This is a genomic window from Exiguobacterium sp. Helios, assembly GCF_014524545.1.
Lineage (GTDB): Bacteria > Bacillota > Bacilli > Exiguobacteriales > Exiguobacteriaceae > Exiguobacterium_A.
Genome location: NZ_CP053557.1, coordinates 801200 through 1721203, shown reverse-complemented (window position 1 = coordinate 1721203; position 920004 = coordinate 801200). Strand labels below are relative to the sequence as shown.

Genomic DNA, 920004 nt, shown 5'->3' with positions numbered 1-920004 from the left:
CGGACATCGAGGCATTGACCAGATGCAACGCAATCGAGACCGCCTCCTCTTCGTCGAGATTGACGCCATGCCGTTCATTGATCAGCCGGACCGCTTCTTTGCCGGCCGCAAACTCCGGACCATAAAACCGTTTGACTTCCCAGACGAGCGGATTCCGGATCATGATTCCGTCTGCATATCGTGACAGTGCGTAGTGGATATGATCGGCCAGTGTCACGTACACCGTATCATGCAGCGATTTATTGAGTCTGGCTTCGGCCATCTTGACGATTTCCTTGACCGTCTCGATTTCAGCCTGCGGCATCTCGTTCAAAAAATCGATGAATCGTTCCCGGCTCTCTTTACTCTCGAGCGTAAAGACTTTTTCGATTCTCGATTCGTCAATTACATCGCCCATTCGTTTTTGAAATGCGATTCCCCGCCCCATGACCACATGTTCCTGTCCGTTCGATTCAATCGCCACGACATTGTTATTGAAGACTTTCACGATTTGCACGGAACCCCTCACCTCCACCCTTAGAGCATCGTATTGAAAAGAAAAAACCTAAATTCATATCCATCGCCGCAACACGCAACAGATATCAATTTAGGTTTTGCCTGCTTTCGCAGTAACAATCCTGATTGGTTTATTCTTTTCATTACTAGAATACGATGGAATGGATGCTGCGTCAATCCTTTTTATGAAGCGCTTTCAAAATATATTTTGAAACAGAAAAAACAAGCACTCCTTGAGACACAGAGCGCTTGCTTCAACTGTTAGGACAACTGTTTCAAGATCAGTTTCACTTGCTGGATTTGGTAGTTCTCGACGTGTAACAGTTCGAGATCGTACGCCTCTGTCTCATACCGTTCCCCGACCTGATAGTCCGTTCCTTTTGCCTGGATGAACCCGGCAATCGTATCGATTTCGTCCGCATCAGGAAACGTCAGGTTAAAGCGCTCAACTAAATCTGCGAGGAGAACTGTTCCCGACAGTTGGTATTCCGTCTTTGAAATCGTTTCGATATCAGCCTGTTCATCTTCATCAAACTCATCGCGGATCTCACCGACGATTTCTTCAAGCAAGTCCTCCATCGCAATCATGCCGGCAGTCCCGCCGTATTCGTCGATGACGAGCGCGATGTGGGAACGCGTCACCTTCATCTTCAGCAACGTTTCCTGAAGCGGTGTGATTTCCGATACAGCGGGAATGTCTTTCAGATACTTTCGTAAATCCCGCTGTTGATCGTTTGCCTGATCCGTCAGGACTTCCTTGACGTTGACGTAGCCGATGATTTTGTCTTTATCGAAATCTTCAATGACCGGATAACGCGTGTACTGATTGTCGGTCATGACCTGCAGGATTTCCGTCCACGTCATGCTGAGCGAGAGCGTCGTCACGTTCATCCGCGGCACCATGATGTCTTTCGTCACCCGCTCATCAAACGCAAACACGTTTTGCATCAAGGCGAGTTCCGTCTGATTGATTTCACCGCTCTTAAAGCTTTGCGACATGATGATTTTCAACTCTTCTTCCGAGTGGGCTTGTTCGTGTCCTGCCGGCTGAACGCCGAACAGACGTAAGAAAATCCGGGCCGAACCGTTCATGACCCAGATGAACGGGTACATGATTTTACCGAACACATATAACGCCGGCGCAAGGAGTAATGTCATCCGTTCTGCATACTGGATCGCCAGTGTCTTTGGTGCGAGCTCTCCGATGACGACGTGCAGGAATGTGACCGAAACGAAAGCAATCGTGTACGACAGGATCGTCGACAGCGCCGCAGCGACACCAAATTCATCGAACACCGGTCCGAGCAACTTTTCGACGGTCGGTTTCCCGAGTGCTCCAAGACCGAGTGCCGTAATTGTGATTCCGAGCTGACAGGCGGACAGATAGTAGTCCAAATCACTGGCGACTTTTTTTGCCAGGACCGCGCCCTTATTTCCTTCCTGAATCATTTGATCAAGCCGCGACATCCGAACCTTGACGACCGCAAACTCCGAGCCGACGAAAAACGCCGTTAAGACAATCAACAATACAAGCAACGCCAAATTCAATACCAACAATATGTCCAATCCATTCCCCTGAGACAGGGGGTCACCTCCGGTAAAATAGTTTGAATCGTAAAATGATTCCTGCATTTGAACCGTACAGTAAAACGTTATGGTTATTATAGTATCGGATGACCTTCAAATTGGCAACTGTTTTGAATCGTATTTTTCGATTAATTATCAGAATAATCGGATTACAGTTTCTAAAAGGAGTACTTTTGATACTAGGTTTCTTTTGTCCGGATAGCGGCAATATAAGAGCTATGCACATCAACATCTCAAGTTTAAACAGTTCAAATCAAAGTTTCTTGAAGTCAAGTGATGTACGTAAAATCGTAAGTGGAGAGGTAGTGGATTTTTATGGAAAAAACAAGAAAAGGTTTCTCGTCGTACTTGCGACCGGAAGCAGATGGTGCAGGTCGAAACATTTCCTGGAGCTCAATCATCGCCGGAGTCGTATCATTTTTCGCACTTTTAATTACATTCAGTTTAATCGGTTCAGCCATCGGCTTTGGTGTCACGGACGTCACGTCCGATAAACCGTTTGACGGCGTCGGCATCGGGTTAGCCATCTGGGCGATTCTCTCACTCTTGATCTCATTGTTCGTCGCCGGCTTCGTTTCCGGTGTGACATCATCGCGTGCCGGACTCGTTCACGGGTTCCTCACATGGTCGACAAGTGTCATTCTCTTGTTCGCTTTGTTGACATTCACGACAATCAACACGTTCCAAACAGTCGGTTCTGTGCTTGGTACAGTCGGTGGTGCAGCAGGTCAAGGTGTCGGCGCCATCGCCAGCACAACATCAGACGCTGTCTCAAAAGGATTCAGCTCAGTGACGGATAACGTCTCAAACGTCGATACAAAAGAACTTGAAGGAAATGTCGATGAGATTCTGAAAGATACAGACATTCCGGAATTACAACCGAACTACTTGCAAGGGCAGCTCGATGCCGTCAAAGATGACGCAACAGCAGCCGGTAAAGACGTTTTAACAAAACCGGATGACTTCGACAAAATCGTCAGCGATCTCGGTGACAAATTGACAGCACGTTCAGAAAAAATCCAAAAATCAGTCGATGAAGATAAAATCGCTGAAGCCGTTGCTCAAAACACAGACCTTTCACAAGCAGAGGCTGACAAAGCAACGAAAAATATCGTTGACGGTTTAAACCAGGCAACAAGCGAAACAAGCAAACAAATCGAAAACGCAAAACAAACACTTGATGAAACATCAGCTGATCTCAAGAAAACAGTTGAAGATGTTCGTGTTCAAACAGAACAAGCGACACAAACAGCATCTAAAGTTTCAATCTGGGGCTTCGTCGCTCTCATCTTAACGATGATCGTGACATCAATCGCCGGCATCACAGGTTCACGTGTTGCTTCACGCGGTCGTATCGCCAACAAATAATTAAATGTTTGCAGCCGAAGGTCCTAGCGACCTTCGGCTTTTTTGTTTGACAATCGTTTTAAATCTGTTAGGCTGTTAACTAACGACCGTTAGGAAGGTGACGAAATGAAAGCTTCATTATTATTACAAACGGCCCTGCGGCACTTTGCCCAGCATGGTTATGAAGGAGCGTCCTTACAGGAGATCGCGCAGGACGTCGGCATCAAGAAACCATCGATTTACGCGCATTACCGCGGAAAAGATGATTTATTTTTGACAGCGATGCGTTACGCCCTCGACACACAAAAAACGCATCTCGCCACGTACTTTATCTCGACCCGTCATCTGTCACTCGAGCAGAGTCTGAAAGGTTTTTTTGACTGGTTCCTCGAGGAGAGCACCCAAAATGATCAGCTGAAGTTCATTTTACGGATTGCTTATTTTCCGCCCGTCAAACTCGAACGGGAAGTGACGGATTTGATTAATCCGTTTTTTGATACGATGCAACGCCATTTGACGCGTTTGTTACGGGAACGCAATCGGACGGAACAGATTTTATATTCGGATGATTATGCCAGTGCCGCCCTCGCCTATTTGACGGTGACGGAAGGGACGATGACCGAGTTCGTGTTCAATGGCGTCGCCGCGTATGAACGGCGTTTCACCGCCGTTTGGCCGATTTTTTGGCGCGGACTTGTCCGCTGATGATTTAAACTACAGAAACAGAGGAATTCACCATGCAAAACAACAAATTGATCTTAGGCACCCTGTTGCTTAACCTGTTTATCGCCTTTCTAGGGATTGGTCTTGTCATTCCCGTCACGCCGACCATCATGAACGAGCTGAACATTTCCGGTTCGACCGTCGGTTACATGGTCTCGGCATTCGCCTTTGCCCAGCTTGTATTATCTCCGCTCGCCGGCCGGGCCGTCGACAAGTACGGCCGCAAGCCGATGATCATCATCGGTCTGTTCATCTTCAGCATGTCGGAACTGCTGTTTGGTCTTGGTCAATCGGTCGAAGTCTTATTTGCGTCGCGGATTTTGGGCGGTGTCAGTGCCGCCTTCATCATGCCGGCCGTCACGGCGTTCATCGCTGATATTACGACAAACGAAACCCGTCCGAAAGCCCTCGGCTATATGTCGGCGGCGATTTCGACCGGATTCATCATCGGACCGGGCATCGGCGGTTTCCTGGCCGACATCGGAACGCGGATGCCGTTTTTCTTTGCCGCCGCATTTGGACTCACGGCAATGATCTTGTCCGTCTTTACATTACGCGAACCGGAACGGCATTATGAACAGACAACGATTCCCCAGCAGAAGACCGGTTTCCGGAAAGTCTTTTCACCGCTCTACTTCATCGCTTTTATGGTGCTGCTGATTTCTTCATTCGGACTCGCGTCGTTTGAGTCACTGTTTGCCCTGTTCGTCGACCGGAAGTTTGGCTTCACGGCAAAAGATATCGCGCTCGCGATTTCACTCGGAGCAATCGTCGGTGTCATCGTCCAGGTCGGGTTATTTGAGCGACTGACGCGCTGGTTCGGTGAGATTCGTCTGATCCGCTACAGCCTGATTGGTTCGACCCTGCTCGTCCTCGTCATGACCTACGTAACGAGTTACCTTGCGATTATTCTCGTGACGATGGTCGTCTTCGTCGGCTTTGACTTGATGCGCCCTGCCGTCACGACGTATCTGTCGAAGATTGCCGGAAACGAACAAGGTTTCGTCGGCGGAATGAACTCGATGTTTACGAGTATCGGAAATATTCTCGGACCAATCATCGGTGGGATCCTGTTTGACGTCGATCTCAACTATCCGTTTTATTTCGCGACCGTCATGCTTGCCATCGGCATCGCCCTGACGTTCGTCTGGCGGGAACAACAGCCGGCTGATCTGACGGCTGAAGAAAAAACATCATGACAAAAGGCCCGCACGTGTTACGTATTCTTAAAGGAATTCGTGTCCGTTCGGGCCTTTTTTGAATTGTGATTGTCAAACAAGCAGATTAGCCAGATTTTTCAGATCGGAAACAACATACGTTGCGACAGTTTGATCCGCCGGCATGTCCGCAATCAGGCAGGAGTCAATTCCAGCTTGATGTCCCGATAGTACGTCAAGTTCTCGGTCACCAATCATGATGGTTTCAGCTGGTTCCATCTGATAGTGTTTCATCAGATACTGAATTGCGGCCGGATCCGGCTTTCGGGCAAATCCCCGCTCGGCCGTCACTACATCCCGGAAGACCCCGGTCAATCCGTTCGCCTGTAACAGTTTAAACGTCGATGCTCCGCGATGCGTCAGGATGTAGTTGTGTCCGTCATGTTTTTGAATGGAGCGGCAGAGCTGCGATATGTCGGTAAACGGTTGAGCCGATTTAAGTTCTGCCTGTGCTTTTTGTTCTTTGAACTGTGAAATCGTGTCCGCATCAAGGCCATACTTTTCATAGGCCGTTTTCGCCGAGATTTTCATCGCTTCAAAAATCGACTCAATCGCAACATTCTGTCCCTGCCTGCGTAACGTCTCCTGCAAGACAGTAGCCATGACCGGATAGGTATCAAACAGCGTCCCGTCAAAATCCCAAATTACATGCCGGTACATGGAATCGCCTCCTGCCGGACAATCCAGTCCTGTACTCGGGTCAGTTTATCCGTTTCCGGATTTTTCAAATAGTCGAAGGCTTTTAAGACAAGCGGTGACGCGTTCGACGCTTCGACGTCCGTCCGGCTGACCCAGGACGAACCGGTCGAATCCTGCCCGTCAAATGTCTTTGGTACAGACCGTTCCCCAACTGCTTCTAACACGCGGAAAAATACGCCGATATGATGCAGATGCGACGCCCGGTGCCAGTCGGACTGAAGGAAAAATTCAAACGTTCCAAGCAACTGTTTGGAACGGACCGTCAGCCCGGTTTCCTCTTGGAATTCACGGTCCAGCGCGTCCGGCAACGTCTCGAAATCTTCCAGACTCCCACCCGGCAAATCATACCGGTACGTGTACGGTCCACCCTGCTTATGAATGACGAGCAGTTTTCCTTCATTATAATAGATGCCGTATGTACCGAATGCCCGGTGAAATGTCGGTTCGTTTGTATTCATGATTCATCCTCCCTCATATACGTTGTTAACCATCGCTCGACCGATTGTAACGTCCCTTCTAAATGGCCGCCGAACGTAGGATCACTTTCCGTTCCAAGCAGCGTGACCTTGTCCTGCAACGCATCTTCCAGTCGAATCGGTCGATAGTCCGGAAAATCGGTTAACGGTTCAGCATCTGCTTTCACTGCCGTCTCCGGTTCCTTTGCCCAATCCTGATACAAAACGGCAATCGGATGACCGGCTTCCTCTCCGAATAAACGGATCAACTGTTCGATGACCTGCCGCTTTACTGCTGTTTCTCCAAGCGTTGCACGCTCCGTTGCCGTCAGGCGGAAAAATCCGAATAGGGCTCCGGGGCCGGTCGGCGGTGACGCATCATGGATTTCCTGCAGCACACCGGACCAGCTGATGGCGAAACCGGATCGACCGCTTTGCCGCCAAAATGGGGTATCGTACACGGCGACCACCTTCGCTTGCCCGGCCATCCAGGTTGGTGTTGTCCTCAGTTGATCGTGCACGGATTCTGGTAAAGCGGGACGCCATTGGATCAGTCCGCTGAGTCGCGGCGGGAGTGTCACGATAACGTGATCAAACGTTTGCCGGATTCGGCTCCCACTCTGCTCCATCGTCAGTTCAACCTGATCCGTTGCCTCAATCGCCGTCACACGGTGCGCCAGTTGAATCGTTCCGGGATGCAGCCGTTCCGCCAGCGCCTCCGTCACGCTGTGCATTCCGTTTACCAGTCTGTGCGATAAAACCGTTTGACCGTCCGGTAACCGGTGTTGTTCGACTTGCCCCGGTGACCGTTCGAGCATCATCGTCCCTTCGATCGCCTGAACAAGGACCGGCAGTTGCAGACTCTCAATCAGCGTCGTCATCAACCGTTCTGTTTCCGGCCAATACCAGGTCGGTCCGAGATCAAACGCATAGGACTGATCTTTAAGCGTCACCGTTTTCGTCAGGACCCGGCCGCCGATCCGGTCACGTGCTTCAAAAATCGTGACCTCATCTCCCCTTTCCTGCAGACGCGAAGCGGTGTACAAGCCGGTCAGACCGGCACCGACGACAGCGATTCGTGGCATGTTGATCCCTTCTTTCCAGTGATTTCCTTCTCAGTGTACCGAAAAACAATTCGACCGCCTACTCTTTAACATAAGCAAACAAAAAAAACAGAGCGTCATCCGACACTCTGTTCGTCGTTCCTTAGGATGATTGCATATGTTGCCAGTCGTCTTCATCAAAGATCGACTGGACCCATTCGGTGGAAACATATAATGATTTGGCGATGGCTTCGTCGGATTTCCCGAGTTTACGTAGCAAATGGACGATTCGAATCCTTCGCTCGAGTTCACGCTCGTCAGGTAACAATTCCGGCATCATGTCGGCGCCTCCTTTCTCTCTTTAAGCCAACCGTCATCGTTTTGTCTAAGTTACCCGTTTATCGGTTGAATATTCCGATAATTCAAGAGGTTCGATGATTTTTGATAAAGAGTCTCAAAAAAGTAACAGTATGTTTTTCGTTTAAATGTAAAACAGACTTTACAAAAAGTAAAACACACTTTACAATTCAAGTATCAATTAATGAAGGAGAAACTGTGATGAAGCTGACGAACCGGGTTAAATCGTTGCGCAGCAGCAACGGATGGACGCAGGAACAATTTGCTCAGATGATCGGTGTTACACGTCAAACCATCATTTCGCTTGAAAAAGGCAGTTACACCCCATCTCTGTTGCTTGCGATGCAGATTGCACGGGTGTTCGAGCGTCCGGTCGAATCGATTTTCTACTTGGAGGAGGAATCGGAATGAAACGTGTCATCATTCAATCGTGTTTAAACATTTGTATGTATTTTCTGGCAGCTGTTTTCATTAGTTCTATTCACGATCAACTAAATGTTTTTCAAAATGATCCGGTCAAAGGAACCGGCTTCAATCTGACACTGGACCTTTCCATTATTCTTCCTGTCATACTGATCGCAATTGGTCTTTCGGTCACCGGCTACTGGATGCGAACAGATAAGAAGAGTTCTTTTTCCAAGTGGTCGTCGTCGACTACAGAGTTTTCTGATCAAGATGAACGGGAAGAAGTGATCACAGGAAAGGCAACACGCGCCGCCTATGTGACTTTTTTAATTACTTTACCCGCTCTAATGATTTGCTTTTTATTTGATGTTCCGCTGATGTCGATTTTTCCAAACTTTTCATTTTACGCCATTGCGCTCGTCTTAACAGCAGGAACGCTTTCCTATATGGCGGCCTGGGTCTATCATTACCAACGCTAAACACTCATAAATGCTTTACGAAAAAGTACTGGGTCTGTCCTTCCGCCGGATGATCGGGCAGACGACCGTATTCCTCGAATCCGAGTTTTTCATAAAAGCCCGGTGCCTGAAAGCTGAACGTATCAAGCAAGATCTTACTGCATGATTTTTCTTCGGCAATCGATTCGATTTTTGCCATCAGCTGTTTTCCGGTACCGCCGATTCGGTTTTCCGGGTCGACCCACAAAAAGTGCACCTGCAGATGATTCCACACATAACTTGCCGTAACACCGCCGAGGAGTTGCTCGTCTTCATCCCATGCCAAAAAGCAATATGATTCCGTTTCCGTAAAGAGCGTTGCCGGAACGTGTTGTCGGTTATAAGCAATCAGTTGCTCCCGGATCCATTGCCCATCTTCCGTCGTACCGCTTGTGATTTCCATCATTCAAAACCCCCGATTGAAATGTTTTACAATACGTTCTCATCATATCATGGAGAGAAAAGAAAAAGAGGCGCCGCTTGGCACCTCTTTTTTTTACTTCTTAAATTCTTTTTCTGTACCATCGGCAAACTCGATCTCGATTTCAAGACGGGTCGCGTCATTGATGCCAAAGACTTTCTCGACTTGAGCAATCGCGTCATCATTTGACGTATCGGCATCAAGGTTCAGTTCGTCGAGCTTGGCATCCAGCGTCTTCATCGCTTCATTGCCTTGCGCCTGCTCACCGTTCATCTTGTAATCGGCTTCCGTCCCGTCGTTATCACGGTCATAACTAATGTCGACGGCGTCCATCATGTCCGAAGTATCTGCCTCGACTGACAGACTGACGAATCCGTAATCTTTGTCGGCATTGTCCGTCACTGTATCCTGATCTTGTGTACCTGACGTATCGTCGTTCATCGTGCTGTCATCCGTCATCGAATTATCATTTGTCGTTGTCGTTTCCTCGACTTTTTCAGTTTCCTGATTGTCCGAATTGCCGCATCCTGCGGCAAACAGGGCAAGACCAAGAACCGGTACCAAATATGTCTTCTTCATTAGAATGACCCCCTCTTTTTTTGACTATCCCCTGGGTCAAGACACATAAATCATTTTAATGTGCGATTTCAGAAAAAGATTCACTCGTCACTTCACAATCAAAACCGGACCTTTGACGCGTTTGGCAATCTTATGACTGACACTACCGAGCATCATCTCCTACAGACTGTTTAACCCCCGGCTGCCGATAATCGTTAAATCGACCTGCTTTTGATTGGCGTGATCCACAATTGTCGGACCCGGCTCACCGCGAAGAATCGTCACGTAATAGGAGACATCCGCTGCTTCGAGCTTTTCTTCGACCGGTGCCAGTCTTTTTCTGCGGGCCACTTCAAGCCCTGCCGTTCCTTCCGTATGCAGGACATCGTCTTTAATTTTTCCAAAATCGGCGACGAAAACGACTTCCACCTGACTGTCCGGACTGAGCTGGGCAATCTTAATTGCTTCTTCCGCCGCCCGGACGGAATGGTCCGAACCGTCGACGGCTAATAAGATATGTTGATACATAACCGTTCCCCCTTAACTCAATGTGTGGAAATTTTCGGGATCGGATCCTGATGAACCGCCAACCGATCAATCAGTTTCTTACTTTCCGGATTCAATCCAATCAGTTCGACTTTGTTTTGATTCGCCATCAAGCGGAGCATCACCTTGTCAATCGTTCCGACGGCCGAATCATCCCAAATTTGGGTGCTGCTGAAATCAATCCGGATTTGTTGGTTCGTCCCCTCATAATCAAACGAAGCGATGAAATGATCAACCGACGCGAAGAATAACGGACCTTTGACGGTATATACCGTTTTTCCGGACGTTATCTGTTGCTTGATCTTGATTTTCGAGACTTTGGCGACAAAGAACAGGGCACTTAACACGACACCTGCCATGACGCCGATTGACAGATCATGTGTGGCAACGACGATGCTGACTGTCGCGAGCATCACGAAGGCATCGGCTTTCGGAGCTTTACGGAGATACGTAAACGACGACCAGTCAAACGTGCCAATTGAGACCATGATCATGATTCCGACAAGAACCGGCATCGGAATTTGAACGACCCAGTTTCCGAGGACGATGATCAAAAACATCAGGAACAGCCCGGCGATAAGTGTCGACAGCCGCCCACGTCCTCCTGACTTGACGTTGATGACCGATTGACCGATCATCGCGCAACCCGCCATTCCGCCGAAGAAACCGGTGATGAAGTTCGCAATCCCCTGCCCGCGGGCTTCCTTGTTTTTTTCGCTTTCCGTGCCCGTCATATCGTCGACGATCGTCGCCGTCAGCAATGATTCCAGCAAACCGACAATCGCGAGTGCCAGTGAGTACGGGAAAATGATTTGAAGCGTCTCGATGTTCAACGGGACGTCCGGTAAGAAAAACGACGGTAATGACCGTTGAATCGTTCCGAGATCACCGACCGTCCGCAAATCAATATTCAAGTAGATCGCCGCAATCGTCAGCACGATGATTGCGATCAGCGGTGCCGGGATCGTTTTAAGAAAACGCGGTAACAGATAGACAATCGCCAGCGTAATGGCGACGAAGACGTACGTCATCGTGGAAATCCCGATGAAATGCGGGACTTGGGCCATAAAAATCAGAATCGCCAGTGCATTGACGAACCCGATCATGACGGCACGCGGAATGAATTTCATGACCCGTGCAATCTTGAAGACCCCAAAGAGAATTTGAATGACTCCGGTTAAGATCGTTGCAGCAAGCAGATAATCGAGTCCGTGCTCCTTGACGAGCGGAACCATCAACAGGGCCATCGCACCGGTCGCTGCTGAAATCATCCCCGGCCGGCCACCAACAAAGGCAATGATGACAGCGATACAAAACGAAGCGTATAATCCGACCATCGGATCGACTCCGGCGATGATCGAAAAGGCAATCGCCTCCGGAATTAACGCCAGGGCGACGACGATGCCTGCCAACACATCACCTCTGATATTTGAGAACCACTGTTCTCGTAGACTCATTTTCATTTATTTCTTCCACCTTTCTGTTGAGAACTGTTTCTTTCTCAACATCCTGTCCTGTTTTGAATATCCACAGTCTAGCACCATTAGTTTCAAAAAGGAACAATTTTGGTCTCATTTATTTTGCAACAATCAACTTAACCGTATGAAAAAGGAGTTCATCCGAATCGATGAACTCCTTTTCGCGTATCTTATTTAGTTGCGTCAGTCCGCCAGACATTTCTTGCAGTGTTGGTAATTTTTGTTGCCGCCGGATAAGTTACAGACATCCGTAAACCCAAGGTTCTTGAGCACGTTTTGCGCGGCGTTCCCGGTTACCCCCTTGTTGCAGTAAACGATTGTCGGCAACGTCGCATCAAGTTCTTTCGCCCGTGTCCGCAACTCGCCGAGCGGAATATGAATCGCACCGTCGACGTGATTTTTTTCGAACTGTGTTTTCGAACGGGTGTCGATGATTTGGAACGACTTGCCGCCGGCGACTTGTTCGATCAACTCATTTGGTGTCATCAAACGGGCTGTTTTTTTAATGGCATTGTCGAGTGCCATCCCGGTATAGAGCACCGGATCCTTTGTCGTCGCAAACGGTGGCGCATAGGCGAGATCGAGATGGAACAGATCCTCCGCCTTTGCCTTGAATGTAATCGCCGTCGCGAGGACATCAATCCGTTTGTCGACCCCTTGCGGACCAACGATTTGTGCCCCGAGGACACGGCCCGTTGCCCGGTCAGCAATCGCCTTGATGACCATCTCTTTTCCGCCCATGTATTCCGGACGATCCGGTTTAATATTATGGAGGACTTCAATGTCATATCCGGCTTCCCGCGCTTCTTTTTCCGTCAAACCGGTCTGCGCGACCGTCAGATCAAACGCTTTGAAGATGCCGGTTCCAAGAATCCCTCGGTGTTCCGCTGCTTCCCCGGTGATGACCATCCCGGCAATCCGGCCCATTTTGTTGGCGGTCGAACCAAGTGGGCGGTAAATCGCTTCTCCGGTAATGACGGAGAAACTTTCCGCGACGTCGCCGACGGCATAAACATCGGTCAGACTCGTCTGCATCTTCCGGTTGACGGCAATCGCACCCGTCTGCCCGATTTCAACACCAATCTGTTTCGCGAGTTCGGTATTCGGTTTCACTCCGACCGACAGGATGACGAGATCTGTTGCAATCGACTTGCCGCTCTCGAGCGCCACTTCCGTTACACGCTCCGTCCCGTTGAATGCCGTCACCGATTCACCAAGCATCAACTCGACACCTTTATCTTCTAAATGATCAGCAACCCGCTCCGCCATATCGCGGTCAAGCGGCGGCATGACTTGCGGCAGGCGTTCGACGAGCGTCACCTGAATCCCGCGGTACGTCAGTTGCTCCGCCATTTCAAGACCGATGAAGCCGCCACCGACGATCGTTGCCGTCTTTGGATCATGCTGTTCGATGTACGAGCGGATCGCATCGGCATTCCGGACATTGCGAACCGTAAAGACGTTGTCGTGATCAACACCCGGGAGCGGTGGGACGATGCTTGACGCACCGGTCGCAAGCACCAGTGTATCGTACGTATCGGTAAACTTGTCACCGGTCGCCAGATTAACGATGGTTGCCGTCTTCGTTGCGTGATCAATCGATTCGACTTCGTGCCGCGTATGGATGTCGATGTTATAGCGTTTTTTGAAAAATGCCGCATCGCGTGGTGTCAATTCGTCGATGTCGGCAATTTCCCCGCCGACGAAGTATGGAATTCCACAACCGGAATAGGAGATGTCATGATCGCGGTCATAAATCGTAATCTGTAAATCTTCACTGTTCCGACGTGCTTTTGCACCAACCGATGTCCCGGCAGCAACTGAACCAATGATCAACAATTTCATGTAAGTGTCCTCCTGAAAATTAATAAAGTAACAAACTGATGTACAATCCGAGCAACGTAATCGCAAGCGTTGGAATCGTCAGAATCGTACCGATTTTAAAGTATTGTCCCCAGCCGATCTTGACACCTTTTGAGCGCAAAACGTGCAACCAGAGTAAGGTCGCCAAACTTCCGATCGGTGTAATTTTTGGACCTAAGTCGGATCCGATGACGTTGGCATAAATCAAGGCTTCCCGGATGATTCCGGTCGTTTGACTGAGATCGATCGCCAGTGCATCAATCATCACGGTCGGCATATTGTTCATGATCGACGACAGAACAGCGGCAAGGAAGCCCATCCCGAATGTCGCACCGGCAATCGTCGTCGCAAAACTGTCGATGACATCTGCGAGAACTTGCGTCAATCCAGCATTTTGCAGACCATAGACAACGATATACATCCCAAGCGAGAAGAAGACGATCGCCCACGGTGCGCCGGCGATGACTTTTTTCGTCGGTACGCTTGGTGAACGACGTGCCATCAAGAGGAAGAACAGGGCGATGACACCGGCAACGAGACTGACCGGAATGCCGATCAAGTCACTTGTGAAATAGCCGACGACAAGCAATACGAGTACCAGCCACGATAACTTGAACATCCGCTGATCCTTGATTGCTGTATGTGGGGCGACGAGTTGCGTCACATCATAGGTCTTCGGAATACTTTTGCGGAAGTACAAATACAACACAAGCAGACTGCCGATGACGGAAAAGACGTTGACGAACACCATACGCGACGCATATTCCGTAAAGCCGATGTCAAAGAAGTCGGCCGAGACGATATTGACGAGGTTTGAGACGACGAACGGCAGACTCGCCGTGTCCGCAATGAAGCCGGAAGCAAAGACGTACGCCAAAACGACATAATCCGGTAATTTTAAGTAGCGGACAATTGCGAGAACGATCGGCGTCAAAATCAACGCTGCGCCGTCATTCGCAAACAAGGCCGCCACAATGGCACCAAGCAGTGTCAGATAGACAAACAGTTTGACACCGCCGCCTTTGGCGATCCGTGCCATATGAAGCGCCGCCCATTCGAAGAAGCCGATTTCGTCTAAAATCAACGAGATGATGATCAGAGCGATAAAGGTAAATGTCGCGTTCCAGATGATACCCCAGACAGTCGAGACATCATCCAGGTTCACAACGCCGGTCAGTAAGGCAATCAATGCCATCCCCATGGCGGAGTAGCCGATGCCGAGACCTTTTGGTTGTTTGATGATTAAGAATAACGTGATCAGGAAAATTCCGATCGCAAGTAGATGTGTGCCGGTCAATGCGTTCACTTCATTTCTCTGTTAATTTTTCTTTTTCTGTACATAACCAATCTGTTATGTTCAAAATCGCTTTATTTCTGACTTAACACTGTTTCCGTTGAACATCCGGTAAAGGAGTTGTCGTTAAGATGGTCAGCAGCAATGCATACCGGGGATGATCCGGATTGAGACGAAAATACGTCCACTGCCGTTCACGACGTTCCAAAATCAAATGCGCCTGCCGTAACAATTTTAAGTGCCGGCTCACGGCCGGTTGTGAAATGGCAAACAGTTCAACAAAATCACAGACACAATGTTCGCGGACTGCCAAACGACGCAGGATTTCAAGACGTGTTCCATCACTAAGCAATTTCAGGAACTGACTCATCTCATCGACCGGTGTCACGGTTAGAGTCATGGGAAGACCTCCTTTTTTTAGAGTAAACAATAAGAAAATCGTCAGTCGACAGTTGCAGACGGACGATTTATATATAACCACTTTATTATATAACCTTTTTGTTATGCAATCCTTTTTTTGACTGGCGCCGGACAAAACGCGGATACAGCTGATTGACTGTCAAAAAGTAGACAAAAAAGACAGTGAAGTAAAAATTGATGAATTTTTTCATTTCTTCGGTACTCAGCCAGATTGATTCATCGTACATCAACCGTCCCGATGCCGTGATGACGACAGGATGCGTCGCAAGCGTCAGACCAATCAGGACGAATAAGCAAACACCAAGATCATTGAGCCAGACTTGGGTGCTGCCTTTTGGATTATGAAACATCCAATCCCTCCTTTATTTTGGAATCGTTTCAGCCAGTTCCAGTAAAATCCCATCCGGTCCCCGCACATAACAAAGACGGTATGTTTCTCCAAACTGTTTGACCGGATGAATGGCTGTATATCCCTGCTGTTCTACAAGCCGGATCATTTCGTCAAGCGACTCGACGTTGAGGCAAAGATGACGAAGACCCCTTGAGTAGACTTCGTTAGATGACGGATGAGAATCAACCGGTGACTGATAGTGAACGAGTTCAAGCCAGGTCTCTCCATTCGGAATACCGAGTGCGACACACGTTGTTTTCGCTTCATGCAGACCCGTCACCCGGTCGAGTTGCGGTCCGGACGCCTCCCATTCACCTTTGACGACGAATCCCAGGCTGACGAAAAAACGTGTTGCCTCTACAAGGTCCAAGACGTTAATGCTGACATGATCCATCCGGTTGATGTTCATACCCGGTTTTCCTGTTTACGTTCTTGCCGGCTCGCCTGATAGACCGGTTTTAATAATGAGAAGATCCGTCCGTCATGCGACGTTCCGCCTTGAAACAGGTAGCCACGCAACACCCCTTCTTCTTCAAATCCGATTCGCGTCAACAGCTAGACTGATGCTTCATTTTCTACAAAGGTCACCGCCCCCATCCGGTACAAACCGAGTGTCTCGAACGCGTATGTCAAGACAGCTTCAATCGCTTCCGCCGCGTAGCCGCGCCGCCAGTGTGCCGGATCAAGTTCAAAGCCGATTTCCGCCTTTTTACTGTACAGACTGAGATGATTCAGTCCGATGGTGCCGATGAACGTTCCACTGTCACGGGTGACGATCCCCCAGCGGATGCCTTGCCGGCTGGCAAAGGTGTGTTTAAACGAACCGATGATGTTCAAAGCATCGTCTTGTTTCTGAAGCGAATCCATCCCGTAAAAGCGGGTGACGTCCTCGTTCGACAGAATGCAAAAGATGGCCGGCGCGTGTTCGTCTGTGACTTCAATCAGTTGCAGTCGTGCAGTTTTTAGTATTGGAAAAGGCATAGGGGATTCCTCCAGTATTTAAATTTGTAAGTTATGTACTGATACTTAACTGTTTAATATTTGTATCCTAGTCATGCTTTAAGTGCTTGAATTCATGCGTGTCGTTTTTATTGTGAAATCCACTCAATTCCACACGTCCTTCGAGATTGACCTTATACTCATACGCAGCATCCGGTTCGTTTTGAAAGGGTACGGTCGAGATGGTCCACTTTTCGCCCGGAAATTCCTTCGCGAGATATGGTTTGACGACTGTCACGTTTTTCTGAATCTGCGCCTTGATGTCTTCCTCATCCGGCTGATTCATTAAAAAACTGCCGAACATCAGACAGAGCACTCCTGCAGTCATCAAAGCCAGCATACGCTTTTTTCCCGTCTTCACTAAGCCGAACACTACAATCGGAAGCACAATCAAACCGAATATCTCGTAAAGAATCCATTCAATGAGTTCATGTGGTCCCATATCCGTAACCTCCTTTTCTCTATTGCTACTTATTATCGTTCCTTTTTCAAAATCCCTGCTTTTTCCATAAAAAAACAGGTACCTATTTTAGGTACCTGCTTGATTCATTACACGTTAAAACGGCTCGACAATCGTTTTAAATCTTCCGCCATCGTCGCCAGTGATTGTGACGCTGACGAGATTTCCTGCATCGATGCCATCTGTTCTTCCGTCGAAGCCGAGATGTTTTCCGTTCCGGCGGCCGTACTTTCCGTCACGCCTTGAATCTCGCGCATGATCGCAGAAATCTGTTCGCTTCCGGCTGCCATTTCCTGCACAGCGCCGGACACTTCCTCGACTTGCCCTGTCACTTCGCTAATCGAACGTTCGATCGCCTGGAATGAAGCACTCGCTTCACCGGCCACTTGAATTCCGTTCGTCATCTCAGTCGTCACCTTTTCCATCGAAACAACGGATTGTTCTGTTTCCTGTCGGATAACTTGGATCAAGCTCTCGATCTGCTTCGCCGCAAGAGCAGATTGCTCGGCAAGCGTCTTGACTTCCGCTGCAACGACCGCAAATCCGCGTCCCTGTTCACCGGCACGCGCCGCTTCGATCGCCGCGTTCAGTGCCAACAGATTCGTCTGTGCGGCAATTCCCGTGATCGAATCGGTAATCTGTCCGATTTCCTGCGACCGGTTTCCGAGACCGACGATGACTTGACCGAGTTCCGTGAAATCGGTGTTGATCCGCTCCATCTGTTGACCGAGTTGCCGGACGACTTGTCCGCCGTGCGTGACTTTATCCATCGCGTCACCTGTCGCATCTGTCATCTGTTGCGCGTTACCGGCGACTTGACTGACGCCGGACGTTAAGTCCTGAACAGTCCGTGATGCACCGGAGACTTGGTTCAATTGCTGGCTTGCACCACTCGCGATTTCTTCCATCGTCACGGCGACCATTTCCGTCGCTTTCGTCGTCGCTTCCGCATTCGTGCTTAGCTCATCCGATGCTGTCGCAACGTGTTTTGATGTATCCGTCATCTCAATGATGACCTGGTGAAGTTGCTCCGTCATCGTGTTGAATGATGTCGTCAATTGACCAAGTTCGTCTTTTGAGACGTAATCACCTCGGACCGTTAAATCACCTTCACCCGACTGCTTCATCCACCCTTGCAACGAACGAATCGGTTGTGTGATCAGACGTGTGATGTAAATGGCGAGACCTGCAAACAACATCAGGGCGATGACGAAAATACCAAGCATGATGTAGAACGCAGTTTGTTGTTCCTGCTGGTTCAACGCGTTGATGTCTTTCGCTTGTTTCGTCATCGTCTTCATCAGACTTTTTGCCGAGTTCGCGACGTTCTCCCGAACTTGCTCCAGGTTTTCTGAATAACTCTTATACGCGTCTTCATTTTCATTTCGTGACGCAAAGTCTTGGACCATACTCATACCATTATCATATGCCAGTACATTGTCCTTTAATGTTTCCAATTGCTTACTTGATTGTTCCGTCATCTTGGCTGTACGTTCGTATGTATCTAAAGACGACCGGATTTGCGCTTGACGTGTATCAATTTCGCCTCCCAATTCTTCAATCCGCTTCGGATCCGTCGTTAGAATCATTTCGACCAGAAATGAATCAAGCGCCCGGGTATCAATCCGGATTTGAGCGACTTCCTGGACCGGCAACAGATTTTCCTGATACATCGCTTCCGATGCCTTTGACATCTGATTCAGGAAATAAAGCCCGGCGCTTGCCAGTAAAATCATGGCGATGATTGCTGTCGCAATCAATAGTTGAATCTTTTTACGTACCGTTAAATTTTTCATGTTCTCATCCCTCCATCTCCTTTATCGGTAACTTGTTCAAATTATTCAGTGTTTTTTCATGATTGGCGTGAGCAATGTGTTGTCCTGAGCCCTTGATTACGACAGCGGGTACCGGATTCGATATAATCAGAATCATACAGAAACAAAAGGAGTGAAGTCTGTGCAGTCTGTCTCGAATGAAATCACGCAGTTCCGCGGAACACACTATGACTTCGGCCGCGAACAGGGCCGTTACGTCAAACGCAACCAACTGTTGCATAACCGCGAAGACAATTGGAAAATCCGGGTTCCCCGTTTTCAGGTCGACCCTGTCGAAACGAAAGAGATGTTTCTCCGCTATGCCCCGTATATTTGGGATGAGTTGCTCGGGTTACAGGATGAACTCGAATTATCGCTCGCCGATACACTGCTTCATTTTGGTCACTACCGGGTCGAAGGACCGAGCAGCGGCTGTTCGATCATGACGGGCGATAACTTCCTCGTCCGCAATTATGATTATCATCCGATGACGTACGACGGACGGTTCTCCGTCTTTCAACCGATGGACGGCGGTTCCGCCATCATCGGACCGGCGTCCCGCGTCACCGGACGAATGGACGGAATGAACGAACATGGTCTCGCGATGGGGTACAACTTCATCAACCGCCGTCGTCCGGGAGACGGCTTCGTCAGTTTCATGATTGGACGGATCATCCTCGAGACATGTACGTCGGTCGAAGATGCGATTTCGCTCGTCAAAGAGATGCCGCACCGGGGATCTTTCAGTTATGTCGTCCATGACCGGTCGAACCGGTCATTCGTCATCGAAGCGACAGCCCGTGATATCGAAGTCCGCGAGACGAATCTCTGTACAAATCATTTTGATCTGTTGCAACACGAAAACCGGTTTCATCTCGACGATTCAAAACGCCGGATGATGGAACTGAAGACGCATCAGCATTTGATTCAGGATGCGGAATCGGCGTTCCGGCTGTTGAACGATTCCGATAAAGGAGTTTTCTCCGACCTGTACAGTCACTGGGCAGGGACGATTCATACATCGGCCTATTTCCCGTCCGACATGAAAGTCTGGTTTGCGCTCGGCGGCGATCAGGAGCCGGTTGAGTTCAATTTTAAAGACTGGCTTGCCGGAAATGACTTTACCTCAACCCACATTCATGGTGAACTTGAAACCGATATCCAGTTCGCCAATACGCTTCAAACGTGGCGCTGAAAACAACCAAACTCCTCTGTCATCCCATTGGGACAGCAGAGGAGTTTGGTTGTCAGTTCAGCGTTTTTGTCATATGTAAATCCGTTGTGAGAAATCCCGTCGTTTCATAGAGATGAATCGCACGCGTGTTATGCGCAAAAACGTGTAATTTGATTTTTTTGATGTTCATCCTCCGGGCGACCTGTTCGAGCATCTCCATCGCTTGCCGGCCATAGCCTTTTCCTTGATGAACGTCATCGATTTTAAAGTCGAAGATAAAGGCGGTCCGTCCGTGCGTCGATTCGCTTACTTGAAACCAGATCATGCCGACGTCTGTCTGTTCGATGTCGTCCAAAATCGAAAACAGATAATGCTGTTTTGTATGAATCCCGTCCGGCAACAATTGCCCGTACTCAGCTGCCGAACGGTCAACAGCTTCCACTTCTGCCCATGTTCCGGCCTTGACCTTCTCCTCGGCATATTCTTTGATGGCTTCCGGTAGATACGCTGCGTATGCCGTTTCCGACATTTTTTCAAATTTAACCATCGTCCCTCTTCCTTTCTCTTTCCCGTCAGTTTGAACGGTAGCTTACGCGTTGATCAGACACCAAGGTATTGGACCAGTCCTGTGCAAGCATCGCATAAACCGCAACATCATGATACGCGTCGTACAATTTCTCCGCATCACGAAGGATTCCTTCCTGCTGAAAACCTAAACGTTCCGGTATCTTCCGGCTTCGTGTATTGCCGACCGCACATTCGATGACGACCCGGTTCAGTTGTAATGTCGTAAAACAATAGTCTGTGATAAAAGCGACGACAGGTGTCATCAATCCTTTGCCGCGCCCGTTCCCGGTCAAATAATACCCGATCGACGTTTGCCGTAACATCTGATTGATTTCGTGTAAGGCAATCGTCCCGACGAGCTCACCTTTGAAGTAAATGCCGCAGGCAAAGCCGTTGCCGTTCGCATAGTCCGTCAACCAGGCCGGAATGATTTCGTTCCGGTAGATGTCGGGTCCGGTCGCCCCGTCGACCCAGCGGAGCCATTGCCGCAAGTGGTCCCGGTTGGCGTCGATCAACGCATACAGCTCGTCGGCGTCCTGTCGTTCGATTAATTTTAAGCTCAATTGATCGGTAATATGATGCATGAACATCTGATTTCACTCCTTATGTACGTCTAAAGCTATACTTTAGACGTCGACGCTCAAAATACCTGCTTTAGAATATGGTGTTGACTCGATTGTGACAAATTTTTATGGATGACTTGTTTCGGTTTCGTCGTTAACGCCCGCTCGAGGAAGTTTGCTTGTAATCGTTCGCCGATGACGATGATTTGCTCCTAACCGAGCGGTCAATTTAGTTTCTCGACTTCACCTGATAGTTCCCCGTCAATTTTCCTCCATCGTCATAGCGACCGAACAATCGACGTTGCGCCGTATACGCCAAAAACTTTGCTAGACGTTTTTCATACTCCGGGCTGTCTCGCTTGCTGACCTGGATATAACTGATCCGGACACGGATGTAGAGCTCCGGCAACGTCCGGAAAAATTGATAGGTGTCCGGATCTTTTTTCAGTTCCCTGATAATGGATTGATCGATGTCGAACGGTATCGTCAAGTCAGGTGTCACCTTTAACCCCTGTTCCTGCATCTTTCCGAGTGCTGTCAGTCGGCGGACCCGTTCTTTATTCAGTTCAGTCCAGTGACTGTTTGTCCGACGTGGCGTAAATCGCTGAAGCAGTAGGTCCCCGTCCCTTTTTTTAATCCCGTCGATCCAACCAAAACAAAGAGCTTCTTCGACGGTTTCGATATAATCCAACTGATATTTTTCTGCATCCTTTTTATCAAATATAAGCCAAACTTCGGTCTCCGTTAAATGATGATTCTCCAACCAACTATGCCACTGTTCAATATGTTCGATATAAAGCCGTGTTGTGATGTCCATTGGTCGCCCCTTACTTCAATCAAATCATTTTCAGTTTCGTCTCGAACTCACTTCCCCTCCGCGAACGACCATGTCCATTGACCTTTAATCATCAATTGCATCGATGGTCCTGCGGCATCGGTCTCCGATGTTAACTACTTCTTCATGTTTACTAGTTTTCCTGTTTCCGTCGCTTTACCGATTAATTTTCAGACAGAAAAACGCTAACAGGTAAAATCGGCAGAATCAACCGTTTTTACCTGTTAGCGTAAATTCATCAAGCTTCTGTTAATAAGGATTGAGCCTGTTCGAGGACCAAGTCCCCTTTCATCAGACCATAGGCCATCTGATTGATGATCGCGACCCGAACCCCTTTTGGTTCTGCTACTTGACGGATCTTTGTTTCTAAATACCGGACTTGTGGTCCGATTAAAATCACGTCCGTCTGATCCAGATGATGCGATAATTCACTTTCGGGAATGGCTTCGATTGTCACATCAAGTCCTTGTATCACCGCCTGTTCACGCATTTTCCGAACTAAGATCGACGTCGACATGCCGGCCGAGCAAACGAGTAAAATGTTCATGATTTTTCCTCCAGTCGTGTGAGTCGTGTATACAGTTCAACCATCTCGACAGCTAGATCTCTGACGGTCATCGCCGTCATCAAATGGTCTTGGGCATGAATCAACAGAATCGATAACGGCGTTTCAAGACCTTTTGCTTCGTCCTGCAGTAAAGTCGTCTGGGCACGATGCGCCTGCAGACTTTCCTGATTGGCTTCTTCCAGTTTAGATTGGGCTAACGCAAGGTCTCCTTTTTTAGCAGCCTGAATCGATTCCATTGCTGCCGAACGGGCATTGCCTGCATGAAGAATCATCGTAAATGATAGGATTTGCAGTTCTTCTGTCATCAGCTTGCCATCTTCCCTTCTGTTTGTTTTTTCATCGCCCGGACGCCGGCTGCGACGAACGGGACATAAATCGCTGTCGCGAGCGTCAAATTGACGACTTGTAGTGCGATTCCGCGCCAACTCCCGCCTGTTACGAGATATCCGCTGATTAAAGGCGGTGTCGTCCATGGTAAAATCGCGACGGTTTTTGGCACCAGTCCGGTCGACAGCGCGACATAGGACACGATCGTTAATGTGACCGGCACCAGGATGAATGGAATCAACATGATCGGGTTCAAGACGATCGGTAAGCCGAAAATCACCGGTTCGTTGATGTTGAATAATCCAGCGGGTGTCGATAACTTGGCGACTTCGCGGTACGGATGATTTTTCTGTTCGCGGATGACAAAGAAAATGGCAAAGAGAAGAGCAAGCGTCGTACCGGAACCCCCTATGAATACGAAGGAGTCGAGGAAAGGTTTCGTCACCGTATTCGGGACATCGTAAGCAGAAGTCCCGGCTTGGAATGCTTCCAGGTTCTGCTGAATCAACGGCAGATAAATCGGTTCGATGACGGCTCCGATGATGTTTGTCCCATGTAAACCGAAGAACCAGAGAACATGATTTAAAAAGGCAATCGCGATTGCAGCCGGAAGTGTATCCCCGAACCCTTGCAACGGTTTTTGAATACTGTTGAAGATGACTTCAAACAGACTCGACTCAATGGCAAGCGTCATGAATAATTGGAAACCTCCGACGAGGATCAAAATCAATGTGGCCGGAATCAACGCCTGGAACGAGCGGACGACACCATCCGGAACCCCATCCGGCATCGAGATCGTCAACCGTGTCTTCAGTAAGATGCGAAACAGCTCGGTCGTCAAAAGAGAAAGAATGATGGCGACGAATAGTCCTTGCGCGCCGAGCCAGGCAAAACTGAGTCCCCAGTCTTTCGTGACCGGAACGAGAATGATATAGGAGGCGACGGAAATCAACCCTGCCGACAACGGATCGACATCGTAACTTTTAGCCAGGCTGTAAGCGATCGAAAAAGCCACCAGCAATCCTAAAATCGCAAACGATCCGTTCCAGATGTTTCCCCCTAACCCCTGCCAGTTTCCTTCCCCAAACAACCCGTTCATCCAACCGACGAAGTCAAGACTGCCGATGGCGGGGAAGTTATTGATCAGTATCGCGAGAGACCCGACGATGATCAGAGGCATAATGGCGACGAATCCATCCCGTATCGCGACGAGATGGCGTTGGGCCCCGATTCTTCCTGCGATTTCAATGAATTTATTCATGTCCGTTGCGCCTCCTTGGATTGAAATTGTGGTAACCATGCTGCGTGCGCAAGCAGCATCTCCTCGAGTAACGGTTGCGCCCGTTTTTCATCTTGAATCAATGGATTCATCAAAAAGGCTAAGTAAGCATCTTTGACGGATCCGCTTAACGCGGCTTGAATCGTCAATTCTTCCATCTGCTTCATCTGCAAAATCAATCCTTTGACGGATAATGGTATTGGTCCGACCGCAATCGGGAGTGGACCGTCTTTCGTAATGACGGCGTTGACTTCGATGACGGCATCAACCGGTAAGTCGGAAATCGCCCCGCGGTTTAATGTATTGACGGTCTGGATGTCTCCGCGATTGTTGTGAATCGAATCCATCAAAGAGCAGGCAGCATCACTGTAATACGCGCCACCGCGTAATTCGAGTTCAGCCGGTTTTTCGTCTAACTGTTCATCCTGATAGGCTTCGAACAATGTCCGTTCGACTTCCTGGACAATCTCAGCCCGGGTGCCGTTCGTGTTGTAGGTAGCGATATCTTTCTTAAGCGTCTCCGCGGTTTGGAAATAGTACTGGTGGTACGGATTCGGCAACATGTTGACGGCTTGCAAGAAGGAGTCGGACCAACCGAGGCTGACGATATTCGCCGGTGAAAAATCAAGCTGATTCGACATTAGACGCTGCATCACCTCTTGCGTTCGATCGCTTCCGTCGACAAAGACCCGGCGACCAAAGACAAAATGGTTTAAACCGATAAACTCGATCGAGACGCGTTCCACATCGACGTGCAAGACTTCGGCAGTCGAGTTCCGCATGTTAAACGGTATGTTGCAGACACCGATGACTTTTTGGTGGGGACCGTGCTTCAATAACGCTTCCGTCACGATACCGGCTGGATTCGTAAAGTTAATCAGCCAGGCATCGGGACAGATTTCGTGCATCTCTTTTGACAGTTCGAGCAGGACGGGAATCGTCCGGAACGCTTTGAAAATCCCGCCTGCGCCATTCGTTTCCTGACCGATAAAACCGTGTTTCAAAGGAATCTGTTCATCGAGTGCCCGTGCCTGCAACCCTCCGACGCGGATTTGTGTCGATACGAAGTCTGCTCCTTCCAGGGCATGAAGGCGATTTAATGTTGAACTGACACGAATCGGCAAACCGGACCGGTGAATCATCCGCTCTGCAAGCCGGGTAATGATGTCTAACTTGTCTGTTCCGGATTCGATATCACATAAGACGATTTCAGAAACCGGAAAGGATTCATACCGTTTGATGAACCCTTCGATTAATTCAGGTGTATAGCTTGATCCACCTCCGATGATGACAACTTTGATGCCCATGATAAAAACCTCCTCTTTTTTTGTAACCGCTTCCTCTTTTTCTTGATTGTAATGTATCATACAAAAAGAACAAATGTAAATACAAATATCAAATGTATTAATACAAATTTTCGTAACTTGTTATAACATTTGCATTTAGTTGTCTTTTATCGCTACAATAAAAGAAAAATCGTGAAGGAAGGTCCGTCATGGAAACCAACCAATCGTTACACTCCTATATCAAAGAAGAGTTGTTAGAACGTATTAAATCGGGACTCTATCAAGCCGGTCAACAATTACCGACCGAATATGAGCTCTGTGAAGATTTTGATGTCAGCCGGACGACCGTCCGGGCCGCCTTGAATCAATTGACGCTCGAAGGGTACCTGATTCGGCAACAAGGCAAAGGGACGTTCGTCGCCGATCAAAAGGTACGCCAAACCTTATCGGATACACCTGACACCTATACCGAACAGCTCGCTGTCCAAGGCAAACGGGGGCATGTCGCCGCCGTTGATTTGACGGTCGTCCCGGCAAACGCGGCAATCGTCGCCAAGTTAAATGTCAAACTCAATGATCCGATTCAACGGATCGAACGGATTCGCCGGGCCAATGACGAACCGACGCAATACGAAATCTCCTATATCCCCTGGCACATTGCGCCTGGCATCACGAAAAAACAAGCGGAACATTCCCTGTACACGACGCTCCGCGAAACCTTTTCAATTTCCGTCGCCAAAACGACTGAGTCCCTTGAAATCACGTTGGCAGACGAACGAATCAGTGAACATTTAAACTGTGAACTCGGCATGCCGTGTTTTTATATCGAAACGGTTGCTGAAAACACTGCCGGTGAGCCGATTGAATATTCGCGGTCTTATTTCAGAGGTGACAAGACAAACTTCGTCATCGAACGGCACTATGCCGCGGGTGACGTCTTATGAACATTTTCATTAATGCCGATGATTTTGGTTTGACACGCGGTGTGACAGACGGCATCGTCCGGGCACACGAACAGGGCATCGTCCATGCGACAACGCTGATGATGAACGGGCTGGCCGTCCCCTATGCCGTGCAACAAGCAAAACGTTTTCCACAGTTACAGGTTGGTATTCACCTCGTCTTGACTTACGGACGTCCATTGACGACGACGACCACGACATTAACGGACGCGTCCGGTCACTTCCGCTTTACCAACCAATATGCGGAACAGGTCCCCCCTTCTCAAGAAGACGTCTTGACGGAATGGACCGCCCAAATCGAAGCTTTTTTAGCAACCGGTTTGCCATTGCATCATATCGACAGTCATCATCATATTCACGGGTGGAATCCGTTGCAGGAAGTCGTGTTAGAGTTGGCCCGGCGTTACGGGGTGCCTGTCCGTTTTGCCCCGACGCTTGCCGCTCATACGGACTATCTGTTGACGGACACACTGTATACCGGTTTTTATGGCGAAGGAATTTATCTCGACTTGTGGCAGGAACTGCGTTCACTCGATAGCGATTCGGTCGAAATCATGGTCCACCCGGCTTATGTCGATGCCGATCTTCAAGACGTCAGTTCGTATACGACACAACGGGAGGAAGAACTCGCATTATTAACAAGACTTACGTTGCCTGACGACATGACCTTCATGAGCAGATGACAAACCCCGCTTTTGAAAATACGCCAAGGTCTTCGATCAAATCGATTGCCTTAGCGTATTTTTTGTTTAGAAATCTTTTAAAACCATTTGCCATTTGAGTCTTTGCTTGCTACACTCAATCCGACTACTTATTAAAATATTTTAAAAAGTGTAAAGGAGATTGCTTATGGCTGGAACCAATACTGATTTATTAAAACAACTCCGTCAAGCCATCCTGTTTCAACAAATCAATACGATTCCGGAACTGAGCCGGATGTTGTCGGCCAGTTTTCCGACGGTCAAAAAGCACGTGGACATCTTGATCGCACATGGAGAAATCGACGAACAGATGTCGGAATCGTCAAATGGCGGCCGCCCGGCAAAACAGTACCGGTATCGGGCCGATCATACCCATGGACTTGCCCTCTACCTTGAACTCGATGCGATCGGCTTTCGGATATTCGATGCACTCGGAACGGTTCTGTCGTTTGGCACCGAACCGGTCGGGGCAGATGAGCCGCACGTCCCGGCTTTGATCCGTCTGATTCAGCGACTGCTGGAAGAGAATACGCGGATCACCTTCTTGAGCGTCGGGGTTGCCGCATCGGTCGAAGACGGGAAAGTCTTTTTTGCACCGGACTATCCGTCCCTGCAACAGATCGATCTGAAACAGACGCTCGAATCCGAGTTCCGGTTACCGGTCGTCGTCGAAAACGACATGAATGCGGCTGTGGTCGGATTCCACGAAGCAGATCAGAACCGTCAACAATCATTGATTTATTTGTACTTAGGAAAAAACGGTCCCGGTTCCGGGATTTTGATCAACGGTCAGCTCGTGCGCGGAAGCAGTCATTTTGCCGGTGAAATCTCCGTCGTCCCGCAATACGACAAGATGACATTCGGACAAGCGATTGCCAAGCGGCAAACCGCCTTGGATGCCCGGACGATTGATGCGATCAGCCGCTTGACGGCGACGTTTGCCGCGACATTGAATCCGCGTCTGTTGATTTTTAACGGGGAGGAACTGACGGAGCACGATTTGGAACAAATCCGGTTCAAGACAACCGAATACATCCCGGAAGCACATATCCCGCTCTTGATCCGGAGTAACTGGGAAACCGATTACCTGAACGGTTTGACCCGAATCGGATTACAGCTTCTGACCGAACAACCTTTATCAGCGAACAGGAGGAATTCTTCATGAGTGGTGTCTTATTACTCAGCATTATCTATCTGGCATTCATCAGTTTAGGGTTACCGGACTCGTTGCTCGGGGTCGCCTGGCCCGTCATGCGGACGGATTTCGGGGCCGATCTCGAAGTCGCCGGCTGGTTGTTCATGACGATTGCCGGCGGAACGATCATCTCGAGTCTGTTCAGCGGCAAGATTCTCAACCGGTTCGAGACGAGTCATGTCACAGCCTTTTGTGCCGCGATCACAGCCGGCAGCCTGCTCGGATTTTATTTTGCCCCTTCGTTACTGTGGCTGTTTCTGCTTGCGGTTCCGCTCGGTCTCGGTGCCGGAGTCGTCGATGCGGCCCTGAATCATTTTGTCGCGACCCGTTACAAAGCCCATCATATGAACTGGCTCCATTGTTTTTGGGGAGTCGGTGCGACGACCGGACCGTTGATCATGGCGGCGATGATGAGCGGATCCGGCGAATGGCGCAGCGGATATTTGACCGTCGCCCTGACACAGTTTGGTCTCGCTCTCCTGCTCCTTCTCAGTCTACCGCTTTGGAAACAGGCACCGGTCGCTGTCTCGGACGTACCGGACGATTTGTCGTTAACTGATACGCCGTCGAAACGGTTAGTCGGACTACCGTTTGCGTTAGCCTCGTTTGTTCTCTATTGCGGTGCTGAAGCACTGATCGGTTTATGGGGCAGCAGTTATCTCGTCCAGGTCAAATCTTTTTCCGTCGAAACAGCGGCCACCTGGATTTCCGTCTATTACGGCAGCATCACCGTCGGCCGGTTTTTGAGTGGCTTTTTATCGCTCCGGATGACGAACCGCCAGTTGATTCGGTTGGGGCAAGGGACGGCTCTGCTCGGCAGTCTGCTGTTCTTCCTGCCGCTCGACGGTTTGATGCTGACCGGATTTATCCTGATCGGACTCGGACTCGCGCCGATTTATCCGGCCATGTTACATGAGACGCCGGTCCGGTTCGGCCAGGACGCGGCGAAACGGCTGATGGGGGTTCAGATGGCCTTCGCCTACAGCGGCAGTACGTTTTTGCCGCCGTTGTTCGGTGTTCTCGCCTCGTTCCTGACGTTACAGCTGTTCCCGGTGACAGGTTTCCTGATGATTCTGTTCCTGTTGCTCTGTTCCGAACGGCTGAACCGTGTCCTTGCGAAACGGGCATTGTCCCGCGCTTCCTAAATCACTGAAATAGGAGTCTCCTCTCATGAAAATTGAACATATCGCCATCTGGGTCAAGGATCTTGAACGGACGAAACACTTTTACGAAACGTACTTCGAGGCGCAGGCCAATGCGTTGTACCATAATCCGCTCAAAGGATTTTCGTCCTACTTTCTCCACTTTAAGTCAGGTCCACGGCTCGAATTGATGCACCGGACGGATATCGACCACGATGCCCCGCGCGACCGGTTCGGTTATGCCCACATTGCTTTTTCGCTCGGCAGCCGCTTCGCTGTCGATCAACTGACGGCACGGCTCGAGCGGGACGGCTATACCCGGCTTGACGGCCCGCGTCTGACAGGCGACGGTTACTACGAAAGTGTCTTTCTTGATCCGGAAGGACTGACGATTGAATTGACCGTCTGACGCCAATTCAAAAACACCATGCTGTTTCGTACGCTTCCGGTCAAGGAGACGTCGAACTTCATGGTGTTTTCTTTTGTATGTGTTCGGCCAATCATTCTGTAAACAGTTTGTACCTGTTTTTTCCTGATGATTTTGCTTCGTATAACGCGATATCCGCTTGGCGGAGCAGCGTTTTCAGACTGATGTCAGCGTCTTTGTAGGCGACGATTCCGATGCTGGTCGACAGTTCATATGTGTCCCACGTACTCAACCGGACAAGAATTTCATCTGCTTGATCGATCAATGCTTGCTGAGAATCAAAGTGCGTAAACCGAATGACAAATTCGTCTCCGCCCAAGCGGACGGCATAGGCTTCTTTTTGTCCTGCAATCAGTGTCTTCAATCGTCTTGCGACCTCCTGCAGAACAGCGTCCCCGGCATCGTGCCCGTACAGATCGTTGACATTTTTGAAGCCGTCCAAATCAAGGAAGAACAAAGCGCCTTCCGTCTGAGGATGTTGGTCGAATTGATGTGTCAAATACCGCCGATTGTACAGATCCGTCAACATGTCACGCCAGGCAAACCGCTCGAGTTCCAGATAATACGAAAACAGGCGGACGATCCGTTGCAGTAACTCGATACTCTTGCTCTCGAACAAACTGACTTCATCATTGATGGCGCACAATGTACCGAACTTTTCTCCGTTCGCAAGCGAAATCGGAATCCCTAAATAGGACTGAACATTCGCCCCTTCCAGTACTTCCCTCATGCCGTCGAGACTGCGGTCTTTTGTGACATCTTCGTATATAAGCGGTTGTTTCGTTTGAAAATCGATTCGTTGGCAGAGCGAGTAATTCAAATCAATGACCATTCCTTCTGTGACCGGCATCCGGGTCTGCTCTTCGGACAGTTTAATGATCAATTGCTCGGTCTCATTGATGGCTGATAAATAAAACAGCTGTTCCGGCAGAATCTCTTTTGCAAGATCCAGTAAATCATCTGCTAAATCATCAAATTTCGTGTACATTTTCAGTTCTTCAAAGTGTATGTTCATTCAGCACCTCGACACGTCATAGTTTTTAAACACTTCGTCTGAGTTTTTTTATGGACAGCATCTGCTAATCTATTTCATTTTACCATATATCGGATATTGATTTACTGTTCAACTCAAAAAAACACCGCCTTGTCGCACAGTCTCTCAACAGAGAAACGGGTACAAGGCAGTGTGTTTTGGTCGCATTCACGCGCGGTTTTTCCGCAGCAGATACAAGAAGTACGGTACACCAATGATTGCTGTGATCAATCCGGCCGGAATTTCAAGCGGCGGATGAATCCCGCGCCCAATCGCATCGGCGACGACCAACAGTCCGCCGCCGACGAGGACGGCCATCGGAATCAACAGGTGGTGCCGGTGACCGATCAAACGTCGGGCCATATGCGGGGCAACGAGTCCAAGGAACCCGATTGATCCGACCATCGCGACGGCCACACCAGCGAGAACAACAGCAAGCGCGAGAAAGACATACCGGGTTCGTTTCATCCGTAACCCGAGACCGATCGCCGCGTCTTCACTGAGTGACAGAATATCGAGTTGCCGGTGTCCAGACCAGATGGCGAGTCCGAGAATCAGAAAGACCGGCGCCAGGACATACACTTCCGTCCAGCCTTTGCCGAACAGACTGCCGGCAAGCCAAACGAGTGAATCATTCGTCTGGAGCGGAAACTTGATCAACAGATATTCCGTTCCCGACGCACAAATCGCACTGACGGCGATGCCGAGCAAAGCAAAGGAACTGTGTTGCAGCTTGCCGTGATCGGCAAGTAGCATCAGGGCAATCATCACGAGTGCCGCTCCGCCCATCGCTGCAAGCGGCGTCAAAACGAGCGGACCGTCCGGAAGTAACGCAATTGTCAAAACGGTAAACAAGGCCGCTCCGTTCGTCACGCCGATGACGTCCGGGGAGACGAGCGGATTCCGGATGATCGCCTGCAACAAAACACCGGATAGGGCAAAACAACCGCCGGCGAGTAACGCGAGAAGTGTCCGCGGCAACCGGTAGTTCAAGACGATGAAGGCACTTCCATCTCCTTGCAAGGCTGCGACGATTTCACCCGGTTTCAAGTAGACGGAACCGACGCCGAGCAACAGAAAACTGAGCACAGTGACAAGGAGCGACATGAGGACGAGACCAAGCCATGGTTGTTGACGGAGTCTGTTCATTTACGCCACCCCTTTCGTCTGACGTTTCGCTAAATACAAGAAGAACGGCGCCCCGAGTAATGCCGTCACGATCCCGACCGGTGATTCATAGGGATAAGCGATGAACCGGGCGAGGACATCGGCAGACGTCAGCAACAGTCCGCCGCATAACGCGGACACCGGCAGGACATACCGGTAATCCTCCCCGACCAGGCGCCGGACGATGTGCGGGACCATCAGACCGATGAAGCCGATGGCTCCGGCGACGGCAACCGTCACACCGGCCAGCAAGACAACAGCGACGGCTGCCAGCATCCGGATCCGGGTGATGTTTTGCCCCAGTCCGACGGCGACGTCCTGACCGAGTTGGAAAATCGCCAGCGATTTGGCCAGGCTGAAGGCTAAGATCAAGCCGATGATCGACCACGGCACAATCAACCGGACTTCAAGCCAGCCGCTGTCACTGATCGATCCGGATAACCAGTACAAGACATTCGTGATCCGGTCATTGAACAAAATCAACCCTTTCGTCAAAGACGTCAGCAACAAGTGGATCGCCATCCCAACGAGGGCCAGTTTCAGACTCGTCATACCGCGGACGGAAGCAAACGAAAAGACGAGCAACCCGCCAATCATTGCACCAAAGAAAGCGAAGTACACGAGATTGGCCGTCCCGAGCGCCGGGAACAGCAATAACGCGAGAACCACGAACAACGAGGCTCCGGCGTTGACACCAAATACCTGCGGCGAGGCGAGCGGATTCCGGGTGACGGCCTGCATCAATGCTCCGGCGACGGCTAGGTTTGCCCCGAGTATCAGTCCCAGTACTAATCGTGGTAATCGAAGTGTCGTCAGGACCAATGTTTCTTTTGACAAATCACCGGATGACCATTCCCGGATGGCTTCGAGCGGCCGGATCGTCGTCACGCCGAGAAACAGACTGAGATAGGAGCTGAGTCCAATCAGCACAATAAGTAGAACGAGCAAACGGATCAATCGTGTTTTCCGAATCATCAACGGCTTCCCCTTTCATCAACAAAAGCCAGATTGCTCTGGCTCGTGTCGTCGTTTATGATTTTTTCGGATATAGCAGTTGAATCGCTTCGTCGACGATTTGTTCCGCTGCGTCCAGTCCGCGGTAACGGGTCCACAAGTCACGATTGACTTCGTAGACTTCACCTTTTTTCACAGCCGTGATTTGATTCCAGAGCGGATTCTTTTTCCACTCGTTGAGCAGTTTCGGGTCGGCTTCCGCCATGAAGATGACGTCCGGATCCCATTTGACAATCTGCTCCAGCGTAATCGTCACGGTTGGTTCTACTGTTTTCGTGATGGCATTATCGATGCCGAGTTTTTCAAGCAGTTCCCCGTCAAACGATGTCTCTCCGTGTGCCGTCAATGAATCGGACCGGAAGACACCAACCATGATTTTGCGTTGATCGTCCGGATCGACTTTTTGTTTGGCAACTGCGAGTCGCTTGTCATGCAATTTCAGACGTTGCTCCATTTGATCGGTCTGCCCGACGGCTTCCGCGATGCTCTTGAATGATGCAAGGTTTTCCTGATAGGTCGCATTCCGGCTTTTTAAGATGATCGTCGGTGCGATTTGCTGCAATTGTTTGTAGATGCCTTTATGCCGGTTGAAATCTCCGATGATCAAGTCCGGTTTCAGCGAGCTGATGACTTCGAGATTCGGTTGCTGGCGTGTCCCGACTTCCGTAAAGGAAATCTTCTTATCGAGCAGCCCCGATACATCATCCTTGTTTTCCTGTGCGATGCCGACCGGTTCAATACCCAGTTCGTCGAGCGCGTCGACGAACGAGAACTCAAGGGCCACGATCCGTTTCGGATGGTCCGGCACGTTCGTTGTTCCTGCTTCATGCGTGACAGCGTGCGTCTTTTTCGTCGTCTCTTCTTTCGCTTGTCCGGCACACGCCGCAAGCATCAGACAACTCATTACTAAAAGCGCTAATGCGCCGGTCATTCGTTTTCGTAACATGAGGAGCCTCCTTCTTCATCCGGAATGAGAATCATTCTTAATTAATCCTGTTTCAGCATAACAAAGTTCATCACGAAACAAAAGACCAAATCTTATTTTCAGATAACATGTATCCTGTCATGAACAGGAATATGCGATAATGGAATCATCGATTAAAGGAGGAATTGTCTTGTCTACATTTATTAAAGACGTAGCCGGCCGGATCCATTATCCGCTCGGCCATACGTTAACATTTGCCGATTTACCCGCGCTGCTTGAAGCCTTTGCCTATCACCTGCCGTTTGACAATGCAGCGGTTCTTGAAAAAGAGTCGGTTCCGTTTGACCAGAACCGACTACGACAGACCTTCATCGAACGTCAGGCGGGCGGTGTCTGCTATGATCTCAACCATTTGCTGTACGAAGTGTTACGAATCAAAGGGTTTGACGTTTCACTTCTCAAGGCGACTGTCTTCGATCAGGAAAATGACGTCTGGTCCGCGACCGGTCCGACCCACGTCGCCGTCCTGCTGTCGCACCAGGAGCAGACCTATCTCGTCGATACGGGATTCGGTGTCAATCTCGCCCTACGCCCGATTCCTCTGACCGGAGAAACAATCACATCACCGAGCGGCAACTACCGGATTGCCCCGAACGGCGCCGGTTATCAGCTGGAGATGTTACGGACCGGTCAGGATGACGAGTTTGTCATCGGGTACCATTTCTACACGCAACAGACGATCGAACCGGCTGCTCTATCCGACATGGAACAGATCATCCAGGAGCATCAGGCTTCCCCCTTCAACAAACGCAGTCTGCTCGCCATCCGTAAGGCCGATGGACACCGTATTCTGACACGACAGGCGTTGACGACCTGGACCGACGGCAAGAAAACGATTCAACCGGTAACATCCGACGACCAGTACGCGGCCTTTAAACACGACTTCTTTTAAGGAGATGAGGAGACTTGTATCGCTATACACTCTGTTTGATTCGCAAGAACGATCAGTGGTTGCTGCTGAACCGGCAAAAACAACCGGCGATGGGGATGTGGAACGGGGTCGGCGGTAAAATCGAAGCTGGTGAGTCACCGGCGGAATCCGTCACCCGGGAAACGTTTGAAGAAACCGGTCTGACTCTGACCGATGTCCAGTTTTCGGGGACGATTCTTTTGCAGGCGGACGAGACGGTCGGGATTTATTTGTTCCTTGCCGAACTTCCGCCTGATCAGCTCCTCGTGACACCGCTCGCGACCCGGGAAGGCATTCTCGACTGGAAACAACTCGACTGGATCCTCGACCCGGACAATACCGGTGTCATCAGTAATCTGAAGACTTACCTGCCGCACGTCTTAAAACAGACGACACCACAGCTCCACACGTTTCACTATGACGGGCACCGGCTGCTTGAGCACCATATTTCTGAACTGGAACAAACCATCCGTTAAAAAAGACATCCGTTTGCCTGCTGCTGACCGAAATCAACAGTGCAAACGGATGTCTTTTAAGTTTCAGTTAAAACCAAGCAGTTCCAAACCGGTCACGATCAATCCGACCATTACGATTCCGGGTAACAAGTTCGCGACCCGGATTTTGGTGATGCCGGCTAGATTCAAGCCGATTGCTAAAATCATCACACCGCCGGTCGCCGTCATCTCCACGATGAATTGCTGAAGGATAGCGTCCGGAACAAATTGCGTAATCGCCACTGCGCTGAGAGCAATTGCTCCTTGATAAACGAGAACCGGAATCGCCGAAAAGATGACGCCGATCCCGAGAGTCGAGCTGAGGACAAGTGCCGTGAAGCCGTCAATCAATCCTTTTGTATAGAGGACGTCATGGTCCTGACGTAAACCGCCGTCAAGCGCCCCGAGTACGCCCATTGCTCCGATGACGAAAATCAACGTGGCTGTGACGAAACCTTCTGCGATATTCGATGGATGACCCCGTCCGATTTTTAGTTCAAGCCATTCGCCAACTCGGTTCAGCTTTTCATCAATTCGTAACCATTCACCGATTGCCCCGCCTAAGACGAGACTGCCGATGACGATCAGGAAGTTCTCACTCTTCAGCCCCATCTGAACACCAAGCACGACGACAGCGAGTCCGATTGCCTGAACAACCGTTTCCTTCGTCCGTTCGGGAATTTTATGAAACAGCAGACCGAGTAATGTACCGATGACGATTAATCCTGTATTGACAAGTGTGCCGGTTAAGACCATCCTGTGTCCTCTTTTCTAAGTAACCATATTTACATATGGTATTTGAAATAATTATATATCCGGTACTTCTTTTGACTGGGCTTGCTTTAAACTGTGAATCGTCATTCCGAGCATGACAAGCATCATCCCGAACAACGCGAGACCGGTCGGAAAGACGGCGTGTAAAAACAGCATCTCCCCGAGGACGGTGAACAGGATTTCAAACGACTGTGTCGCTTCGACCGCTGCAAGACGGACCGGTTCCGTCCGGACGAGTGTCGTCGCATAAAAGAACAATGATGTCGCGATGACGCCGGAGAATAAGGCGACCAGCCCCGACTGTCCGACTTGCCCCGCGGACGGTAAGCCGACCTGCACGTAGGCGATCGCAGATAACACGAGCCAAAACGGCAGACTGGCCACCGTCATCCCGAGAATCCGGTCAAAGACATCCAGCTCGTTGCCGTACCGTTCCATCATCTTCCGGTTGCCGAGCGGATAGGCAATCGCAGCACAAAGGACCGGAATAATCCCAAGCAACAGCGTCTTAAGCGACAGTCCTTCCGCGACTGACAGTTGCATCAGGAAGACACCGACGACGATCAACAACGAATAGCGCAGTGACGCCCAGGGAATCGATTGCTTAAAGAGTGGCGCCAGCAACGGTCCTGCTAGAATCGTCACCTGCCAGGTTCCGGCAATCAGCCAGCCCGGCGAATAATCGGCGGCGAGGCAAATCCCGCTGTAAAATATCCCAAAGCCGATCGTCCCGTACGTCAGCCAAAAGTACGGTGCTTCCCGAAGTGCCGACCAGACACGACCTAGCCGGCGCCGGTAGGCGACAATCACGACGAGCAGCGGCAACATCAGATAAAACCGTAAGGCGGCGCTGTAGATCCAGTGCCCCCCGCTCCCTTGCATCGACTGGTTCAGGATGAAGGTGACGGCAAAAAACATCGCCGCCAAAATCCCGATTATGATGGGTCGCATGGCGTGTCCTCCTCTAAAGAAGCAATCAGATGGCGCCCGAGACCATTCCAATTTTGTTCCGTTGCGCGGACGAGTGCTTCGATATTCGCGCTTTGACAGGCTTCAATGATTGTTTGGTGATCCGTGACCGAATCATGACCGTGGCGGCTGAACTGGGCATACTCGAGCCGGCGGATCAGCGGCGTCAGACGGTTCAGTGTTTCCGTCAGTTGATCGTTTTGACTCCGTTCGAGGAACAGACCATGAAAGGCATCATCCAGTCGAAGGGCCGACTCCGCGTCCTGACGTTCAATCGCTTCTTCAAATGTTTTCTCGATCTCAATCAATTGTTCGATGTCTGTTGCTTGCATCAACGGGAATGCCAGGCGTGCCGCCAACGCATGAAGCGTCGCGACAATCGGAAACGTCTGGCGGGTTTGTGTCGCATCAAGTAGCGTGACGTTCGTCCGCGAGCCGCGTTTCATCGCGACCAGTCCCTCCTCCTCCAGTTTTTTCAGCGCTTCGCGGACCGGTGTCCGGCTGACGCCAAACGCTTCCGCAAGCTCCTGGTCGTTCAGCTTTTGACCCGGTACAAGCGTCAAGGTAATGATTTGCTGTTGCAGTCGTTGATACACTTCTTCACTTAACGAGAGTCGTTTAATCGGTTGAGTTTTCATACAACTAATATATTACATATCAATTCCGGCTGTATAGTCTTTTTTCCCAAAAAAATGAAGCAACCAAAATCAGTTGCATTCTAAAGGCGTGCTCTGTTTCTTATGCCGCAAGCGGTCGTTTCAAATGACTGAGATCATGCCGCTTAAGCAGCAGCTGAATCAGAATCGCCAAGGCAACAAACACTTGCGTCACGAGATTCGGGATCGCGAGATTCACATTCAGAACATCCGCGGCGATACTTGAAAAATCCCACAAGGTGTGGAAAAAGATCAACGGCCACAGATTGTTGAGCTTCAGTGCAATCAAGGCAAAAAACAATCCGAACAAAAACGTATTGCCGAGTTGAAAAATCATCGCACTTACCGGAATGAAAGCAATCAAATTCAAGAGATGAAACGACGAGCACGACTTGATACAACACGATCAACAAAATCGGAATGTACCAGACGAGTCCCCGGATTTTTAACGGGGAGAAACCGACGGCTGCAAACGAACTGTTGCGACGGATGAACCAAACTAAAAAAACTGCGGTCAAGATTTCACCAAAAATCGCAATCCGCAACAATTCCGGATCCCCGTAGTAGATGCCGAACCCAAATGCCGAGACGGCCATGACAAGCGCCATGATCAAAAAGACGACGGCTGCCGAGATGATGATCGTCCGTTTTTCCACCTTTGTCCCCTCCTTACATGAGTGACTGGTTTTCCGCTCCTTTTACCTTTTATTTACCTCGTTCCCGTAAACATAATCCTGACTTTCCTCATTACCTTGCAATGCATGATAGCATGACGTACAATTACCTTGTATTACATGATAGTGAAACGAGGAATAGCGATGTCATCAACCCAAATGTTAAAAGGCATTCTTGACGGTTGTCTCCTCGCCTTGATTGCCGAGGAAGAAGTATATGGTTATGAACTGGCAACAAAACTCGCCGCCCACGGTTTTGCGGACGTCAGTGAAGGGACGATCTATCCGTTGTTGATGCGGATGCAAAAACGGGGTTGGATTGAAGCGACGCAACGGGTCTCACCGAGCGGACCAAAACGAAAGTATTATGCCATCACCCACACCGGACGCGAGGAACTGGTAGCGTTCACGACGCGCTGGCAGCAACTGGCGGCGAGCGTACAGCATATTTTAAAGGAGGACTCCTGAATGCAGACGTTATCTGACGAATCAAGACGGTTTCTAGAAGATTTAACACTCTACTTGCTCGCCTCCGGAAAAAACGAACAGGCGACGCAAGACATCGTTACCGAACTCGAGGATCATTTACAGGAAGCCGAGGCGGACGGTAAGTCGGTTGCGGCCATCACCGGTGACAGTCCGGCCGCCTATATTCAATCCATTGCCTCAGAGATGACGACCGATTACCGCGAATCGTTTTGGCTGCTGTTTCAAATTCTCGCAGGCGTCTTCAGTTTTCTGTTGTTTCAAGACTTGCTCGACGGACCGTTGTCCTACAGTCTGTACTTTTTAGTCGGCTTCATCATCTTGATCAGTTCTTTGCTGATCGTTTTGAGTCGATGTTTACGCTACAGCGCGACGCACACTCCTTCGAAACGTCCATTCCTGGTGTTTGGTCTGTCCACAGGCGTAATCTTCTTGTTGCTGATGGGACTGTTTTTAACCGACTCACAGGTCACGTCACCGACGATTCACTTTTCCTGGTTGACCAGTTCGATCATTGGTCTCAGCGCCTTCCTCCTCATCGGATACAGTGCGTACCGGGCGAAGACCTGGATCTTGCCACTTGGGCTCCTGGCTTATTTGTTGCCGCAATTTTTCCTGCGTTATCAGCTCGATTGGTCCGCTTTATCCGCTGTCGGTGTCGGCTATATCTGCGGTTCTATTTTGATGACCGGACTATTTTTTTACGAAAAAAAATCCAAAAAAACGAATCAGACTTGAATCGTTTACCAAACAGATCGGAGATGGAACATTGAATATTTGGGATCAAGAAGACGATTATGGCATTCTCGCGCCCTTATCAGAACAGGACATCCAACAAATCGAGCATGAACTGCAGATTACATTTCCTGAAAGTTTTCTCAGCGTATTAAGAAAGCAGAACGGGGGTTGTCTCTTGTATAACGCTGTCTCGGTAGATTTTGAAAATACGTGGTCGGAACCTGGAGAAGCCAGTTACTTACCCATTCGGTACCTCGAAGGTCTCAGCTACGACTCGTTCACCGAGTCGACTAAACTTGTTTTGCCGGAATGGGGCATCACAGGGAAACATGTCACTATCGGTGACGGTGAAGGAATCTATATTTACTACTTAAACTTTGATCAACAGGATAATAATCCGTCCGTGTGGTACCTTGACACTTCCGATGAATCCACACGCGAAGTGGCTCCAACCTTTCAAGATTTTCTGTCCCGGTGGATGATTCAAGAACCAGACTTAGAACCACTTGATTTAGAGGCGTTTTATGCCAGTTATCCTTCGATGGAAGAAATTAATCTTTCTATTCAAAGTGAGGATATCGATACCGTCTTATATGCATTCGGTAGTTGGATGACGATTGGTTTGGAACAAGAACGGTTAGTCCACGAAATGATGAAACGAATTAACACGACGACGGATCCGGACCTCCTTGACTTCTTCGCCCAAAGTTTGACGAATTTAGTGTTGAATACAGGGGCGGACGTTTACGTTTCCAATGAACAATTGGCAAGACTCCTGGAATCAAAAGGAGTTGATTCCGATTTAAATGTTTACATCAACTGGTTACGCGCTGAAGATTAACATTCATTCCGGGAGGTCTACATCATGTCTGAAACCTTTTTGTTTTTGATCATTATCGCTTCTCTGACCATTTGGATCAGCCTGTCAAAAGAAGTATCTAAATCATCTCAAGATTTTAACCGTCCCAAAATGCTGACCTTATTGACCGCCGGATCAATCTCTACGATTATTTTAATCATTGCGCTTGTACAGCCATGACAGCCGTCTGATGAGAAGAACTGTGTTCAAAACACGACAGGATAGACTGGGTCCTGGAAGCAACTTTTGTTCAAAAATTCACCGGAATCGTGATTGAAGGTCTGACGCGTCACACTCTGATTAAAAGTATCCTTGCTACAATCATCAGTCTGTCCGTAAGCCTGTTGTTCTTTAAATACAGGGTCCGTACAGGACGCTGACGGGACACCTGCTTCCTTTCCAACGATTTTCCCAAAAAAACAAGACGTCCCTCTTTCGAGAAGGACGTCTGTTACTGTTTTATGTGATGCTGCTCGACTGTGCTTCATACCGTTCCCGTGTCCAGCGGTACAGCCGGCTCGTCACGGTCCGCCCGTCAATCCGTTCCATGACGAACGGTCGGTCCAACACATGTTCAAATCCCAGTTTTTCGACGACCCGGCGTGACGGACTGTTAAAGTCAAAATGCGCACACCAGACAAGATCGACTTTCATCGTCTCAAATGCCACTGCGAGGGCGGTCCGGACGATTTCCGGCATCCGTCCCTGCCCCCAGTAGTCGGGATGAAGGACAAATCCGAACTCGACCTGCTTCAAGTCGGCCAGTTCCTTGACCGGACGCCGGTCATGAAAACCGAAGCTGCCGATGACCCGTCCCGTCGCCTTGTCGACGATTGCATAGCCGTCGTTCACCTCTTAAAAGATGTTGATGACGTCCTGACTTTCAGCGAGCGACGCATGCGGTGCCCAGCCGGCGTTTGGTCCGACACGCGGATCCTTCGCATAGGCATAAAGACTGTCGGCGTCACTTTTCTGCCAGCGCCGTAACCGGTGCCGTTCTGTTTCAATGATTTCCACTTTTCTATCCCCTTTCGCTTTTATGAAGCCTGCTGTTTTTCAGCGATTTTTTCTTTTCGGAACAAGCCAAGGTAAACCAGTCCGAGGCCGAGACAGACGATCAGTCCGATGTAGACACTCATCATGAACGGCGCAAGGACCGCTCCGAGGATGAGCGTCGACCGCGACAATAAATCGGCTCCGGCGTGAGACGTGCCGGCAAAGGCCGAGTAGGCGCCGCGTTGGTCGGCCGGCATCATATTTGCTTTTTCCGCGTTCAGTGTCGGTGAATAGAGCAGCTCCCCCATCGTCGCGATGAAAATGAACGTCAGTAACAGCGTCAATGAATTCGCACTCGTCACCGTCGCGTAACCGATGATGTAAAGGGCCAGTCCGCCGACGAGCGCCTGCTTATTTGTAAAGCGGTTGGACAAACGCTGGATGAAAAACGTCAGACAGACGACAAGAATCGTATTTTCGATATTGATCAAACTGAGCATCCGGACACCATTGACACTCAGATCGCCGATTGTCACCGTATCAAATTCGTCCGCTAATCGGACGGCGACATAACTGCCCATCGAAAACTCGGCGGCGAGAATACACATCGAACCGAAGACAACCTTGACAAACGGCCGGTCACGCCAGGCAATCTGATAACTTTTCCCGAGATCCCGGAACACATTCCGGAGAGGTTGTTTCTGCCAGACGTGTTTCGACTCGTCGAGCAGGAAATGATAGGCGACCGGCAGTAACAGCGATGTACACGTCAGCAGGCTGAACAAAAATAGCCGGTTGCTGACGTAAAGCCAACCACCAAGCGCCGTTCCGAGGGCGATCGACAGATTGATCAGCCAGTAATCGATCGCATAAACGGCCCGCCGGTTTTCCGGTGTCGTTGCGTCGATGATGATTGCACTCATCGCCGGCCGTCCGATGTTGCTCGTCACGGTAAATACGGCATAGGCAATCGTAAAGAGCAGCATTTGATTGGCGGCGAGACTGATCGTCATGACTAAAAACATTAATCCGGTCGCCGTCGTCGACAGGACGAGCAGGCGTTTCCGCGGAAAGCGATCCGCGAGGTAACCACCAATCAAGCCGATCAGGAAGCTGATAATCACTGTCCCGATTAAAAAGATCCCGGCAAATACTTTGCTGTACGCCTGAACAAATAACAGGGCCATAAACGGCATGATGGCGAACGAAATCGTCCGGTTGATAAACGATGTGACCAATCTGACTTTAATTGGCCGAGGCATTTCTTTCCATTTCATATTGTCACCTTCCATTCTCTACCTGTATGATAAACAAGACACAGTCACTAAAAAATGGACATCATCAAGAAAAGATGTCCCCTTTTAGAACGGAGGAATGAGATGGACGCTTATCTGTTCACGTTATGGAAATCCTGCCGGGAAGGATCGTACTCGATTGCCGAACTCGCCGACACGATCCATTTAAGCCCCAAACAAACGAAACGGTATTTGAACCGCTGGCAGGAAGACGGTTGGCTCGACTATACAAGCGGCCGTGGCCGCGGGCATCTGACGGTACTTGTCTGGCTGCGTCATGTCGAGCGCGAATATGCGAAGCAGATGCTCGAACGGATTGAACGCGAGTCGGTTGACGCCGTCACGGAAGAACTGAGCTGGGACTGGTCGCCGGCGCAAACGGGACGGTTCATGCGAAAGCTTGAACAAAAGTTCGGCTATACGCAGGAATCGTCCGATGCGCTGCTGATTCCGCGCCGACGTCCTTTTTTAACGACCGATCCGCTCGAAGCCGCCGATATCCACAGTGCCCACCTTGTTCAAAACGTCTTCAGTCGGCTGTTCGCAATTGACGCCGACGGTAAACTGCAAGGGGAACTGGCCCACCATTACGCCTGGAACGGCTCTACCTTATCGCTCTATTTACGAAAAGACGTCCGCTTCCATGACGGATCACTCTTAACGAGTAAGGACGTCACGAAAAGTCTCCGCAAACTAGTCGCTTATCCGGCCTATGCCAAGTCATACCGGCACGTCTTACATATTCAGTCGAACGGTCCTTATCAGGTCGATTTGACACTCGATCAACGGCGGCATTCGCTGTTACCGAAACTGGCGACGATTCATACGAGCATCGGCAAGGACAACGTCGGAACAGGACCGTTCCAGCTGACCCGAAACGATCCGAAAAAGACGGTGTTATCTGCCTTCCCGAATTATTACGGCATCCGCGCCCTGCTCGACCGGATTGAGTTCATTCAGATGCCCGATGCCTATGATCCCGTCTACCGGACATCACGGTCGGACTCCGGTGAAACGGATACGATTTCGACCCAGTCCGGTTTCGGCCTCGTCTTTTTGAATCCGCGTCCCGGCGGCCCGTTCGAGCACCCGGAAGCCCGGCACTACCTTCACCGGTTGATTGCCGCGATCCGTCCGTCGATTCAGTCGGTCAGTGAACGGAGTTTTCCGAACGACCGCGGGTTCCTCGAACAGTTCAGCTCTGTCCACCCGCTTCCGGATGGTCCTGCCGTTACGTTTACGCAACCGCTCCGGATAAAATTGACCGACTTTACGGATAAGGTGACCCGCTGGTTATGCGAGACGCTCGATGCGCACGGTATTCCTTATGAGTTTGTACCGGTCGGCTTTAAGGAGAGTATCACCAATTTCCATGCCTTTGAGACGATCGACCTCGCCGTCCATGCGGAAGTATTCGAACGGAACTTACCGGTCGCCTTCCATCAGTTTTTGACGAATGATTTTTCACCGCCTGCGAAGCTGTTTCACCGGATGCCGGACATGGAGACCTGGCTGACCCAATATGATGAAACCCCGTTCGAAGATTGGATAGTTCTGCACCAGGCGGTCGAACGGCATTTGATCGACTCGTCCTACTTTATTCCGTTGTATGATGATACGCGGATCATTCCGTTTCCGATTGAGCTGCAAAATATTACGATTGATTCGTTCGGCTATTTGGACTTCTCAAAACTGTGGATTTCCTCTTGACCTCCGACCTTCCTCGGAGGTTTTTTGTCGGTTGCTTGACGAATTGATGGCATACTTGTGACAAATATCACGTACTATTTTAAATCTAGTATTTCATCTATTGCATTAAAACAAGTCTTGACGGATACTGAAATCGAACCTGATCTGACATCCATTATCCGAAAAGGAAGTGTCTTTATGTTAACGTCATCGACAATCGCCATCATCAAATCAACCGTCCCGGTGCTCGCTGAACACGGTCACAGCATTACACGTGTCTTCTATCAACGACTGTTTGAAAATCATCCGGAAATGAAACATATCTTTAATCAATCGAATCAAAAAAATGACCGCCAGTCGCAAGCTTTAGCGACAGCGGTCTATGCGGCAGCTGCTTACATTGATCAGCTCGAAACGCTCAAACCGACGTTATTGCCGGTCCTCCATAAGCACCGCAGTCTGCAAATCAAACCTTTCATGTATGACATCGTCGGAACGGAACTGATCGGGGCAATCCAGGATGTCCTCGGAGACGCGGCGACACCGGAGATCATCGAAGCCTGGACGATTGGCTACGGGGAAATCGCCAAGCTGTTCATTTCGCTCGAAGCGGAGCTCTATCAGCAGGATGAACAAGCGACTGCCTTTGAAGGCTATCAGCCGTTCGTCATCGAACAGATCACACGTCAGTCAAGCGACATCCAATCGTTTACGTTACGTCCGGCTGACGGACGACAGCTCGCACCGTATCAAACCGGTCAATACGTTACGGTCCGCCTCCAGGCACCGGATGGTCTTTGGCAAAACCGTCAATACAGTTTAACGACGGTCGCAAACGGCACGTCATATACGATCGGTGTCAAACAGGACGGGTCCGTCTCGAACCAAATGCACGGTTTGTCCGTCGGCGACAGCGTGTTGCTCAGCGCGCCGGCCGGTTCGTTCACGTTACCGGACGCGCCTACTCCATTCGTCGGTCTCGCCGGCGGTATCGGTTTGACGCCACTGCTCGCAATGACTGAAGCAGCGCTTGCGGCAGGTCGCGACACGACGTTATACGTTGCCGTCCAGGACGACCTTGACCGGCCGTTCGCCGAACAATTGGCACGATTTGAAGAACAAGGCGCAACAATCCTCCGTTTTGCAGAACGAAATGCGTTGCCGGGCACGACACCGGGACGCTTGTCGATTGACGATGTAACGCAGATCAACCGGACAGCGGACGCATTCGTCTGCGGACCGGAAGCGATGATTCAGTTCGTCCGCCGCCACTGGAGCGGTCAGCCGGACAAGCTGCATTTTGAAGTCTTCGGACCAAGTCTCGCGCTCGAAGCACCGACTGCCGTTTCGTAACTTTCCTTTAGTCTAGTCAGAAAAAAACGACGCTGCCCGTTCTTGCGGGCAGCGTCGTTTACTTTTAGCGCGGTTCCGTTCGAACCGGTTGTATGTACAGGCTTACTTTTCGAGCTCCGGTGTAATCCGGCGCCACAAAACATTCAACATGACCGTCATTCCACCAATTGGAATCAAAAACATCAAGGCAAGCATCGTCATTCCATCCATCCTGCACATTCTCCTCTGTAAGCGTTTTTTTTAAGTATAACGCCTCCCGTTTCTCCTGCCCTCCGCCTGAAGGCCGATTTGTCATCCGACCTCATCCTGTCGCACTTCCACAGCCGGTGATTTACGCTGAAGTCGTAGGAGCAGCAGGATGAGCAGACCGCTTCCGGAAAAGAATAGAAACACGGTGTCGATTGCAAATACGGTCGTCAAATATGCCGATAATCCGAAAAACAGCGCTGAACTGAAGGTTGAAGCGGCGACCATCGCCGAACGGATCCGTCCGAGCAGGGCGTCCGGTGTCGTCTGTTGCAGTAACGTCGAGAACGGGATTCCGAACAGACTGAGTGCCATCCCGAGTAATAACATGCCGCTGAACGCAAACGGCAACGTCGTCGTCAGTCCGATCAGCAACGTGAATCCTCCCTGTAACACCATCGACAGGTAAAACATCTGCATCAGGTTAAGCCGGTCCGCCAATTTGGCATAGATGAGCGACATGCCGATTCCGCCAATGACAAGTGCCAGTTCGAGCAGCGAAAACGTATTCGCTCCGCCTCGGATGACGTCTTTTACAAACGGCGCGAGTAACGCGTTGACCGGTGTAATCATCCAGTTTGCGAGAATCCCGAACACTAAAATCCGGATCAAACGGGTGTCACGGGTGAGATACGTCAACCCTTCCCGTAAATCCACCCAATAGGTCCATTTCGGTTTGTCCGTTGTTTTCTCCCCGGACCGTAACGGGAACAACAGGCACCAGGCAAGCAGGTGCAAGACAGCCTCCATCCCTAAAATCACTGTAATTGAAAATCCGGTGATCAACAGCCCACCCGCCAGTAACCCGGCAAGCGTTCCGACCCGGTCGAGCGTACTCAAGTAAGCATTGGCGACCGGCAGCTGTTCGGACGCGACAATCCGGGTGACGACTTTAAACGCGGTATTGCCGCCGATGACTTGCAGGAACGTCTGAACGGCAAGCAAAAACAGCAACGGCACAAGCTGGGCATCCGTCTGCGTCAGGATATACCAGACGGCAACAAGCAGGAAACAACGGATCAGGACGGTCGCTTTCAGCAGGCGGACCGGTTCAATCCGGTCAATCCACGGTCCGACCAGACTCGAACTGATGAAACGAATCACAAACACGGCGCCGATCACTAACGAGACGGCTGCCGGCGACAACAGCTGGGCACACGTCCAGTAAATCGCAATATAGGAGATACTGGCGCCAACGACCGCAATCAGATCGGACACATAAAAATAACGAAACAGCCGGTTCATGCCAACTTCTCCTCTCCAGACGGATTTCCCCGTCGTTTTCTCTCTTCTCATTTTACACTTTTTTACATAATCCGGACAAAGACCTTTCCATATTTTACAGTCTTCCATGTTCCCGACATCTGTTCGTCATAATTAGTTCATCTTGTTATCGACTTCTCATCGGACTGTAACGAAGATTTCGTCGTCAGTCCTCTATACTGAAAGCAGAAGGAAGTGAAGAGCCATGAGAATGCATACACGAACAGTTACCCAGCACGAATCGACGGATCATCCATCGGAAGCACGGCTCGGCTATTACTTTTTACTGATTGTCTTGCCGCTAGGTCTGGCGCATCTCGCCCAGTCGCTCATTCCGTCAGTCGATTCCCATCAATCGTTTTTATTGTCCACGCTTACGATTTGCGCGATCAGTCTGTTTTCGATTCTCGGAAGCCGGACGGATGGTAGCCCTAAAACTACATTCTTCAGCTACGCGCTGTTTTTAGTCGTCAGCTTAACGTCGACGTTTGTCATGCCGCTGATTTGAGATGAACTACATATACGTTTCATCCGCTTCAGACAAAAAAAGCCAGTTTCCGCTATCCGGAAACTGGCTTTTTGTCGAATTTAGTTGTTTGCACCGACATACGTAAAGAGTGGTCCGCGCAGTTCAAACGAATAATCTTCCGCATTGACGATGCCGACGATTTGGTCACTGTCGAGCAGTTGGTCGAGGAATGTCGCTATTTCCGCCGCCGTATGGTATTTGGCGACGTTTTTGCTGTAATCAAATCCTTGTTCCCCGCGTGACCGGTCGGCGAATTCCGTTTCCGTCGCAGCCGGTGCCAGGACTTTCGCCCGCAGTTTCGCGCCGGCATTTTTCAGTTCCTGTGCGAGTCCTTCCGTATAGGCGCTGACATAAAACTTCGTCGCGCAATACGTGACCGCGTTAGGAACGATCCGGTAGCCGCCTCCGGACGAGACGTTGAGGACCGTCGCTCCTTCGACGTCATGATAATCATGGACATAACGGCTCGTTAAGACGGTCAGTGCTTCGATGTTCAGTCGGAGCATCTTTTCTACTTTCGGGACTGACACATCCTTGACGTTGTCGAAGTCACCGAACCCGGCATTGTTGATCCACGTCTCGATGTCGAGGTCTTGTAAGGAATCATACAGTTCATGGACATTCGCCGATTCCGTCAAATCAACGGAACGGAGAATGACGTCACTGTCCGGTGCCAGGGCTTTGACTTCGTCGCATAATTTTTCCAGTTCATCCGTCCGGCGGGCAACGAGGACCAATGACTTCCCTTTTTGTGCGAGTACTTTCGCTGTTTCGTATCCGATGCCTGAGCTGGCTCCTGTAATGACCGTGTATTTCATCTGTAATTCCCCATTTCTGTTTGGTATAGTAAAAGTCTACAAGTTAGAGTGAACTCTAAGTCAAGCAAGAAAGGTCTGACACGATGTATACGATTTCAGAAATCAGCCAACTGACCAAAACGACGGCCCATACAATCCGCTATTACGAAAAAGAAGGATTGTTGTTCCCGACCCGGACCGCAAGCGGAGTCCGACGTTATGATGAAGCCCAGCTGGCCTGGCTCCGTTTTGTCCTCCGCCTCCGGGCGACACATATGCCGATCGATCAGATCCGGGAATATGTCGAACTGTTTCTCGCCTCATCCGAAACGCACGACACGTCGCTTGAGCGGCTGCGTCTGCTCGAAGTACACCAGCAAAACGTCCGCAATCAGCTCGCGGAACTCATCCGGACGGAACAGATGATTACGGAAAAAATCGCCGTTTACCAACAACTCCATCCGACGGTTAAAGAACCACTTTAAGAAAAGGCTTGCCAAAGCCGGGTAAATCCGGTTTCGAGTGTTTCCGGATCCAGCTCCCCGTAAGCATCGCCGACACTGATTTCTGTTGAACAATACCCGTCTTTGTCGACGAGATAACCCACGAAGCCGAGTCCCGTTTCTTCCTGAACCTGTTCCAGTTTCGGGGACACATTCGCCGCCTGACCTTCAAAGTGCAGGTGGAACATGTTCGAGACCGGGACTTCCGGTGTCGTATGCACACCCGGCAACGCATTGAACCGTTCCGCCAGTTGTTTCGCATCCGCATAGTACTGCCCCATCCGGTCCTTTCGCAGTTCATAATAATAATCGGCCGAAACGATATACGGATACAAGCTGATCAAGTCCCCGCCATACCGCCGTTTCCAGATCCGGGCCGTCTTACAAAACGCTGCCGGTCCTGCAAGAATCGCCCCGGCAATTCCGCCGAGTCCTTTATAAAATGAAATGTAGACACTGTCGAACAGACCGGCGATGTCAGCTGCCGTCTTCTCGTAATACGGCATTAGTTCAAACAGACGGGCGCCGTCAAGATGCAGACGGATTCCCTGTTCCCGGCAATACCGGCTGATCGCTTCCAGTTCACTGAAGGCCGGAGCGACCCCGCCGATTTCCCGTTGCGGTAATTCGAGCAACAGACAGGCAATCTCCGGCAACGCTTTGATTTCGTCGAGTGTCATCAACCGGTCGGCTTCTCCGACAAGAATCGTTTTAATCGGATGCAGTTCCTTTAATCCGTCTTGCTCATGAATTTCGAGATGACAGAGCGGATGATAGGCGACGATCCGGTTATCCGTCTCATCCGACCAAATCCGTATGGCCACCTGTTGCGCCATCGTACCGCTCGGGAAAAAGACGGCGTCCTCCATCCCGAGTACATCGGCAAACTTTTCTTCGAACGGTTGGATGATGGATCCCGTCCCGTATTGATCACTTGCCGTCTCGTCCGCGGTTTCTTCAAATGCTGTTTTTAACACGCCGACATTCCGTTTCCCGTGCCCGCTGATTTGTCCCGTTGCTTGTTGAAAACTGGTGCGTAAGCGATTCATCTGGTAACCTCCATTTTTTTAGGAAATAATGACTAATTTTTGAAAAAACCAGAACGTTTTCCTGTCTTATTTGCTATACTCAGTTCAGACTTGTTTATCAACCGTTTTGACGGTATCAAAGAGGTGGTCTCATGCAAACTTCGTTCCGATTAAAAATCGGTTTGTTTCTTTCCGGCATTTTACTGGCCGTGTTCGCCATCCAGTCCGTTTTGCCTCGTTTTCTGACGTCGTTCGTTTCTTTTTTCGACAGTCGGACGACCAGCTCCTGTACAACACGCTGTAGTGATGCATACAATCTTTCACTTCCGTCCGATTCCCTTGTGGTCGACTTTGAACCGCTTGTCGATACCGTCGCGACGGAACCAGACCCGCTGTTATTTCGGACGGGCTTCGATTCCTCTGTCGTCGCACCACCGTATCTGTTCATCTTCATTTTCCTGATGTTTGCGTCAATCGGATTGCTAGCTTACTATATCAAGTTCATCCGACCGTCCCGCTTCCAACCGCTGCTGTTAACGCAAAGTCGCGTCGAGGTGCTTCATTATCCTCACCATGAATTACCGGCAGAAGATATTCGCCAACATATGCTGCTGTTTAACCGCCGGCTTCCGCAATCGATGCAACGGCGCGAACAGGAGACGATGACCGAGTGGTTCGCACGGATCAAGTTTCCATCGCCGGTCAATCCCCATTACTTAGAAGTCCGTTATGGCGGACACGTCTCGATTCCGGTCCACCAGTTAACCTTTTTTAAGCAAACGACCGAAGACTTTTTGCGTCATGTCGGCTCGACGATCATTTGATCCAGCAGCGCCTGATTCCAGACCAGGCACTGCTGAATCAGGTGATTTTTTTGTGTTCGTTAAAAGATTCCCTAATTCACCAGTATTCGGTCCATTTCCGGACAGAAACTGATATTTTTCAAAAAAATTGGGTATTATAGACTATATAGTTAACTAACAGCTTATAATTTTTTGAACTGTTTTTGAAAGAGAGCGAGGCGAAACGAGATGATTACAGCACAAGAAGCGTACTTCATAAAAAATGGTCTGAACGAACAGTTTGAAGACCCTCGAATCGACTGCGACTTTTCCATTTTCTCGCTCGAACCGTTTCAACTCTTGTTACATGTACATGATGACGAGGTCGATGAATTGAGTACGGAAACGAGGTATGTCCTAAGTCGAAAGATTCGGTCTCAGCTGCATCAATTAGACGCGAAAGTCGGCGGTACACCCGTCAAGACGGTGTTCGTCATTTCTGCGCCATTGATTTCCGACCGTTCCTATTGTGTGATTTTGCAATGATCTGGCAGACTATTTATTGATTGAAAAAAAAAGCTCCGACTCCATTTTCGAATGGAGTCGGAGCTTTTTTGGGAGAGCATATCAGCTGGCCTCATGGCTTGAAATTTGATTGCGTCCGCTTGACTTCGCCCGGTACAGGGCTTGGTCGGCCAGGACGATCAAGTCGCCTTCCGTCAACGTCTCGCTCGGCCGGACGACGGCAAGTCCGATACTGACACTGAGCTGGCAAAGCGGTTCGTACGCACTGTGTTCAATCTTCAACCGGAGGATTTCACTGCGGATCCGTTCGGCGACATGCGTAATCTGCTCGACATGCTCCGTCAAGATGACGGCGAATTCTTCTCCTCCGTACCGCGAGACCAGTCCAAACTCACCCGCCTGTTTTTTTAATGTAGCGGCGACTTTCTGCAGACACCAGTCGCCTTTCAAGTGACCGTACGTATCGTTGTACAGTTTGAACTCGTCGACATCAATCAAAATCAAGCCGACGTCCGTCTGCTGTTCCCGGGCGGTCGTAAAGCATGCTTCCAGATGCTCATCGAACGCGCGCCGGTTGGGAATCGAGGTTAAGGCATCATGTAACGAGCGGTGGATCAACGCCTGTTGACTCCGCTCGAGGCGGAACGTCTGCAGGAAGGCCATCAACAGCAGGACAGCGACACTGACGACGATGACGATGACCCACTTGGCAGACGCCGACGCCTGTTTGGAACGGTCCGTCGCTTCCTGGATGATTTTATCGATGTCCTGATTGATTTTTGCATTGATCGGCCGGAACTGATTGATATAGTCCATGCCGCTGTAACGTTTCAGTGTCGCCCGTTCGATTTGATTGCTTTGGATCCATTGAATCTGCTGTTCATAAAAACCGTCCGTTCGTAAAATCAGTGGAATCGCCTCATCTGCCAGCAATTGCTTGAGAATCGGATGGCGTTGATCGAGCATCTTCAATGTGACAATCGTCTCTTTCAGTTCGGCATTCGTATTTTTGAATTGCTGGAACGTCTGATCATTTTGGTCAAGCAAATAACTGCGCACTGTCAACTCCTGATCGAGCAGCAATGGGAACAGTTGCGAAGCAGCATTCGAAATCGGGATCGCTTCCATCATAATCCGATTGTTTTCTTGTTCAACTTTCAGGAAAGCATTGTAACTCCAGATACTTGTAAACATCAATGAAAACAATGCGAGTAACAGGTAAAATTGTAACGTCGATAATTTCAAGTTCAGTCTGACCTCTTTCTTTTCCGTCGGCAGCAACTGAGGAATGCTGGCGATACGGGACGCTACCTTATTATCGGTATCTTGGGATCAAACCATTAGCGCTCTACTCGAAATATTGCCCGTTGCCTGCACATTTCAAACAAATTACCAGTTCAAGTTGCACATTCATCCTGGTTTTTCCTGTCCGTCTCGCTGGACATGATTTTTCCATTCCGTTAAAACGACTTGCGCATGTTGCGCCGCCTCGGTCATATTGTTATTTTTCCACCACGCATACATCAGACCGCCTGCTCCGAGGAGCGCCGTCAGAGCGGTTTCGATTTGATTCGTCTCAAACGGCAGCGGTGTATAGCCGAGTGCAAGTAACGTCAAATTCACGAAACTGTAGAGCGGCACGATCAGTCGGATCAGGGCGATTGAACGTTCCTTCATCGTTGAAGTCCAAACAGATGACGCCACGTGACCGGACCAATGACACCGTCTGCCGTTAACCGGTGCTGCCGTTGAAACTGCTCAATGAATTGCGTTAATTTCCGATCGAATTGACCGGTCAACGGCAACCGGAGCCGTTTTTGAATCAGCCGGATCAGCGTCCGGTCCATCCGCTTTGCTCCTGCATATAGCGGTCGACCGGGATAACGCGGTCCGAGTAACGGTTTCGCTTGACCGTTGACCGCATCATACAATTGAAAATGCGGATAATCGGGAAAATTGCCCCAGTCACCGCCCCACTGCATCTGATAACGTTTCATCGCGGCGACGAGCCGTTTCAGCCGCGGATCTGGCGGTGCGAGAAACTCCGCCCGTTTGCCGCCGTCCGCATAGACAAAAAGATCAACGGCCACCCCGAAGTTATGGTTTGATCTTCCCCCTTTCGCATAAGTGACGATTTTTCCCGGACGGGTCCGCCCGTTGGCATACAAGGCATCCTGTTCCTGTTTTGTCCGGTAAGCTTGTGCAATACCGATCGGCAGTCCTTCTGCCGCCAGTTCCGTAATGACGGCGCGGGTAATCGCGACGACGTCCGGATCCATTTCTCTTGTCAGTTTTCGGTTCGCTTGTACGAGTAGCCAGTCAAGTGATGGTGTCATAAAGTCCTCCTTGATCAGATAAGTTCTGCGAGCAGTAATGCCAGTTCCCCTTGATCGGGGACAGCTTGTTCAAGCCATTGTTTTTGCTCCGCTTCTGCCTGCTGCTGTTGCCGGCGTTCCCGTTCGACCCAATCCGGCAACCGACCGCGGTCTGTCAGGCGGGACGTTCGCTTCCGGGAAGATGCACGGCGGTGTTGTTCATGACGGTCAATCTGTTCCTGCGTCAACAAATTCCGCTGTTTCAGACTGTCGATGATGACCTTAATGTAGTTGAAGTTGCGGATGTTCGCCGCCGATGCCTGTTCGATCGCATGGTGCAGGACAACCGGACTCGTTTCTTTTAACAAACGCTCAAGTTGCCTGCCAATCGACGGGGTGACACGTCCGATTTCCCTCTCAAAATGAGTGATGATTTCCTTGACTCCGGGTGATGGTGGTTCTTTTTTTAAAGACGGTTTTTTAACCCCTTTTTCTTTGGAGGCGACAGATGTCTCCCCGGAAGTCGTCTCATGACTAGGGACCTGTCCGGAAGCACCCGGGGACCCCGCCCGGATCCGGTAGCCGTTTGACGTTTGTCCGCCGTGCCGGTCAAACCGTTCGACCTTTTCAATCCATCCTTTTTCGACGAGTGTCTGGAGACAGTTTTTGACGGTCGTCTTGCCGCACGGAACGGCGTCCGCGAGCGTCTGATGCGACGGGAACGCGAGTCCGTCCCGTCCGGCATAACTTTGCAGCAGCAGATAGACCATTTTTTCATGGACGGAGGAAAAAGCGGCTCCGTCGCGTAACAATTGATGCTCGACACGTAAGTAAGGTTGCATAAATTTGTCCCCCTTTAGATTCAGGAGGAATTTCCTCCTTTCTATCAAGAAATAACAGGACGAATCACTTGGTTGTTCGGATTTTTTTAGACAACAAACAGGCACGACTTGATCGGAAGCGACTGTTCCGAAAAAATCGTGCCTGACGGTTAGAGGAATCTGAAATACAAATACGGCAGTACACCGGCGAGCAGGATGCTGAAGACGACCATACCCAGGATGACGAAGATTGCTTTTGAGATTGATAGCTGTTGTTTTCGATAAGACAACATGACAGCTTTGACAATCGTCCAGATCATTAATCCACTCAAGAGACATGAGCCTATCAGGAGAATCAGCACTTCCATATCAATCACCCTTTCCTGTTCTAAGTAATTATTTTATCTTGAATTAGACGATTTTTCCTTGACGGACCGTTTAAGCTTGCTAGACTGAACAAGAGAACGCTTACACCATATAAAAGGAGTTTTTCTAATGTCACGCCAACAGACCCTGCTCACACGTCTCGACCAGATTGGCCAACAGCTGGAACAAACAAATGACGCCTGGTTATTGCTCGGACTCGGTTCCGTCGGTCGGGAGCTGGAACGGCTTGATGCCTATTCCGACCTCGATTTTTTCGTCATTACGAAACCGGGTCAAAAACAACGGTTCCTCGACCGGCTCGACTGGCTGGAATCCGTTCATCCGCTCAGCTTTATCTTTCAAAATACCGTCGACGGGTTTAAGTTATTGTTCGCGGACGGGATCTACGGGGAGTGTGCGATTTTCGAACTCGATGAGATGCCGGACATCGCTTTTTCCCCGGGACGGATTGTCTGGCAGGATCCAACATTTCCGGGCGTCGACTTGACGGTTTCAAAACAATCACCTCCACCGATCCGGCGCGATACACTCGACTTTGCACTGAACGAAGCCTTGACGAATCTCTATGTTGGACTGTGCCGCTATGCCCGCGGCGAACGGTTGTCCGGTCTCCAGCTGGTCGAACAGCATGCTTTTTCAAACTTGTTGTCGATTCTGCATTTAATCGAGCCGGAAGTCGTCTATTATCCCGACGCCTACGGCAATGAACGCCGGGCCGAGCAACGGTTCCCCCAGGCGCAGGAACGGTTCACCGATGTCCTGCAAGGATACGCCCGCGTCCCGGAATCGGCGCTTGCACTGCTTGACTGGCTCGAACAGATTCTGCCGGTCAATTCCTCGATGGCTGCTGAAATTCGGCGGCTGGCTGCGGAGTGTCAAACGAAACACCCTAATTGAAAGCAGACTCAGAGCCGTTTTAAGGAAGTGGAGTTGTCTTACTGTCGTGCCGTACTCGATTCAGCCAACTTTCCAAAAACCCGTCAAACGGAAAGACCTGTCGTTGAATCTTGTCTTGCAGCCGGCGTAACGTCCGTTCCGCTACTTCGATGACGTCAACCGCATAGTGATATGTCAGTTGATTTTCTAAAAACTCTTCTTCGTCGACGACCGTCCACTGACCGGTTGTATCCCGGATGAGATCCAGGTCAAGATCAACGAACCGGAGACCGGACGTTGTCCGTAGACCAGCACATGCTGATTGGTTTCCTGTAACAAAGTCGTTTCCCAGTTGCAGTGAAGCGACCCGTCATATTTCACGGCTTGGACTTGAATATTTGAATGAATAGACGAATGAATTTGGTTCCTCCTCAGTCTTTTTTCAAGCGGGACGTGACGATAAAACCGTGTTCATTCGTACCGGACACTTGAAAATGCGGTGTATCCGGAATACGGATTGACCGCATTTTCGTGTATTGAACAAAATATGTTTGATTTCCTATTTTCATCTTGTACGCGTTCTCTTGTTCGACATAGCGTATGTATTCCTCCAGCACCAAATCTTCCTCGTACATCTTGCTGCTGTGCGGTAAGCCGACATAACGAATATGCCACGGTTCAAACGAAATTCCCGTTACTGCTTCCTTTCCTTTTGGATACCGGATGATAAAACCGAACTTATGGGCATTTTTCGCAAGCCATCTGCCTTCTTTGGATTGACTCATCTTCCCGCTTGTCGAACCGAGATCGACCGACAGACCCGTTTGGTGCTCGCTGTGACCAGCAGGCAACGCAAAGTCCGCACCATATTCTTCATACAGCCGCTGTTGCAGCTTCCCGCTTCGGTAGGCACTATTGATTTGAAAATGTCTGACTCCCACTTTTTCCGCACGACGTATCATCTGTCGTAAAGCTGTCCCGACATGCTGTTGTACTAATAAACCCGCTTCGATATGTGTCTCCGTTGCCGCCTTCGGGATTTTGCCAAGATTGCGCGGATCTTCCTGAATCTCCGTTTGTTTATTGATCAATACTAAATCTCCTTGATACAACGATGCATCCTTCAATGAAATTTTGTTCGTCAAAGCCGGTGTTCGTGTCAGATAAAATTGAAATAGAATAAGTACAATCAAAAGCACGCCGATTAGTTTTTTCATGTTAAACCCTCTCCTTTTCTTCATTACAGACAGCATAAAGAAAAGGGTTTAAATGAAAGTCGGGAAAATTCTTAAGAATTTCTTAAATCAGCCGGAAAAACGATTTCAAATCGAATCTGTCCTGCGCTTTGCTGTAAGTCAATCGTCCCTTCATGTCTTTCGACAATCGTCTTTGCTATGAACAGGCCAAGACCGGTTTGTTTCGTCGGTATGTTCCGGACTTGATCGACTGTATAAAACATATCAAACAGGTACGGCACATCCGCCGTTTGAATCGTCGGACCGGCATTCGTGATCTGAATCACAATTTCCGCGCCGCGGCGGAATGCACTGATGTCAATCGGATAATCTAGATTGCCGTAACGTATCGCGTTATTAAGCAAATTCTCAAACACCCGGGCCAGTTCTTTTCCGTTTCCCGTCATGTTCAAGGACGGACTAATCTGCTGATTCAGACGGGCGTTGACACGACTGATCAACGGATACATTTCATCCAGGAGTTGGAGCAGGAGATGATACAAATCGACCTCTGTCTGTTCCGTTGTCTTCAGTGATAAATCAAGTTTTGAGATATCAAACAAGGTTTCAAGGAGTTGTTCGAGATCCCGGGATTTTTTATAGGCGATTTTTATGTAGACAGCCCGTTCTTCCGGGGTTGTCGTCGGTTGATTCAGTAAATCCAAATATCCGGTCACCGATGTCAACGGCGTCCGTAAATCATGGGCCAAATTGGCAATCAGCGTTTCTTTACTGCGTTGCGCCAACGTCTCTGCCTGAATGGCCGTCCGTAAGCCTGAGCTTGCCGCATTCAAGTCGTTTGCGATTTGGCGGAACTCATCTTTCGATGCAATCTCGATACGATGTGAAAAATCACCCGCTGCCAACTGACGAATACCGCTTGAAATGTCCTCAAAATATTTGGTATATGTCCGCGTCAGCAGATAAAAGATGAGAATCGAAAATGGAATGTACAGCGCTAAAAAGACATAGATGTCACCGACTTCGCGCATCCAAAACCGGTATCGCATATACGTGTCCCCGTAAAAGACGTGATGATGGTAATAATATTGTAGCGCCTTATAGATTGCGAATGTGATGACCGCAGCCATCAACAGACTTTTGATAAACAGATAGATGATTCTGGTCCGGAAGCCATTGATGAACTTACGCATTGACTTTATACCCGACGCCCCAAACGGTCTCGATCAACCGTTTGGTCTTATTGGTGTCGGAAATCTTTTTCCTTAATGTCCGAATGTGGACCATGACCGTGTTGGCCCCGTCAAAGTAATCTTCCTTCCAAACCCGCTCAAAGATTTTTTCCGTACTGAAGACCTGATTCGGAGAACCGGCAAGCAACCAAAAAATATCAAATTCCTTTGGCGTCAAATTGACAGGCTGTTCATTAACAAGGACTTTCCTTTGGTCGGCATCGAGAATCACGTTTTGCAGTCGAATCAAATTACTCTCAAATGGTTTCGACTGTCCCGTCCATTGAAAGGCACGCCGTAACTGGGCGTTGACCCGGGCGACCAGTTCAAGCGGATTAAAAGGTTTCGTCATATAATCATCTGCTCCGATCACAAGCCCGCTGATTTTATCAAAATCCGACTGTTTGGCGCTTAAAAAGATGACCGGCGTCTGATCGATTTGCCGGATTTGTGTCAAGACTTCGTGCCCGTTCATGTTCGGCATCATAATGTCCAGGATGACGAGATCAACCGGATGTTGCCGGAAGCGTTCTAGACCTGACATACCGTCATAGGCGAGCAATGTCTGAAATCCTTCGTTTCGTAAATGAATCGAGACGAGTTCGGCAATTTCGACCTCGTCTTCGATGATGAGAATCGTTCGTATTGGCATAAGCTGTCCCCTTTTCTAAACTTGAACAGCTTAAATGATGGCATATCGGTTGATTCATTCCCCTTTTTTCAAAACATATTCTAACAGGTATTTCCATTTCCTTTTAAAATCTTCTCAATCCAAAATGACATTTTTTCCTTCCTTCGTTAACCGGGCTAAGGAATCCTTCATTTGAAGAATCGTCTCTTCCGAATGCCGCTCCCAAACGCCGAGCTCTGCGACGACGAGAAGCGGTTCCTTCGACCGGTAGGACCTTGTACGATTGCCGGAAAAGCGCTGATCCGTTAAGTTCGGATCATCTTCAAACGGTCCAAGCGGTTCGACGAGATAAATCCGTTCCCGTTCGTCACCTTTGGCAAGCTCGGCTCCCCACTTTGCAGCTTCAAGTGTTGCGGTGAAATAAATATAATTCGAGCGTTTTTCCTGATAGTTAGACAGGTAATTAATTTGTAATTCATCTCCGACTCGTAATACGGCTTTTGTCCCATGCAGAAACGGTCCCTGGTCGAGCACTTTGGTTTGTCCGGTCATTACTGTTCACATCCTTTACTACAATCTTGTTTGTAGTGTAGAACAGAACGAAACGTAAAAGTAGTCTGTTTTCGTCTACAGATTCGCGGTATAATTCCAGTAGAGAAGAATGAAAAACTCCCGACATACGTCACGTTCCGGTTGGAGCGGTGCGTTTTGTTCGGGAGTTTTTCGTTTAATAATGATAACGGCATTGAAGGATTTCCACTTGTTCACTCGTCGACCTGTAAACGAGACGATGTTCCGAGTCAATTCGCCGGCTGTAAAAGCCTTGTAAATTTCCTTTTAATGCTTCCGGTTTGCCTATGCCAGTCAAATTGCCGTTTCGTTTTACGTCTTCAATCAGTGTATTGATCCGCTTCAATTTTTTTCTGTCTTCTTGTTTCCAATACAGATAATCTTCCCATCCATGATCCGTAAAAAGTAGACGGACTTTACTCATCAATCAACGTTCTTTCTGTCAGCTTTTTTTGTTCCAGCTGTTCGATTGACTCCAGTAGACGGACTGAATTTTGAGGACTTCGCATTAAATAGATGGTCTCCATCAAACGATTATATTCTTCTTCAGAAAGTAAAACGGCATTTTCGTTATTTTTTCGTGAAATGATGACAGCTTCCTTATCATCATGCACTTGATCTAAAATCTGTTTAAAATTTTTCCGGGCATCACTGTATGTGACAATCGACATCATTAGTTCCTCCTTACGTGGTTTTCTCTATTTTTATTGTACATGATTTCGTACAACTACTCAATCTTCGTTTCTGTTTCCTTTCACAATAGAAAGCCCGGCTCCCTTCCAGATTGACAACTTTTGTCAAAATGGTATCGTAAAAGTATCACGTTCAAGGATGTGGAAAATCATATTCATCGTCGAGCTGCTCGTCAACGCCTGCATCGCGTTTACCGGGTTTTATATGATATCAAAAATCATTCATTCCACCCGATTCTCATCCTATACCGTTAAGTCGCTGATCATTGGTCTTGCGACCGGATTACTCGGGGTAATACTGATGTTCAAGGGCATCCAGGTCAATGAGTCGTTACGGATGGATTTACGTCATTTGCCGCTCGTCCTGCTCGCTTTTTACGGCAGCCGCTTCCCGCTTGTCATTGCCACCTTGATCATCGCCGGTTCCCGTTTTTTGTTTGGTGTGACCCCGCAAGCATTTATTGCCTTTATCGCCATCATTGCCATCAGTACCGGGATGATTTGGATTCATCGCCAACTCCTGAATCAGCCGTTTCGGCAGAATCTCGCCCTCAATGTCTGGGCGCTGTTGATGATTACATTCGCCGTTCTGATTAATTTGGGCTTTAACGATGCCTCGCTTCGTCTGTTACTTGCGACCTGGACGATCGGTCTTGCCGTTGGTGTCCTGTCGAGTATGCTGACGCTTGATTTCCAGACGCTGAACCGCCAAGTCGAACTGTACAAACAGTCTTCAGAACTTGATCATCTGACTGGACTGTATAACCGACGGGTCTGGGACAGCAGGACAGCAGGACTGGAACAGGAAGGTCGCATTTATAACGTGCTTGCCCTCGACATCGACCACTTTAAACATGTCAACGATACATACGGTCATGGAAACGGGGATCTCGTGTTGCAACAGTTCGCGAATATCCTAATGGAGGAAACGCGTCCCCACGATATCACGGCACGGATCGGCGGAGAGGAATTCATGCTTCTGGTCTATGACCTGACTCCGTCCAAAGTCATCAAAGTCGCGAACCGGATTCGGGAACGAATTGCGAATGAACGGTTCCAACTGGACGGATTTCCTGCCATCACGGTCACAGCTTCCATCGGAATTGCTCACGGAAAACAGATTCACATCCAGCACATGAACGGACTAGCGGACGAAGCCTTATATACGGCGAAACAGCAAGGAAGAAATCGGGCGATCCTGTTCAATCAGCTCGATCAGCCGGACGTTGCCGTATCGCACACTTCAACGGAAACAACTACTTAATGACATATCATCGGAGGTTTTACTTATGTATGAACCGAAACGGGAATTCATCACGACTTCGGAAACAATTCTTTTTGTCAGCAGCCTGTTCATGTGGTTGTATATCGTTCGCTTTTTCGGGACGATCGATTCCGCATGGTGGATTTTTCCACTACTGTGCTTCCTGCTCTTCTTGCGTTCGTTTATTGGCAGACGGGTTGATTTGAGTTTTAACTGGGTCGAGGAAGAAGAAGCACGAAAGTCCGAACAAAAATAAAACGAATCAAATAACAGCCCGGCTTCTCCGCTTGTTCAAGAGGAAGACCGGGCTGTTGTTCATTCACTTTTTTAAATAATGTTCCCGGGTCAAGGCCATCAGGATGGAATCGACACATCGTCCATCAACTTTGAGATCATCCTGTTCTACACCAATCACTTGAAACCCCAGTTTTTCATACACGTGCTGTGCCCGAGGATTAAAGTCAAAGACGCTTAACGTCAAGCGGGCAAGCGATGTCTGTTGGAACAGGTAATCGATCAGTATGCGGGTTGCTTCCGTTCCAAGACCGCGGTTTCTGCCGGTTTTTCCAATCAGAATCCGGAAGTTCATACTGTGGTCGTGTAACTTATAGTCGTTGACGACGACTTCACCGACGAGCGTATCAGATACTCTGTCGATGACCGCTAAATCCAATCGGTCCGACTGATCGTGCCTCGTTCCGTACCAGGCTTTAAGTGTCTCCCGATCAAAATCCGCTTCACTTCCTGTCAGTTTAAGGACTTCCGGATCCTTCAGACACCGTTCGATCAAAGGGAGATCATTCGCTGTAAACGGTCGGAGAAGGACCGCTTTTCCCCTTAAGACGGGTTTAACCGTTAAATTCATAATCAGATTGCTCCTTTTCGATTAAGTAGGACATGCTTTTCATTCACTATATACGAGGTTAAATCAAAAATGACACTTCCTTACAATTTTGTACGTTTCAATTACAATTCCACTCTCTTATACTAAAGCTAATCTGAATGCTTATACAAAGGAGTAATGCTGACTATGAAATTCCCCAAATGGCTCCTTTACCTCGGTGCACTTCCGACGTTCATTTTTTCCTTTTATGCCATCACGAATCCATCCTTTCGCGCTGATATCGCAGGATCGTTACCGATTGCGGCCCCTGTCCTCGCTGTCATTCTTACTGTATTTGTCGGATACTGGACCCTGTTCTTTATTTTTGTGAACGGACTCCGCCGTCATCTCGACTTGGTCGTCTTATCCGGTCTGTTGCTGATTTGTTTTCTGTTAACAAGCTTGTTTGCGACACTCGATTATTTTCTTACTTAACAGATTTACCTCGAGCCATCTTCCGGATGGCTTTTTCCATTTTCTTCTTGCTTTCTTTCTTTGCTTCTCGTAATATCAACTGTAATCATTTTCTATATATTCAAAAAACATTCAGAAGGAGTGATGGCGCATGCGTGGAACGTGGAAACACCCTGCTTTGTTGTTATCAAGCGTCGGCATCTCCAATCTCGGGGCATGGGTCTATTTCATTGCCTTGAACCTGATTGTCCTCGAACGGACGAATTCAGCGTTCGCTGTCTCGATTCTCTACATGCTTGTCCCGATTGCCGCCCTGTTATCAAGTTTTTGGTCCGGCACGGTCATCGATCGCGTCGATAAACGAAATCTGATGGTGCTGCTTGATGTGTCCCGGGCCATCTTGATTGCCGTCTTACCGTGGATCGACTCGTTATTCGTCTTGTATACACTGGTTTTCTTCATCAATATCGGCAGCTCGTTGTTTGAATCGGCTTCTCTGATCTACATGACGAAACTCGTCTCGAAAACCAACCGTCAACGGTTTAATGCCTTAAAAAATTTCATCCAATCCTGCGGCTTCATTCTTGGACCGACGATTGCCGGTCTCTTGTTCCTCGTCGGCTCCCCGACGTTCGCCATCTATCTGAATGCCGGTGTACTTGGTCTGTCGGCACTGATTCTGTTTTCCCTGCCGGATATCGAAAAACAAGCAATGATTTCCGGTGCCGAGCGGCTCAGTTTCAGCATGATCGTCGCCGACTGGAAAGAAACGTTCCGTTATGCGCGCAAACACCGCTACATCACACTCGTTTATGCCCTGTTCTGTGTGATGACGATTTTCATGTCCGGGCTCGATTCACTCGAAGCAACGTTCGCGACCCAGGTTCTTGATTTTTCCGAGAGTACATACGGCTTTCTCGTCAGTATCGCCGGGCTCGGCATCATTGCCGGTTCAACCATTAACGCGATGTGTACGAAATGGCTCAGCCTACGATTCTTGATCGGCTTCGGAGCCATCACGACACCGGTCGGCTATCTCATCTTTGCGACAGCGACCGATTTCAGTTTCGCGGCAATCGGTTTTTTCCTGCTGACGTTTGCGTTATCGTTCGCGAATACCGGATTCTTGTCGTTTTATCAAAACAATGTTCCCGTTTCGATCATGGGACGGTTCTCCGGCGTCATCAATGTCGCGGAATCCATCTTGATCATCGGACTGACGTTGTCAATCGGTCTTTTAGCCGAAACGTTTTCAATCCGGTCAACCTATATCGTCTGCTCGCTCGGCTTTTTACTGATTAGTCTCGTGTCGTTACCGATCGTCTTTAAACGGACCAAACAAGCGCTGTATGCGATGACGGTCGACGACGAAATCAAAGCATCTTGAACCGGACAGGTCAACGGGGAATGATTCCTTGTTGCCCTGTTTTTTTTTCGTCCAGGCGACAAGCGGACATGTTATAGTCAAGAAAATGGGTATCCGCTGAAGGAGGGATTTACATGACGGGAATCGACTGCCTGTTGTATCTGCATCACGAACTGGACCGGTATACCGAAACCGAATTACATTACATTTCGCAACCCGGTGTCTGGTCGCTTAGTCAAATGTATGATCATATTTTACTTGTCGCCCATGAATATATGGACGAAGTCGAAATCTGTGCTTCGCTGACGACCGATACAGCGGACGGTAAAACACCGTTCGGAGAAGAATTATTCCGTCAAAATGCCTTTCCATCCGTCAAAATCAGACTGCCGGACGAGATGAACGCCCCGCCGGACAATACGGACAGCCGGAATCGCTTAAAAGAACGTCTGCTTGAACTGATTGAACGGATGGAAGACTGGTCGAAACGGCTCGATCACATCGAACCGCAACGGAAAACAAGACACGGTGGTTTCGGTTCGTTGAATGCGCAGGAATGGTATCAACTGATCGAAATGCATACCCGGCACCATTTCCGGCAGAAAAAAGAGCTGGAACAAATTCTTCTAAGCTGACTGTTATATCACAGTATTTAAGGCCAGGAAGCCCACTGCTTCAGTGGTGGGAGTGTCAGATAAATACTATGTCTTATACTAAAACCTCCCGATGCCATGATCCGGGAGGGGTTTTTGAGGGCTTGCTATTTTTGACTGATATGAGTTCGTTTCGTTTTACAATGTCTTTGTCAGGACCAAATCGATTTGTTTATCTTCTCCCATATAGAATGCGTGTGCTCCGGTTTGTACAAAACCAAAACGTCGATAAAAGCGTAACGCCCGGTGATTTTCTTCCCACACCCCTAACCAGACTTGCTCCATCCCCTGTGCTTGAGCAATCTCGAATGTTTTCTCAAGCAACTGCTTTCCAAGACCTGTCCCCTGATATGCTGAACGGATATAAATCCGTTCGAGTTCCAACGACTTCCCTTCCGTCGGCTCAGTTTGAGCTTTTCCGATGTTCAGCTTTAAATAGCCGGCAATTTCCTCATCACTTTTAATAAAATAGAAAAACGAATCTGTACGTTCAAGCTCCCCTGTTAATTTTTCGAGATTATAGGATTGGTTGAGATAATCCTCTAGATGCTGCGGATCATTTTGGGAACCAAACGTCTCCGAAAAGGTTTCTATGCTAATCGCCTGTAACGTTCTGACATCCTTGACGTCACAGCGGACAAACTCAATCGTTTCTTTCACCCTATTCACTCCTTCAAATAATGTCGAGTTCCACCTTTTTTGACAAAGTCCCATTCCCGCTCGATATTTTCACGGACGCGCTCCGTCAACTCCAGTAACCGGGCTTGTTCTTCTTCACTCAAACCAGCTAAAGCAACCCCTTTCGAATAAGCGTGTTCCTGAAGAATCACCGGACACGTTGCCTGTCCTTTTGCAGTTGCATACAGTTTTTTGATTTTTTTGTTCACGACATCCGGTCGTTTTTCGATGAATCCGGCTTTTTCTAATTTTTGAATCGATCGGGCGGCTGTCGTCCGGTCCACGAGAATCAGTTCAGCCAGTTTTTCCTGAATGATTCCTGGATTTTCACAAATCCGGACAAGATAAATGTATTGTCCTTTTGTCAGTTCCAGCTCTTTGAATTCAACATTGCTGATGGAATCGAGTGCCCGCGCAATCATTCCAATTTCACGTAATATTTCTCCCATATCGTCTCCTTTTTTTGTCTGAAGAATTATATAACTTTATTATATTGTTTTTTGTTGCAAATGCAACATTTTTTTAATTTGTATGATTTTGTTAAAAACCCTTTTATCCAATTGACAAAAAGTGTATATTAAAATCATCTATTCGTTTAAAGGAGGATCTACCTACCCCGTGAAATTCTTTAGAACAAACCGGACCAAAGAGTTGTCATGGATTCCGGAGCAGGAATGGCAAACCGTCTGCGCCAAACGATCCATTCAAATTCAGCAGCATCCGAACGAACAACTCGTCGGTCTTGCTTACAATAATCAACAGCAGGTCGTTCAAGTGACACGTAACATTCATGCACCGCTGTTCAGTTATTACGTGACGTTACTGGAAAATCGTCACACGCATAAAACGGTTTTATCGAAACGTTCGCATATGACGATTCAACACTTGTCGACACGTCTATTCAACTCGAATGAATTTGCTGAATTCAGCTTGCTCGACATCCATGTCCGCGAGGAAGGTCTTGGCGAACGTGGTTTACTGCTCGAATCGCTAATTCATGATATTCAACATAAATATACCCATTACCGGGTCAGCGGAGACTTTACCGCCATTTCTTACGGTGGACGCGTCTCTGCCGAATGCTTTACCCGTTACGGCTTTACGATTGAACAGGATCGGTTGATTTTAAAAAATTTTCATGACCGACTGTTCGTCAGCTAATCATGGCTCAGGAGGTAACTGGTTTGGATTTAATCAACCGAAAGTGGTTCAACAATATCGTCCACATGCTTGGATTCTTTTTAATGGTCACGGCTTATCGCGACTTATGGAAACGTCCGAAGACACGCGGTCCCAAATGGCTTTGGGGCATCCTGATTTTTCTCGTTAATTATCTTGGACCGATTTTCTATTTGGTTTGGGGACGGCATGTCCCGACACCGAAAATAGCATCGCGTGTCAACTAAAAAAGCATCTTTCGTCCACCCGGTTGTCGGGTCAAACGAAGGATGCTTTTTTATCAGGCGCAAGTGGTAGGAGATCAACCGATTTTGTGTTAATTTGAATATATGAAACCGCTTGATAATCAACAGCGGCTTTCATTATTTTACCGTTTATTCGGTGACAGAAAAGAGGGATCTGATGACTTCACACCTGTCTACTCCATCCTACCGTCATTGGCAGGCCATCCAAAAACTGCATCACCGCTATATGAAGGAAGTCAACGCGGTCCTGAAAGATTGGGGCTTATCGAAATCACAGTTCGATATGCTTGATACGTTATACCGGGAACAAAGTGCGACACAAAAATCACTCGAGACGACACTTGAACTGTCGAGTGGTGCCATCTCCCAAACCTTAAAAAAACTATTCGAACTTCACCTCATCACCCGCAAACGAATCGATCGGGAAAAACGGTTGGTCTTGACACCGTCAGGCGAAACGATCGTCCAGGAATCGTCCCCTGTCGTCGAAGTCATTCATGAACAGTACTTCAAACAGTTTACGATGGATGACCATGAGTCGTTTGACCGTCTTCTCCATAAGATGCAAAGCAATCATTTTTAATCCGGAAGGAGCTCTTCCAATGATTCTTCGACATTTTACACACCGCCGCTTTTTACCGGCCATCGTCGCCCGCGGCGGGCTGTCCGTAAAGGATACAGGTGGACACTACTTACAATTCGAATGGAACCCTCCGAGTGACCGGTTGTTACAGACGATGCATGACATGCGCTCTTCCGGTGAACTGACGTGGGACGAGACGGATACCGTTGCGCTTGACTTCGATTTCGTCAAGATGCAGGCGGCAGACATTGAAGTCCTTGAGCAAGTAAAGGATGTTATATGGAACGTCGACCCTGACTCAAGCGTCGGTCCCTCCCGCTTCGTCAAAAGCTTTTTATCGCTCGGCTACTTGACGGAAGAATCACGAGAACAGTTATCCGAATACTACTGAAGAACAGGTCACTTGATCTGTTCTTTTTTGGTTCACCTTCAGCTTCGTCGACTGTACATAAACAGCGTCACCGGGAACGTCATGACTTGAATGAACAGCACACACAATAGTGCAGTTAGGACATCTTCGATGATTCCCCACTGCACGAGCATGACTACCGCAAACACATAGAGGATACTCAACGCATATGACACCTGACCACTTTTCATCTTAATCGCTTCTTGCCGCTCGTCATACGTATCAGCGGAAGGAAAGACGAATTCAATCGCCAATTGACTGATTCCGACGAGGATGAGGATGATACTGTGCGGGCTCGGTCCATCAACAAGAGTCAGATAGGTACCGTAGACAAGTAGAATGGCGAACAGTACCCGATTAATCAAAGGCATTCGTTTCATTTAACATCATCTCCTTTTTTCTTTGCTTCTGGTCTGAAAATCGTTTCGATCGGACAATCAAACAGAGCAGCGATTGAAAACGCCAGCTCGAGCGACGGATTATAACGCTCTTTTTCGATGGAGATAATCGTCTGCCTTGATACACCCAGTGCTTTAGCGAGTTCGCCTTGCGACCACTGACGGGCTTCCCGTAATACCTTCACGCTATTCTTCATTCCTGTCACCTCTCGCTTCCAATAATAGGTAAAGTGAATCCTTGTGTCAAGTTTCCTTTACAGGCAAGATAAAAGAAAAACCACTCAACCGTCTCGATTGAATGGTCAATGACACATCAGAAATCCTATTTCCGGATCGTCCGGTACCGTGGATGTGTCGCGAGCACCGCATGTCGGATCGCTTCGACATGTCCATCCGTCGCTTCCGTAAACGATTGGAGCGTCGGATAATCACCGACCAGCTGACCGTGATCCAAAATCACGAACCGGTCGCTCAGCGTCTGCGCCGCCTGGACATCATGCGTGATGAAGACGTAGGCGAGACCAAGCGTCGCTTTTAACTCCCGTAACAAGTCGAGAATCATCGCCTTGTTGACCATGTCGAGACTGCTGACGGCTTCATCCAGGATAATCAGCTTCGGATTCGTCGCAATCGCGCGGGCGATGCAGATCCGTTGCAACTGTCCGCCGCTGAACTGATGCGGATATTTCGTCAAATCCGCTTCAGTCAGTCCGACCTGTTCCAGCAAGGTGATGAGCCGTTGCTCGAGTGCATCCGGCGTCAAACGCAGGAAGTTCGTCAACGGCTCGGCAATGATTTGTCCTGCTGTGAGTTTCGGATTGACGGCAGCAAATGAATCCTGAAAGACGACCTGGATGTCCTGCCGTGAAGACAGATTCTGATAGATATCCTTTCCTTCAAACAGCACCTGTCCCTCTTTCGGCCGCTCAAGTCCGAGCAGAATCCGTCCGAGCGTACTTTTACCGGCACCGCTCCGGCCGAGTAGGCCGAGGCACGTCCCGGCTTCAAGTGTCAGCGAGACATCCTGTAAGACGGTCTGCTCCGGCTGCCGCGACAAAAAACGCTGATTGCCGTACCGGTGCGAGACGTGTTTGATCTGCAGAAGACTCATGCGTTCATTCCTCCCGCCTGAAGACCGTGCTGTTCTAGCAACCGTCGTGTATACGGATGTTGCGGCCGGTCGAACAAATCAAAGACATCCGCCTGTTCGACGATTTCCCCTTCCCGCATGACGAGAACGTGATCCGCCATTTCAGCGATGACGCTCAAGTCGTGCGATATCAACAGAATCGCCGTGTCGTATGTCGCCCGGACTTTCTCCAGATAATACAGCACCAGCTTTTGATTGTAGACGTCAAGCGCCGTCGTCGGTTCGTCGGCAATCAGGACATGCGGACGCAGGCAAACCGCAAGCGCAATCATGACCCGTTGTAACATCCCACCGCTCAGTTCGAACGGATAGGCTTTTAAAATCCGGTCCGGCTGTTCAAGATTGACTTCAAGCAGCGCTTCAATCGCCTGCTCCTTCGCTTCGCGTTTACTGCACCGGTCGTGTGTCCGGATCGTTTCCATCAATTGATGACCAATCGTGAAGACCGGTGTGAAGGCACTCATCGGATTTTGCATGATGAAGGCGATTTGACCGCCGCGGACACGACGAAGCGTCCGGTCGGACAATGTCATCAAATCGGTCGCATCGAGCAGAATCCGTCCTGATTGACGGATGACCTTTTCATCGAGCAGCCGCAACAGCGCGAGACTCGTCACGGTCTTCCCGCAACCGCTCTCACCGACCAGTCCGGTGATTTGTCCGGCCGCGAGCTGAAACGAGATATTTTGGACAAGCGGCTGACCGGCCGCGATCGTCTCAATCGTCAGATGTTCGACGGATAATACAGGTTTCATCCGGGTGCCTCCTTTCATTTTGATTATTTGTTCACACCGAACCGTTCCGATAATGATTCTCCGAGCAGGTTAAAGCTCGCAATGACGAGCATGATCATCACACCCGGATAAATCATCAGTTCCGGATTCGTCCGGATATACGATTTTCCTTCGTGAATCATCGCTCCCCATTCTGCTCCGGGGGACTGGACGCCAAGACCAAGGAACGACATCGCCGAGATGTCCATGATGGCCCAGCCCATCTCGAGGGTGCCGATGACAAGCAAAGGAGGCAGGATATTCGGCAACAGGTGCATCCGGAAGATTCTCCAGTGCGAGGAGCCGTTGACGCGTGCCGCAGCGATGAAGTTCTTTTCCTTCAGCGTCATGACAAGCCCACGGAACATCCGGGCATAGTAAACCCACTGGACAAGCATCAGGGCGATGATGACTTGTTTCAGTCCCGGTCCGAAAATTCCGACGAGACCGAGTACGAGAATCAGACTCGGGAACGCCATCACACCGTCACAAAACCGCATCAGCAGTTGGTCGACCCAGCCGCCGATGTAGCCGGCGAGCGTGCCGATCAACAAGCCGATTAACAGCGACGACGCAAAAATCAGAACGGCAAATCCGAGCGATACCCGGGCGCCGTATAACAGACGCGATAACGTACAGCGTCCGAGGTGGTCGGTCCCGAGCGGATACGTCCAGGACGCGTCCTGCAGTTTCACCGCCAGATTGACGAGATACGGATCATGCGGCGCAAGCCACGGTGCGGCCAGTGCCGCGAGAAACAGCAGACCTAAAAAAACAGAACAGCCTATCAAAATCAGCCGTTGGTTCGACAGGCGGTCCAGCAGACGTGGTCGTCCGAGCGGCACATTCATCGTCTGTTCCCTCCTTTCCGGGCAATCCGCGGATCGATTGCCAGTTGCAACAAATCAACGAGCAGACTGCTGCCGATAAATAATAAAGCAGCCAGGAACACATACCCTTGAATGATCGGCATATCCCGGTCAAAAATCGCTTCGATGAAATAACGGCCAAATCCTGGCCAGGAGAAGACGGTCTCGACGATGATCGTTCCGGTCAACAATTTCCCGAGATTCATGCCGAGTCCGGTAATCATCGGTGGAATCGCGACCCGCAAGACGTGTTTCCCGAGGATGACCGTTTCACGGATTCCGCGTGTCCGGGCAAACTGGACGTACGGTTCGCGCATTGTCTCGATGACACTTGTCCGCAACAGCCGTGTGTAAAGGGCAATCAACGGTAACGCAAGCGTGATCGCCGGCAAGATGACGTGACTCGGACTGCCGATGCCGCCGACCGGTAACAAATCGAGCTGGACGGCAAAAAAGAAAATCAGCAGATAGCCGAGCCAAAATGATGGAATCGACGCACCGATGAAGGCAATCACCCGGCTGAGATGATCAAAAAAGCCGTTTTTGCGAATCCCGGCGAGAAAGCCGAGCGGAATGCTGACGATGATCGCCAGAAACAGACTGGTCATCGCCAGTTGTAAGGTCGCCGGCAGACGGAGCAACACTTCGTCCAGGACCGGTTTTCCCGAGACATAGGACGTTCCGAAATCAAACCGGGCCAGCCGGGCGACTGTCGTCACGTATTGTGTCAAAAAGGATTGATCGAGTCCGAACTCGGCCCGTTTCTGGGCGAGCACTTCTTCTGTCGGTTGAATATGGGCGGCAGACAGATAGGCTTCTGCCGGATCAACCGGTGACAAATGAATCATTGCCGTCAGCAGTAAAATCGCGAGGAGCAGGATCGGAATGATCGACCCGACTCGTTTGAGAATATAGACTCCCATTCCGTTCACCTCCCTTATTTAATACCGATTTGTGCGAACGGACTTTCATCGCGGTTTGCCGCAAACTTGAAGTTCGTGACATCCGACTGGTAAATCGCCATCTTCTTCAAATACGAGATCGGGACGAGAGCACCTTGATCTTGCAGCGACGGCAGAATTTCGGCATACATCGCCTGACGTTTCGTTTCATCCGTCGTTTTTAGGACATCTTTCATCTCTTTCAATAACTGATCCTTGTTCGGGTAAGCGGAAATCGCTTCTTTGAAGCCGAATCCGTCAGTCCCGATGATATTAACGAACGTGTGCGGATCATATGGTGCACCGAAGTTACTGTACATGTTGATGTCAAACTTATTGTCTTTGAAACGCTGGACCTGATCCGGTAGCTCAACACCGACGATCTTCAGATCGACGCCGATATTCGCCCACTCCGATTGTAACGTCTCCGCCATCGCTTTTTGGACAAGTTCCGCTGCATCGTACATCATCTCGACCTGTAACGGTTGACCGTCTTTTTCGCGGACCTTTTTCCCGTCCGGCAGTTTCCAGCCGGCTTCGTCGAGTAGCGTTTTAGCCTTTTCGACATCAAAGTCCCGTTTTTCAACGTTCAGTTTTGATGTATACGGCAGGTTCGGCGGCAGGATGAAGTCAGCCGGTGCTTCAAGACCGGATGTGATACCTTCAACGAGTGTCTTTTTATCAAAACCGTATTGCAGGGCTTGACGGACGCGTTCGTCTGCCAGCTGTTTTTTCTTCGTGTTCATGATCAACAGACGTGTCGCAACCGGCTCCGACATCGTCGTCTTGTAAGATTTTGTTGCTTTCAGTTGATTATAGGCGTCAACACTGATCGCCCCTTCTCCGAAAATCAAATCGATGTCGCCTTTTTCAAAAGCGAGTACGCGGCTTTCGGCATCCGGAATGATGTCTACCTTGATTTTTTTCACTTTCGGCTTCGGTCCCCAGTAGTTTTTGTTGACCTTAAACGTCGCATATTGATCCGCCTTATACTCGTCGAGCACCCAGGGACCGGTTCCGACTTCTTGTTCGACACCTTTTGACGTGTCGCCGTTTTTCGGGAAGCCCGCTTCGCCGAGGAATCGGACCGGACGGACGACCGCCAGTTCCTGAATCGTCGGATAGTACGCTTCCGATAAGGTCATCCGGAACGTCTGCTTGTCGACGGCTTCCGTTTTTTCGATTTTGGAGATGAAGCCAAGCCAGCTATGTAAGGCTTTGTTTTTAAGGACTGCATCAAAGTTCTTTTTGACGATCGTCGCATCAAACGTCGAACCGTCCGAGAACTTCACATCGTCACGCAACGTGAACGTATACGTTTTGCCGTCTTTTGAAATGTCCCATGATTTCGCGAGGAACGGTTCGAGCTTTCCGCCTTCCGCGTAATGGACGAGCGGCTCATAGACCATCGACTGGGCAAACAGTTGCGACGGGTTATAGACATGCGGATTCATCTCGCCGATATCACGCGGCCAGGCCATCGTTAACGTATCTTTATTTTTCTTATTGTCAGAACCTTCGTTCGGGTTCGAACAACCGAACAACAGTGTCGTAATCGAGAGGATGGAAACAGCTTGAATAATGGATTTCTTACGGCGTGAAACGTTCATAGTAGACAGGACTCCCATTCGTATTGATAATCATTTTCAATTGTAAGAGTCCGTGCTAAGAATTGTCAATGGATAATCGGTGAAAGTGTTGATTTTGCTGTGTTTTAAGACGTTTTAATCTGATCATCCATAAAAGAAAGCACCCATCAAACTGCATGAGTGCTCAAAAATCCGATTCCTTTTATTTTGTCTTGAAGTCAAACGTCAACACTTCGACGTCACATCCCTGACCTTCGAGATTCGGACTGCAGGCATATGGTCCGACTTTCCAATCTCCTTCCGCATGCAGATGGGCTATCCGTAGCTGCTCCTTCGTCTCACCGTCGACGAAGTACAGTTCGACGTCCTGTTGATTGCAGACCAACTCAAACGTCAACGGATGATCAAAGACCGTGTTTTCGATATCCCGCGATGACCAGTCGGAATAACCGAATGATGTGACAACGGCTCCGAGATGCGATTTTCCATCCGGAATGAATTCCGCTGAAACTTTTAACCAGTTGTCATCGTTTAAATAGAGAAGAATCCCCGCCTGATCATACGTTAGACGCGGGTGCAGCTTCACTTCGATCCGGCAGGAAAAAGACGCTGCCGGAATCGGTTTAAGTAAGGCATGTCCCGTCATCCGGTTAAATTGATAGTACGTGTTGCGCCAAAAGTCGGTATCGCCCTCTGTCGTGAACTTCAATTGTTGTTGATTGTCGATTGCAGACGGTTGGTTGAGCCATTGGTAATCTTGCCACATGGTGATTCCTCCTATTTTTACAGGTTAGCGCGCTATAACTCGCTAGTCATTTCTCATACGTTCGAACTCTAGATGCTCAGACGACCCATCATTGGATGAATCCAAAAAACCGTGTCCCCAATATGCGGCTGTGTATTTGCCGTCTTTTTTCTTTACATTGAATAGATAAGATGTTTTTGGTTCGTCCTCTAAAATTATGTCATATGCGTATCCGAATTTCCAAAACTGACCTTTTATTTGATAATCTTCTTTTTCTAAACCAAATTCTTGTTTCAGCTGGCCTTCTAAATACAGTTGGTGCAACACCTTTTGATGATAGATAAACAAAAAGCAAGATATAATAGCAAGAAGAATGCTAAGTAAGATCAACCGCCCCATCCGCCACTTGCCCTTTGCTTTCCAAAAGTTCGTCATCGGCTCTTCTTTCCTCCTGTCTCTACGTATGATACGGTACGAATAAGGAAGATATTGTTAATGCAAGTTCCTACTCTTACGAAAGAAGTGATTCACTTGAAAAAACATCTTCTGAGCCTCTGTTTCCCGGTCGTCTTTTTAATCGTTCCGCTTTGGGCCGGTCAACTTTCGCCGCTCTTACAGGCACTCTTTTTCCTGATGTTATTCATCTCAATCTGTCTGTCACTACATACGGCCTGGACGTTACTCAGCCCACGTATTCCGAACTGGACGGCCCGCGTCAACAGGATTCATCCGGCGCTTGGTATCTTGCTTGGTCTCGTTCTCCTGGCAGCGTTCGGCTATCTGTTCTTCACCGTCTTTTCGCTCGTCACGTTCGGAATCATCCAAAGTGTCCTGACGATTGTCCTGATGTACATCGGCCTGGCGATTTTTGTCTTCCTCCTCAGCTGTTTCGTCGAAGGAATCACGCGTCAAGCCAAAGACTCGCTGTTTCAGCCCGTCTTGATTTTTGTCTCGGTTTCTTATGTCGTCTTGACGACGTTCGGGATTTTACAACTCATCGCTTAACCCCTTAACCCGTCTCCGAACGGGTTTATTTTTCGTGGTGCAAGATCCCCTCTGCATCCAGCCGGACGTGCAGATTTCCGTCAAGTTCGAGAATGAGCGGACTCGTAATGGCCGGTTTCGGTGAGAACAACCATGTCCGGTCTTCTCGCCCGAGCAACAGATGGGTCCCGTCTTCCGGTGCTCCGAGGAAGTTCAGGAAGTCGATGTTAATCGGTTGATGGTAGCGGTGAAAGACACCGAGCTCGGCGAATTTTGCTCCGACACCAGCGACGTCCGGCGTCGTGACGTTCATTTCACCGATGTCAAGAATGTTCTGTTCGGTTAACGTTTCAAGCGACTTGTCCGAATTGACATCATGCCGGGCAATCAGTTCGACGACGTTTTCGTCCGGATCATAAAAGTAAACGGAATGGGCATTGATATTTTCAAAATAGATTTCGTCTTCCCCATCCTCGATCAGTAACGGGACTTGGTGTTTCAACCAATCTTTCGCAAGTTGGAAGGCATCCCCCGGAACATTAAACGCAAAGTGGTATTGTTTCGGTTGCTGTGTCGTATCGAGCTCGAAGCGAAGCTGACTCGTTCCGATTTGCACCGCAAATGTCGTTTTCGTCTCTTCGACGAGTGGAAAACCGAGTGTCGTCGTGTAAAAGTCCTGCATCGGTTTTAACTCATTCGTCCAAAGTGTCGCTACTGTAATTTTCATCTTCCTTCTCCTTCGTCATTGCTTTAAATTGATTAGCTTTAGTATACAATAAATGATGTATAATACTGGTTAAAAAGTAAGTACATACCTATTTAGAAACGGAGGCAGAAAGATGAAACGTTATACACTGGAATGCGGCGGTATTTCAACACAGATTACCGAATGGGGCGAAGCGGACCGCCCGGTCATTTTTTGCCTGCATGGTCTCGGCGGAACGAGCCTCAGCTTCATTGAACTAGCGGACGCCTTACAAGATACGTACCGGATCGTCTCGATTGATGCACCCGGTCATGGAAAAACCGAACCGTTTCCGGACGAGCGCGACTATCGGTTCGCCCGGTTCTCCGATTGGCTGAACCGGCTGTTTGACCAGCTGCACATCGAGGACTTTTATTTCCTCTCGCACTCTTGGGGCAGCTTCATCGCACTTTTTTATCAGAAGGAACAGCCAGAGCGGGTCCTCGGATCCATCCTGCTTGACGGTGGATATCAGAGCAAACGGTTACGCGGGACACCATTCGAACAGGAATCTGCGTTTTACGAGACGGATTTTGAAGAATCCGTCGCGACCTGGGAAGAATTCCGGGACGTTGCCGTTTACGGACCCAAGATGCGCCGGTCACCGCTGCTTGACTTAGCCGGAAAGGATTTCGTCCGGATGCAGGACGGACGATACTACTGGCATGCCCGGGCAAAGACGGCGCGTGCGATTCTGAAGGCAATGTATCGAGACGAAATTCTCGATTTCCTCGACGACGTCCCCGGTGACAACCTGGTGTTACTCCGTGCGACGTTACCCGTCTCCGATGAGCCGTTCCGGCAAGAAGCGATTACCCTATGGCAGGGGAAAACCGGTGGAAGCGTCGTGTCTGCTCCATCGACGTCCCATATCATTCACTGGGATGATCCGGAATTCGTACTGCAGGTTATTCAGGAATACTGGACGAACTCCCTTGCCGTCAACGAACAACACACTAACATTTGAAAAGATGGACTGATTAAAAAACGACTCCCTACTCATGAGGAGGGAGTCGTTTGCTTTGTCTATTCTTCAATCAGGCGACGTTTTCGATGAAGCGCCGGACTTCTTTCCGTGACTTTAATACGATAATCGTCTTCGTTCCTGCAACTTGAGCGAGTCTCGCTTGAATGCCTGGCCGCTGTTCATCCGGATAACGCCACACCCACTTCAAAAAAGCAAAATCAATTTTTTCCGGACACCCGGCTGCCATATCCGGTCGTGACTTGTGCCGATACCGGATCGACCGTTTCAGAATACGATAGACGCAGGTCGTTCGCGACAGATCAAGAAAGATGATCGTATCCGTAGCGTTCAACCGGAGATCCATCGTCCCGCCGTAGTTCCCGTCAATGATCCAGTCATCCCGGCTGATCAAATTCGTTTGAATCTGTCGTTGTTCCTCGCGCGGCACCGCCTGCCAGTCTGCCCGCCATAATAAACTGTCGAGATGGTGAACGCGAATGCCCAGTCGTTGACCGAGTTGACGGGCTAACGTCGACTTGCCCGACCCTCCGGAACCGATCAGCATGATTTTTTTCATTCCGTTTCTTCCTGCGCTTTCACCCACTCCAGCAGGAACCGCCCGCCGGGACCAATCTGTTGCACCAACGGCCGGTCTGCTTCAATCACACGACCGATGACGTTGACCCGTTCGTCGGCCGTTAGATCCCGTTTTGTGATTTGTAATTCACCGGCATACCGTCCGTAATTCAGATTGTCGATCGTGATTGATCCAACCAGTCGGTCTGCCAGGACGACGGATTCAAGTAATCCGTTTCCAGGTCGGCCGTAAGCACGTGACTCCACCGACCGGATGACGTCCCGCGCCGGATCCATCCGGTTTGTCTGGATACTCTTTAAAAGCGGATCATCACCGGTACCGGTTGCCCGGAGAACAATGACGCCCTCCTGATACGCGGCGAACTGGTGCATCGTTCTTTCCGAAATACCGGGATCGCCAATCAGAATCCGGTCGACGGACGATTCCAACTCGAGATAGCAGGCAAATGGTGACTGTCCCCGGTGATCTTCGAGCGTCGGTAACGTGGCATGCAACGGACCGCGTAATGGCCCGTCTCCCGGGATGAACGCCTGAACCCGGATTCCTTGCCCGTGAAGCCACGTATTTTTATCGTTGAACCAGTTCCGGTCGAGTCCCGTTTCCGGACGGGGATAAAAGTTATGCCACGCTTCAACGTGCTCCAAGATAAGTCCCTCCGCTTTCATCGCGTCGAGTTCATCCGCTGTTACCGTACTGGCGTTCAAGGCGATCATCATCTGTTTTGACAAATTCGCGACCTGCTTCGGCGTCACCCCGTAATCGACACGTAATCCGGTCACGCCCCACTCGGTTAACGTTCCGGCATCATCCCATGTCTTACCGAGCGCAGCAAGTGACGTCGGGGCGATATCCGCGACAAGCTCCATCTTGAGTTCTCCGGCCAACTCACCTAAATTCCGCAATCGTTCCGTATACAATGACGGATCGTCTTCCGGAATATGTAACGACGTAAAGATCGATGTAAAACCAATCGTCCGCATCTGTCGGATGCTGTCTTTCGCCTCATCTGTCAGTGGTTCACTTAAATAAACGGCAAGTCCTTTCATCTGTTCCACTCCTTCTTGTCAGCGTAGTGTTCAAAGACCATCAATTGTTACTAAAGTTCCAATATAAGAATTTTTTAGGAGATACTTCATGAATTATGATACCATTAGTACGAGATCCATAAAGGAGAGATTGTATGAAACGAATTTTGATTCCATTCCTGTCGATTGCCTGTCTGGTATTGATCTGGAACGGCTACAGCCAGCATGCCGATTCAAAGACGGACCTGTTCCACTATAAACATTCCTATGTCGGCGACAACAGCGCCGTCGCGAATATCGTCAAAGAACTGGCACACCATCAAGAGTTGCATCAGATTGCCCTCGAAACGAAACAAACACCGTATGGAATCCATTTGACTTACATGGACATCGAGACGGAACAAGTCGAACAGGAGATCAAAGAAACGGTCCTGTTCAACGCGACCTACCTGTTTGTCCTCATCGATAACGTGGACCGGATTACATTTACCTTCCCGGATTATACCTTTACCGTGACCCGCGATAAACTGGATGGCTGGTACAACACGCAACTCAGCACAATCGAACAGGAACAAGCAGTCACAAAATTGATTCAGCGTCATTTGAAGTCTGAAGACAAGATCAACCAGTTTTTCGCCGACTGATGCAGGACTGACAACGCGTCAAAAAAAGATGGAATATCACGGTCATGTGATCTTCCATCTTTTTGTTGTGCACAGTTCTTCTGCTGACGTTAAATTCCGTCCGCCATTTCTTCCTTAAATCCAAACCAGAATGTAAACAGGAAACCGAAGACGTACGAGATGACGAGACCGCCGATATACGTCAAGTACATCCCGTTATCGATCAACGGTGTCAACGACAGACCGGATACACCGACCCCAAGCGCCGCCGTTTTCATCGTCGCTTGGAAGGCACCGCCGACTGCGGCTCCCATACAAGCCGTCAAGAACGGACGACCAAGTGGTAACGTGACCCCGTACAGCAACGGTTCACCGATACCGAGGAACCCGACCGGAATCGCTCCCTTGATAATGTTGCGCAACCGTTGATTCCGTGTCTTGACGAAAATCGCCATCGCTGCTCCGACTTGTCCGGCTCCCGCCATCGCAAGAATCGGCAAGAGTGCCGTATTTCCGACCGTGTTCAGCAGTTCCAGATGAATCGGGGTCAGTCCGTGATGAAGACCGACCATGACGAGCGGCAGGAAAAATCCGGCGAGGACGGCACCAGCAAGCGGACCACCGACTTCAAGAATCACGTTAATCGCTTTCATGATACCGTCTGATAAAACGCCGGCGACCGGCATGATGGCATACAGCGCCGTAAAGCCGACAATCAAGACGGTGAAGAGTGGGGTAAAGATAATATCAATTGAGACCGGCATGAACCGGCGGATGTGTTTTTCGAGATACGTCATCAACCAGGCGGCAAAGATGACCCCAAACAAACCACCCCGACCGACGACAAGCGGTTCCCCGTAAATGACGATATCGACAAGCAGCGGATTAAACAGAATTCCGCCGGCAATCGCCCCGAGGACCGGCGTGCCGCCAAATTCCTTCGCCGTATTCCAACCGACGAGAATCGCTAAGTAGGCGAAAACGGTACTACCAATCAATAACAGAATCTGCATCCACGTTTCTGTCGCATCGACCCCGGCATTTTTCGCAAAGTTTGCCGCGCCGTTAATGATTCCTGACGCGACCAGTCCCGGAATGAGCGGGATGAAGATATTACCTAAGCGTCGTAAAAAGCGTTTGAACGGTGATTTTTGTTTGTCCTTCACTTTTTGCCGTTCAATTGCGGCCCGTTCTTCAAACGTCAAATTCTCTTCGACCGACTCTTCACCGATCGCAAGCCCTGTCTCGCGGCTCAAGTGGTCGGCGACCCGGTTGACCGTTCCCGGTCCGACGACGATTTGCAGCGTCTCGTCATCGATGACGCCCATGACACCGTCAATTTGTTTCAGTGCCGGTATATCGGCTTTCGTCGGATCCTTCAGCGACAACCGGACACGTGTCATACAGTGGGCCAGTTGCCGGAGGTTGTCTTTTCCCCCGACATGTTCGAGGATGGCGGATGCCAACACTTCTTCTTTCTTCATGTTCGTCCCCCCTTAAAGCGCGTCGCGGACGAATCCGTGCGCACGTTGTAATCGTTCGACTGCATCAGTATACGAAACGTCCGCTAAAATCATGACGATCGCCGTCTTGACGTGGCCGTTCGCCGATGTGAAATAACGCGCGGCTGTCTCAAGCTCAACCCCTGTCGCTTCCACAATCATCCGTTTGGCCCGAATTTCGAGTTTTTCATTCGTCGATTGGACATCGACCATCAAGTTTTGGTAGACTTTCCCAACGCCGATCATCGCCGCCGTCGAAATCATGTTCAACACGAGCTTTTGTGCCGTCCCGGCTTTGAGCCGGGTCGAGCCGGTCAAGACTTCCGGACCTGTCTCGACTTCAATCTGGAGGTCGGCATGCTGGCTGATGATGGCTTCTTTATTACAGGATAAGGCAGCCGTTACCGCACCGACTTCACGTGCATAGTCGAGACCGCCGATGACGTATGGGGTCCGGCCGCTTGCCGCAATGCCGATGACTGTATCGTTTGCCTTTAACTGCAGGGCTTGTAAATCTTCGACGGCCAGCGTCTTGCTGTCCTCCGCCCCTTCGACGGCTTTGATCAGTGCCCTTTCGCCCCCGGCAATCAGTCCGACGACCATGTCCGGTGAGACCCCGAACGTCGGCACACATTCTGCCGCATCGAGCACACCCAGTCGTCCGCTCGTGCCGGCTCCGATATAAATCAGCCGTCCACCTGATTGAAACGATTGAACGACTCGATCGACGACTTGTTTGATGACCGGAATTTCCTGCCGGATGACACTCGCGACCGTCTGATCTTCCTCGTTCATGACCGTCAGGATGTCTTCGACTGACATATCGTCTAGACTCATCGTTCGTTCATTGCGGCGTTCTGTCGCCAATTTCTCTAACATAACTTTCATCCTCTCTCAACAGCTCCTTTTTTCCTGATCATAACGAAACATTAATCCAAAAATAAATTTATATATTAGAAATAAAATTTCAGAAGAAGTCAATAGGGAAAGCCCAATCGAGTCGATTGGACTCCCTCAAACGAGCCTGTTATTTATTCCAGTTGCGGAATCCGTCCCCGAACTCGCGGTACAAGCCGGTTTGGAACGTACCGTCCTTAAACTTCGGTACATCAACCGGTAATTTCCCTTGTGGTACGAATTCACCAAAAATGGCGCGGATTCCTGCCGGTAAATTCGGTCCGGCTGATTTTGTGTTTCCCGCTTCCGAATCCGGTCCGTTCGGATCACCTTTGAAGCCGTAAACGAGTAATTGGGCGTCAGCATCCGGTTGGACGGCGACGTCATACGGATTCCGCAGACTGAGCAGGACGGATTTTTTACCCGTTCGGTTTGCCTGACGGAATACTTCAGCCGGCACATAATGATCTGCGGAAAATGTTCCGAGCTTCGCACTGTTATTGACGTTCGAGCCGACAATCAGATAGTCTGCTTGACTAATTTTCTCCTGAAGCGCCGGATTTTGATCGAGATGCGGCGTCGAGGCTCCATAATTTTCCGTCAGCACGTTGACCTGCTTCAGGTTCCCGGCATTTTTCTCAAGCGACCGGATCGTCTTGACCATGCTGTCCGTCTGATCTTTTGTTGGTGACAGGACAAGGACCGTCTGCCCTTTTTTCAGTTTGAACGGCAATGTCTTCCGGTCATTTTTGACGAGCGTGACTGCCGCTTCCGTCATCTGCCGCTCAAGCGTCCTGTGCTCAGGACTGCCGACGATCGACTTCGCCTCGACCAGTTTTTCCTCAAGCGTCACATTCGAAGTTGCTTCACTCCAAATACCGCGTTTCGCTTTGAGTGTCAGAATCCGTTCGACCGAACGATCAATGTCCGCTTCCGAAAGCTCCCCGATTTCAACCGCTTCGATTACGTCGTCAAAAATCGACTCCAGTTTCGTCACATCGTTCACGGACCGGAGGATCGTCGGCATCAACGCGATATCGACACCGGCTTTAAACGTTTTGATGACGGCTTCCGACTCCGTGAAATTGTCGGCAATCGCCTGCATGTTCAACGCATCGGTGACGACAAGTCCCTGATACCCGAGCTCTTCCCGTAAGACACCGGTAATGACGTCATCCGACAATGTCGCCGGTAACGGGAATGTTCCTTGTTTAGACTCGACGACCTCATCCTCGATCTGCGGCATCCCGATGTGTCCTGTCATGACCATGTCGATTCCTTCCACCACTGCCCGCTTGAACGGAATCAGTTCGAGCTGTTTCAGTTCCGCCAGTGATTTATCGACGACCGGCAGACCGTAATGCGAATCGACCGCCGTATCGCCGTGTCCCGGGAAGTGTTTCGCCGTCGCAACGACCCCTTGTTCCTGGATACCGCGCGTCATGGCCGAACCCAGTTCCCCAACCAGGTTCGGATCACTGGAAAATGAGCGGACCCCGATGACGGGATTGCCCGGATTGTTGTTGACGTCCAGGACCGGACCAAAGTTGACGTTGATGCCGAGCGCATGCAGTTCGGAACCGATAATTCCGCCTGCAGCTTCCGCATAAGCCGGACTGCGGGTCGCCCCGAGTGCCATGTTGCCCGGTAAGTTCGTTCCCGTTCCGAGTCGCGTCACGATTCCGCCTTCCTGGTCGATTGTTACGAACAACGGAATGTCGTTGCTTGGATCCTGCTCGACGACTTCCTGCAGATCATGGACGAGTTTCGTCGTCTGTTCCGTCTCGCTGACGTTTTCCGCAAACAGGATGACACCGCCTAAATCAAACCGGTCGATGACCCGTCCGACTTCCGGTGCCAGTTGCGTATGATTGACCCCGTCCCATAACCGGAAATCCGGCATAATCATTTGACCGATTTTTTGTTCAAGTGTCATCTGTTCCAGTTGCGCGTCGACCTGTTGCGTGACGGAAGATGACGTTTCAGCCGCGACCGGTTGCACCGGCAGAGACGCGGCAAGTAACGCCGTCGTCAATCCGAGTGTCGCCGTCCAGTTGAGTTTCTGTCCCATATGCTCAGCTCCCCTTTTGTTTTGACCCCTGTCTGATTGCTGTTGCTTCCCCGTGTTCACTGTTAGTATAACAAGCCTAACAATCAGAAACAATATTTTATTTGAAAGCGTAAACATTTTGAAACAAAGTTTCTTTAATCATCTTTTCTCTTTAAGACTAAAGATAGGAATTCCGGTACAATTAATACATCGTCACATCTAAAAAGGAGACAATCATTGCATGAAAAAATTCCGCGGCAAACGCCGCTACTTCCGACAACTTCAAGCTGAGCAGCACCTGACGGCTCACCATCTAGATTTCAGTCCCGACAGCTGGTTTGATTTTTGGCACGTTCATCTTGATTTTCACGGACGCGGAAATGGTCATCTTAAAGTCCGAAAAGCGCATGTTCAGGGACTATTTCAGCTGATGAATGAGCTTGATGACGCTCTTAAGGCATGGGGACACTCTTATCAGCTGTGGATTGAACTGTCACGGTTGGACGCAGGGGCGGACGCCGTTTTTGTTCATACGAACAATCCGAACGGAAACAATTTCCCGTTCGTACTCCCGACCTTAACGAAAAATCCTGAACCACTTCCAGCCTATCTACAGGATATCGCTGACCTCGAGCAGTATCATATTCGTTCATACGAACGGTGCACTTTCGATGAATTTGATGACGAACCGGAAGAAAGCTTTGATCACATACTCGTTATTGAAAAGAAAGACATCATCCGTTCGGTGAGTCCGTAAAAAAAAAGCCCATTCATCACGGTCCTGGAAGGACATGACGGATGGGCTCTCGTTTAATCGTAAAATGAAGATGATTTCAAACATTTCTTACTTCATATAATCAAACATCTTCTTCGGACCGCCGAGTCGTAAATCGGCGATAATGTGTTGCGCATCCATGATTTTTCCGACCGGGAAGTCGGCCAGTGGTGCCACGACATGATGGAACAATTCCAGGCGGGCCGGGCCACGATAGGCTTCCTTCACCTGAATATCCGTGATTTGACTGCGCGTCAATTCAGAAATGATCAGCTCCCCTTCGTAGCCGCGGTGTTGCTTCAGCATGAATTGCGGCGTCCCGATGATGGCTTTCGCCTCTTCTTCCTTGATCGGATAGTACTTATAACCCATCGTCGCCTGGGCGACACGAAGCGAATGATAATCGAGTGTTCCAACGAGAACGTCGTTGTCTAAAAATAGCTTCGGTGAACCATATTTTTTCGGGAACGAGGCGACTTCCCGTCCGGAAGCGATCGCCGCCTGATTGTTGACATACATCGACAGGTAGAACTCCCCGATTTCTCCGTTATACCGCACCGGGATGACATGTCCGCATTCCAGATACGATCCGAGTCCCGTACTGTCCGGCATATTGATGACTTCGAACTTGATTTGGTTACCGATCAGCTCAAGCGGTTCCGGTACGACGGCTCGCAATTGTTCCAGGTCCGTTTCATAGACGATATTCAAGTATTCCCGGTTCCGGAAGAAAATATCGACCGCTGGAAAGACCGGCGCGTTAACTGGTGTCGCGACGATATTTTGGACATCCTCTTTTTTCATCTGATCATCCCCCTTATTTAACTTCGAGAAGTGTCTTGAACTGCTCGACACTCTGTTCAAAGTCGGTTACTTCCTGTTTGTCCTGTGCATTTCGGACGAGTGCCTGAATCATGGAGTTGACCGGTGTCGGAATGCCGTAAGTTTCCCCGTACATCGTGACGACACCGTTAATGTAGTCGATTTCGGTCGGCTGGTGTTTCCGTAAATCCTGCAACATGCTCGCTTCAAGATTTCGCGAGCTGTTCATCAGCTGCGGCAGTTCGATCATCTTTTGATCAATATCATCGAGCTCGCTGTACACCGTCAAATCCGCTTCCCCCATCCGCGCAAATTCGATTCCATGCGCATGACCGACATCAAGGACTTCCTTCATCGCGTGAATCGCGGCCCGCAACAGGACCGGATGGTCAAGCACGTCGCCATACGTCCCGTTACACGCAGCAGACAATCCGCTGAACGCACTGTTAATAATCAGTTTCGACCATTTCGTGCCCGGCAGGTTATCGGAAATCTCCGTTCCGCCGATCGTATCCAGGACTTCTTTTAACTGAACAATCCGGTCTGTCGTCGCCCCGTCGAGTTCACCGATTTGTAAGGCATATTTTTTAAAGAACGCGTAGTCTGTTGTCAGACGGGATTGTCCCGGTCCGACATATGTCGCCCCGAACTCCACGGACCCGGCGATAATCCGTTCGCTCGGAATATGCTGACGGATGATTTCTTCCGGCACTCCGTTTTGCAAGGAAACGAGGATGCCGTCTTCTTTTAAAATGGCTTTGACGGCCGGTAAGACTTGCGGATTGTAGAGCTGTTTCGTCAGCAGCAGCACGACATCGTACGTTTTATCAATTTCTTGCGGCAGCATCGCCGTCACGGGTTGCGTGAACTCCGGTCCGACAACGCGTGCCCCTTTCGTGTTCAGTGCCGTTACGTGTTCTAAGTTCGTATCAATCAAGTCAACGACAGGATATGTTTCACTCAAATACGCACCCATGATGGTACCGAGCGATCCTGCTCCATATATTGCGATATTCATTTCCATCACCTCTGTTATGAGCATATACCTGTTTTTACATAAACGAAAATATATAATGATATATACTACTATAAACCATTAGTTATATAGGAGGATTTAAGACATGGAACTGTTGCATTTAAAATACTTTCGAACCGTCGCGGAAGATTTGAACTTCACCCATGCTGCGAAACGTCTGTTCATCAGTCAACCGGCACTCAGCATGACGATTAAAAAACTCGAACGCGAGTTACAGACGGAACTGTTTCACCGCAATGGGCGGACGATTACTTTGACGAATCAAGGATTGATTTTACTGCGGTCCGTCGAAAAAATTGAGACTGAATTGGAACTGGTCAAAGAACGGCTGGCGAATCCGCAACAGGACGTAACGATCAGCCTCGCCAGTTCGCACGGTCGATTCATCCAGCTGCTGCTTGCGGAATTTTTAATGAATCCGTCATCCACTTTGTTTAATACGGAAATCCTGTCAAACCGCGAAATTCTGTCGCAACTTTTGTCGGACGAAGTCCATTTCTCAATCAGTTTCATGGAAATCAAACATCCGGAGATCACGAGTGAACCCGTCATTGAAGAAGACATTGTCCTGACGTATCCCGGCCACTGCACGGAACAGGACGTCCTGCGTGTGCTCTATGACAGCGAGACGACAAAATCTTTCCTGTTCCCTTCACACAATAAGGATTACAACAACTTCATTAAATTAAAGATGACGGAATTCAGTCTGTACGCCGACTCGATTCGTTACATCGATGACGTCTCGTTACAAATTGCTTTGCGCCAGCAACGGTATTTCAGTTTCGTTCCCGTCTCCGTCTGCCGTGAACTGCAGCTTCCGTACGTCTCCAAGGCTAACCTGACGATTGTCTCAAAAATCTATCTGTCACGCTTAAGCCGTGGCCTGACCGAAGAACAGCAGACTGTTTACGATGCCATCAAACAATTCTTCCTCCGCGAAGCCGCTTCCTTCGTTAAATAATGAATACACGAAAGACGACCGTCCTGATGACAGGCGGTCGTTTTGCTGTGCTATTCGATTGTTACGATTTAAGAAGACACGACTTCCTCGCCCGTCAGATCGATATGCCCTTCGCCCCAGGCACACATGGCGTCTAAGATTGGGCGCAATGACCAACCGTAATCCGACAAGGAATAGATGACTTTCGGCGGAACCTGTTCGTAGACCGTCCGGATGATGACACCGTCCTGTTCGAGTTCCCGCAGTTGCTGCGTCAACATTTTCTGTGTAATGTTCGGCATCAGCTTTTTCAATTCGCTCGTCCGGCGTTCGCCTTTGATGAGGTGACACATGATGACGACTTTCCATTTGCCTCCGATGACTTGCAGGGTTGCTTCGACCGGAATGTTATAGGCCATGCTGATTCTTCCTTTCGTTTCCCGAAGTACGGGGACAGGTACTTTTTAGTGCCTATCGCACTTGAAAGTGCGTACTTCTCAGGTAGATTTGATGGGTTTATGATAACAACTGTCAATAGAAAGTACAAGCCACCTTCGTCTGTTACTTCGATCTTCGAGGGTAAGGTACTTTTTAGTGCCTATGGTACTTGAAAGTGCGTACTTCCATGAAAAGCAACGCCGCTCTATGATGGGATCACGCAGAAGTGTTCTCCCTTCATCCAAACGATCGGGGCCCGGTCGTTCAGAGCAGCCGTTGCGTTGTCTACTATTATCTATTTCACTAATTCAGGAGGAATCATCATGAATCAATTAAACCCGCGTGCCGAACAGGAACAGGTCCCGCAAAACGGCCGCCTTGCCCTGCTCGCACTTGCCATCAGCGCCTTTGGAATCGGAACAACCGAATTTGTCCCCGTCGGCTTGCTCGCAGCGATTGCCGGTGATTTAAATATCGGTATCACTCTGGCCGGACTGATTATTTCCGGATATGCGATCGGCGTCGCCGTCGGTGCGCCGATCTTAACCGCTCTGACGAACCGGATGAACCGGAAAACGCTTCTCATGTCGTTGATGGTCGTCTTTATCGCCGGTAATCTCGTCTCTGCCGTCGCTCCGAGTTTTGAACTGTTGATCGTCGCCCGCTTCATCACGGCGTTCTCGCACGGCGTCTTCTTCTCGATCGGCGCAACGATTGCCGTCCAGCTCGTACCGGCCGATAAAAAAGCCAGTGCCATCGCTTTGATGTTTACCGGACTGACGGTTGCAACCGTGACCGGAGTTCCGCTCGGCACATTCATCGGTCAAGCATTCGGCTGGCGCGCGACATTCTTCGCCGTCGCGGCACTTGGTCTTGTCTCGATCATCGCCAGTTTCTTCCTGATTCCAAAAGACTTAAAACAATCTCCACCGGCGAAATTTTCCGACATGTTTAAACTGTTGACGAATGGACGCTTGATTCTCGGATTCCTGATTACAGCGCTCGGTTACGGCGGAACGTTCGTCGCCTTCACCTACCTGACACCGATCATGCAGGACGTCACGAAAATCAGCCCGAGCCTGATCAGTATCATCCTGCTCGTCTACGGAATTGCTGTCGCCATCGGTAACGCAGTCGGCGGAAAGCTCGCCAACGGTAATCCAATCAAAGCGTTATTCTATATGTTCATTCTGCATGCGATCATCATGATTGCCCTGTCGTTCATGATTCCATTTAAAGTCGCCGGTATCATCGGCATCATCCTGACGGGCTTACTCGCCTTCATGAATGTCCCGGGGCTTCAACTCTATATCGTCCAACTGGCGGAAAAATATGTCCCGGCAGCCGTTGATGTCGCTTCGGCGTTAAACATCTCTGCTTTTAATATCGGAATTGCCCTCGGTGCAACGATCGGCGGAATTGTTGCCGACACGATCGGGCTCGTCCACACACCGTGGGTCGGAGGCATCATGGTCATCTTAGCCGTCATCCTGACTGCCGTTTCCCGTCGTCTGGAACGTCTATAATCTTGACGACGGATCTGCGTGCACTTGACTACACCGTCCGGATACTCGGAATGGTGTTCGAGATGCAAGTCATTAGTGTCTTGTTACAAACGCCTTGTTCATTCGACCAAATGTTATCGATCCGACTGTATCCTTCACCACGTGATTTGACCGTTTGTCTCGCAAAACTCGAACAACGCGGAGTCATCGAACGGTCGTCAAGCATTTACCAGCTGACGCCAACCGGTGAAAGTTTATAACCAATCTTTCGAGTAATCGAACAACAAACCCAGCGTCCTCATGGACGCTGGGTTTTAGTTCATCGCGACAAGCGTGAACTCCCAGGGGATGTTTTCGCCCTTCCACCCCGGATGTTCGTCCAGTTGCAAGAGGGTAAAGCCGCTCCGGATGACGGTGTTCACAATTTCACTCATCGTATAGTGCCGCAACAGCACCTTCGGAAAATCCGTTTGCTCGACCGGATCAAAATGATTTTGATGGGCAATATCAGCTTCATATGTATCCTGATCAAAATAACGCGGGATGTACTTGTCTTCATGAATACAATGTTTGATCGGATGATAATCACTCAAAATCAGTTTCCCGCCCGGCTTGAGCAAGGCAAACAAAATCGCCGTGAATGCCTCCAGGTCATGAAAATAATGCAATATCCCGCCTTCAAGATACAGGACATCGAATTGGTGCTGATAGGTATGCAAATCGATGTCCTAAATATCACCGACGATATAGTCAATCTGCGTCCCGGCACAGGCGGCAAGCTCAAGGGCATAGCGCCGGTTTTCTTCCGAGATATCAAAGACGGTGACGTCTGCTCCAAGCAACGCCAGTGGAACCGCCTTCCGTCCGTTCGATCCACAGAGATTGGCAATTCGTTTTCCGACAACTTCTTCAAAATAGTTCTGATGTTTCTTGAGACTAGCCATCGGATTTAACATAATATCTTTTGCCTTGTCCGCCGGCGCCCCGTCGCGTTGATTCCAAAATTCATAGGCCCGGTATTCCCAAGCGGTTTTGTTGATGGCACTTGATTTTTCCATACAATTACCTCCTTTTACCCTTCATTTTGATTTTAAGTCGAAAAAGTGTCTGATTCCGTTTTTGTAAATAAACAGCATACTCGCCCCTTTACTTTGAGTTCTTATGAACTTATAATCAAAATATAAACCGAACACAACTTAAAAGGAGGAAGCGCTGTTGACACTATTGATTGTATTTTTAGCGATCGTCTTCATCATGCTCGCACTGGACCTTGGCGTATTTCACAGGAAAGCCCATGAGGTCTCGCTTCGCGAAGCCTGGACGTGGACGTTCGTCTGGATCGGACTCGCCGTCGCCTTTGGCGGTTGGTTATTCTATGCGCAAGGCAGCGACGCTGCAATTGAATACACGAGCGTGTATTTCATCGAGAAGGCACTCGCGATTGACAACGTCTTCGTCTTCTCACTCGTCTTTGCGTACTTTGCGATTCCGTTGAAGTACCAGCACAAAGTCCTGTTCTGGGGAATTCTCGGTGCCATTCTCTTCCGTGTCATCTTCATCGTCGCAGGGGTATCGCTTCTTGAGAACTTCGCATGGGTGTACTACATCTTCGGGGCATTCCTCGTCTACACGGGTTACATGATGTTCAAGAACATCGGTCAGGAAACGTCGCTTGAAGAAAACAAAACGATACGTTGGCTTGAGAAGCGCTTGCCGATCACACAAGACATCTCGTCCGGTAAATTTACGCAACGGATCAACGGTAAATTGTTCTTTACACCACTGTTAATCGCGTTGATCTTCATCGAGATTTCGGATATCGTCTTCGCCGTCGACTCGGTCGCAGCCAGCTTCGCGTACTCGCGTGATCCGTTCATCATCTTCTATGCGAACATCATGGCAATCCTTGGACTCCGGAGTCTCTACTTCGTCCTCGCAAACCTGATTGACCGCTTCTACTACCTGAAACACGGTCTCAGCTTCATGCTCGTCTTCATCGGAGCGAAGATGATTTTCAGCGATGTCTACAAAATGCCAATCTGGATGTCACTCGGAACAATCGTCCTTGTCATCCTGATCAGTGTCATTTATAGCTTTAAAAAGACAAAAAAACAAAAGTAACTTCAGGCAAGGAGGGAATCACATGATTCTCTCCTTGTTTTCCGTTCCATCCATGACGACAAAAAAGATGAAAGACATCTCTTCTTACCGGATGTCTTTCATCTCTTTTTTGACAGCATCAACGCAAATCAGCTGTTGACGACTTGTTCAGTTGGTTCTTCAACCATGATCGGTCGATTGATTGACAGTTGTTCGCCGTCTTTTAACCGTTTTTTGAATTCAGCTGTCGCTGTAAACAGAACATCGGTCGAAGAGTTGAGTCCTGTTTCAAACGAATCTTGTAAGACACTGATGATGAATCCGACAGCGATGACTTGCATCGCAATCTCATTCGGAATTCCGAATAGGCTGCAGGCAAGCGGAATCAACAGGAGTGATCCGCCCGCAACACCGGAAGCACCACAGGCACAGACAGCAGCCAGGACACTTAAGATGATAGCTGTCGGAAGATCGACCGGGATGTTAAGCGTATTGACCGCAGCAAGTGTCAGGACGGAAATCGTTACGGCCGCCCCCGCCATGTTGACGGTCGCACCGAGCGGAATCGAAATTGCATACGTCTCTTTATCGAGACCCAGTTTTTTACACAGCTCCATGTTAACCGGAATATTGGCAGCCGAACTCCGTGTGAAGAAGGCTGTAATTCCGCTCTCACGGATACATTTGAAAACGAGCGGATAAGGATTTTGACGAACGTTGATGAAGACGATCAGTGGATTGACGACAAGCGCAACAAACAACATCGTCCCGATCAACAGCACAAGCAGTTGACCATAGTTGAGAAGGGATCCGAGACCGTTTTTCGTAATCGACTCAATGACAATCCCCATGATTCCGAGTGGTGCGAGTTTAATGATCCACCCGACCATCTTCGCGATCGCATCCGAAAAATTTGAAATGAACGTTTTCGTTGAATCGGAAGCATTTTTCAGTGCCAACCCTAACACGATGGCCCACGTTAAGATCCCAATGTAATTGCCTTGGACTAACGCATTGACCGGATTGTCCACCATATTCAAGACAAGTGTCCGGATGACTTCAATCGCATTACCCGGCGCAGCTAATTTCTCCGTACTTTCCGTCAGCGTTATGCTGACAGGGAACAGGAAACTGAATACAACTGCAACGGCTCCCGCCAAGAATGTCCCGAGGAGATACAGGAAGACAATCGACTTCATGTTCGTCTGTTGTCCTTTTTTATGCTGGACGATCGCTGCCATGACCAGGAAAAATACTAAAACCGGCGCGACGGCCTTCAGCGCGGAAACAAACAGTGTTCCAAAGATAGTGATGGACTGGGCAGCTTCAGGAATCGATACAGCTAAAATAATACCAATAATCAAACCGACTGCAATTTGTTTCACTAAACTGATTTGGTTCCACATCTTCAAAACTTTCATACGTTCCCCTCCAGGTTCAAAACGAATAAGTTATTTAGAATTTGAAAAATAACGATTCTCTCTCCTATCCAAAAGACAGATAGTTTACTCGTTTACTTTTCTAAAAATTCTTTCAGTTTGTTGTGTTCTATTTTTACATAAATCCGGTGAAATAAAAACTAGTTTTTTGCAAGAAACCTGATTCGTTTAAGACTAGGTGTTAAAAATTTCAAGATGCAATCGATTGCATAAATAAGAAATTAGAGGCCTGTTTTTTCTTATAATTTTCACGAAATCGCTTGATAAGTAATAAAAATGGACTGACCAATTTCAAAAAACGCACCTTCCTTTTTTACGATAAATCGTCTCAATGAAAATAAATAAAAAAAGCATCCCAAAAAGATGCTTTTTGTTGTAAAGTCAGACTTTTTTTTACTTTTTCGTCATGTAGACTTCAATGATTTTTGTGTATAACGCATCCAATCGGGCATTCTCTTGTACCAGGATTGTTTCTTTTGTATTCACAAACAGTTGATTCGCTTCTTCAAATTTCCCGGCGTAAACCAGCAGTCTGATTGCACCGCGTTTGTCTCCGACGATTTCCGATGCGTCTTCCCGTGCGTAAAGTAATCGATCATATACTTGATCCATGATTTCGATTTTCTCGTCTGCACTGAAGTTATTGGCATCCAGGTAAGCTTTCAAACGATTGGCGTAGTCCTTATAGTCGAGAACCGTTAAGGCTTTTGTAATGGATCCGTACTGACCTTCAAATAACTTGATTTGCTTATTTTCGTAGTCAACGATCACTTTGTACAGCGCCTGTCCTTCTTTGGTCAACACCTTTTCCGCCTTCGTCAAACGAATGGTTTCTTTTTTCAACGCCGCAATTCGTTTGTCCGCAGCCTTTCTTTCCTTCTGAGTGTTCACTTCTTTAATCAGCTTTTTCAAGGCTTCCGCTTCTTTTCGTGCCTTCTTCCGATCCGTCATATACTGTATTGATTTTTTGTTATACGCTTCCAATTTGGTGCGGTACACAGAATCCGTGATGTAGTCCGGTACTTTGATTCCGCCCAGATTCCCCATATGGAAGAGTGTGCTGCCGTACGATGCCACAACTTTCGTTTGTTTGGCGCGATACTTTTTGTAGTCGAATTTTTTCTTGGCGACTTGGGTTGTCTTGGTCGCCGCGTCCGCTACATTGCTGTTAACTCCGACTCCCGTCAATACAAGAGCCGTTACAAGCGTACTCGCCATCGCTTTTCGAACCGTTACCTTTTTCATACGTTCACGTCCTTTTTTATGTGGATTATGCTTCAGTCATTTTTTATCCCAAGGAAATAAGTAAATATATTCCATGCCTTCAGTTTATCACGTCCGGATGCCGTTGTTGAACAGAATTCATGTGGATTACCGCTTTATTTTCTCTTCCGGTATAAGAAGAAAAATACCTAAGCAAATCAAGATTCCGAATAGGATATAATCCGTTACCGGTAATCCCCCTCCCCAGGCAAGATCCCCTTCTTTCGTAGCAATCATTGATCCCACAGCCGCAATCGTCTCCGTCATTTTATTGAGCTGGATGATCAGCATACTAAACAAAACCGTCTGGACGATAATCAAGACCCCAATCCATTTCTTCACATCGATTTCCTCCTGCTTAAGTTTGTAATAAAGCTACGATTTCCGGATAACGGTGTTTGACGGCAAAGTCGAGTGCCGTTCTTCCTTCCGCGTCTGGATGCTGTCGATCTGCACCATGCTCCAACAATAATTTGGTGATTTCGGTTAAGCCGTACTGACTCGCCAGCATCAACGGGGTATTGTTCTCATTTAACGGATTTTCGATTTCCATGTCGGCTCCTGCTGCCAGTAATGCCTGTAGCGCTTTGACATGCCCCTCCCCGGTCGCCAAATGGAGTGGTGCAAAGCCGTTCATTTCCATCCGGTTGACATCGGCTCCCGCTTCCACCAGCATACGAATTTTCTTTGTCTTTCCTTCTTGAGCCGCATAATGCAGCGGCGTATGCCCTTCTCCACTATCTGTCTGCCAATCCACATGTGTCCGGTCTTCCAGTAATCGCCGGAGAACCCGTTTATTCCCGGAACGGGCAGCGATAAAATGCAGTGCCGTAAAGCCGTCCCCGTCAAAATCAAGGGCAGCACCGCGGTCAATCAGTTGGATTGCGATTTCACCCTGCTTTTCATACAAGGCGAGATGCAACGGTGTCAGACCATCCTTATCGCGTTGGTTGATATCCGCCCCATTATTAAGCAACAGCGTGACGATTTCGTCATACCCTTCCTCGACTGCCCAGTGCAGTGCGGAAGATCCTTCTTCATCGAGCGTATTCAAATCATCTCCGCGCTCGATACAGGTCTTCACCTTTTTGATATTTCCGAAAAAAGCATAATCTTGAATGGATTTTTTAGTCATGTCGTCTCTCCTTTTTCGACTGTCGTCAAAGCGAATGATATCGTGACGTATAGAAAAAGAAGAAAACGATTTTACTCGTTTTCTTCTTTTTCTATACGTCGGATCAATAAACGTTTCCATCTGAACTAGAGCCTCTTGACTGTCCCGACAAGATACAACATACCGATATGGAGCAACATACTCGATTTTGCTCTCGGTTCTTCCAGACGCACGATGTGTTTCACTAATAATGAAATCGCCCGTCGTCTCATATCGAGCATGGACAGTTGTGTAGCATTATGGGTGACCCAGGTATATCGATTCACGCTTAACTCCATTATGTGTTAAAAGTTCGTTAGTTTTTTACGTTTAACCAGCAAGAGAACAATCAGGAGAAACGCCTCAAGAATCAGAAAGATACCAACGAAGAAATAAACGACCAGAACCTGACTGACTCCATCAATCGCGACTTCAAAAAACCAGATTAGGGAGATAATCAGTGTATAGATAAAGTTGACAAGTGTTCCTCTGAACAGACTTTCTTTTAAGGTTTTCGTGTTCCGAGCTTGACTAGTGATGACAACGATCGCTCCTATTACCCAGATGACCAACAAAAGCTCAAAGATAAAATCAGAATTCCGTTGTACGTCCATGACATCACTCCCTTTTTCGATAGACTGATTCAGTTCATGAATCGTGCATATTAATGTGCTACCTATATTTTACAGGATTGTTCCATCCACCAGTCTTCCGAAAGTTGAGTGCATGGGATTTTCAGTTTCACTCATCGAAATCCGGATACTCTGTAATTTTGCGTCTACTGACACGTTTATCTTGTCCGATTTGATCCGTTTCTTTCAAATGGTACTGCACGACAAGTAACACCAACATGACCGCGGACAAAACAGATAAACTGGCGTAGTATGGCTGTACTTCCCGCTCCAGTTCAAAAGCGGACAAGACTTGCAATACCATCAATGCACCAAACATTCCGTGAAAATACCGCCGGAAAAATTTCGGCAGACCAACCTGACCAAATGTCTCATACCAGACGTAAAGTCCTAAACCGAATGCAAAATTATTAAGCCTCTCGTAAGGAAGGACGAACAAGAGAATCCCGAGTCCAAGGAGCAGCCACGCCAAACGAATGGCCGGCTCAAAAAAGCCAGGATCAAGAGGTGGTTCTTCCGGTTCATCAATGACGTGCGCTGCCTGTTCTGCCTCTGTCAGCGGTCGAAAGCCGAGTGCTTCTTTTTCTTCGGCCAACTGACGCATCCGCTGTTTCATGCCAAAATAGAACGGGAACCGCTCTGTCGTGACCTCCCCTTCGTTCGTTTGACCATTGGCCTGCTCTTGGACGGAGACCTGATAAAGCGTCCGCCCCACCCGGTAACAGACCCAGTAATCGACGGTTTGACTGATCTCTCGTTTTAATTGAATCAGTGATTCTTGTTTATCCTTCATGCGGTGTGATCTCCTTCGTCGTAAGTTCCTTTAATTGTTGAGTCGTGTACAGCAAGAGGATGAATCCTGCGATAAGGCAGACGGTTCCGTTGGCAGAAAGATTAAATGGTTCTAAATAATCTTTTGATGAACCGGCCAATACAAAAAAGAATACGCCTCCCGACCAACGATAAAAACGGGCACGGGCTGTTTTCCCTTCAATATAGATCGGATAAAAGAAAGATAAGAACACAAGCGGAATATATCCCGGGATCGGTAACAGACCGGTCAATGTCGATAATCCGCACAGCATGAGCAAGAGAGCACTCAGGAGACGTAATTTGATGTTGCGCCGATCTGCGCGGTAGTTCATCGCCTCAGATTGAGAAAAAGGTGCTTTCAAGTACCCCTCCTCCATCTTTTGACGCATCCATTCTTTTTTCTGACGATAGGCGGCAAATGTATTTTTAAAAGGAATTCGAACAGTCGCCGTCTCCTCGTTAATTTCAATCATGTCCTCACTATTCAGGGCCGGTTCTTTCCGGGCAACACCTTCCCTGACGAATAACGTGCGTCCTTCTTGGTGATAGACGACATGATAGACTTCATCGTCAATTTGCTTCAATAATTGCACCATGCTGGTAGCTCCCTTTACATTGCTGTATATATAATTTTTTAAGACTGCATCCTACACCTTCAGTCGTGTGTGATGAATGATGCCCGCCTATTATTTCTTCTCTTTTCCTTACCAAACTTCGTTGACACCATACAGTAAAAGTACCCCTCCTGCTAAACAGAAATAACCGTATTGTCTGACGGATAATGAACTAAAGAGGATGACACCAATTGATAAGAGAAGACTGAGCAAAAACGAATCGACATGATCGACCCCGTCTCCATGCCCGGATAGCGGCGTTTTGTTCGCATGCTTACATCGGATGAAGTACGTTCCTAACATCAACAAAAAGAGTCCGGCGGCAAGACCGATGAATGGTAAGATCACGAGCGGTTCCTCCAAGATATGTATTCATTTTCATTAGATAGCAAGTTTATTTTGATAAAGATATTATATACTAAATACGATATTTTCCTTTATTAAGTTTCACTCATGAAAAAAATCCCAAATTAAATATTTAGAGATCGTATTCAAGGAACGTGATTCTCCCAGTCGGTTATCGACAAGATGCTTAGGAATACTACATACAGAAAAAGCCGACATCGCTGATTATATGTAGGCTTCGTTTGATTATCGTGAGTTTTAATGGATTGACCGTACTTCTCTTGATCGCAACAATTAATTATGAAATTTTAAAGCCTCTTACACGAAAGGCTTACGATTGAAGTCTACTAATTCATCCGTGTCGAATAATAGATTTTCGAATTGATTCGCTCGATGCTGTTCGATATATTTTTTTCGAATTTAAATATTTTCACGGGAATACGACTATAAGTACAGAAAAACAGATAATGGTGATTAAAATCATCCCAAGCGTCATAAATAGGTTAAACGTCCAATAAGGTATCGTTTGGTTCTTATAAACATCCAGTCTCTTGATCGGCAAGAAAAATATTGACCAAATGGTAATCATAAAAAAAGCAGATAAAATACGTTTATCAGAAACTAACTCATCGATTGAAAATCTTATCATAACCCACAAACTTATGTTAATCACAAATGCTGCGATGAAATATCTAATTAATATTGACTGATTCATATTATCTCCTTAGTTATATCAATCGTTAATTCTTATTTGCTCTTCTTTTCTTGTATTCAAAAATAGCTCACGGAGACCATAGTACGGATTCTGTGTCCTCACCCAATGCATTACAATAATCTGAATAACGATCAGCTTCTTCTATCGAATCAATCAACCCATAACGATTTAGTGAAAAATTAAAATGCTGATGCAAATCACGCTCTAATCCATTACATAAATAGGAATGAAACGAGCCAGAGTCAAATCCCAAAACTTCGTATCCTACTTTTTTTGCTCCCTCTATCCCAGGTGGGTGGTGCTGTGACAACATTTTTTCCACTCCATATGGTTCAGGATTTTTACTGCTGAATAATTCTACATCTTTAAGAAAATCTACTATATACTGTTCAGGTAATCCGATGCTGATGATGCGTATACCAGGTAGATGAATCAAAAAACGCTTTAAAAATTCTTCCGCAGTATGTAAATCAGAAAAGACTTGAGGAAACAAAACATCACCAGTATTCCTATGTTCTTCTATCCAATGTTCGAATAACTGAAAGTTGTTAAGCGAAAGACCAAGTTGATCCATTTAGCGTTCTCTATTCACTTCAGAATTCCCCCATAAGATACTGGTATTAGGATATTGATTACAGAGACAATCACTCACTGATAGCACGGTTTCGGGAACAACCTTTTCATCCATATAATCTTTACGGGGTGTTGGCATAACAAGAAAATATCCTGCTGATATGTAATTCAAATTTTCGTCTCCTTCTCATACGAGATTACTATGATACTCACAAAGTATTTGAACTTTTAATGAATCTTCATGCTGAAGTGTTTGAATAGAAAGGAAATCATCACATGAATAAAGAACAGGAAACGATTATCGTTAAATCATTCTTCGTCAAACGGGTGCAAGAACGTGTACTCCATGAACTGTTTTCGCCTAAAAAACGAGATCAAGCTCTTTATCGACTGGACCACTTGTATAAAAATATGCTCAAAAATGACTACTTGATTGAAATCCCCCCACCCAATTCGTGGCATGAAGATATTTATGACTTATTAAAACAACATGGTGCACCAGATACCTGTTACTGTTTGTCAGAGAATGAATGGATTAATGGAAAAGAATTATCTTTGAAAGAAGCACTTGAACATGCCGTCGGATTTGGCTTTTCCTCCATCATTTCCTGCATCCCTGGTGAACTGGCTTACTTCGAGGCAGAACAATCATTTGGGGCACCACCTCGTTATTTACTATTGAAACCTACATATAACTAAAATACGAAGGAGGATTTGCAGATGTTTTTGATTAGAAACGATTTAATCGATATTTCAGATCAAGAGGAGACGTTAATTTATCCTGATCACCTACAGATTTTTTTATATCGGGATGCTGAGGTCATTAAACACCGCTGTGCTTTACTCATCCAACTGGATGAATACGAAGATAAATTATTCAAGCCAACTGAAGTCCTTGAACTCCTTGGTATTTGTGAGGTTCTTTCTCATCGACATTGTTTCCCTCATGAACCATGGAGGTTGAAGTCAGCAGACCCTCTCATTCAAGATTTGCATTATTTTTTGCAAAAATTAAAAGGTATGTGTATACAGGCTGTTTATCAAGATCGACTGATTTTATTCCTAGGATTATCCTGAGAGTGATTTTTAAGCAATAAATTAACGGATTACAATTTAGTGAATCAGTCACCCCAAAAACAAATCAACGCGTTCTGGTATACAGACTCGATGCACATTCGCTTAAGCAATTCTAAAAATTGATGTAGCTCCATTATTAACTCATTTGATTGATGGATCATCCAAGGTTCGTTTGGATAATAATGTGCCTGATTCACTAACCATGCTTCCTTCGGCGTACAATACCGTTGAATAAGTAGTTCACAAATTCCAATCAGCTCGTTTACTTCTCTTGCTAAAAACAATTTATCAGAATAGGAATCCAAATGAATCAGTAAATCACAACAATCAGAAACGCTGGAGAAGTCTTGAATCAAAAAAATGTGGACGCGAATCGGGTAACGGAGAATATCCTTTTCTTCTTCCGGAACTTCTTTTAAGCTCGTACTGATACCAAACATATTTTCGTCTCTCCTTTCTTTAAGGTTTTCCGGCTTTGCTTTCTCTTACTCATAGTAATCGATGCCGTCACCTTCAGGCAGAAACGCTTTCACCTTGTCCTCTGTATCAAAACAGGCTTCATTCGAAAACAGATAATAGCCCATGAAATCATGCTCAATCGTAATGAAGGACATCTCTTCCGTCGTATTAACAACAGGAACAATCATTTCCCTTTTAAAGAACCATCGTCTGATCATCCTCGATTCAAAAGTCAGGAGATTCTTAAACGAAAGGAAGTAAAAATTGTTAGCAGCGGCATACCAGTACGTTTCGTCCAACAGACGTTCCAGTTCGCCTGCATCGTTCACTTGAACGCTGTAATAAGGTCTGCGCTTATGCGGTTGAAACTTCGTGTAAGACAACTTCTCCTGCTGAAAGAACGCCTCTACATCCTCATCTGTAAACCCGCCACCAAACGTCAAGAAGACTGGATAACTATTCAAGCGCATCAAAAAGTGCTTCAATACAGTGTTCGAGTCACCTTGGTAATCTCTTTTCTCATCATTCGGGATGCACCCCATCGAATAGATCGACTTGATGCGATCTGGTTCCTCAATATCTAGATAGCGGTCCTTGATCACTTTCGTATGATTGGTATGCTCCTCGAGATAGATATATAGCATAAGTCTCCCTCCACGTATCCTACTTGTGCCACATTCACTAAACGAAACTTCCCTATGAATCATGGTCTAATTATGAATACAGTTGCTACTTTTTCAGATATAGAATTCAATGGTACCGTCGTCAGGAAAGACCGATTTTACCTTTTCCTCGGTATCAAAGCAGTCTTCATTCGTAAATAGGTAATAACCCGAGAAATCATGAGCGATCGTGATGAAGGACATCTCTTCCGTTGTATGAATGACAGGAACGATGCGTTCTTTTTTGAAAAACCACTCTTTTATCATTCTCTGCTCAAACGTCAGGAGATGCGTAAAGGATAGGAAGTAAAAATCGTTCGCAGCCGCATACCAATAGGTCTCGTCTAGCAAAAGCTCAAGCTCTCTAGCATGATTCACTTGAACGCTATAATAAGGGTGCTTGTTTGGTCGAAACTTTGTATACGATAAGTTGTTCTTTTGAAAAAACGGTTCGACCTCCTCATCCGGAATACCGTCCATCGAATAGATGAAGTCGATACGCTCTGGTTGATCGATGTACAAGTATCTGTCTTTGATGACTTTTGTGTGATCTATATGTTTCTCAAAATAGACATTCAGCATGATTTTTCCTCCTCTTTCTCAATCAATCCATCTGCCTACTGTTCGATTTCATCTTCAGGAAAGAATGCTTCTATCTTTTCTAATGCATCGAACCATGCTTCGTTTGAGAAGATCAGGACATTCTCGAAATCAAATCCGATTTTCAAAAACGTCGTCGGTTCCGTCATATCGACCACTGGTACGAGTCTTTCTTTTTTGACGAACCACCGTCTTGTACTCCGCGTTTCAAATTTCAATAGCTTCGTCAAAGAAATCAAATAGTAGCCATTGTAACTAGCCAATGAAAGTGACTTCTCTAGCACTTGAAGCAAGTCTTCTGGTTGATTTACTTCAATCATCATATAAGTCTCACGTTTATTAATCGAAGTCTGCGTATAAAGTAACTTTCTTTGCTTAACCGTAGATATCACATCTTCTATTCCTGAATCAGTCAGTTCATGCAACCCAAAGGATAGATAGACGGGAAAACGATTCAAACGCGTGAATAATTGCGTTAAAACTTCCTCATCCGTGATGATTTCATCTTCATTCGAGTCCTCGTTATAATACTCGACTGAAAAAATGGTTTTCAATCGGTCCTGTCCTTTCATCACTATATGGTACTCTTTGATCGTTTTCGCGTGATCCGGTTTTTCTTCGATATAGATTTGCATGTTGCTTCTCTAACTTTCGCTGGATTGTTTGCTAAACGGTGATGGGGACTACATCTATAAATTTCACTTATGTTTGACAGTGAGACATATCTATTTCGTTTAAGAAGTAGCTACGATGAGACAATCCATCCCATCCCATTACAAACATCGTCTTTACGGGAAAGCGAATCACTTGAATCATCATCTCTGTTAATCAGCAGTTTTAGTTCCCACGAGTTTTTGTGATTAAGATATGAGTTCTTTCAGGAATCTGAATATCCTCCAGCTGTTCAAGTTCTAAAGAGACTGTCATACTTTTTTCTTTTGGATAGGACTCTTCTCCAAGCCAACATGTATATAGTTCAAAGGATTCCCCCTCGTCTAAGAACTCGTTCATGAGCGTAAATAAATAATGCAATTTTTCTTTTGACTTCACTGAAACAACGGAATCGAAAGGTTCTACGATTTCGATGCCCCAGTGACTTGAAATCTCATACACATACCATTTATGAAACTGTGAAGTTTTAACATTGTATAGACAATTTTCATCTGCAAAACACCGCCCTATATAAAATGGAAGTGTTTCATCTTCGTCATCCAAATCTAGATACTTATCAGGTATCTGCCTATCCATACAAATATACGAAGCTAAGCTCATCGCTTTTTCCTCCTTCTTCTTTTTTATCTGTGTTGACCTGGATTTGTCTCTTCATCATCTATACTTCCAAAATGCGCAATCTTTTCATTGGTACAAAAATGATCGAACATACCAAACCGTCCATTTGCATCACGTGTCACAATGAAGTTATACGGCATGCACAACATGAACTCTGTCATGAAGTTCTCGAGCGTTCGTCGAGAGGGCTCTGAGTAATTCGTTGGCAGGAATCCAGAAGTGATTTCTTTTCGGTTCAGCAAATGCAACAAACGATCTTCGAAGACCGCTTGCCAATTCATATCGGTTAATGTCATCGCATGGATCGAGTCCTCATCATTTAAAACGCCACGGCCGCAAAAGACGACCTCAACCGGGAACGTCGCATACGGTAAGACAGCATCAAAAAAGTTTTCGTACTCCGTACCCGACTCGCTTAGTTCCTCATAGAAGACACCATACATCGAGACACTATCGTTAGTAACGCGAACGATTTCCTGCCCGTGTTTCCGAATGCTGAGAATCGTCTTCGGCTCGGCTGACATCCCTATCTGTTCGATTTCGAGTCGATCTAGAAATGTCTTTAGTTGCGACGTTTCTGTCATAATGACATGCGATAAGACCGTCCAGTCCGATAAATCATAAGTATTGCGGTTCTGTTTCACCGGATGTTCCAACAACTTGACTTCAAAAGGATAGCTATGCTGAGTCACTTGAATTCGGACGAGCTCTTGCCAATCGTCATGCGGTAACAGCTCCCGGTAGACATCAACCCATTCACCACTCTGAAATTCCACTTTTGCTCCTCCTAAACCTTGGCTTACCTCATTCCTTAGTACGTTGCAAATCCAAAACCCCATTCACCAATCGCATCGTTCGACTACTCAGGTCATACCGTTAAGTTCTTCCTTGGATGATCGTTGTGATTTTTCCATCTATTTAATCCCACCGACAGGTCACGCTCTCGTCTACTTCAAGCCGTAGATGAATCAGGGTATTTGCGTTCAAACCTGAGAGAGTCAGAGAACGAGTCCCTCCACCCGTATAGGGCAATTCGAAAACGACACCTTTCATCTCTTTTAGTAAAAAGAATGACCAGTGAAGATTGTATTCACTCTCATACAAAAGATTCCACAATGCTTCAGTAAAGGTCGTTTCGTTTACCGCATACAGTTTCATGAACTCATTTTCATCCAACAGTTGAAACGCGGAAAACACCTTTTCGTTTGGAATCCGCGGTTTTTGAATGATTAAGGAGTAACCTTCCGCCAGCTTCTCAAGTAGTTTCGTTTTACTGTCCGGGATATCCTCTTCCATCACGGATGAGGGCAGGTCGTTGATCTTCAACGGGAGACCAAATTCATATTCAAACGGGTCGTCGATTTTTAGAAGCTCTGCCCGGGAATACGTTGTCTTCATGGAAATAGTCCTCCTTTCATCAGCTCGTCTTTTAAATGCTCTTTAACATCCTGTGATCAAGTTTTTGGATATGGATACTAAAACATCTCACCTTCTACTTGAATTGCTACTTCAACAAGTTTAGGTGAGATGCTTTCAATCGCTGGTATTGAATTATTCGAAGTCCTCTTCAAAATCTTCATGTTCCCCGATGACCAGCAAAATACCGGTGACCTGATCCGCATCTCGTCGTACGCGAACCTTGTAGTGGCCGTCTCCCATCAACTGGACGGCAACGCCAAACGGAAACAGAAAGATTTCCTCCTCCATCATCTCATCTGAGATGGCGACATAAAATGGATCGATCTCATCGTCGAACTCAAGCGTGTTCCGAATCTCCCAATCAATGGCCTCGCGTTTTCCGTAATCTGCTGTATTCATGACGACGAGCTGTGAGGAATCCACCACTGCATAACCTTCAAGAATGTCAAAGTCATCCGCTGCAATATCTGCGTGATCATCAATCGTCAAGTACACTAAATTAATTTCCGGCTGGTCGTCCTCGTTATACCAGACAGTCCATGTCGAATCAGGTGCAACCGGAATCGTGATGTTAAATTCCGGATCCGGTTCAAGAAAAGCTGGGTCCGAAACGATCATATCGCCTTGTTGATTATGAAAAGTACCTAGTTTTTTCATCGTATGTCACTCCTCATTATTCAATAAATTGATTTTTCTACTTAGAATTAAACATAGCTGTTTTCTTTTTACGCGTCTTCCTCATCAAACGATTCATACAATTTCTTATTCCATTCGGAGCAACGGGCTATCCAGTCAGGTTCACTCGTTTTTAGATATGTAAAAGCTTCTTCAGCCAGTTGTTCGTGTTCTTCTTCAGAAGATAGTCCTTTCATTAAAAAATACATTCCATCATGATTGGCTACAACGTCTGACCCGACTATAAATCGTTCATTACCTTTTAAAGAAAAGACTGTCACTTTATTTGGAGGAATGAGGTCTCCTTCAGAGTTAAGATAACCGATTAACGGGATGACTCCTGTCTCGATATAAAAATTTTCACTGTACTTTGTAATATAAAACATCAAGAGTTCCTGATGGGTATCTTGTTTCCGTCTGAAATGTGGATAGCTCCCTTTAAATCCTTGTTTCCTCAATTCAGGGACAATAATTTTTTTAATAGCTTGAGTCATCATCTTTCGATTTCCTACCGGCACGATTCCCATTTCCTCAGTTTTCCTTCTCTGTTAGGCTAGACGATACTTTTTGACAGAGGTATCCGACGATATGATCATGGGTCGTCCTTTCCTCCAAGTCATCGTTTTCAACCAATTCGTCAATCGCTTCCGAAACCACGTTCCACAGTTCCGTATTCTTGTATCGATCGTATGGGGTATTCATTGTTTATCCTCTCCCCGCTTTTCTTGTCGCTCCCGCCACTCCATGAACCCTTCCGTCTTCTCTTCTAAAAAGCGCAGCCAAAGTTCATACGTCCGGACGTGTTCCTGCCATTCCTCCATGAACTCGGTCTTTTGAACGGAATCATCGAGTTGATCAATCAACAAACGGGTTTCCTGCAGCGTCTCCGCATCGTCCTCCGTCTCACTTAAATACAAATCTTCATTGAGATGATGGAAGGCGTACCAAAGCCAATTCAACAGATGACGAATCATCGTCTCGATTGCCAGTTGTTCCTGCCGACCGCCGCGGTCAATCGCCGTCTGCAGATATTCAAGTCTGTTGTCTTCTTCAAAAAAGAAAATCCCAAACCACCGATACGGTCGTACGTCTTCCGGCAGATCATTCATCCACTGCTTGAGGACAGGTTTCAATAACCGCTCATTCAAGGGATGAATCAGCAGTTCATGCACATCTTCTTCTCGTTCACATGCGGTCAGCAACCAGTCCGTGAACTGCCGTTGTTGCTGAATGTCCCATACGAGTGCTTCCGCTATGAATTTGTTCATCTGCTGTAAAAACACGTTTCGCAATCCCTGTTGTTTCGCAAGATAAGCGGAACGTAATGATGCGAAATCCGAACGGTTACCCTCTTGCAACAACTGCTTTAAAAATGTTGTCGGCATACCTGACCCTCCTGTTCCTTGTCAGCTTACGCGTTAAAACGTTGTCTGCTTTTAGTCATGTAGCTCCACAGGAACACGCCCGTTATGAGTAACAGACCGGCGTCCAGATATTTTATGTCCGGTACCTGTCTGTAACTGATGTTAATCAGGAAATAACTGATAAAGCACATCGACTTGACCCAAAACGGCAGCATTTTTCCGCTCGTCGACATGATGAGGAAGGGTACTGCAAGGATGACCATCACGTACGGAGATAAAGACCAGGGTGTTATAAGCGGAATCAATCCCACTCCGAAAAGTACATATGCAAACCATGTCGCCCTCTTGTGAAACGTCAACTGTTCTTCTTGACTCGGCAGCGGATCCGGTGTGATTTCCTGTTGATACCCGTCTGCCTGCTTCTCGGCAATCAGTTCCTTCACGCGACGTCGGGCTTGAAAACGAAACGTAAACCGTTCTTCTGTTTTTTCATCAATATCTTCATCCAGCATCCATGGTTCATCGGCTCCAAAAGATGCCTGAACCGCCCGGCCATCGCGATAAATGGTCCAGGAATACATCAAGCTGCCGATTTGCTTTCTAAGTATGATCATCAGGATATTTCCTCTTCCCTTCAGGAACTCTATTTTGCGGGATAAACCGGTTGATCCAATCTGAAATCATACACCTCAGTCTAGATGTTTAAGCGGGTGTCATTAATAATGACAACGTCCCGTCGCCATTTCACACTTACCTCTCTACACGGATATTCCCAGTAGATGCGCCGCTGTTCTTTAGTTTTTTGATCTTTCATGATGCCGAGCATCGCAAATCCCGTCGTCGCCCCGCCGCTCGAACGGTAAAACCGTAACGTATACCGCTCGTCCGGAGGAAAAGTGGTGCTTACTCTATCGTTACCCTTCGAGTTCCTCCAGAATATTCTCCGGATCCAGTTCGAGTCCTTGCAGACTAGCATCCCAGTTCAGTCCGCAATACAAACCATCCTGAATCATGTTCGGCAACCAGCCGTCTCTAAAGACATCGAGATCGAGGCGAATCAAGTGATAGTTCTCCCATCCGTCTGTCTGGCAGGCACGCGCTCCTTCTTCCGTCGAGAAGAACAATAACACATCCGATTCATCTTGGTTTGACGGACAATAGGCCCAACCCGACTGTTTTAGTTTCGATAATCCGTAGACAGATCCTGTCTCGAGTACCGTCTGAATAAAGTCTTCCGACCGCATGGCACTCTCATCAATTTGTTGTTCTTGTTTCATGAATGCTCTAAGGGTCAGGGCGACCGGAAATACTTCCTCTTCCTCATGGTTCCACAAAACAATCGTTTTTGTATCCGGCAATAAGTAACCAAGCTCATCCCCGGAACCGTCCGTGGCAATTCGGAAGAAACTACTCGGATAGTCTTCCACATCTGTCGAGTTAACACGGACAATGTCTTCCCACGTCCGCTTGATATGCTTTTCGTCCTTGATCGGATGAAATTGCCACTCACCGGCTTCGAACTTGTTTTCTTTTTTATAGTACGCCCGCAACTCAGCAGGCAGCGAAAACCTGAGTTCGGCCTCGACTTCCTGCAACCGTTCTTCAGTAATGCCCGGTAATCCGATCTGATGTTCCATTTTCACTACTCCTTTATGTACAAATTCGTTTCTTCCATTTACGTCTCTATATCAATCATATGATCCACCTTATAATTTTCCGGTAATATCGTATTTAGCTGATCTACTGTCCTGAAAGAATCTCCGTTTGCGAACCACATGAAACCAAGCGCGTCATGCGAAGTAAGAATGAACGGCAACCCATCACGTGCATCGAGTACATGCGTATATTCCGCTTCTTTGAAAATCCATTTTCCAGAGATCTTTAATTGATACATGGGTCGCGTAAATGTGATGATAAACGTTTCACTCCAAGCGGCTCGAAAAAATGTCTCGGCTAACACGAAATGTAAATCATTCGCATTCAACACCTCGATACAACAATAAAAATCCGTGCGACGCTGATTGTCTTCATATCGTGGATGTTCGTGACAATTTAGTGGTCGCAGCTTTAAACGATCCAGAATATGCAGATCATCTTCTCTCAATTCATTAAAACTGGTCGTAATGTATAAGGGAAAACGATCATAACGCACTAGCACGTCACATAACACTTTTTCTGTCAGTTCACTCATGTAGCTGTCTACTGCATGGTCATAACACATGACTTCATATACGGTTTGCGTTTGACCAATCACGTTGATCTCATACTCCTGAAATGTCCGCTGGATACTTTGTTTCTGAAAAGGGATTTCGAAGATTGTCAGCTCATTCATGCCTTTTACTCCCTTTAGATTCGTCACTTCTCAATTTTACCGATTAAAGTTCTTTCCTGCAGGATAAAGTCCAATCAAGTGCCTGCCGTAATGAACTTTTGCTTGACCCATCCGGATCTGAGTTACGTCATATTGTTCCTTAAAATATTCAACGACTGCCTCGACGATATGAGACGGGTCGAGGACATGGAGGACGAATTCGATTGCTTCCGCTCCATAGTCATCTTCTAAGAAATAACCGTTCCCGGTTACTCCAAGAAATTCTTCGAGATCTTCCTCGATTTTCGTACGACTCTTCCAAACGGCATCATACTGTTCCTCGTTGCAGGTCAGCTGAACGACGACTTCCTTAAAGTCCTGTTCATGGATTAACCGGTAGCCGTCTGCAACCTTTGCCTCCACCAGCTCCCGGATATAGCCATCCATGTTGAAAAAACGGGAGAATTTCTGTTCACTTTCCGGTTCTTCCATTATCTCTCCGACGATGCCCTGTAACGTGTACAGCGTCCGGCCATCCTTAACATACATCCAGTAATGATCACGACCATCTTTCGTTCGAATGACTTGCATCCTGTCGCCCTCTCCTTCACGTTCGCTCTATTTCTTAGAAGTGAGATTTTTCTGTTTTGAATCCTGTATTCCCTCAATCAATCTTCTTGACCTGACCTTTCGTCGATCATAATAAAATTGGCAAGGATCATGATCCGTCCTGCATCTACCTGTTTCAGACTTGCCCATACAGGGGAATGATCCGTTCTCTCGGTCCGATGACATCTACACCTTCTCCATCCGGTCCGACCGCAACGACGGCGTACGAGACATCGATTGCCGGAAAATCTTCTGTGGCTAATAATGCATCCTCTCCATCAGTCATTACGGAATAGAGATAATTTTTCTGACCGTGACATCCACACGCGTATAGAAATGGAATCATTTCCCGTAACGTTTTTTCCTGATTAACGATGAGCCGTATGCTGATCTCATGTGAAGATTCTCCTCCATCAACGAGCTCTGTTCCGTTATTGCTTGACGTCTGATACGGTATGTCGAAGGATGTTAGAACCGCAATCGTTTCCTCCATAGAAAAATCAAACACATCAAAGACCATGTAAATCGGGAACGTATTCGTTTGTCCAAGTAACCACACTGCATCCTCACTGGCAACTGTTTCAGTTGATTGGTTGATTGCAAATCCCCATTCAAAATAAATATTGAGATGTTCATACTGCTGAAAACGTTCATCTTTCGGTAGATTGACTTTTAAATAATCAACCTGTTTGTAGTAATCGACTAGCATGTTGCTTTCTCCCTCTCTTCAGCAACGTATGATTGCGCGTATATTTCTTTGAAATAATCGTTTTCAGCTTCTTGACCGAAACCATCAGTTCCTGTCGAGCATGTCGTTTATTTTCTGAAGTAATCACTACGTTATTTTTACAAATTCACAATATAATTCATATGTAATTTTCATTTTCTTTCTTCACCGTCTAAACAATGTCTAAATGAATTTCCATTTACACTTCATATTATATAATCAGATAACATTATTGGGAATTTTTATTTTTAATTGTTAACTTCTGTTTTTCTATCTTCACCTCAGCTATATTTTCCAAATTACTGGTATGATAACATCATTATTAAATGAATGTGAAAGGAGTTTGTACATGAAAAAATTGTTATTTGGTTCACTCATTGTCGCTACTGCACTAGCTGGTTGTGGTTCAGACATATCAAAAGAAGTAAAAGCTTCTTCCTATGATGGAACATACTTAAACATCGGTGTGATCGGAGAACAGCCTGATCTCCATGAGAACAATGTAAAGTTCATGACACTCTCATTTGAAGAATTAGAGGACACGAACCGCGTTTCCTCAAAATTTGATGCAGTGTTCATCACAAAAGATATTCTAAAACAGGCAGATGAAGAGAAGTACATCAAGGTGTACCGGAAACTCGATGTTCCGATTTTCTTCTTAGAGACGACAAAAGGGTTCCTTCCCTTTGTTTTTGAAAACTTGACGTATGACAATGCGAGCGAGGTAAATGATGCTTATGCATCCGGTTATCTGCTAGAGAAAAAGGACAGCTATCGCTACTGGGAATACGGAATCAATAACAATCAAAAGAACGATAAAAATGTCAAAGATGTCTATTCACGAATCTTCGAGACAATTGCAGAAGTGAAAGAATAACAAAAAGAGTGTAACCGGATCTGTTTCCATCGCCTGGTTGCACTCCTTTTACCATATCCGCTCATTCAGCGTCCTCGATTTCAATCGTTTCGTGTTGATACGGATGATTTGAAAAATTTGAAATAAAGTCAAATCCATTGCCGTCATGATTTAACCATAGGAAGAAACAATTCCGCTCATCATCCGAGAAGTTCAACATGAACTTTTTAAAATAAAAGTCATTTTTTGTTTCATCGATTTTAACCGTCTTCTCGCTTGAAAACAATATACTCTCGTTATTGTATGCATCTTGATAGACTTTAGGAAAATAATGAAGAAATGCTTCTTCTGAAGTGATGGTCAATCGATGATAGATATTCCACCGGTCAAATCTTGTTCTGCTGTCAGCGTCAGGTGAAAGATTGATTTTGTCCGAACCACTCATACTATGGACGTACAAAGGATAGTGGCCCAATTCAAGTAAAAATTCTTGAATGTTCTTGCTGTAAAGATCCATCCCTTCCTGCCACGACTCTTTCAACAACTGATCCATATCAACATCTGCGTATTCTTCATCATCCTCATGACAGTGAAAACGAACTTTTCCTTTGTCCTCGGATGGAAAGATAAAAGCAGTTCCTTCACCGACCAACATACCATCCAACTCCATTATCCCAACTCCTTCATTCATCATCTGCGAAGTTGACCCGTACGCCGACGATTTGCCTCGAGACATCATACTGTACGTCCACATCGTACAGTCCGTCTCCGAAACCCGACGTTGAGACGGCACCAAATGAGACGATACCGGCTTGATCGTCGGCAGAAACAACAGTCTCGAACTCCATCGCTTGATGCTGACGATAAGCTGTCCCATCAAAAATGCCAGCCAGTGCCGAGTCCACGCCGATTGGTTGATCCTGCCGGTGCCATTTGCCGCTCCGCTTTTTGCCCCCTTCAAAAACAAGTAATTGCTTAACCCATTCGTCTTCCGTGTAAATGATAGCTGCGGTCCAGCTGCCTGATTTCACATTCGACAAAATCAGCTGTAGATCTGTTTCTTCCTCTAGTCCATAGTAAGGATCCGTCACGATTAGTTCGTTGCCCTCTACCATGAAACGGCCAAGTCGGTAGGCCTGATTCGTTTTTCGTTTCGGGACATGCCAATCGACGAACTGTTCCAAAGAAGACGACGGATATTTTGCGATTCCCGTTTTTTCGTTCCATCTAAAGACGAGCTCTTGCAGGAAACGTTTCCGGATCCGGTAACACAGCTTGTCACCCGTTAGATTTTCACCGATACAAATCAAGTCATCGGGCAAGCTAGCCGGACGCTTCTCATTGTGACGAACGATATCCTGTAAGACTTCTTGTCTCGTTGGTACAGGATACAGGCTCCATTCGCCAAACTGTGCACCATTCGTCTGTAAAAAAAGGTCTTTGTATTCATCCGGAAACAAAACACCTAAGGCACGTTCTGCTTTTTTCAGGTCAACAGCTGATGCCCCGGGCACCCTTGAATCGGGGTGTAGACGTTTAATGAGTTTACTCACGACATCTTCGCTCCTGTCCATGTTGTTTAGACGGCTTCAGGCAACCAAATAATTAGTATAAGTGCCAGCAACGTTTTCGAAAATTGTTTTTTCTCCAGAAACCATGGGAATAACACCAGTCCTAGATTAAAGTAATGCGCTCCCGCTGCTAACGGAATACTCATAATCCGAAAGTCTGCATTCGGAAAATAACCGAGGCGGGTAAAAAGTATGTTTCCAAATACACCGCCTATCATCAGCAAAATGGAGATACTCAATATTTTTTTCTTCAATATGAACAGCTCTTTTTTAACATCTATGTACGATTTCTATCATATGTCATCCTAAAATTGTCCGAACACCAATACGACCAAGGCCAGCGTCAGCGACCAGACAATGGTTTTCCTATTGTTTCCTTCAATTCGTACAGACCAGAGCGAAAAGATATTCATGACTAATAAATAAAATGATCGGTACAGCTTTTCCTCTGCAGCATTCCATCCAAGCAACGCGGTTACACTGACCAAAACCAGCAACAAGACGGTCACACTGACACTGATCGTCCGAATACGACTACCCGGTTGCAACCGATTAAACAGAAGTGCCGTGACTGTTCCGATACAGGCAATCAGACACAAATTATATAAAACAAGTTCCACTTGCATTCCTCCATCTTCCGTTCGATATCTCTTTTACGTAAATTGAGGTTAATCGGTTTCGCCTTCAAACAACCGGTCGTCATTAATTTGTGAATATAGAAAAAGCCAGCCTCCATAAATCTGGAGAACCAGCTCTTTGCATGTCATACATTCCTTTTTTGATGACTCTTCTCATTTTTACTTTGTAAAGCTCTCAAGAAACTTACTCGCTTCACTGTTAAATTTCCATGTCACACCAAATTGATCAATCAGCATTCCGAAACTGGCCGACCAAGGGGTGTTTGATAAAGGCATGATGACAGTGCCTCCTTCAGAGAGACCGTTAAAAAGAGAGGAATTCACTTCCGGTGTCGCATCGACAATACTGATCAGAAGAGAATTCCCTTTATGAATTCCTCCTGTCACCGTTTGCATTGCAGAAGGAACATCTGAAAGCATTAAGGTATTCCCCGCAAATTCAATACGTGACTCCATGATTAACTCTTGATCCTCTTTTCCAAGCGGCATATTAGGGTTCTCTCCTAAAGCATTGAATCGTACTTTCTTAACATCTGTTGCCTGTAACGCTTTTTCATAGAACGTCAATGCTTCTTCTGCTTGACCATCGAATTGTAAATAAGCTACCGTTTTCATTTTTTATCTCCTCCTTTGTTTAATCCAAGTATAATAGGCTATAGGTGACAACTAGGTGTCGTATATAGGAGGACTCCATGAAAAAAATTGAACGACTTATCTCCATCGTAATGATTCTACTGCAAAAAGAAATAATCTCCGCTTCAGAATTCAGCCGGCTATTCAATGTCTCGAAACGGACGATTCAACGAGACATGGAGGCATTGAGTTATGCAAACATCCCTATCTATGCGCAACATGGTGCTGAAGGTGGATATGCATTGATGGACGAATACAAGTTCGATAAACGGTTAGTAAATCACAATGATTTAGAAAATATCCTGATTTCGTTGGCCGGATACGATCAATTAATAACGAATCCCAACATTCAGATGACGATTCAAAAAATCAAAGCCATGTCTAAAACACATATCCCATCAAAGCTTGACCTGTCCTTCTATGATTGGTCGGGAAGAGAAGAAATCAAAGAAGACATTGCATTCATCAATCAGGCAATCGAACAGCATTGGTTGTTGAAGTTTGACTATATCGATCAGGTTGGACAAAGAACGTGTCGGATCGTAGAACCATATAAACTGCAATTCATCGAGAGGCATTGGTATCTGGTTGGTTACAGCCGGGAACGAAACGACTACCGTACGTTTAAGTTGACAAGAATGTTAGACATTCAAAAAGCAGGTTTTTTTAAACCAAGATCTGAAGAAGACCTAATAAAAAGCCATGACAAGGCAGCAAAATTAGATATGGTCACGGTGCAACTATTAATTGATGCTCGCGTACGAGATCAATTCATCGAGAGATATGGAAAAAAATCTGTTACGGAAGTGACGATCCATCACTATTTGGCGAACATTGAATTACCTGAGAGCCCGTTTTCCTATCAGTTCTTAGCCGGTTTGGGAAACATGGTTAAAATTCTAAGTCCACAACATTTCATAGACAACTACTTGGAATTTTTACGAGAAGCTATTGCATCGTACGATTAAGTATTTTTTAATCATTCATCACAACGGTCCTAACGCAGCAAACATCATAAGTATTATAGAAGAGAGAAGTCATCGTCTTCCTCTATGACTTCATCATTAATTTGCGTAACGACCATCTGGTCCGGCAAACTGGCGATCATGCCAGCAAGAGAAGCATACTGCGTATCCCGGCTGAGGATACAAAATCCTAACCCGTCATAATCAGTGGTGATGTAGGTCTTTGAAGCATTAAAATCAAATACAGCGATGGATCGTCTTCTTTTGACTCCCCATTCTAAGAACTCTCCCCATTCAAACGTTAAAGAATCTGAATGACTGATGCAGTAGAATACATTTTCAGATGCGAGCCAGTACGTTTTGTTTAATACAAGCCGCAAGTCAGCAATATTTTGGATTTTTGCCGTAATACAAGAATAATAGTTGTACCGTTTATACCCGTAAGATTTCAAGTTGCCGCCACAGTCGTCAACCGTATAGTCAATCTGATGTTGTTGAAAAAAGGTCGTAAAGTCTTCAGACAGTTCATACTCGTCGACAAAATGCACATACAACGGGAAGACCGCTTGATGTGTTAAGAATGCCATTAAAAATTCTCGACCTTCTTCGACGTGTCCTTCTCCGCTTAAACGATGCACAACAGGTAAACCTCCGTCAAACCGATGGGGATGCACTAAATCTTCTATGAACTTTGTGGTAACAGGTTCTTCTATAATCAGGACTTCTGTCATTTTATGCTCCTTACCGGAAAATAATGTTGTGCTACCTATAAAGAATAACGGAATATGTCTAAGTTTTCCATTTTTTCTAATATAAAGTCTATTGTTTGATATACTACATTATAGATTCACCTTGAAAGGATGAGCTTGATGTGGAAAGCACTATTATTCTTTTCTGTATGGATCGGCATTACCATTCCGATTCTTCTGTCTATCGTGTTCACGATCTTTAAACCGCTTGTTTTAGCAGATGATACCGGTATCAGTATGATTGTCATCGCAGCTATCGTTTCAGTATGTAATATTTATATCGCAACACGTATTTGGAATCGAATCGAAGAGAAAATGTACAAACGAAAGACTTTCATGTGAAAAACGCAGATCCTCCTGTTCACGGAAGAACAGAGCATCTGCGTTTTTTCGTTCGCACCTGAAAGCAGGCTATCTATATCAAATCTGGCAAGACAAAGAAATCCTCTTTACAATTATTGCACCGAATGAATAAGCTGTAACGGCAGCTTAATTAGGATATTTTTTTAGTTTCTCATATGTATTAACACTTAAAATTTTTCCAAAGATATTAATGATGAAGTGGTCAGCTCTTCGCTTTCTATAACGATTGCAGTCAATCCCGTATCTGTTTTGGTTTCATGCCATTCATCTTTATCCCAGAACACTGCTTCCCCACTATGAACTTTGATGTATTCATCCGTTTCACCTCTGACCCAGCCTTCTCCGCTTACAACTAAAAGAAGTTGAGGAACAACAGCTGGATGATAACCAATTAACCCATCCTCATCTAAATGCACACATCCTATATGTGCTACTTTGTCTGTCTGTGTAATACGTGACATCACAAAATCTGAGTCGAACTTTGTAATTTTCTTACCCACTTCTTTTTTAAATTGATAGATTTCCATATAATCCTCTCCTGACCAACCGCTTTGCGAAGATAAACCGCTACGTTTACAAGCTTTACAACTTTCAAGTATCATGTCGTTTCACGCACAATCAGCTCGAGTGGAATCGGCTGACAGATGGGAAGCTCTTTTCCCGCAGCCAATCGATCGAGCAGTTGGACTGCTTCTTTCCCGAGACGTTCAATCGGTTGAGCAACGGTCGTCATCCCCATCGCTTCAGCAATCGGATGATTGTCAAAACCGGTCACAGCAAGCATCTCCGGAATGTTAATCCCTCCTTGTTTCGCCTGATGAATGATGCCGGCAGCAACGTAATCATTCCCGACGATGATGGCAGTTGGTCTGTCCGTCAGTTTCAGCAAGCGTTTCATCACGTCCTGTCCATCCACAAAGGAATAGTTCTCCTCAAAATACCAGTCCGGCGAAACGGATATATCGTGTTCTTGAACGAACGCATCGAAGGTGTTGCGACGAATTAGTCCAACACCGCTCGCCGGATTTCCGAGACACAGTCCAAGAGAAGAATGTCCCCGTTCCACTAAATGAGATAACACTGCTAAGACTCCACTTTGATGATCAACAGCGACCTGCGCGAGACTTTCTTCCCGCTGTTCGCAGATTACGACCGGACCATCGCGTCGGACACGCTCGAGCACGTCAGGCGGACTGACCGACGAGCCGATGATCAGTCCGTCGATTTGTTTACGCCTCAGTTGTGTAAACGACAGCTGTTCCTGTTGCCTGTCATTAAACGTTTGATGGATCAGCATCGAAATGTTCTGTTCGGCACAGGCAATACCGATGCCCTCGATCAGTTGACTAAAAAACGGATGATTGATTTGCGGGACCATCACACCGATGACATTTGTTTTGCCACGCGATAAATGAACCGCGTTTTGGTTCGGCCGGTAATCCAGTTGCTCCATCGCCCGGAGAACCGCCGCACGCTTTTCCGCGACGACATACGGTTGATTGTTCAATACACGGGAAACCGTCGAGCGGGAAACGCCGGCGGTTTTTGCAATTTCAGTAATATTTGCCATCCTGTCCTCCTCCCAAATCGAACGGAATCGAACAAAACATTTCCAACGCCATGGCAACCCCGTCTTCATCATGATGTCCTGTCTTGTAAGTCGCCAGTCGTTTAACGATGTCTTCCGCATTCCCCATTGCAATACTTGTCCCGGCGACCCGAAACATCGGCAGGTCATTGTGATGATCGCCAATCGCTATCGTTGCTGTCAGTGAAATCCCCAACCGTTCAGCAAATTGTTGCAATGCCATGCCTTTATCTCTTCCGTTCGCCGTTACCTCGAGGTTAAATGGGCCGGAACTGGTAACGGTACAGTTTTGCGATGATAAGTCGTTTTGAATTTGTTTCAGTACGGTTGCGTTCGGACTGACGACCATATATTTCATGACTTTCGCGAAATCGACATTTAAGAAACCCGTTACTTCCCGGACACCGTATTGTTTCAATTGTGGTTGCACGGATTGAAGAAATGCGTCAGCTTGAAACGATGGATTAATCCTCTGTTCGTCATTGATTTGTTTCATCAGTCGATCCGTCGCATCAAACGTCAACAGAATTTCGTCTTCCAAGTAAATTTGAAGATAAACGTTCTTCTTCAGCAAGCAGTTCAAGATGGCTTCACTCTCATCAGAGGGGACATAAGTATTTTTCCGTATCGTTATCCCTTCGCATTCTGCCCGGATTTCTGCTCCGTTTGAACCGATAATTGGACAATCCAACCGGTGGAGCCGTAACAAATGCGCTGCATCAAACGCCGCTCGCCCTGTCGCGATCACGACGATATCTCCGTTCTCCTGACATCGCTTGACGGCTGTGACATTTCGTTCTGAAATCATATGAGTTGAGTGTAACAAGGTGCCGTCTAAATCAATGGCAAATAAGCGCATGGTGTTCCTCCTCACGGGATAATGTACTGTTCATCTTCAGTATAGATTCTGAAACGCATCCCAGAGCAACCCCCTATTACGGGTAATCGACCTCAATCCGTATTTTCCAAGAAAGTCGACATACATGGCTGAAGTTCCATTTCCTGATGATAATCATCCAGACACGCTAATAATTGCCCTGCTTCTTTCGGCAGCTTTCGTTGGAGTGCTGCAAAACCAATCCATATGATTTCGTCCGGTAAACCGTAATCCTCCGGATCGCTGATAAGATCCCAAAATGCATCCCAGTTCTCACCGTAATATGCCGGAAAGTCCAGTTTCTGTTTTAAGAGACGATGCAGTTCGCCTGCTGATTGAACCGTGGTGACGACTATTTCAATGCTCTTCATGAGCTCTCTCCTTCCGGCTACTTTCTTTACAGAGACAGAACTTGTGAACGTGTCTCGTGTCGCGTTGCCGCTTTATGATTGATACGTTGCAATGAACTCGAGCAAAATCGGATGTTCCGGCGGATTGATTTTGTCCGGTAAGTCGTCTAAACGGAAGAACCGTAAGTCCGCGACTTCTTTATCGTCCTGTACCAATGTCCCCTGATAGTCGCGGCAGATATAGGCCGAGATGACATTGTAGACCTCATCCCCGTGCGGATATTTATAGTAAAAGTCGTTGCCGGAGTAGACGTTGAATAACTCAAGCCGATTTGCCGTCAGTCCGGTTTCTTCAAACAGTTCACGGGCCGCTGCCTGCTCCAGCGTTTCACCCGGATCGAGTGCTCCGCCGGCAAGTCCCCAACAGTGATTATCGCGGCGCAGTTGTAATAACACTTCCTTTTGTTCATTCAGGACGATGACACAAGCGCCGGGTACGACGAGCGGACGTGTACCGACAAATTTTCGGAGTTCCATGATATAGTTCATTATTTTGTTCCTGCTTTCCATTTTATATCGTACATAACCTATCCAGAGACGGTGCTATAACAACCTTGAAGCTTCTGAACGAATGCCAACTTTCTCCTTCTATTTTACCATCATCTGGTTTTACAATAATCCAAATGTTAAAATGATGGAAATACATTTCGAACGTCGATATCACCATTTTTCAAGGACAGGAGTCGAAGGATATGATTGACCACGATACACAAATCAGAGTTCTCCTGTACGGCAATCCGTATCAGTTTGCCTGCGACACACTGAATGTCTCTGACATGCGGAATCATTCCTATTTGGATGTGTTTACCGTCACCGAAGCAGATGTCTTCGCTTATACCGAAAAACACGGTTTTCCAGATTCACCCTCAGGCGACCGGCTGGCGGACGGATTCTATTACTACCAGGAACAGGGTGTATGGCATACATTCTTCCGTGAACGGGGGAAAACGTTTGACGAGCAACAGTTTACAGATACGCGAACGGCAAAAACCTACATCATCTCGATGCTGTTGAAACTGACGATGACCGGACTCTATTAAATGTTTAGAAAGAAGGGATGACTTTGACGACACTTGCATTTCCTGTACTCACAACAAAAAGGCTGACCTTACGCGAAGTCACGCCGCTTGACGCTCCGAGTCTGCTGACGTATCTCGCTGACGAACAGGTCGTCACACAAATGGGACTCGATCCGTTCCAAACGGAAGCCGATGCGTTGGACGAAATCAACTGGTATCACTCCATCCGAACAGAACAGACCGGTCTCCGCTGGGGCATCACCGAACATGCAACTCCTGATATCATTGGCAGTTGCGGTTTCCTGAACCGTTCTTCCCGGCATCAGCGGGCGGAACTCGGCTTTGAACTGAGTCCTGGTCACTGGGGCAAAGGACTGGCACAAGAAGCCGTTCGGGCCGTACTTGCACATGGTTTTAATGAATGGGACTTAAACCGGATCGAAGCGCTTGTTCTGCCGGACAACACAGCCTCTCAACGGTTGCTCGAACGGCTTGGTTTCCAGCGGGAAGGACTGTTGCGTCAATACGAGAAGACACGCGGACAGTTCGATGATCTGTATATGTATTCCTTGTTGAAGACGGAATGGCAGGACGGCTCAGTCCATAATAAAAACACGTTCTTATAAGAGCGACGTGTTTTTGCGTTTATCCGCGCGGCGGGAACGGATCATTGCCGTATGAATCTTTATCGCGGATCTGACCTTCCTTATTATGAATGATCAGCTCGACCTGTTGCTTTTTCGCAATTTCCCGTCCGGCTGCGATAGCTTCTTTTTGTGTCGGAAATCGCTTCGTTGCTCTCGATGCCCCTTCCGCAATGACCTGATAGCCGCCATCCAGATGTGGTGTAACATGCTGATTCGCCATGCGTTCACTTCCTTTTTAAGTGGATCGTTTTAGTTTGTTTCTATATTCGATACCCTTAACCGGAAATCTTCATTCATCCGGAGACGCTCTTGAACCCATTAGGAAAGTACATAACAATCATCAAGGAAGGAGCACTTTATGAAACTAAAAGATTATTTCCGCACTCACTTTGACAATCCAGATATTTTGGAAGAATCTTTTGCGGAGCGTCCGCTGACACTCAGTCTCGACTTGCAAAAGGAACTTTATCAGATTCAATCGGATTCCGACGAACTGAATATGGCATATTTCGATAAGGTCTATCAAAAATCACTCACTTTGTTTGAAGATCTGTTTCATGAAAACGACCGTTTGTACCTCATTGTACGTGTCCGAAAAGAACTCCATTCTCCTCCGGCGAAAAGTACGGAGATCTTTGAGCGCTATCTCAAAAATAAAAAGAATCGATACGCGCTTGAGTTTGAAAAAAAGGATGTTCGCGATGAGGAAGAAATCATTTACCAATATGCCCGCTTATTGCCGAGCAGAAAGTCCCTTCGTTATAAAAAATTGCTTCAAGCAATCTGTAATCAGGACTTTCCTGAGTTGTATCCCCGCTTTAAATCAAGACAGACGTACTATCCCGTGATTTATTTTGTGAACCCGGACAAAGACATCATCCTGTATATTTTTGACGACCGGGGTTGTTTTATTCTACTCAATGAGGAAAACACATTTCAATATCTAAATGAAAAATATAGACTGGATCAATCAGAAGGCTTTCTAACTGAAGAACAATGACATTTCAATTCGGCTGTTTTGATTTCTCACTTTTCAGTGCATCATTATCTTGTCTCCCGCCTGCTCTTCGATGGTTCGCTGAATCATTTGTAAAGTCATTATGACGAATTGCTTTCCGTTGCGTCCATCTCATTTAAGAAATCAATCCGTTAGCCTTCGTATTTTTTTAAGACAATCGCCGCGTTATGACCGCCAAACCCAAAGGAATTGGATAATCCGAATATCATATCTGCGGTTCGGGCCACTCCTGGAACATAATCCAAATCACATACAGGATCTGCCGTTTCGAGATTGATTGTCGGCGGGATGACCCCCTCCTGTAAACTCTTCGCCAAGGCGATCGCTTCCGCTCCTCCTGCCGCTCCGAGCATATGGCCAAGCATAGACTTGTTTGCTGTAACGGGAATCGTGTAGGCATGTTCCTGAAACAGTTTTTTAATCGCCAGCGTTTCTGACTGGTCGCCCACCAAGGTACTGGTTGCATGCGCACTAATCACGTCAATTTGACCGGCTTCGATTCCAGCACTCTGCAATGCCTTTTTCATGGCCAGGTATGCGCCCTGACCTTCCGGGTGAGTGGCCACGATATGATACGCATCAGAACTCGCGCCATATCCTGCAATCTCAGCATAAATTTTTGCCTCTCTTGCTAAAGCATGTGTCAGTGATTCGACTATTAAGATGCTCGCCCCCTCGGCCATCACAAACCCGTCCCGTCCTGCATCAAACGGACGGCTGGCTTGAGTGGGGGCATCGTTTCGTGTAGATAAGGCAGTCGCGTTTCCGAAACTTGCTAAAGATAAATCCGTGATTGCGGCTTCCGTCCCTCCTGCAAACATGACATCCGCTTCTCCCATACGAATCAGCCGGAATGCTTCTCCGATTGCCGTATTTCCAATGGCACATGCCGATACAGGCGACATCGTCGGGCCCATAGTTTTCCATTTGATGCTGATATGAGCCGCAGCCGCATTTGACATGATGGACGGTACTAAACTCGGACTTACTCTTCTCGGTCCCCGCTTATCCAGGACATCCACGTTCTGAATCAGGGTCTCGATTCCGCCTATTCCTGAACCGACGTACACACCCGTCTTCTCTAGATCGATGGGAACGCCTTCTAATTCCGCATCTTCCCAGGCTTGGGTTGCTGCTGCGAGTGCAAACTGTGTGAACCGATCCAGTCGCTGTGCCTCTTTTTTCCCAATGACCTGTTCCGCATCAAAATCCCGGACGATCCCAGCAATCTTTGCTTTATGCTGCGATGTATCAAACGTATCAATCATTGAAATACCAGACTTTCCTCCAATTAAATGCTTCCAAAATGTATCGACATCATTTCCAATAGGAGAAATCACACCAACACCTGTAATAACCACTCGCTCCAAATTCCTCACTCCTCGTTATCGTATAAGGTAATCATATCCGTTTACTATCCTATTACAAGTGGCTGTTTATCCTAGTATAAATTATACTTGGATGGTGATTTCGATTGGAGGACAAGATATGAATGATAAAAACAGACTCGACGCCCTTTCGACGTTTTTAAAAACCAAAAGAGCTGAGCTTAAACCGGAATCCCTCGGCTTCCCGTCCGGCACAAGAAGACGCACCCCGGGGTTACGCCGGGAAGAAGTCGCACAATTAGCAGGCGTCAGCACGACATGGTATACCTGGCTCGAGCAAGGAAGAGACATCAAAGTCTCGAGAAGTGTACTGGATTGTGTAGCGCAGGCATTGTGTTTGAACAAGGATGAGCGGGAGTACCTGTACGATTTAACGATTGATGCGAACTCCGTCACTCCACCCTTAAAAAAAGATCCGTCCCCGATCAGTTCATCGCTCAAAAAAATTTTATCGGACCTGACTTATTGTCCGACGATTGTCACGGACCGCTATTGTCAGATTGTCGGTTGGAATACGGCAGCGGCCCACGTATTCGTAGATTTTGCAAACATCCCGGAATCTCAACGAAATTTAATCCGGCTTGTTTTTTCCCAAAAGGAATTTAAGGTGCTGGCTGTTAACTGGGAACATTTCGCAAAAGGTTTTCTGTCCATTTTCCGCACCTATTACGGTCAATATTCCGGAGACGAATGGTATACCGCCTTTATCGAGGAGATGAGTCGCACATATCCCGATTTCCTGGAACTATGGACTCAAAGCCAGGTCAGCAAAGCACCCGAAATCATGATTGAATTTCGGCATGCAAAAGCCGGAAAGATGCTGTTTGATCTGACCTCGCTACAAGTTCAGGGAGAGATTGATTTAAGATGCAGTATCTATACACCGATGGAGGGCACGACGACGGAACAAAAGTTAAAACGTTTAATCGCCAACACTTAACATACGTCTAGCTTTTGCTTTTTTCTTCTTACATTACAAAACGTGAACTCTTCCCGACGCTGTATTTAGCGTCGGGAAGAGTTCACGTCAGTTGGTTTCAAAGCATAGATCCTGTTTACATCCGTTTTCGGTTTCGCTCATAACCTATGACCCAGCCGTGTAACATCATTCCGATGATTCCCGATAATATCATGACGAGTCCGACGAGCGTTAAAATAATCTTCAAAAATGGCACCATTTCCGTATCCGATAAGAAACGCATGAAGACGATGCCCGCCACTGTCAGCATCAGTAAAGCAGGAAAATTCTTAATCATTTTGTTTCACTCCTTTAAAAGCCATCTTCACTCTGTCGGCTTTTCAGCTTCTAGTGCTGCTCGTTTTTGTGCTTCCTGTTTGAAGTCCTCATTCCACCAACCGCCAATCAGGAACGTACATCCCACAATCAATGCGATAACCGGGAAGTAAATCAAATGATATTCTTCGAGTGCCCCTCCATCAAACTTGGGTGACAGTTCGATATAAGCACTATACATTTGAACGATTAAGAATAAGAAAAAGCTGACAATCAATGACCATATTCCGTAACGGTAACTTGGATTCTTCCACATTTTTATTCCTCCTGGATTGAATTAGTTTAATTTGATTTCTTTATCGCCACCTGCGCTTTCACCTGTATCGTCACGGACGATATAGTCAATGTCAAACACACCCGCTGGAATGACACCGGCTTTGACTGTTTTCTTCAGCGTCACCGTGGTATGCGGTTGTACTTCTTTCGACAACCGTTTCGGCTCCACCTCTTCGTACGAATCATAGACGACTTTTTGAGAACCATGTTTGCGGACCTTAACGTTGAGCAGATGACCGGCCCGGGAGGCGACTTTTACCGGATAATCGCCGGTATTGGTCAGTTTGTATTCAAATACAAACCCGTCTTTGACACTTCCTGTATAACCCGTTTCGACCGACTGACTACTCGGTTTCATGTCGAGGGACATACACCCGGCTAAACTGAATAACAATGGGATAATCAGCAGTTTTTGCATTTCCATTTCTCCTTTCGATCATTCGTTACAAAAGAGTCTAAGAAATGAAGGTGCTCCTTGAATGTAATGCTTGGCTTATTCCCAGCCCGGTAACGGACGCGGTAATTGGTCCGCAAAGGCCCGGTAGCCGTCGTATCTGAATCCTTGTCGTTGTAGGTTTTCGTTTCGGACTAAAGGGTCTCCTGATTGATCTTCGTTCGTCTGTAACAAATGTTCTCTTTGGAACACTTGAATTGACGAAAAATGATATTGTTCATAAGACAAATGATCACGGAGGGATTGGATGACCTTCTCAAAACCCCGGCCTTCGTTATAACGCATCCCTAGTTTCTCCTGTTCAAACTTGCCCTCATAAATCGAAATCGTGAAATATGAATTGGTTTTCGAAATCGGGTATTCAATTTCGACGCGAACCGAATCGACAAACCGGATCGAGATTGGCGGCTTAACCTTCTCTTCCAGAGTCTCTTCGTCGATGAAATAATTATCCTTTTCAATACTGAAGTCCTTGAACTCCCAAAACACGTCTCCTTGGGCAATGATTGAATACTCAAGGAACGTTCCGAAATTTTGACCGATTGGATCGGCGTCCTCGGTCGATAATTCATGGAACACCCAATACATATATGGTGTATCCTCCGTTTTTGCAAACTCACGGTTAATCAACAGATAACCCTCATTGATTTCCCCAATCACCCAGTAATGATCGAAGTCCTCATGAATCAATTCATATTCGATTGCCTCATTCGTCGCTTCAATCACCCGCTCCAAGGAATGCAATACCAGCCCCAAACCATCATCAAGAATAAACAGATCCGCTCCGTCATGCAGTTCAAAGAACGTTTGGTATTCAATCGGTAATTTTTGATTGAATTCGGCTTCGAATGCCGCAAGCGATGCTGCCGTCACCGGTTCCGGGAGATTAAATTTCGCCTGACCGATTTCATTGTACTTCCGTTGAATGAACGTTGAACCATGACTGATTTTCTGCTGAAGCCCACCGAGTACTGCTGCGATTTGATTCATTGGATCCACCCTCTTATTTTTCTATGTATGAGCCACCTGGCCTCATCTTCCTTTAGTCTACCATTTTACCAATAATTTGGGTGAACTCAACTTCCTCTTTCTGTGGTATTCTTTTTCTAATCAAAAATGATCTTTAAACAGCATCTATGTCTATTAATCCGGAGGTGAACCATGCACAAACAGTCTTCGATGCTGCTGATTTTACTGGCAGCAATGCTTTGGGGAACAACCGGAACGTCGCAAGCCTTTGCGCCGGAAACGGCCCACCCAATTGCGATCGGCGCCGTTCGTTTGGCGGTCGGCGGCTTCTTTTTACTCAGTCTCGTCTTATTGACCGGCAAGCTGACCTTAAAAGATTGGCCGCTACCTACGATTTTCCTCGCTGCCCTCAGCATGGCCGCCTATCAGCCATTGTTCTTTTCCGCTGTCCTTATGACCGGAGTCGCCGTCGGAACCGTCGTCGCGATCGGCAGTGCGCCGATTTTTTCCGGAGTGATTGAATGGCTTGTCTTAAGAAATCGACCGGGTACCATTTGGTGGCTGTCGACATTGTTTTCGATTGCCGGTTGTTTACTGTTGGTCATGAATCAGGCATCCGTTTCAGTCGATCCGTTCGGGATCGTGCTCGCACTCGGTGCCGGAATGTCCTTTGCCGTCTACACGTTTGTCAGCCGGGACTTAGTGAAAACACACCCTCCGCTATCCGTCGTCGCGGTCGTCTTTACACTCAGCGCTCTCTTGTTATCACCACTCTTATTCCTGTTTGATCTGTCATGGGTCTTCAGTCTGCGCGGCGCCGGCATCAGTCTCCATCTTGGTGTTCTCGCAACAGGTGTTGCCTATCTGTTGTTCGCACGAGGTCTTGCGCACGTCTCGTCTTCGACAGCCGTCACACTCTCTCTTGGTGAACCGTTGACCGCTGCCTTGCTCGGCGTTTTGGTCCTCGGGGAAACGCTCAGCCTGTTATCGTGGGTCGGCATTTCGCTTTTATTTTTCGGCATCGGTCTGCTCGTCTGGTTGTCGCGTTCGACACGACAGCCGGACATCCTCGAACTCGCCAAGGAAAAACACTCTTAAGGAGGGCATCAGTCATGCATATCACATTCGAGAAACTGTTGTACCGGGAAGACTATCAGATTAAACTCGATCACATTGTCATGGACGAGGAAAACGGCAATCGGCTGGCACTCTATTTTCGCGGTCATACGGACGAAGTCATGGTGCTCATCGGCGACTATTCCTGCAATTATTTTGAACTGTTGTTTGAAGCAGATTGCGTCCTGCTCCGCTCGTCGGATTTGCATGAACTGGATGACGGGCTGGAATTCAGTACGGTTCCGCTCGCCTTGTATCAGGATTCGGCACTTCTGACTTTTGCGACGGCCTGGATGAGCTTGAAGCGGGATTCGTCGCGCGACTGGACGCACTATGCCATCCGGGCATTCGAGCAGGATTTTCATGTCCTGTCTCCGCGCCCGCCGGTCTTTACGGATCTTGGTCATAAGATGAGTGATTTTATCGTCAGACATTCTTTTAATCTGCCGAAAGAGAATTGACATAAAAAAGTCCTACCTCGCCAAAGGTAGGATGATGCGACTCGTCCCGCCCGACGGCTTGCGCCGGACGGGACGTAGTTTCATTATACATACCTCGCCAGTGTTTTTTCAATCGTCTGAATCGAGTCGACCGGGGCAAATCGTTTGACGACCTGCCCTTGACGATCAACAAGAAACTTCGTGAAATTCCACTTGATGTTTGACGACAGCAGTCCTCCCTGTTGCTGTTTCAAGTACGTATACAACTGGTGTTCCGTCGGTCCATTGACGTCAATCTTCTGAAACATCGGGAATGTCACACCGTAATTCAACTGACAAAACTGCATCGTTTCCTGCTGATCGGCAAACTCCTGATTGTTGAATTGGTCACACGGGAATCCGAGCACTTTGACGCCTTGATCCGCATACTTGTCGTGTAGCCGCTGTAAGTCTCCGAGTTGCTTGACGAGCCCGCACTTACTTGCTGTATTGACGATGACAAGAACCTTTCCGGCGTAGTCGTTAAGTGAAACCGTCTGACCGGTTGCGTCCTGTACCTCGATTTCGTAGAGCGATGTATTCATTTTCATTCCCCCTTTATCATCAGTATACATCGCTGAAAAAGCGCCATCTTTTTTGAACACACGTCAACTCGCTTACCAGATGTGTTCTTCCCGGTCACTCAGCTTGATGACAAACGGCATGATCAACAGAAAAAACAGACTGATGTATCCGAGTGACAGATAATGTTGGGTATCTTTTGAAAGATATTGCTTCTTCCCGCAGTTCGGACATGTTTTGCCGTGGTTTGCAATAGTGACAGCAAGCACATCCTTCGTCTTCCACTTATAATCACAATTCGTGCATCGTACCATCTCATCATCCCCTTTCCTCTTTTTACCTGTTTTTTTAAACAAAGGTTTCATGAATATGATAATTGGTTGAGAAAATTCAATTAGCGAAACGGGCTCATCCTCTAGCTTTAAAGCTTCTCTCCACTTCCTGAAATGCTTTGATCCAATCCCGAAAATCGTCGTCTACATGAAAATACTCGTCCGGACTATTTTGCAAATCCATTCCACAGACTGTCGTCAGACAACGAAAAACAGCCAATTCCTTCTTCGTCAACGACCTGCCTTCTTTCTCTTCCATCCACTCCAAATCCGCCATTCGTTCATATGCCCACTCGGATACTTCCTCTCGTGTCAGCTGTTTTTCCAGGACCTGTTCCAGTTTTTTTATTACTTCATCGATTTGAATAGTTGTCATGTCAGTATCTCCTAACTTAATAATCATATGAATAATTCAGGCATTAAACCCTTTAATTTTCATGGTATAATTTTACATATGAAGTTCTGAACTTCCTGCTCATCAATCAACGAGAACGTTCATCAGCCTAACGAATTCGAAATGGAGGTCATTTCTGTTGAAAAAAGCAATTGCTCCTTTACTCTGCATCCCGTTCCTGCTGTTAGCAGCCTGTACAGACGAAACAGAAAAAACAGTGACGCACTCCGAAAGTAAAGAATTTAAACTAGAAACTGTGAAAATCGGCGAGGGTGGTGAATTAAACATCGTCCCACTTTATGCGCCCTATCAAACTTATTTGAAAGCATCGCTTAAAGCAGATACTTCAGAAACGGATACAAAAAATTACGCAGAATACGTCCTTCGTTACATAGATAAGATTGGAGAGAAGGAAAACTTTGATCCGACCACCCTAGAGACTTTCTTCATGTTGAAGGCGACAGCTTACGAGCAGGATCTACTGAACCAAACGAATGAATTGATGAAACAGCATGACGAAATCAAAGATATCATTACAAAAAACTATATCGCTTCCTATGAAGCGCTGCCTAAAAAGAAAGCTACGATTTTCATCGCACCGTCCAACCCGGAATTTTGGTCAATGACGGATCCTTTGGCCGGAGTGTCAGGAGCAGCTTTTCAAGACTCGATTATCATTCAACTAAATCCAAACTTCGATAAAGAAGTTTTGGCCTATACAATCGCGCATGAATATCATCACCTGGTTTTAAATGATACCCCCGAGTTAAGCAGAATTGACACATCTCTTGATTCGGTCATCTTCGAAGGAAAAGCAGATGCCTTTGCCGATCAGATCGTCACGGACGTCTCGCCTCCTTGGAATATACCGATGAATGATACAACAAAAAAACATGTGGCGCGTCTGATTGGGAATGGTGAAGCCGATTATCAGGATGTTGCCATCGGGAACGAACAAAAAGATATCCCGATTTGGAGCAGATATTCTCTGGGACGTGATATCTTAAGCCATCATTCGAAAGCCAATCCTGATCTTTCCATCAAAAAATGGACGTATGAAGAGAATCACGCTGTTTTGGAAGGATATAAGTATCAAAAGCTCATTGAATGAAAAGATTTGTGACACAGAAGAATGCCACTTTCAAAGGAGGACAGTTTCAGATGCGGAAATTTTTATTAATCGGCTCCGTGATTATCATCATTGCTTTTTTTGTTCATTTCAAACCCTTCCGTGATGAACCACCCGATCCCCGTGTCGAGATACAGGGAAAAAGTATTCCGACGGTCCAAGGGACATTTTGCTGGAGTGGCCTGTTTAGCGGCCAATGCGTAGACAAAATCTATGTAGACGGTTTACACATGACTGAAAAAAGTAAACCGGTCACCGTCATGCCGAACGAGAAAATCCAGATTTCCTTCGATCCGGAACCTGATACAATCAAAATCCTTCGATTTAATAAGGAGACCGGTAACCCGGTTACGTTAAAAAATAATCAACTCGTAACACCGAAAAAAGCCGGCACATATGCCTATGAACTTCAAGCAGGATGGTCGGAGAATGGTGACGGTCAGTTTGCTTTCTTAATCAAAGTAGATTGAAGGAAGAACGAATAGATCTTGTGTCTATACATCTAAATACGTATTACAATGTATTGCAAAGGAGATGATAAGTATGAGTACAATTTCTGTCTGACTCGATGATCAGGATGCACAATTGATCAAAGAATATGCGAAAGCGAAAAACATCACGATTTCTACACTTGTTCGCGATGCCGTCCTCGATCGTATTGAAGATGAGATCGATTTACAACTCTATCATGATTCCATGGCAGCACACCGCAAAAAATCAAAAGCAATCTCATTTGACGATATGATGAAGGAACTTGTTTTAGAATGACAGTATACACGGTATAGTTTGAGCGCGGAGCTCAAAAGTCTCTTAACAAGATAGATCCGCGGATCATCATGTCCTGGATCAAGAAGAATATGGTCAGGACGGATGATTCGCGTTGTCATGGAAAGGGACTTGTTTCGAATCGTTCGGGTGAATGGCGGTATCGCATCGGACTATCGTTTGATCGCTTACAAAATTCGTCATCTTGATTCTCGATATCGGGCATCGTCGTGATGTTTATAAATGATTGTTGTGAAGAATAATTAAATAATTAACCTAGCAAACAGCATAGTTACTATAGAAAGAAGTCCACATCATTCCTCAGATGTGGACTTTTTTTCTTTCAAATCTACCCTAGAACAGTTCGTCTATCTTGTTCACCTTTATCTACATAGAAATTTAGATTATCAACAATATTTTATAAAAATCATTTTTCTATTAAAAATCAATCTAAAATATCCGATATTACTTTAAGACATACTTTACTTATTTTTAAAAGGAGAGGAACTATTTTGCCCAAAAATAAAAGTTATCCTTTTCTTTTAACCACTGGAATTGGTTTGTTATTTTGGTATGGTAACAACTTTTTTGAAGCATCTCAATGGAATGAATTGGTTTTACTAAATATTATTCAGTTTCTAGTTGGTCTATTAAGCACTTTTTGGATTGCAAGAGCTTACTATCGCTCTCATCCATCACTCAAGCAATTTTGGCTTTTTTTGAGCCTAGCAACTAGCATGTCCGCTACAGGTACCTTCATATGGATCATTTTACTTTATTTCGAACAGACGATGAGTTTCCCTACTACATCCTATCTTGCATGGACAGGGTCCTATCTCTTTTATTTTGCAGCACTTTTAAACAGACTAAAAAAAAGCTCGCTTGGAGTATCGAACGCCACCTACCTTTTTAATACCATGATCTATATGATTACAGCCAGCTCAATCAGTTATTACTATCTACTTTATCCGCTTTATCGGATCGAGCAACATTCGATATGGAATATAGCCTTCACATTTCTTTTTCAACTTGCCGATTTAGGCATTTTATTTTTTGTCATCACACTTTTTTATCTGATTCAATTCAATAAAAAAAACCATTCACTCCTCTTTCTTGTTACTGGATTATCCCTTCAAGTTCTAGGCGATGTTCTTTTTGCACAGATGAATATGGAGAGCGGTTATAAAACCGGCGGGATTGTGGATTTCATTTGGACAATCGCATTGCTCTTCATTGGATTCACTGCTCTTTTTTACAAAGATGAACAGAATGAGAGAGATGTTCCTCCTGCGACAGGACCTTACTTAAAAAAAGAATTTATCTTTCCTTACACGAGCATCCTTATTCTCTCTATCTTGATGATGCAGAGTTACGAATGGAATTTAAATGCATTGAGTGCCGGTTGGATCATCATTTTTCTTCTCGTCATAGTCAGACAAGCTTTTACTGTCCTTAAAAATAATACGTTGTTACTTGAATTAAAAAAGACTGCTTATATAGATGTATTGACAGGACTAGGTAATCGTTCTGCGTTTAAACAAGAAACAGCATCCTTGTTCAACAATAAAGAACGATCTCTTTCTTTCATATTGTTACAAATTGACCGGATAAAGATATTCAACGACGCCTTTGGTCATCAGGTCGGCGAACAACTCATTCAGGAAGTTTCTTCACGACTGAAAGAGTTAGATACGATGAAGGTTACGATCTATCGTTTCAGTGAAGATGAGTTTTTACTTGTTCTCAAGAATAGTTCGAAATCAGCTATTGGAAAAGTAAAGGAACATATCCTGATGTCTTTAGAAGATTCATTTAAATTAAAGGACTTTGAATTAAATATCATCGCGCACGGTGGCATCACGACATTCCCTGATCAAAGTCAAACCATTGAGGAAGTGCAGTTACAAACAGCGGAAGCTCTATCTCAAGCGAAACAACATGGAAATCATTCTTTCGTATTTTATGATTCCGAACTAAAATCAAACGTTGTGCGTAAACTCGAAATGGAATCTCATTTACGTCATGCCATCAGCCAAAATCAATTGACTGTCTACTATCAATCTAAAATTGATTTGAAGTCGGGACGGATTGTCGGAATGGAAGCTCTACTCCGTTGGTATCATCCAAAACATGGATGGATATCGCCTATAGAATTTATTCCAATCGCTGAAGAATCTGGTTTGATTAACGAAATCGGCGAATGGGTGATTCGAACTGCGGCCTATCAAAGTAAGCAACTCCAACTGATTGGATTTGATCCGTTACTCCTGTCTGTGAACGTATCGGCACTTCAATTCCAAAATCCGTACTTCTGCAAAATGATCCATCAGATCATTCAAGAAACACAGTTAGATCCTCAATGGCTTGAACTGGAGATTACAGAGAGTATCGTTCAAAACATTCAGGAAAGTGTCTCCATCTTGCAACAACTGAGGTCTTTAAACATCAAGACATCCATCGATGATTTTGGGACGGGATATTCCTCTTTGAATGTATTAGAACAATTACCCATTGATACGTTGAAAATTGATAAGTCATTCATCGACCGCTTGACTCAAAATACGTCTTCCCCCATGGTGAAAACGATTATCGATCTTGGATTAAATCTCAATTTAACCGTCGTAGCGGAAGGAATCGAAACGATTGAGCAAAAATCGCAGCTGGAATCCTATGGATGTATGATTGGCCAAGGCTATCTATTTTCTCGGCCCATCGATTTTGACTCGTTCATTCATCTACTACAAAATCATCCTATTCCTAAAGAAATGTCCTATTGAAATTGAAGTGCATGATGGAGACGATGCTTGACTGTCTCTATCATGCATTTCATGATTTGTTAATCGTATGATGAATTCAGTTATATGACAGGAATACCTAGAGTTCACTTTATAAAATCATAGACCTGTTTTATAAACCATATTTTATGAAAGAAGAACTCATTGTATACTTAGAAAATATGATTAAAAGGAGTATATGAATAGCATGTCTAAACGACCTAAGATTTTTATCCTGATCATTCTCCTATATGTTTTAGGATATTACGGCTGGATATTCACCTTCCCTGATTCAGCCTCTCTACAAATAGTAGGAGGAAGTCTCTTTTCGATCGTCGGACTCTTGATTGCGCTCTTCTATCTAAAATTAGCCGTCAGTCAAGCGAATTCCAAAGACCGTAAGTTTTGGTCCTTCATCGGACTCGGAACCTTTTTTTATTTAATCGCTGAATTGATTTGGTTTTTTTCAGAGAGTGTCTTAAACGAAGACGTGTCATTTCCAGGATCACCAGATATTTTTTACATTTTACAGGCTCTTTGCCTCCTCTATGCTTTGATCCATAAAATTTTAAAGGAAGCAGCTATCCAACAACGGATTTCTTTTTTGTTTGATGTCATGATTATTCTAGTCGTGGCCAGTACGTTCTCATGGCACTTTTTGATTGCACCTATCCTGACTACAAGTGTTGCTTCTATGGAGGCTTTAGTCGTTTCTTTGATCTATCCGATTGGAGACCTAGGCATGCTGGTCGCTGTTTCCTTTCTATTTTTCAATTTATCGACTAAAGACAAAAATCATTCAATGTATCTCATTATCGTAGCGGTGGCATTGCAAGCCATTGCCGACTCCGTCTATCTGTACTTAATCGCGCAAGACACTTATATTACAGGTAGTTGGATTGATCCTTTGTTCATTGTTGGAATGATTCTCTTAAGCTTCGCTGGTCTTCAAAGTAACTTAGACCAAAAAAATATAGATTTTCCTAAAGAAATCGAAAGACTAAACGTGTTTCAAATGCTGACGCCTTATGGCGGCGTGTTGATCCTGTTCGTCTTCATGGGATTTCACTCTACAAACTTTGATATCGTGACGATGGGTTCTGGTCTTTCGATTTTATTGGTCATCATCCGGCAAATTTTAATCATTTTCGAAAATCACAAATTAGTCCGGCGTTATTATCATCAAGCTCAGATTCTCGAAATGAGTGAGGAGCGCTATAAATCGTTATTCGAATACCATCCGGACCCTGTCTATTCCACGGATCTCAGCGGGAAATTCGATAGTGCCAATACAGCGTGTACTCATCTACTCGGCATATCCAAGGTTGATTTGATCGGCCAAAACAGTTTGCGGTACGTCAAGGACTCTCACCGAAAGCGTGTATCGCAAGAATTAAAAGAAGTCTTTAATGGCATGCCCCGTAGTTATGAGACGGTCGTCCAAAACGTGGCTGGCTCCGCACTACATGTGAACATCACGAACGTCCCGATCATCGTCCGAAACGAATTGGTCGGAATTTTTGGCATCGGTAAGGATGTAACCGAAGCGAGACGAATTGAACAAGAGATTCATTACCTCGCTTACCACGATGCACTTACGGGACTTTTCAATCGTCCTGCTTTCGAGGAGCGTCTGTCTGGACTTATTAAACACCGCCCCTCGAAAAATGACTCAAACGTTTCTTTGTTTTTTATGGATTTAAATCAGTTTAAACATGTCAACGATACACTCGGACACGATGTCGGAGATCAATTACTCAAAGGCGTTGCTACACGATTAAAAACATTCGAAGATCTTTTCGACATGATGGCGCGACAGGGAGGCGACGAGTTCACGCTTTTGTTGAGAGATGTTGCCACGTATGAACAGTTGCTTCATTTAGCAGACCGATTGTTGACGGCATTACAGGAACCCTATCAAATCGATCATCATATCATCACTTGTCCACCTAGTATCGGAATTTCTTGTCACCCGAATGATGCTTTGACTATGCTAGAAATGATGAAGCACGCGGATCTCGCGATGTATCATGCGAAACAAACCAAAACAGGAAGCTATGTTTTTTACAGTGAACTTCAACATATGCCACTATAAGCGCACCCCATTCTACTGAAACTCTTTCGTTTCCATGGACGTATCGAATATCTCGAATAGACTGTACAAAATACGGTTATTGAACTATTTCAAATCAATTTTTCTAAATTTCTAAAGCGCTCCATGTTTTATAGAGCAATAAATAGGAATATAGAGGTACGCACTATGAAGTCGCCTTTCTAATTATTATTGTAGTAGAAGAGCAACATATGATGATGTATCTGACACATGCATCTATATCCTTTTCAGTACTTTTTTGGATATCTTTCCAAAAAGGAGAATTTATGAAAAACATAAGATACTTGTTATATATTATTACTTTTTTATTATTTTTATTTATTTACAATTCTTTTTTCAATTATGATTTTTTTAAATTTATTTTCTCTCTTTCTTCAACAAAACCTATACATTTTTGTCTAGCGTTTAGTTTCATTACTTGTATTTGTTCAATCATGCTAATCATAAAAACCAGTTCATTTAATGATAAAAAAGCAACTATTGGAGTTCTAATCACTCTCATAATCAATTTAGCCTTTGTATTCATAACAGGAGCAGTTGATTTAATTGGTTCTTTATGGGCTTGAACTGTATAAACTATACTGACTGACTGAAAAATAAAAAAATCATTTATCATGATGTGCTTCCAAATTTGTAGACAGATGAAATAAAAAATCTGTTTTCCTATTAGGGAGCCTTTTTGTATGGCGATAATCATACCTTTGGTTAAAAAAATTATAAGTCCTTCCAATATACCAATCTAAGATTTATAAAGTTTAAAATATATATGATCCGTAAAGTCTTTAGAAAAATATTTATTCCTTAAGAGATCGATGAAGTAAAAAATCTAAAGAGAACGTTTTTTACTTAATCATATCAATTGAAAAAATAGTAGAACTTAAATATAAATATTTATACTATTTTTGATTAAAACAGGGAATAAATAAACATGTATGTATTGGATACCTTAAACTTATATGGAGGTGCAATGATGAACAACTTTTGGAACACGACGTCATTTGACGTCAACGGGATTCTAGGAACTCTCGGAAACATTTTAGGAGCACTTATCGTCTTCTTGATTGGATGGCTGATTGCGAAACTGATCGCAAACGGTATTCAAAAGGCATTGGAAAAATCGGGTGTCGTCAACAAATTGTCACCACAAAAAGAAGGTACACCACCACAAAAGAAAAAGTGGACGCCTGAAAAAATTATCGGGACAGTCATTTTCTGGGTCTTGATGGTTTTCGTTCTCATCCTCGTCTTTAACATCTTGAACTTGAACATCATCGCAGGACCGCTTGCGGATACGATGAGCACATTGCTCGCAGCGATCCCGAACATCCTGAAAGCAGCATTGATTCTTCTTCTTGCTTACGTCATCGCGGTCGTACTGCGCATGGTTATCGTCAAAGGCGGAACGAAATTGATGTCGAACGAAAAAGTCCGTTCGAACAAAATGCTTCAAGGTCAAACGGATCTTTCGAACTATCCGAAGATTGCAGGCGAAATCGTCTTCTATCTTGTCTTGTTATTGTTCCTACCGGGTGTACTGGGTGCGCTCAACATTGAAAGTGTTTCTGAGCCGTTCAGCCAATTACTCTCGTCGTTCCTTGCTTTCATCCCACGTCTGATTGCTGCAGCAGCGATCTTCTTCGTCGGATTCCTCGTTGCGAAAATCGTTCGCGATATCGTCACGAACTTCCTGCATGCAGTCGGTACAGACAAATTTGCTTCACGCTTCAACATCGGTACAAACGAACAAAAAGATACAAAATCACTTTCTTCCATCTTAGGTACAGTCGTCTTCATCCTGATCTTAATCCCGATCACGATTTCGGCACTTGACCAGCTCAACATCAAAGGGATTACAGGACCAGCCATCAACATGTTAAATGATGTTCTTGGTATGATTCCGAACATCATTATCGGTGTCGTCTTGATCCTTGTCGGTCTTTATGTCGGTCGTTTCGTTAAGAAATTCGTCGCAGACCTCTTGTCACGCCTCGGTTTCAATAACTTAACACGCCACTTGAAAATCGGTAACTGGGATGCAAACAATGCCTCGACATCCCCATCATCCATCGTTGGATCACTCGTTGAAATCGTCATCGTCGTCTTGTTCGTCGTTGAAGCATTCAATCTGATCGGTCTCAACTTCATGGTTGATCTCGGTCGCGCGGTTCTTGCTTTCCTTCCAAGCGTCTTGACAGCGATCATCATCTTGGCCATCGGTATCATCATCAGCAACTTGGTGAAACGCACGATGGACAGCCTGTTTGCTAACTCGGATTTAAAAGTTCTTTCAAGCGTCGCGAAATATGCCATCCTTGCTCTTGCTGTCTTCATGGCACTTGATCAACTTGGTGTTGCCGCTACAATCGTTAACTCAGCGTTCATCTTGATCCTCGGTGCTGTTGCTCTTGCTTTCGGACTCGCGTTTGGCTTAGGTGGCCGTGATAATGCATCACGTTATCTCGACCGTCTCCAGAAAAAAGCAGAGAATGCAGATATCGACACATCGAACCTGCCGTCAAACCACACCTCGTCTGCTTCGACGAAGCCAAGCTTAAAAGAAGCAGCAAAAGGTGCCGCGTCAAAAGCAGCAGATGACGTCACACCAGATCAAGCACCAAAAGCTTCTAAACCATCATCTTCTACGAACGTGAACCCGACACACGGTACACCAAAAGGGGCACTTCCTGAAAATGATTTAGCACAACAAGACGATTATCCAATCGATCCGAATGATCCTCTCGGTCCAAACATTAATCGTTCGAATACTCGTCGTGAATTGAACAATCCTCCATCAGACTACGATCAATTATAAAGTTGTAGGTGAAAATTCGAAGAATTTTTTGTAACTAAAAAGGACATTATTTATTAATGTCCTTTTACTTACGGTGAGGAGGTAAACAATTGTGAAACTTCTCAAAGGAGAACAACTTAAAAAGTATCTAGAAAAACAAGACTTTCCGCAAGATTTCGTTTTTGAAGAAGTTATCAGTACCGCTAATGTTGCAAAAATAAAAATCTATTCCAATCATCCGGTTTCATTGTATTCTACTAATCTTCAACAATTTGATATTTCACGGTCTGTCGTAGGTGAAATACACTATTATCTAAATTTATCAACACTCGAAAAACGTTTTGATATAGAATTCTCGAACGGGAGCAAACACCAAATCGTTCTTCTATCATATGAACCTATAGAAAAAATTGTTACCCTACTTCACCACTTCTTCGAAAATCACTCTCAATGAAACAAATAAAAAACGAGTATCAGTTCAAGAACTGATACTCGTTTTTAAAGGAGATTGATTATACCGATGCTCATTTAATAATGCGGTACCAAACAAGTCATCTAATCAAATGGAATAGTATTGATTTTCCCAAATGATAAGTATTTAAACATTCGATATGAAAGATATTTTTAGCCTCACGGAGAGCACGTGTACTCACTTTTATACCAAAAAATAATCAGTTCTTTTTGGTGTTTAAAAATAGGAGATTAAAACAAAGAAAATTATTAGACATGCAACAAATAGAATTGAAAATTTACTTAATTCTCCCTTGAAAATTCGTTCAAAGATATTTTCTCTTTTCGAATTTTTGTAGGTTTTTTTGTGCATTACTATACCTCCTTAGTTGTATGCAAATGTTATTCCTTTTTATTTCTTTTCCCTATTAGTCAGTTTTCAGCTCATAATTCTCGCTTACGATTTTTCATTAGAAAAACTCAAATGTTTATTTACATATTCCTATACCTTACTTAAACCTTTATTAAAAGACAGGTTCACATGTACCTTTTGTATTATCTGAAAATTTATATCGAGGATGTTTAATTCGAAAAAAAGGAAGGGAAATTTTAAATGCCTATTTATAGAGCGCTCTCATTTAAAAAAGGAGGATGAGATCATGAGTAGAGAAGGTAATTTAAAAATCTCGCAGTGGAAAAGTAGATTTTCCTAAGATACGGTTTACAACATCATTGTTAGCCACCCATACACGGTCAACTAGTTATCTACTGTTTTACTACCAACCATTCTATAAATGAGTTTTTTTCTACATTTTATATAATAATTACTTTTTATTACTTTAATAAACATGTATAATTTACACATGTACAAATATTGGAGGTACTTGATTTGCGTTTTTTTCGAAGAGGTCTACTTGTCTTTGAACATTCTTGGATCCCTCAATCCGAGTGGCAACAAACATGTGATAGCCGAAGGGTAAAATTAAATTGTCTTCCTCACGAAACGTTGATTGGACTGGCTTTTAATAAAGAAAAGCAACTGGTTCAAATCACAAAAAATTCTTTATACACGGCATCCATTTTTTATATAACTCTTCTCGAGGGCCCACTTGAACCCTCTTTTATATTAAATACACAGTCTTGCATGAGTGTTCAGCTGATAAGTACAGGAATCGAAAATTCTTCTACTTCTTCTGAGTTTGAGTTGTTAGATCTTCATGTTCGAAAAGAAGGAATCGGAGAGAGAGGACTTTTGCTCGAAGCATTGATTTGTGATTTCAAGAATCGATATGACAAATTCAGCATTCATGGAAATTTCAACCACATCTCTGATTCGGGGAAAATATCTATTGAATGTTTCACTCGTTTCGGTTTCAAGTTGAATAATAATGAGTTAATTTATACATCATCATAAAACATCTTTTATTTATGGAGTATCTACACAAATAAAAGATGTTTTTATTATGGAGCTTTCTATTTATTTCATCTATTTCTTTAATAGAAAGTATACTTTTTTGCTCCATTTTTAATTTTATAATTTATTTACTTTCTACGACTCTTTTAATAAGAATTAGTACAGTGAATAACAAAAAAATTTTTTAAAAACTCAACATAATAAATAGACATTTGTAGAAAAAAATCCCTCAGTAATTTTCATTAACTATTTTGAGAAAGTCAGTCTTAAGTGCAATGTAACTTTTATACTTTAGTTGTATAGTTTGATTTGAAGGTAAGGCTTATTCTAACAAGGAAAGGAGTAAATTAAATGGAGTTACCTCAAAAAAGTATTCTTTTTTTAAAAACATGTCTTATCATACTATTACTTCTTTTAATTGGATTAGCAGGATATGGAGTTTCTGCACTGATGAAAGGAATAACAAGTTCTTTAATATTTGAAAAACCCGGATATATAGTATTGCTAGTTGCTTATATGGCTTTAATACCTTTAATATTCTCTATTTTTCATGGCCTTCGTATATTACAATTCATATCAAAAAGCTCTAAATCAATCGATTTGATTTTTTTATCGGCTCAAATGATAAGAAAGTCGTTTTTATTTATTGCCTTTTTAGCTCTTTGTATTTTACCGATATTTTTTTATATTGGGCAAATGGACGATGCTCCAGGTTTGGTACTAGTGGGCATAATTCTTGTTGTAGTACCGTTAGCAGTAAGCGCTATATTTAGATGTTTTCAATACATTCTTAAAGATCATTTTCTTTCTTAAAGATTAAAAACTAGTATGAGGAATTAAGTATAAAACAGTGTTACTCTTTCTTATACAATCAAGAAATCATAAAAGGTATACATTTCGACGTCGAAATGTATACCTTTTATGATTTCTATTACTTATTCAGAAGGTTTACCAAAGATGGGTCGCATATCTCTATCCCATGTAAACACTTGTGCGCGCGTATGCCTATTAGGATCATACAATGGATCGCCCTCAATGTTCGTATAAGTGCGGGCATGATAGACAATGACATCTTCACCATACTCGTTCACAGTAAAACTATTGTGCCCAGGACCATATTGGCCGGCCTCTATATTTGTTTTAAATACTGGCTTAAGTACTTTTTTCCATATGGAAGGATTGAGTATATCTCCTTCTTCAGAAACACTTAACATACCTATGCAATAGTTTTCATCTGTTGCACTAGCAGAGTACGTTATAAAAATCTGACCATCGCGTTTTAATACTGCCGCACCTTCATTGACGAGAAACCCTTTTGTTTCCCATTCTAACTCGGGTTTTGTAAGCATAATTTGTGGTAATTTGATGGTCCACGGATTTTCTAACTCTGCAATATAGAGATTAGAATTTCCTTCAATAGCTGGATCTTTTTGTGCCCAGACTAAATAATGAACATCTCGATGCTCAAATACAGTCGCATCAAGCGCAAATGAATCCCATTCCGTTTCGATTTGTCCTTTTTCTACCCACTCGCCTTCAAGAGGATTCGTAGAACTACTTTCCAGTACGAACATCCGATGATCAAAGAGTCCATTCACAATCTCACGTGATTTTGCAGCTGCGAAATAGATATACCATTTCCCATCAATATAATGTAACTCTGGAGCCCAAATCAAATCACTCATCGGACCTGTTTCGTGTTTGACCCAGGCTGTTACAGGTGTTGCATCACTTAATTCTTGAAGCGATGTGGCACGACGTAATTCAATTCGGTCATATTCAGGAACGGACGCCGTGAAATAATAGTAGTTATCAGAATGTAAATACACCCACGGATCTGCTCGTTGCTCTACTATAAGATGCTGATCCTCTGTCTGATTCATCGTATTACCTCCTCGTTTGCTAAACTCTTCTCGAATACAGGTAGTTCTCCCTGCCAAGTAAACGGTCGTATATACGTATGACGATTTGGATCCCATAGTGGATCGCCATCGATTTCTTTATAGCTACGGGCATGATAAACCAAAATATCCGTCCCATCTGTAAGCGTCGTAAAACTATTGTGACCCGGTCCGTATTCGCTGATCGCTTCATTTGTTGTAAGAACAGGCTTCGGATGCTTCTTCCAACGGGTTACGTCCAGAACATTCTCCGTCTCATCAATACTAAGAAGACCCATACAGTAATTATGATCGGTCGCACTTGCTGAAAATGTTACGTATATACGGCCGTGTCGCTTCAAAACAGCCGGACCCTCGTTTACAAGAAAACCAATCTTTTCCCATGGATGCTCCGGACTAGCAATCATCGTTTGTGGTCCGATTAAAGTCCAAGGATTTTTCATTTCTGAAATGTACAGATTAGAGTTCCCTTCAATTTCAGGATCTTTCTGTGCCCAGATGTAATACAGATGTCCTTCATGTTCGAACGTTGTCGCATCGAGTGCAAACGATTCTCGCCACGTTTTGATCTGCCCTTTTTCTATCCAGTCACCTTCCAAAGGATTAGCTGCGCTATTTTCAAGAACATACATACGATGATCAAAAATAGCATCCTCACGTGCTGCTGCGAAATAGAGATACCATTTCCCTTGAATATGATGCAGTTCAGGCGCCCAAATGTTAGCACTCATGATACCTGTCGGACGTTTCGTCCATATGATTTGTTCCTCTGCTTCTGTTAACTCTTTAATGGTCTGAGCTCGACGGAGGGGAATCCCACTAAAATCAGGTAAGGAAGCTGTGAAATAATAATAGCCGTCTGTGTGACGCATTATCCATGGATCTGCGCGTTGTTCAACGATAGGGTTTATAATTGCTTCTCTCATAAAGAATTCTCCTCTGCCTCAGAATGAGTAGACTGTAGGCTCATCTGTTTTAAAAGTGTATGCCGTTCTCGCAATCGGTAAGCTTCTTGTTTACTACTTGCTAGCAGAAGGGGTGAGACACCAATTTCTTCCGGTCGAAGAGGTGCTTTTAAAGCACCAAAGATATACTCCATCTCCTGTCGAGTCGGCATATGTTGTGCCCAATCGTTCAGCTTCACTGGCGTATCAGAACGTTCCTGGATCATTGTTCTGTAGAGATCAATGAGCTCCATTGTGGCGACAGCCACCTTTGTACCATGTAAGACTGCCGGGCGATGGTGCGTAATGAAATCCATCTCCCAGTAATGAGACAGGTGATGTTCCCCACCAGAAGCGGGATGCGAATGACCAAAGATCAACATGGCAATTCCAGATAGGAGTAGCGAGTCCATGAGTTGATCCAAACCTTTCGCTTTTCCTTCGTAGATCTCTGGTAGAACCTCCATACAGGCAAACAATGCTCGTTCTGTTAATCGAGCGACAATAGGACAAAACGGTTCATTTCCATCAAAAGCGCCAAAGTGCCAATCCAATAAGGATGTATATTTTCCGAGCATATCACCTACACCTGCTGCCACTAAAGCTTGTGGTGCGTTGCGAATAATATCATTCGGTACAAATACAGCAATCGGCGAAACAAGTTGATAGGTGATCTTTTTACCTCTTACAATCAATGGTGCCCCTTTCGATGTAAAACCATCCACTGAAGGAGCAGTTGGCACCGAGAGAAATGGCACTTTTGTTTTTGCAGCACAGAATCGTGTCACATCATGAATCGTACCTGTTCCTAGTGCAATCAATGCATCTACACTCGCATCTTGCTCTAACAACACTTGAACAACTGATAATTCACCAGCTAAGACATCCCCTTGTTCGTTCAAGGAAAGTGAGACGAATGATACGTCGATGCCCGCTTCTTCTAATACTTTTTTCAATGGAGAATAACCGACAGCCTGCGTATTTGCATCTGCGATGACGAGAAGGTGCCGCCATTCTTTTTTCTGTACAAACTCGGCTAACGATTGCCAAACATTTTCTGAAGCACTAATCTGTTCTATTGTAATGGTGTGATGCGGATTTCCACATGTGCACGCGGCTACCTGTTCCTGAATCTGTTCGAGGTTCATCGACTGACTCCTTTCTCGACTCGATACACCGTTTCCCATCGATATGTCTGTCCTGCTGCTAATAGGATAGAAGGGAACTCTTCATGATGGACCGCGTCAGGAAGATGCTGCGGCTCTAAACATACACCGTAATGTTTTCTTGATTGTCCTTCACGTAACATCGTCTCCTCATTCATCTGATTTCCTGAGTACAAAACGAGTGCGGGAGTAGATGTAAACAATGTCAATGTGCGTTGGCTTTCAGGATCATAGAGCTTCGCTTTTCGTTGATCGGCGAACACAAACGGATGATCATAACCACCGACCAATTGGTTTTGAGGATGATGCGAAGCAGAACCTTCCGATAAGGTTCGGCCTAATCGGAAGTCGAATGGTGTTTGGTCTACCTCTAGTAATTTTCCTGTAGGTATCAAATCCTCACGTAGCTCAGCAAAGCGATCAGCAGATAATGTCAATTCATGTTGTAAAATATCACGTTTACCTGCACTCAGATTAAAGTACGTATGGTTCGTCAGATCACACACCGTATCAGTATCACTGGTTGCCTCATAGCTAATCCTCACACCATCAGAAAGTAACTCAAAAGAAGCCCGAATATCAAGCATTCCTTTATAGCCATTCTCACCATCAGGACTTACGTAACGAAGGGTTAGGAAATCTGCTGACACGTCTTCTACTTTCCAAAACTGACAGTGCAGACCGTCTCCACCATGTAAATGATGATTCCCTTCGTTTTGCGGTAACTGATACGTCATTTTCTCTAGATCAAATGCGCCGTTTTCGATTCGACCTGCGACGCGCCCGATGGTCGCTCCTAAGTAATAGGTATCTGCCATATACTCTTCCAACGTATCGTAAGACAGGATAAGATTTTTCCATCCTTCATCTTGTATCGAAAATTCTTGAAGCGTAGCTCCATATGTCAAGATACGCAAACGACACGTCTCATTCTCAAGCATGATTGCCGTCTGATCCACTACTTCTGTCTGTCGTTCCATATTGTTGCTCCTTTCTCACCAAACCTTCATAGGACAATGCTTCGTTGCAAGACGTGCTCGGTAAGAGATATAACATCCACACTTTAAACAGGTATCGTCCTGATGAAACGGACAGGTCGAACACTGACGAAGTCGTTCTTGATACTCGGCATCCGTAACTTGTTGCATCACTTCTGCATCAATCGTCAACAACCAATCTGTCTCTAGCGCTGTGGGAGAACAAGTCCGACAACGTCGTGTCTCTGCGACCTTCATCTCAGCTAACCGTAAGCGTAATGACGCTCATTGCGGGTACATCAAAAATAAGTTTTCCTTCTTCCGTCAGCTGCACTTCATGATCGCGTGGAGAAACCAAATCAGGTTGTTCGAACGTATTATGGGCATTGAGATGATCTGCTGTTAAAATACGTGCCGATACTTCAGAAATTATCCCGATACCACGCAAATCAATTTCTACCTTATCGCCGTTCTCGTGATCGAGCTGACAAAGACTGATATGCAACACACCTTCTGCGTCACGAGAAGCTGTTGCATTTATCGCGGGAATGGCTTCCTGTTTAGTGACATAGTCACGTGTAATGGCTGCTAGTTCGACACGTTCAGCATCTTGATGGACACGATACATTTCAAACACGTGATACGTCGGAGTAAGAATGAACTGATCACCTTCCGTCAATATCATCGCCTGAAGCACGTTGACCATTTGTGCAATGTTCGCCATGTGAACACGATCATTGTGCTTATGGAAGATATTGAAGTGAATCGCTGCTACGAGTGCATCACGGATTGAATTTTGTTGATACAAGAAGCCTGGGTTCGTTCCTGGTTCTACATCGAACCATGTTCCCCACTCATCGACGATCAGGCCGACTCGCTTCTCCGGATCATATTGGTCCATAATTTGACCGTGCTTCGTGATCAATTCATCCATATAATAAGCACGTTTTAATGTGATGAACCACTCGTCTTCTGTGAAATCTAACGCCGATCCTTTACCTAACCAGAAATCACCCGGGATCGTGTAATAGTGAAGGCTGAGTCCGTCCATCATCGTACCTGCTTCACGCATGAGAACCTCTGTCCATTTGTAGTCATCAATATTGGCGCCACCAGCAATCTTGTAGAGCTGATTGCCATCATAGTTTCGTACATAAGTCTGATAGCGGCGATACAGGTCTGCGTAATACTCAGGACGCATGTTTCCACCACAACCCCAGTTCTCGTTGCCGACGCCGAAGTATGTAAGCGACCACGGTTCCGTGCGACCATTCTCCTGACGCCAGTTCGCCATCGGTGACTCTCCGTTGAATGTCATGTATTCGACCCACTCAGACATTTCTTGAACCGTTCCACTTCCGACGTTCCCACAGATATATGGCTCGCATTCGAGTAGTTCACAGAGACGCATGAATTCATGTGTCCCAAAATGATTGTTTTCGACAACGCCACCCCAATGCGTGTTGACCATCCGTTTTCGGTTCTCGTTCGGTCCGATTCCATCTTTCCAATGGTATTCATCAGCAAAGCAACCGCCAGGCCAACGCAAGACAGGAATACTCAATTTCTTCAGCGCCGCTAACACGTCATTCCGAATGCCATCCGTGTTTGGGATGTGCGATTCCGGACCGACCCAGAGACCTTCATAGATGCAACGTCCGAGGTGTTCCGCGAAGTGCCCATAGATATGCTTGCTGATTTTGCCTCTCGGTAGATCCGCATTGACGATCAGTTGTGTTGTCGCTTCTTTTGTCTTCAGTGTTGATTTAATGAGTTGGTTATTCATAATATCTCCTCCATGAAAAGGGACCTGATCAGGTCCCGATAGATTATGGTCGATAATACAGCTCGTTCCAGCGTAATTCATTATTGAACCTGACTGTCTCCGTTTGTTCGTCGATGACAGCAATTTCGACATTGAGAAGTTCCGCAAAGTCGCGCAGTTGGTCTGTTGTGACTTCATAAGAGTAACAAGTATGATGAGCGCCTCCAGCTTGAATCCAGTTTTCAACGGCCTGAGCCATCGACGGTTGTGTTTTCCAAAGAACACGTGCAACTGGTAAGTTCGACATTTCTTCATCAGGTTGGATTCCTTCCACCGTGTTGACTAGAAGGCGGAAGCGATGTCCTAGATCAATCAGACTGGCATTAAGTGCCTTACCGTTCTGTCCTTCGAATACCATTCGCGCCGGTGCCTCCCGATCTCCGATGCCGAGCGGATGTACCTCGATTCGTGGCTTGTCTACAGCAATCGTCGGACAGATCTCGAGCATATGTGCACCGAGGACCATCTCGTTTCCAGGCTCAAAGTGGTACGTATAATCTTCCATGAAGGAGGTGCGCTCGTTGCTGGCCATGATCTTCATAAGACGCACTAAAGCCGCTGTCTTCCAGTCCCCTTCTCCCGCAAATCCGTAGCCTTGTTCCATTAAACGTTGAACAGCTAGACCGGGTAATTGCTTGATTCCATGTAAATCTTCGAAAGTTGTAGTGAAAGCTGTGTATTCTCCCGCTTCCAAGAAAGCTTTCATCCCGAGTTCGATGCGTCCTTGGTAGCGAACTGAGGCGAGGAATGCTTCTTCTTTCATTCCTTTATTCGTCAATTCATATCGTGTTTGATATTCTTCCATCAGCTCATCCAACGCTGTCTCCGTCACTGCATCCATGTATGTGACGAGATCCCCAACGCCATAACCGTCAACCGTCCAGCCAAGCCGAATCTGTGCCTCAACTTTATCGCCTTCCGTCACGGCAACATTACGCATGTTGTCACCAAAACGCGCTACCTTCAAGACTTTACTTTCCGCTAAAGCATGGGCGACACTCATCCAAGACGCCATCTTTTGGCGAGTACCTGTATCTTCCCAATGCCCGACTAGCACTTTGCGTTTCACATTCATCCGGCTTGTGATGAAGCCATGTTCTCGATCCCCGTGTGCCGACTGATTGAGGTTCATGAAATCCATATCGATGGCATCCCATGGAATGTCACGGTTGAATTGTGTACCAAAATGAAGCAATGGTTTTTGTAGAACGCGCATCCCACTGATCCACATTTTGGATGGAGAGAAGGTATGCATCCATGTAATGACACCAGCACACGTATCATCTGCATTGGCTTGGAGCATCATCTGCCGAATTTCCTCGGCATTTTTGACGACTCCTTTAAAGACAATCCGATCACGAAAGACGTCGGCTCCGTCTAACCCTGAAACCATTTCTTTTGAATGCGTTTCGACTTGGCGCAGAACATCCTTTCCATAAAGCATCTGGCTTCCTGTTATAAACCAAAATTCATGCGTATTTGCTGTCAACATCTAAAGTCCCCCTAATCTAGCTATGAGCAGGTATTATTTCTGACCGTAATATGCGTTCGCTCCATGCTTCCGCAGATAGTGTTTGTCTAATATGCTTTGTTTGATTGGTGTCAAATTCGGATTCAAGTTCAAGGCATGGATTCCCATCTTTGCTACTTCTTCAAGTACGACGGCATTATGCACTGCTTCATCCGCATCCTTTCCCCAACAGAAGGGAGCATGATTGGCGACAAGCACACCAGGTACAGCAACGGCTTCTAAGTGGAGTTCGCTCAATGTTTCAATAATGACATGTCCCGTCTCTAACTCATAAGCTGCCTCGATTTCTTCATCTGATAACTCCCGCGTACAAGGAATTTCTCCATAGAAGTAATCAGCATGCGTCGTCCCAAAAGCAGGAATCGATCGTTTTGCTTGGGCCCAGCTCGTCGCCCACGGTGAGTGCGTGTGAACAATGCCCCCAATCTCTGGAAGAGCACGATACAATGCAAGATGAGTCGGTGTATCTGAGGATGGACGCAGTTCACCTTCTACAATATTTCCTTCTAAATCAACGACGACTAAATCTTCTATCGTCAATTGCTCATAGGGCACCCCGCTCGGTTTGATGACAACCAAACCTGTATTGCGATCGATTCCACTGACGTTGCCCCACGTGAACGTAACCAAATCATGTTGAGGTAAAGCTAGATTGGCTTTTAGTACTTCTTCTTTCAATTGACGACTTACCATACGGGTTCCCCCTTCTGACGTGACGCTTCAGCTTTAATTTTTTTCAAACGCTTCATCACATCGTTCTCTCCACGACCGAAATAATCATACAGTTTCGTATACTCAGCGAATAAGGCATCGTACACCTCGACATTTTCTGGAATCGGAACATAGGTCTTGTCCTTCACGCGTCCCATTTTCGTCGCTGCTTCTGTGATCGTGGCATATCCTCCTCGCTCTGCTCCTGCTGCGACGGCACCGAACATTGCAGATCCTAACGCTGGCGTTTGAGAAGAGGCTGAAATTTTGATTTCCATATTCAATACGTCCGCGTAAATTTGCATCATCAGTGTGTTCTTCTCTGCGATTCCACCTGCTGCATAGACTTCGTGTACCGGAACGCCACTTGTCCGAAACGCTTCGACGATGGTTCGTGTTCCATAGGCAGTTGCTTCAATCAGCGCTCGATACATATCCTCCGTTTTTGTGAGCAAGGTGGCTCCAAGCAGTATTCCTGTCAGATTCGTATCGACAAGCGTAGAGCGGTTCCCATTCCACCAATCTAGAGCAATCAGACCGTTCTCTCCGACACGCTGTGCTGCCGCCTTGTCCGTCAGGAGTTGATGGATACTCATTCCTTTTAGAGCTGCTTCTTCTATATAGTTGCTTGGCACACAATTTTCAGTGAACCATTCAAAATGATCTCCGACACAGGACTGACCCGCCTCATAGCCCATTAATCCGGGTAGAACGCCATCTTCTACGATTCCACACATACCCGGTACGACTTGTTCGTCTTCACCAAGCAAGATATGACAGGTGGATGTGCCCATCACCATCAACAATTTACCCGGTTCGGTAATCCCAACGGCTGGTACGGCTACATGCGCATCTACATTCCCTACCGCAACGGCTGTTCCTGGAAGAAGTCCAATCCGAGCGGCGAAAGCTTTCGTTAGTTCACCTGCTTTTGCTCCGATAGGCGAGATGTCGTTGGAGAGTTTCTCTTCCACCACGTTCTCTAGTCGGGGATCCAGCGCTTTAAAGAATGATTTTGAAGGATAGCCTTCTTGTTTATGCCACATTGCTTTATATCCAGCCGTACAACTATTACGTACAACTTTTCCTGTTAACTGAGAGACCACCCAGTCTGTCGCTTCTAAAATTTCATGTGCTTCCGCATAAATAGTCGGTGCCTCATTTAAGATTTGCCAGACTTTCGGTATCATCCACTCTGATGAAATTTTCCCACCGTAACGTTGCAAGAAGCTTTCTCCACGTTCACTAGCAATCCGGTTCAAAGCATCTGCTTCATCTTGGGCTGCATGATGCTTCCACAACTTTACATAGCTATGTGGGTTTTGTTGATGTTCATCACGGAAACATAACGGATTCAAGTCTTTATCAATCGGTAAAATCGTACATGCCGTAAAATCAATACCAAGACCAATCACTTGATCCGCCAGGACACCTGCTTTTTTTACAACGGATGGTATGGTGACTTCTAACACTTCAAGGTAATCTCGCGGATGCTGGAGTGCCCAATCATGTTCCAAACGCGTTTTTCCATCTGGTAAAAATTTATCCATGACACCATGTGTATACGTTTTGACAGCAGTCGCTACTTCGCAACCTGTTTCTACGTCGATCAAGACCGCTCTACCTGATTGTGTCCCATAGTCAATTCCAATTGTATACTTAGACATTTCATCACCCTACTTCCAAAAAGAATACGCTTACATTTCGGAATAAAAAATAAAGTGTGTGGGCACTCCTTTTTTTCATCCGGACAATTGATAGAAATGTGTAGAAAAATAAAATAAAAACTAAAATTTGTACGTATAACTTACACTATGATTGTATCAATTATTTCCAATTAATCAACTATTTTTTCGTAAATAAGGCTATTTTTTTGTTCAAAAAGACTTTTAAGGTTGTTTCAAGACTCTTTCATGTCTATTTTATCACTATTGGTACGTACATGTTGAATTGCGTTCAATAGTTTTAGTTCATTCAGATGACTAATTTAATGATGAACACCATTTGTTTTTGTCTAATTATTCAGAGACTAGATTAGAATTCAAACCAAAGCACACAGTAAGATAGGTTGCTTTTGAATCCGCATTTGATTAGTTGACCCTTCTTACATCAGGTATTCGTTTCAATATATGCTTCTCTTATTCAGCATTGCATTCTTATTTTTCATAAGCGTTTTGCCCAAATAGTAGTTCCATCCTTACTCATACCGGTCATAATTATCGTCGACTTCCAGTTCTCCCAATCCCATGCTGCACCCATTTGCATATCATACGTTTCTTGCCCTACACGAAGTGTAAGCATATGGTTTTTCAGACGCCATGATCCCTTTTCATTTAGTAACTTTCCATTCTTTTTCAACGTCACTTTTTCCGATTTCTGTTGTCCATCATCAAAGCGGGGAAATGTAAGGATGTCCCATTCACCGACCATATGCGCGTCTTTAATTTTAATTTCAGATTCTCCCGCATAGCGTTCAGGTGAGACGACGGGCCAACCGTCTTTTGTCCAGTACACTTTTCGAACTTGCAATTGGGACCAGTAAATATCTTCATTAGGCCGCGCTTGGTGAATGATGAACGTATCTTTCCCATCCTTTAAGAATGCAGCGTGGCCTGTGCCGACGTATCCATCATCTCCTCTAAATTGATAACCACCTATAATCTTCACGCCAGTATCAAACGATTCATCTGATGTATCACGTAAATCACGCCCACGGGAGTCCACATAAGGACCCTTTATCGATTTCGAACGGCCGATTCGAACGTTATATGTATCTTCTAACCATCCATATGAAACCATCAAATAGTAATAACCTGTTTTAGCATTGTAGAGAATTTCCGGCCCTTCGATTCCCATCGTCATATCTTTTCTTTTGGCGAGCAACATACCTTCGTAGGATTCCTTCATGAGCTTACCGTCCTTCGGATCAATCTCCGTCAAGAAAATACCACCAAAGTACGAACCGTACGTCATCCACCACTTACCGTGCTCATCTTGAAGAACGTGTGGATCAATGGCGTTCACCGTCTTTCCATCTCCGTCTTTCGATGCTACGACGACTCCTTTATCTTCCCATGGTCCATCAATGTGCGCAGCGGTCGCTAATCCAATATAAGAAGTACGACTCCCGACTTTGGAGACAGAATAGTACAAGTAAAACTTCCCTGCTATTTTCGTAATGGCTGGAGCCCAGAATGTGTTTCCACCTGTCCAATCAAAGGCTTCTTCTGTTACTTGATCAAATACACGACCCGCGAATTGCCAATGAATAAGGTCTTTTGATTTTCGTATTTGAATCCCAGGTTTTGGTGGACTTCCTACCATATAATCTGTTGAAAAGACGTAATAGGTATCCGCTTCCTTTAGAATGGCACCATCATGCGTAAAGTTGGTCGTCCATTTGTTCTCTTGATGGAGTATTTCAGGTCGTACATCTGAAATCTGTTTTTCAAAAGGTGCTTTTGGTAGTGCCAAATCTTTGATAGATGCACTCGTAGACCACCAAAACAAAAAACTGCCAATCACAAGGATTAACATTGTTATTCCTATCATGATTTTTCTCATACATGTTTCCTCCTTCAATCAAAAGCACCCGCCTTTAATCAAGACGGGTGTTCTTCTCTCTATACACCTCAGCCCTTCACACCAGAAATGGCAATCGACTCGATGATCTGTTTTTGAAATATCATGAAGACGATTAACATCGGGAGTAATGCCACAACGGATGCAGCCATGATTAATGGATAATCACTTTGAATTGCATAAGATGCATTGAAATTTGCAATAACCAGTTGAAGCGTTTGTTTCTCAGGTGAATTCAGATATAGAATTGGACCTAGATAATCATTCCAAATGGCCATAAACCAAAGAATCAATTGTGCCGCTACAGCGGGCTTGATCAGTGGAAAGATGATTTTATAGAAGATTTGGAAATACGAACAACCATCGATTTTAGCTGCTTCGATAATTGAGTTCGGAATGCTGTTCAAGAATTGACGCAAGAAGAAAATCATGAAGATGTTTCCAAACAATCCAGGTACAATCAGCGGCAGTAATGTATCGACCCATCCAATATTCGAGAACATCATAAACTGTGGAATCATCAGGACCGGGTATGGAATCATGACTGAGGCGAACAAAAGTAGAAAGATTTTATTTTTCCCTCTAAAATTCAATTTAGCAAAAGCGAACGCTGCTAAGCTTGAAGTAAATGTTCCTACGATCGTGACAGACAACGCAACAATTAAACTGTTTGATATCCCTGATAAGAGTGGACCCATATTCCAAATCTCAAAATACTTATTAAACGATATGTCAGTCGGAATCCATACCGGTGGAAGCGAAAATACCTCTTCTTTCGACTTCAAGGATGTCGATACCATCCAAAGTAACGGTGCGATCATGACGACCGCTCCCATCGTTAAGAAGACAAAGACAAAGACATCCGTAATCCGATCCTTTTTCTTTACTGACATCTTCTCCACGTTTTCTTTTTTACGCGTAAGAGCTAACTGCATGGTTATTCTCCTTTCCAAGGTGCTAGTTGCTTAATCGATGTCGAATGATGATTTTTCGTTCATCCGGAATTGAAGTAGCGTGATGATGAAGATAAAGAGACCTAGCACAAGTGCCATCGCCGAAGCATATCCCAACTGGAAGTTCCCGAACGACTTTTGCCAAATATAAAAGACAGCAGAAGCAGAAGAATACTCCGGTCCACCCGTTGGCGTCATGACGTTAATTTCCGTAAAGATTTGAGCACCACCGATAATGTTTGTCACGATAATGAAGAATGTCACAGGCTTGACCATCGGGAGAGTGATGTACCAAAAACAGTGCCACGCATTCGCACCATCTAATTTCGCTGCTTCATAGTAGGATTTAGGTACACTTTGCAATGCCGCCAAATAAAGGAGCATCGTATACCCTAACCCTTTCCAGATGGCCATGACAATCAATGCTGGTTTGACCGTATTTGTATTTTGTAGCCAATTCGGACCGTCAATACCAATCAGATCTAAGAACTGATTTACTAGACCGTAATCTCCGTTATACGCCCACTGCCATAAAATCGAAACAGCAGCAATAGAGGAAATGACGGGGATGTAGTAAATGACTCGGAAGGTATTCGTGCCAAAAATTCCGCGATTCAGTGCTAAAGCGAGCATGAGAGCGAGTACGATCCCGATTGGAATACCAAGCATCATGAAGAGCGTGTTATACATCGACTTATAGAAATACTCATCTTGGAACAAATTAATGAAGTTCTCTAGACCAATGAATTTCATTTGTCCAAGTCCATTCCAATTGGTGAATGCGCCATAGAAGGAGTACATCAATGGCAATAATGCGAAAAGAAAGAATCCAATGACTGGCGCTGCAACAAACAAGTAGGCATAACGTTGCTCGGTTCGATATAACTTAGAAATCGTTTTTGTTTTCATCGTTCTTCCATCCTTTCCACGTCAAAGGGTCAGGTGGTGATAAACACCACCCTTTCTAAAACCTTTGATCAGTTCGCCTGTTTCTCTTGTGCGATGGCAGCATCCAGCAACTTCTGCATTTTTGGTTGCTCTTTCTTTACATAGTCTTCGACTGATGTTTTACCATCAAGGACAGGTTGGATGTTTTTAAAGAACTCGTCGTACCATTCTGCTGTGTACGTTTTCTCGGCTGGGAAACCACGACCGTAATCATTGATCAAGTCTAAGAACTCTTCTTTGTTCTTTGGTTGGATGGATGTGTCCTCCACCCAGTCTTTTGCAATCTCCATGCTATTTGGCAACTGGACTTGTGCATCGACTAATTCCTGTTGTCCTTCCTGATCAGCCGATAAGTACATGGCTAATTCAGCCGCTTCTTTTTGGTGTTTCGTCGTAGATCCGACACCGATACCGAGCGATCCGACCCAACCAGATGGCTTACCCGTTGATCCCGCTGGCCAAGGAAGTAGATCATACTCAAATTTCAATTGATCTTTGAACGCTGCCATATCCCACGGCCCGACTGGGAAGAACGCGAGTTGCCCCTTCATCCAACGTTGATACGTATCCAGTGTTTGCGTCTCACCGATAGAAGGCGTAATTTTATGTTTCACTTGTTGGTCGACGAAGAATTGCAAGGCTTCGATAAATTTCGGGTCGTCGATCGTCACCTTTGTTCCCTCTTCATTGATCCAATCTGCACCGTTGCTCCAAACGAACGGTTGTAGTGCCCAGTTCGCGTTAAAACCAGTACCATACTGATCCATCTTTCCGTCGCCATTCGTATCTTTCGTCAATTTTTTAGCTACTTTCACAAATTCATCCCATGTATAGGGTTTATCTTTATCCGGAAGTGGAACATTCTCTTTCTCAAACATCGTCTTGTTATAACCAAGTGCAAAAGGTCCTAAGTCCTTCGGTAGCCCGTAAATCGCACCTTTACCAAGGGCTTTTCCATCATAACGATACTTATCAACACCTTTTTGCCAGATGTCTTCTAATTTGATGTCTTTTGAACCTTCGACGTCTTTTGTAATATCTAATAGCACACCCGAGTTCACATACGCTTTGACTTGCGCTGGATTATAGAAGAAGACGTCAGGTACTTTGCGTCCCGCAATAGCAGATTTTAATTTTGTATCATATTGATCGGGGGCCGTCTGAACCATCGTTACTTTGACATCTTTATGTGCTTCTTCAAATCGCTTAACTGTCGCTTTATAGGCTTTTAATTCTTCAGGATTTCCACGGAACATGAATGTCAGTTCCACTTTTCCATCGGCGCTCTTTCCGTCTCCTGAACAACCAGCAAGTGCGATAGAAGTTGTCATGAGGGCAGTCATCGTTAACGCAAACATCTTTTTTGATTTACGATTCATCGTCAATTCCTCCATTGATTAATTTTTCGGATTCAAAAAAACTAAGATGTACGTACATATTTAATTAATAAAAAGTAATAGATGTATAACGAAGCCCACACAACATTATACTTAAATCGACTAAAAAGCTTTCATAACGGTAATGAAAGCGTTTTCTACACAACTTGAGTCTATTACATGGATTTGAACATGTCAATTTGATTTTTGTCATTTTTTCCTTTTTTGTACGTACATATATTCAACAAATCTGGTTTATTTCTTTATATTCGTAGCAAACCATACAATTATTTGCTACTATGAAGTTAATATCATGTCTTGTACGGATGAGTTGATACCGGTACAAGAAAGAAAGCAGGGACGCCTCATGGCACAACGTACAAAGTACAGTATGGTCAAAGATCATATTCTTAATTGGATAAATGATGGAACAGTAAAACCAGGCGAAAAAATTCCTCCGGAAAGTGAACTGGTCCACTCTTTCGGAGTAAGTCGACATACGATTCGACAAGCTGTCGGTGAGCTTGTCAATGAAGGCTATCTTTATCGCGAACAAGGTTCAGGAACTTATTGTTCCCATGTGTTACCGAATCCCATTCCGGAAACCATTGAACGAATAAGTAATGGAAAAAACATCGGCGTCATCACGACCTATATGTCAGATTATATTTTTCCCTCCATCATCCGTGGGATAGAATCACACTTAGCCTCTAAAGGTTATACGTTAACCTTATCGTGTACAGATAATGATGTAGAAAGAGAACGTCAATGCCTTGAAATGATGATTGATCGTCAAATCGACGGTTTGATTGTCGAACCAACGAAGAGTAGTAACTATAATCCAAATATTAAGTATTATTTGGAACTAGAACAGCAACATATACCTTACCTCATGATCAACCAGTTCTATTCACAATTGGTACCTGCTCACCTCATAATGGATGACGAAAAAGGTGGATTTTTAGCGGCGGAACATTTGATTAAACTCGGACATGAACGAATCCTAGGTCTATTCAAAACAGATGATTTACAGGGTGTCCATCGAATGAGTGGTTTCATCCGAGCATTTCGTGAATACGGTCTTCCTTTAGAACCAGAGCTGATCGTTACCTATACAACAGAAGACATGGTTCCGAGTTTCTATGACTCGATTGGATATTTTTTTGAGAATGCGGAAGAAAGACCGAGTGCTGTTGTTTGCTACAATGATCAACTTGCATTAAGCGTATTGGATCAGTTACGAAAGTTACATTTATCAGTGCCACAAGATATCTCGCTCGTCGGATATGATGACTCGATTCTTGCGGTCGCGACAGAAGTAAAGCTCACGTCAGTCCTTCATCCTAAGCAAGAATTAGGCCGCGCAGCAGCAGAATGGATTATCGCTGCAGTCGAAAAACAGGAGGCTCCACCCTCTCACATCTATGAACCTGAGCTTATCATTCGGAATTCGACAGCACCCTTCAATCGTCTCGAATCCAAATTAGGTTAATTTTATGGAAATTTCAAGGAGGCCATTATGAATTTAAAACATGAACAAAGTAAATTATTTCAGTTGCTTGAATTCGTCACTGGGCTCGTACAATTAAATTTCATTTTTCTGTTAACCCTATTACCCGTCTTTACGATATTTCCAGCTCTGTATGCTCTGACCTCAGTAGCTCGGCAGTGGTCCATTCATCAAGATTATAGTGTGTTTCGTTCATACGTTCATTTTTTTAAAGAAGCGACGCAACAGCATTTTAAATTCGGAATCGTATGGACGTGTATAGTGTTGTTCTTGATATTCGATTTCTTGATCATTCGTCAGATTGACTCGGGTCAGACTATTCTATTTACGGGTCTCATCGTCGTTAGCTTGGTCTTTTGTGCTCTTTCTCTATTTCTTTTCCCGATTTTGTCACATTTTGAAATGAAAAAAATCGATGTCTTGAAGTTAGCTTTCTTTAGCACTATTCGTTACGTGCACGTTTTATTGCTTGCTTTCCTCTTACTAGCAACATTAGCTGTCCTGGCTTATCAATCACCTCTCTACCTATTGTTTGGTTTCTCTTTTATTATGTTTTTTACAACAAAGTTGTATCTTCATCAATTAAATTGTACATTATCGAAAACATAAAAAATGTATTTTTAAATTTTAACGAAGAGAAAAGAAAAATTCCCTTTTTATTGCAATTAGGATAATCTAAATTTATGAGATAACATAAAACACCTCCGATACTAGTACTTTTAAAAGTACTAGTATCGGAGGTGTTTCAGATTGAAGACAAAGTAGTCATTCTTTTCTTTATCAAGAAAAAGCGTTTATTGTTCGCTTCGAATCGTGCATCCTCATCATTTCCTTTAATTGTTTCTCGAATTTCATCCATACTAGGATAGTCCGCAAATACATCGTCGTATAATAGCTCAACATCGTTATCTCGTTTTTCGAGATTTGGTAGTAGTTCTTCAAAAGATTCTGTTACAAAATGTGCAGTCTCGTCAGAGATTTCTAAACACCATACTTTTGAATTTTCAAGTTTTCATCAAAAATCAAAATACCAAGAATAATTCCCTTCATTTTCACCAAATATCATTTTTTCCCCAGCTCAGCCCCATTCTGAACTGAACACTGAATGGGGGCTTTTATCAAGTGTCCACCATTCAAGGTTCAGTTCATCAATCAGGAAGGAGGGGGTAATTATGTTCCACCCGAAAAATATAATCACTTCATTATTAATTCCTACCGTTATTTTTCTAATAACCCTCAAATAAGAATTAAATTTTTCACAATACATTTGTGTTTTTATTTTTATCGACCGATGTGAACAGACGTAAAGACAAACTTGTCATACCGGTGCCTCGAAAATGAATACTCGAACGGTTTTCCGTTTCCGAGGAACACCACTTGTTCGACTTCAATCACAGGATCAGTTTCTTCGTTCCCGAGGTATTCACGGTCCCACTGATTCGGTTTGTCCGCGCGAATCATCTTGTGTGAGCTGGTGATCGTATACCCAAGCTCTTCCTGAATGTACCGGTAAATTGAAGTATCCAGAATTTCTTTCGTCAATCCGGTGATCAGGGAAGATGGCATGAACGTATGTTCAATGACATATGGTTCTTCTTCTACGTAACGGACACGTCGAATTTCGTAGACCGGATCCGTCTTTTCGATCATCAGGTGACGTGCAACTTCCGCTTCCGGAAAACGGACCTCGAACTGCAAGACCTCACTCTTGACTGCCCGTTCGCCAAGCAGCTTCGTCAAGCCCTGCGATTCTTTGTTCAATACATTGATTCTTCCCTGCGAAAAGCTCGACGGCAGGATGAACGTTCCTTGTCCTCGTTGCCGGTAGATGATGCCTTCGAGTACTAAGATCTCCAAGGCGCGTTTCATCGTCATCCGGCTGACCTCGAATTCCTCGGCTAATTGAATCTCGTCCGGCATCGCCTCTTCGACATCATAACCTCCGTTAAGAATCCGTTTGCGTAACTCATCTGCGATTTTTTCATATTTTGGTTTCTTTTTTGTAGACATGATTCCACCCCATGTATAGACATATAAGAACAATATAACAAAAAAAGATAATCAGGGCTAGATATACCCTGATTATCTTTCCTCATTTTACGAATCCGTTCTCTTCAATCAAATGCTTGAACCAATGCCCACTCTTTTTGACCGTTCTCGTCTGACTGGACAGATCTACCCCGACAAAACCATAGCGGTTTTTATAGGCGTTGCTCCATGACCAGTTGTCCATGAACGTCCAGAGATGATACCCTTTGACGTTCGAACCTTCCTGTAAGGCAAGATGCACCCACTTGAGATGCTCCGCGATGAAATCAATCCGGTAATCATCCTGAATGCTTCCGTCCGCATCACGATACCGTTCTTCCCCCTCGACGCCCATGCCGTTCTCCGAAATGAAGCACTCGATGTTTCCATAGTTCTCACGCAAGTTCGTCAAGATGTCATAGACACCCTTCTCGTAGATTTCCCATCCCCGGTGACGGTTCATTTTACGTCCCGGCATCTCATAATAATCGAACAGATGCTCCGGCATGAATGGAGCCGCCGGATTCGGAAGATGCTCCTTCACTTTGATGCGTCTTGGCTGGTAATAGTTGATACCGAGCAGGTCGACCGTATACGTCGCAATCATCTGCCGGTCCGTTTCTTCCATGACCGGTAAAGCGTCCTGTTCTTCTAACAGTTTGACCAATTCCTGCGGGAAGCTGCCTAAGACGGACGGATCCAGGAAGGAGCGGTTGAACAGGATGTCCGCCAAATGAGCAGCTTGGACGTCCGCCTCATTCTGACTTCTCGGATAAGAAGGCGTCAGGTTCAGAATGATACCAATCTTGCCCGCCTGATCTGAATCCTTATACGCCTTGATCGCCAGCGCACTTGACAGGATCGAATGATACGCGACCTGAACGGCTCTTTTGAAGTCCACCACGTTCGGATAGTGGAAATCATATAAATATCCACCCTCGACCGGGACGATCGGTTCGTTATGTGTGAACCATTTCGCCACGCGATCCCCGAACAAATCAAAGCATTTCTTAGCATAGTCGACAAAATGCAGGACGACGTCCCGGCTCTCCCAGCCACCTTTCTGCTGTAACGCAAGCGGCATATCGAAATGATAGAGATTGACGAAAGGTTCAATCCCTGCCTCGATCAGCTCATCGATGACACGATTATAGAAATCCACGGCCAACGGATTGATGTCCCCTTCACCTGTCGGGAACAGCCGGGACCAGGAGATCGACATACGGAAAGAGTTGTGTCCCAGTTCCTTCATCAGGGCGATGTCTTCCTCATACTGATGATAGAAGTTCGAAGCTACCGTGGCCCCAACGCCGTCAAAGAAGCGATTCGGTTCCTGTTCGTACCAATAGTCCCAAATGTTCGGGCCTTTCCCCGCTTCATCAGCGGCACCTTCCATTTGCGTTGCGGAAGCAGCCGTTCCCCACCAAAAGTCAGTCGGGAAGGTATATTTTTTTGTCCGTCCGGTCATATTTTCAATCTGATTCATCGTATGCACATCCCATCTGTAGTTTTCACTTAACCGATTTGTTGGTCCTTCTCTTGTGCAGCCTTTTCTTCTTCTCTTTCCTTCTTCAGGTTCAGACGATCGATGAAAACGAGGAACGGGAACCATACGGCCATGATGATGGCGAAGTTGACGAGCTGTAATAACCCGCCGGCAAGGGAATTCGTCGCCATCATTCCACTGATGAACATCGGAACGGTCCACGGAACGGCGACACCGGTCGGAGGAGGAACGAGACCGGATGACATGGCGAAGTACGTCACGGTGACAGTAATCAGCGGTGCGACGATCCACGGAATCATGATGAGTGGATTCATGACGATCGGGAGTCCGAAAATCATCGGTTCATTGACGTTGAAGACACCCGGTCCAATCGACAGCTTCCCGATTTGTTTCAATTGTTTGGAGCGCATGAACAACAGGATGGCGACGACAACAGCCAATGTCGAACCTGATCCGCCGATCCCGACGGTATAGATCTCGATAAACTGTTTGCTGATGATGTTCGGAATTTCTCCGTTCGATGTGTAGGCGTTCAGGTTTTCGAGAGACAGCGTGTTCCAAATCGGGTCCATCACCGAGTTGACGATGACCTGACCATGCAGACCGAAAAACCAAAACAGCTGGACAAAGAAAATCGCGATCAAGGTCGGGACGAGTCCATTTCCTAGATTGACGAGCGGCTTTTGAACGAGATCAAAGATAAGGTCATGTAAGTTCGTGTTCAAAATAGAAGTGACTGCAATGTTGATCCCGAGGAAAATCGTGAGGGTCAACAAGGCTGGAACGAGGGCCGAAAACGATTTGGCGACCGCGGTCGGTACGCCGGCCGGCATTTTGATCGTCCAGTTCTTTTGGACGACGAAGCGGTAGATTTCTCCTGACAAGAATCCGGTGATCATGGCAAGGAACATGCCTTTCGCACCTAAACGGTCGAGTGGAATGACGTTTCCGACCGGACCTGTGACATTTTCAACTGAAACAAAAAACGGAGTAAGTAATAAGAACGAGACTAAAGCGATGACACCACCGAATACGGCTTCAACTTCGTAACTTTTAGAAAGATAATAGCCAATTCCAAACACCACAAACAATGACATGATTCCCATCGTCGCGGACGGTGCATTTCCGAGTGACGTCTTGAAGGCATCGAGTACGCCGGGAGACATGAACTTATCAAGAAACGGCAGATTGGCGACGACGACGATCAACGAACCGAACATCGTAATCGGAAAAGCAAGCATGAACGCATCACGTAACGTTTGCAGGTAACGACTGTTATTCAAAAATGCCGCCATCGGCATCAGGAAACGACTCAACAGGTCGAACCACTTACTATTCTCAGTCATCTCAAACACTCCTTATTATTTTTTAGAAAACTTATGTTCCATGAGCTCAATGAGCCCTGAGGTTAAATCAAGCATCGTCTGTGTCGACATCAAATGGTCTTCTGCATGCAACAAGAGAAGAGATAACGTCGTCGGTTCACCATTTGCTTCCTTTTGGACTTGGCTGAAGTGAACCTGGTGCGCTTCCTGCAGTTGCGAACGTGCACTGGTCAGTAATTGATCAAACTCTTCAAAAGTGCCCTCTTTGTATACTTCGATGGCTTCGCGGATTGTGCTTCGTGCATTTCCGCTGTGCAAAATCATCATGAACGCTACTTGTTCGATCGTCTGTTCATTTGTCGGCATATTGTTCACCCCATTAATTTTACGGCTTGTTCGTACGCCGCTTTTCCGTCAGCCATTCCATATGCCATCATATCGATCACTTCGACCGGCTTATCTGTCGCCTTTTGAAATTTCGATAATAAAAAGCGCATTTGAGGTCCGATCAGAATGACATCAGCACCGTCGATCTCCTTCAATGCCTGATCTTGACCCACTGCCCAAATCTTGGCTTCTTCTCCGATTCCCTTCGCATGTTCCTGCATTTTCGATACCAGGATACTCGTCGACATTCCCGAGCTGCACGCCAACATAATTTTTTTCATTTGATATTTCCTCCTTTTTTGAAATCGCTTACACATTTGATTATACGGATTTTCAAACCCATGTCTATACTTGATAATTATTTTGTTTATTTTTATTTATCAAAAGTGTAGAGTTGTCATTGAAAACAGATTGAAGGAGGAATGAAGCATGCAGAAACCGATTTTTTTTGAACCCATCGTAAAAGAGCGGATATGGGGTGGTCAGAAGCTTCAACAGTATGGGTTTTCCATTTCAGATGAGCAACGGACAGGCGAAGTCTGGACGCTCGCCAGTCATCCGAACGGTATGACGACCGTCCGCTCCGGTCCGATGGCAGGCATGACACTGGAAGAATTATGGTCAAACCACCCTGAAATATTCGGAAGGGAGACGGACTCCGACTTCCCGCTTTTGTTGAAGTGGATTGATGCCTCGACGGATTTATCCGTCCAAGTCCATCCGACCGATTCAGATGCCAGACGCTATGAAGACCAGCCGTTCGGTAAGAATGAATGTTGGTACATCATCGATTGTCCAGAGAATGCCACGCTCATCTATGGTCATTCCCTGTCCTCACCATCCGAGTTTGATACGGCAATCGACCAGGGAACCTTAGTCCAATCGCTGAAACACGTCCCGATCTCAAAAGGTGACTTCTTCTATGTCCCGGCCGGAACGGTCCATGCTTTGACGAAAGGCTGCGTCGTCCTTGAAATCCAACAAAGTTCAGATACGACATACCGGCTGTATGATTATGATCGTCTTGATCCTGTGACAGGAGTGAAACGTCCTCTTCATCTCGAGCAAGCCCGACGTGTCATCCGTTTCCCGCATTTTCACTATGTGGAATCTCCTGTTTTCTTGTCTCCCTTCCGCAAAAGACTGACGCAGACACCTGATTTCTTCGTCGAAGAATGGACCATCCGCCAGACACATACCTTGGAGTCATCCCCTTTGTTCCAGATCATTACGGTCATTGAAGGAACGATCGAATTGAATGGTATCAAATTATCGGTCGGCACAACGGTCCTCTTACCCGCCAACAGCGAGCATACCGTCTCTGGAACAGGACTTCTGATCGTCACCGGTCCCGCACTAAAAATAACTCGTCCGCTCCGGATCGGTATCGATTTAGGTGGCACTCAAACACGGGTCGCCGTCGTCGATCAAGATACCATCATCAAACAGCTGTCATTTCCGACACGTCCGGCAGCCGGTCCGGAACAAACTATCTCTCACATCAAACAAGCCATTCAACTGTTCTCGGACGAATTCCAGCTGACGACAATCGGTATCGCCGCACCTGGTCCGCTCGATACCAAGACCGGCCATCTCCTGTCTCCTCCGAATCTGCCGGGTTGGGATGACGTCGATCTCGTCACCCCTCTATCCTCGATGTTCGACATCCCGGTGTCGCTTGAGAATGATGCGAATGCCGCAGCACTCGGCGAAGCATTGTTCGGAGCGGGTCAACCGTACTCTTCTGTCTATTACGTGACGGTCAGCACAGGGATCGGAGGCGGATATGTTTATGAGAAAAAACTCATCCGCGGGGCACATGGGTATGCTGGAGAAATCGGCAATACGATCATCGATTCATCCGGTCCGGTTCATCCTGTGCTTAATGCCGGTTCGCTTGAAGGACTAGCCAGCGGCACAGCTCTTCAATCACGTGCTTTAGAAAAGCGGGCGTCGTCCATCGAACTGTTACTCGAGGACCCACAGGAACGGACTCGTTTCATCAACCACCTGGCGACAGGACTCGCCAATATCATCCACACGATTGATCCAGATGTCATCGTCATCGGCGGCGGTGTTACCGGATCAGCCGATTTGTATTGGGAAGAGTTGCTTGAAGCAGTCAGCGGACTGGTTTATCCGGCGCTCCGATCAACTATCGACATTCGTCTCGCGACGCTGGAGGGTCATGCAGGAGTCATCGGGGCGGCATATATCGATTAATTCGTCCACTACCCCACAGACTTTTTCATCTCAAAGATGTCCTCTTTATTAGAACTTTCGCTGATTGTTTTTATTTAGGAATCTAAAAAAGAGGAGCCTGCACATCAATTTCATGTGAAGGCTCCTCTTTTAGGAAATATGTAGACTGAATTTTCCTTTGTTATGGCAGTGAATGCATTTGGTAGTTCAGTTCTTCAACATCTTCTTCGAACTATAGAATGCAAAAGCAATCAGACTACCCACGATACTTCCTGACCTCAATTGATCGTATTTGAATCAGTTTTAGTCATCGATGATTTCTATCTCTTGAAAAGAATGCTCCGTAAAGTTCCCAACAAAATCAAAACCCGCGGCATCATAAAAAATCATCAGCTGTTTGATTTTATTTCATCATTCCTGTGTGTAGACGCATTTTGACGAATTCATAACTTTCGCCGTTCGTTTCCTGCTGAAACCGTTCGACCGGCTCAAAACCGCTTTTTGTGTACAGCCGGATTGCCCGTTCGTTAAACGTCGCGACGGCTAATTCGATTTGATGTGGTTGATATTTCTCGATCGCAAAGGCAAGACCGCTTTCTAAAAACGTTGTACCGTTCCCCTGCCCCGTCAAATCCGGACGCATCCCCAGTGCCACATCAAGGCTGTCCTGTCCGAGCTCAAATACAAAAAATCCGATTAGTTGTGTTCCATTCATCACCGCATAATAATGTTCCGTCCGTTGATTGGGATCGAGAAATTCCGCCAAGTCTTCTTGGTCGTTCGGCATATCGTAGAAGGCAAAGTCACCCTCGTATGTCCAGTCATAGGCAATCTGTTCCGCCTGATTTTGCGTCAGCGGTAAAAAGGTATAGGTCATCATACATTCTCCTTTTTTAAAATCACTCAGAATGCTTTATTTTTTATTTTCAAGGTAAAGTGTTTCGTCAACTTCTTCATATGTAGAAGCATCATCGTATATTACAGTTAGCTCAGTGTCTTCTAACCACTCCCAAAAGTATTCGCCTTGGGCAATAATAGCGCGTTCTAAAAAACATTCGAAATTTAAATTTAATGGAACCGCCATATCGAGACCATCTGATGGATGCACAACTGTGATATATGGTTTTTTAAAGGATTCTTCTGCATCCGTACATTGATTTTTATCAATTAAAATCCAATTCTCATCTATTTGACCTATGATCCAGTAGTTTCCTTCTGAAAGGAGACCGTCTTCTGAATGGTGTTCTTCCGACATTTCCAGCATTTCCTTAATAGAAAACAATTCTAGGATTAGATCAGATTCAGTTCTAAATAAGCCACATCCATCATGCAACGTTAAAAAATGTTTATAGTCATTCGGTAAAGAAAAATTATCTTCAGACAAGCAGGATTCAATTTCTTGAGAAGTTAAAGGTTTATTAAAACTACAAGTTGCCCATCCGTTTCTACCGTATCTTCCCATAATAAATCTCGGCTCATCTTTAAACATTTGTTTGAGCAAAGTCAAGGTTCTTTCAATCGGTTTCATCTTATATCCTCCTCAATTTTCGAACTGCTCCTACATAAAAGCATTCTCTTCATTCTATACCTTTAATTGGAAATAAAGATACCAACTTCTCGCGTTTATGATATGATCAACTCAATAAAAAATACATATATTACCTTTTTTAAAAGGAAGGAGGTTTTTGAATGAGTGGTGATGGACTAGTTTGGAGTGTTCTAATATCAAGCTTAATCGTATTAAATTTGTCGGCTGTTCTTTTATACAGGAAAGGTAAAATGCCCTTATGGGGATCCGGTTTAATAATCGGATTTCTTGGACCAATCATTGCTTTAATATCAGGTTCTATCTTTTTAAAGATAGACTACAGTGCGGACGGAGAGGGTTTTGGGGCTGCTTTTTCAGCAGCTTTTATTGGATTCGTTATCGTTGGTAACGGAATCCTTTATTTTATTGTCGGTCTTGTAATAGTGATTACGAACTTCATTAGAAAACGTCAACTAAATCAACGATGATGAATACAAAAATATGAAGTAAATTTATCTTATTAAATTAAAGAACAGATAAATCTGTATAAACTCATTGAACAAAGTGTCTCTATTTTCAGAAACAACAATTTTACAATTAACTCAATTAATTTTATGGAACAAGGAGGGACTTCGTGAAAAGACGTTTAGATAAGCAACGTTCTACACTTAGCGGGAAATTGACTTTGATCGCAATCTTTGTCGTGCTGATGATTGGTGCATTTTTAGGGGCTATAAACAATCAAAGCAAAATCGCAGATGAACCTAAGAAGGAAATCAAAGTGGCTGATGAGAAAAAAACAACTGCTGAAAAGCAGCCAGAAATCAAAAGTACAGATTTGAAAAACTCGGCGCCGGACACAATCGAGAACGACTTGAAATTGTATGATGAGAATATTGATAAGGTCGTCGTGCGAGATAAAGCATTGATTGTGACCTATAAAGATTCGGCATTTTGGAGTGACAATTCTCTTTTGGAAGAATACGCCTATGATTCAATCAACCTGATTGAGGATCTTTATTCGAACCAAAACTTTGATTTATTCGCTTTTGAACGCCCTACCGTGATGACAGACGATAACGGGAATGAGAAGTTAGATACGGTATTCAAATCTTTTTATACCCGCAATACACTGGATCAGATGAATCTTGATAACTTCACGGACATGGTTCTCGTTGATAGGAAGCGTTATTTTCAAAAAGCAGACGGGTACTGGCTACATCCTGGCATCTTCTTGAATGTCGATAAGAAGTTACGTGAAGGTATTCGCTCCCCTATCAACTTCGACAACATGGATGAATCCCGTTACAACATGCGAGATGGTGCTACGAATGATGTAGTAGAACAACCTGATTCCGTGAAAAAAGAGAAACCGATCGTTGCGGAACCAGTCACGGAAGACGCAGTGGAAGAACCGCAAACAGAAGCTGAACAATCTATTTCATATGATGCTCCCGCCATCGTCAATAGTACATTCATCATTACGCAAGGATTCGATCAACTCTCTTTCAAAATCGAAGAACTTAGCGTCATGGTTGGTACGAAGGGGGACCTCATCACCGCCCCACTATCGTCTTCGCTATTCAGCTTGAAAGAAATGATGGATCACACTGGTCAAGAAATCACAAAGTTACAACAAACAAGTACACCGTCTGATATTGGCGCCACGACAGAACAACTTGCCACTAACCAAGCTGAAATGAATCAGATTTATGAGGAACTTCAACAACAGTTTTATAGCATCGACAAACAGGATTATCCGGATGCTGCACAACTCGTGAGTGCCATCAAACAGAACTTTAGTATGATGGAGAAACTCACTCATCCTGACGTTTCGGCATACAGCAAATATTTTAAAGAAAACGCAGATGAACAAAGGAACTAACCGTATTACACTGAAGGCACCCAAGTGCCTTTTTTATAACTAAGAATAGAACATATGTACGTCAAAGGATAAGAATAAGAATATAAAAATCACCAAGCAACCAAACGGCCGATGGAAAGTACGAATCAATCCGGGATTTGACAAGACTAGGAAACGCGTTCAACTCGCCTACTCGTCTGAACATAAGAAGAAAGTCGAGTTTTTGGTGGCAGACCAACTCCGAAAACGACGAGAGGGTTTCATCCGTCAGATGATCAATAAGCGTCGTATGGAAGACCTGTTCGTCGTTTGTTTGGAAAAACACATTCGCCTGAGCAAAGTGAAAAAGACCTATCATTCGTATCAAAACATCGTCAAGGGAATACCGCTACTTTAGTTCAAGAACTCTAATCGAAGAAAGTCACACACCACCGTATACCCAGCGTGTACTCATCGAGCGGGACAAAAAAGGACTCAAGGCATCGACCATCAACTCCTACCGGGCCATCATGATCGTTCTGTTTTCTTGGATGAAACGGATGGGACTTCACGGACCATCACCTGAACCCATTCTCAAAGATGACGAAATTGAGTGAAAGCGTCAAGGAACTGACACGAATTCAACAAGAGAAATATGGCTTCTCAGTTCGCATCTTCATTGGACGACAAAAAACCGCTCAACAGAGCGGTTCGTGAATATTCGGCAGAAAAATAAAAAAAGTGGGAACTGAATGGGAACTAGCGACTTCCCTACCCTTGAAAACCGCTTAAGACTGTGGTCTTTTCCGACGTAAACCATAATACTGGTAGAACTGAACTTCGATATTTCCGTTATACAGCTTACGGCGTTTTGTCGCCGGGCGGCCGAATGCTTTTTCGAACTCGACGTACGACGTGATCATATAGACACTGTAGTACGGGAATTCACGGAACGCATTGCCGATCTTCCGGTACAGCTGATGGACTTCACGTGCGTCCTCCAGACGTTCCCCGTACGGCGGGTTCCCGATGATGACACCAAAGTCTTCCTTCGGCTTGAAGTCGGCCGCGTCGCGTTGCATGACATTGATCGCGTCGCGGACGTCTGCGAGCTCGGCGTTTTGTTTCGCGAGCTTGACCATCTCCGGATCCGTATCATTGGCATAGATTTTGAGTGGCTTGTCCCACTCGGCTTTGTCGTTTGCTTCCTTGATTGCATCGAACCAGGCTTTTTTCGGAATACAGGCCCATTCCTGCGACGCGAATTCGCGGTTGATCCCCGGTGCGATGTTACGGCCGATCATGGCTGCTTCGATCGCCAGTGTCCCGGATCCCGTAAAGACGTCGTACAGCGGCATGTCCGGCTTCCAGTTCGTCAGCATCAGCATCGCTGCCGCCATCGTTTCTTTCAGCGGTGCCGCCGAATGAAACTCGCGGTAACCGCGTTTATGGAGGGCATCGCCTGACGTATCGATCGTCAGCGTCGCGATGTCTTTTAGAAGCGCGACTTCGATCGGGAAGCTGGCACCGGTTTTCGGTAACCACTCATCGCCCATGTTGTAGGCTTCCTGCATGTGCGAGACGATTGCTTTTTCCGTGATCTTCTGACAGTCCCGGATCGAGAACAACTTCGATTTGACCGAGCGGCCGTTGACGACGTAGTTCGCTTCCCACGGCAACAGTTCGCTCCACGGGAGGTCTTTGACCTGATCAAATAATTTTTCGAATGATGTCGCCTTAAATTCCGCGACGACGAGTTTGACACGGTCCGCTGTCCGTAACCAAAGGTTGAGACGGGGAATGTCCTCAAGCTCACAATCGATGTAGACTTTTCCGTCCTCGACCGTACACTCGTATCCTAAATCGCGGACTTCCTTGGCGACGAGGGATTCGATTCCCATTGCCGCCGTCGCGATGACTAAACGTTTTGCCATGATTGTTCACGCTCCTACCTGTTTCTAAAATTTCCAAAAATCATTTCAATAAAAAAAGAGCCCAGTTGGACCTGGACTCTCGTTCAAAGTAAAAATAACAGCCTATGTGGTCCTGTAAGCCATGTTCTGTTCCCTAGTGTTGCAAACGGTTTGACCCTCACACGCGGGCGACAATCATCTATCTCCGTATTTACATACGCTCTCCTTCGCGTTCAGTTCCGCTCCGGAAATTCCCCTACCAAATTTGGGTTTCTCGCTCGTGGGGTTTACCTCGTTCCACCCTTACTGTTTCCAGTAAGGCTCCGTCACTGTGGCACTTTCAAGAAGTTTCGGCCATATCAGAAGACTTAGGCGTTCCTTCTGCCGTCAGCACGACGCTGCCTACACTTATCTTTTCGTGTAGCACGATCACTACAACCATCGCAGGTTGTGCGAGCATGGACTTTCCTCAAAGCACCGGAGTGCCCCGCAATTGTCCGAACCAACATAGTCACTGCTTAACAGTGTAGCGCACGCGAGCGTTTCTAGCAAGAGGTATTTCACGTTTAGTGGGCGGAAAAGTTGCAATTCTTCCTGATTTTACGGTATAGTACAATGGTTCAGAAAGGGGCATATACCATGAAAAAAAGACGCTCTGGTACGAACCAGCGTACCGTACGGAAGTTGACGTTCTTGATCGAGATTGATGAAATCAAGGCCCTTCATCTCCGGAACGGCATTTTTGCCTTTTACCGCAAGGGTGAACTCATCCATGCGTTCGAGCCATTTAATGTAAAACAACCTGATGCATTTTCGAAACGGAGTTACCATTTTGACCAGCATGACATCTTATTGATGAATGAACGGTTCCCACAACAGATTCCGCTGTACGATGAAGCGATGACGTTACGGTCGTGGGCGAATCAGGTCGAATACGGCTTGTATCAGCTAATCGATTCAGGACGCCTGTCGTTCATCCATGAAGACGATACCGGCTACAAAATGGAAGCAACGATTCAGTGGACCGGCGAAACGCTAGACGTTCCGACGCCCATCTATAAAAAAGGAAAAGACCCAAAGTAAATACTTTGAGTCCTTAACGAGCTGTCTCTCCTCAGGTGAGACGGCTTTTTTGTTGTTATTTGACGGTGATGACCCGCTCCGTCACACGTGTATGACGCCCGCTCGATGTCGCAAAGACGAGTTTATACGTCCCTGCTTCTTTTAAGGCATACGTATACTTATGCGTGCCGTTGCGCAAATACTCACTTGTGAACGTCTTGACGATTTTCCCGTCCTTATACAGGCGGGTCAGCGTCTTCGCGTTTGAATACTCATCAAAATAAAGCGCGAACGGCTGATTAGGCTTTAAGACGGACGGGACGGACACTTTCGAGACCGGTGACGGAATCGTTGCGAGCATCCCGGCATTCAGACGGCCTGTCCCGTAATGCAGCGACGTATCTCCCGTCTTTTTCGCCGCTGCCACATACAGCTTGCTGCGGAGCGTACTGTTCGTAATGAACGGATTCTTCGATTTCGCAAGCGCAATGACACCGCTGACGATCGGTGTCGCCATCGATGTGCCGTCGAGATAACCGTACTTGTTGCCGACCATCGTCGAATAAACGCCTTCTCCCGGTGCCATGATGTTCAGCCCTCTACCGTAGTTCGAGAAGGTCGAGGCACGTCCGAGCGTCCCGACCGAACCGACGGCAATTACGGATTTCATCGAAGCAGGGAATAACAGTTTATTGCGTCCGTCGTTCCCGGCCGCACTGACGACGACGATATTTTTCGCTTCCGCCTTTTTAATCGCGGCTTCCATGTACGGATCGTATTCGTATTGACCAAGCGACAGGTTGATTACGTCGGCGCCTTGGGAAATGGCATACAATACGCCGTCCCCGATATCGATTGAACTGGCGAAGTCGCCATCAAAGACGTCGGCGCCGATCAGTTTGACACCGGATGCGACACCGACCGTTCCTTTGCCGTCTTCCGCCGCCGCAACGATTCCCGCGACATGCGTCCCGTGATCGTCCGGTTTCCGGATGCCGGAAATCGTCGTCGTCTTATAGATGACGTTTTTAAACTCGGAATGATTGACATCAATCGCATCATCGATGACCGCAACACGAACATCGGATTTACCGCGACTGTACTTCCAGTAAGTAGGAATACGCGATTGATCGAGATATGTCTGCTGCAATTGCGCGGAATCCGTCGCCTTTTCAACGACACTGACTGGAATCAGGTCGGCATCGACATCTTCTTTGTCGACATGCGGCAACGGTTCGACGAGTGAGAACCCGTCCTGCTTCAACTCCCGGACTTCCTGCAGCCCCTGTTCCGCAAGCCACGTTTGTTTTTGTTGCTCGTTAAATGTCGGATCATACTGCACATATTGAGAATTAGCGAACGCAGAAGTAGGTAACCCTACGACGACAGCAAATGTGAGTAGTGCAAGTTTCTTTTTCATTGTGGACCCTGCCCTTCTCTTTTGACACGCCGATTCTATTGATGTGCTGATCCAAACAGACTAAAAAAATGGTACCGTCCCATCGGATTCTTCGCTGACTTCAAATGGAATGATTTTTCCGATCGTGACATAGGAGTAATAACGGACGAGAACGGCACGCCAACGCTTGGCATCAATCCCGGTCAAATCTTCACCGAGTGGTGAGCCGTCAAACGTTTCGAACTGTTGGCAGAAGAATGCTTCCTCTGCCTCGCTCCACGTCACGGCCTCCCCGATGAAACCGGTGGAAAACCGAACAAAATCAGCAATCGACGGACCGATTACTTCAGACGGCAACCGTTCGCTCATCCGACCAACCAGTTCATATCGATCCCGTTCCGCCTGCTCGGCCTCTTCGAGTGAGTGGCACAATAAGACTTCCCGGTTGATTTCAACCAAAACGACATAATCACCTTGCGGCAAATTGACGTGTATCATCCCTACACCCCTTGAATTAAATTCATGCAGTATCTAGATGTCACTTTCTATGGGTTAATTTATAATGTCCATTTTCGATCAAACATCAATTCTATCGGTTCGTTATCCTTTGACTTTAACATACGAACCCTTGTCGTATCAATTTGATCAAGTAAATCCGCTTCTGCGAGCGAACGGATGACCGGTGCGTCCGACTGCTCAATCCGTGACCGGAACGGTGTCAGTAAATCCTGCTGACCGCTCGCAAGCGCGTACCACGCGAGGCGGGCAAACGGTTCATCCTTCGCTGTCTCGAGCGCATAACTTTCAAAAATGTCTGGTAAGTAACTGGAAAATTGATCAAGTGCGTCAATTCGTTCTGCAAGATCAAGTACCGTCAACCAACTCGGCAACGATAATAACGATTCACTTGACCACCAATCGATTAAATCAATATGTTCTTTAAACAACTGTTGTGCTTCATTGCGGTCGATGAAATGGTGCATCGTCTGAATCAATTCGTTCCAGGCAATCGACCAGTATTCTTCCGACGGATTGGCGGAAATGAAGAATTGACGATAGACCGTCAACAGTTCCGAGACTTCCTGAAGCTGCTCCACTTCGAGTCGCTGATTTAACCGACTAACTGCTTTTGTGAAATAACTTGGCTCTAATGTCAACGCCATATAGAGTAATTTCGGGACATCTTTTAATTCCCCTTGATCGACCGTCTCAAATAATTCCTGAATCCATTCTGGTTGTGGGTTTGTCATACACTTTTCTCCTCTGCATAGTAAATGTATTTACTATACCCGAAAAAGAATTAATGTAATCCTTTTCCTTATAAAGCCCCGATTCGCTGCGCCGTCTCTTCACTGCATAAGACAATCAACGTCGTATTCGGAGGAATCGGTTCGTTCAGCCGCCGGTTCAAGTCGAGTCGTTTACCGTCCGACAAAATTGTCACCCCGTCTTCGAGCAGGACGTGGAATGCGTCCCGAAACGTTTGCCACTCCGGTTTCGCAGGAATCGAAAACATGCCGTCCCCGTCCTTCGTCAACAGGTTCGTCACGACTTTCGAGACGCCGGGATGATACGCGGCAAGAATCGCCATACGGGCGACCGTCTCGTCACCGAGCAGCACTTCATCGACTTTGACCTGTTCAAAGCTGTCAAGATGTTCCTCAAGCATCATCTCGACGATCGTATAGATGTTTGGATTCGCCCGTTCGATGCTCGCGGCAATCAACAATGTCCGGCCGTCGGCAAGTGCCGGTGGAATCGAATGATCGGCGAGAATGATCGCCCGGGTCGCTTTTTTGATGTTCGCCCGCTGTAATGTCGCGTCAAGCGCCGGATCACCACTGACATAATGGAACCGCGGATGACTGAATGGTTCCCGCTCAAGATCGTCAATCAGGATGACGTCCGTCGTTTCAAGCAACTCGTCGATGACGTGTTTCGAACGCCGGCTGTAGCCGAATACTAACGTATGTCCCGTCTCTTTCACTTGCAATAACCCTCTTTCCTTTTGATTGCGAATCAGTTGGACACCATCGACGAGTTTCGAAATCAAACCCCCGACGATCCCGATCCCGAAGATGAAGACGAAAATCGTCATGAAACGTCCGAAATCCGTATTCGGGAAAAAGTCCCCGTACCCGACCGTCACGACCGTCGTCATCGTCCAGTAGACAGCCCGGAAGTAAGTTCCGAACGTGTCCGGCTCCGCCAGATACATGATCAGGGCGACACCGAATACAAACAGAAACGACGCATAGGCGAGCGTTCGCATCTTTAAAAAAGACATCCGTCGTAAAAATCGTAACCAGACCATACTTTTTTTCACCCTTTCCGAACATTTGCTGTTTTCGTCCTGTCAATAAGGGCGAAGGAGGTGATACACATGACACAAGCTGAGGAAATCAAAACCAGTCTAGTCGTCGTCTTCGAACGAAACGACAAGGTGACACCAAACGGGGACGCTGTTCTCGCCCGTCGCCGCTTTAACGGTCTGCGGTCGGATCTCGAACCGCAAGTCGTCGCATCCATCGGTCAAGCCATCGGCAATATGCTTGCCGGTTCGTACACACACACGGAAATCAGCCGTGACTTCGCTTTACTTAACGCTTAATTCACTCTCACTACACTAATGAAGGAGGAATTGGATGGAACACACGATTGTTTTGACATTCGATACGTTACTTAAAAAACCGTACCGCTTACGTCTGACGGGTGCGAAACCAGACACGTCGGTCGCCGAGATCAAGGCGCTCGGACAATTGATGGTCGACCACGATCCGTTTCATGACGGGCTCGTCAAGTTGAGCCAAGCCGAGCTGCAAAACAGTTCGGAATCGCCTTACGTCATTTAAGCTGAAAAACTTCTTCCGTCATCATCACCAATAAAGGTGATGGTGACTTTTTTTTGGTATACTAGAAACATCAAGCAACTGGAAAGGAAGTCAATTTATGGCCAAACGCCCTCTTACGCCCCGCGAATGTGAACTCGTCGTCAGCAGCCTCTACGTGATGGAGCTGATTCCATTCGAAGGAATCATGGAACGACTCGAATCCATCACATTGCGCGACATCATCGGACCGGTCGCTACCGGCGAGATGTCCCGGGATCAGGCTGCCGACGCCCTCGATCAATACATCAAAGTGCGCCGCCGCCGGTTCCGAAACGTCCCTCCGGAACATCTTTGGTCGCTCGACGACCGGATGGAGCAGGAAGCGTTACGGATGATCCGCAAACGCGCGCCGTTGACGGCCGGTGAAAAACTGCAACCGAAAGCCATCCCGTTCGAGATGGGCGACACGGTCGAAATGACCGTGACGGAAGTCCAGGAACGTAACGGAAAAGTCAACGTCATCGGCAAGGTCGGCCAAGTGACGGCGAAACTGCCCGTCGCGAACCGTCAAGCCATCAAAAGTAGCAAGACGATGTCCGCCTGGATCACCGGAATTGAAAAGAAACCGGCCTTGATTCACCTGTCGACGTCCGACTACGGAAAACACCAACCGTCCGCTGACGTAAAAGAAGCCTATGTTACGGCCATCGCTTCGCTTCGCCAGTACTTCGAGACGATGACGGTCCCGTCAACGGAAGAAGTCGATCTCGCGAAATCACTCTTCCAACGGATGATCCGCCGTGATCAGAACGACTGGTTTACGGTCTACGTCGCAATGGGTCGTCCACAGCTCGATCACGTCCGGCGCTGGGTCAAAGTCATCCAGATGCTCGGTAAGTCGTTACGCGGTGACGAGGAAGCGACACGTTTGCTCGCCTCGCAGGAAGACCGGTTCTTCAAAGATGCCTTGCTCCGGGCATGTCGGGCGGCTGAAAAAAGCTTCTCGAACCCTATGTAAGGCATTCGACTACGGGGAAGTCTTTTCCTCGTTAGTTTTAAAATCATTTTTCAATGACGGTCCCCCCATCTGTTTCGGCGATGAAGGGGATCGTTTTGCTGTTCACAAAAAAAACCGACGGCGTATGCCGTCGGTCAAAAGGAATTATGCGATATCAACCGTTGATTCAAGTGCCCGGCAGGTCCGGCGCACGGTCGGAAGGAAATCCGTCCGTTTGGCGACCCCACCCTCAATCAAAAAGTGCTGGATGCCTTTTGTGCGTTGAATGGCCGTCAAGACGGTGACCAGTTCGATGAACCAGTTCGAAATCAGTTCCACGACCTGTTCATCAAATGCTGCTGCTCCATACACATCATACCCGTTCTCGCAGAGATGGTTCGGGAAACGCTCCTTGAACCGAAAAATCAGTGTAGCCGTCGTCGGAATGTAAAAGTGATCGAAGATGATCCGTTGTTCTTGATCTGTTTCTTTCTCCGTCAGTCCATCCATCATCAACTTCGGTTGACTCCCGATATTTAGAGTCCAACTTGTTTTCTTTCGTTCGCCAGTGGAAGTGATCGTTCGCATGGTTTCGTCCATCTCCTTTGATGTGTAAGCGTTTACCTCTTCATTTTACAAGCCCATCAACAGTTCCTGCAACCGTCAATTTCTTAAAAATGAACGATGACTTCATCTGACGTTTAGTCTAACAAATTTTCGTTGTGTTGACGATGTCAGTAATTAACATCCTCATTCCCATTTAGCTGTTTTTTAAATCCACTCTGCTCTTGTTTCATGTTAAAAATCGGACATGATCCATCGAAGGTGTGACCGCTCTCACCGTTGCCCGGGAACGGAGTTCATAAAAAAACTATTAGCGCCTTGCGAAATATGATACCATTCAGTGGAATCACAGAAAGAGGAGAGAACAATATGCGAAAAGTTTTTCGATTAAGCATCTTGTTCGTACTGATCGTCCTCATCGGTAGTAGCATCATCTACTGGCAAAACCGGGAACGCGTCCAAAATGAGCTGTATCGCACCTATTATGGACAGTACGGTGTCCCAGCCGAGAATATCGACATCTACGAACAAGCCGGTGACCGGTACGAGGTCGATTGGAAGTTACTTGCCGCGATTCACCGCGTCGAGACCATCTTCTCGAAATCGTCCGCGATGCAGTCTTCTGTCGGCGCAATCGGCCCTTTTCAGTTCATGCCGAAAACGTGGGTCGGTTGGGGGTATGAAGGTGGAACGTCACTTGGCGACATCGAGCATGACGGAATTGATTTGACCGATCCAGAAGCCATCAAACAATATGGTGGCCTTGGCGTCGATGCAAACGGAGACGGTAAAGCCGATCCGACAGATTTGACGGACAGCGCCCACACGGCAGCAAAGTACCTCAATCAGCATGACGTCACGAAACGGTCTGACCGAGGAACGCTTGAAACTGCCCTGTTTGAATACAATCGCAGTGAACAGTATGTCATTGACGTCCTCGACCAATACGATGCCTATCAACAAAAAATCGAATTGATTGATGCGAACGATCTCGATTTCAAACAACAGACACTTGCCCAACTCCTTCGCATCAGCTTACGTTTGACCAACTAAAAGGAGGCACCACCATGACACAACCCGATCGTTCGTCATTGACGATTGAGGAATCGTCAATCCGCGTCAAGACGACGTTTGACGAAGCAAAAACAAAACGCTATCTCCGGAGTTACATCTTTGATGATGTGACGGACGGCGCGTACGTGGCCGCCCTGATTTACACACCGCGGACGACGGATGCTTTTTTATCCGGAACGACGACGCAGCGTGCGTATAATTTGATGAAGAAACACATTGAAGATCCAATCAAACAATACGATATCATCAGCCTGATGCCGGACCTGCTTGTCAGTGAAGATTTACCGTTCGCTCAAGCCAGTTTCGACGAAATCAATTACGAGTTCATCGAACAGACGTTACGCCGGGTCAAGGAAACGAATGGTGTCGTCTTGTGCGGTTGGGGTTCACCCGGCCGCCTGATGCACCATTTGCCGGCTTATGAAAAGCTGTTTGACCAGTATGCCGACATTCTGTATTGTTCCGGTATCACATCAAAAGGTGAACCGAACCATCTCCGGTTGACCGTCGACGACAGCCCGATGATCACTTATCAGGATATGAAGTTGAAGGCGAAGAAATTAAAACGTAAATGATTTTAAAGGTGTTCTTTCCGCAGGTTGCGAAAGAACACCTTTTTGGCAGACTTTTTTTGCCCGGCTCACTCGTTGTCCACTACGGCATACCATACACGTACAGACTGATTGTCTGCACAAAAAAGAAGCGACGGACGTGTCCATCGCTTCTTTTTGATGTTTGCAAATCTCAGTGGTCTTCATTCAACTCTTATTACATTCAGTCTTAGAACAACATGATTTCAAGCAGACAGTCGACCAGATCCTTCTCAAGATCCAGGGCCTGCAACTGATGCATCATATTGACCGGATCGAGTCGTTGGGACAACAAACGGTACAGGCGGTCTTTCAGATCATAACCGATTTCCGCCTGGTCGAGGAAGGTATAGAGCCGCTCCATCCGGTTATCGTTCGTCGACATGTCGACCTGCAGCGACAGGACTTGCGTCTCACCGAGTTCACCAAGATCAACCGACAACGATTGGGTCTGATGATCATAACGGCTCGGCAGCACTTCTCCGTCCCGTGAGACGTGTCCTTCGTTGACACCACGCAGGATCAGTGTCACTTCACGTTTTTCCGGCAACAGTTCCCGTTTACCGAACGGCGTTGCAATCGTCAACGTCCGGGCCGCCCAGTCGAGTTCAAAGGCCGTCTCGACATTTTCCCCGTCGCGGTGCGCGACACCGACGTTATCATCCTCAAATAACGTGAAGCGGTTCGACGCCCCCGGGAAGACAAGCAGTTCGAGATGCTCCGGATTGTGGAGCGCGTTCGAATGTTCGAGGTGTTGACCGAGCGGAACGATGGCTCCGGCTTTCGCGAGGACGCCTTGATCCTCGAGCTTACGGAACAGACGCATCTGTTTGCCGCCCGAGTAGCGGTGACCGGTGAAGAAATCAAACCATTCCCCTTCCGGTAACCAGGCCGTTGTCGCCGCGACGTGCAGCTTCGGATTCATCGGTTCGACGATCGGCGTGACCATCAGTTCCGTCCCGAAATAGTACTGGTTCGGCACCGCGTAGGCGAGTTCTTCTTCCGGATGTTCATAATACATCGGAGAGACGAGTGGTAAGCCGTCAAAGTGATTGCGGGCGTTCATCGTATAGATGTACGGCACGAGCTGATGACGAAGTCGTAAATACTTCTTCATCACTTGTTCCGATTCGACCGAATACCGCCACGGTTCTTTCCCGTTAAAGATACTCATCGTACTGTGCAGACGCATAATCGGGCTGAATACGCCGTACTGTAGCCAGCGGGTCGACAGTTCATCGTCCTTTTCCCCGCGCTGGTGACCGCCGATATCATGACTCCACCAGCCGTAACCGATGTTTGATGCCGTCGCCGTGAAGTACGGTTGGAACTTGAGTGATGCCCAGGAAATTAACGTATCGCCTGAGAAACCGACCGGATAGCGATGACTGCCGGGTCCGGCATAGCGTGAGAAAATCAGCGGACGATTGCCGTCACGCGCGATATCGAGCGCATGGTAATGATTGAGCATCCAAAGCGGATCGAGCCCTTTCATCTTTGAGTTCGCCCCCTGTTGCCAGTCGATCCACCAGAAGTCGACACCATCCTCTTCGTGCGGATGATGGAGTTTCGTGAAGTAATGTTCAATGAAGTCGCGGTCCGAGAAGTCAAACGGAATCCGGTCTTCCGTATCCGGGTCGACACCCAACGCAACGGCCATTGCTTCATAAGACTCTTCAAAACCACGGACTCCGTCCGCCGGGTGAAGGTTGAGCGTCACCATCCGGTCGTCCGCTTTCAGCCACTGCAGGAAGCCTTTCGGATCCGGGAACAAATCACGGTTCCACGTATAGCCCGTCCAGCCGCTGCCGTATTTCTCCGGAATATCCGTCACATGCCAGTCCATGTCGATGACGCTGACTGAGAATGGAACATCCTCCGCCTTGAAGCGGGTCATCAAATCTTTGTATTCTTTTTCGTTGTACCTCCAGTACCGGCTCCACCAGTTTCCGAGCACTTGCCGCGGCAACATCGGCGTCGGACCGGTCAGACGGTAAAAGTCCTTTAGGGCTTGTTTATAATCATGGCCGTAACCGAAGTAATAGATGTCCTGCGCCCCTTCCTGACGCGGTTCGACGAAGTGGTCTTCCGTCAGGACGAATGACGCCGAGTCATCGATTGCCGCGTAGCCTTGGCGGGAGATGATTCCTTCTTCGAGCGGAATCTCACCGTCGGCATGGTCAAGCGTCCGCGCCGTCCCCTTAAGAGTCCGGAGGGGTCCGCCGAACGTGTAGCGGCTGTAATACGTACTGAAGTTTCCAAGGACGTCGATGTAGAGGGTGTTCGACGCAAAAGGTCCTTTCGTATAATGCAAATGGACGTGTTCCGTGATGATTTGCAGTTCCGTCTCGTCCTCGACAATTCGATACGAGGGGACCGGAAAATCGCGGTTCCAGACGGTTTGGGTCGGACGATCTTCAAATCGACCGTCTGCTGCGTACTCGAGTCGAATCAGACGACTGGTGAGAACGGTGAAGCGGTAAGTGTCTCCTTGAACAATCGCTTCCGGTCGTGCCAATGGTTTCATGTCTCGGGTATAGAAATGGGATTCGTCAATTGTGCGCATACGGGATCAGGACGCGAACGTCCTTGTCACTTCCTTCCAAAAATGAATGTGCAACCGATTACACTAATAGTGTATAAGAGTTGTTGTTCCCGTTTCAAGTCACAACTAATCAAAAAACGCACCAGTCCTCTGAAAATCAAGGATGGTGCGTTTGTCATCATAACAATGGCGAAATCAAACGGGAGAACGATTCAAAGATCCGGAACCGCATCGGCCGTTTGAGATAATCCGCCGAGGACAACTGAATCGAGACGTCGAAATCATCGATGAAATCGCGCTCGAGCCGGGCCGCACTCTCGGAATCATACATGAAGGCCATCAGTTCGTAGTTCAAGACGAAACTCCGGATATCCATGTTCGCCGTTCCGACGACGGCAATCTTTCCGTCGACGAGAAACAGTTTGGCATGGATGAAATGACGGTTGTACGTATAAATTTTGACTCCGTCTTTTAGCAAGGGTCCGAAATAAGACCGTGTTCCATAGTAGGACGTAAAACTGTCCCCCTTACCCGGTGTCAGAATCCGAACATCGAGTCCGGCACGGGCCGCGAGACGGAGCAGTGTCATCGTCTCGTTATCGGGAATCAAATACGGTGTTGAAATCCAAATTGACCGCTGAGCCGAAATGATGGCGGCAATCAAAGCGTTCCGGATCGCCGGATCTTTTGACGTCGGTCCACTCGTCACCACTTGGACCGCGCCGTCGGTCTCGACATCGTGTTTCGGGAAGTACTGATCGATTGCCCCTTCGCCGGCAAACGTCTCCCACGTATCACTGCCTTCTAAATGGGCGTAGAGCCAATCGTCAAGGAACGTCGCCTGCAGTTCCTTGACGGCCCGTCCTTCGAGCCGGAGGTGGGTATCGCGCCAAAAGCCGAACTTCTTACTTTTTCCGTCATACTCGTCGCCGACGTTCAGCCCCCCGGTAAAACCGATTTTTCCATCGACGACAACGATTTTCCGGTGATTGCGGAAGTTCGCCGTAAAGATGAACAACGGACTGGAAATCGGATCGTAGGCGGCAATCTTCGCCCCGGCTTCCCGGAGCGGTTTCAAAAATCCTTCGCCGAGCATGTAACTGCCAAGACCGTCAAACATGAACCGGACTTCGACTCCGTCGTTCAACCGGTCAATCAATGCTTCGCGGATCGCCTGCCCGGTCTCGTCGTTCCGGTAAATGTAATACTGGATGTGAACATGATGCTTGGCGGAGCGGATCATCCGTAGAATTTCCGGGAACGTCTCGTTGCCGTTCGTCAGGATTTGACTGGCTGTATGGACGTCGACCCCACCACCGCCAAAGTTACGGATCGTATTGGCAAGCTTCAGGTGGTTCGGCGGCAACTCACTGACCGCGAGCGACCGGACGGGACGGATTGCCTGTTTAAGCAACATCCGTTCATCGTGCGACCGCCGGTTCCGGCGACGGCGGCGCGGATTGCGCCCGAACATCATCCAGATGATGACACCGAGAATCGGTAAGAAGATCAAAACTAAAAACCAGGCAATCGTCGACTCCGCCGTCCGGTTCTCGATGAAGATAATCATGATGACGGCCAAGGGTACAACGGTCGCGGAAATCGTCAAAACATAAAACAGGTAGCCCAATTGGTATAGTCCCCAAATGATTCCGCCTGCGACTAAAAACACGAGCGCGAACTGTAAAATCCGATTGCGCACTAGACTTCCTCCTCTGTAACGTACTCTGTTCTTCTAATTCCCTTTCTTCTCTAAAAATATAGCAAAAAAAGAAACCACAGATGTGATTTCTTGAAAAGTTGACCTATTTTGAAAAATTCAGATCGTACAGCTCGCGTCCCGGAATCGGATCACTCAGGCTGGCCCAATCCGTTTCGTCCTCTTGAACAAGACAGGTGTCGAACTCTGCTTCAAGCGTTACCTGATCGAAACCAATCCCGATCAAAACGAGTTCCGTCCGGCGATCCGCGACTGACTCGAAGCGTCCGGCATATTCCATATTCGACGCATATCCCGCCTGATGGAACAGCAAGGCGATTTCCGGACGGGTCGCAAGGTAAACAAAGCCCTTCGCGCGAACGATTTCTTCCGGCCAGGCTTCAATCAACGCCATCAACCGTTCGGGATGAAACGGGACATCGCGCTTATAGACGAACGAGCTGATGCCGTATTCTTCCGTTTCCGGGACGTGTTCCTCGGCGTTCAGCTCACGGATCCAGCCGGCACTTGCTGCCGCCTGTTCGAAGTCAAACAGATCAACGTCAAGAATCTCAGCCGGATCGACTTGCCCGTGGGTCGTCTCAATCAGTTTGGCGATCGGATTGAGCGCCTTTAAGTAGCTTGTGACATCATGTTTTTCCGACTCGGTCAACCGGTCGATCTTGTTCAGCAAAATGATATCCGCGAACTCGACCTGATCGACGAGGAGATCGACGACTTCCCGGACGTCGGTCTCGTCGACCGCCTGTTGCCGCTCAATCAACGATTCACCGGATTCAAAGTCTTTCAGAAAACGATAGCCGTCGATGACCGTCACCATCGCATTGATTTTCGTCGTCTCCGTCAAATCGATCCGACTGTCTTCATCCAGGTATGTAAACGTCTGGGCGACCGGAATCGGTTCCGAAATTCCGCTCGATTCGATGACGATGCCGTCGATATCGCCTTGATCAACGAGGCGCCGGACTTCGAGTAATAAATCGTCCCGCAGCGTACAGCAGATGCAACCGTTCGATAGCGTCACGAATGATTCTTCCGTCCGTGAAAAGCCGCCTTGTTCAATCAACACGGCATCGATATTGACTTCACTCATATCGTTGACGATGATGGCAAGCTTGCGTCCTTGCCGGTTGTTCAACAGATGATTTAATACAGTTGTCTTGCCGGCACCCAGGTAGCCGGACAAGACGGTGATCGGAATCGGATTCATACACAGTCTCCTTTTTAAATCGGAATCATTACGTTTTAAATAGTAATCGTTCCGGTTTAGCCTGTCAACTGCTGTTTTACACCATTAAAAAATTCCCGCTTCCATGACAATCCTCAAGGCGTCATGGAAACGGGATCCAGGAATCAAACTTATTTAAAAAAGGCGTTGCGGATCAAGCGGACGATCGTTGTCGCAGCCTCTTCCGAAAAACCGGCAATCGTATAATGATTCGTGTCCGGAATGACGTGAAATTCCGCGTCCGGCAGACTCGCAGCAAACCGTTCATGCGCCGCATTGATTCGCTTCGTCAGTTCCGGGTTCAGCCAGTTCTCAGGCATTCCGCCGGCCCAGTCCGATGCGGATAACACGAGGACCGGAGGCGTGATATGCTCGACGACTTCCAAGACGTGCTGATTATTCGCTTCGACTGCCTGCCACTCATCGAGCGTCCCCCGCCAGTGGTTTTTCCGTGCCATATTCCGCCACATCGGAATGCGGTCGGCTTCCGGCAGACTCGTAAACATCCGCGCGCCGAGATCATCCGGAATCAGCCAGGCGAGTGGCCGGACATGACTTAAAACATACAAAAAGCGGTTCCATTCCTCCTGCGTCCGTTCGTACCAGTTCGGCAGTTCGGCATCGACTTCCGGATGCGACGGATCGAGCAGAACGATTCCGGCCGTCTCGTCCGGACGGCGGCGTCCGAGTTCAAGCGAGATGTAGGCGCCGAGTGAATGCCCGATGAAGACGAACGGTCCTTTAATCCCAAGCAACGCGAGGACCCGTTCCAGTTCGTCCGCTTGTTGCGTAAACAACCGTTTCGTTTTGCCACGGGTCGATCGACCGTAACCGAGTCGGGAGTATTCAAAGACCCGTCCCTGTTTCAACAATTCTCCGCGGAGCCAGCCCCATTGGTAATGACTCGACATCATCCCGTGATCAAGAATGAATGTCACATTGCCCGTCCCCGTCAAGCGTGTATCAAAGCGGCCGTCTGCTGTATCGACAATCCGTTCCATTATAAATCCTCTCCTATTCAAACAAATCCAGCTTGATGTCATACCCAAGCAGGTTCAAGTAATCAAATAACTGTGACCGGTGATGATACAAGTGGACAGCTGCTTCCAGCAGCCAACCGGTCGAATTATCGGTGACGCCCCAGTAGGTCGTCTCCGTCGAAAAATCGGCCGTAAGCCGATCTTGATAATACCGCCACGACTGCTCTAGCCGGTCGACAAGTTGCTCCGGCCGCACCGGAACGGCATAGAACTGTGCCATCTCGTCCGCCGTCGTCCCTGTCGCAATCCGCAGATCGGCTTCGAGCAACACAGCGAGATGAACCGCCATTTCATAGACGGACCGTTTGCCGGAAATCGGACGTTTGTCCCAATCCTCCGGCTGAATCAACCGGATCAGCTCACGTGTCGTCCGGACGCCGACACCAACGTGCCGGTCAAGTGCCTGTTGCCAATCAGTCATGCGACCGCCAGGCCAGTGCCCGTTGTTCCATCGCTTTAACGAAGCTGTCCTTTCCGGCAATGTAGGCGCTGATGTCTTCCGGATACCGGTTCGCCAGTTGCTCTTTGATTGTACTGTAAGCTTCGACTTCGTGCGGATGTTCCCGCAAGTAATCCCGAAAGACGACGTGACGGGTGATTTCCGGGTTGCCGCTTGCATAAAGATGAATGTGATGCGTCCGCGCGTCTCCGCCCTTCCGGTAATAGCGGCGCCCGGGCATCCCGAACTCCCCTTTCGCTTCATAGCCGATTTTTTCCATCGCTGCGTCAAACGCTTCAATCCCGTCGAGTGAATCGACGACCGGCAGAATATCAAGAATCGGTTTAGCCGATAATCCCGGGACCGATGTACTGCCGATATGATGAACCGCCAGCAGACGGTCTCCGAAAATGGCTCTTAATCGATCCGCTTCCTGTTCAAATGCCTCCGGCCACGATGTTTGATATGGTGTGACGATGACTTGCCGCATGCTATCCGCTCCCCTCGTTATTAGTATGCCAGTTTTTTCCGCAAAACTAAAACGACTCCTCAGATGAGAAGCCGTTTTCCTGCCTTATTTTTTCGTGATGAAGTAACGCGATTGATCGAGACGATCAGATGCTGTATAGATGTTCATCTTGTATGACCCTGTCGCAAGACCGGTCCGCATCTTCAGGACGTAGTTGCCGTGGTTGTCGGCAACGTCCTGCGCAATCAATTTGTAGCCGCTGCTTGTTTTTTCGAATAAGCGGACGATTTGACGTTTTTCGACTTTGCCCGTCAAGGTCTTTTTACCCGCCCATTTTTTGACCGGATACGTATTTTTAATCGTAAATAACGCCTTTTTCGTGATTTTATTTGAGATGTCCGTCGACTTGACTGTGTACGTGCCCGTCATCAGACCATTTTTGACCGGAATCTTGAAGCCGCTTGCCGTCGTTTTCGCTTTCGCGATTTTCGTCGACCCTTTATAGAGCGTGACATCGAGTCCTTCCGTTGCTTTTCCTGTCAAGACCGTCGAACCGTAGACGGCTGATTTCTTATCGATGGCCGGTGTCGCGACGACACCTGTCCCGACTGTCACCGTCGTTTCTTTTTTCATGAAACCGAGCTCCGAGACGACCGTCAACTTGTCACGCAGTTTGACCGGACGGACCGTCACGGCATACTTGCCGGTTTCGTCGGCTGTCGTCGTGCCAAGGACCGTCGTGCCGCGTTTGACTGTAACTTTTGCTCCAGCAACCGCTGTTCCCGTGACGAGCTTCGCTCCTGGTTTCACAGCGCTGACGCTGACGTTAAAGTCTTTCATCGGGACGTCGAGTTTAAACTTCAGGAACGTACCGGTCTCACCGGCGCGTTTGACGCCCGTGTTCGTGATGCCTTCGTAACGTTTCGTGTAGTCCGCTGCGGCTTCGGCTGAATCAAAATCAACCGTGATCGGTTTGCTTGCGACGAGTGACCAGTTGTTGTCCGCTTGATAATCAACAGGCTGTTTTGCTTTGATGAAATCCGAGATGACGTTGCGTGTTTCGTAAGCCGATTTGTAGACGATTTTCTTTCCGCCGCCGAGACCAGGGAAGCTTGCGCTGCCGGCACGGTAGTTGTTCGTTGCGACGAGGAACTCCTGATCATCCGTGATTTCCTTGCCTTGGTATTTGATGTTTTGAACACGGCTTGCGTCTTCTTTGACGACCACCCCGTTGAAATCAAACTTCGCCGGTTTCGTGATGTCGATATCGTACGTCAAACCGTCCAGAATATCGAAGTTGTAGCTGCGGAACTCTTTGTTCAGCAAATCTGTCTGCGCATCCGTCACTTCGTTGAATTGACCGGCTGACATCTCGAGCCAGTTTTTGACGTCAGCTCCTGTCACTTTGACGACTTCGAGTGTGTTCGGATAAACATACAGATCAGCGACGTTTTTCAGCGCGATCGGTCCTTTTTTGATCAACGTGTAGTCTGACGCGTTCACTTGGTTGCGTCCGCCTGTCTTGAACGGTGCACCGGCAGACAGGAGCGGTAAATCTTTATATTGGGCGAGATCGGCATTTTCTTTCAGTTGTTTCTCGACGTACCATTTTTGCGCGTTCGTGACGAACTGGACGGAATCGTCATCCTGAACGAGCGCAAAGAAGCTTTGGATATCATCATTGATTGTTCCGACTTGCTGGCGGATGTAGGCAAGTGTGCCTTCGTGTGCTTTTTCGATCAATTTGACGGCACCGGCATCAGCCGCCGTGTCTTTTGTGACGTCTGCCAGTTTTGAGCCGGCTGTATCGACGACCCATTTCTCGCCGTCCTGCTTCAATTGCAAGTCAATCACGCCGACGTTTTTCCCTTGTGTGTTGGCCATGACAACCGGTTTGCCGTTGATGAGACCGTTTGCTGCGTCGACGTTCGGTAAGTTATTGAACGCCGATGTCTTGTCCGGGAATTTTCCGTGCTGGTGACCCGTCATCAAGACATCGATGTCCGCGATTTTTGTCAACGCGTACCCGACATTTTCATCGCCGTCTTTTTGATCCGCTGTATCACCGATTCCTGTGTGCGCGAGTGCGACGACGACGTCTGCACCGGCATCTTTTAGTTTCTTCGCCGTTGCTTTAGCGACCGGTACGATATCTTCCGCTGTCACTTTTCCTGTCAGGTTTCCGGCATCCCACGCCATGATTTGTGGAGTGACGACACCAAAGACACCGACTTTGACCGTTTTCATCTGACCGTTTTGGTCTTTGACTTGACGTTCGATGATTTGATAATCTTTCCCGTCCGTATTGAATTCGGAAACGATCGGTTTTTTCGTAACGGCATCGAGCACATTCGAGTTCACGAACTTGATTTCGCCGCTTGATGCTTTCATCGCTGACTTCAGGAAATCGAGCCCGAAGTTAAACTCGTGGTTGCCGAGTGTCACGGCGTCATAACCGATGTATTCCATCAGTTCGTACATCGGGTGTTTCCCTTTGTTGCCTTTGTCGTACTGATTTTTGACGTAATCGCCAAACGGTGTCCCTTGTAACGTATCCCCGTTATCGAATACGAAGCTGTTGGCTTCGCCGACGACGTTTTGTTCCTGCTTAATGACGGTTGCCGCTTTGACAAGACCAATCGTCTCATCTTGCACATCCTTGAAGTAATCGTAGTTCATTGAGTTTGTATGTAAATCAGTGGTCTCTAAAAAACGAAGTTTGACGACGCTGTTATCGGCGGCGAGTGTCTTGACTTGAATGACGGGTGCAAGCATCGGTGCGATCAACGTGCTGGCAATGACGATTTTTGTGACTTGTTTCATCTGATTTCCCCCTAAGTATAAATGACTGCTCAACTAATTTAACACGCTTTCATTGTAGCTTATAGTGACTTTGTATAGGTCGGACATCCGTCTTATTTAACCTGCTTAACTAATTCCAAATACTGGCTTTACAAACTTCATTTCTACTTAATCTTTTCAAAGAAATCACCGTATTTTTTTGCAGTGAACAGCAGTTCACCTCTCTATTTGAAAAATAAAACAACTTACGCCATACTTCTGTTAGGAAATGGCAACTCACTTTAGTACATATCAGACATATCAAGATTCTTGGCGAAGGAGATTTCCATTATGAAAAATAATCAGCTTCATCCATCCATTCCCCAATTAGAACGGGATATCGAACGTATGGATCAACATATCCTTGATTTGACCGCGCACATAGAGACGCTGGAAAATCTTTTAATGAGGATGATCGAGCAAAAAGCATATACTCCGGATCTACTCACCTCTATTGACTATGTGATGCTCAAACGCAACGCTTCTTCCACAGCAGTTTTACAGCTTCCTTTGTTTTTAATACGGATTCAAAAAGACTATCAATTTTCAGGCATCATTCCCACCTTGGCACATTTCCATTCTGAGTTGCTAACCACTTTATCGATTGATGAAAAGGAACAAGAGAACTATCCGATTGAGATTTCAAAACAACTGATTCATGAGAAGTTGAAATCAGGAGTATTTGATGTCGGAGAAAAAATTCTGAACAATCAATAGGTCGAAACGAAAAAAGAGCACAGATTCTTTCGACTGTGCCCTTCTCATTACATAGCTATTCTTAAACCGATCATTTTTTATTTATGAAACAGTTGGTTTTCGTTTGATGACAAAGCCGATTAATCCCGCCAACAAGGCCATGCCGGCTGCATAGAGCGGTGTCAGCCCAACCGGTTGTTGCGCAAACTGCAGTAAGGCTTCATTCCGCCAAGCAACGGTAAAGTTTGCCGTCGTCGCTTGAGCGACAAGGAAACTCGTCACGCCGACTAAAACTGCAAAGACGATCGGATCAAGAATCGTCCGGAACGCACGGATACTGACGAGCAGATACAGAACAAACGGAATCAGAATCAAGACCCAGTAGGCACTTTCCGAGTCAATCGGCTCCGGTACGGATCCGGCTGATTCCGCATCGAGTGCCTGAATCGTCTGCCGGGCGATGCCGTAATCGATCGGTTCGAGATTCAACCGGGTATCCGACAAATCAGGTCGTTCGCCCCCGAGAATCGTCAACAGCTGTTCCGTCACCCGATCAGTGTCCACTTCTGCCAGGACATCCTCAATCGATTGATTTAATTTCCCGGTCGATGTCTCCCCGTTTAGCATCGTCACCGGTACGTCGACGTCTGCTCCGAGAACGTTCGCTTTATAGGAAATCTGTCCGCCGTGCAACAAGTCGTACATGCCGCCGCTTCCGGCATCGAGACTCGCGACCGTCAAGGCCGTCCGAAGCATCGAATCTCCGTTGTATTTGGTTTCATCCGTCACGACGAGATACAGCTGGAGACAACTCGCAAATACCAATACGAGCAGGCTGCCCCGGGCTGCCGCCGATAACCCTTGCGGATAGAGCGCCAGATAACTTAAACCGATTACGATCCCAAGTGCCAGCAAACCTTGTGTCAATACACCGCCTTGGAACGATAAAAAGGGAACCGAATCACTGCGCTGGACAAGAAAGAACCAACCGATCCAGACCGTCACCAAAAAACTGACGGATCGAACTGTCCACCCGAGCCGGTTTGCTTTGATCCGCATCATTAAAAAGAGAATAAAAACAAATACGATCCCAAACACCGACAACAACAGCGATCCATAAGTGGCGTCGAATGTCAGCGGGGACAAGACTTGATTCAAATCTATCCCAAAGATCGATAACACATCTCCGGCCGAACTCGCCCCGAGCGCTTGATTGATGATTGCTTCCCGGACGGCACCCGGCATCGTCACGTCCAGTCCGCCGACGAATAACAGCATCAGCGTGACCGTCACGTCGCTGCTTCCCCAGGTGACGCCTGCATCCTGCATTTGCTCGACGAGCGACTGGTAATCACCCGAGGATTCGATTTGTCCGGTCACGAGTGACATCAGACCATATAAGACGGCAAAGAAAATTAGACCAAACCCAATCCCGAACACGAGATCCATAATCGAAAAGCGCCGGTTGCGCCGCTCTTGTCGTTGCTCCATCGTCAATCCCTCCTTTTCCTTTGTTTGATTATTCCTGTTCTATGCCGTTCAGAAACGCCGGTCGCCTAATTTCAATGACTTCTGGTCATTTTTGTACGATATACTCTAATTATAACCAAAATTGTATGGAAGAGGGATTTTGATTCCATGAGGAGGAACGACGTGACGACAACAGAACCCAATCAAACGCTTTTTGAGAACATCAGCAAACAGGCAAAACTTGGTCAGCTGCTTACGGAACCGACAGCGCTGTCCGGTGGTCTCCTGCATCAGATGAATCAAATTCAGACAACGACCGGGACATATGCAGTAAAGTTGCTGAATCCATCCATTCTTTCTCGTCCGACCGCACGGCAAAACTTCATCGATTCGGAACGGATTGTCAACGCTTTAGCAGGCAAAGTGTCCGCTCTGCCTGCCTTGACGATTGATGGATCTGCCTTGCAACAAATCGGTACACACTATTACCTTGTCTTCCCGTGGGTGGACGGTTCGATCTTCCTGATTAGCCAAGTCACACCGAGCCACGCTGAACTGATCGGCGAACAGTTGGCGCAGATCCACGCTGCGGACCTGTCCTCGCTGACGATTCAACAAACCCCTGCGTCAACAAAGTCTCCGCTTCCATGGGACACATTCGCTGAAAAAATCCGTCAGCAAGGACTCACAGTGCTAGAACCTTATTGGACGGACTTAAAACGAATCAAGCGTTGGGATAGCGAAGCGTCTTCTACCCTAAAACAATGGCAAGGAACATCGGTCCTCAGTCACCGCGATTTGGATGCCAAAAACGTGTTATGGAAGTCCGGTGCACCGATTCTTATCGACTGGGAATCAGCCGGTCCGATTCATCCGATGCACGATTTTTTAGAAACGGTCCTTTATTGGTCGCTCGATGAGCAAAATCGTGTGCGACGAGACCATTTCGAGGCATTCGTCAAAGGGTATCACGCGGCAGGCGGTCGACTTGACTATCCTCTTGAGCCCGCTCTGTCCGCTGGATACGCGAGTAAACTCGGATGGCTTGCTTATAGTCTATCCAAAGCTCTTCACCTTGAACCCGTAACTGAAAAAGAGCAACAAGTTGCCGTTCAACAGGTGCTTGAGACGTTAAAAGCGCTCAAAGACTACGAAGCGCTTTGTCCAGTGATTAGAAAGTTGTGGCGTGACAGTCAAAAGAACACGATTAGTACTTTTTAGTAAGGAGCTGGATTTAAATGTCCATCGATTACACTTACCTCATGACACTGATTAAAATGAATCAATTCAGCAAGGCAAAAATCTTATTTGAGACGTATGACATCGATGAAATCAGTGATAAATTCATTGGGGACGCCTTTGATCACGAGACAGACATTTTGTATCAGTTCGTCTGTTATCTGATTGAACAAAAAGAAACAGTCAAACTGCACGAGTTAGCGTTTGGTCTATTGATCCATCCTTTTTGTCATTATGACCGCGCCTACTACCGAGCGTATGACCATGTTCAGCGAATAGTTGCCCTGACCCATCGCCAAGACGTCGCTTTCCTGGAGTATTTGTTGTTCTTAACGGAAGTGCCCGATCGAGTCACACCAACACAGGAAGCCCTTGCTGTGGCGAATGAAATCTTACGGATGGAACCAAAGAATCGAGTCGCAAAAGACTTTTTGAAGGGGATGAAATAAACACATGTATCAAGCAGGGATGGAAACATTACTTCAATTACAGGACCGCTTAATCAACAGTCAGCTCGAAGTGCAAAAGGAAGAAGGATATGTCGAGGTCGAGTCGTTCAGCTTCAACTCAGGCGCCAGCCAGGAAGAATTGGCTCGACTCCCAAAAGACACACCAAAAGAAATCGTACATTTTTTAAGTGTTCATAATGGTGCCCGTCTTTATTTCACGCTGGACGGCGGCGGGGGTTTCGAGTTGTTTTCGATTGATGCTATTTTGACTTACCTCCCGATTTGGGAATGTCCACCGGGCTTCATCCCGATTGGTAACGGACCTGACGGCGAATGGCTCGTTTGCGAATCGATCAGTGAAGGTGACAATCGGATCTGGACCGGTGAATTCCTGACGTACGAAGATCCTGACTTCGAACGACTCCCGTTCTCCTTCGATAAGTGGCTTGATTATCTGATTGTTGCGCAAGGGACGATGTATTGGGACTGGTTTCGGTAATACTGTTTAACGATTCAAATTTGTTTTTGTAATACGCGGTTTAAAGAGAAGGAATAGAAGGTTTCCCGCAAACTTTCGCAGCAACCGATAAAACTCATGTGTTTCTACGTTCGTTCCGTTCAAGAGTACTTCATATTTTGCCCATCGGTCTTCATACACCAGACCGGAATCTCGATAGCCGTTCCGCACATAGAACTTTTTCCGTGTCACCCGCTGTTGATAATTTTCAGCACTCTCATCCAGATTCTCGATATTTAATATTATACGATTTCCCGGCCGGTGTTCTTCAATCTTCTTTAAGAGTTGACTGCCGTAGCCGCTGGATCTTGCCTGACCGTCAACAGCCACATATAACACATACGTTAAATCTTGATGCGTGATCACATAGGTAAAACCAACAAAAATGTTTTGATCATACAGCGCCCAAAAATCCACAGAGCGCTTGTTGGCTTTTCTTAACAATATGTTCATCGGCATCCGTTCATGATCCGGGAATGCTTCCAGGTATAATTGATTTACCCGGTCGATATCCCGATGGTCTTTCGTCAAGTGTTCTGTTTCCAAAAACATGTTCACTACTCCTTTGGTAAAAAGAAAACTCAATCCGGTCGAAGAACAAAAGTCTTCCCCGACCACATTGAGTTTTTTAGTTGTTTTTTGAATTTCGTTTTTTGCATGACGTGCGTACTATGTCCCATTCATCGCAGAGACAAACGCCGGTAAAGAAGACTCGTCAACAGCACGATGATTCCAAGCAGTACATACATGACAGTGTATCCAATAACCGGCAACATCAAGCCGAGTACAACCGGACCGAGTCCATTTCCGATATCAAAAAAAATAAGAAACGTCGCCGTTGCACGTGCTTTTCCTTCGCGCGGGACAGCTTTCACAGCCATCGTCTGACTGATCGAAGAGAGATTGCCGAATCCGAGTCCAATCAACAGGCTAGCGAATAGAAAGACAACGGCATCAGTTGCACTACTCAGGAAAAACAGTCCGACGGCAAACAGGAGAAAGGCAGGATACATGACGACGTCGGGTCCGCGCTGATCCATCAAACGTCCCGTAACAGGACGTGAAACCAAAACCGTCAATGTGTAGACGATAAAGAAATAACTGGCAGCAGTGATTAGATTACGCTCGATGGCAAATAAACTGATATACGAGAGGATACTGGAAAAACAAAAAGTCATCACTAAAATAAGCAAGCTGATGGGTAATGCTTTTCGTTCAAACACATGCGTCCACTTCAAATACGAAGTCGGAGTATTTATTTTCTTCGATGGAACCGAAAGGAACCATCCACACATCATACTCAGGACTGCCAGCAGCAAACAGAATAGAAAGATTGTCGTAAACCCTGTCCGGGGCATCAAAAACAGTCCAACGAACGGACCGATTCCGGTGGCCAACGCTGTACTTACTGCAAAGTAGCCGATGCCCTCTCCGCTTCTTTCTTCCGGAATTGTCAAGACGACGATCGTTCCGATGATAGTTGTTGCAATCCCCATCGCAAAACCATTTAATAAACGGGTTAAGGCCAAAAAAACAAATCCAAAATCCAAAATATAGAGAGCCATCGTCAGGGCAAAGAACAGTAATCCAAAGCGTAACAAGGACTGACCGTTCACTTTCGACAAAAGCATCCCTGTCACGAGACGCCCCACCAACGCACCGATGATAAAAATACCTGCGACTACCCCCGCCTGACCAGTCGTCGTACCCAATTCATTAAGTGCATACAGTGTGATGATGGAATTTAGCAACAGATACATAAAAATCAAGAAAAAGTTGATACTTGATAACATCACGAATTCTTTTGTCCATAAAGACCGTTTCTCCATCTGCTTCAAGATGAGTGCCTCCAAAAATCACGGCAACTCCAGTTAAACTTAAAACACAAAACGCTCGCCATCTTCCGGCACGATCAGTTGAGAAGAAAAGTGATGTTCATCGGCAAACGTTCTTAAATCCGTCCGAGACAATGCCCAGTGATTCACAGCTTCCATATGCACGGATAAAATCATAGCCGCTGGAGCTGCCTGATGGACAGCTAAGACGTCTTCCGCTCCCATCACCAGGGATCCACCTTCAACAAACTGGTTATCGCCCGCGTTGACGACGATGACTTTCGGTTGATGCTGCTTGATCACTTTCTCCACTTCTTCATACCAGACCGTATCGCCAGCGATGTATACTGTCTTTTCATCCTCATGTTTAAAGACGACTCCGCATACCGAACCGGCGATTTCCAAAATGGGTCCTCTGCCATGTTCACCTTTTGTTTGAATCAATTGAATCCCTTCAAAAACGGTATCTTCTTGTAACACTTCGACGTTTTGGAAGCCGCTGTTTCTGATTTCTTGGGCATCCTGTTCATTCTGAGTGAACAACGGCATGTCTTTTGATAGTACTTCTTTCGCCACGTCGTCCCAATGATCGAGGTGCAAATGTGTGACAATGACCGCATCTGCATCAATAATAGAGTCAAGTGAAACCGGCAAGTCGTTTAACGGATTTTTTTGATCTTGTCGTGCCGAATTCGGAAATGCCGGATAGGCTCCCTTATTTGCTAAAAACGGGTCAATCAAAAACGTTTTGCCGGCATAGTCCAGTTTTAACGTTGCATTGCGGATATGTTGGATGTTCATGTGTACCACTCCTTTTCGTTGTTAGGAGCCTAGTATATAATTTGAACGTCATCCCGATACAGAGCTTACTGAAGGTATTTTTGCCGTTTTACTTTACTTATGAAGGGATTTGAAATCGTGTTGGATCAAACGGACTTACAAATCATCAACGAGCTGTCACAAAACAGCCGGATCACGATGAAAGAATTGGGTCAAAAAATTCACTTAAGTGGACCCGCAACATCGGCCCGGGTCTTGAAATTAGAAGAGCAAGGCATCATCGAAGGGTATACGATTCTTCTCAACCCCGTAAAGATGGGTTATACGATTCATGCGATGATTAGTATCTATACGAAAGATACCCATCACCAGCCGTATCTCTCGTTTCTCAAAAAACATCCATTATATGTTCTGAATAATTATAAAATCAGTGGGGACAGTTGTTATCTATTGGAGTGTCGTTTTCCATCGAACAAGGAACTGGATTCGTTTTTAACTGAATTAAATGAGCATGTGAATTATCAGTTATCGATCGTGATTAACAAATGAGTAAACTTTACTTCACGATTATGAACACACGAGAGCCTTGCCTCCGTTAACCGGAAGCAAGGCTCTTTTGAATTGCCATGATGTTTTTCTCTCTATTAGATACCTTCGTAAGCGAGTTCCATGATTTGACGGAGTTCCGTCACGAGCGGCATTTTCGGATTCGCAGTCGTACATTGATCCTCAAACGCATCGACGGCCATCTTGTCGAGTTTCGCTTCAAAGTCGGCTTTTTTGATTCCTTGGGCTTTGAACGACATCTTGATGTTGAGGCGTTGTCCGAGTTCACTGACAGCTTGGATGAATGATTCGACACCTTGTTCTGTCGTCGCTGCCGGCAGACCGAGGTAACGGGCGATTTCCGCATACCGTTCATCTGCAATAAACGATTCGTATTTCGGGAAAGCGGCCAGTTTTGTTGGTTTTGTTGCATTGTAACGGATGACGTGCGGCATCAGGATCGCATTCGTCCGACCGTGTGGTGTGTGGAACTCCCCACCGATTTTGTGTGCGATCGAGTGGTTGATGCCGAGGAAGGCATTGGCAAACGCCATTCCGGCCATCGTGGACGCATTGTGGACTTTTTCGCGTGCTTCGGCGTCTGAACCGTTATCGTAAGCGCGTGGCAAGTACTCAAAAATCATCTTGATTGCTTTTAATGCCAATCCATCCGTGTAGTCGTTCGCAAGGACAGAGACGAAAGCTTCCGTCGCGTGGGTCAGGACATCCATCCCTGTATCGGCCGTGATAGAGGCAGGCACCGTCATGACGAACTCCGGATCAACAATGGCGACGTCTGGTGTCAACGCATAGTCAGCAATCGGATACTTAACGTTTTTCTCTTTATCGGTGATGACAGTGAACGGTGTGACTTCTGATCCCGTACCGGATGTCGTCGGAATGGCGACGAACTTCGCTTTATTACCGAGTTCCGGGAATTTATAGGCCCGTTTCCGGATATCCATGAATTTTTGACGGAGGTTCGAGAACGTTTCGTTTGGCTGCTCGTAGAACAACCACATCCCTTTCGCAGCATCCATCGCCGATCCGCCACCGAGGGCGATGATCAGGTCCGGTTTAAAGTCACGCATCGCCTGGGCACCGACTTGAACGGTCGTCACGGATGGATCCGGTTCGACTTGGTCAAAGATCCGGTAGCTGACGCCTGCAGGCAAGTTACGGATGACTTTGTCGGCATAACCGAACTCAACCATCGATTGGTCGGTGACGATCAATGCTCGTGAGACATTTTGAATCGATTTCAAGTATTGAACCGAGTTTTTCTCAAAGAAAATCTTTTCCGGTACTTTGAACCACTGCATGTTCACGCGTCGTCTCGCCACCTTTTTGACATTGAGTAGATGTTTCGCCGTTACGTTTTCTGAGACCGAGTTTTTCCCGTATGATCCGCAACCGAGTGTGAGTGACGGTGTCAATTCATTGTAGAGATCGCCGATTCCGCCGTGTGCTGACGGACTGTTGACGAGAATCCGGCAGGCTTTCATCCGGAGACCAAACGCTGTCATCAACTCATCATCTGTTGTGTGAATAACCGCCGTATGACCGAGTCCGCCGATTTCAAGCATCCGTTCCGCGACATGGAAGGCGTCATTCGTTGACGCAACGCTGTACGCACCGAGAACCGGACTTAGTTTTTCGTGTGATAACGGTTCTTCAGCCCCGACTTTTTCGAGTTCCGCGACGAGCATGACGGTGTTGCCCGGAACATCGATGCCGGCTTTTGCTGCAATCCATGTCGCAGGTTTTCCGACGATATCCGCATTGACGGCACATGTATCGGTTTTGATGACGAGTGCTTCGAGACGTTTTTTCTCATCCGGTGTACAGAAGTAACAACCGAGTGCTTCCATCTCTGCCCGGACTTCCGCATAAATTTCCTGGTCGACGATGACGGCTTGCTCGGACGCACAAATCATTCCGTTATCAAATGTTTTGGAGAGAACCAAATCACTGACGGCGCGTTTGATTTTAGCTGATTTTTCGATGTAACACGGTACATTACCCGGCCCGACACCAAGTGCTGGTTTACCGGTTGAGTAAGCGGATTTGACCATGCCGGCTCCGCCTGTCGCGAGGACCATCGCGATGTCGGTATGGTTCATCAAAACTTTTGTTGCTTCAAGTGACGGTTGTTCGACCCACTGGATACAATCTTTCGGTGCACCCGCTTTGACGGCCGCATCGCGTAATGTTTTCGCTGCTTCGAGGGAACAGTTTTGTGCTGATGGATGGAAGGCGAACACAATCGGGTTACGCGTCTTGATCGCGATCAACGCTTTGAACATCGTCGTTGACGTCGGATTCGTCACCGGTGTGACGCCACAGACGACACCGACCGGTTCCGCGATGTACGTGATACCGTTTTGGACGTCTTCTTCTAAAATCCCGACCGTTTTTTCATTCCGGAGACTATTGTAGATGTATTCTGTTGCGAACATGTTTTTGATCATTTTATCTTCAAAGACACCGCGTCCTGTCTCTTCAACCGCGAGACGCGCCAGTTCGACGTGACGTTCAAGACCGGCGAGCGCCATGTCCCGCACGATCGTATCGATTTTCGTTTGATCAAATGTCAGTAATTCTTGAAGTGCTGTTTGACCTTTCGCGACGATTTGATTGATTGCTTGTTCGACAGGTGAGACATCTTGTTTGATTTTTTCTTTGACAGCCATGTTAGGTTTCCTCCCTATTTTGGAACGAATCTGAGTCTGCAATTCCCTATTAGATGTTAGGAATGCCAAGCTGATTTTCAATAGTTTGTGCTTTCCTTCACAAATCAATCATACCGCCTTTTGTTACATTTGTGCATGGCTATCCTGTGAACTATTTCACATGAATGATAGCGTTTTCAAAGAAACAACCTGTTCTGACGTAAGGATTCGCTTTTTTGTACCGCTCCTGTGATAACTGTCACAGCAATCGATGAATCTGCTTGTCTGACCAATCGTTCATCGTGTACGCTAGGAATAGTTCCATCATTCATTTGTCTTAAAGGAGGAAGTTTCAATGTCAGTCGTTAATCAAATGCTTGCGTTTAATCAACAGTTCGTTGAAGAAAAACAATACGAACCATTCATCTCGGATAAGTTCCCGGATAAGAAGGTTGTGATTCTGACCTGTATGGATGCACGTTTGACGGAGCTCCTTCCCCACGCACTTGGTCTGAAAAACGGTGATGCGAAAATCATCAAAAATGCCGGAGCCGTCCTGTCCCATCCATTCGGATCTGTCATGCGGTCGATTCTCGTCGCGCTCTATGCTCTTGGAGCAGAGGAAGTCATTGTCATCGGACATCATGACTGCGGCATGAGCACGATTGACCCGGCGAAGATGATCGCCGAGATGCAGGATCGTGGCATCAATGAACAGGTTCTGCACACGCTGGATGCTTCCGGCGTCGATTTGAAGCAATGGTTACGCGGCTTCACATCGGTCGAAGAAAATGTCAGCCACTCGGTCGGACTGATCAAAAACCATCCATTGTTGCCACCGGGCACGGAAGTCCACGGACTTGTCATCGATCCGGGAACAGGTAAACTCGACCAAGTCGATTGCTGAATCACGTTTTAATGAAGAAGAAAGGTATGGCCAACCTCAATTTGACGTCGGTCATACCTTTTTTGTGTTTTTTTCTTGACAGTCAAAAGATCGGTCTGTATGATACTTTAGTATAGTACAGTGATACCAAAAGAAAGTGTGGTTTTAGTTCATGTTTAATGCAGTCATTATTGCCGTTGCTCTATTATTTCTTTTAGCCATCTTCCGGGTCCATATCGTCCTCGCGATGGTTCTCAGTGCCGTCGCCGGCGGACTGATCGGCGGTCTCGGCATCAACAAGACGATCGCGACGTTTGCTGAAGGACTTGGCGCCGGGGCCGAAATCGCCCTCAGTTATGCCTTACTCGGTGCGTTTGCTGTCGCCTTGTCGAAAACCGGACTTCCGGATGCGTTGGCACATGCTCTGATCAACCGTTCAAAAGGATCCGCTGACGCGGCGTCAGTCAAGAAGTTAAAAGGCTTTATCGTCTTTGCAATCTTGTTGCTCGCGATCAGCTCACAAAACGTCTTGCCGATTCACATCGCCTTCATCCCGATCATCATTCCACCGCTCCTCGGTCTGTTTAATGAGATGAAGATTGACCGTCGCCTGATTGCCATCGTCATGACGTTTGGTCTCGTCACACCGTACATGTTCCTGCCGGTCGGCTTCGGGGATATCTACTTGAACCAGATCCTTTTGCCGAACATTTCGAAAAACGGAATGGACACGGCTGGTGCTTCCGTCATTCAGGCAATGGCGATTCCGGCACTCGGAATGCTCGTTGGTCTGTTGATTGGTCTTTACGTTTACCGGAAACCACGGGAATACGAAATGAGGAACATCGCACCGGACGACTATGAGATTCCCGTCATCACGAAAACAAAATTGTTCCTCAGCGGACTCGTCGTCCTCGCGACACTCGCTGTCCAGCTGACGACCGAATCGATGATTTTTGCTGCGACAACAGGTCTCGTCCTGTTTCTCCTTCTTCGTCTCGTCCGCTTCAGTGAAGCAGACGATGTCATCACCCGAGGTATGCGAATGATGTCGTTCATCGGATTCGTCATGATTTCAGCGAATGGATTTTCGAACGTCATCCGGAAAACCGGTGACATCGATCCGCTCGTTGAGAATTCAAAAGCCTTGATGGGCGATTCCCAACTCGTTGCCGCTTTCGTCATGCTATTGATCGGACTGCTCGTCACAATGGGGATCGGCTCGAGTTTCTCGACGGTTCCTGTCATCGCTGCGATTTTCGTCCCGCTTTGTGTCCAGTACGGATTCAGTCTGGAAGCGACGATTGCTATCATCGGGACGGCCGGTGCCCTTGGGGACGCCGGAAGCCCGGCATCCGATTCGACGCTCGGTCCAACAAGTGGACTGAACGCTGACGGACAGCATGATCACATGCGGGAAACCGTCATCCCGACATTCCTGCACTACAATCTGCCGCTGCTCGTTTTCGGAACGATTGCCGCGATGGTGTTATAAAAAGTATGTTTTCAGGAACCAATGCCGTAATCGGTATTGGTTCTTTTTTTTGAATCATTTTGCTTCATTAAACGGGCTGTACCTTCTACTTAAAGATGCTTAGTAAATATTTGCTTCGTCAGATTAAAGATTTTTTCTTTCATTTTCCGGCTTTCTTCTCTAATATAAAGGAATGAAGTGAAGCTGAAGGAGTGTTCGATGTGTTATCTCAAGTTGTTAATAACGTTTTATTATACCTCGCTGATCTAGGGTATTTCGGTATTGCCTTAGGATTGATGATTGAGATCATTCCGAGCGAAATCGTCTTGTCTTACGGTGGATTCATGATTTCCCAAGGAACGATCGGTTGGCCGCTTGCCGTTGTTGCTGCTGTCATCGGCGGTTTGTTTTCGCAATTATTTTTATACTGGTTTGCCCGTTACGGCGGTCGACCATTGATTTTAAAATACGGAAAGTACCTGCTGATTACGGAACACCATCTCGATCTCGCAGAACGCTGGTTCCTGAAATACGGACAAGGCGTCATTTTCGGAGCCCGCTTCATTCCAGTCGTCCGTCATGCGATTTCGATTCCAGCCGGTCTTGCAAAAATGGATCAGACGAAATTCTCATTCTACACTGTCCTCGCCATCATTCCCTGGTCGATTCTTTTCCTCTACCTCGGTGAGACGCTCGGAACGAACTGGCGCTCGATTAAAGAAGTGGCCGCACCTTATACGAACGGTGTCCTGATTGCTGCTGTCGTTATGATTCTCTTATATGTCTTCCTGAAAAAGCGTCAACGTACAACCTAATTCAAGTTTTGCAGTCTGTCCCCGCGGCAGACTGTTTTTAAAAAGGAGCGACTTATCTTGGATACTTCCAACACATTAAAAATTCACCTCGACCGCGTTACGGCGTCTCAAGTTACCGGTAAACACATTGCCACGGGATTGACGATTTCAGGACAAATCATGATGATTGAAGAAATTTATGATACAAAACGACATCGGAACGTACTGCATGTCCATCGTCTGCATGACCAATGGCGGACAACGACGATCATCGCTCAGGCCGAAACAGATTTCAGTTATGTCGACTCATTTTCTGACGGACGGATTCTCCTTGTCGCTTCACGATGCGACGATGATATCGACGGTTTGTGGCTGCCGAATGCTTTTATTTACGATTCAGCGGGACATCTCCTCGATAGTTTTTGTCTTGATGACGGGATTCAAAACGTCCATATTGATGAAAAAAACCAAATTTGGGTCAGTTACTTCGATGAGGGCGTCTTTGCCGATGCCGTGACCAATTCGGTTGGTTCCTTTGGATTAGTAGTCTTCGATGAATTTGGACAAGCCGTTTTTAAGAACAAGGATTATCCGATTGATGACTGTTATGCGCTGAACGTCTGTGCGTCGGACGATGCCTGGTTCTTTTATCATCCGGATTACCGGGTCGTCCACTTTCATCAAGGAAACAGTACAAGCTATCAAGTCCCGCGTCGGCACTTTTCAGATTTCGTCGTCCAAGGCGGGTATTTGATTTCAACGGACAATGAACATACGTATTTGCTAAAGCGGGAAGGCGATAGGTATGTCGAGATGGCACGGATTTTATTCGAGTCGGAAAAAGGCTCTCCGCTGCAAGGAACCATCAAAATGCGCCAAAACCGAATCGTCCTCTCTACGGATACCCGTCTTTATGCGGGAACGTTTACAGATTTCATTCCAAAATGACAAGTTGCCGAATCCCTTCATTTTGAAGGGGTTCGGCTTTTTTTCATTTCTTTTCATTTATATTAGGAAAAACGAAAATGTTTTCAGAAAAAGCTTTCAATTCTCTTTTTTAAGATAGTATACTCATGGTTATAGTGTTTCGGACTTGTCTGACAAGTTCAAGAGTAATCATTTTTTGGTACATGGGGGTACTTATGGAATCGAACTTAAAGCGGGAATTAACAGCACGACAAGTACAAATGATTGCCTTAGGGGGGACCATCGGCGTCGGTCTATTTCTTGGATCGTCAAGTACGATTGCCTGGACCGGTCCATCTGTCATTCTTGCCTACATGTTGGCAGGGGCCTTCATCTTTTTAATCATGCGCGCCTTAGGTGAGATGGTCTACACCCATCCACACACCGGATCGTATGCAAAGTTCGCGAATGATTACATTCATCCGGCAGCCGGCTTCATGACGGCGAGCAGCAACATTTTCAACTGGGTCATTGTCGGGATGAGTGAAGTCATTGCCGTCGGGACCTACATGCGGTTTTGGTGGCCGGATCTACCGACCTGGATTCCGGGTGTCGTCGTCATCGTCATCCTGACGCTTGCGAACCTCGCCTCGGTCAAAATGTTTGGTGAACTCGAATTTTGGTTTGCCTCCGTCAAAGTTATCACAATTATCCTGATGATCATCGCCGGTCTCGGCATCATTCTGTTTGGTTTCGGAAACGACGGGACGCCGATCGGCTTCTCAAACCTGTGGTCACACGGTGGCTTCTTCACCAACGGCGTCAGCGGCTTCTTCTTCGCCCTCTCGATTGTCTTCGCGTCTTATATCGGCGTTGAACTAATCGGTGTGACAGCCGGGGAGACGAAGGATCCGGAAACGAACATCACCCGTGCCATCAACGGCGTCATCTGGCGGATCCTGATTTTCTACGTTGGAGCAATTTTCATCATCGTCACCGTCTATCCATGGGATCAGCTGGCAGATCTCGGCAGCCCGTTTGTTGCGACGTTTGCTAAAGTCGGGATTACAGCCGCAGCAGCCGTCATCAATGTCGTCGTCATCACGGCTGCGATGTCCGGTTGTAACTCCGGCATCTTCAGCTCGAGCCGGATGATTTATACGCTCGCGGAAAAAGGACAAATGCCGTCGCTTTTCCTGAAGGTCAACAAAAACGGGATTCCCCTGTATACGGTGCTTGCCGTCTCAGCCGGAATCTTCGTCGGTGTCATTCTCGACATCGTCCTGCCGCTGTTCCTCGGGAAAGACACGAACATCTTTGTCTATGTTTACAGTGCGTCGGTCTTACCGGGAATGGTACCCTGGTTCGCCATCCTGATCAGCCACATCCAGTACCGGAAAATCGAAGCCGACCGGAGTGCCGCCCATCCGTTTAAAATGCCCGGCGCACCGTACACGAACTACATCACGATTGTGATGCTGCTGATCGTTCTCGTCGGCATGTTGTTTAACGATGAGACACGTGTCTCAATTTTGATCGGAATCGTGTTCCTGATTGTATCTGGCATCTACTACGTCGTACGCACACCTAAATCTTCTTAAAAAAAGCGCTGTCTCCGGCTGAAAAATCCGGAGACAGCGTTTTGTCATTTCTTCAAGGCTCCGCGCGCGTTGAGTGCGGCAAATACGACCATCGCAATACTCAAAACGGCAGCGACGATGACACCCTGCGTATAAACACTCCAATCAATCGTCTCGCGTAACAGGACGGCCCGCATCCCTTCCATGATATATGTCGTCGGATTGAGCGTCGCGGCAATTTTTAGCCACTCCGCCTCAATCAACTCTTTCGGGACGAACGTCGTCGATAAGAAAATCAACGGGAAAAACAGCAATGTCCCGGCTTGTGCCGCCTGGGCGTTCCGCGTCTTCAAGGCGACACCGACGGAATAGCCGGCGAACGCGAGACCGAAGCCGAGCGCGAGGACAATCGTCAGGAAAAATCCGCCAATGCCTGCCGGAATCGACAGTCCGAGCAAAAAGCCCATTCCGAAAATCAATAATGTCTGAACGAATAATTGCAACATCCCGGCGAGCATCGGTCCGAGAACGATTGCCGTCCGTGAGACCGGCGTCAACAGCAAGCGGGCAAAATAACCGCTCTCAATATCTTTGACGAGTGCCTGCCCCGCTCCCCCGGCTCCGCCGACGGCACCGGACACGATTGAGACGGGCAGGATGAAGTTCAAGTAGTCGACGCCGCCGAACTGGGGCAGACTCGAGATGCCGGACAAACCGCTCGTATAAACAAGCAGGAAAAAGACACTGATGATTAAGTTCGGGATGAACGAAAACGGATTCCGTAAGGTCACGAGCAGACTGCGTTTCGTTAAAATCAAGGTTTCCCGCCACATATCAGCTCTCCTCCTTATAGGCCTGACCCGTTAATTGAATGAAGACATCATCGAGCGACGGCTGTTTAACGACAAGCGAACGGGCTGTCACGTGCTGTTCATCGAGATAGCGGACGACCTGCTTCAGCGTCTCTGTCCCGTTGGACGGCAAAATGATCAGACCCTTCTCGATCCGACCATCAAACGCCTGCCGGAAAGCCTCGCTCGACTGTTCCCCTTCAAGGACGACCTCGATCCGTTCTGTTCCGTTCAGCGCTTTCAGCTCTGCCGCTGTCCCCTCGGCAATCAGCTTCCCGTCATTGATGATGGCGATCCGGTCTGCCAGCTGATCGGCTTCTTCCAAGTACTGTGTCGTCAAAAAAATCGTCGTTCCGTATTCTTCATTCAGACGCCGAACTTCCGTCCAGATTTGCTGACGGCTTGCCGGATCCAGTCCGGTCGTCGGTTCATCCAAAAACAGTACGGTCGGCTGATGGACAAGTGTCAATGCGAGATCCAGCCGGCGTTTCATCCCGCCGGAATACGTGCCGGCGCGGCGTTTCCCGTCTGCCGATAATCCGACGAGTTCAAGCAATTCAACGGCCCGCCCGACGGCTTTGTCGTGTGAAAAACCAAACAGTTTTCCTTGCAGCACGAGTAACTCCTCACCTGTCAAATCATTGTCGATTCCAGTTTCCTGCAGGGCAACACCAATCTGCAGCCGGACGTCTTTTTGGTTTCGCTGAATGTCGTACTGGTTGATCGTTGCACTGCCGGACGAGACGGCAATCAATGTCGTCAGCATTTGAACCGTCGTCGATTTACCGGCACCGTTCGGACCGAGAAAGGCAAAAATCTCTCCCTTGTCGACATGAAAGGAAATCTGATCCACGACTTTTTTCCCGTTATATTCCTTCGTCAACCGGTCTACTTCAATCATGTTCATCCGCCCTTCCATTGGTCAGACAATCGTTCAGTCACTTCCTTATTTTTATCATTACCCGTTTTTTTATCGGTTGCACAAAAAAGGACAAATCCCAAATTGGATTTGTCCCTCGGTTTCTTCAGTTAGATGACATCATGCACGACAGAAGCGACAGACCACTTTTCTTTTAAGGCTCGAATCTGTTCCTGTCCTTCATAGGAATTCATCCATAGATTCATGACATCCAGGACTTCGGTCTGTCGATCCTGAATCAGATAACTTTTTTCGGCCGGAATCCACTTTTCAGTGATTTTCGGAGCCCCTAGCCGCGTATCCAGCGACGCATAATAAATCGCTTCAACCGTATCCGTGATCATGACATCGACTTCGCCGGTCGCGACAGCTACCGGGATAGCCAAATTATCGGCATACATGACGATATGGGCTTGATCAAAAGTCTGCCGGACGAATTGTTCGTTCGTTCCTCCTGGGTTTAAGCCGATTGTCACGTCCGGTCGATTGATTGCCTCGATTGACGTCAACAGGTCGAGATCCGTTGTCCGGACGAGCGGTGTCTTTTGAAACGACAGGTAACTTTTCGTGAAGTCACCGACGATTTCGCGTTCGATGTTTTTCGTGACACCACCGACGACCATATGAAATTTTCCGGCACGCAGATCACGGGTCAGTGTTCCCCATGTCGTTGGAACAAACTCGACTTCAAGACCGGCTCCTTCCGCAAACGAACGGATGACATCGATGTCAAACCCTTCATATTGGTTGGTCTGACGGTTCAGGTACGTAAACGGTTTATAATCTCCGGTCGTTCCGACGACAATCTTCTTCTTGGTGAATACATTTTGTTTACTAACGCTGAATGAACCCATCGCATTCTTTAATCGTGTCGCTACCATGAGACCGGAAAGCAACAGACTTCCTCCAAGTGCCAATCCTCGTTTATTCACTCTGCCCGCTTCCTCTCTCTGTCTGACACTCTGTTTTGTATAATACTCAAAACAGTACCATATTGTTCTAACGGTTCCAACAATTTTTTGATTATTTCGTCAAAAAGAGGCAATGTTCTTTCATCAAGTCCTCTTGATTGCAGGATACACTTACTTTCTTCCATACTGACAGAGAACGAATCAACGAATGGGAGGAATGGAAGATGAGTAACGTATTCATTATTGGAGCAAACGGAAAAGTCGGTCGTCAGGTGGCGAAACAATTAAGCGGATCGAGTCACGACGTCCGCGTCGGATTACGTTCAAAAGAACAGTATGCCGATTTTGAAGCCCTCGGGGCAACACCGGTTTTTCTCGATTTGGAGCAGGATGTCGCGTCGATTCAAGATGCGATCCAAGGCAGTGACATCGTCATCTTCACAGCAGGATCCGGCGGTCACACCGGTGCCGACAAAACCATTTTGATTGATCTCGACGGAGCGGCAAAATCGGTTGCGGCAGCAGAAGGGATTCAGGCAGGCCAGTTCATCATGGTCAGTGCGTTAAATGCCGATTCGCCGGAAACGTGGTCCGACAGCATGAAACCGTATTATGTCGCGAAACATTATGCGGATCGTCTGTTGCGTGAAAGTTCTCTTGCCTATACGATTCTGCGCCCGGGCGGCCTGACGGACGAGGCGGGAATGGGAGCGGTGACGACGGATCCGGCATCAACGGACGAAACGACGATTGCCCGCGAGGATGTCGCACGTGTCGTCGTCGCATCAATCGGACAACAGTCGGCATTCCACCAAACGATTCCGTTATTGACGGGTCAAACCGCGATTGCTGAACTGTTTGCTTAACTAAAAAACGAGCTGATCCATTGGATCAAGCTCGTTTTTTTGATTCAGGAAGCCTGTTTGACTTCGACGATATGTGCCTGTTCCCGGCGAACTGCTGTCAAAATCAATGTGACCACAAGCGTCACGAGCAGAATAACCGCCAATCGTAAGAGATAGGTCGAGATATCACCGTCAAAATACAGCAACCGGGTCAAACCGCCGACGGCATTCGGAACCGGCAGATAATGACCAATCGTTTGGTAAAACGGAGCCAGCATCGAAGACGGAACGATATTGCCCGCCGTCATCAGTTGGAACGGAATCAATGCGACATTCACAAGCGGGGCAATCGGACCAAAAATTGTGAAGTTCATCTGCGTGACACTGATACACGTTGCTGTCAGCAACAGTTGGAACGCCCATACTTTCAAGAATGATGTCTCGATATCGGCAAAGGCAAACGCAAGCGATACCATGACGAGCGGAACAACCAGCAGGACGATCCCGTGTAACAGTTGTTTGCTCCAAAAGAGTGACCATTTCGGAAAACGTTTTTGGAGAATTTGTGTCACGAGATTAAATTGAATTCCCATCGTCATGACGGCAATATAAATCACGAATCCAAGCAACAACGGCAACATCGACATTGAGAAATCGGATACCTCGTGTTCGATGATGATGTCCGATTGGATAGCCGGTTGACCGTTGATTCCTTTGGCGATTTCAGCTGTCGCCTGTTTCAGAATACCGTTCGCGAACTCGGCATTTGCCTGGTTGACATGAAACGTCATTTGTTTTGCATCGGTCAAGTCTGCCGCAAGCACCATCTCGACGTTTCCGGCATCGAGTTGTTTCATTCCTTCCGCTTCGGACGAAACGGCTTTGACGGTAAACGGACTATCGGCTTTGAGGTTTTGATATAGTCCTTCCGTCGTTGCATCTTTGACGACGGCGACGCGTAACTGATCCAACCGGTCCGTCGCGCCGTGGTAACCGGTCATCCAGACGACAAGGAACAAGACCGGAACAATCAAGGCAAACATTAACCCGACTTTCGTTTGTGTGATGGACCATACTTCTTTAAAACTCTTCATGTAATGTACTCTCCTTTTTATATGCATTACTTATAATAGCATGTGCAACTATTAGTTTAAAAAGAGAAACCACTTACGTCACATTTTTGTAAATGGTCTCGAGTGTTTTGATGAATTGTTTAATCTCTTTTTTCGACAGACCAGAAAACGCCTGCTGCTGGAGTTCATCGAGCGTCGGTTCGAGCAGCTGAATCGTCTGTATGCCTTCTTTCGTCGTCAACAAAATGAAAGCCCTCCGGTCTCTCGGATCCGCTGAACGAATGACAAGACCTTTCTTCACGAGCTTATCTAGGATTTTTCCCACTGTCGTCTGATCCCGCTCGGTCGTCAACGCCAACTGTTTTTGTGAGATGCCTTCCTGCTTATGCAGCTCACTCAACACTGAAAATTGTTCCGGTGTCAGGCCATGTTGTTCCATCCGTTTCGTGGCAGCCCGTTTAAAGGAAAGATAGCTGCGTGACAATTGCATACCAAGTGACCAATCCGCTTCTTTCATTAAGACTCCCCACTTTCGGCATAATAGTTGCACTACTTATTAATTGAACTTATTTACTATATGCCGGAATCGGTGGATTGTCAAACAGATGTCTGATTTTCTCTCTTTTTATCGTTATAGACAGCATTGCGGTCTTTCAATCGGGTCATTGCAGCCATCACTTTATCGAAGTCCGACAAATCATTCGGGTGATTCGGTGTCGTTAAGATGTGCGCGACTCGGCGATACATGATTTTTTCCTCGTATCCCATTAACACGTAGATCGCCCGATGAAAGTTTTCATTTTCCTCCCAGTCGACATCCCCGTAGACAACCCGGTAATAGGCGCCTTCACTATGTTGCGGAGCAGGAATATCAATGTAATCAATCGGCTTTTTATGAATGGCCATGTTTCCACTTCCTTCTGATTGTTTAATTTAAGACGTAAACGATTTAACCGATTCGATATGGGCATCCTTGATTTCTTGTTCAACCTGCGATTGTTGCTTGAGCTGCTTATAGACAGCATCAACTTGCGCTGGTGTTAAACGGTTGACGGTCGCCAGTTTCTTAATTGTCCGGTGTAACTCATTCCGTTTGATGACGTGGACATGACTCGAATCCACCTTGATTTTTTTTAGTTCACAGCGCTCGCTGAAGACGATGACCGAATGGAACACTTCTTCTCCGATCGTGCCTGCTAAAAACTGCTCCATACTTTTGAGGTGTTGCTCATTTTGTTTAATCGGATTATAGAACTTTTGTTTGTACCGGTTTTTAAACATCTGAGTCCACTGCCGGTCCGCTTCTTTTCCAAAAATCCAGCCGCTGTAATTTTTCGACTCGAGCACGTAAATGCCACTCTCATGGATAAACGTCACGTCGATTTCCGTCAATCCTTTTCCGCGCGCTTTCGGGACATACGTATTCATGACAAATTTCCCGTAGCCGCCGACTTTTTCAAGTTGCCGGGTCGTTAAATATTCTCCCCAAATCCCTTTGTCACGGACGGCCTTCAGAAACCGCTCTTGCGTAACCTGCTTATATGTACTCTTTTCAAACGACCGCCGGCGGAAATAAAATAAACTGCCGAGCGTAACCCCGAACCCGACCAATAGGACACTACCCATCAGAAGCAACGTCGGAATCAGCGTTTCTAACAAATCTTCCACACTTTTCATTCCTTTCTTTTTTAAATCCTTAATTTTCCACTATTTCAGAATAAACGGTATTCTTTTCAATTTCCACTAATTGTTACATCATTCTTGTTATGGTACGGTGAGGGAAAGGAGGGATTTTATGCTGGACTCATTTTTTTCGATTTGGTTGCCCTTTATTCTATTGATTCTGTTTTGGCAATTCGTCTCGCAACAACTTGTAAAACAAAGGGTCATGCAGCAACAGCTCCTGCGCGAACTGACCCGGATTCAGGAACATCTCGGCATGACGGATGCCGCAAGCAGTCATACCTTACTCAATGAACAAATCCAACGTCTTATTAATGAGCATCAAACGGTCGAAGCCATCAAGCTTGTCCGGGAAACGCTTGGTTATCCGTTACTTGAAGCGAAACAATATGTCGATGCGTTCAAAGATACCTCGTCCGAGAATCGTTAAATGAACAACAGGCAAGTCCTCCGTTATTTCGGAAGGCTTGCCTGTTGTCATGTTCAACGGACTTGTTCCAGCAATCCTACATGATTACTGTACATTTCAGTTTTTCGAACGTGATCCTTATATATAAAATGGCTTGCACCATTTTCAGTCAGCGTTAGTCTGATTCAAATTTCTGAATCAATTGATCGATCTGGCGAACAAACGGCAGGATATCTTTCTCATCCGTCATAATTCGGTGTAGTACTTCTTTTCCTTCAATATACAAATAAGCATAATGACGATTTGAGTTTGTCTCTTTCGTCAAGCAAGCGGTTAAAAGATGATTCGAATGATGTAGTGTATGTGCAGCTAAATGAATCAATTCCTTCGTTAACACTTCCCTTGCTTCATCCGTCGCCTCTTCCTCGAACAAACGGACAAGGGGTTCTAACAATTGAGCTTTGGTTGTAGAACGCAACTGTGCGTATCGAATCTCAACCGTTATGTTTTCAGGCTGTTCTTTTTTCTCTACAAGAAATAAGGGAGGTCTGATTATGGTCTTGATAAAGGATGTGAATGTGTCAATGGTGATCTCAGACATTCTGGAAACTCCTTTCTGACAGAATTCAAGTTATGATTATTCCGGATGAGGACATGCAACGAAAGAAACCACTTTAGTTCCCTATTTTCATCCGAAATTAAGTATAACATTTACCAGTTTTATTAGGGAATTTTATCTTCTGTTCATGACAAAAAAACACGCTACAGAATTTTACCAATCTGCCACGTGTTTTAAACTCTTTTTTTTACACACCGTCAATCCGTTTGAATCAAATCTTGCAGTGAGTATGCCTTGAGTGCTTCCGAAAATTGAAAAAATGCATCATCAAACGCTTCTTTCATATTTCCCAGATTTTCATCTTCATGGACGGCTGGAATACTTTCAAGATAAGAGACCTTTTCAAAAAGCTGTACGATTTCACCCAACGTGATGTCCAACGGATCTTTCGCCAACTTAAAACCTCCGTTACGTCCCTGATAGGATGTGATGAGTCCGAATCGGCTTAGTGCATGAACAATTTTCATTAAATGATTTTTCGAAATATCATAATAATCGGCTACTTCTTGAATTTGAACGAGTCGAGTCGGGTGAAGAGTCGTATACAATAGTACTCGAATCGCATAATCCGTCGATCGAGTCATTTTCATTATTTCCACCTACTTTGTTCTCTATATCACTTATAGTACAAAAAAAACGACATAAGATATAGTTTTAAGTGTTATGAAATGTATCTATTTTTTTGCTGAAATACGTTTCCTTTAAACATGTACAGGAAATACTTAATATATAAAGAACGATTATAGGAAGGAGTTCACTCATATGAAATTTTTTAGTGGTTCGGACTTTTTAGTATTTATCAAAAGACAATTCTCTGAAGAACGCTACCGGGTCGATCCGACGTATTTAACTGCTAATTCAGCTAAAATTTCCGTTTTCCGTCGCGAATTTTCTGAAGAGCGGATCATGGATATCGAATATCTGCTGTTTTTACCGACACTCGAAAAACGAATTTTCATTCACGGCATTCGGCATCCATCCAATTATCAATTTTTTCTAGAGAGTTTTGAGCCTCTTGATGAATTAATTGGATCCATTCATCACTTAATAGAATAAAGTCCAGACTGATCGTCTGTATACTACCATCAAAAATTTAATAGAAGTTCCATTGATGAAACGGGTCAAAACCTCTCCCATAACATGTATAATCATAGTATGTTATTCACACAGCGATTATCAGGGACACGAACTACGTATCTCCGTTGTCCGCTGTAGAAAGAGGTCATGATGAAATGGATATTCAGTAAAATTACCCGGACCTTTTCAGGACTGCTACTATTAAATTTTATGATTTTAGTGTGCGTGACGATGGGTGCCTATTCCTATTCCATTCAGCAACTAGAAGAGAATAATGTCATGCTGTTGCGTTTGACCAATCAAAAAACTGCTGCACGTGAGATTTGGAATGATTTGCAGGAGACGAATATTGAGATTCAGGAAGCCTTATTAAATGAAACACCGGCTTCTCTCGGACTGTCGAATGACTTAAAGCGGACAAAGCAGGATCTTGAACATTTGGCGCATACTTACCCGTCCCCAGAAACAGATTCTTACTCAAAAACGGCAATGATTTTAATACAGTACTACGAAAAAATATTGATTCCATTGACGGAAAATCGACAGTCCGCCAACCGATATACCGATTTTACCGCCATGCGACGGATGTTAAAGGATGCGTCCTTCGTCATCCCGTTGCAATCGACTATGAGCGGGACAGAACGTTCTTCACTCGATACCATGTATTTTTTTTCGACGACCCGACAAGCAGCGGATCAATATATCAACTCTATTCATACACTGGAAAAAAGAGCACAGCAGACACTTGCCGATCAGATGCGAACGACCCTTTGGAAAACGTTGACAGTTCTTGTTGCTGTCTTTTTCCTTTTAAACAGCTGGACGTTCCGATTCATGCAACGGTTGACAAATGATCTCGTTCGTCTGGTCAAGCAAACAAAAAATCCATATGCTTATTCTTCGATGCCTCTGATCAAACGACAGGATGAAATCGGCGTCCTCGCCAAAGCCATGCAGAACATGATGACGATGCTTGCGTTTCAACAATCCGAAACAGATCGTGCCAATCAGCAATTATCAAGCCGGAACCGTGAACTTTCTGACAGCCTGTCGGAAAAAAACAAAACGGAAATCAAGCTACAACTTCAGACGGATCTTGCCCGTCACTTATTGGAATACGAGACGTTTCACTGCACGCAAGATTTGCTACGGGATGTGGCCCGATCGTTCGGCTTACCGGAGTTGAAGCTGACTCTGGTTTCGAGGCAAGAAGAAGTCATTTACCGGCAAAATCCTTTGTCTGAAGGCAGCATCCCCCGGCTGGCGCAGCCTGTCAGAGAGGATCAATACCTTGTTGAACGGATTATTCCATTGCTGAATTCGCGTGAAGCTGAACCGTTTGCCTTGTTGACATTCACTGACCCGACGGCAGAAGTATATGAAAAGCTTTCGGCAGTCAGCGATATTCTGTCACTCGGGATTTTGCGAATCGAGCATATGCGGGCACTGAAAGAAGATAAACAGCACGTCCAACGGATTTTGGACAGCCTTCGAGAAGCCGTCATGTACGTCAATTTTCCCGATTCACGATTGATTCACAATGGGACGTTGGTCACTATGTTCCCCGAATTACGAGACCTGCCGGATACTTTGCATGATTTTGAATCCATCATGGCCATCCTTCGCCGGGTCTTTACTGAAAAAGAGGCCCTTACCGACTATATGAAACAATTAAAAATTCATTTAGCGAACGGCCATGCCATGGACGCCCAAGATTTCGAAGTCAGCAGGAATCGTCACGTCCGTCTGTATACGGAATTTCTGCCGGACAGCAAAGGTATCATCTTTGTCTTAAGTGAACGGACGGCTGAAGTCGAAGCGGTACAAAAGGAGCATGCCTTCATTTCAATGATTTCACATGAACTCCGGACGCCCCTAGCCTCGATTGAAGGATTCAGTGAGCTGATGATTCACCGCAACGTCTCCGGTGAAAAACAATTGAAATATTTAAAAACTGTCCGCAGTGAAGCCCAACGCTTAGGTAAGCTTGTCACCGCTTTCTTGGACTATCAACGCTTGAGTCACCAAAAGGAAGTCTATTCGTTTGAATCCTTTGACATAGCAGCTTTGGTACAGGAAGTAGCCGACTGGATGAATGTCTCCAACACCTCCCATCAGGTCCTGTTTGATTCGGCTCATACGACCTGTACGATTGAAGCGGACCGTGGAAAAATACGTCAACTGCTGACGAACCTTTTGGGTAATGCAATCAAATACTCGCCGTCGAGTCCGAAGATCGAGGTCCTGCTCGACTGCAGTGAGGAAGAGGTTGTCCTGACAATCAGCGATAACGGACTCGGCATTCCGAAACAAGACCTACCGTATTTGTTCGAGTCCTTTTACCGTGTGGAGCGCAACGACCATAAGCGGATTCAAGGAACCGGACTCGGGCTGATGATTTGTAAGGAAATCGTCGAAGCTCATTCCGGACAAATTTCTGTTTCATCCGAACTGGATGTCGGAACGGATTTCCTAGTCCGGCTGCCGATGGTGCAACGGACCAAAGACGGAAAACCATAAATTGATTTAAAGACAGAGGAAGTGAATACGTATGGATTATGAGTTAGATCGTATCATTTATTACTTGAACCGAGATTTTCGCAATCATCTCGGATCATTCTCAGGCACGATTTTGAAAGATACCTCGCCGGCCATTATCTTAATTGAGGATCATGTCCGGCGGCATTTAGCGTATGCCTTATATCAATATCCGGAATTCGTCTCTGAAATCGAAGAGACGATTTTCCGGTGTCTCATCGATGTCCGGGGGGAAAAAGAATCGGAAGATCCAACGGAAATCTTTATTGCTAAAGCCCAGTTATATTCTCCCTATCATTACCTCATCACATTTTTGTAAGGAGTGGACTGCAGTATGAAAATAACCGGAACCGCCTTGTTAATCGTTGATATCATCAATAAAATGGATTTTGAAGGCGCAGAAAATCTGCTTGCTGAGACACGCCCCATATTGAAGTCTTTGATCGACCTTAAACATATATGTAAAGAACATGATATACCGGTCATTTATGTAAATGACAATTTTGGTTTATGGCAAGAAAACGTTGATCAGATTGTCGAAGAGTGCCGCGGCGGGCTCGGCGATGTCTTCGTTCAAGCGTTGCATCCGCAAGAAGATGATTATTTCATCATCAAGCCGAAACATTCCGGTTTTTACGGGACACAGTTGGATATTCTCTTAAAGCATCTCAATATCTCACGCCTGATCATTACGGGCATCACGACCGACATGTGTATCCTGTTTACGGCAAACGACGCTTATATGCGGGAATACGAAATCTGGGTGCCAAAAGACTGTACCGCAGCCGAGACGCAAGATGCGAAAGAGCACGCATTGGAAATTCTCCACACGACATTATCCATTGATTGTTCCAGCAGCAGTGACGTATCGTTCGACTAAAAGGAGGACAGCATCATGTTGCAATACTTTTCAGGAACATGTGAGACGGCACGAAAACGACTCCTCGAAACCGCACTGCATCATTTGCCGACAAAATACCCGTCTATTTCACACCTGCCGATCAACCAGGCACAAAATGCCAGCTGCGACTTGATTCATGCGAAACGTGAGGGAAATCATGCGTTGCTCATTCTCAGCAGCGGTCTGCATGGAATCGAAGGGTTTACGGGGAGCGCGATGCAATTGCGATTTTTAGAAGAACATCTCGCCCGGCTTAACAGCAGCGAAGTCGATCTTTTATTCATTCACGCTATGAATGTAGACACCATGGACCATCACACTTATGCACCGTTTCGTGGTGTTTTCATCCCGAAGGCGGGCTCCGGTAGTCGATTCGGACACTTCCCGTTTTCGTTCCAAACAGTAAGCCGGTTACTTCCAATCGGTCCCGGTCGTTTGTTCAAAAGCGCCACAACCGTACCAGTTCCTCAACCGATAAGTATTCATTTTGACGGACAGCCGCCTGACCCGTATATTCATGACGTCCTTTCTGCAGTTTCCGACCTCATCACTCCCTACTCGCACGTTTTGTTTCTTGACTGTCACACGGGTCACGGCCTCCAGACAGAAGTTCAACTGGTCCTGCCTTCCGCTGATTGCCGCACACCGGATCATTTAAAAGAATTCACCCGTTATCCGATTGTCGAACATCCACTTTATCTCTTTGAAGGTGAATGGTTGAACTCACTGTATCAGTGGACGCATGAAAAGCAGATTGGTTTCCTTGGACTGATCATCGAATGCGGAACAGCTAAAGACTCATCCGGTTTTCGACTGCCTCTACAAGCGATCTTTACCGAAAACCGGCTTTGGCGTCAGCATGTCATGAACGAAACGGATTTGCTCTTTTCGCATATGGTGGAATTAATGAATGATCCGTTGAACTATCCGTTGCTCAAGCGGAATCTGACTTGGTCGTCCTCCTGATAACTGCCTGCATCACCGGTCCAAATCATTTTCTAAAACATTACATTTTGATGACAATCCTTCCCCTTTGGTTTTCGTTTTTCTTAAACAGGTATATATATCATGTACGTTTTATATATGTTTTTAATCTGAGGGAGGAATGAATCATGTTCAGACACCAAAAGGAATTACAGTTCGAAGTTAAGGTCGACCGGCCGGATCCGAAACTTGCACGGGCTGTCCAGGAAGTATTAGGCGGACAATTTGGGGAAATGACCGTCATGATGCAGTATCTGTTCCAAGGATTCAACTGTCGGGGAAATGAAAAGTACAAGGATATGCTGATGGATATCGGCACGGAAGAAATCGGTCACGTCGAAATGTTATGTTCTTTAATTTCGCAATTGCTCGACGGTGCTTCACCCGACGACCAAGCTGAGGCGGCCAAGGATCCTGCCATCGCCGCAATTCTCGGTGGAATGAATCCGCAACACCTTCTTGTCAGTGGACTCGGCGGACTTCCTTCCAATTCAAACGGGGTGCCGTGGAACGGTTCCTACATTGTCGCGAGTGGTAATCTCTTGGCGGATATGCGATCCAACCTCCATGCGGAATCGCAGGGGCGACTTCAGGTCGCACGTCTCTATCACATGACGAACGATGAAGCAGTCCGGACAACACTCCGGAAAATGCTGGCCCGCGACCGGTATCATCAATATCAATGGATGGCAGCCATTGAAGAGCTGGAAGAGAAAAACGGCATCGTCGTCCCGGCCACGTTTGCGCCGGAAGATGAAATGGAAGCCCAGCCGCATGCTTATGAATTTTGGGACTTGTCGGAAGGAACGGCTTCAAAAGAAGGACGCTGGGCGCAAGGAAGCGCACAGGATGGAACCGGTGAATTCGTGTATCTCGAAAATCCGGCACCGCAGGGTCAAATTCCAAATCCTGAAGTTCCGGCACACAATCTGCACCATGATTTGAATGAACCGCCGCAAAAACGAGGCGTCGCGGATACAGTCAAACGCATTCTAAAGGACAAGGAGTGAGGCAGGATGGCGAAACAACTGGCGTTGCACGAGACGTTGGAAATCCATGAAATTATGACGATGAAGCAATCCTGTCTTGTCAAATCTTATGCACTTAGCCCGCTCGTCAAAGATAAAAAGTTAAAAAAACTGATTGAACAGGACATCAAAGAATCAGAACGTGCACTAAAAGAGCTACAATCTTTATTCCATTGATTCCACCAGACGAACGACCGGAGGTGCTTTTTGTGACCATTCAAAAACAGATGAACCGTGCCAGCAAGAAAAGAGACGAACTGATCGCCATCGACCATCTCGTCAGTGCCAAATCACTCGTCCGCGCCTATGCCGTGGCCGTTACGGAAGCTGCTTCTCCCGATGTCAGAAAAATCCTGACGAAGCAGTTGAATCATGCCATTCAGACACATGCTGATATTGCGACTTACATGATTGAAAATGATATGTACCTGGCATACGATTTAAAAAAGCAGTTGAAGCATGATGAAGAAAAGATGAACCTGATTCAGGAATTGGTTCAGAGCAAGTAAACATTTCCCTCTCTTCGGTCGAGAAGAGAGGGTTTCGTAACTTCCGCCTATTATGGGAAGCGAAAGGGATTAAAAGACTGATCGGAGGACGCCGTTATGCTATCCGTTAAAAACATTACAGTCAAGCAACTTGGTCAAGATTTACATCTTTCGTGGCAAGCGGATTCTCCCGTTCAGCTTCTCCGTGACGGTGAGATCCTCAGTGATGGCGCGGCACACGAATTCATCGATACGACGCTTGCTCCCCTCTCTCCCGTGCAATATGAACTGCGGACCAATCACGTCCGTATCACAATCGATACAGCCGTTGTCGCCGATGAGGGAACATTGTTTTGGAATCAAAAATCCACCGTCATCATCCGTTCAGACCAGGAATTACTTTTGGTATGGGGGGCTATCCCGGATGTCGAATCCTACAGTATCTTCCGAGATGGAAAACGCTTGGGCGATACGGATGATCATACGTGGTACGAAGCATCATCGCAAGACGAGTCTGCCCGTTACGAAATCCGTGCCCTCCGACCATCGTCTCGTCAGAATGTACCACTCTCCTCCGTCATGGAGGGAGCGTTAAAACTTTTGAATCATTTAAAACACGAACCAGATCGGGAACGGGAGTTTGAATCGTTTATTCTTTATATCCTTCTCCATCCGTTTGTATCTGAGCCCCTTGCACCGAATAAAGAACCCGAAGCCGTCCGCGCACGACTGCGAATCATGACGTTTATTGCTCCACCGATTTTAAAAAATCCGAATCTGCTTTCTCCTCATATTTATTTTGAGGGCGATGACCGGACCTTTGATCCCCATGCGACGGAATACCGGACGTTGACTGAGATTGCCATGACAGGCTTACAGGATGTTCCTCATGTTCACCTTGCTAAGCAGGCCAATCCGACACGTTCTCTGACCTCGACGGGACGCCTACGGAGTGAAGACGTAGCATCGACACGGAAGGTTTATCTGGAAGATATTGAAAAGGACCGAGACTTTCTCCAGTTTACGACCCGGCATTCAGTCGGCAATCCGTTGGTGATCGCTCCCGACATCAACTATACGGTCCATACCGCGTATGGTCACGGAAGATGGCGGTTGTGCGGAACTCATCTTCGTTCCCCTCACCATGAAATTTATCTGCAAACAGAATCCTGTGCTTTCCAGCCGATTCATCAAACACATGACCTCGGTCTCAGTTTTTTAGCTGACCCTTTACCGAGCTGCCATTGGCTGTTCATGGAGGCCAGATGATATTCATTACCTCATCAAAAAAGCCAGACGATGTTCATCGTCTGGCTTTTTTGATGAAACATATGCCGAACCCGTATCAGTCATGGAATCGGGCGCGTGTTTCTTTAGAAGGAAGCATACATTGTTGCTTTTCTCCGAACCATTCATGCCGGTGTTTCGCGACAATATCATATACAAAATCTCTTCCGACACGCGGTAAGAAGCGGAAAAACGAAGCGAATGGCCATGCGCCGTTTAAGTGTCTGGTAATCCGTAGCGCTGCATCCGATTTGATATAAGGAACTCCCTGCTCGATAACCACAACACTGTTTAAATCAGATGGTAAACGATGTTTTTGAATGAGTTCCTGTCCAGTCGCGCCCTGCAATGAAGCAAAATCATAGTACCCTTGATCCCGTTTCAGGATAAACTGCACACTGGCATCACACAAATTGCATTCCCCATCAAATAAAATGATTGGCTTCACGTTTGTGTCCTCCCTCTATCAATGATTTCCTTTTTTCTAGTTTAGCTCAAATCCATAAAGCAAACCTGTATTTCGCTTCTTATTGCTATCGATGATCAATCCATACCATTTTTATACATGTTTTAGAGACGATCAATCCTGTCTCATCCATCGCGTATCTAGGCTCTGAACGAATGCTTTTAAATCATCCTGCGTCCGGATAAGAGTCTGACAGGTCACCTGCTCATTCTGAATCAATTTGATTCGAACAGGCGGTTCGTTGATCAAGCTGAACGCAAAAAGCAAGGTCGAATGTTTTTGTGTATAGACGGCAACCGCCAGCAATTCCTCATGTAGTCGTTCTCTCACTTCTTCACTTGTATGCATATGTAAGAGATGGATGGTTTCATGAAGAAGGGACGATTTCATACGTTCTGACACGTCCAAATACCGGACTTCAAGGTGAACTTCATGATTTCTTCCCCGCCGCGTCGTAAGGAAAAACGGAGGGTGAATTAATTTTTGAATAAAACGAATGATGCGTTCAATGCTTATCTCAGACATCAAAAACCTCTTTTCTAACCTCGATACCAAATGTTCGAAGATTTTTCTTTTGTTGCGCCAAGATCCAGCCAAAACATTAAACATATAAGAATATCGTATGTTTAATTCCAAAGAAACCTGATTTGCTTAGCCTTTTTTAGTTTAACATATTTCGTCTTTTCAGACCGAATCCGAAGCCATAAAAAAAACGAAAAGCGGTCCACTTTTTCTTTTGATAAAAAGAAGACCGTGCTTATTCGTTTCATCCAATCTGCACTTTTGTTAAATCTTCTAATGTGTACGCTTGCAAAGCATTTGAAAATAATAAAAAAGCATTATCAAAAGCTTGCCGCGTATTTCGAAGCGATTCTTTCTCGTGTGTTGGCAATACTTCTTTCAAATACGAAACTTCTTCAAATAAAGCCACCACTTGACCCAGCGTGATTTCATTCGGTGCTTTGGCTAACTTAAATCCCCCATTCCGTCCCTGATAAGACGTAATTAACCCGAACTTACTCAATGAATGGATAATTTTCATCAAATGATTTTTGGAAATGGCGTAATGATCCGCTACTTCTTGGATTTGAACAAGCCGGTTGGGATTTAAAGTGGCATAGAGCAGAACGCGAATTGCATAATCCGTCGACCGTGTCATTTTCATTCTTTTCACCTTCTTGAGTTCTTGCCGTTCTAATCAAACAATTACATGAGATTATGTTTATCTTGTTAGCGTGCACTTGCACATAATATAATCAAATATAAAATATTTTCTTGGATTTTACAATCGAATTGAGGGTTTCCGGTTCTACCTTTTTTATCCGAATGCATTTATGTGCTTCTTCCATCAAAAAAAGACATTGCGTTTTCGCAATGTCTTTTCGTAATAATCAGTCCCGTGCTGCCAAACGGTACAGCAGATCAAGCAACTCGATGTAGAGCCAGATGATCGTTACGATTAATCCGAACGCGGCCACCCACTCCATCGATTTCGGCGCACGGGCCTGGACTTGTTGCGAGATAAAATCAAAGTCCATCACGAGCGACAGTGAAGCGACGATGACGATGACAAACTGAATGCCGATCGCAAGCGGCGAACTGCCGGTCATGAACGGCAGATCAACACCGAATAACGCGAGTAACAAGTTGACCGCGTACAAGACAAGAATCGACAGTATCGCTGCCGTAACAGCTGAGCGGAACCGTTGCGTGACTTTAATCATGCCCGTCGAATAGACGAACCACATCGCAAACGAGACGACAAATGTCGCGAGGACTGCCTTCCCAACAAGTCCCGGGTACATACTTTCGAACATCAGTGAAATCGCTCCGACGGCGACCCCTTCAACGATTGCATAAACCGGTGAGAGGACCGGTGCCGTTCGTGGTTTAAACGTGATGATCAGCGCAAGAATCAATCCGAGGACGACTCCTCCAATCAAGGCCGGTACTAAAAATTGCGGATTCGCGGCTAAGAAGAACCAGGTTCCTCCCGCTGCTGCCGTGACGAGCGCAAGTAAGAGGAAAATCTTACTCATCGTCCCGGCCTTCGTCATCGGCCGTTCGCCAGCACGCGCCGTCTCAAAACCGCGGCGTAAGGCTGGATTCACTTTAAAACGTGTTGCCATCTTGCGTTCACTCCTTCTGTTTTTCTATTCACTATTACGGTTGTTTCCCGGAAAAGTTTCAGCTTAACCAGCTATTTAACGCATTCAGTTGCAGCATCACGACCGGAATCGAAGCTTTGGCTGAAACAAGGTGCGACGTCGCCTGTCCGACTTTCCCTGTCGTGACGAACGGTTCGTCCATCATGCCTTCACCGATCGGTCCAAACGGATCACTGTCGATGATGCGATGCTGATAACGAATGAAGACGTCTTTATCTCCTTGCCGCATCTTGCATCCCGATTCCTCGAGCGGCCGGTCGATTCCGTATTCGGCATAATGCCAAACGGTTGTCGAATCCCACGGTGACCCGATATGCAGAATCTGTCCGTCCGCTTCAATGAATTTTTCAAGCGGTGAGCCGGGACCGAATCCGTTGTCAATCGTATGACCGGAAACGAAGAATTCCGCCTCTTTCCCCCAGGCTGTCACTGACCACATCGGATGGGCACTGCGTTTGACGCCCGGGAACGCCCGGAACAGTTCCGGTACCTTGCCGATACTCCGGGTTGGTGTCTTCGCCGGATCATACGCCGGCATTTCCTGACGGATCGTTTCCCACCAATCTTCCGGAACGGCGGGACGGCTCCAGTTTTTCGGATCCGAATTATCCGTACTCTGTGCCGCCATCATGATCAGACCGTCCGGCGTGATGACTTCCTGCAACGCTTCGATCAGCGCTTGTGCCCCGCCGGGAATCCAGCCGATCTGTTTCATCGCGCTGTGGACGAACACTTTCATACCGGGCGTGACCCCCAGCTGTTTTAAATCTGCGATCAGTTTTGATTTCGTGACCATTTGTCTCGTTTCCATTTCGCACCCCTCACTCGACGACAAGGCGAATCGTCGATCCTGTTTTGCCTTGCGTCACTTCAATTTTCGCATCGACCCGTGATTTCAGTTCCTGCACATGACTGATGATTCCAACCATCCGACCGCTTGCCTGAATCGATAACAACGTTTCGATTGCCTGCTCGAGCGATTCCGGATCGAGTGTGCCGAATCCTTCATCGATGAACATCGTTTCAAGCGACACACCGCCGCTCGCTTCCTGTACCACTTCCGATAATCCGAGCGCCAAAGCAAGTGACGCCTTAAAGCTTTCCCCGCCGGACAGCGTCTTGACGTGACGTGTTTGCGACGTATAGGCATCAAAGACGTTTAAATCAAGCCCGTATTTCTTCAAGCCTTTACCGGCTTCCGTCTTCCGTTCGAGCAGGAACCGTCCGGATGTCATCCCGTGCAGATGCCGGTTCGCCGCTTGCAGGATTTCATCGAAATAGGCGGTTTGAACATATGTCTCAAACGTCATCCGCTGGGCGTTTTCGCCAACCCCGACCCTTGCCAGTTCGCCGATGATGCCGTACCGTGCATCTTCTGCCTCGATTTGTTGCTGGAGACCCGACCAGGCATCAACCAGTTGTTGGATGTGCAACCGTTCTTTCTCCACACCGATCCGGCCATCCGTCGCTGTCACCAGTTCCGCTTCTGCTTGTCTGACGAGCGGACGAAGAGCCGTCAGATCAGGACGATCCTGTTGCTGAATCAGTTGTCGGATCCGTTCAAGACCCGATTCGACATCCTGCCGTTTCCGCCGGTCGGCTTCGAGGCGTTCCGCCAACTGTTCCATCGCTTGCCGCGACATCCGCGCCTGATTGAATTGTTCGACCGTCTCAAACCGTTCTTCCTGTAGACTGCGTGCTAAAGCGGCTTCCGCGTCCGTGCGCTTCGCCATATGAATCGTCAATTCTTCTTCCACGTGGTGCAGACGTCCGCGTCGTGCGGCGATATCTTGATCAAGCCGTTGTTTTTGATGCTGTCCTGCCGTCTGTGCCGCTTCAAACTCCGCCAACCGTTTTGTCAGTGTCTGTTGTTCGGTTTCCAGATTGCGACGGGACGGTGCGTCCGGATTTCGGTTCAGTATCCCTTCGAGGCGTGCGAGTTCCAGCTGCAGTTTCGACTGCCGGTCCGTCTCTTCCTCGATTTTCCGGTCTGCCTGTTCCAATGCCGTTTCGATGGTCCGGAGCTGTTGTTCCAGCTGCAGTTTCCGTTCCTGTTGCTTTTGCAGGCGGCTCTCTTGATTTTTCAAGTCGTTGATTTCTGTACGAATCGCGGTCACATCAGTCGGAACCGGCTGTCCGTCTGCAAGTGTCGCCAGTTCCTGTTCGAGTTGCCGTTTCCGTTCCGCGACTGTCCGGTACGTCGCCTGTAACTCCTGATGCGCCGATTGTGCGGTTAAGTAGGCCTGGTGCAACGCTTCGACATCAAGCGCTTCCGTCTTGACAGCGAGTTGCGGATGCGTCGCACTACCACAGACCGGACAGGCTTCCCCGTCATGCAGATGCGCCGCCAGCTCTGCTGCCAATTGCCGGCGTTCATGTTGGCGTCCGGCCGTATATATCCGTTCTGCCTGTTCTTTTTCCGCTTTGACGCGTGTTCCCTGCTCGATCAGCCGGAACCGCTCCGATTCATTGCGTTGCCATTCCTGCTGTTTTTGTTCGATCGATTGCAGAACGAACCGGCGTTCCTGCAAGGACAGACGGGTACTCGAATCATCGGACAGCGTCGCGATTTCCGCCTGCAACCGGGTCCGATCACTTCGTTGCCGGGTCCGCTGTTCGCGTAATGCGTCCGGATTCAACTGTGCGACGGCACGTTGCAGATCCTGTTGTTGCCGAATCAATTGTTCCTGGTCCTGCAGTCGTTTCAGCTCGTCCGCAATCTGCTCGAGACGCCGTGACGCTTCACGTATCTCCGGCTCCTGCACCGTCAATCGTTCGACGGTCCGGTTGACCTGGTCAAGTTGCTGTTGTAAGTGTTCCAGTTCCGATTCGACCGTTTGTTTCGTCCCGGCTAATTGCCGGACCGTTTGTTCCTCCGACTGAAACGTTTCGTACACCCCTTGAATCGCCGCCGCCCGGGAAGCGGCGTCGTATTGTTCTTTTTGACGCATCGTTTCCGGCAACGTTAAAGCAAGCTGTTTTTCGAGATGTAACAATTGATCGTACTCGGTGAATGTCTGCTCGAGTTGTTCCGCCTGACGCAACCGTTCCGTCAATTGTTCGAGCGTTTGACGTCCCGCCTGCTCCACCGTTTTCGCCTGCTCAATTTTTTCATCGAGTGTCGCAAGCAATATATCGGTCTGGTGACGAATCGTCGTTTCCGTCGCTTCCGACCAGTTGAGGTCAAGCGGTAATTCTTCGAGTTTCGCAAGCTGTTTCGTTTTCGTTTCTTTGATGGTCGCTGCAAGATCAAGTGCTTTCCGGTGAAGACGCTGTTGAAACTCGCCGTAATGTTCCGTCTTGAACAATTGTTTAAGAATCTGCAGTTTGTCCTTCGACTCCGCCATTAACAGTTCCCGGAACTTATTTTGCGGAAGCAATAAGATTTGCGAAAACTGTTTGTGATCGAGTTGTAACAGTTCCTGCACCTGTTGGCGGATTTCCGGGATTTTCAGCGCAAGCGGCTTCCAGGCCGTCCCGTCATGCCGGGCGAGTTCCGCCTCATGGCCGTAATCCGTCTTATTGACCGGATGCGGCTGACTCGGTTGCCGGATAATTCGGTAGCGTTCGCCTTTTAACAGAAATTCGAGTTCAACTTCCGTCTTGTCTTCCGGTTTCGCGAAATGACTGCGCAAATCGCTCATTTCCCGTTCCCCGCCTGACGTCTCGCCATATAAAGCAAACGTCAGCGCATCAAAAATCGTCGTTTTCCCGGCACCGGTATTCCCCGAGATGACGAACATCGTCCGACCGCCGAGTGCGCGAAAATCAATTGTCTGTTCGTCGGCAAACGGTCCGAACGCACGTAAGGTTAATCGTTCTGGACGCATGCAGCTTCCTCCTCTAAGACGGCCTGCATTGCATCCGTCGGTTGTTTTTCCCGGACTGCTTCATAAAACTCCCGGAACAGATCCGTCAGCGTCGCCGCCTGCACCTGATCGCGTGATGCCTGGACCGCCCGGGTACTTTCGCGGGTGAAGCCGGTCCGCTCGAGATGGAGGATGTTCGGGTACAGTTTCTTTAGTTTCCCCATCGGATCAATCAAGGCTTCGGCATCCGTCAGGTTGATTTTAATGTAATCGTCCGTCGCTTGTGTTGCGACAAATGCCGGATCCGTCAGTTCGGCAAGACTGCCTGTCAGTTCACGCAAATCGCGCTTGGCCGTCAACGGTTCGAAGCGACGGTCAAACGTCCCGTTTTCGTTCAGTGTCAAAATATCGACGCCTTTGACATGACTGGCTTCCGAAAACGAATATTTCAACAACGAACCGCTGTACCGGATTGTCTCCGACTTGATCGCAAGTGGATTATGCAAATGTCCGAGCGCCGTATAGGTGAACGGAGCAAACGCACTTGCGCTGACCTGTCCCGCTGTCCCGACCGACAATTGGCGTTCGGAATCGGTCTCAAGCCCGCCGATGACAAAGGCATGCCCAACGAGGACACTTGGTCCATCGATGTCCAGCGTTTCGATGATTTTTCGCATCGCGTCATCATGCGTCCGGATTGTTTCATCCTGATAGACATAGCGGACGGTCGCCGGATCTGCGAACGGCACCGGATAAAAACGGACGCCGTTGATCTGAACCGGTTCGATCGCCTCCGTCAATTTACCTGCCAGGTGAAGACCCGCCCGTTGTAATAACGGTGTACCGAAACTCAGCCGTTCCGCTGAATCATGGTTGCCGCTGATCGCGACGACCGGAATCTTCCGTTCCAGAACAATGTCGGCTAACACCGTATCAAGCAGTTCGACCGCTTCCGTCGGCGGGACGGCACGGTCATACAGATCACCGGCAATGATGACCGCGTCCGGCTGTTCCCGGTCAAGCAATTGTAGAAATTCCTGGAGAACAGTCCGCTGATTGTCGAGCATCGATTCGCCATGAACGATTTTTCCTAAATGCCAATCGGCAGTATGAATCCATTTCATCTCTCATCACGCTCACTTTTCCTCTATAATATCCTTATTTTAGCATGACTTGAATGGTTCTGACGATGATCTGACCGATTCCAAACCAAGTAAAACCCATTGCTTGACCGATAGTCTCCCGGTCAAGCAATGGGTTTTATGATGCATCATGTATTAAAGGTCAGTCCACGTTCAGCAAGCAACTGTTTTAACTTCGGTATCGAAGAAGGTCCGATTCCGTGCCACTGCAGAATATCATGTTCATGATACATCGCTAACAATTCCAATGATGTCACGCCGTGTTCACTCAGGGCCCGTTGTGCCGGCTTTGCGAGAACCTCAAAAGGATTCACCTCAGGTTTGTCTGAATTCATTATAGCTTCCTCCTGACAATAGACAAAAACCGCCTTCCTGTTTAGCTGGAAGGCGGTTTTTCGGACGGCTTATTTGTCATCTTCAGTGGGTGTGGCGCTTTTGACGAAATCGTTTGACCGACGTGAAGATGGACACTGATCCTCCGATGATTGCCCCGACGACAATCCCGGTCGTAAATTTTCCTCCGGGATTCTTCGCAGAACCTGGTTCAATTGCTGTTATATGTTCTTCCTGCTTCTGCTCGAATAACTGTTGGAGAGGGGAGGATGTAGGCTCGACTTCGACAATCCGGTCAACTTCCTGTTGACGGTCTTCCCGGCGTTCGACGCTGCAAGGTGACAGATAGAACGGATTCAGGTTCGTCCGATACCGGTCTGGATTCCAATTCGCTTGCTGAACGGCTTCAGCTGCATGGTCTGTCCGCTTCGTCTGATCCAATGACTGGATCGATTGATCGAATTCTTGTTTCATCGTAATCACTCCTCTTCACATTCAATTTCACCAAAAATCTCCGACTTACGTCTGAAGTCTTATTTACCTCTTTTTTAAACATCTAAAACATGTATTCAAAAAAATGTTTTATTTTTTTGTGAACGTCCCTTCGAAATAGGTCTCGTAAATCCGTTTCGCTTGCGCAAGATCCGCTTCGCCGTGAAGCAGGATCCGCCCATCGGCAAAGGCGGTAATCCGATGTTGTTCCGTCTCGAACATCAACAGATACGGATTGCGTAGACAGCTGATCCCACGGCCACTCATCTCCTGTTCAAGCCGAATTAAATCACGGGTCCCTTCCCCGCGGATTTGAACGGTATCCCGGCCGCATAATGTCACGAAGTGAAGTGGCTGAGCATTGAGGTAAGGATAGACCGGGTTATCGCCGCAGGACGGACAAGAAGATTGCTTTAAGGACACAACATTGATTTGGCTCTGTTGATTGTTCCAGACATCAAATGACAGCACCGTCTGCCGTAATGCAGCTTCCGCTCCGGTCAAGTATTTTAATGCTTCCGTCACTTGATGCGCCGCAACCAGCTGGACGACCGGACTGATAACGCCTGACGTATCACATGTCTCCTGCTGTTTCGGCAAATGATTGAGCAAACAATGCAGACAAGGGGTCTGTCCCGGACGGATTGTATAGGTCATGCCGTAACTGCCGACACATGCACCGTAAATCCAAGGAATCCGAAATTTTGCCGCAACATCATTCATCAGCATCCGGACAACGAAGTTATCGGTCCCATCCACAAGCAAATCTGCTTGTCCGACAAGCCGTGTAATATTCATTGCCGTCACATCTTCGACAATCGCCTCGATCGTCACCGTCGAATTGACGGCACCGAGCCGGCGTTTCGCCGCAACCGCCTTTGGCAAATGGTTCCTGACATCCTGTTCCGTATAGAGTTGTTGCCGTTGTAAATTGCTCCACTCGACGTAATCCCGGTCGATCAGAGTCACTCGTCCGATTCCTGCCCGGACAAGCTGTTCCGCACTCGCTGTCCCGAGTGCACCGAGACCGATGATGACGACGTGCCGCTGTCCCAGTTGATCCTGCCCCTCCTGTCCGATTGGACGAAAGCGGATTTGTCGGCTATACCGGTCCATCATGGGCGACTGATCCCGGTCGTCGGACTGCTCGCCGTCGCATACCGTTTTTTCTCAATCCGTCCTGCTTCAAAGCCGAGTCGTCCCGCTTCAACCGCAAGCTTCATTGCACGTGCCATCTTGACCGGGTCTTTCGCATGCGCGACGGCTGAATTCAACAGGACACCATCAGCTCCGAGCTCCATCGCGTACGCCGCGTCAGCCGGTGAACCGATGCCGGCGTCGACGATGACCGGTACTGACATTTGTTCGATGATGAAGCTGAGCGCGAGCGGATTTAAGATGCCCTGTCCGGAACCGATTGGTGATGCTGCCGGCATAATCGCATGACAGCCGAGTTCTTCGAGCCGACGGGCAAGCAACAAATCGTCTGATGTATACGGCAAGACGATGAAGCCATCCTTGATTAATTCCTCTGCTGCTCGTAATGTTTCAATCGGATCCGGCAGCAGTGTCTTGTCACAACCGATTACCTCGACCTTGACCATATCGCACATCCCTGAGGCCCGGGCAAGGCGGGCAAGGCGGACCGCTTCCTCCGCCGTCTTCGCACCCGCAGTGTTCGGCAAGAGATCATAGCAGCTTAAGTCAAGCGCTGCGAGCGGATCGTTCTGTTCCTTTGCAAAGACGTCGAGACGCCGGACGGAAAACGTTAAAATGTTTGTTTCCGATGCTTCGACCGCTTGCTGTTGCTTCTCATTATCCGAATATTTTCCTGTCCCCAGTAACAATCGTGATGCAAATGTTTTTCCGCCAATTTCTAACATGTTATCCGCCTCCTACAAAATGAACGATTTCAATGACATCTCCGGACGTAACGTCCGTATCCGGATAGCTCGACCGGTCGATGATTTGATGATTCTGCTCGATGATGACGACTTGTCCCTGAATCTCCAGTTTTTCTAACAAGTCGTGTAACGTCTTGATTTCCTCTGTCAAAGCATAGTTTTTCCCATTCAATCGGATAGTCATCTGCTTTCCTCCTGTCGTCGGCTGTTAAAACCATCCAGTGTCACTCTTGGCGTTTGCCCCATGAGACAATCGGCCAAGACGTTGGCCGTCGCAGGGGCCAGTAAGATGCCATGCCGGTGATGGCCTGACGCGACGAACAACCCATCGATTCCGTCCACTGCTCCGAGATACGGCAGACCGTCCCCGGTTTGCGGTCGAACACCGGACCAAGCTTCCACGAACACGGCCTCTGCAAGCGGCGGATAGAGCTTTACTGCTGCATTCAATAACAAACGAATACTGTTCAGACTGACGGTCGTTGATTCATCACCAACCCGTTCCGTCGCCCCGATGATGATCCGTCCGTCTGCTTTCGGGACTAAATAGACCGCATCACCAAACAGCGTCCGATTGAGTTGTCCGGTCGTCAGCCGGACAGACAGACACTCGCCCTTGACCGGAAGTGTGTTAATCGTCACTCCGACCGTCTGTAACAATTCTTCCGATCCGCGACCACCGGCGACAATAATTTGTCTGCCCGCCCGTAGCCCCCGGTTCGTCTCGGCGCCGGTCACCGTTTGTCCGTCCCGTACGAGACGTGCTACGACCGTTGCCTCTTCGATTCCCCCGCCCCGTCGTTCGATCGCACTGCGTAATGCTTGTGCAAGCAACCGCGGATCAACCTGTCCGACCGAATCAAACGTCCGCCAGTGATGTGCCTGTTGCATATGAAACGGTTGTTCCAGATACCCGCTTCCGAGACCGGTCTCGTCAAACAATTGTTGCACGAATTCCGGATACAGCGTCCGGCTCAGCCGGGCCAGTTCATGTAACGGTGCCAGCAATTCTTCATCTGTCGCGAGCATTCCCGCTGCTGCTTGCGTCGCTCCCTGACCGACAGTTGACTGTTCAAGCAAATGAACGGTTTTCCCGCGCTGCAGGAGCTCATAGCCGAGCGTCAAACCAATGATGCCGGCTCCGATGATTAAAACATCCGGGCGTGTCATCGTTGCATCACCGCCCGGAACCGGTTGGCTGCTTCGACCGGAGACGCCTGACCGAGAATGCCCGACAAGACGGCCCCGCCTGCGCAGCCGGTCGCCAGGATATCCGGCAGATTGTCCGGTGTAATGCCACCAATTGCAATGACAGGAATCGATGTCCAGTCGACAACTTGTTTCAAGGCGTCGAGTCCCCGGGGCGGTACACCCGGTTTTGATCCCGTCTCAAAAATATGGCCATACAGGACGTAATCAGCACCGGCTTGTTCCGCCGCTATCGCTTCCGTTAACGAGTGAACCGATTGACCGATCACCAGTTCCGGAAAACGGTGACGGACGAGGTCGACCGGAATGCTGCGTGTTGTCAGCTGAACTCCGGTGCCGGTGACGACTGCCACGTCCAGCCGGTCATGGACAATTAATTGCTCTGCCTTTACGCCTCGTCGCACGAGTGTTTCGATGCACACGACCAGTTCCTTCGCTGACCATAACGGCTCCCGCAGATGAATCCGGTCGACGGATAGTGCGAGTTTCGGCAACAGCTGTTCGAGTATGTCCGGACGCCGCTTGCCGGTTGTCATCAGATGTAACTGGCTCATCATTTCCCCCTTTCCACACGAAAAAGGACCACCCCATGAACTGATGGAGTGGTCCTACAAAAAAGGGCGACAGTTGTCGCATCCTCTATGAATGATCGGAATCCACTTCCCTCCGCTAGTACGAACTAGATCAGGTTCAAAGGGTCCGGATACTTCCGTCTCAGTCTGCTGCGAGACTCCCCTAGTGTAGATATTGATTTGTGTGGTACGCCTGTAGTTTACCACGGGTAGTCCGATTTGTTCTACCCTTGATTAGTGTCGTATGTCCGATTCGAGCGCTTTGACCTGCTCGATTAGCTTTTCATACGCGTCGACGCGTTTCGTTTCCGACAAGTCATACGTTTGTTTTAAGCGTAATACCCTCATGACTTTCTGATCAAGGTCTGCTCTCGACAATTTACCTTGTTTGATCCGTGTCATGATTTCCTTGTGAACAGACGCGTATGCGCCGGGCGATGAGAACATCGCCATATCCGCACCATTTTCGAGGGCAAGACTTGCCGCCTGGGCAAGTCCGTACCGTTCTGTGATGGCTCCCATGACCAAATCGTCCGTGATGATGACACCGTCAAACTTCAGCTCATCCCGTAACACCCCGGTCATGACGGGTTTCGACAACGAAGACGGACGGGTTTTGTCGAGTGCCGGAAACAGGATATGCGCGACCATGACCATCTCGGCCCCTTCCTGAATCGCCCGTTTGAACGGGACCAGCTCCGTCTGCTCGAGTTCCGCTTTCGTCGCATCGACCCGCGGTAGACCGACATGTGAGTCGACGGTCGTATCCCCGTGTCCCGGAAAATGTTTGACGACCGGAACGATGTCTTCTTCTTTCATGCCCTGCATCAATGGCACACCAAGCCGGGCGACTTGTTGCGGATCCGCACTGAGCGCCCGGTCGCCGATGATTGGATTCGCCGGATTACTGTTCACATCAAGGACCGGTGCGAAATCCATATTAAAGCCGTAAAAACGGGAAATCGAACCAAGTGTCTGTCCGACTTCCTTCATCAATGCCGGATCATTTTTATGACCAAACGAGAGGCTCGGTGGTAATTTGAGCTGTGCGTCCGGGACCCGGCTGACCCGTCCGCCTTCCTCGTCAAAGCCAAGGAACGCTTTTGAATCAGCGGTTTGCGCCTTGGCAATCGCTGTTGTAAAGGTTTTCAGTTGATCGGTTGAAGTGATATTGCCACCAAGCAGCAGGACACCACCGAGCGCATGGTCCTGCAATAATTGACGATCCGCTTGTGTCAAAGCTGTTCCCGTTACCCCGATATACAGCAACTGATCGACTTTTTCCGCCGTCGACATGTTCGAAACGGTTTGCTTGAGTTGTTTCTCTGCCCGTTCAGCAGCAGAAGGTCGATCCGGCTGCGGCGGCTTTGTTTTCTTTGCCGGCTTCGGTTGCGGGTCAGCGGGTTGTACGGGCTCGTCAGCACAACCGGCAAGGAGGACGCTTGCCAACAGAACAGGGACCATCCGTTTCAAATCGGTTCCTCGTTCCGGACGCCGTTGATCGAGTAATAAACTTCAATCTCCGCGTTCAGCGATTGCGAGACCGAGCAGTATTTGTCTTTTGATAAGGCAATCGCCCGGCGGACTTTATCGTCCGGTAAATCACCTTCGAGCCGGTAATGAATCGAGATCGTCGTGAAACGCCGGGGATGATCATCCGCCCGTTCGCCTTCGATATCCATTTCAAATGACGTCAGCGTCAAGCGCATCTTTTCTAAAATCGAGACGATATCGATGCCGGTACAGCCGGCAACGGCATGAAGCAAGAGCTCCGTCGGCCGGGGTGCCTGATTGTCCCCACCGTTTTCCGGAGCTGCATCCATCGCTAAGTGATGTCCGGATTCGGTTTCCCCGCTGAAGCCCATCTTTTGATTCCAAGTGACTGTTGCTTGCATCAAGATCACGTCCTTTTCTGATTTAGGTGATGTTTCCTACTCTGTTAGTATACCCGAATCAATGACAAGTGAAATTGACTGTCTATTCACAATAATGCTTCTTTTTCCGGGTCAGGTAAATCCGGTTTCCGCCCTTCTTAAATCATGCTATTCTGATAAACGATAGTTTTTTTGCGCACAGGCGCCAGAAGTGGGGAATTGTATATGTCATCATCATCGACTCGTTTGAGTCAAGCCGACTGGCTGTTAATCGCGACGTTATCCATGTTGACTTTTGTCCTTGGAACAAGCGAATTCGTCATCGTCGGTATTTTATCTGAAATTGCGGACGGTCTGAACATCACAATTGCGAAAGCCGGCACGCTCGTCTCCGCCTTTGCGATCGCCTTCGCCATCGGAACACCGATTACGATGTCCTTGACCGGACACCTTGAGCGGCGGAAGTTAATGCTCAGTCTGATTTTTGTCTGGATTATTCTGAATATCTGCAGCGGGATCGCACCGAATTATGAACTGTTGCTGTTGTCTCGGATCGTGACGGCTGTTCTGACGGGTGTCCTGATTTCACTGGCGATGGTCGTCGCAAGCGATAGTGTACCGATCGCAAAACGCGGCGTCGCCGTCTCGTTCATCTTTGGCGGATTTACGATGGCAAACGTTCTCGGTGTGCCGATCGGTACATTTATCGGACAACATGCCGGTTACGCCGCCTCGTTTTGGCTGACAAGCAGTCTTGGTGTCATCGCCCTGCTTGCTGTCTTGAAAGTCGTTCCGGTCCAGCAATCGGAATCGTCCGGCTCGATCCGCGAACAGCTCAGTTTACTCGCCAATCCACGGATCATGATTGCCTTTTTCATTCCGTCGTTCGGATTTGGTGCGACATACGTCGTCTATACGTATCTCGTCCCCGTGCTTGAGTTGGAACTGAAATTGCCGTCGGCCTGGATCAGTCCGATTTTACTCGCCTACGGTGTCGTCTCAATCTTCAGTAATATACTGGCCGGAAAAATCGCCAGCCGGAATCCGATCGGGCGTCTCCGGTTCGTCTTCATCGTCCAGGCAATCGTGCTCGCTGCCCTGTACGTGACGACAGCGTCCGTTTCGCTTGGACTGATCAATATTGCTTTGATGTCATTGATGTCGATTTTATTGACGACTTCGACACAAATTTATCTGATCGATTTAGCGGAAAAGTTTAATCCGGAAGCGAAAGGACTTGCCGCTTCCCTGATGCCGGTCGCAAGCAATGTCGGGATTGCCTTCGGTTCTGCTTTAGGTGGACTCGTCTATGCGAACGGTCCGATCATGAATATCGCGCTTGTTGGTGGTGCCGTCGCTATACTCGCAGCTGCGTTGACGGCTGTCAGTCATCGCCTCGATCAGCGTTCATAAAAAAAGCGTCTGTTTCCATGGTGTCCTCTCGTGAGGCACACGGAACAGGCGTTTTTTATTCCGGAGACTCAGACCGAACCTTACAACACTGTTAGGTGAACGTATCTAATTTGTTGCTTTATTTTCCAATCGGCATGGTACGGTAAAATCAGTTGTTCATCCCACTTACGAAAAAGGAGATTCTACTATGAAATCGTATTATGCCCTTCCATTAACAGCCCTCTTACTGACAGCGACGGTTAGTCCGGTCGCGACATTTGCTGCAACACCGACTAAAGCCGAGACACCAAAACCATTATCGGAAAAAGCACTTGCGAAAAAGAAAGCCGCGATTACAAAACTTGCTACATCATTGATTGGGACTCCGTATAAAGAAGGTGGCACGACAACAAAAGGATTTGATGCATCCGGCTTCACGCAATACGTGTATCAAAAAAGTGATCTGAAACTCGAACGGACGATTGCAAAACAAGCTACGATGCCTCTTAAAACCGTCACACTCAAAAAAGCGATGCCGGGCGACTTGTTATTCGTTCAGGCGAAAAAGGCGAAAGCGCCGAACTTCGTCGGAATCTATACCGGTAAAAATAAATTCGTTGCCGTGACAACGAAAAAGGTCGAATCGCAGGACCTGACGTGGAGTTACTATGCGAAACAGGATATCATCATCAAATCGTATCAATAAGATTGAAAAACGCAATCCGGAACTCCTCGAGAGTTTCAGATTGCGTTTTTTGCTGTAATGTCAAAAGTATCATTATTATTTCAAGACCAGCCCGTTTAGGGATGTCTCTTCGCGCTTCAGTTTGTCTTTAATGTTTCCTTCATACAAAATGCGGTCGGATAATGGATCGATGACTCGAACATTGTAAATCCCATCATTCAACCGATTCGCCGTATAAATCAAACCATCCTTAAGCGTAGTATACTCACCCAATCCAAACTCATCCGTCACTAACGGGATATCCATTGAATGTTTTTCTACTTGCTTTGTTTTTATGTCATACACAGTCCAGTTGAAATCGTTCATTTCACGTTCAAGTACAATCAGCTTCGAGCCATCTGCACTGAGTTCCGTTTGCCCGTTGCTGAATGATTTTAAGCCTTTTAAGCGCTTTGTTGTTTTTCCGTTGCTCATGTATAATTTTTCTTTACTTATATCTGTTCCATTAATATTTTCCATCACGTAATAGACAATCACTTCATTATGAATTCCTAAGAGCGAGATTTCATCTTGAGAAGAAACAGATAAATTAATTTTTTGAATGCTATCTCCTTTTAAATCGATTTTGTATAACTGCGTGCCGACTTCCGTTTGCAGATCGTAGATCGTGACATATAAACTGTCCCCGATTTTCTTATACGGCGTGATTTGAGTTTCCCCTAATTTCCGAGCTTCAACAGGTGCCGGAAAGATTTTTTTAACAACACGCTGCTTGCCTTCTTCCCAGTACTGAAGTTCCCACTTAGTATTGTCCGGCGCACCCATCGCATATGAAATGCCGTCCTGTTTCAGCATAGTGACGTAATCAGAACGGATGAAGCGCCGAAAGTCAGCCGGAGCCCGCTTTTCCTCAGACGGATTCTCAAACAGATCGCTGATAAAATTATTGGTCTTTTTTTGAACATGACCGTCTAATTCAACGTTATAATCCACATCTTTTAAACCGTTATCGTATAGTTCCGCTTGAATGGACCGGACTTCCGGTTGTTTCGGATTCCCTTTGATCGTCTCCACGGTAAAATCCGATTCCTCGATCGATTGAATAAAGACGGTATAAATGCCGAGCGTCAAAACACTGACGACTGCCAGAATAACTACAAATTTAAATTTTCGCATGACGTCCTCCTCAGACCGAAATTTTCCATTTTAACAAGCGCAGGCTTTTCCAAATCGTATAAATAAAATAGAGAACAAAAATCGCTATCATGATTGCTGATATTTCCTGTGATAAAAAGATATCGAGCGTTTCAATGATGTACATACCGCCCATCATGATCACGACAATAGCAATGACTTCAAGGACGATGAACAATAGTCCTTTTGTTTTTCGATACGACCGCTCCAGCAGTATGAGCATAAACAAAAAGCTGACGGTAAACAGGGCGAGCGTTACAATGACGAGTACATCTACAAGATTCATCGTATATAACTGTTTTAAAGTCCGCGACAATCCAAGAGTAGAAGTTGCACGGTAGTCATCCTTAATCATCCAGTTGAATATGACAAAACTGAGCTGAATGACTACCCACTGCAAACCAATGAAGCTAATGATGACAAGAGCCAGCGAGGTAAATTTAGCAAAAAAGATTTTTGCCCGGTTGCCCGGTAACAACAGTAAACGGTATATGTACTTGGACTCTCCAAGCCAGTCCCGGTACCAAATCTGGACGGCATACAGCAACACAAGAGCTACTCCGATCAAGATAATATAGCTGAAATACGAGCTAGCTTGTTCAAACGATAACTTTTCAATCGTGCGGATAGCATCGGATTCGCTTACTTTGGCGTAACTCATATACTCCTGCACCTGACGTTCATGATAGATGACCCGTCCGACGACGGTCAGGATTTCAATACCCGCCATCGCGAGGATGATAGATATAATCATTTTCCAGCTTCGTTTTAACTCTTCGTTCGTTAACATCAGGTACTGTTTCATCGCTGATAAACCTCCCGCATCCGGTCCTGGACCGATTTTCCGTATACTTCACGCATCTCTTCTGTATCGTGTTCATCGATGATCCGACCGTCCTGCAAAAAGACAACCCGGTCAATCAAGTGTTCGATTTCGATGATTTCATGTGTCGTCATCAGGATGCCGCGTCCTTCCATGTAATGACTCGAAAAGATCCAGGCAATCTGTTCCTTCGTAAATAAATCGATTCCGGCAAACGGTTCGTCGAGTAACAAATACGGACGGTCGAGTGCAAAACCAAGCACGAGACTGAACTTCGCCTGATTTCCTTTTGACAATTCCAAAATTTTGTCGGTCGTCAGTAACTTGAACAACCCCATCAGCTCTTCGGCGACCTTTGGATTCCAGTCCGGATAATAGTCGCCCATGTAAAGAAGAGCATCCCCGATCGTCATATAGCCGGGCATCGTCTGCAGGTCTGGAACGAAGGCAATTTTGTCACGTGAGACTTCGCCATCGACGAGGACGGTTCCGGCATCAACCGGGACAAGTCCCATGATCGCTTTTAAGATCGTTGATTTCCCTTCCCCGTTTAAGCCGATCAGACAGGTGATGCTGTCCGGACGCACCGAAAAGGAGACACCTTCAAGAATCGGTTTTTTCCGACCGTATCGTTTTTTTAAGCCATGGACTTCAAGCATCGACCTTCCTCCGTTCCGTTGATTGATAGACGGTTTCGACTTTCGTGACGACTTCACCAAGCGGAATCTGAATCGCTTGGACGGCCTCGATGAACTGGGCGACGGCTTCATCGAGCATCTCCGTCCGGACTTTTTTGACGATTTCCTGATCCATCGTGATTTTACTCGGGACGTTTCGTTCTGTCGTGATCAAATTTTGTTCCTCCATCTCTTTATAGGCTTTCTGCGCTGTATTTGGATTGATTCCCAGCTGCGCGGCGATTTCCCGGCGCGATGGGATTTCCTGTCCGCACTTCAGTTCTTCCGTTGCGATTTGTTCCTTGAACCAACGGACGACTTGAAGATACACCGGGCTTCTTTGGTCAAATTGCATCAGGTCCTTGACCTCCTTCTTCCGTTCATTGTATTAAAACAGTAATACACTTTCTTTCTGTATCATACGGGTAATACAGTTGGCTGTCAATTACTTTCCAAAAAAAAAGATGCTGTCTCTAAAATAGAGACAACATCTTGAGTTCCATTACTTTTGATATTCCAAAATCGTCTGTTGAACCGGAATCCCCGACATCGGTACTGTACGTTCGACAAACAGGTACCGTTTTCCGTTGACCAAAAAGCGACGGTTCCCTAGGTACTCCACAAGTTTCCCGTCCTGCTTCAACTTTTCTTCGATTGCTTTGACGTGATCCTCGAGTGCATAAAATCGGTCGTCAAAAGTCATCGTGATGTTTTTATTTCGGAATCCGAGTAAGTAACTGAAGAAAAACCAAAACGCTGCCCCTACTGCTACCAGTGCTAACAGAAATTGCATATGTGACTCCCCCTTTTTGTATACTTTTTTATACGTATCATTTTATGTAAAGGTTCCCATTAAAATGCATATTTTTACTTTTCCGACAAAAAAACTGATTCCGGACTATTTCCGAAATCAGTTGCATCGGTTTAGTAAGGATTCGGATCTTCTTGCGGTGTATCCGGAATTTCCGTTGGTTCCGGAAACGTGTCTGGCTCCGGTTGACGGATTGGATCTTCCTGCGGTGTCTCCGGAATTTCTGACGGAGGTGTCGTCGGAATCTCGTCCGGTTGTTGATTCGGTTCGTGTTCCGGCACTTCATTCGGATTTTTCTTCATGATGAGTTCCTCCTTATGATGTAATGTAATCGCCGCCGTTGATATGAATCGTTTGACCGGTGACGTAACTGGAGTCGCGTGACGCCAGGTAGACATACGCCGGTGCGTTTTCCGACGGTTGGCCGCGTCGTTTCATCGGTGTGTCTTCCCCGTGTGCTTCCACCTTTTCTTTTGTGAACGTTGCCGGGATGAGCGGCGTCCAAATCGGACCGGGTGCAACGGCATTGACGCGAATCCCTTTTTCAATCAAGTTTGACGCCAGCGAACGCGTCAACGTCGTGATTGCCCCTTTGGTTGCCGAGTAATCGATCAGTGATGGTGCCCCGCGATACGCCGTGACGGACGATGTATTGATGATCGAATCTTCCTTGTTCAAATGCGGTAACGCAGCCTGCGTCAGATAAAACATTGAAAAGAGATTCGTTTCGAACGTCTCTTTTAACTGATCCGGTGTGATTGCCAAGAAATCGTCTTGCGGGAACTGTTTTCCGGCATTGTTGACCAGGATATTCAATTGACCAAACTCTTGAATGACCTGATCAATGATCGGTTGGGCGTTCTCCGGTTGACTGACATCTTTCGCAAGCGCCAGTGCCTTGACACCATACCCTTCAATCAATTGTTTCGTTTTTTCTGCATCCCGTCCCTCATTTAAGTACACGATGGCGACGTTTGCGCCCTCTTTGGCATAAGCAATCGCGACGGCACGCCCAATGCCGCTGTCTCCGCCCGTTATCAACGCCACTTTGCCTTTCAACTTACCTGATCCGACGTATTCCGGGTCGTCGTACACCGGTTCCGGATTCATTTCGGCTTCGATTCCGGGTTGTTGATCCTGTGTTTGTCCCCGTGCTTGTTGATGCATCTGCTCTAATTCTTCCTCACGCATATGACCCAACCCCTTTTCAATATTTAATGACTACCTTCATTAACATTCCCTTGCCATACCGCAATAAACGTTTTCCGAGAAATAATCTCAAATATTTTAAAAGCAGGTCAAATCGACTGAACATCGAATAATGGTTTCAGAGCACGTCATCCGATCGTTGATATCGCGATGAAAAGAAGGAGGTTCACCTGATGCCTGTCCGCTTACAAAAAATGAATGATGCCGAAGTAGAAAAAGGGGTACCGTTCGATTGCCAAAAACCTTTAACACACTGTTACTTCGTTGATTTCCCGAAAAAGTTCTTATTTCTTGAAGATGTTTTACAGACGACACTTGAGGAAGTGAACATCGATTTTCTCTACTTCTATATGCGGTTCCATAGATTAATGGAGGAAAATGTGACAACCCATTGCCGGAATACTCATTTAACACTCAACTATTTAGCCGACATAGACGGCGATTTGTACGTTCAGATCGATATACGCGACGTCCATGACTTGATTCATACGTTTCCCTTAATCGAATTGATCACACATAATATGGACGACCTTACGTTATTTTCGACTGCCCCAAATCTTCAAGTCGTTGCTTTAGTTGCAGACAGTTTAGGCGATTCCAGAACGTTCACAGTGGATCACCGGGACGACCGATCGGTCACACTTTTTGTGCCCGAAGTTTACGCCTGGTCCTTTTCGATCTATTCAAATGACTATACATGTCAGTCGGAGGCTCTCTCTGCACTGCTTCAAAAGATTTTTAAGCAACCGATTGAACTACTATCCGCAAACGACTGACGGTCGGATGCAGAGCATCACGTGATCTCGGAAACTAAAAGAAGAGCTGACGCTATAGTGTGCGCCAGCTCTTCTTTCTATTAAGACGTTTTCTCATTGTCCCGGAACAACCGATCCCACTTCCCTGCTTCAATCATCGTCTGCAACTGAACGGGATAGAGGGTGACCGTCGATAACTCCTCAAGCGGAATAAACCGGTACATTAATTCTTGTCCCTCCACCCCAAAAAATTCTTCAGTCATGACCGTCATCTCATGCAACACGGTTACTTCATAATAAAATCCGACTTCATGAAAAGAAATTTCATCATATGTAAAAAAGTTTTCGTGAACCGATAGAAAACGGCTGACCTCTGCCGCAAGACCCAACTCTTCTTTGATTTCGCGGATGACAGCCTCTGCTCCTGATTCCATCAAACGTATCCGTCCGCCCGGCAATGCCCAAAAATCATCCCGGACATTTCTGTGAATCAACAGATGACCTTCTTTGACGATCACTGCTGCGGCCCGGTGGTTAAACCGCTGCTGTCCCACGGTAAATTTAATATCCATCTTGTGATCTTCCTCCTTTTTGTTATCGACCCATACTTTTTCACAGTTTCCCACAATCAGAATTATGTCAAAAAACCGATAACCTGTAATAAAATTTTCGCTGGTATGACAGCATTTCAGAATTATTTAAAACGATATATTACAATACATATTAATTTCCTATATTTAAGCAATCAAACTGAAATGTTATTTTCAAAACGACCGATGCTATACTCGGTTTATCAAATTTACTACTTCGACGCAGTATTCATATACAGCCTTATACTTTAAGCAAGACAGCAACGATCTGTCACCAATCATCGACCGTCAATTGTTTTCACATCAGGAGGAACTACTACATGAAACGTATTTTAACAACCGTCACGATGAGCGCACTCGTCGTTTCAGGATTTGCCAGCACGGGTACAGGAAAAGTTGAAGCTGCAAGCTCTTCTTCTTATAAAGTCAAAGTCACGGCCGATGGATTACGTGTCCGGACCGGTCCTTCCACGAAATATAAAATCGTCGCTGGCGTCAATGCCGGACAAACCTTTAAATACTATGGTAAAAAAGGCAACTGGACGAAAATTTCGTACGGCGGTAAAAAACGCTACGTCTATTCCAGTTATGTAAAACGATATAGCACAGGCAAACAGGCTACAGCTAAAAAAGCTTCCTTCTCAACAGGTTTCCTCCGTCCGACAAGCGGACGCGTCTCGCAAGGATACGGAAGTGCAAGCGGCCGCTACGGATACACGTTCCATAACGGCATCGACATCGCAGCAGCAACAGGGACAACGGTCCGTGCGACTGCTTCCGGTAAGGTCATCAAATCTGGCTACCAAGGTGCATACGGCAACTATGTCATGATGACACATAAAGTGAATGGTTTGACCTACACAAGTGTCTATGCCCACTTGAGCAGCCGTTCGGTCTATTCAGGTCAGTCAATCGCCAAAGGAACGAAAATCGGTAACGTCGGCAGTACCGGGAACTCAACCGGTTCACACCTTCACTTCGAACTTCACCGCGGCGGTTACATCTATAGCGGATCATCAGCAGCCAACACGATCAACCCGCTCAGCGTTTTATGATTACTTCGGACACCCTCTTACGGGTGTCCGTTTTTTTAAACCTTTTTAAAAATAAGTCCCCTGAAATAAATTCATTCTAATTATTGGAAAAACTATCATAACATACTGATTGTTCTGATTTCCGAATAATTTCAAAAAAGCCCCGTTCAATCAATTCAAATCAATGAATTGGGCAAAGACAGTTCGAAAATAAATAACCTAAAATAAGGCAAAAAATAATTTCTATTCTCTATAATATAAAATAACGAAACATTATAGAAATAATATTGTAATATTTAAACATTTTTACTAATGGTACACTCATCTAAGAATTCCATAGAACAACATTACATATTACACCACCCACATGCACGGACAAGGTCCGACAGATTCAAAGGAGGATTTACTGATTTGAAAAAATTATTTACTACGCTGACGGTGTCTGCTATTGCCATCGCCGGTTTCTCGACATATGCCGTTCCAAAAGCTGATGCGGCAACGTTTTATAAGGTTAAAGTCATGAACGACGGATTGCGTGCCCGCACCGGTCCCGCGACGACATACGGCATCATCACAGGTCTTGATAAAGGCGATACATACAAATACTTGGGCCGGACCGGAAATTGGACAAAAATTCTGTACGGATCACGTAAAGTCTACGTCTCTTCTACATATGTCAAAAAATATTCTGTCACGACATCATATAAAATCAAAATCATGGTCGATAATCTCCGCGTCAGAAGCAGTTCGTCCACAAGCAGTTCCCAGGTCGGGACCGTCAACAGCGGACAAACCTTCCGTTACCTCGGTCGGACGGGAGACTGGATTAAATTCTTATATAACGGTAACAAACGATTTGTCCATGCCGATTACGTCAAAAAATATACGGTTACGAGCTTAACCAATTCGGGTGGGGCAACAAAAGCCTCAAACGATTTCATCACGCCGACCAGTGGACCGATTACGCAAGGATATGGTCAAGCAAGCGGTGTCTACGGCTATACGTTCCATAACGGAATCGATTACGGTGCCCCGAAAGGCACACCGGTTTATGCGACGGCAGCCGGGAAAGTCATCACTTCTCAATTAAAAGGTGCCTATGGCAATTATGTCATGGTCAAGCATTCGATCGACGGCGCTTCCTTCACGAGTCTCTATGCCCACATGAACAGCCGATCGGTCTCAGTCGGACAATCGGTCTCAAAAGGACAGCTTCTCGGTACGGTCGGTCAAACAGGAAATGCGTTCGGAACGCATCTTCATTTTGAACTGCATCGCGGAACATACGTCTACAGTGCGACATCGGCGGCAAGCAGCGTCAATCCGTTGAACTACCTGTAACAACTCGAACATCCCCTTATTTCTCACGAAGTAAGGGGATGTTTTGTTTTTTCAGATGTCTCATACAACCGTATAACGTCCAACGATCGCGTTTCATTCTCTTCTATCAGTGGGAAATGAAACATACGTCGATTGACCATAGACGTTTCGCATTCTATAATTCAAATAGACATTTGAATGTATCAGGAGGTATCATTATGCCGCATAATCATAATCATGAGCATCATCACACCGACAATAAAAAAGTATTACTTCTGTCCTTCATGATCATCACGCTGTTTATGATCGTCGAGGTGATCGGCGGATTTTGGACGAACAGTCTGGCTTTGTTATCGGACGCAGGACATATGCTGAGTGACTCGATTTCGCTTGCGATTGCGCTCGCCGCCTTTCACTTTTCGACCCAGAAACCGGATGCGAATAAGACGTTCGGATCAAAGCGGTTCGAAATTCTCGCGGCGATTTTCAACGGCGTCGCACTGATCGGTATTTCGCTTTATATTTTCGTCGAAGCCGTACAACGCTTTGTTAATCCACCGGCTGTCGCAACGACCGGGATGTTGATCATCAGTATACTCGGACTTCTTGTGAATCTGCTTGTAGCTTGGATCATGACGCGCGGCGGTGGCCATGAAGACAATCTGAACATGCGTGGTGCCTACTTGCATGTCTTAAGTGACATGCTCGGCTCGATCGGTGCCATCGTTGCCGCCCTGTTGATCATGTTCTTCGGCTGGGGCTGGGCAGATCCGCTCGCAAGTATCATCGTCGCGATCCTCGTTCTGCGCAGCGGCTATTATGTAACGAAAGCCGCCGTCCACGTCCTGATGGAAGGAACACCGAGCGATGTCGACATCGATCAAGTAGTTTCGACGATTCAGACAAATGAAGCGATCCTCGGTCTGCATGATCTTCATATTTGGTCGATTACGAGCGGTTACAATGCGTTATCCTGCCACGTCGTCGTCAAAGACGATATGACCGTCCGCGAATCGGAGTCAATCCGTGAACAACTCGATCACGACTTAAAACATGTCGGTATCACCCATGCGACGATTCAAGTCGAGACCGCGCAACATGACCATGAAGATCAACTTTACTGTCACGGTGAACAAAAGCCGCACGTTCACTAAGGTTGGCTGTTCTTCTAAATTAAAAGAGTAAAAGACGATGCATCCCTTTAATGGGGCATCGTCTTTTTTACTTACTGTCCATACAACGTATCGTCAGTTCTTTAACTTTGCCTGATACGCTTTCGAATAGCGGTCCGCTGCAATGATTGCATCCGCCACTTCATCGGCCGTGACATCAAAACCGCTGTGAATCGTCTCCCCTTCTGCTGTTGCCGCCTGTCCGACTTTTAATATGTCTTCCCGTGAGGCATCTTTCAGTTTAACGTCTTCCAGTGTGACCGGTAGACCAAGGTCCATATAAAAAGCGATGTACCGCTCAATCTCTTCTTGCGGATGTTCTTCCAGCGCCAGTTGCACGAGCGTCCCGAACGCAACCTTTTCACCGTGCGTCAGGTGATGGATGTCCCCGTCGAGTGCCGTGAACCCGTTATGAATGGCGTGTGCTGCCGCAAGACCACCGCTCTCAAAACCAAGACCACTGAGCAAGGTGTTCGCTTCGACGACGGCTTCGAGGGCCGGCGTAACGACCTTTGCCTGGACCGACTCATAGGCGAGGCGTCCGTGCTCAAACAGGACTTCCTCGCAGCGTTTCGCGATCGCTTCCGCCGCAATCGTCGGTCGTCCGCCGGCCATCGTCGATCCGCCGAAGGCAATGACACTCCGTACTTCGACCCAAGTTGCCAGTGCGTCGGCGATACCTGAGGCAAAGAAGCGGGCCGGTGCTTCCGAGATCAACTTCGTGTCGACCAAAACAAGATCGGGATTTTTGTTGTAGAATCGATAACTTTCAAAAATTCCGTCTTCGGAATAAATGACCGATAAGGCACTGGTCGGTGCATCGGTCGACGCGATGGTCGGAACGATGACAACCGGCAGATGCAGTTCGTCGGAGACGGCTTTGGCTGTATCCAGCGTTTTCCCGCCGCCTACACCCATGACGAACTTGACAGCGGCGTCTTTCGCTTGCGTCGCAATTCGTTCGACCTCATGTTTTGAGGCTTCTCCGCTGAAATCCGCTTTTTCGATTTTGATTCCTTCAGTTGAAAATGAAGCTTGGACACGTTCCTCGACAATCCCCCAAACGACATCATCCGCGATGACGAGGGCCACATCACCAATCGGGCTCACGTATGTACCGAGCCGATCAATGACATTTTTTCCTTGGACGTACTTTGCCGGACTAATGAAAACACGTTCTGACATGTTCAACATCCTTTCTTTTTCAATGAGACCATCAACAATGACTTACATTATATTGCTTTCCTTTTCGCCCCGTGCTCTAAACACATCGAGCCGTGAACATTAGGTGAATTGCAGAACCTGTCGTGCCAAACTCTGACGTACCAATCGTCCGTCTGTCACCAAGCGGTCATCCGGGTTCTCCCCGAACCATTCGAGACTCGCTGTTTTTGTCGTTAACGCCAGCCTGAGTTCTTCAAAGAACCTGTCGTAGTCGACGATTCCATCAAACAACGGCACCATACCGTCCCGTGAGCCGCTTGCTGCATACACATTCGCCGGTTCAAAAACGCTAAATTGATCCGTTCGCGCCACCGTTTTTAGATGAAGATGTTCAACGACGGGCTCAATCCGGCGATAGGCTGCGACCGGATCGGCACCGGATTCAGCGACATGGAGAACATCGAAATTCACACGGCAGGCCGGATGGTTGACCTCGTGCAATAACCGCTCCGTCGATTCGATTGTATCCGCCGCCGTATTCGGATGAATTTCAAGCAACACCAACTGTTTTGCCTGATCCAAGACTTTACAGATGCCGCTCAATTGATAGACAAGTCGCGCCCGTTCCGCCTCCGTTAGTTGATGGCTCGCCTTGTGGCCGGCAAAAATCCGGATCCGCCGGGTTCCGAGCCGCTGGGCGAGACGAGACAAGGCTTTCGTTTGTTCAAGCAAGACCGACAGCGCAGCGTCAAACGACAGGTAATGGCTGAGCATACTGACATGAACTCCGCTGTTTTGTAACAAGGCAAGGTCTGCTTCCTCCAGATGCTTCGCATGAACACCCCAGACATCCATCGCCTCAAACTCGTTTGCTGCGGCAAACCTCACCAATTCATCGAATGACCGTAGATGATGCCGGTAGCTGATCGTACAAAGTGCGAGTTGCATCCGTTTCCCCTTCTTTCTGTTGAAATCGGCTGAACAAATCAACAAGCTGCCGTTTGATGTCATCTTCCAGCGTCGTTTGTGCGACGAGCCATTGTTGGATATCCAGTAAATCTGTCCGGTCGCGGGTCATGCTGTATTTAATCGACCGGTGTTGAATGATGGTATATTGATTGACCAATCGCTCGATTTTGTCACACCAGTCGTCAAAATCGGACGCCACTAAATCAATTCCCAAGCGTTCATAAAAATAGGCAAAGGCGTGCTCATAGGCGTATTTGCGGATGGCGATGACAGGCAGTTGCTTTAACGCCTCCGGCAACCTTTCCGGGCTCGACGCATGGTGTAAGATGACCTGTTCGACCGCTTCCGTCAACGGATGGTGCCGCTTGAGACCACTCATGAAATAAGCGGAGACGGTTTCCGTGTCCGGCAGTTTGACCTGACTCCCGTCAAACCAAAACCCACCGGAGACGGTCGGCTGATTGACGGCCTGGAGAATCCGTGTCCGATCAAATTCTCCTTCATACCGGAAGTCCGGATCGAGCATCCGCCACCTGTCTTCATCATCCGTTGGTTCGAGCATCACGTAATGCGGAAAGACCTCGTGATGAAACTTGTTTTCCCGCTCCGGTAACCGGGCGAGGTCGAGCATGACGATGACAGACTGTTCAGGTCGTTTTGTTTTCATGAACTGTTCCAGAACGGTGAGGTTCGCTGCTTTAGAGCGGGACGGATCGTACCAGGACTGAACGGTGATTCCATACAGCAAGCGGTACCAATCGAGCATTGCTTCATGACTGATATGCGCCGCATGGTGGGACAGGACAAACTCAGACGTCAACGCAAAGTCAGCGTCCCAGATACCAAAGTAGTACGGACGATGGTCGGCGTCCGATCGTTTGATTACTTCACACACACAACTGACGAGACAGTGAACTTTAATCATCAGACGACCTCCTTTCGTGCCAACGATTGCAGCAACTGATCGACCGTCATCTGCGGCAGTTGAGCAAGCTGCTCATCAGCGAGGACATACCCGTGTTCGAGTTCCAGATGAACGAGCAATTGCAACAGCCGCATCGAATCCAGCTGCAAGTCGTCCCGAAGCCGTTCGCCTCCCATCACTGCTTGTCGCAAGGTGACCTCCAGCTGTTCCTCGACAATCTGACGAAATGACGTGTAATCAAGGAGCAGATTCATGACGTCACCCCCAGACGTACGCGACTGACTTTCCCGTTCGGCAGCTTTTCAATGGCCGGTACAAACGTCCAATCCGACGGACATTGATGGGGCGCAAGCTGTTCCCGACAATAGGTCCGCAATGCGGCTTCCTTCGCCGAGCTGACGACTTGGACACAGACGCGTTCACCCTGCAGACGGTCTGTCCGTTTGAAGACGACGGCCTCTTCGACATCATCGTGACGGAGCAACACATCCTCGACATCCGCCGGATAAACCGACAGTCCGGACACATTGATCATTTCGTCGAGACGGCTGAAGAACAGCAATTCGCCGGTACTCGTCTGCCCCATTAAATCTTTGGTTCCGATCCACTGGTCTCCTGCCTTCACTTTCAACTCAGCCGGCTCGTCGATGGTACCGGTCTGGATTGTCAGATGTGGCAACGGATAGCCGATCGCTTGAGCTGATTTCGGAGCAGGATGTAAGGCGATGCAGCCGATTTCCGAACAGCCGTACTGTTGCAAAAGATGATCCGTTACGTCCCGAATCGCTTCAAACCAGACGGTCGGCACGGTCATCCCGGAAATCATCACCGCAAACAGCCGTTGCTTAAATTGGCTGAGTAAATAGACGAGTCCCGGTCCGGCATACAAAATGGCAGTCGGACGTGCCTGACAGACGTGTAAAATATGCTTCGGTGACAGGTTTTCCAAGATAATCGGTGTCGCTCCGCGCTCAAGTGTCGCCAAGACCCCGCAAATCAATCCGAATGAATGCGACGTCGGGCAGGCAACGATGGTGCCGGTCGTCACTGTTAACGGAAAACGTTGACCATAGGCTGCCAGTTCCTCGTCAATCGAGGCCCACGTCCGATGAATGACTTTCGCGTCGCCGGTCGTGCCGGAGCTGAACTGAATCAATCCTCCCGGTCGAACCGTTGACGCTGCCAAACGGATCGGCTGTTGAAAATCGGCATACACTAAATAATCACATCCCGCTTGTTCCGCCAGACGTCTTGCCCCGGCTTCCGGCAAATCCGGATGGAGCGGTACGACCGTCCCGTGCATCTGTTTCATATAGAGACAAAACGCGATCCATGCCGCTGTGTCCTTGACGCAGACGGCAACGACGGTCTGTGCGGGATCCGTGAGCCAATTGAGTCGACAGACCGGATGATCGGTCAGCATCTGTTTCGTATAAAACGTGTCTTCAATGTATAACATGCATTTCGCTTCCTTTCGGTGTTTGGGATTGCAGAGGATTACGGACCAGATGCCGGCACTGCGTCGTGTTGAATTTCCGTGCAACGAGCGACTCCGTATAGATTGTCGGCGTATCGAGTTGTAACGTTGCCAAACGAGCCGGCGTCAGATTCAGTCCAGCGAGTATGTCGGCGGTCCAGTTAAAAAAGGTGGTCTCGTCGAGCTGATGTATCTCTTTCAGCTGATGCGACAACTCCGTCAAATGAAAGACAAACACCGTATCGACGACGAGCTCGCGTAACGCTTCGACCTGGCCCATCTCGTAGTACAGATTAGTCGTTGAGCGAAATGCCGGATGCAGCGTATCGAACGTCGGAATCTTTTCCGGACGTTCGACAAACGAGCGGACAAATTCAACGCTGTCATGAAAATCCCGCAACATCAGCCGCGTCGGCCAACCGTTCTTCAAGACCAACAAAGCATTTTGGGCATGCGCCTCCACTGCGATTCCTTCTTCAACAAGCAGCCGGAAAACCGGTTCCAGATAGACGGTCAGAAACTGTTTGAGCCAGCGCTCGCGTCCGTAGGTCTTGAACCACGGTTCCAGAAACAGAGTCTCGTTCCCTTCACGGAGAGCGAGTGCCGTCAACGGGATGACCGTTTCGTCCGGTGACACGGCCGCCAAGACATTGTCCCGGTACAAACAGCCGATTCGTCCCGACAGGTCTCCGTCTGTCGTCTCGACGACTTGACTGGCGAATTCCCGGAGTATAGTCACCGGCAGTTCTTGCGTCCGGTCGATCAACCAGTCGGACAAAACAGGTGCTGCGACAATGTTCGGAACGGTGAACGTCCGTCGCGAGGAAGTCTGCATCAAATCGAGCGGGAGCTTGATGTGCGGAACCGTCGGCGCATCCGGTTGAAAAATGGTCCGGATCGATTGGGTCGCTTGAAACAGAGGTCCGGCTTCCCCCAGATCAATGCCGCCGGACGCGCGGACATCCGCTTCGACGTGTTGCCATTGCCACGGGTGGACCGGCAGAACGTGATAACCGGTCGGATCGTCGACCGCAGAGGCCAGCTTTTCCTGCAACCGGAGATACGTCTTGCGACCAAACGTCTGCTCCATCACACCTTCCATGCGTTGTTGATGAACGATTGATACCGGGAGGGCAACAAAGTGTAACCGGAAACGTTGTCCTGCTTCCGGTCCATAGCGCGAGTGGTCGTCACGCGAAAAGCCAATCCGGGACTTAAAACACGGATGGTACGGATGCCCTTCGACCAATGCTTGTTCCAGTTGTTCGTAGGACAGATGCGTCCGCAGCTCGGGATATGTCGGACACACGTCGGCAAACTGAACCGTCTGCCTCAGTTCCAACCGCAGCGGCTCCGCGAGTTGAAAACAGTCCATGATGTGCTCAAGCGTCGGCGATTGCTCGTGATTTCTCCGCGTCAAGACGACCGTCTCGATGTCGAGCCAAACGCGGTCAAACGCTCCCCGTCTGCCGTCGACTGTCAGTTCATACGGCGGACGGACAAAACGAAACGTTGTCTGTCCCTGTCGCCGGTGTTCGATGAACGGTTCGATCCGTTCAAACAGGATGGCTTCAAGAAGTTGTTTGCAGACACGTCGTTCGTTCGTCGTTCGCATGGCGGACCTCCCGGTGTAATGGATTGTCGATTTCGATGAAGATCACCCGCTCGCCGCTGACTTCGAGTTCGTCGAGCGCATGGAGCCGTGTCAACAAGTTCGCTTTATACGGTAACGTCGGCCGTGAACGGACATATTCGAGCCAATCCTTGCCACGTCCCGATAAGATCTGAATTTTTTGATCGCACCACGTTCCGACCCACTCGAGCATCGTTGATTCCGCAAGCAAGCCGTCGCGGTCAAACCGATGGATCAGACCGGCCAAGTGATTCCAGATCATGTAATACGTCAACCGCTCCTTGATCGTCGTTTCGTCGTAGAACAATTCCGGTGCGTCTGCCAGTGAGGCTTCGAGGTGGATTAGCTGGTTTTTGTTCGAACGGGCGAGATAATACCCCTGATTATCGCGAAACTGGTAGCTGACAGGACGTCCGTGTTCAAACCGGATCAGACTGTTTTGCTGGTGCGCTTCGAGCGCAATCCCGTAGTGTTCATACAACTCGACCAAGGTCCCGAGTGTCAGTTCGATATACGTCTCGAACCAGTCCCGGGCCGCTTGAGGCAGCGATTGATCCGCTCGCTTTGACTTCAAGACGAGCGATGCTAGGACGGACTGTTCTTGATCGAGCGGTTCCTGAACGAGTGCCGCGACGTTGATTGCATCTCCTTGGGCTTCGCGGTAGATGACTTCAAAACCGGACTCGTCTGCACCGGTCTGAACCGTTGCGTATGCCGGATCATGGGTAATCGAAAAGCCGTCCGGAAACGAAATTTGTTCGGCGAGACGCCGCATGACGAGTCCCGCAGTCAGTTCATGCCGTTTATTGACGCGACGCGAATTGGTGACCTGGACCGGAATCGAAAACTTCAGCATATGCGACCGATCCGCTTGCAGGATCGTCCGGATTGAAGATGTCGCGAAGTACGTCGGACCCAGTCGGCCGAGATGGCGAAGTTCGTTCGTCGCGATCAACTGTTGCACAGTCGGTTGCAACAAAAGATGTTGCGCCTGCAAAGGATGCGCGGGTAACAGGCGTTCTGACGCTGACAGTGCTACTGCTGATCCGAGTTGCTTCCGCATCTGTTCGCTGATCCGTTGATTCGTCGCACTGGCTTCCGTCAGCAGGGATTCATCAACCGCAAAATAATCGAGTTGGAACCCGTTCCTGAATTCCGGTGCATACGCGACTTGCTCCCAGTCATGCATTCCGACCCGGCTTTTCGGTGTCGGGTGGAACCAATGTCCGAACCGGACCGTCTGCTCGTGTTCAAGAAACGTCTCAGGGCAAATCGGCTCATTCAGCTCATGCGCGATGACGTGACACATACACCGGTGACTGTCGAGGACCCGGTACAATAAATCTGTTACGCCGGGAGCATGCCGTTGCAGATGTTGGCAACAGGCAATGATGAAGGTCAATGGTGCTTCCTCCGTCCATCCGCAGCTCGTTTGCCGGTAAATCCGTCCGATTTCGTGACGCCCGATCCTTGAACGGCGTCGGATTTCTAGGACATAGATGATCCCGACGTCGATCCGGCAGGCCGTCTCACCGAACCAGATGTTCTCCTCATCTGTTGGAATGAACCACTCGATCATGTCGACTTCACGGAGGTAGCTGTTGCCGAAAGCTTGGAGCGTTGCATGGGTTGCAATCTCTTCAGTTCGTTCTGTACGTGTCGTCATGACTGTCACACTCCTTCTAACAATTGATAATCATTCTCACTGTCAAAAAAGAGAAAAACGGGTTTCCCCGTTCTTTCTCCTGCTCTTCATCTGGTCATTTCAATAAGACGTCTTCAAGTTCTGTTAATCCTTTTTGGCGTTCGATTGGATCCCAGAAGCCCCACGTCGTCGACAATTGGTGGACTTGATTTTTTTTGACTGCTGTCAGCCCTTTCCAGACCTTTCCGTTCGTCACTTCATCGTAGTACGGTCCACTGTTGAAGTACGACAGATCAATGATGTGGTCGGGATTATATTTCGCCAGTCCTTCGATCGAAATGTTTTCCCCGAAGTCTTTTGGGAGACCTTTCGTCGGTGTCAGCCCGATATCATCAAACAACAGCGAGTTCGTCGCGTGGTTCGTCAGACCGTAGACCCGAATATCTTTTTTGTTGACCGAGACCGCCATGAAGGTCTCGTCCTTGACGTTTTCCTTGATCTGTTGACCGATGTCTTTTGCTTCTTTCGCCAAGTCATCGATGACTGCTTGTCCTTCTTCTTTCTTGTTGACCGCTTCCGCGACTTTCAGGTGATCTTCTTTCCAGTCACCACCCACCTCGACGGCGACTGTCGGGATCGTTTTCGCCAGTTTGTCATACAGCGGTTTGTACCGGTCACTGATGATCAACAAGTCCGGATCCAGTTTGACGATTTCTTCCGGATTGATTTCGTCCGCGTACGGCAATGCCTTTGTCCCTTTGAGTTCTTTCGTCAAGTGTGGTGGAAACTCATTATCGTATGCCATCACCGCATACGGTTTGACGCCGACGGAGACGAGCGATCCTTCCCACGAGACGTGCGACAGGACAACCACTTTTTTCGGATCATTCGGAACTTCTGTCTTTCCAAAAATATGTTCAACAGTGTGGACGGCAGCTGCTTTTTTTGTCGGTTGTTCGCTGGCCTCGCCTCCACAGGCGGCTAATACAACACACGTCGCGAGGACGGATGTGACACTGATGATTTTTTTCATGTGGTTCTTTTCCCCTCTCACTCTCGTTCTTCATTAGTAATGATAATCATTATCACTAAAGAGCAACATGGACGAACCAATCAACTTTCATGGACAAATCAAGCGTGGTTCATTTTCAATATAGTCTAACAATTGCTTCAGCATGTGGGTGCGTCCGAGTGGTCCCCAAGGATCCCAATCAACGCTGTCCGGATAATAGACTTGATGGCGCCTGACCGCCTGCAAGGTCTGCCATGTCGATTCTTGCTGAATCCGCTCGACATCAACCGGTTGACTCCATAAGATCAACAGGTTTTCGGGATCAACTCGTTGTAACGTCTCCAGCGTGACAATCTCATAAATGGCTTCAGGTAATCCCGGTGCCGGTTTCAGACCCAAATCATGAAATAAAAAATCAAGCATCGTATGTTGCTTCATCCCGTATAAACGCACCTCGTCCGGTCGAATCCAGACGACAGCCCATGTTCCGGTCTTGTTCCACGCCAAACGTTCCTTGACCGTTTGTTCGAGCGCTGTAATCTGCGCGACGATCGGCTCGAGCCGGTCTTCCCGATTCGTCGCTACGGCAATCAGTCGGAGATATTCACTCCAGCAGGTTTGATGCGGCAGTTCAAGGACATGGTCAGCCGGCAACCAGCTGATATCCTGTCCCTTCTCTAAACTCGGTGTCTTGATAATCAAATCCAGTGCCGTCGTCTCGAACCATTCCCGCTGAAGCGGTTGATTCGCGTCGTACAACCGGGTTCCGTCCAGTCCGGTCAAAAACACGGGTAATCCGCTTGCTCCGTATTCCGTCGGATAACTCGGTGCCAAAATCGGTTGCAGACCAAGTGCCAACAGATGATCCTGCAACAAGAGGCGGCTGGCAATGCCGATCCGGGGCGTAATCCGTTGTAAAAAATGGGTCGGCGACAGACCGGTCCGTTTTTTGAAGAGGCGGCTGAAGTAAAATTCGTCCTGCAGCCCCACTTTTTGTGCGATTTGCGCCAACGTCATCTCGTGTGAAGCGAGCATCCACTCTTTTGCCGTGCGAATCCGCAGTTGCGTCACATATTCTTTTGGTGTGGCGTGATACCGCTCTTTGAACAGCCGGTTAAATGTCGGTACCGACATTCCGAGATCAAGCGCCAGCTCATGGACGGACCTTTTCATCGACAAGTCCTTCAGCCACGAAGCGACCACTTCCTCAAACACATGATTCTCCTGTTCGCGGTTCAATGTCTCAAGCAGTTGATACAGAATTCGTAGTTGAGTCAACCCTTCCTGTTCCGAAGTCGGGCTGACATGCAGTTGCCGTAACCAGTCATGCAGGATGTCTGCATCTTGCCGATACAGGGCACACCGGTGTCCCGTCAACGTCAGGTGGTAGAACAAACAAGTCTCTTTTGCAGCCGGCAATACTTCGTCGATTTGTTCGATCCAGACGGCATCGCCCGGGTATAACCGGTGCCGGTTGCTGTATAAAAATCCGCTCCCTGCAACAACGATAACCAGTCCCGGCTTGACTGATCGCCGATCGCCTTCAAGCAACCAGTGCTTCTTGATTGGTAACGGTTTGATCTGTAACTCCATCCTGCCCACTCCCTAAAAAAACATTTGACAAAAAATTGGTCTTCGATGTACGTTTAATCGCGTTGATAATGAATCTGATTCTCAATTAAAAAGGAGAGACGTCTATGACTACATCCGTTCGACCACGCTCAATCCTGACGATTGTTGCTCTCACGGTTGGACTGCTCACGCTACTAAGTACACTGTCCTTGTTTTACGGTGCCGTGCCGATTTCCCGGGCGACCGTCCTTGCCTCGTTTCATTCCTTTGACGCCGGTAATCTGCAGCATCAACTCGTTCAAGAAGTCCGGCTTCCGCGTCTGATTTGCGCCGGGCTTGTCGGTATTGCTTTGGCGCTGTCGGGGACGATGATGCAAGGGTTGACCCGGAATGCGCTGGCTGACCCCTCCCTGCTTGGCATCACCCACGGAGCAGGACTTGGAGTCGCCTTGTCGCTGGCCTTTGTCTCGGAGCATTCATTTGTGACTTCGCTTGCCTTTTCGTTTGGTGGCGCCGCACTTGGGACAGCTGTCATTTTGCTGATCACAGTATTTGCCCGCGGACGCTTTTCACCGGTCACGTTGACCGTAGCCGGTTCGGCACTGAGTGCTTTATTCAGCGCTCTGTCGACCGGCATCACCCTGTTTCACCAAGTCGCCCAAGATCTCAGCTTTTGGTATGCCGGCGGGTTATCCGGGGCAAAATGGGCGCACGTGTTGGTCTTGCTTCCGGTCGTCCTGCTTGGACTCCTCATTTCCTTACATATCGCCCGCAGCATGACAGTCCTCTCGCTCGGAGAAGATGTTGCGACCGGGCTGGGGTCCTCGTTGACGAAAGTCCGGCTGCTTGGATTTTGCAGCATCGTCCTGCTTGCCGGTGTTGCCGTGTCGGTCGCCGGTGTCATCGGCTTTGTCGGCTTGATCATTCCCCATATCAGTCGCTTTTTAGTCGGGACGAACTATTACCTGTTGCTGCCGGTCAGCGCCCTGCTCGGCATGACGTTGTTGATTGCTTCCGACCTGCTGGCACGAATGATCAATCCGCCGTTCGAAACTCCGCTTGGAGCTGTCACCGCCCTGGTCGGAGTACCCTACTTCCTTTATCTCGCCCGCCGAAAGGAGTTGTCCGTCTGATGGATGTCTGGCATGCGGTAAAACAGGCGCGATTGACGCTGTTTTGTTTATGTAGTCTGCTCATTTTGACATTTGTGTACAGTCTGTCGACCGGGATTCTTCCCGTTTCGTTTAGCGCGATCGGCCGAACGTTGATCGGACAAGGAACGGAATCTGAACGGCTGATTCTCATCGATCTCCGGTTACCGCGGATGTTACTCGCATTGTTGATCGGTGCCGGACTAGCAGTGTCCGGGACACTACTTCAAGGGATGTCACGCAATGCCCTCGCCGATCCCGGCATTCTCGGAATCAATGCCGGTGCCGGATTGTTCGTTGTCTTGACACTGTTTTTCTTTCGCTCCGCTACACATCAACTTCCGATTCTGCCGTTCGTCGCTTTTGTCGGTGCGACGCTTGTCGCCTGGACGATTTACCGATTAGCGGGAAAAGCGGTCCAACCGGGACGTCTGTTGTTGATCGGCGTCGGAATCAACGCCCTGTGCGGCGCCCTCCTGATCATTTTTCAGTTGAAGATGGATCCGCGCGATTTTCAGCAGGCGACGGTCTGGTTGACCGGAAGCATCTGGCAGGCGGATTGGTCATCCGTTTTGACGCTTGCACCCTGGATCGTCTGTTTGGTGCCGCTTGCCTTTTTACACAGCCGGCCGTTGAATCTGTTGCAACTGAGCGGCTCGCTCCCGCAAACGTTAGGACTCCGAGTCGAACAGACACGGAAACGGATCTTATTGATCGCTGCCGCACTTGCCGGTTCCTGCGTCGCTGCCGGTGGCGGAATTTCCTTTATCGGTCTGCTCGCCCCGCACATTGCCCGGCGTCTTGTCGGACCGAACCATTACAGTCTGATTCCGGTCGCTGCCCTGCTCGGCAGCCTGCTGGTGTTGCTCGCAGACTTGATCGGGAAAAACCTGCTTGCTCCGGCCGACATTCCGGTCGGGATTGTCATCGCAATCCTTGGCGCACCTTATTTCATCGTGTTATTGTTCCGAAAATAAAGGCAGACCGATTCGCCGCAAGTGGACGGATCGGTCTTTTTCTCAGCGTTTGCCTTTTTGACCCAGAACATCGTAATACTGCTGGTCACTTCCTAAAATGAACGACGGCACCGGTTGACCACGACGTGCACGGTGACCTGCAAGATGGACGTCACTCGTCTCCCACGCTTTCCAGTCCTGTTCCGACTCCCAGCGAATCAGTACGATGACTTCTTCTTCGCCCCGCGTCCGCTTTTTTTGCAGGACACTGAGATCGATGAAGCCGGGTTGTTGTTCGATGATGCCTTCGCCTGCGAATCGTTCAATCATCGACTCCGCATGACCGGTTTCCACCCGAATTGTTTTAAGTTGGATGAACAGAAAAACCACTCCCTTTTAATTGATAATGAATCTCATTTGCAACAATACTATATCATCGTTCCTCCTCCTTTTGTCAATACCATTCCAATTTGTTTCCATCGATGATGATGTGACAGACAGCAAAAAAGCTGCTTCGATTCAAGATCGAAACAGCTTAACATCCATAGGATTAATATCTTTGCTCAAGCAACGCGTGACTGTTCCGGCCGGTAGGCTTTTTTCCGCCCGAATAATCCGCCTAAGATGGCTCCGATGATGGCCGGAACGACCCAACCGAGTCCGACGGAGAAGAACGGCAACACGTTTTCAAAAACGCGCAAGACCGGTCCGACCGGTGCTTCTGCCACTTTCAGTCCATCAAACAAACTGACGGCAAACGTCATCCACATCGCTCCCTGGTAGACCGCCGGTTTTCCTTTAAAAACGGAATGCAGGAACGTCAGGAAAATCAGACAGATTGCCAGTGGATAAAGCGTCAGCAGAACCGGTTTTGAAATCGCGATCAACTGGGTCAGACCGATGTTGGCAACGAGCGCGCTGAAGATCGACAGTCCAATCGTCCACTTGACGTACGAAATCTTTGGTAACAATAGCGCGAAGAACGAGGCGCAGGCCGTAATCAGACCGACACTCGTCGTCAGACATGCGACCGTAATCATCAGACCGAGTAAAATCGAGCCGTATGCGCCGAAGTAATAGTCGGACACCGCTGAGAGGATTTCCGCTCCGTTCGTCAGCGGACCAATTTTGGAGACACTGGAAGCCCCCATGAAGGCAAGGGCCGAATACGTGATGGCAAGTAAACTCGCCGCAATCAGGGCTGCTTTCGAACAAATAATGAGCAATTGTTTTTTCGACGTGACCCCTTTTTCCTTGATTGCCGAGATGATGATAATACCGAAGACAAACGCTCCGAGGGCATCCAGTGTCAAATAGCCTTCCTGGAAACCATTAAAAAAAGCGTTGTGCTGATACGTCGTCAAAGGATTCTGAAAACTTCCGATTGGCTTAATGACGGCAACGAGAATCAACAGCCCGATGAATGTAATCTTGATCGGTGTCAAAATTTTCCCGACGACATCCACGATTTTTGTCGGATTCAGCGACAACAGGCAGGCAAGCGTATAAAACAGAATCGAAAAAATCAGCAACGGTGTCGACGATGCGCCTTCCCCGAAAAATGGTTTGATCCCGATTTCATAGGAAACGGTTCCAGCGCGCGGAATCGCAAAAAATGGACCAATCGCTAAGTACAAGATGATGGCAAAGACAAGACCGAAGACCGGGTGGACCCGCGACGCCATCGCCCGTAAATCCGCTTCTCCGGAATAAGCAAACGCTAAGATCGCAAGCAGCGGTAAGCCGACGCCTGTAACCAGGAACCCGGCATTGGCAATCCAGACATTTTCTCCCGCCATTTGTCCGAGCATCGGTGGAAAAATCAGATTGCCTGCTCCGAAAAACAAGGCAAACAGCATCATACCGATGACGACGATAAAGGATGTTGGAACTGTTTTAGACATAAGAAACCCCCACGATTTAATTACGACCTGATTCATGTTTTATCAACGAATCAGGTACTTCGTTCGAAAGGATAACACAGGTCTGTGACCTCGTGCCAGGAGTTTATCTGGTGAATATTCTGACATTTCTCAAAAAACCTTGCTGTTTCACTCTTTTCTTAAAAAATGACTGCTGATGCGCTTGAACGATGTAATCGGTAACATAAGTTCATCTGACTAAGTTCAGAAAAGAGGAATCTTTTGTCTCTGATTCCCGTATGGATAATTGTGGTATATTTGGTTGATAGGAGGGGTTTTATGAAACGATTGTTGATTGGCATGACGTTAGCAAGTCTGCTCGCCGGCTGTTCCAACACACCGGAAGCCGAAAAAACAAAACCACCGGGACTGACATTCAAGCAGGATGAACAGACGATAAAAATCATTCCGCTTTACGATGCATATCAGTCATATGTCGATGCAACGCTCAAAGAGCCGACCGAGAACGGTGCCCTGTTTGAAAAACACGTTTTAGACGTGAAAGATAAGTGGATTGAGAAGGAAAAACTGACACCTACCTATCAGGACAGACGCATTTTAGAAATTCCTACCGACAATGCAGAAGAACTGAACAAAACGATTGCCTATTAAAAAAAACATCAGGATTCCATTCATCAACAGATTAAAAAAAGCCTTCAGACCTCAATCAAAGCACTGCCAAGAACAGATAAGCTGACAGTCTTCGTCGCGCCTTATGAGATTCATAATGCGGCTGATATTCAACGTCACGGCGGTGCTACCGGTTTTGCCTCCGGGACAAACATGTTCACCCTTTACTTAGCAAAAGATTTTTCAAAAGACACACTGGCGAATACCATCGCCCACGAATACCACCATACTGTCGCTTTTGAAAGCAACACTCATGACTCGGTGTTCAACGGTATCCTTTTGGAAGGTGAAGCGGACATGTTTGCTGCGCAGGTCTATCCAAAAGGGAAATCGGAAGCGACCGAACCGTTTCTCGATCATACGCTGGAAAATCTGTTGACACAGATCAACAACCATAACGTGAATGCGTACGATTTACGATACGGCAACTATGACAAAGACATTCCGCCGCTTGCTCAATATACGCTCGGCTATATGATCATGACGGACTTCATCCAGAAAAATCCTGATGTTCCCGTTGCCAAGTGGACCAAGATGCCGACAACTGATATTTTGGAGAAAACCGGCTATGCGAAGAAGTTGACGATCCGTTAGGCAAAATTCCGATAAACTGATGCTAAAAAAACCACGGATCGCGTGTCTTTGAAACAGACATACGAACCGTGGTTTTTGATATTATCATCCGAACACTTATTTAAAGGCAGGAATCGCCGTTTCGTCATAATTGTCCTCGAGGAACTTTTTGACTTTCGGACTTGTCATTGCTTTCGCAAGCTTTTGAATCGCTTCTGAATCCTGATTGTCCTTCCGGGCAACGAGCGTGATCGCAAAGTCATTTTCGACGCCTTCCGTCACAAGGGCATCTTTCTTCGGAGTCAGACCGAGCGGTGAAGCATAGGCCGGCGTCATGATGACCGCATCCGCATCATCATAAAGGCGGGCGAGCATCAGCAAATCCACTTCCTTGAACTTAAAGTTACGTTTGTTTTCCGTGATGTCTTTCATCGTGTAGTACGGACCGGTTTTCTTTTTCAACTTGATCGCATCATGCTGTGCGAGCAGAGCGAGCGACCGGTCGATGTTCGAGACGTCATTTGCGACGGCAATAACAGCACCTTTCGGCAATTGGTCCATCTTTTTATACTCTTTTGAGTACAAACCGTAGTTCGCAAAGTAAATCGGTTGAATCGGAACAAGATTGGCTTTGTTGTTGCGGTTGAACTCTTCCATGTACGGGACGTGTTGGAAGAAGTTCGCATCGACTTCTTTTGCTGCGAGGGCACTGTTCGGCTGCACGTTGTCACTGAGGACAACGACTTCCAGATTAACGCCCTCTTTTTTGAGTTCCGGTTTAACGAGATCGAGAATTTCCGTCATCGGTTTGATCAGTGACGCGACTTTTAACGTCTCTGTTTTTGACGCCGATTCTTGTTCATCCTTTTTATCGGCGTTGCCGCATCCGGCTAAGGCCAACACAAAAACGCTGAGTAATACCATGATTTTTTTCATCTTGAATTCCTACTTTCGGTTAACGTTTATCGAGCAAGCGTGCTACGGTCGTCCCGGTAAATTGAATCAATTGCACCAGGATGACCATAATCAAAATCATATAGAGCATCAATTCCGTCTGAAACTGTTGGTAACCGTATCGGACAGCAAAGTCGCCGATTCCTCCGCCCCCGACAACCCCCATGATCGTCGAATACGAAATGAAGCTGACGATCGACGTCGTCAGTCCAAGCACAAGACCGGACCGGGCTTCAACGAATAAAAACTTCAGGACGACTTCACGTGTCGAAGCCCCCATCGAGACGGCGGCCTCGACGACACCTTTCGGCACTTCAAGCAGCGACTGTTCGACGAGCCGTGAATAATGGGCGATCGCAATGACAGCAAGCGGGACGGTCGCTGCTGCCGTTCCGATCGCCGTCCCGATGATGAACCGCGTAAACGGAATCAGGAAGACAATGAGCAATAAAAACGGAAACGAGCGGATCGTGTTGACAAGTAAATTCAAACTTGAAAAGACGAACCGGTTCGACAGCAACTGCCCTTTACGTGACAGATAGAGCCAGGTTCCGAGCGGTAAACCAACGAGAACTGCCGCGAGAATCGAAATTCCGACCATCACGAACGTTTGTCCGATCGCCAGTCTGATTTCCGCCGCATATTCGAGCACGATATCAGGCATGTGAATCCCTCCGCTCCGTCAATTGGGTCAGGAACCAACCGGCATCACTCGTAATTTCCGTGATTCCCGCCGGTTCGGTCGCGATCGTCGTTTCAATCCGCCCGTCTGCCATGATCGTGACCCGGTTGCAAATGCTTTGAATCACCTGCATCTCATGACTGACAAGTACGATCGTCACCCCGAGTGTCTGATTGATATCCTGCAACACGCGTAAGATTTCCGACGTCGTACTCGGATCGAGCGAAGACGTCGGTTCGTCACACAGCAAAACGCGCGGGCGGTTGGCGAGCGCCCGGGCAATCGCCACACGCTGCTTCTGCCCTCCGCTCAGTTCGGACGGATACTTCCGGGCAAAGGATTCCAGTCCGACAAACCGGAGACACTCCTGAATCCGGTCCGCCCGCTCTCGTTTTTTGACACGGGCGAGTTCAAGTGAAACACCAATGTTTTGTTCGACCGTCTTGTTTTCGATCAGATTAAAGTCTTGAAAAATCATCCCGATATTTTGCCGGGTCTGCCGCAGCTGTCGGTTCGACAGGTTTGTTAAATCCATTCCGTCAAATTCGACCCGCCCGGTATCCGGCCGTTCGAGCAGGTTCATCAGCCGGAGTAACGTCGATTTCCCGGCACCGCTCGCACCGATGATGCCATGCATCTCGCCCTGTTCAATCGAGAGGGCGACGGACTGGATGACCGGTTGTCCGGAAAAACTTTTACTGACATTCTGTAATGAAATCATCTGACACCCTCCCTTGCAACGTGTTTCATTTTACCGTAAGCTATCTGTTTTTGTCATGTCGTGTGCTTTTTTTCTTTCCCGCGTCACTTCTCTAATTAAGTAAATCATTCAGAAAGTAAAACAGAAAAACCCTGAACGTAAAGTCCAGGGTCGTATTTCCAGCATTCAATAGCTTTGATTATCCTTCATACTTCTTGACGATCGTCGCAATTCCTTGGCCGCCCCCGATGCAAAGTGTCGCGAGACCATGGCTTTCTCCGGTCCGTAACATCTCGTGGATCAACGTCACCATGATCCGTGTTCCACTGGCGCCGATCGGGTGACCGAGCGCAATCGCCCCGCCGTTTCGGTTCAACTTTGCCGGATCAAACTGGAGTTCTGCGTCAACTGCAAGCGATTGGGCAGCAAACGCTTCGTTCGCCTCGATGACGTCGATGGCATCCAGTTCGAGACCCGCTTTTCGTAACGCCTGTCCGACGGCCTTGACGGGACCGATTCCCATAATGCTCGGGTCAACACCGGACGTACCGTTCGCAACGATTTCGACAAGTGGTGTCAGGCCGAGTTCTTTCGCCTTCCGGGCCGACATGACGACGACTGCTGCCGCTCCGTCATTGATACCCGATGCATTGCCGGCTGTCACTGTACCGCCTTTTTTGAAGGCCGGACGCAAGCGGGCAAGTGATTCCGCTGTCGTTCCGGCACGCGGGAACTCGTCTTGTGCAAACACGACCGGTTCGCCTTTGCGCTGCGGAATCTCGACTGGTGTAATTTCCGCTTGGAACCGGTCCGCTTCGATGGCCTGTCCCGCTTTTTGTTGACTTGACGCTGCGAACTGATCCTGTGCTTCACGGGAAATCGTATATTGCTCGGCTAAGTTTTCCGCCGTGATTCCCATATGATAGTCATTGAAGGCACATTCGAGTCCGTCTTTGATGATCGTATCGACAAGCGGCTGGTCTCCCATCCGTAAGCCGGTCCGGGCACCGCTTAACACGTACGGTGCCTGACTCATGTTTTCCATCCCGCCGGCGACGATGATGTCGGCCTCGCCGGACTTGATAGCTTGGAACGCGAGGTGAATCGCCTTCAGCCCGGAGCCGCAGACTTTATTGATCGTCATGGCCGGAACCGTTTCCGGAAGACCTGCGAGGAGACTCGCCTGACGGGCCGGATTTTGTCCGAGTCCCGCCTGAAGAACGTTGCCCATGATGACCTCCTCGACGAGGTCCGGTGCGACATTCGCTTGTTCGAGCGCCGCTTGGATGACCGTTGCGCCGAGCTTCGTTGCCGGGACATCCTTTAAACTGCCGTTAAAACTGCCGATTGCCGTTCGTGTCGCGCTGACGATGACAACTTGCTCGCTCATGCTGATTTCCCCCTTATTGAATCGTATAACCGCCGTCTAAGACATTGGCCTGTCCCGTAATCCCTTTTGCTTTGCGGCTTGCGAGGAATAACGCATAATCGGCGATTTCCTCGACGGCAAGCAATCGTTTTTGCGGAACGAGCGGATAGATGACGTCTTCGAGGACTTTTTCCAATTCGACCTGTCGTGTTTTCGCGAGATCCGCCATCTGATTGCGAACGAGCGGTGTATCGACGTACCCCGGACATAAGGCGTTGACTGTGATGCCGTGTTCCGCCCCTTCCAGTGCCGCGACTTTCGTCAGACCGAGCAGACCGTGTTTTGCCGAGTTATAGGCCGCTTTTCCGGCAAAGCCGATCAAGCCGTTGATCGATGCCATGTTGATGATCCGGCCGTATCCTTGCTCCTTCATGAGCGGAAACGCATGTTTAATCGCAATGAACGGAGCCGTCAGCATGATTTTAATCATCAGTTCGAACTTCTCTGTCGGGAAGTCTTCGATTGGTGAGACGTGCTGTAAACCGGCATTATTGATCAGGACATCAAGTCGGCCGTACCGCTTGATTGTCTCGGCAAAAACTGACTGAACTTGCGCTTCATCCGTCACGTTCAACGTCAGTCCGATGACATCATGTCCCGCTCCCTGTAACGACTTCGCTGCTTTTTCAGCTGCTTCCGTATTGACGTCCGTAATGACGACCTTCGCGCCTGCCTCTGCGAAGGCTGTCGAGATTTCAAGCCCGATCCCGCTTCCTGCTCCCGTCACAAGGACGATATCTCCATTGACCATTCGACTCACTCCCCTATGCTGATGCGTTCAAGTTCCGGACTGACAGTGAAGTCCGCTTCCGTCACGTTGCGGATGTCTTCGACTGTGAGTCCGTCCAATGTCTCAATCAAGACCATCCCGGCTTCCGTGAAATCAAAGACCGCTTTATCCGTGATCAACCGGTTGACGACTTGACTGCCGGTCAACGGTAACGTACAACGTGTCTTGACCTTCGACTCGCCGTACTTATTGACGTGTTCCATGATGATGACAACCCGTTTCGCGCCGTTGACGAGATCCATTGCCCCGCCCATTCCCTTGACCATCTTGCCGGGAATCATCCAGTTCGCGAGGTCACCGTTTTCGGCGACCTCCATCCCGCCTAGAATCGCAAGATCAATGTGACCACCGCGGATCATCGCAAACGATTCGGCACTGTCGAAATAGGACGCGCCTTTTTGTGCCGTAACCGTCTCTTTGCCGGCATTGATTTCGTCGGCGTCGACTTCATGTTCGAGCGGATACGGTCCGATGCCGAGCAACCCGTTTTCCGATTGCAGCATGACGTGGACATCATCCGGAATCGCATTGGCGATTAGTGTCGGAATCCCGATTCCGAGATTGACGTACATGCCGTCCTCGATTTCCTGCAGCGCGCGGTTGATAATGATTTCTCTTGACGTTGCCATAGTATCTCCCCCTTATGCTTCCCGGAATGTCCGGCGTTCGATGCGTTTTTCGTAGTCCGTCCCGACGATGATGCGCTGGACGTAAACGGCCGGTGTATGGATTTCATTTGGATCGAGTTCACCGACTTCAACCAGTTCTTCGACTTCGACGATCGTCACTTTGCCGGCTGTCGCGACGAGCGGATTGAAGTTCCGCGATGTTTTCCGGAAAACGAGATTACCGAGCTTGTCCGCTTTCCAGGCTTTGACGAGCGCAAAATCACCGACGATCCCTTCTTCGAGCAGATAGGTTTTCCCGTCGAACTCTTTTTGTTCCTTGCCTTCCGCAATCGGTGTCCCGACGCCAGTTGGTGTATAAAAGCCGGGAATGCCCGCTCCGCCGGCCCGGATCCGTTCTGCCAGTGTCCCCTGCGGCACGAGATCGACCTCAATCTCTCCGCTTAAGTACTGTTGCTCAAACGTCTTGTTTTCCCCGACGTAGGACGAGACCATCTTTTTGATTTGACGTGATTGTAATAAGATGCCGAGTCCGAAGTCATCGACGCCACAGTTGTTGCTGACGACCGTCAAGTCCTTGACCCCTTTTTCCTGCAAGGCAGCAATCGATTTCTCCGGAATCCCGCATAAACCGAATCCCCCGACGACGAGTGTCGCCCCGTCAAAAATATCAGCTGTCGCTTCTGTAAATGAATCGTAGATTTTCCCCTGTTGCATCGTTCATTTCCCCCTTTTTTAAACCCAAATGCTTAATAAAGACCTGTCAGATTGTAAAGTCCGATCATCAGGAAGACCGTCACTGTCTTTAAAATCGTAATCATAAAGATGTCACGGTACGACTGACGGTGCGTCAAGCCGGTGACGGCAAGCAACGTGATGACGGCTCCGTTGTGCGGTAACGTATCCATGCCGCCGGACGCCATCGAGATGACCCGGTGCATGACTTCCGGCGGGACGCCGCCTGACGTGATCGCTTGTGTATATTTATCCGACATCGCACTGAGCGCGATGCCCATTCCGCCGGACGCAGAACCGGTTACCCCGGCAAGTGCCGTCGTCGTGACCGCTCCGTTGACGAGCGGATCGGTGAACGTCGATGAAATCCCGTTCGAGACCGTCTTGAAGCCCGGTAAAGCGGCGATGACACCGCCGAATCCGTACTCGGCTCCGGTATTCATGACAGCAAGTAAGGCACCACCGATACTGAGGTTCAATCCGGCCTGGAAGTTCGTCCGGACTTTTTTGAAGTCATACAGCATCGCGGAGATAATCCCGATGATCAAGGCCATTTGGACGGACCAGATGGCAAGAACGGCCGGCGTCTCGATTTTCCCGAATGCTTCAAGACCGATCGCGGCGAAATCAAAACCTTCCGGATACCATGCCGGAATCGCGAGCGTAAAGTATTTGTTCATGACAGCGACTAAAATCAACGGCACAAATGCCAGGACTTGGCGGTAAACCGGTTGTTGTGCCGTCTCGAGCGTCAGTTCCGGTTCATTTTTCAATTCCATCTGCGGAGCCGTACTGGCTGCCGTCGCTTCAAATCCGGCATACCCTTCCCCAGCTTGATGAGCTTTACGTTTACGGGATTCAAGATAGAACATCCCGACCGTCAGGATGATCAAGCCGCCGATTGATCCCATGATTGGTGCCGCATAGATATCCGTTTTAAAGAACGTCGTCGGAATGACGTTCTGGATTTGCGGTGTCCCCGGCAAGGCATCCATCGTAAACGTAAACGCACCAAGGGCAATCGTTCCCGGAATCAAGCGTTTCGGGATATTCGCTTCGCGGAACAAGTTCGCTGCGAACGGATAGACGGCAAAGACGACGACGAACAGGCTGACACCGCTATACGTCAAAATCGCGCCAAGCAACACGATGGCAAGAATCGCCCGTTTCGCTCCGATCATCCGAATGATCGACTTCGCGATCGATTCAGCGATTCCTGACATTTCGACGACTTTCCCGAAAATCGCTCCGAGCAGGAAGACCGGGAAGTAGGCTTTAATGAATCCCACCATTTTTTCCATGAAGATGTTGGAGAAGAACGGCAAGACCCAATCCGGATTCGTCAGTAAGACAGCGAACAGAGCACAGATCGGAGCAAATAAGATGACTGAAAAGCCACGGTACGCTACGAACATTAATAAAGATAAGGCAAGAAGAATGATAATCAGTTCCATGATGGATCTCCTTTAAAATTTAGTAAGCGCTTTCAATTGCTTCTTCATCATTTAACAATTGAATCACCGGATGGTCAATCAAAAACCCTAAACCTATAAGTACAGCTTATAGGTTCTATAACTTCACATTATAGACACATTTATTTTTTGATGTCTTTTTCGGAAATCTTTTGACCAGATGGAGGACTATTTGACGTCAATAGCGTATTCTAAACGGTAGAACGATTTGTCAAACGAAAGCAAGGTGCCTGAATTTGAAAACCATTTTGTATGATCTTCTCCATAACCTGACCCTATTGATGAGCGGTTTTTACCTGCTCGGAAAGCTGTCACCGCATCCGATTACCGTCGATTCCAAACGCTCAGTCCGCATTTTGTACGGAATCAGCCTGAGTATCTTATCTTGGTTGCTGATGCAACTGACGATTGAGCCCGTTCCCGGTGTTTTAGTCGACTTGCGGCACATTCCTGTCATCGTTGCCGCTTATTTTGCCGGTCCGTTGCCGACGATGATTGTGACAAGTGTCATCATTCTTTACCGGTTCAGCATTAATCTGAACAGCTCAGCGTATGCGGCAGCACTGTTCATCATCCTGATTGCTGTCGGGACGTCGCTTCTCGTCAAGTGGTTGCCGATCTATTCCAAGCGGACCTTTACAATGGTCACTGTCTATGCGACTGTCCTGCATGGAATCGTTTTGATATTTGTCTTAGCTGACACGGGTCTCCTCTTCGATATCCTCAGTGTCGTCCTGCCCGCTTCCTTCATCAGCAGTTGGCTTGCACTCGTCATCATCCGTGACATCCGTTTGACGAAACAGTCGATGCGGACATGGCAACAAACGGCACAACGTGATTTTTTGACCGGCTTACATAATTTCCGTGCGTTTACGGATCATTTTGATGATTTAAAGCAACAAACGATTTTACAGCAACATGAAGTAGCGTTGATTACGATCGATATCGATCATTTCAAACATGTCAATGATACGTTCGGTCACGAAGCCGGTGACGAGGTCCTGCGTCAATTCGCCTCCCGTTTGCGGGACGGTGTGACGGATGCCGGATTCATCTCCCGTAACGGGGGTGAGGAATTTTCCATTCTCGTCGAACAGTTGACGGATGCAAAAGTCCTGGCGCTGGCTGAACAGTTGCGGGAACGGATTGCGACGTCTCCGTTTCAATTGTCGAATGGGACGCAACTGCCGTTGACAGCTTCGTTCGGAGTCGCACTTTTCCCGAAATCAACATCAGAGATTCAGCAACTTGTGACGGATGCGGACGTCGCACTTTATCATTCCAAACAAAACGGACGCAACCGGGTGACACTTTTTACACGCGAACTCGAAGTAGCTGTGACTCATTCTGTCGATTAGGGATGGACGAATCCGGAAAAATCGGCTACGTTTGATGATGAGGAAGGTGATTCATCATGAAATTAACAAAAGGACCTTACATTATCATTGGTCTGCTGCTCGGACTGCTCTTCGGCTTCATCGGGGATAATTTTTACCTGTATGTCTCCGCCGGGATTTTAGTCGGAGCGATGCTCGAAGGGTACGTTGCCTGGCAACAACGAAAAGAACGAAACAAATCCAATCATTCCTAAGGAGGAATTAAGATGGGCTTCAGTGAACTGTTCGTCTCGACACTTGCGTATATCGGAGTGGCTACACTTTTACTTGCTATCGGCGTCGTCCTGTTTGAAGTGACGACCAAATCAAAAGAGATGGAGCTAATCCGTCAAGGAAAAAAAGCGGCCGTTTATGCATTCGGCGGACGAATCCTTGGTCTTGCGATCGTTCTCTACTCCAGTATCACGAACTCGGTCAGCATCCTCGATATGGTCTTATGGGGAGCTTTAGCAATCGTCTTCCAAATCGTCCTGTTCTATTTGGCAGACTTGATCATTCCGCGGATCAGTATGACGAAAGAAATCGATGCCAATAATGAAGCCGTTGGTTTATTATTGCTGTTTCTTTCAATTTCGATTGGTCTGATCATCGCCGGTTCCCTTACATACTAAAAAAAGCGCCAACAATCCGCTCGTGGATTGTCGGCGCTTTTCATTTTTCCAAATCTTCGAGTTCTTTTTGCGAACGGGGATAGCCGTTCGCCTGCCACTCCGCCCGGTAAATCGAATCGAGTTTCGTCAATCCGACTTCATCCGGATCTTTGTCGGCATCTGGACTTGAGTCCTGATCGAGATGCGTTAAATACTCTTTTAGCGGATCCGTATTTTTTTGCTCTTTGTTCTTCAATAAAAGAAGACCCGCCCCCGCCAATACACTTGCTCCGAACACATACCGTTTTCGTAACCGCATCGGTTTCCCTTCTTTCTCTCAAAACGCCAGTTAGACAAGTCCACCTCCATCCCGTAAATCAGGATGAGCCAGCTGTCTGACTTGTCCTTGCTCGACCGTCAGGACGTGATCCGGTTGCCGCTCAAAATAGCCGGTTTCGAGCACTCCCGTCAAACTTTTCAGTTCCCGGGCAAAGTGAGGGACATCCTGGACCCGCTTGAGATCGACATCCAAAATCAGATGCCCCCCGTTCGTCACGAATGGTTCTCCATCCTGCTCCCGTAGCGTCACATCGACATGCTTATCCTGCAAAAAACGTTCGACATACGGTCTCGCAAACGCATCGATTTCAACCGGTAACGGACCGCTCAGGTGATGGACGAACTTCGAGGCGTCCGCTAAGTAGAGCACTTCCCGGCTCATCAAAGCAACGACTTTTTCACGGAACAGCGCTCCACCACCGCCCTTGAGCACCCGGAACTGCGCATCGATCTGATCGATGCCGTCGATGACAAGATCGATATGCGTCGCTTCCTCGAGTGACAGCAACGGAATGTTTAATCGTTTGGCTTGTTCCGCTGTCTCGGCTGATGTCGCCACTCCCTGCACCTGACCGCCTGCTTCGACCCACTTACCAAGGACATCGATGAAACTCCGGGTCGTCGAACCTGTCCCAAGACCAAGAATCATTCCGTTCTTAACATGCTTGATGGCGGCTTCCGCCAACACCCTTTTATCCTGTTCGTACATCCGCACCCCTCCTTCGTTAGTTATCTATTCCCGATTGCTGGCGACTTCAATCGATGAGTCCAGCCGTCTCTTGTAAGTACATTTCAATCGCCGACAGGAGCGGTTCAAGTGCCTGTTGCCAAAAAGTAATTGAGTCCGGTTCGCCGTCTACATACTGCTCAATCAGCTCCTCGATTGTCGCCTGTCCCGATGCGCGTAACAACGGTTCGAATTGTCCGGTGAACGCCTCATTTGATTGCTTGACCTCCGTATATAAGTGATTGCTCAGTAAGTAACCGACCGTGTAGGGAATATTGTAGAACGGCTTTTCTGTATCATAGAAATGACCGACAAAAATCCATTTGTACGGATCCGGTTCCGTCAGTACATCGCCGTAAAAGCGGGCATCTTCCTCCCGCATCAGTTCAGCAATCCGGTCGCTTGAAACCGGCCCCTGCCGTCGCTCCGAATAAAAACGTTGTTCAAACCGGAACATGTTCGGAATGGTTCCGACGTATTTTAAGCCTTCGCTGATTTTGATTTCAAGCATCGCCAGTTTTTCTTCGCTCGCCGATTGTTCGATCACGGCGTCAAGGACCAGGTTTTCCATGAATGTCGAAGCCGTCTCGGCACTGCTCGTCCCTTTAATCTGATCAAGGAACGGCAAATCGTGCAACAGCAAATTATGGTACGCGTGACCCAGTTCATGGGCAAGCGTAACGACATCCGGATACGCTTCACGGTACGTCATGAAGATCCGGCTTTCTTTAGCGACCGGGAACGAGGCACAGAAACCGCCTTCTGCTTTAGACGGCCGGTTTTCCGCATCGATCCAGCCTTTTTCAAACACGGTTTTCGTAAAGTTTGCCAACCGCGGATGGAGCCGGTCAAATTGATGCAGAATGATCGATTGCGCCTCAATATAGGAAACATAACCGCGCGAGGTGAAGGTATTCGCCTCTAAATCATGCCATTCCGGTTCCGTGACATGTGCCAGACGCAATTTTCGTTCGTAATAAGACTGGAACAGCGGACGATTTTGATCAATCGCCGCAAGCATCGCTTTAATTGTCGTCCGTTGCATCCGGTTTTGTTCACACAGTTCCGTTAACGGGTCCTCCCATCCGCGTTTTGTGTAAACTTGCAACCGAAATCCGGCAATCCGGTTCAAAATCATCGCAAAGTCGTCACGTTCAGCAGCACACGTCTTTGCGAAAACTGTCGCCGCCGCTTGCCGGTCGTTGCGTGTTGCCCCATGAAAAGCCTGATGCAGGGCGTGTCCGATTGTGACTTCTTCTTCTTCAAGCGGAATCCGTAAACCGGTCAAACGCTGTTCATACAACTGTTCCCATCCGGAAAAACCGTCGATTGCCAGTGCCTGAATCAATTGTTCCTGTTCAGCCGACAGACGCCGTTCCATGATGGCGCGGCGTTCCGTCAGATAATAAGACGGCGTGTCCGATTGCAGCGTTTCCCATTCTGCTTCGGACAGTTTCCGCAATCGTTCCTCGAAGACCGTTTCACCCATCCGGAGACTCGCCTGCAATATCTCGGTCTGCTCAAGCAGCCGGCCCACTTCATGACGTGAAACATCTTCCGCGTACAGACAATACACAAAATCAGCCAGTTCTTCGACGTGGCATTTGATTCGCTCAAGATTCGTCAAATAAGAAGACACAGGAGGTTGGTCGGTTTGAAGCTGATCCAATTCCCGTTGTAACCTGTTAATCGTCTGTCCCACGTTTCCAATCGAATACAGTTTTTCGAGCTGCCAACGGGATGTCGTGATCGCCATTGTTTTTCCCCCTTTAATCCTGTCCTTTCATTTCCTTCGGCTTCCCTTCCCGCGAGACCTGCCAGTCCACTCCTTTACCGGCAAAAAACATCCTTCCGCGAGCGGAAGGATGTGTGAACCGAAACATTTAGATGACGAAGAAATAGACACAAAGGAAATGCGCTAAGCTGCCGAGCAGGACGAATACATGGAAAATCTCGTGAAAACCGAGGTGTTTGAACGAAAGCACACGCGGTTTTAAGCCGTAGATAATGCCACCGATCGTGTAAAAAATCCCGCCGAGGAACAGTAAACCGATTCCGACCGGCGACAGAACTTCTGCGAGCGGTGTGATCGCAAAGACCATGATCCAGCCCATTCCGATGTACAGCGTCGTCGACAACCAGCGCGGACTGTTGAACCAGACGAGTTTAAAGGTGATACCGAAGACCGCAATCAGCATGACGATACTGAACAATACCCAGCCGGTCGGTCCGTTCAGACTGATCAGACAAAACGGGGCATACGAGCCGGCAATCAGCAGATAAATCATCGAATGATCAAGACGTCTCCACGTCGCAATGGCCCGGTCACTCGCAAGTACCATATGATATGTCGCCGAGACTGCGTACAAGGCAATCATACTGACACCAAAGATGATCGCCGCGACAATCGGTAGTCCGGCTCCCCGCTCCAGTGACGCTTTGATGACCAAGGCGAGCAATCCGATAAAGGCGAAGACGGCTCCGCCAAGGTGGGTCAGACCATTGATCGGTTCTCTCATATACGTTTTCATAATTTCCCTCCATTTTTATGTAGTTTTAAATACTACATGGCGTTATATGAACATTCTATCATACACTAGAGAAATAGGAAGTCATTCCGCATTATTTTTTTGGAGGTATTTTCATGACACAGTCAGAACACCCGAAACCATCACTCGATCGCCAGTTGGAGTTAACGGATATCCCGAACATCGATCTCTACATGGACCAAGTCATTCAATTGTTTGAACGGACGTTTGAAGAGACGACGCGAACCGAAGGCGAAACGATTTTAACGAAGACGATGATTAACAACTACGCCAAGAAAAAATTGTTTTTCCCGGTCACGAATAAAAAATATACGAAAAACCATCTGATCTTAATCAGTTTGATCTACCAATTGAAAGGAACGTTCTCCATCAATGACATCAAAACGATTTTGACGGACTTGAATACCGGTGTTACGGAACAAACAATTGATTTGGAAGATTTTTATCAAACGTATCTCGATGCGACAGCGGTCAATCAGACCTTGTTCGAGGAGCAGCAGCCTCCGACGGATGACTTGGATCATCTCGAACAGTTGCAACTGATTTTATCGCTCGCCCATATGAGCAACTTGTACCGCCGGGCAGCCGAACGATTGATTGACCGATTAGAAAAGTAACCGTCTTTCTTTTGTGTGTCATGGTAAAATAGGGGAAAAAGGATGAGGTGCAGGAAATGGAACTCGAACAACGTTTTTTACAACGTTTAGATGAAACAGGACATTATTTCGTCACTTACCAGGATGGTATTTTAATCGAACTTGCTTTTGATGCTGTCGTCGGCCGACATCCCGCACCTTTTCCGGAGTTGGAGAAGACGGCTCGGTTTTTGGAAGAGCATCTCCGCTCCCACCAGACACAAGCGTTATTGCTTGCTTCAAAAATTCAGGCATACGACATGGAACCGGCTGAACGGATTGCTCCGATGATGTCAATCTATAGTTTTTTTGCAACACATCGGCTCGTCCATCCGCTCAATGCTTATTCCACCGCTTTATTGATCAGCCGCTTACAGCCGACGGATGTCCAACTTGAGCGGACCGTCTCGTTATACCGCCTTTGCAAAACCTCACACCGGTTCATCGTCTCTCCCCTGCTGATCTCGTTTCTGTTTTTAAACAGTCTCCGCCGGGGCGAGTTATCAACAATCCATGATCAGATCGAATCGCTGTATGACATGTTGAAAAAGCGGTTCGGGCGGTCTCAGCAAACGTATGTCACGGCACTCTTATTTGCCTTATTACCGGACGAGGACCATCACCTCTATCTCGGTCAGCTCGTCCAGTCCCGGAACGCTTACCGTAAACACGGGATTCCACTGTCGTTTCATGCGTTGCTTGCGCTACTCGGTCAACCGGAAGTACACCGCGCGGCACTTGAACAGATATCAGACCGTTTGCGGCAAAATCCTCACTTTAAATACCGGAAGGATTTAATTTTCCTGACGGCGGTCCGGCTGTATCTTGCGGATCATCCGACGTTGCACCAATTGTTTGCTCCGTACAGCCCGGCTGACTGGACGAATTCGACTGATTTCATTCCCGTTTTCCTGTTCCCGGTCGACTTGACGGATACCTCCCATGCGACAGACGGCGGAATGGCGGACGGTGGATTTGACGGCGGCGATGGCGGTGGCGGTGGCGATTGAACTCGCCCATCCAGTGCCTGTTTCCGTATAAAATTTTCTAAAAAAACAAAACGCGGCTGACTCAAAAAAGAATCACTCGTTCTTTCATGCCCTTTCCTCAGGCAAGACACAAGCCAGTTTTCCTGCCTCATTTAGGCAGGAAATCGGGTCTTGTTTGTCTCTGACAGCGCAAAAATGCGCTTTTTCCTGTAGGAGTTGCGTGAAGCGAGTGATTCTTTTTTTTACGAAATCAGGGTGGCAGATTATCATTCCGCCACCCTGATCTTTGTAGAGAGTGACTTTTGAGTCAGACCCATTGGTATAAATTCCGGCACAAGTGCCCGATTATTTTTGTTGATCGTCTGCATCAGACGGTGTCACATCGCCGTCTTCATCGGCTTCGTGAGACAAATCAGGTGCTTCGTCAGATGATGGTTCAGAATCCGGTTGATCTGTTGATTCTGAGTCCGCTGACTTCTTGTCTTGATTGTCGGACTGCGGCTCTTTTTCGTGGTGCTCGGATTTTGAATCCGACTCGTTTTGTGCTGCTGTACCGGATTGATCACGACCTGCGATATCGTCGTTTGTCATGCGATTTCCCGATGTAATCGGATCCGTTTCTTTTTCGTGTTGCTCTGACATGGTAACATCCCCCTCGAATCATGATGATTAAAGTATTCCCTTACGAGAGACGGTTAAACATCCTGGGTATGCGTGATCTTTGCAAAATCGGCAATCAAGTTCGTGATCGGTTGCGGATGATGCAGATAATGTCCTTGTACATACAGGGGATTTCCCACCGCAACGATATGCTGGAACTGAGCGCTTGTTTCGACTTCCTGAATGACAAGCGAAATTCCAAGTGCCTGTGTCAACGAATAAACAGACTGGACCATCGACTGTTCGAGCTGGTTTTGAACGAGACGCCGTGTAAAGATCGGATCCAACTTAACGGATTGGACCGGTAAACGGAGCAAGGAATTGAGCGAAGCATAATGACTCCCAAAATGGTCGACACTCAGTCGATAACCTGCCCGGCGTAACATTTCCAGACGCTCGATGGCTTTCCGTTTTCCGATTTGTAAGACTTCTTCCCGGATTTCAAGCACAATCCGCTCTTTCTTGAAGGATGCACAGTTTGCGAACTGTAACAGATCGGCAAGCATCGCATCCGATTTGAATTGACTGGCGGAGAGATTAATCGAAATTGTCACGGGACGTCCCAATTCTGTCTCTAACCGGACACTATCCGAAATCGCCTGTGCAATCGTAAAGTGACCGATTTGACTAAACTTCCCTGTCCGTTCCGCAATCGGAATGAAATCGGCTGGACTGACGAATCCTAAGACCGGATGATTCCAGCGGAGTAGTGCTTCGACGGCAACCGTCTGTCCCAGTTTGGCATTTAAAATCCGTTGATAATACAATTCGAACTGACCACGTTCCAATGCTTGCTCCAATTCCTGTTCCAATACACGGTTAAACGGATGTTGTTCGACCTCGCGTTGCTGATCGACAAATGATATACCCGCTTTTCCGTCCAGTTTGACCTGTTGCATCAGGGCTTCTGCTGCATAGACCTGTGTCTGGCGGTTCATGTGATCGCCCGTTAACAGACTGACACCTGACGAAGCCGTCAAACGAATCGGTTCGTCCGCAAGGTTATTGATTGGCTCCTCAATCGTCTGAATGATGGATTCAGCGAATGTCCGGCCTTGATCTGTAAAATCAGCTTGTTCCAGAGGTGCGAGAACAATGAACTCGTTCCCCTCCATCCGTCCGACGACGTGTTCCGGAATCGCGACATACTTTAAGCGTGACGCAATTTCCTGAAGCACCTGATTTCCAATCCGGTATCCGTACTTCGCATTAATCGCATGAAAGTTATCGAGATTGAGGACCATCAAAAAGGTCGGCTGGCTCGAGACACTCGAAATCAATCGGTTCATATATCGTTCGTTATAGACATCTGTCAATGCATCTTTGATGACATAGGTCTCGACGCTGATTGATTTACTGATGATGTTCGCGTAATTTTCAATCATCTCTAATTCGGTTTTACTGAATTCGTACGGTTGATCATCAAAAGCGCATAACGTCCCGATTTTCTCGTTATTGGCATTTTTAATCGCGACGCCAAGAAAACTGCCGTTACCCAGTGTTTGGGTGACCGGATGATGACTTGTCATTGGATTCGTCAATAATTCATTAATTTGAATCTTACCGTCTGTTTCATCGATGACGAGTTTACAGAGGACATGTTGGAAGATGTGTGTCGTTCCCTCTCCAATCAGTTCCTTTCCATGATTGATTGCCTTGACGATAAAGTTACTGTTTGAGTCATTTAATGCGAAAAACAGTGTATTGACTCCGATTTTTTCACTCAATTGATTTAAGATATCTTCGACAAGCGGGTGTAAGGCTTCATATCGCATTTGCGAGTTATCCACGGTCCCGTCCCTCCTTTCTTCGTTAGTCCTCTGTCATTTCAGTCGAAAATTGAAGCGTAAACGTACTGCCTTTTCCTTCTTCTGACTGCACGGCAATCGATCCGCCATGATCCATGACAATCATCCGGCAGATCGCTAAACCAAGACCGGTTCCGCCAATTTTCCGCGTGTCCGAGTTATCAGCCCGGTAAAATTTATCAAATACAAATGGTAGTGCTTTTTCCGGAATTCCGATTCCTTCATCTTCAACCGTCAAGACCATGTGTGATCCCTTCATGTGCCCTCGAACTTGAATCGTTCCTCCGTCCGGTGAATATTTGATGGCATTCATGATCAAGTTCGTGAAGAGCTGTTTCATCTTCTCTTCGCTCGCCGTCATCTGATAATCGCCCGCTTCAAACAGAACCCGAATCCGGTGTTTACTGCTCGCAAGCTCGAACATCGGTCGCATCTCATATACCAATCGTTTAAGGTCCAGCCGTTTTTTGACGGTGCCTTGTGAGACATCCTCACCTTTTTGGATTTCCAGAATATCATCAATCAGCTCTGCCAAACGAACGGTCTCGGAGTGGATCGTCTCGAGGTATTTTTTTTGACGCGGACCATCGAGTGAACGACGCATCAACAGTTCCGTAAAGCCCATAATCGACGAGAGCGGTGTTCTTAATTCATGCGAAACAATCGAGACGAACTCCGACTGTTTCAAATCCAGTTCTTTTTCTTTCGTGACATCTCGCAAGACGAGCATCATTCCCCACTCGACATTGGCGATGGCGATTCGTTCGGCATAGGCATTCAGCAACAGATTCCCGCGAAAAGCCGATAGTTCAATCGTCTCTCCGGGAATCTCCCCGTTCATCAATTGACCGATATAGTCATGCAGCGCATCCGGCTGATCAACGTGTTCGAATAAGGAAGTCGCCCGTTCGTACGCATGGCGGAAGCCTTGAGATTGACTGACGAGCTTTGGCGGGAACATGTTCAACAATGCCTGATTGGCATAAATCTGTTCCCCGCTGCTTTCGATATATAAGACCGCTTCCCGAATCGAATCGAGTAATTGATACGTTTTGATTTTTTCATGCTCCATTTGATGGAACAACAGGTGACGTTCAAGCGTCATCCCGAGTTTACGTGACAAATCCAAAATATCCCCGACCTGTTCCAAGTTGAACTGCTCGAATGGATGTTTGAGATAGATGACACCGACGACACCGCCATTGCTTGGTGACTGGACAGGAATCGCCGATTCATACATGTTTTCTGCTACAGGGAGCTGAACCGATTTTCGCATGACAAAAGCACGGCGTAACACAGAATATTGATCCAAATCTTTTTCGATCAATTCAATGTCTTCCACCCCTTGCGTCACAAGGTGACTCAATTGTTCACGGCGATATAACAGGATGGCCCCCGCCTCAAGATTGATGAGTTTCAGCAACTTAACGAGTAATGTCTCACATGCTGACTCGACGTTTTGGGTTGCCAATGCTTCCATGATTTCGTTGCGGTGTTTCAATTTATGTTCAACTTCCGCCAAATCCTGTGTCAGTTGACCGATCCGTTGACGGTCGGTCGTCTGTAACGTCTTGACTGGAAATGGACTGGTCTTCAGACGATACGGTCTCGTCTTCTTTTCAGGACGATATCGTACGATTTTTTTCAATGGGCTTCCTCCTTCCGATTCATGCATTCATGTTTAAAATTATAACACGAGATTTTAATTTTTCGTCGCTCATTCGACTTAAGAACGTGCTGCCGTTTCTGCCAACAAACGTTTAAATGCCTGTTCGAACGCAACATCTTCCTGACGCGTCCGTTTTTTGGGTCCCTTCGTCCGTCCACCTGCCCGCCGGATTTCTTGACCGACATGTCGTGTATGTAGAAGAAAATCTATGTTTTCGTTTGTAAAAATCCGACCATTCTGATCGACGGCTCGTCCATTGCGTGCGAGGGCGAGGGCAGCCAGACCGTAATCCTGGGTCACAACGATGTCTCCCGGCGCCATCCGGTTGACGATGGCAAAGTCGACGGCGTCCGCTCCTTGACCAATCGTGATCGTCGTCGCCCCTTCCCGATTAAACTGATGTGCTGTATCACAGACTAAAAAAACCTCGTATCCTTTGCTCAATCGAATCGTCAAATCGACGACCGGACAACCGTCTGCATCAATCCATATTTTCATATCACGTCACTCCTTCCTTTACTTCGCTTTCATTAAGTGTCCGTGACGACCGGAATCACTGTCAAGTCCATCACTCGAAGTTGACCGTAACTGCCGTAGAACCGACAATAGAAAGGAAAGGATGTGCCGAATTGAAACCTGCAACATTTACCTCATTTTTATCCTTACTAAAGAAAAGTGAACCACCGGTCGGACTGCTGTCAGCTGCCGTGACGGTTTCAATCATTCAGGCACTCGCTGCTTTGATGATTCCCTGGTTTTTGAAATCCCTGATCGACAACTTCTCCATCGATCAGGTCACACCGGGCTTGGTCGCCCTCTTCATCACGGTCTTCATCGTCCAGATGATCAGCAATGCTTTTTCCATCTACTGGCTGCAAGTCGCCGGGCAACGGATTGTCGCCAACTTGCGGACGATGTTGTGGAAACACTTGCTAGCTTTACCCATTCCGTTCTATGACGAAACGAAGTCAGGCGAACTCGTCTCACGTCTCAACAACGATGCGACGACCTTACAACAATTATTATCGGAGCAACTCGTTCGTCTGTTGACCTCAATCGTCTCGATTGTCGGTGCGATTACGATTTTATTTTTCCTCGACTGGCAAATGACGCTCGTCATGGTCATCGCCGTCCCGTTGACATTATTGATCATCATTCCGCTCGTTCGGAAACTGCATCAGATTTCACGGGAGACGCAAAAAGAGCTCGCCGGCTTATCGGGATTTTTTGCAGAGATGCTCGGTGAAGTCCGCTTGGTCAAATCACAGGCGACAGAAACCTATGAAATGGAACGCGGAAAAACGCGGATTGAACATCTGTTTGGCTTCGGTGTCAAAGAAGGGAAGATTCAGGCAATCTTACTGCCCGTCTTCAACGTCGCCCTGACCTCGATGTTGATTGTCATCATCAGTTTCGGTGCTTACCGCGTCTCGACGAATCAGATTACAGCGGGCGAACTCGTCGCCTTTTCGTTATATCTGTTTCAAATCATGACGCCGCTCGTGACGATGACCGAGTTCGTCTCGAAATTACAAAAAGCGCGCGGGGCAACGGAACGGATTTCGGAACTGCTCGAAGAACGACCGGAACAGGACGGTACCCGACAGGTTGAGCGTCCGTTCGCAGCCGTTCACTTTAATCATTTGTCGTTCGGCTATGACGACACGACACTGTTGCACGACGTCACCTTCTCCTTGCCGCGTGGTCAAACCACGGCAATCGTCGGTCCGAGCGGCTCCGGTAAATCGACCTTGTTCGCTCTGCTCGAACGCTTTTATCTGCCGACGAACGGTCAAATCGAGCTCGGTCCTCATGCAATTGATCAGTTTGAACTGGCCAGCTGGCGTAATGCGATCGGTTATGTCGCCCAGGACTCACCCGTCTTGTCGGGAACAATCCGCGACAATCTGTTATACGGCTTGACGCAAGATGTCACGGAACAACAAATCCGCGACGCCGCCGAGATGGCGAATGCCGATGAATTCATTTCTTCGTTTACACTCGGATATGACACGGAAATTGGCGAACGCGGTGTTAAACTGTCCGGCGGTCAACGGCAACGGATTGCGATTGCCCGCGCCCTCCTGCGGGATCCGGAATTGTTATTGCTCGACGAAGCAACTTCGAGCCTTGACTCGGAATCGGAACGGGTCGTCCAGGAAGCGCTCGAACGCCTGATGGAAGGACGGACGACATTCGTCATTGCCCATCGCTTAGCGACGGTCCGTCACGCCGATCAAATCGTCGTCCTCGAACAGGGACGTGTTTCCGGTATCGGGACACATGATACCCTCGTTGAGACAAATGTTTTGTATAATAAACTCGTAACGCAACAATTCATCGGTCACACCGAAACGACCAGGGGGAGTAACACATGACAAAAACAATTGGTTTCATCGGACTCGGCGTCATGGGGCAAGGCATGGTCCGCAACTTGTTAAAAGCCGGTTTTTCCGTCAAAGGTTATAACCGGACGAAAGAAAAAGGCTTGCCGCTCGAACAGGACGGCGCTGTGATCGTCGATACGATTCAGGAAGCCGTGACGGATGTCGATGTCGTCATCTCGATTGTCGGCTATCCGCAGGACGTCGAACAGATTTACTTGGCGGACGACGGGATTTTAGCATCCGCTAACCCAGGGACAATCGTCATCGACATGACGACATCGAGTCCTGCGCTCGCCATCCGGATTGCCGAACAGGCTGCTCAAAACGGTCTTTCTGCGCTTGATGCACCGGTCACGGGCGGCGATCTCGGAGCAAAAAACGGGACGCTCGCGATTCTCGCCGGCGGCGACGAAAAAGCATTTAACACGGTTCAACCGTTATTTGAAGCAATGGGAAAATCAATCGCCCGTTTCGGAGGTCCGGGACAAGGACAATCGGCCAAGCTCGCCAATCAGATTGCGATTGCCGGATCGATGATCGGGACAGCCGAGATGTTGCTGTTCGTCACGAAATCGGGAATCGATCCGACACAGTTCGTCGAGACGATCAAAAGCGGCTCCGCCGGCAGCTGGTCACTTGAAAACCTGATTCCGCGTGTCATTGCGGAAAACTATTCGCCGGGCTTCTTCGTCAAACATTTCATCAAAGACATGAACCTGGCGCTCGAACGGGCCGAAGAGATGGGGATTGCAACACCGGGACTTGCGCTCGTCAAAGACTTATATGACGAGCTGGCAGCATCCGGTCATGCCGAATCCGGGACACAGGCCCTCTACTTGTTGTTAAAAGAGAAAACACCGTCCCGTTAAAGGATTAAAAACAACAAAAACGAGTCTGACGCTTCCGCACAGGGGGAAGTCAGACTCGTTTTTTTACGCTGAACGCGTTGCTGTCTGTTGCTCTTTTTTTAATTGTTCATAGAAGTGCGCCATCGTCGTATCAAAATACGGCGTCAGCAGAACAACTCCGACGGTACTGAGCAGCGCAAGAATCCCCCAAAGGATGAAACTGAGATAAAGTTTCGCCAGCCGCCACTTATGCCCATGCATCATCCGGCGGCTTTCACCAAGGACCTGTATAAACGACAGATCCGGTCGGTCGACCAATAAAAACGGCACCAATCGGTACATCAGATAAAAGTAAATTGCCGGAAGGATCAAAAAAGAACCGATGTAAACGAGTAACGTTACCAGTGTATAGGCTGCCATCGTCTTCAGGTAGAAACGGATCGACGCAAACCCTTCAAATAACGTCCCGATACCGGCTGATTCTCCGCGGACGAATCGTAAGTAGGCAATTGTCCGTCCAAGCGTGACGGGGGACAGCACAATCGTCACGACGATGTTCAAGGCGACGAACCGTAACATGCTGTCGAGATTATCCTGGTCAAACGACATCCGGCTGGCAGCAAGTGCAAAGATGACGAAGTAGATGATTGAGATGCTGAGCGCTGTCAGCCACTTCCCTTTTAATGTCGCAAGTGCAGCTTGTTTGTACTGTAAATTTGTCATAATGAACTCCTTTATCTTTCAACATTCCTGTTTTAGTGTACCGTAGTCTGCTTTGAAAAAATAGCAATCATCTCCTCACAAGGCTGAAGATGTGACGATTTTTGGACAGCTTTGACGATTGGTTTCCTTTCTCTTCTTAAAAAGAGCGACGCAACCGAAACCACTTTTTCTTCACCCGCTTCCTCAGACGAGACACAAGCCAGTTTCCCTGCCTTTGAAGGCAGGAAAACGGGTCTTGTTTGTCTCTGACAGCGCAAAGAATTGCGCTTTTTCCTGTAGGAGTCTCGTGAATGAAATGGTTTCTCCAAAATAAAAAAAAGAGGAACAGATTCAAATCTGCCCTCTTTTCTCATAAGGTTAACTGTTACGCCAACGAATAACTTTGATTAACGTGCCAGCAATTGTTTTAACGCTGTGACCTTCTCCGGATCGACTTGACCGTCGACGAGGACAGCGGATCCGACATGTAACTCGGTTGCGTTCGTTGCATTAAGTAATTCTTCCGCCCGCTCAACTGTGATACCGGAACCCGGCAAGACAATCAGGTCCGGATGCTGTTCGATCAGTTCGGCGATAACAGCCTGACCTTCCAGTGCCGTCGGTTGTGCCCCGGACGTCAAAATCCGGTCGACTTCCGGAAAATCAGCCAGGACTTCCGCCGCTTCCAGGATGTCCCGACTACTGTCGATGGCCCGGTGGAACGTCAACGACAAGTCGCCTTTATGTTTAATAATCCGTCCGAGGAATCCTTCATCGACACGACCGTCCGGCGTCAAGGATCCGACGACGATGCCCGCTGCTCCGAGTTCCCGGACTAAATCGATATCGGTGATAATCGTTTCCTGATCGGCTTTCGAATAGACAAACGATTTGCTGTGCGGACGCACGAGGACGTGGACCGGAATCTCGACCGAGGACAAGACTTGCCGGATCAAGCCGTAACTCGGTGTCAGCCCGCCTTCCGATAAGGCGGATACGAGTTCCAACCGGTCAGCTCCCGCCCGCTCGGCTGCTGTTGCTTCTTCGACTGTTGCTGCAATGATTTCTAACATGATACATCCCTCCCGCCCTAGTGTATCACGAGACGACTGTCCAATTCACCCGTTCGTTGAACAGTTTCATTTCCCATGACGGCGGATAGGTCGAGGGACTGAGGACGATTTTAGCCCGCCGGAATTCGGCGACTTTGTACTTCCGGTTTCCTTCAAACTCGTCACATGCCAAAAAGGCATACACGTCCTTCGTCCGTCCGATGATCGCTTTTTGAATCAGGGACGATTCGATGTCATCGCTGACGAATCCCCGCTCGATTTCGGCGCCGTCAAATGTCAAAAACGATGCATCAAAGGCGTAAGCATCAAGCGCTTGTAACACTTCGACACCGACCGTCTGTCCGAATGAATCGACGGTTCCGCCGAGCAAGCGAATTTCACCATGAAACGGTCCGGTTTCCCGGCATTGTTCCAGATGACTGGCAATCGATAAAGAATTCGTCACGATGGTCGCTCCCCCACTGAGGTACGGCAACAGATGTTCGACCGGTTCCCCTTTTCCTAAAAAGATGCAGGAATAGTCACTGAGCCAACCTTTGGCATACCGGGCCAGGCGCCGTGATAATTGGTCTGTCCGTCGTGAAATCGACGACTCTTGTTTTCCGCCGTGATAGATTGCCCCACCATACACCCGCTTCAGTTGCCGTTCCCGTTCGAGTTCCTCAAGATAGCGCCGGACCGTCTCACCGGAGACGTCTAAACGATCGATCAAATCTTTCGTCATGACTTTCCCTTCTTCTTCGAGCCATTGCATGATTTGTGATTTCCGTTCCTCTCCTAATAACGACACATGACCTTCCCCCTTCACAGACAAGTACTACTTCTAGTGTAGCGAACGTCTGTAAAGGTCTTGTAAATCCGGTGTAAAAAAACGTGTAATTCCTATGAAATGTTGTTGAATTCGTTCATTTTTCAGATTAACAAGATATTCACAAAAAAAACCGGATCCTCCTGTCCTTCTTTTATAGAAGAACAACAGCATCCGGTTGAAATCAGTCGGTGTCTTTTTTATCTTTCACAAACATACCAATCTTTGATTCCGTCCCTTGACGGATCCGGCTGATGTTTTCGCGGTGTTTAAAGATGACGAACAGTGCAAGAATCGTAAAGAACGTCGGGACGATCCAGTCCTGCTCGATGATGCCGATCGTAATCGAAACAACGATGCCGATGCTTGCCGCAACGATTGAGCTGAGTGAAACCATCCGGCTCAGTCGTAATGTCGTTAAAAACGAGACGAGCAAAAAGAGGAACAAAATCGGACTCGTCACGAGCAGCATCCCGCCGGAAGTCGCGACCGCTTTTCCGCCTTTGAACTTGGCAAAGACCGGATAAATATGTCCGATGACGGCCGCTAGACCAGCAAACAGCGGATGCAGTTCGGAAGCGAGCAGGATCGGGACGAGACTGGCGACTGCACCTTTACCGAGATCACCAATCAAGACGATAATCCCTGCCTTTTTTCCTAAAACCCGGAACGTATTCGTCGTCCCGAGATTCCCACTGCCGTGCTGCCGAATATCAATGCCATGTCCCCATTTTCCGACAAGCAGAGCAAACGGAATCGAGCCGAGTAAATAGCCTAAAATTAAAATCCCGATGATTTCAATCATGGTCAACCTCCAACGTATTAGTGACCGACCTTCATATATTCTTCGAGAGTCTGTCCATTATTTTTAATTTGTGTGGCTGGACCGACACCAACATACCGGATGTGCCATGGCTCATACGTGTACCCAGTCCGTGACTGGAACCCACGGTCGTACCGGACGATAAATCCATACTTCGCTGCGTTGTTCGCAATCCATTTTCCTTCTTTTGTATCTCCAAGTTCTGCCGTCAATCCATTCCCGACACTCGGTGCCGAGATATCAAACACAAGTCCGGTCTGGTGCTCACTGTGACCAGGACGGGCAGAATATTGATCGGCTGCCGCTTTTCCGTCACGGGCGACGTAGTTGTTATAAAGGACCGTCTGACGTGAACCAGAACGGAATCCACTGACGGCATTTAGTGTCACGCCGTCGGTTTTCGCATCAGCAAACATTTTTTCCATCTGTTTCGCTGCCGGTGCCCGCATATAACTTTGTTCAAGGACACCTGAATACGAGAAGCTGACGTTTGGTACGACTAAGTCCGACGGTTTGTAATCAATCGGTAAGCTGTATTTTTTATTGACGACGACTAACTCACCCAGTGATAAATCGGCTTTTGTATCCGATTTATCGACGTCCGGTGTTTCGGACTCCGGTTTAGACGGTTTGGCAGGTTCCGGATCCTGAGCGGAATCGGTTTTCCCATCGTCTTTTTTATCGGCCGATTTGTCTTCTGTCGAAGATTCGTCCGATGACTTCTCTTCCGTCGTTTTCTCTTCAGCTGCTTTATCGGCCGCTGTTTTCTCTTCGGCCGCTTTTTCATCGGCTGCTTTTTGATCGGCCGCTGCCTGTTCTTCTGCTTTTTTCTCAGCTTCCGCTTTCGCATCGGCTTCTTTTTTCGCTTCTGCTGTTTCTTTTTCTTTTGCTACTTCGGCATCACTTTTTTCAGAATCTGAAGTGGCCTTTTCGTCTGCGCTTTTATTCGCCTGTTCGGTTTTTGAGTTGTCTTCCGCTTCCTGATCCCCAGGGTTACATCCTGCAAGGAGGAGCGCCAATGTACTGACTGCTACGATTTTTTTCATTTTTAATTCCCCGCTTCCTTGGTGCTATTCTATGTTACCTCTAATCGACTGATTAGAAAAGCCCTCACGCAAGAAATCCTGCTGAGGGCGGAGGCTTAATTTGAGATGAGTGCAGCATCTTCGGTACGCATTTGTTCGTAAATCGCGTGCCAGTTCGGAAAGACTTTTGGTAAACGGATCGGACGGAAGTTCTCTTTTTTGACGACGACATGCGACGTTTTTCCTGCGACCGCCAGTTGACCGTCGGCATTCTTGACTTCATAACCGTAAATCGTCCGCAGACCGTCGTAATGATCAACCCAGACGGAAACCTGTGCCACGTCACCGTATGTTAACGACCGTTTGTAATCGAGATTCACATTCGTGACCGGCGAAACATATCCGGCTTCTTCCATTTCCTTGTAATCAAGTCCAAGTGACTTGATCAGTTCCGTCCGTGCAATCTCAAAATAAACGAGATAATTCGAATGATAAACGATGCCCATCATATCGGTTTCAGCGTAACGGACTGGTATTTCAATCGTGTACATGAAGCTTCCCCCTTAAAAATCCTCTTTTTCAAGATAGGACCATTCTGAACCGCTTAAGCTAAGTTTGTCAATTAATCTGACGGATTGCTTCGCGATTGCCCGTTCGACAATCGTAATCGCGGCACGGGCATTGCCGTTCGGAACCGTCTCAATCATCTGCTCAAGCGTCTGTTTCGCTTCATCCGTCAATTGATACCCGTATTGGGCAGCATAATTGATGATGATTTCAATCAGTTCTTCCTTCACATAGTTCGGGAAATGGAACTCCCGTTTAAAACGTGACTTCAGTCCGGGATTGCTTGCAAGCAAGGCCTGCATCGGCTGTTCGTAACCGGCGAGGACAACGACGAGATTATCGGCATGTTTCGTCATCTCATCGACCAGCGTATCGATTGCTTCTTTCCCGAAGTCGTTGGCACCCCCGTTCAGCGCATAGGCCTCGTCGATGAACAAGACACCGCCGAGGGCATCCCGGATCACGTCGCGGGTCTGTTGCGCCGTTTGTCCGACGTATCCGGACACGAGATCGGCCCGGCTGACGACTTTTAAGTGCCCCCGCTTCAAGTAACCGCACTGACGGAGGACATCCGCATAGAGAGCTGCGACCGTCGTTTTTCCGGTCCCGCTGTTCCCGCTGAAGACAGCATGCAGTTCAACCGGCAAGACTTTAAAGCCTGCCTCCTGTCGACGCTTCTGCATCGATAATAATGCCTGGATTTGTTTGATTTCCGCTTTCAACGGCTGTAATCCGACAAGCTGTTTGAGTCGTTCTTCGACCGTATTATCGTCTGAAGCGACGAGTTCAAAATCCGTTTGTTCGAGCAACGCAAAATCTTCGTGACTGGCACTTTCCCCGAGACTCGCCCCTTTTTTAAAGATCGCATCGAGAACGATATTGCGGACGGCGCGCCCGTTCCCGAAACTCGCGTCGACCCGTTCCCGTTCGAGCCGGGACAACAACGCCCGCTCTGCCTGCTCCGTCAGGACATAATCGTTGACGGTCGCAATCGAACGGCCGATTTCAAGCAGTTCCGTATCCGTATAGTCCGCAAGCAGGTAATGATTCGATTCCGGGAAACGGCTCCGCAGTCCAGGATTCGCTTTCAGGAAATCACGCATTTCTTCCGGATAACCGGCAAGCACGACGGCAAACCGACCGGCGTATTCTCCGCTCGTCATCGCTGCAACGAGAGTATCAATCGCGGCTTGGCCGTAATCATTGCCGCTTTGACCGGCCCGTTTTAAGGCGTAGGCCTCATCGATGAACAGGACACCTCCGACCGCTTCGCGGACTTTACTCATGACCTGTTCTTCCGTCTGACCGACAAACGCACCAACGAGCGACGAGCGGTCCGTCTCGACGACTTCCGGCCGTTCCAACAGACCGAGTTCGTGATAGATTTTCGCCATCAACCGGGCAAGCGTCGTTTTACCGGTCCCGGGATTCCCCATGAAAATCATGTGGAGGGACGGCTGATCGCTCGAGCGGTACCCGTCCGACGTCCGTTTTTGCTGATACTTCAAGAACCGGTACATCTGATGGACACGCAACTTAATGTCTTCCAGTCCGATCATCGCATCGAGTTCCTCGAGCGCCGACCGTTCGACCTGTTTGATTTCTGCCGGAAGCAGCGCAACGACCCGGCGTAAATCCTGCAGTGCCGTCGCTTTCAGTTCCGTCATCTCCCGGAACGCGTCACGCGAATAAAATCGTTCCTGCAGACTGTTAAGGAACTCCGTCGCAATCTGCTCAAGCGTCGCACTCGACAACAATAAGGCTTTTCCGGCTTCGAACAATTCTGACCAGCGCGCAGCATCCAGCCGGCGCAACCGTTCCGTCTGTTCGACGACCTGTTCCGTCTCGTGCAGGATTTGACCCGCTTGTTGAATCAGTTCCTTTGTCGCTGACCGTTTGGCATTGGCATTGTCCGTCTCGCGGATCGTCGGAAAAGTGTTAGCGACGAGCAATTGGTAACTGCTCTGGAGCTGCTGTTCGATCAGCAACTGTTCAAGCCGTTCCGGCAGCCGGTCGTGCTGGCGGATTTCCTGCATCCAGCTTTCGGCCAGGGCATCGATCCGTCCCGTCATGATGTAACGGTGTTCGACGAGTAAAGCTAAAATCCGGACTAATGCTTCTGTTTCCTGTAATAGTCGACTGCTTTGGGCATAACGTAAGGCGAGAACTTCTTCGACCTTCGCCCCGTTTTCCCAAGCCGTAATTTGTTTGAACATCTCCTCTTTTGAGAACGTCTCCATGTTATCTTGATTCCTCCCGCTTCTCGAAAAAACCGACTGTGGTCGTCACGGTGTGACGCTCCAGTCGGTCTGTCCTCATTTAGCTTTTAACCAGTTTGGATCGAATTTATCCAGTGTCTCGATTTTTTTCATCTTGACCGAATAAAAAAGTTTTCCATTGTTACGTGACTCGGCTCCAAGTACTTTCGACCGGTCGGACGCGACATAGTAGGTCGCTTCTTCCGCATTGTCGTCCTTATCGAAGAACGATGGATACTGTTTAATCCATTCTTTCGGGACTGTGCTTGCCGGCTCTTTTTTGACGTAAACGTCAGCCGCATTTCCGGCGATATCGGCTTCGCCTTCGACTTGACCAAAATCACCATTTTCGATGAACTTGATGATCTGTTCGTTAAAGCCGCGTGACAAGAACGGACGCGGTGCACTGACACTCTTCGACGCTTTCGTCTCATTCAACAATTTTCCGTCGGCAGCGTATTCGCGGAACATCTTCCCGTCCCAAATCGCCATCGTTCCTTTAGATGGTCCGTCGATGACTTCTGTCCGGAAGTGGCCTTTATCATCAAAAACGACTTCATATGTCCGCGTCTCGAGAGCATCTTCCGTCGTCGACAGTTTCTTTTCGACGTACTGAATCCGCGACATCGTGTAAAACGGTTTGACCGGAGCAGCTTTATCTTCATTAGCGGTCTGTGTCTTATTCAAAAGGTAAAAATTATAGGCAAGGAGTATCGCCATTGCCACGATTGCGACTGCAATCCATGTGCTCGTTCGTTTCGTCATGCCATGTACACCATCCTAAATTTGTCTCGTTTCATGTTAATGGTATCGGTTTTAGGCATAGAATACAAAGGGTTTGTCCAAGATTCCCGCATTTCTGAAGAAATGCGTCAGACTTTTGAACAATTGATTCTGTTTCGAATCGTTCTGATCCCTTCCTTGACGAAACACAAAAGGTGAACTGCCCGTCGATCCGGCAGCCCACCTTGATTTAATCTGTTTTCGGTTCGAGTGAGACAATCATCGACTCATCGACGAGGTAATACGTTTGATGGGGCAACTCCCGTAAATAGCCTTGCTCAAACAGCTTCGCACAATCGACCTGGAACGTCTTCGAGTACGGTTTGAGGGGTAATTTCCGTTCTTTGTCAAAATACCGGTCGACCGCGACCTGGACGTGATCCATCTCATAGACCTTCAAATGATCTTTCGCTTCCATGATCGTAAACGTTTCCCGTGACATATAGAAGACCTGCGTCGAGCAGGCACCGAGATAGGGCGCAAGTTGCGTTAAATCAATCCGTTGTTCTTCATCGAGCAGAATCGTCCGGTTCGTCCCTTTCGGCAACGCCAGTTCAAAATCGTGCGTCGCCCGTTTGACTTCATCGAGCGTGACGTCGCGAACCGGCAGCTCGGGTTCTTCTTTTGCTTGAAACCATTTCTTGAATCGGTTCACGGTCTCGCCCCTTTCTGCATCAAAAAAGGTGGGGTTTACCCCCACCTCAAACGTTAATGTAAACGGTTTAGTTTTGCAAGCGTTCGCGGAGAACCATTGGTAAGATTCCGCCGTGACGGTAGTAATCGATATCGACTTCCGAATCAAAACGAGCGATTGCTTCGAACTTCGTGACTTTTCCGTCTGCAGCTGTCGCTGTAACTTCGACGACGTCACGTGGACGAACCGACTCGTCGATCGCGATACTGATTGATTCCTCACCTGTTAAGCCAAGCGATTCAGCTGATGTGCCGGCTGCGTATTGAAGCGGCAGGACACCCATCATGACGAGGTTCGAACGGTGAATCCGCTCAAAGCTCTCGGCGATGACGGCTTTGACACCAAGAAGGTTTGTCCCTTTCGCTGCCCAGTCACGTGATGAACCCATTCCGTAATCTTTACCGGCGAGGATGACAAGACCTGTACCATCTTCTTTGTACTTCATCGCAGCGTCGTACATCGCCATCGTTTCGCCTGTCGGCCAGTACGTCGTGAAGCCGCCTTCCGTACCTGGAGCGACCTGGTTACGGATCCGGATGTTCGCGAATGTTCCGCGCATCATGATCTCATGGTTACCACGACGTGAACCGTATGAGTTGAAGTCTTTTGGTGCGACACCTTTGCTGACAAGGTATTGTCCGGCTGGTGTTGTTTTCGAGAATGAACCGGCTGGTGAGATGTGGTCTGTCGTGACAGAATCCGCAAACTTACCGAAGACACGGAGATCGTTCAATGCTTCGACGTGACCGGCTTCTTTCGCCAAGTTCTCGAAGAACGGCGGGTTTTGGATGTATGTCGACTCTTCGTCGAAGTCATACTGATCGCCCGTTGGCACATCAAGGTTGTTCCAACGTTCGTTTCCTGTGAAGACCGAATCGTACTCGGCACGGAAGCTTTCCGGTGTGACGACCGTGTTGATGATCGTTTGGATTTCGTCACGTGACGGCCAGATGTCCGCGAAGAAGACTTCTTGTCCGTCTTTGCCTGTTCCGAGTGACGCGTTCATGATGTCGACGTCGACCGTTCCGGCAATCGCGTACGCGACGACGAGTGGTGGTGATGCCAGGTAGTTGGCTTTGACGAGCGGATGAACCCGTCCTTCGAAGTTACGGTTTCCTGAGAGGACAGACGAGACGAGCAGGTCTGATCCGAGGATTGCGTTTTCGACGGCAAGGTCAAGCGGACCTGAGTTTCCGATACATGTCGTACAACCGTAACCGACTGTGTTGAAGCCGAGTTGATCGAGGTACGGTTGAAGTCCTGATTTCTCAAGATAATCCGTTACGACTTTCGATCCCGGCGCAAGGGATGTCTTGACGTATTTCGGAACCGTCAATCCGAGATCGATTGCTTTTTTCGCAACGAGTCCGGCACCGATCATGACGTACGGGTTCGATGTATTCGTACAGCTCGTGATCGCTGCGATTGCAAGGTCTCCCGTACGCATCTCAACCGCTTCGTCTTCGTATTGAACGACAGCGACTTTGCTTGCTTCTTCTTCAGCAAGACCAAAACCGGCGTTTCCTTGTGGTGCTGTCAACGCTTTTTGGAACGACGTGTGCACGTCCGTCAAATCAATCCGGTCTTGTGGACGTTTCGGTCCGGCAAGTGCAGGAACGATTGTCGACAGATCAAGTTCAACCGTCTTCGTGAACGTAGGATCTTCGTTTTGCGGCGTGTAGAACAAGCCGTTTGCTTTTGAGTAATTTTCGACTTTTTCGATTAATGCTTCGTCGCGGCCTGTCAAACGGAGGTACGTCAACGTTTCCGTATCAACCGGGAAGAATCCGCATGTCGCACCGTATTCAGGCGCCATGTTGGCGATTGTCGCGCGGTCAGACAATGACATCAAGTGAAGTGATGGTCCGAAGAACTCAACGAATTTACCGACAACGTTTTGTTGACGTAACATTTCCGTCACGCGGAGCGCAACGTCCGTTGCTGTTGTTCCAGGGTGCATTTCACCTGTGATGCGGACACCGATAACTTCAGGAACCGGGAAGAATGAAGGTTGTCCGAGCATTCCTGCTTCTGCTTCGATTCCACCGACACCCCAACCAAGGACACCGAGTCCGTTGATCATCGTTGTGTGCGAATCTGTTCCGACGAGTGTATCCGGGTAGACATCAACCGAACCGTCTGCTGTTTCTTTTTCAAGAACGACAGATGCCAAGTACTCGAGGTTTACTTGGTGGACGATTCCTGTTGCAGGCGGGACAGCACGGTAGTTATCGAAAGCGGTTGTTGCCCAGCGCAACAATTTGTAACGCTCTTCGTTCCGTTCGAACTCAAGGTCCATGTTTTCAGCAAGTGCTCCGGCAAATCCGTAAGAATCGACTTGAACCGAGTGGTCGACGACGAGATCAACCGGAACTTCCGGATTGATGACCGACGGATCTCCACCGAGGTCCTGCATCGCTTTACGGAGTGACGCGAGATCGACGACGGTCGGAACACCCGTGAAATCCTGTAAGATGACGCGTGACGGTTTGAACGGCACATCGATATCATTCGATACTTGGGCAGTTCCCCATTTCGCCAAGTTTTCGACATGCTCTTGTGTAATCGAACGACCGTCTTGTTGACGAAGGACGGATTCAAGCAGCACACGGATTGAATACGGAAGGCGTTTGACTTCCGTCAGACCGAGTTCTTCCAATTTTTCAAGGCTGTAATAGTTGTAATTTTTACCGTTAGCTTCAAACGAACGGCGTGCACCAAACACGTCTTGCGTTGGTTGCGTTTGCTTCATGCTGATTCCCCCTTTAAGTGTTGACGACATCAAGCCCCTGATACCGCTTACTTGTACAGCTCTATCATAGTATAATATGAGCCCCGTTACAATTTGAAAGAACAAAAGACCTTCAATAAGTTTTACTTATCACCTAATTGAGAAACTATATCAATCATATGCTTATGATGACACTCGCTTTATAGTTTTTAATGGTTCTGTTACGGGTACAAGTAAATTGTAGAACGACATCAGAACTTTCTGGAGGCGGAAATTATGGCACAATATAAAAATGATGCAACTCACGTCGTCACGACGATTATTTTCGATGATTTGGAAAAAGCAAAAACCGGTTTTGAAATGATCAAGGACCTCGAAGCGATCAAAGAGATTGAAATGGAACAGATGGTGCTCGCCGAACGCAATGAGACGGACGGCTTCTCCTTCATCGATGCGATTGACTTCACGCAACAGGATCAATCGTTTAAAGGTTCGTTGATCGGGATGGCAGTCGGCGTTGTCGGTGGACCGTTCGGCATGCTCGTCGGCTCCGTCGCCGGATACCTGATTGGGGCAAACCGTGACGAAAAAAACGAACGCGATTCGTTTGATTTGTTTAACCGGACACTCAACCAGATCAATCCCGACCACTACGGCGTCATCATCATCAGCGAAGTCAACGAGGATTCGGAAGCGATCAATGCGATTGCCGCGGAACTCGGAGCGACCGTGCGCCGGACAGGTGAAACGTTTACGGATGAGACGGTGTGAACTAACAATATAAGGTGTACGTTTCGTCCCCGCTTTTTCGGGGACGTTTTTGATTTCAAAGATTTTAATAGATACATATTTTCTACATTCATCGGCAAACATATCGAATGGTGCCACATCCTAAATAGTCCAAATCCATCTCATTTTCATTATTCTGCTCCTGTGTTATAATTTACTTAGCTTGCTAAATAAATAACTCGTAAATACTGATTCTTGGATGATTATTTATTCGATTAGTTTTTTTATTAATTTAAATCATACAAGTTTCTTTATAGGTGGTGAAGAAGGCCATGTAAATGCACTTAGTACAAAAGGACATTTAACGAAAGTTTGTATAGATTGGATTTAATAAAGATTTTATTAACTAAAGAAAAAAATATGTATGCGATTGCCTTAACCCAAAACATTCTATCAGAGCGTTGAAAATATTTTATTCTTTGGTATTTAAAAGATATGAGACGCTGTTTTCCGGATATTAAACATTATCTGGAAGGAATTTCTTAAGGTTCCCTCACTAACCAACTTCGGAAGTCGGAACAAGACGGAGTACTCCATCGGAAAGTATATCCAACCGTTCCACCTAAAGTAGAGTACGGCCTTACTGAAAAAGGTATAAAGTTACTTTCTGTATTAGAAATGATGAAAGCTTTCGGTAAAGAACATATAGAAAAAACGGAAGTGGAGAAATTTCAACTATAGAACGACTACTATATATGAAATCACATTAGGAGGAGAAATTATGAAATTTGGAATTATAGGTGCGGGCCCTATCGGGGCAAGTATTTCTAGAAAGTTAGTTGAACAAGGACACGATGTTAAAATTGCCGATGCTCGAGACATAAAACATTTGGAAGGAAAGGATCTTGCAGGAGTGCCTGTAAATATACAAGAGGTCATCACCAATATTGATGTTCTTTTACTTGCTCTCCCTCTCCATGTTGTTCCAAGCATTCGTTCCATCATCGATCAAGTTAGGGAGGAAGTCATCATAGTAGATACGTCCAATTACTATCCCTTTAGAGATAATGCAATTGGAGAAATTGAGAATGGAATGGTTGAGAGCGTTTGGGTTTCGAAGCAATTAGGAAGACCCATAGTCAAAGCTTTCAGCAATCAGTTAGCATATACTTTAGAAAATAAAGGAACACCTGAAGGAACTAATGGTCGCATTGCTATGGCAATTGCCGGTGATAATCTAGAACAAAAGCAATTGATTTTTGACGTAGTGAATGAACTTGGTTTTGACACAGTCGATGCCGGCTCCTTAAATGAGTCTTGGAGAGAGCAACCGGGAACTCCTGCCTATTGCACCGAATTAACAAAAGAAGAATTAACAGAAGCATTGAAAAAAGCTGATAAAGAACTAGCAGCTATTCAACGAGATAAAGTAATGGAGAAATTCTCAATGGGGATGACACATGAGGACATTGTGAGGATGAATCGCGAAACATATACCCTCTAATTCAAGTACCCTTAATTGTCCTTTCAATTAAATCAAAGTCATCGTGTGCTAACTAATGAATGAATCTAAGGTTTTTTCAACTGACCTTAACACCCTTAGTTGATCACGTTTCATTTATTCCTCAATATGAGTGGAAAATGAAGGTCTGTAGCTTAAACGACAGCTACAGACCTTCATTTTTTGTATTTTCCTTTTTTTAAAGTGAATTTCTCACTAAAAATCAATTACTTAAATGCTTGACTGAATAAAATCAATTTGCTGTAACTTAACACTTTTCTTAAGCACAATTTAATATTCCATATTCCGAGCCCTTACATTCTCCTCTATCAATGTGACGAATTTGTTAATTGACGTCGAATTACGACACGACGGATAAAGAATCCTAAAAGCAGACCCACCAATGCAACTACTGTCGCAAATATAAAGACATTGTGCAATCCTGAAACCATCGCATTGGCGATTTCTACTGGATGAGTTGGTTCTGAAGAACTGTGTAGATAATTATCCATACCACCTGTCAAAATACTAACGGCTACTGCCGTACCTACTGCCCCAATAACTTGTTGGAGCGTATTCATAATTGCTGTACCGTGAGCATATAATTCCGGTGGCAATTGATTTAATCCGTTCGTTTGAGAAGGCATCCAGATCATTGCAATCCCAACCATTAAACCGACATGTAAAGCTACAATAAATATTACGGATGAAGCAATGGTTAACGTAGTAAAAAACCATAACATCGTCGTGACAAGAAGAAGCCCTGGGATGACGAGCCATTTCGGTCCGAATTTATCAAACAACCGACCGATAAATGGGGAAAGTAGCCCGTTTAACGCACTGCCAGGTAGTAGCATAAGCCCCGCAATAAAAACAGAAAGTCCAGCTCCTGTTTGCAGGAACATAGGCAGAATAATCATGCTAGACATAATAATCAACATACTCATCATTACCAGAAGTAGTCCTAACACATACATTGGATACTTGAAAACTTTCAAATTCAGCATCGGTTCTTTCATCGAGTTCTGGCGTAGCACAAAGAAGAATAAGGAAATAAGCCCAATGACGATAGATGTGACAACGATCATACTGCTCCATCCTTCTTCCCCTTCCCCAGCTTTACTGAAACCAAAAACCACTCCTCCAAAACCTACCGTTGATAATAAAACAGATAGCAAATCGATGTGCGGTTTCGTTACTTCAGTCACATTTTCTAAAAACTTAAGGCCGATTAAAAGCCCAACGACTAGGAAGGGAAGGGATATCCAGAAGATGTAATTCCAAGCTAAGTATTCGATTAAAAGTCCACCAATAGTAGGTCCCGTTGCCGGTGCAAACATGATGACTAGTCCGACAAACCCCATAGCCGCTCCCCGTTTTTCAGGTGGATAGATGACCAAAATAGTATTAAACATAAGTGGGAGAAGCATACCCATACCCACAGCCTGTAGGACGCGGGCAATCATAAGCATTTCAAAACTGAAAGCAAGGGCCCCAATCAATGTGCCTGCTATTAAACTGATCAATGAATATACGAATAGTTGTCTTGTCGTAAACATTTGTAATAACAAGCCGCTGATTGGCATCAAAATACCGAGTGTTAGCAAGAATCCAGTCGTAAGCCACTGTGCCGTTGCCGCTGAAATTTGAAAGACGTCCATTAAATTTACCATTGCGATATTTAAGGCGGTTTCACTGAACATACCCACAAAACCGACCATGAGAAGCGATGCCATGATGGCACGCGTATTGTATTGTTTCTTCATTTTTATCTCCTATTAATTTAATATTTTTTACAACTCATTCTTCATTAGAAATAGAAAATCTTAATCAGCTAGTTATTAATTTTCATGTATTTTCAATACCTGAAACAACTATCAAGAAGGATTTCTTAGAACTTTCTTCTTTACTAAATTATTTATTTTCCATACTTCCATACTGATAAGGGACACCCATATTTTCGCGCAATGTATTTCCTTCGTAATCCTTATGGAACAATCCTCGTTCCTGTAAGATTGGTACAACCTGCTCCACGAAATCCGCTACGCCATCGTGAGCGATATCTGGAACAACCGAGAATCCGTCACAAGCACCGGCCAAGAACCATTCTTCTAAGAAATCAGCCACTTGTAACGCTGTACCTGCCACTACCGGATGATAATTGATGACACCATGTGCCAAAACATCTCGAATGGACAATCCTTGTTTCAGCAACTGCACAGCTCTAGGAGATCTTGGATCCTGTGGGTTAGCATAGGCTCGATGTAGCAAGTCAATTGGCAAGGGTTGGTCGATATCTATTGTATCTACCGATAGTCGCAACCCCACCATGGAGCCTAGATAGCTCACCCGGCTTGGAATTTCCTCCGGATTAAAACTCATCAATTGTCTTCGGCGTTCTAATCCTTCTTCTTCCGTGGCGCCTAAAGAGAACATAAAACCGGTATACATTTTAACGTCATCCGGGTTTCTACCAAAACGAACCGCACTTTGTCGAAGGGCTTGTCTGTGTTGCCGTGCCGACTCGATATCATAAGGGTTCGCATAGACACCGGATGCATATTTCCCCGCTAACTCCAAGCCTTCAGTTCCACCACCGGCTTGGAAAATCACTGGCTGTCCCTGTTCCGATGGCGGAATGGGTAATGGACCACGAGAGGCATAATACTGACCTTTGAGATTAATTGGCTGAATCTTATCCATGTTAGCAAATTCGCCACCTTTTGGATCCAATGTCCAAGCGTCTGGTTGCCAACTTCCCCAGAGTGCCTGGACAATTTGAATCGATTCATGCGCTTTGTCATATCGTTCTTTTCGATTGGCAACCTGCATACCAAAGTTCGCTGCCGCTGCGGGAGTGGATGATGTCACAGCATTCCAACCTACGCGTCCATGACTAATGACATCCAGTGCCTTGAACTGGCGAGCTATATTATAGGGATAATTGAACGTCGTGGAATAGGTTGCCACAAGTCCGATATGCGTTGTTTCCCTTGCTACAGCCATGAGGGCCAGCATGGGGTCCATCGGGAAACTGGGTGTCTGTGGACCCAAATCAACAGTCAAGGCAGGTGTATCTGCTATGAAAATCATCTGAAATTTTCCTTTTTCAGCTATCTTCGCCCGCTCTACATAATTGTCCAGATTGGTATAGGCTGCCGGATCCGTTCCTGGTGTTCTCCAGGCACTAAATTCAGCCCCATAACCAGAAACCATTTGTAGTGCTAATTGCATTTCTTTATGTTTTGTCATACTGGTATTCTCCTTTGTTTTTTGATTATCTTTAATTATCCTGCACTTAAATCTTACGTTCATTTCTTTCTGTATAAGCTAGTTGAATAAGCTTTATTGGACAAAACATTCCCTTAATTATGTCCTCTGCCATTTCGTTTCGAGGTCTGAAGTTGCTGATAGATACAAACTTCTGAAGTAAGTTCTGCCGCAGGTAATCGGGTACTCTTTTTGAGTGTATATACCTTAAAAAATTTTTCGGACTTACTCTTTAACTACCCGAATTTATTTAGCCTGCTAAACAAATGTTTTCTAGTCATTCAAAATAATGGTTCTACATGACTAATACTAATTGCTTTTATTTAGCTTGCTAAACAAATAACTAGAGAGAACTTAAAATAAATTTCTCTCCATCCGTTTCATTAAATCTCTTAACATCATCCTTTCTTCCTTGGAAATTCCATTCAGTAATTTTTCTTGTTGTTGCTTCCATTTGAAATCCACCGGTTTTTCTAACTTTTTTCCTTCGTCCGTTAAATAAATCCTCATAACCCTGCCATCTTTTTCATCGCGTTTACGCATTATGAAGCCATTTTGTTCAAGCGATTTAACCATATTGGTGACCGTAGGTGGTTCGCATTTTAAATGATCACACAATTGCATTTGAGTAATTCCATCTCCTGTCCATAAACGGGCGAGCAGGTTATCCTGCCCAACGTAGAGATTAATTTCTCTTAAGCTTTCACTATAATCCCGACGCATCTGGGATGATACTTTATCTAATGACTCACGGATATCACAATCTACGGAGACCTTCATAGATTTCCCCTCCACTAGTGATAATATATTTAGCCTACTAAACATATCATCATGAAAATCTACTGTCAAACAATATTTATCGACCGTTTTATATAAAAAGAATTTACTTTTGAATCAATCAAAAAATAGTATTGTGATTGAAGAGCTAGTCCTTTTAGTTTCAAGTCCTCATTCAAAAGTATGCTAAGCGTGAGCATTTTCAAAAAAGAGCTCTCAGATGTCACAAAGTAGGCTTCTAAATCGTTCTATACATAAATAACGGATTGGAGGCAAAGAATTATGACAGAATTAACTTGTGTCGTTGTTGGCGGAGGATATGCAGGAATTAATGCAGTAAAAGAAATGCTTCACTACTCAAAACAATTGAAAAATAAGAAAAAACTGAAAATATTTCTACTAGATAAAAATCTTTACCATTTACGAAAAGTTTTGCTTTTTAAGCCAGCAGCCAGTAAAACGGATATTACCATCTCTTTGAGCACTTTGTTTCCTGAGAATGTGGAAATCATCCAGGCCGAGGTAACAAAAGTGGAATCTAAGACAAAAACGCTCTTTTATCAAAAAGTCCAAGGTGACCAGATATCAATGAATTACGATATCCTTGTTGTGGCTATGGGCAGTATTGTACGTCAACCGGATCAATTACAAGGCGGAATCCCTTTGGCTAATTTTGAAGATGCAAATACGATTCGAACATTCTGGCACGAAAATTTACAAAAAGCTAGCCAGGAAAAAGATGAGAAAGAGCGCCAAAGACTTATGACGATTGCTGTTGCAGGAGCAGGAATTAGTGGCATCGAAACGTCGGCTGAACTTGCCTACTGGGTTCAGGAAGATGCAAAGCAAATGGGATTGAATCCAAAATCAGTGAAAATAATTTTGATTAACACTGAAAAAAGACTTTTTTCAATAGGTCCGACCAAAGTGAGCGCTCAGTTGGAGCACGGATTAAGCACTGCTGGCATAACCATTCTCCACGAAAGAAGAGCTGTTCAAGAAAAAGATGGTGTGCTCTTATTAACTAACGGTGAAAACCTGTTGGTAAGTCTGTGTATATGGACACTTGGGCTGTTGCCCAACCCCCAATTGCGCACTGTTGGTTTACCTGTCACCTCTGAAGGCTATCTGATAGTGGATTCAAGTTATCGGGTAAAAGATGCACCTGGTGTTTATAGTATCGGTGATTGCGCCCGAATTATAGATCCGTCCAACGGTCAAGAAGACGGTAAAACTTGCAAGGAAGCAACTGCGCAAGCAACACGATTGATGAAAGTGGTAGTAGCCGATATTCACGGCCAGAAGGCACCTTTGCATAAGGGATTCATGGATTTCTTTTGTTTTAGTTTAGGTCCAGATAAAGGAATGGCATGGATTGGCGTTGGGGGACTCGACATTGTAGTAAAAGGAAAACTAGGTTGGAAGTTAAGAAAATTCACATGGAACTCAGCAAGCTTGATAAAGTAAACTAACAAAAAATTAGAATAAGAAGGAGGAGTTTGAATTTGCAAGAACTATTCGAGCAATACAAAGGGCTTCTATTTACGCTTGCTTACCAAATAACTGGCTCCGTTTCTGATGCTGAAGACGCTGTGCAAGATGTATTCGTAAAACTATATGATGTTAAACCGGAGAAGCTGGCGGAACCCAAAGCTTACTTGTGTAAAATGGTGACAAATAACTGTTTAGATTTTTTGAAATCAGCCCGCAAGCAACGCGAACAATATTTTGGAGAATGGCTTCCGGAACCTGTTATCACTTCAACTGACGAATTGCCTGAGCTGGTCATTCAAGGTGAAATGGTATCATATGCCCTGCTCGTTTTGCTCGAAAAGTTGTCGCCTTCAGAAAGGGCTGTGTTTGTAATGCGTGAAGCATTTGGTTTTGAGTATGAAGAAATTGCCGATATTGTAGGGAAAAGCGAAGTAAATTGCCGCCAAATTTTTAAGCGCGCTAAGGGTAAATTACCGCTTACCTCACCCAAGTCATACCGCTCCTCAGCAAGCAAAGAGTGGATTTTGGGGTTTATGCAGGCTCTCGAACAGGACGATGTTGACCGGGTAGTCTCGATGCTGTCAGAAGACGTTATACTGGTGTCTGATGGAGGAGGTAAAGCAATTGCTGCTGTCCACCCTATTGAGTCACGCCAGGCAGTTATCCGATTCCTGTTTGGCTTGATCCGTAAGTCTAATCAAGATGGCGAAATCCTCGACATCGAAATTCTCGGGATAAATGGTCAAAACGGAATTGTAATCCGCTCAGCTAAAAGAATCCAAGCTGTAGCATTAGTGCATATCGAACAGGAATTGATAGGCAACATATATATTATTAGAAATCCGGATAAACTTAAATCTCTTTCCAAATAATCATCCGTCTTATTTACAGATAGAAGATAAGTTTTTAAATTTAGACCTATAGTCACACATCTATTAAGGTCAAGATTTACTAAGAAATCCGTCAAAAAATTTGACTAATGAAAAGGAAGTGTATAGCATGAATAATTTTTTCGATGCCTTAGCATATGTACAAAAAACAATGTATACGCCATATAATCTATACCCTCAATCCATACAAGAAGAAGTTCAGAATTCGGATTATGGAGCTGGTTTATTTTATATACACTCAAAGTCCATTCGATTTCGAGTTGCAAAGACTACACCTACAAAACTAGGACAATTTGTGGCATTTTGGGAAAAAGATGATAAGAATAAGAATCAATCCTTTTCAGATAAGACAGCTACTGATTTGTTGGTAGTAAATACCTTTACCAAGGATAATAAATTCGGTCAGTTCATTTTTCCTAAAGAGGTCCTTATTAAGCAGAAAATACTGAGTACGAATACTATAAAAGGGAAAATGGCCATTCGAGTTTATCCGAGTTGGGAGTATCCGACTAGTAAACAAGCGATTGCTACGCAAAAATGGCAAGTGAAGTACTTTGTTGAAATTCAGGAGTCAAAGAGTCTGCCAACGCATGAAATAATGAAGTTATATTTCAACTAACGTGACAACATGATAAAATCAGTTGATTATAGCTATCTCGAGACGTAGGATTTCAATTGGACTTGAATGAATTACAGTCGATTTTTTTTGAAGAGACCATTATCCACATCAGCTAGGTGATTGAACGTAAGACAATATTGATGACTGATAGCGCTCAGATGTGGTGAGTTTCGGTACTTCGCCTCTCTTTGGAAAGCACCGAGCTTTTTTGGTCATTCGTTCTCTGCTGTGAGGTACTTGATTCGTGCTTCAGCTTTCGCAAGGTGTCGTTCGACGGAATCACCTTTTTTCGGTTGACCTTCAAGATTTGATTTTCCACATCTCTCATTTAAGAGTCCTTCTTCTCTATAAATACGATATGTTTTCCGCCGTCGTTTTAACGCTTCGCTCGTTGTTTGCTTATCGATCACGTCCAGGTCAAAGCCACTTTCCTCAAAGATTTGTATCGGTCGCTTACCAGCTAAATTCTCCTTTGTATTGAATCGTACGATCTGATATCGAGGCTACGTGAAGATTCGCTTCAAGTTGTCTGATTTGATCTGGATTGAAGGTGCAGCTGTTCATGAATAGTTCTCCCGTCTAAATTGAAGAGGTACAGTATATCGATATCTTTAAACATAAAAAAACCCGAATGGGGTCTTTTATCAATTGTCCACCATTCAGGGTTCAGTTCACCTTCTAGCTCCTTCATGCTTCAAGAATTTTTTATAAAGACGCTAAAAATTCTTCTTTTGTAAATAAACGCCATCTATTTGCTACAAGTTTTTCTAAATAGCTATCAATACTAATTTCTTCTAGTTCTATTGCAAGTGGTTGGAGAGAGACATTACATTCGTTGAACTCATAATTTAAAGTTACTTTAACCACTTCATATCCATTATGAAATCTTGAATCAAATCCAGGATCATCAATTATGTCTCCAATAGTTGGACGTATACCTGATTCGACTGTTTTCACTACAATTTCAGTACGACTATTTTCTTTTTGTGCTTTTATGGATGTTAGAAAAATGATTAAATTAATTTTCATTACATACACTTCCTTTCAATGTTTATAATTTTTTAGATAATACATAATATTGAATGTATAACCAATTTTGTGAAGATGTAAATTATCAGTAAGTCAAATTATTGTTCTCATCTCCCAAAAGTGAAGAACTGATTTTATTACTTTTTTTCTATAATGCTGCTTTTACCGTCTTTCGATAGTAACCGATTGTTAAGAACGCAAAAAATATATAAATGATTGTGTAAACCATCATTGCTATAGAAGCTGCGAAAGCAATGTTTGATTGGAAGAAAGCAGAAAGAACATGGATGGCAAAAATAGCATGTAGCAATCCAATAATAAGTGGAAGACCATAAATAAAAATTTGTTTCCGGATAATTCCACGCATAATTTCATTCACACTAAACCCAAGCTGGCGCAAGGTACCGTAACTTTTCTTTTCCTGTTCAGCTTCTGTCATTTGTTTGAAGTACAAAATGCTACCGGTTGAGATTAAGAAGACAAGACCTAAAAATCCTGATATGAAAATCAATAATCCATTTTTTTGGATAGCTTGTTGGTAGGCTGAATAGTAGTCAATATGTGAATTTTCGCTCGCATAGTGATTGTTATAAATCTCGGATGCTAATTTTAAATCGTTAGAGTCAGTAATTTTGAATCCATCGATTCGCTTGAATTTGGCTGAACTATTCGCTATAAATTGATTTTTAAGGGTTTGAAATTTCTTATCGTTAACTACAATTTGAGAGTAGAGCATCGATCCATTGATACTGTTTCCCTCTCGGTAATCGGTGATTTTAATTTTAGTCTTTGTTTTACCATCTAATTCCAGAGTTACCGGCATTTTCATCGCGTCTCTGAATAAGGAAATGGACGAGGTGCTGTAAAAATATGCTGAGCCGTCAGTAGGAGCTTTTATATCATTTCCTGCTTGCTGCAATTGCTTATCACTTGTAATGGCAATGTATAATTCGTTACTTGGTACAGGCATTGTGCCTTCTTCCAATTGACCCGATAGCACAAGCAAATCAATCCCCCCATGTGAAAAAGATATGCCTTTTTCATTTAACTCGTTGCTCAATTGAGTTGCTACTGATTCATTTTCTTCAAATATGATGTCGAATGGCATTTGCGAACGGGTTTCATGTTCAGTAGCATAATAGAAAGAGTACGCTCCAGAAAGCATCGTCAATGTCATGGCTGAAAGGATAGTGATGAGTGTTAACGAATTAGCGTTCTCTTTTAATCGATGCATTAATGGAGCAATCGACAAACTATTGGATAAACCTAGATGACCTGCTTTTCGATTACGAATTTGATAAAATAACCAACCAATAGTTACCCGGAAAATGAGATACGTTCCTATCCCTATAGAAGCTAACACAGCCAGTATATTGAAAAGAAATAAATCATTTATCATATTATTCGAAATGATATATCCTAAGCAGATCAAGATTACACCAAGAAGGGCCAAAAAGGCTTCAGTTTTTGCTTTTGGTTTTTTAGGCTGTTCTCCAGTTTTTTCTGTATTAAACAAGGACAATAAGGTGTTCCGATACACTGTAGTAATCATTTGGATGGTAGTAAAGATAAGAAGCCCGAAAAACACAAAAATTGTTTGAATGACGGCAACCATTGAAAATGAAATATTGATTATCATTTCGTACCCGATTAATTTCATGAGCAGTAATAAGAAAATACGTGATACTAACATTCCGATAGCAATTCCGACAACAAGTGCTCCGATGCCAAGAAGTAAATTCTCAAAAACTAATAGTCGTGCAATTATACTTTTTTTCAATCCAATTAATTGATAGAGTCCGATTTCTCGGCTCCTTTTTTTTAGAAAAATCGAATTGGCGTAGACTACAAATATGCCAATAATAAAAATTAATAGAATTCCTGCTGCTAGAAACGCTGTACTCATTTGGTCGCTCTGTGTATAGACGACTGGGTCATGCTGCAAAGTAGCAAAAACGAAGTACAGCACAACACTGAAAATGAGAGCAAAAAAGTATAAGTAATAATGTTTGATGTTTTTGCGCATGCTACGGAAGACGAGATCAAAGAACGTCAACGTTTTCACCTCCAAGCACAGCTTGAATATTTAAAACTTCCTGGAAAAAGGCTTGTCTCGTTTTATCTCCTTTATAGATCTCTGTATAAATTTTACCATCTTTCAGGAAAATAACACGGCTACAGTAACTTGAGGCGAGTGGATCATGGGTTACCATCATGATTGTTACTTTTCTTTTCTCGTTAATATTTGTTATGGTCCTAAGCAACGAGGAAGCTGATTTTGAATCCAGCGCTCCAGTCGGTTCATCTGCAAAGACCATAGAAGGCTGATTAATCAATGCACGGGCTGCAGAAGTACGTTGCTTTTGTCCTCCTGAAAGTTCATGCGGGTATTTATCAATTAAATCGGAGATCCCTAGGATATCGGCAATGGTACGAAATTCTGCTTCTGCCGACTTTTTGTTTATTTTCCCAAGTGATAATGGTAACAAGATGTTCTCCTTAGCGGTTAATGTATCAAGAAGATTGTAGTCCTGGAAGATAAATCCCAGCTGATTTCTCCGGAAATCGGCCATAGCAGCATCTTTCATCTGAGAGATATCTGATCCACTGATCAGGACTGTTCCTTCCGTAGACCGGTCGATTGTCGCAAGAATATTGAGCAACGTTGTTTTACCAGCACCTGAAGCGCCCATGATTCCAACAAATTCACCTTCTTCTACACGTAAATCAATTCCTTTTAGTACTTGTTGAACATTTCCTTTTGAACCGAATGATTTTCGAATATTTTGGGCATATAATACTGTTTTTTTGGTTGATTCATCAATGATTTTTGAATTCCTTTTTAAAAGTGTCATGTGTTTAACCTCCCTTTCTTCTTATATCTTTAATACTACGGTCTAAAAATTCGACAGTCGTTTGATTTATATGACAAAAAGAGAGTATAAGATGACAATATTGTTATCTACGGATTTGATCAAAATCGTTTTCTAATGAGAAATTCATCTTTAAAATCGTACCATTATCTTTTTTTGAGATCGCTGAAAGCTGAATACCAATTTGATTAGATACTTTTTTTGCTAAATAGAGGCCAAGACCAGTTGCACTATTGCTTAATCTTCCCATACCGCCTGTAAAACCCTTATCAAAAATACGAGGCAAATCATGATCTGGAATGCCTGGTCCTTCATCTTCTATAGACAAAATACAACGTCCGGTTGCTTCTGTATGTGCCGTAATATAGATTATTCCATCTCTAGGACTATATTTAATGGCATTCGATAAAATCTGTCGAACAATAAAACGACACCACTTTTTGTCTGTTACTATGACCGTTTCCAATCCTTCCGTTTCTATGGCCAAGTTCTTTTCCCGACACCAAGACATCAGTTCACGTATTTCAACAGATACGATGTCTTGAACCAGCACTTCGTCCAACACATAATCTGATTCTAGTGAAGGCAGTCGTGATATGTATAATTGCTGGTCAATCAATAAAAAGATACGTAACCATTCTGCTTCGATTTTGAATATAGATGGACTAGATTTGTTAGCATCAATCATGAGTTTCATTGCAGTAAGCGGAGCTTTTGCTTCGTGGACCCAGGCAGCAATATAATCATCTTGTATAATCGTGTTTTGTCGATCTTTATTTAATTGATTAGAGAAAGAAACCCCTGCACTTTGCAATACTCTATTTATACGTTCATCACATTCAAATAATGGTTCTGGTAATGCTTCATGCCAATCGGTTTCTAGTTTTTCTTCTAATATTTCTAGCTGACGTATGTATGCTGTCTCTCGATAATACCGCCAACAAATAAATACCATAAAGAAAGTTAGTAAGAATACATTTACGTACATCAACGAATTAATATGGACATTAATCCCTCGATCAAGCCAAAGAAGTAAGTCTGTTGAAAAAAGGGATAGGAAAAAAAACAAAATCCAACTTCTCATATCTTTTAAATAGCTAAGAAACATAAAACCCCTCCCTCATAAAGTAACAGCCACGTATCCTAAACCTTTTTTGGTAAGAATTGCTTCTTGCAAACCTAAATTTTCTAATTTATGGCGGAGTCGTGTGATATTCACAGTTAATGTATTATCATTTACAAAGCGCTCATCATCCCATAAACTCCGAATTAATTCATCGCGAGAAACAATCTCATTATTGGCTTTTACCAATACAATCAAAATAAAAAATTCATTTTTTGTCAATTCTGTTTCTATTTCATTCATGCGAATTATTCCCCGCTTTAAATCAATTAATGCTCCGTTCCATTTTATGAAATCAGGAGATTTTTCTCCGTAAGCATACACTCTTCTCAATGTAGCCTGAACTTTTGCAAGCAGGACATCTGAATGAAAAGGTTTTGGTATGTAATCGTCTGCGCCCATATGCATTGCCATGACCATATCCATTGGGTGATCACGTGATGATAGGAAAATGATTGGAACTTTCGAAATCAATCGAATTTCACGACACCAATGAAAACCATCATATATCGGTAATTGTATATCCATAATGATTAAATGTGGCTCGTCGGACTTAAAATGTTCTAAAACGTCTTTGAAATTTAGTGGTCCTGAAACTTGCATCCCCCATTTAGTCAATGTTTCTTTTAATGAATTAAAAATGGCTAAATCGTCCTCTACGATGAAAATTTTCATTTCCATTTTTACGCTTCCTTTCTTTTTTAATTTTTACAAGCTATTTAACATAGCATTTAAAAAATAAAAAGCTACTGAAAATTACAATCGATATATTGAAAATCAAGAAATTTTATTCTTTCTATATATATTTGAAATGTTTGTCTATTTATTTCTAGTATAGATACTCTACCAAGAAAAAATAATTATGTCGTTCGAATTACATTACAAATTGGTTTTCTGAAGTGACATTTTTGTCACTTTGGACAACTAATGTATTTTTATAGTGTGAACGTGTTCGATGCTCTAAGTTAGACTTCCCGTTACTTTTTTTCGTTTAATGAGTCGTTCACCTTTCCCTGTAATCGTGTATTCAATTTCGTTCGAACCAAAATTATAGACTTATTTTTAGTATAATCCTTTTTTATAAAATATTAAAAAAGAGGGAATTAAGTAATGAAAAACAAATTAGTAATGTCAGTAAAAACTGCATTGATTGAAAGGTTATAAAAAATAATCGCTATGATTTTTTACAATTTTAATACAATCTTATTTTTCTTCTATTTTCTTTGTCTTTCAAATATTGATACACCTTGCACCGTCAAAATTCGATAAACGTAACCTTTTTGAAACATCAAAATAACGGTTTAATTGACAGAATAATCTGCTATATTCTAACTATCAACAGGAAAACATTGTCATACAGAGGTTCTCGAAGGAAAGGAGCATGTACTATGTACCGATTTGGAGAGTGGTTACGACGGGAACGTCTAGAACATGGTTGGAGTCAAGTGGAGTTGGCTGAAAAGACATATGGAGAGATCTCACAGGCGGCGATCAGCGCTTATGAGCGGAATCGTTCACTTCCTTCCATACTTGATGTCCAAATCCTTGCAACAGCCTGTGAGCAAAGGCTCGGATCCATCCCTTGGGATGACTTCGACTTAAGTATGGAGAAAAAACGGAATTGGTTGAACTTGAAGCAAGAACGCTTTGATCTAGCAGAACTCCCACACGCGGATTCTGTCCGTACGTTCGACGGCAAAATCTATCAGCTACACGGTCGGATTGCCATCGAACAAGAAAGCAAGGAGACACAAGAGATTTCTCAACTCTATTACCGGATCCGAACCGTCGTCGGGGAGAACCAAGTCATCGCAAAACGGAAGAATCCGAATGATGAACTGATTCATGTCTCTCGTCGCAGACTCGCCCATCAGTAAACCATCTATGAATGCATATTTACTTATGAAATTCTTTAATCAATGATAAGAGGAAATGATGACCGTAGCAGCATATCGCTGAGGACAGTCTCTCCAATAACATACCTGCGTGTCCCTCATGTGTGACCGGATGAGCGGGATATACGCAGAAATGGTTTGGCGAGATTCGCCTGAAACTCGCCCACAGGTCACCTATTAATTGTGGATCATCGAAAAATCTAAACAGACGTCCAATATCGAATGTCAGAGTTCGTTTGGAAACGTGATTCAAACCCACCGCCTTGCTTGACTCCAACTATCCTTAAGTAAGGATGTGCTACTGCGCATCGATTTCAAGGAGGAGGTGTACCCTATGTCGACACGTGAACAGAAGCAGAGCAAGATCTTTGCCGAGAAGTTACTTGGATGGTCTACACTAAACTAGACAATCCACGCAGTCTACTTGTTTGATTAATAATATAGCCGGCCTCATCGGTGCCAAGTCGTGTAGGTAACTGCATTTGATCGACAACTTCAACTCAATTCTATTCAGCAAAATTCAACATCGCCTACGATAATCATTGATAAATTGATACAATATTATCATATGTAATCCAAGGAGAATGATCTCAGATATGTCTGATAAAAAATATACCTATTTGATAGAGGAAATTGAAAAGCTCAAATTTCACAATCGTACGTTACTGACTCTACTCGGAAATTTAAATCCAGATGCACTCGAAAATACGACGATACACGAAGCGGTCATCCTGTTTGATCTCTCAAAGAATGACTTACGCGAGTTAAAAGACTTGATCATACATTATGATCGAAATCGCTTTGTTTTTGAACAAAAAGCACTGATGATTAATCCCGTTCTCAGCACAGATAACTTGCTTTTTCTAGTAAAGTCTTTTGTTAACTCAGAGATGCTTACTGCTATCGGTAATACCATCTTAACTGACTATGAAGTGAAGGCGAACTGACGTACATCCATAAAAATGAGAACTACGATGAAATGAGGAATTCTTTTTTATGAAATTATTACCCCCGAAGCCCTTTTATTACGAGAGCGGTGAACGAGCTGTTCTGCTTTTACATTCTTTCACCAGCAATCCAAACGACATGAAAAAGCTCGGCCGCTACTTGCAACAAAATCAGTACTCCTGCTACGCTCCGACACTCAGTGGACACGGTCTGCCAGCAGAAGACCTTTTGTCGTATGGACCATCCGACTGGTGGCAGGATGCACTCGACGGTTATCAACTGTTGAAAGACAAAGGGTTCGAACGTATAGCGGTCGTCGGTCTCTCACTGGGTGGTGTTCTTGCTTTAAAAATGGGACAGGAGTTAAAGATAAACGGTGTAGTCACCCTGTCCGTACCGATGGATAAAGAAGCAGCCGTCCTAAAGAAACGAATCGTTTATTACGCCAAGCGCTATAAACAGATCGAAGGAAAAGAGGACCAGCAGATTGCCTCTGAAATGGCTGAACTGGATCTCCTGCCTTTTGAATCGCTGACCGACTTCGAACAACTCATTAACCGGACGCGAGACCATTTAGCCTCCGTAGTATCTCCTGTTTGCGTGATGTACGGGGAAATGGATGATTCCTCATACAAGACGAGTGCCGAAACGATTTTCGAAAGCGTAGCTTCGGATCAAAAGACGATAAAAGGATATGCGAATTCAAAACATTTAATGACGTTAGGAAAAGACATGAACGCAGTCAATCAAGACATTCTTGCGTTTTTAAATAAACTGAACTGGTAAAACGTTTACCCACTCTAAAGGCAGCCCGGACTTTGCGGGTTGCCTCTTTTCATACTGCTGCATTAATCCAATCCATATCAGGCATTAGACAAATGAACTGCCTGCAATCAGAAACCAATCAAAACGATTGACGTACCAAAATTTAGATGATATATTTATCTCGAATTAAAGATATATGAACTGAAGATAAAAAGAGGTGAACGAAATGGAACAGCCGAATCCGAACCTAAAAGCATTGACTGTCATGGTACGTGCAGTCGACGCGCTTCATGAAGTCATTAAACAGGATGTTGCGAAGTCCGGACTAAATCCGACAGATTTTTCCGTACTCGAGTTGCTGTATCACAAAGGAAGGCAGCCAATTCAACTAATCGGGAAAAAAGTATTGATTACGAGCGGCAGCATCACCTATGTCATCGATAAGCTCGAAAAAAAAAATTACGTCGCCCGCAAAGCATGTCCGGAGGATCGGCGTGTGACATTTGCGGAACTCACCACAGAAGGTCAAAGCTTAATGGATACGATTTTTCCGGAACATGAAAAAGCAATTAATCAGGTTTTCCAAGGTATTGATCCATCGGAAATCGAATCGTTTATTAAGACCGCTAAAAAAATAGGCTATCAGGCACAAAACCATTAAAAAATTTTAACGATATATCTCGAATTCGAGATAAAAAAAGACTAAGGGAGAGATTTATATGAACGAATTAAAAGGAATCCACCACGTAACAGCCATCACGAGCAGTGCAGAGAAAAATTATGCATTCTTCACAAACGTATTAGGCATGCGTTTAGTCAAGAAAACAGTTAATCAGGATGACATTCAGACGTACCATTTATTCTTCGCCGACGACAAAGGATCCGCCGGTACCGATATGACATTCTTTGATTTCCCGGGCATCCCGAGAGGAACCCACGGCACAAACGAAATCTACAAAACCGCTTTCCGCGTGCCGACGGACGAAGCACTTGCCTACTGGATCAAACGTTTTGACAAATATGACGTTAAGCATCGCGGCATTAAAGAACAATTCGGTAAAAAGACCCTCTCGTTCGTTGATTTTGATGATCAACAGTACATGCTGATTTCGGATGAACACAACGAAGGCATTGCATCCGGCATTCCGTGGCAAAACGGTCCGGTTCCATTAGAATTTGCGATCACCGGCTTAGGTCCGATTCACATCCGGATTGCCGAATTTGACCGGTTAAAAGAAGTGTTGGAAAAAGCGATGCTGATGCGGGAAATCGATAAAGCCGGATCCCTGCATCTGTTTGAAATGGGCGAAGGCGGAAACGGCGCGCAAGTCATCGTCGAACATAACCTCCTCCTTCCAAGTGGACAGCAAGGATTTGGTACCGTTCACCATGTTGCGTTCCGAGTCGAAGATACAGCCGCTTTAAATGAATGGATCAGCCGCATGCAAAACTTACGATTCAACACATCCGGCTACGTGGACCGCTTCTTCTTCGAGTCGTTGTATGCACGCGTCGCCCAAGGTATTCTGTTCGAATGGGCAACGGATGGTCCCGGCTTCCTGGGCGATGAACCGTATGAAACAGTCGGAGAGAAATTGTCCTTGCCACCGTTCCTCGAGTCGCAACGCCAGCAAATCGAACAAACGGTCCGTCCGATTGATACCGTCCGCAGCACGCGGACCATCGAAAAAGAATACCTATAAAACGGAGGAATTCACTTGAGTCTATTCAGTAAATTATTTGGTTCAAAGGAAACACCACAACAAGAGGAGGAAACGAACATGACAAAGTTAAACATTGGAATCATTTTGGGATCAACACGTGAAGGCCGCTTAAGCCCACAAGTCGGAAATTGGGTGAAAGAGCTCGCGGACAAACGCGGAGATGCCAACTATACAATCATTGACATCGCCGATTACAAATTACCGTTGCTCGGTGAAAAAGACGGCGATGCATCCGGTGCAGCTGCCTGGTCTGAAGCGATTGCCGCTCAGGATGGATTTGTGTTCATCACACAGGAATACAACCACTCGATTTCCGCGTCCTTAAAAAATGCTCTCGATTACCTTCGTGTTGAGTGGAATAACAAAGCAGCCGGTATCGTCTCGTATGGTTCAGTCGGCGGTGCCCGGGCAGCAGAACATTTACGCGGGATTTTGGGCGAATTGTTGATTGCAGACGTCCGCGTCCACCCTGCCCTCTCGCTGTTCACTGACTTTGAGAATGGAGCTGTATTAAAAGCAGCACCCGTTCAGGCAGATTCCGTCAACCAAATGCTCGACCAGGTCATTCCTTGGGCCGGTGCTTTAAAAACGATCCGCTGATTATTCCATTTCCCTTAAAAAACGTTTGAAATAGAGATTAAAAATGAGAGAACTCCTTCATTCGGGAGTTCTCTCATTGGTTTTATTCGTTATCTTCCGTCCACGTATCAACATACGAAACGACGTACTCTTTTTTCGTTTGACTGTACTTTGTCTCGAAGTAATACAGGACATTCTCTTTCTGATTCAAAATGGAATACGAGTACGTCTTGTACGCCTTTGGAAAAACAGGTTGTTGTTTACCGGATTGCTTCCCGACTTTCGAATAGTCGATATACGAGACTCTTTCATGTTTCCCGATTCCTGTTCCCGTCATCACCGCATCCAACTGTTTTTTCGTCATGCCTTTTTTAATCTTTTGATCGTTATAGACACGTTTGGAATTGACAGCGGATGAGTCAAACCAATGTTTTTCAACGAGCTTTAACTGCTTACTTTGCTCTTTCGACTTAAATACAAGCAACATGCGAACGGTTTGGAACGTCATTTCATCCGGATTGTCCGATTCATTCGGTACCTTTGAATCTGGGTAAAGATAAAATTCATACTTCAAATATTTTAGCTTCCCGCTTTTATCGTATGTATTGGAATCGTTCAATTCACCACTGCATAAAAGATTAACTTTCACCTCATCCTCCGAGCGGTCACACAGATGTTTTTTATAGTTCTTGCCATACATGACTTCCGCAACACTCGTCATCGAGGCATTCAATTTCAGCTTTTTAAAGATATCGTGCTGCGTTTCTTTTTTAGTTTTTGCCGCGACTTCATTTGGTGGATAACTTGTCAATAACAGACATAACGATACAGATAACACAGTCAATACTTTAACTACGTTTCTCATGTTAAAAACCTCCTTTACTTTGCTATGCACACCTCTAGCTTATTGCTTCACGCTGATAAAAAAGTCCATGAACGTAACGAGTAACCCAACAAACGATACTGTCATTCCAATTTTAATACCCAACACGTCATTTAATCCTATCGAGCTAAAGCCGACCATCAGCGCAATTCCAAACAAAATAATGCTGATTCCCATCAAAATTAATTTCACGTTACTCCATTCCTCTCAAGCTGATTCATGATGCTTTCTGTTCAAAAGTACCAGTCAATTACGAGCTAAGTCATTGAATTGAACAATGTCACTGCCCTTTTTCGCGTAGTATTCAATCATTTCCGGCAGTTTCTTTTTGTCATAACTTGTGATGCCGTCCGTGATCACCGTCACGTCATAATCCAGTTTACGTAAATTAAAGCACGTCGATTTGACGCAAGCCGTCGCATCTCCGCCGGTCAGATAAAAGCCGGTGATGTCATGTTGCGCAATGAATGCTGCGAAATCTTCGCTTGTTAAGGCGTTCCCCTTATATTTTGTAAAAATGTGATCCGACACAATCTTTAAATCAGGTGCCAACTCGGCACCGCGTGTTCCGGTCTTAAACGTTCTGGTTCCAGCCGATAAATTCTCATGCCGGATATAGACCACATGCATGTTTTGTTCGACTGCCCAGTCAATCGACTGATTAATGGTCCCGATGACTTCTTTGTAGTTTTTTGTCATGTCATTTTGAATATCGATGACGACTAAAGCTTTTTTGGACATGTGAGTTCCTCCTGATGAATAAACGGATTTTTCGTTCTGATGAATGTTTCCGGTTCCAATCGAATAACGTACACTTGAGATAAGAAACAAATTAAAGGAGGCATGCCCCGTGAAAGAAAAATACTATTTTGACGTCTTTCCTGAACTGACGAGCGAACGGCTCCTGTTAAGGGAAATCCGGTTAAGCGAAGCAAACCAAATGATTGAGATTACGGCCTATGACGGGCAACAGGCAGAAAATAGTCGCGACGTCGTCCGGATTTTGAGTCAAATTGCTCTTAATTACCTCAACGGGGATGGCATCACGTGGGGACTGTATTTAAAGTCGACCGGCGAATTCATCGGCAATTGTTGTTTTTGCAGAGGCTACCAAAACAACATCGCCGAGATTGGTTATGTACTCAAAGCGGACTTTCGGGGCCACGGCTACATGACGGAAGCCGTCAAAACAGTTACCCGCTTTGGACTGCAGGACATGAAGGTCAGACAGGTCTGTGCCTATACCGCACCTGATAACCTTGCCTCACAGTCCGTTCTCTTAACAGCCGGGTTCACGACAGGGATTTGCGACCAAGACAGTCATCAGTTCATCTGCCAGTAATATTATTCGTACTTCGTCCCATCATTTCGCTTTAAAATTATAAAGCGGCTTGATGACTTTTAATAACTCAACCGTGTCCTCTGTGTTTCGGATGATTTCTTCCATCGGTTTGTAGACAAACGGTGACTCATCGCGCGTCGATTCGACGACCGAACTCGACCAGACCTCCTGCATCGTCTCCTCAAATTCCTTCAAGTCCACTGATTTGAAGGCTTTTGAGCGGGACATGATACGTCCTGCTCCGTGTGGCGCCGAATAGTTCCAGTCCGGATTGCCTTTTCCTTTGACAATCAGTGAACCGTCGCGCATGTTCATCGGAATGATGGCGACTTCACCGGCTTGCGCTGAAATCGCACCTTTCCGGAGAATCATCTGCTCGAGATCGATGTAGTTATGGATCGTATCGAACTGTTCCGTGACCGACCAGCCCATCGCTTCAACAATGACGTCGGTCATCGCTTGACGGTTCAATGCCGCGTAGCGTTGGGCGATTTTTAAGTCATGCAGGTAGTTGTCCATATCGGAACCGGACACGTACGCCAAATCTTTATTTGTTTCATTGAACTGACTCTTCAACTCGACCAAAGTCGATTGGATATCTTGTTCACGTCCCTGTTCTTTCAGCGATGTGACGATTGTTTCTGTATCGACAGTGAATTGTGAGCTTTCCGCCAGCTTTTGATAATGCTCGGCAATCGTTTTCCCGAGGTTCCGGCTGCCGGAATGAATGACGAGATACAGATTGTTTTCCTCGTCCGTATTTAGCTCGATAAAGTGATTTCCTCCGCCTAACGTGCCGATCGATAACCGGGCGCGTGTTTCGTTAAACGGTGCCAATACTTGATCAAATGGAATCTGTTCCGACAAGCGGTGCGGCTGATTACGGACCGACATGCCACTCGGCACCAGTTCCTGAATCGTCGCATCCAGTTTGTCATAGTCGATGCCGGCTGTGTCGTTTCGTGTAATCTGTGTACATAACATCCCGCAACCGATATCCACACCGACGAGATTCGGGACAACTTTATCGTGAATCCGCATCGTTGTTCCAATGACCGACCCCTTGCCGGCGTGACAATCGGGCATAATCCGGACATTCCCGTCGACGGCAATATTTTCATTCAGCATGCCTGTCACCTGCTCAATCGTCATGTCATCGACGTTGTGGGTAAAAATCTTCGCTTCACCGTATTTTCCGCGAATCGTCTTCATATCGTCATCCCCCTATGTATTCCTTTTTAATTATCCTACAAAATCCCTTTTTTAACAATTTATTCTCGTTCGTGAACAATCTTCAGGAACTGTTGCATCAGTGCCGACTGACCATCTTCCGTCAACCAGACAATAGCCGTCGTACTCGTCGCGTCCGGTAACCGTTCTTGAACCAGTCCTGTCATATCAAGCTCGCGAAGTGTACTTTCCGGCAACAGCGTCACCGCCTGCCCGCAACGAACAAGTCCAATCAAGGTCAAGACGTCGGAACAGGTTTCCTGCGAGACGACTCCGAACTGCTGGCTGAGCGTCTGAAAGACACCAAGTCCTTCCTGACTCGGAATGATGATGTCGGCGTCCGCAAATTCCGGATGACGAACTTGATAAAACGGTTCTTCCTCCATCCATTCGATCGTGACGCCTTGTGCATCGATCGGCAGTCGGACAAGTGCCACGTCAATCGCATGATCCTTCAGACGGTCAATTAATACACCCGACTCTCCCTGATGAATTTGAAGCGTAATCCGGGGATGCCGTCGTTTCATCTCTTGAACCCAGCCAGTCAGTCGACCGGCAGACAACGTATTGACACCAATCCGTAAAATCCCGGCTCGTCCTTCCTTAATGTCACTGACTTCAATCCGGGTTTCCGCTTCGTAACGCAACAAGGAGACGGCCCGTTCATACAGCCGCTCGCCGCTTGCCGTGATCCGGATGCCGCGTCCTGCCCGTTCAATCAATCGGACTCCTAGTAACTCTTCCATCTTCCGAATTTGTTGCGTCAAAGCGGGCTGGGCCATCCGCAGTCGTTCCGCCGCCCGTGTGACGGATTGTTCTTCGACAACTGCACAAAAATACCGATATTGGCGTAAATCCATCTTCATCATCTCTTTCATATGTTTTCAGTCATAAATATGTATTAATCATAACATCAATCATATGATATGATGCTGAAATCAGCGATTTTCAAAGGAGACGATTTTTGTGAAACGTACGACGTCCACGGTCCAGTGGATCATTTTTTTATTAGCCAACACGATTGCCTTGCCAATCGTCGTCGCGAGCCTGTTTGACCTCTCAAGCGTCGAGACGGCCGCACTTGTTCAACGATCCTTCTTTGTTGGAGGAATCGCCTGTTTCCTTCACGGAACGTTTGGTCACCGGTTACCGATCGTATCCGGTCCGGCCGGTTCATGGGTCAGTATCTTTGTTGTCATCGCCGCGTTGCCGGTCGATTCAAAGACCGCCTTCACGATTGCGATGGCCGCGGTCGTCATTGCCGGCGTTGTCTTGATTTTCCTCGGGTTGACGGGATGGACCCGCTTTTTATTACCGGTCTTTACGCCGCTCGTCAGCGGAACGTTTTTGCTTTTATTATGTATTCAACTGACCGGCGTCATGCTCGGTGCCGTTCTCGCCGTTGAAGCAACACGCTTCGCCGGAATGCTGACGTTCCTGCTTGTGCTCGGACTCAGCCAGTTTGGTCCGGCACGTCTCCGGCCATTCGCCTTGATGATCGGAATTGTCGTCGGCTGGTTGGTCAGCCGTCCGTCGTTACCGGCAGCGTCCGGTATCTTCGCCGTTCCGACGGCTTTACCGTTCGGGATGCCGCAATTTGACGGCAGTGCTTTTTTGGTTGCGATTCCATTTGCGATTCTTTTAATCGTCAACTTAATTGCTGCGCTCAGCGCCGTCGAAGCGACGATTCAGAAAAAAGGGGCCTTGAATCAGGGGCTGACGGTCGAAGGGATCATTCACTTGATTGCGGCGACGTTCTCGACGCTCGTCCCGGTTCCATTGCCGATTACGAGTGGTTTCATCGCTCAGACGGGAAGTAAGGAACGCCGACCGTTTTTGATTGCCTCCCTTGTCATTGCCCTGATCGGCTTTTTCCCGAGTATCATCGGGATTATCGCGACGTTGCCGCGCAGTGTGGCCAGCGCCGCTCTGCTTGCGACGTTACCGCACATGTTCCTGATTGCGTGGCAGTCCGCTGAAAGCAGCATGACGACGAGCCGCCGGAAACATGCTTTTGCGATTTGTGCCGTCATCGGAATCAGTATTTTGTTACAATCAACGGTCCTGGCGGAAATCCTGCCGTTGACGTTACGTCCGTTCTTCAGTAACGGCTTATTGATCGGCACGATGCTTGTGCTCGGTTTTGAAGTCATCGAACGTTTGCGTTCACGACGTGATGCTAAATCAGAACGGCTTGCCAGTTAATCTATATCTCAAAGTAAAATCCCCACTTTCTCGCAAAATGCGACAAAGTGGGGATTTTTTCTTCCTGATCATTTCAGAACACGGTAATTTATTTTTTCAGACACGATCTATCTCTTTTAGCACCGGCTTTTTCACGTGACTCCTATGGGAAAGAGCGCTTGCTTTTTGCGCTGTCAGAGACAAACCAAACTGAGGAAAGCACGGGAAAATAAGACGAGTTTCACTTAACTTAACTTCACCGTACCTCACGCCACCATCTGCGGGTCTCACTTGCAGCGGTGACACTTTCGCCGATCATCGGTGTTACGACCGGCACGTCGTGTTTTTTCGCTTCCTTCAACACCCGTTCGACCGGTTCGAACCACGGGTGGAACGCCAGCGTAAAGGCCGACCAGTGAACAGGAATCATCACGTCTCCCTTAACGTCGAGATGCGCAGCAAGTGTCTGCTCCGGCAACATATGTGAGTTCGACCAACGGGTATCGTATTGCCCGCATTCCATGATCGTTAAGTCAAACGGACCATATTGTTCTCCGATTGCCTTGAAATGGGGCCCGTAACCGCTGTCTCCGCTGAAAAAGACTTTCTTCGACCCTTCAAGCACCCATGATGCCCAAAGTGTCGAAAATTGATCGAGACCGTTTCGTCCCGAATAGTGCCGGGCCGGTGTTGCCGTTAAGCGAAGACCGTTCATCTCAATGGATTCATGCCAATCGAGTTCGGTAATCCGGTCCGGATCCACACCCCATCCTTTTAAACGGCTTGCGACACCAAGCGGGACGATAAATTGCCCGACCCGGTCTTTTAACGCCAGGACCGAATGATAGTCCAAGTGGTCATAATGGTCATGCGAATAGATGACGAGATCGATCGGCGGTAAGGCATCGAGATCGACCGGAGCCGTCGTCTGGAACCGTCCGCCTCCGAATTTCGGGAACGGTGACGGGGCGCGACCGAGCATCGGATCAAAGAAAATCGTCTGCTGATCGAGCTCCAGTAAAAAGGCCGAGTGACCAAACCACGTCACGCGCGGTTCGGTTCCGTCCGTCCGGCGTTCAAACGGAACGACCGGCAACGGTTTGACCGGTTTTAACGACGGCAATTCCCGTCCGTAATCTTTTAAAATACTTTTCATCGTCTCCCATTCCATTTTTAATTGGAACGGCAGTTCATTTTGAAATTTTCCGTTCGAAAACTGAGTCGAACGGGCATAACGCTGTTGATCTGTTTTCGATGGTCGGCGGCCGAACAACGGATAACGGGTCATGAAGACCGCTCCGAGAACGCCGAGACCGGCTAGTGCTGCTACTGTTTTTTTCATTTTTCTTCACCTCTTTGATACGTTCAGTATAGCACCGGTGATTTTCAAAACGGTAATGAACAAACTTCACTTTCACAAAAAAGGACGCAAAGCTGAAAAACTCAGCTTCACGTCCAGTTCGATTAATCTACATCGTCAGCCTTCCATTTTGAACGGTCACTCTTGTCATGATCATCTGTACGATCTGATTCATAATCATTGATGCCCGGATTTGCGACTTTCCCGCCGTGACGGTCGTTCTCATCGTTAGAATGATCATGTAAATGGTCGTGATCATGGTCGTGATTGTGATCATGTGTATGGTCATGTTCATCGTGCCGGTCTTTTGCGAACAATGCGATTCCTCCCCGCTCGACTTCCTGGTAATGGCGTTCCGCTTCATCATCGGAATGACCGACCCGCTTTAGTGTTTCCCGAAGCGGCGGCTCATGGCTGAACTTCGATTTGACTTGATCGATCCAGGACGCACCAGATGTCTCATCTGTTGCATCGTCCCGTCCCACTACTGAAAAATCAGAATCCTTATGTCCTTGCTGTTTTAGTGCTTGCATTTTTTGATGTAAACTCGATTCATCATGAAAAATACCAACAAATTTTTTCGCCATCGTCAACACCATTCCTCTCACAGAGATATGAATTCACAGACCTCCATTTTTACCCTTCTTTTTGCATCTCCAAACGAAAAAAACGTATCTTCCAGTGAACCGGAAGATACGTTTTAACAGATTAGTCTTTGAGTAATTGTGGTGAGTCGACGAGTGTGATGACACCGTCGTTTTTCTGAACGAACCGTTCGTAGACGAAATCGTTGGCAAACAAGAGAACCGGGTTTTCCCAACGGTCATAGACAAGCACCGTCCGCGAATCCGTCAACTTCTTGACTTCACTGATTTCCGTCACCTTGACCCATTTCGCAACTTGGAAGTTGGCCGCATCTTTTAAGATGTCTACGCCGTATTCCCCTTTGAGACGGTGTTCGAAGACTTCGAATTGAAGTTGTCCGATCGCGCCGAGGATGATTTCGTTGTATTCCGTCTTATAGACTTGAATGGCTCCTTCTTGTGCGAGCTGTTCGACACCTTTTTGGAACTGTTTGGACTTTAGTGCGTTTTTCGTAAAGACTTTCAGGAACAGTTCCGGTGCGAACGTCGGCAAGGCCTCGTACTGCAGGCTCGGATCACCGTTCGTAATCGTATCACCGATTTGATAGTTACCGGAATCGTACAATCCGATGACATCGCCGGCAAACGCTTCGTTGACCGTTTCCCGCTCATCCGCCATAAACTGTGTCGATTGCGACAGCTTCATCTTTTTGCCGGTCCGCGTCAGGACGACTTCCATCCCGCGGTCGAATTTTCCGGTACAAATCCGGACGAAGGCGATCCGGTCACGGTGGTTCGGGTTCATGTTCGCTTGGATCTTGAAGACGAAACCACTGAAGAACTCTTGTGCCGGCTCGATTTGTCCTTTGTTCGACTCACGTGGTGTCGGTGACGGGGACAAGTTGAGGTAATGCTCAAGCAATGGTGTGATTCCGAAGTCGACTAAGGCAGAACCGAAGAATACCGGTGTCAATTCACCTTTTGCAATCAGTTCTTCATTGTACTCATTTCCCGCTCCGTCGAGTAAATCGACTTCATCCACTAACGTATCGTACATTTCATTGTTGATCGTCGATGCCAACTGATCGTTTGCCAGTCCTTCTTCACCGAGATCAATCGTCAGACGGTCGTTCTTGAAGCAGTGGAACTTCTCGTTGACACGGTCATAGACACCCTCGAACTGTTGTCCAGATCCCGCAGGCCATGTGACGGCAACCGATGGAATGCCGAGGACTTCTTCGAGTTCTTCCATTAATTCAAGCGGATCACGTGCTTGACGGTCCATCTTGTTGATAAACGTAAAGATCGGAATTCCGCGCATCCGGCAGACTTGGAACAGTTTTTTCGTTTGGGACTCAATCCCTTTCGCGGCATCGATGACCATGATCGCCGAGTCGACGGCTGTCAGGATCCGGTACGTATCTTCCCCGAAATCGGAGTGACCCGGTGTATCCATGATCGAGACGATTTTTTTATCGTATTCGAACTGCATGACCGAGGACGTAACGGAGATTCCCCGTTGTTTTTCGATCTCCATCCAGTCGGATTTCGCAAATTTCGAGTTTTTCCGTGCCTTGACGGATCCGGCTTCCCGAATTGCTCCACCGTGGAGCAAGAATTTTTCAGTTAATGTCGTTTTCCCGGCATCCGGGTGGGAGATGATGCCGAAGATCCGGCGTTTCTCGACTTCGGTTTGAAGTAGTTTTGTCATGTATATTAATTCCTTTCACCTATATATTCAACCTCGATACAGATACTTTTTCGCAACTAGTCTATCATACCGAATTTTCGCAGTCTCGTCCATTTCACTTTGTTGACTTAATTTTCAGATTTCATATTGACAATCCTGCCTCATGTTCTATACGATGACGAGGAAGTTACTATTACAAAAAGGAGGAGACGTACAATGTCACAATCATTTAATCAGCAACCATCGATTCACGTATTGGCTACAACTGTACGTCACCCAATCGTTTAATTTTTAATTAAGCAGGGTGTACGTATGCGTATACGTACATGCTGCCCTCTTATATCAGGACGGGTATGCCCATATTTGTGCGTATCCGTCTTTTTCATGGTCTAAAAACGGAAATATAAGGGGTTTTGTTTATGTTTACTGCACTAAAACAGCTTGACCGTAACATTTGGATCCGGTTCGTCGGGGAAACGATTACCGGAGTCATGATGTTCATGATTGCACCATTTCTTGTTCTTTATTACTCGGAACAGCTCGATTCGTATTTTTTAGTCGGTCTCATCATGGCGACCGGTCCAATCACGTCCCTGTTCGGTTCGTTCCTTGGCGGCTATCTCGCCGACCTGTACGGACGTAAACCGCTGATGGTCATTTCGATCGTCGGCGATGTCATCGCATTGATCGGCTTCTCGTTCGCCGATTCGTTTTGGCCGTTACTACTGATGAACGCCTTGCTCGGTCTGACGAACTCCTTGTTCCACCCGGCAGCGAGCGCCATGGTCGCTGATGTCACGCCGCCGGAGCGGCTCAACGAATCATTCGGACTACTCCGGATGGGACATAATGTCGGGGCTGCGTTTGGTCCGTTGATCGGAAGTGCTGTTCTGTTCGTCGACCGGTCGCTGATCTTTTATGCCGCTGCAGCCGTGTTTTTCCTGTATGCACTCGTCTTGTTGATCTTCATCCAGGAAACAAAGCCGGATCAGATCGAACACACGCAGGATGAGCCGAAACTGTCAGCCTTCACCGTCCTGCGCAAAGATCATGTTTTCGTGATTTTTATCGCCGCCGGTGTTTTCATCTCGATGGGCTTCGCTCTCGTCGAAAGCATGTTGCCGGTTTTCCTGAAGGAAGCGTTACCGGGACTGCCGAACGATAAAAATCCGTTCCCGTACCTGATGGGACTGAACGGCATCATGGTCGTCCTGTTCCAGTTCCCGGTCGCTGCCCGCCTGTCCGGTAAAGCATTCGGTAAAGTCATGCTGCTCGGGGCTAGCATCTTCGGACTCGGGATGATTTTACTCGCGTTCATTCCGTCTTATCTGTTTTCACTCGGAACCGGCTATATCGTGCTCGTCACGATTTTACTGGTCATCTACGCCCTCTATACACTCGGTGAGATGATCATGTCACCGGTCCAGATGACATTCATCGCATTGATTGCACCGGAACATTTGCGCGGAACGTATAACGGTGCCGCCAGTATCCAGTGGCTAATCGGTGGTGTGACGGCGCCGCTCCTCGGATCCCTGTTCCTTGACTCCGGAAACGGACAATATGCACTTGCCGGTGTCGGACTCGCCTGTTGTCTGTCCGGACTTGTTTATCTCGCGCTTGATCGCTCGATCCAACGCGCGAAACGGTTGTCTCAATCCGCATAAATTAAAGTAGATTTTTTTTACTCATTTAATATAGAAACCCCAAACCAGACACTCGTCAAAAGTATCCGGTTTGGGGTTTTCGTATGTATATGATTTAATAAGGAATTTCGTCCTATATGATATTCGAGGAGGAGAAAGGGTATTGATGATTAAATAGTAGTATTTATTTTACAAGTTTTCCGTGGAGATATTTACTCTCCACAGCAGGAAATGAACTCCTTTACAGAATTTAAGGCCAGAAAGCCCACTACTTCCGTGGTGGGAGTGGGAGTGTCAGGATCGGGACATTAACGTAGGAATCGCGATGCTTCAGTTCCGGTTTAAGGGAGAGACGATGCAGATGATTCCCCATAAAAGAGCGCTATCCGTTCGCCAGTGCATCTTCGATTACTATCAACGAGTCGGGATCCGCTGTCAGGTGACGATTTTTACGGAGCAGCCGCTCCAACTGTTATTAGACTTCGATTCCAATCGGGACGAATTGATTACACCACAACGACGAAGCCATTCTTGTCGCCATATCCGGTCTCATCTTGTCTCTGCCTTGATTACATTTGATGATTCCTATACGCATGTTTATATGACAAAAGCCCCGTTCACTTCCCTGACACGTTATTGCCTCCTGATCGTTTGACAAAATAGGTGGTCTGTTCCTATCTGAGAAAAAATTGATTATACATTCAAAGCATTCCGGAACCCGAAACAGCTCATGTAGGAAATGGCTTCTGCTTCGAATGTTCCAAAAGACAGACTTGATTTTCGAACACTATCAAGATGGCAACACACCGTCCGCAACAAATGGACCAAATATAACGGGCAGAGGTTCTAACGTTCGTTGTACTTCGGCAATGAATCGACTCGAGCCGCTCACGAAAACGATTGGATCGTCTATTGAAATGAGTTCCAGGAAACTTTCAATTTCTTCGTCCCATCCCTCATTCTGAATGCTATGAAAAATTAAGCCCTGTTTTGTGAGTGAATTAAGATCTGACAACATCTTCTTTGAAGACGGTTTTGTTGTCCGGACATGTAAAATCGTCGTTGTCCGTCCACTCATCAGCGCATATTGCGCCTCATCGATGATAGCACCCAGATGATGCCCTTCCGCGACGAGCAGGACACCAAGACGAGACCAGTCACCTTGTTGCTTATATTTGCAAAAATGGCGGCACGTCTCGACTAATTGATGATGGACAATCTGCCAGGCTTCAAGCACCGGGTCCGTCGATGACAATCCAAGCTCCACTCTGACCGCATCGACAATCTCGGTACTGACGATATCCGGATAGGTCAGGATAAAAGATTTGGTTTGCCTGATTTCATTTAATAAGACCATTTTAAACAGTTCACTGGATTCATGTTGATGCGTGACATGTTTTAAAAGTTGAGCCAATCGGAGGATCCGGAGCTCAAAACTTTGCGATGGAAGCTCGAGACTTCCTATTTCCTGCAGTTCTGCGCTATACTTATTTTCCAACTGTTTATAAAAACGGCTGGCAATTCGTAAGCCGTTTTGATCCACTTGTGGTCCGATCGATTGTAATAAATGTAATGCCTGATCAAAATGCATGACATGACCTACCTTTCCTCGTATATTATGCCCGACCTTTTCTTTAAATTCAATCTCTAAAATGCATCTTTAGATATGCACATTCAAACTTGTACTTCCTATTAAACTTCTCTAAGATGTGTAGGTAAGTAGGTGAGGAAAATGCGCATGACACGTTATACGGATTATGCAATCAGATCCCTGTTATTTGCCGGGGCAAACTCTGATCGATTGGTCCGAATTCAGGAAGTAGCGGACTGTTACGACATTTCAAAAAATCATCTGATGAAAGTCGTCTATCGGTTAGGACAAAATGGATTGATTCATTCTGTTCGAGGTCGAGGTGGCGGATTCCGTTTGGCAAGCCCGCCGGATGAAATTTATATCGGTGACGTAGTGCAATTGTTTGAACCAACAACTCACTTTTTAGATCCACTCGAGGGGATGTCCGAGCTCCCTTCTTTAGACCCTGCACGCGACGCTTTTGATGACGCGATTGCTGCGTTTCATCAAGTCTTGAACAGTTACACGATAAATGATTTACTTCATCCAACGAGTTCCACACATCGACAAATCCTTGAAATGATTCCGAGCCGCGACTAATCGTGGGCGGAATCATTTTTTTGTCGACAGACATCCGTGACGTCATCTGAATCCGTGCGTGGTATACTCATATAAGAAAGGAGGGGTACAGATGAACCCTCACGAAGAACTCAACACTTTATATCTCCGTTTAAAAGAGGCAGATCCGTCACTCGAACGTGGTGAATCACTTTGGACCATTTTTGAAGACACGACTGATGCGACACTCCGTCCCCTTGCCTTATGGACGTTTTCTCAAAACCAATTCGATTTGGGTCACTTCCGCTCTTTTTTAGTTTCCTTTTCCCTTTTGATGGATTGGGTCCGAAAAGACGAATTGACATTAACCCCTAAACAGGAACTTGACCTGTACTGGAATTATAAATCCTATTTAATTTATGCAGCCGAACAGGAGGATATGCCTGTTGCCTTGTTAGAAGAAGACTTTGACCGGTTCGTTGATTTTTGTGACACTCACGGCTTTGCCCGGACACGGGATTATATCGGCTTTATGATTTACAGCAAACTCGGTGACGAAGAACAGGCGGACCACTATCTTTCCGAATGGATTGACGCTCCGTCCGATGAATTAAGTGACTGCCCGTCTTGCGAAGGTTTCAGCCGGATGACATATGCGATTGAACGCGGTTACGAAGACCGGGCCTTGTTACTGTATGCCGCAATCCGCCATGAGCGTGGCTGTTCGCGTATGCCCGATCAAGCCCATCCGTTTATCCTTCCGTTATTCATCAGTCGGAAGAAAGACCGGTTTGATTGGACGGAACGATTGATCCAAGAAGTCAAACGGGTTAAACCGCTCTTTACGGGCGGCGATGAACCGTACCACCTCTATGCCGCAATGTATTACGACGACAAGTACGTCTGGTCGATGGAAGAGAAAAAACAGTTGATTCCATTATTGACGGACCGTGGTTACCTGCAATTCCTGCTCGCCCACTATGCAGCGTCCTACCGTGCTGCGCGTCATGCCGAAGTTGCCTATCTCGGAGTACTGCGCTCCAATATTTACGAAGTCGCCCAGGAACTGGATCGACGGATTGACGGACATTTTTATTTGAATTTCGTCGAACGGGAACTCAAACGGGTCACAGAATTCATCGTTTAATTTTCTTGAGAGGACGTGTCAGAATGTTAGATCATGTACAGTTAGCTGCCCCAAGAAACTCGGAAGAACAGGCTCGGGCTTTTTATGCCGGGCTTTTACATATGAAGGAAGTTGACAAACCGTCCGGTGTCAAAGCAAGCGGTGGTGTCTGGTTTGAATCGCACGCTGCCTTGCTTCACCTCGGTATCGAAGAGCCGTTTCATCCTGCCACAAAAGCGCATCCGGGTCTGACCTTTTCGCATCTGGATGACTTGGCAAACCGGTTACAGACTGACGGATACCCTGTTCAGTTTGATGACCGCCTGGCACCACGCCGACGTTTGTTTACAAATGACCCGTTCGGTAACCGGATTGAATGCATTGAACAGCAAATTCCCGTTATCGTCCCGAAACGGCTGACGAACGGTTCCCACGTTCGTTTGCTCGCACCGGCCTCAAGTCTCGCGACAGTCGAGTCAAATATCCTCGATCAGGCAATTACGGTTTTGGAATCGTTTGGCTTACGGGTTTCGATCAGTCAACATGCCCGGGCCTTGAATCCGTTTGGTTCGAGTGATCCTGCATGCCGCCTGGACGATCTCCACACCGCGTTCGCCGATCCATCGATTGATGCGATTTTATGTGTCCGCGGTGGATTTAGTTCCAATGAATTGCTGGACGGGCTGGACTACGATTTAATCCGGAACAATCCAAAGATTCTCTGCGGTTTTTCCGACATTACGGCGCTTAGTCAGGCACTCCTGACGCAAAGCGGACTCGTTACCTATTCCGGACCGATGTTACGCGCACTCGCCTCCCGCGATGCCTATACGTTACAGTCGTTCGTGAAGGTTTTATTCGAAAGCGGAACGACGCTGATTGAGCCGAGTGTCAATTGGCATGATCAGTACGAAGGAAAAAATGTAACGCTTTCGAATCCGGGACCTGTCGTCCTGTCGTCCGGTTCTGCGACAGGACGTCTGCTTGGCGGAAACCTCTGTACGTTAAATCTGTTACAAGGTACATCGTACTTCCCGGACTTACGTGACAGTATCCTGTTCCTTGAAGATGATTACGAAGTCCATCCGGCGACATTTGCCCGTGATTTTACTTCTTTGATGGCACAGCCCGGGGCAGATCAAATTCGAGGAATCGTCTTTGGTCGTTTTCAGCTCGCAACTCAGATGACAGATGAACACCTGCGTTATCTGGTCAGCCTGTACCCTGCTCTCTCATCGATTCCGGTCATCTCCGGAGCAGACTTCGGTCATACGATGCCGCTCTTCACCTTCCCGATCGGCGGGAAGGTCTCGATGGAAGACGACATGATTTCGATTCAACATTAAAAAAGGGAGGAGTCGCGGCGATCCGCGTCTCCTCCTTCTTTAATAGTCGAGCAATCTCGAAGCATCAATTTGACGCTTCGATCCATCGGCAAACATCTCGAGTGTCGCGAGGATTTTATGGTCCGTCAAGTCGTATCGTACCAATGTAAAGTCCTCGAGCGTCGAAATCGTCTTAAACGTTTTTCCGACCGTGAACGCCCGCTTCCGGCTCGTATCCTGAACCGGAATCGTCACGAATACGACCGTGATGTCCGTTCCGTTCGTATCGTAATAAAATTCGACGACACGACCGTCCGCTGTCTCCGGCAACAGACCTTTTTGAGGTCGTCCGGACTCATCCAATTGTACATAAGGTTGTAACATCGTTCCGCCTCACTTTCTCCGTCATTTATCATAGCATGACAAAAAAAATTATGCTAATGTATAAGTGATGTTGAAAGGGGGATGAGTCACGGATGGCATGGTTCATGAATGGAATTTTGCTCTGGGGCTTTATCATGATCACATTGATGGCGATTGGCGGTTTCTTCATGTTTCGGAAGTTCCTAAAGAAACTTCCGAAAGAAGACGGCAAATCGATGATGGACTGGGAAGATGAATACATCGATCAGACCCGCCATTTATGGACGGATGAAACACTTGATTTATTAAATGCACTGGTTATGCCTGTTCCGGCTGCTTTTCGGGATGTGGCACGCCGAAAGATCGCGGGACGGATCGGTCAGTTCGCACTGGAAGAACGCGCATCTGTAATGACGTCCGAACTGGTCGTCAAAGGCTATATTTCTGCGACACCGAAACGGGATCATAAATTCTTGAAAAAAGCCTTACGCGAACACGCCATCGATTGGCGGGATTACGAACTTTATTTCCAAAACTAAAAGGAAGGACTCTCTCGCGAGAATCCTTCCTTTTAGTTTTGCGGTAAATGTTTGACCGGAACGATTCCCGACTTAACCTGCTTATACTTCAGGTACATCGCAATCCGCCAAGGCACAATCATCCCAAAGGCGACGAGATAAAAAATTCCGCCCGTCTCAAAAATATCAATTTGCCCGCCGATGACAAACTTCGCGACGGTCCGGACAATCAGAATCCCGAACAGGACGATGAAAAAGGCTTTCGACCGTTGCAAATAAATTTGTCCTTCGGCTTCGTAAAAATTAGACGTCTTGATCAAAAAAATACTGAAGATCATCCCGATCAATAACGCTTCTGCCACTTCCGTCCAGGTCAGACGTGATGCCGGATATAAAAACTGCAGCATCCCGGTCGACATGGCGAAGGGCGGGATTAAGATTTTTTTAGCGTTCGTCGGTTTAGCCGAAGCTTTGACACGAATGAAGCTGATCAGTAAACCCATGACGAGCGCAACCCCTGTTGATACCCAAATCATCCCATCACTTCCTTGTTAAAATCCAGTGAATCCTACGATATCACTCATCCATGCAGCAAATGCGCTGAGTCCGTCAAAATACAGGACGATTCCGAACAACATCATCAATGCTCCACCGAATTTTGTCATCTTTAAACTGTATTGAACGAATAATCTCGAACGACCGACGAAAAAGGCCATCAATAAAAATGGAATCGAGAATCCGAGCACATAAAACAGCATATACAACATGCCTTGACTCGGGTTCGTCGCTGCCAGTCCGATGACACCTGCCAAAATCGGACCCGTACATGGTGTCCATCCGGCAGCAAAACCGATTCCGACAAGGATCGTACCGATGTACCCGCCCTTTCGTTCACCTAAATTGAGTTTTTTCTCACGCATCAAGAATGTCGGTTGCCACAATCCAAGCAATACCACACCAAATACGAAAATCACGAGCGCGCCGACCATCCGCAATGTGTCACGGTAGGTAATGAAAACATCCGCTAATAAGGAAGTCGATAGGCCAAGAACAGCAAAGACCATTGCAAATCCAACCAAAAACGCTACTGTATGCAACAGTGACCGTTTTTCTCTGACCCCTTTTTCTTTTAAGTCCGTTACAGAAACACCGGTAATGTATGAGAGGAACACCGGATATAACGGAAGCGTACAAGGTGAGACAAATGACAATAACCCTGCACCAAACGCTAACCAAAGCGAGAGCTCCATTTCAGCAGCTCCTTTCTAATTAAGAAGAAGTTCCTTCTCTATTTTGCCAAACTAATCGACATTTAGCACCTATTATCTTCCGAAAGATTAAAAAGATTCATGACAACTGAAATTACAAAAAAATTACATTTCCTCAAAACAGATGAAATGTCGTTGCACTGCCAGAAACCACTTGCTAGAATATGGATATGACATCAATGTAAGGGAGGATCCTATGACAAGCCAACATCTATTGACTTTAGCAATCGAGGCAAAACGAAGTGAACTGTATCATCAAGCGGATCGGTCTAGTTTCACCTCCCCTCATGTGTTGAAACTGAGTCATGAACTGGATTTATTATTACTGGAATACTCCCGTTTCGTTCAGAAGTACACGTATCCTTCCCGTACGAACGAATCTGTTTTAGGATAAAACATTGTTTTGTTGTCGCAACAACACGACAGTCGTCCATATAGCCTGATGTAAAAGCCGTTGACGTATGGTATTCGTCAGCGGCTTTTTCGTGTTTCTTCTATATAATGCGTTTTTTTGTTTTATGTTTTAAAAAATCTTTAATTCTTTCTTTACTTTCTTCATCCGATTCTTTTTTTGAGTCTTTAGTTAGGTGAATAATTAGAATATTTCCTCTTTACCATGCCTAAAGTCCTACTTCCACTTTAATTTTCCAAGCATTATGACCTAGACGTGACAAAACATGCATTTTTGCAATCTGTTTGTCATACTAGCCCGGTTTGTAACTTGAATGACTCTGACCTGTAAACGCACAACCCTGAATTGCCGTGTAAAGTAGGAACAGTAAACACAGCATATGTCAGGAGGACATCAATAATGAAAAAAGCAGTTTTCGCTGCAGGTCTTGCAGCAACGGCTCTATCAGTAGGATTCGCCCAAGAGACAGAGGCTGCCTCAGAGACGGTAACAGTAAATACAGCGGTATTAAATGTACGGACAGCACCTACTACGGCATCAGCGGATGTAGGTAACGTATATAAAGGTCAAAAATTAAATGTCGAAGGACGTTCTGGTGCATGGATTCAAACAAACATCAATGGCCAAAAACGTTATGTACACGGTGCTTACACTTCAGCCGGTTCTTCATTCGACTTTAAAAAAGCTACAGTCACTACGGCAGTATTAAACGTTCGTACGCAACCTACTACAAACTCTAAAGACGTTGGCAACTTGTATAAAGGCCAGTCCGTTAACGTAGAAAGCAAAGTCGGTGCTTGGATCAAAACAACAATCGACGGAAAAACTCGTTACGTACACAGCGATTATACAACTTTAGCAGGTTCAACAGCAAAAGCTCCAGCTGTTAAAGCTCCAGCAGCACCTGTTGCTAAAGCAGCTCCAAAAGCAGCAGCTCAACCAGCTGTAGCAACAAAACAAACAACAGCAGCAAAATCAGGTACGAAAGTAACAATGAACGTTACAGCGTACACAACTGATCCATCAAATAACGGTAGCCGCCTTTACAACGGTCGCGCATTGACTGCCAGCGGTTATGATGTTACAAACACGATCACGTACAATGGTATGCGTATCGTTGCAGCATCAGCTCAATACCCAATTGGTACACGCATGCACATCTCTGGTATCGGTGAAGCCATCGTACTTGACCGTGGCGGCGCTATCCAAGGTAACAAACTTGACCTTCTCGTTGGTTCACAACAAGAAGCACTCAACTGGGGACGTCAAAACGTCACTGTTACTGTCTACTAATTTTAAACACAAACAACCTGCCGGGCGAGATCGCCTGGCAGGCTTTTTTATGTCTTACGAAACGGATGAAACGTGTCCGGATTGTAATTCATACATTTTTTTATACAATCCGTTCTTTTCAATCAACGTCTGATGATTCCCTTGTTCCACGACTTCCCCTTGGTGCAGGACTAAAATCAAATCCGCATCCTGGATTGTCGACAACCGGTGGGCAATCGCAATCGTCGTTCGCCCTTGTCGCATGCGTTTTAAGGCGACTTGAACTTTTTCTTCCGTTTCCGTATCGATTGAACTTGTCGCTTCGTCGAGAATCAGGACTTTCGGATCCCGCGCCATCGTCCGGGCAAACGAGACCAACTGGCGTTCCCCGGCAGAAAACGTCGCTCCCCGCTCTGCGACCGGACTGTCATATTGCTCGTCCAACTGATTGATGAAGCCATCTGCTTGGACAAAACGGGCTGCTTCCTCGACTTTTTGGAATGGAATCGAGGGATCGAATAACCGGATGTTATCGGCGACACTTCCAGTAAACAGGAATGAATCCTGTAACACCAGTCCGACATGGCGCCGCAGTTCGTCTTCCGGCAATTGTTCGAGCGGTTGCCCGTCAATCAAGATTCGACCCGACTGATAGGAATAAAAACGCATCAGGATATTGATGATCGAACTCTTCCCGCTGCCCGTCTGACCGACCAGGGCAATCGTCTGACCCTTCTTCGCTTCAAACGAAATTCCTTTTAAAACTTCCTTCTCTCCGTCATAACTGAAGCGGACGTTATCAAAGACGATATGTCCTTCTGTAATATCAGCGTCACCCGCAATCGTCTTCGCAGGTTCCGGCTCATCCGTATCGAGTACTTTAAAGACACGGTCCGCCGAGACGACAGCCTGTTGGAATTCAGACAGACGTTGCATGATTTGCTGAACCGGTTGGAAAATCCGCTCCATGTAACTGATAAAGGCATATACGACCCCGACCTGGACCGTTTGTGAAAATGACAGGACACCGAAGTACGTAATCAAGGACGCAATCGTCAGCGCTAACATCAACTCGATGATTGGCCGAAGCAGCCAGCTGTCGAGCTTCAAGTTCTTGTAACGGCCGTTCTGATGGGCGATGTTCGTCTCTTCAAATTCCGCCATCAACCGTTTTTCCTGGCGAAATTGTTGAATGATTGCCATCCCGTTGATCGATTCATTCAGCTGTCCGTTAATCTTCGACAACAAATCCCGGACTTCAGCGTAATATTTCGTTGAATAACGGCGGTAAATCCAGATGATGAAATAAAACAGCGGTAACAGGACTAACGCAATCGTCGCGAGGCGCGGTTCCAGTAAGTAAAGGAACAGATAGGTTCCAATCAGTTGCACCCCGCTTTGGACGAACGTCGACAAGACACCGATATACAGTTCTTTGATGGCTTCCGTATCGTTTGTGATCCGTGAAACAAGTACGCCAGCCGGTGTCCGGTCAAAATAACCGAGCCGTAAGTGCATGACGTGGCGAAACACATCGATCCGAAGCCGTTGAATGACTTTCAAGGCGATTTTTTGGAACTCAAACGCCTGCAGATAATCGACGACGATCCCTGTCGTATGCAACAGTAAGTACACGCCGAACAATAACGCCACTTCCTGCACCGGATAGTTGCCGACCGCGACATAATCATCGATGAAGATTTTAACGAGATAGGGACCTCCGAGCTTTGCTCCGGTCGTCACAAGCAACAGTAAAAAGGCGACTAACACCTGTTTTTTAAACGGTTTGACGAATCCCAGCAATCGTCGTAAGACCGCTTTTTCATTAATATCATGATTCAAGCGTTCCACCTCCCTGTTCGACGAGTGATTCGAGTTGCTGACGGTCGTAGGTTTCTTTATACCAACCGTCACGGGCAAGCAGTTCATCGTGTGTTCCCCGTTCAATGATTCGACCCGCATCGAGGACGATGATCTCATCGGTATGCGAAACCGCCGACAGACGGTGGGCGACAATGATTTGTGACTGTTCGTTATCCGCTGTCCGGAAGTGTTCGATGATCGCTTCCTCCGTCTTGGCATCAACCGCCGACAAGGCATCATCCAATACCAGAATCGGACAATCCGCGAGTAACGCCCTGGCAATCGAAATCCGTTGTTTCTGACCGCCGGATAATGTGACACCCCGTTCCCCGACCATCGTCGCATAGCCTTCCGTAAAGCCGAGAATATCCTCGTGAACGGCAGCAATCCGTGCAGCTTCCATGATTTCTTCCATCGATGCATCCGGTTTCGCAAAGGCGATATTATCAGCAATCGAAGCAGAGAACAGGAAATGATCCTGCGGAACGATTGCAACCTGCTTGCGGACCGTTTCCCGCGTCAATTGTTTGACGTCCTGTCCGCCAATCGCAATCGAACCGTATTTGACATCGTATTCGCGTGATAACAGACGAACGAACGTCGATTTTCCGGCACCGGTCCGACCAACGATTCCAAGTGTCCGTCCGGGTGTCAATGTCACGTGAATGTTCACAAGCACAGGTTGTGTCTCATATACAAACCGATCAATCGCGACTTGTAAATCAGCGGACGAAACCGTCGTCGCCGCTTCTTTCGCATCCTTGATTTCCGGTTCGATTGCAAGCATCCGTTCAATCCGGTCGTACGAAGCCCGTCCCCGTTCGACGATATTAAACAACCAGCCGAACGCAAGCATCGGCCACGTCAGTAATCCCAAATATGTAGTGAAGGACACGATGTCCCCGATCCGAATTTCCCCTTGCTGTAATAAATACGCGCCGTATCCGACGGCAATGATATAAGATAAGCCGACCAAACCGAAAATCGTCGGATCAAATAAGGCATCGATTTTCGCGACCCGGCGGTTTTTTTGAACGACATCATCAGATAACGAAGTAAACGTTCCGACATCCGATTCAACTTCCCCTGTTGCTTTCAAGACGCGGACTCCGCTGACGCTTTCTGCGACCTTGTCATTCAAATCCGAAAAAGCTTCCTGCGCATCGTGGAATCGGGAGTGCAGCATCTTCCCGTACCGTGACGTCAAATAAACCATCAGCGGCATCGGTAACAACGAAACAAGCGTCAGTTTCCAACTGATCGTCGTAATCATCGTGATGATGACGAAACTGCCCATCGTCACGGAATCGACGAGTGTCAAAATACCGGCTCCTGCCGTCATCGAGACGGCTTGTACATCATTCGTCGCATGAGCCATCAAATCCCCGCTGCGGTACTTCTTGTAAAATGATTGATCCAGGTCCGAAAAATGACCATATAGCTGACTTCGCAACAACCGGCCGAGCCGGATCGACGCTCCGAAGATGTAAAACCGCCAAAAATAACGAATCACATAGGTCGATACCCCGATCAACACCAGTGTCGCGACCAGTTTCCATAAATCATTTTTCGTCAAACTGCCTTCGCTCAGTCCGTTGACCGTCGAACCGATTACTTTCGGCGGAATCAGTTCCAGTCCGGCAACAAAAATTAAAGCAATGATGCCTAAACTGTATGCTTTCCATTCGAGTCGGAAAAACCAACTCAGTTTCCTGAAGACTCCCATACAAGTCCCCCCTTTTTAAATCGATTGAGTATTTCTAATAGTCTCACATTTTAGATTAGCCATCTTCCTAAAAAATAGCAAACAAAAGGAGACCAAATTGGTCTCCTTTTACAAGTCGTTATTTTTTCGGTGATTTCATTGAACCACTCATTGAACGCATCACTTGGTTGACTTTCTTTTGTGATGGCTTTTGACCCATTTGCATCATCAATGTCTTAATCATATCTTCGTTGATTGGTGGGTTTTGCTCCAAATAGTTCATCATGTATCGACGAGCGATATAAAAACCAAGGGCGACACCAGCTACCAAGCAAAGAAGGGCAATTAAAATCCAAATCCATGTAGCCAAGTTGCTTCCTCCTCTAACTTCAAACGTCGCTTTTTACTATACTATAATTTAAAGCCTTTGCATAGATAATGCAAAAAAAAGGTGCGCGCGTTTGCGCACCTTTCTTCATTAACCGAGTTGCTTGACTGTGTTCAAGACATTTTCGACAGACATGCCGTACTCTTTTAACAGAAGATCTCCAGGAGCCGAAGCACCAAAGCGATCGATTCCGATGACTTGTCCTTCTGTTCCTACATATTTATACCAACCGAGTGAAGCACCGGCTTCAATCGCAAGACGCTTCGTGATGCGTTTTGGTAAAACTGATTCTTTGTATTCTGCTGATTGCGCTTCAAACAATTCCCATGATGGAAGTGAAACGACTGCTGCCGTTTCGCCAAGTTCTTTTTGTGCTTCGACTAACAGATGCACTTCAGAACCTGTTCCCATTAAGATTGTATCCGCTTTGTTGATGTCACCCGCAATGACGTATCCGCCTTTTTCAGCGCCTTCAACCGTCGTACCTTCAAGTTCAGGTAATCCTTGACGTGTCATGACGAGAAGTGTCGGTTTGTTTGTTGATTGAACGGCTGTTTTCCATGCGGCAATCGTTTCTTTCCCATCTGCCGGACGGTAAACTGTCAAGTTCGGCATCGCACGGAAACTCATCAAGTGTTCAACCGGCTCGTGTGTTGGACCATCTTCACCAACAGCAATCGAGTCATGTGTCAGGACGAAAATCGACTGGATACCCATCAACGCTGCTAAACGAACTGCAGGACGGAGGTAATCCGAGAATACGAAGAATGTCGCACCGTAAGGAATGACACCACCGTGTAACGCCATACCGTTGACAGCTGCTGCCATCGCAAACTCACGCACACCAAACCAGATGTTACGGCCGCTTGGATCGATGTCGAAGTCAGCTTCGCCTTTGAGCATCGTGTTGTTTGATCCTGCTAAGTCAGCTGAACCACCGAAGATTGACGGGATGTTTTTCGCAAGAGCGTTCAAGACTTCACCACTTGTCTGACGTGTCGCTTTTTTCGATGTCAGATCATATGTTGGCAGGTCTGCTTCCCAGTTGCTTGGCAATTCGTTGTTGATGGCTTGAACAAGTTCAGCATGCAATTCTGGATGCGCCGCTTTGTATTGTTCCATTTTCTCAGTCCATGCTGCTTCTGTATCAGCACCACGTTTGACAATGCGTTCTTCGAACAAGTCTTTGACTTCTTCCGGGACGTAGAATTCTTCGTGATCCCAAACGTAGCTTGCTTTCGTCAACTTGATTTCCGCATCTCCGAGTGGTGCACCGTGTGAAGCCGATTTACCTGATTTGTTTGGTGAACCAAATCCGATGACTGTTTTCACTTCAATCAATGTCGGTTTTGTTGTTTCAGCTTTTGCTGCTTCGATTGCTTTTGAAATCGAATCAAGATCCGTTCCGTCTTCGACACGGATGACTTGCCAGTTGTATGCTTCAAAACGTTGTTGAACGTTTTCTGAGAATGATTTATCGAGATCGCCATCGAGCGAGATATCGTTTGAATCATACAGAACAACCAATTTGCCAAGACCTAAATGTCCTGCAAGTGATGCCGCTTCTGCCGAAACACCTTCCATTAAGTCACCGTCTCCGCAAATCCCGTATGTGAAGTGATCGACGACGTTTAACTCGTCACGGTTGTATTTTGCTTCCAAGTGACGTTCTGCCATCGCCATACCGACAGCCATCGCAATGCCTTGTCCGAGTGGACCAGTCGTCGCATCGACACCTGCTGTGTGACGGTATTCCGGGTGACCCGGTGTTTTTGAGTTCCATTGACGGAATGACTTCAAGTCATCCATCGCGAGATCATAACCTGATAAATGGAGGAGTGAGTAGAGAAGCATTGAACCGTGTCCTGCTGAAAGTACAAAACGGTCACGGTTGAACCATTCTGGATTTTTAGGGTTATGGTTCATATGATCCGCCCATAATGTAAATGCCATCGGTGCTGCACCCATCGGCATTCCCGGGTGACCCGAGTTCGCTTTTTGTACTGCATCAATTGATAAGGTACGAATCGTATTTACTGCTAATAATTCTACTGTTGTCATGTTCGTCAAAACAATCATCCTCTCTCTTTTTCACAAATTCCTCCTCATTTTAGCATACCCACAAATGTGATACAACTTTTCTAAATAGTATGTCACATTGAAATGAATGCGCTCTCTATTGCCGTTTTCTTGGCACTTTCGTGATACATATTACGAACGTTTCACCAAAAAAAGCTACGCCACTCATCCCAATGAGTGACATAGCTTTTGTCATTATTGTTTGTTCCGTTCTTCTTCCTGCGCTTGCTTTAGTTTTTCAGGTGTTACGTCGGTTCCTTCTTCATCGACGATTTTGATGCCCATCATCTGATTTTTGAACGAACCACGGAATGCTTCCAGATAGGCAGTCCGTAATTCTTTTTGTTCCGCTGTTTCTGCATCAGTCAGTGGTTCGACTTTTGATTTATTGGCTAATTCGTTAATCCGGTCCAGTTGTTCTTGTGATAACATGATATCCCTCTTTCTGTTGACTCAAAGTTGAGCTTTCAATAGTAACCTTACTGTAAAAGACACGAAAAAAAAAAGCAAGTTTGATGCGCCGCTGAGGCATCAAACTTACTTCCTTATTCGTACGTACTGACTACTTCTTTATATTCCAGATAACGCCGGTTGACGGTCGCTTTCGAAATGTCGTGTCCCATCCCTCTTAATGTCACCGCGATGTCGGCGAATGTCAGTCCTAACTCACGTAACCGGACGATTTCTTCAATCGGGACTTCCTTTCGGCTCCGACCGGCATTTTCACCTTGACGGTTGAGGTTCTGCTCGGGACGAAATCCATTTTCGACAGCCCGTCGCATCCCGCGGGCAATTTTCGCATTATGCAGTTTCCGTTGATACTCTTCGACGAGCGATACAATTTCAAGAACCATCGCTTCGGCGTCTGCCAGTTTATACTCGCCATCCGATTCCATCGTCATCAGTTGAACCTGATGTTTTTGGAACGTATGTAAAATGGCGATTTTGGCATTCCCGCGTCCGATCCGCGTATCATCCGTCACGAGAACGGCATCCACGGCTTGACGTGTGACGTAATCGAGAACGGATAACATCCCTTCCCGATCAACGTCATAACCACTTTCCTTTTCCGTGATGATCTCCACGACTTCAAATCCTTTTGTTGCAGCGAGTCCCGACAGTTCCGATCTTTGCCGCTCAAGCGAGCTGTCCTGTGCTTCTTTTTCCGTCGAGACGCGACAGTAGATTACTACTTTCACTGTACTTCACACCCCTGTTCGTTCTTTGACAACCTTTACAGTTTGTCATTGTTGCGCGATTGGTACAACGATTTTGTTTTTCGAAATGACATGAGTCGTCTTCAGTTCATTATTCTCGATCAACCACTCGACATATTCCTGATCTGTCATCGATCCGTCATTATAGACTTCGGCGACCTGTTCGACGGTCGCGTTTTGATCGACTGTGACAGAAGCCGTCAAGAGTTGCTCGACCTTCTCGTCCGGTCGAGGTGTTAAAAGGAAAAGAATGAAAGCCAGGCTGAGCGTATAAAAAACAATGGAAAAGGCATGGGTACGAATCGTATGCATCATGATAAATCCCTCCAGTTAAAAATGTTTTTAGAATAGATGTTCTCGGAACAATTGTTCGCATAACTCATCTTAAACCAAGAACCGGTGTTCGGTCAACACAAAATGTCGAACAATTGTTTGTACGCTCATTTGTTCTATGTTATAGTGATTTTAGAAACATGTATTCCTATAACCTTCAAAAAACCAATCCGGAAAGAGGTGGCAATTCATATGCGGAAAATGTCGAAACGACAACAAGAAATCCTTGACTACATCGTTGCTCAAGTGAAACTGAAAGGGTATCCCCCATCAGTTCGTGAAATCGGTGAGGCTGTTGGTCTTGCTTCAAGCTCAACGGTACACGGTCATTTGGATCGTCTAGAAAAACGCGGACTGATTCGCCGTGACCCAACTAAGCCACGTGCGATTGAGATATTGCTTGATAAAACTGATGAAGATCACGAAGCCATCGTTCATATTCCCGTCATCGGGAAAGTAACGGCTGGTTTTCCAATCACGGCCATCGAAAACATTGAAGAACATTTCCCGCTTCCTGCCCATTACGTCGGGAACGAAAATGTCTTTATGTTGACGATTGATGGTGAGTCGATGATCAACGCAGGTATTCTAGACGGTGACCGGGTCATCGTTCGTCAGCAAAACACAGCAGAGAATGGTGAAATCGTCGTTGCTATGACCGAAGATAGCGAAGCGACTGTCAAACGGTTCTTCTTAGAAGATCAACAAGTACGTCTCCAACCAGAAAATGATTCGATGGACCCGATGTATTTCGATAACGTCTCGATTCTTGGCAAGGTCATCGGCGTATATCGGACGATCCACTAAGCGAGGGACCAGCACAGCTGGTCTTTTTTTATGCCTTCTGGAAATGTACACGATACAGTCAATACCGTTGCTTTAACCGGCTATGTTGCGTATTCGGTCGCAACCCAGCAGACGGATTGGCTTCCAACCGCTGTCGGCATCGCCGTCGGCACCCTTTGGCTTTCACCAGACCTCGACTTGAAGTCCGAACCTTACTACCGGCACGGTCCTTTACGGGTCCTTTGGATGCCTTATGTCAAAATCATGCCCCACCGCTCCATCTGGTCGCACGGTTTGATCATCGGCGATCTCATTCGCCTGATGTACAGCGCCGCTTTTCTGATTCCGCTTTTATTTTTGGCGCTGTACCTGAAAATCATTGAATCGAGTACGGTCGATTCCTGGTTCGCGTCCATGCCTGCTTTCATCATCGGCGTCATGGTTGCCAGTACGATACATATTGTCCTTGATCACTCCAGCAGCTTCTTTCGAACAAAAAAGAAGCGGAAAAAGCGTCGTTGAAAATCCTTCGTTCATTGTAAAAATGAACGAAGGATTTTTTTAGTATCCATTATTCATTTTTTTAAACATAAATTAAGGAAATTTTAATTCAAAGATTTGAATTAATTGTATTGAAAACGTTCTCAATTAGATGTAGGTTTAAATGGAAAGGCCATTATTTGCTTTAATCCAAAGGGAGGGTTTTTGCATGAGTAACTTTACAAGTGAGCTGATTGGAACAATGATTCTGATTTTGCTCGGCGACGGAGTCGTTGCAGGGGTTGTCTTGAGAAAGACGAAATCTGAGAACGGCGGCTGGATTGTCATTACATTCGCTTGGGGTCTCGCCGTCATGACGGGAGCATACATTGCTGCCTCGAGTGGTGCACATCTCAATCCTGCATTGACATTGGCGCTTGCCATGAATTCCGATTTACCGTGGGCAGACGTACCTGTCTATATCGCCGGTCAATTAATCGGAGCATTCATCGGTGCAGTACTCGTTTGGCTTCATTATATGAAACACTTTGAAGCGACTGATGATCAAGCAGCAAAACTGGGTGTGTTCGCAACAGGTCCGGCGATTCGCCATACACCGTCAAACCTGATTTCAGAAATCATCGGGACGTTTGTCTTGGTATTCGGAATCCTGTCATTTGGTCTGACAACATTTGGTGACGGACTGAAACCATTCATCGTCGGTCTTCTTGTCGTCGTCATCGGTCTCTCGCTCGGTGGTACAACAGGATATGCCATCAACCCGGCCCGTGACCTTGGTCCGCGGATTGCACACGCTATCTTACCGATTAAAGGAAAAGGTTCATCTGACTGGGGTTACTCGTGGATTCCAATCGTTGGTCCGATTATCGGTGGTGGAGTAGCCGTCTTGCTGTATCAACTGCTGCAAAACTGATTTTGTTTGACACCTACATCTCAAGGGGGATTTCAGCATGGAAAACAAGTACATCTTAGCACTCGACCAAGGAACAACAAGCTCACGCGCCATTATTTTTGACCACGATGGTCAAATCGTGAACTCTGCGCAACGTGAATTCAAACAATACTTCCCGCAACCGGGCTGGGTCGAGCATGATGCCAATGAAATTTGGGGATCAATCCTCGCTGTCATGGCGGATGCTCTCGGAACGGCTGATATCAAACCGAGCCAAATCGCAAGTATCGGAATTACGAACCAACGTGAGACGACGGTCGTCTGGAACAAAGAAACAGGTAAACCTGTCTATCACGCGCTTGTCTGGCAATCCCGTCAAACATCCGGTATCTGTGATGAGCTGAATGCACAGGGTCTGAACCAAACATTCCGTGATAAAACAGGTCTTCTGATTGACGCCTACTTCTCAGGGACAAAAGTGAAGTGGATTTTGGATAACGTTGAAGGGGCACGGGAACAGGCAGAAAACGGAGAACTTCTATTCGGAACAATCGACACATGGCTCGTTTGGAAGCTGTCTGGTGGAAAAACGCATATCACAGACTATACAAACGCTTCCCGGACATTGATGTACAACATTTACGAACAAAAATGGGATGATGAGTTGCTTGAAATCCTGACAGTTCCAAAATCAATGTTACCGGAAGTCCGTCAATCAAGTGAAGTGTATGACAATACCGTTCCGTATCACTTCTTCGGCTTCGAAATTCCGATTGCCGGAATTGCCGGTGACCAGCAAGCTGCTCTCTTCGGTCAAACATGTTTCGAACCGGGTGAAGGAAAGAACACGTATGGTACAGGTTGCTTCATGCTCATGAACACTGGTGAAAAAGCCGTTTCGTCTGACCACGGTCTACTGACGACAATCGCCTGGGGTGTCGACGGAAAAGTCGAATATGCACTCGAAGGATCAATCTTCGTTGCCGGATCCGCGATTCAGTGGTTGCGTGACGGCTTACGGATGTTGAAAAACGCGAAGGATTCAGAAGGTTATGCGTTAAAAGTCGATTCGACAGAAGGCGTTTACGTCGTTCCTGCCTTCGTCGGACTCGGTGCCCCGTACTGGGATAGTGACGTTCGTGGCGCGATTTTCGGCTTAACACGCGGAACGGAGAAAGAACATTTCGTCCGCGCGACTCTCGAATCCCTTGCTTATCAGACACGTGATGTCTTGACGGCAATGGAAAAAGATTCAGGCATCGAACTAAAAACGTTGCGTGTTGATGGTGGTGCGGTTTCGAATGACTTCTTGATGCAGTTCCAGTCGGATATCTTAGGTGTACCGGTTGACCGTCCGGAAATCAATGAGACAACAGCTCTCGGTGCTGCATATCTTGCTGGTCTCGCAGTCGGTTACTGGAAAGACAAAGCTGAAATCAAAAAACAATGGAAACTCAACCGTCAGTTCAAACCAGAAATGAAAGAAGACGATCGCGAACAGCGTTATGCCGGATGGCAAAAAGCGGTCGAAGCGACAATGGCGTTTAAACCGAACAAAAAAGAAGTCAACGCCTGATTTCTTTACTGGTATTCCCTCGCGGAATACCAGTTTTTTTGTTTTCCCTAAAAAAACAGGTTCGCTTCCTCTTCGGAAACGAACCTGTTAGTCGGATTACCTGTTTTACGAAAATTCTGCTTTGACGCCTGTTACGATATCATCCAGCGTTTTTGATTGACCACTTAAGACCGCTGCCAAAAAAGCGCCCTCTACCAGCGGTGCTTCGACGAACTGAACGTTCCGGTCCCCACTGTATAATTCTAAGGCCAGTTCCGCGTTCATCGTCGCCGATCCGATGTCGGTCAAAATTAAGCCGTCATCGTTCAACTCATTCATCGTCTCTTCAATTCGGGACGCATCGGTCCCGATACTGCCGTCCGCAAGCCCAGCTGCGAGTAACACGGGTGTGTCCGGAGCCATTTCAGCCAATAGTTCCTTTAGTCCGGTCGCAAGCTTTTCACTATGGGAGACTAAAATCAAATTAATCATGACAAGACCTCCCCAATCGAACGTAATAACAGTGAACTTGATAACGCACCGGGATCCTGGACACCGACCGTTGCATCCCCAAAATAAGAAGCCCGTCCTTTTGTCGCCACACGCTCTTTTGTATCTGCCAATGCTTGATCGAGTGCTGCGTTCAAATCACTCTCTTGTTCCAGTGCTTCGTAAAACGGTGTCCAAATATCGACCATCGTTTTTTGTCCAAACTCTGATTTCCCGCGCATTTTAATCCCATCCGTCGCTTCTTTAAACGCCGCTGCCAGTTCCGCCCCTTCAACTTCTCTTTTCCCTTTAAACGCTCCGGCAAATTTAACGAATGCCGTACCGTAGAGCGGACCGGATGCACCTCCAACGGTTTTAATCAAGGTCATTCCGACTTGTTTTGATAAGACACCTAGATCTTCATACTCTTCTTGCGCCTCAAGTTCTTTTTGTACAGCCTGGAAACCGCGCGACAAATTGATGCCGTGGTCGCCGTCACCGATTTCCCGGTCAAGATCCGTCAATTCATCTTTATGGTGTTCGAGATCGGCAGCCGCTTTAAGCAATGCTTTGCGGAATTCTTCAGTCGATAACTTCATCTATCTCACCCTCTTTTAATTAGAATCCGATTGCGTTCGTTTTTGCATCCAAGTAGCCGACCAGTTCATCGTCAACCGGAAGCAGCGTAATTGAGAAACCGTGCATTTCGAGTGATGTCATATAGTTGCCGACGAACGGACGAACAATCTCGTATCCTTTTGCCTGCAATTGTTCCGCGACATATTTATAGGTGATGTACAATTCCGATTCAGGCGTTCCGCCCATTCCGTTGACCATGACCGCTACTTTTTTATCGGTTACTTCCGCTGTCAATCGATCGAGTAATTCCGTCACGATGGCTTCGACGGAGGCAATCGGTTTCCGCTCCAGACCCTTTTCACCGTGAATCCCAATTCCGATTTCCATTTCATCCTCGTGCAAATCAAAACCGGGTTTACCGCTCTCCGGCATATAACATGGGGACAACGCCATTCCGATTGACCGGACGCCGGCAATGACTTTCTCAGCGACTGCTTTGACTTCAGCAAGTGATTTGCCCTCTGCTGCCGCAGCTCCGGCAATCTTGTGGACAAAAATCGTGCCAGCGACTCCGCGGCGGTCTTCTTCTTTTTTGATGGCGATATCATCCCGGACGATGACCGTCTCGACTTCGATGTCTTCGAGTTCGGCCAATTCTTTCGCCATGTCGAAGTTCATGACATCTCCAGAATAGTTTTTGACGACGAGCAGCACCCCTTTCCCACCGTCTGCCGCCTTGATTCCTTCAAGCACCATGTCAGGTGTCGGAGAAGTAAAGACTTCACCACAGACAGCAGCTGCGAGCATACCGTCCCCGATAAATCCGGCATGCGCCGGCTCATGGCCGCTTCCCCCACCGGATACAAGGGCCACTTTCCCGTTCAACGGTTCTTTTCGTTTAATGACATTGACTCCGCCGACTTTTGCATAAAGATCAGGATGTGCTAAAACGAGACCTTCCACCATATCTGAGACAAACCGGTTCGCATCTTGCATTAATTTATCCATCTTGAACGCTCCTTCGTCTAACGAATTTTGCCGTACCACTTACTCTTTACCACAAATCGAGACGACTTATGTCAAGGAAACATATGAAAATATTGACCAGTTCATTTCCAATCCGTTTTGATGATGCTATGCTGATAACACATCATCGCGAGAGGAGTCACCTTCTATGAACGCTTCGTTTCAAGCAGGTATCAAAGCCTGTCTGCCGACCGTCCTCGGTTATCTCGGCATCGGATTTTCTGCCGGCATCGTCGGACGCGCCGCCGGACTCAGTCCGCTTGAAATCGGATTGATGTCCATCTTGATTTATGCCGGCGCTGCTCAATTCATCATTACGAGTCTACTGTTACTAAACAGTCCGTTTTCTGCCATCATCTTGACGACGTTCATCGTCAATTCCCGGCATCTTCTGATGAGTATGACGCTCGCACCGCGTGTTAAAAGCCGGCATTTCTTCGATCGGTTTGGAATCGGCGCTCTCTTGACAGATGAGTCGTTTGCCGTAGCCATGAATACTTCCTTAAAACGGCCGCTTGATGCACCATTCATGCATGGATTGAACATAACCGCTTATCTGAGCTGGATTGCCTCGACAGTCCTCGGAGCACTCGTCGGCAGTTGGTTCCCGGATCCGGAACGATTCGGACTGGATTTTGCTTTAACCGCGATGTTCATCGGGTTATTGTACCTGCAGTTTGAAAGCGAGCGGTCCCGCATCGCTCTAAATGGTCTGTTGCTCGTCCTTGTTTTCCTGTTGTTGTACATATCAATGCGCTATCTGTCACCGGAACTCGCCGTTTTATTCGCGACGATGATAGCTGCCAGTATAGGAGTTGTAATCTCACGATGGAAATCCGCTTAGAACTATTCGTCCTTTTTGCTGCCTGCGGTCTCGTCACGTTGATTCCGCGGATACTGCCGTTTTTGTTGATGCATGGTCTGACGTTACCCCGTCTGCTGACCGATTGGTTGTCGTTTATCCCGGTTTGTTTGTTAAGTGCTTTATTTTTTCAAAACTTACTAGTGGCACGAAACGGAGACTATCCGACACTCTCCCTTCTAAACCTCGCAGCATCCGTTCCGACCGTCCTCGTCGCCGTCAGCAGCAAAAGCCTTTCCTACACTGTCATCACCGGTGTCCTGTCGATGGCGTTGCTTCGTTTGTTTCTGTAAAACTTGTTCACAATAAATCAAAAAGACGAGGAGAGCGGATCCGATGATCCGCTCTCCTCGTCTTTTGATAATTACACGCTTTCGATTAAGCCGATACATCTGCATAGTCCGGCGTCTGCTCGAACTCCCGTTTCGCGAACGGACAGAGCGGCAACAGCTTGACGTTTTCTTCGCGTGCCCACTCGACCATGGCTTTGACCAGTTGTTCGCCGATTTGTTGATTCCGATGATTCGGGTCGACATACGTATGATCAATGATCCACTTGCCGCCTTTTGTGTCACTGTACGTGATTTCCCCGACAACTTGCCCCTCTTGATAGGCTTCAATCTTTTGATCCGCTCGTTTAAATTCCATCATGCTTCCCTCCGTTCATACGATAAGGCGCCGCTCGGACAGCCATCGATGACCCGCATGACATCTTCGGCCGGGGCCCCGTCCGTTTCAATCCATGGACGCTTTTTAACATCAAAGACGGCCGGTAAACTCTTCACACAATGACCGGAATGGATACAGACTTCGGCATCAAAATAAACGGTGATCCCTTTTCCTTCATACGCCTTTTTCATTTAAAACGCCTCCTTACAAAGTAGATTAAGAGTGCAGTCTTGCTGTTTTACATCATATATACATACCCCTTTTTAAGATGATTTGTACTTTCCTATACTTAAAATCTAAAGCTTTATTCAGTCATAGGAGTTGCTCTTGTTTTAAAGAAGATAAATCAACTTCTAACCGCTGTTTGTAAATCCGTCCCTTAGGTAGTTGATCTTTTGATGCATAAAATAATAAGTGAAATTCATTATTTAGGAACTGGACTATGAAGATATCATCAAATTGATCTAAAGTTCTTATATTCAATGAGATGAAACCAGATTTTTGAGCCGTTGTTTTTACACTAATCCGTCTTCCATTACTAATTACATCAAAACCGTGTTGGTTGGTCACATGAGCTAATTTCCCTTTCGTATATATAGCACAAAAAAACTCTCCCAATCGACCTATTAAATGACGCAACTCTGTGGCTTTACAACCAAGAACGTTCATTTCAAATTTCAAAATGTCCATATACTCTTCAAATAGTTGGATTATGTAATTACCTTTAAGAAATTCCTGATTTTCTAATAACTTATTTATAGATAGTTGTTTTTTTCCGTCTGTCCATATCCCTACTACTTGATCATCAGGAGAATTTCGTGTTCGCGCATAAATTAATCCGTTATAATCAGCATTTTCGCCAATATATTTATACATTCCATAATTTAGATATACAAATAAATGCTTATTAAAAGAAATTCCACGGTTTGAACGATTGTAACAATAGTCAGAAAGTATCACACTATCTTTATTTGTTCCATATTTGTGAAACAAGGCTTCTTTCATTTCACTCGGAGTTACAACTTCTTCTTTTTTATGCTTTAACATCTCTTTAAGCTGTTCATAAATAGAAATACGCTTAGTCATTGCAATCCCTCCCTAAAAAAATAAGGCTAAGAAAAGCAATACAAAAGCGTATTGACTATTCTTAGCCTGTTTTTCATTCATTTTTCATCATTTAGATTAGAACAAGACCATGTACTGATCGCGTTCCCATTCCGTGACTTGCGTCCGGAACATATCCCATTCGATTTCTTTAAGTTCAACGAAGTGCTCTGCGATGTGCTCGCCAAGTGCGTGCATGACGACGTCATCCGCTTTCAAGACTTCGAGTGCGTGGCTGAGTGTTGACGGAAGATCGTCAATGCCGTTTGCCACACGTTCCGGTTTGTCCATCACGTAGATGTTACGGTCGATTGGAGCCGGTGCTTTCAAGTTGTTTTTGATTCCGTCAAGACCTGAAGCGAGCAAGGTCGCAAGTGCCAAGTACGGGTTTGCTGCCGGGTCGACTGAACGGACTTCGATTCGTGTCGAGAGACCGCGGGCTGCCGGTACACGTACGAGCGGTGAACGGTTACGCGCTGACCATGCGACGTAGCAAGGTGCTTCATAACCAGGCACAAGACGTTTATACGAGTTAACTGTCGGGTTACAGACAGCTGTGAAGGCACGGGCGTGCTTCAGGATACCGGCTGTGAACGCACGGGCATCATCCGACAATTGCATGTTGCTGTTCGCTTCGTCGAAGAAGACGTTTTCGTTGCCTTTAAAGAGAGACATGTTGGCGTGCATTCCTGAACCGTTGACACCGTAAAGCGGTTTTGGCATGAATGTCGCGTGTAAGTTATGTTTCGCTGCAATCGTCTTAACAACGAGTTTGAACGTTTGGATGTTATCCGCCGTTGTGATCGCGTCAGCGTATTTGAAGTCGATTTCGTGTTGTCCCGGTGCGACTTCATGGTGAGATGCTTCGATTTCAAAGCCCATGTTTTCAAGCTCGATGACGATTTCCTTACGGCAGTTTTCACCGAGATCGACTGGTGCTAAGTCAAAGTAACCGCCTTGGTCATTGAGTTCAAGTGTCGGACGGCCGTTAGCATCCTTCTTGAACAAGAAGAATTCTGGTTCTGGACCAACGTTGAATGAAGTGAAGCCAAGCTCTTCCATTTCTTTAAGTACACGTTTGAGTTGACCACGCGGATCTCCAGCAAACGGTGTGCCATCCGGATTGTAGATGTCACAGATGAGACGTGCGACTTTACCCGTTCCGTCTTCTGTCCATGGGAAGACCACCCATGTGTTGAGGTCTGGGAAGAGATACATATCTGATTCTTCAATGCGGACGAATCCTTCGATTGACGAACCATCGAACATCATTTTGTTATCAAGTGCTTTTTCCAATTGGCTCACTGGAATTTCAACGTTCTTGATCGTACCGAGGATATCTGTGAACTGTAAACGAATAAAACGTACATCCTCAGCTTTAGCGATTTTCATAATGTCTTCTCGTGTAATGTTGCGACGTGTCATGTGACAAATCCCCTCTCCGGCTCTTTTTTATATGGTAACAGGTGCTTACTTGAAAAATCGTCCGAGCTCACCTTGGATGAGTGACGTTTTCCCATGTCGCCCTGCTTCCTGCAATTCATTTTTCAGGAGTTTATACAATTCGCCATCTGATAATTCCGGACGGGCCGTAACGACCTTCTCCGCAACTCGTTCGCGCTTGACAAGATCATTGTCAAAAATCATTTTAATCCCTGCGATATTCAGTCCCTGGTCCAGATATTCCTTGATCGATAACAAGCGATCGACATCGTTGAACGAATAGAGGCGACGTTTCGTCTCTGTCCGCTCCGGCTTGATCAATCCTTGTTCTTCGTAATATCGGATTTGTCGGGCAGATAACGCGGTCAACTCTTGAACGACTCCGATGGGGAATAGTGGCTTGGACTGTCGTGATAAGTCTGCCATTTCGTTCCTCCTTTTTCCTTACCTCATGAGAATAAACCTCTGTGAGGCAAGTTGTCAAGAGATGTAAGGAAAGTTAACATGACTTTCTTACAAGTCAGACGTCCTGCGTAACAGAGGTCTTTTCACATCAAGCTATTTTTTTAAACCTGTTGCGGTTGAATCAATTGTTGTTCCATTAATTGATTGACGGCCGAGACAATCGCGATTCTGACGTGACTGTAAGTCAGTCCGCCCTGGACATAGGCCGTGTACGGTGCCCGGATCGGACCATCTGCCGATAACTCGATCGATGATCCTTGAATGAACGTTCCGGCAGCCATGATGACATCATCTGCATATCCCGGCATATAATCCGGAATCGGCAAGGCTTGCGCATTGACGGGAGACGCCGCTTGAATCGCCTGACAAAAGGCAATCATCGGCTCAGGTGCATGGAAAGAGACCGACTGGATCAAATCCGTCCGTTCTGCTGCATAGTGCGGTGCTGTATCGAATCCGAACTGTTCCATCATGCTCGAGGTGAACATCGCCCCCATCAGTGCCTGACTGACCGTATGCGGGGCCATGAAGAACCCTTGATACATGTCCTGCAGCGAATAAAGCGACGGACCGGCCTCGGCACCGATTCCCGGTGTCGTCATTCGGAACGACGCCCGTTCAATCAAATCGCGGCGTCCGACGAGATAACCGCCTGTCTTCGCGAGACCGCCACCCGGATTCTTGATCAGTGAGCCGGCCATCAAATCCGCTCCGACATGGGTCGGTTCGATCGTTTCAACGAATTCGCCGTAACAGTTGTCGACGAAGACGATAACGTGCGGATGTTGCGCCTTGATGGCTTCAATCGCTTGACCGATTTCTGCGACAGGCAAGCTCCGGCGTGTCGCATACCCTTTTGAACGCTGGATCCCGACGACTTTTGTCTTGTCCGTGATTCGGGCGAGGACAGCATCCAGATCAATCGTCTCTGCCTGTTTCATCTCGACGACGTCATACGTGACACCGAGTTCTTTTAACGAGCCGCGGCCGTCACCGCGGATACCGACGATTTCTTCGAGTGTATCGTACGGTTTACCGGTGATGTACAGCAGTTCGTCTCCCGGTAACAGCAAACCGAACAACGCGATGCCGATCGCGTGGGTCCCGCTGATGATCTGCGCCCGGCAGAGTCCGGCTTCCGCTCCGAAGACCGCTGCGTAAATCCGTTCGAGATTATCGCGGCCCTCATCGTTGTAGCCGTAACCTGTCGACGGCATGAAGTGAAAGTCACTCACTTTATGCTCACGGAAGGCATTCAGGACACGGAACTGATTCTGTTCCGCGACTTGTTGTGCCTTGCGAATACCGGGTGCGATTTTTTCTTCCGCCCGCTCGACGAACGGACGGATTGTTTCATAATGCGTTAACTCTGTAAACATGCTTACACCTCGTATTGTTTCAATGTCGAGTACAGACGTGTATCTTTGCGCAAGTAGCCTTTCAAGGTCACGGAGCCGTCCTCTTCATATTGTTCTGTTAAATTCATCATGACTTCTTTTGCCGGATTGTAATGGGCAAATGCGTTGACCGGAATTCGGATCTCGAGATATTCGAGAATCTCACTGATCGCTTTTTCGATTTCGACGGTCAGGCGTTCGATATCTGCCGGATCGAGTGCCGAAATCAACAGTTTTCCACCTGTGAACAATTTCGTTAACCGGTCTTTTTTATTGAAGACTTCAAGTTGCGGGATATCCCCGGCACCGAGCTCATCGAGAACATCATTGGTCGTCTGCATCTGATTGAGATAATGTTCGCTTGACGCATCGATGACATGAATGATCAGGTCTGCCTCAAGCACTTCTTCGAGTGTCGACCGGAATGCGGCAATTAGTTTCGTCGGCAAATCCTGAATGAATCCGACGGTATCGGTCAGGAGGATCTGTCCACCTTCCGGTAAGTCGAACTGACGCGTCAACGGATCGAGTGTCGCGAATAATTCATTTTTTTCGTACGTGTCGGCATTGGTCAACCGGTTGAAGATGGTGGACTTCCCGGCATTCGTATATCCGACAAGGGCGATTTGGAACGTCTGGTTTTCCTTCCGGCGTTCGCGGTAGCGAGCACGGTGGGCAACCGACGTTTCGAGCTGTTTCTTGATTTCGTCGACACGGCGGCGGATGTGCCGGCGGTCTGTCTCAAGTTTTGATTCACCGGGACCACGAGTCCCGATCCCGCCGCCGAGGCGGGACAATTGTGTTCCTTGTCCGCTTAAGCGCGGCAACAGGTAACTCATCTGGGCGAGTTCGACCTGGAGCTTCCCTTCCCGCGACTGGGCACGGCCGGCGAAGATGTCGAGAATCAACTGGGTCCGGTCGATCAATTTGATCGATTCCGGATCTTCGAGGGCAATCCGGATGTTTTTCATCTGCCCCGGCGTGACTTCGGCATTAAAAATAATCAAATCCGGTTCGAGTTCCTGTGCCAATGCAACCAGTTCCTCAACCTTCCCTTTTCCAATAAACGTGCGGCGGTCGATCGATTGACGTTTTTGATCGAGTCGTCCTACCACGACGGCGTGCGCAGTCGTAACGAGTGCTTCGAGCTCCGCGACCGATTCTTCATAAATATGATCCGGTACACCGGGGAGCTGACAACCGACGACGATAACGCGTTCTGACATAGAATCATTCCTTTCAAAATAACAAACCTTCTGCGTCCCTAATCATACCACACGGACCTGCCGTCTGAACATTTTTGGACAGGAAACATCCGTTCGGTTTATCATAAAGAAAAGTACTTTACACAGGAGGTCCGTGATGGCACGAGAACGACTCGACTATACCTTGCCGGAATTCATCGAACGGTATCTGTTTTTCCTGAGCGCGAGCGGCAGACAGGACTCGACGATCCGACGGTACCGCTACGATTTAATTGAAATTCATCGTTATATGACGGAAGTCGATCAGCCGCTCGAGACGATCGACGATTTCAAGGCGATTCCGCTCGAAACGTGGAAAACGTTCATCAACGACTATCTGATCGAGGAAAAATTGTACCAACAGGCGACGGTCGCCCGGATTGTCACCGTCCTCAATCAGCTGAACTACCAGATTCGTCAGACAAAATCGAAGCTGATCGAGTATGCCCAGCCGACGCATGAGTTGACGCCGCAGCATGTTGCGTCCCTTGCCGAATATGAGCAACTGATCCGGACGAACCGGTCCGACCGGGGTTTGACGGACCATCAGCTCGTTGCGCGGCCGTATCTGATCGACCGCAATGAATTGATTTTACGACTCTTTTACCGGTATGGTCTTCGCGTCCACCATATCATTGGTCTGAAGATGCAGGACTTGAACTTTGCCCAACGGGAGATGACGGTTCATGACCGGCTCGGTAATGCCTACCTGCTTCACCTCGAGCGGGACGATCAGGATCTGATGCTCGCGTATTTAAAGACAATCCCGGAACCGGTTCGTCCGCGGTATCATTCGACCGATCCATTTTTTGTCGCTTTTGATTTCTCACGGATGACGTTCCGCTGGGTCTACAGCAAAAATGCCCCGAAACAATTGTCGATCGTCATGATCACGAAGATGATGCGTCAGTTAAACGAACGGTCGGACAATAAGCGGATCATCACCCCATCGATGTTGCGGAACAGTTTCATTCTCGGAACGTATCTCGAAGAGTTGACGAAAGAGGAACGGTTGACGAAGACCTGTCTGTATAAGGAAGTCTCCCTCCGTCGGTATGCGGAAGCAGTCGACGAACTGAAAGATTTACTGTAACAAAAAAAGGAACAACGCCATGGCGTTGTCCCATCGAGTAGGCGGCCCCCCGGCCGTCTTTTTTTAACGTGTGACTTCTTCCGTTTCCGCCTCTTGTTCATACAGCGTCACATTCCGTGCCGGTGCGAATGTCGAGATGGCATGCTTGTAAATCAATTGTTGTTTGCCTTCTGATTCCAAAATGACGGTGAAGTTATCAAACGACTTGATCAATCCCCGTAACTGATACCCGCTGATTAAAAATACTGTCGTCGGAACTGAATCTTTACGCAATTGATTTAGGAAATAGTCTTGAATGTTGTACGTTGCCTTCATAAGCCCCCGTGCCCCCTCTATTTTTATCTGTTTTTTTTACTTCAGGCTATTCCGATTTAACCGCTTTCAGAAACCCTACTGTTCTATCATAGATAATTTTGAAGTTTTCTTCAAATGAAAGCCTTCCCATTTCAATCCAATTTCCGTCAAATTGATGGCGGAACCATGTTAACTGCCGTTTTGCGAAGCGTCGGGTATTCCGTTTCAATTGCTCAACAGCCGGTTCGAGCGGCGCTCCTTCAAGAACCGGGACGATTTCCTTGTAGCCGATTGCCTGCATCGCTTTGGTTTCTTTATAACCAGCTGCGACTAACTGTCCGACTTCAGGGACGAGCCCTTGATCGAGCATCAGATCGACCCGTTGATCGATCCGCGTGTACAGCTGTTCCCGGTCTTCCATATGTAAGACGAACAACAGACTGTCATACAAACTCGGTTCACTGCCGGACGTCTGCGTTTGTCCGCTCATTGCGACCTCAATTGCCCGGACGACCCGTTGAATATTGTTCGGGTGGATCTCGTCCGCCCGTTTCGCGTCCAGTTGCCGCAGGCGGTCATGAAGAGCTGCAGCTCCTTCCGCTTGTGCAAACTGTTCCAGTTCCTCGCGCAAGACCTTATTTTCTGCCTGAACGGTAAATTGATAATCATACAGGATCGCACGGATATAAAGTCCGGTTCCGCCGACGATGATCGGTAACTTGCCTTTTGCCGCAATCTCATCGATCGCCGTCCGGGCTAACGTCTGAAAACGGGCGACACTCATCTCGTCGTCCGGATCAACCAGATCGAGCAGATGGTGCGGTATCCCGTCCATTTCTTCATGGGTCACCTTCGCGGATCCGATATTCATCTGTTTATAGACCTGAACGGAATCTCCTGAAATGATTTCTCCGTTTAACCGTTTTGCTAATTCAATTCCTGTCTTGGTTTTTCCGACGGCAGTCGGTCCAACGATGACAATGACGGGCTGTTTACTCAATGACATCACCATTCCTAGTTCATACATTTTTGTAGTCAGTGTATCATATCCGGACAAGCGGACGACAGGACAAAAAAACGTCTCCCACTAAGGAAGACGACTCAGTTGCTTCTGTTAGACCCGACGAATAAAGTCGTCATATACTGCACTAAATACACACCATCCGCAAATCACTAAACCGGTCAGCATGATTCCCCAATCTGTCATGTCGGGCACCTCCTCGTTGTCTTTAGATACCTTTTGACAAATCCGGGATTTCGTAAACCCTTTCAAGCAGGTTTGACACCAATTACTGGAATCGCTATGATAAAAGTACGATTGTTACGTAGCGCAGAAGCTGACCTGCATCGGCTTCTTTTAAGAGGGATTCCCCTCTTGATTCCACGCAGATGCCCGACATCTGCAAAAAGTCCCTTTTCCATTACGGAGAAGGGACTTTTTTTCATTCAGGTTAAAATCAGTACATATCTTTTTGCGTAAAGTTCCAAAACGCGACGACCAATGCTCCAATCGTCCAGCAGAGGAGAACGGCGAGCGAGAACGGTAACGTCATCCCTTCGATTGGTGGTGCTTGTCCATCCAGGTAGTTGATTAATCCGAAGTTGACGTTAACGAGATATTTCGAACTCGTCCAACTAGAACCGAGTGTCGTCAACAAGGTACCGGAAATCAGGACAGCCATCATGATGCCGATCCCGGTTGCCGTGTTTTTGACCAATACGGACACCATCAAGGCAATCGTCGCAACGACTGCGGTCACAATCCAGGCAAGGCCAATCGCCATCAACAGATACTCCCACATCGGAATCGTATGCACGAATTCGGTCGAGAACGTTCCGCTCGGTGACGCTTGGAACCCGGTCAGAATCGGTGCGGTCCATCCGTCATATCCGAGGACGATACCGGAAATCGCATAACAGACGGCGGCAGTCAACGCCATCAGCATCGACGTATACAGCAACGTCGTCAGCCATTTCGCCATTAAGATTTTCCAGCGCCTTACGGGACGGGACAGCAACGTCTTAATCGTTCCGTCATTTTGCTCCCCGCTGACGATATCGGCCATGATGACGATGATGAACAGCGGCAGAATCAACGTCAATCCTTGCGAGAAGAAAATCCGGATGAAGGTCGGTGCCCCCGGATAGTTCGGATTGATATCATTATCGAGATAATACTGGTTTTGTTTTAAATCAAACTCCAAAAATTGTCGGAATTCGTCTTGAATACTGCTTGATGCCAAACGGTTTTGTGTGTCGACGATATCCTGTTGCAGTTCGACCCGCCAGTCGAGTGTGCCCTGTTTCTTGATTTGCTCCTGAATATCACGGTACTGGGCATACGTAAACATTGAAACGAGGACGACCAGGATGATCGCAACGACGGCAAAACGTTTTTTCGAAGCAATCTTCATGACTTCGTTTTGAATCAAGCCGAGCATGTTCGGATTACGCAATATGATCTCCTCCTGTCAGTGTGATGAAGAGATCTTCGAGTGTCTGGACTTTACGTTCGATCGTCCACACTTCGACACCCGCTTCGAACAGCTGTTTATTTAAGGATGGTGTCTTGCTGGCATCCATCAATGTATGGACCGTATTGGCATCGACGATTTCCGAGACCTGGACGTCAGGCGACGCCGACAGGATTTCGTTTGCTTTGAACGCATCGTCGACACGCCAGTCGACACCAGGTGCGAGCGACTCGACCAGTTCCTTGACCGTTCCGACCTGGACGATTTTTCCGTAACTCATGATGGCGACACGATCCGCCAGCATTTCGATCTCCGCCAGGATATGACTCGAGACGAGCACGGATAAACCGGTCTCATCAACCAGCTTCCGGATGAATTGTCGTAAATCACGAATTCCCATCGGATCCAGCCCATTCGTCGGTTCATCGAGAATCAGGACATCGGGACGTCCGAGCAGGGCTTGGGCAATCCCGAGACGCTGACGCATCCCGAGCGAATACGTCCGGACTTGATCATCGACCCGTGCTGTCAAATCGACCAGATCAATGACTTCTTGAATCCGGGCATCGTCAACACCTGGCAACATCCGTGAAAACACTTGTAAATTTTCACGTCCCGTCAAATATTTATACAGCTCGGGATTTTCAACGATCGAGCCGATTCGTTGCATCGCTTGGACAAACTGTTTCCGGACATCAAAGTCGCAGACCGTAATTTTACCGGATGTCGGTTTAATTAACCCGACAAGCATCCGGATCGTCGTCGTTTTCCCGGCACCGTTCGGGCCGAGGAATCCGAATACTTCACCGGGGAAGATTTCAAATGAAATATTGTCGATGATTGTCTTTTTTCCAATGACTTTTGTGACTGATTCTAATTTTACAGTTGGTTTCACGTCTCTCACCTCTTAGTATCCATTCTAGCGGAATAATGAATGATTTACCTTATCGGAACACTTCAAAACCGCACATTCCAAAAAGGTTTGCTACAATCATAGTAACAGCAAAAGGAGGAACGGTTCATGAAACGATATCTTTGGCCACTTTTTTTAGTAGTTTCTCTAATTTTAACGGCAGTCTTCGGGTACGGTTTCGCCAGTGCCTATAACGATGTCGTCAATCCACCGAAACGGGCCGTCTTGACGCCGACAAAGGAAGAACCCGTCAAAAAAGGCGGGACGTATGTCGCGCTCGGTGATTCATTGACGCGTGGTGTCGGTGCCTCAAACGGAAACAGTTATGCAGCCATCGTTGGTCGCGACCTTGTCAAAAACGACCGCGTCGAACGTTTCCAAAATCTTGCCGTCAGCGGTGCACGGACGGAAAATCTCTTAAAACAATTGGAACAAAAAGAAGTCCGTCGTACGTTGTCCCAAGCAAAAGTCATTTCCGTGACGATTGGCGGAAACGATTTGTTTAACCGTGGCGAAGGTGTCGCAAACTTTAATGCAAAAAAAACGGCCGCCACGATTGAAAAGGCTCAAGACAATCTGGCAAAAACGTTCCGCATTTTACGTGAAGAAAATCCGGATGCCGTCATTTTCTATGTCGGACTCTATAATCCGTTCCGCGCCAGCGAAAACGGAGAAGCATTTGACGCAATCGTTCAAGAGTGGAACGCTAAATCCCGGACACTTGGTCTAAAACATGATATCGAAATCATCGATACGTTTAACCTCGTCCGTGACGTCAAACGTGATCTTTCAAGCGACCAGTTCCACCCGAACGACTCGACATACGAAGACATTGCGAATGCAGCCATCCTCGCCGTCGAAAAACGGTTTTAATGGAACAACAAAAAAGGGTTACCCGGTGCGATTCAACTGCTCCCGGTAACCCTTTTGTCTCTTCATTTTAAGCGTTTAGCAAAAGCAATCAAGACCCACTGTAACGGCAAACGGCCCCATAATCCCCAAGCCGGCAATGTTTTCCCGTTAATCGGTTTCGGATTGACCGCCATGTTGATATTTGCCGGTAAAACGGCATATAAAAACGCCGGTAACGTCTTCCGGACGAGATCAACGCCACGTCCGGACAGCAACATCAAACCGTACAGAATTTCGATGACCCCCGTCACCTGGACGAAAAAACGTTTGAACGGGATGAAAGCGGGCATAATCTTAACAAATCCCTTTTCATTCCGGAAATGACCGATTCCGGCGAACAATAAACCGGCACCATATAAAATACGCAGTACATACTTCATCTGAATCTCTCCCTTTGCGACTAAGTCGGTTGCTTAAGTACGAAACACACTCAGTGTACCGAACTGACCGGCTCGACTCAACTGTTTGAGATTGTTGTCGAATTATGGGGAATGATGAGGCATTTTGGAAAAACCACCGTAATTTCATTCCGTTCGGTGAAATCTGATACATTAATCTTAGAAAAAACACCACATGAAGGGATGGATTTCGATGGCAGGAAAAACAAGACAACTCTTACCAGGACTTACCGGAGGCATCATCGGTGCTGTACTTACCGCGACGGTCGCCTTTCCGATTTTAATGGACCAAGAACAGCAAGTCGCCGATACACCACTCTCAAACGGCATGCCAAAACAAGTTTCGACGACAACAAGCGATCCGGTGACGAACGCTGTAGCGACAGCGCAAAAAGCCGTCGTTACGGTCACGAACTATCAGGCGGGTAATGCGATGAGTCAGGAAGAAGCAGCCGCAGGTTCCGGCTCAGGTGTCATCTATAAAAAAGCAGACGGCAAAGCCTACATCATTACGAATCACCATGTCGTCGACGGTGCGTCCAAACTCGAAGTCACGTTAAACAACGGAAAAACACTCAGTTCCAAATTATTGGGTAGTGACGAAACATATGATTTAGCCGTGTTGGAAGTCAACGCCAGTGACGTCCCGTCCGTCATCACCCTCGGAAAATCGGCTGACTTAAAAGCCGGTCAAACCGTCCTTGCGATCGGGAATCCGCTCGGTGAGTTCCAAAACTCCGTCACCCGCGGAATCGTGAGCTCAAACGACCGGACCGTTCCCGTCGATACGAACAAGGATGGACAGGATGATTTCAATACGACGGTCATCCAGACCGACGCCGCTATCAATCCGGGGAACTCCGGTGGTGCCCTGATCAATGAACAGGGGCAACTGGTCGGAATCAACTCGATGAAGATTGCCGAGACCGGTGTCGAAGGAGTCGGTTTCAGCATCCCGATTGATGACGCTCTGCCGATTTTGAAACAGCTCGAAACAAACGGTGAAGTGAAACACCCGACGCTGGGTGTGTCCCTGCAGGACGTCTCGGCTTTCCCGGCCGGCTATCTGCTTGATCAAGTTAAATTACCGGAGTCCCAAAAAACAGGTGTCGTCATCATGTCGGTTGAACCGAACAGCCCTGCTGCTTCCGCTAAATTAAAAACCGGAGACGTCATCACGAAAATCAACAAGGAAGAGATTAAAAGTTTTGTTGATATCAAGACGGCACTCATCAAATCTGACGGTAACGTCACCTTGACCATCATCCGTGACGGCAAACAAATGACAGTGTCGACGCAAACGACAACGACGGATCAACTGTAAAGAACTGACAAGATACGTTTCAACACCCTCCCATATCGGGTATTGTTTTATAACAATATCGATTGGGAGGCTTTTTTTATGTATGATTTGATTGGCGTAGGTATCGGACCGATGAATTTAGGCTTAAGTGCCCTGGCTCATCCGACACCTTTACGGACATTATTTTTTGATGAAAGCGAACAATTTTCCTGGCATCCCGGGATGATGATTAAGGATTCAATGATGCAGACGAGCTTCATTTCCGATCTCGTCACACTGGCTGATCCGACCAGTCCTTTTACGTATCTCAACTACTTACGATCCATCAACCGGTTGCATACGTTTTATTTTTATGAAAAACTACTTATTTCCCGACAAGAATATAATGCGTACTTGAAATGGGTTTCAACGCAGCTCGATGATTTACATTTTTCGACCCGTGTCATCGACATCCAGGATACAGGGGACAGTTACGAAGTATTGGTGGAAGAAGTCGCCACCGGGAAACGGACGACTTATGAAACACGCAACGTCGTGCTTGGAACCGGTTCAAAACCGTCGATTCCGGAGAGCTTCGATAAAGGTGTCATTCATAACACCCAATACGTCATGGAAAAAGAGACCATCCTGCAACAGGATAAAGTAAGTATCGTCGGTTCCGGTCAAAGTGCCGCCGAAATCTTCCTTGATCTGTTAACGAGTGACCGGAAAAAGACATTCGAACTCGAATGGATTTCCCGCTCGACGATTTTTGAAACGCTCGAAACCGGTAAACTGGGTGAAGAAATCTTCTCTCCGAGTTACGTCCGTTATTTCAACAGTCTGCCGTTAGCTGTCAGACAAGAAGCCGTCACAAAATTCGCTCGGTCGCAAAACGGGATTAGCCCGGAAACGTTGCAAGCTATCTATGAACATTTGTATGATCTATCAAATGAAGAACAGAATCGCGTAAAGATCCGTGCCAATCTGGAAGTCGATCAGATTTCGTACGAGAACGACTTTACCATCACGATGCGGCATACTGAACTGAATGACCAACGGACTTCAACAACCGGTGCCGTCGTCGCTGCGACCGGCTTCGTCCCGTCTCTCCCCCGCTTCATCAACCGACTCGAGATCGAGTTTGAAGGGGAACAAGCGTGGAAGGTCGATGCCAACTACCGGATCAGCCGAAGCGTTTCGGCGAATCATCACTTGTATGCGACAACGAACCTCGAACTGTCACACGGTCCGGCAGCCGATAACCTCGGCATGTCCGTTTCGCGCAATCAACTCATCTTAAATGATGTCGCCGGCAAAGAATTGTATCCGGTGGAACAACATGCCACCTTCACGACGTTTGATTAATCAGCAGACACACCAAAGGATCCTCGGTTGATTTTCCGAGGATCCTTTTGGGCTGTTATTTTCATGGTTTTTTCGTCAGTTCCAGCGTCGCTAAAATCAGTAAGGCCGATTGCAGACGACTTTTGCCGCTTTTCGCGAGCAACAGATGAAACGCAATCAACCAGTTGACCTCATCTGAAAAGCGATTGCGGGACCGCTCCCGGTCGACGACACGCGTCACATAAATCATATCAACCCGTTCGGTCGTCTCAAGTAACGCCAGTAACGGAAAAATCCGATCCCAAATCCGGAGCTCCCGTTCTTCCATCATTTCGCACCAGACCTGAATCCGTTTTTTTTGACTGTCAATTGCGTCGGATGCAGCTAAAATCTGAGCTGTCATCAAACGTTCGCTTGAAGGGTTCATCCATCGCTCCAGCCATTTTTCGGCCTGTTCGACGGTTTCAACGAAAGAGTCAGGTAATTGCCCTGTCTCCATCAGTGTCGAAGTCACCACATATTGTTTTGCCAGATTGAGGACGGGACGTGTCTGTCGCAGTTGTTCCACGATCGGAAAGGCGTCGATTCCCTGCTCACGGTTTAAGACTTCACCAAGTGCAAAGAACGGTCGGACTGCCTTTTCTTTAATGAAGCGTCGTTTGATGTGTCGCTCCGCCTCGATGACCCGTTCTAGCAATCGCTCCGATTCAGGACTGTTTAACTGGATATGTGAGATCAAGAGCGGCGTGTACCGGCTGCGTAAGGCTGAAAACCGGGTCGTCTTTTGTTTGACGATCTGCATCATCCGATCAAACGCGGTTTTGTCAAAGACTGTATCATGAATCGTATAAGATAAGGCAAAAAAACGGTGGAAATCATGTGAAGATTCCCCGTGTAACGTCGAATAGGTCTCATCATAGTTTTCGCAAAACAAACCATACATCTTCCCATCCTCCCTTCCCTTATATGTTCCCGGTTCTTGTGAAATCATTCCGCCTTTCTTCCACGCTAATTAAAAAGATGACAAAACCGGAAGCCATGATCATCCTGATGATGAGTTGACTTCCGGTTTTTCAGACGCGTTGCCGGTCAAGGAGTCGTGAGAAATATCCTCCGTTTTCGACCAATTCTTCATGTGTCCCGTCTTCGACGATTCCATCTTTCGTCACGACCAGGATGCGGTCTGCTTGACGAATCGTCGCCAGGCGGTGCGCGATGATCAGCGTCGTCCGATTTTTAGATAATTCAGCAAGTGACTCCTGGATAATGGCTTCCGTCTCGGTATCAAGAGCTGACGTCGCCTCATCAAGAATCAGGATTGGCGGATTTTTCAAGAACATCCGCGCAATCGCCAGCCGTTGTTTTTGTCCACCGGACAGCTTCAACCCCCGCTCACCAATCTCGGTATCGTATCCATCCGGTAAATCGGCAATCATCTGTCCAAGATGCGCCCGTTCTGCCGCCTGGATGATGTCCGTCCGGCTTGCCGTCAAATCCCCGTAGGCGATATTGTCAGCAATCGTCCCCGAAAACAGGAAGACATCCTGTTGAACGATTCCGATTTGTTGCCGCAACGACGACTTCGTCATCTGGCGGATGTCGATTCCGTCAATCGTAATCGCACCGTCCGTGACATCATAAAACCGCGGAATTAACGAACAGATCGTTGTTTTCCCCGCACCCGACGTCCCGACGAAGGCAATCGTCTGTCCCGGTTCGATGGACAGGCTGATGTCTTTTAAAATCAACCGTTCGGCTTCATAACCGAAGCTGACGTCATCAAACCGAATCGCCCCACGTAATGCCGACACATGAATGGCATCCGGTGCATCCTTCAGTTCTTCGTCATGATCAATCATCTCGAGAAAACGTTTGAAGCCGGCCATCCCTTTCGGATAAAGTTCCAAAAGTGCCGTAATTTTATCAATCGGTTTCAGCAGGATATTCATATAAAGAATGAATCCAACGAGTTCCCCGTAAGTGAGTTTCTCTGTATAGCTGAGATAGGCACCGACGACGAGGACAGCAAGCGTCATCAGACGTGTCGTCAGATAAATGCCGGATAAACTTGTACTCATCACTTTATAGGCATTGATCTTTGATTGCCGGAACGTCGCATTATCTTTTTCGAACCGTGCGACCTCATGGGCTTCATTCGTAAACGATTGAACGACACGGATTCCGGACACACTGTCCTCAACCCGCGAATTGACTTCGGCAATGTTACCGTACATCCGGTCCCATGACCGGTTCATCCGGACATTGGCATAACTGATCAGCCAGATTAGGAACGGTACGGCAATGATCGTGACGAGTGCGAGAGGCACATTGATCGTCATCATGATCGAAAAGGCACCGAGCAGTGTCATGACGGCAATGAAAGCATCTTCCGGACCATGGTGAGCCAGTTCACCGATATCAAACAAATCGTTCGTAATCCGGCTCATGATATGCCCCGTTTTGGTGTTGTCAAAAAAACGGAATGATTGCTTTTGGACGTGACCAAACAATTGCCGCCGCATGTCGGTCTCGATATTGATGCCGAGCTTATGCCCGAAGTAGTTGACGACGAACTGCATCAGCGTACTGATGACATACAATCCGAGTAATCCGACACTAACTAAAATAATCCAGTTCAACTCCCCTTTTGGTAGCAATGAGTCGATGAACCATTTGACAGCAAGCGGAAAAGCCAACTCGAGCAGGCCGACGAATAAGGCGGACGAAAAATCAAGCCAAAACAACCGTTTGTGCGGTATGTAATAATGATAAAACCGTTTTAACATGCGAGTCCTCCTTTCAAATTACCTTTAGTGTACAGGATTACTGAAAATAATTCTCGTTTACAAACCGTCGTTCTTTTTTTGAAAACGAATCGAATTTCTTTCTCAAAAAATATATTTTAAAATCAGGTGAATTCCCGGCTTCTTATGACAAAATGGTAACAACGATTCGATCCATGATCGGACTAGATTCATCATTTGGAAGGGAGCCACACTACGTGAAAAAGACTTTTCTCACTTTGACGACACTTGCGCTGATCAGTTCAGCCACTGGCGTCGAAGCCGCATCAACGACACTCATCTTGACAGACAACGTCAATATCCGGACTGCTGCCACTACTTCCGCTCCTGTCATTACGACTCTCAAAAAAGGAACGACGGTCACCGCAGTCAAGAAGACCGGTTCCTGGTACGAGATTCGTCATCAATCCAAAAAAGCCTTTATCACTGCCGCTTACGTCAAAACCGTTCCAGCAAAAGCACCGACAACCACGACCTACATAACGAACACCTCATCCGTCAACGTGCGCGAGAAAGCAACGACCACTTCGAAATCGCTTGGTAAACTTGCGAAGAATGTCAGTCTTTCCGTTAAAAAGAAAACCGGTGAATGGTACGAAATCAATTACAAAAATAAGTCCGCTTATGTCCATACGACACTCGTCACAGCTAAAACATCGACAGTGACGACAGGATCAAAACCTCCGGTCACGAAGCCGGTGACACCGCCTGTTTCCACTGCCGTCAAAGCAGTCGATTCGTCCAAACAATATGAAGTCAATGCAAAAGAAGGGTTAAATGCCCGTCTGTCAGCGTCAACGACCGCTAAAATTTACAAGACGTTAGCACATAAAACCGTTTTAAAAGTAACTGGATCGCTTGATAAATGGTATCAAATCCAGCTCGATGGAAAAGATCTGTATGTCGCTTCGAGTTATGTTTCAGCGACGGCCAAGGAGACACCACCGCCTACACCGGGTGTCTCGGTCACACCGGTCGATCAATCGAAGACGTATAAAGTGGATGCGCCGACCGGCTTAAATGTCCGGACGGCTCCAAGTACAACTTCGACGGTCTTTACGCAACTCGCACACGGATCAACTGTTCAAGTCTCCGGTGAAACGACGGGAGTATCTGCGGGCTGGTACCAGATTAAAATCGGCACTGCGTATTACTACGTCGCCAAAACTTACATTACGACAGGATCCGTCACGGCTCCTGTGACACCACCGGTCACGCCGCCAATGACGACAATTCCAGCGTCCGGCATCATGGAAAAAGCCATCTCCATCGGACAACAATATCTCGGTACTCCGTACGTTTGGGGTTCAAGCAGTCCCGTTAACGGTGGTTTTGATTGCTCCGGTTTCATCAACTATGCGTTGAATACGGCCGGCTACAAAGTGGCCCGGACCAATGTCAACGGTTACTGGAACAACGACGGCTACCTTGGTCAAAAGTTATCGAAATTACGCCAACCGGTCCGCGGCGATATCATTTTCTTCGAAAATACGTATGCAGCCGGTCCGACTCACATTGGCATCATGTTGAACAACGATCAGTTTATTCATGCCAATACACCGTCACTCGGGATCAGTCGCCTGTCTGAAAAATACTGGACACAAAAGTTACTTGGTTTTAAAGCACTTTAATCCAACAGGACCAATCGGGATGATACCTGGTTGGTCCTGTTTTTTTACGTTAATGCTGTCAAGGTTTGTTCAATTTTTTGTTTGAAATGACCGGATGAAAGTTGTGTTGTCAATTCTTCTACTTCTGCTTGACGGTCCAGTCCAACTCCGGCCCGCATGGCAAACGCGAGCGCATATAACATCATCGCATGATCGTACTCACCACCAGCCCGCCATAAGTGTGCATTCCTCCAAATTTTAGAAACGGCGCTTTGCAGGTCAAATGTGAGTTCCTCTTTTGAATCATTCCACAAACAAAGGTAGACTTCGAAATACCCGATGTAATGAAGGCAGGCTTCAATCTCGACTTCGATCAGCCGTTCCCGTGCCTCACGAATTCCGGCGTAATCCTTCCGGTGGACCGCGATGGATCCTTTTGTCAGGTCGACAAGGATTTGATCAAACGCTGTCGCTTCCGTAAATAAAAAGAAGTGCCGCAATTTTTCGAGTTCAAATTCTGCTGCTTCATAGTCCTCTTCTAAGCTTAAAAATAAGGCGAGGAGCCGGTGGTAGTTACTGACATCACTGTAGACGCCCTTTTCCCGCATATAGCTGATCCCTTCCCGTAAGAAAACGATTGACTGACTCCAGTTATCGTTAATCACACTGACACGAATCGCCTGTAACATTTGATAGTCCAAAAACGTTTCGTGCGCGAGCGGGACATCCTGAAAAATCATCATCCCGTCAATCTTTCGGTACGCTTCTTCATAACGGCGCAGGAAAAATAAAAAATAGACTTTTGAAATCTGTACTTTAATCTGTTCATCCCGCAATCCGAGCTGTTTAAATACGTCTTCTGCCAGATCGAAGTAATGTAAGCCTTTTTCCGTATCGGAAAAACGTAAAGCACTTCCATACTCGTAATATATTTGTCCTTGCCAGTAAGAATTGATGGCGGGCTCCAAATACGGTGCGAGCATCATCGTAATCTGTCCCTCTGCATAATAACCGCTTGCGGTCGAATTGATTTTTTCAATCACTTGCTTCATTTCAACGGCGCGCGGATCAATCAATAACTCGTCGATTGAGACATGCAGACGATTGGCAATCGACTGTAAGGCCGGTAAGGACGGTGTCGCCTTTCCGTTCTCGATCATACTGAGCATCGACTTCGTCATGATGCCGTCTGCGACATCAGACTGTGTCATTTTTTTTGCTTTCCGTAAACTTTTAATGCGTTTTCCCAGCATCGTTGTCACCTCAATTTATTAAATAAGTTAAATTAAATTTAACTTTTACATTTACAATCTTTCCCTATTCCTCTAGTATAAAGGAAAGTTCAATTTAATTGAACAAAAAGGAGGAATTATGATGTCTAAAAATTTACAAAGGTTATTATTCGGTAAGTTTTGTTCATTGTTCGCCGCCAGTCTGTTTACGTTCGTTGCCGGTCTGACTGTTTTACGGGAAACGTCATCCGGGCTTCAATTCGCACTTGTCTTACTCGCAGGGACACTGCCGCGGATTCTGCTATCTCCCGTTGCCGGCGTTCTGTCTGATCGCTGGAACCGGAAAAAAATCATCGTCACGACCGAGGTATCAAGTGCCTTCATACTTGCCATATTTGCAGGTTACGCGACCTTTTTCCCTGTCCACACGATGCATTACATGATCGTCAGCGCCCTTTTGACTGCTCTTTCAACTTTCCTTTCCGTCACCTTAATGAGTTCGTTGACACGATTGCTTGATGATGCGGAATTACAGCGTGGTAATTCCCTCATTTCAAGTATCAGTTCCCTTTCATCAATTGTTGCTCCGATGCTTGCCGGTTTCCTGTTAGCCTTTGCACCGATTCATCTCTTCACCCTCTTACCGTTAAGCTTGTTTTCCTTCGCCGCACTTTGGAACATGCGGCTGACGTTCCGGGTCATCCCATTTGCCCGTGAAGAAAGTACGCCTTCACTCTGGACAGACTTTCAATCAGGCTACCGTTATTTGTTCAAACAACGTGTCCTGACGACGCTCATCTTAATGGCCCTTGTTTTGAATTTCTTTTTCATCGCCTTGGAAGTCATCTATCCGATCATTTTACTCGATCATCTCAAATTTACACCCTTCCAGTTCGGAACAATTGAAGCCGCTTTAGGTGCTGGTCTCTTACTTAGTTCACTGATGCTTGCTCTGCCTCGCTTTACGATCAAACGTCCGTTGATGACTTTATTTCAGTCAATCGCTTTAGTCGGTATGCTGTTTCTTTCACCTCTGTTGCCGTTACTCGACATCGTTCCATCGAACTGGACATTTGGTTATTTTCTCATTTTCTCCTTCACGGTAGGGTTCATCATCCTCCGCTCAAACATTCCGATTCAACTGCTCGTTCAACGTCAAACAGACCCTGCATACTTAGGTCGTGTCATGGGTGTCATGGAATCACTCGCGATGGGGATCATTCCGCTCGGTATGTTGTTATTCGGCTTCTTAAGTGATCACGTCTCGCTCACTCTGATACTCGGGATCAGTTCATTCGGTTTACTCGTGACCGTCAGTATCGGATTCTTTCATTTGCGGCATGATGTTCGGGCAGAACGCTCAGAAGAACTCACGTCGCTTGAAACAAAAAAAACGTCCACCTCAGCGAACTGAGATGAACGTCCTTGATCATTATTCGTTTAAACCTTTGCTTTGACTGCGTCCATGATCAGACGGAGTGAGTCTTGTTTCGCTTTTTTATCGGCAATCATCGAAGCAATCATCACTTCATCTGTTCCGTACGAATCGGCGAGATTCTGCAACTGACGCGCGACGTCTTCCGGATTTCCGACGATCATCCGTTTCCGGTTTTCGGCAATCCGGAACTGGTCTTGGAACGAGTACTGGTAAGCGGCTGCTTCTTCCGGAGTCGGTGTGCCTGTTGACGAGATACCTTTCTCAAGCAGGAGCAATGACAAATCAAGACTCGAAGCCAATCGTTCCGCTTCTTCCGTTGTCTCCGCACATGTCACGAAAATCGAGACGAGCGTTTGCGGTGTCTCATTGAACGACGTCGCCATGAAGTTATGACGGTAGTAATCCATTACTTCCTGACCGCCCTGTCCGTTGATGAAGTGGGCAAAGGCGAATCCGAATCCGCGTTGCGCCGCATTCAAGGCGCTGCCGCCGCTTGATCCGAGCAACCAGGCTTCCGGTGTCGTATCGACTTCCGGTGTTGCGACGAGTCCTGCAAACCGGTGATCAGCCGGTGCCCCGTCTTTTAAATAATCGACGAGATCATCGAGTTGTGCCCCGTAGTCTGCTCCGCCGAATCGTGGGGACGATCCTTCCTGGAGTGCACGGGTTGCGAGCGGCATACCGCCCGGTGCCCGGCCTAGTCCTAAATCAATCCGGTTTGGTGCCAGTCCTTCGAGGACACGGAAGTTTTCTGCGACTTTGTACGGACTGTAATGTGGTAACATGACGCCCCCTGAACCGAGACGAATCTGTTTCGTGACCGCTGCCATGTAAGCGATTAAGACTTCCGGGCTTGATCCGGCAAGTGTTTTGGCAAAGTGGTGTTCCGATACCCATAATCGTGTATATCCGAGTTCATCGGCAATCTTCGCAAGTTCAACTGTTTCATGTAAAGCTTCTGACGGGGTCTGTCCTTTTGAGACCGGTGATTGGTCTAAAATACTTAATTTCAATATAATCTCTCCTCTGATGTTGACTTCATGTCTAAACTGTACGCCTGTCTGATAATCGAATGCAATTAAACTGCCTGTTTACCCGATGGCGACGTTTTCAATTTGAAATTCAGGGAACATTCTTAAAGTAGCAGCAATTAAAACTTAGAGGATGAGGTGTTTTTCATGTCAACGAACCATACATCAAATCAAGAAGCCGTTGAAACGGTCAAAAAATTAATCGATAAAATCGAAACAGCCATGCTGACGACGATCTCTGATGAAGGTCTTGTCTCACGTCCGATGCAAACTCAGGATATCGAGTTCGATGGCGATCTCTGGTTCCTTACATCAAAAGATACAGGCAAATATAATGAAATTCTTAAAAATCCGAACGTCAACGTCGCCTACGTTGATAAATCTTACGTTTCGATTCGCGGGAAAGCAGAATTCGTCGAAGACGTGGCCCGTAAAAAAGAATTATGGAGCCCGCGTTATGAAGCGTATCTCGGAACGACATATGAAGATCCAAAAGTCGTCTTGATCAAGGTCAACACGGAAGGCGCTGAATATTGGGAAACCGGCAACACAACAAAATCCGTTAAGCAACTGTTGAAAAAAGCAGTCGGCAACGATGACTCGAACGAAATCAACAAAAAAGTAGATTTGACATAAGTCTCTTTTAGACCAAATCGTCTTTCGGCGATTTGGTCTTTTTTTGTTTGAATTGGTTTTATCGGGACCATCTGGTGTAACATACTACTATTAGTAATCAAGTTTATTAGCTAAAGGAGACGCATCATGGGAGAATTCATTACATTATTAAAACGGGGCAATCGTTCTGCTCTGACGGCCGGCATCGTCAACTCGGTCATCGCCATCATCAAAGCCGTCGCTTATGTCTTAACCGGCAACGTCGCGATGTTTGCGGAAATGATGCACACGATTGGGGACGCCGCCAACCAATTTTTTGTTTTCATCGGTTCCGCCCTCAGTAAAAAGGCACCGACGAAACGGTTCCCGAACGGGTTTGGCCGTCTCGTCAACCTCGTGTTGCTCGGCGCGATTTTATTCGTCGGCATCATGGCCTACGAAACGATTCATGAAGGAATTGCTCACATCATCCAACCAACCGAATCAACCGGTTTCTGGATTACCTTGTCCGTCTTATTCGTCGGTGTCGTCCTTGAAAGTGGTGTCTTTTATAAAGCGATGCAGGAAATCGCACATGATGCCCGTATCACGACAAAAGGTCCGAAATTGATTCTCGACAGTTTCCGTGCCTTAAAGCAGGCAAAACCGGCGACACGCCTTGTCTTCCTCGAAGATTTAGTCGCAACGGCCGGCGGACTTGTCGCAATGATCGCCGTCATCATCTCGCATCTGACACCGTTTCATCAGGCGGAAGGCATTGCCTCGATCATCATCGGACTGATGATGTTTTATGTCGTCGGCAACGTCTTTTTACAAAATGCAGCCGGCGCCCTCGGAGAAGCAGACGAAACGATGGCAGCACGGCTCGGCGGGCTTATCATGCAAGATGCCGATGTCCGGGACATCAGCAAACTCGAAGTCATCAAGGAAGGCGATCATTTCCATGTCGAAGTCGAGATTGAAGTCGATCCGGCGTTGACGATTGCCCAGGCCGATGACATCAAAGACCGGCTCGAACTGCAAATCCGGCTTCAGCAAGGAATCACTGATGTCACGATTGGATTTGACGAAGATGACAAGATTCAACAATACATCGTCTCGACCAACGAAACCCCTTGATTCCGTTCACACAAGAAGTCGTTGAGGTCATTCGTTCAATTCCGGCAGGACGCGTCATGACGTACGGTCAAATCGCCCGCCTTGCCGGAAATCCGCGGGCTGCCCGACAAGTGGCCCGGATTCTTCACAGCCTCAGCCGGACGGAACAGTTGCCCTGGCACCGCGTCTTGAATGCGAAAGGTGAGATTTCACTCGACGGTGACGAACAGCAACTGGCACTCGAGGCGGAAGGCGTCGTCTTTGAGCATCCCGGGAAACTATCATTATCCCGTTATCAGGTCTAACAAAAAGGAAGTAAACCGCATCGATGCGGCTTACTTCCTTTTTTTATGCTTTTTCCTTCATTTGGCGTACTACTTCTGCCTCGAGCTGCGGTTCCGGCGGCAACCAGCCGTCCGGTTTCATGACCTTTTGATCGGATTCCCGGAAAATCGGCTGACCGTCCGGACCCAGTTTCGCCATGTTCGCCTGTTGGACGATTTCAAACAACGGACCCGGTTCAAGACCTGCTTCAACAAAACTGCCCATGATGAAGTACAGGGCATCCGTCAACGCATCGCCTTGACCGACCAACCGTTCGACTTCCGTCGTCGGGTAGGTTTCCTTCAATGATTTTTGAACCGCCTGATCAAGTCCTGTCTTAAACGTCTCGATGGCTGCCAAAAAATCGGTTTCGTTTTGCGACGACTGGTGGAGAAACTCAACGACTGCTTCTTCCGCTGTCCAGGTCGCCCGTTTGACACCCCGTTCGAGCGGAATCGCTGTCGGCTGTTCAGCACCCGGATGACGGAACGTCTGATGAAATTGTTTGACGTCCTGATAATAATTCGGTTGTTTCATATCGATCACTCCCCTGTTCCGTATCACTTTCACACGGTTTCCATTCTAACAGGTTTCAGGTGATTTCTCGATGCCTGAATTACCGGACAAGATCCAGCAGGCGCATGCCGCGGCTGATCAGCTCGTCCCGTTCGGCCGACGTCTGCTTCAGACGGTCTAAATCCGCGATTAACCGGGGCTGATCGACTTCATCCGCCAGTTCCAGTAATTCAAGACGCAACAACCAGGCATCCGGTAATTGAGTCAACGTCCGGTCAATCAGTTGCGGCAACAGTTGACGATCGGCCCGTCCTTCCCGCATTTCCCGAATGGCTTCAAAAATCGGATCAGCAGCTGTCAACGGACGTTCGATCCGTTCGAATTCGACTGTCTCCGGAATCGGTTTTAACGCTTCGACTTCTGTTCCCGGGAAAGCCGACGTGATGTCTCCGACGACTAACTCCATCCGGTCCATTGCCGTCGTTTGACCGTCGTTCGTTAATTGAGCGTCTTCCAAGACGACGAGTGCCCGGTGACCGTTGACGTTTTGAATCGCTGAAATTTGTCCTGTGACGTGAACTGCACCTTCTGTCCAGTCCAGCTCTTCCCCGACTTTGACCTGGAGCAAGACTTCGTTCAGCTCCGGTCCGTGAAGGAGTGTAAATCCTTCTGGATGATCAGCCAGCCCTTGACCTGTCATGACTTCACCTTTCGCAGCCAGCGCCGTCGGACCGGTCAGCTTGACGATGTGCAGGGTTTCATGGATTTCCTGTGTTGCCGGTACACCGACGAGCGAGACGCCGCTGTCAAAGACAAGCGTCGAAAGGTTGCCTGAATCGACGGCTTTCGTTAATCCGTGGATGCCGCCGCGGACGTATGACATCGTCTGCGCGAACTCTTCCAGGGCTTCCCGGAGCTGTTCGAATGATTCGCAGACAAACAGTTCTTTTTGCATGCTCGTGACGTCATGTTTCGTCGCCAGTGCTTTTTCAAGTGAAAACGGATGTTTGACGACCGCGTCTGTCAGACAGTGACGGCTCTCGCCGACCGATGACAGGAGACCAGCTCCGTAGATTTGTGGATTGTCGATATCGCCAATCAGACCGAATTCGACCGTCCACCAGAACAGACGTGAAATTTCATTCGCTTCCGAGATTCCCGTCACATGGGTCCGGGTTTCAGCAAGGGCGATTTCCGCCTGCTCGATGTCAGCCGGTGTCGAAAACGGGCTTTCTTTGACAATCGTCAATTTTTTTAACGCTTTGAAGACGTCGTGCTCCGCTTTATGGTTAAAGGCATGGGCACCGATCTCACCGAACCGGCGAACGAATTCTGCGTACGTCGGATTCATCAGGATTGGTGCATGTCCCGCTGCTTCGTGCAAGATGTCCGGTGCCGGTGTGTAGAGAATGTTATCGACCTTGCGGATATCCGTTGCGATCGGTAACAAGCCGTGTCCCTGGAAGTCAAAGAATGCGACGCCCGGTATCAGACCGTCAACGGCGACCGTTCCCCAGCCGCCCCGGCTCAAGTTGGCCGTCATCTCCCGGACATCCGGAATCCGTTCCGGACTGATGCCGGATGCAGCGAGTCCTTCGAGGTATGCCGGATGGGCTGTATCTTGTAACGTCTTTAAATTCAGTCGCATGACGTAACGCCAGACCGCGTGATCCGTCGGCGTGTAATCGTCGTAGTGTTGCGGTGCAACGTGTGGTTGTAAGTGACTTGGAATGATTGGTGTAGACATATGAATTCCCCCTTGAAAGTAGATGAACAACAAAAAGTCCCTGCCGAACAAAGATGTTCGACAGGGACGACAAAAGGCCGCGGTACCACCCTGATAATCTACGTAGACATAGATCGCTTCATTACGGGATAACGGTTTTCTCCGCTTGCATGGCAAGAGACTCGGAAACTGTAATTCGATTCAATCTGTGTACACGTTCGCAGCGCCACGTGCTCTCTGAAACAGGGAGATTGTTTCTACTTCGGTTTCGTCTTCGTCCAACTTCTTTTGTTCTGTTATGCTGTTATGCTGTTAGCAACTAAAGTGTTGTTAAGAAGGACTATACGCTTACTTTTGACTTTCGTCAATCGCTTTTTTTCGTTTAAAGCGGTTAAAGGTTTTATCACGGACTGATTTCTGTTCGATCGACAGCGACGTCACATGGCGACGAAGCGCCCCGTTCAGCCGTTTCTCAAACAATTCCAGTTCCTGAATCCATTCGTTCATCGCAACGACGATCGGCAGGATTTCCATGATGATTTCTTCTTCCAGTTCATCCCGGTCGAGAAACGAGTGTTTGACGAAAGCGATATTTTCTTTGACGAGGTCTTCCATCGCGAGTGGTTCTTCCGTCAGTAACAGATCGTACGTCAGCAAGACTTTTTCCTGACGCTGGGCGATATGCATCAGGTGATAGAACAATTCGCTCCGTAACTCGTCAGCAATCGAATTCAACGCCTTCTCCCGCTCCCGGAACCGTTCAGCGGTCGCAACCCCCCGTTCCAGACACGACTGCATATGTTGCAAAATGATCAAATTCCGCAATAACGAGACGTGCCGTTGCCGGGATCCGCGAATTTCTTCCCGGTGCAGATTAAATAACGTCTTTGTCTCGAGCATCGAACGGCTCATTTTGTCGATCGCTGACCGGTACGGTGTGACTTTCCCTTCAAAGGCAATTGCCCGGGTCACGACAAGCAGCTTCTCGAACAGTTTCGAGGCTTTCTGATAATAGACGTTCCCGTAACGCGGCGGGAAAATCAGCGCATTGACACCGAGGGCACAACCGATCCCGAGCATGACGAGTAAGTAACGGATCAGGACGATTTGCCACAACGGATCCGTCGCCCCTTCAACACTTTCCAGGATGACGATGATCATCAAGACGACGTGGGGAATCGTCCGGCCGAAACCAAATGCCAGTAAAATCGAGATGGCAGCCATGATGACGATTCCGATTGCCAGTGGATTGGCCGGGTTGTCACCTAGAATCCATAACGAGACGAGTGTCAGGAAGGCTCCGATCAGGTTGGCTTCCGCTTCCTCGAGGAATTGTTTCCATGTCTGATACACGGACGGTAATAACGTTGTAGCTGCCGAAATCGCAGGTAGGATCGGGCTTAGATTAAACAGGTTACTGATAATCAGCGCCAAGATGACCGCAAGTCCGGTCTTGATGGTACGTGGTCCGATTTGTAAAGACTGACCGCCCATATACAAACCTCCTTCATAGTGGGGATACGCCCCCTATTCTTGCTCTAATACCCGAAAAAGGCAATTAAAAAATCACTCCAAGAAGTCTTGGAGTGATTTTTATCGAATCTTTTTTTCTTATGAAGCTTTTGTTCCCGTACCAGAAGTCATTTCTTTTTTCGCAACTTCTTGATCGACGAGCGGTTTTTTCAAGATCGAGAGGATAGCAGCTCCGACAAGTGATCCGATTAAGATGGCACCTGCGTAGCTGAGAACGGCCATCCATGTGCCTGATGGTCCGTCAAGTAATGGGAAGACGAACACACCGCCGTGTGGTGCCGGAAGCAACACACCGAAGACGATTGTCAATGCACCGGCGATTGCTGAACCGATGACGCTTGCCGGGATGACACGAAGTGGATCGGCTGCTGCGAATGGAATCGCACCTTCTGTGACGAATGACGCACCCATTGCGTAAGCAGCGATACCCGCTTCGCGTTCTTGCGGTGTAAATTTCTTACGTGCGAACAATGTGGAAGAGAAAGCGACGAGAAGCGGTGGAACCATACCACCTGCCATGACGGCTGCCATGACTTCCGTGTTTCCTGCTGTTAAAGCGGCTGTTCCGAAGACGTAGGCCGTTTTGTTGATTGGACCACCCATATCGATTGCCATCATTGCTGCGACGAGCATACCGAGCAGGATGGCGTTACCGCCACTTAGACCGTTGAGTGAATCTGTTAACCATGTCATGAAAGCAGCGATTGGCTCGTTGATGACAAGCAACATGATCATACCTGTGATGAATGAACCGAACAGCGGGTAAAGCAAGACCGGTTTGATCCCTTCAAGAGCTTTCGGAAGACCTTGCAAGACTTTGATCAGTAAGAGAACAACATAACCGGCAAGGAAACCGGCGATCAATCCACCGAGGAATCCGGCATTCCCTTGGCTTGCGAGGAAACCGGCAATCAAACCTGGTGCAAGACCCGGTTTATCGGCGATCGACATCGCGATGAATCCGGCAAGAATCGGAATCAGGAGACCAAAGGCTGCTTTACCGATCGACATCAATTGAGCGGCAAATTCGTTGTATGATGGATCTTCCGGGTTCGCTGAGTTGATGCCCCAGAAGAAGCTGATTGCGATTAAGAGTCCGCCGGCAACGACGAGTGGCAACATGGCGGAAACCCCGCTCATCAGGTGTTTGTAGAAACCGCCGCGGGCTGGTTTCGAGCTATCGCTTGATCCACTGCCTTTATACACCGGTGCATCCTGTTTAACGGCACGGTCAATCAGTTCTTTTGGTTTCCGGATTCCCTGAGCGACCGGAACTTCAACAACGTGTTTCCCGTTGAAACGATCCATCTCGACAGCTTTATCCGCAGCGACGATGATTGCTGTCGCTTCTTGAATATCTTGACTTGTCAGACCGTTTTTCACGCCGGTCGAACCGTTTGTCTCGACTTTGATGCGGACACCCATTTCTTCCGCTTTTTGACGGAGAGCATCTGCTGCCATATACGTATGGGCGATACCGGTCGGACACGCTGTGACGGCAAGAATGTATGGTGCGTCCTGTGCGACGTTTGGCGATGAGACGTCGACCGGACCTTCTTCTTCCCGTTCTTTTGCTTCGATCGCAGCGATGACTTCATCTTCCGAACGGGCGGAAAGAATCGTATCACGGAACTTCATGTCCATCAGGTAGACAGAAAGTTTTGATAATGTTTCAAGGTGCGCGTTGTCGGCATTTTCGCCGGCAGCAATCATGAAGAACAAGCGGCTTGGTTGTCCGTCGAGTGCTTCGTAATCGATTCCTGTCGAACGTCCAAAAGCGATGGCCGGTGATTTGACGGCTGCCGTCTTCGCATGCGGAATCGCGATTCCTTCACCGAGTCCGGTCGTACTTTGTGCTTCCCGGGCCAGGATGGCTTCGCGGTAAGCCGAGCGGTCATTTAATTTCCCGGCACGATCGAGTACATCCACCAATTCATCGATGACAGCTGCTTTATTCGACGAACGTAAATCGAGTTGGATCGTATCACGGGTTAACAGATCTGTAATTTTCATGAGTTTGTCACTCCTTTTAGGATTGAATGAGTTCAACGACTTGGACATCGGTCAATAAACGGTCAATATCTTCTTTTGTACATAAACCAAATGAGTAAGCGGACGCACTGCCTGTCGTGACCGCATAGCGAAAAGCTTCTTCCGGCAATCGCCCGAGGGCGTAACTGGCGACGAATCCTGCGACGAGTGAATCTCCGGCACCGACTGAATTAATCAGCTTACCGGCCGGTGTGTTCGCCGTGTAGGCCCCTTGCTTGTTGACAAGTAACGCTCCGTCACCTGCAAAAGAGATGATGACATTTTCCGCACCGCGTTCAACGAGTTGTTGCGCATACGGGACAGCCATTTCTTTTGACGTGATGTCGACATCAAAAATTTCACCGAGTTCATGATGGTTCGGCTTGATCATGAACGGACCGAGCGGTAAGACTTCAAGCATGGCTTCCTTCGTCGTATCGACAGCGAATTTCACACCTCGTTCCGTCAGAACTTGCGCAATCTTCCGGTATAAATCCTGCGGCAGACTGCTTGGAATGCTGCCGGCGAAGACGACGATGTCACCCGGCTGCATCGTTTCGAACGCTGCCAGTAACTCCTGCAATTCTTCATCCTTGATTTGAGGACCTGCCGCATTAAGTTCCGATTCCTGATCGGCACGGATCTTAACGTTGATCCGCGTTTCATCGGCAATCGGTGTGAAGGCTGTCAAGACGCCTTGTTTTTCCAGTTCGTCACGAATGAACTGTCCCGTACTGCCACCTAAAAATCCAAGAGCTTCCGTCTCGACGTCGTAATTTCTTAAGACCAATGAGACATTGATTCCTTTACCGCCTGCTACTTTTTCCGCTTTTTCCACACGATTGACTTGTCCGGCCTCAAATACGGGCAACGTGACGTAATAATCGATTGATGGGTTGAGTGTCAGTGTATAAATCATTTCGCGTTCACCACCTCTGTATATTGACTGTATTTCGCTTCCTGTTCACTGGATGTCATCGTGATAATCGTTGCCGCCCGCAGTGACGCGACCCGGCTGAAACTGATGTCATCCAGTTTCGTCTCATCGACTAATACATAAGACTTTTTCGCTAACTCAATCGCGGTCTTCTTAACGAGTGCCTCTTCCGGATCTGGTGTCGTGAAACCTTGAGTCGGATGAACACCGTTCATCCCAAGGAAAGCGACATCAAAATGGTAAATCAACATTCCTTCACGCGCATTGTAACCAACAAGTGCTTGGGTCGAATGCTTGAGTTGCCCTCCGACGACGAACGTCGGGATACGGTGATAGAGTAACGTGTTCGCTAGAGGAAGACTGTTCGTCACGACTGTAATCGCCTTTTGTTCGAGATAAGGGACGATGGCTAGTGTCGTCGTTCCTGCATCGAGATACACGTACATTCCGTCTTCGATCAGGTCGGCCGCTGCTTTTGCGATCCGGTCCTTCTCTTCGACGAAACGGTCACTTTTCTCGAAATAACTCGGTTCATCAATCTGCATATGGTTGGCGGTTGCCCCGCCGTGAACCCGCCGTAAGTGACCAGCCGATTCAAGTTGTGATAAGTCGCGGCGAATCGTTGATTCACTGGCTCCCGTCTGATCAACAATGGTTTGCATTTTGACGACTTCTTCCCGGGCGAGCAGCTCGAGAATCAGTTGATGGCGTTTTTTCGTTAACATGAGTTTCCCTCCACATCCTTAATATAAAGCGTTTACATTCAAAAATCAATCAAAAACATTCACTTTTTTATGTTTTTCGTTAAAAAACCTTCAAAATATGACTTTATTCGACAATAACATCTTGTTATACGTCTATTATACATCAAAAACGGTCATAATATGACCGTTTACGCAAAAAAACCGCTCATTCTCTGAGCGGTTTTAAACAAGACGGTCATCAAGTATTCACTTTTAGGCTTTGACGTGATTTTGCAGATGACCGATTCCTTCAATCGAAACATCCACGACGTCCCCATCCTGAAGATACGTCGGCGGCTTCATCCCGTGTCCAACGCCGGCCGGTGTTCCTGTTGCAATGATATCCCCTGCTTCAAGGGTCATCCCGCGGGAAACTTCCGTTAAAATCGTCACGACATCCCGGAGCATCAGCTTCGTCGAACCCGATTGCCGCAGTTGACCGTTGACGCGCGTCTCAACCATTACATCGGCCGGATCAAAACTGTCTTCCGTCACGATGACCGGCCCGAACGGACAAAAACCGTCGAGTGATTTACCGCGGAAAAATTGAACATGCTCTTTTTGCAGATCACGTGCCGTCACATCATTGACGATACTGTAGCCGAAGACATGATCCAATGCATTTTCCGGTGTCAGGTCACGACCGGTTGTCCCGATGATGATTGCGAGCTCTCCTTCATAGTCGAGTTGCTGTGTCAGATCAGCATGCCGTTCGATTGCCTCAAACGGACCGACGATGGAACTCGGTGCTTTCGTAAATAAAACGAACTTCCCGGCACCTGCCGTATCCATCTCCTTGATATGATCGGCATAGTTCTTCCCGACACAAATCACATTACGAGGCGGTATGTACGGTGCGAGTAACCGGATCTCATGGTTCAGCCGCGGTGCGACATCCAAATCAAGATCCATCTCGAAGCCCCGTGCGATGACTTCAAGCAACGAATCCGTATAGACCTGCGCTGTCACGTCATACCGGTAACCTGCTTCCTCGATCCCAATCCGTGACTCTCCTTCTTGCTCAAACCGAAACCATTTCATGACTATTCCCCCTTTTTTTCCAGTATACCGAAAAGTCTCTCCAATCGTCTGCTTTCACGAAAAAAGAACCATCCGAAATACGTCTCGGACGGTTCCTCTTCAGGCGATGCGACGGGCTAACCGGTCAACAAGCGCCTGTGATTCTTCATTTAAGGAAACCAAGTCGACTGACACACCTGCCGCCTGATATTTCAAGACGACCGTTTCAATCGCCTCCGTTGCCGAATCATCAAACAGATGGGCTTGCGTAAAATCAAGCGTAATCTGTTCGAAGTCGCGATCTGCCGGCAAATCGAATTGTCCGACGAACGCCGTCGTCGACGCAAAGAAGATCGGTCCGTTGATCCGGTAGACGACGTTTTTCTCTTCGGCATGTCGTTTCACATCAATCCGCGAAATTTTCGACGCGAACAGAATCGCGGCGAGCAGAATCCCGACCAGCACACCCATCGACAAATCATGTGTCAGGACGGTCACGAGGACCGTCGCCAGCATGACGGCAGAGTCACTTTTCGGAGAATTTTTCAGCATTTTAAAGGATCCCCAGTCAAATGTCGCATAGGACACGAAGAACATGACACCAACGAGTGCCCCCATCGGAATCGTCATCAGTAAATCATTCATCGTCACCATCAACAGCATCAGGAAAGCCCCTGCCGTAAACGTCGACAATCGGCCCCGTCCGCCTGACGTGACATTGATGACCGATTGACCGATCATTGCACAGCCCGGCATACCGCCAAAGAATCCGGCCACGATGTTGGCGATTCCTTGTCCGCGTGACTCGGTCGCTTTATTCGATATCGTATCAGTCATCTCATCGACAATCCGCGCCGTCAACAACGATTCAATCAGACCGACGAATGCGAGTGACAAGGCATACGGGAAGATGATTTGCAGTGTCTCAAGCGAAAACGGAACATTCGGCAGGAAGAAACTTGGGAGTGAAGCTGAAATTTGTCCCATGTCGCCGATGACGCGGGTATCCAGCGAAAAGGCAACCGTCAGGATCGTCATGATTGTAATCGCGACGAGCGGTGCCGGAATCACTTTCGTAAACCGCGGGAAAATCAGGATGATGGCGAGAGATGCCGCGACCATCGCATACATGATCCAGTTCTGTCCTTCAAACTGCGGCAATTGTGCCGAAAAAATTAAGATCGCCAAGGCATTGACGAATCCGACCATGACGGCGCGGGGAATAAAACGCAATAACTTGGCGACACCGGCGACGCCTAAAAGAATCTGGAAGATTCCGGCGAGAATTCCTGCTGCCAGTAAATAATCCACACCATGATCTTTGACGAGTTGGACGACGACAAGTGCCATCGCACCGGTCGCTGCCGAGATCATCCCCGGGCGGCCGCCGGCAATCGAGATGATGATGGCAATGATGACGGACGCATATAAGCCGACCATCGGGTTGACGCCGGCAATCAAAGAAAACGCGATGGCTTCCGGAACCAGTGCCAAGGCAACCACGATTCCGGATAACAAATCCGCCTTCGGTTGCAGGACCCATTCTTTTCTCCATTGTGATAACATCTAATTCCTCATTTCTTGGTTTGAACATATTTTTTCATTATAAGACGTTTCACCTGAAGCGATAAGCCCTTATTGTAACAGTGTCCGGATCCGGACGATTTCGTCGACCATGTCCTGATAACGGACCATGATTTCCTGACCGGTGAAGATCGGATCTTCCTGCAACGTTTCGAGTGCCCGCTTCAACAGATGGATCTTCGGTTTTTTCCGTTCCAGTAATTCTTCATAAATGAAATCGAGCACTTCATCATGCGCTTCTTTTGATTCGTCTGAAATCGCGGACAGCGTGATCAGCCGCTTCATATGGGCATTCGTCTTTTCGAATAAATCTTTCCGGATGACGACCTCATCTTGCGGACGATCGAGCCAGACCGATAAAAACCGCGGCGGAATCAATTGTTCTTCCGTCCGGCTGACATCTTCGACGAGATGGGTCAACCGGTTAAAGACATACCGGACGACCCGTTCCGGTTGCGTGTTTGGTTCCGATTGCCGGAAGAAGTACATCGCATACTGTAACATTCCGGTATAGATGACAGCTAAATCGAGCAGATACGGTGTTTTCGCTTCCCCGAATAAATCACGCAGACGATGGTACGTCCATTCGATTTCAAGCAACCGGTTATTTTCCATGAATGCTTTTAATTCTTTTTCATTAGAAGCAATCGCTTCTTCAAACAACGTATACAGTTTATATTTCTGCATCAATTCGAGGTAACAGTTCCCTTGCCGGATAAACGTTTCATAATCCGAGACGTCACGGCCGACTAAAATTTCTTTGCGGGCATTACGCATCTTTTCGAAAACCGTATTGAAGACATCAATGAACAATTCATTTTTTGATGAAAAGTAATTATAGAACGTTCCTTTGGAGACGACACTTTGATCGAGTATGTCCTGGATCGAAGTCGACTGGTAACCTTTTTCGACGAACAGTTGGTAGGCAGCATCAAGGAGCTGTTTCTTTTTCGGGTTCATAACATTATCCTTTTCTTTAAATGATCTGTTTTTCAAAAACCACTCATTTACTTTAGTGTATAAAGCAAATAATTTGTAATGTTTTGCTTGAGACGGTAAGATAGCTAAGTTGTAGAATCAGTGTATAACAAACTAGACTTACTGTACAAAAGGAGCATAACGAAATGCAATCAACGAAGCAATCATCTCGTCTTTATTTAATTTTAGCGGTCTTGATGGCCGGCGCCTTCGTCGCTGTCCTGAACTCGACGCTGTTAAATATCGCTTTACCATCCATCATGAAATCATTCAACATTGAAGCAAGCACCGCTCAATGGCTGACAACGGGTTACATGCTCGTCAACGGAATCATGATTCCGACGTCCGCCTTTCTCGTTCAAAAGTTTTCGACACGCCAATTGTTCTTAACGGCAATGGGATTGTTCTCGATCGGCACAATCGTCGCCGGTCAAGCCGATCTGTTTCCGGTCCTGCTTGGTTCGCGGATGTTGCAAGCATCCGGTTCCGCCATCATGATGCCGCTTCTCATGAACGTTCTGTTAAACGGCTTCCCGATTGAGAAACGTGGACAAGCGATGGGCATCTTCGGTCTTGTCATCACGTTTGCTCCCGCCATTGGCCCGACGTTGTCCGGCTGGGTGCTTGAACATTACGAATGGCGGATGCTGTTCCATATCGTTACACCGATTTCCCTGCTGGTCCTCGTCATCGGATTCTTCTTATTAAAGAAAGAAGTCGTCACGAGTACACTGCGTCTTGAAAAACTTTCACTGGTCTTATCAAGCTTCGGCTTCGGCGGATTACTGTACGGTTTCAGTTCAGCCGGGTCTGCCGGTTGGGGATCTTGGACCGTCATCGGTGCTCTCGCCATTGGTGTGATCAGTCTCGCTTCGTTCATTATACGCCAATTCCGGCTCGATGAACCGATGCTTGAGTTCCGAATCTTTAAATACCCGATGTTCGCTCTATCGCAAGGCATTTCAATGGTCTTGAACATGTCGATGTTCTCCGCCATGATCCTGATGCCGATTTACGTCCAGACGATTCGCGGTATTTCACCGTTCCATTCCGGTCTCTTGATGTTGCCGGGTGCACTCGTCATGGCATTCATGTCACCAATTACCGGTCGTCTGTTTGACCGCTTTGGTGCCCGGGTCCTTGCCATGATCGGTCTGTCTTTGACCGTCCTGACAACTTTCTTCTTCAGTCGTCTGACGGCGGATACAGCGTATTCGTTCCTCGTCATCATGTACACATTACGCTTCCTCGGGATCTCAATGGTCATGATGCCGGTTATGACAAACGGATTGAACCATATCCCGCAACATTTGACACCGCACGGAACGGCACTTAACAATACGTTGTCGCAAGTATCCGGTGCGATCGGTTCAGGACTGCTCGTTACGGTCATGACATCACGGACCGCTGACTATGCCAAAGAACTGACGGCAAATGCAACGCCCGGGACGAATCCGCAAACGATCATCACACAATCGATGGTCGAAGGCATCAATGATACGTTCTTCATCGCCACGTTGCTCGCCTTACTGGCTTTAGGATTATCGTTCTTCATTAAGAAACGGAAAGTCGAGCAAGACGTCGTTCACATTGATGAAGCACGTGAAAAGAAATATGCTTAAACCTCAAACAGGTCGTTTCCTCTCTATCATGAGAAGAAACGACCTGTTTTTTATCCTAGAAAAGTCTGAAGCTGTTCCCTCGTCAAGATACGTTGATTCGTACTGCCACGAATCGACAGGGAAGAATCATGAAGGGTTTTGATATACCGCCCGTCAACTAAACCATCAATCTGTGACAGAATCTGTCGGGCTTGCGTATCTTCCAGCAACTGTTCAATCCGGTAACCGGTAAACAGATAGATGTCGCAGCCGGCTAACGCGTGAACCAGTTCTGCCAGGGCAGTACGTTGCAAAAACGGTTCCCCGCCGGAAATCGTAATCCGGCGTGAACCGATGCCTTCAATCTGTTCCAGGACTTGGCGAACCGTGTAGTCTGCGCCGCCATCCATCGCCCAAGACTCCGGATTATGGCACCCCGCACACTGGTGGGGACAACCGGCAAAAAAGATTACCGTCCGGAGGCCGGGTCCGTCGACGACGGAATCAGCGAGAATGTGGAGTAGTCGCATGTTTCACCCGATCCCGTTCTTCCGCACGCTTCGCAGGATTCCACCGGTCCATCGTTCCGACCAGGTATCCGGTAATCCGGCGAATCCGTTCAATCTCTGTTCCGCCGCACACCGGACAGGAGGTTTCAATCGTCTGCTCCGTCCGGCACGTCAGACAGCGGTCAATCGGATGATTGATCGACCCGTATCCGATACCGGCTTCTGCCATCAGGCGGACGATGTCTTCGATTGCTTTTGGATTTTCCGCGAGAGCCCCGTCCGTCTCGACATACGTGATATGTCCACCGTTGCATAAGGCATGAAATGGTGCTTCCAAACGAATTTTTTCACGGATGGTCACCGTCGTATCGACCGGCAGATGAAATGAGTTCGTATAATACGGTTTATCGGTCACACGTTCCATTACACCAAATCGCTCGGCATCCGCGGCCGTGAATTTTCCGGATAGTCCTTCCGCCGGTGTTGCGAGCAGAGAAAAATTCAGTCCGGTTTTTTCCCCGTACTGATCGACAACCGTCCGCATCAATCGAATCAAGGCTTGACCGATTTCGTGGGCAAGTTTCGACTCCCCGTGATGTTGCCCCGTCAGGACGATCAACGCTTCCGCCAAACCGATGAACCCGACGGATAACGTTCCTTGCCGTAAGACCGGTTCGACCCGGTCTGATTCAGCCAGCGTCTGTCCGTCCCGCCAGATATGCCGATATAAAAAGGTAAATTCGTCTGCCGTCCGGTTGGCTTGGTAATGATAGCGTTCCAGTAATTGTTCGCAAATCACTGCCGTATAAGCGGAGACCGCTTCAAACATCCGATCGAGACTCTGCGTCATCAAGGCAAGGCGTACAAGATTCAGACTCGTAAATGACAGATTTCCCCGTCCGACGACAGAAGCTCGACCTTGCCGGTTCTCAAGCACACGTGTCCGGCACCCCATGTAGGCCACTTCTTCGTCCGGTGTACCAGTCGATTGGTTAAACGGCGCATCGAGAAAAGCAAAGTTCGGAAACAGACGTTTCCCGGTCACTTCCGTCGCCAGTTGAAACAAATCATAGTTCGGGTCCTCCGACTGAAAATTGACTCCTGTTTTAACCTTAAAAATCTGGATCGGAAAAATCGGCGTCTCCCCTTTTCCAAGTCCTGCCCGAGTGGCTTCAAGCAGTGCCCGAATCAACAGCCGGCCGAACGTTGAGGTATCTGTTCCGTAATTGATGGAAATGAACGGCACTTGGCCGCCACCGCGTGAATGCATCGAATTCGTATTATGAATAAACGCTTCACATGCTTGATAGGTCATCTCATATGTTTCAGACATCGCATAGGCCCGCTTGCGTCGATTTGACCATTTCGGAACCAGTTCCCGGATTTTCTTCAGTTGCCGCTGAAAGGTTTTTTCGACAAACGGAGCCAGATCATAATCAAACATCGGATAGGACTGTCCGCCGTGTTGCATATTTTGATTCGCCTGCATGATGATGGCAGCGAGTGCCAGGGCCGACCGGATATCCTGTGCCGGACGGATCGATCCGTGGGTCATCGTAAAACCGTCCGTTAACAATCGCCCGAGCGGCAGTTGAACACAGGTCGTCGTCCCGGTCACATAATAGTCGGCATCGTGGACATAGATGATATTTTCAACAAGTGCCTGTTTCGCTTCTGCTGATAACAACATGTCCTGCATCATCTGTTTTGCCGCGACACCGGCAAGACGGTTCAGCTTTCCGAGCGGCGATTTCCCATCGACATTCGCATTTTCCTGCATCTCATCCGTTGACGGATCCTGAACGATTTGTTCATATAACGTCTGTATGTCCATCTTCATCTCTCCCTAAATCGTGTGGTTTCTATCTGTATCCCCACTATAGCGAGAGCTTTCCAAGACCGACAATCCCTGCATATCTGAAACGATTTGCAAGGAAAACAGCCGTTTCGTCACCAAATGTTTTCAGAAAATCGCATGGAATTTGCTCTCATCCACTTTTCTTCTATCCTCTCCCGGTATGAGAAACCTCACTGTTCACGAAAAACAGGACAGGATACGCGGATGATTCTTTTCCGCACTTCCTGTCCTATTTGATTTAATTCATTTCAATCAATGTATCGGAGACACTTGGTAACAACACCTTAAACACGGTACCTTCCCCTAAAATGGATTCGACATCAATATTGCCGTCATGTGCCCGGACAATTTCTTTACAGATCGAGAGACCTAAGCCCGTTCCGCCGATTTTACGGCTGTCGGAATTGTCGACCCGGTAAAACTTGCTGAACAGATGTGGCATCGCACTGCTTGGAATCCCTAATCCAAAGTCACGGACACTTAACTCAATCTGATTGTGGTGATGCGTCAGCGAGATGACGACATCGCCGCCGTCCGGTGAATATTTGATTGCATTATGAAGTAAATTACCGAGCAGTTGTTTCATGCTGTTTTTATCCGCATGAATCAAAAACTCATGGTTCTCATCGACATCCAGCTGCAGACGATGTTGTTCGGTTGACGCCTGATAAAAACGTGTCTGTTCCCGGACCGTATCAATCAGATCAAACACTTCTTTATCGTAGGACTGTTTCCCGGACTCCATCCGTTGAACATTTAAGAAATCGCTGACAAGATCCGTCAATCGTTTCGATTCATCATGAATCGTCTGCAGGTAGCGTTTGTTCCGTTCCGGATCCAACTTCCGTTTCAGCATCAGTTCCGTGAACCCGTAAATGGAAGAGAGCGGTGTCCGCAGTTCATGTGAGACGGTCGAGACAAGTTCCGACTTCATCCGGTCAACTTCCGTTTCCGCCGTCACGTCCCGGAACACAAGAATCGTTCCTTTCGCTTGTTCACTAAGCATGATTTCTTCCGCGTAGACCTGAATGAAGTATTCCCCTTGATCAATCGATAACGAAAACATCCCTTCCGGAATCTGACCCGATAAGACTTCTTCAAAATACGCTTCAAATGCCTCTTTTTGATCGACCTGCTCAAACATCGTCTCCGGCCGTACTTCGAGGAATGTCATCGAATCGTTGTCTTCTTCGATCTGTAACGATTCGAAGATATCAAATAACGCCTGATTTCCAAGAATCGTTTTTTCGTCATGTTTGATATAGAGGATGGCTTCCCGGACTGAATTCAGCAGTTGGGCTGTCTCTTTTCGTTCGTATTCCATTTGTTCATACAGTGACATCCGCATCAAGGAAATTGCAATCTGTTTCGAAAACGATTCCAGTTCATTCAATTCTTTTATGTTAAAGGATTGATCGAACCGTGCCAGATAGAGACAGGCAATCAGTTCATCTTTCGCCTGATCCATGACGGGGATGACGGCTTCATAAATGTAATACGGGAAACCAATCAAACTGTCATTGGCGACTTTTTTCGAAGAATTGGCACGTTCTTTCGAAATCATGACCCGTTTGAGCAGTAACGATTCGGTTTTCAGGCTCTCCTGCTGTTCTTCCGTCATTTCTTTTGGGACGACGGATGAGATCACATTGTTTTTAATCAATAACAGGGCTCCAAACTCGGTTTTCGTCAAACGGACAATCGTACTGATGACCGATGAATAATCAAACAAACTTTCCTTCGAAGCAAGTGTTTCAATCAGTTCATTGCGGTCCTGCAGATGCAGTTCGTTCGAACGTGTGACTTCGAGTGCCTGTTCCAGTTCCGTTTGTTTACTTTTAAGGGCTTCTTGATTCTGTTCCATCAACTGATTTTTTCGTGACAGCTCCGTGTGTTGCGAGGAGATTGAACGGGCCATCCGATAAAAGGATTCCGTCAGCTGTCCGACTTCGTTCTCCACCAGTACATCGTGTTCGAGCGAAATTGATTTTCCTTCCGCGAGTCGCTGACTTTTGATATTCAGTTCATGTAACTGCATCGTCAGCCGGCCAATCAACGGTCGGACGATGAATAATAAGCATAAAAGAAAAATCAATAAGTTCAAAAACCAGAACCACTGGGTTTGTTGCAGTTGAGCAAGTACTTGTTCCTTCGTCTGACCAGCCGAATTGTCGATATAAAGATAACTGGCGACAGATGTGAGTACACTCCAGGCAAACACGCTGTAAAATACCGCCATCAGCTGTCTCCCTAGTTTTTCAGTCATCCATTGTTTCATATTGCTAAAGCCTCCTACTAAAACTATAAAAATAAAGGTGTGATGCGAGACTTTCGTTTCGCATCACACCTTTATTTCCCTCAATCCTGCCGTTTCAATCCTGTCTCTTACGCTCCGTGGCGGCAATAACCGGAGATTACAGACTAATCCGATGGCATCAACGATTTGCTGTTTCGACATCCCGTCCGTCTGGAGATGATGCGAGAAGAGCGGATGGGAAAGCTCACGCAACCGGTCCTCGGCTTGTTTCCCGCCCCAGGACTGTCCGCGTTCAAACCGGCTTCGCAACCGTCGTCTGACGGTTTTCGGACTCGCCATCAATGCTACATGGTGAACATGGTGTCCGTTTTTTCTTAACGTCCCGATGATTTCTTCAAAATACGTACTATTTGTTAACGTCATCGGTACGATGATGACGGCAGAACCTTGATCCAGTTGTTCGAGCATTAACAAATTCAACCGGCGCCAAAGCGGCTCATCTTGAAAATCATCAGCCTGGTTCTCTTGCGGAAGCTGTTGGCGTAACAGTTGACCTGTCAACTCAGGGTCAAATAAATACGAGCCTGTGATTCGTTGCTGTAATCCTCGGGCAGCCGTCGTTTTACCGACACCGAATGTACCATTGACCCAAATAATCATTGTCCGGATATACCACCTTTATCTTTCCTCGGCAGGAGTTTCCTTTAATATACAATTTGAATGATCCACGGTGCAAGGACGCTGGCGAGAATTGCCGTCAAAATCATCGTCAGTAAACCAACCGCCCCTTCCCGCTGATCGAGACTCATTGATTTCGTCGCTCCCATGACATGGGCAATCGATGCCAGTCCGACACCGCGTCCGACAAAATGACGGATCCGGAGCCCTGTCATCAGGCACGGACCGACAATCGAACCGACAAGCCCTGTCACAAGAACAAAGGTCGCGGTTAAAGCAAGCGTGCCGCCGGATCGTTCCGAAATCGCCAAAGCAACAGGCAATGTCACCGACTTTGGTAACAAAGCAAGATTGGTCGTCCGGCCAAGATGCAATAACAGACCAAGCAGTAAGTCGGATGTCAGGGCAATGATGGTTCCAATCCCGACACCAAGTGCGATTTCCGGTAAAAACTTCCGGACATGATGCCGGACCTGATACAACGGAATCGCAAATGCTGTAATGGCCGGTCCGAGCATCCGTGATAAATACTGTCCGCCTGACATGTATACAGCGTGCGTCGTACCGCTGAGCGATAAGATGACAATCACGGCCGCCGTCACGGTCAAAATCGGCAGCGTCCAGACAAACGGAAACGCCCGGTACAACCAAAACGCGCCGCCAAACAGCAAAGTCGTCAATACCAGCCAAAATAGTCCTTCACTCATGGGCATCGACCCCCTCTTTGCGTCGGGCCAATCGATCGACGAGAAAAGCGGATCCGGTTAATGTCAACAGACTGCTGATGATCAGGATGATCAGGACCTGAAGGCCGGATTGACGCATGAAAACCGTGTAATCCATGATACCGGATAAGGCCGGTACAAAAAATAGCGGCATGACGAGCAACAGGACCCGTCCCCCGTGCTCGACGTAGCTGATTTTGAGCAGCCGGCTTTTTAATGCCAGATACAATAAAATCAAGCCGATGATATTTCCGGGTAACGGCAACTGCAGTCCTGTACTCACAACATCCCCGATCATGGCGAAACAGGAAATGAGGACAATCTGCAGTAGGATTGTCACACTCAATAATAATTTTGAACGCATAATGATTTCCCCTTGTTTAACGTATTCGGGTACTATTATCCGCCTCAGTTTGTGAACAATCAATGAAATTACCCGGATTTATATAAGTAACCGTTCTCACAGCAGTTCCCTTCTTTTTCTGTCCTAGCACAAAAAAAGAAGAGCCTCCTGTCTTAAGACAGATGCCTCTTCTTTCGTCACATAATCCGTTTAAACAGTTTTTCGAGTTCATACGTCGTCCATTCGATGATGACCGGTCGGCCGTGCGGACAAGTGAACGGCATCTCGGTTTTAGCGAGGTCGACGATCAACTGCCGCATCATCTCATGATTCAGCGGATGATTGGCTTTGATCGATTTTTTACATGCCATCATGATCGCCGCATCTTCCCGGTACGTTTCCAGGTCGACTTTTCGTTTCATCAGGGCTTCATCCATCAATTCCTGGATTGTCTCTTCCTGCCGGTGCGACGGGAACCAGGTCGGGACTTCCCGGACGATGAAGCTTTGTGGACCAAAAGCTTCGAGTTCGATCCCGACATCACGCAGTAGCGGCAAAACTTCCTCCATCCGCCGCATATCGTCACTCGCAATCTCAAAAGTATACGGCAACAACAACTGTTGCTTCTGCTCAAGCGGACGACCGAACATGACCTTATAGGTCTCATATTTAATCCGTTCCTGCGCGGCATGCTGATCAATCAGATACATCCCGTCCGCTCCCGAACAGACGATATAAGACGAATGGAGCTGTCCGATGACATCGAGATGCGGAAACTTCGGACCCGTCGCGGCCGGCTGTTCCACTTGTTCCGGGACTGGTTCATGCAGTACTTCGATTGATTGGTCCGGTTTTTGAATCCGGCTGCCTGACGGGACAGGCTCGTTCCCGGCTTCGGTCCGTTTCGGAATCGGATAATTCCACACAGACCGGGAAGACAATTCCTCGACCGGCTCCGCCACATAGGAAAATTCTAATTTTTCCTGCGTACTCGGATCTTTTTTAGGTTTCGGCGGTGTCACTTTCGGAATCAACGTCTGCCGGCTGAGCGTTAAGCGGATTGTCTCCTGAATCAATTGACAGAGTTCCGCCTCCTTTGACAGACGGACTTCCCGTTTCGCCGGGTGGACATTGACATCAATCAACAACGGATCCATCGTCACTTCGATGACAGCAATCGGAAAACGCCCAATCGGCAACAACGTGTGATAGCCGTTTAAAACGGCTTGCGTCAGGGCAAAGTTTTTGACCGAACGTCCGTTTAAGATCAAGGTGATGTAATTTTTCGATGCCCGGGTCACTTCCGGCTTCACAAGATGACACGTCAACTGATAATCAGCCGTCGTACCGGTTGCGACAAGCGTTCCCTGAATCGTCTGATGCCCGTAGACACTGGCAAGTGCCTGCCGGACGTCACCCGAACCATTGGTCTGAATCAAGACTTTTCCTTCGTGAACCGCGTACAGTTTGACTTCCGGATGGGCAAAAGCGACCCGGTTCAAAATGTCCGTGATGGCGGCCAGTTCCGTATGTGTCGTCTTCAAATACTTCAGTCGGGCCGGTGTATTAAAGAACAGTTGCTCGACCGTCAGCTCCGTCCCCCGGTTCATGGCAATCGCCGACCGATTCGTCAGCCGTCCGCAGTCAAGTGTCAGCTGAATCCCTTCCTGCTCTTCCCGTTTCGTCTTTAAGGTGACTTTACTGACAGATGCAATCGACGCCAAGGCTTCGCCGCGGAATCCAAGCGTCTTGATGCGGAATAAATCGTGTTCATCCTTTATTTTGCTTGTCGCGTGCCGGACAAACGCCAGTTCCGCGTCTTCCGGATAAAAACCGTGTCCGTTGTCGCGGATCGTCATCCGCTTCATTCCCGCTTCTTCCAGTTCGACATCGATTTGTGTCGCACCCGCATCGAGCGCATTTTCAACCAGTTCCTTGACGACGGAGGCAGGGCGTTCGACGACCTCACCTGCCGCAATCCGGTTCGCAAGCGAATCGGATAGTTCCCGAATGATTCCCATGCCTGACGTCCTCCTTATTTTCTCGCTTCCGCCTGCAGACGGTACAGCGTGTTTAATGCTTCAAGTGGTGTCATATTGATTAAATCCAGTGTCTGTACCGTCTCCCGGACCGGATCCGTCTCAGCAAAGAGACTCAGTTGATCAACGGGTTCCGCCTGAACTGTCGTTTGTTTGGGTGGTACGACCATCCTTTCATCGGCTTGTTCAAATTCAGATAACAGTACTTCCGCCCGGGCAATCAAGGCATCCGGTAAATCGGCTAAGCGCGCGACATGGATACCGTACGATTGATCGGCTTTCCCGTCCCGGACTTCGTGTAAGAATACGACCCGTCCATCCTGTTCGACAGCCCGGACATGGACATTCGCGAGACGCGGCATCGAGTCCTCAAGGACCGTCAGTTCATGATAATGGGTCGAGAACAAGGTTTTTGCGCCGACGTGCTCTGCAATATGTTCGACGATGGCCTGTGCGAGCGCCATTCCATCGTACGTCGACGTTCCTCGGCCAATCTCGTCCAGGAGAATCAACGATTTATCGGTTGCCCGTGTCAACGCTTCTTGCGTTTCGACCATCTCGACCATGAAGGTCGATTGACCGCTGACTAAATCGTCCGCTGCCCCGATTCGCGTGAAGATTTGATCGAAAATCGGTAACTCGGCCCGGCTTGCCGGGACGAATGATCCGATTTGATGCAGTAAGGCAATCAAGGCAAACTGGCGCATATACGTCGATTTACCGGACATGTTCGGTCCTGTGATTAACAGCATTTCCCGGTCTTCATTCAGATTGATGCCGTTCGCAACATACTCCCCGCGTGGCAATACCGTCTCGATGACGGGATGTCGCCCGTTTTCGATCGTTACGTTCCGGCCGGTCAACGTGATTGGTCGGACGTAATCATACCGTTCGGCGGTTTCCGCCAAAGCGACGAGAACATCGAGTTCGGCAATCCGCCGGCTGACCCGTTGCAGACTTTCGATGTGTGTCTTCACCTGATCACGGACCTGACAGAACAGTTCGTATTCCAACGTGATACTTTTTTCCTCAGCTCCGAGAATCAGTGCTTCCTTCTCTTTCAGTTCCGGCGTCACATACCGTTCCGCATTCGCAAGTGTCTGTTTCCGTTCATAACGCCCTTCCGGCAACAGTTTGGCATTGGCCCGTGATACTTCGATGTAATAACCGAAGACGCGGTTGTATCCGATTTTCAACGTCTTAATCCCCGTCGCTTGCCGTTCGCTTGCTTCAAGCGTCGCCAGCCACGTCTTCCCGTCTTTTGACGCCACCAGTAATTCGTCTAGCGCCGGATCAAATCCTGTCCGGATCATTCCGCCATCTTTCGTCGAAATCGGTGGAGCCTCGACAAAAGCACGGTCGAGCAGATCGGTTAATTCATCGTGCGGATCAAGTCCAAGTGCAAGCTGTCCGAGCCGGTCACTGAGTAATTCTTCAAGTGCCGCTTGAATCCGCGGAATCAGACGCAGCGTTGACTTCAACTGGACAAGATCGCGGGCGGAAGCGGTCCCGTACCCGACTTTTGCGACCAATCGTTCCAAGTCATAAACTTCCCGCAATGTATCCTTCAACTGTTGTCGCTCGAAATAATGTGCCAGCAGTTCTTCGACGGCGTCCAGCCGCTCGGCAATCGTGTGTTGTGACAGCAACGGTTTTTCGAGCCAACGCTTCAGCATCCGGCCGCCCATTGCCGTACCCGTGACGTCAAGCAGTCCCAGTAACGATCCCTTTTTATCGCCGGTCCGGGCAGACCGGACCAGCTCCAGATTTTTGACCGTATTCGGTTCGAGCTGCATGAAGTCGGCCGCTTCGTAAACGATGGCCGGTTGCAAGTGGGCAAGCGACCGTTTTTGCGTATCATGCATGTAGGCATAGAGCACAGCAAAGGCGTCTGCTTGTGCCGTATCAATCGCCCGGTCACCGTGAGGATGGTTTTCCCGGCGTGCACTCTGCGTCAATGGAATCTGTAAATGGCTGAGTGCTGCCTCATGTTCACTTGTCGTCACGATGATTTCTCGCGGCAGGATGATGCTCAGCTCCTTCGCGACCGCATCAAGCGTCGCAACGCTCGTCAAGGCACTTTCGCCGGTCGAGACGTCTCCGCGGGCAATACCGAACCGTCCATCCTGCTCGACGACGGCGACCAGGTAGCGGTTTTCTTTTTCCGTCAACGATGACATCAAGGTTCCCGGTGTGATGACTTGGACGACTTCGCGTTTGACGAGCCCTTTCGTCAACTTCGGATCTTCGACCTGGTCACACAGCGCCACCTTGTATCCCCGTTCAATCAATTGTTCGATGTAACCGTTCGCTGCGTGATGCGGGACACCGCACATCGGAATCGGATGTTCGGCATTTTTGCCGTTTTTCGCTGTCAGCGTCAATTCGAGTTCATGTGCGACTTGTTTCGCATCTTCGAAAAATAATTCGTAAAAATCACCTAACCGATAAAACAAGAAGGCATCCGGATAGTCGGCCTTAATCGAAAAATATTGTTTCATCATCGGCGTGTTATGGACTGCTTCCATGCTGTTCACCTCATTCGCGTAAAAAGCCGACGGGAATCCGTCGGCTTTTCCAATTCAATTCATTGATTAATAGCCGCAACCGCCGCTTTTATTTTCTGCATCCATGCCGCTGCCTGTTTTCCCCGCCAAGACATCGCCGTCAGTCGCTTCGATGATTTGATCCGTGATGCCGTTTGAAATCGTCACCGTCACGTATTGAAGAAGTCCGTTTACTTCTTCCTGTGATTCCTGGAATTGTTGCACGACGGGCATTTCGTCGAGTTCAGCGAATAATTTATCCAGTTTTGCTTCGACACGTGCCAAGGCTTCCGTTTTACCGTAATGCTGGCAGTTAACAGCTTCTTTTTGCAGGAACTTGATTTGTTTCATCATCTTTTGAACTTTTTCGTTCCCGTTGATGTTTGCTTCAGCAGCTTTGAATCGTTCTACTTCTGATGTCTCAGAAATCATTTTCGCGATCTCATTGGCCTTTTCGATGATTTGTTCATCTGTGTACATAAACATTCGTCCCCTCTATCGGAAGCGGTGATCCCGCTACGCTTATCATATCTACAAACGATGACTCGTTCTTAACGCATTTATTATACCGTTCTCTTAGAGGGGTGACAAGAATAGTTCCTTATTCAATCGAGCGCCACAGCAGATAGGCGGCGTGACTACGGTATGGGGCAAATTCTTCCGCCAGTGAAACTGCCTCTTCAACACTCGGCCGGGTCCCGTGCAAGTGCTCAAACGCCCGTAAAATGCCGATGTCCGACGCTGGAAACAGGTCCTCCCGTCCGTATCCGAACATCAAAACGTTTTGTACCGTCCAGGGACCGACTCCTTTTAAGGCAATCAATGTCTCCGCGATCGTTGCGTCGGATGCTTCCGTCAACCGGTCAAAATCAATCCCGGCCCGCGCTGCTCCCAGGAGGTACTCGACTTTTCGTCCGGACAGTTGCAGTACCCGAAGCTGTTCCGGTTCAAGCTTCCGTAACCGGTCTGCCGTCGGGGGGAAAATCACCCCGTCCTGTTCCGTTCCGAATGTCCGGCAAAACCGTTCCATCAGGACTTGCGCAAAGGCCAGATTGATTTGTTGATGGATGATTGACCGGATGAGTGCAGTGAACGGACTAATATCCAGCACAAGCCGCTCCGCTCCGAACGTGGCCACGACTTCTGAAAGCGAGGTGTTTGATAAGTGCTGGCTTGGATTCGTCGTATCCAGACGAAACCGGCGGCGCAATTGCTGCACCATCGGTTTCTGTGGACCGTTTCCGGACAAGAGCAGTGTCCGCGGACCGGATGCTTCCATCTGACCGATGAAGTTTCCTTCCGGCAACAAGAGCGGAACAAACAACCGACCGTCCTGTTCGACCTGTAACCGGTCACCCCGAAGGCGTTTCCGGATACCGGCAAAGTCATAGTCGTCTTCTAACAGTAACTGTTCCTGCCACATACAATCGCTCCCTCAACCAATGAATAGTTTGATCCCACCAAGAATCAGACCAATGAAAAATCCGCAAATCGCGCCGTTGACGCGAATCCATTGCAAATCGTTCCCCACCTTGTCTTCAATCATATGAATCAACGTTTCCGTATCAAAACGGTTTAAGTTTTCCCGGACCAGGCCGCCGATTTTTTTGTGGTTTTGATCCACGAACCGTACGAGCTGATCTTTCATCCAGCGGTCACTTTCTTCTTTGAACGTCGGATGCTGATCCCACTCGTTCAGCGCTTGGTTCATCAACGGTAAAGCACGATTTTCCCAGAAAGAATCAGATGCCAAGTACGTTTTCAGCTCCTCGATTCCTGCCGTGTAGGCCCGGTTCAAGACCGGTTGCAAATCAAAACGATCAACTTCTGCTGCTTTCCATTGATCAATTTTTGCAAGCCGCTCTTCATCTTGCGTCAATTGCGCCAAATTCCGGCGTACATGATCAAGAATCGCCAGACGGTTCGGGTGATGCACCTGCTTCATATCTTCAATCACACTCAGCAGGACGGATTGAATGACAAGGCTCAACCGTTCTTCCGAGTAGACTTTTTGTACCGTCTTCGCCGTAACGCGTAAAAAGGTGTTTTTTTCCTGATCAATCATGGCGTGATACGCCAAACGGCCAATTTGATCACGGATCACGGGATCTTCGAGCAACCGTTGCCCGTACCCGAGCAATTGGTCGATGGCGAGTTCATCAAGACGCCGTTCCTCGTTTAATCCCATCAGCCGTTCTGCCAATCGTTTGGATGGATACGCTTTGACCGTGTCGGAAATCCGTTCATCGACGACCTTCAGGATCGCTTCTTTCGGCAGTTTGTGTAGAATACCGGCCAACAGTTCCGTGACCGTCGAACGAAACGCCGGTAACAGGACAATTGAGCGCAACAATTTGATGAAACGGTCGGCGAGCGTCATATGCCGTAACTTTTCAACGATACTCTCTTTATTGAGCAAGTCTTTTTCGAGCATCTGGACGATCGACTCGATGACCCGCTCCCGGTTTTTCGGCAATAGGTTCGTATGGGGAATTTTCAATCCGAGCGGGTGCCGGAATAATGCCGTGATGGCAAACCAGTCTGCAATTCCGCCGACAAGCCCTGCTTCAAAACCGCTCTGCAACCAAAATACCCAATCGTTTTCTTTAAACGGCAATGAGGCGATAAAGCCGACTGCCATGAAAATCAAGGACACGGTCGCTAGACGCCGGGTCGATGATTTTGGTTTTAATTGTTGTTGCAAGATGGTTCCTCCTTCTCGCTGCATGTTTTGTCATACTTCGTATACGTTCAAAAACGCATCCAAGTTTCGACATGAAAGAGTCCCAGCCTCAACCGGACTGGGACTCATTATGTAGTTAAAACGTAAATTCACCGAAATTTTCGCCGTCCCATGTTGCTGTCGCTGTCGACACAAAGTAGACGAGTCCGTTTCCAAATGTATTTTCCATCAATGAAACGATTTGATGACCGGCTGTCTGTTCGACGAACGCCAATCGGACTTCTTCTTTTCCTTGATAAATTCGTTCATATACGCTTAATCCCCGGGCATTGATGAAGGTGCGGGCGTTTGTAAAAATCAACGGACCGACTTCCGGGCGACGTTCTTGAATGAAATCTTGACACTTGTCTTCAAACTGATTCAATCTCGTTCACTCCTTCTCTCTCTTTTTTCGCTCATGAATAACTACTTCCCGTCTCGCCTCAATCATAATCCTGTTCTCAAAAAAAAGCGACCATCCGGCCGCTTCTTTCATTATTTCCCAAACTCTTTTCTAAATCTTCACACCGAACTCCCGGGCCACATGAATGGCGGAAGTCGTCGCTCCGATTGTTCCGGCACCCGGAAATACAGTATCGCCGATGATATAAAGTCCCGGGACACCCGTCCGAAACGAGGCAGCGCGAAACAAACTTGTCGACGGCAATTGCGGATATCCGCCGACACCGCCATCCGGACGTGATGTATAGCGGACCCAGGCACCCGGTCCACCGGGATGGCGTTCAATGACTTGATCTTGAAAACCGGGGAATTCTTGTTCTAAAATCGTTTCGAACTTTTCCTGCATGGCTTCGACTTGCCGGTCATATTGCGCGCGGGCGTCGCGTGCGAACTGACCGATCGGAATATGGCAGGACATCGTCAACGTCCGACACCCGATTGGTGCCCGCTCGATGTCTCCCGTCCGAGATAAGGAGATGAACGCATGACCCGACGGTAGAAGCGGATCGTGAATTTGCCGAAAGGCGTGATCCTCTTGAATGATTGTCTCAGGAATCGCTGCGTAATACGTAAATGTTGCCCACTGCGTTAAGTCAGCTTGTCGCTTGTACGTCCGGCCCAATGCAAGTCGCAATGACGGTTCGACCAGTTTCTGCATCGCTTCGATCGGCACGGCACCGATGACGGCATCGGCCAGTAAAAGTCGTCCCCGCCGATCTTCGATTAAAAAGCCATCCGCCGTTTGACGGACAGAGGTGATTTTACGACCGAGCAATACTGTTGCTCCGTCCGCTTCAGCAGCAGCTTTCAGACGTTCTGCGACTTGATACAGTCCACCCGGAACGTAATACGCGCCGTCATGATAAATCGACAATGCAACGGCTCCAAGCAACGCCGAAGCTTCTTTTCCCGTCTGCATGCTATCGAGTAAAATCCCGTCGATCAGTTGTGCAAAAACCGTCCCGTCCAACTGATGTTTCCGGAGAATGTCACCAACCGTCCGCGCCAGATAGGGGAGTAGCGGCAGACTTGCTTTTGTTTCCCGGACAATCATCCGCGCATCACGCAACGTTTTGAGCGGTAACGCCGGTAAGGCCTGCATTAACGGTCGGACGTGTCGCTGGATCCGGTCCAGTTCATCAAAAAAGTGTTGAATCGCATCTGCCTGCTCAGGAAACTGGTCCTTTAAATGCGCAATGAAACGGTCCCGTTCCCGATAATAGAAGATATCATGCCCGTCCAACTTGATTGTCATGACGGTTTCGAGCAATTCGACAGGCTGGTCGATTTGCAGGTGCTGCAGCACCCGGTCATGAATACCGCCGGACTCAAAACCCATTCCGAGTGTCGCACCGACCGGATAGGTAAAGTCTTTGCGGGTAAACTTACCCGCTGACCCGCCCCATTCACGGCTTCCTTCGCACAAAGTCACATCATGCCCGTTTCGAGCGAGTAACGCCGCAGCGGTGACTCCCGCTATTCCGCCTCCGATGATGACAATCCGTTTCATGACGGTTCCTCCTCTGTCTCTGTGACCAGATTTTCTTTAAACAAAAAATTGCGGACTTCTTTGAAAACCGGTTCCCGGCGATGGATCGTAAAATGATCATACTTATAGGATTTCGTTTGAATGTTATCCGTATACGCATCAAGCGCAAACGAGCTTTTGAGCGGAATCAAATTGAAGTCTCCACCTTTCGCTCCAAAAGAATAGACCAGCACATCCCGGGGCCATGTCTCCAAACGATCCTTCAGATTTTTCATCGCCGCCGAGTTTTCAGCCAAATCCTGAATCGCCGGACTGTTTGTATTCGTACCGAACGGAGCAAGCGTCAGCCCGAGCGTCGCATAATCCGAGCCGCTGATTGGTGCATCGAGCGTCACGACTTTTCGGACATGGTACGGGATATCTTCTTTCAGTATATAGGCGACGACATCGACTCCGCCCATACTGTGACCGACGAGTTGGATGTCCGTAAACGTCGCCTGTTGCTTTTGGTCATATTGTTCAATTGCTGTACTGAGCCATTTTTGTTGATTAGCAAGACTTGCTTCATCGTCTTCAAAGACAATCCGGACAAGCGGATAACCGGTCGTAGACGGTTTGACGTCACAAACTACTTTCCCATTTCGTGACACATCACATCGTCCGCCGTCATCTGCCAGCTTCTTTTTCGTGAAGTTCTCCATCATCGGCAGGAAGGTCCGCTCTGTCCCGAACAGACCGTGAACCATGAATGTCGGCGTGATTTCGCCGACCTGTTGCGCGACAATCTGTTTTGTCGGCGGTGGTGCACTCGACGTCTCGTCGGCAAAGAACCACCAGGCACTGCCACCGACAAGCAGACAGACGAGTACCGAGATACCTATGGTCTGCAGTTGTTTGCGGCGTAATTTCCGGACGTGATGAACAATCCAAAAGATAAGCAGACAAACCCCGATCAACAAAACGATTCCCGTGACGATCCAGCCGGTCGGATTCGGAACATAGGCGATCAGCTGTAACTCGTTAGCCTTTGTCCCGTACAGTTTCCACGAGACATTATTATGATTCGACCAGTCGATTTTTTCCCCATTTTGCAGACCAATCACTTTCGGTCCATGAAGATTGATTTCAATATCTGCCTGCCGGAGATAACGATCGGCTAATTTTTTAACCTGTCCGGTCGGCTGATAGCCTTTGATGTTCAACCGGTCGATACTTAAATCAATGTTCGTATCCAGTCGATACGTATTAAACCAAAATCCTTTTTCCTGTTTGACTTCATACGTCGTATCCGGCGGGATGAGGATACCGCCGATCCCTGTTTTCCATTCATCTTTAATCGTTGCCAAATCTTCGAATTTGGCAAATTTCTTTTCCATCCGGATGCCTTCGTAATCATCCTGCGTCTTGAACGTCTTTGCCGCGTACCCGTTCTTCTGAGCCTGTTTGACATACGTATTCCAGTCCGGGTTCAGATTAAGTAATCGCGCTACAGGATGCTCTTTTGCCGCGTATGTCGTTTTCAAGGTGACACTTTTGTCGGTATGGACCGTCGCATCGTATTGGATCCGGATACATCCGCCAAGTACCATTGCCATCAACGCGAACGACAGGACAATAAGTTTTTTTCGTTTGCTGATCAAATCGTCACACGCCCTTTCTCTCTGCTATCAGCTCGTTTTTCTTTTCCCTAACTCGGAAGTCCTCATGCTTCAAAATGAGAATGTCCAAAAAAATGTAACAGACTTTAAGCCGTCACGCTCTAGTTGTTTATACATGAAGAAGTCACTTCAGTCTTTGTCCTTCTACTTTTCCAGAAAAATATCCGACGCTTGTATCTGTTGTGAACAAATACATTCATTCAACTTCTAATCATTTAAATTCTGTTGTTTTTATGATTATATCAGCTGATTTGACCGTTATCAGCAAGTGATTGCTGCTTTATTAACATATGAATTTTGTAAAATACTTCGAGATTTTTATTTCCGTATAGTTTATAGAAATAAAAAATCGGAAAGTTCAGCAAACAAAAATTGTCATTGCATCTCCAATTTTTGTTTGCTATCATTCAACTTGAAGATGACAATGATAATCATTATCAGTTAATTCGTGAAAGAAAAACACATACATATTCACGTTTGATGCATTGTCTAAAACCAAAAGGAGATGAATTAAAATGGGGACACTCAAAACATCGATGGTGATGAGCTCACTCGCCGTCTTACTTGCCGCTTGCGGCACAGCGAACGAAACGACTACAGACAGTAAACAATCTGCTACAAAAACGGTCGAAATCACGGATGCACACGGTACGGTCAAGGTACCCGTACAACCAAAGAAAGTCGTTGCACTCGATAACCGGACATTCGAGACACTCGCTGCCTGGGACGTCGAGCTCGCTGCCGCTCCGGTCGGACTGTTGCCGGCTGAATCGCCGTACGCCAAAGACAAGGAAATCGTCGACGTCGGCATGCACTTCGAACCAAACCTCGAAGCCATCGCCGGTGTCAATCCGGATGTCGTCATCGTCGGTCAACGTTTTGCGGATTACTACGACGAGATCAAAAAGTTAGTCCCGGAAGCTGCCGTCATCGATTTGGACATCGAATTGCCTGAAACATCCGGAACACCGGGTGAACTGTTAGTCAAAGGTCTTGAAGATACGACACACACTCTCGGTCAAATCTTTGCCAAGAAAAAAGAAGCCGACCAACTCGTCTCGACCTTCGAACAGTCGATTCAGGATGTGAAAAAATCCTATAACGGAAAAGACAGCGTCATGTCGGTCATCGTCTCGGGTGGAGACATCGGTTTCTCCGCTCCGATGAGCGGTCGTGTCTTTGGACCGATGTATGACATCTTCGGCTGGAAACCGGCACTTGAAGTCAAGCAGAAATCAGGTAACGATCAAGGAGACGAAGTGTCGGTCGAAGCCATCGCGCAAAGCAATCCGGACCGTTTGCTTGTCTTAGACCGTGACGCTCCGCTCGGAAACGCCAAAGATGCTGTTCCGGCGGAAGATGTCATCGATCGTGCTCCGGCGCTTCAAAAGACGACAGCCGTCAAAGAAGACCGGATTGTGTATACACCAAAGGACATGTACTTAAACGAATCAATTCAGACCTATTCAGAATTTTTTCAAAGTGTGTCGAAAGCATTTGTGAAGTAAATGGACCAGATCAAGCCGCAACAAGTGAATGGAAGTGTTGAGCCGATTGCTCGACCTTCCTTTTCTGTCGTTTGGACGCCACCGTTTATCATCGCCCTGCTGATCATCGGTCTCCTTGCCGTTACTTCCCTGTTTACCGGAGTCTATGATCTCGGGAACACGGCAAATGACTTTTCTATGTTTTGGATTACACGTGTCCCGAGGACGATTGCCCTGATGCTGACAGGTGCAGCCATGGCGATGGCGGGACTCGTCATGCAACTGATTACACAGAACCGGCTCGTCGAACCGACGACGACCGGCACGATTGAATGGGCGGGACTTGGACTATTGACCGTCTATCTGCTTGTTCCGGCACCGACATTGATGATGCGGATGACCGGTGCGATCGTGTTCGCTTTCGCCGGCACGATGGTGTTCTTTTGGTTCCTGCGTTCAGTCCAGCTCCGTTCTTCATTGATCGTACCGATCATCGGACTCATGCTCGGCGCTGTCATCTCAGCCATTTCCACCTTCTTAGGTTTATATTTCCGGGCGAGCCAGGCGCTGGAGGGATGGTTTGTCGGATCGTTTTCATCCGTCCAGATCGGGCGCTATGAATACTTATGGATTATTGTCGGGGTCACGATGTGTATTTTCTTTCTCGCCAATCGTTTGACAGTAGTCGGTCTCGGCGAGGATATCGCGACGAGTCTCGGCATTCATTACAACCGTCTGATGATCATTGCAACGGGTCTGATCGCCTTGTCCGTCGGCATCGTCGCGACGGTTATCGGAAACTTACCGTTTCTCGGTCTGATCGTGCCGAATCTCGTCTCGATGATGCGCGGGGATGACTTGCGCAGTAACTTGCCGTGGGTCTGTATCATCGGGATGGGGACGGTTCTCGTCAGTGATTTAATTTCGCGGACGTTGATTCAACCCTTTGAATTGCCGGTCTCACTGATTCTCGGAACGGTTGGTGCAGCCGTCTTCATTCTCATCCTGTTGCGGCAACGAAAAAGAGGAGGTATTCGATGAGTACAGTCATGCACAGAAAACCGAAACCTTCCCCAGCTGAACGAACGACCGCTCATAAGAGCAGCCGGAATGCTTCGGCCTTCCCTTCTAAGCGACTTGCGCGCCGCTACTGGATTTTATTGTCCCTGTTTTTGTCAGGTGGACTGCTCTGTTCGCTTGGTCTCCTGCTCTACAACAATCCGGTTCCCGTTCAATCACCGTCCTTTTGGCCGGTCGTCGAACGCCGGATCACAGCCATCGTGACAATGGCGATTGCCGCACTCTGCCAAAGCCTTGCCACCGTCGCCTTTCATTCGGTCACGAATAACCGGATTATCACACCGTCCCTGCTTGGATTCGATGCGCTGTACTCGACGATTCAAACGTCGATGATCTTTTTCTTTGGTGCAGGGGCTCTGATCGGTTTTTCAGGGACGGGAGCATTTTTGACCCAAGTCGGTCTCATGCTCGTGATGAGTCTGCTCCTCTATGGATGGCTATTATCCGGAAAATATGCCGATTTACAGCTCATGTTGCTGATCGGCATCATCCTCGGCACCGGACTGAATTCTCTCGCAAGCTTCATGAGACGAATGCTCGATCCGTCTGAATTCGATATTCTGCAGGCGCGACTGTTCGGTTCAGTCACAAATGCCGATGCTGCCTATTTTCCAATCGTTATTCCGGTCGTTCTGATCGTCAGTATCTTGTTGTTTCTGTCGGCGAACCGTCTGAATGTCATCGCCCTTGGAAAAGACGTCGCGACCTCGTTCGGCGTCAATCACCGCCGAAGTGTCATCTATGTCCTCATCCTCATTTCCTTACTCATGTCGATGTCGACGGCACTGATTGGACCACTGACGTTTTTCGGTTTTCTCGTTGCCACACTCAGTTATCAGGTCGCTTCTACATACGACCATAAATACGTCTTACCGATGGCATTTTCGATCGGCTTTCTCGTTCTGACGAGTGCCTATTTCTTCATGTATCATATTTTCAATGCACCGAGCGTCGTCTCCGTCATCATTGAACTCTTTGGCGGTCTGATTTTCTTAACGGTGTTATTACGAAAGAGGTCCCTATGATTAAATTAACGCAAGTCAAAAAAACGTATTCGGATCATGTCCAAATCGGTCCGCTTGAACTTGAAATCCCGCAAGCCGGGCTGACCGCACTGATCGGACCGAACGGCGCCGGTAAATCGACGACACTGATGATGATCGGTCGTCTGTTGCATCTCGACGAAGGACAGATCCAGGTCGCAGGACTCGATGTCTCAAGTACGAAGTCCAAGGATCTGGCAAAAATCCTGACGATTCTTCGTCAGGAAAATCATTTTGTAACCCGGTTGACGGTTCGCCAACTGGTCGGGTTCGGCCGTTTCCCCTACTCCCAGGGGCGCATGACGCCAGACGACGAAGCCATCACATCAAAATACATCGACTTTCTTGACCTGACACCACTCGAGAACCGTTATCTCGACGAACTGTCAGGCGGACAACGTCAACGGGCTTATGTCGCAATGGTCTTATGTCAGGAGACGGATTACGTGTTGCTGGATGAACCGCTCAACAATCTCGATATCGCCCGGTCCGTCCAAATGATGGGGTATCTTCGTCATGTCGCGGATGAGCTCGGACGAACAATCATTACCGTCTTACACGACATCAATTTTGCAGCGAAATATGCCGACCATATTTGTGCCATGAAACATGGACAGATTGCTGCGTTCGGTACGGTACAGGAAATCATGGTCGCGGACACGCTATCCGATATTTTTGAGACCGATCTCGAAATCATGGATGGACCATACGGACCGATTGCCGTTTACTGAGATAATCCAGCAGGAAACATATCAAAAAGAAGGACGGCGCATCGAGTGATGGCCGTCCTTCTTTTTAGTTTCAGACTTTCTTATTTAATCAATTCTAACTCTTGTCCGACTTGCTTAAATGCTTCGAGTGCCTGCTCTAAATCTTCGCGTGTGTGTTCCGCTGTGACAATCGTCCGGACACGCGCTTTGCCTTTCGCGACCGTCGGGAAAGCAATCCCTTGTGCAAAGACACCGTGTTGACGCAGACGGTCTGACAGCTGATGACATAATGCTTCATCACCGACGATGACCGGTGTGATCGGCGTCGTTGACGTGCCGATATTAAAGCCGAGTTCACGCAAACCATGTTTGAAGAATTCCGTGTTTTCCCAGAGACGGTCAAACAGCTCCGTTTCTTCTTCCATGACGCGGAGCGCTTCCCGGTTCGCTTCGACGACTGCCGGTGGATGCGACGTCGAGAACAGGAACGGACGGCCTTTATGAATCAGATAGTCTTTGACGTGTTGTTCACACGCAACATATCCCCCGAGAACACCAATCGCTTTTGAGAGGGTCCCGACTTGTAAGGCGACACGTCCGTCGAGACCGAAGTGATTGACGGTTCCACGACCACTTTTTCCGAGAACACCGGATGCATGGGCATCATCGACCATGACGAGGGCATCGTATTTTTCAGCCAGTTCGACGATTTCCGGGAGTGGCGCAATGTTACCGTCCATTGAGAAGACGCCGTCCGTTACGACGAGACGTGTCCGCGCATCTTGTGTTTCCTGCAGCGCCGCTTCCAGGTCCGCAAGATCAACATGATTATAAATACGGCGTTTCGCTTTTGTCAGACGAATTCCGTCGATGATTGACGCATGGTTCAAGGCATCAGAAATGACGACGTCTTCCGGTCCGAGCAAGGCTGACAACACACCGAGGTTTGTTGCGAATCCGGATTGGAAGACAAGTGCCGCTTCCGTATGTTTAAAGGTCGCCAGTTCCCGTTCGAACGCCTGGTGCATTTCGAGTGTTCCGGCAATCGTCCGGACCGATCCTGTTCCGGCACCGAATTCAAGTGCTGCGTCCGCTGCCCGCTTCGCGAGACGCGGGTGCGCTGCGAGTCCGAGATAGTTGTTCGACGACAGTTGAATCAATTCTTTCCCGTCGACCGTCACCCGGTTGTGCTGGGCACTCTCAAGTGCGACGAGTTCGCGGAACGTTCCCGCTTGTTTCATCTCTTCTAATTCTGTCCGTAAATGCTCAAAACCCATTAATTTGTCCCCCTTGGTTGTAGTACGACCTTTCCACATTTCCCTTGTCGCATCAATTCGAATCCTTCTTCAAACCGTTCGAGTGGTAACGTATGCGTAATCAACGGTTTCACATCGACTTTTCCGCTCGACAGGAAAGCGGACACCTGACTCCATGTCTCATACATCTTCCGCCCGGTAATCCCCTGAACGCGGACTCCTTTGAAGACGACATGGTTCGTCAAATCGATTTCAACCGGTTTGACCGGCAGACTCAAGATGTTAACGTCTCCTCCTGCTGTCACCATCTCGAATGCTTGACCGATCGCGACCGGATGACCGCTCATTTCGCAGACGACATCAATGCCGTCTCCGTCCGTCATCAAACGGACCCGTTCTAGGACATCTTCATGACGCGAATCGATGACGACATCTGCACCCATCGTCTTTGCAAGTTCCAAGCGGTACGGATTGACATCGATTGCGATGACTTCCGCAGCGCCTGCCGCTTTCGCGACGGATACGGCCATCAGACCGATCGGACCACAGCCGACGACTGCCACCGTTTTCGCACTGACATCACTTGCAAGAACCGTATGGACGGCATTGCCCATCGGCTCTTGAATCGATGCGATGCTGGCCGGCATGTCGTCCGGATTGACCCAGAGATTTTCTTCCGGCATGACGACGTACTCCGCGAAACAGCCTTGCGTGTCGACCCCGATGATTTTTGTGTTTTTACAAATATGATATTGACCACGTAAACATTGTTTACATTGATGACAGACGATATGTGTTTCCGCCGAGACGTGGTCCCCGAGCTTCAGACGTTTTGTCCCTTCCCCGAGTTCCACGACTTCGCCTGAAAACTCATGTCCGAAGACGTACGGTGGATTGACACGGGACGCTGCCCAGGCATCCCATTCGTAAATATGGACATCCGTCCCGCAAATTGAAGTCGCCTCGACGCGGATCAAGACTTCACCGCGTTTTGGTGACGGTACCGCCACTTCTTTTAAAACGGCGCCAAATCCCCGTTCTTCTTTGACGAGTGCCCGCATCGTTTTTACTTTCGTCGTGTCTTCTACAGCTGTCACTAGTTTTGTCATCATTCCCCGACTCCTTCGTGGTCCTTGCCTCTTTCTCTAATCGGTCAAGACCAAGTATTGAGCATCCCCAACTAACCAAACAATCATTCACTTCTAGTTTACATGAATTCAGCCGCAAGTTTACCAAATGTTTCTTCATTCATGTCGAGATTTGCAAAAGTCAGCCCCTGATTGGCATACCCGTCGATTTGGGACTGATAATCCGGACGCGAATCGTCCTGATAAATCAAGCCCATGACGAGACCGTTATGTTCGTGGACGACCCGTTTCGCAAGATCAAGATTCGTCGCATCATAGTCATCGAGATCATCCAGTTTCGTCAGATTCTGTTTGAACCAGTCGTACGTGTTGACTTTATTGAACGTCACACACGGACTGAACACGTTGATAAAGGCAAATCCTTTATGTTGCGTCGCCTGTTCAATCAGGCTCGTCAATCCTTTCAAGTCATTCGAAAAGCTTTGGGCAACGAATGTTGCGCCTGCCGTCAATGCCAGTTCGACCGGTGAGACACTTTTTTCGATAGATCCTTTCGGTGTCGACTTCGTCTTAAAACCGAGCGCCGACGTCGGGGATGTCTGTCCTTTTGTCAAACCATAGATTTGATTGTCCATGACGATGTACGTCATATCGACATTTCGTTTGAATGCATGAATCGTATGTCCCATCCCGATGGCGAATCCGTCCCCGTCACCGCCGGACGCGATGACCGTCAACTCACGGTTCGCCATCTTGACGCCCTGGGCAATCGGTAACGACCGGCCGTGGACACCATGAAATCCGTACGTATTGATATAACCGGAAATCCGTCCCGAACAGCCGATACCGGAAATCAAAGCCAGTTCCTCCGGCTCCAGTCCGACGTTTGCGACCGCCCGTTGAATGGCCGCCTGAATCGAAAAGTCACCGCAGCCGGGACACCAGTTCGGTTTGACATCGTTTCTGAAATCTTTAAAGGTTGCCATGGAAAACCCCTCCTGCAACGACTTGTTCCACCACTTCCGCCGGATAGAACGGATCGCCGTTGAATTTTAAAATATGTTCAATTTTTTCTGCAAAACCGCAGTTCATCTGAATCAGTTTCGCCAGTTGTCCCGTCGCATTGTATTCGACGACGACGACCTGTTTGGCCCGCTCGAGGTGCGGACGGACGAGTTCACTCGGAAACGGATGCATCTGCCGGATATGGAGATGATCGACATGAATGCCCTGTTCTTCAAGACGCGGCATCACTTCTTCAATCGTTCCGCGCGTCGAGTTAAAACCGACAAACAGAATATCCGGTGTGGCATGCTGTTCTGTGACAAGGACGGCATCCTTCATCCGGAACCGGTTTAACTTGCGGAGACGTTTCGTCATTTGATCGACCCGATTCTTCGTCGCTTCCGACGGACGGCCTTCTTCGTTATGTTCGACTCCCGTCACATGATGAATACCGTGTTTCGTACCCGGGACGACACGCGGACTGATTCCGTCTTCCGTCACTTCATAGCGTTTGAAGTACGCTTTTCCTTCAAGTTCCGGCAGTTCATCAAGCATCAATTTCCCGCGGCGGATTTCAACGCGGTTGACATCAAGCGGTTCGACAGACTGTTTCCCGAGCGATAACATCAAATCCGTCAAGAGAATGACCGGACATTGGTATTCTTCCGCGATGTTGAATGCTTCCGCTGCATCATAAAAAGCTTCCTCGACTGTCGACGGCGCCAAGACGACTTTCGGAATCTCACCGTGTGTGCTGTAAATCATCGCCATCAAGTCGGACTGTTCCTGTTTCGTCGGCAGTCCGGTCGAAGGCCCCCCCCGTTGTGTATCAATGATGACAAGCGGCGTTTCCGTCATTCCGGACAAACCGATTGCTTCTGCCATCAGCGACAGACCGGGTCCGGCTGATGCCGTCAAGGCCCGGACGCCGGCGTAGTTGGCACCAATTGCCATCGTAACTGCGGCCAGCTCATCTTCCGTCTGAACGACGGTTCCGCCGAACTGCGGTAATTTTTTAATTAAGTACTCCATGATTTCCGACGACGGAGTAATCGGATAAGCTGCCATCAGACGGGCACCCCCTGCAACTGCACCAAGCGCAATCGCATCATTGCCGATCATAAACATCCGTTGCTGTCCGTCTGCCGGATCGAGGACGAAACGTTCCGCTGTTCCAGCCATCGCTTCAAATGCCGCTGCCCCTTCGCGAATCGCCGATAAGTTTTTCTCGACCATTTCCGGTCCTTTGCGGCCAAAAATCTGTTCCACGACCGCCTGGAAACGTTCCGGTGCAATCCCGAGAATCGCACTCGATGCCCCGATGGCAACCATGTTTTTCATCAACGACGTTCCGAGTCCGGACGCAATTTCCGTAAAAGGAATCGGATACAGGACGGCACGTGTCTGATCCGGGTTGGTCGGATTGAACTTCGCATCGGCAATGATGATTGCCCCTTGACGCAACTCATGGAAATTGACATCGATCGTTTCCTGGTCAAAGGCAACCAGAATATCGAGATCGTCGGCGACGGTCCGGACTTCGTGTGTCGCGACCCGGATTTTGTTGTTCGTATGTCCACCTTTGATGCGTGAAGAAAAATGACGGTATCCGTATAAGTAATAACCAAGGCGGTTCAAGGCAATGGCAAAGATCTCACCCGTCGATTCGATCCCTTCCCCCTGCTGACCGCCTACTTTCCATGACAATTGATTGTACATCGACGTTCGCTCCTTTAATCCCCTGAAATGATTGAAGCTGTCTGCTTCACTATCCTCCCCCATGATACCGATTTCCCGATGCTTGTACAATGCTCCGCTGACGAATCCGTTGATTTTTTCCTGTAATCCGTCATAAAAAAAGGCCATCTACTCCAACGAGTAAATGGTCTGGTTTAACGTAGGACCTATGTCCAATGATGCATCATCGTGGTTCAATGATTAATTTGATTGCCGTCCGTTCCTCGCCATCAATCATGATGTCGGTAAATGCCGGAATACAGATCAAATCCATGCCTGACGGTGCGACAAATCCTCTTGCGATTGCAACCGCTTTGACGGATTGATTGAGTGCACCTGCTCCGATTGCCTGAATTTCGACAGAACCTTTCTCTCGAAGTACACCTGCGAGCGCTCCGGCGACCGCATTCGGATTCGATTTAGCTGATACTTTCAGGACGTCCATGCATGTACCTCCCAATCAAAAATCAAAACTCAATCAAAGAAAATCGATTGATCCGTTAAATGGATGCGTTCAATCTTCGTTGCTTTTTTTGATACATCATTAATATGAATCAAGACTCCATTTAATTGTTCCCGTCCTTCAGCAACTTCAAACCGGGTTGGGAGCTGTGTTTTAAATTTTCGCAAGACATCTTCTTTGCGCATCCCGAGAACACCGTCGAGTGGACCTGTCATGCCGACATCCGTGATGTAAGCCGTTCCACCTTCAAGAATCCGTTCATCCGCCGTCTGGACGTGCGTATGTGTCCCGACAACCGCCTGGACACGACCTGCCAAGTGATAGCCCATCGCGATTTTTTCACTCGTTGCTTCCGCATGAACGTCAACGAAGATTGCATCGACTTCACCCTCGACTTCAGCAATCAGTTCATCGACTGTCCGGAATGGATCGCCGAGCGGCGGTAAGAAGACCGTCCCTTGAACGTTGATGACGGCGATTTTCTTGTTGCCGACTTTTAAGACCATCATGCCACGACCCGGTGTACCTTCCGGATAGTTCGCCGGACGGACGATCCGATCCGCGTCATCGATCCAGTCAAAGATGTCCCGGTTATCAAACGTATGGTTCCCCATCGTCACACCATGGAATCCAAGTTCAAGTAACTGATGATAAATCGATTTCGTGATCCCGCGGCCATGCGCTGCATTTTCTCCATTGACGAGCATGACAGTCGGATTATATTTGGATTTAATGCGTGCTGTAAACTGCTGTAAGATATGACGGCCGGGTGCTCCGACGACATCTCCGATAAATAAGATTTTCATGAAACATTCCTCCAAGTAATTAAAAAAAGTGGCGGTCGCCCGCCACTTTGCTTATTTTGCGTATTCGACCGCTCGTGTTTCCCGAATGACCGTGACTTTGATATGACCCGGATAATCAAGTTCTTCTTCGATTTTTTTCCGGATATCGCTTGCCATCTTATGGGCAAGGACATCGTCGACGACATCAGGACGAACGATAATCCGTACTTCACGACCTGCTTGAATCGCAAAGGACTTCTCTACCCCGTCAAATGATTCTGAGATTTCTTCCAGACGTTCGAGACGTCGGATGTAACTCTCGAGTGTTTCTTGACGTGCACCTGGACGGGCGGCAGATAAGGCATCTGCTGCTGCGACCAGAACGGAAATGACAGATGTCGCTTCCGTATCCCCGTGGTGGGAAGCAATCGCATTGATGACGGTTGGATGTTCTTTGTACTTCGTACCAAGTTCCACTCCGATTTCAACGTGACTTCCTTCCACTTCGTGGTCAATCGCTTTCCCGATATCGTGAAGGAGACCAGCGCGTTTCGCAAGTGTTACATCCTCACCGAGCTCTGCTGCCATCATACCGGCAAGATGAGCGACTTCGAGTGAGTGGAACAATACGTTTTGACCGTAACTTGTCCGATACTTCAAGCGGCCGAGAATTTTGACGAGATCCGGATGAATCCCGTGAATCCCGACATCATATGTCGCTTCTTCACCGATTTCACGAATCCGTTCGTCGACTTCCCGACGTGATTTGTCGACCATCTCTTCAATTCGTGCCGGGTGAATCCGACCGTCTTGAACGAGTTTTTCAAGGGCCATCTTCGCCACTTCCCGGCGAATCGGATCAAATCCGGACAAGATGACCGCTTCCGGTGTGTCATCGATGATTAAATCGATACCCGTTAACGTTTCGAGGGTCCGGATGTTACGGCCTTCACGACCGATGATCCGGCCTTTCATCTCGTCATTCGGCAAGTTGACGACCGAAACCGTCGTCTCTGCGATATGTTCCGCGGCGAACCGTTGAATCGCAAGTGAAAGGATGTTGCGTGCTTTTTTGTCTGCTTCTTCTTTTGCTTTTTGTTCGATTTCTTTTTGAAGAATGGCTGCATCGTGCATGGCAGCTTGTTTCGTCTCATCCATGATGATAGCTCTGGCTTCGTCTTGCGAAAGATTCGCAACACGTACGAGCTCTTGGCGTCCCTGTTCATACAGGTCCTCTACTTTGCGTTCTAACTCTTCAGCTTGATGCTTCCGTTTCGCGATCTCTGCATCACGCGTATTGATTTGTTCTTCCTTGCGGTCGATGGAATCAACACGGCGATCGAGTGTCTCTTCTTTTTGGAGCAATCGTCCTTCTTGTTTCGTTAACTCTTGACGACGTTCACGAAGCTCTTTTTCGACTTCATTCCGAAGTTTAAAGGCTTCATCTTTCGCTTCGAGCAATGCTTCTTTTTTCGTTGCTTCCGCTGATACTTGTGCACGTTCCACGATTTTCGTCGCTTCTGTTTCCGCGCCTTGAATCTTTGCTTCTGCAATCGATTTCCGCAAGAAGTAGCCTACGATGAATGCGATCAGTATTGCGAGGAGAAGTATGACAATCCAAGTTGTTGTACCCATGGGTTCACCTCCCCTTTACAAGGTGTTTCTTAGTTCATTTCGGTTATTCATCGAAGCTGTCTAAAAAACGTACATCTATATTGTAAGGATAGCACTCGTTCATTGTCAACGAACGGGCGGGAAAGAATTCCTATGTTTTCCTCTTTTCAACAAAAAAAGAGCAGAATCTGAATCGATTCCACTCTCTTTCGGCTTATTCTGCAAACAGATCTTCGTCTTGACCTTCTTCAAAGTCAACCGGTTCTTTCCGATCGACGAGACCGTGATGTTCACGAATCAATCGTTCGACCTCATCCGCAACATCCGGATGTTCGATCATGTATTGTTTTGCATTTTCACGTCCTTGACCAAGACGCTCTGAATTGTATGAATACCAAGCACCACTTTTTTGGACGATATCAAGTTCTGTTCCAAGATCAATCAATTCACCAAATTTCGAGATACCTTGTCCATACATGATATCGACTTCCGCTTGTTTGAACGGCGGAGCGATTTTGTTTTTAACGACTTTCAGTTTCGTCCGGTTTCCGACGATATCTGTACCGTTTTTCAAGGCTTCTGCACGACGGACTTCAAGACGGACAGATGAGTAGAACTTCAAGGCACGTCCACCTGGAGTCGTTTCCGGGTTACCGAACATAACACCAATTTTTTCACGAATCTGGTTGATGAAGATGACGATTGTTTTTGATTTGTTTGTCGCACCCGACAATTTACGTAACGCCTGACTCATCAAACGGGCTTGCAGACCCATATGCGAGTCACCCATTTCGCCTTCGATCTCGGCTTTCGGAACAAGTGCAGCTACTGAGTCGACAACGAGGATATCGACAGCTCCTGAACGGACTAAAGCTTCCGCGATTTCAAGTGCCTGTTCTCCTGTATCCGGTTGTGATAACAGTAACTCATCGATGTTGACACCGAGTTTGCTGGCATAAGCAGGATCCAGTGCATGTTCGGCATCGATGAATGCTGCCTGCCCGCCTTGTTTTTGAACTTCAGCAATCGCATGAAGCGAGACTGTCGTTTTACCAGAAGATTCCGGACCATAGACTTCGATTACCCGTCCACGTGGATATCCACCTGCACCGAGCGCTATATCTAATGTGATGGATCCAGAAGAGATTACGGATACTCTCTGATCTGGACTTTCACCTAGTTTCATGATTGAACCTTTACCAAATTGTTTCTCAATCTGGCGTAATGCCATCTCAAGTGCTGCTTTACGATCACTCACGTAGCAGGCCTCCTTTTATTTATCTTACTGAGATTATTGTACTTCTTTTGAGACCGAATAACAAGCTTTTTACGAACATTTATTCGCATAGTTGAAAGAAATCATCTTTTGCCTATTTCGTCCGTCAGGCTGATATTTTGAATGAGCATGAAGTACGCATCTTTGACAGAACGTAATCTAATCATACCACGGTCGAAGGCGGGATACGTCAGTTCAAGTACTTCCGTACCGCCTGAATGTGCCAAGGCACAATAGACCGTCCCAACCGCTCGTCCGCTGTTGCTCGTCGGACCTGCTTCACCGGTTAAAGCGATCGCGAGATCCGTTTGATACAGTTTGCGTGCCCCTTCCGCCATTGCAACGGCAACGTCTCTGCTGACGGCAGTCTGTTCATCAAGTAAGGTCTGCGGTACACCTAAGACATTCACTTTAGCGGTATCCGCATAGACGACGGCACTGCCGCGGAAAACATCACTTGCGCCTTGAATATCGGTCAAACCGCTCGCAAAAGCACCTCCGGTCAGTGACTCCGCTGCAGACAGGGTCAGACCGGATTTCCGGCAGCGGTCGAGGACGACCTCGGGTAAACTCGTTTCGCCGTAACCGTAAAAGTGACTCCCGACTTCGGCAAGTATCTGCTGCTCCAGCGTGTCAAGCATACCAAGGGCGACTTGTTCATCAAGCGCCTTTGCCGTCAAACGAAGACGGACTTCTGCTAATTCGGCATACGGTGCGACGGAAGGATTACGGGCGGTCCGGATGAGATTCGCCAACTGATCGTTTAATGCCGACTCTCCGATGCCGAAGAAACGTAATGTTCTCGATTTAATCGTTTCCTTGCCTAAAAGATGATCGAAATGGTCCGCAATGATCCGTTTCATTTCCCGCGGAACACCCGGTAGCAGAATGTATTGATGGTCCGGTGTATGAACGGACATACCCGGTGCAAGTCCCGCCTGGTTCGTCAAAACATCGGCTTGATCGATGACAAGAGCCTGTTTTTTTTCGTTCTCCGTCATCGTGCGTCCCCGCGTTTTTAAAAATGCCTCAATCCGGTCGTAGGCCGGTTGATCCACATGAAGCGTACGTCCGAGCAGGTCCGCCACGACCTCTTTCGTCAAGTCATCTTCCGTCGGTCCAAGTCCTCCGGTAATGACAATCAATTCCGCCCGTTCCTGGGCCCGTGTGACGACTTCGACCATCCGGTCCCGGTTATCTCCGACGACCGTATGGTAATGCACGTCAATGCCGCATGTCGCAAGCCACTCCGATAAATACTGGGCATTCGTATTCGCAATTTCCCCTAACAACAATTCACTTCCGACAGCAATGATTTCTGCTTTCATCCTACATCCCCGCTTTCTTAACTATACGAAAAGACTGTTCGGTTTGACGAACAGTCTTGTTTGATCCACCTTACATGGATTTCGTAATTAATTTGATATTTTTCGAGAAATACTCGAGACCTGAATAAATTGTTAAAATCAACGCCAACCACATCGTGATTTCCGCAAAAGGAATGTTGAATAACGCAAATCCGATATCGTGCAGTAAAAAGGCGATGATGGATGTCAACTGGACCCAGGTCTTTGCTTTTCCGGAATTTCCGGCCGCAAGGACGATCCCTTCATCTGAAGCGACAAGACGGAGTCCTGTCACAGCAAATTCACGGCATAAGATGATGACGACGACCCAGGCAGCTACGAATCCGAGTTCGACTAAATAGACGAGTGCCGCAGCGACAAGCATCTTGTCGGCGAGTGGATCCATAAATTTACCGAAGTTCGTGACCAATTTGTTTTTCCGGGCAATATACCCGTCGAGCCAATCGGTGATGGCGGCGACGGAAAAGATCATCGCGGCGACGAAGTGGGAAACCGGGAGTTCCGCTCCTAAGACATCCCACTGTCCCCAGTCTGGATTGATGGCTAAGACGGCAACGAACACGGGAATCAGTAACACGCGTAAGACCGTCAATTGATTGGGCAAGTTCATTCTCGTATCCCTCCTTTTCGGGTTATGTATGTCAGCAAAACGGCTGACATGAAGAAGACACGCCTTATGGCGTGGCTACTTTCTTCAAGTAAATATTTTGAACGAGGAGGGAGCGGTTAAGCTTAAGCTCCTGATTGTTGACGAGAATCCGGTCGATTCCTTTGATGGAGCCGACCCGAATCCGAATCACGTCCGTTTTGGCATTTTTGACGACGATCGGGTTTGGATCTGACGCATTGATATGGTCAGGTGCGAGTGCTTGTCCTTCTAAAGAAGTATCCCGTACACCGACGAACGGTGACGGTGATGCATCTTTTTTGATCCGGATGGATACACTCATTGTACCATCTGTCGGGACTTCATAGGTGATGTCTTGACCGACTGTCGTCTTGACTGCCAATGGTTTTTTCGTTTCTTTTTTTACAGGTTCTTCTTTTTTCGCCGGTTCGTCTTTCGGTTCTTCCGCTACCGGCGCGTCTGCTTCCTCACTCGGTGCGTCACCTTCATCAATCGTGACCTCACTTTGTTTCGGTGTCGCCGTTTTCGTTCCGTCACCATCCTGGAACGCCTGGAATCCGTAATACAAGGCTACCCCGATTGCAAAAATCAAGGCAATGATGATGATATTCGGAATCCACCGTTTGGCGACACTTTTCTTCGGTGCCGTTGATTTCGAATACGTCGCACGCCGGGACAGCTCAACGACAGGTTGCGCTTCCGGTTCCGGCAAATCACGTTTGTAAGTCGTAAACACTTCATCGACATCAAGACCGAGTGCTTCCGCGTATGTCTTGATAAAGGCACGTGCATAAAACGCACCCGGCAATTGTTTATAGTCGCCCTCTTCAATCGCAACAATGTAACGTTTTTGAATTTTTGTTGTACTTTGAATTTGTTCAAGAGAGATTCCTAGCGTCTCCCGTTGTTCCTTTAAGTAGGTTCCGAGCTCAGTCATCGGTAACACACCTTCCATTTTCAATACTTATTCGAAATTGAACCAATCGTTCCCGCCATGGGCACGAGGTGGTTCGGTGACAATGATTTCTTCTGTCGAGTTGCGTAATTCAATGATGTAATCAAAATCATCCCACGTGTATTCGCTCGATTTAACAAAAGCATCTGGATGTTCAACGATTTTTGTAGCGGGAAGTCGCATGACTTCACGTAAAATCTGCCAATGCCGCTCGTCGAAATGGCGCTGTGAGACAAGCGCATCGATGATATAAACATAATCGCCTGTCCGTTCATCATCGAACAACGAAGTCCGGACCGTCTGTTTGATTAACGTCGATGAAAGAAATAACCATTTTTTATTGGCACTGACACTCGCCGCAACGATTGATTCGGTTTTCCCGACACGCGGCATACCGCGAACGCCAATCAACAGATGTCCATCCTGTTTGCAGAGTTCGGCCATGAAATCGACGAGAATCCCTAAATCTTCCCGGACAAAACGGAACGTCTTGATTTCGCCGCTGCTGTGGTCGATGTAACGACCATGGCGAATCGCAATCCGGTCCCGGAGTTTCGGTTTACGAAGTTTGATCACGTCAATCGTCGTCATCGTCTTCAGGATGGCTGCGAGTCGCGGGATTTGATCCGGTTGCTTGGTTTGAAGCAACATGCCCCGACGCTGGTGATCGACACCGTTAATCGTGACAATCGAAATATGTAGCATCCCCATGAGTGACGCGATGTCCCCTAATATACCAGGACGATTGACGTTCAGTTCGTACTCCAGATACCACTGTTCGAATTCACTCACGCGCCCAGCCTCCTCTTCAAATCGATTATCCATCCCTCATGTTAAATGATTTTTTGAAAAATGAAAAGCATTCCCCTAAGCAAATTTCACCGGATTACATCCAACCTCCGTCAATTTTGAGAACGGCACCATTCATATACGCCGTATCTTGTCCCATTAAATACGTTATGGCGGATGCCACTTCCTCGACCCGTCCAAAGCGACCGGCAGGTATTTCAGCGAGTGCCAGGTCCCGGTCTTCTGCGGAAAAGACGGCATTCATCGGGGTCTCGATCCAGCCCGGCGTAACGGCATTCACCCGTCCATTCATCGCACCGAGCTCCTTACTGTATGACTTGACGAAACCGAGTTGTGCCGCCTTACAGGTCGAATAGACGACTTCACCGGCGGCACCGAATTCACCTAATACACTGCTGACGACGACGATCGAAAGTGATGCTGAAAAAGCTTTTCGGCTCGTCAAAGTCTGGGCAATCCGAATCAGGGATTCGACATGCAAAGTCATCATCGCCTCGATCGAGGAACGGGACTGATCAACGAGCAGACCACTGAAACTCGTTCCGGCAATGTGAACGAATCCTTCAACGGACGGTAATTTTTCACAAAATGCCGTCAAGTTCCTCCGGTCAGACAGATCGCCTGTGACGATCTCCGCCGTCACAGGCAACTGCTTCACCATCTGTTCGAGCTCATGTTGTTTTTGGTGGGTGTGGAGGACGAGTTCATGCCCTTCCGCCGCTAAGCGGAAGACTGTCGCCCGACCAATTGCTCCGCTTGCCCCCGTAATTAAAATCCGCATCGGTCAAGCATACGGTTTAACGATGGAAATCGCACGATTTTCAAGCGCGAACAATTCATCGAACCGGGCTTCGATTTCTTCTTTTGTAATCGATGCAATCAAAGTCGGTAACGTAAACAGATTCGTTCCGGCAAGAGCATGACGTGAGAATTGATTTGCGATGAATTCCGGTGAGTTCAACGAACGGAGGAACTTCCCTTGCATCATGTTCCGCTTCCGGACGACTTCTGTTTCTTCAAAGTCGGGACGGACAGCCAACAGTTTTTCATAGGCTGTGATGAAACGGTCCGGATCTTCCGTCTCCATTCCGAATGTCGCGAAGGCAAATTCTTCTTCACTCGAATAATCAAAGCTGAACGTATCGTCGATCAAACCGTCTTCGTACAACTCGAGATATGTGGATGACGTCTGGTCAAATAACAGGTGTAACAACAATTCGCTTGTCAGTTCACGACGCAATTGTTCCTGTCCGCCGAGTGAACTGTCTTTATAACCGATCAAGACTTTTGGTGTCTTGACGTCCAGCTCAAGTTCAAATCGTTTATGGAAGACATTGTCTGGTTCGACGCCGTAATCGCGTTCGATCGCCGGACGATCCGCATAATCTTTTTTCGCCTGGTTCGCTTTGATCAAGGCAAGCGTCTCGGCAGGATCGATATTACCGACGACGAACAGCACCATATTGGACGGATGATAGAACGTCCGGTAACACGTATAGAGATCATCCGCTGTAATCTGATCGATTGATTCCGGTGTCCCGGCGATATCGATCCGGACCGGATGTTTCGCATACATCGATTCGATCAGACCGAAGAATAAGCGCCATCCCGGATTATCCTGATACATCTGAATTTCCTGAGTGATGATGCCTTTTTCTTTTTCGACACTCTCTTCCGTGAAATACGGATCCTGGACGAAATCAATCAGCGTTTCAAGATTTTGTTCAATCAACGATGTCGCCGAGAACAGATACGCAGTCCGCGAGAACGATGTAAAGGCGTTTGCCGATGCACCGAGGCGTCCGAATTCTTGGAAAACATCCCCTTGCTCCGACTCAAACATCTTGTGCTCGAGAAAATGCGCGATACCGTCCGGAACATTGACCCACTGTCCATCCTTTTTAAAGCGGTTATCGATTGATCCGTAACGCGTCGTAAACGTCGCATACGTCTTTTCGTAGCCTTTTTTCTGAAGTAAATAGACAGCAAGTCCGTTATCGAGCTGTTCAAAAAATACTGTTTCGTCTGTATCGTGATACGTCAACTGTTCCATTATTCTTCACCTCGCAATAGATAAACTGCCTCAAGCTCGATCGTTGCCGCTAAACGGACGACATCCTCACGTGTTGCCGTCTCGATGAGATGAATCTCATCTTCAAGCGTCAGTCCGCGCATCTTTGATCCATTCAACCAGCCGATTAATTGTCCCGGCTGATCCAGAATTTGCCGACGGGCATTGATTAACATCGCCTTCGTCTGCGTCAGTTCCTGATCCGTGAACTGCCCTGCCTTGAGATCCTTCAGTTGTTCGCCGATAATCGTCTCGGCCCGTTCCGCCTGTTTCGTCTCTACGCCGGCATAGACATACAATGCACTGTTCAGTGCGGCATAACGGGATGCCGCGTAATAGGCGAGACTTTCTTTTTCACGGACATTCATGAACAGCTTCGAATGCGGGAATCCTCCGAATAGGCCGTTCACGATTTGCATCCGAATCGAATCGACGGACGTCGGATCGACACTGACACGATATCCTAAATGCAATTTACCTTGTTTGATCGGTTGCGTCTCTGACGAACGTTTGACACCTGCCACCTGTTTTTGAGCCGGAATGTAGTGACTCGCCTTTTCATCATGGGAAGGTAAGAACGATAAGGCATCTTCCATCTCATTTTGCGTGACATGACCGACGACAAATACATCAATCCGGTCCTGTTCGACCATCGAGCGGTATGTATCACGTAAGGAAACCGGCGTGATTTGTTCGAGTGCTTCAAGTGTACCAAGTGAAGATAATGAAACCGCTTCTCCCGGTGCCATCAGCTCGAGCAAACGCTGCTGGGCAAAACGCATCTTATCATCGTATAACGAGCTGATCCGGAGAACATGCAACCGTTTTTCTTGTTTGACGAACTGTTCCCGGAATCCACCCTCTGTCAAGTCCGGATAAAAAATCATCTGCTCCAGTAAATCGAGCGCTTCTTCAAGCAGCGTCTCATGACGTACAAGGTCACCGCGGACGACATCGAGCTGGAACGAGATGACGTGTTCTTCCCCGAATTTCGAAGCATCGGCATACAGACCTGCGTCATATAATGTTTCGAGCGGCTCACGTAATGCCTTCATCGAAGGATAGGCAGCTGTCGACTTTTCCATGATGTAGGGCAATAAGGCGCGGCTCGTCAGTGTCTTCTCTTCGAGTGGTGCTGAAAACGTCACGAGGACCGTCGTCGTCTTGAATTTATCGGTTGGAACGAGATGAAAGGTCGTTCCTTGTTTGTTCCACGTTTGAAATGACTGACTCATGCTTCTCCATCCTTTCGTTTAAACACATGGGCACTGCGTAAATATTCGATGTCCGCTTTTTCATTGACCGCATTTTCATAACGGGCCGCTGTAAAGAAGAAATCGCTTAGACGGTTGATGAACGGTAACAAATGATGTGCCTGTTCGACATCTATCATCGCCCGTTCGACACGCCGGCAGACCGTACGGGCAACGTGCAGGCAAGCCGCTGCTTCCGTGCCTCCCGGTAAGATGAATTTATCGAGCGGCGGCGACAATTCCGTCAGACTGTCAATCCAGCTTTCGAGATCTTCCGTCGCAGTCGTGCTCAGACGGGATGCTTTCGGTTCGACGTACATCAAGTCACTCCCGCAATCGAACAGGACATGCTGGATGACCGTCAATTGTTCTTTGACTTCGATTGATGTCGCTTTTGTCCGGGCCAGTCCGACAAAACTGTTCAGTTCGTCCAGTTCGCCCATCAGCGTAATCCGCACATCATTTTTTTTGACACGTCCACCGACGAGTGACGTATCTCCCTCATCACCTGATTTAGTATAGATTTTCAAACGACTCACTCCTATAGCGAAAGGAAGCGAATCATAAAGTTCGCTTCCTTTGTTTTTTTGGTAATTGAATTCGGAAAACGGATCCTTTGCCCAGTTCACTTTCGACCTGGACTTCTCCATCGTGCGACCGGACGACGTTTGCAACAATCGCGAGACCGATTCCGGTCCCTGTCTTGCCGCGTGTCCGGGCTTTGTCCGCCTTGTAAAAACGGTCAAAGACAAACGGGACATCCTCTTCCGGAATACCGTCCCCTGAATCAATTACAGATAAAGATATAGTTTCCCTATCTTCTGTGATTTCAATCTTGATTTGTCCATCTTCCGTATACCGTAACGCATTTCCAAGCAGATTTGTCATCACCTGATCCATTTGATCCGGATCAGCTTCAAACTGCACGTCGGGACCGGTCACTTCAAACGATACCCGCTTTTCAAGTCCCATCTGCTTAAACTTCTTGATCATCCGGTTCGCGAACGGAACGGCATCAATCGGTTCAACCCGTTTTTCCTGATATCCGGCTTCCATCCGTGCCAGATCGAGCAAATCATTGACGAGGCGGGACAACCGTTGCGACTCATCGTATATGATGGACGCAAACTCTTTTGTCGCTTCATCACTTTCGGTCATACCGTCGACAATCGCTTCCGAATAACCTTGCAGCATGACAAGCGGTGTCCGCAGTTCGTGGCTGACGTTTGCGACGAAGTCGGCACGCATCTTCTCGAGTTGCTGCGCTTCCGTCATATCACGCAGGACAGCAACTGCTCCGATTTGTTCTTCCTGCTCAAGCAACGGACTGACGATGATGATATAAAAGCGGCCTTCCCGTTCAAAGGAAACCGTCATTTCTTTTTCTTTGCGCATGACCGTCTGGAACAACTCAATCAACTCATCCGGAACCGGTCCACCTGCCAGGAACGCTTCGGCCGGCGGATTAGTAGCCAGTAACTCACCTGATTCCGAGAAGGTCAAGACACCGTCCGCCATACACCTTAAGATGGACGATAACAAATGACGTTCCTTATCAAGATCCGTGACGTACTGATTGAGCTGACTGCTCATCTCATTAAACGCAAGCGCCAAATCCCCAATTTCGTCGCGCGAGCGCTGGGTCAGACTCTGATCAAACTTTCCTTCACCGGCCTCGACGACCGCTTGACGAATCGTTCGGAGCGGAGCCGTAATCCGGGTCGACAGGAAGAAGGCAAAGACGGTCGTTCCGATGATGGCCAGCAGGACACAAAGCTGAATGATTTGACGCGCTCCTTCATTGGCCTGTTCGATGTTCGTCAACTGTTCGATCAGATACATCGTCCCGCTTCCGCTTTCCGTGATGAACGGAGCACGGTAAGCAAGAGCTGCTTTTCCGTTAAACGTCTCGTAGTTCCCGATCGCGGTCTCCCCTTCTTCACCGTCAACGGCTTTCCAGTTCTGACGTTCGAGTTCCTTGATGATCCGCTTTGCTTTTGTTTCCGAGATATTCGTTTCGACCGTATTATCCTTCGTCGTCGCAATCAAGGTCGCCCCGTAAATATCGGTAATCTCGATCGCGGTCGCAGATCCTTCTTCGAGACCGCTGTGGGCCTGGAAGACCGTTTCGACCTGTTGCCCGAGTTTTGCCAAATGGCCCCGTTCCTGTTCGATATGGAACGAGTTGAAAAATTCGAGTAATAAAATCGTCAAGGCAATCAAGACGACGGAAACGAGTAATAAAATCGTTCCCCACAATTTAATGACGACGCTCTGTAACCATTTCATCGTCAGGCGGGATTATTCTCGAACTTGTAACCGACACCCCAAACCGTCGTAATCATTTGGGCTGCATTTGGTGACAGACGGTTCAGTTTTTCACGCAGTCGTTTGACATGTGTGTCAACGGTCCGTAAGTCGCCGAAAAACTCATAGTTCCAGACTTCTTTTAATAACTGTTCCCGCGAAAAGACTTTGTCCGTCTGCTTCGCCAGGAAATACAGCAATTCATATTCTTTTGGTGTCAAATTGACTTCCTGCGATTCGACTGTGACACGGTGGGCATCATTATCAATCGTCAAGTGCGGGAAGACGATGACATCTTTTGTTTTCGCATCCGTATGCAGGAACTTCGTTGCGCTTGCCCGGCGCAGGATTGCCTTGACACGTAAGACGACTTCGCGGGGACTGAATGGTTTGACGATATAATCGTCCGCCCCCATTTCAAAACCGTGGACCCGGTTCGTCTCTTCGCCTTTTGCCGTCAGCATGACGATTGGTGTCGCTTTCGTTTTCCGCAGTTCTTCACAGACCTGCATGCCATCGAGCTTCGGCATCATCAAATCAAGTAGAATCACATCATATTCCGTTTCAAGTGCCATCTCGAGAGCCGTTTCTCCATTGTCGGCTTCTTCAATCGTAAAGTTCTCACGTTCGAGATACATTTTTAATAAACGTCGAATCCGTTCTTCGTCATCGACGACTAAAATACGCGCTTCTTCTGACATCAGTTGATTCCTCCCATAAACTAATCTGTCTCACTCTATCCTACTACTCTTCTAGTATACTATGAAACAAAAGAAATAGCGTCTCTGACCGTGGAAATCAATCGTCTCGCCTAAAAAAGGATGGACAGCGGAAGTTTCCTTCCACCGTCCATCCTTGACTGATGATTCCAGTAATTGATTTCGTTACTTACGCGTAAGAGTGAAGACCTGCAACGACCAAGTTGACGAAAACGAGGTTGAACATGATGACGGCAAATCCGCCGACACACAACCACGCTGATTTTTTACCAATCCAGCCGCGCTGGATCCGCATGTGCAGGTAGAAGACATAGAACAGCATCGTGATCAAGGCCCATACTTCTTTCGGGTCCCAACCCCAATAACGGCTCCAAGCCATCTGTGCCCAAATCATCGCGAAGATCAATCCACCGAGAATGAAGACCGGCAAACCAATCGCAATCGCACGGTAGCTGATTTCATCTGCTGTCTCGAGATCAATCTTACGGGCGATCGGTTTCAGGCTCTCCGCCAAACGTTTCCGTAAAATGACGAAGCGAAGCAGAATATACAAGACTAAACCGCCGATCAATGACCATAAGACCGTATTGACTTTATTGGCATTGAGGAAATTCGGTAATTCAACGACAGCACCAGAACCGGAAATGATCTTTCCGTTTTCAGGACCAGTCAAAACTGGCATCGTGTAGTCATGTTGCATCGTCGCACCGTTTTTCGCGACATACTCGATCGTCGAGTTCGTTCCGAGTGCATTGAACAATAAACCGACGATGATATAACCGACGACACATGCGAGTGAAAACATGACAACTTCAAGCCATGTCCGTGTTTTCGATTCTTTGTTGAAGTCTGTCGCATGGATCAGATACAGCAATCCGGTTGCGAAGCTGACTGCAAGAATCCCTTCTCCGAGTGCTGCCGTCGTCACGTGGATTTTCAACCAGACACTTTGAAGTGCCGGAATCAACGGTTGAACTTCATCCGGGAACATCGACGCGTAAGCGATGACAAGCAACGCGACCGGCATCGCCACAAGTCCGAGGACATTGTTGCGATAAATCCCGTAGACGATCAGGAAGCCGAGTACCATCATCATTCCGAAGAATGTCGTGTACTCATAAAGATTCGAAACCGGAACGTGTCCAGCTCCTGCCCAGCGTGTGAAGAAGTAGCCGAGCTGGGCCACAAATCCCAAAAGAGCAAGTGAGAAAGCAATTTTCCCGGAACGGCTTGGTCCCTTTTTACCACTTGTTGCGACGGCAAAGAAACCGGTACTGATCAGATATAAGATGAACGACGTAAGCAGTAAATTACCGCTTAAACTAAGCAGATTCATTTCGATTCCCCCTCTTCCCGCAACTTCTGCCGGTCTTCCAGTTGCGGAAGTCCCACTTCAGTCAAGGCGAGATTGACTTCTTTTTGAAGTCCAAGTGCATTTTTATTCGTAAATCCGGCAATGTTGATCTGCCCGTTTGTTTCTTTCAACCAGAGTCTGCGGTGCGGCCAGTACATGCCGAGCAGCAACCCGATCATGAATATCACACCGCCAGCGAACAGGAACGGCAGCGTCAGATCTTTTTTAATCCGGACGCCGGAAATGTTCGACAGTTCCGTACCGGCGAAGCCCATCTTATACTGGTTTTCATCGCCGCCGACATTCAGCTTAATTCCGATCAGACTCCGTTCCCCTTTTGGATGTTCCGGTGATTTGATCGTAAAGACAAACGCCGGATTGACGGGACGGGACGAGTTCGTTGTCGGTTTTCCATCCTTGACGACGAAGTCCGGCAAGAAGTCTTTCAGTTCGACGTCATAACCGTTCTTTAATTTGTAAGTTTCCTGCGGATTGCGCAAGTCGACTTTAATCGTATCGACGACTTTACCCGTTTTTTGATTCTCGATGTTGAATGACATCGTCTTGAATTCCGGATCCGCTGCATACTGCTCTTGGAAAACTTGATAATTACCGAACTCGAACGGTTGGTTGACGGCTGTTTCACCGGTTTTGACTTTCTCAAGTTTCGGTTTAAAGTCGTCCGTCATGCCGGTTTTTTTATACAACGTCATCTGGGTGTCATAGTTTTTCGGAACACTTCCACCGGCCCGTTTCAGAGCTTCTCTGAATTTCTCGGGTTCTTTTGCCGGATCATAAAACTCAATGTTAAACGAGTTATTCTCGAGATAATACTTATTGTCCGTCGCTTCGACCGGCAACGTTTCGCCTTCACGGATCCACATCAGCTCATCTTCGTGCATGCCGGGAACGATGCGTAACATCGCTCCACCGAAGAACAGGACAAGCCCGATATGGTTGATATACGGACCCCAGCGCCCGAATCGTTGTTTCTCCGCGAGCAAGGAACTGTCTTGACGACGGACCTTGTAGCCTTTTTTCTTCAGTAACGGTTCAATGGCATCAATCTGTTTGACCGTTCCAGTCGCTTCAGCGCCAAATCGCTGACCGCCCATAAAACGGTCGGACTGGATGACCGGTTGTTTCTTCAACGCACGATACAGCGGGAAGAAACGGTCGATCGATACGATGATGATGGATAACAGTAATAATGTGATTAAGCCGATGTACCACCAGGATTCAAACAAATTATGGAAGCCGAGGGCATAATAAATCTCCCCGGCCGTCCCGTATTCTTTTCCGTAAAATTCTTCCGGCGGAATCGCTTGCGGAATGTACATCTCCTGCGGGAAGATGGTTCCGACGCCGCTTGCAATGATGATTAAGCCGATCAACCACAAACCGACTTTAACGGATGAAAAGAATGTCCATGTCCGGTCGATCCATGATTGATTTTTTCGTTTTGAACGAAGCTCGGCTTCCTCATAACGCATATCCAGTTGCTTATATTCCTGCTGCATCATAAATTCCCCCTCGATGCGTTACTCGTTTGCTTTTTTGATCATTTCCTCTAACTTCGCTTGGTCAATTTCACCTTCATACTTTTCAACGACCTTACCTTCTTTGTTGATGATGAAGGTCACAGGCAGGTTGTAGATCCCGTACGCCTTCTCGACGGCACTGTTCGTATCCATCAGGACCGGATAGTCGGTTCCTCCGATTTCCTTGATGAAACTGGATACTCGGACCGGTGTCTCACCGACGTTTACTGCCGCAAAATTAACACCTTCTTTTTGCATCATGTCGTAATTGTCGTTGATCAACGGCATTTCTTTTTTACAGGGCTCACAGAATGTCCCCCAAAAATTGAGTAAAAGTCCTTTGCCTTTGTACTCGTCCATCGTATGTTGTTTTTCTCCATACAAATCGACAAGTGCAAATCCTGGCGCGTCATCTCCGGCAAGGACACGACCGTCTTTATCCCGTGTCGCCTGATCGACAAACTGCATGATAACGACCGCACCGGCGAATAATACCATCGTCATGATCATTAACCGCCAAAATGAACGTTTTTTCTTCTTTTGCTTCGCGGCTGCTAGCCGCTCGTCCGGGTTCTGATTCGTTTTTTTCATGTTGCACCGCCTCCACCCATATTGTACTTGAAATCGCTTAATTGTTGACAGAATGTGAAATACGTTAATCGTTTTGTCACAAACAAAGAAAACTCAACCCGCAGGCTGAGCTTCTCGCTTTACAAATTAACGTTTTTTTGTGTTCTTACGTCTTTTCGTAGGGGGAGCAACCGGATCCGCCAGCTCACGCAATTGATTGACTTCTTTTTTCGAAAGTTCACGCCAGTCGCCTGATGTTAATCCAGCAAGCGTCAGGAAACCAAACTGTTCCCGTTTCAACTTGATGACTTCTGCGCCGAGTGTTTCGACCATTTGACGGACTTGACGGTTATGGCCTTCATAGATGACCATTTCTAAAATCGCGGTATTTTTTTTCTTATCGACATCGCGCATCTCGACGCGTGCTTTACCGGTCTTGAATCCGTCCGGCAAGACGACACCTTTTTCAAGACCTTTGACATGATAGTAGTCCGGCACGCCTTTGATTTTGACGATGTAACGTTTCGGTACTTTGTATTTCGGGTGGAGCAGGAGATTCGAAAACTCGCCGTCGTTTGTCAACAGCAGTAATCCGCTTGTGTTGTAGTCAAGACGACCGACCGGGAAGACGCGGTGACCCGGGGGAACAAGATCGACGACCGTTTTACGGCCTTTATCATCTTCTACCGTCGAAACGACACCTGTTGGTTTATACAGCATGTAGTAAACGTGTTCTTCCCGTTCCAGCTTCACTCCGTCGACTTCGACTTCTGCACGTCCGCCGACTTTCGTCCCGAGTTCCGTGATGACTTTCCCGTTGACTTTGACGCGACCTTCTGTGATTAGTTCTTCTGCCTTGCGTCGTGATGCGACACCGGCCTGGGCAATAATTTTTTGTAGACGTTCCATTAATTTATTCTCTCCTCTAGTGACGGTTCATTCCGGAAAAACAAATCCCCGTCCGCTTCAAGTGTTTCTTCAAACTCAAGCGGCGGCAATTCTTCGATACTGTTCAGTCCGAAGTGATCCAAAAAATGATCCGTCGTCTTATACAATTTGGCACGCCCGACGCCTTTGGCACGTCCGGCTTCATCAATTAATCCTTTTGCACTTAACGTGTGGATGACACGTTCCGTCTTCACACCACGAATGACTTCAATGTCCGCCCGGGTAACCGGCTGTTTGTAGGCGATGATGACGAGTGTCTCCATCGCAGCGCGTGACAGGCTGTCCTCTGCAAGAGAACCGGCATATGCCTGCACATACGGTGACATCTCTTTCCGGGTGACCATCTTGAAGACACCGCCGGATTCGACGATTTGCAACACCCGTTCGTCCGCTTCAAATGCCGTCTGAAGAGCATGTAGCTGTTCCCGAGCCGCTGCCTCACTGATTTCAAGGACTTGACTCAGACCACGCGGATCGATTCCGTCGTCTCCGACGACGAATAACAAACTTTCAATGATTCGCTCATACGCCAATCTGATTCTCCTCCTTCACTAAGGCACGCAACAGGATATCATCGTTCATTTGCTCACAGGCGACGACCCGTTGTTTGACCAGTTCGAGTACGGCCAAAAAGCTGACGACCAATTCTTCAACGGTCGGTTGTTCCGTGAAAAAACCAAAAAACGTCGTTCCTTCATTGGCAAAAACATATTCCGAAACGTGAACCATCTGTTGTTCAAGTGTCCGTTCTTCCCGTTTGACGGTTTTTGAACGGCGTACTTTCCAGGCGACGCGTTGACGCATTTTCTCATAAGCGCGCAACAAGTCACTAAAAGACAGGTTTCCACTGTAATCCTGATTGTCCGCATCCAGATACGTCATCAAGTCTTCCGGCTGTTTTGAAAACAGTTCGAGCCGCGCTTCTTCCTTTTCCTTTAAGACAAGTGCAGCTTCTTTGTATGCTTTATATTCGATCAGTTGCTGAATCAACCCTTCACGTGTCGGATCCTCTTCAAAATCCGGAACTTCTTCGAAATCCGTCTGTTCGACAGGTAACAGTTGTTTACTTTTTAATTGCAGGAGCGTCGCTGCCATGACAAGGTATTCACTCGCAACATCCAGTTCGAGATGTTGCATGGCCCGAATATAGGACACATACTGATCCGTCACGATTGAGACGGAAATGTCATACAGGTCAATCTCCAGTTTACCAATCAAATGTAACAACAAATCCAACGGGCCTTCAAACGCATCCATCTTTACACTGTATGATTCCATGATTCTCCCTGCCCATCAACGTTTTTTGCGCCTTAGTATACCACACATCACCTGATTTCGACTATGCTATATTAAAAGGAAAGGAGATCCATCCATGCATCCAATCGAACAATTTGCCTTTGAATTCAACGTCCAACATGACTATTTCGAATGCCACGAAGTACTTGAAGAGCTGTGGCAGGCCGGGCAACGGCAAGATGAATCCCTCGTCGCCTTGATTCAGCTCGCCGTCGCCCGCTATCATCATCGCCGCGGCAATGTACAGGGAGCGATGCGGACCTACCCGAAAGCTTTCCAAAAACTCGAACGGCATGCCGGATCACTGTCCGCCCAAGGAATCGACGTCCCCCGTCTGCTTGCCTTACAACCAGTGTTCATGCAGCCGGACTACGAGCATATTCCGTTACCCCTCGCACATGACTTGGACCAACGGATCAACAGTCTGCCGATTGAACAGTTGCAGGACCTGTCGTTCTTGCGACATAAACACGTCCTGCGGGACCGGCAGGATGTCATCACGGCACGACAAGCGGCACTTGCCGCGCGGCAGAAAAAATGAAAAACCGGTCCGTAACTACATGGACCGGTTTTTATTGATTTTTCCATTTCTCAACAAGTCGACTCGTTTCGTCCGTTGCACCCGTGATTTCTGTCCGCAACATCTTTTCGGCTGCATCCAGTAACATATACGACATCCGTTCCCCGCGGAACGATGGCGACAAGGCGATATGTTTCAATTCAGCGTGGCCATCCACTAATTGAAATCCGATGATGCCGATAAAATCTTCATCCTGTTTATAGAGATACAACTGTTGATTCTCGTCTTGTTCATAGGTTTGAACCGTTTCAAGCAAATACTTCGGATCCTTCACTTCGCACGAAAAAGCGATTAACCCCATCGCGGTCCGTTCATTCAACTTTTTATATTTTACTAGCATCTGATTCTACACCTTCCTAGTTTCAACAACTCTCAGGAACATGATCAACTGAGACTTATTTATTCTACACCTTCTCGACCTGAAATGCTTCACTTTTCGTCAAATCCATCAAAAAAGCGGACTCCTGTAAAACAAATGCCTCTGCCCCATTTCAAACAAGACCTCCCTGTCCGGTGACAGGGAGGCGCGCTTTTTAGACGATACTGTTTTACTTCGAATCTTCCAGTACTTTAATGAATTCGCGCATATAGTCCGGTAAATCCGGTGGACGACGGCTTGAAATGATGTGTCCGTCAACGACGACCGGTTCATCATGCCACGTTGCTCCGGCATTTGTCATATCATCTTTGATTCCCGGTGTACTCGTGACATTGACACCATTCAAGACACCTGCTGAAATCAGAACCCATCCGGCGTGACAAATCTGACCGATTGGTTGTTTCGTTTGGTCAAAATGACGGACCATGGCGAGGACGGAATCAAACCGGCGCAATAGATCGGGTGACCAGCCACCCGGTACTAAAATCGCATCGTAATCTGCCGGATTGATTTCGTCAAACGTTTTGTCCGACACAATCGGGACACCATATTTTCCGATGTATTTTTCATCGGCCTTCTCACCAACGATGTCGACCGTGGCGCCCTCTTCGCGTAACCGGTGGACCGGATACCACAGCTCTAAATCTTCAAAATCATTACTGACAAGTTGGATGATCTTTTTTCCTGCTAAACGCATGATGCATCGCTCCTTCGTTTTTCGGTTCTGTTGTCACTTCCCGTATTGAACGAAAAAAAAACTCCCCTTCTTTCATCAAAGAAGGGAAGAAATCACTTACGCTTCGACACGAATTTCTTTAATGCCAGCGCCTTGCTTCATTTTTGTCGCATGTTCAAGACCTGATGTCACTTGTCCGAAAACTGTGTGCACGCCGTCGAGGTGTGGTTGCGGCTCATGAACAACGAAGAATTGGCTTGATCCTGTGTTACGACCTGCATGTGCCATTGAAAGTGAACCGGCTTTATGCTTGTGCGGGTATGATGTTGACGTTTCACACGGAATCGTCTTACCTGATCCGCCTGTACCGTTTCCGATCGGGCAACCGCCTTGTGAGACGAAACCAGGGATGACACGGTGGAAGTTCAATCCATCATAGAAGTTCGAGTTCGCAAGGTTCTCGAAGTTTTCTGTTGTGATCGGTGCATCGTCGTTAAACAGTTCAAACTCAATTTTATTTCCGTCTTCCAATAAGATATATCCAGTTTTTTGCATCGTATACCAACCTTTCGCGCTTTTCAGCTGTGGTGTTCGCCACGACATTCGCGGCTCCGTTACCTAGTGTATCAAATCTTTACAAAAAACGCAGGTTTTTTACTCACTCGACCGCGGATTCGAGAATTTCGAGCACAACCGTTTCACCGGCAGTAACCGATGCCTGAATGCCGTTCGGTAACGGGAAGACCGGATCCGTATGTCCGAAGTCTGCCTCAAGCACAATCGGGAAGTCATATCCACGGGTCGCCCGCAGGAGGATGTCCTTCAGCGTGAAATCCGGATCAAACTCGACTTTTCCGTGAAAACGTCCGACGACAATCGCCGAAATCTTTTCATACGCCCCGAGATGACGCAGTTGCGTAAAGTACCGGTCGATCGTCGCCGGTGTCTCACTTTCATCATCCTCAAGCATTAAAACAGCACCGTCGAACGACGGCATATACGGTGTCCCGGCAAGCAACAGCAGCGTCCCGAGATTGCCGGCGATGATCGGTCCTGTCCCTTCTCCTGCGCGGGCGACGACGTATCCGTCGTTGACGACATGCGTCCGTTTCCGGTCATCGTTGATGTCCCAGCGCAAGCCTTCATCCGTCCATTCATCCGATGCTTCGATTTGACCAATCGGTCCGGTCTGCATCAACGTTTTTTCAAACCACTTCTGCGTATATGCATCCAGTCCGTGCAGTTGACCAAACTGCGGTAAGATCGCGGGCCCGACGAACGTCGTCAAACCGGTTTTCGTCTGGATGCCGGAAAGCAGAGCCGTAATGTCACTGTACCCCATGAAGATTTTCGGATTATTCCGAATCAAGTCGTAATCGAGTTCATCGAGCAATTGATGTGAGTTAAAGCCGCCGATCGTCGCAATGATCGCTTTGACATCCGGATTTCGGAATGCCATATGTAAATCTTGAAGCCTTTCCCCGATTGTTCCTGCCGTATGACTGTAGATTGCTGTCGTGTTCGGCATCACGAGGACTTGAAAGCCCATCCGTTCAAGCGTCTCGATTCCCCGTTGCAGACGACGCGGTACGTACGCTGCGACAGCAGAAGCCGGTGAAAGAATCGCAATCGTATCCCCGACATTTAATTGAGCTGGTTTCATCTGTTTTCCCCCTCACGTTATTGTTTTTACTATACCAAAAAACAACCGACTGGGAAAGAAACCCAGACGGTTGTCAGAAAACACCTTATTGAATGACCGCGTGAACGAGCGGACGTGCTTCCGGCTTCGTATCACTAATATGATAGGCATGATCCATTTTTTCGATCGCTTGATCGAGTGTTTCTTTGTTCGAACGGAGTGTCGCGATGACATCGCCGACTTCGACTTTGTCGCCGACTTTTTTGAACAATGTAACGCTTGCTGCGTGATCGATGACATCCGTTTTCGTTGCCCGGCCTGCACCGAGAATCATTGCTGCGACACCAACTTCATCGGCAATGATTTCTGAAACGTATCCGGCTTTCGACGCGACGAAATCTTTTTCGAACTTCGTTTCGAGTGCTTTTGACATATCATCGACGAGTGAGGCGTCGCCGCCTTGCGCTGCGATGAACTTCTTGAAGACGTCGAGAGCTGCTCCGTTTGCGAGACGTGTCTCGAGATCCGCGTATGCTTCGTCAAACGTCGGGTAGAACTCACCAAGGACTGCCATGTGTGATGCAATCGTCAAGGCGATGACTTTCAAATCGCGCACACCTTTCCCTTGGAGCACTTCAATCGCTTCCTTGACTTCGTTCGCATTTCCGATTTCGTTTCCGAGCGGCTGATCCATGTCCGTGATGACGGCAATCGTCTTCCGGTTAACACTTTTCCCGATTGATACCATTTCTGTTGCAAGTGCTTTCGCGTCTTCAAATGATTTCATGAAAGCACCTGAACCCGTTTTAACGTCAAGGACGATGCTGTCCGCACCGGCTGCGATTTTTTTCGACATGATTGAGCTTGCGATCAATGGAATCGAGTTGACCGTCGCTGTTACATCACGTAACGCATATAATTTCTTGTCAGCAGGTGTCAGGTTGCCCGTTTGTCCGATGATCGCCATCTTGATGTCATTGACTTGTGTCACGAAAGCTTCTTCCGATAACTCGACATCAAATCCAGGGAACGCTTCGAGCTTATCGATTGTTCCGCCTGTGTGACCAAGACCACGTCCGCTCATCTTCGCGACAGGAATTCCGATTGACGCGACGAGTGGCGCGACGATCAGACTGATTTTATCGCCGACACCGCCTGTTGAGTGTTTGTCGACTTTTTTACCGTGGATGCGTGATAAATCAATCACGTCACCTGATTCGACCATCGCCATCGTTAAATCCGCGATTTCGCGGTCTGACATGCCTTGATAGAAAATCGCCATCGACATCGCTGACATTTGGTAATCCGGGATGTCACCGTTCGTGAATCCTTCAACCATCGCTTTAATATCGGCTGTTGGTAACTCGCCGCCGTCTCGTTTCGTTGCAATCAAATCTACCATACGCATAATAAGTTCCTCCTCAGGGGGTCGTTCGTATTTTATCGGGCTTCAATTCTTAATCTTACATTTTTTTGATCGAACCGCGGACAAGTGACAGGAAGTGCGCACGGACACGTTCCGTCGTTTCCATGACTTCGTCGTGGTGAAGCGGTTGATCGAGAATGCCGGCTGCCATGTTCGAGACACACGAAATACCAAGCACGCGCATATCCGAGTGACGGGCGACGATGACTTCCGGAACTGTCGACATACCGACGACATCTCCACCGAGCAACCGGGCGAGTTTTACTTCTGCCGGTGTTTCGTAGGTTGGACCTGTATTGCCGAAGTAAACGCCTTGACGCACTTGAATACCAAGTTCGTCTGCTGTTTCTTGGGCAAGACGCAACAATTCAGCGTCATACGGCTTCGACATATCCGGGAACCGTGGTCCCATCTCATCAACGTTTTTGCCGATTAACGGGTTTGTGCCGAAGAAGTTGATGTGATCCGTGATCAGCATCAAATCTCCCGGTTCAAATGCTTCGTTACACGCACCGGCTGCATTCGTGACAATCAGTGTTTCGACACCGATTGCTTTCATGACACGGACCGGGAAGGTAACCATTTCCATCGAATAGCCTTCATAGAAATGAAAACGTCCTTGCATGGCAACGACTTGTTTGCCTTCGAGCGTTCCGAAGACGAGCTGCCCGGCATGACCTTCTACTGTCGAGACCGGGAAGTTCGGGATATCGCTGTAAGGAATCGCAATCGGATTTTCGATGTCATCCGCCAGGACACCGAGTCCTGAACCGAGAATCAAACCGATTTCCGGTTTCGCCTGCATTTTGCTTTCTAAATACGACCGTGTTTCATTCCAATTGACTGTCATCTGAATCGCTCCCTTAAATTAAAGTTCTGACAAGAAACTCGTACCGTGCGCCGGCAGCTTCACGTTGAAGTTATCGGCAACTGTTGCTCCAAGGTCGGCAAACGTCGAACGGATACCAAGATCTTTTGCAGCCCCGTTTTTCGAATAGACCAACAGCGGAACGTACTCACGGGTATGATCTGTTCCCGGATGGACCGGATCATTGCCGTGGTCTGCTGTGATGATCAATAAATCATCTTCCTGCAGGCGGTCAAAGACTTCCGGCAGACGGGCATCAAACTCTTCTAATGCCTGACCGTATCCTTGCGGGTCGCGACGGTGACCGAACAACGCATCAAAATCGACGAGGTTCAAGAAGCAAAGTCCTGTAAAGTCACGATCGAGCTGGTTGACGAGTTGATCCATACCGTCCATGTTCGATTTTGTCCGAATCGCGTCCGTGACACCTTCACCATCAAAGATATCTGCAATTTTACCGAGCGAGATGACATCAAGACCCGCTGTTTCGAGTTCATTCATGACAGTCCGGTCAAACGGCTTCAGCGCATAGTCATGACGGTTTGAAGTCCGGACCCATGCTCCCTGCTCACCGAGGAACGGACGGGCAATGATTCGACCGAGCATATACGGGTCGTCGCGTGTAATATCACGGGCATACTCGCAAATCCGGTAGAGTTCTTCAAGCGGAACAACTTCTTCATGCGCTGCGATTTGAAGCACGGAGTCTGCTGATGTATAAACAATCAAAGCACCGGTCTCGACATGTTCCTGTCCAAGTTCATCGAGAATTTCTGTTCCGGATGCCGGTTTGTTCCCGATGATTTTTCGGCCCGAGAATGTTTCCAGGCGACCGATTAAATCTTCCGGGAATTTCTCAAAGACGCGGAACGGCGTGTCGATCCGCAAGCCCATGATTTCCCAGTGACCAGTCATCGTATCTTTTCCGGCTGAAACTTCTTCCATCTTCCCGTAAGAAGCAAGTGGCGCAGCATCTGCTGATATACCTTGAACAGGTTCGATATGCGACAGACCAAGCTGAGCGAGATGCGGCATATTCAGACCGTCACGTTGTTCCGCAATATGCCCGAGTGTGTGCGCACCAAGGTCACCGAATTGTTCTGCATCCGGTGCTTCTCCGATTCCTACCGAATCCATGACGACTAAAAATACGCGTTTGAATGGTTGAGCCATATTAAAATTCCTCCTATATGCTTATTACTAAATATAAATCCCGTTAGAATTTTCCCGTAAATGGACTAGACAAAACACCCTATTTGTCTGAAGTCAGACCTTTTAAGCGTAAAACCATCATGCACGGGGATGATGGTTCTTATAGACATCATGCAGCCTGGCTTTATTGACATGTGTGTACATTTGCGTCGTCGATAAATCGGCATGCCCTAACATTTCCTGAACGACACGCAAGTCTGCTCCGTTCTCAAGAAGATGGGTCGCAAACGAATGACGCAAGACGTGGGGAGTGATGTCTTTTTCAATTCCCGCTTCTTTTGCCCGGCGTTTAATCATCTTCCAAAAACCCTGCCGCGATAAACGATCGCCGCGACTGTTGAGGAACACATAATCCGTTTGCCGTCCACCGAGACTGTTGCGGGCCAGCTCAAGATAAGTCGAGACGCTGTCAATCGCTGTCTGACTGATCGGGATAATCCGGGTTTTGTTACCTTTTCCAAGACAGGACAAGTAACCAAGTTCAAGTTGCAGATCACTCAGTGTCAACTGTAACAATTCACTGACACGCATACCGGTTCCGTAGAGCAATTCAAGCATTGCTGCATCCCGTCGGACAAGCGGATCATTTCCGACGACCGAATCAAGCAAACGGACGATATCGGTTTGACTCCAAACGACCGGCAGTTTTTTATCCGGTTTCGGCAAATCAAGATGACGTGACGGATCATGGCGGACAATTTGACGTTCCACTAAAAACTGATGGAACGATCGAATCGAGCTCGTCGACCGCCGGACCGTCGACCGTGATTTTTGCGCCTGTAACAAGGATTCAATATGAAGGACAATATGGTGGCGTGTGACTTCTTCCGCGGACGAAATCCCTTGCTGTTCAAGCGTCGTCAAATACTGGTTTAAATCATTTCGATAAGCAGCTGCCGTGTTCGCTGACATCTGCCGCTCAATCACTAAATAGTCGATAAATGTCTCCAGTTGTTGCCTCACTGAACTCATCCTCTATCATTAAGAAATCGCTTACTTTCCAATCATATCAAAGGTGTAAACCGTTGTGAAGAGGTCTGACCTATATTTTTCAAAAAGAAAAACCGTCCCCTTTTTGATGAGGACAGTCAGACGGTTTGTGTTTGTGATTGTTCCAGTGCTTCGCGTGCATGCCGCTCCTGGCAAACGCGACATACACCATGGAACGTCAAGCGGTGATCTTTGATTTTAAATTGGAAACGCGTGACGATTTCTTTTTCGACTTCTTCTAACATATCATCTAGGATTTCCTCGACAGATCCGCATTCGATACAGACGAGATGATGATGCGAATGGCTCGCACCTTCCTGCCGTAAATCAAATCGGGATACGCCGTCTCCGAAATTGACTTTATCAACGACTTCAAGCTCCGTTAATAATTCAAGTGTCCGGTAGACCGTCGCAAGTCCAATGTCTGAGTTTTTTTCTTTGACCAATAAAAAGACATTCTCTGCACTTAAGTGGTCCGACTCATGCTCCAGTAAGATCCGTACGGTCGCTTCACGTTGGGGAGTCAGCTTATATCCTTTACCGCTCAGCTGTTTTTTAATGCGTTCAACACGACTTTCCATCATAGCGCCCCCTTTGGTCGAAACTGATGGTTTTATCATAGCCGATAATCTACTGTTTTTCAAATTAAAATGATTATCAACTGAAAATCATTCGTTTTAGAATGATTTTAATGTACGAATGTGCCAATGCTGAATCGCCATGATCGTTTTGGCATCGACAATCGTCCCGTCTGCGACAAGTTCAAGTGCCCGTTCAAGCGCCAACGTTTGGTTCTCCAAGAATTCATCCGGATCGAGTTGGCGTTGTCCCGCAGTCAAACCCGTTGCTTCATAAATATGTACGCGTTCGCTGCAAAAACCGGGTGCTCCGTAAAAATCAAACACATGCGTCAGCTCATCTGCCGCGTATCCGGTCTCTTCCTTCAATTCACGTCCTGCGCACTCTTCCGGATTTTCCCCTTTTTCCAGTTTTCCGGCCGGGATTTCAATCGATAATTGTTCAAACGCTTTCCGGTATTGCTCGACGACTAACAAATCTCCCTTTTCGTCAAACGCAATGATTGCGACTGCGCCGTTATGATAGACCAATTCACGGACAGATGTATTACCGTTCGGAAGACTGACGACATGTTTCTCGACGTTAAAGACTTTTCCTTCATAAATAACTTCCCGCTCTAATGTTTTTTCTTCCATCATAGACACCTCTTCTAATCGAATTTCTTCTCTTTCACAGTATGCCTGTTTTTTGATTCCCGTTGCAAGTCTGTTTCCTTTTCCTACGGAATGCCCATTCCTTACAAATCCATCCGGGAACATCCTGTATCAAATATGCTAAACTGATACACAGTAGCACTAGTCGAAAGAAATGAGGGATTGATATGACACTAGGTTTAGGTACGATGACGATTTTAAAACGGGGTCAAGAGGAAGCAACCGAGATACTTCGGACAGCGCTCGACGAAGGCATCGTCCACTTCGATACAGCAGATGTCTATGCCAACGGCGCAGTCGAGTCACTGATTGGACAGACTTTTTCACCGGAAGATCGCAGCCGGATGTTTTTGGCCTCAAAAGGCGGCAACCGGATGAATGATACGGGGACCGGCTGGACATGGGACCCGAGCTACGACTACCTGAAAAAAGCGTGTATTGAGAGTCTGAACCGTCTCGAAACACCGTATCTCGACCTCTATTATGTCCATGGCGGAACGATGGACGATGATTTGGACGCTTCAATTCGTGCCATGAAAGACTTGCAGGAAGAAGGACGGATCAAAGAATACGGCCTCTCGTCACTCCGTCCAAACGTCATCAACTATTGGCTTGACCATAGTGATTTCAGTTATTTGATGACACCTTATTCTCTGCTCGACCGACGGATTGAAGAGTTGTTGCCGCGACTTCAAGAGCGAAACATTAAACTCGTTGCCCGCGGACCGCTCGCCAAAGGTCTTCTGACTACAGAGAGCACGTCTCGTCTTCAATCGGTCGACCGGTTCGAACAGTACGATAAGGAACAGCTGGAACACATTTTATCGACGTTACAAGACTATCCCCTCCCGGCCATGGCACTGCAAGCCATTGATCAACAAGCTGATATCGTGCTGCCGGGTGCGTCAAGCGTGTCGCAACTGCAGTCGAATCTGCACGCGATGCGGGAACCGTTGACGGCTGAACAGATTGCGCATGTCTTATCACTTCTTCCCGTCCATACGTATACAGAACACCGGTGAGGTTTGATTTTTTCAACAGCAGGGAAACTTCTTCTTTGTAACGTTATTACAGAGGAGGAGTTTTTATCATGTCAAAAATTTTAATCGTATCTACAAGTGCTGACGAAATGAACGGCCATAAAACCGGTTTATGGTTCGAGGAGTTTGCTGCACCATATAACCTGTTCAAAGAAGCCGGTCATGATGTCACGGTCGTTTCGGTCAAAGGCGGCGACGTTCCGATCGATAAGGCATCAATGGTGAAAGAAATCCTGCCTAAATTCCAGGAAGCACGCCGTGCCTTACACGACACGACGCCACTTGCGGATGTAGATGCTGCATCATTTGATGCTGTTTACTTCCCAGGCGGTCACGGGGCAGTCGTCGATTTCCCGAATAATCCGCTCGTCGCAGGTGCAATCGAAGCGATGGTCAAAAAAGACGGTATCGTCGCATCCGTTTGCCACGGTCCTGCTGCCTTTGCCCACGTTACGATTGATGGCAAACCATTCGTATCAGGTCGTCAAATCAACGGCTTCACGGATGAAGAAGAAAAATCAACAGGACTCGAAGACAAAGTTCCGTTCTTACTTGAAACTACATTACGCGGTGAAGGGGCAACCTTCCTGACTTCCGATGCCGGAAAAGAATTTGCTGTCATCGACGGTAACGTCATCACAGGTCAAAATCCTGCATCAAGTGAAGCTGTCGCTAAACTCGTCATTGCTAAACTCGCAACCGTCTAACTCAATCCTGCAAGTGAAAACCCCTTTCCGGTGTCTGCACCGAAAAGGGGTTTGTTGTTTTTACTTTATAGTAAAACCCGCTCATACGCTGCGATTTCACGACTCAGTTCTTCAAGTTTCTGTTTTTGTGTTTCGTATTGTGGTGTCAGCTCGAGATGTTCCTGCTCTAAACTCGTTTGTTCCGCCGGAGTGAACGCACGGGGAACAACCCGTTCCCGCCGGTACCACCGTTTTGGGATAATCGTCGGTTCCGGCCCCGTCTTCAGGAGATGACCGACCTGATTGTATGCCGACCGGACTTCTTCAAACTGATCTTTGACAGATGGATGCTCCTGACGCAATTGTTCGAGGCGTGTCGCGACGAACGGTTGCGACTTCAGCACCAGCTGTTGTTTAATCGATTGCTTCAGAATCTGTTTGACTTGTGACCGTTGTACATCTGATTCTGCTTCGTCTGCTACGATTTCAAGATTCAGCTCTCCCGCTTCATCTAAAATCTGTTCCATTTCCTCAAACGATAACCAGACCAACTGTTGCGTGACAAACCGGTCAATCAATCCGGATTCTTCATAATAGTCACCGATCTCTCCGCCTAATTTCAGTTCTGCGACGGCGTAATGCACTTGATGTTCAATCATCTCATCCGTGACTTCATCCAACCATTCTTCATAATCTGTAAATACACTCACGTTCGTAGTCCTCCTCTAATCCCTTTACAATTCATTTACTGTACCATATCGTCTGTCTCGAATGCTCTTTTGACGACGCAAAAAAACAATCCCCTGTTTTGACAAAGGATTGATGACATCACTGTATGGTTCAGACATTCGTCTGACTTTTCTTTATTTCCTCCATCGCCCAGTCACACCAGTCGAGATAATTCAGCATCATGCGTAAGCCGTATTCACTCGTCAAGGTTTCCCCGAGCGTTGCCCCGTTTTCTAAATGATCTTTCCGCCAGACCTTCATCATATCGACGGCAAACTGATGATGTCGCTTCGATTCCTCCAAATACAGAATCGCTTCATCCGGCGGCAAGAGATGCAATAATGACACCCGCATCAAATTTTCATCTTTCATCTTCGGCTTGAATTCGCTTGGTGCACGCAACCAGGCGACAAGTGCCGTTTGACCGGCTTCCGTAATCGAATAGACTTTTTTATCCGGTAAGTCTTCTTGGACGATATAGACGCTCGTCACAAGCTGATCGTCTTCCATCTTCAATAATTCACGGTAAATTTGTGTATGATGCGCCGTCCAAAAGTGTGTCATCTGTTTTTTGAACGTCGTACTTAAATCATATCCGGTCGCTTCTCCTTGAGTTAGCAGTCCGAGCAATGCAAATCGTAACGCCACTGGCTGCACCTTCTTTCATCAAATGTATATATTGTTAATTATCTCAAAGAAATGTCCATTATGCTACTTTTTGCCTAGCTTTACCACAAAAAAAAGACGAAAGGACTTCCGCAGAAAATAGCGTGACCGTCCTTTCGTTACATTTGTTGTACACGATATGCTTGAATCCCTTCGCTCACACGTCTAAAGTATGCAAGCGGATGCGGGACGAATTGATTTCGCCGGAGGATTTCTTGATCAACTGTCTCAAACGTTTCTGCTGTCCCGTCTGCCAGTCGTACAAATTCAGAAAATGGTAAGGCGATCAATCGACTGACCTCTTCTGTTTGCAGGACATAATGTTCGAGCGGCATTGGTGAATCCGCCAGGAACAGATGGACTCGTTCACGATCTTTCAAGTCCCCTACTATCAACTCTTCCAGGAAAACGCCAAGGGGGAACAACTGATTAAACTGCCGGACAAGCCCAATCTCTTCTTTGAGTTCGCGGATTCCATCCCTTGGCGTCTCACCTGCGAGCAGATGTCCGGCAGCCGTGATATCAATCAAATCCGGAAAATCCTTTTTCTGCTTCGCCCGTTGCTGTAACAAAACGTGTCCTTTGTCGAGATCAATGACAAAGCAATGAAACGTTTCATGCCATAATCCATCCCGGTGTACCGTTTCCCGGGTCTCCGGATACAGCCGCTGACCGGATGAATCGACGACCATCAACTGTTCCGATTCACTCATCGCAACACCTTCGACGCTTGATAAAACCGTTCGCCGACTGTGTACAATTCAGCAATCAAAAAGATGACGGCAATCCAAATGATGGCGCTTGGGAACAGTAACATTGCAGTCAGGAAAAGAAATCCTTCCGTCCGTTCGACAAGACCCGGCTGATACTGAAATGATTTGAATCCGTAATTATCGCTGACTGCACCGATTGCAAGAAACATCGTCATACCGATGACGAATGAAGCGACGAGTAATAAAATAACGACCTGCGTCTCCGGAAAGCGCAGGGCAATACCAATCAGGACGGATAATTCCACGATCCGGTCGAGGACTAAATCAAGAATCGTTCCGATCGGCGTTGTTTTTTCCCGTCGTGCCATCGTGCCATCGACGACATCAAGCGCTCCCGACAGCCATAATAATAAAATTGCAATTCCCATCATATCGTTATAGACAAAGAAACCGGTCGAAGCACCGATGATGCCGGAAATGATTGTCACTTGGTTGGCTGAAAGCCCCATCTTCTTCAATAATGTCGCCATTTGCTCAAAAAGGGGCTGGACGACTTTTCTGGCGCGCGTATCTAACATGCTACCCCTCCTTCCTCACAAGATAAGCTGTCACTTTCTCACTGAACGTCTCTGTCGTTTGAACGACAAGCCGCTCTCCCGTCTGGCGTTCAACTTCATAAAATCGAACACCGTACTGTGTCAGCTCTTTCGTAATCGTAACACGTTCCTGTGATCCGTTCGTCGGTCTTAAGACCAACTTCACTTCGGATAACGGATACCACTCTCCGTCCAGATACAATCCGTCACCAAAAAATGGACTTTTTTGCGCTAATTCAATCGGATGTCCCTGATCAATGATTTGTCCCTGTTCCATGACGTAAACATAATCCGCCATCGCCATCGCTTCCTCACGGTCATGCGTGACAAGTAACGTCGTCACACCTTCTGCGACCGTTAAGCGCCGAATCAGCGTCCGCAGTTCACGGCGGCGTGGTAAATCAAGACTTGAGAATGGTTCGTCAAGCAACAGGAAATTCGGTCCGCTTGCCAAAGCCCGTGCAAGACTGGCCCGTTGTTGCTCTCCGCCGGATAATTCATGGACATAGGCATCGGCCCGCCCTGTTAATCCGACTTTGGTCAACCACTCTTGGACGTCCTGTTGACGACCTGTCGCCATACCAATCCGGATATTTTGTCCGACCGTCAAATGAGGGAACAGTAACGGACGTTGGAACAACATCGTCACCCCCCGTTGATTTGGAGCAACGTGCGTCATGTCGGTTTCACCGAAACGAATGATACCGCCTGATACTTTCTCAAGACCTGCAATCAATCGCAGCAGCGTCGTTTTCCCGCTTCCACTCGGACCAACAAGTGCAACACATTGACCGGACGGAATGTGTAAATCAATCGCCTGCAGGACTTGTTTTTGGCCAAATCGTTTATTGACGTGCTGAATCGTAACGTCCATCTAACAGCCTCCGAACTACTTGCACCCATCCTTCTAATAAAATGAGTTGCACAAAATAAATCAAAAAAGGTAAAACCAATAACCAAATCGTCGCTTCTTTAGCGGCAACCAAGGAATTGCCGGAATAGAGCGGAAACGCTTCAAGGGCAATCATTTGAACGACTCCGCCCCCGATTAAGGTAACGAGCGCATACTGACTCAAGGCGATGACCGTTACAAGTAACGTGACGGACTGGATCGCAGAACGCATCATCGGTCCTGTCAAAAAAAGAAACCGTTTCAACCGGCTTGGTTCAATCAACACCATTTGCTCCATCATCTGTTCACCCAGTGCTTGAAACGCATTCGTATACATCCGGATCGTGTACGGTAACGTCGGAAGCAGTAAAACCAACAGTACACCGATAAATTGATCGGCGAGCCCTAACCGGATCCACGTCAGATAGAGACCAAACGACAATAATAACACCGGCAGGAAAAGCGGCAAACTGATCAACAGTTCCATATACCGGATGAGTCGTCCCGCCCGAAACGCAATCGCCTTTCCTGTGACATAACCAATCAAATGATTGAGCAATGTCAAGACCGCAATCATTGAAACCGTTGTCGTCAACGTTTCCAATAATCGCGGGTTCCAGGTCCAGGTCGACGGAATCAATCCGAGTAACGGAACGAGTACTAGCAATCCGATTACTGCTGTTATTGCCCTTCTCTTCATTCTACCCGCCCCTTACTGATCCGCTCCGTTAACGGACGAATCGTACGTGTAAAGATCACTAACAGCAAAAATAAGATTCCGGTCAAAAGAACACTGATGGCAAAGGCTTCCGGTTGACGGGATAAATCCCCTTGCGTATATAAATCAAACGTATAGACGCCAATCAGCTTCGGATACGTCACACCGAGCAGCGCCGGGACTTCGTAAGCAAATAAGGTAAAGGCAAAAACAATGAACGCTGCCTCGAGGACGGGAAACAGTAAAAATACGCCTTTTCCATGCCAAAACCGTTTCAGTCGCGACAGTCCGAGCATTAATCCGAGTTCTTCATACCGGTGATCAAGGCGCCGGTAAACCGGTAACAAATAAAAAAAGACAAACGGAATTTCTTTGTAGAGATACGTCAGGATGATACTGAATTGATTCACTTCATGCGGACCGATGACCGGTAAATCGCTCAAATAAAGAATGGCCAAATAGGCGGCGCCAAGATGGGGTAAAAATAACGGAACGGCCAAAACCTGCGCCGTCCACCCCGTTTGTTTGGCGAAAAATCCAGCCAGCCAGGCCCCGATCAATACAGACAGTACCGTACTGCTGACTGCCACGTATAAACTGATCCCGATACTTTCCAAAAATACCGGGTCTCGGAACAATCGGCTGTAATCTTCCCAAGTCGTCATCGACAGACTGACGAAAAGACCATAAACGACCATACCGGTAATCAGCAAGGTGGCTGGCCAGGCATTACCGCGCCACACGTTCCGGCCAGTCTTTCCGGATCACATCAAAGAATGCCGGATCCAGTTCCGCACGGACTTTGCCGTCGAATGCTGCCGGTTTCGGTGTTGACGCAGCTACCGGAACGTCTTCAAATGCCTGTCGTTCCGTTGAGCTTACTGTCGTCAAATCTAAACTTGTTCCGTCTCCCCAATACGTGCCATCGAATTTCTTGAGTTGAGCATCCGGCGACAACAACGTGTTGATCGTAACGAGTGCTCCATTCGGATTCGGCGCATTAAACGGAATCGACAGGAAATGGGTCGAAGCGATCGAACCGTCGGTCAAGACGAGCGGACGTGTCTCTTTCGGGAATGTCCCTGACTTCACTTCCTGTTCCGCCCGGCGTTCGTTGAAGCCCATCGTGAACGCAACACTTCCTTTAGCGTACAACTGGTCAAGCTGTGCCAGTGTTTTCGGATACGTTTTGCCCTCTTTCCATAAATAAGGCTTCAGTTCGTTTAAATACGCCCAGGTCTTCTTAAAGTCTGCTTTCGGATCTTTTAACGTTTCTTTTGACTCCACCCCGTACATGACATGGCGGACGAACGCATTCCCCGTAAAGTCCGTCACTTCCGGATACGTGAATTTGCCCGGATTTTCTTTCACCCAACTTTTGAGTTCCTGGAGGTCCTTCGGTGGGTTCGCGACACTCGCCTTGTCGTAATGGAACGTATATTGAACTTTTCCCCATGCCGCTTCCAAATGATCGGTCGGCGTCCCGCTGTCTGACCCTTGTGCCTGTGGATCGACATATTTCATGTTTGGCAACACTTTCGTGATCTCACCGTATAACAAGCCGTCCTTTTTCGCATTCCGGAAGTTGTCGCCGTTAATCCAGACGACATCAATGACGCCCGTTTCTTTCCCGGCTTTCTTTTCCGCCCGGAGCTTTTGAATCAAATCGGCTGTTTCAATCGGAACCCGCTTCAGCGTAATGTTGTGCTCTTTTTTTACTTTTGGTGCCACGTATTCATCGATATAGGTATTGATCCCCTCATCGCCGCCCCACATATACATCCGGACAGTCGTTGCGTTTGCGTCCTTTTCAATCGATGTATAGGAAGAACCTAATACTTTTTCCTGAACCGGTGCTGTTGGAGACGCACATCCGGCAAGAAGCAGGCCTGTTGCTGCGATTGCAGTCATTTGTTTTATCATGTGTGAAAATCCCCTTTATTTTTTATCAAAGCCTGACTTACCAAGCCATTCAATGACCCGCGGAAACAATCCGTAGGCTTTTGCCGAACCTTCCATCCACAAAGGTGCATTGACCTCGCGTTTTTCGCGGATGATGGCCCGGGTAACCGTTCGTGCTAATTTTTCTTTCGACAACACGATGCTCGCAACGTTATTTTCGTATTTCCGGCTGAGATCCGCCCGAACAAAAAATTCCGTCGCAATCGGGCCAGGATTAACGGTCATGACATGAAGCCCCTTCGGCCTCAGTTCAAGACGCAAAGCATTGGAAAACTGATATAAGGCGGCTTTTGTCATACAATAAATCGTCGACTTAGGTGTAGGTAACTTCCCTGCCTGACTTGCCACGTTGACAATCATGCCATGTGGACGAAACAGCGGGAGACAGGCTTTCGTCAATCGAATCGGCGTCAGGACATTGACCCGGTTCATTGATTCGATGGTCTCAATCGTCGTCTCCTCTAAAAAACTGAACTCCCCGAACCCGGCATTGTTGATTAATACATCAATCATGCCATATCGTTCAGCTATTTGATCAGCCAGATGCTCCGGTGAATGTTCTAAATCATAAACCACGTATTCCGCTTGAAGTGTCTTTGCAATCTGTTGCAACCGATTTTCCCGCCGGGCGACTAAGATTAAGTTCGCCCCCTGCCGGTTCAGCTCGTATGCAAGAGCTTCCCCGAGTCCACTGGAGGCACCGGTCAAGACGACCGTTTTATTCATGAGATTCATGTTCACTGCCCTTTCGCGTATACCGTAAAATTCCGTCCTGTTTTTCGACAAGGATCTGTCCACTGGCCACGAGGTAGTCGAGGCGGGCTTTCATCTCACTCATGACGAGCGGGAACGATTTCTTTAAACGGTTTCCGTACGTCACTTGTGCGAGTTCAAACAGCGTTTTCGTACCTACGATATGCTTCAGCAACTGTTCGCCGCGCGCTTTACGTTGCAACAAACGTTCTTCAATCAAGGACGGAACATCGCGAATCGGCTCACCGTGTCCGGTGTAGGCAATCTCGATCCGTTCTCCCTGCAGTTTGCGCAAAGAGCGCATATAAGCGAGAACCGGCCGTTTCATGTCCGATTCATCTCCGGGTTGCGGTTGCTCGAGCAACGGATTCGGTTCGACACGCGCCAGCAGATGATCTGCTGCAAACAGAACTCCCGACTGACCGAGAATACCGATTTGATCGCTCGCATGTCCCGGCAGTTCAATGACTCGATAGGCGCCTGACGTCGTAATCGCGTCCCCTTCTTGCAGGACATGATCCAGTTGTCCCTTCCCGAGCCATTTCAAAGCGGATAAATAACTTGGTAAAAGCGCCCGTATTTCGTCCGGCACACCAAACGACAAGGCCAATCGTTGCAGGAAATCATCCCCCCTGCTCAAAAACGCTTGATCTTGTTCTAAGTAGGGTCTTAGTCGGGCATGTCCATAAATCGGAATCCCCTGTTCGGAAAAACGATAGGCAAGCCCGGCATGATCCGCATGGTGGTGCGTCACGATCACTTTATCGAGCATCGAAACCGTCACTCCGATTTTCCCGAGACCATCTTGCATGGCTTGCCAGGCTTGATCCGTATCCGGACCACAATCGATTAAAATGGTTTCCGTATCGGTCCGTAGCAGATAACAATTGATATCTCCGACAGGAAATGGTGTCGGAATCGGTAACGTAAAGATTTCATCTTCTTGTCGCATCGGTAAACCCCTCTTCTCTCTGGATGGTTTCCTTCATTATAGAGAGAAAGAAGCGACAGCGGCAAACTTTGTCGCCCTCAAATCACTAAAGTTCTAAAAAGAATACGGCTGACGATAGCATTTGGATGCAAAAAGAAGCGACCTTTCCGCAGATTGAAAGGTCGCTTCCATAAAAATTGTTCTTATTTTAAGTTGAGCACTGTTACTTTATCGCGTGTCATCGAAGCGAGGCTTCGTCCGACACCCTGTACACCAAGACCCGATGATTTTACACCGATGAATGGGAAATGATCGGGACCACGTTCCGTCCGACCGTTAATTTGGACAGAACCCGTTTCAAGCGCATCTGCGACACTGAATGCTACGTCGATGTTTTCCGTGAAGACACTTGCTTGAAGACCGTATTCCGATTCGTTCGCATAGGCAATCATTTCCTCGACCGAGTTGACACGGATGACGGGTAAGACCGGTCCGAATGGTTCTTCCCATGCAATCCGCATATCGCGTGTCACGTGGTCAAACAGTGTCGGCTCAATCAGGTTCGCCGTCCGGTTTCCGCCTGTAACGAGCGTTGCCCCTTTTTCTTTTGCATCTGTAATCAATCCTTCGACGAAATCAGCTGATTTCGCATCGATCAACGGGACGACAACACTTTCGTCTTCCGGCGAACCGACTGTCAATTTCGCGATCCGGGCAGACAATTCTGCGACAAGCGCATCTGCCTGTTCTTCAAGAACAAATACTCGTTTGATGGCTGTGCAACGTTGTCCGGAATACGAAAACGCACCGCTGATGATGTGATCTGCCGCTAGCGAGAGATCCGCATCCTCAAGAACGAGGGCCGGGTCTTTCCCACCAAGTTCGAGAACGAGTGGAATCATCGCTGATTGACGTGACAAGTGTTGTCCTGTTGCTGTACCACCTGTAAAAGTAATCATGTTGATGCCCGGATGCGCTGTCAAATAATCTCCGATGACTGAACCGCGTCCTGTCACGAGGTTAACAAGACCTGACGGCAATCCTGCCGCGACAAGTGCTTCAACCATCAACGTACCACTGATTGAACCTTGTGTTGCCGGTTTGAAGACGACGGCGTTTCCTGTCATCAAAGCCGGTGCAAGTTTCGCAGCCGCAAGATTGACTGGATAGTTAAACGGTGAAATCGCCAGTACGACGCCGAGCGGTGCTTTTTTAATGATTGCGATTTTTTTAGCACTTCCACCCGGGAATGAGTCTCCTTGCATCATTTGACCGTCAAAACGAAGGCCTTCTTCTGCTGTATAACGGATGATTTCCGCCGTCCGTTTGACTTCTTTGATTCCGTCAGCAAGCCCTTTACCAACTTCACGCATGATGACTTTACCAATTTCGTCCGCACGTTTTTCTAACTCCGTTGCCCAGGCATGAAGCAATTCGGCCCGTTTGTTGGCAGGGACTTTCGCCCACTGCGCTTGTGCTGTTTTAGCAGACGAAATAGCCCGGTCTACTTCTGATTTTGTCATCGCTTGAACGCGACCGACTGTATCTTCTTTATAAGGGGAAGAAATTTCAATGGTTTCATTGGATTCACTTTCCTGCCATTGCCCGTCTAATAAGTATGTGTATGTTGTTGCTGTAGTCATTCCACTCGACCTCCATTTATTTTTTCTCTCTCACTTCAGTGTGTGGCTGCATAGCCTATTGTAATCAATTGGTCAGACAAATGCCAAACTTTTTGCTTAACATAAAATGAAAGCGATTTCAATAACTTTTTTATTCTTTTTGATGTGGAAGAATCGCTTCTTTCTGCCGATAACTAGTCAGAAGTGCAGTGCAGGATGGAAAGGGGCTCAATTACGTGTACAATCAACACGATATTTTATTAGAAGCTGGAACAAATGAATTGGAAATCGTTATTTTTCATTGCGGACCGTATACGTTCGGCATCAATGTCATGAAAGTCCGGGAAATCATCGTTCCGTTACCGATGACACCATTACCCGGAACACCGGACGCCGTCAAAGGGTTGATCGAGCTTCGGGGTGAAGTCATGACGGTCATCGATTTACCGACTGTCATTGGTGTGGCCCACGAAGAAACAACGGATGATCGCTTGATCATCTGTGAGTTTAACGGCGAGAAGAGTGTCCTCCGTGTCGATTCCGTAACGGAAATCCGTCGTATTTCATGGGAACAGATTGATACACCAAACGAACTTGCCCGCGGCATCGAAGGATTGACGAATGGTGTCGTCAAGACGGGAGACAAGATGATTATCTTGCTTGATTATGAGAAAATTGCGCTGGAACTTTCCCGCAAAGACATCTTTGCCCGCGAAGAAGGCCGCCGTGTTTCACCCCGCAACCGGTCGAACAAAACGATTTGGATTGCGGAAGATTCGGAAATGCTCCGGACTCTCATTATTGAAACGCTGGAGGAAGCCGGTTATCATGGCTTGAAATGGTTCATCAATGGTAAAGATGCATTGGACGCGTTTGAGGCAGGCAGCGACTGCGATCTCTTGATTACCGACATCGAGATGCCGAAGATGGATGGACTGCATTTGACGAAACGATTGCGTGAAGATGATCGTTATGCGGAGTTACCAATCGTCGTCTTCTCATCCTTGATTTCGGATGACCTCCGTCATAAAGGCGAATCTGTCGGTGTGAACGCACAGATTACAAAACCAGAAATCGGTCGACTGATTGAAACCGTCGATACATACGTGCTCTGACTAATAGTTTCCTAAACAAATAACCGTCTCCTGACTAATCAGGAAACGGTTATTTGTTTAGACGTATTTTATTAAACGAAATCACTGTTTTTTCCGAGAAATACATTCAGCCAAATTTTTCTGAAATCTACCATGCAGTCTTCAATCCGGGTCAAAACACCGGCCGCATTCTCGACTGAGCCTGTCTCCGCCTCTTTTTCCAGCAATTCAAAGTCATCCGCTAAGTCATCCGCCGCAACGGAATAGGAGGCACCCTTAAGTAAATGAGCTAATTTTTCCGTCTGTTCGGCATCGTTTGCTTCGACCGCATCCTTCAATTCCGGAAACTTCCGATCAAACTGGGCAATATACGTCTCACCGATTTTTTGCAAGAATACATCATCACCGCCTGCAATCAGACGTAGTTCTTCTAACTTCTTTTCATTAAAAAAAGGCATCTTTTCCCCTCCTCTTTTCTATATTATCACTATTCGTTTTAAAAAAAAATCTGAGAATCATTTACACGGTCGATATAGTATTCCTATAATAAAAAAGTGAAGAGCAGGAGGGATAGACAATGTTGACGATTTATCGAAGTGATGTGACGGGGGCAGTCAACGAAATTCAGGAGTTTACGAAAGGTTCCTGGATTCATCTTGTCAATCCGACAAAAGACGAAGCCGATCAAGTCATCGCTGCTACGAAAATTCCTGAGGATTTTATTTATGACCCACTTGATGTCGAGGAAAAACCTCGTTTCGAGAAAGATGATGAAGGTTTGTTGATGATTGTCGACGTTCCTTACATTGAAGAAGAATCATCCGGACGCCGTTACAATACGATTCCACTCGGTATCATCGTGACGTCAAGACACTTCATCACCGTCTGTTCGCAACAGTTGGATGTCCTGACGTTATTCTCAAGCGGAAAACTCCGCGCGTTCCGGACGAATTACCGTTCCCGATTCGTCTTTCAAATCTTATATAAAGTCAGTTCTTCGTATCTCCGGTTCCTGCGGCAAATCGACCGCCGGATGGATGAGCTCGAGGAAGAATTACAACGTTCGATGCGAAATCAAGAAATTTTCCAATTAATGAATTTACAAAAATCACTTGTGTATTTCATGACTTCCTTGAAGTCAAACGACGGAGTACTCGACCGGATCATCAAAACACCGAGTCTTGAAAAACACGAAGACGATGAAGACCTGCTCGAAGATGTGTTCGTTGAACACCGCCAGGCCATGGAAATGGCCCAAATCTATAAAGATATTATCAGCTCAACGATGGATACGTTTGGTTCCGTCATCTCAAACAATGTCAACTTCGTCATGAAGTTTCTCGCGTCGATCACGATTGTCATCTCGATCCCGACCATGATTTCCGGAATGTTCGGGATGAACGTTCATGTGCCGTGGGAAGGCGAAGTCATGGGCTTTTGGATTGTCTTCGGCATGATGATTTTCTTCTCTGGCTTAGCCGCCTTTATTTTATGGCGCCGCCGTTTCTTTTAGTGCGTATGAATGGATGGACAAAAAACCACTTACTTTTGAATGCCTTAGCCTAGAAACGCGTGTTGAGACGACTGTCTCTTCGGCCCTCTACCTAAGTCCATCAAAAGGAAAGTGGTTTTTTTGCAGATTAGTTGATTTCGATGGTCACGAGACATAAATCGTCCGCATCATCACTTTGATCCGGTTGAATCAATTGATGAATCGCCGGTCCCTGTTCCTGAATCAATTCACGAATCGCACTGATTCCTTCATCGATTCCCTTACTGTACAATTCCATGAAGCCATCTGTATACAAGTAGACACAACCTGGCGAAACGAGGTCAATCGTCTGGCTCGTATACTCAGAATCTTCGAACATCCCGACTGGTAATCCCGTATTTTCAAGCGGAATGATTTGATTCCCCATCCGCAGCAAGCCCGGTGGATGCCCGGCATTTGCATAACTGAGTTTCATCTCATCCAGTTCGATGTACAAGTACACGGCCGTAAAGTAAATTTCTGTTTCATCGCCCGGGAACAGGCGGCTCATCTGTTTGTTTAATTCCTCGAGAACTTTCGCCGGATCTCCGATGCGGTGCACGAGTTCAAATAAAATCGAACTCATTCCCATCGTAATCAACGCAGACGATACACCGTGTCCCATGACATCAAATAAAATGATTCCGTATTTTTTCGGCGAAATCCGGTACCAGGCATACATATCGCCTGCCAGCTTTTTCGACGGAATGTATGTCGCCATGATCCGGATGTCTTCGTCCTCGATGTTTGCACTTAACACGCTTTGCTGAAGCTTTTGTGCTAAATCAAAGTCTTCCTGCAAGACTTTTTCGTAGCGCTTTCGGGCGTCAATCGCCTGTTTGAGCGACATCGCATTTCGGACACGGGCGAGCAGTTCCGTTTTCCGAATCGGTTTCGTCGTGTAATCGGAAGCACCGGCATCAAGTCCGTCTGCAATATCTTCCTCATTCGATCGACCTGATACGATGACGATCGGTAACTCATCCAGGCCAAACCGTTTACGAATCAGACGTGTCGCATCAATGCCACTGATTCCAGGCATTTCGACGTCAAGTAATACAACGTCCAGTGTTTCAATGAACAACGGATCTTCCATCAGCTCTAGCGCTTCTTCCCCGCTCATCGCCTTGACCACATCGTATCCTTCATTTTCAAGCAATCGTTCTAAAATCATCAAATTCGTAAACTCATCATCTACGACCAGTATACTCATGTCGTCACCTCGCTCTATCCACATATTCATTGAAAATAGTTTAGCATACAATTTACATTTTCGTTTAGACGAAAGCTGCTTTTTCCGTCATACTATAGAAGAATGAAAGGGGGAATGGATCATGTGGCTTTATGTCGTCTCCATTCTAATCATTGTCTTCGTCTTAGTCGCTTCAATCCTCGTGATTTCAAAGGGTTACGGCTATAAAGGCAACAAGGATGACATCGAAATCGATTACGATGAAATCAACCGTAAATTAACTGAAAAGCACGATGACAAGCACCGGCCGTAACACCATCAAATCGTCTCAGACCATCATATCATTGGATGGTCTTTTTGTTGTATTACAAATGCATGTTTTTAGTTGTGAGATAAGGGTATATTCCTATCATGGTGTCAAATCATACTTTAAGGGAGTGTCAATCATGCAACCAAACTTACCAAACGATCCTCATGCTGTACATGCCGAAAATCCGAATCGCCAGTTCGATCAGGAAACTTCATCTGGTCGTCAAGTCAGTTTACTTACAGGAATGCTGCTAGGTGCAGTCGTCGGCGGTCTTCTGACGTTACTCAGCTCATCTAGCCGTCAAAATACGAAACAAAGCCTGCGCGGTGCTAAAGACTCTGTCTCAACGCTCGCTTCATCGATTAAAGAAGATCCGTCAGGCAAAGCATCACAAGTCATCAACCAAGTGAAAAGCGCTTCAAGCATCATCCAGGAAGTCGCATCCGACGTCCAAAACGTGTATGACAAAGTCAACACGGAGCTTGATACCGTCAAGACTGATGCGTCGTCCGTCAAAGATACGGTCACTGAAGCTAAAGGAGATCTCAACTCGATCAGCAGTAAAGTCGTTGAAGCGAAAGATGTGGCACTCGGAAAAGAGGAGGCGCCTCCTGAGCACCAACCGAACAACACGCAACACGATGATTCGAAACAAGATCAGTCACAGCAAAATAAATAATTTAATGAAACCTTTCCGGGACAATCCGGGAAGGTTTTTTTTTCATTGGAAGTATTTTACGACAATCGCAACACGTTCCCGCATTCCGTAACGCAAGACGCCAGACAGTGGTGTCTCAGCCGGAACGGCGTCGGTCTTTAAGTCCATCTGTTCCGCCTCTTTTCGGGCACGGTACAAATGGAAGTCCGACGTCACGATCGAGACACGGTTTTCCGATTCCGGTAACAGTCGTTTTGAAAACGTCAGATTTTCAGTCGTCGATGTCGATTGATCTTCCAGCAACAACCGTTCTTCACTGATTCCACCTTGAAGCATTCCCCGTCGCATCGCTTCCGCTTCCGAAATCGCTTCTCCGTCCCCTTGTCCTCCGCTTAAGATGAATGTTGTATCCGGAAATTGTTTTCCGTACCGGACAGCTGCCTCAATCCGGTTGCTTAAAATCAACGAGGGTTTCTCCCCTTTGACACCGGCTCCAAGCACGATGACGTAAGGATGTTTTCCGTTCGCAAGCGGTCGTTCCCCCTTTGCGACGAACCAACCGATACTGAACCAGAATACGGTGAGCAATAAGAGTAATCCAAGACCGGTTTTATAAAAACGGCGTATGATATGTTTAACTGTATTCTTCATAATTATGTCCCCTCAGTGGTAAGATCCTGCTGTCTTTTTATCACCTCTTTCTATACGCCTCACCACTCAAAAGGTTTCAACTCGTTTTCTCAGCAAAAAGAGCGACACTTCCGCAAAAAATCGGTGTGTCGCTCTTCCTTATCTGCCTGACATTAATTTCCCCAAATTGATGTCACGTATTCCGGGTGATCGATAAACGGATTCCGGTTTTTCTGCCACTTCTCAAAGATGATATCGTTTCGTCTGATTTCCGTCGCATCGACCGGATCAAGTTTGTTCCATGCTTTTAGCGTCGACAATTTGCCATGAAGTGGATTCGTGCCGTTGCTGACGTTTTCTGATGCTTCTAAATCAATTTCACCGCCGCCTTCATAGCGTACTGCCATGTAGAAGATCATGCGTGCGATATCGCCTTTGACACGTGTCGGTGGTTCCCATGAATCGCTGTCGCGGTAGCAGTCACACCCGGCATACTTCGTTCCGCCGTTATCAAAATCAAGATTCCCCCGTGCGCTGTTGACGACGACGTCTTCTGCCCGAAGATGATGCAGATCTGTTCCCGGTCCGTTGCTTGTTCCAAAATCACCGTGCGACTTTGCCCAGACATGCTCCCGGTTCCATTGACCGACGTTCCCACCATTACTGCTCTTGGCAATCGATTTACCCGTGTAAAGTTCGATGACATTATTTGCATTGTTCGGATCTTGATCCGTTTCCTTCAGAGCAGTCCAAACCGTATCGTATGATACTTGCGTATGGTTATCGATGATATCGTGCAGTGAGGCTTTTAATGCTGCTCCTGTCTTACCCGACGCTGGTAGGTAGTACGCGTCGATTGTCGATTGTGACGTGACCATCTGAGGTCCGGCAACGATTTTCGTTGGTTCTGTTTTAGCGATGACTGGTGTAAACGAAATTGACCCGAGTGCAAGTGCAGCGACAAGCGCCCCGCTGATTTTCGACTTCCAATTCATACTGTGTTTCCCCCTTGGTTACATATGTATGTGCTCGTCTTACCTCCTCATTTTTACACCTCCTTTCGCATCTGAGAAGCTGGACAAAAGACCTTAAAATCCCTCGAACTAAACTGAATCAAAATTCATTCAGTTATTCAAGAGTCCGATGGTCCTGTTTTTTTCTTGAGAACAGGTCAACCGGCTGATTATTCTTCTCCACAAAAAATATTCCAGGTTCAAAAGTCACGAAAACAAGATGTTCAGAAATAAACGCCACGGTTGATACAGCAACTTTCAAGACTTGATATACTATAAATGCAAACGCTTTCATAAAATTATAGGAGGTCTTTTCATGAAACAAAAACGCTTGATTGTCGCGACACTCGCGACCGCTACTTTTTTAGCGCCACTTGTGCAACCGATTGCAGTAGGGGCGACGGCAGATAACGGCACGATGATGCAGTATTTTGAATGGTATGTTCCGAATGACGGCAACCACTGGAACCGCCTCGGCAGTGATTCAACAAAACTCGATCAACTCGGGATCACCTCCGTCTGGATACCCCCCGCTTACAAAGGGACGACCCAAAACGATGTCGGATACGGCGCTTATGATTTATACGATCTCGGGGAATTTAATCAAAAAGGAACCGTCCGGACGAAATATGGAACGAAAGCTCAACTGAAAACAGCAATCAGCCAACTACATACAGCCGGCATCGATGTATATGGCGATGTCGTCATGAATCATAAAGGCGGCGCCGATTTCACAGAAGCCGTGACAGCGGTCGAAGTGAGTGGCAGCAACCGCAATCAGGAAATCTCGGGGGATTACCAGATTCAAGCCTGGACCGGTTTTGATTTCGCGGCGCGAAACAATACGTATTCGAACTTTAAGTGGAAATGGTATCACTTTGACGGAACGGACTGGGATCAATCCCGTTCGAAAAGTGCCATCTACAAATTCCGCGGGACCGGAAAAGCATGGGATACTGACGTCTCGACCGAAAATGGAAACTATGACTACTTGATGTATGCGGATATCGATTTCGATCATCCGGAAGTTCAGCAGGAAATGAAGAACTGGGGCAAATGGTACGTCAATGAACTGGGTCTCGACGGATTCCGCCTTGATGCCGTCAAACACATCAAACACGGTTATCTCGCAGACTGGCTCGCGAACGTCCGTCAGACGACCGGAAAGCCGTTATTCACGGTTGCTGAATACTGGCAAAATGATCTCGGCACTTTGCAAAACTATTTGAGCCGAACGAACTATCAGCAATCGGTCTTTGATGCTCCGCTCCACTATAAGTTCGAGCAGGCGAGTAAAGGCGGCGGCTACTATGACATGCGGACAATTTTCGACGGCACACTCGTCAAGACGAATCCGGTTCAAGCCGTCACACTTGTTGAGAATCATGATTCCCAGCCGGGGCAATCACTTGAGTCGACCGTACAATCGTGGTTCAAACCGCTTGCTTACGCCATGATTTTGACGCGTGAACAAGGATATCCGTCGGTCTTCTACGGCGATTACTACGGAACAAAGGGCACGTCGAACCGTGAAATCCCGGCGCTTGCCTCAAAAATCGATCCGCTGTTAAAAGCGCGAAAAGACTTTGCCTTCGGAAAACAAAACGATTATCTCGATAACGCCGACGTCATCGGCTGGACCCGTGAAGGTGTGACGGATCGTACAAAATCAGGTCTTGCGACGATTTTGTCGGACGGTCCGGGCGGCAGTAAATGGATGTACGTCGGGACACAAAACAAAGGCGAAGTCTGGACGGACATCACCGGCAACAACACGGCTTCCGTCACGATCAATCAGGACGGTTACGGTCAATTCTTCGTGAACGGCGGCTCGGTTTCTGTCTACCGCCAGCAATAAGTTCAAAAAAAAACCGGTTGTTCACAGGACGTTTCCGTCCACTGAACAACCGGTTTCTTTTTATTCGGCGAGTCCGATGCTGCTGCGGACATGTTCGTCCTGTTCGATTGCTTCCAGTAAAAAGTGAGCGACATCTGCCCGGTTGATTTGTTTTGCCTGCTCCGGGACCCCGCTCTCTGTTTGGCGATACAAGCCGGTCAACGGACCGTTCATCAGACGAAGCGGCCGGGCGACCGTATAGGCGACGTCCGCCTGTTTCAACAGTTCAATCGCCTGCCGGTGATCCTTTAAGGGATTTTTTAGAATCTGTTGAGCAAGTAACCCCTGAGCACCGGGCAGTTCCTGGTCGACTCCCGCAGAAGCGACGTATCCGATCCGTTCGACCCCGTTCACCTTCATCGCATTCACGATTCGCAAGAGGCTCCGTTCTAAAAATCCACTGTATGCGAGACTCTCGGTCCCTAAGGCCGTCAATACTGCCTCTTGTCCCTGCATCGCTTGATTCACTGCGTCCTGGTTAAGTACGTCTCCTTCCATGACACGCAGTTTCTCGTCCGTCAACTCGAGTTTGTCTGCATTACGGACGAATGCCGTCACCGTATGTCCATGGGCAATCGCCTGTTTGACCAACTCCTGCCCGGTTTGTCCGGTTGCTCCGAAAATAATCAGTTTCATAAAAATGGCCTCCCTTTATCTGTTCTTTTACTCATGTACCCTTCCCTTTCAGTCAGTAATCGTCTGGCATTTTATAGTGAATCAGAAATAGTTTCTTCTTGTTTTCGATTTGTGCTAAAATTCAGTTAATAATATTGGGTATTTTTTCCTTAAGTTGCTTTGTTTCTTAAATCCTTTTCAAAACGGCTGTTTGAAGTTCATTCCACTAGACGGAGGCGTACATATTGAAATTACAACAATTAAAAGACCAGCTCAATACGATCTATCTCGGAAAGTCTGATGTCATCGATTTGTGTTTAACGGCATTGATCGCCGAAGGTCATATCCTCCTTGAAGATGTACCGGGTACCGGAAAAACGATGCTCGCTAAAGCCCTGGCCAACAGTTTCGACAGTGCCTTCTCCCGGATTCAGTTCACGGCCGACCTGCTGCCGTCTGACGTCATCGGTTCCGACTTCTTTAACATGAAAACCCAGGAGTTTGAGAATAAGCGCGGTCCTCTGTTTGCGAACATCGTTTTGATTGACGAAATCAACCGGGCTGTTCCGCGGACCCAGTCTGCTTTGCTCGAAGCGATGGAAGAGCGTCAAGTCTCAATCGGCGGGACAACGTACCAGATGCCGGCTCCGTTTTTTGTCATCGCCACGCAAAATCCAATTGAATCCGCCGGAACCTTCCCGCTTCCGGATGCCCAGCTCGACCGCTTCATGGTGGCGATTGAAGTCGGATATCCTGATCTTGAACACGAACGCCAACTGTTGAACGAAGTATTGGCGAACGTCCGGAAACAAGCCATCGGTATCGCGACAGGCGGCGACTTGATTACATGGCAGGAAGAAGCACGGCGCGTTCATGCGTCTCAGGATGTACTCGATTATCTATTGTCGATCGTCCAGGCAACCCGTCACCATGCTCTCGTCGAAGTCGGCGTCAGTCCCCGTGGTGCGATTGCTTTACTTCGGGCATCACAAAGTTATGCCTTCCTCAACGGACGCGATTTCATCATTCCGGAAGACATCAAATACTTGGCGAAACATGTCTTGTCCCATCGTTTAATGTTAACGCTTGAAGGCGGCATCAAAACGACGAAAGCCGATTTATTACTGCATCTGCTTGATGACATTCCGGTCCCGGTTGAAATGGGGTGATGTCATGCACATCGAACGTTCGGTTCCATTTTGGCTGGAACGCCGGCTCTTTTCCGTTTATGTCATTTTAACGTTCGTTTTCTTATTCATCCCGGGATTGTCCTTACTCGGTTTTTTATTCGCAGCAATCGCCACCGTTCACTACGTTGTCGGGCAGACTGAAAAACAATTGAAGCGCGACGTTGCCTTGGAATGGAAACATTACGAACCGCTGATGTTTAATCAGGAGTCGACTGCGTTGCGTTTGCAGCTGTTCGGTCTTGAAGCCCTTGAAAAATTAGGACTGAAGACCACCCTTCGGCTGCACACGGATAACGGTCTCATTTTCCCTGACATGGATCCGCTCCACCCGCATACGTATCATGCCGTCATCGGATCGGACGAACAAATTGAAATCCCGATTCAGGCGATGCGGCGGGGACCGGCGCATTTTGACGAACTCAACCTGACAATCCGGCTGCCGTGGCGGATGGGCGTGTATCTGTTTACCTTTGATGCATTTCCTCATTTCACGGTCTTACCTTCGCTGACGGCACAGGCGACACCACTCCTGTTGCATCGGCTTCGGATCGGGGATCGTGCCGACCGGTACTCTCCACTGAAAAATAAGCTCGTTCAACTGGGGGCAAAACCGTATACGGCTGAGCCGTCGAAAGAAATCGACTGGTATGCGACAGCCAAGACCGGCCGTCTGCAGACCAAGGTCTTTGAGACGAGCAATCAGGATACGTTCAGCCTCGCCTTGAATCTGTCCGGACCAAGCGGTTACGGACTGCATACGAACTTTGAGACGTTCATTGATCAGACAGCGTTTCTCGCAAGTGAGCTGATTAAAGAAGGCTGTAAAGTTGAACTGTTTTTAAACCATCTCGACGCAAACAACCGGATGACCCATTTAAAGCTTCAGGAAGGGCAGCCTCAACTGAAACAAATCCTGTTGACGTTATCGACCCTGTCGACGCGGGACACCTATATTCCAACCGGTCAATTCGAACGGTACGTCACACGTCGAAAACACCGAAATAGCCAATTGATTCAAATTGGTAATGATCATATTCAAGCTATCGGTTAAACCGTACTTGCAGGAGGGACAATATGCCGTCATTTCTCATCCGTAAAACCACTCAACTCGTGTTCGCCTTCTTTGTTCTGGTCGTCATCAGTGCTTTACCGCATCTGATTGTTCAGATGCGACCGGATTTCCCGAAGTATTTCAACGCAGTGCAACAACAGCTCAGTCTGTTGACGTCTTCACATCCATTAACGTATTACAATGCAACGGCTGGAGAAAACAGACTGTTACTTCCGGATCTTCAGCCGTTCATTCAGGAGACGCTCGTCATCTTCAGTAGCGCTCTGCTTTGTTCATCGATTGCGGCTTTACTTTATGCGTTTTTATTTTACCGGGCCGGAGCAAAAATCCGTTCCGTCTTGACGCAAACTGCCCGACTCCTGGAAATGATTCCTGATTTATTTTGGATCATTTTTTCACAATTCATCATCGTCATTTTATTCAAGACGACCGGATTTGATCAAATCGAGATTGCCGGCGGATTTAGCGATTCAATCCGTTTCCTGCCGATTTTGACATTATCCTTAACGACCGTTTTTTTCTTCATCAAATGGCTGACCGGTCGGATTCAGGAAGAACAGCATGCAAGCTACCTGGAGTTGGCCCGCGCAAAAGGTATCCACTCGTCCCGGCTGTTTTGGCAACATTTGATGCCAAATCTGTTTTATCGTTTTTATCTGTTTTTCCGGACGAACATCATTACGATTCTTTCGAGTCTGGTCGTCATCGAGTATACTTTTAACGTCCAGGGACTGTTTCGTTTTATCTTAATCAATCAGGATTTTTCGATACTGCTTGTTTTATTGCTTTTAATCTATCTGCCCTTTTTCATATTAGATACGGTGGCAGAACTTTGTATCCCCCGCTCGTGGAAAGGAGAGATTTCATGAGACGTGTTTTGAGATATGACTTCATCTTTTGGATGTGCCTGTTGTTCTTTGGAACATTGTTGTTACTCAGTTTCGGTAATGCCGTGTTTCGTGACGGACAGGTCGATCAAATTCAAAATCTCTATTCGAAAGACGGAACATTTATCGCCACCTCACCACTCGAACCCTCCACGGATCGTTGGTTTGGGACGGACCGTTCCGGAAACGATTTGTTTCAGGTGATGATTGAAGGGGCCAAGTGGACGATTGGTGTTTGTGTCAGCGTCGCCTTCGCCCGAATCGTTCTCGCCTTGCTGATCGGTGTCCCGCTCGCTTTCCGGGGAAAACGGCTGTATACGGCATTACGTCTTTTGCTGGACGGTTTCTTGATCATTCCGATTTCGTTGCTCGCCTTGTTTATTTTATTGCCGGCTTTCCTATTTATAGATCCCGCCTCGGTTCCGTCCGCGTTCTCGCGTGTCTTCCTCGAAGTCAGTGTCTTAACGGTACTCGGTTTACCGGCATTGGTGCTGTATTTAATCGGTGAGACCCGGCAATTGCTTGCACAAGAATTCATGCTTGTCGCCCGCACACTCGGCGGACGTCCTGGACATCAGTTTCGGGTACATATTTGGCCGCATCTGTTGCCGACGCTAACGATTGTCTTCATGCAACAGTTCGTTCAGACATTAATGGTCCTGATCCATCTCTCGTTGTTCGGCTTGTTTTTTGGCGGAACACTCGTCTTATTCGAAGGTGGCGCGGCCCCGATCATTTTTGAATGGGCATCCCAGTTCGGCTACTATTTCCTGCAATTCTCAGCCGTTTCGTGGATCAACCATCTGTTTTTAGTTCCGGCGATTGCTTTAGCTTTGCTCGTGTTCTTTGCCAACTTACTGACCAGCCGCCTCGAGCGCGCTTACCGCTTGCGCCGACAGCAAATAAGTAGTTCAACTACTCTGCTCGCTGAAGCGGAAGCGGCGACAGCCCATTTGTTTCACCCGTTTGATCCGGTCGACATTTCAATCAAATCCCAGGAGGATATATGAAGCGAATAATCATTGGTGCCGTCATTGTAATTTATGTGACGGTTTTTAGTTTTTCCATTTGGACTTATCAACACCCGGTCCTCACCAGTTCCGATCAGTCGAACTTACTCCCGACCCGTGTCAAACAGATTCGGTCGGCAACTTCGACGGATGACCTGAAGTCCTGGATTGAGCAAGCAAAACAACGCCAGGAGACGGTGTCGATTGCCGGTATGCAACACAGTCAAGGCGGGCAGACATACCTGCCGGACACGACAGTCCTTGATATGACCAAGTACGATCAGATTCTAGATTATACTCCCAGAACGAAACGGATTACCGTCCAAAGCGGCGCCACCTGGGGTGAAATTCAAGACCGGATTCAGCCGGACGGTCTAGCAATTCAAGTCATGCAGTCGCAGAATATCTTTACAGTAGGCGGCGCACTCAGCGTCAATGTCCACGGCCGGGATATCCGTTACGGTTCCCTGCTTGATACGGTCGATTCGTTTCGGCTGTTGCAAGCGGACGGTTCCGTCGTCAACGTCAGCCGGACGGAACATGCGGATTTATTCCGCCTGGTCCCCGGCGGATATGGTCTCTTCGGTATCATTTTGAACGTTACTTTGAAACTGACAAACGATGAATGGTACGCCGAGCAGACTGTCGCCTTGAATTATCAGGATTATCCGGCTTATTTCCGGCAACATGTCCTCGGTGACGATGACGTCCGTATGCACATCGGACGTATTTCTGTCGCGCCGGACGGATTTTTCAAAGACATGTATGTCACGAACTATCGTAAAACAGAGCGGACAACTCCGATTGAAGAGGAACCGCTCAAGCAAGAAACCATCATCGCTTTGCCGAAAGCATTACTCGGCATCTCCCGGTACAGCGACTTCGGAAAAAATCAGCTTTGGTCATTTCAGAAATCGTATTTCCTGAAGCAGAGTGGAACGTTCGAATCCCGTAACAATGTCATGCGTTCCGACAGTGCGTTTATGGAATATACGAGTCCCGGTCGAACCGAATTACTCCAGGAATACTTCGTGCCGGTTGATTCGTTTGTTTCCTACATCGATCAATTGCGGTCGATTTTGACAGCCGAGGAACTGAATGTCTTGAATATCACGATCCGGTATGTCGAGCAGGATGAAACAGCTGCCTTGTCCTATGCGAAACAGGATATGTTTGCCCTCGTCTGGCTGATCAATACGGAAACGGATCCGATATCAATCAACGAAACGAAACGGATTGTCCAAAAGTTGATTGATGCGACACTCGCACATCAGGGCAGTTACTACCTGCCGTACTATCCGTTCGCAACACGCAAGCAGTTCCATGACGCCTATCCGAATGCTGCTACTTTTAAAGAAGCCAAACAAAAGCAGGATCCCGATGGCCTTTTCATGAACCAATTTTATCTCGACTATTTTAAGTAAGGAGACGATGATGAACTATTCACTTTTTGTTCGTATTCAAAGCATGATTTTAATGAGCAGCAGTATCATTTTCCCGTTTTATTTATTGCTTGTCCGGCAAATTGGAGATTCCTATGCCCAGTTCGGTCTTGCCTACGGTCTCTTCACGCTGACTTCAGCGTTCGCTTACCTCGGAATCGGCCGCCTGAGTGACCGGTTCGGCGACCGCTCATTGCTTGTCACCCACACGTTTGGCATGGCACTGGTTTTATTGTACGTACCGATTGTGACGTCCATCAGTCACGTCTACCTGATTCAAATCATCATGGGGATACTTGGTGCGTTGCAAAAGAACACGGAAAAAACAATCCTTGCCCGGCAGGAACTTGCCTTAACGACGGTTGGCCGGACAATCGGCCGCTATCATTTCAAGACGTCCTTATGGTCGGCACTTGGAATCATAGCTGCCGGTTATCTGATTGATTTTTTAACGATCGGCAGTCTGTTTTACATCATCTCTGCCGTCTATTTTTATGTAACGTTGCGTTTACTGTGGGACCGTCCACGTTCAGGAAAAAACATACGGAAGATTCATCATCGGGTGTCGAAGCGGGTATAAAGAAGTAGAAGGGATGTGATCGTATGATTGACGTAACCCATTACTCCCAAACGTTCGGGAAACGCACGGTCTTGAGCGATGTCCAGTTTTCAATTGGTCAAGGTGAAATTGTCGGTTTAATTGGTCCGAGCGGTTCCGGAAAAACGACTTTAATCAAGTCGTTGATTGGTCTGCAACAACCAACGACCGGGACGATCATGGTTCTCGGCACCAAACAACCCTCGCTCGCCCAAGCGGAGAACATCGGCTACATGGCACAGTCGGATGCGCTTTATGAAGACTTAACGGCGCGCGGAAATCTGCGATATTTCGGAAAACTATACGGTTTAAAAAAAGCACGTCTTCGAGCACGTATCGAAACCGTCCTTGAATTCGTCGATTTGAAGAAAGATGCCGATCGTCCGATCCATCAATTTTCCGGTGGAATGAAACGACGACTCAGTCTGGCCATCGCCTTGATCCACGAACCGAGTCTTCTGTTGCTCGATGAACCGACGGTCGGGATTGATCCCGCGCTTAAGAAAACATTTTGGCATGAGTTTGAACAACTGCGCCAGTCCGGTGTAACGGTACTCGTCACGACACATGTCATGGATGAAGCTGAGCGGTGCGACCGGTTATTGTTGATCCAACATGGTCGTCTAATCGAAGCCGGTACCCCCAATGATTTGATTCAACGTTTTGGTTCCATCGATGAAGCTTTCATTCAAAAGGAGCGAGTATAATGCAAATTCTGACGGTAGCGGAACGTGTCATTTCACAAATTTTTCGGGATAAACGGACGATTGCCATGATGTTTCTCGCTCCCTTATTTGTTCTGTTCTTACTGTCGACGATTCTCGGTTCGAGCTCGGACGATGTGACAATCGGTACGGTCGATTTACCGGTGACCTTTCAAGATACACTGAAAACCAAAACAGATATCCGCACCTTTTCAAGCAAAGCGGCTGGTATCACTGCCATGAAGGATCGACAGATTGATGGCTTGATCACCTTTCAAAAGAATCAGCCGAAAATTTTAATTGAAGGCGGCGACATTTCAAAAAACGCCGCAGCGCTCCAACTCATTCAAGAAACCTTGATCACGATTCAAGGAAAACAAGCACTCACAGCCAACACGAAACTCTCGGCAACCGTTCAACAGTTGCAACAACAATTGACGCAATTAACGAATCAAACATTCGATACGCCGCAGCCTGCATCACCCACTCTTACCAAACCCGACATCCAATTTTTATACGGCAATCCGGATGCTGAATTATTTGATCAAATCGCTCCTGCCTTGATGGGGTTTTTCATCTTCCTATTTGTCTTCATCATTGCCGGTGTCAGCTTTTTACGGGAGCGGTCGAGCGGTACACTCGAACGGACGCTTGCGACGCCGCTCAAACGCTCGAGTATCGTCTTCGGTTATTTTGTCGGTTTCTTTTTATTCGTCACGATCCAGACGATTCTTATTCAGTTATTCATCGTCAACGTGCTTGACGTGACGCAACAGGGAAACTACTTCTTACTTTTGTTCGTCAATCTCCTGACGGCAAGTGTCGCCTTGTCGCTTGGTTTACTGCTGTCGAGTTTTTCCCGGACTGAATTTCAACTGATCCAGTTCATTCCGTTAGCAATCGTGCCCCAGATTTTCTTCAGCGGGTTGTTTGATTTGGGTGATGCGCCCGTATGGGTCGAAATCATTAACCGGTTGATGCCATTGACTTATGCCGCGCATGCTCTGCAAAATATCATGACTCGGGGCTACGGGCTTCAAGACATTTGGCTCGATCTTGTCGTATTGGCAGGTTTTGTCCTCCTGTTCGTCGCACTCAATATGCGGGCTCTCAAAAAACAACGCCCGGTCTAAGAACATCGACTTCATTTCCCGGACTCCATTGACAATCCATTTTTTTCCTTATACAATCAAAAAAAAGCGAAATGAGGCCGACCAATGTAAATCCATCTAGATTACCTACCCACTAACTAAATACGAACGATGTGGAGGTTTTATAGATGAACCGATTTACAACTTTACTGGTCAGCCAGTGGGTAGCAAATGCGGGAGACGCGCTCTACATCGTCGCTCTCATTGCTACCCTGTACGCTCAGACCGGACAAGCAAGTACTGCCGCCCTATTCCCGGTTGCCGTGACGGCAGGCATGACGCTCAGTGGATTTTTCTTTGCCGATGTCGCAAGACGGTTTCGTCATGCTTCGCTCTTGTTATACAGTCAGCTTTTAAAAACGATCAGCCTCGGTCTGATTGTGTTTCTTGATTTACCGTTCGGTTATCTGTTAGGATGCGTCGTCTGGATTGCCTTTCTCGACGGGTTTGCCCGGCCGCTTGAGAGTGCTTTCCTGCCGCGGATCACAGACAACCTTCAAAAAGCTAACAGTCTGGTCCAGGGAACAAATCAAGTCGTCCAACTCGTCATGTGGCCGCTTGGCGCGATTTTTGTCAGTCTCGGTTCTGCCGATCTGGTCCTGACGATTTCGTTTTTCCTGTTTGTCCTAGCGAGCATCTGGACTGCTCTGTTTCGTCATCAAGTCCGTGAACTCGCGGATCCTGTCCAAGAAACGCAGGAAACACCGTCGTTCCGCTCTAGCTTCCGCTATACGTGGACGACTGAGCCGGCCCGCTTGAATACAACGTTGCTCGGCATCGATGCCTTTGCCAGTACGGCTTGGATTTCAGCGTTGTTCCTCGTCTATATCGACACGCATCTTCATGTGTCTGACAGCTGGTGGGGCATCTTAAATGCGTTTTATCTGCTCAGCATGATCGGTGGTAGTTATTACATGCTCCGCCGGACCAAGTCCGCCTCCCTGTTAACGCTTAGTGTCGCATTATCGGTCGGAGCAACCGTCTTGTTTGCGTTCGCACCGCATGTGGTCTTTGCGATTGTCGCCTGTGTGTTGCAAGGGGCCTCGAGCCAACTACGGGCAATCGAGCTCAATACACGTTTACAGGAAGCGACGCCTTCCGCCCGTTTGCCGTATGTCTACAGCATGCAACAAACAGTATATACGCTCAGCTTTTGTCTCGGCAGTTTGTTATTCGGACTGCTTGCAGACCGGTTAAGCATCGAGACGGTCTACTGGATTGCGGCCGCGGTCGCCCTGCTGATGTTCTCTTCCGCCCGACGTTTGCGCCATACTGTTTCAGTGCAGGATAAACAGCATGTTTCATAAGACAAGACATAACCAAAAAGAAGTATTTCCGGACTTCATACCGGAAATACTTCTTTTTCCTTACACATTTCGACTTTTTCGATATCGTATCAAGAGTCCTGCCCCGATTGCTCCACAGACGAGTCCGAGATAGAAATAGGCTCCGTCAAGACCGGCGTCTTGACTAATTTGTCCGAAACCCAGTCCAACGCCGATTGTCACAAGGCTCTCAAGCATCGAGACCATCGAGCTCCCTGTCGCCCGCGAGTCATCTGTCAAATTGCCCTGCAACCACGTTGTCAGGACCGGTTCGGACCAGCCATAAATTAGAAACAAACCAAATAAGACAAGCACCGACCATGGACTATCGATCAGGGAAAGTAATATGAATCCGCCAGCATACACGAGCAAGAGAACGCTGAGAGGAACAAACGGACGGTTCGGTTTCGGCAAAAGATTACCGAGTGCTTGGGCAACCATCAGTCCAATCAAAATCGTGCCAAACCAGGAGACCGCAATTTCTCGATCCCGGACATACAATTGCCAAAACTCATCCAAGAAAGTGATCGTCGTACCAAATGAAATGCTGAACAACGTAATCCGGGCAAAAGAAGGAAATACCTGCCACCGACACCGGTCGCGACGCGTAACAGGAACCACTGTTCGTCCGGACGTGTCCGGTTCAATCAACAGGCAACTGGCGAAGAAAGCCAGCATCAAACAGCCAAGAGAGAGGTCATAATGCACTGTCAGCTCATACGATGTCGCAAGCCAAGCTCCAATCAGCGCTGCAACACCGGCTGCTGCAAGACTTGTCGCATTCAGACGGCTAATCGTTTTCTCAAAACGTTCCTTTTGTAAAAGTTGCTTCATCGTTTCGTAAATCAAGGCCTCTTCCGCTCCGCTGACAGCAGCACTTCCGATTCCAGCCAGCACCATGGCAAGTAAAAAGGACGACAGTTCATATGCCTGAAGCAATATCCAAAACGATAATGTTTCAAACAGCACACCCGTTACGAAGCTGATTTTTCGTCCCAACCGGTCAGCGACCAGACCAAACGGCACTTCGAGAACAACCATCGTCAACGCAAATACGATTTCAGCATACACGACGTCCTCCACCGTCATTCCACGTTGTTCCCAAAACAAGCGCTCGATGACATACGCGGGCAGACAGGCTGTCAAAAAGCGAATCAGGTACAGCAGACGGATATTCCGGCGAAGTCGAACCTAACAAGGCGGCCGTATATTTTTCATGGTGAATTCCTCCTTTTTGAATGATATCATGCACCCTGTTTTTTACTTTTCCCGTTTCTGTTTCTTCCGAATCGGATTACACAAAAAAGCAGACGACGGATAGTCCGTTGTCTGCTTCTGTTTCAGTCTGCTTATCTTTTATGGTCTTTCGCATGTTCCATTCCAGTAATTGTTTCAAGTGAACTCACCTGCACGAACGGCAATTCGATCGTAAAGATCGAGCCGCGTCCTTCTGTTGATTCCACATGGATCAAACCCTCGTGGGCACGGACGATTTCCTGACAAATCGCGAGGCCGAGACCGGTACCGCCAATTTTCCGACTGTCTGAATTATCGACCCGGTAAAATTTACTAAACAGTTCAGGCAACGCGTGTTGCGGAATCCCGATTCCTTCATCGATAACCTGAATCCGTAACCGGTCATCCAATGCTTCGAGCTTAAGCTCAATCTCCCCGCCATCCGGTGAATACTTGATGGCATTATTAATTAAATTCCCAAACAACTGCCGCATTTTCGGTTCGTCCGCTTCAATCCAACGAAGCGGCTGATCCCCGGTTTCAAGCGTCAGTTGATGGTTGCTCGTTGAACCGGCATGAAATTCCGCGACTTCCTGAATCAAGTTTCCAAGATCGAGTTTTTCGAACTGATAGTGTTGCTGACTCGATTCCATCCGCTGAACATCCAGGAAGTCGTTGACGAGACTCGTCAGACGCTGTGTCTCCGAATGAATCGTCGTCAAATACCGCTGTTGACGATCGACCGGTAAGTCTTTCGCCAGCATCAGCTCGGTATACCCGAAGATTGACGCAAGCGGCGTCCGCAACTCATGAGACACCGTCGAGACGAACTCCGACTTCATCCGGTCGATACCGGTCTCAATCGTCACATCCCGCAGTACGAGCATCGTTCCGCGGAAACGGCCGCCGTACTGAATTCCTTCCGCGTACACTTGAACGAACCGTTCCTCTTTGTTTAAGGATAAGGACAAGCCTTCAGTCGGAATCTCATGACGACAGACCCGACTCATATATTCGAGGAACGCTTCATGTTGATCGACCTGGACGGCCAATTCTTCAATCTTGACATCGAGCGTCATCAATCCCTCATCAAATTGATCGTGAGACGGATGATGGAACAAAGCAAGCAATGGTTTATTGGCAAAAATCTTGTCGCCTTCGATATAAATGACAGCTTCACGGATCGAATGCAACAGTTTCGATGTTTTCTCGCGTTCCCGCTCAATCTCATCAAAGACCCGCATCCGAAGCAATGACAAGGCCAGTTGACGCGAGAACGACCAGATTTCTTCCGTTTGATCTTCATTGAACTGATCCCGATAACGGACTAGATAAATGCTGGCAATCATCGTGTTAGTTGACGGATCCATGACAGGAACCACCGTTTCATACATGCTGTACGGGTAAGGCAGCGGATGATCACTCGTCACTTGTTTCGTCGAACGGACGGCATGTTTGTGCATCCGTGCCCGTTCAAGTAACGAAATCGAAGAGTGTAACAACTGATGTTCCTGATCCGGTGTCATCCCGTACGACACGATATCCGTATAACGGTCGTCGTCAAGGAAGACGATGGCACCAAGCTCGGCATCGGTGATCGTAATTAATTTTTCAATGATTGCGGGGTAAGCCGTCAATGTTTCACGGGAAGCGAGTGTTTCCGTCAATTCATTGCGGTATCGCAGATGGGTTTCGTTCCGCAATGTAATATCAAGTGCTTCCTCGAGTTCTTCTTGCTGCATCTGTAATTCTTCTTGCTGCGCGACGAGTTCTTCCTGCTGACTTTGCAACTCATCGTTACTTGAAACGAGTTGCATCTTTTGGGAAGAAATCGATGCTGCCATCTGATTGAAAGTTGTCGTTAATTCACCGACTTCATCCTGTGGATTCACAACTTTGATTGGTGTCGCATCCTCGCCTTGTGCGAGACGGCTGCTTTCCCGATTCAACTGACGCAATTGTCCGGTCAAACGCGAGACAAATGGACGGACAAGCAACGCAATGATCAGCAGGAGAACAGCCAAATTAATGAACCCCAGCACCTGTGAAGCGTTAACCTGTTTTCCCAGCTTTTCTTGCGCCGCGAGCTCTTGTTTGTTTAATGAGTTGCGGTACTTCGTGAATACTGTTTCCATATCGACGATGCTTGAACTCATATCCGCTGCACTTTTCGTTTTGATATTGAACTTCCGTTTTGGATCGAGTGTCGGTGCTTTCGTGACTTTTCCGAGCGTTGCCATCTGCAAGAACGGTTCGGTTACGTCCCCGTCTTTTTTAGCAGCGACGTAGTTCGTCAGACTCGGCATGACGCGTTGCGTATACGCCGTATAAAGCGATCGGGCATCTTTTGCATACTGTTTTTCTTCTTTAAAACGGGCATTTTTCTCAAACCACGTTGTTTGTTGATTGATGTTCGTTTTTTTACGTTCAATTTCTTCCAGCATTGCTTCATCGCCTAATAAGACGAATCCGCGCATTTCATACTGAAGACTTTGCCATGATTCATATAAGTTCGTCGCGCGTGTCCGATGATCGTTTAATGTCAGCAGTTCCTGACGTGATGTCTGAACCTGACTTTTCGTATAAAAATAAACGCCGGCTGAGGTCAGCACGAGTGTCAATATAATCATATAGAAGGCAGACATAATTTGGCGTCCAATCGTTCGATTAAGCCATGACTTCATCTATTCATCCCCCTCTACTGTAAAAACTTAAATTAATCGTTTCTAAACCTCATTCTAAAGCTTTTTTAAGCAAAACCACTAAATATGCTCAAAAAAGACCACTTTTCATCTAACTTTAATCTAAACGGTTGTATGTTACAAACAGATGTCACAAAACAGGAGAAAATTTCGTTCATTTGGAGATTTTTACAAAAAAAGCCCGCTCCGATAGACGGAACGGACAGCCATTTAAAAATTAGAATGGTTCGTAATCTCTGTATTTTGTTGATTGACATACATCTGATGATGATGCGTACTCGAATGACGCCGGACAGGTTCTTCATCTGCAAGTGGATCCCCGTCCAAAATGCCAAGCCGCGCATATTGGGCCGAAACAGCTTGTTTCGTCGTCGCCTGCACTTGATCCGTCTGATGAATCAACGATGCAATTCCTTTCGCCAACCGGAACGGCTCCAGATTCGTTTTTTCGACTGGAAACGACGGCAACGAACGGAGATAGTCAAGATATCGTTCGGCACCGTCTTGCGATGGTGTCACGAGTTCCGACGCGTGGTGACGAAGCGACTGGGTCAGACTGTGTGTCGAGGCCCCCTGTGTGATCATCGAAAACAGACCGATTACGAAAATACATACGATGATCCCAAAAAAAAGCATCATAAAAACCGGCATTCCGGAAAAAAAGCCGTCACCTTCGATGTACAGCAACAGTCGGTTGCCGTTAAGCAATGAAGCGATTCCTGATAACGACATACAAACCCTCCTCGTTTCGTGTGATAGTTACTTTTACGCAACACGAACAAGAAGGGTTTCCGTTTTTTGTTAAGTTTCTAAGGAAACTTCCGCATTAAACCAATCTTCAACAAACAAAAAACCGTTCGGGGCATCAATCCGGTAAGAATACAGGACGGCAAAGTCACCGTCCGCCATCATCGGTAAGGTGATTTCCCGTAAGATGGCCTTCACTTCTTCCGTCATGACCGTTTCATAGCGGACGAAATCGTCTTCCCGGGTTTCCCGTTCCGTCAAATACGGTAACAATAATGATTTCCCAAACGATTGGGGATCATCGATGACTTCTGCCGTCACTCCGAATAATTCCTCCGCTTCCTCGATCAAGGCATCCGCTTGTCCAATCGTCACTTCGTTCGGAAACCAGACCGTCAGTTTTGTCCCTTCTTTTAAAAATTGTTCAAACATCGGTATAAAGGTTCTATTTTCCATCAAATCGTAATGCATCAAGCTTCTCCCTTCACAAACTCGAATTTCAATTGGTGTTGTTCCAAATACAGCATCGCCTGGAAGGTCCGACCGTTTTTTTTCATCTCAAGCGGCTTTGTTTTGCCGTTCGCGAGCATTTTTTTCAGTTCGGTTTGCGTCAGGCGCGCCCCGAGAATCGTCTTCGGCAGGGTAAACCCGCAATTGTTCTTCTGATAGGCACTACACCCGTAAAACTTGCCCCGATCGAGCAACTCTGCCTGACAGACCGGACAGATGCCAACCGGCCGGTTCGTTGCGCCCCGCGCCCGTTTTGCCGGTACCTGGGTCGGATCGACTTCCAATTGTTCGACCCGTGTTTTCGCATCCTGGACTAAATGTTGCGACAGCTTCTTCGCTTGATCAACGAACTGGGCCGCTGAAGCCTCACCCTTCCCGATTTGGTCGAGCCGGCTTTCCCATTTCGCCGTCATCTCCGGCGAGGCGAGAATACTTCCGCTGACAGCTTCAATCAGAATCCGGCCTTTCGCTGTCGGATACAGTTCTTTTTTCTTCACTTGAATGTATTCACGTCGTTTCAACCCGTCAATGATACCGGCTCGGGTCGCCTCCGTTCCCAGTCCCTCGATTTCCTTCATGATGGCTTGAAGTTCATTTTCAAGCACTTTTCCGGCCGTTTTCATCCCGAGAATCAAAGTTCCTTCCGTGTAGCGTTTTGGCGGTTCCGTTTGTTTCTCGAGTAACTTCGCGCTTTTAATCGGCATCTTTTGTCCGATTTCAAGTGCCGGCAGTTCCTGCTCTTTCGCTTCAATCTTCAAGACTTTCTTGAATCCTAACTCAAGCGACCGGCTGCCTTTTGTGATGAAGCGGTCCTGTTCCCGTTCCGTGATGATTTCCGTTTTTTCCGACCGGGCATCCGGGGCAAACGCCGCCAGGAAACGACGGACGATCAAATCGTAGACTTGTGCATCACGTCCTGTCAGTTTCGCAACAGCTCCCGCTTCTTCCGTCGGGATGATCGCATAATGATCGCTGACCTTCGCTGAATTGACGTACCGTTTATTGTTCGTAATGTTGTTCGTCACGATATCCGTCAGTTCGGTATACTCCGGCTGTTTCAGAAGTCGTTTTAAAATCGTCGGGAACTGACCGGCTTCATCTTTTGAGACAAAGGATGAATCCGTCCGCGGATAACTGATCCAGCCCCGGATATACAGTTTTTGCGCAATATCAAGCGTTTCCTTTGCGCCGAGTCCGAAACGCCGGCTCGCTTCCGTTTGCAACAATGACAAACTGAACCAGAACGGCGGTTTTTCGACTTGTTCCGTCTTTTCGACCGCTGCTACGGTACCGTTTCCTGTTGTTCGGGCGACAATTGCTTCTGCGAGGCTCCGTTCTGTAAGCTTCGTTTGTTTTTTAGCATTGATGTACTTCCCTTTATACCGGGTAAAGTCCGCCTCGACTTCAAAAAACGTTTCCGGACGGAAATTCTCAATCTGCTTTTCCCGTTCGACGATCAAGGATAATGTCGGCGTCTGGACCCGCCCCAGTGAAAAGACGTCAACGATGCCTTTTTTCTTGAGCAGCGTCGTATAGGCACGGGAAGCATTCATCCCGATCAACCAATCGGCACAGGCACGGCTCATCGCTTCATGAAACAGATTTTCGGTTTCCTTACCATCCAGTAGATGAGCAAAACCGTGATCGACGGCCTGCGGTGTCAGACTGGAAATCCAAAGACGTTGAATCGGTTTCGCATTGTTCGCCAGCCGGAGAATCAATCGGACGATTGCCTCTCCCTCTCGCTCGGCATCCGATGCTATAATGATGGAAGTCGTCGTCCGTTCGTTCAGTAATTTCTTGATGACTTGGAACGCTTTGCTTTTTCCGCGGGATAACCGGTAGTCAAACCGTTCCGGAATAATCGGGAGATGATCATAGTTCCATCGTTTCCATTTGGCGTCATAATGCGCCGGTTCCTGCAGCTCACATAAATGTCCGACGGCATACGCCAGTTTCGCTCCTGCCGGAAACCGGTCACATGGTTTGATTTCAATATATCCGTCCCGTTTGACCGATGGATACGGTGCTGCCAGTTTTTCAGCTTGTTTCGGTTTTTCCGCAATGATTAATTGCATTGATTCACCCTCTTTTCCTTACTTCAGACACGCGGAGGTTAACATGCCCTATTTCACTTTATTCATGGCTCTCTTTTTTATCTCGACATCTGCAATTTTTGTTAAATGGGCCGAAACCCCGATCGAAGCCGTCGCTTTTTTCCGGATGTTGTTTTCGACGCTCTTGCTGTTACCGTTGATTCATCTGAAAGAATTACTTAGTCTCAGTTCAACGACAATCCGACATATGATTTTAAGCGGAATTCTCTTAGCCGGTCATTTTTGGCTGTGGTTCCTGTCCCTTGATTATACGACAGTTGCCAGCTCGACGCTCTTCGTAACCGCGAGTCCGATTTTCGTTTTGATCGGGAACGCTGTCTTCTTTAAACAACACCCGTCACGAAAAGCCCTCTTTTTCGTCGGTGTCGCGTTGCTCGGCGGCGGACTTGTCGCTTATGGTGATATCGCGGTCGGTCCAAGAGCGCTGATTGGAGACGGACTGGCCCTGCTCGCGACGATCCTTGTCGCCGGTTACTGGCTGCTCGGTCAGCACGTCCGGACGAGTGTCTCGACGAATACGTATTCGTTCGGTGTCTATGCCGTGTCTTCCGTCGTCTTGTTACTGTTCTCGCTCATTCAGTCCGTCAATCTGGTCGCTTCTTTCCAAATCGATTGGCGCATCTATATTTTACTCGCTGTCTTCCCGACGCTGCTTGGTCACAACCTGTTTAACTGGGCCTTGTCGCGTGTCAGTGCCAGTATCGTCAGCATTACGATTCTCGGTGAAGCCGTCTGGGGCATGATTTTCGGTTATTTCCTGTTCCAGGAATCGTTGACTTGGATTCAAATTACCGGTGCCGCCTTACTTCTCATCGGAATCGGTCTGTTCCTCCGGCGGAATGAACGGGATATCCGGGAACAATTCGCCAAACAAAATGCCGCGACGACGGCGGAATAAAAAATAAATACCAGTCAGCAGTCTTCTGTTAGAAGATTGTCTGACTGGTATTTTTTAATTCGTCGGATCTTCCGGACGGACTTTCGGCAGACGGAATGTCATGAAAAAGGCGAGGATGGCGCAGATAAGTCCGCCAATGAAGACGAGATGCAACCCATTTGCCAGTGCCTGCTCCGCTGCTGTCTGAACATCCGTTCCATAACGCGATGCGGTACCGGATTGAAAAAACGGATCAATCGAATAGCCGTTCAATAGTTTTGAGTCGGAAAAGGCCTGGATGATCGAGACGTTAAATAACGTCCCGAAGATCGCCACACCAAGCGTTTGACCGGTCGTACTCAAAAATGAGTTGACGGCAGTCGCCGATCCACGGAGTGACCAGTCGACCGATGTCTGCAAGACAACCATGAAGACCGGTTGCGCCAGTCCAAAACCGATTCCAATCAACGAAACAGCCAAATAAATGAAAACGTCACTTGATTCCCGTCCGATTCCGATTAAAATTGCCATTCCGATGACGAGTAATCCCATTCCGGTCATCGTCCGGTAGCGTGGTGAGGCGATGCCAATCGTACGTCCGCCAACGATTGCCGTCAGTGTCCAAAACAACGATAAGGGCATCAGCATGAAGCCGGCTTCGGTCGGACTTTTCCCGAGAACGCCTTGCGCAAAAATCGGGATATATGCCGACATCGAGACAAGTACCCAGGCAGAAAAGAAGACGGCCAGATTGATGACGAGAATGACGGGGTGACGGATGACCGCAGGTGGCAATAATGGGTCAGCTGCTTTTTTCTCGACCCGGTAAAACCAAAACAACAGGACCAGACTGACCGCAAAACTGATTAAAATCAGCGGTTCGGCAAAGGATTCAGTTTCACTTCCCGAAAGTAACCCGTACAGTAAGGCACTCATCCCGGTCGCAAATAAAATCGCTCCCCGGTAATCAATCTTACGTGACGTTTCGGTAACATTTTCTTTATAAAACAGGACAATCATAATAAAGGAAATCAAAGCAAACGGAACATTCAACAAAAAGATATAGCGCCATGATAACGTCTCGACTAAAAACCCGCCGACCAGCGGACCGGCAACACCGGAGATTCCCCAAACTGCACTTAAAACGCCTTGGATTTTCCCGCGTTCCTCGTATGTATACAAATCCCCGATAATCGTCATCGCAATCGGCAGGACGGCTCCGGCCCCAATTCCTTGCGCGGCACGGAACAGAATCAGCGTTTCCATCGTTTGCGCCAGTCCACACGCAAGCGATGCGACCGTGAAAACTCCGATTCCAAACAACAGGACTCGTTTTCTTCCGTACAAATCTGCCATCTTTCCGTAAATCGGTGTCGATACCGCCATGAACAGTAAGAATCCGGCAAAAATCCAACTGACGAGTTTAGCACCGTTTAACTCACTCGCCATGACGGGCGTTGCCGTCGCAACAATCGTTCCTTCAATCGCTGCCAAAAATGTAGCTAATAATAAGGCAATCGTGACATTTTTCCTCAAGACACTCAGCTCGCTTTCTGTGTTTGTACCATTCTCTTATCATACAGTGAATGACCGGACTTCTAAAAGGAGATGCTTATCAAGCAGGAATCAAGGGAACAATAGGGAATGATAAAGATTAGAGAATGAGTCATCAATTGAATGGAGGAGTATGACATGTTACGAAAAACTGCTTTGATTACAGGTGCTTCCGGTGGGATCGGTCTTGATTTGGCCGTATTGGCGGCACGCGACGGGTTTGATTGTGTGTTGATTGCCCGCAACGAAAAGAAACTGACCGAGCTGAAACATGTTCTTGAAAAACGTTACCAAATCAAGGCGTACACATTCGCTGTCGATCTCTCACAAGCAGACAGCGTCTCCCGTGTGCTCAGTTTCCTCGAGGAACATGAACTGACGGTTGATTTATTGTTCAACAATGCCGGCTTTGCGACATCAGGCCGTTTCGCGGAAATCGATCCGTCAGAAGATTTAAATTCGATTCACGTCAACGTCGTCGCCTTGACGGAACTGACAAAACGTTTAGTACCGGGCATGCTTGATCGCGGATTCGGCCGTATCCTGAACGTTGCCTCTGTTGCCGCCTTCATGCCGGGACCGTATATGAGCGTCTACTATGCCACTAAAGCGTATGTCTTATCGTTGTCCGAAGCACTCGCTTCCGAGCTCGACGGTTCAGGTGTCACGGTCACCTGCCTTTGCCCGGGACCAACGGATACGAACTTCTTTGATCGTGCCCAAATCACATTACCTTTTAAAAGCATGCCGTCTCACCTCGTCGCCTTTGCCGGATACCGGGGAACGTTAAAAGGAAAACGTGTCGTCGTACCGGGAGCAAGTAACCGCGCCATGGTGACGTTCGCTAAACTGTTGCCCCGCCGTCTCCTAACGGAAGTGACTGGACGAATTCAAAATCCGGATCAGCAACAACAAGAGACACCGGTCGAAGAATTCGCTGTTTCCAACTAATCCGAACACAGAAAAGACGTCCATCCTTTCCTTTCCGGAAAGCGATGGACGTCTTGTTTCGTTTAATTTGGTTTCGGACGATGAAAATGGTCCGTCATCCATTTTTGAACGTTTTTCGGAATGGAGGTATAACGGTACACGTACCGAAGCGTGACAGCGCCCGTCACCATGACGAGGTAACCACTCGACAGGACTAACAACCAGGCGACGATCGACAGGAACAATTCTTTCTCAAAAAAGAGATGTCCGACCAGTCCGCCTTCGACGGAAGTAATCAGCATCGCTCCGGGGAAAATGGCTGCTGCCAGTAAATAAAATCCTGCATAACGCCCCCGAACCGTTCCCTTCAACAATAAGATACTTCCAAATGCCAGACCCAAACCCGCAATAAGTAACAACCCGACGAGATACGTTATGGACAGCGGCGAACTAAGCATCACGCTTCACTCCAATCGAATGGGATTACTTATCATGTACCCTCATTTCCATCAAACGAGTGCAAAATCCGCAAAAAAATCGGATACAACAACCAGATGAAGACGGCATTTGAAACGCCGTGTACTAAATCAAACAGACCTCCCGTCAAGAGCAGTGTCCAAAACGCTTCTCGCGAAAAATCGGTAAAAATCAGAAAACCTAAATTGCTGATCCAGCCATAAAAAAAACCTGCCGCCAGTCCATAGATGGTTAAGACCCATCTCGTTCGCATACCCGGTAAGACACAGAGAAGACTGACGACCATGTACGCCACGATTTGGAATAACACAAAGGGACCGCTTCCTAAAAATAAACTCGTCAAGACGACAACGAGCATCCCGACGATTGTACCGGAAATCGGTCCTATACAGGCTGCAACCAAGAGAATCAGTGCAGTCGCCGGCTGGACATTCGGAATACTTGCAAAAATCAGCCTTCCGACAATCGCCGCTGCCGTGACCAGTGCGATGAACCGAAGCATCGACTCTGAAATCGGACGTTTCTCGAAACAAAGAACAATTAAACTGATGAGGAGGACTGCTGCGCCGATCAGTTCCATTCGTACAACCTGCTTTGCTCGATGAACAGCGACGCCGGACCATCAAAGGCAATCTCGCCCTGGACAAGATACACGACACGGGTCGCACAAAAAATCAGGTCGGGATCGTGTGTAGCAAGAATAATCAACTTGTCCGGATGATGTAGCATGGTTTGAATAAAATCAGAGCGTTGCTGATTGGTTAAACCCGCCGTCGGTTCATCAAAATAACAGGCTTCTTCCGTCCAGGCAAGCCGTTCCATCAATTGTTGTTTTTGCTCGGAAAAAGTAGCGGCCGGCTTGTCGAGGACAGGTGCCAAGGCCGGATGTGCCGGAACATAACATTTTTCCCCGGTTCGCTTGACCTTGCCGTAAAGCGGCCGGTCAACACCGAGTAACAGACGTAACAAAGTTGATTTCCCACTTCCGTTGGCCCCAATCAAGGCTACCCGTTCTCCTAACCGAAACGACATCTGTTCGACCAGCAAAGCGTATTTTGACTGCAACGGATAGCGGTGCCGGATGCGTGACATCTCGTCGATGACCCTTCCTTTGACCGGTCCCGTTCCGCTCTGCTGTTTTAGTCGTGGTTGGTGTACCATGGAATAAGTGATGTGACAGGAAAAACGGCGCTCGATTTCCTCAAACAACAGCATCAAGCGGTTTTTACGGACTTGATCTAAAAATAAAAATGGTTCCGCCAAGAAAATCCGTTCCGGTAAACCAGACAATGTATAGCCGAGCGAAACGAGTTGCTGTTCTCCCGATGACAGTTCACTTGTCTCCCGGTCAAAAAAAGCTTCTAAGCCAAGTAATGTCGCCAGTTCACCTGCGACAAATAAACTGGTTGTCGCTAACATATCGCGGACACGCCCATGCAACAGACGGTCCGGATGAATCACTTCGGCTCCAACTGCCTGAGCCAGTTGTTCCAACCGTTCAAGTGAACTTTCTTCGTCGGTAATGATGGTAGGCATCCCGTATTCCTCCTTTTGAGAACATCACTAATCCGGGTAAAACTAACGCTGACACGACCGCAACAGGAGACCAGAATGCGATGTACATGCCTGTAATCACAAGTCCGATCAACAGATCAGAACGCGTCAAGCGACGTAACGGACTTGGGACTGCTTCAACAGGTAACAGATGATACAACGCAACCCGTTCCATCTTTTCTGCCACTGGTTGTTTGGCGTGGCTCATCTTCACTTCCGGCCACGTACGGAGCAACGAGGGGATGATAGCCAGGACCATCCCCGTTAAGCGCGTCAGTCGCGGTAAAATTCGGAATAACGGACCCATTTGCTCGAGCCGGACCAAGGTAAAAGTCAGTTGACTCGATGTCACGAATAGGGCAACCGTCAGACCGGTCAGCCAAATCCCGTATGGATCAACGGACGCACCGACGAGCAGAGGGGCATACATCATTCCGATATAAATCAGAGGTAACGTCAGGTAACGCAGGACGCTCCATTGCCGAATCCATGCAAAAAACAATAATTGTCCGGTCAAAACAATCAGCATGCTGACATGCGTCTGTAAAAAGAACGGGACCGATAACATCGCCACTAAAAAAAGAGCGACATTCAGTGGATGAAGTCGCTCCCGTTCCGCCTTACTGAAAATAAGCCATTGCATCTTTTTCAAATCGCCATTCCAGACGGTCGCCGTCTTTTAGTTCGTACGCCCCTGCCCCGACTTGTGCCGGTTTGTCATTGACGCCAAATACCCAGCCACTGCTTGCTCCGGCTGATTTTTCACGGATACCGTCAACGGCCGTTACGTATGCCATTTCACCCTTACCGGTTTTGACGACCGGAAGATCCGTTTCTTCTAGCGCATCAAGCGCCGTCTCAGATGCTTTGAGACACATGTCTTTTTCATATAATGTCTTATCATTCGCATGATTGACGACCGATACTTCGACCGAACGTTCACATGCCTTAGTTTCAGCAGTTTGGTCTGTCGGTTGTTCCGCACATCCTGCAAGCAGGAAAATGCCACTCATCAATATCCATTTTTTCATCGTACGACTCCTTTGCGTCTTGAGGTCTCAAAACTGTAATTGTATAAAAGTATTTTTTTCTCCCGTAACGATTGTCCATCGGAGCGAAGATATGTCAACCGAATCGCGTTGGCTAACACATCTTCTCCGGTATTGACATACGGGATCAATTCGCCTTGATCGTTAATCAACAGGACCGTAGCATCCTGTAAGCTGAACGTTTCGTACAGACCATCCAAATCCATCTCGGCATACGGTGTCTTCGATTCATGGAGAATCTGCTTGATGGATAAAGTCTTCAACATTTGAAACGAGGTCGAGGCATCGATCAATTTTTGATAGTAGGACTCGAGCGAACGGGTCAATACTTCTTCCCGGGGACGGTACGTCAATGTACCGGTCACTTCCTGATAGGTCACTTCGTACCGGATGAAACGCTTCGGACTTTTCGCGATCAACTCAAATGTTGCATTCCGCAGGTTGCCACCCTGGTCAAACAACAATTGACTTTGTTCCAGTCGCAGCGAGTCGTCTCCGATCCGACGGTCGATGTGCGTCATCAGCGTATCAAAAGATTCGTCCGTAATCGTGACCTGACCCATTTGTTGCGTCTCTTCCCGGAGCGTAAACGTATCGAACGGTCCCAGGATGAGCTGAAGCAGGAAAAAAAGAAAACCGAATAAGGCCATATAGCGTTTGTACCGGGAATTTTTTTTCGGATGCAGAACAATTAGAAATAAGATAATTCCCAGCGGCAACTGAATATCATAGACAGGGAACGATACCGCTCCTAAACATGCATAAAAAACGAATTTCAAATAAAGATATTGTTCCTTTTCCGTCCGTTTTTCTAAAAAGAAACCAAGAATGATACTTGCTAACAGAAACAGTGACCATTGGATGAGAAAGTCCATGTTGTTTACCCCTTAATCACGACAGATTGATGATCCGTCATGAGGTATGACTCTTCAAATACTTCCCGCGCCTCCGCTTCCAACCGTTGTTCTTGATCGACATACCGTGCAGAAATATGCGTCAACAACAGTTTTTTAGCCTGTGCTTTCAAGGCAATCTCAGCAGCTTGCCTTGCTGTCGAATGACCGAAGCGTCCGGCATGGTCTTGTTCCGAGTCAGCAAATGTCGCCTCATGCACAAGGACATCTACTTCTTGTGCCAAACGGATACTCCCGTCGCACGGCACCGTATCTCCTAACACCGCCAACTTAATGCCCGGCTTCGGGTCTCCAAGAAAATCAGTCGACCGGTGTTCGATCCCCTCAAATACAAACGTTTCCTGCTGTTTGATTTGCCGATAGAGTGGTCCAGAAGGAATGCCTAGTTGTTGTAACGCTTCGACGCGTAAGGCCCCCTTTTCTTCCTGACCTTCAATCCGGTAACCGTACGCCAAAAAGCGATGTTCCAACGCTTCGACGTGAATTTGAAATCCTTCCTGCTCATATGTCTGACCGGCTTCGACTTCAATGATATCGAGCGGATAACGCAGATACGTCCCGGTGACCCGTAATGTCGCCTCCAACCACTCCTTTAATCCTTTTGGTCCATAGATCGTCAACAACGTCGTACCTTCGAGTGCAGCCCGGGTACTGATAAAACCCGGTAGTCCAAAGATATGATCACCGTGCAGATGTGTGATGAAAATCGTACTGACCTTACGCGGTTTGATCGGACTGTGCAACATCTGATGTTGCGTTGCTTCACCGCAATCAAATAACCAGGTCATCTTCGGATGTAACAGTGCGATGGATGAAACATTCCGTTGTTTGGACGGCATCCCGGCACCTGTTCCTAAAAAATAAAATTCCATCTTTTTCCCCTTTTCGTAAAATTAGCAATTTTTATACACAAAATACACCTTTCTCGAGTGGAAGCATGATAAACTGTACCCATACTGATTCGAAAGGTGGTTTTTCCATGACCAAAATCGAACGGACTTATGCACGAATCGTACAAAGTGCCCGGATGTTAAACGAGAACTATCGGCAACAGTATGGGAAATCAATCCAAATTCAAGATATTGCAACAACCTTACTATGTACGGAAGAACTTGTTCTTGAGTCAATGGAATATTTCGAACGTCCACAATTAACTTAATCGTACAACGACAAAGAGTGTACCGCAACGTTGCGGTACACTCTTTTTAGTCTGTCATCATTTATTTGTGATGTAATCGACTAACGTTACGCATAATTCTGCCGTTTTAACAAGTTCTTCAATCGGCATTTTTTCATTTGTCGTATGAATATCTTCGTAACCAACAGCCAAATTGACGGTTGGAATCCCGAAACCGGCAATCACGTTTGCATCTGATCCCCCACCAGAATGCAAGAGACGTGGTGTCCGACCGAGTTGTGTAATCGCGGCTTTTGCCACTTCGACGACTTGATCGCCGTCTTCGAATTTGAAACCAGGATACATGACTTTGACTTCGACTTCCGCACGCCCTCCGAATTCAGCAGCAACGTCTTCGAACGCCGCTTTCATCTTCGCCGTTTGGGCTTCCATTTTAGGTGCAACGAGTGAGCGTGCTTCCGCAAAGATTTCGACGTAGTCACAGACGATATTGGTCGATGGACCACCACCGCTGAAGCGTCCGATATTCGCCGTTGTCTCTTCATCGATCCGGCCGAGCGGCATTTTAGCGATTGCTTTTGCTGCAATCGTGATGGCAGAGATTCCTTTTTCAGGTGCAACACCAGCATGAGCTGTTTTGCCGTAAATTTTTGCATTTACTTTCGCTTGAGTTGGTGCAGCCGTAATGATATCGCCGACTTTACCGTCTGAATCCAAAGCAAAACCGTAGTCTGCATCAATCTTCGATGGATCCAAAACCATCGCACCCACTAAACCGGACTCTTCGCCGACCGTGATGACGAATTGAATTTTCCCATGCGGTTGATTCGTTTCGTTCAAGACATGGACCAGTTCGATTAATGAAGCGAGTCCCGCTTTATCATCTGCCCCAAGAATCGTTGTTCCATCGGTTTTAACATATCCGTCTTCGATGATTGGTTTGATTCCCTGTCCCGGAAAAACCGTATCCATATGGGAAGTGAAATAAATCTTATCGACTCCGTCTTTTGTTGCCGGAAGCGTGATGATCAAGTTGTTTCCTTTATGTTCGGTTTTGGATGAAGCGTCATCTTCGAATACGTCACAGCCGAGTGTCGTAAACGTTTCTTTTAAGTGGGCACAGATTTGTGCTTCCTCTTTTGATTCCGAGTCAATCTGGACCAGTTCTAAAAAGGTATCAAGTACACGTTGCTCATTCACCATGTTGCATTCCTCCTCATTTTTTCAGTTCGACTAGCGCTTTTTTAGTATACCATCTATAGGCAGATTTGCACTTCGCAAGCGTTGTTTGTACAATGGCTATAATCAATCGTTCTATGAAAGGAGTCGTTTTATTATGGCAAAACCATCAAAACAACAACGGATCATCAAATGGACCACGATTACGATTTTAGCAATTTTCTTACTCGGTACTTTTGCGTCGACGATGTTCTACCTCTTCTGATCGACGAATCGTTGCTTCAGTTTCAAATACTGTTCCGCTTCCTGCAACATGTGCAACAGAGCGGACCGGACTTCGAACTCATCGCGTGTCTTCGGTAACGGTGACTCGCGAAATTCTTCGAGTAGACGTTTGAGTTCCATCAAAAATAGTGTCGCGTCGGCATCGGGGCGGACATTGTCGCCAATCGTCCGGAACAGGTCGGCGACTTTTTTTCCTTCTTCTACGACAAGGACTAAATCATCGACGTTGCGGACGATTCCACTTAACAATTCAAACTGTTGTTCGCGCATTCGGAAATACAGATAGTCTTCATCATCATTTCGCCGACCGATGGCATTCCCCATCCGTTTCAAGGAAGCATCCTTCCCCTCTTTCAACAGCCGTTCCGTCTCATGTAGCGTCAGCGAATGTTGGTTGATCCGCCCCGTCTCGATCGCTGCGGCCACTTCGAAGAACAAGGCGGCAATCCGTTGATCGATTTGCAGTCGCCGCTCGGCAATCGTCCGGTCGAGACTCGGCATGTACATATTAACGAGTAATCCGACCCCGACACCAATCAGCAACAAATACAATTCGTTTAAAAAGATGCTGAGGTTTAATTGGCGTGCGACATACAGATGGGTCAGGATGACGACACTTGTGATAAAACCGTCCTGTAGGCGGAGGCGTTGTGTCAGTGGAAGAAATAAAATGAAATAGAGTGCAATGGAAATCGGACGGTATCCGATGACTTCGAAGATCACAAAACCAAGTCCGATCGCGAGAACCGAAGCCATAATCCGTTCATAAGACGAACGGAATGATTTTTTTCTTGTCGCCTGAATGCTCAAAATAGCGATGATGGCTGCAAAAACGTAGTAATCCAGTTGCATCGTTTCCGCAATCCACATCGCCAGTGCCGCTGCGACAGCGGTCTTTAACGTTCGATATCCGATAAACACAGACTTCCCCCCATTCTTTGTTAGGTTACCTATTCTTTACCCAGGTTGTCGATTGATTTTTTTGAAGGACGTGATTTTTTGACTAAACGTACGATTCGCCCTACTCGCCCGGTCCGTCGAACGGGCTCCTTCAAGGGGCTTGTCCTTTTTTTCTTACTCGGTTGCGGATTGTTCCTGTTGTTACGGGATAAACCTCAAACCATTCTTCCTCCGGCTTCCCCATACGTCGCGGAACTCTACCGGGACGGAAAAGTCATCCAGGAAGAAGAATTCGATTCCGTCACCGAAGCGAAAGCATTTATCAACGGACGCCGTGGCGCCATCAAACGGACGTCCGATGAACGGTATCTCTATTTGACCGGAAGCGGGATTGGAATCGTCAATTCAAATCAGACCTTAAGTATTTATTCGGACCGGGCGTTGAAAAAACGACATACGTATGTCGCGCCCGGCAGCCGACTCGCTTTACTTGCCTATACGGATTCGGTCAGTCGGGTCGAGATTGCCGGTCTGACCGGTTATGTCGCTTCGGACCGGTTGACTCTTTATCCGCTCGAACAATCCAGTAATCGGTCCTATTATGAAAAACAAGGCGCGCGTCTCTTGCATTATATCGTCGCCGATGCCGGTCTCGGTGGTTTAATTACGGCCGGTGAAGCACCGGCATCGTTAGACGACCGAACGATGCAGTATGTCGAATCCAAAACGTTGACGCAGGATTTACGGAAACCGACCGCCCTGACAGCAAAGCAACTGGATGCCTACATTAAAAAAAATGCTCCCGACAGTCCTTTGATCGGTACGGGCAAGACGTTTAAGCAAGTCGAACGTACCTATCAAATCAATGCGGCCTATTTACTCGCCCATGCGATTCATGAATCGGATTACGGACGGTCCGACATCGCAAAAGATAAGTTTAATCTCTTTGGAGTCAATGCAACGGATATCGCTCCCGGTCAAAATGCGACGGCCTATACTTCCTTTGAAGACTCGATCCGTCAAACAGGTCGCTTCATCGCCCGTGACTACCTTGCTAAAGACGGGAAATATTACCGCGGTCCGTTTCTTGGAAACAAGGCACGCGGAATGAACGTTTTTTATGCCTCCGATCCGTACTGGAGCGAAAAAATCGCCGGAATCCTCTTGAAAATGAACGCCGTCTAAAACTGACTTATGGTACACTAATGGGCGAGACATCAATCATTTAGGAGTGAATACACATGGAAAAAGTTTTAGTATTTGGTCATAAAAATCCGGACACGGATACGATTGCATCGGCCATCGCCTATGCCGAATTAAAAAAAGAGCTCGGTGTTCATGCTGAAGCCGTTCGTCTTGGTGAAATTAACGGAGAAACACAATTTGCGCTCGATTACTTCAAAGTCGCTCGTCCCCGCCTCGTGACAGAAGTATCAAAAGAAGCACAACACGTCATTCTCGTTGACCACAATGAACGTCAACAAAGTGCCGATGATATCGATGCCGTCAAAGTGATGGAAGTCATCGATCATCACCGGATTGCCAACTTCGAGACGTCTGATCCGCTTTATTACCGGGCAGAACCGGTTGGTTGTACGACGACGATCCTAAACAAAATGTACAAAGAACACGGTGTTGCGATTAAACCGGAAATCGCCGGTCTGATGTTGTCAGCCATCGTTTCCGACTCGTTACTGTTCAAGTCGCCGACATGTACGGAGCAAGACGTCATCGCAGCACGTGAACTCGCGACGATTGCCGGCGTCGATGCCAACGTCTATGGTCTCGATATGTTAAAAGCCGGTGCTGATTTATCAATGAAAACGGTTGATGAGTTGATCGCACTTGATGCAAAAGAGTTTTCGATGGGACCATTCAAAGTCGAAATCGCACAAGCAAACACAGTTGATACGGCAGAAGTTTTGCTTCGTCAAGCAGAACTCGAAACACGGATCGAATCCTTGATTGCTGAAAAAGAATTGGACTTGTACATGTTGCTCGTCACCGATATCTTGACGAACAACTCGGTCGCGCTTGTTCTCGGACCTGAAGCATCACTGGTCGAACGGGCCTTCGGACTTGATGCAACAAATCATCTCCTCTATCTTGAAGGTGTCGTTTCACGGAAAAAACAAGTTGTTCCGGTCTTGACGAATACAGCAGCAGCAGTCGAATAATTTCCGTTTAAAAGAAGGAGTTTACTCCTTCTTTTTTGAATACTTATATTGAATGGTTATTCATTCAGTTTATAAGGGGGTTTTATACATGACAAAAACAGTACTTGTCACCGGCGGCACGAGCGGTATGGGGAAAGCGATGGCCATCGCTTTAAAAGAAGCCGGCTGGAATGTCGTCGTGACCGGACGGAATGCCGAACGGTTGCAACAAACCGATCAGGACTTACAGGCGATTGACGGAAAACACAGTGTCATTCAAATGGACGTTCGGGATCCGGACGCTTGCCTCGCTGCTGTCAATCAAACCCGGCAACAATACGGACAACTTGAAGCACTGATCAATAACGCTGCCGGCAATTTCATCTGTCCGACTGATGAACTTTCGCCAAATGGATGGAAAACAGTCATTGATATCGTCTTGAACGGGACATTCAACTGTTCGCATGCCCTCGTCAAAGGCTGGCAGGAGGACAATGTATCAGGCGGACAAATCTTGAATATCGTCGCCTCATATGCTTGGCAGGCAGGTCCAGGTGTCGCACCGAGTGCCGCTGCAAAAGCCGGCGTCCTGAACCTGACGCGGACACTTGCTGTCGAATGGGGTTACAAATACGGGGCCCGGATCAATGCCATCAGTCCCGGACCGATTGAACGGACCGGTGGAGCCGATAAACTCGCCATGTCTCCGGAACATGCGGAACGGATTCGGCGGAACGTCCCGCTCGGACGATTCGGGACACCGGAAGAAATCGCCGGTCTTGCGACTTGGATGCTGTCCGATCAGGCGAGCTACTTAAATGGGGAATGTATCGCCCTCGACGGTGGACATTGGTTAAATAAACAACCGTTTTGATGCTTTTCTCAGTCTTCCGTCTCCACGACGGGAGACTTTTTAAATTATTTTCTGTCCGCCCCTTCTTATTTTTCCATTTAGCTATGTTTATCAATCATTTTTTTAGGAAAATAGTAATACAGATAGTTATGAGTAAGGAGGATATAGAAATGGGAATCGCTTTTATGTGGGGGGCAATCGCAGGAGGGGCTGTCGTCATCGGGGCATTAATCGGTTTGTTCATCCCTCTTAAACAACGGTTGATCGGGTATGTGATGTCGTTTGGAACGGGCATTTTAATCGGGGCGGCGACGTTTGAATTATTGGATGAAGCCTTAAACAAATCCACGACGATGGTTGTCGGTGTGTCCTTTATCGTCGGTTCACTCGTGTTCACCGGTTTTGACATGTTCGTTTCCTCCCGTGGTGCCAGTAAACGAAAACGATCGTCCGGCGGTAACGAAGGTACAGGAACGGCCATCTTCTTCGGGACGATTCTGGATGCGATTCCGGAATCGATCATGATCGGTGCCAGTTTGTTATCCGGAAATGTCAGCGCCGCTCTTGTCGCAGCGATTTTTGTCAGTAACATCCCGGAAGGTCTGTCGAGTACAACCGGCTTACAAAAAGACGGCTTCTCGAAGAAGAAAATTCTTGTCATGTGGGGAATCGTCTGGTTGATTTCCGCACTTGCCTCCCTTGCCGGTTATTCCATTTTAGCGGAATTACCGGATATGCAGTTTGCGATGATCGGTGCCTTTGCAAGCGGCGGTATCATTGCCATGCTCGCTTCGACGATGATGCCGGAAGCCCATGAAGAGGGCGGTGCGATTGTAGGTCTGTTCGCTTCACTTGGTCTGATTACAGCTGTCATCTTAAGTTAACGAACAGGGATCCGTTCCATTTGGAGCGGATCCCTGTTTCGTTCTAGTTACCGACCTTCCCATTCCTGTTTGAACCGTTCGACGAATTCCAGCATATACTGGTGACGATCTTCAGCGATGATTTTCGCCGTCTTCGTGTTCATCAACTCTTTTAAGCGGAATAATTTTTCATCGAAATGGTGTAAGGCACTCGTCTTTCCCGTCCGGTCACCCGGCTCGCGGGGAACGAGTCCCGGCACATACATCGGTTCCTTGAATTGACCGGCAAATTGAAATGTCCGGGCGATACCGATGGCGCCAATCGCATCCAATCGGTCTGCATCCTGGACAATCTTCCCTTCAATCGTCTTCATCGGCGGACGGTCACCCCTTTTAAATGACAAGCTGTTGATGATGTCGAGAATATACAGGCGGTCCTGTTCCGATACGAGTGGCCGTAGATGCTGATCGACGCTGTCACTCGTTCCGCCGAGCTTACTGTCGGCTACATCGTGCAGTAGGGCGGCGAGTTCAATAATCTGAACATCGCCTCCTTCGATTTCGGCAATCCGTAACGCCATCGTCCGGACCCGTTCGATGTGGGCAAAGTCATGACCGGAAAAATCATTTGCATGGAATCTCTCGACAAATTTTTTGGTTTCTTCATACAACGTAACATCACCCTTTCAAAAAACGCCGACTCGTTTAATCGAGTCGACGCTTTTCATCATAATACTTTTTCGAGGAATTTTTTTGCCCGATCCGTTTTCGGATGGTCAAACAGTTCCACCGGACTGCCCTCTTCCATCAAAATACCCTCATCCAGGAACAGGACACGATCTGCGACTTCTTTTGCGAAGCCCATTTCGTGCGTAACGATGACCATCGTCATTCCGCTTTCGGCGAGCTGTTTCATGACATCCAGTACTTCGTTGACCATTTCCGGATCAAGGGCCGATGTCGGCTCGTCAAACAGCATGACATTTGGTTCCATCGCCAGCGCCCGGGCAATGGCGACCCGTTGTTTTTGACCGCCTGACAGCTGGTTCGGGAAGTTGTCCCGTTTTTCGGCCAAACCGACCCGATCAAGCAACACTTCCGCCCGCTTGACAGCCGCGTCTTTTGAAAGACCTAACACGTTGATTGGTGCGTAAATCAGGTTATCGAGCACAGACTTATGCGGGAAAAGATTAAACTGTTGGAAGACCATACCGATGTTTTGACGCGCTTTCGCGATATTCGCTTTTGGTTTCGTCAGTTCAAATCCATCGACATTAATCGTCCCGCTTGTAGGCTGTTCCAACAGATTGATACAACGTAAAAACGTTGATTTACCGGATCCCGACGGACCGATGACGGCAACCACTTCTCCGCGTCCGACCGTCGTCGTGATCCCTTTTAAGACTTCTAATTTTCCAAACTGCTTATACAGATCAGTCACTTGAATCATAGGTTCCATCTGATTAACCACTCTTTCTCATAGCTTTTTCGACTTGTTGACCAATCAAGGACAATCCCATGACAAGTACGAAATAGACGAACCCCGCAAACAATAACGGTTCAAAATACAAGGCTTTTTCTCCACCGACGACCTGTGCCCGGCGCATGACATCGAGTACACCAACCGTCGAAATCAAAGCGGATTCTTTTGTTAAGGTGATCAATTCATTCATGATGGCCGGTAAGATGTTTTTAAATGCTTGCGGCAAGATGATCGACCGTAACTGTTTCATGTAAGGAATCCCGAGGGCATCCGCAGCTTCCCATTGTCCCCGGTCGACCGCTTGAATTCCGGCCCGGATAATCTCCGAGATATAGGCACCGGAGTTTAGGGAAAAGGCGATGATGGCGGATTGATAGCCTGTTGTTACATACCCTGTCAACTGCGGCAATCCAAAATGAATGATCGCCAGTTGCAAGATCAATGGTGTTCCGCGGAAGACTGCCGTATAGGCATGACCTAGGAATCGAAGAAACATACTTTTTGTAATCTTCAGCGCTGCGACTACGATTCCGATCAGCATCCCGGCAATTGCTGCGACGATGACGACTTGAAACAGAACCGGAATTCCTTGCAGAATATATGGGATTGAATCTTGAATCTTTGTAAAGTCTATCATAACCAATCTCCTAACGTCGCACAAAAGGGATGAGGTTACCCCCACCCCTATGCACTACTCTTATTTTGCTTCTTTTTGGAACCATTCTTCTGCGAGTTTGTCGATGTCTCCGTTGTCGATCATCTTCTTCAACTCTTTGTTGAAGTCGTCACGCATCTTGTCTCCTTTTTTGAAGGCGACAGCAGAACCGGTTGGTCCGTCTTCCTTGATTTCGTATGTCTTCAATGACTCGTCTTGATCCATATATTTGACGGCGACGGCGTCTTCAATGATCAGCGCGTCGATCCGGCCTGTGTTCAATTCTTGAATGATTTCTGGAATCTTGTTTAACGAGACCGCTTCACTGTCTTTGTACCGGTCTTTCGCTAATGCTTCCTGGATTGATCCGAGCTGGACACCTACTTTCTTGCCTTTTAATTCATCATCTGCCGCGATCGCTTTATCCTTCGTCATGACAAGGTTTTTTGACTGGAAGTAGATATCCGTAAAATCGGCATTTTTCTTCCGCTCGTCTGTCGGCGTCATACCTGCCATGACGAAATCAACACGTCCTGCACTGAGTGCTCCGAGCAGGCTTCCGAACTCCATGTCTTCGATTTTCAACTCGTAACCGAGATTTTTTGTGACTTCTTTGGCGATTGCTACATCAAACCCGACGATGTCATCACCTTTCGCTGTATCGATATACTCGAACGGGAAGTAATCCGCTGATGTTCCCATCGTCAATACTTTATCGTTCTTCTTCGTCGTGTCGCCTTTTGATTCCTCCGAGGCCCCACATGCTGCCATCGTGACTGCGAGAATTCCTGCCATTGCCGTTGCTACTAGTTTCTTCATCAATAAATTCCCCTTCCAACGCTCAATTGTCAGAACTTTAACAATAGTATGACTTATGTTTTTTTCTAATTCAATACTAAAAAGTTCGACCTGATTTATTGCTTTTAGAATATACGAATATTTATTCATTGTAAAGCATAAAAATATGAAAATAGTGCATAAAACCTGAATTTATTCGCTTTCTTTGATCAATACTTTTTTGTTATCGCTTACATTTATTTTTGTTTTATTTCTGTTCAAACAAAAAAAGACCAACGTTTTCACGTTAGCCTCTTTTTCACTGTTACGCGTAGATTTCAATCAATGACTCTAACTTTTCGACGACTTCTTCTGCAGTAAACGATTCGATGTCAAACCGTTCGACCATCGACAGGATGTTTCCATCTTGCATCAATGCGAATGATGGCGATGATGGCGGATATCCTTCGAAGTATTCACGCGCCCGATCTGTTGCTTCCCGGTCTTGCCCTGCAAATACCGTCACGAAATGATCCGGTTTTACACCTTCCATCCGGTTGATGTAAGCGGCAGCCGGACGAGCAATCCCACCGGCACATCCGCACACCGAATTGACGAGGACAAGCGTCAAACCGTCACGCTTCATCGCTTCATCGACGCTCTCGACCGTCGTTAATTCTTCAAAACCAGCAGCTGCTGCTTCTTTACGTGCCGTTTGAACGACATCTTCAAAATACATTTGGAAATCCATTGTATTTGTTTCCCCCTTTAAATCGTTGTCTTCTTTATTGTACGAGTTTCGGTGAAATCTGTCCAAGTCTGCCGCTCAATTCACGTTCTAAATACGGTTTAGCGTGTAACAGGTCTCGGAAAGCGATATACCGGTCAATTTTTTCTTCCGTTGGCTGCTTCGGATTTTTATAAGCCCGAATCAAGATATTTTTCGGCGTGTTTTCTAAATCAATGAACTCAAGCAGTTGCGTATCGTAGCCGACCAATGTCAACAACTCTGCCCGGATGGAATCCGTTGCGAGCGAAGCAAACTTTTCTTGAATCAATCCATGTTGCAGCATGACGTCAAGCGGTGAACAGTCCAGCTGACGGTTCAACTCCTTCTGACAACACGGGACACTGAGAATGACCGATGCATTCCAGTCGACTGCCCGGGCAAGCGCGACATCCGTCGCAACGTCACAAGCATGTAGCGTCACCATTAAATCAACTTCCGTATCCTGGTCGTAATCATGGACATCACCGACACGGAACGATAAATCATCATACCCTAAATCAGCAGCGATGGCTGTACAATCCTCGATGACTTCTTTTTTGAGATCAAGACCGGTGACGTTTAAATCAAATCCCTTGACGATTTTCAAGTAATGATAGAGAGCAAACGTCAGATACGATTTACCGCATCCAAAATCCAAAATCCGTAACGTACGCCCTTGCGGCAATACTGCGATACTGTCTTCGACGAATTCAAGAAAACGATTGATTTGTTTAAACTTATCATATTTTTGACGCTTGACCTGTCCTTCTTCCGTCATTACACCAAGACGAATCAAAAACGGTACCGGCACGCCGTCTTCTAACAAATGGCTTTTCTTTCGATTGTGAGACAGTTCGGCCTTTACCGGTTCCTTGCCTGTCGTCTTCAGTGAAACTTTCATTTTCTTCGAGAGTTGGAACTGGACTTCTTCCGTCTCGAAACGGAATAAAAATTGACGAAATTCGTTAAAATAGTCGTCCATTCGCAAAATAAATTCTTCTATACTTAAATTCTCATGCTTAATGATCCGTTCATGTTGAAACTCTAACTGGATTGCATACGTATCTCTAAGTAGAATCGGTTTTAACTTGATTCGACGCAGATCGTTTGATTTTTGGCGCGGACCACTAATCGTCGCGTGTATGAGTGAAGTTGCCTGCAGTTTTTCAGTGAGCAGGTCTTTTAATTGGTCTAGTTCCACGTATCGTCCCGTCCTTTTTTTGTTTGGTCTTTCGAAACTGTAGCAAATTCACCCGCGTTCGACAAGCAAGCAAGCTTTATTTTTAGTCGTCATACTTAATTTAAAGGAGGAACACAACATGTTCAAAAAAATTCTTTCACAAATCGGCATTGGTGCCGCAACGGTCGATACACGACTCGAACAAGATCACTGTGAACCCGGTGGAACGATTCAAGGAGTCGTTCATATTAAGGGCGGTAACGTCGATCAGGAAATCGCCCGGATTTATCTCGCCTTCAATACCCAGTACAAACAAGAAGTCGGGGACAGCACGGCATTCACGACGTTCACACTGGACCGGTTTGCATTAAATGAAGCCCCGTTTACGATTGAAGCAGACGTCGAACGGGAAATACCGTTTACGCTTCAAGTCCCTTTTAATACACCACTTTCCGTCAGCCAATCGAAGTCGTGGATCGAGACGGGTCTTGATATCGCGCAGGCGGTTGACCCTTCTGACCACGATGCTGTCGTCGTCAAAGCGAATGACTACCAATCGGTCATCCTTGAAGCGATGGAAAACCTCGGATTCCGCCTCAAGAAAGCTGATACAGAGAAATTGCCGGGCCGCTTCCGGAAAGATTTGCCGATCGCGCAGGAACTTGAGTATTCTGCCCGCGGTACTCATTATGCTCACAAGCTGGACGAAATCGAAGTTATCCTGTTGCAAGACCGGTTCGGCATCGACATCGTCGTCCAAATCGACCGCCGTGCCCACAGTCTCGGTTCGCTGTTCAGTGAAATGGCAGGAACCGATGAGACGATGACGAAACTTTCATTATCGAACCAGGACTTAACGAATCCGTCACTCGTGAAACAACGTCTCGCCGATTTGATTGAACACCACAGTTGATTGATGTTTTCTATAGAACAAACACCGGATCCGCTTATCGTCGGATCCGGTGTTTGTATTTCCTTCCTTACTTGGATGATGTCATTTCCATCGTCTGTTCGTACTGCCGTTCAAACGTTTCTTCCGCCCAGCCCATCTGCCAAAACATCAATTCGTAATAACAGCTTCTGACGAAATGTTGTTTCATCCGGACGCGTTCTTGTTCACTCGCCTTCTCTGCCAACTCATTTAACCGGTCAATCTGTTCAAAGACCACCCGCTCGAACCATTCGGAACTGTATGTCGCAATCCATTGCTGATAAATCGGTGAAGCCGGTGTCGCTGCCTGTAACTGTTGTCCAATCTCATAGTAAAGCCAGTAACACGGTAAAATCGCAGCGATGGTCTCCCCAAGCGTCCCTTCACTTGCATGGTGCATATGCGAAATATACGCATATGCGGTCGGTGCTGGTTCAAACTCTGCCAGTGTCTTGTCCGAAATCCCAAGCGGTTCAAAAAACGATTGATGCAGACTGAGTTCTGCAGCATAGGTCGACGTCGCATGTTCCGCGAGTTCGGCAATCGTCGCGAAGTCCTGTGCCTTCGACGCGGCCCGCGCCTGAATTTTCGCGAAATGTTTTAAGTAATAGGCATCCTGTAGGACGTAATGGCGAAATTTTGCTTCTGGTAGTGTTCCATCCGCAATCCCTGTCACGAATGGATGGGTAAAGCTGCTGTCCCAATACCGTTTTGCCGCTTGCCGGATTTCTTCACTGAATGTCATGTTGGTTCCCCCTTTTGTAATCAAAAAACGCCACACCTGATGTCAGGCATGACGTGAAAAGACCATAAAAAGAGGATCGTCCACGCCACTTCCCTCCGTAAGTCCAAACTTAATCAGGTTCAAAGGGTCCGAACGTCTCCGTCGTCTCAGTCAGCCTACTGACTCCCCTAGTGGTCGCTATTTGATTTGTTTTGAGTTTATCATGATTTGATGTGGAATTGACCCATTCTCGTCATTTCACTCCATTTTTTTGTACAATGGAACATGACGGAAGGTGGATGACGGCTCGTCCTTGAGACCGATTCTCTTCTGTCGCCGGTCGATTAGACTAAATTTAGTACCTGATACTTAACTTATGGAGGAACTTTTATGAATAAAACCATGACATGGACCGCTTCGGCATTACTTGCTACTACCTTACTGCTACCGACGACCGCATCTGCTGAACAAGTGGTCGACAAAACAATCGTCACCCTTGGCGAATCACTTGGGGCAAAGGATAAATCGTGGGTCTTGTCCCGTCTGAATGCACCGGAAGGCATTACTCCGATTATTGCAACATCTGCGGATGAAGAAAAATATCTCGGGAAAAACATTCCCCAATCACAACGGGGTGGCGGCATGTACTCTTCCGCTAAAATTGAGTTGGCTGAAAAAGGTGATGGATTATCTGTCGCGACCGAAAACATCACCTGGGTCACAAAAGACATGTACCTCAACGCCCTCGTCACAGCGGGTGTAACGGATGCGGACATTACGATCACGTCCCCGTACAAGGTAACCGGAACTTCGGCTTTGACCGGGATCATGAAAGCGTATGATCAAACATCTGCCGAGACCGGCATCAAACTGACGGATGAACGAAAAGACCTTGCCCAGCAAGAACTCTCTGTGACATCCGATGTCGGGAAAACGGTCGGGACGGATAAAGTCGCCGACTTGATGAATGAAATCAAAGCGGAAATCGCGAAACAACAGCCGGAAACGAAGGTCGAGATTGAAAACGTCATCGTCCAAGTCATCCAAAACAATAACATCAATTTATCCGATGCTCAGATGGACCGGTTGACCGGACTGTTTAATCAAATGGAACAAGCGGACCTGAACTGGGGTCAAATCGAGAGTGGTCTAAAAGATGCCGGACAAGATATCCAGGCCTTCGCGACCTCAGAAGAGACAAAAGGATTTTTTGCGAAGTTGTTTGATGGTCTCAGTGCATTCTTCAACTCGATTGCCGGCTTATTTAAATAAAGATTAACGTTTTCTTTTCTGTCAGGCATGGTAAAATAGATGTATTGAATCGGAAAAGGTGGTGTGGAGACATGGGTTTTGCTGCGTGTAAGCATTGGTTGATGGAACAACTGTATCTGTTGCGCGCGATTTTTCATGGAATGGCGTTCTAAGGGACTAGTCTGCCCTTTTTTAACGAACCTCATACCTGAAAAATAAAGCAAAGCGCATCTTCCACGAGTCAAGGAGAGTGCTGTTTGCGCTCTCCTTTTTTTGATGCGCCAGAGAGGACATTTCATATGATGATCTGCGACATCCAACACCTGACAAAACAATTCGGAGGCGACGATATCTTAACGGACGTCTCCCTCTTTATCGAGCACCAAGACCGCATCGGCTTGATCGGCCGAAACGGAAGCGGTAAAACGACGCTCTTACGTTTGATTGCCCGTCTTGATTCCGAAGACAGCGGAACGATTTATCAAAAAAGCGGGCTCTCCATCGGTTATTTGGCACAACTTCCCGTGTTCGACAACGTAATGACGGGGCGTGATGTCCTGTGGACTGCCTTCGCCACGCTTGTCGATTTACAACGCTCCCTGCAACAAATCGAACGGGACATGGCGACAAAAACGGATCAAATCGATCAGTTGCTCGAACGCTACACGCAAGAGACCGAAGCTTTTGAGCGCCAAGGCGGGTATTTGCTGGATTCCAAAATCGACCGGATGATTAACGGCTTGCAGTTGCATGCCCTTTTGGACCGTCCGTTTGAGCAGCTCAGCGGCGGCGAACAGACCAAAATCTGCCTCGGAAGGATGTTGTTGACCGAGCCGGAGTTGTTGATCCTCGACGAACCGACGAACCATCTGGATTTAGACGCCGTCGAGTGGCTGGAATCCTTTTTAGCCGATTATGCCGGGGCTGTCCTGATCGTCTCCCACGATCGTGTGTTTCTTGATGCGGTCGTGACGCGCATCGCTGAACTGGAGGAGGGGCAGATTCAGCTGTACCAGGGAAATTACACGTTTTACGTGAAGGAAAAGGAACGCCTTCTACTTGAGCAATTCCATGCTTACCAGGAACAACAGAAGAAGATCAAGCAGATGAAGGAAGCGATCCGCCGTCTGCGGCAATGGGCAAACGAAGCGTCACCACCAAGCGAAAAACTATTCCGAAAAGCAAAATCGATGGAACGGGCACTCGCACGGATCGAACGGATCAAACGCCCAAGGCTTGACGCCGAGACCCCCGATCTTGCGTTTGCAGCACATGGAAAAACGAGCCGGATGGTTTACCGCGTCGAGGATGTCAGTATTGCCTTCTCTAAACAACCGTTGTTTCATTCATTAAACTTTGAGATTTCGGCAAAAGATCGAATCGCCATCGTCGGCGCAAACGGAAGCGGAAAATCCACACTATTGCATCTCCTGTTAGGCCATCTCGAACCGACAAGCGGTCTGATTACGCGTGGACCGTCAGTGAAAATCGGCTACCTGTCGCAACGAGTTGACTTCCCGCCCGGTGAACGTTTGATTGACGTTTTTCGCACGACCGTTGATCTCGATGAAGGAACGGCGCGGCAGCGTCTCGCCCAGTTCTTGTTTTTTGGCCCCCGGGTCTTCTTACCGGTCGAGGCGTTAAGTGGTGGCGAACGCATGCGGCTGATGCTCGCGGTTCTGGTCCACTCCGATTTGAACGTACTGATTTTGGATGAGCCGACCAATCATCTCGACATCGAATCACGTGATGCGCTTGAAGAGGCACTCGAATCGTTTGACGGAACGTTGATCGCCGTTTCGCACGACCGCTATTTCTTGAACCGGCTGTTTACGAAGACCCTTTGGCTTGATCAGACGATGGAGCTGTTTCCCGGTCCCTATGTCTATGCGTCAACCAAACGGCAAACACAGTCGCCTGACGCCAAAATACCGAAGAACGTCGTCTCTGCTAAAAAACGACCATCTCCTTCTATTCCAGTACAGACAACACGTCAAGTAGAAGAGACGATCGAACGATTGGAACAGGAACTGAAGATGCTTGATCGGCAACTTGCTGAAACGACGGATTATGAAGAGACGGTGAAACTTTTTTCTATCCGTGAAGAACTTGTCCAACAGCTCGATGCGCAATACGAACAATTTTTAGCTTCGGAATGAGTCATTCCTCCTAAATTATGTGATTTTATGACCTGTCGATTTAGTCGACAGGTCTCTTTTATTTTTCAAAAACAGTTCAAATTCTCTACTTTTTAAATAGTTAACCGTGTTAATTTATGAAAAAAAGTTTCAAAATTCACCTTGCATATTATCTGAAAATTCGTATAATTTAGCGTATAGCCATTTTGCTACAACACATTAGGAGGAATTTTTCAGATGGATGCCTTTCAACAAGCAGTACAATCAGGAGTCGATTTTGCCAACAACTTATTATGGTCTTATGTTTTAATCGCGGCACTGATCGGAGTCGGCATCTACTTTACGATTCGGACAAAATTCATTCAGTTCCGGTACTTAAAAGAAATGTTCCGTGTCACACTCGATAAAAACGAGAAAACAACGGACGATGAAGGACAAAGCATTACCTCTTTACAGTCCTTCTTCATCGGTGCCGCTACACGAATCGGAACTGGTAACCTCGCCGGTGTTACGATTGCCCTTACGCTCGGCGGACCCGGTGCCGTCTTCTGGATGTGGATGGTTGCATTACTCGGAGGCGCAACTGCTTTAATTGAAAGTACGCTTGCTCAAGTCTATAAAGTCCGCGACAGTAAAACGAATGCCTACCGCGGCGGTCCCGCCTACTACATCGAAAAGGGTTTAAAAAACCGTGCGCTCGGTGTTGTCTTCGCCATCTTAATCGCCGTCACGTTCGGCTTAATCTTCAATTCCGTTCAATCGAACACGATTGCGGCCGCATTTGATAATGCCTTTGGTATCAATAAAGCTGTCGTCGGCGGTGTACTCGTTGTCTTGACAGGACTGGTCATCTTCGGTGGTGTTCACCGGGTAGCGAAGTTCTCAGCCATCGTCGTCCCTGTCATGGCCGGTCTTTACCTGATTGCTGCTCTGTTCGTCGTCGTCACGAACCTGACGGAACTTCCCGGCGTCTTCGCTATGATCTTCAAGAGCGCTTTCGGCATCGAGCAAGCTTTCGGCGGATCGGTCGGAGCTGCGATTTCGCTTGGTGTCAAACGGGGTCTGTTCTCAAACGAAGCCGGTATGGGTTCTGCACCGAACGCTGCCGCGGCGGCCGAAGTTTCTCACCCGGCCAAACAAGGATTCCTACAAACACTTGGTGTTTTCCTTGATACGTTGATCGTTTGTACAGCAACAGCTGCCATCGTTCTTCTCAGTGACAGTTATGCGACAGGTAACGGGGAAGGAATCGCGATGTTACAGAACGCATTAGGTGAACAACTGGGTGCCGTCGCTCCTGCCTTCATCGCAATCTGTGTCTTCTTGTTCGCTTTCAGTTCAATCGTCGGCAGTTACTACTACGGTGAAACAAACATCGAATTCATCAAAAACAGTCCGGCTGCTGTCTTCGGATTCCGGATTGCGACAATGGCCTTTGTTTTCATCGGTTCCGTCCTCAGTCTGGGAATGGTTTGGAGCTTCGCTGACCTCTTCATGGCAGGTATGACGTTGATCAACTTGACGGCCATCTCACTCTTAGGCGGTATCGCCCTCAAAGTCATCAACGATTACCAGGAACAACGGAAAAAAGGACTCGATCCGGTCTTCTCGGCGAAAGCACTCGGTATCGAAAATACAGAGTGTTGGGACGAAGAAGAAACCGTTCGTCCGGCAGCAGGAGAAGCATCCCCTCCTCCAATCGCCCGTCGCTAATTTCATCGTTTCCTTGGACATGACGAATCTTCGTGATGTCCAAGGTTTTTTTCTGTCCAGGATTATGTTTATGGAATCTTGGGAAAATAGGAACAGGTAGAATCAAAGGAGGAATCATTTGTGTCAAAAGTCATGCTCATCATCAATCCGTCATCCGGTAAAGAACTTGGAAAGAAACACGCTGAATTTGCGGAAGGAACATTGGCGCAACGGTTTACGGAAGTCGATGTCCGTTTTACGGAAAAAGAACGCGATGCAACCGAATTTGCCAAACAAGCTGCAGTCGGGCATTATGATGCCGTCGTCGCTATGGGTGGGGATGGAACGGTTAATGAGGTCATCACCGGCATCGCGGAACAAGAACATCGACCGACGCTTGGCATCGTGCCGCTCGGAACGGTCAATGACTTAGCGCGTGCATTGAACATTCCGACAGATCCGCAGGAAGCTATCAGCGTTTTAGAGGATGCTCCGTCCCGCCCGCTCGACATCGGTAAGTATGATGATCATTATTTCATGAACGTCATCGCTGTCGGTTTGATTGCAGAAGCGGTCGAAGAAGTAAGTGTCGAACAAAAAACATCGCTTGGTTCCGTCGCCTACTTCATTGAAGGACTAAAAGCCTTTAAAGACCATAGTCCCTATCCGATCCAACTGACGGCGAAAGAAAAATCGTTTGATGGTGAAACGCCTCTCCTGATCATTTCCTTGACCAATTCTGTCGGCGGTTTCGAATCGTTTGCGAAAGAAGCCCGTGTCGACGATGGTCTGTTGCATGTCTTCATCGTCAAACAGCTTGGTTTCTTTGATGCCTTACAGGCCTTACCGAAACTATTAACCGGAAAAATTTCTGACGCTGATCAAGTGGAATATTTTACGACAAAAGAAGTTCATATCGATTCAAAGGAACGTCTCCCGATTAATGCTGACGGCGACACAGCGGGTCATCTTCCTGTTACGGTTCAGGTCTTAAGCCAGCATTTAACTGTTTTCGCACCCGTTTCCAACTAATTCTTTTTGCCTATACCCCGTGATGATGTGTCTCTCGCATCGTCACGGGTTTTTAAATTTTTTCATAAAAAGAGCTATACATTCTATTTTATTTAAAACAAATTCAGATAATAAATGAAAAATATTCCATTACAATATATGTTATACAACTATAATCTTGCAATGAAACTGAAATATTTTTGTGTTATTTGCGATGCTATAATCATTCTATCAAGAAAATATTTATACATATTAAATACATATGCTTTGTATCTTACAACTTTGAAAGGGTCTTGTTCCCTTACATAATCGTCCGTCGTCTTTCACACTTTAGGAGGAACTTCTACATGAAACGCATGATTACAACTATGACAATGACAGCACTGATGGTTTCTGGTTTCGCTACAACGGGTATAGAAAAAGTTGAAGCAGCAACAACGTACAAAGTAAAAGTAACCGCAGACGGGTTGCGGGTTCGAACGGGTCCTTCGACTGCTTACAAAGTCGTCGGTAGTGTCAATTCTGGTCAAACTTTCAATTATTTAGGCGTGTCCGGATCTTGGACAAAAATTTCTTACGGCGGCACATCCCGTTACATCTCTTCTACATATGCTAAAAAATACAGTGTTACGACATCTACAAAAGCGTCTAGCGGATTTTCACGACCAGCCAGCGGACGGATTGCCCAAGGGTATGGTGCCGCTAGCGGTACTTACGGTTACACGTTCCATAACGGGATTGATATCGCTGCCCCAACGGGTACACCAGTTTATGCTTCTGCTGCCGGTACAGTCATCACTTCCCGGTATTACGGCGCTTACGGTAACCACATCATGATGAAGCATACCGTCAATGGAATTTCCTATACGACGGTATATGCACACTTAAGCAGTCGAGCTGTTTCTGTTGGACAAACTGTTGCCAAGGGTTCACGCATCGGTAATATCGGCAACACCGGCAACTCATTCGGCTCACACCTTCATTTCGAAATGCACCGTGGAAACTATGTTTACAGCGCTTCTTCTGCAGCAAACAGCGTCAACCCGCTGAACTATTTTAATTAAGACCTGATCTCCTCTCACGCGAATGTTTATCTTCGCGTGAGTTTTTTTTGTCGTTCGTTCGAGATGAAATCCTTTGCAAAGAATGATACGGTTATAGGACAAACTTTCCGTAAAGGAGGATTTCCCTTGAAGAATACGCTCCCGCTTCTGCTTTCGACAAGCTTCGTACTGACCATCCTTGCCGGTTGCCAAGATCAACCGACACCTGAAGAACGATTAGATGCCTATATCAAATTATGGGAAAAACAAGATTACGATAAAATGTATGCTGATTATGCCAGCAAGGAAACTCAAAAAACATACGGTAAAAAAGAGTTTGTCGATCGGACAAAAAAATTAGCTGATTCTCTTGCCATTGAAAAGATCTCTGTCGAACGAATGAAAACCACAGAAAACGAAGAGAAGGAACAGACAAGTTTACCGGTGAAAATCTCTTTTGAGACACTGGCCGGACCGGTTTCCTATAAAAAGGACATCCCGTTAACGTTCGAGAAACAACAAGATACGGAAAACTGGTACATTGACTGGAATTCTTCGTTTGTTTTAAAGGATTTCAAGAAAGAGGATCAAGTCCAGTTGACGACGCTCGATGCCAAACGTGGTGATTTACTTGATGTCAAAAATCAGCCTCTCGCCACGACAGGCACCGGTTACCAAGTCGGTGCCGTTGCAGGTAAAGTCAAAGATCTTACTGCGCTTGCCAAACTGCTCGACCGTCCTGTCTCTGCAATCGAAGATGCACTCGGCGCCAGTTGGGTCAAGGACGGACAATTCGTTCCGCTGAAGACGTATACAGCAAACGACAAATCAAAAATCGACCGCCTCAAGCAACTCGACGGTATCAGCGTCAAGGAAACGGAAGTCCGGACATATCCGTTCGGGAAAGCGACTTCCCATTTGATCGGCTATACCGGTTCCGCAACAGCGGATGACATCAAACAATCAAAACAAACGATCCAAGCAGGCGAACAAGTCGGAAAACGCGGTCTCGAGCAGGTACTCGACGAAACATTACGCGGGAAGTCCGGTGCCCAAATCAACATCGTTAAGCCGGATAAAACAACGGTTACCGTCGCTGAGACGGAAGCAAAGGATGGACAGGATATCGAGCTGACGATCGACGGGAAGTTACAACAAACGACCTATGCGACGATGAACGATGATCCGGGGACTGCGACCGCGATTGATCCCCGGACCGGTGAGACCCGTGTCCTGCTAAGTTCTCCCGGATTCGATCCGTCGGAATTTACAACGGGTATTTCACAGGCCCGTCTCGATACGTTGACGAACGATCCCGATCAACCGCTGTTAAACCGGTTTACGAGTGCCTTTGCTCCCGGCTCGACCCAAAAACCGTTGACGGCAGCGGTCGGCTTAAAAAGTCAAACGCTCGATCCGGAAAAAGCGTATACGATTGACGGGTTAAAGACAAAAGTCGACGGGTTCAACGTCACACGGATTCACGAGACACCGGATCCGGTCAATCTCCATAATGCCTTGGTCTACTCGGATAATATCTACTTCGCCAAATCAACACTCGAACAAATCGGAACCAAAACGTTTACTTCCGGTCTTGAAGCACTCGGGTACGGAGAAAAAATTCCCTTCACTTATCCGATGCGGGCATCACAAATTTCAAACGACGGTTCGATTGCTTCCGACGGTCAGCTGATGGATACATCTTACGGACAAGGACAGATGCTGACAAACATCCTGCACCTTGCTTCGATGTACGAAATCTTCCTGACAGACGGGACAATTTATCGACCGACGTTGCTGGCCGAAGAAAAAACGAAGCAGGTTTGGAAAAAAGACGTGCTCGACGCAAAAGATGCTGCAATGATCCGCGACGATCTGTATGATGTCGTTCATGCGGGCTACTCCTTACCGGCTGATATTCCTGAAATTAAAGTTGCCGGCAAAACCGGCACAGCTGAACTAAAGAAGTCCGGTGAAGAAAACGGTCAGGAAAACGGCTTTTTCGTCGGCTATGACAATGACAAGAAAGATTTGCTCGTTGCGATCATGATTGAATCGGTCGAGAAGGAAGACCGGGGCAGCCCGTATGTATCGGGTCTTGTCGCAGACGTTTTAAAAAGTCATGCCAACAAATGAAAAGTGATACTACAGCAAACGAGGGTGCCGGAATGAAATCCGGTACCCTCGTTTTGTCATGCTCCTATTTTTACACCGTCACGTCCGGCAGGCGGGCTGCCATCAATTGTTCAATTGCCGTTTCATCCCCTTGCTGCAACAATTCGACGATTTTACTGCCAACGATGACACCAGCGACACTTGTACTGAGCTGACGGACGTGTTCCGGTGTACTGATCCCGAAGCCAGCCATGACCGGAACCGGACTCAGTTGCGCCACTTTCGCCAAATGCTGTTCAAGTGAATCCCCGAAGTTGGTTTGTCCCCCTGTCGTCCCGTTAACGGTCACGGCGTAAAGGAACCCTTCGCTGCGCGTCGCAAGTTTTTCAATTCGTTCAATCGGACTTGTCAGCGAGACCAGTTGAACGAGTGCGATGTCTGTTTTATTGCGTCCGGCAAAAAACTGATCGCTTTGTTCGAGTGGCAGATCGGGAATGATCAACCCGTCGACACCGACTTCACGGCACGTCGATAAAAAGGAATCAATACCGAAGCGGAAGATTGGATTCAAGTACGTCATGACGACGATTGGCACGCTAGTTGACTGACGCGCAATCCGGATCGCCTCAAGGACATCCTTCAAACTGATTTTCTCTGCCAGTGCCCGTAGTCCTGCTTCCTGAATGACCGGACCATCGGCAACCGGATCGGAAAACGGCACCCCGACTTCAATCGCCGTCGCACCGGATCGTTCAAGAAACGCTAAAATATCCGGCAGACGATCGATGCCTCCGTCTCCTCCCATGACATACGGGATAAACGCTTTTTCACCACGTGCATTAACTGTTCGGATTGCTTCTTCTAATCGCATCATGCTTCCCCCTTCAAGGCATTTCTGACGGTCATGACATCTTTATCGCCGCGTCCTGAAAGACAGATGACGACAACTTCTTCCGGTTGCATCCCTTTTGCGAGTTCCGTCGCCTGTGCGACGGCATGAGCCGACTCCAGTGCCGGAATGATGCCTTCTTTTTGACAGAGCAGTTGCAAGGCATCGAGTGCCTGTTGATCCGTTACTGCTTCGTACTGAACACGGCCGATGTCTTTTAGCAGGCTGTGTTCCGGTCCGACTCCCGGATAGTCCAGTCCGGCTGAAATCGAGTGTGCTTCCGTGACTTGACCATGCTCATCCTGTAAGAGATACATCATTGAGCCGTGCAGGACACCGACCTCACCTTTAGACATCGTGGCGGCATGTTTCTCCGTCTCGAGTCCGTTTCCGGCTGCTTCGATGCCGTACAATGCGACTTCTTCATCGTCGATAAACGGATGGAACATGCCAATTGCGTTGCTTCCGCCTCCGACACAGGCAACGATGGCTTCCGGTAACTTGCCTTCTTTTTCAAGAATCTGCGCCCGTGTTTCCTTACCGATGATCGCTTGGAAATCACGGACGATTTCCGGGAACGGGTGGGGGCCGAGGACCGATCCCATCAAGTAATGCGTATCGTCGACGTGTTTGACCCAGTAACGTAACGCTTCATTGACAGCATCTTTTAACGTCCGGCTTCCTTGCGTTACCGAAACGACTTTCGCGCCGAGCAACTCCATCCGGAAGACGTTTAATTCCTGGCGCCGGATGTCTTCTTCTCCCATAAAGATGACGCATTCGAGATCAAGTAGCGCACAGACGGTCGCCGTCGCGACACCGTGTTGTCCGGCACCGGTCTCGGCAACAATTTTCCGTTTTCCCATCCGTTCGGCGAGTAGTGCTTGCCCAATCGTATTGTTGATTTTATGGGCACCGGTATGGTTCAAATCTTCGCGTTTCAAGTAGATTTTTGCGCCGCCGATCGCCCGCGTCAAATGTTCCGCGTAATAAAGCGGTGTTTTTCGTCCGACATAATTTTCGAGTAAATCATTCATCCGTTCATGAAACGCCGGATCTTCCTTCACTTCGGCATAGGCTTGTTCGAGCTCAAGAACGGCCTGCATCAATGTTTCCGGAATGTAACGTCCTCCGTAGATTCCGTATTGTCCCAGTGCATCAGGTTGTGAATAACGTGTCATTTAAAAGTCTCCTTTACGGCATCATGAAATGCCTGCATTTTTTTCGTATCTTTTTGACCATTCGTTTCAATACCGCTTGAGACATCAACAGCAAACGGCTGATACCGTTCAATCACTTGTCCGACGTTATCTGCCTGCAGACCACCTGCGACGAACATCGGTTGATCGACCCGTAGATCGGTTGTCCAATCAAAGGTTTGACCGCTTCCCGCTTCCAGTGCATCAAATAACACATAATCGGCGTCCGGATGAACCGTAATCTGTGTTCCGGCTGCGAGCGCCTGAATGACCGGCACCCGCTTCTCCCGGTACAGCTCATCCGGGACCTGCCCGTGAAGCTGAATTAAATCCAATCCGACCTGCTCAATCGCTTCCTCGACTTCCTGTTTCGTCGGAGAGACGAAGACACCGACGACCTGGACCGTCTCCGGAATTTCTGCCCGAAGCCGTGCTGCTTCCGTCAATGTGACCTGCCGCTTGCTCGGAGCAAAGACGAATCCGATATAGTCCGCCCGTTCAACGGCGAAATGGACGTCTTCTTGCCGCTTCAGCCCACAGAACTTAATACGTGTCATGTTTCACTCCGTTGACGGCTTGAATGAAAGTTGCCGGATCTTCCGCCCGCATTAACGTTTCCCCGATTAAAATTCCATCTGCACCTGCCGCGTGAAGCATCTGCGCTTCAGCAACGGTCTTGATGCCGCTCTCACTGATATAGCGGACATCCGTTGATTTCGTTTTGAGTAACTCGATTGACGTGTCGAGACTGACTTCGAATTTCTTCAGGTTCCGGTTGTTGATGCCGATAATTTTCGCCTGCAACCGTTCCGCCCGTTCCAGCTCCGCCGCATCGTGCACTTCGACCAATACTTCGAGGCCACTCGCATAAGCATAGGCGTATAGATCGTGTAAGGTTTCGTCGTCAAGCGCCGCAACGATCAACAGAATCAAACTGGCACCATGAGCTTTCGCGAGATCAATCTGGATCCGGTCGATCATAAAGTCTTTACACAGCACCGGAACGTTGACTGCTTTCGTGACGGCCGCTAAATCTTCCATGCTTCCTTTAAAATACGTTTGATCGGTCAAGACCGAGATGACCGTTGCCCCACTTGCCGCATACCGTTTCGCCTGTTCAACAGGATCGACATGCAATGAAATATCACCCTTTGACGGTGAAGCCCGTTTGATTTCGCCGATGACGGACAAATCCGTCCCTCCAAGTGATTGATGAATCGACTGGTTGAGCTTCCGGGGTTCCGCCGCTCTGACCCCGTCGATTTTCAGACGGTCGACTTCCTGTCGTTTCGTCTCGATGATGCGGTCTAATATATTCATCCGATTGCCTCCTGTTGTTTCATCCGTTGTAAATAATGTAATTTTTCAAGTGCCCGACCGGAATCGATGCTTTCCGCCGACCGTTCGATTCCTTCGCGAATCGTCTCGACCCGCCCTTCCGCAAACAAAGCGATTCCGGCATTGAGTAAGACGGTATCCCGGTATGGACCCGCTTCCCCGCGGAGGACCCGCAAGAGGATTTCCGCATTTTCTGCAGCCGTACCGCCACGGATGGCTTCGAGTGGCGCGACCGCCAGTCCAACTTCTTCCGGGTGAAGACTGAACCGGATCAACTCGCCTTGATCGAGCAGCACCAATTGATTTGTTCCTGCGAGTGATGCTTCATCCATCCCACACGCTCCGTGTAAGACGATGGCACGTTTTCGTCCAAGCCGATGTAAGGTCAAGGCCATCGTCTCAAGCAAATCTTCCCGGTAAATTCCGAGTAACTGTGTTTTTAATGGTACCGGATTCGTTAGCGGTCCAATCAGATTAAAGATTGTCGGAATCCGTAAATCGCGGCGGACTTTCATGATCTGTTTGACACGCGGGTGCATCCGTTGGGCGAACAGAAACGCAATCCCGTTTGCTTCAAGCAACTTCGCAATGTCTTCTGCCGTCACATCGAGCGGGACACCGAGTGCTTCGAGTACATCGGCACTGCCCGTTTTGCTTGAGACACTCCGGTTTCCGTGTTTTGCTACTTTGGCTCCGGCACCGGCCAAAACAAATGCCGCTGTCGTACTGATGTTAAAGGATTGGGAACCGTCGCCGCCTGTTCCGCAGTTATCGATAAAATCCGTTCCTGTCACCGGAATGTCGAGTGCGACTTCCCGCATGATGGAAGCAAGACCGGCCAGTTCTTCCGCCGTTTCACCTTTGGCTTTCAGTGCAACGAGAAAAGCTGCAATTTCACTGTCTGTGACATCTGCCGCAAATAAGGCGCGGGCCGCCTGTTGCATTTCATCAAAGCGGAGATGATTGGCATTCGTCAATTTCGTCAATACGTCCTTCATTCCTGTCACTCCTTCGTCAGTTCGATAAATCGTTGAATCATTTGTTGTCCAAACGGGGTTCCGATCGATTCCGGGTGAAACTGAATCCCGTATGTCGGATGTGTGTGGTGTTCGAGTGCCATGATTGTTCCGTCATCGGTCACGGCGGTCACTTCCAGTACTTCCGGTAAGCTCGTCCGCTCGACGATCAAGGAATGGTAACGCATGACGTCGAGTTGTTCCGGAAGACCGGTAAACAATCGTCCGGTTTGCCGGATTGTTGATGTCTTTCCGTGCCGGATCTCATCCGCTTCGATGACACGGCCGCCAAATGCTTGACCGATTGCCTGGTGTCCGAGACAGACACCGAGTATCGGGATCTTTCCGGAGTATGTCTCAATCACGTCGAGGCAAATACCGGCATCACTCGGATGACCCGGTCCCGGCGATAAGATGATTCCAGCCGGATTCAAGTCGGCAATCGCGCTCACTTCAATCGCATCATTTCGGATGACTCGGATCTCATCGTAGACGGCTGCATATTGATACAGGTTATAGGTAAAAGAATCATAGTTGTCAATCAGTACAATCATTTCCAGACCTCCAGTAACGACTTCGCTTTATGCAACGTCTCTTCATACTCCAAGGTCGGATCAGAATCATAGACTATACCCGCTCCGGCCTGAACGTACGCTTTTCCGTGTTGGATGACCATCGTCCGGATGGCGAGCGCAAAATCAAGATTTCCGCTGACATCAAAATACCCGACCGCTCCGGCATAGACTTCCCGTTTTTTTGTCTCATATTGATTGATCAACTGCATCGCCCGAATCTTCGGGGCTCCCGAGACGGTACCTGCCGGCAGACAGGAAATCAATGCGTCCGCTCCTGTACGTCCTTCCGCAAGTCTTCCTTCGACGACGGAAACGAGATGCATGACATTTTTGAACCGTTCGATTTCCATTTCCCGCGAGACATGGATGGTACCGACCTGGCAGACTTGACCAAGATCATTTCGTCCTAAGTCAACGAGCATCCGGTGTTCAGCCTGTTCTTTCTCGTCGTTCAATAAATCATGCGCCAGTTGCGTGTCTTCCTGTTTCGTTTTTCCGCGGGGCCGTGTCCCGGCAATCGGATTTGTCGTGACATGACGACCTTTGACCTGGACCAGACTTTCCGGTGATGCACCAAGGACGATGACTTCTCCTAAATCAATGTAAAAGAGATACGGGCTCGGATTGTCCTGGCGCAGCTTCCGGTAAAAGTGGAACGGGTCGCCGGCGAATGTCGCATCGAGCCGTTGCGACAGGACCAGTTGGAACACATCTCCCTGACGAATATGTTGTTTCGCCTGTTCGACGAGTGATATAAAAGTTTCTTTTTCAATCTGCGGTTGATAGACGATGTTTTCAAGCGGGCGCTCGATCCGGGTCTGCTGACCGGTTTGTTCCAGTAAGGTTTTGCGGAGCTTCAGTTTCCGAATCATCTCCTGCCGGTCCGTCAGTCCACCGAGTGACGTATGAATTAAATGCACCCGGTGTTCCAGGTGGTCATATAAAATAATTTCGTCATAGACGGCAAGCAAGGCGTCCGGCAAATTGCGGTCACTGTCCGGTACCGCTCCGATGTTCTCATACGCCCGAATCGCATCATAGCCGACATAGCCGATTGCGCCGCTTAAGAACGGAAAGTCGGCATCGGTCGTCCCCCGTGTCACAGACTGTTGCAACAGCCGGACCGGATTCCCTGTCATCGTCACGGTTTCTTCCGTCTGAAGATGGTGCCGCGTCACTTGATTGCCTTCCGCCCGAAGCAATTCGACCGGATTGACGCCGATGATCGAGTAACGACCGTTACTGCCGCTCGCTGAGCTTTCAAGCAGACATTTCCGGTCTCCTTCCAGATTTAAAAAGATGGAGATTGGCGTCAATTCATCGCCGTTCATTTCGATTTGCTCGATTATCAATTGTTCTGTCTCGATCATCCTGTTCGCCTCCTGATATAAAAAAAGTCCTCCATACAGCAAATGCCGTATGGAGGACGATAGACTCGCGGTGCCACCTCACAATTGGAACGATACACGTTCCCACTCTTCCGATGCGTCTTGACGAGACATCGTAGCCTAAGATAACGGGGGCTTCCGTCACGACCTACTTACCGTTCAGTCATGCTCTCATGAGACCATTCATCAGACATCGCTGTACGGAAGTTCCACCTCTCTCCCGCTCTCTGGAACAACGATTTGTCTGACTACTTAACTCATTCATCGATTTACTTATTCACTTAAATACGAAAAGGGTTTCCCCATCCATTCATGTTAAACATGAAGGACGGGAAAACCCGCGGTACCACCTTCGTTGACTAGTACTAGTCCCCTCGAACGAACCGGTCACCCTGATTCGTCGTCCTTGATAACGGAAGGTACCCGTCAGAGCCTACTGTAAGTTCGGTCTGATGCTCAGAAGCCCATTCACCTGTTTCCCGATACTGATTCGCACCACCCATCAGCTCTCTTCAATCGTTTCATAGGTTACTTTTCTTCGTCATTGCGTCTATGTTCTTTAATTGTCCTTCATGTTACGTGGGAAACCGTTTTCTGTCAATAGATTTGTCTTAATCAATATAAAGACAGTTGATTCGGGTCGATTGACTCGAGTGCGTGTTTGACCGTCTGCAGGAACTGACCGGCAACGAGTCCGTCGAGTACCCGGTGGTCAATCGACATACAAAGGTTGACCATATCGCGTGCTGCGAACATGCCGTTCACCCAAACCGGACGTTTGACGATTGATTCGACCGACAAAATCGCCGCTTGCGGGAAGTTCAGAATCGGTGCTGACTGAATCGAACCAAATGATCCGGTATTGTTGACCGTAAACGTTCCGCCCTGCATCTCGCTTGACGACAGTCGTCCGGATTGCGCCCGTTTGCCGAAATCATCGATTGCCCGCGCCAGTCCTTTAATGCTGAGTTCATCCGCATTTTTGACGACCGGTACGAACAAGGCTTCTTGCGTCGCGACCGCGAGGGACAAGTTGATTGCTTTTTTCTGGATGATCTTGTCGCCCGCCCACGTCGAGTTCATGATTGGATGTTTCTTTAATGCTTCAACGGTTGCTTTCATGAAGAACGGGAGGAATGTCAATTTGACCCCTTCTTGTTTAAAGAATGCCTCTTTGTGACGATTCCGGGCTTCGACCAGGTTCGTCACGTCAACTTCAATCATCAACCAGGCATGCGGTGCTTCCTGTTTTGAGCGGACCATGTTCGTTGCGATTGCTTGGCGGACACCGGCCGTCGGAATTTCGATGTCTCCGGCTTCTGTCGTGCTCGTCATCGGTTTAGCCGCTTGCGGTCGCACTGCTTGCGGTTGTTCATGTCGTTCCGGTCGTGCTTCCGGTTTTGGTGCCGGCACCGACTCAATCGTCGGCGCTTCGACCGTATCCGGTTGCGCGATTTGTCCGGTTTCGACGATTTTGAGCAGGTCTTTCCGGGTAATCCGACCACCTGCCCCCGTTCCCGAAACCTGCTCCAAATCAATCCCGTGCTCGGCAGACAATTTAAGAACGGCCGGTGAATAACGTTTCTTCATCGATTGATCACTTGAGACCGTTGTTTCTTCGATTGCTGGAACGGCTTCTTCCGTTGCTGCGACTTGTGTTGATCCGCCGCTGACCTGCAAGGTTATGATCGCTTCCCCAACTTGCAACGTGTCCCCTTCTTCTGCCAACAGTTGATCGATGACACCGTCGAAGGACGATGGGACTTCTGCTGTCACTTTATCGGTGATGACTTCCGCGATCGGATCATACTTCTTGACTGTATCACCCGGTTTGACGAGCCAAAGGGAAATCGTCCCTTCCGTTACACTCTCACCAAGTTGTGGCATCGTTAATGTTTCAGTTTTCATTGACGTTTCCCCCTTAGTACGCGTGTAGCGTCCGGATTTTATCTTCGATTTTTTCGCTCGAGACGTTAAAGAATTTCTCCATCGTCGGCGCGTATGGCATCGCCGGGACATCCGGACCGCACAGTCGTTCGATTGGTGCGTCGAGATCAAATAACGCTTCTTCCGCAATAATCGCCGACACTTCACTCATGACACTGCCTTCTTTGTTATCTTCTGTCACGAGCAAGACTTTTCCGGTTTTCCGGGCTGCCTCGACGACTGCTTCCCGGTCAATCGGATAAACGGTCCGTAAATCAAGAATATGAACATCGATGCCGTCTTTCTCAAGACGTGCCGCTGCGTCAAGGGCGAATTGAACACAAAGACCGTACGTGATCACCGTCAAATCTTCGCCTTCCCGTTTGACATCAGCTTTGCCGATTTCAACGATATAATCCTCTTCCGGTACTTCACCTTTCAGGAGACGGTATCCGCGCTTATGTTCAAAGAACAACACCGGATCATTCGAACGGATTGCTGCCTTCAGCAGTCCTTTAGCATCGTACGGATTCGACGGAATGACGATTTTTAAGCCCGGTGTCGAATTGAACATCGCTTCGACGGATTGTGAGTGGTAAAGTGCGCCGTGAATTCCGCCGCCGAACGGTGCCCGGATGACGATCGGGCACGACCAGTCATTGTTCGAACGGTAACGGATTTTCGCCGCTTCACTGACGATCTGGTTGACGGCCGGCATGATGAAATCAGCAAACTGCATTTCAGCAATCGGTCGCATCCCGTACATCGCAGCCCCTATTCCGACACCGGCGATTGCACTCTCAGCGAGCGGTGCGTCGATGACACGTGCTTCCCCGAACTGTTCAAGTAATCCTTGTGTCGCCCGGAAAACGCCACCGCGGACGCCAACGTCTTCTCCGAGGACGAAGACCGATTCGTCGCGTTCCATCTCTTCTTTAATTGCGCTGTTGATTGCTTCGATTAAACTTAATGTCGTCATTTCGTTTCCCCCTCATCGTACACGTAACGGAGTGTGTTTTCAGCTGTATCATAGGCTGCTGCTTCCGCATAAGCCGTCGCTTCGTCTACTTCCTGCTCAAGTTTCGCTTCGATGTCTTGTGCCGTTTCTTCCGTTAAGACACCCATCTGAATTAATTTTTCACGGAACAATTTAACTCCGTCACGTGTTTTCAGTTCAGCCAGTTCTTCTGCCGAACGATACGATTTATCGTCATCATCCGATGAATGGGGAACAAGCCGTTCAACTTCGACTTCAATCAACGTCGGACCATCACCGCGGAGACCACGCTCACGCGCTTCTTTGACCGCTTTATAGACCGCAAGCGGGTCAATTCCGTCAATCGTCACACCCGGCATCCCGTATCCGATCGCCCGGTCGGCGACGTGTTTCGCCGATAATTGTTTCGAAAGCGGCGTTGAAATCGCATATTTATTGTTTTCACAAAACAGGATGACCGGTAATTTATGAATGCCGGCAAAGTTCGCCCCTTCATGGAAGTCGCCCTGGTTCGATGAACCTTCGCCGAATGAAACGTACGCGACAAGCGGCTCTTGACGCATCTTTGCAGCGAGGGCAATCCCGACGGCATGCGGAACTTGCGTCGTCACCGGGCTAGATCCCGTGACGATGTTTAAAGCACGCGAACCGTAATGACCCGGCATTTGCCGTCCGCCGGAGTTCGGATCTTCCGCTTTTGCGAAAGCGGACAACATGATGTCACGTGACGTCTGACCGAAATGCAACACGACGCCGAGATCGCGGTAGTACGGCAAGATATAGTCCGTCCCTTTTTCAAGCGCGTAAGCGGCGCCGACTTGGGCCGCTTCCTGCCCTTGACAGGAAACGAGGAACGGGATTTTTCCAGCCCGGTTCAATTTCCACATCCGTTCGTCAATCTTGCGCGCCCGGACCATCGTTTCGAACATTTGAATCGCATCTTGCTCCGTCAAACCCAGTTCGACGAGTTCTTTGAATTCTATTTTTTCCATCTGTTTTTCCTCCTTAGGCGTGAACCGCTAATCCGTCAACTGCGAGTGCTGCTTCACCGAATGCTTCTGAAAGTGCAGGGTGTGGGTGGACGAGTTGTCCGACTTCCCATGCCGTTGCATTCAGGACAAGGGCAAGACCGCCTTCACTGATTAATTCAGTTGCTTTTGGTCCAACGATATGGACGCCGACCAAATCATCTGTTTTCGCATCGGAAACGAGTTTAATAAATCCTGCCGCTTCCCCTTCAATCCGGGCTTTTCCGAGACCGTTAAAAGAGAACATCCCCGTTTTGACGTCCAGTCCCGCTGCGACAGCCTCAGCTTCCGTCAAGCCGACCGAGGCTGCTTCCGGCACACTGTAAATACAACGTGGAACAAACGCATAGTTCAGTGGTGTCGTCGAACCGTTGACAATCGTCTCGACCGCTTTTGCACCTTCTGCCGATGCGACATGAGCGAGTTGCAGACGTCCGATGACATCACCAATCGCAAAGATGTGATTATCCTTCGTCCGGAACTCATCATCCACCTGGATGAAGCCGTTCTCAACAACGATGTTCGTATTTTCAAGTCCGATGCCCTCGACATTCGCCATCCGACCGATCGCGACCAACAACTTATCTGCCGCAAGCGTCGTTTTGTCGCCGTTACGGTCGACATCAATCGTCACGCCGGACTCGGTTAACTGGAAACTGTCACTTTGTGCTGCAGCACTCGTCATGATTTTGACGCCGCGCTTTTTGAGCTGACGGGCTACTTCCCGGCTGACAGCTTGATCTTCTGTCGGTAAAATCCGGTCGCTGAACTCGACGACCGTGACCTCTACGTCAAAGTCCGTCAACATCGACGCCCATTCAATCCCGATGACACCCCCACCGATAATGACGATCGATTTTGGTAAGGCGTTCATGTCGAGCGCCTCATCCGAACTAAGCACGTACTCGGAATCAAAGGCCAGACCGTTCAATGGACGTGGACGCGAGCCTGTCGCGACAATCAATTGACGCGGTAAGATCAACTCGCCGTCGCCCTCTTCCGGCTCGACGCTGATTGTTCCCGGCATTGGTGAAAAGATGCTTGGTCCAAGAATCGAACCGCGGCCGTGAAAGACTTCGATTTTTCCTTTTTTCATCAGATGCTGGATGCCGGATTCGAGACCATCGATGATCTCTTGTTTCCGTTGTTTGACCTGTTCGAACCGTAAAAACGATTCCGGTACGTCGACGCCGTATGTAGCGGCGTGTTTTACTGTCTGATAGACGGCTGCCGACTTTAAAAATGCTTTGGACGGGATACATCCACGATGCAGACAGGTTCCCCCGAGTTTTCCTTGTTCTACGATTGCTACCGTTTTCCCGGCTTGTGCAGCACGAATCGCTGCGACATATCCACCGGGTCCACCACCTAGGACAACGACGTCGAATTCTCTAGCCATGTTAGTTCGCCTCCATATTCCTTCACTTGTTCCTCTTGACGCAGTACACGTAAAACGCCTTCTGCGAGCGCACGTAACTCATCTTCACCCGGTATCCGGATGACAGATCCGATGTGTGCGATCCGTTCTTCAATCGCTTTTGTTAACCGGTCACTGTATGCGAGTCCGCCCGTTAAAATGACAGCATCGACTTGACCATATAAAACAGCACTTTGGGCCGCGATCTCTTTTGCAACTCGGTAGGCCATCGCCTCATACAGCAGAGCGGCTTTTTCATCGCCGTCGTCAATCCGACGTTCGATTTCGACCGCATCATACGTGCCTAAGTGCGCGACAAGTCCGCCTGACCCAACGACCAGACGCTTCATTTCCTCGAGTTTATACTTGGTACTATAACATAGTTCTACTAGTTGACCAACAGGCAGGGACCCGCTTCGTTCCGGTGAAAAAGCACCTTCTCCGTCAAGTCCATTGTTCACGTCAATCACACGTCCGTTCAGATGAGCACCGACTGTGATTCCGCCACCCATATGGGCTACAATCAGCCGTAACTGCTCGTATGGTGTGCCAATCTCTTTCGCATACCGTTTCGCGACTGCTTTTTGATTCAAGGCATGGAAAATACTTTTCCGTTCGAGTTCAGGTAAGCCTGTAAGGCGGGCAATCGGTTCCAGTTCATCTACGACGACCGGGTCGACGATGAAGGCGGGAATCGAGAGCATTTGACCAATCTCATCCGCAAGCAGTCCGCCAAGATTCGAAGCATGAACGCCAAACGTTCCGCTTAACAAATCATCACGCATTTCTTGATTGACCCGGTATGTCCCGCTGACGAGTGGACGAAGCAGACCACCACGACCGACGATAGCCGTAAGCGCTTTCAATTCAATTCGTTCTTGTGCCAACACATCAAGGACGACTTGTCGTCTGATCTTCAGCTGATCTGAAAGCGGTCCTCCGACCGCTTCAGCTGAATGGCGCAACGTTTTTGTAAACACTTGCTCTGTCCCATCAAAGATTCCGATTTTCGTTGAGGTTGACCCCGGATTGATGGTTAAAATACGTTCGCTCATTGAAATCCTCCTCTGATTTAACCGCGTGATCCCAGAATGTTTTTATCGCGACGTAAAAACTGGCTGCGGGCACTGCCCATTGTCGCAATCCGTTCTTCCGCCATTTTTTCCGCTGCCCGGTAAGTCGGCAGATGATCACGTTTTGCAATCTCGATGACTTTCGCTACTGCATCATAGACCAGTTCCACTTTTTTCATCGCACGTTCCCGGTTATACCCGTCGAGTTCGTCCGCCACATTGATGACGCCGCCTGCGTTGATGACGAAGTCTGGTGTATAGAGAATACCGCGTTCCTGAAGCATGTCCCCATGACGGTCTTCTTTAAGTTGGTTGTTCGCGGCACCGGCAATGATCTTGACTTTTAGTTGTGGAATCGTCTCATCATTTAATGTCGCACCCAGGGCACACGGTGCAAAGATATCAGCATCGACACTATAAATTTCATCCGGTCCGACGACCAAAGCACCAAACGCTTCTTCCGCACGGCGTAACGCATCTTGATTGATATCCGTGACAATCAATTTTGCGCCTTCTTCGTGCAGATGACGGCATAAGTTAAAGGCAACGTTACCAACGCCTTGAATCGCGATTGTTTTTCCGCCGAGTGAATCTGTACCGTACACTTCTTTGGCTGCAGCTTTCATCCCGCGGTAAACACCGTACGCCGTGACAGGTGACGGATTACCACTTGATCCGAATGCCGGGCTGACGCCTGTTACGAAGTCCGTTTCCATATGAATGTAATCCATATCGGCTACTGTCGTATTGACGTCTTCCGCTGTGATGTAACGTCCGTTTAACGACTGTACGTAACGACCGAATGCACGGAACAACGCTTCTGATTTTTGAGTCTTCGCATCACCGATGATCACGGCTTTCCCGCCACCAAGGTTAAGACCGGCTGCGGCATTTTTATATGTCATGCCTTTTGCCAATCGTAACGCATCAATCAAGGCTTCCTCATCCGACGCATAGTTCCACATCCGGAGTCCGCCGAGTGCCGGTCCGAGTGTCGTATCATGAATCGCGATGATGGCTTTTAACCCTGAGACTTTATCGTGACAAAAAACGACCTGTTCGTAATCTTCCATTGCCATTGTTTCAAAAATACTGAATCGTGCTTCTACGTTTGTTTCAACCATCGTTAGTTCCCCCTTAGATTGTTTGCTTGATTTTTTTGGTAGGCTGCGCATTAAGTAAAGCAAAGGCCAATGAATACAGTTTCGCTTCCGCCGTATCGGCCCGACTCGTCAAGACGACCGGTGCTTTAGCTCCGACCAAGATAGCGGCGACCGAAGCGTGCGCAAAATACATCAGTGATTTATAAATCACGTTTCCGACCTCAATTTGCGGAACGACGAGTAGATCGGCTGCCCCCGCAACGTCTCCTGTCAATCCCTTTTGTTTCGCCGCTTCTAAATTGACAGCATTATCGAGAGCGAGTGGACCGTCAACAAGGCAATCCTTGATTTGTCCGCGTCGATTCATTTGTGTCAGTAAGGCAGCATCAATCGTTGCCGGCATCGTCGGATTAACGACTTCGACAGCCGCTAACACCGCCACTTTCGGCAAGGAGTATCCGACTGCCCGAAGTGCGGTCACTCCGTTTTCAATGATGTGGACTTTATCTTCCAGTGTCGGTGCGATATGAATCGCAGCATCGGTCAATCCGATGGCTGTCTCCCGTCCCGGTACTTCAAACAACGCAACATGGGACAACACATTTCCTGACCGTAAACCCGTTTCCTTATTTAAGACGGCTTTCATGAACGTTGCCGTCGGAACGAGTCCTTTCATCAAGACATCCGCATCCCCTTTGCGGACGGCATAAGCGGCACGCTCGGCTGCTTCTTGTGCCGTGGCCGTATGCGTGATGACGAATTGCGCCTCACTCAGCTGCCGATCATGGATCATTTTTTGAATACGTGTCGCATCCCCAAACAAATGAAAACGGGCTAAATCGTTCTCAATTGCCAACGCCACCGCATCCATTACTTCTTCATCATCTGCTGATGCAATCGCAACGACTGCATCTTCAAGATCTGCTGCCTGCTGAACCATCTGTTCAAACCTCAAGCCATTTCCCCCCTTACCTGTCATTCTCTTTATTTAATAGCAATTTTCATGCCAATTTTAAAACGACGATATACCAACATTCACTCCTTTATTTTTGCATGGAATTGCATTTATTTGCAATATGTTGCATGCAATAAACTGCAAATCAACACCGGATATTAAACCGCTCCACTTTGTAATAAAGAGCTCGTAAAGAGATGCCTAATTGTTTAGCCGCTTCAGTCTTGTTTCCATTTACAACATCAAGCGCCTCCCGAATCAATTGTTCTTCCACGTGCGACATCTCATCCGACAGGTGTTTGATTTCTTTTTTCGGACGTTCCGATCGTTTAGGTGGCGTCGAAACTACCAGTTGCAAATGACCTTTTCGTAAGACCTGCTCCGTTTTATCCGTAAAAATCAGTGCACGTCCGATGACATTTTCGAGTTCACGGACGTTTCCTTTCCACGTCTGTTTTCGAATGGCATCCAAAGCGTCTTCGGAAACCCGTTCGACGGATCGTCCGTAACTTTGATTTAATTTACGCAACAGATGTGTCGTCAATGGCGCAAGATCGTCAGGTCGTTCACGGAGAGCCGGAATATGAATCGGTAACCGGTTGATGCGGTAATATAAATCTTCCCGGAATTCCCCGGTGATGATTTTTTGCTCGAGATTGGCATTCGTCGCTGCAATGATTCGGACATCGACCGGGACCGCTTTAGCTCCGCCGACTCGAACGACTTCATTTTCTTGCAACACCCGTAATAACTTCGCCTGGACATCAAGCGGCAGTTCACCAATCTCATCTAAAAACAGAGAGCCGCCATGCGCTTCTTCGAAATACCCTCGTTTCCCGCCACGACGGGCTCCCGAGAACGCTCCGTCTTCATAACCAAACAACTCGCTTTCAAGCAGGCTCGGTGCAATCGCTGCACAATTGACCCGGACGAATTGTTCATACCGACGATCACTTGCAGCATGAATCGCATGTGCAAACAATTCCTTTCCGGTACCGGATTCTCCCCGGATTAAGACATTGACCGGCATCGTCGCTGCAAGCTTCGCCTGATCGACGACAAAACGCATCGATTCACTTTCGGCGATGATGTCATCAAATGTGTATTTCGCTTCAAGCGTCCGGATTTTTTGTTTGGCAGCTTTCAGTTCTTTCGTTAATGCCTTCATTTCCGAGATATCCCGAATGACACCAACGGATCCCCGTACTTGACCATCAACGACGACAGGAGCTGCATTCACGATAATATCCCGTCTGTCTTGACCAATCTTCATCCGGGCATCGCGGACACTTTCCCCCGTTTCGAGTACCCGTAAATGGACAGATTCCTGCATCCCGATATCAGCACTTGCCGGTTTACCGATGACGTCATCCTCTGTATAACCGGTCATTCGCGTATATGCCGGATTGATCAGCATCGTCTCACCCGCCTGATCAGCGACTGAAATCGCTTCGCTCGTACAATGAATGATCGCTTCGAGCATCCGCTCCTTTTCTGCCAGCCGTTCCAGTAACACACGAACGAATTCTCCCGGTAAAACGGCGGCGTCCGGAAAATAATGAATCAATTGTTTAAGCACACCGTGTTCTCCGGTCGCGTCAATAATAAAATCAATGGCTGTTCCCTGAAAAGCCGCCCAAGTTTTTTCTACCCGGATTTGTCCCCGTTTTGCGAGTTGAACGCCTGTCGCGTGTTCGTCTGGATCGACGACCCCGATAACCGTCAACAAAGGCGAACGTTGAAAAGCATGTAATACTTCTGTTCCACCGCGCCCCGCACCAACAATCAAGAGATGATGCATTCTGATTCCCCCTTTGAAACTGCTTACATCTTTATCCTACCTGTATTAAAACAGGAGGGCAAATCGAATTCGCAGTCATCTGGATTTTCTGATACAATACGCTTGGAAAGGGGTCACAATCATGCGAATCATCGGTCTATTATCTTTATTCATCCCGGGCATCATCGGTGCCATTGGCATCAAGTTGATGCGGGACAGTGTTTTCTTAAAAGCTCAGTTCCCCTTCCGGTATCTAGGGGATTCTGCCTATGTATATGTTTTACAAGGGTTCACCGGTTTAGCGTTAGCTATTGGTGGCATCGGTTTCGTCGCAGGTTATGTTTTTTACCGCGATCGTAAACGTGGCAAAGTATCGGATCGTTATCAAAAAAAATAAGCACACAAAAAGGTCCCCATCTCTTGAACTCATTTCAAGCGCGGGACCTTTTATTCATATAAAGTTGGTTTCACTTACGGATGAACTCCTCTCATAGTAGAACTATTCGTGTACTTCAAAACCATAGGTTGTCCTCTTAATGAAGAGGTTGAAAGAAATCAGATTTGGCTATCGGGCGATCGATAGAAAGATATAGCTACTCCATCATCTGACTTTACTTGGACCTAGGTGAAGCATAATGTCATCCGCTTAACGCAGTCGATCATTCGGTTGCTAACATTCACTGCTAGACAACACTCCTTTTCACGAACTGTACTTGTTACGGGTCTTGCTTGGTCTTGCTTGGTCTTGCTTGGTCTTGCTTGGTCTTGCTTGGTCTTGCTTGGTCTTGCTTGGTCTTGCTTGGTCTTGCTTGGTCTTGCTTGGTCTTGCTTGGTCTTGCTTGGTCTTGCTTGGTCTTGCTTGGTCTTGCTTGGTCTTGCTTGGTCTTGCTTTGGACGTTTATTTTACGTTACCCTCCACTTTTTCCTTGCTTCGAAATCGTGAAGTTTCATACCTGTTTGAAATAAATCTTCCAAAAAAGATATGAAATGCCTTGGTAAAAACTCTACCAAGAGAATGTCGTCCATCATTCTTGAGCCGTTTACAGGTGGCGACCTGAGATGAAATGTGTTGAACGGTTTTCCGGGAACCAATTCGACTCGACGTTCATCTGACGTCTTTCCAAATCATTTGGTACCTTTATTATAACAAACATTTCAGTTTATGCAACGTTTATTTAATGAATATTTAGTTTTTATTTATCTAGTAAAAAAAATCAGGTTTGTACGGATACGTTCATCCGCACAAACCTGATTTTTCTCTGTTCAAGATCCATTCATATGGTTTGACACATAAGAAATGAACTCGGAATTTTTTGGACTTTTCTGTTGTTCAATCCGTCCGTTGAATAAGGTATGTTCACTCATACCTTCTTTCCAGGCCGACTTAATCGCATGACGCATCGCCCGTTCGACACGAGAAGAAGTTGTTTCATGTTTTTTAGCAATCATCGGGTATAACTCTTTTGTGATCAACCCCAATAAATCTTCTCGTTCGAGTACCATCAAGACGGCATCTTTTAAGTACGTGAACCCTTTGATATGCGGAGCGATCCCAATTTCCCGTAGCGTGGTTCCGACTTTCGTTTCAACCGGTTCTGCTTGGTTCGTCTGAACACCGTGAACGACCAGGCGGATTTTATTGACGAGTTGATCCAGACTAAACGGTTTTAATAAAAAGTAGGCAGCGCCCAGTGAAACCGCTTGTTGCGATACTTCATCTTTTCCGAACGCACTTAACATGATGACAGCCGGACTGTTCTTTTGATTCATCAATGCTTCCAAGACACCTAACCCGTCGAGATGAGGCATGATGATATCTAATAACAGGACGTCCGTCTCGACATGTTCCAATTTCTCGAGGCAACTCTCGCCATTATAGGCGACACATACCACTTCCATGTCTTCTTGGGCAGATAGATGTTGCCGAATCAATTCGACCATCTCACGGTTATCATCTGCAATCCCCACTCTAATCAATTGTTACACCCCATTTTTAAGCGATTCCTTCATATGCATTGCCTGTTCCATCAGTTCTTCCGCATGACGCAACGTCAAATCCGTCATATGTGTACCGGAAATCATCCGTCCCAGTTCATTTCCGCGCTCCGAATCCGTCAGAACGTTGACCTGTGTCGTCGTCCGGTCCGTCTCTTCGATTTTCCGGATATACAGATGTTGATCCGCAATGGAAGCGACTTGAGGCAAGTGAGTGATACACAACACTTGACTGTCGATCGACAGACGATAAATCTTTTCCGCCATCGCTTGGGCGACACGTCCTGATACGCCTGTATCCACCTCATCAAAAATGATGGATGCTACACCGACTGAACGTGAGAAAATCGATTTCAGACCAAGCATGATACGTGACAATTCGCCGCCTGAAGCAACTTTTCCAAGTGATTTAAACGGTTCTCCAGCATTCGTCATGATATAGAACTCAACGAAATCGATTCCGTTTCTACGTAAAGTCGGTACCTTTCCGTCCTGTAGGAAACGAATTTCAAACCGGGCTTTTTCCATATACAACTGACGCAGCTCGAGATGAATCGCCTCACCTAAAAGATGAGCTTCTTTTCTCCGGACTTGGGACAACTCGCCACCGATCTCGAACAGTTCCGTTTCCAACTGTTCCACTTCTGTTTTCAGTTTCTCAATCCGCTCATCCCGGTTTGTCATCGCATCCAGTTCCACACCGATTTTTTTCCCGTAGGCGATGACTTCTTCAATCGTCGCCCCGTATTTCCGTTTCAACTGTTGGAATACGGATAGACGGAGTTCGATTTCATCAAGCCGATTCGAATCAAACTCTAATGTCTCCAGTTGATCACGGACCGCATACCCGACTTCCTCCATCGCATAAAATGCATTCGCCAGGGTATCACTTTGACCTGAAAACTCGTCATCGATACTTGAAGCCTGCTGCAATTCACGCATCGCGTCTCCTACGGAATCGATACCGCGTCGTTCATCATGCAACGCATCGTAAGCCGCACTGAGAGAAGCATGAAGCTTTTCGAAGTTCGCTAACCGGTTTCGTTCGCTCAACAACTCTTCTTCTTCTCCTTTTCGGAGTTTCGCACTATCGATTTCTTCCGTTTGAAAGGACAGCAAATCGATGCGTTGCGCTAATTCCTGCTCGCTTTGCGCCAACGCTTGTAAGGCATCGCGTTTTTCTTCATACTGCTGAAAACGTTCTTGATACCGTTCGAGAATCGGAGCAATCGTCGCATGTCCGAAATCATCCAAAATCGTTTGATGATACGTACTTTCCATCAAATGTTGATGTTCGTGCTGACCATGCAGATCGACAAGTGCCCGTCCGAATTCCCGCAAAATCGTCAACGTGACTAATTTATGATTGACGCGACAGACACTTTTTCCGGAAGCAAACAAATCACGTCGTAAAATAATCATGCCGTCTTCCATGTCGATCCCGTACTCTTCGGCTAACGAATACGCCATATGACCGTCTTCAATCATGAAAAGACCCTCTAATTCAGCCTTGTCCTCACCGTACCGAACAAATTCAGCAGACCCGCGACCACCGATCAGTAATCCAATCGCATCCAGCACGATCGATTTGCCGGCTCCTGTCTCTCCGGTCAAGACCGTCATACCTTTTTTAAAATCAATCTGTAGCTGGTCAATGATTGCAAATTGTTTTATCGATAGTTCAGCTAACATCTTGTCAACTCCTTACAACATTCCTAAAATACGTTCAGTCACTTCCGTTGCTGCTTCTTCGTTTCGCGTAATCATCAGTATCGTATCGTCTCCGCAGACCGTACCGAGCAACTCCGGCCAGTTTAAATGATCAAAGAGGACACCTAATGCGTTGGCATTCCCCGGTAAGACATGCATGACAATCAAATTTTGAGCAGAATCAATCGAGATGAAGCTATCTCCGAGTAACCGGCGTAACTTTCCAAGTGGATTGAACCGCTGATCGGCAGGTAAACTGTATTTATATCGTCCATCATTTAACGGTACTTTTACGAGATGGAGTTCTTTAATGTCCCGAGAGACGGTAGCCTGCGTTACTTTATACCCTGCATTTCGAAGTTCCTCGACCAACTCATCTTGTGTTTCGATTTCTGACTGCGTAATGATTTCCCGAATCTTGATTAACCGTTGCCCCTTTGTCATCCTTGCACCTCACAGTTTTTCTTCACTGATACTATTGTAATCCAATAATTCGATAAAAGTCCATGCTTGCCCTATTCATTCCTGACAAATCAAAAACAGACTCCATCATCTTTGACGGAGTCTGTTCAAAAATCAATTGGACTTATAGCGCGGCATGTGCCAGGTGGACGGTTTCAAGTGGATCAACCGACTCTTCCATTCCCGGTGTCTTGAGCTCGGCGTGCAAGAGAAACTCAATGTTGCCTTCACCACCGGTAATCGGTGAGAAATCTAATTGTTTGACATAAAATCCTTCGCGAACGAAGAAATCCACCATCTCTTTGAGTACCCGTTCATGAATCCGTTCATCCCGAACGATTCCTTTTTTACCGACATCATCCCGTCCTGCTTCAAACTGCGGTTTGACGAGCGCGATGACATCCCCACCCTGAGCTAGAATGGCTTTTAAGGGCGGAAGAATTAATCGGAGCGAAATGAAGGAGACATCAATCGTCGCAAAGCTTGGCTGAATCGAAAACATGTCTGGCGTCGCATGACGGAAATTTGTTTTCTCCATCGCCGTCACACGATCGTCCGACCGTAACTTCCAATCCAGTTGATTTGACCCGACATCCAGCGCATACATATGTGCAGCTCCGTTTTGTAAGGCACAATCCGTGAAACCGCCTGTTGAAGAGCCGATATCAAGACCAATCCGTCCGGATACATCGATATCGAATACAGCAAGTGCTTTCTCCATCTTATATCCGCCACGACCGACATATGGCATGACTTGACCTTTAACCGTCAAATCGATGTCTGATTTCACTTTTTCACCGGCTTTTTCGAGTCGTTCCGTTCCACTGAATACAAGACCTGCCATGATGGTCCGTTTTGCTTTTTCACGTGTTTCACATAAACCGCGCTCGACGAGTAAAACGTCGAGGCGGATTTTTTTTACAGTTTCCATGAATCGTTACACACTCTGTTTCTTTCCTTGATTGACAAACGAACGAACTTCTTCCGCAATTTGTCCAGGCAATAATCCGATTTCTTCTAACAATTCGTTGACGCCGCCGTGTTCGATATACCAGTCCGGAATACCAAATCGTTTGACGCGCGGGAAAGCTTCCTGTTCATTGGCATGTTCGAGAACAGCTGAACCGAATCCGCCTTTAAGCACCGCTTCTTCAAGCGTCACGAGTGGAATGCCTTCTGCATATAAAGCCGTCAACATTTTTTCGTCCAGTGGTTTAATCGTCCGGGCATTGATGACCCGTACTGATAACTCTCCTTCAAGAAGTTCCGCGATTTTCAGGGCGTCTTGCACTTGTGGACCAAACGCCATGATGGCGACATCCGTTCCTTCACGCTCCACGTCCCATGTATCAAGCGAAATCTCATGAAGTGTCTCATCCATCGGCACACCGATTCCTTCTCCACGCGGGAAACGGACAGCAATCGGTCCTTCGTGTTTAACAGCCGAATAAAGAAGGTGTTGCAGTTCATTCTCATCCTTCGCCATGACAATCCGAATATTCGGCACGTGGCGCATAAAGGCGATATCAAAGACACCTTGGTGTGTCTCGCCATCAGCACCTACGAGACCAGAACGGTCAATCGTAAACGTAACATCGAGGTTCTGACGTGCAACGTCATGAACGAGCTGGTCGTATGCGCGCTGGAAGAATGTCGAGTAAATCGAGACGACCGGTTTCATTCCTTGTGTTGCCTGACCGGCAGCGAACGTGACGGCATGTTGTTCCGCGATACCGACATCAAACATCCGCTCCGGGAATTCTTTCTCAAAACAATCGAGTTTTGATCCGACGCTCATGGCCGGCGTGATCAGTGTCAATTTGTCGTCCTCACGGGCCATCTTCGTCAATGTATCTGCTACTGTAAACGAATAGCTTGGTGCTTTTGATTTCCCTTTAATGACTTCACCCGACTCAATCTTGTACGGTCCAAGGCCGTGCCATGTGCCGATGCCGTCGTATTCAGCAGGACGGTATCCTTTTCCTTTTTTCGTGATGACATGAAGCAGGACAGGTCCTTCTTCTTTCTTCACGTAGTTCAGCTGTTCAATTAAATCGTTCAGATCATGACCATCGACCGGTCCGTAATAATTGAAACCGAGTTCTTCAAAGAACATGCCGGGAACAAGTGCCCCTTTGACAGCTTCCTTGATTTTCTCTCCGCCTTTTTCTAGCTTCCCGCCGATCAAAGGAATTTTTTTAATCAACGTTTCCAGTTCATCTTGCGCATAACGGACTTTGCGGGAAGAACGGATTCTTCCTAACATTTGGTGCATTGCTCCGACATTCGGTGCAATGGACATCTCGTTGTCGTTTAAGATGACGATGACGTTTTGTTGTTCGGCTCCGATATGGTTTAAGGCTTCAAGTGCCATTCCGCCTGTCAACGCACCATCTCCGATGATAGCAATTGCCCGGTCATCGTTTCCTTTTAACTCATTCGACACAGCAATCCCCATCGCTGCCGAAAGTGAAGTCGAGCTGTGTCCGGTTTCCCAGACATCATGGATACTCTCATTGCGTTTCGGGAACCCGCACAACCCTTTGTGTTGACGTAACGTATCAAACTGACCTGCCCGTCCTGTCAGAATTTTATGCACGTACGCTTGGTGTCCGACATCCCAGACGAATTTATCGTTTGGACTGTCAAATTCACGGTGAAGCGCTAACGTCAGTTCAACGACACCTAAATTCGGTGCTAGATGTCCACCTGTTGTTGCTAGTTCTTCAATCAAAAAGCGTCGGATGTCGCCTGCGAACAGTTCTAATTCCGAGACTGACATACGCTTTAAAAATGACGGATCCTGTATCTCTGTCAACTTCATACCTTACCGCCTCTTTCCCTTGCATTCTTATATGGTTTGTACCCTACATTGTACTAGAACAATCTTGCGAACGCCACATTCCCGGCGCATAAAAAAAGACGGCATACTACGCCGCCTCTCTTAATGGTCACGCTTGACGACGAAGTCAAGCAAATCTTTAAGCGGTGCCGCTTCGGCGGAAAGTGCTTCGATTGCTTCATTTGCTGCCGTCACCTGGGCTGCAAGTGCCCGTTCCGCTCCGTCAAGACCTAGTAGTTTCGGATACGTTGCTTTGTCATTTCCTTCATCACTGCCAACCGGTTTTCCAATTTTGTCAGCGTCTCCGGTTACGTCCAAAATGTCGTCTTGAATCTGAAACGCGATCCCGAGATGACGGCCGTATCGCTTCAAATGTTTGAGATCCGCTTCTGTAACGCCGGCTAAAATACCACCTGCTTCGACTGCAAAAATCAACAATGCTCCTGTTTTTCGACGGTGAATCGACTCGAGTTCTTCCGCGTCATTGATTCCGCCGCGCTCCCCCAGCATATCGTCTAATTGACCGCCGACCATTCCGGCTGCACCTGCCGCCATTGCAAGTCGCTCGAGCAATTTCACTTTGACTTCTGCCGTGGCCGTCGTCTCGAGTAAACAGGTAAAGGCATTCGTCAGTAACGCATCACCAGCGAGAATCGCCGTCGCTTCGTCAAATTGAATATGATTTGTCGGACGTCCGCGTCGCATATCATCATCGTCCATCGCCGGTAAGTCATCATGGATCAACGAATATGTATGAATCATCTCAAGCGCTGCCGCTGCTGCGTCACCCATCTTGCGGTCGATCCCATACGAATCGAGGACAGCATAAATCAGCGCCGGTCGGACACGCTTGCCACCTGCATCAAGCGAATAACGCATTGCTTCCCGCAGACGATCCGGTGCTTCGAGACGATTCATGAATGTTTCCAGCGCTTGTTCCACTTGCGTTTTCCACTCTGTTAAGACAATCATTGTGATCCCCCTTTTTCACGTAACGTGCCATCTTGCTCCAAGATTTGATCCAACCGTTGTTCTGCCGTCGACAGTTTCCCTTGACAGAGTGCCGTCAATTTGACGCCTTCCTCGTACAAATTCATCGCCTGCTCAAGCGGTGCTTCACCCGCTTCCAGTAATTCGACGATCTCTTCCAATCGCTCTAAAGCCGCTTCAAAGGATTGTTCTGTTTCCATCTTCTTCATCCTCTCGTTTCGCTAGGATACTCCCGTCATGAAACTGAACCCGGAAGGTCTGATCTGACAATTCTGTTACGGAGCGGACAAGTCGTCCATCCTGCTCGACGTATGTATATCCACGAAGCATGACTTGCGTCGGACTGACCGAGTCGAGTCGGGCAATCATTTGATATAGCCGATCCTGCTTCGAACGCATGATGGTGTGAATCCGTTCCAGCTGCTTTCGCGTCCGAATCAATTGGCTCCCTTGCTCCGCAAGACGTTCCTGCATCGCAATCCGGGCAAATCGATTCACCTGATCGGTCAACGCTTGTTGTTTCGTCTGAAGTACTTGCTTCCCGATTCGGTGAAGTCCCATCTCTGCCCGGTCCAATCTTTCCTGTTTTAAACCTAACAAGACCCGGGGAGATTTCAATCCGTAACTGGTTGCCAGTCGGTTGACTCGCTCTTTACGTTCGTTGATGTACTGAGCGTAGTGTCGTGTCAACCTTCGATTCAGCTCATTGAGACGCTTCTCGAGTTCTACTGCTTCAGGCGTCACAAGTTCTGCCGCGGCTGTCGGCGTCGCCGCGCGGACATCCGCCACAAAATCAGAAATCGTAAAATCTGTTTCGTGACCGACCGCTGACACAATCGGAATTCGTGATTGATGAATCGCCGTCACAACCGACATTTCGTTGAACGCCCACAGCTCCTCGATTGATCCGCCCCCCCGACCGATGATCATCACATCACATGCCTGATGTTCGTTCATCGCTTCAATGGCACGGACGATTTGGGGTGCTGCGTCTTTTCCTTGGACCAAAACAGGTGCAAAGACGATGGCAGCTTGCGGATAACGCCGCCGTAACGTCGTCGCAATATCATGCAAGGCTGCACCCTTCGGAGATGTTACGATTCCGATTCTTTGCGGGAATGCCGGCAACGGCAGTTTCTGTTCCGCTTCAAACCACCCTCGGGCTTCGACATCCTCTTTCAATCGGATATAGGCTTCGTAAAGGACACCTACACCGTCCTCCATCATCCGTTCGACGTAGAGCTGCATCTCACCCGACGCGACATATACCGAAATCCGTGCCGTTATGATAACACGGGCACCGTCCCGGATGTCCGCTTTGACACGACCGGCATCGCGGGCAAACATAACGGCTTTCATCCGCGACTGTTCGTCTTTCAACGTAAAATAAAGGTGACCGGAAGAGTGTCGTTTAAAGTTCGACACTTCTCCCACCACCTGAACTTGTTGGAGCAACGAGTCATTCTCGAGTTCCCGCTTCACGTAATGGACGAGTTCGGAAACCTGAAGAGGATTCGTCATTTCGCCGCCTCAATCGTGTTATGAAGCAACATCGTAATCGTCATCGGTCCGACCCCACCAGGAACAGGTGTAATCATCGAAGCGACATCTTTCACAGCTTCAAATTCGACATCTCCGACCAACTTCCCGTCTACCCGGTTGACACCGACATCGATGACAACGGCATCCGGCTTGACCATATCGGCTGTAATCAGTTTCGGTACACCGACAGCGACGATCAAAATGTCCGCCTGACGGGTCATCGCACCGAGATCTGCAGTTTTCGAGTGACAATAGGTCACTGTCGCTGATTCATTCAAGAACAGCATACCGACAGGCTTTCCGACGATTTGACTTCGGCCGACGACAACGACATGACGACCGGCAATCGGTACATTCATTTCCTTGATGAGGTGAAGAATGCCGTTTGGTGTACACGGTAAGAAGGTTGGTTCTCCGATCATCATTTTTCCGACTGAGACCGGATGGAATCCGTCGACATCTTTTTCCGGGGCGATGGCGAAGATGACCTTACTTTCATCAATATGTTTTGGCAAAGGTAATTGAACGAGAATACCGTGTACGCTTGCATCGGCATTCAAACGTTCAATCAAGTGAAGTAATTCCGATTCCCCCGTCTCTTCCGGTAGTCGAATTAAATCAGACTCCATACCAATCTCTTGTGCCGCTTTTTCTTTACCACGGACATACGATTGGCTGGCTGGATCTTCCCCAATTAAGATGACGGTCAGCTTCGGTTGAATACGTTGTTCTTTCAGACGTGCGACTTCTTCTTTCAGTTTCAAACGATACGATTGTGCGACTTGTTTCCCATCGATTACGACTGCCATGATTTTGTCCACTCCCCAAAAAATATTCACTTCACTCTTTGCCTGATCAAACTTCTCTGTTTAAGTTAGTTGCTTTGCGGATTTTCTTTCAAACCGTTTTGTTCCACTTCTTGTGCTACTTTTCCTAACACACCGTTGACGATTTTTGTTGCTTCTTCGTCGGCAAAAGCTTTTGTCAATTCAATCGCTTCGTTGATCGTTACCCGGACTGGAATTTTAGTTTCAAACAACAGTTCATACACCGCAAGACGAAGAATCGTCCGTTCAATGTTTCCGAGACGTTCAAATGACCAGTTCACGAGCGCGGCACGCAACTTTTGATCAATTTCCGGTTTATTGGCTTCGACACCCTCGACCAATCGTGTAACAAACGTATCATATTCTTTACCTTCTACTGCGAATTCAATGGCTTCTTGTGCAGACAGATCCGAGAGTTCCATTTGGAACAAAGACTGTACTGCCAGTTCGCGCGCCATATGTCTTTTCATCATGATTTTACGTGCTCCTTTTTTTATCGTTCTCAATCAATTAGTTTAGCACATTCTTTTTTCAAAAAACATAGAGAACGGCAAAAAGACGGGAGTTAAATACAATCGACTCCCGCCCACGATTACTTCACGATTTCTGCTTTTAGTTCACGTTCTGTAAATTTCGTCGTAAATGTTCCACGACGGAATACCGGATGTGCCAAGACTTTTTGATGGAACGGAATCGTCGTTTTGACACCCTCGATCCAAAATTCAGATAAAGCCCGTTCCATTTTCGCACATGCTTCTTCACGTGTTTCGGCATGAACAATCAGTTTTGCGACCATTGAATCATAGTACGGAGGAATCATATACCCCGGATAGACTGCACTATCGATCCGGACGCCCATTCCGCCCGGTGCGACGTATTGTGTGACCCGTCCAGCGTGGGGACGGAAATCGTGATCCGGGTCTTCCGCATTAATCCGGCATTCAATCGAATGCCCCCGGAATTCAATATCCTGTTGCTGAACAGCCAGTGGATGATCGAGCGCCACCTGGAGCTGCGCCTGCACAAGATCAAATCCCGTGATCATTTCCGTCACCGGATGTTCGACCTGGATTCGCGTATTCATTTCCATGAAGAAGAATTCTTCCGTCTCTTCAACAAAGATGAACTCGATCGTCCCGGCTCCCGTATAGTCAATCGCTTTCGCTGCCTTGACTGCCGCTTCCCCCATCTTCAAACGTGTTTCAGGACTAACGGCCGGCGACGGGGCTTCCTCAATCAGTTTTTGCATCCGTCGTTGAACGGTACAATCCCGTTCCCCGAGATGAATCACGTTTCCGTGACGATCGGCGAGTACCTGGACTTCGACATGACGAAACTCTTCGATAAAACGTTCGAGATACACTTCGCTGTTGCCGAATGCTTGTTTCGCTTCACGGCGCGTTTCATCCAGACCGGTCACAAGTTCTTCCTGTGAACGGGCGACACGAATGCCTCGTCCACCTCCGCCGGCAGTTGCCTTGATGATAACAGGATAGCCGATTTCATCCGCTAGTTGTAACGCCTCGTCATCCGTGACCGTCCCGTCAGAACCCGGTACGACAGGTACACCGCAGGCAATCATCGTTTGTTTCGCGACATCCTTGATCCCCATCTGACGGATGGCAGCGGATGTCGGTCCGACGAACTTGATGCCACAGGCTTCACACATCTCGGCAAAATCAACGTTCTCCGCGAGGAACCCGTATCCCGGATGAATCATCGTGACGTTCCGATTGGTCGCAACAGCCAGGATATTCGTGACATTCAAGTAAGAAGCCGTCGAACTGACATCTCCAATACAATATGCTTCATCTGCTAAACGGACGTGCAGGGCATCCCGGTCCGCTGTCGAATAAACGGCAACCGTCTGAATGCCGAGTTCTTTTGCCGCACGAATGATTCGGACCGCAATCTCGCCCCGGTTCGCTATTAAAAGTTTTTCCATTGCCATCACCCCGCTCAAGGACGAATCCGGAAGAGAGGTTGTCCGAATTCAACAAGGTCTCCATCTGCGACGAGAATTTCGACGACTGTTCCGGCTACTTCCGAGTTCAGATTATTAAATAGTTTCATGGCTTCTAAGACGCAGACGACTTGACCGACTTCGATTTGATCGCCGACTTTGACGAAAGACGGTTTGTCCGGATTCGGACGCGAATAAAACGTTCCGACCATCAACGCATTGATCGTTACCGTATCTGCTTCAACATTTGATTCTTCCGTTGCTGATTCCGTGACGGCTACTGGAGCTTGCGCTGCCGGTGTTGCGGCCGGTGCCGGTGCTTGATGGGAAACAACGATGTTATCATTTTGTTTTTTTAATTTTAACTTATACGTATCGGTTTCAAGAGAAAGTTCATTGACACTCGATTGGTCCAACATTTCGAGTACTTGCTTCAACTGATCGATTTTCATTTTTCTTCATCCCCTATCTCAACATTCACCTTTATTATTATACTTTAATATTATACCAGGTGCTAATGCCTACTCAAATACTAATATTAACTGGTCATACCAAAGGACGCAAGTCAAGACAAGAGGAAAAAACGCCTGTCCATCCAAGACGAGGATGAATAGGCGCTTCGAAAGCTGGATTATCCGTTGTAACGCCCTGTGAAATCACCAGTACGTGTATCAACTGTTACTTTTTCTCCTGCTTCGATGAAGAGTGGTACATGGATGATATGTCCCGTCTCGACCGTCGCATTTTTCTTGACGTTTGATGCTGTATCGCCTTTGACACCAGGCTCTGCCTCAACGATCGTCATGACGATTGTATTCGGAAGTTCGATTCCGAGGACTTCGCCGTTGTAGATCGCAATCTGAACTTCCATGTTTTCAAGAAGGAACGGGAGTGCCGCTTCGACTTGAGCCGTTGTGAGTTCCAATTGCTCATATGATTCTGTATCCATGAAGACATACGTTTCACCCATCGGATACAAGTATTGCATTTTGTTCCGTTCGATGTGGGCACGCTCGACACGTTCACCACCACGGAACGTCATCTCTTGAATGTTTCCGTTACGGATGTTACGCATTTTCGTCCGGACGAATGCTGCACCTTTACCAGGTTTAACGTGTTGGAATTCAAGGACCTGCCAAATCATTCCGTCTGATGTTTTAATTGTAAGTCCTGTTTTTAAATCGTTTACTGATACCATGAAAAGTTCCTCCTAAATGTTGATCTTGCCGTTTTTACAGTGTAATAAGTTCTTTTGGTGAAGACGAAAGAATTTCACGCCCTGATTCGGTGATCAAGACGTCATCTTCAATCCGACATCCTCCGACTTGTGGTACGTAAATTCCCGGTTCAACCGTAACAATCATACCAGGTTGCAGTTTCGTTTCAGAACGGAACGATAATCCTGGTCCTTCATGTACTTCTAACCCAATTCCATGACCCGTCGAATGACCAAAATATTCCCCATATCCTGCATCCTTGATGATGTCACGTGTCAAAGCGTCTGCTTCAATTCCAGTGATTCCCGGACGTAATCCGTCAACGCCTGCGAGTTGCGCTTGAAGGACGGTATCGTAAATCTTCTGTAACTCCGGACTGATTGGTCCGATGGCAACAGTACGCGTGATGTCCGAGACGTATCCGTTCAGAAGCGCACCAAAATCAAGCGTCACGAGTTCACCTGACTGAATGACTTTCGAACTGGCAACACCATGCGGTAACGCAGAACGATAACCAGACGCAACAATCGTATCGAACGACGAAGACGTCGCACCTTGTTTACGCATAAAGAATTCAAGTTCGTTCGAGACTTCAAGTTCTGTTCGACCAGCTTGAATATACGTCAAGATGTGGTGGAACGTCGCATCTGCTAAATCCACCGCTTCCTTAATCATCTTAATCTCTGATGAATCCTTAATCAAGCGTAGGTTTTCAACGATTCCAGTCGTCGGAACCAATTCCACAGCTGATGCCTGATCGAATGCTTCGAATGAGCCAAGTGTCATCGCATCTTTTTCGACACCGACTGCACGCACGCGGGCTCCCGCCATCAATTCACCCATCGTTTCCGGAATCGACCGTTCAATCTGAACGATTTCCATTCCTTTTACTTGATCAGCCGCTTGTTCCGTGTAACGGAAATCCGTCACGAAGTAAGCTTGTTCTGACGTCACGAGACACGCACCGCTCGAGCCGGTAAATCCGGAAATATACCGGATATTTTCCGCCTTCGTGACGAGAAGACCTGGTAAATCACGTTCTTTAAGAGCCGTTTGGAGTGCTTCGATACGATGTTTCATGTCTGTTTCCCCCTTTTATTATGTAGACGGTTGGATCAACGCTTCTACTGCGAGCAGATACCCCGTCATCCCTAAACCGCTGATGACACCTCGGCAAACCGGTGCAAGCATCGACTGATGCCGAAATGCTTCGCGCGCATGAACGTTTGATAAATGAACTTCAATCGTCGGTACGCCGATTGCCGCAATCGCATCCCGCAACGCAATACTCGTATGCGTGTAAGCTGCCGCATTCAAAACGATTCCGTCATATCCGCGCGCTCCATGTAAATAATCGACCAATTCCCCCTCGTGGTTCGATTGGGCGAACTGAAAATCAATATCCTTAAAACGGTGTTTTATCAGATCTTCCAAATCCGATAAAGTTTGCGTCCCATATGTATCCGGTTCCCGTGTCCCAAGCAATTTCAAGTTCGGTCCATTCAAGACGAATATCCGCATTTCATCACCTCCAGATTGTCCCTGTCATTGTATCATAAGTCGTTTTCCGTCTCCTAAATTTTCGACTAGCATCGACAGCTGAACATAGTGTTTTTTCTATAAATCGAGTAAAATGACGGTACACGATATTTTATTTGAAGATGGGATGCGTTTCTCTATGAAAACTGCTCAAGCGCCCGTTGGTGGACAAGCCATCGTCGAGGGTGTCATGTTCCAAAATGCTACACATGCCGTCTCAGCCATTCGCCGAAATGACGATACGATTGAAACATTCGAACAAAAAAAACCAAGTCGACCACGGATTGCCGTCGGTAAAAAAATCCCTTTGATCCGCGGATTGTTCGCTTTAGTCGAGTCTTCAGCAAACGGAGCAAGCCATATGAACTTCGCCAGTGACCGTTACGGTGTCAATCCGGGTGAAGAAGAGCCGGAAGACGCTTCCCAAGGCCAGTTGACGAAATGGCTCGGCGTCGCTGTACTCGGTGTTTTGTCGTTCTTTTTCGGAAAATTGATGTTTACGTTATTACCTGCGTTTCTAGCCTCACTTTTCAGCTACTTCCCGGCGTTATCCGGACATTTGATTCAAAACGTACTGGAAGCCTTGATCAAGTTGACCTTGCTGTTCAGTTACCTCTATCTGATTTCCTTGACCCCGCTCGTCAAACGACTGTTTCAATATCATGGTGCGGAACATAAAGTCATCAACTGTGTCGAGAGCGGCCAGACATTGACGGTCGAAAATGTCCGGACAAGCAGCCGTTTGCATTACCGGTGTGGTTCGAGTTTCTTGATTTTCACTGTCATCGTCGGATTTTTCGTGTATTTAATCGTACCGACCGATCCATTATGGTTACGTCTTGTTTGTCGGATTGCCTTGTTGCCTGTCGTCATCGGTCTTTCGTTTGAAGTTTTACAATTAACAAATAAAGCGCAAAACATTAGAGGGTTACGCGTCATCGCCTTACCCGGCCTGTGGTTACAGTACTTGACGACGAAAGAACCGGATGATTCTCAAATCGAGGTTGCGATTTACGCGTTTGAAGCACTCGAAAAACAGGAACATAACCTACATGAGAATGCACTTGGTTAATTGATAACAGGGGTGATAATATGATTAGACAACGGATTGGCTCTACATTCGCACTTGTCGTGTTACTGTTTGCGTTCGTCGGCTTTGGATATAAGCTTGCTAATGATCCCGGTAGTCTGTTTTCACAATTACTGTTTTTTGCGATTACAGCTGGAATCATCTTCTTGCTGTTTAAATTTTTAACACGAAATAGCGTCAGCAGCGGAACGAACTCTCAATATCGAAAATCTGTTGCGCAGTCTAAAAAAATGCATGCCAAGAACAACCCCTCTCCCCGCCGGACAGATTTTAAGAAGAAACCGGTCAAAACGACGAAAACGGCCACATCTAATAAAGTGCGTCCCCTTCGTGACCGGTCAAAAGCACCACACTTGACTGTCATTGAAGGAAAAAAGGGTAAAAAGAAAAAACGTGCTTTTTAAACAAAATCAACAGTAGCTGTGTGCCGATAAGGCTACACAGCTACTGTTTTTTTTAATCCGTCTCGACCCAACCGACGTACGGCAGGTTCCGGTATTCCTCGGCACAATCAATACCATAACCGACTACAAAATAATCGGGAATCTCAAATCCGACATAATCGGCATCGAGCGGTACTTCCCGTCGTGCCGGCTTGTCGAGTAACGTACAAATTTTCAAGACACCCGGTTTATGCAGCTTCATGTGTTCACACAAGAAACTTAAGGTATGACCGGTATCGATGATATCCTCGACGACGACGACGTATTTCCCTTCGACATCAAGATCCAAGTCCTTTTTCAACTGGACGCGTCCGGACGAAACCGTTTTGGCGCCATAAGAAGAACAGGCGACTGTATCGATTTGGACACTACCTTTGATTTCGCGCATCAAATCGGCAGCAAAGACCATTGAACCTTTTAATACGACGACTAAAACAATTTGTCGACCTGCCGCGTCACGTTCAATTGCAGCAGCAAGATCTTTTACTTTTGACGCAAGTTCTGATTCCGATACTAACTTCTCTTTAATCACGATTTCCATAACCGGATGGAGATCCATCCGTCACCCCCTTCGATGATTTCACGGTCAGTATAGCATATCCGCCTCCCCATTAACCGTACTATAATGACATTTAATTAAAAATCGTTCGTCTTTTAAGAAGAATGAGACAAAAAAACAAGTACACTCATTCTTCTGGGTGTACTTGCTGATGTTTTTGAAATTCCGCTTGTAATTCCGGACGTTCGGCAAAAAACTGAATCATTCCGTTGATTTTATCGAGTGCTTCAATACTGATATGATGCTCGATTCCTTCCACATCTTTGTAAATCAAAGATTCATCCACTCCGACGAGGCGCAGAAAATCTTCTAACAACGCATGACGTTCGACAAGGCGCTTCCCGATTTTCCGTCCTTTTGCCGTTAACATCAATCCACGGTATTTCTCATACACGAGATATTCTTCCCGGTCCAACTTCTGGACCATCTTTGTCACAGAGGACGGATGAACACCTAACAGTTCTGCAATATCGGATACACGGGCATATCCTTTTTCTTCAATCAAAATATAGATTTGTTCTAAATAATCTTCCATGCTCGGAGTCGGCACGACATCACCTTCCAATCCATCTCTTTAGCGCTTCCAGTTCCATTCTTCACTACGGTACTTCTCTGCCAACCGCTCAATTTCCTGCCATTGATGCGTTGTAAACTCTAGCGGGGTGAAGGTCAATTGAAGTGCATCTTCAAATCCCTTTACAAAAGCAAGACGAACTTCTTCGAATGAGACAGAACGTCCAGCAAGCTCATTCAAGGCAACCGCTTTTCCGGCAAAACGTGCTTTCATCCGTTCACGCATCGTTTCATCTTCGTACATAAAACAGTCAAACAATTCCCCTTCATCGACAGACAGCGGCACAGAACCGTGTTGCAACACGACGCCTTGATGACGGACTTGCGCACTTCCGGCCACTTTCCGTTTTCCGACTGCCAGTTCATAATACGATGCGGCATCAAAACAGACAGCAGACTTCGGTTTTCGCAATTCGTCTTTTTCTTCTTCTGTCATCGGAACCGAAAATTCAACAGGAATCCCTAAATGATGATACCCTTTACGGATTCCTTCTGTCAGCATCCGGTAACTTTCAATGACGGTTTTCGGGACGCCTTCCATCTGTTCAGGAAGAATCACACTGTATGTCAATTCGTCGGCGTGTAAGACAGCTCGTCCCCCGGTCATCCGGCGAACGATTGGAATACCCAGTGCTTCGATCCGTTTGCGATCAATATCTTTTGTCGCCCGTTGAAAATGACCGACACTTAATCCCCTTGGTTCCCACGAATAAAAACGAAGCGTCGGTGCGACTTCGCCTCGGCCGACAAAACCGATTAAGGCTTCGTCAATCGCCATGTTCAATGCCGGTTCCATTCTTTCCGTCGTCAATACTTGCCACTCTCTGATCAAGTGAACACCCCCAGAAACGTTTCCGTATTAGTGTATCAGACCCTTTCTATCCTGCGCAACGACGAGTCGATTGCCGAAATCGATTTCGTTTACTATAATGGTAAAGATGTTATATGAACGAAGGGGTTGGAACTTAGATATGGAAATCAGTACAATCATCACGATCGTCTTATGGGTAGCCTTGATTGCTTATATCGTCTGGCGCTTCATGCCGGTCAAAGGAATCACGAAGCTCTCACAAGAGGAATTCCGGGCAAACTACCGGAAAGCACAAATCGTAGACGTCCGCGAGACACAGGAATTTAAAGGCGGTCACATCATCGGAGCGCGTAACATACCGGTCAGTCAGATGAAAATGCGTTCGAAAGAATTACGTAAGGATATGCCGATTTATTTGTATTGCCAAGGCAACATGCGTTCATCGCAAGCGGCCAAAGTCTTGAAAAAAGCCGGTTATACGAACTTGTATCAACTTAAAGGCGGATTCAAGCAATGGACCGGAAAAGTCAAACGCAGCTGATTCCTTTTACTTCATAACAAAACCATCCCTGTCAATTAAGATGCGGGATGGTTTTTTGTTTAGACGTGAACTTCCTGTTTCGGCTGGTAACGTAAAATCGGCTTACGTGCTGCTAATGTCTCGTCCATACGTTTGACGACCGTCGTATGCGGTGCGTTCAAGACGACGTCCGGCGTCTCTTCGACTTCTTTCGCAATTTGGAGCATCGCATCGCAAAATGCATCAAGCGTCTCCTTCGATTCTGTTTCCGTCGGTTCGATCATGATACATTCTTCGACATTCAACGGGAAGTAAATCGTTGGCGGGTGATATCCGAAGTCAAGCAGGCGTTTGGCGATATCTAGCGTCCGGACACCCAGTGCTTTTTGACGACGTCCCGACAGAACAAATTCGTGTTTGCAATAGACATCATAAGGAGCATCATATGCACCCTTCAGACGTGCCAACATGTAATTGGCATTCAAGACGGCTTCTTTCGAAACGCGGGCAAGCCCTGCGCCTCCCATCGTCCGGATATAACTGTAGGCCCGGACGTTGATTCCGAAGTTTCCATAAAACGGTTTGACGCGGCCGATTGATTCCGGACGGTCGTAATCGAGTACAAAACCATCTGCCGTTTTCGCCACGATCGGTTTTGGCAGATATGGAATCAAGTCATGTTTGACACCGACCGGACCTGAACCAGGACCACCGCCGCCGTGAGGACCTGTAAACGTCTTGTGGAGATTCAAGTGGACAACATCAAAGCCCATGTCCCCAGGACGCGCAATTCCCATGATCGCGTTAGAGTTCGCACCATCGTAATACAGTTTTCCGCCGGCTTCGTGGACCGCTTTCGCAATCTCGACGATATCCGATTCGAACAGGCCGAGTGTATTCGGATTCGTCAGCATCAACGCTGCCGTATCTTCTCCAACTTTACTCTTTAAATCAGCTAAATCGACTAATCCGCGCTCGTCAGATAAGACCGTCACCGTATCAAAACCAGCAACAGAAGCCGATGCCGGATTCGTTCCGTGAGCTGAGTCCGGAACGAGAACTTTCGTCCGTTTAAAATCTCCCCGCGCATGATGGTATGCTTTGATCAACATCAGTCCTGTCCACTCACCGTGGGCTCCTGCTGCCGGTTGCAACGTCACTTCATCCATACCGGTAATGACTGCCAGTTTCTCTTGTAAGTCGTACATCAGTTCAAGAGCACCTTGTACGCTCTCAACCGGTTGCAATGGGTGGATATGAGCGAATCCCGGGAGACGTGCCATATCTTCATTGATTTTCGGATTGTATTTCATCGTACATGAACCAAGCGGATAGAAACCGGAATCGACCCCGTGATTTCGGTTCGAAAGGGCGGTATAATGACGGACAAGATCCAGTTCAGATACTTCCGGCAACTCCACGTCCTCTTGGCGTAGCAAATGCGCAGGCAATAAATCTTCCGCCGCTACTTCGTCGACCGTCGGAAGCGGTAAACTGTAGGCGACACGACCAGCTTTTGAGATTTCAAAAATCAATGTCTGTTCACTAGTTTTATGCATGAGTCAGTCCTCCTAACGCAGTCACGAATTGATCCAATTCTTCTTTCGTCCGTAATTCCGTCGCACAAACAAGCATTTGTTTGTTCCGACTGTCGTCAAACGTACCAAGTGGCAGACCACCGATGATTCCGGCTTGCAACAACTGTTTGCCGGCTTCTGTCGCATCGATTGGCAATTCAACCACAAATTCATTGAAGCTCGGACCGTCGTCCACGATGTGGAAACCTGCTTGAATCAATGATTTTTTCAAGGCGTAGGCCGTCTGAAGGTTGCGGGTTGCCAGTTCACGAATCCCGCGCTTTCCTAGTGCGCTCATCGCGATGGAGGCCGCTAAAGCATTCAGTGCCTGGTTCGAACAGATATTCGAAGTCGCTTTATCGCGGCGAATGTGTTGTTCACGCGCTTGTAATGTCAGGACGAAACCACGTTTTCCGTCTTCGTCCACCGTCTGACCGACAAGACGTCCAGGGATTTTTCGCATTAACGCTTTTGTCGTCGTGAAATACCCGCATGTCGGTCCACCAAAGCTCTGTGGAATTCCGAACGGTTGGCAATCCCCAATTGTAATATCCGCCCCAAGCTTACCCGGTGCTTCTAATAAGCCGAGTGCAAGTGGGTTGGCCGAGACGATGAATAACCCGCCTTTTGCATGCGTCGCGTCTGCTAATGCTTGTAAATCTTCGACACGTCCATAGAAGTTCGGATATTGCACGATGACACACGCGACATCATCGAGTGCATCCAGGTTCGCGATCGCCGTTTCACCATTCACGAGCGGTAATGTCTGTACTTCAAGTCCCGGACCATTTGCGTAGGTCCGCACGACATCGTGTGCTTCCGGATGCACACCATCTGAAAGAACGATTGTCTTCTTTTTCTTATGGGCACAGGCAAGCATTGCCGCTTCAGCCAGTGCTGTAATCCCGTCGTACATCGAAGAGTTGGCGACATCCATTCCCGTCAATTCACAAATCATCGTTTGGTATTCAAAAATCGCCTGCAGCTCCCCTTGTGAAATTTCAGGTTGATACGGCGTATAGGCCGTGTAGAACTCAGAGCGGAGTAACATATGGTTCACGACAGCAGGTGCATAGTGGTCATAGATACCAGCACCAAGGAAAGACGGATACTGCTTCGTGTTCATGTTTTGATCGGCAAGTTTTGAGAGCGTTCGAATCAAATCGGTTTCCGGTAAGGGAATGCCCACTTCTTCCAAAGTTCCTTGATCGCGTACACTCGCCGGGATATCGGCAAGCAAGTCTTCAATCGAGTCCGCACCAATCGTCTGTAACATTTCTTTTTCATCTTCTTGTGTCATCGGTAAATAACGAAAATCCATCTTTTATGTCCCCCTTATTTGCTCCGGCGATAGAATGGTGTGTCGATTCGTTTTGCCGCCAGTTTTTTTCCGCGTACTTCGACTTCGAACGTTTCCTCAGTCGCATATTCCGTAGGTACAAGTGCTAACGCAATGGCTTTACCGATTGTCGGTGGTAATGTACCGGTCGTAACGAATCCGACGGGTTCTCCGTTCACTAGAACCGAAGCGTCTTGACGAGCAATCCCCTTATCAAGAAGTTCAAGACCGATTAATCGGCGGCGCGGACCGTCTTCTTTCTGTTTCAACAAAGCTTCCGATCCGACAAACGACTTCACTTGTGGTTTGACGGCAAACCCCATTCCTGCTTCAATCGGTGAAATCGTCGCCGATAACTCGTGGCCGTATAAAGGCAAACATGCTTCAAATCGTAACGTATCCCGGGCACCCAGCCCACACGGTACGACACCCGCTTCTAATAACACTTTCCAGACTGTCGAGGCGTCTGCAGACGGCATGTACAGTTCGAACCCGTCTTCTCCTGTATACCCGCTGCGTGATACCAGCATATCGACTCCGGCCAACTCTCCTTGCGCAAAACGGAAAAATTTGATGTCTTCGAGATTGAGCGTCGTCAGTCCCTGCAACACTTCAACCGCTTTTGGACCTTGAACGGCAATTTGCCCATAGGCATCCGATTGATTTTCAAGCAACACGTCCCCTTTTAAATACTGACGTAAGTGCGCTTCATCTTTTTCAATGTTGGATGCATTGACGACAAGCAGATAGTCCTGTTCTGTTAAACGATAAACCAATAGATCGTCTACTGTCCCACCATCTTCCTGGCACAAAACATTGTATTGCGCCTGCCCAATCGCAATCTTCGAGATGTCATTGGACAACGTCTGTTGAAGAAATGCTAACGCATCTGATCCGGAAACAAACAACTCGCCCATATGGGATACATCAAACATTCCGACACGTTCCCGCACCGCTGTATGCTCTTCCTTGATGGATGAAAACAGAACTGGCATTTCAAACCCTGCAAAATCGACCATTTTCCCCGTTGGTGCAATGATGTCGAACAATGGCGTTCTCTTCAATGTCGTCTGACTCATACTTTTCCCCCTAATTACGAACATTTTTAGTTCCTTTTCTCTTTATTGTTCAACTTTCAATTACATTCTACCAATTTAAAATCTTTTATTCTAGGTTTATTCGGAAATTGAACAAAAGGAAAGAGAGAAAGGACAAAGTCCCTTCTCTCCTATTGTTTCATATTCAGCCGATGAAAGCCATTTCAAAATGGTTTAAGCCCTGCAGTATGTTCAACCTCTGTTTTAAGACGTTGTCCTTCAGCAATGAGTTGACGTCCTCCTTGCTCCACTCGTTTCCCCTCCGCGACCAAATGATCGACGTTTCCTTTGATTTGATTGATTCGGCTTGTCGTATGATCAATATTCGTCTGCAACGTTTGTTGACGAATGGAAAAACGTTCCAGTAGTTGCTTGATCACTGTCACATCTTTTGAAATCTTCTTTTTGTATAGGCTTAGCCCATAAATCACCAAACCGATGATTGCTAAGACGATAATTCCGAGATTGATCCAAATCATACGTTCTCCTCCAATATCGTTTCGATTTCTTTTGCCAGTTCCCGGACAGACTTCTTACCATCTAAGCGGATATCTGCCAACCGCGCATAGATGGGTCGACGTCTCCGAAATAATTTTTCGACTGTCATCCGAGATTTGACAAGCGGACGGGATGGGTCTGTCCTGATTCGATTCCAGACCAAATGGAATGGCGTATCAATCCAGATGACGATTCCGGTTTCTTTCATGAACGTCCGGTTTTCCAAACGCTCGATGATTCCGCCTCCCGTGACGACAATTTCCGCTTCACTACTTCGTAACAATTCGACTTCCCGATCCCGGAATCCTGTTTCACGGTGTTTTGCGAAGAACTCCGTAATCGAACCATACTCCTGGACAAAGCGCTCATCCAGTTCTTCGACATGATAATGCACTTGAAGATTACGTCCAATCGCTGTTTTACCAGTTCCCATAAAACCAATCAAATAAACCTTATCCATTCGAAACAACCGCCTCGATTCTCTGTCCATTATCTAGTATCGCTTCCATTTTAAAGCCTTTATCTGTCCGTGTACAGATAACTTGACCAATCGGATACTGGACGGTTTCATCTTGACGACAGTCCTTTGTTGCGGCTCGCACGAGCGACTCGAGTTGTAGCGCTTCTTTCTCCAACTGAACCTGTTTCACCGCTTCATCCATCTGATGACACCCTAGCAGGATGGCCACGCCTATTCCAAGCAGCAACAACAGGGTTTGGATCAGGATGAAGCCGCCTTCTTGCACTGAACGGTTCGTTGACGCTGATTGAGTTCGAAAATGAGCGTCTGTCCTTCCTGGCGGACTTGGTAATGCGTTACATCGTGGGCATACGTCAGTTCGCCTCCAAATTCTTTTTTTAATCGGATTTGATTTTGTACACGGACGAGCCGCCATTTGACCGGATCCTCTTTCGGATCAACGTCTACGCCGCGAACTTCATCACCATTTTTTTCACACGAAATACTCCGCCACATCAGTCGCTCAATCGTATGAAAAAATAATTCTTCTTCCATCGGTTGCTCGTGATGCACGGTACTGACGATTTGTGTCATCGCAATCAGACTAATCAACAGCAGCGGGCTCAGCCAAAGGACCAATGAAATTTCGAGGAGTGTCGTTCCGGATTGAGCTCGCCAAACAGACCTCTTCACTACACCACATCCCTTCTGTAATGTCGTAGCCTGTTCTTCTTTCTGCGATTTGATCAGACGCCATTTGATCGAGACGGCGTGTTTCGACCATCAATTGATTTTTTTGCTTTTGAAAAGACAACAGAGGATCGATTGCGAGCACCAGGAAACAAGCGATGGCAACCATCGATAAAACGACTTCCAAAAGCGTGAATCCCTGTTGCTGAATGTTTTTATTCCCCACGGTATTTACCTCGTTTTTTGAATCACCATTTGATAATTGCCGAGTAAAAATTTGATTTCAAACGCTTGTGTCGTCGATTGACACACCCAGGTCGACGCATACGTCGAATGATAACTTTTAAAGTAAATGATCCGTCCGTTCGAAGGAACGATACAGGCGTGACCCGGTTGAAATGTCCGTTGCCATAACAGGCGATCGTTCGCCATGATGAAATATCCTTTGCCGTCATTTTTCCAGCGGAGCTGCATCTGATTTTGGTCACCCGTTTTAGAATATTGAATCAATCGTAGGGTCTGAACATCCTGTTTGAGGATTCCAATGTCTTGTTCCAGCGTATACAGGGCCGGTCTTCGATCGATGACGGTTGGTAATAAAAATATCAAAAGACATCCGATCATCACCAGTACAACGGTCATTTCAATTAACGTAAATCCGTCATTTAACTTTCGTAAGTTCTCCAGTCTTCGCATCATACGTATAGGTCTCCTGATCGCAAGCAAGTTCGTTTGGTTTTTCCGCTGTCCCCCGATTGATGGTTTGCAGTGATTCCGGATACGTTTTTTCTTTCGCATAATAAAGATTTACCTCGGAGCGGATGACACGGATGTTTGCTTCGCAACTGACTCCTTTCGCCTGGTCTTTCCCGCTCGTCATGGTCGGAATCAAAACGAGTAAAAGTAAGGAAATGATCAGCAGGACGGCTGCCATTTCAAGTAAAGTGAATCCTCGTTGATTTTGAATAAAACGTTTCATTTGATTGACTCCTCATCTCTTTAAAATGGAAGTTGCTGAATAGCGAGTTGAATCGGATAGTAGAGGATTAAAAACAGTGTTCCTGTCATAACGGTTAATCCTCCGTACAATGCCGGTTCAATCAATAACAGTTTCTTTTCGACTTCTTCCTCAATTGATTCATGCAATAATGCCGCTTGCTCCAGTAATAAAGGACCTAAATCACCACTTTCCCGCGCAATATGAACTAATCCGACAGTTTCGACATCAATGATATTTTCATCCTGCATTGCCTCCGATAACGGTTGACCACTTTTTTGGCGGTGGTGCAGCACCTGATACATCTGTTTCTTTTTTCCGGTTTGCCCTTGTTCCAAAGCATGAAAAGCTTCTTCTAATGAAAATCCGGCATCGATAAAAGAACCGACCTCGATTGTAAACAAGTAGCTGTAATACAAACGCAGCATTTTTTGAATCATCTTCATACGAAGCAAACGCTTCATCGGAATATGCCGAATCAGGAGAACAAGTCCGATCACCGTCGTGACAGGAGCAAACGCCATGACATATTTTGCTGAAGAATGAAGGAGGGGACGAACGAATGGAGGTAAGGTAGCCGGATTCGACATCTCCAATAAGGAAGGAAACACATAAAGAGCATAAAACATGAACAGTAGCAACAGACTGGCTGCCAAGACAATCGGATAACGGGCCATCTTCCAAAATTTCTTTTTCATCTGACTTTCAAGCTCCAGTAACCGAATGACTTGTCGTAAAATCATCAGCGGACGTTCCGTCTGATCTCCTACTGTAAGTAATTGTTGTAAAGCTGTCGGCAGTTTTAACGGTTCAAGGGAAAAGGAGAGTCGATTGCCTTGTTGCAGTCGGACTTGAATCTCATGAATCACCGGAATGAGCAACGGATCTTCAAAACGGACCAATATATCCAGTGCCTCTTTTGTCGAGATTCCTTTAGATAAGAGACGATGAAATCGATTTAAGAACCGACATTTACTAGCGCTTGTAAGTTTTCGACGGTACAGCGAACGTCTCCCTCCTCCCGGTACAAGTGGATGATTTTTTTACAGACGGACAATTCTTCATTTGTTACTCCTAACGTTCTTAATCGCAACAAGGCCTCTTCAATCGATCCTGCATGCAAGGTAAACAAAACGACATGACCACTCAGTGCCGCATTGATCGTCAACCGTGCTGCCTCAGCTGTTCTCACTTCGCCGAAAGCAATCCAGTCTGGATCGGCCCGGAGAATTTCTTCAAAACACCGGGTTGCGTCAAAACCAGCCTTTGCATTTAACTCCAGTTGTAAAATCCCCGGTACGCTACATTCGATTGGATCCTCGACCGAGATGATCCTTTTCCCGTCCATTGAGGCCATTAATGAGTACAACATCGTTGTCTTTCCTGCGCCTGTCGTTCCGGAAATGATGATGCATCCATGTGTTTGCTGTTTTAACCAGATCAAATCCTGTTCGGGATCAAGCAAGCTTGCCGCAACCTCATCCGAAACAACCGCACGGTAAAAACGCCAGGACATGGCATCACCATATCGACTCGGTAAGATGGAGACACGCATTCCGCTCTCTTCAAGAGGATAGAGGCCACTTTGAGGGATTCGTTCATTTTGCTCCTTTAAGTTGGCTTCATAACGAATGTGACTGACAATCGTCCGATACTGTTCAATTGATACCGAGGATTGTTCTTCCAACCCTCCATTCGCCCGACAAATGACTTGGGCCGACCGGTCACCCGGAATAAAGTGGACATCGGTCGCACCGACTGCTTCAAATTGATGAATCAATCGACTGATCTCTTTTCTCAATCCAGCACCTCCTTATTCAAAAAATACAAAAAAAAAGAAGCCGAAACAAATCGGCTTCTTTAAGATACTTGAGCAATAATTCGGTTCTTACGTTTCGCAAGTGTTTCGAGTCCTGGTTTATCATATCCGATTACAAGTTGTTTCCCGTCAGTAATGATTGGGCGACGCAATAATTTAGGATTGTCACTCATCAAACGAAGTAGTTCGCTTAGTTTCATGTCATCAACATCGATCCCTAAATCTTTAAAAGCCTGACTGCGTGTTGCCAGTAAACTTTCGATTCCATCCGTTGAAAGTTTTAGTAATTCCATCAATTCATCTACGGTTGGAGCATTTCTGAACAGATGACGTTCCTCTACATCAACATGTTCCTCTTTTAACCATGATTTCGTTTTACGACAAGATGTACAGCTTGGATATGTGAAAAATATCAACTCATTCGCCATTATTGCTCCTCCTCTCAAAATCTACGCTTCTCATTACAGAAACTATACCATGCCTTTTTCGTTTTGTACACCTTTTGTACAACTATTGTACAAGTTTTTTTCAAACTTCATCTTTTGTTCACAGTTATTCCTTAACAAACACTAGAACATGATGGACGGATGATTGTTTGCTTGGTAAAATAAGTACGTATATTGACTATCTGTCGGATTTAGGGGGTTATATGAATGGGGAGAATGTACCGCGTACTCGGATTTTGGACTGGAATCATTGCAGTCATGGCATTTATCGGCGCTCTAGGTGGAGATGCTAGCTCAAGTGAACATACGGATTCATTTTTAGTTATGGGCTTCGTCTTCTTGGCACAAACAGTATTCTTTGCAGCATTAGGCTATCTTCGCCTTACTGAAAAAACGTATGTCTACATTTTTGCAGCGTACTTAACAGTATTCTTTATCGTCTTCACGTATTGGTCCAATTTCCAAATGTGAACAAAAAAGCCCCTCGCCTTCGAATGAAGACGAGGGGCTTTTTTATATTTCCTTAAAAAAATGGATTGTGTTTGATTTCCTGCCGTAACGTCGTTTCCGGTCCGTGCCCCGGATAAAACATCGTATCGTGTGGAATCTCTGCAATGACACGGTCGATGGACCGCGTCAGTACTTCTTGATCGCCGCCTTCGAGATCGGTTCGACCGACACTGCGCTTGAAAATCAAATCACCTGCAAAGGCGACCTGCTCTTTTTTAAAATAAAACGTGACACTGCCCGGTGAATGCCCCGGTGTTTCCATGACATGAAACTGGAATGGTCCAATTTCCAGCAGACCGCTTGCCAGTAACTGTTCGGCCGGTTTCACCTTTAAAGGCGGCATATTGAACTTGATGGACCCGTTGAGGTTCGGATTCGATAACCATTTCATTTCCTTTGGATGAATATAGGCAGGTGCAGACGTAAAACGTCGCAACATATCCACACCACCAATATGATCAAAATGAGCATGCGTCAAAAGGATTGCTTCGACCTTTGCACCGCGCTTTTCAATTTCGTCAAAAAAACGTATATCTTCGGTTCCCGGATCAATGACGAGACATTTCCCGTCTTTAAAAAGAAGATAGCCGTTTTCCGAAGCCATACCTGAAGTAATACTTACGATTTCCATCTCATCAAACTCCTTTGTTGATATTCTTCTCTACTATACACGAAATTGTCGAAAGTTCGTCGCCCGCCCTCTCGACTTTATTCGCTCAGTCGGCTAAACTAAAAAGTGAGATTTAAGTGAAATCTTCGTGAACTTCATAACGTGATTTTTTAAGGGGGAGTACGTCATGCATTTGGATCAACCAATCGGTTGGCTTTTCTTTATCGTTGCACTCGTCGGTGTTTGGGCCGTCTTGCGTTCACTTAAGAAACGTCAAATGTTTCCACTCGTATTTGCTGGACTGACTGTAATCTTATTCGGTTGGTTTGGTATTGCGACATTGATTTTCGGCGGAATTCCGTCATAATCATGTTTTACAAAAAAAAGGTCAGCTTTCCACAACGGAAAGCTGATCTTTTTTTGTCTACTCTCTCAAAAAAGACGGGAACGATTTAACATCGCTCCCGTCTTTTTGATTATTTAGACGTTTGTAAGAAACGCAACAAATCGCCATAAATGACTTTATCCGATAAACCTAGTTCTTTCTCAGATTGTTTGACAGACTCTTTACAGATTGCGCTGTCTTTCTCATCCGTGACTTCTTCACCGGTTTTACGGTCATAACATGTCTCTTGTGTGTAGACTGTCTTATCAGTTACGACAGAACCGTCTCGGAACAATGCATAATCTTTATGTTCTTTTGAGAACAGATCCGTTCCGAACAATACTTCATCCTTGAAATTGTAACCAAGCAGATTTAACAACGTCGGCTTGATGTCAATTTGACTTGCAACATCATCATGTTTGACGCCTTTGTCTTGCCCAGGCAAGTGGATGACAAATGGTACACGTTGCAATTGAGCAACATCATACGGTGTTAACTCATCTTTTTTCAACAATTCTGCCATCGCAGCATTGTGATTCGTCGAGATTCCGTAATGATCGCCGTACAGCATGAAAATCGTATCATCCCATGTGCCGTCTTTCTTTAATCCTTCGATGAACTTACCGAGCGCCATATCTTGGTATGCGAGTGCTTGAACATAATGATTTAATGTCGTCGAACTCGTTTCAAGTGGTGGCACGAGCTCATCTTCCGGTTTCGGCATTTCGAACGGATAATGGTTCGTCAACGTAATGAATTTCGAGTAGAACGGGCGCGGAAGATCTTTTAGCATCGGTAACGATTGCTCAAAAAACTTGTCGTCCAGTAGTCCCCATTCTGTTAAATCTTCTGGATTACCTAAATCGTAATCGGTTTCCGAGAAGAAACGATCGACTCCGAAACTGTTGTACACGATATCGCGGTTCCAGAATGATTTGTTGTTTGCATGGAATACAGCTGAATAATAGCCGTCTTCTTTTAACATTTCAGGTGTGGCACGGAATTCATTTTCGCCGTTTGTAAAGAATGCTGATCCGCGACCAAGTGGATAAATCGAGTTTTCCAAGATAAACTCGGCATCCGATGTTTTCCCTTGTCCTGTATTGTGATAGAAATTATCCCAATAGTGCGAGTCTTTGATCAGTTTATTAAGGTTCGGTGTGACTTCCTGCCCATTCGGTGCTTTTAAACCGACAGCAAACGATTGAGCCGACTCAAATGAAACGACGATGACGTTTTTCCCTTTGTACTTCCCAAACATTGCCGGATTTGGTGTAGCATACTTTGAATCTGCAAAGTTTTGAACTTCAGAAAGCTCAGAACTGTCGGCCATTGCCTTTTGCGCTGATGTTTTCGATTGAATCAACGCATCGTACATATGGAAGTTAAACGTTCCGATATTTTTGACGAGCAGTTCGCGGTCAAACGCACGTGTTAGTAATTCTGGGCGTTCTGTTTCCGCAAGTGCCAGGTTGCCTAGGAAAACGGCTGTCGCTGCAACGAAAGCGAGAATCGCACGTCCACGCGACGCGATATTTTTCGACATATCCATTTTCCGTAAGAAAAACGGAAGAATCAATAAGTCCCCGACAATCAGAAGATCCGCCCATGATAACAATGAACCGAGCGACGCTGAAACCGTCTCTGCATTCGATGTTTGGAACAGAACCGGTAATGTCAGGTAATCATTAAAGAAACGGAAGAAAATGATATCCGCATACAGGACGAATGTCGCCACGACAAGGGTCCCGTAGATGAACCATTTTTGAACGTTCCCACGGAAGAAGAAACTGAATCCAAACATAAACAGTGCCGAACTGATTGGGTTAATCAGTAAGATGAATGCCTGTGCCGAATTGGTGACCGGCACATTGAAAAAGAGCGTATACGCTAAATATGTTTTTAACCAAATCAGAAGTGTCGCAATCCAAAAGAGCTTGTGCTCCTTATACGTGCTGCGCACACCTTGACCCACCTTTAGCCGCATACGCGACCAGATGCTTGAGTCTTGCTGCATAAAAACCTGCCTCCTAATATACGTGTGTCCTTTTTAATCGAACTTTTACACGTCTTACATGTCATATTCTATTTATACCCGTATCACGTGAAAATTTTACGCTTACTTTTACAAAAATGCAACCGGAATCCGGTCGATACTTTACAATCACATACTTTTATTACGTATGTAAACAAAAAAAAGATTCGATTTCTCGAATCTTCTTAAAAATAAATCATATGATTACTTTTTTAAAAACATTTGTTTGGCTAGCCAAGCGCAGCCAATGACCCCGGCATCGTTACCGAGTTCCGCGATTTTGAAGGTCGTTGATCCAAAGACACGAGGTAAAGCAAATCGTTCGAACGATTCCTTTAAAGGAGTCATCAACGCATCGCCGGCTTTTGAAACACCACCGCCGATGACAATGATCTCAGGATTAAAACTGTTTGCCAAATTCGAAATAGCAAGTCCAAGATGGAATGTCACTTCTTCGACAACTTCCGTCGCTACCGCATCCCCTTGCGAATAGGCTTCAAATACATCTTTTGCCGTAACCGCTTTGATATTATTCAAAGAAGTAATTTGTCCTTTTCGTTTTTCAAGACCCAGTCGGGCGACACCCGTTGCAGAAGCAATTGTTTCCAAACAACCTTTACGGCCGCAACCACACAGGACGCCACCTTCCGGCAACATCGTGATATGACCGATTTCACCGGCCATACCGACTGTTCCGTGAACGATTTGTCCGTTGGTGATTAAACCACCACCAACACCTGTCCCCAGTGTGACGGCAAGCAGCTCTGTCGCTCCGCTCCCTGCCCCTTTCCACATCTCACCGATCGCCGCTGCATTCGCATCGTTCTCAATCACAGCGGGCAATCCTGTTAAACGTTCAAACTCTCCGACGAGTTCAAAATTGTTCCAACCGATATTGACCGCTTTTTCGACGACACCCGTATTAAAGTCGATGAATCCCGGCGCACCGATTCCAGCGCCGACAAAGTCTTCGACCCGCTTGTTGCTTTGCTGACATTTTTCAAAGAAAGAACGGGCGATGTCTCCCGGAATTTGTCCGCCATCATTTAAGATGACCGTTTCAATTTCCCATTTTTCTACGATGATTCCTTGTAAATCCAGAATCGCCATCTTGACCGTCGTTCCACCGATATCCACACCCAGTAACCACTTCATCGTCATAACTCCCTCATGATAAAAAATTCTTCCCTTTTATTTTAGCCGATTCATCTGCTTGTGCAAAGGGTTGCGCAAGCTTTTCATGCTTTTCTCGATTGTTGTAGTTCGTATGCTAAAATCACTTTTGCGGAATCATATTGTTTTTTTTCCAGCACACCGGCCTGCTCAAGTTCGTCCAGTTCAAGCATCATCATCGCAATATCCGATTCCCGGTCACCGAGGTACACAATCGTTCCATATGATTTGAGCAATTGCTGAACATCATAAAGTGTTTTCATCGTTCATCGGCTCCTTTACAAATACATCGAGTAAATCGTATGTGGCTTGAAGGGATGTCTCGTGTGTCCGTTCGTAAGAATGACTCGATTCAATCCCGGGACCGAGTAATCCGTGCCGGACATCATGTCCGGCATGGACGGCCGCTGAAGCATCCGAACTGTAATAGGGATAGATATCCACTTTGTATGGAATCGTATGCTGTTGCGCTAAACGTGTGAACTGATGACGTAACGCAAGATCATACGGACCGGAACCGTCTTTTGCACAAATCGAAACCGTGTACTCATCCGAATGTTGTCCTTCTCCAAGCGCTCCCATGTCGACTGCGATATATTCCGCGACATCTTCTGAAAAACCGGCATTTCCTCCAAAGCCCACTTCTTCATAATTGGAGATGAGAATGTGGACAGGATGCGGTAACGTCAGCGTTTTCCATTTCTTGACGAGCTCCAACAATAAAGCAACAGACGCCTTGTCATCAAGGTGACGTGATTTTACGAATCCCGTTTCCGTATGAACGAACCGTGGATCAAACGTTACGACGTCACCTACTTCGATTCCGGCAACCCTTGTTTCTTCTGCCGTTGTCGAACGGATGTCGAGTCGGACCTCGATATTCGTCGCACTCCGTTCTTCCGTATTCGTCACACGTGACGTGTGGACACTTGAATGATGGAAGACAATCGTTCCGGAAACGGTTTGTCCATCCATTTTATGAACTAAACAGTTTTCTCCCTCAATAGCTGTCCACGCATAGCCGCCAAGCTGCGATAGACTGAGACGACCGGTTGGTAAGATTTCCTTCACCATCGCCCCTAACGTATCGACATGTGCTGTCAGTAACCGAATCCGCGACGACTGCCCCGGCAACATGGCAAGCAAAGCCCCTTTTTCTAATTTTTTATATGTAATCCCTTCTTCTTTGAACCGGTTTTCTACATATGTAAGTGCATGAACGGTGAATCCCGTCGGACTAGGAATCTCCACTAAGTCACGAATCGTCTGAACAACTGCCTGCATGTGTTTCACTCCTTTTTTCGAATGTTTTTCCCTTTATATGATACCAAAAGATGGAACAGGCGGGTACTCATTCACTGCTTCGATTGCCTTCCTGCTGAATAAAAAAAGTCGTAGATTCAATTTACATTGACTCTACGACTTTTCATACGTCTAATCTTCCCTTCGAACCAATTTTAAAAAGGAATTGATTCATCCTCCATTAGACGTATTTTTTCATCCAGATATCATCGCGGTATGTTCCATCTTCCAGTTTAACGGAGTCCGGATCTTCCGCGTATACTTCAAAGCCCAGTGATTCATACAGGTTCTGAGCGGCCTCATTGCCGGAAAGCACTGCCAGGATGACTTGTTCGACATCAGGAAGTTGCTTTGCCTCTTCAATCAACGCTTCCATTAGAGCACGTCCTGTTCCGCCACGATAATCCGGTGACACATACACACCAGAAATCATCGCTTTATGCGACTCGCGTGATAATTCGTACGGCTTGACCTGACCAAATCCAAATAACTTTTCACCGTCAAATATTCCGAGCCATACTTCATCCGAATCCGGATCGCCTTCCAGCCCTTCTTGAACATCTTTAATTGGTGTTTGTTGTTCATCATCAAACGAATGACCAAACGCATCTGGATGATTTTTTAATCCTTCCAGTCGAAGACTCCAATACTGTTCTGCATCTTCTTTCGTTAACTTCCGAAATGTATACATGACTGTCTTTCTCCCCTTTATGCGTTTTTACTATTAGACAATATGACATGAGAAACTCTTCTATCCTTTACATAACCTTTTTCTAGTAAAATAAAACCTAGTTTAATCCGGAATTTTCAGCACAAAAAAAATCACTCCTTTTCGATTTGTCGAAAAAGAATGATTTTTTCGCTTTAGGCGGTCGGCTCAATATTAACGGAGAACAGGTTCCATCGTTTGACGCAACACTTCTGCTGAGTGATGGAATTTTTTAAGTTCTTCTTCCGTTAAAGAAACTTCGATGATTTCCCGAACACCTTGCCGGTTGATGATTGCGGGTACACCGATATGGATACCGGAAATCCCATACTGTCCGTCGACATGTGCTCCGACCGTTAAGAGACAGTTCTCATTTCCGAGAATCGCCCGGACGATTCGAACAAGTCCAAGACCAATCGCATAATAGGTCGCCCCTTTTCGTTCGATGATGTGATACGCTGCATCCCGGACATTGATATAAATTTGATCAAGATCCGCTTGAGAGTAACGATCATTTTCCGCTAACAATTCATCAATCGTTTTACCATAGATCCGTGAGTTGCTCCAGGCTGCAAATTCCGTGTCCCCGTGCTCTCCAAGAATGTAGGCATGCGCATTACGGGAATCGATATGGAAGTATTCACCGAGCATTTGACGCAAACGGGCCGTATCAAGAACCGTACCTGATCCAAAGACACGGGATTTTGGAAGACCGGAATATTTCCATGCCAGATGAGCCATGATGTCAACCGGGTTAGATGCAACGACGATGATGCCATCAAAACCAGATTCCATGATTTGGCGTATCATTTCTTTCATGATCAACGCATTTTTAGCAACAAGATCGAGTCGGGTTTCGCCCGGTTTTTGTGGCGCCCCTGCCGTGATAACAATCACTTCCGCATCCTTACAGTCTGAGTAATCCCCTGCCCAGATGCGCATCGGGGAAGAACTGAAAGGTGTCCCGTGATTTAAATCCATCGCTTCGCCCTCTGCTTTGGCTTTATTCACATCGATGATCACCAATTCTTCACACAATCCCGCCGTCGACATCTGATAGGCAAAGCTTGAACCAACAGCCCCCGCACCAATTAACGCTACACGTGTCACTTTCGCATGTAATTCCATCCTTTATATCCACCCTTCTGAAGGTAATTTAAAAGTTTGTTAACTATCTCACAAATAGATTGTAACATCTTTCACAAAGTTTAGGTATTTATGAAACCGTTCACATCTTGTCTAATTTGTGTCAATAATATCCTAACATAAGGAAAAGCGACATCTTCCATTTCCACTTACCACATTCGATACACAATAAAACCAAACATTCCGGCTAACGTACTCGACAAAAAGTTGACTCCGTCATTCCCAAGCCATTTCCATCCCTTTACATAAAGAGTCGGTTGATTGTGGTGAAGACGTTTTTCTGTTTCTTTGAGGCAAACCACACATCGAAATTTCCGCTGGACCGTCCCGCCGAACAATGTATCAAACAAACTTCCTATGATGCCGCCTAACGTCACCAACAACCAGATGTCCGTCGATAAGTCGAACAGTAGATCGCCTGCTGTCGCTATGAACAAGGCGCCGACAATCGTTGCGGTCGTCCCAAGGATTGAAATTGCGCCGCTCGTTCCAGCCGGTACACGCCGTCCCGTTAAGAGAAAAGGATTTTTTTTTGACAAAGGACCAATTTCAGAAGCCCATGTGTCGGCATTTGACGCAGCCAGCACGATCAAAAATAAGACAAGAAACGATGTGTGTTCTGTCCAGAGAAATCCCATCGAAGCCAACGCTGCGATCCCTCCGTTCGCAAGAACCTGCCAGCCGTCACGCGGTCCGTCTTTTTCGACGATTTGATTCACCGACTGTTTTCTTCGTTTCCCAAGTTTCGACAACAGACTGGAACTGCCGAAAAAAAGCAATAACATCAGAAGCCCGGGGTAACCGAATCCGGACAGGACAAGCGCCCCGACGACAAGCGTCCAAATACTGCCGCTGATGGTCAGCAAACGCAGCCGGTATCCGATATAGCCGAGGAAAAAACAAAATAAAATACCGTAGATTACTGGCATACAACGACCTCAGACTCGGTTACAATCTGCTGAACCGGTTGATCGAAGGGTTCCACTTCGAACGCAGAAACCAGTTGACGCTCAAACGCAACCGCTAACGTATGGCCATGATAATCAGCTAATACCCGATCATAAAAACCGCCTCCCCACCCTACACGGTAGCCTTGACGTGTGAACGCCCGTCCCGGAACGATGCAAAGGTCCACTGCACTCAAAGACCTCTCTACCGCCTGGTCATCCGGTTCCCGAATGCCCATCTTTGTTTCTATCAATGGGCTGTTCGGTAAGTATTCAAAAAATCGCATCTCCTGGTGCATGACTTTCGGAATGACAACCTGTTTCCCCAGTTCCCAGGCCTTCAAAATAATCGGCTCTGTCGCACATTCGTTGCGAAAGGAAAGTGTGATGGCAATGGATTGAGCATTTTTCCACTCCGGTAAAGCAAACAAATAATCATAAATCTGCTGTTCTTTTTGTTCACGATGCTCTAACTGATTTAACTGATCTGTAATAAATCGCCGAATTTCCCGTTTTTCCATCTTGCGAATCCCCCTTATTCAACAAAAAAGCCATCACACAAGGTGACGGCTTCCATCTCAATTATTTTACTTCACGGTGAAGTGTGTGCTTACGGAGACGTGGGTTGTATTTCTTCAACTCAAGACGCTCTGGGTTGTTACGCTTGTTCTTCTTAGTGATATAAGTACGGTCACCAGTTTCAGTGCAAGCCAAAGTAATTTTAACGCGCATGGGATTCCCTCCTATCTAGCTCTCGATGTATCAAGTATTTTTGCTTTACATAAGGTTAAGCATACTCAAGTATCGTACCAAGAAAGGAAGTGAATTGCAACTGTTCATCCGTTCTTTTTTGGATTCATTACATGCTGGTATGGATTTTCAAGGTCCACCTGGAATGTACGCAGTTCTTTTGCGACATGATAATCATGTTCGATCCCGTTTCTTGCTTCTTCTCGCTCGAGATAAATGACGTCTGAATGACGTAATGCTTCTCCTTCGAGTCGCTTGATTGCTACGACAAGCCCACCTGTTCCTGACGGAGAACGTTCGCTTTCCAAGTCATACACGTTGCTGACAAGTGGTAAGCCGTTCATTTCAGCAAAGGATTGAGCCGCTGAAGCCGTCTCCATATTAAAGTTATGAACAAGTCGGAACTCGACGATTTTATTCAATGCCTGTGCTTGACGCAAGACTGCCAGATTTAAGCCGGCCAATTGATTATACGTCTGAACGAGCGGTAGACCATTGACCTCGACCTGATAGACATGCACACCGTCTTGATGCTGATAACCGGCTGTCCCTGATGTAATGACATAAACATTTTCACCTGATGCGGCTAATCGTTTCGCATATTCCGCAACGGGACGGTTTGAATCATCGTATTGCGTCGTCACAAGTAAAATAGCTTCGCTGTTCCACGATACCTCACGTTGAACGGCCACATAATAATCATGCGGAGTCAGGAAGACATCCGGTTCAATGTCGGTATCAGCGAGGAACGGATATTCTGCATACCGCTCTTCTAGCCAATCAAGCGTCAGCTCCTGCGCATCGAGACGACGTTCCGTTTCTTCAAATCGTTTAATATGTTCACGGAACCGGTTCGCTGCATATTGTGCCGTTGTCTGTCCATCGAGAATAAACGGCCAGTCACTCGAGACGGCAAGCAGATATTCGCGAATCAACTGACGTTTGGCTTTCACCGTCAATTCATCCTGATGACGATTCCGGGCAACGACGCCTGCCAAACGTTTTTCAAGTTGGTGCAAGTGACGGATCATCCAATCGTTGCGTTCATTGATCCAGACATCCGCATAACCTTTGCGTCCCCACGTTCCCATCGCAATGTGAACCGTTTCGATATCCTGGAAGTGACGTTCCAAAAACATCGCCGGAGAAATCGACTCAATCCCGTAATCTTCGAATCGTTCCATCGTTTTTCCGAGGAAGTCCGGCCCTTCGAACCACCAATGTCCAAATAACTCAGCATCGAACGGTGCCGTCACGAGGAATGGTGGAAAATCTTGTGCGCTCTGCTCATCTAAATGGTTGGCAAGTGCTTCCGCAAAATCAGTCGCATGGACATCTGTCCGTTTCCAAGCCCAATCCCGGACATAATATTCTTTTTGATCCGACTCGCCCGTCACCCGGTGAAGTTTTAATCCTGTATCGTAACGAAGTCCTTCTGGATGCATGAATTCGGCGATTTGATCCCATTCGCGGTCATATGCAAGGTCGCGGTAAAACTCACGGTAATCCGGATGCCCAGGATAACCGATGACCGAACTCCAAATCCGGCCCGAGATGATTTGATCACGCGGGAACAATGCAACACCATGCGGCGAATAGACAGGTGCACCAATCCCGTGTTTCGGGGCAGGATCCGCATTCAGGATAGAATGTTCGTCAACGAACGTATACCGGATTCCTTCTTCGTACATGATCTTATCAAGACCTGGCGTATACGCACATTCCGGCATCCACAGACCCGTCGGACGATAGCCGTAATGGCGTTCGAAACAGTTTAATCCGGTTTGGATTTCAGACCGTGCTGCTTGTTCCGACAACATGTGCGGACTGAATCCGTGTGTCGCGGTACACGTCATCAACTCAAGATACCCTTGTTCTTTATAATGACGGAAGGCGCTGTTTAAGTTCCGGCCCCAATGCTCAAACGTTACTTTTAAGTCGTGGTACCGTTCTTTATAGAAAAGCAAGGCATCACGTTCCTCGTTCCCTAAATCGCGTTGTAACTCCTGTTCAATCAATCGTAACGTATCGTCCAGGTGCTCCACGTAACGATCTTGGATGAGTGAATCTGCTAACATCTCAATGACGGGTGGCGAGATACTGATCGTCCAACCAAGCGGACGCTCCAAGCGATCGATTTCCCACAATAATGGAATATACGTTTCGGAGATGGCTTCGTACATCCATCTTTCTTCTAGACGATGGGCTTCCCGATGTCGGATATATGGTAAATGGGCATGTAACACTAATGAAAAATAACCTTTGCGCATGTCTGTTCTTCCTCTCCTTCTGCTTTCTATCTGTTATCTTCAGCGAACGCGATCAAAATAGGAATACGGACGCAAGACTTCGACCCATTCCGGTTGTTCCAGTTCTCCATATTGCCAATGAGCAACAACCTCTGCAAAACGTCCATCTACGACAGGCTCGTCTCGTGGTGTCTCGATTGGTTTTGAGCGGAGGACAGGAAGAAAATCTCCGTCGATGGTTTGAATACCCCATTCGATGATGTATGTAGTGTTCGGCATCAACGGACGGACAAACCATGTATTCGTCATTTCCGGCAATTCAAATTGATACGTACGATTCGCTTCACCTTTTTCGTAATCACGTAACGTCACATCAATGATCCGCATTTCTTTTCGGAATGAATCGAATGATGCGTGGTAATGTGTCTCAAGCATCTTTCGAGACAATTCAGACAATTCCCAGTAAACATAGACAGATGTCGGAGATTGGACGATCGCATGGATGATGTCGTCTTCGTAATGAGTCGCCATTCCAAATGCATCTCGCTCCAATGAAGGGATTGCTGTCAATGCCGGTACGATTTCGTTTTGTTTCGGAGCACTCACGGTTACGCCTGCCTTCTTCTTATTAGGTTTGGTGACCGCAGCTGATTCCGTTGAAACTGTTTTATTTTCCGTTAGCGACTTTCGGTATTTACTCCAGGCATATTTAACCTTACCTTCTGTCGATTCCACTTTTTCTGCAATTTGTTTAATGGTTAGTCCTTGTTCTTTTAATTTTATGATTTTTTCAAGCATTACCTATCACCTCTTTCTCTTTATTCACTTCTTTCTTATTCTACAAACTTGTTTCAAAATCCTTTACAAAAAAAGTAGGCTGAGGATTTCCCTCTAGCCTACTGTACTTAGCTATTTAAATCATAGTGTTTTCCTTTTGCCATGTAAATCAAATGCTCACCTACGTTCGTTAAATGGTCGCCCATTCGTTCGATATACCGGCAAATATTTGTGAATTGCATGATTTCATCCACTACAACCGGTTGCAGGGACATATGCCGCATATACTGGCGCAACGCTTTATAGGTCGTGTCATCAATGATGTTATCGAGATCAGACAGCGCCTTCGCTTTTTCAATATCGCCATCACGATACGCGACGATTGCCGTCTCCGTCATATCCAGTAATGTTTCGAATGCTTCTTTTAATAACGAGATGTCAATCACGTAAGGGAACGTCTCGACACGTAAAACGGCTTTCGAGATATTTCCCGCGTAGTCAGCAATCCGCTCTAAATCCGTCGCAATCTTCATTGCCGTCACCAACCGTCGTAAATCAGTCGCGACCGGTTGTTGTTTCGCGATCAGTAAAATCGCATCGTCGTTGATTTCAAGTTCGAGTGCATCGAGCTCATTATCATTTTCGATGACTTTAAGAGCAATCTCACGGTCATACTTTTCGAGTGCTTCCGCTGTTGTTGCAATCTGTTGCATTGTCTTCCGGGCTAACAAAAATACTTTTTGATCGAGTACTGCCAGGTTTTCTCCAAAAATCGTCCGATTTGCTGCCATTGAAAAGTTCCTCCTCGTTATCCGAATCGTCCTGAGATATAGTCTTCTGTCCGTTTGTCACTCGGATTTGAGAAAATTCGATCCGTCTGATCGAATTCAACGACTTCACCGTTCAAGAAGAAAGCTGTTTTATCAGAGACACGTGCTGCTTGTTGCATGTTATGCGTCACGATGATGATCGAGTAATCTTTTTTTAATTCCTGTACCAATTCTTCAACTTTTAGCGTCGAGATTGGGTCGAGAGCGGATGTCGGTTCATCCATCAGGATGACGTCCGGCTCGATTGCCAGGCAACGGGCGATGCAGAGACGTTGTTGTTGTCCGCCTGACAGTCCGTAAGCGTTCTCGTTCAAACGGTCCTTGACTTCGTCCCAAATCGCTGCTCCGCGTAGGCTTCGTTCAACGATTTCATCCAAGATTTTTTTGTTCTTCACCCCATGAACACGTGGTCCATAAGCGATATTATCATAAATCGATTTCGGGAATGGGTTTGGTTGCTGAAAGACCATTCCAACCGATGTCCGTAATTCTTCGACTTCATAATCCTTATCGAAGATATTACGACCATGGTATTCAATGACACCATTCGTCCGTACGATCGGAACGAGTTCGACCATTCGGTTCAAGGTCTTGATGAATGTCGACTTTCCGCATCCTGACGGTCCGATGATTGCCGTTACTTCATTTTGTTTAATATCAAGATTGACATCTTTTAAAGCATGATCATCACCGTACCATAGGTTCAAATCATTTACACGGTATACACTTTGTCGCGCAGCTACTGGTTGATTCATTGTTTTTACCCCTTCTTTGGCTGGTTTCGTCGTCAGCTTCGTATCCATCATCTGTGTTCCTCCTTAGTGATTCAGAACGTAATTCGTTATATCCAGTTGATTAGTATCGTTTTGAAAAACGGTTTCGAATCCAAATCGCAAGTGAGTTCATCGTTAAGAGGATGACCATCAGGACGATGATTCCGGCAGCAGCAAGACCTTGGAAGTCAGCTTGCGGACGGCTTGTCCAGTTGTAGATTTGAATCGGTAAGGCCGTAAACTCTGAGAAAATACCTTCCGGCGCCCGTGCGATGAAGATAGCTGCTCCGACCATGATGAGCGGTGCTGTTTCTCCAATTGCCCGTGAAACGGCAAGGATGATTCCTGTGATGACCCCTGGAAGGGATGCGGGTAAGACAACTTTGAATGTCGTCTGCCATTTCGAAGCACCCAGTGCTAGAGAGGCATGACGCATTGCCTGTGGTACGGCGCGAATCGCTTCTTGCGATGACACGATGACGACCGGTAAACTCATCAGCGCAAGCGTGAGTGCTCCGGCAATCAAGGTCGATCCGAAGCCCATGTTACGAACAAAAAACGTAAGTCCGAGTAATCCGAAAACGATTGACGGAACACCGGCTAAGTTTGAGATGTTGACTTCGATGAAAGAAGTCATCCGTCCTTTTTTCGCATACTCTTCTAAATAGATCGCAGCTCCGACACCCAGGATGAAAATCATCGGAATAATCAAGAGCATTAAGAAGATTGAGCCCATCAACGCAGGATAAATCCCGGCACGATCCGGTCGGCGTGAAGGTGAATTTTGAAGAAAGTCGAGTGATAACCAGGCTGCCCCGTCGCGAACGACGCCAAACAGAAGAATACCAAGCACGACTAAACCGAATAACAGTCCGATCAGGAAAATGATTTTCGTGACATTATTGACGACAAGACGTTGGCTGATTGATTTTTTCACAGCAACAGGATCAATAAATTTTTTTTGTACAGGTTGTTTTTCTGGTAAGGCCATCTTAATACTCCTCTCTGAAACGACGCGTGATCCAGTTCGCGAGTAAGTTCATCAAAAGAGTAAAGACGAACAACAACGTACCGACAGCGTAGATACTGTAATATTCAATCGTTCCATATCCTGCGTCACCAAGGGCAACCTGAACGATATAAGCCGTCATCGTCTGAACCGGCTCCAACGGATTAACTGCAGCCGTAGGGTTTGATCCCCCGGCAATCGTCACGATCATTGTTTCACCGATTGCGCGTGACATACCAAGAACGATGGAAGCGATGATTCCGGAAAGTGCAGCCGGAACAACCACTTTTAAAGCGACTTCAAGACGTGTTGAACCCAGTGCCAATGCGCCGTCCCGAATTTTTTTCGGAACTGAGCTCATTGCATCCTCTGAAATCGAGGCAATCATCGGAATGATCATGATTCCGACAACAATCCCCGGACTTAACGCATTATAAATCGCAAGACCCGGAATTAATTTAACAAGTAACGGTGTAACAAACGTTAAGGCGAAAAATCCGAAAACGATTGTCGGAACGCCGGCTAATACTTCAAGAATCGGTTTGAGAACACGACGGGCGCGTTCTGATGCATACTCACTTAAATAAATCGCAGAAGTGAGTCCGATCGGCACGGCAACCAGCATCGCAATCACGGTAATTTCAAGGGTTCCGACGACCAGCGGCCAAATTCCATACTCCGGTTGAGAGTTCAGCGGGTACCAGCTTGTACTGCCGAAGAATTCTTTGAACGAGACGACTTCAAAGAAGTGTTCTGTTTCAATAACTAACGTGAGAATGATGCCGATGGTCGTAACGACTGAAACGAACGCACAGAGAAATAGTACGATCGGCATAAAACGTTCCATGATGTTTTTCATACTGAATTTTTGTTGTCGGTTCTTTTGGATCAGCTCGCGAACCGATTTGTTTGATGATGGATTCACCCTTCTTCGCTCCCTACTTCATCATACCTACATAAGAACGGGACCCCAAAAAAGGGAAATCTCCCTTTTTTCGGGCCGTCCTTGTGTAATGATGGTTATTTCATTGCATCTTCAATGGCTTTTGTATTTTCATCGTAACGATCTTGCGGCATTTTGATATAACCGACTTCTTCTGATAAGTCACCTGCATTTTCATTTGTGAATTTAACGAAGTCCGCCACTTGTTTTTTGTCTTTTAATGATTTGTTGTTGACGTACGTGTAGATCTCACGTGAAAGCGGGTAAGAAAGATCTTTGATTGTTTCCGGTGTCGGATCAACTGCGTCTTTTCCTTCAGCTACAAGCGGCACTTCTTTTAACTTATCTTTGTTTTCCGCGTAGTAGGCATAACCGAAGTAACCAATCGCACCTTTTGTTCCTTCGACCCCTTTAACGAGGACGTTATCATCTTCTGAAAGTTGAACATCTTTACGCATATCTTTTTTCTCAAGAACTTTTTCTGAGAAGAAATCAAATGTTCCTGAATCTTTACCCGGGCTGAAGAATTTGATTGGTTCTGCTGGATAAGAAGCATCCACGTCTTTCCATGTCTTCACATTCGGGTCTAACCAAATTTTTTCTAACTGGTCGAGTGTCATTTCTTTGACCCATGTGTTCTCTTTGCTGATTGCGACTGTTAATCCGTCGTAAGCAAGCGCTAATTTCGTATATTCCACACTATTTTTTTCAGCTTCCGCTGCTTCTTCTTCTTTAATTTCACGTGATGCATTTGAAAGGTCTGTTTCACCAACAACAAAACGTTTGAATCCGCCGCCTGTACCTGATACTCCGACCGTGACATCGACGTCTGGTTGTTCGATTGAATACTCTTCACCGACTGCTTCCATGATTGGGAAGACTGTTGAAGATCCATCAATTGCGATCTTTCCTGAAAGATCTGAAGAACTTGAAGAGCCGCCTTTGTCATTTCCGCATGCCGCACCGACTACTGCGATTGACGCTACCGTTGTGATAAGAGCTGTTTTTTTCATCCAAGACATGATTAATTTTCCTCCTCGAAGTATGTCGCTGGTAACGCTACGACTTTATATCCGTTTTCCTTACAAGACTTATACTACCGATGAACTATTAAACCAAAATGAATCCAACGTAAAAGAATTGTAAAGGCGTGTGTTTCTGCGTTTACAAACTCAACTTCATTAGAAAAACAGGTCAATCCATACAAAAAAAAGCGAAGATGAGTTTCCTCATCTTCGCTTTACTAGTTAATTTGGCTTAGTTTGCCATGGAACATCTTTCACATTAAAGTATGCCTTCACTAAATCATGACCAATTTTCGAGTTGACGGTTTCCTGCTCCATATATGGAAGGAACACGGCCCATGCCATCTCTGGATTGTCGTATGGCGCCCAGCCGACTAAGTTCGAGTTCAACGAGCGAACCGGTTGTCCACTTCCATCCCGAAGTGCAATTCCGTCTTCGCCGTAAACACTGACCTGCGCCGTTCCTGTTTTCGCTGCCGCATCGATGCCGGTTTGGGCAATGATTTTCGCAGTCCCGCGTTCTCCTTTGACAACACGATGGAATCCTTCACGGACATGATCAATATTCGCTTGACTGACTTCAATCCGGTTTAAATAGTTTGTTTTAAAACTGTAATCAACTTTCTTCGTTTCGTCTTCAATCGAGTTTGAAGCCAACACTTCTTTTAAGAAGTGCGGTTGTACACGGTACCCGCCATTCGCGAGTGTCGAAACATACTGCGCAACTTGAAGTGGTGTAAAGGCATCATATTGACCAATCACGCGGTCCATCAAGAGCGTGACGCGGTCCGGTGTACCTTGTACCCCTTTTGCTTCATACGGAAGATCAATTCCTGTTGTTACACCGAGACCAAATTGACTGTAATAATTCTGCATGATCGCTGCAGCCGCATCGACGCTCGCGCCAGCGACACCGTTACTCGGGTATTTCGCCATCCGCATCGCGATGTTAAACATGTAGACGTTTGACGAACGTTCGAGTGCCGTCAGGTCCGTAATCGGTCCCATGTTGACGTACGATCCTTTTTTCGTCCCACCAATTGTGATCGGCGCATCATTGATGACCTCGTTTTGACGAATGACTCCTTCTTCGAGCCCCATCGCAACTGTTGCCCCTTTAATCGTTGAACCGATTTGCAGAGAAGTCAACACGTTATTGATGGCAACATCACTGAATTTATTCGTCGCAGTGTCAAGCTTCTGACCGGACATTGCCAAAATTTCTCCGGTTTTCGGATTCATGACAACAGCGTATCCTTCTTTAAGATAACCGCTTCCCATGCCGCGCCCCATCTTGATGGCTTGCTGCAAGATCTGGTCAACTTGTTTGTTGTATTCTGCATCAACCGTCAAGACGAGATCTTTCCCGGATTCGCCTTCTTCACGATTCGGTTCACCGACCGGTTCACCGTTAAACGTTTCATAGACATCGTAAGCCGGTTTTCCGCGCAACAGATCTTCATACTGTTGCTCGAGGAATGATGTTCCGACCCGGTCGTTCAGGCTGTATCCTTTTGCCTTGAATTCCGCTTGTTGTTCTGCAGGAATTTTCGAGTACTTCCCGAAGATATTTCGTAACGTTCCTTCATATGGATATGAGCGTTCATAAAACGGCTCAACCGATACTCCTTTTAGATCTTCAAGGTTTTCATCGATAATCGCCATTTCTTTAGCATTCGCTCCTAATTTAACGAGCTGCGGGTCCAGGGCATAACCGACTTCCATGTTGTGTTTGATGGCGATGATTTCCATCGTCTTATCATCAAAATCGATATCTTTTTTCGTAATCGTATCGAGGCGAATTTGATCCTGCTCCGAAATTGACAATTTGTTCTGTTCTTCAGCGTTTGGATAACGCTTTTCCACTGCCTTCTTATACCGTCGATCTGATTCTTCACTGTTGACAGCTACCCAGTAATCTTTCATGTCACGTTCCGTGACTTTCCAATCGTCTTTCGGAAGATTGATGATTGCCGCAAGACGCGAAGCGATTTCAATCCGTTCGTCGACTTTCGTATTCTGGGAACGACGATAGACAATCGAGTATTTCGAGATCGTATCGACTAACAACCGGCCATCGCGGTCATAAATCTTCCCACGCGGAACTTCGTATTTCGAAGCAATCATTTCCGTTTTTTGAACTTCACGTGAAATCTTTTCACCATTCACAATCTGGACGACACCTAAGCGGAAAATTAAAATCGCAAACAATAAAAATACTACAAAAAACATTAAGTTAAGGCGAAGTGGCAGATGATTCCGCCGTTTTCCCTTCACCGTGATTCGTTTCGCCATGGCGTACTCCCCTATCGTTCAAAAAGTCATCTTGTTTCATTATATAGAAGGAAACTTTCCATAACAACCTATCCCATCATTTTCCGCATTAAAAAACATCGATTCCCGAAATGGAAATCGATGTTTTGATATACTAATTATTTTGCGTCAGCGTAAAGTTTTGCCACATGATCCCAGTCAACGACATTAAAGAAGGCGTTGATGTAATCAGGACGACGGTTTTGATAGTTGAGGTAATACGCATGTTCCCAAACATCAAGTCCGAGAATCGGCGTTTTCCCTTCCATGACTGGTGTGTCTTGGTTTGGTGTTGAAACGACTGATAATTTCCCGCCGTCAACGATGAGCCAAGCCCAACCTGAACCAAAACGTGTTGTAGCTGCTTTTGCGAACTCATCTTTGAACGCATCAAACGAACCGAATGACTCGTCGATTGCTGAAGCAAGTTCACCAGTTGGTGCTGCACCATCGTTCTTTTTCAAGAGTTTCCAGAAGAACGAATGGTTCCAATGACCGCCACCGTTGTTACGGACAGCTGTTTGAATGTTTGCAGGAAGTGAATCCAGGTTTTGAAGTAATTCTTCAAGTGATTTTCCTTCGTGCTCTGACCCTTCAAGTGCTGCATTGACGTTCGTGACATACGTGTTGTGGTGTTTAGAGTGGTGAATCTCCATCGTACGAGCATCGATATGTGGCTCTAGCGCATCATAAGCGTAGCCGAGTTCTGGTAATTCAAATTTTGACATTTTCATGTCCCCCTTTATCCTATTTTCGGAATTTCAGTACTCTTTAAGACTAGCAAAAATAGTTGGTCAGGCGCAAGCAATGACCCTCGAAAATTACTGTTCGTCACGCGGAGCAAATACAGAGACACCGCCGCCTGGAACCGGGAAAACGCCGAAGCCCTCTTCATCGATCACAACCGGTTCTTCTTGGTGGTTCGTATAATCAAACCACTCTTCTCCGGCACGCGTCTCACCGACAAACATTCGTTTTTCGCACATGTCCGCATTCGAAAGTAAAACAGCGCATCCCGAGTTCGGGAATTCTTCGACACCACGACGGACCCAACCGATACAATGTGGATCGTCAAGGTAATCTTCTTGTTCGCCATATGCTTTATGGTAACGGGCATACAGTAAAGCATTGATCATTTCTTTTTTGCCTTCGACCGGGTGAGGTCCTTGGATACCATAATAATCACCGTAGAAGACACATGGATAACCATCTTTACGAAGGAGTACCGATGCATAGGCATGTTGTTTGAACCAGTCATCAATCCACGACTCGAGCGATTCACCTGGTTGCGAGTCATGGTTATCAACGAATGTCACCGCGTTCGTCGGGTGGGATTCAACCAGTGTATCCGCAAATAATGTCGTTAAATCAAATTCTTGTCCCTGTTGCGACGCTTCATGGAATTTATAATGGAGCGGCACATCAAATAAATCGATTGTATAATCAACACTGTCTAAAAATTGACGGCAATCATCTAAATCCGATTTCCAGAACTCACCGACCATATAGAAACCGTCCGGATTATCTCCGATCATCGATTTTGCGAACTCGTTGACGAATTCGTAGTTGATATGTTTGATGGCGTCCAAACGGAAACCTTGGCAATTGATTGTCTCTTTAAACCAGTTTCCCCAGTTAATCATCTCTTCACGCACTTCAGGATGGTTGTAATCAATGTTAGCGAACATCAAATAGTCATAGTTTCCGAATTCATTGTCTACTTGATCGTTCCAGTCTTTATTTTTACCGGAAATCTTAAAGACACCCGTTTTCTCTTCCCGGGCATCAAAATCCGTACCGTTGAAAAATTCATGTGTCCAGATGAAATCCGAATATTTACCGTTTCGACCGGGGAACGTAAACTTCGTCCAGGCATCAATTTCAAATTCTTCTGAAATTTCTTGCGAACGGTCTTCCGGATGGACCTCAACGACTTTAATCGTCTCGAGTTCATCTGCTGCTGCTTTATGGTTCATGACGACATCGGCATAAATCGCGATATCATTTTCGTGTGCGACTTGAATGGCTTCGATTAGCTCGTCTTTTGTCCCGTACTTCGTGCGGACCGTCCCTTTTTGATCAAACTCTCCTAAATCATAGACATCGTAAATGCCATACCCTGTGTCTTCATCTGATTGTCCCTTTGACGCTGGCGGAATCCAAACAGATGTGATGCCTGCAGCACGCAGTTCCGGCGCTCTCTCTTTTAAGCGCTGCCAATGCTTCCCATCATTTTCTACATGCCACTCAAAAAACTGCATCATTGTATGGTTACGTTCCATCTCTCTTCGCTCTCCCTTAAATTGCCATAGTATGAATAGTATTGTATGAACATTATTACAATATCTTTAATATTCCCCAAGCAACCAAAAATAAACGCACACTCTTAAAAAAGAGTGTGCGTTCTAAAATGGACCCTGCAGGACTCGAACCTGCGACCGGACGGTTATGAGCCGTCAGCTCTAACCAGCTGAGCTAAGGGTCCTTAAGTAATAGTAGCGGCGGAGGGAGTCGAACCCACGACCTCACGGGTATGAACCGTACGCTCTAGCCAGCTGAGCTACACCGCCATGATGGTTTGAAACAACTAATATAAGGTTACTAAAATCAAACTCGAATGTCAATAAACTATCTCACAAAAACAAAGAGGAATTTCTTTTCAGAAATTCCTCTTGCTTCATTCACCTATTCAGGCTGTTCCTGAACGTTGCTCGAGTACCAGGTCCGTAATATTGACGGCGTGGTCACCGATCCGTTCCAGGTTCGACAGCAGATCCACGAAGATCATTCCGGCCTGACCGGTACACTCCCCTGCATTAACACGCAAGACATGGTGTTTGCGGAATAAACGTTCAAGGGAATCCAGTTTCCCTTCTAACTCAAGCACTTGACGTGCCAGTGAAACATCATCGAGTTCAACGGCTTTAATGGCTGTTTCGACGATTTTTTGCGTCAAGATGTACATTTCATCCAATTCTTTTTTAGCCTTATCGGTAAACGTAATCCGATTGACGATTTGGAAGTCAACCAGTTCGATGACATTTTCGACGTGATCACCAATCCGTTCAAAATCGTTGACGGCGTGCATGAGAAGTGAGTGATCGTTTGATTCCCGTTCGGATAAATCATGTGCCGCGACCTTAACAAGATAACTTGTGACTTCAGTGTTCAAATGGTTAATTGCATATTCGATCTGTCCGGCGTCCGAGACGTCTTTTTTATCATGTGATTGCGTATAACGGTGCGCTTTCCCAAGCCCTTCTTTTGAGAATTCACCCATTCGTAACACTTCAAGTTTTGCTTGATTCAATGCGAGTGACGACGACTGGTTTAAGATGTTTTGATCCAAGTGGCGTGGTTTCGAATCGACGGTCGTATCCGTTCCCGGCACGACTTTTTGAACAAGCCATGCGATTTGCGCGATGAACCAGCATTGAATCAACGTGTTGACGACATTAAATGTACCATGAGCAAAAGCAATTTGCATTTTCGGTTCAAGATCAAGCGCTCCTGTAATCCAGGTGATGAAACTCGAGAATACAGGTAAGGCAATCAAGAACAAAATCGTTCCGACGATATTAAAGATGACGTGCGCCGCAGCTGTCCGTTTTGCCGCAATCGAAGCGCCGAGAGCCGCGAGAACAGCCGTAATCGTTGTTCCGATATTATCACCGAACAAGACGGGTAGCGCAGCCTTAATATCGATCATTCCGCCATCATATAATTCTTGCAAAATCCCGATTGTCGCAGATGAGGATTGAACTAACATTGTGAAAATGGTTCCAACAAATACACCCAGCAAAGGACTATCTGACATCGATACTGTCAGTTCTCGGAACCATTCGCTTGATTCAAGCGGTGCCATTCCGTCTCCCATGAGCGTCAACCCATAGAAGAGCGCTCCAAACCCGAAGAAAATTTGACCGATGTATTGAATCCGTTCTTTATTGAAGAAGAAAATCAGGAACGCTCCCAGCGCAATCGCCGGAAGTGCAGCTTCCTTAACGTTAAAGCCGATGATGAAGGCCGTAATCGTCGTTCCGATGTTTGCCCCCATGACAACACCGATTGCTTGACGTAAGTTCATCAAACCGGCACTGACCAGACCAACGACGATGACGGTCGTTCCCGATGACGACTGAATCAAGACCGTAACGACGATACCGGCCAAAATTCCAAGAAACGGATTGGAGGTATATTTATCTAAAATGTACCGTAGACGGTCTCCCGCTGTTTTTTGCAGACCATCTCCCATATACTTAATACCGAATAGGAAAATACCCAGTCCACCGATAAAGGTGAAGATCATTTCCTGTAAATCATAGTTCATCTTGTCATCTCCTCATATAAAAAGTGGAATTGATTTGTTGTTAAGAATTCATTGTTTCAACCTCCCCTATTATGTAAAGGTCTGGTGAACTTGTAAATAGATTTTCACATATTCAATTGTTAAGGTTTTATTAATCTGTACCAATACAGAATACCCCTTTAAACAAAAGGTTTTTCAACAATTTAAATATTGTTATAAAACAGAAGAAAGAGTGATTTCATTGCATTTTTTAAGTCAACTGCTTAATTACTTACAAACTACCTTAATTCCAAACCGTGGATTTTTAAAGACTCGACTTGCCGATGTCTCCCTTTATTTTTGTGGATTAGCATGGATTTCCTTGTGGTCGACAATTATTGATAGCATTTTTCTGAAACAGTCGATTCCGTTTATCATTTGGTTCACCCTGCATTTCATCTTCATTGCGATTGCCATCTTGTTATATCTCTTATTCGTCTCTTATCTGAATCGATGGTTCATTCAGTGGATTTTGCCAAGACCCTGGGCGTTTCGCCAAGTGTTTCCTTATACCGTCGCCGCAAACGTCTGGACCTTCCCGATTGGTGTTTTCCTGTACCAATTCGGATATCAGACTTCAGGAGTGACATTCATTATAATCGGTCATGTCATTTATTCGCTGACACCACTCCTGCTTGTTCGCCTGAAGAAAAAAACTTCCCGCCCGTCTTCTTGAAATTAGATGTATCCTTGCATTTAAGGAAAAAACGTCCGTCCGACGACGGATTGACTTTCCCTTATTCGTGTTAAACAATTGTAAATGTTCAATTTTCGTTCTTGTTTCTCGATTTTTAGGGAATAGTTCGATATGATAGTACAAGTAGTCATAAACAATCTGGCGTTATGCCGCAAAAGGAGATTTTCGATATGCCGAAAATGGTCCATCGCTCTAAGACTCGTCCCGTTCGTGTTGGGGACCTTGTCATTGGTGGAAGTAATGAAGTCATCATTCAAAGTATGACGACAACAAAAACACACGACGTCGAAGCGACTGTCGCTGAAATTTTACGTCTTGAAGAAGCGGGATGCCAAATCGTCCGTGTCGCTTGTCCGGAAGAACGTGATGCGCTTGCTCTTGCAGAAATCAAGAGCCGGATTAACATTCCACTTGTCGTAGACATTCACTTTAATTATAAACTCGCTCTCATGGCCATCGAGGCGGGTGTTGATAAAATCCGGATCAATCCGGGTAATATCGGACGTCGCGAAAAAGTTGAAGCGGTCGTGACGGCTGCAAAAGCCAAAAATATCCCGATTCGCATTGGTGTTAATGCCGGTTCACTCGAGAAACATATTCTCGAAAAATACGGTTATCCAACTGCTCGTGGGATGGTTGAAAGCGCATTACATCACATCAAGATTCTCGAGGATCTCGATTTCCACGATATCATCGTTTCTTTAAAAGCTTCTGATGTTCAATTGGCACTTGAAGCATATCAGCTCGCTTCTGAGTCGTTTGATTATCCATTGCACGTCGGTATCACGGAATCTGGTCCTTTACGTACAGGTTCACTAAAATCAGCCGCCGGTCTCGGTGCGATTCTATCACGTGGTATCGGTAACACGGTCCGGGTTTCCCTTTCTGCCGATCCGGTAGAAGAAGTAAAAGTCGCAAAAGAAGTCTTGAAATCATTTGGTCTTGCGGCAAACGCTGCAACGTTGATTTCTTGCCCGACATGCGGACGGATTGAAATCGATTTAATGGCCATTGCTGCAGAAATCGAAGATTACATTGATAAAATTCAAGTCAACATCAAAGTTGCTGTTCTTGGTTGTGCCGTTAACGGTCCTGGTGAAGCCCGCGAAGCCGATATCGGAATTGCCGGTGCACGTAACGAAGGATTGTTATTCCGTCACGGAGAAATCATCCGTAAAGTACCGGAAGCAACGATGGTCGAAGAATTGAAAAAAGAAATCGATGCGATCGTTCTTGAAAAAGAAGCGGAAAAAGAAGCCGCTAAAGCCAGTCAAGCCTAATAAAAAAGAGTCCTCCTCGGGAGCGACTCTTTTTTTCGTTTCCGCTTTTCGACTGTGTTATACTAGTGGCAGAAAATTTATAGAATGTTGGTGATGTAAGTGAAAATCGGAATTGATATTGATGGAACAATCACTCATCCTTCTTCGTGCTTTAATTATATGAACAAATATCTCGGGACATCGATTGATTTTGAGATGGCCTCTGAATACGAGCTTCACACCTATACGGACATGGAGCAAATCGAGTTTTGGGAATTCATGGTCAAATCAGGTCATGAACTCGGCATCTATCGTGAATCCATCCCCCAAGAACTTGTCAAACAACACCTTTGGGACTTAAGAAAACAATACGATCTCCATTACGTGACGGCACGGTCAGAAATCGTCCGTCCCGTAACCGAAGAATGGATTAAACAACATGAATTACCGCTTGATTCTCTGATCATGACCGGCTCACACGATAAATTACAAGTCGTCCGTGATTTGTCCCTTGACCTCTTCATGGAGGATCGTCTCGAAAATGCGATTCAAATTGCGGAAGACACGTCGATTCCCGTTATTTTATTTGATGCACCTTACAATCGTCGTCCTGTCCCTGACAATATCGTCCGTGTCTCATCTTGGAACGAGGCCGTGCAACAAATCCATAAGTTTGCTCCCATTCGTTAAACAACAAAAACGGAAACGACGTCACTCTGTCGTTTCCGTTTGTTTCGTTTCCAGCAAACAAATGATTTCTTCCAGCAGAACAGGTTTTGCAAAAAAATAACCTTGGAATAAATGAATACCGATGTCCTTTGCAATTTGAACCTCTTCTCCTGTCTCAACTCCTTCGACGATACATTCCACATGCATCGACTGACTCAGTTGAAAAATCGATTCCAAGATGGACTGTCGCTTTTCAGACTCTTCGACTTGTTCAATGAATTGCTTCGGTACCTTAAGCTGACGAAGCGGTAATAAACGTTCGAGAACATGATAAGAGGCATGTCCCGTTCCAAAATCATCCAGTGATACCGGGAAATCCAATGTCTTAATCCGGCGCAAAGCCCGGAGAATCGGTTGGCTTTCAAAATCCAAAGACTGACTTTCTGTAATTTCAATCTTAATTTGTTTTGGTTTTAAGCTGTACTTTAACAACATCCGTTCAATAAACGGCATAAAAGAATCATGTGTCAATTGCCGGCGAGATACGTTGACGGACAGACTAAAATCGTCTGGAACCAGACTAATCAGTCGTTTTCTTGTTTTACATCCCTCTTCAAAAATCCACTCGCCTAGACGGATGATCAGGTCACTTTTTTCTGCGATTGGAATGAATACCGTCGGACGTCCGGCTCCCGGAATCATCGTATTCCAGCGAATCAAAGCCTCTAATCCAATGAAGCGGTCCTGATTCGAATCATACTGTAATTGGTAAACGAGGTAAAAATCGCGATTCACATCGGCTCTTGATAAGGCTTTTGCTGCTGCTATGCGAAGTGACTGTTCGTGCCGCCATTCTTGATTCAAGCACATCACTTTTTCTGAATCCCGGATACTCTCCGGGAAGGCGGACGTGATTTGATGAATCCGTTTCGTCATACTAGTTTGATCCACTTCTCCATCATCGATGACCATATACAGGTTCACATAAATCTGATGGTGTTCGATTTGATACGGAGTGGACATCCGCTGACTGAGACGTGTCATTTCTTCCCGGCACGATACTCCAGGCGGCTTTTTCATGACGACCACCAGTGTTCCTCCCTCGACTCGAACCATCGTCAAATAAGGCGGTAACAATGTCTTTAATCGTTCGATACAATCAAATAAGACCTGTTGCTGAATTTCCTCTCCAAAATACCGCACGAGTTCATGATAGTTTTCCAAATGAACACCGACTAAGATAAGATCTGTTTGATTTGTGTTCATAAATCGTTCTTCGAGTCCCCGGACATTCAGTAATTGTGTCTGTAGATCATGACGAGCGGACTCATGTAATTGATCAGCCAATTGCTGAAGACGACTGAGATTACGAAGGTGCAGATGATTGATGATTAAGGCGATACAGATTGCAATCCCAATCATCCCTAGTCGGGCATAATGATCTGTCGGATCAATTTCAACAAGTATCGTATTCGATCGAACCATGATAAATACGTTAGTCGCGACGATGATGACAATGGCGTACCAAATCATAATCCGGTCATAGGCAATCAAGGCAATCATTAAAAATAAAAAACAGTTGGCCCAGACGGTGACTGCCGCATAGGGCAACATACTGATAGATACGAACGGGATGCTCAGTAACATGATGGACAAAAAATGTGATTTATAGTGAGTGGACAACTGACTCCGGCTAATCAAAAATGTCGCTATCCCAACACAAAATAAAACGGCCACAGTCGTCGATTGATTTAAGTACGCGTTTTGAATCGTTTGATCTGTCGTCCCTAAAAAAATCAGTGCTCCGACACTCATTAAGAACAACGCAAAATTCCCAATCCACCGCTGCTGATTGCGGACAATCTCATCTACTGGTTTAACAGGCATCTGTTTCCTCCTTTCTTAAAAATTCAGGCTGTCATAGCCATTCGGCGCCACTTCATCATACTCCTGCTCTTCCACTACTAGCAATTATTTCCTTGAAAATAGGCATCTTTCTTCTGTGCTGAAGAAACATACCTATTCTTGACGCTTTTACTGATGCTTTACCTGTCCGAGCTGATTAATCACATCAGTCGCGACAATACTACTGGGATGAAGCTGTTGTTCCACCTGTTTGGATGCTTGAGCATACCAAGAAGCACCAAGTGCAATCAATTGTTCGACCGAAATATGTTTAAAATAATCTTTTTGACCAATCAGACTCGTGAGGATACCAAACAATGTATCACCACTGCCTCCTTTCGCTAATCCACTCGATGCCCCGTTGATGACATAACCGCCACCCTCCGGCGTCGCGACAAGAATCACGTGGGCTTTCAAGACAACAATCACTTGATGTAAGACAGCATATTCGCTTGCTTGTCCAAATAAATCATCCTGAACCTCTTCGACAGTTTGATTTGTCATCCGTGCGAATTCACCGATGTGTGGTGTAACAACAATCGCTTCCTTCCGTTCCGGATAGCTGTCGCGAATCAAGGCACCTGCATCGAGGATTACCGGAACGTCTTGTGCGAGCAGGAACTCCACCCAGTCAGCGGTCGAATCCGAGGTAAGTCCTGGTCCGATTCCAACGACATCCACCTGCTTCATCATTTCTTGGATTGCTGTCATCGTCTGTTCGAGAACCATCGCTTCCGGCGCGTTAACGATGAGTCCGATCTGAGCTGCCGGTACCGTCGCAACTTGTAATTTCCCCACTCCTGACCGAAGTGCTGCACGCGCAGCCAGTTGAATCGATCCCGGCATCGTCTCGCTTCCACCAATCAGTAATGCCGTTCCGTAGGTTCCTTTGTGCCCGTAAGGATCGCGGGTCAACAACGGAGCAATCGATTCGGTCACTAATTGCCATCCGCCAAAGGCCGGCAAACCCAAATCAATCTGTTCCGGTTTTCCAAAAAATGAGGCTGTCTTCAACAAGAAGGCAGACCGTTTAAAGGCATGAAGTAAAAACGTAACATCTGCTTTTAGTGCTTGTCCGGAAAAATCGGTCGTTTGGTCGGACGGCACGCCGCTTGGTATGTCAATCGCATACAATTTCGCCCCTTGCTGTTGTTGTTCACTGACCCATTCAAATAAATCATGTATTGTTTCCGTCAGTCGGGTTCCGTCAAATCCGGTTCCAAAGACACCATCTACAATCAAATCGTATTGCCCGCAGACCGCCTCCGTCACGAGTCCGAAGTTTTCCGCATAATGCTGATGAAGTTGAGCCGTCGTAGTCTTCGTCTTACCGAATGGCGCATGTATCGTAATATCGTATCCATCACGAACGAGTTCACGGCCAATCACATAACCGTCTCCCCCATTGTTCCCCGTCCCACAAATGATCAGAATCCGTTCTTTTTTCGTATGCATGCTCTTGATTCGCTTCGCGATTTCACTACCTGCTCGTTCCATCAAAACTTCCAGCGGCAGACCGGATGTCTTGGCCCATTCATCAATTTGGCGTGCTTCCTGTGCATCATAAATCATTTTTATCACCTCTGTTCGTCCTATTCCCGTTTTGTTTCATTTCAAGCCAGAACAAATCGAGAGGGGTCAACCCAAAAAAAGGGGAACGGATATAAATCTCCGTCCTCCCTCTCTTGCGTTGAATGATGCTTTCACTTGGAATACACCGGATAACTCCTTATTTCTGACAGGCGGCACAACGGCCATAAATCTCAAATTTATGATCTTCGACCTCAAATCCTGAATCTTTAATCGGTGACACCCATTCCATCGGACAAACATCCAGTGTTTCCGTCTTTCCACACGTCCGGCAAATCAAATGATGATGGTGATGACCAGACTGACAGGCGGCCCGGAATTTCATTTCCCCGTCCAGTTCAGTTGTCTCTAAAATATCGATTTCCGCAAAATCATTTAAATTCCGGTAAATCGTATCGTAACTGAGCGAAGGATGTGATGGGCGCAACTCTTCCGCGACTTCCCGCGCACTGACATACCGATTGGCTTCAAACAGATACGCCAATAAATCAAGACGCTTCGGTGTCATTTTGAATCCGGATGCTTTCATCCGTTCACGCGCTTGTTCGATGTTTTTTTTCATGCATTTTCCCTCCGATCTAAAAACGTTCAATCAGCATCACGAGAATAAGCTCTGCGACCGCCAGCATGACAATCATGCCGCCGGGCGCTAAATCAAATTGATACGCCAAAATCAAACCGCTAATCGTCGCCACTTCGCCAAACACGATGGCATAAAAAATCGTCGCCTTAAAACTTTTGGCAAGTCGAAGCGCCGCTGCGACAGGCAAGGTGATTAGACTCGATACCAGTAAAATCCCGACGACACGCATACTAATCGCAATCACCAGGGCAACAACGATCATGAACAAAATGTGCACCAGCCGAAGACGAATTCCGGACACGCGCGCCTGTTCCTCGTCAAACGATAAAAATAACAACTCTTTATAAAACGAAATCACAAATAAAATGACGACACCTGTAACAATCAAAATCGTATAAACATCTGTCAAAGTCACAGCCGAGACCGTTCCAAATAAAAAGGATACAAGATCCATTGAAAAGCCGTTCGCCAGACTGATGAAAATAGCACCTAGCCCCATTCCCGTCGCCATGATGATCGGTATAGCAAGCTCTTGAAAATGTTTGTACTTCGCGCGCAGCCAATCAATCGTCAACGCTGCCATGACCGATGTCACGATTCCGAGATAAAGCGGATTTAAATCGACCAGACTCGCAACCATACCGGATATCAACAGGCTGAGGGCAATTCCGGCTAGTGTGACGTGTGATAACGCATCCGCAATCAAACTCATTCGCCGGACGACGACGAATGAACCGATCAACGGAGCCGTAAAACCGATCAATACCGCCGCAACAAGCGCATATTGTAAAAACTTTAATGTCATGAACGCTTCAATCACAGGACGACCTCCCCTTGGTGGACAAGAACACGTCCCGGAACAGGATACAAGGAACGAATCGTCTGCTCGTCCAGTTCCCAGTATTCTTTAATACCGCAATTACAACCGAGTCGCCCGTCAACGAGATGAATCACATCCGTCACGAGCTTGCTGACGAAGTGGATATCATGTGTCACAAGGACGAAAGTCCGTTTTTTATCACGTCGCAATTCTTCCAAGATTTCATAAAACTCTTTGACGTACCGTTGATCGACTCCGACCGTTGGTTCATCTAAAATCATCAAATCCGGATCGTTGACGAGCGCCCGGGCGATAAAGACCCGCTGTTGCTGACCGCCTGACAAGTCACCGACTTTCGAATCGCGTCGATCCCACATGCCGACTGTTTCAAGCGCCGTCTTTACTTTTTCACGGTCCTGCTTCGTCACACGCCGAAATAATCCTTTTTTCGCATACAACCCCATCTCGACGACTTCAGCGACCGTGACCGGAAATCCTGAATTGAACGATGCCGCTTTTTGAGATACGTAACTGATCCGCCACCAGTCACTGAAGGCTGCTTGATCCTGTCCGAACAAACGAATCGAACCTTTAGGTTTTAATAAACCGAGCATACATTTGATTAACGTCGATTTGCCGGATCCATTTTCTCCGACGATGGCCAGGAATTGTCCCTGTTGTACATTAAACGTCACTTCATTCAAGACACGTCGATCCGGATAATCATATGTCAGTTGTTTAATTTCAATAATGGGTTCTGTCATGTTTATTCTCTCCTTCCGTCTCATGTTAAAACGGAATAGTTACGTCTTATCAACTGTCTTATTATAGCGCCAGCCTTCATTCGTTGCAACCGATGTAACTTTTTTGTGAATAGACGCTTTTAGGGAGAGGCACAAGGTACAATAAAAGGATACAAGCTGTCGTTTTCAGAATCCCTGATTCGGGAAAAGATGGATTGAGTACTCAAAGGGGGCGGATTTGTTTTGAAGAATGAATTAGCAGTCATCGATATCGGGTCCAACTCGATCCGGTATGTCGTTTTCCATCCAATCGATTCCGGTCGATATATCGAAAAAATTAATGTTAAGGTCGTCGCTCGCCTCTCCGCTCATATTGATGAGAATGGTGCCCTCGACTCAGTCGGTATCCGGTTACTGTGCGAAACGCTACAACGGTTTCACGAAATCGGCATTACCCACCACGTTGAAGAAACCATTTGCGTGGCGACAGCGGCCATTCGAAATGCGAGTAATCGGCAGGACATCGTCCAAGCTGTCGAACAGGAAACGCCCTTTACGATGCAGGTCCTGTCTGATGAACAAGAAGCTTACTACGGCTATTTCGCGATTATCAATTCCACTTTCCTGACCGATGGATATTCCGTTGATATCGGCGGCGGATCCATGGAAGTCACGTTAATTGAGAACCGGGAAATGATTGCTTATCATAGTTTTCCTTTCGGTGCTGTCACGTTGACTCGTCAATTTCTCTCTGGAGAAACCATGACGTCAGGTGAACAAAAGAAACTGATTAAATTCCTGCGTGAACAATTCGACGAGATTCCTTGGATGAAAAATAAAAAACTTCCATTAATCGGTGTCGGCGGATCCGCACGAAACTTCGTCCGCATTCATCAGTCTACACTCGACTATCCATTGCATGGGATCCATCAATACCAAGTCCGGTCGAAAGAGTTAGGGAAACTGATTGACGAACTGGAGGACAAAGCGCCTAAACAGTTGATGAAAGTCGAAGGGTTATCCAAGGACCGGGTCGATATCTTCTTACCAGCGTTAATCGCAATTCATGAACTGGCACTACATATCGAGGCAGACCAGTTCGTGATGAGTAATTACGGGTTACGGGAAGGTCTTGTCTACGAATATGATTTACACGAACAGGAACAGCGGCGTATCGAGAATGTACGCGAAGAAAGTCTTTATCAACTGGAAAGTGATTACAAAGTCAACCGTGACCGGATGAACTATCTCGGCACGATTGCCAAATCAATTTACCGCCAATTGGTGACGCTCGAAATTATTCCGGAACGGGCCGCTGACTTACGATTACTGGATTCCGCCAGTCGCTTACTTTATTGTGGGCAGTACATCAATCCGGATACCCGGTCGAATCAAACGTTTTATCTTTTGACGAATACCGATTTAAAAGGAATGACGCATAAAGACCGTTTAGCTTTGGCACTCGTCAGTTCATATTCGTCTTCGAAACGGATGCAACAGCTCTTAAAACCGTTTAAGGATTGGTTCACGGATAAATCGATCGAGCGGTTTGATTTACTCGGATCCATTCTGAAATTGACGGAAGCACTTGATGTGACAGAACGTCGTGCCGTCGACAGTCTTGAAGTTACTCTTGAAAAAGATAAAAAAGATATCCGGATCATTCTCGATACCGGTGATCATGATTACGGTTTTGAAGTCGAAAAAGCAGAGAAACAAAAAAAACACCTGGAACGTATCATTGATCGGTCCATTCAGTTTGACAATAAAGGAGGCGGCCTTACGTGAAGATTGACTCCCCAGAGTTTTTTAATAACCGGGAAATCAGCTGGTTACAATTCAACGAACGTGTCTTAGGAGAAGTGACGGATACACGAAATCCATTGATGGAACGATTTAAGTTTTTAGGTATCTTCAGTTCCAACCTAGATGAGTTTTATATGGTTCGTGTCGGTGGATTAAAGGATGAAGTACTGGCTGGATTCAATAAACCCGAAAACAAACAGCAACTCACACCGAAACAACAGTTACGTGCCATCGCTACGAAAACAAAAGAGCTTGTCGATCAACAATACGAAGCGTTTAAAGACGTCACCCAGGCGCTAAAAGCAGAAGGAATTTCTTTCCTGAAGAATGACGAGTTAAATGAAATGCAAGCAGAATATGTGAAAGCATTCTTCAGAGAACAAGTTTTTCCGGTTCTGACACCTGTTGCGGTCGATGCGTACCGTCCGTTCCCGATGCTTTCGTCTAAATCGTTGAACATTGCGACGGCCCTTGAAGCGGAAGACGGTTCAAAACGGAACCTGGCACTTGTTCAAGTGCCGGCCGTCCTGCCGCGTTTCGTTGATTTACCGGTAGAGGATGAGGAAACGACTGCTGTAATTTTACTGGAAGATGTCATCATTTCCTTCATTGACTCTTTGTTTAAAGGCTATCGTGTCTTATCAGCGATGCCGTTTCGGATTACACGAAACGCAGATTTACCGTTCCATGAAGAAGGAACACACGACTTATTAAAATTGATTGAAAAAGAACTGAAAAAACGGCGGTGGGGAGTCGGCATTCGACTTGAAATTCAGAAGAATGCCATCAACACGAACTTACTCAATATGTTACGCGATGTGCTCGACTTACAAGACCGGGATATTTATGCCGTCGATGGTCCAATTGATTTGACATTCGCTTTTGCGTTTTACAGCCAGATCGGGGTCGAATACGACCATTTGATTTATCAGACGATCATGCCTGTCGAACCGCCGGCACTTGAAAAATCGAAGAATTTGTTTGATCAAATTCTGCAACAGGATTATTTGCTGCATCACCCGTATCATACGTTTGATCCGATCGTCCGTCTGATTGTGCAGGCTGCTAACGACCCGAACGTCCTGGCGATTAAACAAACGTTATACCGCGTGTCCGGCGACTCTCCGATCATCAAAGCATTGAAGACTGCTGCAGAGAACGGGAAACAGGTTACGGTGCTCGTTGAATTAAAAGCACGTTTTGACGAAGCGAAAAATATCGAATGGGCCAAACAGTTGGAAAAAGTAGGTGCTCACGTCATTTACGGTTACAGCGATTTAAAGACACACTCAAAAATTACATTGATTGTCCGGTTACAGGAAGGCCGGATTCAACGGTTTGTCCATCTCGGAACAGGTAATTATAATGATTCCACAGCTAAATTATATACCGATATCGGTCTTTTGACGGCACGGGAACAAATTGCAGAAGATGCAACGAACTTCTTCAACTGGTTGTCCGGTTATGGGGAGCAACCTAAATGGAATGCCCTTCACACCTCCCCGAACTCGATGCTCGAGAAATTTTTATCATTGATTGATGAAGAAATCAAATATCATAAAAAACATGGTAATGGTCGAATCGTCGCTAAAATGAACAGTTTGACGGAAAAAGACATTATCGTGAAACTGTATCAAGCGTCACGCGCAGGAGTCAGAATTGAATTGATTGTTCGCGGCGTCTGTTGCCTTCGCCCTCAAATCAAAGGTATCTCGGAAAATATCCGTGTCACGTCCGTCGTCGATCGTTATTTGGAGCATTCCCGGATTTTTTACTTCCACCACAATGGAGACGATTTGATTTATTGTTCCAGTGCCGACTGGATGACACGTAATATGCGGAAACGGATTGAAATTCTTTTCCCGATCATTGATGAGGAACAGAAAAACTACATCAAGGATTGTTTGGCTTTAACGATGGCGGATAACGTCAAAGCACGCGAACAGGATGAATCAGGAAATTATCATTATGTAACAAAAGGCAAGCAAGCCTGTGAATCACAAATCCTGATTCAGCTCTATACGAACGGGAAATTAAAAGTAAAACCGTCTTTTGAACACCCACTCGAACAAAAATGGACACCGGTTGAACGGGCTGAAGAAAAGATCACCTTTGATCCAACTGCTGCTAAAAAATAATCGTTGTTTAACGTCAGACATCTTCATATAATAAGCTTGTAAGCGTTTTTTCATATGAAGAAAGGACTGGGCCTCATGCTTCAACAAATTTTATTATCATTGCTAGCAGGTATCATCTGTGGTGTCGTCTTTACTGCTCTTAAATTACCAATCCCTGCTCCACCTGTCTTTCCGGCCATCGTTGGAATTTTCGGTGTGTTCCTTGGGATGAAGGTATTTTTATTCCTCGCTGATCGCTGGCCGTTTTGATTGACAGAAGTATTCCTATTCCACATAAAAAGCGTTTTCTTCTGTTATCGAGAAGAAAAACGCTTTTTGTTATTTCTATAGTGCGTCCGCAATGACTTTGTCCCAATTGACGTCATCACAAGCTGTTTGACAAGTCGGTTCTACTTAGCATGTCGCACATTTTCCTTTTTTCGCTTTTTGGTGAAACGGAACAATGAAAAACCGGCATATCGAAAGATAAGCAGTTCAATTAAAATATCAATCATATGCATCCTGTTTCACTCCAGTTACTCCATTTTCAATGATAATAATTATCAGCCTTGATTATATCATGGAGACGCCATCTGAAAAACAGTAAGCGACTCAGGAATAACCCACTGAGACACTTACTGTTTGGGAGAAGTTTGATCCGACGTGGCAGCAACGTCTTCCATTTTTTCGATACTTTGATGTGCGACTCGATGACACGTCGGACAAAGTGTCTGAAAGTGCCCGTGATGTTCGTGCCATTCGAGAATTGATTGCTGCGTGTTTCCACACATTTCGCAACACGCTTTTAGCGGCGCGGGATGATTCCGCTCACGAAAACGTTCCATCCGACGGTTTTTTGCTTGATCGATTGTTGTCACATCCGACTCAAAATGACCGGCTTGCCAGGCTTCGACCAACCACTGTCTGACTTTCAAATCCGTTTGTCCGGGATTTACCTGTAACCCTGACAACGGTGACCCTAACAGCGGGTGTCGTAAATCCACGCTAATCAAATCCAGGCAGGCATACGTGCGTTCCTGTTCATCCGCCTCTGTCAGCCAATGCGGATCTGCCGGTCGTGTTGTGTATTCGCTGAACAAAACTTCGGCATACGCAACGATTCCATCTTTCGTCGCCAAAAATACTTCTTCCCCTTCGGCTAGCTCCGCCGGTAAATAAAACGGTTCTTTCGTTTCATAATATAAGACGACTGCTCGCCTTAAGGCAAATTCTGATTCTTCAACGACTAGTAGATGGCACACGCGACAGACACCTCTCTCATTTAAATGGATGTACCGATCAATGGCAAACGCCACTCGGCGTCAAAGTTTCCTGAGCGTAACATGGCAATTTCTTCACGATAAGGTGCGACCTTCTTTTTGGGATCCAGTCCGATATACGGTGTTTCGAGGACTTTTGGTAAATGGGCCAGATCCTGATGATGAACGATTCGATGTAACGGATCAAAACCGATTTCACCAAATCCGATATTTTCGTGACGGTCTTTTTTGGCACCGCGAATATTTTTCGAATCATTGACATGGATCACGCCAAGACGGTCAATTCCGACGATACGATCGAACGATTCCAATACTCCGTCCAGGTCATGAATCAGGTCATAGCCGGCATCGTGGACGTGACATGTATCGAGACAGACGGACAGGCGGTCATTATGCGTCACACCGGCAATGATTTCTGCCAGCTCTTCAAATGTCTTACCGATTTCCGACCCCTTTCCGGCCATCGTTTCGAGAGCGATTTTTACTTTTTCATCTCCCGTTAATACTTCATTGAGCCCTTCAATAATTCGTTTGATTCCGATTTCTTCCCCGGCACCGACATGTGCTCCTGGATGCAGGACGATATGTTTTGCTTTTTCGAGAGCTTCCGCCCGCCGGATTTCTTCTCCTAAAAATGAGACGGCTAATTCAAACGTTTCCGGTTTCGTCGTATTGCCTAAATTGATGATATAAGGTGCATGGACGACGATTTCTTCAATCCCGTTTGCTTCCATATGCAACAAGGCTTCTGGAATCCGCAAATCCGAAATCGGTTTCCGTCTTGTATTTTGGGGTGCTCCTGTATAGACCATCATGGTCGTTGCACCATAAGAGGCTGCTTCTTCACTCGCACCGAGTAACATTTTTTTGCCTGACAGAGACACATGTGAACCGATTTTCATTAAAAATTCCACCCTTCTTCTGCTTCTAGTGTACCAAATGTCAAAAAAAACAAGAACCTTTAGCGATACTAAAAAAACAAAGTCCACGAATTCTTTCGTAGACTTTGCTCAAGCCGTTCGGCTGAAATGCCGAGGACTGATTATTTTGTTTTACTGGCGTTCGCTTTACGCTCAGCACGTCCGATTCCGCGCTGTTCTTTGATTCGTTCGCGTTTTGCTGTTTCTTTCAGCTTATACTGGTGTTTCTTTTTATAACCTGGTTTGACACGTTTTTTCGCTTTTGCAGCTTCACCGGATAAACGGCTGTGAGCTGTTTTCGAAACCGCTGTCTTCATGTGTGGTTTTGCACGGCGTCGTTCTTTCACTTCGCTGACTTGACCACTCTTCACATCCACGTTGATGAATTCGATACCACGGTCCTCAAGACGGTTGATCGAACCGTTCTCATGATCTTCAAACAATGTGTAAGCCAATCCGTCCTGATCAACACGACCTGTCCGACCGACACGGTGAACATAGAAGTCGAGATCTTTCGGAATCCCGTGGTTGATGACGTGGGAAACACCTGAAATATCGATGCCGCGTGCAGCAAGATCCGTTACGATGACATACTGATATTTGGCTTCATTAATTTCCTTGATGGCTTGTTTCCGGCGACGGGCCGGCAAGTCACCATGAAGCGAACCGACATTGAGTCCCGCTTCAAGGAAGAGAGCTTCGAGTTCGATGGCTTCTGTTTTCGTATTCGTAAAGACAAGACAAATATACGGGTTGAGGGCTTTCGCCAGTTTCAACGTCAAATCAGAACGATCGCGGTGCTTGACCGGAACCGTATGGTGCACGATTTTTTTCGCTGTCTGTTGTTTTGGATCCACATGCGCATAACGTGGATTGTTCATGTATTTTTTCAAGAATGGTTGCAGTTTTTCAGGAATCGTTGCGGAGAATACCATCATCTGCAACTTCTCAGGAAGCGCTTGAGCAATCCGGTCGACTTCCGGTAGGAATCCCATGTCGAGCATTTGATCCGCTTCATCGATGATGTAATGTTTCACGAAATGCGGTTTCAATGCTTGTTCTTTAAAGAGATCCAAAATACGTCCAGGTGTTCCGATCACGATTTGCGGTGAGACTTTGACACGTCCGATTTGACGTTCGCGATCCATTCCACCTGTGATAAGACTTGTCTTGATGTAATCCGGTTGTTTGACGAGGATTGATTTCAATTCCTCATGAATCTGCCAAGCCAGTTCGCGCGTCGGCGCAACGATGATGGCTTGCATTTCTTGAAGTTCCGGATTGACATTTTGAACGATCGGCAAGAGGAACGATAACGTTTTTCCTGTCCCTGTCTGTGATTGTCCAATGATATCCCGCCCTTTGAGCGCTGCCGGAATAATCCGGGATTGAATATCGGTTGGTTTTTTAATACGTGCGTCTTCGAGTGCTTCGACGACGAACGGGTGCAAATCGAAATGGGTAAATCCATTCATATTTGTCACCATCCTTTCTCTTTCTTTAACAATTAAAGGCGAATCGTCCGCCTTCACCATCTATTTCTTCAGTTCAACATGGGTATTGGTCTACTACCGTCATACAAATATGAATACGTATAGAAACGATCGGGAATTTTTTTGTTTTTCGTATGAAGCTTCAACGCGCTGAAGGCAACTTTCATCATCTCTTCAGCGGACTGGACGACTGTCGCGTCCATCGATTTCATGTCAACAGCTTCTAATATAGCACGATTCCCATCGATTCCGACAACTATTTTTCCGGAAATCTTCGCTTTTTTCAATGCTTCGAGTACGCCCATCGCAATATCATCATTGTGACAGTAGACTGCATCGAACGGAATTCCGGAGTCAATCACCTGCCGCATGACACGTTCGGATGTCACCGGATCATAGTTTCCGCTGGCCGAATCGACAATCGAAAGCGTTGGCTCATTTTCGATTCCTTTTAAGAATCCCCGGTGCCGTTCGTTTGTCGTATAGACGTTTGCCGTACCCGTGATCTCGACGATGCGACCCGTTGACTGACCTGTACGCTTGATTAACTCATTCTTAATATAGGAAGCCAATTGTTCCCCAATCACTTGATTATTAGATGTAATCGAACTCACGACAGCATCTGAGTGAATCATACGGTCAATCGCAAATACAGGAATCCCTGCTTTTTTGGCTTCTTCGATGGCACTGCCGATATAGACATCATCCAGTGTTGTGATAAAGATGGCATCGACTTTCAGTTGAACGAATTCTAAAATCTGTTCGCGTTCACTGATGCGGGAATTTTGTGACGTCGCTACTAACGCTTCATATTTATTCGCTTTCGCTTCCGCTTTAAAGGCATTGATCAACCGTTGTGCAAATTCATGTTTGTCATTGACAATCGTAAACCCCACGACATTCCGTTTAGGACTTGTTTCCTTTTGGACAAACATGTTGGAAATGACGAGGACGGATGCAATCCAAATGATCAAAACAAACAACCAGGACTTGTTGAACCTCATGCCTACTCCTCCCGTCTTGGGAAAAAGAGTTGTACCGTCGTGCCGACACCGACTTTACTGTCGACTTCGATTCTTCCATTATGCTGACGGACAATTTGATTGGACATGAACAATCCCAACCCGTTGCCGTTGATTTTGGATGTGTTAAACGCCTGACCCAGCATTAAAATCTGATTTTCGTCCATTCCGACACCGTTATCTTGAACGATAAACACAAACTGATCCGGATAGACATGAAGGTGGACGTGACAAATTCCGTCCGACCCTTTCGAATCGACAGCGTCAAGCGCATTTCCGATACAATTCGACAGCACCTGCAACAGGCCATTTTCCGAAGCATACAACGACGGCATGTGTGCCGGTGTGTAAATCTTGCAGTCTGCTTCATAAGGATGTGATTTCGATTCGAGGATGAACGTTAACTTCTCCATCATTTTTTTCATGTCAATCTGTGCCATCGCCAGCGTTGTTTTATCATTTTTGGATAAATCAAGCATTGTCTGAATCAGCTGGTTGGCCCGGTCCAGTTCAGACAATGCAATCTGCATCATATCCGGATTATTTTGTTTTTCTTCTGACAGCAATTGCAACGCCATCTTAACCGGCGTCAATGGATTTCGGATTTCATGGGCAATCCCTGCTGCGAGTTGTCCGAGCGATGCCAGTTTTTCCTGATGTAAGATTACCTGTTGCTGACTCAACTGTTCGACCCGTGCATGTTCCATCCGTTGCGCATATTCATTGTAGGCGGTGACCAAGGTCTTGACTTCATTTGAGCCGGAACGTTCCAGGGTAATCGGTTGCGGCGTCGTACTTTTTTCGATTTTTTGAACAAGCTCCAGTAGCGGTGCCGTCAATTGCCGTGACATCAAATAACCGACGATCAGACTGAGCACCAGTGTAAGTGCTGCAATGACCAGATATTGTTGTCGTGTCGTATAGACAGGTTCGTAAAATACACTCCGCGGTGTCCGCACCAGTATTTTCCAATCGGTCACCTTCAAATCACGTGCAAAATAGTACATATCTTTATTTGTACTAAAGATTTCATACGGTTTGCTGCTTTTGAAAGCCCGATCGACAACACTTTGACTCAAGAGGCGTTCTTGATCGGTTACGAGGTTTTTCGAGGTTGCGAGCGGCTCACCTTGGCTGTTAAACAAATAGGCCATCGTATCATCATCAAACGATTCCAGTGAATTTCGAAAAACGACGGAATTCATCAGACTGAGCCCTCCACCAAATACACCGACCCGCTCATTGCCATTTCGAACCGAGACATACATATAGGTCAAAGAATCATTTGTTATATCATAACGTGGACTCATATGAAAATCCGTACTCGTCAAGGCTTGTATAAAAGAGTCATCGCGACGAATCTTCGAATCCGAAATACGACGATCTTCACTCGAAAACCAGGTGATCTTATCGGTTTTACGATCATAATAAAAGAAGCTTTTAAATCCGGTATCGATATCGAGCAAATTCGAATCCCGGATCGCCCGATCGAGATTACTCATATTTGTGACATTCAATTGAAGACTCATGATTTTTTCGTGTAAGTTCCCGACGCTGTCACGCAGCGCATTACTTGAGACTTCGACACTTTTTTCACTCTGTTTTTCTGTCTGCTGTTCGACTCGTGAAATCGTGACGCGGTCTGCTGTAAAGGCAAGTGCCGAGATGACAAGACAAATAAGAATGAACAAAACAGCCGTGATTTGGAAAAAATAGGACCGCATCATCTTTTTCGTCTCCATCTTTTCACCCCTTCCTCATTTCTAGACAACTCAATTAGTATATCATGATATTCTCTTTCGGCAGACTCCTCTATTTTCATTCAACTTGAATCAATGGTACACTCTAAATAATCATTCTTTCCATACAAAAGGAGAATTTAGACTATGCTTGTTAAAAAAATCAGTCCCCGTGGTTATTGTTACGGTGTTGTTGATGCGATGAAACTTGCTCAACAAGCTGCACTAAACGATAACTTACCACGACCAATCCATATCTTAGGCATGATTGTCCATAATGCACACGTCACACGCGAATTCGAACGGATGGGTGTCTTGACCGTAGATGGTCCTGACCGTTTAGAAGCACTCGAAACGATCAAAGAAGGAACCGTCATCTTTACAGCACACGGAATTTCGCCAGCAGTCTATGCCCGCGCAGCCGAGAAAAAATTGACTGTCGTCGATGCAACATGCCCAGACGTCACCCGGACACATGACTTGATCCGGACTGTTGTCGCTGATGACTATGAAGTCATCTATGTCGGTAAACACGGTCATCCGGAACCTGAAGGAGCCGTAGGTGTGGCACCAGAACACGTTCATTTGATCGAAAAAGTCGAAGACATCGAAGCGTTGCCTGCTCATCTCGCTAATAAAAAAATTATCGTCACGAATCAAACGACGATGAGTCAATGGGATGTCCAAGCGTTGATGGGGCATGTCCGCGAAAAATATCCGCATGTCGAAGTGCATAATGAAATTTGTAATGCGACGCAAGTCCGCCAGGAAGCTGTTGCAGAACAGGCTGGTGATTGCGACTTAGTCATCGTCGTCGGCGATCCACGTTCAAACAACTCGAACCGTCTGGCACAAGTTTCATTTGATATTGCCGCAACGCCGGCTCACCGGATTGGTGATTTAACGGAACTCGATCTATCATGGCTCGACGGTGTCAACCAGGTTGGTGTAACATCAGGTGCTTCAACGCCAACACCGATTACTAAAAAAGTCATCGACTTCTTACAACAGTATGATCCTGCTGATATCAGTACGCATGACAAGACGCCGTTCCTCGAATTGCGCCGTATCTTACCAAAAGTTAAAATACTTTAAAAAAATGATTCCTGACCGTACTCGACGGTCAGGAATCATTTTTTTAAAGAAATTGAAACGGATTTGTATTCGTCTCTGAGACAAACAAGTCGACACCTTTGATGTTCTGTTTTTCAAATCGTTCTGCTAATAGTTTGACGACACCCTGTTTCATGACCGACTCAACGTGATGTCCGGGATCAACTACGGCAAGTCCAAGTGCCATCGCATCATGTGCGATATGGAAATATAAATCACCTGTCACTAATACATCTGCTCCGGCAAAGGCTGCTGTCGAAACATACTTGTTCCCGTCTCCGCCTAATACAGCTACTTTTTGAATCAATCGGTTTTCATCACCGACAAACCGTAAGTTCTCAACCCCAAAGGCTGACCGGACCTGTTCGGCAAACATTTTTAAGGGAACGGCTTCTTTTAATCGGCCAATCCGCCCGAGACCAAGTGACGGCGATTCAATCTCTTGACGAATCACGTCGTACGCGACTTCTTCATACGGATGGGCTTTTATCATCGCCCGAATGATTTGTTTTTTGTTTAATTCCGTGACCATCGTTTCGATTCGCACTTCTTTAACATGCTCCAGTTGTCCAGGTTGTCCTACATACGGATTCGCTTCCGCCGTTGCTTTAAATTGCCCGATTCCCGTCATGTGGAACTGACAGTCACTGTATGCTCCAATATGCCCCGCTCCTGCTTTCCCTAACGCTTCCGAGACCTGTTGCACGGCAGATTCCGGAACGAAGACAACGAGTTTATACAGTGTGTTTTCGAAAGACGGCACCAGAACCTTTGTATCCGTGATGTCTAATGCCGTTGCCATCAAGTCATTGACACCGCCTTCCGCGACATCTAAGTTCGTGTGGGCGGCATAGACGGCAATATCATGTTTGATACATTTCATGACAATACGTCCCGCAGCCGATTGATCCGTCACTTTTGGAAGTTTGCTGAAAATCGGCGGATGGTGGGCGATGATTAAATCGATTCGTTTTTCAATTGCCTCATCCACGACAGACTCCAATACATCTAATGTGACAAGGACCCGTTTGACTTCTTTATTGAGTGTCCCGATTTGCAAGCCGATCGGATCTCCTTCAAAGGCAAATTTTTTCGGCGCAAATGTCTCAAACTGCTCGATGACTTGTTGACCGTTTGCCATCAGTTCGTCACCTCTTCCATTTTTTGAATCAACCGTTCGATGTTCGCGATTTTTCCCTGCAAGACATCCGAATCGTTCCCGCGCTGCATTTGTTCCAGGATATATTGTCGTTTTTGTTTTTCAGTCTGCCATTTTTCAATGAATGCCGGTGCCTTTTCCCGTGTCAATTGCGGACCAAAATACAATTCCCACTCTCGTTGTTCGACATCATCGGAATATAATGATTCTTCTCCTTTTTCCGCAACAAGAATTTCATAAATCTTCTCATTTTCTTTGACAATCGCTTCTGATAATAAGGCATAGCCGTTAGCGAGCAGCCACTTCCGCACATCAACGGCATCGACGTTTGGTTGTAAAATCAATCTTTCTTCTCCGGATAAGTGATTTTTGCCTTCTTCTAAAATCGAAGCAATCAACGTTCCGCCCATTCCGGCAATCGTTACTGCCGTCACTTCACCCGGTGTTAAGACAGTCAGGCCACTCCCGAGCCGGACATCGACTTTATCTTCTAATTGAACAAGCGCAACCTGTCCTTGTGCCGCTTCCATTGGTCCCACGTTGACTTCACCGGCAATCGCGCGTTCAATCAAGTTTTGCTGGATACAGTAACAAGGCACAAAAGCGTGATCGGATCCGATATCTGCGAGTACGGCTCCTTGTGGAATATAAGACACGACTTTTTGTAGACGTTGATCAAGTATGACGTTCGTTTGCATGTATTTCATCCTTCCTGATTCATGTTCTCATTTAAAAATAGCGGACTTGGCGTAAAAAAGAAACAGTCGTTTCCCTAAAATTCATCACAAAAAAACATCCATCTCGGAGAAGAGACGGATGTTGATTGACTTATTTCTTTGCAGCGAGCCATTTTGCTAAAGCAGCGGCTTCTTCGTCATTCGCAAGACCGCCAGGCATTTGCCCTTTACCGTTCATAGCGATTTCTTTAATTTCTTCTTCTTTCAGCTTCGCGCCGATCTTTGTTAAGTTCGGACCGACTCCACCTTCAAGATTTCCACCGTGGCATCCTGTACATCCTTTAGATGCAAACAGATCTTCCGGCTTCATTTCAGCTGTTGATGGACCTTTTTCTGCTTGTTTGACCTGATCGACCCCAAAGTATGACAATGAAATCATGGCGATGATGGCGATGATCGCAATCGATGCGAACGGTACTAACGGATTACGCATTTGGATTCCCCCCCATATTCTCTACCCAACCAAGTTGGTGACTGAATGGTATTCCCCGTTACTATTCTACTGTAAAAAAAACAGAGAAGGAAGAAAAAAACAAAACTTTTTCTCCCTTCTCACTAAAATTTCATATTTTCTTCACACTTTGAATTAATCGAGGAAATCTTTTAGACGTTTTGAACGACTTGGATGACGTAGTTTCCGTAACGCTTTCGCCTCAATCTGACGAATCCGTTCACGTGTGACACCAAATACTTTCCCGACTTCTTCAAGTGTGCGTGTCCGACCGTCGTCTAGACCAAAACGAAGACGTAACACATTTTCTTCGCGGTCCGTCAACGTATCGAGGACATCTTCGAGCTGTTCTTTCAATAACTCGTAGGCCGCTGCATCTTGAGGGGCTGTCGCATCCTGGTCTTCAATGAAGTCTCCGAGATGTGAATCGTCCTCTTCCCCGATCGGTGTTTCCAGCGATACCGGTTCTTGTGCAATCTTCAGAATCTCACGTACTTTTTCCGGTGTGATTTCCATTTCTTTCGAAATTTCTTCCGGAGTCGGTTCACGTCCTAAATCCTGAAGTAATTGACGTTGGACACGGATCAATTTATTGATCGTTTCGACCATATGAACCGGAATCCGGATCGTCCGTGCCTGATCGGCAATTGCACGTGTGATGGCCTGACGAATCCACCAGGTAGCGTAAGTCGAGAATTTATATCCTTTTGTATAGTCAAACTTTTCAACCGCTTTGATGAGTCCCATGTTTCCTTCTTGAATCAAATCAAGGAACAGCATGCCGCGACCGACGTAACGCTTCGCAATCGAAACGACCAAACGTAAGTTAGCTTCCGCTAAACGTTTCTTAGCTTCTTCGTCGTTCTGCTCAATTCGTTTCGCGAGTTCGACTTCATCTTCGGCGTTCAATAGATCGACACGCCCGATTTCTTTCAAGTACATCCGGACAGGGTCATTGATTTTAACGCCCGGCGGGACCGAAAGATCGTTTAAATCCGCTTCTTCCTTGTCGTCACCCGTCCCATCGTTATTGACCTTGATGCCTTCTGTTTCGAGCAGTTGAAGGAATTCTTCGAATTGTTGCGCATCCATCGATTCAAACGAACTGAGTTTATCCTCGATTTTTTGATGCGATAGTTCACCATTCTTGTGTCCGAGCGCGATTAGTTCATCCTTCGCGAGACGGAGTATTTCTGCTTCTGATCTTGCTTTTTCTGCCATCGAACCATACACTCCTTCCACATCATGCAGCAGGTCATCGATCTTTCAAACGTCGTTTCCGTTCGATGATCGCCTGCATTAGCTCCGCTTGAGCACGGATATCTGTTTGTTGACTCAACTGCGACTTTTCATCGTCCAGCGTCCGTCGTTGCCGTTCGTTTTGAACGGCACGAATATAATGACTCAATAAATCCGGATCATATTCCGGCATTAACATAAACTCCAGATCCGCTACGATTCGCTGAAGCGATGCATCGTGGAGCATCGTCAGAAAACGATCAGGATCCGCTGGGGTGTTTGTTCCGTAAAATTCATATAGTTTCCCTGCAATCAGTTGATGGGCTGGATCGTTAAACGCCACACCAAGCTGATCACGTACCTCAAGACCTACTTCCTCTGAACGGATCATATAAGCGAGCAGAAAACGTTCGGCTCGTTTCCAATTCGAGAAAGTACGGTCCTGAGGAGAAGAGGTTACGACTTGTGTCTCCTGCCGTCGCTCTTGTTTCGGTTTAGCCTGTTGCGGTTGCAACGGCTTAACTTGCGACAACAGTGATTCTTTCGACAAGTGGAACTCTTCAGCCAGTTTCCCTAAATAGATATCGCGTAACAATGGATTGGCCGTTCGACCAATCTCCTCAAGCATAGTTTCAATATAACGGACCCGTTCTCCTTCTAATCGAAGGTTTTTTCCTTGCCGAAAATAAAAAGATTTGAATTCAAGGCTTGAAATCCGTTCCTGCTCGATTAAACGAAGAAAGGTCTCTTCCGACTGTGTACCGATAAAAGAATCGGGATCTTCTCCATCCGGAAGACGAATCACAGAACAATCGACCGCAACATCCTCCAATAAACGTAATGCTTTAAGGGTCGCGGCACGTCCCGCTTTGTCTCCGTCATAACAAACTATGACTTCATCGACGATTCTACCTAAATTTTGAGCATGGACGGGAGTCAGTGCCGTTCCAAGAGAAGCTACCGTATAGGGTATACCCGCTTGAGCGACACGTACAACATCCAAATTCCCTTCGACAAGTAAAACCTGCTTATTTTTCCGCATGGCACCACGTGCCTGGGCAAAACCAAACAACAATTCGCTTTTGTTAAAAAGAGGGGTTTCCGCTGTATTCACATATTTCGGGTCTCTTCCGTCAATGGAGCGACCACTGAATCCAACAATCGTGCCATCACGATCTGAAATTGGAAATACGACCCGTCCATTAAATCGATCGCGATAATCGCCATCTCTGCCTATTGAAATCAGGCCTGCTTCTACCATCTCATCCAAATCAAAGTTACGCCGTGCCAATGAATCTACCGTAAACCGGTCCTGGTCCGGTGCGTATCCCAACTTAAATTCCCGCATCGCCGGTTCCTGGATGCCCCGTTGCTCGAGGTATTCTCTTCCGGCGTCACCGGCAGCTGTCTGCAACATGACTTCATGGTATAAATCCGCTACAATCCGGTGCGCTTCCCGCATCCGATATTTCTTTTCTTGATCGGGTGTGGACTCCGTTTGATCAGACCGTTCAAATTCTGGTAATTTGATGTCTGTTCGATCCGCCAGCTTGACGACGGCTTCCGGAAAACTCATCCCTTCCGTCTCCATGACAAAAGTAATCGCGTTTCCCCCTGCCCCGCATCCAAAGCAGTAATACATGCCTTTATCAGGAGAAACAGAAAAAGAAGGGGATTTTTCAGAGTGAAAAGGACATAACCCTGAATAACGATTCCCTTGTTTTTTTAATTCTACACGTTCTGATATCAATTCAACGATATCCGTTGCTTGTCGGACTTGGTCAACCAATTCGTCAGGAAGCCGTTTCAATTGGTCACCTCTCCTTTCGAACGTTTATATACATATACCCGCAATGAAACGGAACGAATACTCGTTCCGTTTCATTAGAAAATTTGCATCATCTCATTAAGCAGCTAGATTAGTATACTACGTGAAAGCATACTTTACTAGTCATGTGATTTGCCGGAAATCCCTGTCAAGATGAGATTCGCCGTTTCCTCGACCGCTTTATTTGTCACATCGATGACTTGGCAACCAATCCGGTCATACAGATTTTTTGCATAATCGAGTTCACGATTGATTCGATCCATCTGTGCATAAGCGGCTTCCGGTTTCAGTCCAAGCGAACGGAGACGTTCCATCCGGATGTCAATCAGCTTCTCGGGAGAAATCAATAATCCAAAACATTTTTCTTTCGGGATATCAAACAGTTCTTCCGGTGGAATCGATTCCGGGACGAGCGGTACATTCGCAACTTTGTAACGTTTTAACGCCAAGTATTGAGACAACGGCGTCTTCGAGGTACGTGATACACCAATCAATACGATATCCGCCCGTTTGATACCGCGCGGATCGCGACCGTCATCATATTTCACGGCAAATTCAACGGCTTCGATTTTCCGGAAATATTCTTCGTCCAGCCGGTAAATCAGTCCCGGTTCTTCTTTCGGCTGCATCCCAAGACGTCCCTCCATTGTATCCAGTAACGGACCCAACAGATCAATCGCCTTGACTTCGTGTGCATGTGCCGTTTCAGCAAGAAGCCGGCGATGGGTGGCATGAACGATGGTATAGACGATTGTCGCCTGCTCTTCTTTTGCGTGTAACACTAAATCATAAATAACTTGATCGTCATCGACGAATGGAATCCGGACTGTTTCAATCGCTTGTTCCGGAAACTGAATCGCTGCTGCCCGCACGACCAATTCACATGTTTCACCAACCGAGTCACTTACTACATAAATACGTTGTCTCATCTGCGAACCCCCTATTAAAGTTCTTCATCTCGTGCCAGCGCGACCAACACTTTTGTCATGTTCGTCTTCGTCATGCGTCCGACGACTTTTAAGATTCCGTCCACCTGCTCGACGACCGGCATGGAATCGATCTGTTTTTCGATGAGTTTCATCCCTGCTCCGATCAATGTCTCTGATTTCTCACAAACCGTCAGATTCGGCATCCGTGTCATGATGATGTTGACCGGTAACGAGTCCAGTTCCTGATTTCCGATTGCTGCCCGTAAAAAGTCTTTCCGCGACAAGACACCGACTAACGCATGGTCTTTGCCGACAACGAACAGCGAACCGACGTCTTCGAGGAACAGATGAACGATCGCATCGTAAACCGTCATTCCTTCATGAATCACTTTCGCAGAAGACATGAATTCGCCAACGGTCAACGTATCCAGTTTTTCATGCAACATGGAGGTATTCTTTTTACCGACATACATATAACCAACGCGGGGACGTGCTTCCAGCATGCCGGTCATCGTCAAAATCGATAAGTCCGGACGTAAGGTCGCCCGCGTCAAGGAGAGTTCAGATGCAATCTGCTCTCCTGTGATCGGACCGTTTTCTTTAACGATTTGGAGTATTTTTTTCTGCCGTTCATTTAACTTCATCGGCTCATCCGTCCTTTATTCACACTAAAGTGAGTGCATTGAATCGTGCGACTTGTTCGATCGCCGTCGCAAACCGCTTCATCTCGCTAAGACGATTCGTCCGAACTGCGTTGTCATCCGCCATGATCATCGTTCCATCAAAATAAGCAGTAATGGCCGGAACACTCGATTCGAGCACTTGAATCGCTTCGTTATAGTCAGAGGCTTGAACTGCTGCTTCGACTTTTGGAATCAGTTGCTCGATTTGTTCATGCAAGGCACGTTCTGCTTCATTTTCAAAGAGCGCTGGATTTACCGCCACAACCGTCTCTGCTTTTTTCGAGATGTTCAAGACACGGCTGAGTTGCTCCACTGTCTTCTTAAAGGTTGGTTGTTGTGTGGCCTGTTCAAGCATCGCTGCCCGTTTTTCATTTGCTTCGACTGTTAGCTTCGGCTCAAGTGCCGCTTCGATGACATCATGACGATATCCTTTTTCCGATAAGCGGAACTTTAGACGCTGATTGAAGAAGTCTTCCATTGCTGCTTTAACTGTTTCTGCATCCGCTTGATAAAGACCTGCTTTTAATTGAGAAGACACGACGAAATCGATTAGCTCTGACAACGTCATCTCAATCTGACGGTCTGAAAGAATCTGAACGATTCCTTGAGCTTGGCGTCGTAACGCATATGGATCAGCCGAACCGCTCGGAATCATACCAACACCGAAGAATCCAGCCACGCTGTCCATCTTGTCAAGAACAGCTAATACCGTACCGGTTGGTGTGCCTGGACTTTCATCCCCGGCAAAACGTGGCAAGTAATGTTCCCGGATCGCCGCTGCGACTTCAGCGTCTTCCCCTTTCATGTTGGCGTAACGTTCACCCATCATACCTTGCAGTTCTGTGAATTCATACACCATCTGGCTCACAAGATCGAACTTATAAATCGTTCCGGCACGTTCGACTTTCGCTTTATCCGCATTGAATCGTTCCGCCAACTGCAGCGCCATCCCGCGCACACGACGGACTTTTTCACCTGTCGTTCCAAGTTTTTCATGGAAGACGATTTTATCAAGTCGCGCTGCTTGGGCATCGATGTCCGCTTTTTTATCTTCTTCATAGAAGAACTGTGCATCGGCAAGACGTGCCCGAATGACTTTTTCGTTTCCGCGGGCTACGTTCTCGAGATGCATCGCATTCCCGTTACGGACAGTGACGAAGTAGTGCAGCAACGTTCCGTCTTTTTTAACCGGGAAATAGCGTTGGTGTTCCTTCATCGTCGTGATCAGTACTTCTTCCGGCAATTCGAGGTACGCTTCGTCAAATGCTCCGAATAACGCAGTCGGATATTCGACCAGATTCGTGACTTCCTCAAGTAGCGTCGGATCAATCGGCACTTCAAAACCTTCTTGTGTGCTGAGTTTTTGAATTTGTTCCTCAATCAACCGGCGACGCTGTTCGTAACTGACAATGACATGTTCTCCGGCAAGTGCCTCAACATAGGCATTCGGTCGTAAAATCGTAATGTCCTGTCCAAGGAAACGGTGTCCGCGTGTCGTCCGCCCAGTCGCAACATTTGCCACCTCAAACGGAATCACTTGATCATCCAGTAAAGCAATCATCCAACGAATCGGACGCATGTAGCGTAATGACTGCGTGCTCCAACGCATATTTTTCGGGAACGACATCGCTTCAACGATTTGTTTGAGTCCCGGTAAAAGTGTTGCTGTTTCTTGCCCTGATTCTTTGCGCGTCGCAAAGATGTATTCGATCCCCTTCTCTTCTTGAAGGAACAGATCATCCGTCGTCAAACCTTTACCGCGTGCAAATCCTTGGGCGGCTTTTGTCCAATTGCCGTCCGCGTCCACTGCAATCCGTTTCGCCGGTCCTTTAAGCGTCTCTTCCAAGTCAGTCTGACGTTCCGACATTCCGGTTACGAGAACGGCCAAGCGACGTGGCGTCGAAAATGATTCAATCGCGTCGAACGTGATACGTGCTTCATTTAAGAATGTCGTCACACGTTCTTTTAATTGTGTCTCCGATTGTAAGACAAAACGGGCAGGCATTTCTTCAAGACCGATTTCAAGTAATAACTCATGCATGCGATTCACCAGCTTTCGATTTAATCAATGGGAAACCTAAACGTTCCCGTTCTTCGATGAAACTTTGGGCACAGCGGCGCGACATGTTTCGGACACGGTGAATAAAGCCCGTTCGTTCCGTGACGGAAATCGCCCCTTTGGCATCCAGCAGGTTAAACGTATGTGAACATTTCAAGATATAGTCATAGGCCGGGAAGACGAGGTTCTCATCCAGTGCCCGGTTGGCTTCTTTTTCGTATTGATCGAACAATGTGAACAAGAGATCGACATCAGATGTCTCAAACGTATACTTCGAGTGTTCGAACTCCGGCTGGTAGAAGATATCGCCGTATTTGAAGCCGTCTGTCCAGACCAAATCAAAGACACTTTCGACATCTTGGATGTATGATGCGAGTCGTTCGATTCCGTACGTGATTTCAACTGCGATCGGATTACATTCAATCCCGCCGACTTGTTGGAAGTACGTGAACTGCGTGATTTCCATCCCGTTCAACCAGACTTCCCATCCGAGTCCGGCGGCACCAAATGTCGGGTTTTCCCAGTTATCTTCGACGAAACGAATGTCATGTTCAAGCGGATTGATGCCGAGCAATTCAAGACTTTGTAAGTACAGTTCCTGAATGTTGTCCGGTGACGGTTTCATGATGACTTGGAACTGATGATGTTGATACAAGCGGTTCGGGTTTTCGCCGTAGCGTCCGTCCGCTGGTCGGCGTGATGGTTCTGTATAACAAACGTTCCAGGGTTCTGGTCCAAGACTTCGTAAAAACGTCATCGGATTCATTGTTCCGGCGCCTTTTTCCACGTCATAGGCTTGCATCGTCAAGCACCCTTGTTCAGCCCAAAATTTTTGCAGTGTTAAGATCATTTCCTGTACTGTCATCTTCAAGACTTCCACCTCCAAATTTATGCGGGAACGCAAAAACGTCCCTATGTACAACAAGGTTGTACATAGGGACGAGACGAGCCCGCGGTTCCACCCTACTTGCATGCGTCGGCATGCCACTCTTTGACCGGGAACACTCAAAAATGCCGTTCGCACCTGCTTCATTTCCGGCTCGCACTATCCCGAAATCGCTTGACTGAATATCAGGTGTTACTCCTTTTTCTCATCGTGTTCGTTTAGTTAGTTCTTCCGCACCTATTCTACCGAACGTAGAGCGCATCTGTCAATCGTCTCCGAGATTCAGTAATTGATCGAGAACCCGTTTCGAACGAAGGCGGAGACCGCTGTACCGTTCCATATAAGCATCCATGATTTGACGCAATAAACGTTTCGTTTCCGGCTTCACCTCGACTGTACCAATCCGGGAAAAGTCATAAACGGAAAAGACATACAACATCTTCGCCACGGATTCCGTCAAAGAAACAGCATGTTCATCTTCATGACGATGTCGTCTGCAAAGTAAACCACCGTGATTCAACGAAAAGGCAAACGGCGCTTCGGCACTGCCACAAATCGTACAGCCATTTAAGTGCGGGGCGATTCCCAGATGACGTAATAACCGGAGTTCGATGATGAAGGAGACGACGTCCGGGTCAAGTCCTTCGTCCATCGCTTCAAGACCATCGACAAACAAATCATAGAGTGCCGGCTGCGGGACCCGTTCATCAAGTGCTTTATCTGCCAGTTCAAGAAGATACATCGCATAAGCCATCAAAAACACATCTTGACGAATTTTCGAATACCCTGTGATGACGTCTGCTGATTTTAATTGACCGAGACCACGCGAACGTGGATACACGTAAATGGCCCGGATAAACGGCTGGCTCGCTGCATTGAAACGGCTGCCGGGTTTTTTAGCACCACGGGCCATGACGGCGAGCTTGCCATATTCACGTGTCAACAGTGTAATGATTTTATTCGATTCACCATACACGACCGTCCGTAAGACAAGCCCTTCCGCCTTATCAATCATCGATTAATACTCGTCGTCTCGGAATCCGAGTTCACGCAGTTGACCTGCTTTGTTCCGCCAGTCTTTTTGAACCTTCACCCAAAGGTTCAAGTAGACTTTTGTTCCAAGCAGCATCTCGATGTCCGTCCGTGCTTCTGAACCGATTTCTTTTAACAGGGCACCACGTTTGCCGATGATGATTCCTTTTTGTGAATCACGTTCAATCAAAATCGTTGCGTGAATATCGACCATGTTTCCGTCTTCACGTGTCTTGATCTGGTCAATGGCGACAGCAATCGAGTGCGGCACTTCGTCACGTGTCTTCTGCAGGACTTTCTCACGAATCATTTCCGAGATAATGAATCGTTCCGGATGATCGGTGATTTGATCCGCCGGATAGTACATCGGACCTTCCGGTAAGATTTTCGAGATTTCTTGCAGAAGCGGTTCGACATTATTTCCTTGAAGAGCAGAAATCGGAACGACTGCTGCGAAGTTCAATTCGTTTTGATACGATTCGATGATTGGCGGGATATCGTTCGGATGAATCAAATCGACCTTATTCATGACAAGAATGATCGGTGTATCCAAATCCTTCAACTTCTCGATGATGAATTCGTCACCTTTACCTTTTGGTTCGGTCACGTTAATCATGAAGAGAATCGCATCAACTTCACGTAAGGCGTTTGTCGCAACTTTCATCATGAAGTCACCGAGTTTGTGTTTCGGTTTATGGATTCCCGGTGTATCGATGAAAATCGTTTGCACATCATCTGTCGTATAGACACCTTGAATCTTATTCCGTGTCGTTTGTGGTTTATCCGACATAATGGCGATTTTCTGTCCGATGACACGGTTCAAGAACGTTGATTTCCCAACGTTCGGACGACCGATAATCGAAACGAATCCTGATTTAAATCCTTCTTTAAACATGAAGATCTCCCTTCGTGAATGCACCCGGTAAGAGAGCACCAACTGTCGTTTCCGTGACGTCACCCGTCAGGTTCGTCAAGTAGACCGGCATATCCGCGTCACACATTTCAAACAGAACTTGACGGCATTGTCCGCATGGTGCGACAGGTCCTTCCGTATCTGCTACGACAGCCATCGCTGCGTATTCACGTGCATCTTGTGCCCATGCCGAGAAGATCGCTGTCCGCTCAGCACAGTTGCAAAGACCATACGCCGCATTTTCGATATTACAGCCATGGAAAACCTGTCCGTCTTTCGTGAGCAAGGCAGCTCCGACTTGGAATTTTGAATAAGGAACATACGCTTTTTGGCGTGCAAGTTTAGCCTGTTCGAGTAATTGTTCTGTTTTCATGTCATTTTTCCCCTTTTAGGAACGGTATTGGCCAAAAAAAGGCCGGATTCTTATTGTACCAAATATGGAACGAAGATGCATAGTGCAATCGCAATTGATGTAAGCGCCAACACAAGCACAGCTCCGCTCGCGATATCCTTTGTTGCTTTTGCAAGCGGATGCCATTCTTCCGTGACGAGGTCAACGGTCCGTTCAAAGGCGGTATTGAACATTTCCGCACTGATGACTACGCCGATTGTTAAACATAAAATCGCCCGTTCCATCCATGTCAACGGTAAATACAAGGCAAGCGCCAGGACAATCAACCCAATCGTAAAATGGACCTTCATATGCCGTTCTTCCTTTACCGCCTGACGGATCCCGTTCATCGCATGGGTGAATGGTAACCACCACGTCTTCACAATTTTCCTCGGTACAGTTCAAAGTGATGCAGGATTTCCTCCTGACGCTTCGTCATGATCTCTTCATCTGCCTTTTCGATATGATTGTATCCGAGAAGATGCAGGAAACCATGAACGGCCAGGAACCCAAGTTCCCGTTCGAAATGATTCCCGTATTCCGCCGCCTGTTCCCGGCAACGTTCCACAGAAATGATCAAATCTCCAAGCACAACCGGTTCATCCTCAAGCAATTCAAAATCAATCTCATCTTCTCCCAGTTCATCCATCGCAAACGAAATGACGTCCGTTGCTTGATCCTTCCCACGCCATTCCCGGTTGATTTGCTGAATCTCATCATTTGTCACGAACGTGACGGATAATTCACTGTTCGCTTCAATCTTTTCTTCTGTTGCGGTATAGACCAAAATCGCTTCCACTAATTTCAGTTGTTCTTCCGTCAACAATGTACCTTCATCTGTCATGTAAATATTCATGTAAGTTCCTCTTTCTTTAATTCAGGATATTCAATCCGTTCATGGAATAACCCGGATAACGTGTGGCAGGCGCTTTCACCGACCCGGTAAATGTCACGTGTCGTCAGTTCACAGTCCGAAAATTGATCATCCAACAATTTTTCGCGAATGATTTTTTTGACCAGTTCCTGAATGCCCTCTTCAGTCGGAGACTTCATGGATCGGACCGCTGCCTCGATGGAATCGACAATCATGATGACTGCCGCTTCGCGCGTTTGTGGTTTCGGACCCGAGTAACGGAAATCCGCTTCATTGACTTCACCTTGTTCCGTTGCCTTGACGTAAAAATAACGGAGTAATGACGTACCATGATGCTCCCGGCAGATATCGACGATGACACTCGGTAACTTTTCTTCTTCCAACAGTTCCACTCCGTCATCCGTATGGGCAAGAATCACTCGAGCGGATTCTTCCGGTGTCAGACGGTCATGCGGATTAAGTCCATGCTGATTTTCAATGAAATAGAGCGGACGCCGTGTTTTCCCTAAATCATGATAGTACGCACCAACGCGGGCAAGCAACCCGTCCGCGCCAATCGCTTCACAAGCCGTCTCGGCAAGATTTGCGACCATCATACTGTGATGATACGTTCCCGGAGCCTCGACCAATAGTTTTTTTAACAAGGGATGGGTCGGGTTTAACAATTCCAAGAGACGTGTCGGGGCTAAAATACCGAATGTCATCTCAAGAAACGGTAATAATCCAATCGCCAAGATCGCACTGAAGATACCACTGACAACGGCAAACCCTAACAGAATCGACGTCTCTTTCACTTCCAACTGTCCACTACGCATGAGTACGAAAGCGAGGAAAACCGCTACGTTCGCTAAAGCAATCGTCAAACTGCTGACGAAAATCCGCCGGCGTGACAAGCTGGAACGTAGGAAATAGGTGGCCACTAACCCGCCGACCAATAAGTAAATCGCGATATTAAAGCTGAAATTTTGGTTCGTACTGTAGAAAAAAGTACCTGCTAGAGCCATGAACAAGGTACTGGATAAAGCGATTCGCTCATTCAATAAATTACGCAAAACTAACGCGGAAAATGCAGTCGGCGTTAGTAAATACAGAGCCGGATTAATATCGTCTGCCAAGAAAGCCATCCCGTACGTCACGACAAGTTGCAATATCACAACTAAATACACCAAACTGAACAGCTTTACTCTGCCCATCTTTGCATAACGTAAGTTGGATCGACTGATGAATCCGAACAACAACAGTGTCATCAGAGCACTGACAATCAACGTTCCAAACAAAGGTTTAAGGGATTGCCGGTCAGAAATCAGACCGACGAGTTGCAGTTGACGGTAGGCATCCTGGGAGATGACTTCTCCCCGTTTGACGATGACTTCTCCCTCAGAAATCAAGACCGGTTCCACTTTATCGCTGGTCTGCTTACGCAACTGCTCTGTTTTCTCGGGATCGTACACATAGTTCGTAACAATCAATTGATCAGTCAGCGTTTTTCCGACAGCCTTCATCGAAAACGATAAGGCGGACCGTTCAATATCAAGTCGTGCATTTTCACGCGCTTCCGCCACTTCACCGCCATCAGAAGAAATTCGTTGCCGCATCGCTTCCTCAATGGCCGTAATCACAACGTCGCGTGTCGTCGTCCGCATTGCTGTAGACGATGTGGCAAGAAGCCGCAATTCATCGTCTTGCAGTAAATCCGCGGCTTCCGTTCCCCGGAGCCGCTGTTTGATTCGACCGATGTCTTCTGCTTTTTTAATGCCTTTAAGACTTGCAAACAGTTGCTCGACTTTATCGATTTGCTGTGCAGCATATTCCTGTTTAATCGTGTATTGGCTATCAATTGCGGCTACCGTATTTTCTTTCAGTAACCGGGTGGCTTCCCGGTCTTCCATCGTCAGCGGTGACCGAATATCTTCTTCTGCAATCGAAAATGGATCTGCTGACAGTGCTTCGGGCCGGACACTGACATACATCATCGTCGAAACGATGATGTAAAAGCCGAGTGTCAGCAGACTGATCCACATACCTACTTTGCGCATCCGTTCGTCTCCTTTCCACTTCAAGACTCACCTGTTGCGCTTCAATCGAGTTCTTGACTATACGCATCAATGATTTTCCGAACAAGTGGATGCCGGACGACATCAGCCGAACTAAAGTGTTCAAAATGAATGCCGCGAACATTGCCAAGTAAATTCAACGCTTCTTGTAAACCGGATGCTTTTCCCCGAGGTAAATCAACTTGCGTTAAATCACCTGTGACAATCATCTTCGAGTGAAAACCAAGACGTGTCAAAAACATTTTCATTTGTTCTCTTGTCGTATTTTGCGCTTCATCCAAAATGACGAAAGCATGCTCCAGTGTCCGCCCCCGCATATAGGCGAGCGGTGCAATTTCAATCACACCCCGTTCCAACAAACGGGCTGTGTGTTCCACACCAAGCACGTCATGTAACGCATCATAAAGCGGACGTAAATACGGATCGACTTTTTCTTTTAGATCCCCCGGTAAGAATCCGAGATTTTCCCCTGCTTCAACTGCAGGTCGTGTTAATACTAATCGTTTGACATAACCTTCTTTTAAGGCCTTTGCTGCCATGACGACCGCTAAATACGTTTTCCCGGTTCCGGCCGGTCCGATACCGAATGTTAAATCACATTTTTCAATTCCCCGGACGTAACGGGCTTGACCAAGTGTTTTTGCCCGGAGCGGTTTTCCCTTGTGATTCGTATGAATGACCGTATCGTATAATTCGAGTAATTCATCGACCCGGTCTTGTCGCGCCAGTTGAATTGCGCTTGTTGCGTCACGTTCCGTTAAGACGGCTCCCCGATCAACCAGTTGCTTTAAGACACCGACGACCTGTTTTGCTAACACGACAGACCGTTCTTCTTCCGCCTGCGCCAGCAATTCATCACCACGATGGGTAAGTTGGACTTCCAGCTCCGCTTCCATCGTTTTTAGTACGGCATCGTTCGGTCCTACGAATGCTTGAATCTGTTCTGAATTCGAAAATACGAATGGGATTCTTTCATTGAATATCACGTTATGATTGGCCTCCTAATGATGGATAACAGTACGTCATCTCTATAAATCTGTTCTAGTCCACTTTATCATTTAAGAAGATTAGATGGAAAGAAAAACCCATCCTCAAGATGTGGTTTCCTTGTTTTAACTCTTTTCGTTTTCTATCCTTGCTGAGCCCGTGATTTTCCCATCGTGTCTTCACAAAAAAAATCAGCTCTCCACTTACACGAGAGCTGACCTGTTTTTAACGATGCGGGGATTTTGACGCCCGTTTTGATACCGGCGGTCCAAGGACTTCGCTCCAGATGATTGCCTGGCGGATTTCCTCTTGCGTTGTCTGCATCCCTTTTTTCTTATCCCGTCTTTTTCCAATCTCATCACTTGAAATACTTCCAGTGATCTTGCCCAGATTCGATCGTGATTGTTTCTGAGCTTTCACACGATCCCGTTCATCCAAGCGTTGTTGCAATTCGGTCCGCTGATGCTTGACCGGTTGTGTCTGCTTTGGTTGTTTCCGTTTGATCGGAGGTGGAACCTCCCGATTTTCCGGAAGCTTCGTTTCCACTTGATCGACCATTTTCTTGACATAGTCGCCAAATTCTTTAGAGGGAACACGTGTTGAAGAACTGGTCTTCTTTTGATCGGCTGCTTTTGAGATAACCGAGATTACACCAAAGGCAATCATCAGTCCGACCCAAATTAAGCTTTCCATCTAGATCATCCTTTTATTGTGTGTCGTTCGGCGATGATTGACCACCGATGGCTTGACGCATCTTCGTATCAGCCGTCACGTTCAAGTAGTTGGCATAATCCATTACACTGAAGTTTCCGTCACGCAGTGCTTCCGCAATCGCAAGCGGGACTTCCGCTTCTGCCGCCACGACTTTCGCACGCATTTCTTCGACACGTGATTTCATCTCTTGTTCGCTCGCAATCGCCATCGCGCGACGTTCTTCCGCTTTCGCTTGAGCGATGTTTTTATCGGCTTCCGCCTGATCCGTCTGAAGAACGGCACCAATGTTTTTACCGATATCGATATCGGCAATATCAATCGAGAGAATTTCGAATGCTGTTCCTGAATCAAGACCTTTCGCAAGGACCGTCCGGGAAATCATTTCCGGATTTTCAAGAACTTCTTTTTGATCTTGACATGAACCAATCGTCGAGATGACCCCTTCACCAACACGGGCGATGACGGTTTCTTCACCCGCACCACCGACGAGGCGGTCGATATTGGCACGGACCGTAATCCGAGCTTTTGCTTTAACTTCAATCCCGTTCATCGCAACACCGGCAATGAATGGCGTTTCGATGACTTTCGGGTTAACGGACATCTGTACGGCTTCAAGCACGTTCCGACCTGCTAAATCAATCGCTGCCGCCCGTTCAAAACTGAGTTCAATATTCGCACGGTGTGCCGCAATCAAGGCGTTGACGACACGGTCGACATTACCACCGGCAAGAAAGTGACTTTCCAGTTGGTTTGTATTGAGGTTGATTCCTGCTTTCACTGCCTTGATCAATGGATTCACGATTTTTGACGGTGTAACACGACGGAGTCGCATTCCGACTAATGTAAAGATGGAGACACGGACCCCGGCGGCAAGTGAACTGATCCAAAGCGGGATCGGGACAAGCGTAAAGAAAATCGCGAGGAAAATAAGTATTCCTCCTGATACGAGTAGAACGGTCAATAGTTCGGGTGTCATGTGAGTGACTCCTCCTTCGTTTTTTGGACTCGAACGATGACTCGTCCGTGTGTGACGTCTTGCACGACGACTTGTTCACCGGCGTTAATAAAATTCCCTTCCGTGACAGCATCGACTCGATTTCCATCAATCTCAATCGTTCCTGCCGGGCGAAGTTGTGTCAAACTAATCCCGATTTTGCCACGCAGTTGTTCTTTATCTTGATGAGAGAGATATCCTTTTTCCGACGATGTGGAGTCTGTTAAAATCAAACCTCGCCATAATAACGATTGGTTCGATTTGATCCGACGATACGCCCAAAATCCGGCAGCAAGCGATAAAAAGACTGCCAAACCGACAGCAAGACCCACCTGACCGACCGTCGCACCCGCCATAATCAAGCTGGCAAGAACTGCGCCGATGCCAAGTACGCCGAATATCCCGAACCCTGTCACGAATATTTCGACCAGCAACATGAGGACACCGATCATGAAGACCGCTAAAATCATCCCTAAGCTAAAAGACATTACTTCGTTCACCCCTTTTTCATCAGAATCAGACGACAACATGTTTCATCTTTCTGAACATGGCTTATTGTTACTCTTATTATATACGCTTTCATCTTAGAAAAGGTTTCATAACTTTTATCAATTTTCGAATTTTTCCGATTTTATTGCATAAAAAAAGGCATCCCGGAGGACACCTTTCAAAACGGGTTAATGTAGTTGTTGTTTAACAAGGCGATTAATTAAAGCACCGTCCGCTTTACCCTTAAGTTGCGGCATGACGACACCCATTACTTTCCCCATATCCGAAGGAGCCGAGGCACCCGTCTGCGCAATTGCTGCGTTGACGATTTCCTGAACTTCTTCTTCCGAAAGTTGTTTTGGCATATAAGCTTCGAGCACGATTATCTCTGCTTGAATCTTCTCGACGAGGTCGTGACGATCAGCGCGTTCGAATTCTCGGAGGGAGTCGTTGCGCTGTTTCATCTCACGTGAGAGTATAGTTAGCTCTTCCTCATCAGTTAATTCTTGCTTACCGAGTTTAATCGCTTCATTTTGCAGGGACGACTTCACCATCCGAATCGTCGTAAGACGATCTTTCTCACGCGAACGCATGGCTTCCTTCATATCCACTGTCAAACGCTCTTGAAGACTCATGAGGATACACCCTCTCTTACGTTAGAACTTCTTACGCTTACGCGCAGCCTCCGATTTAAGCTTACGTTTTACACTTGGCTTTTCGTAGTGTTTACGTTTACGAACTTCAGCAAGCGTACCATCTTTTGAAACACCACGTTTGAAGCGACGAAGTGCGTCTTCAAGTGATTCATTTTTACGTACACGAGTTTCCACTAGTTTTCCCTCCCTCCGATATTACCGACTAAAGGAAACGTGTCAGACACGTCATACAACATTATAGTAGGAATATACAAAATGGTCAATAGTTGATTAACCAGTTTTGCTTCATTCCTGAGATGTTCCTTTTTGTTCTTTTCTATAGTCTCATGTTGCTACCGTATTTACAACAAATTCATGATTATTCAACTAAAAAAACCGAAATATTTTGTAAGCGTTTTCTGAAATTTTATGAAATGTTTTGTCAAAATGGTGAATGATGTGTCAAAATAGACACAGTTATCTGAAAAAGGAGTTGTTTTCATTTGAAAGAAGCCAAGCGAATCATTTGGGGATTGATTTTAGGAGTTATTCTCGGAATCATTCTCGCCATGTTACCAGACAAATCTATTTACGAAGGATTGAATAAGTATGCGCTTCAACCAATCGGTACGATCTTCTTGAACCTGATTAAGATGCTCGTCGTCCCGATCGTCTTCTTCTCGATTTCCCTTGGAGTCATGGGACTCGGAAATCCAAAAGAGCTTGGCCGTGTCGGCGGAAAAGCCATCACGTATTTCATGACGACGACAGCTGTTGCCATCGTCATCGCACTTGGTTTGTCGTTACTGATCAAACCGGGTACGTTTGGCAACTTTGCGACGGACAACTTGAAATATGATCAAGGCAACCTACCGGACACGAGTTTGATCAACACGATTGTCGGCATGTTCCCGACGAATCCGATTACGTCGATGGCAGAAGGCAACATGTTACAAATTATCGTCTTCAGCGTCTTCATCGGTTTCGGCATCACGTTCCTTGGCAGCAAGGTCTCGACATTACGTTCATTCATCGAACAAGGAAATGACTTGATGACGTATTTGATTGGGCTCGTCATGAAGATGGCCCCGCTCGGCGCATTTGCATTGATTGCTTCCGCCGTAGGTGCACAAGGATTTGCTTCGCTCAAAGCGATGTTCTTCTACATGATGGTCGTGGTACTTTCTCTAATCATTCATTCGTTGTTGACGTACGGATCAACCGTTTCCCTGCTCGGAAAAATGAATCCGTTTTTCTTCTTTAAAAAGTTTGCTCCGGTCATGCTGTTCGCCTTCTCGACTTCATCGTCGAACGCGACATTACCGGTCGCCATGCAGACAGCGCAGCGTGAGCTGAAAGTCCCGCGCTCGGTATCGAGTTTTGTCCAACCGCTCGGAGCAACGATCAACATGGATGGAACGGCGATCATGCAAGGGGTCGCGACGGTCTTTATCGCTCAGGTGTATGATATCAACTTGTCACCGGCGCAACTAGCAACCGTCGTCCTGACTGCCGTTCTCGCGTCTGTCGGAACAGCCGGCGTACCGGGTGTCGGTCTCGTCATGCTGACGATGGTGCTCCAGTCCGTCAATCTGCCTGTCGAAGGGATTGCCTTGATCATCGGTGTCGACCGTCTGCTTGATATGATGCGGACAGCCGTCAATATCACAGGTGACGCCGCTTGTGCCGTTATCGTCGCAAAATCAGAAGAAGGTAACCTGAACGAAGAAGAGGAAGAAGACGAGCGTTACGCTTAACTTTTCCTTAGATGAAAAACGCGCTACCCTCGTGAGTCATTCACAGGGGCGGCGCGTTTTTGAGTTGATTATTTTTTTAGGACGTACGAGCTGAGCGGATCAACCGTCACGTTGCCTGATACTTTCTTCAGTGTTTTTGTTCCGGCGGTTTTACCATCGACGATCACATTCCATGTTCCTTTTGGTAACGTCATCTTGACGGCTTGACGTTTCGCATTGTGAACGACATAAAGATCTGTTTTTTGCTGAGGCGCATCATCTGATAATTGATACGCTACAACCTGCTCTGGTGACGATGTGAACGTCAGGTAGCGGCGGATGTCTTTTGCTGTTCCTAAATGAAGAGCAGGATTTGCTTTCCGGACTTGAATCAGACCTTTCATATAGTCGACATCAGTTTGACGGTCCATTTTACGTTTCCAGTCGAGCTGGTTAACGGAATCCGGTGACTTGTACGAGTTGTGGTCGCCGCCTTTTGTCCGCATGAAATCTTGACCGGCATGGATGAATGTTGTTCCTTGTGACGTCAGCAGAATACTTGACGCCAAGCGGTGCATCTTTGTTTTCGTCGCATCCGTATCTGTCGGATTCGTTAAGTTCAACTTATCCCATAATGTGTGGTTATCATGGGCTTCGACGTACGTGATGGCTTGATTCGGTTCTGCTGCGAATCCCGTGATGTCTTTGCTGTACGCAATCTCACCGACGATTCCGCGTTTAATGCGTGTTTCAAGACCTGTTTTACCGTTGATGAAACCGGCATCCGTGTCTTCAAAGACACTTCCTTTAAGTGCATCGCGCAAGTTATCGTTGAAATGAGCGATTCCCGGCATTTGCTTGGCATTCGTCTGGTTGGCTTTGTCTGCTTCCGGAAGCGGTGTTCCGAGACTCCAGCCTTCCCCGAAGACAAGAATCGACGGATCGATTTTAGTTGTTGTTTTTTTGACGGCATTCATCGTCTTGACGTCATGAATCCCCATCAAATCGAAGCGGAAACCGTCCCACCGGTATTCTTTTGCCCAGTAGGCGACAGAATCAACAATCAATTTATGCATCATTTTCCGTTCGGAAGCCGTATCGTTTCCGACACCTGTTCCGTTGGCGAGATCGCCGCCTTCCGTGTAACGGTAGTAGTAACCCGGAACGATTTTATCGAGATTCGATGCTTTCGCGTCAAACATATGATTGTAGACAACATCCATGACGGCACGAAGTCCGTTATCGTGCAAACCTTGAATCATTTGTTTCATTTCTTTAATCCGGACTTTTGGATCGTACGGATTCGTCGCGTAAGAGCCTTCCGGTGCATTGTAGTTTTTCGGATCATAGCCCCAGTTGTATGTTTTAAGCGGATTCGTTTCGTCGACAGAAGCCGTATTGAAATCATAGACCGGAATGAACTGGACATGCGTGATGCCAAGCTCTTTCAAATGATCGAGTCCTGTTTTCGTTTTCGTTTTTTTACCATCCTTCAACAAACGTGTTCCCGGCTCGACAACACCGAGATACTTTCCTTTTTGCTTGATGCCTGAATCGTACGTGTTTCCTGTGACATCAAACATCGACAAATCCCGGACATGCGTTTCGTAAATGATGGCATCAGTTGTTTGTTTCAGCGGCATTTTTGATTTTGTCCAACGTTTTGGGTTCGTCTCTTTCAGGTCGACGACCACTCCTTGATCTCCGTTGACAGCGACGGCTGTTGCATAAGGATCAACGGCGCGTGTCGTTTCTTTGGCGTGTTTGACTTCATAGGTGTATCCTGCTCCGTCAAGATCGCCTTTGATCGTTACACTGAAGACCCCGCGGTCGCCACGAACCATCTTCACTTCACGGACGATATTCTTTGTAGTGGCCGCTTGTGTTTTCGGTAATTTGTAGAGTTCCAGTTCGACGGCTTGCGCAGTCGGTGCCCAAACGCGGAACGTCGTTTTTCCTTTTTGATAGGACGTGCCGAGTTTTCCATCATACGCATATTTTTTGTCAAAAGCATCGGAACGCAACACGTTTCCTGCTTCTAAAATCCCTTCCCCGAACACCGGGTGCGAGACCGTAATGACATCTGCTAAATCAATGTCCGTCGTGACGGTTACTTTTAACGTCTTCGCATCCACTTGTGTGACAAGCGGATTGACGAGTCCTTTAAAGGTCAGCGTTTTTAAATCTTCTGACGTAATCGGCGAGTTCGTTTTCAACGTCATCGTCTTAAAATCATCGGCCAGGAAACTTGTGAATTTTGGCGTCCGATCGATATCCGGTTGGCTGTAATAAACCTTTTGATCGCCTTCAATCAGCCAAATATCCTTCGCTCCCGCATAATAGAAACGATCCGCTCCGTCTTTTTCAGACCATCCTTCGATATGAGGAATGATTCCGACAAGACGTTCCTTCGTCTTATTCGCCAGTATGACGTTTGCTACAGCGCCAAATGCGTCTTGACCGTCAAATTCAAACCGTTTTCCATCCTGAGCGTTTGGCCATGCCCACACCCCGTACTTCTCGTAGTCATTGTCATACCGGTAATAATGAATATTCGTGTTGACGGACTCGACGTCATTGCCGCCCGTCGGATTAACCGGTGAAACTTCTTTGCTGCCCGATTCAATCCAAACTTCGGCAACACCGTCTTTGATCATGTCTTTTGTGATGAAGCGGTCGTTTTCCGAACCGGCATCTTTGTTCCAGGAATCATCGCGGACGATGAAACCGATTTTCTCCGGTTGATCAACCGGAAATTCGTAAGCGGCAATTTTTCCGTAAGCATCTTGACCGTTAAAGGCATGTGCCTTGTTCGGGAAATAATCCGGCCCATTTGCCCACAACCAGAGATTCCAATCTTTTTCTGACGTTTTATCTTCTTTGTAGTGAATGATGACCAGTGTCGATTCTCCTTTTTCCAGTGCCAGACCATTTACCGGAACTAAACTAAACATCAGTGCAAACGTTAGCACAACTGCACAGACTGATCTCCATCGATTCATGCCGTATCCTCCTTGGATTTATGTAATCGTTTTCATTTTCATTCTCCATTCGTTCGGCTGCTCTGTCAAAGCTTATTTTAGTTCACTAAAGAAAATAAGACTTTTGGACCAACAAGCGAATCGAAAAAAAGGACTATGAAAAAGGAATCCCCTTTTTACACAGTCCTTGCTAACGATTGGATTAACTTTTCGTCAGTTTATCGATTGTCTGTTTGGCTTCTTGCATCGATTGATCCGAGGCGAAAAAGTACCAGACACCGTCACTCGCAATGTATCCCTCACCGTCCAGTTTGAGCGGTTTCAGACGTTCAAATCCGGTTTGATTTTCTTGTGCCAGTTGCGCTGCTTCTGAAAACGTGATATTCGTACTGAAGTTGTTTTTCAGCACCTGACTGATTTCTTCCAAGTTCGTCAAAACATCAGGACCGCCTAGTTTTATCCCGACCGCTTCCAAGACCTGCCGTTGACGGATTTGTCGTCCCATATCACCGAGCGGGTCTTGTTTCCGCATGCGGGCATATCCGCTCGCTTCGAGCCCGTCGAGTTTGATTTTCCCTTCCGCGTAGTCTTTTTGCAGACGACGGTCGTTCCAACTGAACGCAGATGGATTATCAACCGTCACCCCACCGACTGCGTCAACAAGTTCAATCAATCCATCCATATTGATTTTGGCATAGTACGGGACTTTGGTCTCAAACGTCCGTTCGACCGTCTCAATCGTCTCTTCAACCCCACCGTAAGCATACGTATGATTGATTTTTGTTTTCTCACCATTTGTGAGTATCACCTGCATATCACGCGGAATTGAAAGAGAGGTCGCCTGTTTCGTTTTCGGATTAAACGACAACAACATGATCGCATCCGCCCGCCCCGGATCATTTTTTCGTTCGTCGACTCCAATCAATAAGACATTGACCGGTTGCATCACCTCAAGCGGGAGTTTTTTTGCTCCTTTTAATGGTGTAATGAATGAATCTGCTGTTTGTTGGAACTTTAAGAACGCAAATCCGGTTGTGGCACTGACGGTTAAGACAAACAACAACAAGACGGCACTGGCAATCCGCCAACCGATGCGCGGTTGTTTTTTCCGTAAACGTGATCTCATGCGGCACCTCCTTTACAATTTCTGCTGATACGTCTTCATCAACCCGTTAATGTTCGCATTGTGTAAGAAAACGACGGCATCCACGTTTTTTTGCTTCGCAAATTCAGATGCATCAAAATCTTTGTTGACGTATCGCACATCGACGACTTCAAGATTGGCACTTTTAGCAAGAAACGGCAGGACCGGATTGGCAAACGAGTCTTTGAGGACAAGCAGCTTCGGTCCTTTCGTCTGCGACGTCATTGATAAAATACCGTGATTTCCGCGCATGAACACTTCGTAGCGATCGGCATAGTCGCCCTCTTCCTTGATAAATTGCTCATCAATCAGAGGTTGACCACATTTCTTGTCGTAGCAGACGTCGATGCCCTTAAATTGGCCGGCATCGTAGTATTCAATTTTGTCTCCTGTGCTCGCATACGCAAGCGTCGTCTTGCGGGCGAGTGAACCAAAGTAAGGATGTTCCGATGCCCGCTTTGATTCCGGATCGACTTCCACTTTTTTTAACGTCGGTTCTGTTTTCGCGACTGTACGGATAATCTCGCCATAGGCTTGATAGGCGCCGTCTATATTCCAGTGATGATCCGTCTTAAAGTAATCGGACAACTGTAAGGCATCGAGAGGAATCGAGGTAATGCCCGCTTGCTTGAATCCGGCTTGCATCGTCTGATACCGTTGTTCCGCGTTCGAAGCCACGTAACCCGGAATGATTCCATCCCGTTCCGCGACGACGGTTTTCGACGGTGCGAGGGCAAAATAGACCGGACGGTTGACCTCTTGCGTGAACTGTCGGAAAGCGTCCGGAACGATCGGTTGCGCCGCTTGACTCGGCTCAATCAAGTAACCGTCTTCTGCCGTATAAATGCCGTTACGGAACGGTTGCTGCAGGACATTTTTTGATAATCGGGCCTGCATTTCAACAAAGGTGCCACGCAAGACTAATTGATCGGTGAAATAACTTTCCATCTTCACCATATCGTCACCCGAAATCACGCCTTGGACGGTCGGTTTGACAGACTGTGCAAGGGACCGATTTTCCAGTTGGGAACTGACGCGGTCTTCCCGAAGGATCGTCCCCGCGCCAATCGCTATCAAGATGACGAAAAAACTGATCGTCGTCAGCCACATCATCTTCCGTTCAAAGGATGAGGACGGTTGACCGACCTCTTTCGGCTTTGATTTGCGTTCGATTGGTTGTGCCATGTCGTCTTCTCCTTTCTAGAAACGGAAATAAATAAAGGGATTAAATGTACTTGCGACGAGTGCCGATGTAGCGAGGAACAACAAGACCATCGCGTATCCATATTGCATCGTCTGTCCGACTTTGCCCGATGATTCGACAAATCGTTCGCCGATCCGTTTTGGAATCGGAGTCGCAGCAAGACACGCCAGCGCTAAAATGACACCATTTTGGACGAGTTGATAACTCGCGCGGTCATCCCACAGCACATCCGGGACGAACATCGCTTGAATGTACGTGATCGCTTCCGGGAACGTTTCTGCCCGGAAAAAGACCCACCCGACCAAAACGAGAACAAGCGTCCACACCGTCGCGAATACGGGAATCCGCGCCAGCAGTTTTCCGAGGAAGGCTTTTTCGAGCATGATCCAGATTCCGTAATAGATTCCCCAGGCAACAAACGTCCAGCTTGCGCCGTGCCAAAGTCCGGTCAACATCCAAACGATTCCGAGATTGCGGTACTGTTTCCACGGCGACACCCGGTTTCCTCCAAGAGGAATGTAGACATAATCCCGGAACCAAGAGCCTAATGAAATATGCCACCGGCGCCAAAATTCAGAGACTGATTTTGAGATGTACGGATAGTTAAAGTTTTCAAGAAAATGAAAGCCAAACATCAACCCCAGTCCAATCGCCATGTCGCTGTAACCGGAAAAATCAAAATAAATTTGCAAGGCATAGGCGATGATTCCAATCCAAGCGAGACCCATCGATAAATCCTTCATGTTAAAAATCGTATCCGCGACTTGCCCGCATCCGTTCGCTAAAATCAATTTTTTGGATAAGCCGATGATAAAGCGGCGGACGCCTTGTGCGAATTCAGGCAAGGTTTCCCGCCGGTGATTGATTTCGTCCGCAACCGTCTCATAGCGGACAATCGGACCGGCAATCAACTGCGGAAACAACGCGATGTACAAAGCGAGGTCAAGTGGGTTTTTTTGGACCTGTCCCGCTTGACGGTACACATCGATGACGTAACTCATCGCTTGGAAAGTAAAGAATGAAATCCCAATTGGTAAAACGACTTCCGGGACAAACAACGTCGTTTGAAAAGTCTCGTTGATTGACGTCACAAAAAATCCGCTGTATTTAAACCAACCGAGCAGTCCCAGGTTGACAGCAATCATACTAAACATGATCCATTTGACACCAATCCGTGTCCGGTACGTGTGTACGGCCAATGCAAACAGATAGTTGATTAAAATGCTGGTCAACATCAATAGGACGAATCTCGGTTCACCCCAGGCATAAAAGAAAAGGCTCGCTACAAGGAGCCAGCCGTTCCGAAACGTGCGTGGCAACAAGTGGTAGACAAGCAACACGATCGGTAAGAATAGAAATAAAAAAATCGTCGAACTAAATAACATGATAGGATTCCTCCTGCTTGATCGGAACAAGCCGGTTGACGTGTAGCGCCGTCAACCGAACCCGCATGTCCCCTTCGAGTAAAAACTTGAATGCAATTTTAAAATAGTCGGCGCCTTTGACTCGTTTCAATTGTAAGGAACATATTGTTTTTCCGTTTACCGTCAGCCATTCCGTCTCTGAATGCATCCGTTTTTTTTGCCCGTATTGCATCTTGAACACCTGAACGTCGCATGACGAGTCCGCTTCCAGCTCGCACGTCAATGTGATGGACTCGGCCTGTCCATAAGAGGCGTCGGCACGATACAACTTCGAGGGAGGATATTGAAATCCCTGATCAAACAATTGGATGTACAGCTTATCGGTCGGATCTGCCTCTTGAAAATCGAACCAAACACCGTCCGCATCTTCTTCGAGCAGAATTTTATCGCGGTCCCCTTGCGGAAAAAACTGATAACTTGCCAGTTCCAATGAACGTGAACTCATACCGGTACCTCGCTTAAAATCGCATCCACAATACGTTCTGCCGCATGACCGTCTCCGTATGGATTCGCCGCTTGTGCCATCGCGTCATAAGCCCCTTGATTTGTCAGTAACAGATGACCTGTTTCATAAATACGTTCCGGATCCGTCCCGACAAGCTTCAACGTACCGGCTGCGACACCTTCCGGACGCTCGGTCGTATCACGCAAGACGAGGACCGGCACGCCAAGCGAAGGTGCTTCCTCTTGGATACCGCCAGAATCCGTCAAAATCAGTGTCGCCCGGGCTGCCAAATTATGAAAATCAAAGACATCGAGCGGTTCAATCAATCGGATGCGCGGATGATGGTTTAACTGTTCCGCTGCCTCGAGGACAATCGGGTTCGGATGGACCGGATAGACGATTTCGATATCCGGATGACTGTCCGCCAATCGTTCGACGGCATCAAAAATTTGCGATAATTGCAGGTGATTTTCGCGTCGGTGAACAGTCAATAAAACCAGCTTCCGTCCGCTCACTGTAAGATCTGTCAACACCGGGTGCGTGTAGTCTTTCGAAACCGTTGTTTTTAATGCGTCGATGACTGTATTTCCCGTTACGATGACCGGAGTCTGTTTATTTTCCAACCGTAGATTTTCCGCCGCCTGATCGGTCGGCGCAAAATGGTAATCAGCGAGTACACCCGTCAATTGACGATTCATTTCTTCCGGGAATGGGGCATACTTCTGATACGTCCGTAAGCCGGCTTCGACATGACCAACCGGAATCTGTTGGTAGAAAGCCGCAAGCGAAGCCGCGAATGTCGTTGTCGTATCCCCATGGACCAACACCAAATCCGGTTGCTCTTTTTCTAAGACACGACGCATCGCATTTAAAATCCGTGCCGTCATCTCTTCTAGTGTCTGACGTGGACGCATCAGGTCTAAATCATGGTCGGGAACAATCTGGAACAGTTCAAGGACTTGATCGAGCATTTCCCGGTGTTGTGCCGTCACGACGACAATCGGTTCGACTCCTTCTCGTTTTTCCAATGCTTTGACGACAGGCGCCATCTTGATTGCTTCCGGTCTCGTTCCGAACACTAACATGACTCGTTTCATTCGTTCCATCCCCTATCCGTTATTCATGACGACAATTCAATCGTTTCACCGCGTGCCGAACGCTCGATTTCATCACTTCGTCCTGTTCTTTTTTTCATGACATAATGTGCAGCTTGTTTTTTCGTCAGCTGTTTGTACCAATATAAATATTTGTTATACTCCGCCATCGTTTCTGCTGTCGGTCCAAACATCCGAACTTCTCCATACTCCAGCCAAAGGATTTTTGTACAAAAACTTTTGACTTGATTCAAGGAATGGCTGACAAAAAAGATCGTTTTTCCCTGGTCGCGAAATTCCCGCATCTTATCGAGGCATTTTTCCGTAAATGTCTGGTCACCAACCGACAGGGCCTCATCGATGATCAGGATATCCGGATTGATATTAATCGAGATGGCAAAACCAAGTCGCGCCCGCATCCCGCTTGAATACGTTTTGACGGGTTGATCGATGAAATCCCCGATGTCCGCAAACTCCAGAATTTCCGGTGTAATCGCCTGGATCTGTTTTTTGGTCAGCCCCATCATCAATCCTTTTAATTCGATGTTGTCCCGTCCGGTCAGCTGATTGTTGAGACCACTGGAAATTGCGATTAATGCCGATTTACCGCCAAGTGTCACACGACCGTATGTCGGCGGCGTGACATTGGCGAGCAGATGCGACAAGGTCGACTTCCCACTCCCGTTGATTCCGACCACACCGACGATTTCGCCTTGTTCGACGGAGAACGAGATATTTTTTAAAGCATAAAACGGTTTACCGCTGACTTTACCGAACAACACTTCTTTTAATTTATCAATTGGTCGGGCATATAAGACGTAGCGTTTTGAAACATTCTCGAATACGACGTGACTCATGTTTTTTCCTCCTAGACATAATCAATGAAGTACCGCCGGAACCGCAGATGAACTGCTGCTCCTACCACTAACAAAACGGACGTCACAGTCCAGAAGTAGACTCCATACCAGACGTGATCGAGCAGATAACCGGTCCCGATCAATGCCGAGCGGTATCCTTCGATCAAATAGACGAGAGGATTGATCATCAACAACGTCTTAAACAGACTGTGATTCGGTGGAATCCACATGATGGGCGTCAAATACATCAACATCCGGATCGCCGAAGTCACCATGTTTTGTACATCCCGAATCATCGTTGCCAGAGCAGACAACAAAAGTGAGACGGCATACAGAAAAATCACACCAGCCGGGACGATATACAACAATTCAAACGTATGCCAGCCCGGAAAATAACCGAATGCCATTCCGAGAACAATCGTCAAGGCAATCATTGCGACATGACGGTAAAATTGCGCCAAGATGACATAGGCCGGAATCGTACTGAGTGGAAAGTGCATTTTCGAAACAAGGGCGACCCGACCGTAAATCGATCGTGAGCCGCTTGGTATCGTACTGCCGATGAAAAACCAGGCAATTAGTCCACTGACCAACCAAAAGACGAATGGAATTCCGTCGACCGGATTTCCGCCACGGATTCCGAAACCGAACACGACCCAGTAAACCCCAATCTGCAGAAGTGGTGTCATGATTTCCCAGAACCATCCGAGGTATTGCATGCTGTACTGACTTTTTGTTTCATAAAGTGAAAGACGAAAGATTAGATAAAAATGATCTTTCAGCTCTTTCCCGATTGTACCGACCCCGTTCATATCGCCTTCGCATCCACTTCCGTCGTTTGATACGTATGCAAGTTACCAAAATTCAGGACCGTGATGTCTTCAAGCGGTTGAACGATTCCTTTTGTATCAAACAAGACGGGTGTCCGCATCTGATTCACAAGACGCCTTGAATCAAACTGTTTAAACTCATCATGGTCGACGAGTACCAGTGCCAGATCCGCACCTTGGATCGCATCAATCTCATCGACAAGCTCAAAGCGTGACGAAATCGAACGTTCGACGTGTGGATCACAGACTGCTACATCCATGCCGCGGTCAATCAATTGCTCGATGACATCGACAGCCGGACTTTCGCGCATATCATCGACGTTCCCTTTGTATGTGACGCCGAACACTGCGATTTTTGGTCGGACGTGAGACGCAACAAGGCGCTCTGCCTGTTCAGCGACGAAGTGCGGCATGTTGACGTTTGTTTCCCGTGCCGTATGAATAATCCGGGCAAGCGACGGTGCTTTTGCGACGATGAAGTACGGATCCACCGCAAGACAATGCCCGCCGACACCCGGTCCCGGATGATGTAGATTGACACGTGGATGCATGTTCGCCATCTCGATTACGTCGAGCACGTTGATCTCGAGTTTATGACACACTTGCGTCAGTTCATTGGCTAGGGCGATGTTAACATCGCGGAACGTGTTCTCCATCAATTTCGACATCTCTGCCGTCTTCGCATCCGTCTTGACGATTTCACCTTGAACGAATGTTTCATAGACAGCCGCTCCTGCATCCGCGCAAGCCGGTGTCAATCCGCCGACAATCCGGTTATTGTGAATGAGTTCATGTAAGATTTGTCCCGGAAGCACCCGCTCCGGACAATGAACGACGAAGACGTCTTGACCGATAACGAACCCGGCTGCTTCAATCAATGGTCGGACATGATCATCCATCGTCCGCGGAGCGATTGTTGATTCGACGATGATGACGTTGCCTTTTTGAACGTGCGGCAACATATTCTGAACGGCTGACAGGACATACTTCAAGTCACAAGATTTATACGTGTCATTTAAATTCGGTGTCGGAACAGCAATTAAAAAGACATCTGCCGGTTCCGGTGTCAGTGTTGCCCGAAACTTTCCGTTTGCGACGACACGCTTGATGACATCTTCAAGTCCCGGTTCTTCAATATGAATGTCTCCCGCATTCAACATCTTAACGATGCGCGGGTCGATGTCGACCCCGACGACGTCCGTTCCGTGATCTGCAAACATGGCTGAAGAAGGTAATCCAATATATCCGAGTCCGATTGTACAAAGTTTCATTTTGTCATTCCTCCATCTAGGTACGAGTTAGTCCTTCACGTCAAAAAAACTGACTGTGTCGTGGCTGTACCTAGACCATAACGACAATTGCTTGTGTTTCCAATGCTTCTAACCATCTCTTAAACCATTCTTCACAGACCTTACATTCCGCCCTTTTCCTATGCTTTTTGTAAAGCTTGTAAATAAACAACGAACTTTTGTTGCATTCGCGAGAGAAACAACACAATCCGGTCAATTCCATCGTTCTTCAGCGTGGAATTACCTGCATCTTTGTTGTTTCTCGATTCTGTTCTCGTTCATTTACTTCACTAATTCATGGTAGACAGTCAATAATCGGTCTTTTTCTTTATCCCAGTTGTATTTCTGCCGTGCCTGCTTTGTCCGTTCTTTCATCGCCTGACGTAACCCGTCCTCTTCGACGATTTGATTGACGGCAGCGGCAATCGATTGCGGTGATTCAACGTCAACAATCAGTCCGACGGCCTCTGTCTCGACGACACCACGGATTTCCGGTAAATCTGCTGCCACGACCGGGACAAGGGCTGACATGTATTCAAATAATTTATTCGAAGAGGCCGAATAATGGTTAAAACAAACGTTTTCTAACACTTGAAACCCAACCGTCGCTGCTGCTGTATAACTCGGTAACTGATCAAGCGGTACCTTATCCATAAAATGAATACGTTCTCGTTCTGAGGACGTAGCCGCCAGCCGTTGAAGCTCCGGTTTGATTTTTCCGTCGCCAATGAACAACAGTGTGCCGTTTCGAATCAACGGCATCGCTTCAATCAACCGCCCGAGCCCCCGTCCTTCCTGAATACCGCCTTGGTACAATAAAATCGGTTCGTTTTCGTCCATTCCGAGTTCTTGACGGAGCGGGCGTGCTTCCGGTACCGTTTCTTGATAAAATGGATAATTGTGCAACACGGCCGGTCGCTCTCCGTAAAGGGCTAAGTGGTAATCGGCACGTGTCTCATTTTCGACCATCGTCTGATCCACAAATCGTAATAAATGACGTTCTAAACCGCCTTGTCCTTTTCCGTAGCCCGTCCGATCCGTCTGGACTTCATGCGAATCGTAGACGATTTTTGCCCCTCTCGCGGCCGAAATCGCTTGCGGTAATGTATTTAAATCGTTGGCATGCATGATATCGTAGTTCCGCTTACGTGCTGCCCGTGTCATCCGGACAATCCCGAAGCTGTTATACAGTGCATAGCGGATAAACCGGCTTTTCTGCAACATATACAGAATGACGGCAACCGGAATCAGCCAAGGAACGAACAAGAACAATCCTGCGCCAGCCAGAAGCGTAACCGGGTTACGCTTCTTCAGACGACGAAGGATTGTTTCAAAAGGAGGTGTCCGTTCAATTCGGATGATTTGAAAGCCGCTCGGGTGATACTCCATCGCTGGTAATGTGCCATCATTGAGACAATATAAATCGACGTGATACCCTGCTTCCGCGAGTGCCGTACACTCCCGTAAAACACGTGCATCATTCGTAAACGTATTCCAAACAAACATCCCGACCCGTTTCATTCACTCACCCCTACTACTTGAAAATTAGTTTTACGAATCGCTTCAAACAATCGTTCTTGATTTTGTTCCCAGTCAAAATGGGTCTGAACATACGCTATACCCGATTGGCCCATTGCTTCACGCGCTTCCGGATGTTCTGCGAGATACCGGATTTGTCCGACGATTGTCTCACGACACCGCTCCCGTGAGACGAATCCTGCACCGGCCTCTTCAATCACTTTTGCCGCATGTCCTGAAACGGCTCCGACAATCGCACATCCCATTGCCATATAGTCGATGATTTTCCCGGGCGTTACCGTATCGAATGCCGTACTTTCGACTAACGTCGCAAAGGCGATGTCACTTTTCGCAAGTTGTTTCAGCGCGTCCCATCTCGGCATCGCGTTCATGAAATGAATATTCGTCAGTCCGCGTTTTAAGACATGTTCTTCAAACTTTTCTTTATGGTAGCCGTATCCGACGACGTGAAATTCAATGTTTCCATCCTCTTGTAATTGCTCCGCTACATCAAGCAATAAGAACACATCCTGTGCCAATCCGATATTGCCCGTATAGACGACGCGGACCTGCTCCGACACTTTCCTCCGTTTAATCAACCATTCGTTTTCTTCGATTGAATTCGGAATGTAATGAATTTTCTCCGGTGCGATCCCTTTGCTCTCGATATACGAACGAAACCCTTCACTGTTGATGACAATTTGATCGGCCCGATGATACATCCATTTCTCAAGCCAGTAGAGCGGGGCAAGCAACACACGTGACTTCGTGATACCGACACCGACCAGTGATTCCGGCCACAAATCGCGGACATCTAACACGAGTGGTGCTTTTTTGATGAACTTGGCAACGACTCCGACCAGTCCCATAAAGATGGAAGGCGTCGTCGCATAGATGTAGCTATACTGTTTTTGATCCTGCCGTACTTCCCGGACCGCCAGGACAAACTGTTCTAAAAACAACCGGAGCCGTCGCCATAAGTTTGTCGTCGCCCGCAGGTCACGTGGTTGAATCCGGGTAATGTTAGCTGCATCCAAACTTGGTTCGTCCCAAAACATCGCGTCCGTATACAATTCCGCCGTCGGGTACAGTGGTTCTGATGTCAGGACGTGGACGTTACTTCCTTGTTGTTCCATCCGTTTAAAGATATTTTTCATCCGATTGGCAGCACTGCCGATTTCCGGATAGAAATTTTGACAGATCATCAACACATTCATCGTCTCCGGGCCCGTCTTTGTTTGAGCTTTCGTCGGAACTTCCAGTAACGGACGGCGATTTTTCCAAGTTTTGAATTTGCCAGTGATCGGTATTTTAATTTCCATTGCGTATTCGCCTCCAAGACATCCAGATTCGATACAAGTGCTCCTTCATACCGTTCGAGGACCAACTGATACTGTTGTGCCAACAGTGCAATCGTTTCTTCTTGTTCGGTCACTTGTTGTAACAGCCGCTCATGTTCTGATGATAACTCCGCATATTCCTGCTCATTGGTCTGCTGTTTCAGCTGTTTCTGCTCCCATTTCTTTTGCTGGTTTTTTAATCGAACGATTTCAGTCAAATGCATCCGCTCGATTGCTTCAAAAGCCGTTTCCAACCAGTCGATTTCTTGATTCGTCATACTGCGGACCGGTTGTTTTTCCTCATGAAGCGTCACAATCACGCCTAACCACTTGTCCATCCGCTCCAATCGATCAATCGTTCCATAGGGTGTCAATTGCTCCAACAAATGACGTAAATAATACGTCCGCTTATGGTCAGCATAGTCATTGACACCAAACGGAACCGTTACGACAAGCCGTCCACCCGGTTTCAGGAAGGAACAGGCTTTTTGGACAAAACGTTCAGGTTCGCCGATATGCTCGAGAACTTCCGTCATCAAGACCGTATCAAAACGTTGACTGTTTGAAAACGTCATCAGATTGGCTTCTTCAAACTGAATCAACTCTTTGACCGAACGTGCTTCTTTTTCCAATGCTTGTCTTGACTCTGTGATGGCTTCCGGTGAGACATCGATTCCCACAACCTGTTTCCCTTCACGACCGAGTAAAATCGGGACGAGTCCTCCTGAACAACCGATGTCGAGAATCTGACTGCCCTTTGTCTCGCGAATAATCCAGTGAATCCGTGAGCGGACTTTTTTTCCGAACTGGACTCCGAGTTGGTCATAATAAGCGGCACGGATTTCATCTTTTGGTCGTGTCATCTGTTTTGTTGGCATCACCGTACCTCCTCTAATAACAATGCTTGAATAGCATCAGTCTGTTTTTTATCCGCAAGTTCAACGAATCGGCGGATCAACGGATTCGTCAATGTCACCGGTTCATAAAAAGCGACAATCATTCGGAGGAGCGCGACGCTCGGACCAAAATCTTTATCACTGCAGTAACGAAGTTTCACCAAATACCAATGTTCAAAAAAGTGTTCGAAGCGGGTTTCTTTGTAGGCATCGAGGACACCATAACGTGCAAACTTTTCAGCCCGGGCCTTTTCCCGGACGACGCTGCGTTCAAAGAAGCGAACGGTCAGGGAGTTGACAGTCGAACCTGCTACTGCGGCGTAGTAATAATGAATGACACGGTTGACGAGTAAGACACGGTCCGCATGCAACATCATTTCTTGGAAAAACAAGGAGTCTTGTCCGACGGCTCCGACGACTTGCTCCAGCTGATGATTCTGCAAAAAGCTTTTCTTGACGACTAACGCTTGAATACTTTGGACGGAAAAGCGGTTCTCTAGCAAATACGTTTTAGGTTGATCGCAAACCATCCGTCCTTCTTTCCGAACTTTCGGTAAAGCGATGATACTTGTTTTTTCGGCCAGCTTTTTCATATGTCCGACTGCAAAATCGAGTGTCGGGTCTTGATCGAGTTCCTTCAACAATTCGGCATACCGGTCACTCAACACTTCGTTATCAGGATCCAGGAACGCAATCCGTTCGGCACGCGCCAGTTCAACACCCTTATTGCGCGGACGTGACGCACTGCCGCTTCCGCCTGTCGGGAACAGGTAGGTTACGACGTTGCCGTGTCGTCGCGCGAGACGATTAATCGCTAGTAACGTCATCCGGTCTGTTGATCCATCATCCACTAAGATAATTTCCGTCTCGGCAAATCGATCCATTCGTTTTAAACTGGCAAAGCATTTATACGTGAGATGATATCCATTATTAAAAATCGGCACGACGACGGACAGTATCGGTGTTTCAACAGCAGATGACTTCCCTTGTTCGTTCCACTCGAGTGCATCAAGAAGCAATGTTTTGCCTGCCATCTTCCCTTCACTGAACTGTTCATAAGAAAAGTCAGCACGCCAAATCATACTGCCACCCGTCCGGCCCAGCTCGTCCTGAATGACGAATGGTATCTCATCTTGAGCTGTTTTACGGACAATGCTGGCATCACTGTATTTAAATCCGTTCACTAAATCTTCAAGGTAGTACTCTCCGTATGACTCCGTCCCATCAAGTACAGCGACTAAATCGGTCTGCTCGTATAATTCTTTCGTCAGGTCTTCTTCGCGGTAAATCCAATCCGGTGATACGGTTTGGTGTTCTAGCATCCGGTTTAGCTCCGGTGTCACTTTTCGTAAGACAACCAGGAGTTTTCGTCGCAACGGCTGGACAGGTAATTTCAGCAAGCGGGCCATCTGATCAATCCGGTCATAGACGGTATGGGATGACATGACGGAACGAATGCCTTCTGCCCGGAGTCGCTTCACGTCATCCCCGGTCGTACGTTCTAAAATCGCTTGCGCCTCTTGATGATCATGGACGGTAAACACGTTCGGAAAATCATTGTTGACGGCGATGCTGTAATTCGACAAAATCAGATTTCCGAGTGCTTGGGATTCATAGATTCGTCGTGCACACATCGTTTTACTATATTTAATGCTGTTTAAATTCAACACCCAGTCATAACACTTACTGACTTGTTGCAATGTCTCATAAGGAATCGATGGTGCGACGCGCGAGACGTAACGTTGCGGAAAATGATAATCCGGTAAGTTCAACTGATAGTTGCGGTCAACGATATCGAGTGTATGATCGGAACGTAAGACACCATCAAATAACATCTCGGTGTCTTTGACACGCTCCGGATACTTTGCCATCCAGCTGCCGGCAAACAACACGTGTTTATTTCGACTGCGTGTCGCACCAATCGGATTATGGATGATTGGATTCACCCCGAACGTCGTCGCTTCAATCCGGTCATGCCCGCATAACACCTGATATTCCGGAATCATCGCTTCGTCTGACGTCAAAATATAATCCGCTTCCTTTGCCACATCACTAAAACGGTCAAAGTTGCTTGGATCCTCTGTCGATTGAAAAACAACCGGTATTTCTTTCCCCTTCACCTGCCGAATCATTTCCATCAGACGGGCCCGTTTTTTGGAGGTCGGTGTGGCGACACCTTTCCAGTCATCTCCCTGAAGTCCTTTCCATGAGGATACGACCAGGAACAGGTCAATCGGTTTTTCAAATACCTCTTCAAACGTTGCCGGATTGACGTAGTGTAAGTGGAGCGCATCTTGATAGTAGGCATACATGAATTCGGAACAGACGATGGCGACTTCCAGTGGCCGCTGCTCAAAATAACGCGTTCCGCTGTGCAGGGGAATATCTGCATATGCAATCTCCTGTAACAATCCGCTGTTACTTTGTTCGTGATAAGTCGTTGTTGTTGAAGGACGTCCGGAAGTATTAGGCCGGATTCCGGTCTTCATCGTCAGTACCGGGAGTTTCTGTAAACGTTCAATGGAAGCAACACTTGCCTTTGATTCCAATCGAAGCCGTTGCTTCTCCTCGCGTACCCATTGAAGTTGTTTCATGACTGCTTTTTTAAATTGTTGTCCACTCACGCGTATACACCCTTCCTTCTTTCATCTCCCTATCAGTCTACGAGTCCAGTTCAAAGGAGACTTAAAGGATCTGCAAGGTTTTTGTAAAGACTTGGTGAAGCCTTTAACGGTTTTCCGGACATTCGTCATGAAATCAGGACAAAAATGCGTGGAGTCGATTTGGTTCACAACGTGTTTCGCACAAAACAATGAACTCAAACCTGTCGCTTTTCGTTTTAGAACAATCAATTGGGGTAAATGTAAAAGAAAAGTATTGATGATAAGGGAGATGACAGAATCATGACGGATAAAAAACAAGACTTGCCAAACAAAACAGCAGATGTCGGTTTACACCCGGATCCGGAACCCGCGGAAACATCTGATCCCGGTATCAAACCGGCTGAAACACAGCATCCGGATCCAGACTTGGAAGAATTAAAAAAAGATCCCGCTGATCAATAAATAGGATTTTCCATAAAAAAAGGTTTTGCTCTCCCATAAAGGAAAGCAAAACCTTTTTTGACGTCTTCTTATAACTTGACCAACAATTTTCCTGTATTCGAACCATCAAACAGTCCGAGAAACGCATCCGGCACTTGATCAAACCCTTCAAAAATCGTTTCTTCATACTTTAATTCACCATTATTGACCCATTGCCCCAGCTGTTCCGCTGCCTCTTTAAAACGTTTTCCGTAATCTCCGACTAAGAAACCTTGCATCCGGGCACGGGCGATGATCAGTTTGGATTGCACACGTGGCCCAATATCTTCTTTTTCATTGTAACCGGAAATTGCTCCACAGACCGGGATACGGGCAAATGGATTTAAGCGGTTGAGTACTGCATCACCGATTTCCCCGCCGACATTTTCAAAATAGACATCGACGCCGTCCGGACAGGTCCGATCGAGTGCTTCTCCGATTTGCTCCGTTTTGTAATTGATGACTTCATCAAATCCGAGTTCTTCTTTGAGATACTGAATTTTTTCATCACTTCCCGCAATACCGACGACCCGTGCACCTTTGATTTTAGCAATTTGTCCGACAATCGAGCCGACTGCTCCGGCTGCTGCCGAGACGACAACCGTTTCACCGGGCTGTGGATTCCCGATATCCAGTAATCCGAAATAAGCCGTCATACCAGTCATCCCAAGTACACCAAGTGCCGTTGAGACAGGTGCCAATGATGCATCAATTTTACGGACTTGTTTGGCGTCCACGACTAATTTTGTTGCCCAATCAAGCATTCCGACGACGATGTCGCCGACTTCGAGTGTATCCGCTTTTGATTCGATGACACGTGCGACTACGCCTCCTTGAATCGGTGCATCCAGTTCGAATGGCTGAGAGTAAGAGCGGGAATCGTTCATTCGTCCCCGCATGTATGGATCAACTGAGATATAAAGCGTCTCTAACAGGATTTGATCCGTTTGCAACTCATTCAGTTCAATCTTTTCGTACCGGAACGTCTCCCGTGTCGGACGTCCGTCCGGTCTGTTGGCTAATACGATTTGTTGTTCTGACATAACTGTTCCCTCCCCGATTTTTACTCTTTCACTCTAGCAGTCCTATCCTGTGAGTGCGAATACTTTGCCTTTATTTTTTTCAGAAAATTCCATTTTTACCTTGACGTGCTACAGAGACTTTCGTATGATTAAACACAATCCATCGCTTTTATACTGTTATGCACAAAAGTGATACATAAGGAGTGATTTTTATGAAGGCAACTTCGAAAAGGTTTGACCGCCAATTCGGAATCCATGTGTTAAACGGTCTTAGTATCGGGATTTTAGTTGCACTTATCCCCGGAGCCTTACTTGGCGAACTCGCCAAAGCCTTGCTTCCGTACTTTTCTCCCGCCCAACATATCATCGACTCTACCGCGCTTGCGATGCGTTTGTTACCGATGGTGATTGGTGTCGCCGTAGCGATGCAGTTTAAGACGTCGCCCATCGAGACTACATCGATTGGTCTCGCGACTGTCGTTGGATCAGGTGTCGCCAGCCGGACCGATACAGCAGGTTACTTATTCGTCGGCACGGGGGATGTCATCAATGCCGGACTAACGGCTGCCATTGCAACGGCTCTCGTTATGTGGATCGGCAATCGGTTTAAAACGTATACTGTCCTCGTCATTCCGACTTTAATTATTGTCGGAGCAGGCGGAATCGGTGTCCTGACCTATCCTTATGTCACAAAAATCACTGCCAGTATCGGTCAGTTGATTACTCATTTTACGGTCCTTCAACCTGTGTTGATGGGCATCACGTTAGCCGTCATCTTCTCTGTCCTGATTGTCTCTCCGTTGTCGACCGTCGGAATCGCAACTGCAATCAGCTTATCCGGTGTTGCCGCCGGTGCTGCCAACTTAGGTGTCTGTGCCGCCGGTTTCGGACTTGCGATTGCCGGTTGGCAAGCCAATTCACGGGGTACTTCTATTGCTCATTTTTTAGGATCTCCTAAAATCCAGATGGCAAATTTCATCCGAAACCCTATCATGATTTTACCTGTCATGTGCAGTGCAGCAGTTCTCGGCGGACTGGCTGGTGTTCTTGGGATTCAAGGAACCCCGTTCAGTGCCGGTTTCGGCATGTCAGGCCTGATCGGACCGATCAATGCGTTACATTTAATAACCGGCGGTTGGACATGGGGCAATATCTCGGTTGTCTTCGGACTCTTCATCATTTTACCGATTCTTCTTTGTCTCTTATTCCACCACTTATTCCGTCGTTTCCGTCCATGGACAAATCATGAACAATACCGGCTCGATTTTGATTGATACAAAAAAGAAGCGACGCTGTCAGCATCGCTTCTTTTTTGTATCTTTATTACACGTATTTCAATACGTCCATCGGTGTCTCTAACTGATAATCAGCCGAATTCCACTCCTGTTCCGTTCCGAAACCGAACCGGCAAATCGCAACGGGCATCTGTTGGATCCGTGCTGCTTCGACATCCGATGAACGGTCTCCCACCATCAAATATTCGACCGCTCCGAATTCATCTCGATGGGCTGCTAGAATATCGGCTTTTTGTTTCCCTTGAACCGACTCCAGACATTTCGGACTTGTGAAATACGAGCGAATGTTTTGACTGTCGAGCACTAGATTCAAATAGTGAACGCCACAATTGCTTGCTGTCGAAACGATGTGTCCATGTTTGGTTAACGTTTCTAACGTCTCACGAATCCCGTCAAACAAAACATCCTGTCCCGCCATCGTCTGTTCTAGATGATGGTGACGTTTTTTTCGAATCGCGCGAATATCTTCTTCTGAAGCATCCGGAATCGCTTTTCTCCAAAAAGCATTCCCTGCCAAACCATAACTGGACTGCACACTCTCTTTTGATGGTTTGACAAGATGCGGCATATCTTCCATCGCCAGATGAATTGCCTCCGTCATTTGATTGGTTGAATCAATCAATGTTCCGTCGATATCAAATAAAATCACTGCCATATGAACACTCCTCTATTTTTTTAAAGCGTTTTGTTTTTTCATAAGCGTTTTCTTCCGGAAATAGACATATCCGGCTCCGAATACGAATAACCCGATGAACCAAGGTGTATAGTGATGGAGTTCATGATGCCGTCCCATCATACCATGCCCCAGTTTTTTCCCGCCCCAAATGAAAAAGACTGACCAGGCAAAAAAGGAGATTGTCGTGGCAACTGTGAACGTCCACCGTGAAACACCTGTTAATCCGGCCCCGATGGCAAATCCCATCCGCCACATCGGCGACAACAACAGGATAAAACGGCCGCGTGTGTCCATTTGACGTTGAAACTGATTCATCTTCGTTTCAGAAATCCGAAACCATTTAAATACACGGGCAAGCAGACGGTCACTTCCGAGCCGACCAATCGTAAAAAAGATGTTTTGACTAATCACGAAACTGAGTACTGCGACGATCAACATGATAATGAGATTAAATTGCGTCGTATGTACCAGGTAGCCCGCATAAGCTAACGGTACTTCACTCGGTAAAAATGGAAACATTAACGTCAACATCATTCCGAAATAGCCATACGATTCAATCCACGAATGCCAAGCCATGATTCCCCCCCTTTCACTGGATTTTTCTTCTAACTCCAGTGTAACGAACTTTTGAGGTAGCGTACAGAAATCGTGTTCGGTTTCACGGCTAAAAACCCCGTCGCTGACTCCATGTCAGCGGCAGGGTAGGATCAATCCATCCGATTAATACGCATCTTCACTTTGAAGCGGTTGTGTGCTTGCTTTTTGTTGCTCATCTTGCCAGTCACTAAAACGTGTCAATTCTTCAAACACTGTTTTTGTCACGAACAGAACGATGGCGATATCATCCGCAAAACCAAATCCAAGTACAAAATCAGGGACCAGGTCAATCGGAGAAACGAGATAGATCAAAGCACCGATGACTTTCAAAATCGTCGTCCGGCGAATATTTCGATATTCTCCTGATTGGTAAGAGCGAACCATGTCGACAAATAAGCGGACCGGCGAGAACACAACTGATAAACTTGAGTTTTTATTTATTTTATCAATTGCTCGTTTCAGCATCGAATTCGTTTTTTTAGGTTGATTGATGTACGCTTTAGCTTCATCTGCATATTTTTCTTGTTCTGTTTCGAGCTTTTGATTTGATAAATCCATCAAAAATCCCCCATTCAACATAATAGTAGCGTTAGCTACCTTTTATGTTCCCTAATGCCTATCTGGATAATCCTTTCTTCAAGGATCCAGTATGTTTTAATCGATTCATTTTCGGCTATCTGATTATAGCAGTCTACCCAACTACACATTCCCCAGGAGGAATTTACAATGAATCATATCAATCATACTGTCATCATCACAGGTGCCGCCAATGGCATTGGAGCAACACTTGCCAAGACTTATGCCAAGGAAGGCGCATCAGTCATTCTTGCCGACATTGATCAAATGACGGGTGATGACCTGGCAGCAGAAATCGAAGCCGACGGCGGAACCGCTTATTTTTATCATTTGGATGTTCAAGATGAACAAGACGTCAACCTATTGATTGATAAAGCCATCGAACATACCGGTCGAGTTGATATCCTGATTAACAATGCCGGCATCATGGTTCGTAAACCGTTACTTGAATTATCGATCGATGAATGGGACCGTGTTCAACATACCAATCTGCGGAGCATCTTTTTAACGACAAAAGCCGCCGCCCCTTATCTGAAGAAAAACCCGGCCGGTGGACGGATTGTCAATTTGGCCTCCACCCGTGCCTTTATGTCCGAGCCGGATACGGAATCTTACGCGGCTACTAAAGGCGGGATTGTAGCACTGACGCATGCTTTGGCCGTTTCTTTAGGACCCGACCGGATTTTGGTCAACGCCATTGCTCCCGGATGGATTGAAACCGGAAATTATCATGAACTTTCACCAGAAGATCATAGTCAGCACCCGGCCGGACGAGTCGGAAAACCTGAAGATGTCGCCCGGGCTGCTCTGTTTTTGACGAATCCTGATAACGACTTCCTGACGGGAGAAACATTGGTTCTCGACGGCGGAATGACACGAAAAATGATTTACGAAGAATAAAGCAAAACTAATTTTTATAACCTTTTTGTTGATGCATCAAACGCTTCTTTTTTCACTTCTTCTTAATATTACAAAAACATATCACGCCTTTTTTAAAAGTGAATCCTGGTATTCACTTTTTTTATTTTTTCTTCTTTCCTGTTTTGCCAACAGTTTTCTCTTTCTTTTGAAAAAATTCAAAAAATGATTTACAAAAAGGAATGTTACTCCCTGATAATTTCCATATAATATTTTTAATGAAACTGTAACGGAGACTTGACCAATTTCTTGTTAGAGTAGAACAGGTAACATTTTAAAAAATGTATCTGATTAAGGAAGGAATGATTGATTCAATTATGAAATCATCTTTAAAACAAACACTCGGTCTGTCCCTCATGACGATGACATTACTCTTCAGTCCACTTGCCCATCCGGTCGGAGCAGCAAGTTCTTATAAAGAAAAACAGCAGCAAAACCAGCAACAACAGTCAAAGCAAAAGCAGGCACTCTCAAAAAAGACAGCTCAATTGTCAAAAGCCCAGCAAAAAGTCTATGCCCTTGATCAACAAATCAATGGTTTGACATTGCAGGTCGTTGAAAATCAACAAAAAATTGATCGCAATCGTAAACAGATCAAACGATTGGAACAAAAAATTGATGCCTTGCGCGAAAAGATCAACAAGCAGGAAAAAATGTTAGGAGACCGGTTAGCAGTCCGCCAGTCGAAAGCAGATGAGGATCCGCTTCTCGAAGCCGTTTTCGGTGCCAAGGATGTCGGCGATATGATCAGCCGGTTTAATGCCTTTAATACGATTGCTGAAAGCGATGCTTCTTTATTAAAAGATTACGAACACAACAAACATCAATTGGCACTTGCTCAAAAAGAATTGAAGCAAACCCGTGTCGATTTGATTGATGATCGCACGCTTCTAAAAAAGAAACAACGTGAATTAACGGCAGAAAAAATCAAACGAACAACGTTGCTGAAACGCTTGAAGACAGAAAAACGTTCCATCGAAACGAACATCTTGAGCCTAAAAGATGCAGCCGCTCAATTGAAGGCACAAGAAGCTGCAGCCCGTTCAGCTGCCCGAGCTGCACGACTAGCAGAAAAACAAGCAGCCGCGCAATCGGCGCAACCTGCTTCTGTTACAAAAGCAAGTACAAAAGTCCTCTCCAAAGCAACTGGAAAGTTCATTAAACCGGCTGCCGGTTCCATTTCACAAGGAATGGGTGCTGCCAGCGGAAGTAACGGCTATGCGTATCATAACGGGATTGATTTTGCAGGTCCACTGAATTCGCCAGTCGTTGCTTCTGCGAGTGGAACTGTCATTTTGGCAAGCTCAGGCGGTCCTTACGGTAACCACGTGTATCTGTCGCACAGCATCGGCGGAAAAACGTACACGACCGTTTATGCGCACATGAATTCCCTGACCGTCAAACAAGGTCAACAGGTGAAACAAGGACAACAAATCGGTAACCTTGGAAGTACCGGAAATTCAACCGGTCCCCACCTTCATTTTGAGATTCATGACGGCGGTTATCAATACAATGCCAATGGCCGGACAAACGAACTGAATCCAAGTGACTTCTTTTAACTGTTGATGCAAAATCCCTCACCGGAATAACTCCGATGAGGGATTTTTTGATGTTTCTTTTTGAATTACAGTTTGAACTGGCTGGTTTGTTGATCGAGTGAAGTCGTCGTTTGTTCCAGTTCCAGCATCAACTGATGGATTTGTTCAAATGATGCTTGTTGGTCACGCATCGACGCTGCGACCTCTTCGTTCCCCGCAGCCAATTCTTCCATCACGCCACTGACTGAACTGACCTGATTGACCACTTGATTGGCCTGGTCTTTCGATTGAAGCAGCTGCGTTGTCATGAACTGAACAGCTTCCGTTACATCCGTCACATGTCCCCGGGTTTCTTCGAATGCTGCTGTCACCTCTGCAAAGTTTTGAACTTGGTGTGCTTGTTCTTTTTCAGATTGAAGTAACGCTTCCTGCAAAATTGCTCCGTCTGCCCGAATTGAACGAACCAAAGAGAAAATAGAGCGGGTTGCTTGATGTGTTTCATCCGCCAGCTTTTTCACTTCACTCGCAACGACAGCAAACCCGCGTCCCGCCTCTCCTGCCCGTGCTGCTTCGATTGCAGCATTTAACGATAGTAAATTCGTTTGTGCCGAGACACTTGAGACAAGTTGTGCCATCTGTTCGATTTGCTGTGTTTGTTGTAAGAATCCAGCCAACTTGCGACCGAGTTCCTGATTTTGGAGAGTAGCCGTCGCCAGTGATTCCGCTTGTTCCTGCATGATGGTGGCACTTTTCCCCATCGTCGTATCGGCGAGCTGCCCTTGACTCAATGCCTGTTGCGCCCGTTGTTCACTTTGTTCGAACAATGTACTCATATCCGTGATCGTACTGACGGTCGTTTGTAAGTCATCTGAGACGGTTTGCGTACCACTGGCCATTTCATTGATGGCATGTGTCATGTTTCCAGATACTTCAACGATATTGGCATTTTCAGCTGTCGCCTGTTCGCTCATCTGATTAATGGTCGTCGACGTTTGGCTAATCGTTCCAATGACGCCATGCAATGTCCCTTGCATTTGGGCGATTGCTGACTCAAGACGGCCAATTTCATCCGTCCGTCCTGACACCTGGAGTTGTTGTGAGACATCCCCTTGTGAAATCTGTTCCGCTGTTTTAACGACCCGGCTGATTGGACGGGTGATGCTCCGAGCAAAGTACCAATTGTAGAGTGCTAATGCAATCAAAAGGATGAATGTCGCGATTAAAACTGAACGCGTCAGATTCAACGTTTTGTCTTTCGCTTCTTGTTGCAGTACATCGTAAAATTCACCGTTCTTCGTATGTAACGTGTATAAATCGCTTAATACCCCTTCCACCTGGGCTGCATGGGAACGGATCGCGATTGGATTGAGCTCATTTAATAATGTCGTCCGTTTCTCTGCTAAGACCGTATACTTCATTTTGGCACGATTCAAATCGGGTTTAAACCGATCAATCAAATAAGTTTTTTGTAATGAATCAACAGCTTTTTCATTTTTTTCACTTAAGGCAAGTGCCTGTTCTTTTTGGTTTTCTGACGGCTGGCTTGCTAACCGGTTCCAGGCTGCCTGCTCATACAGTAACTTGGTCTCCAGTTCTGAAATCTCGACTAATTGTTTTCCATAATCCTCATTGTAGGACTGGATTTGCCGTAGCTCGAATAATGTCCAACCCATCAGGGCGACGACACTGACAATCGTCACGAGCGTCGAAATTAAAAATCGTTTTCGTAACGTCATTGGACCTTCACCTTGCCTTCCAGTATTTCTTGTTTCAATTGTTCGAGTCGTTGCAGTTCTTTTGCTGTAAAGTTGGCATTACGAATCGGTGCTAATTGAATGGCTCCATCTTTGACCCCTAACACGATTTGACCGGATTGAAGACCCGATGCCTTAACGCTGTCGCCAATTTTCGTAATCGCAAGATCGACCTGTTTTAACATCGACGTCATGACTGCGTCCGGTGCAATTGCCGTTTGATCACTGTCGACACCAATGGCCTTATTTCCTTTTTCTTCTGCCGCTTCCAGAACACCACTTCCGGTAAGCCCTGCCGCCGCATATAAAACATCCGCCTCTTTTTTCATTTGAGCGTTTGCCAGTTCCCGTCCTTTGTCCGGCGCAGCAAAGTCTTCCGCATAATCAACGAGGACACGGATGTCCGGATTAATCGCTGTTGCACCGGCCCGGTAACCTTTTTCAAACTTTTCAATGAGCGGTGATTTCATACCGCCGATGAAACCAATCGTTTCACTGTCGGACTGAATCGCTGCCGCTGCTCCCGCCAGATAACTGCCTTCATCCTCTTTAAATGTGACGGATAATACATTCGGTAGTTCCGACACGGCATCAATCAGTGCAAACTGCTGTTTTGGGTACTGTTTGGCGACTTTCTCCAGGTCTGCCTGTCCCATGAAACCGAGACCGACGACAACGGTCGGCTGTTGTTTGGCTAATGTGGCAAATGCCGCTTCATATGACTTTGTTTCACTTAATTCTCTATAATCAATGAACCAGTCTTCTTTTTCACGCAGTAAGGACATGCCGCTCATCGCTGCATCACTGAACGATTGATCTCCTAATCCGACATCGGATAAAACGACTGCCATTTTTCGACGCTCCTTCACTGCTTGTTGCGGATCATCGATGATACTTCCACAACCTGCCAGACCGATTGTCAATACTAGTACGGACAAACTGAATCGTTTTGACATATTTCCACTTCCCTTCACTGTTCTACAATTGATTATCGGAAAGGTTGTCTGACTTCTTAACCTAAAAATCAAATTCAGAATTATCCCAAAATAAAAAAGCATGTCCTGTTCACAACCAAAGTTGTAGAACAGAACATGCTCGATAATCACTTTAAATTAATAATCACTGTCTGAAGAACCGCCTGTGACGATGGCGATTCCGGCAGAAGCACCGATGCGTGTGGCGCCAGCATCGATCATTGCTTTTGCTCCTTCGAAATCACGAACGCCGCCTGAAGCTTTGACACCAATGTCAGGTCCAACCGTTTCGCGCATAAGACGGATATCTTCCACCGTTGCGCCGCCTGTCGAGAAGCCAGTTGATGTCTTGACGAAATCTGCACCTGCTTTAACGGATAACTCAGCAGCTGTTTTAATTTCTTCTTTTGTTAAAAGACAGTTTTCGAAGATGACTTTGACGAGTGTACCGTTCGCTGCTTCAACAACCGCACGGATGTCGCGTTCAACAAGTGAAAGATCGCCGTCTTTCAATGCGCCGATATTTAAGACCATATCGATTTCTGTTGCACCGTTTTTGATAGCATCTTGCGTTTCGAATGCTTTTACTTCTGGTGTGTTTGCACCAAGTGGGAAGCCGATGACTGTACAGACTTTAACTGCGTCATCTGATTTCAAAAGTTCTGCCGCGAGTGCTACGTTTGTCGGATTGACACAGACACTTGCAAATTTGTATTCGAGTGCTTCCTTACAAAGTGTTTCGATTTGAGCACGTGACGTTTCTGCTTTTAAAGCGGTATGGTCAATCATTCCTGCTAAATTCATGATTCATTTCCTCCTTAAGGATATCCCTTAGACTCTGTTTTCATTCTATCACGCAAGAGGTCAGACTTCTATCTTTTTACGCGACTTTTCGTAACTGTTTTTTCCGAATCAATAAACCATTCAAGGTAAAGACCAGGGCAGCCGACCAAATGAATGTAAACGCAATCAAGTGCGTTCTCGTAAAGGGTTCATCGTACAGGAGAACACCGATGGCAAGCGACAATGTCGGAGCAACAAATTGCAGAAAACCGACGACCGTAAACGGAATCCGCTGCGCTCCAAATCCGAACAATAATAACGGAACAGCGGTAATGATACCTGTCAAAAAGAGTCCGATCATCACAAAGGGAGACGACGTAAATGTCTCTTGTCCACTGATACCCATGTATCCTAAGAACAGGATGGCAATCGGTAACGGAGCCAGTGTTTCAATCGTCAAACTGACCGTTGACTCAAGCGGCCGTTGTTTTTTGACGACACCGTAAAAACCAAAGCTGAAGGCCAACGCCAGCGAAATCCAAGGAAACTTCCCATAACCGATCGTCAGAATCAAGACGCCGATCGTCGCAAGGAGAATCGCGAGCCATTCAATCCGTGACAGTTTCTCCCGGAAAAAGAACACCCCGAAAACGATGCTGACGATCGGATTGATGTAATACCCAAGCGATGCTTCGACAATAAAATTATGATTGACCGCCCAGATGTAGATGAACCAGTTCATGCTGATGATCAGTCCGTTCAGGAAAAAAAGACGACGGGTGAACGGGTTTTTCAATGCCCCCGTAAACTTCGGCAATGCTTTTTGAAGGGATAATAATAACAGTAAGAAAATAAACGACCAGACGATTCGGTGGGCTAATATCTCTTCACTCGAGACGGTCGCAAGTAATTTCCAGTAAATCGGCAACAAACCCCAAATGATATAGGCGGATAATGTTGCGATAAAACCTGATTTATTCATGAATAATTTCCTCTTTTCTCAATCACGATACTTTTTTCATTTTCATTCGTCCGCTTGATATCCCACTGATTGTAAAGACAGCGACGGCCAGCCAAATGAACAGGAACGCGATGAAGTGAATCGGTGTAAAGACGTCATTGAATAAAAAGACTCCGAGAATCAAGGTCAAGGTCGGAGCGATATATTGTAAAATCCCGACATAGACGAACGGGATTTTCGGCATTCCGTATCCAAACAACATCAATTGAATCGCCGTTGCCACTCCTAACATGACGATCGCGAACAAAGCTTCCGTCGGCAAGGCGAGCGGATTCGCTCCCGTTAAACCAAGCGTCAATACGGCAAACGGTAGCGTCACGAGTGTTTCAAGAAACAGACCGGATAACGGTTCTGCCGCTGCCTTCTTTTTCAGAACACCGTAAAAGGCAAATGAGATGGCGAGTGAAAACGCAATGATCGGAAACTTTCCGTACCCGAACGTTAGAATCAGGACACCCGTGACAGCACTGACAATCGCTAGTAACTGGGTCCGGTTCAGACGTTCACTGAAAAATAATAAGCCGAACAAGACACTGACGAGTGGATTAATATAATAGCCGAGTGACGACTCGACGAGATACCCTTCGCCGATTGCGTATAAATACAAGGTCCAGTTTCCCCCAAGGACGAGTCCTGCCGCTAAAACGGTATTCCGTTGACGTTTGCTTCGCCAAAGTTGCTTGACGTGCTTAAACTTCCCTGTCAGTCGCAGTAACAACGTGACAAAAATAAAAGCACTGATGATGCGAATCGAGACGACCGTCCAGGCCGGTATTTGATCCGCAAACAGTTTGTAGATCGGTAACAATCCTCCAATCACATAGGCGACGAACGTCGCACTCATTCCCCGTTTATCCACGATGAACCCCCTTCAATGTATACAAGTAAAGCCGCCATCATCATGGCGACTTTTCAGCTTATTGTTGATCGAGAATCTGGAACAATGTCTTCATTTCCGACTCCGTCAAATCACGCCATTCCCCGATTGGTAAATCACCGAGTTCGACGTTCATGATTCGGACGCGCTGCAGGCGTTTGACACGATAACCGAACTCTTTACACATACGGCGAATTTGTCGGTTCAATCCTTGTGTCAAAACGATTCGGAACGTCCGCGACTCGAGCTGTTCGACGACACATTCCTTCGTCGTCGTTCCCAGAATCTCGACGCCGCTTGCCATTCCTTCGATAAATGTTTCCGTAATCGGTGCATCGACCGTCACGATATACTCTTTATCGTGATTGTTTTCTGCCCGTAAAATCCGGTTGACGATATCTCCGTCATTCGTCAGGATAATCAATCCGTCCGAGTCTTTATCGAGTCGTCCGATCGGAAAAATCCGTTTCGGATGATTGACGAAATCAATGATATTACCTTCAATGTCACGTTCCGTCGTACATGTGATGCCGACCGGTTTGTTTAAAATCAAATACTCGAGTTCCGGCTTTGCTTGAAGCGGATGTCCGTCAATTTCGACGGCGTCCGTTTTTTCGACCTGCGAGCCGAGCTCAGCTACATTTCCGTTAATTGTCACACGTCCGGCATCGATGAGCTTATCTGCTGCCCGGCGGGAACAAAATCCTGTTTCACTAATAAATTTATTGATTCGCATAAGTGGATGTCCTCTTTCTCTTTTGTAATCTTTACTCAGTGTAGCGTATCCGTTACCTGAAAACAAAATAATTTATTGGCAGGAAAACAAAATTCGCCTTCCTGTAATCAGAAGGCGAATTCCTTTTAGATGGCTTGCTCTTTTAACGTCTCCATGACGCGAACGAATTGCCCATCGTTCATCGGGTAACCTGCTTTTATGATTTTGACGCGAACGAGTTGACCAATCAATGATTCGTCTCCTTCGATGGCGACACGTAAGTAATTATCCGTATAACCGACGAGACGGCCACCTGCTTCTTCCGAAAATTCTTCCGGAATGATTTCAAGCAGTTCTCCTTCATACTTCGATGCATATTCTTTTGCCAGCTGATCCGACAAGGCAATCAAGCGGGCGACACGTTGTTCTTTGATTTGCTCCTCGACCTGATCATCCATCATCGCAGCCGGTGTCCCCGTACGTTTTGAATACGGGAAAACATGCAATTCACTAAACTTATGGTCGTTGATGAAGTTAAACGTCTCCATGAACTCATCTTCCGTCTCTCCCGGGAAACCGACGATAACATCTGATGTAATTGCACAATCCGGCAAGACTTCTTTTAAGCGGGTAATCCGTTCACCGAACTCCGCCATCGTGTATTTCCGGCGCATCCGGCGTAACACGGTATCTGATGCCGATTGAATCGGAACATGGAGATGCCGGACGACGATCGGTGACTCTTTGAGGACGTCTAATACTTCATCCGTGATTTGGCTCGCTTCAATCGACGAAATCCGAAGCCGTTCGAGACCTGTCACGGATTCCAAAGCTTTTAACAATTTCGCCAAGTTGTAGTCTTTGAGATCTTCCCCGTAACCGCCTGTATGAATGCCGGTCAGGACAATTTCTTTGTATCCTGCGTCGACAAGCTGTTGCGCCTGCTTCAGGACATCTTCCGGTTGACGCGAACGCATCAGACCGCGTGCCCAGGGAATGATACAGAACGTGCAGAAGTTGTTGCATCCTTCTTGAATCTTCAAGGAAGCCCGTGTCCGGTCAGTAAAAGCCGGCACGTCGAGTTCTTCGTAGATTTTCGCTTTCATGATGTTACCGACGGCATTGATCGGCATCCGTTCTTCCCGGAACTGTTCGATATAACCAATCATCTTATGACGGTCCTGTGTTCCGACGACGACATCGACTCCTGGAATCGCCATGATTTCAGCCGGTGACGTCTGCGCATAACACCCGGTGACACAGATGACGCTGTCCGGATTTTGACGGATGGCCCGTCGAATGACTTGCCGGCTCTTTTTATCACCCGTATTCGTTACTGTACATGTATTGACGACGTAGACGTCGGCATGATCTGCAAAGTCGACACGTCCATATCCCGCATCCTTGAACAGTTGCCAGACGGCTTCTGTCTCGTAATGATTGACTTTACAACCAAGCGTTTGAAAGGCTACCGTTGCCATTTCACTCACCCTTTCAATTCAAAATGATACGATACGGCGGACAGGACATAGAGTGGTGCCGTTTCCGTCCGTAAAATCCGTCGTCCGAGGGATGCCGGCACGAAACCGCCAGCGGTTAAACGCGATACTTCTGTTTCCGTCAGTCCACCTTCCGGACCAATCACAACCAATAAGGAGTCCCCGGACTGAAGCCGGGACAGCGTAGAAGCGAAAGCTGCCGTCTCCCCTTCTTTCGCCGATTCTTCATAAGCGATCAAACACGCCGTATAATCAGCAGCACGTTGTAGGACTTCATCATACGTCACATACTCAATCGTCGGCAAGTGTGCCCGGTAGGATTGTTCCGCTGCTTCTTTACTGATTTTTTGTAGGCGTTCCAGCTTTTTCGGGATTTTTTTCGCATCCCATTTCGAGACCGAACGGGCCGATTCGAACACAAGCAGACGGCTGATCCCAAGCTCCGTCGCTTTTTGGGCAACGAGTTCGACTTTATCCCCTTTTGGTAAGGCATAAGCAATCGTCACGTGAATTGGAAGTTCCGTCTCAATCGGCAATTCTTCAAGCATTTCTGCGACGGCAGTTTGCTTATCAAGTTGCTCGAGTCGGCAACGGAACAGTCCTGTGCCGTCTAACACTAAAATCTCATCCCCGACATCCATCCGCATGACATTTTTCATATGATGCGCGTCATCTTTGGGCAGTGTAAAGGTATTTCCCGCACGTGCGGTCTGTTCGACGAAATATCGTTGCATCGGCTTAAGCCTCACGTTTCGCGATAATGGCGACCCAGTCCTCAAGCTTCGTCGTCTCGACGATGGTAAATCCGGCGGCTACCATCGCGTCACGTACCATGTCTTTTTTCTGACCGATGATTCCGGAAGCGATGAAGTGACCGCCCGGCAAAGTCAGTTCATAAGCATCGTTGACGAACAGCAAGATGACTTCGGCTAAGATGTTCGCGACGATCAACTCAACCGGTTCTTTAAGTTCTTTCATTAAATCGCCTTGGCGGACCGTCACTTGCTGACTGACCTGGTTCAATGCCACATTGTCCGTCGCGGAACGAACAGCGACTTCATCCAAATCAAGGGCAAAGACGTCTTTTGCTCCGAGTTTAGCTGCTGCAATCGCAAGCACACCGGAACCGGTTCCGACATCGACGACACGATCATTTTCTTGAAGATAGTTTTCGATTGCCTGGATACAGAGAACTGTCGTCGGATGTGTTCCGGTTCCGAATGCCATTCCGGGATCGAGTTCGATGATTTTTTCATCGGGTTGCGGTGTGTAGTCTTCCCACATCGGTACAACCGTTAAATGACGGCTGATTTTAACCGGTTTATAAAACTGCTTCCACGAATGGGCCCAGTCTTCCTCATCGACTTGTGTCAGCGTGACAGTTCCTGCACCAATCGTCAGACCGAATTTCGTCAGCATCTGAATGTCGCGTTCGATTCCTTTGATCGTATCCGTCAAATCACTGCTTTCCGCAAGATACGCTTTGACGAGTACACCGCTGTCCGGATATTCATCGCGCTTCTTCTCATCCCAAATCTCACCGAAGTTATCTTCACGGTGTGACATCATCTCGAAATCTTCGACGTCCTCGATGACGACACCGCTTGCTCCTGCTTCATGTAAGATGTTCGAGACTGCTTCGATTGCTTCTTGTGTCGTATGGACACAGACTTCCGACCATTTCATTTCCTGTCACGCTCCTTTAGTGATCACCCTGTAAAGAATGTTTTGATGCGGCTGAATACGCCTTCGTGTTGTTCTTCGACACCTTTTTCATCACTGATTTCGTTGAACTCACGAAGCAGTTCTTTTTGACGGTCTGTCAGGTTTTTTGGTGTAATGATGACGACATTGACATACTGATCCCCGTGATGGCCTGAGCGGACGTTTGGCATCCCTTTGCCGCGCAGACGGAACCGTGACCCGGTTTGTGTGCCGGCTGGAATTTTCAAGCTGACTTTTCCGTGAACAGTCGGTACTTCGATTTCATCTCCTAGCGTCGCTTGGGCGAACGTGAGCGGCATATCCATGACGATATGATCATCCACACGCTCAAATAATTCATGTTCCCGGACACGGACGACGACATACAAATCACCGAATGGTCCGCCGTTCACACCGGCTTCCCCTTTACCTGCCAGACGAATCTGTTGACCGTTGTCGATCCCGGCTGGAATCTTGACGCGGACATCTTTATTTTTACGGACACGACCGGCTCCGCGGCATGTTTCACACGGTTCTTTGACGATTTGTCCACGACCCTGGCATGTCGAACACGTCGTTTGATTGACGACACGTCCGAACATCGTATTTTGCTCGACGTTGATGTGTCCCGATCCACCACAACGTTTACACGTTTCCGGATGCGTTCCCGGCTTAGCACCCGAACCGTGACACGTTCCGCAGTCTTCTTCGACTGGAATCGTAATGACTTTCTCGACTCCGGAAAAAGCTTCCATGAAGTCGATTTCTTCGACATACTGTAAATCCTGTCCTTTACGTGGGGCATTCGGATCCTGACGACGTCCGCCGCCGAAGAACATATCAAAGATGTCGCCGAAACCTTCCGCTCCGCCGAAGCCACCGCCGCCTTGCGATGGATCCTGGTGACCAAACTGGTCGTAACGGGCACGTTGATTGTCGTCTGACAAGACTTCATAGGCTTCCGATAATTCTTTGAACTTTTGATCGGCATCTGCCTCTTTATTGACATCCGGATGGTAGGTCCGGGCAAGTTTCCGGTAAGCTCGTTTGATTTCTGCTGCTGAGGCATCGCGCGCGACGCCCAACACTTCATAATAATCGCGTTTTTCCACGTGCATTCTTCCTCTCTTTAGGTCCGATTCATTTCATACTGTTTGATTTTACCGAACTTCAGGCGACATGGAAAGAGCCAAAGCGCGGATTACGCTTTGGCTCTCTCTAGCGCCCGAAAAATCGGTCGGTTACTTATTTGTTGTCTTTGTCGTCGACTTCTTCAAATTCAGCGTCCATGACATTGTCGTCTTGTCCGCCTGCTTGCGCACCTTCAGCGCCCGCTTGTTGTTGAGCCATGTTTTCGTAAACTTTTTGCGTCAATTCTTGAACGACTGTTGATAATTCGTCTTTCGCAGCACGAATTGCTTCGATGTCTGTTCCTGCGAGGGCAGCTGTAACTTTTTCTTTTGCTGCTTCCGCTTTTTCTTTATCTGCTGCGTCAATTTGCTCACCGAGATCTTTGACTGCTTTATCTGTTGCGAAGACGAGTTGATCCGCTTCGTTGCGAAGTTCCACTTCTTCTTTACGTTTGTTATCCGCATCTGCGTTCGCTTCCGCATCTTTGACCATTTGGTCGATGTCCGCTTCAGTCAAGCCGCTTGATGATTGGATTGTGATTGACTGTTCTTTGTTCGTACCAAGATCTTTCGCTGATACGTTGACGATTCCGTTTGCATCGATATCGAATTTAACTTCGATTTGCGGCACACCGCGTTGTGCTGGCGGAATGTCTGTCAATTGGAAACGACCAAGCGTTTTGTTATCTGACGCCATCGGACGTTCCCCTTGAAGAACATGGATGTCAACGGCTGGCTGGTTATCAGCAGCTGTTGAGAAGACTTGTGATTTTGAAGTCGGGATCGTCGTGTTACGGTCGATCAGCTTCGTCATCACGCTACCCATTGTTTCGATTCCGAGCGAGAGTGGTGTAACGTCGAGAAGGACAACGTCTTTGACATCCCCTGTTAATACGCCACCTTGGACTGCTGCTCCGAGGGCAACGACTTCATCCGGGTTAACCCCTTTGAACGATTCTTTGCCTGTGAAATCTTGAACTGCTTTTTGAACTGCAGGAATACGAGTCGATCCACCAACGAGGATGATTTTATCGATTTTGTCCGGTGTCATGCCAGCATCGCTGAGAGCACGACGAGTTGGTGCCATCGTCCGTTCTACGAGATCAGCTGTCAAATCGTCGAACTTCGCACGTGACAATGTCATTTCAAGGTGAAGCGGACCTGCTGCGCCGGCCGTGATGAACGGAAGACTGATTTGTGTGGAAGAGACGCCTGAGAGGTCTTTCTTCGCTTTTTCAGCAGCGTCTTTCAAACGTTGAAGCGCCATTTTATCTTGTGCAAGATCAATGCCGTTGTCTTTTTTGAATTCTGCGACTAGATGATCGATGATTTTTTGGTCAAAGTCATCGCCACCAAGACGGCTGTCACCGGCAGTTGAAACAACTTCGAAGACACCGTCTCCAAGTTCAAGGATCGAAACGTCGAATGTACCGCCACCTAAGTCATAGATAAGGATTGTGTGGTCTTCGCCTTTTTCAAGACCGTAAGCAAGTGCTGCTGCCGTCGGCTCGTTGATGATCCGTTTGACGTCAAGACCAGCGATTGTTCCTGCATCTTTTGTTGCTTGGCGTTCTGCATCGTTGAAGTAAGCCGGAACCGTGATGACCGCTTCCGTTACTTTTTCACCGAGGTAGTCTTCCGCTTGTGCTTTGAGTTTTTGAAGAATGATGGCAGATACTTCTTGTGGTGTGTAGTCTTTGCCTTCTACTTCAACTTTATAGTCTGTACCCATATGACGTTTGATCGACATGATTGTGTTCGGGTTTGTGATGGCTTGACGTTTTGCGACTTCCCCGACTTGACGCTCACCGTTTTTGAAAGCAACGACAGATGGCGTCGTACGGTTTCCTTCAGCGTTTGCGATAACGACAGGCTCTCCGCCTTCCATTACTGCGACACATGAGTTTGTTGTTCCTAAGTCAATACCAATGATTTTTGCCATGATAAATTCCTCACCTTCAAATAGTTAGTAGTGTTAAATCAGATCGAAACGTAGATTATTCTGCGACTTTGACCATACTTGGACGAATGACACGATCGTGTAATTTGTATCCTTTTTGGAATTCCGCTGTGACGACACCTGATTCGTGTTCTTCACTCGGCTCCTGAACGACTGCCTGATGCAGGTTCGGATCAAAGGCTTCCCCGACTGCTGGAATCTCGATGACACCTTCATTTTGAAGTGTTTCCACCAATTGGCGTTTGACCATCTCGACACCGGCAAGGACAGATTTTGTCTCTTCGTTGTCCGATTCGATTTGAAGCGCACGGTCAAGATTATCGACTAATGGGAGCAACTTCTCGACGATTGTCTGCGAAGAATATTTCGCACGGTTTTCGGCTTCAATCCGGTTCCGGCGTTTGAAGTTGTCAAAATCCGCACGGAGGCGTAATTCTGATGCTTTTGCTTCTGCGAGTTGTGCCTCAAAGTCAGGTGCCGCCGGCTCTTCGACGAGATCCGCCTGGACGACTTCTTCTTCTGTTACTTCAACTGTTTCTGCTTCTGTTTGTTGCTCGTTTGTTTCTTCAGTATTGAGGTTTTGATTCTGTTTATTTTCTTCCACTCTGAATCGAGCCCCTTTCTATATTCAATCCAAGTTGTTTTTACGCAACTCGGTTTGGAATGCTTGTAAAAGATGAATGATCGAATTGATGCCTCGATTATAATCCATCCGCTTTGGACCAATCAGAGCCAATGTTCCGAGCGAAACGCCGTCAACGGAATAATGGGCACGAATCACACTGCAGTCTTTTAAGGCATCGACGTTATTTTCGCTGCCGATCGTAATCAAAATCTGATTATCGAGACTCGGACTCAAGAAATCGAACAAAGCTTCCTGTTGTTCAATCAATTCGAGGACCGGACGCAGTTTCGCGACATCCTGAAACTCAGGTTGATCAAACATGTTCGCTTTCCCCCCGAGATAAATCAAAGGGCGTTCCTCATGCTGATCCGTCAAGACGATATCGAGTGCTTTTGACAGCAGCGTCGTCTGCTCCGAATGTTCGGAACGGAACCGTCTGATTTCTTCAAGCAGACGGAGACGCAACTGACTGAGCGGCGTTCCGCGTAACGTCTGGTTCAACCGTTCCATCAAGCGACCGGCCGCCTCACGTGAGAGAGCTTCCGCGAGCTGAAGTGTCTTATGTTCGACGTGACCGGTTTCTGTCACAAGAACGATGACGACACGTCCTTCCGCCAAGGGAATCAGCTCTAAATGATGGAGACGTTGTCCTTCTTCTTTTGGACCTAATACAAGCGTCGTATAATGTGTCAATTCGCTCAACAAGTCCGCTGTATGACGGATTAACCGGTCATTTTCATTCACGGAATGGGCAAATAACGATTTTAACGCTTTTGCCTCTTGCGGTGAGATGCTTTCCGGACGAATCAAATGATCGACGTAAAATCGATATCCGAGCTCGGATGGAATTCGGCCGGCAGAAGTATGCGGCTTTTCAATCAATCCCATTTCTTCGAGGTCCGCCATCTCATTTCGAATGGTCGCGGAACTGAACGTCACGTCACTCCGTTTTGAGAGCGTCCGTGAGCCGACGGGTTGAGCGGTTTTGATATAATCATCGACGATTGCACGTAAAATCAACAATTGGCGATCCGTCAGCACCTTCTTCACCACCTTATTTTGTTAGCACTCACTTTTAACGAGTGCTAATTACATCTTTACTATAAGGAATCCTGGAAATGATGTCAACCAATTTGCTGAACCCTTTGAAGACTTTCCCATTCTGCGATACAGTGAAACAAACGACGCAAAGGATGAGGTCTATGCTCGAACTGTTTGCCATGGCCGGTGTATTCGTTTGGGTGTTCATCGCGATCATCGGAACGACCGCCTATTTTTTACGAAAACCGAAAAAATAAAACGGCGTCGACATACTTTCGTATGGACGCCGTTTTCATTCGTACGGTCTTACTATTCTCTTACCCTTCGACTTCCGCTTCCCCGATGAACTCGGCAAACACTTCGTTAGCGAGCGGTACACCCGCGTCCGTTAAACGAAGATGGGTCGTTGTCCGCTCGACGAGTCCGCGTGGTAACAGTCTCGCGATCGTCTGTCCAAACACTTGATCAAGCGAATGCCCGTATTTTTCTTCGAAGTGTCGTTCCGACACCCCTTCTTTCATCCGTAATCCGAGGAACATCTCTTCTTCCATCCGTTCGACTTCCGTCAACGGCGTCTCATTTCGGACCGGTAAACCCTCTGCTTTGATATAGTGCGGAATCGGTGCAATGTTCGCACGCCGTGTCTTGTTGATGTAACTGTGTGAACCGGCACCAAATCCGTAATATTCGTCGTTTTCCCAGTAGACCCGGTTATGCCGGCTTTCCCGACCCGGTAAGGAAAAGTTTGAAATCTCATATTGATGCAATCCACCGGCTTCAATCGTTTCAATCATTAAGCGGTACATATCCGCTTCTAAATCCTGTGTCGGTAACGGCAACTTCCCTTTTCGTTCCTGAATCGCAAAAACCGTATGCGGCTCAAGAATCAACGAATACGACGAGATATGGGTAATCGGTAAACGTAACGCCCGTTCGACATCGTATTTGACTTGGTCGAGCGTTTGATTCGGCAGACCAAACATCAAGTCAACCGAAATGTTGTCAAACCGTTTTGCGGCATGTTCGAGCGTCTCGGCAACTTTGGCTTCCCGGTGCGTCCGGCCGATGCGCTCGAGTAATCCGTCATCAAACGACTGGACCCCAAAGCTGACCCGGTTGACGCCGCCCGCTTTCATGATGTCGAGTTTTTCCGGTGAGACACCGTCCGGATTCGATTCGACCGTATATTCAAGAGCGTCATCCGTCAGCGGCAGGAGATGCTTCGCGATGATATCCATCAGACGTTGCATCTGATCTTCGTTTAAGGCGGTCGGTGTTCCTCCGCCGATAAAGATCGTTTCGAGCCGATCAGTCGGGTACTGTTGTAACGTCAGCTCGATTTCCCGTTCCAACGCATCGAGATACTCGTCGACCGGCTGATTTTTTAAAAAGACTTTATTAAAGTCACAGTAATAACAAATATGCTCACAAAACGGAATGTGGACATATGCGGCGCGTGGAGTCATTTCGCCTCATCCTTTCTTCACTTAAACAGAAAAAGGGTGCGCCAGAAACGCCCCCTTTGTGTCTTCCTTAATCTTCATCCATCGACAGAACCGACATGAAGGCTTCTTGCGGTACCTCTACCGAGCCTACCATCTTCATGCGTTTCTTACCTTCTTTTTGCTTCTCGAGCAATTTACGTTTACGCGAGATGTCTCCGCCATAACACTTGGCGAGAACGTTTTTCCGTAACGCTTTGATTGTCGAACGGGCGACAATCTTCGTTCCGACGGCCGCTTGAATTGGTACTTCGAACTGCATCCGCGGAATGAGTGCTTTTAATTTATCAACGATGACTTTCCCACGTTCGTACGCAAAATCACGGTGAACGATGAAACTCAAGGCATCGACGTTTTCATTGTTGAGTAAGATATCCATCTTAACAAGACGCGATTGCTGATAGCCGATCAATTCATAATCCAGCGACGCATATCCTTTTGTGCTTGATTTCAACTGATCAAAGAAATCATAGACGATTTCCGATAACGGGAGTTCATACGTGATTTTAACACGTGCCGTATCGATGTATTCCATATCAATGAACGTTCCGCGTTTCTTTTGACAGAGCTCCATGATAGCACCGACATAGTCGTTTGGTGTCATAACGGCTGCTTTAACGTATGGCTCTTCGATGAACTCGACTTTTTGTTGTTCCGGCATCTTCGACGGGTTATCGACATGGAGTACTTCTCCGGCCGTCGTCGTCACATGATAGATAACCGATGGAGCCGTCGTGATCATATCGATGTTGAATTCGCGTTCAATCCGTTCCTGAATGATTTCCATGTGAAGCATACCAAGGAATCCGCAACGGAAACCGAATCCGAGCGCCTGTGATGTTTCCGGCTCGAATTCAAGTGCTGCGTCACTCAATTGAAGACGTTCGAGCGCTTCACGCAAATCATTATAGCGTGCTGCGTCAATCGGATACAGACCACAGTATACCATCGGGTTCATCTTCCGGTATCCCGGTAAAGCTTCTGTCGCCGGTTGTTTCGCCAAGGTAATCGTATCCCCGACGCGAACATCACCAACTGTTTTAATCGAAGCCGATAACGTACCGACATCTCCTACCGTCAATTCTTTTTGACGGAGCGGTTTCGGTGTCGAGACCGCGAGTTCCAAGACCTCAAAGTCTTTTCCGGTCGACATCATCCGAATCTTGTCACCGACTTTCACCGTCCCGTTGACGACACGAATCGACGCGACGACACCACGGTAGGCATCGTAATACGAATCGAAAATCAACGCTTCGAGCGGTGCTTCCGGGTCACCCGTCGGTGCCGGAACTTTCGCAACGATTTGTTCGAGGATCTCTTCAATCCCGATACCGGCTTTCGCGGATGTCGGAACCGCTTCAGAAGCATCCAGTCCAATTACGTCTTCAATCTCTTGACGAACACGTTCGACGTCTGCTGAAGGCAAATCAATCTTATTGATGATCGGCAAGATTTCCAAGTCGTTATCCAGTGCCAAATACACGTTAGCCAGTGTTTGTGCTTCGATGCCTTGCGCCGCATCAACGACGAGGACAGCTCCTTCACAAGCTGCGAGGGAACGGGAAACTTCGTATGTGAAGTCGACGTGTCCCGGTGTATCAATCAGATGGAGGATATATTCCTCACCATCTTTTGCCGTATACTTCAATTGAACAGCATTCAACTTAATGGTAATCCCACGTTCACGTTCCAAATCCATCGCATCCAGTGTCTGATCTTTCATCTCACGTGATGTCAAAGCACCTGTTTTTTCTAAAATACGGTCAGCAAGTGTCGATTTCCCGTGGTCGATATGAGCGATGATAGAGAAATTACGAATACTTTTTTGCCGCTTTAAACGATCTGCATTATTCATGTTTATAGTCACCTTACCTTATAGTCAAACGTACATACGCTTCATTATACCAAAAATCACACGGGGTGCACCATCTCGTTTTGTTTTCCAAAAAAACAAAAATCGAAAGAAACCCTAGAGCTGTTATTGCTTTTAAGAAAAACGTTTGCTACAATTGTGTTTGTTCTGTTGAACGATAAATGCAGATATGCGAATATAAATCTCGAATGAGTTTTCTTGGAGGTGAATCATCCATGGCTAACATTAAATCAGCAATCAAGCGTGTTAAAACAGCTGAAAAACGCCGCGTCGCTAACGTACAACGTAAATCGTCTATGCGTTCAGCTATCAAAGCAGTCGAAACTTTCGCTACTGAAGGCAACAAAGAGCAAGCGCTCGTAGCTTTCAACACAGCATCTAAGAAAATCGACAAAGCTGCTGCTAAAGGTCTTATCCACAGCAACAAAGCTGGTCGTGACAAATCACGTCTCGCTCGTCTCGTAAACGCACTTTAATTCTTCTTTGAAGGATACAGTGATCGATCACCTCTCGGAGCCCGCTCCGGTGGTGATTTTTTTGTATCTAAAAGAGGCTGACTTTTGAGTCAGCCTTTTTTCTTTTTTCTCAGAAACGATCTACCATGACATGATGCGGACCGATTCCTTCAATTTCGAATGACTCACTTGCAACTGCCAAACCCAATCGTTCGTAAAAAGGAACGGCATTGAGTCGGGCGTTACACCACCAACCGTCTGCACCTTTTGCTTTCAGTCGATTTCGTGCCTCTTCTAACAATGCTTTTCCATATCCTTCTCCACGGACAGCAGGACTCGATGCCATTCCGCGTAATTGATAGGTCAATTCCGGATACGCCTCATGAGGACGATTGGAGAAAGTACCGATAGCTACAATCCTTCCGTCTTTGACGGCTCCTAAATGAAAAGTGGATTCGAGATCATCGTCCGGATAGACACACATTTCAATCGGCTGGTTGGGACGTAATACTTCTTTTCGAAGTGGAATGACCTCTGTTGCTGAAATGATTCGAATCTCCATCTGCTCTGCCTCCTATAATGTAGCGAGCCGGACAATCAGGGCGTCAAACAATATCCGTTTGTCACCTCGGCCCGTCTTCATACCCTCGTCTGTCGTCGTGATTGCGACCAATGCCTGTTCGAGCTGCGCGAACGTAAACCGTTTACCAGCCTGTAGGGCGAGTTTAATCGCATATGGATGCGCCCCGACTTTGGACGCGATTTGCCGTTCCCCGTACCCTTGTTCCGCCAGACGTTTGGACAACAACATCATCCGGTACTGTCGTGCCATCAGTCCAAGTAACGCCAACACTTCCTGTCCCTGCTTTTCGAGATCGCGAATCAATCGAATCGCCGGTTCAAGTTGACGTTTCATCAGATAATCCGTCAGTTGGAACACATTATCCTCTAACGTCCGCGGCACCAGTAAATTAACATCTTCCAGTTCAATCGTCGGATGATCTCCGGCATAAAGCATGAGTTTATCTAGTTCACGTGTCAGTGTCGCCCACATCTCACCCGTCAGGAAAATCAATCGTTCGATGGCAGGCCGTTCCATCCGGTACCCTTTGTCATTGACCGCATCCATCACGAAACGAAACAGTTCTTCCGTCGTCGGTTTTTTTGCTTCGAGTACGACAGCCCGGTCTTTTAACCGTTTGACAATCGTTTTTCGCTCATCCAGTTTTTCCGCCTCAACAATCAAAACGACAACTGCATAATCCGCAGGTTGGACGATGTATTCAGTCAACCGCTCCACGTTATGTGTTTTCTTGTCTTTTGCACCTGTCAAAAAAGTAGCCGGTTTAGCGATGACGACACGGTAATCACTTAAAAAAGGGACCGTTTCCGCTTCATCGAGTACCGCATCGAGCGGTTGATCGTTTAAATCAATCTTCATGTAATCAAAGCGTTCGCCGTCCGGCAATGCGGCTTTGACGATTTCACGTTCCCATTCTTCCAAAAGATGTCGTTCCGTTCCATATAATAAATAAAGGTTCGCCAGTTTTCCGTTGACAAGCCAAGGTGTTTTCATCTTCCCCACCACATTTCACAGTTTGTTCTTAACTTCATCATAGATAATCCTCTTTTATTCCGCTATACTAGAAGCGGAATCTATTTTTAGGGGGAATGCAGCATGGCACATTCAGTACGTCCACCAAGTGAGAATGCGTTTGAAAACGATATTCAGTCAAAACGTAATGACGCGCTTGACTCAGCGGTCGGTTTTGGCGCATCGTTCGGCTTTTTCGCAGTCTTGTTCATCATTGGCGTTGTCATTAAATTCTTAAGCCTATAATCAGTAAAACAGCAACCTTGGGGGGTTGCTGTTTTTTATTTTAGCATAGGTTCACAGCCTGTTGCAGAACAAGTTATCATTCCCGATTGATCGGTCCGCATGACATTCCGATTCCTTGTCCGCTCCAATACTTCTGCATGAGGGTGACCATACCGGTTATTTCGTCCTGCCGAAATGATGATCAGTTCCGGATCCGTTTTCTGCAAAAGCTGTTCTCCAGTTGACGTTTTTGAACCGTGATGCCCCGCTTTTAAAATGTCGACTTTGGGGACGGACCATGTTTCCTCTTGATTGATACTCGCATCTCCCGTCAATAAGACACGTTTCCCGGCAACGTCAGCAAGTAACACGACCGACCGGTCATTTTCTTCTTCCTCGCTCGCTGCTGGAGCCAATACCTTGAGCCAGGGACGAATCCGTTGTCCTGAACGAATGTATTCAATGCGTGTTCCTATCGCTTCAATCTGTTCGATCAACGCGTGGCGTTTCGCATCTTGATTGTCGAACTGACCCATATAAATCGTATCGACTTGAATTTTTCGCAAAACCCCTAGCAATCCGCCGATATGATCATGGTCTGCATGCGTGATGACCAGCCCTTCAATCCGCGTTTCTCCCCGCGTATGTAAAAACGGGGCTACGATTTGCCCTCCCGGATCAAACGGACGCAACGGGGGACGAAGTGATAAGGAAAACGTTCCCCCTGTATCAATGACAAACGTTTCTCCTGCTTTTTCGATGATGGTGCTGTCTCCCTGTCCGACGTCAAGAAAGGTGATTCGTTCCGGCGTTTGCTGATCCATATAAAGGCTCGCTGCGAGCAGCCCGACCAGCGGGACAAGATGACCGAACCATTTGCGGTCAGCCAACCACCAGCCTGTGAGGACCACTCCTGCCATAATCAGAAACACAGGAAGCGAAAACAGATGAACCGCAACGGTTGGAACGGGGAGTTTCTCCGCCCAAGTCAATGCTTGATCCAAAAAAGAAGTAGCCTTACCATGCAGACCAATCAGATTATCAGACGACGGAATCAGCACAGTTGCACTGACAAGGAAAGACAGCGGTAGAATCACCCATTCAATCCATCCCCCGATAATCAAATTCAACAGCGGGGACCAAAAGGAAACTTCTGTCTGTTGCGCCAATTGCAGGACTAGACTTGTCATGATTTGCGCCCAAAAGCTAATCAGCAACCAGTTCCAGGGACGTTTGATCGTTTCCAACATCTTGCGGGACAGTAATAAAAAGATCGTCAATCCGACGGTCAGTTGAAATCCGACATCGTACAGATACGTATACGAGACTGCCAATTGAAATGCCCCGATTGTACCGATGACCACCAAGGGATCCGGTCGCCGATTGATCCGGTGACAGAACAGCAGTACCATGGCGACACACACTGCACGTGTGACTGGAGCACTCCACTCCGTCAACCATCCGTACAACGGCAGGGTCATTAATAGAAATTCAAATCTCCGCTCCCGCGTCAACCGCAGTTTTTTTAAAAGCCATAACATCGTCACAATCAAAAAGGCGATATGTGAACCGGAAATAACAATCGCATGGAGCAAACCGAACTTTTTGAATCGTTCCATCGTCGTCTGATCCATCAAACGATCTTCCCCTAATACTAAGGCTTCCACGTACAAGGCTTGTTTGATCGGAAGTTGCTCAATCCGCGTCATCCACTGCTGACGAATACGGCGTCCATTCGCCCCAAGTCCCGGTGTCTCAGTACATTTCCCCCACGTTACGACCTCATACTTCCCTCGTAACTGTTCGATTCGCATCCAACGGGCTTCATCAAATCCGCCCAGATTCACTCGAGGCAATACCGGCCGTTCCTCCAACTCGACTTCACACCGTTGCCCGATTCGCTCATAGTCACGGTCTGTTTTTTCATCCAACGTGGCTGCGACAACGATTTGCTGATTTTCGGATTCGGCGAGATAACGGATTCTGTCGCCATTCTGCTTCGCGTCCAGAATATCGATGACCTGAATCGGCGCAGCCAGCTGTTCTGTCGTCATACTCATTAAAAATACAATCGTCAGTCCAACGAGCGACAAAACAGAGTACTTCGACATCGACCAGGATTTCAGTACAAGAATCATCGAACAGACCGCAACCAGCCACAGGGATTCTTTTAAGGCGATGAGTCCGATCATAAAAAATAAAGGCAACAGCGGCATCAGTAGACGATGAGATAAGCTTTCAGATTTTCCAACGTCTTCGGTCCAAATCCTTTCACATCGCCCAGATTCTCATATGTTGCAAAGCCGTCTTTTTCTTCCCGGTATTGTAAAATCGCACTGGCCTTCGCAGGACCGATTCCCGGTACTTCCAACAGTTGTTCTTCCGTCGCTGCATTTAAATCAACTAATCCTTTTGGCACTTCCGCTTGTTCAGACGTTTCGGGTACTGCCTTCTTGGATGTCTTAACCTGTTTCTTAGTCGGAACAATCACTTCCTGACCATCAATTAAACGTGCTGCGAGATTAAGTTGTTTGATATCCGCTTCTGCCGTCACTTCTGCACGTTTAATGGCATCTTGAACGCGATCACCGAGTCGAAAACTGTATGGACCGGGCCGTTTGACCGCCCCTTTGATATCAACCATGATTTTTTTTTGGACGAGCGTCTGATCCGCCGAACGGTCTTCTGCCTGTGCTTCCTGTTCTCGTTCAACGACTGCCGGTTTTTCAACCAATGCCTCGTTCGAACATGAAGGTAGCGGAACAAATAAGACAACGAGCAGTAAGAGAACAACCGCAATCGTTGCTACTTGCTGTAAACGTGGAATCGTCATCCATATCCCTCCTGTCTCATCGACTGTATCAATCTTTCCGCCGCTTCTGAACAGGACTATTCTTTATTATCCGGTGACATGCCCCTCTTTTCGTTTCATTTAGTTTTCCTTGCTTCAACCAATTGCCTTGCTAACCTAAAACAACATAAAAAAACCATCAACATGAGATCCGTTGATGGTTAGAGACGTTTATATTTTTTCAGCAACGAAAAAAATACGTTCGGCTGTTTCAGTCGGTGCATCGGATGTAAAATCACCGGTTACGGCACATACACGAAAACCTGCTTCGCGCAACCAGGTAATGTATTGTTCAGGCGGATACGTCCGTTGATGATGTGTCTCGTCGACACGATCGTACCGGCCGTCCTCGCCTTCAATAAAGAAGGTCAGTTCATGGACAACCGATAACGGTTCTTCACCGGGATCCGCGAACCAGATATACGAACTTTGCTCAGCATGGGTCGCGTACGTTTTCCCGTTAAATAATGTCTCCATTTTATAAGGGGAATGAACATCAAACAACAACTTTCCACCGTCCGTCAACAAACGTACTGCACTGTCGAATGTCTGTTTGACATCTGCTTCCGTCTGCAAGTAATTCAAGGAATCACATAAAATCGTTATCGCATCCACCGGTTCCGGCAATTCCAGTTCCCGCATGTCCTGTACCCAAAAATCAATGTGCCGATTGGTCTCCATTGCTTTTTCTTGAGCAATTTCAAGCATCTCTTCCGATAAATCGACGCCGGTGACTTCATAATGGTCAGCCAGTAACAAGGTTGCCGTTCCGGTCCCGCAACCGATATCTGCGATTCTTTTGCCGGGTTCGACCTGTTCAAGTACCCACGCGACCCATTCAGGATACGGGACATCTTGCATTAGTTCGTCATAGACATACGCAAACTGTTCGTACGCCATTAGTCGATCTCGACTTCGACTTTAGGAGCATCTGCCCATAGTTTCTCAAGGTTGTAATAATCACGGTCATCACGGTGGAAGACATGTACGACGACGCTCTCAAGATCCGCGAGGACCCAGCGCGCTGCATCCATTCCTTCTAGTCGTTTGATTGGTAATTCGTTTTTGTGGGCGACTTCTTTCACTTCACGCGCGATGGCTTGAACTTGTTTTTCCGAGTTCCCTTCACAAATCACGAAGTAATCCGCGATCGGCGAAATACTCGACATGTCGAGTACGACGATGTCCTCGGCACGTTTATCATCAATTGCATTTACGATTAATTTTAATTCTTGTTCGACTGTCATAGGACGGTCCCCTTTCGTTTTTCCGGAACGAACGCATTATACGTCTCAATCGTCAACGGAAAAATCACTGTTTGTTTTTTGCATAAAAATGAAATCGTCTGGACAAGTGTCGCAATGACAGCTTGCGTCAAATCTTCCTGCGCAATCTGCCGAAGCTGTTCGACACCCGGATACTGACGATTCGGCTCAATCGCATCTGCGACAAAAATGATTTGATCGAGCAACGGCATATCCGGAGCGCCCGTCGTATGATGAGCAATTGCTTGATAAATCTCCATGTCCTCGATGCCGAGTTCTCGCTTGACGAGTTCTGCCCCGACCGGTGCATGCAACAATTCTTCATCATAATTGAGTAATTCATCCAGTCCAAGTTCCACTGCTACACGCTGCATCTCGGACACATTCCGATATTTCGCATAATCGTGCAACATGGCTGCCAAAGCAGCTTTATCTTCCTGAACCCCGTATTGTCGTGCCATTTGAATGGCGGTCTCGACTACGCCGAGTGTATGGATGTAGCGTTTTTCGGGCAACGTTTCCTTAATGATTCGTTTCGCTTCTTCAAGTCGCATAGAGGTTCCACTCCTCGATTAATTGTCGGACCGGTTCCGGAACAAGATAACGGATGCTGCGTCCTCTCGCCATCCGTTGACGGATGTCAGTCGAAGAGACTTCAAGCAACGGCATGTCGACTGCCGTGACACGCGCGCCTTCCGGAATCAAATAACGACTTCCCGGACGTGCAACTGCCCCGAATTCGATTTCCTTATACAATTCTTCCGACCGGTGCCATGTCCCTAAACTGACTAATGAATCCGCACCGATCAGGAAAAAGAATGCATGCTCGGGATAACGTCTCTTCAGTTCCCGGATTGTATCAAACGTGTACGATTTCGTTTCCCGTTCGAACTCAATCTCGGAGACTGAAAAATCCTGATTGTCCCGGACGGCTTCTCGGACAAGTTGCAGCCGTTTCGCCGCACTCGTCACGGTCGATTGTTTGTGCGGCGGCAGTTTTGCCGGCAAAAACCAGACCGCATCCAGTTGAAGTTGCTCTTTCGCTTGTTCGGCAATCAGCAGATGACCGATATGGGGTGGATCAAATGTTCCGCCCATCAAACCGATCTTCATCGTGGTAATTGAAGCGTCTTATTCTCTTTCGATTCCTTGTAGAGAACGATGACTTTTCCGATGACTTGAACGAGTTCGGCATTTGTTCCGTCAACGAGCTCAGCCGCGACATCTTTCGGAGCGTCAGCACAGTTTTGAAGAACTTGAACTTTCAAGAGTTCACGTTTTTCAAGTGCATCCATCAAATCTGCACACATCGCTTCACCAACACCGTTTTTTCCGACTTGGAAAATCGGGCTTAAGTCGTGTGCCGTCGCGCGTAAATACCGTTTTTGTTTACCTGTTAACATATTATGATTCCTCCAATTGCTTTCTAATCACCTGCTCGCCGAGTGCGAGATCAGGTTTATGACCGGTGAAGCGTTCAAACGCTTCAGCCGCTTGTAGTACAAACATTAAAACACCATCTAGTGTATCAAGCCCGTTTGCGGTCGCTTCCCGCAAAAGACGGGTCGGGGTCGGTCGATAAATAATATCACAAATCAAAGCCGTCGTCGCTGTCAATTCGATCGGCGTCTGATCAATCGCGGGCGCCATTCCGACAGAAGTCGTATTGATGATGACATCATACGGCATCAAATCCAGTGTGCTCGACCAAGGAACAGCAGATTGCCCGAATTCAGCAGCCACCTGTTCAGCCGTCTGATTCGTCCGGTTCATGACAGTAACATGACCGGGAAGCATTGGAATGATGCCGCGGGCCGCTCCGCCTGCTCCAATCACTAAACTGTTTTTCGCATTCGTTCGTGTCGCAAGGGCGCGGGCAAATCCGGTTCCGTCCGTATTGGCACCGACCAGTTCCTCCCCGTCCCAATAGACGGTATTGACGGCACCGGCGCGTACTGCTGCCGGCTCCAGACGATCAAGAAAAGGAATGATCGCCGACTTATGCGGAATCGTCACATTGATTCCATCAAACTGCCGTTTTCTTACCTTCTGAACGAACGCTTCCAATCCGTTCACTTCGACATCTACCGTGGTATAACAACCGAAAAGCCCAGCCGCCTTCAGCCATGTTTCATGCAACATGGGTGAAAGCGAATGGGCAATCGGATGACCGATGACAGCAAATTGCATCAGACAAGCGCCTCACGTAATGAGACAGCAACACCTTTTGGTGCGTAGGCAGCAACTCGTCCGCCTTTTCCGTGAACTGCCACCCAACCGAGTCCACTGAAAACGATATCCGTTTTCATATTGTCGCGTAGACTGAACTCGTGTCGAACGAGCGGCGGAAGCATCTCAAGCGTCTTCTCATTCGGCGGTGATAACAATTCTCCGTTATGATTCGCATACAGATCGTCTGCTTTATCGAGCTTCGTCCGGTGTACTTTCAAGTCATTTGACATATAGATGACGAATGACCGTTTGTTGCCTTCCATGTAGTCAAGACGAGCCAGACCACCGAAGAACAATGTTTGTTGTGGATGAATTTGGAACACTTGCGGCTTGATTTCTTTTTTCGGCGTAATCAACTTCAAGTCTCTTGCATCCACGTAATGTGCCATTTGGTGATGATTGATGATTCCTGGTGTATCGTACAGATTACAGTTATCGTCCAACGGAATATCAATTAAATCAAGTGTCGTTCCCGGGAAGTGACTGACTGTGATGACCGCCTCTTCTTCTTCCCCGAATCGTTTAATGACTTGGTTAATCAATGTCGACTTACCGACGTTCGTACAGCCGACGACGTAAACGTCGCGTCCTTTGCGGTAATAATCGATTTTCTCTGCCAGTTCATCCACACCGTGTCCTTTTTTCGCACTGATCAGATGCACGTCGACCGGACGTAAGCCCAGCTCTTTTGATGTTTGGCGCATCCAGTTCATTAAGCGATTCGGATTAAGTGATTTTGGTAGCAAGTCGGCTTTGTTTCCGACGAGCAAAACATCATTTTTTCCGACGAAACGGTGTAATCCGGGTAACCAACTTCCATTAAAATCAAAGATATCAACAATTTTAACGACTAATGCATCTTTTTGACCGATTCCATCTAAGATTTTGACAAAATCATCGTCCGTTAATGCGACGTCTTGAATTTGGTTGTAATGCTTCAGTTTAAAACAACGTTGGCAAATGACCATTTCCCGGTCAAGTGCAGATTTAGGCGCATAACCAGGTGCTTTCGGATCCTCTGTTTGGATCGCGACACCACAGCCTGCGCAATTGATTTCTTCCATGTGTGTGTTGAGCCGCATCGGGACTTTCCCTTCTCTATTCAACGTAGCGCCCTGCACGCCACTCCAAGAGCGTAACTTCCGACCTTTTGCCGTACATGTTGCGACTGCTGCCTATCCTTTCATCTACCGGTATGACAGGGTCATTGCTGCTTATCTTGACGAAGGGTCTCAATCGGGTGTTTTAACACTGCCGGATCTTCTTTGACACGTTGCGTCAATTTGTAGATCCCTTTGCGTTTCATCCGACGGAAAATCAACCGTTCCATCAAGCGATTAAATTTTGTGACGACACCGTCTGTCTTGACGACGGGTTGAACGTGAATTACTTCGATACCTACTGAATTTGCGCCTAACACATCTGTAAACAATTGATCTCCAAGGAAGACAACTTCCTTCGCGTGATAACCAAATTCCGTCAACGCACGTTTGAAACCAATCGGTAAAGGTTTACGGGCCGGTGCAATATAATGTAAGCCAAGTGGATCCGCAAATTTCTTGACTCGATCGCCGTTATTATTCGAGACGATGATGACGTCAAATCCGTATTGGTTATTCACCATATCGAGCCATGACACCAATTCGTCTGGAGCATCGGCAATATTCCAAGCAACAAGTGTATTATCAAGATCCGTCAAAATTGCTTTGACACCGTTTCGTTTTAACATCTCTAAGTCGATATCATAAATCGACGCCACAAAATGTTTTGGATAAAGTCGTTTAAACAAGAATAAAACCTCCAGATAATGGTCTAGCTCTATAGTTAAGTTTAAGAAACAGTTATGTTCTTATCGTTCGATTATAGCACAATCCATTTGATAGAGCGACGACCAAAAGAAAACGAAAGAGTACATGTCTCTTCCGTTTCAAAAATTTTCTTCAATAATAGCGGATCCATAAATAAAGTTGCGAAATAATCAGCGTTACGATGGTGATCGGAGCCCCGTAAAGTAAGAATCTTCCGTAGGTGAACTTCTCCCCTTGCCGCGTAGCTAATCCCGCGACAATCACATTGGCTGACGCGCCAATCAATGTTCCGTTCCCTCCAAGACATGCTCCGAGCGACAAGGACCACCATAAGACGTCGACTTGTTGACTGTCGGGTGACAATCCAATTCCTGTCGCCACATCATTGATCAATGGAATCATCGTCGCGACGAACGGAATATTATCAATCGTCGCACTGGCAATGCCGGATAACCAAAGAACAGCGGTTGCTGTCGTCTGGATGTCTCCCCCTGTCAACGTGATTGTTTTTTCTGCCAAGAAACGGATGACGCCCACTTCCTGAATTCCGCCGACTAAGATAAACAGTCCCGCGAAGAAAAAGATTGTCGTCCACTCTACCCGGGCGAATACTTCCTCCAATTGGTGGTTGTTTTCAATCGTCAGCAGCATTAAGATAGTCGCTCCTAGGATTGCGATGGCAGGTGCTTCCAAATGAAGACCGATTCGACTCAGTAACGGATGAATGACGAACAATACAATCGTACTTACCAGGACGATACTGCTGCGCGTGACTAATTTACGGCTGACGATGTAGCTGTTTTCGTCAATCTCCATCAATTTTTGTTGGTCTTCCGGTTCCACGTGTAAGTGTTTGCGGAAAATCATATACAAAATACCGATTGTCACGATTGTAATCAGCACAATCACAGGTGCGAGGTTCAATAAGAAGGCATTGAACGTCAAATGCGGATTAGCGGCTCCAATCATGATGTTCGGAGGGTCACCGATCAATGTGGCCGTTCCACCGATGTTGGCAAACAGGACTTCCGCCAGTAAAAATGGAAACGGCTTGATTTTTAAGACCTTCGTAATCGAAAACGTAATTGGAACAATCAACAGGACCGTCGTGACATTGTCTAAAAAGGCAGATCCGAGTGCCGTCAATCCGGATAGTAAAATCAAGATTTTTACCGGATCTCCCTTTGTTTTTTTAGCCGCCCGAATGGCAATGTATTCAAACAATCCGGACTGATTGGCAATCGTCACTAAAATCATCATCCCGATCAATAAGACGATTGTTCCCCATTCAACGTATTCAAACAAGGCAGATTCCAACCGGACGATGCCGAATATCACCATTGCTAATGCACCTAACAGGGCGACAATTGCCCGACTAATTTTTTCACTGATGATAAATGCATAGGTCACTAAAAAAATGAATAAGGCCCCGTAAATTTGAAGCGACGAACCCGATGCTCCCGTAAACATTAAAACCTGCATGATAGCTTCCTCCTAAGCATGACGAAACGCTCCCTTCGTAACGGGAGCGTCTCCATTCATGAATTCCAATAACCGATGCGTTGCCCCATCAAAACCGGACCTTTGATGTCCGTTTCTAATGTGATGGCATCTTTCGGGCAAATCAAGACGACTGTTGAGCCGAATGAAAAATAGCCGAACTCATCGCCCCGTCTGACTTCTCGGTTTTGATTCGTTTGGACGATGGTGTTCACGTTCAAGGCACCGACCATGACATGTTCAAGTGCGTGTTCCCCATGTGTGATACGTGTGACCCGACGGTAATTCCGCGTCAAAGGTCGTTTCCCATAGGAAAGACCGAGATCGTTGACCGGTGCCGAATCACGGCCGAGCGTGTAACTGGTCCGGATTGTCCCATCAACCGGTACATGAACACGATGATAATTTTGCGGACTGAGGTAAAAAATCAATACCCGTCCTCCGATGTAGTGATCGGCTTCGTGATGCGAACCGAGCAACTCGGAAACTGAATACGTCTGTCCTTTGACGGTAAAACGACTTTCTTCCGTCAAATCCTCGACAACGGATAAAACGCCATCACACGGGCTGACGACAGCCTGTTCTGACCCGTCAATCGGACGAACCGTTTCTTTTAAGTTTCGAACGAACAATTCATGTAACGACTTATACGATTCAAGCGGCTGATTGGCCTCATGCATTTGTAAATCATACATCTTAACGAACGGTTGAATCAGCGGTCGACTGACCGGACTCATCGCAAAGCGACGCAGTTGTTTCGCGACGGTTGGATGACCGTTCAGTTCAAACAGTTGCGTAAAGAACCATTTTTTAATCATTTAAATCACCTGACGACTCTTCTTCAGAATTTTTAACGGCTTTACCTGCGAAAAATTCTTTATAGGCGTCTTCTGTCTGCTCACCGGATACCCGGCTGACTTCTTTCCCATCTTTGAAATGAACGACAGTTGGCGTCCCTTCGATGGCAAACGTATCCCAAGCCGACTGTTCAACTGCCAGATCAATTTGTTCAAATGGAATGTCCTGTTTCTCACCGAGTGGCACTAAATACGGTTTTACTTTCTCACAGTGTACGCATCCCGTCTGATAAAAATACGTGTAAAATTCATCGCCGGACTTCAGCTTATCCGCCACTTGACCGGCCGTTAAATTACCGTTTTTCGATGCAGAATCCTCTCGATCCGTAAACAGTAACATCGTCGCCCCGATTAAGACGATCAGCGCGATCACACCAGCTGTAATCCAGTTGGCTTTCGATTGCGGTTTTTTTGTTGGTTTTACACGGTTAGATTTCTTTGACACAGTATCCCTCCGTCATTTTGGCAACAGCCATTTTTTCTGAATCATTATAGCACGCCCTTCTGCAAGAATCGTATCGATTTGCAAAGCGTCATCAATCAGTAACAGATCAGCACGCTCGCCTTCCTGGATGAGTCCTCCGGAAATGCCATATGCTTCTGCGACGTTTGATGTAACAGTTTGGATCGCGTCCTTTAACTGCACGCCATGTTTCACCGCATCACGGACCGCATCCAAAATCGATGTCGGCTTTCCGGTCTCAAGACGAAGCAGTTTCCCGCTTTCATCAAAGGCGGGTAAGCTGGCCCCTGCGTCACTCGACATCGTAATCTGACGTAACGGGATACCGGCAGCAAGAGCACGCTGTAGTGCCTGACCTGCTGGTATCTCCCCTTCTTCAATGAACGTTTCCGTCGTACAGGTCGTAAAATCAATCCGTCCGCCTTGTTTCGCCCAACGTAAACCGGCGTCAAATATCCGTTCGCTGCGGTTGATATGGGTCGGTAAAAATTGTGTAATCGGAATATCGGTCGTTTCGACCACTTCGTTGAGCAGGTCAAGCGCATGTTTTCCGTCCCCGATATGAACATTCATCGTCCCCCGGACCCCCTTTAAAAGACCGGCAATCCGTGCTTGCGAAGCAAGTCGTGCCACCTCAGGAACAGTCGGATGTGTCGAACGATGGTCGTTGATGGCAATCTCACCAATCCCGATGACTTCGTTAATCAACAGGATATCTTCCGCAATTGACTGCGTAATCGAAACCGGAGGGACCGCGTAACTGCCTGACAAGAGGAAGGAACGGATACCTTGACTCATATAGCCGCGCATGTGCGCAAGCAGATCGATTCCAGTCCGCGTCCATCCATCTGTTCCCAGTAATCCAACGACAGTCGTGACGCCGGCTTCCAGAAAATCAGTTGCCAAAAGTGGCAGCGTCCGTGTCGAAAAACCACCTTCCCCGCCTCCGCCGATCGGATGAACATGTCCATCGAGTAATCCTGGGACCAATTGTTTGCCTGATCCGTCAATCGTCTGCGTAATCAGCCGTTCGTCCATTGTATAGGAACCGATTGCGAGAATCTTTCCCCCACCAACCCATACATCCGTTACTCCCCCGGCTAGGGTCACATTTTTAAGTACAATCATCACTTGCCTCCTAAACTTTGAACTACTCGTCACTAAAGTCACGAGTGTTCTCAGCTAAATCATAAAAAGCGAGCCTATCGTCCGAATGACGATATCTCGCTTTTACCTTATTCTGCCTTTGTCCCTTGACCAAGACCAAGATCTTCGTTGACTGCATCAAGTGCGAAGACGACAAGTGAAGTCACGACTGACATAGCTGTCGCGAATCCGAAGTTATACGTGACTGCATCGACCGCTGATACGATGAACACAGCTGTGTTCACGAGTAAGAACGACCAGAAGAATGTAACGAGAAAACGCATTCTTCCCCCTCCATTTCTTAACTTACTTTTTAATGTCCTACGTTTCGTAGTATATCATTTTTTAGGACCATAGACAGCTTTTCTCCGATTTTTTTAAACGCTTTCCTGAATTCAAAAAGCAGGCAATTTCAGATATTTTTCAGCCGATTATGCTACAGTAAGCGTAATGAATCCAGAGTGGAGTGAGTATCCTATGCAACGTCATCTGATTGCCGTCGATTTGGACGGGACATTATTACGCGACGACAAAACCATCAGTCAGGCCAACTTACATGCGTTAAGAACTGCACGCGACAACGGTCATGAAATCGTCATCGCGACAGGGCGTCCTTTCCGGCACGCCAAACGCTATTACGACGAACTCGGATTGACGACACCGATCGTCAATTTTAACGGCGGACTTGTTCACCATCCGCAAGACCGTCATTTTGAAGTCAGCCATCATCCGATTCCGCTGAAAACTTTTCAGCACATCTTGGAATCGGTAGCGGACTCGAAAACACAAAATATCGTCTGCGAAGTGACGGATCATGTTTACTTCCAAAACGATCCGACCGGTATTTATGAATTCTACACGGATCATGCCTTATCCGTGACGACAGGTGATTTACGGAAGGTCTTGCAACATGAACCGACATCCCTGCTGATTCATGCGAAAGGCGAACATGTCCAGGAAATCCGGTCCGAACTTTCGAGCATTCATGCCGAAACGGTCTTAAACCGCCAGTGGGTCAAACCGGAATATATGGTCGAGGTCATGCGAAAAGGTACGAGTAAAGCCATAGGTTTACAACAAGTCTCGCGTCATCTCGGGATTGAACAAAAACAGATCATTGCTTTTGGTGATGAAGAAAATGACTTGGAAATGCTCGAGTATGTCGGGCATGGCGTCGCGATGGGCAATGCCATCGGCGCGTTAAAACTGGTTGCTAACGGCACAACGAAGTCGAACCAGGAAGACGGGATTGCCTACTACCTGAAACATGTCCTCGGTCTGATTTGATGTCATTAAACAAAGCCGGCTTCTCTGTCCATCAGACAGAAAAGCCGGCTTTGTTGTTGTGCCCCCCTAATTTTCAATCATCCTTTGCGGAAGTATCCGACTACAGAATCTGTCGCAACGACGTTGATGAACACCGTTTCGTCTGCATCGCGGCAAATGCGCTCGATATCGCGCAACTCGTGCCGTTCGATGACCATCATCAGCGTCGACTTCTCAGCCCGTGAATACGTACCGATTGCCGGCATCTGGGTGATGCCTCGAATGATGTGTTGGTGAAGTGCCGTCGTAATATCGTCGGCATGATTCGTAATGATGAAAATCGTCAACCGTTGATTGCTTGTATGGATTTCATCGACGACTTTTGAAGTGACATAAATGAAGACAATCGTGTACAGTGCCGTTGACCAACCAAACAACGCTCCAGCGAGGATTGCAATCAGGAAGTTCAACACAAACAGGTATAATCCGACGCTACGGTCAGAGAAACGCGCGAAAATCAACGCAACGATATCAAAACCACCCGTCGATGCCCCGAATTTAATCGTAATCCCCGTTCCGATCGCCAGCAAGACACCACCGAACACGGCATTGAGTGTCTGATCACCCGGAATGACAGCATACTGAGGAATAAGTCCGATAAAAATCGTTGTCGCCAAAACGGAAATCAATGTAATGATGGTAAAACTGCGTCCGAGCATAATCCATGCCAAAACAATCAAGGGCAAGTTCAAGACTAAAAACCAGACGTTTTCCCCAAAAGCAAACGCCGTTCCTTGCAAGACCTGCGTTAAAATTTGGGCCAGTCCTGTAAATCCTGTCGAGTAAACACCACTTGGAATCAAGAACCAGTTCATCGCTACTGCGATGACGAACCCGCCAATCGAGGCGACAATCACTTTTAACATACTTTCCTTTACAACCGCTGTCACACCTTGTTCTCCTCTCATTCGTAAACTATCTTGGAACACTTTAGCACATAACAATTGTGTCCGGATAGTCAAGATGAAGAAAGAATTATATTTCTTTTTTTGATAACGCTCTCATTTTCAGAAGTTGAACACTTTCTTCTTCAAATGAAAAAAGGCGGCAGATATGAAATCTGCCACCCTGATTCATATAAAACTTACGGTTTTGTCTTTTCTCGATTTTATCAGACGGTCATGGAAGCCGGGATTGTAACCGCACCTTCTGCCGGGACTTCAACTGTTTCGCCATGAAGCTGTAACGTGAATGCTCCACCCACATTTTGTTCGATACACACTTCTGTCTGTTTGACCTGAACCAAGATATGATGTCCGCGCCATTGCATCCGGAACGAATAACTGGTCCAGCCCTTCGGCAACATCGGTTTGAAGGACAGCGTTCCCTGCTCGACACGAAGTCCGGCAAACCCGTGAACGATCGACATCCACGATCCGACCATCGATGTGATATGGAGACCATCTTCTGTATCATTGTTATAATTATCAAGGTCAAGCCGTGCGGAACGCTGATAAAGTTCCATGGCTTTTTCTTCATAACCGACTTCTGCCGCGATGATGGAATAGATACACGGTGAAAGGGATGACTCATGAACCGTCCGCGGTTCATAAAAATCAAAGTTTTTCTTCTTCTCTTCGATTGAGAAACGATCTGTCAGGAAATAGAGTCCTTGCAGGACATCGGCCTGTTTGATGAAGACAGAACGCAAGACACGGTCCCATGACCAATTTTGATTTAAAGGAAGATGTTTTGGATCAAGATCCGCGACCATAATCTGTTCTTTATCCATAAAACCGTCTTGCTGCATGAAAACATCCGGAACGGAATCGTCTTTCGGATAATACATTTTCTGATCAATATCGGCCCAGTGAGCTAATTCTTCATCCGTAATAGCCAATTGATGAATCAATTCTTCCAGACGTGCCGGTTCCTCTTGCTCAAGATGACGGTAGACCGTCTGAGCGTACTCAAGACACCAAGCAGCCATCAAGTTCGTATACCAGTTGTTATTGACGTTATTTTCGTACTCATTCGGTCCTGTGACACCAAGAATCATATAGACATCTTTATGCGGGACATAATTGACGCGACTCGCCCAATAACGTGCGATTTCAACAAGTACTTCAAATCCGTATTGCCCGAGGTAGGACGTATCTCCTGTGTAGTTCGTATAGTTATAGATTGCATGGGCAATCGCACCATTCCGGTGGATTTCTTCATGCGTGATTTCCCACTCATTGTGGCACTCTTCCCCGTTCATTGTCACCATCGGGTATAACGCACCCTTCATGCCAACATTCTTATCCGCATTTTCTTTCGCTTGCGGCAATTGGTTATGACGATACTTCAATAAGTTCCAAGCCACGTCAGGCTTCGATGTCGCAAGATAGAAGTTCAGGCAGTATGCTTCTGTGTCCCAATAGGTCGCGCCACCGTATTTTTCCCCGGTAAATCCTTTTGGTCCAATGTTCAGGCGGGAATCTTCGCCTGTATATGTTTGGAACATATGGAAGATGTTAAAACGAATCCCCTGTTGCGCTTCAACATCGCCTTCGATCTTCACATCCGCTTCTTCCCAGTGCTTCAACCAGGCCGCTTCATGCGCTGCAAGCACTCCATCAAATCCGGTATCAAACGCGTCGTTGACACGTTTCATCGCCTGCGCCAATAAGTCTTCAATTTCATAATCACGATTCGTCACGAGTGCTACTAATTTTTCAGTTGTCACCGCTTCGCCTGCCGGTACCTGTTTCGTGAAACGATTCGCGACATACTGTAATGTACTTTCAAGCACTTCACATCTCGCACCCTCGACATCGGTAATCATGGCCGCTGTGACGTGCCAATCCAGTTTCTTCGTTTTAGAAGTAACATAGGCAAATCGTTCTTCCGCTCCGTGCTCTACAGGAAGCCAGAATTTCTCATCATAGTTGGAGTCTTCGTTTTCGACGTCAGCGTCCAGGTATGATTCGATGACCACTTCCGCATCAAAGTTGACGGGTGTGACTGTATATCGAAGTGCAGCCAGTTCTTTATCGACGATCGAGAAGAAACGTTTTGATTCAATTTTTGTTTCCTCCACACCATTTCTGATCAGCATCGTCCGTGTCAGAACTCCATGCTGCATATCGAGTTCCCGTTTGAAGTCGACAACTTCCCACTCGTTCAGATCGACATTTTTTCCATTGATCGAAACACGAAGTCCCATGATGTTCACCGCATTCAAAACTTTTGCGAAATATTCCGGATACCCGTTTTTCCACCAGCCGACCCGTGTTTTATCTGGGTAGTAGACACCGGCGACGTACATCCCTTGATGCGTGTCTCCCGAGTAATCTTCTTCAAAGTTTCCGCGCATTCCCATATGGCCGTTCCCAATCGCCGTCATCGATTCAGCAAGGCGGTTATCCTCCGGATGAAAACCCTGCTCCGTAATTTTCCACTCATTAATATCAAACAATCGTTTCATTATAAGTCGCTCCTTTATTATTAATCACATAGATGCTCAAGCACCTTTTTTGTAAGCGTTTTTATTTTCTCTACATTCTTTATTCTACACATAATCATCGTTAATGCAATCGTTTGCACGAAAATAAAAATCTTTTTCGATTCGCACGGTCATTTCGTGTTCCTGATTGGTTTACGGTTCTTTTTTCTTCAAAAGAAAACACCACTTTTCCTGAACGGAAAAGTGGTGTTTCAGGATGGTATTCAATTATTTTACCGTGCCGCCACAAGATTGACGCACAACTAAATAATGAGGAACAATGACACGTTTGCCATAGGGTGTCGCCTCTTCGTTCATTTGTTCAATCAGACAGTTCGTTGCTTCAAATCCTAAACCGAAGATGTTGATTTCAACCGACGTTAACGGCGGACTGGAAAACTCCGCGATGAATAAATTGTTGAAACTGACGACGGCCATTTGATCAGGCACACTGATTTCCATCTCATTCAGCGTACTCATGACACCAAGCGCCATCATGTCATCACTGACGACGACAGCCGTCGGTGGGTGTTCCAGCGACATCAACCGTTTGACGGCGTCCGCTCCTCCGGTCGTCATGAATGGTGCACTGACGATATAAGATTCATGGATAGGTAGTCCCTCTTCCATTAAAGCTGTCTTATACCCACCGACCCGTTCTTGCGTGACCGCTAAATCCTGCGATCCTCCGACAAACGCGATGCATTCGTGTCCGAGTTGATGTAAATACTTCGTGACTTCTCGTCCTGCAAGATAGTTGTCCGTATCAACGTACGTGACATGTGAGGAATCACTAAATGGTTTCCCGACAACGACGAACGGAAACTTCGAATCTTGTAAAAATTGAACGACCTTGTCATCTGTTCGGGAATACAAGACAATGACGCCATCCACTCGACGACCCTGAACCATCGAGACAACGCCTTCGTAAACTTCTTCTTCCGAAACCCCCGTCGTCATATATAAGGAATAACCGTTTTGATGTGCTTTCGTACTAATGCCGCGAATAACTTCCGAGAAAAATGGATTTTGCAGTGTTTTCGTTGCCGCACTCGGCATGACAAGACCGATCGCTTGAGTCGTTCGATTGGCAAGACTCCGGGCATGGACGTTCGGATAGTAGCCTAACTCTTCCATTGCCTGGCGGACACGTTCTTTTGTTTTTTGACTGATGCGCGGACTGTTGGCAATTACACGCGAGACCGTTGATGGTGCAACGTTCGCTTCTCTTGCGACATCCTTGATTGTTACTTGCATCCCTTTCACCTCATCATTTCCCTACAAATGTATTTTAGTGTGTTTCCTTTGTCCGATTGATCCGTCGTCGATGGACGAATAAAATGATTAAGGCAAGGATTGGAGCGATTGATCCAATCGCAACGAGCGAGACCCAGTTGACCTGTGAACGTTCCACGACATAGCCGTTCGCGCTGCCTGCATCGAGCGTCACTTCATAGGCATCTCCGTCTTGACGTACCACGTCAGAGAACAATAATCCCCGAAGGCGTTGATCGTCACCGATTTCTGCTGCTTTCACACGCAACGTCGTTTTCTTTTCCCCTAAATTGATGGCATATAAGACAGACTGATCTTTAGTTTTTCGTTCGAAGACGGCCATATGATCGGTTTTAGCCACCAGCCGTTGTTTCCCTGTTTCGAAAGCCGGATAGTTATTACGCATCTTATTTAACGTCTGTACATATTCCTGCATCTTATCGTTTTTATCGAATTCCATCATCATTCGATTTCCCGGATCTTCTCCACCAGGCATCGCGATCTCTGTCCCTTGATAGACGATCGGCATACCGGGTGCTGCATACAAGGCGAACAACGCTATACGCAGTTGCCGTTCCTCATCAGCGGCTCCGCCAATCTTGGCTTCCGTAATGAAGCGTTTTAAATCATGATTATCAATAAAGTTCGCTAATGACATCGCTTTCGGATTAAACGTAGTATCTCGATTATAAACTGAATCGAGTTCTTCCGCTGAACCATTTTTGCGGGCGAACTGATCCTTGATCCCGTAGTAAAACGGGAAGTTCGTCACGGAATCAAATCCTAATTTAGAATAGGTCGCAATCTTACGCGGATCGCCGTCAAATACTTCTCCGAGTAAAAAGAGATCCGGATGTTCTTTTTTGACGGCCGGGATGAAGGTTTTCCAAAAATCCGATGGCACATGACGAACTGTATCGAGTCGGTAACCGTCGATTCCGGTCTCATCCACCCAGTAGTTCGCGACATTAATCAAGTACTTCACGACTTCTTTATTTTCTGTATTAAAGTCCGGTAAATCAAACAGCCAATTGTTCTCGACTTCCGCTTGATTGTTCCAGTTCATGATCGTCTGTTCTTCATGGAACCAGTCCGGTTTTTCTTTTACGAGCGGATGGTTCGGACCTAAATGGTTGACGACTAAATCGAGCACGACTTTAAGATCACGTTTATGTGCTTCTTTGACCAGTGCTTTAAATTCTTCTTTTGTTCCGAAGTGCGGATCGATTTCGTAATAATCGTCCGTCCAATACCCATGATAACCATTTGGTCGGTTCTTAAAGATTGGTGTCAGCCAAATCGATGTGAATCCTTCATCCTTGATGTAATCCAAACGTTTCGTGACACCTGCCAGGTCACCGCCCTGAAAAGCTTTCGGATCGTTTGGATCGGCCTCTAAATCATTGCTTTTGTCACCGTTCTCAAACCGGTCGACCATAATGAAATACATTCGTTCTTTTTCCCATCCTGCAGCTTCGCTTGTCTGTGGAAATATTCCGATAGACAAGAGAAGCGGCAAGAGGAGAAGCATCACGCCTCGTCTCATGCCGCTGATTCCCCCTTGATTGATTAACCTTTCGTTCCACCTGCCGTCAATCCAGACACGAAGAAACGCTGGAAAGCGAAGAACAGAAGAACGATTGGTACTGCTGATAATACAGCACCTGCCGCAAACAATGTGAAGTTGTTGTCGAATTGCTCTGAAACCATGTTGTACAGTCCAACAGCTAACGTTTGTTTTTCCGGCGAACGGAGAACAAGTGACGCCAGGATGAAATCGTTGAACGGTGCCATGAAGTTGAACAACGCAATAACAGCAACCATTGGTTTTGCAAGTGGAAGAATGATTTGCCAGAAAATCCGTAGATGTCCTGCTCCATCCATCCGCGCTGCTTCATCCAGTTCTTTTGGTATTGTATCAAAATATCCTTTTGCAAGATACGTGTTCATTGGAATCGCTCCCCCTGCATACAGAAGAATCAATGCCAAGTGCGTATCAAACAATTGCAACATGTTCAACAGGACGTAAATCGCGATAATGGCAACGAATTGCGGCACCATCTGCAGCACGAGGAACAAAATCAGTGAATTTTTACGGCCGACGAACCGGTACCGTGAAAAAATGTAACCCGTCAACGTAATCAAGGCCACTGAGACAACCATCGTAATGACAGCGATTTTGATGGTGTTCAAATACCACATCCCGTAATCCGTTTGTGTCGCATCAAATAAATCAAAGTAATGGATTAATGTCGGATTGCTTGGGAAGATGTCCGAGGTGATGCTTTTCCCCGGGTTGAGCGATGTGCCGACAACCCATAAGAGTGGATACACGATAATTATTGAGGCGATCGTCAAAATGAGGTATGACAACGCCATGTTGATTCGGTTTTGTTTTCTCATTAGATCATATCCTCATCTTTGAATGATTTTGAACGTTTAAACTGAATGACGGCAATCGTCATGATGAAGAACGACAGCACAAGTGTAATCGCTGCGGCAAATCCGTATTGCGGATTCGAACCAAGCGAGAGTTTGTAAATCCAGGAGATCAGGATATCCGTTCCGCCGGCCGATTGACCCGGAACAGCCGGTCCCCCGTTGTTAAAGAGATAGATGATATTGAAGTTGTTGAAGTTAAACGTATATTGCGTGATCAAGATTGGTGCTGTTGCAAACAGGATCATCGGTAGTGTGATCAGGCGGAATTTTTCACCTGAAGTCGCACCGTCAATCGTTGCTGCTTCATACAAATCTTCTGGAATCGACTGCAGAATCCCTGTCGTCAATGTCATGATGTACGGGAAACCGAGCCACCACTGAATTCCGATCAAAGCAAGCTTGGTATATGTCGGATCCGTCATCCACTCGACACCGCTGTCAAGGCCGATGGCAGGAAGCAATGTCGTATTAAAGACACCAAACGTCTCATTGAACATCGAACGGAAAATCAAAATCGTGATGAATGCCGGTACAGCCCATGACAGGATTAAAATCGAACGGAAGAAACGTTTTCCTTTTAATCCTTTTTGATTTAACAAGACCGCAAGACCAATTCCAATCGCAATGACACCGGTTGTCGAAGCAACTGTCCAGACGAGCGTCCATCCCAAGACACTGACGAACGTGTCACGGAAGATATCGACCGTAAAGATGTTCAGGAAGTTTTGAATCCCGATCCAGTCGACAAGCTTTGCAGGCGGTGAGTTGTTGAACTTATAGTTCGTAAAGGCAATCAAAAATGTGAAAATCAACGGTAAGACGACCGTGAAGACGAGGAGAACCAACGATGGAATCAGCATCGCGTACGGGAATCCATTGTCCCGGAAGTTCCGCAGCTGCATTTTCAAAGAAGGTACTTCTAATTCCAAATCACGAAGTTTACCGATTCGATACGCATCGATAAAGTTCCAGACGTAAATGGCGATACCAAACACAAGCAGAATCAATGCAATGATTCCCTCGACCATCAAGAAGATCGAGTGATCCCCCCTTACGCCTGGTACCTCACCGAGTGTAATCAATCCCCAGATCGCTCCACGATCTCCGGGACCGTTCCCGGCACCTTTAAAAAACAGCTCGAAATTTACTAAAAAATATGACAGAACGACGATAAAGAATGTCGCACCTTTTAAAAATTGTTTATTGTACAGTTGCCCCATCCCTGGAACGATCGATATCGCTGCTGCAATCGTCCGGTGATTCGTTTTTGGCTTTGGTGTTTTCGTCGGTTGTGGTGTCGCAATGGCCGCCATCGTCTGTTCTCCTTTCCAAAGGTCATGTCTGACCTCAGGCTTCTCTTCCAACCATAAAGATAAGGGGGAATCCAAGATCCCCCTTTCTTTAATTCTGTGTCAGTGATTCAGTTGATTATTGATTGTTTGCTTCGATTTGTTGCTTGATTTGTTTTACAGCGTCATCAGCTGATTTTTGTGCGTCTTGTTTGTTTGTAGCAACGAGTTGAAGTGCTGCTGCCATCGGCTCCCAAACTTGACCCATCTCAGCGATGTTCGGCATTGGTACACCGTCTTTAGACTGTGCGAAGACAGCTGCTGCCACTTCGTTATCTTTGATTGTTGCATCTTCTTGAAGTGAAGTGACCGGTGGGATTTCATTGTATTTCTCAAACATCGCTTTCGCGTTTTCTTCGCCAGTCAGTGACGCAAGGAACTTTTCTGCCCATTCTTGATTTTCAGAGTAAGCTGAAACAGCATACGTCTTAACACCTACGAATGTTTTGATTGCTTCCCCGTTTGGAAGTTTCGGAAGTGCTGAAGCACCTAAGTTGATGCCTTTTTCTTTATAACTTGCGACTGCCCATGGTCCGTTCATGACTGCGACTGCTTTCTTGTCGCCGAACAATTGGTCCATTGCTTGACCACCGCCACCGCCGATTAAACCTTTCGGGAAGAGACCTTCTTTGTACCATTTACCGATGTAGTCCATTCCTTCAACTGCACCCTTGTTGTTAAGACCGATGTCAGCAGGATCAAGTTTTCCACCGTTTTCTTTGAAGACATATCCGCCGTATCCACCGATTGGACCGTGTGCGAAGTAGAAGTTATCCCAAAGTGCGAGGAAACCGTATTTACCGTCTTTTTTCTGTTCTGTTGAGATTTTGTATAAGTCGTCCATTGAAGCAGGTGCTTCTTTTAACTCATCTTTGTTGAAAAGAAGGATTGGTGTTTCGACTGCTTTAGGATATCCGTAAACTTTACCGTCAAATGTAACAGCTGATTTCGCTGTATCGATGAAAGGTTCGAGTGCTTTTTCACCGTCTTTGAGTTCAGCAATCAACCCTTGGTCAACGACTGTTCCGATTTGGTCATGTGGAAGAAGAATGATGTCCGGACCTTTTCCTGCAGGACCATCAAGAGCGACTTTCTTTTGTTGATCCGTCATTTTAACTTCTTTGACTTCAACTTTGACGCCTTCTTTTTCTTCAAATGCTTTAGCAGCGGCTTTCGTTGTTTCCGCTTTTTCTGTATCTTCCCAAATCACGATTTTCGTTGGTTTTTTACCGCCTTCTGAACTTGTATCAGAAGAACCTGAATCCGTTCCGCCGCCACATGCTGCAAGAGCACCGATTGCCATGACAGATACTGAAAGACCTGCTACTAATTTTTTGATTTCCATGTTCGAAAATTCCTCCCCAAGTTAACGTACGAATGATAAGTTCTGATGCACAACGTTTGCATAAAGGCACAACCATTTTCTCATGATAACAACCGAGTGGTTGTAAGCGTTTTATGAAAACGTTTGCATCACCTTTACATTTTTATTATACAATCTAAAATCCTTTTGACAAGTCCTTTTCTTTAAATATTTCCTTACATTCAAAAAAGATTTTCGAAAAGTATTCTTAAAAATCAATTGGATGCATTAGTTAAATCATTTTAAAAAGAAAACGTTTACATTAAATCGATTTGCACAACTACGTGCAATCGATTGCGCTAAAATAAAAGAATTCCCTATCACCTCTTGTTTTTTCTGGAATTCCAATTGACTTTAAGAAAGCGCTTCACTATTCTTAGGTCGAAGACTATTATATTAGAATGCAAGCGATTGCACATAGGGAGTGACCAAAATGCTGAAAGAAGCTGTTTTCCACCGCGCGATGTCACCGTTCGTCTATAAGTATGATGACAAAACCATTCATGTCCGATTGCAGACAAAAAAAAATGATGTGGATCACGTCGATCTTATCTGGGGAGATCCATATGATTGGCATACCGAAAACCCGGACGATACCGATTGGAATTTTGATCCGTCCAAATCGAATTATTGGAATACATTCGAAACACCTATGAAACGGAGTGGTTCAGACGAATTGTTCGATTATTGGTTCATCGATGTCGTTCCTCCTTTTCGTCGTCTGCGCTACGGATTCCGACTCCATGACGGACATTCGAGCCAGGTGCTTACCGAGCGTGGTTGGTTTGATGAAAAACCGTTGGATGACACCGGGTACTATTTCTGTGTACCTTATTTGAACAAAGTCGATGTCTTCCATGCTCCGGATTGGGTCAAGGATACAGTATGGTATCAAATCTTCCCCGACCGCTTTGCCAATGGAGATTCGACGAATGATCCGGCCGGTACTCTTCCTTGGAACAGTACTTCACCTACAACGACAAATCTGTTCGGTGGCGATTTCCAGGGTGTCATTGATAAAATCGATTACTTAGTTGATCTTGGAATCACCGGTATTTATTTTTGCCCGATTTTTGAAGCCAAGTCCAATCATAAATATGACACCATTGATTATTTAGAAATCGATCCTCAATTCGGAACAAAAGAAAAGTTCAAGGAAATGGTTGATTTGCTTCATGAAAACGGAATTCGTATCATGCTCGATGCCGTCTTTAACCATGCCGGTTTCCACCATAAAGCATTTGCTGATATTCGGGAACACGGTAGTAATTCTTCTTACCGCGATTGGTTCCACCTCCGTAACTTCCCGCTCGTAACCGAGCCGATGCCAAACTACGATACGTTTGCCTTTGTTCCTGAAATGCCGAAGTTCAATACGGAAAATCCGGAAGTAAAAGCATACTTACTCCATGTCGCCCGTTACTGGGTCGAAGAATTCGGAATCGACGGTTGGCGTCTCGATGTTGCGAACGAGGTCGACCATGCTTTCTGGCGTGATTTCCGTTCTGTCGTCAAAGAAGTGAACCCCGAGACGTATATTCTTGGTGAAATTTGGCATGATTCACAGGAATGGTTGCTCGGCGATCAGTTCGATGCCGTCATGAACTATCCGTTCACGAATGCAGCGCTCAATTTCTTTGCACTCGACAAAACATCCGCTTCTGCCTATGCGAATGATATGTCGCATGTCTTATTCTCGAATACGATTAACGTTAACGAAGTGACGTTTAACTTGATTGGCTCACATGATACGCCACGTGCCTTGACGCGTGCCGGAAACGATAAAAATAAGATGCGGCTGCTGTTGTTATCAATGCTGACCTTTTCCGGAAGCCCGGTCATCTATTATGGCGATGAAATCGGACTAGACGGTGATCAGGATCCGGGTTGCCGAAAATGTATGCCGTGGCATCCGGAAGAGCAGGATTTAAATCTACTGATGTATACGAAACATTTACTTCAATTGCGAAAGCAGCATAAGACACTTGCCAATCACGGTCATATCTCATTCGTCCATGCCGACGACGAAACCAATACCATTGTCATGCGCCGGATGAGTCAAGACGGGACGTATTACGTCTACTTCAATAACTCCAATCATCAAGCTACAATCCCCGCTCCTCAGTCTGGTCAAGGAATGGATCTCTTTTCAAACACACCACTTCCTTCATTAGAGATGACGCTCGCTCCGTATACCGGAACAATCATTCAAGTAATTTGATTTTCAGACAGCCTTTTTGCTCAAAAGCAAAAAGACTGTCTTTTTTCATTTCTGTGACAGGCCCCTTAAGGCTTTTAAATTAGGGTAAAGAGAAAAGAAAGGAGGGAATACTCTCTCATGGAATTATTTCTGTATGCGGGATTGATTCTGATTGGCTTGTTCGTCGTCAGTTATCTCAGTGAAAAGTTTCATCTCCCGAGCATTCTTGCCTTTATTCTAATTGGAATCATACTTGGTCTTTATTATGATTTACCGGAAGAATTAAAGCTCGGTGGAGAAGCCGGCATCATCGTCTTGTTTTTCCTGCTGGGTCTAAAGTTTTCTGTCGCTGATTTGTTAATCCAGTTTCGCAACATCTGGAAAGCGGGACTGATTGATCTTCTGTTATCGTTTGGCGGTACCTTCCTTTTGACTTTGGCTTTCGGATTTTCGGTACCTGAGGCATTTTTAATTGGTTGTGTTCTTTATGCGACAAGTTCGTCGATTTCGGCCCGCCTGCTCGACCGCGAACCGGATAAACACAAAGACGTGAATCGGTTTGTCCTTTCGTTACTTATCTTTGAAGATTTGGCGGCTCCTCTCTTATTGACAAGTGCCCCGTTTGTTCTCGGAACACAGGAGTTCACTTTCGTAAAAGTCGGAACGATTTTTCTTGGCTTTATTTTCTTATTCAGTGCCCTGATTTTTTTAACGGTCTTCATCCGCCAAAAATCGAGAGTTGTTGACTCCCTTTACCGGCACCCTGACGCCGGAATCGGTATCATCGGATTAATTTTGACGTTCTCAGGAATCGGTATCATGTTTGGTTTGTCCGAAGTGCTGGGTGCATTCATCGTCGGGATTTTATTGACGGAAATTAAAGAGACACGTTATTTAAAAAGATTGGTCACACCATTTCAAGATTTGCTTTTACCGTTATTCTTCATTTCGTTCGGGATGTCATTTGAAATGACGGAAGGACTTCCATTAGACTGGTTTTTCGTTGCCCTGGTTGTCTGGGGACTTTTGTCGAAGTTCCTTGTCGGCTTTCTCGGTGGACGAGCTTTTGGACTTTCCAACTATCATGCGATTGAATCCGGATTTTGTTTAGGACCACGTGGAGAATTCTCGATTCTCTTCATCACGCTTGCCAGCGGAGCTTTTGTCACGTTGACCGGATTGTATATTTTCGTTTCCGCCTTTCTTGGAATCATGCTATTTCGAATCTCAACTGGCCTAACGAATCGGACTCATGCGACCGCTCAAAAGATCAAACAAAAAATCAAGTGAATCACAATAGGACCTTCCGGCAGATTGCCGGAAGGTCCTATTGATCGTTCACACTGTCATCAGCGACCGCTGAAAACGGGTGCTTTTTTCTCTAAAAAAGCCTGAACCGCTTGCTGGTGATCTTCTGTCTTTCCGGCACGGGATTGATAAATAATCTCCTGAGCCAGCATATCCTCGAGTGTTGATTCGGAGCTCGCTGTTTGCAACTGTTTGATATACCCGATGACTTTCGTCGGGCGATTGGCAAGAAGCTCGGCAAATGATGCCACTTCCTGTTCAAACCGTTCAGCGTCAATATTTTTTGTCACCAAATGATAGTCGTATGCTTGTTGTGCCGTAATCGTTTCACCTAACAGAGCCAGTTCCAACGCTTTGGCCGATCCAATCAGCCGGGGTAAGAAATACGGAGCACCGGCATCCGGAACCAATCCGATATTGATGAAGCCAAGCGATAATTTTGCATCCTCCCGTACGATTCGGAAATCACATGCTAATGTCAGCGATAACCCTGCTCCCGCAGCGACACCATTAATAGCTGCAATGGTTGGTTTCTTCGTCGTCGCAAGCGCTCGAATGACCGGGTGATAGTATTGTTTTAAGTATTCGCCATGATCCATGCCAGGTTGAACGGTTTTTAAATCTTGTCCTGCACAAAATCCACGTCCGGACCCTGTCAAAATAATGACCCGAACGCTATCATCCTGATTTGCCTCTTCGATGGACTCCGCTAGCTCTGTTAAAAGTGTTGCTGTAAGTGCATTTAATCGTTCCGGACGTGATAACGTGATAGTCGCAATCTGCTCTTCGACGGTATAACTGACTTCAGTTTTCATTCCATTCCCCTCCATTTCAAAAATGAACATCCATTCATTATGATGTATTCGTGATGTTTTATGAAAATCCTTTTAAATACCTTCTTTTTTTATGAAAGCTCCACTTTTGCTCTTTCATTATGAAAATTGAAGGCGTATAGTTTCCAAAAGATACAGAAAGACAATACGTTTTAAGGACTTAAAGGGGAATTAAATTTATGAAAACAGTTAAACAACAATCATTATTCCAAATTACATGGCCGCTATTCATTGAAATCGCGCTTCATATGAGCCTCGGAATCATCGCTACATTGATTCTTAGTTACTATTCAGACAGTGCAGCAGCAGCTGTCGGTGTTTCCAATCAGGTGCTTAACATTTTCATCATCCTGTTTAACATCACATCCGTTGGAGCAACAATTATCATCGGTCAATATTTAGGTGCAAAACGGATCCAAGATGCCCGCCAGACCGCACGATCTGCTTTTTCGATTAACCTATACATCGGTTTGATCATTTCCGTACTTGTCGCCTTGTTCGGAAAACAATTGCTCGGATTCTTCTCTTTAGAAGGAGAAACATTAGTATATGGCGAAACGTTCTTAAAGATTGTTGGTCTCTTTTTATTCTTGGAAGCCATCTCTCTTACACTCGGTGCCATCTTACGCAGTCACGGTTTCACAAAAAATGCTATGTATGTCACGTTACTGATGAACTTCGTCAGTGCTTTCGGTAATGTCATCGCTGTCCTCGGATTATTTGGTATTCCAGTCCTTGGAGTCGCCGGAGTCGCCTGGTCCATCGTCATTGCCCGAACAGTGGCAGTCGTTTTACTCTTTTTCGTTGTTTACCGGAAACTGTCTTTACGCTTTAAATTAAAAGATTTGGTTCAAATCAATCGACGCGATATTAAAAGCATCATGAATATTGGAATTCCTTCTGCTGGAGAAGGTGTCTCATATCAATTTTCTCAATTAATCATTACCGGCTTCATTGCCACAATCGGGGAGTCTGCTCTATCGGCACGTGTTTATGTCTCGAATATCACGATGCTTTGTTTCTTGTTTACATTAGCTATCGCACAAGGAACACAATTGTTAGTCGCCCGCCAAGTTGGGGCGCAACAATTTGAAGCAGCGCATACACGTGCTGTAAAAACGCTGAAAATCGCTGTTTTTGCAAGCTTCGTCTCTGCCGTTGCCCTTGCATCAGTCGGCACATCTATTCTGTCGATGTTCACATCTAGCCCGGAAATCATCGCCATCGGTATTCCGTTATTATGGGCAAGTGTCATTCTTGAACCGGGACGTGCGATGAATATCGTTCTGATGGGAACATTGAAATCAGCCGGAGACGTTCGTTTCCCTGTCGCGATTGGTATTCTCTCAATGTGGGGAATTGCCGTCGTTCTTAGTTACACACTCGGCTTGCAATACGGACTTGGTTTACTCGGTATCTGGATCGCCTTTTCTGCAGACGAATGGTTCCGTGGCATCTTTGCCTTGAAACGTTGGAACAGTCGGAAATGGGCTCAATACGCTGTCGTCAAAGGAGACCAACATGACCACAACGAACGTCGCGAGACTTCTGAAGCAGTCTGACATCCCGTTTGATATGCTTTCCTATCCTGTCGATGAACAGGATTTATCCGCTCAAAATGTCGCTAGAAAGATTAATTACCCGCTTTCGTCTATTTTTAAAACATTAGTTTTAGAAACAGACTCCCATCAACATGTGTTTGCTGTCATTTCCGGCGAAGAAGAAGTCAGTTTAAAAGCCGTCGCCCGCACAGTGTCTGCTAAGAAAACACATTTGGTACCAATGAAAGACTTGAAGCAACTAACGGGGTACATCCGAGGGGGTGTCGCCCCGATTGGTGCGAAAAAACCTTTTCCGGTTCTTTTGTCGGATTCGGCTCTGAATCAAGAATTCATCATTATTTCGGCTGGGAAGCGTGGTCTGCAAATCAAACTCGCTCCTGATGATTTTCTGCGCTTCACGAATGGAATTGTCTTCATGAACCGCTGATATCTACCAGTTGTTTATGATATGATGGATAGTATCGAAGAAGTGGCAGGAGGAATCATTTTGTGGAAAGAACGTGTACGTAACTCTATTCCGAACCTCTTTACGTTCGGAAATTTATACTGTGGTTTTCTTGCCATCGTCATGGCGGCGCGGGGAGATTTTCAAAATGCGACCCTACTGATCGTCATCGCAATGATGCTCGACAGTTTGGATGGTCGGATTGCCCGGATGCTTGGTGTCGCGGGTGACTTCGGAAAAGAACTGGACTCGCTTGCTGATGTCGTGACCTTTGGTGTCGCTCCAGCCATGATGGCATATTACACTTATTTTTATGACTTTGGAGAAATCGGTTTGCTGATTGCGGCTTTGTTCCCTCTATTTGGTGCCTTTCGCTTAGCCCGTTTCAATCTTTCAGCTACCAATGTAGCTTCAGCTTATTTTTCCGGTGTCCCGATTACAGCGGCTGGAGGTATTTTAGCTGTCGTCACCCTGTTCAGTGGACGTATGAATGATTTAATGGTGCCGCTCGTCTTTACGGCTCTTGCTTTTTTGATGGTAAGTCGAGTCAAGATTCCGAGCTTCAAGGATATTCCGGTACCGAGACACACATTCGTCATCACATTTACACTGCTGTATGTAACTTATGTGATGATTGCCCGCAGCAACGAGTGGTCGACCTTCTGGTTCGTCGCAGTTCCGTTGTATATCGCTTTTTTATTATTTTCCTTCATCAAAAAGAAAAAACAAAAAAATCATCAAATCGATTAAGCAGACCGCTGCATACGGTCTGTTTTTTTAATACTATGAATTCCACCTCCATTCTGGCTCGGCGCCCTTTCCTACAGGTATACTAATATCAGAATAAATTAAGATGGAGGACACACTTATGATGGATCGATTTCAAAAAAAACTTTGGTTATTTTTCACGATTTGGTTTTTCATCGGACTGATTTTAGTCGGTTTCTCGTTACTGCCCCCTTGGCTTGAGTGGGCGAACGCCGTGTTTTTATTTGCATCCGGCTTATATGCTGCTCTTTATCTTTGGGATGCCCTGCCAAAAGGACGCTTCATCATTCCGGTGATTTTCTTCGGTTCAATTCTTATCGAATCCATCGGCGTCCATACGGGGTGGCCGTTCGGTACATACGCCTATGAAGCAGATTTTGGTGTGCAACTGCTCGGTGTACCCATTACGATCGGTGCCGCCTGGTTATCCGTCATGGGAGCAAGTCTTGCCTTCTCACGCCGGTTTCCATTTCGCTTCAATACTGTGATTCTGGTGCCGCTGTTTGCCGTTTGGTTGGATTTAGCGATCGATCCGGTAGCAGCTAACGTCAAATCGTATTGGATCTGGCAAAATGGTGGATTGTATTATGACATCCCAACCCAAAACTTTTTGGGCTGGTATGGAACGGCACTTTTCTTTGCGCTTCTGATTTCCCGGTTCGAACAGCAGGTTACCATTACGGCACTTGAACGAAACAACCAGTATCTGTTTTTAATGCTCCATACGCTGTTCGGTCTGACGGCAGGTGTCGCCGGTCTTTACGGTGTCACGTTGATCAGCCTTCTCGCAGGTGTCACGTATTGGCTTACACAAGGAGGTGTTCCTTTTGCAAAAAGCAAACAAAAACAAGTTGGCTGAATACGCTTTTCATCTATACGTCAAAGAACGTTTAATCAGAAAACAATTCCACCGGATTCTCTACCGGGCGGATGATTTACCGACCCCCGGCTTGATGCTCGCGACGCACGGATCGTGGTGGGACGGCATGATTTTGTTTCATCTCGATCAAACGGTTTTGCGTCACGACCCTTACGTCATGATTGATGAGCAGGGACTGGAACGTTTTCCTTTCTTTACTCGACTCGGCGGCTTTTCCATTGATCGGAGTTCGTTTGCGGAAATCAAACAAAGCCTGCAGTATGCAAAAAATCAACTCGCAAACGGTAGCAGTGTCTGGATGTTCCCTCAAGGAGAAGAGCGGCATCAGGAAGAACGGCCGCTTCAGCTCAGCAGCGGAGCAACACATCTGGCAAAATCAGCCCGCTCCATCTCCCTGTTTTCGTTTTACTATTCCTTCAGTCATGAACAACAGCCGGACGTCTATATCCGGACCCGGACGATCCAGCTGTCCGATTCACGAAGTTCGGAGCAGTTACGTTATCTAACGAATGCGATGACCCGACTGTATGATGACGTCCGGACTGACGCAATCGAAGAACGGATTGAATCATATCGTGTATTGACTACGAGAAAGGAGCCGCTCCCCGCTAAAACGGAACAGTGGTTACAGGCGATCCGTTCATGATGGGAGTACTGTTCGTCATTGCAACTTTTGTTTGTCTCTACACGTTCATCAATCTGTCCTTTTTACCGAAATTAAGTGAACCTGTTCTTCCGCCAAGTCTTGCAATCTGTATTCCACTTCGAAATGAAGAACGGAATGTCGAGAAACTGATTCGTTCGTTACGACAAGCGCTTCATCCGAATATGCATGTCTATTTATATGAAGACCGCTCGACTGATCAGACACGTGATTTGCTAGTCCGCCTTGTCGGCGGAGAGGACCAGTTCACAATCATCGATGGTCTTGATTTACCATCTGGCTGGGCTGGGAAAGTCCATGCTTGTCATCAACTCGCGAGTGCGACGGATGAAGAGTACCTGTTGTTCTTAGACGCTGATATTACTTTGGCAGCAGATACGATTCCCCGGCTCTATGCGACATTGCAAAAAGAACAGGCTGTGTTCCTGTCGGGCTTCCCGTCATTCCCCGTTCCGACCTTTCTCGGAAAGTGTCTGATTCCGATGCAGCACGTCTTGATTGCCCAACATCTGCCGATTGCCTTTCGGAAGGTCAAACATCCTGCCTTTGCAGCGGCAAACGGTATGGTCGTGCTCGTCGAAAGGCAAGCTTACGAACACGTCGGTGGACATCAAGCCATTCAAATGGCACTCGTCGACGATTTGGAGCTGTGTCGTGCTTTTAAACAAAATGGTTTTACTACGACACTCGTTCATGTGGCTCCCTATGTCAGCTGTGACATGTATGCGACTAACCGCGATGTCTGGCAAGGTTTCCTGAAAAACGTTTTCCGCGGTATGAACGATTCTTATGCAGTAGGCAGCTATTTCCTGTTGTTTTACCTTGTCCAAGCCGCCGCTTTACCACTCGTGTTCATATTCCCGTCGATTTGGACACTCGGAGCTTTTCTTTTGATCATGATTGCCCGTTACCGCATTGACCGGAAGGCAATGATTTTTCATGCCTGGCTTTGGCATCCACTTGCGGTCATTCTTTATGTCGTCCTGCTTGCGACGGCGATGATTCGAAGATTCAATAAAAGGGAAATCAGTTGGAAGGGTCGGACATATTCTTAAGGAGGCTTTATTGTTATGAAGCATATCGCAGTCATCGGAGCGGGGCTTGGCGGTTTGAGTGCCGCCATCTCACTGGCTTCAAAAGGGTTTAACGTTACTGTCATTGAACGCAACGAACACATCGGTGGAAAGATGATGCCGATTACGTCTGAGGGACACCGGTTTGACTTCGGTCCCAATACCATCACGATGCCTGAAATCTTTCAATCCGTCATTTTAGAGTCAGGAGCAGATCCGGATGACTACTTTACGTTTGAAAAATTGCCACGTCATACCGTCAATCACTTTCCGGATGGACGTTCGTTAACGTTCGCCAGTGGTCGTGAGGCGATGCGGACTGAAGTCGACCGCTTCACGAATGGTCAGCTTGTTAAAAATGACATTACGGGCTACCAGGACGAGGTTAGAGAACTGTACAACATCGCTAAACAACAATTTTTCATCAATATCGACTCTTATTTCAATTTTTCCTTATTACGCGACATGATCAAGGTTCACCCTTTAAAGACACTTCATGGACTGCACAAAAAATATTTTAAGGATCCCCAGCTGATTCAAGCACTTGACCGCTATGCGACCTACATTGGAAGCAGTCCGTTTCAAGCACCCGCTACATTCGGTTTGATTGCCCATCTCGAGTTAAATGACGGTGTGTATTTCACCCGTGGCGGAAATACGACCATCGCCGAAGGATTTGCCCGTCGTGCCCGTGAACTTGGTGTTACTTTCCGGTTAGGAGACGAAGTGACACAGATTGAAGTGACGAATCAGTTGGCAACAGAAATTGAACTCAATCACGTAGATTATCTGTCTGTTGATTTCATCGTTTTAAACGGGGACTTGCTGACACAGTATCCACGATTGATTTCAGAAACCGTCCGGCCTGACTTCAAAAATCCAACACCTTCACAAATGGAGCCGTCGATTTCTGCTTATGTCCGGTGTATCGGACTTGGACGCCGTATTGATGGACTCGCACATCACAATGTCTTTTTCTCTTCTGATTATGAAGCTGAGTTCGAGGCTTTGTTCAATCAAAATCGTTATGCAGAAGAACCGACCATTTACATCTCGAACTCTTCGGTCACTGCACCGGAAATGGGAGAAGCCGGCGATAATCTGTTTGTTCTTGTAAATGCTCCAGCTACTCATAAAGGGTCTGCCATTGATTTTGATACGTATGATAAAATTATCAATCAACGTCTGCAACAGTTCGGAATCGATATCACGTCTGATGTTTTATTCGAACAGCGGATCACTCCGCAAGACATTGAACAAAAATTTTCAGCATATCATGGTTCGCTGTATGGTCTTTCTTCAAACGGCACACGTGGCGCTTTCATGCGTCCAAGCAACCGTTCAAAGAATGTTCACAATTTGTTTTTTGCCGGCGGATCGACGCATCCCGGTGGCGGTAGTCCAATGGTAACGCTTTCAGGAAAACTGGCAAGCGAACGAATCGTGTCCGCTGTCGCCTCCACCCTGTGAACGTTATGTGAATTGCATATCAATTACTTGTACGGACAACTTAGATTTGATACGATTACTTCGAGTTCAAGAGGTAGTGATTGACCCCACATCCTCAATCAAGCGCATGGTGACTTCCCCGAGTCAAAAGCGTTTAGGAACTTAACATATCTGTTTTGTCTCAATCATTTGTTCAAGACCCACTTGTTCAATAGATACACCACCGTAAACTGTTTGGCATGACTTACGACGTTCCCCCTTAGATCGTCTCATCCCAATCAGTTTACAGATGGCTCAATCATTAACAGATCCATCCCCGTGGATCGCGACCTGTCTTGTTGGAACTATGTATCTGATTTTGTACAAACAGATTTCAGTTTAGACTCCCCGGTCTAAACTCCATAAAAAAAAAAGACCTTGGTCCCCGCCAAGGTCTTTTTTTTATGGGGTTTTCGTTAAATCGTAGCGAGTAACTTCATCTTTTGCCACCGGCTGACATAGGCACGTTTTGTGAACACATCATATTGATTATCCCGTGCCGCGTCCAGAATCCCCCGGTAAAGTAAGGACGCCACTTTCAGCGCACGGCGACTTTCTTTCGGGTAGCGATCAAACGAAGGCGTTGCTGCATCATATAAATGTTCGGCTCTTAACGCCAGTGCTTCCCACAATCCAGCAAAATCACCGGAAGGGGTTCCCGTCAGCAACGATTCCGTCGTCACACCATACTGATCCATCCAGTCTTTCGGTAAATAGACGCGTCCTCGTTTTGCATCCTCGCCTACATCGCGAAGAATGTTTGTTAATTGCATCGCGATTCCTAATTGAATGGCTGACTCCCGTAAATCATTTTGTTTGGGTGCAAGAATCGGCAACAACATCAAACCAACTGTACTCGCGACGTAATAACTGTACTTTTCCGTCTCTTCCAGTGATTGATATCGGTTTTTCTCGATATCCCACCGCATGCCTTCTGCCAGTTCTAAAAATGGCGTTTCATCCATCTCATATCTTTTAAAGACATCTGCGAGTGCAATCCATAATGGTTTATTAATCGATTGACCGGATCGAAATAAACGAAACTCTTCCAAAAATTCCGCTAAACTTTCTTTTGGAGTCGCTGATTCATCTACCGTATCATCAAGATGACGACAAAACGTATAGATGGCGTATACTGCCATTCGATCCTGTCTCGGCAATAAAGAGAAGGCTTTATAAAAGGTTTTTGATCCATCTTGAATCGTTTGTTCACATATTAGATATGCGTTCGTCACTGTATCCATTTTTCCACCTCATCTCTTGTTCCATTCGATTGACAAGTAATGTCGCTCCCATCATGACGATCGGAACGCCTCCACACGGATGGACAGATGCGCCTACTGCATACAACCGATCAATATCAGCATAAGGTTTGGCTTGTGTTTTCAAGGCGGCTGATTGACGAATCGTCGGTGCAATACCAAAACTTCCACCTTCATACAACCCAAAATCTTGTGCGTCTTGAGGTGTGCGTATTTTCATTTCTGTAACTTTACTTTGGAAACCAGGTAGATGCTGCTCGATTTTTTCTGAAATCTGATCAATAAACCCGTGCGCTTCATAGTTCTCTTGATTAAATCCGCGTGGTGATGGCACTAATGCATAGACGACACTTGTACCTGATTCCGTCAGCGAGTCATCAATCTTGCTTGGATTAAATAAATAGACAGCAGGATGTTCTGGCAACTCATTTTTTTTGAAGATGGACGTCATCAACGGTTTTAAATCACTTGGCATTAAAAAACGATGAACCGGTAAATCGACTTTCCCGTCAATTTTAAAGTACAACAGTAATGTTCCGCCGGATGGCACATACTTTTTCGGTTGCTTACCTTCTACCAGGTATTCCATCAATGGAAATTCACCGTTCAAGACAACGGTATCATACGTGTATTCTTGCCCTGCAGCGACAAGTCCCTTCGCCTGACCTTGTTGTATCAAAACACGGTCGACCGGTTGATTGAACTTGAACGTAACCCCTCGCTCGACTAATACTTCGTACATCCGCTCCGCTAAAGAGAAGTATCCGCCTTTAACGTACCAGACGCCCTCTTCTTGTTCCCGATAAGGAATCAGTCCATAAATCGAAGGTGTCGTATAAGGATTTCCTCCAATATAAAAAGTCGGAAAACTGTAAGCCATTCGCAAGTGTTTACTTTTAAAGAAACGTTTTAAATGATCATGTGCTGTTTCCATCGCATGCATCTTTACTAAAGGTGCTAACATATCCGGATGTAACAAATCACGTTTACGGAAATAGGTACGCTCTAAAAATTTCGATACGCTGACGTCATAATCCTTTGCTTTTTGTTGCATAAATTCTTGGAATCCGCGACCTTCTCCAAATTGACGCTCAATCGCAATCGTTTGATCGACCACATCCGCTTGTTTTGTCACAATCGTTCCGTCATCAAAATGCAGATCATACAACGGGTCAATCCGCTCCAGCTCAACACCTTCCAGACCAGCTTCTTTCAGTTGTTCCTGGAGTTTTCCAGGCATCAAGACGATTGTGGGACCCTGGTCAATTCTTCCGCCTGTCTCGAAATCAACAGAAGCGAGTCGACCACCTGCACGTGACTCTTTTTCAAAAATCGTGATTTCCACTTCCGGGTATCGTTTTGTTAACAATAACGCGGCGTGTAAAGTTCCGACACCTGCTCCGACGAATCCAATCTTCATTTTCCGACACCTACTTCACTTGTCAATAAGTCCGCCGTGATCCGAGCTGATTCAAAGATGGTCGGAAGTCCACTTCCAGGATGTGTTCCGCCTCCCACTAAATAAACGTGATGCAGTTCTTCAAAACGATTGTGTGGTCTAAAGTACATCATTTGTGTTAATTGATGTCCCAAATTAAATGTTGCCCCTTGGTGCACGCCCATCGCTTCCCAGTCATCTGGTGTAAACATCTCTTCCACTTCAATTGCCGCTTCGACACCTTTATATGGAGAACGGTGTTCCAGTGCATCGAGGACACGACGACGCAGTTTAGGTCCTTCAATCGCCCAGTCAAGTTCGGAATAATTATTCGGAACGGGTACTAAGACGTACAAAGATGATTTCCCTTTCGGTGCAAGTGTTCCGTCGATGATTGATGGATTTTGGACATAAAATGAAAAGTCATCTGATAATTCCAATGTCTGAGTCATCTCCCGGACATTTCTTTCATAATCATCAGCAAAATAAATCGTATGGTGCGGGGCATCAAATGATTTATTGACACCTAAGTACAGCATGAACGTCGAACAAGAGAACTTTTTACGATCAATTTTCGGACGCGACCATTTTTTTAAAACACCTTCAGGAACAAGATGATTCATCGCATGCGCAAAGTCTGCTCCGACAACGACATCATCGTATAGAACATGTTCACCCGACTCGAGGATGACTCCTGTCGCGGTCGTCCCTTCCAAAATCAATTGACTGATCCCTGTATTAAGATGGACGGTTCCCCCGAGTTCTTCCACTGCCCGTTTCATCGCTTCTGGGATTTGATTCATTCCACCGATTGGATGATGGACACCGTAAGCATGTTCCATATAAGACAAGATAGAAAAGCCACCCGGGCACTCCCAAGCTGACATGCCTAAATATTTAGCTTGGAACGTAAAGGCATATTTCAATTCTTCACTCGTAAAATAATCGGACAGGACATCATATAAAGAACGCCCAAGAGAAAGACGCGGAAGTGCCGTAATGACGCGTGGAGACAGATAATCCGTTAGTTTATCGTGCTTCGTCTGCAGTATCGGCATCAGTTTCGCCAGCTTCAAGGCTTGTTCTGCCATGAAACGGTCATACCCTTCCCCATTTCCAGGGAAATGCTGCTCAATCGTTTGTTTCATCCGATCACGATCCGTCGTCATCGTAAAGTGATCTTTTCCCCCGTTAAAATAGAGGGTGTACATCGGATCCAGCGCTTTCAAATCCAAATAGTCCTTCATATCCAGACCGATACTTGTAAACAAATTTTCTAAAATGTGCGGCATATTTAAAAAGGTAGGACCACGGTCAAATTGATAATCTCCGACCTGTACGCGAGACGTTCGTCCCCCAACGATCGGTTGTTTTTCATATACGGTGACATCTATTCCTCTACCTGCCAGCAACATCGCACAAGCGAGCCCTCCAGGTCCTGCTCCAATAACGGCTACACGCTGCTTCACACGAATCTCTCCCTTTTCTCTACTCGTTTTAACTATTATACTAATCACATACTACTCCCCACAAATCTGAACTGTCCTGAAACTGTAAAAACGCCAAGCTTCCTTTAGGAAGTGGCGTTTGCAGTTACGATATACCAAGCTCCTTCTTTTAAAAATGGTGAAATCGACACATTTTTAAAACCGGCAGCATGAAGTTGTTCTGTCAATTCTTCTTTCCCCGGCAACGGGTAAAGATTTTCATGTAACGTCATGAACGCATTGAATGCCGCGGAGAATGGTGCACCATGTTCACTGTCGCGTAATGGTGTGACCAAAATGACCGTCCCGTCATCTTTAACGAAACGCCGGACACCTTCTAAAAGACGAAGCCGTTCTTCTTTCGGGAAATAATACAAAATGTTGTTCATCATGACGCCGTCATATGTTTCTTTGACGTCGTATGTTTTAATATCCCCGACAGTAAAATCAATTTCTCCGGTCGTATCCCGTCGTTTCGCTTCCGCGATGACCGATTCCTCGATATCAATTCCTGCCAGTCGTAGTTCAGGCAATGCTTCGTGAATTTTACGTAAGTAACCACCGTAGGCACAGCCGATATCAAGTAGTGATGTCACATTTTGACTGCGGATGATGTGACGGACAGCAGGAAATGCAACAGTTTCCACCAGCGCAGATGTTTCTGCTACGATGTCGCCGTGTTCTTCGCCATCAAACTTTTTTTGTTGACCATGTTCTAAAAATTGCGGATAAGAGAACAAGGCAGGCAGATGAAGTTCCATCAACTCGGATAACATAAAACCGATGCTTCTCTCATCTGTTTTTGATAATTCAGGTAAAACATGACGTGTCGCTGTATAGCGCAAGTCTTTCTTTTTTAAATGTCCTACCGCCAACCCGACTTCAAACCAACGGGATAAGGCTTCTGTCGTCAACGGCTGCTTAAGACGGACTTGTGCTTCGGCCCGTGTCGCCCCTGATCCTAAAACATCAAACAGACCATACTTATATCCAATATAACCGTGCCATAACGGTAAAATCGGTTCTGCTCGCTTCATCCACTTTCTTGCCCGGAAAACTTTTGTCCATTCTTTCAACTGTGCCACAAGCGTTCCCCTCTCGACTGCGTAATATATCCCTTTTCCCAAATAACAACAGATTGTAAACACAAAAAAACACACGTTCCTCTCTATCATGAGAAACGTGTGTAAACCAAACAAACAGATTATTTTTTTGTCGTTTTGATTAAAATCGATTTAGAAGAATTGCATGCCGTATGGTAACGAGTAACCAAGGAAAATTGTTACGAGAACCAGCACTCCAAATCCAAGTAAGAAACCAGAATAAGATTTTCCTTTTTTCAAACGAACGAGTGTCAACTCACCCAAAATCAAGACGAGGAGACCTGCTGTAATCTTGGCGTGATACAAACCATCCGGATTAGCGGACATACCCATGATTTTGATGTAAAGATAAAGTCCGGTCGCAAACGTCAAGAGCAACAAGAGACGAAACGCCATGTGAACACCTTTGGCAGCACTTTTTCCATTTTTGTACATCGAGAATGCAACAAAAAATGTAACGAGCAGTAAAACCCATAATAAAACGTGTGTGTGTACAAATGCAGTAATCGGCATTTGAATTCCCCCTTTATTCATTCTCCATTCATCGTATCTGATTTTAAGCTTCAGATATAGTGTTATTTTCCTGACATATCAATTCCGTCAGAAATAACGGCGTATTCCGAGACGTGTGTCGGTAGCTTCACAGTAAACGTGCTGCCCTGCTTTTCAATCGACTCGACCGTAATCTCTCCGTCATGTCCTTCGACGATTTCCTTACAAATTGCAAGACCCAGACCTGTCCCGCCAATTTTCCGGCTGTCTGAATTATCCACCCGATAAAATTTGTCGAATAACTTCGCCAAAGCCGATTTCGGAATTCCGATTCCTTCGTCTCGTACGGCAAACTGGACATGGTGTCGATTTGCTTCCAATACGACTTCGATATTACCGCCTAACGGAGAGTACTTGACGGCATTGTTCAATAGATTATTCATCAACTGCTTCATTTTTTCCTCATCCGCTTCAATCAGCGGACAAATGTCTGTTAAGGAATGGAAGGTGATCGTATGGTTTGTTGTCGACGCCGCATAGAATTGAGTCGTTTCTTCTAAAAGCGGTTGTAGATTAAGTAATCCTTTTTGATAGGATTGAATTCTCGCTTCCATCCGTTGAACATCAAGAAAATCATTGACGAGATTCGACAAACGTTCCGTTTCTGAATGGATGGTTTTTAAATACTTGTCTTGTTTTGAAAGATCCATCTTCCGGTTCAACATCAGTTCCGTAAAACCATAGATGGAAGATAACGGAGTCCGTAATTCGTGGGAGACAGTCGAGACCAACTCCGATTTCAGACGGTCCATCTCTGTTTCCTTCGTCACATCACGCAAGACGAGCATCGTTCCTTTTCGAATTCCTTCGACTTCAATCGTTTCTACATAAAACTGAATAAAGACGACTTGTTGATGGATTGAAAACTGGAGACTGTCTTTTGGAACTTCGCCTCGTAAGATACCTTCCATATAGCGTGCAAACACTTCCGGTTCATCCACGACAGCATGAATGGTATCGAGACACCCTTGAAGGGTTTCGTTTTTTGTCGCTCCATATTGAAGTTCTGGAAACAGATCATACAAAGGACGATTGACGAATACTTCGTCTTTTCCCGGTTCGATATAGATGACGGCTTCACGAATTGAGTCCAGAATCCGTTCTGTTTTCGTCTTCTCACGGTTCATTTCATCAAATAACCGCATGCGGAGCAACGACAGAGACAGCTGACGTGAAAATGACATGATGTCACGCATCTGTTCATTCGTAAACTGGTCCCGGTAACGAACCAGATAAATGAACGCGATTGCTTCTTCCGACGCCGGATCGAGAATCGGGACTGCCGTCTCATACATATAGTATGGATACGGTAACGGATGATCACTTGCGACCTGTTTAGAGGAATGGACAGCTTTTTTCAATGACTCAGCCCGTTTCAATAAAGAAAGATCGCTTCCTAACAACCGCTCCGAAAGTTCATCTGTCATCCCGTGTGTCACAATCGAGTAGGCAGATCCTTCATCGACGAAGACAAGCGCTCCGATTTCCGAATCCGTGATGGCAATTAACTTTTCAATGATTTCCGGATAAGCCGTCAACGCTTCCCTTGCTGCCAGCGTTTCAGTCAAATCATTACGGTATTGCAGGTGTTGTTCGTTGCGCATCGTCAACTCGAGTGCTTCCTCCAGTTCCTGCTGCTGCGCCTGCAATTCTTCCTGTTGCGCCTGCAGTTCTTCCTGCTGTGCCTGCAATTCTTCGTTTTTGGCTAAAAGATGTTGTTTATTTTCGGAAATCGAGCTCGCCATTTGATTGAAGGACAAAGCTAAAATTCCAATCTCATCTTTCCGTCCAGAAACTTTGACATGTTTGATGTCTTCACCACCGGCTAGACGTTGGCTATTTTTGACGAGTGATAACAACTCTGCTGTAATTTTACGAATGAACGGATAAACGAAGAAGATCAATACACCGACTAATACGATGATGTTCGACAGCCAAATCAGTTGAGTCGTCTGAATTTCCCGCTCCAACTGTCCGCTTGTTTTTTCTGACCAGTCTTCTAAAAAGTCTCGATATCCGCCAAGTGCTAACTCACTTTTATTGATTTCCGACAAGACATCAATGTTTCCAGAAGTGTCTAGCTTGATTCGTCCATTCGCCTGCAACTCTTTTCCGAGCGGTAAGGAAGTTAGTGTCTTCCCTTCCAAAAAAGATTCCGTGACCGTTCCGGATTCCTTCGCTTCCACATACGATTGGATCAACGGCAAAATCGACTCGAAGTAGTACGCATAGAGTTCACGTGAAGAACGTGCATAATCTTTTCCTTGTTGATAAATTGCATTTTCTTCAAACCAGCGTGTTTGTTCATCAATGGTTTTCCGTTGATTGACCATCTTCTGATAAATTTCCTGATCACCAATCAGCGCATAGCCCCGCATGTTAAACTGCAGGTCCTGCCATTCTTCCCACAGTGCGCCGGCACGGGCACTTCGTTCTCTTATGTCTTCTAGCTTCAATCGGGTTTCTTGTAATTTCGTATCGGTATAATTGTAGACAATCAGTGAAGAAATCATAAGTGTCGTTAAAACGATATAAAAGGAGGCCATTAACTGGCGTCCGATTTTTCGATTAATCCACTGGATGATCACTCAATATTCCTCCTACGACATCAATCAATTCGAGTGGACTAAACGGTTTAGAAAAGAAATAATTCGCTCCAATTTCTTCTGCCCGTTCCCGATCAGATTGTTGGCTTTTTGCTGTTAACATCATGATTTTTAAATTTTGTTTGTCCGGATGACGTCGTACCTTTTCGATGACTTCAATCCCCGTCATTCCCGGCATCATATAATCGAGCAAAACGAGATCATAATGCTGACTCATGATTTTCTGATAGGCTTCATCACCATCTGTCGCTTCATCAATCGTATACCCTTCATCTTCTAATGTATCGAGCACCAACATGCGTAACACATCTTCGTCTTCCGCTAATAAAATACGTGCCATCTATAAAACCTCCTACGGTATCTGGTTATTCTTTTTACATACCTTTTCATTTTACACAGTTCTTTCATATTTAGAAATGAAAATCGTCTAACGAATTGATTCCGTTCCCTGAACAGGTGACAGAATCAATTCGTCAGACGTGAGGTAATCAGTAAATTTCAATCACTTCTTGGAGCGCAAACGCATAAATTAATTTCCGGCTGATTTGAATGTCTAAGATGGCTTCCAACGCTTCTTGATATAAATTCAACTGTGTTGCATAACGTGTTCGCAACATCTCTGCTTGATCCTGACCGTCAATCGTTTCAAAAACTTGGTCCGATTTATAATCGAGCAGAATATATGTTTCGCCGTCGTGAATCAGACAGTCGACAATCCCCTGCATGACGGCCTGATCACTTGGACCATGCCAGTCTGTCCGGAATCGGGCTGAATCAATCTTATAGGTGAACGGCAATTCACGGTAGACATCTCCCGTCACAAGACGCTGCTCAAATAATTGTCCGATTTCTGAAGCAAAGAACATCGTCAATTCAGGCATAGCTTCCCGCATCGTCCGGGCTTCCAAGTCTGAAATGCGTTCCGCCTGTTGCCAGTCGAGAATCTGCTCTTCAAGGGGACGACCGGACTCGTACAACTGCATCGCTAAATGCAAGACTGTTCCGCGTTCGGCTCCCGTTAATGTCGGACCTAAAAATTGGGGTGTCCGGTAATAGGTCGATTGCCGGTAGGTCGATTCAAAAGCAGCCCGTTCGAGTTGTTCTGTCCGCTTCAACTCCGTAACGGTTTGTTTCGCAGCGGTATCCGTCGCGACTTGATACGGATAGTGATACGCAAAAGCAGATTCAATCTGCGCATTCAGCGTCTCGTCACCCGCATAATCAATTTTCTCAAGGACACGGACGTGTTCGAGTTGCTCGACCATCTTGGTCAGTTCTTGATAAGGAGCAATCTCGTCATGTGCAATGACCCGGAATGCCCAGCGTTGTTCCTGTTCGTTCAGTAGGAAATTACGCAGGACAGCTGGTGCCACCCAGTCCGCATAGGTCTTAGCATTTCGGCGATCCAGTTCCGGCAACAAAAGCTCATCGAACGGTTGATCCTGCCATTTGGCAAGCTGATCTTCCAGACCTTTGATTGCCCCTACAAGAATCAGCTTTTCTTTCGCCCGTGTCATTGCAACATAAAGAACACGCATCTCTTCCGCTTTCATTTCACGGTCCATTTCCCGGCGGATGACTTCTTTCAGAAGTGTTCCGGAACGCAGGCGTTTAACGGGATCAATCGCATCCAGCGCAATGCCATACGTCTTATGCAGTTGAATCGCTTGGATTTGATCCTGTTTATTAAACTGCTTACCTAACTGGCTGACGATCGTTACCGGGAATTCCAGTCCTTTTGATTGGTGGATTGTCATGATTCGGACGACATCTTCGTCTTCCCCTAACGAACGGGCTTCTGAAAAATCTTCCCCGCGTTCGACTAAACGATGAATCAAACGTAAGAAGCGATACAATCCCCGATAACCGGAGGCCTCATACTGATGGGCTCGTTCGTACAGAGCATTTAAATTCGCTTGCCGGCTCCGTCCCCCGTTCAGACAACCGACGTATTCAAAGTAACCGGTTTGATCAAACAAGGAACGAATTAAGCTCGCAAGCGACTTCCCGCGTGCTTCCGTGCGCCAGTTTTGCAACTGATTGAGCGCTTCACCGACACGCAAACCAAGCGGTGTTTGTTCTTTCGCCACAAGAGTAGCTGCTTCGTAGAATGACCCGTCTTTCGATTTAGCACGAATCCGTCCTAAATCCCGATCCGTCAATCCAAAAATCGGTGATCGCAAGACACTGGCAAACGGGATATCCTGCAACGGATTATCGATTGTCTTCAAGAGCGCCATCATGATTTGAATCTCGGTTGCTTGAAAATAACCGCCCGTCGTATCCGCATAGACAGGAAGTTCGTATTGTTCAAAGACGTCGACCAATGCCTGGACCCGTTTTCCTCTCGAACGTACGAGGACGACGATATCACGGTATTCACATTTACGGAAACGCTTTTGTTTTGCATCAAATACGAGGTAGGGATTTTCATCATTCACCATCTCGATGATGCGTGTCGCTATGACTTGAGCTTCCAATTCTTCTTTATTCGTGTCTGTCTGGTCCACTAACAGCAATTCAGGATTGACTTGGGTTGATTCGACATATCCGAGATTCCCTAGCCTCAAATAAGCTGCTTCATCATAATCAATTTCTCCGACGGCTTCGTCCATGACTTGACGGAAAATATGATTGGTACCATCCAAGACTTCTAAACGGCTTCGGAAATTTTTCGTCAAATCAATTCGTGTCCCGACTTCTGTTTGTTGGAATCGTTTAAACTTATTCAAAAACAATCCGGGCTCGGCATGACGGAATTTATAAATCGATTGTTTTACGTCACCAACCATAAACAGATTTCCGGTTGCTTCATCTGATTTTGAAACAAGCCGCAGAATCCGTTCCTGCACTTCGTTTGTATCCTGATATTCATCCACTAAAACTTCAATGAAGCGTTCTTGGAGCAAACGAGCGACATCCGTTGCCTCTCCGTCCTGTTCCAAGATGGCTAATGCAAAATGCTCAAGGTCGGAAAAATCAACGATGCCCCGCTGCTGCTTCGCTTCAAGATAGGCTGCCGAGAAACTTCGAACGAGCGTGACGATCATCTGGACATGCCCCAGTTGCGAACGTAAATCTTCCAGATAATCAACCCCGTCCTTCTCAACGAACAAATCACGCATCTTTTTGAGATCACCGACGAGACGCGTCCGTTCGGTCTGGAATTTCTTCATTTCCTCGTCTCCGCGGATTCCTTTCCAGCGGCCGAATTCGACGGCCTGAAAAGCAAGGGCGACGGTCGTCCAGCGGTCCTGTTCCGGATTAATCCGCCGGATCGGTGCGACGTCCTGCACCAACATGTCTGCCATCTCGTCATATCCGGCTTGTCGCAGACGATACGATAATTCCATATACCGGTTGATGACCGGCGCGACACGTTCCCATTCGAGTTCAAATAATCGTGTCAACAAACTGGACTCATCCGGATCAATCGGTTGATCGTACTGCGCAATCAAGTGGTCATAAAATGCTTCCGGATCCGGGAGTGAACGAGAAAATCGATATAAGTTCGAGATTAAGGTCAACATTGCTTGATCGTCCCGGTCTGATGTGTAACTATCAATCAATTCATAAAACGCCGGATCTGCTAAAGCATAGTAGTTCTCAAACACTTCTTCCAAAACATCATCCTGCAGCAACAACAGCTCTGCTTCTTCCGCAATGCGAAAAGCTGGATCAAGACCAATCCGGTAATAGTTTTCGCGTAAAATCGATAAACAAAAGGAATGGATCGTCGTGATTTGAGCACGGTTCATCATTTGCCGTTGTTTTTTTAAATAAAGGTCATCTGGAGCATCTTTAATTTTTGCTTCGATTGCTTCGATGACACGTGTCTTCATCTCTTTAGCTGCTGCGTTCGTAAACGTCGCGACAAGAATCCGGTCGGCTGTCAACGGATCTTCCTGATTGATGACACGTTGCGTCAACCGTTCGACGAGTACGGCTGTTTTTCCTGAACCGGCGGCAGCGGATACTAAAATATGTCCACCTCTCGCATCAATTGCCCGTTGCTGTTCATCTGTCCACTGCACACTCATTCCGTCTCCTCCTTCAACCGTTCCAAGACTTCTTTTTCCGACAACGGTTTCAATTGCCGGTAGTCGTTTCCGAGAGATTGATCAAACTGGCAGACGGAACGGTACTCACAAAATGTACAAGGTATCCGTTCCTGGTAATCAAACGGATCAATCGCAATATCTCCTGCATACATCGATTGGCTGCTCGTCTTCAATTCATCCCAGGCGTGATCCATCAGTGCCGTCAATTCTTCTTCTTTGACGACACCTTTCGTGTGCGACTTATGAAGACCGGTTTTCGTGAATGTCACTTTGACGAGCGGTGACTTTTGACGTTCATCGTACGCAATCTGATCCATTGCCCGTAATACTTCATCATTTTCAACGATGATGCCTTGCATTTGATACGATTCGAGCAACAACCGGTTCCTTTCGATTTCATCCGCCGATAAATCTCCACGCATCATTGGGTTTTTGACGTGGAAATACAAGGCACCGGCCGGTTTTGCCTGCTGATTAAACAGAACTTCCGACTGTTCAACGACTGTTTTTAGATACAACAGCATTTGAATCGCCAAACCATAATAGATTTCGGCAAAATCCAACTCTTTAGCACTCGATTTATAGTCGACGACCCGGACGTACAATTGATCGCCAATTGTCGCTTGATCCACCCGGTCAATTCGACCGGTGAATTCGATTTCGGTACCATCCGGTAATGTGAAGCGAAGTGGTGGAAACATGGCGTTCCCAAAACTGATTTCAAATAAATCAGGTTCGAATTCAGAACGTTCCGCTTGTTTGACGAGCATTTTTGCAGTTTGCTCGACGACGTCCGTTAATTTTTTCTTGATGTATCCAAAACGGTTCGAACTCATCAAAATCGCATTTTGAATTTCCGGTGTCACCTTCTCGACGGCTTCTTTCGCGAGATTACTGCACGATTGGTCATCCAGTTCACGCCAGCGTTTTCCCGAGGCTTTGATATTCATCGATAAATCATTGAGTGCTCCGTGGAATAGGTTCCCGATGTCCGGCGCTTCGAATTTATATAATTTCCGTTCTTTTAACCGCAATCCATACCGGGCAAAGTGTTTATAAGAACAAGCATTGTACGTCTCAAACCGGGAGACGCTGGCTTTGATGGTGTCACCATACAGGTTACGCGCCAAATCATCCGGTAACGGCTCTGCATGATTTTGATAAAACAAGGCACTGGAAAACAGCGCCATTCGTTCGCGGCCCCGACCGTTTTCGAGCAAACGATTGTACACATCAAACCAGGACGGTTGGATCGGATAACGACGTTGCAGCCGTCTCAACTCGATTGCCGCTGCCGCTGCCGCCCGTTCCGGACTCGTCACGAACTGAAGTTGATCATCCGGTGCATGATCACCGGCTTCTGCAAAGGATGTTTTCACAGGGCGATCCTGCAACAGTTGATGTTTGATCTGCTTGATGATGGATGCCGGCTGAAGGGCTTTGCCGTCCTCGTCAACCAGCGCATAACTGATATGCAACGCTTCACTTGGCGCTGTCACCCCTTGATAGAGGTAATACAATTCGTCGTCAAATACGTCCAAAGAGGCTTTACCGACCGGAATGCCTTGATCGTGGAGGAAGTCATGATCTCCTTCTGACAGCAATTTAGACTGGTCTTCCACGAGTGGAATCAATCCGTCATTGGCCCCGAGTAAAAAGACCACTTTCACCTGTTGTAAACGTCCCCGGACGTAATCCGTCGCAATCACTTGATCGAGCGAAGGCGGAACAAGGGAGAAGCGGAGACTTTCAAGTCCAGTCTCGACCATTTGGACGAATAGTTCTGTCGTCAATGTGGCTTCCGGTGCCGCAGCTTCCAACTGTTCAAAGAGATGCAGTACCGCTTCGTACACCTGATCATGTTCTCGTGCTTTGCTGAGTTCATTGACTTCGAGTGCTTGTTGCTTCCAAACCGTTAACCGGTCCGTCAAATGATGTTCTTCCAAGAAACGGTATAACGCCCGTGTGTATTCACTCATCGTCTTAGATGCTTTGAATCGCTTCTCCAGTGGTTCAATGGCTTCGACCAGGAATTGACGCCATTCGTTCAGTTCCTGTTCTTCTTGTAACTCAGCATCCGTTAAACTGATTTCATCAGCTAGACGTCGCTTCAATTGCCAAGTTTTTTTCCACATCGAACCTTTGATTCCCCGCTCCAGGACAAATGTTTCCAGACGATCAAGTGCTAATCGTGAATCCTCTGCCGGAAGTGGAATCAGCTCTGTTTTCAGCAGACGAAAAATAGATTCTTCCCGATATCCCGTCATGACGATTTCAAGGACGGCATGGACTAATTCGACAATCGGATGATGGACCATCGATTCCCGTTGATCCAGGAAGTACGGAATGTCATACAGTTGAAAAGCACGTTCTAAATGATCGGCGTACGGTTCAAGGTGGCGGACAAGAAACGCGATGTCCTTGAACCGATACCCTTCATGGCGTACCAGTTGAATCACCTTTCTGACAGCCGCTTCTGCTTCAACTTGACGATTAACTGCGGCAGAAAGCGTCAACCCGTTCACTTCGTCATCCGTCGCCGGGTATCCGGGCAACAGTAACGCTTGTTCAAGCATCTGTAACCCTGTGGTCTGAAATTTAACGGTCTGTGTGTAATAGATGTCTTCATGCGCAATCTGTCGTTCTTTCATCTGTTCGATCAACTGCATATAGCAGCGTTGTGACACACCAAACTCAGACTGTTTCGCATAGACGTCTTCGACATCCAGTGTAAAACTAAGATGCATCTCTTTCGTCAATTCCATCAATCGCAGTAAGACCTGTTGTTCCTGTAACGAAAATTCATAAAATCCATCAACGAAGACTGAAACGTCACTTAAATCAGCTTTCGGTAACAGCTCAATCAATGTCGTGAAATAATCGTCCGCATGAAGCGCCTTATTTGAGATTCGTTCAGTAAAGCGCTCGTAAATCAGCGCTAAATCATTTAATTTCGGTGAACGTTCGGGAGATGCACTGCTGATTTGACGCAACATATCCGGATTTACCAAAGAACGTTTAAACGAGGCAATCAATTCGTCCAATCCTTTGTAGAAGCCGGGCATATTTTTCGTCCGTTTAAAAATCTTCAATTCTTCTTCCGCTTCTTCGACAACTTGACGCAGTAACAACTGTGTCCCGGTCTCGTCTAAAAAGGGAATCGCCTGGTTTCCATGATCCCGGATGATATGGAAAGCAAACCGGCGTAAACTCATGACTTCCATCCGGACAAGACCCGACAGCCGGGGATCCGTCGCGATACGACGTTCCATCTCAAAAGACATCTGATCCGGTACGATGAAATAGATGGATGGACCAAGCGGTTGCTCAGCTAACCGGTCAATTACCTGCTCAATTAATGTTGTCGTCTTGCCTGTACCGGCACGACCTAAATGCATGTAATTCATTGTGTCAGATCAGCTGACACCTGTTTTCGTACCATCAGGTGGGCTGATCTTCACCTCCTTTAATTAATATCGAGGAGCTTTATGCTGTCTTTTTTCCGCTCATATGAGATGAGTATTGAAAACAACAAGCGCGCTCATCTATAAGGATGATTATATGTACTATTATCTCATAAATACGAACAAACGTCCGTTTTTCAATCCAGATAACTTGTTTTCTTTTTCGTCCTCTTCCTTGTCCATTTTAAATCATTTGTCGATCGGTTTGTGTGGAGTTGCAAAAAGCGGGTAAAGATTGAGATAATGATTGTCTTCATCAGCTGGAACAGAAAGAGGGACAAGTATGCTATACGAAGACCTTGGTCAAAAAGACGCACTCGAACAACTTGTCACACGATTCTATAATCGTGTGTATACAGATGATGTTCTCCGTCCGTTATTCCCGCCGGACCGCCAACGTGTCGAACAAGCACAAATCCGATTTTTGATTCAACTCACAGGTGGTCCAAAACAATACGATGGACAGGATGAACGGATGAATCTGGCGATGATTCATCGCCTTTTGCCCATCAGAGAAGTACACGCTGTGCGATGGATTGAATTGATGATGCTGACCATTGAAGAGACCATCGAGGACACAGAGGCAGCCACGCGTTTAATTGAGCGCCTACGAATCGGTGCCTTCAATGTGCTACGCATTTGTGATGCCCATCAGAACGGATGAGGGATTTTCCTTTCTCATCGGTACGTTTCAATGTAAAATAAGAACTGGAGGCGATAACTATGACTGAAGAACAAGATAAAAAGAGTGAATTGGTAAAAAGCGCACTCGAACAGGCTGAAGCAGCTAAAACGACAGAAGAACCTGTTGAAGAAGAAAAGTCAGATGAACAAAAACGTTTAGAACATATTCGGGCACTTGTGACGCTTGAACGTGGCTCTGATTATTACCGGGTTGTCTTCTACGATGATCATAAACATTTGATTTTCAAAGAACTCGATTACGATCGAGTCGAATTCGTCGGCCGATTCTACAATGACAGTTTTGATCCAACCAATCAAAAAGAACTAGAAGAAATTTCTGAGAAGGCTCTTGCGACATCGATTCGTAAACGTTTTTTATAAGAAACTGCAGTCTTCCTCACATAAAAGCCGTGCTACCCTCATTCATTCATGGGGAGAGCACGGCTTTTACTATATCCAGACGATTCGTCATCTGTTTTAGGTTATAGCTGTTCTTTTGTATTTCGTTTTTTCCGGCGCATAACGTACGCCAATACTCCACCGGCAACTGCCAATCCTGTTGCTGCCAGTACAGGTAATAGTACTTTTTTCGACGTCAGTTTTTGTTTCACTTGCTCCAATCGAGATTCCGTGACCTCTTTCTGAGCAACCGATGCACGACGGTTGATGGTCATGTGTTTTGCGGCATCCGTTACAACGATTCGTTTCGTCACCCACCGTCGATTTCCTGACTCGTCGACGACAAGCTGCCGGGCGCGTTTGACACCTTTGACTCTTTTACCCGGCGTATTTTCCGGACGAACAATCCGTGAACTGATAAAACGCCGTCCACCGTTCACACCAAATCCAGGTTGTAATTTTCTACGGTTTAACCATTCATATGATTCATTCATCGTGTAGCGGTCTTTCGACCGCTTCACCTCCCTTTAATTCTCTCTCTCGCACTTTACTGTCTATTCGCTGTATTAAGTAGTGATTCCTGTTAGATTGTTCCACTTATCGCGCTTTATTAAACGTCGTCGGTCGTTCTTCTTGAAATCTCCGTTGCATTTCGTAAGCCAATTCCAGTGTTTTAATCCGTTGCCGTTCGATGCTGTAAGCCGAAGCATCAGTGTCAATCCGTTGTCCTGTTTGAAATTCCACTTGAACGGTATCCCCCTTTTTTTGAACGGTTTTCATCTGCTTGAAATTAATCCAAATACATTCCGCCTTCTCCTTCGCAGTCGTCGGGAAGAAAATCGTTTGCGCCTTCCAATCGATTAAGACCGGTGTTTTCCGATTCGGCCCCAGGATATGTCGAGCCGCTTCAATTCTTCCGCGCATCGACGAACCAAAATACAAACAAGATTCTTCAATCAACTTGATCGGATGACCTTCTAACACGACTTCTGACTGTTCTTGAATAAGTAAAGTTTGCGGTTCACCGTATGGACCATACTTTGGTACAAGGGCTAATGTTTCTTCCGTAATTTTATGTCGCATCCTGATTTCCCCTTTCTTGTATTAGTATGGTTATATCAAATTCAAAATGACTTTGTCTGAACGACCTCATTATTTCCCAAAATAAAAAACGAGATACGGCTATCTCGTTTTTTAAGATCTTATTTTTTTCCGGCTGTTTCTTCCTCAAAATGTCTTGGAAAATTAAATTTTACGCAAACTTTATTTTCTTCATTTCCCGCAATCAGATTATCAATTGTCACTTCTCCTTCGTGCCGTTCGACAATCCGTTTAACGATGTATAACCCAAGACCAAACTTGCCTTCTTTTCCACGAGAAAATTGATGGAACAGCGGAGAGGACGTTTCTAACGGCGGACCGTCATTCAGGATTTCGACTGTCGCCGACTGCCTTGTGCCGGACAGGCGAATCTCAATCGTGGACTCGGCATAACGAATCGCATTATCCAATACATTTTCCAATGCCACACGTAATTGTTCCCCTTCGCCTAACACAATGCCCGCTTCCCCGGAAATTTTCCATGTCAATAGTTTTGTGCCGACAAACCGTTTTTGAAGCAAATGAACCATGCGGTCCAAATCCACATGATCCCATGTTGAACGATCCAGTTCAAAATAATCAAGTTTTGTTACATATAACAAAGCTGCGACTTTTTTCTCCAATCGTTCCGCTTCTTCTTCGATGACGGAAACAGAACCGGTCAAATCACCGTCCGGATAAATTCCGTCCGAAATCGACTGGGCATAACTGCGAATGACCATGATCGGTGTTTTTAAATCATGTGAGATATTTTGAAGCAAGGATTTTTGAGCTTTATCCTGTTTTTCCAAGTCCATTCGCATCGCATCAACTGACCGGGCCAATCGTCCGATTTCATCGCCACGGTCCAAAGGAAGAGGTGTATCCCACTTCTGAGCTGCAATCTTACCGACCGCCCGCTCAATCTCGATTAAAGGATGGGTCAGTCGTCTGGCTAGCCAAAAAGCAATGAATAAGGTCAAGATACTGACAATCGCAACAACCCAGCCAATTTTCGAAAATAACTGAGTGATGAGTTCCTGCCGATAGGCATCCCAAACGTATGAAACACGGTAATAGGTTTCCCCTTTAATCTCCATCTTTAGGATACTGTAGTAGACATCTTCCTTATCAAGACGGGTCGTGTATTTTTGCATTTCTTTTTCTTGATCGATAGCATCACGATACATTTGATTGACCAGCTGTTGCGGTGCCCCGCCATAGTATAACTTTCCATTTTTCGATAACAATAAGACATTGACCGAGCGTGACTCCTGTTTCCGTCGATCGAATTCAATCGGATTGTCTTGTAACATCTCGATGACAGAGGCATCTTCCGAAAAAAAGACTTCACTGTTTTCTAATGTCGCATAGACTTGCTCATCGATGAAGTTACCAATCGACGACCGCATGACGACTAATATGACAATGGAGAGTGTTGCAATGACCAACAGGAACATCGCCCAGATTTGAAAACCCAGACTCCGATTCTTCATGCAGCCACCAAACGGTATCCGATTCCGTAAATCGTTTCAAGTTCTAGTTTGGAAAGTTTTTTTCGTACACGGCGTACGAGATCATCGACGACACGGTCTGATCCGAAATAATCGTCGCCCCATACGCTCACTAAGATTTGTTCTCGGGACATCGGTGTTCCGATTTGCGTAGCAAACAGAATCAGTAAATCATATTCTTTCGAGGTCAAATCAATCTCTTGACCATTCTCTTCGATAACTCGCTTTTCCGGATAAATCGTATAATCCCCGTACCGGATGAGACCGGTTTTCGGTGTCGCATACGCACGTGCTAAAATTTTCTTTACACGAATAACCAGTTCGCGCGGTAAAAACGGTTTAGCGATGTAATCGTCCGATCCCATCTCCAATCCAATGATTTTATCAATGTCTTCATCCCGGGCCGAAATGAAGATGACCGGCGTCGTTTCGTCGTGCGCTTTAATCCGTTTGATCAACTGAAAGCCGTCCAAGTCCGGCAACATGATATCAAGTATCCACAAATCAGGTTTTTCAATGATGGCAGATGCCGCCGCTTCCCCGGATGTAAACGATTTTACTTGCCAACCTTCCTGTTCCAAATACTTGACCAAAACGCGGTTCAAGTTCACCTCATCGTCAACTAAATAAATCGTATGCATCTTCATCACTCCTGCTTAAGTTCTTTTTTTCAGTGTAACAAAGGATTTCCGCAGAATTATGGGAGAATCTAAAATTATACAAAAAAACGCTCTTTTCTGAAGAAAAGAGCGGCGTTCAGTCCAACTAATTATTTTACAAGGCGCAACGACGGATATGTCGCACGTTCTACATGTGTTTTTGTGTTTGCCGATACATGACGACGTTCCGTTTTCACTACGTGTGTCAGGAACGTGGCGCCGCCACCAAGTAAGACGGTTACACCAGCCATTAAAATAATTTCCATTGTTTTCGCCACCCTTTTCTATCGCAATTGATAATCAGTATCATCCTCAAGATGACTATATCATGCTTGATAGAAAATGAGAAGCATTCTCAGAGAATTAATCGGTTAAAAATTTCCGTTGTTCTTCTTCATGACGTTTCCGAATGATTTCACGCCATTGAAACTCGCCCTGTTCCAATCCGTTAATCAAGATTTCGGCGGTTCCGACATTTGTTGCAAGCGGTAAATCATAGACGTCACATAATCGAATCAAGGCCGATACGTCGGGCTCATGGGGTTGGGCTGTAAGAGGATCACGCAGAAAAATGACGATATCAATTTCTCCCCGGGCGACCATCGCACCGATTTCCTGATCTCCTCCAAGCGGTCCCGACTTACAGCGGTGGACCGTTAATCCTGTCGCCTCCATGATCCGTTGCCCTGTCGTACCCGTGGCATATAACGTATTTTTGGCAAAATAAGCTTCGTATGCTCGTGTAAACATCATCATCTCGTCTTTTTTTTCATCATGCGCAATTAAAGCAATGTTCATTTTATCTCCCCCTCCTTACCTATATGCACACAAAAAGAACTTCAAAAACCTGAAGTTCTTTTTTTCTATATTGAAATCATGAACTGGTTGGTTGTTTTTTCAAGACAGTCCGTAAGATCTTACCCGTTGTATTTCGTGGCAGTTGTTCAATAAATTCAATTCGTGTCGGGCACTTATACTTAGCGAGTGAGATGGCACAGAAGTCGAGGACTTCCGTTTCCGTCAACGGTTCACGTACGACAACAAATGCTTTTACCGCTTCGCCCATTTCTTCATCGGGTACACCGATGACGGCGGCTTCGACAATCGATGGATGTTGATATAAGATTTCCTCGACTTCACGTGGATAGACATTATATCCGCCAACGATAATCATATCTTTTTTCCGGTCGACGATATAGAAGTATCCATCCTCATCTTGTCTTGCTAAGTCGCCGGTGTAGAGCCATCCTTCTTTTAACGTCGCTTGCGTTTCTTCCGGCATTTTATAGTAACCGGTCATGATGTTCGGACCACGTACGATTAATTCTCCGACTTGACCGATTGGTACTTCCTGCCCGAGTTCGTCGACGACCCTGTTTTCGACATCGATGATCGAAGGTCCGATCGAGCCCGGCTTTTGTACTCCGTCCAAAGGATTGAAGCATGTGACGGGAGACGCTTCGGACAGACCGTATCCTTCAAGGATATGACAGTTAAAGGTTTGATCAAAGGATTGAAGCAACGGTACCGGTAAACTCGCTCCACCTGAAACGAATAAACGGATGGATTCAAACGCATTCGTATATTCCGGATGCGCCTTTACTGTCTGTAGCAGGAAGTTATACATCGTCGGCACACCCGCAAAAATCGTGACCTGTTCTTTTTTCGCCAGTTCAAACGTCTCCTGTGGTGAAAAGCGGGCAGCAATGACAACCGTTGCCCCGTGTGCCAGTGACGCATTGACCACGACCGTCAAACAAAAGACATGGAACATCGGTAACACAGCGAGTGTCCGGTCCTGTTCCGAGACATTTAAGTATTCCCCGATGGAACGGGCATTGGAAGTCAGGTTTCGATGTGATAACATCGCTCCTTTTGGTTTCCCTGTCGTTCCGCTCGTATACAGGATAACAGCGGTCTCATCCATTTCATACGTCACTTCCTGAATCGGATGTTCAATCTCTAACCACCGCTCAAGCGTCGTGAACTGAACATTTCCAAGTCGTTCTTCCGGACCGACTTGACCGTTAAACGGAACGGAGACGACGACAGAAAGATGCGGTAAATGAACCAATCGCTCTTTTGCTGCTTCGACAAGCGGTGCGATTCCTAAAATCCCTTTAACATCGCCGTTCATTAAGATGTAACCGAGTTCATCCGGCGTATAGGTCGGGTTGATTGGGATGGCAACTGCCCCCTGCTTCATGACAGCATAATACCCAATCAAAAAAGCCGGACTATTTCCAAGTATTAGAGCAACGTGATCCCCTTTTCGAATTCCATGTGACTCGAGTGCTCCGGCGGCCCGGTGAAACTTCTCAACAAATTCATGATAACTGACTGCGACATCTTCAAATACGTAGGCGATGCTATCCGGACGTTGCCGAGCTGTTTCTTCCACCGAATGAATCAATCCCATCATAACTAGCTTCCCCCTTCGAATGAATAACCGTTCATTTTTAATGCAAAAAAAATCCATACATGACGTGTCCGCCTGTATGGATAGTGTAGCATTTTATGGAAACGTTTTCACGTTCTTTCTTTTTAACCGTTGACGATGACGCCACCGTTTAGATGCAGGACTTGACCCGTCATATAACTTGAATCGTTACAAGCTAAGAAGACATAGGCCGAAGCCATTTCTGCCGGTTGTCCCGGACGATCCATCGGTGTGTTTTTACCAAACGTTTTGACCGATTCATCCGGGAATGTATCTGTGATCAATGGTGTCCAGATTGGACCTGGAGCAACGGCATTGACACGAATCCCTTGTTTCGCAAGATTCATTGACAGACTACGTGTGAAGCTGACGATGGCTCCTTTTGTCGACGAATAATCGATTAAGAGGGAGTTTCCTTCGTATGCTGTCGAAGACGTCGTATTAATGATGGCCGAGCCGAGTGTCAAGTGAGGTAAAGCCGCACGTGCTAAGCGCATCATCCCGAAAATATTTGTTTTGAATGTTTTTTCCATTGACTCGTCTGTAATGTCGAGCAACGAATCTTCCGGTTTTTGCATACTCGCATTGTTAACGACGATATCAAGACGACCAAAACGGTCGATGGTTTTTTGGACGAGTTCTTCACAATACGCGCCGTCTCCGATGTCTCCTTGCGAAAGTAACACTTCGCCACCAAGTTCTTCGAGACGGGCTTTTGTTTCTTCTGCACCTTCTTGATCACCATAAAACGCGATGACGATTTTAGCACCTTCTAATGTATAGGCAATCGAGATCGCACGCCCGATTCCTGAATTACCACCCGTTACGATAGCCACTTTGCCTTTTAATTTCCCGGCAGCACGGTAATCGTCCCGTTCATAATACGGCAATGGTTGTTGATCTTCCGTTTTCGGTAAGCCTTCCGAAACTTTTTCAAAATTGATGAAGTCGTTTAATGTACCCTCTAAAAAGTTATCTTTATTGTAGCCCATGAAAAAAGCTCCCCCTATGCAAGTTGATAGAGAGAGTTTTCCCAAAAAAGCTTATGCTAAAACGTCAAGCACTTCGTCCAGCTCCACGGCACCAAAATATTTCTTTAATTCGTACTGACTCAAGACTTCGCGTAACGAAGACCGGTCATACCGTTTGCCTTCCAATGCCCGTGCGATTTCCTCGGCATCCTCGACTCCGAAGAAATCGCCGTAAATTTTCGCTTCTTCGATGACTCCCTTTTTCACATTCAAGCGGAAATCAATCGTTCCAATCGGGAAACGTTTTTTATGGATCACATCAAACTTCGGTGATTTACCGAAATTCCAATCCCAGTTCCCGTACCGTTCTGCTGAAATCGCATGGACTTTTGCCCAGTCTTCGTCCGTCAAGACATAACGTTCCATCTCTTTTCCTTCATAAATCGATTCAAGGAGATGTTCGACGAACTCATCCATCGTCAACGGCTCTGTCAAAAATTCAGAGATGTTTGCGACCCGGCTGCGGACCGATTTAATTCCTTTTGAACGCATTTTTTCTTCACTGACGACCAACGCATTGACAACTTCCTCAATGTTTGAATCAAGCATCAATGTACCGTGGCTGAACATCCGGCCTTTTGTCGTAAACTGGGCGTTTCCGCTGATTTTCCGGGTTCCGACATGAATGTCATTACGACCGGACAGCTCTGCTTCGACACCCAATTTGTGCAGTGCTTTTACGACCGGCTCCGTGAATTTTTTATAGTTATTGAACGAATCTCCGTCATCTTTTGTCAGGAAACTGAAGTTCAGGTTTCCGAGGTCGTGGTAAACGGCACCACCGCCTGATAAACGACGGACAACATGAATGCCGTTTTCCTCAACATATTTTAAGTTGACTTCCTCGTTCGTGTTTTGGTTTTTACCGACAATAATCGACGGACCGTTGATGTAGAACAGGAAATAATCTTCTTCGCTGACATTTAAATTGTTCAAAATAAAGTCCTCGACAGCAAGATTGATCCGTGCATCGTGGATATCTGGATGGAAAATGAATTTCATAAGTTTCATGTACTCCTTTAACAATCAAATTTAGTTACAGCCGTCGACTCCGCAGGCATCACCTTCAGCTACGATTTCTACTTTTTGTTCTTGTTGCACCCGGTCCAATACTTGGCTGAATGCTTCAACAGGCTGCGCTCCTGAAATGGCATATTTCCGGTCAAATACAAAAAACGGCACACCGGTCACACCGAGTTCACGAGCTATATCTTCTTCCTGACGCACTTCATCGGAAGACTCGTCAGATGCGAGGAAGGTTTCTACCGTTGTTGGATCGAGTCCAACAGTAGTCGCAATGCGCATCAAAATCGAATCGTCGTTTAAGTTCTCACCATTCATGAAATAAGCTTGGAATAACTCTTCTGATACTTCATCCATTTTATCATGCTTTTTCGCAAGTTGAGTCAGGCGGTGAGCCTTAAATGTGTTTGCCGGAACAACGCGGTCCATCTCATAGAACAGACCATCGGTTTTCGCCGCATCGACGACACCTTGCGACATCGATCGAGCTTGATCAACAGATGTCCCGTACTTTGATGCTAAAATTTCGTACAATCCCATCGTTGGTGTTTCCGGTGCTGACGGATCGAGTTCAAAACTTTTAAATTCAACTTCGACGTTTGTCGCTCCATTCTCCTGAATCGCTTTTTCCAAACGTTTCTTACCGATATAACAAAATGGGCAGGCATAATCTGACCAGACTTCAACTTTCATCGTGTTCCATCTCCTTCATGTAGTTATCATGTATGTTTAGCATAATCGCCCGGGCGTTCGCTTGCAATGAATCTGATTTCATAGGACAGTAAAAACTCCTTCGCCGAAAGCAAAGGAGTTTTTGTCGAACAAGTATTTATTCTGTGACGAGTGCGTGAGCCGCGTCCTCAATTTCGATCTCAAGTTCTTTTGTATATTCTGCTGTTTGTGCAGCTGTCCAGTTCAAGTGACGGGCCATCTCTTTGATGACTGCTTCTTTATGCTGACGTGCCCAAGCAATATCGAAGAAGACGGCGCCGGTCCGACGGATGAAGAAGTCGATTGGACGTGCCACCATTTCGTGGTTGATTCCGTAATGAAGCTGTGCATAGACATCACGCGGTAATTCTGTTTCCGCCGCATCATACGCTGCCGCATATTCAAGAACGACCGGTATGTTCGAACCGTATCGTTTCGCAAGGAATAACACTTCTTCTGATGTTAATCCGTTTGCCGGTGCTTGTGATTTCAAGAACTTCGCGTACCCGGCTGCCCCTCCGACATGGCCACCTGAAATCGGCATGTTTTTTGTCGCACAACGTGTATAGGCACGGTTTGTTTCTTGTTTTAATAATTTGGCGACGAGATCGACGACGTGCTCACCCATTTTACGGTAGCCTGTCAGTTTTCCGCCGGCAATCGTAATCAAACCGGATTCAGACTGCCATACTTCGTCTTTCCGCGAAATTTCAGACGGGTCTTTTCCTTGTTCATAAATCAATGGACGAACACCGGCCCAGCTTGATTCCACATCTTCCGCTGTCACTTTCACTTCAGGGAACATGTAATGAATTGCATCGAGAACATATTCCTGGTCTTCGACTGTAAATTTCGGATGTGATGTGTCTTTGTCAAAGAACGTATCCGTTGTTCCGACATACGCTTTTCCGTCACGTGGAATGGCAAAAATCATCCGGCCATCCGGTGTATCGAAATAGACAGCTTGTTTCAGCGGGAATTTTGACTGGTCGATGACGACGTGAACCCCTTTTGTCAAACGCAGTTGTTTGCCGACTTTCGAACCGTCTTTTTCCCGCAATTCATCGACCCAAGGACCCGTTGCGTTGACGACTTTTTTCGCACGAATTTCATGTACGTCTCCTGTCGCAAGATCCGTCACACGCATTCCGACGACTTTTCCGTTTTCATACAGAATTTCTTCCGCTTTCGTGTAGTTGACGACACGTGCTCCGTGAGCAACCGCTTCTTTCATGACTTCGATCGTTAAACGGGCGTCATCTGTCCGGTACTCGACGTAGTAACCGCCGCCTTTTAGACCGTCTTGTTTTACAAGCGGTTCTTTTGCCAATGTTTCTTTGGCTGACAACATTGAACGCCATTCTGAACGTTTAACGCCTGCCAGGAAATCATAAACACGTAATCCGATTGACGTACTGAACGGTCCGAATGTACCGCCTTTATGCATCGGTAACAACATCCATTCCGGTGTCGTAACGTGTGGTCCGTTTTCATACACGATTGCCCGTTCTTTCCCGACTTCGGCAACCATTTGGATTTCGAATTGTTTCAAATAACGTAAACCACCATGTACCAATTTCGTTGAACGGCTTGACGTTCCTGCTGCAAAGTCCTGCATCTCAACGAGTCCAATCTTCATGCCACGTGACGCAGCATCAAGAGCGATTCCTGCCCCCGTGATTCCTCCACCTACGACAAGTAAATCGAGTTCTTCACGCGTTAATCGATTGTAGACCTCTGCACGGTTTTTGCTTGAAAATTGTTGGTTTGCCATGAATAGTTCCTCCTGTTTAGGTTCGAAAAAAAAAGAGACCACAACAAACAGACTGACGGTGTCAACTGTTGCTGTGGTCTCTCCATATTCTCCGACCGGTTTATTAACTTGTTGTTACTATAACATATGTCACATCATTTAAACAACATCGTCGCTTGAACAGCTTTTTTCCATCCACCGTAAAGATCTTCGCTTTCCGCTTCCGCCATGTTCATCTCAAAGCGACGATCCATCTTCCAATGCGCCGAAATCTGTTCTTGGTTTTCAAAGAATCCGACAGCCAGACCAGCGAGATACGCCGCGCCAAGAGCCGTTGTCTCATTGATTTCAGGACGCTCGACCGGTGCCTGAATGATATCACTCTGGAATTGCATGAGGAAATCATTTTTGACGGCCCCGCCGTCGACACGTAAGGCAGACATTTCGATTCCGGAATCCTGTTCCATCGCCGTCAAGACATCACGCGTCTGATAGGCGAGTGACTCAAGTGTCGCCCGGATGAAGTGCTCTTTTTCCGTTCCGCGCGTCAGACCGAAGACTGCACCACGGACATCGCTGTCCCAGTAAGGTGTCCCGAGACCGACGAAGGCAGGAACAACGTAAACACCGTCTGAAGAAGTCACACGTGTCGCGTAAGCTTCTGTTTCCTTCGCATCGTTAATCAGGCGAAGACCATCCCGTAACCATTGAATCGCTGAACCGGCCACAAAAATACTGCCTTCGAGCGCATACTGGACTTTTCCGTCGATTCCCCACGCAATGGTCGTCAAGAGACCGTGTTCCGATGTCACAGCTTTGTCGCCTGTGTTCAGTAGCATAAAACAGCCCGTTCCGTACGTGTTTTTCGCCATTCCTTTTTCAAAACAAGCTTGACCGAATAAAGCAGCCTGCTGATCTCCGGCAGCACCGGCAATCGGAACTGATTCACCGAAGAAATGATAGCCAGCTGTATGGGCATAAACTTCAGAAGACGGACGGACTTCAGGAAGCATCGCTTTTGGAACATCGAGAAGCTGAAGTAATTCGTCATCCCATTTCAGTTCATGGATGTTATACATCAACGTCCGGCTGGCATTGGAGTAATCCGTGACATGGGCTTTACCGCCTGACAACTTCCAAATCAGCCATGTATCAATTGTTCCAAACAATAGTTCACCACGTTCAGCCCGTTCCCTTGAACCTTCAACGTGATCAAGAATCCACTTCACCTTTGTTCCGGAGAAATAGGCATCAATCAATAAACCTGTTTTTGCACGGAATAGTTCGGCATGACCGGCACTCCGCAACTCGTCACAAATCTCAGCTGTTTGTCTCGATTGCCAGACAACTGCATTATAAATCGGTTTTCCAGTCTCTTTCTCCCAGACGACTGCTGTTTCCCGTTGGTTCGTGATACCGATTCCGGCGATTTGTGTCGCCTTAACGTTAGCTTCCGTTAGACAGGTTGCAACAACTGCAAGGACACTTCCCCAAATTTCATTAGCATTGTGTTCAACCCAACCCGGTTTTGGAAAGTACTGCGTAAACTCACGTTGTGCGGAATGAACGATTTCTCCAGAACGGTTGAATAAAATCGCCCGTGTACTCGTTGTTCCTTGGTCTAATGACAAAATGTAGTTCTCCATCTCTTCCCCATCCTTTGTATCTAGTAAGTTAAGCTTAAGCTGACTTCGACTTCACTGACGTTGATTTATTCGGACGAACACCGAATTTATAGCATAAACCTAATATGATGATTGTCACAAGTCCGACAATCACAAATGCCGGTGTATCTTTCCCGGAGAAGACAGATCGGTAAAACAATCCACCGAGACTTCCACCAAGAACCGGACCAAGTACCGGAATCCAGGCATAACCCCAGTTAGAAGAACCTTTTCCTGCAATCGGCAAAATAAAATGCGCAATTCGCGGACCTAAATCACGTGCCGGATTCATTGCGTATCCTGTCGTCCCCCCAAATGACATTCCGAGACCGACAATCAAGACACCGACAACCAATGGATTCAGACCGTCTGAAAACGTATTGGCTCCAATCGATAAAATTCCAATGACGAGCAAAAATGTCGCAATCAATTCACTCATGACATTCGCAAATGTATGTGGAATCGCAGGTGATGTCGCGAAAACACCCAGTTTTGCCGCCGGATCTTTCGTTTCTGCCCAGTGCGGTAAGTAATGAACGAATACGATACTCGCTCCGGCAATTCCACCTAATATTTGTGCCACGATGTATCCCGGAACGTCCGCCCATGCAAATGATCCGTCAAAAGCAAGACCAAGTGTTACGGCCGGATTCAAGTGGGCGCCACTGAATTGACCCACCGCATAGGCAGAGAGCGCTACCGCAAACCCCCAGGCTAACGTAATGACGATCCAGCCGGCATCTTTTGCGTAGGATTTGGTTAATGTAACACCTGCTCCGACACCATTCCCGAATGCTACGAGAAGCGCTGTTCCTAAAAATTCTGCTAGTACCGGTGACATACGTATTTCCCCCTTTGTATGTGAAAAAAGCAACAAAAAAAAGAGATTCGCGCCTCGGCTTTTTGAATGTTCTCAAAAAGCATGAAAGCGTGAATCTCCGATTTCTCCGTCACTTCGTATCAACTTGTTTTCACTATAACAATCGATGAAAACGCTGTCAAACGATTTACGTGATCTTTATCATAGCGTTTTCATTTGTTTGGTTCAAAGTATTTCCATAACTCTTTATTGGATGTCGTAATACTCGATGCTCCAGCCGCGATTGCCTGTTCTACTTCCTCAACGGTATCAATCAATCCACCCGCGAATACCAGTTTGCCGGTTTTTCGTTTGACCTCTTCGATATACTTCGGCATCAATCCCGGTAATACTTCGATATAATCAGGTTGCGTCCGCTCCATCAGATGATAACTTTTTTCAAGCGAACTGGAATCAAGTAAAAACATCCGTTGCATCGTCTTGACCTTTTTTTGACGGGCTTTTAAGATGACACTCGCTTTTGTCGATATGACCCCATATGGCTTTAATTCCTGGCAGACATATTCGGTCGCAAATTCATCGTTTTTTAACCCTTGGACTAAATCCATATGCAAAAACATTTTTTTATCATACCGGTGTGCCAATTCATAAACGGCCTTTAAGCGCGAGACGTGCATCTCGAGTAGTACACCGTATTCATAAGGACTTTTCAACATTTTTTCAAAGTCTTCCAACTTTCTTACAGACGGTAGAATCTTTTGACCAAAGTACGTCATATAGCGTCCTCATTTCTTTGATTTGTTCTTAGTATGTCGTCTCCGCAATGTTTTCCGCAATCCTCTTTTTATGAAAACAAATGAAAAGAACGATTAAATTAGGGTATAGCTTAACGATACTGATTTGAAATGGAGGTGAGAAGCATAGGGAGAAGCTTTTCCCCTGTGCCTCGCATGAGTCAACAAAAAAGAATCATCATTTATTTATTTTCCATCCTTATTAACGCCCTCGGCAACAGCTTCATGGTCACGGCCGCCATCGGGAGCGCCCCGTGGACATCTGCCAGTGAAGCGTTAGCCCGAATTTCGCCGTTGACCGTCGGACTCGCCATCGTCGTCCTGCATGTTTTTGCGCTGATCAGTGCTTTACTCCTTGGAAGCCGTTTCAGTTGGTGGACGATTTTACTTAGTTTTTCCCTTGTCGTCCTGTTCGGGACAGCGATTGATTTCTTCTTATCGATTCACCAGCTCCTTTATACACCGGTCGCCTTGTGGGCGCGTATTTTGTATATGATCATCGGGATGCCGTTGATTTCGCTCGGACTTGCCCTGTATCTGCAAATCGGTTTCGTCCTGATGCCGCCCGATTACTTGATGAAATCATTAATCAGCCGATTCAACAGTACTTCGATTGGTGCAACGGTCAGCCTGGCGATTCCATTTTTGATTGCCAGCATCTTGTCGTTCGTCGAACACGAATTGATTGGGATCGGTGTCGGAACGTTCGTCTTTCTGTTGTTAAATGGTCCACTGATTGAATTTTTCCAAAAGACATTTCCGATCACCCGTCGTGTCACCTGACGCAGAAAATCCTGTCTGCGCTGTGAATGTCACAGTGGAGACAGGATTTTTTTTAGATTTAAAGATATGATTTTTTTTGGAAAATCAAAATTGATCCGCCGAATAACACCAAGATGTGTGCCAAAACGAAGATGACAGAAAACGTCAATGTCGTTCCCATCGGTTCTGCCGTTCCATATGTCAAGGCGCCTTTGAAGTACATCGACCAGTCCAAATGCATCAAAACAATCCATTTCGCGATTTCCGGTTTGAAGGCGAGTAACACATTCCCGACAATCGACGTAAAGAACTGGGCGAGCACGGTGAAGCCGATAATCATCCCGACAGAGCGGAAGATAAGTGAGAAGAATAACGTCATGAAAATTGTGAAAACCGGACTAACGAGCGACAACACGGTATCACGCCACTGGATGCTGTCACCGGCTTCAGAAAAGGCAAACGAAGCAGCGTACGTAATGACCGCGATGAAGATGAATTGTCCAAGCATGACTAAAATTGAGAACAACAGCTTTGAAAAATAAATCATCATCCGCGAATACGGACTCATCAATAGGTGTTTCATCGTATCGTAGCGGACTTCATTCCCAACGGTTTCCGCCGTGAAGACAATCGTAATGATGCCAAGCAAGCCGAATAAAATTGTCGAAACCAACGTATAATAATCACTGCGCGTCATGTCAAAATCATTCATTTTCGTGATAATGACAAGTCCAACGACGATAACGACGTATAGAGCTAAGACGATTTTTGATTTTTTCATCGTCCACCATTTCATCCATTCATTTTGTATGAGCGAAAGCATGTGAATCCCCCTCTTTTTTCGTCACTTGCAAGAATTGTTCTTCCAGTGTCATTCGTTTTACAGTCAGTTCATGTAAATCAGCAATCGGGACGATTAATCGGGCGATAGCCGGTGTCTCGGTTTCAGGTGCCGTGATGACGATTTTATCGTTCAAGCGTTCGGCCGGATAGTTGGCAACCCGCAATGCTTCAATGACGTCGCGTACATTATTTTCCGGAACACGAATCATGATTTTGGCTCCCGTCTCATTTCGGACAGACTCGACCGATTTGATGACCCCTTGGTCGATGATCGCATACCGGTCACTGATTTGTTCCATCTCACCTAACATATGGCTGGAAATCAAAATCGCAATATCCTGCTCGCGTGCCATTGCCCGGAGATATTCGCGCAGTTCGGCAATCCCGGCCGGATCCAGTCCATTCGTCGGTTCATCCAAAATCAAAACCCGCGGATTATGTAACAAGGCCCGGGCAATTCCAAGACGTTGTTTCATTCCGAGTGAATATTCACCGACTTTTTTCGACAGTTTTCCTTCAAGACCAACGAGTTTCGCTAATGCCTCATAGTCAACCTGAGTCAGACCCGGAATCAGATTCTTGGCATGAACAAGATTTTGCTTGCCCGTCATGTAGGTGTAGAATGCCGGATTTTCGACGATAGCACCGATTTGTGTCAATGCTTTTGAGCGTTCATGGACGACGTCAAAACCATTGACGGTGACTGTCCCCTCATCCTGTTCCATTAGTCCTGTAATGATTCGGATGGTCGTTGTTTTCCCTGCCCCGTTTGGTCCAAGAAATCCAAACACTTCTCCTGGCGCCACTTCAAAGCTGACATCCTTTAAAATCTGTTCTTTGCCTAAACGTTTTGATACGTGTTCAATTTTCAGCATCTTTTTTCCTCCTCTTGCTGTTCTTCTTACTTCAGTGTACGTGATTCAAAGTAAAAAAGTTCCTATCCTTACAATTATGTAATCCATTTCCAATTCAAAATCGTATACTAAAAGATGTTCACTACTCTATTTAACTGGAGGAACCCCGATGCCACTTCAATTTGTTCCTGTGACAAAAATAGATTTTCCAACCATTCAATCCATCTATGCTGAACACCCGCACTATGTTCAACTGGAAGGTCGATTACTTCCTTTATCAGAACACGAATTAGAAGCAGAATTTTTAAATCCCGATACGATTAGCCTCCTTTGTCTTGACGGGGAAGATATACTTGCCCTCATCGATTATTTACCGGAACACCTAACCGATCATTCCACCTGGATCGGGTTGTTTTTAATGCCCGAACGGCTTCATCGCCAGGGCATCGGTTCGATGATTTTCCGTCTTTTCCACGAACAGTATTTACATGATTGTCCTGTCATTCGTCTAGCCGTCCTACCTGAAAATGTATCAGGACGTCGCTTTTGGGAAGATCTCGGTTTCCGCTTCGAACGATATGGAATATCCAATCACAATCAACCCGTCGAAGTTTTCATCAAAATGAAATCATGCGATGATCGTATGCTAAAATAATGAGAAGAATCCTGTTTATCTCATTAATGGAATTGGAGTTTATTATGAAGAAATTTTCTATCCGTTTTGATGTTTTACTCGCCTTATTGATTGCCGGTCTTTTTTTCGTCATGACACTTTCCTTGACGTTTTTAATCAGCAATCGTGCAACAGACCGTCTACAGGATGAAGTAGGAACGACTTTGTCTGCCACTGCCTATCAGTTATCCGATAAACTGGATCACTATATGTGGTCCCGTACCGCTGAAGTCAACGTCTTACGGACGTTACCGACGATTCGTGACGAACAAAATCCGGCTGAAACACGCAATACGCTTGAACAGTTGCAACAACAAATCCCTGACTTTTCATGGATTGGCGTCATGGATCCTGATGGACAAGTCGTTGCATCGACCGGGAAAATTCTAGAAGGTCAATCAATCAAAGCGCGTCCTGTCTTTCAGGAAGCACAAAAAAAACCGTTTATCGGAGATGTGCATGATGCTGTTTTACTGGCCAAATTACTTCCCAACCCGAGCGGCGAACCGTTACAGTTCGTCGATATCAGCACACCGTTATTTATAAACGGAAAAATGAGTGGCGTCCTCGCCGCACATCTCAGCTTTGAATGGGCCAAGGAAATCGAACAAAGCTTCCAAAGTTCTACCGCACAGATTAAAGATGTCGAATTCTTCATCGTCAGTAAACAAAACCGGACGGTCCTTCTCGGTCCGAAACAGTGGCGCGGGAAAAACTTACCGTCTGCCTGGTTAGCCGGAAATCAAAAAGGATACCGGATTTCCGACTGGGAAAAAGGGCAGGAATACTTAACCGGTGTCGCCAAAAGTAAAGGCTATAAAAACTACGACGGTCTCGGCTGGACCGTTCTCGTCCGCCAACCGAGTCAAGTTGCCTTTTCAGATGCAAGCACTCTGAGAAATTACATCTTGATTGCCGGATTGATTGCTTCTTTGCTGACAGCCATCATCGGTTGGTTCGTAGCCCGATTGTTGACTCGCCCCTTAAAGAAAATCACGCAGGCAGCAGAAGCCATGCAACACGATCGATCAAAATCGATTCCGTCACATACCGGGATTCGTGAGATAGAAGTACTGTCCGTCGCGTTACGCGAACTGACGACGAAATTGACCCATACCGAGCAAGAACGAACGACCTACGAGTCACTCGCCCTTCATGACGCTTTGACCGGACTGCCGAACCGGAATGGTTTATCTGATTATCTGGATGAACTGTCTCGTAAAACGCATGATCAGATTTACCTGTATCTTGATTTAGACGGATTTAAAGCAATCAATGATCAGTATGGTCATGCGATGGGTGATTTATTGTTAATCGAAGTTGCCGACCGTCTTCAAAAATCCTTACGCTATGAAGGGATTACGGCACGGCTTGGCGGGGATGAGTTTCTGATTATCCTCAACGAACAGATTTCGACGGAAGATATCGACCGGTACGGCAAGGACATCATCCACACGCTTTCGTATCCGTATCTTCTGAATCAACAAACTTTGTTTATTGGAGCCAGCATCGGAGTCGCCGTTCGTTCGACCGAAGAATCGATCGAACAAGTCATTCACCGTGCGGATCTTGCTTTGTATGATTCCAAACACCGGGGCAAAGGATGCTTGACCTTCCATCATTAAGAGGCTTCATTGACAAGATCACCGCTTCTCCGTAATGTGAACGCATAGAAGAAGCAATCCCCAACTACTTACAACAAGGAGCTGACAACATGAATCAGTGGACACGCGAAGCACGCTATCGCCCGCTTTCCGATCTTGCACCGGAAGTGTATCAACTCATGAAAGAAGAAGTACGCAACTCACCTTGGCGGTTTTCTTTCCACATTCAACCCCCAACCGGTTTGTTGAACGATCCGAACGGATTTGTTTATCACAACGGCACGTATCATCTTTTTTACCAATGGTTCCCGCTCGGCCCCGTTCACGGATTGAAATACTGGTACCACATGACTTCAAAGGATTTAGTGCACTGGTTTGATGAGGGAGCAGCCCTTATTCCAAACGATGATCCTGATTCACACGGTGCTTACTCCGGAAGTGGTTTCATTAAAAATGATCAGATCCATATCATGTATACAGGAAACAAACGGGATGCAGATTGGAAGCGACACACGAGTCAAATCGTTGGTCACCTTCGTTCGGACGGCCGGATTGACAAGCATCTGCCCCCTGCCATTCCAACCGTTCCAAATGGCTATACCGAGCATTTCCGGGACCCTAAAGTGTTTCAGCATCACGGTACATGGTATTGCATCATCGGGGCTCAACGTGACGATCTGACCGGCTGCACAGTAATGTATCAATCCGAAGATGCGGAGAGCTGGACCTTGATGGGCGAACTCGTCACCCGTTACGATCAATTCGGTTACATGTGGGAATGTCCTGATTATTTTGAACTGGACGGAAAAGGACTATTACTGTTCAGTCCGCAAGGGATTGCTCCCGCAGGAGATCGTTACCAAAACATCTTCCAGTCGGGATATTTGATGGGACAACCACTCGCCCTTCCCGAGCTTGCTTTCCAACATGAGGATTTTGTGGAACTTGATTTCGGATTTGATTTTTATGCTCCCCAGACGACACTTGCAGCAGACGGACGCCGGATTCTTGTCGGCTGGATGGGGTTACCTGACATCTCGTATCCAAGCGACCGTTATAACTGGGCACACGGTTTGACGTTGCCGCGAGAACTGACACTCGAAAATCAGCAGTTGCGTCAAAAACCCGTTCAGGAACTAACGTCACTCCGTAAAGAAACGTTGTACGAAAAGGAACTGAAGTTGGTCCGTGAAGTCCTGCCTGCACAAGCAGAAATTTTCGAGCTCGAGTTGTCCCAGTTGCAACTTTCTTCCGACCAATTGGAAGTGAAGCTTCGGGTCAGCGAGCAGGAAGAAACCGTTCTGCGATACGATCAACAAACGAATCGATTTACCATTGATCGCGGACAATCAGGGGCAGAGGTGCCAGCACTCGAATATGGTACGACTCGTTCTACCGTATTGACCGAACCATTGCATACCTTACGGGTGTTCGTTGATCGTTCGTCAATCGAAGTATTTCTAAATGACGGGGAAGCCGTTGCTTCCGCCCGGATTTTCCCGAAAACGACGAGCCAAGGCATCGTTCTGACAGGTGACGCGACGGCTCAGCTGGCCATTTACAGCCTGTAAGCCGTTGATTCTTTTTTATTCCTGCAAAAAAAGCACATTCCTCACAGATCAGCTGTGGAATGTGCTTTTTATTGAGGAGCTGTTTCTTTTTGAAGATCAAAGGCTAATATGTGTTGTTCGCCAATCGGACCCATGACAGATTGTAACGTGTCCACATAACCTGTTTTAAAGTACAAGGATTTTGCCGCGATATTCTTTTTATTGACCGCTAACGTAATCGCCGTTACTTCTGGAAAATGTTCATTCACGAATGCAGGTAATTGCATCATTGCTTCTTTGGCATAGCCTTGTTGCTGATGTCTTGCATCAATCGAAAAAGCCCGCAACAGGACACTGCGTTCATCTGTCCGGTATGTTTTCGGTGGATTTAAATGCAGGATGAAAAATCCGACGACTTCCATCTCTTTTTTTATGACGACCGGAAACTTGTCCGGATTACTTACCGCTTCCGACACGACTTCGGTCGGAAATGTCGTAAATTGGATTTGTTCTTCCGGAAGAATAAACGCATCACATTGTTCATAATGTTCATCGGTATACATAAACAGCTTTACTTGAGACATACTTTTTTCCGCCTTCCATTAGTCAAGGAGACCCAACACTCCCCTTACATCTATTTCCATTTTACATGTTCTAGATGTTTTAGCCAATGATTCAGGAACGTTCCTGTAAAAGATTTTATCTTTACTTATATTCCACTTCTTGTGTAGACTTAATCAATTGTCCGGCTGAAAATGCTAAACTAAGAAAAGAAAATTGAGTTTACAAAGGTAAGAGGTGAATAAACCGATGTCCCCAGACTTTTTTGAACGCATGGAGATGGAAACCGGGACCAAACTAAATGCTGTCCAGCGCCAAGCGATTGAGCACGATCGAGGTCCGCTCCTATTACTCGCTTCCCCGGGTTCAGGAAAAACCACAACATTGAACTTTAAAATTGCCTATTTGATTCTCGAAAAAAAGGTGAATCCCCGGTCTATTTTAGGATTAACTTTCAGCAAAGCCGCTGCTCATGAGATGGCAGAACGTTTTCATGATTGGTTTCATCATTTAATCGGGACGACGGCTTCCTTTTCGACGATCCATAGTTTTGCCTTTCAAGTCGTCCGTGATTATGCGGCAACACGTCGCCTTCAGTATACGATTATCGAAGGAGCCGTTGAAAAATCGGCAACACATCGTCCGGAACAGCCGTTGCATAAACGAATGATTCTTCGCCGGATTTTCCAAGAAATTAACCGGAGCGTCATTACGGAAGATCAGATGGATGAATTACTGCGAATGATTTCTTTCGTTAAAAATCGGTTATTGGTAACGAAGGATGTTGAAACATTAAAAACGACCATTAAACATTTTCCGGAGATTTACTCAGCTTATGAACAATTTAAACTGCGGGATCCCCTCCATCCGCTGATGGACTTTGATGACATGTTGACGTATGCCAATACGATTCTGTCAGAAGATGCCGCACTGCTTAGATCGTACCAACGGCGTTTTGAGTATATTTTAACGGACGAAAGTCAGGATACGTCTTTAGTTCAGCATCAACTTGTCGAAAAACTGGCACTGCCTCACAATAACCTTTGTGTCGTCGCCGACGATGATCAAACGCTGTACAGCTGGCGCGGTGCGGATGTATCAAAAATCATCCACTTTAAAGATACGTATCCCGATGCGACCGTATTGTACATGGAACAAAACTATCGTTCCTCTAAAGAAATCGTCGAGACCGCCAATCGGTTCATTCAGCGTAATAAGGTCCGTTACCCGAAGAAAATGTATACGGAAAATCCGTCGTCCCGTGCCATCACCGTTGAAACGTTACCGGCGTACGAAGACCAAACGCGGTATGTCATTCGTCAATTACGTGAGGAAACGAATTTTAAAGAAGTAGCGATTTTATACCGTAATAATTCGTCCTCGATAAACATCATGAATGCTCTTGATCTAGCCGGCATTCCTTTTTATATCAAGGACGTCGACCATAAATTCTTTAGCCATTGGGTTTTAAAGGATATCTTACATTTCATCGAATTGGCAAACGACCCTTCCGATGTGGATGTTTTGGCGCAAATTCATACGAAATTTGCAGGGTATATCTCAAAAGTTCAATTACAGCGTCTGTACGAATTACGGAACGGAGAAAACGTGTTTGATTTGTTGCTTCATCATGTCGAGATGAAGTTTTATCAAAAAAAACAACTCAAAACCATTAAATCGGTCTTTGCTGCCATGCAAACTGCCCGTCCTGCTGCCGCATTGGCACTGATTCGTAATGAACTGGGCTATGAAAAAAACCTGAAAAAAATGAGTGACAGTCTTGGATTCAGCATTGATTTTTTACTTGAAATGCTCAATACGATTGAAAATGTTGCAAGTGATCTTCCGACGTCCCTTGCCTTTAAAGAACGGATTTTGCATCTCGAACAATTAATGCGTCAAGCGAAGTCCAATAAACATCAAAATGCCGTTACCTTATCGACTTTCCACAGTGCCAAGGGACTTGAGTTCGATCGTGTCTTCATGATTGATCTGATCAACGGTGTTCTTCCGTCGTCTGATAACATCAAATCTTACAAAGACGGACAACTCGAAGAAATGGAAGAAGCAGTCCGCCTGTTTTATGTCGGTATGACACGGGCACGGCACGATCTTCATCTTTTGTCTTACCGGTATAAGTCAAAGCCGGTCGAAGAATCCTTATTCATCGCAAATATCCGACAGATTCTCAATCCGGATCAAAAGGCACAAAAAGAAGCCCGCTATGCTCCGCGTTTGAACGATACACCGGCAGGACCGCTTCTTGCCGTCGAGAAGAACATGCGAATTCGTCATAAATCCTTCGGCGAGGGAACGATTGTTCATTTGATGGACGACGTTCTCGAGATTCAGTTTGATAAGGGCATCGATAAGCAACTGTCCCTCCAAGTCTGTTCCGAAAATCATCTGATAACGATTCTTTAAAAAAGACTCATTTTTCACCGGACGAGCTCCAGTGGAAAATGAGTCTTTTGTTGATCATGTCATGCGTTCATCATTTTGACGGACCAGTGCATCACGGATTTCCGTAAGCAGTTTTTCTTCCGTCGTCGGAGCTGCGACTTCTTCCGTCGTCTCCTCTTTCCGACGAAAAGCATTGATGCCTTTCACAAACAAAAACAAGGCAAATGCAATCAAGATGAACTCAATGCTCGCTTGCAGGAATTGACCGTATAACAAATTAGCATTTCCGACCTCGACGGACAATCCTTTGACATCAATTCCACCGATGATAATGCCGATCAACGGCATGAAGATACTGTCGACCAAAGATTTGATGATGCCACTGAAGGCAGCCCCGAGGATGACCCCTACTGCCAAATCAATGACATTTCCGCGAAACGCAAACTCCTTAAACGCTTTGAACAATGCCTGTTCCCCCTCTCTTGTTACGTCCATGCCCGATCAGCCAACTGACGAATCGCATAGCCGACCCCATTTTCATTATTTGTTTTCGTCACTTGATGCGCAATCGCTTTTGCGTCGTCATGACCATTCCCCATCGCTATCGCCATTCCGGCGACTTTGAACATCGGAACATCATTTAAGTTGTCCCCGATGACGGCGACCTCTTCGATTGACACTCCAAGGTGCTTTGCCAGTGTTTTGACCGCTGTTCCTTTATCGGCACCAAGTGCCATGACTTCAATGTTGTCATGACCGGACGACGTCACATAAATTCCGTCCACTTTTTGTTCGATTTCTTTCCAAATCTTTTTCATCAACTCCTGATCAAAAGAGAAGGAAATGAACTTAAAGACCTGCCCTGCTTGGTTACGAATGAATGAGCGGAATCCATCAATCATCTTGACATCTTCATTGACGTAATAACGATTGTGGAAAAAGTCGAGCACATCCTTTGCCCGGTCGCTTTCCTGACTCATTTCCTTGAGCGAATCATAGGCGGCGTCAATCGTTGATCCTTGTGCCGTGACGAGACCTTGGTCACAAAACATCTCAAAAAATACTTCGTATTGGCTGATGATGCCGTAAATTTGTTGCGCTTGCTCAGTTGTCAGCGTCGTCGCACTCAGTTCTTCCCCGTCAACGGTCAAAACGCGCGCTCCGTTCGACGCGATGATCGGACATGTGATCCCTGCCTGATCCGTCAATTCTTTTGCATTTAAGTAGTTTCGTCCTGTCGCAATCGCAAAATCAATGCCTTGTTCTTTTGCAGCTTCAATGGCTGCAATCGTTTCCGGTTCTATTTTCTGTTTACTGGATAACACCGTACCATCCATGTCTGAGATCAATAATTTGATTGCTTTTGCCAAAACGTTCACTCTCCTTTATCTTTTTCCATTTTACTATACCATTTTCAGCATGATATTCCTGTTCCGACCCTTTTGATTCCGCTCAAAGGATCGGAGACAACAATCGGGAAATACTCTCTTTAAACTTAATGAGTCGGGAACGTTTCGCATATTTTTCAGCCGTCAGTTGCTCACAGACGAGACAGTCTGCTTCAAACAGACGGGCCAGTTCTTCTGCAACATGCTGATCGTAGACGATCGAGTTCATCTCAAAATTCAATCTGAAGCTCCGGGCATCGATATTCGTCGTTCCGACGGATGCGATTTCCTGATCGACGACAATCGTTTTCGCATGGAGAAATCCAGGTTCATACGTATAGATTTTTGCTCCATAATCAATTAGTTCCCCTGCTGCCGCTGTCGTCGCCCAGTAGACGAACGGATGGTCCGGCTTGTTCGGAATCATAATTCGGATTTCGACACCTGCCAGTAACGCCATTTTGCAGGCGTCCATATAACTGGTATCCGGAATGAAATAGGGCGACTGGATATAGATCGATTCTTTCGCGGATGAAATCATTTTAATCAGCAGATTTTTGAGATGTTCCGTTTTTGAATCCGGACCCGACGTCACAATCTGCATCGGCAGCTCCTGTTCAATCGAATGGGCGCCATAATAAAAAGCATTTTTTGCCGTATAGCTGTCACTGGCCTGATTCCAGTCCAAAATGAACCGGTCCAGTTGATCATGGACGACTTCTCCTTCTAACCGGAAATGCGTGTCGCGCCAGTAGCCGAATTTTTCGTCGATCCCTAAATACTCCGTTCCGACGTTAAAGCCGCCGATATAACCAATCTTCCCGTCGACGATACATGACTTCCGATGGTTTCGGTTGTTGAGACGGAAGTTGATCAAACCGATTGTCGGCGGAAAAAAAGCGAACACTTCCCCGTTGTATTTCATCAATTCCTTAAAGTCGGACCGTTTCAAATCACGGGAGCCGACCGCATCATAGAGCAACCGGACTTTGATTCCTTGTTTCGCTTTATTTGTCAAAGCGGCAATTAACGCTTGTCCAAGCGAATCCTTTTGAATGATGTAATACTGGATGTTAATTTCGTGTTCCGCATTTACGATGTCGGTCATCATCCGATTAAATTTTTGCTCACCGTCCGATAAAATGACGACCTCATTTTTAAAACTGAGCAACGCATCGTTCGACACTAAATTCATCCGGATCAGTTGGTCATACCGGACGATAGCAGGATGACGCTGTTGTGTCTCGAATTTATCCAATTCGGTTAATTGAAGCGTCACGCGTCGTGATTGTTCTTGTTTTTCCGTTTGTTCGACGTGATAAAAATTTGTTTTTTTCAAGAGACGTCCAAAAAATAAATAAATCAGAAACCCGATCAACGGAACAAAATACAAAATCAGAACCCATGCCCATGTTGCGCCAATGTCTCGTCGTTCCAAAAAAATAACGGTGACGACCGCCAATAAATTCATGATAATCAAGCCGTAAGCCAATATAACGAGCATCGTACTCAACACGTCAAGCACTGGATCTCCTCCTTTGTTCTACCTGTCACCTTTTCCCGCTGCAATGTATAAGGTATTCCTTATTTTCAAAGTAAATAAAACAAAAAAGTGCAGGAAACTCCTAAAAAAGATGGAGTTTCCTGCACTGGATAAGATTTTATGATTCATTGACGGATTCATCCGCGTGGGATTGTTCCAATTCAATTGATTCAACCATTGTTTTTGCACTGGCTACACAATCCGGCAATCCTACCCCGTCATAGGCAAGTCCTGCGAGATAAATGCCGGGATATTGTGCCAATACTTCCTCCCGGACGCGCTGAATTCGATCGGCATGACCGACTGTATATGCAGGAAGACCATCTACCAACCGGCTGATGATGACTTGTTTCGGTTCTAATGCCCGTCCACAAATCTTCTCTAAATCCTGCAACACAGCTTGTTGCAGAACTTCATCTGATTCATAAACCAAATGATCATTGCCCGGTCGACCGACGAATGCACGCAGGACCGTATGATTTGGAGCGGAATGATTCCATTTTTGATCGATCGCCGTACAGGCCGTGATGGAGTACGGTGCCCGTCGATTGACGACAAAACCTGTTCCTTCAATCGGTAACGACTCTTGTTGATCAAAAATCATCGTAATCGTCGCCGTCGAGTGCGTCGTCAACTGTTCAAGCTCCGGCAAGTGGGCATCCGGCAACAATTTGACGACTTGAGGATGCGGAATCGTCAAGAGTACGTAATCTGCATACTCCGGACCATGATCCGTTTTCAACCGGTAGCGTCCGTCTTCACGTGAAATCTCAAGCAATGGCGTTTCCAGCCGCACTTCCGAACGTTCGAGCATCTCTTCCAATCGTTCAATCAATGATTCAAGTCCTGTTTCGAGCGATAAAAACTGTCCCGTCGCTTTGATCGTTGTTTGCGGAGTCTGCGGCAATTGATCGAGCGGACGCATTAAACGCATCCCTTCAAACAATGAACCGGCTTTTTGTTCGTTCGCGACGAATTGGGGATACGTCGCAAACGTACTCATCTGATCGATGTTACCGGCATAGATACCGGACAGCAACGGTTCAATCAATTTTTCCACTAATGCATCCCCGAGTCGCGGACGTAAATACTCTCCGAGCGGAATGTCCTGTTCCGGAATCCTTAACTCATCAGACGGATGCAACAACAAGTCAGCGACTTCCTGTTTTTCCTGTTCTGTCAGTAACGTCGTTTCCCGAAACAGATCAAGATCCGTCGGAATTCCCATGACCGCACCCTTAGGAATCGGGTGAAGGCCACCCGTATCCAAAATAAATGCTTGGGACGTGTTATTTCGGACCAGTTTTTCACCCAGTCCGATTGCTTCAATCAAATCCGTCAAAATATGTTTTCGGGCGACGTAAGAATCCGGTCCACGTTCAATCGTAAAACCATCTTCTCGATACGTCGCGACCTTCCCACCAAGACGTTCTCCAGCTTCAAGCAATGTGATGTTCAAATCGGGAAAAGTACGTTCTGCGTAATAGGCAGCGGCAAGACCAGTAATACCACCGCCGACGATGACGAGACGTTTACTTGACATAACTGCCGACCTGTTTCGAAACAGCCTCGGTGACTGCTCTCATGAAGGCAGGATCTGCATTCGGCATAATCGGACGTGCGTAATGAATACCCAGTTCGTCACAGACGACTTTACACTCATAATCATTATCGAACAGGACTTCCAAGTGATCGGCAACGAATCCGACAGGAACATAGACGAATGCTTCATACCCTTTTGCTTCATAAACGTCACGCGTCAAATCTTGTACATCTGGTCCCAGCCAAGGTTCTGGCGTTTGTCCGGCTGATTGCCAGCCTGTGATCATATGTTCGACACCGGCACGTGCCGCAATCAGGTCTGCTGTCTCTTTTAATTGTTCCGGGTACGGATCACCGTTCGCGATGATTTTTTCCGGTAAACTGTGTGCGGACACGACCAAGACCGCTTTTTCTTCCGGTACCGGTAATGCATCAAACGTTTTCCGGATTTCTTTACCCCACCAGTCAATGAACGCTTCTTCTTTGTACCATGACTCAACAGAAGCCAAATGAATGCCGTGTTTATCTGCCACTTCTTTCGCCCGACCGTTGTATGAACGGATGCTGAACGTCGAGTAGTGCGGTGCAAGTACGACAGTGACTGCTTCTGTGATGCCGTCTTTCGCCATTTGTTCTACAGCATCTTCGACGAATGGTTCGATATGCTTCAGACCCAAATACAGCTTGAATTCGATTTCACCCGCATATTTTTCCGACAATTGGCGGTGTAATTCTTCCGCTTGATCAATCGTGACTTGCGCCAGTGGTGAAACACCACCGATTGCTTCATACCGTTCTGTCAGTTCAGCCAATGCTTCTGGAGACGGTTTGCGTCCACGACGGATGTGTGTGTAATAACGTTCGATGTCTTCCGGTTTATACGGCGTACCATACGCCATGACGAGTAATCCTAATGTTTTCATTTCGCTACCTCCATTTTTTCTTTCGAGTAATCATGGATATATGCAGTGAGACGTTTTAAGACTTCCGGATCCACCTCCGGGAAAATTCCATGTCCTAAGTTAAAGATGAAACCGGGACGTTTCATTCCCATATCAAGGATTTCTTTTGTTTTTGCTTCGAGAATCTCCCATGGGGCAAGCAGATAAGATGGATCAAGATTTCCCTGTAAGGTTTTCGTCAGTCCGCGTTCACGTGCTGCATCTACCGACAACCGCCAGTCGAGTCCGACGACATCCAGCGGCAGATCGTGCCACTCTTCCGCCAAATGACTTGCTCCAACGCCAAACATGATCATCGGAACGCCCGTTTCTTTCAATTCCGTGAAAATACGCTCCATCGTCGGTTTGATATACAGAACATAATCATTCCGGCTCGTCGTACCAACCCACGAATCGAAGATTTGGAATGCCTGGATGCCGGCATCGACTTGTGCTTTGATATAATCGATGACCATATCTCCGAGTTTCTCCATTAAAGCATGCCATACATCAGGATGACCATACATCAATGCTTTCGTTTTATGGTAGCCTTTTGACGGACCACCCTCGATCATATAGCTGGCCAATGTAAACGGCGCCCCCGAAAAACCGATTAACGGAACTTCGAGACGTTCACGCAACAGTTTAATCGTCTCGAAAATGTAGGGAATATCTTCTTTTTTAAATGGTTGGAGCGCTTGAACATCGTCCATTGTCCGAATCGGATTTGCAATGACAGGACCAATGCCGCTTTTAATCTCTACGTCGACACCCATCGAAGGCAATGGCGTCATAATATCTTTATAGAGAATCGCTGCGTCGACTCCCAACTGCTTCACTGGTAGTTCTGTGACATATGCGCATAACTCAGGATCATGTGTAATCTCAAACAGTGTCCGTGTCTTCTTGATTTCACGATACTCCGCTTGATACCGACCTGCTTGTCGCATATACCAGACCGGTACATGGCTTACCTCTTCGCCACGAATGGCCCGCAAAAATGTATCATTAAATTTTTTCATCATAACTACCCCTTTATACTCGTTCTAACGCCCCAAAATAACGCACGATAAGTTTGTGAACACAGAAACATTATATCTGAAATTCAGAACGGTGTGCCAATAAATCGTTTACAAAATTACAGTTCTGTTACCCGTTCATCAAATGTTCACCGTTTCTTATAGAGTCCGAAAGCAGCATTCAACTGTCCACGGATCAAATCCGAACGTTGTTGTTCCGTTACTTTCCGTTCTTTTTCACGGATTTCGTGTGTCCGCCATCCGTCTTCGATCTTTTCCGCAACTTCTACCAATCGTTCAATGTCTGTAAACGAGTACTTTCGTGTTTTTCCGTTCGTCCGCTCTGGAAAAATCAATTTCCGTTCTTCATAGTAACGAATTTGACGTTCCGACAAACCGGTTAATTCGCAGACAATCCCAATCGTCATCACCTTCTTCTCCCGGTAATTCATCTTCGTCACTCCTTTCCTTCAAAATACCATGTCAGATTTTCTGACACAAGACGTTTCTTGGAAAGGATTTCCGTCTAAAGTAAACACATACTTTAAATTGATAAAGGAGGAACGATGATGAATTTAGAAGAAATGTTAGTTTCGGTTGATACGTTTTATGTCTTATTCGCTACCTTACTCGTCTTTACAATGCAGATTGGATTTTTATTACTCGAAACAGGAATGTTGCGGGCTAAAAATGCCGGGCATGTCGCGGTTAAACAATTAATCAGCTTCTCCGTTGCCGCCCTTGCCTTTTGGGCGATCGGCTTCGGACTGACGTTCGGAGATGGTCCAGGTTTAATCGGAACAGAAGGATTCTTCCTTCAAGGAGGGTTTTCAAGCCTTGACTGGTCAAATGTAACAATCGATGTCAAGTTCCTCTTCCAACTGTCATTTGTCGCCGTATCCCTCGCGATCGCTTGGGGTGGTTTTGCGGAACGGGCAAAACTATCCGTCTACTTGTTGTTCGGGACGTTCTTCGTCGCCATCATCTATCCGATCATCGCCCGTTCGGTTTGGGCCGGCGGCTTCCTTGGTTCTCTCGGAATGCAGGATTTTGCCGGTTCGACCGTCGTCCACTTACAAGGTGGGATTGCCGCTCTCGTCGCTGCTCTGATCCTGAAAAAACGGATTGGTGCGGAACAAACACCTTTACTCGGTCATAACGTCATCTACTCCGTCGTCGGGGCTTTCATTCTTTGGTTATGTTGGTTTGGATTCAATGCCGGTTCGACGTTAACGATCGCTGACGGATTCTTCAGCTATGTCGCCTTGACGACATTACTTGCGACAGCTGCTGGTGCTCTTGGTGCGCTCGCCATTTCCTTTTGGCACCGCCGGGTCGCAGATATCCCGTCGATCATCAACGGCGTCTTAGCCGCCCTTGTTGCCATCACTGCGGCTTGTGCCTTCGTCGAGCCATGGGGAGCCGTCGTCATTGGCTTCCTGGCCGGAGTCATCACGTACGGAACAAGCATCCTGCTTGCCCGTCGTGTCGATGATCCATTGTGTGCTTTCTCTGTTCACGGTGTGGCCGGAATTTGGGGCACACTCGCTACCGGATTCTTCGCTTCGCCGAGACTGGTTGAAATCACAGGAATTGGACAAGCCGGACTGTTTTACGGCGGTGGATTTACACAACTTGGGGTTCAAGCCCTTGGTGTCGTCTTCGCAGTCGTCGTAGTCAGTGTCTTAAGTTATGCCTTCCTCAAGTTGCTCGACGTAACCATCGGTCTCCGGATCACACGGGAAGACGAACTGCGTGGACTCGATGTTGCCGAGCACGGACAGGCTTCTTACGACCTTCCTGCACCGGTCAACAAAGAGTTGCATCCTGAGTATGAACAGGAAGAATCGACCGAAAAAGTCAATTGAGCGGTATCCTCAAATCCCCCTTTGCCGTAATGGCAGAGGGGGATTTTTTCTTTGATACTACAGTTATTTTTTTCTGGCGTAATATTCAGCAACAACGAGTGCCAAAACAGCACCTGCGACGACGGTCGGAAAACCGCTGATCAGATACCCGATCAATGTCAAAATCAACACTTGTAAAAACGACATAATCCGAAGAACTTTCCGTTTTGAAGCCGTCGCATCTCCAAACGGCAGTAAGCGGGTCAACAGATGCGAGTCGATCGCCCGTGTAAACGGAGCCAATTGAAAGCTCGTCAGTCCGCTGAAGGCTGGTACAGCAAGAACGACTAACCATTCATTGTCTTTTCCAAGCCACATGAAGACGGCTCCGATTAAGGTCAAACGAACAATCAAACCGATCCCGTCCGTGCTTCGAATGAATTGTTTCATGTACAGATAGTCAAATGTCCGGTTACGGTCAAACCCGATTTTTTCTACCAAAAGACTTAGGAGACGTCGGCGCTTATATGTCGTCGACAATCGTGGGACATCGACAAACCAGTTTGCGATGCGGTAAAAACGGTCACGTGATTCCTGTTCCAGTGCAATCCAGTCCATCAACGGTAACTGATCCTGTTTTTTCAAATGAAGTGTCAGCAATAACAAACTCGTCACCACGATGCTGAATGAACCCATTCCCAGCATGACGAGAACGCCGGCACCGGTTGCATATAAGAGGACTATTCGATGACCGACCCCTTCGAGTTTCGATAAGTTAGCTGCGGCACCAATCATGCTTAGGGCTGCAAACAAACTGAACAATCCGATCGGTGAAGTTTCTTCTGTCCGAACGTATAAGACTGCGACAGCGAGAAACGGGATGACTGCCCGGATCATGCCAAATAGAGCATTATAGGTTCGAACCCGCTTCATGTAACCGGTAAGATGTGGCAGACTCGGAAGCAAAAAGACTTGGTCCGCTTCGGTTAAAAAGGTTCGTGTCGAGCGATAAAAGGCTAAGAAGATGAACAGACTTCCCATGACCAGATTTCCGGGGAATGACGGATCCAGTTGATCTAAAAATCGTCCGTACACGACAAGGCCGTACAAGACGACGAAATAGACGGTAAACAGCAACCCGCCGTTCGCCATATACCGGGTATATTTTGTCATTTCCGCCATAGCAGCCTGGTATCGTGTACTCCATAAAACGGAACTTGTCATCGTTCGGCCTCCTCGATGGCCGCGACATAGATATCATCAAGGGAGCCGTCCTTCAAATCGTACCGGTCTCGAAGTTCTCCGGTTGTTCCTTCTGCAGCGATTCGCCCTTCATGCAGTAAGATGAACCGATTGCAATGACGTTCTGCCGTCTCCAGGATATGCGTCGACATCAGGATTCCTTTCCCATCTGCTTTTAATTCACTGAAAATCGTTAACAATTCACGAATGGCGAGCGGATCCAGTCCGACGAACGGTTCATCGACGATTAACAACTCACTGCCCGTCACCAAAGCGCAGAGAATCATTGCTTTTTGTTTCATCCCTTTGGAAAAAACACTCGGAAACCACTCTAACTGTTTAGTCATTCGAAGCCGGGTTGCATAATGATCGATTCGTTCCTGAGCTTTTTTTTCCTCAACTGCATATCCTTGCGCCATCAAGCGCAAATGTTCACGTAAAGTCAATTGTTCATACAACATCGGTTGCTCTGGAATGTAGGCGACTTGTTTCCGGTATGTTTGTTCATCCTGTTCTAAACTGACACCGTTGATCAAGATTTCTCCTGACTTGACCGGCAACAAACCGAGGATATGTTTAATCGTCGTTGATTTTCCGGCACCGTTCAGACCGATTAAGCCGACCAGTTCTCCTTGGTTTACCGATATATTGATATCATGGAGGACTTTTTTTGCTCCATATCCTCCTGATAACTCATTTATTTTTAACAACACTCTCATCGACTCCCTTCATTAACCATCCTAGACAATTCAATCTCACTTTTCTAGTTTGAGTCATTTTTTTATTAAGAAAAGGTTTGAATACATCTTTTTACGGTAATTACTCTAAGTGTAATCGTTACATCAATATATGAAAACGACTTACAAAAATTGAAAGTAGCATTTTAAATACGAGTTTCGCTAAGAGGTAACTGGTATAATCGTCTAGCCATTTTAATTTTAACGTTTTTACCTCGCTGGTTGAAATGATTGTTTTAAATGCTTTTATCTTTCAATGTGTTTACAACTGCCTGAAAACAGGTAAATCTAAAGTAAGAAAAGGAGGGTTCCAAATGGGATTCTTATGGGCTTTAATCGTCGGTGGATTAATCGGTTGGGTAGCTAGTCTCATCATCGGAAAAGACGTACCAGGTGGTATCATCGGTAACATCGTCGCTGGTTTTGTCGGAGCAATGATCGGTCAAGCAATCTTCGGTACAATGGGACCAGATATCGCTGGTTTCGCTATTATTCCAGCTATCTTAGGTGCTATCATCTTAATCTTCATCGTGTCATTGATTCTTCGTTCAGTACGTCGTAAATGATTTATTGAAATAATGATTAGTATTTAAATTTTATTGAAGGAGTGTTTTTAAATGGGATTCTTATGGGCTTTAATTGTCGGTGGATTAATCGGTTGGATCGCTAGTCTAATTATTGGTAAAGATGTACCGGGCGGCATCATCGGTAACATTATCGCAGGTTTTGTTGGTTCAATGATCGGACAAGCTATTTTCGGTTCAATGGGACCTACTATCGGCGGATTTGCAATCATTCCAGCTATTCTTGGTGCAATCATCTTAATCTTCATCGTATCGTTGATTCTCCGTTCAGTACGTCGTAAATAATTTAAACTACTAAAACTAAAAGGAGTGTTTTAAATGGGATTCTTATGGGCTTTAATCGTTGGTGGTATTATTGGTTGGTTAGCAAGTCTTATTCTCGGTAAAGATGTACCAGGTGGAGTTATCGGTAACATCATCGCAGGTTTTGTCGGTTCAATGATCGGACAAGCTCTTTTCGGAAGTTGGGGACCGTCAGTTGCCGGTTTCGCAATCGTACCAGCTATCCTTGGTGCAATTATCTTAATCTTAATCGTTTCGTTCATCCTTCGTGCGGTCAACAAACGATAATCTGGTTTACTGTAAAAAAACCACTAAAGACGTCATGTCTCTAGTGGTTTTTTTGTTTGATCTGCGGATTTTTTTTAGTTACGTAACTCCAGCCACATTTTACCTGATCGTTCAATGACACGTTTTTCTAACTTGATATTCAACCACCCTAACAAGTCGTCAAAAAAGCTTGATGGGTATTTCCAGACCGTCCCGACTGATTCGGTCGATTTAGATTCCGGCTTGCCGGCGACTGCTTCGAGCTCAGACGTTGTTTTATTCAAATCAATTAAGATACTTTTGACTTCCTGATTCTCATACGCCATTTCAAATCCGTCATATATCGTTTTATTGGCCATCTGGTTTGTCGGAGGGCCAAATGATTTTTCTACTTCGGATTGGCTTCGGCCGATATAATCCGTCATCTGTTCGACCGTCTTACCGGTTCTTGCCTTCACTTCCGCTTCGAGCAGCTTCTCGATATCGACACCGTATTGTTCCTTCTTATCCGGTGCAATCTGTTGTGCCAGTTTAAAGACAACCGTCGTCGTTCTCTGATCTCCTATTTGAACGGTCTCAGTCGCCTGTCCCGTCTTTCCGTTCGCTTCCACGCGTGCTGACACCTCATACTCGCCCGGAAAACGTTTAATGGTTAAGGGAGCCTCTTGATCCGCATTACCTGCTGGCGCATCATCGATTGAAATGGACGCCGTTTCCGTATCAACCTTCACTTCCAGTGTCTGTTTATTCAAATGCAAAGCGTACGTGTCGAACCAAAATCGTCCCGGCTGTTTTTTTAATGAAAATAAATCTTGTTGCTTAGTTCGTTTTGTTTCTTTCGGATAATTGTTTTGATCAGATTTAATTTCGGCTACAGTTCGTTCAAGCCGTTCCGGGTCTGCCTTAAACCATTTCATGAGCTGATTTGTTTCCGCAAGCTTTAACGGTTTGTTGTTGAGATACACTAATTGTTGAAACGTTTCCCGGTCTTGTTCCTGTACCGTCTTTTGAAACACTTGATCTGTCTGTTGCCGTTCGGCAGCCGGTTTGAGTTGACTCCATCCAATCCAAGCAATCAGACCAGCGAGTACAATAATTCCCACGATGAGTCCGATTCGCTGATTTTGTCTTTTCTTTTTTTCATATACAGTGATGCGAGACGGCATCTTCGTTTCCCCTACCTTCTTTTTTAGGATTTCCTTTAGTTTAGAAACCCTTCATATCCTTGTCAATTGCCCGCAAGACCGATTCAGTCGAGTATACTGAAGCTATATCCATCTGAAGGAGTGAGTCCATTGCAAAAAGAAAACTGTATTTTCTGTAAGATTGCCAACCACGAGATCCCAAGCCATAAAGTTTTTGAAAATGAAGAAGTTTTGGCTTTTCTCGATTTATCACAAGTAACGAAAGGTCATACGCTTGTCATTCCAAAACAGCACGCTGATAACGTCTACGATTTATCCGCAGAAAGTGCACAGGCTGTTTTTGCAACCATTCCGGAAATCAGTCGTGCTTTACAACAGGAAACAGGTGCTGCCGGAATGAACCTTTTATCGAACACCGGGAAAGTTGCCGGACAATCTGTTTCTCACTTCCATCTCCATCTCATTCCGCGCCACGACAAACACGATGGCTTTGGTGCGAAATGGGAAGTGCACAATGAAGAGTATACGGCTGAAGAATTGGCAACAATCGCCGAATCCATTAAAAATCGTCTCTGACGGTACCCAAAACCGTTCAATTACTGACTCATTTTAGAAATATTGCCGAAATAGGTTTCTAATATCGAATTTTCGGTAAAATAATACGAAACAAATATTTTAATATCAAAAGGAGGTAAAACTATGTCGAAGCGTCCCCATCGTAACTGGGTCGCTTTTGGTGCTACGCTGTCGCTTGTGACTTTTTACGGTTTGAAGGCGCTTCGCCAAGGTACTAAAAGTGACTCTTCGAATGGTAAACAACGTCGAAATTCTTATTCTACAATCGTAACGAACGTGCAGGATTTGACGCAAGAGGGAAAGAATCTAATAGAGACAGCCAAACTTTCTGGTACGACTTTTAAAGAGGAAGTTACAAGAGATGTCTCCCAGTATCAGTCAGAGGTTCAAGAATCACTCGCACGTCTTCAGAAATTTGCTGATGAGGCAAAACAAGACGTCGATCATCTTACTCCCCAACAATAACGGTCCGCTGCTTCGATTTGTTTTTGTATAGTTTGCATTTTGCGCGTTTGAGCCATTGTCACCTTTCGAAAGGATGAGTCAGATATGGAACACGAAAAATTATATCCTGGACAAGAAGCACTGTTATACAGTCATAAAATTGTCCAATTGAGCAAAGCACTATGGAAAACGGTAGAAAAAGATTGGCAAAATTGGATCAAACCCTTTGATTTAAATATTAATGAACACCATATTTTATGGATTTCCCATGCACTGGGTGGTGCCTCGATTTCTGAAATCGCCAAATACGGTGTGATGCACGTCTCGACTGCATTCAACTTCTCTAAAAAATTAGAAGACCGTGGACTTTTGACGTTTTCAAAAAAGGAGACGGATAAACGAAATACCTACGTCCAACTGACCCCGGAAGGCGAAAGTCTGTTACTTGAGACGATTCAAGCATTCCGCCCAGAAGAGAACGGTGTTTTCCGTGCTTCGTTACCACTCCAGGAACTTTACGGTAAATTCCCAGAGCTGACAGACATATCAGCAATCGTTCGCCGTCTTTACGGCGACAGCTTCATGGACATTTTTGCCGAGACATCAAAAATGATTACAGAAGAAGCAGACCGGCGTCCACAAGACCCGGTGATCGACTCGATCAAAAAAGCATGACCTTTGCATGAATTCTTCGAGTTAACGTTCTAAGCCTTGAGGCCTAGGACGTTTTTTCTGTCTTTTGAAAGTAACGTTCCCTTTACCGTTCTGTCTCAAAACGTTGCGATGCCTCACAATTTCCCACAAAAATAGTCCTCCCCTCCTGTACTTGATGTGATAGCATGGTGTAAGAGCAAATCACTTTCGATTTTGCGGAAAGCTGTCAAGATAACGAAGATATGATATGATAGAACGGTTGAAATAAATGGTAAATTAGGGGTGTATGTATGAAAAAGAAACTTTTAAGTGTAGCAGCAGTGGCAAGTGTATTCACATTAGCAGCATGTGGTTCAAATGACGAAGCTGTCATCAACTACAAAGGTGGAGAAGTCAATAAAGCGGACGTCCAAGACGAGGCGTACCAAAAAGCAGGTGCACAAATTGCTTTCCAACAAACGATGAACAAACTGCTTGAAAAAGAATACGGTAAAAAAGTAACAGATAAAGAAGTAGAAGCTGAAGTCAAGAAAACAAAAGATCAGTTCCCAGATAAAGAACAGTTCAATACGACACTTCAAACAGCCGGTATTAAAAGCGAAAAAGAATTCGAAAAAGTGCTTCGGACACAAATGCTCTTAACAGAAGCAAAATCAGCAAAATCAAAAGTTACGGATAAAGAAATCGAAGAGCGTTTCAATCAGGAAAAAGTGGAAGTAAAAGCGAGCCACATTCTTGTTGAAAAAGAAGCAGATGCAAAAGCAATCAAGAAACAACTTGATGAAGGCGGCGATTTTGCTAAAATCGCTAAAGCTAAATCAACGGATACTGGTAGCGCAACAAAAGGTGGAGATCTTGGATACTTCACAAAAGGTAAAATGGTCGAGGAATTCGAAAATTATGCGTTCAAGGATGGCGTTGAAGGTAAAATTTCTGACCCGATCAAAACACAATTCGGATATCACATCATTAAAGTAACAGACCGTAAAGAGAAAAAAGACTTTACGCTCGAAAAAGAATCCGATCGAATCAAAAAGGCATTAGCTGAAGAAAAAGCAGCTCAAGTCAATCCAAACGACATCTACCGTTCATTGATGAAGAAGTACGACGTTAAAATCGAGAACAAAGACTTCAAGGATGCGTTTGACCTCGATAAGCAAGAACAACAACAAATGCAACAACAGATGCAACAGCAACAACAATAAGCGTAAAAATCCCTGCTTCCATCATGGAAGGCAGGGATTTTTTTGGTTATGCTTTTATTCCTATTAACGAATCGGAGCCCGTTCATATTGTTTCGGTAAACTGACCTCGTCTTTGAGTTCTGCTGCCGCATGGTAGACCCAGTACGGTTGACGCAAAAGTTCACGGGCAAGCAGGATGACATCCGCCCGTTCACTGCGAATGATTTCTTCTGCAAGCGTCGCCGTCGTAATCAGACCGACGGCTCCTGTCTTGATTCCAGTGGCTTGTTTGATTTCAGCTGCATACGGCACTTGATAGCCGGGATACACATCCGGAACTGCATTGGCAACAACCGCTCCAGAACTGCAATCGAGCAAATCGATCTTTCGTTTTAACAGTTCCTCGGCTAACGGAATATAATCCGTCGCCGTCATCCCGCCTGTTGCATGGTCTGCTGCTGAAATCCGGACCCATAATGACAAGTTGGTTTTTGCTTGAACTTCATCAATGATTTCAAGCAAAAAGCGCATCCGATTTTCCATTGATCCACCGTATTGATCTTGGCGTTTATTCGACAACGGGGATAAGAATGTATTAATCAAATAGCCGTGCGCTCCATGTAATTCGATGAAATCATAACCCGCTTGTTCGACACGAAGTGCCGCCTCGACGAATTGTTGTTTGATGACATCGATTTCCTCCACAGTCAGTTCATGCGGATGGTCGTATGAATCATCAAATCCGATTGCTGATGGTGCGACAGGCGGTTTAGCCGTCGTACTTTTCCGCCCGGCATGCGCCAGCTGAATGCCTGCTTTTGCCCCCGCCGCTTTCACTTGATCTGCAATGCGACGAAGTCCGTCGATATGTTCATCCGACCAAACACCTAGATCACCTGCTGAGATTCGTCCGTCCGGTGTGACAGCCGTTGCCTCTAAGATGACACCTCCAACGCCCCCAACAGCACGTGAGGCATAGTGTGTGACATGCCAATCGGTTACAAGGCCATCGTCTTTCGCACTATACATACACATTGGTGCCATGATGACACGATTCCGGAAGGACAGTCCCCCGATTTGGATTGCTTCGAACAGTTTGGTTTTCATGAAGTTCACTCCTCTGATCAATTTCAAATTCTTTTGAATCACTTCAAGTCATCTCTTCATAGCTTGGGACGATAAAACGATCGATTATCTAACGCAAATGACCGTTCAGAAAATTGTCCGGGCTCGACATACTCAAGCAAACGGTCCATCATCGTCATTCGCGCATCCAGATTATCAATCAAAAATAATACTTCGGCTTCACGCATCTGTGGTGCGACAGCCGATCCCCACTCCGGACGGCCATGGTGACTCAGGACTAAATGTTGTAAGACCGTCAACACTTCTGCATCGATGTGTAACTCCGCCCCGACTTTTTCCAGTTCTGCGACCATTAATGAGATATGTCCGACAAGCTTTCCGGGAAGCGTGTATTCCGGTGTCACAGGATCAGACAGCTCCTTGATTTTTGCGTAGTCATGCAGGACGACACCTGCAATCAACAAATCACGATTTAACGTAGGATAAAGACGGGCAATTTGGTCAGCCAGTTTTAGCATCGACAGGACATGATACGATAAACCGGAATAAAATGCATGGTGGTTTTTGACTGCGGCTGGATGTGTGAAATACGCATCGAAGTCCTTGATGACCAGATGCTTGACCAGCTTCTTCATCTCGGCATGTTGCATCGATTCGATGAAGCCAAGTACTTCCGTTTCAATCTGTTCCCGCGGAAGAGGAGCCGATTGAATGTAGTCTTCCACATTCGTATCGTCCAGGACAGTAATTTGCTTCAGTTTCAATTGTGTTCGTCCTCGGTAATCCATCACTTCACCTGCCGCGTGGACGATAAACTTCGGTGCATATTTTTCAAGATCACTCGTATCCCACATCTTTGTTTCAATTTCTCCCGTTTTATCTGCTAAAATCAATGTCAGATAAGGTTTTCCGTTTGCAGCAATTCCTTTTAATGCCTGCTTGATCATGACCCGTTGATCGAGCATTTCTCCAACTGCTAACTGACCGATACCTTTCATTTCACAACACATCCTTTTTATTTATCTAGACTCATTTTGATTTGGAACTGTTACATAGTTCTCTGACTGTCAGACGTCACTCTACCATTCTACTATATAGGAGCTCAAAACATGGAATCCGACTCACTCTTTACATGGCATCGTTTTTTAACACTTGCTGAATTTGAAGAATACTTTCATTCTGAAACACCAACCGATGCCTTTAAGTTGGACTGGCTGAATCAACTCTCGACAAAAGATATGAACTTTACACGTGTCGAACTCGATTTATTGTACGGCTCCATCGTAACCTGGCAAAATCCGGCTGATAAAAGTGACCGCCGCTCCATCTGTTATTATCTTTCACCTACGGAACTGATTACAATCGGCTTATCGGAACATACGGTTTCCTTAATTGAACCGTTCGAGACTACGACCCCCTTCGAAGCTTTTTATGCCCTGTTATCACTTCAAATGAATACCTATTTCCCGGGAATCGATGCTTTTGAAACCGAACTGTTTTTGAGACAAGATGAGCTTCGGGGAAGCATCGACGAAAATTCGCTTGATAGCATTTTTGGCTTACGCGATACCATCGAAAACTGGTCCGACTTGGTCGTCCCGTTCCGTGAGCTTGTTTTAGCAGGTCCCGAAGCTTTCGTTCGGCAAAATACGTATACGGAGGCTTTACCTTACCAACTGGCTGAAAAACGGGTGCAACGTCTGTTGATGCTGATTGAACACTATCAAAAAGATATTGAAGTATTGCTCGATCTGTCGACAACCGTTTCGAACTTCAGAGGAAATGAAATCATGAAAGCTTTGACGATTTTCACAGCCGTCGCCACACCGATGATGGCGCTCGGTGCGATTTGGGGAATGAATTTTAAAAACATGCCCGAACTTGACTGGAAATACGGATATGCCAGTGCCCTCTTTTTGATTTTCCTTACGACCGGCGGAATCTTTTATTGGATGAAACGCCGCGGCTGGTTAGGAGCGCTCGTCCGGATGCCGAATAAAAAATCGCGACTAAAAAAATAGATAACAGAACATAAGTTCGTTATACTAAGTGTAACGAATTAACGGATTGAAAGAAAGGAGGAGACGATGATGGGACGAAAAATCATTCATGTCGACATGGACGCGTTTTATGCTTCTGTCGAACAGCGCGATCGACCACATTTAAAAGGTGTTCCTGTCATCGTCGGTGGTCCTCCTCATGCGCGGGGTGTCGTTGCGACCTGTTCGTATGAAGCACGCAAATACGGCATTCACAGTGCGATGCCGTCACGGCGAGCGTTTCAGCTCTGTCCGCGGGCCGTTTTTCTGCGTCCCCGTTTTGAAGTGTACCGTGCGGTCAGTGCCCAAATCATGGAGTTGTTTCTTGAGATCACACCTCTTGTCGAACCGCTGTCGTTAGATGAGGCCTATCTGGACGTCACAGAAAACAACCTGCAGATGACAAGTGCGACGCATATTGCCCAGTACATCCTGGCTGAAATCAAACGACGGACAGGTTTGACTGCTTCCGCCGGCGTATCAAACTCAAAGCTTGTCGCTAAAATTGCTTCCGGCCATCAAAAGCCAAACGGATTAACCGTGTTGCCTCCGGATGATGTTTTACCTTTTTTATCCGGATTAAAGATCGGGGATTTACACGGAGTCGGAAAAGTCACGGAGCAAACACTTCAGAAACATGGTTTCCAAACGGTCGCAGATATTCAACAATCGCCGATAGCTGAACTGCGGGGATTGCTCGGTCGGGACCGGGGAACCGAACTGTATACGATGGCGCACGGTCAAGACGAGCGAATGGTCCGTCCGCACCGGGAACGGAAATCCATCGGCTCTGAAAGTACCTTCGAAGAAGATACAGAAGATATCGATACCATTTTCGAAACGCTAAAACGCGAAGCACTGTCCGTCGTCAAAACACTGAACCAAAAAGAACTGGTCTGCCGGACCGTCACGATTAAATGGAAGACTGAAGATTTCCAGTCGCGTTCTAAACGTTATACGTTTTTAGAAGAAACGGCTGATGAAGAAACGTTACTCCGGGTGACGACCAAACTGTTTAATGAAATTGAATTTAAAGGTCCGATCCGCCTGATTGGTATGAGCGTCAGTCATCTTGAAACCCCACCCCTCTCCAAACAGTTAACGTGGCAAGACATTGATTCCTACTTGTAAAATGAATATCTATTCATTACACTTAAGTTAGTCATTTCGGATAAGGAGGAATCAGCCATGCTTTATACGATTACCGCATTTTCAGATCGAGGACAAACGTTACTGGATGATACCTTTGACGCTCCCTCCGATTCTGAGGCACGTCAAGAAGGTATCCGCCGCCTGAAAGAAGCAGACTTGGAGCACCGCGGGGCACGTGTGACCCGCGCCGGACAACTGATTCATTTTGAACGGGCTTACCTCCCACGCCTGGTTCCAACGGAAAAAACATTATAAAAAAAGCCTCGTTCCGATAAAACGGAAGCGAGGCTTTCTCATGATGTTACTGAACGTCGTCTTGATTTTGTTCCATCATCGGTGCGTATAGTTCTTCGAGTGGCTTCATGATAATCTGTGTCACTTCCGTCAACATCGTGTGCATACGTTGTTCTTCCTGCATCAGTTGACCAATCAATGGATTGTTTTGGACTTCCAGCATCTTCGCTTGTGCCGATGCCATATCCTCAGGTGTGATTTCTTCACCTTGCATTTGTTTTTGTTGTAACTCAAGTTGCACGTTGCGGAATGAAGCGAATAGCTCATTTGACATTGGATCCGCATTGACTTGCGCGTACAAATCCTTCAGTGTCGTGTATTCTGATGTTTCGCGTAGTGCACGTTCTAGCGTGTAAGCATGATCGTATAAGTTTGTTTCAGACATCTTTGAACCCTCCAATTTTGTTAAACGATAAGAAGTATCGCTTGTATCATTCCAATTAAACCACCTAATAGTCCTCCAAGCCAAGTGATAGCCCGGAATTCTCTTCTTGAAATCGACAAGACGATTTCTTCCAGATACGCGGTATCGAGTAAATCGACTTCCTCCCGAACAATCGTTTCGAGATCAAGTGTCGCCATGATTCGTTCGACTTGTTCGACTAGACGGACTACCACTTGTTTAGAAAGCATCGGAACCATTTCTTGACTGATCCGGGCTTCAAGCGGTTGCAGTAGTTGATATAATTGCGTATCCCATAATTTCGTCAATGGAATACGCGTTAAGATCTCTGATTTCATCCGCTCGATGATTTGTCGTTCCGTCTCCGCTCCAAGCAGTTCTTCAACCGGCCGCTCTAGTAACACACTGATTTCTTGTTCGACCATTTCACTGATGAACTGGTGTGTCGACTTTCCTTGTATTACCCGTTTGAGTTCCGGTTGAATCATTTCCACGAGATTGACATTAGCCAGCAACATCCCGAACATGCCTCCGCCTAATTTACTTTGAATGAACTGAGCGACTGTTTCTTCCAGTTTCATTCTTCCGGCAGGACTGTCAAAGTACTGTTCGGTCTGGTGAAGTAATGCTTCAACAATCCCGGGAACCGCTGCCTTGATTTTTGTCGTTCCGCCATCCCCGATGACTTCTGTTAAACGTGCTGTTTTAATCGAAACAGCCATCGTTGCTAGTTCCTGATCAATCCGCTGTTCCATTTGATGTTGTAACTTACCTTCCGGATTCGTGACAAATCGTTCAGCAATTTCGCGAATCGTTTTCGTCGAGCGCGTCCACTTCTGTAACTCCTGCTGAATCATCCGGGTAATGGCTTCATATACGACCGGTTGCTGAAGCCGCTTGCTGATTCCTTCCGGAGTCAATAAATGTTTGACGACTGTTCGTCCGAGATTCGCCGCTAGTTCGTCACGACGTTTTGGAATTAAACCCGGTGTAAATGGAATGCGGTACTTGCCGATATACTTTGCTTCAAGCGGACGAAATAACATCCGGATTGCAAGATGATTGGTGATTGCTCCAATCAATGCTCCAATGATGATCATTCCAATCATCTTTATGACCAAATCAACTTCTACTTGCATAGATCCTCGTTCCTTCCGATTTTGGTATTGTGGTAAAGTCTTAGTAGAACTTTTTAGGGAGGCGCCTCGTATGTTACATCAATTAACCGTCTTATTTAAGGATCATCTCTCCACCGATCCTACCGTGTACTGTACCGATAAGTATACCGTATATCAGTTAGCCGATGGACTTCGTTTCGGGATTGAAAATATGATTCTTACCCCTCGTGAACTCGACTTACTCGACCTGATTGCAGAACGGGTCGTTACGTCTGATTCCGATCAGATTGTCACGTGGCGTCATCGGTTGGAACAACAGCACAGTGAAGAAGCAGACCCGTTTCGGATGATTCATTTCTTATTTGAACAACTTGACGTCCGGACCGGCGAAGATTTGCAACAACTGCTGACTTCTTTTTTTCATCCGTCGAGTTGGATCATCCCGTTAACATCCAATCGTCTTGTCGTCATTGAACGGGAAGAGTCTGTCACAGAAAATGATTTACATGATTTTTTTACAGCTCTCCAGTCTGATTTTCTGATGGACGGCAAGGTCTTGATCGGCCAACAACGCCAATCCGGAGACCTGGCAGCTCAATTCCGGTTAGAGCAGGCTGCTTTACGTGAACTTCCCTTATTACACATTGAACGGTTCCTGCCTGCCCTGATGCGGTTGACGTTACTGTCGACAGATATCCGCGATGACTTGATCGAACGGTTCATCACACCGCTCGAACGCGAATCACGCGAGACGATTGATGCCTTTTGCCGCGCCAACTTGAATGTTTCACTGACGGCTAAACATCTCTTTTTACATCGAAACAGTCTTCAGTACCGGCTCGACCGGCTCACGGAACAGACGGAAATCGATATCCGGTCGTTCGAGGGTGCGATGTTTCTTTATACGCTTCTTCTTGTAGCATAGTGACCAAATGATAACGTTTACATTCAGGCATGTTGTCCATATGATTTTCGTACCAGTTCTCCTATACTAAGTCTTGTAAGCGTTATAGTAACCGATTACTTAATTTACAGGAGGATGTACACATGGCAGATATTCGTCTTGAGCATATTGATAAAGTTTATTCAGGAACAGCAAAAGCAGTGGATGATTTTAACCTTCATATTAAAGATAAAGAATTCATCGTTTTCGTCGGACCATCAGGTTGCGGTAAATCGACGACATTACGGATGATTGCCGGTCTCGAAGAAATTTCAGGCGGAGATTTCGTCATCGATGGAAAACGAATGAATGATGTAGCACCTAAAGATCGCGATATCGCAATGGTCTTCCAAAACTATGCCCTTTATCCACATATGAACGTATATGACAACATGGCATTTGGTCTGAAACTTCGGAAGTTCCCGAAAGACGAAATCAAACAGCGTGTCGACAATGCAGCACGTATTCTCGGACTCGAAGAATATTTGGAGCGTAAACCGAAAGCCCTCTCTGGTGGACAACGTCAGCGTGTCGCAATCGGCCGTGCCATCGTCCGTGATGCGAAAGTCTTCCTGATGGATGAGCCGCTCTCGAACTTGGATGCTAAACTACGTGTTCAGATGCGTAAGGAAATCATCCAGTTGCACAAACGTCTTGAAACGACGACGATTTATGTGACGCACGATCAGACGGAAGCGATGACCCTTGCGACTCGGATCGTCATCATGAAAGCCGGACTCATTCAACAAGTCGGAACACCAAAAGAAGTATACGACCACCCGGATAACATGTTCGTTGCTGGTTTCATCGGTTCGCCGTCAATGAACTTCCTGACAGGTAAACTCGCGGAAGACGGTCTCTTCCATGTCACAGGTACAGAAGAGAAATTTGAAGTTCCTGAAGGTAAGATGAAAGTCCTCCGCGAACGTGGCTACACAAGTAAAGATCTTGTTCTCGGAATCCGTCCGGAAGATATTCATGCTGAGTTGATCTATCAAGATACACAGACAGCTCACCGTTTCCCGGCACACATTGAAGTATCTGAGCTCATGGGAGCCGAGTCTTACCTCTATTCAAAAGTCGGTAACCAAGCGTTCACAGCACGTGTCGACTCGCGTTCACACGTCGAGATGGGTTCAGATTTAGACCTCTTCTTCGACATGACAAAAGCGCATTTCTTCGATGCAGCAACAGAAGCAACAATCCGTTAATCTTTAAGAGTTCAGTAACCGCAGTCAGGCTGTCCATTCGTGGGCAGTCTTTTTTATTGACAGACGTTCCTGTAACTTTGTATGATACTGCTTGTAGTCTTAAATTAATCCTATTCGAAAACTAGGAATTGAAATCATTTATTCATTAAAAGGAGAGAGCGCTATGAAACACGGACTAAAGCTAGCAGTAGCAGCACTATCAACAGCGGGGGTGTTAGCGGCGTGCGGCGCTTCTAACGAAGAAGCAAACAAAGACGAAAAAATCGTAACGGTCGGAACAGAAGCAACATACCCACCATTTACGTATAAAGAAAAAGGCAAACTGACAGGTTATGATATCGATGTCATGAATGAAGTCGCAAAACGTGCCGGCTATAAAGTCGAGTACAAAGCGATGGACTTTAAAGGATTGATCCCGGCACTTGATTCAAAACGGATCGACGTCATCGCAAACCAAATGGGAATCACAGATGAACGGAAAGAAAAATATTCGTTCTCTGATGCCTATACAGTTTCCGGTTCAACAATCATCGTTAACAACAAAACAAATGACATCAAGACGCTTGACGACTTAAAAGGAAAAACAGTCGGTTCGACACAAGGTTCACTCTACGCGAAAACAGCGGAAAAAGCCGGTGCGAAAGTCAAGTACTACAAAGGTGCAAACCAAGTCTTAAAAGACCTTGAAGCAGGTCGTGTCGACGCTGCGATGAACGACCGTCTGTTTGTCCTGACAGAGCTTAAAAAAGCAGGATACAAAGTAAAAGCCGTCGGTGAGACGTTTGACAAAAACGAATCAGGTCTGATGATGGCGAAAAACAGCAAGTATGCAGAGGACTTCAACAAAGCACTCGCAGAGATGCAAAAAGACGGCACACTCGCAGATCTTGGGAAAAAATACTTTAACGAGGACATCAGTAAGTGATGGAATTGTTTACAATCGTCCGCGATAATGCGGACGTTTACGGAAAGGCGATTGGCACTACACTTCTTGCAAGTGGATTTGCCATCGTCTTTGCGCTTTTTCTTGGTCTGATTCTTGCCGTCATGCGGGATAGTCGTTTTGCCGTCTTAAGCGGCTTCGCAAGATTGTATGTTTCATTTTTCCGAGGAACGCCACTGTTACTGCAAATTCTGATTTTATACAATGGTCTCGTCGTCCTTCAACTGACCGGCTTCCAAGCGTTAGCATTTGGCCTGTCACTTCACTTCTCGGCCTACATCTCGGAATCGTTCCGGGCAGCGATTTCGTCTGTTGATCGCGGACAATGGGAAGCTGCGGATTCACTCGGAATTCCACGCCGGAAGACGTTTAAGGATGTTATCCTCCCACAAGCTCTTTCACGTGCCATTCCTCCCCTGTCGAACTCGGTTATTGATATTATCAAATCGACTTCACTCGGGACAATTGTAGCCGTTGAAGAACTGACGTATGTATCGGATCAGATTTCAGCAACAACCTATCTCGTCATGCCGTTGTTACTGTTCTCAGCTGCGATTTATTGGATCATGTCGACATTAATTCAAGCGGTGCAACATCGTCTTGAAGCCCGATTCAGTATTCCGGAATAGAATAAGTACACTTGGAATCGTTACACATTCCAAGTGTTTTTTTTAATCTTTTTCAGGTTTAATACTAGCCAACACGGGAATAATCAAGTATACTAATAAAAATCAGAATTATCTGATAACTTTAAAAGGAGCGTGGCCGAGATGAAACAAGTAATTGAAGCTTTCCGTAGACAAGATGCAGAGCAGCGGATTCCAGTGCTACGCCTCGAAATCGATTATGAGCTCAGTACGCTCTTCGATGCTATCCAGGTCCATGATCAAGCAGCTGTTACAGCCAGCAAAGAACGTTTAGATAAATATCGTCAGGAAATGCTTCGCCTCGAAGCATAACCCTATAGATACTCCCATCTCAACTCCCCCTTGAGATGGGACTTTTTTTGTAAAAAAAATAGCCCGAAGGCTATTTTTCAATCGACATCCCGTCCACGGGAAGCTTTTAAGATTTCAAACCACTGTTCACGTGACAGTTCGAGTCGGGTCGCCCGAACAGCTGATTCAATGCGGTCAATTTTTCCAGAACCGACGATTGGCATGATCCGTGCCGGATGTTTGAGCAACCAAGCATAGGCTACTTCATCGATTGCTTCTGCACCGATGTCATGTCCGATTTCCTCGAGCTTGTCGCGAAGCGGCGCAAACTGCTCATCTTTGAATAATCGCCCTCCAGCTAGTGGACTCCACGCCATGAGCGGCATTTCATTTTCGTGGCATAGATCAACAGAACCGTCTTCGAAGTGCTTCAGTTCTGCAACAGACAGTTCAAGCTGATTTGTGACGAGCATGAACGGCAGTCGTGATTGAATCAGACTTTGCTGTGCCGGTGTATGGTTTGACAAACCAAACGTCCGGACTTTTCCTGACTCTTTCAGCTCAACGAAGGCTTCTGCAATTTCGTTAGGATCCATCAATGGATCCGGACGATGGATTAATAACGTATCAATGTAGTCGACACCCAGTTCCTTTAATGAACGTGTCGCGTGTTCAATGATATGTTCTTTTGTTGTATCATAAAATGATAGTTTTTGATCCGAGAAGTAGTTTCCCTTCATCTTGATTCCTGTTTTTGTGACGATTTCCATCCGTTCGCGGAGTTCAGGTTTGAGAGCCAGTGCTTCACCGAACAACCCTTCGTTCGTATAATCGCCGTAGATGTCGGCGTGGTCGAATGTTGTGATGCCGAGAGCCAAACATTGTTCAATCAGTTCAAGACGCTGCTCTGCAGTCATTTCCCATTCGTTTAATCGCCATAAACCATGTATGACCCTTGAAAATGAAAGATCTTCTGTTAACTGTATCCGTTCCATCATTACTCATCTCCCTATCTCTATATGATGCTTCATCGTTCACTTTACATGAAATTGGTAACGGTTGCACGAGTTACGCCCTCTCATAAAAAAAACCGGCAAGAGTTTCCTCTTTACCGGTTTTTAATTGAAACGCAGGCCTTACTGAATCTGTTCCACTTCTTGCATGACTTCATCTTCAATCATCTGACGTTTACGTGTTGTCTCTGCAGCATCGGGTGATGTCACACTGAAATAGAATTTAATTTTCGGTTCAGTCCCGGATGGGCGAAGGCAGAACCACGAACCGTCTTCTAACGTAAATTTCAAGACATTTGATTTTGGAAGGTTAATCGGTGATGGTGTATGCTGTACCAAATCATGCGAAATGCTTGCATCATAGTCTTCAAATAAGACGACTTTTTCACCGGCCACTTGTTTTGGCGGATGCTCACGGAATGTATCCATGATCCGGCCGATTTGTGCTACACCGTCTTTCCCTTTTAGTGTCAATGAACGAAGTGACTCTTCAAAGTAACCGAACTGCTCATAGATGGCTTGTAACGCCTCATAGAGCGTCCGTCCTTCTTTCTTGTGATACGCTGTCATCTCAGCAGCAAGCAGGCAGGCCTGGACGGCATCCTTGTCACGGCAGAAATCTCCAATCAGGTAGCCATAACTTTCTTCATAACCAAACAGATATTCATATTCTCCGGATTCATTGTATTGTTTGATTTTTTCACCGATGAATTTAAATCCTGTTAACGTATTCTCAACATGCAAGTCGTAATGTCTTGCAATCAAAGCACCAAGTTCCGATGTGACAATCGTTTTCGCGACAAAACCATTTTTCGGTAATGTGCCTTGTGCCGCTTTTTGAGACAAGATGTAATCAAGCAGTAACGCACCTGTCTGGTTTCCCGTGAGGACGACCCATTCTCCATCCGCATCACGTGTCGCAACACCGACACGGTCGGCATCCGGGTCTGTCGCAAGCAACACATCCGCATCGACACGATCTCCGTACTCGATAGCCAACTTAAATGCCGCATGCTCTTCCGGATTCGGAGAAGATACTGTCGGGAAGGCGCCATCCGGCTTCGCTTGTTCTTCGACGACCGTTACATGCTCAAAACCATAATTCTTTAATCCTACCGTGACCGGTACAAGGCCTGTCCCGTGAAGCGGAGTAAAGACAATCTTTAAAGGTGCTGTCAACTCGTCCTGAATCGTCGGTAACACACGAATTGTTTTTAATTGTTCCTGGTACGCGTCATCCAGCTGTTCTCCGACACGAACAATCAATCCGTTCGCGCGCAAGATTTCTTCCGCTTCAAGCTCGATTAAAAGTTCGTCCTCGACTTGATTGACGTAAGAGACAAGATCATCCGCTTCTTTTGGCGGCAACTGTCCACCATCATTCCCGTAGACTTTGTAGCCGTTATATTCCGGTGGATTGTGACTCGCCGTAATGACGATTCCGCCTGCTGCCCGGAGTTCGCGCACGGCAAATGACAATTCAGGTGTTGGACGGAGTCCGTCGAACAAGTACGCTTTAATCCCGTTACTGGCAAGCGTCTTCGCTGCTTCTAATGCAAACTCCGGAGAGTAATGACGGGAGTCATGTGCGATGACGATTCCCTGCCCGACTGCTTCCGCTCCTTCTGCCTTGATAAAGTCAGCAAACCCTTGTGAGGCTTTACGCACCGTGTAGACATTCATCCGGTTCGTCCCGACACCGATCTCACCACGCATACCGCCTGTCCCGAATTCCAACTCTTTGTAAAAGGCTTCTTCGGCTGCTTTGTCGTCTGCCGCAAGCGCCGTCATTTCTTCTTTTAGTTCAGTTTCTAATCCTGCGAACTGATTCCATTTTTGATACGTCTCTTTCCATGACATGTAGTGTCCACTCCTTTAAGTTTGTTTGTACGAGATATTTGTTACGACTTGCGATAAAACGGTACCTTTCATATGATTACTTTAGAAAGGGTCAAGGTGATGTTCATGTTTCCAACCATTCAAATGACTGACTTGCAACAACTTGTCCATACGGATCAGATTCGCTGGTTTGATTGTCGCTATGATTTGCAGCAACCCGATTATGGTCGTGATGCGTTTAGGGAAAGCCATGTCGCGGGCGCACAGTATTTAGATTTATCTACTGATTTATCAGGACCACGTTCCGAAACGGGCGGACGCCATCCACTGCCTTCAAAGGAGCAATGGATCCACACGTTGGAGTCACTCGGGGTCCAGCGCGATGATTTCATCGTCCTTTATGATGATGGCTTCCCTTACGCAGCACGTGCCTGGTGGCTCTTTAAATGGGCCGGGCATGAACGTGTCGTCGTCCTTGAAGGCGGACTGTCATCTTATCTCGCATTTGACTTCCCCATGAGTACGGAATCAACTGTTTTAAAAAAATCAACTTATCAAGCCGACTTTAAAGACGACATGCTGATTCAATATGAAGAGGTTAAAAATCGTCCGGCAGAAACCTATCTCGTGGATTCCCGGTCACCGGATCGATTTCATGGTCAAAACGAAACGATTGATCCCGTCGCCGGTCACATTCCGGGGGCCGTGAATTGCTTCTTCGAAAAGGCAATCTCACCAGACCGCCGCTTGAAAGATGCGGAAGATTTGAAGGAATTGTACGCTGATCTGCTCGAAGCGGAATCTCCAATTCTTTATTGCGGCAGCGGCGTGACTGCTTGCGTCAATGTCCTTGCCTTGCACGCTTTAGGGAAAACCGATGTCCGGCTCTATGCAGGATCGTACAGCGACTGGATCAGCCAAACGGATGAAGTCGCACGATAACGTACACGAAAGTCCGATTTCCATCGGACTTTTTTTAGATTTGTACCGGTTTGATGTTCCAAATGGCATTGGCATATTCTTTAATGGTCCGGTCGCTCGAGAAGACGCCCGATTTCCCGATATTCATGATGACCATCTTGTACCATTTTTCAGTGTCCTGATAGGCACGCCCGATTCTTTCCTGTGCTTGTTGGTACGATAAGAAATCTTTTAAAATCAAGTATTCATCATTGTACGTCAACAGTGAATCATAAATTGCCTGGAACTCACCTGTCGGGAAAAGCGATCCGTCCACGAGTCCGTCGATTACGCGACGAAGTTCAGGTTGTGCACTGTATTGATCGTACGCACTGTAGCCGCCATATTTTTTATAGTTCATGACTTCTTGTGGGGTCAGTCCAAAAATGAAGATGTTTGGATCTTCCACCTCATCGCGAATCTCAATGTTCGCACCGTCCAGTGTCCCGATCGTCAAGGCGCCGTTCATCATGAATTTCATGTTTCCCGTTCCTGACGCCTCATAGCTCGCTGTCGAAATTTGTTCACTGACATCACTTGCCGGGAAAATCTTTTCTGCAAGCGAGACACGATAATTCTCAAGGAATACGACTTTCATATAAGGGCTGACATCCGGATCCGAGTTAATCAGTTTCGCTAAAGAATTGATATAACGGATGACTTCTTTGGCATAATGATAGCCCGGGGCCGCCTTTGCCCCAAAAATAAAGGTCCGTGGCGTCATTTGGAACGATTGATCTTCTTTTAGACGGTAGTACAACGAATGAATATGAAGCGCGTTAAGTAATTGTCGTTTATACGCATGAAGCCGTTTGACTTGCACATCAAAAATCGAATGTGGATCTACAACGATTCCCGTCTCATTCTCAATCAACTCTGCCAATTCTTTTTTACTCGCCAACTTGATTGCCTGGATATCCTGTTGAAGCGTGGTATCCTCTGCGAATTTCGTCAGTTTTTGTAAATCAGACGGATGATTGATCCAACTGTCCCCGATTGCTTCCGTTACACGATTTGCAAGTGCCGGATTCGATAACAGGAACCAGCGTCGATGTGTGATTCCGTTCGTTTTATTATTGAAGCGAAGCGGGAACATCTCATAAAACAAACGCATTTCGCGTTGCTTGAGGATTTCCGTATGGATTTGGGCTACACCGTTCGTCGAGTGGGTACCGACGACGGCTAAGTTCGCCATGTTGATCATCCCGTCCGCAATAATGGCAATTTCACGCATATTCGCTTCCAGATGTGGATAATTATCAAGGACATCCTTACAGAATCGACGGTTGATTTCTTCGACGATTAGATAAATGCGCGGCAATAGATTGCGGAACAGATCAACCGGCCAGCGTTCCAAAGCTTCCGAAAGCAATGTATGGTTTGTAAAGGACATGACACTTTTCGTAATCCGCCATGATTCCTCCCAAGAATATTCCTCTTCATCAATCAAAATCCGCATCAATTCAGGAATCGCAACGACCGGATGCGTATCGTTGATATGAATCGCAATTTGATTTCCTAAATGCTTCAGCGATGTGTTTCGTTTTTTATGTGACAATAAGATACTCCGGAGTCCTGCCGAGACGAAGAAATACTGCTGCTTCAGACGTAAGACTTTGCCTTCATATGTCGTATCATCCGGATATAAGAATTCAGAAATCGTCTGAATGGCTTGTTTGTGACTGAGTAAGTCTTTGTAGTTGCCGCGGTGTTGGCTTAACAGTTCATCGTCGTCATACGGTGATTCAGCACTCCATAGACGTAAGTTATTGACGATGCCGTTCTGATAACCGACGATCGGCATGTCATACGGAACAGCACGAACGATTTCTGCCGGTTCATGATGAACACGATACTTGCCGCCTTTCACTTCCTCCAACCACACGTTTCCTCCGAACGGAATATCGACCGCTTTGTCGGAACGACGGATTTCCCACATGTTGCCGTTCTTCAACCAGTTATCCGGAAGTTCGACTTGGTAGCCGTCGATGATTTTTTGCTTAAATAATCCATATTGATAGCGGATGCCGTTTCCATGGCCCGGTAAGCCGAGTGCTGCGAGTGAATCAAGGAAACAGGCTGCTAAACGACCGAGTCCTCCATTCCCAAGACCCGGTTCCGGTTCTTCTTCCGTCAAATCAGCCAAATCATAGCCGAGTTCTGAAAGACCGCTTCGTACCTCTTCTAACACATCGAGACTCAACAAGTTATTGTAGAGGAATCGACCAAGTAAAAATTCAAGTGAAAAATAATAGACTTGTTTACTTTTTTTATGAATGTAAGCTTCTTTCGTCCGCATCCAATCCGTTGTGACGTATTCCCGTACCATGTAGGCTAACGTTTGATAAACGTCATTTTCTGTTGCATCATCCAACGCTTTACCATGCATGGAAATAAACCGCTCATTAAACCTCTTCTTGAACTTCTCTTTGTCTTGGAACATCTAAAAACCCCATTTCCCGTAATCCCCTTCAGTCAACAGACGGTGCGATTAAACGATAGAGCGCCAAATATTCATCAGCGGAGCGAATCCAGCTAAAGTCTTCTTGCATCGCTGTTTCGATCAGATGTTTGAATACAGGTTTATCATGATACGTCTCAATCGTCCGTTTAATTGCATCCAGGAACTCTTGCGCATTATAATTCGAGAACGAGAAGCCATTTCCCTCTAAAGTGAACTGATTAAATGGTTGGACAGTGTCACGCAAGCCACCGGTTTCCCGAACAATCGGCAACGAACCGTACTTCATCGAGATCAATTGACTAAGGCCACACGGTTCGAAACGTGACGGCATCAAGAAGGCGTCACTGCCGGCATAAATCCGTTGGGCGAGTCCGACATCAAAACCGATGTAGGAAGCTACCTTGTCCGGACGAATCGTTGACGCATGCTGGAACAACCCTTCATACTCCGCTTCTCCCGAACCAAGAATGATGAACTGTGCATCGAGTTCGAACAGATCAGGCAGGATATGGGCGAGTAAATCGATTCCCTTTTGATCGACAAGACGTGAGACAAAGCCAAATAACGGCACATCCGGATTGACCGGTAAGCCAAGTTCCTGTTGTAAGGCTGCCTTGTTCACTGCTTTACCTTCTTCAACCGTCTTCACATCATAGTTTTCTACCAGATGTTCATCCGTATCCGGACTGAACTGTCTGTAATCAATTCCGTTCAAAATTCCTCGGACGTCGACGGCACGGTGTTGTAAGACCGGTTCCAGTGTTTCCCCGTAGTAGGGATCCATGATTTCATCACGGTAAGACGGGCTGACAGTAGTAATTTGATTGGCATGGACAAGACCAGCCTTCATATAGTTGACGAGACCGTTATGGGCAATTCCGTCTGCAGTGAAGTGTTCGTGACTGAGACCAAGCAAATCACCCAGTACTTCTTCCGGGAAGACACCTTGATATTGCAGGTTATGGATGGTAAAGACCGTTTTGATTTCCTGATAACGGTTGAGATGCTGATAATGAATCCGTAAGAAAGCCGGTAAGACGCCGGTTTGCCAATCATGACAATGGATGACATCCGGTACTTCCTCTGCATCGACACGTTGAATCATTTCAAGGACCGCTCTTGAGAAGTACGCAAAACGCTCCGCATCGTCATAATGACCATAAATTACACCATCGCGCTTGAAGTAGTATTCATTGTCGATGAAATAAAACGTCACACCGTCTTGTTTTAGACGCAAGACTGCCCCAAATTGTTGACGCCATCCGACCGGGACGATGAAATCAAATAAAAATTCCATCTCTTGTTTGTATTGTTCTTTAATTTGACCGTAGTTCGGTAAAATGACCGAAACTTCCGCACCCTCTTCAGCAAGCGCTAAAGGGAGCGAGCCGACGACGTCAGCTAGCCCCCCTGTCTTGATGAATGGTGTCGCTTCTGTGGCAGCAAACCATACCTTCATAATGACATCCCCTTTTAAACGATTGTTTGTTTCTTGATGACAATCGGTTCTTCAGCCGTTCCACGGATGACTTGTCCGCGTTTCACTGTTACCTCTTTGTCAAGGATCGCGTATTCAACGACTGCGCCTTCTTCGATGACTGATTTTTGCATGATGATCGAGTTTTTAATACGCGCATGTTTTCCGACTTTGACACCACGGAAGAGGATGCTGTCCGTTGCCGTTCCCTCTAGCTTACATCCGTTCGCAACAAGTGAATTCTTGATTGTAGATCCCGGTAAGTAACGTGTCGGTGGTTCGTGTTTGATTTTCGTGTAAACGTGTTGGAAGTCGTTGATTGCTCCCCACTGTTCGAGTAACAGCATGCTTTCACGGTAGTACGAACGAAGGGAATGAATCACTTGTGATGTACCTGTGTATTCATAACCATGGACATGAAGTCGGTTTAATTGAGAACGAATGATGCTTTGAAGCAAATCATATTCCCCGCGACCGATTGCTTCGTCAACAAGACGGACGAACAAGTTTTTTGACAGGACAACTGTTTCCATGTAGAACGTCTCATCCGATGGTTCATACCCGCGTGAACCGATTGCCGTCACACGGTTCTGTTCACTAAAACGAATCGGACGGCAATAGTTACACGGCAAATCACGCTTCGTATAAACGACCGTAATATCGGCATTGGATGATTTATGTTCACGCAGCACATCGCGATAATCAACAGCGGATAAAATATTTGATCCTGTAATCACGACGTAGTTCTCTTTACTGCGTAAAAAGAAGTCGCGGTGTAAATGGAAGTTTGATAAATCACCACGGAATTCATGGGCATCTTGTGATAAAGCCGGCGGGAAGATGTATAATCCGCCGTTTGACCGGTCCAAGTCCCACTCTTTGCCGGATCCAAGATGATCCATCATGGCCCGGTATTTTTCAAGTGTAAAGACACCGATATTCGCAATCTCATTTTGAACCATGTTTGTTAATGTGAAATCGATGAGTCGATAACGACCTGCGAATGGTACGGCAGCCAAGTTGCGGTGTTCCGTCAATTCTTTAAAGAATCCTTCTTCACCGCTCAGATTGATGACTCCTAGTAAATCTGTTTTCATCGGTACTTCCCCCTTATTGGATCGCTTCTTTGATGACTTCATTTTTCGGAATGACACTGTTCGCTTCGATGACAAAGACTTCGCCGTTCGGTATTCCGATTGTCGCCCCGTCTTCTACGACGACGCCGTCTGCGAGAATCGCCCGGTGAATCGTGACGTCTTTACCGATCTTAACGTTCGGGAAGATGACCGAATCCTTCACAAGTGAACCTTCTGCGACGTCAACGCCGTAAAAGAGAACCGAATGATTGATTTCGCCTTCGATATGGCATCCTTCGTTGATGATCGAAGTATCGATTGAAGCATTGTTCCCGATGTACTGTGGTTGTTGATTTGGATTGACGGAGTGTACTTTCCAAGACGGTTCATACAAATCAAACTCCGGATCCGCTGCAAGTAAATCCATGTTGGCTTCCCAAAGTGATTGGATTGTTCCGACGTCTTTCCAGTATCCCTTGAATTTATAGGCACGAATATTTAGGTTTTCAAATAGCATGTTCGGAATGATGTTTTTCCCGAAGTCAAAGCTTGATTCTGCATCCCCGGCATCTTGAATCAAGTGACGTTTCAAGACATCCCAGTTAAAGACGTAAATTCCCATCGAAGCCAGGTTTGATTTCGGATTTTCCGGTTTTTCTTCAAATTCATTGATTCGAAGATCTTCGTCCGTATTCAGGATCCCGAAGCGCGGTGCTTCTTCCCAAGGGACTTCGCGAACAGAAATCGTGACGTCTGCTCCCCCTTGACGATGTTCCTCAATCATTTTTTCGTAATCCATTTTGTAGATGTGATCCCCTGACAATACAAGCACATAATCTGGATCGTATTGGTTGATGTAACTCATATTCCGGTAGATGGCATTCGCCGTTCCTTCATACCAGTTTTTCCCGTTTTGGGCTTGGTATGGTGGCAGGATCGTTAATCCACCGTTACGGCGGTCAAGATCCCAGGCACTTCCGATTCCAAGATAGCGGTTCAGTTCAAGTGGTTCATATTGCGTCAAGACTCCTACTGTGTCGATTCCTGAGTTCGTACAGTTAGATAACGGGAAATCAATGATTCGATATTTCCCTCCAAACGCGACCGCCGGTTTTGCAGTGTGTTTCGTAAGTGCTCCTAGACGTTTTCCTTCTCCGCCAGCAAGCAACATCGCGACGACATTCTTTTTAGCCATTTCGTCCCCTCCAGTTTGTGCTCTTTTTGTCCATCAATCATGTGTTTTAATTTATACAGATACTCTTATATACCCACCTTTTCTCTTTTTAATATAACATTCCTGCAAAATAGGTTTATTAAAATACAAATTTCTTAAATTTCTCTACTGTTTTCTCCATAAAAGACCGATAATAGGAATGAAATGCCGTTTGAAAGGAGTTTTCATGAGAATCACGACCGGATACACCTTAGTGTTGGCTTTAGCTTTTAGTTTAGTACTAACACTTTTTTCAGTTCGTAATCAGTTGGATCTTGCCCAGGATTTGTTCCGTTGGGCAGATCAAAAGACGACTGATCGCCCCCTCGCATCTTATCAACCGATTACTGTCACGTATCAAAAAGAACGCCTCGAGCTTTATGACGGGTTACGCCGGAATGATTTGAAAGCAAATGCTTTACCGCCAAAGGTCGAGCAGGCTTTCATTGCAATTGAAGACCGGCGATTTTATCAACATGACGGTTATGATATCACCGGTATTTTGCGAGCGTTTACAGAAAATCAATCCGGCGATAACAAAGGTCAAGGCGGGAGTACCATCACCCAGCAACTGGCACGGATGACTTATCTTTCCACAGAAAAAACCTATACTAGAAAAATAAAAGAAATTTTGATTGCGATCGAACTGGAACAAAAATATTCAAAAAAAGAGCTTTTAACGGCGTATGTCAATCAAGCTTATTTTGCGAATAATATCTACGGCATCGAACTCGCAGCAACATCCTATCTTGGAAAACATTCAAAAGATTTAAACTGGGCGGAAGTCAGCTATTTGGCTTCGATTCCAAACAATCCGTCTCTTTACAATCCATTGCGGTTTCCGAAAAATACAAGCAAACGCCAACAACGCATTTTAAAAGCTTTGCAGCAGACGCAAAACATTTCAAACAAAGCCCGGAAGCAGTCGGTCAACCTTTCGTTTCATAAGCCGACCATCCGGTATCCTGATTACATTGATGCCAGCGTATCAGAAGCAATCCGCCAAACAGCCGCTTTAAAAAATTTGAGCATGTCACAGGCTGAACAGTATTTACATCAACATGGCGCCGTCATTCAGACTTATCTTGATCCGGCAGAACAGACGCGGGCCAAACAAGCGATTCAACAACTCCCCCAACCGATTGAAGGCGCTTACGTCGGAATCGATGGAGATACACGTGGTGTAACAGCACTTGTCGGCAACAAGTCCAATGTACCGGGACAGCTCAACCGGGCGGTTCAGTCTTACCGTCAGCCTGGGTCAACGTTGAAACCATTACTTGTTTATGGTCCCTACCTTGAAAAGACGAAAAAAACATTAACGAGTCGATTGGACGGAAGTCCTGTTTGTTTTGACGGGTACTGTCCGCAAAACAGTAGCAACCGGATTCTCGGAAGCGTGACGATTGCTGATGCGATTGCTTACTCCTACAATACACCAGCCTTACGTGCTTTTTCTGTTTCGTTTAATGAAGGATTGAAGACGATCCGACCGTTCCGGTTCAGTCAATGGACGGAAGAAGATAATTCCTACAACAGTGCATTAGGCGGGTTGAAGTATGGCGTCAGTCCACTTGAACTGACTAGTGCCTATACAACCTTTGTCAATGATGGACTTTACAGTCCCTCTTCGATGATCCGCACCATCACGACGGATCAGGGAGCACTTTACCGGCATACGATGTCAACGGACCGGATCTGGTCGAGCCGGACAAACCAATTACTGCGCAAAGGGCTCCACAACGTCATGACCTATGGAACAGGACGCTTGGGTTATGATTCTAATTTTGCCTATACAGGAGGCAAGACCGGTACGACAAACGACAATAAAGACATGTGGTTTGTCGGCATAAAGAATCAACATGTCGGAGGAATCTGGCTTGGGGCAGATATTCCCCGTGCCTTCCCAAGCGAAGCGAACAGTACATTACAGGTCAGAACGTGGGCTTCGATTGTCCAATGACTTATTTCGTAAACAAAACGGCTTGTCCTAGCGAATTGAACAAGCTCAGTCCGACCCAGGTCAATCCGGCCAGTAACATGCCCCATGCCAGAAAAAGAAATACCACTAGTCCGATGGCTCCTGCAGTGGAGGTCATTTTACTGATTTGAAACACGTAAAAGAAAAAATAGATTAAAAAAGAACTTGCCAGTACGAGACAAACTAACGGGAACGATGTCATGAATGCAAAACTGATGCATCCTCCGATTAACAGGAGAATACTGCCGGGGCGTAACATACTCAATGTCGTTCCCACCTGTTCTTTGATGAAAAACGCAAACCCAAGCTGATTAATCGTATCGGAAATCAGTTTCAAAGAACTGAAGATCATGAAATAAATGATTAAAAAGCCAAGCCATACGAGCAACTTCGTGTTACGTGCACTAAGTATTTGTAGTAGCTCGTCGTACACCCCGACGTCATTCAACCACGTCAGTGCAAGCTCAGACGTAGCAATCGCAAGAGACGTACTGAACAGCAGGATGCTGATCAGAGGGGCATAACTCAATAAGTAGACGTTCGTCCGCATTTCGAATCTCCATTCATAGAAATTTCATATGTAGCACACAATTACACTTACAAGTATACTATAATAGATTATATCGGTTATTGAGACTAAAGGGGGAAGCAAAAATGGCATTTATTTTAATGGTAGGCGTTAGCCTCGCTTTCTTGACAGCGATTTTTACTGCAGGCTACAACAAAAAACCTGAAGGTAACGAATAAAACAAATCCCCCTGCCCGTTCATTCGGGTCAGGGGGATCTGTTGTTTTACAGTAGATTCGCATATCCTTGTTGCCGGAGTGCTTCATACACGATGATGGCAGCCGTGTTCGAGACATTGAGCGAACGAACAAGATTCGATTGCGGAAGACGGATGCAACGATCCAGATTCTCATCAATGACGTTTAACGGTAATCCTTTTGTTTCGCGTCCGAAAACAAAAAAGTAGTCTTCTTCAACGTTCGATAAATCCACTTGGCTTGGATATTTTTCGCCATACTTCGTGATATAGTAGAACGTCCCATCTGGGTGTTTATCCCACAACTCTTCCAACGAATCATGATACCTTACATCAACGAACTCCCAATAATCAAGACCTGCCCGTTTCAACTGTTTATCATCCGTTGAAAACCCAAGCGGTCGTATTAAATGTAAGACTGAATGCGTCGCTGCGCATGTCCGTGAAATATTACCTGTATTTTGTGGAATTTCTGGTTGATACATGACGACGTGAATGGCCATTAATTCTTCTCTCCTAACTCACGCGCAAGCAGCGCTTCTTTATGGGCAATGCCACTGGCAAAACCCGTCATTTTACCGGATGCCCCAATAATCCGGTGACAGGGATAAATCAAAGCGATTGGATTCCGATTCAAAGCACCTCCGACTGCACGGGCCGCCTTTTCGGAACCAATCATTCGTGCCAGTTGTCCATAACTTGCTGTCTGGCCGAACGGAATCAATCTCAACGCTTCCAAGACACGCTGCTGGAAGACGGTCACTTCTAGCCGGCAAGGAACGTCATCCAATGCGCCCGGCTGTCCTCGTTCATATGCTTCAAGTGCATCGGCTAGAAAATCAGGCAACGGTGCCTCATAATAGGCAGCTTCGTCAAGATATTGCTTCAGACGATTCATGTCATGTCCAAAATCGAGATAGACGACTTCATCTTCTTCCCACCCGATAACCAACTCACCAAACGTATAGGTCAATTTTTTATACGGCATGCCCGCTCCCCCATTCCTCAAGCAAACGATTCCCTTCCACTTGAACATCTTCCGCAGAATCAGTCAACAGACGCCCTTGGATATAGTCTTTTGCTTCTTGACCGGCAATCCGACCAATTGCCCAGACGGCAAGGGCTCGCATATCTTCCCGCTGATCGGTTTCAGCCATCACTCGCAAAGCCTCGAGTGCCGTCCGGTCTTGATAATGTACGAGCGCACAGACGGCGTTACGTTGAATTGGTTTTTTCCCACGCCATGCACCCGATAATGAACCAAACCGTGTTTTAAATTCACGATTACTAAGAGAAAGCAACGGAATGAGTAACGGTTTGACCTGTTCCGGATCAGGTTGCAGTTCGCTGTGTTGTGTGGCATGTTTTTTCCGGTTGTATGGACAAACTTGCTGACAGGTATCACAACCGTATAAACGATTTCCGAGGGCATATCGGAAATGTTCAGGAATCAGAGTCTTCGTTTGCGTAATGAACGAGATGCAACGTTTCGCATCGATGACACCCGGTTCAATCAGTGCATCCGTTGGACAAGCATCGAGACATTTATTGCAGGAACCGCACAACTCTTCGACCGGCTCATCCGGAGGCAGATATTGATCTGTAATCAATTCTCCTAAATAAAGATAAGAACCATGTTCCTCGCTAATGATGGAACAGTTTTTCCCGCTGAATCCGATCCCTGCCCGTTCTGCGACCGCACGATCGACCAGTTCTCCCGTGTCGACCATCGAACGTGATCGAGCTCCGGGGATCAGTTCTTGAATTTTTTCTTCCAGCAATGTCAATCGCTGCTTCAGAGCCTGATGGTAGTCCAGTCCCCAAGAAGAACGTCCAAAGATTCCGCGCCGTTCCCCTTCTTTTCCACGCGGAGCATCCTTGAGCTTACTTGGATAAGCGACGGCGATTGCGATGATGGAGACGGCATCATCCAGTAACAGCGTTGGTGTCGTCCGCCGTTCAAGATCGGGTTCTTCAAATCCGGAAGCATATCCTTTTTCTTGTTGTTGAATGAGACGCTGTTTCATCACCAGAAAAGGATCCGCTGTCGTAATACGGAATTCATCGATACCAATTTCTTTGGCATACCTCTGCAATTCTTTTTTCAACAATTCCCCCTGCATCGTATCTCTCCTTTCGCTTGTTTATCTCCATGCTAAACAAAAAGAGCAAAGTGTCAATTAAAAACGACACGTTGCTCTTTTCAGGTAAGCGGGTGAAGGGAATCGAACCCTCATCATCAGCTTGGAAGGCTGAGGTTTTACCACTAAACTACACCCGCATAATCAGGTGAATCTTAAATGAGATCGTACAAAGGTAAAAGCGGGTGAAGGGAATCGAACCCTCATCATCAGCTTGGAAGGCTGAGGTTTTACCACTAAACTACACCCGCAAGATACCGGTGGTCGGAATCGAACCGACACTCCAAAGGAACACGATTTTGAGTCGTGCGCGTCTACCAGTTCCGCCACACCGGCACAATCTCTTGCAAAACTATTCAATTAAGAATTATTGGAGGCGCCAGTCAGAATCGAACTGACGATAGAGGAGTTGCAGTCCTCTGCCTTACCACTTGGCTATGGCGCCATTTATTGGAGCGGAAGACGGGATTCGAACCCGCGACCCCGACCTTGGCAAGGTCGTATTCTACCACTGAACTACTTCCGCACAAAAAGCTGGGCTGGAAGGGATCGAACCTTCGCATGCTGGAATCAAAATCCAGTGCCTTACCACTTGGCCACAGCCCAATAATAAAAGGGCGACTGATGGGAATTGAACCCACGAATGCCGGAATCACAATCCGGTGCGTTAACCACTTCGCCACAATCGCCATAATAATAAAACAGGGGCAGCAGGAATCGAACCCGCGCTGACGGTTTTGGAGACCGTAGTTCTACCGCTAAACTATGCCCCTAAAGTGGTGGGGGGGGGCGGATTCGAACCGCCGAACCCGAGGGAGCGGATTTACAGTCCGCCGCGTTTAGCCACTTCGCTACCCCCCCACAAATGGGAAAACATTAAAAATCATATGGTGGCTTTGGACGGAATCGAACCGCCGACACGAGGATTTTCAGTCCTCTGCTCTACCGACTGAGCTACAAAGCCTTAATAATGGCGGTCCTGACGGGATTCGAACCCGCGATCTCCTGCGTGACAGGCAGGCATGTTAACCGCTACACCACAGGACCGTATGTAATAATTGCGGGGGCCGGATTTGAACCGACGACCTTTGGGTTATGAGCCCAACGAGCTACCAGACTGCTCCACCCCGCGATGATAAAAAATGGTGACCCGTACGGGAATCGAACCCGTGATACCGCCGTGAAAGGGCGGTGTCTTAACCGCTTGACCAACGGGCCATTTTATAATTGAAAATGTTATGGCGGAGAGCAAGGGATTCGAACCCTTGAGACGCTTATGACGCCTACACGATTTCCAATCGTGCTCCTTCGGCCACTCGGACAGCTCTCCATTGCATGTGGTGAAGAAGTAATAAATGGCTCCGCAAGTAGGATTTGAACCTACGACCTACCGGTTAACAGCCGGTTGCTCTACCACTGAGCTATTGCGGAACGATCGCCTGGCAGCGTCCTATCCTCACAGGGGGAAGCCCCCAACTACTTTCGGCGTTCAAGTGCTTAACTTCCGTGTTCGGCATGGGAACGGGTGTGACCACTTGGCTATCGTCACCAGACGACGGGCTCGCGCCCTCAAAACTGAAGTCATCAACAAGATCATCTGCTAGAACAAGGCCTCGACCGATTAGTATCACTCAGCTCCGCATGTCGCCATGCTTCCACCCGTGACCTATCTACCTCATCGTCTCTGAGGGGTCTTTCTTGATTACTCAAAGGGAAATCTCATCTTGGAGGGGGCTTCATGCTTAGATGCTTTCAGCATTTATCCCGTCCGCACGTAGCTACCCAGCGATGCTCCTGGCGGAACAACTGGTACACCAGCGGTGCGTCCATCCCGGTCCTCTCGTACTAAGGACAGCTCTCCTCAAATTTCCTGCGCCCACGACGGATAGGGACCGAACTGTCTCACGACGTTCTGAACCCAGCTCGCGTACCGCTTTAATGGGCGAACAGCCCAACCCTTGGGACCTACTCCAGCCCCAGGATGCGATGAGCCGACATCGAGGTGCCAAACCTCCCCGTCGATGTGGACTCTTGGGGGAGATCAGCCTGTTATCCCCAGGGTAGCTTTTATCCGTTGAGCGATGGCCCTTCCATGCGGAACCACCGGATCACTAAGCCCGACTTTCGTCCCTGCTCGACTTGTAGGTCTCGCAGTCAAGCTCCCTTCTGCCTTTGCGCTCTACGAATGATTTCCAACCATTCTGAGGGAACCTTTGGGCGCCTCCGTTACTGTTTAGGAGGCGACCGCCCCAGTCAAACTACCCGCCTGACACGGTCCTCCAGCCGGATGACGGCTGCGAGTTAGAGACTCTATGCATGAAGGGCGGTATCCCAAGGGTGACTCCTCCGAAGCTGGCGCTCCGGTCTCGACGTCTCCCGCCTATCCTGTACATCATGCACAAAGCCTCAATATCAGGCTGTAGTAAAGCTCCATGGGGTCTTTCCGTCCTGTCGCGGGTAACCTGCATCTTCACAGGTACTATGATTTCACCGGGTCTCTCGTTGAGACAGTGCCCAAATCGTTACGCCTTTCGTGCGGGTCGGAACTTACCCGACAAGGAATTTCGCTACCTTAGGACCGTTATAGTTACGGCCGCCGTTTACTGGGGCTTCGGTTCAAAGCTTCGCTTGCGCTAACCCATCCCCTTAACCTTCCAGCACCGGGCAGGCGTCAGCCCCTATACGTCATCTTGCGATTTAGCAGAGACCTGTGTTTTTGCTAAACAGTCGTTTGGGCCTATTCACTGCGGCTCTACTCATGTAGAGCGTCCCTTCTCCCGAAGTTACGGGACCATTTTGCCGAGTTCCTTAACGAGAGTTATCCCGCGCGTCTTAGAATTCTCATCCCGCCTACCTGTGTCGGTTTACGGTACTGGCACCTTCCACCTCACTAGAGGCTTTTCTTGGCAGTGTGAAATCGTGACCTTCGTCCCTACGGGACTCCGCATCGTTCCTCGACTTTGGTGCCTGACGGATTTGCCAATCAGACGGTCTCGAAACTTACACATGCACTTCCATCCGCATGCGTCACTATCCTCCTGCGTCCCCCCATTGTTCAAACGGTGGATCGGTGGTACAGGAATATCAACCTGTTATCCATCGCCTACGCCTTTCGGCCTCGGCTTAGGTCCAGACTAACCCTGAGCGGACGAGCCTTCCTCAGGAAACCTTGGGCTTTCGACGGAGGGGATTCTCACCCCTCTTTTCGCTACTCACACCGGCATTCTCACTTCCAAACGCTCCACTGCTCCTTACGGTACAGCTTCACAGCGGTTTGGAACGCTCCCCTACCATTCCTTACGGAATCCGCAGCTTCGGTGGTATGTTTAGCCCCGTTACATTTTCGGCGCGGCGCCACTCGACTAGTGAGCTATTACGCACTCTTTGAATGGTGGCTGCTTCTAAGCCAACATCCTAGCTGTCTAGGCAGCGCCACATCCTTTTCCACTTAACATACACTTTGGGACCTTAGCTGGCGGTCTGGGCTGTTTCCCTCTTGACTACGGATCTTATCACTCGCAGTCTGACTCCCGAGTATAAGTTGCCGGCATTCGGAGTTTAACTGAATTCGGTAACCCTGTGGGGGCCCCTAGTCCAATCAGTGCTCTACCTCCGGAACTCTCAACCTCGAGGCTAGCCCTAAAGCTATTTCGGGGAGAACCAGCTATCTCCAGGTTCGATTGGCATTTCACCGCTACCCACACCTCATCCCCGCACTTTTCAACGTGCGTGGGTTCGGACCTCCAGTCAGTGTTACCTGACCTTCATCCTGGACATGGGTAGATCACCTGGTTTCGGGTCTACGACAACGCACTATGGCGCCCTATTCAGACTCGCTTTCGCTACGGCTCCGCCTCATCAGCTTAACCTCGCGCGCTATCGTAACTCGCCGGTTCATTCTACAAAAGGCACGCCATCACCCATTAACGGGCTCTGACTACTTGTAGGCATACGGTTTCAGGATCTATTTCACTCCCCTTCCGGGGTGCTTTTCACCTTTCCCTCACGGTACTGGTTCACTATCGGTCACTAGGGAGTATTTAGCCTTGGGAGATGGTCCTCCCGGATTCCGACGGGGTTTCACGTGTCCCGCCGTACTCAGGATCCACTCTGGAGGGAAAACAGTTTCAGCTACAGGGCTGTCACCTTCTTCGGCCGACCTTTCCAGGTCGTTCACCTACTGTCTTCCTTTTTGACTCCGTATAGAGTGTCCTACAACCCCGGAGAGCATGCTCTCCGGTTTGGGCTGTTCCCGTTTCGCTCGCCGCTACTCAGGGAATCGCATTTGCTTTCTCTTCCTCCGGGTACTTAGATGTTTCAGTTCCCCGGGTCTGCCTCACGCTACACTATGTATTCATGTAACATGTCCCATCCCATTACGGATGGTGGGTTCCCCCATTCGGAAATCCTCGGATCAAAGCATACTTACTGCTCCCCGAAGCATATCGCTGTTCGTCGCGTCCTTCATCGGCTCCTAGTGCCAAGGCATCCACCGTACGCCCTTCATACCTTGATCTAGCATTTTGGTATTCTAAGAACACACGTCTAATGACATGGTTATAAAAATTTGATGTCTTGTTGATGTCTTCAGTTTTCAAGGTGCGAGTGTCTCTTGCGAGACTGAGAGACGAGCTCTCAAAACTGAACGATGGGCATGTCCCGTAAGGGACGTTTTCCTTAGAAAGGAGGTGATCCAGCCGCACCTTCCGATACGGCTACCTTGTTACGACTTCACCCCAATCATCTACCCCACCTTCGACGGCTGGCTCCTTGCGGTTACCTCACCGGCTTCGGGTGTTGCAAACTCTCGTGGTGTGACGGGCGGTGTGTACAAGACCCGGGAACGTATTCACCGCAGTATGCTGACCTGCGATTACTAGCGATTCCGACTTCATGCAGGCGAGTTGCAGCCTGCAATCCGAACTGGGAACGGCTTTCTGGGATTGGCTCCACCTCGCGGTCTCGCTGCCCTTTGTACCGTCCATTGTAGCACGTGTGTAGCCCAACTCATAAGGGGCATGATGATTTGACGTCATCCCCACCTTCCTCCGGTTTGTCACCGGCAGTCTCCCTAGAGTGCCCAACTGAATGCTGGCAACTAAGGATAGGGGTTGCGCTCGTTGCGGGACTTAACCCAACATCTCACGACACGAGCTGACGACAACCATGCACCACCTGTCACCCTTGTCCCCGAAGGGAAAACTTGATCTCTCAAGCGGTCAAGGGGATGTCAAGAGTTGGTAAGGTTCTTCGCGTTGCTTCGAATTAAACCACATGCTCCACCGCTTGTGCGGGTCCCCGTCAATTCCTTTGAGTTTCAGCCTTGCGGCCGTACTCCCCAGGCGGAGTGCTTAATGCGTTAGCTTCAGCACTGAGGGGCGGAAACCCCCCAACACCTAGCACTCATCGTTTACGGCGTGGACTACCAGGGTATCTAATCCTGTTTGCTCCCCACGCTTTCGCGCCTCAGCGTCAGTTACAGACCAAAGAGTCGCCTTCGCCACTGGTGTTCCTCCACATCTCTACGCATTTCACCGCTACACATGGAATTCCACTCTTCTCTTCTGTACTCAAGCCTTCCAGTTTCCAATGACCCTCCCCGGTTGAGCCGGGGGCTTTCACATCAGACTTAAAAGGCCGCCTGCGCGCGCTTTACGCCCAATAATTCCGGACAACGCTTGCCACCTACGTATTACCGCGGCTGCTGGCACGTAGTTAGCCGTGGCTTTCTCGCAAGGTACCGTCAAGGTACGAGCATTACCTCTCGTACTTGTTCTTCCCTTACAACAGAGTTTTACGATCCGAAAACCTTCATCACTCACGCGGCGTTGCTCCATCAGACTTTCGTCCATTGTGGAAGATTCCCTACTGCTGCCTCCCGTAGGAGTCTGGGCCGTGTCTCAGTCCCAGTGTGGCCGATCACCCTCTCAGGTCGGCTATGCATCGTCGCCTTGGTGGGCCATTACCCCACCAACTAGCTAATGCACCGCAAGGCCATCCCAAGGTGACGCCGGAGCGCCTTTCATCATCAGACCATGCGGTCTGAAGAACTATTCGGTATTAGCTCCGATTTCTCGGAGTTATCCCAATCCTTGGGGCAGGTTCCTTACGTGTTACTCACCCGTCCGCCGCTCATTCCCTTCACTTCCCTCCGAAGAGTTCCGTGAGCTTCCTGCGCTCGACTTGCATGTATTAGGCACGCCGCCAGCGTTCGTCCTGAGCCAGGATCAAACTCTCCATAAAGTGTTTGACTTGCTCGTTGTTGTGACTAGATGTCACGTTGACGAAGCTTGCGCTTCATTCATTGTTTGTATCCGAAGATACGTTTTTTGCCTCATCGTTCAGTTTTCAAAGTTCGTCGTGTCGTTTTCAGCGACTTTAATAAGATATCACGGAATAGCTTATGCGTCAACCGTTTTTTTCTCGTTTTTTTCATCGCGTCAATGGCGTGTGCCTGTCGACATGTATTAATATACTATCTCGAGATAATAACGTCAATGCTTTTTAATCATTTTTCTTGTTATTATTTTTTTCTTCTATATATGCTTACTCTATTTAATTTTAAAAAACAAAAAACCGGTCTGTCAAACGACCGGTTCATATGTCACGAGTTCAACTCCAAGTCCTTTCGTACGTTGGTACGAAATCCGGACTAACCCTTTCCGGATGAAGAAATCAATCAAGCTACCTAAATCAACTTTCAATTCTGTCAAACGGCTTTCTTCCATCAATTCTTGCATCGTCCAAGGATGGTCGTGCTCTCGCATGACTTCGAATAAGTATCTGCCACCGGACAATACTTTCGATTGCAGTAAATGCTCTAGTCCGATCAGCGCTAAATGAATCCGTTGTTCCAATGTTTCTTCACTTAACAGTAGTTGTTCATATAATTTGTAGACATCCGGATCGTCCAGTCGCGCCTGCTCCCAAACGACGACTTCCGGATGCGCTCCTTTTTCCAATACGGACAATCGGGCCAAATGATGCAGTGCATGATGGACATGCGTATAGGCATCATAATAATTCCCGCGACTGAACAGATTTCTTCCGTCCTGAAAACGGCGCAGTAGTTTTGCGAATGACAGCGACATCTGTAAACAGCGTTCCGTTTCCGGGAAATTGAGCAGTTGTTTTTTTAAATCTGTCAAATAGTCATTCCGTTCAAAAATGATAGTCCCTTCCGACACCCAATGGACAGCGCGGCGATTCGCATTTAAAATCAACCAACGGGAAAGGACTTGTTCATGCACAAGATGTAATGAAACCCGAAGTGTATCCAAACGATAATGTTTCACTGTCCACTCGATAGAAGGATCTCGGGTAATTACTAAAAGTAAAACATCAAATTGATCGGTCAAAGAGTCTCTCGGTTGCCTTTTTTCAACAGAGATAATGCCTTGCGTCTCCGGATAAGCCGCATATTCTGAATAAATCGTTCGTGTTGCTTGTTCCATTTCCTTCTCACCCTTCTCTACTCCATACTCGTTACTCTGATCATTCGTCCGTTACCATTTTCGACAAAAAATCAATCGTTCCTGCTTCTGACTCGATCCAACAATATGCTAGACTGACTACAGGGGGAATTCATGTGAAAAAACAACGCAAGAATAAAATAAACCGCGCCCGTAACTTGGCAATGTTCCTTGTCTTTGGTGGAATGCTTGTCATGTATGGCGGTCTTTTGTTAAAACAATTCGAAATCATCATGGTCATCCTCATGCTTGTCGGATTTGTAATGGTCCTCGCCAGTACGGCTCTCTATTTTTTGATCGGACTCACTTCGACGAAAGCAGCAGTCGTCACCTGCCCAAACTGCGGCAAGGAGACGAAAGTCCTCGGGCGAGTCGATTTATGCATGCACTGCGACGAACCTCTGACGATGGATCGTAACCTTGAAGGAAAAGAATTCGATGAAAAGTACAATAAACACAGTAAACGAGCTCCCCGTTAAGGAAGCTCGTTTTTTTAATGCACGTTTGATTGACACTCCGGACAAGTCCCGTAAACCTCAAGACGATGACGATCTACTTTAAAACCTGTTAAATGCGCCGCAACCGTCTCAACGTCATCTAAAACAGGATAGTTGAAGTCAACGATTTTCCCGCATCCTTCGCAAATCATATGGTAATGACGCGTCGTAACGAAATCAAAACGGCTTGAAGCATCTCCATAATTCATCTCTTCTACGATCCCTTTTTCTCTAAAAACCCGTAGATTATTATAAACTGTCGCCACACTCATATTTGGAAAACGATGTTCGAGCGCACGATAAATCTCATCTGCCGTCGGATGTGTATGTCCCGTCGTTAAATATTCCAAAATCGCATGACGTTGTGGTGTCATCCGAACGCCTGATTCACGTAAAGAGCGTACTGCATCATCTAGCATTTCGTTCGCCACGTCATCCCCTCATTTCTATCTTTCATTGATTATTAGATTGTAATCTTTATAATTAGTCTACCTACATTCTCTCTTTCCGTCAACGGCTCTGCTCCACGTTTGACGGACATGATACAATCATATCGTGATATTTTTCACGTATCAAGGATTGGAGGAATCATCATGTCAACTCATGCAAATCGCCCGACTTCCGAAGCATTATATGAAGTAGCACAACAATGTATCGTCGGAGGTGTGAACAGCCCATCCCGCTCTTATAAAGCAGTCGGAGGTGGTGCACCCGTTTATATGGAGCGTGGAGAAGGAGCTTACTTTTATGATGTCGACGGCAATCGTTACATCGATTACTTAGCAGCTTACGGTCCGATTATCACCGGTCACGGTCATCCACATATTACGGAAGCGATCACGAACGCTTCGCGCAACGGTTTGTTATACGGAACACCCCACCGTCTCGAAATCGACTTTGCGCACAAACTCCAACAAGCGATCCCTTCTTTAGAAAAGGTGCGTTTCACAAACTCCGGAACAGAGGCCGTCATGACGACGATCCGCGTCGCCCGCGCCTATACAGGACGTGAACTTGTCGTCAAATTCAGCGGTTGCTACCATGGTCACTCGGACTTAATGCTGATTGCAGCCGGTAGCGGTCCTGCCACACTCGGTTCACCTGATTCGGCCGGCGTCACTAAAGCGACAGCCAAAGAAGTCATTACGACACCGTTCAACGATATCGAATCTTACCGTCAAATCATGGCAGAATGGGGCGATCAAGTCGCCTGTGTGCTTGTCGAACCGATTGTCGGAAACTTCGGAATCGTGGAGCCTCAACCCGGTTTCCTCGAAGCGATCAACGACATCACCCATGAACACGGTGCTCTTGTCATCTATGATGAGGTCATCACTGCTTTCCGTTTCATGTACGGTAGTGCACAAGAACTCTTGAACATCCGCCCAGACATGACAGCGCTCGGAAAAATCATCGGCGGCGGTCTGCCGATCGGGGCTTATGGCGGACGCCAAGATATCATGGAACATGTTGCGCCACTTGGTCCTGCCTATCAAGCAGGTACGATGGCGGGAAATCCGGCTTCGATGGCAGCTGGAATCGCCTGTCTCGAGTTGCTCGAACAGCCCGGTGTATACGAAGAGTTCGACCGTCTCGGTGCAAAACTCGAACAAGGAATATTAGAGGCTGCTGACACACATGACGTCACGATTACGATTAACCGTCTTAAAGGTGCATTGACGGTTTACTTCACGGACGAAACAGTCATCGACTATTTAGGTGCTGAACGTGCCGATAGTGAAACGTTCGGTCGTTTCTTCAAGTTAATGCTTGAACAAGGCGTCAACCTCGCTCCTTCTAAATACGAAGCCTGGTTCTTGACGACGGCTCACACGGAAGCAGACATTGACGAAACAATTGTTGCTGTCAACCGTGCTTTCGCCCAACTGTAAATCAACCATTCATACAAAAAGGCTGTTCCGATTTTTTCGGAACAGCCTTTTTTCATTCAACGAGTTCTAGGTTTTGAATTGCATACAGTTCAAAGTAGGCGCCACGTTTTCGCATTAATTCTTCATGACGTCCCATTTCTGTAATCTGACCGTTTTCAATGACGACAATTTTATCGGCATCGGTGATGGTCGAGAGACGGTGGGCGACGGTAAACGTCGTCCGTCCTTTTGCAAGACGGGCAAGCGAATCCTGAATCATCGATTCACTTTCCAAATCCAGCGCACTCGTCGCTTCATCCAAAATCAAAATCGGTGGATTTTTAAGGAATACCCGGGCAATTGCCAGACGTTGTTTTTGTCCGCCAGACAATTTGACACCCCGTTCGCCGACCGGTGTTTTATAGCCGTCCGCCAAACGTTCAATGAACTCATGGGCATTGGCCGCTTTCGCTGCCGCGACCACCTCTTCATCCGTTGCCTCGGGATTCCCCATCTTAATGTTCATCTCGACCGATTCACTGAACAGAATCGATTCCTGCATGACCATACCGATTTGATCGCGAAGACCACGTAACTTCAAATCACGAATGTCGACGCCGTCAAGCGTGATTCGCCCGGAGGATACGTCGTAAAAACGGGGAATCAGACTGACCAGTGTTGATTTCCCACCGCCCGACATCCCGACAAATGCTATCCGTTCTCCGGCCTGAACATCGAGCGTCAACCGGTCAATCGCCCGTTCGCCGCCTTCTTCGTATGAGAAGCTGATATTTTCAAACTGGACGTTCCCTTTGACAGCAACCGGATTTTTCGCATTGGCTTTTTCCGTAATGTCATACGGCTCATCCAGGAATTCAAACATCCGGTCCATCGAGGCAATCGACTGGGTCAGTGTCGTCGAAGAGTTCACGAGACGACCGAGCGGTGCGTACAGACGATCAATGTAGGCAATAAAGGCGACCATCGTCCCAAGTGATTCCTGTTCGTTCAGAACGAGGAAGGCTGCTGCTCCGAAAATCAAAATCGGTGCAAAATCGGTAATCGTCGAGACGACGACGTACGTCCGGGCATTCCAATTCGTTTGGCGTAAGGCCGCTGTCAAGAATCCGTCATTTTGTTTTTTGAACGCCTGGTTTTCATGGGGTTCAAGCGCAAAACTGCGAATGACTGCCATTCCGTTGACCCGTTCCGTCAAGTGTCCTTGAAGCTCAGCAAGAGCTGCGGAACGGTCCCGTGTCAGACTGCGGAGTCGTCCGTAAAAGAACTTGACCGCGAGTGCGTAAAACGGCAACGGAATGATGGCGACGAGTGTCAGTTTCGGATCAATCGTCCACATGATAGCGATGGCAATCAAAATCGTAATCATATCGAGCCATAAATTCATGAGTCCGGTGACGACAAAATCTTTTGTTTGTTCGACATCATTGATGATCCGGGAGATGACTTCACCGGTTTTCGTATTTGAATAAAAGCGGAGTGACAATTTCTGAACATGATCGAACAGACGGTTCCGGACATCAAATAAAATTTTTGACGCCGACCACTGGGCCAGATACTGCCGAATGTATTCAAGCGGCGGTTTGATGACAAGGAAGACGAAGAATCCGGCTCCGATCAAGTAGGCCAGCTCTTTACTGCGCTCCGCCAGCGGAACGGTCTGATTATCAAGTAAATTGTCAATGATGTACTTGTAGAGCAGCGGCAATCCTAACGGAATCGAAAACTTGATGATCCCGACGAACACCGTTAAGAGAATTTGTTTTTTATACGGTTTGACGAATTCCATGTACCGCCGGATGGAACCCTTCTCTTTTAACTGTTTTTGTTTTGCTTTACCCATGTATTTCCCTTCTTTCCACTAAAAAAAGACGATGGCGAACCATCATCTCCGATATCTTGTTTCGTATTCACGATACCACGTTTCCACGAAAGCTGGATTGAATGGACCTTTGCGACTGCGGATCCATTGAATCAAAATCTGAACGTTGTCCTTCAGAATACGATCAATCGCTTTCGGATAGTTCATCTCCCGGCGATGTTTTTCGTACTCGTCCTCATCCAAAATCATGTAAGACATGTCCGGATAGACTTTAATATCTAAATCATAATCAATGTACTTAACTGCTCGATCCTTTTCATCAAACGTCGAAGGTGACCCTAAGTTGCAGTAATAGTAGATTCCGTCTTCACGAATCATACAGATTACATTAAACCAGAGTTCTGTCGAAAAATAACAAATCGCGGGTTCTCGTGTCCGCCACTGACGACCATCCGATTCACTGACCATGATCCGGTCATTGAATCCAATCAATTCTTCTTCCGTCGATTTAAGCACGAGCGTTTCTTCCCAAACTCTGTGTAAGCTGCCGTTATGTTTGAAACTTTGAATCTCAATCTTGCTACTTTCTTTTGGGAATCGACTCATGTGCTACTCCTTTCTGAAGCTTTTTATTCAGTTTTTTCTATACTCTCGTGCTTATTATACCCATTTTCAGAACACATGAAAAACGAAAGGCTACTTTTTCAGGAAAATGACTGGTATTTAACTTGAAAAATGATGCAAAATCGCCTGTTTCCGCTGCTGAAACATCGGCTTCAGAATAAATAAGTCCACCAACCCTTTTGGTAAATACGATTTATAGACCAAGTCATCAATCATGTAGACCCCGTCCGCCCGTTCCTCGACACGGTGAAGATGACACCAGGCTGTAAAAGGAAATGGCACCTTGACTCCGACATCCACGAACAAGTCGCTCCCGACCATTGGAATGATCGAATCCCACTTTACAAAAACCGGTGGAACACCGACCTTCAGCTGAATCGTGTTCCCCGCATATGTCCGTGTATCCCCGTTCGTCTGTACTTTCGGAAACGTCGTCATCCCCGTCAGGGCTTTGGCATCACTTAAAAAGGACCAGGCTTGCTCCTTCGTCGTCGGCACTTTCGTTTCTGTATAAAAATGATCCATTAGAGTTCCTCCTTTAATAAACGATCAATCTTCATCTGAGCAACGGAAATCGGTTGTTTTTCATATGTCTGTTCATCCATTAAAATAGTTCCTTCCGGTTGTGTCGTAACACGGTACACCGTGATATCCCAAATCCGGTGCGAAAAGATATGTTTGACACTGCCAACGCGTATTCCGGGCTGTTCTTCCGTCGATTCAATCAAAGGGTACTGCCACATACCGGCCAAGAGTCCTGTATCCGGACGTTGCATGACTGCGACTTGTCCATTTTCCTCATAGACAAGGGCATCATACTGGATCGTCTGGGTTTTGCCTTTTTTGGTTTTAACGGGAAGTTCTGCTTGAACGGACCGTTCGTAAGCAAAGCAGACATCATTGACGGGACAAAGTCCGCACATCGGTGATTTGGGTGTACAGACCATCGCGCCGAGTTCCATCAAACCTTGATTGAAGCTTGACGGATCCGCGTGATCAATCAATTCATGAACAGCCGCTTCAAAGACTTTCCGTGTTTTCGGCGCCGCAATGTCGTCATAAATCCCAAGAACCCGGGATAATACACGCATGACATTCCCGTCAACAGCCGGTTCCGGATGGCCGTAGGCAATCGAAAGAACGGCACCTGTCGTATAGGGACCGACTCCCCGTAAACTTTCAAACCGTTCTTTTTCATCCGGTACGATTCCATCATATTTTTCAACAACTTCCTGAACGGCGATTTGAAGGTTCTTAACCCGGGAATAGTACCCTAAGCCTTCCCAATATTTTAAGACTTCACTTTGGTCGGCTGCCGCCAAATCATGGGGGGTTGGAAACCGTTCCGTGAACCGGTGGTAATAAGGAATGACCGTATCGACCCGTGTTTGTTGCAGCATGATCTCACTGATCCAGATGTGATAGGGGTTTTTCGTTTCACGCCACGGTAATTGTCGTTGTTCCCGTAAAAACCACTGAACCAATTCCGTTGTAAAATGCCGTTTATTAAAGTTTGTGAAATATTCTGTAACAAGAGTCAAAATATTACCTCTTTTCTATTTGATACGTTATAGTAAGTTCAATTAACCTTAAAATCAATTTACGTTTTTTATGATCCTGAATACTATGATAGAGGAGCGAATTCGCATTGGATACTGGTACGCATATCGGAATGGGACTTTGCCTCGCCGCCATTTCTACACTTGAACCGGATGTCGCTGCAAGCGCTACGCTGTTTGCGGCTGTCACGACGACGGCGTTGGTCGGTTCCCATGCTCCAGACTTTGATACTGTATTTAAATTTAAAGGTAACAGTGCCTACCTGAGACAACACCGTGGTAAATCCCATGGTTTGATTGCCTTGATTGCCTGGCCGTTGTTACTGTCGATTGTCATCGGCGCCCTGTTCGGCGTTCCACCAACTTCATTATGGCTGATGGCACAGATTGCTGTCGCCCTTCATGTCTTCGTCGATCTGTTTAATGCTTACGGTACGCAGGCACTTCATCCGTTCAAGAAGACCTGGATTGGGTGGGGCGTCATCAATACGTTTGATCCCTATCTGTTCACGATGTATTACGGTGCGTTCGGTATTTGGTTATTGACCCGTGCAACAATCGTCATTTTCCCGATTCTGATTGCGATCGTCATCATCTATTACGCGGTTCAATTTAAGTTGCGAAATGATGCCTTGGCAACGGCAGCCCGTTATTATGGCGGTGCCCACAAACTGTTTATTTCTCCCGGAATGAAATGGGACGAATGGCATGTCGCCGCACGTCTTCGAAATGAATATGCGGTCGTCAAAATCAATTCCGGGACCGTCGTCGAATGCGGCAATTTCCGGATCAAGAATGAACCGCACGGTGACGAATTATACGACATCGTCAAAGAGAACGCCGATTTACAGGCTTTCCTTGAGTTCTCTAAAATTCATACGTATACCGTTTCCCGAAAAGACGGAATCGTTGAATATCGTTTCACGAATTTACGTTACTTCACGAAAGAAGTCTATCCGTTCGTTGCTGTCGTAAGGGTCGATGCGACGTCACGTCAAATCGTCAGTTCTTACACAGGATGGGTCTTCAGTGAACGGACGTTGCAAAAAAAATTATTCGTTCCCGCTTTATGAATAAAGGACTCGCCATGCTCGGAAGACATTCTTCCGAACCGCGAGTCCTTTTTTAATTTAATGACTGGTCGTCGCGCCCGATCATCAAATGCTTGAATTTCTCATTTGTCGTATTGAAACGGTGAAGCATCGAACCGTGTTGCTTGATTTGTTGCTGAACGAAATGGACGGCAACTGCCTCACCTTGGTATTTTTCTCCCGCTCGTGCAAGTGTCGCTTCAAAATCTTCCCATAAGACTTCCACCCACGTCAAGGCTTCAAGCGGCGTCAGCGTCTCATTGACTTCTTGTAATTCTTCCGACAATCCTTTTAATGCTTCTGAACGATTTTGATCCATCGTCATTCCTCCTCTTCTTGAATCAACGCGAGTGGAATCGCCACTTCGTTGACTGTCCCTTCAAAATGCCCCCAGCCCATGACACCGTTGACGAAATGCAGTTCGAATCGTGCATCTTCTCCGGCAATCCGGTAAAAACGCCCCGTCTCAAACCAGCTGGCGTCGACTAAATAACTTTGGGCAATCGCAATCTTACGGATAATCACCTCGACTTCACTCATGTTGCCATGTTGCTCGGCTTTACGTTTCTGCTCATTTAATTTCGTCACGAGCATCTCTAATTCATATTTTGATAACTGACTCATACGTGTCTCCATAAAAAAACTCCCCCTCTTCGTCATTAGTATATACGAAAAGAGGAAGAAAAATGATGGAGTTAGCTTGATTTCAGTTCGAGATTCCGTTTACTTTGTAACGCATACATTTTGGCATAGATTTTTTGTTTTTTGAGTAACTCGTCATGCGTACCGCGTTCGGCAATCCGTCCTTGGTCGAGGACGATGATTTCGTCGGCGTCTTTGATCGTTGACAAGCGGTGGGCGATGATGAACGTCGTCCGCCCTTTCGTCAAGGTCAACAACGCTTCTTGAATCATCGCTTCCGTCTCGGAATCGACACTCGCTGTCGCCTCATCGAGCACTAAAATGGCCGGATCAAATGCCAGTGCCCGGGCAAAGCTGATTAACTGCCGTTCACCGGCCGATAAGGTCGCCCCTTTTTCGATGACCGGTTCATCAAGTCCCTGAGGAAGCCGGTCAATGAACCGGTCTGCTCCAACAGCCACGATCGCTTCCCGGATCCGCTCTTCCGAAATTGCCGGATTTCCGAGCGTGATGTTCGACCGAATCGTTCCGGTGAATAAAAATGGATCCTGCAGGACGATGCCCATGTGGTCACGAACCGCCTGTTTTGGCAGCGACGTAACATCTTGTCCGTCAATCAACAATTGACCGGATGACGGATCATAAAAACGCATCAGAAGATTCATGATCGAACTTTTCCCGCTTCCGGTATGTCCGACGAGAGCGACGGTCGCACCGGGACGGGCATCAATCTCGATTTCTTGTAAGACAGGATGGCCCGGATCATAACTGAAGCCGACCTGTTTGAATTCCACGCGACCGGCGAAACGGGGTAAACGTCCTTTTCCGACTTCTTCGCCTTTTTCATCGAGCAGTTGGAACATGCGGTCTGCCGAAACGAGTGCTTGTTGCAGTGGTGATAGTTGATTCATGATTTGAGTCACCGGTTCAAATAACCGGGAGACATAATCGATATAGGCGTATAAAATACCGAGCGATAAAAACGTCCCATCGGTCAGACTTTTTCCGGCGACGACCCAGATCAACAAGGCAAGCGTCAGGTTTTTTAAGAAATAAGATAAGTTATGCGACATCAAGGCATCGAGCCGCAATAACTTGGAGCGGGTTTGATAGTTCTCTTCATTTTTCTGCTCAAATTCCGCCAACACTTCTTTTTCCCGCGCATACGCTTGAATGATTGGCATCGTTTGAATATTCTCATTCAATTGACCATTCATATCAGCAACAAGCGACCGGACTTTGAAGTTATTTTCCGTCGCGAGCTTCTGGAACAACTGAATCCAGAAGTAGACAATCGGAATAATCAGCAACGAAACTAATCCCAAACGGACATCAAGGAAAAACATTGCTACTAAAATTCCAGCCATCGTAATCAGTCCTGAAAAGACCCGTGCCAACACACCCAAATACAAATCACGGATTGTTTCCGTATCGTTCGTTACACGACTGACAATCTTCCCAATCGGTGTTTGGTCAAAATAGCGGACCGGCAACCGTTGTAAATGTGTAAAGACATCAAGCCGCATCCGTTTAACGATTTTATGCGCCGACCGCTGAAGCAGGATTTGTTGCACCCAGTTCAAACCGGCTGCGATTAACAGCAGGATGATATACATCAAGGATAGCCAGCCGACTGCTTTTAAGTCGGAAGCATAAAAATCATACACTTGTCCTTGTGTGAGCTTCGCGACGTTTGCGTAACGAAATACCTCATCGCCCCGCGTGACGGTCAACGTCCCATCCTCCACACTGCGTTCTCCACCGCTCACGACTTGTTTCGGTACAAAATAATAGCCGTCTTTTGACTGGACAATCGAAATGGATTGAATGACGGCAGAGGACGGGACGTCCTGCTTCTTCGCAAATTGACGCCCGTCATACTCGACCCGTCCTCCATCTTTCACTTCCACCCAGTCCTTTTCAATCGCGACGATATGCTCATCGATGATGACTTTCGCAATATAAGGTCCGGTCAGTTCTGCTCCGACTGCTAAAATCAATAGAAATAATCCTAGGAAAATCGCTTGTTTTTCATACATCGCATAACGGACAAGCGATCGAATCGTCGTTTTCCGACGAACGGGATCTAATAAATACAATTCTTCTTCCTTCACGTTCGACACCTCCTACCTTACGTTTCTTCACTTTGCCGTTCGAACTGTTCGGCATACCATCCTCTATGGTTCATCAGTTGTTCGTGCGTGCCCCGTTCGGTCACTTGACCATCCTGCAGGACAAGGATTTCGTCCGCATGGGCAACAGCAGACAAACGGTGCGCGACAATCAATGTCGTTGCCTGCTCGCGGTTGGTTCGAATCGCTTCAATGATGTGCGATTCGGTTTTCGCATCGACCGCGGATAACGAATCGTCAAGCAGTAATAATTTTGGTTTTTTCAACATCGCCCGGGCGATCGACAGCCGTTGTTTTTGTCCACCGGATAACGTGACACCCCGTTCCCCGACCAACGTCTCAAGACCTTGATCGAGCATCGTAATATCCGTCGTAAACGATGCTAGACGAATCGCTTCCTGCAATTCAGCTTCCGTTGCCGTTCCGGCACCGAACAAAATATTGTCCCGTACCGTTTTCGAGAATAAAAGATGTTCCTGCGAGACATAACCGGTCCAGCCGCGGACCGTTTCCAAGGCGACGTCTTCATACGGAATCCCGTTGACTTGCAACATCTCGCGCCCCAGCGGATATTCGCGTAAAAACTGCCGCAACAATGTTGTTTTTCCGGCGCCGGTCGGACCGACAATCCCGATTGTCTTGCCTTGTTCGATTGTCACGTTAATATCGCGTAAGGCGGGCTGTTTTGTTCCCGGATACGTAAACGTTAGATCAGATAAAACGATTGTTTCCGGAAAATCCACATCTGCGACCGGTGTTGACGTAATCAACGGTTTCACCCGCATCGTCGCTTGCAGACGATCGAGGCTTGCTGTTCCGCGCTGGATGACGTTAATCAATTCCCCGAATGCATACATCGGCCAAATCAACATTCCGAGATAAATATTAAAGGCAACGAGTTGCCCAAGCGTGATGTCGTTCGTAAAGACAAGATAAGTCCCGAACGATAAGCCGATCAGATAACTGATTCCGACGAGTAATTTGATAATCGGCTCGAATAAGACATCAATTTTTGCAACGTGCATGTTTTTATCAAATACATCACTCGTCACAGCATCAAATTTTTTGACATCGATGTCTTCCTGAACGAATGAACGAATGACCCGCAGACCGGAAATCGATTCCACGACTTGGTCATTCATCGTGCCAAACGCATCCTGCGCCGTCATGAACCGTCCATGAATCTGGCTGCCGAGTTTATTCATCGCGTAAGCGAGAATCGGCATCGGTAACAATGCCGCAAGTGTCAGTTTCCAATCGATTGCCACTCCCATGACGACAAGTGTAATGGCCGTCATGTTTAACGAGTCGACGAGCGTCAGGACACCAAAGCCGGCTGTCCGTTCTACTGCCTTCAAGTCATTGGTCGCAAGTGCCATTAAATCCCCGGTCCGGTTGCGTTGGTAAAAAGTTGGCGTCAGCTTTAATAAATGCGTAAAGAATTGGCTGCGCAACGTCCGTTCGAGTAAAAAGGCTGTCCCGAATAATTTCGCAAGCCACAAGTACGTCAGAATAAAAGACGTAATGGAAATAACGGTCAGACCTACCACATATTGAATCAATGTCGTCCGGTCCATGGATCCGGAACGTAGTCCGTCAATCACTTTTCCGATCAACCACGGTGGTGTCAAGTCGATGAAGCCGGTCACGATCAGTAGTAACACGGCAATCAAATACGATTTTTTATGTTCTTTCAGAAACCAACTGAGTTGGCGAAATAATCGCACGATGGCTCCCCCCTTTGTCGTTCATAATGGTGTTACACGTTTCCAAGCACGCAAAAAAGGCAGACGGATTTCCGGAGCAGTCCGAGAATCCATCTGCCTTTCTAAAGACGATGTGAATCGACGATATGGTCTGCGTGCTCGGGGAACGGATTCCCTGTCAATCGCACACTGAAAGTAGTGTTTATACGAGTTCGAGAGTCTCCGCCATATTCAGCTGTTTAATAAGTGCGTTTACAATTGGCTGTTTCATTTGACGGTTCCTCCTTTTCTTAATCTGAGCGTAGAATAGCATAATTATCGAACAATTGTCAATTTTGTGTCTAATCTTTTAAAATGAAGTGAAAACTTATATTCCGTCCGCTTCTTCCTGCTTAACCTGTTCGATCACTTCCGAAACGAGTGCATACGGAAATCCTTTTCGAACCAATGCTTGTTGTGTTTTTTGAACCCGGGCGAACGGTTCCAAGTTCCGATACTTCGGATAATATTTTCGTGCCTGGTACAAAGCGGCAGATTCTTCTGTGTCCGCTTCCACCTCTTCGAACACTTGTTGAATCCCGAGCTTCGAGACCTCCGATGAAAATCCGCGTTGCATCAGGGTTTGTTGCAGTTTCTGCTTTAGTTCCCGAACCGATCGGCGGGCCAGTTCTTTTTGTTTTTGCCGAAGAAACTTCAACACCTTTTCCAGCTCTTCTTCTTCCGTGAATGCTGTCAATGCCTGATCAATATACGTCTTTTGAATCTTCAGCATTTCTAAATCCCGGCGGATTTTACCCGGTCCTTGCGGTGTCGTCGCTTTTTTTGTCGCGGTATACGCTTCCGCAAATTGTTGATCGTTCAAATATTTTTGGTCGGTCAATCGTTTGATGGCATGCTTGACGGCATGTTCCGGCGTCTCTTTTTCGATCAAATACGATTCCACTTCGCTCGTCGCCCGCATCCGATATGACAGATGATTGAGTGATAAGCGGTACGCTTTTTGTTGTTCTTCCGCCGTCAGCACTTCCTTGACGAAATCATCGTCCAGCTCTTTATCTCGTTGCAGATTGTATTTGATTAGGATATCGGCATCAACGGCAAACGCATATTCTTCCTTCCCTTCACGCTCGATGTAGATATTAAAGCGTTCCGTATTTTTCTTTTGGGTTGAAATCCGTGTGATTTTCAAGTCGGTTCCTCCTTTTTCATCTTCTCCTGCAACGATAACATGTTGAATGAGGTTTGAGTGAAATGGACAAACGGGAACATATGTACAAGTATTCATATAGATTGAACGAAAGGATGACTCTAGTTATGAAAATAGCGATTACAGGCGGAACCGGAATGATTGGACAGGCATTAACAAAACGATTACTTAACGAAGGCCACCAGATTGTCATTTTAACCCGTTCACCGAAGGAAACAGAAGGTGCTGTCTCTTACGTTGAATGGCTGACGGATACAGCAACACCCGAACATCACTTAAACGATGTAAATGCCTTCATCCATTTAGCAGGTGCTTCCATCAATGAAGGGCGCTGGACAGAAGAACGTAAACGCGTCATCCTGGAGAGCCGGATTGACTCGACGAAAGAACTCGTCCGGATTATTCAGGCCCTCGATTCAAAACCGGATGTCGTCCTATCGGCTTCTGCCGTCGGAATTTACGGTCAGGACCGCCATCAGACGTTTACGGAAGAAACGACTATCCCCCCGACTGCCGACTTCCTCAGCCATGTCTGCGTCGCATGGGAAAATCTCGCTCAACCGATTGCCGACAGCGGTGTGCGTCTCGTTCATCCGCGAATTGGTGTCGTCCTCAGTACAGAAGGCGGTGCTTATCCATTGATGCGCCTGCCGTATACATTATTCGGCGGCGGCACGATGGGCGACGGGAAACAATGGGTTTCCTGGGTCCATATCGACGATCTTGTCGAACTGTTCCTGTTCGCACTGACGACACCGTCTGTCAACGGTCCGCTCAACATTACAGCCCCTCATCCGGAAACGATGCGCCGGTTTGGTCAAACGATTGGAAAAGTGTTGCACCGTCCGCACTGGTTACCGGCTCCACGCTTTGCCCTCGAGCTCGCTCTAGGAGAAAAAAGTGTTATCGTACTCGAGGGTGCCCGTGTCATTCCAAAAAAAGCTCTCGAAAACGGCTACAAGTTTCGGTATGCTGAATTAAAGGATGCACTTCAGAATCTCGAGCACACAAACTAATACAGGGGTTGAACAATGTTGGATGTTTTAATACGTAATGCACATATTTTTCCGATTACGTCAGATAATTTTTATGGCGATATCCGAATCAAAGATGGAAAGATTCATGAAATCAATGAATTGTTGGATGCCAAAGAGAACGAACGTGTCATCGAAGCAGAAGGCCGCTTCCTGCTTCCCGGTTTCATCGATGCCCACACCCATCTCGGTTTGTACGATGAAGGAACCGGTACAGTCGGAAACGATGCCAATGAAACCATTTTCGCGATGACGCCCCACTTGCGGGCAATCGACGGCGTGTATCCACTCGACGAAGGATTCAAAGAAGCGATCGAACATGGTGTCACGACGGTACAAGTCATGCCGGGCAGCATGAATATCATCGGTGGTGTCACAAGTGTCATCAAGACACATGGCCGCTTCATCGATGATATGATTTTACGGAAGTATGCCGGATTAAAAATTGCGCTCGGTGAAAATCCAAAACGTGTCCATAGTGCCGGTCGTGCCGGTGAATTGACGCGCATGGGAATCATGGGTATGTTGCGGGAAGCGTTTCTTGAAGTGAAGATGCAACGGACCGCAGATACATTTGCGCACCGGATGATTGAACGGGTCCTCAAAAAAGAAATGCCGCTCCGTGTCCACGCCCATCGAGCCGATGATATTTTATCAGCGATTCGTTTTGCAGAAGAGTTTGAGCTCGATGTCCGAATCGAACATTGTACAGAAGGTCATCTCGTTGCCAAAGAACTGCAACAATTACCGATTGAACATGTCACGGTTGGTCCGACCTTTACACGAAAGTCAAAAATCGAACTCAAAAACAAAACATGGGAAACGTATCGTGTTCTGCATGAACATGGTCTTGAAGTATCAATCACGACGGATCATCCGTACACACCGGTTCAATATTTAAATTTATGTGCCGGTCTTGCCGCCCGTGAAGGACTGCCGGTTGATATCGCGCTTCGTGCCATCACGATTAATCCGGCCCGTTCGATTGGCGTTGCGGATCGTGTCGGTTCCATTGAAGTTGGAAAAGATGCCGATCTTGTTCTTTGGAGTCACTTCCCGCTCGATTATCTGGCGAAGCCTTTGATGACCATGATTGACGGAAAAGTTATTTTTGAACATACCCATCTGACATCGATGTCTTAAGAAAAAAGCCTACGATTTTAACGGAAATCCGTTGAAAATCATAGGCTTTTTTTGTTATGAAAGTAAGGCTTTTTCGTTTGCAAGAAATGTCTTATTTTCGTATGTTTTTTCACAAAAATTATTTGCTTGCTTTTTTAAAAAAAGAAGGTAATATTATCTTATCCGACAACTGAAGAAGGCATACCATGCGCGGTTCAAACGAGTCAGACAGGTAGCTTTCGACAATCATTCTAGCGGTCTTAAGAAGGAGGAATGGAAGTATGCTCAAGCAACGGGAGCTGAGCGACTGCGCTGATTTGTTCGAACTGATGCAGCATCAAGACGTATATCCGTACGTCCGCCAAAAAACACGGTACTTTGATGAATTTCTGTTTACTACAAAGCAGGCAATCGAAGAGGAAGAACGCGGTGAGCTTGTCTCACGCACAATCCTAGACGAATTTGACCAACCAATCGGTACAATCAGTTTACTCGATATCGAAGGACAGTATGGGTTTCTCGGTACATGGTTAGGTAAACCGTATCATGGGAAAGGTTATAACAATCTTGCAAAAGAAGCATTCTTTGCAGAACTATTTTTTGATCTCGAATTCGAAAGTGTTTTCATGAAAATCCGGAAGACTAACATCCGTTCACAAAAAGCAGCGGAAAAACTGCCTTATGCTTTTTGTGCCGATGAATTACGACCAGCGTTACTTGAACAGCTGAACACCGGGGAAACTCAATTCACGTTGTACGAAGTCTCGAAATCAAGTTTTCAAATGTATATCCATGGCCGCGAATTCGAAACGGTCTACGAACAACAACTCGAAGCATGAGAGGCACCTGCCTCTTGTGCTTTTTTGTTCGTACATTTGATGCGGATCGAAAGCTTCAAATGGTATGATAATAAGGAAAATTCACCTGTCGGGAGAAGCCGTCACCTCTTCCTATATGAAATGGAGTGATTACTGATGCCAGAACAATCCTTTAAAATACTTGTCGTAGATGACGAAGCACAAATGCGTGATCTGCTTGTCTCGAATCTTCAAAAAGAAAACTATCAGACGACAACCGCTTCAAACGGTCAAGAAGCGCTTGATCAAATGCAACGCGATACGTTTCATCTTGTCTTGCTGGATGTCATGATGCCGGAAATGGATGGTTTAACGGCCTGCATGCGCATTCGTGAATTCTCGAATGTCCCGATCATCATGTTGACGGCTCGTTCTGACGAACTCGACCGGATTCATGGTCTGAAAATCGGTGCTGATGACTATATCACGAAACCGTTCAGTCCCCGTGAACTGTTGGCCCGTATCGAAGCGACACTCCGTCGGTCGCATCGCTTTACGGTCGATCAGTCGGCGACATTGACGATTGGTAAACTGGAACTCGATACAGAAAGCCGCAGTGTCCATGTCAGCGGAAAACCAATCAGTTTAACACGCAAGGAATTCGATTTACTTCATTTGTTCGTCCAAAACAACGACAAAGTCTTTTCCCGTGAACAATTGCTTGATCAGATTTGGGGAGCAGACTACATCGGAAACTTGCGGACGGTCGATACTCACATCAAAACACTTCGCCTGAAACTCGGTGAAGCCGGCGGCTCGATTCAGACGGTCTGGGGCATCGGATATAAATTCGAGGAAGTATGATTAAGCGGTATACCATTCGTCGCCGGATTTGGATTACGATTTGGTTCACAAGCGTTTTTTCTGCCGTCTTATTCGTCTTATTAACCTTTTATCTGTATGACCGGTTTTACCTTCAAACGCAGGAAGACCTGTTGCTCAACCGGGGTGAAAAACTGATTAACATTTATGAATCAGAGGGATTGTCCGGTGCCTTTTACGATGGGATGACCTATACGAATGAACTGACCGAATCCAAGGTGTTTTTCATCGATTTTCTGAAGAAAAATCCGGCCGGTCTCCGGTTCCTGACGAATGCGGATATCGAACAGTTGCGCAATGGTGAAACCATCGTTTCAAGCCGGACCCATCCGATCGAAGGAACAGATATCTTAATGACCGGTTTCCCGATCATTGAGAACAACCGACTTGTCGGGACACTGATTCTGTATCTGGAACTCGGTCAAATCAGTGAACCGTTCCGCCCGCTTCGTCTGATGATCTTCTTTATGATTGGATTGATTGTGCTGAATCTTGTGATTTTCGGCCGTCAAATCATCGATACGATCATTCGTCCACTGATTGATATGAAACGGGCTTCCACCGTCTATGCTCAAGGGGACTTTGCTTACCGGATTCCGATCCAATCGGATGACGAAATCGGGGAACTGGCAGAAACCTTAAATAAGATGGCCGAATCTCTCGGTGAAGTGGATGAACAGCGGAAGGAATTTTTAGCGAACGTCAGTCATGAATTACGGACACCACTCTCCTATATCCGCGGTTATACGGAAATGATGCAAGACAAAGCATTGGATGAAAAAACGCGGGATCAATATTATCAGATCATCGAGCGGGAAACGGAACGGTTGCAACGCCTCGTCAATGACTTGCTTGATCTCGCCCAACTTGAACGAGACTCGTATCCGATGACGAAGCAACCGCTTGTTTTCAGCCAAGTCCTGGAAGATGTCGTTTACCGGATGGAACCGATTGCGAAAGCAAAAGGCGTGTCCATCGTCACCGATTTTGATCCAAGTCAAATCGTTCTCGGTGACAATGACCGTTTGGAACAAGTCATCGGAAACCTGTTGGACAATGCTTTACGCTACACCCCTGCTTCAAGACATATCTATCTGTCGACGAAAACAGAAGGTGATCATACCGTCTGTACAATCCGGGACGAAGGAGAAGGCATTCCGCCGGAACACTTGGAGCGCTTGACGAAGCGATTTTACCGGGTCGATAAATCACGAACACGAAAAGATGGCGGAACAGGTCTTGGACTTGCCATCACGAAACACATCATTGACCGGCACGACGGAACCATTTCATTCGAATCCGCTCTCGGTCAGGGAACAACCGTCCTGATCACGTTACCGTTGTTACCGGACGAGGACGACGGGTTCTCTTAATGTCACGGTTTTTGATTGGTTAATGGAATAGCATTGATTGCTCTACGCTTGAAAGGACGTTTTATTATCGAAGCAACACTCCTTGGTTGGTTGCAGCAAGCGGATATGTTTGCTGTACCAATCAGTCTTTTAGTCAGTATCGTCATCAGTCTGTTCGGCGTTGTGCCAAGTGCCTTCGTCACGGCAGCGAATTTACTTTATTTCGGTTTTTGGGATGGACTGCTTTTATCTTTTCTTGGCGAAGCTTTAGGTGCCGGTGTGGCCTTTTATGTCTATCGTCATGGTTTCCGGCGTGTTGAACCGCTGATTCAGTCCCCGTTCGTCTTGAAGTGGCTCGCCAGGTTAACGAAGCAAACCGGTTGGGATGCCTTTTGGACAATTCTTTTTTTACGGCTGTTGCCGTTTGCGCCATCCGGACTCGTCACATTTTTAAGTGCGACAAGCGGTGTCTCGGCACTTGTCTTTTTAACTGCCAGTACGATTGGAAAAGTTCCCGCATTGGTCCTCGAAGCTTTCGCCGTCAATGAATTGATCGAACGGGATTCGATGATCCCGTGGCTGATTGTTGGACTGTTTTTGGTGTTTTATCTGATTTATCTTTATAAAAAACGGTTGCATCCATCGAGGGATATCGATTGATGCAACCGTTTTCTTCGTATAGTGTAGAGAAGTAAACAAAGGAGGAACAAGCATGGAATTACGTTCATTTGGCAACACTGACATCCAAGTCTCCCCTCTCGGATTTGGTGCCGGTCATATCGGTTCCGATGATTTATCCGATCAGCAAGCAAGCTATATCCTCCATCAAGCGTTGGATGCAGGCATCCGTCTATTTGATACCGCCCGCGGTTACGGTTTATCCGAACAACGGCTCGGTGACTTTTTGAAGCAGCACCGCCATGATGTCGTCCTGTCGACGAAGGTCGGGTATGATGTCCCGCGTACGCAAGACTGGACATTCCAAGCTGTTGCCGGCGGGATTGATCAAGCCCTTTTGACGATGAAAACAGACTTTATCGATATCGTCCATTTGCATTCCTGCAGTAAAGAGATACTGGCTCAAGATGACGTCATCGAGGCGCTCGAGCGGGCGAAACAGGCCGGAAAAGTCCGACTGATTGCTTATTCAGGCGACCGGGAAGATCTCGACTATGCCATCACGACGGGACGATTCGACAGTTTTCAAACGTCCGTTAATCTGTATGATCAACGGGCATTGAATGATTCAATCCCGCTGATTCATCATCAACAAAAAGGTATCATCGCCAAACGTCCGATTGCCAATGCACCATGGCGGTTTGAGTCCCGGCCGGCCGGGCAATATGTCGAACCTTACTGGGAACGGGCACAGCAACTCGATTTCCCGCTTGAAGAAGCTTCTTGGCTTGAAACCGCACTCCGGTTTACCGTTTTTGAACCCGGTGTCACAAGTGCCATCATCGGAACAGCCAATCCGGAGCATCTGGTCCAAAATATCCGCTTGTTGGAAAAAGGACCTTTACCGGCAGAACGGGTCGCTGATCTCAAACGGTGTTTTCAAGAACAGGATGAAAATTGGTTACAACAAACTTAAAAAGTCGTGAGACGGAACAAAAAGGAAAACGGCTTCAGTCGCCGTTTTCCTTTTTTTCATATAGAATTCACTTCATATATCCGTTCGATCTGTTTAAAACTTTTTCTTTTTCTTTTTCTCTAGTACAACGATGGCTTCGACATGCGCCGTTTGCGGGAACATGTCGTACGGCTGGATGTAGCTGACTTTGTAGCCGGCTTTCATCAAATGATCGCAGTCACGTGCCAACGTTTGTGGATTACAGGAAACATAAATGATTTTTTTCGCTTTTGACGAAATCATTGCGTTCAACAGTTGCGTATCACATCCTGAACGAGGCGGATCGACGATGAAGACGTCTGGAATCCATCCTTCTTTCACCCAGCGCGGAATCCAAGTTTCTGCTTTCCCGACCACGTACTGTGCGTGGTTAAATCCGTATTGTTTCATGTGTGCCGTCGCATCTTCGACCGCTTCCTCGACGATTTCCATTCCACGGACTTCTTTTGCACCTTTTGCAATCCAAAGACCAATCGAGCCGACACCTGCATAAGCATCAACAACACGTTCTTCGCCCGTCAAGGCTGCTGCTTTAACGATTTCACCGTACATCCGTTCGGCTTGTTCCGGATTCAACTGGAAGAAGGCACGCGGTGACAATTGATACGTGAACTCACCCATCTGTTCCTCGATTCGTTCCACACCGCGCAAAATTTCCGTTTGTTCACCGAAGACACGTGACGTCAATTTATCATTAATGTTCAAGGCGACTGAAATCACACCCGGAATATCATAGATATCGCGTGACAAACCTTCAAGATCCTTAAAGCCGTCTTTGAACGCGACTAACACGACTTGAATTTCACCTGTCTTGATGCCTGTCCGAACGACGATGTTCCGGATGACACCGTCTTGTTTGGCCGAATTGTAGACCGGAACGTTGTAGTCATTCAAAATTTTCGTCACGGCTTTGTTGACGCGTAACGTCTCTTTGTTTTGAACGATACACTCGTCGATTGCAACGAGACGGTTCGAGTTCGCTGAGTACAATCCACTGACGATTTGTGTTCCTTCTTTTCCGACCGCAAACTGTGATTTATTCCGGTATTCCCATTCCGTCGTCCCGATTGTCGGACGAATATCCGATTTCTCGACATTCAGCTTCGTCGATTTCGTAAAGGCATTTCGGACCATGTCTTCTTTATAACGGAGTTGCCCTTCGTAGCTCATATGTTGGAGCTGACATCCGCCGCACTGGCTGTAGATCGGGCATAACGGTGTCACACGGTCCGGTGAACGGACATCACGTTTCAAGATTTTTGCATTCGCAAAGTTATTATGGATTTCTGTAATCTCGATTTGAGCCGTTTCCCCGACAAGCAGACCTGGAATGAAGACGATTTGTCGTTCGAGTGTCGCGATTCCTTCTCCGTTGATTCCCATGCGTAAGCAGGTTACGGAACGAATTTCGCCTACCTGTAGTTTAATTTTAGTTGTCATCTGATTCATCCTTTCCATGATCCAAATCAAAAAGCGGTCATTTCGAACCGCTCTCTGATTCCTCATGTTCCTTCATATCTTTTGCATAACGAAGCACCTTGGCTTTCAACTGATCCAAGGAGACGGCTAAACGTTCCAAATCCTCAATATCTGATGTTTCATCCAATGAATCGATCGTATGGCATAAAAGCTGCATTCTTGATTTTAGCACATTCATCTGCCCAAGTTTATCAGTTCTTGCTTTTCCCATTATTCTGACTTCCTTTCTTGTTCTTTATTCCTGTATACATTTAGCATACGATACGTAGTGAAGCTTTAAAAAGGAGGAAAATGTATCATGTCATTAAAATCACCCATCACCATCAAAAATGATCCGTGGGAAGCGTACCGTGATATCGAACAGTACGGACAAGCCCGACTGACGAACATCGAAGTCACGACGACGACCCTTTGTAACATGCGCTGTGAACATTGTGCCGTCGGCTATATGTTGTCGAACAGTGAAACACCTACCATCCCGGTCGAACTGCTCATCAAACGACTGGACGAGATTGAACATCTGCGTGCCTTCTCGATTACAGGCGGAGAACCGATGCTGTCGATGAAATCGGTCCGGGAATACGTCGTGCCCTTACTTAAGTATGCCCACGAACGGGGAGCTAAAACCCAAATCAATTCAAATTTAACACTTCCCCTTTCGCGGTACGAGCTGATCATCCCGTATCTTGACGTCTTACATATTTCACATAACTGGGGAACTGCGGACGACTTTATTGATGGCGGCTTCGCCATGATGGAACGGAAACCCTCTCGTGAAGCACGGACGAAGCTGTTTGAACAGATGAAGGAAAACGCCCGGATTCTGAACGCACGTGGCGTCCTCGTTTCAGCAGAAACGATGATTAACAAGCGAACACTGCCACATCTAGAAGCCATCCACCAGGAAATCGTTGAGATGGGATGTGTCCGCCATGAAGTTCATCCAATGTACCCGGCAGATTTCGCCTCGATGATTGAAGCCGCCAGTCTGGATGAAATCCGTGACGGCATCCATCGTCTTCTTGATGTCCGGGATCCAAATGTCTGGATGTTATTCGGTACCCTGCCATTTTATGCCTGCTCGATGAAAGAAGAAGATTTAGAGCTCCACCGTCGTTTACGTCAGGAACCAAATGTTTCCGTCCGTAATGACCCTGACGGCCGATCACGCCTGAACGTCAATATCTTTGACGGTGAAATCATCGTGACGGATTTCGGGGATGAACTTGCCTCACTCGGGACGATTCAGGACACTTCCTTCAACGATGCGTATGCGATGTGGCAAAAAACTGAGCTCAATCAAAGTTTGTCCTGTCACTGTCCCGCCGTTCAATGTCTCGGTCCAAATGCACTCGTCAAAAATGCCTATTATCCGGAAGTCGATTTCCTACAGCAATCCAGCCGCCTCTGACCAGGTTTGAGTCTCTTTCAAAACGGGAAAAGTCTGTCACAAAGTTGACACACTTTCCTTGTTCGAAGGGGGTTTCAAAAATGGAATGGCTCGTCGGGATTGTCGCGATTATCGGAATGTTCAGTATGGTACTTGGAATCATGATGATTGGCATTCGAGCGTCTCACAGTATCGAACACGATGAAGTGTTCGACCAAACGGATTGGGACGAACATCTTTTGCATATGCCACGTCCAACACGGTTCGAACCAACTGAACAAAAAGAACAATAAGCATAACATGTCCCGGATGTACAGACGTACATCCGGGACATGTTATGCTTATATAAAAAAGGAAAGGCAGTTGTTTGATTTGTCGCGTCGCTTTGCTTTGATTCTTTCGATTGTATTTATTTCAGGTTTCACCCAAGGATTACTCATCCCGCTGCTTTCCATTTTGCTCGAACGTCAAGGAACACCCGCTTACATAAATGGACTGAGTGCTGCTGTACTATATATTGGTGTCATCGTCGCAGCACCCTTGATGGAAAAACCGTTGCGGCGCCATGGGTATGTTCCTGTCATCTCGTTCGGTCTTGCTTTAGTGGCTGTTGCCGTCTTTGCTTTCCCGCTCATCCCAAGCGTTCTCGCTTGGATGGTACTGCGATTCGTCGTCGGCTTCGGGGATCAGACTCTCCATTACGGTTCTCAAGTTTGGATTACCTCCATTACACCGAACCATAAGCTTGGTCGGACGATGTCTCTGTACGGCATGGCATTTGGACTCGGTTTTGCCCTTGGACCACTTGCCGCACCACTCGTCGACTGGATCAGTTGGCTGCCGTTCGTCTTGACCGGAACACTGACTGTCCTCGTCCTGATTGCCTTAAGACGAGTACCGAACGAGAAGCCGTCTGATGTCATGCCGGAAGAGCTTCAGTCTGCGGCTTCCCGTTATCGTCTTGTCTTGACGAGTGCTTGGTTTACATTGTTGCCCGGCTTCACATACGGCTTTTTAGAAGCGACATTGAACGCCAGCTTTCCTGTATTTGCAACACGAAACGGCTATGAGCTATCCCAGACGAGTACGTTGATCACAACTTTTGTCGTCAGTTCCTTATTGATGCAATTACCGCTTGGACGTCTCGCCGATCATTTCGGAAAACGGCGGACGCTGATCACTGTCCTCAGCATCGGATCTTTCGCATTTTTGACAGCCTGTTTTTTATTCCAAAGCTACGGTGCATTGTTCCTGATTTTTGCAATCAGCGGCATGGCTCTAGGTTCGACGTATTCTTTAGGCGTCGCTTATATGACCGAACAGCTGCCAAATCATCTGCTGCCGACCGGGAACCTGCTTGCCGGGATTTCGTTTAGCCTCGGTTCGATTCTAGGTCCGATTTCCGGTAGTTTATTCGTCATGTTGCCCCCAGGATTCTATTTCATTTTATTCGTACTGGTTCTCGCGACACTCGCTTATCTTCTTTTTCGTTCAAAGCCTGTATCCCGGTTGCTGTAAATAAGCAAAGACGGTCGTCCCATATGGAACGACCGTCTTTTTATTTTACGATTCCTTCTTGCCGAAAACTGTGCCAGAGCTTATCGTCGATTGCGTACGGCTGTTCTTTTGCACGTTTCAATTCTTCCGTTTCCAATAAGACGACGACCTCTCGACCGTTGATTGACCAAACGGAGTCGTATCCTCTTTCCGCCTCAACGATTTCCACCGCGACATCCCCATGCGTCTCTTTTAGTTGTTGACTGACACTGGTGACGACAAAGCGAGCAAACTCATCCCGCGGACGACGGTTGGCAATGATCTTTCGAACGATCTCATTCCGTTCCACTTCTCTCATCTCCTTTCGTTTTTTGGTTGCACTAGCCTTTATGGCAAGGCCGAATCGGTGGTTTTATGACCGTACAGAAAAAGCCGAACGAGTCGGCTCAGCAACAAACGATTAAAAATAACAGATTGATTGAGACTATTTTTGCATGATTCAGAATCTTCGTCAACTCCGCTTTTGAAACCAAATCGGAAGGTAGGTCGATACAAGAATGCCTGCAACGACAAACAACAGACCGATAAAAGCTTGCGGTGGAATGGATTCCCCGAGAATGAGCGCAGATAACGTCACGCCGTAAATCGGGACAAAAAACATGAACAGTGACACGCGGCTGACCGGATTATATTTCATCAAAAGATTCCATAACGTGAATCCAGTCGCTGACAAAAATGCTAAATAAACAAGCATCCAGACCGTCGTACTCGTGAAGCTAAACGGGAACCAGTCCCCATTCAAGACGGCTCCGACGATGAATAAACCAATTGATCCGATGACCATGGCCCAACCCGTCATCGGTGCGACCGGGTAACTTGCCGAATATTCCTTAGCGATTAAATTTCCGAATGCGCCGGAAATCATGGCGAGAATCAGTAAGACTTCACCACTCCCAAACGATACACCGGCTGACCCTTGCGGCCAGTTGGCTAAAATCACGCCCGTAAATCCTAAAAACAAGGCCAGTCCTTTGAATCGATTCAACCGGTCATCTTCATACCGGAAATGGGCGAGCAACATTTGAAAGAAAGAAGTCGATCCGGCAATGATCGATCCTTGAACCCCGGTCGATAAGGAAAGCCCGATATAAAAGAACACATATTGAAGAAACGTCAAAAAGAAGCCAAGCCGGCTGTACGCGAGTGTCCGCTTTTTTAATGTAATCGGTTGCTTAAAAATCAGGACGCTGACAATAAGCAATAAGACGCCGGCGATAAAAAAGCGGTAACTGGCAAACAACAGTTGTTCTCCGTATTCCGTTGAAGTAATGGCAAGCAGCGTATAACTTTTTTTGATGAAGGGAAACGCACTTCCCCAAAGGAAGGTCGTCACTAAAGCGAGCACAACCATACCAAATCGATCGGTCAATATTTTTTTCATTTTTGCTAATTCCTTTCCTGTTCCTTTTGACATAGACATGGTATAGTAGTTTTACAGATAATAATTATTATAATCTAGCGACAATGAAACTCATTATCATTCACGAGAAAACGTTGGTAATCAACATTCTCATTGTTTTAACATAATGATTTCTTTTCTCATTTAGACTTGAAAGGAGCTTTTCCATATGACTACCTCTACTACTACTGATGTCCATCAGCGTTCCGCTCTCCGTCATGCTTGGGAGGAACATCACGAATTGATTTTAGCACTCTTTAGCGGAATATTGATTTTAATTGCCTGTACGCTCGAAAAGATCAACATTCCAGCCACTGGCTATGTCACGCTTTATCTCTCCGCTTACTTAATCGGAGGCTATGCGAAAGCAAAAGAAGGATTAACGGAAACCTATCATGACAAAACCTTGAATGTAGAATTATTGATGATTTTGGCTGCTATCGGTGCAGCAGCTATCGGATACTGGATGGAAGGTGCCATCTTGATTTTTATCTTCGCTTTATCCGGTGCTCTTGAAACCTACACTATGAATAAAAACGAACGGGCACTGCAAAGTTTAATGTCCTTACAGCCGGAAGAAGCCACGCGATTAAATGCCGATGGTAAGCTTGAAGTCGTTGGTCTTGAGCAATTGGTCGTCGGAGAACTCGTCTACGTCCGCCCGGGGGAACGTATCCCTGTCGACGGAACCATCATCCGTGGTCAAGCTGCGATTGAAGAAGCATCGATTACCGGTGAATCAATTCCGGTTGAAAAACAAGTAGGCGATACCGTTTACAATTCAACGGTCAACATGAACGGTGTGTTGACGATCGAGATGACAAAAGCCGCAGACGAGTCCCTGTTCCAAAAAATCATTCACATGGTTCAAAACGCTCAAAGCGAACAATCACCATCCGCACAATTCATCGAACGGTTCGAAAGCCGTTACGTCAAAATCGTCTTACTCGTCGTCGCCTTGATGATGGTTGTCCCCCATTACTTAATTGGTTGGACATTTGAAACGAGTATCTATCGGGCCATGATTTTACTCGTCGTCGCTTCTCCTTGTGCTTTGGTCGCTTCGATCACACCGGCTGCTTTAGCAGCAATCGCCGCTTCTGCTAGAAACGGTGTCTTATTTAAAGGTGGGGCACATATCGAGACACTTGGACAAGTCGATACGATCGTCTTTGATAAAACCGGGACATTAACGACTGGGAAACCTATCGTCACGGAAAGCCATTATGCTGACGAAATTGATGCATTCGCCGTCAAACAAGCGGTCGCATCCATTGAAGCACAATCGAATCATCCGCTGGCACAAGCGATTGTTACACACTTAAAAACGGATATCATCGAACCATCCGCTTTCAAGGATGTGACAGGCTACGGAATCGAAGCTACAGTTTCCGGTCAAACGTACCGGATTGGAAAATATGCGTTCCACGAAGGATTGACCGATCCTTTCCTATCGATGGAGCAAACGTTAAAAGAACAAGGAAATACAATCGTCTATGTCAGTAACGGACAGTCAATTATTGCGCTCTATGCATTACGGGATACGATTCGTCCTGAAGCCAAGACAGCTATCGCGTCGTTAAATGCACTTGGGATCACGACGATCATGTTGACAGGAGACAACCCTGTGACTGCTGCTGCGATTTCGAAGGAAGCGGGCCTGACAGATTACGTTGCCGAATGTCTTCCTGAAGACAAAGTACGTTATATCAAGCAGTACCAGACTGAAGGAAAAACAGTCGCTATGGTCGGGGACGGAATTAATGATGCTCCCGCTCTTGCACTTGCACATGTCGGTATCGCAATGGGTGAAGGAACAGATGCTGCTCTTGAAACAGCCGATGTCGTCTTGATGAAAAATGATTTAGGACGCCTGGCTTATGCCGTCAACAAAGCGCGTAAGATGAATCGTGTCGTCAAACAAAACATCACACTCGCAATCGGTGTCATTCTTCTGCTAATCATTTCGAATTTGTCACAGTTCCTCATCATGCCGTTCGCAGTTGTCGGTCATGAAGGTTCGACCATTCTTGTCATTTTGAACGGATTACGCCTCCTTCAAAAAGATATGCCTCTCCCGGCAACTCCTGCAACTTTTTCAAAACAAGCAGCAGCGTAATCCAATCAAAAAGCATCTACCGTCGATTACCGACAGTAGATGCTTTTTTGGTGTGACGTTCAAAGAATAGATGGAGCTTGAAATCAACCAAATGTATTGGTTGGAATCGAGTCCAGATCCGCTTGCTCTTTTAATCGTTTTTCTTCCATCTTTTTCGGATCTGCTTTTTTCATGAAACGTTCCCACGACGCATTCAGTTCAGAGCCGAGTAAAATGATCAACCCTGTAAAATACAACCATAACAACACGATGACGACACTTCCGAGCGAACCGTACGTTTGATTGTAATTTGAGAAATTCGATACATAAAATCCGAACCCAACCGATAACAACTGCCATACGATGACACCGAAAACAGCCCCGGGAATCGCTTCTTTAAAGGAAATCGGACGTTTCGGAGCGACACGGTAGAAGATCGACAAAATCAAAATCAGCAAAATAGTCGAAATGGCATATCGCAAGACCGTCAACAGGATTTTTTGCCCCATATCAATCGGTAGGACAAAGTTGGCTAAGTAACTGATGATCGGCCCACCTAATACGTTCAAGACAATCAACAAGAGCATTCCGATTCCGAGCACAACGGTCAGAATCAATGCGATTCCACGTGCTGCGACGAATCCACGGGGTGAAAAATCACCATAGGCATGATTGGCTGTCGTAATCAGACGATCGACGCCTTTGGAAGCCGACCAGATCGCTAAAATCGCCCCGATTGACAAGAGACCGCCTTGCGGTTCCTTGATTGCTTGGAAAATGACATCCGTAAACGTATTGACCGATCCACCCGGCGCTAAATCACGAATTTGTGATTCAAGCGTCTGTTGATCAATATCAAAGAATGATAATACTGAAATAACAAAAATAATGCCTGGAAAAATCGATAAGAACCAATAATAAGCTAACGTTCCTGCGTAATCCGTAATGTTGTGATCGGACATGCGTTGCTTTAGATTAAGGGCTAACCCTTTAGGATCACGTGTATGCGCCATCATCATCTCCCCTTCATAAAAAAGAGGCAGTCCAGGACTACCTCATTGTCTTACTATACTTTTTCCCTGTTTATTTCAACTAAAACCTCAATTATCTATAAGCTCGATATCATAAAAACGTTCCGTCATCTTCGTCAATTTTTGTACAAGCGATGTCGGACGAACCGGTAAATGAATCAGCTCTTCACGTTTGATCCAGAGCGGTGTATATCCGGACGACAGATCCTCGAATTCTTCTCCCGTCCCTGTTCCAAATATACCACCCGTCATTTTTGCCCAGTAATACGGATTGTCCAATCCGTTAAATCGAACATTCGCGGCAACTCCCTCAAGTTCCACGTCCACTCCAAGCTCTTCATGCGCTTCCCGGATGGCGGTTTCTTCTAATGTTGCGCCTGCTTCTCGTCCGCCGCCCGGAAACACATAGTAGGTCTCACCCGGCTTATCCCGACGAATCAAGGCAACTTCATCTGCTTCATTGATTAGAATAATGGCACTTCTTTGAATCGGCATTGATTTTCACTCCTCCTCATCATCTGAGGACTCAACGAATGGTCTCAAGCATTTCTGGAATCAATCCATTTTCCGTGGATGCAATGACTTGTGCGGCAACCTTCATTCCAAGTTTAAGTGCATCTTCTGCCCGCTTGGATTCCGTCAATTCGGAAAGCACGGCAGAAAAGAATGAATCTCCAGCACCTGTTGAGTCAACTACTTTCACTTTTTTCGTCCCAACATGACCAGAAGTCGCTGTCCGGCGGTCCACATAGACAGCACCTAACTCACTCATTGTGACAACCGTGAAGGGTGCTCCTTTTTTCGCCAGTTCGTTCGCTACATGAATGGCGTCTTCTACCGTTACAATCGATAGGTCCGATAAAATCTCAGCTTCTTCACGGCTACAGATGAAGCCCGTAAATCCTTGTAAGAGGTGGCGATTACGCTCAATCACACTCAAATGTCCACAGACGCCGTAAAGCGGTAACTCCATTTTGCGACAGATATGAATCAACCGTTCGAGAACTGTCACCGATAAATCCAAATCGATCGCAACTGCATCCACTCCGTCAAGCGCATAGACGGATTGACGAAGAATGGCTTCTTCCAGGAGTTTAGCGTCCGGTTGTTTAGAAATCGACGTCTGTAAATCTCCTTCATTGTCCATGACTGCAAGCCACATCCCCATTCCATGATCTTCGAGCATCTCTACATGATCGACGTTGGCCCCGTAAGATTTTAACTCTTCGAGTACCCCGACACCGATTTGATCGTTCGTAACCGTCGAGATAAAACGAACATCATTTCCGAGAACAGCGAGATTTTGTGCTACGTTCCGTCCTGTACCACCATTCGAGAAGGTGATATCCCCGACGTTTTTCGCATCCTTATGCAAGGGTGCAAACGAAGTTCCTTTTATGTCGACGAATACTTTTCCGATTACCGCAATTTTATTCATTCCTGTTCCACCTCTAAAAAAATTTCATGAACCCGAAGGATTTATACGCGTTCTAGGCACATTGCCTCCATTATAGTAAAATTTCAAAACTGTTACAACCAATCAGACCCTTCATGATCCCAACAAAAAAATCCCGACGATGACAGTTTTGTCTGTCGATCGTTCGGGATTCCATTCAAAAAAGCGTTATTGTTTCCATCAGAGATTGGCGATGGTCAAACTGATCGCAAGCAATAATCCAAAGATTGTATTGACCTTCCCCGTCTGCGCCATACCCGGCATTAATTCCTGCGGCGGCAGGTCACGCCAGAACAGTTTCACGGCTTTAATCATCAGTGGAATGCTTAAAAGAGCAAGCAGTGCCCACCATGTGACGTTAAAGGCCAGTACGGCAATCAACAGCGACAGGACGGCAGCAGCAAAAAAGGCGATCAGCACATAGACTGCTTTTTGGTGACCGACTAAGCAGGCAATCGTCTTTCGTCCATTGACTTTGTCATTGTCGAGATCACGGATATTGTTCGCGAGTAGAATCGATCCAATTAAAATGGATACCGGAATCGAAATTGCGACTGCTTCTGTCGGAACATAACCGATTTGCAGATAAGCTGAGATCGCGATGATGACATACCCCATGAAAAAACCGGCGACGATTTCTCCGAACGGTGTATAAGCGATCGGTAATGGTCCTCCTGTGTAGATGTAACCAACGAACATCGAAACGATTCCAATCAAAAGCAACCACCATGTTGTTTCAAGGCACAAATAGATACCAAGCAGGGCCGAGATGCCGTATAACGAGAAGGCAAATGCTAAAATCGTTCCCGGCTTAAAACCGTCGCGGACAATCGATCCTCCGATCCCCACCGATTCTTCCGTATCGAGTCCCCGCTTGTAATCATAATATTCATTAAATAAGTTCGTCGCAATCTGAATCAGCATCGATGCGATCAACATGGCAAAAAACAGATCCATCCGTAACGATTCGATCCGTGGTGCCACGATAGCCGTTCCTACGACGACCGGCACAAAACTTGCCGTCAACGTATGCGGTCGTGTCATTCGCCAATATACAGCGATTGATTTATTCATATAATAAACCCCTTTCCTGTCTAAGTGTATCGGGTTTCGTTTTTTACTGTCAATGCTCAATCCCAGATAGCTTATTCCTTCTTTTTTTCAGATAAAAAGTTTACACTGAGAATAAGTGAAACGTATCACAGTATCTTTAGACTAGGGGGCAATGAGCGGTATGGCTTACGCTCAACATGAGCTTAAACAATGTATTGAACGTGCTGTTGGTCATGCAAATGCATATCAACGGTCTATTATCGCCGCGTATTCGTGGAATGTCGAGACGCAGGATGTCAGCGCACTGTCATTCGGAACAGAAGAACGCTTTTATTTTACGACACCTGATCGGTCCATGCGTGCCATTGGTTTTGGCATTACGCAACAACTAAAGACGGCAGGACACGATCGTTTCTTACGGATGCAGTCCATGTGGTCAAATTTGAATCGGGATCATGTCGGCACCGATTTATTTGCCTTTTGCGGCTTTTCTTTTTCTGAACTCAAGCATACTGAATATCGTTGGTCTTCTTTTGGAGAAGCGTCGATGACCATTCCCAAGTATCTTTACTTGGAACAGGATGGACGAACGACGGTAACGGTTTTTGCGTTCGTTGAACCGCAATCTAACGCAGAAAAGATTCTCAACCAGTTGGCAGTAGAATATGCAGAATTGCATACACCGAAGTCCACTCCATTCGTGACACGGATTCGTCTGACGCGTGACGGAAATGATGCTTTTGAAGCCTCGTTTCATCAAGCGGCACAACTCTTAAAAACGTCACTTAAAAAAATCGTCTTAGCCCGTGAGGTCGTCTATGAGCTCGATCAGCCAATTGATTTGGCAGGACTCGTCGAAGAACTCGAGTCTTCGCAGCCGGGCAGTTATATCTTCTTCTTTCAACCGACGACAGATGAAGCTTTCCTTGGTGCGACGCCGGAACGATTGATTTTAAAATCCGGTCTTGAGCTCAAAACAGCCGCCGTTGCCGGATCCGCTCCTCGACACGCGATTGAGACGACAGATGCCGCACTGGGACAGTCATTGTTACAGGATGATAAAAACCGTGTCGAACACGCGATTGTCGTCGACTCGATTGAAAATACACTTCAAGGACTCTCGACAGCGATCACCAAACCGGATGAACCGATGTTGCTGAAGAATCGCCATATCCAGCATCTCTATACGCCGATCAATGCAACACTTTCACCTGAAGTCAGTCTGTTTCAGCTGATCGAGAAGCTTCACCCTACACCTGCACTGGGTGGAGAACCCAAGGAGGCGGCCGTCGCTGCGATCCGCGAAATCGAAACGTTCGAACGTGGCTGGTACGGTTCTCCCGTCGGTTGGATGGACGGACAGGAAAATGGTGAATTCATCGTCGCCATCCGCTCCGGTCTGTTTACCGACCGCTCGGCTGTTCTTTATGCGGGTTGCGGGATTGTCGAAGGATCTGTTCTCCAAAGTGAACTGGAAGAAACCGATACAAAACTATCACCGATGTTACAGGCCCTGTCGCATCTTTGTACGATAGAAAAGGATGATATTTATGTTGACTAAATGGATGCATGCATTAATCGATAATTTAGTGAAAGGCGGAGTCCGGGATTTTGTCATCAGTCCCGGATCTCGTTCGACCCCCCTTGCCATCGCTGCTTTTCTTCACCCTTTTAGCCGTACCCACGTCCTCGTTGACGAACGGTCGGCTAGTTTTTTTGCCCTTGGTTTAACACGTGCGGAAGATACATTGCGTCCGGTCGCTTTGATTTGTACGAGCGGAACGGCAGCCACGAATTATTATTCTGCCGTGACGGAAGCAAACATCTTCGAGTTGCCGTTAATCGTATTGACGGCGGATCGCCCCCATGAATTACGTGGAGTCGGTGCCCCCCAAGCGATTGATCAAGTCGGTCTATACGGGAAGCAGGTACGGCATGCCTTTGACCTGCCGCTGCCGGAAGATACTGCTCTTCCGTACGTACAGCACGTAGCGGAACGCGCCGTTCTTCTCGCCCTGGCAGAGCCTGCTGGTCCGGTCCATATCAATATTCCACTTCGGGAACCATTGATTCCAGAACTGGATTTACTGCAAACGGGTCAGCCGGTCGGACAACCGCATCAACCGGCAGTAGAAAAACATACACAAAAATGGATTGAAATTTTATCAATTCCGCGTCTTTTGATTGTCATCGGACCTCAACTTTCTCTTGCGGATACACAAATCATCCTTGACTATGCCGACCGTGCGCGGATTCCGGTTTTAGCCGATCCATTGAGTCAAGGCCGCCGTTCTTCTAACGATACGGTTTTCAGCTATTACGATACCTGGTTAAAAGAAACAGCGATTCACGATGATATCCGACCGGATCATATTTTACGATTCGGTGCGATGCCGACATCAAAACCATATCTTCTTTGGTCAAAAGGTATTCCAACGACAGTTGTCGGGCATCCCGGAAATTGGCGTGATCCCCAGTTGCAGGCCCACTTTTTAAGTGGTCATCCGAGCCAAATGAAGACTGTCCCCGTCATAACGCATGATGTATCTTATCTCAAGACCCTTCAACGGGCAGAGCACATCGTCCAGACTGTCTTTTCTTCTTTGGATGCAGACCAGCTGACGGAATACAACGTCGTCCGGGCATTAAATGATTTAACGGAAGGCAGTCTATTTGTTTCGAACAGTATGCCGATCCGCGACCTCGATACGTTTTTACCGACGCGTACGCCGCTGCGTATCCTCGCCAATCGAGGAGCCAATGGCATTGACGGGATTCTTTCAAGTGCCCTCGGCGCAACATATGAAGCCGACAATCGTTACCTCCTGGTCGGTGATCTTGCGTTCTTACATGACATCAACGGATTGATGATGGCACGATCTGTCCCGATCACGATACTTTTAGTGAATAACACCGGCGGCGGTATCTTTAGTTTTCTACCGCAACAAAATCTTGATCCTGCTTTGTTTGAACCCCTTTTTGGAACGGCACAAGACGTTGATTTCAGCCACTTGGCTGCCGGCTACGGGGTAGAATATGAACGGATTTCATCGATTACGCAGCTCAAGTCGACGTTGCAGCAACAAGCGACTGCGACACGTGTCTTGGAAATCGTCACCGATCGTCCGGAAAACGTTCGTCTCCACCGCTTGATTTGGGAACAGACGAATCAGGCATTGCAGGACGCATTCCGATGAAACTGCGGCATCAGGAATACCATGTCGAGATGACAGGAAGCGGTCCGCCTTTGTTGCTATTACACGGTTTTACCGGGAGCAGTGCCACATGGGATCTGCTCGAAAGCCGGTTGCAATCAGACTATACCGTCTATCGGATTGATTTGCTCGGACATGGTCGGACAGCTGCTGCTCCTTACCAACGGATGCGCCTGACGGAACAGGTAAAGGATTTGCAGACCTTACTTGCGACCCGTGACGAAGACTGGTCGGTGTTAGGCTATTCCATGGGCGGTCGAATCGCCCTTCTGCTTGCTGCGACATCGAAACAGGTGAAACAGACGATTGCCATCAGTACGACACCAGGCATCCGCTCGGCACATGAACGACGGTTACGTCGTCAAGCCGATCGCCGTCTCGCCGATCGTTTATTGACGGATGGTCTGACAGCTTTCATCGATTACTGGGAGTCGCTCCGGCTTTTTGCAAGTCAACGTCATTTACCGGTTGAAATACGGGAGTCGATCCGCCGTGGACGACTGGCACAATCACCGGAAGGACTGGCCGCTTCTTTGATCGCTCAAGGAACAGGCAATATGGCTCCGGTCTGGCACTTACTCGACCCTTCTTCAATTGACTGGATTGTCGGGACCGAGGACAGTAAATTTAAAAAAATTGCTATCGAAGCTGCTTTACCCGAAAAAATTCATTTAATTGACGGTGCATCACACGCCCCACATATCGACCAACCGGAAAAGTTTGTTACAATAGTAGAGAAACTACTCTTAATTAATTAAATGGGGGAATTGAAATGAGATACGTTCCAGAATGGGCATCTGCCCGTAGCTACGAAGACATCAAGTATGAAAAATGGAATGGGATCGCTAAAATTACGATCAACCGTCCCGAAGTCCGCAACGCTTTTCGTCCGAAGACCGTCCACGAACTGATTGACGCTTTTTCACGTGCACGTGACGATCAAAACGTCGGTGTCATCGTCTTGACTGGTGAAGGCAATCTTGCTTTCTGCTCAGGCGGCGACCAAAAAGTCCGCGGGCATGGTGGATATGTCGGTGAGGATGAAATTCCACGCTTGAACGTTCTTGATTTACAACGCCTGATCCGTGTTATTCCGAAACCGGTCATCGCAATGGTTGCAGGATATGCAATTGGTGGCGGACATGTTCTTCACCTTGTCTGTGACTTAACGATTGCAGCTGACAATGCGAAATTCGGTCAAACGGGTCCTAAAGTCGGATCATTCGATGCTGGATATGGTTCTGGTTACCTCGCTCGCGTCGTTGGTCATAAAAAAGCACGTGAAATCTGGTACCTCTGCCGTCAATACGATGCCCAACAAGCACTTGACATGGGCCTCGTCAATACGGTCGTTCCACTGGCTGATCTGGAGCAAGAAACAATCCAATGGTGTTCTGAAATCCTTCAGCACTCACCAACAGCACTTCGTTTCTTAAAAGCTGCATTTAATGCCGATTCAGACGGTCTTGCAGGTATCCAACAACTTGCGGGTGATGCAACATTACTGTATTACACGACAGACGAAGCAAAAGAAGGACGCGATGCGTTTAAAGAAAAACGTGATCCTGACTTTGGACAGTTTCCACGATTCCCATAATACAAAAAAGGTTCAATGTCGAAAGACGTTTGAACCTTTTTCTTATCATCATCCAGAAAGGAAGTGGTAATCCGTGTACCCTTGGATTTACACACGTGCTAAAGAACAACCGGATGATCTTGCTCTCATCACGGACAGCGAACGTTTGACCTGGTCCGCGCTCTACACAAAAGCACATGAACTGGCAAGTTCCTGGGCTCCCCTGCTTTCCCGTGGTGATCGTATCGCGTTATACGGTCCTTCCAGCAGCAGTTATATCATCGCCGTTCACGCCGCCCAGTTGCTTGAATTGACGATCGTTCCAATCAACATCCGCTTGAGTCAAACGGAAGTGCAGATGCAACTTAAACAAGCTGATGTCCGGTTCGTCATCTCAGACCGACCGATTGATGCACCGGTCAAACGGCTCCCGTTTCAAGTAGTCGATCCGGCGCCCGATGTTCTCGTGCGTCATATGCCGAAACATTATATCCAGTCGATGTTATTTACGAGCGGAACGACCGGACGGCCAAAAGCGGTCGAACAAACGATGCTCAATCACTTTTCGAGCGCCATGAATGCGGCCCGTCATACCGGCTCCTATCCGGATGACCGTTTCCTTGTCGTCACACCGTTGTTTCATATGAGCGGTTTAGCTGTCGTCTACCGTTCCGTCATCTATGGTGTTCCACTTATCCTTGAACCTCATTTTTCACCGAATAAGACCATTACATGGATCAAGACAGAACACATTACACACATTTCTCTCGTCTCAGTCATGTTAGATCGTTTGCTTGAAGCCGGACTGCGCCGGTTTGATTTGCGTGTCGTCCTGACCGGTGGCGGTCCCGTACCTTTACCGATTCTGACCCGCGCGTTAGACCGTGATATTCCCGTCATGCAAACGTACGGAATGACCGAGACTGCTTCCCAAGTCGCGACACTCTTGCCGGAAGAAGCGATTCGAAAGATTGGTTCTGCCGGTAAAGCCATTGCTCCGACGGAAATCCGCATCAATCGTTACCAGGAAATTGAAGTCAAAGGCCCGACTGTCATGAACGGTTATTTTGCTAATCCAGAGGCGACTGCAGCCGCCTTTACAGCGGATGGCTATTTGAAGACAGGAGATCTCGGACGAATCGATGCCGATGGTTACTTGTATGTATTGGATCGTAGAAGTGATTTGATCATTTCCGGTGGTGAAAATGTTTATCCGGCCGAAGTCGAAGCTGCCCTATTATCGATTTCAGGTATTACGGAAGCCGGTGTCGTCGGACGATTTGACCCGATCTGGGGGCAAGTACCGGTCGCTTTCATCGTCAGTACGATGCCAGAGACCGGTATCCGCGAAGAAATGGAACGTTTACTGGCAAAATACAAATGTCCCGTCACTTATTTTTACCGTGATACATTACCGCGTAACGCCAACGGTAAACTGATTCGGCGTCAGCTGAAGGAGTCACTATGACGGCAATCACCCTTCGCAGCGCGGAACTATTTGATGTGGATTTGACGTTTCGTCAGCCGATGCAGACCGCCATCTCCACGTTGTCGAAACGACAGACAACGATTCTCCGGTTGACCGATCAAGAAGGTCGAATCGGCTACGGAGAAGGTGTCGCTTTTGAGACACCTTGGTATACGGCAGAAACACAAGACTCACTTCGTGCCCTGTCACCGCTCCTTTACCGTTTGCTTGCGGCACAACCTTTATCGTCACCCGCTGACGTCCCTGCACGCTTTCAGCCGATCAAAGGAAATCAGATGGCAAAAGCGATGTTTGACGGGGCCGTTCATGAACTGTTTGCACAAGCGGAACATATCTCCCTTGCGACCTATTTGGGTGGTGATGCGACGCTGGCAATTCCGTGTGGAAAAGCACTCGGACGTTCCTCTGCCGATCAGACAATTGAAGCTGTAGGTCAGGCATTGACTGATGGATTCGAGCGGATTAAATTGAAACTGGCTCCAACGGATACAGCTATTCTTAAACAGGTTCGAAAGACTTTTCCGGATGCTCCGTTGATGTTTGATGCCAACGGAAGTTTTGATTTGTCGGATTTACCACTCCTTCAAGAGTGGGATACGTTCTCTTTGCTGATGATGGAACAGCTGTTTCCTGCTGATGACTGGTTAAGTCATCAGCAGGCTGTCTCGTTACTCAAGACACCGCTTTGTCTCGATGAATCTATTCAGACGACGCAGGATGCCTTGCTGATGCGGACACTGCAGGCAGGTCAAATCATCAACATCAAACCGGCTCGTCTCGGCGGTTTGACAGCAGCGCTCGATGTCCGAAGCATGGCGCCATCGTACTGGCTAGGCGGCATGTTTGAGAGCGGGATTGGCCGACGCCAAACGTTGGCATTCGCCACTTTACCGGGACTTGCTTATCCGATTGATATGTCCGGAACCGATCAATACTTCATTGAAGATTTGCTAGAACAGGACTACATCGTCGAAAACGGCTCGATCCGGTATGCGGAACATCCGGTTTCCCGCGAACGCCTTGAACGATTAGCCGTCTCAACAAAAATGCTCTAAACAAACAGGAGTATCACATCCCGCTCGAATCGAGGGACTTGATACTCCTGTTTGGTGTAATCGATTGACGATTCCTGACTCAATCGACTTTTGTTAAGATTTCATACCCGTCTTTTAAGACGATGACGCTATGTTCAAATTGAGAAACCAAACTTTTATTTGGTGTGTATAATGTCCAACCGTCCTTCTCGTCTTCCATACAAAATTCGTCGCCTGTTGAGATGAACGTTTCAACGGCAATGACTTGCCCTTCTTTTAACAAGTCGTTTTCCTCACGGCTGAAGTAGTTCGAAATCGACTCCGGTTCGCCGTGCAACGTCTTCCCTAACCCGTGACCCGCCAAGTTCCGGATGACGGTAAATCCGCTCTTGCGTGTCTCGGCATAAATCGCTTTGCCGATTTGATTCACCTTTGTCCCGGCTTTCACTTTCTCTAATCCTTTTTCAAGGGCAGACAACGAGACTTCAACTAAGCGGACATCTTCCGGACGACGGGCTTGTCCTGCGATGACGGTTTTGCCCGTGTCGGAGTAGTAACCGTTTTTCACAGCGGAAACGTCGACATTCACGATATCTCCCTCTTGAATGACATACGCACCCGGAATACCGTGTGCTGCCACTTCGTTCACACTGATGCAAGTTGCTCCCGGAAAATCATACATGACGATCGGTGCGGATTCCGCTCCTTGTTCTTTCAGGATACGTGCCCCGATCTCGTCCAGTTCCTTTGTCGTAATCCCTGGTTTGACGGCATTTGCCATCTCATCGCGGGCGATCGCGACAATCCGTCCAATTTCACGTAGTGCATCGTAATCATAATCCAACATCATTCATTTCCTCCTCATTCACTCAATCGTTCTTGATATAAATAGTCTGCTGAAATATCAGCAAATAAGAACATCCCATTATTCAGCGGCATACTGAAGGTCCGTGTCTGTTCACCTGAACTGAAGTCGACGTAACGGTCGGATAAGTAACCGGTATGCCGTCGTTCCATTGCGACCGTCGTTCGGATGAAGTACGGCCGGAAACTCCAATTGTACCCTTGGTAAAACGAATACCGTTTCCAGTCCCCACTTTTTTTACTGATATTCGATGACTGCTGGAAGCCGTTCGCGTCCGTGATATAAAAGCGGATAAACTCCGGTTCCATCTTTTTCGCAAGCATCAACAGCCAACTGTCGAGGTCTTCCTCTGCTTTGATCGACTGGCAATATTCGTTAAAACGAATCGTCCAATCCTGCTCCAGCTGAAACAGCCGGTTCATCTGTTCCCGGTCATATTTATAAAACATCGGGACCTCGTGAAGAAGAATCTCCATTCCCGGACATGTCGTTACCCAGTCCGGTGTTGTTTCACCGAGTAAATTTCCCATATAGTATCGTCCGCCGTGCTGCCAGGCATAACGCAACTGACCAAGATGGCTGATATTTTTGTACAACAACGGCGCGCCGAGTTGATCACAGAGATGTTCCATCGTCTGCAGTAAATGCGGATAACTGGCCGACACAGTCTTTTTCTCAATCATCGATGCCAAATCGACAATCAACATATCCGGCGACATCGAAAAGACTCGTTCCAGACTGGTCGCTTCTGCCCGGTCTAATGCGACCTTCAAACCGGAGTTTTGATAATAGGCGACGATCCGGCCGAGTCGATCAAAATCATCGACTTGCACATCCGTTAATGTGACATATAACCGGTCTTCCGGAAAATCGATTTGTGCATCACGCAAGATGCTTAAAAAATCTTCCCCTCCGTTCTCAAACAGCCAGGCCGGTCGGCAGCGGATTAAAACAAACGAATGCGCATCCGTCGGTACTTTTTGAAACGCATGTCGAATGACATGACTCATCACTTCGAGTTGATACTCAATCGGTACATCGTCTTCTTGAAAAAACGGTTTTAATGGTTCTCCCCGGAAATGGGATTGAATTTCATACCCTTCCACTTTAAAAGGCGCCGCTCCGACAATCGGCTGAAACCAAGCTTCAATTTGTTCGGGATGAACAATGACATCTAAGGCATCCATTCTTCTGCCCCCCCTTTTCTCTTGTTCCATCTTATCAAAAAAAGAACCCCTCTGTAATCAGAGAGGTCCTGTCTTTAAAATAAGGTCGTATCTTTTCTGATTGCGATGTACAGATAAACACCAAATGTCGCTGTAAGATAAATGATGCTGAGGACTCCGTATTGAATGCCGGTCGCCCCGCCCTTGCCAATCGCCAAGACAAGAAAGATAATTCCGCCAAATAACAAAGTCGCCAAAGGAATATAACGGAAGTGCCCTTTTGTCGTCTGTTCACTAATTCGTTTCGTTGCGACGACTAGCACTATCAGACAAATGAATGCCAAAGCGTAGGTAATATACACAAGATTCCGCCCTCTCTATATCGTTCATTGCTCATTTTAGCACGAGATTTCATAAAAAAGAACCGACTTGTCTGTGACAAATCGGTTCAAACTTCTTACTTTTCAAAACGTGGTTTACGTCCGCCACGGTTACGATCACTTTCACTGCGGTTACGACCAGCGTATCCACCTTCACGACGATCTGAAGAAGAAGATGTGCTGCTGCTACGGTTTCCTTCAGAAGGACGACCGCCTTCACGGCGCTCCCCACCACGTGGGTTACTGCCACGGTATCCGCCACTGCTACGGTTAGAAGAAGAACCAGAACCTGATCCACCTTTGTTACCGTAAGGACGACGGTTACCGCCGCCACCGTTGCTACCAAAACGTTTCACACGGATTGGTTCGATTGACGAAATTTGAACTGGCGTTGCATCCGGCTCTTTCGTTAATCCTTTAAGTGCTGCTGAAATCAATTCAACTGCTTCGTACTCTTCAAGAAGTTCCTGAGCGAGTGTTGTATACTCTTGAGCATTTTTCGCTTCTACACGTTTGATTAATTCTTGTGCAGCAAGTTTCAAGTTACCTTCTAGGATTTCATCAAGTGTCGGTGCATGACGACGCGACATTTTTTTGTTTGTAACACGTTCGATTGTTTTGATCTGACCGAATTCACGTGGTGTAACAAAAGTAATCGCTGATCCTGTTTTACCAGCACGACCAGTACGGCCGATACGGTGAACATAGCTTTCTGGATCTTGCGGGACATCAAAGTTATAAACGTGTGTAACGCCTGTAATATCAAGACCACGTGCCGCTACGTCTGTAGCTACAAGGATATCGATTGTTCCTTTTTTGAAACGACGGATAACTTGGTCACGTTTTGCTTGTGTTAAGTCACCGTGTAAACCGTCAGCCGTGTATCCACGTTGGACAAGTCCTTCTGTCATCTCATCAACACGTTTTTTCGTACGACCGAAGATGATTGAGAGTTCCGGAGAATCCGTATCAATCAAGCGGCAAAGCACATCGAATTTTTGGTTTTCTTTTAATTCGATAAATGATTGGTCGATGTTTTCGACAGTCATTTCTTTTGCTTTTACTTTGATGTGAGTCGGAGTCGTCATGAAACGATCTGCGATTTTACGAATCTGCGGCGGCATTGTCGCAGAGAATAAAAGTGTTTGACGAGTCGGCGGAAGTGTACCCAAGATTTTTTCGATATCTTCCACGAATCCCATGTTCAACATTTCATCTGCCTCATCCAAGATAACTGTTTGGACGTGGTCGAGGTTTAATGTTTTACGGTTCATGTGGTCCATTAGACGACCAGGTGTCGCGACGACGATTTGTGGGTTCTTACGAAGCGCACGAATCTGACGGTCGATTTGCTGACCACCGTATACTGGCAAGGCATGAACGCGTTTTACTTCACCAATGCGGTTTAGTTCTTCTGCAACTTGAATCGCAAGTTCACGAGTTGGTGCAAGGATTAATGCTTGGATATGGCGTGATTTTGCGTCAAGACGCTCGATCGTTGGAATACCGAATGCAGCTGTTTTCCCTGTTCCTGTTTGCGCTTGACCGATTAAGTCAACGCCGCTAAGACCGACTGGAATTGTTTCTGCTTGGATTGGAGTTGCTTCTTCAAAGCCCATTTTTAGGACACCTTTGATAAGTGCCTCACTAAGATTTAATTCACGAAATGTTGTCAATGCTAAATACTCTCCTTTGTCATATGAAAAGCGTCTGCCACTAAACAGACGCTACCGTAACGAATACAATCGACTACCTATTATAGCAGAACCTCTTCCTTAAAGATAGGGGCTATTTCTGCGTATAATAATGTTTAGGGAAGTCACCATCATAATCGTTGCCATAAGGGCGAGGGAAAGGCATGATGCCCGGACCGTACAACGCTCGAATTCGCGCCGCTTGCCCCCACTAGTGATGGGGTTTTATTTGGAAATGGTCGCCGGTAAGTACCAGCCGCAACCACCAAAATGATGAATTCCTAACTATTTATTCGAAACGTAGGCTTAAGTTGGTCAACTTATTTCGTTAACCGAATACCCGTTTCATGTTTTTCTATTTTTTTGTCTTTCAACAATCGACCTAAAGCACGTTTGAAGGCAGCCTTACTTAGGCCAAATACCTCATCAATCGTCTCAGGAGGTGTCTTATCACCATACGCCATCTGACCGTCATGTTCAAGCAGATGATTCATGATTAAATCCGCATCGATGTCGATTGCCTCGTGAGCACGTGGTCTTGCTGAAAGTAATACTGTACCATCTGGCTTCACATTTGTCACCCGTAATTTCATAACTTCTCCAAGTCGCGGCCAGCGTTCCATCTCTTGTTCATGGAGAAAACCAATCGTCTGTTCATTGACCCAGACGTTTACACCAGGGTCCCGTTGAGCAAAAACAAGCCCTTCAACGTCCATGTTATTCCACTCTTCCGGTGCCGGTTTTGCCTGTAAGTTGAAATAAGCATACGGAGCGGGATCTCCGAGTAAACGAAGTTTCTGGTCATGCTTCAGGCGGATATAAAGCTGATCTCCTTCTTCCGGCCAGAATGTCCGGCGCTGTGGCAAATCATCGAGTGATACTAACACGTCTTTTTGAATTCCGATATTGGCGAATACACCTGTATTGTAACGCGTGCCGTTGATCGTCGTTTTGACGTAATCTTCAAATGACGCTTCTGGAATCGTCATCGAAGAGGCGAGTCGTCCTTCATTGTCCTGATAAAGAAAGACCTCTACTTCTTCATCAAGTTCCAGTTTTTTCGTTTGTTCATTATTATGAAGTAAGATGTCCTCTTCCCCGTTGCTTAAGAAAACACCAAACTCTGCTTCTCGTTCTACTTTTAATGTGACAACCTGTCCTGCGCGTAATGCCATGAGTGGTCATCTCCCTTCTGTCGTTTCCATCATTTTTTCCCGGTTTCTGCGTATCACCTATCATACTATACTCTTTTTCCTCCCCTCTCTGACATGAAGCAAAAGTGAACAAATATGACATTTTTGTGAACGGTTCTGATTTGAGTGATTTTTTTGAAAAAAAGAGATATGATAAAACAATAGGAAAAAGAAGGTTTAGTTTAGTTAAATATGGGGGAAAAACATGTTTCATAACATTCAATCGCGTTCTTTCGCAAGACGCTTCACAAAAACATTGGTATTTGCTTTTTTTGCGTTCCTCGCAACGATCGGAATCGTCTTTGCAGAAGGTTCGAACAGTACAGATCTGTCTCCAAAGACACCTGCACTCCAACATATCGATACTCCATAAAATCTACACTAAGCGTGTGGATTTTTTTATTTTTCCCGAAGTTTCACAGGGTGATACAGGAAATCCTGGTTTTACCACGAATTCTTTTAAAGATGTATATCATCTAAACAAGGAGGGCATGTCATGTGGTTTTACCTTTTCACGACGTTTACGGGTCTCATCAGTACATATTTGAGCTATACGACCGGCTATTATACAGATTCAATCGGTGTATTCGTTTTCACACTTGCCATCTGCTTATCGCTCTCTTCTTTCAGACAACTCATTCGGACATCTCACCAGTCTTATCATGAATATGTGCAACACCGTCGAGTCAAAAAGCAGTATGAACGGATGAAAAAGCGGGAACAATCGTATCAATTATCTTACGAGCAACGGGAATCCATTCCACCACTTGCATTATCAGCGACAGAACAGCATGATAAATAAAGAACCGCTTTAACTTCGTATTACTAGGAGGAACTGAGTCACTATGAATGAAATTCCCTTATCCAACGGTTGGACCCTTCGTTACTCGCCTGTCATCGACCTGTGGTTAAAAGAAGACGGTGTCTTGCTTGTCGATCACGAAGATAAGGTCCGACTGACATTAATCCTTGACGAGGAAACGATGGAAATCAAACAGATTGATAATACTAACGCCTCTTTCTCGATTAATCCGACGACCCGTCGCTTGACGTTTGAACTTGGAGAGACCGAAGAAGAGTCGGAACCTCGTTATTGGGAATGATGACGAAGACTGGGTGCGATACCCGGTCTTTTTTTGTACAATAATAATGAAAGCAGAAAAGGAGTCTGATGCCACTATGTTACGCACAATCATCTGGTTCATATTTTTCGGACTGGTTCTACCCCTTACATTACCGTTTCTCCCGGGGGCAAAACGTCGAACACACGCTGCACGATATGTATACACACAAAAAGTTGCCCATGCCTGGGCAAACTCACTGCTCCGTCTTGCCGGAGTCAAAGTCCGGATGACCGGTCAGGAAAACATTCCGGCCGATCAACCGGTTGTTTTTATCGCCAATCACCAAGGAAATTTTGATGTTCCGATTCTACTCGGGAAAATTGATAAACCAAAAGCGTTCATCTCAAAAATCGAAGTTAATAATATTCCCATCGTCAATGTCTGGATGAATCTGATGGGATGTGTCATGATTGACCGCAAAGATCGACGACAATCGTTAAAGGCCATCCGGGCCGGAATCGAGACGATTAAAGATGGTCAGTCGATGATTATTTTTCCGGAAGGCACACGTTCTAAAGGCGGTCCTGTCGCCGAGTTCAAGGCAGGGAGTTTTACACTGGCCACATCCAGTGGTGCACTTGTCGTTCCGATTGCGATTTCGGGCAGTTATCGTGTCATGGAGGAAACCGGACGCATTCGTCCGGCGACCGTCGATGTTACGATTCTAAAACCGATTGATCCTAAATCATTGTCGCAAAAAGAATTAGTCGTTCTCGTCGAACAACAAATCAAGGAAATTGTAGAAGGAGTCTGACATGTTACTTAAAGTCGATCAACTAAAAAAAGAATTTGCCGATAAAATCGTATTCGAAGACGTGACGTTTTCCGTCAGTCCCGGTGACCGGATTGGAATCATCGGTGTCAACGGTACAGGAAAATCAACGTTACTCCATATATTAGCCGGACAAGAAACACCGGACGCAGGTGAGCTTCAACATCCGAATGATTACCGGATCCGTCTGCTGTCCCAGTCAACGGATTATCCGGAAGATCAAACGGTCATGCAAGTCTTGTTATCCGGTAATACCCCCACTATCAATGCACTTCGCCATTATGAGGTTGCGCGCCTGGCGCTTGAACAAGACCCGAGCAATGAAACGTTATTGACACGGTTCATCAGTGCACAAACAGAAATTGATGCTGCCAATGCCTGGGATACAGAATCCCGTCTCAAAATGATTTTAAACAAACTCGGTATCACGAATCTTGAAGCGACTATCGGTTCGTTGTCAGGCGGACAACGCAAGCGTGTCGGACTGGCTGAAGCATTGCTCGACGAAGCTGATCTCTTGCTACTCGATGAGCCGACCAATGAACTCGATGCCGAGACGATTACTTGGCTCGAGTCACAAATCAAGGAATACCGCGGGGCGATCTTACTCATCACCCATGATCGCTACTTCTTGAACCGTGTCACGAACCACATGATGGAAATCGCGAATGGAACAGCCTACTTCTATGTCGGTAATTATGAATCGTTCTTAGAAAAGCGTGCGGAACGCCGGGAACGGACTGCCTCTATGGAGGAAAAACGTCAAAATATTCTCCGCCGGGAACTCGCCTGGTTACGTCGCGGAGCGAAAGCACGGACAACGAAACAAAAAGCACGGATCCAGCGTGTCGATGCCTTGCAGGAACTTTCATACGAAGAAGACGAAGCATCACTCGAAGTTCAGGTCGGTTCAACACGACTCGGCAAAAAAGTCATCGAGGCTGTTGATGTCAAGCATCAGTTTGGCGACCGGACGTTGTTCAGCGACTTTAATTGGCTATTCGGTCGTAAGGAAAGATACGGAATCGTCGGCCGCAACGGGAGCGGCAAGTCCACTTTATTATCCATCCTTGCCAAACGTCTAGAATCGACGAGCGGTGACATTATTCATGGCGAAACCGTCAAAGTCGGATTCTACGGTCAGTTCGCAGAATTCAGTCACCCTAACCGGCGCGTCATTGAAGAAGTCGAACGGATTGCCCAAGTCATCACGACGTTGGACGGTCAAGAAATCACAGCCGGTCAGATGTTGGAACAATTTTTATTTAAGCCAGAAGCACAATATAAACCAATCGGTAAATTATCCGGTGGTGAAAAACGACGGTTAAAACTGCTGACCATCCTGATGGATGAACCAAATGTTCTGTTCCTTGACGAGCCGACCAACGATTTGGATACGGAAACATTATCCGTATTGGAAGATTACCTCGATTCGTTCCCCGGAACGGTCATCACGGTCAGTCATGATCGCTATTTCCTCGACCGTGTCGTGAATCGGTTATTGGCATTCGAAAACGGCGAGATCGTGTCTTATTATGGTCAATACACTGATTATTTGGAGCAACGGGAACTCCCGTCTACGACTATCGAAACTGTGCCTGTCGTCAAAGACGCTACACCTGTCGAGACACCGCCTGCCGAGACTCCTAAGAAATTGAGTTATCAAGAACAACTCGACTGGAAAACGATTGAGTCTCAAATTGAAGAAGCCGAACTTCATGCCGAATCCCTTGAACAGAAGCTGGCTTCTTCCGGGAGTGATTTAGGTCAGGTCAACGATCTCTATCAACAAATCGAACAGGCGAAAGCAAAAGTCGATCAGTTGATGGAGTACTGGACATACCTGTCCGAAAAAGTGGAAGCGTACGAAAGCTACAAAAAGTAATCCTGCCTTTTTATAAATCGTATCCTTTCGTCAACATGACGGACGGATACGATTTATTTTTTTGAATCACATGAACCGGACAAAAGCAGTGTATGATGAGAAAAAGACAGACCAATTCATGTGAGGAGGCAGTTTCGTGCAGCAATCTCCCTATTTCATAAAATGGTTTCCACCCTTACTGATCATTTCCACGGTCTTGATGGTAATTGCTTCTGCAAACGAATCGATTCCAAATCTTATCGTTGAGCAAATCCTACAATACCTATCGTTGGTATTGATTACTTTTTTTATCCTGGTCGCCTATAAAAAAGAACAGCTTCTGATCGTTCCAAGACGAAATTTTTGGTTGTTCACTCTTGGCTCTTTATGTTTATCCGTCATCGGATCGATCTTAGAAACAATTCATTTATTCAGTCCTGCTGAAAGCTTTTCCGGACTCTACAGCATGGTCTTGTTTTCGTTGTCCCATTACTTGTTTTTATATGCTATTTTTTACCGGATTGCATCTAAAAAAAGTTTTGGTCAACACCTCTTGGCTTTTATGGATGCCATCATTTTGGTCATTTTTTTCGCACTTGTTGCGTTTCATATTCTGAATGAACTGGTTAATCCTGCAGTCAATCCGTTTCCATACTCACTTGTCGTCATCATCAACACGTCACTCGGTTTGTTCGTCTTCTTTTATTTTTTCTTTATCCAGGACACGCATTGGGTATCACGAACAACTTTGCTTCTGCTCTTTTTATCAATTTTCATTCGTGGAATTTACGAAATATCATCCGTCTACTTTCCGGCGTTCACGATGCAGTATCTGATTTTCTCACCAATTCTTATCCGTTTGGCCCAAAGTGCGGCCATCCTTTGGCACATTGATCACATCTTTGAAGGGACTAACAAATCATCTATCGTCCAACGCGCTTGGCTACCGTTGTTATCTTTGCCGTTATTCTTTCATTATTTCCTCGATGAAGACGGACAAAAACGGGATGTCTTTGTCATCTTATTGTTATTGATTGTCCGCCAAATTTTCATCACACGGCAACATACATCCATCGTCCATCAGTTAGATACCCGGAATGAGCAGTTGGCGATACGGGTTGAGCGGCGAACACAACAAATTAAAGCAAGTGAACAACAAGTCATCCCATTGTTCCTCGGACACCCTGACCCCATCGTTCGTTTTAATAAGCTTCAAGAACCCATTTTTGCGAATCGGGCTGCTCAACGAATTTTGGGTCTCCCCGCCATGACAATTGATCATTTGACAGATAAATTAAAACATGTTCAGACTGCCTTGAAAACGAAAAAAAATCATTATCAAAATGAAGCGAATCAACAATTCGAATTGATTCTGATTCCTATCAAGATAGCCGATACTGCCGTTGGTCACTTCCTGATTCTCCATGATGTGACAGAGCGAATGGCACGACAACAGCAAATCGAATACCATGCCTATCATGATGGATTGACGCACATCGGCAATCGCCGTTCTTTAGAAAAAATGTTTAATGAAAAAACATCTACCTTGAATTATCTGGCTTTGATTGACTTGGACGGCTTCAAACAAATTAATGACACGTACGGCCATGAAACCGGAGACTATATCTTGATAGAAGTGGCACGACGTCTTGCGTCCGAATTATCCGCCGACGAATCCGTCTACCGGCTTGGCGGGGATGAATTTGCTTTACTGACCTCGGCGAAGGATGAAGTTTCCTTAAGACGACGCTGTAAAGTCTTTTTGAATCAGCTGTCGAAACCCTATCATTATCGCGGAGAACTGCTACGCGTTTCTGCCAGTGTCGGCGTCGCACGCCACGATCCGGAAACTGATTTAGAACAATGGCTCAAACAGGCCGATTTAGCAATGTATCGTGTGAAACATCAAGATAAAAATGGGGTTAGGATTTATCGTTCCGAGATTGAATGAGTGTACCTGTCCAAAAAAACCGGCCCTTCCGTAAACATTCGGAAAGGCCGGTTTTGATTATTCTGGACGTGGTGCGATGTTTCCTTCTTCAATATCGAGTAATAAATCAATCAACTCGGCACAAAATTCGGGATACTGACGTAACAAGGCATCTTCTCCTACTTCGTCTACGAAATCAGCTAAAAGAATCCGGACTTCCGGAACTAATGCTTTGGCGACTTTCATGTAAGCAATCGCAAAACGCCATTTCCCCGAGATATAAAGAAGTTTACCGACCAACAAATCACCGGGCTCGACTTCAATTTCTGCTAACTCCGTCTGATACGTCTGTTTTGACATGATGTCGACGACCCGCTCTTCCTCAACAAGAAACAACGAGGGAACCGGATCCGCCAAACCTCTCAGCGCACGGTACAGACTCGGTGACATGTCTTCCTTGACCTGTTCTAAAAAACGGCCGTGCGGCGTTTTCCCTTGTTCATCGGTTTCATAGAAAATTGCCCAATCTACGAATAAATCACGGAACAGTTCAGCGTCTTTCAAATACCAACGTCCTTCCGTTGCGATTTCTTCGATGAAGGCCACCCAGTCTGTACTTCTGGCCGTTGCGGCTTCTTGATACATCTTCTTAAGCGCCGTATTCATCTCCGCTTCCGATACGGTCGTTGGAAAAGGGATTATTTTTCGCTCGCTTTTCATCGTGTCGGTCCTTTCCGGTGTGGGTTCGCCGGTCGTTTGATTGTTTCGGGTTCCGTGTGTTCCCGTTTCGGAATCACTTCGCCACGATAAATTTCCATCTCTTCCATTTCCACACCCATTTGCTTAGTCAGGGTCTTCAGGTGTTTCAAATCGTGATCCGTGACAAGGGCAAGAACCATACCAGATGCATTCCCGCGTCCTGTCCGTCCAGAACGGTGAACGAAATCATCGAATGACTCAGGTAAATCATAATGGACGACATGGGTAACCGCCTCGATGTCGAGTCCACGAGCTGCGAGGCCCGTCGTCACGAGCAATGGGAACTCGCCCCGTTTATACGAACGGAGTGTCTCCATCCGTTCCCGTTTTCCTTTTTCAGCGTCAAGAATGCGGTATTTTAATGAGAATTTACTGAGTTCGCCGTTTAACGGTCCAAGGAATGAGCGGTTATTGATGAACGTCAATACTTTCGCTCCCTGCATGTTCGCCAGGCGACGCAAGTATTCCGGTTTAAGACGGCGTGACATTTCGATATAACCGAATTTCACTTGCGTACTCATGACACGTTCTACTTTAATCCGTGCAGGCTCGTTCGCAAATAATGTTTTTCCCCATTCAGCTGTTCGTTCCGGCAATGTCGCCGAGATAAAGGCCAGCTGACGATCCCGCAGTGCACTGTTGGCAATTCGTGTTGCCGACGCGCTCATGCCGCTCTCATAAATTTGATCGGCTTCATCTAAAACTATCAGTTTTACTTTATGCATCTTCATTTTTTTAGAATCAATCAGTTCGACGAGTCGTCCCGGGGTTCCGACGATGATTTGCGGTTTTTTCTTCAATCGTTCATGCTGGCGTTTGAGTTCGACGCCACCAATGAAGGCACCTGATTTTATGCCGCTTCCTTGCGAAAACAGTTGAATAACTTGATGGATCTGCATGACCAGTTCACGTGTCGGTGCTGTAATCACGACTTGGATATGCGGTTCATTTTCATCAATCAATTCTAATGCAGGAATGACATATGCTAATGTTTTCCCGGTCCCGGTCGGTGCTTCGACCAAAACATCTTTTCTTTCGCGTAATAATGGAATCGCCTGTTCTTGAACCGGCATCATTTTTTCGAAGCGGGCGCGTTCCCATGCTTCTGTAATAAAAGGTTTCATAAAGTCCATAACGTGTATTCTCCTACTCTCTTCTGCATCATTCTGTGACATATTCAAATTGATCGGTCGTTTCGTCACGCAGACCACGTAACGTTTGTGTGTATTCGTTCCCTGCGTCGATGAGCCGGATGTGATATACCACTTCCTGGTCATTCTTTATTTCTTCCGTCAAAATATCAAACCCTTGAATGACCCGGTCTTGAAGTTCATCCGCCAGTTTCGGAAACTGACTGAGCACCGGGTAATCGGATCGGACATCATTCGGGCGACGAATCAGCTTCACCAAGTATTTTTCTTTATATCCGATGAAGTCTTCAAAATCAAAGTCATCTTCAAAACGAATCCAAAAGCCGTCTTCCTCAAACTCCGTAATCATTCCCGTTCGCGGTGTTCCTTCAGTCGATACTTTTAACGTCACCCAATCACCTGCTCTATAATCGGCACGGTCTTCCAACATCGAAAAATCCATTTTATGCACCTCCACGGTCTATATTCCCTTTTTCATTGTCAACGATACGTCATAAAAATACAAGATAACCCGGTGTGACTTTTATCACGATTCGAACTGTCTTGTTTAGATACATATAAAAATAGTGATACAGAATTTAAAATATGGCTTTATTTCGCCCTTTTTCTGTTTTTTAAGCATATTCCAATCACTGGTACACATTTAACGGATTCCTTATGTACCAACGTTTTTCAAGTCCTTTACGCTTTCACCGGGATGTAAAACTCTTCCCCCCTAATGTTTGTTACACTATTCACATAGGGGATGTATCTTGGACTGTTCACCTTAAAAACAAAGGAGTGTTCGTGATGTTACTTGAAAAAACACCAGCATGGCAACAATTCGAAACAGGCGCATGGAACAATCAAATTGACGTAGCTGATTTCATCCGTCGAAACCGGACAGAATACCGGGGAGACGATCAGTTTCTTGCAGGACCAACCGTGGCTACGGAAACACTGTGGCAACAAATCATGAATTTAACAAGTGAAGAACGTTCACGTGGTGGCGTCTATGCCGTCGATGCTTCGATACCTTCAACGATTCTGTCACACGGTCCAGGATACCTCAACCGCGAACTCGAACAAATCGTCGGTCTGCAAACCGACGAACCATTTAAACGTTCCATTCATCCGAACGGCGGGATTCGAATGGTCAATGATGCTTTAGAAGCCTATGGTTTCCAAGCCGATCCCCTCGTAACAAAAACATTTAGTGAATATCGTAAAACACATAATCAAGGCGTGTTCGATGCTTATACGCCTGAAATGCGTGCTGCCCGTAAAGCGGGTATCATCACAGGTCTTCCGGATGCCTATGGACGCGGTCGGATTATCGGAGACTATCGCCGTGTTGCGCTGTACGGTACAGCCTTCTTGATTGCAGGACGGAAACAAGATTTAAAAGACCGCGGCGGCTTCTTATCCGAATCGATGATCCGGGACCGTGAAGAGATGAACGAACAAATTCGGGCGTTACAAGAACTGACCGAGCTCGGTCAACGTTATGACTGCGACTTATCCCGTCCGGCGGAAACCGCCCAAGAAGCGTTCCAATGGGTGTACCTTGCTTACCTCGCTGCAATCAAAGAACAAAATGGGGCTGCGATGTCACTCGGCCGCGTCTCGACGTTCCTTGATATCTATATCGAACGCGATTTACAGTCAGGACGTTTGACGGAACAGACTGCCCAGGAACTTGTCGATCATTTTGTCATGAAGCTGCGAATCGTCAAATTCCTCCGGACACCGGACTACAATGATTTATTCTCCGGTGATCCGACCTGGGTCACGGAATCAATCGGCGGGATGAGTGAGGACGGTCGCTCCAACGTGACAAAAAGTTCGTTCCGCTTCCTGCAGACACTTGTCAATCTCGGTCCGGCTCCAGAACCGAATCTGACGGTCCTCTGGTCCACACAACTACCGCGCGGCTTTAAAGAATTTTGTGCCAAGATGTCGATTCTCTCCAGTTCGATCCAGTATGAAAATGATGATCTAATGTTGCCGATTTATGGCGACGACTACGGCATCGCGTGCTGTGTTTCCGCCATGAAAATCGGGAAGCAAATGCAATTTTTCGGAGCACGGGCGAACTTAGCAAAAGCATTGCTCTATACGTTAAACGGCGGCATGGATGAAAAACTTAAAATTCAAGTTGCTCCAAAGACGAACTTGATTTTAGATGATGTCTTAGATTATGAAACGGTCATGGCTGCTTACGACCGTCAGCTTGACTGGTTGGCGGAACTCTATGTCAATACATTGAACGTCATTCACTTCATGCATGATAAATACAGTTACGAACGCATCGAAATGGCGTTGCACGATCCGGAAATCTTACGGACGATGGCTTGCGGTATCGCCGGACTCTCTGTCGTGGCCGACAGCCTGTCCGCCATTCGTTACGCTAAAGTCTCCCCGATTCGTGATGCTGACGGAATTGCGGTTGATTTTAAAATCGAAGGTGACTTCCCGAAATTCGGAAATAATGATGAACGGGTCGATCAGATGGCGGTTGATCTCGTCAAACTGTTTATGGAAAAAATCCGGAAACATCCGACGTACCGTGATGCTTTACCGACTCAATCCGTCTTGACGATTACTTCAAATGTCGTCTACGGCAAAAAAACCGGCAATACGCCGGACGGACGACGTGCTGGTGAACCATTCGCACCGGGAGCCAATCCAATGCATGGTCGGGATACGAAGGGTGCCGTCGCCGCATTGACTTCCGTCGGGAAATTACCGTATGAACATGCCCTTGACGGCATTTCCTACACGTTCTCCATCGTCCCGAAAGCACTGGGGAAAGATGAACCGACACGAATTCGAAATACAGTCGGACTGCTTGACGGCTACATGGGCGGAACTACTTCAAAAGGACATCACTTAAACGTCAATGTCTTCGACCGGGAGACATTACTCGATGCGATGGAACATCCGGAACTTTATCCCCAATTGACGATCCGTGTTTCCGGTTACGCCGTCAACTTCATCAAGTTGACCCGCGAACAGCAAATCGACGTCATCAACCGGACGTTCCACGGTGCACTTTAACTGAAAGAAAGGACTGAAATGGCTATGACAATCGGAACGATTCATTCTGTTGAATCCTGCGGCACGGTCGACGGACCGGGTATTCGCTTCATCGTCTTCACGCAAGGCTGTCCTTTACGTTGCCAATACTGCCACAATGCGGATACGTGGGAATTCGGATGTGGTCGTTCCGTCTCGGCAACGGAAATCATTGAAGAAGCGGAAAGTTACCGATCATTTTTTGAAGCAACAGGCGGTGGTATCACATTTTCCGGCGGAGAACCCCTTGCCCAACCGGAATTTTTGGAAGCAGCACTTCGGGAAGCAAAACAAAAAGGCTTGCATACCGTCATCGATACAGCCGGTTCGGTCGTCCCTAAAAATATCGACCGGATTCTCGATTACACGGATCTCGTGTTACTCGACATTAAGCATATTGATGATGCGACCTGCCGGATTCTGACGGGGCGCAGTAATGCCAATACGCTTGCCTTTGCCAAACGGTTGGCAGAACGGAACATTCCCGTCTGGATCCGCCACGTTCTCGTGCCCGGTTTGACGATGACGGAGACGTTCCTGCGCCAGACCGGTGAATTCATCCGGACACTCGGTAATGTCGAACGGATCGAAGTACTTCCTTATCATCAGCTTGGCGTCTACAAATGGGAAGCGCTCGGTCTCGATTATCCATTAGCGGATGTTCTGCCGCCAAATCCAGAGGAAGCTGCTGCGGCTCAAGTATTGCTTGATTCTTACTTGTCTTGCTGACGACAAGTTGCTACACTGAACACATAGTCTATGAATAGGAGGTACAATACCGAAATGAAGCATTCACTCGCTACTGTCTAATGATGAAAGAATTCATCACTTTCGCAATGAGTTGCGGATGACTGACGCTACGAGTCTGCTCATTTTCGGTATTTCCGTCATTCGGAATATACCTTCTTTGATCTGCCCTCCTGCACACCATCCGCTCGCTTTCGGATGGTGTGTTTTCATTTCATCAATGCTGAAATGAACCCAAAAGGAGCTGAACATATGCCTGCAGAAATCTTATCTTTTCATGATGTACGCTTTGATCTTCCACAACAGACGTTGTTTCAACACGTGTCATTTTCCATCCGTCCCGGTGAGCATATTGCTTTGGTCGGTTCCAATGGTGTCGGTAAAACGACACTCTTCCAGCTGATTTTAAAACAGCTTCAGCCGACGGAAGGAAACATCTTCCGCGGCTATACGAACGTTGGACATGTCGCCCAACATCTCACTTCCAGTACACCGGCCATTCGGCTTGTTGAACAGGCTGACCGAGTACGTTACGAAGCAAGGGAAGCGGCTCTCCACTCATCGTCACTCGAAAACTACCAAGCTGCGCTCGATCTCGATGCTTTTTCACTTGAGACAGACGCCGCTCGGGCGTTAAAAGAAGTGCAATTGCCGGAACACGTCTGGACACACCCATTCGATACACTGAGCGGCGGCGAGCAGACACGCATTCAACTCGCCTGCCTGTTGGTCCAACAGCCGGATTTCATTCTGCTCGACGAACCGACCAATCACTTGGACTCGGATACGCTGGATTGGTTGATTCACTGGATGCATCAAACGCCGCTTACCATCCTGTATGTGTCACATGAGCGGGCTTTCATCGATGCGACAGCCGAGGCTGTCCTTGAACTGACTCCGAGTCAGGCAACGCGGTATAAAGGAAACTACCAAGCGTATTGTGAGCAAAAAGAACAGGAACGCCTGACGCAGGAACGCGAGTATGAAAAGCAGGAAAAAACGCGAAAGGAACTCAAACGGATGATTACCCAGTATCAAAATTGGCATCAGCAAGCTGTCGCTCACGCCAGTGAACGGAATCCTTACGCCAAGAAAAAAGCAGCAAAACAAGCTAAAAAATTTAAGGCGAAAGAAAAACAACTCGAGCAGGTGCTCGACCGCCGTGTCGCTAAACCGGAATCCCCGTCCTCCGTTCATGTAGCCTTTGAAGCGGCATCGTTTGCCGCCAAGCAGTTGCTTGCACTGGACGCCGTTTCCTTTTCGTACGATGACCGGACATTGTTTCAAAAACTGAGTTTTTCCATACAACAAGGCGACCGGATTGCCGTCATCGGTCGGAATGGTTCCGGCAAGACGACTTTGCTCCGGCTAATTCGAGGGGAGCTCAACCCGACGGAAGGAACGGTGACACGCCATCCTGCTCTGACAGTCGGTTACTTTTCGCAGGCACTTGCGGATTTACCCACTTCCGGCTCTCTGCTCGACACGTTGATGCAGGAAACGACGATTTCTGAGACCGATGCCCGGACGCTGCTCGCTTGTTTTCTGTTTCGCCGGGAACAGGTATATAAACCAATTACTGAAGCAAGCATGGGTGAACGGTGCCGGATTGCGTTCTTACGCCTTTACTTTTCCGGTGCCCGTCTGTTGATTCTCGATGAGCCGACCAACTACCTTGATTTGACGACCCGCGAACAAATCGAAGCCGCCCTCGATGTCTTTCCGGGTGAATTGTTGTTCGTATCACATGACCGTTACTTTAACGACCGTCTTTCGAACCGGACCATCTCGCTCGATCCACATGAACATGCGACCGTTCATCCGGTCGGGACAAAACAATTGCGCGAACAGCAGCCGAGTGACATTGAGGTCATTCAAAATGATTTGAAACGTCTTGAAGATTTGACGGGTACGATCGATTTTGACCGTGATTAAAGATCTTTTCAACAAAAGGAACGACACCTTCTCTGATTCGTCAGAAAGGTGTCGTTCCTTTGTGATTTTAAATAAAATCATCGTTTTTGATACTTCAGTTTCGTCCGTGCCTGGGCCTGTTTGTGAATCTTTTTCCACTTCTCTTTTTCTGCTGCCTGAAGAGCTGTATTTTGCTTTCGTTCTGCATAAGCAACTTCACGTTTCAGCTTCAGGAAACTGTCCCACCGTTCGCGCGACAGCTTTCCATCTGCCAAAGCGGCTTGGACAGCACAGCCTGGTTCTTCTACGTGCTGACAGTCCCGGAAACGGCAGGATTCCGCCAGCTCCTCAATATCCGAGAAGGTCGCTGCCAGTCCTTCTGTTCCGTCCCATAATCCGAGTTCCCGCATTCCCGGTGTATCGACGAGTAACAGACCGTTCGACAATCGTTTTAACTCCCGGTGTGTCGTCGTATGCCGGCCCCGTTCATCATCTTCCCGGACACCGCCCGTTTCCATCAGCTGTTCTTCTGCCAACGCATTGACGAGTGTCGATTTCCCGACGCCGGATGAGCCGACCAGGACAATCGTCTCCCGTGGGTGCAACGCGTCTCTTAATTCGGTCACCCCGTCACCCGTCAACGAATCCACAGCGAAATACGGTGTCCCAAAGGCGACAGTTTCCATCTCCGACAGGAACTCGTCGACCGAATCCACTAAACTTTTTTTCGTCAAGACGATAAGTGGTGTGACCCCGGCTTCCCAGGCGACCGTCAGATATCGTTCCAGGCGACGCACGTTAAAATCATGTCCAAATGCCATGACGAGCAATGCAATGTCGACATTCGCACAAATAACTTGTTCCTCGGTTTCCGTTCCGGCTGCTTTTCTGGAAAATTGCGTACTTCGCGGCAAGACACGTTCAATCCGTCCCTTACCGGCTTCCCGTCCGCTCTGAATCACCCAGTCCCCGACTGCCGGCAATTCGGATTTCGTCATGGCTTCAAATCGCAACTTTCCGGATAACTCACTTAATGTTTCCCCGTCAGCCGTCATCACACGGAACTGTTTTTGAAAGACTGCCGTGACACGACCTAACTGTTCATTTATACCGACTTCATGTGCCGGTACTTTACCCCATTCGTTCAAATGGTCTCCTCCTCTGATTTAAGGGAGGGAAACCCCTCCCTGTGTTCCGATATGGTTTTCTGTTATGTGGCTGATTGCATACATAAAAACACCACTCCTCTCGTTTCTTATAGTCGAATTTTACCATATTCTATTCAGCTGACCTAGTAGACTCATTAAAGTCAGACTTCCCTCCTCCGCCTCAAGTCGGAGATGATTCCGGTCCGAAGGGCGTCGTGATTGCGGATTCACTTCGGTAAGATAAGAGTATCAAGAAAAAGGAGGCTTCATCATGAAGCAATCAAAAGGAAAACAGGTCTTGATGGCACTTGCCGGTCTCGCCCTTCTCGCTGTCGTCATCGGTACATTACCGCATATGATCGGACTCGGGCTCGGCGCGCTACTCGCTTTTTACGCCATCAGTAAGTTTATCCAAACATCAAGCGTTTTCGCGAAAATCGGATTTGGACTGCTCGCAGCAATCGGAATCGGTGTTGCCCTATCAAACATCTGGGCTGTTGTCGGGATCGCTGCCGCACTTGCACTCTACATCGGATACATGCGTATGAAACTGCAACGTGTTGATTTGAATCAACTGTTCGCCCGCCGTCGTCCGGCCGCATCGTCCCACTTTGAAGCCGATTGGCAAGATCTCGATCAAAAACGCTAACAAATGGACAGTACATCACGAACCGATACTTTGTAGATTTAACATCCAAGGAGGAATTTTTGATGAAAAACGTATTCGATCAATTAAATGAGTTTGCCAATCAAATGATGACAGAAGTAAAAAAAGCCGCCGATCAGGGAGAAGCACCTGCTAAAAAGCTGGTCCGCCACATCCGGACAACCGAATCGGACTTAAAAGAAATCGACCGTTTACTGGAACGTCAACGGACGTTGCTTGTTGAACTGACACAAAAACAGGATGAAGCGAAGGAACTCGCAGATAAACGTTTTACACAAGTTGAAATCGCCAAAGAAGCAGGCGAACAAGAACTTGCAGAACGGGCGGCCATCGAGTCGAAACATTACGGGGAACAGTTCCGCTTCTTTGAAGAACTGATTGTCGAAACGAAACGTGAGCTCAATCAGCTCGAACGGGAAGCACTGGAATTGAAACTGAAGCTGGAAGACTTACAAAACAAACGGTATGAATGGATGATGCGTGAAAACGTCTCGAATTTAAAATCGAAGATGAACCAGGTGCTAGAACGCGAACCAAATGCTACTATTAAACAAGAACAACATCCATTCACAACAAACGAACCTGAAACGAAAGAAGAGGAAGCGCCGATTGCAGAAGATGATATTGATGCGCGGATTGCCGATCTCGAACGTCGTTTCCAAAAATAAGTATTCGGACGAAGGAGGCATTCTTGCCTCCCTTTGTCATGTCAGGAAGGAGATTGCCCGTGCGACGATTAAGTACAAAACAACTAGTCGGCTACGTGTCGATCCTGTTTGCTCTCGGACTATTCTATGATTTGATGACAGGCGCGGGAAATGTATTATTCGGAGTGCTTTTCCCCTTCCTCCTGTATTATGTCGGGATTCATTTCCGAAAAAGAAATCATGAAAAACTGGCTATCCTGTTTTACATCGTTGGTACAATCATCTTAGCCGGTGTCGTCCTCAGTTCGGCAGCGATCGGATTCGTCATCGCCGGTATTCTGCTGTATCTCGGAATCATTCTCGTAACCCGTCACTCTGTCCGGGAATTTTTCTTCTCAAAAATTTCACCGAGCTTATATGAGGAGGAAGGCATTAAGATTCAACCGGCCTATTCTTTTGCGACACAACAGGAACTTCCCTACGTTTTAAAAGATTTGAGCGAACAATTCATCGTCCGTGATCTCGAAATCGACTTGACGCATGCTTATGTTCCGGAAGGCGAAACACTGATCGTCGTCAGTGGTGTCGTCGGTGATGTCCGAATCCTGTTACCGTCCGGTTACGATTACACGCTCGATACATCGATTGGTTTCGGGAGCGTCAAGACAGATGTCCGTCGTATTCCGACTTTCTTTAATCGCCGAATCCAGTACCGTGCCCCCGAATATGACGAGGCTGTCCGAAAAGTCCGGATTCATGTCATGCTTGGAATCGGGAACGTGGAGGTGACCTCGATATGAAACGTGATCAATTTCCGCTTGGTGTCATCGCACTCCAGGTCATGACCGGTTTTTTGACGGCTGTGATGACGACGTTATTATTTCTAAGTACACGCCAAGTCAATTGGCATGTACTTTTCGTCCGTCAACAGGACTTTCCTGTTTTTCTGCTCGTCATCGGTTTATCGCTTTTATTACCGTTAGCAGTTGGCAGTATCCACTATTTCTTTTTACGGCGCGATTTCAAGAGAGTCACAACGGCCATCATTGAACTGGAGCAAGGAAAAGAAGTGACAATTGTCAACGGTCCTTATTTCCACACGCTGACACGTCTGTCGCGGATCGGGAAACGGATTGATGAACAGGTCGAAACCGTTCAAAAAATCAGTACCCGTCCCCAACACATCGAACAAGTCCGTGTCCAGGCCATTACAGAAGAGCGAAAACGGCTGGCCCGTGATTTACACGACTCTGTTTCCCAGCAGCTGTATGCCATCTCGATGATGACGACAGCAGCGAAACAGACGATTCTGACGCAACCTGAAACAGCTGCCAAACAAATCGATTTGGTCGAAACAATGGCCCAGACGGCACAGTCAGAAATGCGTTCCCTGTTATTACAATTACGCCCGGTCGAACTCGAAGGCATGACCCTTCAGCAAGGCCTGACTCAATTGTTGGAAGAGTTATCAAGAAAGCAGTCCACCGAGCTGAGTTGGAAGCTTGAATCCATCGAATTACCCCGCCCGATTGAGAACGAATTGTTCCGGATTGTCCAAGAAGGACTGACCAATGCATTGCGCCATGCCAAAGCGTCACATATGGACATCGAACTTCGTCAATTCAATGATACAGTCATCTTAAGCATGAATGATGACGGCGTTGGTTTTATCGTCGATGAAAAAAAACTCGCTTCTTACGGCATCAATTCGATGCGGGAACGAACGGCTGAGATGGGTGGAGCGATTCGTCTCGTCAGTGTTCCGGGACAAGGAACACAAATTGAAGTAAAATTAAGAAAAGATCGGATGGTGCAAGTATGATACGTGTGTTATTAGTCGATGATCACGAAATGGTCCGTGCAGGTGTTTCTGCTTTTTTGTCCACTCAACCAGATATCGAGGTCGTAGCAGAAGCATCGGACGGACAAGTAGGTGCTGAGCTTGCATTGAAACATCGTCCGGATGTCGTTTTAATGGATTTAGTCATGGAGCCGGTCGATGGCGTTGAAGGAACACGGTTGATTCGAAAAGAATGGCCAGATGCCAAAATTCTAGTCGTCACCAGCTTTTTAGATGATGAAAAGGTCTACCCTGTCATCGAGGCCGGTGCAATGAGTTATGTCTTAAAAACAGCAAGTGCCTTTGAAATTGCAGAAGCGATTCGAAAAACAGCAAGTGGTCAATCCGTCATGGCGGCCCAAGTCACGGGGAAAATGATGGAACGTTTACGAAAACCAACGAGCCATCTCCATGATGATTTGACAGAACGCGAACAGGAAGTATTGCAACTGATGGCACGCGGAATGGCGAACCAGGAAATTGCCGACGAACTGTTCATCTCTTTGAAGACTGTCAAAACACATGTTTCGAACATCTTGTCGAAGCTTGATGTCGTTGACCGGACGCAAGCTGTCGTTTATGCGTTTAAACACAACATCGTTAAGTAATCTTCAGCATTTTTCTATACTTACAATTGCTCTCATACTCAATGAAAATGACCGGGTTCCTCCTGTATCTCAGAGGAACCCGGTCATTTATTTGTTTTCGTTCTGTCACCACAATTTCCAGCCTGGTGCTCCAGGCGGCGCATTCTCAATCATATGCCAAATTGGAACCGTATAGGCAAATGCAATTAACGCAAACGTCACGAAAATCCAAAGCTTCCAATTTTCGAAGAACAGCGGTGTTTGCATCGCTGCTTTTTCTGTTTCAGCAACCGGGAACTCTTCCATGCCTTTCGGTGCCCGGAAAGCGAGTTGGAACATCGCAAATAAGAACAACAGAATGGAAAGGAATAAAATCGTTCCGCCAATTGCCATCGCAACATGATACGGAATCCAGTCGGCAACAAGCGAATCTTTGAAGTAAGCTGCCGGACCTGTTCGTCTCGGATTACCGAGTAACCCTGAAATATGCATCGCTGTCGACATGAACAGCATACCGACCGTCCACAACATCGTTTGGATCAGTCCGATCCGGTTGAGTTGTTTCGTCAGCGTCCGTCCTCTGAGCAAGGGGACCAACCAATAGGCAGTTCCAAAAAACGTTAAGGCAACGGCAGCTCCGACCGTGATATGAAAATGACCGGTCACCCACAGTGTGTTGTGGACAACAATGTTTAATTGATGCGACGCATTGATGACTCCACCTGCTCCCGCCGGAATGAAAAATAACATTCCGACAAACGGTGCTAAAAAGCGGACATCCCGGTACGGCATCTTCTTGATCCAGCCGAACAGTCCGGTTGCGCCTTGACGCCGCCCTGCCAGTTCAAAAGTCGCAAACATCGAGAAGGCTGTCATGAGTGACGGGATGATGACCAAAAACGTGAGGACGACCTGAATGTATTTCCAAAAGGCTGAGATACCCGGTTCCAACAATTGATGATGGAATCCGACAGGGAAGGAAAACAGTAAAAATAATAAAAAGGACATCCGGGCCAATGCATCTGAAAAAATCTTTCCGCCGACGATTTTCGGAATCACGGTGTACCAGACGATATATGCCGGCAACAGCCAAAAATATACAAGCGGATGACCAAAGTACCAAAAGAGCGTGCGTGACAACTCAATTCCGACTTTATCCGTCCAACCGAGTGACAACGGTAAGAGTTGAAACAAAATCGTAGCAGCGACTCCGAGTGTCGCGACGACCCATAACAATACCGTCATGATACTCATGTATGCCTGAAGCGGTGGATGAACACCTTTGTGCTCCCGTTTATAGTCCGCGTACATCCGGAACATCGCACCGGAAGAAATCCACGTTCCGACAACAAAGATGACAAGTCCGATATAAAACACCGGGTGAGCCTTCAATGGTGCATAAAAGGTATATAAAACAGAAGCTTCTCCTGCGAGGACCATCCATGTGACGAGGACGACACCAAGCATCATAAACCAAAATCCGACCCAACCGAGCCGTCTTGGAAATTCTTCGAAACGCCCAAACGATTGTCCTAAAAAAGAAAATAGTAAGCCAAAAATAAATAATGTCGTAAATACAATCGCCAGCATCAACCCGTGGGCCGTCAATAATTCATAATAGCCGACGCCTGCAATTTCCGGAATCACACCGGTCCGCACGAGTGTCTGCAGTAACCCGCATAACCCGCCAATCAACAAGGCGACGAGCGAAAAGCTGACATGGGCAAAAGCCAGTTTCGCTTCTTTTAAGCCAATTGCCGTCGCCGGCATTCCCCGCTCCATCTCAAATTCTTTTAATTTTCTCGAAATGGCATTCATTTACTCCACCACCTTAATTTTTGTCGACATCATATGGTGACCGCTTCCGCAATACTCATTACAGACAATCAAATACTCTCCGGCTTTTTTAAAGGTATATTCGATTGAATTGATATGACCGGGTACGACCATCATGTTGACATTTGTCTTTACGATTTCAAAACCGTGAACGACATCTTTTGACGTCACGAGAAAGTCTACCGTTGCCCCTTTTTTAATTACCATATCTTGTGGCGTGAACTGAAACGCTTGCGACACCATGACTGCTTCATAGCGGTTTTCGTCAATTTTTTTCAACCCCGGTTTATCAAATGGTTTGGTCTGATCCACTTGTGTCGGATCAATTAATGTAGCGTCAGACGGCGGTTGATTGCCGGATGCAAAAGCAGAAATACCAATGATGACTAAAAAAACGGCTAACATCACACAACCAAATACTAACCAAATTTTCTCCAAACGATGAATGTGCATTGCCTTTCCTCCTTATCTGGAACTAAATAATAGAAAAATCGATCCCCACATCCCGATGATGACGGAAGCAACAATAAAAACGGCGACGATTGTGCCTGATAAATTCGGTTCTGGTTTACTGCTCATGATGCCTGACTCCCTTCTCATTTCAACTTGATGTCCTGTCTTCATTCTAGAAAAGACGTACCGCTTGAGACCGTGATAAATGTCACACCATTTGTGACGATTTCTCGCTTTCCCTTCTAAAAACACACATAAAGTTCACATTTTAGGAAGAAGCTCTCAAAAAAATCCCCTTGTCTCAAGGACAAGAGGATTCGCTTTATTTTTAAATCCGGCATACACCTACCGGACATCCTTCACAATGGCATAAATCTCTCAAATAGTTAGCATCATGGACGATGATTTTAGTCGTCGTTGATGAAATGACCTTGTCTTTTTTCCACTGGGAAAACATGCGATTGACCGTTTCGCGCGGCGCCCCGATCAACTGACCGAGTTCGCTATCGGATGGTCGTTTGGAAATGACATAGTCTTCCCCAACCTGTTTTCCATGCATGGCAATCAACCGGAGTAAGGTCGAGGCCAGTGCACCTTGTTTCCCAAACAACAACAGGTCACGCAGTTTCGTTTCGGACTGCTTTCGCATCAAGGCTTGCCAACGCATGATTTCTAAGGCAAATACACCGTCCTGCTTCATCAATTCCTCAAGCTTCGTTTTCGAAATGACACCCAGGACACTGTCTTCCATTGTTTCAACGCTATAAGAACTTGGAAATGCTTCGCCGACATCAAACTCACCGAACAAATCACCCTTAAAGTATAAAAACATCATTAAAGGGCTGCCTTTTTTCGTCAGTTTAGACAGTTTGACACCGCCTTGCTTCACATAAAACAACTTATCGTTTAACTCACCTTCCCAACAAACGATTGAATCCTTTTTAAACGTCACCTCTGTCATGAAGTCTTCCAGTATCATTCGTGTCTCTGCTGATAAGACAAACGTATTGGCTTCTGTTGTTCCGCAAGCAAGCATTTCGCATTCTCCTTTCCTTGATTCCTTCTGCTCCTAGTATAGAACATCACACGTCAAAAAAACGTTTTTTCAAAAGATTGTCAAACTTTGTTCATGTTTTCACAAAATTTTTTAAAAAAATGATTCTAGTTTCGTTTAAAAACATAGATCATTTTTTTACTTCAACGTACTTTCCGGTAGTAATGATCGACAATCCGACGTGTCGCTTGTCCAGGTTGTTCCGTATACCAGACTGTTTTGAATTTTTCCATCGCTGTCCGGCTTTCTTCTAGCGCTGCATCCGAATTAATCCAGTTCAATATAACATCAAATTGATTTGTGCAAGTAACCGGTAACGGGTCCGGATAGGAATCGATGATACCCGGAATCTGCCGGTACGTGTCGATATCTGGTGTGTAAAGAATGGTTGGAACATCCAGCAGACAACTTTCAAAAGGAATCGAGGAATAATCGGTGATCAATACATCGGTGATGAGTAAGTAATCATTGATTGAATATTCGTCCGTAACGAAGTGCACATGTTTTTTTTGATGTGTGAACATCGAACGGACCGTCGGATGTAATTTGACAAGAATTGTCCATCCTTGATCGGTCAATTGTTCGAGTTGGCGGACAGTCTGTCCTTCCATTCCATTATATTCCCGGTAGGTTGGCGCATACAATAGAATACGACGTTCCTGTTTGACGTAAGCATCGTGAAGTTTTTTTTTGGTGTGTTGATGTTGTTCGTCAAACCAGTAATCTGTCCGGGGCACACCAAATGTTTTGAAGACTGTCCGCGGAAGATCATGTGGTCCCATGAATTGTTTCGCGCAAGCTCCTCCCGGTACGATGAAGTCCCCATAACGCTGGTACACCCGTTTGAAACGTCGCAGGACATGCTTCGGTACCATCAAACTCTTTGATGACGTCAAACCGAATTTCTTTAGTGTCCCTGCAGCATGCCATAACTGGATCCGTTTTGTTCCCTGACGAATCGGGGCGACACTATATTCGCCGATATAGTTATCGATGAAATGATGCTTCGATGTTGCAAGAAGGTACGCCAGCCGAATAAAACTCAGTCTGCGATAAGGCAATGCATATTCCGCCGACCATGCTTCCGGATATTTCACAAATTTTTTATCATAAATCAAATACCGTTTTTCGTTCGGAAATTCCGTCAGGAGCGCATCATTGATCGGTTTCACATTATCACCGTAAGTGACCCAAAAGAGCGTCACGGGTCTCACAGGTAACAAGCAGAAGATTCGATAGAAAATCCGGAAAAGCAGCAAGTAGATTTGCACGATACTCTCTCTCACGTTATTCCCTCCCTTCCATGAAGAAAGACCGCACGCAGGGTGTGGTCTTTTTTGTTCACGAACCTTTTCCTAACTCCGTTTTGATCTGGCTTGTCGAAATACCTTCCGTCCGACTGAGATAAACGACTTCACAATATTCTTTCAAGAAATCGAATTCACCGGCCCAGTCATCTCCCATGACAAATGTATCGATTTGATGTTCTTGTACATCGGTGATTTTCTGATCCCAATTGTTTTCCGCAATGACTTCGTCAACGTAACGAATTGATTCCAAAATCAATTTACGGTTTTCGAAGCTGTGATACGATTCTTTATGTTTCAATCGATTGAACTCGTCCGTCGAAATCGCGACGACTAAATAATCGCCCATTTCCTTTGCGCGTTTGAGGATGTTGATGTGACCCCAATGCAGTAAATCAAATGTGCCGTACGTGATGACTTTTTTCATGATAATTCTCCTTTATGCTGATTGCTGACAGGTTGCAAAAGACGTTGATAGGCTTGTAAAGACGCTGTTCCGTCATCCCATTGACAAAATTTCTTTTCAAATGCAGCAAATTTTGCGCCATATCGATTACTCCATTCATGCAACCGATCAATCTCTTCAAATAATCGTGCTTGTTGTAAAACGAGCGGACCCGGTGCTTCCTGCTCAAAGTCAAAATAGAATCCGCGCAGTTGATCCCGATAATGTTCTAAATCATACGTGTAAAAAATCATCGGTCGTTTCAGATGAGCATAGTCAAACATGACGGATGAATAATCTGTAATCATAGCATCTGCTGCGATATATAAATCTGAAATATCCGGGTAATCCGAAGCGTTGTGGACAGATAGATAAGCTGACGTATCCACTTGATCCGCTACTAAATAATGCATCCGGATCAGCAACGTATATTCAGCACCAAACCGTTTTTCGAACTGTTCCAACGAAAATGGCAACGTAAAGGAATACGATCCTTGTGCCACGTACTCGTTGTCTCGCCAGGTCGGCGCATACAGAATGATTTTCTTAGTCCGATCAATTTGATACCGCGAATAAACCCGTTCGACGATTTCCGGATGCCGTTCCGTCTGGTAAAACACATCATTGCGTGGATAACCGACTTCAAGCATTTCACCTGAAAAATGAAAGGCCCGTCGAAAAATCCGACTTGAATAGGCATTCGGTGAAATCAAAAAATCCCACTTTGATGCTTCACGCGCAAAGTCACGCTTATAGCGTTTTGTCGTCGTATTGGCCATCTGCACATCATCCATGTCGAGTGCCAGCTTCTTTAACGGCGTTCCATGCCACGTCTGTAAATAGATGGTCCCTTTTCGTTTGAACAACCAAGAGGGAAGCCTGCTGTTAGAAATCCAGACGCGCGATGTAGCGAGCAGATAAATCCAGCGAATCGTCATTCGATTGACTGTCTGCACCGTCGGATCCGTTAATACACTCTGTCGATCTTTACTGAAAATCAACTCAAGTTCCGGATGTTCTTGTTTTAACGCTTCATAAATGGCACGTGGATTGTCGCTGTATTGTTTTCCTAAAAAGCTTTCGAAAAGGAAGCGATTTGGGTGAACCGGCAAACAAGCAAACAACCGCATCACGAGGTGCAATCCCGTTTCGACCAGTTTAGTTTTCTTGATCCACTGACGTAATTGACGTTTCAAAACATGTACTCCTTAATTCAACAAAAATTTACTTTTTATAACACTTCATATTAATCAAACCTCAACCATCATAACAAAAAGCGCATCCATTTGGAATCAGTATTTGAACGCATATAACGGAATGGTAAATCAAACTTCGTCGTATTGTGCACAAGGCCTTTTTGATGGCTGAACGTTTCAAAGCTGTACTTGCCATGATATCCACCAATCCCGCTGGCACCGACACCACCAAACGGTAAGTTATGCTGTGCGACATGCATGAGCGTATCATTCACACAACCGCCACCAAAGGAAATCCGGTTCAGGACACGTTCCTTGACGAAGTCATTTTCTGTGAACAAATAGAGTGCAAGTGGTTTATCACGGTCTGTGACAAATGTGATGACATCTTCAATTTCATCATATACAAGAACCGGCAAAATCGGACCGAAAATTTCTTCTTGCATCAATTTCGAATCAAGAGGAACGTTCGTCATGACGGTCGGAGCCATTTTTCTTGTTTCCGGATTGACTTGTCCGCCGAATTCAATGTCTCCCTGATCGAGATAGCCCGTCAAGCGTTCCAAGTGACTGTCGGATACAATTTTGACGTATGATCCAACTCCCACCCCATTTCCATACTGTGAAAATGCTTCTTCCTCGATATAACGCAGGAATGTTTCTTGTACATCCCGATGAACAAAAACATAATCCGGTGCGATACATGTTTGTCCGGCATTTAACCATTTGCCCCAGGCAATCCGTTTCGCCGCGAGTCTTAAGTCTGCATCCTTGTGGACAATCGTCGGAGACTTACCGCCGAGTTCAAGTGTGACCGGTGTCAGGTGTTTCGCTGCCGCCTGATGAACAATTTTTCCGACGCGTGTCGAACCCGTAAAAAAGATGTAATCAAACTTTTCTTCTAACACTGCTGTACTCACTTCCGCATCACCTTCGATTACGACACCAAAACGTTCATGGAAGGCCGTCTCAAAGACTTCGCGTAGCACACGTGAGACGTTTGGCGTTAATTCCGAAGGTTTCAAAACGACGGTATTCCCCGCTGCAATCGCGCCTACGACAGGTGCAAGGGCAAGTTGGAAAGGATAATTCCAAGGTGCGATGACAAGAACGTTTCCGTACGGTTCGAAACGGATTTCACTTTTCGAGCCAAAATGCAACAATGGCGTCCCCACACGGCGCGGCTTTGCAAGACGGCGCAATTGTTTTTCCATCCGATTGATTTCGCCGTAGACAAAACCGATTTCTGTCGTAAAAGCGTCTTGACGCCCTTTATTCAAGTCGACTTTCAAGGCATCGTAAATGGCTGCTTCATGCGTTTCAATCGCTTGTTTCAAGAACGTCAACATACTTAAACGAAAAGCAATGCTTCTTGTTGCGCCTGTCTTGAAAAAAGTCCGTTGTACCTCGACCTGACGTGCTACATCTAATCCCGTTGTCGTCAATCCCATCCGTAAATCCCCCTTGTGAGCTCATTCATTTCTTCCTTCTCATTCTACCATAGCTGCCAGGGCAAATAAAAAAAGCGGAGAGTCTTTTCTCCGCCTTCCGTTTACAGTTGGATTGCTGTTTCAAGTGCGACTTTCATCATGTCGTTAAACGTCGTTTGACGTTCTTCCGACGTCGTCTCTTCACCCGTCAACAAGTGATCGGAAATCGTTAAGATCGTCAAGGCGTTGACTTTATGTTTTGCAGCGAGTGTGTAGAGACCTGCCGCTTCCATCTCGATTGCGAGGCAACCGAAGTCCGCCCATTTTTTGAAGTGGTGGAAATCATCTTGGTAAAATTGATCGGTCGTGAAGATTTGACCGACTTTTGCATCGATGCCGTGTTCTTTCGCTGTCATATAAGCTTTGTGCAATAAGTCAAACGATGCTGTCGGCGCATAATCCAGTCCGTTGAACCGAACCCGGTTTTGTGCCATATCGTGTGACGCACTCATCGCGATGACGACGTCGCGGACTTTGACGTCCGGCGTGATCCCGCCGGCAGTACCGACACGAATCAGGTTTTTAGCTCCGTATGATTGGATTAATTCGTTTGCATAAATCGACATCGACGGGACACCCATCCCTGTTCCTTGAACAGAAACTTTTTTACCTTTATACGTTCCTGTAAAACCATACATTCCGCGAACTTCGTTATACAAAACGACGTCCTCTAAAAATGTATCGGCAATGTATTTTGCACGAAGTGGATCTCCTGGAAGTAATACGGTTTCTGCAATCTGACCTTCTGTTGCGTTAATGTGTACGCTCATGTACGATTCCTCCTCTAAATAGTGACTAAACCGACAACAACTCCCGGAACTCATTTGGAGTCATTCCAAACTGCTTTTTAAAGACTTTCCGAAAATATTTATCATCATGGTATCCGACTTCAAGCGCGATCTCGTAGATTCGAGCATCCGTCTCACCCAACAATTCCTTCGCCCGATTTAAACGGATCGTTTGAATATAATCCGATAGATTGACCGAAAAACGTTGTTTGAATCGTCTTGAAATGTATTCCCGGCTTAAGTAAAAGCGTTCGCTCATGAGTTGAAGCGTTAGTTCTTCCGCATAGTGTGTCGCAATGTACTTCGCAATCTGATCAATCGCTTCTCCTTGTTCCGGAACAGGACCTATCAATTCCATCGCACGCCCGACAGCATCGTTTAAAATATCAGGATCGATTGGCTTGAGTAAGTAATCAAACGATTGATGCAAAATCGCACGACGCATATACGTATAATCATCATACCCTGTCAATACAATCGTGACGACCTTTGGATGATGATTTTTTGTCCATTCGAGTAAACTTAGTCCGTCCAGTCCGGGCATTTCGACATCTGTTAACATCAAATCGATTTTTTCCTGTTCCAAAAAACGTTTGGCAGTGACTCCGTCATCCGCTTCAAAGATGTTGTCTACCTGCCATGTATCCCACTCGCCAAGCAATTTAACGGCATCACGAACATGTTTTTCGTCGTCTACGATCAATACATTCATCATAGTTCCTCCTGTTCAACGGGAATTCGAATGACGATTCTAAAACCACCTTCAGTTGGAGACTGCAGGATCATACTGGCTTCCTCTCCATAAAAGATTAATAGACGTTCGTAGATATTGTGTAGACCGATCCCGGATGTTTGACGGTCTTCCGGCCGACGGTGCATCCGCATCGTTTGATCAATACTTTTCAGTTCCGTCGATTCCATGACTGCCCCGCTGTTTTCGACTTGAATGATCAGTTGATCCCCGTCACTTCTGACTTTATAGGCGAGATAGTTTTCGGTTGCATCTACCTGTTGATTAAACGCATGCTTAAAATAATTTTCAGCAAAGGGTTGTAAAATCATTTTCGGGACTTCAATCGAATTCATGTGCCACGGCACATCAACGATGTAGCGGAATCGATCGGGAAAGCGTTGCTGCTGAAGACGCATATAGGACTGAAGATGATCGACTTCCTGCTTCAACGTCACAATTGTCTGTTCATTATTCATCGAATAACGCATCATTTGCGAAAGTCCTGTAATCGAACGATATGCAACTTTTCGGTCGCCCTGTAACGTCGTCGTCCCGATTGATTGCAAGGCATTAAACAAAAAATGCGGATTCAACTGGGATTGTAAGGCCCGCAATTCATTCGTCCGGTTTTCCAGTGCCAAACGGTATTCACGTTTGATCAGCCGGTCGATTCGTTGAATCATCCGCTGGAACTGCCGATTCAGCAATCCAATCTCATCATTGGTTGTCGCAATGAATTGAGCCGATAAATCGCCTTGTTCGACACGCCACACGTTTGCTGTCAGCTGTTTAATCGGCTTTGTGATTTCAAGTGCCACGAGACTTGCTGCAATAATCATCAAGACTAACGAGCCAATTCCGATCAAAATTAAAATCAGAGCTGTTTCATTAGCACTTTTGACGACAGAGGCGTATGGCGTCGTCTTAACAAGTGTGATAGGAACACCCTGTGTTTTCGTTTTGGCATAAACGATGAAGGAGTCCCCGACCCGCATGCTGCCACTTTTACCTGTAAATCGGTCATTCGTGACCGGAAGCTCTTTTCCCGTCTTGGCAATCAATTGATTTCCATTCAACAGCCAAAGCGATTCACCGGGGAAGTTTTCAAACAGCTTTAATTGCTGTTCAAAGACACTCGTTGGAATGTCGACAGAAAGAAATCCAAGCGGTTCATCTGTTTCCACACGATTGATCCGGTAACGGAAGCTGACGATCTGTTTGTCATCCAAAATCATCGTATGTGTATTATAGGCAGTAATCTGATGTGCCGGATCAATCAACCAGCCGTTTTTTTGTTTCATCAAACGAAAGTAGTCGGTCTCCTGTAACCAATCAAACTTCCCCCGGCTGGATGTCTTCATGTTATAAACCGAGTACTCCGAGTTTCCTTTTAAGATGACAAAGTGAAGCTGCTCAATATCTTGTCTGGATAAAAAGAGTCCGAGAAGCGCCCGTGAAATCACACCCTCCGATTCACTGAGCTCAGCATCCGCCCCGACATTCATAATATTGAGTAAGGAGCGATTCGCATACAAACTTGTCGGTAATCGTCTTATATCTTCCATATAATGACTGATTTGGTTGCTTCCTCTTTTCAAAGCGCTCAAGCTTGAACGTTCCGCCTGCTCCACATTTTGATTCCGTACATAGAGATAAGAAGCTGATGTAGCAAGCGTCGTCGGAATCAGAATCGCTAAGACGACAAGTCGGATCAAACGTGTTCGGATGCTCTTCATCGCCGTCTCCTCCATCCTTTTTCTTCTAATAAGTAGTATAGCATAGCTGTATCCGCTTACATGTACGTGTTTTATTTGTTTGTGCCCCTCACGATTTTCTTCAAATTGGATTTCTAAAAAAACAACACTTGATTCCGAATGAATATTGATATAACATCGTTAATGTTCGTTTTTAACAAACTTTTAAGATTAAGGTGGTCTTTGGTTCATGTTTAAACTATCCGCACACGATACAACGGTCCAACGTGAAATTCAAGCTGGTTTTATCACGTTTATCACGATGGCCTATATTCTATTCGTCAACCCAACCATTTTGTCCGAAGCAGGAATTCCACAAGATCAAGCTTTCTCGGCGACAATTATTGCCACGCTGATCGGGACGTTATTGATGGGCTTTTATGCTAACTTACCGATTGCCGTAGCACCGGGAATGGGATTAAATGCTTATTTTACGTATACCTTGGTAATTGGTGAAAAAATACCTTATCAAACAGCCTTATCGGTCGTCTTCGTTGCCGGCATTATTTTTCTTTTGTTATCCCTGTCCCCTTTACGGACTAAATTGATTGAAGTCATTCCGACCACACTCAAATTGGCTATCACTGGAGGAATCGGTTTGTTCATTGCTTCCCTCGGTTTGAAAATGTCCGGAATCCTTGTCGCAGACCCTGCAACCTTGATTACAATCGGCTCCTTAACATCCCCGGAAGCCCTTATTACGTTAGTCGGTTTACTGATAGCAGCTATTCTGACAGTTAAACGTGTTCCGGGCGGGCTTTTGTACGCGATGATTTTATCCGGACTGCTGGCTTTCTTGACCGGTGAGTTGACGTTCTCGAAAACCTTGATTGCTTTGCCGACTTTACCGGAAGGCATTCTTGTCGCGAATCCGCTCACTGCCGTTCAAGACGTCATTCAATACGGACTCTTCAGTGGTGTGCTTTCGTTTGTGCTCGTCACGATGTTTGATACGACCGGTACGATGGTCGCAGTCGGTGAACAGGCTGGACTGATCGAAGAGGATGGTTCCCTGAAAAACAGTGAACGTGCCTTGTTATCCGATTCAACGGCGATGATTGCCGGAGCTATGTTCGGAACAAGTCCAACCACGGCCTATGTCGAATCGGCTTCCGGTGTCGCAGCCGGCGGACGAACCGGTTTGACATCCGTCACAGTTGGAATCTTGTTTGCGCTGTCAGCAGTTTTCGGCCCAATCGTTCAATCGATTTCAAGCGTTCCGGCCATTACGGCTCCGGCATTACTCCTTGTTGGTGCATTGATGCTACAAAACATCAAACAGATCCAGTGGGAAGATTTCAGTGAAGCCTTTACCGCGTTCATGGTGATCATCATCATGCCGCTATCCGGCAGTATCGCAACAGGTATCGCGTTCGGATTCATCATCTATCCTATCATGAAGGCTGTACAAAAACAGCGGGTCCACTTCTTGATTTATCTGTTCGCCGTTCTGTTTTTCATTCAATTGTTTTTTCTGCATTAATGAATAAAAAAACGTGTAAAAAAAGTGCTGCTTCCAATTTTTCTTGGAAACAGCACTTTTTTTATTATTTCTTCATTTTTTCCCATGTCTTCGTAAAGTCTTGTAACATCTCTTCCGATGTTTTTTGTTTCCCTACATATGCCTGCATGATGGCACCAAATTCATTGACAGCGCCGTCCGGATATTTAAACCAGTTCCATGAGATGGTTTTATCTTCTTTAGAGTACTTGATGATATCGTCAGCCAGTGGTCCAAGATCGGCTGCTTCGATTGATTTGAAAGCCGGAATGAACTTGAACTTGTTGACCATGTAATCTTTTCCTGTGTCAGATGTCGCCATCCACTCGAGGAACTTTTTACCTTCCTCTTTATTTTTCGAGTTTTTGTTGACGACCCAGTTATTCGGAACGCCGACCGGAAGGCGGTCCATTTTTTCTTTATCATCATTGATCGGCATCGGGATGAAGCCCATCTCGATGTCCGGATTAACATCCGTGATCAATTGTTGCGCCCAGTTTCCTTGTTGGATCATTGCTGTTTTCCCTTCAGCAAACTGAGAAACTTGTGTATTGTAATCCGTCGTCAACGGATTTTTGTTTCCGTATTCGATCGTCAAATCAAACAAGTTCATAAACTCTTTAAATTGTTTATTGTCTTCGAACTTTCCTTTTCCAGAGTTCAAATCGGCAATGAACTGATCCGGATCATCCTGTTGCGCCATCGGGATATTCATTAAGTGGTTTCCAAGAATCCACCATTCGCCGTATCCGATTGAGAATGGCGTAACACCATCCGCTTTCAGTTTCTTAGACGCTTCTGTTAATTCTGTTAAAGTTTTTGGTAACTCTGTAATACCGGCTTTCTTGAAGATTTCTTTATTGTAGATGAAACCATAACCTTCCAGGTTCATCGGCATACCATAAAGTTTCCCGTCAATTGTCATCGGTTCTTTTGAAAGGTCTGTTAAATCACTGACCCATTTTTCATCCGAAAGATCTTCCAATTTGTCTTGCCATGTTTTCGCTTCTGTAAATCCACCGTTATTAAAGACATCCGGTTCATTCCCTGAAGCAAACTGCGATTTCAAGGCTGCGCCGTAATCCGATCCGCCACCAACCGTTTGAACGACGACTTTTACGCCTGTTTCTTTTTCATAGGCTTTTGCCATCTTTTCCATGTCTTTTGCGATTTCAGCTTTAAATTGGAATACGTTGAGGGTCTTCCCGTCCTTAGAAGAGCCACTGTCCTTTGAGTCATCACTATTGAGTGTCCCACCGCCACCACATGCTGCAAGTGCTACGACCATTGCGGTCGTCATAACTGGTAGTGCTGCCCATTTACGTTTACGCATTCGGATACCTCCCTGATTTTCGAGTTGATAATCGTGCTACGCTTTTACAATAAATGAAAACGCTTGCAATAAAAACGGATAATTTTGTCCGGTGCGGTGGAAAATATTGAACAATCGTTATCCGATAAAAAAAGTCGGGATTAGTGTATGATAAAAATAGATACTATTTAACGAAGGAGTTTGATGCAATGTCCCTACAGTTCACGATTTTATTGATTGGTTTATTGTTATTTACCGCAGTCTGGACAACGAAATTATCCAGTCGCTTGAACATTCCCGCTCTCTTGATTTTCATCGCTCTTGGTATGATTGCCGGCAGTGATATTACCGGTTTTATCCGGTTCGATGATGCGGAACTGGCGCAATTGCTCGGTACCGTGGCACTGATTATCATCTTATTTGAGGGAGGTCTTCAAACTGCCTGGAAAGAAGTGAAGACGGAATTGTCACCCTCTCTTTCACTTGCAACGTTTGGTGTCTTCATCGCAACGACGATTGTCGCCGTTGCGTCCCATTATATTCTCGGATTCAGCTGGGCTAACGCCTTTCTCCTCGGTGCCATTGTCGGATCGACGGATGCTGCCGCGATTTTTTCAGTACTCAGCGGACAATCAGTCCGGCGGAAAGTAGGATCGACGCTGGAACTCGAATCCGGTACGAATGATCCGATGGCTGTTTTTCTGACCGTCTTCTTCCTGGAATTCGTGACGAATCCTAAAGAGGCCTCACTTGTTTCCGGCTTAACTTCGCTAGTCTGGGAAATGGTGATCGGTTTACTGCTCGGTCTATTCATCGGCTGGATTGCTTCAACATTACTTAACCGGATTGATCTCAGTTCCTCGAGCTTTTATCCGATTCTGCTAATGTCATTCGCTTTTCTTTCGTTCGGTATTGCGGACACGATTCACGCCAGCGGTTTCCTCGCTGTTTACGTGACAGCGATTTATATTAGCAATCATGAGTTGGTCTACCGGCAGACGCTCGTCCGTTTCACAATGAGCATGGCGCACTTGGCGCAAATCGGAATGTTCATCGTGCTCGGATTACTTGTGTTTCCGAAACAGTTGCTTGATCCACAGGTGATTTTATCATCGATTGCCCTCGCTTTGATTTTAATCTTTATCGCTCGTCCGGTTTCCGTTTGGCTCAGTCTCCTTCCCTTTAACTATTCCTGGCAGGAAAAAGTATTTGTCTCTTTTGCCGGTTTAAAAGGAGCTGTTCCAATCATTCTCGCAACTTATCCGCTTGTTGCCGGAATCGATAATGCCGGCATGATCTTCAACATCGTCTTTTTCACTGTTTTGTTATCGACGTTAATCCAAGGGAGTATGTTGACCTTCTTGGCGGACCGGCTTCATTTAAACGAGACCGGTTCATCCACGATTCAAACGGTCATTGAGTTCATGTCGATCGGTAAACCGAATGCGGAAATCATCGAATTGACGATTCCGAACTCTCATCCGTTTGTCGGGGAAGCCATCTCGGATATTGATCTGCCGCAGGAATTTTTAATTACGGCCATCATCCGTAACGATCAAATCGTGACACCACGCGGCGATACAATTTTTGAAGGACGGGATCAATTACTTCTATTAACACCAAAACATCGGATTAAAACACTCAAACGTTTTTTATTCCCGCAAAAAGAGATGACAAAAAAGAGCTGACGTCGCTGTCAGCTCTTTTTTGTCATTTCTCTTAACGCTTTGATTTAACGCGGCGATACACAATGTATCCGATGATTCCGACGACGATAATACCAAGAATCCACCATAACTCCTGTTCGAGTCCTTTCAACATCGACTCTGCCCGTTCCACCCCAAACCTTTCTCCTAACCACACATAGAAGAACGATACCGGGAACAAGCCAATGCTTGAGGCCAATACATATCGTTTGAAAGACAAATTGAACAAACCACACGGAATGGAAACAACAGAACGAACGACCGGGAAGAAGCGGCCAAACAATGCTGACCAGGAACCGTATTTCGATACGATTCGTTCCCCTTGAACGATTTCCCGTTCCTTAATCATTAGCCATTTTCCGTAACGAACCAAAATTGGACGTCCGGCGTAACGACCGAGAAAATAAAATAATGTCGCCCCCATCAGACTGCCGAGAAAACCGATCAAGACGGCTGCGGTCCAACTAATTGTCCCGTTTGATACATAAAGACCGAGTACCGGCAACCCGACTTCAGCCGGGATTAATTCCGTCCCGAGTCCAAGAATCATAATTCCTAAAAACAGCCAGAGATTCGACTCTCCGGCTGAGAACAACCATTCTAACATCCAACCACTCCTCTAAATCAGCCTCGTGCAGGACGAAGAAGATAATAAATGATGACGACGAGCGTCGTCCAGACTCCTGTAAAGATCCCGATGATTCCGACGATAAAGAAGCCAAGTGCCATCATTGATCCTGTGCGTTTGTAATCACGCCACATCGTCCGTAATCCTTTGATGTTAAACCAAAGAAACACGACGAAAAGTAGGGCAAACACTAATCCTGTAATGAGTATCGCTGACATGTCTTCACCTCTCTCTTATTAGTTCATATGCCCATTATAACGTGTTTTCACACGTCTTTCCTCCGTCTGAGGTCGGATGAACTTATTTTACCCTATAAAAAAATGTCCTTCTGGACATGAAATCATGGCCAGTAGGACATTTTGAATCAGATTTATCAGTACATCACTCGTTCTTACAGCAGGTGCACACCTTGTTCACGGTACGACGCGCGTGTTTCTTCCGACCAGACCGATGCTTGAACTTCACCGATATGACGTTTCTTCAAGAGGAACATCGCCATCCGGGATTGTCCGATTCCTCCACCGATTGTCAGCGGCAGTTTCTCTGCCAATACACCTTGGTGGAACGGGAAATCAAGTTTCGTGTGTTCGCCCGTCGTTTCGATCTGCGCCAGCAATGTTTCGCGGTCGACCCGGATACCCATCGACGACAGTTCAAATGCTCCGATTTCCGGATGGTGAACTAAAATATCACCGTTGAGCGTCCAGTCATCGTAGTCTGCTGCTCGACCGTCATGTTTTTCTCCGGATGCCAATGCACCACCAATCTGCATCAAAAAGACAGCACCATACTCTTTCGTCACTTCGGTCTCGCGCTCTTTTGTCGAAAGTGTCGGGTATGCATCTTCAAGTTCTTGTGTCGTCATGAAATGAATCGTCTCCGGTAAAATCGCTTCAATCGCAAGTTTCTCTTCGACTTCACGTTCCACTTGGCGAATCGACTCGTAAATCGCACGAACCGTCGTTTGCAAGTAGTCAATCGTCCGCTCTTCTTTTGTAATGACACGTTCCCAGTCCCACTGGTCGACGTGAATCGAATGAGTTTCGTCCAGTACTTCATCACGACGGATGGCATGCATCAATGTGTACAAGCCTTCCCCTTTTGAGAATCCGTATGTGTGGAGTGCCTGGCGTTTCCACTTCGCAAGAGATTGAACGATCTCGAGTTCTGCCTGATGGTCAATTGCATCAAAGCGGATGACACGTTCGATTCCGTTCAGATGATCGTTGACTCCAAGTGTGCTTTCGACGAATAACGGCGCTTCGACGCGTGTTAATCCGAGTTGTGCCGAGAACTGCTCCTCAAAGCGTTTTTTTACAAGTGTGATGGCTTCCTGTGTCTGTTTCATAGATACGAGTGTTGTCATGGTATTCTTCCTCCTCAATTGTGTGTTTGAAAAAGAAGCCATAAAAAAGAGCCCTTCTCTCCCAAGAATATGGGACGAAAGACTCGGTTCCGCGGTACCACCCATGTTAACAGCTCAGCTGCTCACTCAAAAGACTGATGATCAATTATCATCTCAATCTTCGGCCATATGATAACGGACAGGCAACTCCGGCTACGCCTACTGACTTCAGTGTTCGGGTAGCGACTCCGGGATGTTCTTCGCAACTTGTTTCCGACTGGGCTCTCACCGCCCCCAGCTCGCTAATCCGGTTTTACAAGATGTTACTCTTCCCTTCAACGTCGTTGTTACAATTGAATTGAGAACATCGTACACCATCCGGCAAGCATTTGAAAAGCCCTTTTTTCAAAAAAAAAATAAAATAATCTGACTAATCAGACTAGATATGTCATATAAAAACGTTCCCGCAGAAGCGAGAACGCGCTTACATCTTTATTTGATTGAACCACTCGTAATCCCTTGAATAATTTGTTTTTGCATCGCAAAGAAGAAGAGTAACAACGGAATAATCCCGAGAATTAATCCGGCTAGCGCCAAGTCCCACTGCTTCGTGTACTGACCGAAGAAATAGAACGTTGCGAGCGGAATCGTCCGCAGTTCGACATCACGCAACATCAGGGACGGCAACAAGAAATCATTCCAAATCCAAAGTGTGTTCAAAATGACAATCGTTACCGTGATCGGTTTAAGCAACGGGAACACAATCCGCCAAAAGACGCCCCACTGCGAGCAACCGTCAATGATGGCTGCTTCTTCAATCTCTTCCGGAATCGATTTCATGAATCCATGATACAAGAAAATCGACAAGCCGGAACCAAAGCCGAGATACATCAAAATCAGACCCCAATAACTGTTTTGCAGACCGAGATCACCCGACAGCTTCGATAACGGAATCATGATCGACTGAAACGGAATGATCATCGCGGCGACAAACAGGAAAAAGATGATGGTCGACAAGCGGGTTTTCGTCCGAACAAGTTTCCAGGCGGCCATCGAACAAAAAATAACAATAACTGCATTTGCACCAACTGTAATGATGACAGAATTCAGAAACACTTTTCCAAAATTCATCGCTGCCCAGGCATCTGTATAGTTTGAGGTGATCCATTCTTTCGGAAGCCCCGATGTATTTGTAAAGATATCTCCTTGCGTTTTAAACGAGTTCGAAATGACATAATAAAACGGAATCATATACAGTAAGCCCATCAACAGTGCGGCAATCTCAACGGTACCGAGACGCACGGAATAACGACCACGCTTTTTCGGTGCCGGTTTCTCCGGCGTCAGTTCCGGTTTCGGCAAAGGTTGTGCAGTACTCATGCTTCCACCTCCCGTTTTTTCGTCAAGTAGACTTGAGTAACGGTAATCGCGGCAACGACAACAAAGAAGATGATCGCTTTGGCAGAACCAAGACCCAGGTTATTGTTTGTAAACGATTCTTTATAGATGTTCAGCGCAAGCATTTCTGTCGATTTGAACGGACCACCATTTGTCAGCGATAAGTTCGTATCAAATAATTTAAAGGACCAAGAAATCGTCAAGAACAGACAAATCGTAACAGACGGCATGATCAGTGGAATCGTAATATTCCGCAACGTGGATAATCGGTTGGCTCCATCGATTTTGGCTGCTTCAATCAGTTCCTGCGGTACATTTTGCAGGGCAGCGATATAGATGACCATGATATATCCCCCACCTTGCCAAATCGAGACGATGACAATGCCCCAGAAACCAGTTCGGGCGTCACCGAGCCATGGAAGTTCGAATAAACTCCAACCTGTCAATTCTCCAATCGACGCAAATCCTTTAACATAAATAAACTGCCAGACGAACCCAAGAATCAATCCACCAATTAAGTTTGGCATGAAGAAAATCGTCCGTAAGAAGTTTCGTGTCCGAATATTTTGCGTGAGTAAAAACGCTAAAATGAATCCGACCAGGTTTGTTAAAATTACGGCAACGACGGTATATTTTGTCGTCAGCCAAAAGGACTGCTGAAACTGTTCGTCCACTGTAAAGAGGCGGACATAGTTATCAAATCCAATCCAATTTAATTCACCCGTAATTCCGTTCCAATCCGTGAATGAATACATGACACCATTAAAAAAAGGTACGAGAACAATCACTGCGAACACTAAAAAGACGGGTCCGACAAACATCCAAAATTCAAGTCCGCGCTTTACTTTTTTCTTATTGCTTACTGCCATTGCTCATCCCTCCTCTATCCCTAGACTACGCAACTTTCCATAAAATGAAAACGCAACCATTTGACAAGTTGGGTGGAATATATTGAACGATTATTTGGCGTGTCAGTTTCAGATACGCTACTATTAAGGAAATATAGAGAAATTCATCTTGAGAGGAAGATTACGCCATGGAAAAAACGATTCGTTCTGATCTAGAAATTGCCCAACAAACCATTCTGCGCCCCATCTCCGAAATTGCTAAACACATTGGATTAACCGATGCGGATTATGATACGTACGGAAAATACAAAGCGAAGTTGACGGACGGATTAGTTAAACGATTGGCGACGAAGACGGATGGAAAACTGATTCTTGTCACGGCGATCAATCCGACGGCTGCCGGCGAAGGAAAATCGACAGTGACGGTCGGACTTGGTCAAGCATTGCATCGCCTCAATCATAAGACGATGATCTGTTTACGCGAACCATCACTTGGACCAACGATGGGGTTGAAAGGCGGAGCGTGCGGTGGCGGTTACAGCCAAGTCTTGCCGATGGAAGAAATTAACCTTCATTTTACAGGCGATATGCATGCCATCACGTCAGCCCACAATACAATCAGTGCCCTGCTCGATAATCATCTTCATCAAGGGAATGACTTAGGAATTGATCCTCGTCGGGTCACTTGGAAACGTGTCCTCGATCTCAATGACCGGGCCTTGCGACAAATCACGATCGGACTGGGTGGACCGGCTCATGGCGTTCCGCGTCAAGATGGGTTTGATATCACGGTCGCTTCGGAAATCATGGCCGTTCTCTGCCTCGCCGATTCCATCACGGATTTAGAAGAACGGATCAGCCGGATTGTCGTCGCCTATTCGTATGATCAACAACCGGTTACAGTTCAGGATATCGAAGCTGCCGGTGCTGCGACGTTACTTTTAAAAGAAGCCTTCCGCCCAAATCTTGTCCAGACGGTCGAAGGCACACCGGCTTTAATCCATGGCGGTCCGTTCGCAAATATTGCCCACGGTTGTAACTCGCTGATTGCGACACGTACTGCCTTGAAGCTGAGTGATTATGTCGTCACGGAAGCCGGATTCGGAGCAGATCTCGGAGCAGAAAAATTCTTTAACATTAAATCCAGAATTGGCAATCTGCATCCGGATGCGGTTGTCGTCGTTGCGACTGTCCGTGCGTTGAAAATGCATGGCGGGGTTGCAAAGGATCAATTGGCGGAAGAAAATTTATCCGCTTTAGTCGAAGGACTGGCTTTACTCGAGAAGCACGTTGAAACAATGGATTTGTTCGGCGTGCCGGCCGTTGTCGCCTTGAATCGTTTCGCAAGCGATACCGATACGGAGCGCGAGACGGTGCTCGAATGGTGCCGTGAACGCAAGATCCGCGTCGCTGAAAGCGAAGTCTTCAGCCAAGGGGGAGCCGGTGGAGAAGCACTGGCGGAGCAGGTCTTTGAGGCTTTGGAGGAAGAGAGTCAGTTTACTCCGCTTTATCCGGCCGAACTGCCGCTGACACAAAAAATCGAACGGATTGCTAAACGAGTATATGGTGCAGCAGATGTGCATTTCGAAGAAAAGGCATTACGTGAGCTTGAGCGTTGCACCGAGCAGGGACTGGGACATCTGCCGATCTGTATGGCAAAAACACCTTTCTCATTGACGGATGATCCAAGCAAGTACGGACGTGTCGAAGGATTTACGATTACTGTCCGCGAAATCAAACCATCCATCGGTGCGGGGTTCATCGTCGCCTTGACCGGGAATGTATTAACCATGCCGGGTTTACCGAAAACACCAGCTGCCAATAAGATGGGAATTTCTGAAGACGGAACAATATACGGACTTTCTTAATCAGGGAAGGATGATAGATGTGACAATCGACCATACACACTGGATTGCATCAGACGGCTACACGACGACGATGCATCTGTTAGAAGCTACCGCTCCGAAAGGGGTCGTCATTGTTTTTCACGGAATGATGGAGCACGGTGCGCGCTACCAAGAGTTTGCAGAGTTCCTCTATGCCCACCACTACCATACGATCATTCCGGATGTGCGTTGTTTTGGCACACGCGCACAACAGCTGGACTCCCTTGGGCATTTGGAGCCAAATCATGGTTTTGCGCAATTGATGCAGGATGCTGAAGAACTGGTTTACGATATCAAAGATCGTTATCCGGATTTACCGATTTTCGTGTTTGGCCACAGTTTTGGTTCACTCATTTCAAGACGCCTTGGCCAAACACTCGGACACGAGTTGGCAGGGGTCATCGCAAGTGGTCCTCCGACAGACAATGGTTTACTCGGCACCGTCAGTCAAAAAATTGTCGGACGACTGATCGAACAAACTTCTTCTCAACATCCGGCAGAAGGACTCAGTAAGCTAATTTTCGGTCGGTATAACTTACGTTTCTTCCCGGCACTCTCTTCGAATGCCTGGTTATCCTCCGATCCTCAATCCGTCGTACGTTACGATGAAGATCCTCTATCGGGGCAAACCGTCACACTCGGCTTTTTTAACGAATTACTGTCGGCGACCAAATCCGTCAACTCACTGGCTTATCTGTATCAACATCCGCGTCATTTACCGTTGCTGCTGATAGCCGGGGAAGATGACCCGGTCGCATTCGACGGCAAAGGAATTCATGCCCTGTTTGATGCCTACAACCGGGTTCGTGTCGAAGGGGTGCAACTCACGGTCTACCGTGGATTGCGGCATGAGTTATTCCACGAGTTTGAGCGGATCCGTGTTTTTGCGGATATCGCAGGTTGGCTGAACAAGCAGATCGGCTCACATCCGCTTTCTTCACTGCGGAAACAAGGACATCCATAATGAACAAAAGCGAGGTGCCCTCAATTGAGGGCACTTCGCTTTTGTATTAGTGAATCCAGTTCAATGATAAGATCATCGCTTCAATTTCTTCCAATTCCAGTGACTCACGATCTGCAGAATACGTTAATAGAACAAGTCGTTCTCCGTCTGAATATGCATAAATCCGGATGAAGACCTCCTCTTCTTTCCCGTCTACAGCAAGAAGTGCTTCTTTGGAAGAATTCCGACGTGCTTCAAGTGGTCCAGTCAGTTCAATACCAAACTCTTCCACCAATAAGTTGATTTCCTGTTCTGCCGCTTCAAAAGGTGTCAGTTCTTCTGCATCCGACTCGTAGATGGATAACTGTAACGTCCCCATCGCATTTTCTTCCGTCGAATAAAAACTAACGAATGTTTCCTCTTCTTGGTATTCAAACGTTTTTGGATATTGCAGTGTAATCCAATTATCGACCGTGTACTGTTTCATATAATTTCCTCCATTCGATTTATCTCGTCAAAATGTATGCCTGTCACGGCTAGTTGCTGGAAACACCGTGCTAGCGTATCCGAGAGGAAAATACGTTCCGTACGTTCATCCCGCAAGATGTGGTGGGGACCAAGCGATGTACTGATGATTCGCTCCGTCATGAAGTAGACTTGTTTTTTCCGAAGAGTGCGGAAAATTTCCGTCTTATGTAGATGTTCCACCCGTCTTACCGCTAGAATATTGATGAGATAGTAATTGATGAGTCCCGTTCGTGTCTTCAGCTGGACACGAAGACATTGGACGGAAAACGGTGTCAGCCGCTCCAATATCTGTTTCATCCGTTCAGATACTAAGGGGATCCTCAATTCGTTCGGAAGCACGTCCGGTAGCATATCTGCATCCTGTTCGATTGAAAAGGCAAGTAAGCTTGCGTTAAGAAACCACTCTCCTGTCGTGAAGCGATAACGATCGATTTGATGGTGACATGTCGCCATCCATCCTTTTCCCATCAGCTGTTCGCTCCAAACTCGAACTTTGTTCACCAGTCATTCGCTCCTCTTTCCATCCTCAGCCACTCACTCTCGTTACAGGAAGCTCATGTAAACGATTTAGCTCTTATTATTGTACACATAAAATCGAAAGAATTACCTTTTTTCATAAAAGTTATGGAAATAAACGCTTTGCTATGCTACTATATTTCATGTAGTAACTTTTGCGGGTGTAGTTTAGTGGTAAAACCTCAGCCTTCCAAGCTGATGATGAGAGTTCGATTCTCTTCACCCGCTCCAATTTATGACATAACATAGGTCAACGACACATAGGTCAACGACTTTTATGCCCTCGAGGGCGGACGGCTTGCAATTTGCAAGCCGTCTTTTTGTTGTCTCCAGGATACATTCCGTCTGCTTTCGGGTATAGTTCGGTATAAAACGTTACTACAAGAAAAGAGGAGGACTGTCATGATTCAAATGAAAATGCCCGGTGTCACGGTCTACCAAAGTACATTAATGAAAACGACCTCGACCTTGATTGAGACACCCGACTGTCTGATCGTCGTTGATCCGGGCTGGTTACCGGATGAAATCGCAACAATCCGCCGCGATGTGGAAATCATCCGACACGACCGTCCTCTTTATATTGTGTATACACATGCCCATTTCGATCATATATTAGGTGCCTATGCTTTCAAAGATGCGATCGCGATCGCGTCTCGCCGCTTTGTGGATGTGAACCGGACGGCAGCACTGGAAGAAGTCCAAAATTTTAATGACGAATACTATATCGAGTCCCCTGTCCTTTTTCCGAATATTACACACGTCATCGAGGAGTCCGAAACGACGTTGACGATCGGTAAAACCAAACTGCTGTTTTTCCTGACTCCCGGTCATGAATCTACTCACTTATCGTTCGTGGTGATGCCGCTCCATATCCTCGTCTGTGGTGACTATGCATCCGACGTCGAAATTCCTTTGATTGAACACGATTCGGGTGAATATTTAACAACGCTTGAATTGCTTGAATCGTTCATTTATGAGTATGAGGTAAAGCTACTTATTCCAGGACACGGTCATATTTGTGACGTTCGCACGGAAATGATCGAACGCCTTCATTTGAGTTACGACTACATCTTAGCCTTACGTGCACATAAGGAGTCGGACTGGTCGCCCTCATGGCAGCGAACGTCCTTCATGGGGCGATTGCACGAAAAAAATAAACGGCAGATTACAAAAGAACAGACTGAGCAGCTCGCCCGGCGTCAATACGATTAAAACAAAAGACAGACTGTGTTCCTTATCGGAACCAACAGTCTGTCTTTTCGCTTAGTCCATTACTCCAATCAATTCGATCATTAATGCTTTTTGAGCATGGAGCCGGTTTTCCGCCTGGTCAAATACAAGTGAGTGACTGCCGTCAATGACTTCTGCCGTCACTTCTTCCCCGCGATGTGCCGGAAGACAGTGCAGGAAAATCACATCGTCAGCAGCTGTCATCAACAACGCTTGATTGACTTGATATCCTTGGAATGCTTTCAGACGATCTGCCGACTCTCCTTCTTGTCCCATGCTGGCAAATACATCACTGTAGATGACATCTGCACCCGCAACCGCTTGAACAGGATCCGTATATTGTTCGATTCGGCCGCCTGACTTTTGTGCCAGTACTTTTGCTTGATCGATAATCGTTTGATCCGGTGCATAGGCGGCCGGACTGCAAATTCGAACTGTCATTCCACTTAACGCTCCTCCTAAAAGCAGCGAATGTGCCATGTTGTTTCCATCTCCAACATAAGCGAGTATCTTGCCTTGACGTTGACCAAAATGTTCTTCGATCGTCAGTAAATCAGCTAACACCTGACACGGATGATGAAGGTCAGTCAATCCGTTGATAATTGGAATTGTCCCGTGTGCCGCTAACGTCTCGACCGTTTCATGGGCAAAGGTCCGAATCATCAAGGAGTCAACATAACGGCTCATGACTTGAATCGTATCGCTGAGAGATTCTCCGCGACCGATTTGCATATCCGATCCGTTTAAGACGACCGGATATCCCCCTAATTCGACGACACCGACTTCAAAAGAAATCCGTGTGCGCGTCGATGCTTTTTCAAACAGCAAAGCAACTTTTTTTCCTGCAAGTGTTTGAGCATAAGTCGCAGGAGAGGCTTTGACGGCCTTCGCCAGTTCCAGCAACTCAGTCAGTCCTTCTGCGGTCAACTCTTCCAGTGTCAGCAAATGTTTTAATCGTTGTGTTGTCGTCATTGGATCGGCTCCTTTTGTTTCGTCCATTCGGCTAACCGTTTCACGGTACACATCGCTATAGCTTGGACGGATTCAAAATAGTGGGCAAGATGTTCTTCAGTAATGACAATCGCTCCCTGAGCAAGTGCTTTTTCCCGTTGTATCCGTTCCTCTTCCGCCTTTGAGAAGAACACGAGACACGTATCAAACTCGGTATCCTGCTCTAGTTCCTCTCCGTCCGACCATGTGTGGGTTCCCGCTCCACAGATACGACGTGTGCGTTTCGACATCGCGGCTTTCGTCGTCTGATCGAAGACGAACCGTTCTTTGGCAAATCCCGCTTCCGTCCACTGTAACGTTTCTCCGGTTGAACGCATGACAGGACCTGTCATCGGATCAACCCCACGTAACTTCAATGTTGAAAAAACCGGCGTCTTGACGGCATGAAACGGCAATGTCAATCGAGCAGTCGGCAAGGCATCGACCTGCATCCCGATGGCTGCTTGAACAGCCCATTCAAGCAACGGTTGTCCCGTCACCTTCGAGACGATCGGTAACGTCCTTGATGCGCGGGGATTAATCTCGAGCACATAGATCGTTTGATCTTTGACGACAAACTGAATATTGAAGGCCCCTTGGTAATCCAAGTGTTGACCGATTGTTTGCGCAATCCGTTCAATCTCGTCCTGTAAGTCTGCCGAAGCTGAAACCGGGGGTAAAATCATCGTTGAATCACCCGAATGAACACCGGCGGCTTCAATTTGTTCCATGATGACCGGTACGTACGTCGTTGTCTTGTCTGAAATGCAGTCGACTTCGAACTCTTGTCCTTCGATGTACGCATCCACCAGGATCGGAAATGCGATTTCCGGCAATAATTTCTCTAAATCGCTTGCTGTCGTTAAACGATGCATTCCTTTTCCGCCAATGACGTACGATGGACGAATCATCAACGGATAACCAAGTTTTTGTACGACTGCTGTCAGCTCTTCAGGGTTTGAAACTTCTTGACCCGGTATGCGGTCAATCTGTAACCGGTCCAAAAACTGATAAAAACGATCACGGTCTTCCATCTCGTCAATTGTGTCTGCCGTCGTCCCTAACAGCTGGTAACCCAGCTGTTCGAGCCCGGCTGCCAGTGTGATGGCGGTCTGTCCGCCGAACTGGACAAGCACCTGCTGACATTGCTCTGCTTCCAGGACATGCACAACATCTTCAATCGTCAACGGTTCGACGTAAAGACGATCCGCGACCTCAAAGTCGGTCGAAACGGTTTCCGGATTATTGTTGATCATAATCGTTTCATAACCGGCTTGCTGCAAGGCACGGACAGCATGGACCGAGCAGTAGTCAAACTCGATTCCCTGTCCGATCCGGATCGGTCCGGCCCCGAGGACAGCCACTTTCTTCCGGCTGGATGGCGTGACTTCCGTCCGACCTGACCAACTGCCGTAAAAGTACGGCGTCAGACTTGAAAATTCTGCTCCACAGGTATCAATCATTTGAAAACTCGGCTGAATTAAAAAGGAACGGCGTTGTTGCTGGACGACTTCCACCGGTACATCGGCAATCTGCGCAATCTGCCGGTCGGTAAATCCGAAGCGTTTTGCTTGTTGCAGCGATTCTTTTAAATTCAGATCCAACGTTTCCTGCATCAGGATCAAAGTCTCGAGCGTTGTAATGAATAATGACTGAATTTGTGTTTTTTCAGCTAACTCGTTGTGTGTCGTCGCCTGCCGGTCCAGCAATGCCAACATCGCTAACAATCGGCGGTCCGTGATTTGGCTGACTTCCTGCCATAGTACATCCGTCTCAGCCTCTTTCATCCAGCCCGGATACAACGGGGCTTGTTCGATTCCGGCACCGCGCCATGCTTTTTGTAAGGCTTCCTCGAGTGTCTTTCCCATCGCCATGCTCTCTCCGGTCGCCTTCATCTGCGTACCGAGTGTGCGGTCACTTGCAGGGAAAAGATCAAATGGGAAACAGGGTACTTTAGCTGTGACATAATCCAGGACTGGTTCGAAACTGGCCATCGTTTCTTTTGTCACCGGGTTGATGCAATCATCGAGACGCTCACCGAGTGCAAGACGGGTCGCTAATTTCGCAATCGGATAACCCGTTGCTTTTGAAGCTAAAGCCGAAGAACGGCTGACCCGGGGGTTGACTTCAATGACATAGTACGTCTGTTCTGTCGGATGGACTGCAAACTGAATATTACAGCCCCCAACGACACCGAGCGCTGACACGATTTCCCGTGATGCCGTCCGTAAGGTTTGATTCATTTGATCGGATATCGATTGAATGGGTGCGAAGACGACAGAATCTCCCGTGTGTACACCGACCGGATCGATATTCTCCATGTTGCAGACAATGATCGTCGTATCAAAAGCATCCCGCATCACCTCGTACTCGACTTCTTTATAACCGGCAATGCTGGCTTCGACGAGACATTGTGAAATCGGGCTGGCCTGAAGTCCATTCGCTGCAAGTTTGCGGGCATCTGCTTTCGTTTGAGCAATACCGCCCCCGGTCCCCCCTAGCGTAAATGCAGGACGGACAACAAGCGGGACGCCTGCCTTGTCCATGAATCCTTCCAGCTCTTCCAGTGTCTCAATCGTTTGACTGATCGGGAGCGGTTGATTCAGTTCCAGCATCCGTTGTTTAAACCGTTCGCGGTCTTCGCCGTCCCGGATCGTTTCAAGGGAGGTGCCCAGCAGTTCGACTTGATACTGTTCAAGAACTCCCGCCTCTTCGAGTGATAAAGCAAGATTTAAAGCGGTTTGTCCGCCAACTGTCGCTAATAAATGGGTCGGTCGCTCACGTTTGATAATGGCAGTCGCTTTTTCAAGCGTCATTGCTTCGATATAGATATGATCCGCTGTTGATGGATCCGTCATGATCGTAGCCGGATTCGAATTCATCAACATGACCTCGCATCCCGCTTCCCGAAGTGTTTGACATGCCTGTGTACCCGAGTAATCAAATTCTGCTGCTTGACCAATCACGATCGGGCCTGATCCGATGACCAGGACTTTTTTATGTTCCTGCATATGCTACCTCCTGCTTTAAGATGCTCGTCACGAATTGATCAAATATCACCATCGCCTCCAGTGGACCGGGATGGGCTTCCGGGTGAAACTGAACGGTCAAGATAGGATGTGTCGGATGAAACAATCCTTCGATTGAACCATCGTTGATATGCTCATACGCGACATCCAATTCAGATTTTTGGACACTGTCCGCCTGGACAACATATCCGTGATTCTGTGATGTCATGAAGACACGTCCGGTCTTCACCTGACGGACAGGATGATTGGCTCCACGATGACCGTGATGCTGTTTTTCGATTTGACAACCAAAAGATTTCGCAATCAGTTGATGCCCCATACAGATGCCGAGCGTCGGATAGGCAAGCGCCAGTTTCTTGATTTCAGGAATCAAATAATCGAGCTGACTCGGATTTCCCGGTCCATTTGAGAAAAGCAGACCATCGGGCTTCAATGCGTCGATGACTGACTTCGGTGTATCAAAAGGAACGACCGTCACTTTCATCCGACGTACCTGTAACGCTTCAATCATCGATTTTTTAACCCCGTAGTCGAGACAGACGATATGTCCGGCTTCCTGACTGGTTTGGTAAGTTTCCGGCTGTTTCGTCGAGACGACCGCAATCAAGTTCGATTGTTTTTGAACAAGTGAGACGTCGTTTGTGATCGTACCGATTTGATCACCATGATTGCGCAAATGATGGACCAGTGCCCGCGTATCGACTTGAGTCAAAACCGGTACATCCGATGCTGCCAACCAATCAGCCAGGTCCGACCGTAATCCGTTGTTCGCCAATGTCTGAACAATTACGCCCGATACTTGAATCTGGCAACTTTCTGAATCCTGCTCTGAAATGCCATATTGTCCGATGAGGGGATACGTAAAAACAATGATTTGTCCCCGGTAGGAAGGATCGGTTAACACTTCTTGATAACCGGTCATTCCCGTGAAAAATACGACCTCTCCTTGAACGGACGAAGTGCCCATGAACTCACCGGGATATACTTGCCCATCCGCTAATTTTAATGCCCCTAACGCTTTCACATCATGACCTCCTGTTGACATACTGACTTGATCTTTTCGACAGCCGTATCGAGTTCCTGTTCCGTAACGAACAAAGATGGTAACAATCGAATGACATTTGATCCCGCACTGACGACGAGCATTCCGGATTGTTGCAACGCCGAGATCAGCGGTGAGACCGGTTCATGAAATTCAACCCCAATCATCAATCCACGTCCGCGGATGTCCCGAACCATCGTTTTCGGCAATTGAGCGAGTTGTTGCATCAAATAAAGTCCTTTTAGTTGAACTTGTTTCATTTGCTGATCGTTTAACAATAAATCCAGTGTCGCTTCTGCCGCCGCCATCGCCAATGGATTCCCTCCGAATGTCGACCCGTGGGTACCCGGTGTGAAAATGGCCGTCGCTTCCGGTGTCGTGATGATTGCTCCGACCGGGAATCCACTTCCGAGACCTTTTGCCACGGTAATGATATCCGGCTTTAACGGCGTCTGCTCAAAGGCGAAACGCGATCCGGTGCGTCCGATACCTGTCTGTACTTCATCGATGACTACTTTCACATCAAACTTCCGAACTTTCTCCATCAACGCTTCTAACCAGGCATTTCCCGCTACGATTACCCCGCCTTCTCCTTGAATCACTTCAAGCCAGACGGCAGCAGTTTGGTCCGTGATCATTTCAAGACTGTCGAAATCGTTAAAAGTCAGATGCTTAAAATCCGGAACCATCTCTCCGAACCCGGCTTTAATTTTGTCTTGACCCGTCGCTCCCATCATGGCGAAGGTTCTTCCGTGGAAGGACTGACTAAACGTCAGGATTTCTTTTTTCTGCGTCCATTTTCGAATCAGCTTAAATGCCCCTTCATTCGCTTCTGTCCCACTGTTGCAAAAGAAGACATGGCTCAAATGACTGTTTTCGGTCAACATCGCTGCGACTCGTTCCTGTTTACTGCTGACGAATAAATTAGACGTATGCCATAATTTTTGCAGTTGTTCCTGTAATGCCTGTTCCACATGAGGATGACGATGACCGGTGTTACAGACGGCAATTCCCATCATGAAATCCAGGTAGGTTTTCCCTGTCGTATCCTTGACGAACGATCCCTTCCCTTCGACTAATTCAATATCATGACGTAAATACGTCGGTAGTAAAGCGCTCATTGGTTTCCTCCTTAATCCGTGTCCCTCGGCTCGTCACGTCGTGTCCAGAACGAATCTTGACCTGATGTATCCCTTGTCGGACCGCTTCGATGACGGCTTCGACTTTCGGAATCATTCCACCATCGATTTCCGCCGATCCGATGCCCGCCTCCAGTTCTGAAACTGTCACCTCTGTCTGAAACGTTCCATTCAGCCTGACACCGGATACATCTGTCAGTAATTCGAATTCATCGACAGCCAGCCCTGCCGCTAAAGCAACCGCACACGTGTCTCCATTACAATTCAACGTTCCTTCCATCCCTGTAATCAAAGAGGTGACGACAGGGATGAATCCCGATTCCATCAGTGTCATAAACAACTTCGGATCAATCTGCGTCACTTCTCCGACTGCTCCGAACGCCGGTTGCTGTTTTCCGCGAATACTGGCTCCGTCAATTCCCGTCAAACCGATTGCCGGCAGTCCATTTTCATTCAAGGTGTAGACGATTTTGGATTGCACTTCTCCTCCGAGCACCCGTTCCGCTCCCAGAAGAACTGCTTCTGTCGTCATCCGAATACCATTTTTGAATTCGGCTTTGATATTCATGTCCTGACAATAGGCCGATAAAGCCGGACCACCGCCATGGAGGATAATCAATTCATTTTTCTTAGCAAGCCACTGATTCCATTCTTCGTAATAACGCGGATCCAATTGTTCAAAGATACTTCCACCCAGTTTGATTAATTTACGTTTCGTCATGTCCGGTAGCTCGCATTGATTTTGATGTAGTCATACGTCAAATCACAACCAAATGCATAGCCACTGGCAGGTCCTTGATTTAAATGTACTTCGATTTCAACAACCTCTTGTGCGAGTTCTCGCGACGCTAACGATTCATCAAATAAAATCGGCATACTGTGACGCAGGACCCACTGAGAACCGATTCGGATATCAATTTGTCCGACATCAATCGGTTCATCAATGCTGCCGACAGCTGCAATGATACGTCCCCAGTTCGCATCTTCACCAAAAATCGCTGTTTTCACGAGTGAAGATCCTACAATCTGTTTGGCAATTTTCCGGGCAGTCCATTCATTCGCCGTACCATGGACGTTGACTTCAATCAGCTTCGTCGCACCTTCACCATCACGTGCAATTTGTTTCGCTAAGTCCTGGCATACTTCCTCAACTGCTTGTTGGAATTGTGCCAGTTCGTCTGTTCCCGGTTGGAGTGACTGTGATTGTGCGGCCCCGCTCGCAAGAATCATCACCATGTCATTCGTCGAGCTGTCACCATCGACGGTGATACAGTTAAACGTCCGGTTGACTGCAGATTTCAAGGTATCCTGTAATAACGGAGAAGGAATTGAGGCATCGGTCGTTAAAAATCCAAGCATCGTTGCCATATTCGGATGAATCATCCCCGAACCCTTCGCAACCCCGCAGACCGAAACCAGTTCTCCATTTAACCAGACTTGGCGCCCGGCTGTTTTCGTACCTGTATCGGTCGTCAAAATAGCCAGTGCAAAATCATCGGCTTTCTCTTCGCCTTTCTCCGGCTGCAACTGTTCGATTCCTTGAAGTAACGTATCGATGGCGAGCGGTTGTCCGATGATACCGGTCGAAGCGATGACAACGTGTTCCTGAGCCAATTGAAACTGCTCGGCAACAGCTTGTTGCGAAGCATATGCATGTTCGAGTCCGAGTTGACCTGTACAGGCATTGGCATTCCCGCTGTTGACTAAAACGGCATGTACCTTTCCGCCTGATGTTGCCATCGCCTGTTTCGTCACCGTAATCGGTGCTGCCTGGACCTGATTGGTCGTGTAGACCGCTGCAGCATCGGCACCCGCTTCACATATTAAAAGTGCTAAATCTTTCCGTTTACGTCTAAGTCCGACATGGATTCCTGTCGCTTTAAATCCTTTTGGTGTCGTCACGGTTAATGGTGATGTCAGTTGTATATTCAACATAGTCATGGTCCCCTCTATATAAAGAATGGCTGTTGTGTCAGACCGAGCGTTTCTGGATATCCACTAATCAAGTTCGCATTTTGGATTGCTTGTCCGGCTGCGCCTTTTTGCATGTTATCCAGGACGGATACGACCGTCAGTCTTCCTGTACGCGTATCCAGGTAAACCGAAAGATCACAGTAGTTGCTTCCGGCTGCCGATTTGATTTCCGGATCGGCTTGTCCGACGCGGATAAATGGTTCTTCTTTATATTTTTCACTGAACCATGTTCGCCACTGCGCTTCCGTTTTTTCGACAAGAGGCTGTAACGTCATCGTCGCCATGATCCCGCGATTGAGCGGTACTAGATAAGTCGCGAGAGACACAGTGATTTTGTGTCCGGTAATCTCTTCAGCAATGGATTCAATTTCCGGAATGTGTTGATGATGATTCATTTTGTACAATCTGACATTTTCACTCGACCGGACATGGTGTGTTTGTTCCGTCAACGTTTTTCCTGCACCTGATAATCCAGAGCTTGCATGAATGATGATTTGCGACGGATCAATTACGTGTTCTTCTAATAATGGGAGTAATCCAAGTAAGATGGCCGTTGCATAACAACCGGGATTGGCAATCAAACGACTGTCCTTAATCTGATCCCGCTTCCATTCCGTCAGTCCGTAGGTTGCTTTTTTTTGAAGGTCCGAATCGACTCCTTCATGGGGATACCATTCTTCATACAATGCTTTTTCAAGACGTAAGTCTCCACTCAAGTCGATGACTGTTCCTTTCCAGTCATGTAACTGTTTTAGATATTTAGTAGAAATTCCACTTGGCGTTGCTAAAAATAAAAGATCGGTTTCAACTGCTTCAATCTGTTCCAATGAGAAAGCTGTCAGTACCGGAAACTGTTTTTTATTCATAAAACTGTATAACTGATTCATTTCCTGATCGGTCTGCGAATCGCTGATCAAGGAGACGATTTCTAAATGAGGATGTAATTCAATCAGTCGTATCAGCTCAATCGCAGCATATCCGGTCGCACCTACAATCGTACATTTCATGATGGAAACTCCTTTGCCGTTAAATGATAACTCGATTTAAACATATGTATATTTATGCTGTCAAATGTATTTTTATTTATTTTGAACATAAAAAAAGGCTTTGATCAATGACATCGTGGTAGATGTGACTGATCAAAGCCTTTTTTATCTAAAAATCAAATTATCTTTTTTCTGCTTTCTGAGCGACCATGTGATCAATTCCATAAACACTGGCTCCCATTATTGCAATGACTACGAAAAAAATTGCAGTAAACATATGTATTCCCTCCTGTTCACAAAATCGACATCTCTTATTTCCTATTGTGCAAGATTTTCAGTGAAAAAGAAAGCGTTTACGACAAAAAATCGTCACATTTTCGTATATTCCGATGATTTTTAGTTATATCGAGTGAAATTCAGATAGTTGACGAATGAATTCATATCCTTTAACATAACAACTGTTCTTTACTTTCGTACGTAAAAGCAAACAAGCATAAACGCAACATAGAATTAAGGAGGTGGAAGCATGCGTATATCCTTTCGTGAATCCGCAGCTGTCCTAGGAGTTAGTATCATTATATTATTATCTGTCATATTCGGTGCCAAAGCCGAACCGCACCTCGCCATATTATCCAGTCTGATTTTTGTCGTAGCTTATGCCGCTTTTCGTGGCTTTAAATACGAACAGCTGGAACAACATATGATCAATGGTATTCGTGAAGCAATCAAACCGATCTTGATCATGTTACTTGTCGGTATGACGATTGCTGTCTGGATGATGAGCGGAGCTGTTCCGACACTCCTCCACTACGGACTTGAAACACTTTCTGCAACATGGTTTGCACCAAGTGCTTTAATCATTACGATGATTGTTTCCACGTTTACCGGTAGCTCCTTTACAACAATCGGAACGGTCGGTGTTGCTTTGATGGGAATCGCAGTAGCACTTGGTGTCGATCCTGCCCTTGCCGCCGGTGCCATCATCAGCGGTGCCTGTTTCGGAGATAAGATGTCTCCATTATCAGATACAACGAATTTTGCACCCGGAATCGTTAATGTCTCTGTCTTTGACCACATTCGTTTTATGATGGGAACGACAGTGCCCGCCATTACAATCACTTTCATCCTCTTCTTCATCTTCGGACAGGGAAATGGCGCAATTGATTCGCAAACCATCGGGTCTACGCAACAAGAGTTGGCGCTTCTGTTCAATCTTTCACCTTGGACACTACTGTCCCCTTTACTCGTGATGATTCTTGCATTACGAAAAACTCCTGTCGTTCCGACTTTGATCGCCGGCGTCCTAAGCGGTCTGCTATTGACGGGATTGACACAAGGCAACTGGAATGTCGGACAATGGATGAGCGTCATTCAAAATGGATTAAAGATCGAAACAGACAACAACACTGTCGCGAGTATCGTCAGTAAAGGTGGTCTCCAGTCGATGATGTGGTCCGTCTCGCTTGTCATGCTCGCTCTGGCTTTTGGTGGCGTTCTTCGCGGGATTGGCGTCATTGATGTCATCATCGAAAAAACGGTTTCAAAACTAAAACGGGATGGCAGTATTATCTCATCGGCTGCTCTTGCTTCAATCGGGGTCAATTTTATGGCCGGTGAGCAATACCTGTCGATTTTGTTACCCGGTCAAGCATTTAAAAAGATTTTTAAAGATCGTTCGATTGATCCGCGCTTCCTCTCACGCGCTCTCGAAGACGGGGGAACTCTCGTGAATCCGTTGATTCCTTGGGGCGTATCCGGTGCCTTCTTCGCATCCACACTCGGTGTTCCCGTTACCGCGTACGTACCATTTGCCTTTTTCTTATTGCTTTCCCCGTTCTTCACATTTGTGTTTGCCTTTACTCGTCCAACTAAAAAGGTTGCCGAAAACTTGGTGGCTTAAACAATATCTTTCACCGAATAGTATTGAGAGTAGAACTGATTTTTCAGTTCTGCTTTTTTCTTGGAAAATTATTTAAAAATATATTCATTTTCATTTTGTTTGACAAATATTGTACAGAATTCAGCAATTGCAAATAAACATGTGTAAATTCAAAAGGAAATGGGAATATACCAAATATAAGATTAAAAAATTACAGCGAATTATAAAAAGAGAAACTTGCACCTGACCCTGAGGATGCGTTCGATGTAATTTTGTAGGAGGAGTTCGATTATGATCAAACGTGGCACACTGGAACGGCTTGATGGCAAATATGCTGTTCTTCTCTGGGAGAACGGTTCAAGTTTCATCCCCCGTCGCTATTTGCCTACTGAAGCAAGGCTTGGTGACACAATATTATTCGACGGATCAAATTACTCAATTGACGCAACCAGTTCTACTCAGTCTTCCTTTCAAACGTTTTCGTTTCGGCAAATGGGTTGACATTTAAAAAGCCATCTGACCGCTTAAAATGACTAGCAGACACATTGTCTCGAATAGTCGTTTCTTGCGACAGATGGCTTTTGTACGTTTAACGGATATGGAGTGTCTGTTGTTCACAGTTGGGACAGGACGTTTGTGTGATTTCATCCAAAGAAAGTCGAACCAACACCGATTTATCTTGTTCACACCGATGGATCGGTTCAATGATTGACGACCTCAAAAACAAGGCACACCAAAATCGTGTTGAGATTTGTTGACATGTCGGACACTGAAATACATCATATTGATGCGGTACCCACCCGTCCTCAATTTCATCGATGTGGGCGTGGTACGTTCGAATCAAATCTGCCCGAATCCGGTCATCAATTTTTTGACGACTGACTAACGGCTCTTGATACGGCGGAACGAATAAAAAAGGTAATGCTGATGCGTAATTATCCATACCATAAGTCAACACGGACGGAAATCCTTTCCACTCTTCTTGCTGACCGACTTCAATGACTTGACGATACGTACACACCGTACAATATAATTCCATCCGGTTATCCTCCGATCTTCCGCACCATTTCTTTCAACATTTCTTCCGTGACCGGTCCTACATGTTTCCCGACAATTGCCCCTTTTTCGTCAATAATATAAGTAGCTGGCATCGCCACTAGTTGATACGTTTTCTCTGATTGTCCTTTTGTATCGTAAAGTACCGAGTACGTAATAGGATTTTTTTTCAAAAACTGCTCCACGTCGCTCAATCGTCTTTCTGCGGTCGTCACATTGATCCCATACACCGGAATCGATGTTGACTTGGCGAAAGCATTTAACTCTGGTATTTCCTGCTGACATGGAGGACACCAGGTCGCCCAAAAATTGATGACGATGAGTTGATTCGTCAAATCAGACAATTGAATCGGTTGACCGTCTTGTTCTATTTCGAGGTCAGGCGCTTTCATTCCTGTTTCGAGTCCACCTTCTGCTTGTTGTTTCGCCTGGATTTGTTGTTGGTTTTGTTTGGTCTGGTACGCGCTATAACTCGTATAGGCAATCCCTGAAATGATTACTGCTGCCATCAGGTACATTACATATTTTTTCACTGATTTCGTCACTCCTCTATGTGTTCAGTGTAGCAGAATCGTCCACTTATTTTGTGACAAAAAAGGTAGACTGTGTGGGCTCACCTTTTTTGTCCGTCTTGTATGAAATTTGTTTTGCGTACAAAAAAACAGGAGCTGGATATTCTCCAACTCCTGTTTCCTGATTCAGACCGACTTTTCTTTCGACCTTTATACGTTCAGCGATTTTTACATCATTTCGTTAATTATAACGTGGTAATTGCTTTTTCACTTGGCGGTTGTCTTTAACGCTTCCAACTGCTTCATCTCCACCAAGCGCTTCGTTTAATGCCGTTTTACCTTCTTTAACTTCCAGGCGGCGATTAAAGACCGCTCGGTTGTCGACAGCAGCGACCAGGATTGAAGCAACATCCGTTTCCGAAATTGTAGCTTCCTTAACATCCTTCAAGTCTTCATCAGCCTCAATTAATCCGCGTCCTTCTCCGTCAACGATGTCAACCGGACAAATGATGGTGTAAGTGAGTCCGCTATGTTCAATCTGTTCTTCCGCTGCGTTTTTTGCAGCGTAAAACGGATACATTTCTTTTTTAAACTGATTGGGACGATCAGCACCATAGGCACTGAGGAGGACGAAATGACGAACACGCGCCTTTTTCGCAGCATCAATCGTTTTTAAAGCAACCGTCCGGTCGAGTAACTCGATTTCCGTAGGTTCCCCGTCAACACCGGCTGTCGCTGCACAGATGACAGCATCCTGACCGGAAACACCCTGTTCGATGACTTTTTCGAGTTCTGTTTCGATATCGACATAGTGCGCCTTGACACCAAGTTTTTCAAATCGTTCCACCAGGTGTTGATGGCGGACGATGACCGTAACTTGATGACCTTTTGCGAGCGACTTGACGACACGAGCTCCGATTGTACCTGATGCACCTACAACTAATACTTTCATATGATAGGTCCCTCCTCGATAGATTAGTCACCTTTAGTAATTTCCACTGTTCGAGAAAGAACAAACCCGTTTTGAAAAATTAATCATTTTTTAGTATCCCATAAAATGTCGTATCGAGCTTCGCACGTAATTCCTTCAGCTCTTTTTCTTTCGGGAAATCATAGAAAATACCATTCATCCGCTCACTGACACCTTCAACTTCAAAGTGTTCCCGTTCTGAGAACAAAGCGAGTGATAAACCGGCTGACATCATCTGACGGAAGCTGACATCTAAATTCATTTCTTCCTTCATATAGCGGTTCGCTCCGGGAATACTGGACCAGCCCGTCGGTTTCATCAAATGCGTCGCCACTGCTTGAATGACTTCCGATTGACGATTCGCCCGTGCGACGTCTGTATCCGTTTTACGGTGACGGGAATACGCTAACGCCATCGCTCCGTCCATATGATATTCTTTCCCTTTTTGGAAGGAATACTGATTGGCTTTTCCGCTCGCATCTTGTTCCGAGAAGGTTCCTGTCGAGACTAAATCAACCCCTCCGATTTCATCAATTAATCCGATGAAGCTGTCAAATGAAATGACAATCTTACTGTCGATCTCTTGATCCAGAAGTCCACTGACTGCACTGGTCGTACAGTCTTCGCCACCGTAAGCGAACGCATGGGTGATCTTATCTTTTTTCCCGTTTTCACAGTCAATCGGCGTATACGTATCCCGCGGAATCGACGTCAATTGAATTGTCCGCGAGAGCGGTACGAATTGCATGACGGACAGTGAGTCTGATCTCGAACCGCGCAGCGACTCTCCCGGTCGCGCGTCACTTCCGATTAGAAGAAACGTAAACGGTTGTGATCCAAAGATAATGGCCGCAATCACGACAAGTAATAAGAAACCAATCAGCTTTGATTTGAATCGGCGTTTCTTTTTTGGGACCGGCTGTTTTTTCAATCGTTGCTCAGAACCTGCTTCACGTACTGGTTCTTTCGTTCTGCCGCTTCTTGATGCACGGCGTTGGCTAAAACGATTCAGCGCTAAACTAATTAATCGGGTTCCTGAACGTACGATGGTTACGGCACCCGATTGCAGACGTTTTGCATTAGATGCCTTTTCAGGAGCAGCCTCATGCGCGCGCGATCGTCTTGACGGCTCGTCTAAATAACGTTGACTGGCAGATCGTCCGCTCTCACGAGGTGCATCCGCGAATTCCCGCGATGCCTTTTCCTGCTCCATTTTTTCTGATTCACGCAACTCTTCCTGACGTTTACGTTCTAGACGAGAACGTCCTGAATGAAATTCTTCCATAGGTTACCTCCGTATCAATCTCGGGCTAAATGTTTTTCCTGTAAAAAGTCACGCATATACGTCCGTTTCGGATCCTTCATCGAAGCAGCCATCTGATAGACCCAGCCTTCTGTCCGGCGTCCATCCGTCCGTTCGCCGTAGTATGCAGACGTTTCATTTTCATACTGTGACAACAATCGGCGCATCGTGTCGTCATTAGTATACGTATTCCGGTGGAAGACCGCATCCATCGGAAGGCGGGGTTTTTTCCCTGGCTGTTGATCAGGAATCCCTACCGCGACTCCGAATAATGGAACGACATGGCTCGGCAACGCCAACAGTTCACTCACTTTGGCAGCATCATTGCGTAGCGAACCGATATAGACTGTCCCGTATCCTAATGATTCCGCTGCAATGACTAAGTTTTGGGCGGCTAAGCCGGCATCGACCGCACCGACAATCAGCGCTTCCGTCGTTTCGACCGTCCGATCGACGGAACCTGATGCGATTTCTGCTGCTAAGATATGCTTATGATAATCGATACAAAAAACGAAAAAGTAACTGTTTTCCGCGACATAGGATTGACCGCTCGCCACACCTACCAACTGTTGTTTAAGTCCTTCGTCCTCGATGCCGATGATGGCATAGGCCTGCTGATAAGAAGACGTAGAAGCCGACTGTGCAGAACGAACGAGCGTCTCAATTGTCTCTTGATCTAATTGATGGGGCTTAAATTTACGGATAGACCGGTGGCTAAGTAATTGTTCGATTGTTTCATTCATGAATAATCGCTCCCTTTGATTAATGATTCTTTTAACGATAGGCAAACATTTAAGTAAGTGCAAATGTTAGATATCCATGTTCAAAAACAATCGTCTGTTAATTCCGCCCGCTGTCGGTTACTTCTTAAAAAAATCGGGAAAAGGATAGAACTAGTGTTGTGTCTTTTTGTCGAAGGAGGGCGATCATGAGAATTCGTAAGCTCCGTCTTTTACTTGAACAATATGGCGATACGACCCTTCGCGACATCATCGTAGAAATCTATCGCCAGCTCCCCAAACAAGTCATCGAAGAAAAAGACCTTGATTTGATGTTATCCCAGTTTGCTAAGTATAAAGGACTACAAAAAGAACACGACCAACCGACCGTTGAACAAACCATCGAACAAACGGAACAATTCATCCAGCTTGCTTATGATTTTCACTATTTGGAGCCAAATGAGCTCATCTCCATGCGCGAACAAAAAAACTGGTATGTGACTGCGAAACGCCTGCTCAAACACTTACGGCATTATATCGGTCGGAAAAATGGAACACGGGTTGCTTTTGAGGAATTCTTTTTTTTACTCTCCTCAGCTGCCGGAGAAGAACCGCTTTTTTTAAGTAATGATCCCTTCCGGTTGATTAAAGTGACGCAAGTGGAATTGTTCGAGGAACTTGTCGGTTATTATAAACTTGATGCATCAGACCAGTCTTGGATGCAACGAGCCATATATACAGCTGTCAAAGTGCCAATCGATGTCGACACGGAGCGAAGTGATCTCTTCCTTGCCGTCCTCACCCACTGCACGAATGTGAGTGAACGGGAATCCTATGTCGCATTGTTGAACACACATGCGAAGAAACTTCAGATGAAAGTTCGAATCGACGCAGATATTCTCGTGTTATATCAAGAGATACGTTTTGCTGAACTGCATGCCCTAATCGCCTTACGCGAACTCGAACGTGCTGAAGCAATGCTGTTTACAGAATATATCCCTTATTTTTCACATCGTTCGACACCCTTCCGGTATTATTTGGATTTGCTTGAAAAGGCCGGATTAAATGACGAACACGACCGAATCGAACGGGTCGGTCGTCGAAAACATATTCATTTTTAAAAGACAATGTCCGGTAAAAAAACGACGATAGGTTCTCCGGTAATCCCCGAGAACCTATCGTCGTTTTCCTTTAGTCTGTTGCATTCACGATTCCTAATCCGACTGTCGCAAGTAACGCAATGCAGGCGAATAAAAAAGCCATGTCATTTGGTGAGTCGAAGCCATCATAAGTCGGCTCTTTTTGATCCGTGATAATCTCATCCATCGTCCCGTAGCTACCGTACGTCGTGGATTCCCGGACGATTGTTTCTTTTTTTTCGATTTCCTGTGCTTGGATAGGATTCATGCCAATCAAGATCCAAAAAAGGCCTAACGCCATCAGCAGTTTCGCCATCTCATCACCACCTAATCATTTACCTTAAATTTCAATTATAACCATTTTAATGCCATTTATTTGTTATACTTCATGTACTGGCTTTCATTTTTTCTGAAAGGACGTGCACGTGTTGAACATTTTATCGTATGATCAGTTATCTCATCCACAACGCCGTTTGGTCCATCATTTACTCCGCACCAATCCGTCTCCCCCTTCATCATTTTCCTATCCACCGACCGAACATCAGCAATGGACGATTTGGAATGAAGAGTGTGTGCAGGCTACGCTCGGATTTCATGTTTTCGAACATTCTGTTCAGCTCTTAAATGCTTCCTACACCGATTTACAGGCATTCCAACGTCTCGCACATTATGTCCATTCACAGGCACTTTTGTTTTCTCCCCGTCACATCGATGTCCAAATCATACCGCCTTACGACTTTGGATTTGTCACGACTTGGAACGCTTTAGGTTACTGTTTATCCAGTGAACAGTTTCGGCTGATTGGTCTGACACACGATCGACCTGCCTCCGTCCAGTTCAAACCTCTCTCCTCACGTAATCGGCATTTGTTCTTGACGATTCGTAACGACGCCATCCGTTATTCTGAATTTCTTTTTCCTTACGATGCTGCCCATCTTGATTATTTAATCGACCAAGGTGTTTTGCCTTATCTCGTCTATGACAAGAAAACGATTGTTGGAACCATTTTAATGGAACAGCATAAACAAGTCGTCCGCCTTTTGGAAATTGCCTGTTTGCCGCAATTAAAAAATCAAGGCTACGGGCGCCGGATTTTAGACACCTTCCAAACGAAGTTACACAAGAAAAATATCTTATCGTTTGAAGTGTATTGTTGTTCTACACATCAAGAAGCGCTTCGTCTGTATCAGCCGACTGCTTTTTGTGATATTCAAATTTTTTCGAATTGGCACCGTTACTCCTCTGAAGCGGTTTCGTTAGTCACGTAACCGCTGAACGATGTCCACGTATTCATCGAGTACATATTGATTGTCGAGTTCCTTAAAATCAATGCCTGCCTGTTGTTTTAATTGGCTGCCGATGACAAATAAACTTTCGTAATAGTCCGTTCCCATGCTTGCCGCAAGACCCGGCTGATGATTATGGAACGCCAACAATGCATCTTTTACGATTTCTTGCTGATTTGGTTCCGTCAAAACATCCTCTAACATTTTCGGAAATTGTTCAGTCTGGCGACCGACGATGGCATAAAAGAGCGGAAAATGTTTGGCATACTGAAATGCTACTTCGTAACGGGTATTATCAATGATTGGTCGGACACTTTCGAACTTTGCTCGTTGAAGACGTTCAACCAAGCCGACGGTCGCCGGATGTTTAAACAGAGAAAGGCTCTGTTCATCCAGTGCTTGTTCGTGCGTCAACAATAAGACGATATCCAGTGTGTTGATTTCATCCGTTTCAAGAAAACGGTCACTCCGTTGCAAAACCGTTGTGTAATCGAGGTACAAACCTGAATCGACGGCAAGTTGAAACAAGACGTGATCATAGACGGTATATAGACCTACCGGGAAAGATAACGGCTGTCTGACAAGCGACCGGTGGCCTTCCACTGTCATGATTTGATTCAAATCCAGTCCATTCGTAAGTAATTGTTGAAAGAGTGACGCTCCCTGACCGCTTTCTGCCAACTTTATCAACAGGCGATCCACCTCGATCAGCGGTTGTTTCGTCTCAAGGGCTAAAGTAAGGTGTTTATCTGATTGCAACGCAACGGCTCGTCCGATAAAATTCAAAGCTTTTCGTTCTTGTTCTGTCAATAGTTGATTGTATGTCTGAAAGGTTTCACTCTCAAGTGTAAGAAAAGCAGTCATCGCTGGAGCGATTGCTTCGTTTTTAACAAATCTTTTCATAATTTTAGTCCTCCTGCATGTTGTCTCTCTTCGTAGTGTACGCAATATTGAATCGTCTTGAAAGGCTCAAAAAAAATCTTGGTGGCTTCTACGGAAAAGGAAGCGACCAAGATTTTCATTTTTTACTGACCTGAAGATGTGAATTCCGGAATGCTTCATCCTGTTTTCCGGTTTTTTCGACACTGGTTCCAATCGAACCGCTGTATTCAATCTGTTGTTTAGGCTGAATGAATTTATAAGTGATGGCCGGTTCACCGCGCAGACGTACTTTAATCACTTGACGATGTTGAATTGAAAAAGAGGCCTTTACTTCGAGTAGTGACGTTTTATCGATGTCATGTTGTGCCTGCAACATCTTCGCTAACTGCTCTTCCGCACTGCGCTGGCTGCTTTGAAGTTCAGCGTAGGAAATTCCGACAGCAAACGACAACACGCCAATCAAACTTAACGCGAGAATGACCAGTACTTTTTTCAATGACTGACTCACCTCCAGACAAAGTTCTTCCTGCTCTCTTCATCGGTTCGTCCGTCCTATTCCTGAAGTCTTTTTGAAACTTCCTTTACGCTCATCTGCATGTCCAGATGGGGAATTCCGTCCTCCAAATATACGTCCGATATTTCCTTAAAACCAAATGAACTGTAAAATTGTTTTAAATGTGCCTGAGCCTGAAGATCAATCAATGCTTCATCCTGTCCTTGAATGTGGGCAATCGCTTCATTCAGCAGTCTTCTCGCTACACCGTTTGACCGGTAATCGGTTTGTACCGCCACCCGGCCGATTGCGACTGCGCCCGACGGCTTCCTCGGTAAGATACGCAGACAGCCAATCAAGCGTTCCCCGTCGTACGCTAGACCATGCAGCGCCTCTTGGTCACGGTTATCGAGTTCTGGATACGGACAGTTCTGTTCTACCACAAATATATCCGTTCTTAATTTTAATAATTGATATAAGCGTGCACCATCCAACTCATCAAATGCCATCCACTTCGTGTGATACATACCTGATCCGCTCCTCTGTACTTTTGAAAAATCAACCTCTGAACAGCCGGGATAACCGGCAAGAATAAATGACAACTGGAATTCCGTTAAAAATCGTATCTTTCTCCCATTGTAACCCATTCGCACGAGCGACATTTTGCGAAGAATGATTTTTTGGGTGCATGATTGAAATCAGACGATCATGTCCCCGTTCGAACGCTTCACGCATTAATCGTTTGGCCGCTTCCCTGCCATACCCTACTTTCCAATGAATGGGCGTCAACCAGTAGCCGACTTCTAATTCATCGATTCCATCAACTTGTTGTAAAACTAATCCGGCAAAACCCACGGGTTCATGCGTCTCTTTTTTGATCAACAGTAAAAAACCTGTTTGCCGTTCATCCTCATAACGATCGAATTGACGTTCGAACCAATTTCGCGCCTCATCTTCTTCCAGCATGACACCGCCGTTGATATACCGCATGACTTGTTCATTTTGCACAAGACTTTTATAAAAAGTAAAATCTTCTTCTACAAACGGTCGCATTTCCAGTCGTTCACTCTCCATTTCAATCCCCCGCTTTCCGAATAACAGTCTTTTCTTTATTTATCCCTTTTTTACTTTCATTCATTCCTAATCCGTTCATTTTTATAAAAAGAAAACAACATATACATGTTGATTCGATTACATTCTTCCCGAACAGCTTGCTTTTTATCTGTCAACTCTGTATTTTGGGAACAGTATGCTAAACATCAATCACGGAATTAGTGTAAAATATATTTTGAGCGTTTTTTTGGCTGAATGGAATTTATGAAAAAGGACTGAGACATGATGACTGAGCAATTGTTAGCTGGATTATATGAAGGTATTGCAAAAGAAGCTGTTTTAATTAATGAACCCTTAAAAAACCATACGTATACGAAGATGGGTGGATTGGCAGATCTTTTCCTCATCCCGTCGACATACGAAGAAACTGCCTTCGCCGTCCGGTATGCGTACGAAAATGATCTCCCGTTGACGATGCTCGGAAACGGCTCGAATCTCGTCGTCCGTGACGGGGGTATCCGTGGGATCGTTTTATCTTTTGAAAAGTTAACGGATATTTCGGTTGAAGGTCACGAACTGATTGCTCAAAGCGGTGCTGCGATTATTCAGGCTTCACGTATCGCCTACGACCATGCTTTAAGCGGGCTTGAATTCGCCTGCGGTATTCCCGGAACGATTGGCGGAGCCCTGATCATGAATGCCGGAGCATATGGCGGAGAAGTAAAAGACTGTCTCCACAGCGCAACCGTCTTGACACGTAAAGGCGAGTTATTGAATATCTCACAGGAAGAGCTTGAGCTCGGATACCGGACGAGCTGTTTTTCGAAAAAAGAGTACATCATTTTAGAAGGACGTTTTTCACTAACAGAAGGCGATCCTGCTCTGATCAAAGAAATGATGGATGATTTGACACATAAACGTGAGACAAAACAACCACTTGAATACCCTTCTTGCGGGAGTGTCTTTAAACGACCGGAAGGATATTTCGCTGGTAAATTAATTCAGGATAGCGGATTACAGGGTGCACGCATCGGTGGTGCAGAAGTTTCTCAAAAACATGCCGGTTTCATCGTCAACATCCAAGACGCGACAGCGACTGACTACATTTCGCTTATTCGCCACGTGCAGGAAACCGTTCAAGAAAAGTTCGGCATCTTACTTGAACCTGAAGTGAAAATCATCGGAGAAGAAGCTTAATTCTTTTCAAGCACATCAGATCAAAAAAGGGAGCCACCCGACATGTTCATCATGTCCGGTGGCTCCCTTTTTTCTTTCCAATACGCAAAAACCTTTATCAGATTGCCCAGTTTCCGTCACGCATCAGTGGTTCGCGTGTACCATCAGGCAATTCGCCGTCAATTGACATCTGACCTGAACCAATCATGAAATCGACATGTGTCATTGAATCGTTCGCACCTTGTGCGGCTAATTCTTCGTTCGACAAACCTGGTCCATTTTCAAGGCAAGTGGAATAGGCGCGACCAATCGCCAAGTGACATGAAGCATTCTCGTCAAACAACGTATTGTAGAACAAAATACCGGAATCTGAAATCGGTGAGTGATGAGGCACGAGGGCCACTTCTCCGAGATAACGGGCACCTTCATCCAATGAGATGAGTTCGTCAAGCGCTGCTTGTCCCTGTTTCGCTTCAGCTTTAACGATTTTTCCGTCTTCGAACCATAACGTGAATTCATCAATCAGGTTCCCGCTGTAGCTGAGTGGTTTTGTGCTTGACACATGACCGTTGACGCCCGTTTTCTTCGGTAACGTGAAGACTTCTTCCGTCGGCAGGTTGGCGATGAAGTCGACGCCATCCGCATTCGGTCCACCTCCACCGAGCCAGACGTGACGCTCCGGCAATTCAATCGTCAGTTCTGTACCTGGTGCTGAATAATGCAACTTATTGTATTTCTTTTCTGTCAGGAAGGTAGCTTTCGTCCGCAAGTTGGCATCATGTTTCTCCCAAGATACGACCGGATTGTCCTGGTCGACACGTGTCGCTTTCAAGATTGCATCCCATAGGTCTTCTACAGCGTTTTCTGAGTCTGGGAATACCTTTGCCGCCCAAGCATCTGACGGCGCTGCAATGACGCACCAACTGACGTTATCGCTCATGACGAACTTGCGCCAATTTGCCAACGCAACACCAGCGGCTTTGTTCGCTCGTGCAATTCGACTTGATTCCACACCGTTCAATAAATCCGGATCTTCACTGACAACGGACAAGAAGGCTGTTTTTTCCTCTGCCAATTGATCAAAACGGGCTTTTAACCATTCCGGGAACGCATCAAATGAATCTTCCGGTGCATCAAAATAACGGATTTTCGTCATTTCGTCATCTGACCATTGAACGTAGACATTTGAAGCTCCCACTTCATAAGCAACACGCGTGATTTCACGGACTAACGGTGCATTTTCAATCCCCGCCCGAATTTCGAGCTGTTGACCGGCTTGCAGGTTGATTCCTGTACGTACGGCAAGTGCAGCATACTTTTTTAATTGTTCTTGAGTCGGCATTATGTAATCCCCTTTCAACTATTACTCTTATTTTCACGAAATAGTTGCAATTTTGCAAGAAATAAGGCGAAACTAGAGATACAGAAGGAGTGTTGATGATGGAATTTACACCAGGAGATTTTAAATCCGCTTATACCTATTTCCACCGACAAGCATTAACAGCTGTCGGAAATGCGAAAGCACAAGAAGACTTATTAATCCAAGGAGAACTCGGATTAGCCCGGTTGACGACAGACCTTGCCTCTGAGGACGGCTCGGATGTCGAACGCGAAGCAGAACTTGTTCTTTACTTCCAACTCAAACAGTTGCTCGACATGTTACGCGCTTTGTACAACAAACGTTTCGAGATGCAACCGGAACAGGAGCAACTTTTATTGACCGCTGTTCTTTACTTCACGTCCCCGGTCGATGCTTTACCTGACGAAAATATTTTAGGACTGTTTGATGATGCCCAAATCGTCGAGGCTATTTATGAAGAACTGGCCGCAGATGTTGATCGTTTTCAACACCTTGAATGACAACAGGCACTAATGGCAGACATCAAAAAAAGAAGGATCCGATTTTTTCATCGGATCCTTCTTTTTTGCTCTTCAACGCATAGAACTTACCATTTTACGCTTTTTGTTTTGAAGCGATATTGATTGTTGCGGCCTGTTCGTTCGATTGATCTACTTCAAGCTTCGATTTATTGAGCCATGTGTAAACCATTCCCATGAACAGTGCTCCACCGATAATGTTTCCCAACAACGCCGGAACCAGGTTATGAACCGCGCCGGCAAAGGAAATCGCTTCCGGATGCGGGACGACTAAAGCAAGTGAGAACAATGCCATGTTGGCAATGACATGGTCAAAGCCGGATGCAAAGAATACAGCGACCAAAATCATCATCATCATGATTTGTGCGAGTTCATTTTTCATGTTTTTCGGAATGAAAATCGCTAGACAGACCATCCAGTTACAGAAAATGGCTCGTGTAAAGATCTCCCATGTCGTATGATGAATTTTCGTCTCGGAAACAGCAAACAACCAGTTCTCCATTCCAAGTTCCTGAATAATCCCTGTTTGTGAGAAAAGTAAAGCGAAAGCGAGTCCACCGAGACCGTTTCCGATGAAACATAATGTCCATACTTTAAACGTATCCATTTTCGAAGTGAAACCACGCATTGTCGACGTCGTGAAATACATCGTATTTCCGGTAAATAATTCTGCTCCCCCGTACACGATCAAGACAAGCGCGACACCAAACGTTAACCCACCGACCAGTGTCGTAACCGGTGATTCATTTAAATATAAACCGTTGATTGCTTTAAGTGTAAATATGATGGCAAAACCAATGAATACTCCTGCTAACATCGCTCGAACCAAATATTCGAGCGGACGCATCCGTAGCATTTGCGTCGATTTGACAGCTTTTTTCCGTAATCCTTCTAATGCTTCTACTTCATTCATTGTAGAAACCCCGCTTTCTTTTGTTCAACACTTCACAATGTCTGTTCATTTATTATCATACTTCCATCTTATAAGATGTTCAAGTCATGAATAGACACTATTTAGCGTTTTATTAAAAGAAAAGGATGTAACCGATACCATTGTGTCAAGTTTGTGAAAAGTGCTTTTTCTTGGTGAATACAACTACTTTCCAGGAAGGATCCGCAACGATTCTTGGAACTTTTCAAAGAATACCGCCCGCCTGGAATCTACGAGTACATAGTCCTCGACAACGACACGATTAAACCGGTTTGCGGAAGAACTGGCACGTTCAATATCCCGGGGTGTATAGTCTTCAATACGTAGTCTGTCCATATCAAACGTGACATCAGAAAATGAGTCCCGATAATGAATTTGAAGTTCGGATAAATCAGATACACTCAAAAAAAGTGCTAACGTATGATGCATGATCAACTTGGATAAACGACTTTCCAAAAATGAGGCCTTGCCGGATTCGATCATCTTCCCGCTGCTTCCTGTCCAGTCCGCCTGTTCTTTTTCGGTAGGTTTGTATGTCAGCTTGACTGCCGTACCATCCACTGTTACACCGGTCAGCACTTCGGAAAACGGCAACTGCTTGACCAATTCTTCAATCGCAGCGGTATTGGACACTGATGTCCCGACATGACGTGCAATGACATGACCATCTTTAAAACTTTCTTCTTCCGGTGGCTGCTGCTGATTCCAGACGACCCACGAACCTGCCGACAGCCCGATCCCGATACACAGAATGAACAGTATGATTTTTTTCAAAAAAATGCTCTCCTTTCTTAAAACCAGCTGATTTTATTGTTCTTTTTTCAAATCAGGGGTTGAATTAATCTTCATATCAGCGTACTCTTGCAGGCAGATACTTTATGGAGGAGGAGCATGAGATTTCTCATCACTTACAATGAAAACTAAACAGCCTGCAAAGAAAAAACGTACAGAGAAAATCGGTTTTCTCTTGATTGGGACATTGCTGTACTCGTTGTACATCAGTCTTCTCTTGTCGCCAAACGATATCGGATCCGGCGGAATCATGGGAATCACACTTATTGTTCAGGAATTATTCCACACGCCAATTGGTTTGACACAACTTGTCTTAAACATTCCACTTTTTTTACTTGGATTTCGTTTTTTGAGAAAACGTTTTATGTTTTTATCCGGTCTCATCGTCCTGGCTTCATCATTTTTAATTGATTGGATTCCGACGCAAATCGTTCCGGAATCCTTAAATGATCCACTGGTTGCTTCCATCTTTGCCGGCCTCGTCTCTGGTTTAGCGATGGCTTTAATTTTCTTTGGCGGCGCCTCGACAGGCGGACTCGACATCCTCGGAAAATTCTTTTATGCCCGCTTTCACAATTGGCCGCTTCCCCGTATTTTTTTAATGCAGGATTTAGTCATCTATGTACTCGTCTGGTTCGTATTTGATTTGAAGCATGTCATGTATGCGTTAATCATGAGTTTCGTTCGGGCGAAAGCACTTCAGACGGTGTATAGTTTTTACTCCGCTTCTAAACAATGTATCATCATTTGTGAAAAAGCCGATGAAATCAATGAAGTAATCACAAAAGAACTCGGACGTGGCGTAACAATTCTTGATGCACGTGGCGGTTATTCGAAACGGACGAAAAAGATGGTCTATGTCGTCGTCCAGAATAATGAAATTCTCAAACTCCAGGAAATTGTGTCCTCTGTCGAATCAAACGCTTTTGTTACGTTTTCTGAAATTCATACGGTCTTCGGGAACTATAAAGAACACTCCTATTCTTTTTAATCGTCTAACATTCTGTAGCCGCTACACTCGTTGTAGCGGTTTTTTGTGTATAATACGCAAAATCAAAGAAAATGTTCCATATTTTTTTGAATAATCCTTCACTTTTTGGGAAATAGTGGTTAAGCTAATGACATTAAGTTTTGTAGAAAAAGGATGGATTGTATGAATCAACTATGGCGGCACTGTATCATCCTCATCCTGATTGTCAGTCTGTTTGCCTCGATTCCCCTTTTGTATGCCTTAAGCGGATATCGTACGATTTCTAATTTGACGGAAGAGATGCATACACAAGATATTCTAATGATTAAACAAGTCGACCAATTGATCGAACATAATCGCGATCGGGCAAATGCCGTTCGCGGCCTGTTATTATATGAAGATGACCGTTACATTGAACAATATTACTTTTCCACTTCTAAAGTTCATGATTTGCGACGTGTACTGAATTCATCCAATCAGACACCCGGTGCGGTTAAAGATTTACTATTACGTAACAATGTGTGGGAGGAAGAGATTCAAGAAGTTTTTACCGTTTACGAAACAGATCATCCGCAACGTGCTAAAAAATTAGCCAAGCAAACAACTCAAACCACACAAACGATTCTTGAAGACTTGTCACAAATCAAAGAAAAATTATATCGTGATCTTGAACAAAAATTGGAATTGACTACTGAAATGACGGCAGAGTATAAACGTATGTCCTTCAGCCTGTCGATTTTAGCTTTTTTGTTGATTGCAACGACTATCATCTTATTTCACCGATCTAAAAACACAACAAACACGTATCGTCCATGAGAACGATACGTGTTTGTTGTGTTGTTCAGTACACTCAAGAGGACGCCTTGCCTTCATTTACATGCTCCATTGCTAAGTGAACGAGCGACGATACATGATGATCGTCCAGCGAATAGTAGACGACCTTACCTTCTTTTCTATATTTCACCAGTCCTTGTTTCAACAAGGTACGGAGATGGTGAGAAGCTGTTGCAATCGAACAATCCACCGAAGCCGAAACATCACAGACACAAAGTTCCTCTTCCACCGTCAAGGCGTAAGCAATCCGTAACCGTGTGGCATCTGACAAGACTTTGAACAACTTTCCAATGTCTGTCGTTGGAATCGTATCGACGACTTGTCCAATCTCTTCTGCACGTACTTGATCAATGGCAATCGTTTCACAACGTGGTGCATCCACCGTCATCACCTCTTTCCCTTTCATTCCACCATCGTTTCAAGTGAATTGCAAGAAAATCACTTCAGGACTCAACTAGTGCCTGCTATTCCAAAAATCAGAAACTCAAAAAAGTCTGTTTCCCGTCGTTTAGAGCGGAAAGCAGACTTTTTCATTGGACATTCCTGTTTGAATCATCTTTTCATTTCTCACGGTTTCGTCTTGAGATCGCGTAAAAGAACCAGCCACCTAAAAAATTTCCGATATCCCAGACAATCCGGTTTGAATCGACAGCACGCACACCGATATCGATCACGCCTGTACTTTTCAAACGTTCTTTATAGCGGTTCCGTAAAAAGCATGGTAACGGAAGAGGTAACATCATCCGGTAAAAAATATCCAGATGTGTGTGCCCCCAGATTTCAGTTGCGATTGAACTCGTTTGGATGAGCAAGGAACGTTTATACTGTTGTCGGTATTTATTCTTTAATAAAACAGCTAATTGATACGAATAACGATTCGGGAAAGGAAATAGAGCTGCACCTAAATGATATTTCCCGCGATTATCGATTCGAATGACTTGTGGTTCGATTTTATACCGAATCCAGCGTCCTCGAAATCGAACAGACTGCCATTTCACGACCATCACCTCTACGTGAACTATACCCTGCCTGAGGCGCTCTGACGCACTTGTTTCACGGTCGTCTTAAACTTTTTCGTCGTTCGCTCAATGTCTTCACTTGCAAATAAAGCTGAAACAACGGCATATCCGTCCACTAGAGAACCAAGTTCCGGAACGTTTGTCTCAGTAATTCCACCGATTCCCACCAACGGGATATGAACGGCTTTACGAATCTGTTCCAACGTCGCTCGCGCCATGAATGTCGCATCTTGTTTCGTTGCTGTCGGAAAGAGTGAACCGACCCCTAAATAATCTGCGCCTTCCCGTTCTGCTGCAACAGCTTGTTCCACTGTTGAAACAGAAACACCAATCGTCGCTTCCGGTAACAAACGGCGCGCTTCAATTAAGGGAATATCATCTTGACCGATATGCAAACCGGCATCGACCAGCAAAGCGATATCAATCCGATCATTGATAATGAACGGAATATCGTAACGTGCGGTGAGATCTTTTAATGCAATGGCTGATTCCAGAAAAGTTTTACCGGAACTGTCTTTTTCCCGTAATTGAACAACCGTTGCGCCTCCTTTAATCGATGCTTCGACGGCGTCTGCCAGGGAAAGATGTGGATGCAAGCGTCGATCGGTCACGGCATAAATCAAATATTCAGTGTCCATTCATTTATACCTCCGGCAAACTTTTTTCTGTCATCAAACTCACTGCATCGAACAGCCCGGTTCGAAAACCTCCGATACCGGGAGAATCCTCAGCCGACTCCCCTGCTTTTCCCATAGCATACGTCCCAAATACGGCTGCCTCAAAACGATCGTATCCTGCTCCTAAAAACGTCGCAATCAAAGAAGCGGTCATACATCCCGTTCCCGTGACTTGGCCAAGACGTTTCGTCCCGACATCCAGATGATACTGGCGATTTCCATCTGTCACAAAATCAATCGGACCCGTTACGACGATGAGTTGTTTCGTTTCACCTGCAAAGGTATGGACACTTTGAAAATCCAGGGATTCTCCTTCGGCAACATCCACTCCTTTCGTTCGAGCGGCCTGTCCGAGCAATGTCTTGATTTCCGATGCATTTCCTTTGATGACCGTAAAGGTGATTTCATCCATTAACTGCTTCATAAAATCTGTTCTTAATGTCGTCGCTCCTGCGCCTACCGGATCCAAAATGACCGGTTTCCCCAATCGGTTAGCCGTTTTTCCTGCTAAAAGTTGGGCTTGGCGCATGTCCGGATTGATCGTCCCTGTATTGATTACGACGGCATCTGCGTGCCTGACCATTTCTTCCACTTCCAGCAGATCATCTGCCATCACAGGAGAGCCACCAAGTGCCAGTGTCATATTGGCGCAGTCATTAATGGTTACAGTATTCGTTAAATGATGAATCAACGGTTTTTTATCATGGATGCGTCGTAACATGTGTATCCCTCCAGAGTTCATGAAAATGATGCGTCGGACCAACACCGCGTCCGAGCGCAAAGCCGTGGCGAATGGCTTCCGTCACATAACGTTTTGCATAACGGATGCTGTCTTCCACTGAAAGACCGAGTGCAAGATAGGAAGCGATGGCAGCAGATAATGTACAGCCTGTACCATGGGTATGACGGGACTCGATCCGTTCTTGTTCAAAGACGACATATCGCCCGTCTGTATATAAAAGGTCAGTAGCGTCCCGTCCCTCCAAATGTCCGCCCTTGAGCAAAATAGCACCCGTCCGTTTTTCAGCCAGTTTTTCCGTCGCCTGTTTCATATCGGCAAGCGAGTGAATCGTTCCGCCAATCATCCGCTCGATTTCAGGAATATTCGGAGTCACAAGTGTAGCCAATGGTAACAGCTGTTCGAGCAAGGCATGTTCTGCATCCGGTTGCAATAAGCTATAACCCCCTTTCGCGACCATGACCGGGTCGAGAACAACCGGAAGTTGATGTTTTTCCAGTTGTTGTGCAATCACTCGGATGGTGTCTTGATTGGAAACCATTCCAATCTTGACCGCATCGACACGGATATCGGAAAAGATGGATGTCAGCTGTGCTTCCACGAGCTCCAGGGATACGTCCTCGACCGCTTGAACACCTAACGTATTTTGTGCCGTAATCGCCGTGATGACGCTCATTCCGTATACACCGAGTGCCGAAAACGTTTTTAAATCTGCTTGAATTCCAGCTCCACCTCCGGAGTCGGATCCAGCAATCGTCAATACGTGTTTCATTCCAATTCCTCACTTTCCTGGGAGCAAATAAGGAGAAAACGGACAACAAAAAGCGCCGTCCGCTGTAAAAAAGCAGACGACGCCATGAACAACCAGTTCTACTGATTGAAGTCTTCATGTCTTCGATCTCAACTTTCCTACGCTGGTATTATCCAGTTCAGGTGACAGGGTCGAAAACAGAATGGTTTTCCTCTCAGCCGGACTCCTCCAGCTCCCCTAGTTGCTCGTAATTTAAATTCTTTTTCACTGTATCACAGCACCATTAAAAAAACGAGCCGAAGCTCGTTTTTAAAGGTATCCAAGTGGATTGACCGTGTTAGCTGGTCCTGTCGCACTGTATTGGTATCCACCGATATGCAATTCAAAGTGTAGATGCGGTCCTGTCGAATTCCCGGTACTGCCAAGAGTACCAAGCGTTTGACCTTGAGTTACCGTCTGACCTGCCGAAACCGATAACGAATTCATATGACCGTACACTGTTGTATACACCTGACCGTCAAGGAAATGCGAAATCATGACATGATTCCCATAAGGTCCGCCGCTACCAGCCGTAATGACTGTTCCGGAAGCTGCTGCTCGAATCGATGATCCGACGGGTCCACTGAAGTCGACACCATTATGGAACGTATAGCCGTTCGCTCCACTAGCCGGTCCAAAACCTTGTGAAACACCGCCTGAAGCCGGACGAATAAACTTCGCCGATCCTGTCGGCACACTGCTGACAGGAGTCGGAAGAACCGTTGCTTCGCTTGACTCACGCGTTGATTTTGCCGCCTCTTTTGCAGCACGTTCAGCTGCTTCTTTTTCAGCGGCCGCTTTTTCTGCTGCTGCTTTCGCTGCTGCTTTTGCTGCCGCAATCGCTCTTTCTTGAGCCTCTAAAGTCGCTTGTAATTCTTTTGCATTTAACAGTTTAGTCGTGAACTTTGTTTTCCCTTTACGTAATTTATTCAGGGTCGCACTCCGTTCTTTCATCTGTTGTTTTAACTGTTTCTTTTGGACGAGTAACGACTCTTTCTCTTGAACACGCTCCGCCTTTTTAGCAATAAGATTTTTTTTCATTTCTGCTAGCTTTTCTTGTGTTTCCAAATAAGCAGAAATCATTTTATCGTCTTGTTCGGCAATTTTTTTACCTGCCATAACACGACTAAACAAATCACCCAAGTTTTTCGAACCAAAAATGACTTCTTCCCATTTTATAGAATTACCATCATTTTCTTGAAGGACACGTAAGCGGTCCCCCAGCAATTCTTCTTGCCGGGTGAGCATGATTTCGTAGCGGGCGATTTCCGCCTCAAGATCTTCAATTTGGAGATTCAATTGTTTAATCTGCTTGTTTTTTTCCGAAATCCTGAAAATATTTTCGTTGATGGCCGCATCAATTTTATTGATTTCGCGTTGCTCTACCGATATTTTAGCTTCCTGTTTTTTGATGGCTTTTTCCAAGCGACGTTGCTCTGTTGCATTTTGAGATTTCTTTTCTTTAATCGTTGCAGCTTGACCAGAAGTCGGCACAGTGGATACAAGTAACGCCCCTAACAATACCGTTGCAAACAATTTTTTAAACATGTTTGGTTTCCTCGCTTATGTATGATTTCTTATTTAAAAAGTATTTAATTCAAAGTATTTCTGTCTGAGATTGATTATAGCACCGTAATAGTTTCAGGAAAATTTCATTTGTGTTTCAACTGAAAGCGTTTTATTGTAATATAACATTTTATGTTTTTATAAAAACATAAAAAAAACGACTGCCGCAGCAATCGTCTTTTCTTGTTATTATAACATCGACATTGGATTTACAGAATTTGCTGGTCCTGAAGCACTGTAGCTGTAACCACCTACATGAATTTCAAAGTGTAAGTGTGGGCCTGTTGAGTTCCCAGTGCTACCAAGGGCTCCGATTTGTTGTCCTTGACTGACACGTTGTCCGGCATGTGCATTTAACGAACTCATATGCGCGTAAACTGTTGTATACGTTTTTCCATTTAATTGGTGTGCAATCATGACATGATTACCGTACGGACCACCACTTGATGCAGTGATGACTGTCCCTGTTGCCGCTGCAACAATCGGGGTACCGACTGGAGCGCCGAAATCAATACCATTGTGGAAAGAGTAACCATTCGAACCGCTTGCTGAACCATATCCTTGTGTGATTGATCCACTTGTTGGATGAATAAACATAGAAGAAGATGATGGTGCAGGCGTTGGTGCCGCTGGTTCTGGTTCTGGTGTTGGTGCTGCTTTTGGCACAGTCACAGATGGTGTAGATTGTTTTGTTGAAGTTGCAGGTGCTGACGATTTTTGTTCCGCTTGTGCTGCTGCTTTAGCAGCGGCCGCTTCTGCCGCCTGTTGTTCAGCTGCTGCTTTTTGAGCCGCTGCTGCTTGTGCCGCTTGTGCTTCTGCACGTGCTTTTGCTTCACGTGCCGCTTGTGCTTGACGCTCTTTTTCGATTCTTGCTTCACGTTCGCGTGCTGCTTTTTCAGCTGCAATCGCTTGTTCTTGTGCAATCAAAATTTGTTGTACTTCTTTTGCATCCATCAATTGCGTTTCAAATTTCTTTTTTTGTTTCCGGAGTTCTTTTAAGCGTTTGTTTCGTTCTTTAAGCTGTTGCTCAAGTTCAGCTTGTTGACGTTTTAGTTCTTGTTTCTCCGTCACAAGTTTAGCTTTTTTATCTTTTAGTTCTTGTTGAGCAGCTGCTAATTTCTTTTGTGTGTTTTGATAGTCGGTAATCATTTTATCGTCTTGTTGCGAGATTGATTTCCCTGCTAACACACGGCTGACAAGATCTCCGACATCCTTTGAACCAAAGATGACTTCTTCCCATTTAATGGAGTTCCCATCATTTTCTTGCATGACACGAAGGCGGTCACCAAGCAGCTTTTCCTGACGCTTTAATTTCGCTTTATACTTTTTAATCTGTTTCCCAAGTTCAACGATTTCAGCTTCAGTTGCTTTAATTTGACGATCTTTTGTTTCAACTGCAAATATTTTTTCGTTTAATGCTTCGTCTAGACGATTCACTTCTTGCTGAGTCTTCGAAATTTTTTGTCCTTCTTGATTCACAGACGATTCTAAGTTTTTTTGAGTATTAGCATTTTCTTGTTGTTTTTGTTCATTTTTAGCTTTTTGTTCACTTAAGTCATCTGCTGCTACGAAGTGAGGAGTCGATGAAAGAATAAGTGCGGAAACGATGAGCGACGCGAACGTTTTTTTCATGTAGTATTCCCTCTTTTTCTGTGTGGTTTATATAAGTAATCGAATGATGTTATTTAAATTTAATAATACTTTTTAAAAATTATAAGAACGTTTTTGATTATAGCATTCATTTTCCCTCTATTATATTTCAGTGAGATGTCATTTTTGATAAGTTCTCTTTTCGCCTTTATATAGATCCTTCAATCGAACCTTCTACATTGCGTGTTGGGAAAGAGTTTGACACACTATGACTATCGAAGTAAAGGAGGAACTGTTTATGCATTTGGACCATACTGGCATCGCTGTCCGGGATATGCAGGAAGCGATTACGTTCTATACGACTATCTTGGGAGGGACATTGATCCGTGAGTACAGTAATCCGACGCCCGGGGTTGCTTCTAATATTGCTGTCATCGAATTTGAAGATGCGCACATTGAGTTGTTGACTCCGACAAGTCCGGAAAGTCCCATTGCCCGTTTTTTAAAACAACGGGGAAAAGGTGTCCACCATATTGCTTATCGTGTGGATGATTTGGATCAAGCCATTAAAGAGGCAAAAGAACGGGGAATTACATTTTTAGAAGATACGTACCGCCAAACTCCGCTCGGTCGACGATTGATCTATATGGATCCCCGGCATTCACATGGTGTCATTACCGAACTCTGTGATTATCCAGAGAACTAAAAATGAGCGTTCGCTGACCTAAGTCAACGAACGCTCATTTTTACTTTAAACAGTTATCCTAATTTTGCTAACATTTCGCGATTAAATGCCGGGATATCATCCGGTTGACGGCTTGACACGAAGTTGTCATCGACGACCACTTCATTGTCTTCATATGTCACACCCGCATTCTCTAAATCAATTCGAATGGATTTATATCCTGTCATTTTACGTCCCTTGACAATCTTTGCATTGATCATCAATTGTGGACCGTGACAGATGGAAAAGATTGGTTTTTTAGATGAATCAAACTCTTCCGTAAATGTAACGAAACGATCGTCTTCACGAAGTAAGTCCGGTGAAAAACCGCCCGGAATCAACAATGCATCAAAGTCTGAAGAAGAAGTTTCATCAATTGTTACATCGACTTTCACTTTTGCTTCTTCTTGTTTCCCGACTAATTCCGCACCTTTTTCTGTTCCGATGACTGTCACTTCATGACCCGCTTCTTTTAACGCATCGACAGGTCCGGTAAATTCTACATCTTCGAAATGATCTGCAAGCACAACTGCTACTTTTTTCCCCATTTCATTCATCCCCCAAATAAAAATTTATATTACTTATCAAGTCCTCGATCTCTTGGTGACACCGGATCATCCGGCATCTGATCTTTACCTTTTAAAACTTCTTTTTGCTGTTCGGGTGAAAGCTCAAGTTCCTTGTCTGTCAAACGTTTTCGTTCATCTTCAAACTTTTCGTTTGGTCGATCCGTTTCTTTTGGAGACATCTTACTTCCCTCCCTCTTCAGAACAAATCAGTTCTCTAAGGATTCTACTACTTTGACCGATAAATCAACATCAATGTTGCCACGTGTTGCTTTTGAATACGGGCAGAATTGGTGTGTTTTTTCGAGTAAGTCTTTTGCTTCTTCTTCTGTTACGCCAACTACTTCAACAACAAGCTTAGCAGCAATTTTGACGCCGCCTGCTTCTTCGTCTTCGAGTAAGCTGACTTCGGAATTCGTACGTGTCTCGACACGTTTTTTATCTTGGCGGGCCATCAAATTGAATGCCCCGTCAAAGCATGCAGCGTATCCTGCTGCGAATAATTGTTCTGGATTTGAAGTAGGAATATTTTCTTTGCCTTTCGTACCCGGCATCACAAGATCTAAATTGATTACGTTATCGTCAGAGGCGACCTTTCCATCGCGTCCCCCTACTGCAGTTGCACGTGAAGTAAGAATTGTTTTCGTCATGAATAAGAACCCCTTTATCCGCTAATTTTGGTAGCTTGTTTTGGCCACATAAACTGTATTACCACTGTCTGGAGAAGAATAAACAATCAAAGGTATTCTTTCTGACAAAAAAAGACCACACCGAAGTGTAGTCCTGTTCCTTACATTCAAACGATTTCTTCTGTAACGGGTTCTTTTTCCGGTAACTGCAAGTAAATTGATTTAACTTGATGGTTGTCGACTTCCATGACTTTGACCGTATGGTTTTTGTAACGGAATTCCTGACCACTCGATACTTCCGTATCCTGCGCCATGACCCAGCCACCAATCGTGTCAATATCTTCTTCTTCAATTCCAAGGTTAAAGCGTTCGTTTAAATCATCAATCAGAACACGACCTGAAATCCGGTACAAGCGCTCATGAATCTGTTCAATATCTGCTTTTTCGTCTTTGTCAAACTCGTCCCGGATTTCACCGACGATTTCTTCGAGGATGTCTTCCATCGTGATGACACCGGCCGTTCCGCCGTATTCATCGATGACAAGCGCCATCGGTGTGCGTTCGACCTGCATCTTCAACATCGCATCCTGCAAGGGCGAGTATTCCGAGACAATCGGAAGGTTGTGTACATAATAGCTCAAGGCTTTCCCTTTGTTCGCCATATGATCCGTAAACAACTGCTTCGCGTTGATAAAACCTAAGATTTTATCTTTGTCGCCTTCTTCTGCAACCGGATATCGCGTGAATTGATACTCTTCGACAAGGGCGATGATATCTTCCATCGACGCATCGTTCGAAATCGTAATCAAGTCTGTTCGCGGAAGCATAATATCTTTCGCAATCCGCTCATCAAACGAAAAAATATTCTGCATATACGAAAGTTCTGTTTGATTGATTTCACCGCTCTTATAGCTTTGCGTCATGATGATTTTGATTTCTTCTTCCGAGTGGGCATCTTCATGACCAACCGGTTCGACTCCAAACAAACGCAAGAAGACACGGGCAGATCCGTTCAGCAACCAAATGACAGGTTTCATGACTTTCCCGAACCAGTAAAGCGGCGGGGCAAGCAACATCGTAATGGCTTCTGTTTTTTGAATAGCCAGCGATTTAGGGGCAAGTTCTCCAAGGACGACGTGTAAAAATGTCACGACGGAAAAAGCTAACGTAAAGGAAACAACCGTCGAGACCGATTCCGGAAGCGCAATCTCCTTGAATACCATTGCAAGAATCGCACCGACCGTCGACTCCCCTAACCATCCCAATCCAAGGGCCGTCACGGTAATTCCAAGCTGACAGGCGGATAAATAATAATCCAGGTTGTCTAATAATTTCTTAGCCGTCTTCGCGGTTTTACTGCCTTCTGTGATCAATTGATCGATTCGGGACATTCTCATTTTGACAACTGAAAATTCTGCTGCGACAAAAAAAGCGGTCAACACAATTAATAGTGCAATAATCAAAAGCCGAATGATAATCGTTGTTGTATCGAATGTCTCCACTGCGTGTGTACTGTCCAATCGTTTCCCCAAACTAAGGGGATTCACCTCCATTTAAATTAAGCCGACAATCCTCTTATCGGTCTTCTCCATCAAAAAGAAGCTTGTTTTTAATGAACAAGCTTCTCTACTTTTTCATATTCATACTATAACGGAACTCTCGGAAAATGTGTACTTGCAGATAATCTTTCTTTTTCTTCACACGACGTACATGATGAATACGACAATCATTAATAACATCGCGATTCCTTTTAACAAGGCACTCGACAGGATTCCCAGTACGGTCCCGATTCCGATCGAAACAGAGTCTGACCACGTTTTTTTACTGATGATTTTTTCTGTTAAAATCGCAAAGACGAACGGAAAAATCAACAATCCGATACCCGGCAGGATGAAGGGACCGGCAATCAAGCCGACGGTCGTTGCAATTTTCGCAGCCTGCGAGCCTCCACGCCGGTCGACGGTATACGAACTGACCAGGTAATCCAGTGTAAACAACAAAATGATGAAAATGGCCTGAATGATCCAGAAACTGACGGTTAACTCAGTGAAGCCAAATCCAAATCCATAAATTAAAAATCCAATGACGAGTAAAGGTGCGCTTGGAATGACGGGATAAACCAGTCCTGCGAAAGCAGCTAAAAAACAAACTGCAATCAAACTCCATAATATGATGGTCATGCCAATCTCCTACTTTCTGCTGTTCTTTCTTCTTTTGATTACGTTAAAAAGCTTCGACTGGTTTCATGAAAGTGCCCTTTTTTGAGCCTGTTCCAAATGTTGACGGTCCCAGTCGTTTAATGCCGACCAGTCGACCTCCGAGCAGACAAACGGAATGAACCGGTCAATGCTCGCTCTGTGTTCCGGTAAAGCATTCCGTTTCATGATTTGAAGTGACTCAAGCATCGTCGAAAGGACTGAAATATCTTCTTCGCCGTAATGCCGAAGTTGATAAAACGTCAAATACAATAGTTCGGAAAACATAAGCCGTTTGACGGTAACAAATCCTTCTCCCTTCACCAGGAGATTGCCGTCCGGAAGCATCGTATACCGTCTGAACAAGTCACCGATTTGCTGCATCGCGTGACGTGCCGTATTCGGATCATTGATACCGGGTGAAATCGCCCGAAGTGCTACTTCTGACAGCTTTTGAATCACAAACGGAAAATCCTGTTCTGCGGAACGTGTCGGTCCGATGAGGATTCCCTGCTCTGCGTTCTCTTGTTCGGCACTGCCGATCCGTTGCCCTTGTGTGATGTAGCTTCCAATTGTCACATCAATCGTGACATGTCCGCCTGACTTCATCAATAATTCGTAATCAATTGCTTGTAAATAACCGGTTTGCACAGCGGTGAGATTAAACGGATAACTTGCCTGCTTGTCCGGAAACAATTGGTAGTGCCCTTCTTCTATCGCTTCAACGTGCTTGTCAATCAGCGTACGTCCTTCTTCATGTAAACGATCGAGTAAGGTCGTGACCCGAATCGATTGACTGACGATATGGACGAATGCGACAAACGCAACGATCGCAATCAAGACAACAATGACTGCGACGGCAGAGGCGACGACACTGTCTTTCAGCGATGGTCGCATGAAGAACAACATAGTAATCGAATAAGTGACGGTTCCGATAAAAATCCCGAAAATGTGCTGGACTTGCCGATTTTCAATAAAGTTCGGTAAGGTGCGGGGTGAGAATTGTGAGGAATAGGTTGTCAGAACGACTAAAATGGTCGAGAACGTAAATGTCATCATCGTCAGTAATCCGGTAAAGACTGCGCTATGGATCGTTTGAGCTAAACCAAGCGTTGTTTTCCAACTGCTTGGAAACAGTTCTTTTGCATACAGATCAATTAGCAGGACGATCGCCGTCAATAGTGCGCCACCTACTCCATAAAGGAGCGGCCACCACCAGTTTGTTTCCCGGTAAACCAACTTCAACTTCTGCACATTTCATCCACTCCACTCTAATATATCGATATATTTTTTTAATTCCTGTTTCTTCATCTAGTAAAACGTCTTCTCCATATCTTTTTAAAATCCGCCGAGTCAATTCACTTTGTGAAAGTGTCGGTTTGTGTTTTACTTCTTCACATAACGTGAATAACTTAAGTGTTATCAAAACGAATTGGAGATGAAAAGTTATGCAACAGCATACTGAATCAACACTCAATACAGACTTTACTAAGATTTTTATTAACGGTCAGTGGCGCAAAGGCGCAAGTGACAGCAACATGACAAACACGAATCCTTTTACAGGCGAAACACTGTTTGAAATTTCGGCAGCTGATAACGACGATTTAGATGATGCCTATCAATCTGCTAAAATCGCTCAAAAAGAATGGGCGAAAGTGCCGGCACTTAAACGCCAGGCTTTAATCGAAGAATTCTTGAAAGTCATGTACGAAGAGAAAGAAACGATTGTCGAGTGGTTAATCAAAGAATCAGGCAGTACGCGCATCAAAGCAGAAGGTGAGTTTCTTGCATCTGTCCTAATCGTTAAAGAAGCTGCTACTTTCCCACTACGGATGCATGGCGAAATTCGTCCGTCTGTCGTACCGGGCAAAGAAAACCGGATTTACCGGAAGGCACTCGGTGTCATCGGTGTCATCAGCCCATGGAACTTCCCGTTCCACCTTGCCGTTCGTTCCATCGCAACAGCAATCGCAATCGGAAACGCTGTCGTCGTTAAACCGGCAACCGATACACCGGTTTCAGGTGGCTTGATTTTCGCCAGTTTATTTGAAAAAGCCGGCTTACCGAAAGGTGTCCTAAACGTCATCGTCGGTCGCGGATCAGAAATTGGCGACTCAATCGTCGAGCACCCGGTCCCACGCTTGATTTCGTTTACGGGTTCCACTGAAGTAGGTCGCCATATCGGCGAACTCGCAGGGAAACATTTGAAAAAGACAGCACTCGAACTCGGCGGAAACAACGTCTTCGTCGTACTTGACGACGCTGATCTTGATCGTGCCGTTGAATCAGCGGTTTACAGCAAATTCTACCACCAAGGTCAAATTTGTATGTCAACTAACCGTATCCTAGTTGCTCAATCGATTCACGATGAATTCGTTGAAAAATACGTCGCACGTGTCAAGGAACTTCAATTTGGTGATCCATCGAATGGACGTACGCAAGTCGGTCCATTGATTAACCAATCACAAGTCGATCGCATCATGGAAGAGATTGAAAAAACAAAAGCAGCAGGTGCAACAGTCCGCGTCGGTGGTGAAGCAGATGGAAACGTTATTGCTCCTACAGTCGTCACAGGCGTCACGAACGATATGCCGCTTGCTAAAAATGAAATCTTCGGACCAGTCGCTGTCATCATTCCGTTTAAAGATGACGCAGAAGCGCTTGAACTCGCGAACTCACTTCCTTACGGATTAAGTGGTGCTGTTCACGGTTCTTCAATTGAACGGGCAACAGAATTTGCACTTCAGGTTGAAACAGGCATGATCCACATCAATGACCAATCCGTCAACGATGAGCCGCATATGCCGTTTGGAGGCGAAAAAGACTCAGGTCTCGGTCGTTTCAACGGAGAATGGGTGCTTGAAGAATTCTCGACAGTCCAATGGTTGTCTGTCATGCACGAACGCCGTCAATACAAACCGTTTTTCGAATAAGATAAGTCGATCAAATGAAGTACAGGGCTCTCCTGTACTTCTACATATGGATGACAATTAGAAAGGAAGATAACTATGCCATTACTACGCTTTGATGTAATCGAAGGACGTTCGGATGAAGAACTGAAACTATTACTCGATACCGCACATGAGGCGATGCTTGAAGCCTTTGACGTGCCGGAACGAGATCGCTATCAAATCGTTCACACGCATAAAGCGAATGAAATGATCATCGAGGATACAGGTCTCGGATTGACACGCTCCAATCAGGTCGTGGTCATCAGCGTGACCAGCAAAACACGGACAGAAGAGAAAAAACAAGCTCTCTACCGTTTGCTGGCTGAACGCTTGGAAGCGGCATGCGGACTCTCGCCAGACGATTTGATGATCTCGATCGTCGAGAATGATGCAGCAGACTGGAGTTTCGGACTAGGAAAAGCGCAATTTTTAACAGGTGATCTTTAAAACGATTTTCGCTTTTATAAAAAGGAGTCTGAACTCAAGTGTATGCCGAGTTCAGACTCCTTTTCCAATTATTTTTGCTGTTCTGCCGGATTTTCACGTTGTACCGGTGCCTTCCAGTCAAAGGTCTCCGGTACAAAATCAAGACCACCCGGATGAAACGGCTGACATCTCATCAATCGTCGGGTCGTTAAATAGCCGCCTTTAATGGCGCCATGTTTTTCGATTGCTTCTTTGCCGTAATGAGAACACGTCGGATAAAATCGGCACGTCGCCGGTTTCATCGGTGAAATCACTTTCTGATAAAAGTGAATACCGCCAAGCATGATTTTTTTCATTTTTCCCCACCTTCTTTTCCTAACTGTAACGCATATCAAAAGGATTTTCTGTTTGAGTGAATTATACTACTTCTATCTAACAACTACTAAAAAGGAAGTGTATCTATGCAGGCTCTTACGTTTTGCTCCTTCGGAGATTCCAGTGTCCTGACTTATCAAGAACATCCAACGCCTGAACTTCGACCGAATGAAGTATTGATTGAGATGAAAGCCATCGGTTTGAATTTTGCCGACATCTACCGTCGCAAAGGAAATTATCATTTAGAGGGAACGCCACCCTATCTGTTAGGGTATGAAGGGGCAGGTATCATTACCAGGCTCGGAGACGCTGTATCGGATTTACAGGTCGGTCAACGGGTCGCCTTTGCTGACGCCCCAAATGCTAACGCCGAGTTCGTCGCTGCACCTGTCGATCAGGTGATTCCCTTACCGGATTTTGTTTCGTATGAAACGGCAGCCGCTGTCCTGCTACAAGGTTTGACTGCCCACTATTTGACACGGGACAGCTATGCGATCCGACCGAAAGATTTAGTGTTGATCCATGCAGCAGCCGGTGGCGTTGGTCAATTGTTGACACAGATCGTCCGATTACACGGAGCCATTCCCATCGGCTTGACGTCATCGGCGAAAAAAGCAGACATCGCCAAACAAGTGGGATCTGAACATGTTTTCTTATATTCGGACGACTGGGTCGAACAGATTTTAACATTGACCGATCAGCGCGGTGTCGACGTTGTCTATGAATCGGTCGGCTCGACGTTGATGAACAGTTTTCAAGTGACGAAAACACACGGGACAGTCGTCTTTTACGGCATGGCCGGTGGTGATCCGGTTTCTGTCGATCCACGGTTCCTGATGGATACTTCGAAAACACTGACCGGTGGTGACTTATGGAACGTTCTGACGACGCGAGAGGAACGTCTTCGTCGTGCCGGTGAACTGTTCAGCTGGTTGGAATCCGGTCAACTGCAAATCGCCTCTCCGACTACCTTCTCCCTCTCGGACGGACAACGGGCTCATGATTATTTGGAAAACCGTCAGAGCACCGGAAAAATTTTATTAATCCCTTAATCTGAAATGCACCCTTCCTTCATTGGTTGGGTGTTTTTTCGTCTGGAATGATTACAAAAGAGAAACAATTCTTTTTATCAGCAATTCATCGACTTAAGTAGTTGCTTTCCTTCATAAAAAGGCGTAAAGTAAATTTCATCAAAACCAGAAACTTAAATTAGTTTTTAGTTTCAAGAAGGAGATTTGATTTATGTTTCGCTCAGAATGGAAAAAACTAAAAAGCCCGATGATGATCATCGTGATTCTTGCACTTATCCTCGTCCCGTTTCTTTACAACTCGATTTTTTTATCTGCTTTTTGGGATCCGTATGGTAAGACAGAAAACATCAAGGTCGCAGTCGTCAATGAAGACAAGGCGACGAAGTTCGAAGGAGAAAAAATTGACATCGGAGATCAGTTCGTCAAAAAACTGAAAAAAAATGATGACTTTGACTGGCAGTATCTCTCACGCAAAGATGCGGCTAAAAAGCTTCGCGCCGGTGATATTTACATGACAGTCGTCATCCCGAAGAAGTTTTCTCATAATGCGACTACTTTACTCGACGATCACCCGAAAAAAATTGAGTTGGAGTATTATCTGAATCCAGCCAAAAACTATTCCGGTACGCAGATTTCCAGCGCTGCCGCTAAGCAATTGAACGAAAAAATCCGGAAATCCGTCACGAAACAATACAGCAGTGCGATTTTCGGATCCCTTAAAAAAATTGCCAAAGGACTAGAAGATGCATCCGAAGGTTCCGCTAAACTTGAAGATGGCGCGAAGAAAACAACCGACGGCGCTAAAACACTGACGACTAACCTCGGAAAATTGACGAGTGGTACAAACGATTTGTCCACGAATTTAACGAAAGCGACTGACGGTTCTGCACAAATTTCAACCGGTCTTAATACGCTGAGCGAAGGGGCGCAGACACTGGCAGAAAAGTCCGGCCAGTTATCAGGTGGATTGAATGAACTGGATGCTAACAGTGGAAAACTGATTAAAGGATCAACGGACTTACAGGCCGGTTCCACTAAACTCCGTCAAGGTCTTGAGACAGCTTCTGCTGGAACGACCGAACTTCGTCAAGGTCTTGAGACGGCCTCTGCCGGAGCATCGAAGCTCGACAATAACCTTCCACAATTTACGGCTGGTCTTGATCAACTGAATGCCCGTGCTCAAGAAGCAAATGCTTCTCTAGTAGCCGTCAATGATGCTGCTGACACGTTAAAACAAGACTTGAGTACGCGTCGTGAAGCACTTGAAGCAAACGTGGCAAACATCAAAGCGGTCATCGCTTCGTCTGAGACATTAACAGAAGAAGAAAAAGCAGCATTATTGGCGTCGATTGCGACGATGGAACAAAATGTTCAAAATTTAGCGCAACAAGAGACAGCACTTGATGCTAGTCTTGCGAAAGCCAATGATGCGACAGCAAAAATCAATCAGTTAGCTGTCGCCGGACAAGATATTGCATCTGCCGTTTCGAAACTTAATGGTGGATTAGGCCAGTTACTCGCAGGTTCAAAACGTTTGGAGCAAGGTCAAACACAACTGCTCGCCGGAGCAAAAACCTTAGAACAAGGTCAAAATACGCTCAATCAAGGCTTGACAACCTATACAGATGGTGTCCACAAAGCAGCTGCTGGTAGTACACAGTTGACCGCTGGTGCCCAAAAAATCGCAACTGGTGCCAACGACCTGAGCACTGCATCGGGTGATTTAACTTCAGGACTGGGTCAACTATCCGATGGTGCTGTCGCCCTTTCATCAGGTGCCGGTCAACTGACGGACGGTGCTTCCCGTCTGGCAGACGGGAACTCGAAACTCGCTGACGGCGCCAACACGCTGAAAACGGAACTGGGTAAAGGAGCGAAAGATGCTACTATCAAACCATCGAATGCCCGGGACAACATGCTCGCTGAGCCGGTCGTCCTAAAAGAACATGATTATTCAACCGTTAACAACTACGGATCAGGTCTTGCGGCTTACATCCTCAGCATCGCTTTATTTGCCGGTGCCTTGATGTTCTCTTCCGTTTACCAGATCCGTCCTGAACATGGTGAGACATTAACATGGCGGTTCCTCGTCGGAAAACTGTCCATCATCTTACCGATTGGTGCCTTACAAGGGATCGCGGCTTCCGTCGCCATCGTCTATGTTCTAGATGCTGATGTTGCAAGCACCCCTGCGCTGTATGGTTTCGCTGCCTTAACAGGGATGACGTTCATCACGTTGCTCTTTACGTTAACAATGCTCTTCGGTCGTGTCGGACAGTTCAGTGCCTTCTTACTTCTGCTGCTTCAAATCGGCGGCAGCGGCGGTACGTTCCCGGTCGAAATGACTCCAAGCTTCTTCCAAACGATTCACCGCTTCCTGCCGATGACGTATTCGGTCACAGGTTTCCGTGAGGCACTTGGAATCGGAGTTACCGATACACTCATCACAAACGGTCAGATTCTTGGTTTGATTCTGTTTTCTGCTCTCGCTATCAGCTTCGCTGGTGCATTAGGTGGAAAACGCATCTTACTCTCAACGAAAGCGAGAAAACGCCATGACACTGTCTGATAAAGAACATCTCATTTTAGATGCAGCGATGGCCTGCTTTTCGGAACTCGGATATAAAGGAACGACTATCGAACGGGTTGCCAAACGGGCTCATGTCGGAAAACCAACCGTCTATCAATTGTTTGAAAGTAAACTTGATTTGTTTGAATCCCTCGTCACACGGGTGTTGCAGGAGATGAAGGCAGAAGCGGAAAACGCCTATACGACAACGGCTTCGGTCGAAGAAAATAAACAGGCGATGATTGATGCCATTGTCAATCATCAACAGCAGCATCTGTTTATCTTACAAATCACACAGGAAACCCAGACATTGAAACTTCAGGAGATGTCGGAGCTACGGATTCGAATCGAGCAGCATATCGTCGAATATATAAAGAATCTGCTTGAGACACGGTTGGAACTTGAAAAACGTTCTCCGGCAGTTCCGGTCGAAGTAACTGCGTTCTTACTGTTCAAGACGTATATTGCCTTGATTTCTGAATGGCCGCTGATTGGGAAACCGCTTGATTTAAAAACAATCAGTCAAGCGATGTTAAAATTGTTATAATGAAAACAGCCTCTCCATAAATTGAGAGGCTGTTTTTGCGTTATCGATTCTTACTCGTACCTGAATGGAGTGTTTTATTTGTCCCAGCTTTTACTGTCCAATTTTCTTTTCACGTTAGCTTTGCTGGTCTACGTCATTGTATCGCTCGTTGATATGTGGAAATCGTACACCCGCACCAGTTCCAAAACAGACTTTCTGTTTTTTATCCTGACGTTAATCACGATGTTCTTCGGATTTCTTTTATCCCCGTTCCTGTCGCTCGCTTTTCAGTGGAAACGAAGCCGGGCGAAGCGGATCATCGGGATTTTACTCATTGCCGTCCCTTTAGGTCTTTCTCTTTTAAGCCGCTTTTTATAAAAACATCGTTTTTCACTAAATGATCCGTACTTTTATAGCCGGATCGTTTTTTTCATGTTCTTCCTCCCAAAAAAAGTTTACGTAACAGTTCTTTTTCCGGCATCGGTGCCGCATTAAATGCTTCTAAGTACGGGCGGTCATCATACTTCACTTCAATGACATTCACCTTCCATTCTCCGCTGTTCTGTTCGACTAAGGCGAATGGTGCCACAGCTTCCGGCTGACAGCCGAGCGCCCCCGGGTTTAAGTACGTCACGCCCTCTGCCCGGATTACTTGTTTCGGATGATGGTGTCCAAAACAAATCAGGCTCGCCTGGTGTCCTTTAAACAGATTCGGCAAGGATTGTTCTGTTCCGTCAACCGCTTCCGCCAATGGTTCCTCTCCGATTGGTTTCTGTTCATCCAGATATGCATAATGTGTAAACAATGCTTCCTGTTCCGAAAATGTTTTTCGGACGGTTCTTGGGAGCTGCTCCAAAAAACGTTGATTATCCGGTGTTAACTGGTCGGCAATCCATTGATGATGGTTTTTCGCATGACGGTAACTATCCGGATATTTTTGACCGTGTATCAACGCCAGGACATTTTCGTCATGATTTCCGCTGATGGTCGTCATTTGTGGTGTCGATCGTACAATTTCGATGACTTCATTCGTTTGTGGTCCGATACCAATCAAATCTCCGAGACAGAAAATGTCTGAGACATCTGTTTCTTCCGTTATTCTTTTTAAAACTGCTTTAAGTGCCGTTGCATTGCCGTGAATATCCGTAATGACTGAAAATTTCATGAAACCGCCTCCAATGTTCATCTTATGCCATTCTTACCTTTCCCCTGATTTTAAGTTCAAAAATCATGAAAAATAAATTGTCAGAAAATATTGATTATTCATCTTACTCATGTTAGGCTTAGAAAAATTCGTTGAG

Annotated in this window: 946 protein-coding genes, 18 tRNA genes, 3 rRNA genes, 1 other RNA gene, 4 pseudogenes, 3 riboswitches and 4 other annotated features (1 of these 979 running past the window's edge); of the genes and pseudogenes, 293 read left to right on the top strand and 679 right to left on the bottom strand. The window is 46.8% G+C overall.

Annotation, left to right across the window (positions count from 1 at the left end; genetic code table 11):
• Both licT and HNY42_RS08970 read right to left on the bottom strand, forming a co-directional pair.
• Positions 1 to 496, bottom strand: partial view of a BglG family transcription antiterminator LicT gene (licT, locus tag HNY42_RS08975; protein ID WP_188004275.1) — the 5' portion only. The gene continues 356 nt to the left of window position 1, outside the view; only the first 496 of its 852 coding nucleotides appear in the window; its start codon is at positions 494 to 496; its stop codon lies beyond the left edge, outside the window.
• A gap of 260 nt (positions 497 to 756) precedes the next feature.
• On the bottom strand, positions 757 to 2061 hold the full coding sequence (locus tag HNY42_RS08970) for a hemolysin family protein (protein ID WP_188004274.1): 1305 nt from the start codon (positions 2059 to 2061) through the stop codon (positions 757 to 759).
• A gap of 336 nt (positions 2062 to 2397) precedes the next feature.
• Between HNY42_RS08970 and HNY42_RS08965 the strand changes: the two genes are divergently transcribed.
• The 3 genes from HNY42_RS08965 to HNY42_RS08955 all read left to right on the top strand — a co-directional run bounded on the left by HNY42_RS08965 (position 2398) and on the right by HNY42_RS08955 (position 5351).
• A complete protein-coding gene (locus tag HNY42_RS08965; RefSeq protein WP_188004273.1) occupies positions 2398 to 3450 on the top strand; it encodes a YrzE family protein in 1053 nt (350 codons plus the stop codon).
• Positions 3451 to 3555: 105 nt separating this feature from the next.
• Positions 3556 to 4134 (top strand): TetR/AcrR family transcriptional regulator, encoded by a 579-nt coding sequence (locus tag HNY42_RS08960; RefSeq protein WP_012370324.1) that lies wholly within the window; start codon positions 3556 to 3558, stop codon positions 4132 to 4134.
• 32 nt (positions 4135 to 4166) lie between these two features.
• Entirely contained in the window at positions 4167 to 5351 is a 1185-nt protein-coding gene (locus HNY42_RS08955) for an MFS transporter (RefSeq protein ID WP_131504099.1), read from the top strand.
• A gap of 72 nt (positions 5352 to 5423) precedes the next feature.
• On the opposite strand, the gene HNY42_RS08950 is transcribed toward HNY42_RS08955, so the two are convergent.
• The 4 genes from HNY42_RS08950 to HNY42_RS08935 all read right to left on the bottom strand — a co-directional run bounded on the left by HNY42_RS08950 (position 5424) and on the right by HNY42_RS08935 (position 7906).
• A complete protein-coding gene (locus HNY42_RS08950) occupies positions 5424 to 6029 on the bottom strand; it encodes an HAD-IA family hydrolase (protein ID WP_188004272.1) in 606 nt (201 codons plus the stop codon).
• Positions 6014 to 6526, bottom strand: a complete 513-nt coding sequence (locus HNY42_RS08945; protein ID WP_188004271.1) for an NUDIX hydrolase — start codon at positions 6524 to 6526, stop codon at positions 6014 to 6016. Before HNY42_RS08945 ends, HNY42_RS08950 begins: the two co-directional genes overlap by 16 nt.
• Positions 6523 to 7608: a flavin monoamine oxidase family protein gene (locus tag HNY42_RS08940; protein ID WP_188004270.1), complete on the bottom strand. Its 1086-nt coding sequence runs from the start codon at positions 7606 to 7608 to the stop codon at positions 6523 to 6525. The genes HNY42_RS08945 and HNY42_RS08940 overlap by 4 nt, the downstream gene beginning before the upstream one ends.
• A gap of 121 nt (positions 7609 to 7729) precedes the next feature.
• Positions 7730 to 7906, bottom strand: coding sequence for a hypothetical protein (locus HNY42_RS08935; protein ID WP_012370320.1), 177 nt, complete (start codon positions 7904 to 7906; stop codon positions 7730 to 7732).
• A gap of 218 nt (positions 7907 to 8124) precedes the next feature.
• On the opposite strand from HNY42_RS08935, the gene HNY42_RS08930 reads away from it, so the two are divergent.
• Positions 8125 to 8334, top strand: a complete 210-nt coding sequence (locus tag HNY42_RS08930) for a helix-turn-helix transcriptional regulator (protein WP_014970328.1) — start codon at positions 8125 to 8127, stop codon at positions 8332 to 8334.
• Positions 8331 to 8807, top strand: a complete 477-nt coding sequence (locus HNY42_RS08925; protein ID WP_188004269.1) for a hypothetical protein — start codon at positions 8331 to 8333, stop codon at positions 8805 to 8807. Before HNY42_RS08930 ends, HNY42_RS08925 begins: the two co-directional genes overlap by 4 nt.
• Before the next feature lie 4 nt (positions 8808 to 8811).
• Here the strand turns inward: HNY42_RS08925 and HNY42_RS08920 are convergent, their stop codons facing one another.
• The 13 genes and pseudogenes from HNY42_RS08920 to HNY42_RS08865 all read right to left on the bottom strand — a co-directional run bounded on the left by HNY42_RS08920 (position 8812) and on the right by HNY42_RS08865 (position 19051).
• Complete coding sequence (locus HNY42_RS08920; RefSeq protein ID WP_114595898.1) at positions 8812 to 9231, bottom strand: GNAT family N-acetyltransferase; 420 nt, start codon at positions 9229 to 9231, stop codon at positions 8812 to 8814.
• A 90-nt stretch (positions 9232 to 9321) separates the two neighbouring features.
• The gene (locus HNY42_RS08915) at positions 9322 to 9825 is read right to left on the bottom strand and encodes a YusW family protein (protein WP_012370314.1); all 504 of its coding nucleotides are present in this window, start codon (positions 9823 to 9825) and stop codon (positions 9322 to 9324) included.
• Positions 9826 to 9912: 87 nt separating this feature from the next.
• Positions 9913 to 10332 (bottom strand): annotated as a pseudogene (locus tag HNY42_RS08910) (universal stress protein).
• A gap of 17 nt (positions 10333 to 10349) precedes the next feature.
• A complete protein-coding gene (locus HNY42_RS08905; RefSeq protein WP_188004268.1) occupies positions 10350 to 11813 on the bottom strand; it encodes a SulP family inorganic anion transporter in 1464 nt (487 codons plus the stop codon).
• A 198-nt stretch (positions 11814 to 12011) separates the two neighbouring features.
• Complete coding sequence (locus HNY42_RS08900) at positions 12012 to 13673, bottom strand: FAD-dependent oxidoreductase (protein WP_188004267.1); 1662 nt, start codon at positions 13671 to 13673, stop codon at positions 12012 to 12014.
• A 19-nt stretch (positions 13674 to 13692) separates the two neighbouring features.
• A complete protein-coding gene (locus tag HNY42_RS08895) occupies positions 13693 to 14997 on the bottom strand; it encodes an arsenic transporter (RefSeq protein WP_131504089.1) in 1305 nt (434 codons plus the stop codon).
• 73 nt (positions 14998 to 15070) lie between these two features.
• Positions 15071 to 15385, bottom strand: a complete 315-nt coding sequence (locus HNY42_RS08890) for an ArsR/SmtB family transcription factor (RefSeq protein ID WP_131504088.1) — start codon at positions 15383 to 15385, stop codon at positions 15071 to 15073.
• An 85-nt stretch (positions 15386 to 15470) separates the two neighbouring features.
• Entirely contained in the window at positions 15471 to 15755 is a 285-nt protein-coding gene (locus HNY42_RS08885; protein ID WP_188004266.1) for a hypothetical protein, read from the bottom strand.
• A 12-nt stretch (positions 15756 to 15767) separates the two neighbouring features.
• A complete protein-coding gene (locus HNY42_RS08880) occupies positions 15768 to 16205 on the bottom strand; it encodes a VOC family protein (protein WP_188004265.1) in 438 nt (145 codons plus the stop codon).
• Complete coding sequence (locus HNY42_RS16245; protein ID WP_255508289.1) at positions 16202 to 16348, bottom strand: hypothetical protein; 147 nt, start codon at positions 16346 to 16348, stop codon at positions 16202 to 16204. The genes HNY42_RS08880 and HNY42_RS16245 overlap by 4 nt, the downstream gene beginning before the upstream one ends.
• A 3-nt stretch (positions 16349 to 16351) precedes the next feature.
• A complete protein-coding gene (locus HNY42_RS08875) occupies positions 16352 to 16777 on the bottom strand; it encodes a GNAT family N-acetyltransferase (protein WP_255508288.1) in 426 nt (141 codons plus the stop codon).
• Between the two features lie 67 nt (positions 16778 to 16844).
• Positions 16845 to 17237 carry a hypothetical protein gene (locus tag HNY42_RS08870; RefSeq protein WP_131504085.1) on the bottom strand — a complete coding sequence of 131 codons (393 nt, stop codon included), beginning with the start codon at positions 17235 to 17237 and terminating at the stop codon, positions 16845 to 16847.
• Between the two features lie 107 nt (positions 17238 to 17344).
• Complete coding sequence (locus HNY42_RS08865) at positions 17345 to 19051, bottom strand: methyl-accepting chemotaxis protein (RefSeq protein WP_188004264.1); 1707 nt, start codon at positions 19049 to 19051, stop codon at positions 17345 to 17347.
• 160 nt (positions 19052 to 19211) lie between these two features.
• Between HNY42_RS08865 and HNY42_RS08860 the strand changes: the two genes are divergently transcribed.
• Positions 19212 to 20264 (top strand): C45 family autoproteolytic acyltransferase/hydrolase, encoded by a 1053-nt coding sequence (locus HNY42_RS08860; RefSeq protein ID WP_188004263.1) that lies wholly within the window; start codon positions 19212 to 19214, stop codon positions 20262 to 20264.
• A 52-nt stretch (positions 20265 to 20316) separates the two neighbouring features.
• Here HNY42_RS08860 and HNY42_RS08855 read toward each other — a convergent pair whose 3' ends face one another.
• The 8 genes from HNY42_RS08855 to HNY42_RS08820 form a co-directional block, all read right to left on the bottom strand.
• On the bottom strand, positions 20317 to 20790 hold the full coding sequence (locus tag HNY42_RS08855) for a GNAT family N-acetyltransferase (RefSeq protein WP_131504082.1): 474 nt from the start codon (positions 20788 to 20790) through the stop codon (positions 20317 to 20319).
• A gap of 25 nt (positions 20791 to 20815) precedes the next feature.
• Positions 20816 to 21400, bottom strand: coding sequence for a GNAT family N-acetyltransferase (locus HNY42_RS08850; RefSeq protein WP_188004262.1), 585 nt, complete (start codon positions 21398 to 21400; stop codon positions 20816 to 20818).
• 50 nt (positions 21401 to 21450) lie between these two features.
• A complete protein-coding gene (locus HNY42_RS16380; protein WP_370528999.1) occupies positions 21451 to 21576 on the bottom strand; it encodes a VLRF1 family aeRF1-type release factor in 126 nt (41 codons plus the stop codon).
• A 26-nt stretch (positions 21577 to 21602) separates the two neighbouring features.
• On the bottom strand, positions 21603 to 22190 hold the full coding sequence (locus HNY42_RS08840) for a YdeI/OmpD-associated family protein (protein ID WP_131972811.1): 588 nt from the start codon (positions 22188 to 22190) through the stop codon (positions 21603 to 21605).
• A gap of 256 nt (positions 22191 to 22446) precedes the next feature.
• Positions 22447 to 22755 (bottom strand): PTS sugar transporter subunit IIB, encoded by a 309-nt coding sequence (locus HNY42_RS08835; RefSeq protein WP_188004261.1) that lies wholly within the window; start codon positions 22753 to 22755, stop codon positions 22447 to 22449.
• Positions 22752 to 23081: a PTS sugar transporter subunit IIA gene (locus HNY42_RS08830; protein ID WP_131504079.1), complete on the bottom strand. Its 330-nt coding sequence runs from the start codon at positions 23079 to 23081 to the stop codon at positions 22752 to 22754. Before HNY42_RS08830 ends, HNY42_RS08835 begins: the two co-directional genes overlap by 4 nt.
• On the bottom strand, positions 23081 to 24364 hold the full coding sequence (locus HNY42_RS08825; protein ID WP_188004260.1) for a PTS sugar transporter subunit IIC: 1284 nt from the start codon (positions 24362 to 24364) through the stop codon (positions 23081 to 23083). Before HNY42_RS08825 ends, HNY42_RS08830 begins: the two co-directional genes overlap by 1 nt.
• Complete coding sequence (locus HNY42_RS08820) at positions 24361 to 25689, bottom strand: 6-phospho-beta-glucosidase (protein WP_223146464.1); 1329 nt, start codon at positions 25687 to 25689, stop codon at positions 24361 to 24363. The genes HNY42_RS08825 and HNY42_RS08820 overlap by 4 nt, the downstream gene beginning before the upstream one ends.
• Before the next feature lie 188 nt (positions 25690 to 25877).
• Here HNY42_RS08820 and HNY42_RS08815 point away from each other — a divergent pair, with 188 nt between their 5' ends.
• The 5 genes from HNY42_RS08815 (at position 25878) to HNY42_RS08795 (ending at position 30077) form a co-directional block, all read left to right on the top strand.
• A complete protein-coding gene (locus HNY42_RS08815) occupies positions 25878 to 26612 on the top strand; it encodes a GntR family transcriptional regulator (RefSeq protein ID WP_188004259.1) in 735 nt (244 codons plus the stop codon).
• Positions 26609 to 27313, top strand: coding sequence for a chitin disaccharide deacetylase (gene chbG, locus HNY42_RS08810; RefSeq protein WP_131972815.1), 705 nt, complete (start codon positions 26609 to 26611; stop codon positions 27311 to 27313). The genes HNY42_RS08815 and chbG overlap by 4 nt, the downstream gene beginning before the upstream one ends.
• A 166-nt stretch (positions 27314 to 27479) precedes the next feature.
• Positions 27480 to 28496: an ROK family protein gene (locus HNY42_RS08805; RefSeq protein ID WP_131504075.1), complete on the top strand. Its 1017-nt coding sequence runs from the start codon at positions 27480 to 27482 to the stop codon at positions 28494 to 28496.
• Positions 28493 to 29671 (top strand): MFS transporter, encoded by a 1179-nt coding sequence (locus tag HNY42_RS08800; RefSeq protein WP_188004258.1) that lies wholly within the window; start codon positions 28493 to 28495, stop codon positions 29669 to 29671. The genes HNY42_RS08805 and HNY42_RS08800 overlap by 4 nt, the downstream gene beginning before the upstream one ends.
• 25 nt (positions 29672 to 29696) lie before the next feature.
• On the top strand, positions 29697 to 30077 hold the full coding sequence (locus HNY42_RS08795) for a VOC family protein (RefSeq protein ID WP_131972818.1): 381 nt from the start codon (positions 29697 to 29699) through the stop codon (positions 30075 to 30077).
• A 91-nt stretch (positions 30078 to 30168) separates the two neighbouring features.
• Here the strand turns inward: HNY42_RS08795 and HNY42_RS08790 are convergent, their stop codons facing one another.
• The 4 genes from HNY42_RS08790 to HNY42_RS08775 form a co-directional block, all read right to left on the bottom strand.
• Positions 30169 to 31110 (bottom strand): sensor domain-containing protein, encoded by a 942-nt coding sequence (locus HNY42_RS08790; protein WP_131972819.1) that lies wholly within the window; start codon positions 31108 to 31110, stop codon positions 30169 to 30171.
• Between the two features lie 186 nt (positions 31111 to 31296).
• On the bottom strand, positions 31297 to 32277 hold the full coding sequence (locus tag HNY42_RS08785) for a FecCD family ABC transporter permease (protein ID WP_188004257.1): 981 nt from the start codon (positions 32275 to 32277) through the stop codon (positions 31297 to 31299).
• Positions 32278 to 33270, bottom strand: coding sequence for a FecCD family ABC transporter permease (locus HNY42_RS08780; protein WP_188004256.1), 993 nt, complete (start codon positions 33268 to 33270; stop codon positions 32278 to 32280).
• A 55-nt stretch (positions 33271 to 33325) separates the two neighbouring features.
• The gene (locus tag HNY42_RS08775; protein WP_131972822.1) at positions 33326 to 34255 is read right to left on the bottom strand and encodes an ABC transporter substrate-binding protein; all 930 of its coding nucleotides are present in this window, start codon (positions 34253 to 34255) and stop codon (positions 33326 to 33328) included.
• Positions 34256 to 34424: 169 nt separating this feature from the next.
• Here HNY42_RS08775 and HNY42_RS08770 point away from each other — a divergent pair, with 169 nt between their 5' ends.
• Together HNY42_RS08770 and HNY42_RS08765 are read left to right on the top strand one after the other, a co-directional pair.
• Positions 34425 to 35186 (top strand): arylamine N-acetyltransferase family protein, encoded by a 762-nt coding sequence (locus HNY42_RS08770; protein ID WP_255508287.1) that lies wholly within the window; start codon positions 34425 to 34427, stop codon positions 35184 to 35186.
• 14 nt (positions 35187 to 35200) lie between these two features.
• A complete protein-coding gene (locus tag HNY42_RS08765) occupies positions 35201 to 35680 on the top strand; it encodes an NUDIX hydrolase (protein ID WP_131972824.1) in 480 nt (159 codons plus the stop codon).
• Positions 35681 to 35743: 63 nt separating this feature from the next.
• Here HNY42_RS08765 and HNY42_RS08760 read toward each other — a convergent pair whose 3' ends face one another.
• From HNY42_RS08760 to HNY42_RS16375, 4 genes are all read right to left on the bottom strand, one after another.
• Positions 35744 to 36454, bottom strand: coding sequence for a DUF554 domain-containing protein (locus HNY42_RS08760; RefSeq protein WP_188004255.1), 711 nt, complete (start codon positions 36452 to 36454; stop codon positions 35744 to 35746).
• A gap of 51 nt (positions 36455 to 36505) precedes the next feature.
• Positions 36506 to 37423, bottom strand: a complete 918-nt coding sequence (locus tag HNY42_RS08755) for a DMT family transporter (protein ID WP_188004254.1) — start codon at positions 37421 to 37423, stop codon at positions 36506 to 36508.
• Entirely contained in the window at positions 37408 to 38079 is a 672-nt protein-coding gene (locus HNY42_RS08750; RefSeq protein ID WP_188004253.1) for a GntR family transcriptional regulator, read from the bottom strand. The genes HNY42_RS08755 and HNY42_RS08750 overlap by 16 nt, the downstream gene beginning before the upstream one ends.
• Positions 38080 to 38179: 100 nt before the next feature.
• Positions 38180 to 38434: a CPBP family glutamic-type intramembrane protease gene (locus HNY42_RS16375; RefSeq protein WP_370528998.1), complete on the bottom strand. Its 255-nt coding sequence runs from the start codon at positions 38432 to 38434 to the stop codon at positions 38180 to 38182.
• 481 nt (positions 38435 to 38915) lie between these two features.
• Here HNY42_RS16375 and HNY42_RS08740 point away from each other — a divergent pair, with 481 nt between their 5' ends.
• Genes HNY42_RS08740 through HNY42_RS08725 form a run of 4 tightly spaced genes read left to right on the top strand, consistent with a single transcriptional unit; the run spans position 38916 to position 41034 of the window.
• On the top strand, positions 38916 to 39239 hold the full coding sequence (locus HNY42_RS08740) for a PadR family transcriptional regulator (protein WP_131504065.1): 324 nt from the start codon (positions 38916 to 38918) through the stop codon (positions 39237 to 39239).
• On the top strand, positions 39240 to 39995 hold the full coding sequence (locus HNY42_RS08735) for an HAAS domain-containing protein (RefSeq protein WP_131504064.1): 756 nt from the start codon (positions 39240 to 39242) through the stop codon (positions 39993 to 39995).
• A 31-nt stretch (positions 39996 to 40026) separates the two neighbouring features.
• On the top strand, positions 40027 to 40836 hold the full coding sequence (locus HNY42_RS08730; RefSeq protein WP_165871632.1) for an SMI1/KNR4 family protein: 810 nt from the start codon (positions 40027 to 40029) through the stop codon (positions 40834 to 40836).
• 24 nt (positions 40837 to 40860) lie between these two features.
• The gene (locus HNY42_RS08725; RefSeq protein WP_165871633.1) at positions 40861 to 41034 is read left to right on the top strand and encodes a hypothetical protein; all 174 of its coding nucleotides are present in this window, start codon (positions 40861 to 40863) and stop codon (positions 41032 to 41034) included.
• Between the two features lie 279 nt (positions 41035 to 41313).
• Here the strand turns inward: HNY42_RS08725 and HNY42_RS08720 are convergent, their stop codons facing one another.
• From HNY42_RS08720 to HNY42_RS08710, 3 genes are read right to left on the bottom strand one after another with little or no spacing between them, the layout of a single operon-like run.
• Positions 41314 to 41706, bottom strand: coding sequence for a GNAT family N-acetyltransferase (locus HNY42_RS08720; protein ID WP_188004252.1), 393 nt, complete (start codon positions 41704 to 41706; stop codon positions 41314 to 41316).
• Positions 41707 to 41709: 3 nt separating this feature from the next.
• Entirely contained in the window at positions 41710 to 41871 is a 162-nt protein-coding gene (locus HNY42_RS08715) for a GNAT family N-acetyltransferase (RefSeq protein ID WP_188004251.1), read from the bottom strand.
• A 20-nt stretch (positions 41872 to 41891) separates the two neighbouring features.
• A complete protein-coding gene (locus HNY42_RS08710; RefSeq protein ID WP_188004250.1) occupies positions 41892 to 43127 on the bottom strand; it encodes an MDR family MFS transporter in 1236 nt (411 codons plus the stop codon).
• Positions 43128 to 43229: 102 nt separating this feature from the next.
• On the opposite strand from HNY42_RS08710, the gene HNY42_RS08705 reads away from it, so the two are divergent.
• Together HNY42_RS08705 and HNY42_RS08700 are read left to right on the top strand one after the other, a co-directional pair.
• Positions 43230 to 44855 (top strand): ABC transporter substrate-binding protein, encoded by a 1626-nt coding sequence (locus tag HNY42_RS08705; protein ID WP_131972833.1) that lies wholly within the window; start codon positions 43230 to 43232, stop codon positions 44853 to 44855.
• Between the two features lie 177 nt (positions 44856 to 45032).
• Positions 45033 to 46187 carry a globin domain-containing protein gene (locus HNY42_RS08700; protein WP_131504059.1) on the top strand — a complete coding sequence of 385 codons (1155 nt, stop codon included), beginning with the start codon at positions 45033 to 45035 and terminating at the stop codon, positions 46185 to 46187.
• 291 nt (positions 46188 to 46478) lie between these two features.
• Here the strand turns inward: HNY42_RS08700 and HNY42_RS08695 are convergent, their stop codons facing one another.
• Positions 46479 to 47678 (bottom strand): MFS transporter, encoded by a 1200-nt coding sequence (locus tag HNY42_RS08695; protein ID WP_188004249.1) that lies wholly within the window; start codon positions 47676 to 47678, stop codon positions 46479 to 46481.
• A 229-nt stretch (positions 47679 to 47907) separates the two neighbouring features.
• Between HNY42_RS08695 and HNY42_RS08690 the strand changes: the two genes are divergently transcribed.
• A complete protein-coding gene (locus HNY42_RS08690; RefSeq protein ID WP_251138748.1) occupies positions 47908 to 48204 on the top strand; it encodes a hypothetical protein in 297 nt (98 codons plus the stop codon).
• A gap of 80 nt (positions 48205 to 48284) precedes the next feature.
• Here the strand turns inward: HNY42_RS08690 and HNY42_RS08685 are convergent, their stop codons facing one another.
• Positions 48285 to 49043, bottom strand: a complete 759-nt coding sequence (locus HNY42_RS08685; RefSeq protein ID WP_188004248.1) for an SDR family NAD(P)-dependent oxidoreductase — start codon at positions 49041 to 49043, stop codon at positions 48285 to 48287.
• Positions 49044 to 49126: 83 nt separating this feature from the next.
• Here HNY42_RS08685 and HNY42_RS08680 point away from each other — a divergent pair, with 83 nt between their 5' ends.
• Positions 49127 to 49507 carry a MerR family transcriptional regulator gene (locus HNY42_RS08680; RefSeq protein WP_131972835.1) on the top strand — a complete coding sequence of 127 codons (381 nt, stop codon included), beginning with the start codon at positions 49127 to 49129 and terminating at the stop codon, positions 49505 to 49507.
• Here HNY42_RS08680 and HNY42_RS08675 read toward each other — a convergent pair.
• Positions 49504 to 50574 carry a threonine aldolase family protein gene (locus HNY42_RS08675; protein WP_188004247.1) on the bottom strand — a complete coding sequence of 357 codons (1071 nt, stop codon included), beginning with the start codon at positions 50572 to 50574 and terminating at the stop codon, positions 49504 to 49506. The two genes, HNY42_RS08680 and HNY42_RS08675, sit on opposite strands and share 4 nt — an antisense overlap.
• Positions 50575 to 50705: 131 nt before the next feature.
• Here HNY42_RS08675 and HNY42_RS08670 point away from each other — a divergent pair, with 131 nt between their 5' ends.
• Both HNY42_RS08670 and HNY42_RS08665 read left to right on the top strand, forming a co-directional pair.
• On the top strand, positions 50706 to 51377 hold the full coding sequence (locus tag HNY42_RS08670; protein ID WP_188004246.1) for a hypothetical protein: 672 nt from the start codon (positions 50706 to 50708) through the stop codon (positions 51375 to 51377).
• A 207-nt stretch (positions 51378 to 51584) separates the two neighbouring features.
• Positions 51585 to 51881 carry a hypothetical protein gene (locus HNY42_RS08665; RefSeq protein ID WP_114595950.1) on the top strand — a complete coding sequence of 99 codons (297 nt, stop codon included), beginning with the start codon at positions 51585 to 51587 and terminating at the stop codon, positions 51879 to 51881.
• 81 nt (positions 51882 to 51962) lie between these two features.
• Here the strand turns inward: HNY42_RS08665 and HNY42_RS08660 are convergent, their stop codons facing one another.
• From HNY42_RS08660 to HNY42_RS08640, 5 genes are all read right to left on the bottom strand, one after another.
• Positions 51963 to 53105 (bottom strand): GGDEF domain-containing protein, encoded by a 1143-nt coding sequence (locus HNY42_RS08660; protein ID WP_188004245.1) that lies wholly within the window; start codon positions 53103 to 53105, stop codon positions 51963 to 51965.
• 165 nt (positions 53106 to 53270) lie between these two features.
• Positions 53271 to 53537: a phage holin gene (locus HNY42_RS08655; protein WP_131504051.1), complete on the bottom strand. Its 267-nt coding sequence runs from the start codon at positions 53535 to 53537 to the stop codon at positions 53271 to 53273.
• Positions 53534 to 54196 carry a M15 family metallopeptidase gene (locus tag HNY42_RS08650; protein ID WP_188004244.1) on the bottom strand — a complete coding sequence of 221 codons (663 nt, stop codon included), beginning with the start codon at positions 54194 to 54196 and terminating at the stop codon, positions 53534 to 53536. The genes HNY42_RS08655 and HNY42_RS08650 overlap by 4 nt, the downstream gene beginning before the upstream one ends.
• A 14-nt stretch (positions 54197 to 54210) precedes the next feature.
• Positions 54211 to 55017 carry a helix-turn-helix domain-containing protein gene (locus HNY42_RS08645; RefSeq protein ID WP_188004243.1) on the bottom strand — a complete coding sequence of 269 codons (807 nt, stop codon included), beginning with the start codon at positions 55015 to 55017 and terminating at the stop codon, positions 54211 to 54213.
• A gap of 149 nt (positions 55018 to 55166) precedes the next feature.
• Positions 55167 to 55364 carry a hypothetical protein gene (locus tag HNY42_RS08640; protein ID WP_131504048.1) on the bottom strand — a complete coding sequence of 66 codons (198 nt, stop codon included), beginning with the start codon at positions 55362 to 55364 and terminating at the stop codon, positions 55167 to 55169.
• A 127-nt stretch (positions 55365 to 55491) separates the two neighbouring features.
• Between HNY42_RS08640 and HNY42_RS08635 the strand changes: the two genes are divergently transcribed.
• The gene (locus HNY42_RS08635) at positions 55492 to 56280 is read left to right on the top strand and encodes a hypothetical protein (protein ID WP_131504047.1); all 789 of its coding nucleotides are present in this window, start codon (positions 55492 to 55494) and stop codon (positions 56278 to 56280) included.
• Between the two features lie 19 nt (positions 56281 to 56299).
• Here the strand turns inward: HNY42_RS08635 and HNY42_RS16370 are convergent, their stop codons facing one another.
• The 7 genes from HNY42_RS16370 to HNY42_RS08600 all read right to left on the bottom strand — a co-directional run bounded on the left by HNY42_RS16370 (position 56300) and on the right by HNY42_RS08600 (position 60559).
• Positions 56300 to 56611: a DUF402 domain-containing protein gene (locus tag HNY42_RS16370; RefSeq protein ID WP_370528997.1), complete on the bottom strand. Its 312-nt coding sequence runs from the start codon at positions 56609 to 56611 to the stop codon at positions 56300 to 56302.
• A gap of 79 nt (positions 56612 to 56690) precedes the next feature.
• A complete protein-coding gene (locus tag HNY42_RS08625; RefSeq protein ID WP_188004242.1) occupies positions 56691 to 57476 on the bottom strand; it encodes a M15 family metallopeptidase in 786 nt (261 codons plus the stop codon).
• A gap of 71 nt (positions 57477 to 57547) precedes the next feature.
• On the bottom strand, positions 57548 to 58648 hold the full coding sequence (locus HNY42_RS08620) for a sensor histidine kinase (protein ID WP_188004241.1): 1101 nt from the start codon (positions 58646 to 58648) through the stop codon (positions 57548 to 57550).
• On the bottom strand, positions 58641 to 59339 hold the full coding sequence (locus HNY42_RS08615) for a response regulator transcription factor (RefSeq protein ID WP_131504044.1): 699 nt from the start codon (positions 59337 to 59339) through the stop codon (positions 58641 to 58643). The genes HNY42_RS08620 and HNY42_RS08615 overlap by 8 nt, the downstream gene beginning before the upstream one ends.
• 114 nt (positions 59340 to 59453) lie before the next feature.
• Complete coding sequence (arr, locus tag HNY42_RS08610) at positions 59454 to 59870, bottom strand: NAD(+)--rifampin ADP-ribosyltransferase (RefSeq protein ID WP_188004240.1); 417 nt, start codon at positions 59868 to 59870, stop codon at positions 59454 to 59456.
• A 175-nt stretch (positions 59871 to 60045) separates the two neighbouring features.
• Entirely contained in the window at positions 60046 to 60312 is a 267-nt protein-coding gene (locus HNY42_RS08605; RefSeq protein ID WP_131504042.1) for a Txe/YoeB family addiction module toxin, read from the bottom strand.
• Positions 60305 to 60559 (bottom strand): type II toxin-antitoxin system Phd/YefM family antitoxin, encoded by a 255-nt coding sequence (locus HNY42_RS08600; protein ID WP_114595958.1) that lies wholly within the window; start codon positions 60557 to 60559, stop codon positions 60305 to 60307. Before HNY42_RS08600 ends, HNY42_RS08605 begins: the two co-directional genes overlap by 8 nt.
• 160 nt (positions 60560 to 60719) lie before the next feature.
• On the opposite strand from HNY42_RS08600, the gene HNY42_RS08595 reads away from it, so the two are divergent.
• Entirely contained in the window at positions 60720 to 61844 is a 1125-nt protein-coding gene (locus HNY42_RS08595) for a diguanylate cyclase (RefSeq protein WP_188004239.1), read from the top strand.
• Between the two features lie 25 nt (positions 61845 to 61869).
• Positions 61870 to 62100, top strand: coding sequence for a hypothetical protein (locus HNY42_RS08590; protein ID WP_188004238.1), 231 nt, complete (start codon positions 61870 to 61872; stop codon positions 62098 to 62100).
• Between the two features lie 63 nt (positions 62101 to 62163).
• Here the strand turns inward: HNY42_RS08590 and HNY42_RS08585 are convergent, their stop codons facing one another.
• Positions 62164 to 62709 carry a GNAT family N-acetyltransferase gene (locus HNY42_RS08585; protein WP_188004237.1) on the bottom strand — a complete coding sequence of 182 codons (546 nt, stop codon included), beginning with the start codon at positions 62707 to 62709 and terminating at the stop codon, positions 62164 to 62166.
• A 165-nt stretch (positions 62710 to 62874) separates the two neighbouring features.
• Here HNY42_RS08585 and HNY42_RS08580 point away from each other — a divergent pair, with 165 nt between their 5' ends.
• The 3 genes from HNY42_RS08580 to HNY42_RS08570 all read left to right on the top strand — a co-directional run bounded on the left by HNY42_RS08580 (position 62875) and on the right by HNY42_RS08570 (position 65142).
• A complete protein-coding gene (locus tag HNY42_RS08580) occupies positions 62875 to 63162 on the top strand; it encodes a hypothetical protein (protein ID WP_188004236.1) in 288 nt (95 codons plus the stop codon).
• A gap of 130 nt (positions 63163 to 63292) precedes the next feature.
• A complete protein-coding gene (locus HNY42_RS08575; protein ID WP_188004235.1) occupies positions 63293 to 64528 on the top strand; it encodes an MFS transporter in 1236 nt (411 codons plus the stop codon).
• A 113-nt stretch (positions 64529 to 64641) separates the two neighbouring features.
• Positions 64642 to 65142: a DinB family protein gene (locus tag HNY42_RS08570; RefSeq protein ID WP_188004234.1), complete on the top strand. Its 501-nt coding sequence runs from the start codon at positions 64642 to 64644 to the stop codon at positions 65140 to 65142.
• Positions 65143 to 65298: 156 nt separating this feature from the next.
• Here the strand turns inward: HNY42_RS08570 and HNY42_RS08565 are convergent, their stop codons facing one another.
• Together HNY42_RS08565 and HNY42_RS08560 are read right to left on the bottom strand one after the other, a co-directional pair.
• Positions 65299 to 65820: a GNAT family N-acetyltransferase gene (locus HNY42_RS08565; RefSeq protein ID WP_131504035.1), complete on the bottom strand. Its 522-nt coding sequence runs from the start codon at positions 65818 to 65820 to the stop codon at positions 65299 to 65301.
• A gap of 5 nt (positions 65821 to 65825) precedes the next feature.
• The gene (locus HNY42_RS08560) at positions 65826 to 66287 is read right to left on the bottom strand and encodes a MarR family winged helix-turn-helix transcriptional regulator (protein ID WP_131504034.1); all 462 of its coding nucleotides are present in this window, start codon (positions 66285 to 66287) and stop codon (positions 65826 to 65828) included.
• A gap of 169 nt (positions 66288 to 66456) precedes the next feature.
• Here HNY42_RS08560 and HNY42_RS08555 point away from each other — a divergent pair, with 169 nt between their 5' ends.
• The 4 genes from HNY42_RS08555 (at position 66457) to HNY42_RS08540 (ending at position 68236) form a co-directional block, all read left to right on the top strand.
• A complete protein-coding gene (locus HNY42_RS08555) occupies positions 66457 to 66999 on the top strand; it encodes a hypothetical protein (RefSeq protein WP_188004232.1) in 543 nt (180 codons plus the stop codon).
• Between the two features lie 23 nt (positions 67000 to 67022).
• A complete protein-coding gene (locus HNY42_RS08550; RefSeq protein ID WP_251138750.1) occupies positions 67023 to 67244 on the top strand; it encodes a PLD nuclease N-terminal domain-containing protein in 222 nt (73 codons plus the stop codon).
• A gap of 175 nt (positions 67245 to 67419) precedes the next feature.
• Positions 67420 to 67845: a MarR family winged helix-turn-helix transcriptional regulator gene (locus HNY42_RS08545; RefSeq protein WP_131504032.1), complete on the top strand. Its 426-nt coding sequence runs from the start codon at positions 67420 to 67422 to the stop codon at positions 67843 to 67845.
• A 19-nt stretch (positions 67846 to 67864) separates the two neighbouring features.
• Positions 67865 to 68236 carry a hypothetical protein gene (locus HNY42_RS08540; RefSeq protein WP_131504031.1) on the top strand — a complete coding sequence of 124 codons (372 nt, stop codon included), beginning with the start codon at positions 67865 to 67867 and terminating at the stop codon, positions 68234 to 68236.
• A 38-nt stretch (positions 68237 to 68274) separates the two neighbouring features.
• On the opposite strand, the gene HNY42_RS08535 is transcribed toward HNY42_RS08540, so the two are convergent.
• The 9 genes from HNY42_RS08535 to HNY42_RS08495 form a co-directional block, all read right to left on the bottom strand.
• Positions 68275 to 68634 carry a hypothetical protein gene (locus tag HNY42_RS08535; RefSeq protein ID WP_131504030.1) on the bottom strand — a complete coding sequence of 120 codons (360 nt, stop codon included), beginning with the start codon at positions 68632 to 68634 and terminating at the stop codon, positions 68275 to 68277.
• Entirely contained in the window at positions 68631 to 68849 is a 219-nt protein-coding gene (locus HNY42_RS08530; protein WP_131504029.1) for a helix-turn-helix transcriptional regulator, read from the bottom strand. The genes HNY42_RS08535 and HNY42_RS08530 overlap by 4 nt, the downstream gene beginning before the upstream one ends.
• A gap of 125 nt (positions 68850 to 68974) precedes the next feature.
• On the bottom strand, positions 68975 to 69763 hold the full coding sequence (locus tag HNY42_RS08525) for an ATP-binding cassette domain-containing protein (protein WP_188004231.1): 789 nt from the start codon (positions 69761 to 69763) through the stop codon (positions 68975 to 68977).
• Entirely contained in the window at positions 69760 to 70557 is a 798-nt protein-coding gene (locus tag HNY42_RS08520; RefSeq protein WP_188004230.1) for an ABC transporter ATP-binding protein, read from the bottom strand. Before HNY42_RS08520 ends, HNY42_RS08525 begins: the two co-directional genes overlap by 4 nt.
• Positions 70558 to 70580: 23 nt before the next feature.
• Positions 70581 to 71426, bottom strand: coding sequence for a nickel ABC transporter permease subunit NikC (gene nikC / locus HNY42_RS08515; RefSeq protein WP_188004229.1), 846 nt, complete (start codon positions 71424 to 71426; stop codon positions 70581 to 70583).
• A complete protein-coding gene (locus HNY42_RS08510) occupies positions 71423 to 72367 on the bottom strand; it encodes an ABC transporter permease (RefSeq protein WP_131972852.1) in 945 nt (314 codons plus the stop codon). Before HNY42_RS08510 ends, nikC begins: the two co-directional genes overlap by 4 nt.
• Positions 72368 to 72381: 14 nt before the next feature.
• Positions 72382 to 73995, bottom strand: a complete 1614-nt coding sequence (gene nikA, locus HNY42_RS08505) for a nickel ABC transporter substrate-binding protein (protein ID WP_131972853.1) — start codon at positions 73993 to 73995, stop codon at positions 72382 to 72384.
• 181 nt (positions 73996 to 74176) lie between these two features.
• The gene (locus HNY42_RS08500) at positions 74177 to 74740 is read right to left on the bottom strand and encodes a DUF1349 domain-containing protein (RefSeq protein ID WP_188004228.1); all 564 of its coding nucleotides are present in this window, start codon (positions 74738 to 74740) and stop codon (positions 74177 to 74179) included.
• 42 nt (positions 74741 to 74782) lie between these two features.
• Positions 74783 to 75154 (bottom strand): hypothetical protein, encoded by a 372-nt coding sequence (locus HNY42_RS08495; protein WP_188004227.1) that lies wholly within the window; start codon positions 75152 to 75154, stop codon positions 74783 to 74785.
• An 87-nt stretch (positions 75155 to 75241) separates the two neighbouring features.
• Between HNY42_RS08495 and HNY42_RS08490 the strand changes: the two genes are divergently transcribed.
• Positions 75242 to 75724, top strand: coding sequence for a hypothetical protein (locus HNY42_RS08490; protein WP_255508444.1), 483 nt, complete (start codon positions 75242 to 75244; stop codon positions 75722 to 75724).
• Positions 75725 to 75749: 25 nt separating this feature from the next.
• On the opposite strand, the gene HNY42_RS08485 is transcribed toward HNY42_RS08490, so the two are convergent.
• Complete coding sequence (locus HNY42_RS08485; RefSeq protein ID WP_188004225.1) at positions 75750 to 76430, bottom strand: VOC family protein; 681 nt, start codon at positions 76428 to 76430, stop codon at positions 75750 to 75752.
• Positions 76431 to 76542: 112 nt separating this feature from the next.
• Between HNY42_RS08485 and HNY42_RS08480 the strand changes: the two genes are divergently transcribed.
• Positions 76543 to 77415: an alpha/beta hydrolase gene (locus HNY42_RS08480; protein ID WP_188004224.1), complete on the top strand. Its 873-nt coding sequence runs from the start codon at positions 76543 to 76545 to the stop codon at positions 77413 to 77415.
• A 70-nt stretch (positions 77416 to 77485) separates the two neighbouring features.
• Here HNY42_RS08480 and HNY42_RS08475 read toward each other — a convergent pair whose 3' ends face one another.
• Both HNY42_RS08475 and HNY42_RS08470 read right to left on the bottom strand, forming a co-directional pair.
• Positions 77486 to 77992 (bottom strand): DNA topology modulation protein, encoded by a 507-nt coding sequence (locus HNY42_RS08475; protein ID WP_188004223.1) that lies wholly within the window; start codon positions 77990 to 77992, stop codon positions 77486 to 77488.
• Entirely contained in the window at positions 77989 to 79059 is a 1071-nt protein-coding gene (locus tag HNY42_RS08470) for a DUF871 domain-containing protein (protein ID WP_188004222.1), read from the bottom strand. The genes HNY42_RS08475 and HNY42_RS08470 overlap by 4 nt, the downstream gene beginning before the upstream one ends.
• A gap of 134 nt (positions 79060 to 79193) precedes the next feature.
• Here HNY42_RS08470 and HNY42_RS08465 point away from each other — a divergent pair, with 134 nt between their 5' ends.
• The gene (locus HNY42_RS08465) at positions 79194 to 79682 is read left to right on the top strand and encodes a DUF4825 domain-containing protein (RefSeq protein WP_188004221.1); all 489 of its coding nucleotides are present in this window, start codon (positions 79194 to 79196) and stop codon (positions 79680 to 79682) included.
• 89 nt (positions 79683 to 79771) lie between these two features.
• Here HNY42_RS08465 and HNY42_RS08460 read toward each other — a convergent pair whose 3' ends face one another.
• The 3 genes from HNY42_RS08460 to HNY42_RS08450 all read right to left on the bottom strand — a co-directional run bounded on the left by HNY42_RS08460 (position 79772) and on the right by HNY42_RS08450 (position 84131).
• Positions 79772 to 81145 carry a PTS transporter subunit EIIC gene (locus HNY42_RS08460; RefSeq protein WP_188004220.1) on the bottom strand — a complete coding sequence of 458 codons (1374 nt, stop codon included), beginning with the start codon at positions 81143 to 81145 and terminating at the stop codon, positions 79772 to 79774.
• Between the two features lie 12 nt (positions 81146 to 81157).
• Positions 81158 to 82042, bottom strand: coding sequence for an N-acetylmuramic acid 6-phosphate etherase (murQ, locus tag HNY42_RS08455; protein WP_188004219.1), 885 nt, complete (start codon positions 82040 to 82042; stop codon positions 81158 to 81160).
• 148 nt (positions 82043 to 82190) lie between these two features.
• A complete protein-coding gene (locus HNY42_RS08450) occupies positions 82191 to 84131 on the bottom strand; it encodes a glycoside hydrolase family 3 protein (protein WP_188004218.1) in 1941 nt (646 codons plus the stop codon).
• A 220-nt stretch (positions 84132 to 84351) separates the two neighbouring features.
• Between HNY42_RS08450 and HNY42_RS08445 the strand changes: the two genes are divergently transcribed.
• On the top strand, positions 84352 to 84867 hold the full coding sequence (locus HNY42_RS08445) for a hypothetical protein (protein ID WP_188004217.1): 516 nt from the start codon (positions 84352 to 84354) through the stop codon (positions 84865 to 84867).
• Positions 84868 to 84954: 87 nt separating this feature from the next.
• On the opposite strand, the gene HNY42_RS08440 is transcribed toward HNY42_RS08445, so the two are convergent.
• Positions 84955 to 85689 carry an acetoacetate decarboxylase gene (locus HNY42_RS08440; protein WP_188004216.1) on the bottom strand — a complete coding sequence of 245 codons (735 nt, stop codon included), beginning with the start codon at positions 85687 to 85689 and terminating at the stop codon, positions 84955 to 84957.
• A 13-nt stretch (positions 85690 to 85702) separates the two neighbouring features.
• Complete coding sequence (locus tag HNY42_RS08435; protein WP_188004215.1) at positions 85703 to 86725, bottom strand: ketopantoate reductase family protein; 1023 nt, start codon at positions 86723 to 86725, stop codon at positions 85703 to 85705.
• Between the two features lie 103 nt (positions 86726 to 86828).
• On the opposite strand from HNY42_RS08435, the gene HNY42_RS08430 reads away from it, so the two are divergent.
• Entirely contained in the window at positions 86829 to 87704 is an 876-nt protein-coding gene (locus tag HNY42_RS08430) for a LysR family transcriptional regulator (RefSeq protein ID WP_188004214.1), read from the top strand.
• 68 nt (positions 87705 to 87772) lie between these two features.
• On the opposite strand, the gene HNY42_RS08425 is transcribed toward HNY42_RS08430, so the two are convergent.
• The gene (locus tag HNY42_RS08425; protein ID WP_012370213.1) at positions 87773 to 88102 is read right to left on the bottom strand and encodes a winged helix-turn-helix transcriptional regulator; all 330 of its coding nucleotides are present in this window, start codon (positions 88100 to 88102) and stop codon (positions 87773 to 87775) included.
• A 342-nt stretch (positions 88103 to 88444) separates the two neighbouring features.
• On the opposite strand from HNY42_RS08425, the gene HNY42_RS08420 reads away from it, so the two are divergent.
• Together HNY42_RS08420 and HNY42_RS08415 are read left to right on the top strand one after the other, a co-directional pair.
• A complete protein-coding gene (locus tag HNY42_RS08420; protein WP_188004213.1) occupies positions 88445 to 89647 on the top strand; it encodes an MFS transporter in 1203 nt (400 codons plus the stop codon).
• Positions 89648 to 89649: 2 nt separating this feature from the next.
• A complete protein-coding gene (locus HNY42_RS08415; RefSeq protein WP_188004212.1) occupies positions 89650 to 89886 on the top strand; it encodes a hypothetical protein in 237 nt (78 codons plus the stop codon).
• A gap of 54 nt (positions 89887 to 89940) precedes the next feature.
• Here HNY42_RS08415 and HNY42_RS16235 read toward each other — a convergent pair whose 3' ends face one another.
• Together HNY42_RS16235 and HNY42_RS16230 are read right to left on the bottom strand one after the other, a co-directional pair.
• Positions 89941 to 90345, bottom strand: coding sequence for a class I SAM-dependent methyltransferase (locus tag HNY42_RS16235; RefSeq protein WP_255508285.1), 405 nt, complete (start codon positions 90343 to 90345; stop codon positions 89941 to 89943).
• Between the two features lie 9 nt (positions 90346 to 90354).
• Complete coding sequence (locus HNY42_RS16230; protein ID WP_255508284.1) at positions 90355 to 90684, bottom strand: class I SAM-dependent methyltransferase; 330 nt, start codon at positions 90682 to 90684, stop codon at positions 90355 to 90357.
• 157 nt (positions 90685 to 90841) lie between these two features.
• On the opposite strand from HNY42_RS16230, the gene HNY42_RS08405 reads away from it, so the two are divergent.
• Positions 90842 to 91747 (top strand): TerC family protein, encoded by a 906-nt coding sequence (locus tag HNY42_RS08405; RefSeq protein ID WP_188004211.1) that lies wholly within the window; start codon positions 90842 to 90844, stop codon positions 91745 to 91747.
• Positions 91748 to 91875: 128 nt separating this feature from the next.
• Here the strand turns inward: HNY42_RS08405 and sstT are convergent, their stop codons facing one another.
• From sstT to HNY42_RS08355, 10 genes are all read right to left on the bottom strand, one after another.
• Complete coding sequence (gene sstT, locus HNY42_RS08400) at positions 91876 to 93147, bottom strand: serine/threonine transporter SstT (RefSeq protein ID WP_188004210.1); 1272 nt, start codon at positions 93145 to 93147, stop codon at positions 91876 to 91878.
• Between the two features lie 411 nt (positions 93148 to 93558).
• Positions 93559 to 94410 carry a hypothetical protein gene (locus HNY42_RS08395; protein WP_188004209.1) on the bottom strand — a complete coding sequence of 284 codons (852 nt, stop codon included), beginning with the start codon at positions 94408 to 94410 and terminating at the stop codon, positions 93559 to 93561.
• A gap of 126 nt (positions 94411 to 94536) precedes the next feature.
• Positions 94537 to 94770 carry a hypothetical protein gene (locus HNY42_RS08390; RefSeq protein ID WP_255508283.1) on the bottom strand — a complete coding sequence of 78 codons (234 nt, stop codon included), beginning with the start codon at positions 94768 to 94770 and terminating at the stop codon, positions 94537 to 94539.
• A 16-nt stretch (positions 94771 to 94786) separates the two neighbouring features.
• The gene (locus tag HNY42_RS08385) at positions 94787 to 95563 is read right to left on the bottom strand and encodes an ankyrin repeat domain-containing protein (protein WP_188004208.1); all 777 of its coding nucleotides are present in this window, start codon (positions 95561 to 95563) and stop codon (positions 94787 to 94789) included.
• 125 nt (positions 95564 to 95688) lie between these two features.
• Complete coding sequence (locus HNY42_RS08380; protein ID WP_188004207.1) at positions 95689 to 95868, bottom strand: hypothetical protein; 180 nt, start codon at positions 95866 to 95868, stop codon at positions 95689 to 95691.
• 18 nt (positions 95869 to 95886) lie between these two features.
• Positions 95887 to 96195, bottom strand: a complete 309-nt coding sequence (locus HNY42_RS08375; protein ID WP_012370202.1) for a hypothetical protein — start codon at positions 96193 to 96195, stop codon at positions 95887 to 95889.
• Between the two features lie 127 nt (positions 96196 to 96322).
• A complete protein-coding gene (locus HNY42_RS08370) occupies positions 96323 to 97006 on the bottom strand; it encodes a hypothetical protein (RefSeq protein WP_012370201.1) in 684 nt (227 codons plus the stop codon).
• A complete protein-coding gene (locus HNY42_RS08365; protein ID WP_188004206.1) occupies positions 96996 to 97622 on the bottom strand; it encodes a hypothetical protein in 627 nt (208 codons plus the stop codon). The genes HNY42_RS08370 and HNY42_RS08365 overlap by 11 nt, the downstream gene beginning before the upstream one ends.
• Positions 97623 to 97730: 108 nt before the next feature.
• Positions 97731 to 97988, bottom strand: a complete 258-nt coding sequence (locus tag HNY42_RS08360; protein ID WP_012370199.1) for a hypothetical protein — start codon at positions 97986 to 97988, stop codon at positions 97731 to 97733.
• Positions 97989 to 98767: 779 nt separating this feature from the next.
• Entirely contained in the window at positions 98768 to 99274 is a 507-nt protein-coding gene (locus HNY42_RS08355) for a hypothetical protein (protein ID WP_255508282.1), read from the bottom strand.
• A gap of 275 nt (positions 99275 to 99549) precedes the next feature.
• On the opposite strand from HNY42_RS08355, the gene HNY42_RS08350 reads away from it, so the two are divergent.
• Together HNY42_RS08350 and HNY42_RS08345 are read left to right on the top strand one after the other, a co-directional pair.
• The gene (locus HNY42_RS08350; protein WP_188004205.1) at positions 99550 to 99972 is read left to right on the top strand and encodes a hypothetical protein; all 423 of its coding nucleotides are present in this window, start codon (positions 99550 to 99552) and stop codon (positions 99970 to 99972) included.
• Positions 99973 to 99993: 21 nt separating this feature from the next.
• A complete protein-coding gene (locus HNY42_RS08345; RefSeq protein WP_188004204.1) occupies positions 99994 to 100350 on the top strand; it encodes a hypothetical protein in 357 nt (118 codons plus the stop codon).
• A 44-nt stretch (positions 100351 to 100394) separates the two neighbouring features.
• Here the strand turns inward: HNY42_RS08345 and HNY42_RS08340 are convergent, their stop codons facing one another.
• From HNY42_RS08340 to HNY42_RS08265, 16 genes are all read right to left on the bottom strand, one after another.
• The gene (locus HNY42_RS08340) at positions 100395 to 100790 is read right to left on the bottom strand and encodes a hypothetical protein (protein WP_188004203.1); all 396 of its coding nucleotides are present in this window, start codon (positions 100788 to 100790) and stop codon (positions 100395 to 100397) included.
• Between the two features lie 45 nt (positions 100791 to 100835).
• Positions 100836 to 101453: a hypothetical protein gene (locus HNY42_RS08335; RefSeq protein ID WP_188004202.1), complete on the bottom strand. Its 618-nt coding sequence runs from the start codon at positions 101451 to 101453 to the stop codon at positions 100836 to 100838.
• Between the two features lie 93 nt (positions 101454 to 101546).
• A complete protein-coding gene (locus HNY42_RS08330) occupies positions 101547 to 102053 on the bottom strand; it encodes a hypothetical protein (RefSeq protein WP_188004201.1) in 507 nt (168 codons plus the stop codon).
• 35 nt (positions 102054 to 102088) lie between these two features.
• Positions 102089 to 102706, bottom strand: coding sequence for a hypothetical protein (locus HNY42_RS08325; protein ID WP_188004200.1), 618 nt, complete (start codon positions 102704 to 102706; stop codon positions 102089 to 102091).
• 202 nt (positions 102707 to 102908) lie between these two features.
• On the bottom strand, positions 102909 to 103343 hold the full coding sequence (locus tag HNY42_RS08320) for a hypothetical protein (protein WP_188004199.1): 435 nt from the start codon (positions 103341 to 103343) through the stop codon (positions 102909 to 102911).
• A 23-nt stretch (positions 103344 to 103366) separates the two neighbouring features.
• The gene (locus HNY42_RS08315) at positions 103367 to 104137 is read right to left on the bottom strand and encodes a hypothetical protein (protein ID WP_188004198.1); all 771 of its coding nucleotides are present in this window, start codon (positions 104135 to 104137) and stop codon (positions 103367 to 103369) included.
• Positions 104138 to 104279: 142 nt separating this feature from the next.
• Complete coding sequence (locus HNY42_RS08310; protein ID WP_188004197.1) at positions 104280 to 104759, bottom strand: hypothetical protein; 480 nt, start codon at positions 104757 to 104759, stop codon at positions 104280 to 104282.
• Positions 104760 to 104912: 153 nt separating this feature from the next.
• The gene (locus HNY42_RS08305) at positions 104913 to 105437 is read right to left on the bottom strand and encodes a hypothetical protein (RefSeq protein ID WP_188004196.1); all 525 of its coding nucleotides are present in this window, start codon (positions 105435 to 105437) and stop codon (positions 104913 to 104915) included.
• A 68-nt stretch (positions 105438 to 105505) separates the two neighbouring features.
• The gene (locus HNY42_RS08300) at positions 105506 to 105952 is read right to left on the bottom strand and encodes a DUF4304 domain-containing protein (protein WP_188004195.1); all 447 of its coding nucleotides are present in this window, start codon (positions 105950 to 105952) and stop codon (positions 105506 to 105508) included.
• Positions 105953 to 106153: 201 nt separating this feature from the next.
• The gene (locus HNY42_RS08295) at positions 106154 to 106840 is read right to left on the bottom strand and encodes a hypothetical protein (RefSeq protein WP_188004194.1); all 687 of its coding nucleotides are present in this window, start codon (positions 106838 to 106840) and stop codon (positions 106154 to 106156) included.
• A 26-nt stretch (positions 106841 to 106866) separates the two neighbouring features.
• The gene (locus tag HNY42_RS08290; protein ID WP_188004193.1) at positions 106867 to 107433 is read right to left on the bottom strand and encodes a hypothetical protein; all 567 of its coding nucleotides are present in this window, start codon (positions 107431 to 107433) and stop codon (positions 106867 to 106869) included.
• Between the two features lie 80 nt (positions 107434 to 107513).
• A complete protein-coding gene (locus tag HNY42_RS08285; protein ID WP_255508281.1) occupies positions 107514 to 107795 on the bottom strand; it encodes a DUF5412 family protein in 282 nt (93 codons plus the stop codon).
• A complete protein-coding gene (locus tag HNY42_RS08280) occupies positions 107734 to 108456 on the bottom strand; it encodes a DUF2750 domain-containing protein (protein WP_188004192.1) in 723 nt (240 codons plus the stop codon). Before HNY42_RS08280 ends, HNY42_RS08285 begins: the two co-directional genes overlap by 62 nt.
• A 38-nt stretch (positions 108457 to 108494) precedes the next feature.
• Positions 108495 to 109151, bottom strand: coding sequence for a hypothetical protein (locus HNY42_RS08275; protein WP_188004191.1), 657 nt, complete (start codon positions 109149 to 109151; stop codon positions 108495 to 108497).
• A 36-nt stretch (positions 109152 to 109187) separates the two neighbouring features.
• On the bottom strand, positions 109188 to 109721 hold the full coding sequence (locus tag HNY42_RS08270; RefSeq protein ID WP_188004190.1) for a hypothetical protein: 534 nt from the start codon (positions 109719 to 109721) through the stop codon (positions 109188 to 109190).
• A 154-nt stretch (positions 109722 to 109875) separates the two neighbouring features.
• Positions 109876 to 110448, bottom strand: a complete 573-nt coding sequence (locus tag HNY42_RS08265; RefSeq protein WP_188004189.1) for a hypothetical protein — start codon at positions 110446 to 110448, stop codon at positions 109876 to 109878.
• Between the two features lie 367 nt (positions 110449 to 110815).
• Between HNY42_RS08265 and HNY42_RS08260 the strand changes: the two genes are divergently transcribed.
• Positions 110816 to 111343 (top strand): hypothetical protein, encoded by a 528-nt coding sequence (locus HNY42_RS08260; RefSeq protein ID WP_188004188.1) that lies wholly within the window; start codon positions 110816 to 110818, stop codon positions 111341 to 111343.
• Positions 111344 to 111404: 61 nt separating this feature from the next.
• On the opposite strand, the gene HNY42_RS08255 is transcribed toward HNY42_RS08260, so the two are convergent.
• From HNY42_RS08255 to HNY42_RS08235, 5 genes are all read right to left on the bottom strand, one after another.
• The gene (locus HNY42_RS08255) at positions 111405 to 111992 is read right to left on the bottom strand and encodes a hypothetical protein (protein WP_188004187.1); all 588 of its coding nucleotides are present in this window, start codon (positions 111990 to 111992) and stop codon (positions 111405 to 111407) included.
• 13 nt (positions 111993 to 112005) lie between these two features.
• Positions 112006 to 112875: an SMI1/KNR4 family protein gene (locus tag HNY42_RS08250; protein WP_188004186.1), complete on the bottom strand. Its 870-nt coding sequence runs from the start codon at positions 112873 to 112875 to the stop codon at positions 112006 to 112008.
• 26 nt (positions 112876 to 112901) lie between these two features.
• Positions 112902 to 113147: a hypothetical protein gene (locus tag HNY42_RS08245; RefSeq protein ID WP_188004185.1), complete on the bottom strand. Its 246-nt coding sequence runs from the start codon at positions 113145 to 113147 to the stop codon at positions 112902 to 112904.
• Between the two features lie 51 nt (positions 113148 to 113198).
• Positions 113199 to 113513, bottom strand: a complete 315-nt coding sequence (locus HNY42_RS08240; protein ID WP_188004184.1) for a hypothetical protein — start codon at positions 113511 to 113513, stop codon at positions 113199 to 113201.
• Between the two features lie 177 nt (positions 113514 to 113690).
• Positions 113691 to 114146, bottom strand: a complete 456-nt coding sequence (locus HNY42_RS08235) for a VOC family protein (protein ID WP_188004183.1) — start codon at positions 114144 to 114146, stop codon at positions 113691 to 113693.
• Between the two features lie 77 nt (positions 114147 to 114223).
• Between HNY42_RS08235 and HNY42_RS08230 the strand changes: the two genes are divergently transcribed.
• The gene (locus tag HNY42_RS08230) at positions 114224 to 115132 is read left to right on the top strand and encodes a helix-turn-helix transcriptional regulator (protein ID WP_188004182.1); all 909 of its coding nucleotides are present in this window, start codon (positions 114224 to 114226) and stop codon (positions 115130 to 115132) included.
• Between the two features lie 53 nt (positions 115133 to 115185).
• Here the strand turns inward: HNY42_RS08230 and HNY42_RS08225 are convergent, their stop codons facing one another.
• Entirely contained in the window at positions 115186 to 115767 is a 582-nt protein-coding gene (locus tag HNY42_RS08225) for a hypothetical protein (protein ID WP_188004181.1), read from the bottom strand.
• A 231-nt stretch (positions 115768 to 115998) separates the two neighbouring features.
• Here HNY42_RS08225 and HNY42_RS08220 point away from each other — a divergent pair, with 231 nt between their 5' ends.
• Complete coding sequence (locus HNY42_RS08220; RefSeq protein ID WP_026828570.1) at positions 115999 to 116220, top strand: hypothetical protein; 222 nt, start codon at positions 115999 to 116001, stop codon at positions 116218 to 116220.
• A gap of 188 nt (positions 116221 to 116408) precedes the next feature.
• Here HNY42_RS08220 and HNY42_RS08215 read toward each other — a convergent pair whose 3' ends face one another.
• From HNY42_RS08215 to HNY42_RS08195, 5 genes are all read right to left on the bottom strand, one after another.
• The gene (locus tag HNY42_RS08215) at positions 116409 to 116768 is read right to left on the bottom strand and encodes a cupin domain-containing protein (protein ID WP_188004180.1); all 360 of its coding nucleotides are present in this window, start codon (positions 116766 to 116768) and stop codon (positions 116409 to 116411) included.
• 71 nt (positions 116769 to 116839) lie between these two features.
• The gene (locus HNY42_RS08210; protein WP_114596032.1) at positions 116840 to 117811 is read right to left on the bottom strand and encodes a LacI family DNA-binding transcriptional regulator; all 972 of its coding nucleotides are present in this window, start codon (positions 117809 to 117811) and stop codon (positions 116840 to 116842) included.
• On the bottom strand, positions 117795 to 118688 hold the full coding sequence (locus HNY42_RS08205; RefSeq protein ID WP_188004179.1) for an HAD family hydrolase: 894 nt from the start codon (positions 118686 to 118688) through the stop codon (positions 117795 to 117797). Before HNY42_RS08205 ends, HNY42_RS08210 begins: the two co-directional genes overlap by 17 nt.
• Before the next feature lie 92 nt (positions 118689 to 118780).
• Positions 118781 to 119077 (bottom strand): barstar family protein, encoded by a 297-nt coding sequence (locus tag HNY42_RS08200; protein WP_131972906.1) that lies wholly within the window; start codon positions 119075 to 119077, stop codon positions 118781 to 118783.
• Positions 119078 to 119149: 72 nt separating this feature from the next.
• Complete coding sequence (locus HNY42_RS08195) at positions 119150 to 119605, bottom strand: NUDIX hydrolase (RefSeq protein WP_114596035.1); 456 nt, start codon at positions 119603 to 119605, stop codon at positions 119150 to 119152.
• A 203-nt stretch (positions 119606 to 119808) separates the two neighbouring features.
• On the opposite strand from HNY42_RS08195, the gene HNY42_RS08190 reads away from it, so the two are divergent.
• Complete coding sequence (locus HNY42_RS08190) at positions 119809 to 120156, top strand: hypothetical protein (RefSeq protein WP_131972908.1); 348 nt, start codon at positions 119809 to 119811, stop codon at positions 120154 to 120156.
• 17 nt (positions 120157 to 120173) lie between these two features.
• The gene (locus HNY42_RS08185) at positions 120174 to 120761 is read left to right on the top strand and encodes a GNAT family N-acetyltransferase (RefSeq protein ID WP_188004178.1); all 588 of its coding nucleotides are present in this window, start codon (positions 120174 to 120176) and stop codon (positions 120759 to 120761) included.
• A gap of 19 nt (positions 120762 to 120780) precedes the next feature.
• On the opposite strand, the gene HNY42_RS08180 is transcribed toward HNY42_RS08185, so the two are convergent.
• Positions 120781 to 121002 carry a DUF2188 domain-containing protein gene (locus HNY42_RS08180; RefSeq protein WP_188004177.1) on the bottom strand — a complete coding sequence of 74 codons (222 nt, stop codon included), beginning with the start codon at positions 121000 to 121002 and terminating at the stop codon, positions 120781 to 120783.
• A gap of 138 nt (positions 121003 to 121140) precedes the next feature.
• On the opposite strand from HNY42_RS08180, the gene HNY42_RS08175 reads away from it, so the two are divergent.
• Positions 121141 to 121782 carry a DUF3885 domain-containing protein gene (locus HNY42_RS08175; RefSeq protein ID WP_188004176.1) on the top strand — a complete coding sequence of 214 codons (642 nt, stop codon included), beginning with the start codon at positions 121141 to 121143 and terminating at the stop codon, positions 121780 to 121782.
• A 149-nt stretch (positions 121783 to 121931) separates the two neighbouring features.
• Here HNY42_RS08175 and fabF read toward each other — a convergent pair whose 3' ends face one another.
• On the bottom strand, positions 121932 to 123170 hold the full coding sequence (gene fabF / locus HNY42_RS08170; protein ID WP_188004175.1) for a beta-ketoacyl-ACP synthase II: 1239 nt from the start codon (positions 123168 to 123170) through the stop codon (positions 121932 to 121934).
• A 118-nt stretch (positions 123171 to 123288) separates the two neighbouring features.
• Here fabF and HNY42_RS08165 point away from each other — a divergent pair, with 118 nt between their 5' ends.
• Positions 123289 to 124128, top strand: coding sequence for a helix-turn-helix transcriptional regulator (locus tag HNY42_RS08165; protein WP_188004174.1), 840 nt, complete (start codon positions 123289 to 123291; stop codon positions 124126 to 124128).
• A 115-nt stretch (positions 124129 to 124243) separates the two neighbouring features.
• Here HNY42_RS08165 and HNY42_RS08160 read toward each other — a convergent pair whose 3' ends face one another.
• The 4 genes from HNY42_RS08160 to HNY42_RS08145 form a co-directional block, all read right to left on the bottom strand.
• The gene (locus HNY42_RS08160; RefSeq protein ID WP_188004173.1) at positions 124244 to 124444 is read right to left on the bottom strand and encodes a hypothetical protein; all 201 of its coding nucleotides are present in this window, start codon (positions 124442 to 124444) and stop codon (positions 124244 to 124246) included.
• 27 nt (positions 124445 to 124471) lie between these two features.
• On the bottom strand, positions 124472 to 124738 hold the full coding sequence (locus tag HNY42_RS08155) for a hypothetical protein (protein WP_188004172.1): 267 nt from the start codon (positions 124736 to 124738) through the stop codon (positions 124472 to 124474).
• 21 nt (positions 124739 to 124759) lie between these two features.
• Entirely contained in the window at positions 124760 to 125176 is a 417-nt protein-coding gene (locus tag HNY42_RS08150) for a hypothetical protein (protein WP_188004171.1), read from the bottom strand.
• 75 nt (positions 125177 to 125251) lie between these two features.
• Positions 125252 to 126202: an SMI1/KNR4 family protein gene (locus HNY42_RS08145; protein WP_188004170.1), complete on the bottom strand. Its 951-nt coding sequence runs from the start codon at positions 126200 to 126202 to the stop codon at positions 125252 to 125254.
• Between the two features lie 171 nt (positions 126203 to 126373).
• On the opposite strand from HNY42_RS08145, the gene HNY42_RS08140 reads away from it, so the two are divergent.
• A complete protein-coding gene (locus tag HNY42_RS08140; protein WP_188004169.1) occupies positions 126374 to 127279 on the top strand; it encodes an EamA family transporter in 906 nt (301 codons plus the stop codon).
• A 14-nt stretch (positions 127280 to 127293) separates the two neighbouring features.
• A complete protein-coding gene (locus HNY42_RS08135; RefSeq protein WP_188004168.1) occupies positions 127294 to 127758 on the top strand; it encodes a hypothetical protein in 465 nt (154 codons plus the stop codon).
• A gap of 83 nt (positions 127759 to 127841) precedes the next feature.
• Here the strand turns inward: HNY42_RS08135 and HNY42_RS08130 are convergent, their stop codons facing one another.
• From HNY42_RS08130 to HNY42_RS08120, 3 genes are all read right to left on the bottom strand, one after another.
• The gene (locus HNY42_RS08130; protein WP_188004167.1) at positions 127842 to 128321 is read right to left on the bottom strand and encodes a glutathione peroxidase; all 480 of its coding nucleotides are present in this window, start codon (positions 128319 to 128321) and stop codon (positions 127842 to 127844) included.
• A 72-nt stretch (positions 128322 to 128393) separates the two neighbouring features.
• A complete protein-coding gene (locus HNY42_RS08125) occupies positions 128394 to 128612 on the bottom strand; it encodes a hypothetical protein (RefSeq protein WP_188004166.1) in 219 nt (72 codons plus the stop codon).
• Between the two features lie 94 nt (positions 128613 to 128706).
• Positions 128707 to 129006 carry a hypothetical protein gene (locus HNY42_RS08120; RefSeq protein WP_188004165.1) on the bottom strand — a complete coding sequence of 100 codons (300 nt, stop codon included), beginning with the start codon at positions 129004 to 129006 and terminating at the stop codon, positions 128707 to 128709.
• A gap of 157 nt (positions 129007 to 129163) precedes the next feature.
• On the opposite strand from HNY42_RS08120, the gene HNY42_RS08115 reads away from it, so the two are divergent.
• From HNY42_RS08115 to HNY42_RS08095, 5 genes and pseudogenes are all read left to right on the top strand, one after another.
• Entirely contained in the window at positions 129164 to 130135 is a 972-nt protein-coding gene (locus HNY42_RS08115) for a DUF2268 domain-containing putative Zn-dependent protease (RefSeq protein WP_188004164.1), read from the top strand.
• Between the two features lie 50 nt (positions 130136 to 130185).
• Positions 130186 to 130623, top strand: a complete 438-nt coding sequence (locus tag HNY42_RS08110) for a hypothetical protein (RefSeq protein ID WP_188004163.1) — start codon at positions 130186 to 130188, stop codon at positions 130621 to 130623.
• Between the two features lie 106 nt (positions 130624 to 130729).
• Positions 130730 to 130921, top strand: a pseudogene (gene relB / locus HNY42_RS08105) (type II toxin-antitoxin system RelB family antitoxin); the annotation flags it as partial.
• A gap of 509 nt (positions 130922 to 131430) precedes the next feature.
• Positions 131431 to 133695, top strand: coding sequence for a putative bifunctional diguanylate cyclase/phosphodiesterase (locus HNY42_RS08100; protein WP_188004162.1), 2265 nt, complete (start codon positions 131431 to 131433; stop codon positions 133693 to 133695).
• 205 nt (positions 133696 to 133900) lie between these two features.
• Positions 133901 to 135787 carry a DUF4084 domain-containing protein gene (locus tag HNY42_RS08095; protein ID WP_188004161.1) on the top strand — a complete coding sequence of 629 codons (1887 nt, stop codon included), beginning with the start codon at positions 133901 to 133903 and terminating at the stop codon, positions 135785 to 135787.
• Between the two features lie 358 nt (positions 135788 to 136145).
• Here the strand turns inward: HNY42_RS08095 and HNY42_RS08090 are convergent, their stop codons facing one another.
• Positions 136146 to 136421, bottom strand: coding sequence for a hypothetical protein (locus HNY42_RS08090; protein ID WP_188004160.1), 276 nt, complete (start codon positions 136419 to 136421; stop codon positions 136146 to 136148).
• A 354-nt stretch (positions 136422 to 136775) separates the two neighbouring features.
• On the opposite strand from HNY42_RS08090, the gene HNY42_RS08085 reads away from it, so the two are divergent.
• The 4 genes from HNY42_RS08085 to HNY42_RS08070 all read left to right on the top strand — a co-directional run bounded on the left by HNY42_RS08085 (position 136776) and on the right by HNY42_RS08070 (position 141273).
• Positions 136776 to 138617 (top strand): mechanosensitive ion channel, encoded by a 1842-nt coding sequence (locus HNY42_RS08085; protein WP_188004159.1) that lies wholly within the window; start codon positions 136776 to 136778, stop codon positions 138615 to 138617.
• A 91-nt stretch (positions 138618 to 138708) separates the two neighbouring features.
• Positions 138709 to 139050 carry a hypothetical protein gene (locus HNY42_RS08080; protein ID WP_188004158.1) on the top strand — a complete coding sequence of 114 codons (342 nt, stop codon included), beginning with the start codon at positions 138709 to 138711 and terminating at the stop codon, positions 139048 to 139050.
• An 885-nt stretch (positions 139051 to 139935) separates the two neighbouring features.
• A complete protein-coding gene (locus HNY42_RS08075) occupies positions 139936 to 140460 on the top strand; it encodes a hypothetical protein (RefSeq protein ID WP_131972959.1) in 525 nt (174 codons plus the stop codon).
• Between the two features lie 351 nt (positions 140461 to 140811).
• Positions 140812 to 141273: a hypothetical protein gene (locus tag HNY42_RS08070; RefSeq protein ID WP_188004157.1), complete on the top strand. Its 462-nt coding sequence runs from the start codon at positions 140812 to 140814 to the stop codon at positions 141271 to 141273.
• A gap of 122 nt (positions 141274 to 141395) precedes the next feature.
• Here the strand turns inward: HNY42_RS08070 and HNY42_RS08065 are convergent, their stop codons facing one another.
• From HNY42_RS08065 to HNY42_RS08010, 13 genes and pseudogenes are all read right to left on the bottom strand, one after another.
• Complete coding sequence (locus HNY42_RS08065) at positions 141396 to 142343, bottom strand: glycoside hydrolase family 43 protein (RefSeq protein ID WP_188004156.1); 948 nt, start codon at positions 142341 to 142343, stop codon at positions 141396 to 141398.
• Positions 142340 to 143287 carry a glycoside hydrolase family 43 protein gene (locus HNY42_RS08060; RefSeq protein WP_188004155.1) on the bottom strand — a complete coding sequence of 316 codons (948 nt, stop codon included), beginning with the start codon at positions 143285 to 143287 and terminating at the stop codon, positions 142340 to 142342. Before HNY42_RS08060 ends, HNY42_RS08065 begins: the two co-directional genes overlap by 4 nt.
• A complete protein-coding gene (locus HNY42_RS08055; protein ID WP_188004154.1) occupies positions 143284 to 144453 on the bottom strand; it encodes a sn-glycerol-1-phosphate dehydrogenase in 1170 nt (389 codons plus the stop codon). The genes HNY42_RS08060 and HNY42_RS08055 overlap by 4 nt, the downstream gene beginning before the upstream one ends.
• Positions 144450 to 145451, bottom strand: coding sequence for an aldose epimerase family protein (locus tag HNY42_RS08050; RefSeq protein WP_131972964.1), 1002 nt, complete (start codon positions 145449 to 145451; stop codon positions 144450 to 144452). The genes HNY42_RS08055 and HNY42_RS08050 overlap by 4 nt, the downstream gene beginning before the upstream one ends.
• 15 nt (positions 145452 to 145466) lie before the next feature.
• Positions 145467 to 145553: pseudogene (locus HNY42_RS16365) on the bottom strand (hypothetical protein); the annotation flags it as partial.
• A gap of 154 nt (positions 145554 to 145707) precedes the next feature.
• Positions 145708 to 147234 carry an alpha-N-arabinofuranosidase gene (locus HNY42_RS08045; protein ID WP_188004153.1) on the bottom strand — a complete coding sequence of 509 codons (1527 nt, stop codon included), beginning with the start codon at positions 147232 to 147234 and terminating at the stop codon, positions 145708 to 145710.
• 43 nt (positions 147235 to 147277) lie between these two features.
• On the bottom strand, positions 147278 to 148765 hold the full coding sequence (araA, locus tag HNY42_RS08040; protein ID WP_188004152.1) for an L-arabinose isomerase: 1488 nt from the start codon (positions 148763 to 148765) through the stop codon (positions 147278 to 147280).
• Between the two features lie 33 nt (positions 148766 to 148798).
• Positions 148799 to 149497: an L-ribulose-5-phosphate 4-epimerase gene (gene araD / locus HNY42_RS08035; protein ID WP_188004151.1), complete on the bottom strand. Its 699-nt coding sequence runs from the start codon at positions 149495 to 149497 to the stop codon at positions 148799 to 148801.
• On the bottom strand, positions 149491 to 151182 hold the full coding sequence (gene araB / locus HNY42_RS08030) for a ribulokinase (RefSeq protein ID WP_188004150.1): 1692 nt from the start codon (positions 151180 to 151182) through the stop codon (positions 149491 to 149493). The genes araD and araB overlap by 7 nt, the downstream gene beginning before the upstream one ends.
• 496 nt (positions 151183 to 151678) lie before the next feature.
• Entirely contained in the window at positions 151679 to 153079 is a 1401-nt protein-coding gene (locus HNY42_RS08025; RefSeq protein ID WP_188004149.1) for an arabinan endo-1,5-alpha-L-arabinosidase, read from the bottom strand.
• Between the two features lie 68 nt (positions 153080 to 153147).
• Positions 153148 to 153990, bottom strand: a complete 843-nt coding sequence (locus HNY42_RS08020) for a carbohydrate ABC transporter permease (protein ID WP_131973272.1) — start codon at positions 153988 to 153990, stop codon at positions 153148 to 153150.
• Positions 153991 to 154062: 72 nt separating this feature from the next.
• Positions 154063 to 154959, bottom strand: coding sequence for a carbohydrate ABC transporter permease (locus tag HNY42_RS08015; RefSeq protein WP_131972970.1), 897 nt, complete (start codon positions 154957 to 154959; stop codon positions 154063 to 154065).
• A 68-nt stretch (positions 154960 to 155027) separates the two neighbouring features.
• Positions 155028 to 156377 carry an ABC transporter substrate-binding protein gene (locus HNY42_RS08010; protein WP_131972971.1) on the bottom strand — a complete coding sequence of 450 codons (1350 nt, stop codon included), beginning with the start codon at positions 156375 to 156377 and terminating at the stop codon, positions 155028 to 155030.
• 364 nt (positions 156378 to 156741) lie between these two features.
• Between HNY42_RS08010 and HNY42_RS08005 the strand changes: the two genes are divergently transcribed.
• Both HNY42_RS08005 and HNY42_RS16360 read left to right on the top strand, forming a co-directional pair.
• Positions 156742 to 157866, top strand: coding sequence for a GntR family transcriptional regulator (locus HNY42_RS08005; RefSeq protein ID WP_131972972.1), 1125 nt, complete (start codon positions 156742 to 156744; stop codon positions 157864 to 157866).
• 27 nt (positions 157867 to 157893) lie between these two features.
• Positions 157894 to 158493 carry a YesL family protein gene (locus HNY42_RS16360; RefSeq protein ID WP_188004148.1) on the top strand — a complete coding sequence of 200 codons (600 nt, stop codon included), beginning with the start codon at positions 157894 to 157896 and terminating at the stop codon, positions 158491 to 158493.
• 672 nt (positions 158494 to 159165) lie between these two features.
• Here HNY42_RS16360 and HNY42_RS07995 read toward each other — a convergent pair.
• The 5 genes from HNY42_RS07995 to HNY42_RS07975 form a co-directional block, all read right to left on the bottom strand.
• Positions 159166 to 159894, bottom strand: a complete 729-nt coding sequence (locus HNY42_RS07995) for a GntR family transcriptional regulator (RefSeq protein ID WP_131972974.1) — start codon at positions 159892 to 159894, stop codon at positions 159166 to 159168.
• An 82-nt stretch (positions 159895 to 159976) separates the two neighbouring features.
• Positions 159977 to 161398, bottom strand: coding sequence for a glycoside hydrolase family 1 protein (locus tag HNY42_RS07990; RefSeq protein ID WP_255508279.1), 1422 nt, complete (start codon positions 161396 to 161398; stop codon positions 159977 to 159979).
• Between the two features lie 29 nt (positions 161399 to 161427).
• Positions 161428 to 162765, bottom strand: coding sequence for a PTS cellobiose transporter subunit IIC (celB, locus tag HNY42_RS07985; RefSeq protein WP_188004147.1), 1338 nt, complete (start codon positions 162763 to 162765; stop codon positions 161428 to 161430).
• A gap of 15 nt (positions 162766 to 162780) precedes the next feature.
• A complete protein-coding gene (locus HNY42_RS07980; RefSeq protein ID WP_165871650.1) occupies positions 162781 to 163110 on the bottom strand; it encodes a PTS sugar transporter subunit IIA in 330 nt (109 codons plus the stop codon).
• 5 nt (positions 163111 to 163115) lie between these two features.
• Complete coding sequence (locus HNY42_RS07975) at positions 163116 to 163412, bottom strand: PTS sugar transporter subunit IIB (RefSeq protein WP_131502825.1); 297 nt, start codon at positions 163410 to 163412, stop codon at positions 163116 to 163118.
• Positions 163413 to 163560: 148 nt separating this feature from the next.
• Between HNY42_RS07975 and manA the strand changes: the two genes are divergently transcribed.
• Positions 163561 to 165354: a mannose-6-phosphate isomerase, class I gene (gene manA, locus HNY42_RS07970; RefSeq protein ID WP_188004146.1), complete on the top strand. Its 1794-nt coding sequence runs from the start codon at positions 163561 to 163563 to the stop codon at positions 165352 to 165354.
• Positions 165355 to 165736: 382 nt separating this feature from the next.
• On the opposite strand, the gene HNY42_RS07965 is transcribed toward manA, so the two are convergent.
• Both HNY42_RS07965 and HNY42_RS07960 read right to left on the bottom strand, forming a co-directional pair.
• On the bottom strand, positions 165737 to 166210 hold the full coding sequence (locus tag HNY42_RS07965; RefSeq protein WP_188004145.1) for a GNAT family N-acetyltransferase: 474 nt from the start codon (positions 166208 to 166210) through the stop codon (positions 165737 to 165739).
• Between the two features lie 36 nt (positions 166211 to 166246).
• Positions 166247 to 166861 (bottom strand): SMI1/KNR4 family protein, encoded by a 615-nt coding sequence (locus HNY42_RS07960; RefSeq protein ID WP_188004144.1) that lies wholly within the window; start codon positions 166859 to 166861, stop codon positions 166247 to 166249.
• 161 nt (positions 166862 to 167022) lie between these two features.
• On the opposite strand from HNY42_RS07960, the gene HNY42_RS07955 reads away from it, so the two are divergent.
• Both HNY42_RS07955 and HNY42_RS07950 read left to right on the top strand, forming a co-directional pair.
• A complete protein-coding gene (locus tag HNY42_RS07955) occupies positions 167023 to 167349 on the top strand; it encodes an ABC transporter permease (protein ID WP_188004143.1) in 327 nt (108 codons plus the stop codon).
• Positions 167350 to 167495: 146 nt separating this feature from the next.
• Positions 167496 to 168746, top strand: coding sequence for a hypothetical protein (locus HNY42_RS07950; RefSeq protein WP_188004142.1), 1251 nt, complete (start codon positions 167496 to 167498; stop codon positions 168744 to 168746).
• Between the two features lie 746 nt (positions 168747 to 169492).
• Here the strand turns inward: HNY42_RS07950 and HNY42_RS07945 are convergent.
• Together HNY42_RS07945 and rnpB are read right to left on the bottom strand one after the other, a co-directional pair.
• Positions 169493 to 170638, bottom strand: coding sequence for a THUMP domain-containing class I SAM-dependent RNA methyltransferase (locus tag HNY42_RS07945; protein ID WP_026828599.1), 1146 nt, complete (start codon positions 170636 to 170638; stop codon positions 169493 to 169495).
• Positions 170639 to 170748: 110 nt separating this feature from the next.
• Positions 170749 to 171122, bottom strand: an RNA gene (gene rnpB, locus HNY42_RS07940) — RNase P RNA component class B.
• A gap of 134 nt (positions 171123 to 171256) precedes the next feature.
• On the opposite strand from rnpB, the gene HNY42_RS07935 reads away from it, so the two are divergent.
• Positions 171257 to 171700, top strand: coding sequence for a hypothetical protein (locus tag HNY42_RS07935; RefSeq protein WP_233494547.1), 444 nt, complete (start codon positions 171257 to 171259; stop codon positions 171698 to 171700).
• Between the two features lie 55 nt (positions 171701 to 171755).
• Here HNY42_RS07935 and HNY42_RS07930 read toward each other — a convergent pair whose 3' ends face one another.
• The 4 genes from HNY42_RS07930 to HNY42_RS07915 all read right to left on the bottom strand — a co-directional run bounded on the left by HNY42_RS07930 (position 171756) and on the right by HNY42_RS07915 (position 175392).
• Positions 171756 to 173099: a S8 family peptidase gene (locus HNY42_RS07930; RefSeq protein WP_188004141.1), complete on the bottom strand. Its 1344-nt coding sequence runs from the start codon at positions 173097 to 173099 to the stop codon at positions 171756 to 171758.
• A 60-nt stretch (positions 173100 to 173159) separates the two neighbouring features.
• Entirely contained in the window at positions 173160 to 173576 is a 417-nt protein-coding gene (locus HNY42_RS07925) for a hypothetical protein (RefSeq protein ID WP_114596058.1), read from the bottom strand.
• A gap of 59 nt (positions 173577 to 173635) precedes the next feature.
• On the bottom strand, positions 173636 to 174328 hold the full coding sequence (locus tag HNY42_RS07920) for a hypothetical protein (RefSeq protein WP_114596059.1): 693 nt from the start codon (positions 174326 to 174328) through the stop codon (positions 173636 to 173638).
• Positions 174329 to 174396: 68 nt separating this feature from the next.
• On the bottom strand, positions 174397 to 175392 hold the full coding sequence (locus HNY42_RS07915) for a potassium channel family protein (RefSeq protein ID WP_233494548.1): 996 nt from the start codon (positions 175390 to 175392) through the stop codon (positions 174397 to 174399).
• Between the two features lie 69 nt (positions 175393 to 175461).
• On the opposite strand from HNY42_RS07915, the gene HNY42_RS07910 reads away from it, so the two are divergent.
• From HNY42_RS07910 to HNY42_RS07900, 3 genes are all read left to right on the top strand, one after another.
• A complete protein-coding gene (locus HNY42_RS07910; RefSeq protein ID WP_114596060.1) occupies positions 175462 to 175689 on the top strand; it encodes a DUF1659 domain-containing protein in 228 nt (75 codons plus the stop codon).
• Positions 175690 to 175723: 34 nt separating this feature from the next.
• Positions 175724 to 175930 (top strand): DUF2922 family protein, encoded by a 207-nt coding sequence (locus HNY42_RS07905; protein ID WP_131502839.1) that lies wholly within the window; start codon positions 175724 to 175726, stop codon positions 175928 to 175930.
• A gap of 97 nt (positions 175931 to 176027) precedes the next feature.
• Positions 176028 to 176927: a hypothetical protein gene (locus tag HNY42_RS07900; protein ID WP_131972986.1), complete on the top strand. Its 900-nt coding sequence runs from the start codon at positions 176028 to 176030 to the stop codon at positions 176925 to 176927.
• Positions 176928 to 177071: 144 nt separating this feature from the next.
• On the opposite strand, the gene HNY42_RS07895 is transcribed toward HNY42_RS07900, so the two are convergent.
• Positions 177072 to 177494, bottom strand: a complete 423-nt coding sequence (locus HNY42_RS07895; RefSeq protein WP_131502841.1) for a hypothetical protein — start codon at positions 177492 to 177494, stop codon at positions 177072 to 177074.
• Positions 177495 to 177839: 345 nt separating this feature from the next.
• Between HNY42_RS07895 and HNY42_RS07890 the strand changes: the two genes are divergently transcribed.
• Both HNY42_RS07890 and HNY42_RS07885 read left to right on the top strand, forming a co-directional pair.
• Positions 177840 to 178523 (top strand): lytic transglycosylase domain-containing protein, encoded by a 684-nt coding sequence (locus HNY42_RS07890; protein WP_131502842.1) that lies wholly within the window; start codon positions 177840 to 177842, stop codon positions 178521 to 178523.
• Positions 178524 to 178537: 14 nt separating this feature from the next.
• Positions 178538 to 179119: a DUF1643 domain-containing protein gene (locus HNY42_RS07885; RefSeq protein WP_131502843.1), complete on the top strand. Its 582-nt coding sequence runs from the start codon at positions 178538 to 178540 to the stop codon at positions 179117 to 179119.
• A gap of 205 nt (positions 179120 to 179324) precedes the next feature.
• Here HNY42_RS07885 and HNY42_RS07880 read toward each other — a convergent pair whose 3' ends face one another.
• The 7 genes from HNY42_RS07880 to HNY42_RS07850 form a co-directional block, all read right to left on the bottom strand.
• Positions 179325 to 181700, bottom strand: a complete 2376-nt coding sequence (locus HNY42_RS07880) for a glycoside hydrolase family 31 protein (protein WP_131502844.1) — start codon at positions 181698 to 181700, stop codon at positions 179325 to 179327.
• Positions 181701 to 181857: 157 nt separating this feature from the next.
• Positions 181858 to 183381: a cardiolipin synthase gene (locus HNY42_RS07875; RefSeq protein WP_188004140.1), complete on the bottom strand. Its 1524-nt coding sequence runs from the start codon at positions 183379 to 183381 to the stop codon at positions 181858 to 181860.
• A 103-nt stretch (positions 183382 to 183484) separates the two neighbouring features.
• Complete coding sequence (locus HNY42_RS07870; RefSeq protein WP_188004139.1) at positions 183485 to 184609, bottom strand: GTP-binding protein; 1125 nt, start codon at positions 184607 to 184609, stop codon at positions 183485 to 183487.
• 149 nt (positions 184610 to 184758) lie between these two features.
• The gene (locus HNY42_RS07865; RefSeq protein WP_188004138.1) at positions 184759 to 185628 is read right to left on the bottom strand and encodes an alpha/beta fold hydrolase; all 870 of its coding nucleotides are present in this window, start codon (positions 185626 to 185628) and stop codon (positions 184759 to 184761) included.
• Between the two features lie 13 nt (positions 185629 to 185641).
• Positions 185642 to 186088 carry a DinB family protein gene (locus tag HNY42_RS07860; RefSeq protein WP_188004137.1) on the bottom strand — a complete coding sequence of 149 codons (447 nt, stop codon included), beginning with the start codon at positions 186086 to 186088 and terminating at the stop codon, positions 185642 to 185644.
• Positions 186081 to 186596 (bottom strand): GrpB family protein, encoded by a 516-nt coding sequence (locus HNY42_RS07855; RefSeq protein WP_188004136.1) that lies wholly within the window; start codon positions 186594 to 186596, stop codon positions 186081 to 186083. The genes HNY42_RS07860 and HNY42_RS07855 overlap by 8 nt, the downstream gene beginning before the upstream one ends.
• Positions 186597 to 186680: 84 nt before the next feature.
• Positions 186681 to 189398, bottom strand: coding sequence for a bifunctional 2',3'-cyclic-nucleotide 2'-phosphodiesterase/3'-nucleotidase (locus HNY42_RS07850; RefSeq protein WP_188004135.1), 2718 nt, complete (start codon positions 189396 to 189398; stop codon positions 186681 to 186683).
• Between the two features lie 309 nt (positions 189399 to 189707).
• On the opposite strand from HNY42_RS07850, the gene HNY42_RS07845 reads away from it, so the two are divergent.
• Positions 189708 to 190133, top strand: a complete 426-nt coding sequence (locus HNY42_RS07845; RefSeq protein ID WP_188004134.1) for a hypothetical protein — start codon at positions 189708 to 189710, stop codon at positions 190131 to 190133.
• 81 nt (positions 190134 to 190214) lie between these two features.
• Here the strand turns inward: HNY42_RS07845 and HNY42_RS07840 are convergent, their stop codons facing one another.
• Positions 190215 to 191603, bottom strand: a complete 1389-nt coding sequence (locus HNY42_RS07840; RefSeq protein ID WP_188004133.1) for a hypothetical protein — start codon at positions 191601 to 191603, stop codon at positions 190215 to 190217.
• A gap of 162 nt (positions 191604 to 191765) precedes the next feature.
• Here HNY42_RS07840 and HNY42_RS07835 point away from each other — a divergent pair, with 162 nt between their 5' ends.
• The 3 genes from HNY42_RS07835 to HNY42_RS07825 are packed head-to-tail and all read left to right on the top strand — an operon-like array spanning position 191766 to position 193769.
• A complete protein-coding gene (locus tag HNY42_RS07835) occupies positions 191766 to 192803 on the top strand; it encodes a phosphotransferase (protein WP_188004132.1) in 1038 nt (345 codons plus the stop codon).
• Between the two features lie 17 nt (positions 192804 to 192820).
• Entirely contained in the window at positions 192821 to 193270 is a 450-nt protein-coding gene (locus HNY42_RS07830) for a hypothetical protein (protein ID WP_188004131.1), read from the top strand.
• Positions 193271 to 193274: 4 nt separating this feature from the next.
• Positions 193275 to 193769, top strand: coding sequence for an SMI1/KNR4 family protein (locus HNY42_RS07825; protein WP_188004130.1), 495 nt, complete (start codon positions 193275 to 193277; stop codon positions 193767 to 193769).
• A gap of 6 nt (positions 193770 to 193775) precedes the next feature.
• Here HNY42_RS07825 and HNY42_RS07820 read toward each other — a convergent pair whose 3' ends face one another.
• From HNY42_RS07820 to HNY42_RS07810, 3 genes are all read right to left on the bottom strand, one after another.
• Positions 193776 to 194339 carry a GNAT family N-acetyltransferase gene (locus HNY42_RS07820; RefSeq protein ID WP_026833264.1) on the bottom strand — a complete coding sequence of 188 codons (564 nt, stop codon included), beginning with the start codon at positions 194337 to 194339 and terminating at the stop codon, positions 193776 to 193778.
• Positions 194340 to 194467: 128 nt separating this feature from the next.
• On the bottom strand, positions 194468 to 195616 hold the full coding sequence (locus HNY42_RS07815; RefSeq protein WP_255508443.1) for an MFS transporter: 1149 nt from the start codon (positions 195614 to 195616) through the stop codon (positions 194468 to 194470).
• 48 nt (positions 195617 to 195664) lie between these two features.
• On the bottom strand, positions 195665 to 196423 hold the full coding sequence (locus tag HNY42_RS07810) for an MBL fold metallo-hydrolase (RefSeq protein WP_188004128.1): 759 nt from the start codon (positions 196421 to 196423) through the stop codon (positions 195665 to 195667).
• A 117-nt stretch (positions 196424 to 196540) separates the two neighbouring features.
• Here HNY42_RS07810 and HNY42_RS07805 point away from each other — a divergent pair, with 117 nt between their 5' ends.
• The gene (locus HNY42_RS07805) at positions 196541 to 196951 is read left to right on the top strand and encodes an Lrp/AsnC family transcriptional regulator (protein WP_188004127.1); all 411 of its coding nucleotides are present in this window, start codon (positions 196541 to 196543) and stop codon (positions 196949 to 196951) included.
• A 95-nt stretch (positions 196952 to 197046) separates the two neighbouring features.
• Here HNY42_RS07805 and adhE read toward each other — a convergent pair whose 3' ends face one another.
• The gene (adhE, locus tag HNY42_RS07800) at positions 197047 to 199641 is read right to left on the bottom strand and encodes a bifunctional acetaldehyde-CoA/alcohol dehydrogenase (RefSeq protein ID WP_188004126.1); all 2595 of its coding nucleotides are present in this window, start codon (positions 199639 to 199641) and stop codon (positions 197047 to 197049) included.
• A gap of 334 nt (positions 199642 to 199975) precedes the next feature.
• Between adhE and HNY42_RS07795 the strand changes: the two genes are divergently transcribed.
• The 5 genes from HNY42_RS07795 to HNY42_RS07775 all read left to right on the top strand — a co-directional run bounded on the left by HNY42_RS07795 (position 199976) and on the right by HNY42_RS07775 (position 205281).
• The gene (locus HNY42_RS07795) at positions 199976 to 200527 is read left to right on the top strand and encodes a beta-class carbonic anhydrase (protein WP_026828619.1); all 552 of its coding nucleotides are present in this window, start codon (positions 199976 to 199978) and stop codon (positions 200525 to 200527) included.
• Between the two features lie 151 nt (positions 200528 to 200678).
• Complete coding sequence (locus HNY42_RS07790; RefSeq protein WP_188005389.1) at positions 200679 to 202001, top strand: Na+/H+ antiporter family protein; 1323 nt, start codon at positions 200679 to 200681, stop codon at positions 201999 to 202001.
• A 200-nt stretch (positions 202002 to 202201) separates the two neighbouring features.
• Positions 202202 to 202795, top strand: a complete 594-nt coding sequence (locus tag HNY42_RS07785) for an undecaprenyl phosphate transporter UptA (protein WP_131502864.1) — start codon at positions 202202 to 202204, stop codon at positions 202793 to 202795.
• Between the two features lie 57 nt (positions 202796 to 202852).
• Positions 202853 to 203722 carry a hypothetical protein gene (locus HNY42_RS07780; protein WP_131502865.1) on the top strand — a complete coding sequence of 290 codons (870 nt, stop codon included), beginning with the start codon at positions 202853 to 202855 and terminating at the stop codon, positions 203720 to 203722.
• A 194-nt stretch (positions 203723 to 203916) separates the two neighbouring features.
• Complete coding sequence (locus HNY42_RS07775) at positions 203917 to 205281, top strand: amino acid permease (RefSeq protein WP_188005388.1); 1365 nt, start codon at positions 203917 to 203919, stop codon at positions 205279 to 205281.
• 44 nt (positions 205282 to 205325) lie between these two features.
• On the opposite strand, the gene HNY42_RS07770 is transcribed toward HNY42_RS07775, so the two are convergent.
• The 3 genes from HNY42_RS07770 to HNY42_RS07760 form a co-directional block, all read right to left on the bottom strand.
• Entirely contained in the window at positions 205326 to 206093 is a 768-nt protein-coding gene (locus HNY42_RS07770; RefSeq protein ID WP_188005387.1) for an ABC transporter permease, read from the bottom strand.
• 1 nt (position 206094) lies between these two features.
• Entirely contained in the window at positions 206095 to 207012 is a 918-nt protein-coding gene (locus HNY42_RS07765; protein WP_188005386.1) for an ATP-binding cassette domain-containing protein, read from the bottom strand.
• A 128-nt stretch (positions 207013 to 207140) separates the two neighbouring features.
• Complete coding sequence (locus tag HNY42_RS07760; RefSeq protein ID WP_188005385.1) at positions 207141 to 207962, bottom strand: transporter substrate-binding domain-containing protein; 822 nt, start codon at positions 207960 to 207962, stop codon at positions 207141 to 207143.
• A gap of 203 nt (positions 207963 to 208165) precedes the next feature.
• On the opposite strand from HNY42_RS07760, the gene HNY42_RS07755 reads away from it, so the two are divergent.
• Complete coding sequence (locus HNY42_RS07755; protein WP_188005384.1) at positions 208166 to 208807, top strand: SDR family oxidoreductase; 642 nt, start codon at positions 208166 to 208168, stop codon at positions 208805 to 208807.
• A 44-nt stretch (positions 208808 to 208851) separates the two neighbouring features.
• Here the strand turns inward: HNY42_RS07755 and HNY42_RS07750 are convergent, their stop codons facing one another.
• The 4 genes from HNY42_RS07750 to HNY42_RS07735 form a co-directional block, all read right to left on the bottom strand.
• On the bottom strand, positions 208852 to 209880 hold the full coding sequence (locus HNY42_RS07750; RefSeq protein WP_188005383.1) for a YhgE/Pip domain-containing protein: 1029 nt from the start codon (positions 209878 to 209880) through the stop codon (positions 208852 to 208854).
• Positions 209881 to 209953: 73 nt separating this feature from the next.
• Positions 209954 to 210376: a MarR family winged helix-turn-helix transcriptional regulator gene (locus HNY42_RS07745; RefSeq protein ID WP_012370122.1), complete on the bottom strand. Its 423-nt coding sequence runs from the start codon at positions 210374 to 210376 to the stop codon at positions 209954 to 209956.
• 80 nt (positions 210377 to 210456) lie between these two features.
• The gene (locus tag HNY42_RS07740; RefSeq protein ID WP_131973007.1) at positions 210457 to 210765 is read right to left on the bottom strand and encodes a hypothetical protein; all 309 of its coding nucleotides are present in this window, start codon (positions 210763 to 210765) and stop codon (positions 210457 to 210459) included.
• 27 nt (positions 210766 to 210792) lie between these two features.
• Complete coding sequence (locus tag HNY42_RS07735) at positions 210793 to 211536, bottom strand: nuclease-related domain-containing protein (protein WP_255508436.1); 744 nt, start codon at positions 211534 to 211536, stop codon at positions 210793 to 210795.
• Between the two features lie 118 nt (positions 211537 to 211654).
• On the opposite strand from HNY42_RS07735, the gene HNY42_RS07730 reads away from it, so the two are divergent.
• A complete protein-coding gene (locus HNY42_RS07730; RefSeq protein WP_255508435.1) occupies positions 211655 to 211972 on the top strand; it encodes a hypothetical protein in 318 nt (105 codons plus the stop codon).
• A 154-nt stretch (positions 211973 to 212126) separates the two neighbouring features.
• Here the strand turns inward: HNY42_RS07730 and HNY42_RS07725 are convergent, their stop codons facing one another.
• Together HNY42_RS07725 and HNY42_RS07720 are read right to left on the bottom strand one after the other, a co-directional pair.
• Entirely contained in the window at positions 212127 to 212552 is a 426-nt protein-coding gene (locus HNY42_RS07725) for a hypothetical protein (RefSeq protein ID WP_131973009.1), read from the bottom strand.
• Positions 212553 to 212767: 215 nt separating this feature from the next.
• Positions 212768 to 213160, bottom strand: coding sequence for an RrF2 family transcriptional regulator (locus HNY42_RS07720; protein WP_131973010.1), 393 nt, complete (start codon positions 213158 to 213160; stop codon positions 212768 to 212770).
• Between the two features lie 172 nt (positions 213161 to 213332).
• Between HNY42_RS07720 and HNY42_RS07715 the strand changes: the two genes are divergently transcribed.
• The 9 genes from HNY42_RS07715 to HNY42_RS07675 all read left to right on the top strand — a co-directional run bounded on the left by HNY42_RS07715 (position 213333) and on the right by HNY42_RS07675 (position 220855).
• On the top strand, positions 213333 to 213626 hold the full coding sequence (locus HNY42_RS07715) for a hypothetical protein (protein ID WP_188005382.1): 294 nt from the start codon (positions 213333 to 213335) through the stop codon (positions 213624 to 213626).
• A 171-nt stretch (positions 213627 to 213797) separates the two neighbouring features.
• Positions 213798 to 216167, top strand: a complete 2370-nt coding sequence (locus HNY42_RS07710; RefSeq protein ID WP_188005381.1) for a sensor histidine kinase — start codon at positions 213798 to 213800, stop codon at positions 216165 to 216167.
• A gap of 31 nt (positions 216168 to 216198) precedes the next feature.
• Positions 216199 to 216504 carry a hypothetical protein gene (locus HNY42_RS07705; RefSeq protein WP_131973013.1) on the top strand — a complete coding sequence of 102 codons (306 nt, stop codon included), beginning with the start codon at positions 216199 to 216201 and terminating at the stop codon, positions 216502 to 216504.
• A gap of 15 nt (positions 216505 to 216519) precedes the next feature.
• Entirely contained in the window at positions 216520 to 217065 is a 546-nt protein-coding gene (locus HNY42_RS07700) for a cysteine hydrolase family protein (RefSeq protein ID WP_131973014.1), read from the top strand.
• 15 nt (positions 217066 to 217080) lie between these two features.
• Positions 217081 to 218052: a DUF2817 domain-containing protein gene (locus tag HNY42_RS07695; RefSeq protein ID WP_188005380.1), complete on the top strand. Its 972-nt coding sequence runs from the start codon at positions 217081 to 217083 to the stop codon at positions 218050 to 218052.
• Positions 218053 to 218198: 146 nt separating this feature from the next.
• Positions 218199 to 219080 carry a manganese catalase gene (locus tag HNY42_RS07690; protein WP_188005379.1) on the top strand — a complete coding sequence of 294 codons (882 nt, stop codon included), beginning with the start codon at positions 218199 to 218201 and terminating at the stop codon, positions 219078 to 219080.
• A 6-nt stretch (positions 219081 to 219086) separates the two neighbouring features.
• Entirely contained in the window at positions 219087 to 219275 is a 189-nt protein-coding gene (locus tag HNY42_RS07685; protein WP_131973017.1) for a spore coat protein, read from the top strand.
• 32 nt (positions 219276 to 219307) lie between these two features.
• A complete protein-coding gene (locus HNY42_RS07680; RefSeq protein WP_255508434.1) occupies positions 219308 to 219607 on the top strand; it encodes a spore coat protein in 300 nt (99 codons plus the stop codon).
• 96 nt (positions 219608 to 219703) lie between these two features.
• Positions 219704 to 220855 carry a DUF3238 domain-containing protein gene (locus HNY42_RS07675; protein WP_131973018.1) on the top strand — a complete coding sequence of 384 codons (1152 nt, stop codon included), beginning with the start codon at positions 219704 to 219706 and terminating at the stop codon, positions 220853 to 220855.
• A gap of 76 nt (positions 220856 to 220931) precedes the next feature.
• On the opposite strand, the gene HNY42_RS07670 is transcribed toward HNY42_RS07675, so the two are convergent.
• From HNY42_RS07670 to HNY42_RS07595, 16 genes are all read right to left on the bottom strand, one after another.
• The gene (locus HNY42_RS07670) at positions 220932 to 221321 is read right to left on the bottom strand and encodes a thiol-disulfide oxidoreductase DCC family protein (RefSeq protein WP_131973019.1); all 390 of its coding nucleotides are present in this window, start codon (positions 221319 to 221321) and stop codon (positions 220932 to 220934) included.
• Between the two features lie 132 nt (positions 221322 to 221453).
• On the bottom strand, positions 221454 to 221864 hold the full coding sequence (locus tag HNY42_RS07665) for a hypothetical protein (protein ID WP_188005378.1): 411 nt from the start codon (positions 221862 to 221864) through the stop codon (positions 221454 to 221456).
• Between the two features lie 241 nt (positions 221865 to 222105).
• A complete protein-coding gene (locus HNY42_RS07660) occupies positions 222106 to 222504 on the bottom strand; it encodes an RrF2 family transcriptional regulator (protein WP_188005377.1) in 399 nt (132 codons plus the stop codon).
• 226 nt (positions 222505 to 222730) lie between these two features.
• Entirely contained in the window at positions 222731 to 223468 is a 738-nt protein-coding gene (locus tag HNY42_RS07655; protein WP_012370108.1) for a Bax inhibitor-1/YccA family protein, read from the bottom strand.
• Between the two features lie 58 nt (positions 223469 to 223526).
• On the bottom strand, positions 223527 to 224318 hold the full coding sequence (locus HNY42_RS07650) for an AAC(3) family N-acetyltransferase (RefSeq protein WP_188005376.1): 792 nt from the start codon (positions 224316 to 224318) through the stop codon (positions 223527 to 223529).
• A gap of 10 nt (positions 224319 to 224328) precedes the next feature.
• A complete protein-coding gene (locus tag HNY42_RS07645; RefSeq protein ID WP_188005375.1) occupies positions 224329 to 227337 on the bottom strand; it encodes an SbcC/MukB-like Walker B domain-containing protein in 3009 nt (1002 codons plus the stop codon).
• A complete protein-coding gene (locus tag HNY42_RS07640) occupies positions 227319 to 228440 on the bottom strand; it encodes an exonuclease SbcCD subunit D (protein ID WP_188005374.1) in 1122 nt (373 codons plus the stop codon). Before HNY42_RS07640 ends, HNY42_RS07645 begins: the two co-directional genes overlap by 19 nt.
• A gap of 146 nt (positions 228441 to 228586) precedes the next feature.
• Complete coding sequence (locus HNY42_RS07635) at positions 228587 to 228793, bottom strand: helix-hairpin-helix domain-containing protein (RefSeq protein ID WP_188005373.1); 207 nt, start codon at positions 228791 to 228793, stop codon at positions 228587 to 228589.
• An 82-nt stretch (positions 228794 to 228875) separates the two neighbouring features.
• Positions 228876 to 229265: a hypothetical protein gene (locus HNY42_RS07630; RefSeq protein WP_131502886.1), complete on the bottom strand. Its 390-nt coding sequence runs from the start codon at positions 229263 to 229265 to the stop codon at positions 228876 to 228878.
• A gap of 108 nt (positions 229266 to 229373) precedes the next feature.
• Positions 229374 to 230402: a ThiF family adenylyltransferase gene (locus tag HNY42_RS07625; RefSeq protein WP_188005372.1), complete on the bottom strand. Its 1029-nt coding sequence runs from the start codon at positions 230400 to 230402 to the stop codon at positions 229374 to 229376.
• Positions 230399 to 231166, bottom strand: a complete 768-nt coding sequence (locus tag HNY42_RS07620; RefSeq protein WP_131973028.1) for a thiazole synthase — start codon at positions 231164 to 231166, stop codon at positions 230399 to 230401. The genes HNY42_RS07625 and HNY42_RS07620 overlap by 4 nt, the downstream gene beginning before the upstream one ends.
• Before the next feature lies 1 nt (position 231167).
• Positions 231168 to 231371 carry a sulfur carrier protein ThiS gene (thiS, locus tag HNY42_RS07615; RefSeq protein WP_131973029.1) on the bottom strand — a complete coding sequence of 68 codons (204 nt, stop codon included), beginning with the start codon at positions 231369 to 231371 and terminating at the stop codon, positions 231168 to 231170.
• Positions 231368 to 232357, bottom strand: coding sequence for an NAD(P)/FAD-dependent oxidoreductase (locus tag HNY42_RS07610; RefSeq protein ID WP_188005371.1), 990 nt, complete (start codon positions 232355 to 232357; stop codon positions 231368 to 231370). Before HNY42_RS07610 ends, thiS begins: the two co-directional genes overlap by 4 nt.
• Positions 232354 to 232950, bottom strand: coding sequence for a thiamine phosphate synthase (locus HNY42_RS07605; protein ID WP_188005370.1), 597 nt, complete (start codon positions 232948 to 232950; stop codon positions 232354 to 232356). The genes HNY42_RS07610 and HNY42_RS07605 overlap by 4 nt, the downstream gene beginning before the upstream one ends.
• A 90-nt stretch (positions 232951 to 233040) precedes the next feature.
• Positions 233041 to 233143, bottom strand: a riboswitch (TPP riboswitch).
• 59 nt (positions 233144 to 233202) lie between these two features.
• A complete protein-coding gene (nagZ, locus tag HNY42_RS07600; RefSeq protein ID WP_255508442.1) occupies positions 233203 to 234432 on the bottom strand; it encodes a beta-N-acetylhexosaminidase in 1230 nt (409 codons plus the stop codon).
• A gap of 5 nt (positions 234433 to 234437) precedes the next feature.
• Positions 234438 to 234863 (bottom strand): OsmC family protein, encoded by a 426-nt coding sequence (locus tag HNY42_RS07595; RefSeq protein ID WP_131973033.1) that lies wholly within the window; start codon positions 234861 to 234863, stop codon positions 234438 to 234440.
• A 204-nt stretch (positions 234864 to 235067) separates the two neighbouring features.
• Here HNY42_RS07595 and HNY42_RS07590 point away from each other — a divergent pair, with 204 nt between their 5' ends.
• Together HNY42_RS07590 and HNY42_RS07585 are read left to right on the top strand one after the other, a co-directional pair.
• Positions 235068 to 236255 (top strand): MFS transporter, encoded by a 1188-nt coding sequence (locus HNY42_RS07590; RefSeq protein ID WP_188005368.1) that lies wholly within the window; start codon positions 235068 to 235070, stop codon positions 236253 to 236255.
• 187 nt (positions 236256 to 236442) lie between these two features.
• Positions 236443 to 236940 carry a C40 family peptidase gene (locus HNY42_RS07585; RefSeq protein ID WP_188005367.1) on the top strand — a complete coding sequence of 166 codons (498 nt, stop codon included), beginning with the start codon at positions 236443 to 236445 and terminating at the stop codon, positions 236938 to 236940.
• Positions 236941 to 237015: 75 nt separating this feature from the next.
• Here the strand turns inward: HNY42_RS07585 and HNY42_RS07580 are convergent, their stop codons facing one another.
• From HNY42_RS07580 to HNY42_RS07550, 7 genes are all read right to left on the bottom strand, one after another.
• Positions 237016 to 238095 carry a hypothetical protein gene (locus tag HNY42_RS07580; RefSeq protein ID WP_131502896.1) on the bottom strand — a complete coding sequence of 360 codons (1080 nt, stop codon included), beginning with the start codon at positions 238093 to 238095 and terminating at the stop codon, positions 237016 to 237018.
• Positions 238096 to 238105: 10 nt separating this feature from the next.
• Complete coding sequence (locus tag HNY42_RS07575; protein WP_012370092.1) at positions 238106 to 238918, bottom strand: hypothetical protein; 813 nt, start codon at positions 238916 to 238918, stop codon at positions 238106 to 238108.
• Positions 238915 to 239595, bottom strand: coding sequence for an ATP-binding cassette domain-containing protein (locus tag HNY42_RS07570; protein ID WP_131502897.1), 681 nt, complete (start codon positions 239593 to 239595; stop codon positions 238915 to 238917). Before HNY42_RS07570 ends, HNY42_RS07575 begins: the two co-directional genes overlap by 4 nt.
• The gene (locus tag HNY42_RS07565) at positions 239588 to 239968 is read right to left on the bottom strand and encodes a GntR family transcriptional regulator (RefSeq protein WP_012370090.1); all 381 of its coding nucleotides are present in this window, start codon (positions 239966 to 239968) and stop codon (positions 239588 to 239590) included. Before HNY42_RS07565 ends, HNY42_RS07570 begins: the two co-directional genes overlap by 8 nt.
• Positions 239969 to 240115: 147 nt before the next feature.
• Entirely contained in the window at positions 240116 to 240406 is a 291-nt protein-coding gene (locus HNY42_RS07560; protein ID WP_131502898.1) for a hypothetical protein, read from the bottom strand.
• A 131-nt stretch (positions 240407 to 240537) separates the two neighbouring features.
• Positions 240538 to 240726 (bottom strand): hypothetical protein, encoded by a 189-nt coding sequence (locus tag HNY42_RS07555; RefSeq protein ID WP_131502899.1) that lies wholly within the window; start codon positions 240724 to 240726, stop codon positions 240538 to 240540.
• A 13-nt stretch (positions 240727 to 240739) separates the two neighbouring features.
• Positions 240740 to 241615, bottom strand: a complete 876-nt coding sequence (locus tag HNY42_RS07550) for an SDR family oxidoreductase (protein ID WP_188005366.1) — start codon at positions 241613 to 241615, stop codon at positions 240740 to 240742.
• A gap of 191 nt (positions 241616 to 241806) precedes the next feature.
• Here HNY42_RS07550 and HNY42_RS07545 point away from each other — a divergent pair, with 191 nt between their 5' ends.
• A complete protein-coding gene (locus HNY42_RS07545) occupies positions 241807 to 242409 on the top strand; it encodes a hypothetical protein (RefSeq protein ID WP_188005365.1) in 603 nt (200 codons plus the stop codon).
• Between the two features lie 80 nt (positions 242410 to 242489).
• Here the strand turns inward: HNY42_RS07545 and HNY42_RS07540 are convergent, their stop codons facing one another.
• Entirely contained in the window at positions 242490 to 242960 is a 471-nt protein-coding gene (locus HNY42_RS07540) for an NUDIX hydrolase (RefSeq protein WP_188005364.1), read from the bottom strand.
• A gap of 338 nt (positions 242961 to 243298) precedes the next feature.
• Between HNY42_RS07540 and HNY42_RS07535 the strand changes: the two genes are divergently transcribed.
• The 3 genes from HNY42_RS07535 (at position 243299) to HNY42_RS07525 (ending at position 246486) form a co-directional block, all read left to right on the top strand.
• Positions 243299 to 244033, top strand: coding sequence for a peptidoglycan DD-metalloendopeptidase family protein (locus HNY42_RS07535; RefSeq protein ID WP_131973042.1), 735 nt, complete (start codon positions 243299 to 243301; stop codon positions 244031 to 244033).
• Between the two features lie 390 nt (positions 244034 to 244423).
• The gene (locus HNY42_RS07530) at positions 244424 to 245353 is read left to right on the top strand and encodes a peptidoglycan DD-metalloendopeptidase family protein (RefSeq protein WP_188005363.1); all 930 of its coding nucleotides are present in this window, start codon (positions 244424 to 244426) and stop codon (positions 245351 to 245353) included.
• Positions 245354 to 245550: 197 nt separating this feature from the next.
• Entirely contained in the window at positions 245551 to 246486 is a 936-nt protein-coding gene (locus HNY42_RS07525) for a cation diffusion facilitator family transporter (protein WP_188005362.1), read from the top strand.
• A gap of 93 nt (positions 246487 to 246579) precedes the next feature.
• On the opposite strand, the gene HNY42_RS07520 is transcribed toward HNY42_RS07525, so the two are convergent.
• The 9 genes from HNY42_RS07520 to HNY42_RS07480 form a co-directional block, all read right to left on the bottom strand.
• Positions 246580 to 247689, bottom strand: a complete 1110-nt coding sequence (locus HNY42_RS07520; protein WP_188005361.1) for a glycerol dehydrogenase — start codon at positions 247687 to 247689, stop codon at positions 246580 to 246582.
• A 99-nt stretch (positions 247690 to 247788) separates the two neighbouring features.
• Positions 247789 to 248616 (bottom strand): sugar phosphate isomerase/epimerase family protein, encoded by an 828-nt coding sequence (locus tag HNY42_RS07515; RefSeq protein WP_188005360.1) that lies wholly within the window; start codon positions 248614 to 248616, stop codon positions 247789 to 247791.
• The gene (locus HNY42_RS07510; RefSeq protein WP_188005359.1) at positions 248561 to 249562 is read right to left on the bottom strand and encodes a DUF6005 family protein; all 1002 of its coding nucleotides are present in this window, start codon (positions 249560 to 249562) and stop codon (positions 248561 to 248563) included. The genes HNY42_RS07515 and HNY42_RS07510 overlap by 56 nt, the downstream gene beginning before the upstream one ends.
• Positions 249562 to 249816: a phosphopantetheine-binding protein gene (locus HNY42_RS07505; protein WP_131502906.1), complete on the bottom strand. Its 255-nt coding sequence runs from the start codon at positions 249814 to 249816 to the stop codon at positions 249562 to 249564. Before HNY42_RS07505 ends, HNY42_RS07510 begins: the two co-directional genes overlap by 1 nt.
• Positions 249813 to 251021 (bottom strand): AMP-binding protein, encoded by a 1209-nt coding sequence (locus HNY42_RS07500; protein ID WP_131502907.1) that lies wholly within the window; start codon positions 251019 to 251021, stop codon positions 249813 to 249815. Before HNY42_RS07500 ends, HNY42_RS07505 begins: the two co-directional genes overlap by 4 nt.
• Positions 251008 to 252654, bottom strand: coding sequence for an IucA/IucC family protein (locus tag HNY42_RS07495; RefSeq protein WP_188005358.1), 1647 nt, complete (start codon positions 252652 to 252654; stop codon positions 251008 to 251010). The genes HNY42_RS07500 and HNY42_RS07495 overlap by 14 nt, the downstream gene beginning before the upstream one ends.
• Positions 252611 to 254338: an IucA/IucC family protein gene (locus tag HNY42_RS07490; protein WP_188005357.1), complete on the bottom strand. Its 1728-nt coding sequence runs from the start codon at positions 254336 to 254338 to the stop codon at positions 252611 to 252613. Before HNY42_RS07490 ends, HNY42_RS07495 begins: the two co-directional genes overlap by 44 nt.
• Before the next feature lie 94 nt (positions 254339 to 254432).
• Positions 254433 to 255350 (bottom strand): ABC transporter substrate-binding protein, encoded by a 918-nt coding sequence (locus HNY42_RS07485; protein ID WP_131973051.1) that lies wholly within the window; start codon positions 255348 to 255350, stop codon positions 254433 to 254435.
• An 87-nt stretch (positions 255351 to 255437) separates the two neighbouring features.
• Positions 255438 to 256922 carry a helix-turn-helix domain-containing protein gene (locus HNY42_RS07480; protein ID WP_188005356.1) on the bottom strand — a complete coding sequence of 495 codons (1485 nt, stop codon included), beginning with the start codon at positions 256920 to 256922 and terminating at the stop codon, positions 255438 to 255440.
• Between the two features lie 104 nt (positions 256923 to 257026).
• Between HNY42_RS07480 and HNY42_RS07475 the strand changes: the two genes are divergently transcribed.
• Positions 257027 to 258034, top strand: coding sequence for a FecCD family ABC transporter permease (locus HNY42_RS07475; protein ID WP_188005355.1), 1008 nt, complete (start codon positions 257027 to 257029; stop codon positions 258032 to 258034).
• A complete protein-coding gene (locus HNY42_RS07470; RefSeq protein WP_188005354.1) occupies positions 258034 to 259029 on the top strand; it encodes a FecCD family ABC transporter permease in 996 nt (331 codons plus the stop codon). The genes HNY42_RS07475 and HNY42_RS07470 overlap by 1 nt, the downstream gene beginning before the upstream one ends.
• Positions 259030 to 259071: 42 nt before the next feature.
• On the opposite strand, the gene HNY42_RS07465 is transcribed toward HNY42_RS07470, so the two are convergent.
• Positions 259072 to 259389, bottom strand: a complete 318-nt coding sequence (locus HNY42_RS07465) for an antibiotic biosynthesis monooxygenase (protein ID WP_131503178.1) — start codon at positions 259387 to 259389, stop codon at positions 259072 to 259074.
• 182 nt (positions 259390 to 259571) lie between these two features.
• Positions 259572 to 260912, bottom strand: coding sequence for a branched-chain amino acid transport system II carrier protein (gene brnQ / locus HNY42_RS07460; protein ID WP_188005353.1), 1341 nt, complete (start codon positions 260910 to 260912; stop codon positions 259572 to 259574).
• Between the two features lie 297 nt (positions 260913 to 261209).
• On the opposite strand from brnQ, the gene HNY42_RS07455 reads away from it, so the two are divergent.
• Both HNY42_RS07455 and HNY42_RS07450 read left to right on the top strand, forming a co-directional pair.
• Positions 261210 to 261542: a hypothetical protein gene (locus tag HNY42_RS07455; RefSeq protein WP_188005352.1), complete on the top strand. Its 333-nt coding sequence runs from the start codon at positions 261210 to 261212 to the stop codon at positions 261540 to 261542.
• 18 nt (positions 261543 to 261560) lie between these two features.
• On the top strand, positions 261561 to 262154 hold the full coding sequence (locus HNY42_RS07450; RefSeq protein WP_188005426.1) for a DUF2268 domain-containing putative Zn-dependent protease: 594 nt from the start codon (positions 261561 to 261563) through the stop codon (positions 262152 to 262154).
• Positions 262155 to 262250: 96 nt separating this feature from the next.
• Here the strand turns inward: HNY42_RS07450 and HNY42_RS07445 are convergent, their stop codons facing one another.
• From HNY42_RS07445 to HNY42_RS07410, 8 genes are all read right to left on the bottom strand, one after another.
• A complete protein-coding gene (locus HNY42_RS07445; RefSeq protein WP_188005351.1) occupies positions 262251 to 263069 on the bottom strand; it encodes a MetQ/NlpA family ABC transporter substrate-binding protein in 819 nt (272 codons plus the stop codon).
• 19 nt (positions 263070 to 263088) lie between these two features.
• Positions 263089 to 263751 (bottom strand): methionine ABC transporter permease, encoded by a 663-nt coding sequence (locus HNY42_RS07440; protein ID WP_188005350.1) that lies wholly within the window; start codon positions 263749 to 263751, stop codon positions 263089 to 263091.
• Complete coding sequence (locus tag HNY42_RS07435; RefSeq protein WP_188005349.1) at positions 263744 to 264490, bottom strand: methionine ABC transporter ATP-binding protein; 747 nt, start codon at positions 264488 to 264490, stop codon at positions 263744 to 263746. Before HNY42_RS07435 ends, HNY42_RS07440 begins: the two co-directional genes overlap by 8 nt.
• 178 nt (positions 264491 to 264668) lie before the next feature.
• Positions 264669 to 265859 carry an acetyl-CoA C-acetyltransferase gene (locus HNY42_RS07430; protein ID WP_131502919.1) on the bottom strand — a complete coding sequence of 397 codons (1191 nt, stop codon included), beginning with the start codon at positions 265857 to 265859 and terminating at the stop codon, positions 264669 to 264671.
• 13 nt (positions 265860 to 265872) lie between these two features.
• A complete protein-coding gene (locus tag HNY42_RS07425; RefSeq protein ID WP_131502920.1) occupies positions 265873 to 266649 on the bottom strand; it encodes a 3-hydroxybutyrate dehydrogenase in 777 nt (258 codons plus the stop codon).
• Between the two features lie 5 nt (positions 266650 to 266654).
• Entirely contained in the window at positions 266655 to 267317 is a 663-nt protein-coding gene (locus tag HNY42_RS07420) for a 3-oxoacid CoA-transferase subunit B (RefSeq protein WP_131502921.1), read from the bottom strand.
• 12 nt (positions 267318 to 267329) lie between these two features.
• On the bottom strand, positions 267330 to 268031 hold the full coding sequence (locus HNY42_RS07415; protein WP_188005348.1) for a CoA transferase subunit A: 702 nt from the start codon (positions 268029 to 268031) through the stop codon (positions 267330 to 267332).
• A gap of 32 nt (positions 268032 to 268063) precedes the next feature.
• The gene (locus HNY42_RS07410) at positions 268064 to 269503 is read right to left on the bottom strand and encodes a GntP family permease (protein ID WP_131502923.1); all 1440 of its coding nucleotides are present in this window, start codon (positions 269501 to 269503) and stop codon (positions 268064 to 268066) included.
• Positions 269504 to 269757: 254 nt separating this feature from the next.
• Here HNY42_RS07410 and HNY42_RS07405 point away from each other — a divergent pair, with 254 nt between their 5' ends.
• Genes HNY42_RS07405 through HNY42_RS07395 form a run of 3 tightly spaced genes read left to right on the top strand, consistent with a single transcriptional unit; the run spans position 269758 to position 271529 of the window.
• Positions 269758 to 270879, top strand: a complete 1122-nt coding sequence (locus tag HNY42_RS07405) for a GGDEF domain-containing protein (protein WP_188005347.1) — start codon at positions 269758 to 269760, stop codon at positions 270877 to 270879.
• A 56-nt stretch (positions 270880 to 270935) separates the two neighbouring features.
• Entirely contained in the window at positions 270936 to 271112 is a 177-nt protein-coding gene (locus HNY42_RS07400; protein WP_165871658.1) for a hypothetical protein, read from the top strand.
• A gap of 12 nt (positions 271113 to 271124) precedes the next feature.
• Positions 271125 to 271529 (top strand): DUF350 domain-containing protein, encoded by a 405-nt coding sequence (locus HNY42_RS07395; protein ID WP_026828679.1) that lies wholly within the window; start codon positions 271125 to 271127, stop codon positions 271527 to 271529.
• Positions 271530 to 271569: 40 nt separating this feature from the next.
• Here HNY42_RS07395 and HNY42_RS07390 read toward each other — a convergent pair whose 3' ends face one another.
• The 4 genes from HNY42_RS07390 to HNY42_RS07375 all read right to left on the bottom strand — a co-directional run bounded on the left by HNY42_RS07390 (position 271570) and on the right by HNY42_RS07375 (position 275105).
• Positions 271570 to 271827 carry a hypothetical protein gene (locus tag HNY42_RS07390; protein WP_026828680.1) on the bottom strand — a complete coding sequence of 86 codons (258 nt, stop codon included), beginning with the start codon at positions 271825 to 271827 and terminating at the stop codon, positions 271570 to 271572.
• Between the two features lie 30 nt (positions 271828 to 271857).
• Positions 271858 to 272556 carry a ribose-5-phosphate isomerase RpiA gene (rpiA, locus tag HNY42_RS07385; RefSeq protein ID WP_188005346.1) on the bottom strand — a complete coding sequence of 233 codons (699 nt, stop codon included), beginning with the start codon at positions 272554 to 272556 and terminating at the stop codon, positions 271858 to 271860.
• Positions 272557 to 272602: 46 nt separating this feature from the next.
• The gene (locus HNY42_RS07380; protein ID WP_188005345.1) at positions 272603 to 274330 is read right to left on the bottom strand and encodes a M3 family oligoendopeptidase; all 1728 of its coding nucleotides are present in this window, start codon (positions 274328 to 274330) and stop codon (positions 272603 to 272605) included.
• Between the two features lie 127 nt (positions 274331 to 274457).
• Positions 274458 to 275105 (bottom strand): PAQR family membrane homeostasis protein TrhA, encoded by a 648-nt coding sequence (locus HNY42_RS07375; RefSeq protein WP_188005344.1) that lies wholly within the window; start codon positions 275103 to 275105, stop codon positions 274458 to 274460.
• A gap of 113 nt (positions 275106 to 275218) precedes the next feature.
• Here HNY42_RS07375 and HNY42_RS07370 point away from each other — a divergent pair, with 113 nt between their 5' ends.
• Both HNY42_RS07370 and HNY42_RS07365 read left to right on the top strand, forming a co-directional pair.
• Positions 275219 to 275740: a DUF1836 domain-containing protein gene (locus tag HNY42_RS07370; RefSeq protein ID WP_131502927.1), complete on the top strand. Its 522-nt coding sequence runs from the start codon at positions 275219 to 275221 to the stop codon at positions 275738 to 275740.
• Positions 275741 to 275796: 56 nt separating this feature from the next.
• Entirely contained in the window at positions 275797 to 276768 is a 972-nt protein-coding gene (locus HNY42_RS07365; protein ID WP_188005343.1) for a DUF4003 family protein, read from the top strand.
• Positions 276769 to 277092: 324 nt separating this feature from the next.
• Here HNY42_RS07365 and HNY42_RS07360 read toward each other — a convergent pair whose 3' ends face one another.
• The 4 genes from HNY42_RS07360 to HNY42_RS07345 form a co-directional block, all read right to left on the bottom strand.
• Positions 277093 to 277389, bottom strand: coding sequence for a hypothetical protein (locus HNY42_RS07360; RefSeq protein WP_131502929.1), 297 nt, complete (start codon positions 277387 to 277389; stop codon positions 277093 to 277095).
• Positions 277390 to 277442: 53 nt separating this feature from the next.
• Positions 277443 to 279197, bottom strand: coding sequence for a putative bifunctional diguanylate cyclase/phosphodiesterase (locus HNY42_RS07355; protein WP_255508433.1), 1755 nt, complete (start codon positions 279195 to 279197; stop codon positions 277443 to 277445).
• Positions 279198 to 279219: 22 nt separating this feature from the next.
• Positions 279220 to 280863, bottom strand: coding sequence for a sensor histidine kinase (locus HNY42_RS07350; RefSeq protein ID WP_255508432.1), 1644 nt, complete (start codon positions 280861 to 280863; stop codon positions 279220 to 279222).
• 78 nt (positions 280864 to 280941) lie between these two features.
• Positions 280942 to 281382 (bottom strand): YaiI/YqxD family protein, encoded by a 441-nt coding sequence (locus tag HNY42_RS07345; protein ID WP_131973064.1) that lies wholly within the window; start codon positions 281380 to 281382, stop codon positions 280942 to 280944.
• A 131-nt stretch (positions 281383 to 281513) separates the two neighbouring features.
• Here HNY42_RS07345 and HNY42_RS07340 point away from each other — a divergent pair, with 131 nt between their 5' ends.
• Positions 281514 to 283262 (top strand): ABC transporter ATP-binding protein, encoded by a 1749-nt coding sequence (locus HNY42_RS07340; protein ID WP_131502931.1) that lies wholly within the window; start codon positions 281514 to 281516, stop codon positions 283260 to 283262.
• Positions 283259 to 284140, top strand: a complete 882-nt coding sequence (locus HNY42_RS07335) for an NAD(P)-dependent oxidoreductase (RefSeq protein WP_188005342.1) — start codon at positions 283259 to 283261, stop codon at positions 284138 to 284140. The genes HNY42_RS07340 and HNY42_RS07335 overlap by 4 nt, the downstream gene beginning before the upstream one ends.
• Positions 284141 to 284203: 63 nt before the next feature.
• Here HNY42_RS07335 and HNY42_RS07330 read toward each other — a convergent pair whose 3' ends face one another.
• The 10 genes from HNY42_RS07330 to acnA all read right to left on the bottom strand — a co-directional run bounded on the left by HNY42_RS07330 (position 284204) and on the right by acnA (position 295604).
• Positions 284204 to 284842, bottom strand: coding sequence for a DUF975 family protein (locus HNY42_RS07330; protein WP_114596145.1), 639 nt, complete (start codon positions 284840 to 284842; stop codon positions 284204 to 284206).
• Between the two features lie 386 nt (positions 284843 to 285228).
• Complete coding sequence (locus HNY42_RS07325) at positions 285229 to 285894, bottom strand: copper homeostasis protein CutC (RefSeq protein WP_188005341.1); 666 nt, start codon at positions 285892 to 285894, stop codon at positions 285229 to 285231.
• Positions 285895 to 285919: 25 nt separating this feature from the next.
• Positions 285920 to 286684 (bottom strand): DeoR/GlpR family DNA-binding transcription regulator, encoded by a 765-nt coding sequence (locus HNY42_RS07320; RefSeq protein WP_114596147.1) that lies wholly within the window; start codon positions 286682 to 286684, stop codon positions 285920 to 285922.
• A gap of 202 nt (positions 286685 to 286886) precedes the next feature.
• The gene (gene plsY / locus HNY42_RS07315) at positions 286887 to 287507 is read right to left on the bottom strand and encodes a glycerol-3-phosphate 1-O-acyltransferase PlsY (protein ID WP_131502935.1); all 621 of its coding nucleotides are present in this window, start codon (positions 287505 to 287507) and stop codon (positions 286887 to 286889) included.
• Between the two features lie 17 nt (positions 287508 to 287524).
• Positions 287525 to 288571 (bottom strand): M15 family metallopeptidase, encoded by a 1047-nt coding sequence (locus HNY42_RS07310; RefSeq protein WP_188005340.1) that lies wholly within the window; start codon positions 288569 to 288571, stop codon positions 287525 to 287527.
• Positions 288572 to 288666: 95 nt separating this feature from the next.
• Positions 288667 to 289101: an acyl-CoA thioesterase gene (locus HNY42_RS07305; protein WP_012370047.1), complete on the bottom strand. Its 435-nt coding sequence runs from the start codon at positions 289099 to 289101 to the stop codon at positions 288667 to 288669.
• A 12-nt stretch (positions 289102 to 289113) separates the two neighbouring features.
• Positions 289114 to 291357 (bottom strand): AAA family ATPase, encoded by a 2244-nt coding sequence (locus HNY42_RS07300; protein WP_131502937.1) that lies wholly within the window; start codon positions 291355 to 291357, stop codon positions 289114 to 289116.
• 75 nt (positions 291358 to 291432) lie between these two features.
• Positions 291433 to 292140, bottom strand: a complete 708-nt coding sequence (locus HNY42_RS07295) for a hypothetical protein (protein WP_131502938.1) — start codon at positions 292138 to 292140, stop codon at positions 291433 to 291435.
• A 208-nt stretch (positions 292141 to 292348) separates the two neighbouring features.
• Positions 292349 to 292813, bottom strand: a complete 465-nt coding sequence (locus HNY42_RS07290) for a DUF3939 domain-containing protein (protein WP_188005339.1) — start codon at positions 292811 to 292813, stop codon at positions 292349 to 292351.
• Between the two features lie 67 nt (positions 292814 to 292880).
• Positions 292881 to 295604 (bottom strand): aconitate hydratase AcnA, encoded by a 2724-nt coding sequence (gene acnA, locus HNY42_RS07285; protein ID WP_188005338.1) that lies wholly within the window; start codon positions 295602 to 295604, stop codon positions 292881 to 292883.
• A 255-nt stretch (positions 295605 to 295859) separates the two neighbouring features.
• Here acnA and HNY42_RS07280 point away from each other — a divergent pair, with 255 nt between their 5' ends.
• The 3 genes and pseudogenes from HNY42_RS07280 (at position 295860) to HNY42_RS07270 (ending at position 297816) form a co-directional block, all read left to right on the top strand.
• Complete coding sequence (locus HNY42_RS07280; protein ID WP_131502940.1) at positions 295860 to 296354, top strand: hypothetical protein; 495 nt, start codon at positions 295860 to 295862, stop codon at positions 296352 to 296354.
• Positions 296355 to 296924: 570 nt separating this feature from the next.
• Positions 296925 to 297053: pseudogene (locus HNY42_RS16225) on the top strand (winged helix-turn-helix transcriptional regulator); the annotation flags it as partial.
• A 40-nt stretch (positions 297054 to 297093) separates the two neighbouring features.
• Positions 297094 to 297816 carry an NADPH-dependent F420 reductase gene (locus HNY42_RS07270; RefSeq protein WP_131973072.1) on the top strand — a complete coding sequence of 241 codons (723 nt, stop codon included), beginning with the start codon at positions 297094 to 297096 and terminating at the stop codon, positions 297814 to 297816.
• Positions 297817 to 298142: 326 nt separating this feature from the next.
• Here HNY42_RS07270 and HNY42_RS07265 read toward each other — a convergent pair whose 3' ends face one another.
• The 3 genes from HNY42_RS07265 to HNY42_RS07255 all read right to left on the bottom strand — a co-directional run bounded on the left by HNY42_RS07265 (position 298143) and on the right by HNY42_RS07255 (position 301863).
• Entirely contained in the window at positions 298143 to 299579 is a 1437-nt protein-coding gene (locus tag HNY42_RS07265) for a DHA2 family efflux MFS transporter permease subunit (protein ID WP_188005337.1), read from the bottom strand.
• A 148-nt stretch (positions 299580 to 299727) separates the two neighbouring features.
• Positions 299728 to 301065, bottom strand: coding sequence for an NtaA/DmoA family FMN-dependent monooxygenase (locus tag HNY42_RS07260; protein WP_188005336.1), 1338 nt, complete (start codon positions 301063 to 301065; stop codon positions 299728 to 299730).
• A 372-nt stretch (positions 301066 to 301437) separates the two neighbouring features.
• A complete protein-coding gene (locus tag HNY42_RS07255) occupies positions 301438 to 301863 on the bottom strand; it encodes a MarR family winged helix-turn-helix transcriptional regulator (RefSeq protein WP_188005335.1) in 426 nt (141 codons plus the stop codon).
• Between the two features lie 279 nt (positions 301864 to 302142).
• Here HNY42_RS07255 and HNY42_RS07250 point away from each other — a divergent pair, with 279 nt between their 5' ends.
• From HNY42_RS07250 to HNY42_RS07240, 3 genes are all read left to right on the top strand, one after another.
• A complete protein-coding gene (locus HNY42_RS07250) occupies positions 302143 to 303327 on the top strand; it encodes an NAD(P)/FAD-dependent oxidoreductase (RefSeq protein WP_188005334.1) in 1185 nt (394 codons plus the stop codon).
• A gap of 38 nt (positions 303328 to 303365) precedes the next feature.
• Positions 303366 to 304226: an RNA polymerase sigma-70 factor gene (locus HNY42_RS07245; RefSeq protein WP_188005333.1), complete on the top strand. Its 861-nt coding sequence runs from the start codon at positions 303366 to 303368 to the stop codon at positions 304224 to 304226.
• A 127-nt stretch (positions 304227 to 304353) separates the two neighbouring features.
• On the top strand, positions 304354 to 304863 hold the full coding sequence (locus HNY42_RS07240; RefSeq protein WP_131973085.1) for a MepB family protein: 510 nt from the start codon (positions 304354 to 304356) through the stop codon (positions 304861 to 304863).
• A gap of 705 nt (positions 304864 to 305568) precedes the next feature.
• Here HNY42_RS07240 and HNY42_RS07235 read toward each other — a convergent pair.
• The 5 genes from HNY42_RS07235 to HNY42_RS07215 all read right to left on the bottom strand — a co-directional run bounded on the left by HNY42_RS07235 (position 305569) and on the right by HNY42_RS07215 (position 310563).
• The gene (locus HNY42_RS07235) at positions 305569 to 305892 is read right to left on the bottom strand and encodes a hypothetical protein (protein ID WP_131973086.1); all 324 of its coding nucleotides are present in this window, start codon (positions 305890 to 305892) and stop codon (positions 305569 to 305571) included.
• A 148-nt stretch (positions 305893 to 306040) separates the two neighbouring features.
• Positions 306041 to 307948 (bottom strand): ABC transporter permease, encoded by a 1908-nt coding sequence (locus HNY42_RS07230; RefSeq protein ID WP_188005332.1) that lies wholly within the window; start codon positions 307946 to 307948, stop codon positions 306041 to 306043.
• Positions 307935 to 308747, bottom strand: a complete 813-nt coding sequence (locus HNY42_RS07225; RefSeq protein WP_188005331.1) for an ABC transporter ATP-binding protein — start codon at positions 308745 to 308747, stop codon at positions 307935 to 307937. Before HNY42_RS07225 ends, HNY42_RS07230 begins: the two co-directional genes overlap by 14 nt.
• A 103-nt stretch (positions 308748 to 308850) precedes the next feature.
• Complete coding sequence (locus tag HNY42_RS07220; RefSeq protein WP_255508431.1) at positions 308851 to 309873, bottom strand: sensor histidine kinase; 1023 nt, start codon at positions 309871 to 309873, stop codon at positions 308851 to 308853.
• Between the two features lie 12 nt (positions 309874 to 309885).
• A complete protein-coding gene (locus HNY42_RS07215) occupies positions 309886 to 310563 on the bottom strand; it encodes a response regulator transcription factor (protein WP_223146467.1) in 678 nt (225 codons plus the stop codon).
• A 713-nt stretch (positions 310564 to 311276) separates the two neighbouring features.
• Between HNY42_RS07215 and HNY42_RS07210 the strand changes: the two genes are divergently transcribed.
• From HNY42_RS07210 to HNY42_RS07185, 6 genes are all read left to right on the top strand, one after another.
• Positions 311277 to 311765, top strand: a complete 489-nt coding sequence (locus tag HNY42_RS07210) for a helix-turn-helix domain-containing protein (RefSeq protein WP_188005329.1) — start codon at positions 311277 to 311279, stop codon at positions 311763 to 311765.
• A 614-nt stretch (positions 311766 to 312379) separates the two neighbouring features.
• Positions 312380 to 312730: a hypothetical protein gene (locus HNY42_RS07205; RefSeq protein ID WP_131973089.1), complete on the top strand. Its 351-nt coding sequence runs from the start codon at positions 312380 to 312382 to the stop codon at positions 312728 to 312730.
• A 49-nt stretch (positions 312731 to 312779) separates the two neighbouring features.
• Positions 312780 to 313517 (top strand): alpha/beta hydrolase, encoded by a 738-nt coding sequence (locus tag HNY42_RS07200; RefSeq protein ID WP_188005328.1) that lies wholly within the window; start codon positions 312780 to 312782, stop codon positions 313515 to 313517.
• A gap of 205 nt (positions 313518 to 313722) precedes the next feature.
• Positions 313723 to 314157, top strand: coding sequence for a MarR family winged helix-turn-helix transcriptional regulator (locus tag HNY42_RS07195; RefSeq protein ID WP_131502950.1), 435 nt, complete (start codon positions 313723 to 313725; stop codon positions 314155 to 314157).
• Positions 314158 to 314215: 58 nt separating this feature from the next.
• Complete coding sequence (locus HNY42_RS07190; RefSeq protein WP_131973091.1) at positions 314216 to 315199, top strand: ring-cleaving dioxygenase; 984 nt, start codon at positions 314216 to 314218, stop codon at positions 315197 to 315199.
• A 78-nt stretch (positions 315200 to 315277) separates the two neighbouring features.
• Positions 315278 to 315820, top strand: a complete 543-nt coding sequence (locus tag HNY42_RS07185; RefSeq protein ID WP_131502952.1) for an NADPH-dependent FMN reductase — start codon at positions 315278 to 315280, stop codon at positions 315818 to 315820.
• 82 nt (positions 315821 to 315902) lie between these two features.
• On the opposite strand, the gene HNY42_RS07180 is transcribed toward HNY42_RS07185, so the two are convergent.
• From HNY42_RS07180 to HNY42_RS07170, 3 genes are read right to left on the bottom strand one after another with little or no spacing between them, the layout of a single operon-like run.
• Positions 315903 to 316664 (bottom strand): hypothetical protein, encoded by a 762-nt coding sequence (locus HNY42_RS07180; RefSeq protein WP_131502953.1) that lies wholly within the window; start codon positions 316662 to 316664, stop codon positions 315903 to 315905.
• 39 nt (positions 316665 to 316703) lie between these two features.
• Positions 316704 to 316874: a hypothetical protein gene (locus HNY42_RS07175; RefSeq protein ID WP_160168617.1), complete on the bottom strand. Its 171-nt coding sequence runs from the start codon at positions 316872 to 316874 to the stop codon at positions 316704 to 316706.
• Positions 316875 to 316928: 54 nt separating this feature from the next.
• Positions 316929 to 317423, bottom strand: a complete 495-nt coding sequence (locus tag HNY42_RS07170; RefSeq protein WP_026828710.1) for a cysteine hydrolase family protein — start codon at positions 317421 to 317423, stop codon at positions 316929 to 316931.
• Positions 317424 to 317532: 109 nt separating this feature from the next.
• Here HNY42_RS07170 and HNY42_RS07165 point away from each other — a divergent pair, with 109 nt between their 5' ends.
• Positions 317533 to 318024, top strand: coding sequence for a GNAT family N-acetyltransferase (locus HNY42_RS07165; protein ID WP_131502954.1), 492 nt, complete (start codon positions 317533 to 317535; stop codon positions 318022 to 318024).
• A gap of 21 nt (positions 318025 to 318045) precedes the next feature.
• Here HNY42_RS07165 and HNY42_RS07160 read toward each other — a convergent pair whose 3' ends face one another.
• On the bottom strand, positions 318046 to 319236 hold the full coding sequence (locus tag HNY42_RS07160) for an RtcB family protein (protein ID WP_188005327.1): 1191 nt from the start codon (positions 319234 to 319236) through the stop codon (positions 318046 to 318048).
• Positions 319237 to 319295: 59 nt separating this feature from the next.
• Positions 319296 to 320114: a LysR family transcriptional regulator gene (locus HNY42_RS07155; RefSeq protein WP_131502956.1), complete on the bottom strand. Its 819-nt coding sequence runs from the start codon at positions 320112 to 320114 to the stop codon at positions 319296 to 319298.
• A 106-nt stretch (positions 320115 to 320220) separates the two neighbouring features.
• Between HNY42_RS07155 and HNY42_RS07150 the strand changes: the two genes are divergently transcribed.
• Positions 320221 to 321459, top strand: a complete 1239-nt coding sequence (locus HNY42_RS07150; protein WP_188005326.1) for a purine/pyrimidine permease — start codon at positions 320221 to 320223, stop codon at positions 321457 to 321459.
• Between the two features lie 235 nt (positions 321460 to 321694).
• Here the strand turns inward: HNY42_RS07150 and HNY42_RS07145 are convergent, their stop codons facing one another.
• The 3 genes from HNY42_RS07145 to HNY42_RS07135 form a co-directional block, all read right to left on the bottom strand.
• Complete coding sequence (locus HNY42_RS07145) at positions 321695 to 322780, bottom strand: MBL fold metallo-hydrolase (RefSeq protein ID WP_131502958.1); 1086 nt, start codon at positions 322778 to 322780, stop codon at positions 321695 to 321697.
• A gap of 122 nt (positions 322781 to 322902) precedes the next feature.
• Positions 322903 to 323385, bottom strand: a complete 483-nt coding sequence (locus HNY42_RS07140; protein WP_251138674.1) for a general stress protein — start codon at positions 323383 to 323385, stop codon at positions 322903 to 322905.
• Between the two features lie 121 nt (positions 323386 to 323506).
• Positions 323507 to 325093 (bottom strand): peptide chain release factor 3, encoded by a 1587-nt coding sequence (locus tag HNY42_RS07135; protein ID WP_131502960.1) that lies wholly within the window; start codon positions 325091 to 325093, stop codon positions 323507 to 323509.
• Positions 325094 to 325491: 398 nt separating this feature from the next.
• Here HNY42_RS07135 and HNY42_RS07130 point away from each other — a divergent pair, with 398 nt between their 5' ends.
• Together HNY42_RS07130 and HNY42_RS07125 are read left to right on the top strand one after the other, a co-directional pair.
• Positions 325492 to 326739 carry an MDR family MFS transporter gene (locus HNY42_RS07130; protein ID WP_188005324.1) on the top strand — a complete coding sequence of 416 codons (1248 nt, stop codon included), beginning with the start codon at positions 325492 to 325494 and terminating at the stop codon, positions 326737 to 326739.
• Positions 326740 to 327079: 340 nt separating this feature from the next.
• Complete coding sequence (locus HNY42_RS07125) at positions 327080 to 327373, top strand: hypothetical protein (protein ID WP_188005323.1); 294 nt, start codon at positions 327080 to 327082, stop codon at positions 327371 to 327373.
• A 135-nt stretch (positions 327374 to 327508) separates the two neighbouring features.
• On the opposite strand, the gene HNY42_RS07120 is transcribed toward HNY42_RS07125, so the two are convergent.
• Positions 327509 to 328309, bottom strand: coding sequence for a hypothetical protein (locus HNY42_RS07120; RefSeq protein ID WP_131502963.1), 801 nt, complete (start codon positions 328307 to 328309; stop codon positions 327509 to 327511).
• Positions 328310 to 328456: 147 nt separating this feature from the next.
• Here HNY42_RS07120 and HNY42_RS07115 point away from each other — a divergent pair, with 147 nt between their 5' ends.
• From HNY42_RS07115 to HNY42_RS07105, 3 genes are all read left to right on the top strand, one after another.
• Positions 328457 to 328891, top strand: coding sequence for an RrF2 family transcriptional regulator (locus HNY42_RS07115; protein ID WP_251138675.1), 435 nt, complete (start codon positions 328457 to 328459; stop codon positions 328889 to 328891).
• 91 nt (positions 328892 to 328982) lie between these two features.
• Complete coding sequence (locus tag HNY42_RS07110) at positions 328983 to 329996, top strand: hypothetical protein (protein WP_131502965.1); 1014 nt, start codon at positions 328983 to 328985, stop codon at positions 329994 to 329996.
• Positions 329997 to 330019: 23 nt separating this feature from the next.
• Entirely contained in the window at positions 330020 to 331321 is a 1302-nt protein-coding gene (locus HNY42_RS07105; protein WP_188005322.1) for a VOC family protein, read from the top strand.
• Between the two features lie 39 nt (positions 331322 to 331360).
• Here HNY42_RS07105 and HNY42_RS07100 read toward each other — a convergent pair whose 3' ends face one another.
• Positions 331361 to 331684, bottom strand: a complete 324-nt coding sequence (locus tag HNY42_RS07100; RefSeq protein WP_114596175.1) for a hypothetical protein — start codon at positions 331682 to 331684, stop codon at positions 331361 to 331363.
• A gap of 92 nt (positions 331685 to 331776) precedes the next feature.
• Between HNY42_RS07100 and HNY42_RS07095 the strand changes: the two genes are divergently transcribed.
• Positions 331777 to 332202 (top strand): DUF2621 family protein, encoded by a 426-nt coding sequence (locus HNY42_RS07095; RefSeq protein ID WP_026828725.1) that lies wholly within the window; start codon positions 331777 to 331779, stop codon positions 332200 to 332202.
• 32 nt (positions 332203 to 332234) lie between these two features.
• Here HNY42_RS07095 and HNY42_RS07090 read toward each other — a convergent pair whose 3' ends face one another.
• Both HNY42_RS07090 and HNY42_RS07085 read right to left on the bottom strand, forming a co-directional pair.
• The gene (locus HNY42_RS07090) at positions 332235 to 332717 is read right to left on the bottom strand and encodes a CcdC family protein (RefSeq protein ID WP_114596177.1); all 483 of its coding nucleotides are present in this window, start codon (positions 332715 to 332717) and stop codon (positions 332235 to 332237) included.
• Between the two features lie 15 nt (positions 332718 to 332732).
• On the bottom strand, positions 332733 to 333431 hold the full coding sequence (locus HNY42_RS07085; RefSeq protein WP_026828727.1) for a cytochrome c biogenesis CcdA family protein: 699 nt from the start codon (positions 333429 to 333431) through the stop codon (positions 332733 to 332735).
• A gap of 214 nt (positions 333432 to 333645) precedes the next feature.
• Between HNY42_RS07085 and HNY42_RS07080 the strand changes: the two genes are divergently transcribed.
• Both HNY42_RS07080 and HNY42_RS07075 read left to right on the top strand, forming a co-directional pair.
• Positions 333646 to 333843 (top strand): aspartyl-phosphate phosphatase Spo0E family protein, encoded by a 198-nt coding sequence (locus HNY42_RS07080; RefSeq protein WP_131502967.1) that lies wholly within the window; start codon positions 333646 to 333648, stop codon positions 333841 to 333843.
• Positions 333844 to 334260: 417 nt separating this feature from the next.
• A complete protein-coding gene (locus HNY42_RS07075; protein ID WP_188005321.1) occupies positions 334261 to 335154 on the top strand; it encodes an SH3 domain-containing protein in 894 nt (297 codons plus the stop codon).
• A gap of 54 nt (positions 335155 to 335208) precedes the next feature.
• On the opposite strand, the gene HNY42_RS07070 is transcribed toward HNY42_RS07075, so the two are convergent.
• The 7 genes from HNY42_RS07070 to HNY42_RS07040 all read right to left on the bottom strand — a co-directional run bounded on the left by HNY42_RS07070 (position 335209) and on the right by HNY42_RS07040 (position 342700).
• Positions 335209 to 336975: an ABC transporter ATP-binding protein gene (locus tag HNY42_RS07070; RefSeq protein ID WP_131502969.1), complete on the bottom strand. Its 1767-nt coding sequence runs from the start codon at positions 336973 to 336975 to the stop codon at positions 335209 to 335211.
• Entirely contained in the window at positions 336965 to 338722 is a 1758-nt protein-coding gene (locus tag HNY42_RS07065; RefSeq protein WP_188005320.1) for an ABC transporter transmembrane domain-containing protein, read from the bottom strand. The genes HNY42_RS07070 and HNY42_RS07065 overlap by 11 nt, the downstream gene beginning before the upstream one ends.
• A 118-nt stretch (positions 338723 to 338840) precedes the next feature.
• Positions 338841 to 339071, bottom strand: coding sequence for a YneF family protein (locus tag HNY42_RS07060; protein WP_012370001.1), 231 nt, complete (start codon positions 339069 to 339071; stop codon positions 338841 to 338843).
• Positions 339072 to 339179: 108 nt separating this feature from the next.
• The gene (gene tkt, locus HNY42_RS07055) at positions 339180 to 341168 is read right to left on the bottom strand and encodes a transketolase (protein ID WP_131502971.1); all 1989 of its coding nucleotides are present in this window, start codon (positions 341166 to 341168) and stop codon (positions 339180 to 339182) included.
• Between the two features lie 195 nt (positions 341169 to 341363).
• The gene (locus tag HNY42_RS07050) at positions 341364 to 341600 is read right to left on the bottom strand and encodes a DUF896 domain-containing protein (RefSeq protein WP_012369999.1); all 237 of its coding nucleotides are present in this window, start codon (positions 341598 to 341600) and stop codon (positions 341364 to 341366) included.
• A 113-nt stretch (positions 341601 to 341713) separates the two neighbouring features.
• A complete protein-coding gene (locus tag HNY42_RS07045; RefSeq protein ID WP_026828734.1) occupies positions 341714 to 342367 on the bottom strand; it encodes a YneB family resolvase-like protein in 654 nt (217 codons plus the stop codon).
• A gap of 45 nt (positions 342368 to 342412) precedes the next feature.
• Positions 342413 to 342700, bottom strand: coding sequence for a cell division suppressor protein YneA (locus HNY42_RS07040; protein ID WP_026833384.1), 288 nt, complete (start codon positions 342698 to 342700; stop codon positions 342413 to 342415).
• 210 nt (positions 342701 to 342910) lie between these two features.
• On the opposite strand from HNY42_RS07040, the gene lexA reads away from it, so the two are divergent.
• From lexA to glpK (HNY42_RS07020), 4 genes are all read left to right on the top strand, one after another.
• Positions 342911 to 343525 (top strand): transcriptional repressor LexA, encoded by a 615-nt coding sequence (gene lexA, locus HNY42_RS07035; protein ID WP_114596183.1) that lies wholly within the window; start codon positions 342911 to 342913, stop codon positions 343523 to 343525.
• A gap of 30 nt (positions 343526 to 343555) precedes the next feature.
• The gene (locus HNY42_RS07030) at positions 343556 to 344026 is read left to right on the top strand and encodes a metal-binding protein (protein ID WP_114596184.1); all 471 of its coding nucleotides are present in this window, start codon (positions 343556 to 343558) and stop codon (positions 344024 to 344026) included.
• A 187-nt stretch (positions 344027 to 344213) separates the two neighbouring features.
• On the top strand, positions 344214 to 344918 hold the full coding sequence (locus HNY42_RS07025) for an MIP/aquaporin family protein (RefSeq protein WP_131502972.1): 705 nt from the start codon (positions 344214 to 344216) through the stop codon (positions 344916 to 344918).
• A 37-nt stretch (positions 344919 to 344955) separates the two neighbouring features.
• Positions 344956 to 346473 carry a glycerol kinase GlpK gene (gene glpK / locus HNY42_RS07020; protein ID WP_131502973.1) on the top strand — a complete coding sequence of 506 codons (1518 nt, stop codon included), beginning with the start codon at positions 344956 to 344958 and terminating at the stop codon, positions 346471 to 346473.
• Between the two features lie 105 nt (positions 346474 to 346578).
• Here glpK (HNY42_RS07020) and dhaM read toward each other — a convergent pair whose 3' ends face one another.
• Genes dhaM through dhaK form a run of 3 tightly spaced genes read right to left on the bottom strand, consistent with a single transcriptional unit; the run spans position 346579 to position 348528 of the window.
• Positions 346579 to 346944 carry a dihydroxyacetone kinase phosphoryl donor subunit DhaM gene (gene dhaM, locus HNY42_RS07015; RefSeq protein ID WP_131502974.1) on the bottom strand — a complete coding sequence of 122 codons (366 nt, stop codon included), beginning with the start codon at positions 346942 to 346944 and terminating at the stop codon, positions 346579 to 346581.
• Complete coding sequence (gene dhaL / locus HNY42_RS07010; protein WP_188005319.1) at positions 346941 to 347540, bottom strand: dihydroxyacetone kinase subunit DhaL; 600 nt, start codon at positions 347538 to 347540, stop codon at positions 346941 to 346943. Before dhaL ends, dhaM begins: the two co-directional genes overlap by 4 nt.
• A 19-nt stretch (positions 347541 to 347559) precedes the next feature.
• Entirely contained in the window at positions 347560 to 348528 is a 969-nt protein-coding gene (gene dhaK / locus HNY42_RS07005) for a dihydroxyacetone kinase subunit DhaK (protein ID WP_188005318.1), read from the bottom strand.
• Between the two features lie 166 nt (positions 348529 to 348694).
• On the opposite strand from dhaK, the gene HNY42_RS07000 reads away from it, so the two are divergent.
• Both HNY42_RS07000 and HNY42_RS06995 read left to right on the top strand, forming a co-directional pair.
• Positions 348695 to 349390, top strand: a complete 696-nt coding sequence (locus HNY42_RS07000) for an AzlC family ABC transporter permease (protein WP_131502977.1) — start codon at positions 348695 to 348697, stop codon at positions 349388 to 349390.
• Entirely contained in the window at positions 349375 to 349701 is a 327-nt protein-coding gene (locus HNY42_RS06995) for an AzlD domain-containing protein (protein WP_188005317.1), read from the top strand. Before HNY42_RS07000 ends, HNY42_RS06995 begins: the two co-directional genes overlap by 16 nt.
• An 85-nt stretch (positions 349702 to 349786) precedes the next feature.
• On the opposite strand, the gene HNY42_RS06990 is transcribed toward HNY42_RS06995, so the two are convergent.
• From HNY42_RS06990 to hflX, 7 genes are all read right to left on the bottom strand, one after another.
• Positions 349787 to 350056 carry a GNAT family N-acetyltransferase gene (locus tag HNY42_RS06990; RefSeq protein WP_188005316.1) on the bottom strand — a complete coding sequence of 90 codons (270 nt, stop codon included), beginning with the start codon at positions 350054 to 350056 and terminating at the stop codon, positions 349787 to 349789.
• Positions 350056 to 350268, bottom strand: a complete 213-nt coding sequence (locus HNY42_RS06985) for a (4Fe-4S)-binding protein (protein WP_131973105.1) — start codon at positions 350266 to 350268, stop codon at positions 350056 to 350058. The genes HNY42_RS06990 and HNY42_RS06985 overlap by 1 nt, the downstream gene beginning before the upstream one ends.
• 121 nt (positions 350269 to 350389) lie before the next feature.
• Entirely contained in the window at positions 350390 to 351151 is a 762-nt protein-coding gene (locus HNY42_RS06980) for a DUF7225 domain-containing protein (RefSeq protein ID WP_188005422.1), read from the bottom strand.
• A gap of 108 nt (positions 351152 to 351259) precedes the next feature.
• Positions 351260 to 352606: a type I glutamate--ammonia ligase gene (gene glnA, locus HNY42_RS06975; protein ID WP_114596190.1), complete on the bottom strand. Its 1347-nt coding sequence runs from the start codon at positions 352604 to 352606 to the stop codon at positions 351260 to 351262.
• A 45-nt stretch (positions 352607 to 352651) separates the two neighbouring features.
• Complete coding sequence (locus HNY42_RS06970; RefSeq protein WP_012369985.1) at positions 352652 to 353050, bottom strand: MerR family transcriptional regulator; 399 nt, start codon at positions 353048 to 353050, stop codon at positions 352652 to 352654.
• 140 nt (positions 353051 to 353190) lie between these two features.
• On the bottom strand, positions 353191 to 354468 hold the full coding sequence (locus tag HNY42_RS06965; RefSeq protein WP_131502983.1) for a methionine gamma-lyase family protein: 1278 nt from the start codon (positions 354466 to 354468) through the stop codon (positions 353191 to 353193).
• Between the two features lie 2 nt (positions 354469 to 354470).
• The gene (hflX, locus tag HNY42_RS06960; protein WP_188005315.1) at positions 354471 to 355712 is read right to left on the bottom strand and encodes a GTPase HflX; all 1242 of its coding nucleotides are present in this window, start codon (positions 355710 to 355712) and stop codon (positions 354471 to 354473) included.
• Positions 355713 to 355848: 136 nt separating this feature from the next.
• On the opposite strand from hflX, the gene HNY42_RS06955 reads away from it, so the two are divergent.
• Positions 355849 to 356823 (top strand): tyrosine-type recombinase/integrase, encoded by a 975-nt coding sequence (locus HNY42_RS06955; RefSeq protein ID WP_114596192.1) that lies wholly within the window; start codon positions 355849 to 355851, stop codon positions 356821 to 356823.
• A 63-nt stretch (positions 356824 to 356886) separates the two neighbouring features.
• On the opposite strand, the gene hfq is transcribed toward HNY42_RS06955, so the two are convergent.
• The 4 genes from hfq to HNY42_RS06935 all read right to left on the bottom strand — a co-directional run bounded on the left by hfq (position 356887) and on the right by HNY42_RS06935 (position 360486).
• Entirely contained in the window at positions 356887 to 357138 is a 252-nt protein-coding gene (gene hfq / locus HNY42_RS06950; RefSeq protein ID WP_114596193.1) for an RNA chaperone Hfq, read from the bottom strand.
• A 46-nt stretch (positions 357139 to 357184) separates the two neighbouring features.
• Positions 357185 to 358123 (bottom strand): tRNA (adenosine(37)-N6)-dimethylallyltransferase MiaA, encoded by a 939-nt coding sequence (gene miaA, locus HNY42_RS06945; protein WP_131502985.1) that lies wholly within the window; start codon positions 358121 to 358123, stop codon positions 357185 to 357187.
• Between the two features lie 451 nt (positions 358124 to 358574).
• Positions 358575 to 359573 (bottom strand): ABC transporter permease, encoded by a 999-nt coding sequence (locus HNY42_RS06940; RefSeq protein WP_131502986.1) that lies wholly within the window; start codon positions 359571 to 359573, stop codon positions 358575 to 358577.
• Complete coding sequence (locus tag HNY42_RS06935) at positions 359566 to 360486, bottom strand: ABC transporter ATP-binding protein (RefSeq protein WP_131502987.1); 921 nt, start codon at positions 360484 to 360486, stop codon at positions 359566 to 359568. Before HNY42_RS06935 ends, HNY42_RS06940 begins: the two co-directional genes overlap by 8 nt.
• Positions 360487 to 360612: 126 nt before the next feature.
• Between HNY42_RS06935 and HNY42_RS06930 the strand changes: the two genes are divergently transcribed.
• A complete protein-coding gene (locus tag HNY42_RS06930; RefSeq protein ID WP_131502988.1) occupies positions 360613 to 361377 on the top strand; it encodes an SGNH/GDSL hydrolase family protein in 765 nt (254 codons plus the stop codon).
• A gap of 62 nt (positions 361378 to 361439) precedes the next feature.
• Here HNY42_RS06930 and HNY42_RS06925 read toward each other — a convergent pair whose 3' ends face one another.
• Entirely contained in the window at positions 361440 to 361796 is a 357-nt protein-coding gene (locus tag HNY42_RS06925) for a DoxX family protein (RefSeq protein WP_188005314.1), read from the bottom strand.
• A 193-nt stretch (positions 361797 to 361989) separates the two neighbouring features.
• On the opposite strand from HNY42_RS06925, the gene HNY42_RS06920 reads away from it, so the two are divergent.
• Together HNY42_RS06920 and HNY42_RS06915 are read left to right on the top strand one after the other, a co-directional pair.
• On the top strand, positions 361990 to 363138 hold the full coding sequence (locus tag HNY42_RS06920; protein WP_255508430.1) for a S1C family serine protease: 1149 nt from the start codon (positions 361990 to 361992) through the stop codon (positions 363136 to 363138).
• 78 nt (positions 363139 to 363216) lie between these two features.
• Positions 363217 to 364464, top strand: a complete 1248-nt coding sequence (locus tag HNY42_RS06915) for a lysine N(6)-hydroxylase/L-ornithine N(5)-oxygenase family protein (RefSeq protein ID WP_188005313.1) — start codon at positions 363217 to 363219, stop codon at positions 364462 to 364464.
• 61 nt (positions 364465 to 364525) lie between these two features.
• On the opposite strand, the gene HNY42_RS06910 is transcribed toward HNY42_RS06915, so the two are convergent.
• Both HNY42_RS06910 and HNY42_RS06905 read right to left on the bottom strand, forming a co-directional pair.
• Positions 364526 to 365386 (bottom strand): DUF4003 family protein, encoded by an 861-nt coding sequence (locus HNY42_RS06910; protein WP_188005312.1) that lies wholly within the window; start codon positions 365384 to 365386, stop codon positions 364526 to 364528.
• A 130-nt stretch (positions 365387 to 365516) separates the two neighbouring features.
• Positions 365517 to 367229 (bottom strand): ABC transporter ATP-binding protein, encoded by a 1713-nt coding sequence (locus HNY42_RS06905; RefSeq protein ID WP_188005311.1) that lies wholly within the window; start codon positions 367227 to 367229, stop codon positions 365517 to 365519.
• A gap of 215 nt (positions 367230 to 367444) precedes the next feature.
• Here HNY42_RS06905 and HNY42_RS06900 point away from each other — a divergent pair, with 215 nt between their 5' ends.
• Positions 367445 to 368878, top strand: coding sequence for a C40 family peptidase (locus HNY42_RS06900; protein WP_188005310.1), 1434 nt, complete (start codon positions 367445 to 367447; stop codon positions 368876 to 368878).
• A gap of 44 nt (positions 368879 to 368922) precedes the next feature.
• Here the strand turns inward: HNY42_RS06900 and HNY42_RS06895 are convergent, their stop codons facing one another.
• Entirely contained in the window at positions 368923 to 370110 is a 1188-nt protein-coding gene (locus tag HNY42_RS06895) for a helix-turn-helix domain-containing protein (protein ID WP_188005309.1), read from the bottom strand.
• A 121-nt stretch (positions 370111 to 370231) separates the two neighbouring features.
• Here HNY42_RS06895 and HNY42_RS06890 point away from each other — a divergent pair, with 121 nt between their 5' ends.
• Positions 370232 to 371503: an MFS transporter gene (locus HNY42_RS06890; protein WP_188005308.1), complete on the top strand. Its 1272-nt coding sequence runs from the start codon at positions 370232 to 370234 to the stop codon at positions 371501 to 371503.
• Positions 371504 to 371529: 26 nt separating this feature from the next.
• Here HNY42_RS06890 and HNY42_RS06885 read toward each other — a convergent pair whose 3' ends face one another.
• Complete coding sequence (locus tag HNY42_RS06885; RefSeq protein WP_131502997.1) at positions 371530 to 372543, bottom strand: LLM class flavin-dependent oxidoreductase; 1014 nt, start codon at positions 372541 to 372543, stop codon at positions 371530 to 371532.
• Positions 372544 to 372705: 162 nt separating this feature from the next.
• Between HNY42_RS06885 and HNY42_RS06880 the strand changes: the two genes are divergently transcribed.
• The 3 genes from HNY42_RS06880 to HNY42_RS06870 all read left to right on the top strand — a co-directional run bounded on the left by HNY42_RS06880 (position 372706) and on the right by HNY42_RS06870 (position 374576).
• A complete protein-coding gene (locus HNY42_RS06880; protein WP_131502998.1) occupies positions 372706 to 373194 on the top strand; it encodes a pyridoxamine 5'-phosphate oxidase family protein in 489 nt (162 codons plus the stop codon).
• A gap of 126 nt (positions 373195 to 373320) precedes the next feature.
• Positions 373321 to 374292 (top strand): cation diffusion facilitator family transporter, encoded by a 972-nt coding sequence (locus HNY42_RS06875; RefSeq protein WP_131502999.1) that lies wholly within the window; start codon positions 373321 to 373323, stop codon positions 374290 to 374292.
• Positions 374289 to 374576, top strand: a complete 288-nt coding sequence (locus tag HNY42_RS06870; protein ID WP_131973114.1) for an MGMT family protein — start codon at positions 374289 to 374291, stop codon at positions 374574 to 374576. Before HNY42_RS06875 ends, HNY42_RS06870 begins: the two co-directional genes overlap by 4 nt.
• A 43-nt stretch (positions 374577 to 374619) precedes the next feature.
• On the opposite strand, the gene HNY42_RS06865 is transcribed toward HNY42_RS06870, so the two are convergent.
• The 9 genes from HNY42_RS06865 to HNY42_RS06825 form a co-directional block, all read right to left on the bottom strand.
• The gene (locus HNY42_RS06865) at positions 374620 to 375132 is read right to left on the bottom strand and encodes a pyrophosphohydrolase domain-containing protein (protein ID WP_131973115.1); all 513 of its coding nucleotides are present in this window, start codon (positions 375130 to 375132) and stop codon (positions 374620 to 374622) included.
• 79 nt (positions 375133 to 375211) lie between these two features.
• Complete coding sequence (locus tag HNY42_RS06860) at positions 375212 to 376858, bottom strand: aromatic amino acid hydroxylase (RefSeq protein ID WP_188005307.1); 1647 nt, start codon at positions 376856 to 376858, stop codon at positions 375212 to 375214.
• Between the two features lie 59 nt (positions 376859 to 376917).
• Positions 376918 to 377121: a binding site (T-box leader), on the bottom strand.
• 64 nt (positions 377122 to 377185) lie between these two features.
• The gene (locus HNY42_RS06855; RefSeq protein WP_114596212.1) at positions 377186 to 378331 is read right to left on the bottom strand and encodes an FUSC family protein; all 1146 of its coding nucleotides are present in this window, start codon (positions 378329 to 378331) and stop codon (positions 377186 to 377188) included.
• Positions 378332 to 378448: 117 nt separating this feature from the next.
• A complete protein-coding gene (locus tag HNY42_RS06850; protein ID WP_131503003.1) occupies positions 378449 to 380383 on the bottom strand; it encodes a PTS fructose transporter subunit IIABC in 1935 nt (644 codons plus the stop codon).
• Positions 380384 to 380399: 16 nt separating this feature from the next.
• On the bottom strand, positions 380400 to 381320 hold the full coding sequence (pfkB, locus tag HNY42_RS06845) for a 1-phosphofructokinase (protein ID WP_188005306.1): 921 nt from the start codon (positions 381318 to 381320) through the stop codon (positions 380400 to 380402).
• The gene (locus HNY42_RS06840; RefSeq protein WP_012369959.1) at positions 381317 to 382063 is read right to left on the bottom strand and encodes a DeoR/GlpR family DNA-binding transcription regulator; all 747 of its coding nucleotides are present in this window, start codon (positions 382061 to 382063) and stop codon (positions 381317 to 381319) included. The genes pfkB and HNY42_RS06840 overlap by 4 nt, the downstream gene beginning before the upstream one ends.
• Positions 382064 to 382294: 231 nt before the next feature.
• Positions 382295 to 383122, bottom strand: a complete 828-nt coding sequence (locus HNY42_RS06835; RefSeq protein ID WP_188005305.1) for a fumarylacetoacetate hydrolase family protein — start codon at positions 383120 to 383122, stop codon at positions 382295 to 382297.
• A 99-nt stretch (positions 383123 to 383221) separates the two neighbouring features.
• Positions 383222 to 384667, bottom strand: coding sequence for a SulP family inorganic anion transporter (locus HNY42_RS06830; RefSeq protein ID WP_188005304.1), 1446 nt, complete (start codon positions 384665 to 384667; stop codon positions 383222 to 383224).
• A gap of 69 nt (positions 384668 to 384736) precedes the next feature.
• A complete protein-coding gene (locus tag HNY42_RS06825) occupies positions 384737 to 385645 on the bottom strand; it encodes a TetR/AcrR family transcriptional regulator (RefSeq protein ID WP_114596216.1) in 909 nt (302 codons plus the stop codon).
• Between the two features lie 164 nt (positions 385646 to 385809).
• Here HNY42_RS06825 and HNY42_RS06820 point away from each other — a divergent pair, with 164 nt between their 5' ends.
• Positions 385810 to 387285, top strand: a complete 1476-nt coding sequence (locus HNY42_RS06820; protein ID WP_131973120.1) for a DHA2 family efflux MFS transporter permease subunit — start codon at positions 385810 to 385812, stop codon at positions 387283 to 387285.
• A 50-nt stretch (positions 387286 to 387335) separates the two neighbouring features.
• Here HNY42_RS06820 and nrdG read toward each other — a convergent pair whose 3' ends face one another.
• The 14 genes from nrdG to HNY42_RS06750 all read right to left on the bottom strand — a co-directional run bounded on the left by nrdG (position 387336) and on the right by HNY42_RS06750 (position 404532).
• Positions 387336 to 387794 (bottom strand): anaerobic ribonucleoside-triphosphate reductase activating protein, encoded by a 459-nt coding sequence (nrdG, locus tag HNY42_RS06815; RefSeq protein WP_188005303.1) that lies wholly within the window; start codon positions 387792 to 387794, stop codon positions 387336 to 387338.
• A complete protein-coding gene (locus HNY42_RS06810) occupies positions 387769 to 389607 on the bottom strand; it encodes an anaerobic ribonucleoside triphosphate reductase (protein WP_131503008.1) in 1839 nt (612 codons plus the stop codon). Before HNY42_RS06810 ends, nrdG begins: the two co-directional genes overlap by 26 nt.
• 262 nt (positions 389608 to 389869) lie before the next feature.
• Complete coding sequence (locus tag HNY42_RS06805; RefSeq protein WP_131503009.1) at positions 389870 to 391909, bottom strand: ATP-binding protein; 2040 nt, start codon at positions 391907 to 391909, stop codon at positions 389870 to 389872.
• Positions 391910 to 391972: 63 nt separating this feature from the next.
• Positions 391973 to 392548 carry an AAA family ATPase gene (locus tag HNY42_RS06800; protein ID WP_131503010.1) on the bottom strand — a complete coding sequence of 192 codons (576 nt, stop codon included), beginning with the start codon at positions 392546 to 392548 and terminating at the stop codon, positions 391973 to 391975.
• Between the two features lie 44 nt (positions 392549 to 392592).
• The gene (locus HNY42_RS06795) at positions 392593 to 393273 is read right to left on the bottom strand and encodes an LrgB family protein (protein ID WP_255508429.1); all 681 of its coding nucleotides are present in this window, start codon (positions 393271 to 393273) and stop codon (positions 392593 to 392595) included.
• Positions 393266 to 393655, bottom strand: a complete 390-nt coding sequence (locus HNY42_RS06790; protein ID WP_131503012.1) for a CidA/LrgA family protein — start codon at positions 393653 to 393655, stop codon at positions 393266 to 393268. The genes HNY42_RS06795 and HNY42_RS06790 overlap by 8 nt, the downstream gene beginning before the upstream one ends.
• Positions 393656 to 393831: 176 nt before the next feature.
• Complete coding sequence (gene mutL / locus HNY42_RS06785; RefSeq protein ID WP_188005301.1) at positions 393832 to 395655, bottom strand: DNA mismatch repair endonuclease MutL; 1824 nt, start codon at positions 395653 to 395655, stop codon at positions 393832 to 393834.
• Positions 395656 to 395669: 14 nt separating this feature from the next.
• On the bottom strand, positions 395670 to 398201 hold the full coding sequence (gene mutS / locus HNY42_RS06780) for a DNA mismatch repair protein MutS (protein ID WP_131503014.1): 2532 nt from the start codon (positions 398199 to 398201) through the stop codon (positions 395670 to 395672).
• A gap of 66 nt (positions 398202 to 398267) precedes the next feature.
• A complete protein-coding gene (locus HNY42_RS06775; protein WP_188005300.1) occupies positions 398268 to 398705 on the bottom strand; it encodes a YlbF/YmcA family competence regulator in 438 nt (145 codons plus the stop codon).
• 115 nt (positions 398706 to 398820) lie between these two features.
• Positions 398821 to 399642 (bottom strand): DNA-3-methyladenine glycosylase family protein, encoded by an 822-nt coding sequence (locus HNY42_RS06770; RefSeq protein ID WP_131503015.1) that lies wholly within the window; start codon positions 399640 to 399642, stop codon positions 398821 to 398823.
• Positions 399643 to 399654: 12 nt separating this feature from the next.
• Positions 399655 to 400923, bottom strand: coding sequence for a DUF445 domain-containing protein (locus HNY42_RS06765; RefSeq protein ID WP_188005299.1), 1269 nt, complete (start codon positions 400921 to 400923; stop codon positions 399655 to 399657).
• 115 nt (positions 400924 to 401038) lie between these two features.
• The gene (locus HNY42_RS06760; protein ID WP_131503017.1) at positions 401039 to 401326 is read right to left on the bottom strand and encodes a hypothetical protein; all 288 of its coding nucleotides are present in this window, start codon (positions 401324 to 401326) and stop codon (positions 401039 to 401041) included.
• Between the two features lie 129 nt (positions 401327 to 401455).
• Positions 401456 to 402913 carry a phytoene desaturase family protein gene (locus tag HNY42_RS06755; protein WP_188005298.1) on the bottom strand — a complete coding sequence of 486 codons (1458 nt, stop codon included), beginning with the start codon at positions 402911 to 402913 and terminating at the stop codon, positions 401456 to 401458.
• Positions 402910 to 404532, bottom strand: a complete 1623-nt coding sequence (locus tag HNY42_RS06750; RefSeq protein ID WP_131973128.1) for a DUF3153 domain-containing protein — start codon at positions 404530 to 404532, stop codon at positions 402910 to 402912. Before HNY42_RS06750 ends, HNY42_RS06755 begins: the two co-directional genes overlap by 4 nt.
• A 533-nt stretch (positions 404533 to 405065) precedes the next feature.
• Between HNY42_RS06750 and HNY42_RS06745 the strand changes: the two genes are divergently transcribed.
• From HNY42_RS06745 to HNY42_RS06730, 4 genes are read left to right on the top strand one after another with little or no spacing between them, the layout of a single operon-like run.
• A complete protein-coding gene (locus HNY42_RS06745; RefSeq protein WP_131973129.1) occupies positions 405066 to 406058 on the top strand; it encodes a siderophore ABC transporter substrate-binding protein in 993 nt (330 codons plus the stop codon).
• Positions 406059 to 407078: an ABC transporter permease gene (locus HNY42_RS06740; protein ID WP_188005297.1), complete on the top strand. Its 1020-nt coding sequence runs from the start codon at positions 406059 to 406061 to the stop codon at positions 407076 to 407078. It begins immediately after the preceding gene.
• Positions 407079 to 407086: 8 nt separating this feature from the next.
• Entirely contained in the window at positions 407087 to 408142 is a 1056-nt protein-coding gene (locus tag HNY42_RS06735; RefSeq protein WP_370528996.1) for an iron chelate uptake ABC transporter family permease subunit, read from the top strand.
• Positions 408139 to 408891: an iron ABC transporter ATP-binding protein gene (locus HNY42_RS06730; protein WP_131973132.1), complete on the top strand. Its 753-nt coding sequence runs from the start codon at positions 408139 to 408141 to the stop codon at positions 408889 to 408891. The genes HNY42_RS06735 and HNY42_RS06730 overlap by 4 nt, the downstream gene beginning before the upstream one ends.
• An 80-nt stretch (positions 408892 to 408971) precedes the next feature.
• Here the strand turns inward: HNY42_RS06730 and HNY42_RS06725 are convergent, their stop codons facing one another.
• From HNY42_RS06725 to HNY42_RS06610, 24 genes are all read right to left on the bottom strand, one after another.
• On the bottom strand, positions 408972 to 410147 hold the full coding sequence (locus HNY42_RS06725; protein WP_114596234.1) for a glycine C-acetyltransferase: 1176 nt from the start codon (positions 410145 to 410147) through the stop codon (positions 408972 to 408974).
• A complete protein-coding gene (gene tdh / locus HNY42_RS06720; protein ID WP_131503024.1) occupies positions 410147 to 411238 on the bottom strand; it encodes an L-threonine 3-dehydrogenase in 1092 nt (363 codons plus the stop codon). Before tdh ends, HNY42_RS06725 begins: the two co-directional genes overlap by 1 nt.
• Positions 411239 to 411333: 95 nt before the next feature.
• Positions 411334 to 412200, bottom strand: a complete 867-nt coding sequence (locus HNY42_RS06715) for a 2-oxoacid:ferredoxin oxidoreductase subunit beta (RefSeq protein WP_188005296.1) — start codon at positions 412198 to 412200, stop codon at positions 411334 to 411336.
• Complete coding sequence (locus tag HNY42_RS06710; protein WP_131503184.1) at positions 412187 to 413938, bottom strand: 2-oxoacid:acceptor oxidoreductase subunit alpha; 1752 nt, start codon at positions 413936 to 413938, stop codon at positions 412187 to 412189. The genes HNY42_RS06715 and HNY42_RS06710 overlap by 14 nt, the downstream gene beginning before the upstream one ends.
• Positions 413939 to 414140: 202 nt before the next feature.
• Complete coding sequence (locus HNY42_RS06705) at positions 414141 to 414401, bottom strand: stage V sporulation protein S (RefSeq protein WP_131503025.1); 261 nt, start codon at positions 414399 to 414401, stop codon at positions 414141 to 414143.
• Positions 414402 to 414430: 29 nt separating this feature from the next.
• Positions 414431 to 415225 (bottom strand): TIGR00282 family metallophosphoesterase, encoded by a 795-nt coding sequence (locus tag HNY42_RS06700; RefSeq protein WP_188005295.1) that lies wholly within the window; start codon positions 415223 to 415225, stop codon positions 414431 to 414433.
• A gap of 51 nt (positions 415226 to 415276) precedes the next feature.
• Complete coding sequence (gene rny, locus HNY42_RS06695; protein ID WP_012369930.1) at positions 415277 to 416839, bottom strand: ribonuclease Y; 1563 nt, start codon at positions 416837 to 416839, stop codon at positions 415277 to 415279.
• Positions 416840 to 417032: 193 nt separating this feature from the next.
• Positions 417033 to 418076: a recombinase RecA gene (gene recA, locus HNY42_RS06690; protein WP_131503026.1), complete on the bottom strand. Its 1044-nt coding sequence runs from the start codon at positions 418074 to 418076 to the stop codon at positions 417033 to 417035.
• 101 nt (positions 418077 to 418177) lie between these two features.
• Complete coding sequence (locus tag HNY42_RS06685; protein ID WP_188005294.1) at positions 418178 to 419422, bottom strand: competence/damage-inducible protein A; 1245 nt, start codon at positions 419420 to 419422, stop codon at positions 418178 to 418180.
• 70 nt (positions 419423 to 419492) lie between these two features.
• Complete coding sequence (pgsA, locus tag HNY42_RS06680; protein WP_114596239.1) at positions 419493 to 420071, bottom strand: CDP-diacylglycerol--glycerol-3-phosphate 3-phosphatidyltransferase; 579 nt, start codon at positions 420069 to 420071, stop codon at positions 419493 to 419495.
• Between the two features lie 64 nt (positions 420072 to 420135).
• Complete coding sequence (locus tag HNY42_RS06675) at positions 420136 to 421026, bottom strand: helix-turn-helix domain-containing protein (protein WP_131503028.1); 891 nt, start codon at positions 421024 to 421026, stop codon at positions 420136 to 420138.
• 27 nt (positions 421027 to 421053) lie between these two features.
• Positions 421054 to 421869, bottom strand: coding sequence for a DUF3388 domain-containing protein (locus tag HNY42_RS06670; RefSeq protein ID WP_251135835.1), 816 nt, complete (start codon positions 421867 to 421869; stop codon positions 421054 to 421056).
• Positions 421870 to 421930: 61 nt separating this feature from the next.
• Positions 421931 to 422635, bottom strand: a complete 705-nt coding sequence (gene ymfI, locus HNY42_RS06665) for an elongation factor P 5-aminopentanone reductase (RefSeq protein ID WP_188005293.1) — start codon at positions 422633 to 422635, stop codon at positions 421931 to 421933.
• A 3-nt stretch (positions 422636 to 422638) separates the two neighbouring features.
• Positions 422639 to 423907 (bottom strand): EF-P 5-aminopentanol modification-associated protein YfmH, encoded by a 1269-nt coding sequence (gene yfmH / locus HNY42_RS06660; protein ID WP_188005292.1) that lies wholly within the window; start codon positions 423905 to 423907, stop codon positions 422639 to 422641.
• Positions 423907 to 425160: an EF-P 5-aminopentanol modification-associated protein YfmF gene (yfmF, locus tag HNY42_RS06655; protein ID WP_188005291.1), complete on the bottom strand. Its 1254-nt coding sequence runs from the start codon at positions 425158 to 425160 to the stop codon at positions 423907 to 423909. The genes yfmH and yfmF overlap by 1 nt, the downstream gene beginning before the upstream one ends.
• Positions 425157 to 425708, bottom strand: coding sequence for a cob(I)yrinic acid a,c-diamide adenosyltransferase (locus tag HNY42_RS06650; protein ID WP_114596244.1), 552 nt, complete (start codon positions 425706 to 425708; stop codon positions 425157 to 425159). The genes yfmF and HNY42_RS06650 overlap by 4 nt, the downstream gene beginning before the upstream one ends.
• A 31-nt stretch (positions 425709 to 425739) precedes the next feature.
• Entirely contained in the window at positions 425740 to 427467 is a 1728-nt protein-coding gene (locus HNY42_RS06645; RefSeq protein ID WP_131503032.1) for an ATP-binding protein, read from the bottom strand.
• Between the two features lie 2 nt (positions 427468 to 427469).
• Complete coding sequence (locus tag HNY42_RS06640) at positions 427470 to 428186, bottom strand: response regulator transcription factor (RefSeq protein WP_012369919.1); 717 nt, start codon at positions 428184 to 428186, stop codon at positions 427470 to 427472.
• Between the two features lie 187 nt (positions 428187 to 428373).
• Positions 428374 to 429540, bottom strand: coding sequence for a c-type cytochrome biogenesis protein CcsB (gene ccsB, locus HNY42_RS06635; RefSeq protein WP_131503033.1), 1167 nt, complete (start codon positions 429538 to 429540; stop codon positions 428374 to 428376).
• Entirely contained in the window at positions 429537 to 431078 is a 1542-nt protein-coding gene (locus tag HNY42_RS06630; RefSeq protein ID WP_255508428.1) for a cytochrome c biogenesis protein ResB, read from the bottom strand. The genes ccsB and HNY42_RS06630 overlap by 4 nt, the downstream gene beginning before the upstream one ends.
• Positions 431079 to 431099: 21 nt before the next feature.
• Positions 431100 to 431690: a redoxin domain-containing protein gene (locus HNY42_RS06625; protein WP_026828810.1), complete on the bottom strand. Its 591-nt coding sequence runs from the start codon at positions 431688 to 431690 to the stop codon at positions 431100 to 431102.
• Between the two features lie 126 nt (positions 431691 to 431816).
• A complete protein-coding gene (locus tag HNY42_RS06620; protein WP_014969990.1) occupies positions 431817 to 432578 on the bottom strand; it encodes a pseudouridine synthase in 762 nt (253 codons plus the stop codon).
• On the bottom strand, positions 432578 to 433150 hold the full coding sequence (scpB, locus tag HNY42_RS06615; protein WP_131973138.1) for an SMC-Scp complex subunit ScpB: 573 nt from the start codon (positions 433148 to 433150) through the stop codon (positions 432578 to 432580). Before scpB ends, HNY42_RS06620 begins: the two co-directional genes overlap by 1 nt.
• Positions 433140 to 433895, bottom strand: coding sequence for a segregation/condensation protein A (locus tag HNY42_RS06610; RefSeq protein WP_026828812.1), 756 nt, complete (start codon positions 433893 to 433895; stop codon positions 433140 to 433142). The genes scpB and HNY42_RS06610 overlap by 11 nt, the downstream gene beginning before the upstream one ends.
• Before the next feature lie 94 nt (positions 433896 to 433989).
• On the opposite strand from HNY42_RS06610, the gene HNY42_RS06605 reads away from it, so the two are divergent.
• Complete coding sequence (locus HNY42_RS06605; RefSeq protein ID WP_114596250.1) at positions 433990 to 434454, top strand: DUF309 domain-containing protein; 465 nt, start codon at positions 433990 to 433992, stop codon at positions 434452 to 434454.
• Positions 434455 to 434485: 31 nt separating this feature from the next.
• Here the strand turns inward: HNY42_RS06605 and HNY42_RS06600 are convergent, their stop codons facing one another.
• From HNY42_RS06600 to HNY42_RS06555, 10 genes are all read right to left on the bottom strand, one after another.
• Positions 434486 to 434833 (bottom strand): GNAT family N-acetyltransferase, encoded by a 348-nt coding sequence (locus tag HNY42_RS06600; RefSeq protein WP_026828814.1) that lies wholly within the window; start codon positions 434831 to 434833, stop codon positions 434486 to 434488.
• A gap of 208 nt (positions 434834 to 435041) precedes the next feature.
• A complete protein-coding gene (locus HNY42_RS06595) occupies positions 435042 to 435569 on the bottom strand; it encodes a type 1 glutamine amidotransferase domain-containing protein (RefSeq protein ID WP_131973139.1) in 528 nt (175 codons plus the stop codon).
• A gap of 96 nt (positions 435570 to 435665) precedes the next feature.
• The gene (locus HNY42_RS06590) at positions 435666 to 436103 is read right to left on the bottom strand and encodes a peptidylprolyl isomerase (RefSeq protein WP_012369909.1); all 438 of its coding nucleotides are present in this window, start codon (positions 436101 to 436103) and stop codon (positions 435666 to 435668) included.
• A gap of 103 nt (positions 436104 to 436206) precedes the next feature.
• Complete coding sequence (locus HNY42_RS06585) at positions 436207 to 437211, bottom strand: S66 family peptidase (RefSeq protein ID WP_131973140.1); 1005 nt, start codon at positions 437209 to 437211, stop codon at positions 436207 to 436209.
• An 85-nt stretch (positions 437212 to 437296) separates the two neighbouring features.
• Positions 437297 to 438598, bottom strand: coding sequence for a pyrimidine-nucleoside phosphorylase (locus HNY42_RS06580; RefSeq protein ID WP_188005289.1), 1302 nt, complete (start codon positions 438596 to 438598; stop codon positions 437297 to 437299).
• Positions 438599 to 438653: 55 nt separating this feature from the next.
• On the bottom strand, positions 438654 to 439466 hold the full coding sequence (locus HNY42_RS06575; RefSeq protein WP_026833469.1) for a purine-nucleoside phosphorylase: 813 nt from the start codon (positions 439464 to 439466) through the stop codon (positions 438654 to 438656).
• 18 nt (positions 439467 to 439484) lie between these two features.
• Positions 439485 to 440657 (bottom strand): phosphopentomutase, encoded by a 1173-nt coding sequence (gene deoB, locus HNY42_RS06570; RefSeq protein WP_188005288.1) that lies wholly within the window; start codon positions 440655 to 440657, stop codon positions 439485 to 439487.
• 117 nt (positions 440658 to 440774) lie between these two features.
• Positions 440775 to 441659, bottom strand: a complete 885-nt coding sequence (gene xerD / locus HNY42_RS06565) for a site-specific tyrosine recombinase XerD (protein WP_114596255.1) — start codon at positions 441657 to 441659, stop codon at positions 440775 to 440777.
• 125 nt (positions 441660 to 441784) lie between these two features.
• Positions 441785 to 442267 (bottom strand): ferric iron uptake transcriptional regulator, encoded by a 483-nt coding sequence (locus tag HNY42_RS06560; protein ID WP_026828821.1) that lies wholly within the window; start codon positions 442265 to 442267, stop codon positions 441785 to 441787.
• A gap of 96 nt (positions 442268 to 442363) precedes the next feature.
• Positions 442364 to 442900 carry an NUDIX hydrolase gene (locus HNY42_RS06555; RefSeq protein ID WP_131973142.1) on the bottom strand — a complete coding sequence of 179 codons (537 nt, stop codon included), beginning with the start codon at positions 442898 to 442900 and terminating at the stop codon, positions 442364 to 442366.
• 185 nt (positions 442901 to 443085) lie between these two features.
• On the opposite strand from HNY42_RS06555, the gene HNY42_RS06550 reads away from it, so the two are divergent.
• On the top strand, positions 443086 to 443940 hold the full coding sequence (locus HNY42_RS06550) for an aldo/keto reductase (RefSeq protein ID WP_131503041.1): 855 nt from the start codon (positions 443086 to 443088) through the stop codon (positions 443938 to 443940).
• Positions 443941 to 444008: 68 nt separating this feature from the next.
• Entirely contained in the window at positions 444009 to 444665 is a 657-nt protein-coding gene (locus tag HNY42_RS06545) for a type 1 glutamine amidotransferase domain-containing protein (protein ID WP_131503042.1), read from the top strand.
• 65 nt (positions 444666 to 444730) lie between these two features.
• Here HNY42_RS06545 and HNY42_RS06540 read toward each other — a convergent pair whose 3' ends face one another.
• The 11 genes from HNY42_RS06540 to HNY42_RS06490 form a co-directional block, all read right to left on the bottom strand.
• On the bottom strand, positions 444731 to 445354 hold the full coding sequence (locus HNY42_RS06540; RefSeq protein WP_131503043.1) for a hypothetical protein: 624 nt from the start codon (positions 445352 to 445354) through the stop codon (positions 444731 to 444733).
• 130 nt (positions 445355 to 445484) lie between these two features.
• Entirely contained in the window at positions 445485 to 446021 is a 537-nt protein-coding gene (locus tag HNY42_RS06535; RefSeq protein ID WP_026828826.1) for a PadR family transcriptional regulator, read from the bottom strand.
• A 137-nt stretch (positions 446022 to 446158) separates the two neighbouring features.
• A complete protein-coding gene (locus HNY42_RS06530) occupies positions 446159 to 446752 on the bottom strand; it encodes an NUDIX hydrolase (RefSeq protein WP_131973143.1) in 594 nt (197 codons plus the stop codon).
• A complete protein-coding gene (locus HNY42_RS06525; protein WP_026828828.1) occupies positions 446749 to 447330 on the bottom strand; it encodes a CDP-alcohol phosphatidyltransferase family protein in 582 nt (193 codons plus the stop codon). The genes HNY42_RS06530 and HNY42_RS06525 overlap by 4 nt, the downstream gene beginning before the upstream one ends.
• Position 447331: 1 nt before the next feature.
• Complete coding sequence (locus tag HNY42_RS06520) at positions 447332 to 448222, bottom strand: ABC transporter ATP-binding protein (protein ID WP_188005287.1); 891 nt, start codon at positions 448220 to 448222, stop codon at positions 447332 to 447334.
• Complete coding sequence (locus tag HNY42_RS06515) at positions 448194 to 448940, bottom strand: ABC transporter permease subunit (RefSeq protein WP_188005286.1); 747 nt, start codon at positions 448938 to 448940, stop codon at positions 448194 to 448196. Before HNY42_RS06515 ends, HNY42_RS06520 begins: the two co-directional genes overlap by 29 nt.
• Positions 448937 to 449701, bottom strand: a complete 765-nt coding sequence (locus tag HNY42_RS06510; protein WP_188005285.1) for an ABC transporter permease — start codon at positions 449699 to 449701, stop codon at positions 448937 to 448939. Before HNY42_RS06510 ends, HNY42_RS06515 begins: the two co-directional genes overlap by 4 nt.
• On the bottom strand, positions 449688 to 450881 hold the full coding sequence (locus tag HNY42_RS06505) for an ABC transporter substrate-binding protein (RefSeq protein WP_188005284.1): 1194 nt from the start codon (positions 450879 to 450881) through the stop codon (positions 449688 to 449690). The genes HNY42_RS06510 and HNY42_RS06505 overlap by 14 nt, the downstream gene beginning before the upstream one ends.
• Before the next feature lie 15 nt (positions 450882 to 450896).
• Positions 450897 to 451655 (bottom strand): SDR family NAD(P)-dependent oxidoreductase, encoded by a 759-nt coding sequence (locus HNY42_RS06500; RefSeq protein WP_188005283.1) that lies wholly within the window; start codon positions 451653 to 451655, stop codon positions 450897 to 450899.
• Entirely contained in the window at positions 451639 to 452625 is a 987-nt protein-coding gene (locus tag HNY42_RS06495) for an MBL fold metallo-hydrolase (protein ID WP_131503050.1), read from the bottom strand. Before HNY42_RS06495 ends, HNY42_RS06500 begins: the two co-directional genes overlap by 17 nt.
• Positions 452626 to 452807: 182 nt before the next feature.
• The gene (locus HNY42_RS06490) at positions 452808 to 454247 is read right to left on the bottom strand and encodes an NADP-dependent glyceraldehyde-3-phosphate dehydrogenase (RefSeq protein ID WP_188005282.1); all 1440 of its coding nucleotides are present in this window, start codon (positions 454245 to 454247) and stop codon (positions 452808 to 452810) included.
• A 215-nt stretch (positions 454248 to 454462) separates the two neighbouring features.
• Between HNY42_RS06490 and HNY42_RS06485 the strand changes: the two genes are divergently transcribed.
• A complete protein-coding gene (locus HNY42_RS06485; RefSeq protein ID WP_131503052.1) occupies positions 454463 to 455341 on the top strand; it encodes a chemotaxis protein CheV in 879 nt (292 codons plus the stop codon).
• A gap of 71 nt (positions 455342 to 455412) precedes the next feature.
• Here HNY42_RS06485 and HNY42_RS06480 read toward each other — a convergent pair whose 3' ends face one another.
• The gene (locus HNY42_RS06480) at positions 455413 to 455778 is read right to left on the bottom strand and encodes an Hpt domain-containing protein (protein ID WP_188005281.1); all 366 of its coding nucleotides are present in this window, start codon (positions 455776 to 455778) and stop codon (positions 455413 to 455415) included.
• Positions 455779 to 455897: 119 nt separating this feature from the next.
• Between HNY42_RS06480 and HNY42_RS06475 the strand changes: the two genes are divergently transcribed.
• Positions 455898 to 456833: a magnesium transporter CorA family protein gene (locus tag HNY42_RS06475; protein ID WP_131503054.1), complete on the top strand. Its 936-nt coding sequence runs from the start codon at positions 455898 to 455900 to the stop codon at positions 456831 to 456833.
• 127 nt (positions 456834 to 456960) lie between these two features.
• On the opposite strand, the gene HNY42_RS06470 is transcribed toward HNY42_RS06475, so the two are convergent.
• Positions 456961 to 458064: a PP2C family protein-serine/threonine phosphatase gene (locus tag HNY42_RS06470; protein WP_131973148.1), complete on the bottom strand. Its 1104-nt coding sequence runs from the start codon at positions 458062 to 458064 to the stop codon at positions 456961 to 456963.
• 121 nt (positions 458065 to 458185) lie between these two features.
• Here HNY42_RS06470 and ytzI point away from each other — a divergent pair, with 121 nt between their 5' ends.
• Positions 458186 to 458356 (top strand): YtzI protein, encoded by a 171-nt coding sequence (ytzI, locus tag HNY42_RS06465; RefSeq protein ID WP_131503056.1) that lies wholly within the window; start codon positions 458186 to 458188, stop codon positions 458354 to 458356.
• A 133-nt stretch (positions 458357 to 458489) separates the two neighbouring features.
• On the top strand, positions 458490 to 459032 hold the full coding sequence (locus tag HNY42_RS06460; RefSeq protein ID WP_131973149.1) for a hypothetical protein: 543 nt from the start codon (positions 458490 to 458492) through the stop codon (positions 459030 to 459032).
• Between the two features lie 42 nt (positions 459033 to 459074).
• On the opposite strand, the gene HNY42_RS06455 is transcribed toward HNY42_RS06460, so the two are convergent.
• Entirely contained in the window at positions 459075 to 459662 is a 588-nt protein-coding gene (locus tag HNY42_RS06455; protein WP_131503059.1) for a YdcF family protein, read from the bottom strand.
• A 152-nt stretch (positions 459663 to 459814) separates the two neighbouring features.
• Complete coding sequence (locus tag HNY42_RS06450; protein WP_131503061.1) at positions 459815 to 460636, bottom strand: endonuclease I family protein; 822 nt, start codon at positions 460634 to 460636, stop codon at positions 459815 to 459817.
• A 334-nt stretch (positions 460637 to 460970) separates the two neighbouring features.
• Here HNY42_RS06450 and amyS point away from each other — a divergent pair, with 334 nt between their 5' ends.
• The gene (gene amyS, locus HNY42_RS06445) at positions 460971 to 462512 is read left to right on the top strand and encodes an alpha-amylase (protein WP_131503062.1); all 1542 of its coding nucleotides are present in this window, start codon (positions 460971 to 460973) and stop codon (positions 462510 to 462512) included.
• Between the two features lie 60 nt (positions 462513 to 462572).
• Here amyS and HNY42_RS06440 read toward each other — a convergent pair whose 3' ends face one another.
• Positions 462573 to 463187, bottom strand: a complete 615-nt coding sequence (locus HNY42_RS06440) for an NAD(P)-dependent oxidoreductase (RefSeq protein ID WP_131973150.1) — start codon at positions 463185 to 463187, stop codon at positions 462573 to 462575.
• A 224-nt stretch (positions 463188 to 463411) separates the two neighbouring features.
• On the opposite strand from HNY42_RS06440, the gene HNY42_RS06435 reads away from it, so the two are divergent.
• From HNY42_RS06435 to HNY42_RS06395, 9 genes are all read left to right on the top strand, one after another.
• Complete coding sequence (locus tag HNY42_RS06435) at positions 463412 to 464335, top strand: AAA family ATPase (protein ID WP_131503065.1); 924 nt, start codon at positions 463412 to 463414, stop codon at positions 464333 to 464335.
• Between the two features lie 4 nt (positions 464336 to 464339).
• Positions 464340 to 465407, top strand: a complete 1068-nt coding sequence (locus HNY42_RS06430; RefSeq protein ID WP_188005280.1) for a DUF58 domain-containing protein — start codon at positions 464340 to 464342, stop codon at positions 465405 to 465407.
• A 23-nt stretch (positions 465408 to 465430) separates the two neighbouring features.
• Positions 465431 to 466297 carry an ABC transporter permease subunit gene (locus tag HNY42_RS06425; protein WP_188005279.1) on the top strand — a complete coding sequence of 289 codons (867 nt, stop codon included), beginning with the start codon at positions 465431 to 465433 and terminating at the stop codon, positions 466295 to 466297.
• A complete protein-coding gene (locus tag HNY42_RS06420; protein WP_188005278.1) occupies positions 466294 to 467325 on the top strand; it encodes an ABC transporter permease in 1032 nt (343 codons plus the stop codon). The genes HNY42_RS06425 and HNY42_RS06420 overlap by 4 nt, the downstream gene beginning before the upstream one ends.
• Positions 467322 to 468749 (top strand): FAD-binding oxidoreductase, encoded by a 1428-nt coding sequence (locus tag HNY42_RS06415; protein WP_188005277.1) that lies wholly within the window; start codon positions 467322 to 467324, stop codon positions 468747 to 468749. The genes HNY42_RS06420 and HNY42_RS06415 overlap by 4 nt, the downstream gene beginning before the upstream one ends.
• Positions 468750 to 468759: 10 nt before the next feature.
• Positions 468760 to 469347 (top strand): MFS transporter, encoded by a 588-nt coding sequence (locus HNY42_RS06410; protein ID WP_188005276.1) that lies wholly within the window; start codon positions 468760 to 468762, stop codon positions 469345 to 469347.
• 23 nt (positions 469348 to 469370) lie between these two features.
• A complete protein-coding gene (locus HNY42_RS06405; protein WP_131973152.1) occupies positions 469371 to 470072 on the top strand; it encodes an ABC transporter ATP-binding protein in 702 nt (233 codons plus the stop codon).
• The gene (locus HNY42_RS06400; protein ID WP_188005275.1) at positions 470072 to 471202 is read left to right on the top strand and encodes an ABC transporter permease; all 1131 of its coding nucleotides are present in this window, start codon (positions 470072 to 470074) and stop codon (positions 471200 to 471202) included. Before HNY42_RS06405 ends, HNY42_RS06400 begins: the two co-directional genes overlap by 1 nt.
• A 146-nt stretch (positions 471203 to 471348) precedes the next feature.
• Positions 471349 to 472527, top strand: coding sequence for an MFS transporter (locus tag HNY42_RS06395; RefSeq protein WP_188005274.1), 1179 nt, complete (start codon positions 471349 to 471351; stop codon positions 472525 to 472527).
• Positions 472528 to 472587: 60 nt separating this feature from the next.
• Here the strand turns inward: HNY42_RS06395 and HNY42_RS06390 are convergent, their stop codons facing one another.
• From HNY42_RS06390 to HNY42_RS06370, 5 genes are all read right to left on the bottom strand, one after another.
• A complete protein-coding gene (locus HNY42_RS06390; protein ID WP_370528992.1) occupies positions 472588 to 473655 on the bottom strand; it encodes an MFS transporter in 1068 nt (355 codons plus the stop codon).
• A gap of 239 nt (positions 473656 to 473894) precedes the next feature.
• Positions 473895 to 476465, bottom strand: coding sequence for a HAMP domain-containing sensor histidine kinase (locus HNY42_RS06385; RefSeq protein WP_131503077.1), 2571 nt, complete (start codon positions 476463 to 476465; stop codon positions 473895 to 473897).
• A 228-nt stretch (positions 476466 to 476693) separates the two neighbouring features.
• A complete protein-coding gene (locus tag HNY42_RS06380; protein WP_188005273.1) occupies positions 476694 to 477215 on the bottom strand; it encodes a hypothetical protein in 522 nt (173 codons plus the stop codon).
• Positions 477216 to 477284: 69 nt separating this feature from the next.
• The gene (locus HNY42_RS06375; RefSeq protein ID WP_131503079.1) at positions 477285 to 477701 is read right to left on the bottom strand and encodes a hypothetical protein; all 417 of its coding nucleotides are present in this window, start codon (positions 477699 to 477701) and stop codon (positions 477285 to 477287) included.
• A complete protein-coding gene (locus HNY42_RS06370) occupies positions 477701 to 479818 on the bottom strand; it encodes a DNA topoisomerase III (protein WP_188005272.1) in 2118 nt (705 codons plus the stop codon). The genes HNY42_RS06375 and HNY42_RS06370 overlap by 1 nt, the downstream gene beginning before the upstream one ends.
• 43 nt (positions 479819 to 479861) lie before the next feature.
• On the opposite strand from HNY42_RS06370, the gene HNY42_RS06365 reads away from it, so the two are divergent.
• Positions 479862 to 480755, top strand: a complete 894-nt coding sequence (locus tag HNY42_RS06365) for a DMT family transporter (RefSeq protein WP_131503081.1) — start codon at positions 479862 to 479864, stop codon at positions 480753 to 480755.
• A gap of 54 nt (positions 480756 to 480809) precedes the next feature.
• Here the strand turns inward: HNY42_RS06365 and HNY42_RS06360 are convergent, their stop codons facing one another.
• Entirely contained in the window at positions 480810 to 482270 is a 1461-nt protein-coding gene (locus HNY42_RS06360) for an MDR family MFS transporter (RefSeq protein WP_131503082.1), read from the bottom strand.
• Between the two features lie 156 nt (positions 482271 to 482426).
• Between HNY42_RS06360 and HNY42_RS06355 the strand changes: the two genes are divergently transcribed.
• The gene (locus HNY42_RS06355; RefSeq protein ID WP_114596296.1) at positions 482427 to 483239 is read left to right on the top strand and encodes an SDR family NAD(P)-dependent oxidoreductase; all 813 of its coding nucleotides are present in this window, start codon (positions 482427 to 482429) and stop codon (positions 483237 to 483239) included.
• 62 nt (positions 483240 to 483301) lie between these two features.
• On the opposite strand, the gene HNY42_RS06350 is transcribed toward HNY42_RS06355, so the two are convergent.
• From HNY42_RS06350 to rnz, 7 genes are read right to left on the bottom strand one after another with little or no spacing between them, the layout of a single operon-like run.
• Positions 483302 to 483676 carry a hypothetical protein gene (locus tag HNY42_RS06350; protein WP_131973156.1) on the bottom strand — a complete coding sequence of 125 codons (375 nt, stop codon included), beginning with the start codon at positions 483674 to 483676 and terminating at the stop codon, positions 483302 to 483304.
• Positions 483677 to 483708: 32 nt separating this feature from the next.
• Complete coding sequence (locus HNY42_RS06345; RefSeq protein WP_188005271.1) at positions 483709 to 484275, bottom strand: ECF transporter S component; 567 nt, start codon at positions 484273 to 484275, stop codon at positions 483709 to 483711.
• Positions 484266 to 485231 (bottom strand): ATP-binding cassette domain-containing protein, encoded by a 966-nt coding sequence (locus HNY42_RS06340; protein ID WP_188005270.1) that lies wholly within the window; start codon positions 485229 to 485231, stop codon positions 484266 to 484268. The genes HNY42_RS06345 and HNY42_RS06340 overlap by 10 nt, the downstream gene beginning before the upstream one ends.
• Positions 485194 to 485892: a hypothetical protein gene (locus HNY42_RS06335; protein WP_188005269.1), complete on the bottom strand. Its 699-nt coding sequence runs from the start codon at positions 485890 to 485892 to the stop codon at positions 485194 to 485196. The genes HNY42_RS06340 and HNY42_RS06335 overlap by 38 nt, the downstream gene beginning before the upstream one ends.
• Entirely contained in the window at positions 485870 to 486280 is a 411-nt protein-coding gene (locus tag HNY42_RS06330) for a DUF4430 domain-containing protein (protein ID WP_131503087.1), read from the bottom strand. Before HNY42_RS06330 ends, HNY42_RS06335 begins: the two co-directional genes overlap by 23 nt.
• Entirely contained in the window at positions 486277 to 487173 is an 897-nt protein-coding gene (locus tag HNY42_RS06325) for a hypothetical protein (protein WP_131503088.1), read from the bottom strand. Before HNY42_RS06325 ends, HNY42_RS06330 begins: the two co-directional genes overlap by 4 nt.
• 5 nt (positions 487174 to 487178) lie before the next feature.
• A complete protein-coding gene (rnz, locus tag HNY42_RS06320; RefSeq protein ID WP_188005268.1) occupies positions 487179 to 488084 on the bottom strand; it encodes a ribonuclease Z in 906 nt (301 codons plus the stop codon).
• Between the two features lie 107 nt (positions 488085 to 488191).
• On the opposite strand from rnz, the gene HNY42_RS06315 reads away from it, so the two are divergent.
• Complete coding sequence (locus HNY42_RS06315) at positions 488192 to 488371, top strand: hypothetical protein (protein ID WP_026828866.1); 180 nt, start codon at positions 488192 to 488194, stop codon at positions 488369 to 488371.
• Positions 488372 to 488428: 57 nt separating this feature from the next.
• On the opposite strand, the gene HNY42_RS06310 is transcribed toward HNY42_RS06315, so the two are convergent.
• Positions 488429 to 489553: a M20/M25/M40 family metallo-hydrolase gene (locus HNY42_RS06310; RefSeq protein WP_131503091.1), complete on the bottom strand. Its 1125-nt coding sequence runs from the start codon at positions 489551 to 489553 to the stop codon at positions 488429 to 488431.
• Between the two features lie 228 nt (positions 489554 to 489781).
• Complete coding sequence (locus HNY42_RS06305; protein WP_131503092.1) at positions 489782 to 490735, bottom strand: aromatic acid exporter family protein; 954 nt, start codon at positions 490733 to 490735, stop codon at positions 489782 to 489784.
• A 78-nt stretch (positions 490736 to 490813) separates the two neighbouring features.
• Between HNY42_RS06305 and HNY42_RS06300 the strand changes: the two genes are divergently transcribed.
• The 4 genes from HNY42_RS06300 to HNY42_RS06285 all read left to right on the top strand — a co-directional run bounded on the left by HNY42_RS06300 (position 490814) and on the right by HNY42_RS06285 (position 494607).
• Positions 490814 to 491899, top strand: coding sequence for an N-acetylglucosaminidase (locus HNY42_RS06300; RefSeq protein ID WP_188005267.1), 1086 nt, complete (start codon positions 490814 to 490816; stop codon positions 491897 to 491899).
• Positions 491900 to 491955: 56 nt separating this feature from the next.
• The gene (locus HNY42_RS06295) at positions 491956 to 492891 is read left to right on the top strand and encodes a manganese-dependent inorganic pyrophosphatase (protein WP_131503094.1); all 936 of its coding nucleotides are present in this window, start codon (positions 491956 to 491958) and stop codon (positions 492889 to 492891) included.
• Between the two features lie 88 nt (positions 492892 to 492979).
• Positions 492980 to 493744: a 2,4-dienoyl-CoA reductase gene (gene fadH / locus HNY42_RS06290; RefSeq protein WP_188005266.1), complete on the top strand. Its 765-nt coding sequence runs from the start codon at positions 492980 to 492982 to the stop codon at positions 493742 to 493744.
• Positions 493745 to 493893: 149 nt separating this feature from the next.
• Positions 493894 to 494607 (top strand): ZIP family metal transporter, encoded by a 714-nt coding sequence (locus tag HNY42_RS06285; protein WP_131503096.1) that lies wholly within the window; start codon positions 493894 to 493896, stop codon positions 494605 to 494607.
• 47 nt (positions 494608 to 494654) lie between these two features.
• Here the strand turns inward: HNY42_RS06285 and HNY42_RS06280 are convergent, their stop codons facing one another.
• The 6 genes from HNY42_RS06280 to HNY42_RS06255 form a co-directional block, all read right to left on the bottom strand.
• On the bottom strand, positions 494655 to 495257 hold the full coding sequence (locus HNY42_RS06280; protein ID WP_188005265.1) for an HD domain-containing protein: 603 nt from the start codon (positions 495255 to 495257) through the stop codon (positions 494655 to 494657).
• A gap of 56 nt (positions 495258 to 495313) precedes the next feature.
• Positions 495314 to 496036 carry an amino acid ABC transporter ATP-binding protein gene (locus tag HNY42_RS06275; RefSeq protein WP_131503185.1) on the bottom strand — a complete coding sequence of 241 codons (723 nt, stop codon included), beginning with the start codon at positions 496034 to 496036 and terminating at the stop codon, positions 495314 to 495316.
• Positions 496037 to 496049: 13 nt separating this feature from the next.
• Entirely contained in the window at positions 496050 to 496706 is a 657-nt protein-coding gene (locus HNY42_RS06270; RefSeq protein ID WP_131503098.1) for an amino acid ABC transporter permease, read from the bottom strand.
• Positions 496707 to 496766: 60 nt separating this feature from the next.
• Complete coding sequence (locus HNY42_RS06265) at positions 496767 to 497543, bottom strand: transporter substrate-binding domain-containing protein (RefSeq protein ID WP_131503099.1); 777 nt, start codon at positions 497541 to 497543, stop codon at positions 496767 to 496769.
• Positions 497544 to 497826: 283 nt separating this feature from the next.
• Entirely contained in the window at positions 497827 to 498252 is a 426-nt protein-coding gene (locus HNY42_RS06260; protein ID WP_026828877.1) for a BrxA/BrxB family bacilliredoxin, read from the bottom strand.
• A gap of 34 nt (positions 498253 to 498286) precedes the next feature.
• Positions 498287 to 499471, bottom strand: a complete 1185-nt coding sequence (locus HNY42_RS06255; protein WP_188005264.1) for a class I SAM-dependent methyltransferase — start codon at positions 499469 to 499471, stop codon at positions 498287 to 498289.
• A gap of 118 nt (positions 499472 to 499589) precedes the next feature.
• Here HNY42_RS06255 and HNY42_RS06250 point away from each other — a divergent pair, with 118 nt between their 5' ends.
• Positions 499590 to 500363 (top strand): sporulation protein, encoded by a 774-nt coding sequence (locus tag HNY42_RS06250; RefSeq protein WP_131973163.1) that lies wholly within the window; start codon positions 499590 to 499592, stop codon positions 500361 to 500363.
• Positions 500364 to 500430: 67 nt separating this feature from the next.
• On the opposite strand, the gene tenA is transcribed toward HNY42_RS06250, so the two are convergent.
• Complete coding sequence (gene tenA, locus HNY42_RS06245; protein WP_131973164.1) at positions 500431 to 501126, bottom strand: thiaminase II; 696 nt, start codon at positions 501124 to 501126, stop codon at positions 500431 to 500433.
• Positions 501127 to 501199: 73 nt separating this feature from the next.
• Positions 501200 to 501305, bottom strand: a riboswitch (TPP riboswitch).
• A 190-nt stretch (positions 501306 to 501495) separates the two neighbouring features.
• Here tenA and HNY42_RS06240 point away from each other — a divergent pair.
• The 6 genes from HNY42_RS06240 to HNY42_RS06215 all read left to right on the top strand — a co-directional run bounded on the left by HNY42_RS06240 (position 501496) and on the right by HNY42_RS06215 (position 510376).
• On the top strand, positions 501496 to 502377 hold the full coding sequence (locus HNY42_RS06240; protein WP_188005263.1) for a DUF1002 domain-containing protein: 882 nt from the start codon (positions 501496 to 501498) through the stop codon (positions 502375 to 502377).
• Positions 502378 to 502655: 278 nt separating this feature from the next.
• Entirely contained in the window at positions 502656 to 504515 is a 1860-nt protein-coding gene (abc-f, locus tag HNY42_RS06235; RefSeq protein ID WP_188005262.1) for a ribosomal protection-like ABC-F family protein, read from the top strand.
• Positions 504516 to 504731: 216 nt separating this feature from the next.
• Positions 504732 to 506207, top strand: a complete 1476-nt coding sequence (locus HNY42_RS06230; protein WP_188005261.1) for an alanine/glycine:cation symporter family protein — start codon at positions 504732 to 504734, stop codon at positions 506205 to 506207.
• 120 nt (positions 506208 to 506327) lie between these two features.
• Positions 506328 to 507218 (top strand): diacylglycerol/lipid kinase family protein, encoded by an 891-nt coding sequence (locus tag HNY42_RS06225; protein ID WP_114596321.1) that lies wholly within the window; start codon positions 506328 to 506330, stop codon positions 507216 to 507218.
• A 326-nt stretch (positions 507219 to 507544) separates the two neighbouring features.
• On the top strand, positions 507545 to 508261 hold the full coding sequence (locus HNY42_RS06220) for a peptidoglycan DD-metalloendopeptidase family protein (RefSeq protein WP_131503109.1): 717 nt from the start codon (positions 507545 to 507547) through the stop codon (positions 508259 to 508261).
• 126 nt (positions 508262 to 508387) lie between these two features.
• The gene (locus HNY42_RS06215; RefSeq protein ID WP_188005260.1) at positions 508388 to 510376 is read left to right on the top strand and encodes a penicillin-binding transpeptidase domain-containing protein; all 1989 of its coding nucleotides are present in this window, start codon (positions 508388 to 508390) and stop codon (positions 510374 to 510376) included.
• Positions 510377 to 510446: 70 nt separating this feature from the next.
• Here HNY42_RS06215 and trpA read toward each other — a convergent pair whose 3' ends face one another.
• The 15 genes from trpA to HNY42_RS06140 all read right to left on the bottom strand — a co-directional run bounded on the left by trpA (position 510447) and on the right by HNY42_RS06140 (position 527060).
• Entirely contained in the window at positions 510447 to 511226 is a 780-nt protein-coding gene (gene trpA / locus HNY42_RS06210) for a tryptophan synthase subunit alpha (protein WP_131973170.1), read from the bottom strand.
• Complete coding sequence (trpB, locus tag HNY42_RS06205; protein ID WP_188005259.1) at positions 511226 to 512425, bottom strand: tryptophan synthase subunit beta; 1200 nt, start codon at positions 512423 to 512425, stop codon at positions 511226 to 511228. The genes trpA and trpB overlap by 1 nt, the downstream gene beginning before the upstream one ends.
• Positions 512422 to 513000, bottom strand: coding sequence for a phosphoribosylanthranilate isomerase (locus HNY42_RS06200; protein WP_188005258.1), 579 nt, complete (start codon positions 512998 to 513000; stop codon positions 512422 to 512424). Before HNY42_RS06200 ends, trpB begins: the two co-directional genes overlap by 4 nt.
• Positions 512987 to 513763, bottom strand: coding sequence for an indole-3-glycerol phosphate synthase TrpC (gene trpC / locus HNY42_RS06195; RefSeq protein ID WP_131973173.1), 777 nt, complete (start codon positions 513761 to 513763; stop codon positions 512987 to 512989). Before trpC ends, HNY42_RS06200 begins: the two co-directional genes overlap by 14 nt.
• Entirely contained in the window at positions 513760 to 514779 is a 1020-nt protein-coding gene (gene trpD / locus HNY42_RS06190) for an anthranilate phosphoribosyltransferase (RefSeq protein WP_131503115.1), read from the bottom strand. The genes trpC and trpD overlap by 4 nt, the downstream gene beginning before the upstream one ends.
• 5 nt (positions 514780 to 514784) lie before the next feature.
• A complete protein-coding gene (locus HNY42_RS06185; RefSeq protein WP_188005257.1) occupies positions 514785 to 515351 on the bottom strand; it encodes an anthranilate synthase component II in 567 nt (188 codons plus the stop codon).
• Complete coding sequence (gene trpE / locus HNY42_RS06180; protein WP_131503117.1) at positions 515348 to 516742, bottom strand: anthranilate synthase component I; 1395 nt, start codon at positions 516740 to 516742, stop codon at positions 515348 to 515350. The genes HNY42_RS06185 and trpE overlap by 4 nt, the downstream gene beginning before the upstream one ends.
• Before the next feature lie 49 nt (positions 516743 to 516791).
• Positions 516792 to 517034 (bottom strand) — a binding site (T-box leader).
• Between the two features lie 47 nt (positions 517035 to 517081).
• Positions 517082 to 517314: a binding site (T-box leader), on the bottom strand.
• A gap of 61 nt (positions 517315 to 517375) precedes the next feature.
• Positions 517376 to 518668, bottom strand: a complete 1293-nt coding sequence (locus HNY42_RS06175) for a dihydrolipoamide acetyltransferase family protein (RefSeq protein WP_188005256.1) — start codon at positions 518666 to 518668, stop codon at positions 517376 to 517378.
• A gap of 13 nt (positions 518669 to 518681) precedes the next feature.
• Complete coding sequence (locus HNY42_RS06170) at positions 518682 to 519665, bottom strand: alpha-ketoacid dehydrogenase subunit beta (RefSeq protein ID WP_131503119.1); 984 nt, start codon at positions 519663 to 519665, stop codon at positions 518682 to 518684.
• Positions 519662 to 520675, bottom strand: coding sequence for a thiamine pyrophosphate-dependent dehydrogenase E1 component subunit alpha (locus HNY42_RS06165; RefSeq protein WP_114596332.1), 1014 nt, complete (start codon positions 520673 to 520675; stop codon positions 519662 to 519664). The genes HNY42_RS06170 and HNY42_RS06165 overlap by 4 nt, the downstream gene beginning before the upstream one ends.
• Positions 520676 to 520688: 13 nt before the next feature.
• Complete coding sequence (gene lpdA / locus HNY42_RS06160) at positions 520689 to 522110, bottom strand: dihydrolipoyl dehydrogenase (RefSeq protein WP_131973176.1); 1422 nt, start codon at positions 522108 to 522110, stop codon at positions 520689 to 520691.
• Positions 522080 to 523183 carry a butyrate kinase gene (gene buk / locus HNY42_RS06155; RefSeq protein ID WP_188005255.1) on the bottom strand — a complete coding sequence of 368 codons (1104 nt, stop codon included), beginning with the start codon at positions 523181 to 523183 and terminating at the stop codon, positions 522080 to 522082. The genes lpdA and buk overlap by 31 nt, the downstream gene beginning before the upstream one ends.
• Positions 523184 to 523200: 17 nt before the next feature.
• Positions 523201 to 524325: a Glu/Leu/Phe/Val family dehydrogenase gene (locus HNY42_RS06150; protein ID WP_114596335.1), complete on the bottom strand. Its 1125-nt coding sequence runs from the start codon at positions 524323 to 524325 to the stop codon at positions 523201 to 523203.
• A 13-nt stretch (positions 524326 to 524338) separates the two neighbouring features.
• Positions 524339 to 525259: a phosphate butyryltransferase gene (gene yqiS / locus HNY42_RS06145; RefSeq protein ID WP_131973178.1), complete on the bottom strand. Its 921-nt coding sequence runs from the start codon at positions 525257 to 525259 to the stop codon at positions 524339 to 524341.
• Positions 525260 to 525404: 145 nt separating this feature from the next.
• Positions 525405 to 527060 carry a sigma 54-interacting transcriptional regulator gene (locus HNY42_RS06140; protein WP_131503123.1) on the bottom strand — a complete coding sequence of 552 codons (1656 nt, stop codon included), beginning with the start codon at positions 527058 to 527060 and terminating at the stop codon, positions 525405 to 525407.
• 121 nt (positions 527061 to 527181) lie between these two features.
• Here HNY42_RS06140 and HNY42_RS06135 point away from each other — a divergent pair, with 121 nt between their 5' ends.
• Positions 527182 to 527436: a DUF2627 family protein gene (locus HNY42_RS06135; protein ID WP_131503124.1), complete on the top strand. Its 255-nt coding sequence runs from the start codon at positions 527182 to 527184 to the stop codon at positions 527434 to 527436.
• A gap of 866 nt (positions 527437 to 528302) precedes the next feature.
• Here HNY42_RS06135 and spo0A read toward each other — a convergent pair.
• From spo0A to aroQ, 15 genes are all read right to left on the bottom strand, one after another.
• Positions 528303 to 529016, bottom strand: coding sequence for a sporulation transcription factor Spo0A (gene spo0A / locus HNY42_RS06130; RefSeq protein ID WP_131973180.1), 714 nt, complete (start codon positions 529014 to 529016; stop codon positions 528303 to 528305).
• 3 nt (positions 529017 to 529019) lie between these two features.
• Positions 529020 to 530726, bottom strand: a complete 1707-nt coding sequence (gene recN / locus HNY42_RS06125; RefSeq protein WP_131503127.1) for a DNA repair protein RecN — start codon at positions 530724 to 530726, stop codon at positions 529020 to 529022.
• A gap of 12 nt (positions 530727 to 530738) precedes the next feature.
• Positions 530739 to 531188 carry a transcriptional regulator AhrC/ArgR gene (gene ahrC, locus HNY42_RS06120; protein WP_131503128.1) on the bottom strand — a complete coding sequence of 150 codons (450 nt, stop codon included), beginning with the start codon at positions 531186 to 531188 and terminating at the stop codon, positions 530739 to 530741.
• 142 nt (positions 531189 to 531330) lie between these two features.
• Positions 531331 to 532137: a TlyA family RNA methyltransferase gene (locus tag HNY42_RS06115; protein WP_131503129.1), complete on the bottom strand. Its 807-nt coding sequence runs from the start codon at positions 532135 to 532137 to the stop codon at positions 531331 to 531333.
• A 6-nt stretch (positions 532138 to 532143) separates the two neighbouring features.
• Complete coding sequence (gene dxs / locus HNY42_RS06110; protein ID WP_131503130.1) at positions 532144 to 534030, bottom strand: 1-deoxy-D-xylulose-5-phosphate synthase; 1887 nt, start codon at positions 534028 to 534030, stop codon at positions 532144 to 532146.
• Between the two features lie 120 nt (positions 534031 to 534150).
• A complete protein-coding gene (locus tag HNY42_RS06105; protein ID WP_131973181.1) occupies positions 534151 to 535020 on the bottom strand; it encodes a polyprenyl synthetase family protein in 870 nt (289 codons plus the stop codon).
• Positions 535017 to 535238 carry an exodeoxyribonuclease VII small subunit gene (gene xseB / locus HNY42_RS06100; protein WP_026828907.1) on the bottom strand — a complete coding sequence of 74 codons (222 nt, stop codon included), beginning with the start codon at positions 535236 to 535238 and terminating at the stop codon, positions 535017 to 535019. Before xseB ends, HNY42_RS06105 begins: the two co-directional genes overlap by 4 nt.
• Complete coding sequence (gene xseA, locus HNY42_RS06095) at positions 535216 to 536559, bottom strand: exodeoxyribonuclease VII large subunit (protein WP_188005254.1); 1344 nt, start codon at positions 536557 to 536559, stop codon at positions 535216 to 535218. The genes xseB and xseA overlap by 23 nt, the downstream gene beginning before the upstream one ends.
• On the bottom strand, positions 536556 to 537389 hold the full coding sequence (gene folD / locus HNY42_RS06090; protein WP_131503133.1) for a bifunctional methylenetetrahydrofolate dehydrogenase/methenyltetrahydrofolate cyclohydrolase FolD: 834 nt from the start codon (positions 537387 to 537389) through the stop codon (positions 536556 to 536558). Before folD ends, xseA begins: the two co-directional genes overlap by 4 nt.
• A 65-nt stretch (positions 537390 to 537454) precedes the next feature.
• Entirely contained in the window at positions 537455 to 537880 is a 426-nt protein-coding gene (gene nusB, locus HNY42_RS06085; protein ID WP_131503134.1) for a transcription antitermination factor NusB, read from the bottom strand.
• A gap of 119 nt (positions 537881 to 537999) precedes the next feature.
• Positions 538000 to 539352 carry an acetyl-CoA carboxylase biotin carboxylase subunit gene (gene accC, locus HNY42_RS06080; RefSeq protein ID WP_131503135.1) on the bottom strand — a complete coding sequence of 451 codons (1353 nt, stop codon included), beginning with the start codon at positions 539350 to 539352 and terminating at the stop codon, positions 538000 to 538002.
• A gap of 14 nt (positions 539353 to 539366) precedes the next feature.
• Entirely contained in the window at positions 539367 to 539822 is a 456-nt protein-coding gene (accB, locus tag HNY42_RS06075; RefSeq protein ID WP_131503136.1) for an acetyl-CoA carboxylase biotin carboxyl carrier protein, read from the bottom strand.
• Positions 539823 to 540001: 179 nt separating this feature from the next.
• On the bottom strand, positions 540002 to 540568 hold the full coding sequence (efp, locus tag HNY42_RS06070; protein WP_012369804.1) for an elongation factor P: 567 nt from the start codon (positions 540566 to 540568) through the stop codon (positions 540002 to 540004).
• A 34-nt stretch (positions 540569 to 540602) separates the two neighbouring features.
• Positions 540603 to 541667: a M24 family metallopeptidase gene (locus HNY42_RS06065; protein WP_131973182.1), complete on the bottom strand. Its 1065-nt coding sequence runs from the start codon at positions 541665 to 541667 to the stop codon at positions 540603 to 540605.
• 18 nt (positions 541668 to 541685) lie between these two features.
• Positions 541686 to 542108 (bottom strand): type II 3-dehydroquinate dehydratase, encoded by a 423-nt coding sequence (gene aroQ / locus HNY42_RS06060; RefSeq protein WP_188005253.1) that lies wholly within the window; start codon positions 542106 to 542108, stop codon positions 541686 to 541688.
• Positions 542109 to 542265: 157 nt separating this feature from the next.
• On the opposite strand from aroQ, the gene HNY42_RS06055 reads away from it, so the two are divergent.
• Both HNY42_RS06055 and HNY42_RS06050 read left to right on the top strand, forming a co-directional pair.
• Entirely contained in the window at positions 542266 to 543198 is a 933-nt protein-coding gene (locus HNY42_RS06055) for a DUF1385 domain-containing protein (protein ID WP_131973183.1), read from the top strand.
• A gap of 20 nt (positions 543199 to 543218) precedes the next feature.
• Positions 543219 to 543620 carry an SA1362 family protein gene (locus HNY42_RS06050; RefSeq protein WP_114596354.1) on the top strand — a complete coding sequence of 134 codons (402 nt, stop codon included), beginning with the start codon at positions 543219 to 543221 and terminating at the stop codon, positions 543618 to 543620.
• A gap of 52 nt (positions 543621 to 543672) precedes the next feature.
• On the opposite strand, the gene hpt is transcribed toward HNY42_RS06050, so the two are convergent.
• The 3 genes from hpt to HNY42_RS06035 form a co-directional block, all read right to left on the bottom strand.
• Positions 543673 to 544200, bottom strand: coding sequence for a hypoxanthine phosphoribosyltransferase (gene hpt / locus HNY42_RS06045; RefSeq protein WP_131503186.1), 528 nt, complete (start codon positions 544198 to 544200; stop codon positions 543673 to 543675).
• Positions 544201 to 544345: 145 nt separating this feature from the next.
• Positions 544346 to 544768: a transcriptional regulator MntR gene (gene mntR / locus HNY42_RS06040; protein WP_034770295.1), complete on the bottom strand. Its 423-nt coding sequence runs from the start codon at positions 544766 to 544768 to the stop codon at positions 544346 to 544348.
• Between the two features lie 24 nt (positions 544769 to 544792).
• Entirely contained in the window at positions 544793 to 545623 is an 831-nt protein-coding gene (locus HNY42_RS06035) for a lipoate--protein ligase family protein (protein ID WP_131503140.1), read from the bottom strand.
• 139 nt (positions 545624 to 545762) lie between these two features.
• On the opposite strand from HNY42_RS06035, the gene HNY42_RS06030 reads away from it, so the two are divergent.
• Complete coding sequence (locus HNY42_RS06030) at positions 545763 to 546143, top strand: rhodanese-like domain-containing protein (protein WP_114596356.1); 381 nt, start codon at positions 545763 to 545765, stop codon at positions 546141 to 546143.
• Between the two features lie 59 nt (positions 546144 to 546202).
• Here HNY42_RS06030 and gcvPB read toward each other — a convergent pair whose 3' ends face one another.
• The 13 genes from gcvPB to HNY42_RS05965 form a co-directional block, all read right to left on the bottom strand.
• Positions 546203 to 547681, bottom strand: a complete 1479-nt coding sequence (gcvPB, locus tag HNY42_RS06025) for an aminomethyl-transferring glycine dehydrogenase subunit GcvPB (RefSeq protein ID WP_131503141.1) — start codon at positions 547679 to 547681, stop codon at positions 546203 to 546205.
• Entirely contained in the window at positions 547674 to 549020 is a 1347-nt protein-coding gene (gene gcvPA / locus HNY42_RS06020) for an aminomethyl-transferring glycine dehydrogenase subunit GcvPA (protein ID WP_131503142.1), read from the bottom strand. Before gcvPA ends, gcvPB begins: the two co-directional genes overlap by 8 nt.
• A 14-nt stretch (positions 549021 to 549034) precedes the next feature.
• Positions 549035 to 550117 carry a glycine cleavage system aminomethyltransferase GcvT gene (gcvT, locus tag HNY42_RS06015; protein ID WP_131973186.1) on the bottom strand — a complete coding sequence of 361 codons (1083 nt, stop codon included), beginning with the start codon at positions 550115 to 550117 and terminating at the stop codon, positions 549035 to 549037.
• Between the two features lie 182 nt (positions 550118 to 550299).
• Complete coding sequence (locus HNY42_RS06010; RefSeq protein ID WP_114596360.1) at positions 550300 to 550614, bottom strand: hypothetical protein; 315 nt, start codon at positions 550612 to 550614, stop codon at positions 550300 to 550302.
• The gene (locus HNY42_RS06005) at positions 550611 to 551093 is read right to left on the bottom strand and encodes a shikimate kinase (protein WP_188005252.1); all 483 of its coding nucleotides are present in this window, start codon (positions 551091 to 551093) and stop codon (positions 550611 to 550613) included. The genes HNY42_RS06010 and HNY42_RS06005 overlap by 4 nt, the downstream gene beginning before the upstream one ends.
• Positions 551086 to 551295 carry a hypothetical protein gene (locus HNY42_RS06000; RefSeq protein WP_251138681.1) on the bottom strand — a complete coding sequence of 70 codons (210 nt, stop codon included), beginning with the start codon at positions 551293 to 551295 and terminating at the stop codon, positions 551086 to 551088. Before HNY42_RS06000 ends, HNY42_RS06005 begins: the two co-directional genes overlap by 8 nt.
• A gap of 59 nt (positions 551296 to 551354) precedes the next feature.
• On the bottom strand, positions 551355 to 551705 hold the full coding sequence (locus HNY42_RS05995; RefSeq protein WP_255508426.1) for a hypothetical protein: 351 nt from the start codon (positions 551703 to 551705) through the stop codon (positions 551355 to 551357).
• Positions 551698 to 552009 carry a PulJ/GspJ family protein gene (locus HNY42_RS05990; RefSeq protein ID WP_188005251.1) on the bottom strand — a complete coding sequence of 104 codons (312 nt, stop codon included), beginning with the start codon at positions 552007 to 552009 and terminating at the stop codon, positions 551698 to 551700. Before HNY42_RS05990 ends, HNY42_RS05995 begins: the two co-directional genes overlap by 8 nt.
• Before the next feature lie 5 nt (positions 552010 to 552014).
• Positions 552015 to 552482, bottom strand: coding sequence for a prepilin-type N-terminal cleavage/methylation domain-containing protein (locus HNY42_RS05985; RefSeq protein WP_131503147.1), 468 nt, complete (start codon positions 552480 to 552482; stop codon positions 552015 to 552017).
• Positions 552445 to 552762: a competence type IV pilus major pilin ComGC gene (locus HNY42_RS05980; protein WP_131503148.1), complete on the bottom strand. Its 318-nt coding sequence runs from the start codon at positions 552760 to 552762 to the stop codon at positions 552445 to 552447. Before HNY42_RS05980 ends, HNY42_RS05985 begins: the two co-directional genes overlap by 38 nt.
• Before the next feature lie 20 nt (positions 552763 to 552782).
• Complete coding sequence (locus HNY42_RS05975) at positions 552783 to 553709, bottom strand: type II secretion system F family protein (protein ID WP_131503149.1); 927 nt, start codon at positions 553707 to 553709, stop codon at positions 552783 to 552785.
• Between the two features lie 29 nt (positions 553710 to 553738).
• A complete protein-coding gene (locus HNY42_RS05970) occupies positions 553739 to 554581 on the bottom strand; it encodes an ATPase, T2SS/T4P/T4SS family (RefSeq protein ID WP_131503150.1) in 843 nt (280 codons plus the stop codon).
• Between the two features lie 59 nt (positions 554582 to 554640).
• Positions 554641 to 555027 carry a Spx/MgsR family RNA polymerase-binding regulatory protein gene (locus HNY42_RS05965; RefSeq protein ID WP_012369783.1) on the bottom strand — a complete coding sequence of 129 codons (387 nt, stop codon included), beginning with the start codon at positions 555025 to 555027 and terminating at the stop codon, positions 554641 to 554643.
• A 225-nt stretch (positions 555028 to 555252) separates the two neighbouring features.
• Here HNY42_RS05965 and HNY42_RS05960 point away from each other — a divergent pair, with 225 nt between their 5' ends.
• A complete protein-coding gene (locus HNY42_RS05960; RefSeq protein WP_012369782.1) occupies positions 555253 to 555516 on the top strand; it encodes a DUF2626 family protein in 264 nt (87 codons plus the stop codon).
• A 52-nt stretch (positions 555517 to 555568) separates the two neighbouring features.
• Here the strand turns inward: HNY42_RS05960 and HNY42_RS05955 are convergent, their stop codons facing one another.
• A complete protein-coding gene (locus HNY42_RS05955) occupies positions 555569 to 556186 on the bottom strand; it encodes an MBL fold metallo-hydrolase (protein WP_188005250.1) in 618 nt (205 codons plus the stop codon).
• A gap of 166 nt (positions 556187 to 556352) precedes the next feature.
• Between HNY42_RS05955 and HNY42_RS05950 the strand changes: the two genes are divergently transcribed.
• Positions 556353 to 556532, top strand: a complete 180-nt coding sequence (locus HNY42_RS05950; RefSeq protein WP_012369780.1) for a DUF2759 domain-containing protein — start codon at positions 556353 to 556355, stop codon at positions 556530 to 556532.
• Between the two features lie 109 nt (positions 556533 to 556641).
• Here the strand turns inward: HNY42_RS05950 and HNY42_RS05945 are convergent, their stop codons facing one another.
• From HNY42_RS05945 to HNY42_RS05840, 22 genes are all read right to left on the bottom strand, one after another.
• Positions 556642 to 558567, bottom strand: coding sequence for an LTA synthase family protein (locus HNY42_RS05945; protein ID WP_131503153.1), 1926 nt, complete (start codon positions 558565 to 558567; stop codon positions 556642 to 556644).
• 222 nt (positions 558568 to 558789) lie between these two features.
• Positions 558790 to 559746 (bottom strand): ROK family glucokinase, encoded by a 957-nt coding sequence (locus tag HNY42_RS05940; RefSeq protein ID WP_188005249.1) that lies wholly within the window; start codon positions 559744 to 559746, stop codon positions 558790 to 558792.
• Between the two features lie 77 nt (positions 559747 to 559823).
• Entirely contained in the window at positions 559824 to 560021 is a 198-nt protein-coding gene (locus HNY42_RS05935; RefSeq protein ID WP_131503155.1) for a YqgQ family protein, read from the bottom strand.
• A complete protein-coding gene (locus tag HNY42_RS05930; RefSeq protein ID WP_131503156.1) occupies positions 560005 to 561042 on the bottom strand; it encodes a M42 family metallopeptidase in 1038 nt (345 codons plus the stop codon). Before HNY42_RS05930 ends, HNY42_RS05935 begins: the two co-directional genes overlap by 17 nt.
• Positions 561043 to 561241: 199 nt before the next feature.
• Positions 561242 to 561751: a GNAT family N-acetyltransferase gene (locus HNY42_RS05925; protein WP_114596370.1), complete on the bottom strand. Its 510-nt coding sequence runs from the start codon at positions 561749 to 561751 to the stop codon at positions 561242 to 561244.
• A gap of 192 nt (positions 561752 to 561943) precedes the next feature.
• Complete coding sequence (locus HNY42_RS05920) at positions 561944 to 562897, bottom strand: L-lactate dehydrogenase (protein ID WP_188005248.1); 954 nt, start codon at positions 562895 to 562897, stop codon at positions 561944 to 561946.
• 167 nt (positions 562898 to 563064) lie between these two features.
• Positions 563065 to 563844, bottom strand: coding sequence for a DUF92 domain-containing protein (locus tag HNY42_RS05915; protein ID WP_131973190.1), 780 nt, complete (start codon positions 563842 to 563844; stop codon positions 563065 to 563067).
• Positions 563835 to 564383 (bottom strand): 5-formyltetrahydrofolate cyclo-ligase, encoded by a 549-nt coding sequence (locus HNY42_RS05910; protein ID WP_131503159.1) that lies wholly within the window; start codon positions 564381 to 564383, stop codon positions 563835 to 563837. Before HNY42_RS05910 ends, HNY42_RS05915 begins: the two co-directional genes overlap by 10 nt.
• 61 nt (positions 564384 to 564444) lie before the next feature.
• Positions 564445 to 564594 carry a 50S ribosomal protein L33 gene (gene rpmG, locus HNY42_RS05905; RefSeq protein ID WP_012369771.1) on the bottom strand — a complete coding sequence of 50 codons (150 nt, stop codon included), beginning with the start codon at positions 564592 to 564594 and terminating at the stop codon, positions 564445 to 564447.
• 104 nt (positions 564595 to 564698) lie between these two features.
• Positions 564699 to 566882, bottom strand: coding sequence for a glycoside hydrolase family 57 protein (locus tag HNY42_RS05900; protein WP_188005247.1), 2184 nt, complete (start codon positions 566880 to 566882; stop codon positions 564699 to 564701).
• Positions 566883 to 566921: 39 nt separating this feature from the next.
• Positions 566922 to 567659, bottom strand: a complete 738-nt coding sequence (locus HNY42_RS05895) for a DUF4912 domain-containing protein (RefSeq protein WP_188005246.1) — start codon at positions 567657 to 567659, stop codon at positions 566922 to 566924.
• A 107-nt stretch (positions 567660 to 567766) separates the two neighbouring features.
• On the bottom strand, positions 567767 to 568429 hold the full coding sequence (phoU, locus tag HNY42_RS05890; RefSeq protein WP_114596376.1) for a phosphate signaling complex protein PhoU: 663 nt from the start codon (positions 568427 to 568429) through the stop codon (positions 567767 to 567769).
• A gap of 17 nt (positions 568430 to 568446) precedes the next feature.
• A complete protein-coding gene (gene pstB / locus HNY42_RS05885) occupies positions 568447 to 569223 on the bottom strand; it encodes a phosphate ABC transporter ATP-binding protein PstB (RefSeq protein ID WP_051524104.1) in 777 nt (258 codons plus the stop codon).
• A gap of 100 nt (positions 569224 to 569323) precedes the next feature.
• Complete coding sequence (gene pstA, locus HNY42_RS05880) at positions 569324 to 570232, bottom strand: phosphate ABC transporter permease PstA (RefSeq protein WP_131503162.1); 909 nt, start codon at positions 570230 to 570232, stop codon at positions 569324 to 569326.
• A gap of 1 nt (position 570233) precedes the next feature.
• Entirely contained in the window at positions 570234 to 571175 is a 942-nt protein-coding gene (gene pstC / locus HNY42_RS05875) for a phosphate ABC transporter permease subunit PstC (RefSeq protein WP_131503163.1), read from the bottom strand.
• Positions 571176 to 571270: 95 nt separating this feature from the next.
• Positions 571271 to 572215, bottom strand: a complete 945-nt coding sequence (locus HNY42_RS05870) for a PstS family phosphate ABC transporter substrate-binding protein (RefSeq protein WP_131503164.1) — start codon at positions 572213 to 572215, stop codon at positions 571271 to 571273.
• 225 nt (positions 572216 to 572440) lie between these two features.
• Positions 572441 to 574513 (bottom strand): peptidoglycan D,D-transpeptidase FtsI family protein, encoded by a 2073-nt coding sequence (locus tag HNY42_RS05865; protein ID WP_131503165.1) that lies wholly within the window; start codon positions 574511 to 574513, stop codon positions 572441 to 572443.
• A gap of 137 nt (positions 574514 to 574650) precedes the next feature.
• Entirely contained in the window at positions 574651 to 575259 is a 609-nt protein-coding gene (locus HNY42_RS05860; RefSeq protein ID WP_131973194.1) for a superoxide dismutase, read from the bottom strand.
• Between the two features lie 93 nt (positions 575260 to 575352).
• Positions 575353 to 576813 (bottom strand): alpha-amylase, encoded by a 1461-nt coding sequence (locus HNY42_RS05855; protein ID WP_131503167.1) that lies wholly within the window; start codon positions 576811 to 576813, stop codon positions 575353 to 575355.
• Between the two features lie 129 nt (positions 576814 to 576942).
• Positions 576943 to 577016: transfer RNA gene (locus tag HNY42_RS05850), tRNA-Ile, on the bottom strand.
• Between the two features lie 11 nt (positions 577017 to 577027).
• Positions 577028 to 577101, bottom strand: a tRNA-Met gene (locus HNY42_RS05845).
• Between the two features lie 119 nt (positions 577102 to 577220).
• Positions 577221 to 578861: a Na/Pi cotransporter family protein gene (locus HNY42_RS05840; RefSeq protein WP_188005245.1), complete on the bottom strand. Its 1641-nt coding sequence runs from the start codon at positions 578859 to 578861 to the stop codon at positions 577221 to 577223.
• Between the two features lie 340 nt (positions 578862 to 579201).
• On the opposite strand from HNY42_RS05840, the gene HNY42_RS05835 reads away from it, so the two are divergent.
• The 3 genes from HNY42_RS05835 to HNY42_RS05825 all read left to right on the top strand — a co-directional run bounded on the left by HNY42_RS05835 (position 579202) and on the right by HNY42_RS05825 (position 581525).
• A complete protein-coding gene (locus tag HNY42_RS05835) occupies positions 579202 to 579555 on the top strand; it encodes an autophagy-related protein 27 (protein WP_251138683.1) in 354 nt (117 codons plus the stop codon).
• Between the two features lie 191 nt (positions 579556 to 579746).
• Positions 579747 to 580856, top strand: coding sequence for a flavodoxin-dependent (E)-4-hydroxy-3-methylbut-2-enyl-diphosphate synthase (ispG, locus tag HNY42_RS05830; RefSeq protein ID WP_026833607.1), 1110 nt, complete (start codon positions 579747 to 579749; stop codon positions 580854 to 580856).
• A 99-nt stretch (positions 580857 to 580955) separates the two neighbouring features.
• Positions 580956 to 581525, top strand: a complete 570-nt coding sequence (locus tag HNY42_RS05825; RefSeq protein ID WP_188005244.1) for a 5' nucleotidase, NT5C type — start codon at positions 580956 to 580958, stop codon at positions 581523 to 581525.
• Positions 581526 to 581546: 21 nt separating this feature from the next.
• On the opposite strand, the gene HNY42_RS05820 is transcribed toward HNY42_RS05825, so the two are convergent.
• From HNY42_RS05820 to HNY42_RS05800, 5 genes are all read right to left on the bottom strand, one after another.
• Positions 581547 to 583391, bottom strand: coding sequence for a GGDEF domain-containing phosphodiesterase (locus tag HNY42_RS05820; protein WP_188005243.1), 1845 nt, complete (start codon positions 583389 to 583391; stop codon positions 581547 to 581549).
• 147 nt (positions 583392 to 583538) lie between these two features.
• Complete coding sequence (locus HNY42_RS05815; protein ID WP_131503188.1) at positions 583539 to 584981, bottom strand: NAD(P)H-hydrate dehydratase; 1443 nt, start codon at positions 584979 to 584981, stop codon at positions 583539 to 583541.
• Between the two features lie 157 nt (positions 584982 to 585138).
• Positions 585139 to 585561, bottom strand: coding sequence for a Fur family transcriptional regulator (locus HNY42_RS05810; protein WP_114596389.1), 423 nt, complete (start codon positions 585559 to 585561; stop codon positions 585139 to 585141).
• A 16-nt stretch (positions 585562 to 585577) separates the two neighbouring features.
• Positions 585578 to 586402, bottom strand: coding sequence for a metal ABC transporter permease (locus tag HNY42_RS05805; protein ID WP_304999557.1), 825 nt, complete (start codon positions 586400 to 586402; stop codon positions 585578 to 585580).
• Positions 586399 to 587166 (bottom strand): metal ABC transporter ATP-binding protein, encoded by a 768-nt coding sequence (locus tag HNY42_RS05800; protein WP_188005242.1) that lies wholly within the window; start codon positions 587164 to 587166, stop codon positions 586399 to 586401. Before HNY42_RS05800 ends, HNY42_RS05805 begins: the two co-directional genes overlap by 4 nt.
• Before the next feature lie 222 nt (positions 587167 to 587388).
• On the opposite strand from HNY42_RS05800, the gene HNY42_RS05795 reads away from it, so the two are divergent.
• The 3 genes from HNY42_RS05795 (at position 587389) to HNY42_RS05785 (ending at position 591338) form a co-directional block, all read left to right on the top strand.
• Positions 587389 to 588933: a Ppx/GppA family phosphatase gene (locus HNY42_RS05795; protein ID WP_131973197.1), complete on the top strand. Its 1545-nt coding sequence runs from the start codon at positions 587389 to 587391 to the stop codon at positions 588931 to 588933.
• On the top strand, positions 588930 to 591089 hold the full coding sequence (locus HNY42_RS05790; protein ID WP_131973198.1) for an RNA degradosome polyphosphate kinase: 2160 nt from the start codon (positions 588930 to 588932) through the stop codon (positions 591087 to 591089). The genes HNY42_RS05795 and HNY42_RS05790 overlap by 4 nt, the downstream gene beginning before the upstream one ends.
• Before the next feature lie 75 nt (positions 591090 to 591164).
• Positions 591165 to 591338: a XapX domain-containing protein gene (locus tag HNY42_RS05785; protein ID WP_012369749.1), complete on the top strand. Its 174-nt coding sequence runs from the start codon at positions 591165 to 591167 to the stop codon at positions 591336 to 591338.
• A 365-nt stretch (positions 591339 to 591703) separates the two neighbouring features.
• On the opposite strand, the gene HNY42_RS05780 is transcribed toward HNY42_RS05785, so the two are convergent.
• The 5 genes from HNY42_RS05780 to HNY42_RS05760 all read right to left on the bottom strand — a co-directional run bounded on the left by HNY42_RS05780 (position 591704) and on the right by HNY42_RS05760 (position 597525).
• Complete coding sequence (locus tag HNY42_RS05780; RefSeq protein WP_131973199.1) at positions 591704 to 592330, bottom strand: hypothetical protein; 627 nt, start codon at positions 592328 to 592330, stop codon at positions 591704 to 591706.
• 20 nt (positions 592331 to 592350) lie between these two features.
• On the bottom strand, positions 592351 to 593250 hold the full coding sequence (locus HNY42_RS05775) for a deoxyribonuclease IV (protein ID WP_188005241.1): 900 nt from the start codon (positions 593248 to 593250) through the stop codon (positions 592351 to 592353).
• A gap of 140 nt (positions 593251 to 593390) precedes the next feature.
• The gene (locus tag HNY42_RS05770; RefSeq protein ID WP_026828969.1) at positions 593391 to 594743 is read right to left on the bottom strand and encodes a DEAD/DEAH box helicase; all 1353 of its coding nucleotides are present in this window, start codon (positions 594741 to 594743) and stop codon (positions 593391 to 593393) included.
• Between the two features lie 68 nt (positions 594744 to 594811).
• The gene (locus HNY42_RS05765) at positions 594812 to 595765 is read right to left on the bottom strand and encodes a sugar ABC transporter substrate-binding protein (RefSeq protein WP_188005240.1); all 954 of its coding nucleotides are present in this window, start codon (positions 595763 to 595765) and stop codon (positions 594812 to 594814) included.
• Between the two features lie 2 nt (positions 595766 to 595767).
• Positions 595768 to 597525, bottom strand: a complete 1758-nt coding sequence (locus HNY42_RS05760; RefSeq protein ID WP_131973201.1) for a sensor histidine kinase — start codon at positions 597523 to 597525, stop codon at positions 595768 to 595770.
• 144 nt (positions 597526 to 597669) lie between these two features.
• Between HNY42_RS05760 and HNY42_RS05755 the strand changes: the two genes are divergently transcribed.
• The gene (locus HNY42_RS05755) at positions 597670 to 598617 is read left to right on the top strand and encodes a 4-hydroxy-3-methylbut-2-enyl diphosphate reductase (protein WP_114596400.1); all 948 of its coding nucleotides are present in this window, start codon (positions 597670 to 597672) and stop codon (positions 598615 to 598617) included.
• A gap of 43 nt (positions 598618 to 598660) precedes the next feature.
• Here HNY42_RS05755 and HNY42_RS05750 read toward each other — a convergent pair whose 3' ends face one another.
• The 21 genes from HNY42_RS05750 to rpsU form a co-directional block, all read right to left on the bottom strand.
• Positions 598661 to 599776, bottom strand: a complete 1116-nt coding sequence (locus HNY42_RS05750) for a Nif3-like dinuclear metal center hexameric protein (protein WP_188005239.1) — start codon at positions 599774 to 599776, stop codon at positions 598661 to 598663.
• The gene (locus HNY42_RS05745; protein ID WP_131503961.1) at positions 599776 to 600492 is read right to left on the bottom strand and encodes a tRNA (adenine(22)-N(1))-methyltransferase; all 717 of its coding nucleotides are present in this window, start codon (positions 600490 to 600492) and stop codon (positions 599776 to 599778) included. Before HNY42_RS05745 ends, HNY42_RS05750 begins: the two co-directional genes overlap by 1 nt.
• A gap of 130 nt (positions 600493 to 600622) precedes the next feature.
• A complete protein-coding gene (gene cccA, locus HNY42_RS05740; protein ID WP_026828975.1) occupies positions 600623 to 600964 on the bottom strand; it encodes a cytochrome c550 in 342 nt (113 codons plus the stop codon).
• 153 nt (positions 600965 to 601117) lie between these two features.
• Positions 601118 to 602203 (bottom strand): RNA polymerase sigma factor RpoD, encoded by a 1086-nt coding sequence (rpoD, locus tag HNY42_RS05735; protein WP_012369736.1) that lies wholly within the window; start codon positions 602201 to 602203, stop codon positions 601118 to 601120.
• A gap of 34 nt (positions 602204 to 602237) precedes the next feature.
• Positions 602238 to 604031, bottom strand: coding sequence for a DNA primase (dnaG, locus tag HNY42_RS05730; protein WP_188005238.1), 1794 nt, complete (start codon positions 604029 to 604031; stop codon positions 602238 to 602240).
• Positions 604032 to 604168: 137 nt separating this feature from the next.
• Positions 604169 to 604978 (bottom strand): pyruvate, water dikinase regulatory protein, encoded by an 810-nt coding sequence (locus HNY42_RS05725; RefSeq protein ID WP_026828977.1) that lies wholly within the window; start codon positions 604976 to 604978, stop codon positions 604169 to 604171.
• Between the two features lie 14 nt (positions 604979 to 604992).
• Positions 604993 to 605622 carry a transcriptional regulator CcpN gene (locus HNY42_RS05720; protein WP_026828978.1) on the bottom strand — a complete coding sequence of 210 codons (630 nt, stop codon included), beginning with the start codon at positions 605620 to 605622 and terminating at the stop codon, positions 604993 to 604995.
• A gap of 19 nt (positions 605623 to 605641) precedes the next feature.
• On the bottom strand, positions 605642 to 607702 hold the full coding sequence (gene glyS / locus HNY42_RS05715) for a glycine--tRNA ligase subunit beta (protein WP_131973204.1): 2061 nt from the start codon (positions 607700 to 607702) through the stop codon (positions 605642 to 605644).
• A complete protein-coding gene (gene glyQ / locus HNY42_RS05710; protein ID WP_012369731.1) occupies positions 607695 to 608585 on the bottom strand; it encodes a glycine--tRNA ligase subunit alpha in 891 nt (296 codons plus the stop codon). The genes glyS and glyQ overlap by 8 nt, the downstream gene beginning before the upstream one ends.
• Positions 608586 to 608871: 286 nt before the next feature.
• Positions 608872 to 609621 (bottom strand): DNA repair protein RecO, encoded by a 750-nt coding sequence (recO, locus tag HNY42_RS05705; RefSeq protein WP_131503958.1) that lies wholly within the window; start codon positions 609619 to 609621, stop codon positions 608872 to 608874.
• A 3-nt stretch (positions 609622 to 609624) separates the two neighbouring features.
• A complete protein-coding gene (gene era, locus HNY42_RS05700) occupies positions 609625 to 610533 on the bottom strand; it encodes a GTPase Era (RefSeq protein ID WP_012369729.1) in 909 nt (302 codons plus the stop codon).
• Positions 610526 to 610924, bottom strand: a complete 399-nt coding sequence (locus HNY42_RS05695) for a cytidine deaminase (protein WP_114596407.1) — start codon at positions 610922 to 610924, stop codon at positions 610526 to 610528. Before HNY42_RS05695 ends, era begins: the two co-directional genes overlap by 8 nt.
• A gap of 50 nt (positions 610925 to 610974) precedes the next feature.
• Positions 610975 to 611325 carry a diacylglycerol kinase family protein gene (locus tag HNY42_RS05690; protein ID WP_131503957.1) on the bottom strand — a complete coding sequence of 117 codons (351 nt, stop codon included), beginning with the start codon at positions 611323 to 611325 and terminating at the stop codon, positions 610975 to 610977.
• Positions 611322 to 611798, bottom strand: a complete 477-nt coding sequence (ybeY, locus tag HNY42_RS05685) for an rRNA maturation RNase YbeY (protein ID WP_188005237.1) — start codon at positions 611796 to 611798, stop codon at positions 611322 to 611324. The genes HNY42_RS05690 and ybeY overlap by 4 nt, the downstream gene beginning before the upstream one ends.
• Positions 611795 to 613852 (bottom strand): HD family phosphohydrolase, encoded by a 2058-nt coding sequence (locus tag HNY42_RS05680; protein WP_131503955.1) that lies wholly within the window; start codon positions 613850 to 613852, stop codon positions 611795 to 611797. The genes ybeY and HNY42_RS05680 overlap by 4 nt, the downstream gene beginning before the upstream one ends.
• 41 nt (positions 613853 to 613893) lie before the next feature.
• Positions 613894 to 614856, bottom strand: coding sequence for a PhoH family protein (locus HNY42_RS05675; protein WP_131503954.1), 963 nt, complete (start codon positions 614854 to 614856; stop codon positions 613894 to 613896).
• A gap of 226 nt (positions 614857 to 615082) precedes the next feature.
• A complete protein-coding gene (locus tag HNY42_RS05670) occupies positions 615083 to 615550 on the bottom strand; it encodes a hypothetical protein (RefSeq protein ID WP_131973205.1) in 468 nt (155 codons plus the stop codon).
• Positions 615551 to 615563: 13 nt separating this feature from the next.
• Positions 615564 to 616547: a flotillin-like protein FloA gene (gene floA / locus HNY42_RS05665; RefSeq protein WP_131503952.1), complete on the bottom strand. Its 984-nt coding sequence runs from the start codon at positions 616545 to 616547 to the stop codon at positions 615564 to 615566.
• Positions 616544 to 617053, bottom strand: coding sequence for an NfeD family protein (locus HNY42_RS05660; protein ID WP_131503951.1), 510 nt, complete (start codon positions 617051 to 617053; stop codon positions 616544 to 616546). Before HNY42_RS05660 ends, floA begins: the two co-directional genes overlap by 4 nt.
• Positions 617054 to 617242: 189 nt before the next feature.
• Positions 617243 to 617689: a GatB/YqeY domain-containing protein gene (locus HNY42_RS05655; protein ID WP_026828988.1), complete on the bottom strand. Its 447-nt coding sequence runs from the start codon at positions 617687 to 617689 to the stop codon at positions 617243 to 617245.
• 21 nt (positions 617690 to 617710) lie between these two features.
• On the bottom strand, positions 617711 to 617884 hold the full coding sequence (gene rpsU, locus HNY42_RS05650; protein WP_012369719.1) for a 30S ribosomal protein S21: 174 nt from the start codon (positions 617882 to 617884) through the stop codon (positions 617711 to 617713).
• 308 nt (positions 617885 to 618192) lie between these two features.
• Between rpsU and HNY42_RS05645 the strand changes: the two genes are divergently transcribed.
• The gene (locus tag HNY42_RS05645) at positions 618193 to 619446 is read left to right on the top strand and encodes a dicarboxylate/amino acid:cation symporter (protein WP_188005236.1); all 1254 of its coding nucleotides are present in this window, start codon (positions 618193 to 618195) and stop codon (positions 619444 to 619446) included.
• 68 nt (positions 619447 to 619514) lie between these two features.
• Here HNY42_RS05645 and pulA read toward each other — a convergent pair whose 3' ends face one another.
• From pulA to HNY42_RS05580, 13 genes are all read right to left on the bottom strand, one after another.
• Entirely contained in the window at positions 619515 to 622427 is a 2913-nt protein-coding gene (pulA, locus tag HNY42_RS05640; protein WP_188005235.1) for a type I pullulanase, read from the bottom strand.
• Positions 622428 to 622608: 181 nt separating this feature from the next.
• The gene (locus HNY42_RS05635; RefSeq protein ID WP_188005234.1) at positions 622609 to 623532 is read right to left on the bottom strand and encodes an LCP family protein; all 924 of its coding nucleotides are present in this window, start codon (positions 623530 to 623532) and stop codon (positions 622609 to 622611) included.
• 12 nt (positions 623533 to 623544) lie between these two features.
• Positions 623545 to 624735: a DHHW family protein gene (locus tag HNY42_RS05630; protein WP_188005233.1), complete on the bottom strand. Its 1191-nt coding sequence runs from the start codon at positions 624733 to 624735 to the stop codon at positions 623545 to 623547.
• A 15-nt stretch (positions 624736 to 624750) separates the two neighbouring features.
• A complete protein-coding gene (locus HNY42_RS05625) occupies positions 624751 to 626139 on the bottom strand; it encodes an MBOAT family O-acyltransferase (protein ID WP_188005232.1) in 1389 nt (462 codons plus the stop codon).
• A complete protein-coding gene (locus tag HNY42_RS05620) occupies positions 626129 to 626623 on the bottom strand; it encodes a hypothetical protein (RefSeq protein ID WP_131503945.1) in 495 nt (164 codons plus the stop codon). The genes HNY42_RS05625 and HNY42_RS05620 overlap by 11 nt, the downstream gene beginning before the upstream one ends.
• Complete coding sequence (gene wecB / locus HNY42_RS05615; protein ID WP_370528991.1) at positions 626620 to 627729, bottom strand: non-hydrolyzing UDP-N-acetylglucosamine 2-epimerase; 1110 nt, start codon at positions 627727 to 627729, stop codon at positions 626620 to 626622. Before wecB ends, HNY42_RS05620 begins: the two co-directional genes overlap by 4 nt.
• A 14-nt stretch (positions 627730 to 627743) precedes the next feature.
• Positions 627744 to 628574, bottom strand: a complete 831-nt coding sequence (gene tagH, locus HNY42_RS05610) for a teichoic acids export ABC transporter ATP-binding subunit TagH (protein WP_012369712.1) — start codon at positions 628572 to 628574, stop codon at positions 627744 to 627746.
• 11 nt (positions 628575 to 628585) lie between these two features.
• Positions 628586 to 629386 (bottom strand): ABC transporter permease, encoded by an 801-nt coding sequence (locus tag HNY42_RS05605; RefSeq protein WP_131503943.1) that lies wholly within the window; start codon positions 629384 to 629386, stop codon positions 628586 to 628588.
• Positions 629383 to 630675: a nucleotide sugar dehydrogenase gene (locus HNY42_RS05600; protein ID WP_131503942.1), complete on the bottom strand. Its 1293-nt coding sequence runs from the start codon at positions 630673 to 630675 to the stop codon at positions 629383 to 629385. The genes HNY42_RS05605 and HNY42_RS05600 overlap by 4 nt, the downstream gene beginning before the upstream one ends.
• A gap of 300 nt (positions 630676 to 630975) precedes the next feature.
• Complete coding sequence (locus HNY42_RS05595) at positions 630976 to 632214, bottom strand: glycosyltransferase (protein ID WP_131503941.1); 1239 nt, start codon at positions 632212 to 632214, stop codon at positions 630976 to 630978.
• Positions 632211 to 633533: a glycosyltransferase family 4 protein gene (locus HNY42_RS05590; RefSeq protein ID WP_255508425.1), complete on the bottom strand. Its 1323-nt coding sequence runs from the start codon at positions 633531 to 633533 to the stop codon at positions 632211 to 632213. The genes HNY42_RS05595 and HNY42_RS05590 overlap by 4 nt, the downstream gene beginning before the upstream one ends.
• The gene (locus tag HNY42_RS05585) at positions 633425 to 634429 is read right to left on the bottom strand and encodes a methyltransferase domain-containing protein (protein ID WP_131503940.1); all 1005 of its coding nucleotides are present in this window, start codon (positions 634427 to 634429) and stop codon (positions 633425 to 633427) included. The genes HNY42_RS05590 and HNY42_RS05585 overlap by 109 nt, the downstream gene beginning before the upstream one ends.
• Positions 634429 to 637071, bottom strand: coding sequence for a glycosyltransferase (locus HNY42_RS05580; protein ID WP_131503939.1), 2643 nt, complete (start codon positions 637069 to 637071; stop codon positions 634429 to 634431). Before HNY42_RS05580 ends, HNY42_RS05585 begins: the two co-directional genes overlap by 1 nt.
• A 279-nt stretch (positions 637072 to 637350) precedes the next feature.
• Here HNY42_RS05580 and HNY42_RS05575 point away from each other — a divergent pair, with 279 nt between their 5' ends.
• Entirely contained in the window at positions 637351 to 637512 is a 162-nt protein-coding gene (locus HNY42_RS05575) for a hypothetical protein (RefSeq protein WP_165871660.1), read from the top strand.
• Positions 637513 to 637580: 68 nt separating this feature from the next.
• Here the strand turns inward: HNY42_RS05575 and HNY42_RS05570 are convergent, their stop codons facing one another.
• Complete coding sequence (locus HNY42_RS05570) at positions 637581 to 638573, bottom strand: NADP-dependent oxidoreductase (protein WP_131503938.1); 993 nt, start codon at positions 638571 to 638573, stop codon at positions 637581 to 637583.
• Between the two features lie 191 nt (positions 638574 to 638764).
• Here HNY42_RS05570 and HNY42_RS05565 point away from each other — a divergent pair, with 191 nt between their 5' ends.
• Positions 638765 to 639826 carry a PTS sugar transporter subunit IIC gene (locus HNY42_RS05565; RefSeq protein WP_188005231.1) on the top strand — a complete coding sequence of 354 codons (1062 nt, stop codon included), beginning with the start codon at positions 638765 to 638767 and terminating at the stop codon, positions 639824 to 639826.
• A gap of 49 nt (positions 639827 to 639875) precedes the next feature.
• Here HNY42_RS05565 and HNY42_RS05560 read toward each other — a convergent pair whose 3' ends face one another.
• The 3 genes from HNY42_RS05560 to HNY42_RS05550 form a co-directional block, all read right to left on the bottom strand.
• Positions 639876 to 640502 (bottom strand): HAD family hydrolase, encoded by a 627-nt coding sequence (locus HNY42_RS05560; protein WP_188005230.1) that lies wholly within the window; start codon positions 640500 to 640502, stop codon positions 639876 to 639878.
• A gap of 12 nt (positions 640503 to 640514) precedes the next feature.
• A complete protein-coding gene (locus tag HNY42_RS05555; protein ID WP_131973218.1) occupies positions 640515 to 641099 on the bottom strand; it encodes a DedA family protein in 585 nt (194 codons plus the stop codon).
• A gap of 144 nt (positions 641100 to 641243) precedes the next feature.
• Positions 641244 to 641678: a YkvA family protein gene (locus tag HNY42_RS05550; protein ID WP_026829007.1), complete on the bottom strand. Its 435-nt coding sequence runs from the start codon at positions 641676 to 641678 to the stop codon at positions 641244 to 641246.
• A 168-nt stretch (positions 641679 to 641846) separates the two neighbouring features.
• Here HNY42_RS05550 and HNY42_RS05545 point away from each other — a divergent pair, with 168 nt between their 5' ends.
• Both HNY42_RS05545 and HNY42_RS05540 read left to right on the top strand, forming a co-directional pair.
• Entirely contained in the window at positions 641847 to 642596 is a 750-nt protein-coding gene (locus HNY42_RS05545) for an SDR family NAD(P)-dependent oxidoreductase (RefSeq protein WP_131973219.1), read from the top strand.
• 320 nt (positions 642597 to 642916) lie between these two features.
• The gene (locus tag HNY42_RS05540; RefSeq protein WP_188005229.1) at positions 642917 to 644173 is read left to right on the top strand and encodes a murein hydrolase activator EnvC family protein; all 1257 of its coding nucleotides are present in this window, start codon (positions 642917 to 642919) and stop codon (positions 644171 to 644173) included.
• Positions 644174 to 644238: 65 nt separating this feature from the next.
• Here the strand turns inward: HNY42_RS05540 and HNY42_RS05535 are convergent, their stop codons facing one another.
• The 15 genes from HNY42_RS05535 to lepA all read right to left on the bottom strand — a co-directional run bounded on the left by HNY42_RS05535 (position 644239) and on the right by lepA (position 661592).
• Positions 644239 to 645888, bottom strand: coding sequence for a methyl-accepting chemotaxis protein (locus HNY42_RS05535; protein WP_188005228.1), 1650 nt, complete (start codon positions 645886 to 645888; stop codon positions 644239 to 644241).
• The gene (locus HNY42_RS05530; RefSeq protein WP_131973222.1) at positions 645885 to 646862 is read right to left on the bottom strand and encodes a BMP family lipoprotein; all 978 of its coding nucleotides are present in this window, start codon (positions 646860 to 646862) and stop codon (positions 645885 to 645887) included. Before HNY42_RS05530 ends, HNY42_RS05535 begins: the two co-directional genes overlap by 4 nt.
• Positions 646863 to 647018: 156 nt before the next feature.
• Complete coding sequence (gene deoC / locus HNY42_RS05525) at positions 647019 to 647684, bottom strand: deoxyribose-phosphate aldolase (protein ID WP_026829012.1); 666 nt, start codon at positions 647682 to 647684, stop codon at positions 647019 to 647021.
• A 76-nt stretch (positions 647685 to 647760) separates the two neighbouring features.
• Complete coding sequence (gene rarD, locus HNY42_RS05520) at positions 647761 to 648645, bottom strand: EamA family transporter RarD (protein ID WP_131503934.1); 885 nt, start codon at positions 648643 to 648645, stop codon at positions 647761 to 647763.
• A gap of 22 nt (positions 648646 to 648667) precedes the next feature.
• Positions 648668 to 649543: an EamA family transporter RarD gene (gene rarD / locus HNY42_RS05515; RefSeq protein ID WP_188005227.1), complete on the bottom strand. Its 876-nt coding sequence runs from the start codon at positions 649541 to 649543 to the stop codon at positions 648668 to 648670.
• Positions 649544 to 649601: 58 nt separating this feature from the next.
• Positions 649602 to 650297: a 23S rRNA pseudouridine(2604) synthase RluF gene (gene rluF / locus HNY42_RS05510; protein WP_188005226.1), complete on the bottom strand. Its 696-nt coding sequence runs from the start codon at positions 650295 to 650297 to the stop codon at positions 649602 to 649604.
• 125 nt (positions 650298 to 650422) lie between these two features.
• Positions 650423 to 651757, bottom strand: coding sequence for a tRNA (N(6)-L-threonylcarbamoyladenosine(37)-C(2))-methylthiotransferase MtaB (gene mtaB, locus HNY42_RS05505; RefSeq protein WP_188005225.1), 1335 nt, complete (start codon positions 651755 to 651757; stop codon positions 650423 to 650425).
• 5 nt (positions 651758 to 651762) lie between these two features.
• Positions 651763 to 652509, bottom strand: coding sequence for a 16S rRNA (uracil(1498)-N(3))-methyltransferase (locus HNY42_RS05500; protein WP_131973225.1), 747 nt, complete (start codon positions 652507 to 652509; stop codon positions 651763 to 651765).
• Positions 652510 to 652513: 4 nt separating this feature from the next.
• On the bottom strand, positions 652514 to 653461 hold the full coding sequence (gene prmA / locus HNY42_RS05495) for a 50S ribosomal protein L11 methyltransferase (protein ID WP_131503929.1): 948 nt from the start codon (positions 653459 to 653461) through the stop codon (positions 652514 to 652516).
• Positions 653462 to 653484: 23 nt separating this feature from the next.
• Positions 653485 to 654591, bottom strand: coding sequence for a molecular chaperone DnaJ (dnaJ, locus tag HNY42_RS05490; protein WP_188005224.1), 1107 nt, complete (start codon positions 654589 to 654591; stop codon positions 653485 to 653487).
• 133 nt (positions 654592 to 654724) lie between these two features.
• Positions 654725 to 656551, bottom strand: coding sequence for a molecular chaperone DnaK (gene dnaK, locus HNY42_RS05485; protein ID WP_131503928.1), 1827 nt, complete (start codon positions 656549 to 656551; stop codon positions 654725 to 654727).
• 55 nt (positions 656552 to 656606) lie between these two features.
• Positions 656607 to 657173 carry a nucleotide exchange factor GrpE gene (grpE, locus tag HNY42_RS05480; protein ID WP_131503927.1) on the bottom strand — a complete coding sequence of 189 codons (567 nt, stop codon included), beginning with the start codon at positions 657171 to 657173 and terminating at the stop codon, positions 656607 to 656609.
• A 24-nt stretch (positions 657174 to 657197) separates the two neighbouring features.
• Positions 657198 to 658235: a heat-inducible transcriptional repressor HrcA gene (hrcA, locus tag HNY42_RS05475; RefSeq protein ID WP_131973227.1), complete on the bottom strand. Its 1038-nt coding sequence runs from the start codon at positions 658233 to 658235 to the stop codon at positions 657198 to 657200.
• A gap of 317 nt (positions 658236 to 658552) precedes the next feature.
• Positions 658553 to 659701 (bottom strand): radical SAM family heme chaperone HemW, encoded by a 1149-nt coding sequence (gene hemW / locus HNY42_RS05470; RefSeq protein WP_188005223.1) that lies wholly within the window; start codon positions 659699 to 659701, stop codon positions 658553 to 658555.
• Between the two features lie 67 nt (positions 659702 to 659768).
• Complete coding sequence (gene lepA, locus HNY42_RS05465) at positions 659769 to 661592, bottom strand: translation elongation factor 4 (protein WP_114596442.1); 1824 nt, start codon at positions 661590 to 661592, stop codon at positions 659769 to 659771.
• A 233-nt stretch (positions 661593 to 661825) separates the two neighbouring features.
• On the opposite strand from lepA, the gene rpsT reads away from it, so the two are divergent.
• Positions 661826 to 662086, top strand: a complete 261-nt coding sequence (gene rpsT / locus HNY42_RS05460) for a 30S ribosomal protein S20 (protein ID WP_012369681.1) — start codon at positions 661826 to 661828, stop codon at positions 662084 to 662086.
• Between the two features lie 109 nt (positions 662087 to 662195).
• Here rpsT and HNY42_RS05455 read toward each other — a convergent pair whose 3' ends face one another.
• Positions 662196 to 662627: a GNAT family N-acetyltransferase gene (locus tag HNY42_RS05455; RefSeq protein ID WP_131973229.1), complete on the bottom strand. Its 432-nt coding sequence runs from the start codon at positions 662625 to 662627 to the stop codon at positions 662196 to 662198.
• 12 nt (positions 662628 to 662639) lie between these two features.
• Positions 662640 to 663641 (bottom strand): DNA polymerase III subunit delta, encoded by a 1002-nt coding sequence (holA, locus tag HNY42_RS05450; protein WP_131503924.1) that lies wholly within the window; start codon positions 663639 to 663641, stop codon positions 662640 to 662642.
• A 102-nt stretch (positions 663642 to 663743) separates the two neighbouring features.
• Between holA and HNY42_RS05445 the strand changes: the two genes are divergently transcribed.
• Positions 663744 to 663905, top strand: coding sequence for a YqzM family protein (locus tag HNY42_RS05445; protein WP_012369678.1), 162 nt, complete (start codon positions 663744 to 663746; stop codon positions 663903 to 663905).
• Positions 663906 to 663940: 35 nt separating this feature from the next.
• Here the strand turns inward: HNY42_RS05445 and HNY42_RS05440 are convergent, their stop codons facing one another.
• The 15 genes from HNY42_RS05440 to HNY42_RS05370 form a co-directional block, all read right to left on the bottom strand.
• A complete protein-coding gene (locus tag HNY42_RS05440; RefSeq protein WP_188005222.1) occupies positions 663941 to 666100 on the bottom strand; it encodes a DNA internalization-related competence protein ComEC/Rec2 in 2160 nt (719 codons plus the stop codon).
• Entirely contained in the window at positions 666100 to 666717 is a 618-nt protein-coding gene (locus HNY42_RS05435; protein WP_188005221.1) for a helix-hairpin-helix domain-containing protein, read from the bottom strand. Before HNY42_RS05435 ends, HNY42_RS05440 begins: the two co-directional genes overlap by 1 nt.
• A gap of 189 nt (positions 666718 to 666906) precedes the next feature.
• On the bottom strand, positions 666907 to 667635 hold the full coding sequence (locus HNY42_RS05430) for a class I SAM-dependent DNA methyltransferase (RefSeq protein ID WP_188005220.1): 729 nt from the start codon (positions 667633 to 667635) through the stop codon (positions 666907 to 666909).
• A complete protein-coding gene (gene rsfS / locus HNY42_RS05425) occupies positions 667635 to 667982 on the bottom strand; it encodes a ribosome silencing factor (protein ID WP_131503920.1) in 348 nt (115 codons plus the stop codon). Before rsfS ends, HNY42_RS05430 begins: the two co-directional genes overlap by 1 nt.
• Complete coding sequence (gene yqeK, locus HNY42_RS05420; protein WP_131503919.1) at positions 667979 to 668554, bottom strand: bis(5'-nucleosyl)-tetraphosphatase (symmetrical) YqeK; 576 nt, start codon at positions 668552 to 668554, stop codon at positions 667979 to 667981. The genes rsfS and yqeK overlap by 4 nt, the downstream gene beginning before the upstream one ends.
• The gene (gene nadD, locus HNY42_RS05415) at positions 668544 to 669113 is read right to left on the bottom strand and encodes a nicotinate-nucleotide adenylyltransferase (protein WP_131503918.1); all 570 of its coding nucleotides are present in this window, start codon (positions 669111 to 669113) and stop codon (positions 668544 to 668546) included. The genes yqeK and nadD overlap by 11 nt, the downstream gene beginning before the upstream one ends.
• On the bottom strand, positions 669110 to 669403 hold the full coding sequence (yhbY, locus tag HNY42_RS05410; RefSeq protein WP_012369671.1) for a ribosome assembly RNA-binding protein YhbY: 294 nt from the start codon (positions 669401 to 669403) through the stop codon (positions 669110 to 669112). The genes nadD and yhbY overlap by 4 nt, the downstream gene beginning before the upstream one ends.
• Before the next feature lies 1 nt (position 669404).
• Positions 669405 to 670190: a shikimate dehydrogenase gene (gene aroE, locus HNY42_RS05405; RefSeq protein WP_131973232.1), complete on the bottom strand. Its 786-nt coding sequence runs from the start codon at positions 670188 to 670190 to the stop codon at positions 669405 to 669407.
• Entirely contained in the window at positions 670190 to 671296 is a 1107-nt protein-coding gene (gene yqeH / locus HNY42_RS05400) for a ribosome biogenesis GTPase YqeH (RefSeq protein ID WP_026829033.1), read from the bottom strand. The genes aroE and yqeH overlap by 1 nt, the downstream gene beginning before the upstream one ends.
• 140 nt (positions 671297 to 671436) lie before the next feature.
• Positions 671437 to 672021: a YqeG family HAD IIIA-type phosphatase gene (locus tag HNY42_RS05395; RefSeq protein WP_012369668.1), complete on the bottom strand. Its 585-nt coding sequence runs from the start codon at positions 672019 to 672021 to the stop codon at positions 671437 to 671439.
• 151 nt (positions 672022 to 672172) lie between these two features.
• The gene (locus HNY42_RS05390) at positions 672173 to 673522 is read right to left on the bottom strand and encodes an ArsB/NhaD family transporter (RefSeq protein ID WP_131973233.1); all 1350 of its coding nucleotides are present in this window, start codon (positions 673520 to 673522) and stop codon (positions 672173 to 672175) included.
• Between the two features lie 56 nt (positions 673523 to 673578).
• A complete protein-coding gene (locus HNY42_RS05385) occupies positions 673579 to 674358 on the bottom strand; it encodes a phosphatidylserine decarboxylase (protein WP_131973234.1) in 780 nt (259 codons plus the stop codon).
• Positions 674351 to 674842: a thioredoxin family protein gene (locus HNY42_RS05380; RefSeq protein WP_131973235.1), complete on the bottom strand. Its 492-nt coding sequence runs from the start codon at positions 674840 to 674842 to the stop codon at positions 674351 to 674353. The genes HNY42_RS05385 and HNY42_RS05380 overlap by 8 nt, the downstream gene beginning before the upstream one ends.
• Positions 674843 to 674854: 12 nt before the next feature.
• Positions 674855 to 675988: a beta-aspartyl-peptidase gene (gene iadA, locus HNY42_RS05375; RefSeq protein ID WP_188005219.1), complete on the bottom strand. Its 1134-nt coding sequence runs from the start codon at positions 675986 to 675988 to the stop codon at positions 674855 to 674857.
• Between the two features lie 107 nt (positions 675989 to 676095).
• A complete protein-coding gene (locus tag HNY42_RS05370) occupies positions 676096 to 676290 on the bottom strand; it encodes a YjzD family protein (protein ID WP_012369663.1) in 195 nt (64 codons plus the stop codon).
• Between the two features lie 193 nt (positions 676291 to 676483).
• Between HNY42_RS05370 and HNY42_RS05365 the strand changes: the two genes are divergently transcribed.
• Positions 676484 to 677293 (top strand): Cof-type HAD-IIB family hydrolase, encoded by an 810-nt coding sequence (locus tag HNY42_RS05365; RefSeq protein ID WP_188005218.1) that lies wholly within the window; start codon positions 676484 to 676486, stop codon positions 677291 to 677293.
• A 77-nt stretch (positions 677294 to 677370) separates the two neighbouring features.
• Here HNY42_RS05365 and HNY42_RS05360 read toward each other — a convergent pair whose 3' ends face one another.
• The 7 genes from HNY42_RS05360 to HNY42_RS05330 form a co-directional block, all read right to left on the bottom strand.
• The gene (locus HNY42_RS05360) at positions 677371 to 678222 is read right to left on the bottom strand and encodes a YitT family protein (RefSeq protein WP_012369661.1); all 852 of its coding nucleotides are present in this window, start codon (positions 678220 to 678222) and stop codon (positions 677371 to 677373) included.
• A 221-nt stretch (positions 678223 to 678443) separates the two neighbouring features.
• The gene (locus HNY42_RS05355) at positions 678444 to 680744 is read right to left on the bottom strand and encodes a glycoside hydrolase family 65 protein (protein WP_188005216.1); all 2301 of its coding nucleotides are present in this window, start codon (positions 680742 to 680744) and stop codon (positions 678444 to 678446) included.
• A gap of 246 nt (positions 680745 to 680990) precedes the next feature.
• On the bottom strand, positions 680991 to 682019 hold the full coding sequence (locus HNY42_RS05350) for a LacI family DNA-binding transcriptional regulator (RefSeq protein ID WP_131973239.1): 1029 nt from the start codon (positions 682017 to 682019) through the stop codon (positions 680991 to 680993).
• A gap of 34 nt (positions 682020 to 682053) precedes the next feature.
• The gene (locus HNY42_RS05345) at positions 682054 to 683583 is read right to left on the bottom strand and encodes an alpha-amylase family glycosyl hydrolase (protein ID WP_188005215.1); all 1530 of its coding nucleotides are present in this window, start codon (positions 683581 to 683583) and stop codon (positions 682054 to 682056) included.
• Between the two features lie 23 nt (positions 683584 to 683606).
• Positions 683607 to 684440 carry a sugar ABC transporter permease gene (locus HNY42_RS05340; RefSeq protein ID WP_012369657.1) on the bottom strand — a complete coding sequence of 278 codons (834 nt, stop codon included), beginning with the start codon at positions 684438 to 684440 and terminating at the stop codon, positions 683607 to 683609.
• Positions 684440 to 685792 (bottom strand): carbohydrate ABC transporter permease, encoded by a 1353-nt coding sequence (locus tag HNY42_RS05335; RefSeq protein WP_131503911.1) that lies wholly within the window; start codon positions 685790 to 685792, stop codon positions 684440 to 684442. The genes HNY42_RS05340 and HNY42_RS05335 overlap by 1 nt, the downstream gene beginning before the upstream one ends.
• Before the next feature lie 115 nt (positions 685793 to 685907).
• On the bottom strand, positions 685908 to 687167 hold the full coding sequence (locus HNY42_RS05330) for an extracellular solute-binding protein (protein ID WP_026829045.1): 1260 nt from the start codon (positions 687165 to 687167) through the stop codon (positions 685908 to 685910).
• A gap of 457 nt (positions 687168 to 687624) precedes the next feature.
• Between HNY42_RS05330 and HNY42_RS05325 the strand changes: the two genes are divergently transcribed.
• Together HNY42_RS05325 and HNY42_RS05320 are read left to right on the top strand one after the other, a co-directional pair.
• On the top strand, positions 687625 to 689412 hold the full coding sequence (locus HNY42_RS05325; protein WP_188005214.1) for a glycoside hydrolase family 13 protein: 1788 nt from the start codon (positions 687625 to 687627) through the stop codon (positions 689410 to 689412).
• 117 nt (positions 689413 to 689529) lie between these two features.
• A complete protein-coding gene (locus HNY42_RS05320) occupies positions 689530 to 690681 on the top strand; it encodes a cation:proton antiporter (protein WP_131503909.1) in 1152 nt (383 codons plus the stop codon).
• Between the two features lie 59 nt (positions 690682 to 690740).
• Here the strand turns inward: HNY42_RS05320 and HNY42_RS05315 are convergent, their stop codons facing one another.
• Positions 690741 to 691514: an enoyl-CoA hydratase/isomerase family protein gene (locus HNY42_RS05315; RefSeq protein WP_188005213.1), complete on the bottom strand. Its 774-nt coding sequence runs from the start codon at positions 691512 to 691514 to the stop codon at positions 690741 to 690743.
• Positions 691515 to 691711: 197 nt separating this feature from the next.
• On the opposite strand from HNY42_RS05315, the gene HNY42_RS05310 reads away from it, so the two are divergent.
• From HNY42_RS05310 to HNY42_RS05280, 7 genes are all read left to right on the top strand, one after another.
• Positions 691712 to 693094: an MATE family efflux transporter gene (locus tag HNY42_RS05310; RefSeq protein ID WP_131503907.1), complete on the top strand. Its 1383-nt coding sequence runs from the start codon at positions 691712 to 691714 to the stop codon at positions 693092 to 693094.
• A complete protein-coding gene (gene ybaK, locus HNY42_RS05305; protein WP_131973242.1) occupies positions 693054 to 693521 on the top strand; it encodes a Cys-tRNA(Pro) deacylase in 468 nt (155 codons plus the stop codon). The genes HNY42_RS05310 and ybaK overlap by 41 nt, the downstream gene beginning before the upstream one ends.
• A 21-nt stretch (positions 693522 to 693542) precedes the next feature.
• Positions 693543 to 694289, top strand: a complete 747-nt coding sequence (gene pssA, locus HNY42_RS05300) for a CDP-diacylglycerol--serine O-phosphatidyltransferase (protein ID WP_012369649.1) — start codon at positions 693543 to 693545, stop codon at positions 694287 to 694289.
• Positions 694290 to 694407: 118 nt separating this feature from the next.
• On the top strand, positions 694408 to 695166 hold the full coding sequence (locus tag HNY42_RS05295; RefSeq protein WP_251138685.1) for a carotenoid biosynthesis protein: 759 nt from the start codon (positions 694408 to 694410) through the stop codon (positions 695164 to 695166).
• Positions 695135 to 695833 (top strand): lysophospholipid acyltransferase family protein, encoded by a 699-nt coding sequence (locus HNY42_RS05290; protein WP_188005212.1) that lies wholly within the window; start codon positions 695135 to 695137, stop codon positions 695831 to 695833. Before HNY42_RS05295 ends, HNY42_RS05290 begins: the two co-directional genes overlap by 32 nt.
• Positions 695830 to 696906: a glycosyltransferase family 2 protein gene (locus HNY42_RS05285; RefSeq protein WP_188005211.1), complete on the top strand. Its 1077-nt coding sequence runs from the start codon at positions 695830 to 695832 to the stop codon at positions 696904 to 696906. Before HNY42_RS05290 ends, HNY42_RS05285 begins: the two co-directional genes overlap by 4 nt.
• Positions 696907 to 696921: 15 nt before the next feature.
• Entirely contained in the window at positions 696922 to 698394 is a 1473-nt protein-coding gene (locus HNY42_RS05280; RefSeq protein WP_131973244.1) for a phytoene desaturase family protein, read from the top strand.
• A gap of 434 nt (positions 698395 to 698828) precedes the next feature.
• Here the strand turns inward: HNY42_RS05280 and HNY42_RS05275 are convergent, their stop codons facing one another.
• The 9 genes from HNY42_RS05275 to addB all read right to left on the bottom strand — a co-directional run bounded on the left by HNY42_RS05275 (position 698829) and on the right by addB (position 714328).
• The gene (locus HNY42_RS05275) at positions 698829 to 699656 is read right to left on the bottom strand and encodes a phytoene/squalene synthase family protein (protein ID WP_131503902.1); all 828 of its coding nucleotides are present in this window, start codon (positions 699654 to 699656) and stop codon (positions 698829 to 698831) included.
• Positions 699622 to 701094, bottom strand: a complete 1473-nt coding sequence (locus tag HNY42_RS05270) for a phytoene desaturase family protein (protein ID WP_131503901.1) — start codon at positions 701092 to 701094, stop codon at positions 699622 to 699624. Before HNY42_RS05270 ends, HNY42_RS05275 begins: the two co-directional genes overlap by 35 nt.
• Complete coding sequence (locus HNY42_RS05265; RefSeq protein WP_131973245.1) at positions 701091 to 702581, bottom strand: phytoene desaturase family protein; 1491 nt, start codon at positions 702579 to 702581, stop codon at positions 701091 to 701093. Before HNY42_RS05265 ends, HNY42_RS05270 begins: the two co-directional genes overlap by 4 nt.
• A 104-nt stretch (positions 702582 to 702685) precedes the next feature.
• The gene (locus tag HNY42_RS05260) at positions 702686 to 703684 is read right to left on the bottom strand and encodes a class I SAM-dependent methyltransferase (RefSeq protein ID WP_131973246.1); all 999 of its coding nucleotides are present in this window, start codon (positions 703682 to 703684) and stop codon (positions 702686 to 702688) included.
• A gap of 150 nt (positions 703685 to 703834) precedes the next feature.
• Entirely contained in the window at positions 703835 to 704215 is a 381-nt protein-coding gene (locus tag HNY42_RS05255) for a DUF1516 family protein (RefSeq protein WP_131503898.1), read from the bottom strand.
• Between the two features lie 62 nt (positions 704216 to 704277).
• The gene (locus HNY42_RS05250; protein WP_188005210.1) at positions 704278 to 706842 is read right to left on the bottom strand and encodes an ATP-binding protein; all 2565 of its coding nucleotides are present in this window, start codon (positions 706840 to 706842) and stop codon (positions 704278 to 704280) included.
• A complete protein-coding gene (locus HNY42_RS05245; RefSeq protein ID WP_012369636.1) occupies positions 706823 to 707200 on the bottom strand; it encodes a response regulator in 378 nt (125 codons plus the stop codon). The genes HNY42_RS05250 and HNY42_RS05245 overlap by 20 nt, the downstream gene beginning before the upstream one ends.
• 148 nt (positions 707201 to 707348) lie before the next feature.
• Positions 707349 to 710900 carry a helicase-exonuclease AddAB subunit AddA gene (gene addA / locus HNY42_RS05240; RefSeq protein WP_188005209.1) on the bottom strand — a complete coding sequence of 1184 codons (3552 nt, stop codon included), beginning with the start codon at positions 710898 to 710900 and terminating at the stop codon, positions 707349 to 707351.
• Positions 710897 to 714328, bottom strand: a complete 3432-nt coding sequence (addB, locus tag HNY42_RS05235) for a helicase-exonuclease AddAB subunit AddB (RefSeq protein WP_188005208.1) — start codon at positions 714326 to 714328, stop codon at positions 710897 to 710899. The genes addA and addB overlap by 4 nt, the downstream gene beginning before the upstream one ends.
• A 340-nt stretch (positions 714329 to 714668) precedes the next feature.
• Between addB and HNY42_RS05230 the strand changes: the two genes are divergently transcribed.
• Together HNY42_RS05230 and HNY42_RS05225 are read left to right on the top strand one after the other, a co-directional pair.
• Positions 714669 to 715049: a truncated hemoglobin gene (locus tag HNY42_RS05230; RefSeq protein WP_188005207.1), complete on the top strand. Its 381-nt coding sequence runs from the start codon at positions 714669 to 714671 to the stop codon at positions 715047 to 715049.
• Positions 715050 to 715108: 59 nt separating this feature from the next.
• Positions 715109 to 715450 carry a hypothetical protein gene (locus HNY42_RS05225; protein ID WP_014969716.1) on the top strand — a complete coding sequence of 114 codons (342 nt, stop codon included), beginning with the start codon at positions 715109 to 715111 and terminating at the stop codon, positions 715448 to 715450.
• Positions 715451 to 715551: 101 nt separating this feature from the next.
• On the opposite strand, the gene HNY42_RS05220 is transcribed toward HNY42_RS05225, so the two are convergent.
• The 14 genes from HNY42_RS05220 to HNY42_RS05155 form a co-directional block, all read right to left on the bottom strand.
• Entirely contained in the window at positions 715552 to 715962 is a 411-nt protein-coding gene (locus HNY42_RS05220) for a hypothetical protein (protein WP_026829065.1), read from the bottom strand.
• A 103-nt stretch (positions 715963 to 716065) separates the two neighbouring features.
• On the bottom strand, positions 716066 to 716551 hold the full coding sequence (locus HNY42_RS05215) for a competence protein ComK (protein ID WP_131503890.1): 486 nt from the start codon (positions 716549 to 716551) through the stop codon (positions 716066 to 716068).
• Positions 716552 to 716670: 119 nt separating this feature from the next.
• Positions 716671 to 718044, bottom strand: a complete 1374-nt coding sequence (locus tag HNY42_RS05210; RefSeq protein WP_131973252.1) for a HAMP domain-containing sensor histidine kinase — start codon at positions 718042 to 718044, stop codon at positions 716671 to 716673.
• On the bottom strand, positions 718041 to 718703 hold the full coding sequence (locus HNY42_RS05205; protein WP_131503888.1) for a response regulator transcription factor: 663 nt from the start codon (positions 718701 to 718703) through the stop codon (positions 718041 to 718043). The genes HNY42_RS05210 and HNY42_RS05205 overlap by 4 nt, the downstream gene beginning before the upstream one ends.
• 128 nt (positions 718704 to 718831) lie before the next feature.
• Complete coding sequence (locus tag HNY42_RS05200) at positions 718832 to 718987, bottom strand: hypothetical protein (protein WP_188005206.1); 156 nt, start codon at positions 718985 to 718987, stop codon at positions 718832 to 718834.
• 97 nt (positions 718988 to 719084) lie between these two features.
• The gene (locus tag HNY42_RS05195) at positions 719085 to 719519 is read right to left on the bottom strand and encodes a methylglyoxal synthase (protein ID WP_131503887.1); all 435 of its coding nucleotides are present in this window, start codon (positions 719517 to 719519) and stop codon (positions 719085 to 719087) included.
• Between the two features lie 76 nt (positions 719520 to 719595).
• A complete protein-coding gene (locus tag HNY42_RS05190; RefSeq protein WP_131503970.1) occupies positions 719596 to 721140 on the bottom strand; it encodes a fatty acid--CoA ligase family protein in 1545 nt (514 codons plus the stop codon).
• A 125-nt stretch (positions 721141 to 721265) separates the two neighbouring features.
• Positions 721266 to 722153 (bottom strand): SDR family oxidoreductase, encoded by an 888-nt coding sequence (locus tag HNY42_RS05185; RefSeq protein ID WP_131503886.1) that lies wholly within the window; start codon positions 722151 to 722153, stop codon positions 721266 to 721268.
• A 51-nt stretch (positions 722154 to 722204) separates the two neighbouring features.
• The gene (locus tag HNY42_RS05180) at positions 722205 to 723194 is read right to left on the bottom strand and encodes a lipoate--protein ligase (protein ID WP_131973253.1); all 990 of its coding nucleotides are present in this window, start codon (positions 723192 to 723194) and stop codon (positions 722205 to 722207) included.
• Positions 723195 to 723224: 30 nt separating this feature from the next.
• Entirely contained in the window at positions 723225 to 723908 is a 684-nt protein-coding gene (locus HNY42_RS05175) for a DsbA family oxidoreductase (RefSeq protein WP_131973254.1), read from the bottom strand.
• Between the two features lie 136 nt (positions 723909 to 724044).
• On the bottom strand, positions 724045 to 725700 hold the full coding sequence (locus tag HNY42_RS05170; protein ID WP_131973255.1) for a glycerol-3-phosphate dehydrogenase/oxidase: 1656 nt from the start codon (positions 725698 to 725700) through the stop codon (positions 724045 to 724047).
• 134 nt (positions 725701 to 725834) lie between these two features.
• The gene (glpK, locus tag HNY42_RS05165) at positions 725835 to 727325 is read right to left on the bottom strand and encodes a glycerol kinase GlpK (RefSeq protein WP_131503881.1); all 1491 of its coding nucleotides are present in this window, start codon (positions 727323 to 727325) and stop codon (positions 725835 to 725837) included.
• A gap of 34 nt (positions 727326 to 727359) precedes the next feature.
• Complete coding sequence (locus tag HNY42_RS05160; protein ID WP_131503880.1) at positions 727360 to 728184, bottom strand: MIP/aquaporin family protein; 825 nt, start codon at positions 728182 to 728184, stop codon at positions 727360 to 727362.
• A 191-nt stretch (positions 728185 to 728375) separates the two neighbouring features.
• Positions 728376 to 728939, bottom strand: coding sequence for a glycerol-3-phosphate responsive antiterminator (locus HNY42_RS05155; RefSeq protein ID WP_026833733.1), 564 nt, complete (start codon positions 728937 to 728939; stop codon positions 728376 to 728378).
• A gap of 174 nt (positions 728940 to 729113) precedes the next feature.
• Here HNY42_RS05155 and HNY42_RS05150 point away from each other — a divergent pair, with 174 nt between their 5' ends.
• Positions 729114 to 729740 carry a YczE/YyaS/YitT family protein gene (locus HNY42_RS05150; RefSeq protein WP_131503969.1) on the top strand — a complete coding sequence of 209 codons (627 nt, stop codon included), beginning with the start codon at positions 729114 to 729116 and terminating at the stop codon, positions 729738 to 729740.
• A 58-nt stretch (positions 729741 to 729798) separates the two neighbouring features.
• On the opposite strand, the gene HNY42_RS05145 is transcribed toward HNY42_RS05150, so the two are convergent.
• Complete coding sequence (locus HNY42_RS05145; protein ID WP_131973256.1) at positions 729799 to 730542, bottom strand: DUF2705 family protein; 744 nt, start codon at positions 730540 to 730542, stop codon at positions 729799 to 729801.
• The gene (locus HNY42_RS05140; protein ID WP_131973257.1) at positions 730520 to 731437 is read right to left on the bottom strand and encodes an ABC transporter ATP-binding protein; all 918 of its coding nucleotides are present in this window, start codon (positions 731435 to 731437) and stop codon (positions 730520 to 730522) included. The genes HNY42_RS05145 and HNY42_RS05140 overlap by 23 nt, the downstream gene beginning before the upstream one ends.
• 148 nt (positions 731438 to 731585) lie before the next feature.
• Between HNY42_RS05140 and HNY42_RS05135 the strand changes: the two genes are divergently transcribed.
• From HNY42_RS05135 to HNY42_RS05125, 3 genes are all read left to right on the top strand, one after another.
• A complete protein-coding gene (locus HNY42_RS05135) occupies positions 731586 to 732071 on the top strand; it encodes a GNAT family N-acetyltransferase (protein ID WP_188005205.1) in 486 nt (161 codons plus the stop codon).
• A 44-nt stretch (positions 732072 to 732115) separates the two neighbouring features.
• The gene (locus HNY42_RS05130; RefSeq protein ID WP_131503876.1) at positions 732116 to 733714 is read left to right on the top strand and encodes a sensor domain-containing diguanylate cyclase; all 1599 of its coding nucleotides are present in this window, start codon (positions 732116 to 732118) and stop codon (positions 733712 to 733714) included.
• Between the two features lie 89 nt (positions 733715 to 733803).
• Positions 733804 to 735264: a glycoside hydrolase family 32 protein gene (locus tag HNY42_RS05125; RefSeq protein ID WP_131503875.1), complete on the top strand. Its 1461-nt coding sequence runs from the start codon at positions 733804 to 733806 to the stop codon at positions 735262 to 735264.
• A gap of 68 nt (positions 735265 to 735332) precedes the next feature.
• On the opposite strand, the gene HNY42_RS05120 is transcribed toward HNY42_RS05125, so the two are convergent.
• The gene (locus HNY42_RS05120) at positions 735333 to 735827 is read right to left on the bottom strand and encodes a GNAT family N-acetyltransferase (RefSeq protein ID WP_188005204.1); all 495 of its coding nucleotides are present in this window, start codon (positions 735825 to 735827) and stop codon (positions 735333 to 735335) included.
• Positions 735828 to 736053: 226 nt separating this feature from the next.
• Between HNY42_RS05120 and HNY42_RS05115 the strand changes: the two genes are divergently transcribed.
• Positions 736054 to 738228: an ATP-dependent helicase gene (locus HNY42_RS05115; protein ID WP_188005203.1), complete on the top strand. Its 2175-nt coding sequence runs from the start codon at positions 736054 to 736056 to the stop codon at positions 738226 to 738228.
• A 54-nt stretch (positions 738229 to 738282) separates the two neighbouring features.
• Here HNY42_RS05115 and mscL read toward each other — a convergent pair whose 3' ends face one another.
• The 7 genes from mscL to HNY42_RS05080 form a co-directional block, all read right to left on the bottom strand.
• Positions 738283 to 738672 (bottom strand): large-conductance mechanosensitive channel protein MscL, encoded by a 390-nt coding sequence (mscL, locus tag HNY42_RS05110; protein WP_114596495.1) that lies wholly within the window; start codon positions 738670 to 738672, stop codon positions 738283 to 738285.
• 20 nt (positions 738673 to 738692) lie between these two features.
• Complete coding sequence (locus HNY42_RS05105; protein WP_255508424.1) at positions 738693 to 739586, bottom strand: Cof-type HAD-IIB family hydrolase; 894 nt, start codon at positions 739584 to 739586, stop codon at positions 738693 to 738695.
• A gap of 73 nt (positions 739587 to 739659) precedes the next feature.
• A complete protein-coding gene (cls, locus tag HNY42_RS05100; protein WP_255508423.1) occupies positions 739660 to 741120 on the bottom strand; it encodes a cardiolipin synthase in 1461 nt (486 codons plus the stop codon).
• Between the two features lie 136 nt (positions 741121 to 741256).
• Positions 741257 to 742681 (bottom strand): protoporphyrinogen oxidase, encoded by a 1425-nt coding sequence (gene hemG / locus HNY42_RS05095; RefSeq protein WP_188005202.1) that lies wholly within the window; start codon positions 742679 to 742681, stop codon positions 741257 to 741259.
• Positions 742671 to 743603, bottom strand: a complete 933-nt coding sequence (gene hemH / locus HNY42_RS05090) for a ferrochelatase (RefSeq protein WP_188005201.1) — start codon at positions 743601 to 743603, stop codon at positions 742671 to 742673. The genes hemG and hemH overlap by 11 nt, the downstream gene beginning before the upstream one ends.
• Positions 743600 to 744646: a uroporphyrinogen decarboxylase gene (gene hemE, locus HNY42_RS05085; RefSeq protein WP_131503869.1), complete on the bottom strand. Its 1047-nt coding sequence runs from the start codon at positions 744644 to 744646 to the stop codon at positions 743600 to 743602. The genes hemH and hemE overlap by 4 nt, the downstream gene beginning before the upstream one ends.
• A 143-nt stretch (positions 744647 to 744789) precedes the next feature.
• Positions 744790 to 745092: a MerR family transcriptional regulator gene (locus tag HNY42_RS05080; protein ID WP_012369603.1), complete on the bottom strand. Its 303-nt coding sequence runs from the start codon at positions 745090 to 745092 to the stop codon at positions 744790 to 744792.
• Positions 745093 to 745209: 117 nt separating this feature from the next.
• Here HNY42_RS05080 and HNY42_RS05075 point away from each other — a divergent pair, with 117 nt between their 5' ends.
• A complete protein-coding gene (locus HNY42_RS05075) occupies positions 745210 to 746508 on the top strand; it encodes an ammonium transporter (RefSeq protein WP_165871663.1) in 1299 nt (432 codons plus the stop codon).
• A gap of 63 nt (positions 746509 to 746571) precedes the next feature.
• On the opposite strand, the gene HNY42_RS05070 is transcribed toward HNY42_RS05075, so the two are convergent.
• Both HNY42_RS05070 and HNY42_RS05065 read right to left on the bottom strand, forming a co-directional pair.
• A complete protein-coding gene (locus tag HNY42_RS05070) occupies positions 746572 to 747711 on the bottom strand; it encodes an ABC transporter permease (RefSeq protein ID WP_131503867.1) in 1140 nt (379 codons plus the stop codon).
• Positions 747708 to 748448: an ABC transporter ATP-binding protein gene (locus HNY42_RS05065; RefSeq protein WP_114596501.1), complete on the bottom strand. Its 741-nt coding sequence runs from the start codon at positions 748446 to 748448 to the stop codon at positions 747708 to 747710. Before HNY42_RS05065 ends, HNY42_RS05070 begins: the two co-directional genes overlap by 4 nt.
• 332 nt (positions 748449 to 748780) lie before the next feature.
• On the opposite strand from HNY42_RS05065, the gene HNY42_RS05060 reads away from it, so the two are divergent.
• The 3 genes from HNY42_RS05060 to HNY42_RS05050 are packed head-to-tail and all read left to right on the top strand — an operon-like array spanning position 748781 to position 749620.
• Positions 748781 to 749032: a GlsB/YeaQ/YmgE family stress response membrane protein gene (locus HNY42_RS05060; protein WP_026829092.1), complete on the top strand. Its 252-nt coding sequence runs from the start codon at positions 748781 to 748783 to the stop codon at positions 749030 to 749032.
• A gap of 51 nt (positions 749033 to 749083) precedes the next feature.
• On the top strand, positions 749084 to 749335 hold the full coding sequence (locus HNY42_RS05055; RefSeq protein WP_012369598.1) for a GlsB/YeaQ/YmgE family stress response membrane protein: 252 nt from the start codon (positions 749084 to 749086) through the stop codon (positions 749333 to 749335).
• 33 nt (positions 749336 to 749368) lie between these two features.
• Positions 749369 to 749620 carry a GlsB/YeaQ/YmgE family stress response membrane protein gene (locus HNY42_RS05050; protein WP_012369597.1) on the top strand — a complete coding sequence of 84 codons (252 nt, stop codon included), beginning with the start codon at positions 749369 to 749371 and terminating at the stop codon, positions 749618 to 749620.
• Positions 749621 to 749694: 74 nt separating this feature from the next.
• Here the strand turns inward: HNY42_RS05050 and HNY42_RS05045 are convergent, their stop codons facing one another.
• Positions 749695 to 750765: a TcaA second domain-containing protein gene (locus tag HNY42_RS05045; protein WP_188005200.1), complete on the bottom strand. Its 1071-nt coding sequence runs from the start codon at positions 750763 to 750765 to the stop codon at positions 749695 to 749697.
• Between the two features lie 129 nt (positions 750766 to 750894).
• Between HNY42_RS05045 and HNY42_RS05040 the strand changes: the two genes are divergently transcribed.
• The 4 genes from HNY42_RS05040 to HNY42_RS05025 all read left to right on the top strand — a co-directional run bounded on the left by HNY42_RS05040 (position 750895) and on the right by HNY42_RS05025 (position 753623).
• On the top strand, positions 750895 to 751320 hold the full coding sequence (locus HNY42_RS05040; RefSeq protein WP_131503865.1) for an HIT family protein: 426 nt from the start codon (positions 750895 to 750897) through the stop codon (positions 751318 to 751320).
• 123 nt (positions 751321 to 751443) lie between these two features.
• Positions 751444 to 751785: a hypothetical protein gene (locus HNY42_RS05035; RefSeq protein ID WP_131503864.1), complete on the top strand. Its 342-nt coding sequence runs from the start codon at positions 751444 to 751446 to the stop codon at positions 751783 to 751785.
• Positions 751786 to 751869: 84 nt separating this feature from the next.
• Positions 751870 to 752439, top strand: coding sequence for an HTH-type transcriptional regulator Hpr (locus HNY42_RS05030; RefSeq protein ID WP_012369593.1), 570 nt, complete (start codon positions 751870 to 751872; stop codon positions 752437 to 752439).
• A gap of 269 nt (positions 752440 to 752708) precedes the next feature.
• Positions 752709 to 753623 carry a peptidylprolyl isomerase gene (locus tag HNY42_RS05025; protein WP_131503863.1) on the top strand — a complete coding sequence of 305 codons (915 nt, stop codon included), beginning with the start codon at positions 752709 to 752711 and terminating at the stop codon, positions 753621 to 753623.
• A gap of 63 nt (positions 753624 to 753686) precedes the next feature.
• Here the strand turns inward: HNY42_RS05025 and namA are convergent, their stop codons facing one another.
• Both namA and HNY42_RS05015 read right to left on the bottom strand, forming a co-directional pair.
• The gene (gene namA, locus HNY42_RS05020; protein WP_131973264.1) at positions 753687 to 754709 is read right to left on the bottom strand and encodes an NADPH dehydrogenase NamA; all 1023 of its coding nucleotides are present in this window, start codon (positions 754707 to 754709) and stop codon (positions 753687 to 753689) included.
• Between the two features lie 56 nt (positions 754710 to 754765).
• The gene (locus HNY42_RS05015; RefSeq protein ID WP_131503861.1) at positions 754766 to 755686 is read right to left on the bottom strand and encodes an HD domain-containing protein; all 921 of its coding nucleotides are present in this window, start codon (positions 755684 to 755686) and stop codon (positions 754766 to 754768) included.
• Positions 755687 to 755797: 111 nt separating this feature from the next.
• On the opposite strand from HNY42_RS05015, the gene HNY42_RS05010 reads away from it, so the two are divergent.
• The 3 genes from HNY42_RS05010 to HNY42_RS05000 all read left to right on the top strand — a co-directional run bounded on the left by HNY42_RS05010 (position 755798) and on the right by HNY42_RS05000 (position 758134).
• Complete coding sequence (locus tag HNY42_RS05010; RefSeq protein WP_131503860.1) at positions 755798 to 756709, top strand: magnesium transporter CorA family protein; 912 nt, start codon at positions 755798 to 755800, stop codon at positions 756707 to 756709.
• 69 nt (positions 756710 to 756778) lie between these two features.
• Positions 756779 to 757858, top strand: coding sequence for a DNA polymerase IV (gene dinB / locus HNY42_RS05005; RefSeq protein ID WP_251135825.1), 1080 nt, complete (start codon positions 756779 to 756781; stop codon positions 757856 to 757858).
• Between the two features lie 57 nt (positions 757859 to 757915).
• Positions 757916 to 758134, top strand: coding sequence for a YhzD family protein (locus HNY42_RS05000; RefSeq protein WP_131503858.1), 219 nt, complete (start codon positions 757916 to 757918; stop codon positions 758132 to 758134).
• Positions 758135 to 758180: 46 nt separating this feature from the next.
• On the opposite strand, the gene HNY42_RS04995 is transcribed toward HNY42_RS05000, so the two are convergent.
• Together HNY42_RS04995 and HNY42_RS04990 are read right to left on the bottom strand one after the other, a co-directional pair.
• Positions 758181 to 758558, bottom strand: a complete 378-nt coding sequence (locus HNY42_RS04995) for a YlbF/YmcA family competence regulator (protein WP_012369586.1) — start codon at positions 758556 to 758558, stop codon at positions 758181 to 758183.
• 20 nt (positions 758559 to 758578) lie between these two features.
• The gene (locus tag HNY42_RS04990; RefSeq protein ID WP_131503857.1) at positions 758579 to 759715 is read right to left on the bottom strand and encodes a DUF445 family protein; all 1137 of its coding nucleotides are present in this window, start codon (positions 759713 to 759715) and stop codon (positions 758579 to 758581) included.
• A gap of 70 nt (positions 759716 to 759785) precedes the next feature.
• Here HNY42_RS04990 and HNY42_RS04985 point away from each other — a divergent pair, with 70 nt between their 5' ends.
• From HNY42_RS04985 to HNY42_RS04965, 5 genes are all read left to right on the top strand, one after another.
• Positions 759786 to 760619, top strand: a complete 834-nt coding sequence (locus tag HNY42_RS04985) for a PucR family transcriptional regulator (protein WP_188005199.1) — start codon at positions 759786 to 759788, stop codon at positions 760617 to 760619.
• A 122-nt stretch (positions 760620 to 760741) separates the two neighbouring features.
• A complete protein-coding gene (locus HNY42_RS04980) occupies positions 760742 to 761848 on the top strand; it encodes an ABC transporter ATP-binding protein (RefSeq protein ID WP_026829104.1) in 1107 nt (368 codons plus the stop codon).
• Between the two features lie 163 nt (positions 761849 to 762011).
• Positions 762012 to 762773 (top strand): transporter substrate-binding domain-containing protein, encoded by a 762-nt coding sequence (locus tag HNY42_RS04975; protein ID WP_131503855.1) that lies wholly within the window; start codon positions 762012 to 762014, stop codon positions 762771 to 762773.
• Positions 762773 to 763420 (top strand): amino acid ABC transporter permease, encoded by a 648-nt coding sequence (locus tag HNY42_RS04970; RefSeq protein ID WP_114596516.1) that lies wholly within the window; start codon positions 762773 to 762775, stop codon positions 763418 to 763420. Before HNY42_RS04975 ends, HNY42_RS04970 begins: the two co-directional genes overlap by 1 nt.
• Before the next feature lie 141 nt (positions 763421 to 763561).
• Positions 763562 to 763750, top strand: a complete 189-nt coding sequence (locus HNY42_RS04965) for a hypothetical protein (protein ID WP_012369580.1) — start codon at positions 763562 to 763564, stop codon at positions 763748 to 763750.
• A gap of 77 nt (positions 763751 to 763827) precedes the next feature.
• On the opposite strand, the gene HNY42_RS04960 is transcribed toward HNY42_RS04965, so the two are convergent.
• Together HNY42_RS04960 and HNY42_RS04955 are read right to left on the bottom strand one after the other, a co-directional pair.
• Positions 763828 to 764724, bottom strand: coding sequence for an aldo/keto reductase (locus HNY42_RS04960; RefSeq protein ID WP_165871667.1), 897 nt, complete (start codon positions 764722 to 764724; stop codon positions 763828 to 763830).
• 141 nt (positions 764725 to 764865) lie between these two features.
• Positions 764866 to 766602 (bottom strand): phospho-sugar mutase, encoded by a 1737-nt coding sequence (locus HNY42_RS04955; RefSeq protein WP_188005198.1) that lies wholly within the window; start codon positions 766600 to 766602, stop codon positions 764866 to 764868.
• Positions 766603 to 766707: 105 nt separating this feature from the next.
• Here HNY42_RS04955 and HNY42_RS04950 point away from each other — a divergent pair, with 105 nt between their 5' ends.
• Positions 766708 to 767523: a sulfurtransferase gene (locus tag HNY42_RS04950; RefSeq protein ID WP_251138686.1), complete on the top strand. Its 816-nt coding sequence runs from the start codon at positions 766708 to 766710 to the stop codon at positions 767521 to 767523.
• 34 nt (positions 767524 to 767557) lie between these two features.
• Here the strand turns inward: HNY42_RS04950 and HNY42_RS04945 are convergent, their stop codons facing one another.
• Genes HNY42_RS04945 through HNY42_RS04930 form a run of 4 tightly spaced genes read right to left on the bottom strand, consistent with a single transcriptional unit; the run spans position 767558 to position 773753 of the window.
• A complete protein-coding gene (locus tag HNY42_RS04945; RefSeq protein WP_188005197.1) occupies positions 767558 to 769984 on the bottom strand; it encodes a glycogen/starch/alpha-glucan phosphorylase in 2427 nt (808 codons plus the stop codon).
• Positions 769985 to 770012: 28 nt separating this feature from the next.
• A complete protein-coding gene (gene glgA / locus HNY42_RS04940; protein WP_188005196.1) occupies positions 770013 to 771464 on the bottom strand; it encodes a glycogen synthase GlgA in 1452 nt (483 codons plus the stop codon).
• A 14-nt stretch (positions 771465 to 771478) separates the two neighbouring features.
• Entirely contained in the window at positions 771479 to 772579 is a 1101-nt protein-coding gene (gene glgD, locus HNY42_RS04935) for a glucose-1-phosphate adenylyltransferase subunit GlgD (RefSeq protein WP_131973269.1), read from the bottom strand.
• A gap of 13 nt (positions 772580 to 772592) precedes the next feature.
• Positions 772593 to 773753, bottom strand: a complete 1161-nt coding sequence (locus tag HNY42_RS04930; protein WP_188005195.1) for a glucose-1-phosphate adenylyltransferase — start codon at positions 773751 to 773753, stop codon at positions 772593 to 772595.
• Positions 773754 to 773958: 205 nt separating this feature from the next.
• Between HNY42_RS04930 and HNY42_RS04925 the strand changes: the two genes are divergently transcribed.
• Positions 773959 to 775734 carry a transglycosylase domain-containing protein gene (locus HNY42_RS04925; protein ID WP_188005194.1) on the top strand — a complete coding sequence of 592 codons (1776 nt, stop codon included), beginning with the start codon at positions 773959 to 773961 and terminating at the stop codon, positions 775732 to 775734.
• Position 775735: 1 nt separating this feature from the next.
• Here the strand turns inward: HNY42_RS04925 and HNY42_RS04920 are convergent, their stop codons facing one another.
• From HNY42_RS04920 to HNY42_RS04810, 23 genes are all read right to left on the bottom strand, one after another.
• Positions 775736 to 776302 (bottom strand): DUF5366 family protein, encoded by a 567-nt coding sequence (locus HNY42_RS04920; RefSeq protein WP_131503846.1) that lies wholly within the window; start codon positions 776300 to 776302, stop codon positions 775736 to 775738.
• A 243-nt stretch (positions 776303 to 776545) separates the two neighbouring features.
• Positions 776546 to 777019, bottom strand: coding sequence for a tRNA (uridine(34)/cytosine(34)/5-carboxymethylaminomethyluridine(34)-2'-O)-methyltransferase TrmL (trmL, locus tag HNY42_RS04915; RefSeq protein WP_026829115.1), 474 nt, complete (start codon positions 777017 to 777019; stop codon positions 776546 to 776548).
• Positions 777019 to 777504 carry a methylated-DNA--[protein]-cysteine S-methyltransferase gene (locus tag HNY42_RS04910; protein ID WP_188005193.1) on the bottom strand — a complete coding sequence of 162 codons (486 nt, stop codon included), beginning with the start codon at positions 777502 to 777504 and terminating at the stop codon, positions 777019 to 777021. Before HNY42_RS04910 ends, trmL begins: the two co-directional genes overlap by 1 nt.
• Positions 777494 to 778639 (bottom strand): tRNA epoxyqueuosine(34) reductase QueG, encoded by a 1146-nt coding sequence (gene queG / locus HNY42_RS04905; protein WP_131973271.1) that lies wholly within the window; start codon positions 778637 to 778639, stop codon positions 777494 to 777496. The genes HNY42_RS04910 and queG overlap by 11 nt, the downstream gene beginning before the upstream one ends.
• Before the next feature lie 87 nt (positions 778640 to 778726).
• Positions 778727 to 778797, bottom strand: a tRNA-Gly gene (locus HNY42_RS04900).
• Positions 778798 to 778837: 40 nt separating this feature from the next.
• Positions 778838 to 778908: transfer RNA gene (locus HNY42_RS04895), tRNA-Gly, on the bottom strand.
• 4 nt (positions 778909 to 778912) lie between these two features.
• Positions 778913 to 778993, bottom strand: a tRNA-Leu gene (locus tag HNY42_RS04890).
• A 35-nt stretch (positions 778994 to 779028) separates the two neighbouring features.
• A tRNA-Cys gene (locus HNY42_RS04885) sits at positions 779029 to 779102 on the bottom strand.
• A 6-nt stretch (positions 779103 to 779108) separates the two neighbouring features.
• Positions 779109 to 779183 (bottom strand) — tRNA-Gly (locus HNY42_RS04880).
• A gap of 8 nt (positions 779184 to 779191) precedes the next feature.
• Positions 779192 to 779263 (bottom strand) — tRNA-Gln (locus HNY42_RS04875).
• Between the two features lie 10 nt (positions 779264 to 779273).
• Positions 779274 to 779346: transfer RNA gene (locus HNY42_RS04870), tRNA-His, on the bottom strand.
• A 13-nt stretch (positions 779347 to 779359) separates the two neighbouring features.
• A tRNA-Trp gene (locus HNY42_RS04865) sits at positions 779360 to 779430 on the bottom strand.
• A gap of 4 nt (positions 779431 to 779434) precedes the next feature.
• Positions 779435 to 779518, bottom strand: a tRNA-Tyr gene (locus tag HNY42_RS04860).
• 27 nt (positions 779519 to 779545) lie between these two features.
• Positions 779546 to 779621: transfer RNA gene (locus tag HNY42_RS04855), tRNA-Phe, on the bottom strand.
• Positions 779622 to 779628: 7 nt separating this feature from the next.
• Positions 779629 to 779704, bottom strand: a tRNA-Asp gene (locus HNY42_RS04850).
• An 11-nt stretch (positions 779705 to 779715) separates the two neighbouring features.
• Positions 779716 to 779789, bottom strand: a tRNA-Met gene (locus tag HNY42_RS04845).
• A gap of 11 nt (positions 779790 to 779800) precedes the next feature.
• A tRNA-Glu gene (locus HNY42_RS04840) sits at positions 779801 to 779875 on the bottom strand.
• A 21-nt stretch (positions 779876 to 779896) separates the two neighbouring features.
• Positions 779897 to 779987 (bottom strand) — tRNA-Ser (locus tag HNY42_RS04835).
• Between the two features lie 26 nt (positions 779988 to 780013).
• Positions 780014 to 780088, bottom strand: a tRNA-Asn gene (locus HNY42_RS04830).
• Positions 780089 to 780094: 6 nt separating this feature from the next.
• Positions 780095 to 780210 (bottom strand): 5S ribosomal RNA (gene rrf, locus HNY42_RS04825).
• Between the two features lie 48 nt (positions 780211 to 780258).
• A 23S ribosomal RNA gene (locus HNY42_RS04820) occupies positions 780259 to 783173 on the bottom strand.
• Between the two features lie 165 nt (positions 783174 to 783338).
• Positions 783339 to 784900: ribosomal RNA gene (locus HNY42_RS04815) — 16S ribosomal RNA — on the bottom strand.
• Together the 16S, 23S and 5S rRNA genes with 15 tRNA genes alongside form the textbook arrangement of a ribosomal RNA operon.
• 341 nt (positions 784901 to 785241) lie before the next feature.
• On the bottom strand, positions 785242 to 786111 hold the full coding sequence (locus tag HNY42_RS04810) for a nucleotidyltransferase-like protein (RefSeq protein WP_131504170.1): 870 nt from the start codon (positions 786109 to 786111) through the stop codon (positions 785242 to 785244).
• A gap of 134 nt (positions 786112 to 786245) precedes the next feature.
• Here HNY42_RS04810 and HNY42_RS04805 point away from each other — a divergent pair, with 134 nt between their 5' ends.
• A complete protein-coding gene (locus tag HNY42_RS04805; protein ID WP_012369565.1) occupies positions 786246 to 786608 on the top strand; it encodes a DUF2614 family zinc ribbon-containing protein in 363 nt (120 codons plus the stop codon).
• A 14-nt stretch (positions 786609 to 786622) separates the two neighbouring features.
• Here HNY42_RS04805 and perR read toward each other — a convergent pair whose 3' ends face one another.
• Positions 786623 to 787045 (bottom strand): peroxide-responsive transcriptional repressor PerR, encoded by a 423-nt coding sequence (gene perR, locus HNY42_RS04800; RefSeq protein ID WP_251138800.1) that lies wholly within the window; start codon positions 787043 to 787045, stop codon positions 786623 to 786625.
• Positions 787046 to 787219: 174 nt separating this feature from the next.
• Between perR and HNY42_RS04795 the strand changes: the two genes are divergently transcribed.
• Entirely contained in the window at positions 787220 to 788518 is a 1299-nt protein-coding gene (locus HNY42_RS04795) for a glutamate-1-semialdehyde 2,1-aminomutase (RefSeq protein ID WP_131504171.1), read from the top strand.
• Positions 788519 to 788570: 52 nt separating this feature from the next.
• On the opposite strand, the gene HNY42_RS04790 is transcribed toward HNY42_RS04795, so the two are convergent.
• The 4 genes from HNY42_RS04790 to mutY all read right to left on the bottom strand — a co-directional run bounded on the left by HNY42_RS04790 (position 788571) and on the right by mutY (position 792502).
• The gene (locus tag HNY42_RS04790) at positions 788571 to 790358 is read right to left on the bottom strand and encodes an ABC transporter ATP-binding protein (RefSeq protein WP_131504172.1); all 1788 of its coding nucleotides are present in this window, start codon (positions 790356 to 790358) and stop codon (positions 788571 to 788573) included.
• Positions 790359 to 790400: 42 nt separating this feature from the next.
• Complete coding sequence (locus HNY42_RS04785; protein WP_012369561.1) at positions 790401 to 790943, bottom strand: nucleoside tri-diphosphate phosphatase; 543 nt, start codon at positions 790941 to 790943, stop codon at positions 790401 to 790403.
• A gap of 117 nt (positions 790944 to 791060) precedes the next feature.
• Positions 791061 to 791486: a hypothetical protein gene (locus HNY42_RS04780; RefSeq protein ID WP_131973593.1), complete on the bottom strand. Its 426-nt coding sequence runs from the start codon at positions 791484 to 791486 to the stop codon at positions 791061 to 791063.
• Positions 791486 to 792502: an A/G-specific adenine glycosylase gene (mutY, locus tag HNY42_RS04775; RefSeq protein WP_131973594.1), complete on the bottom strand. Its 1017-nt coding sequence runs from the start codon at positions 792500 to 792502 to the stop codon at positions 791486 to 791488. The genes HNY42_RS04780 and mutY overlap by 1 nt, the downstream gene beginning before the upstream one ends.
• Before the next feature lie 107 nt (positions 792503 to 792609).
• Between mutY and HNY42_RS04770 the strand changes: the two genes are divergently transcribed.
• Positions 792610 to 793593: a metal-dependent hydrolase gene (locus tag HNY42_RS04770; RefSeq protein ID WP_131504175.1), complete on the top strand. Its 984-nt coding sequence runs from the start codon at positions 792610 to 792612 to the stop codon at positions 793591 to 793593.
• A 52-nt stretch (positions 793594 to 793645) separates the two neighbouring features.
• Here HNY42_RS04770 and HNY42_RS04765 read toward each other — a convergent pair whose 3' ends face one another.
• From HNY42_RS04765 to HNY42_RS04745, 5 genes are all read right to left on the bottom strand, one after another.
• On the bottom strand, positions 793646 to 793930 hold the full coding sequence (locus HNY42_RS04765; protein WP_188005192.1) for a YfhJ family protein: 285 nt from the start codon (positions 793928 to 793930) through the stop codon (positions 793646 to 793648).
• A 2-nt stretch (positions 793931 to 793932) separates the two neighbouring features.
• Complete coding sequence (locus HNY42_RS04760) at positions 793933 to 794247, bottom strand: DUF1811 family protein (protein WP_131504177.1); 315 nt, start codon at positions 794245 to 794247, stop codon at positions 793933 to 793935.
• Between the two features lie 59 nt (positions 794248 to 794306).
• Positions 794307 to 796367, bottom strand: coding sequence for an ABC transporter ATP-binding protein (locus HNY42_RS04755; protein WP_131504178.1), 2061 nt, complete (start codon positions 796365 to 796367; stop codon positions 794307 to 794309).
• A 17-nt stretch (positions 796368 to 796384) separates the two neighbouring features.
• Positions 796385 to 798112, bottom strand: coding sequence for an ABC transporter ATP-binding protein (locus HNY42_RS04750; protein ID WP_131504179.1), 1728 nt, complete (start codon positions 798110 to 798112; stop codon positions 796385 to 796387).
• Positions 798113 to 798458: 346 nt separating this feature from the next.
• Complete coding sequence (locus HNY42_RS04745) at positions 798459 to 799280, bottom strand: RecX family transcriptional regulator (protein ID WP_131504180.1); 822 nt, start codon at positions 799278 to 799280, stop codon at positions 798459 to 798461.
• Between the two features lie 125 nt (positions 799281 to 799405).
• On the opposite strand from HNY42_RS04745, the gene HNY42_RS04740 reads away from it, so the two are divergent.
• The 7 genes from HNY42_RS04740 (at position 799406) to HNY42_RS04710 (ending at position 806079) form a co-directional block, all read left to right on the top strand.
• A complete protein-coding gene (locus HNY42_RS04740; RefSeq protein WP_188005191.1) occupies positions 799406 to 800314 on the top strand; it encodes a TIGR01777 family oxidoreductase in 909 nt (302 codons plus the stop codon).
• Positions 800315 to 800329: 15 nt separating this feature from the next.
• Positions 800330 to 801475, top strand: a complete 1146-nt coding sequence (locus HNY42_RS04735; protein WP_188005190.1) for an amidohydrolase — start codon at positions 800330 to 800332, stop codon at positions 801473 to 801475.
• 260 nt (positions 801476 to 801735) lie between these two features.
• On the top strand, positions 801736 to 802293 hold the full coding sequence (locus HNY42_RS04730; protein WP_114596802.1) for a GNAT family N-acetyltransferase: 558 nt from the start codon (positions 801736 to 801738) through the stop codon (positions 802291 to 802293).
• 135 nt (positions 802294 to 802428) lie between these two features.
• A complete protein-coding gene (locus HNY42_RS04725) occupies positions 802429 to 803115 on the top strand; it encodes a response regulator transcription factor (protein WP_114596803.1) in 687 nt (228 codons plus the stop codon).
• A complete protein-coding gene (locus tag HNY42_RS04720) occupies positions 803112 to 804506 on the top strand; it encodes a sensor histidine kinase (protein ID WP_131504183.1) in 1395 nt (464 codons plus the stop codon). Before HNY42_RS04725 ends, HNY42_RS04720 begins: the two co-directional genes overlap by 4 nt.
• 48 nt (positions 804507 to 804554) lie before the next feature.
• Positions 804555 to 805145: a TVP38/TMEM64 family protein gene (locus HNY42_RS04715; protein ID WP_131504184.1), complete on the top strand. Its 591-nt coding sequence runs from the start codon at positions 804555 to 804557 to the stop codon at positions 805143 to 805145.
• A 52-nt stretch (positions 805146 to 805197) separates the two neighbouring features.
• Positions 805198 to 806079, top strand: a complete 882-nt coding sequence (locus HNY42_RS04710; protein ID WP_131504185.1) for an aldo/keto reductase — start codon at positions 805198 to 805200, stop codon at positions 806077 to 806079.
• A gap of 93 nt (positions 806080 to 806172) precedes the next feature.
• Here the strand turns inward: HNY42_RS04710 and rlmD are convergent, their stop codons facing one another.
• Both rlmD and HNY42_RS04700 read right to left on the bottom strand, forming a co-directional pair.
• Positions 806173 to 807558, bottom strand: a complete 1386-nt coding sequence (rlmD, locus tag HNY42_RS04705; protein ID WP_131504186.1) for a 23S rRNA (uracil(1939)-C(5))-methyltransferase RlmD — start codon at positions 807556 to 807558, stop codon at positions 806173 to 806175.
• A 37-nt stretch (positions 807559 to 807595) separates the two neighbouring features.
• Positions 807596 to 807808: an SE1561 family protein gene (locus HNY42_RS04700; RefSeq protein WP_012369544.1), complete on the bottom strand. Its 213-nt coding sequence runs from the start codon at positions 807806 to 807808 to the stop codon at positions 807596 to 807598.
• An 87-nt stretch (positions 807809 to 807895) separates the two neighbouring features.
• Between HNY42_RS04700 and yfkAB the strand changes: the two genes are divergently transcribed.
• The 3 genes from yfkAB (at position 807896) to HNY42_RS04685 (ending at position 810505) form a co-directional block, all read left to right on the top strand.
• Positions 807896 to 809008 carry a radical SAM/CxCxxxxC motif protein YfkAB gene (yfkAB, locus tag HNY42_RS04695; RefSeq protein WP_131504187.1) on the top strand — a complete coding sequence of 371 codons (1113 nt, stop codon included), beginning with the start codon at positions 807896 to 807898 and terminating at the stop codon, positions 809006 to 809008.
• Positions 809009 to 809088: 80 nt separating this feature from the next.
• Positions 809089 to 809280: a hypothetical protein gene (locus HNY42_RS04690; protein WP_114596808.1), complete on the top strand. Its 192-nt coding sequence runs from the start codon at positions 809089 to 809091 to the stop codon at positions 809278 to 809280.
• The gene (locus tag HNY42_RS04685) at positions 809189 to 810505 is read left to right on the top strand and encodes an MFS transporter (protein ID WP_370528990.1); all 1317 of its coding nucleotides are present in this window, start codon (positions 809189 to 809191) and stop codon (positions 810503 to 810505) included. The genes HNY42_RS04690 and HNY42_RS04685 overlap by 92 nt, the downstream gene beginning before the upstream one ends.
• A 40-nt stretch (positions 810506 to 810545) precedes the next feature.
• Here the strand turns inward: HNY42_RS04685 and HNY42_RS04680 are convergent, their stop codons facing one another.
• Positions 810546 to 810842, bottom strand: coding sequence for a hypothetical protein (locus HNY42_RS04680; RefSeq protein ID WP_255508422.1), 297 nt, complete (start codon positions 810840 to 810842; stop codon positions 810546 to 810548).
• Positions 810843 to 810995: 153 nt separating this feature from the next.
• The gene (locus tag HNY42_RS04675) at positions 810996 to 811925 is read right to left on the bottom strand and encodes a DMT family transporter (protein WP_131504190.1); all 930 of its coding nucleotides are present in this window, start codon (positions 811923 to 811925) and stop codon (positions 810996 to 810998) included.
• Between the two features lie 187 nt (positions 811926 to 812112).
• On the opposite strand from HNY42_RS04675, the gene HNY42_RS04670 reads away from it, so the two are divergent.
• A complete protein-coding gene (locus HNY42_RS04670) occupies positions 812113 to 814062 on the top strand; it encodes a heavy metal translocating P-type ATPase (protein ID WP_188005189.1) in 1950 nt (649 codons plus the stop codon).
• A gap of 83 nt (positions 814063 to 814145) precedes the next feature.
• Here the strand turns inward: HNY42_RS04670 and HNY42_RS04665 are convergent, their stop codons facing one another.
• The 4 genes from HNY42_RS04665 to HNY42_RS04650 all read right to left on the bottom strand — a co-directional run bounded on the left by HNY42_RS04665 (position 814146) and on the right by HNY42_RS04650 (position 817602).
• Positions 814146 to 815054 carry a YihY/virulence factor BrkB family protein gene (locus HNY42_RS04665; RefSeq protein WP_131504192.1) on the bottom strand — a complete coding sequence of 303 codons (909 nt, stop codon included), beginning with the start codon at positions 815052 to 815054 and terminating at the stop codon, positions 814146 to 814148.
• Positions 815055 to 815141: 87 nt separating this feature from the next.
• The gene (locus tag HNY42_RS04660; protein ID WP_131504193.1) at positions 815142 to 815567 is read right to left on the bottom strand and encodes an NUDIX hydrolase; all 426 of its coding nucleotides are present in this window, start codon (positions 815565 to 815567) and stop codon (positions 815142 to 815144) included.
• Between the two features lie 31 nt (positions 815568 to 815598).
• On the bottom strand, positions 815599 to 816510 hold the full coding sequence (locus HNY42_RS04655; RefSeq protein ID WP_114596815.1) for a guanosine-inosine kinase: 912 nt from the start codon (positions 816508 to 816510) through the stop codon (positions 815599 to 815601).
• A gap of 198 nt (positions 816511 to 816708) precedes the next feature.
• Complete coding sequence (locus HNY42_RS04650; protein ID WP_114596816.1) at positions 816709 to 817602, bottom strand: 1,4-dihydroxy-2-naphthoate polyprenyltransferase; 894 nt, start codon at positions 817600 to 817602, stop codon at positions 816709 to 816711.
• A 160-nt stretch (positions 817603 to 817762) separates the two neighbouring features.
• Between HNY42_RS04650 and HNY42_RS04645 the strand changes: the two genes are divergently transcribed.
• The 6 genes from HNY42_RS04645 (at position 817763) to menC (ending at position 824916) form a co-directional block, all read left to right on the top strand.
• On the top strand, positions 817763 to 819142 hold the full coding sequence (locus HNY42_RS04645) for an isochorismate synthase (RefSeq protein ID WP_131504194.1): 1380 nt from the start codon (positions 817763 to 817765) through the stop codon (positions 819140 to 819142).
• Complete coding sequence (gene menD / locus HNY42_RS04640) at positions 819132 to 820778, top strand: 2-succinyl-5-enolpyruvyl-6-hydroxy-3-cyclohexene-1-carboxylic-acid synthase (protein ID WP_188005188.1); 1647 nt, start codon at positions 819132 to 819134, stop codon at positions 820776 to 820778. Before HNY42_RS04645 ends, menD begins: the two co-directional genes overlap by 11 nt.
• The gene (gene menH, locus HNY42_RS04635; RefSeq protein ID WP_188005187.1) at positions 820775 to 821554 is read left to right on the top strand and encodes a 2-succinyl-6-hydroxy-2,4-cyclohexadiene-1-carboxylate synthase; all 780 of its coding nucleotides are present in this window, start codon (positions 820775 to 820777) and stop codon (positions 821552 to 821554) included. The genes menD and menH overlap by 4 nt, the downstream gene beginning before the upstream one ends.
• A 14-nt stretch (positions 821555 to 821568) precedes the next feature.
• A complete protein-coding gene (menB, locus tag HNY42_RS04630; RefSeq protein WP_188005186.1) occupies positions 821569 to 822393 on the top strand; it encodes a 1,4-dihydroxy-2-naphthoyl-CoA synthase in 825 nt (274 codons plus the stop codon).
• Positions 822394 to 822466: 73 nt separating this feature from the next.
• On the top strand, positions 822467 to 823840 hold the full coding sequence (gene menE / locus HNY42_RS04625; protein ID WP_131504197.1) for an o-succinylbenzoate--CoA ligase: 1374 nt from the start codon (positions 822467 to 822469) through the stop codon (positions 823838 to 823840).
• Positions 823837 to 824916, top strand: a complete 1080-nt coding sequence (gene menC / locus HNY42_RS04620; protein WP_131504198.1) for an o-succinylbenzoate synthase — start codon at positions 823837 to 823839, stop codon at positions 824914 to 824916. Before menE ends, menC begins: the two co-directional genes overlap by 4 nt.
• Positions 824917 to 824995: 79 nt before the next feature.
• Here the strand turns inward: menC and map are convergent, their stop codons facing one another.
• The 5 genes from map to HNY42_RS04595 all read right to left on the bottom strand — a co-directional run bounded on the left by map (position 824996) and on the right by HNY42_RS04595 (position 830175).
• Positions 824996 to 825742, bottom strand: coding sequence for a type I methionyl aminopeptidase (gene map / locus HNY42_RS04615; protein WP_188005415.1), 747 nt, complete (start codon positions 825740 to 825742; stop codon positions 824996 to 824998).
• 14 nt (positions 825743 to 825756) lie between these two features.
• The gene (locus HNY42_RS04610) at positions 825757 to 826947 is read right to left on the bottom strand and encodes an EAL-associated domain-containing protein (protein WP_131504200.1); all 1191 of its coding nucleotides are present in this window, start codon (positions 826945 to 826947) and stop codon (positions 825757 to 825759) included.
• A gap of 74 nt (positions 826948 to 827021) precedes the next feature.
• Complete coding sequence (locus HNY42_RS04605) at positions 827022 to 827288, bottom strand: hypothetical protein (protein WP_131504201.1); 267 nt, start codon at positions 827286 to 827288, stop codon at positions 827022 to 827024.
• 95 nt (positions 827289 to 827383) lie between these two features.
• The gene (locus HNY42_RS04600; RefSeq protein WP_131504202.1) at positions 827384 to 828982 is read right to left on the bottom strand and encodes a degradosome RNA helicase CshA; all 1599 of its coding nucleotides are present in this window, start codon (positions 828980 to 828982) and stop codon (positions 827384 to 827386) included.
• Positions 828983 to 829320: 338 nt separating this feature from the next.
• Positions 829321 to 830175, bottom strand: coding sequence for a S1-like domain-containing RNA-binding protein (locus HNY42_RS04595; RefSeq protein ID WP_114596826.1), 855 nt, complete (start codon positions 830173 to 830175; stop codon positions 829321 to 829323).
• Between the two features lie 223 nt (positions 830176 to 830398).
• On the opposite strand from HNY42_RS04595, the gene HNY42_RS04590 reads away from it, so the two are divergent.
• The 6 genes from HNY42_RS04590 (at position 830399) to HNY42_RS04565 (ending at position 835904) form a co-directional block, all read left to right on the top strand.
• The gene (locus tag HNY42_RS04590) at positions 830399 to 830566 is read left to right on the top strand and encodes a hypothetical protein (RefSeq protein ID WP_012369521.1); all 168 of its coding nucleotides are present in this window, start codon (positions 830399 to 830401) and stop codon (positions 830564 to 830566) included.
• A gap of 123 nt (positions 830567 to 830689) precedes the next feature.
• Positions 830690 to 830995 (top strand): hypothetical protein, encoded by a 306-nt coding sequence (locus HNY42_RS04585; protein ID WP_131504203.1) that lies wholly within the window; start codon positions 830690 to 830692, stop codon positions 830993 to 830995.
• A 43-nt stretch (positions 830996 to 831038) separates the two neighbouring features.
• Complete coding sequence (locus HNY42_RS04580) at positions 831039 to 831296, top strand: hypothetical protein (RefSeq protein WP_131504204.1); 258 nt, start codon at positions 831039 to 831041, stop codon at positions 831294 to 831296.
• A 76-nt stretch (positions 831297 to 831372) separates the two neighbouring features.
• Complete coding sequence (locus HNY42_RS04575; protein WP_188005185.1) at positions 831373 to 832071, top strand: lysophospholipid acyltransferase family protein; 699 nt, start codon at positions 831373 to 831375, stop codon at positions 832069 to 832071.
• A gap of 1 nt (position 832072) precedes the next feature.
• Positions 832073 to 833974: an ABC-F family ATP-binding cassette domain-containing protein gene (locus HNY42_RS04570; RefSeq protein WP_131973606.1), complete on the top strand. Its 1902-nt coding sequence runs from the start codon at positions 832073 to 832075 to the stop codon at positions 833972 to 833974.
• A gap of 136 nt (positions 833975 to 834110) precedes the next feature.
• Positions 834111 to 835904, top strand: coding sequence for a GGDEF domain-containing protein (locus HNY42_RS04565; RefSeq protein WP_131504207.1), 1794 nt, complete (start codon positions 834111 to 834113; stop codon positions 835902 to 835904).
• 57 nt (positions 835905 to 835961) lie between these two features.
• Here the strand turns inward: HNY42_RS04565 and HNY42_RS04560 are convergent, their stop codons facing one another.
• The 3 genes from HNY42_RS04560 to HNY42_RS04550 are packed head-to-tail and all read right to left on the bottom strand — an operon-like array spanning position 835962 to position 838235.
• Complete coding sequence (locus HNY42_RS04560) at positions 835962 to 836603, bottom strand: hypothetical protein (protein WP_131504208.1); 642 nt, start codon at positions 836601 to 836603, stop codon at positions 835962 to 835964.
• Positions 836600 to 837775 carry a DEAD/DEAH box helicase gene (locus tag HNY42_RS04555; RefSeq protein WP_131504209.1) on the bottom strand — a complete coding sequence of 392 codons (1176 nt, stop codon included), beginning with the start codon at positions 837773 to 837775 and terminating at the stop codon, positions 836600 to 836602. The genes HNY42_RS04560 and HNY42_RS04555 overlap by 4 nt, the downstream gene beginning before the upstream one ends.
• A 28-nt stretch (positions 837776 to 837803) precedes the next feature.
• Positions 837804 to 838235: a hypothetical protein gene (locus HNY42_RS04550; protein WP_131504210.1), complete on the bottom strand. Its 432-nt coding sequence runs from the start codon at positions 838233 to 838235 to the stop codon at positions 837804 to 837806.
• Between the two features lie 347 nt (positions 838236 to 838582).
• On the opposite strand from HNY42_RS04550, the gene pflB reads away from it, so the two are divergent.
• From pflB to abc-f (HNY42_RS04535), 3 genes are all read left to right on the top strand, one after another.
• Positions 838583 to 840832, top strand: coding sequence for a formate C-acetyltransferase (pflB, locus tag HNY42_RS04545; protein ID WP_131504211.1), 2250 nt, complete (start codon positions 838583 to 838585; stop codon positions 840830 to 840832).
• Between the two features lie 24 nt (positions 840833 to 840856).
• Positions 840857 to 841579: a pyruvate formate-lyase-activating protein gene (pflA, locus tag HNY42_RS04540; RefSeq protein ID WP_165871685.1), complete on the top strand. Its 723-nt coding sequence runs from the start codon at positions 840857 to 840859 to the stop codon at positions 841577 to 841579.
• Between the two features lie 270 nt (positions 841580 to 841849).
• The gene (gene abc-f, locus HNY42_RS04535; RefSeq protein WP_188005184.1) at positions 841850 to 843532 is read left to right on the top strand and encodes a ribosomal protection-like ABC-F family protein; all 1683 of its coding nucleotides are present in this window, start codon (positions 841850 to 841852) and stop codon (positions 843530 to 843532) included.
• A 77-nt stretch (positions 843533 to 843609) separates the two neighbouring features.
• Here abc-f (HNY42_RS04535) and rsgA read toward each other — a convergent pair whose 3' ends face one another.
• Entirely contained in the window at positions 843610 to 844659 is a 1050-nt protein-coding gene (rsgA, locus tag HNY42_RS04530) for a ribosome small subunit-dependent GTPase A (protein ID WP_188005183.1), read from the bottom strand.
• A 271-nt stretch (positions 844660 to 844930) separates the two neighbouring features.
• Here rsgA and HNY42_RS04525 point away from each other — a divergent pair, with 271 nt between their 5' ends.
• From HNY42_RS04525 to HNY42_RS04505, 5 genes are all read left to right on the top strand, one after another.
• Entirely contained in the window at positions 844931 to 845308 is a 378-nt protein-coding gene (locus HNY42_RS04525) for a lmo0954 family membrane protein (RefSeq protein WP_131504215.1), read from the top strand.
• A gap of 62 nt (positions 845309 to 845370) precedes the next feature.
• Positions 845371 to 845994, top strand: a complete 624-nt coding sequence (locus tag HNY42_RS04520; protein WP_131504216.1) for a PspA/IM30 family protein — start codon at positions 845371 to 845373, stop codon at positions 845992 to 845994.
• Between the two features lie 59 nt (positions 845995 to 846053).
• Positions 846054 to 846773: a cell wall-active antibiotics response protein LiaF gene (gene liaF / locus HNY42_RS04515; RefSeq protein WP_012369506.1), complete on the top strand. Its 720-nt coding sequence runs from the start codon at positions 846054 to 846056 to the stop codon at positions 846771 to 846773.
• On the top strand, positions 846770 to 847795 hold the full coding sequence (locus tag HNY42_RS04510; RefSeq protein ID WP_131504217.1) for a sensor histidine kinase: 1026 nt from the start codon (positions 846770 to 846772) through the stop codon (positions 847793 to 847795). Before liaF ends, HNY42_RS04510 begins: the two co-directional genes overlap by 4 nt.
• A complete protein-coding gene (locus tag HNY42_RS04505) occupies positions 847792 to 848421 on the top strand; it encodes a response regulator (protein WP_188005182.1) in 630 nt (209 codons plus the stop codon). The genes HNY42_RS04510 and HNY42_RS04505 overlap by 4 nt, the downstream gene beginning before the upstream one ends.
• A 105-nt stretch (positions 848422 to 848526) precedes the next feature.
• Here the strand turns inward: HNY42_RS04505 and HNY42_RS04500 are convergent, their stop codons facing one another.
• The 10 genes from HNY42_RS04500 to HNY42_RS04450 form a co-directional block, all read right to left on the bottom strand.
• On the bottom strand, positions 848527 to 850218 hold the full coding sequence (locus tag HNY42_RS04500) for a b(o/a)3-type cytochrome-c oxidase subunit 1 (protein WP_131504219.1): 1692 nt from the start codon (positions 850216 to 850218) through the stop codon (positions 848527 to 848529).
• Positions 850219 to 850689, bottom strand: coding sequence for a cytochrome c oxidase subunit II (locus HNY42_RS04495; protein WP_188005181.1), 471 nt, complete (start codon positions 850687 to 850689; stop codon positions 850219 to 850221).
• Positions 850690 to 851017: 328 nt separating this feature from the next.
• A complete protein-coding gene (locus HNY42_RS04485; protein ID WP_131504220.1) occupies positions 851018 to 851725 on the bottom strand; it encodes a Crp/Fnr family transcriptional regulator in 708 nt (235 codons plus the stop codon).
• Between the two features lie 161 nt (positions 851726 to 851886).
• Complete coding sequence (locus HNY42_RS04480; protein ID WP_188005179.1) at positions 851887 to 853029, bottom strand: CDP-glycerol glycerophosphotransferase family protein; 1143 nt, start codon at positions 853027 to 853029, stop codon at positions 851887 to 851889.
• A gap of 55 nt (positions 853030 to 853084) precedes the next feature.
• Positions 853085 to 853477, bottom strand: a complete 393-nt coding sequence (gene tagD / locus HNY42_RS04475; RefSeq protein ID WP_131504222.1) for a glycerol-3-phosphate cytidylyltransferase — start codon at positions 853475 to 853477, stop codon at positions 853085 to 853087.
• Positions 853474 to 854691 carry a CDP-glycerol glycerophosphotransferase family protein gene (locus HNY42_RS04470; RefSeq protein WP_188005178.1) on the bottom strand — a complete coding sequence of 406 codons (1218 nt, stop codon included), beginning with the start codon at positions 854689 to 854691 and terminating at the stop codon, positions 853474 to 853476. Before HNY42_RS04470 ends, tagD begins: the two co-directional genes overlap by 4 nt.
• Before the next feature lie 68 nt (positions 854692 to 854759).
• The gene (locus HNY42_RS04465) at positions 854760 to 856142 is read right to left on the bottom strand and encodes an aldehyde dehydrogenase (RefSeq protein ID WP_131504224.1); all 1383 of its coding nucleotides are present in this window, start codon (positions 856140 to 856142) and stop codon (positions 854760 to 854762) included.
• 101 nt (positions 856143 to 856243) lie between these two features.
• Positions 856244 to 856951, bottom strand: coding sequence for a purine-nucleoside phosphorylase (gene deoD, locus HNY42_RS04460; RefSeq protein ID WP_026829180.1), 708 nt, complete (start codon positions 856949 to 856951; stop codon positions 856244 to 856246).
• Between the two features lie 25 nt (positions 856952 to 856976).
• A complete protein-coding gene (locus tag HNY42_RS04455; protein ID WP_251138797.1) occupies positions 856977 to 857681 on the bottom strand; it encodes a response regulator transcription factor in 705 nt (234 codons plus the stop codon).
• Positions 857681 to 859438, bottom strand: a complete 1758-nt coding sequence (locus tag HNY42_RS04450; RefSeq protein ID WP_131504226.1) for a sensor histidine kinase — start codon at positions 859436 to 859438, stop codon at positions 857681 to 857683. Before HNY42_RS04450 ends, HNY42_RS04455 begins: the two co-directional genes overlap by 1 nt.
• 208 nt (positions 859439 to 859646) lie before the next feature.
• Here HNY42_RS04450 and HNY42_RS04445 point away from each other — a divergent pair, with 208 nt between their 5' ends.
• On the top strand, positions 859647 to 860939 hold the full coding sequence (locus HNY42_RS04445; RefSeq protein WP_188005177.1) for an NCS2 family permease: 1293 nt from the start codon (positions 859647 to 859649) through the stop codon (positions 860937 to 860939).
• 64 nt (positions 860940 to 861003) lie between these two features.
• Here the strand turns inward: HNY42_RS04445 and HNY42_RS04440 are convergent, their stop codons facing one another.
• A complete protein-coding gene (locus tag HNY42_RS04440; protein WP_114596851.1) occupies positions 861004 to 862290 on the bottom strand; it encodes an ABC transporter substrate-binding protein in 1287 nt (428 codons plus the stop codon).
• Between the two features lie 188 nt (positions 862291 to 862478).
• Here HNY42_RS04440 and HNY42_RS04435 point away from each other — a divergent pair, with 188 nt between their 5' ends.
• Positions 862479 to 863957 carry a potassium/proton antiporter gene (locus tag HNY42_RS04435; protein ID WP_131504228.1) on the top strand — a complete coding sequence of 493 codons (1479 nt, stop codon included), beginning with the start codon at positions 862479 to 862481 and terminating at the stop codon, positions 863955 to 863957.
• A gap of 31 nt (positions 863958 to 863988) precedes the next feature.
• Here HNY42_RS04435 and HNY42_RS04430 read toward each other — a convergent pair whose 3' ends face one another.
• The 5 genes from HNY42_RS04430 to HNY42_RS04410 all read right to left on the bottom strand — a co-directional run bounded on the left by HNY42_RS04430 (position 863989) and on the right by HNY42_RS04410 (position 868215).
• A complete protein-coding gene (locus HNY42_RS04430) occupies positions 863989 to 864582 on the bottom strand; it encodes a DedA family protein (RefSeq protein WP_131504229.1) in 594 nt (197 codons plus the stop codon).
• A 17-nt stretch (positions 864583 to 864599) separates the two neighbouring features.
• Entirely contained in the window at positions 864600 to 864821 is a 222-nt protein-coding gene (locus HNY42_RS04425) for a hypothetical protein (RefSeq protein ID WP_014969583.1), read from the bottom strand.
• Between the two features lie 173 nt (positions 864822 to 864994).
• Positions 864995 to 865969: an aspartate--ammonia ligase gene (asnA, locus tag HNY42_RS04420; RefSeq protein ID WP_131973621.1), complete on the bottom strand. Its 975-nt coding sequence runs from the start codon at positions 865967 to 865969 to the stop codon at positions 864995 to 864997.
• 67 nt (positions 865970 to 866036) lie between these two features.
• Positions 866037 to 866296: a binding site (T-box leader), on the bottom strand.
• A 144-nt stretch (positions 866297 to 866440) separates the two neighbouring features.
• Positions 866441 to 867328: a carbohydrate ABC transporter permease gene (locus tag HNY42_RS04415; protein WP_131504231.1), complete on the bottom strand. Its 888-nt coding sequence runs from the start codon at positions 867326 to 867328 to the stop codon at positions 866441 to 866443.
• Complete coding sequence (locus HNY42_RS04410; RefSeq protein WP_026829190.1) at positions 867325 to 868215, bottom strand: carbohydrate ABC transporter permease; 891 nt, start codon at positions 868213 to 868215, stop codon at positions 867325 to 867327. Before HNY42_RS04410 ends, HNY42_RS04415 begins: the two co-directional genes overlap by 4 nt.
• Before the next feature lie 167 nt (positions 868216 to 868382).
• Between HNY42_RS04410 and HNY42_RS04405 the strand changes: the two genes are divergently transcribed.
• Positions 868383 to 870062: a formate--tetrahydrofolate ligase gene (locus HNY42_RS04405; RefSeq protein WP_131504232.1), complete on the top strand. Its 1680-nt coding sequence runs from the start codon at positions 868383 to 868385 to the stop codon at positions 870060 to 870062.
• 10 nt (positions 870063 to 870072) lie between these two features.
• Positions 870073 to 871044, top strand: a complete 972-nt coding sequence (locus HNY42_RS04400; protein ID WP_131973622.1) for an alpha/beta fold hydrolase — start codon at positions 870073 to 870075, stop codon at positions 871042 to 871044.
• A 46-nt stretch (positions 871045 to 871090) separates the two neighbouring features.
• Here HNY42_RS04400 and HNY42_RS04395 read toward each other — a convergent pair whose 3' ends face one another.
• On the bottom strand, positions 871091 to 871510 hold the full coding sequence (locus HNY42_RS04395; RefSeq protein ID WP_131504234.1) for a hypothetical protein: 420 nt from the start codon (positions 871508 to 871510) through the stop codon (positions 871091 to 871093).
• The gene (locus tag HNY42_RS04390) at positions 871507 to 872052 is read right to left on the bottom strand and encodes an imm11 family protein (protein WP_247858179.1); all 546 of its coding nucleotides are present in this window, start codon (positions 872050 to 872052) and stop codon (positions 871507 to 871509) included. Before HNY42_RS04390 ends, HNY42_RS04395 begins: the two co-directional genes overlap by 4 nt.
• A 172-nt stretch (positions 872053 to 872224) precedes the next feature.
• On the opposite strand from HNY42_RS04390, the gene HNY42_RS04385 reads away from it, so the two are divergent.
• A tRNA-Gly gene (locus HNY42_RS04385) sits at positions 872225 to 872298 on the top strand.
• 171 nt (positions 872299 to 872469) lie between these two features.
• Entirely contained in the window at positions 872470 to 873279 is an 810-nt protein-coding gene (locus HNY42_RS04380; RefSeq protein WP_188005176.1) for an MBL fold metallo-hydrolase, read from the top strand.
• Positions 873280 to 873330: 51 nt separating this feature from the next.
• On the opposite strand, the gene argF is transcribed toward HNY42_RS04380, so the two are convergent.
• From argF to argC, 7 genes are read right to left on the bottom strand one after another with little or no spacing between them, the layout of a single operon-like run.
• A complete protein-coding gene (argF, locus tag HNY42_RS04375; protein WP_188005175.1) occupies positions 873331 to 874269 on the bottom strand; it encodes an ornithine carbamoyltransferase in 939 nt (312 codons plus the stop codon).
• The gene (gene carB / locus HNY42_RS04370) at positions 874266 to 877298 is read right to left on the bottom strand and encodes a carbamoyl-phosphate synthase (glutamine-hydrolyzing) large subunit (protein WP_188005174.1); all 3033 of its coding nucleotides are present in this window, start codon (positions 877296 to 877298) and stop codon (positions 874266 to 874268) included. Before carB ends, argF begins: the two co-directional genes overlap by 4 nt.
• Positions 877285 to 878340, bottom strand: coding sequence for a carbamoyl phosphate synthase small subunit (locus tag HNY42_RS04365; protein ID WP_188005173.1), 1056 nt, complete (start codon positions 878338 to 878340; stop codon positions 877285 to 877287). The genes carB and HNY42_RS04365 overlap by 14 nt, the downstream gene beginning before the upstream one ends.
• Positions 878337 to 879479: an acetylornithine transaminase gene (locus tag HNY42_RS04360; protein WP_188005172.1), complete on the bottom strand. Its 1143-nt coding sequence runs from the start codon at positions 879477 to 879479 to the stop codon at positions 878337 to 878339. The genes HNY42_RS04365 and HNY42_RS04360 overlap by 4 nt, the downstream gene beginning before the upstream one ends.
• Complete coding sequence (gene argB, locus HNY42_RS04355; protein WP_188005171.1) at positions 879445 to 880218, bottom strand: acetylglutamate kinase; 774 nt, start codon at positions 880216 to 880218, stop codon at positions 879445 to 879447. Before argB ends, HNY42_RS04360 begins: the two co-directional genes overlap by 35 nt.
• Entirely contained in the window at positions 880215 to 881432 is a 1218-nt protein-coding gene (argJ, locus tag HNY42_RS04350; RefSeq protein WP_304999554.1) for a bifunctional glutamate N-acetyltransferase/amino-acid acetyltransferase ArgJ, read from the bottom strand. The genes argB and argJ overlap by 4 nt, the downstream gene beginning before the upstream one ends.
• 14 nt (positions 881433 to 881446) lie before the next feature.
• Positions 881447 to 882478, bottom strand: a complete 1032-nt coding sequence (gene argC / locus HNY42_RS04345; protein WP_131504242.1) for an N-acetyl-gamma-glutamyl-phosphate reductase — start codon at positions 882476 to 882478, stop codon at positions 881447 to 881449.
• 505 nt (positions 882479 to 882983) lie between these two features.
• Between argC and nhaC the strand changes: the two genes are divergently transcribed.
• On the top strand, positions 882984 to 884357 hold the full coding sequence (gene nhaC / locus HNY42_RS04340) for a Na+/H+ antiporter NhaC (RefSeq protein WP_188005169.1): 1374 nt from the start codon (positions 882984 to 882986) through the stop codon (positions 884355 to 884357).
• A 270-nt stretch (positions 884358 to 884627) separates the two neighbouring features.
• Positions 884628 to 884837, top strand: a complete 210-nt coding sequence (locus HNY42_RS04335) for a DUF3006 domain-containing protein (RefSeq protein ID WP_026829204.1) — start codon at positions 884628 to 884630, stop codon at positions 884835 to 884837.
• A gap of 88 nt (positions 884838 to 884925) precedes the next feature.
• Here the strand turns inward: HNY42_RS04335 and HNY42_RS04330 are convergent, their stop codons facing one another.
• The 5 genes from HNY42_RS04330 to nfsA form a co-directional block, all read right to left on the bottom strand.
• Positions 884926 to 885375, bottom strand: coding sequence for a hypothetical protein (locus HNY42_RS04330; RefSeq protein ID WP_188005168.1), 450 nt, complete (start codon positions 885373 to 885375; stop codon positions 884926 to 884928).
• A gap of 4 nt (positions 885376 to 885379) precedes the next feature.
• Positions 885380 to 885925, bottom strand: a complete 546-nt coding sequence (locus HNY42_RS04325) for a TlpA family protein disulfide reductase (protein WP_131504246.1) — start codon at positions 885923 to 885925, stop codon at positions 885380 to 885382.
• Positions 885926 to 886145: 220 nt separating this feature from the next.
• Positions 886146 to 886856: an NAD(P)H-binding protein gene (locus HNY42_RS04320; RefSeq protein ID WP_131504247.1), complete on the bottom strand. Its 711-nt coding sequence runs from the start codon at positions 886854 to 886856 to the stop codon at positions 886146 to 886148.
• A 79-nt stretch (positions 886857 to 886935) separates the two neighbouring features.
• Positions 886936 to 888159, bottom strand: a complete 1224-nt coding sequence (locus HNY42_RS04315) for an LCP family protein (RefSeq protein WP_255508421.1) — start codon at positions 888157 to 888159, stop codon at positions 886936 to 886938.
• A gap of 14 nt (positions 888160 to 888173) precedes the next feature.
• Positions 888174 to 888920 carry an oxygen-insensitive NADPH nitroreductase gene (gene nfsA, locus HNY42_RS04310; protein WP_131973629.1) on the bottom strand — a complete coding sequence of 249 codons (747 nt, stop codon included), beginning with the start codon at positions 888918 to 888920 and terminating at the stop codon, positions 888174 to 888176.
• 185 nt (positions 888921 to 889105) lie between these two features.
• Between nfsA and HNY42_RS04305 the strand changes: the two genes are divergently transcribed.
• Positions 889106 to 890017, top strand: a complete 912-nt coding sequence (locus HNY42_RS04305; RefSeq protein WP_188005167.1) for a hypothetical protein — start codon at positions 889106 to 889108, stop codon at positions 890015 to 890017.
• A gap of 70 nt (positions 890018 to 890087) precedes the next feature.
• Here the strand turns inward: HNY42_RS04305 and HNY42_RS04300 are convergent, their stop codons facing one another.
• The gene (locus HNY42_RS04300) at positions 890088 to 890351 is read right to left on the bottom strand and encodes a hypothetical protein (protein ID WP_188005166.1); all 264 of its coding nucleotides are present in this window, start codon (positions 890349 to 890351) and stop codon (positions 890088 to 890090) included.
• Between the two features lie 109 nt (positions 890352 to 890460).
• Between HNY42_RS04300 and HNY42_RS04295 the strand changes: the two genes are divergently transcribed.
• A complete protein-coding gene (locus HNY42_RS04295) occupies positions 890461 to 891303 on the top strand; it encodes a GNAT family N-acetyltransferase (RefSeq protein ID WP_188005165.1) in 843 nt (280 codons plus the stop codon).
• Here the strand turns inward: HNY42_RS04295 and HNY42_RS04290 are convergent.
• The 4 genes from HNY42_RS04290 to HNY42_RS04275 all read right to left on the bottom strand — a co-directional run bounded on the left by HNY42_RS04290 (position 891292) and on the right by HNY42_RS04275 (position 893770).
• Positions 891292 to 892224: a hypothetical protein gene (locus HNY42_RS04290; RefSeq protein ID WP_188005164.1), complete on the bottom strand. Its 933-nt coding sequence runs from the start codon at positions 892222 to 892224 to the stop codon at positions 891292 to 891294. The genes HNY42_RS04295 and HNY42_RS04290 overlap by 12 nt on opposite strands.
• 115 nt (positions 892225 to 892339) lie before the next feature.
• Positions 892340 to 892699, bottom strand: a complete 360-nt coding sequence (locus HNY42_RS04285; RefSeq protein WP_131504253.1) for a hypothetical protein — start codon at positions 892697 to 892699, stop codon at positions 892340 to 892342.
• A 56-nt stretch (positions 892700 to 892755) separates the two neighbouring features.
• On the bottom strand, positions 892756 to 893223 hold the full coding sequence (locus tag HNY42_RS04280) for a GNAT family N-acetyltransferase (protein WP_131504254.1): 468 nt from the start codon (positions 893221 to 893223) through the stop codon (positions 892756 to 892758).
• Positions 893224 to 893254: 31 nt separating this feature from the next.
• Entirely contained in the window at positions 893255 to 893770 is a 516-nt protein-coding gene (locus HNY42_RS04275) for a GNAT family N-acetyltransferase (protein WP_131973634.1), read from the bottom strand.
• Positions 893771 to 894031: 261 nt separating this feature from the next.
• On the opposite strand from HNY42_RS04275, the gene murB reads away from it, so the two are divergent.
• Entirely contained in the window at positions 894032 to 894946 is a 915-nt protein-coding gene (gene murB / locus HNY42_RS04270; protein WP_114596878.1) for a UDP-N-acetylmuramate dehydrogenase, read from the top strand.
• A gap of 97 nt (positions 894947 to 895043) precedes the next feature.
• Here the strand turns inward: murB and HNY42_RS04265 are convergent, their stop codons facing one another.
• Positions 895044 to 896267 (bottom strand): aminopeptidase, encoded by a 1224-nt coding sequence (locus HNY42_RS04265; RefSeq protein WP_188005163.1) that lies wholly within the window; start codon positions 896265 to 896267, stop codon positions 895044 to 895046.
• A gap of 98 nt (positions 896268 to 896365) precedes the next feature.
• Between HNY42_RS04265 and HNY42_RS04260 the strand changes: the two genes are divergently transcribed.
• Positions 896366 to 896785, top strand: a complete 420-nt coding sequence (locus tag HNY42_RS04260; protein ID WP_233494596.1) for a DUF1232 domain-containing protein — start codon at positions 896366 to 896368, stop codon at positions 896783 to 896785.
• 94 nt (positions 896786 to 896879) lie between these two features.
• On the opposite strand, the gene HNY42_RS04255 is transcribed toward HNY42_RS04260, so the two are convergent.
• Positions 896880 to 897716, bottom strand: a complete 837-nt coding sequence (locus tag HNY42_RS04255) for a formate/nitrite transporter family protein (protein ID WP_188005162.1) — start codon at positions 897714 to 897716, stop codon at positions 896880 to 896882.
• A 183-nt stretch (positions 897717 to 897899) separates the two neighbouring features.
• Positions 897900 to 898508, bottom strand: coding sequence for a hypothetical protein (locus HNY42_RS04250; RefSeq protein ID WP_131973636.1), 609 nt, complete (start codon positions 898506 to 898508; stop codon positions 897900 to 897902).
• A 139-nt stretch (positions 898509 to 898647) separates the two neighbouring features.
• On the opposite strand from HNY42_RS04250, the gene HNY42_RS04245 reads away from it, so the two are divergent.
• Both HNY42_RS04245 and HNY42_RS04240 read left to right on the top strand, forming a co-directional pair.
• Complete coding sequence (locus HNY42_RS04245; protein WP_114596883.1) at positions 898648 to 899517, top strand: YitT family protein; 870 nt, start codon at positions 898648 to 898650, stop codon at positions 899515 to 899517.
• A gap of 162 nt (positions 899518 to 899679) precedes the next feature.
• Positions 899680 to 900312, top strand: coding sequence for a CHASE3 domain-containing protein (locus HNY42_RS04240; RefSeq protein WP_131973637.1), 633 nt, complete (start codon positions 899680 to 899682; stop codon positions 900310 to 900312).
• Between the two features lie 34 nt (positions 900313 to 900346).
• Here HNY42_RS04240 and HNY42_RS04235 read toward each other — a convergent pair whose 3' ends face one another.
• The 7 genes from HNY42_RS04235 to HNY42_RS04205 form a co-directional block, all read right to left on the bottom strand.
• Positions 900347 to 900712: an ArsR/SmtB family transcription factor gene (locus HNY42_RS04235; RefSeq protein ID WP_114596966.1), complete on the bottom strand. Its 366-nt coding sequence runs from the start codon at positions 900710 to 900712 to the stop codon at positions 900347 to 900349.
• A 178-nt stretch (positions 900713 to 900890) separates the two neighbouring features.
• Positions 900891 to 901334, bottom strand: coding sequence for a hypothetical protein (locus HNY42_RS04230; RefSeq protein ID WP_255508420.1), 444 nt, complete (start codon positions 901332 to 901334; stop codon positions 900891 to 900893).
• Positions 901335 to 901348: 14 nt separating this feature from the next.
• Complete coding sequence (gene thiE, locus HNY42_RS04225; protein WP_188005161.1) at positions 901349 to 901987, bottom strand: thiamine phosphate synthase; 639 nt, start codon at positions 901985 to 901987, stop codon at positions 901349 to 901351.
• A 4-nt stretch (positions 901988 to 901991) separates the two neighbouring features.
• Positions 901992 to 902747, bottom strand: a complete 756-nt coding sequence (thiM, locus tag HNY42_RS04220; RefSeq protein WP_188005160.1) for a hydroxyethylthiazole kinase — start codon at positions 902745 to 902747, stop codon at positions 901992 to 901994.
• Positions 902728 to 903537 (bottom strand): bifunctional hydroxymethylpyrimidine kinase/phosphomethylpyrimidine kinase, encoded by an 810-nt coding sequence (thiD, locus tag HNY42_RS04215; RefSeq protein ID WP_188005159.1) that lies wholly within the window; start codon positions 903535 to 903537, stop codon positions 902728 to 902730. Before thiD ends, thiM begins: the two co-directional genes overlap by 20 nt.
• Positions 903538 to 903654: 117 nt before the next feature.
• Positions 903655 to 903765: riboswitch (TPP riboswitch) on the bottom strand.
• Positions 903766 to 903825: 60 nt separating this feature from the next.
• On the bottom strand, positions 903826 to 905103 hold the full coding sequence (locus HNY42_RS04210) for a murein hydrolase activator EnvC family protein (protein WP_188005158.1): 1278 nt from the start codon (positions 905101 to 905103) through the stop codon (positions 903826 to 903828).
• 207 nt (positions 905104 to 905310) lie between these two features.
• Positions 905311 to 906753: a murein hydrolase activator EnvC family protein gene (locus HNY42_RS04205; protein WP_131973642.1), complete on the bottom strand. Its 1443-nt coding sequence runs from the start codon at positions 906751 to 906753 to the stop codon at positions 905311 to 905313.
• A 256-nt stretch (positions 906754 to 907009) separates the two neighbouring features.
• Here HNY42_RS04205 and HNY42_RS04200 point away from each other — a divergent pair, with 256 nt between their 5' ends.
• Positions 907010 to 907417: a VOC family protein gene (locus tag HNY42_RS04200; RefSeq protein ID WP_131504267.1), complete on the top strand. Its 408-nt coding sequence runs from the start codon at positions 907010 to 907012 to the stop codon at positions 907415 to 907417.
• 53 nt (positions 907418 to 907470) lie between these two features.
• Here the strand turns inward: HNY42_RS04200 and HNY42_RS04195 are convergent, their stop codons facing one another.
• From HNY42_RS04195 to HNY42_RS04170, 6 genes are all read right to left on the bottom strand, one after another.
• On the bottom strand, positions 907471 to 907983 hold the full coding sequence (locus HNY42_RS04195; RefSeq protein WP_131973643.1) for a type 1 glutamine amidotransferase domain-containing protein: 513 nt from the start codon (positions 907981 to 907983) through the stop codon (positions 907471 to 907473).
• A gap of 29 nt (positions 907984 to 908012) precedes the next feature.
• On the bottom strand, positions 908013 to 908183 hold the full coding sequence (locus HNY42_RS04190; protein WP_165871683.1) for a hypothetical protein: 171 nt from the start codon (positions 908181 to 908183) through the stop codon (positions 908013 to 908015).
• Between the two features lie 27 nt (positions 908184 to 908210).
• Positions 908211 to 908651: an Ohr family peroxiredoxin gene (locus HNY42_RS04185; protein WP_114596893.1), complete on the bottom strand. Its 441-nt coding sequence runs from the start codon at positions 908649 to 908651 to the stop codon at positions 908211 to 908213.
• 146 nt (positions 908652 to 908797) lie between these two features.
• Positions 908798 to 910162, bottom strand: a complete 1365-nt coding sequence (locus HNY42_RS04180; RefSeq protein WP_114596894.1) for a hemolysin family protein — start codon at positions 910160 to 910162, stop codon at positions 908798 to 908800.
• 165 nt (positions 910163 to 910327) lie between these two features.
• The gene (locus tag HNY42_RS04175) at positions 910328 to 910810 is read right to left on the bottom strand and encodes a DUF456 domain-containing protein (RefSeq protein ID WP_131973644.1); all 483 of its coding nucleotides are present in this window, start codon (positions 910808 to 910810) and stop codon (positions 910328 to 910330) included.
• A 63-nt stretch (positions 910811 to 910873) separates the two neighbouring features.
• Positions 910874 to 912079, bottom strand: coding sequence for a DUF2254 domain-containing protein (locus HNY42_RS04170; protein WP_188005157.1), 1206 nt, complete (start codon positions 912077 to 912079; stop codon positions 910874 to 910876).
• Between the two features lie 194 nt (positions 912080 to 912273).
• Between HNY42_RS04170 and HNY42_RS04165 the strand changes: the two genes are divergently transcribed.
• The gene (locus HNY42_RS04165) at positions 912274 to 913758 is read left to right on the top strand and encodes an aldehyde dehydrogenase family protein (RefSeq protein WP_131504271.1); all 1485 of its coding nucleotides are present in this window, start codon (positions 912274 to 912276) and stop codon (positions 913756 to 913758) included.
• A gap of 75 nt (positions 913759 to 913833) precedes the next feature.
• Positions 913834 to 914223, top strand: coding sequence for a tautomerase family protein (locus HNY42_RS04160; protein WP_131504272.1), 390 nt, complete (start codon positions 913834 to 913836; stop codon positions 914221 to 914223).
• Between the two features lie 68 nt (positions 914224 to 914291).
• Here the strand turns inward: HNY42_RS04160 and yidD are convergent, their stop codons facing one another.
• On the bottom strand, positions 914292 to 914558 hold the full coding sequence (gene yidD, locus HNY42_RS04155) for a membrane protein insertion efficiency factor YidD (protein ID WP_131504273.1): 267 nt from the start codon (positions 914556 to 914558) through the stop codon (positions 914292 to 914294).
• 105 nt (positions 914559 to 914663) lie between these two features.
• On the opposite strand from yidD, the gene HNY42_RS04150 reads away from it, so the two are divergent.
• The 4 genes from HNY42_RS04150 (at position 914664) to HNY42_RS04135 (ending at position 919081) form a co-directional block, all read left to right on the top strand.
• Positions 914664 to 915629, top strand: a complete 966-nt coding sequence (locus HNY42_RS04150) for a quinone oxidoreductase family protein (RefSeq protein WP_188005156.1) — start codon at positions 914664 to 914666, stop codon at positions 915627 to 915629.
• 190 nt (positions 915630 to 915819) lie between these two features.
• Positions 915820 to 918177 carry a YhgE/Pip domain-containing protein gene (locus tag HNY42_RS04145; RefSeq protein ID WP_131973648.1) on the top strand — a complete coding sequence of 786 codons (2358 nt, stop codon included), beginning with the start codon at positions 915820 to 915822 and terminating at the stop codon, positions 918175 to 918177.
• Complete coding sequence (locus HNY42_RS04140) at positions 918164 to 918724, top strand: TetR/AcrR family transcriptional regulator (protein WP_012369430.1); 561 nt, start codon at positions 918164 to 918166, stop codon at positions 918722 to 918724. Before HNY42_RS04145 ends, HNY42_RS04140 begins: the two co-directional genes overlap by 14 nt.
• A 78-nt stretch (positions 918725 to 918802) precedes the next feature.
• A complete protein-coding gene (locus tag HNY42_RS04135) occupies positions 918803 to 919081 on the top strand; it encodes a hypothetical protein (protein WP_188005155.1) in 279 nt (92 codons plus the stop codon).
• Between the two features lie 52 nt (positions 919082 to 919133).
• Here the strand turns inward: HNY42_RS04135 and HNY42_RS04130 are convergent, their stop codons facing one another.
• Positions 919134 to 919868 (bottom strand): metallophosphoesterase family protein, encoded by a 735-nt coding sequence (locus tag HNY42_RS04130; protein ID WP_188005154.1) that lies wholly within the window; start codon positions 919866 to 919868, stop codon positions 919134 to 919136.
• Positions 919869 to 920004 lie beyond the last annotated feature (136 nt).

What these genes read in the sequence shown, in the direction of transcription:
- HNY42_RS08965 (WP_188004273.1), top strand. Translation starts at nt 2,398, where the DNA reads ATGGAAAAAACAAGAAAAGGTTTCTCGTCGTACTTGCGACCGGAAGCA.
- HNY42_RS08960 (WP_012370324.1), top strand. Translation starts at nt 3,556, where the DNA reads ATGAAAGCTTCATTATTATTACAAACGGCCCTGCGGCACTTTGCCCAG.
- HNY42_RS08955 (WP_131504099.1), top strand. Translation starts at nt 4,167, where the DNA reads ATGCAAAACAACAAATTGATCTTAGGCACCCTGTTGCTTAACCTGTTT.
- HNY42_RS08950 (WP_188004272.1), bottom strand. Translation starts at nt 6,029, where the DNA reads ATGTACCGGCATGTAATTTGGGATTTTGACGGGACGCTGTTTGATACC.
- HNY42_RS08945 (WP_188004271.1), bottom strand. Translation starts at nt 6,526, where the DNA reads ATGAATACAAACGAACCGACATTTCACCGGGCATTCGGTACATACGGC.
- HNY42_RS08940 (WP_188004270.1), bottom strand. Translation starts at nt 7,608, where the DNA reads ATGCCACGAATCGCTGTCGTCGGTGCCGGTCTGACCGGCTTGTACACC.
- HNY42_RS08935 (WP_012370320.1), bottom strand. Translation starts at nt 7,906, where the DNA reads ATGATGCCGGAATTGTTACCTGACGAGCGTGAACTCGAGCGAAGGATT.
- HNY42_RS08930 (WP_014970328.1), top strand. Translation starts at nt 8,125, where the DNA reads ATGAAGCTGACGAACCGGGTTAAATCGTTGCGCAGCAGCAACGGATGG.
- HNY42_RS08925 (WP_188004269.1), top strand. Translation starts at nt 8,331, where the DNA reads ATGAAACGTGTCATCATTCAATCGTGTTTAAACATTTGTATGTATTTT.
- HNY42_RS08920 (WP_114595898.1), bottom strand. Translation starts at nt 9,231, where the DNA reads ATGATGGAAATCACAAGCGGTACGACGGAAGATGGGCAATGGATCCGG.
- HNY42_RS08915 (WP_012370314.1), bottom strand. Translation starts at nt 9,825, where the DNA reads ATGAAGAAGACATATTTGGTACCGGTTCTTGGTCTTGCCCTGTTTGCC.
- HNY42_RS08905 (WP_188004268.1), bottom strand. Translation starts at nt 11,813, where the DNA reads ATGAAAATGAGTCTACGAGAACAGTGGTTCTCAAATATCAGAGGTGAT.
- HNY42_RS08900 (WP_188004267.1), bottom strand. Translation starts at nt 13,673, where the DNA reads ATGAAATTGTTGATCATTGGTTCAGTTGCTGCCGGGACATCGGTTGGT.
- HNY42_RS08890 (WP_131504088.1), bottom strand. Translation starts at nt 15,385, where the DNA reads ATGACTCTAACCGTGACACCGGTCGATGAGATGAGTCAGTTCCTGAAA.
- HNY42_RS08885 (WP_188004266.1), bottom strand. Translation starts at nt 15,755, where the DNA reads ATGTTTCATAATCCAAAAGGCAGCACCCAAGTCTGGCTCAATGATCTT.
- HNY42_RS08880 (WP_188004265.1), bottom strand. Translation starts at nt 16,205, where the DNA reads ATGAACATCAACCGGATGGATCATGTCAGCATTAACGTCTTGGACCTT.
- HNY42_RS08875 (WP_255508288.1), bottom strand. Translation starts at nt 16,777, where the DNA reads ATGCCTTTTCCAATACTAAAAACTGCACGACTGCAACTGATTGAAGTC.
- HNY42_RS08870 (WP_131504085.1), bottom strand. Translation starts at nt 17,237, where the DNA reads ATGGGACCACATGAACTCATTGAATGGATTCTTTACGAGATATTCGGT.
- HNY42_RS08865 (WP_188004264.1), bottom strand. Translation starts at nt 19,051, where the DNA reads ATGAAAAATTTAACGGTACGTAAAAAGATTCAACTATTGATTGCGACA.
- HNY42_RS08855 (WP_131504082.1), bottom strand. Translation starts at nt 20,790, where the DNA reads ATGGTTAAATTTGAAAAAATGTCGGAAACGGCATACGCAGCGTATCTA.
- HNY42_RS08850 (WP_188004262.1), bottom strand. Translation starts at nt 21,400, where the DNA reads ATGTTCATGCATCATATTACCGATCAATTGAGCTTAAAATTAATCGAA.
- HNY42_RS08840 (WP_131972811.1), bottom strand. Translation starts at nt 22,190, where the DNA reads ATGGACATCACAACACGGCTTTATATCGAACATATTGAACAGTGGCAT.
- HNY42_RS08835 (WP_188004261.1), bottom strand. Translation starts at nt 22,755, where the DNA reads ATGAACATTTTACTCGTTTGCTCGGCCGGCATGTCGACGTCGATCTTA.
- HNY42_RS08830 (WP_131504079.1), bottom strand. Translation starts at nt 23,081, where the DNA reads ATGACAGAAGAACTGCAAATCCTATCATTTACGATGATTCTTCATGCA.
- HNY42_RS08825 (WP_188004260.1), bottom strand. Translation starts at nt 24,364, where the DNA reads ATGAATAAATTCATTGAAATCGCAGGAAGAATCGGGGCCCAACGCCAT.
- HNY42_RS08820 (WP_223146464.1), bottom strand. Translation starts at nt 25,689, where the DNA reads ATGGGCATCAAAGTTGTCATCATCGGAGGTGGATCAAGCTATACACCT.
- HNY42_RS08815 (WP_188004259.1), top strand. Translation starts at nt 25,878, where the DNA reads ATGGAAACCAACCAATCGTTACACTCCTATATCAAAGAAGAGTTGTTA.
- chbG (WP_131972815.1), top strand. Translation starts at nt 26,609, where the DNA reads ATGAACATTTTCATTAATGCCGATGATTTTGGTTTGACACGCGGTGTG.
- HNY42_RS08805 (WP_131504075.1), top strand. Translation starts at nt 27,480, where the DNA reads ATGGCTGGAACCAATACTGATTTATTAAAACAACTCCGTCAAGCCATC.
- HNY42_RS08800 (WP_188004258.1), top strand. Translation starts at nt 28,493, where the DNA reads ATGAGTGGTGTCTTATTACTCAGCATTATCTATCTGGCATTCATCAGT.
- HNY42_RS08795 (WP_131972818.1), top strand. Translation starts at nt 29,697, where the DNA reads ATGAAAATTGAACATATCGCCATCTGGGTCAAGGATCTTGAACGGACG.
- HNY42_RS08790 (WP_131972819.1), bottom strand. Translation starts at nt 31,110, where the DNA reads ATGAACATACACTTTGAAGAACTGAAAATGTACACGAAATTTGATGAT.
- HNY42_RS08785 (WP_188004257.1), bottom strand. Translation starts at nt 32,277, where the DNA reads ATGAACAGACTCCGTCAACAACCATGGCTTGGTCTCGTCCTCATGTCG.
- HNY42_RS08780 (WP_188004256.1), bottom strand. Translation starts at nt 33,270, where the DNA reads ATGATTCGGAAAACACGATTGATCCGTTTGCTCGTTCTACTTATTGTG.
- HNY42_RS08775 (WP_131972822.1), bottom strand. Translation starts at nt 34,255, where the DNA reads ATGTTACGAAAACGAATGACCGGCGCATTAGCGCTTTTAGTAATGAGT.
- HNY42_RS08760 (WP_188004255.1), bottom strand. Translation starts at nt 36,454, where the DNA reads ATGGTCTTAACCGGCACACTTGTCAATACAGGATTAATCGTCATCGGT.
- HNY42_RS08755 (WP_188004254.1), bottom strand. Translation starts at nt 37,423, where the DNA reads ATGCGACCCATCATAATCGGGATTTTGGCGGCGATGTTTTTTGCCGTC.
- HNY42_RS08750 (WP_188004253.1), bottom strand. Translation starts at nt 38,079, where the DNA reads ATGAAAACTCAACCGATTAAACGACTCTCGTTAAGTGAAGAAGTGTAT.
- HNY42_RS16375 (WP_370528998.1), bottom strand. Translation starts at nt 38,434, where the DNA reads ATGATTTTTCAACTCGGCAATACGTTTTTGTTCGGATTGTTTTTTGCC.
- HNY42_RS08740 (WP_131504065.1), top strand. Translation starts at nt 38,916, where the DNA reads ATGTCATCAACCCAAATGTTAAAAGGCATTCTTGACGGTTGTCTCCTC.
- HNY42_RS08735 (WP_131504064.1), top strand. Translation starts at nt 39,240, where the DNA reads ATGCAGACGTTATCTGACGAATCAAGACGGTTTCTAGAAGATTTAACA.
- HNY42_RS08725 (WP_165871633.1), top strand. Translation starts at nt 40,861, where the DNA reads ATGTCTGAAACCTTTTTGTTTTTGATCATTATCGCTTCTCTGACCATT.
- HNY42_RS08710 (WP_188004250.1), bottom strand. Translation starts at nt 43,127, where the DNA reads ATGAAATGGAAAGAAATGCCTCGGCCAATTAAAGTCAGATTGGTCACA.
- HNY42_RS08705 (WP_131972833.1), top strand. Translation starts at nt 43,230, where the DNA reads ATGGACGCTTATCTGTTCACGTTATGGAAATCCTGCCGGGAAGGATCG.
- HNY42_RS08700 (WP_131504059.1), top strand. Translation starts at nt 45,033, where the DNA reads ATGTTAACGTCATCGACAATCGCCATCATCAAATCAACCGTCCCGGTG.
- HNY42_RS08695 (WP_188004249.1), bottom strand. Translation starts at nt 47,678, where the DNA reads ATGAACCGGCTGTTTCGTTATTTTTATGTGTCCGATCTGATTGCGGTC.
- HNY42_RS08690 (WP_251138748.1), top strand. Translation starts at nt 47,908, where the DNA reads ATGCATACACGAACAGTTACCCAGCACGAATCGACGGATCATCCATCG.
- HNY42_RS08685 (WP_188004248.1), bottom strand. Translation starts at nt 49,043, where the DNA reads ATGAAATACACGGTCATTACAGGAGCCAGCTCAGGCATCGGATACGAA.
- HNY42_RS08680 (WP_131972835.1), top strand. Translation starts at nt 49,127, where the DNA reads ATGTATACGATTTCAGAAATCAGCCAACTGACCAAAACGACGGCCCAT.
- HNY42_RS08675 (WP_188004247.1), bottom strand. Translation starts at nt 50,574, where the DNA reads ATGAATCGCTTACGCACCAGTTTTCAACAAGCAACGGGACAAATCAGC.
- HNY42_RS08670 (WP_188004246.1), top strand. Translation starts at nt 50,706, where the DNA reads ATGCAAACTTCGTTCCGATTAAAAATCGGTTTGTTTCTTTCCGGCATT.
- HNY42_RS08665 (WP_114595950.1), top strand. Translation starts at nt 51,585, where the DNA reads ATGATTACAGCACAAGAAGCGTACTTCATAAAAAATGGTCTGAACGAA.
- HNY42_RS08655 (WP_131504051.1), bottom strand. Translation starts at nt 53,537, where the DNA reads ATGAAGGAACGTTCAATCGCCCTGATCCGACTGATCGTGCCGCTCTAC.
- HNY42_RS08650 (WP_188004244.1), bottom strand. Translation starts at nt 54,196, where the DNA reads ATGACACCATCACTTGACTGGCTACTCGTACAAGCGAACCGAAAACTG.
- HNY42_RS08645 (WP_188004243.1), bottom strand. Translation starts at nt 55,017, where the DNA reads ATGCAACCTTACTTACGTGTCGAGCATCAATTGTTACGCGACGGAGCC.
- HNY42_RS08640 (WP_131504048.1), bottom strand. Translation starts at nt 55,364, where the DNA reads ATGGAAGTGCTGATTCTCCTGATAGGCTCATGTCTCTTGAGTGGATTA.
- HNY42_RS08635 (WP_131504047.1), top strand. Translation starts at nt 55,492, where the DNA reads ATGTCACGCCAACAGACCCTGCTCACACGTCTCGACCAGATTGGCCAA.
- HNY42_RS08625 (WP_188004242.1), bottom strand. Translation starts at nt 57,476, where the DNA reads ATGAAAAAACTAATCGGCGTGCTTTTGATTGTACTTATTCTATTTCAA.
- HNY42_RS08620 (WP_188004241.1), bottom strand. Translation starts at nt 58,648, where the DNA reads ATGCGTAAGTTCATCAATGGCTTCCGGACCAGAATCATCTATCTGTTT.
- HNY42_RS08615 (WP_131504044.1), bottom strand. Translation starts at nt 59,339, where the DNA reads ATGCCAATACGAACGATTCTCATCATCGAAGACGAGGTCGAAATTGCC.
- arr (WP_188004240.1), bottom strand. Translation starts at nt 59,870, where the DNA reads ATGACCGGACAAACCAAAGTGCTCGACCAGGGACCGTTTCTGCATGGG.
- HNY42_RS08605 (WP_131504042.1), bottom strand. Translation starts at nt 60,312, where the DNA reads ATGAGTAAAGTCCGTCTACTTTTTACGGATCATGGATGGGAAGATTAT.
- HNY42_RS08600 (WP_114595958.1), bottom strand. Translation starts at nt 60,559, where the DNA reads ATGTCGATTGTCACATACAGTGATGCCCGGAAAAATTTTAAACAGATT.
- HNY42_RS08595 (WP_188004239.1), top strand. Translation starts at nt 60,720, where the DNA reads ATGTGGAAAATCATATTCATCGTCGAGCTGCTCGTCAACGCCTGCATC.
- HNY42_RS08590 (WP_188004238.1), top strand. Translation starts at nt 61,870, where the DNA reads ATGTATGAACCGAAACGGGAATTCATCACGACTTCGGAAACAATTCTT.
- HNY42_RS08585 (WP_188004237.1), bottom strand. Translation starts at nt 62,709, where the DNA reads ATGAATTTAACGGTTAAACCCGTCTTAAGGGGAAAAGCGGTCCTTCTC.
- HNY42_RS08580 (WP_188004236.1), top strand. Translation starts at nt 62,875, where the DNA reads ATGAAATTCCCCAAATGGCTCCTTTACCTCGGTGCACTTCCGACGTTC.
- HNY42_RS08575 (WP_188004235.1), top strand. Translation starts at nt 63,293, where the DNA reads ATGCGTGGAACGTGGAAACACCCTGCTTTGTTGTTATCAAGCGTCGGC.
- HNY42_RS08570 (WP_188004234.1), top strand. Translation starts at nt 64,642, where the DNA reads ATGACGGGAATCGACTGCCTGTTGTATCTGCATCACGAACTGGACCGG.
- HNY42_RS08560 (WP_131504034.1), bottom strand. Translation starts at nt 66,287, where the DNA reads ATGGGAGAAATATTACGTGAAATTGGAATGATTGCGCGGGCACTCGAT.
- HNY42_RS08545 (WP_131504032.1), top strand. Translation starts at nt 67,420, where the DNA reads ATGACTTCACACCTGTCTACTCCATCCTACCGTCATTGGCAGGCCATC.
- HNY42_RS08540 (WP_131504031.1), top strand. Translation starts at nt 67,865, where the DNA reads ATGATTCTTCGACATTTTACACACCGCCGCTTTTTACCGGCCATCGTC.
- HNY42_RS08535 (WP_131504030.1), bottom strand. Translation starts at nt 68,634, where the DNA reads ATGAAACGAATGCCTTTGATTAATCGGGTACTGTTCGCCATTCTACTT.
- HNY42_RS08530 (WP_131504029.1), bottom strand. Translation starts at nt 68,849, where the DNA reads ATGAAGAATAGCGTGAAGGTATTACGGGAAGCCCGTCAGTGGTCGCAA.
- HNY42_RS08525 (WP_188004231.1), bottom strand. Translation starts at nt 69,763, where the DNA reads ATGAGTCTTCTGCAGATCAAACACGTCTCGCACCGGTACGGCAATCAG.
- HNY42_RS08520 (WP_188004230.1), bottom strand. Translation starts at nt 70,557, where the DNA reads ATGAAACCTGTATTATCCGTCGAACATCTGACGATTGAGACGATCGCG.
- nikC (WP_188004229.1), bottom strand. Translation starts at nt 71,426, where the DNA reads ATGAATGTGCCGCTCGGACGACCACGTCTGCTGGACCGCCTGTCGAAC.
- HNY42_RS08510 (WP_131972852.1), bottom strand. Translation starts at nt 72,367, where the DNA reads ATGGGAGTCTATATTCTCAAACGAGTCGGGTCGATCATTCCGATCCTG.
- nikA (WP_131972853.1), bottom strand. Translation starts at nt 73,995, where the DNA reads ATGAACGTTTCACGCCGTAAGAAATCCATTATTCAAGCTGTTTCCATC.
- HNY42_RS08500 (WP_188004228.1), bottom strand. Translation starts at nt 74,740, where the DNA reads ATGTGGCAAGATTACCAATGGCTCAACCAACCGTCTGCAATCGACAAT.
- HNY42_RS08495 (WP_188004227.1), bottom strand. Translation starts at nt 75,154, where the DNA reads ATGACGAACTTTTGGAAAGCAAAGGGCAAGTGGCGGATGGGGCGGTTG.
- HNY42_RS08485 (WP_188004225.1), bottom strand. Translation starts at nt 76,430, where the DNA reads ATGAAAATTACAGTAGCGACACTTTGGACGAATGAGTTAAAACCGATG.
- HNY42_RS08480 (WP_188004224.1), top strand. Translation starts at nt 76,543, where the DNA reads ATGAAACGTTATACACTGGAATGCGGCGGTATTTCAACACAGATTACC.
- HNY42_RS08475 (WP_188004223.1), bottom strand. Translation starts at nt 77,992, where the DNA reads ATGAAAAAAATCATGCTGATCGGTTCCGGAGGGTCGGGCAAGTCGACG.
- HNY42_RS08470 (WP_188004222.1), bottom strand. Translation starts at nt 79,059, where the DNA reads ATGAAAGGACTTGCCGTTTATTTAAGTGAACCACTGACAGATGAGGCG.
- HNY42_RS08465 (WP_188004221.1), top strand. Translation starts at nt 79,194, where the DNA reads ATGAAACGAATTTTGATTCCATTCCTGTCGATTGCCTGTCTGGTATTG.
- HNY42_RS08460 (WP_188004220.1), bottom strand. Translation starts at nt 81,145, where the DNA reads ATGAAGAAAGAAGAAGTGTTGGCATCCGCCATCCTCGAACATGTCGGG.
- murQ (WP_188004219.1), bottom strand. Translation starts at nt 82,042, where the DNA reads ATGTTAGAGAAATTGGCGACAGAACGCCGCAATGAACGAACGATGAGT.
- HNY42_RS08450 (WP_188004218.1), bottom strand. Translation starts at nt 84,131, where the DNA reads ATGGGACAGAAACTCAACTGGACGGCGACACTCGGATTGACGACGGCG.
- HNY42_RS08445 (WP_188004217.1), top strand. Translation starts at nt 84,352, where the DNA reads ATGAAAAAATTCCGCGGCAAACGCCGCTACTTCCGACAACTTCAAGCT.
- HNY42_RS08440 (WP_188004216.1), bottom strand. Translation starts at nt 85,689, where the DNA reads ATGAAAAAAGAGGATGTCCAAAATATCGTCGCGACACCAGTTAACGCG.
- HNY42_RS08435 (WP_188004215.1), bottom strand. Translation starts at nt 86,725, where the DNA reads ATGAATATCGCAATATATGGAGCAGGATCGCTCGGTACCATCATGGGT.
- HNY42_RS08430 (WP_188004214.1), top strand. Translation starts at nt 86,829, where the DNA reads ATGGAACTGTTGCATTTAAAATACTTTCGAACCGTCGCGGAAGATTTG.
- HNY42_RS08425 (WP_012370213.1), bottom strand. Translation starts at nt 88,102, where the DNA reads ATGGCCTATAACATTCCGGTCGAAGCAACCCTGCAAGTCATCGGAGGC.
- HNY42_RS08420 (WP_188004213.1), top strand. Translation starts at nt 88,445, where the DNA reads ATGAATCAATTAAACCCGCGTGCCGAACAGGAACAGGTCCCGCAAAAC.
- HNY42_RS16230 (WP_255508284.1), bottom strand. Translation starts at nt 90,684, where the DNA reads ATGGAAAAATCAAGTGCCATCAACAAAACCGCTTGGGAATACCGGGCC.
- sstT (WP_188004210.1), bottom strand. Translation starts at nt 93,147, where the DNA reads ATGAAAGTTTTGAAGATGTGGAACCAAATCAGTTTAGTGAAACAAATT.
- HNY42_RS08395 (WP_188004209.1), bottom strand. Translation starts at nt 94,410, where the DNA reads ATGAAAAAGGTAACGGTTCGAAAAGCGATGGCGAGTACGCTTGTAACG.
- HNY42_RS08385 (WP_188004208.1), bottom strand. Translation starts at nt 95,563, where the DNA reads ATGACTAAAAAATCCATTCAAGATTATGCTTTTTTCGGAAATATCAAA.
- HNY42_RS08375 (WP_012370202.1), bottom strand. Translation starts at nt 96,195, where the DNA reads ATGGACGTACAACGGAATTCTGATTTTATCTTTGAGCTTTTGTTGGTC.
- HNY42_RS08370 (WP_012370201.1), bottom strand. Translation starts at nt 97,006, where the DNA reads ATGAAGGATAAACAAGAATCACTGATTCAATTAAAACGAGAGATCAGT.
- HNY42_RS08365 (WP_188004206.1), bottom strand. Translation starts at nt 97,622, where the DNA reads ATGGTGCAATTATTGAAGCAAATTGACGATGAAGTCTATCATGTCGTC.
- HNY42_RS08355 (WP_255508282.1), bottom strand. Translation starts at nt 99,274, where the DNA reads ATGGATCAACTTGGTCTTTCGCTTAACAACTTTCAGTTATTCGAACAT.
- HNY42_RS08350 (WP_188004205.1), top strand. Translation starts at nt 99,550, where the DNA reads ATGAATAAAGAACAGGAAACGATTATCGTTAAATCATTCTTCGTCAAA.
- HNY42_RS08345 (WP_188004204.1), top strand. Translation starts at nt 99,994, where the DNA reads ATGTTTTTGATTAGAAACGATTTAATCGATATTTCAGATCAAGAGGAG.
- HNY42_RS08340 (WP_188004203.1), bottom strand. Translation starts at nt 100,790, where the DNA reads ATGTTTGGTATCAGTACGAGCTTAAAAGAAGTTCCGGAAGAAGAAAAG.
- HNY42_RS08335 (WP_188004202.1), bottom strand. Translation starts at nt 101,453, where the DNA reads ATGCTATATATCTATCTCGAGGAGCATACCAATCATACGAAAGTGATC.
- HNY42_RS08330 (WP_188004201.1), bottom strand. Translation starts at nt 102,053, where the DNA reads ATGCTGAATGTCTATTTTGAGAAACATATAGATCACACAAAAGTCATC.
- HNY42_RS08325 (WP_188004200.1), bottom strand. Translation starts at nt 102,706, where the DNA reads ATGCAAATCTATATCGAAGAAAAACCGGATCACGCGAAAACGATCAAA.
- HNY42_RS08320 (WP_188004199.1), bottom strand. Translation starts at nt 103,343, where the DNA reads ATGAGCTTAGCTTCGTATATTTGTATGGATAGGCAGATACCTGATAAG.
- HNY42_RS08310 (WP_188004197.1), bottom strand. Translation starts at nt 104,759, where the DNA reads ATGAAGACAACGTATTCCCGGGCAGAGCTTCTAAAAATCGACGACCCG.
- HNY42_RS08305 (WP_188004196.1), bottom strand. Translation starts at nt 105,437, where the DNA reads ATGAAAAAACTAGGTACTTTTCATAATCAACAAGGCGATATGATCGTT.
- HNY42_RS08300 (WP_188004195.1), bottom strand. Translation starts at nt 105,952, where the DNA reads ATGATGACTCAAGCTATTAAAAAAATTATTGTCCCTGAATTGAGGAAA.
- HNY42_RS08295 (WP_188004194.1), bottom strand. Translation starts at nt 106,840, where the DNA reads ATGCCGACAACATTTTTAAAGCAGTTGTTGCAAGAGGGTAACCGTTCG.
- HNY42_RS08290 (WP_188004193.1), bottom strand. Translation starts at nt 107,433, where the DNA reads ATGATCATACTTAGAAAGCAAATCGGCAGCTTGATGTATTCCTGGACC.
- HNY42_RS08285 (WP_255508281.1), bottom strand. Translation starts at nt 107,795, where the DNA reads ATGCTAGTCTGCAAGGACTCGAACTGGATCCGGAGAATATTCTGGAGG.
- HNY42_RS08280 (WP_188004192.1), bottom strand. Translation starts at nt 108,456, where the DNA reads ATGGAACATCAGATCGGATTACCGGGCATTACTGAAGAACGGTTGCAG.
- HNY42_RS08275 (WP_188004191.1), bottom strand. Translation starts at nt 109,151, where the DNA reads ATGAATGAGCTGACAATCTTCGAAATCCCTTTTCAGAAACAAAGTATC.
- HNY42_RS08270 (WP_188004190.1), bottom strand. Translation starts at nt 109,721, where the DNA reads ATGCAAGTCATTCGAACGAAAGATGGTCGTGATCATTACTGGATGTAT.
- HNY42_RS08265 (WP_188004189.1), bottom strand. Translation starts at nt 110,448, where the DNA reads ATGCTAGTCGATTACTACAAACAGGTTGATTATTTAAAAGTCAATCTA.
- HNY42_RS08260 (WP_188004188.1), top strand. Translation starts at nt 110,816, where the DNA reads ATGAAAAAATTGTTATTTGGTTCACTCATTGTCGCTACTGCACTAGCT.
- HNY42_RS08255 (WP_188004187.1), bottom strand. Translation starts at nt 111,992, where the DNA reads ATGGAGTTGGATGGTATGTTGGTCGGTGAAGGAACTGCTTTTATCTTT.
- HNY42_RS08235 (WP_188004183.1), bottom strand. Translation starts at nt 114,146, where the DNA reads ATGAAAACGGTAGCTTATTTACAATTCGATGGTCAAGCAGAAGAAGCA.
- HNY42_RS08230 (WP_188004182.1), top strand. Translation starts at nt 114,224, where the DNA reads ATGAAAAAAATTGAACGACTTATCTCCATCGTAATGATTCTACTGCAA.
- HNY42_RS08220 (WP_026828570.1), top strand. Translation starts at nt 115,999, where the DNA reads ATGTGGAAAGCACTATTATTCTTTTCTGTATGGATCGGCATTACCATT.
- HNY42_RS08215 (WP_188004180.1), bottom strand. Translation starts at nt 116,768, where the DNA reads ATGGAAATCTATCAATTTAAAAAAGAAGTGGGTAAGAAAATTACAAAG.
- HNY42_RS08210 (WP_114596032.1), bottom strand. Translation starts at nt 117,811, where the DNA reads ATGGCAAATATTACTGAAATTGCAAAAACCGCCGGCGTTTCCCGCTCG.
- HNY42_RS08205 (WP_188004179.1), bottom strand. Translation starts at nt 118,688, where the DNA reads ATGCGCTTATTTGCCATTGATTTAGACGGCACCTTGTTACACTCAACT.
- HNY42_RS08200 (WP_131972906.1), bottom strand. Translation starts at nt 119,077, where the DNA reads ATGAAGAGCATTGAAATAGTCGTCACCACGGTTCAATCAGCAGGCGAA.
- HNY42_RS08195 (WP_114596035.1), bottom strand. Translation starts at nt 119,605, where the DNA reads ATGAACTATATCATGGAACTCCGAAAATTTGTCGGTACACGTCCGCTC.
- HNY42_RS08190 (WP_131972908.1), top strand. Translation starts at nt 119,809, where the DNA reads ATGATTGACCACGATACACAAATCAGAGTTCTCCTGTACGGCAATCCG.
- HNY42_RS08185 (WP_188004178.1), top strand. Translation starts at nt 120,174, where the DNA reads ATGACTTTGACGACACTTGCATTTCCTGTACTCACAACAAAAAGGCTG.
- HNY42_RS08180 (WP_188004177.1), bottom strand. Translation starts at nt 121,002, where the DNA reads ATGGCGAATCAGCATGTTACACCACATCTGGATGGCGGCTATCAGGTC.
- HNY42_RS08175 (WP_188004176.1), top strand. Translation starts at nt 121,141, where the DNA reads ATGAAACTAAAAGATTATTTCCGCACTCACTTTGACAATCCAGATATT.
- HNY42_RS08165 (WP_188004174.1), top strand. Translation starts at nt 123,289, where the DNA reads ATGAATGATAAAAACAGACTCGACGCCCTTTCGACGTTTTTAAAAACC.
- HNY42_RS08160 (WP_188004173.1), bottom strand. Translation starts at nt 124,444, where the DNA reads ATGATTAAGAATTTTCCTGCTTTACTGATGCTGACAGTGGCGGGCATC.
- HNY42_RS08155 (WP_188004172.1), bottom strand. Translation starts at nt 124,738, where the DNA reads ATGTGGAAGAATCCAAGTTACCGTTACGGAATATGGTCATTGATTGTC.
- HNY42_RS08150 (WP_188004171.1), bottom strand. Translation starts at nt 125,176, where the DNA reads ATGCAAAAACTGCTGATTATCCCATTGTTATTCAGTTTAGCCGGGTGT.
- HNY42_RS08145 (WP_188004170.1), bottom strand. Translation starts at nt 126,202, where the DNA reads ATGAATCAAATCGCAGCAGTACTCGGTGGGCTTCAGCAGAAAATCAGT.
- HNY42_RS08140 (WP_188004169.1), top strand. Translation starts at nt 126,374, where the DNA reads ATGCACAAACAGTCTTCGATGCTGCTGATTTTACTGGCAGCAATGCTT.
- HNY42_RS08135 (WP_188004168.1), top strand. Translation starts at nt 127,294, where the DNA reads ATGCATATCACATTCGAGAAACTGTTGTACCGGGAAGACTATCAGATT.
- HNY42_RS08130 (WP_188004167.1), bottom strand. Translation starts at nt 128,321, where the DNA reads ATGAATACATCGCTCTACGAAATCGAGGTACAGGACGCAACCGGTCAG.
- HNY42_RS08125 (WP_188004166.1), bottom strand. Translation starts at nt 128,612, where the DNA reads ATGGTACGATGCACGAATTGTGATTATAAGTGGAAGACGAAGGATGTG.
- HNY42_RS08120 (WP_188004165.1), bottom strand. Translation starts at nt 129,006, where the DNA reads ATGACAACTATTCAAATCGATGAAGTAATAAAAAAACTGGAACAGGTC.
- HNY42_RS08110 (WP_188004163.1), top strand. Translation starts at nt 130,186, where the DNA reads ATGCGGAAATTTTTATTAATCGGCTCCGTGATTATCATCATTGCTTTT.
- HNY42_RS08095 (WP_188004161.1), top strand. Translation starts at nt 133,901, where the DNA reads ATGTCTAAACGACCTAAGATTTTTATCCTGATCATTCTCCTATATGTT.
- HNY42_RS08090 (WP_188004160.1), bottom strand. Translation starts at nt 136,421, where the DNA reads ATGATAAATGATTTTTTTATTTTTCAGTCAGTCAGTATAGTTTATACA.
- HNY42_RS08085 (WP_188004159.1), top strand. Translation starts at nt 136,776, where the DNA reads ATGAACAACTTTTGGAACACGACGTCATTTGACGTCAACGGGATTCTA.
- HNY42_RS08070 (WP_188004157.1), top strand. Translation starts at nt 140,812, where the DNA reads ATGGAGTTACCTCAAAAAAGTATTCTTTTTTTAAAAACATGTCTTATC.
- HNY42_RS08065 (WP_188004156.1), bottom strand. Translation starts at nt 142,343, where the DNA reads ATGAATCAGACAGAGGATCAGCATCTTATAGTAGAGCAACGAGCAGAT.
- HNY42_RS08060 (WP_188004155.1), bottom strand. Translation starts at nt 143,287, where the DNA reads ATGAGAGAAGCAATTATAAACCCTATCGTTGAACAACGCGCAGATCCA.
- HNY42_RS08055 (WP_188004154.1), bottom strand. Translation starts at nt 144,453, where the DNA reads ATGAACCTCGAACAGATTCAGGAACAGGTAGCCGCGTGCACATGTGGA.
- HNY42_RS08050 (WP_131972964.1), bottom strand. Translation starts at nt 145,451, where the DNA reads ATGGAACGACAGACAGAAGTAGTGGATCAGACGGCAATCATGCTTGAG.
- HNY42_RS08045 (WP_188004153.1), bottom strand. Translation starts at nt 147,234, where the DNA reads ATGAATAACCAACTCATTAAATCAACACTGAAGACAAAAGAAGCGACA.
- araA (WP_188004152.1), bottom strand. Translation starts at nt 148,765, where the DNA reads ATGTTGACAGCAAATACGCATGAATTTTGGTTTATAACAGGAAGCCAG.
- araD (WP_188004151.1), bottom strand. Translation starts at nt 149,497, where the DNA reads ATGGTAAGTCGTCAATTGAAAGAAGAAGTACTAAAAGCCAATCTAGCT.
- araB (WP_188004150.1), bottom strand. Translation starts at nt 151,182, where the DNA reads ATGTCTAAGTATACAATTGGAATTGACTATGGGACACAATCAGGTAGA.
- HNY42_RS08025 (WP_188004149.1), bottom strand. Translation starts at nt 153,079, where the DNA reads ATGAGAAAAATCATGATAGGAATAACAATGTTAATCCTTGTGATTGGC.
- HNY42_RS08020 (WP_131973272.1), bottom strand. Translation starts at nt 153,990, where the DNA reads ATGTCAGTAAAGAAAAAGGATCGGATTACGGATGTCTTTGTCTTTGTC.
- HNY42_RS08015 (WP_131972970.1), bottom strand. Translation starts at nt 154,959, where the DNA reads ATGAAAACAAAAACGATTTCTAAGTTATATCGAACCGAGCAACGTTAT.
- HNY42_RS08010 (WP_131972971.1), bottom strand. Translation starts at nt 156,377, where the DNA reads ATGAATCGTAAATCAAAAAAGATGTTTGCGTTAACGATGACTGCCCTC.
- HNY42_RS08005 (WP_131972972.1), top strand. Translation starts at nt 156,742, where the DNA reads ATGGCACAACGTACAAAGTACAGTATGGTCAAAGATCATATTCTTAAT.
- HNY42_RS16360 (WP_188004148.1), top strand. Translation starts at nt 157,894, where the DNA reads ATGAATTTAAAACATGAACAAAGTAAATTATTTCAGTTGCTTGAATTC.
- HNY42_RS07995 (WP_131972974.1), bottom strand. Translation starts at nt 159,894, where the DNA reads ATGTCTACAAAAAAGAAACCAAAATATGAAAAAATCGCAGATGAGTTA.
- HNY42_RS07990 (WP_255508279.1), bottom strand. Translation starts at nt 161,398, where the DNA reads ATGAATCAGATTGAAAATATGACCGGACGGACAAAAAAATATACCTTC.
- celB (WP_188004147.1), bottom strand. Translation starts at nt 162,765, where the DNA reads ATGACTGAGAATAGTAAGTGGTTCGACCTGTTGAGTCGTTTCCTGATG.
- HNY42_RS07980 (WP_165871650.1), bottom strand. Translation starts at nt 163,110, where the DNA reads ATGCCGACAAATGAACAGACGATCGAACAAGTAGCGTTCATGATGATT.
- HNY42_RS07975 (WP_131502825.1), bottom strand. Translation starts at nt 163,412, where the DNA reads ATGAAAAAAATTATGTTGGCGTGCAGCTCGGGAATGTCGACGAGTATC.
- manA (WP_188004146.1), top strand. Translation starts at nt 163,561, where the DNA reads ATGCAGAAACCGATTTTTTTTGAACCCATCGTAAAAGAGCGGATATGG.
- HNY42_RS07965 (WP_188004145.1), bottom strand. Translation starts at nt 166,210, where the DNA reads ATGACCTATACCTTTTTACCGCTGACGCAAAATCAGGCGGAACAGATT.
- HNY42_RS07960 (WP_188004144.1), bottom strand. Translation starts at nt 166,861, where the DNA reads ATGAAACCGATTGAAAGAACCTTGACTTTGCTCAAACAAATGTTTAAA.
- HNY42_RS07955 (WP_188004143.1), top strand. Translation starts at nt 167,023, where the DNA reads ATGAGTGGTGATGGACTAGTTTGGAGTGTTCTAATATCAAGCTTAATC.
- HNY42_RS07945 (WP_026828599.1), bottom strand. Translation starts at nt 170,638, where the DNA reads ATGGCAAAACGTTTAGTCATCGCGACGGCGGCAATGGGAATCGAATCC.
- HNY42_RS07935 (WP_233494547.1), top strand. Translation starts at nt 171,257, where the DNA reads ATGAAAAAAAGACGCTCTGGTACGAACCAGCGTACCGTACGGAAGTTG.
- HNY42_RS07930 (WP_188004141.1), bottom strand. Translation starts at nt 173,099, where the DNA reads ATGAAAAAGAAACTTGCACTACTCACATTTGCTGTCGTCGTAGGGTTA.
- HNY42_RS07925 (WP_114596058.1), bottom strand. Translation starts at nt 173,576, where the DNA reads ATGATACACGTCAATTTGCCGCAAGGTGATTATGTCGTTTTGGTTGAA.
- HNY42_RS07920 (WP_114596059.1), bottom strand. Translation starts at nt 174,328, where the DNA reads ATGACAAACCCACAACCAGAATGGATTCAGGAATTATTTGAGACGGTC.
- HNY42_RS07915 (WP_233494548.1), bottom strand. Translation starts at nt 175,392, where the DNA reads ATGGTCTGGTTACGATTTTTACGACGGATGTCTTTTTTAAAGATGCGA.
- HNY42_RS07910 (WP_114596060.1), top strand. Translation starts at nt 175,462, where the DNA reads ATGACACAAGCTGAGGAAATCAAAACCAGTCTAGTCGTCGTCTTCGAA.
- HNY42_RS07905 (WP_131502839.1), top strand. Translation starts at nt 175,724, where the DNA reads ATGGAACACACGATTGTTTTGACATTCGATACGTTACTTAAAAAACCG.
- HNY42_RS07900 (WP_131972986.1), top strand. Translation starts at nt 176,028, where the DNA reads ATGGCCAAACGCCCTCTTACGCCCCGCGAATGTGAACTCGTCGTCAGC.
- HNY42_RS07895 (WP_131502841.1), bottom strand. Translation starts at nt 177,494, where the DNA reads ATGCGAACGATCACTTCCACTGGCGAACGAAAGAAAACAAGTTGGACT.
- HNY42_RS07890 (WP_131502842.1), top strand. Translation starts at nt 177,840, where the DNA reads ATGCGAAAAGTTTTTCGATTAAGCATCTTGTTCGTACTGATCGTCCTC.
- HNY42_RS07885 (WP_131502843.1), top strand. Translation starts at nt 178,538, where the DNA reads ATGACACAACCCGATCGTTCGTCATTGACGATTGAGGAATCGTCAATC.
- HNY42_RS07880 (WP_131502844.1), bottom strand. Translation starts at nt 181,700, where the DNA reads ATGCGCACAATTGACGAATCCCATTTCTATACCCGAGACATGAAACCA.
- HNY42_RS07870 (WP_188004139.1), bottom strand. Translation starts at nt 184,609, where the DNA reads ATGAATCCGATTCCGATCACCGTCTTGTCCGGCTACCTGGGTGCCGGC.
- HNY42_RS07865 (WP_188004138.1), bottom strand. Translation starts at nt 185,628, where the DNA reads ATGGAACGGATTGTCGATACAGCAGACGGCCGCTTTGATACACGCTTG.
- HNY42_RS07860 (WP_188004137.1), bottom strand. Translation starts at nt 186,088, where the DNA reads ATGACTGATTGGCAACAGGCACTTGACCGGCACGTTGGTGTCGGCGTC.
- HNY42_RS07855 (WP_188004136.1), bottom strand. Translation starts at nt 186,596, where the DNA reads ATGCGGCAAGTCATCGTCACACCATATCAAACATCGTGGCCGGAGGCA.
- HNY42_RS07850 (WP_188004135.1), bottom strand. Translation starts at nt 189,398, where the DNA reads ATGAAACAAGTCACAAAAATCGTCATTGCCAGCACGTTGATCGCACCG.
- HNY42_RS07845 (WP_188004134.1), top strand. Translation starts at nt 189,708, where the DNA reads ATGAAAAATAATCAGCTTCATCCATCCATTCCCCAATTAGAACGGGAT.
- HNY42_RS07840 (WP_188004133.1), bottom strand. Translation starts at nt 191,603, where the DNA reads ATGGAGCAACGACAAGAGCGGCGCAACCGGCGCTTTTCGATTATGGAT.
- HNY42_RS07830 (WP_188004131.1), top strand. Translation starts at nt 192,821, where the DNA reads ATGTCCATCGATTACACTTACCTCATGACACTGATTAAAATGAATCAA.
- HNY42_RS07825 (WP_188004130.1), top strand. Translation starts at nt 193,275, where the DNA reads ATGTATCAAGCAGGGATGGAAACATTACTTCAATTACAGGACCGCTTA.
- HNY42_RS07820 (WP_026833264.1), bottom strand. Translation starts at nt 194,339, where the DNA reads ATGTTTTTGGAAACAGAACACTTGACGAAAGACCATCGGGATATCGAC.
- HNY42_RS07815 (WP_255508443.1), bottom strand. Translation starts at nt 195,616, where the DNA reads ATGGAGAAACGGTCTTTATGGACAAAAGAATTCGTGATGTTATCAAGT.
- HNY42_RS07810 (WP_188004128.1), bottom strand. Translation starts at nt 196,423, where the DNA reads ATGAACATCCAACATATCCGCAATGCAACGTTAAAACTGGACTATGCC.
- adhE (WP_188004126.1), bottom strand. Translation starts at nt 199,641, where the DNA reads ATGGCTGTCAAAGAAAAAATCAAACAAGATGTCTCACCTGTCGAACAA.
- HNY42_RS07795 (WP_026828619.1), top strand. Translation starts at nt 199,976, where the DNA reads ATGTCAGTCGTTAATCAAATGCTTGCGTTTAATCAACAGTTCGTTGAA.
- HNY42_RS07790 (WP_188005389.1), top strand. Translation starts at nt 200,679, where the DNA reads ATGTTTAATGCAGTCATTATTGCCGTTGCTCTATTATTTCTTTTAGCC.
- HNY42_RS07775 (WP_188005388.1), top strand. Translation starts at nt 203,917, where the DNA reads ATGGAATCGAACTTAAAGCGGGAATTAACAGCACGACAAGTACAAATG.
- HNY42_RS07770 (WP_188005387.1), bottom strand. Translation starts at nt 206,093, where the DNA reads ATGTGGCGGGAAACCTTGATTTTAACGAAACGCAGTCTGCTCGTGACC.
- HNY42_RS07765 (WP_188005386.1), bottom strand. Translation starts at nt 207,012, where the DNA reads ATGATTGAAGTAGACCGGTTGACGAAGGAATATAACGGGAAAAAAGTC.
- HNY42_RS07755 (WP_188005384.1), top strand. Translation starts at nt 208,166, where the DNA reads ATGAGTAACGTATTCATTATTGGAGCAAACGGAAAAGTCGGTCGTCAG.
- HNY42_RS07750 (WP_188005383.1), bottom strand. Translation starts at nt 209,880, where the DNA reads ATGAAGAGTTTTAAAGAAGTATGGTCCATCACACAAACGAAAGTCGGG.
- HNY42_RS07745 (WP_012370122.1), bottom strand. Translation starts at nt 210,376, where the DNA reads ATGAAAGAAGCGGATTGGTCACTTGGTATGCAATTGTCACGCAGCTAT.
- HNY42_RS07740 (WP_131973007.1), bottom strand. Translation starts at nt 210,765, where the DNA reads ATGGCCATTCATAAAAAGCCGATTGATTACATTGATATTCCTGCTCCG.
- HNY42_RS07735 (WP_255508436.1), bottom strand. Translation starts at nt 211,536, where the DNA reads ATGAAAAGTGTGGAAGATTTGTTAGAAACGCTGATTCCGACGTTGCTT.
- HNY42_RS07730 (WP_255508435.1), top strand. Translation starts at nt 211,655, where the DNA reads ATGCTGGACTCATTTTTTTCGATTTGGTTGCCCTTTATTCTATTGATT.
- HNY42_RS07725 (WP_131973009.1), bottom strand. Translation starts at nt 212,552, where the DNA reads ATGTCTGAGATCACCATTGACACATTCACATCCTTTATCAAGACCATA.
- HNY42_RS07720 (WP_131973010.1), bottom strand. Translation starts at nt 213,160, where the DNA reads ATGAAAATGACTCGATCGACGGATTATGCGATTCGAGTACTATTGTAT.
- HNY42_RS07715 (WP_188005382.1), top strand. Translation starts at nt 213,333, where the DNA reads ATGAAATTTTTTAGTGGTTCGGACTTTTTAGTATTTATCAAAAGACAA.
- HNY42_RS07710 (WP_188005381.1), top strand. Translation starts at nt 213,798, where the DNA reads ATGAAATGGATATTCAGTAAAATTACCCGGACCTTTTCAGGACTGCTA.
- HNY42_RS07705 (WP_131973013.1), top strand. Translation starts at nt 216,199, where the DNA reads ATGGATTATGAGTTAGATCGTATCATTTATTACTTGAACCGAGATTTT.
- HNY42_RS07700 (WP_131973014.1), top strand. Translation starts at nt 216,520, where the DNA reads ATGAAAATAACCGGAACCGCCTTGTTAATCGTTGATATCATCAATAAA.
- HNY42_RS07695 (WP_188005380.1), top strand. Translation starts at nt 217,081, where the DNA reads ATGTTGCAATACTTTTCAGGAACATGTGAGACGGCACGAAAACGACTC.
- HNY42_RS07690 (WP_188005379.1), top strand. Translation starts at nt 218,199, where the DNA reads ATGTTCAGACACCAAAAGGAATTACAGTTCGAAGTTAAGGTCGACCGG.
- HNY42_RS07685 (WP_131973017.1), top strand. Translation starts at nt 219,087, where the DNA reads ATGGCGAAACAACTGGCGTTGCACGAGACGTTGGAAATCCATGAAATT.
- HNY42_RS07675 (WP_131973018.1), top strand. Translation starts at nt 219,704, where the DNA reads ATGCTATCCGTTAAAAACATTACAGTCAAGCAACTTGGTCAAGATTTA.
- HNY42_RS07665 (WP_188005378.1), bottom strand. Translation starts at nt 221,864, where the DNA reads ATGTCTGAGATAAGCATTGAACGCATCATTCGTTTTATTCAAAAATTA.
- HNY42_RS07660 (WP_188005377.1), bottom strand. Translation starts at nt 222,504, where the DNA reads ATGAAAATGACACGGTCGACGGATTATGCAATTCGCGTTCTGCTCTAT.
- HNY42_RS07655 (WP_012370108.1), bottom strand. Translation starts at nt 223,468, where the DNA reads ATGGCAACACGTTTTAAAGTGAATCCAGCCTTACGCCGCGGTTTTGAG.
- HNY42_RS07650 (WP_188005376.1), bottom strand. Translation starts at nt 224,318, where the DNA reads ATGGAAACGAGACAAATGGTCACGAAATCAAAACTGATCGCAGATTTA.
- HNY42_RS07645 (WP_188005375.1), bottom strand. Translation starts at nt 227,337, where the DNA reads ATGCGTCCAGAACGATTAACCTTACGTGCGTTCGGACCGTTTGCCGAC.
- HNY42_RS07640 (WP_188005374.1), bottom strand. Translation starts at nt 228,440, where the DNA reads ATGAAATGGATTCATACTGCCGATTGGCATTTAGGAAAAATCGTTCAT.
- HNY42_RS07635 (WP_188005373.1), bottom strand. Translation starts at nt 228,793, where the DNA reads ATGAATTCAGACAAACCTGAGGTGAATCCTTTTGAGGTTCTCGCAAAG.
- HNY42_RS07630 (WP_131502886.1), bottom strand. Translation starts at nt 229,265, where the DNA reads ATGAAACAAGAATTCGATCAATCGATCCAGTCATTGGATCAGACGAAG.
- HNY42_RS07625 (WP_188005372.1), bottom strand. Translation starts at nt 230,402, where the DNA reads ATGATGGACCGGTATAGCCGACAAATCCGCTTTCGTCCAATCGGACAG.
- HNY42_RS07620 (WP_131973028.1), bottom strand. Translation starts at nt 231,166, where the DNA reads ATGTTAGAAATTGGCGGAAAAACATTTGCATCACGATTGTTACTGGGG.
- thiS (WP_131973029.1), bottom strand. Translation starts at nt 231,371, where the DNA reads ATGACTATCCGATTGAATGGGAAAAACTATGCTTTGACAGAGGAAATC.
- HNY42_RS07610 (WP_188005371.1), bottom strand. Translation starts at nt 232,357, where the DNA reads ATGACACGCCCGGATGTTTTAATCATCGGAGCCGGCATCATTGGTTTG.
- HNY42_RS07605 (WP_188005370.1), bottom strand. Translation starts at nt 232,950, where the DNA reads ATGAGCCAGTTACATCTGATGACAACCGGCAAGCGGCGTCCGGACATA.
- nagZ (WP_255508442.1), bottom strand. Translation starts at nt 234,432, where the DNA reads ATGGTCCCTGTTCTGTTGGCAAGCGTCCTCCTTGCCGGTTGTGCTGAC.
- HNY42_RS07595 (WP_131973033.1), bottom strand. Translation starts at nt 234,863, where the DNA reads ATGCAAGCAACAGTCACTTGGAATCAAAAGATGGGCTTCAGCGGGGAA.
- HNY42_RS07590 (WP_188005368.1), top strand. Translation starts at nt 235,068, where the DNA reads ATGTCATCATCATCGACTCGTTTGAGTCAAGCCGACTGGCTGTTAATC.
- HNY42_RS07585 (WP_188005367.1), top strand. Translation starts at nt 236,443, where the DNA reads ATGAAATCGTATTATGCCCTTCCATTAACAGCCCTCTTACTGACAGCG.
- HNY42_RS07580 (WP_131502896.1), bottom strand. Translation starts at nt 238,095, where the DNA reads ATGCGAAAATTTAAATTTGTAGTTATTCTGGCAGTCGTCAGTGTTTTG.
- HNY42_RS07575 (WP_012370092.1), bottom strand. Translation starts at nt 238,918, where the DNA reads ATGAAACAGTACCTGATGTTAACGAACGAAGAGTTAAAACGAAGCTGG.
- HNY42_RS07570 (WP_131502897.1), bottom strand. Translation starts at nt 239,595, where the DNA reads ATGCTTGAAGTCCATGGCTTAAAAAAACGATACGGTCGGAAAAAACCG.
- HNY42_RS07565 (WP_012370090.1), bottom strand. Translation starts at nt 239,968, where the DNA reads ATGCAATTTGACCAAAGAAGCCCGGTGTATCTTCAAGTCGTCCGTTGG.
- HNY42_RS07560 (WP_131502898.1), bottom strand. Translation starts at nt 240,406, where the DNA reads ATGCAATTTCTGTTAGCACTGGTAGCAGTAGGGGCAGCGTTTTGGTTT.
- HNY42_RS07555 (WP_131502899.1), bottom strand. Translation starts at nt 240,726, where the DNA reads ATGAAGAAAAATCCGAATGAAGTGCCGGAACACGAACCGAATCAACAA.
- HNY42_RS07550 (WP_188005366.1), bottom strand. Translation starts at nt 241,615, where the DNA reads ATGCGTGAGGAAGAATTAGAGCAGATGCATCAACAAGCACGGGGACAA.
- HNY42_RS07545 (WP_188005365.1), top strand. Translation starts at nt 241,807, where the DNA reads ATGCCTGTCCGCTTACAAAAAATGAATGATGCCGAAGTAGAAAAAGGG.
- HNY42_RS07540 (WP_188005364.1), bottom strand. Translation starts at nt 242,960, where the DNA reads ATGGATATTAAATTTACCGTGGGACAGCAGCGGTTTAACCACCGGGCC.
- HNY42_RS07535 (WP_131973042.1), top strand. Translation starts at nt 243,299, where the DNA reads ATGAAACGTATTTTAACAACCGTCACGATGAGCGCACTCGTCGTTTCA.
- HNY42_RS07525 (WP_188005362.1), top strand. Translation starts at nt 245,551, where the DNA reads ATGCCGCATAATCATAATCATGAGCATCATCACACCGACAATAAAAAA.
- HNY42_RS07520 (WP_188005361.1), bottom strand. Translation starts at nt 247,689, where the DNA reads ATGTCAGAACGTGTTTTCATTAGTCCGGCAAAGTACGTCCAAGGAAAA.
- HNY42_RS07515 (WP_188005360.1), bottom strand. Translation starts at nt 248,616, where the DNA reads ATGCAACTCGCACTTTGTACGATCAGCTACCGGCATCATCTACGGTCA.
- HNY42_RS07510 (WP_188005359.1), bottom strand. Translation starts at nt 249,562, where the DNA reads ATGATTAAAGTTCACTGTCTCGTCAGTTGTGTGTGTGAAGTAATCAAA.
- HNY42_RS07505 (WP_131502906.1), bottom strand. Translation starts at nt 249,816, where the DNA reads ATGAATCTGCTCCTTGATTACACGTCATTTCGTCAGATTGTCGAGGAA.
- HNY42_RS07500 (WP_131502907.1), bottom strand. Translation starts at nt 251,021, where the DNA reads ATGTTATACATTGAAGACACGTTTTATACGAAACAGATGCTGACCGAT.
- HNY42_RS07495 (WP_188005358.1), bottom strand. Translation starts at nt 252,654, where the DNA reads ATGCGAACGACGAACGAACGACGTGTCTGCAAACAACTTCTTGAAGCC.
- HNY42_RS07490 (WP_188005357.1), bottom strand. Translation starts at nt 254,338, where the DNA reads ATGACGACACGTACAGAACGAACTGAAGAGATTGCAACCCATGCAACG.
- HNY42_RS07485 (WP_131973051.1), bottom strand. Translation starts at nt 255,350, where the DNA reads ATGAAAAAAATCATCAGTGTCACATCCGTCCTCGCGACGTGTGTTGTA.
- HNY42_RS07480 (WP_188005356.1), bottom strand. Translation starts at nt 256,922, where the DNA reads ATGGAGTTACAGATCAAACCGTTACCAATCAAGAAGCACTGGTTGCTT.
- HNY42_RS07475 (WP_188005355.1), top strand. Translation starts at nt 257,027, where the DNA reads ATGACTACATCCGTTCGACCACGCTCAATCCTGACGATTGTTGCTCTC.
- HNY42_RS07470 (WP_188005354.1), top strand. Translation starts at nt 258,034, where the DNA reads ATGGATGTCTGGCATGCGGTAAAACAGGCGCGATTGACGCTGTTTTGT.
- brnQ (WP_188005353.1), bottom strand. Translation starts at nt 260,912, where the DNA reads ATGTCTAAAACAGTTCCAACATCCTTTATCGTCGTCATCGGTATGATG.
- HNY42_RS07455 (WP_188005352.1), top strand. Translation starts at nt 261,210, where the DNA reads ATGAAACGATTGTTGATTGGCATGACGTTAGCAAGTCTGCTCGCCGGC.
- HNY42_RS07445 (WP_188005351.1), bottom strand. Translation starts at nt 263,069, where the DNA reads ATGAAAAAAATCATGGTATTACTCAGCGTTTTTGTGTTGGCCTTAGCC.
- HNY42_RS07440 (WP_188005350.1), bottom strand. Translation starts at nt 263,751, where the DNA reads ATGCCTGATATCGTGCTCGAATATGCGGCGGAAATCAGACTGGCGATC.
- HNY42_RS07435 (WP_188005349.1), bottom strand. Translation starts at nt 264,490, where the DNA reads ATGATTTCATTACAGAATGTCAGTAAAAGTTTTTCCGGACAACCGGTC.
- HNY42_RS07430 (WP_131502919.1), bottom strand. Translation starts at nt 265,859, where the DNA reads ATGAGCGAGCAAGTTGTCATCGTCAGCGCGACACGAACGGCAATCGGC.
- HNY42_RS07425 (WP_131502920.1), bottom strand. Translation starts at nt 266,649, where the DNA reads ATGGTCAATGGAGATATCGTCCTTGTGACGGGAGCAGGAAGCGGGATC.
- HNY42_RS07420 (WP_131502921.1), bottom strand. Translation starts at nt 267,317, where the DNA reads ATGGCAACGTCAAGAGAAATCATTATCAACCGCGCGCTGCAGGAAATC.
- HNY42_RS07415 (WP_188005348.1), bottom strand. Translation starts at nt 268,031, where the DNA reads ATGCAACAGGGGAAAATCTACGATTCATTTACAGAAGCGACAGCTGAT.
- HNY42_RS07410 (WP_131502923.1), bottom strand. Translation starts at nt 269,503, where the DNA reads ATGGAACTGATTATCATTCTTCTTGCCTTATCTTTATTAATGTTCGTA.
- HNY42_RS07400 (WP_165871658.1), top strand. Translation starts at nt 270,936, where the DNA reads ATGAAATTAACAAAAGGACCTTACATTATCATTGGTCTGCTGCTCGGA.
- HNY42_RS07395 (WP_026828679.1), top strand. Translation starts at nt 271,125, where the DNA reads ATGGGCTTCAGTGAACTGTTCGTCTCGACACTTGCGTATATCGGAGTG.
- HNY42_RS07390 (WP_026828680.1), bottom strand. Translation starts at nt 271,827, where the DNA reads ATGCGGTTACGAAAACGGTATGTGTTCGGAGCAAGTGTATTGGCGGGG.
- rpiA (WP_188005346.1), bottom strand. Translation starts at nt 272,556, where the DNA reads ATGTACGAACAGGATAAAAGGGTGTTGGCGGAAGCCGCCATCAAGCAT.
- HNY42_RS07380 (WP_188005345.1), bottom strand. Translation starts at nt 274,330, where the DNA reads ATGGCGATCACGACATCCCGTTGGCAGCTCGAAAAACTGTATTCGATT.
- HNY42_RS07375 (WP_188005344.1), bottom strand. Translation starts at nt 275,105, where the DNA reads ATGAAAACGTATATGAGAGAACCGATCAATGGTCTGACCCACCTTGGC.
- HNY42_RS07370 (WP_131502927.1), top strand. Translation starts at nt 275,219, where the DNA reads ATGACACAGTCAGAACACCCGAAACCATCACTCGATCGCCAGTTGGAG.
- HNY42_RS07365 (WP_188005343.1), top strand. Translation starts at nt 275,797, where the DNA reads ATGGAACTCGAACAACGTTTTTTACAACGTTTAGATGAAACAGGACAT.
- HNY42_RS07360 (WP_131502929.1), bottom strand. Translation starts at nt 277,389, where the DNA reads ATGTCAGAGCAACACGAAAAAGAAACGGATCCGATTACATCGGGAAAT.
- HNY42_RS07345 (WP_131973064.1), bottom strand. Translation starts at nt 281,382, where the DNA reads ATGAAAATATGGATTGATGCAGACGGTTGTCCGGTCGTCGATTTGACG.
- HNY42_RS07335 (WP_188005342.1), top strand. Translation starts at nt 283,259, where the DNA reads ATGACAAAAACAATTGGTTTCATCGGACTCGGCGTCATGGGGCAAGGC.
- HNY42_RS07330 (WP_114596145.1), bottom strand. Translation starts at nt 284,842, where the DNA reads ATGACAAATTTACAGTACAAACAAGCTGCACTTGCGACATTAAAAGGG.
- HNY42_RS07325 (WP_188005341.1), bottom strand. Translation starts at nt 285,894, where the DNA reads ATGTTAGAAATCATTGCAGCAACAGTCGAAGAAGCAACAGCAGCCGAG.
- plsY (WP_131502935.1), bottom strand. Translation starts at nt 287,507, where the DNA reads ATGATTGAAATCATCGGGATTTTAATTTTAGGCTATTTACTCGGCTCG.
- HNY42_RS07310 (WP_188005340.1), bottom strand. Translation starts at nt 288,571, where the DNA reads ATGAAAAAAATCGTAGCAGTCAGTACATTGGCGCTCCTCCTTGCAGGA.
- HNY42_RS07305 (WP_012370047.1), bottom strand. Translation starts at nt 289,101, where the DNA reads ATGTACACGATTGAAATACCAGTCCGTTACGCTGAAACCGATATGATG.
- HNY42_RS07300 (WP_131502937.1), bottom strand. Translation starts at nt 291,357, where the DNA reads ATGGAGACGTTCTCAAAAGAGGAGATGTTCAAACAAATTACGGCTTGG.
- HNY42_RS07295 (WP_131502938.1), bottom strand. Translation starts at nt 292,140, where the DNA reads ATGACGAAACGAACGAGCACATGGATTGCAGTCGCAATCGTGGCAATG.
- acnA (WP_188005338.1), bottom strand. Translation starts at nt 295,604, where the DNA reads ATGAAGCAAACGCAACCAACGCAAGACGTGTTTGGTGCACGCCGTTCG.
- HNY42_RS07280 (WP_131502940.1), top strand. Translation starts at nt 295,860, where the DNA reads ATGGCACAATATAAAAATGATGCAACTCACGTCGTCACGACGATTATT.
- HNY42_RS07270 (WP_131973072.1), top strand. Translation starts at nt 297,094, where the DNA reads ATGAAATTTGGAATTATAGGTGCGGGCCCTATCGGGGCAAGTATTTCT.
- HNY42_RS07265 (WP_188005337.1), bottom strand. Translation starts at nt 299,579, where the DNA reads ATGAAGAAACAATACAATACGCGTGCCATCATGGCATCGCTTCTCATG.
- HNY42_RS07260 (WP_188005336.1), bottom strand. Translation starts at nt 301,065, where the DNA reads ATGACAAAACATAAAGAAATGCAATTAGCACTACAAATGGTTTCTGGT.
- HNY42_RS07255 (WP_188005335.1), bottom strand. Translation starts at nt 301,863, where the DNA reads ATGAAGGTCTCCGTAGATTGTGATATCCGTGAGTCATTAGATAAAGTA.
- HNY42_RS07250 (WP_188005334.1), top strand. Translation starts at nt 302,143, where the DNA reads ATGACAGAATTAACTTGTGTCGTTGTTGGCGGAGGATATGCAGGAATT.
- HNY42_RS07240 (WP_131973085.1), top strand. Translation starts at nt 304,354, where the DNA reads ATGAATAATTTTTTCGATGCCTTAGCATATGTACAAAAAACAATGTAT.
- HNY42_RS07235 (WP_131973086.1), bottom strand. Translation starts at nt 305,892, where the DNA reads ATGAAAATTAATTTAATCATTTTTCTAACATCCATAAAAGCACAAAAA.
- HNY42_RS07225 (WP_188005331.1), bottom strand. Translation starts at nt 308,747, where the DNA reads ATGACACTTTTAAAAAGGAATTCAAAAATCATTGATGAATCAACCAAA.
- HNY42_RS07220 (WP_255508431.1), bottom strand. Translation starts at nt 309,873, where the DNA reads ATGTTTCTTAGCTATTTAAAAGATATGAGAAGTTGGATTTTGTTTTTT.
- HNY42_RS07215 (WP_223146467.1), bottom strand. Translation starts at nt 310,563, where the DNA reads ATGAAAATTTTCATCGTAGAGGACGATTTAGCCATTTTTAATTCATTA.
- HNY42_RS07210 (WP_188005329.1), top strand. Translation starts at nt 311,277, where the DNA reads ATGTACCGATTTGGAGAGTGGTTACGACGGGAACGTCTAGAACATGGT.
- HNY42_RS07205 (WP_131973089.1), top strand. Translation starts at nt 312,380, where the DNA reads ATGTCTGATAAAAAATATACCTATTTGATAGAGGAAATTGAAAAGCTC.
- HNY42_RS07200 (WP_188005328.1), top strand. Translation starts at nt 312,780, where the DNA reads ATGAAATTATTACCCCCGAAGCCCTTTTATTACGAGAGCGGTGAACGA.
- HNY42_RS07195 (WP_131502950.1), top strand. Translation starts at nt 313,723, where the DNA reads ATGGAACAGCCGAATCCGAACCTAAAAGCATTGACTGTCATGGTACGT.
- HNY42_RS07190 (WP_131973091.1), top strand. Translation starts at nt 314,216, where the DNA reads ATGAACGAATTAAAAGGAATCCACCACGTAACAGCCATCACGAGCAGT.
- HNY42_RS07185 (WP_131502952.1), top strand. Translation starts at nt 315,278, where the DNA reads ATGACAAAGTTAAACATTGGAATCATTTTGGGATCAACACGTGAAGGC.
- HNY42_RS07180 (WP_131502953.1), bottom strand. Translation starts at nt 316,664, where the DNA reads ATGAGAAACGTAGTTAAAGTATTGACTGTGTTATCTGTATCGTTATGT.
- HNY42_RS07170 (WP_026828710.1), bottom strand. Translation starts at nt 317,423, where the DNA reads ATGTCCAAAAAAGCTTTAGTCGTCATCGATATTCAAAATGACATGACA.
- HNY42_RS07160 (WP_188005327.1), bottom strand. Translation starts at nt 319,236, where the DNA reads ATGAAGACGATTCGCGGAAAATACGGTGAAGCGAAGATTTTTACCCAC.
- HNY42_RS07155 (WP_131502956.1), bottom strand. Translation starts at nt 320,114, where the DNA reads ATGGATTTACGCCAATATCGGTATTTTTGTGCAGTTGTCGAAGAACAA.
- HNY42_RS07145 (WP_131502958.1), bottom strand. Translation starts at nt 322,780, where the DNA reads ATGAAAAAAACAGTAGCAGCACTAGCCGGTCTCGGCGTTCTCGGAGCG.
- HNY42_RS07140 (WP_251138674.1), bottom strand. Translation starts at nt 323,385, where the DNA reads ATGGCGAAAAAATTTGTTGGTATTTTTCATGATGAATCGAGTTTACAT.
- HNY42_RS07135 (WP_131502960.1), bottom strand. Translation starts at nt 325,093, where the DNA reads ATGACAAAACTACTTCAAACCGAAGTCGAGAAACGCCGGATCTTCGGC.
- HNY42_RS07130 (WP_188005324.1), top strand. Translation starts at nt 325,492, where the DNA reads ATGTTTACTGCACTAAAACAGCTTGACCGTAACATTTGGATCCGGTTC.
- HNY42_RS07125 (WP_188005323.1), top strand. Translation starts at nt 327,080, where the DNA reads ATGATTCCCCATAAAAGAGCGCTATCCGTTCGCCAGTGCATCTTCGAT.
- HNY42_RS07120 (WP_131502963.1), bottom strand. Translation starts at nt 328,309, where the DNA reads ATGCATTTTGATCAGGCATTACATTTATTACAATCGATCGGACCACAA.
- HNY42_RS07115 (WP_251138675.1), top strand. Translation starts at nt 328,457, where the DNA reads ATGACACGTTATACGGATTATGCAATCAGATCCCTGTTATTTGCCGGG.
- HNY42_RS07110 (WP_131502965.1), top strand. Translation starts at nt 328,983, where the DNA reads ATGAACCCTCACGAAGAACTCAACACTTTATATCTCCGTTTAAAAGAG.
- HNY42_RS07105 (WP_188005322.1), top strand. Translation starts at nt 330,020, where the DNA reads ATGTTAGATCATGTACAGTTAGCTGCCCCAAGAAACTCGGAAGAACAG.
- HNY42_RS07100 (WP_114596175.1), bottom strand. Translation starts at nt 331,684, where the DNA reads ATGTTACAACCTTATGTACAATTGGATGAGTCCGGACGACCTCAAAAA.
- HNY42_RS07095 (WP_026828725.1), top strand. Translation starts at nt 331,777, where the DNA reads ATGGCATGGTTCATGAATGGAATTTTGCTCTGGGGCTTTATCATGATC.
- HNY42_RS07090 (WP_114596177.1), bottom strand. Translation starts at nt 332,717, where the DNA reads ATGATTTGGGTATCAACAGGGGTTGCGCTCGTCATGGGTTTACTGATC.
- HNY42_RS07085 (WP_026828727.1), bottom strand. Translation starts at nt 333,431, where the DNA reads ATGGAGCTCTCGCTTTGGTTAGCGTTTGGTGCAGGGTTATTGTCATTT.
- HNY42_RS07080 (WP_131502967.1), top strand. Translation starts at nt 333,646, where the DNA reads ATGACAAGCCAACATCTATTGACTTTAGCAATCGAGGCAAAACGAAGT.
- HNY42_RS07075 (WP_188005321.1), top strand. Translation starts at nt 334,261, where the DNA reads ATGAAAAAAGCAGTTTTCGCTGCAGGTCTTGCAGCAACGGCTCTATCA.
- HNY42_RS07065 (WP_188005320.1), bottom strand. Translation starts at nt 338,722, where the DNA reads ATGGGAGTCTTCAGGAAACTGAGTTGGTTTTTCCGACTCGAATGGAAA.
- tkt (WP_131502971.1), bottom strand. Translation starts at nt 341,168, where the DNA reads ATGATTGTTTTGACGAACATGACAACAGTAGAATTATTAGCAGTAAAT.
- HNY42_RS07050 (WP_012369999.1), bottom strand. Translation starts at nt 341,600, where the DNA reads ATGTTATCACAAGAACAACTGGACCGGATTAACGAATTAGCCAATAAA.
- HNY42_RS07040 (WP_026833384.1), bottom strand. Translation starts at nt 342,700, where the DNA reads ATGATGCATACGATTCGTACCCATGCCTTTTCCATTGTTTTTTATACG.
- lexA (WP_114596183.1), top strand. Translation starts at nt 342,911, where the DNA reads ATGCGGAAAATGTCGAAACGACAACAAGAAATCCTTGACTACATCGTT.
- HNY42_RS07030 (WP_114596184.1), top strand. Translation starts at nt 343,556, where the DNA reads ATGCCTTCTGGAAATGTACACGATACAGTCAATACCGTTGCTTTAACC.
- HNY42_RS07025 (WP_131502972.1), top strand. Translation starts at nt 344,214, where the DNA reads ATGAGTAACTTTACAAGTGAGCTGATTGGAACAATGATTCTGATTTTG.
- glpK (WP_131502973.1), top strand. Translation starts at nt 344,956, where the DNA reads ATGGAAAACAAGTACATCTTAGCACTCGACCAAGGAACAACAAGCTCA.
- dhaM (WP_131502974.1), bottom strand. Translation starts at nt 346,944, where the DNA reads ATGATTAATTTGATTTTAGTCTCCCATAGTGAAAAGCTTGCGACCGGA.
- dhaL (WP_188005319.1), bottom strand. Translation starts at nt 347,540, where the DNA reads ATGAAGTTATCGACTGAAGAATTCCGCAAAGCATTGCTTAAAGCGGCT.
- dhaK (WP_188005318.1), bottom strand. Translation starts at nt 348,528, where the DNA reads ATGGATAAATTAATGCAAGATGCGAACCGGTTTGTCTCAGATATGGTG.
- HNY42_RS07000 (WP_131502977.1), top strand. Translation starts at nt 348,695, where the DNA reads ATGAACGCTTCGTTTCAAGCAGGTATCAAAGCCTGTCTGCCGACCGTC.
- HNY42_RS06995 (WP_188005317.1), top strand. Translation starts at nt 349,375, where the DNA reads ATGGAAATCCGCTTAGAACTATTCGTCCTTTTTGCTGCCTGCGGTCTC.
- HNY42_RS06990 (WP_188005316.1), bottom strand. Translation starts at nt 350,056, where the DNA reads ATGGAATTTAAACGAGCGGATCAAAAGATTGAAGCCTATCAAGAGGGG.
- HNY42_RS06985 (WP_131973105.1), bottom strand. Translation starts at nt 350,268, where the DNA reads ATGAAAAAGGCGTATGAAGGAAAAGGGATCACCGTTTATTTTGATGCC.
- glnA (WP_114596190.1), bottom strand. Translation starts at nt 352,606, where the DNA reads ATGACACGTCGCAACATTACACGAGAAGACATTATGAAAATCGCTAAA.
- HNY42_RS06970 (WP_012369985.1), bottom strand. Translation starts at nt 353,050, where the DNA reads ATGGCAGACTTATCACGACAGTCCAAGCCACTATTCCCCATCGGAGTC.
- HNY42_RS06965 (WP_131502983.1), bottom strand. Translation starts at nt 354,468, where the DNA reads ATGTTTACAGAGTTAACGCATTATGAAACAATCCGTCCGTTCGTCGAG.
- hflX (WP_188005315.1), bottom strand. Translation starts at nt 355,712, where the DNA reads ATGTCAGAACGCGTTATCGTCGTCGGTTGTCAGCTCCCCGGTGTACCG.
- HNY42_RS06955 (WP_114596192.1), top strand. Translation starts at nt 355,849, where the DNA reads ATGGCACGAGAACGACTCGACTATACCTTGCCGGAATTCATCGAACGG.
- hfq (WP_114596193.1), bottom strand. Translation starts at nt 357,138, where the DNA reads ATGAAGGCAACGTACAACATTCAAGACTATTTCCTAAATCAATTGCGT.
- miaA (WP_131502985.1), bottom strand. Translation starts at nt 358,123, where the DNA reads ATGTCATTGAGTAAACAGCCCGTCATTGTCATCGTTGGACCGACTGCC.
- HNY42_RS06930 (WP_131502988.1), top strand. Translation starts at nt 360,613, where the DNA reads ATGAAACGATATCTTTGGCCACTTTTTTTAGTAGTTTCTCTAATTTTA.
- HNY42_RS06925 (WP_188005314.1), bottom strand. Translation starts at nt 361,796, where the DNA reads ATGAAGTATGTACTGCGTATTTTATATGGTGCCGGTTTATTGTTCGCC.
- HNY42_RS06920 (WP_255508430.1), top strand. Translation starts at nt 361,990, where the DNA reads ATGAAGGGATGGATTTCGATGGCAGGAAAAACAAGACAACTCTTACCA.
- HNY42_RS06915 (WP_188005313.1), top strand. Translation starts at nt 363,217, where the DNA reads ATGTATGATTTGATTGGCGTAGGTATCGGACCGATGAATTTAGGCTTA.
- HNY42_RS06910 (WP_188005312.1), bottom strand. Translation starts at nt 365,386, where the DNA reads ATGTATGGTTTGTTTTGCGAAAACTATGATGAGACCTATTCGACGTTA.
- HNY42_RS06905 (WP_188005311.1), bottom strand. Translation starts at nt 367,229, where the DNA reads ATGTTAAAACGGTTTTATCATTATTACATACCGCACAAACGGTTGTTT.
- HNY42_RS06895 (WP_188005309.1), bottom strand. Translation starts at nt 370,110, where the DNA reads ATGCTGGGAAAACGCATTAAAAGTTTACGGAAAGCAAAAAAAATGACA.
- HNY42_RS06890 (WP_188005308.1), top strand. Translation starts at nt 370,232, where the DNA reads ATGTCTAAAAATTTACAAAGGTTATTATTCGGTAAGTTTTGTTCATTG.
- HNY42_RS06880 (WP_131502998.1), top strand. Translation starts at nt 372,706, where the DNA reads ATGTCAACGAACCATACATCAAATCAAGAAGCCGTTGAAACGGTCAAA.
- HNY42_RS06875 (WP_131502999.1), top strand. Translation starts at nt 373,321, where the DNA reads ATGGGAGAATTCATTACATTATTAAAACGGGGCAATCGTTCTGCTCTG.
- HNY42_RS06865 (WP_131973115.1), bottom strand. Translation starts at nt 375,132, where the DNA reads ATGAAACAACCGAATTATTATCAGGACGTCAAACAATTTCATCAGACG.
- HNY42_RS06860 (WP_188005307.1), bottom strand. Translation starts at nt 376,858, where the DNA reads ATGTCTACACCAATCATTCCAAGTCACTTACAACCACACGTTGCACCG.
- HNY42_RS06855 (WP_114596212.1), bottom strand. Translation starts at nt 378,331, where the DNA reads ATGGGCGGTCAGTCTTTACAAATCGGACCACGTACCATCAAGACCGGA.
- HNY42_RS06850 (WP_131503003.1), bottom strand. Translation starts at nt 380,383, where the DNA reads ATGAAAATTACAGATCTGTTAACCCGTGATACGATCCAACTCGATTTA.
- pfkB (WP_188005306.1), bottom strand. Translation starts at nt 381,320, where the DNA reads ATGATTTATACACTGACACTCAACCCATCAATCGATTATTACGTCACG.
- HNY42_RS06840 (WP_012369959.1), bottom strand. Translation starts at nt 382,063, where the DNA reads ATGTTAACGAAAAAACGCCATCAACTGATTCTCGAGCTGCTCGCCCGG.
- HNY42_RS06835 (WP_188005305.1), bottom strand. Translation starts at nt 383,122, where the DNA reads ATGAAATGGTTTCGGTTTGAGCAAGAAGGAGAGTCACGGATTGGGATC.
- HNY42_RS06830 (WP_188005304.1), bottom strand. Translation starts at nt 384,667, where the DNA reads ATGTTATCACAATGGAGAAAAGAATGGGTCCTGCAACCGAAGGCGGAT.
- HNY42_RS06825 (WP_114596216.1), bottom strand. Translation starts at nt 385,645, where the DNA reads ATGAACCCGAAAAAGAAACAGCTCCTTGATGCTGCCTACCAACTGTTC.
- HNY42_RS06820 (WP_131973120.1), top strand. Translation starts at nt 385,810, where the DNA reads ATGCAATCAACGAAGCAATCATCTCGTCTTTATTTAATTTTAGCGGTC.
- nrdG (WP_188005303.1), bottom strand. Translation starts at nt 387,794, where the DNA reads ATGCGACTACTCCACATTCTCGCTGATTCCGTCGTCGACGGACCCGGC.
- HNY42_RS06810 (WP_131503008.1), bottom strand. Translation starts at nt 389,607, where the DNA reads ATGGACATACAGACGTTATATGAACAAATCGTTCAGGATCCGTCAACG.
- HNY42_RS06805 (WP_131503009.1), bottom strand. Translation starts at nt 391,909, where the DNA reads ATGAAACAATGGATGACTGAAAAACTAGGGAGACAGCTGATGGCGGTA.
- HNY42_RS06800 (WP_131503010.1), bottom strand. Translation starts at nt 392,548, where the DNA reads ATGATTATTTGGGTCAATGGTACATTCGGTGTCGGTAAAACGACGGCT.
- HNY42_RS06795 (WP_255508429.1), bottom strand. Translation starts at nt 393,273, where the DNA reads ATGAGTGAAGGACTATTTTGGCTGGTATTGACGACTTTGCTGTTTGGC.
- HNY42_RS06790 (WP_131503012.1), bottom strand. Translation starts at nt 393,655, where the DNA reads ATGCGTTCAAAATTATTATTGAGTGTGACAATCCTACTGCAGATTGTC.
- mutL (WP_188005301.1), bottom strand. Translation starts at nt 395,655, where the DNA reads ATGGGAATCATTCGGGAACTATCCGATTCGCTTGCGAACCGGATTGCG.
- mutS (WP_131503014.1), bottom strand. Translation starts at nt 398,201, where the DNA reads ATGGAAGCAGTCCATAACACGCCGATGATGAAACAATATTTTTCGATT.
- HNY42_RS06775 (WP_188005300.1), bottom strand. Translation starts at nt 398,705, where the DNA reads ATGTTTATGTACACAGATGAACAAATCATCGAAAAGGCCAATGAGATC.
- HNY42_RS06770 (WP_131503015.1), bottom strand. Translation starts at nt 399,642, where the DNA reads ATGTGGCAGGAACAGTTACTGTTAGAAGACGACTATGACTTTGCCGGT.
- HNY42_RS06755 (WP_188005298.1), bottom strand. Translation starts at nt 402,913, where the DNA reads ATGAAACGGATTGTCATCATCGGAGGCGGAATAGCGGGAGTCACCGCT.
- HNY42_RS06745 (WP_131973129.1), top strand. Translation starts at nt 405,066, where the DNA reads ATGGGGACACTCAAAACATCGATGGTGATGAGCTCACTCGCCGTCTTA.
- HNY42_RS06740 (WP_188005297.1), top strand. Translation starts at nt 406,059, where the DNA reads ATGGACCAGATCAAGCCGCAACAAGTGAATGGAAGTGTTGAGCCGATT.
- HNY42_RS06735 (WP_370528996.1), top strand. Translation starts at nt 407,087, where the DNA reads ATGCACAGAAAACCGAAACCTTCCCCAGCTGAACGAACGACCGCTCAT.
- HNY42_RS06730 (WP_131973132.1), top strand. Translation starts at nt 408,139, where the DNA reads ATGATTAAATTAACGCAAGTCAAAAAAACGTATTCGGATCATGTCCAA.
- HNY42_RS06725 (WP_114596234.1), bottom strand. Translation starts at nt 410,147, where the DNA reads ATGGGTTTTGAGCATTTACGGACAGAATTAGAAGAGATGAAACAAGCG.
- tdh (WP_131503024.1), bottom strand. Translation starts at nt 411,238, where the DNA reads ATGATGACAAAACTAGTGACAGCTGTAGAAGACACGACGAAAGTAAAA.
- HNY42_RS06715 (WP_188005296.1), bottom strand. Translation starts at nt 412,200, where the DNA reads ATGGCAACCTTTAAAGATTTCAGAAACGATGTCAAACCGAACTGGTGT.
- HNY42_RS06710 (WP_131503184.1), bottom strand. Translation starts at nt 413,938, where the DNA reads ATGTACAATCAATTGTCATGGAAAGTAGGCGGTCAGCAGGGGGAAGGG.
- HNY42_RS06705 (WP_131503025.1), bottom strand. Translation starts at nt 414,401, where the DNA reads ATGGACGTCCTGAAAGTATCAGCTAAATCGAATCCGAATGCGGTCGCC.
- HNY42_RS06700 (WP_188005295.1), bottom strand. Translation starts at nt 415,225, where the DNA reads ATGAAAATCTTATTTATCGGAGATGTCGTCGGAGCACCCGGCCGTCAT.
- rny (WP_012369930.1), bottom strand. Translation starts at nt 416,839, where the DNA reads ATGGGTACAACAACTTGGATTGTCATACTTCTCCTCGCAATACTGATC.
- HNY42_RS06685 (WP_188005294.1), bottom strand. Translation starts at nt 419,422, where the DNA reads ATGAAAGCAGAAATCATTGCTGTCGGAAGTGAATTGTTGTTAGGGGAA.
- pgsA (WP_114596239.1), bottom strand. Translation starts at nt 420,071, where the DNA reads ATGAACTTGCCCAATCAATTGACGGTCTTACGCGTGTTACTGATTCCC.
- HNY42_RS06675 (WP_131503028.1), bottom strand. Translation starts at nt 421,026, where the DNA reads ATGACTGAGCTCGGAACCTACTTAAAGGAACAACGGGAGACGCTAGGA.
- HNY42_RS06670 (WP_251135835.1), bottom strand. Translation starts at nt 421,869, where the DNA reads ATGGATAATCGATTTGAAGAGGAGGCTGGGCGCGTGAGTGAATTCGAA.
- ymfI (WP_188005293.1), bottom strand. Translation starts at nt 422,635, where the DNA reads ATGCGGATTTTAATTACGGGGGCAAGCGGAGCAATTGGTCGGGCGACA.
- yfmH (WP_188005292.1), bottom strand. Translation starts at nt 423,907, where the DNA reads ATGGAACAGTTGACGTATCACGATACAGACGAAACAGTATTTTTTGAA.
- yfmF (WP_188005291.1), bottom strand. Translation starts at nt 425,160, where the DNA reads ATGAGTCAGTCATTTCAAACGTGGAACAAACAAGGAACGACCTTTCAT.
- HNY42_RS06645 (WP_131503032.1), bottom strand. Translation starts at nt 427,467, where the DNA reads ATGAAATGGTTACAGAGCGTCGTCATTAAATTGTGGGGAACGATTTTA.
- HNY42_RS06640 (WP_012369919.1), bottom strand. Translation starts at nt 428,186, where the DNA reads ATGTCAGAAGAAGCGCGTATTTTAGTCGTCGATGACGAAGAACGGATT.
- ccsB (WP_131503033.1), bottom strand. Translation starts at nt 429,540, where the DNA reads ATGAATCTGCTTAGTTTAAGCGGTAATTTACTGCTTACGTCGTTCATC.
- HNY42_RS06630 (WP_255508428.1), bottom strand. Translation starts at nt 431,078, where the DNA reads ATGCAGCAGGAATATAAGCAACTGGATATGCGTTATGAGGAAGCCGAG.
- HNY42_RS06625 (WP_026828810.1), bottom strand. Translation starts at nt 431,690, where the DNA reads ATGAAAAAAACGAATCAGAACCCGGACGAGCGGCTAGCAGCCGCGAAG.
- HNY42_RS06620 (WP_014969990.1), bottom strand. Translation starts at nt 432,578, where the DNA reads ATGGAACGTCTACAAAAAATTATTGCCCAGGCCGGTGTCGCATCACGA.
- HNY42_RS06610 (WP_026828812.1), bottom strand. Translation starts at nt 433,895, where the DNA reads ATGGAATCATACAGTGTAAAGATGGATGCGTTTGAAGGCCCGTTGGAT.
- HNY42_RS06605 (WP_114596250.1), top strand. Translation starts at nt 433,990, where the DNA reads ATGCATCCAATCGAACAATTTGCCTTTGAATTCAACGTCCAACATGAC.
- HNY42_RS06600 (WP_026828814.1), bottom strand. Translation starts at nt 434,833, where the DNA reads ATGCTAGTAAAATATAAAAAGTTGAATGAACGGACCGCGATGGGGTTA.
- HNY42_RS06595 (WP_131973139.1), bottom strand. Translation starts at nt 435,569, where the DNA reads ATGCGTTTAGCAGGAAAAAAGATCATCCAACTTGTCAGTAATGATTTT.
- HNY42_RS06590 (WP_012369909.1), bottom strand. Translation starts at nt 436,103, where the DNA reads ATGCAAAAAACTGGATATATCTTATTGGAAGACGGAAATAAAATTGAG.
- HNY42_RS06585 (WP_131973140.1), bottom strand. Translation starts at nt 437,211, where the DNA reads ATGAAACCAGCTCAATTAAATGTCGGGGATACGATTGCGATTCTTTCA.
- HNY42_RS06580 (WP_188005289.1), bottom strand. Translation starts at nt 438,598, where the DNA reads ATGCGTATGGTAGATTTGATTGCAACGAAACGAGACGGCGGCGAGTTA.
- HNY42_RS06575 (WP_026833469.1), bottom strand. Translation starts at nt 439,466, where the DNA reads ATGACAGTCAATTGGAATGAAACACGGTCGTATTTAGAAAGCAAAATG.
- deoB (WP_188005288.1), bottom strand. Translation starts at nt 440,657, where the DNA reads ATGGCTCAACCATTCAAACGCGTATTTTTAGTCGTCATGGATTCGGTA.
- HNY42_RS06560 (WP_026828821.1), bottom strand. Translation starts at nt 442,267, where the DNA reads ATGGAAAGTCGTGTTGAACGCATTAAAAAACAGCTGAGCGGTAAAGGA.
- HNY42_RS06555 (WP_131973142.1), bottom strand. Translation starts at nt 442,900, where the DNA reads ATGGAAGAAAAAACATTAGAGCGGGAAGTTATTTATGAAGGAAAAGTC.
- HNY42_RS06550 (WP_131503041.1), top strand. Translation starts at nt 443,086, where the DNA reads ATGACACTAGGTTTAGGTACGATGACGATTTTAAAACGGGGTCAAGAG.
- HNY42_RS06545 (WP_131503042.1), top strand. Translation starts at nt 444,009, where the DNA reads ATGTCAAAAATTTTAATCGTATCTACAAGTGCTGACGAAATGAACGGC.
- HNY42_RS06530 (WP_131973143.1), bottom strand. Translation starts at nt 446,752, where the DNA reads ATGAGTGAATCGGAACAGTTGATGGTCGTCGATTCATCCGGTCAGCGG.
- HNY42_RS06525 (WP_026828828.1), bottom strand. Translation starts at nt 447,330, where the DNA reads ATGTTAGATACGCGCGCCAGAAAAGTCGTCCAGCCCCTTTTTGAGCAA.
- HNY42_RS06520 (WP_188005287.1), bottom strand. Translation starts at nt 448,222, where the DNA reads ATGGACGTTACGATTCAGCACGTCAATAAACGATTTGGCCAAAAACAA.
- HNY42_RS06515 (WP_188005286.1), bottom strand. Translation starts at nt 448,940, where the DNA reads ATGAAGAGAAGGGCAATAACAGCAGTAATCGGATTGCTAGTACTCGTT.
- HNY42_RS06505 (WP_188005284.1), bottom strand. Translation starts at nt 450,881, where the DNA reads ATGATAAAACAAATGACTGCAATCGCAGCAACAGGCCTGCTTCTTGCC.
- HNY42_RS06500 (WP_188005283.1), bottom strand. Translation starts at nt 451,655, where the DNA reads ATGAATCTCATGAATAAAACGGTCGTCTTGACCGGTGCCTCCAGTGGA.
- HNY42_RS06495 (WP_131503050.1), bottom strand. Translation starts at nt 452,625, where the DNA reads ATGCGACAAGAAGATGAAATCTTTACGTTACCGATTCCGACACCATTT.
- HNY42_RS06490 (WP_188005282.1), bottom strand. Translation starts at nt 454,247, where the DNA reads ATGACTACAGCAACAACATACACATACTTATTAGACGGGCAATGGCAG.
- HNY42_RS06480 (WP_188005281.1), bottom strand. Translation starts at nt 455,778, where the DNA reads ATGCCTTTTTTTAATGAAAAGAAGTTAGAAGAACTACGTCTGATTGCA.
- HNY42_RS06475 (WP_131503054.1), top strand. Translation starts at nt 455,898, where the DNA reads ATGTTGACGATTTATCGAAGTGATGTGACGGGGGCAGTCAACGAAATT.
- HNY42_RS06470 (WP_131973148.1), bottom strand. Translation starts at nt 458,064, where the DNA reads ATGAGTATACTGGTCGTAGATGATGAGTTTACGAATTTGATGATTTTA.
- ytzI (WP_131503056.1), top strand. Translation starts at nt 458,186, where the DNA reads ATGTGGCTTTATGTCGTCTCCATTCTAATCATTGTCTTCGTCTTAGTC.
- HNY42_RS06460 (WP_131973149.1), top strand. Translation starts at nt 458,490, where the DNA reads ATGCAACCAAACTTACCAAACGATCCTCATGCTGTACATGCCGAAAAT.
- HNY42_RS06455 (WP_131503059.1), bottom strand. Translation starts at nt 459,662, where the DNA reads ATGAAGAATACAGTTAAACATATCATACGCCGTTTTTATAAAACCGGT.
- HNY42_RS06450 (WP_131503061.1), bottom strand. Translation starts at nt 460,636, where the DNA reads ATGAATTGGAAGTCGAAAATCAGCGGGGCGCTTGTCGCTGCACTTGCA.
- amyS (WP_131503062.1), top strand. Translation starts at nt 460,971, where the DNA reads ATGAAACAAAAACGCTTGATTGTCGCGACACTCGCGACCGCTACTTTT.
- HNY42_RS06440 (WP_131973150.1), bottom strand. Translation starts at nt 463,187, where the DNA reads ATGAAACTGATTATTTTCGGAGCAACCGGACAAACCGGGCAGGAGTTG.
- HNY42_RS06430 (WP_188005280.1), top strand. Translation starts at nt 464,340, where the DNA reads ATGCACATCGAACGTTCGGTTCCATTTTGGCTGGAACGCCGGCTCTTT.
- HNY42_RS06425 (WP_188005279.1), top strand. Translation starts at nt 465,431, where the DNA reads ATGCCGTCATTTCTCATCCGTAAAACCACTCAACTCGTGTTCGCCTTC.
- HNY42_RS06420 (WP_188005278.1), top strand. Translation starts at nt 466,294, where the DNA reads ATGAGACGTGTTTTGAGATATGACTTCATCTTTTGGATGTGCCTGTTG.
- HNY42_RS06415 (WP_188005277.1), top strand. Translation starts at nt 467,322, where the DNA reads ATGAAGCGAATAATCATTGGTGCCGTCATTGTAATTTATGTGACGGTT.
- HNY42_RS06410 (WP_188005276.1), top strand. Translation starts at nt 468,760, where the DNA reads ATGAACTATTCACTTTTTGTTCGTATTCAAAGCATGATTTTAATGAGC.
- HNY42_RS06405 (WP_131973152.1), top strand. Translation starts at nt 469,371, where the DNA reads ATGATTGACGTAACCCATTACTCCCAAACGTTCGGGAAACGCACGGTC.
- HNY42_RS06400 (WP_188005275.1), top strand. Translation starts at nt 470,072, where the DNA reads ATGCAAATTCTGACGGTAGCGGAACGTGTCATTTCACAAATTTTTCGG.
- HNY42_RS06395 (WP_188005274.1), top strand. Translation starts at nt 471,349, where the DNA reads ATGAACCGATTTACAACTTTACTGGTCAGCCAGTGGGTAGCAAATGCG.
- HNY42_RS06385 (WP_131503077.1), bottom strand. Translation starts at nt 476,465, where the DNA reads ATGAAGTCATGGCTTAATCGAACGATTGGACGCCAAATTATGTCTGCC.
- HNY42_RS06380 (WP_188005273.1), bottom strand. Translation starts at nt 477,215, where the DNA reads ATGTCGTTATCAGGAATCGCTTCATTGCTTAACGGCAACCGACTGTTG.
- HNY42_RS06375 (WP_131503079.1), bottom strand. Translation starts at nt 477,701, where the DNA reads ATGCATTACGATTTGATGGAAAATAGAACCTTTATACCGATGTTTGAA.
- HNY42_RS06370 (WP_188005272.1), bottom strand. Translation starts at nt 479,818, where the DNA reads ATGCAATTAATCATTGCGGAAAAACCGAAACAAGCTGAAAAACTGGCA.
- HNY42_RS06365 (WP_131503081.1), top strand. Translation starts at nt 479,862, where the DNA reads ATGCCCTATTTCACTTTATTCATGGCTCTCTTTTTTATCTCGACATCT.
- HNY42_RS06355 (WP_114596296.1), top strand. Translation starts at nt 482,427, where the DNA reads ATGTTACGAAAAACTGCTTTGATTACAGGTGCTTCCGGTGGGATCGGT.
- HNY42_RS06350 (WP_131973156.1), bottom strand. Translation starts at nt 483,676, where the DNA reads ATGCTTAGTTCGCCGCTGTCCATAACGTATCTCGTCGGGTTGTTACTT.
- HNY42_RS06345 (WP_188005271.1), bottom strand. Translation starts at nt 484,275, where the DNA reads ATGGAACTGATCGGCGCAGCAGTCCTCCTCATCAGTTTAATTGTTCTT.
- HNY42_RS06340 (WP_188005270.1), bottom strand. Translation starts at nt 485,231, where the DNA reads ATGCCTACCATCATTACCGACGAAGAAAGTTCACTTGAACGGTTGGAA.
- HNY42_RS06335 (WP_188005269.1), bottom strand. Translation starts at nt 485,892, where the DNA reads ATGCAATGGCTTATTTTCAGTAAGGCGGAACGGGAGCGACTTCATCCA.
- HNY42_RS06330 (WP_131503087.1), bottom strand. Translation starts at nt 486,280, where the DNA reads ATGAAAAAATGGATATTGATGAGTGGCATTTTCCTGCTTGCAGGATGT.
- HNY42_RS06325 (WP_131503088.1), bottom strand. Translation starts at nt 487,173, where the DNA reads ATGGACTTTCTCATCCAATGGTCACTGTTTCTGTTAGCAAGTATCATT.
- rnz (WP_188005268.1), bottom strand. Translation starts at nt 488,084, where the DNA reads ATGGAATTTTATTTTTTAGGAACAGGTGCCGGGATGCCGTCCAAACAA.
- HNY42_RS06315 (WP_026828866.1), top strand. Translation starts at nt 488,192, where the DNA reads ATGACCAAAATCGAACGGACTTATGCACGAATCGTACAAAGTGCCCGG.
- HNY42_RS06310 (WP_131503091.1), bottom strand. Translation starts at nt 489,553, where the DNA reads ATGGTGAATGAGCAACGTGTACTTGATACCTTTTTAGAACTGGTCCAG.
- HNY42_RS06295 (WP_131503094.1), top strand. Translation starts at nt 491,956, where the DNA reads ATGGAAAAAGTTTTAGTATTTGGTCATAAAAATCCGGACACGGATACG.
- fadH (WP_188005266.1), top strand. Translation starts at nt 492,980, where the DNA reads ATGACAAAAACAGTACTTGTCACCGGCGGCACGAGCGGTATGGGGAAA.
- HNY42_RS06285 (WP_131503096.1), top strand. Translation starts at nt 493,894, where the DNA reads ATGGGAATCGCTTTTATGTGGGGGGCAATCGCAGGAGGGGCTGTCGTC.
- HNY42_RS06275 (WP_131503185.1), bottom strand. Translation starts at nt 496,036, where the DNA reads ATGATTCAAGTGACTGATCTGTATAAGCAGTTTGGAAAATTAGAAGTC.
- HNY42_RS06270 (WP_131503098.1), bottom strand. Translation starts at nt 496,706, where the DNA reads ATGATAGACTTTACAAAGATTCAAGATTCAATCCCATATATTCTGCAA.
- HNY42_RS06265 (WP_131503099.1), bottom strand. Translation starts at nt 497,543, where the DNA reads ATGAAGAAACTAGTAGCAACGGCAATGGCAGGAATTCTCGCAGTCACG.
- HNY42_RS06260 (WP_026828877.1), bottom strand. Translation starts at nt 498,252, where the DNA reads ATGGATTTCCAAATGTATTTTGAAGATGTCGTTCAAACGGCACGTAAA.
- HNY42_RS06250 (WP_131973163.1), top strand. Translation starts at nt 499,590, where the DNA reads ATGTTCAAAAAAATTCTTTCACAAATCGGCATTGGTGCCGCAACGGTC.
- tenA (WP_131973164.1), bottom strand. Translation starts at nt 501,126, where the DNA reads ATGACATTCAGTGAAGAAATCCGGCAAGCGGCAAAACGGTATTGGGAC.
- HNY42_RS06240 (WP_188005263.1), top strand. Translation starts at nt 501,496, where the DNA reads ATGAATAAAACCATGACATGGACCGCTTCGGCATTACTTGCTACTACC.
- abc-f (WP_188005262.1), top strand. Translation starts at nt 502,656, where the DNA reads ATGATGATCTGCGACATCCAACACCTGACAAAACAATTCGGAGGCGAC.
- HNY42_RS06230 (WP_188005261.1), top strand. Translation starts at nt 504,732, where the DNA reads ATGGATGCCTTTCAACAAGCAGTACAATCAGGAGTCGATTTTGCCAAC.
- HNY42_RS06220 (WP_131503109.1), top strand. Translation starts at nt 507,545, where the DNA reads ATGAAACGCATGATTACAACTATGACAATGACAGCACTGATGGTTTCT.
- trpA (WP_131973170.1), bottom strand. Translation starts at nt 511,226, where the DNA reads ATGCGATTAGAAGAAGCAATCCGAACAGTTAATGCACGTGGTGAAAAA.
- trpB (WP_188005259.1), bottom strand. Translation starts at nt 512,425, where the DNA reads ATGACACGTTATTCACAACCTGATGCACTGGGACAATACGGAATCTAC.
- HNY42_RS06200 (WP_188005258.1), bottom strand. Translation starts at nt 513,000, where the DNA reads ATGACACGTATTAAGTTCTGTGGGCTGAAGCGGCAAGAAGACGTCCAT.
- trpC (WP_131973173.1), bottom strand. Translation starts at nt 513,763, where the DNA reads ATGAATATATTAGACCGCATCATCGAGACGAAACGACAGGAAGTCGAC.
- trpD (WP_131503115.1), bottom strand. Translation starts at nt 514,779, where the DNA reads ATGAAGGACGTATTGACGAAATTGACGAATGCCAATCATCTCCGCTTT.
- HNY42_RS06185 (WP_188005257.1), bottom strand. Translation starts at nt 515,351, where the DNA reads ATGATTGTACTGATTGACAACTATGATTCTTTTACCTATAACCTGTAT.
- trpE (WP_131503117.1), bottom strand. Translation starts at nt 516,742, where the DNA reads ATGATCGAGACAGAACAATTGATAATCGAGCAAATCGAAATGAACGGC.
- HNY42_RS06175 (WP_188005256.1), bottom strand. Translation starts at nt 518,668, where the DNA reads ATGAAAACTGAAACATTAACGATGCCACAACTTGGTGAGAGTGTAACG.
- HNY42_RS06170 (WP_131503119.1), bottom strand. Translation starts at nt 519,665, where the DNA reads ATGACGACATTAAGTTTAATCGAAGCAATCAACAGCGCAATTAAAGAA.
- HNY42_RS06165 (WP_114596332.1), bottom strand. Translation starts at nt 520,675, where the DNA reads ATGGAAAAAATAGAATTCAAAGAACTCGTCGAACTGGGTTTGACGGAG.
- lpdA (WP_131973176.1), bottom strand. Translation starts at nt 522,110, where the DNA reads ATGGCTAGAGAATTCGACGTCGTTGTCCTAGGTGGTGGACCCGGTGGA.
- buk (WP_188005255.1), bottom strand. Translation starts at nt 523,183, where the DNA reads ATGAGCGAACGTATTTTAACCATCAATCCGGGGTCAACCTCAACGAAA.
- HNY42_RS06150 (WP_114596335.1), bottom strand. Translation starts at nt 524,325, where the DNA reads ATGGTTGAAACAAACGTAGAAGCACGATTCAGTATTTTTGAAACAATG.
- HNY42_RS06140 (WP_131503123.1), bottom strand. Translation starts at nt 527,060, where the DNA reads ATGCATCATCTCTTGATTGTTGGTGCGGGGCGCGGTGGAACAGAAGTA.
- HNY42_RS06135 (WP_131503124.1), top strand. Translation starts at nt 527,182, where the DNA reads ATGCGAATCATCGGTCTATTATCTTTATTCATCCCGGGCATCATCGGT.
- recN (WP_131503127.1), bottom strand. Translation starts at nt 530,726, where the DNA reads ATGTTAGCTGAACTATCGATAAAACAATTTGCAATCATTGACCAGCTA.
- ahrC (WP_131503128.1), bottom strand. Translation starts at nt 531,188, where the DNA reads ATGACAAAGGGGCAACGGTTAATCAAGATTCGGGAAATCATTACGCAG.
- HNY42_RS06115 (WP_131503129.1), bottom strand. Translation starts at nt 532,137, where the DNA reads ATGGAAACTGTAAAAAAAATCCGCCTCGACGTTTTACTCGTCGAGCGC.
- dxs (WP_131503130.1), bottom strand. Translation starts at nt 534,030, where the DNA reads ATGAAGTTGACAGAGATACAGGATCCGTCATTTTTAAAGCGTATGTCA.
- HNY42_RS06105 (WP_131973181.1), bottom strand. Translation starts at nt 535,020, where the DNA reads ATGATTGTCTTAACAGAGTGGAAAACGCAAGTGGAACAAGCGCTGGAA.
- xseB (WP_026828907.1), bottom strand. Translation starts at nt 535,238, where the DNA reads ATGGAAACAGAACAATCCTTTGAAGCGGCTTTAGAGCGATTGGAAGAG.
- xseA (WP_188005254.1), bottom strand. Translation starts at nt 536,559, where the DNA reads ATGACGAATCCTCTTCAGGTTTCCGAACTCGTCCATTACGTGAAGCGG.
- folD (WP_131503133.1), bottom strand. Translation starts at nt 537,389, where the DNA reads ATGGCAGTCGTAATCGATGGGAAACAAGTCGCACAATCGTATCGTTTG.
- nusB (WP_131503134.1), bottom strand. Translation starts at nt 537,880, where the DNA reads ATGATGAAAAGACATATGGCGCGCGAACTGGCAGTACAGTCTTTGTTC.
- accC (WP_131503135.1), bottom strand. Translation starts at nt 539,352, where the DNA reads ATGGAAAAACTTTTAATAGCGAACCGGGGCGAGATTGCGGTCCGAATC.
- accB (WP_131503136.1), bottom strand. Translation starts at nt 539,822, where the DNA reads ATGAAAATCGATCAGTTGAAGCAAGTACTCGAAATGTTGGACCAATCG.
- efp (WP_012369804.1), bottom strand. Translation starts at nt 540,568, where the DNA reads ATGGTATCAGTAAACGATTTAAAAACAGGACTTACAATTAAAACATCA.
- HNY42_RS06065 (WP_131973182.1), bottom strand. Translation starts at nt 541,667, where the DNA reads ATGAAACATCGTATCGAAGCACTCCAAACGGCTCTTAAAGAACGTGAT.
- aroQ (WP_188005253.1), bottom strand. Translation starts at nt 542,108, where the DNA reads ATGCGGATATTCGTCTTGAATGGACCGAACTTGAAATTGCTTGGGACA.
- HNY42_RS06055 (WP_131973183.1), top strand. Translation starts at nt 542,266, where the DNA reads ATGAAAACTGCTCAAGCGCCCGTTGGTGGACAAGCCATCGTCGAGGGT.
- HNY42_RS06050 (WP_114596354.1), top strand. Translation starts at nt 543,219, where the DNA reads ATGATTAGACAACGGATTGGCTCTACATTCGCACTTGTCGTGTTACTG.
- hpt (WP_131503186.1), bottom strand. Translation starts at nt 544,200, where the DNA reads ATGGAAATCGTGATTAAAGAGAAGTTAGTATCGGAATCAGAACTTGCG.
- HNY42_RS06030 (WP_114596356.1), top strand. Translation starts at nt 545,763, where the DNA reads ATGGAAATCAGTACAATCATCACGATCGTCTTATGGGTAGCCTTGATT.
- gcvPB (WP_131503141.1), bottom strand. Translation starts at nt 547,681, where the DNA reads ATGCATAAAACTAGTGAACAGACATTGATTTTTGAAATCTCAAAAGCT.
- gcvPA (WP_131503142.1), bottom strand. Translation starts at nt 549,020, where the DNA reads ATGGATTTTCGTTATTTACCGATGACACAAGAAGATGAAAAAGAAATG.
- gcvT (WP_131973186.1), bottom strand. Translation starts at nt 550,117, where the DNA reads ATGAGTCAGACGACATTGAAGAGAACGCCATTGTTCGACATCATTGCA.
- HNY42_RS06010 (WP_114596360.1), bottom strand. Translation starts at nt 550,614, where the DNA reads ATGATTTGGATCAATCTCGGAATTATCGTCTTAGCAATCATCGGTTTG.
- HNY42_RS06005 (WP_188005252.1), bottom strand. Translation starts at nt 551,093, where the DNA reads ATGGATAAGGTTTATTTGATTGGTTTTATGGGAACTGGTAAAACAGCG.
- HNY42_RS06000 (WP_251138681.1), bottom strand. Translation starts at nt 551,295, where the DNA reads ATGGATGAAGCGGTGAAACAGGTTCAGTTGGAGAAAGAAGCGCTACAA.
- HNY42_RS05985 (WP_131503147.1), bottom strand. Translation starts at nt 552,482, where the DNA reads ATGATGCGAAGACTGGAGAACTTACGAAAGTTAAATGACGGATTTACG.
- HNY42_RS05980 (WP_131503148.1), bottom strand. Translation starts at nt 552,762, where the DNA reads ATGAAACGTTTTATTCAAAATCAACGAGGATTCACTTTACTTGAAATG.
- HNY42_RS05965 (WP_012369783.1), bottom strand. Translation starts at nt 555,027, where the DNA reads ATGGCGAATGAGTTGATATTTTTCACATATCCAAGCTGTACATCTTGT.
- HNY42_RS05960 (WP_012369782.1), top strand. Translation starts at nt 555,253, where the DNA reads ATGGGGAGAATGTACCGCGTACTCGGATTTTGGACTGGAATCATTGCA.
- HNY42_RS05955 (WP_188005250.1), bottom strand. Translation starts at nt 556,186, where the DNA reads ATGGAAATCGTAAGTATTACTTCAGGTATGGCTTCGGAAAACGGCTAT.
- HNY42_RS05950 (WP_012369780.1), top strand. Translation starts at nt 556,353, where the DNA reads ATGCATTTGGATCAACCAATCGGTTGGCTTTTCTTTATCGTTGCACTC.
- HNY42_RS05945 (WP_131503153.1), bottom strand. Translation starts at nt 558,567, where the DNA reads ATGCAGCAAGACTCAAGCATCTGGTCGCGTATGCGGCTAAAGGTGGGT.
- HNY42_RS05940 (WP_188005249.1), bottom strand. Translation starts at nt 559,746, where the DNA reads ATGACGATGAAGTGGTTACTGGGTGTGGATATCGGTGGAACGACGGTC.
- HNY42_RS05935 (WP_131503155.1), bottom strand. Translation starts at nt 560,021, where the DNA reads ATGAAAACACTTTATGATGTTCAGCAATTGCTCAAATCATATGGAACG.
- HNY42_RS05930 (WP_131503156.1), bottom strand. Translation starts at nt 561,042, where the DNA reads ATGCAGGCAGTTGTTCAGACGATTCGTGACTTAGTGGAGATTCCTAGT.
- HNY42_RS05925 (WP_114596370.1), bottom strand. Translation starts at nt 561,751, where the DNA reads ATGTATACATTTCGGAAGTTAACGAAAGAAGATGCAGAACAGTATTGG.
- HNY42_RS05920 (WP_188005248.1), bottom strand. Translation starts at nt 562,897, where the DNA reads ATGGAATTACATGCGAAAGTGACACGTGTAGCGTTAATTGGTGCGGGG.
- HNY42_RS05915 (WP_131973190.1), bottom strand. Translation starts at nt 563,844, where the DNA reads ATGCCAGTAATCTACGGTATTTTATTTTGTTTTTTCCTCGGCTATATC.
- HNY42_RS05910 (WP_131503159.1), bottom strand. Translation starts at nt 564,383, where the DNA reads ATGGAAAAACGGGAAATTCGGCGATTTATTACAGATCAGTTAAATCAG.
- rpmG (WP_012369771.1), bottom strand. Translation starts at nt 564,594, where the DNA reads ATGCGCGTTAAAATTACTTTGGCTTGCACTGAAACTGGTGACCGTACT.
- HNY42_RS05900 (WP_188005247.1), bottom strand. Translation starts at nt 566,882, where the DNA reads ATGCGCAAAGGTTATTTTTCATTAGTGTTACATGCCCATTTACCATAT.
- HNY42_RS05895 (WP_188005246.1), bottom strand. Translation starts at nt 567,659, where the DNA reads ATGCTTGAAAAAATCATAAAATTAAAAGAACAAGGACTAACCATTAAA.
- phoU (WP_114596376.1), bottom strand. Translation starts at nt 568,429, where the DNA reads ATGGCAGCAAATCGGACGATTTTTGGAGAAAACCTGGCAGTACTCGAT.
- pstB (WP_051524104.1), bottom strand. Translation starts at nt 569,223, where the DNA reads ATGAATCAACCAGTAGCTGCGCGACAAAGTGTATACCGTGTAAATGAT.
- pstA (WP_131503162.1), bottom strand. Translation starts at nt 570,232, where the DNA reads ATGGCCTTACCAGAAAAACAACCTGTACAAAAAAAATTTATTGATCCT.
- HNY42_RS05870 (WP_131503164.1), bottom strand. Translation starts at nt 572,215, where the DNA reads ATGTCTTGGATGAAAAAAACAGCTCTTATCACAACGGTAGCGTCAATC.
- HNY42_RS05865 (WP_131503165.1), bottom strand. Translation starts at nt 574,513, where the DNA reads ATGGCGAAACGAATCACGGTGAAGGGAAAACGGCGGAATCATCTGCCA.
- HNY42_RS05860 (WP_131973194.1), bottom strand. Translation starts at nt 575,259, where the DNA reads ATGTCAAAATTTGAATTACCAGAACTCGGCTACGCTTATGATGCGCTA.
- HNY42_RS05855 (WP_131503167.1), bottom strand. Translation starts at nt 576,813, where the DNA reads ATGGAACGTAACCATACAATGATGCAGTTTTTTGAGTGGCATGTAGAA.
- HNY42_RS05840 (WP_188005245.1), bottom strand. Translation starts at nt 578,861, where the DNA reads ATGAACTATGATTTACAGGAAATGATCTTCACCTTTATCGGTGGACTG.
- ispG (WP_026833607.1), top strand. Translation starts at nt 579,747, where the DNA reads ATGCCGAAAATGGTCCATCGCTCTAAGACTCGTCCCGTTCGTGTTGGG.
- HNY42_RS05820 (WP_188005243.1), bottom strand. Translation starts at nt 583,391, where the DNA reads ATGCCTGTTAAACCAGTAGATGAGATTGTCCGCAATCAGCAGCGGTGG.
- HNY42_RS05815 (WP_131503188.1), bottom strand. Translation starts at nt 584,981, where the DNA reads ATGATTTATGATGCACAGGAAGCACGCCAAATTGATGAATGGGCCAAG.
- HNY42_RS05810 (WP_114596389.1), bottom strand. Translation starts at nt 585,561, where the DNA reads ATGAAAAAAAACATCGAACAAGCGCGTGAACGGATGAAAGCATCCGGA.
- HNY42_RS05800 (WP_188005242.1), bottom strand. Translation starts at nt 587,166, where the DNA reads ATGACAGAACCCATTATTGAAATTAAACAACTGACATATGATTATCCG.
- HNY42_RS05785 (WP_012369749.1), top strand. Translation starts at nt 591,165, where the DNA reads ATGCTTCAACAAATTTTATTATCATTGCTAGCAGGTATCATCTGTGGT.
- HNY42_RS05775 (WP_188005241.1), bottom strand. Translation starts at nt 593,250, where the DNA reads ATGAAAATCGGTTCACATGTGTCTCTGTCAGGCAAAAAAATGTTACTC.
- HNY42_RS05770 (WP_026828969.1), bottom strand. Translation starts at nt 594,743, where the DNA reads ATGAATGGATTTACCCATTTCGATTTGCACCCGTTCGTCGTCGAAGCA.
- HNY42_RS05765 (WP_188005240.1), bottom strand. Translation starts at nt 595,765, where the DNA reads ATGAGGTTCAACAAGTCCTGGTTGTTTGTTTTGATCATTTGGATTGCA.
- HNY42_RS05760 (WP_131973201.1), bottom strand. Translation starts at nt 597,525, where the DNA reads ATGGAGACGAAAAAGATGATGCGGTCCTATTTTTTCCAAATCACGGCT.
- HNY42_RS05755 (WP_114596400.1), top strand. Translation starts at nt 597,670, where the DNA reads ATGCTTGTTAAAAAAATCAGTCCCCGTGGTTATTGTTACGGTGTTGTT.
- HNY42_RS05750 (WP_188005239.1), bottom strand. Translation starts at nt 599,776, where the DNA reads ATGGCAAACGGTCAACAAGTCATCGAGCAGTTTGAGACATTTGCGCCG.
- HNY42_RS05745 (WP_131503961.1), bottom strand. Translation starts at nt 600,492, where the DNA reads ATGCAAACGAACGTCATACTTGATCAACGTCTACAAAAAGTCGTGTCT.
- cccA (WP_026828975.1), bottom strand. Translation starts at nt 600,964, where the DNA reads ATGCGTAATCCGTTAGTACCGTTCGCATCGATTGCGATCATCGCCATC.
- rpoD (WP_012369736.1), bottom strand. Translation starts at nt 602,203, where the DNA reads ATGGCAGAAAAAGCAAGATCAGAAGCAGAAATACTCCGTCTCGCGAAG.
- HNY42_RS05725 (WP_026828977.1), bottom strand. Translation starts at nt 604,978, where the DNA reads ATGAGACAACGTATTTATGTAGTAAGTGACTCGGTTGGTGAAACATGT.
- HNY42_RS05720 (WP_026828978.1), bottom strand. Translation starts at nt 605,622, where the DNA reads ATGAAGTTAAATGAACGGCAGAAAAAAATACTCCAAATCGTTAAAGAA.
- glyS (WP_131973204.1), bottom strand. Translation starts at nt 607,702, where the DNA reads ATGCATGAGTTATTACTTGAAATCGGTCTTGAAGAAATGCCTGCCCGT.
- glyQ (WP_012369731.1), bottom strand. Translation starts at nt 608,585, where the DNA reads ATGACAGTACAGGAAATGATCTTAACACTGCAAAAATTTTGGGCTGAA.
- recO (WP_131503958.1), bottom strand. Translation starts at nt 609,621, where the DNA reads ATGATTGATAAGGCGGAAGGGCTTGTCTTACGGACGGTCGTGTATGGT.
- era (WP_012369729.1), bottom strand. Translation starts at nt 610,533, where the DNA reads ATGTTTAAAGAAGGATTTAAATCAGGATTCGTTTCGATTATCGGTCGT.
- HNY42_RS05695 (WP_114596407.1), bottom strand. Translation starts at nt 610,924, where the DNA reads ATGAAAACAGAACAATTACTCGAACAGGCTAAACTTGCACGCCAAAAA.
- ybeY (WP_188005237.1), bottom strand. Translation starts at nt 611,798, where the DNA reads ATGAATATTTACATGACAGATGAAGGTACATTGTTGACGGAAGAACAA.
- HNY42_RS05680 (WP_131503955.1), bottom strand. Translation starts at nt 613,852, where the DNA reads ATGCGCAAAGTAGGTATGTGGATCAGTCTGCTGACACTCGGCTTTTAC.
- HNY42_RS05670 (WP_131973205.1), bottom strand. Translation starts at nt 615,550, where the DNA reads ATGGAAAGCTTAATTTGGGTCGGACTGATGATTGCCTTTGGTGTAATC.
- floA (WP_131503952.1), bottom strand. Translation starts at nt 616,547, where the DNA reads ATGACACCCGAACTATTGACCGTTCTACTCGTATCAGGAGGAATACTT.
- HNY42_RS05660 (WP_131503951.1), bottom strand. Translation starts at nt 617,053, where the DNA reads ATGTCTTTTAGCTTAGGGATGATTTTAGCGGTCTTCATGATCGGTGTC.
- HNY42_RS05655 (WP_026828988.1), bottom strand. Translation starts at nt 617,689, where the DNA reads ATGAGTCTTCAAGAGCGTTTGACAGTGGATATGAAGGAAGCCATGCGT.
- pulA (WP_188005235.1), bottom strand. Translation starts at nt 622,427, where the DNA reads ATGAATCGATGGAGATCAGTCTGTGCAGTTGTGCTAACGTTTGCACTG.
- HNY42_RS05635 (WP_188005234.1), bottom strand. Translation starts at nt 623,532, where the DNA reads ATGAGATCACGTTTACGGAAAAAACAACCGCGCATCGGTTGGCGGATT.
- HNY42_RS05630 (WP_188005233.1), bottom strand. Translation starts at nt 624,735, where the DNA reads ATGGCACAACCAATCGAACGCAAATCAAAGCCGAAAGAGGTCGGTCAA.
- HNY42_RS05625 (WP_188005232.1), bottom strand. Translation starts at nt 626,139, where the DNA reads ATGTTATTTAGTTCGACGATTTTTTTATTTCTATTCTTACCGATCGTG.
- HNY42_RS05620 (WP_131503945.1), bottom strand. Translation starts at nt 626,623, where the DNA reads ATGAGTTCACGTTCATTGGAACTGGCAAGTTATCAGTTTTTTCCGCAA.
- wecB (WP_370528991.1), bottom strand. Translation starts at nt 627,729, where the DNA reads ATGGAACGAATGAAACGAGTCATGTTAGTGTTCGGAACGAGACCGGAA.
- tagH (WP_012369712.1), bottom strand. Translation starts at nt 628,574, where the DNA reads ATGAGTCACGTCGTATTCGAGAATGTTTCAAAACGCTACGTCTTATAT.
- HNY42_RS05605 (WP_131503943.1), bottom strand. Translation starts at nt 629,386, where the DNA reads ATGAACGGGGTCGGTACAATCGGGAAAGAGCTGAAAGATCATTTTTAT.
- HNY42_RS05600 (WP_131503942.1), bottom strand. Translation starts at nt 630,675, where the DNA reads ATGAAACTTTGTACAATCGGACTCGGATATATTGGATTACCTTCTTCA.
- HNY42_RS05595 (WP_131503941.1), bottom strand. Translation starts at nt 632,214, where the DNA reads ATGAAACGGGTCGGGATGTTTGTTTGGAATACGTTTACGAATGATGCA.
- HNY42_RS05590 (WP_255508425.1), bottom strand. Translation starts at nt 633,533, where the DNA reads ATGGAAATTAAAATACCGATCACTGGCAAATTCAAAACTTGGAAAAAT.
- HNY42_RS05585 (WP_131503940.1), bottom strand. Translation starts at nt 634,429, where the DNA reads ATGCCAACAAAACAGATGACACGACCAAAAGATGAAATCCGTGCCGCT.
- HNY42_RS05575 (WP_165871660.1), top strand. Translation starts at nt 637,351, where the DNA reads ATGACGGATAAAAAACAAGACTTGCCAAACAAAACAGCAGATGTCGGT.
- HNY42_RS05570 (WP_131503938.1), bottom strand. Translation starts at nt 638,573, where the DNA reads ATGTCAGAACAACAAATCGTATTAGCCAACAGACCGGACGGACGTCCG.
- HNY42_RS05565 (WP_188005231.1), top strand. Translation starts at nt 638,765, where the DNA reads ATGAAGGCAACTTCGAAAAGGTTTGACCGCCAATTCGGAATCCATGTG.
- HNY42_RS05560 (WP_188005230.1), bottom strand. Translation starts at nt 640,502, where the DNA reads ATGGCAGTGATTTTATTTGATATCGACGGAACATTGATTGATTCAACC.
- HNY42_RS05555 (WP_131973218.1), bottom strand. Translation starts at nt 641,099, where the DNA reads ATGGCTTGGCATTCGTGGATTGAATCGTATGGCTATTTCGGAATGATG.
- HNY42_RS05550 (WP_026829007.1), bottom strand. Translation starts at nt 641,678, where the DNA reads ATGGATTTATCAAATCAAAAGCTCGAAACAGAACAAGAAAAATATGCA.
- HNY42_RS05545 (WP_131973219.1), top strand. Translation starts at nt 641,847, where the DNA reads ATGAATCATATCAATCATACTGTCATCATCACAGGTGCCGCCAATGGC.
- HNY42_RS05540 (WP_188005229.1), top strand. Translation starts at nt 642,917, where the DNA reads ATGATTGATTCAATTATGAAATCATCTTTAAAACAAACACTCGGTCTG.
- HNY42_RS05535 (WP_188005228.1), bottom strand. Translation starts at nt 645,888, where the DNA reads ATGACGTTACGAAAACGATTTTTAATTTCGACGCTCGTGACGATTGTC.
- HNY42_RS05530 (WP_131973222.1), bottom strand. Translation starts at nt 646,862, where the DNA reads ATGTCAAAACGATTCAGTTTGTCCGTACTAGTATTGACAATCGGTCTG.
- deoC (WP_026829012.1), bottom strand. Translation starts at nt 647,684, where the DNA reads ATGAATTTAGCAGGAATGATTGACCATACCGCTTTAAAAGCAGAAACG.
- rarD (WP_131503934.1), bottom strand. Translation starts at nt 648,645, where the DNA reads ATGAATAAATCAGGTTTTATCGCAACATTATCCGCCTATATCATTTGG.
- rluF (WP_188005226.1), bottom strand. Translation starts at nt 650,297, where the DNA reads ATGCGAATCAATAAATTTATTAGTGAAACAGGATTTTGTTCCCGCCGG.
- mtaB (WP_188005225.1), bottom strand. Translation starts at nt 651,757, where the DNA reads ATGGCAACGGTAGCCTTTCAAACGCTTGGTTGTAAAGTCAATCATTAC.
- HNY42_RS05500 (WP_131973225.1), bottom strand. Translation starts at nt 652,509, where the DNA reads ATGCAACGATATTTCGTCGAACAGACCGCACGTGCGGGAAATACCTTT.
- prmA (WP_131503929.1), bottom strand. Translation starts at nt 653,461, where the DNA reads ATGAAATGGTCGGAAGTCTGTGTCCATACGACACAAGAAGCAATCGAA.
- dnaK (WP_131503928.1), bottom strand. Translation starts at nt 656,551, where the DNA reads ATGGCAAAAATCATTGGTATTGACTTAGGAACAACAAACTCATGTGTC.
- hemW (WP_188005223.1), bottom strand. Translation starts at nt 659,701, where the DNA reads ATGACTCCACGCGCCGCATATGTCCACATTCCGTTTTGTGAGCATATT.
- lepA (WP_114596442.1), bottom strand. Translation starts at nt 661,592, where the DNA reads ATGAATAATGCAGATCGTTTAAAGCGGCAAAAAAGTATTCGTAATTTC.
- rpsT (WP_012369681.1), top strand. Translation starts at nt 661,826, where the DNA reads ATGGCTAACATTAAATCAGCAATCAAGCGTGTTAAAACAGCTGAAAAA.
- HNY42_RS05455 (WP_131973229.1), bottom strand. Translation starts at nt 662,627, where the DNA reads ATGGAGATTCGAATCATTTCAGCAACAGAGGTCATTCCACTTCGAAAA.
- holA (WP_131503924.1), bottom strand. Translation starts at nt 663,641, where the DNA reads ATGAAAACACCTTGGCTTGTCAACGGAAAACTGGCGAACCTTTATTTA.
- HNY42_RS05445 (WP_012369678.1), top strand. Translation starts at nt 663,744, where the DNA reads ATGGCACATTCAGTACGTCCACCAAGTGAGAATGCGTTTGAAAACGAT.
- HNY42_RS05440 (WP_188005222.1), bottom strand. Translation starts at nt 666,100, where the DNA reads ATGCCGCTGTTGCCTTTATTTTTTATGATCGGACTCATCGCCTTAAAA.
- HNY42_RS05435 (WP_188005221.1), bottom strand. Translation starts at nt 666,717, where the DNA reads ATGACGATTCCACGTTTACAGCAAGTAGCAACGATTGCGGTTGTTCTC.
- HNY42_RS05430 (WP_188005220.1), bottom strand. Translation starts at nt 667,635, where the DNA reads ATGGCGTACGAACAGTTTGCGTATGTCTATGACGAACTAATGCAAGAT.
- rsfS (WP_131503920.1), bottom strand. Translation starts at nt 667,982, where the DNA reads ATGACAGTCGAACAAGAATTAAAATTAATCGTAAATGCAATTGATGAT.
- yqeK (WP_131503919.1), bottom strand. Translation starts at nt 668,554, where the DNA reads ATGCGACTTGAAGAAGCGAAACGAATCATTAAGGAAACGTTGCCCGAA.
- nadD (WP_131503918.1), bottom strand. Translation starts at nt 669,113, where the DNA reads ATGAAGATCGGTTTGATGGGCGGAACATTTGATCCACCCCATATCGGT.
- yhbY (WP_012369671.1), bottom strand. Translation starts at nt 669,403, where the DNA reads ATGTTAACAGGTAAACAAAAACGGTATTTACGCGCGACGGCACACGAC.
- aroE (WP_131973232.1), bottom strand. Translation starts at nt 670,190, where the DNA reads ATGCAATTTGCTGTCATCGGTCATCCGATTGCCCATTCGCTTTCACCC.
- yqeH (WP_026829033.1), bottom strand. Translation starts at nt 671,296, where the DNA reads ATGGAAGAAATCAATTGCGCAGGCTGTGGTGTCGCGATCCAAACAGAG.
- HNY42_RS05390 (WP_131973233.1), bottom strand. Translation starts at nt 673,522, where the DNA reads ATGCAGGTTTTAATGTTTACGGGAGCATCGGGTTCGTCGCTTCAAATT.
- HNY42_RS05385 (WP_131973234.1), bottom strand. Translation starts at nt 674,358, where the DNA reads ATGATTAAAAAATGGTTCTTTACGCAACTGTTTGAACTGAACGGTCAT.
- iadA (WP_188005219.1), bottom strand. Translation starts at nt 675,988, where the DNA reads ATGATTGTACTTAAAAATGTGACCCTAGCCGGGGGAGTAACGGATGTA.
- HNY42_RS05370 (WP_012369663.1), bottom strand. Translation starts at nt 676,290, where the DNA reads ATGCGTTTTCTCGTTACATTCTTCTGGTCGTTCTTACTCGTGAACACA.
- HNY42_RS05365 (WP_188005218.1), top strand. Translation starts at nt 676,484, where the DNA reads ATGCAACGTCATCTGATTGCCGTCGATTTGGACGGGACATTATTACGC.
- HNY42_RS05355 (WP_188005216.1), bottom strand. Translation starts at nt 680,744, where the DNA reads ATGAAACGATTGTTTGATATTAATGAGTGGAAAATTACGGAGCAGGGT.
- HNY42_RS05350 (WP_131973239.1), bottom strand. Translation starts at nt 682,019, where the DNA reads ATGCAAGTAACAATCAAGGATGTCGCAAGAGAAGCGAACGTTGCACCA.
- HNY42_RS05345 (WP_188005215.1), bottom strand. Translation starts at nt 683,583, where the DNA reads ATGAGACGAGGCGTGATGCTTCTCCTCTTGCCGCTTCTCTTGTCTATC.
- HNY42_RS05340 (WP_012369657.1), bottom strand. Translation starts at nt 684,440, where the DNA reads ATGAGAAAACAAAACCGAATCAACATGGCGTTGTCATACCTCATTTTG.
- HNY42_RS05335 (WP_131503911.1), bottom strand. Translation starts at nt 685,792, where the DNA reads ATGGCGGCCATTGCGACACCACAACCGACGAAAACACCAAAGCCAAAA.
- HNY42_RS05325 (WP_188005214.1), top strand. Translation starts at nt 687,625, where the DNA reads ATGCTGAAAGAAGCTGTTTTCCACCGCGCGATGTCACCGTTCGTCTAT.
- HNY42_RS05320 (WP_131503909.1), top strand. Translation starts at nt 689,530, where the DNA reads ATGGAATTATTTCTGTATGCGGGATTGATTCTGATTGGCTTGTTCGTC.
- HNY42_RS05315 (WP_188005213.1), bottom strand. Translation starts at nt 691,514, where the DNA reads ATGAAAACTGAAGTCAGTTATACCGTCGAAGAGCAGATTGCGACTATC.
- HNY42_RS05310 (WP_131503907.1), top strand. Translation starts at nt 691,712, where the DNA reads ATGAAAACAGTTAAACAACAATCATTATTCCAAATTACATGGCCGCTA.
- ybaK (WP_131973242.1), top strand. Translation starts at nt 693,054, where the DNA reads ATGACCACAACGAACGTCGCGAGACTTCTGAAGCAGTCTGACATCCCG.
- pssA (WP_012369649.1), top strand. Translation starts at nt 693,543, where the DNA reads ATGATGGATAGTATCGAAGAAGTGGCAGGAGGAATCATTTTGTGGAAA.
- HNY42_RS05295 (WP_251138685.1), top strand. Translation starts at nt 694,408, where the DNA reads ATGATGGATCGATTTCAAAAAAAACTTTGGTTATTTTTCACGATTTGG.
- HNY42_RS05285 (WP_188005211.1), top strand. Translation starts at nt 695,830, where the DNA reads ATGATGGGAGTACTGTTCGTCATTGCAACTTTTGTTTGTCTCTACACG.
- HNY42_RS05280 (WP_131973244.1), top strand. Translation starts at nt 696,922, where the DNA reads ATGAAGCATATCGCAGTCATCGGAGCGGGGCTTGGCGGTTTGAGTGCC.
- HNY42_RS05275 (WP_131503902.1), bottom strand. Translation starts at nt 699,656, where the DNA reads ATGGATACAGTGACGAACGCATATCTAATATGTGAACAAACGATTCAA.
- HNY42_RS05270 (WP_131503901.1), bottom strand. Translation starts at nt 701,094, where the DNA reads ATGAAGATTGGATTCGTCGGAGCAGGTGTCGGAACTTTACACGCCGCG.
- HNY42_RS05255 (WP_131503898.1), bottom strand. Translation starts at nt 704,215, where the DNA reads ATGCCGATTACTGCATTTGTACACACACACGTTTTATTATGGGTTTTA.
- HNY42_RS05245 (WP_012369636.1), bottom strand. Translation starts at nt 707,200, where the DNA reads ATGGCACGTATTTTATTAGCGGAAGACGAAGATGTGTTACGCATGTTG.
- addA (WP_188005209.1), bottom strand. Translation starts at nt 710,900, where the DNA reads ATGAGTGTGCAGTGGACAGATGAACAGCAACGGGCAATTGATGCGAGA.
- addB (WP_188005208.1), bottom strand. Translation starts at nt 714,328, where the DNA reads ATGAATTACATGCATTTAGGTCGTGCCGGTACAGGCAAGACGACAACA.
- HNY42_RS05230 (WP_188005207.1), top strand. Translation starts at nt 714,669, where the DNA reads ATGCTATACGAAGACCTTGGTCAAAAAGACGCACTCGAACAACTTGTC.
- HNY42_RS05225 (WP_014969716.1), top strand. Translation starts at nt 715,109, where the DNA reads ATGACTGAAGAACAAGATAAAAAGAGTGAATTGGTAAAAAGCGCACTC.
- HNY42_RS05220 (WP_026829065.1), bottom strand. Translation starts at nt 715,962, where the DNA reads ATGAATGAATCATATGAATGGTTAAACCGTAGAAAATTACAACCTGGA.
- HNY42_RS05215 (WP_131503890.1), bottom strand. Translation starts at nt 716,551, where the DNA reads ATGCGACATAAAATTACGGAAGAAACATTAGCCCTTGTACCAAAGTAT.
- HNY42_RS05210 (WP_131973252.1), bottom strand. Translation starts at nt 718,044, where the DNA reads ATGAAGAATCGGAGTCTGGGTTTTCAAATCTGGGCGATGTTCCTGTTG.
- HNY42_RS05205 (WP_131503888.1), bottom strand. Translation starts at nt 718,703, where the DNA reads ATGCATACGATTTATTTAGTTGACGATGAGGTGAACTTGAACCGCGTT.
- HNY42_RS05200 (WP_188005206.1), bottom strand. Translation starts at nt 718,987, where the DNA reads ATGGAAATTATTTTAATGGCTGGTGTAACCGTCTTACTTGGTGGCGGC.
- HNY42_RS05195 (WP_131503887.1), bottom strand. Translation starts at nt 719,519, where the DNA reads ATGAACATTGCTTTAATTGCGCATGATGAAAAAAAAGACGAGATGATG.
- HNY42_RS05190 (WP_131503970.1), bottom strand. Translation starts at nt 721,140, where the DNA reads ATGGGATTGATTCATTCGGTGGAAGAAACAGCTCGGCAACGTCCGGAT.
- HNY42_RS05185 (WP_131503886.1), bottom strand. Translation starts at nt 722,153, where the DNA reads ATGGGCTACAATAAAGATAACTTTTTAGAGGGTACATTAAACGACTTC.
- HNY42_RS05180 (WP_131973253.1), bottom strand. Translation starts at nt 723,194, where the DNA reads ATGAAATTCATTTTCCATCCAGATATCCACGATGCACGGATCAATCTT.
- HNY42_RS05175 (WP_131973254.1), bottom strand. Translation starts at nt 723,908, where the DNA reads ATGAAAGTTGAAGTCTGGTCAGATTATGCCTGCCCATTTTGTTATATC.
- HNY42_RS05170 (WP_131973255.1), bottom strand. Translation starts at nt 725,700, where the DNA reads ATGGCAAACCAACAATTTTCAAGCAAAAACCGTGCAGAGGTCTACAAT.
- glpK (WP_131503881.1), bottom strand. Translation starts at nt 727,325, where the DNA reads ATGGAGAACTACATTTTGTCATTAGACCAAGGAACAACGAGTACACGG.
- HNY42_RS05160 (WP_131503880.1), bottom strand. Translation starts at nt 728,184, where the DNA reads ATGTCACCGGTACTAGCAGAATTTTTAGGAACAGCGCTTCTCGTAGCA.
- HNY42_RS05155 (WP_026833733.1), bottom strand. Translation starts at nt 728,939, where the DNA reads ATGACGTACTTTGGTCAAAAGATTCTACCGTCTGTAAGAAAGTTGGAA.
- HNY42_RS05150 (WP_131503969.1), top strand. Translation starts at nt 729,114, where the DNA reads ATGAGTCAACAAAAAAGAATCATCATTTATTTATTTTCCATCCTTATT.
- HNY42_RS05145 (WP_131973256.1), bottom strand. Translation starts at nt 730,542, where the DNA reads ATGCTTTCGCTCATACAAAATGAATGGATGAAATGGTGGACGATGAAA.
- HNY42_RS05140 (WP_131973257.1), bottom strand. Translation starts at nt 731,437, where the DNA reads ATGCTGAAAATTGAACACGTATCAAAACGTTTAGGCAAAGAACAGATT.
- HNY42_RS05135 (WP_188005205.1), top strand. Translation starts at nt 731,586, where the DNA reads ATGCCACTTCAATTTGTTCCTGTGACAAAAATAGATTTTCCAACCATT.
- HNY42_RS05130 (WP_131503876.1), top strand. Translation starts at nt 732,116, where the DNA reads ATGAAGAAATTTTCTATCCGTTTTGATGTTTTACTCGCCTTATTGATT.
- HNY42_RS05125 (WP_131503875.1), top strand. Translation starts at nt 733,804, where the DNA reads ATGAATCAGTGGACACGCGAAGCACGCTATCGCCCGCTTTCCGATCTT.
- HNY42_RS05120 (WP_188005204.1), bottom strand. Translation starts at nt 735,827, where the DNA reads ATGTCTCAAGTAAAGCTGTTTATGTATACCGATGAACATTATGAACAA.
- HNY42_RS05115 (WP_188005203.1), top strand. Translation starts at nt 736,054, where the DNA reads ATGTCCCCAGACTTTTTTGAACGCATGGAGATGGAAACCGGGACCAAA.
- hemG (WP_188005202.1), bottom strand. Translation starts at nt 742,681, where the DNA reads ATGTCAAGTAAACGTCTCGTCATCGTCGGCGGTGGTATTACTGGTCTT.
- hemH (WP_188005201.1), bottom strand. Translation starts at nt 743,603, where the DNA reads ATGAAAACATTAGGATTACTCGTCATGGCGTATGGTACGCCGTATAAA.
- hemE (WP_131503869.1), bottom strand. Translation starts at nt 744,646, where the DNA reads ATGATGAAAAAATTTAATGATACATTTTTGCGGGCCATTCGTGGCGAA.
- HNY42_RS05080 (WP_012369603.1), bottom strand. Translation starts at nt 745,092, where the DNA reads ATGAATTACCGGGAGAAGAAGGTGATGACGATTGGGATTGTCTGCGAA.
- HNY42_RS05075 (WP_165871663.1), top strand. Translation starts at nt 745,210, where the DNA reads ATGAATTTAGAAGAAATGTTAGTTTCGGTTGATACGTTTTATGTCTTA.
- HNY42_RS05070 (WP_131503867.1), bottom strand. Translation starts at nt 747,711, where the DNA reads ATGACAAGTTCCGTTTTATGGAGTACACGATACCAGGCTGCTATGGCG.
- HNY42_RS05065 (WP_114596501.1), bottom strand. Translation starts at nt 748,448, where the DNA reads ATGAGAGTGTTGTTAAAAATAAATGAGTTATCAGGAGGATATGGAGCA.
- HNY42_RS05060 (WP_026829092.1), top strand. Translation starts at nt 748,781, where the DNA reads ATGGGATTCTTATGGGCTTTAATCGTCGGTGGATTAATCGGTTGGGTA.
- HNY42_RS05055 (WP_012369598.1), top strand. Translation starts at nt 749,084, where the DNA reads ATGGGATTCTTATGGGCTTTAATTGTCGGTGGATTAATCGGTTGGATC.
- HNY42_RS05050 (WP_012369597.1), top strand. Translation starts at nt 749,369, where the DNA reads ATGGGATTCTTATGGGCTTTAATCGTTGGTGGTATTATTGGTTGGTTA.
- HNY42_RS05045 (WP_188005200.1), bottom strand. Translation starts at nt 750,765, where the DNA reads ATGCCGTCTCGCATCACTGTATATGAAAAAAAGAAAAGACAAAATCAG.
- HNY42_RS05035 (WP_131503864.1), top strand. Translation starts at nt 751,444, where the DNA reads ATGTCGAAGCGTCCCCATCGTAACTGGGTCGCTTTTGGTGCTACGCTG.
- HNY42_RS05030 (WP_012369593.1), top strand. Translation starts at nt 751,870, where the DNA reads ATGGAACACGAAAAATTATATCCTGGACAAGAAGCACTGTTATACAGT.
- HNY42_RS05025 (WP_131503863.1), top strand. Translation starts at nt 752,709, where the DNA reads ATGAAAAAGAAACTTTTAAGTGTAGCAGCAGTGGCAAGTGTATTCACA.
- namA (WP_131973264.1), bottom strand. Translation starts at nt 754,709, where the DNA reads ATGAAAACCAAACTGTTCGAAGCAATCCAAATCGGGGGACTGTCCTTC.
- HNY42_RS05015 (WP_131503861.1), bottom strand. Translation starts at nt 755,686, where the DNA reads ATGAAAGGTATCGGTCAGTTAGCAGTTGGAGAAATGCTCGATCAACGG.
- HNY42_RS05010 (WP_131503860.1), top strand. Translation starts at nt 755,798, where the DNA reads ATGGAATCCGACTCACTCTTTACATGGCATCGTTTTTTAACACTTGCT.
- dinB (WP_251135825.1), top strand. Translation starts at nt 756,779, where the DNA reads ATGGGACGAAAAATCATTCATGTCGACATGGACGCGTTTTATGCTTCT.
- HNY42_RS05000 (WP_131503858.1), top strand. Translation starts at nt 757,916, where the DNA reads ATGCTTTATACGATTACCGCATTTTCAGATCGAGGACAAACGTTACTG.
- HNY42_RS04995 (WP_012369586.1), bottom strand. Translation starts at nt 758,558, where the DNA reads ATGTCTGAAACAAACTTATACGATCATGCTTACACGCTAGAACGTGCA.
- HNY42_RS04990 (WP_131503857.1), bottom strand. Translation starts at nt 759,715, where the DNA reads ATGCAAGTAGAAGTTGATTTGGTCATAAAGATGATTGGAATGATCATC.
- HNY42_RS04985 (WP_188005199.1), top strand. Translation starts at nt 759,786, where the DNA reads ATGTTACATCAATTAACCGTCTTATTTAAGGATCATCTCTCCACCGAT.
- HNY42_RS04980 (WP_026829104.1), top strand. Translation starts at nt 760,742, where the DNA reads ATGGCAGATATTCGTCTTGAGCATATTGATAAAGTTTATTCAGGAACA.
- HNY42_RS04975 (WP_131503855.1), top strand. Translation starts at nt 762,012, where the DNA reads ATGAAACACGGACTAAAGCTAGCAGTAGCAGCACTATCAACAGCGGGG.
- HNY42_RS04970 (WP_114596516.1), top strand. Translation starts at nt 762,773, where the DNA reads ATGGAATTGTTTACAATCGTCCGCGATAATGCGGACGTTTACGGAAAG.
- HNY42_RS04965 (WP_012369580.1), top strand. Translation starts at nt 763,562, where the DNA reads ATGAAACAAGTAATTGAAGCTTTCCGTAGACAAGATGCAGAGCAGCGG.
- HNY42_RS04960 (WP_165871667.1), bottom strand. Translation starts at nt 764,724, where the DNA reads ATGGAACGGATACAGTTAACAGAAGATCTTTCATTTTCAAGGGTCATA.
- HNY42_RS04955 (WP_188005198.1), bottom strand. Translation starts at nt 766,602, where the DNA reads ATGTCATGGAAAGAGACGTATCAAAAATGGAATCAGTTCGCAGGATTA.
- HNY42_RS04950 (WP_251138686.1), top strand. Translation starts at nt 766,708, where the DNA reads ATGTTTCCAACCATTCAAATGACTGACTTGCAACAACTTGTCCATACG.
- HNY42_RS04945 (WP_188005197.1), bottom strand. Translation starts at nt 769,984, where the DNA reads ATGTTCCAAGACAAAGAGAAGTTCAAGAAGAGGTTTAATGAGCGGTTT.
- glgA (WP_188005196.1), bottom strand. Translation starts at nt 771,464, where the DNA reads ATGAAGGTATGGTTTGCTGCCACAGAAGCGACACCATTCATCAAGACA.
- glgD (WP_131973269.1), bottom strand. Translation starts at nt 772,579, where the DNA reads ATGAAAACAGATTTACTAGGAGTCATCAATCTGAGCGGTGAAGAAGGA.
- HNY42_RS04930 (WP_188005195.1), bottom strand. Translation starts at nt 773,753, where the DNA reads ATGGCTAAAAAGAATGTCGTCGCGATGTTGCTTGCTGGCGGAGAAGGA.
- HNY42_RS04925 (WP_188005194.1), top strand. Translation starts at nt 773,959, where the DNA reads ATGAGAATCACGACCGGATACACCTTAGTGTTGGCTTTAGCTTTTAGT.
- HNY42_RS04920 (WP_131503846.1), bottom strand. Translation starts at nt 776,302, where the DNA reads ATGCGGACGAACGTCTACTTATTGAGTTATGCCCCTCTGATCAGCATC.
- trmL (WP_026829115.1), bottom strand. Translation starts at nt 777,019, where the DNA reads ATGGCCATTCACGTCGTCATGTATCAACCAGAAATTCCACAAAATACA.
- HNY42_RS04910 (WP_188005193.1), bottom strand. Translation starts at nt 777,504, where the DNA reads ATGCCGTATAAAAAATTGACCTATACGTTTGGTGAGTTGGTTATCGGG.
- queG (WP_131973271.1), bottom strand. Translation starts at nt 778,639, where the DNA reads ATGCAGGGGGAATTGTTGAAAAAAGAATTGCAGAGGTATGCCAAAGAA.
- HNY42_RS04810 (WP_131504170.1), bottom strand. Translation starts at nt 786,111, where the DNA reads ATGGAACAAGCAACACGAACGATTTATTCAGAATATGCGGCTTATCCG.
- perR (WP_251138800.1), bottom strand. Translation starts at nt 787,045, where the DNA reads ATGCTAGATGATGCAGTACGCTCTTTACGTGAATCAGGCGTTCGGATG.
- HNY42_RS04795 (WP_131504171.1), top strand. Translation starts at nt 787,220, where the DNA reads ATGTCAACTCATGCAAATCGCCCGACTTCCGAAGCATTATATGAAGTA.
- HNY42_RS04790 (WP_131504172.1), bottom strand. Translation starts at nt 790,358, where the DNA reads ATGGGTAAAGCAAAACAAAAACAGTTAAAAGAGAAGGGTTCCATCCGG.
- HNY42_RS04785 (WP_012369561.1), bottom strand. Translation starts at nt 790,943, where the DNA reads ATGAGTCGATTCCCAAAAGAAAGTAGCAAGATTGAGATTCAAAGTTTC.
- HNY42_RS04780 (WP_131973593.1), bottom strand. Translation starts at nt 791,486, where the DNA reads ATGGATCATTTTTATACAGAAACGAAAGTGCCGACGACGAAGGAGCAA.
- HNY42_RS04765 (WP_188005192.1), bottom strand. Translation starts at nt 793,930, where the DNA reads ATGGATCAAAATCGTTCAGAAGCATTAAAAGGATTGTCGGAAGAATTA.
- HNY42_RS04760 (WP_131504177.1), bottom strand. Translation starts at nt 794,247, where the DNA reads ATGGAGACACGTATGAGTCAGTTATCAAAATATGAATTAGAGATGCTC.
- HNY42_RS04740 (WP_188005191.1), top strand. Translation starts at nt 799,406, where the DNA reads ATGAAAATAGCGATTACAGGCGGAACCGGAATGATTGGACAGGCATTA.
- HNY42_RS04735 (WP_188005190.1), top strand. Translation starts at nt 800,330, where the DNA reads ATGTTGGATGTTTTAATACGTAATGCACATATTTTTCCGATTACGTCA.
- HNY42_RS04730 (WP_114596802.1), top strand. Translation starts at nt 801,736, where the DNA reads ATGCTCAAGCAACGGGAGCTGAGCGACTGCGCTGATTTGTTCGAACTG.
- HNY42_RS04725 (WP_114596803.1), top strand. Translation starts at nt 802,429, where the DNA reads ATGCCAGAACAATCCTTTAAAATACTTGTCGTAGATGACGAAGCACAA.
- HNY42_RS04720 (WP_131504183.1), top strand. Translation starts at nt 803,112, where the DNA reads ATGATTAAGCGGTATACCATTCGTCGCCGGATTTGGATTACGATTTGG.
- HNY42_RS04710 (WP_131504185.1), top strand. Translation starts at nt 805,198, where the DNA reads ATGGAATTACGTTCATTTGGCAACACTGACATCCAAGTCTCCCCTCTC.
- rlmD (WP_131504186.1), bottom strand. Translation starts at nt 807,558, where the DNA reads ATGACAACTAAAATTAAACTACAGGTAGGCGAAATTCGTTCCGTAACC.
- HNY42_RS04700 (WP_012369544.1), bottom strand. Translation starts at nt 807,808, where the DNA reads ATGGGAAAAGCAAGAACTGATAAACTTGGGCAGATGAATGTGCTAAAA.
- yfkAB (WP_131504187.1), top strand. Translation starts at nt 807,896, where the DNA reads ATGTCATTAAAATCACCCATCACCATCAAAAATGATCCGTGGGAAGCG.
- HNY42_RS04690 (WP_114596808.1), top strand. Translation starts at nt 809,089, where the DNA reads ATGGAATGGCTCGTCGGGATTGTCGCGATTATCGGAATGTTCAGTATG.
- HNY42_RS04685 (WP_370528990.1), top strand. Translation starts at nt 809,189, where the DNA reads ATGAAGTGTTCGACCAAACGGATTGGGACGAACATCTTTTGCATATGC.
- HNY42_RS04680 (WP_255508422.1), bottom strand. Translation starts at nt 810,842, where the DNA reads ATGAGAGAAGTGGAACGGAATGAGATCGTTCGAAAGATCATTGCCAAC.
- HNY42_RS04675 (WP_131504190.1), bottom strand. Translation starts at nt 811,925, where the DNA reads ATGAAAAAAATATTGACCGATCGATTTGGTATGGTTGTGCTCGCTTTA.
- HNY42_RS04670 (WP_188005189.1), top strand. Translation starts at nt 812,113, where the DNA reads ATGACTACCTCTACTACTACTGATGTCCATCAGCGTTCCGCTCTCCGT.
- HNY42_RS04665 (WP_131504192.1), bottom strand. Translation starts at nt 815,054, where the DNA reads ATGGCGCATACACGTGATCCTAAAGGGTTAGCCCTTAATCTAAAGCAA.
- HNY42_RS04660 (WP_131504193.1), bottom strand. Translation starts at nt 815,567, where the DNA reads ATGCCGATTCAAAGAAGTGCCATTATTCTAATCAATGAAGCAGATGAA.
- HNY42_RS04655 (WP_114596815.1), bottom strand. Translation starts at nt 816,510, where the DNA reads ATGAATAAAATTGCGGTAATCGGAAAAGTATTCGTCGACATAAAAGGA.
- HNY42_RS04650 (WP_114596816.1), bottom strand. Translation starts at nt 817,602, where the DNA reads ATGAATAAATCAATCGCTGTATATTGGCGAATGACACGACCGCATACG.
- HNY42_RS04645 (WP_131504194.1), top strand. Translation starts at nt 817,763, where the DNA reads ATGGCTTACGCTCAACATGAGCTTAAACAATGTATTGAACGTGCTGTT.
- menD (WP_188005188.1), top strand. Translation starts at nt 819,132, where the DNA reads ATGTTGACTAAATGGATGCATGCATTAATCGATAATTTAGTGAAAGGC.
- menH (WP_188005187.1), top strand. Translation starts at nt 820,775, where the DNA reads ATGAAACTGCGGCATCAGGAATACCATGTCGAGATGACAGGAAGCGGT.
- menB (WP_188005186.1), top strand. Translation starts at nt 821,569, where the DNA reads ATGAGATACGTTCCAGAATGGGCATCTGCCCGTAGCTACGAAGACATC.
- menC (WP_131504198.1), top strand. Translation starts at nt 823,837, where the DNA reads ATGACGGCAATCACCCTTCGCAGCGCGGAACTATTTGATGTGGATTTG.
- map (WP_188005415.1), bottom strand. Translation starts at nt 825,742, where the DNA reads ATGTTGGATTATGATTACGATGCACTACGTGAAATTGGACGGATTGTC.
- HNY42_RS04610 (WP_131504200.1), bottom strand. Translation starts at nt 826,947, where the DNA reads ATGGATGCCTTAGATGTCATTGTTCATCCCGAACAAATTGAAGCTTGG.
- HNY42_RS04595 (WP_114596826.1), bottom strand. Translation starts at nt 830,175, where the DNA reads ATGGCATTACGCGCAGGACAGGTTGTCACATTAAAAGTAGAACGAGAA.
- HNY42_RS04590 (WP_012369521.1), top strand. Translation starts at nt 830,399, where the DNA reads ATGTTTCATAACATTCAATCGCGTTCTTTCGCAAGACGCTTCACAAAA.
- HNY42_RS04585 (WP_131504203.1), top strand. Translation starts at nt 830,690, where the DNA reads ATGTGGTTTTACCTTTTCACGACGTTTACGGGTCTCATCAGTACATAT.
- HNY42_RS04580 (WP_131504204.1), top strand. Translation starts at nt 831,039, where the DNA reads ATGAATGAAATTCCCTTATCCAACGGTTGGACCCTTCGTTACTCGCCT.
- HNY42_RS04575 (WP_188005185.1), top strand. Translation starts at nt 831,373, where the DNA reads ATGTTACGCACAATCATCTGGTTCATATTTTTCGGACTGGTTCTACCC.
- HNY42_RS04570 (WP_131973606.1), top strand. Translation starts at nt 832,073, where the DNA reads ATGTTACTTAAAGTCGATCAACTAAAAAAAGAATTTGCCGATAAAATC.
- HNY42_RS04560 (WP_131504208.1), bottom strand. Translation starts at nt 836,603, where the DNA reads ATGAAAAGCGAGCGAAAAATAATCCCTTTTCCAACGACCGTATCGGAA.
- HNY42_RS04555 (WP_131504209.1), bottom strand. Translation starts at nt 837,775, where the DNA reads ATGGACTTTATGAAACCTTTTATTACAGAAGCATGGGAACGCGCCCGC.
- HNY42_RS04550 (WP_131504210.1), bottom strand. Translation starts at nt 838,235, where the DNA reads ATGGATTTTTCGATGTTGGAAGACCGTGCCGATTATAGAGCAGGTGAT.
- pflB (WP_131504211.1), top strand. Translation starts at nt 838,583, where the DNA reads ATGTTACTTGAAAAAACACCAGCATGGCAACAATTCGAAACAGGCGCA.
- pflA (WP_165871685.1), top strand. Translation starts at nt 840,857, where the DNA reads ATGACAATCGGAACGATTCATTCTGTTGAATCCTGCGGCACGGTCGAC.
- abc-f (WP_188005184.1), top strand. Translation starts at nt 841,850, where the DNA reads ATGCCTGCAGAAATCTTATCTTTTCATGATGTACGCTTTGATCTTCCA.
- HNY42_RS04525 (WP_131504215.1), top strand. Translation starts at nt 844,931, where the DNA reads ATGAAGCAATCAAAAGGAAAACAGGTCTTGATGGCACTTGCCGGTCTC.
- HNY42_RS04520 (WP_131504216.1), top strand. Translation starts at nt 845,371, where the DNA reads ATGAAAAACGTATTCGATCAATTAAATGAGTTTGCCAATCAAATGATG.
- HNY42_RS04510 (WP_131504217.1), top strand. Translation starts at nt 846,770, where the DNA reads ATGAAACGTGATCAATTTCCGCTTGGTGTCATCGCACTCCAGGTCATG.
- HNY42_RS04505 (WP_188005182.1), top strand. Translation starts at nt 847,792, where the DNA reads ATGATACGTGTGTTATTAGTCGATGATCACGAAATGGTCCGTGCAGGT.
- HNY42_RS04500 (WP_131504219.1), bottom strand. Translation starts at nt 850,218, where the DNA reads ATGAATGCCATTTCGAGAAAATTAAAAGAATTTGAGATGGAGCGGGGA.
- HNY42_RS04495 (WP_188005181.1), bottom strand. Translation starts at nt 850,689, where the DNA reads ATGCACATTCATCGTTTGGAGAAAATTTGGTTAGTATTTGGTTGTGTG.
- HNY42_RS04485 (WP_131504220.1), bottom strand. Translation starts at nt 851,725, where the DNA reads ATGCTTGCTTGCGGAACAACAGAAGCCAATACGTTTGTCTTATCAGCA.
- tagD (WP_131504222.1), bottom strand. Translation starts at nt 853,477, where the DNA reads ATGAAAAAAGTCATCACGTACGGCACATTTGATTTACTGCATTGGGGT.
- HNY42_RS04465 (WP_131504224.1), bottom strand. Translation starts at nt 856,142, where the DNA reads ATGGGATTGACGACAACGGGATTAGATGTAGCACGTCAGGTCGAGGTA.
- deoD (WP_026829180.1), bottom strand. Translation starts at nt 856,951, where the DNA reads ATGAGCGTACACATTAACGCAACAGAAGGTCAGATTGCAGAAACCGTA.
- HNY42_RS04455 (WP_251138797.1), bottom strand. Translation starts at nt 857,681, where the DNA reads ATGAATGTATTGATCGTAGACGACGAAAAACATGTTCGTGATGCCGTT.
- HNY42_RS04450 (WP_131504226.1), bottom strand. Translation starts at nt 859,438, where the DNA reads ATGAAGAGCATCCGAACACGTTTGATCCGACTTGTCGTCTTAGCGATT.
- HNY42_RS04445 (WP_188005177.1), top strand. Translation starts at nt 859,647, where the DNA reads ATGTTTAAACTATCCGCACACGATACAACGGTCCAACGTGAAATTCAA.
- HNY42_RS04440 (WP_114596851.1), bottom strand. Translation starts at nt 862,290, where the DNA reads ATGCGTAAACGTAAATGGGCAGCACTACCAGTTATGACGACCGCAATG.
- HNY42_RS04435 (WP_131504228.1), top strand. Translation starts at nt 862,479, where the DNA reads ATGTCCCTACAGTTCACGATTTTATTGATTGGTTTATTGTTATTTACC.
- HNY42_RS04430 (WP_131504229.1), bottom strand. Translation starts at nt 864,582, where the DNA reads ATGTTAGAATGGTTGTTCTCAGCCGGAGAGTCGAATCTCTGGCTGTTT.
- HNY42_RS04425 (WP_014969583.1), bottom strand. Translation starts at nt 864,821, where the DNA reads ATGTCAGCGATACTCATTACAGGATTAGTGTTTGCCCTACTTTTCGTC.
- asnA (WP_131973621.1), bottom strand. Translation starts at nt 865,969, where the DNA reads ATGACAACACTCGTATCTATGAAACAGACACAGGAAGCCATCACACTT.
- HNY42_RS04415 (WP_131504231.1), bottom strand. Translation starts at nt 867,328, where the DNA reads ATGAGTACTGCACAACCTTTGCCGAAACCGGAACTGACGCCGGAGAAA.
- HNY42_RS04410 (WP_026829190.1), bottom strand. Translation starts at nt 868,215, where the DNA reads ATGGCAGTAAGCAATAAGAAAAAAGTAAAGCGCGGACTTGAATTTTGG.
- HNY42_RS04405 (WP_131504232.1), top strand. Translation starts at nt 868,383, where the DNA reads ATGGAAAAAACGATTCGTTCTGATCTAGAAATTGCCCAACAAACCATT.
- HNY42_RS04400 (WP_131973622.1), top strand. Translation starts at nt 870,073, where the DNA reads ATGATAGATGTGACAATCGACCATACACACTGGATTGCATCAGACGGC.
- HNY42_RS04395 (WP_131504234.1), bottom strand. Translation starts at nt 871,510, where the DNA reads ATGAAACAGTACACGGTCGATAATTGGATTACACTGCAATATCCAAAA.
- HNY42_RS04380 (WP_188005176.1), top strand. Translation starts at nt 872,470, where the DNA reads ATGATTCAAATGAAAATGCCCGGTGTCACGGTCTACCAAAGTACATTA.
- argF (WP_188005175.1), bottom strand. Translation starts at nt 874,269, where the DNA reads ATGACGACAACACAACGATTAAAACATTTGCTGACACTGGAAGAGTTG.
- carB (WP_188005174.1), bottom strand. Translation starts at nt 877,298, where the DNA reads ATGCAGGAACATAAAAAAGTCCTGGTCATCGGATCAGGCCCGATCGTG.
- HNY42_RS04360 (WP_188005172.1), bottom strand. Translation starts at nt 879,479, where the DNA reads ATGAGCGCTTTACTACCGACGTATTTACGTCATGATATTGAATTAGTC.
- argB (WP_188005171.1), bottom strand. Translation starts at nt 880,218, where the DNA reads ATGACGAAACGTAAATTAATCAAACTGGGTGGAAGTATCTTTGAACAA.
- argJ (WP_304999554.1), bottom strand. Translation starts at nt 881,432, where the DNA reads ATGTTGAATATACAACTGACATCACCATTAACCGTGACGACACCAAAA.
- argC (WP_131504242.1), bottom strand. Translation starts at nt 882,478, where the DNA reads ATGAAATGTACGATTGTAGGTGCGACCGGATATGCTGCGATTGAGCTG.
- nhaC (WP_188005169.1), top strand. Translation starts at nt 882,984, where the DNA reads ATGCGTATATCCTTTCGTGAATCCGCAGCTGTCCTAGGAGTTAGTATC.
- HNY42_RS04335 (WP_026829204.1), top strand. Translation starts at nt 884,628, where the DNA reads ATGATCAAACGTGGCACACTGGAACGGCTTGATGGCAAATATGCTGTT.
- HNY42_RS04330 (WP_188005168.1), bottom strand. Translation starts at nt 885,375, where the DNA reads ATGGAATTATATTGTACGGTGTGTACGTATCGTCAAGTCATTGAAGTC.
- HNY42_RS04320 (WP_131504247.1), bottom strand. Translation starts at nt 886,856, where the DNA reads ATGAAAGTATTAGTTGTAGGTGCATCAGGTACAATCGGAGCTCGTGTC.
- HNY42_RS04315 (WP_255508421.1), bottom strand. Translation starts at nt 888,159, where the DNA reads ATGGAAGAATTTCATTCAGGACGTTCTCGTCTAGAACGTAAACGTCAG.
- nfsA (WP_131973629.1), bottom strand. Translation starts at nt 888,920, where the DNA reads ATGAATGAAACAATCGAACAATTACTTAGCCACCGGTCTATCCGTAAA.
- HNY42_RS04305 (WP_188005167.1), top strand. Translation starts at nt 889,106, where the DNA reads ATGAGAATTCGTAAGCTCCGTCTTTTACTTGAACAATATGGCGATACG.
- HNY42_RS04300 (WP_188005166.1), bottom strand. Translation starts at nt 890,351, where the DNA reads ATGGCGAAACTGCTGATGGCGTTAGGCCTTTTTTGGATCTTGATTGGC.
- HNY42_RS04290 (WP_188005164.1), bottom strand. Translation starts at nt 892,224, where the DNA reads ATGAAAAGATTTGTTAAAAACGAAGCAATCGCTCCAGCGATGACTGCT.
- HNY42_RS04280 (WP_131504254.1), bottom strand. Translation starts at nt 893,223, where the DNA reads ATGTATCACACGAAGTGGATGGCATTTGATGAGTTGGATGGTGCACGC.
- HNY42_RS04275 (WP_131973634.1), bottom strand. Translation starts at nt 893,770, where the DNA reads ATGGAGAGTGAACGACTGGAAATGCGACCGTTTGTAGAAGAAGATTTT.
- murB (WP_114596878.1), top strand. Translation starts at nt 894,032, where the DNA reads ATGATGACTGAGCAATTGTTAGCTGGATTATATGAAGGTATTGCAAAA.
- HNY42_RS04265 (WP_188005163.1), bottom strand. Translation starts at nt 896,267, where the DNA reads ATGCCGACTCAAGAACAATTAAAAAAGTATGCTGCACTTGCCGTACGT.
- HNY42_RS04260 (WP_233494596.1), top strand. Translation starts at nt 896,366, where the DNA reads ATGGAATTTACACCAGGAGATTTTAAATCCGCTTATACCTATTTCCAC.
- HNY42_RS04255 (WP_188005162.1), bottom strand. Translation starts at nt 897,716, where the DNA reads ATGAATGAAGTAGAAGCATTAGAAGGATTACGGAAAAAAGCTGTCAAA.
- HNY42_RS04245 (WP_114596883.1), top strand. Translation starts at nt 898,648, where the DNA reads ATGAAAACTAAACAGCCTGCAAAGAAAAAACGTACAGAGAAAATCGGT.
- HNY42_RS04240 (WP_131973637.1), top strand. Translation starts at nt 899,680, where the DNA reads ATGAATCAACTATGGCGGCACTGTATCATCCTCATCCTGATTGTCAGT.
- HNY42_RS04230 (WP_255508420.1), bottom strand. Translation starts at nt 901,334, where the DNA reads ATGGTCGTGAAATGGCAGTCTGTTCGATTTCGAGGACGCTGGATTCGG.
- thiE (WP_188005161.1), bottom strand. Translation starts at nt 901,987, where the DNA reads ATGGACACTGAATATTTGATTTATGCCGTGACCGATCGACGCTTGCAT.
- thiM (WP_188005160.1), bottom strand. Translation starts at nt 902,747, where the DNA reads ATGTTACGACGCATCCATGATAAAAAACCGTTGATTCATCATTTAACG.
- thiD (WP_188005159.1), bottom strand. Translation starts at nt 903,537, where the DNA reads ATGAAACACGTATTGACGATTGCTGGATCCGACTCCGGAGGTGGAGCT.
- HNY42_RS04210 (WP_188005158.1), bottom strand. Translation starts at nt 905,103, where the DNA reads ATGTTTAAAAAATTGTTTGCAACGGTATTGTTAGGGGCGTTACTTGTA.
- HNY42_RS04205 (WP_131973642.1), bottom strand. Translation starts at nt 906,753, where the DNA reads ATGAAAAAAACGTTCGCGTCGCTCATCGTTTCCGCACTTATTCTTTCA.
- HNY42_RS04200 (WP_131504267.1), top strand. Translation starts at nt 907,010, where the DNA reads ATGCATTTGGACCATACTGGCATCGCTGTCCGGGATATGCAGGAAGCG.
- HNY42_RS04195 (WP_131973643.1), bottom strand. Translation starts at nt 907,983, where the DNA reads ATGGGGAAAAAAGTAGCAGTTGTGCTTGCAGATCATTTCGAAGATGTA.
- HNY42_RS04190 (WP_165871683.1), bottom strand. Translation starts at nt 908,183, where the DNA reads ATGTCTCCAAAAGAAACGGATCGACCAAACGAAAAGTTTGAAGATGAA.
- HNY42_RS04185 (WP_114596893.1), bottom strand. Translation starts at nt 908,651, where the DNA reads ATGACGAAAACAATTCTTACTTCACGTGCAACTGCAGTAGGGGGACGC.
- HNY42_RS04175 (WP_131973644.1), bottom strand. Translation starts at nt 910,810, where the DNA reads ATGACCATCATATTATGGAGTTTGATTGCAGTTTGTTTTTTAGCTGCT.
- HNY42_RS04165 (WP_131504271.1), top strand. Translation starts at nt 912,274, where the DNA reads ATGCAACAGCATACTGAATCAACACTCAATACAGACTTTACTAAGATT.
- HNY42_RS04160 (WP_131504272.1), top strand. Translation starts at nt 913,834, where the DNA reads ATGCCATTACTACGCTTTGATGTAATCGAAGGACGTTCGGATGAAGAA.
- yidD (WP_131504273.1), bottom strand. Translation starts at nt 914,558, where the DNA reads ATGAAAAAAATCATGCTTGGCGGTATTCACTTTTATCAGAAAGTGATT.
- HNY42_RS04150 (WP_188005156.1), top strand. Translation starts at nt 914,664, where the DNA reads ATGCAGGCTCTTACGTTTTGCTCCTTCGGAGATTCCAGTGTCCTGACT.
- HNY42_RS04145 (WP_131973648.1), top strand. Translation starts at nt 915,820, where the DNA reads ATGTTTCGCTCAGAATGGAAAAAACTAAAAAGCCCGATGATGATCATC.
- HNY42_RS04140 (WP_012369430.1), top strand. Translation starts at nt 918,164, where the DNA reads ATGACACTGTCTGATAAAGAACATCTCATTTTAGATGCAGCGATGGCC.
- HNY42_RS04130 (WP_188005154.1), bottom strand. Translation starts at nt 919,868, where the DNA reads ATGAAATTTTCAGTCATTACGGATATTCACGGCAATGCAACGGCACTT.